The following is an 888330-nucleotide window of genomic DNA, read 5'->3' as shown; positions in this document are numbered from 1 at the left end:
ATGGCCTGACCCTTGATGTCGTGCGGAAAGGCGACGACCGCGGCCTCGGCGACCAGCTCGTGGGCGACCAAGGCGCTTTCGACTTCTGCCGACCCGACGCGGTGGCCGGACACGTTGATCACATCGTCCACGCGGCCGGTGATCCAGTAATAGCCGTCCTCGTCCCGGCGGCAGCCGTCGCCGGTGAAATACTTGCCGGGATAAGTGGTGAAATAGGTCTCGAAGAAGCGGCGGTGGTCGTTCCAAACCGTGCGCATCTGCCCTGGCCAGGACGCCGTGATGCACAGGTTGCCGCTAGTCGCGCCGTGCAATTCCGTGCCTTCGGCGTCGACGAGCATCGGGCGAATGCCGGGCAGGGGCCTGGTCGCCGAGCCGGGCTTGAGCGCGGTCACTCCGGGAAGCGGCGAGATCAGCGCCGCGCCGGTCTCAGTCTGCCACCAGGTGTCGACGACGGGGCAGCGACCGTCGCCGACCGTGCGCCAATACCATTCCCAGGCTTCCGGGTTGATCGGCTCGCCGACCGTGCCGATCAGGCGCAGCGACTTGCGGCTGTGCCGCTTCACCGGCTCGTCGCCCTCGCGCATCAGCGCCCGGATGGCTGTCGGCGCCGTATAAAAGATGGTGACGCCGAGCCGGTCCACCGTCTCCCAGAATCGACCGAAGTCCGGATAGTTCGGCACCCCGTCGAACATCACGCTGGTCGCGCCATTCATCAGCGGGCCGTAGACCACATAGGTATGCCCGGTGATCCACCCGACGTCGGCGGTACACCAGAAGATATCATTGTCGCGGTGATCGAAGATCCAGTCGAAAGTGGTCGCCGCCCACACGGAATAGCCGCCGGTGGTGTGGACCACGCCTTTCGGCTTTCCCGTCGATCCCGAAGTATAGAGGATGAATAGCGGGTCCTCCGCGTCCATCACTTCCGGCTCGCACTCGGACGAAAGTTCGTCGCGCATCGCCGAAAAACTGACGTCGCGGCCATCCTTCATGGGAACATCGGCGCCGGTTCTCGTGACCACGATCACAGACTGAACGTCACGGTGCTCGAGTGCGGCATCGACGTTCCGCTTCAAGGGAATGATCTTGCCGCTGCGCACGCCCTCGTCGGCCGTGATCACCGCGCAGGCATCGCAATCCGCGATGCGGCCGGCGAGGCTTTCCGGCGAGAAGCCGCCGAATACGACCGAGTGGATCGCGCCGATCCGCGCGCAGGCGAGCATCGCCGCCGCCGCCTCGGGGATCATCGGCATGTAGATCATGACGCGATTGCCGCGCCGGACGCCGCGCTGTTTCAGCAAGTTCGCGAAGCGGCAGGTCTCTTCGTAAAGCTCGCGATAAGTGATCGACCGGCCCTCGCCGGGTTCGTCCGCCTCGAAGATGATGGCGGTGCGGTCCCCATGCTCGGCGAGGTGCCGGTCGAGGCAATTGACGGAGAGGTTGAGCTTTCCGTCGGCGTACCAGCGGATGTGGAAATCGTCCTCGTTGAACGACCAGTCCCCGATTGTTCGGGCGCCTGATACCAATCCAGCCGGTTTGCCTGCTCCATCCAGTGCCGATGGGGGTCGGCGTCTGCGATCGCGTAAAGTGCGTCGAGCTCGGCCGGGCCGATCCTTGCACCAAACCCTTCGGGAACTGGATGGATCGCTTCACTCATAGGCCGTGGCTCATGTCGATGACGAAGCGGTAGCGGACGTCGTTCTTGAGCAGCCGCTCATAGGCCTCGTTCACCTGGTTCATGCGGATGAATTCGACGTCCGGGTAGATGTCCTTCGCGGCGCAGAAATCGAGCATCTCCTGCGTCTCGGGAATGCCGCCGATGGCCGAACCGCCGACCGCGCGGTTCCACCAGATGATATTGAACCCCGTGAAGCCGGGCATCGGCGTCAGCGCGCCGACGATCACCATTCGCCCCGATCGGCCGAGCAGCTGGAGATAGCCGTCGATCTCGTGGCTGACCGGGATGGTGTTGAGGATGAAGTCGAAGCGCGTCGCCGCCGCCTTCATCTGCTCGGCATCCGTCGAGATGATCACGTCGTGGGCGCCCAGGGCGCGAGCGTCCTCGCCCTTGCTCGGGGTAGTAGTGATCATGGTCACATGCGCCCCCATCGCCGCCGCCAGCTTCACGCCCATGTGGCCGAGTCCGCCGAGGCCGACGACGGCGACCTTCGTGGTCGGCCCAACGTTGTATTGGCGCAACGGCGAATAGGTCGTGATGCCTGCGCACAGCAAGGGCGCCACCTTGGTGACGTCCATGCCTTCCGGCACCTTGCAGCAGAAGTGATCGCGGACGACGATGTGGTCGGTGTAGCCGCCCTTCGTGATCGTGCCGTCGTGGTAGTCGGCGCTGTTGTAGGTCTGGACGCAGCCCTTGCGGCAGAAGACTTCCCAACCTTCGAGGCACTGGTCGCACTCCATGCAGCTATCGACCATGCAGCCTACCGCAACCGTGTCGCCGACGCGGTGGCGGGTGACTTCGTCGCCGATGGCCGTGACCTCTCCGACGATCTCGTGACCGGGGATCACCGGGTAGCGGCTTCCGCCCAGTCGTTGCGGCAGGTGTGGAGGTCGGAGTGGCAAATGCCGGCGTAGGTGATCTTGATCGCGACATCGTTCGGCCGAAGCGCGCGACGCTCGAACTCCATCGGGCGGAGCGGCTGATCGGGCGCGTCCGTGCCCCATCCCTTCGCGGTCGTTGGGGCATGACTATGTGGCGAAGTGGTGTTGGGTTCAGCTGTCGTCGCCATATCGGCCTCCTTTAACGTGCCCGGTCGAGAACTCTCCGCGCTTGAACGAGATGCGGCCGGTCGACCATCCGGCCACTGATGGACAAGACGCCGGCATCGGGGTCGGCGTCGAACGCATCGACAATAGCGCGCGCGTGCGACACTTCGTCGGCAGTTGGGGTGAAAGCGGCATTGATCACGCCGACCTGAGCGGGGTGGATGGCAAGCTTGCCGGTGAAGCCTTCGCGCGCCGCTGCCTGGGCCTCCGCCAGCAGGCCGGCGTCGTCGCGGAAGTCAGAGAAAACGCCGTCAACCGGCTGCACTCCTGCCGCAACGGCTCCGGCCAGGCACAGCGAGCGGGCGAGCTTGTAGGTGTAGCTGAGAGTGCCGTCCGCGTCATACTTCGACGAAGCGCCCAACGCGGCCGAAAGGTCTTCCGCGCCCCAGCTCATGGCCGCGAGCGAAGACTTGGGATCGCGATAGCTCAGCATTCCGAACAGGCTTGCCGCCGTCTCGGTCACGATGGCGTGGATCGGGATGTTGCCGGTGCGATGTGCAAGCTCCGCGACATCTGCTCCGCCTTCGGCCTTAGGCAGGACGATGCCGTGGATGTCGGCGATGCCAATGACGTCGAGATCCTTGCGATGCTCGTCCGTGCGGAGCGGGTTGATCCGGACCCACCATTGCGGGCCGCCGGAGCGTTTCCCGAGGTCCTTCAGGATCTGGCGCGCGGCTGACTTCTGGGCCGGTGCAACACTGTCCTCGAGGTCGAAGATGACGGCGTCGGCCTCGCTTTCGATCGCCTTGCCGATCTTTTTCTCGCTGTCCGCCGGCACGAACAGCCAGCTGCGAGGTTCGCTCATTGCGGAGTCTTCAGGATCAAGGCGGAGCGAGTGCATTCGCAGACGATTTCGTCACGCTGGTTGAAGCTGCGATGCGCCCAGGTGACGATGCCTGCGTTCGGCCGCGACTTGCTTTCGCGAAGGTCGATGCACTCCGTCTCCGACCGCAGCGTATCGCCGACGAACACCGGTTTCGGAAAAGTCAGTTTGTCGTAGCCAAGATTGGCGACAAGCGTCCCCAGCGTCGTGTCGCTGACGCTGACCCCGACCATCAGCCCAAACGTGAACACAGAGTTCACCAACGGCTGGCCAAACTCGGTCCTTGCGGCCGCCTCGTGATCGATGTGCAGCGGCTGCGGGTTGTAGGTGAGGGCGGAGATAAGAAGGTTGTCGGTCTCGGTGACCGTCCGGGACACCGCATGCTCGACGCGGTCTCCGACCTGCCATTCGTCAAAATAGCGTCCTGCCATGTCGCCGCTCTACGAAGCAGCCGCGCACTTGCCAAGCTAGAGAGCACCTGTCCGGGTAAGCCGAGCCTTGAGGTCGCCCATGCCAATCTCTTCGATCGTGGCAGTCGGATCGCTCCACCGGACGATGTTGGCGATATGGCCGAGCATCTGGCCGACCTTGTCGAGATACTGGAGGGACACCGTATGGCGAGCGACGGCGACCGGATCCGCCGAAAGCGCATCGCCCGTGATGTCGAGCATCCGGCGGGCACAGTCTAACTCTTCACCCAAGCGGATACGAAGTTCGCAATCGGTCCGCACCGGAACCACGCGGAGGGCGGGCGGATCGCGGCGGAGCGGCTTGCGCGGCGCTTCAACGCGCTCGTCCGCGCCCCAAACCTGCCGAACGCTATCGCCCTGGATGGCAATATCGCCCTTCGCATACCCGTGCTTCTGGCTGAACGGCCGCATGGGAAGGAAATGGCCGCCAAGGCCTTTCCAAGCCGTGGCTCGTTCATCCGTTCTGGAGCAGAATCTCCGCGGCCGCCTCGGTGATTGCGGCCCCGTCGAGGCGGTAGGCAGCGAATAGGTCAGCGAGATTGCCGGTCTGGCCGAAGCGCTCGACACCCAACGGCGCAACCCGCTGGCCAAGGACGCCTCCGAGCCACGAGAGCGAGGCAGGGGAAGCGTCGGCGATGGTGACAAGGCCGGCGCCGCGCCCTAGCTTCGACAACAGTCGTTCAACGTGGCTCGGCTCGCCGCCGCCGGCCCAGCGCGACGCCTGCGATGCACTCCATCCGCGGTGAAGCAGGTCGGGCGACGTGACCGAAAGTAGGCCGAGGCCCGGGATGTCGTCTCGAAGCTCTTCCCACGCTGCAAGAGCCTCCGGCATGACGGCGCCCATGGCGACGATTGCCGCCTCCGCGCCGTCGGCCGGCGTGCACAGCCAATAGCCGCCCTTCAAAGCGCCGTCCCGCCACTCGTCATCCTCGCGCGAAACTTGGCGGACATTGCGGGTCGAAAGGCGAAGGTACGTGCTCTCGCCGTCCGGATTGTCGATCAGCTTGAAGGCCAGCTCCATCATTGCTGCCAGTTCATCGGCGAAGGCCGGCTCGTAGTGCCGGATGCCCGGCTGCCCGAGCGCGATGAGCGGAGGATTGATGGATTGGTGTGCGCCCCCCTCCGGACCGAGCGTCAGGCCGCTCGGTGTCGCCACGAGGATAAAGCGGGCGTCCTGGTAGCAAGCGTAATTCAACGCATCGAGGCCGCGGGCGATAAAGGGATCGTAGAGAGTGCCGACCGGGCCAGACGAGCGCCGAACTGGTCACCAGCAAGCCCTGCCGCCGCCAGCATCAGGAAGAGGTTGTTCTCCGCGATGCCTAGCTCGATGTGCTGGCCTCTGTTTGCCGAAGACCATTTTTGTGCTGACGCAATCTTTTCTCTTGCAAAAACGTCGGCAATCTCCTCGCGTCGGAAGAGACCGCGCTGATTGACCCAGGCACCGAGATTGGTCGAGACCGTGACATCGGGGGACGTCGTCACGATCCGGTCGGCAAGCGAACCCCCTGACTTCGCGAGGTCGAGGAGGATGCGTCCGAAGGCCGCCTGCGTGGATTGTTCGTCACCGGCGGGAGTGGGAATGGCGGGAACTTCCAACTGTCCGAACGATCGCGGTCGCTTTTCACGGGCGATCCGGCTTCGCTCCAGCACAGTGTCTACGCCCGGGCGGGCATTTTCCCCGACCCCTTCCAGCCGCTCCCACTCCTTGCCTTCGGCCACGCCCATCGCCTCGCGCCAGGCAGCCATCTGGGTCGGGTTCATCAGGCCGGAATGGTTATCCTTGTGGCCGGCAAACGGCAGGCCGAAGCCCTTGATCGTATACGCGATGAACAGCGTCGGTTGATCGTCGTCGCAGCGGTCGAATGCCTCGATCATGCTTTCGATGTCGTGTCCGGCGAGGTTGGTCATCAGCCGCTGAAGCTCGTCGTCGCTCCGGCGGTCCAGGATCGGCTTGGACTTCGGCGCATCGGCGAGGAGGCGGTCCCGCCACGCCTTTCCGCCGAGGTATGTCAGCGCCGCATAATCGGCGTTGCTGGCCTCATCGATCCAGCGCTGCAACTCCGCACCGCCCTTTTCCGCGAACGCAGCCTGCTGCAGCTTGCCGTACTTCAGCGTCTGGACACGCCATCCGCAGCTGGCGAAAATTTCGTCGAATCGGCCGAACATTCGGTCGGCGGTCGTCGCGTCGAGGCTCTGGCGGTTGTAGTCGATGATCCACCACAGGTTGCGGACGTCGTGCTTCGATCCCTCGATAAGCGCTTCGTAGATGTTGCCCTCATCGAGCTCCGCGTCGCCGACCAGCGCGACAAAGCGACCGCGATCCTGTTCGTTCATCAGGCCGTGAGCAGTCAGGTAATCCTGCACGATGCTGGAGAAGAGGGTGATGGCGACGCCGAGACCTACCGAGCCGGTGGAGAAATCGACAGGAATGCTGTCCTTCGTCCGGCTGGGATAGCTTTGCGCCCCGCCAAAGCCGCGAAAGTTCTCCAGGGATTCGCGGCTCTGCGATCCGAGCAGATAGTGGACGGCGTGCAGCACCGGCCCCGCATGGGGCTTCACCGCGACGCGGTCGTTGGGTCCCAGCGCGTGGAAATACAGCGCCGTCATGATGCTCGTCATCGACGCGCAGCTCGCCTGATGCCCGCCGACTTTCAGGCCGTCGGTATTCTCGCGAATGTGATTGGCGTGATGAATCGTCCACGCGGACAGCCAGCGCAGGCGGTCGTCGATGATCTTCAGCGCTTCAATGTCGGTCGTGACGGGCTTCAGCATTCGACCGGACTAGACCAGCCGGAGGTTGTCGAAAAGCTGCCCCTAGCGCAGGACCATCTTGTCGCCCTTGATCTCCACCGTGTCGAACTGGCGGAGGAAGCTCTGGCCGAGCAGCGACATCTGCCCGCCGTCGAGAACGATGGCAGGCACCTCGCGGGCGGTCTGCTTGCCGAGGCGTACGGTGTCGAGCTTTACGAACTCGCCTTTAACGTCACCGCCAGCACCTTCGCCGACGACGTCGTACATGCCGATGGACGTCGCGAGTCCGGCCTTGCGGGCGTCGTCACGGCTGAGCGCGATCCCGCTTGCGCCGGTATCGACCAGGACGTGAATCGGGATGTTGTTGATCTCGACGTCGGCATAGAAATGGCCGTCCGGCTGGCGTTCGAGTTCCACGACATCCTGCCCGGCATAGCTGTCGTCGTTGACCTCATAACCTTTCTGGAGGACTTCAGCCTGATAGGCCTTCTCTTTTTCGAAGGCATTGGGTTCGCTGCTGCTGGCGCCTGTTGCCGTGCGCGACCCGCAATTGCTCAACAGGGCGCCGAACATCCCGGCGACGAGCAGGAAGATGAAGTATGCCCGGACCATCGCCGAATGATTACGGCAGCCCGGTAAAGAAACGTCTAAATCGCAAGCCCTTGCCGGTTGGCGTCTACGTTTTCGTAACCGTGCCCGATTATTTTCCGTTCTGCTGAGTGTGGCTCAACGGGGGTAATGATGAGCTATTTTTCGTACGGCGCGATTGCCGCCGTGGGTTTTGTTGCGGTGGTCGGTGGCTTCGCCGTCGCGGATCGTGGGATGAACTACAAGCCGGCCAAGGCCAACATATTCCTGATCGACCGCGAATGCCGGTACGATCGCGTTTGGACGGACGGTAAGCGCGAAACCGTGACCGACTCGTGCAGCTCGACGGACGAGTTCAAGGAGCTTGCCGCACAAAGCCCGGCGCAGCGCAAGAAAGCCGTGGACGGCACCGCCGTGGTGAAGGTCAGCTACACGGCCCTCAGGACGGCAGCTACCAGACCTCCCAGCTAAAGTTCACCGGCCGCGACGAGGAATTCTACAAGTTGAAGGCCGGCGACGAGATGAAAATCCTCGTCAGCAACAAGGACCATAGCAAGATCATCAAGGGCTGATTGCCTTCGGTCCCGACTTCCCGCATCCCCAGACTGCGTGGCGCTCGGCCAGCGCTCACCAAGTTTGCGTACGATTCGGCCGCAGGGGATCGTGCATGAGGGGATTATTCTTGCTCGCGGCGTCGGCCGCGCTCGTGTTTGCGTCACCGGTTCAGGCTGGGCCGGCGGAGGACGCCGCGGCAGCCGTTACCACCTGGCTCGACAAGTTCAACGCCGGCGACATGAACGCCTTCCTGTCGGGACACGCCGCCAATGCCGTGATCGTCGATGAGTTCGCTCCGCATATCTGGACCGGCCCGGACGTCGCCAAGCGCTGGCTGGAGGATTACGGCAAGGACTCAGCGGCGCGCGGAATCAGCGATGGCAGCCTGGGATATGCGTCGCCGATCCGCTCGGTCTCGGACGGGAAATCCGCCTACGTCGTCGTTCCGACCATCTATCGCTTCAAGCAAGGCGGAAAGGCGAAATCGGCCGCGGGACGATGACCTTCGTTCTCGATCAGGGAGATGGCGGCTGGAAGATCGCCAGTTGGACCTATTCCGGGCCGGAACCTCACTGATCGGAAAATCAAGGAAAACAGCGAATTAACCAGCCATATTCAACGGGGTGCAGGGCTTTGTCGGCATAGTTGCTCGGGTATTGACCAGAGGAATTATGTGATGAGGCTCTGCAAACTGCTGATCGCGGCTGGGCTCGCCGCGTCCGCGACGCCGGCCGTCGCGGCGCCGGTCGCGCCTCCGCAGCCAGCGACGGGCCGCGCGCTGATCCTGGTTCCGCTGCAGTTGACCAAGATCGACGACCTGAGTTTCGGGACGGTGGTCCCCTCGCCATTGTCCGGCGCCGTTTCCGTCAACGCCACGACCGGCAACCGGACGACAATCGGCGGAGTGACCGGCGTCGCCAGCGATCCGGGCAATCGCGGCTATTTCGCCACCGCCGGTTCGCCCAACCAGCAGGTCATCGTCACCATCACCCAGCCGCTCGCGCTCGACAACGGCCTTGGCGACACGATCCCGGTCCTGGCGCTTACGCTGGATGGCCCGAACGTGCGCACGATCGATCCGGTGACCCGCAATTTCTTCTTCGGGGTCGGCGGCATCATCTTCGTGAATGCGAACCAGCCGGAAGGGCTCTATCAGGCGACTTTCGACGTGACCGCGACCTATCTCTAGGCCGAAGGGCTCGGACTAGCTCAGCAGCCGCAGCGGGTTCTCGATAAGCGGCTTCAGCGCCTGCATGAAGCTGGCGGCATCCCACCCGTCGACGACGCGATGGTCGCACGAGAGCGAGAGGTTCATCCGCTTCCGGATCTCGATCTCGTCGTCGATCGGGACCAGCTTTTCCTCGATCTTGTTCACGGCGACGATCGCGACCTGAGGAGGATTGACCACCGGCGTCGATGTGATGCCGCCCATCGGGCCGAGGCTGGAAATGGTGAAGGTTGCGCCGCTCAGTTCCTCGCGGGACGCCTTTCCGGTCCTCGCAGCTTCGGACAGGCGCGTGATCTCGGCAGCGAGCTCCCAGATCGATTTGCCCTGCGCGTCGCGAATGGTTGCGACCATCAAGCCGTTGGGCGTCTGCGTCGCCATGCCCATGTGAACCGGCCCGTGCCGGGTCACGACCATCGCCTCGTCATCGAAAGTCGCGTTGAGCATCGGCCAATCGGCCAGGGCCCGCGACATGGCCGTGATGAGGAAGGGCAGAAGTGTCAGCTTTGGATTGTTGCCGCGATCGCGGTTCATGATCTGCCGCGCTTCCTCAAGCGCAGTGACGTCGAACTCCTCGACCAAGGTAAAGTGCTGAATCCGCCGGTTCGCCTCGGCCATGTTCTCGGCGATCTTGCGGCGAAGGCCGACGACCTTGATCGTCTCGTCGGTACGCGGAGCGCTGGTGCTTCCTCGAGCCGCCACGGTGCCGCCGTTGTAAAGCAGATATGCGTCGAGATCGGAGTGGCGAACCCGGTCGCCGGTCGTCTTCACCTGCGACAGATCGATACCGAGGTCGCGGGCACGCGCGCGGACCGCCGGGGATGTCAGCACCTTGCCGTGAGAAGGCTCCTTCTCGGCGACTTCGGGCTCGACCCGCGGCGAAGGCGGCGGTGGTGCCTGCTCCGCGACCTTGGTCACCGGGATATTCTCTTCCTGCGCTTCGGTCGGAGCCACTGCACCATCGGCGAGCGGCACTTCCTCTTCGACCGGCTCGGCCTTGGCAGGCGCGTCGGCCGCGGCAGCGCCTTCCGTTTCGATCACCGCGAGGATCGATCCGATCGGGATCTGCTCACCGACCTCGCCCGCAAGCTGCAGGATCTTGCCCGCGACCGGCGATTCCATTTCGACTGTCGCCTTGTCGGTCATCAAGTCGGCAAGCTGCTGGTCTTCCTCGATCGTGTCGCCGACCTTGACGTGCCAGGCGACGATCTCTGCTTCGGCAATGCCTTCGCCGATGTCCGGAAGCCTGAATTCGAAACGGGCCATGCGCCTTAGGCCTCCACTGCTTTTCTGATGGCTGTGCCGATGCGCACAGGGCCCGGGAAATAGGCCCACTCGAGCGAGTGGGGTAGGGCGTGTCGAAGCCGGTCGCCCGCTGCACGGGGCTTCGAGATGATAGAAGCAGCGCTCCTGCACCAGCGCCGCCAGCTCGGCTCCAAAGCCGTTTGTTCGCGTGGCTTCGTGGACGACGACGCAACGGCCGGTCTTCTTTACCGATTCCTCGATGGTCTCGATGTCGAGCGGCACGATCGAACGAAGGTCGATGACTTCCGCGTCGATGTCCAGCTCGCGAACCGTCGCCAGCGTCACGTGCACCATGGTCCCGTAGGAGAGGATGGTGACTTCCTCACCCTCGCGTACGACTGCCGCCTTGCCGAGCGGGACCTTGTAATAGCCTTCGGGAACATCGGCCGCGTCGGTCTTGGCCCAAGGGGTCAGCGGGCGGTCGAAGAAGCCGTCGAACGGGCCGTTGTAGATGCGCTTCGGCTCGAAGAAGAGGACAGGGTCGTTGTCCTCGATGGCGGAGATCAGCAGGCCCTTGGCATCGTAGGGGTTTGACGGGATGACCGTCTTCACGCCGGAGACGTGGGCGAACAGCGCCTCGGTCGACTGGCTATGGGTCTGTCCGCCGAAGATGCCGCCGCCATAGGGGAGCGGATGACAAGCGGCACCGTCCATTCGCCTGAGGTGCGGTAACGGATGCGCGCAGCCTCGGAAACGATCTGGTCGTAGGCCGGGTAGATGTAGTCGGCGAACTGGATCTCGGCGACGGGACGAAGGCCGTAGGTCGCCATGCCGATCGCGGTCGCGACGATGCCGTTCTCGGCGATCGGTGTGTCGAACACGCGCTGCTTGCCGTACTTCTTCTGCAGGCCCTCAGTGACGCGGAAGACGCCACCGAAGAAGCCGACGTCCTCGCCGAGCACGACCATGTCCGGGTCACGCTCCATCATCACATCATGGGCGCTGTTGAGCGCCTGGATCATGTTCATCGAGGCCATTGGCGCTTCGCCTCCAGCTCATCGACCATGGCCTGCTGTTGTTCCTGCAAGTTCCAGGGCATTTCCTCGTAGACGTCGCTGAACATGGTGCGGACGTCCTGGGGGAAGTCGATCGTCGCTGTCGCGAGCGTGCCCTTCTTCTCCGCTTCCTTTTGTGCGTTGCGAACCTGGGCGGCCGCCTCATCCACCAATGCCGCGTGGCGCTCCTCGTCCCACTCGCCCAGCTTGATCAGGTGCCCTTTGAGACGTTCGATCGGATCGCCGAGCGGCCAGGCCTTCGCCTCGTCCGACGGGCGATATCCGGATGGATCGTCGGACGTCGAATGACCCTCTGCGCGATATGTGAAGAACTCAATCAGCGTTGGCCCATTGTTGGATCGAGCCCGGTCGGCCGCCCATCGGACTGCGGCGAATACGGCGAGCGCATCGTTACCATCGACGCGAAGACCGGCAACGCCGTAACCTAGCGCCCGCTGGGCGAAGGTCGCGCGCTCACCCCCGGCGATGCCGGAGTAGCTGGAGATCGCCCACTGATTGTTGACCACGGCGAGGATGACCGGCGCGTTGTAAACCGTCGCGAAGGTCAATGCCGCGTGGAAGTCACCTTCCGCCGTCGCGCCTTCGCCGGTCCAGCCCATGGCGATGCGGCTGTCGCCCTTGATCGCGCTGCCCATCGCCCATCCCACGGCCTGTGGATATTGCGTGCCGAGGTTGCCGGAGATCGAGAAGAAGCCGTGCGCCTTGTCCGAATACATGATCGGCAGCTGGCGGCCCTGTAGCTTGTCGCCCTTGTTCGAGTAGATCTGGTTCATCATCTCGACCATCGGATAGCCGCGAGCGATCAACAGGCCCTGCTGCCGGTAGGTCGGGAAGTTCATGTCCTCGCGGTCGAGCGCGTTGGCAGCCGAGACCGCGATCGCCTCTTCGCCCGTGCACTTCATGTAGAAGCTGGTCTTGCCCTGCCGCTGAGCGCGGTACATGCGGTCGTCGAAGACGCGGACCGTGACCATGTCCCGGAGCATCTTGCGCAGCGTCTCGGGATCCAGCTTCGGATCCCACGGACCGACCGCGTTGTTTTCCTCATCGAGCACGCGCACCAGCGACATGGTCAGCGGATGCGTTTCAATTGCGGGAGCTGCCACGTCCGGGCGCGGCGCGGTACCCGCTGCAGGAACCTGGATTTTCGAGAAGTCGGGAATCTCTCCCGGTCGCGCCGGCGGCTCGGGCACGTACAGCGAAAGCTTGGGCCGGTTCGACTTCAGCGGGGCAGGGTCCTTGTCGCTCATCTGGTTGAGGCGCTTAGTCCGGAGTCACGGACGCGGCAACTGGCGTGCGTTGACCTTGGAAGGCACGCAAGGCTAGGGCGCGCGCCATGCCTGACGATACGCCTTCCGCCGAGCTTCCCGACCGCTTGTCGCTCGATCCCCGCAGCCCACACTTCAACGAGGACATCCTCAAGCAAGGCGTCGGCATCAAGTTCAATGGGAACGAGAAGACCAACGTCGAGGAATATTGCGTGTCGGAAGGCTGGATCAAAGTTGCGGCCGGCCGCAGCCGCGACCGGTACGGCAACCCGATGACCTTGAAGCTCAAGGGCAAGGTCGAACCCTACATCCAGCCTGTCAACGGCGCGGATGGTCAGGAAGGCGAAGCTTCCGAAGGGTAAGCCTGGCTGCGGCCCTGCCGCTTGTCCCACACCTTCTTCGCCGCCCAACCGGCGCCTAGGGCGAGCGCCAGCGGTCCAAATCCACGCCGAGCGACTGCGGCTACGCCGGCGCCGATCAGCGCTCCCCGAACGCCGCGGTTACGGCCGGCGAGCTTCTCTCCAATGAATGCTCCCGCAAGCTTGCCCAACATTCTTTTGATCCTTTCGAACTGCGTTTGACCTCTCAACGCGGAACTTACCAACCGGCTCCCGACGGACAGGTTGGGATTCTTCACCAAGCGTAGGTGGCAATTCCCGCCAACTCCCCCTCTTAGCCGAGCTTCCTGAGCCATTTTTCGCAGTTTTGCGGGATTGGCACGCCCTTTGAATAGTATCTGGCACCGGCCCGCAGCTGTTGAAGCGGACCGGCGAAAAGGGAGATTAGAAATGTCCGGTCAGTCGCAATTCACTCGTACGCTTACTGCTCTGGCAGCAGCGCTTTTCCTGAGCTCCGTCGCGGTCTCCGCCGCGGTTGGCCCGGCTTCGGTCGCGAGCCCCGTCGCAGTCTCGGCCAATGCCTGAACTCGAAATCATCCAAGCAAAGGCACCGGTTAGGACGCCACGGCTCGTGAAGGAAACCGAGGTTATGAATTCCGGCAGCACCCCGCTCGCCACCTGGTTCAACGGACCGGTCTTTACTCGCGCAAGAGACATCTTCGCAGCGAACATGGCCGAGTTGCTGGAGCGGGCGGAGGATCCCGCCCGGATGATCCGCATGATCATCCTGGAGATGGAGGAAACGCTCGTCGAGCTCCGGGCGAGTGCAGCACGCTCGATCGCGGACGCCAAGGAAATGAAGCGCGCGATCGGCCGGCTGGACGAGCTGCAGATCGGCTGGACCGACAAGGCCGAACTGGCGCTGTCGAAGGGCCGCGAGGACCTGGCGAAGCAGGCGCTCGTCGAGAAGCAGAAGGCGGCTGAAATGGCCGACGGCCTCCGCTCGGAGATGGACCAGATTGAGACCGTCCTGCGCAGCTACGAAGCCGATATCACCAAGCTTCAGACCAAGCTTCGGGAAGCCCGCGCCCGGCAGAACGCCATTTCGGCGCGGATCGAAAGCGCGGTTGCCCGCGCCAAGGCTCGCGAAGTGATGCACGGCAGCCGCACGCTCGACGCATTCGCCAAGTTCGAGGTGCTGGAGCGCCACGCCGATTTCGCCGAAGGCCGCGCGGAAGCGCTGGGGATGACCGGCCCCAAGAGCCTCGAGGAAGAGATCGCTGAGCTTCGCGCCAATGAAAAGGTCGATGCCGAACTGGAAGCCATGAAGGCCGCTCTCGCGGCTCGCACCAAGTAAACGAAAGGGAAGGGATATGTCCCGCTACAACTACCGCTATTCGATGGATCGCCATGACAAGAAGCTTGCAGGCGTGTGCTCGACGATCGGCGAAACGCTCAACGTCGACCCGACTTTCATCCGCGTTGGCTTCGTCGCCGCAGCGATCCTGATTAGCTGGAAGCTCGCTCTGATCGCCTACGTCGGCGCCGGCATCTACCTGCACCTGCAGCGCAACCAGGCCGTCCGTGGATACGAGCGCCGGCAGCGCAGCGACTTCGACCGAATGGAAGATGTCAGCCGCGTCCGTCCGACTACTCACGCGCTACGGACCCAGCTGGACGAAACCGACCGCCGCCTGATGGCGATCGACGACCACATCAATTCAACCAATGACGAGCTGGCGCGCGAAATCGAAGCGCTCCGGGAGGAGAAGTGATGGAACCGCTGACGATTGGCATTCTTGCAGGTGGTGTCTTCGCCGGACTGTCCGGAGCAAGCCTTGCTGCTCTCAAGGGATGGAACGGCTGGCTCGAGCTGAAGCGCATGGAGCTGACCCACGACATCGGCGACCGGCACCTTCCGCCCGCAGGCAACCGGATCGAAATGGCCGACCTTCGCGAACGGGTCCGCAAGCTGGAAGCGATCGCCGCAGGGATCGACCTCTAAAGACAGTTTCCCCCGCCGCTCTCCCCAGATCAGCGGCAGGCGGCCCGGCTATCCCCTTGGCCGGGCCGCCTTCCTTTTGCCGAAGTGCTAGAAGCCCAGCCGGGCCGTCAGTCGAATGTCGCGGCCGCCAAGCGGGGCATAATCCTTGAGCATACTCGTGCTGCGCCGGGCGACGACATCGAAGATGTTGTTCGCTACCAGCGACAGCGAGAATTCCGGGTTGGCAGAAAAGACGTGCCAGTCCACCGAGGCGTTCACCAAGGTGTAGCCGGGCGTGTCGGTCTCGATCGGCGCAGTGCGGGTGTGCGCGAAGGCATGCTCGACCTCAAGCCGCCCGTCGACTTCGCCCCGCGTTCCCTCCAGCGCGCCCAAGATTCGGAAAGGCGGAATGAACGGCGCCGGACCATAATTCTTCACCGTGGCATGGACTGCATCGGCCTGGATCTCGCCCTTCCAGCGCACACCGAGCGCTTCGCCGAGCTTTGCACTCGCCTGGGCTTCGAACCCGTAATAGTTCGCCGCGCCCTCGCGGGTCTGGAACACCGGCAGGTCGTCGAGGACAGCCCCCGTCGGTGCCTGGAAAATGAAGTTCGAGAAGTGACTGTAGTAGACGTTTGCCGACAGGTTCACCGGTCCAGCGTCTCCATTCAAAGAGCCTTCGACGCTGAGGCTGGTTTCCGGATCGAGGTTCGGGTCGCCGATTTCGAACGACTGGCTGCCGCCGTGCGGGCCGTTGGCGAAGAGTTCGTCGATCGATGGTGCACGCGCGCTTCGCGATACCGTCAGACCCGCACGCCAGCCCGGCGTGAATTCGTACTTGCCGCCGAGCGATCCGGACCAGGTCGTGAAGTTCCGAGACAGGTCCGGCGTTCCGAGTTGCACGTCCGCGTCGGCGGTGAGCTTGCTGAACTCGATGCGGGCGCCGCCTTCCAGCCGAAGTGGGCCGCGAACCAAGGTCTGCAGTGTGAACAGCCCCGTTTGCCTCTGGTCGCTGTCCGGAAGGAATTTCTCGTCGCCGCGGATCCTGGCATTGCGGTCGAGATACTGGATGCCGGACGTTCCGCCCCAGCCCTGGCGTTCCGATTGCACCAGTTCAAAGCGGCCTTCACCGCCCTTGCTGAAGAAGCTGGAGCCGACGTCGCCATTCTCCTCCAGTTCATCGTGGTGATAGTCGGCATAGCCGGCCCGTGCGCGCACCTGGTTGAAAAAGCCGGAGATCGGCACTTCGGCGCGGAAGTCGTAGCGCGTCTGCTCCTGGTCGATGGTCGGCGCTTCCGCCTCGATCCCAGGGACGAGCGAATAACGGATCGGCACTTCATACTTGGCGGTGTGCCGGGTGACCGAGGCGCCGACGTTCAGGCCGCCGTCGATATAAGCGAAACCGATCGCCCCTTCCTTCGATTCCGATGCGGAATTGGGGAGATCGCCTTTCAGATCGGCAAGGGCCTGAATGTCCGGATCGGGACTGGCTGCTGCCTGCTCGCGGAGGTCTTTCGACAAGATGAAGCCGCCGGTGCGAAGATCGTCGGTCTTGGTCCAGTTGCCGTCGACATGAAAGACGAACTTCCCGGCAACCGGCACGTCGAACGCTCCGTTGAGCAACCGCTCGTCAGCGGCGGACCCGTAGCCTGCGAGAACGTTTACTCCGACTACGTTCTTAGGGACGCGACGCGGAATGCGCGTGTCGATGACATTGACGACGCCGCCAATCGCGGAAGATCCGAACATCAGGGCCGAGGGTCCGCGAAGGACCTCGATGCGATCGGCGGTGATCGGGTTGATGGAAATCGCATGGTCGGGCCCCGAAGACGATACGTCCAGGCTGCCGATGCCGTCGGTCAGAACCCGGACGCGATCTCCGGACAAGCCGCGAAGGACCGGAGCCGACGCCGTCGGGCCGAAGCTGGTCGCGCTGACGCCCGGCTGCCGCGCCAGTGTCTCGCCGATGCTGACCCGCAACTCCCGGGTGAGGTCGCCTGCATCCAGCACGGAAATGCCGCCAATGACATCGCTCGACTTCTTGCGGATGCCGGTGACGATGATCTCATCCGATTGCGCGTGGTGCGCGTCTTCGGCGCTTCCCGGTACGGGATCGGCGGTCGCCGCGGCCGCGGCCGCAGAGGAATCCGCATTCGTGCTCGCCGTTTCGGCGGCCAGAGCGGGGGATGCAAGGAGGGTGAGGGCTGCCGCAAGGGCCAGTCGCGAGGTTTCCATCAGTCCTGATTGGCTACGTAACGAAGCGTGCCGCGTAGAGCGGATGTTATACTGTTACAAGCGATTCTCGACGAACGGAGGGTTTTAAAGGCATCCCTCGTTGTGGTGGCCTTCGTGACAATGGTGTTCGGCTTCGGCCCGAGATGTTCGACCTGGATGGTCGAATGAGAAATCCCGAACAGCTGATGCACATAAGCCCGCGCCTGGCGGAGGATGACGTCGCGGTTTACATCATGGCCGACCACCAGATGGACCGTCAGTGCGGTCTCGGTCGTGCTCAGTGCCCAGATGTGCAGATGGTGTGTGTCCTCGACTCCGGGCAGCTTCGATAGAGCGCTCGAAACCTGGTCCGGGTCGATTCCCTTGGGAACGCCGGCAAGGGTCATCGAAACGGACTCGGTCAGCAGGCTCCATGTGCCCCACAAGATGAAAGCGGCCACGAGCAGGCTGATGATCGGGTCGATCCAGAGCGCTCCCGTCATGATCATCAGATAGCCCGCGACGACGACCGCGGCCGAAACCGCGGCGTCGGCGGTCATGTGAAGGAAGGCTCCGCGGATGTTGATGTCGTCATGGCGGCCCTTGGCAAACAGCCAGGCCGTGATCCCGTTCACCAGGATGCCGACGGCAGCCACGATCATCACCAAGCGGCCGTTGGACGGTTCCGGATGCGACAGCCGTTGCAGAGCCTCCGCAATTATCGCGCCGACGGCGACCAGGAGGACCAGCGCATTGATCAGAGCAGCGAGGATCGAGCTTTTCTTAAGTCCGTAGGAAAAGCGCGCCGACGGCTTCCGCTTGACCAGCGCAGCGCCTGCCCAGGCCACGAGCAGACCGAAGACGTCGGAAAGATTGTGCCCCGCGTCCGCCAGCAAGGCAGTGGAATTGGCGATCAGGCCGAAGACTGCCTCGACCACGACGAAGGTCAGATTGAGCACCGTCCCGATGAGGAAAGCCCAACCGAAGTCCGCGGGGGAATGGCTATGGTCGTGGTTGTGGCCTGCCATGCGGCCGAAAGCCTAATGTCGCGCGGAGTCGGGAGCAAGCAGGCTTGCCAGCGAGGCCGCGAAGGCTAGTGCGTCGGCATGTTCGTCTCCCATCTCGAATGCTCGCTTACCGGTGAGCACTATCCCGCAGGCCAGCCGCACAACCTAAGCAAGGCGGGAAAGCCGCTGCTGGTCCGCTACGATAGCGATCGGGCTCGCCAGACGATGACCCGCCAAAGCCTTGCCGCGCGCCAACCGGGGATGTGGAAATGGCGCGAGCTGCTGCCATTGGCGGAGGAAGTTGAGCCGGTCAGCCTCGGTGAGCCGGAAACTCCGATCATCCCGCTCCGGGTCACGGCTTCAAAGGCGGGGACGAAAAGCCTGCTAGTGAAGGACGAGGGGCGTTTGCCGACGGGCTCGTTCAAGGCACGCGGGCTCACGATGGCCGTATCGATGGCGAAGCAATTCGGGATCCGCAGCGTCGCGCTCCCTACCAACGGCAATGCGGGTGCTGCGCTGGCGGCTTATGCAGCGCGGGCGGGATGGAAGCGGTCGTCGTCTGTCCCGCGGAAACGCCGGAAATCAATGTTCGCGAAACCGCGGCCTACGGCGCTCGGGTGTGGGTGGCGGACGGGCAGATCGACGAATGCGGCCGACTGATCCGCGAGGGCGCCGCCGAAGGGCGGTGGTTCGACTGCTCGACGTTGAAGGAGCCCTACCGCCTGGAAGGCAAGAAGGTCATGGGCTTCGAACTGGTCGAGCAGCTCGGCTGGAAAATTCCAGACGCAATCTTCTACCCGACCGGCGGCGGCACCGGCCTCATCGGGATGTGGAAGGCGTTCGACGAACTGGAAGCGGTCGGGCTGATCGGGCCGGAGCGACCGCGCATGTACGCCATCCAGGCGGCCGGCTGCGCGCCGATGGTCCGGGCGTTTGAGCGAGGCGACGAGTTCGCGGAGCGGTGGGAAGGCGCGGCGACGGTCGCTACCGGCATCCGCGTACCCAGCGCGGTCGGCGACTTCCTGATCCTGCGCGCGGTCCGCGAAAGCGGCGGAACGGCAATCGCCGTCGAAGAACAGGACATCCTGCGGGCCGTCGAAGACGTTGCTCGCGACGATGGACTGCTGCTTTGCCCTGAAGGCGGAGCGGTGCTGGCCGGCTGGCGGATGGCGCTAGGAAGCGGCCTGGTCGGACGCGGCGAGACGGCTTTGCTTTTCAATTGCGCGAACGGGAACAAGTATCCGCTGCCGGATGCGTCGCGACGACTGGAGTTGGGAAGTGCGGAGGCGAGCGCGCTCTAACGCACAAAAAAGTAAACCCCGGCAACCGAAGCTGCCGGGGTTCCATGCTTCCTTTCCCTTTCGGGTCGTGAAGCACAAAGCAACAATACTTCACCCCGCCGATTGTTCCAGATTAATCTTGCATGTGACCGATCAAAACTGTGGATGCACCAGTGGATAAACCTGTGGGACTCGGCATTCCAATGTCCGAGCCCTGGAAACCGATTGTCGCGGTCAGGGGTTCGTGGCGCCGATGACCAAAAAGCAGACGCTTCGAATCGCGACCTACAACATCAACGGAATCAATTCCCGACTCCCCGTCTTGCTTCGCTGGCTCGAAGAAGCTCGTCCCCATGTCGTCGGCCTTCAGGAGTTGAAATGCACTGATGAGGCATTTCCGGCGAAAGACATCGAAGCCTTTGGCTATTCGGCGATCTGGCACGGACAAAAGAGCTGGAACGGCGTCGCCTTGCTCAGCCGGGTCGGCGAACCGGTCGAAACGGGCCGCGGCCTTCCCGGCGATCCGAACGATGAGCAGAGCCGCTATATCGAAGCTGCGATTTGCGGGATCCTGATCGGCAATCTCTACCTCCCGAACGGCAATCCATGGCCGGGTCCCAAATTCGACTACAAGCTCGCCTGGATGGACCGGCTGGACGCCTATGCGCGGCACCTGCTGGATAGTGGCTTGCCGGCGATGCTGATGGGCGATTTCAACGTCATCCCGACGGAGCAGGACGTCTACAAGCCGGAGCGCTGGGCGAAGGACGCGCTCTTCTCACCGCAGGCGCGGGAGAAATTCAAAGTGCTTGTTGCGCAAGGGTGGACCGACGCGCTCCGCTCCTTGCACCCGGACGAGCGCATCTACACCTTCTGGCATTACTGGCGGAACTCGTTCCAGCGCGACGCGGGCATCCGCATCGACCACCTCCTGCTCAGCCCGCCGCTGGCCGAGAAGCTGGTAAAAGCCGGCGTCGATCGCGAACCGCGCGGCTGGGACAAGACCAGCGACCACGCGCCGACCTGGATCGAGCTGAAGGTCTAAGGAGAAGCTGGTGCCGGATGCAGGATTCATATTCTGGCTCCTAAACAACTGCGAACACATGAGATTAGTCGGACTTGCACTGAGCGCTACCCCCGTTCTTACCCCCACATGATTAGTCATTGGCCGCGACCCCTGTCGGACGATGATTGCTTTTCCACACGACTAGGTCTCTTTCGCGCCAGCGGACCGCGTTCCCACCCAAGTCAAATGGCCGAGGAAAGGTGCCTCGGTCGATTCGGCGATAGATCGTCGAACGGCTGAGGCCCGTTACCTTCTCCACTTCTCTACGCCGAAGATATTTATCGTTGTTCATGATTGCTCCGTGATGTTTAGGCGCGGGCGCCAGCTCAACCTGTTCAGACCTTCATGTCCGCTCCCGTGCATTCCTGCACGTGCCCACTGTTGTAGCGGCGGCGTTCACAACAGGACCCGTCGGCTGTTGTAAGGGGCGAGGTTACAACAGCAGCGACGAATTGAGCGGACCTGGGGTCACCGAATTGTCGGTCGGTTGAGCTTTGCTAGAATTCAGCGGGCAGCCGCGTGCGCTCGTGGGGTGAATGCCCCCGCTTCGCCGTCAGGCAAAAAGGGGCCGAAGTTCGAATCCTGTCCGGTGCGCCACCTCGCCAGAATCGCCTTACATTCGGTTGAGAGCGAGGCACCTGACACGCCGAGCGTCCGCCCAGTAACGCCCAAAAGGGAGATGGAAGAGGCCGCTTGAGCGAGCTGGAATAGCCCGCATCCGAGCTCACGATTGCTGGCCGCAAGATCAAAGAGCCACAGACCAGAAAAATGCGGCTTGCGCGAGCTTGGTGCCGATCTCTGACGCAACAGGCGCGCAATCGAGGCGAACTTCGCTAGGTAGACAGGCCCATCTCGAATGTTTCAGAAGGTGGAACGGGGACGTTGACGCACCGACGCGTGGACCTATATGTTCTTATAATGTTCCGGGGTTAACGGGTGACACAGTCGAACTCACAAGCGCCGAACTCGGGTTGGTGGCTGAAGGCGCTAGGTGTCGCCGTGCTCTGCCTCGTGTCCGGCGTTCTCGGTGGGGCGCTCACTCGAAACTTTGGCACAAGCAGCTATTCCTTGTCCTACGCTGACTTCATCTCGATCATGCTGACGGCCGTGTCGCTGCTCATGACGGTGCTCGCGATATTCCTGGCTGTGTTCGGCGTCATCGGTTGGAACGCAATTCAGGGTCGAGTGCATCAGCGCACCGAAGAGTTTTTGAACGAGGGCTTCAAGGAAGGTCGGCCGCTCTACCAGATGCTGGAAACGCGAGCGACGGAGATCATCTACGAAGGCATTATTCCGGTCGTCGGGCCGAGGACGATGAAGAAAATAAGGAAGACGGAGAAGAATGACGGCTGCTCTTTGGAGCCGCGTGGACGCTGATAAGGCCGCGATCGCGCGGCGATACCTTACCACGTATCCAGTAAAGGTGGGTGAGCTGGCCGAAGAACTCGGCCTCAAGGTTGTGCGCGCGCCGCTCCCGCCGAAAATCTCGGGTCTAATCCAGCCTTCGGCCGATGCGCCTGCGGGCTTTGAAATCAAGGTGAACAAATACGAAGTTCCGGAGCGACAACGCTTCACAGTAGCTCACGAAGTGGCCCATTACCTGCTTCATCGTGGCGACATTGGCGCGGGCGTTGTGGACAGCATTATGTATCGATCGAGCCTCACTTCGCGAAAGGAAACTGAAGCCAACAGGCTAGCGGCAGAGATCATAATGCCGGCCAATGAAGTCTCGAAAGAACTAAGACGACTGGGCGGTGTCCGCTCCGATAGTGTTGCGGAAGAGCTTGCGGCTATTTTCAGAGTTTCCGTGCCTGCTATGAAGGTAAGGTTGGGGTCGCGTAGAAAGCTCTGAATGCTTCAGAACATCGCTTATTGTCCCATCCTCCAAACGAGGGTCGCGGAGATCAAGGCGCTGTTCCAGTTGCCGGCGACAACGAAGGATCGCATTTTCCCTCTCATTCTCGCCGCACCGTGGCCGAATGCCAAAGAGCTCAGCCGAACTTGGGAAAAGATCGTCGAAGCGATGGGCGGGCGTCGGTTCGCGCTGGATCTCGATCGCGCGCGCCAAGGAATGTCCAGCGGCAAGGAAGCTGCAGCGCAATTCGACGCGCTGTTCGACCCCAACGATGGCTTCACCAACTACTACGAAGTACTGCGGTCGATACCTTCGGCTATCCCAGTGCTGCGAATACTAGGTGGCAACCTGCTAGAGCTGGACGCACAGACCGCGCACATTAACAACTTGGACCGCGGCTTGGTTGTGCACCTTGAACACGGCGCGATCATCAATCCGCTCACGGCTGTAGATGAGGTGCTTCAGCGCTTCGAGGACGTGACGTTTTTCGTGGATGCCGGATGGTCGAATGATTTGCTCGGAAGGGAGCTGTGGGCTTCGCAAATTATCGAGCGCATCACAGACGGGAAGCCCGAAGCCGAACTGGTTGTCGGTGGCAGCAGCTTCCCGGACTCCTTCAGGAACATCGGCGCTCGCGGAGTGATCCCTATGAAGGAACGCTCGCTCTACAGTAACCTCGTTCGCCGCCATAACGCGGCGCACCTGACTTACGGCGACTGGGGCAGCACTCGACCGCGGTCGGGCCCGGCTCCGATGAAGAACATTCCCCGACTGGACGTGCCCACGACCACCGAGTGGGTGTCGTTTCGACAGGACGGCGGCTCGGCAACCCCGGAGACCTACGCGGCGATTGCGCGGAGGGTCATTGCCGATGCCGTGTGGCCGGGCGATCTAGGCATTTGGGGAACATACGTCATCGAAACCACTGCGAACGAACTACCGGGAGCGATTGGGAGTCCGGCGGTCGCAGCGGCCGCACGCATCAACATTCACATGCACCGACAAGCATTCTTCGGTGAGCCGGATGCGATCGGGGATACAGAAGAGCCATTCGTCGACATCTGATCAGTCACACCCGGTAGGTTGTTAGGGGGAGGCATAACATGAACCCTGAGGTCGCTTCGCTTCACGAACGCATGGCCCAGGGCGGCGACTGGCGAGCCTTCCAGCAAGAGATTGCGCGGCTGAACAAGGAAGCGCGCACACAGGAAGAATATGTGACGGTGCTCGAAGCGCACCGGAACCTGATCGCAGTCGCCGAACATTGCTTCCCGCCAGAGATCGCAGCCGAGATTCAGCGCATCGGCGAAGGCGAATACCAGCTCTTCCTCAACGTCGAAGCCATGGAAGGCGATATGATCAACCCTGTCATGCTCGATCGGATAACAGCGCGGGAAGTGGCGGCAGGGCGGCTCGATCCGGAAAGCGACTTCAGGAAGCTCGCGGAAGCTGGCAGCACTGTCCTCGGTGATAGCGCGGACATGCGTTACGATCGCAAGCTAGGAGATAGTATCGGCGTGGCTGGACTTGTGGTGGGCACGCTGGCCTTCTTCCTAATCAGCAAGGGCATCGGGATGGTGATTTTTGTAGCCGGCATGGCGGCTGGTTGGATCATCAATGAACAGCGGAAGAGGCAAGCGATGGAGGCTACGCAGGTCGATCGCATTGGTCGCGGATACAAGTAGGAGCACGAACGATGGTCGGTGAAGCAACGATCCGTCACCGCGAGCTGCAACGGCAAGCGAAAGAGCTTCGGCAACTCGCGGAGGATTACCAGAAGGCCGACCCGTCCGGCCCCGAAGAACGCGTGGCGAGAAATGCACTTCGGGAGTTCGCGGAAAACCTAACGAGCAGCCGAATGTCCGAAGTGTATGACGTCGCCTACGAGACCTACGGACCCCATGCGATGCGCGGCGTGAGTGCTTGTTGGACCCTAGTGCACAACTGGAACGCCTAGCCATGCTGCCACCTACATGCCTCGATTTGGTTGTGAGGCGCAGGCCATTGCACTCCTGGGAATCGCGGAGTGCATGAACGAGTCAGACTTCTTCAGTTGCTCTGCTCGCGCGACACTGTGAAGGGTCTCCGCGCGAGGGCTTTGACGTGAAGATCGAACGACTGACCATCGAGGGTTTCCGCTGCTTCGGACCGGATGGTGTCACCATTCCGTTTGAGCCAACTGTCACGGCCCTGATCGGGCCTAACGGCTCCGGCAAGACGGCAGTCTTCCACGCGCTCGCCAGACTGTTCGGAACGTCTACCGCGCAGCGCGCTGTCCGGAAGTCGGATTTCCATATAGCCGCCGACGACGCAGAGATTGCCGATGGCGCCGTGCTTGCAATCGACTGCGTCCTCTCATTCCCGGAGCTCGACGAGGGCGAAGAGGAAGATGCTGTTCCGGACGTCTTCCAACACATGTGCGCAACCGAGGAGGGCGCTCCGCTCAAGGCGCGAATCAGGCTTCAGGCGACATGGGAAGACGATGCGACTCCGGAAGGCACAATCACCGAGGAGGTTCGCTGGGTCCGAACGCTCCGCGATGAGTACGACTGGGACGAATGCCCGCGAGTGCAGCCGGTCGAGCGCGCTTTCGTCCAGCTCGTCTACGTTCCCGCTACCCGCAATGCGGTCGACCAGGTCACCGGACTCCTGAAGAGCCGGCTTTGGCGGGCGGCGCAATGGTCCGAACGCTTGGCGGAGGTCACGCTAGATGCTGGCAACAGGCTTCAGGCGCAGTTTGCCGACGAGGATCCGGTCGAGTTCGTCTCTGAGCGCCTTGAGCGACGCTGGGCCGAAGTCCGACAGGCGGACACCCACGCGCGCCCAGTTCTCCGGCTGATTGAGAACAAGATCGACGCCCTACTGCGCCGCGCGGAGTTCCACTTCCTGCCCGATCATACCGAACAGCCGAGGCGCCTCGAAGACCTGAGCGACGGTCAGCGATCCCTGTTCCATATCGCCCTGACCGCGGCCACGCTCGAGATGGAAAGGGACGCTCTTGCTGCCAACGCCGAGGACTCGGCATTCGACCAACAACGGCTCAAGCGAACCTACCTGACCCTGCTCGCAATCGAGGAGCCGGAGAACAGCTTATCGCCGTTCTTCCTCTCGAAGATCATGGGTCAAGCGAGGAGCATCGGCGAGATGCAGGGGGCGCAATCGATGATATCGAGCCATAGCGCTAGCATCCTCAGTCGCATCGAGCCGGAGGAGGTACGTCATACTCGCATCAACCTCGACACTGGGGCATCATCGGTCCGGGCGCTGACCCTTCCGCCCGAGGGTAGCGAAGCGCGCAGCTACATCCGCCTTGCGGTTCGCTCCTATCCGGAGCTCTATTTTGCGCGTTTCGTGATCCTTGCGGAAGGCGAGTCCGAAGCGATCGTTTTGCCTCGCCTTGCGGAGGCGATGGGCTTCCCGCTCGACCGGTCATTTGTTCCGATCGTTCCGCTCGGTGGGCGGTTCGTGCGCTATTTCTGGCGGCTCCTGAACGATCTCGACATTCCCTTTGCGACGCTCCTCGACCTTGATCTCGGCCGTGCTCATGGCGGTGCTGCCGTGATCGCGGCCATCGTGGGTCAACTCCGCCGGATTGGTAACGACCTGTCGCACAATGCGGCCGTCCTCTCGGAGGAAATCGATCCCGACAACGTAGCCGACATCGACGATGCGGAGCTTCTCGAGGAGGATCAGGATCACGTTTGGCTGAAGGCGCTTCAGGATGAAAACGTGTTCTTCTCGTCGCCGATCGACCTCGACTTCGTGATGCTGTGCAAGTTCGACGACGAATATATGATCGCGCGAGCTGGTGGACGTGGCCCGCAGACGGGCGAACGAGCAGCCGAGCGCGCCAAGGACGCTACGCTCAAGACGGGCGGCAATCCGGAATTGTACGACGACTCATGGGACAGCCGGTTTCGTTGGTACCCGTACCTCTTTCTCGGCGAGAGTAAGCCCGAAGCACACCTTCGGGCGCTGGCCGGTATGTCGAACCGAAGGCTGCGGAGTGGCGCCCCGCCCGAGCTAAAGGCTCTCCTAACAAGAGTTCGCGAGACGCTCGACCAGTGACGCTCGTCGCTCCTGAGGAGTGGCGGCCGCAGGGGATCGACGATCTCGAGCCGCGCGCCTGGGAGGCGCTCCGCGAGGTGGAGCGAAGCGTTTGCGTGACCGCAGGGGCAGGCGCCGGGAAGACGGAATTTCTCGCCCAAAAGGGAAGTTATCTACTGGAGACGGGTCTCTGTCCGGCGCCGAAACGCATCCTTGCGATCAGCTTCAAGCGAGATGCTGCGCGCAACCTCTCCGACCGGATCGTGGCGCGGTGCGCACCGGATCAGGCCCGGCGATTCGTGTCGATGACCTTCGATGGATTCACCAAGCATATGCTCGACCAGTTCCGCGAGGCCGTTCCGGAGGATTTCCGACCTCCGGCAAATTATGCCATCGCGATGGACACGCGGGACGAACGCAATGACTTCATTCGGCGACACAGCTTCGGGGTGGCGGCTGATCGTCTCGGACGCGCCGTCGCCGAATGCCCTCTACCGATCGTGGAAGTTGAGAACGAGCGTGCCCGCGAAATCCTCGGCCCCTACTGGCGCGACCAGTACGAGCATTTCGACAGGGCCTATCTGACGTTCGCGATGATCAATCGCCTCGTCGACTATATGCTTCGAACGAATCCCGGCATCCGCCAGGCCCTGATCAGTACCTACCCTTATGTATTCCTCGACGAATTCCAAGACACGACCACAGCGCAGTACGACCTCGTTCGCACGGCATTTGGCCGCAGCGATAGCGTGTTCACGGCCGTCGGCGATGACAAGCAAAAGATCATGGGATGGGCGGGCGCGATGGACGCGGCCTTCGTTCGTTTCACCGCCGATTTTCGTGCCCGATGCACTGCGCTTCAATCCAACTGGCGCTCGCATGAGGATCTGGTCGCCATCCAGCACGCCGTGGCCACTCGGATCGATCCGGCAGTCGAGCACGCCATTGCGCGCGGTCGTAGAACTGTCGACGGCACGATCGCGGCGATTTGGGAATTCCCGACTCGCGAGGATGAAGTCGAAGGCCTCGCGGAATGGATCGCGGGCAAGGTCGAGGGCGGCTCGGTCGAGCCGCACGACGTCGCAATCTTGGTCCGGATGCTCGCCAATAATGTTGAGGACGAGCTCGCACCTGCCTTCACGAGGCACGGCCTGATTCTCCGCAACGTTGCGCGAAATGTCGGGACGATCGCGATCCAGGATCTGCTTGCCGAAGAGCTGACGCAGAGCCTGCTACCCTTCCTTCGGCTGGGTGCGGCTCGGCGGAATGCCGATGCATGGGCGGCTGCGCGATCCGTCCTGCAATGGCTCGAATCTCCGGACGGGGAGGACGAGATCGCCCAGGAACGGGCGATCGCGAGGGTGGAAGAAATCTCGAAAAGGCTCCGGGTCCGGATGGGGCGACAGGCTCCCGACGCCGCCGCCAACGTGCGCGGCGTAGGCCGACTGGCGCTGCGCGAAATTGGTGAGCCGCTCATTCGTAGAGCCACGCCTTCCTATCAGCGTGATGCCGACTTCGAGCGAGTTCTCGAGGGCTTTCTGCTGCTGCTGGAGGAATCCGCCGAACTCGGCGGGACATGGAATGAAGTGCTCGACCGTTTCGAAGGTATTGGTCAGGTGCCGCTGATGACGGTCCATAAAAGCAAGGGCCTTGAGTTCCACACCGTCATCTTTTTCGGCCTGGACTCCCGATCGTGGCGCAGCCTGCAGCCAGGCGCCGAGGAAGAACTTAAGGCCTTTTTCGTGGCTCTGACCCGCGCGAAGCAGCGCGCCTTCTTCACGTATTGCCGCGGTCGCGGCCAACCGATCGAATGGCTCGAAGAGCTGCTTGGCGACCTACTTCCGCGCGTCTTTTTTGTTTGATGACGCGATGGTTGACTTCAGCTCGCACGACGTAGCAGTGAGTAGCCGAGTGTGTGCAACGGGCCGAAAGCGACCGAAGGCAGAATTTCTCCGAACGGCCAACAACCAACGCCCATCTTCATCTTGTCGGGTGAGAGCGAAGAATCACGGTGTTCTGGGGATCTGAGTAAGTGGCGCACCGGACATAACAATGATGGGCACTCAAATCATTGGGAAGTCTGTGTGCCGCTAAGCGGCTAACTTCAGCTTCGCACCGTGCCTAGGGTGCCAAACTCGAGACGTAAGCGGACTATTCTCAGCATATTTCTTAGCTGCGGGTGGCGGTCGCCAAAACTTGACCAGCAGCCCGCTGCTCAGCGTCGCGCTTGCAAAATTTGCCTTAGACCTGAACATTATGGACCTCATCGGCAACCGGCTGACGATCTGCTCATGCGGTCTCATTGCTGATCGGCTGTTGTGGAGGGCATGGGTATCGTGGCGGGCGAAGAACCGGCAACAGGCGAGTTCGCAGACTTTGCGCTTGGCGGAACCGGCGATGTCTACAGCCTGCTCGATGCGAATGAAGAGCGCAGCGGGGATGCGCTGCGTGCAAGCGAGCGCGAACTCCGCCTGATCATCCAAAGTCTTGCCGGCATGATCTGTATCTTCTCGCCGGCTGGCGAGCTCATCAGCGGCAACCAGCAGCTTCTCGATTATTTCCGGGAACCGCTCGAGGAGATCGGGCGGTGGGCGACCAACGGCACGACGCATCCCGACGATCTCGAGCATTGCATCGCCTGCTTCACCAAATCCCTCGCGTCCGGTGAACCCTACGACTTCGAAACGCGGTTCCGGCGCTTCGATGGCGCCTTTCGCTGGTTCCAGGTGCGCGGGCATCCGCTCCGCCGGCCGGACGGGGAGATCATCCGCTGGTACGGGCTGCTGACCGACATCGACGACCGCAAACGCGCCGAGGAAGCGCTCCGCGCGAGCGAGATCGACTTGCGCCTGACCCTCGACAGCCTGCCTGGCCTGGTCTGCACCTTTTCCGCAGACGGGCGGTTCGAAGGGGGCAACCAGCGCTTCTACGATTATCTCGATATCGACCGGGACTCCGCCGAAGCCTGGGCAAGCAAGGGGCCGGCGCACCCCGACGACAAGGATCGCGCGATCGCCGTCTTCCGCGAGGCCATGATCACCGGCGAGCCCTACATGTACGAGGCCCGGGCGCGCTGCTTCGACGGCGTGTATCGCTGGTTCCAGGTGGTTGGACGTCCGCACCGCGACGACGAAGGCCGCCTCGTTCGCTGGTACAGCCTGCTTGTCGAGGTCGACGACCGCAAGCGCGCGGAACGCGAGCTTGAAGCCAGCGAGCGCAATCTGCGGCTGACCATCGACACCATTCCGGCGCTGGCTTGGTCAGCCCGCCCGGACGGCAGCACGGATTTCCTCAACCAGCATTATCTCGACTATGTCGGACAGCCACTTGAGCGCCTGCTGGAATGGCAGTGGATCAGCTTTATCCATCCTGACGATCTTCCGTCACTGACGGCCGCATGGACCGGATTCAGATCGCGCGGGCAAGGCGGGGAGGCCGAGGCGCGGATCCGGCGTCATGACGGCCAATATCGCTGGTTCCTGTTCCGCGTCGACGCGCTCCGCGACGAGGCCGGCGACATCGTCAAATGGTACGGCGTCAACACCGATATCGAGGACCGGAAACTGGCCGAGGCGGCGCTGCAGCGGAGCGAGACCTTCCTTGCCGAGGGTCAGCGCATCAGCGCTACCGGCAGCTTCTCCTGGCAAGTCGACTCGGACGAGCTTACCTTCTCCGCAGAACTCTACCGCATCTTCGAATTCCGGCCGGGCGATGTCGTGACCCTCGACGACATCGCCGCCCGTGTGCATCCTGAGGACCAAGCCCTGCTTGCGGCGAGGATGGCGGAAATCCGCTCCGGCTCAGACAATCCCGAATATGAGATCCGTCTCGTGATGCCGAGCGATCGAGTGAAACATGTGAGCGTGTTCGGGCGCATTGTGCGGCATGATGACGGGCGCACCGAGTGCTTCGGTGCCGTCCAGGACGTCACCTTGCGAAAGCAGGCCGAGGAAGGACTGCACGAGGTCCGGTCCGAGCTTGCGCACGTCACCCGGGTCCTGAGCTTCAGCGCGCTGACGGCGTCGATCGCGCACGAAATCAACCAGCCCTTGTCGGGCATCATCACCAACGCCAACACATGCCTGCGGATGCTTGCCGCCGATCCGCCCAGGATCGATACCGCGCTCGAGACCGTGCAGCGCACGATCCGCGACGGTCGCCGGGCGGCCGATATCGTTGCCCGCTTGCGCAAGCTCTATTCGAAGAAGACCGAGCGGAGCGACAGTGTCGATATCAACGACGCCGCGGCCGAAGTCGTCGCGCTGCTCTCCGCTGACCTTCAGCGCAAGAGGGTCATCGTTCGGACCGAGTTCAGCGCGGATCTGCCGCCAATCCCCGCCGACCGCGTGCAGTTGCAGCAGGTGATCCTCAATATGATCACCAATGCCGCGGAGGCGATGTCCGGCGTCGAGGGACGGGAACGCGCGCTGACGATCAGGACCGATCGCGACGGCTCGGGGGGCATTATCCTCAGTGTTCAGGATGTCGGGATCGGCCTTGGGGGTGACAGCCCGGAAGACGTCTTCCGCCCGTTCTTCACGACCAAGCCCACCGGCATGGGCATCGGCCTATCCGTCAGCCGCTCGATCGTTGAAAGCCACGGCGGGCGGCTCTGGGCAGTGCCCAATGAAGGGGAGGGCGCGACCTTTTCCTTCGCGATCCCCCAAAGCGCCGAAACCTTGGAGGGATCGGCGCCCGCCCTGGACGGCGCAGGCTCCTGAACTCCACTAGCCACCACGGCCCCGCGCTGGACCAGGGTCCTCTCAGGGCGGCTCCAGAACCGATACTAAAGTGCAGTTGGCTTGCCGATCACCGCTGCCTAGCCAAAGCCGGAGGGCGCGTCGGCATGGTTAGAGTTGGTCTGCTCATCTTGAGTGAAGTTGCAGCAGGGGCATTGGCCGCCACGCCCGCATCCGCCCAGGAGGCGCGCACCCCCGATCGAGACGAGATCATCGTCACTGCCCAGAAGCGAAAGCAGACTGACGATAGTGTCGGCATGTCGATCACCGTCGCAACCAAAGACCCTCTCCGGTTGCGGGGCATCGATGCGGTTGCCGACCTGCCGCGGCTCGTTCCAGGGCTGACCCTTCAGGACAGCACCTTCGCTTCCACGTCGTTCACGCTACGCGGCGTTGGGTTCTTCAACAGCGACCTGTCCACCCCGCCGGCGGTCACCGTGTATGTCGACGAGGCGCCGCTGCCGTATCCGGCAATGACCAGGCTGGCGGCGTTCGACCTCGAGCGGGTCGAAGTCCTGAAAGGGCCACAGGGCACGTTGTTCGGCCAGAATGCCACCGGGGGCGCGATCAATTATATCGCCTCCGCGCCGTCATCGGTGCTTCACTCGGGCGCTGATCTGACCTTCGGCCGCTTCGACCGACTCCAGGTCGGCGGCTTTGTCTCCGGACCGCTGGCAAAGGGACTGACGGCACGTGTGGCGGTCCAGGCGCGCTGGGGCGACGGCTGGCAAAAGAGCATCACCCGGCCCGATGACCGGCTCGGGGCATCGAGGAATATCAGGGACGGGCGACCCTGGAGTGGATGGCGAGCGACCGGTTATCGAGCCGCCTCGTCCTAACCTTCACACATGACGGTTCGGAAAGGCCTGCCGGCCAGTTCATCGCTGCCGTTCCGCCGCGGCCGGCGCTAGCGGTTCCAGGCCTCTTGACCTTTCCGGTCATTGAAAGGCCACGCTCGGCCGACTGGAACCTGTACCGGGCCGATACTGGCGAGCGCATTTCCTATGCGGGCAATACCAATCTCTTCCACACCCGCTGGCGCAGCGACTATGAGCTTGGGGATCGGCTGACGCTGACCTCGCTGACCTCCTTTGGGCGCTTCCATCTTGCTTATGCCCAGGATCCCAACGGAACGCCGTTCAGCCTCAACGAAGTGATCGACAAGGCAGGAAAGGTCTCATCCTTCTTCCAGGAGTTCAGGCTCGCCGGACATGAGGGCCGTCTCAATTGGTTGGCGGGTCTCAATTATACGCGTGACCGCATCTCCGATGCACCTCGCCAGCTTTTTCGCGACGTCGACTCCTCGCATCTGTTCCAGGCTGTCGACCCGCTCGCTTATGTCGACGCCAACCAGCTGCGCAACCGCACCCGCGTCCAGACCTACGCCGCGTTCGGCGGGTCGAATATGCCTTGTCGAGCAGGCTGACGGCGGAGGGCGCCTTGCGCTTCACAATCGACCGTCGGACCTTCGACAGTTGCGCGCTTGCCGTGACCGATCACTTCGCGCGATTCTGGAACCTGTTCCGGCGTGGCCGGCAGCCCCTCACCCAAGTCGGGGACTGCTATGTCCTTGATCCGGCCAACGACCTGCAGCCGGTCGACAATGTGCACAACAAGCTTAACGAGAATAGTCTCTCGTGGCGGTTCGGCCTGAACTGGACGGCAAGGCCGGGCCTGCTCGTCTATGCCAACGCCAGTCGGGGCTACAAAGCGGGGACGTCGCCGGTCGCTGCCGTCTCCACGGTCAACCAATATAAGCCGATCGGGCAGGAATCGGTCCTCGCGTACGAGGCCGGACTCAAGGGCTCGTTCTTCGATCGCCGCCTCCACCTCGCGGCCTCCGGATTTTATTACGATTATCGCGACAAGCAGCTGCGGAGCGCCCGGCTCGACCCTCCGTTCGGGCCGCTGGAGGCCTTGGCCTCGATCCCGAAATCCCATGTGATAGGAGCCGAGGTTCAGGTCATCGCGCGACCATTTGACGGACTGACGCTTGATACCGCCGCGACCTACACGCACAGCGAGATCGATAGGTTCGTCGGCTACGATGGGTTGACCAACTTCGGCAATCAGTCGGGGACGCCCTTTCCGTTCTCGCCAAAGTGGCAATCGATCACCAACCTCGACTATGAATTTCCGCTTGGGCGGGGCGTTCGCGCGTTTGTCGGCGGCTCGCTGACCTATCGCAGCGGCACGTATGCCGGCGTCGGCAGAAGGCCGGCGCTCCGCATCGATCCCTATACCCTGATCGACCTCCGGGCAGGCGTTGCGATCGGTGAGCGCTATCGGGCGTGGCTCTGGGCGCGCAACGTCACGAACGAATATTACTGGACCAACGTATTCTCAAACGCGAACGCCGTGTCCCGCTTCGTCGGCCAGCCGGCCACTTATGGGATCGCGCTGTCGCAGCGAATGTAGGGTCCAGCACGCGGACGGATCCCGCGGAGCGCAGCGCCGGCAAGGGTCGCTTCGCGACCTTATGTAGCCACGGGAACTTCAGTCCGCGCGGCCGGTGGAATTCCGGATCGCGCTTCAGCGCGGCGATTTGCTCGAGATAAGGGACATAGAGTTCCCGTGCAAAGTCGGCGCGGGTTGACTTCCAGTCGCGGAACCACTCCGAGATAATGGAAAGTGCACTGTTGGGAATCGCGCCGGCCTGGACCATGCGCAGGACAGCCGTGTCGTGAAGATGCTTGAACCTGTCGCCTACCGCATCCTCGACGAACATGACCTCGAAGCCGTTGGCGATTGCATCGACTGCAGGGAAGGCCAGGCACGTCGAGGTGACGATGCCGGCCATGACCAAGCGTTTCCGGCCGGTCGCTTTCACCGCCTGCACGAATGCCGCATCGTCCCACGCGTTCATCGAAGACCGGTCGATTTCCGTGACGTCCGGGAGTGCTGCTTTCAACGACGGGATTGTCGGACCATCCACTTTCATCTCCACGCCGACAGTGCTCAGCACCACGGGAATATCGAAAGCGAGAGCGGTCTTCGCGAGTGACAGTGCATTGAGTTCGATGACCCTCCGATCTTGTTCGAAAATGAGGTCGAGTACGTTCTCCTGGTAATCGATCAGCACCAGCGCGCAATCGGAGGCGTCCCACACGGCACGCGGGTCCGGATGGGGTGCTGGGATCGTTTCGGTTGTGGACATCGGGATGTTCCTCTCTCGGCATGCACTCGAAGCCCGCGCGATGGCGCCGGCTTGCCGAACAGATGGTCTCCGGAACGCGAGGCCGACATCGCACCAAGGTATTGTCGACACCAAAGTCTCCGGTATGCCGCCTGTCCACGAGATCATGCTTCCTGGCTGCAGGGAAGTGCGGGGCATCAACCTGTTCGCGGATCATTTTCAAAGGCCGGGAACGCAGCCGGTCTCCGTCGGCTGAGGTGTCCGCCTTGTTACCTGGTATCGCTTGAGTGCCCTCTTGCTGCTCTCGGGTCCCGTTCCTTACCTACCTTTCCTGACGACTGGACCCGACGGGACTTCGATCGTCGACGCCTCGGATGTCATCGCAGCAACGGAGCACAGAATGCATTCTCAACAACTGACCGACGCCGCCCAGCCGCCGTCTGACGTTCGCCGCCTGGTTCACATCGGCAACGGCCGGGGAACCGGGAGATGCTGCGGCTGATGAGTCCGTCGGATCTTGGTGAACATCTCAAGCCTTTTGTGTTCCTTGATCTGTTCGCCGCCGACATGCGCCTTATGCAGCAGTCGATGTCGATGCATCCCCATTCGGGCATTGCGACCGTCACCGTGATCACCGAAGGCGACATGGTCTATGACGATCCGCAGTCGGGAAGGGGCACCCTCGAATACGGCGGTGTCGAATGGCTGCGCGCCGGCGGCGGGGTCTGGCACGGAAAGGAACTGGCTGCCGGGGAATCACGTCTGACGCGCGGTTTCCAGCTTTGGCTGGCGCTTCCGCCCGAGCTTGAGAATGGAACGGTCGACAGCCAGTATATCGGGGCGCGAGACATGCCTCGGGTCGGACCGGCGACTGTGATCCTCGGCCGACACGCGAGCGCTGTTAGTCCCGTCCGCGCACCTGAGGGCATAACCTACCTGCAGGTGCGGCTTTCTCCGGGCGAGCAATGGGCCTTTACCCCGGAAGATGGGCAGAGTGTCGGCTGGTTCGCAGTGGCTGAAGGCGAGGTTGACGCCGGCGGACGGGTCTCTGCGGGCCAGATCGCATTTTTCGAGGACGGGGCCGGACCGATGTCGTTCCGGGCGCACTCGACCTCCGGAGCCACCTTTGTCCTTGGCGCTGCGATCCCGCACGATCATCCGCTCTATCTGGGATATTATTCAGTCCACACCACGGCAGAAGCCCTCGCGGCAGGCGAGCGGCGGATTGCCGAACTCGGTGCCAGGCTGATGGCATCGGGCGACCGACGGACGGCCTCCGGCAACGTTCCCGTCTTCCGGTGAGCTTCGAGCGTCCAGTTGAGATGCGGACGAGGCTCGATGGGCCTGAAGGAAGTCCTCCGGCGGATCTCTTAGGCCCGCTCGGTTACTTCTTCGGTGAGAGAGGGTCGGCTGTCGGAATGCCACGGCAGGATGATGTTGAACCGAGCCCCGCCAAGCTCCCGGTCAGGCTCGAACCAGAGCTTTCCGTTGTGCCGCTCCACGATCGACTTGCTGACGGATAGCCCCATCCCCATCCCGTCTGCCTTGGTCGAATAGAACGCCTCGAAGATCCGGCCAGCTTCCGGCGCCGCAATGCCGCGTCCGCTGTCGGCGACCGTCAGCAGGGCGCCGCCGTCTCTGGCGACGGTCCTGATTACGATCCGCCGGGGCGATCGTCGGGATCGCCGATCGCGTCGGCGGCATTGAGACACAGGTTGAGGATGACCTGTTGGAGCTGGACGCGATCGCCGGGGACCTGCGGCAGGTCGGGGGCGAACTCGGTGGACAGCGAGATTCGCCGTCGCTGCAGCTCCGTCGTGCAGAGTGCGACCACCTCGCGCGCGGCCTCATTGAGGTCGATCGCCTCGAGGGTGAATTCCTGCCGGCTGAAGAGCCCGCGTAGCCGCTTGATGACTTCCGAGGCGCGGTTCCCATCGCGCAGGCTGCGCTGCGCGGTATTGATGGCGCCGGCGATGTCCGGCGGATCTGCTGACAACAGCCGGATACAGATGCTGGCGTTGGTGATGATGCCGGTGAGCGGCTGATTGACCTCGTGCGCGATCGAAGCGGTCAGTTCGCCGAGGCTCATCGCGCGGGTGACGTGGGCAAGCTCCGAGCGCAGTTCATCGAGAGCATCCCCGATCTTTTTTCTCTCGCTGATGTCCTGGATCGAGCCCATGACCACCGGGCGGTCGTCCGGCTCGTTGAGGAAGTGCGCAACGGCATGGAGGTAGACAATCTCGCCGTCGGGCCGGATGAAACGGAACGTCTCGTCGAAAGCGCTCCTGTCCGCCATCGCTCGGGCGAAGCCTTCATCGAACAGGTCGAGATCGGCCGGATGGACGTGGTCGCGAAACTCGCGCAGCTTGGCCGGCGCGCATCCGAGGATGCGATAAAGCTCGTCGGACTGGATGTGCGCGTCGGTGAGAACGTCGGTCCTGAAGCTTCCCGTATGCGTCAGGCGCTGGGCTTGGTTGAGATGCTCATGCGCCTCGCGCAAGTTGCGCTCGCGCTCGGCAAGTTCCTCCTCGGCGCGCTTCCGGTCCTCGATATCGGTGTTGATGCCGTACCACTGGACCACCTTGCCCTGCTCGTCGCGAAGCGGCCTCGTCTGGAAGCGGAACCAGCGGTAGACTCCGTCGTGGCGAAGCAGGCGCGCTTCCACTTCCGCGCCCGAGCCCGTGTCCCGGCATGCGGCCCAGGTGGTCCCGATCGTTTCCAGATCGTCCGGGTGGACGAGGCTGGTCCACTGCCAGTCGGCGAGATCGTCATGGGAGCGACCGACGAATTCGAGATATTGCTTGTTGAAGAAGTTGGCAGTTCCGTCGGCGCGCGCCGACCAGGCCATGGCCGGAACGGTGTCGATGATGAGGCGCAGGTTCCGCTCCCGCGCGGCAAGCGCCGCCTCGGCGATTTTGCGGTCGTGGACGTCGGTCAGGAGCACGTGCCAGGCGAGGATCTCGCCGCGCTCGTCGCGAAGCGGCAGGCCGCGATTGCCGAACCAGCGATATTCTCCGTCGTGCCGGCGCAGGCGCTGCTCGATGTCGTAGGGCGTCCCGCTCGCCATCGAGCGTCCGAATTGCTCGGCGACATGGGGCATATCGTCGGGATGAACGATCCCGTTCGTCCCCCAGTCCTGCAGGACATCGATATGGGCCCGCAATAGTCGATGATCCGTTGATTGACGCGCTCGACCCGTCCCGCCGGACCCAGCACGGCAACAAAGCCGGGAATTCCCTCCACCAGCGAATTGGCGTTGAGCTCGCTGATCCGGAGTGCGGCCTCGACGCGCTTGCGCTCACTGACCTCGGCCTCGAGCGAGGCATTGGCCGCAGCAAGTTCCGCCGTCCGCTCGGCAACGCGGCGATCGAGTTCGAGCGCGTTCTCGCGCTGGTTCCGGTCAAGTTGCGCCTGTTGCAGGGCCGCCAAGGCCAGGTTCGAGGCGACATTCAGGAGCAGGCGCTCATTTTCCTCCGGAAATCCGGGGCGCGAGGCGCCGACGACCAGACTGCCATATTCCCCTCGCATCCCAAGCGGGCTGTGCGCGAGCAGCAGCCTGATTCCAGACCTCTCGAGGGTCACCTCACGCGGCCAGGAGGAGTTGTTCTGACCTTCGTGTCGAGACAGGAAGGTCAGGACCTCATCGGCAACCGTACCGGCCAGGTGGGGTCCCAATTCGATCGAGGCGCCGCCGCTTGAGTCTCCGGCGGCCTTTGGGCAGGTGAAGGCAAAGTCCAGCTCCAGCATCGCCACCAAAGCTTCTGCGAGGCTCAGCCCGATGTTCGGGGAAGCGGTCCCCAGGCGCTCGAGAGCGCAAGGAGGGCGACGAGATCATTGAGGACCTGTCGCAGGCCGTTGCTGTCAGGTTCGGGCCCGGTTGCGGCTCTGCCCGTCACGCGGCCGCGATGCGCCGCTCCGCCAGGAATTGCTCGGGCGGAGTGTAGAAGGGATTTTGTTGCAGCGCTGTTCCGATGAGGACCATCGGATGCGTGCGCATGATGTCGATCATCATCGCGCCGCTCATCCTGCGCGCGTCATAGACGCAGATCACGACGTCGGGATGGCTGTTCCAGATGTGGTTCACGCGCGCCTCGAACTCGATCAGCTGTTCAGGGTCAGGTTCAGCCTCGTGCACCCAATCCATGTTGCAGACGATCCGGCTTAGCGGAAACTTCCGGTCGGGGCCCCGCCGGCCATGGTCTCGAAGGAGTCGAGCATGCGCTCCTGGTCGAACTGGCCGTCCACCAGATAGGTGTCGACGTTCCGGCGCAATTCGAGCTGGCCGGTCGTCAGTCCGGTGCTGACGTCCACGCCTTCTTCCTCGAGGGTCGAGACATGCTGGGCGATCTCGTCCTCGCGGAGGATGTGGACCGCCTTGTGCCCCGCCGCGAAACCCTCGGTGATGAACGGCATCAACACTCGCCGTGCCTCTTCACCGCTGCCGAAGAATGCGCAGATGTGACGCCGCTCATGAAGATGCGCGCAGCCGAGACTGACAGGGACCGGATCTTCCATACGCAGCCGCCCAACCAATGCGAGTTCCATCGCCGGTCATGCAGATAGCATCACTAGGCGTCACTCGGAACGCTGTTGATACCAAAGTATCAGCCGAAGACTACAGTGGCCGGGAATGGGCCGGACAAGCCCTCGTCCGAAGTCCCGCTGTCGTCGCTTCTCCCCGGCCTGTCTCGGGCAAGAGGGCCCTACGATAGTATCTAGATACGATCGTCCAATCGCCTCTCGCGCCCCGAGCTTGCAGGTCATGGAGCCCATCTGAATTGAGGCGGAGCTGCAACGTGGACGCAATCACCAAAACGGCACAGCTTCAGCTGACCAGACATGCACCCGAATATTGGCGCGTCACCATCAACAACCCCCCGCTCAACGTGATGGGCCGACCGATGGTGCAGGAATTCGAGCGCCTGATTGAGGAGATTGAGAGCGACCCGGTTCTCAAGGTCGTGGTCTTCGACAGCACGGTGGAAGGTTTCTTCCTCAATCATTCGGATTTCACCGCTCCGCTCGAAAGCCTCACCAGCCTCCCGCCCGGAGGAGCGGTCTTCCCCCGTGGCCGGACTTCCTTGTTCGTCTGCCTCGCGCCCCGGTCGTTTCGATCGCGCTCGTCAGAGGCCGCGCAACCGGCAATGGAAGCGAACTCATACTGGCTTGCGACATGACCTTCGCCAGCCGTGAAAAAGCAATCATCTCGCAATGGGAAGTGGGTGTCGGAATGGTTGCCGGCGGAGGTCCCATGGCTCGTCTGCCGGCATTGATCGGGCGCAACCGGGCCCTTCAGGTCCTCCTGAGTTCGGATGATTTCCGCGCCGATCAGGCCGAGGCATTCGGTTATATCAACCATTCTCTCCCCGATGCGGAGCTTGAGGCCTACGTGGATCGCCTCGCGAAGCGCATCGCGGGTTTCGACAAATGGGCGATCGGCGAGACCAAGCGACTGGTGAACACCGGGCTTGCGCCCGACGTAGAGCTCGGCGCCGGCTGGGATTCCTGCATCAATTCGATTGGTCGGGCGAGCACCCAGCGATCGATCAAAGCCCTGATTGCCGAGGGGTTTCACGCGCCCGGCGAGGTGGAGGACCACCTCGGACAATATATCGGCGATCTCAATCCCTGAATATGCACATGAAGAGCGAGCCAGCATGCCTCTTTCTGAAGCTGGCGCCCTATTGGCGCTTTCTGTCCAGCTCGCCGGCTTCCCGGCTGTCGGGACGACATTGATCTGCTCGCCGCAGACCCCGGTCGCGGACGAACAAGCGGCCGCAGTCGACGAGCCGGGTCAAGGTACGCGCTCGAAGGGCCCCGCGGCCCCTGCAACGGGGCCACTGTCGCCGCACGCGGTCGCTGCAGCGCGTCCCGAGGAGATCCGGTTCGAGCCGTTTGCCGCATTCCCGGCGGGCGCCGAGATCGCGAAAGTGGTGGGCAACCCCGCTGCGCCTGGTCCCTATGTCGTTCGGGTGAGAGTAGGCGCCGGGGTTAAGCTCATGCCCCACGTGCATCATGAGGATCGGATCTACACGGTCATCTCGGGAGTCTTCTACATCGGTTTCGGGTCGCGTTTCGATCCGGGCAAGCTCCAGGCATTTGGGCCGGGAGCGTGATCGTTCTCCCGCGCGATACGCCTCACTTCCACAGGGCAAGATCAGGCACCTATGTAACCCAGGTGACGGGGACCGGCCCGCTCAGCCTCGACTATCTCTGTGCCGCAGACGATCCTCGAAACCATGGGGATAAGAGCAGCGGCTGAGGGATGGCCTTCAAGGCTGGTCGGCGGCCCTCGCTTCGGACGCAATCGGCCTCACCGGACTTGGGCCGGCAGTTCCCGAACGTCCCGCGGAAAACGCGCACCCTCCAAAGGTGTCGGGGACACCAAAGTGCAATCGCCTGGACCGGGGGAGACGGCACAAAGGGCAGCATCAACCTCCAGGAGGTCTGCCTGAGCCGTGGGCCTGACGCCAAGTCACGCGTGGTGTGCAGCCCGGCCGGCCGAACATCAACCTTCTGCACAGAAGCGGAGCCAGTCATGGACAAGCCCAAGATCGCAATCGTCCTCAGCACGACCCGTTCGGAGCGCTTTGCGGACAAGCCTGCCGCGTGGATCAGCGAACTCGCCGATGCGCGGGGGACATGGCCGTGGAGATCGTGGATCTGCGCGACTATCCGATGCCGTTCTTCGACGAGCCGGCGTCCAGCGCCTGGGTGCCGTCCGAGAATGAGGTTGCTCAGCGCTGGCAGAAGACCGTCGACGGGTTCGATGGGTTCATCTTCGTGACCGCCGAATATAATCGTGGTCTGCCGGCAGTACTTAAGAACGCCCTCGACTATGCCTACACCGAGTGGAACCGCAAACCCTTCGCCTGCGTCGGCTATGGAAGCGTCGGCGCGGCGCGCTCGATCGAGCAGTTGCGGCTGAATTGCATCGAACTGCAAATGGTCCCGACGCGGACCGGCGTGCACATCCAGGGCGCCGACTTCTTCGACGCCCTTCAGCAGGGCCGGGACCTTCGAACGATCCCCTATATCGAGCAGAATGCCATCGCGATGCTTGATGAGCTCTTCTGGTGGGCATCAACGTTGAGGGCGCCAAGGGTTCAGCTCCAGGCCGCTTGACGACCCCGGGGTCACACCTCTGCCCGGCCGATCAGCCGGCCGGCAGGGCTGCAATGAGTTCGGCCGTGTTGACGATGGCATGTGCGAAGGTTGGGCCATTCAGCTCATGCGCAGCGTGCATCATGTCGCGCGAAACGGCGGCGGTCGCGTCGCGAACCAGCGTCACGTGATAACCAATCTCCATTGCACAGCGTGCGGTGGATTCGATGCAGGTGTTGGCCAGGAGGCCAACGATGATGACATGCGTGATGCCCCGTTGCCGCAGTTGCTGGTCGAGGTCGGTATTGGCAAAGCCGCTCTGGGCCCAATGCTCCTTGGCGACGATGTCGCCGGGCCGCGGCGCAAGATCCGGATACCAGTCGCCTCCCATTCGCCGCGCGCGAAGCTGTGGCGTTTCATGATCGCAAGGTGCGTCGGATTGGGAAACGCCCAATCCTCATAGTCGCCCGGCTCCCAGCGCCGGTGCGGCGCGATCGCCACCTGTATCCCGGCCTCTCGAACGGCCGTGTCGATCGCTTTCAGATTTGCGATCAGGTTCACTTCGTCGGCAACTTCCCGGACTCGCGGCCACACCTTGCCGCCCTCGGCTAGGAAGTCGTTGTAGGGTCAACGAGGAGCAGTGCGGTCGTCTCTTTGCGGTAATCGGGAACGCGGGACATTTTTCACCTCCGGCGGGGATAGGCGGGATCAGTTGCGGAGCGCTGCGCGCTCGATGCTCGCTGCGAACAGCGGCGTCTCACCCTGATTGTGAGCGATCGACATCGGCTGGCGCTGGGTCCGGAAGACTTCGAACGGAATGCCCTGGCGATCGAGCAGGGTCAGCATGTCCTTGGTTGCGAAGGACATGACGTGGTTTGTGAACTCGCAGCGGCCATCGTCCAGCGCCTTGACGCTCAATTCCCAGACGACTCGAATGATCGTTCGACCTGAGGGCGTGAAGACGTCCGAGTTCGATTCTAGGACGAGGTGATCGGGCTGGGCGAGCTTCTCGACATAATGTTGCACCATCAGGCTGCCGCCGATGATTTCGACATTGATCGACATCCGGGTGCCGTCGGGCGCGGTCGTGAAGCCGGCAGCGACATGCGCCGGGGAGCAGCCCTGGTACTCGAGATCGGGGAGCGCGAACGCCCAGGCGGGGATGTCGATCTTCTCAATCGGTGCGTTAATGATTGCAGTGAAACTGGAATCGACGATCTGATGGTCGTTCATGGCCTTGGCCTCCGGAGTGGACGTTGCCGGGCCCTGCGGTTCGAGCCGCGGCCCTTGAGGCTCAGGAAGTAAGCGTGGAGGCCGAAGGCGAGTATTGCGCTTTGGTGTCGGGTTTGAGCGAACCTGCAGAACTCAATCGACACCTTGGTCTGATGTCATCGCGCGGGCGATGATGCCAAGGCTGAGGTCCATGTCGCTGAGGAGGCCGAGCATGCCATTCGTCACCGTTCAATTGACCCGCGAGGGCACAGAGCCCGGTATCGATCGGACCACGCCGGAGCAGAAGGCCGCCATATTCCACGGAATGAGCCAGGTGCTGTTGGATGTTCTTGGCAAGCCGCACGACTGGACCTGGGTCGTCATCCAGGAAGTGGAGCCCGACGATTGGGGCTGGGGCGGAATGCCCGTGATGCAGTATCGCGCAAGTCTGGCAAGCAAGAGCGCAGGATAAGTTTAGCTGCGATGGGCCGCGAGGTTACCGACTTCCTCAAACGCTTGGGATCGAGCTTCCGATCATCCAGGCGCCGATGGCCGGTGTCTCGAGCCCGGCGATGGCGGCCGCGGCAAGCAATGCGGGAGCGCTGGGCTCGATCGCCGTCGGCGCGGCCGACGCAGACGCGGCCGCCTTAATGATCGGAGCCGTTCGCGCCTCGACGGGCCGGCCGTTCAACGTCAATCTCTTCTGTCATCGTCCGGCGCGCGTGAGACCGGAAGCAGAGAGCGACTGGATCGAACTCTTCCGCTCGCAATTCACGGCTCTCGGCGCATCGCCGCCGGTCCGGCTTCGCGAAATCTACCGAAGCTTTCTGGTCGACGACGAGATGCTCGGCATGCTCGTCGACCTCAAGCCCGCGATCGTCAGCTTCCATTTCGGACTTCCCGGCAGGCACGCGCTCGACGCGCTGCGCGATACCGGCGCGTACCTGATAGCCACTGCAACCAGCCCCGCCGAGGCGCGGGAAATAGAATCCGCGGGCGTGGACGCGATCGTCGCGCAGGGATGGGAGGCGGGCGGGCACCGCGGCTGTTTCGACCCCGACGCGCCCGATGCGCGGGTTGGCATGGCGGAACTGACTGCGCAGCTCGTTCGCGAGGTGAATGTGCCGGTGATCGCGGCCGGCGGCATCATGGACGGGGCCGGCATCGCCAAAGTGCTCGAGCTCGGGGCCGCGGCGGCGCAGCTCGGCACGGCCTTCGTCGGCTGCGCGGAGAGTTTCGCAGATACGGGGTATCGCCAAGCCCTTTGCGAAGCGGGCGTGCGCGGCACGATCATGACGCGGGTGATTTCGGGCCGGCCCGCGCGCTGCCTCGCCAACAGGTTTACGGCAATGGATGCGTTGGTGCCGGCAGCCGCTGTGCCCGATTATCCTCGCGCCTACGATCTCGGAAAGGCGCTCAATGCAGCGGCAGCCGCTCGCGGAGACTTTGGCTTTGGCGCCCAATGGGCGGGTGAAAGTGCGGCGCTCGCGCGCTCGCTTCCGACCGCCGCATTGGTCGAGGCGCTCGCCGTAGAACTCAAGGAGGCGCAGCAATGATTGGCGAACCAAGCCAGGTGATAGGCCGGCCGCTGTTCCGGATGCAGCTTTCGATCGGGACGATCATGACCATCGGCGGGCCTCCGGGAAACCAGACCCGTCTTGCAACCATCGCCGGCGGCACCTTCGAGGGCGACCGGCTGCAGGGTGTTGTGCGCGCGGGCGGCACCGACTGGCAAAGGGTACGGGCGGACGGCTCGGTGCTGCTGGATGCGAGGATTGTTCTCGAGACCCACACGGGCGCACTCATCGCCATGTCTTATATGGGCATCCGAACCGGCCCGCCGGACGTCATGGTAAGCCTCGACCGCGGCGAAATCGTCGACCCGCAGCGTTATTATTTCCGCATCATGCCAACGTTCAGCACCGCAGACACGGCGCTGGACTGGCTCAACCACATCATCGGCATCGGCGTCGGCGATCGCCTGCCGGAGGGGCCGACCTATGCGGTTCACGAAATCCGTTAAGGGAAAGGGCATGCCTGGCCCGAGGGTTCATCGCGGAACGACGTATCAGTGGGCTGGAATGGCCGGCCTTCGCATCTTCTATCGCGAGGCCGGTCCGCGCGACGCCCCGACGCTCGTCCTGCTGCATGGCTATCCGTCCTCATCGCGCATGTACGAGCCGCTGCTTCGCCGGCTCTCGGAGCGGTTTCGTCTGGTCGCCCCCGACTATCCGGGATTTGGCCACAGCGATGCGCCGCCGCCTTCGGACTTTGCCTATACATTCGACCATCTGGCCGAGACGATGTCCGCACTTCTCCACGGCCTTGGCATCGACCGCTATGTGCTTCTCATGCAGGATTATGGAGGACCGGTCGGATTCCGAATGGCCCTTCGTGACCCCAGGAAGGTGCTCGGCATCATCGTTCAAAATGCGAATGCCTATCGCGAGGGCCTCGGACCCAAATGGAAGAATATTGGGCGCTTCTGGGAAGATCCCGTTGAGCATCGCGAAGAGTTCGAAAGATTTGCATCGCTCGAAAGCGCCCGGCAGCGCCACCTAGGCAACAGTCCGAATCCGGAACGTTATGATCCCGACTTGTGGGTCGACGAATTCGCCTTCCTGTCGCGCCCCGGCCAAAGCGACATCCAGGCCGCACTTCTCGGCGATTACAGGACCAACGTCGAGGCCTATCCCGCTTGGCAGGCGTGGCTACGCACGCACCTACCGCCGACCCTCGTCCTTTGGGGTCGCTACGATCCCTCTTTCATCGTGCCGGGGGCGCTCGCCTATTGCCGGGACGTTCCCGATGCCGAGCTGCATCTGCTCGATGCCGGGCACTTCGCCCTCGACGAAGCGCCGGATGAGGTCGCCGGTCTGATCAGCAATTTCGTCGAACGAAGGATCGCAAATGCCGCCTGAAATGAGCGCCTAGCGCGCTGCCGCCGCCTGTTCGACGAGCGCGGCAACGGCGTCGGGATGCGAAACCATCACGACGTGCGAGGCGCCCGGAACCGCTATCACCCGACGCACCTGCGCGCGTTTTGCCATGAAGACGTGCGCCGCCGCCGGAATGTTGAGATCCGCGGTCCCGTAGATCGACCAGGAGCGGATGGTTCGCCAGGCCGGCTCCTGGGCTGCCTCGCCAAGCGCTGACCGGGCAATCGGGCGCTGGGTTGCGGCCATTGTTCTTGCCTGCGCTGCCGGAACATCGGCTGCGAATTGGTGGCGGAACCTGGACTGCTCGATGTACAGGTCCTCATCGCCTCCCGGCAGACGGACGCCCGGCGCCAGTGCCGAGCCGAGTGTCGAGCCTGGAAATTTGCCGCTCAAGCCAAGCGCGCTTTCGCCGGCCTCGGGCAGGAACGCCGCGACGTAGACGAGCCCGACAACCTTCTTACGGTCGGCGACCGGGTCGCTGATCAGCATTCCGCCATAGGAGTGCCCGACAAGCACTACGGGCCCATCGATCGAGCGAAGGAGAGCGCCAAGGCTGTCGGCATCGCGCCTGACCCCGCGCAATGGGTTGGCCGCGGCGATGACCCGGTAGCCGTCTTTTGACAGACGGGCGATGACTGCGTCCCAGCTTGACGATTCGGCGAATGCGCCGTGCACCAGGACGATTGTCGGGCGGGTTGCGGCTGAGTTCCGCGCGACCAGGCCGGATCCCGGAAGCAGGAGCCCGAGGGCAAGGCACAAATGCGCGATCATTCTGCGGATGGACATGGCGGAGCCCTCGCGGAAGATGGGGACAAGGTGCCGGGATGGTGGGGCCACCCCAGCGGATGCATCAGCGGAACGACCGGAAGCTCTCGCGCAGATCTTCGACCAGCAGCTGCGGTTGCTCCCATGCGGCGAAATGCCCGCCCTTATCGTGCCGCTTGTAGAAGACGAGGTTGGGGAAGGCCTTCCGCGTCCAGCTTTCCGGAGCCGTGTAGATTTCGTCCGGGAACGCGCTCACCGCCACGGGAAGAGTGACCCCTTTGGGCGCGAAGAAGGCAAGCTTGCTTTCCCAGAACAGTCGGCCCGACGAAAGGCCGGTCCTGGTCAGCCAGTAGAGCGTGATGTTGTCGAGGATGTCGTCCCGGGTGAGACCTTCGCGGCCGCCGTCGAACACCCGGTTGATAAGCTTCTGGCTCTGAGGATCATGATCGATCATCCAGGCCGCAAGCGCGATCGGACTATCGTCGAGGCCGTAGAGGGTCTGGGGCGGGCGCCCATCTCAAGAGCATAACCGACCCGGTGCTTGTAGAAGAAGTCGAGCTGGTCCCACGCATATTTCTCGTCGCCGGTCAGCCCGGTTGGAGCCGGTCCCCCGACAGAGCGGCGGAGATGTTGTCGGGAAGCGTTCCCGGCATGTTGGTGTGGATCGCAAGCAGGCCCTGCGGCTTCTGCAGCGCCATCTGCTCATTGATAGCGTCACCCCAGTCGCCTCCCTGGGCGACATATTTGCTGTAGCCGAGGCGCTGCATCAGGACTGCCCAGGCCCGGGCCACCCGCTGCGGGTCCCAGCCCAGTTCCGTTGGAGCGGCGGAGAAGCCGTACCCGGGAATGGAGGGGATGACGACGTCGAACGCATCGGCGGCCGTGCCGCCGTAGGCAGTGGGGTCGGTCAGGGACTTGATCACCTTCAGCTGCTCGATGACTGAACCGGGCCAGCCATGCGTGATGATCATGGGAAGGGCGTTCGGGTGCTTCGACTTGACGTGGATGAAGTGGATGTCGACGCCGTCGATCGTCGTGACGAACTGCGGATATTGGTTGAGGTTCGCTTCGGCCCTTCGCCAGTCGTAACCCGTCGCCCAATAATCGGCGAGCTTCTGCATCGTCTGCAGGCGGACGCCCTGGGTGTCGTCGTTCACCAGTTCGCGGCTCGGCCAGCGGGTCGCTCTCACCCGGCGCTTGAGATCATTGAGCGCTTCTTGCGGGGCCCTGAACTTGAACGGGCGGATCGCGTTTGCGGCCGGCTGCGCGCCGGCTCGCGAAACATCCGCCGCAGGGGCTCCGTCCGCCGCGGTGGCGGCCACCGCCTGGCCCCCGGCAATCGAGGGCAACAGAAGTCCGATCGAGCCGAGGAGGGTCGATGCTACAAAGTTGCGGCGTGGCATGATGGAAAGTGCGAAGCTCATGATGCTTTCCCTCCTTCGAGAATGACTGTGTCAGCCATTCACTTCGGCTGTCCCGGGAGCGAATGCGATTGGACGATGGTGTATAGATACTTTGGTCTTCAGGCCGTGCGGCCCTGGACCTCCGACCCACGTCTCGACCCCGCGAGGATTGCCAGGACCGCCGCAACAGCCAGTGCCGCCGCGCCGAGGCCGAACAGGAGCCGGTAATCACCTCCCGACCAGTTGTAGATCAGCGACATGCCGTAGGCGCCTGTTGCCTGGAAGATCGCGAAGCTTGCCGTGGCCTTGCGCCATGCCCCGGCCTGCGCTGCCGGATGGTGGCGGAGGATCTCGTGCGTTCGTCCAAGGACGATGGGCGCAATACCGATCGTACACGCTCCTACGAGGGCACTGGAACAGATCAGCAGCAGTGCCGAACTGCCGAAAGCGGGCAAGGCAACGGACAAGGATTGAAGGATGAGAGCGCCGATCAGGGTCGCTCTGGCGCTCCAGCGGTCGACAGCATGGCCGGCGACAATTGGCCCGAGGAGCGCTCCCATGCCGAAGAGCGTCCAATAAGCGGCGGCGCTGGCAAAGCCCTGGTGAAGTCCCGCGCGATGAAATCCGCAAGGAACAGCATATGGGGACCAGTCCCAAGGCGTTGAGCCCGTAGGCCAGGTACAGGCCGCGCAACTGCAAAGGGGACGACCGCGAACGGCGAAGCGCTGACGGCGGAACCGCGAGCGCGGGCCGCCAACCCGTCCAGCCGAGAAGCGTGAAAAAGGCGGCAATGCCTCCCAGCACCGCCCAGGTTTGCACCAGCCCGACGCTGATGAGCAGCGGCACGAGGGTGCCGGAAAGGGCAATGCCGAAGCCGATTCCGACAAAAATCCCTCCGGTGACCAATCCACGGCGGGCCGGCGGAACGTGCACGATGATGGTAGGTGCGGCGAGCACCATCACCAGTCCGCCCGCGACGCCCGAAAGGGTTCGCCACGCGAAAAACCAGGCCGTCCCCAGCTGCAGGGCGCAGGCGAGCAGCGATATGCTTGCGACGGCGGTTGCCCCGCGTATAACCCATCGCGCCGTCAGTCGCCCCGCCGCGGCATGCGCGCCAAGAACGCCGATCAGGTAGCCGGCAAGGTTTGTGGCACCAAGATAAGCCGCCGTGCCGGCAGCGAACCAGCCGTGGCCGACGAGCGCCGGGAGGAGCGGCGTATAGGCGAAACGCGCAAGCCCGATGCTGACAAGGCTGGCGCAGAAGCCCGGCAGCGCCAGACGCCACAAAGCGGAATTCAGCCGCTCCTGCTGTGGGATCTGGTCGGCGCCGGCGACCATCGGATCGGAGCTGGAAATGGCGGACTCAGCCGGCGAGTTGTGCGACCTGCTCGCCAAGGTTCAACTCGGTCTCCGAACGGCTCTGCAGGCCATTCTCAAGCAGTTTCTGGATGCGGGCTCGGGTCTGCGGTCTCGCCGTCGACTTGAAGAACGCGTCGATCGCCGGCGGAAAGACGTCGTCCGCCGGCAAGGTCACCTCGTCCACCAGCCGCTTGGTGGCAACCAGCGCTTCCTTTTCAAAACCTGCAATCCGCCGGGCCAGTCGATCCACGAAGCTATCGAGCTGCGCATCGGGGAGTGCGCGGTTCACATATCCGTAGCGCTCGGCGAGCTGCCCGGGAAAGTCGTCGGCGCCAAGCACCACTTCAAGCGTCCGGCCGCGGCCGATCAATCCACCAAGCCGGGCCATTGGGTTTGCGCCCGGGACGGCACCGGCGCCCACCTCGAACTGGCCGAGGACAGCCTTTTCGGCGCTTGCGAAGCGAAGGTCGCAGGCGAGCGCGAACTCGCTTCCGGCCCCACGAGCGCGGCCGCGGATGGAGGCGATCGAGACGACCGGCGCGCGGCTGAGGCGCGCAAGCACGTCAAGCCAGGGGTGCATGCCGGTCGGCCCTTTGGGCATTGCGGCCGTGCGCTCCTTGTCGGTGAGCACATCCCAGTGGGCGAGGAAGAAATCGGGATCGCGACTATCAAAGACAATCACCTTCACCTCGGGACCGCTCTCAAGGCTTGAGATGAGCGCGGAGAGTTCATCGATCGTCTCAGGGTCGATGAGGTTGATCGGTGGGTTTTCGAAGGACGCCCGGAGATAGCCGGGGCCTCGACGCGGATTTCGATCTGTTTGGTCATCCTGTCCTCCAGCGGAGTTCAATCAGTGACCAGCGGCCTGGCCGCCGTCGACATGGATGGACTCCCCGGTCACGAACTCCGCACCTTCCAGGTAAAGGACGGCGTTCACCACCTCGGCGATTTCGCCGAGCCGTCCGACCGGATGCAGGGCGGCAAGCGCCTCGTGCGTTTCGGGAGCATGCATCGGCGTGTTGATCACGCCCGGGGCAACGGCATTCACGCGGATGCCGCGACCTGCATATTCCACGGCCAGACTTTTGGTCGCCGCGGCGATGCCGCCCTTCGACAGCGAAGCGAGGGCCGACGGAACTGCCGACAGCGGATGGTCGATGAGTGCCGTCGTGATGCTGACGATGTGGCCTGATTGCCGGTCCCGCATTGCCCTGAGGGCCGCCTGGGTCGTGTAGAAGAAGCCGTTGAGGTTGGTTGCAACGACGCGCTCGTACTGCTCAGCGCTGTACTCATCGAACGGCCCGGCAAGAAAGATCCCGGCATTATTGACGAGGGTATCGACCCTCCCGAAACGCTCGAGGGCCTCCCGGATGATCTTGGGGCCGGTCTCCGGAGCTCCGATGTCGCCGGCGACGTTGAGGATATCGGGATCGCTGGACGACGCGATCGACCTTGATGTCGCGACGACCCGGTAGCCAAGAGTGCGATATGCGCGAACGAGCGCTTCACCGATGCCTTGCGATCCGCCGGTGATGACGGCGACCTTCTGTTCGTTTGCCACGAGCTTGCTCCTGTTTTTTCTGGGTGAGGTGCCCTGGTGAGTAGATGCGAGAGTCAGTCGATCCGGAGGCTCTGCTCCATCGCGTAGCACTGGTCCCAAATGTAGACGTCGAAGCCTCCGAGCCTCGACTGCCACTTCGGGCTGACGGCGTTGACGCACTGCACGACGACCCGGTCGATGTAATTGTCGAACACGGCCCACGGGTTGGTGAGATCTAATGGATCGATCTCCTTCCCGAGTTCGGTCGACTTCAGCGCCGACTGGGCGGCCGCTTTCACGTCGGCCATGAACTCGAGCTGCGTGCGGACATCGTCGTGGGTGCCGACGCGACTGACATGACCCCCGACGAGGGTGTTGAACGGAACCCGATCGATCTCGGCGACCTGCGCGAAATAGCCGGGCACATCCTGCGCAAGGGCAAAGCGGCGCCACGGCATCCAGCCGGGGAATATGACATCGATGACCATCAGCACGCGCTGCTCGGGCGCGTAGATGAAGATGTTGCCGGGCTCGTGCGCAACGCCGTGGTAGCTGAGCTCGAGCCGCTGGGTTCCGAGCTTCAGGCTGTACCGATCCTTGAAGGTGACCGTCGGAAGAGGTCGCTCAGGGTCGTTGTCACGAGCCAGCAGCCGACGCGTTTCCTCATGGGCGATGATGATCGGGTGCCCGCCAAGTTCGGTGACGCCGCCAATGTGATCCTTGTGCGAGTGACTGTAGATGACGTGGGTGACGGGGAGCGACGTGACCTCCGCAATCGCCGCCCGAATATGCTTGGCGTAACCGGGCGGTGCGTCGACCACCACCACGCCGCGTTCGTAGACGAGGAACATGGACTGGTAGGAATTGTCCGTGACCATGTAGAGACCGCGGCCAAGTTCCTGCAGGCGGTAGCCCGTGGCCGGGTTGACCGCGGGCGCACCGGCGGATTCCGGCACCGGAAGATAGCGATCGGGGCGAACGCCGATCGGCGCGAGCGGCGGCATGTTCTGATAGGGCGTTCCCGCCTGGCCCGAGGGGGCCTGGGCATAGGCAGGGACGCTAGGACCAGCGGCAACCGAGGCCGATGCGAGGAGGACGGCAGCGACATTGGCCGCCGCCCGGACGTGGGCTCTATGCCCGAACTTGCGCGAGGATCCGCCGGTCATGTCTTGCTCCCTTGAAGAAGTGTCGGGAGCAGAGATAAGCAGTCGTGCGGAAAGGTCGGATTGGACGATGGTATCGTGGATACCATCGTATGCTCTAGCCCCTGCGATAGCGTTCCGCCGGCTCGCTTCGGGAAAGGTTGGGAAGCAAGGCGGTTCGAGCGGCGTCGAACGCCTCCCACTCGCTCGCATCGGGAAGCGATGGAATCGTCACGAACTCGCCTTGGTCGAAGCCGCTCAGGGCCGCGTCGACGACGTCCTCCGGCCTCATGACGATGCTCGCGGGCAATGCACGGACGGACGATCCGGACGCGTCCCAGAATTCGGTTGCCGTTGCGCCGGGCAGCACGACCTGGACCTTCACGTCAAAAGGCGCGAGTTCATGGTGGAGCGACTGGCTCAGCGCCAGCACATAGGCTTTGGTCGCACCATAGACGCCATTGAGGATGGTTGGTGCCACGGCCGTGATCGAAGCCATGTTGATGATCGCGCCTCGCCCGCGTTGCGCAAAGGCCCGGGCGGCCGCGTTCGCGAGCATGGTGACAGCGCTCACATTCAGCTCGATCATCTGCTCCATGATCTCGGGGTCGGACTCCTTGAGCGGCGCGGTAGAGCCAAACCCCGCATTGTTAACGAGCATCTCGATGCGGGAATCCTCTGACAGGCGTTGGGCGAGCTGCCTCCGGCCATTCAAATCTGAGAGATCAACGACTGCAGGTTCGACGGCGCTTCCCGTCTCGCGCTCCAGTCTTGTCGCAAGCGTGGCAAGCCGCTCATGATTGCGCGCGGCAAGGAGGAGGTCCCACCCGCGCCTCGCGAGCCGGTCTGCGTAAATGGAGCCGAGGCCGGAGGAAGCGCCGGTGATCAACGCAACGGGCTTGGCCATCATAAAGCTCCTGCAATGGTCTCGAGGTCTTGCTGCGGTCCACTTCGCAGCAAAGCCATGCTCGGGAAGCGTGTCAGCACCGCGCAACCTTCCGGTCCGAATGACCATTCGGCACTGCCGCCAAGCTCCTGGACCAGGCCGGCGATGACCGACTGTCCGCGGCCTGCAGCCGGATTGAGGGGAGGCCGGCCCGTGTCACGAACCAAGCATCTGAGTTCGCCACCCTCGTGCGTGACCTGCACGAAGATTTCACCGCCTGAATCGCGCAGGCCATGGCGCGCCGCGTTCCGGATGAGTTCGGCGACGACGAGCCCGATGCGCCAGCAGGTCTCGCCGGCCATCAAATGGTCGGCCGTGTCCAGCACGAGGAATATGCCTCGCTGCGCGAGCATCGCTGTCGAGAATTTCAAACAGATCTGACCGAGATATTCAGCGATATTGACCTCGCTGCCCTCCCGCGGCGGGCTGAGCACCCGATGGAGTTCGGCGTGCTCACGGAGGCGGTCCGCGACATTGGCAATCTCGGACCTGGTCGCGCTGTGCCGGCTTCGCGCGGCGGCCACGGAGAGGGACGCGATGGCTTCGGTATATTCGTTCAGCACGCGATGATTGATTTCCTCAATCAGGTTCAAGGATCGCCGCGGGATCGACGTGCCGATACCAGTTGCAAGCATGCCTTGTTCTCCGTTGGACCCACTCCCCTGGTCGGCGGGCCGAGGAGAACTGTCTGTCGAAGCTGGACGGAGCCCGCTATTGAACCTTGGTCTCGCGAGACCTTGGTCTAGGCTTCAGCCTCGCGCGCCCGGTTCGAGCCCGAGCCGCTGACCCATTTTCACAAGGTCCGCGAAGGAGCGGGCTTTCATTTTTTCCATCAGCCTGCCGCGATGCGCCTTGACCGTGATCTCGCTGATGCCGAGTTCACCTCCCACCTGCTTGTTCAGGAGGCCTGAAACGATCAGCGCCATAACTTCGCGTTCACGCCGGCTGAGTTCGGCGTAGCGTTCCTCGATCACCTTAAGGCTCGCTCGCTCGGCGCTGATTTCCCTACTTTTTTCGATCGACCGGTCGACTGCGGTAAGCAATACCTCATCGTCGAACGGCTTGGTCAGGAACTCTGCAGCGCCGGCCTTCATCGCCCGCACGCTCATCGGCACGTCGCCAAACCCCGTCAGGAAGATGATCGGCAGTTCGGGCCGGTCCTTTGCAATCCGTTCCTGAAGATCGAGTCCGTTGAGATCAGGGAGGCTGAAGTCCAGCAGCAGGCACCCGACTTGACCCGGCTCGCTCTCGTTCCAGTCGAGGAAAGCCTGCGCATCGGGGAAGCTAATCACCCGCCAGCCGGCCAGCTCGAGGAGGGGCTGAAGCGCCTCTCGAACGGAGATGTCGTCATCGACGACGAGCACGACCGGCTTGGCGTGCGAGTCGTCAGGATTGTCTTTCGACGTCATACCGAAACCTGCGCGGGAGCTCATGCTGTACATCGGCAACCTTCACTTCGGGCGGACTGCGAGCGTGACGGCCTCGACAATCGCTTCTTCGCTGAATGGCTTCAAGAGACAGGCAATGGCGCCGCTCGACTGAAGCGTCGGCCAAAGGTTATCCTGCGCATGGGCGCTGATGAAGACGATCGGCAGGCGGAAACCGTTGCGGATCAGGGCCTGCTGAAGCTGTGGCCCGCTGAGGCCCGGCATTGCGACATCGAGGACGATGCAGTCGGTACTCTCTTGCCCGTCGGCCCTCAGGAACGCCTCGGCAGATTCGAAAGCGCGGACTTCAAAGCCGTAGGATTCCAGCAGAGCAGGCAATGACTCCCTCACCGATTCGTCATCATCGACGACGGCAATGACCTTGCTCGAGCTCACGGCTCGAACCCGTCGGTCGACACGCTTCCCTCTGGCCGCCGAGGCACGTCGCCCAGGCGGGCGGTCATCAGGCCCCTAGCATCCAGCGTCATATTCTTCTCTCGATCAGGCCGAGTGCATGCGCTCGTGACCTGAGTTCGTCCATGCTACTTTGGTGTTGGTCCGATCGAACGCTCGGATCTCGGTCGGCCAAGCTAGACCGCCAAATGTGACTGGATGACGTACACCATCGTCTAATTGGCGCCGCGCTGCGTCAGGCGCAGGCAGGGTGAACACCATTGCCTCAATCGGAGCCACAAACATGACGCTCGAGCTGCGCCGCCGAGAGCTATTGAAAGCAACGCTGGCCGGTGCGGCAGCGGCGACGACAGCTGCGGCTACGACCGAACAAGGTGTCGAAGGCGTTTCTAGCGCTGCGCTTCCATGGAAGTTGCGGCGTATCAAGACTGAGCTCCTGGAGATCACCTATGCCGAACTTGGGCCGCCTCACGGCCAGACGGTCATCCTGTTGCACGGTTGGCCCTACGATATTCATAGCTTCAGTGAGGTTGCACCTTTGCTAGCTGCTCAGGGCCGCAAGGTGATCGTCCCCTACCTACGCGGCTTTGGAGGAACTCGGTTCCTAGTAGGCAGCGCCATGCGCAATGGTCAGCCCGCAGCAGTCGCAACGGACACCATCCGAATGATGGATGCGCTCGGCATCAAAAAGGCGCTTCTTGCCGGCTTCGACTGGGGTGCCCGAAGCGCTGACATAATTGCTGCACTCTGGCCGGAACGCTGCACCGGTCTCGTCTCGGTGAGTGGTTATCTGATCGGAAGCCAGGCCGCTGGACGCAACCCACTTCCCCGTCGGCCGAGCTTCAATGGTGGTATCAATTCTACTTCGCCACGGATCGAGGGCGCGAGGGCTACAACCTTTACCGCCGCCAATTCGCGCGTTTGATCTGGTCTCTCGCATCACCCAAGTGGGATTTCGATGATGCGACGTTCGAACGAAGCGCTGCAGCATTCGACAACCCCGATCACGTTGACGTTGTCATTCACAATTATCGCTGGCGGCTCGGTCTCGCAGATGGGGAGCGGCGTTATGACGCGCTGGAGGCCCGGCTGTCTGGGTCGCCTCCAATCAGAGTTCCGTCGATCTCGCTCGAGGGTGACGCCAATGGTGCGCCTCATCCAAATCCGAGCGCTTATGCGACAAAGTTTGCTGGGCCTTATGTGCACCGTCTCGTGACTGGCGGGATCGGTCACAATTTACCTCAAGAAGCACCCGCTGAGTTTGCCCGAGCAATCTTGGACCTCGGCGGGAGTGCCTTCGCGTCGCAGCCTATTTGATGTCATTTCAACAAAAGGAGACGGGCCGTGAGCCTCCCCAATATCAAGGAACATTTGGAAGTGATCGGCGCCGACGGTGTCCACGTCGGCACCGTCGACCGTGTGCTCGGGGATCGCATCAAGCTCACCCGTAGCGATGGCCCCATAGGAGCGGTGGGGCACCGCTTCATTTCCGCTGGCTTGGTTGCCGGCATTGAAGGCGAGCAGGTCCGATTGTCCGCGAATGCAGACGTAGCAATCTTGTTCGAGGAGGGCGAGCAAACGGATGGTCACATCCACCGCGAAGAATTTTTTGATGAGGCTGGTATCGAAAGTTTCCCGGCAAGCGATCCGCCCGCCATCAGCTGACGGCAGCCAAATCGACGCTTCATGAGACGAGATCTAAACCCTAGCGCGAGAGCGTTACTGCACGATGGCCAGCGCCTGATCGGGCTGCACCGTTGTCGGTAACACAGGAAGGATGGAGACGATGGCGCGCCATCACACCTACTGCTCCGCTTGGAAGGGCGAATTCACAAGTTCCGGTCTCTGGCAAATCACCCGTCCCCGCTCAGGCTTTCTTAGTGACAGTTGAGGACGCGGACGGTCGGGAGGGGAGTCGGGGAGGGCCCGTCCGCGTCCTCGGCGCCTTTTTTGGAGCGCTCATGCAATATTCGCCGTTTCAACCCCGCAGCTCAATTGCACCAAAGTGTCAGGCGAGAAAGCGCGCCATCATTTAGGGCTACCAACTTCCTTTAGTTGACGACCAATGTTGGCCGAAAGCGGCCGGTCTGCTTTCGGCAGATAACGACCCTTGGAGGACCTTCAAAGCGGAGGGGACTTGGATTTTCCATCCGTCGTTTTCGAATGGAACTCGCCAACCACCTCATACATCCCGGGATCAAATGTAGCGAATGACAGGGCTTCTTCGAGATATGGGCGTGGCGCTGGGTCTTGGCGCATGGCCTCATAGTCAGCAAGGCTGACCCATTTAGCGTACATGGTGACCTTGCTGCCGTCTGTGCTGCGATGAAGGGTCGACGAAATGAACCCAGGCGCTTTGCTGACGATCTCGCCGGTGACCTTGGTCAATATATCGACCAATCGCTGTTGATTGGACGGATCGACTTGGAAGACATTGATGAAGACAATCACGGCGTTCCAACCTAGGCGAAAAGCGAATTGATCATACGAGAAGTAGGGTTGATGGACGCGGAGGCAACTGCCGCTTTTCACCCGTTTCAGACGCTGGTCATTCCTCGACGGGGGAATGCTGGTGAAACGCCAAATTCCATCCATCGCTCGTCTGCACGTAGGCCGAGCTGACTAAGGCTAAATATGGTTGGTCGTCGGCTCGCGTTACATCTGCCCGGTAGCTTATGATCGCCACGTCATCATCGACGCGCAGAAGATGACGGCCGCTTAGTCGCAGGTCACGCCACCTATTTGCGTTCATTGCAGTCGCCGCGACGTGTTCGCGGGCAAATACGCCGTGCATCTCCCCCATCTGCGGAAATGCAAGCAAACACTCCTTGTCGACATGCTCGAGAAAATGCTCCTCGCCGGAGAGCCAGAAGCCCTCTTTTAGATCAAATAAGTGCTCTTGAAGCGCCATTCTCCATCGTTGGAATCGCTGAACGACCACCCTAAACGGCGGTTTCCTACTCGCTCTCACCGCTCGCAGGGCAATATCGGCTTTCCCTTCCGGCCATTAGCATCCGAGAACCATTGGGCGGCTCTGATTGGCCGAAAGCGGAGGCTCGCCGCGCTGGTCCCGCGCCTCGCCCGCGTGCTTTTGGTGCGCTTCACCCATTTCCCCTCTGCGTTACGAGAGGAGGGCCAATCATTCGATTTCATTCGCCTGGAGGGTCATCCGGGGTGCTCGTTCGAACAGCGCCCTGAAGCCGCGGGCGGCGCTTGTCCCGCGCCTCGCCCGCGTGCTTTCTGTGTAGGTTTTGACTCACGACTTAAAGAGAGCATTCACAGGAGAGCGGCTCTGACTCATTTTGATTCACCTGGAGCTGACCGACGCTGCGGCGAGGGACCTCTCATGCAGCCCTGCTTGGAGCGCACCCCCTGGTAAGCCCGGCCGGCGTGCAGCGCCGGCAGCAACTTAGGCGCCGCACAACGACCGGGATTGGTCACCCGGAAACGATGACCCTAACGATCGCTGCGCGGCTGAACTGATAAGGTCTATATATTATATAACTTAGGAATGGATTCTGACTGCTCGGTAGACTTGCGCTACTTTGGTAGACTGGCCTCTAATCTGAGCAAGCCATTGACCAGCTCGTCGTTGTCGTTGGCGAAGAGGTACTCGAGATACTGCTCCGGGTCGGCCTCGCTGAGCATCCCTTCAATTGCTTCCTCCTGAGCTTCACGTCGGCTGAGCTCACAGTCTGGGATCGAGGCGCCGCTCAATTTGCGGTCGACCTCTTCGGCTACGCATCCGGGCAGGCTAAAGCCGTAAGCGTTAGTGATCTGCCTGACTTGCGGTCCTCGGTGGACGCCCTCGATCGCCTCGGCTCTCCGAACCCGCACTAAAAAGCCGTGCTCTTGTAGCCTGTGCATCGCATCCACGACGGCCTGCTTCGATCGCCGCGTTCTGTCGCATATGGTGGCGATCGAAGGATCGAGGCGGCCGGTACGATAGTCGACCATGCGATAAAGCTCCCGCAGCACATCAATACCAATGCTGCCAAGAGGACCGTTCCTCTGCCCTTTCTGCTTGTGCTTACGGTCATAGGACTGCGCAGCATGCATGCGTATCCCGATGATCACCCGAGCCTCCTGATTGCTCCGGCCAATCGGCTGCCACACAGCGGTCGCTCTAGGATCATTGGCGTAGTAGCTGTTTCGCCGGACCGGCTGGAAGGACCGCGTCGCCTTCTCTGCCGCGATGTTGAAAGCGATTTCGCCGAACGAGCGGGCCATCAGCCTGCCCGCCCGTCGAAGGAGGCTAGTTGCGCTGGCCCTCGATAAGCGACGAGCTCGGCGGCAAACCTTCGAACAACAGATCGGCCCACTCCTGAGCAATCTCGCGCCGGCGCTCCATAAAGGACGCACGATTGTAGATTGCTTCGACCCCCTTCGGCTGATGCGCCAGCATGAGATCTATGATGTTGCGATCGCCAGTTCGGCCAGCGCGCTCGGCACGTTCGTTCATTATCGTGCTGAAGGTTGATCGCCACCCGTGTGGTACGTGCCGGCTGTTGAATGCAGGGAGCCGTCGATATGCAATCGATAAGGTGTTCTCGCTCATTGGCGCCCGAGAATTGCGACCGTTCGGAAAGAGATAGGGCGCCCGACCGGAGAATTGTTTGACGAGCTTCACGATCTCCACTGCCGCTGGTGCCAAGGGCACAATGAACTCGAATGCCTCTTGCTCTTTCTGCTCGAGCGACAGCTTCATTTTTGCCGCTGGAATTCGCCAGATTGGCGTACTCGTTTCGAGCCCCTCGAACTCCGACCATTCCGCGTGGCGCAATGGACCCGAGCGCACAGCCGTCAAAGCAATGAGCCTGGAGGCCAGCTTTGTAAGCGGGTGGCCTGGAGCAGCCTCGGCTGCTCGCAGCAGCGCCCGCGCTTCCTCGACTGTACGCAGAGCCGGGTATTTGCGCTTGGGCACCGGCGGCAGCGCCTTCTGCATATCCGCCGCTGGATTGGTTTCTGCCGAGCCTGATCCAAGCGCATAGATGTAGGTTGCCGAGATGTACTGCTGCACCCGACGGGCAAGATCGACTGCGCGGCGCTTCTCCATTCTCCTGAGAACGTCCAACACCATTGGCGGCGTCACCTGCCGAACAGGTACAGCCCCGATGTGGGGAAAGACTTCTGCTTTGAGCCGACCAAGCACGATATTGCTGTGGCGCTCGGTCCATCTTGCTTGCTGTCGAGCATGCCATTCCAGCGCGACAACCTCGAACGTCTGCTTTGCTGAACTGGCCGACGCCGCCCGCTGCTGTTTCCTCGCTACGGAAGGGTCTGATCCGCCGCGCTTGAGCTTTCGGGCTTCGTCTCGCTGGTCTCGTGCAGCTGCTAGCGACACGTCCGGATATGGCCCGAACGTGAGATTCTTCTCTTTGCCGTGGATTCGATACTTCCACCGCCAGATCTTGGAGCCAGTACGCAGCACATGGAGATACAAGCCGCCCGAATCCGCAAGTTTGTAGTCCTTCTCGCGTGGCACCGCAGTTTGGCACTGTCGGTTGGTTAGCATCGAACCATACCCCCAGCGCGGAATTCCATACCCTCCATCTTACCCCAAATATCGTGAGCTCTGATTGGAACATATGGGACAAGTTGGGACTACGCCAGAGGGATTCTCTCTCGTAAAATTGCTCGTCTTGAGCCTTAATGAGATTTCATGGGAAAAAATGATGGTGCCGGATGCAGGATTCGAACCCGCGACCTTCGGTTTACAAAACCGCTGCTCTACCAACTGAGCTAATCCGGCGTGGCAAGCGCCTATGGCCACCGCAGTCGTAGACGGCAAGGTTTTACGGTCTGTTTACCTTGTTGGGCGCATTCTGGGACGTCCGGAAGCTTGTCCGGCGGTGTAAAGGAAAGCGTACATGGTTTATCTTGCAATGGCCATGTTCATCGCGTTGTTCGGCTGGGGGTCCACCTATTTCGGCTGGCATGATCCGACCGGAAAGGTTCAGCTCGCCTTGTTCACCAGCTTCGTGCTCGGCGCTGTCTGCGGGTTCAAGTCGAAGGGCTGAACCCGAAAAGACTTGGCGCGCCGCCGCCAGCCGCTACATCCGCGGCGTGAAACCGCTCCCTCCATATGCCCGATTGCTCCAGCTCCGTGTCGAGGAGAGCGATCACGGGCCGGTGATGGTGATGCCCTTCCACAATGACGTCATCGGGCGGCCGGGCTATCTGCACGGCGGAGCGATTGCGGGCCTCCTCGAATTTGCGGCATTCACGACGCTTCGCCGACAAGTCGACGACGAAAGCGTCGCGATGAAGCCGATCACCGTCACAGTCGACTACATGCGCGGCGGGACGGCGCGGGAGACGTTCGCCAGCGCGACTATCGAGCGGCTCGGCGCCCGCATCGCCAATGTCGAGGCGTTCGCGTGGCAGACCGACCGGTCGACGCCGATCGCCAGCGCGCGGCTCAATTTCCTGCTCGACCGGGGTCAGTAGCCGCTGAGCGCCGCGACCTGGTCCCGGTGGTAGTAGACATCGCCGAACAGCTCGCCGAGCACCGCTTCTCGTTTCATGAACAGGCCGATGTCGTGCTCGTCGGTCATGCCGATACCACCGTGCATCTGGACGCCCTCCTGGACGGCAAGCTTGGACACCGCCGCGGCCTTTGCCTTGGCGACCGCCGTCATCAGCTCGGCTTTCTCGTCGCCGGAATCGATGAGCTCGGCGGCCTTCAGGACCGCGGCGCGCGCGATCTCGATCTCGCCGTAGAGGTGCGCCGCTCGATGCTGCAGCGCCTGGAACTCGCCGATCAGCTTCCCGAACTGCTTCCGCTGGCGGAGATAGTCGACGGTCATCGCCGAGGCTCCGGCGGCGACGCCGACCAGCTCCGCCGAGACTCCGGCGCGGCCCGCGGCCAAAGCACGGGATAGAGGTGCCCAGCCATTATCGACGTCGCCGACCACGGCATCCGCATCCAGTTCGACATTGTCGAAGCGCAGCCGCGCGGCCTTCGAGCTGTCGGTGAGCGTGACGCTCTCGACTTCCGCGGCGCCCTTGGGAACCGCGAACAGCGTTAGTCCGTCGCGATCGCCGGGTGCCCCGGCCGTGCGCGCGACGGTGAGGATCGCGTCGGCGGAATTTCCCTGGACCACGAATTGCTTGGCCCCGTTGAGAACGAAGCCGTTGCCGCGCCGCTGGGCGGCGAGCTTGGTCTGTTCAGGCGAATGCCTGCGGCCTTCATCGACCGCGAGTGCAAGCACGGCCTCTCCCGCGAGAATGGCAGGATACCAGCGCTCGGCATGGTCGGTGCCTTCGATGGCGCGAGCGCCGACGACGGCCGTAGTCAGGAAAGGTGAGGGTGTCAGATTGCGGCCGATTTCCTCCAGCACCAGCGCGGCTTCGACCGAGCCGAGGCCAAGGCCGCCTTCGCTTTCCGGAATGCAGATCCCGGTCAGGCCCAGCTCACCGAATTGCTTCCACAGCTCGCTGCCGTAACCATCGGTGCAGCCGGTATCCCGCCAGTGGCGAAGCTGCTTCGCCGGTCCGCCCTCGTCGCGAAGAAAGGTCGCGGCGGTTTCCTGAAGCATTTTCTGGTCGTCGTTCAGAAGTGGCATGCGTCAGGCTCCCGGGAGGCCGAGAATGTGCTTGGCGACGATGTTGAGCTGGATCTCGCTCGTGCCGCCTTCGATCGAATTGGCCTTGGTGCGCAGCCAGTCGCGCGCGGCCTTGCCTTCGTGGGACCGTTCGCTGTCCCATTCGAGCGCGTCGGAGCCACCCGCGGCCATGACCAGTTCGTGGCGGCGCTTGTTGAGCTCGGTGCCTGCATATTTCATCATGGACGGGCTGGCCGGATGCGCTTCGCCGGCCTTGAACATTTCAAAGAAACGCTCGCTCATCGCCGCGAAGGCGAGGGCGTCCACGTCGAAGGCGGCAAGCTCGGCTCGAAGCAGTGCATTGTCCGGCTTGAGCGCTGCGCCCAGCGTTCCGCCGGATCCGCCGCCAAGGCCCATCCCGCGATCATCTCGCGTTCGTGGCCGAGCAGATATTTGGCAACGTCCCAGCCGCGGTTCACTTCACCGACGACCTGGTCCTTGGGCACTTCGACGTCGTCGAAGAAGGTCTCGCAGAACGGCGAGTTGCCGCTGATCAGAAGGATCGGCTTGGTCGAGACGCCCGGGCTGGCCATGTCGAACAAGAGGAAGCTGATCCCGGAATGCTTGGACTCGCTCGACGTGCGGACCAGGCAGAAGATCCAGTCGGCCTGGTCGGCGTAGCTGGTCCACACTTTCTGGCCGTTGACCAGCCAGTGGTCGCCCTTGTCCTCGGCCTTGGTCTGCAGGCCGGCGAGGTCAGACCCGGCGCCGGGCTCCGAATAGCCCTGGCACCAGCGGATTTCGCCGCGCGCGATCTCGGGAAGGAAGCGCCTCTTCTGCTCCTCGTTGCCGAACTTCAGAAGCGCCGGGCCGAGCATCGAGATGCCGAAGCTGGTCAGCGGCTGCCGCGCGCTGATCCGCGCCATTTCCTCCTTAAGGACTTTGGCTTCGGCCGGGGACAGGCCGGCGCCGCCATAATCCTTTGGCCAATGCGGGACGGTCCATCCACGCTCGACCATGCGTTCGAGCCACTGGCGTTGAGCATCGCTCTGGAACGTCCAGTTGCGGCCGCCCCAGCAGGCGTCCTTTTCGGACCGCATCGGCTCGCGCATTTCCGGCGGGCAATTCGCCTCCAGCCAATCGCGGGTTTCAGAACGGAAGGTATCGATGTCGGTCATGCGATCGCCTTAAGGTCACAAACGTCACGGAGAACAGCGCATTTCCAGTGACCTTATCGCTGCCGCGAAGGCAAGCGATTTGAAAGGCCGCTATCCTCGCCGTGCCGCGAGCCAGGCACGGCAGATGCAATCAGGAAAGGGGAGCAGCAAAAAGGGCCGCGGTAACCCGCGACCCTTTCGCTTCACACGCTCTTTCGAGCAGCCGTCGGGCTATTGGTAGTCGACGGTGACGTTGATGTTGCCGCTGTAGACACCATCGGTGGTCGCGGGCATGACCTTGATCGAGCCACCGACGTTGAAGTTCACGCCGGCCGTGCCCGAATTTGGCATCGTCACGGTGGCGGGAGCGCTGGGCGTGAACGACAGGGTCGAACCGTCGTTTGCATTCGTCAGCGCGCTTGCGACGGCAAAGACCTGCACGACCTGGTTGTTGGTGCCCTTCACGTTGTACGCGGCCGACGCCGGCGTGCCGGAGCAGGTGAGCCCGCCCGAGCCGCAGGTCACGACGCCCGCCTGAGTCATCGCGACCGTCTCGCCGGCGGCCGCGATGGTGCCCAGGGTGATGGTCCCGAAGTCGAGATTGCGCGTAGACGTCAGCACCAGCGGCTTGACGATCTTGGCGCGGCCCGTTGCCGGCGTCGCGGCACCGACCGGCGCAGCGACGGCAGGCACGGCGATCAGCGACGCGGACGCAACAGACGCCGCAAGGCAGGCCTTACGAAGAAGATGATTCATTTGTTGTCCCTACTTGTTCCGAGCTGACAAGTTGCGGGCGGCCGAGCGCCGTTCCGCGTATCGTCACCGCCGCGTTAACCTAAGTTAGTTAAGTAAAGACTTATTTCCATTTGAGCTTGCGGAGGGTGACCGCTTGATGTCCGCTTTCGACCCATTCCTGCCATAAGCGGTCCAACCCGTTGTAGACGTCCACCCTAGCTGCAATGCTCGCGTAATGAGCAGGGCAGCCGAACTGATCGAACTTGGCGGAGCGCTGGAGCGAAGCGGTCAGTACGCCGCCGCTTGGAAAAATCTCGACGAGGGTGGCGAGCTAAAGCGCCCTCCCGATTGGCCAAAGTGGGAGGGGCCGGGCTCATCCTGCTCAACGCTTTTGGTTCGACGACGCATCCGGCACTTGGGAGCCGAGCTTCGGAATGCTCGCTTCGCGAACATGGCTGTGCCGCACGTTGAGCGCGTCATAGCTGTCACGGAGCCGCGCCTGAAATCCTTGCTGGCTCGAAGCTTTCCCCAGGTTACCTATGTTGAAGCGACACAGTCGGTGCAGGCGGACTGCGAATCCTCCTATGAGGGACTAAGCAGGCACTTTGGATCGACTGAAGAAGCCATCGCTGCCTCTTTTCAGCCCTAGTGGCCGAGACGTCGGGCGAACCATCGGGCGTCGGCATCGCTTGGCATTCCATCAACCAACGTAAGCACCTTCCTGAACTGGATGATTGGGCTGCCCGCCTGGCCGGCATGACCGATGCCCTTCAGTCCCTTCAATATGATGAGGCAGAAGCTGAGATTGACCGTCTGGAAACCCTATCCGGTAAGCGCATCGCTCGATCTCCTCTAGATCAAAAGCTGGACGTGGACGGCTTCGCAAGCATGGTCGCCGCAGTAAAAGGCGTGCTCACGATCAGCAACACAACGGCTCACATGGCTGGCGCGCTTGGGAAATCTTGCGTCGTCATTTTGGACGACTTGGACCATCTTTCATGGCCGGTATCCGGCGATCGCACACCGTTTTACCCGACATTGAGGCTGGTGCGCCGAAACCAGCGACCCTGGAACGCCGTGTTGGACGAGGCTGTCGTGGTTCTGCGCACGCTGATAGAGCATGCTGAATGACGATCAGCGAGCAGTACCGGCAATTAAACAAGCACTTACACGAACTCGGCTCGTACGGCCGTAAAGGCGACAAGTGGGCTGCCCGAGTTCGAGAACTGATAGGAGAATATCAGCCTACTACCATCCTTGATTATGGATGCGGGCAGGGCGCTCTCGGCAGAGCGCTGGGTATCCCCATCAGAGAGTATGATCCCGCCATTGCGGGTAAAGATCAGCCCCCGAAAAGGCCGATCTAGTCGTCTGCACTGACGTTCTCGAGCACGTCGAACCCGCGCACCTCGACGCGGTTCTTGACGACCTTAAGCGGGTGACGGGCAGATGCCTGTTCGCTGTCATTTCGACGCGACCTGCCAAAAAGACACTAGCCGATGGGCGAAATGCTCACCAGATTGTTGAGGAATGGACGTTCTGGGAAGAGCGTCTGTCGAGAAGATTTCGAATAGAGGCCCATTCAGCGAATCACAAGGAAGTGGAAGTGGTCCTGCTGGCGCTGTGAACCGTTTATCGCCGAGATATCGATCAGTTCACAGCAGGCTGCGCCGAACGCTAGACGACGTCGTCTCTGCTTTCGCCCGTTGCGGGAGGCGACAGCGCGATATGTCGGTGGAAGAGGTTGCCCAGTTGCTCCGCAAGTTCCGCGATAACACCGCCAGCCATTCTGAATGGGACTACTTCTGCACCGGACGCCAGATTGCCGACCCGCGCCTTGAAGAGGTTAGAAGGGAGATAGAGGAACTGCATGGCCCCGAGTTGAACCCTACACTTCAGACCGGCTGAATGAGCTTATTGCACGGGTAGTGGCGCTCGACTCCGCGCGCTGACGAGCCTGCGGAAATGGCCTCGACCCATCCAAAGCAAACATTCCGTTCGGCATCGTTGAACAGCCGTAACAACACCGATAACTCGGCTTCGTGAAACCGAAGCTTCTCACCACCATCCGCGACTATTCCTGGCGCATTTTCACGTGGGATCTGATCGCCGGCGTGACGGTCGCGCTGGTCGCTTTGCCGCTGAGCATTGCGATCGCGATCGCTTCGGGTGCCGATCCCAAGGCCGGGTTGGTGACCGCGATTGTTGCCGGGTTCCTGATCTCGCTGCTGGGGGCAGCCGGGTCCAGATCGGCGGGCCGACGGGTGCGTTCATCGTCGTCGTCTATGGGATCATCGAAGCGCACGGGCTCGACGGGCTCTTGCTGGCGACGCTGATGGCAGGCGTTATCCTCGTCATCGGAGGATTGCTGCGGGCCGGCCGCTTCATCGCATTGGTGCCGGAGCCGGTGATCGAAGGGTTCACCGTCGGCATCGCCGTGATCATCGCTGTCAGCCAGTTGAAGGACCTGCTCGGGCTGTCGTCGGCAAAGGTTTCCGCCGACCTGGTGCAGGCGCTACCGGCGCTATGGGCGGCTCGCGACGGAATCAATCCGATGGCGGTCGCAATCGGCCTGTTCTCGATCGGCGGGATCGCGCTTTTCCGGCGTATTGCGCCCTGGTTTCCGGGGTCGCTGGTGGTGATCGTCATCGCCTCCGCCGCGGTGGCGCTGCTCGCTTTGCCGGTGGACAGCATTCATTCCCGATTTGGGGTCATTCCCTCCGGCATGCCTTGGCCGTCGCTGCCCCATGTCAGCATCGCACGCGTCAGTGCGTTGCTGCCGTCGGCGCTTGTCATCGCCTTCCTGGCGGCGGTGGAATCCTTGCTGTCGGCGATCGTAGCGGACCGCATGATTGGGGGACGCCACCGGTCCAACGCGGAGCTGCTGGCGCAGGGTGTAGCCAACATCGCGTCGCCGCTCTTCGGCGGATTGCCGGCGACGGGGGCGATCGCTCGCACGGCGACCAACGTCCGCGCCGGGGGCCGAACGCCGGTTGCGGGGATCGTCCATGCCGTGACGATCCTGCTGATCACGCTGGGGGCTGGAGCGCTGACCGGTTATCTAGCGATGCCGGCGCTCGCGGCGCTCCTGATCGTCACCGCATGGATCATGAGCGAGCCGCACCGATGGGGCGAGCGGCTGCGGCTGAAGCCGGGCGACCGGGCGCTGCTGTTTCTGACCATGGCGCTGACCGTGGTGACCGACCTAACCATTGCCATTGCGGTCGGGACAGCGGCGGGGCTGGCACTGCGCCTCAGCCGCAAGGACGCAGAGCCCGAGGACTGGGCGCCGTCCGACCGCTCCAAGCTGTAGCATCGGGTCCAATACGGATGGCAAGTCCACGCTACCGGGCGCAAATTGCCGTACGGGACAACTCGCAGGATGGTGCGAGCATGGCTGAAGAGCATGAGGACGATCCGGCCTCTGCGGCGAAGCGGGAGGCAGACGAGCGAAGGGCTGGACGATCGAACGTCCTTCTGGGCGCGACGATCGAACAGAATGGCGCACGGATGCCGGTGCGGGTCAGCAACCTGTCCGCCAACGGCGCCCTGGTGATCGGCGACCGGCTGCCTGTTGCCGACACCAATGTCACCTCCATTGCAACGGCTTTGCCATTGAAAGCTTCGTGATCTGGTCGCGAGACCGCCTTGCGGGGCTCGAATTCGCGACGCCTGTCCCGCCCGAAGCGCTCGGCCAGCGAGCGCCGCAGCCACGCATCGCGATCACCAAGGACACGCGCAACGTCGACTTCAGGCGGCCGGGGTTTCGCGGGAATCAGATGACCGACGAGGAACAGGAATTCTTCGATGAGCTGACCCGCCCTCCGCCGGATGATCCAGACAAGGGACCGTGAATGGTGCCCGCCTGAATGCGTCGCGTCTTTCGGGTATAGGCTAAAGACTGTTTCGAACCCCGTGCGTGCAGGTCTATAGGGCGACGCGTGAACCTTCTCGTCGGTATATTGCTGTTTTCAGGGACCATTCTCGCGATGGAGGGGGTGGCCTATGTAGCGCACCGCTGGGTGATGCATGGGCCCGGCTGGTTCCTGCACGAAAGCCATCATCGCCAGCGCGAGGGGATGTTCGAGCTTAACGATCTTTACGCGTTGATTTTCGCGATCCCGTCGATCGTGCTGCTGCTGGGTGGCGTGCAGCTGGGATGGGGTGAATGGGCTGCCTGGGTCGGGGCGGGGATCGCCGCATACGGCGCCATCTACTTCGGCTTCCACGACGTTATCGTGCACCAGCGCATCGGCCATCGTTACGTCGCACGCTCGACGTACATGAAGCGAATCATCCAGGCGCATAAGCTCCATCACGCGACCAGCGGCAAATATGGGTCGGTCAGCTTCGGATTCCTGTGGGCACCGCCCGCCGATGCCTTGAAGCGCCAGCTCGGCATGAGCGAGCACGCGACACTTCGCGAGCCGCGGCGCTAGGCCGAGATGACCGCGCTGATCTTGTCCGTAATTGCGATGACGGTCATCGTCGGAGTTCGATATCTCGCCGTCAGCGGCGCATTCGCGTGGCTGACCGATCGAAAATTGCCGGGCTTCTACGGTGACCGCCGCGAACAGATCCGCAAGGAGATCGGCTGGTCGCTGGCGAGCGCGTTCATTTATGCCGCTCCAGCCGGAATCCTGGCCTGGGGGTGGCAGGCGCACGGGTGGACACGTATCTACTCCAATGTGGCGGACTATCCGTTGTGGTGGCTACCGGCGTCGGTCGTGATCTACCTGCTGCTTCATGACAGCTGGTTCTACTGGACCCATCGGCTGATGCATCGGCCAAGCGTCTATAAGAGAATGCACGCCGTCCACCACGCCAGCCGCGATCCGACCGCCTGGGCGGCGATGAGCTTCCATCCCTGGGAGTCGATTACCGGTGCAGTGCTCGTCCCGGCGCTCGTCTTGCTGATCCCGATCCACTATGCCGCGCTGCTCACCGTTCTGCTGATCATGACGGTGATGGGCGTGACCAATCACATGGGCTGGGAGCTGTTTCCGAACTGGCTGGTCCGCGGGCCTGCCGGGCAATGGCTGATCACTGCGAGCCATCACCAGCGGCACCACGAAAAGCACCTTTGCAATTTCGGCCTGTACTTTCGTTTCTGGGACAGGCTGTGCGGGACCGATCGCGGCCTTGGCGAATTCAGGAGCGGCCCGCGACTACGGCCTCGGCAAAGCTAGGGACCACGTAGGCCAGCTTCTGAATTTTTCCGACGGTGACGCGTTGGTCCCAGGCGGCGCGGCCCAGCCGTCCAACGCGACGCCCGATTGCCCCGTAAATGCGAAGTGCCGAGAGGACGGCAAGACGGGACCGGAACGGCAGCTTTTCGACGCCCAGGCGCGCGCTTTCTTCATAGACGGACACGCTGTCGACGAGGCGTTTGACGATGGCGACCAGGGCGTCCTCGTTCCGGTCGTCGAACAGGGTCTCGCGAGTGACGCCGAACTCGTTCATCCAGTCGAGCGGTAGGTAGCAGCGGCCGGCGGCCAGATCCTCGCGGACATCCCGTGCAATGTTTGAAAGCTGGAAGGCGATGCCGAGGTCCGCAGCGCGCTCGAGCGTGTCCTCGTCGTCGGCGGGTACGCCCATCAGGATGGCCATCATGCAGCCGACCGCGCCCGCGACATAGTAGCAGTAGAGCGCGAGGTCCTCTTCCGTCCCCGGCTGCCACCCCGACTCGTCGAGTGCGAAGCCGCGCAAGTGATCATCTAGGAAGCGCTCGGGGATCGGGCATTCGGACAACAGCAGCGACAAAGCCCGGAACGGCAATTCCGTCATCGCCTCGCCGGCGACGGCGCGATGTGTTTTCCCGCGCAGGACGGACACATTACCGCGAACGCCATTGCCGAAACCATAAGTCTGGCCGTCGCAAACATCGTCGCAATGTCGGCACCAGCTGTAAAGCAGCCACGCCCGTTCGCGCGTCGTACGATCGAACAGGCGGCTTGCGGCGCGAAACGACTTTGAGCCGTTCTGGATCGCTTCGTAGGCGCCGGCGACGATTTCTTCGCGGGTCATGCCGCGAGGTCCTCGATCATCAGGCCCGCGGTTGCCTTGGCGCTTCCAACGACGCCCGGAATGCCCGCTCCCGGGTGTGTGCCCGCGCCGACGAAATAGAGGTTGCGGACGACATCGTCGCGGTTGTGGACGCGGAAATAGGCGCTTTGGGTCAGAACGGGCTCCAGGCTGAAGGCCGACCCGAGGTGCGAATTCAGCTCCTGCTCGAAATCGGCGGGACCGAAATGGAAGACCTCACCAAGACGTGAGCGGAGGCCGGGCAGCATCCGGTCTTCCAGGATCTCAAGCAGGCGCTCGGCGTACGCCGGGCCTTCCTTCTCCCAGTCGAAGTTGGTCCGTCCAAGGTGCGGCACGGGAGCGAGAGCGTAGAAGGTGGACCGTCCTTCGGGCGCCATCGACGCGTCGGTCGCTGTCGGATGGTGGAGGTAAATTGATGGATCGTTCGGCAGTGCAGAGCCGCGGTAGATCTCCTTGAGCAAGGCCGCGTAGCGTGGGCCGAACAGGATGCTGTGGTGCGGCACGTCCTCCCACGAACCGGTCGTGGAGAAATGGACGACGAACAGAGAGGGTGAGAAGCGCTTGCGCTTGAGGCTGGTGGACCGCCGCCGCGCGGACGGATGGGCGAGCATTTCGTAGGTCCGGACGATGTCGGCGTTGGAGGCGACTGCATCGAACGTGCCCGTCCAGCCGCTCCGGGTCCGGACTGCGGTCGCCCGATCGCCCTCGGTCCAGATGCCCGAGACCGGATCGCCGAGGCGGACAGTGCCGCCGATGCGCTCCAGGTGCGTGACCATCCCCGCGACAAGGCGGTTGGTGCCGCCTTCAGCGAACCAGACACCGCCGTCCCGCTCAAGCTTGTGGATCAGCGCATAGATGGCGCTGGTCGTCATTGGGTTCCCGCCGACAAGCAGGCTGTGGAAGGACAAGGCTTGCCGCAATTTCTCATTCCGGACGAAGCGGGAGACGACGGAGTAGACCGACCGCCAGGCCTGATACCGAGCGAGCTGCGGCGCTGCCTGCAACATCGACTTGAAATCGAGAAACGGGACCGCGCCGAGCTTCTCGTAACCTTCGACATAGACGCCTTCGGAATAACGCAGGAAGCGCTTGTAGCCCTCGACATCCGCGGGTTCGAGCGCCTCGATCTGGCGGAACAATCGTTCGTCGTCGTTGACGTAGTCGAAGATCGTGCCGTCCGGCCACGACAGCCGGTAGAACGGCGACACGGGCACGAGGCTGACGTCCCTGGCCATGTCGGCGCCGGTCAGTTCCCACAGCTCCCGCAGGCAGGCCGGGTCCGTAATGACGGTCGGGCCGGCATCGAAGACGTGCCCGTCCTTTTCCCAATGGTAGGCGCGGCCGCCAGGCTTGTCGCGAGCCTCGATTACCGTGGTGTCGATCCCCGCCGATTGCAGGCGGATGGCCAATGCGAGGCCGCCGAAGCCTGACCCGATAACTGCTGCCTTCCGCTTCATGCTGCGCTCCGCCGCAAGGCGGTAATAGCGCGGCCGATCGGGACGGGCGGCTTGCCGGTGAGTATGCGCATCTTGTCCACGCCGGACAAATGCGCGGCGTAGAAGCGGGCGATGATGGCTGGCGGGAGGCGATAGAAGTGTTCCAGGACGCGGTAGGCCTGCCCGGGCTCGGCAGCTTCGAAAAGCATGCGATTGAGGATGCGGAAGAACGACCGCTCCTGCCACAGTTTCTCCGACCGATTTCGATACAGCCTGTAGAGAGCCTCGCTGGTCAACTCGCCTTGTTCCGAGAGAAGCGCGGCATTCGCCACGGCATCGGGAAACGAATAGCTGGTCGTCGGGTGGAAGAAGCCGCCCGAAGGCCAAGGCGCGGGACAGTGGCGTCCTGCCAGAAGGCATCGACATCCCCGCCAAGGACGATCGGCAGGACGCCGCTTTCCTCGCTTACGACCTCCGGCGAACCTCCGCCGGTCGCCAGCGCCAGCCGCTCGATGCGTGCGCGCAGCGCCACCTGGTCGAGCACTGGCGTCGGCGAATAATACGTGTCTTCGATCAGCAATTCGGTCGGGCTGATCGGAAGATGATAGACGAAGCGGTAGCCGTCGATCTGCTCGACGGTGGCGTCCATGATGACCGGAAGCGTGAGGCCGTGCGGCCGATCGAAGCGGAGGTACTGGCCGACGAACTTCTGCCAGCCGAGGTCGAGGCCGGGCATGGCGGCGGGACCGCGAGCGTCGATGACAGCATCCGCAGCGATCGTTTCGCCGTCGAGGCTGACGGAGTTGGCGTCAACCGCGTGGATTCGGGCATTCAGACGGATCTGGTCGGGCCGGAGGGCGGCGCGGACCGCTTGGTCGAGCTCGGTCGACCGGATGCTGCTGTAGCCGATATCGATCGTCCGGCTGCGACGCGGGAAATGAACTTCGTGCGCGGGCCAGTGGGAGGCGACGACGCCCTCGATCACCCAGCGGATTTCCGGTGGAACGTCGGAATCGAAGAACGACCAGGTGTGATTGCCGCCCAGCGTGTCGCCCTGCTCAATCAGGAGCAGGTCCACATTCGGCAAGCGCCTCGCGATCGCGAGGGCGGCCAGGCAACCGGACAGGCCGCCGCCGGCGATGACGATGCGGCTCAAGTCAGCACCCGGTTGGCGAATGCTTCCGAGCACTGATAAGCACCTGACGGATGCGCAGATCCGCCCTTGTCGCCGTTGCCGTTCCGCTGCTGTCCGCTGCCACGCCGACGGCTACGGTCGAAGTCGACCTTACGGCGCTTCGAAACAGTCACGGCACCATCCACGCTTGCATGACGCGCAATCCGGCCTTCTTCCCGAACTGCAAGAAGGACCCGAGGCCCTGAAGCAATCGGTCCCTGCGGACGTCCGCCGCCTTGAGTTCACCGGGGTTCCGGTCGGCCGATATGCTCTGTCGGTCTTTCATGACGAAAATGCCAACCAGAAGCTCGATACTTTGGTCGGAATCCCGAAGGAGGGTTTCGGCTTCTCACGAAATCCCGTGATCCGCTTCGGGCCGCCGCGTTTTGACAAGGTAAGCATCGAACTTCCCTCCGGCTTCACTCGCACGAGCGTGCGCATGCAATACCTGCTTTAGCCCATATAGATTCGCAATTTTCAGTCACTTACGCTGCAGGATGGGGGTGTTTGCAGTCGGAAGGCGATACTCGATTTGCGCGCGGACGAAATCACCCCGGCCTCCGACGCCCCGCTGCTCCTGGCGGATAAGCCCGAAATTCGAGTGATTCTAGCGGCTCCTCGCGGGTTTTGCGCCGGCGTTCGCCGCGCGATCGATGCCGTCCGCGACGCTCTTGCCAAGCACGGTGCGCCGGTCTTCGTCCGCCGCGCAATCGTACACAATCTCGAAGTCGTGCGCAGTCTCGAGGCGGAAGGCGCGATCTTCGTCGAAGAGCTGGACGAGATTCCGCCCGGCGCGGTCGTCGTCTTTTCGGCGCACGGTGTCGCCCCGGCCATCGCTGCCGACGCTCGCCGTAGAGATCTGACGGCCTATGACGCCGTTTGCCCGCTGGTCGCCAAGGTTCATCGCGAGGTGGAGCGGCATCAGCGGCACGGTCGGCAAATCATCCTGATCGGCCACAAGGGACATCCGGAAATCGAAGGGACCCTCGGCCACGTTTCGTCCGTCGGCGCCCATGTCGTGAACAGCCTCCAGGAAGTCGCGGCCCTGCCGGTAGGACGAGATGAGCCTGCCGCTTATGCGGTCCAGACGACCTATTCGGTGGATGACGCCCATGCGATCGTCGAGGCGCTGCGCGAGCGTTTCGCCGACCTCGAGGGGCCGGCGTCCAGCGACATCTGTTACGCCACGACCAATCGCCAGGCGGCCGTTCGCGAAGTCGCGATCCGCAGTGACGCGATTATCGTCGTTGGCGAGCATTTCTCGTCGAATGCCTGCCGGCTCGCCGAGGTCGCGGGAGCGCATTGCGGCGAGGTCCAGCTGGTCGCCGGTCCCGACGATATCGACTGGGAGTGCCTGCCCGCCTCCGGAGTCATCGGGATCACCGCGGCTGCCTCGACTCCCGAAAGCAGCGTCCAGGCGATCCTGTCCGCACTCGCCGGCCGGTACCGGATCAGTGTCGAGCAAACGGGATCCGAGAAAGAAACCACCGTCTTCAAGCGAATGGCCCTCGCATGAGTACGGCTGAAGTCGCCCGGGACTTCACGCACATTGATCAACCGCTTGCGCGGATTGCGGCGGATATCGACGCCATGTTCGAAGAGGTGCTGGTACAACCCTCCGATCCCAGCGCCCGCCTTCTGAACGCCATGCGTCACGCCGCAATAGGCGGAGGTAAGCGCCTTCGGCCCCTGCTGGCGTGCGCCTCCGCCGACCTGTTCGACGTTCCCCGATCCTTGTCGCTTCGAGCGGGGCTCGCTGTCGAGTGCATCCATGTCCATTCGCTGATCCACGACGATCTGCCGTGCATGGACGATGACGACCTTCGCCGGGGCAAGCCGACCGTGCACGTCGCGTTCGATGAGGCCACCGCGGTTCTTGCCGGCGACTCCCTGCTGGCGCTGGCGTTCGAGATCCTGTCCGACCCCGCGACGCACCCCTTGCCGAAGTCCGCGTCGAGCTCGTTCGGGACCTCGCTCATGCAGCGGGCGCGTTCGGCATGGCGGGCGGGCAAATGCTCGATCTGCTGCCGGCATACCAACCCGCGGACATGGAAGCGGTTGCGCGGCTGCAGCGATTGAAGACGGGAGCGCTGATCGGCTGGTCGGTCGAATGTGGCGCGGTGCTTGGCCGGGCTGGGGCCGAGGAGAGGCTGAGCCTTCGGGCTATGCGCAAAACCTTGGACTCGCATTTCAGATCGCCGACGATCTCCTCGACGTGACGGGCGATCCGTCGGCCGTCGGTAAGCGCCTTCGCAAGGACGGCGACCAGGGCAAGGAGACGTTCGTGACGCTGCTCGGGGCGGATCGCGCGCGCCGGCAGGCCGAGATGCTGGTCGATCAGGCGATCGAGCATTTGCACCCGTTTGCAGCCTCGGCGGAGCTGTTGATCGCGATCGCCCGCTTCTCGATCAGTCGCGACCGGTAGGGACGATCTCCGCTTCGACCGCGATGCGAATGGCATCCGCGGTGGTCTTGACGCCAAGCGCTTCAATCAGGCGCGAACGGTGCATCTTCACCGTTTTTTCCTCGATGCCCAGGAAGCCGCCGATCTGCTTGTTGCGATAGCCCATGGCAACCAGTTCCAGCGTCTGACGCAGTCGCGGGGTGAGCGTGCGTATCCGTTCCAGCGCCTTCGCCTGACGAGGCCTGGAAACCGCGGCAACTTCCATCTGCGAGCCGATGAACATGGCGACGGAGCCGTCCTCGGCACGGACAGGGGCAAGCATGACTGCATTGCGGAAGGGCGAGCCGTCCTTGCGATAGTTGGTCAACTCGACAATCGCCGGCTCTCCTGAGGCGACCGCAGTCCGCAACACGTCCTGCGCTTCGGGCTCCGTGCCCTCCCGGCGAGAAATCGGCAGTTCTTTCCCATCACGTCGTTGCGGCGATACCCGGTGAGGTGGAGGAAGGCATCGTTCGCCTCGACAATCGGATTGTCGGCAAGCCGGCAATCGGTGACGATCGTGGGAATGGGCGAATGGTGGATAGACTCGCGCAGCTCGCTGAGTTCCCAGTGACCGTCCGCCCCCTGCATGACTAAGGCGTAAGTGCGGTCCAAGCGCTAATCAAGCGATGCGGGATTCGCAGAGTTTGGGACTTTCGCGGGTTACCCCGCGACCGTGCACTGAATCGGGACCATTCGGCCGACCGTCCAGGTGACGTCATTGCCCTTTCCGCGCAGGCTGTTTTGCGGAGTCATGTAACTGAATCCCGAGCCTGAAGGCGCCTGGGGCAGGACGATCGCTTGCCCGCCGTCCGGAGTGACGGTCGCCGTATCGCCCTCGAACACGACGGTGAGGGGCGGACCATTTTCGCAGGTGAAGTGAACGGTGCGAGCGGCCGGCGGCGGTGGCGGCGCGGTCTCGCACCCGACGGACGCGATGCAGACCACGGAAAGCAGGATACAGCCAGTCGACTTCATCGATTGCACCCCCGATTGTGAGGCGCAACTCATAGCGGGAAACGGCAGTCGCGGCCATCGCAAGTGAGCGGCGCGAACCACCCAGGGATTTTCGCTGTTTATTAAAATGGCAACCCTTAAGCTTCGACAGTCCTGAGTACCGAGGATTCATGTTCGCCGCCGATCCCCCAGCCATCGTTGCTCCCGCCGAGCAAGAAGAAGACGTCATCGAAGTCGTGGCGACGCGCTCCGACCAAGCGCAGCGGATCGATCGCCGGACATACCGAGTGAACGAGACTCCGCATTCGGCACAGGCGGATAGCCTGCAGCTTTTGCGCGGCCTTCCGGCGGTTACGATCACGCCTGACGACCAAATCATGCTGCTCGGCGCATCGGGCGTCACCATCGTGGTCGACGAGCGCCCGGTCCAGGGCGACCCGATTGCCTATCTGCGGACGCTTCACGGCAGTGACATCGAGCGGATCGAGGTCATCACCAACCCCTCCGCTCAATATTCCGCGCAAGGGACCGGGGGCATCATCAACTTCGTCCTCCGCCAGAAGAAGAAGGAGGGAATGACGGGATCGGGCAGCATCCAGGCGTCGTCACTCGGATATTTCAACGGCACTGGGTCGATCCGAAACAAGAAAGGGAAGCTCACCTACGAGATCCAGCTGCAGGGACGAGCGGGGCGGTACAACAAGTCGACCTACCGCAAGCTCCGGACGGTCGAGCTGGTCCCGGGAGTTCCGACCATCAACACCGAGGACGGCGGCGGGGACAATCACTCGGCCGCCGCATGGGGAAGCGGGAAGCTCACTTACGAGTTAAGCGCGAGGACGAATATTTCGGGAAGCATGTTCGGCGGCGGATGGGTCAACGACAATCGGAACGACGTCGAATTCGTCGGACTGACGCCGGACTTCATATCCTATTCCGAACGGTATCGAGGAGGCGAAGGCGGGTCGTTCGGCGGAATGGAATTCACGTACGACCACAAGGGAAAGGTCGACGGCGAAACCCTGAAAGCGAGCGCGGTCCTTTTCGGCAACCCGAACCACCGGCAGCATCTTTTCACCGAATATGCGAACAGCACCTTTCGCAGCGAGCGGGAGAGCTCTCGCTTATATACAACTTCCAAAGTGGACTGGGTCCACCCGATGGGGAAGGACAAGATCTTGTCCACCGGCGCGGAATGGGCGCACGAATCACACGACAACGATTATCGCTTCGAGTTCACCGGCCCTTCGCAGCCACCCAACCAGAGCGAGAGCTTTTCTGTCCATCAGAACAAGCTCTCGGGTTTTGTCACCTTCCAGAAGACCTTCGGGACGTGGACGCTCATGCCGGGCGCGCGTGTGGAGAGCCTGTGGCGAACCGTGAAAAGCCCGGCTTTCCGACGGCCGACGTATCCCGGACGAACCTGTTCCCCACGTTTCACCTTGAGCACCCGCTGGGCAAATCGCTCAATCTGACGCTGAGCTACAGCAAGCGGATCGATCGTCCGTGGGTCGATCAGCTTCGGCCCTTTCCGATCCAGACCGGATCACGAACGATCGATCTCGGGAATCCCGATTTGCAGGACCAGACGACTGATTCGTTCGAGGTCAATCTTCACTACAGCCGCAAGAAGCTGGAGGTCGGCTTGATCCTCTACGATCGGGAGACCGACCGGCTGTGGAGTTCGAGCTACTTCGTAGACGCGAATGGCAGGACTGTCGCGACGATCGTCAACGCAGGTGAAAGGTCCGATCGCGGCGCGCAATTCGACGTCAGTTCGCCTTTATTCAAACGGGTCAAGGGAATGGCCAGCGTCAATCTGTTCGACAGCCGCGTCCCGATCGACCCGGTTTTCAGTTCCGACAGCGAACGGCTGTTCCGCTACACTGCCAACGGGACGCTGGAATGGCGCGGCAAGGACAAGGGCCAGCGGCCGGGCGACGTCGCGCAAATCCAGTTCAATTACGAAAGCCGGTCGCGCGATTTCCAGATCCGCAGGGAAAGCTACGTTTCGGTAGACTTGTCATGGACGCACAGCTTTAGCCGGACTTTCTCGATGACGGCCAATCTCGATGGGCTCGGTACGAAGCACTACCGCCACCGGCTGATCGCACCGACGATCCAGGAGATCTACGAGCGGCGCGTGACGAGCCCTGTGTTCAAGCTGAAGCTGACCAAGACGATCGGCTCCGGTCCCCGCCGCCCTCTACTGGGCCGGCAATGCAGCCTTGAAGATGTGCCACTTGCGCTGCTCTTCGGTCGAGCCGGGCACATCGATCACGCGGCGCAGGGTCATCGTTCCGCGCAGGTTGAATTCCTTGCCGTCCTTGGTGCGCCCGTAGAGCTGGACGGGATAATCGACAAAGCTCGAACCCGCCGCGCCTTCCATGTCGCCCGGTCCGCCGATGTTGGCATGGACTTCTCTATATTGGGCAAGATCGAGCTTGGTCGCACCGTCCGACCAGAGCTTGTTCGCCTCCGTGAACTCGCCCTGCTCCGCGAGTGCGAAATAGGTCTGCAGCACCTGACCGGCACCCTGAGCGCTCTTGGGATCGATCGGTCCTTCCGAAACAGGCGTGCGATCGTCGGGCAGGCCGCCCGGCTCGCCCGGGGCGGGGGATTGAGCGGCGCTTCGGTGGCGGGGGCATTGGCTACGACGACGTTCGTCTCGGGCTCCACCGCAACCGAACCGTTCTGGGCAGCCTGCTGCGAACACGCACCAAGCATCAGGATGGCGAGCAAGGCGGCTGAACTTCGAGAGGTCCTGCTCGTTCGGACCCTGAGGAGATTAGCCATGGTCAAGGCGCTCATTTGGATTGTCATCATCATCTTTTTCATCGGCCTGCTGGTTGTGACGGGCGTTCTCAAGGCGCTCTTCTAACGCGCACTACGTTCGAACAGCCGTGGCGTTGCGAGTCATCTCCAAGTCTTCATCGATCGGGCCGAAGCGCATGGCGAAGCGATCCTTCACGTAATTCTGCGGGACGATCCACGGCTGCCGCGAACCTTGCTTCGGAAGGAAGGGCAGGGCGCGCTGAACGTAGCCGGAGGAGAAGCTGATGACCGGCAGGCGCTCCATGCCGCCGTCGGGTACCTGCGGAGTGCAGACGGTGAAGCCGCCGTCGTCCATCCGGTTGAGCAGGCGGCAAACCGCCTTGGCGGTCACGTCGCTGCGCAGCGTCCACGACGCGTTGGTGTAGCCGAACGAGAGAAAATAGTTCGGCACGCCGCTCAGCATCATGCCCTTCCAGATCACGCGTTCCGAAGGGTCCACCGGCTTGCCGTCGATGCTGAGCTGGACGCCGCCGAACAGCTTTAAGATGAGGCCGGTCGCGGTGACGACGATATCGGCCCTGACCTCTTCGCCGGTGACGAGGCGAAGGCCGGTCGGCGTGAACCGCTCGATCGCACCAGTCGCGACGGAAGTCTTGCCCGAGCGGATCGAGGTAAACAGGTCGCCGTCAGGCACGAGGCAGAGTCGTTGGTCCCAGACCTTGTAGGGCGGCGAGAAGTGCTGCTCGATCGGATAGTCCGCGGGAAGCTGCCTCTGGATCATGCCCCTGATCCACTCGGCCGCCTTTTCCGGCTTCCTGCGCGTCCGGTTGTACATGAAGATCGTCAGCAGGACGTTCTTCCAGCGGATTGCTGAGCCTGCGGCCCCTCTCGGCAGGATGCGCTGGAGAGTGCCGGCGATGCGGTCGCGGGCGGGGCGCGCCACGATGTAGGTCGGTGAACGCTGGACCATCGTCACGTGCGCTGCCTGATCCGCGAGCGAAGGCACGAGAGTTACGGCGGTCGCGCCGCTGCCGATCACCGCGACCGTCTTGCGACTTACGTCGAGGTCTTCCGGCCAGAATTGCGGATGGACGATTTGACCCTTGAACTCCGCTTCGCCCTCCCAGACGGGGCGATAGCCTTCGGAGTAATCGTAGTAGCCGGAGCAGGCGAAAAGGAACAAGCAGGTGATGCGCCGCGTGGCGCCGTCATGTTCCACTTCGACAGTCCAGTGCCCGTCTTTGGACGACCAGTTTGCGCCAATGACGCGATGGCCGAAGCGGATCCGCCGATCGATTCCGAACTCCCGCGCGGTATCCTCGACATAGTCGCGAATTGCTTCGCCTCTCGCGATCGACACTTCGCTGGCCCAAGGCCGGAACGGGAAGCCCAACGTGTACATGTCGGAATCCGACCGCACGCCCGGGTAGCGGAACAGGTCCCAGGTGCCGCCAATGCGGTCCCGCGCCTCCAGGATGACGTAGGTCTTATCCTTGCATAGGGTCTGGATGCGATAGGCCGCGTCGATGCCGGACATGCCGGCGCCGACGATCAGGACGTCGATGTGATCGGTCTGCGGATCATCCCGCGCCATCGCCTATCCCTTGCAGCAATTGCGCCTCAAGCTTAGCGGAAATCAGCCGCAAAAGCGCATGCGGCGAGGGGAAAGGCAACGCGTTGGACTTTGACCTTACGGAACGACAGGCTTCTTTCCGCAATCGCGTCCGCGATTTCATGGACGCCGAGGTCCGGCCGCGAGTCGGCGACTATCACAGGCAGCAGGCGGAAGGCGGACGATGGAAGTCGCTCGAGGTCATCGAGGAACTGAAGCCGAAGGCGCGCGAGGCGGGTCTCTGGAACCTGTTCATGCCGCCGGGCGGCGCGCTCCAGCATGTCGACGAAAGCTTCCCGTTCGAGGGCGAGCAGCTCACCAACCTCGAATACGCCCTGTGTGCGGAGGAGATGGGGCGAATCCTGTGGTCGGCGGAAGCGTTCAACTGCTCCGCGCCCGACACCGGCAACATGGAAGTTCTCCACCGTTACGGTACGCGTGAGCAAAAGGACGAGTGGCTCAATCCGCTGATGCGCGGCGAAATCCGCTCGGCGTTCCTGATGACCGAGCCGGGCGTGGCTTCTTCGGACGCGACGAACATCCAGTGCGAGATCCGCCGCGACGGCAACGAGTACGTCATCAATGGCAAGAAGTGGTGGTCGTCGGGCGCGGGCGATCCGCGCTGCAAGGTCGCCATCTTGATGGGCAAGACGGATCCGTCGGCGAAGACGCACCAGCAGCAATCGATGATCCTGATGCCGCTGGATGCGGAAGGGGTGACGATCGAACGGCACCTCACTGTCTACGGCTATGACGACGCGCCGCACGGGCACATGGAGATCAAGCTCGACAATGTCCGGGTGCCGCCTTCGAACCTGCTGCTGGGTGAGGGCAGAGGCTTCGAGATCGCGCAGGGGCGGCTCGGGCCGGGACGCATCCATCACTGCATGCGAACGATCGGCGCCGCCGAGGAAGCGCTGGAGCTGATGTGCAAGCGGCTGCAGAGCCGCGTCGCCTTCGGCAAAAAGATCAGCGAGCACAGCATCTGGGAGCAGCGCGTCGCCGAGGCACGAATCGAGATCGATTGCACGCGCCTGCTCTGCCTCAAGGCCGCGGATATGATGGACAAAGCGGGCAACAAGGCTGCCAAGGCAGAGATCGCGATGATCAAGGTGAAGGCGCCGCGCATGGCCCTGCAGGTCATCGACGATGCCATCCAGTCGTTCGGCGGTGCGGGCGTCAGCCAGGATACGCCGCTCGCGGCGAGCTGGGCGGGCATCCGAACCCTGCGCTTCGCCGACGGTCCCGACGAGGTTCACAACCGCGCCATCGCCAAGCTGGAGTTTGCCAAATATGCGGAGGCTTGAAGGCAAGGTCGCGATCATCACCGGCGCCGCGTCGGGTATCGGCGAGGCGACGGCCGACCTGTTCCGCGCTGAAGGCGCGACGGTAGTTGCCGCCGATCGGGCCGAAGGCGTGGACGTCGTCGCGGTTGACGCTGGGTCCGAAGCGGATGTTGAGCGGCTGGTCGAGCAGACCGTGGCCGATCATGGCGGCGTCGACATCGTTTTCGCCAATGCCGGCATTTCAGGCGGGCTCGCGGGACTGTTCGAGCAAAGCTCCGCTGACTGGGAGGATATCCTCCGCGTCAACTTGATCGGTCCGTGGCTCGCAATCAAATATGCTGCTCCGCATATGAAGCAGCGCGGCGGCGGATCGATCGTCTGCACCGCCTCGGTTGCCGGCATTCGAGCCGGCGCGGGCGGCGTCGCTTATTCAGCTTCGAAGGCCGGCGTCATCAACCTGGTGAAGACCGCCGCTGCGCAGCTTTGCGACAGCAACATTCGTGTCAACGCCATCTGCCCGGGCCTCATCGAAACGGGCATGACGAAGGGCATTTACGACATGGCTCGCGCCGCCGGAAAGCAGGAGATGATTGGGCAGCTCAATCCGCTCCGGCGCGGCGGCGAGCCCAATGAGATCGCGCAGGTTGCGCTGTTCCTGGCGTCCGACGAGTCCAGCTACGTCAACGGCCACGCTCTGGTTGCCGACGGCGGGCTATCGATCAGCCACCCCTTCACGCGGCAAGCCTACGGCTGCACGTTCTGAGATTATACGGAGAGAAACATGGCCACCGTCACCGACGAGAACCCGACCACCACCAGCCCGATTTCGACGAGGCGTCACGGCGATGTCCTGATCGTCCTGTCGAATAACCCGCCCGTGAATGCGCTCGGCGCGGCGGTCCGGCAGGGCCTGGTCGCGGCGATCGAGGAAGCCGAGGCCGACGATGCAGTGAAGGCCGTGGTCATCGCCTGCGAGGGCCAGACCTTCTTCGCCGGCGCGGACATTACCGAGTTCGGCAAGCCGCCGGTCATGCCGTGGCTGCCGGAGGTGGTGGATCGCATCGAAGCGTGTTCCAAGCCTGTTGTGGCCGCGATCCACGGGACGGCGCTGGCGGCGGTCTCGAGGTGGCGCTAGGCTGTCACTACCGCGTCGCACTGCCATCGGCGAAGCTCGGAACGCCGGAGGTTAAGCTCGGCCTGTTGCCGGGCGCCGGCGGAACGCAGCGGCTGCCGCGCGTGGCGGGCGTCCGCAAGGCACTGGAAATGTGCGCAACGGGCAATCCGATCGGGGCGAAGGACGGTTTCGACTGCGGTCTGATCGATCGGCTGATCGAGGATGATCTCATCCCGCACGCGGTGGGCTATGCCGAGGAAGTTCGCGATGTTCGCCCGCTCCCGAAAAGCAGCGAGCGCGAGTACAAGATCAACGAATGCGACCCGACGGTGTTCGCTGACTTCCGCAAGGAGAATGCTCGCAAGTTCCGCGGCTTCGACGCGCCGGAAAATAACATCCGTGCCGTCGAATTCGCCTGCAAGATGCCCTACTCCGAAGGCGTCATCGAAGAGCGCAAGCTGTTCATGGAGCTGATGAGCGGTGTGCAGTCGCGCGCGCAGCAATATTTCTTCTTCGCCGAGCGCAAGGCCGCGAAGATCGAAGGGCTCCCCGAAGGCACGCAGCCGCGCCCGGTCCGGAAGGTCGGCGTGATCGGCGCCGGCACGATGGGCGGCGGCATTTCGATGAACTTCCTGTCGGCGGGCATTCCCGTCACCATCTTCGAGATGAACCAGGAGGCGCTCGACCGCGGGTCGGGCGTGATGCGCAAGAATTACGAGGCGACGGCAGCGAAAGGCCGGATGACCGGCGAGCAGGTCGAGAAGGCGATGGGCCTTCTGACCCCGACGCTCGACTTCGAAGCGCTGGCCGATTGCGACCTCATCATCGAGGCGGTGTTCGAGCAGATGGAGGTGAAAAAGGACATCTTCACCCGGCTCGACAAGACGGTGAAGCAGGGCGCGATCCTCGCTTCCAACACGTCCTACCTGAACATCGACGAGATCGCGGCGGTGACCTCGCGGCCGCAGGATGTCGTCGGCATGCATTTCTTCTCGCCGGCCAATGTAATGAAGCTGCTCGAGGTCGTGCGCGGTGCGAAGACGGCTCCGGACGTGCTCGTCACGGTCATGGGCCTGTCGAAAAAGATCAAGAAGGTCGCGGTGGTCGCGGGCGTGTGCCACGGCTTCATCGGCAACCGCATGTTGATGCCGCGGCAGGTCGAAGCGACCAAGCTGCTGCTGGAAGGCGCGACGCCGGAGCAGATCGACCGCGTCCATGTCGAGTTCGGAATGCCGATGGGCCCGTTCCAGATGGCCGACCTAGCCGGTGTCGATATCGGCTGGCACCGCGATCCGACCCGGATTGAGAACATTCGCGACGCACTCGCGGCTGAGGGCCGCTGGGGACAAAAAAAGCAGGCCGGCTTCTACGATTATGACGACAAGCGCCGCCCGACGCCGTCCCGCGCGTGCAGGAGATCATCGACGACTTCCGCGCCAAGGCCGGTGTCGAGAAGCGCGAGATCAGCGACGAGGAAATCGTCGAGCGCACACTTTACACGATGGTCAACGAGGGCGCGAAGATCCTCGAGGAAGGCATGGCACAGCGCGCGTCCGACATCGATGTGGTCTGGGTCTATGGCTACGGCTGGCCCGTCTATCGCGGCGGTCCGATGTTCTGGGCGGACACCGTCGGCCTGCAGAACATCGTCGACGGCCTGAAGCGTCAGGAAGCGCGGATGGGAAGCGACTTCAGCTTTTCCAAGCTGCTGCTCGACAAGGCCGCTGCCGGAGAGAAATTCGGCAGGTGAACCCCGGCTCGCCCGCGGCGTTGTCTTTCCGATTGGAGAGGTAAGCCCATGACGAGCGTCCCGGAAACGGCCCCGCAGAATGCTGTACTGCGCTATTCGAACACGGCCGTGACCCTGCATTGGGTTGTCGGTTTGCTGGTGCTGTTCCAAGCCTATCTGGGCTTTCGCTTTGGCCTTTCGGACGACGGGCCGGCCCGCGACAACGTGTTCGTGTGGCACAAGACCGTCGGCCTTCTCATCTTGTTGCTAATGCTCGTCCGGCTGGCATACCGGTTGACGAATCCCCGCCGCCTTATCCGCCAGAGCTCAAGGGTTGGGAGCGGTTCGCGGCAGTCTGGAACCATCGACTGTTTTATTTGCTGCTGATCGCCATGCCGATCGTTGGCTGGGTTTCCGTTTCCGGTTATGCGAATAGGCCGACGACCCCGCTTCTGGGCGGGATCGAGATGCCGGTCATTCCTGGCATCAGCAAGGAGACCGGCGACGCTGCCGGCGAACTGCACGAGATGTCCGCCTTTCTCCTCGTCTTTCTGATTTTGGTCCACGCCGGAGCGGCGCTGAAGCACCAGTTCGTGGATCGCTGGCGAGGTTCGGCCAGAATGCCGCCGTTCACGTCGCACGGCGAGCCGGTGGCTATCGGGCAGGGGTCCGGGCGGCTCGTTCAAAAGGCGGAGCATCGCCAGCGCAACACCAGCGGCACCCGCCCCCATCAGGAAGGTCGCTTCCGATCCCTGGCGGTCCCACAGCAGGCCGGCGGCAAGGCTCGCCAGCAGAGTGGCGATCCCGGTGACGAACCAGAAGGCTCCGAAGCTCGTCGCGCGAAGGTGACTGGGCGCGCTGTCCGCGATCATCCGGGCGAACACGCCCTGGGTCATCGCCATGTGCGCTCCCCACAACAGCACACCGACGGCCAGGCCGGCGTAGCCGCTGGTCTTGGCGAGAATCAGGTCGGCGACCACTAGGACGGCCATCCCGGCCATCAGGATCGAGCGTGGACTCATCCGGTCGCTGAGCGAGCCGGCGGGGTAGGCGAGCAAGGTGTAGGCGAGATTGAAGAGCACGAGCGTCAGGGGTGAAAACGTCTCGGACAAGCCGATTTCGATGCCCTTCAGGATCAGGAAGCTTTCCGAGAAGCGCGCCAGAGTGAACAGGAAGCCGACCGCGAGCAGGCGCCGCGTCGACCGGTCGATGTCGCGGAAGCCGCGCAGCAGCGGCGACGGCTTGCCATCCAGTTCGCGATGCTCCGGCTCGCGAAGGGCGAGCCAGGCGAGCAGGAACGACAACAATGCGGGAATGACGGCGATCCAGTAAATCGTTCGGACATTGTCGGCGAGCAGCCACATGAGCGCGATCGCGACGATTGGCGCCAGAAGCGCTCCGGCCGTGTCGAGCGACTGGCGAAGACCGAACGCGCGGCCGCGGATTTCGGGCGGAGTTTCGTCCGCGATCATCGCATCGCGCGGGCTTCCGCGAATGCCCTTGCCGACCCGGTCGGCGAAGCGGGCGCCTAGCAGCTCCGCGGCGCCTTGAGCGATGGGAAACAGCGGCTTCGACAAAGCGGCGAGGCCGTAGCCTGCCACGATCCACGGCTTGCGACGCTTGCTGCGATCCGAGAGCCGGCCGGAGACCAGCTTGGCGAAGTTCGCAGTGGCTTCGGCAACCCCGTCGATTGCACCTAGCGCAACCGCCGGCAGGCCGAGCGTGACGGTGACAAAGACAGGCAGAAGCGCGTGATAGATCTCCGAACTGAGGTCCATCAGCAGGCTGATGAACCCTAGGATCCAGACGTTACGCGGAGCTTCGGGCGCGGCTTCACCGGCGTTCGCTAGCGGCAATCTTGCCAACTCACAAACATTTGCTACGCTGCAATCCATGCTTTGGGATCTTCGCCAGCCGCGGTCGCGGCCCGTTACGTCTCGGTCTCGCAGAACTTCCTGGCGGACGGTCCATCGGAACGCGCCGACCGGGCGCGCCGAATGTTGCTGTCCGCGGTGGGATCACAGGAACCCGCAACCCTCAACGATGTCGCCAAGGTCGTGGGACGCGGCGCGCCGGCTGTTAGCCGCGCTGTCGACGTCCTCGTCCGATCGGGCTTCATCGATCGGGTTGCCGACCCCAATAACCGGCGCCGGCTGGCGATGCGGCTGACCGACGAGGGCCGCGAATTCCTGACACGGCCCTCACCATCCGGCATGCTTGCGGGTAAACTCGAGCGCCTGGCTCCGAGCGAGGTCCGCGCGATCGAACGCGCGGTCGAGATCCTGGAACGAGCGGTCTAGCCCTCACCCGTTGCCGCGGCGACGGCGCGTTTCCCAGCCCTTCTTCGCGGCTTCACTTCGGCTACGTGACCGGCCAGAGCCGTCGTTCTTGCCGCCCTTGTCCTGCTTGTTGACCGTGCGCCAGGCCCGCTCCTCTGCCTCCTTCTTGGAAACACCGCGCTTTTCGTAGCCCTTTTCGATATGCTCGGCCTTGCGTTCCTGCTTTGCCGTGTACGCTCCACGAGGCATCACTAAACTCCTCTTTCAGGTGACTGATGCGCGAACGTTTGATTTGCCGGGACGTTGCCATGCTGCATTGCAACATTGGGGCAAATTCACTATGTGCGCCCTTCACATCTTCCGGGAAAAACAATGAATCTGCGTAACGTCGCGATCATCGCGCACGTCGACCATGGCAAGACGACCCTCGTCGACCAACTCTTCCGCCAATCGGGCACCTTCCGCGAAAATCAGCGCGTTGAAGAGCGGGCGATGGATTCGAACGACCTCGAAAAGGAGCGCGGGATCACGATTCTCGCCAAGTGCACCTCGGTTGAGTGGGAGCATGACGGGACGACGACGCATATCAATATCGTCGATACGCCGGGCCACGCCGACTTCGGCGCGGAGGTCGAGCGCATCCTCTCCATGGTCGACGGCGTCATCCTGCTGGTCGACGCCGCCGAAGGCCCGATGCCGCAAACGAAGTTCGTCACCGGCAAGGCGCTGGCGCTCGGCCTCAAGCCGATCGTCGTCGTGAACAAGATCGACCGCCCGGACGCGCGTCCGGCTGAAGTCCTCGACGAGGTGTTCGAGCTCTTCCTCAATCTCGAGGCCAACGACGAACAGCTCGACTTTCCGACGCTCTACGCATCGGGCCGGGCCGGCTATGCGGGCCGCGAGGACAGCGTCCGCGAGGGCGACCTGACGCCGCTCTTCGAGACGATCGTCAGCCATGTGCCGTCGCCGGGCCTCAACCCTGAGGGCGAGTTCAAGATGCTCGCCACCTTGCTCGACCGCGATCCGTTCCTCGGCCGCATCCTGACCGGCCGCATCGAAAGCGGCCGCCTGGACGTCAACATGCCGATCAAGGCGATCGACGTCGACGGAAACAAGGTGGAGGACGGCCGCGCCACCAAGGTGTTCGCGTTCCGCGGCCTTGAGCGCGTCCCTGTCGAGAGCGCGCAGGCGGGCGACATTGTCGCCATTGCCGGCCTCGTCAACGCGACCGTTTCCAACACGATCGCCGACCCGGCTGTCAGCGAACCGCTCCACGCGCGTCCGATCGATCCACCGACTCTGGCGATGAGCTTCTCCGTCAACGACAGCCCCTATGCAGGCCGCGACGGCGACAAGGTGCAGAGCCGCGTCATCCGCGAGCGCCTGGAGCGTGAGGCCGAGGGCAATGTCGCGATCCGCGTGACCACTGCGTCGGACAATGACAGCTACGAAGTCGCCGGCCGCGGCGAGCTTCAGCTCGGCGTCGTCATCGAGACTCTCCGCCGCGAAGGTTTCGAACTGTCGATCAGCCGCCCGCGCGTGCTGTTCCGTGACGGCCCGAACGGCCGCGAGGAGCCGTATGAGACGGTCGTCATCGACGTCGACGACGAGTTCAGCGGTACGGTCATCGACAAGATGGCGATCCGCAAGGCGGAAATGACTGACATGCGCCCGTCGGGGGCGGCAAGACCCGCCTGACCTTCAGTGCGCCGTCACGTGGCCTGATCGGTTATCACGGCGAGTTCTTGTCGGACACGCGCGGCACCGGAATCATGAACCGGCTGTTCGAGAAGTACGGGCCCCACAAGGGCCCGATCAGCGGCCGCCAGAACGGCGTCCTGATCTCAATGGAGCAGGGCAAGGCCGTCGCCTACGCGCTCAACGCGCTGGAAGACCGAGGCATCCTTTTCATCTCGCCGGGCGACGACCTCTACGAGGGCATGGTGATCGGCGAAAACGCCAAGATCCACGACCTCGAGGTCAATCCGCTGAAGTCGAAGCAGCTCACCAACTTCCGCGCTTCGGGCCCGAAGGACGAAGGCATCCGCCTGACCCCGCCGCGCCGGATGACGCTGGAGCAGGCGATCGCCTACATCCAGGACGACGAGCTGGTCGAAGTCACGCCGAAGGTGGTCCGCATCCGCAAGCGCTTCCTCGATCCCCATGAGCGCAAGCGGCAGTCACGGAAGATGGAAGCAGCCTGAAGCCCACGGCTGTCACCGCCGCTCAATTGAATCCTAACTGACGGGGAGCATTAGGCGGACATGTCGCGCAAGAAGTCGTCGGGCTCCGGTGACGCCACGCTTTCGGGCGTCGAGACCGCCATTCCGAAGAAGATCCACCAGATCTACTTCGGTGACGACCTGTCCGAGCGATTGAAGGCCAACGCCCGTGAACTCCGCGACCTGAACCCCAGTTGGGAATACGCGCTGTATGACGCTCACACGGGCGAGGATTACATCCGTACCCATTATGGCGCGGACGTCCTGCAGGCCTATCACCACCTCGATCCGCGCTATTACGCCGCGCGCGCCGACCTGCTGCGCTACCTGATCGTATATCGAGAGGGCGGCGTGTATCTGGATATCAAGAGCCGCTTCGACGGGCCGATCGACAAGTTCATTCGGGCGACGAAGGATTTGTCCTGTCCCAGTGGCGCAACGGAACGGGCGAGATCCACGAGGGCTTTGGGATCTACCGTGACATCGCATTCGTGCCCTGCGGCGAGTTTCAGAACTTTCACGTGATCGGCGCCGCGAAGCATCCGTTTCTAAACGCCGTCATCGAAGCGGTCCTGCGCAACATCAACGCCTATGCACCGTGGCATGCGGTCGGCCGGACCGGCGTTGTTCGAGTCACGGGACCGGTCGCCTACACCCGCGCAATCTTCCCGCTGCTCGAGCTCTTCCCCACAAGCGTGTCCGCCACGAGGGGAGATTGGGCTACAGTACAGTATCCCCGAGGCTTACGACCCCGATCCGGTAAGAGGGGTCACTACTCCGCCGTTAGTGACCCGCTCGTGCGCATGTCAGCTCCGGGAAAGATCGCAAGCGGGCTCTTCGCCAAGTTGCGAAGCTTGGGCGCAAGCGCCCGCCGGCGCAGCTAGGAAGAGTTTGCTCGGCTAGAAGCCGCAGTTGTTTGGCTTGTTTCGATCGAGCCGGAAGGCCGGCCCGGGAAATCCTGCAGGCTTGATCACAACCGCTACGAATTCGGCTCCGTCTGCGCTCGTCACATTGTGAGGGACGTATGCATCCTCGATGAAGGACTGCCCGGCGCTGTAAGGATGCCCCGTGCAAAGCGGGTCCGAGCCATCATACCAGGTGATATTGCCCTTCGTTACCGTAACGAACACCGGCGCCGGATGGGCATGCCATCCGCTGAAGCCACCGGCTTGGACCGTAAGCCGGTCGGCGCCGATGTCGGTGTCGTCCAAAGTCTTGAGGATCAGCCCCCACTTGCCCGTCTTGTCTTTGGATGTGTTCACAGTGAGCGTTCCGAAATGACCGCTCACGATCGGAGAGGGGCAAATCCCTGGCCCGGCGTAGCGGCGGCCGGTGCAACGAGAAATGACGAGAGGATGAGTGCGGAAGCGCTTGCTCCCGTAGCGAGTGCACGAAATGTGCCCATGACCAGTCTCCTGTGCTTGTTCGGGACTGTACTGGCTTCGGCCGTCACCTAATCGCGGCCGGCGGGCAGGGCCTATGGCCCTTTATTGATCGACATTGAACTTATCGAAGGTTTACGTCGGAGGTGAATTGCGTGCCGCCTATGAGCTGTAGGCCAAAGCGGCATGGATCACTTTCCGGCCATCTTAAGGACGACTGCCCATTCGTCATCCCGTACCGGAGCGACCGAGAGGCGAGACTGGCGAATGAGCTCCATCTTCGCCAGCTTCGGCTCGGCCTTGATCGCGGCCAAGGACACTGGACCCAGCGCCTCTACCGGCTCCACGCGAACCGAAACCCAGTCCGCATCCTTGGGTCGGGCTGGGCTTCGCGAGTGATACGCATGATCCCGACCACGGCCTTGTCCGTCATGCTTGCGTAGAAAAACGCCTCGTCGCCTGCCTTCATCGCCTTGAGATGGAGCCGCGCCGCATTGTTCCTGACGCCGTCCCATTCGGTCACGCCATCGCGGACGAGGTCGTTCCAGCTGTAACTGGAGGGTTCCGATTTCATCAGCCAATATGCCATCGCCGCGCGATACATCGCTTGCCGAGGCACGAAAAGCGACGAGTTTGCTGACGATGAGTAGAGGTTCTGTGACGACGAGTTGAGGATTACCCAGAAAGTTCCGCAGGTTAACGCAGGGCCGGCTCGACTCGCCGTTCAAAGGGTTGGGCTGCGACGGAGCTTCCCCTAACTGCACCGCAACAGATTGAAGCGGGTGAGCCGGCGCGAAGGGGCGCGGCTCCGGGCAAGACGGACGACCAATTCCGTAGAATGCGTGAGGCGCGGTGTAAGCGCCCGGTACGGTCGGCCGCCAGATATAGAGTGAAAATTGAAGAAGACCTTGGGTGGCCGCGCTTTGGCAGCGGCCGCGAGTCTGTTTCTTGTTGCAGTGTCCAACCAGGCCGTCGCCGCACCGCTCAACGCGATGTCGGCCGGCGTCGTGGATTCCAGCGCTAGGCCGCTCGGCGGCATCGCCCCTGCGATCAATGCCGCCGCGAACTCGCTGACGGCCGCGAAGACGGCCGCGGTTGCAACCATTACGAGCGCCCCGCGCACCGCCAGCTCGGTGACCTCGGTCGCGATGGAGGCCGCGTGGCTCTACCAGAACGGCTGGCCCCTTTATGCGCTGGTCGATCGCTACAGCAGCGGCACGCCATTGGACCAGGAAGGCACATGCCTTGCGACTGCGGTCTATTTCGAAGCGCGCGGTGAATCGCTGGAGGGCCAGCTCGCCGTCGCCAAGGTCGTGATGAACCGGGCTGCATCCGGCCAATATCCGTCAAGCTGGTGCGCGACCGTCAAGCAACCGTGGCAGTTTTCCTTCGTACGCGGCGGCCAATTCCCTGTCGTCGACACCGATTGTGAAGCATGGCGCAAGGCCCAGGGTGTTGCTCGTCTGGCTATCAGCAACGCAGTGCCGAGCGTGTCGAACGACGTGCTCTGGTATCACGCAAACTATGTCGCCCCGTCGTGGGGCGCCGTCTGACGCGGGCCACACAGATCGGCACACACATCTTCTACCGCGCGTAATCAGCGAGTTTCTTGGAAGGGAGGCCGGGTTGCAGCGATGCGATTCGGCCTTTTCTTTCGCTTGGGCGGGTCGGCGAGTCGCTTCGTCGTAAACTTCGTTCAACAGGGATTCGCACCGGCTGCTTTTCGGATGAGCATGGACCTCCAGAGATCTCTCCAAGGGGAAGGGGAGGAATTCGGTGCTCAAGATTCTGATTGTCGAGGATGATTCTCAGCTCGCGACCACGCTGAAATACCTTGTCGAGGACAATCCAAGATACCGGGTGATCGCGATCGCGGACGACGCGGACAATGCCGTCGCTGCGGCAGAGCATCACAACCCTGACCTTGCCTTGGTCGACCTCCATCTCGCCCGCGGAAGTACGGGATTCTCCGCGGCAGCCCGGCTAGGAGATTTCGACATCCCCTGCCTGTTCGTCAGCGGCAAGGCGCCCAACTTCCCGATGCCCGATCTCGCTCTGGGATGCCTGATGAAGCCATTCACGGCGGAAGAGGTTCATCGCGCGCTCAACCTGGCCGAGGACAGGCTGCGCGGCAGGGAGACGGTTCGGCCGCGGATCCCGCAGAACCTTCAGATGTACGAAACGTCGAAGGAAAACGACGCGCCGGAGGCGGGCTTCATTCCCTCGCGCCCGTCACTTCGTACGCGGCTCGAACACTGGATCGCGGGCCAGCACCGAGCGGCCTGATTCAGATGAAGCGCCGGAAGTAGTCGATCGTCTGACCCAGCCCCTGTTCCAGCTCGATCGTCGGTTCCCATCCCAGTTCGTTCTTCGCCTTTGAGATATTCGGCTGGCGCTGTTTCGGATCGTCCTGGGCAGCGGCTCCTGAATGATTTCGGAGCTGGAACCTGTCAGCGCGATGACTTTCTCCGCAAGCTCGCGGACCGTGAACTCGTTCGGGTTGCCGATGTTGATCGGCCGGTGACGTCGGGCCCGGTCTCCATCAGTGAGTGGAGGCCGCGCACCAGATCGTCGACGTAACAGAAGGAACGGGTCTGGCTGCCATCGCCATAGATGGTAATCGGCTCATTCCGCAGCGCCTGCATGATGAAGTTGGAGACCACGCGGCCGTCCGCCGGATGCATGCGGGACCGTAGGTGTTGAAGATGCGCGCGACCTTGATCGGCACCTTGTTCTGTCGGTGGTAGTCGAAGAACAGGGTTTCCGCACACCTCTTGCCCTCGTCGTAGCACGAGCGGATCCCGATCGGGTTCACATGGCCCAATAGTCTTCGCTCTGCGGATGGACTGCGGGATCGCCGTAGACCTCGCTGGTCGAGGCCTGGAGGATCTTGCACCCAAGGCGCTTGGCCAGCCCCAGCATGTTGATCGCGCCGTGGACCGAGGTCTTGGTCGTCTGCACCGGGTCATGCTGATAGTGGATGGGAGACGCCGGACATGCGAGATTGTAGATCTCGTCGACCTCGACGAAGAGCGGGAAGGTCACGTCGTGTCGCATGAACTCGAAGTGCGGATTCCCGTGTAGGTGGGCGATATTGTCCTTCGTGCCCGTGAAGAGGTTGTCCACGCAAAGGACGTCGTGACCCGCTTCGAGCAAGCGATCGCAGAGATGGGATCCGAGGAAGCCAGCGCCTCCCGTGACCATCACCCGTTTCCGCATGTTGTAATCGCGAGCCATTCACCCCCTTTATCGCCGAGACCGACTTCGTTCGAAGCCGTGTAACGCGACGAACCTAAGAATCTGAGTCCTTCGCGCAACGGCTCTGAAGAAAGTCCCGATTTGACACAACCAATGTTAATATCCTGTTGAGAATCATTAATGTTTCGTTTAGCCGGTCCCCTGGGTGCTCTTCCTCAACAGGGATGAGTCGTCGCTCATCAACGAGGTGTTCAAAAATGCGTCGCTCAGTATCGAAATTCATTGCAGGTGCGGTTCTCGCGGTTTCCGCCGCGAGCCCGGCCTTCGCAGCGAAGACAGTCGTGAATACGCTTCCTGCGGTTACGTCCGCGTGCAGCCTCAGCCTGCCGACTCCCGACGCAATTGCTTGCGCGGGATATTTCTCCGGCAACCTGCTGAACGGCAGCCCGACCGACGTTTTGAACCAGCAGCAGGCAATCGACTCGTTGCCCGGCACGTTCCAGTGGAACGGTAATTGGAGCGCGCTCGCGAACTCCACCAACCCCTTCTACGTCCTGGATACGGATCCGAACACGGTTAATCCGGGGCTGACCAACGGCAACCAGCTGAACTTCGGCACCACCCTTTACGGTCTGACGATCATCGGTGCCCACTTCGGCAACGGCAGCGTCGTCGGCAATAATTCGGTGTTCTGGTTGTTCGACTTCGGCACCACGGGCGCGCAGTACGTCGCTCTCGACAATCCGCAGGGCTGGTCGAACGCAGCACTTTACACCACTCAGCCGCCTCCGGGAGTTCCCGAACCGGCGACCTGGGCGATGATGCTCCTCGGCTTCGGCGCCGCGGGCACCGCTCTCCGCCGCAGCCGTCGCAAGACGGGGATGCTGGCGCAGATCGCCTAATCCGACTTTCTGAATTGCACGCACTGCCGGCCTTCGGGCCGGCAGTTTTTTTGTGCCCGAAGCTTTTCGGGAATGCTCAGCCGATCAGCCGGACCTCGGTACCCTTGAAGTTCATCACATTGGCGTCCGAACAACCCTTGGCGATGAGGACGCGGCCTTTGACGATCAGCTTGCGGCCGATGAAGCGGGCGCATTGCAGATCGGGAGTCTTGTCAGCATCGATCCGCACGGTTTCCGACGGGAAGTAGATGAGGCCTTTGAACTCGGAGAAGCTGTTGCCTCCGATGACGTTCTCAATCTCGTCGTGAGCGCCGGCCGAGCGGCGATCCTGGTAGATCAGAAGGCCGGCGTTCGGCCCCTGCGTTGGAGCGTGCAGCTTCACCTTGGCGCCGTTGTCGATCTGAATCTTGCCGACCGACCAGGGATCAGTCGCCGCCTGCTCGCTGGTGAGAAAGATGGTGCAGGCCCGGCAGGTCACCTCTGCAGATGAGCCGATGACCATATTGCCGCGATTGAGGATGTACTGTCCGTCGGCGAGAATGACCTTGCCGTCGATCAGCATGTTTCCATAGCAGCCGGCGGCAGGACGACAGCGTTGCCGTTGCTGTCGTCGGAGTTGACCGTCACGTTTGGGCAGCCTGTATTCGGCACCAATGGCGGGTCGCGGTCGGCGAAGGGATCTTTCTGCTTCACGCCGTAGGCGCGAACGCGCGACGAAGAAATGCCCTCCGCCTCAATCCCGCCGAATGCGGCAATCATATCCGCCTTCAAAGACGCGGAGCCTTCGGCGCTGATGGCGTCCTTGGATGAGGCATTGGTCGCCATTCCGCAGTCCATCTCGACGCTCGAGCTTGGCTCGACCTTCAGGCCCGTCTCCTGCTCCGTATCGAGAGCGAAGAGGCAATAGTCGCCATTCTCGACGACTGTTGCGATAGCCTCGACGCTGATCACCGGCGGTTTGCTGAGAAATAGCGAAGTGAAGGTCATCGACGCCGGCGTGGCGAGCCGAACCCGCACAGCGAACGGATCCTTGTCGCGCGGGGCAGGGGATTGCTCGGCCGAGACAGAGCGCCGCCGGTCCAGGCTCTGGTTGGCCGAGATGCTGCGGTCGACGGCGGTTTCCATATCCCCCGTCTGAATGAGGCCGTAGACGCCCGCGATCGCGGCCGCGTCGGCGGTTGATTGTAGCTCGCGCTTGGCGAACACCCATTGCACCGTGTCGACCGCAAGTGCCGCACAGCCAAGCATGATCGGCAGTCCCACCGCTGCGAGCGCAAGCACGTTGCCGCGTTCGTCGTTGAGCAGTACCCCGAGAGTCGCCTTCACCCGTCGCAACATCATGCGCGATGGTTAGCTCGACAGGGTTAAGGACCTTTAGCTCAGGCGACGGCTCGGAGCCTTGTGCCTTCGTAGGCCACGAGCAGTTCGGAGTCCGGCCCGACTTCGACAGCGGCGCGACCCTCCGCAATCCAGACGTCCGGAGCGACAAGAGCCTGCCCATCGGCGGCGATCGTCCCCTTGATTGGAATCAGCCAGGCCGGCTCGGCGTCGGTGGCGTCGAAGGTTCCGGCTCCAGACCGCCACCGCTCGACGGTGAACTTCGGTCCCGCGACCGCGATGCTCCGCACTTGGTCGATCTCGCGCTCCCTGACCTTCTCGATGACAAGATCGCTCCTCGCGGCGTCGATACCCTTGTCCAGGTGAAGCTCACGCGGACGCCCGTAGTCGTAGAGCCGATAGGTCACGTCGGAATTCTGCTGGACTTCGAGCACCGTGAGGCCGGGGCCGAGGGCGTGCACCGTCCCGGCCGGTGAATAATAGGCATCGCCCGCATCGGCTTTCCGCCAGTCGACGAGATCGACGATCGAGCCATCCATTGCTGCTGCGCGTAATTCGCCCGGGACACGGGCGACCGGAGCCCGATGCCGAGTTCTCCATTGGAATGGGCAGAAAGGACAATCCACGCCTCATCCTTGCCGCGCGCAAGGCCCGCCGTCTGAGCTGCGGCGTCGTCCGGGTGGACCTGCACCGACAGACGCTCGGATGTGAACAGATATTTGATCAGTAGAGGGTCGTCGGCGCCCTCTCGCTGGAACCAGATTTCGCCCAATGGATCGCCGTCGCTTGGCCCGAAGCCTTCAGGGACATCGGTTCTGCCCCACGGCTTGGAAACGCGATGCTGCTGAAGCTTGGTGAGCATTAAGCAGGTTTAAAGCCAGGGACCGTCGAGCGGCTAGTGCTGATTATGGTCGGGCATTTCGTGGTCCGCCATGTTGTGGTCGGTTGAAGTGCTCTTGGGCTTGGGCATTCACGCCCGGGAGAGGGGAAGCGGCTTGCCCGTTGCCGCCTGGTCGCCCTTCATCGACGGGTGTTCATGGGATGCCGCGACCAGGGCCCTTCGCTCAGCGCCCTCCTTGTCGATCTTCTGCCCCTGAGGGTCTGGAGAACCGCACCCGCCAAGTGACGCGACGGATATCGCGGTCACGAGGGCGAGTGCGGATCGAGTCATCAGAACTCAGGTACCAGCCTCGGGCTCGCAGTCCAACTGAAGCCGGAGAACATCTTCATCTGCTTGCCGTTGCCGAGATCGCCGCCGGAGCAGTTCAGCTTCTTGTTGATGCAATTATCCGTCCACATCGCGAGCACGGTATTGTCCCACCCGCCGAACCAGTCTGCGTGGAAGGTCGAGCCGTGCGGCAGGTCGGGACGCATCGCGTCCGAAGACAGCTGCCACTGCGACAGGTCGTCGCCCGCCTGGATCGAGAACCAGGCCTGCAACGTGAAGTCCGGAATGACGTACGGATGGGTGTCGGGGCACTTGGCATAGCCCAGCTGCCGTACGACTTGTAGGTCACGTGATCGCGGTGGTTGGCGCTGTCGAGGTTCTTGCCGTCCCAGCATGACGGGGCGTTGACGATCGCGCCGATCTTCGCGCCGGCGGGGCAGGTCGCCATTGCCGCCGGGATCGAGGGATAGTGTCCCTGTGTCGCGCCGGGGCCGTCACAGTTGAAGTAGACGGATCCGGTGGGCGCCTTGCCGGTGATCATGTCGTAGCCGAAGATGAACTTCAGGCCGTTCGGCAGGGGAACGCAATTGCCTTCCGCCTGCGGATCGCCGCTCGACAGCGAGCACTTCGGATCGCTGATCGGCCGGCGCTTGTAGTAGATCGCGAGGTAATCCGGGCGGATCACGTCGCCCTTGCCGTCGAGCATCGCCGGCATCCAGTACGCAGACCGGTTGAGCGGCGACATGCAGGTCGACGAGCCGCTGGCGCGCAGGCTGGAATAGGTCGAGTAAGCGTTCGCGCCCGTGTTGCCGTAAAACTGGTGGAGGTGCGATTTTCCTGGCTGTCCGGGGTAGACGATCGGATCGTCCTTGAGCAGCTGACCGGCGTTGCAGATGAATCGGAAGGCGCCGACGACGTCAGGGCTGGCCGACGGCGGGATTGCTCCCGTGCCCCAAGACGGAACCAGTTCCGAGTTCACGTCGAAGTTGCTGGGGACCATCGACAGCTCCGAGTAGAAGGAGTTGGTCGTGGTCGATGTCGGCGGCGAGGTTGTCGTTCCGCCGGTGGTCGTCGTCGGCGTCGTGGTAGTCGTGCCACCGGTATCGGTCGTCGACTTGCCTTTGCGCGGCTTCGTAAGGCGAAGCATGTCGTATTGCCCGCCCGTCACGCTCGGCGCGACGGCGACACCCGCAACCACAATTGCAATACCGATAGCCATGGCCTTGAAGGTCGAAAATTCACTGCTCACCGTTTTGCCTCCCAGACAAAATCTGGAGAGCAAAATCGGACTGAGACTCTTAAGATCAGGTAAGCTCAGAGCTAAGTTTCAATAAACCATGTTTCTGTCGTTTGGGCGACGTTCGACCGGTCGTTTCAGGACCGCGAAAAGGCTGTCATCAGCACCCTTTTCAAACGGCGCGCGACCGTTGCTACGCCCGGCGCCAAGCGATCGAGCCGGCCGCTGGTGATATCGGACCGCGAGGGTCGCTGCTCCGCAATCTGGGCAAAGACCGTGACGAGATCCGGATTTGCCCGGCGAAACCAGACGATCGCACCGTCGAGAGGGGTTTGATGGCCGGGTCGAAGTCCGGCTCCAGGGCTGCCTTCGCATCAGGCGCGAAATCCGGGTCTTCCAGCATCGACCGCAAGTAGGCCGACAGGCGGCGCGCGGCTTCCGGGCTGTACCCCATGCAGTGCGCCCCAATGATGTTCGAATCGGCGAGGTCGGACGGATCCTGCGCCTCGTAGCCGCCGTAGAAGATGTCCCAGCGATCCGGCAGCACATAGTCGCGAGCGGCGGCGTTGAAATCGCAATCGTCCTCGAGGGCGAGAACCCTTTCGCCAGCCTTCGCGGCCGTTTCGAGCAAGGCGAGATGGCTGAGGAAGCAGCCATGGACGTTCTTGTTAAGGAAGCGGCCCGCGTCCGGACCGACCGAAGCTTTGAAGAATGAAACTCTCGAATCATCCGCCAGCCCGACACGAGCCAACTCTTCTCGCATCTCGCGCCGCCGATCGTCGCGATGCGGAAGGTTGAGGATTCGGACTGCATCGAAAGCGTCGAAGAAACTCACGGCTTGCATCCGTCCGACCCGCCTTGCGCGCGTGCATCCTTGGCGGCCATGGGCCGAAGTCGTGTCCCGCTCGCTCCCTTGGAGCAATTGGATGCGTCCGATGCCTCACGTCGCGTAGCCTTTATGATCGGCGTTCCGCTATCGATGACCAATGTTCCCCGGGTCTCGTCCGAGACCAGTTCCGACTTTGGCTCGGTGGTCGATACCAGCTCGCCCTTGGTCACCTTGATCGGGTCATCCGGTGCAGGCTCGATCAACGGCTTCAGGGGATCCGGAATTCCGTCGAGCGGAATCTGGACAGTGGAAGGCGGCGGAGGAAGCGGTTCGGCCCCGGTGTAACGCTGGCGGAATGCGCTTGCAGCTCCAAGACCGCCTTTGAGACGGTAGAAAATATGACGCCCGATCTGCACCGACTTATCGAGTGAGTCCGCCCAATACGGCAGCACGTAGTCCGCGTGATAATGGGTCGCGTGCCCGACGGGACCGAAGACTTTTCCAGCCAAGGCTTCAGTCGCGACGCGCTCGGCCTGCTTCCATAGTGACTGGGCGGGTGCGCGGGTCAGGGAGCCATCACAGGTGAACGTGAACTGACATCCGGTGGTCCGGTCCGCGCCCTGGTAGACCACGCCGCATACCGAGTGCGGGTAGGCCGAGTGACGCATGCGGTTGAGCACGACCTGGGCGACCGCGCGCTGCCCGTCGAGACCTTCGCCCGCCGCTTCGTAATAGACGGCCTGGGTGAGGCATTCGAGTGCCCGGTCACGCGTCGCTTGATCCGCGTCCAGCTTGAACGCGCCGGCTGGGGTGTCGGGCCGGGTCGTGAATGCCCGTTGCGCATTCTCCTTCAGCGCTTCTTCCGGCGTGATCGGCTTGAAGAGGTCCGGCGGGGCAGGTTCAGTTGCACCGCTGGAGAGATGGCAATCGTGGCCGACGCACTTCGACCGGCGATGGCGTGACGGGTGTTCTGGCGCGCAAGATAGATCGCTGCCGAAATGCCCGCCGCAAGCAGGACCAGCGAAGCGAGCGCCGCGATGACAAAACGCCGCTTGCGCCGCCGCTTCCGCCATTGGGTTGGAGTTTCGATCTTCATGCCGCTGTCTTTTGCCAGCGGTAGGCCATGAGAAAGATCGCCGGACCTTCGACGAGATACCGCCGCCACAGCCGCCGGGGATTGGTGGCCAGCCGGTGAGCCCATTCCAGGCCAAGCTTCCGTGCAATCAGGGGAGCGCGCTTCTGTTTGTTCGTCACGAAGTCGAGACCCGCGCCGACGCAGAGCGCCAGGCCCCGCGCTTTGGGCATACTCGCGACCTCTGCGGCGATCAGTTCCTGCTGGGGCGATCCAACACAAATGAAGGTGAACCGCGCCCGCTCCCGAGCGACAAACTGCGCCGCCGCCGTGCGAGCCGATGCATTCGTCAGCAAGCCCATGGGCGGACGGTGCTGAACGATCTTCAGTTGGGGAAACCTGGACTGGAGGTCGTCGGCCGTTTCCGGATCGCCCCGACGATGGCGATTTTGTCGCCGGCAACGACGACCGACTTCAGAAGAATCTCGGTCAGGTCGCTTCCCGGCAGGACAGGCAGGTCAACGCCTTTCCACTTTGCGAGACGGGCCAGGACCTTGCTGTCGCAGACGCAGAAGTTCGCCTGGCGGTAGGCGTTTTCAAGGCCCGGCACATCCGATGCGCGGCGATGGAGGCGGACAAGATGGTCCACGTTCGGAGTGACTAGGAATTGGTACGGGCTGTCGGCACCGACCGCCTCTATGCGGGCCAGGATCTGATTGGTCGGTTCGGCGTCGAAATCGACGTCCAGGAAATTCCGACGGCTAGTAGGCATCGCGGTCGAAGAAGACTGCGCGGACAGTCGCGAGCATAATGTGGAGGTCCAGCCACAGCGACCAGCGATCGATGTATTCCTTGTCCAGCTCAACCCGGCGCATGGCCCGTTCGACGGTTCGGATTTCACCGCGAAGTCCCTTCACCTGGGCGAGACCCGTAATACCCGGGCGGACCCGATGGCGTCCGGCGTAGCCGCGCACGGCGTCCTGATAGTAGCGATCGCCGACGCGCATCTCGAGCGCGTGCGGGCGGGGCCGACGAGCGACATGTCGCCACGGATGACGTTGAACAGCTGCGGCAACTCGTCGATGCTGAGCTTGCGCAGGATTTTGCCAACCGGCGTTACCCGCGGATCGTCCTTGGTCGTCGTCGCGCGCGCGCCGAGGTCAGTCTGATCAGCATACATCGTTCTGAATTTGTAGACGTCGATGACTTCGTTGTTGAAGCCGACCCGTGGTTGCACGAACAGGATTGGGCCCGGACTCGTCATGCGGATCAGCAGAGCCGCAATTCCCATCAGCGGAGCGAGGAAGACCAGCGCGATCCCGCCCAGCAGGAAATCCTCGCCGCGCTTCACGAACTGGTTCACGTCCCGGAACGGCCGCTGCCACAGGTTGAGCACGGGTAGCGAGCCAAGCAGGTGCACACGGTAATCCGGAGCAAGCTCGATCGCCTCAGGCGGGATCAGCGATACGTCCACTGAAACCGCGCTGAGACCATCAACGATGTCGTGCAAACGTTGGGGCGGCAGGTTCGGAACGCTGATCAGCACCTGGTCAACTTCGCCGCGCCGGGCGAGCTCCGCGAGGTCTTCGTAACCGCCGATCAGTTTGAGGTCGTCCAGCGCCTCGATTTTCGGGCGGTCGTCCGCAACGCCAACGAAACGCAGGTGCGGCAAGTCGAGGGCGGTCAGCAGGCGGCGGATCATCGCCACCGACTGGGGATCGGCACCGTAGAAAGCGATCCGTTGTTCGATCGCGCCGCTGGAAGCCATTCGCGTCAGGAAGATGCGGATCAGCGGGCGGGAGATCGCCAGGCAGACCAGCAATGACAACAAATACAGGAGGCTGACGCCCCTGGAATAAATCTCGATCAGTCCGAACTGCCAGACGAGGGCCGAGGCAAGCAGGCTTGCGACGGTCGCATCGACCAGTGCATCGCCTTCCTCGTGCATCAGGTCGACGAGCGTGCGGCGATAGGCGCGGCGGCTCGAACGGATCAGCAGGAAGGCCGCGATCAAAACGGCCAGCGCGAAGATGTGAACCGGGTAATTGACCGGCACGCCAACCAGGAAGCTGTACGAAACGAGCGCGATCGGGACGCTGATCGCAAGGCAGATGAAGTCGGCCAGCAGGAAGATTGGTCCGACGATGTTCGAGGTGAAGCGGACGCGCGGCCGGCGGTCGCCGGCCGGACGTGCTCCAGCGCTCTCGGAATTGCCCTGCGACAGGGCCGCGTCGTCAGGCATCAGAAGAACTCTTCAATGAGCTCCGCGTCGAGCTGATGACGATATTCTTCGTCAACGTCCTGCGCGGCATCCGGCCCTTCCGATCGGGCGATGTGCGCACGCAATGCTTCGTAAATGCTACGATCTCCACGGATTTCGTGAAAGGCATCCCAAAGCGTCCTGTCCAACTGCCGGTCGTCTCCCGCAGCAGCATAAGCCTTCGCCAGCAAAAGGCGATCACGAGCCGATTTCGGCAACACGCTTACAAGCCGCTGGGCATCGTTGATCGCGGCCTTTGCCATACCTGCCCTTATTTCAAGGTTAATCCGGGCGCGAAGCGCGTAAACATGATCCGGCTCCTTCAGCAGGATCGTATCGAAAAGTTTCTTTGCTTCCGCCGCCCGTCCCGTCTGGGCAAGAGACTCCGCGATGATGGCATTCGTTCCCGAATTGGTGATGGTAATCGGAAGTATCGGCTGCGAACCAATCAATTCCATCGCATATTCGGGCTTCCCGACCTCGTTGAAGTAGGTCGCGTAGGCCAGCTGCTGCTGCGGACCTGCGGTCTTGCTCAACTCGCGTGCGGCTGCGACCGCCTCCGGGCTGTTCCAACGGTCCTTCCAAAGCGACAGAACGTCTCCGACCTGATCTCCCGGCGCATTCGGCGTGAGCATCGGCTGCGCGGCTCGCCGGGCCTGCGGATAATCCTTGTACCGGAGCGCTGCGTCGATGGCCTTTAGGCGGATCGCCGTTTCCTCGGGCTTGAGATTGGCCGCCTTCGTCGCTGCGGCCGCTACATCCGGCCAATCTTCCTGCCGCTCTGCGAGGGCCATCAGTCCCTTTGTCGCCGCAAAGTCGTTCGGCCGCATGCGAATCTGCTCCTTGAGGAGCGCCTCCGCCTCATCTGATTTGCCCCGGCCGACGAGAACGCGAGCCTTGAGCAGCTTCACGCCCGTCTCGTAGGGCATGATTTCCATCAGTGCGTCGACGTTCTTTTCAGCATCGTCGAGGTCCAGCCGCTTGATGGCGGCATAGCCGTAGGCGAGCTTGATGACGGGCTGGTTGGGATCGACGACTTCGAGTTGCCGGGCGAAGTCCTCCGACTTGTCGATATCGCCACTCAGCAGGGATATCTGCGTCAGGTTCGCCAGCGTGTCGGCGTTGTTCCGATCAAGCTCGTAAGCGCGCGTGAAGGCGTCGTAGGCCTCGCCGAACGCTCCCAGCTGGATCTGAACTTTGCCGAGTGCTTCCCAATATGTCGCCTCGTCGTCTTTCGCCTGGACAACCTTGAGCAGCGCCTTGCGAGCGGCTTCAAGGTCGCCTGCGGCAAAGGCCGCCTGATACTCAGCATAGCCCTGCCGCGCGGCCTCATCGCGCGAAGTACAGGCTCCCAGAGAGAGGGAAAGCGCCGTGGCGGCAATGCAACAAGCCGCAAAAAACGGGCTTCGGACCTTCATAATTTGTATATACTACTCTGCGAGTTATCGTTTTGTAACCTAGCATGCTGAACGGCGGGGCGAACCCGCATAGTGCGCGCGGACTGTCTGAAGGAGTCTTGCTGAGTGCGTAAATCGTTAATCGCATTGATTTGCGGGGTTCTCCTCCAGTCCATGTTCATCCAAGCCGCAGCCGCCCAAGTCCGGCGGCCGGCCGTGCCCGCGCAGACCAGCGCGGGCCGGCGTATCGCATCAATCCTGGCGACGATATCGAGATCATGGTGTGGGGCGACGAGCGCCTGCAGCGCGTAGTCCGTGTACTTCCGGACGGGACGTTCGCCTTCCCGCTGGTCGGACAAGTTGTTGCCGCCGGTCAGCTTCCGTCTGATCTCGAGCGAATCATCACTGCTGCGCTGCAGCCGCAGTACCGGGGCGCCGTTCCGCAGGTAACGGTCAGCGTCAAGAACCCCGGCGGCTATCAGTTTTCCGTCATTGGCAAGGTCCGCTCGCCGGGCACCTATACGCCCGGCCGGTACGTCAATGCGCTTGAGGCAATCAGCCTCGCGGGCGGGCCGACCGAGTTCGCCTCGATGGCGAATGTTCAAATTCTCCGTAAGTCCGGACAGCAGGTCCAGACCATCCGCGTTCGTCTGAACAATGTGCTGAAGGGCGATGCGACCGGCCTGACGGAGTCAGATATTCCGTTCATCCAGAGCGGCGATACGATGGTGGTGCCGTGATGACTTCTTTCCGCGCGCGATGCCTTGCGGCCACAATGGGGCGGCCGCCTTTTACGTTTCACCCGCTGCGGCTCAGGAGACTGCGCCGACGGACTCGTCGTCGACGACGGCGTCGGGGTTCAATGCGCCGACCGCGCCAAATCGTACCAATCTCACGTACCTGGATCTGACGGCGGGCGTTGGTTACTCGACCAATCCCTTTTTCGAGTTCAACGGCTCGAATGGGTCTGCTTTCGGACGCGCATCAGCTCGCGGTGTCCACAGTTGGGGCAACGACCGCGGACGTACGTCAATCACCGGCTTCGTCGAGGGCACGACATACTTCAACGATTATGGTGTGAAGAGCATTTTCCAGGTCACCGGGGACACCCAGCAGAAGCTGAGCGAGACGGTCACCGCGTTCGGGTCGCTCGGTTTCAGCGGCGACCTTTCAGGCCAGCTCGGAAACCGCTTCCTTTATACGCCCGGCCAGATCATCGTTCCCGATCCAAGCCTGCCGCCGACGCCGATTCCGGTCCAGGACCCGACGCTCTTCTCTTTCACCGGACGGCAATACCAGCTGTACGGTCAGGCCGGCGCGTCGATCCGTACCAGCTTGCGGAGCAGCGTCACCGTGTCGGGCGGCGCGCAGCACCTGTTCTACACGGACAAGCTGCTCGACGATTACACCACCGTCTTCGGGACCGCCGCATACAGCCATCAATTGTCGCAGCGGACGAGCATCGGCGTCAGCGTCGGCGCACATCACACGAACTATAATCGGTCCAGCGACAGTGCGACGATCGTCAACGCGGCGGTGACGGCCCGCTTGCTTCTCAGCGAGAGCTGGGATGCGAATGGCTCGCTCGGCGTGTCCTTCTCGAGTTTCGATCGTCTCACCGGCAACGGGCATTCGACGAACCTGTCGTTCGACGGCTCGGTCTGCCACACCAGTCCGACAGAACGCTTCTGCGGCCGGGTCGCTCGCTATATGGAGAGCCAGTCGCAGAACTCGCTCGTCACGACCAATTCGATTGGAGTGAACTGGTTCAAGATTCTGGACGACAAGCAGTCTGTCCAGCTTGCGGCGAACTACATCCATTACTCGTCGGACTTCAGAATCCTGACCGATCTGAAGAGCAACTATTTCAACCTCGCGGGCAGCTACAGCCGCAAGATCGGCAACCGCCTTTCCGGCGGCGTGGATCTTAGCGTTCGCAAGCTTGCGCAGACGGGGCCGGACCCCGACGTCGATTTCAGCGGGTCCTTGTTCGTCCGCTATCGACTGGGTGATCTCTAATGGAAGCTGCAACTGTCGAACGCGTCGAAGGCGGCGGGGTGGTGGGGCCTGGCTCATCAACCACATGCCGACGATCCTGTGGCAGCGCCGTTGGTACGTCATCATCCCTTTCGTGGCGATCTTTTCGGCGGCTCTGCTCACGGCATTCCTTCTGCCCACGCTCTACCGCTCCTCGGCAACTCTCCTGGTGGAATCGCAGAAGCTGCCGACCGCGATCGTGGACGATCCCGGCAATGGCCAGATCGAGCAGCGTATCGCTCGTATTCGTGAGCAGGTATTAAGCCGCGGGGACCTGATCAGCCTGATCGAGGCGAACGACCTTTATTCGTCCGAGCGCCGATCCAAGCCGATGTCCTACATCGTCGACAAGATGCGGAAGGCGACCTTGATCGGCGCACTTGCCGGCGACATCGGGCAGGGCGGCACTAGCAAGGACACGACGATCGCCGTCAGCATGAGCTTCGATTATCCGGAGCCGGGCAAGGCACAGACGGTCATGCAGTCCTACGTTACGCAGTTCCTTCGGATGGATAGCGACGAGGTTGAGGATCAGGCGAACCTCACAGTTCGCTTCCTGTCCGATCAGGCCGGAAAGCTGCAGACGCAGATCAGCGCGATCGAGAACCAGATCACTGCCCTGAAGTCGAGCAATGGTGCGGTCCTTGCCGGATCTGCGGTTCCGTACGCAGATACGGGCAGCTATTCAGCGCAGATCGCTACGCTCGAGGCAGAAAATCGCCGCCTGCTGGCTCAGACGCGCGGAACCGGTTCGGACTCGTCCTTGGGTCAGGCGGAGGCGCAGCTAGCAGCGCTGCGCGCAACGCTTAGCGATAATCACCCTGATGTCGTTCAAGCTCGCGAGCGTGTCGCCATTCTGCGCCAGGCAGCCCAGAGCGGCGGCGCCACGGCGACGTCCGCCGTTCAGGAGGAAATCCGGGCCAACAACGCTCAAATTGCCCAGCTTCGTGTCCTGAAGGATGCCCAGATCGAGCGCGTAAACTCTGCCATGGCCGGCCAGGCGCGTGCGCCTGCGATCATGGAACGCGCGATGCAGCTCGAGAACCAGGCCAGCGGCCTTCGCGAGCAGTATCGGAACGTTGCGGCCAATCTCATGAAGGCGCAGGGCAGCGCTCGTCTCGCCAACGAACAGCGCGCTGAGCGACTCTCGCTCGTTGAGCCACCGAACCTGCCGGATCAGCCGCATTGGCCGAACCGGCCGTTGGTCATCGCGGCCGGTGCCGCAGCGGGCCTGGGCCTGGGCTTTGTGCTCGCGCTACTGGTCGAGCTCCTGAACCGTCCGATGCGAAGCCCGGCGCAGCTGCAGGGCATGGGTTATCCGGTGCTCGGCGTGGTACCAATTCTTCAGAATAAGCCTGCTAAGAAGCGCTTCGGATTTTTGAGGAAGCGTGAGGCTGGCCTTGCATAACCCTATTCACCAGACGTCTGGAGCATCACCCTTGGTTGAGTCTGGAACGTCTCTTTCGGTGGCGCCGCTTCCCGACAGCCGGAACGCCGTCGAAGTCCCTTGGGATTCGGCGATGGCAAAGGATCGCGGGATCTTTGGCTTCGACAGCATGGATGGCCGGTCGCGGAGCTTCAACCTGATCCGCTCCCGCCTGCTCGATATGAAGGCCAAGAATGGCTGGCGTCTCTTCGGTGTCGTTTCCGCGACGCCGAATGTGGGCAAATCATTCATATCCGCGAATGTGGCCGCCGCATTGAGCCGGGATCCGCGCTATTCGACCTACGCCGTCGATCTCGACCTTCGCCGGGGCTCTTTGAGCAATATCTTCGACCTCGCGCCGCAGTCCGGCATCCGCGACTTCCTCGAAGGATCGCCAGGCGCGGATACGCCCGTTGCGTATCGTCTCGAAAACGAGCGGCTGCTGATCATGCCGACGGCGGCGGGGCGGATTCATTCAGCCGAATTGCTTGCCGGCGAGCGGGCCCAGGTCCTGCTTCGTTCAATGCGCGTGTCGGATGACAAGAACTTGTTTATTGTCGACCTGCCGCCCGTATTTGCGAACGACGACGCCGCGACTGTCATGGCTCGCCTCGACGCCTACATCGTCGTTGCGGAAGAGGGTAAGACGAAGACCCGTGAAGTTCATGACGCGATCAGCCACCTCGGCCAGTCGCGCCTCGCCGGTGTGGTTTTGAACAAGTATCGTGGTGGCGTCGTCAGCGAGGGCTACGGCGTCGATGACTATTACGCCGCCGGATACGCCCAAGCGGACCCGACGGCGAAAGTAGACTAGGTAAGCTTACTTCTTCGCCGCGGGCGTCGTGGCCGGCGGCGCAAAGCCTTCCTTATATTCGATTTTTGCAGAATCACGCGCAGCCTTCAGGCGGTCCTGGACCGTCGTGTTCGTCTTGTCGCGGCGCATGGAAGAGACTGCCACGGACTTCGCCTTGTCGCCCGTCAGTGGCGCCGGCTCGCGGCCGATGATAACGCTCGCAACTGCCTGATCACCGACCGGGATGATGAATGGCTCGGTGCCGATCGTGGTCAGCTGGCCGTAAATGTTCTGCGGGATGACCGCGGTGTCCAGCCGGTTCTTCTGACGAGTGAACTGGATGCCGGCCTTGGTCAGGACGGCAAGGACTTCATCAAGCGTCTTGGCATCGGCTAGCTGCTTCCGAAGCGCGCTGTCGGTCGGCATGGCGAACCGCACCTGATCAAGGCTCCACAGCTCGCGATTGGCGAAGACCCAGGGATGGCTCGCCTGGTACTTCTCGATATCGGCCGCGGTTGGCAGCTGAGCTGAATCGGTCTGTCGTGACGCGAACATGTTGATCAGCAGTTCTTCGGTCATCTTTCGCTGCCGGTTCAGGAATTCCGGCGACTTGTCGATGCCATCGGCCTTCGCCTGCTGTGCGAGCAGGCGGCGGTCGACCATGGCTTGGAGAACGCGTGTGCGAGCCTGATCCTTGTCGACGCCATCCGGGAGCTTCGCGGCGCCAAGTTCGGCGTTCAGCTCGGTCGCGGTAATCTCCTCGCCGTTTACGACGGCGACGGTCTGACCTTCGGCCTTCTTGTTGCAGGCCGACGCCAGCAAAGCCAGGCTGACGGCGAGTACTATTTTAGAACGCACGCTGGACCCCCAAGCATTTGAAATACATCTTGCGAACGGCCATAGCATGGCGGATTCGACCATGCCACAGGACATCGGCGGGAGAGGGTTTTGGAAACACCGTATGACTGGATCACGGTCGGAATCTTTGCCGGCCTGGTTGTTTTGTTCATGCAGCGCTCGACCTCCGACCAAGTGCAGGATGAGAATGACTCCATCTGGCTATACCTGGGCGCGGGGCTGGGCTGCGCGGTTGCCAATTATATCGGCAACAAGGGCATGCACTTCATCGCCATCCCGCTGATCCTGGCGACGCTGGGCTTCATCTTCTATTACTTGAAGCCATTGAAGTCCTGGCCGAAACGCTGAGGTTCAGCCGAACAGTACCCGCTGCGTCTGTGGCGTGACTGATCCCATCAGGTCGCGGATGAACTCATCGACGTCGGCAAGGGCAGCTGGCCGATCCACGCCATACGTCGAGACGCGCACCATCACGGCGTCGGGATGTATCCGCGCAGATTGTCCATGGCCACGGCCATCCGCTGCTGTCTCCAGCTGGTCGGCATGTGGTTGCCGATGCGAGTCCAGTAGACGATTTGCTCCGTCCGCCCGTCTCGTGTCGCGGAGATGCTGAGGGCGGGGAAGGCACGGCCGGCGATATCCACCGAATGCGGTGTGCTCGGTGACAGTTTGTAGCCCCCGGCGGTGTAACAGAATTCGGGCGGTGGATCTGGAGGATGCCCGATTGCGTAGGGCTTTGAGCGACGAGCAGCATGATGCCATTCCCCGCCTCATCCATGTAGGTTCGGGTCAGCAGCTGACTGTAGAGCGCCCGCGCAAGCTGATCCTCCGGCGGGACGACTAGGCCGCTATTTGAAACGAACGACCATCTGCCGATCTTTTCCGGGATGACATTCTCGAGCTTCTTGTCGCCGAGCAGATCGATGCTCTTTGTCGGCTGACGCGCAGCGGCAACCCCCGCGACCGATGCGAAGGCCAGACCGAGCGCGAATTTCCGTCGCGTGATCGACGTGTTCGGAGAGGTGATTTCGTCGCTCAATTTGCGAGCCGTTCGGTGCGAAGATTGAAGATGCGCGTGAACAGACTGTCGATCAGGAACACTGTCAGAAGCGCCACGGCGAACATCGTCAGTCCGGCGAAATCGTGCAGGAAGCCCTGCGCCGCCGCCTCACCCAAATAGTAGGTGATAAGGATGAGGATGAGGACTCGGATGAAATTGGAGAAAACCGCGATCGGGATCACGGACGCGGCGATGATCAGGAATGCCGGTACGTTCTGGCGATGCCGGAGGTACCCGTAGAAGAGACAGATCGCACCGAGGCTGATAATCGAATTCAGTCCCGCGCAGGCAGCCGCGACAAGCAACTCATATTGGGCAATCTGGATCATCACCCCGAGCTGGCGATCGGATATCCCAGTGCGTGGAGCAGGCTCACCGCCCATTCGGAAATGATGATCTTGATCGGCTGCGTGATCGCCGCAACGACAGAATCCGGAGGCGGCAGGGTTAGGGCCAAGTAGAACAGCGGAAACCAGATCGACCGGACAAGCGCCCGCCGAACAGCAGATAGGACCCGACGATAAGGGCACCGTACATCGCGAGCGCTTCGATCTCGAGAACACCCGTGATGCGCGCCACAAGATAGATGCCCAGCAAAACGACAAGTGAAAGCCCGCCGATAATCGAATTGCCGGGCTTTCGCGGCGCCGGACTGGCTTGCACTTCGCGCCAGAGCAGCCAAAGTCCCGTCGCGAGTACGATCGGCCCGTGGCCGCCTTGTTCGGTCGTCCAATTGAACCGTCCGACCTCGTACATCGTCGGCAGCACAAGCAGCGCGGCGCCAATAATCAACGCAAGATCGGCTAAACCGATCGAGCGCAGACCACTGGTTTGAGGTGGCTCCCGGGTCAAAAGCAACAGGGGTACTCGCTCGCGGCACGTGCATCTCGCTGGTAGTGCACGAAAGAGCTAAACCTAGTCTAAATAAGCCGCAAGCTACTGGAAGGTCCCCTTGACGATTTTGAGACAGTTCGCGTGACGGCCTTAGTCGTAATCTTGCTGGCGCCATTTGCGGTCCTCACCACAGTCTTTGCGCTGGAGCTTTTCGTCGGGCTCGGTTCGTCTTCAGCCGCCGCCGACAAGCGCTCGGGCGCTTCGGCCGTTATCGTCGTCCCCGCGCATGACGAAGGCCTGGTCATCGGTGAGACATTGCGGTCGCTGAAGGCGGCGCTTGGCGAAAGAATGCGGCTTCTCGTCGTCGCCGACAATTGCACGGACTCAACTGCTGAAATTGGTCGGGAGGCGGGCGTCGAGGTGCTTGAGCGTCGAAACCTCGATCAACGGGGCAAGGGTTTCGCGCTGGCCTTCGCTGCGGACCACCTGCGCTCGGATCCGCCCGACGTATTCGCAGTCATGGACGCTGACTGCTGCATCGATAAAGCGAGCCTTCAGGCGCTCGTTGCCAGTGCGTCCGCCGGGCGCCCGAGCCAAACGATCAACCTCTTGCGACCCGACCGCTCCGCGCCGCCGCTGGTCCAGCTTTCGACCTTTGCATTCCTGATCAAAAACCTCGTCCGTCAACGAGGACTGCAGCGGATGGCCGGGCGAGTGCATCTGACAGGCACGGGCATGGCTATGCCCTTTTCTCTTTTTGACGCGTCGAGCCACGTACGCTCGAGCGTGGTCGAGGATTTGGCGCTGGGGCTCGAGCTCTCGGATGCGGGGCATCCGCCGGTTCTCGTGACGAACGCCTTCGTGTGGAGTGGCGGGAGCACGGAGCGAGGCACGCTGACCCAGCGCCGGCGGTGGGAAGGGGCTTTATCGCGACGGCGTTGCGCTGGGGTCCACGCGAAGTGCTGCATGGCGTCCGAAGCGGAAACCTTCGCGGCATATTGTCCGGGCTCGACCTGATGATCCCGCCGCTCGCGTTGTTCGCGACCCTGAACCTGGCCGTTCTGTGCGTCGCCGCCGGCCTCACCGCGGTTTCGGGCGCAAAGTGGTGGCCAATTTTGGTGCAGGTCTCGCTGCTTTGCATCGCGGGGGCCGGTTTGCTGCTGGCTTGGGCGAAGGAAGGCCGCCAGTTCATCTCGTTCGGCGCGCTAGCTCGTCTGCCGCTGTACATGCTTTGGAAGCTGCCGATGTACCTCGGCCTCGCTCGCGGTGGTGCGCCGAAGGAGTGGCTTCGAACCGGCCGCTAGGACAGATTCGAAAGCGCCACGATCGCCGCAATCGTGATGCCGAGGAGGGCCGCAATGAGAGCATGGGGCAACCCGAAGGAGAAGCGGCCCTTCAGCAGGAGCTGTTGTTCCGGATCTTCGTTTTCAGGCATTAGCGCTTTCCGAACATCAAACGCGTGGCTTCGGCGACGCGGACGCGTGGTTCCCACCCAAGCTCGGCTTTCGCCTTCGCATTGGAATAGTTGAACGGTCGCCAGCGCGCCTTCTGCCTCGGGTAATCAAGAATTTCCGGCAGCCGCGCTTTGCCGCCGAAGAAGAGCCTGTTCACCAGTCTCACCCCGAGACCCATGGAGGCGACGAACCACCACGGGACGTAGAGGGCGCGGCGGGCGTCCGAACCTGCGGCGCGACACGCTCGATGATAACCCGCGTGCGTTGGAACCTCGTCGTCGACAATGTTGAAAACGCCATCGACACCGACCTTCTCGACCGCCGCGGCGATCGCCTCCGCGCAATTGTCGACGTGCGTGAGCCGAAGCTTCGCGAGCGGACTGAAGACCAGCTCGAACTTCCCGGTCTTCATTGCGGCACCCGAATCCCAGTCCTTGCCTGGCCCGTAGATCGCGCCGGGGCGAATGCTCGCGAACGAAACGCCGTGCTCTGCGCAGGTCGATGCGGCCAGGTCCTCCTGGAGCATCTTCGTCCAGGTGTAGGCATCCCGCCGCGATGGGTCGGGTTCAAGCGGGTGCTTCTCATCGATCGCGCGCCCGCCGCCGGCATAGTCGTAAACCGAGAAGCTGCTGATGAGGACGAAACGCTGGAGCGACTCCCAGTCGATGCAGTTGAGCAGGTTCTCCGTCGCGACCACGGTGCCGGCGAATTGGTCCGGAAATCCTCCGCCCGTCGACGCGGCCGCGTGAACGACGGCATCCACACCGCGGACGGCTTTGCACCATTCGCCGCCCTGCCGCAGATCGCCTCGAATGTAATTGACGTTCGGAGAGACTGGCTGCGGCAAGGACGCCGCCGGCCTGGCCATCGCGACGACTTCGTGCCCGCGCTCTGCCAATGCACGTACGACTGCACGGCCGAGAAAGCCTGTTGCTCCGGTCACAAGGACCTTCATCGTGCGATCTTCAATGCCACTAGGCGATCCACGAGCCTGGCCGTGTCGATCATTTGTGCAGGCGTGAATGGCGGCTCGCCGGATGTAGCCAGCGACCGATAGATGGCGTCGAGCATGCGGGGCATGCCGTGATACGTGCCGTGCTGCATAACCTTGTTGCGCAGGTTGCGGGTGCCGGCTCGAACCAGTGAAAACCCGTTGCGGATCTGGCCGATGAAGCTGCGCTTGCCGATGTTGGGCGGCCCATCGATACGCAGGAACGGATTGAACAGGTCGCTTTCGAGCGACGCATCCGTCCCGCGCGCGTAGACGCGGAAAGAATCTGGGCCGACGTCGCTGGTGATCCGGAGCCTCCCGCGGACATTTCCTGCGACGACCAGCGCATCGAGATGGTCGAAACCGGCGCGCGAATTGCCGCTGAGGTTCGCAAGGCGACCCTGGACATCGTCGACGTCGCCTGAATGCCCGGCGAAGACCAGAAAAAGGTAGGCAAGGTGGGGCAGGAAGTCGTGGACTGCTCCAGCTGGAAGGTCGACACCGGGTCCGGCAAGGTTGAGATCGCCGAACGGTCCGCCGAGGAAATCGAGAGACAGGATCAGGTCGATCTCCCGGATTTCACCGAGCTCGCCGCCGTCGATGATCCGCCGGATGTCGATGACCTGGTCGTTGAAAAGATAGTTGCGGCTTTCGACCAAGAGGCGATCTCGCTCGGCGGCGTAATCGAGCAGGTCCGCTGTCTCGTTAGCTGTGCCCGCCATCGGCTTCTCGCAAATCACGTTCGCGCCAGCGTCCAGGCAATCGCGGGCAATCGCCACGTGGGTATGCGGCGGGGTGAGGATGTGGACGACGTCCGGCTTCGCATCCGCAAGCATTGCCGCATGATCGGTGTACGCCTTGGCCGCATGGAAGCGCTTCTGCACGAAGGTGGCAGCCGCGTTCGATCGATCGCAAACCGCCACAAGTTCGACCAACGGCGATTCCGACAGATACGGCAGATGCTCGTAGGCGATCGTGCCGCACCCGATCACCGCGCATTTGAGGGGCTGACCGGAATTCATGCGACGACCTCGGCACGGTTCGTCAGCAGCTCGAACATGGCATCGCAATTGCGATGACGTTCATGTTGCTGCTCGACGCGCTTCCGGGCTGCGGCGATTATTGAGTCCCGCAGGTTCGGAGCACTCAGAAGCTTCTCGATCGCATCGGCAAGTGCTTCCACGTTGCCGGCCGGGACGGTCAAGCCAGTCTCTCCGTTCACCACCAGCTCCGGAATGCCGGCGATCGACGATGCGACGACGGGCACGCCTACGGCCATGGCCTCCATGATCGAAATCGGCAGTCCTTCCGCGAAGGAGGTCAGGCAGAACACATCCGATGCCTCGAGCCGTTCGCGAACCTGGCCGGGTGGCAGTTCACCCGTCAACTCGACGTAATCTGCCATCCCCTCGTTCGCGATTTCGCTGCGGATCAGGCCTTCGAGCGGACCGCTGCCAATCAAAGTCAGATGCACCTTGGTGCTGCGATCGGCGAGCAGTTTGCAGGCGCGAAGGAGCACGACCTGGCCCTTTTCGGTGGAAAGCCTGCCGACGCTGATCAGACGCGGGACTGCGGATTGAGGCCGCGCGGGCCGCTGTCGGAACCGGGAAAGGTCGATTCCGCACCGGACGACCCGGGCGCGATTCCAGAGCGATGGATGCAAAAGCCGATAGAGTTGGGAGCGCGTGAAATCGCTGACGCAAACCACGAACGAGGCGCTCGCCGCCTTGAGGTCCAGCCTGGCGATCGTCTCGTCGACGAAATCCTGGAATCCGTGGATCGTGAAGCTCCAGTTCGCCCGGCGCTCGCCGAAGTTCATGATTTCGGCTGCAAACCAGGCGATCGTTGCAGGAGCCTGCCCGAACTGCGCGTGCAGGTGATGAATGTTGCGGCGCTGGCATTCTCGCGCGACCGCAGCGCCCTGCAGCAAATGGGAGAAGCGCCGAGCCGTCAGCGGCAGATCCCCACGCGCCGACTTGACCGCAGTTCCGATCAACTTGGCCATCGCCAACGGGTGCCTCAGGGCTGCCGAGGAGAATGCCCCGAGAAGATCACCCCAGCTGCGCTTGAGGTAATGAGTCTTGGCGTATCGCGTCCTCGCGTCCTCGGAGAGCAGGTCCGCCTGGTCGGGCAGATTCATCGCAAACGGCGCAATCGTCGCGCCGCGCAACTCCATCTCGTCGATCTCCCCGGAGAGGAACGACAGAGCAACTCGCGGATAATGCGTCATCACATAAGCGACGGTCGGCGAGGGCGGCTCGTTCGTCATGCCGGCGAACGCCCAATCGTTTGCGAACTTTTGTAATCGAAGCTCAAGTCGCCCTTCGATGTCAGGAAATATTTGAGAACTCCCTTCGCCTCTCCGAGCTTGGCAAACATCATGAGAGCGGCATATTTCCAGGCGTAGGCCGACCCGCCTTTGCGAAGCGCGATCCTCGCAATTTGAAGCGCGTAAAGGGCCGGGATCGCCAGTAACAGAAACGGTTTGCCGACCAGAAATGCGCAAAGAATGACGATCGCTGGTATGATCGCGGCCCAGAGGAATGCGCTCACCATCTCCCGCCCGTAGAGACGATTGGCAGCCCGCGGCCGGCGGTCCACACCTGCGCATAGCCGTACCCCGATCGGGCGGCGCGCTGCATCCACTGGGACAGGTTGTGGATCGCAGCGTCGTGGCGCGTCATCCGCGCATCCAGCCGCCAGATCTCCCAACCCACCTCACGCAGGCGCGCGCAGAGGTCCGGCTCTTCGCCGGCAATCAGGCCCGAACGAAATCCGCCGACCTGCTCGAAGGCGGCAACCCGCATCAGGGCATCGCCGCCGCAACTTTGCACGAGGCCGACCGGCGTATCCCACTCGTCGTCGATGATGCGATTGTAGAACGAGGCGTCGGGATGCGCCTCGAACCGCCGTCCGCATGCGACCGCGGCCTTGGGATTCTCGTCGAGAAATCGCGCGGCCATTGCGACCCATTCCCGCTCCACGACACAGTCGCCATCGATGAAATGAACGTAGGCACAGTCCGGAAATTGCTGACGCAGAGCCTGAAAGCCGGTGTTGCGGCCTCGCGCGGCGGTCATCGGAGAGCCTTCGGCAATGACAGTCACCGCGCCCGCCTCGCGCGCAAGGGCGACGCTCCCGTCGGCCGATCCGGAGTCCGCATACACGACGCGGTTGGTGATCGGTGCGATGGATTGAAGGCATTGCCTCAGCCGCTCGCCCTCGTTTCGGCCGATCACGACGAACCCGACACCAGGATTTGAAAGAGTCTCGGTCATAGGCCCGCAATGCTCGCCTGAAGGTCGTTCAGAAGAGGAAAGAGGGTCGTGATCCCGCCGGTCAGCCCGACGAGCGCAAGAAGTTCGCGGAACGCGAGGATTGAGCCAAAGAAGATAAGCGACAGCACCAGGTCATCCCGTCCGAACCCCAGATGCTGGCGGCGGCTGAACGTCCAGAGCGCGATGTACCGGACAACCTCGCCAAGGCTGAGCACCAGTACCGCCATCATGAAACCGTAGAGGTGAAAGGTCAGCGGGAGGGCGACGACGTAGAACAGCAACTTCGCTCCGCTCGACAGGGCAGGGTAGGCCGGTCGCTTCGTGCCCAGCATAATGGAATCGTTGATCGTGCAGAGGATTGAAAACCACACGCCGATCAGCAGGAGCGGAAGGATCGCGCCCGCCTGGAGATAACGGTCGTCATACAGCAACTGAATGATGAGATCGGAAACGGAAACCACCGCGCCTAATCCAAGCGCTGCCGCAAGGAAGAGCAGGCGACGGCCGCGGAGAACGCGCGACCGAACCTCGACTTCCGAGATTTGCCACGCTGCGACAGTGGGAAACAAAACCATGTTGCTCGCTCGGACGGCGAACTGGTTGAACATGTCCGTCAGCGCGCGGGCAATCGAGAAGATTCCGAGCTCGGTGAGCGTGATCTGCCTGGCGAAGTAGAGCCGGTCAAAGTTCATCGCCAGGAAGTATATGATCGACGAGAGAAATATCCATTTGCCGAAGCTGATGATCTGCCCCGCAATCGCCTTATCGATGAAGAAGCGGTGGCGGATGCCGGGGATGAGCAGGTAGCTCGCGATCAGGCTGATCGCGGATCCGACTACGCTTCCAAGAACCAGCGCCCAAATTGTCGGCGTTACGATGGCGAGGCTCACCTGGGCGATGATTGTGAGGGTGAGGCCGCAAAGCTCGAACAGACCGGCGCGAACGACGTTGATCTGCTTCTGGAGCAGGCCACCGCTGGTCGACATCAGGCCGCTGAAAACGAACATCAGCGACGCGACCGGAAGGATCACCGCCAGTTCGGGCTGCCTGAAGAATGCTGCGAGCGGCTGCGACAATGCAAAGGCGATGCTGCCAAGAAGCACCCGCGGAGCACCTGAAGCGTCCAGGCGGTATCGTAGAAATCCTTGGTATGGCCCTGCGGACTGCTGACGATATTCTGGTTGATGCCGAGATCCGACAGAAGCTCGACGCCGACGCGGATGGCATTGACGATCGTCATCAGGCCAAACAGCGAGGGCGCCAGCAACCGTGCCAACAGAACGTTGTTGAGCAGCCGCAAAACCTGGTTCGCGCCGAACACGACCGAGGTCCAGCCGATCCTCGCGGCCATGGTTTTGGAAATGACGTTCACCGAATTCGACTGTCAGGGTCGATCGGGATCACTTGTAGGCCGTGATGTAGGCGTATGAACTCCACCACGACCATTCGTTCTTGGCTGCCAGGCCGGAGACAAACTGCTCCAGCTCGCGCGCACCGGGATCTTCTCGTAATAGAAGTGACCGTAGAAGTTCCTGATCTCCACACGTGAATAGCCGATGTCCTTGAACATCTTGCGCATCTTTCGCGTATCGCCGTGGCAGGCCGAGTAATAAGCCGGGAACTTGGGCGAAATCTCCCGCCGGGGAGTCAGGAGTTCCAGCAGCTTCGACGAAAGTCGCTCGGGGAAGATCCGATTGATGACGAACGGCGATGCGAAGAGCGTCGGGATCAGGTGGAATGCCGCCCCGCCCGGCTTGAGCACGTTGAAGACGTTGCGGTGCATGGCAATTCCGTCTGCGACATGCTCGGCGAGGAAACGCGAGAAGACGACGTCATACGTGTCCTTGAACGCCGAGGAATCGCCGCTGACGTCGAAGCAGGCCTTTTCGTATTCGGGCCATTATGGGCAAGCTCGTTTGGATCGATGTCGTTGACCGTGTAAGCGGCAACGTTCTTCGGCATTTCCGCAAGCCGGAAGGAAGGCCAGCGGCCGCCGCCCAGCTCCAGGATATTGGCGTCCGGATACTGGCTGATGAGCGCCATCAGCTCATCCGCATAACCCTGCATCGCGGTCTGCCAGTGTTTACGCGGTTCGATCTTCATTCGGCTTCCTAAACTTTGCGGCGGAGTCTGGACTAGTGCGGCTGCGTGTCAACCAAGGAGAGGCGGGCGTGGACCGCCCGGAGAAGCGCCGTTACGCTTGAATTATGAGGATTCTGTTTGCGCTTCCTGGCCTGCACCGGGTGGATCGTGGCGCCGAAGTTGCGTTCATTTCCGTCGCGTCCGAGCTAGCGGAGCGCGGAGACCAGGTTACACTCATCGGATCCGGTCCTCCACGCGCCAATCAACCGTACAATTACGTGCAGGCGTCACTTATCAATCGGGAGCGGTTCGAGCGATGGCCTCGACTGCCCCTGTTCCGAACCGAAACAGCCTGGGAAGACGCAAGTTTCATCCCCGGCCTTCTAAAAGCGTATGATCCGGCCGATTTCGATGTGACAGCGACCTGTTCCTACCCATTCACGAACTGGGCGTTGCGCGCGGCCGGCGGACGGAACCGGCCCGCGCATGTCTTCGTCACGCAAAACGGGGACTGGCCTGCAGTCTCCAACCGGGCCGAGTATAGATTCTTCGGCTGCGATGGCCTGGTCTGCATCAATCCTGACTATTTCGATCGGAACCGGGAGGCGTATCGGTGCGCGCTGATTCCCAATGGCGTGGACACCAAGCGGTTTCATCCGGGAACGGCAGAGAGGGAAAAGTTTGGACTGCCGACCGATCGCCCGGTCATCCTGATGGTCAGCGCGATGATCGCGAGCAAGAACATCGACAAGGGCGTCGCGGCCATCAGCGCTCTGCCCGATGCACTGCTGATTGTCGCGGGGGACGGTCCCCTACGAGCCGATCTGAAGGCGCTTGCCGATGAACGCTTGCCGGGGCGCTATCGGCAAATCACCGTCCCGTCCGCGGACATGCCCGCCTTGTATCGGAGTGCGGACGCCGTGCTTCACCTCTCGCAGGACGAGTCTTTCGGCAATGTCTATGTCGAGGCTATGGCGTCGGGAGTCCCTATCGTCGCGTACGACTCCCCGCGAACGCGCTGGATTCTCGGCGCCGAAGGATTGCTGGGCGATCCGAACGTGGAGTCATCCATCAAGGAGCAATTGGCGAAGGGTCTCGATCGAAGCGACAAAGATCGGAAAAGATTGGTTGAGCGCGCTTCGCAGTTCGAGTGGTCGGCCATCGCCGGCCAGTATCGCGACTTTTTCTCCGAGGTGATTTCGACGGGTCGCTAATTCGGCGAAGGAACGGGCTCTTCGAGTGGTGGCCGTGGTTCTGCGGGACGCGCCTCTTTCCGCACCGCAGGTGCTTTCGAGCGCGAGGCAAGTCGGATGGCAATGCCGATCGCCACGCCCGTCGTCATGGCGAATGTGTATTGCAGCAGGAACATGATCCACAGCCACTCATAAAGAAGGTGGATCGCGACAATCGTGGTTGCGACCGCGAACCCCAGAAGCAGCTCGCTTTCGAACTCTTTTCGAAACCGGAATGCGGCCCGGTATGTGCCGATCATCGGTCGGAAGAGGACCATCAGGAAGGTGATCAAGCCTAGAAGTCCGGTCTCGGCCCAGACAAGGAGATAGGATTCGTGGACCGAGGTGCCTCGGGTTGCCGACATCCAGCCGACGCCTGCGCGCGCCGAATAGCCGCCCATGTTAGAAACTACGACATATTGGTCGGGTCCCACTCCGAAGGGATGATCGGCGATGATCATCCTGGCCGCGTCCTTCATCGCCTCGCGCTGCGCATCGGAACTCTCGGAATTGTTGGTGGCCTGCCTGTCCTGAATGGCCCCGATCGCAAACGGGCTGACGGCAGCGACCATTAGAGCGCCTGCACCAACGATGCCAAACTTCCAGGTCGTCGATGATTTCATGATCGATACGACGCCGAGAAGCGCCAGCCCGATCGCCGCCAGGCCCATGGTTGCTCGTGAGGCCGTGAGCAGATCGACCACCACTGCGGCGATAAAGGCCGCGAGGGCCCAACCCGTGTCCTTCCGTGCAAGCAGGAGAGCGAAGGCGGGGAAGATCGCGAAGTGAGCCATCATGCCCAGCAGGTTAGGAGAGCTGAACTCCCCGCTCGCCTGTGCGGCGCCGCTGGCGGACTGGCTGATCGCGAACATGGCCTGGAAGATGAGGCCCGCGAAGATTCCCTTCACCATGCTTTCTGGCGCGTCGGCGTACGCGGCAATCCGAATGGCGGCCGCACAGACGAGTGCAACGCGCGCGATCTGCCAGGCGTAGAAGAAGCCCGCCATCTTCACTTCACCCTGGGGGATGGCGATAACGACCGCGGCGAAATAGGCGAGCCAGGGCCAGATCTGCCGAAGCGTCCTCACCTTTGACGTGGTCCCGATCAGGATCGCGATCGCCAGGAAATCGAGCGCCGAGATCTCCATTCCCTTGGGGAATTGGGGCCAGGCCGGCCAGGCGATCGGCGCAACATAGAGATGGAATGTGCCGGTGATGAAGGGGATGATCCCATCGCGAAGGCGGCCCACTTGGCGTACTTCGCGGGCTGCGTCTTGAGATAGCTCACGACGACAGGGACGAGGCCGGCCCAGATGAGAAGGAGGATGTACTTCAAGTCTGAGCTCTACTCTCGCCTGCTGCCTCTTCGGGCAAGCCTACCACCTCAGACTCCCCAGGGGGAGCCTTCGTTTTGAGCGGGCCGCTTACGAGTTTCCCTGTGACTTGAGGGTCATCTCGCCCTTGCGGATGACGATTTCGTCGACATTTTCCAGGAATGGTTGACCAAGCAGGGAGACGTTGGCGCCCTCAACGACGACCGCCTTTGCATCGGTCTGGTGGATTCCGCCAAGGTCGACCTTGTTCAGCTCCACATATTGGCCGCGCACCATGCCGGATGCGCCCTGACCGATCATCTCGTACTTCTGCGGATCGACCTGAATGCCAACTTTGCGGGCATCCTCCTCCGTGAGAGCAATTTCGCTCGCGCCGGTGTCGACCAGGAAGTGCACGGGTTTTCCGTTGACCTGAGCATCGGCGTAGAAGTGGCGATCGCCGCTGCGCTCCAGGGTCACTTCCAGCGCCGCCGGTACGGCAGCCGTGCGCTCGCTCTTGTTGAGCGGCCAGAACACGCCGAGCGTGGCACCGCCCGCGATCGTCGCGACGAAGAGGACACGCTCGATCATCGTCTAGATCGGTCGCTGGCCGAGGACGTTGCCGGCTTGCGTGTAGCGGCACACCAGTACGTCTTCTTCACGGCCGCGCGCGAGGGCGCAGCCGACGGCTCCGGTCTGCGACCAGATCAGTTGGGTGTAATGGCCGACGTTCTCGACGTCGCCGGAACGGCTGTTGTTCGGGAAGACGCCGGGCTTGTAGTCGCCCTTCTCGGCCGCCCACAGGCCAACCATCGATTCCGGCTGATAGTAATTGACAGTGCCAGCCCAGAGATTCTCGCCCTCGGGTTCCCACCAGGGATCGTCCGGCGAATGCTCGAACTTGCCGCTACGGGCGAGATAGGCTGCCCAGTCGCGCGCCGACCGCGCGAGAGCCGGGTCCCACTGGAGCGGCGGCGCGCCCATGGCGTCGCGCTCACGGTTATGCGCCGCGAGCAGCCGTTCTTCGAAGTTCTGGCGGAAGCCGACGCCTCCCTGCAGCACCGGACTCACGCAGACCAAAGTCAATGCAGCGGCAACCCGGTACCAACGCGAACCAGACATTGAGCATCCTCGAAAGTGCTCGCGTCTTGTCGCAGATGGTGGTCACCAAACAGTTTACGGACGATAATTTACGAAGGTTAGGGGAGAACGCGCAAAATCACTCAGGAATTTCGCTGCTTCGAGCCCCATTCGTGAATGATTACAACCTGATCGCCCTTCGAAGCCTGGTCGAAAAGCTTTTGCGCAAATTCGATCGGAACCCCGATGCAGCCGTGCGTTGCGCGGCCCCATTGGACGTCGCTGCCGTGAATCGACACTCCGTCGCCGGTCAGGCGCAGGGTGTAGGGCATCGGTGCATTGTCGTAAGTGATCGACTTGTGATCACGAATCTTGGCTAGGATCGGGAAGGTACCGTTCGGCGTCTCCTTGTCCTCGGCTCCGTATAGGATCACCGCGGTTCCAATCTCATGCCCGGCCCGGAAAACGGAGATGAGCTGCGACTTCAGGTCAACCCGGATCCACACTGGCCCTTGCGGCACGTTGCGATCGTTCCAGACGAAGTCGCCATAGCGCATCTGCTTCGGGACATTCAGGATCGAGCGGACGTCGCGGTCGAGCACACCCTGCGCCCGGGCCTGAAGAATTTGCGCATCGCTAAGGTAGGTGCGGTTTTTGTCCGACCAGCCGTAGTTTTCCTTTGCCTGCGCCTGGACTGGCGGACGTTCGATGATGCCGCTGGACCAGGCAGCGGCCGCAGCCGTGGCCAAACCCGCGAGCGCGAGTGCAACGACCATGATCCTTTTCATGAGCTTATGCCGAAGCGATAGCCGTCGTCGTGCGGCGCCGCCGACGGATCATCATGCCCGTAAGTCCGAAGCCAAGAAGCATGGTTGCCCAGGTGCCGGGTTCCGGAACGGCGGGCGGCGGGTTCTCAGGCGGCGGATTCTCAGGCGGCGGGTTTTCGGGTGGAGTTTCGGGTGTCCCCGGCGTTCCCGGAGTTCCGCCACCGCCACCGGGCGGGTTCGGTACCAGAATTCCACCGCCGCCGCCGGGAACACCCGGCGTGAGCAGAAGTGGCCCGATGGAGCTGAGCGGTGCGCTGGTCGGTACGTCGGCGACGGTCGGAACCGGCGGTGCGATCGCGGCCACGAATTCCTTGGGAAGCTCGGGCTGGGCGACCTTGGGAAGTGCGCGCTGCCTTGGCGCGGCAACTGCTGCATGCATCTTGGTCTTCGTGAGCTCAGCCTTGGTGCGGTCGCCCGGCGAGCGTTCGCTCATCATGGCCAGGAAGCTCTTGGCGCTGTCGAGTCCGGGAACGTCGCTCGAGTCGAGCAGGCCCATGCGCGCCATGATTCCGAGCGGCGTGCCCGCGACGAATGCGAGGACGGCGGCGCTAGCGAGAATCGTGCGGTTTCGACGCTTCGTCATGCGCTTGGCGCGACGTGCACGACCGCTTGCATTCAAGCGGCGCCCCGAGCGCGAAGACAATATTGCTGAACGCATCTGAAACCCTAACGAAAGGAGCCAGCAACCGGTAAGCGATGCACTCGACCCTGAGGACAACCATTAACACAATTTTAAGGTTCCGAATCAATCCAAGAGTTTAATTTGTCCCGAAAAAATACAGAAGTGTGCCGCAGCAACACAGTTACAGCTGCTGGAATGCTGGACGTCACTCTCAAGGGCGATATTTCTTAAGCATGGAAACTCGCGTTCAGCCCGTCATCCTCGCCGGAGGTTCGGGGACTCGGCTATGGCCAATCTCTACGCCCGCCCGGCCCAAGCATCTGCTGGAGATCGTCGGGCAGGGGACCATGCTGGAGCAGACCCTGGACCGTGTGGGCGACAGACGGTTGTTTGCCGAGCCTCTGATCGTAGGCGCCCAATCGCAGGCAGACGAAGTCGGCCTCATCGCGCCGGGTGTCAGCCTTATCCTGGAACCTTGTCCGCGAGGTTCGGCGGCAGCCGTCGCGTTCGCGGCGCTCGCAAGCGATCCTGCCGCGATCCTGCTGGTGCTTCCGAGCGACCATCGTGTGGGTGACCCGAAGCCGCTGCTCGATGCGGTTCGCAAGGCGCTGCCCGCCGCGGACTCCGGCCGCCTCGTCACCTTCGGGATCCGGCCACGAGGGCGGAGACCGGCTACGGCTATATCTCTGCGGGCGAACCGCTCAGCGAGGGCGTCCTGGCTGTAGACGCATTCGTCGAAAAGCCATCGAAGGACATTGCCGCCGGACTGGTCCAGTCGGGAAGCGCCTTCTGGAATTCCGGCATGTTCCTGTTTCGCGCCGACGCTTTTCTGACAGAACTCGATCGCTACGCTCCGGAAATCGCTTTGGCCTCCCGAGCCGCGATGGATCTCGCGCGGAGTGACGATGGACGGATTGCTCCCGACGAGAGCGCGCTTGCCGACTGCCCATCAACATCGATCGACTATGCGGTGATGGAGCATTCGGACCGCATTGCGGTCGTGCCGCTCGACCTTGACTGGTCCGACGTCGGCAGCTGGGCGGCGGTCTACGAACTGGAACCGAAGGACGCGGACGGAAATGTCGTCGATTCCCGCTCGAGCGCGATCGACAGCGCGGGCTGCTTGCTGAAATCGACCGGACCGCAGATCGTGGTCATCGGCGGACAGCAGCTCATGGTGATCGCTACCGCCGATCATGTCCTGGTTGCGCCGATCAGCGACGCGCAACGCGTCCGCGAAGCCGCGGAGCTGGCGAAGGCGAGATCGGGGGACTAGCGTTCGGCAAGCCGGTAGCGAAACACCGGTGCGGGGGAGGGAAGGATGCTGCTTTCGACCATCGATACGGTCGTCGTCGTTGCTTATGGCATCTTCATCTTCGGCCTCGCCCAATGGGTCAGCCGCGAAAAGGCGGGCCATGAGAAGGACACATCCGATTATTTCCTAGCCTCCAAGGCACTGCCATGGTGGGCGATCGGCGCCTCGCTGATCGCGGCAAACATCTCCGCGGAGCAGATCGTGGGAATGTCGGGTTCGGGCTATGCGCTGGGCCTCGCCATTGCCTCGTACGAGTGGATGGCGGCGCTGACCCTGCTCATTGTCGGGAAGTATTTCCTGCCGATCTTCCTGAAGAACAGGATCTACACGATGCCCCAATTCCTGGAGCATCGGTACGGCAAGGTCCTGCCTGTCATCATGGCCCTGTTCTGGCTGGCGCTGTACATTTTCGTGAACCTCACTTCGATCATTTGGCTGGGCTCGATCGCGGTCCACAAGGTCGCTGGCATCGACCAGGACGTTGCACTGTTCGCGCTTGGCGCCTTCGCCTTGCTTTACCAATTGTACGGGGGCTCAAGGCAGTGGCGCTGACCGACATCGTGCAGGTCACCCTGCTCGTGCTCGGGGGTCTAGTGGTGTCGTATTTGACCCTCAATCAGATCGGGAATGGCGAAGGTGCCATTGCCGGCTTTGCGGCCCTGACCCAGAAGGTGCCAGGTCACTTCAACATGATCCTCGAGCCCGACCACCCGTTCTTCAAGGATTTGCCGGGCATCGCCGTTCTCGTCGGCGGCATGTGGATCGCCAACCTCAGCTACTGGGGCTTCAACCAATACATCATCCAGCGAGCCCTCGCTGCGAAGAACCTTGGCGAAGCGCAAAAGGGCGTCGTCTTCGCGGCCTATCTGAAGCTGCTGATGCCGGTGATTATCGTGCTGCCGGGGATCGCCGCGGTCGTGCTCGCGCCGGATCTTGCAAAGCCGGACGAAGCCTATCCGACCATGATGCGCCTGCTGCCGCCAGGCCTGCTCGGTCTGGTCTTCGCGGCCCTCATCGCGGCCGTGATCGCGTCCACGGCGTCCAAGATCAATTCGATCGCCACGATCTTCACGCTCGATCTCTACGCCAAGTTTCGCGGTGAGCGGACCCGCGCTGAAGACGGCTCGGGTGAGAGCCGTTCCGAAGAGAAGCACCTAGTCCTTGTCGGGCGTTCGGTTGCGGTCATTGCAGTCGTGATTGCGCTGTTCACCGCCCGGCCCCTGCTCGGGAATTCCGATCAGGCGTTCCAGTTCATTCAGGAATTCTCAGGCTTCTTCACGCCCGGGGTCACGGTCATTTTCCTGCTCGGACTGTTCTGGAGGAAGGCGACGGAGCTGGGCGCAATTGTCGCCGCGGTTGCTTCGGTCGCGCTGTCCTACGTGTTCAAGGTTGTGATGCCCGACTTCCCCTTCATGAATCGGATGGGGCTGGTGTTCCTCATCAGCCTGGCGCTGGCCGTGGTTATCTCGCTGGCCCAGCGATCCCGGCCGAGCGCCAATGCTATCACCATGGAGGGTGTAACATTTCGTACGCCAGCGGCCTTCAACCTCGCCAGCGTGGGCGTCATCCTGATTCTCTTCGCTTTGTATGCGACGTGGTGGTGACGTCTCTCGCCGCAAGGCTGCTTTAGTCTCGGCTGAAGGGAAACGCTGGATGCCCCGTGTGGATTCGAACCACAATTGACGGAGTCAGAGTCCGTAGTCTTACCATTAGACGACGGGGCAATGCCGGCAGGCGGGCGAGATAGAAAGCGCCCTCCCGACTGTCAACGCTGGTGGCCCTAACCTTGCCCTTCATCGCGATTGCCGGTTAAATGCGACCCAAGTCAGCCGTCTTTATGCAGGCGGTGCAGGATAGAAACGGTCGTTGTCATGGCGCAGAATGTCGCCAGCGCACCGGCTCCATCGCTTCGGCAGGAGCCGGCATCGAGTAAATCGCCGGAGCGGCGATCCCCTCCATTTCGTCATACGTATGGCGCCGTCGATCTGGGCACCAACAATTGCCGCCTCCTCATTGCGCGCCCGTTCGACGGCGGATTCACGGTCGTCGATGCCTTTTCGCGCATTGTGCGTCTGGGGGAGGGCCTGTCGCATTCAGGTGCCCTGTCGGACGCCGCGATGGACCGGGCGGTTGGGGCCCTCGCGATCTGTGCCGACAAGCTTCGCCGCCGGAACGTCTCTCTGTCGCGATCCGTCGCCACGGAAGCTTGCCGGCGAGCCCGGAACGGCGAGGCCTTCGTCGAGCGGGTGAAGCGGGAGACGGGAATCGTTCTGGACATCATCGAACCGCAGGAGGAAGCCCGCCTCGCGGTCCTGGGCTGCCACAAGCTGCTGGAGCCCGGCGATGGGCCGGCGCTGATTTTCGACATTGGCGGCGGATCGACCGAGTTGGTGCTTGTTGACCAGGATGCAGGAGCGCCCAAGATCCGCAGCTGGTGGAGCGCTCCCTGGGGCGTGGTTTCGCTGACGGAGAGCGAAGGAAAGGTCGCGCTGGAAGGGCCCGACCGCCTGAAAGCCTATAGGCGCATGCGCGAGCGGGCGCGCCGCGCCTTTGCGAGCTTCGCGTCCACACTGCCGAGCGATGCGCCTGGAATTCGCCTGCTCGGCACGAGTGGGACAGTCACGACACTCGCAAGCGTGCACCTCGCCTTACCGGCTTACGACCGCCGTGCCGTCGATGGCCTCCATGTACCGGTCAATGCGATGCAGCGGATCAGCACGATGATTGCCGAGATGGGGCACGAGGAGCGCGCGGCGCTGCCATGCATCGGGCGGGATCGGGCGGACCTGGTCGTTGCGGGTTGCGCAATCCTCGAGGCGATCGTCGAAATCTGGCCCGCCAAGACCCTCGGGTTGCCGATCGGGGAATTCGCGAGGGCATCCTGCGTTCGCTTATGGCGCGCGACGGCCACGCCTTGTGAAGCGCATCCGCACCGCAAAGGGGCGAAAACCGTCGTCGACGCGATGGCTCGAGCGCCAGCTGAACGATCCCTACGTCCGGCGGGCCAAGGCGGAAAACTACCGCAGCCGCGCCGCATTCAAGCTCATAGAACTGGATGAGCGGTTCCGCTTGCTGAAGGGCGTGAAAGCGGTCGTGGACCTCGGAATCGCACCAGGCGGATGGAGCCAGGTCGTGCGCCGCAAGGTTCCTCAGAGCGCTGTGGTTGGGATCGACCTTCTTCCGACTGATCCGATCGACGGCGTCACCATCCTGCAGATGGACTTCATGAACGATGATGCACCCGACCGGCTGAAAGAGGCGCTCGGCGGCGATGCGGACCTCGTCCTTTCCGACATGGCAGCGAATACTGTTGGCCATCAGCAGACCGATCACCTGCGGACGATGGCGCTTGTCGAAGCCGGTCTCCTATTCGCGACCGAAGTTCTTCGGCCGGGCGGTACCTATGTTGCCAAGGTCCTTGCCGGCGGTGCAGACAATCAGCTGGTCGCCGAAATGAAGCGGCACTTCGCGACGGTGAAGCACGCCAAGCCGCCCGCCAGCCGGAAGGATTCCTCGGAATGGTATGTGATCGCGCAGGGCTTCAAAGGTCGTGAGAGCGACAAAGGCTCGGGTTGGGCGGGTCCGGCAGAAGGGCCTTAAGCACTCACTGATCGAAGCGGCGAGCGAGCTGGGTCCTGGCGTCGTCACCGGTGCGGCCGACGACGATCCAAGCGGCATCGCCACCTACTCTCAGGCAGGTGCGCAGTTCGGCTACGGCCTGCTATGGACGATGATCCTGACCTACCCGCTAATGACCGCCGTCCAACTGGTCAGCGGGCACATCGGTCGGGTGACTGGCGCAGGACTTGCGAAAAACCTCGCTGACACCTTTCCGCGAAGCGTCGTGACGGTCCTCGTTGCGATCCTGCTGATCGCCAACATCATGAACATCGGGGCGGATCTGTCCGCCATGGCCGCGGCGACGGAGCTGGTCATCGGCGGCCGAACCCGCGTGTTCGTCTTCCTCTTCGCGTTGCTGAGCGTCGCCCTGCAGCTGTTCGTGCCCTACCATCAATATGCGAGAGTCCTGAAATGGCTGACGCTGAGCCTGTTTGCCTATGTCGGCGTGCTGTTGCTGGTCGAGGTCGATTGGACGGCAGCGTTCTGGGCATGATTTGGCCGACCGATATCGGACCCGGCGCGATCGCCACCGTCGTTGCCGTGTTGGGAACGACGATCAGTCCTTATCTTTTCTTCTGGCAAAGCTCGCAGGAGGCCGAAGATCTTGCCGACTCCGGTCAGAGGCCTTTGAAGCAAGATCCGCGCGGAGCATCGGCCCAGTTCAGGCGGATCCGTTTCGACACTTTTGTCGGGATGGCCTTTTCGAACCTGATTGCCTTGGCGATCATGATCGCCTCGGCGGCGACGCTTCACCAGCAAGGCATCACGCAGATCAATACGGCGGCGCAGGCGGCCGAGGCACTGCGGCCGATTGCGGGACAGTTCGCCTTCGCCATGTTCGCGCTCGGGATCATCGGAACGGGATTGCTTGCAGTGCCGGTGTTGGCCGGGTCCGCTGCCTTCGCGGTGAGTGAAACGCGAGGATGGAAGGGAGGGCTTGAATACAAGCCGCAGCAGGCCGCGCGGTTCTACGCGATCATCGTCGCGGCCACGGCCGCTGGCGTCTTGCTCGACTGGGGCAACGTCAATCCGATCCGGGCCTTGGTCTGGAGCGCGATCCTGAACGGGGTTGCGGCGGTGCCCCTGATGGCCGCGATGATGGTGATCGCTAGTCGCCGCAAGGAAATGGGACGGTTTGTCGCCGCTCCAATGGTGTTGGTGTTCGGCTGGGCAGCCACCGCGGTCATGGCGATTGCAACGATACTCTTTTTCGCATCGTTGATCTGAGCCAGCTCAGGAGCTTTTGCGAGCGTCCTCGACCGCCTTCTTCAGGGCGTCGTAGCCGACGGCGCCGCTGAGCACGCGGTCACCAACGATGAACAGAGGTGTTCCCGTCGCACCGAGTTGACTGGCGAGCGAGAAGTTCTTCCTGAGTTCGGCCTCGATTGCCGGGTCGTCGAGGGACTTGGGATCGACCTGCGCCGTGCGCGCGGCCGCAGTATTTGTCTCGGGGCCGGTCTGCCCGCCGCGTAGAGCGCGTCATGGAACTGCTGGAAGCGTCCGGCCTTCGATGCCGCGAGGGAAAGGCGAGCGGCTGCAACGCTGTTGTCGCCGAGGATCGGAAGCTCGCGATAGACAACGCGAAGGTCCGGGTTCTCACGAACGAGCTGATCGACGTGCGGGTTGCTCGCTTTGCAATATGGGCACGCGTAGTCGTAGAATTCGACGAGCGTGACCTTCGGCTTGCTCGAACCCTTCCAGGAGGACGCGAAGGGCGTCTCGATCAGGCCTCGCGAAGCGTCCAGCGTTGGCTTGTACTGCGCGTCGCGAAGGGCATCGGATGCCTCGACGAGGATATGAGGATCGTTGAGCATGCCCTGCCGGACGATTCGTCCGCTCAGATACTGAGGTGCCGCGAAGAGCAACACGGCCGCGGTCAGCACCGATCCGACCACACCCCCGCAATCGCCGCCCCAAACGACGATCCCTTACTCTCTGTCACGACCTTTTTTGTCCTTCTTGAGCGCGGTCCTCGAGACCATGGCGATATCCTGGGCGCGAAGATAGTCCGGAGTTCCAACCGGAATCCCGCGCATCGCCGTCTCCGCGCTCGCGAGCGCCATCTTGGGATCGCCCTCCAGATTGTTCCGTTCGGCGGTCGCAAGCGCGGCCCGGGACTCGTCGCCTTCCTGGCCGTAGATCATGCCGAGCTGGTACCAGGCGAAGGGTTCTCATTGTCTACGGCAACCGCGGCCTTGAGAATGGTCTTCGCCTCGGCGTAATTCTTGGGATCCTCTGTCGAGATCAGCGCGTGGCCGAGCATCGACGCGATCAGGGGCGCGTTGTGCGTCTTTTCCGTCGCCTCGCGAAGGGGAGCGATAGCATCGGCCGGGCGCCCGGACTCCAGGAGGATCTGGCCCTTGAGCTCGAGGAAGTAGGGGTCGTGCGCATCGGCCTTGAGCAGGGCGTCGGCTTCGGACAGCGCTTTATCGGATAGGCGGTAAGGTGATACGCATAGGCACGGGCGTAATGCGCCGGCACCGACTGGTCCGTTTCCGGATATTTGCTGACAGCCTGTCGTGGATCGAGGAAGCCCGTAAGCTTCGCCTTCACCCGCTGGAAGCGCGCTTCAAGCTTCGGATCGGTCGGCGCATTCCAGGCGGGATCCTTCTTGAAGAGGTCCGTCAGCATGGCGATGCGCTCGCTGGAAAGCGGGTGGGTGCGGTCGTAGCTATCGGTCGCGTAGATCGCGAGACGGTACTCCTGGTTCTGTAGCTTCTTGAAGAAGTCGAGACCGCCCTTGCCGCTAATGCCGGCCTTATGCAGGTAGCTGGCGCCGGCAAGGTCGGCGCTGGTTTCCTGGGCGCGGGTGAAGGCGAGGAACTGGCCGAGCGCCGCCCGCTGGCCCATCATCATCAGGCCCATGCCCGCTTCGCCGGCGCCCGCCGCAATCGCGATCGCGCCAAGTACCATTGTCGCAAGCGTGATGCCGGTCGCCTGCTTCATCCCTTCGCCCATGCGGATGGCGTGGCCGCCGGCAACGTGGCCGAGCTCGTGCGCGATGACGAACTGGACCTGGTTGACGTTGTCGGCGCGGGTCAGCAGCCCGGAATTGACGTAGACGTTCTGGCTGCCGGCGACGAAAGCATTGATCTCGTCATCGTTGAGCAGGATGACCTTGACGCTCTTGTTGCTGAGGTTCGCGGCCTCAACCAGCGGCTTCGCGATGTCCGCGAACAGCGCCTCGGTCTCCGTGTCCCGCAGGATCGAAGGGCCGGAATCCTCGCTTTGGGCGGCGGCCGGCCTTGCCGTGGCAAGGCCGAGCACGAGCGCCATCATCAGCAATCGCACGAAGCGGGAGAGCGCCGAGCTCATGCGTCGCCCATCCCACCCGCGATCTGAACGCCCGATGAAAATCCGGCGCTCAACGGCTTAACCGAAAGTGCGCTGCCACCAGCCACGGCGAGGACCGTCGCCCGTGCCGTCGTCCGCTTCGTCATTATCGGCGGTGGGAATGGCGGCGTCGGCTTCGGCTTCGACGACTGGTGCCTCCTTCGCCTTCTTGGCACGAGACTTTCGTGCCGGTTTGGCGGTCTTCTCCTCCTCCGCGGCAGCCTCAACCGGCGTCTCGGCTGCAGTTTCAACGGGAGTGGGTTCGGCTGCCTGCTCGGCAGTCTCGTCCACCTTGGCCTTCGCTCGCGAGCGGCGCTTCTTGGGCTGCGGTTCAGGCGGAGTTTCGACCTCGGTGATCGGTGCTTCGTCCTCGACCGGCGTTTCGATCATCGGCGAGCTGTCCGCCTCGACCTCCGCTCCGACCTCAGACGGAGTATCCTCGTGACCTCCACCGCGCTTGCCGCGACGGCGTCGCCGCTTCCGATCACCCGAAGGCGTCTCTTCAGCCTCTGCTTGTTCGGCAGGCTCGGCATCCGCCGCTTCGCTCGGCTCGGCGTCATCTTCGGATTCGCTGGCGTCGGACGGGCCTTCGCCCTCTTCGCGACGGCCGCGACCACGGCCACCCCGGCGGCGGCGGCGGCGGCGGCGGCCAGGCCGATCGTCCTGACGCTCCGCTTCGGGCTCATCCTCCTCGGATTCGTCCTCTTCGTCCTCGTCGAGAGCCTCGACCTCTTCGAGATCTTCTTCGATCGGGGTGGGTTCGGGGCGGCGCTGCACGACTGGCCGCGGGCCGGAGCTTTCGACGCTCATGCGAGCGCCTTCAAAGCTCTCGTCGATGACGACTTCGATCGAGACGCCATAGCGGGCCTCGATGTCGGCCAGCTCGCTCCGCTTCTTGTTGAGAAGGTAGATCGCTGCTTCGCGCCCGGCGCGGAGGAGAATCTTCTCGCCACGGCCACGAGCCGCCTCGTCCTCGATCATGCGAAGAGCAGACAGGCCCGCCGATGAAGCCGTGCGCATCAGGCCCGTGCCTTCACAGTGCGGGCAGGGCTTGGTCGAAGCTTCAAGCACGCCGGTGCGCAGGCGCTGGCGGCTCATCTCCATCAAGCCGAAGCTGGAGATGCGGCCGACCTGGATGCGTGCGCGGTCGTTCTTGAGCGCCTCCTTCATCGCCTTCTCGACCTTACGAACATGGCTGTTCTGCTCCATGTCGATGAAATCGATGACGACGAGGCCGGCCATGTCGCGCAGGCGAAGCTGGCGGGCAATCTCGTTCGCCGCTTCCAGGTTCGTCGCGAACGCCGTCTGCTCGATGTTGTGCTCGCGGGTCGACCGGCCGGAATTGATGTCGATCGAAACCAGCGCCTCGGTCGGGTTGATGACCAGGTAGCCGCCCGACTTCAGCTGGACGACCGGCTGATACATCGCCGACAGCTGATCCTCGACGCCGTGCCGCTGGAACAAGGGCGTGGCTTCGGAGTGAAGCGCGACGCGGCGCACGTGGCTCGGCATCAACAGCTTCATGAAGCCCCGGGCGGCCTTGAAGCCGTCCTCGCCCTCGACGATCACATCGCTGATGTCTCGATGGTAGAGGTCGCGGATTGCGCGCTTGATGAGGTCGCTGTCGCGATAGATCAGGGCGGGCGCGCTGCTCTTCAGCGTCCGCTCGCGGATCTCGTCCCACAGCCGGGCGAGATAGTCGAAGTCGCGCTTGATCTCGGTCTTCGTGCGCGAAAGCCCGGCGGTACGGACGATCAGACCCATGCTCTTCGGCAGGTTGAGATCCGACATGATCGACTTCAGCCGCTTACGGTCGGCGCCGTTCGAGATCTTCCGGCTGATGCCGCCGCCGTGCGACGTGTTGGGCATCAGCACGCAGTAGCGACCGGCGAGGCTGAGGTAGGTGGTGAGGGCGGCACCCTTGTTGCCGCGCTCTTCCTTGACGACCTGAACGAGCAGCACCTGGCGGCGCTGAATGACGTCCTGGATCTTGTAGCGGCGGCGAAGCGCCTGACGCTTCTTGCGAAGTTCGTCGGCGGCGCTTTCATCCACCGGCGAACGGTTGGAGCCGGTTCCGGCCTCCACTGTCGTCGGCCCGTCCTCGTCGCCGTTCGATTCTTCGGCTTCTTCGGGACGATCGTCCGTGCCGTCATCGTCGTGATGGCCGTCGATCGGCTCCAGATCGTCCGCGGCGGCGCGCAGGCGCTCTTCCTCCGCGGCGTGCTCGGCTTCCTCACGAAGCAGGGCTTCGCGGTCGGCCTTGGGAATCTGGTAGTAGTCGGGATGGATTTCGCTGAAGGCGAGGAAGCCGTGACGGTTTCCGCCGTAGTCGACGAAGGCCGCCTGAAGCGACGGCTCGACCCTGGTAACCTTGGCTAGATAGACGTTCCCTTTGAGCTGCTTGTGCTCAGCGGACTCGAAATCAAATTCCTCGATGCGGTTTCCGGTAACGACCGCGACCCGGGTCTCCTCCGGGTGGCGCGCGTCGATTAGCATGCGCGTGGACATTGAAAATTCTCCGGGCGCGCGGGCCGCTCCTCGTTGGGCGGGCGCGCGCAATTGAAAAGGCCATTCCGGTCGGGTGTCGGCCGACGGTCATGGCGAACTGATGTATTGTTGCCTCTGCTGCACTGGCCATCCCGGAATCTTGTGCGGGAGACGCGACCTGCCGCTCATCATGGAGCAGGCAAGGGGCGTTTCTTGGCATCATTGCAGCGTCAACCTGTGAAGCCGCATCCTTTGCAAGGAGCGGCGCTGAATCCTTTGCCGCATTAAGGGGCTCAGGATTAATACCGGTTAGCATCACCGGACGAGGGCCGCAACAGTCCCCCAGGGCTGCAACGACTGAAATTCAGCACGAATTGCGCGTTAACCATGTTCCGGCAATAGAGTGGCCCGATGGCATCGAGGTCCTTCCGAGCGCGAGCAATTGCGGGAGCGGCGATCAGTATCGCGGGGCTAGCCCTCGTTGTGGCCGCGCTGAGCTCGAGTCACGGATTTTTCTCCCGCAAAGGGGCTCCCGCCAGCGACGAGAAAGCGCTGATCGGTGAGGCCCGCGGCGGCACGGTTCGCGTGGAGCTGGGATCGGCGGTCGGCGACATAAAGTTGACGGAGGCAAGCTCTCCTGGCCGGCCGATCGTCGTGCTCGACCCTGGGCACGGCGGCCGCGATCCGGGAGCCAAGGGGCTTCTGGGTCCACCAACGAGAAAGATCTCACTTTGCTGTTCGCGCGCGAACTGCGCGACGAGCTTGCCGAACGTGGGCGCGTTCGCGTGGCGATGACGCGCGACGACGACCGCTATCTGACTCTGGATCAACGGGCCGAACTTGCACGTCGTCTCGGCGCAAGCGTCTACCTATCGCTTCACATCGACAGTGCGCCGAACCCGCTGGCGCGCGGTGCGACGGTTTATTCGCTCTCGGATGTCGCCTCCGATGCCGAGGCGGCGCGACTGGCAATGAAGGAAAACAGCGACGACGGACTGACCAGCGAACCTGATGGATCCGTGCGCGGAATTCTTTCAGACTTGGCGCTGCGCGAGCAAATGAATTCTTCCGCGTCGCTGGCAGAGCGGCTCGTTCGGAAGTCGGCCGGACGGTATCAGCTTCGCCCCGAGCCGCACCGGTTCGCCGACTTCCGGGTCCTTCGCCACGCGGAGGTGCCCGCAGTTCTGTTCGAGGCGGGATACATCAGCAATGTCGATGATGAGGCGATGCTCCTCCAGCCCGAGAAGCGCGCTCAGATCGTCCTGGCTTTGGCGCAGGCGATCGAAGCCGACGTCGCCTCGCGCATCGTTCGTTAGCCTGCAGTCTTTCGGCTGACCGCGGGAGGCGCTAGAGGCTTGCATCACATGCGTGTCGAAAGTCTCAGTGCTCTCTCGTCCCAGCTTCCGGACCTCGTAGCCTTCAATCAAAGGATTCGAGACCGCATCGACCCGTGGCTGGCGCGGAAGTGGGTTCGACGGCTGGGCTACGTTCTTCTCGGCGGCTTCGTCCTGTTTTCAGCGATGTGGCTCTATTTCGCGAGCGGGCTGCCGTCTTCGGATAAGCTGCTGGCCTATCAGCCATCATTGCCAACGAACGTCCGGGGCTATGACGGAACTCCGGTGCAGACGTTCGCGCGTGAGCGGCGGGTTGAGCTGTCGTACGACGAATATCCGCCGATGGTCGTCAACGCCTTCATCTCGGCCGAGGACAAAACCTTCTTCAGCCACGGCGGCATCGACTATCCTGGGCTTGTCGGTGCGGTGTTCGACTTCACCACCAAGACCGCGACGGGCGGGGGCCGCGCCCGCGGCGGCTCCACGATCACCCAACAGGTCGCGAAATATCTTCTCCAGGACAGCAGCTATTCCATCGGACGCAAGGCCAAGGAGGCGATCCTCGCATTCCGCCTGGAATCGACGCTGTCGAAGCAGCAGATCCTCGAGATCTACCTGAACTCGATCTTCCTCGGCCGGAATGCCTATGGGATCCAGGCGGCCAGCCGCGCCTATTTCGACAAGGACGTGAACGAGCTGACCCTTCCGGAGGCCGCCTACCTCGCGGTGCTTCCGAAGGCACCGTCCAACTACGATCCGGTGCGGGCGACTCAGAAAGCCCTGGACCGGCGCAATTACGTCCTGCGCGAGATGTTCCGGAACGGGTACATAACCGAGGCGCAATGGAAATCCGCCGCGGCGACTCCACTCGGAACCATCCGCTACGGCAGCAACGAGAAGTTCCGGCAACAGGGCGGCTACTTCATGGAAGAAGTACGCCGGACGCTGCTGAAGAATTATGGCGACAACGCCAATGACGGCCCGAACAGCGTCTACGCCGGCGGCCTTTGGGTGCGGACGTCGATGAACCCCGTCATGCAGGACGCGGCGGCCAACGCGCTTCGCGAAGGCCTGGCCCGCTTCGACGGCGGGCGCGGGTGGCGCGATCTTGGTCTTAGCGTCGACTTGAGCGGCGATTGGGCTGGCCAGCTCGATCGGGCGCCGGTGGGCACGGGATTTGCGGACTGGAAGAAGGCCGTGGTGCTGTCCAAGGATTCGGCGCAGGCGACCATCGGCTTTACTAATGGATCGACGGGATCGCTGCCCCGGTCAGTTGCCGACATGCCGAAGCGAGGCGGCGGCGGGACGGCGTTCGAGAACCTCCGTCCCGGCATGATCATCATCGTGAAGCAGCTCGGCACCAACAGCTATGCGCTTCGGTCTATTCCGGAAGTCGGTGGCGGATTCCTGGCTGAAGAAGTGCGCACGGGACGAGTCCTGGCCATGCAGGGCGGGTTCGACGTGATCGGGTCCAGCTACAACCGTGCGACGCAGGCGCTTCGGCAGCCGGGTTCCGCGTTCAAGCCCATCGTCTACGAAGCGGCACTCGAGAACGGGATGAGCCCGGCCTCGATCATCATGGATGCGCCGTTCTGCACGTCGCAGGGACCTGGCCTGCCGCAGAAATGCTTCGTCAACTTCGACCGCCGCTATGCGGGCCCAAGACGATGCGCTGGGGCGTCGAGCAGTCGCGCAACCTGATGACCGTCCGCGCCGCGTCTCAGACCGGCATGCCGAAAGTCACGGCGAATGCTCGGAAGCTGGGGGTCGGCGACTTCCCCAACTATCTTTCGATCTCGCTTGGTGCCGGCGAGACCACGGTCGCCAAGCTGGTCAACGCCTACGCGATCCTCGCCAACCAGGGGCGAGCGGTGAAGCCGACGCTGATCGACTATGTGCAGGATCGTACTGGCAAGGTGATCTATCGCACCGACAATCGCTGTGCGGTGATGGGGAATTGCAATGCCGCCGAGTGGGACGGAAAGGCGATGCCACGGCCGCCGTCGAGAGACAGGCAGGTCCTCGAACCAATGGCCGCGTTCCAGATGGTCCACATCATGGAGGGCGTCGTCGAACGCGGTACAGCGACGGTCCTTCGCGATCTTAATCGGCCGATGTTCGGCAAGACGGGGACCACGTCCGGTCCAACCAACGTCTGGTTCGTCGGCGGGACGCCCGAAGTGGTCGGCGGGGTCTACCTTGGTTACGATCAGCCGCGGCCAATGGGTCATAGTGCGCAGGGCGGACGCATTGCCGCTCCGATCTTCAAGCAGTTTGCCGAGGTCGCTTTCAAGGACATGCCGAAGGTGCCGTTCGTGGCGCCGAACGGAATTCGCTGGGTTCGCATCGATCGGGCTACGGGCCGCCGTGTCTTCGGCGTTTTTCCGGTTCAGGAAGATCCCAAGTCGGCGGTGATCTGGGAGGCTTTCCAGCCGCAGACCGAGCCGCGGCGCTTCTATCGGCGCTCTCACGGCGCGCCTGAAGGATCCGAGGAGGGTGAAGAGAACGATCCGTCCCAGATCGCGGATTCCGACCGCCGTCCGCGCGTCATTCGGGCGCAGTCGAAGCGCCCTCGACAGCCCCGCCTGCCGAGGCGGCCTTGCAAAATCAGGCTACCTTCAACTAGCTCCGCTCCAACTTAAGCGTTTTCACGAAAGCAGTTCACCATGCGCGCCGAAGCGCAGGCTCACGCCGACCAGATCAATGCCGCTCTCGCGCTCTTGCGCAGGTTCCTCGATTGGGACCGCGCGCTGAAGCGCCTCGACGAGCTCAACGCCAAGGTTGAGGATTCCGCGCTTTGGGACGACCCCAAGGCCGCGCAGGACGTCATGCGGGAGCGTCGCAGGCTGGAAGAGGCGATCAACGCGACCCGTTCGATCGAGCGCGAGCTAGCCGACACCACCGAACTGTTGGAGCTTGCGGAAGCCGAGGGCGACGCTGCGCTGGCAGACGATGCCGTCCGCAGCCTTGGCGACCTTGCGGAGCGTGCCGAGCGCGACAAGGTCGCAGCGCTGTTGGCCGGTGAGGCTGATGCCAACAGCAGCTATGTCGAAGTCAACGCCGGCGCCGGCGGAACCGAGAGCCAGGACTGGGCCGAGATGCTTCTGCGCATGTACACGCGCTGGGGCGAGCGGCACGGCTACAAGGTCGAGATGATCGATCACCATTCAGGCGAGCAGGCCGGGATCAAGTCGGCAACGATTCTCGTGAAGGGCGAAAACGCTTACGGCAACCTCAAGGTTGAGAGCGGCGTGCATCGCCTGGTGCGGATCAGCCCCTACGATTCCAACGCAAGGCGCCACACCAGCTTCTCGAGCGTCTGGGTTTATCCGGAGGTCGATGACGACATCGAAATCGACGTGAACGAGTCCGACTTGCGCATCGATACCTACCGAGCGTCGGGAGCCGGAGGCCAGCACGTCAATACGACTGACAGCGCGGTCCGAATTACGCACATCCCGACGGGCATTGTGGTTGCTTGCCAGAACGAGCGCTCCCAGCACAAGAACCGCGCGTCGGCGATGAAGCAGCTCAAGGCCCGGCTGTACGAGGCCGAGCTTCAGAAACGCGAGGCGGAGGCCAGCGCAGCCAATGCCTCGAAGACCGACATCGGTTGGGGCCACCAGATCCGCAGCTACGTGCTGCAGCCGTACCAGCTGGTGAAGGATCTTCGCACCGGTGTGACCTCGACCGCTCCGGGCGACGTGCTCGACGGCGATCTCGACCGGTTCATGGCAGCAGCCCTGTCGCAACGCGTGACCGGAGAGCGCGTCGAGGTTGAGGATGTCGACTAGGGCAATCTTCGCACTTATTCTTGTCACTGCCGCTGGAGCATGCCGCCAGGCGTCACAACAGCCGCAATTTCCGAATGCGCACCGGGAAGTCGCGCCGATCGTCAATGATTCCTTCTCGACCGAGGATGCTCGCGATCGGGTAGGCGAGGCAGAACAGGTGATAAGCCTCGCGGGAATCCAGGCTGGAATGTCGGTCGCCGACATTGGAGCAGGCGAGGGCTATTACACCGTCCGCCTGGCCCCGTCGTCGGCCCCAAGGGCCGGGTTCTCGCCGAGGACATCGTTCCCGATGTCGAAGACCGGCTGGCACAGCGCGTCCATCGCGAGAATCTTGATAACGTGGCAGTGAAGCTGGGAGAGCCCGACGATCCCATGCTGCCGTCGAAGTCGTTCGACCGCATTTTCATGGTCCACATGTATCATGAGGTTCAGTCGCCCTACGCATTCCTTTGGCATATGCGGGAAGCGTTGAAGCCGGATGGCCAGGTGATCGTCGTGGATGCGAACCGCCCGACCAAGCGGCATGGCATCGAGCCGAGGCTTCTCGAGTGCGAGTTTGCAGCGGTCGGACTGAAGCTGGTGAACACCGTCCCCATTTCAGAGGGCGAGAATTACTTCGCGGCCTTCCGCATCGCCGCACCTCGCCCGGCGCCCGACCAGATCAAGGCGTGCGCATCCTAAAAGTAGCAATTCATTAGGGATACTCTGTCAGACCTGCGCTCGCCCAAGGCGGAGGCGCGTAGTGGAATTTTTGCAGAATGTTGCGGGGAGCACCATCCTCGTCATGTTCCTGCTCGCGACGTGCGTCGCGATTGAATATCTTGGGCCGATCGAGCGCTATTCCCTGCGCGATCGGTTGCCCGGCATCATCATCAATTGTGTCGGCGGGCCCTCACGTTCGCGCTGATCTGGCCCGTCAAATGGGTCTGGAGCGCGATGGGCGTGGCGCCGTTCATCACCATCCCCCTATGGGACTGGCTCGAGCCTCTCGGGGACGCTGGGCTTGCCGTTCAGGCGGCCGTCCTCGTCGTGGTCGCGGACTTCCTTGCCTACTGGCGTCACCGAGCCGAGCACTCCTGGTTCTGGCGTGTTCATGTCGTGCATCACGCACCTCGTGAATTGCACGCCGCCAACAGTATCGGACATCCGATCCAGGCGCTTTTCAGCTTCGCGTTCATCGCCGTTCCGATGAGCTTGATTCAAATTTCCGGCCCGACGATTCCGTTTGTGGTGGGAGCCGTCGTCTCGCTGCTGGCACTGTACATTCACTCGCCGACTGCCGTGAATTTCGGTGCTGCGAGGAGGATTGTGGTGGATAACCGGTTTCATCGAATCCACCACTCTCTCGAAGAGCGCCACTTCGACAAGAACTTCGGCATTTGCTTCAGCATCTGGGATTACATGTTCGGCACCGCGTACGAACCCGGTGAAGAGTGGCCGGAGGTCGGCGTGGCCGGCGTGCGGTCACCGATGACCCTGACTGACTATTTGAAGCTGCCGTTCCTGCCTGAAGCGTCAGGGAGCAGCGCCGAGAGCGATCCTAAAGGTATCCCAGCGACCGAAAGCTGATCGAGCGTTCGCCGGCAAAGATCAGATGATCGAGAACCTGGCAGTCGAGCGCTGACGCCGCCGCGGCCAGGCGTCTCGTGGACAGGCAATCCATTCGGCTTGGCGTCGGGTCGCCGCTCGGATGATTATGGGCCAGCAGGAGGCCTGAGCTTTGCTGAAGCAGCGCGTCGGCGATGATGGCGCGGATCGGCAAGTCTGCCTCGCCTTCGATGCCATCGTGCCGAGTCAGGTGAATGCAATTGAGTTCGCTGTCCACATGCGCAATCCACAGACACTCTCGAGCAGGATCGGACTCCGCGAAGCATCCGGCGAAAAGCGCCTGAGCCGCCTCGGGTCCGTCCAGCTTGAGAGGCTGTTCGGCACGCTGATAGCGCATCTGGACTAGCTATGCGGGTAGCCAGGCCGGTTCGACTCCAACCGCGTCCCTCTCGGACCGAGTTTTATCCACAAGGGATGATTGCGCGGTCTTGGACGCCGCGTGCGCCCGCATTAGTCTTGGCGAATGCGCCAATATCTCGATCTCATGCAGAAGATCCTCGACGAGGGCGTCGAGCAGGACGATCGCACAGGTACGGGGACGCTGACCCGATTCGGCGCGCAGATGCGGTTCGACCTCCGCGACGGCTTCCCCTTGCTGACGACGAAGAAGCTTCACCTGCGATCGATCATCGTCGAGCTGCTGTGGTTCCTGCGCGGAGACACCAACATTCGCTGGCTGCAGGACCGCAAGGTCAGCATCTGGAATGAATGGGCGGACGAGCAGGGCGACCTAGGACCGGTGTACGGCAAGCAATGGCGGCATTGGGAGACGGCAGACGGACGCGAAATCGACCAGATCGCCAACCTCGTTGACCTGATCAGGCGCGATCCTTCCTCGCGGCGACAGATCGTGACTGCCTGGAATCCGGGCGAGATCGATCGGATGGCGTTGGCGCCCTGCCACTGCCTGTTCCAGACGCAGGTCGCCGGTGGGCGGCTGAACCTTCAGCTCTATCAGCGCAGCGCTGATTTCTTCCTCGGCGTGCCGTTCAACATCGCCAGCTATGCGCTCCTGACCCACATGCTTGCGCGTGAGACTGGGCATGAGCCGGGCGTGTTCGTGTGGACTGGCGGCGACGTCCATCTCTACTCGAACCATCTGGAGCAGGCGCGCCTGCAGCTGAGCCGCGAGCCGCGGTCGCTTCCACAGCTGATCCTCAAGGACCGGGGCCAATCGATCTTCGATTATGAGCCCGAGGACTTTGTCTTCGAGGCCTACGAGCCGCACCCTCACATTTCAGCACCGGTGGCGGTTTAAGAAATTCCGGTGCCGGAATGGAGCGCATCCCGGATAGGCGCGTTACAATCAGCCGTCAGACGAGGAGTAATTTATGGTCCAGAAGCTTTTGACGGCGGCGCTCATCACGGCCGCCCTTGCGACCGCAGCCTGTAACACCGTCCGTGGAGCTGCCCGCGATGTGAATTCGGTCGCCAATTGCACCGAGAACACGATGAACGGCGGCAAGTGCTGATCATCGGCGCCTAGCCGAAGCACAATCGCAACAGTTCGAAGATGCCTCGTCGGGGAAAGCGCCCGGCGGGGCATTTTTCATGGGCCGTTCAGCCGTCCTACGGTCGACAAGGCGGACAGTTGGATTAATGTTGTTCCGGAACCGTAAGGAGGGTGGACATGAATTCGAAGTTGATCACGGCATTGCTGGTTGGGAGCTGCTTGGCCCTTGCCGCGTGCAACACCGTTCGCGGCGCTGCGAAGGACGTGGAATCGGCGGCAAATTGCACGGAGAATGCGATCAAGAGCGGTCGCTGCTAACCGGCCGAGTAATCAAACAAAAAGCCCCGCCGGTTTGCGTCGGCGGGGCTTTCTTTTTGCCTTGGAAGGCTAGCGACTACTCCGTCAGATAGTCGCCCGCGTCCGCATCGGTGCCATGACCGCTCGGAACGACTTCGGAGAGCGGGTCGGGACCCGTGCCTGCCTTATCGTCACGAACCGAACGTGCATTCTCCGCAGCGCGAAGTTCTTCAGCCGAATTCGGAGCGATCAGGGCTTCCTGCATGCGACGGTGCGTCGCGCGGAGGGCCGCGTCACGGCTGGAAGCCGCAACCCGGAGTTCCTTCATGCTGGAGCCGGTACCGGCCGGGATCAGGCGTCCCACGATCACGTTCTCCTTGAGACCCGTGAGCGTGTCGACCTTGCCCTGGACGGCCGCTTCGGTGAGGACGCGGGTCGTCTCCTGGAACGACGCAGCAGAGATGAAGCTGCGGGTCTGCAGGCTCGCCTTGGTGATGCCAAGGAGGACCGGCTTGCCTTCAGCCTTCTTCTGCTTCTTGTCGAGCTTGGAGTTGATCTCGTCCATCTCCTCGCGATCGACCTGCTCGCCGGCCAGCAGCGTGGTGTCGCCGCCGTCGGTGATCTCGACCTTCTGCAGCATCTGGCGAACGATCACCTCGATGTGCTTGTCGTTGATCTTCACGCCCTGCAGTCGATAGACTTCCTGGATCTCGCTCACGAGGTACTCGGCAAGTGCCTCGACACCGAGAACTTCCAGGATGTCGTGCGGATCAGGCGAACCGCCGACGAGGTTGTCGCCGCGCTTCACGTAATCGCCTTCCTGGACGTCGATGACCTTCGACTTCGGCACCAGATACTCGACCGCCTCCGAACCGTCGTCCGGGATGATCGCGATCTTGCGCTTGGCCTTGTAGTCCTTCTTGAAGCTGACCTTGCCCGAGACCTTCGCGATGATCGCGTTTTCCTTGGGCTTGCGGGCTTCGAAGAGCTCGGCGACGCGCGGCAGACCGCCGGTAATGTCACGCGTACGCGCGGCTTCCCGCGGCATACGGGCGAGCACTTCGCCGGCTTCGACCTTCTGGCCGTCCTCGACAGCGACGATGGCGCCTTGAGCCAGACGGTAGACACCGGCTTCTTCGGCCTTGTCGCCGGTCAAAGTCAGGCGCGGCTGAAGCGCGTCCTTCTTCGACTTCGCCATGTCGTCGGTCACGACACGCTGTGCGATACCGGTGGACTCGTCGATCTGCTCCGACATCGTCCGGTTCTCGATGAGGTCCTGGTACTTCACGGTACCAGCACGCTCGGTGATGACCGGGCTGAACGACGGATCCCATTCGGCAATCCGATCGCCCTTGCTGACGATGTGGCCGCTCTCGCACAGCAGGTGAGCGCCGTACGGAACGCGGTGGGTCGAAAGCTCGCGGCCGTCCATGTCGAGGATCGCGATTTCGCCAGAGCGGGACAGCGAGATGTGCCGGCCGCGCGGGTCGGTGATCGTCGGCATATCGCGGAACTCGATCGTGCCGTCGACCGGCGCTTCGAGGTTCGACTGCTCGTTGAGCTGAGCCGCGCCGCCGATGTGGAAGGTCCGCATCGTCAGCTGCGTGCCAGGCTCACCGATCGACTGGGCGGCAATGACGCCGACAGCCTCACCGATGTTGACCGGCGTACCGCGAGCGAGGTCACGGCCATAGCACTTGGCGCAGACGCCCTGCTTCGAAGCGCAGACCAGCGGCGAGCGGATCTTCACGCCCTGCAGGCCGATCGCCTCGATCTGGGCGACCATCGCCTCGTCGAGAAGCGCACCTTCCGGAATGATCACATCGCCCGACTTCGCGTCGATGACATCTTCGGCCGTGGTGCGGCCAAGGACGCGCTCACCGAGCGAAGCGATGGTGGCACCACCCTGCACGATCGCGCGCATTTCCAGCGCACGGTCGGTGCCGCAGTCGTCCTCGATGATCACGGCATCCTGCGACACGTCGACGAGACGGCGGGTCAGGTAACCCGAGTTCGCCGTCTTGAGCGCCGTGTCGGCCAGGCCCTTGCGGGCGCCGTGGGTCGAGTTGAAGTATTCAAGGACGGTCAGGCCTTCCTTGAAGTTCGAGATGATCGGCGTTTCGATGATCTCGCCCGACGGCTTGGCCATCAGGCCGCGCATGCCCGCAAGCTGCTTGATCTGCGCCTGCGAGCCACGAGCGCCCGAGTGGGCCATCATGTAGATCGAGTTCAGGTCCGCCTGGCGGCCATCCTCACGCGTCGGCGTTGCCGAAATTTCCTTCATCATCGCCGAGGCGACTTGGTCGCCGCAACGCGACCAGGCGTCGATCACCTTGTTGTACTTTTCCTGCTGGGTGATCAGGCCGTCCTGATACTGCTGCTCGTAATCCTTCACGAGCGCGCGGGTATCGTCGACCAGCTTCACCTTGTCGGCCGGGATGACCATGTCGTCCTTGCCGAACGAGATGCCGGCGCGGAACGCGTGGCGGAAACCAAGCGCCATGATGGCGTCGGCGAACAGCACCGTCTCCTTCTGGCCAGTGTGGCGATAGACGATGTCGATGACGTCGCCGATCTCCTTCTTGGTCAGCACACGGTTCACCGTCTCGAAGGGCACCTTGTGGCTCTTCGGAAGGGTCTCGCCGAGGAGCATGCGCCCCGGAGTGGTCTCGAACCGCTTCATGTAGGTGTTGCCGTCCTCGTCCGTCTGCGGGACGCGGCTGACAATCTTCGAATGAAGGGTCACGGCACCGGCTGCGAGAGCCTGGTGAACCTCGGTCATGTCGCTGAGCAGCATGCCCTGGCCAGGCTCATTCTCTTTCTCGAGGCTGAGATAGTAGAGGCCGAGAACCATGTCCTGCGACGGAACGATGATCGGCTTGCCGTTGGCGGGCGACAGGATGTTGTTCGTGGACATCATCAGGACGCGGGCTTCCAGCTGAGCTTCGAGGCTCAGCGGGACGTGCACCGCCATCTGGTCGCCGTCGAAGTCGGCATTGAACGCGGCGCAGACCAGCGGGTGAAGCTGGATCGCCTTGCCCTCGATCAGGACCGGCTCGAACGCCTGGATGCCGAGACGGTGAAGCGTCGGCGCGCGGTTCAGCAGAACCGGGTGCTCACGGATCACTTCGTCCAGGATGTCCCAGACTTCCTTGCGCTCCTTTTCGACCCACTTCTTCGCCTGCTTCAGGGTCATCGAGAGACCCTTGGCGTCGAGGCGCGAGTAGATGAACGGCTTGAACAGCTCGAGCGCCATCTTCTTCGGAAGGCCGCACTGGTGCAGCTTGAGCTCCGGTCCGGTCACGATGACCGAGCGGCCCGAATAGTCGACGCGCTTGCCGAGCAGGTTCTGACGGAAGCGGCCCTGCTTGCCCTTGAGCATGTCGCTGAGCGACTTCAGCGGACGCTTGTTGGCGCCCGTGATCGTGCGGCCGCGGCGGCCGTTGTCGAACAGAGCGTCGACAGCCTCCTGAAGCATGCGCTTTTCGTTGCGGACGATGATGTCCGGAGCGCGCAGCTCGATGAGCCGCTTCAGGCGGTTGTTACGGTTGATGACGCGGCGATAAAGGTCGTTGAGATCCGACGTCGCGAAGCGGCCGCCGTCCAGCGGAACGAGCGGGCGAAGCTCGGGCGGAATGACCGGCACGACTTCAAGGATCATCCACTCCGGACGGTTGCCGGAATCGATGAAGCTTTCGACGACCTTCAGCCGCTTGATGATCTTCTTCGGCTTCAGTTCGGACTTCGTGACCGCAAGCTCGTCGAGCAGTTCCTTGCGCTCACCCTCGAGGTCGAGGTCCATGAGCATGGTCTTGACCGCTTCGGCGCCGATGCCGGCCGAGAAGGCGTCTTCGCCATACTCGTCCTGCGCGGCGAGAAGCTCGTCCTCGGTCAGGAGCTGGTTCTTCTCGAGCGGGGTCAGGCCCGGTTCAAGAACAACGTAGCTCTCGAAATACAGGATGCGCTCGAGCTGCTTCAGCTGCATGTCGAGCAGGAGGCCGATGCGGCTCGGAAGCGACTTCAGGAACCAGATGTGGGCAACGGGCGCTGCGAGCTCGATATGGCCCATGCGCTCGCGGCGGACCTTCGAAACGGTCACTTCCACGCCGCACTTTTCGCAGACGATGCCCTTGTACTTCATGCGCTTGTACTTGCCGCACAGGCACTCGTAATCCTTGATCGGACCGAAGATGCGCGCACAGAAGAGGCCGTCACGCTCCGGCTTGAACGTGCGGTAGTTGATGGTCTCCGGCTTCTTGATCTCGCCGAACGACCAGCTGCGGATCTTTTCCGGGCTCGCGATGCCGATCTTGATCTCGTCGAACGTCTCGGGCTTGGCGATCGGATTTGCGAATGGCGTCAGTTCGTTCATCTTTTCTCTTCCTCTCGTCCCTCGGTTCCATGAGGGGCAGGGATTGGGTGGCGGGGCCGGTTAGACCCCGCCGATCTCGTTCAGTTATTCGGCTGCGATCGCCGGCGGATCGTCCTCGGATGCGACCGAATCCAGCTCGACGTTCAGGCCAAGGCTGCGCATTTCCTTCACGAGCACGTTGAAGCTCTCCGGAATGCCGGCTTCGAAGGTGTCGTCGCCCTTGACGATCGCTTCATAGACCTTGGTGCGGCCGATCACGTCGTCCGACTTCACCGTCAGCATTTCCTGAAGGGTGTAGGCAGCGCCGTAAGCCTGCAGTGCCCAGACCTCCATTTCGCCGAAGCGCTGACCGCCGAACTGCGCCTTACCGCCCAACGGCTGCTGGGTGACGAGGCTGTACGGACCGATCGAACGCGCGTGGATCTTGTCGTCCACGAGGTGGTGGAGCTTCAGCATGTAGATGTAGCCCACGGTCACCTGACGGTCGAAAGGATCGCCGGTCCGGCCGTCGAACAGGGTCACCTGACCCGACGTGTTCAGGCCGGCCTTGTCGAGCATGGCCGAAACGTCGCTTTCGCGGGCGCCGTCGAACACCGGAGTGCCCATCGGAACACCACCGACCAGGTTCGATGCCAGTTCGACAACGGCTTCGTCGTCGCGGGCATCGATGTCCTTGGCATAAGCGTCGCCGTAGACGTCCTTGAGCTTGGTCCGGACTTCCTTGGCATCCTTGCCGGCAATGTCCTTGCCACGCTCATGCATGCCGTCGAGCATTTCCTGGATCTGGCGACCCAGGCCGCGCGACGCCCAGCCTAGGTGCGTCTCGAAGATCTGACCGACGTTCATTCGCGACGGCACGCCGAGCGGGTTCAGCACGATGTCCACCGGAGTTCCGTCCTCAAGGAACGGCATGTCCTCCTGCGGGAGGATGCGGCTGATGACGCCCTTGTTGCCGTGACGGCCGGCCATCTTGTCGCCCGGCTGAAGCTTGCGCTTCACGGCGACGAAGACCTTGACCATCTTCAGCACGCCCGGCGGCAGCTCGTCGCCACGCTCCAGCTTCTCGACACGGTCTTCGAAGCGGCGGGTGATGACGTTGGCGGCCTCGTCGTACTGCGCCTTCAGCGCCTCGATGTCGGCCTGGCGGGCATCGTCCTTGACGGCGATCTTCCACCAGTCGTGCTTCTCGGTCGCTTCCAGCGCCGCATCGTCGACGGTCGAACCCTTCTTGATGCTCTTCGGAGCAGCCGTCGCAACCTGCTTCAGCAGCATTTCGCGAAGGCGTGCGAAGGTCGCACGATTGAGGATAGCGCGCTCGTCGTCGGCATCCTTCCTCAACCGGTCCTTTTCCTCGGCCTGGATGGCACGAGTACGGTCATCGATGTCGATGCCGTGACGGTTGAAGACGCGGACTTCGACGATCGTGCCCGACACGCCCGGCGGCAGACGCAGCGAGGTATCGCGGACGTCCGAGGCCTTCTCGCCAAAGATGGCGCGGAGGAGCTTTTCCTCCGGCGTCATCGGGCTTTCGCCCTTCGGCGTGATCTTGCCGCACAGGATGTCGCCCGGCTCGACCTCGGCACCGATGTAGACGATGCCCGCCTCGTCGAGGTTGCGCAGAGCTTCCTCGCCGACGTTCGGGATGTCGCGGGTGATGTCCTCCGGCCCGAGCTTGGTGTCGCGGGCCATGACCTCGAACTCTTCGATGTGGATCGAGGTGAAGACGTCGTCCTTCACGATCCGCTCGGAGATCAGGATCGAGTCCTCATAGTTGTACCCGTTCCACGGCATGAACGCGACGAGCACGTTACGGCCGAGCGCCAGCTCACCATATTCCGTCGACGGACCGTCGGCGATGATCTCACCGGCGCTAACCGTGTCACCGACCTTCACCAGCGGGCGCTGGTTGATGCAGGTGTTCTGGTTCGAGCGCTGGAACTTCATCAGCGTGTAGATGTCGACGCCCGATTCACCGGCCTTGAGATCGCCGGTGACGCGAACGACGATACGCGTCGCATCGACCTGATCGACCACGCCCGAGCGGCGGGCGGCAATGGCCGCGCCCGAGTCACGGGCGACGGTCTCTTCCATGCCGGTGCCGACGAGCGGCGCTTCGGCGCGGATCAACGGAACCGCCTGGCGCTGCATGTTCGAGCCCATCAGGGCGCGGTTCGCGTCGTCGTTCTCGAGGAACGGGATCAGCGAGGCCGCCACGGACACGAGCTGCTTCGGCGACACGTCCATGAGCGTGATCTGCTCGCGAGGGGCGATCAGGAACTCGCCGTTGCGCCGGGCGGAGATGATCTCCTCGGCGAACGTGTTGTCCTTGTTGAGCTCCGCATTCGCCTGGGCGATCGTGTGCTTCGCCTCCTCCATGGCGGAGAGGTAGACGACGTCCTTGGTCACCTTGCCGTCGACGACCTTGCGGTACGGCGTCTCGATGAAGCCGTACTTGTTGACGCGGCTGAACGAGGCGAGGCTGTTGATCAGGCCGATGTTCGGGCCTTCCGGCGTTTCGATCGGGCAGATGCGGCCATAGTGCGTCGGGTGAACGTCGCGGACTTCGAAGCCAGCGCGCTCGCGGGTCAGGCCGCCCGGCCCGAGGGCCGTGATGCGACGCTTGTTGGTGACTTCCGACAGCGGGTTCGTCTGGTCCATGAACTGCGACAGCTGTGACGAGCCGAAGAACTCGCGGACCGCGGCGACCGCCGGCTTGGCGTTGATGAGGTCGTTCGGCATGACCGTCGACACGTCGACGCTGCTCATGCGCTCCTTCACGGCACGCTCCATGCGGAGCAGGCCGATGCGGTACTGGTTTTCCAGCAGCTCACCGACCGAACGCACACGGCGGTTGGCAAGGTTGTCGATGTCGTCGATCTCGCCCTTGCCGTCCTTCAGGTTCACCAACTCCTGAACAACGGCGAGGATGTCCTCGCGCCGAAGCGTGGTGACCGTGTCCTCGACGTCGAGGCCAAGGCGCATGTTGAGCTTCACGCGGCCAACCGCGGAGAGATCGTAGCGCTCCGGATCGAAGAACAGGCCGTAGAAGAGCGCGTCCGCGGTCTCACGGGTCGGCGGCTCGCCAGGGCGCATGACGCGATAGATGTCGGCCAGCGCCGAGTCCGCTTCCTCGTTCTTGTCGGCCTTCAGCGTGTTGCGGATCCACGGACCCGTGTTCACGTAATCGATGTCGAGCAGTTCGAGCGTCTTCACGCCCGCCTTGTCGAGCTTCTCGAGGTTCTCCGGAGTGACCTCGTCGCCGGCCTCGATGTAGATCTCACCGGTCTTGTCGTTGACGAGGTCGTGCGCCGAGAAGCGACCGAAGATTTCCTCGGTCGGGACCACGAGGGCCTTGAGGCCGTCCTTGCCCGCCTGGTTGGCGCGGCGCGGAGTGATCTTCTCATTCGCCTTGAAGACGATCTCGCCGGTCTCTGCGTTGGCAAGGTCGTGGATCGGCTTCTGGCCGCGCCACGCGTCGGCGACGTAGGGGATTTCCCAGCCGTTCTTGCCGCGGACGTAGCTGACCGTGTTGTAGAACAGGTTGAGAATTTCCTCCGGCCCAAGCTGCAGCGCAAGCAGCAGGGTCGTCACCGGAAGCTTGCGCTTACGGTCGATGCGGACGTTGACGATGTCCTTGGCGTCGAACTCGAAATCCAGCCAGCTGCCGCGGTAGGGAATGACGCGGGCGGCGAACAGGAACTTGCCCGAAGCGTGGGTCTTGCCGCGATCGTGGTCGAACAGGACCCCCGGCGAACGGTGCATCTGGCTGACGATCACACGCTCGGTGCCGTTGACGATGAAGGTGCCGTTCTGCGTCATGAGCGGCATGTCGCCCATGTAAACGTCCTGCTCCTTGATATCGATGACCGACTTGGTCTCGGTCTCGGGGTCGATCTCGAAGGTGGTCAGGCGCAGTGTGACGCGCATCGGCGCGGCATAGGTCAGGCCACGCTGGCGGCACTCATCGGTGTCGTACTTCGGATCTTCGAGCTCGTAATGGTCGAAGTCGAGGTGCGCGGTGCCCGCAAAATCCTCGATCGGGAAAACCGAGCGAAGGGTCTTCTCGAGGCCGGACACATAGCCGGTCGACGGGTCGGAACGGAGGAACTGCTCGTAGCTCTCGCGCTGGACCTCGATGAGGTTCGGCATCTCCGAGATCTCGTGGACGTTGCCAAAGATCTTGCGGATGCGCCGCGAGTTGGTGGAACGGCTCTTGGCCGGTGCGTCGATCGCCTTGGTCGCCATTGTCTTCCCTGCGCTGCTGTTCCCGGCGAGGGCCGGGGTCCAGTACTAGGCTCCTGCCTTCGCAGGAGCACATGAAGTGGAGCGCTGCTCCCCGTTGCTCCTCTCCAATGCGTGCGGTCCGTGCGCTGTTCGGACCCTGTCCCGGAGAGGACGGGAAAAGCCCCGGGCGCACGAAAACGTGCGGCGGAGCCGTCTATTTGTTGGATAGGAGCGATATAATCCTATTTTTCCCCTTGTGAAGGGGTTGCTGCAGGATTTTTCGGGACCGCGGCGATCAGGCTGGATCGCGGAAATAGACGAGTTGATGACTGGTCGCCAGCAGACGTCCGCCCTCGCTCCAGAGTTGGGCGGACTGGTCATGGAATCCGCGGTCGAAAATGCGGGCCTCCGCGGTGCCTAGAACCGGGCTCGGCCCGAGGCTCTTCAGGTCATCCTCCGTGGCATGGAAATAGGAAGTCAGGCTCACCGTTCCGAATGGCACCATCTGCTGTCGGATGTGGATGATCCGTCCAAAGAAAATGTCGGTAAGCGCCGCAAGCCCAACGAAGTCGAGGGGCGCGGCGGATCGGAAGCGATCCACAGCGTCGACCTGGACGAGGCGCCTTCCGTGGAACCGGCCCAGAACGGCGCGCCCTGCGCGAACCGCAAGTCGAACCGCTCGATCCAGCCTGCTCCCGCCCAGGGCATCCGCTCGAGATCCTCGAAAGGCGGTACGTCAGGAGGGAGGAGCGTAAGGTCGGAGAATGTTTCGGGCCGCTTCCCGAACATGGCGCTTGCCGTCGCGACGCACTCGCCTTCCTGCAGCATAGTCATGGTCCAGTGCTGCGTGGAGCGGTTGGTCCGCGCCGGAAGCGCGGTGATGTGCATTTCGCCCTTGGCAACCGGCGCACAGAAATTGACGGTCAGGGCGACAGGCTCGCCCCTGCGAGCAGGATGAACAAGCGCCGACTTGAAGAGCAGCGCCGTAACCAGTCCGCCGAACGGGCCGACCATGTTCCAGTACGCGTCGCGGGTGCGTGCAATCCAGCTGTCGGGTCCAGTCGGTACGAGATCGGTGGCGATGTCGAAAGGGTGTCGTTCGTGCGGCATGTTGGACGATTAGGCAGTTGCCGCGTCGCGCGCCAAACGAAAAAGGGGCGGCCCCAAGGGAGCCGCCCTTTGATTTAGTCAGAAGCTGACGAAGCTTACTTGAGCTCGACGGTTCCGCCGGCTTCCTCGATCTGCTTCTTGATCTTCTCGGCTTCGTCCTTGTTGACGCCTTCCTTGACGGCCTTCGGAGCCGATTCAACGAGCGCCTTGGCTTCGCCGAGACCCAGACCGGTGATCGCGCGAACTTCCTTGATCACGTTGATCTTCTTGCCGCCGTCGCCCGTGAGGATGACGTCGAACTCGGTCTTCTCTTCAGCGGCCGGGGCAGCAGCGCCACCGCCAGCAGCCGGAGCAGCCGCGACAGCAGCCGCAGCGGAAACGCCCCACTTCTCTTCGAGAGCCTTGGCGAGATCCGCGGCTTCGAGGACGGTCAGTTCGGAAAGCTGGTCGACCAGCTTAGCAATGTCAGCCATTTGATACTCCTTTGCGGGCCTTAGCCCCATGTGTCGTGCGTTGATTGAAAGTGGTCGGCCTATGCAGCTGATGCCGCGTAAGCACCGAAGACACGGGCAAGCTGTGCGCCGGGCTCGTTGACGGTGCGGGCGATCTTGCTGGCGGGCGCCTGGATGAGGCCCACGAGCTTCGCACGCAGTTCGTCGAGCGACGGAAGGGCGGCAAGCGCCTTGATCCCATCGACATCGAGCACGGTGTCGCCCATCGCGCCGCCGACGATTTCGAACTTGTCGTTCGTCTTGGCGAAGTCGACGGCCACCTTGGCGGCCGCGACCGGGTCGGTCGACGTTGCAAGCGCGGTCGGGCCCTTCAGAAGGTCCCCGATCGGGCTGTAACGCGTGCCGTCCAGCGCAATGAGTGCAAGCCGGTTCTTCGCAACTTTGTACTGGGCGCCGGCGTCGCGCATCTTCAAGCGCAGGTCCGTGGACTGCGCGACCGAGAGACCGTTGTTGCGAGTGATAACAACCACGCTCGTCTCGTTGAAGACGTTCTTCAGCTCGTCGACCAGATCGGCTTTTTGCGAACGATCCATGCCAACTCCGTATTTCGCCCCGGGCAAGTCCGAAGCGAGGTTCAACAAAACCTGAGCGCAAGCGCTCAGGCACTTCGTGTCCGTGGGGAGTTGGTTTCGCTGGCGCTGCGCATTTCGCAACGCACGACGAAGCGCTAGGCGCTTCGAATGATTCCTGTCCCCGTCTCGGCTGCAAATTAAGAGGCGAACCTCAGCAGCTGTCTCGGACGGTTGCGCGTACCCGAGGGCACGTGCGAGCCGCGCCCTCTACCGAAGAGCGCTCAGAAGTCAACCTTGATGCAATTTGAGACGCCATCGCACGTCGCGCAAATTAACAATTGTTGACAGGCAATTAGTCACGGTCGAGCATCGCCGACTTCGACTCGGGGCGTCGTTCAACAAGGGGAAAATTGAATGCGTATTTGCGCTACGCTTCTGGCATCGTCGGTGGCTGCCATGGTTATGGCAAGTCCGGCGGCCGCACAATCTGCGGACAAGATAAGCAACCAGTACATCTGCACTTTTGCCCGCTCGATGCCGGGCGCGGACGTCCGCAATGAGGCCGCGAAGGCTGCGGGGCCCGTCCTTGGCCAGGTGCTTTTCACATATGAGCATGCGATCAAGGGCTTTGCCGTGCACACCGCCGCGCTTTCGAATGGCCGCAGCGCGGTCGCCGAAATGAAGCGCGCCAACCCGAAGATCGCCGGCTGCGAGCAGGACCAGGTGATGAAGATCGTCGCCCGGCCGGGCGGTGGCGGTGGTGGCGGAGCGGAGCAGACTCCTCCGGGATCACCGCGGTCGGTGGATCCGTCGACATGAGCGGTTCGACCAAGACTGCTTTCGTGATCGATTCCGGCATCGATCTCACACATCCTGACCTCAACGTCGACACGGCGCGTAGCAAGAGTTTCGTCGGTGGCGATGCAGGCGACAAGAATGGGCATGGCACGCACGTGTCGGGAACGATCGGCGCCAAGAAGAACGGTGTCGGGGTGGTCGGCGTTGCGGCCGGGATCCGGCTCGTCGCCGTCCGCGTGTTGGGTGCGAACGGTTCAGGTTCTACCTCGGGCGTTATCGCCGGCATCGATTATGTGAAGTCGATCGGGAAATCGGGCGACGTCGCCAACATGAGTCTTGGCGGAGGGTTCTCGCAGGCGTTGAACGACGCGGTCGTCAGTGCATCCGCGAGCGTCAAGTTCGCATTGGCCGCCGGCAATGAGTCCGATGACGCCAACAATCACAGCCCGGCAAGCGCCAACGGAAGCAACATCTACACGGTGTCGGCCGTGGACTCTTCGAAGAAGTTTGCGTCCTTCTCGAACTACGGCAACCCGCCGGTGGATTACGCGGAACCGGGGGTGAGCATCCTGTCGACCTACAAGGGCGGCGGATATGCGACGCTTTCGGGCACGTCGATGGCTTCTCCGCACATGGCGGGCCTGCTGCTGGTCGGCGGCCTGAGGTCCTGCGGCACCGCGACCAGCGATCCGGACGGCAATTCCGATCCGTTCGGCTGTCATTGATCTAAAACGGGGCGGCCGGAACATCCAGCTTCTCCGTTCCTCCCGACAGGCTAGGTTGCCGCGTGAGAACGGGCTCGGGGGCGCGCGTGTCGGGTGAACTGAAAGAACGGCAGCCGCTGATCCGGCCCGAGCGCTACGGCTTCTTCGACAAGCTGCTGTTCGCCGTCTTCGTCCTCGCTGTCCCTCCGTTCATAGCCAGCAACTGGAGCGTGTTCCGCGACGGCGACGTTAGCTGGCACATCGCGGCGGGGCGGTGGATCATCGAGCACCACTACAAGATCCCGCGGACGGACCCGTTTTCGTTCACCATGGCGGGCAAGCCGTGGATCGCGTTCGAGTGGGGCGCGGAGCTGATCCTCGCCGGCGCCTACAACCTGGCCGGGTTCGCGGGGCTTGCCGCTCTGGTCGCGCTGGCGCTGATGGCCCTGTTCGGAACCCTCTTCTGGTACTTAAGGGACAAGGCGGGGCCGGTCGCGCTCCTGGTCGCCTTTGCCGCCACCTACCTGGTGCTCCAACCGTTCATCATGGCCAGGCCGCATGTCCTGACCTGGCCGTTCCTCGCCCTCTGGGCCGCGGTCATGTTCCGCTACCGGGATGCGGGAAGGGCGCCGCCGCTAGCCTGGGCGCTGTTCATCGTCCTCTGGGCGAACATCCATGGCAGCTATTTCGCCGGGTTCCTGGTGTCAGCGGCCTGCGGCTGGACGCGTGGATCGATGCCAGGTTCGACCGCAAGGTCTTCATCCGCTGGCTGGTGTTCGGGATCGCGATCCTCCTGGCCGCCATGCTCAATGCCTATGGCGTCAAGGGGTGCTCTATCCGCTCGAGATCTCGAGCATGACCACTCTACTCTCGATCGGCGAGTGGCAGGCGAGCAACCCGAGCTCGACCCCGATCTTCTACGGCTTGCTGATCGGCGTCCTCGGCGCGCTGCTCGCCAAGCGGCCGCAGTTTCGGCCGGGCGAGCTGGCGCTGTTGCTGCTGACGCTTCTGATGGCTTTCACCCACATCCGCCACCAGTCGGTGTTCATTATCCTGTCGGCGATGATCGTCACGCCGAAGCTTGCCGGCCCGGGACGCAAAGATGCCCCGCCAACCTTTGCCTCGAATGGCGAGAAACGCCTTTGGCTCGGCGCGGCCGCCGTCGCTGCACTGCCCATCGTCGGAGTGCGGGCGATGATCCCGCTCCAGCCGCGCGAAACCTTCTCGAATCCGCGCGGACTCATTGCCCACATCCCGCCGGAGCTTCGCGATCAGCCGGTTCTCAACGAATATAGCATGGGCGGACCGCTGATCCTCAGCGGCGTGAAGGTCTTCATCGACGGCCGCGCCGACATGTATGGCGACGACTACTTCAAGACGTACCTGAAGATGAACGACGGCGATTGGGACGCCTTTACGGATAGCGTCCGGAAATACGGCTTCCGCTGGACCATGCTGCAGAAGGGCAATCGCCTGGTCGAAAAGCTGGACGCCTCACCCGACTGGCGGCGGGTCTATTCAGACGAGGTGGGCGTGATCCACGTCCGCCGCGACCAGCCCCTTGCGGCCCCGCGCAGCCGGTCGGCAACGCAGACGCCAAGGAACAGCAAGGCCGCTAGCGGCACCGTGTTCGGCCCGCGGTAGAGGTTGAAGTAGAAGGCGATCGGCAGGAAGCAGAGCAGCCACAGCAGGCCGACCAGCCGCGCCCGCTCCCGATCCTTCAGCCAGAACCCCATCGGGATGATCATCAGCAAGGCGTCGTAGGTCAGCAGGTATGGCGGGACGAGCAGGGTCGCTGCGGCCAGGATCGGCACCTGGTTCTTCCAGTTCCGCGACCAGGCGATCCAGGTCAGCGCAACCGCCGCCGCGGCCACCACCGCGTGCACCGAAAGCGCCACCGTCTGATCGACGCCGAAGTAGCGCAGGAAGGCGAAGACGCTGATGAACTCGTTCCACGGCCATTTGTCCTGCCGCATCAGCTCCGTGTAGAGCGGCAGGATATTCCAGAACCCGATGAAGGCGCTGGCCCCGAACAGAGCGAGCGAGACGAGCCCAAGCACTCCCGCCGTTGCCAGCGCCCCGGCAATCGCGGGCCACAAGCGCGCGGCGATCACCGCGACCGGCAGCAGCAGCGCCAGCTGCGGTTTGATCACCAGGCAGCCGAGGATCGCGCCGGCCAGGAACGGCCGTTCGCGAAGCATCGCGGTCCCGGCGGTGAACAGGCCCGCGGTCAGGAAGCCGTTCTGCCCGATCAGGCCGTTCATCAGCACCGGCGGATGCGCCAGCGCGTAGGGCGTCTCGATCGCCCGGCGGGTCAGCAGCAGGTAAGCGGCGAAGGTCACCACCACCCACGCCGCAAAGCCCCACATGTAGGGCAGCAGGCTGAACGGCGCGACGAGGAGCAGGAACGGTGGCGGGTAGGGGAAGGGGTTGAGACCCTTGAACTCGGTCACCGAAAACTCGACTGCGCGATGCTTCGCAACATCGTAAGCCCCGCCGGATCCCCGCGAGCGTCAGCTTCCCGGCCGCCCAATAGCTGAGATAGTCGGTCATGAATTCGTGGGAGAAATGGCGCGACCAAGCCTGGACGCTCAACGCGACGAGCAGCAGTCCGAAGCCTGAAGCGAGGGTTCGTCCCAGCGAATTCGTGCGCGATTTTCTGTCATGCCAATCCTTGTGTGGGTAGCGCTGTTCGCGAGTTGGCCGGAATCCTTTGAGGACGTCATCGAGAAGAATGAGGATCGCCGCGAGCGACAGGAAGGGTGCCGCTAACTGAACTGGCGGCCATCCGAATGCCCAAGCGTAGGACGGCACTGCGGATGCCAGCTGAAGAAGAACCGCTACGGCGATCGTCCTTCGATCGGGGAAAGCCCAAGCCAAAGAGAATGCCAAGATGTCAGCGAGCATGAAGTATCGCTCATGCATGCCCGGCAGCAGGAAGGGCATGAATACGGCGCTCCAGGTCGCCATTCGCAAGAGCTGTAACGCCGATCGGGACCTTGGCAGGCGAACGAGCAAGACGGCTGCAATAAAAGCCGAGACGTAGCCAATCGGGAATAGCCGGATCGCCAGTCCCGGATAATAGAATCCGAACACGGTCCACCAACTCGCAGCATTGCTCACGTAGGGGTCGTCCGGCTGCCATGCGGCCTGGCGGAGATAGATCATCGCCAGGTCCTGCGCGGGCCAGCCCAACAGGTAAGCGGGCAGCATTGCAGCAGTCCACACCGCCAGTGGGATCAGCCAGATTCCCGGTCTCACTCTGTTGGAGACGAACGCGAACGCAATGAAGGGGCGAGAAAAGCCGCCTGCGCCTTGAACGCGAATGAGACGCCGATCCAGAACCCGGCCCAACCCATGCGCCCTTCGACCACGGCACGAAGGGAGAGGACGCAAGCCGTAATCCAGAATGTGTCTGACTGGCCCAGGAACGACGTGTTGAAGATCACGCTCGGTAGCAAGAGGGAGAGGAGTCCGCCGAGCCACGGGTCTCGCGTCCTTAAAGATGTGAAAAGGCGTACGAGGCTGACGCACAACCATAGTGCCCCGCAAAGGGCTATGAGTTTCAATACGATTTGCGGGAAAGCCAGTTCAGAAGCGGCGACGCGACACGAAGGAGATAGAGGTAAGTCGGCGAATAGTTGCCAAAGGGGGCGGAGAATGCGCTCCAACCCTTCGCATGGATGTGAGTGAGCCAGCTTACGCCAAATTTATCGAGATCAGCGGAGTGGTAGATCGCCATTGGGATGGCATGTACGACAGCGATTGCCGGAAAGATGACCAGCAGCCCCAATGGCGAAAGAGATGGTCGGCTGACTGTCACCCTGAAATCGTCGCCCCCGTTCCGACGATGCACCCAGCAACTTCAGTAAACGACAGTGCCAAACCGACAAAGGGAATCAAGCCGACGTTCGGAACATCCGCCTAGAGAAGATGCTTTAAACTGCGAGCCGCCGGCCTATCTCGAGGTTCCGGTACATCGCGCTAGCAGGAGTATTTGGTGAGCTTGGTTTCGGTCGGGCAGCGGATTGGTGATCGCCTTCATGCGAAGGCGGCCGTTGTCCGGGTGCAGATAGAAGACCGGCTCGACTGGATCGTTATCGCCTGGCTGATTATCGCCGGGTTGGCGTCTGCAGTGCGCATCGCCTTCAGTCCGGCCGGTCAGCCATTCGGCGTCGAGACCATGCTGCCCTATGCGTTGCTCGTCTTCGCACCGGCGGCATCGTTGGTTTTGGCCCTGCGGTGGTTCGCGGACGGCGACCGGCAACCCCAACCTCGATTCCGGCTGGCGAGGATTGGACGATGGACCGAAGTCGAACGTGAATTGGCGCGCAAGCACCGGCTCTATGGCGCGGGCGGGATCATGGTCTCGTTGATGGTCGGAATGCTCGTCGCCGTTCCGATCCGGGCCCTCGAGTACTTCGGATCGATGCCAGCGATCTCCGGACCTGTCCCCGCTTGGCTCTCGGTCCTGCACACGATGATGACGCTCGACGTCGTGCTGATGACCAGCCTTTACGCCGTGGCTTTCGTCGCCGCGCTTCGCCATGTGCCGCTGTTTCCGCGATTGCTCGCTGCCATCTGGGGTTGGACCTGGCGTTCCAGCTTGTGACGGCCGAGCTGGTCGCCCGGACCGCAGGCCTTCCTACCGAGGTCGCCAATCCGCTTCAGAGCCTGCTCGATGGCAATGTGAAGAAGGTGCTGATCAGCATCGGGCTGTGGCTTCCCTACCTGCTGTTGTCGCGCCGCGTGAACGTGACGTACCGGAGCCGGATCCCCGCCTGATCTCCTCCTTGATCGATTCGGGCAACCGTCGGAAAATTCACCTTAATTTGTTTCGGGACCGATACAGGAAACGCTTCTGTGTGGAGCCTCCGCTTGTCCACAAATGAGACAAAATGGACACAGAGCGCGAAGCCACTACGAGAAATTAATCAACATTATCAGGGATTTATTTGTCTTGAGTCACGGCGACTCAGTTAACAAAAATTAAATCCTAATGCTTGACAAGAAGTTAAGCCGAGCGCAGCCCTTGTGTCAGCCGAGCGGCCTTGGGGGCAGTTCGGCGGTGCCGTGTGGGGGTTCCCGTCTGCGTATCCGGGACACAAGGCGTCGCTCGAACCTTATCGCCACTTTCCTCAGTCGCAGGCGTGTCTTCGCGCTTACCACGCGAACGCATTACCGAGGGAAGGAACGAACACATGAAGACTTTCATCAAGATGCTTAAGGACGACAGCGGTGCTTCTGCTGCCGAATATGCTCTCATCCTCGCCATCGTCGGCACCGGCATCGCCATTGCGGCGATCCTGCTGGGCGGCGCCATTGGCGGTGCGATGAACAGCGCGTCGAACTGCATCAACAACCCGAATAGCACGACCTGCTAATCGGATTGGGGACGGCCGCAGTCGCTGCGGCCGTCCCTACTATCTTCCTGATTTCAAAGGTGGCATTATCCATCTGACATAGGCGGGGGCGCCAAGGGATGAATAGGCAGACGCTGATCGCGCTGGGCGTTGCGGTCGTATTGGGACTGTTCGCAGTCTATCTGGCGAACGCCTATCTGGGCCGAAGCGACGAAAAGGTCGCGCAGGCGGTGCAGGGCACCACCAAGGTCGCGGTCGCGGCCGTTCCGCTCGATTACGGAACCGAGATCACGGCGGACAAGGTCAAGTTCGTCGATTATCCGACCGCCAGCATTCCTGCCGGCGCGTTTTCCAATTTTCAGCAGCTCGTACCCGGCGGCAAGAAGCGCGTCGTGCTTCGGCCGATCGCCCTCAATGAGGCGATCCTGGCGACCAAGCTGGCCGGCGAGGGCCTTGGCCCGTCGATCGCCTATCTGCTTCCGGATGGCATGCGCGCCGCCGCGGTCCGCATCAACGACGTGTCCGGCGTTGCCGGCTTCGTCCAGCCGATGGACAGCGTCGACGTCCTGATCACGCGGACCATCCCGGGCCAGGACAACCGCCAGGTGACGGACGTGTTGCTGCAGGCGATCAAGGTCATTGCCATTGACCAGAACGCGCAGGACGCGGACGGCAAGCCGGTCGTTGCCAAGACGGCAACGCTCGAAGTCAATCCGATGGACGCGCAGAAGCTTGCGCTCGCGCAGAACGTCGGCTCGCTCAGCCTCGTGCTTCGCAAGCCCGGCGAGCAGCAGGATGCCGGCCGGGTCTCGACCGTCAGCCTCGAGGATCTTCGCTATTCCTATTACGGCGGCGCGCGCCCGCCCGCGGCCACGGCTTCGGCAACGCTCGTTCCGCGCCAGTCCGTCGGTGCGCCGCGCCGCGTCGTGGTGGTCCGCCGCCGGCGCCCGTCGTGCCGCGCTCCAACAATGTTGAGGTGGTTCGGGGACCACCGGCAGCAACTACGAAGTGGGGGTTATGGGTCGTGATCTGAAGGGAAGGGTCGCGCTTACCGCGCTTGCCCTTGCGGTCGCCAGCGTAACGACGCCGGCCGCCGCCCAGGATAGCCGCATCAGCGTCGCCGAAGGCGTCCACGCCGGCGAGGTCGCGGTTCCCGTCAACAAGAGCCAGGTGATCCGGTCCGACCGGCCTTACGCAAAGGCCCTGATTGGAGCGCCGGACATCGCCGACGTCCTGCCGTTGACCGACCAGTCGCTGTACGTCCTTGGCAAGAAGGCCGGGACGACCAGCCTGACCCTCTACGACCGCAACAACATGCTGATCGCGGTGGTCGACGTGGTCGTCGGGCCGGACGTGATCTCGCTTCGCCGCCAGCTTTCCGAGCTGATGCCGGGCGACAGCGTCGGGGCACGCATCTCCAACGATTCGATCGTCCTCGAAGGCGTGGTGCCGAATGCGGTGGCCGCCGACCGGGCGGTGCAGATCGCCGAGACCTATGCCCCGGGCAAGGTCGTTAACATGCTCTCGATGGGCTCTTCGCAGCAGGTCATGCTCGAGGTTCGGTTCTCCGAGATCAAGCGGTCGGCCCTGAAGCAGATCGGCGTCGGCATCGGCGGCCTGTCGGGCAGCGGCAACAACGGCCTGACCGGTGTCATTGGCGGTGGCGCAAGCCTGACTCCCGGTGTGCCGATTACCAGCACCGTCAATGGCGTAACGCAGACAGTTCCCGGCGATCCGATTTATTCGTTGGGGTCAATCATCGACAGCTTCGGGATCATCTCCCGCAATTTTAGCATCCTTGGCCTTAGCTTCCAGGCGACACTGGATGCATTGGAGCGCAAGGGATTGGTCAACACGCTTGCCGAGCCAACCCTGGTTGCCTTGTCAGGTGAGACCGCGAGCTTTCTCGCTGGCGGTGAGTTCCCGGTTCCGGTCGTCCAGAATTCGGGCGGCGGCGGTGGCAGCAACGGCAGCGCAAGCTCCGCGATCACCGTCGAATGGAAGCCGTTCGGCGTCAGCCTCGCCTTCACGCCCACGGTCCTTGCCGATGGCGTGATCAGCATGGTCGTCGCGCCGGAAGTCAGCTCGATCGACCAGTCCGCGTCGATCGTCATCAACAATCTGCGCATTCCGGGGGTCCAGACCCGCCGCGCCAAGACGACGGTCGAGCTTCGCGACGGCGAGAGCTTCGCGCTTGCCGGGCTCATCCGCAACGACTTCCAGGACACGGTGCGCCAGTTCCCGATCCTCGGCTCGCTGCCGATCATCGGCTCTTTGTTCCGCTCGACGGGCTTCCAGCGGGACGAAACGGAGCTGGTGATGATCGTCACGCCGCGGCTGGTGAAGCCGGTCCGCGCAGGATCGATGAAGGTGCCGACCGACCGCGTCCAGCAGCCGAACGAGGCGGACCTGTTCCTCCTCGGGCGGACGGACACGGGCGTCGCCCCGATCCAGGAACTCGGCCCGCAGCAGACGCGGACCCCGCCACCGTCGCCTCCGGCAGCGCCCGGCGGCTCGGCAGCCAAGAAGCCGGTCGGCTTTGAAAAGGAATATGGCCATGTCCTCTAAGCTGACGCTTCTTGCGCCCGCGGCGCTGCTGATCGGCGCTTGCGCGGTCGATCCCGCCACCCAGTCCTTCGATCCCGGGTTCGGCGAGGCTCAGAAGTACAACATGGCGATCCAGACCATCGATCCGGATCCGGTCTACACCGCCGAAGACGCCCAGCCGGGCGACAATGGCGACAAGGGCGCGGCGGCGGTCAAGCGCTACCGCACCGGCAACGTCAAGGCGGTCGAGATGATGGGCACGACTGGCGGCGGCTCCGGCGGCAGCAGCGGCGGCAGCAGCGGCCCGCAATAAGGATGGGAGAAAATGCGGCGTTTTCTCGGAAGGTTCCTTCGTAGCGATAAGGGTAGCGTCGCGCCCACCGTCGGCCTGTCGCTGTTCGCGCTGATTGCCGTCGGCGGTATCGCGTTCGACTATTCACGCGTCGCGGCGATGGACACCGAGCTCCAAAATGCCGCCGACCAAGCCGCCCTGGCCGCTGCAACGCAGCTCGACGGCGACCCTGGCGCGCAGACGCGTGCGACGTCCGCGGCGACCACGCTGATCACCAACCAGACGCGGATGGCCAACGACGCGAGCTCGCCGAACGTCTCGATCGCAAGCGTGACGTTCTACTCGGCCTACACCGACCCGACCACCAACACCGCAGCTACCGGCGACGCGGACTCCAATTTCGTCCGCGTGACCGTCAACAACCGCACGGCCAATTTCGCGTTTACGCCGATCGTAGCCGCCTTCTCCGGCAGCACGAACGCGAGCGCGATTGCGGGGCTCAGCAGCGCCGTCTGCGGCGTCGTGCCGTTCTTCATCTGCAACCCGACCGAGCCGAGCGGAAACACCAACGTCAATCTTTCGCCTGGCGGCCTCAATCCCGGAACCGGCATCGTGATGGCGCAGGGCGGGACCCAATGGGGCCGGGCAACTTCGGCTTCCTCGACCAGCTTGGAAATGGTGCGAACAGCGTGGCCGCTGCCCTCGCTTCCAACACGCTGCTTGGCAATTGTCAGTCCACGTCCGGGGTCGTGACCGAAACAGGCAATATCCTGAACGCCGTTCGAGACTCGCTGAACATGCGGTTCGACTTCAAGCCGGGCAACAATTCGGCCTGCCAGTCCGGCCCATGCTCACCATCAAGCAACGTCACCAAAGACGTTGTGATGTCGAACACCGGCAGCAACTGCACGTGGCAGGAGAACACTGCGACGGCGGCTGCAATGCTCACCACGACGCCGCCCAAGTACTTCCCCGATGCTCCGAATGTCGCTTCGACGAAGACGCCACAGATCATGGGCTATCCCGTGATCGCTGCCATTACTTCATGCGGACGTCAGGTAATAACTCTTCCTATCCGTTCTGCACTTATGGCCGTGTCGGCGACGGCCAATGGGACATCGATGCCTATTTCAGAAGTAATCACACCGGAATCACCTGGGCAACAGAACCCGGTCTCGACGCCGACGGCAATGGTATCGTGACTCGATATGAAACTTACCTTTGGGAAGCGGCAAGTCCCGCTACGCGGTTGCCGGCGACCGGCAAGGCGGGAGCCGCGGGCTTCACGCAATGGGGCCAGCCCAGAACAAGTGCCTGGCACCCGGAATCGCTCCCAATCCGAGCGGGACCGATCGTCGCCGGATCACGGCCGCCGTCGTCAATTGCATAAGCGTCGCCAATAGCACCGGTCTTAACGGCAAGAAGACGCTCCCGGTCGCCGGATTCATCGACGTCTTCCTGACTGAACCAAGCATCGCTCGTCGTCGTTGCGATTCCGGTGCCGGCTGCGCAGGGAACAGCACCTTCGCCTATAGCGGCACCAACTACGAAAATGCCTATGGCAGCATCAACGACATCTACATCGAGGTGATCGGGGCGGCCGGTACAGGACAGGGCGGGGCAATCCCCAGATCAGCCGGCGCGATGTTCCGCGCCTGATTGAGTAGCCCTCATGTTGTCGCGTTTGCTTCGTCAACAATCCGGTGCGGCCGCCGCCGAAATGGCGCTTGTCGCGCCCCTGCTCATCGCCCTCATGTTCGGGTCGATGGAGCTGGGTCATTACTTCTATTCCGAGCACGTCGTCGTGAAAGCGGTTCGCGATGGTGCTCGCTTCGCGGCGCGGCAAAGCTTTGCGGATTTCACATGTCCAGCAGGCACAATCGGCGGCACCGTCGTTGCCGATACGCAAAATGTCACGCGGACGAACCAGCTTGCGGCGGGCGGGACGCCGCGACTTGCGGGATGGACGAACGCCGCTTCGGTTTCGGTCACAGCAACATGTGTCTCGAATTCCTCCGGGACTTATGTCACGGCATATGGGTCCGGGACCGAAATCCCGATCGTGGTCGTGCAGGCGAGCGTTCCCTACACGTCGCTCTTTTCAGTTATCGGCTTCAACTCCGCTGGTCTCCAACTGAGAGCCACAGAGCGGGCCGTGGTGATGGGCATATGAGCGTGACGCCCTGAGAGCGCTATGGAGGCGCACGAGCGGTGCCGTAGGCGCGGAATTCGCGATGGTTCTGCCGCTGCTCGTGCTGCTGTTGCTCGGGATGATCGATGTCGGCCGGTACATGTGGATGCTGAACCAGGTCGAAAAGGCGACGCAGATGGGCGCTCGGATGGCCGTCGTGACGACCATGGTGCCAACCGACCTCGCTGCGAAGAACTTCGCGGCTACGCTTGGACAGGGCTCCGCGATCCCGACGTCATCGTTCGGGTCGATGCAATGCACGTCCAACGGCACGGCGGCATCATGTAGTTGCATCTCGAACTGTTCGGGGATTGCCACGACGGCGGACAACACTGCGTTCAACCGCGTCGCGGACAGAATGAACCTGATGGCGAACTATGTCAGCCGGTCCAACGTGACGATTCGATACGAAAACTCCGGTCTTGGATATGCGGGCGACCCAACAGGCTCTGACGTGGCGCCGATCGTAACGGTGCAGGCCGCCGGCGTTCCGTTCCGGCCTTTGATTTTCATGTTTCTAGGTGGACGACTCGTACTCCCGACCGTCAGCGCTTCGCTGACTCTCGAGGATGGCCAGGGCAATTTTTCGAATTGAGGTGTGCAGGTGAGCGTGATCAACCCTAACGAGACGGCCTCGACCTGGAAGGCCCATAAGCGGGAAGCTGCCGTGCAGTTGTACCTGAGCGGTGCCGACGGCGATGCCGCGGCGCTGGTCGGCGCGAGCGCCGCCGGCTTTCCGCTGAGCCTCAACGTCGGCGAGGTCGGAGATCCGATCGACGCCGAGGACCTCGCCGGCAGCGCTGCTGCGGTAATCCAGGTCGATCCGGGCGATCCGGCTTCGATGAGGCGCTTCGAAAAGCTGGCCGCCTCGACGAGGACGCCGCTGATCGCCGCGGCATACGAGCCTCCGCTGGCGCTTGTCCGCCAGCTCGTCCGCGCCGGCGCACACGACGTCGTGCCGCTGCCGCTGGACGTCGACGACCTCGAAACCTCGCTCTCGCCGATCCGCGACCAGCTGAAGCGGAGCGCCTCGGCGCTGCAGCCCGCCAACGGCAAGGTCGTCTGCATCACCAAGAGCGTCGGCGGTATCGGGGCAACTTCGCTTCTGAGCCAACTCGCCATCCGCGCTGCGGAAAACGAAGAGCGATTTCATCGCGACGTCTGCCTGCTCGACCTGGATCTCCAGTTCGGCAACGCTGCGTTTCAGCTCGGCCTGCGTCCGCAGCTGACTTTCCTCGACCTGATCGAAGCAGGCGGGCGGATCGACGGCGAGCTTCTTCGCGCAACGACGACGACGCATCCCAGCGGTCTCAAGGTTATCGCGGCGCCCACGTCTTTGATGCCGCTCGACGCCGTGAACAGCGATCAGCTGATCGAAATCATCGAGATCGCAAAACGCGAGTTCGGGACGGTTTTCGTCGACCTTCCGGCGAGCTGGACCAACTGGTCGCTCTCGCTTCTGGCCCAGGCCGACATGGTGCTGCTGGTCACCGAGCTCAGCGTCAGCGGCCTCCACCGTGCGCGCCGCCAGCTAGACCTGCTGCGTGAGCAGGACCTGGCGTCCGTCGACCTGCGGGTAATCGTCAATCGCTTCGAGAAGGGGCTATTGAGGAGCGTGAAGCCTGCCGACGTGCAAAAGGCGCTCGGCCGTGACGTTTCCTACACGATCACCAACGACCCGGGCGTGATGGTCCCAGCCATCGAGAGGGCGTCCCGATCTCGGACATCAAGCGCAAGAGCGCGGTCGGCAAGGACATCGACATGTTAGAAGCGGGCCTTGCAGCAGCCTTCGGGCGGGAGCGCTAAGACATGTGGCAAGTTCGCAAAAAGGCAGGCTCAGAGGAAATCGAAGCCCGAGATCGGCGGAAGACCTCCGAATCGTAACCGTCGGTGACGCCGGCGCATTCGCCAATCGCGATACGCACACCGACCTGAAGGTCGAGCTTCACCAGCGGTTGCTGGACGTCATCAACCTGCAGGCGCTCGACAAGATGTCGCGCCAGCAGATCGAGGCCGAAGTCGGCGATATCGTCTACGAAGAGCTGTCGAAGCAGAACCAGGCGCTCAACAATGCCGAGCGCAAGGCACTCGTCGGCGATGTCCTGGATGAGTTGCTGGGCCTGGGCCCAATCGAGCCATTGCTCAAGGACCCGACGATTACCGACATTCTCATCAACGGCTACAACCAGGTGTTCGTCGAGAAGTATGGCGTCCTCGAGCATACCAACGTGCGGTTCAAGGACGAGCGGCACCTGTTCCGCATCATCCAGAAGATCGTTTCGGCGGTAGGCCGGCGTATCGACGAGTCTGCGCCGATGGTGGATGCCCGCCTTGCGGACGGAAGCCGCGTCAACGCGATTGTCCCGCCACTGGCGATCGACGGCGCGTCCATGTCTATTCGTAAATTCGCGCGCGTGCCGATCAGCATGGATCGCCTGATCGAGATCGGCAGCGTTCCCGCGCAGGTCGCCGAAGTGCTGAAGGCCGTCGTGAAGTCGCGCCGTAACGTCCTCATCTCGGGCGGTACCGGTTCGGGCAAGACGACGATGCTGAATGCAATGTCGGCCTACATCGACAATCGCGAGCGCATCGTCACGATCGAAGACTCGGCCGAACTCCAGCTTCAGCAGGAACATGTCGTTCGGCTGGAAACCCGTCCGCCGAACATCGAAGGCAAGGGCGAGATTACTCAGCGTGAACTCGTCAAGAACTCGCTGCGTATGCGTCCCGATCGCATCATCGTCGGCGAGGTTCGCGCCGGTGAGGCCTTCGACATGCTTCAGGCCATGAACACGGGCCACGATGGGTCGATGACGACCGTCCACGCCAATACTGCTCGTGACGCTCTGTCGCGCGTCGAGCAGATGATCGGCATGAGCGGTATCGACATTCCGGCTCGCTCGGCGAGAGCGCAGATTTCGTCCGCTCTCAACGTCGTGATCCAGATCGGGCGCCTGTCCGACGGCCGCCGCAAGTTGCTCAGCCTGTCGGAGCTGACCGGTATGGAAGGCGAAGTCGTGACGATGCAGGAGATCTTCCGCTTCCGTCAGACTGGCATCGCTTCTGACGGACAGGTTCTCGGCAAGTTCGAAGCGACCGGCATCCGGCCCAAGTTCATCGAGCAGGTGATGGCGCACGGCGTCACATTGTCCGCCGATCTCTTCCGACCTGACGCGAAGCTCGAGGGATGAACGACGCCTGGCTCAAAGCACTGATCCTTGGCTGCACCTTCGGTGCGGTCCTGCTGCTCGTTGAAGTCATGGTCGGCTGGATGGCCAGCAATCGGGCCGAAGGGAAAGCCATCAACCTGCGCCTGCGGATGATCGGCGAAGGCCGCGACCGCGAACAGACGATGAGCCTGCTGCGGCGGAAGCAGAGTAATTTTTCGGCTCACCTGCCGGTGATGTTCCAGCATATCGGGCAAAAGTTCGAGCGCATGCTCGTCGCTGCGCAGGTGACCGTTCCGACCGGGCGCCTGATCCTGATGATCCTGCTCGCCCCGGTGGCGATCTTCTTCCTGATCGTGCTGCTGATGGCCTTGCTTCAGGTGCCGTTCGCAATGGGCCGGTTTCTGATGATCGCGACGTTCGCGGGCGTCGTGGGCGCATTCCTGCCGATCATGTACCTGAATTTCCGCGCCAACCGGACGCGCAAGAAGATGCAGGAGCAGTTCCCAACTGCGCTCGACGTCTTTGTCCGCGGCCTTCGCGCAGGGCACCCGATTGCGGCAGCTCTCGACCTGCTGACCGTGGAGATGCCGGATCCGATCGGAAGCCAATTCGGGGTCGTCGTCGACGAGGTGACCTACGGCGCCGAGCTGCGCGACGCGCTGCAGGCAATGGCCGACCGCTGGGATCTCGAAGACATGCGCATGTTCGTCGTCTCGCTCTCGGTACAGAGCGAAACCGGCGGTAATCTCGCCGAGATCCTCGACAATCTGTCGACCGTGATCCGCGAGCGGCATTCGATGTATCTCAAGGTCCGCGCGCTTTCGAGCGAAGGGCGGATGACGGCGATCATGCTGACCGTCCTGCCGCTGTTCGCGTTTGCGATGCTGTTCATCATGAACCCCGGATTCTACCTCGACGTCGCCGACGACCCGATGTTCATGCCGGGCTTCATCGGGCTGATCATGATGTACGTCATCGGCTTCGTCAGCATCCGCAAGCTGGTCGACCTGAAGGTGTGATGCGATGACCCAGTTGTTTACCGATTATCCGATCATCCGCCTCGGCGTCCTGCTTGGCCTGTTCGCGCTCGTCGCGGCCGGAGCCTATTTCGCCACCGGTGCCTTCACGGCGCGGCAGATGTCGCGTCGCCGGCTGGTCGATGGGGATTTCTCGGATCATCCAGTGGTCGGAGCTTCGCTTCGCAGCCAGGATACGGAAAATGCCTGGCTGAAGCTGGTCAATGGGATTGAAGGCGCGGGCCTGTCGCTGGTCGACACCCGCGATGACTCCGTTCGCAAGAAGCTGGTCGCTGCGGGCTTCACCGCGCCTTACGCTCCGCGTCTCTACACCCTCATTCGCCTCGTGCTCGTCATCGGACTGCCGCTGCTGATCTTCGCTCTGCTGTGGGCAACGAACTCAACGCCGAGCATTCTGAAGCTCTATGCGGTCGTCGTGATTGCCGCGCTGGCCGGCCTTTACATCCCGGCTGTGTTCCTCGCGGCTCGGGCGGACCGCAGGCAACAGGAAATCATCAACGGCTTCCCGGACGCGCTGGACCTGATGCTGGTCTGCGTCGAGGCAGGCCTCGGCATGGACTCCGCTTTCGCTCGCGTCGGCATGGAAATGACCAATTCGCATCCGCGCCTGGCCGAGCAATTCGGCGCCGTGGTGCTCGAGCTTCGCGCGGGCGGAGCCATGAGGACGCCTTGCGGCGTATGGCCGACCGTGCGGGCGCTGAAGAAATTCGCGCTTTCGCAACCCTGCTCATCCAGTCATCGAAGCTGGGTTCGTCGATTGCCCAGACGCTGCGCGTCTATGCCGCTGAAATGCGTGAACGCCGCCGAATGCGCGCTGAGGAAAAAGCGCACAGGCTGCCGGTTTTGCTTTCGGTTCCATTGGTCGGATGCATGCTTCCCGTCATGATCGGGGTGCTGATGCTTCCGGCCGCAATCCGGGTCATTCGTAGCGTCGTCCCGAATCTAGGGGGAGGTTGATATGAAGCGGGGGCTAAATTCCTTGTTTCGGTCACCATCGTGACGATGGTCGGCGGCTGCGGAGAGGACGGGAAGCTATCCATTCGCTCGACGCCTACCCCGATTGCCGAGGGCAAGCAGCCGGTTCCGGCGAGGATCGCGGAGGCCCGCGGCCAGTTCGCGCTCGGCAACGTGGCTTTGGCGCTCAGCGCTTATCGCATGGCGGCGCGCGACGATCCCAACAGCACGGACGCATTGGTCGGAATGGCGCAATGCTACGACCAGATGGGGCGGTACGACCTGTCGCGCCGGAATTACGAAGCGGCGCTCGCGCTCGCTCCGGGCGATACGCAGATCCTCGCGGCCCTTGTGAGCTCGCTGCAGCTTCAGGGTCGTACGGATGAAGCGATTGCAGTGCGCGAGGAGATTGCTGCGCGAATGGCGGCCAGCCAGGCCCTGGATTCGGCAGAGTATGTCGCCGAGGTCGAGGTCGTGCCTGCGCCAGTCACAGCGCCGGCGCCAGCCGAGCGTATCGCTTCGCCCAATCGCCCCGCCCCGGCGGCGGATGTCGCGGTTGCCGAGGTTCAACTGCCCGCGCGCACGTTCGCCGAGGCACCGGTCTATCTGGCTGTTCCGGCTCCCGCGCCCGTCACGCTGAACGTTGCGCCCGGGCAAACGGGACGTGTCGAAATGGCCGTGGTGGAGCGCGTGGCAACGCCGGCCCCGCAAAATGCACCCGTCATGCAGACAGCGAGCTCGCCCCAATCGGTTTCGATCAAGCTTCCTGCGGTCCGGCCGATTCAGCCGGCGACCGTGCCGGTTGCCAAGCGAGCGTTCGGTGCCGCTCCCGTGCAGCTAGCCGACAGCGCAGCCCCGCCGCAGCCGATGCGCGTCGAGGTCGCGGGCGACTTGATGACTCCCTATCTCGCCAGACCCTTCGACGAAACGCCGCAGCGGCTGTCGTTCGCGGAGGAGCGGGGTCCGCATCTCGAACGGATTTCGATGGGCGAGATTGCGCTGGTGACGGTTCCGAAGCCCGTGTGGCAGCCGACCACGGTCGCATTGTCCTCCAGGAGCACGACGGTTCGGTTCGTTCCGCTCCGAGAGGCCAGCGCCAATGCGATCCCCGTGAAGGTTCGCCTTCTCAATGCCGCGCGGGTCGATCGGCTGGCGGCGAGGACCCGCATGTGGCTGAACGCTCGGGGTGGCGTGGTCTCAGCATCGGCAACGCACTCGCTACGCGTTCGCGTAGCGTCATCCTGTATCCGGCGGACAAGCGCGTCGTGGCGCAGCGGCTTTCGACGCAGTTTGGATTCCCGATGGCTCCGCGAGCATCGGGAGCGCATATCGTCATTCTCCTCGGCAGCGATGCCGCACGACGGCCGGCGCTTCGTCGGGCCAGCGCATGATTGCACTGCTGCTTTCGGCCGCTCTCGCGGCTGCAAAGCCCGTACCGGCACCAGCGGTTCAGCCCCGGTGCCATCGCTCAGCGAAGCCGCGTTCGCGATCCAGGCGGGCCGCCTCGAACAAGCACGCCTGATGATCGCCAATGCGGTCAAGGCGGGCGTAACCGGGCCGGAGATCGACCGCCTTCTCGCCGAGCTGGCCTATGCGTCGGGTGACTATCAGGGTGCGCTGCCGCGCTACCTCCCGCTGCTGGCGTCGAACCCGTCCGACGGCGTGATGTATGAGCATGCGGGGATCGCGGCCATGAAGGCGGGGACGTCGCCCAGGGAGCGAAGCTGCTGGATCGGGCGACGAGCTTCCCGACTGCGACGTGGCGGGCCTGGAACGCGCGGGGGGTTGCGGCGGACTACCGCGGCGATTGGGCCGTCGCCGACGAATCCTACTCTCGCGCTACGGCGCTCGCGCCTGACCGAGCGGAAGTGCTGAACAATTACGGCTGGTCTTTGCTGGCTCGGGAAATTGGAATGAAGCGTTCGGCAAGCTGGAGCGGGCCTCGACGCTGGATCCGAAGAATCCGCGCATCGCGGCCAACCTGGAGCTTGCGCGTGCTGCCGTCAGCGAGGACCTGCCTCAGCGACGGGCAGGGAGAGCGAGGTCGATTGGGCCGCGCGTCTGAATGACGCCGGCGTCGTTGCGAGGCTCCAGGGGAACAACAAGAAAGCCGTCGCGGCCTTCACCCAGGCGATCGAGGTGCGGACGCAATATTATGCGCGCGCGGCCAACAACCTTGCCATGGCGGTGCCGAAAAAGTGAACCTCGCTGCATTGTCGCCGCAGTGGCTGGCGATCGTCCTCACCGTCCTGCTTCTTGCTGCTGCCGTCGAGGATGCCGTGAGGCTGCGCATTGCGAACATCGTGGTGTTGCTCGTCCTGGCCGGAGCGGTTCTCGCGGCCTTTCTGACCGGGCCACAGCTCTCGCTTTGGCAAAACGGTGCGGTATTCATCGTCCTGCTCCTTCTGGGCACTCCGATGTTTGCGGCCGGGAAGCTGGGTGGAGGAGACGTCAAGCTGCTCGCCGCGCTCGGTCTCTGGTTCGATCTCAAGGGCGCATTGTGGATGATGGTCGCGGTGGCCTTGGCCGGCGGTGTCCTGGCGCTGCTGGTGTTGGCGGTGCGCTCGTTCAACTGGAGTGACGACGCGCGCAAGCGGATCATCCTCCTCCGACCGGGCGGAGGCATTCCCTACGGTGTCGCGATTGCTGCCGGCGGGCTGATCGCGATGGGATTCCAGCGAATCTGACAAAGAAAAGGCCGAGCCCCAAGGGGAGCCCGGCCGTACTTTCTTCAACCGTGGAAGCCGTTAGGCGCCCGCGATCTCCGTGCTGTCGATCTTGACGCCCGGACCCATGGTCGAGCTGATCGCAATCTTCTTCACGAACTTGCCCTTGGCTCCCGACGGCTTGGCCTTGACGATCGCGTCGAGGAACGCGTCGAAGTTCGCCTTCAGGTCTTCTTGAGCAAAGCTCGCCTTGCCGATGCCGGCGTGGATGATGCCAGCCTTCTCGACGCGGAACTCGACCTGGCCCGACTTGGCGTCGGTGACGGCCTTAGTGACGTCCATGGTGACGGTGCCGAGCTTCGGGTTCGGCATCAGGCCCTTGGGACCCAGCACCTTACCGAGACGGCCAACGACGCCCATCATGTCCGGCGTCGCGATGACGCGGTCATAATCGAGCTTGCCGCTCTGCATCTCTTCCATGAGGTCTTCCGCGCCGACCTTGTCGGCGCCGGCTGCGGTGGCCTCGTCTGCCTTCGCGCCCTTGGCGAACACGGCGACGCGGACAGTCTTGCCGGTGCCCTTCGGCAGGTTGACGACGCCGCGAACCATCTGGTCGGCGTGGCGCGGATCGACACCGAGGTTGAGCGCAACTTCAACGGTCTCGTCGAACTTCGAGGTCGCGTTCTGCTTCACGAGTGAAAGCGCTTCGTCCACCGCGTAGAACTTCTCACGATCGACTGCGCCAGCCTGGGCCTTTTGCTTCTTCGTCTGCTTCGTCATGGCTTAGCCCTCCACAACCTGGAGGCCCATCGCGCGAGCGGAGCCTTCGATGATCTTCGTTGCCGCCTCGATGTCGTTGGCGTTGAGGTCCTTCATCTTGGCCTCGGCGATTTCCGCCAGCTTCGAGCGCTTGATGGTGCCCGCGCTGACCTTGCCCGGCTCCTTCGAGCCCGACTTGAGGTTCGCTGCCTTCTTCAGGAGGAAGCTCGCCGGAGGCGTCTTCGTCGCGAAGGAGAAGCTGCGATCCGCATAGACAGTGATGACCGTCGGGATCGGAGCGCCCTTCTCGAGCTCCTGCGTGGCGGCGTTGAACGCCTTGCAGAATTCCATGATGTTGACGCCGCGCTGACCCAGCGCCGGGCCGATCGGCGGCGACGGGTTTGCGATGCCCGCGGGCACCTGCAGCTTGATATAGCCGGTTATCTTCTTTGCCATTTCACTCTCATTTCAAGTTTAGCGGTCCAAGCGGACGCCGAGGCGAACTCCCGCAGCATTTTCCGATAATGTCTCGGAAGCCGCGGCCCATAGCGGAAGGCAGGCAGAGAGGCAAATCCAACGCAAGGCGAAAGCGCGCCGTCTCAATGCAGGTTATTCACTGCATCCAACCGGGCGGCAGGGAGTTGAGCCCCTGAGAAACCTCGGAGGAGTTTGTGGAATATATCGACCTCGTCAGTATCGGCAGTTTCCTGGCCTTGTTCCTGGGAGTCCTGATGCTGAGCGGCGGCTTGTATGCCCGCAGGCGCGGGAGGCTGCACACGCGCCAAGGAGCGGCGGTCCTCGCGGGCTTCACGGCCGTGCTCGGCGCGACTTTCATGGCCGTCGCGCTCATCACTTTCATTCAGGCGTGACGCCGTCGGGAATGTCGGCTGTCCGACTTATCGAACGATAAGTACCAGTGCGCTTTTCGCCTTCGTAGTGCGGGCGAGAGGTTCGGGGGGCGGTGAGCGACCTGCGTCACGGACCTCGACCTTCGGCGACTAGCCCTGCTGAAGAAACGGAGCGATCCGGCCACACCCCAAGGCGGCCGGGTCGCTTTCGTTCGTGGGCTACTTGACCCGTTCGACCTGCTCGAATTCGAGTTCGACGGGGGTCGCGCGACCGAAGATCGAGACAGAGACCTTTACGCGGCCGCGGTCGAAGTCGAGTTCCTCGACAACACCGTTGAAGCTCGCGAACGGACCGTCGAGCACCTTCACGGCATCACCGATCTCATAGTCGACATTGACCTTCTGCTTCGGCGCGGCGGACGCAGCCTCTTCCTTGGTCGAAAGGATGCGCGCGGCCTCGGCTTCGGTGATCGGCTGCGGCTTGCCGCCGGGCCCGAGGAAGCCGGTGACCTTCGGTGTGTTCTTCACAAGGTGATAGACCTGGTCGTTCATCGCCAGCTTGGCGAGAACGTAGCCGGGAAGAACTTGCGGTCCGACGTGACCTTCTTGCCGCGGCGAATCTCGGTGACCTTCTCGGTCGGGACTTCGACGGCTTCGACCTGGGTTTCGAGGCCAAGGCGCGTAGCTTCGGAAAGGATCGCGTCCTTCACCTTGTTCTCGAAGCCTGAGTATGCGTGGATGATGTACCAGCGGGACATGATGTGTTGAGTTCCCCGTTGCTCGCTAGCCGATCAGGCCAAGCAGGAATTTGACGATCGCGCTGAAGAACGAATCGGTCGCGAAAAAGAAGATGGCAAGGAGGGCGGTCATGATGAAAACCATGATTGCGGTGCGGACAGTCTCCGCCCAGGTCGGCCAGACGACCTTCGACGCTTCGCTGCGTACCTGCCTGATGAATTCGCCTGGGGAGGTCTTCGCCACCGACATTGCCTCTTCGAGATAGAAAAACGCTCCGCGGACCCGGAGGCCGACGGAGCTGAAAGCGACTTAGCGATACCGGCTTGAGTCTTCAAGGCTGGCAGGGGCAGAGGGACTCGAACCCACGACCCTCGGTTTTGGAGACCGATGCTCTACCAACTGAGCTATACCCCTAGGCCGAGGCGCGACTTATGCGGCGAACGACGGGCGCGCAAGGGCGGCGTTCAATTGATGATCTTGCGAAGCGTCCCGACCATGAACGCTGTCGACCAGCCGATCAGGACGAAGCCGATCAGCGCTTCGAGTGAACCGAGCAGCCGCCATTCCTCGTCGAAATGAGCGGGTGCGGACCCGAGCGTGGCGTAGCAGGACGCTGAATAATAAAGCGCCGCTTCCATCGACCTTAACGCCCCGACGTGACGATAAAAGAGCGCGAAAAGGTAGATCTCGAAGAAGTGCAACGTGAATAGTAGCAGCCCGTAAGTTCCCATGAGGAATGAAGCGCGAAGGCCGAATTCGTTGGGTATGGCGCGATCGTCGTGAAGGTGCAGGACCTTCGAGATGGCCACGAGGCCTGCGCTGTGAACCACGACCATCAGCACAATGAACGCCGTGACCACGGCCAACTGTAAGCCAAGGTCGACGACAATGACTTCATCGCTCAACGGCGCTCTCCTGCACGCGGAAAGCGGCTACGATGGCAGACTAACTTACGTTGCTGAAGACCTGATTTCAGGCAGCGATGTCGAAGGGCTGAATCTCGCCGGAGAGGTAGAGATTGCGTGCCTTGGTCCGAGACAGCTTGCCCGAACTCGTGCGGGCAAGGACCGCGGCGGGACGAGTTCGACGATCGGCGTGATGCCGGTGATCGCGCGAACCCGCTCACGGATGTCATCGCGAAGCCGGCCACGTTCGGTGGGATCCGAGACTCGGCAGTGAACAAGGACGGCCGGGGTTTCCTCGCCTGACGGACCCGTGATCGCGAAGGCGGCGATATCGCCGGACTTGAAGCCGGGAAGCTGCTCGACCGCCCACTCGATGTCCTGCGGCCAGTGATTGCGGCCGTTGATGATGATCATGTCCTTCGCGCGGCCGACGATGAAGATGTAGCCGCCCGACATGTAGCCCATGTCGCCGGTATCCAGCCAATCGTCCTTCAGGCAGGCGGCGGTGGCTTCCGGATCACGATAGTAGCTGTGCATGACCGACGAACCGCGGACGAAAACGCGACCGATGCCGCGGTCTTCGAGCAAAGCACCATCCTCACCGCGGATTTCGATTTCCATTCCGCGGACCGGCTTTCCGCAATTGACGACCGCCCGGTACCGGCGCGGACGCTCCGGCGAGCCGTTGTCGCCGCCGTTCAGGACGGTCTCTTCGACCAGCTCGATGCGGATACCTTCACCCGGCGGCATCAAGGAAACGGCAAGCGTCGCCTCGGCCAGGCCGTAGCTTGGGCAGAATGCGGCGGCCTTGAAGCCGGCATCTGCGAAGGCGTCGACGAAGGCCTGCATCACGTCGGGCCGGATCATGTCGGCGCCATTGCCGGCAATCCGCCAGCGCGACAGGTCGAAGCGATCTTCCGCGCGGGTCTGTGACGACATACGACGAGCGCAAATGTCGTAGCCAAAGGTCGGCGAGTAACTGACGCTGGTACCGGGATTGCGCGTGACCATGTCGAGCCACGCAAGTGGGCGGCGGGCGAAGTCTTCGGTCTTCTGGTAGTCGGTGGAGAGCTGAAGCGCGATCGGCGACAGCATGCATCCGACCAGCCCCATATCGTGGTACCAGGGAAGCCATGAAATAACGCGGTCAGTCTCGATGACCTCCAGGCCGACACCATGAGCATGGAGATTCGACAGAAGCTGGCGATGCGTGACAGCCACGCCATGCGGGAAGCGCGTCGATCCGCTGGAATATTGGAGATAAGCGACATCGTCGGCGTCGGGGATCGGCAACTCGCTCTCACTCGAGACGACTTCGCCGAGGCTATCCCAGGAGCGCACGGAAGTAGTCCGTCCAGCGGCGGCCTCTTCCGCATAAGAGATCAGTTCGGCCGAGCAGACAAACAGTGACGGGTCGCTGCTTGTGAGCATGACTCGAAGCTGCTCGACATAGGCCTCGCGGCCGCCGAAGCTGGTCGGCAGAGGCAGCGGTACAGGCCATAGGCCGGCGTAAACGGCGCCGAAGAAGCAGGCCGCAAACTCGGGACCCGTCTCTGCGATGAGGGCCAGGCGCTCACCCGGCCTCAGTCCTAGCGCCATGAAGCGCTGCGCATGGGCAAGCGCGTCCTCGCGCAGCTCGGCAAAGGGGTAAGCCCTGACCAGCGTGCCGCGCGCGTCGTGGAAATTCATGCCGCGACGCCCGCGCGCCGCGTAGTCGAGCGCCTCGCCCAGGGTCGCAAAGTCCGCCACGCGTCGCGGGAGCGAGTCCAGGGTCGGCGTTGCGCCTGCGGGAGCGAGGTCGGCTACGATCGTGTTGTTGCGGTCGAGCAAGCCTTCACCATCATCAAAATGCCCGCCAAAGGCGCGGCCTGTCGCCCACCTCATCAGTGGGATGACTTGTACTGGTGTGCGAGTGTGGCACAAATTGGGCCGATGCATGTCCGACGGTCCGCCCGACCGCGAAAGCCGTTAAACGGCGAAAGCCTCCACGAACTCGCCCTTTTCTACGTGGGCAAGTTTGCAACGACGCGGGCCAAGCTGGTCAACTATTTGAATCGCAAGGTTCGCGAGCGCGGCTGGGATGGTGACCGAGAGCCCGAAATCGAGACGCTGGTGGAGCGCATAGCGGCTAGCGGCCTGGTCGATGACGCCCTCTATGCGATGTCGAAATCTCGTTTGCTTTCGGAGCGGGGCTACGGCGGGCATCGCGTCGCTCAAGCCCTTCGTGCAGCTGGAATCGATGAGGAAGACGGAGCGGCCGCACAGAATCTGGCGGCGGAGGAAGCGGCTCGCTCGGCATTGCGATTTGCCCGCAGGCGTCACCTAGGGCCTTTTGCTGATGTTCCACCCGATCGAAATGGGAGAGAGAAGGCGCTCGCGGCCATGATCCGCGCCGGCCACCGCTTTGAACTGGCGAAAGCAGTGATCGACGCTGAACCTGGCAGCGAACCGGACCTTAACGACCTGCAAGAGAAGAGTCGTTAAGTCGGTTTCACGACACTTAGACACATGTTAGTAGTGTATTGTGCAGCGCGAGAAGTCAGGAATGGCAACACAGCCCGAACATCATCCGCTCGACGACGCCGAGGCGGTCGCTGACGATTCGTCGGAGATGGAGGCGGTCGTTGGCCGAGTGAAGTGGTTCGATGCCACGCGAGGCTTCGGCTTTCTGATCAGCGATTCCATCGACGGCGATATCCTCATACATTTCAGTGTCTTGCGGGAGCATGGCCGCAGGAGCTTGCCGGAAGGCGCGATCGTGGAAGTCGTCCCGATGCGGCTCGATCGCGGGCTCCAGGCCAAGAAGGTCATCTCGATCGACGTTGGCTCCGCCGTCGTTCCTCCGCCCAGGGTTGCCCGCTCGACGAGCAAGGACATAGACCGTAAGGCCTTGTCGGATTCGGCCGGTGAGTTCGAACCTGTAGAGGTGAAATGGTTCAATCGCGTAAAAGGCTACGGCTTCGTCAACCGCGTCGGGGACCCGGACGCGCACGATATTTTCGTTCATATGGAGACCGTCCGGAACTCGGATGTCGGGGACCTGCAGCCGGGACAGCACGTGCTGGCGCGCATAGCCGAGGGGAAGAAAGGCCTGACCGCGGTCGAACTGCATTCGGACTCCTAGGCCGCGCGTTGGCTGCGGCGGCTATTGCGGCGAGCAGCGCTTGCGGTTCGGCAACGACTGCCCTCAAGTTGCCGAGAAGTCCTCCGCCGGCCTCGAACAGGTTCCACTCACGATTCATTCGTCTTCGGGAACGCACAAATTCACGGTCGAAATCGCTCGCACGCCTGAGCAGCAGGCGCGAGGCCTGATGTTCCGGGAGTCGCTCGCGCCCGACCGAGGCATGATTTTCCCTTACGATCCGCCGACCGACGCAAGCTTCTGGATGAAGAATACGCTCATCCCGCTCGACCTGGTGTTCATTCGCCCGAACGGCACCGTGGGGCGCATCGCGGAAAATGCCGTCCCGATGTCCCTGGAGCCAATTCCTTCGCTCGAGGCGGTGTCTGCTGTCCTTGAAATTCCTGGCGGGCGCGCTGCCGAGCTTCACATAAAGGAGGGCGACAAGGTCAACTGGCCTCATTGAGGCCTGATGCTTGCACTCGCGAGCCCGAGCGGGCAGATGCGCGGGCCATGGGATTCTGGTCTCGGACATTCACCTGGTGGAACGGCGCGACGTGGGGGACGGGGCTGTTCACGCGCCTTCACGGAAAGGAAGTCGGTCGTGACGACGCCGGCAACGTCTATTTCGAGGGCAAGAAGAACCCGGCGACCCGCTGGGTCATCTACAACGGATCGAACGACGGCAGCCGGGTTCCGCCTGATTGGCAGGCCTGGCTGAAGGGCACGATCGACGGCCTCCCGGACACATCGCTCCCGGACCGTCGCAGGTTCGAACAGCCGCCGCAGGTCAATCCGACCGGCACGATGGCCGCGTTCCGGCCCGATGGGTCGCTGTCGAAGAATCAGCTGAGGCCTGCCTCGACGGGCGACTATCAGGCCTGGACGCCAGACTGAGCGTGAAGACCTACGCCGTAACCGGCACGCTGCTGGCGCTGCTGCTCGCGGCGGGCTGCCAGCGCAAGGACGATGACCAGGGCAATCGCGTCCAGCTTCCGACGGCTGCGCGCGGCGCGGGGCAGAACGCCGACGTGACCCCGATGGCGGAGCGCGTCGCAGTCATCTCGCTGCTCAACAAGCGGAACGGAATCGTTCGCGACCTGACCATGAAGCCGGGCCAGTCGATCCAGGTGAAGGATGCCATCGTGCGTCTCCGCGCCTGCGAGACGACTGCACCATGGGAAAGCGAAAAACTGACCGGCGCTTTCCTCCAGCTCGATGTCCAGCAGCCCGATAAGCGTTGGATCCGGGCCTTCTCCGGCTGGGTCTATAAGGAATCGCCGTCACTGAACGTCGTCGAGCATCCAATCTACGACGTCTGGCCCAAGAGCTGCGCGATGACATATCCCTCAGCCGCCGCCGAGCCCGCGGCGCCGGTCGCTTCGAGCAATCGGTCCAGGGCGAACAGATCGGGCAGTGCGGATCGCAGGGACAATGCGGCCGGACCCGCGGAAGCCCCGGCGCCCGAACCTTCAGCGCCGACGGAGCCTGCGCCAGCTCCGCCAAGTGCTGCGGAAAGCAACGCGACATAGTCTTTGCGTGAGATGCTCACGGCGCCGAGCGAGGCGAGGTGGGCGGTCATGAACTGGCAGTCGAGCAGCGAAAAGCCGCCGACCTTCATCCGCGCGACAAGCCACGCGAGCGCAACCTTCGAGGCGTCAGTGCGGCGGCTGAACATGCTTTCGCCGAAAAAGGCGCGCCCAAGCTTCACGCCGTAAAGGCCGCCGACCAGTTCGCCGTGGTCCCAAACTTCGATCGAATGGGCATGCCCTGTCGAGTGCAGGGTGACCATCGCATGCTCGATGTCGTCGTTGATCCAGGTCTCATCGCGGTCGGCGCAGGCGGTGATCACCGCAAGAAAGTCACGGTCCATCGTTACGGAAAATCGCCCCGACCGGATCGTCCGGCGCAGAGACCTTGAAAGATGGAATGCGTCGAGAGGGATAATCGCGCGAGAGCGTGGCTCGACCCAGAACAGCTCGGATGCTTCCCGGCTGTCGGCCATCGGGAAAATTCCGGCCGCGTAGCCTTGCAGCAGAAGACGTGGGTCCAACCGACTCATCGCGGTGGAATATGCGATGGTTCCAGCGGCTTGTCAGCGACGCCGATGCTAGAGGATCTCATGGACGACGTCTTGCGGTCGGCAAAGCCGGGCCCCCTTGTCGGTCACGACCAGCGGCCGGTTGATCAGGATCGGATGCTCCATCATTGCATCGAGGATCTCGTCATCGCTGACCTCGGGACGCGTGAGCCCCAGCTCCGTGGCAATCGGCTCCTTCGTCCGCAGCCCTTCGCGCGGTGAGATGCCGGCGCGAGCGTAAATTGCCTTGAGCACTTCGCGGCTCGGCGGCGTCTTAAGGTATTCGACGACGGTCGGATCCTCACCGCTTTCCCGCAGGATTTCGAGCGTTTTGCGCGATGTTCCGCAGAGCGGATTGTGATAGATCGTTACGTTCATGTCACGGACAGTTCCTAGTTCTTACGCCGCTTTTGGCAACGAATGCGCCGTCAGTCCGGTTCATTCCCGCGTCGAAGCATTGTCGCGTTGCCGGAACGATGTTGCGCAAGCGTCGTTTCTCGCGCGTGACATGCACCGTTCGCCGGGGATTTCAGGGCCCGGGGCATGGTCCGGAAGATTAACAATCGGGAGATAGACGATGCAAAAATCATTTCTGGCAGTCGTGCTGGCCAGCTCGGTAGCGCTGAGCGCTTGCGCGACCGACAGCCAAACCGCGGGTGACGTTGCGCAGGGCGCAGCGATCGGCGCGGCCGGTGGCGCAGCCGTCGGTGCAGTGGTTCCGGGCGTGAACGTGATCGAAGGTGCCGCTGTCGGCGCAGCGATCGGCGGTCTCGCCGGCGCAGTCTGGGCCGACCAGAACAACGACGGCTATGTCGATGGCTACGTTTCGAACGGCCAGTATTACACGGGCACCCCGCAGGGCTATGACCCGACGCTTCGTCGCGTTGCAACGGGCGCTGTCGGTGGTGCGGCTCTCGGCGCGGTTGCCGGTGCGGTCATTCCGGGCGTCAGCCTGCTCGAAGGCGCAGTGATCGGTGCTGCCGTCGGCGGTCTCGCCGGCGCCATCTGGGCCGACCGCGACAACGATGGGCGCGTGGACGGTTATGTTCAGAACGGCCAGTATTATGCGGGCGCGCCGCAGTCGACGGCTCCGGCCCCGACCTACACGCCGCCGGCTCGCTCGGGTGAGCGCGGCTAACGCCTCGGTCCACTCAGTGATCTGTACGCGTACGATGCGCACCGGCCCTCAGCGGTCGGTGCGCATTTTTTCCGCCCTGCGCGGAGGCTTCGCGGCGCTCCTGCTTGCGGGGGTATCTTCGGCGCTTCCCGGCTCGGCAGCGGCCGCACAGTCGACCGCCGCGCGCTTCGCAGCCGGAGCAGAGGGCGTTTCCGAATTCTACAAGGCGCGTGACGGCCGCTTGCTGTGGCTGTCGCAATCGGGACGGCCGGCGGATTTGCTTCTGGAGACGCTTCGGAATGCGGACGCCGATGGCCTCAATGGCGACCGCTACGACGTCGAAAAGCTGGAACATATCGTCCAGGCCGCGCGGCAGTCCGGCAGCGCCAAGGCCGCGCGCCGAGCGGACGCTCAACTGAGCCGCGCCTTCGTTGCCTATGTGCGCGACCTTCGGTCGACCAAGCGGAGCGATACGATCTACGTCGACGCCGAGTTGAAGCCGGAGATGCCGAACGACCGCGCAATCCTCGAGACGGCAGCTACGGCGCCTTCGCTCGAGGTCTACATCGCGGAAATGCGCTGGATGAACCCGCTCTATGCGCAGCTTCGCCACGCTCTGCTCTCGGGCAATTACGATGCTAGCCAGCGCGATCTCGTCCGGCTCAATCTCGACCGCGCTCGCGAGCTGCCGGTGGGCGACGGCCGCTACGTGCTCGTCAATGCGGCCGCCCAACGCCTGTTCATGATCGAAGATGGCAAGACCGTGGATTCGATGCGGGTCGTGGTCGGGAAGCCGATCTATCCAACGCCGATGATGGCGGCATACATCCGTTTCGCGAACCTCAACCCCTACTGGTACGTTCCGGCGGACCTGGCGGCGGAACGGATAGCTCCGAACGTCGTGAAGCTGGGACTGCCGTATCTCGACCGGCAGGGTTACCAGGTCGTCTCCGATTTCGTCGACAACCCCCAGATCTTCGATCCTTCGGCCATCGACTGGCAAGCCGTTGCGGATGGCCGCCAAAAGGTGCTGATCCGCCAACTGCCGGGCGCTCATAACTCGATGGGCCGCATCAAATTCATGTTCCCGAACGAGGAGGGAGTCTACCTCCACGACAACCCGGAGCGAGAACTCTTCGAGCAGGCCGCCCGGCTGTACAGCGGCGGTTGCGTGAGGCTGGAGTCGGCTTGGCGCTTGGGGCGCTGGCTGTTCGGACGCGACCTGACCTGGAAGGGAGCGGGCCCCGAAGAGAAGGTGCCGCTCGATAAACCCGTTCCGGTCTACATTACCTATCTGACCGCGGTGCCAGATGGCTCGCAGATCGCGTTCCTCGACGACGTCTACGGACGCGACAAGGCAAGGCTGGCAGAGGGATCGGCCGACGCAGCGCAGACGGCGGCGCGATAGAAATTACAGCGACCAATTGGCGACATAGTCCAGTCGATAGGGGATCGGCCGGCCATCCGCGTCAAAGGCCGGGCGAAACCTCAACCGACGGTAGATCAGTGGGCAAAGCCTGCCATCGACGTCGGCGTCTCCGCTCGATCGCGTGACTCGGCAATTGATGGGCAGTCCGCTTGGGTCGAGCTGAAGAGCGACCATGGCCCGGCCGTAGGGTAGTCGGCCGCCGGTCAGCTCGCGATAATCACCGCGATTGAGATTGCGGACCAGCCGAGCCGGCGTGAACCCGGTGAAATCGCCATTGCCTCCGCCGCCTCGACCGGTTCCCGATCCGCCAGCGCCGGGTCCAACTCCGGTCGCCGCCGCGCCCGCGCGCGCCTGGTTCCCGGTACCCGCAACGGGCGCGGCAACCACTGGCGGCTTGGTAGGAACGACAATTGCAGGCTTCGGCGCGACGACCTGCGTTGGCTCGGCCTTCTTGCCGGCGGCTCCTTCCTGATCCTTCGTGCGGTCGGCCTTTGGCTGAGGTGGCGGCGGCGCGGGCGGCGGAGGCGACCTCTCTTCAATATCGAAGGTCTTGAGGCTCTCAACGGCGTGGCGGACATTGTGGACATTGAGTCCGGTCAGGATGACGGCGCCGATAACGATATGCACCAAGGCAACTCCGGCGAGCGCCTTGGCTCGATCGTTCGCGGGTGTGGCGGTGTAAGTGCCCATCGGATACGTCCGTCCAAGGAACGCATATGGCCGTTGAAAGTGCAACGGTTGCCCACGCTTGCGTGATGCGGACAGCCGTCGCATCCGGGCGGGAAACGACGCTGAAGGAAGACCGCCGATGAATCCCTTCCCGACGGACATCTTCACAGAGCCGAGCGACGTCGATCCGGACACGTTGGCGAACCTTGGTCCCCTGCGGCGGCTGGCGGGCACATGGCAATCCTCAGCAGGGCTGGACATCAATCCGAAGGCGGACGGGCCGGAGCACCGCGACTACATCGAGCGCATCGAGTTCCAGCCGATCGATCCGCAGGCCAACGGTCCGCAGCTGTTCTACGGTCTGCGGTACCACATTCATATCAATACGCCCGAAGAGGACATCACCTTCCACGACCAGGTCGGCTATTGGTTGTGGGAGCCGGCCACGGGCCTGGTGCTGCAGACTTTGGCAATCCCGCGGGGCAGACTGCGCTGGCCGCCGGGCAGGCGCAGCCGGGGATGACCGCCTGACGGTCGTCGCCGAGCGCGGGCCGACGGAGTATGGGATCTGCTCCACGGCCTTCCTGGAATATGCGTTCCGGACTGACCGCTATCAGCTCGAAATCACGTTCCATTCCGATGACAGTTGGAGCTACGCTTCGGAAACGACGTTGATCGTGAAGGGACAGTCGGACCCGTTTATTCATCGTGATCGGAACACGATGGTGAGAACTGGAGACGCGACCCCGAACCCCTTGATGATGATCCAGACCGCGAAATCCTGAACGGAAGCACCCCGAGCGTCTAGCCCGGGGTGCCCGCTACATTAGTCGTCGTCACCGTCCCAACGGTCGCGGCGGTCGCGGCGGTCGTCTCGGTAATACCGGTCGTCGTAGCCTCCGTAGCGCCCGCCACGGTTCCAGGACGAGCGGCCCTGCCGGATCTCCAGCTGGTAGATCCGCTGGTCGAACTCGCGGGCTTCCCACGGGTTCAGCCCGTTGCGAGACGCCATTCGCAGCGCACGGTCGAGGCCGATGGCTTCGGAATAAATCTGGCGCCGCATGTCAGGCCGAATTCCGTCGATCGATTTCAGGACGTTTTCTATCCTGCGGTGGAGTCCGCCAGCGTCGGCATAGCCCCGGTTGTAGCCGTACTCATTTCCGTAACCGCGATCGTTCCCATACGGCTGCGGATAATATTGCGCAGCGGCAGGTGTTGCGATCGCAAGCGCCGATCCGGCAGCGGCCAAAACCAAAGTGAGTTTACGCATCAGTGCCCTCCTACAAGCAGGTCGATGCGGATTTGCGCCAAGTCGCTTGATTCAAGGCTGAACGTACTCGTTATCGGCGGTTCAGGCGACCGGCCGACCGGTCTCTCAAGACAGTTGCGAGATCGGCCGAGACCTGATTTGTTGGCACCGCAGTTGGGGAGAATTGCATGCTGTCTCGGTCATTTTTCGCTTTTGCAGCCCTTTCGCTTTCTGCCGTCGCTCCGGCCTACGGACAGGCGGCGGATGATTTGGCAAGCAAGATCATCAACGATCCGTCAGCCCCGTCGGTCAACGGTGCCAAGGCCTCGCTTCATGACGATCCGGCTGCACAGGGCGGCAAGGCGCTCCGCGTCCAGGTTCCGAAGAAGGGTGCCAACGTCTGGGACAGCGCGGTGGAGACAGCGATCCCGAAGCCGATCAAGGCAGGCGACCAACTCGTGCTCATGGTCTCGGCCAGGCTTGAGAAGGGCGAGGGAGGGGCGACCGCGACGACCATTCCCTATGTCGCGGTGCAGCTTGCGTCCGAGCCCTATTCCTCGCTTCTGCAGCAGTCGGTCGACATCGGGCCGGAATGGAAGGACTTCCAGATTCGCGGAACGGCGGATCGCGACTATCCGGCCAACTCGGTCAAGGTGACCGTCCATCTCGCAACCGCGAAGCAGACGGTGGACGTGGGCCCGATCGTGCTCCTCGACCTCGGGCCGAAGAAGTAAGCGGAAGGACTATTCGGCAGCGACCTGCTGCTTCTCCAGCCACTGTTCAAGCCATTTGATGGTATATTCGCCGCGGAGGAACTCCTCGTCGCGGACCAGCGCTTGGTGGAGCGGGATAGTGGTCTTCATGCCCTCGACCACGAACTCCTCCAGCGCGCGGCGGAGGCGCATGATGCAGCGTTCGCGCGTAGTGCCATAGACGATCAGCTTGCCGATCATGCTGTCGTAGTACGGAGGCACGCGGTAGCCTGTGTACAGGCCGCTATCGACGCGGACGTGCATGCCCCGGGAGCGACGTAATTCTTCACGAGGCCCGGCGACGGCGCAAAGGTCATTGGGTCTTCGGCGTTGATGCGGCACTCGATGGCGTGGCCGTGCAGGTGGATCTGCTCCTGCCGGCATGACAGGCCTTCGCCCTGCGCAACGCGGATCTGCTCGCGGACCAGGTCGATCCCGCTGATCATTTCGGTCACCGGATGCTCGACCTGAAGCCGGGTGTTCATCTCGATGAAGTAGAACTCGCCGTTTTCGTAGAGGAACTCGATGGTGCCCGCGCCGCGGTAGCCCATGTCGCTCATCGCCTTGCGGACGATCTCGCCCATGCGCTCGCGCTCTTCCGGCGTGATGACAGGGGAGGGGCTTCCTCCAGGACCTTCTGGTGACGCCGCTGCAGCGAGCAGTCGCGCTCGCCGAGGTGGATCGCCGCGCCTTCGCCGTCGCCGAACACCTGAAATTCGATGTGGCGCGGGTCGGCGAGATATTTTTCCATGTAGACGGTGTCGTCGCCGAACGCGGAACGCGCCTCGGACGCCGCCTGGCTCATCAGGCTTTCGAGCTGGTCGTCGGACTGGACGACCTTCATGCCACGACCGCCGCCGCCGGATGCGGCCTTGATCAGGACCGGGTAGCCGATCTCCTCGGCCAGCGCGTGGGCCTCGGCGACGCTCGTCAGCGCCCCCGCCGAGCCGGGAACGAGCGGAAGGCCGAGCTTAGCGGCCGTGCGCTTGGCCTCGATCTTGTCGCCCATGATCCGGATGTGCTCCGGCTTCGGGCCGACCCAGATGATGCCGTGGCTCTCGACGATCTCCGCAAACTGCGCGTTTTCGGAGAGAAAGCCGTAGCCCGGGTGGATCGCATCGGCGTGGACGATCTCAGCCGCCGAGATGATGTTCGGGATGTTGAGGTAAGAGTCGGTCGCCGCGGGTGGGCCGATGCAGACGGTCTCGTCGGCAAGCCGCACGTGCATCGCGTCGGCGTCGGCGGTCGAGTGAACTGCGACGGTCTTGATGCCTAGTTCATGGCAAGCGCGATGGATACGCAGCGCAATCTCGCCGCGGTTCGCGATCAGTAGCTTTTGAATGGCCATGACTTAGCCGAGCACCACCAGGGACTGGTCGAACTCGACGGGCTGGCCGTCCGCGACGTTGATCTTCTTGACTGTGCCGGCCTTGGGCGCGGTGATCGGGTTCATCACCTTCATCGCCTCGACGATGAGCAACGTGTCGCCGGCCTTGACGGCCTGTCCGACGGTGATGAACGGCTTGGCGCCAGGCTCAGGCGACATGAACGCCGTGCCGACCATCGGCGACTTCACAGGCTCACCCGAAACTTCGTCTTCATGTGTTCCGAGGTCTTCCTTGGCATGCACCGGAGGCGCCGTCAGCGCGGGCGCGGCCGCCAGCGCGGCAGGAGGCGGAGCCGACACATAAGCCGTCGGCGCATCCCGGCGCACCTTGATCTTGCGGTCGCCATCCTCGACCTCGATCTCGTTGAGGTCGTTCGCGCTCAGCAGTTCAGCGAGTTCGCGCACGAGGGCAGTGTCGACACGCATCGATGCGTTCTTGTCGGCTCCGCCCTTGCCGGTCTCGGCCATTTCGAATCCCCTAAATTCTGCCCAATCGGGCCGTTTGCGCCGCGTCTTACCGCCTCGAACGGCGGCGTCCAGTCAAAGCGCTCCTGTCTTCAATTGCGCGAGGGGCCGGACGTTCCTATCTGAACCCGGCAAATGACGGTCGATCACACAGTCCAAGTCCGCATCAACGGCGAGCATCGCCGGGTCGCGGAAGGCATCACCATTGCCGAGCTCGTCAGCGAGCTTGGCTTCGACCCCGTTCGTGTTGCGGTCGAGCGGAACCTCGAGGTCGTACCGCGCTCGACGCTGGACGAAGTCTCTGTGCGCGACGGCGACGATTTCGAGATCGTTCGCTTCGTGGGAGGCGGTTGATGAACGTCGAGAACCCGGTGAAGGCGGATCGCTGGGCCGTCGCCGGCCGCACGTTCACGTCGCGGCTGATTGTCGGCACGGGCAAGTACAAGAGCCTGGAAGAAAATGCGGCGGCCGTTGAAGCGTCGGGAGCCGAGATTGTCACCGTCGCCGTGCGGCGAGTGAACATTTCGAACCCGAACGAGCCGATGCTGACGGACTTCATCGATCCGAAAAAGATCACCTATCTGCCCAACACCGCCGGCTGCTTCACCGCGGACGACGCGATCCGCACGCTGCGGCTGGCGCGCGAGGCGGGCGGCTGGAACCTCGTGAAGCTGGAAGTGCTCGGCGAGGCGAAGACGCTTTACCCGGATATGCGCGAGACGCTGCGCGCGACCGAGGTACTCGTGAAGGAGGGCTTCGAGCCGATGGTCTACTGCGTCGACGATCCGATCGCCGCCAAGCAGCTCGAGGAAGCCGGCGCGGTCGCGATCATGCCCTTGGGCGCACCGATCGGCTCCGGCCTTGGCATACAGAACCGCGTGACCATCCGCCTGATTGTCGAAGGGGCGAGCGTTCCCGTGCTGGTCGATGCTGGCGTCGGGACTGCCAGCGACGCGGCGCAGGCGATGGAGCTCGGCTGCGACGGTGTGCTGATGAACACCGCCATCGCGGAGGCCAAGGAGCCGGTGATGATGGCGCGGGCGATGAAGGCGGCCGTCGAGGCCGGACGCCTCGCGTATCTATCCGGCCGAATGCAGAAGCGACGCTACGCAGACCCGAGCAGTCCGCTCGCGGGTCTTATCTAGTCGCGGTAACGATGTGCGCCCGCATCGGCGCAGCAAAACCGTCGGGTCCTTCGTAAGCCCGTCCGCCTTTCACCATCTCGTCGAACACGCGGTCGAGCGCGTCCGGCCCATAATCCGCCAGCTCAACCCCATCGGCGATCCGTAGACCAGCCCGCGTGAACCTTCGACTGCGGACGGACTTCGGCTGGTCAGCTCGACTGTTTCAATTTCAATGTCGCCGAAACCAGCGTCTCGGAGGTCGCGCCGGATCCATTCCGGGTCGTGGTAGCTAAACGGCCCCTGGTCATGAACTGCGGAGGATTCTCCGGAAACAGCCGTCGCATGCTGTCGTTGGCCAGGTTGGAGAGCTTGTTCTCCTCTATGCGATCCCAGATCGCGACGACGTATCGCCCGGCGTCGCGAAGCACTCTTCTTGCTTCCGCATTCCCGCGCACCTTGTCGGGGTAGAACATGACGCCGAACTGGCAGACCACGATGTCGAAGCTCCCATCCTCGAATGGCAGTTCGAGCGCGTCGGCCTGCTGGAATCTGACGTTTCCCGAATTCACCCGCGTTGCGGCCACGTCCAGCATTGGCTGGTTGAGATCTGTGGCGACGATGCGCGCTTCGGGCAGAGAGGCGGCAAGAGCGGCCGTCACGACTCCGGTGCCCGCCGCGGTTTCCAGAATGTCACTGGGATCAAACCGAGCAACCCGTTTCGCAATTTCCTCGGCGTAGGGCCGGAACAGCAGCGGCACCATGTACTGCTCATAATTGGCAGGAACGGATCCAGAGAACCTTACGTCGATCGACGCCATCGGAACGCTCCCGATCTATGGCAGTTTATCCGGTCGGAGCAGCCTATGCCCGATTTCGCAAAGCTTCGCGAGCGGATGGTGCGCCGGCAAATCGAAGCACGGGGGCTAAATAGCCCCACCATACTTGATGCCTTTCGCAACGTTCCGCGGGAGGACTTCGTTTCCGCCGGAAGTGCGTCGGCAGCCTATGAGGACCATCCTCTGCCGATCGAGGCCGGCCAAACCATCTCGCAGCCTTACATGGTTGCTTTGATGATCGCTGCTGCAGAGATCGGGCCGAATGACCGCGTGCTCGAGATCGGCACCGGCTCGGGATATGCCGCCGCCGTCATCAGTCGCATTGCCGCAGAGGTCATAGGAATCGAGCGCCAGCCGCGACTGGTCAAAGTCGCACGCGAGCGAATGCGCGCCCGATTCAAGAACGTGGCGATATTCGAGGGAGACGGCACCTTGGGTGGCCGGATGCGGCTCCGTTCGATGCGATCATCGCCGCTGCCAGCGGCAGCCATGTGCCGCAAGTTCTGATCGATCAGCTTGCTCCGGGAGGCCGGCTGGTCATGCCGGTTGGTGGTCCTGGACGGGTGCAGGATCTGCTCAAGATCACCAAGCGTGTGGACGGCACGGTCGTTCAAGAGAACCTTGGGGGCGTCCGCTTCGTCCCTTTAATAGGCGAAGAGGGTTGGCAGGAAGGCTGACGCGGATTTGAGGATCAGGCTTTCGCGTTCTTGCGAAGAGACGAGATCGTCGTCGCGTTGGTGATCTGCTCGACGTCCGTCTTGCAGTGGATCAGGCGAATTCCCTTTCGTCCCATCGCTTGGTCAAGCGCGGCGACAAAGCCTTGCGTCGTATCGGCGGTCTCCGCCCAGCCGCCAAAGGCGCGCGCGAGCGCGGCGAAGTCCGGGTTGGCAAGCTGAGTTGCAGAGATACGCTCAGGATACTCCCGCTCCTGGTGCATGCGGATCGTGCCGTAGAAGCCGTTGTCGACGATGATGACGAGCAGGTCGGCACCATATTGCGCCGCCGTCGCGAGTTCCTGCCCGTTCATCAGAAAGTCGCCGTCGCCCGCGACGCAGACGACCGGCCGGTCCCTGAAACGGAGAGCGCCCGCTACTGCGGCAGGCAGCCCGTAGCCCATCGTGCCCGAGGTTGGCGCCAGCTGCGTCGGCATGCAGCCGTAACGCCAGTAGCGGTGCCACCAGCCGGAGAAATTGCCTGCCCCGTTACAGATGATGCTGCTTTCGGGGAGCTTCTCGCGCATCGCCGCCACGCAGGGGCCAAGGTCGAGAGCAACGCCTTCGCGCGGCTTCGGCTCCGACCATTCGAGCCACTCAGCATGCGCCTTCTCCCCGCAGGAGAAGCGAACCACGTCGGGATCGATCCACTCGTCGATCATCTCCGAAAACTCGCCCATGTCCGAGCAGATCGGGAGGTCGGCGTGATAGACGTGACCAAGCTCGTTCGGGTCGGGATGGACGTGGACGAGCGTCTGGCCGGGATGGTCCGGCGTGATCAACGTGTAGCCGTCGGTGGTCGACTCCCCGAGGCGCGCGCCGACCGCGAGAATCAGGTCGGCATCGCGAATGCGCTGTTGGAGCTTGGGGTTCGGCCCATAGCCAAGCTGGCCGGCGTAGACGGCGCAGCTGTTCGCGATCGCGTCCTGGCGCCGGAATGCCGCAGCGACCGGAATTCCATGGCGGAAGGCGAAGTTGGCGAAATGGTGGGCCGCTCGCGGGCTCCAGTCGGCGCCGCCCACGATGGCAATCGGATCGGTCGCTTCTTTCAGCAGCTCGAACAGGGCCTGGACCGCGCCGGGATCCGGCCCTTCGGCGACCGGCGGAACGCGCGGACGATCGAGCGCCTCGACCTCATCCCGAAGCATGTCTTCCGGCAGGGCCAGTACCACCGGGCCGGGCCGGCCGGCGGTAGCGACGCGATAGGCGCGATAGATATACTCCGGAATTCGGCGCGCATCTTCGATCCGGGCGGCCCACTTCGCGATGGGACCGAAGAAGGCCGGAAAGTCGATTTCCTGAAAGCCTTCGCGGTCGCGATCGCCGCGGGCCACGTCTCCGATGAACAGGATCATCGGCGTCGAATCCTGGAACGCCACGTGGACGCCGGCGGTCGCGTTCGTAGCGCCCGGGCCGCGGGTGACGAAGGCGACCCCGGGCCGTCCCGTCAGCTTGCCGTCGGCGTCGGCCATGTACGACACGCCACCCTCCTGGCGGCAGACGACGGTGTCGATCTCGGGCGTGTCATGAAGCGCATCGAGGACGGCAAGGAAGCTTTCGCCCGGAACGGTGAAGATGCGGTCACAGCCCTGAATGCGGAGCTGGTCGACAAGGATGCGGCCACCGGTGCGCTTGGTCATGGCGCGCCCGTTAGCCGGTTCGAATGCGACGGGCAAAGGGCGCGTGCGTCGCGAGAAGCTGCTAAAGCCGATTCACGCTGACTCGGAGGAACGATCATGGACGACACGGCCACACTTCAGTTCGACCTGACTCCGCCGAGCGACATCCAGCGGCACGAGCTCGAAACGGATCTGACGGAGCAGGAGAGGCACGTCCTGCTGGACCACGGCACGGAGGCTCCGTTCTGCGGCGTGTTAATGGATGAGAAGCGCGAGGGCCTGTTTACATGCCGGCTCTGCGGTTTGCCGTTGTTCAAAGGCGGATCGAAGTTCGAGAGCGGCACCGGTTGGCCGAGCTTTACCCAGCCGTTCAACCCGACCATCTCCAGTACATCCGTGACACCAGCTACGGCATGATCCGGACGGAAATCGTCTGCGCCCGCTGCGGATCGCACCAGGGTCACGTCTTCCCCGACGGCCCGCCACCGACCGGTGAGCGCTACTGCATCAACTCGGTTTCGCTCGACTTCACCCCAAAGGGCGAGCCGTTGCCTGACAAGCTCGGCAGGGGAGCGCCGGAAGGGGAAATCGCCAGCTAGGCCTGGTGGATCGCTTTCACGACCTGATAGCTCTCCAGGCCTTCCTTGCCGCCTTCCGAGCCGAACCCCGAGTCCTTGACGCCGCCGAACGGCGCGTCCGCGGACGACAAGGCGAAGGTATTGATCCCGACCATGCCGCTTTCGACCAGGTCGCCGATCAGGTTGGCGCGGCGGCCGTTCTCGGTGAAGGCGAAGGCGGCGAGGCCGAAGGGCAGGCGGTTGGCCTGCTCGATGGCGTCCTCGAACGTGTCGAACGGACGCGATACGGCGACTGGGCCGAATGGCTCGTCATTCATGATGTTTGCTTCGTTCGGGACGTCGGCGAGAAGCGTCGGCTGAAAGAAGAAGCCGCCTTCGCCTCGCTCGCCTCCGGCAAGGACGCGTGCGCCCTTGGCCTTGGCGTCCTGCACGAGCGCGTCGATCGCGTCCGGGCGTCGGCTGTTGGCGAGCGGGCCCATGCGGGTGTCCGCTTCGAGACCGTTGCCGATCTTCACCTTGGCGGTACGCTCGGCGAAGCCCTTCACGAACGCGTCATAGATGCCGCTCTGGACATAGAAGCGCGTCGGCGAAACGCAGACCTGCCCGGCATTCCGGAACTTCTGCGGGACGACCATGTCGAGCGTCTTTTCCAGATCGCAATCGTCGAAGATCAACACCGGCGCGTGGCCGCCAAGCTCCATCGTGACGCGCGTCATGCTGTCGGCGCACAGGCGCATGAGATGCTTGCCGACATTGGTTGATCCGGTGAAGCTGACTTTGCGGATGATGCGGCTGGCGATCAGCGTCTCACTGACCAGCGCGGCGTCGCCGTGAATGAGCTGGGCAACGCCGTTCGGGACGCCCGCGTCAGCAAGCGCGCGGAACATCTCGGTGCCGACACCCGGCGTCTCGTGCGGGGGACGCGAAATGACGGTGCAGCCCGCCGCTAGCGCGGCGCTGACTTTCTTCGCAAGCAAATAGAGCGGAAAATTCCACGGTGTGAACGTCGCCACCGGGCCGACCGGCTGGCGGATCACGCGGCTGAGTTGGCCCGCGGGTCGAACGAGCGTCCGGCCGTAATCGCGCTTCGCTTCCTCGGCGTACCAGTCGAACAGCTGGGCGGAAGCGGCGACCTCCGACTTCGCTTCGGCAAGGATCTTGCCCTGCTCCTGGGTCAGCGTGGCGGCAATGAGGTCGACGCGCTCCCGAAGCAGTGCCGCGGCCTTGTGCAGGATCGCTGCGCGCTTCTCGACGTCCATTGACCGCCATTCCGGCCAGGCGCGGCTCGAAGCTTCGAGAGCCTCCTCCAGATCCGCCTTGGTCGCGTAGGGGACCTCCGCGATCGGGCTGGCGTTGACGGGGTTCACGACCGTGTGGGCATCGCGGCCTTCGCCGCTTTTCCAGACGCCGTCGATGAAGAGCTTGAGGTCGGTTTCGTATCCCATGCCAGGCCAGATAGGCGCGCCTTGAAGACGGTTCAACGTCGGGGTAGGCGTTACTGACAAGGGAGAAAGCAACAATGACCAAGCAGGAACTGGTGTCGCGCATGCAGGAAGGTCAAGCCTGGGTCCCGGGCAAGCGCGTGAAGCTCGACTTCGGCAGCGAGGGCGTCATCCTGCTCGACGGAGCCGCCAGCCAGGTCAGCGAAGAAGACGGCGCGGCCGACACCACGATCAAGGTCAATTGGGATGACTGGCAGGCGATGGCCGCCGGCCAGCTCGACGGCATGACGGCGTTCATGACCGGCAAGCTTCGCATCGAAGGCGACATGTCCAACGCCATGCAGCTGCAGGGCGTACTCGCCAAGCTCCGCTCCTGAGCATTGGCGGGGAGCGCGACCTTTCCCGGCTTTTGAGAGGGTTGAAGCCGGCGCTCCATCCGGGACGCTATAGCTTCGCGCCAACGGATGAGCCTTCGCTGCCATCGGATGCCTTCGCGCTGATCCGAGAGGACGAGGAGCTGACGATCATCCGTCCCAGTCCCGCGGGCGAATGGGCACGGATCAGCCTGCCGATCTATTCGAGTCTCGATGCGGTCGGATTAACCGCGGCCCTGTCGAGCGCACTGGCAGAGGCCGAGATCAGCGCCAACGTGGTCGCCGCACTTCGCCACGACCATATCTTCGTCCCGTGGGACGAACGGCATCGCGCGCTCGCGTGCTTCGAAGAACTCAGCCTTTAGCGGAGCGGGCTTGTCGCTTTATCGAACCGTCGATTGCGGTGACGGACCCAGGTTGGCAGGGCTCCTGCGACGTTTTGCGAGGAGATTGCCTTTGCGTCTCACAGTCATTGCAGCGCTGATTGCGGCAGGCGCCGCGCAAGCGCAGGCGATCCCGACACTCGATGCCAAAACTGCCCAGGCCATCATCGCGGGCTGCGCAGCGCACGCTTCCGCCAAGAGCCAAAGTCACGCGATTGCCGTAGTGGATGCGGGCGGACATCTCGTTGCGGCGCTTCGCATGGATGGCAACGGTAGTGGGATCATGGATTTTGCGCTCGCCAAGGCACAGGCCGTGGCCGCTTGGGGTTTTCCCACCGCGCAAATGGAACAGTCTGCCAGGGACACCCCTGGATTTGCCAATGCACCGCATGTCGTAACAGTCGCAGGCGGCGTTCCGATCTGGACTGCGGACGGCAAAATGAGACTAGGCGCGGTCGGGGCGTCGGGGGAAGCTCCCGCTGACGACGCCGCTTGCGCTGAAGCCGGAATCCAGTCGGCGGGGTTCCGCAGTAGCCGCGTTCGCTGACTGCTGCTTGACCCCTCCTACCGCGAACGGCACAGGCGGCGCCAAGGAGTGCCAATGCAGAAGATCTATTCCAGCGCCGAAGAGGCGCTCCAGGGACTGCTGTTCGACGGGATGACCATCGCCGCGGGCGGATTCGGCCTGTGCGGCATTCCGGAGCGCCTGATCGACGCGATCCAGGCGAGCGGGGTCAAGGATCTCACGATCGCTTCGAACAACGCCGGCATCGACAATGAGGGTCTCGGCAAGCTCCTCCGCACTCGCCAGGTGAAGAAAATGATCTCGTCTTACGTGGGCGAGAACAAGGAGTTCGAGAGGCAATTCCTCGCCGGCGAGCTGGAGGTCGAGTTCACGCCGCAGGGCACGCTCGCGGAGCGGCTTCGCGCAGGCGGTGCGGGCATTCCCGGCTTCTACACCAAGACCGGCGTCGGCACGCAGGTCGCCGAGGGCAAGGAAGTGAAGAGCTTCGACGGCGAGGATTACATCCTTGAGCGCGGCATTCGCGCTGACCTTAGTGTGGTGAAGGGTTGGAAGGCTGACGAGAGCGGCAACCTCGTCTTCCGCAAGACCGCTCGCAACTTCAACCAGCCGGCGGCAACCAGCGGCAAGATCTGCGTCGCCGAGGTCGAAGAGATTGTTCCGGTCGGCTCGCTCGATCCGGACGGCATCCATCTGCCATCGATTTACGTGAAGCGCCTGATCCTCGGCGCTCCGTACGACAAGAAGATCGAGTTCAAGACGGTTCGTCAGCGGGAGGCGGCATAATGGCGACTGCAGCGGAGACGAAGGGCTGGACCCGCGACCAGATGGCCGCCCGCGCGGCGAAGGAGCTGCGCGATGGCTATTACGTGAACCTCGGCATCGGCATTCCGACGCTCGTAGCGAACAACATCCCCGGAGGCATGACGGTCACGCTGCAGAGCGAGAATGGAATGCTCGGCATCGGCCCGTTCCCGTACGAGGACCAGGTCGATCCGGACCTCATCAATGCCGGCAAGCAGACGATCAGCGAGCTTCCGTCGTCGAGCTACTTCGACAGTGCGGCAAGCTTCGCGATGATCCGCGGCGGGCATATCGACCTGACCGTGCTCGGCGCGATGGAAGTCAGCGAGAAGGGCGACATCGCCAACTGGATGATCCCCGGCAAGATGATCAAGGGGATGGGCGGCGCGATGGACCTCGTCGCCGGCGTCAAAAAGATCATCGTCGTAATGGAGCATAATGCGAAGTCGGGCGACCCGAAGTTCATCCCGGAATGCACGCTGCCGCTGACCGGCAAGAACGTCGTGGACATGATCATCACTGACCTCGCGGTCTTTCACCGGCCGGACCACGACAGTCCGTTTAAGCTGATTGAGCTGGCGCCCGGTGTGACTGCGGAAGAAGTGCGCGAGAAGACGACCGCGAACTACGTCGAATGATCCGGAGTCTCAGCCTGGCACTCTCGCTCGTCGCGGTTCCGGCCGCTGCGGCAGTGCCGGTCGAGATTGCCCAGACGGGACATGCCACGGTCCCGGTCGAAGGCGCATTCGGCGAGGCCCAGTTCGTCTTCGATACTGGCGCCGAAGGCAGCGCTGTCTACGCCGACTTCTCCGACAAGGCGGGCTGAAGATCGCCGGCAGCGAAAAGCTGCAAGGACAAACAGGCGCGGACGACCTTCCATTGGTCGAGCTCGGCAGCATCTCGCTCGATGGCGTTCGGAAGGACGCGCTCAAAGCGGTGCGCCTCGAGCCGCGCGCGGATGGCGTGAAGCTGGCGGGAATCGTCGGTCTCGACGTCTTCGGGGATCGCACGGTCGATTTCGACTTGCCGAACAAGCGGATCGTCCTGCTTGCTCCCTCGACCCTCCCGCGTGACCTCAGAAGCAAACCGATCGAAGCTAAGCCGACGACCGGCAATCTCCTGACCGTGCCGGTGACGATTGGAACCGTTAAAGCCACGGCAGTCATCGATACGGGTGCGCGAAAGACGCGGATCAATTGGGCCCTTGGGCGGGAGCTTGGCCTCGATCCGGCGAAACTGAACAAGGGTGACACCATCCACGGTGCGACCAATGTGACCGTGGAAACGGGGACGACGCGGGTCGCGGACATTCAGCTTGGCGATCGTCGGCTGGCCGAAGCACCTGTCCTCGTGGCGGACCTGCCAGTGTTCGCAGCGTTCGGCGTCGACGACAGGGCGGCAATCATCCTCGGCCTGGATTGGCTCGACCGGACCCGGATGGTCATTGACTTCCCCGGTCGGCGCGTCTGGTTTGAAGACACCAATCCCTAGTCAGCGAATGGGAGCGAAGATGCGAAGCTTGATCCTCGGTCTGCTCGGTTCAGCGGCAATCGCAGCCTCCGCCTGTGGGACATCGGCCCCGTCGGCGAACGATGAGACCGCAATGGCAAACCAGCCCGCTCCGGCCCAGCAAGCCGCAGGGCTGTCGCTGGTTCGTCTCGATTGCGGCACGCCTACGATCAAGAATTTCGACAAGTTCTTTTCGGACAAGCCCGGCCTTTACGAGCCCGGTCCTCGAGTCATCACCGACAGCTGCTACGTGATCCGCCACGGCGACCAGGTGCTTTTGTGGGACACTGGCTTTCCAGCCGCCTGGAAGGGCCAGGACAAGGATCTCGGCGAACTTTCGGTCAAGCAGGACAAGACGATTCCCGAGCAACTAGAGCAGATCGGCCTGAAGCCATCCGACGTCGATATCGTCGGCATCAGTCACATGCACGCAGACCACACCGGCCAGGCGGCGGAATTCCCGAACGCCGAGCTCCTCATCGGCACCAAGGATTTTGAGCAAACGAAGGGCAAGGACGATCCCTTCGGTCCGTGGCGCAAGGAAGTCGCCAAGGTGCATAGCGCCGAGGGCGACGTCGATGTTTTCGGCGATGGAAGCGTGATGGCCCTGCATCTGCCGGGCCACACGCCTGACCATATGGCCCTACTGGTGAAGCTGGCGTCCGGGCCGGTGCTCCTGACGGGCGACCTCTATCATTCACGCGAGGCGCGCGAGAAGCGCGGCGTCCCGCCGTTCAACACCAGCCGCGAGCAGACGCTCCAGTCGATGGATGCGTTCGAGAAGCTGGCGAAGGAGGCCGGGGCGAAGGTCATCATCCAGCACGAACCGCGCGACATTCCGCTACTCCCGGCGTTCCCGGCGGCGGCCAAATGATCGGAGCCATGCTCTTCGCTTCGGTGCTTGCGTCAGCGGCCGGGCAGGGTGGATGCGCCGACCACTGGGCGGTTGTACTGAATGCCGAGAGCTTCGCCAGCAACGGTGCCGGCAAGAGCTTTGGCGCGACAGAGCTCGAAGCCTTCCGGAGCAAGGCGGAAGGGCAAATCAAGGCCGCGATCAACGCCGCCTGCCAGAGCGGCGCGGTAAAATCCGCCGCTGCTCGCGGCATCGAGCGTATCAGCATCTCCAGCGCCAGCGGAGCGAGTGACCCGTTCATCTATTCGACCGCAAAGGGCCAGCTCACCTTCGAATGGATCTTCGCTGAAGAGGATCTCGCGATACCGGCCGAGAAGGACGTTATCACCGGCGCGGCCTGCTGGACGAATCCTGACGGCCCCGCCTGCTCAAGCCCGGGAGATTGATCGCCGATGAAAGCGCTTCTCAGTCATGAGACCGGCGGTCCGGAAACGCTTCGCCTGTCCGAGCTGCCGGATCCGCAGCCCGGTCCCGGTGAACTGCTCGTTCGCGTCCGTGCGGCGGCTATCAACTTCCCGGACGTGCTGATCATCGAGGACAAGTACCAACTGAAGCCGCCCCGACCGTTCGCGCCGGGCGGCGAATTGTCCGGAGAAGTCGAGGCATTGGGAGAAGGCGTCGAAGGCTGGAGCGTCGGCGACCGGATTATCGCGGTGACCGGATTCGGCGCGCTTGCCGAAAAGGTCGTCATTCCGGCCCGCTCGGCTTTCCGGCTGCCCGAGGAACGCAGCTTCGAAGAGGGCGCGGCTCTCTTGTTGACGTACGCGACGTCGATTCATGCCGTGGTCGACCGCGGCAAACTTCAGGCGGGCCAGACGATGCTTGTGCTCGGCGCCGCGGGTGGTGTCGGGCTGGCTGCGGTTGAGCTCGGCAAGGCGTTCGAGGCGCGTGTCATCGCCGCCGTCTCTTCGGAGGAGAAGGCGAAGGCGGCGCTCGACGCTGGTGCAGACGAAGCGATTGTCTATTCGCAGGGACCATTCGACCGCGAGGGGCAAAAGGCGCTCGCACAATTGTTCAAGGATGCGGTTGGTCCGGCTGGCGCGGATGTCATCTACGATCCGGTGGGAGGCGATTACACCGAGGCCGCGTTGCGCAGTATCGCCTGGGAGGGTCGCTTCCTCGTCGTCGGCTTTCCCGCGGGCATTGCGCGGCTTCCGCTCAATCTTACCTTGCTCAAGAGCTGCGACGTCTGCGGCGTATTCTGGGGCGCCTTCGCGGCGCGCGATCCCAAGGCCAATGCGGCTCATGTCGAATCGCTGTTCAAGCTGTGGCGGCAGGGGATGATCTCGCCGAAGATCAGCGACACCTACACGCTCGAGCGGGCCGGGGACGCGATCCGCGCCATCGCCGAGCGAAGGGTTATCGGGAAGCTTGTCGTCAGGATCGACTGAAGCCGGTCCGAAACGGACTTCCGAGTCCCAAAAAGTGACAAGCCGTTTTGACAAAATTCACTGGACAAGCTGACTTGCTTGGTTAACGAAAGTTTACCGCGAGTGCTGTGGCGGATTGTCCGCCCCGCGTAATTTGGGGACAGTTATGAATCGTTATTTGCTTGCCGCGGCGACGCTCGCCGCAGTCACCCTCGCTTCCACACCGGCAGCGGCCAGCGTCACGATCGAGGGCGATCCGGCGGGGACGACGGTCAACGGTTATTCCGGCCCGAACGGTCTCTTGGTCTCTGGCTCTGGCCTGTCTTACGGTCCGTTCACGCTCGCCAACGTCGGTTCGACGTTCACTGCCAACGTCCTGACGATCGGAACGCCGGAGACAGCGGTGAACCTGTTCGAGGACACCACTCCGCGTCAGATCTCGGTGGACTTCTCGTTCCTGAACCCGGCGGACGCCAATGGCGGCCTCGTTACGGGATCGACGACAGGCTTCATCACCGGTCTGTTCGGTGGCTGCGGTCTCTTCGCCGGCGGCTGCGGCACGGTGAACTGGTCTGACACGCCGACGATCTTCAGCTTCGGCAACGGCGGTTCTTTCTCGCTGCTTCTCAGCGACGCAACCTTCGCCACGCCCGGCAGCGCGAATGTGCGCGGCACGTTCACGTTGATTTCGAATTCCGTTCCGGAGCCTGCAACCTGGGCGATGATGCTCATGGGCTTTGGCGCAGTCGGTTTCGCCATGCGCCGCAAGCGTTCGACGCAGGGCCGCCTCGTTCAACTCGCCTGACGTTCCTTCCTCGGGCAAGTCGTGCCGCCGGTGCTACCCTGCGCCGGCGGCATTTTTCGTGCCGTTGCCACGCCGCCCCGACCGCCCTATTTCGCGGGCGAACAAGCAAAGGACGTTGAGTGAGCACTTTCGACGACCGTGAGCGCGCCTTCGAAACGAAATTCGCGCACGATGAAGAAATGAAGTTCCGCCTGGTCGCCCGCCGTAACCGGCTGCTGGGCGAATGGGCTGCCGGCAAGATGGGCCTGACCGAGGCAGAAGCGGAGTCATACGCAAAGGACGTAATCCGGGCCGACTTCGAGGAAGCGGGCGACGAGGACGTCATCCGCAAGATCCTCGGCGACCTGACGGCGGCCGGCATCGAAACCAGCGACGACGAGATCCGCCAGACGCTTCAGCTGAAGTCGTTCGAGGCCCGCCGCCAGCTGATCGACGCCCAGGGAGGCTGATCGTGCCGATGGCCGCAATGGAGATCGAGCGGCTCATCCGTGAGGCGATTCCCGACGCCGAGGTTACGATCACCGATCTCGCCGGTGACGGCGACCACTATGCAGCACGGGTCATCAGCCCCACATTCGAAGGGATGCCGCGCGTCAGGCAGCACCAGCGCGTCTACGCTGCGCTGGGTGGCCGGATGGGCGGGGAATTGCATGCGCTGCAGCTCGAAACCGCTGCGCGATAAGGAGAATTGATATGAGCGATGCCAACAGCCGCATCGGCGACATCGTCAAGGCCAACGAGGTCGTGCTGTTCATGAAGGGCACGCCCCTCTTCCCGCAGTGCGGCTTTTCGAGCCGGGCCGTGAGCATCCTGGAGCACCTGGGTGTTCCGTTCGAAAGCGTCGACGTCCTCCAGGATCAGGAGATCCGTCAAGGCATCAAGGAATATTCGGATTGGCCGACAATTCCGCAGCTCTACGTGAAGGGCGAGTTCGTCGGCGGTTCGGACATCATGATGGAGATGTTCAAGAGCGGCGAGCTGCAGCAGCTTGTCGGTGCCGAGGCTCAGTAGTTTGTAGAAACAAAAAGGGACGGTGAGCGGGACCAGAATAACCGCTGCACCGTCCCTTTCGTTGGCGTGGGACCAAGTGGACACGGTAATAGTAGCAATCGCCGTGCCAATTCAAATAAACGGCAGAAAATAGCCAATTTTGAGAAATCGAGCGAGAAGCGGTCAGCGCAATGTGTAAAAAGAGCCGACAGATTTGCCGCACTACGGCCGTCGGCACTTTGTCGCTTGCATTGTGTTGGGATGCTCGATGAGCCGCGACGATCCTGAAATGACCAGTCCGATGGCGGTCGAAAGGCTGATTTGCGACGTGACGCAGAGCTGGTCGGAAGTCGGCGGCGGCGTCGGAACGTACCTCCGTCACAAGCGCAACCACATCCTGGGCCGGACGCCGCACCGGCATTTGTTGATCGTTCCCGGTGCGGAGGACAACGTTACGGTCGAAGGACGCGCGATCACCGCGACCGTTCGCTCGCCGCGCGTACCGGGAAGCCCGAATTACCGGCTGATGCTCCGGAACGGCGCCGTACGCCGCATCATGGAGCAGTTCAGGCCCGACCTGATCGAGTGCCAGGACAGTTACAATCTCCCGTGGGCGGCGATCGCCCACCGCCGGAAATTCCCGGATACGGCGCTGGTTGGCGGCTATTTCACCGATTTCCCGACGGTCTACGCCGAACGGCCCTTCTCGAAGGTGATCGGCAGCACCCTGGCGGGCGTCGCCGGTCGCATATGCTACCGGTACTGCGGACAGCTATATCGCCGGTTCGATGCCGTTTTCGCGCTGAGCGAGAATGGCGGCGCGGCAAAGCTGCGGTCGTATGGTGTCGATGACATCGGTATCGTCCCGCTTGGGGTGGAACTGGGCGACTTCGGACCAGCCTTACGCGAAGAGCGACGGCGGCAATTGGTTGGCGCCGAAGACGGCAAGCCCTTGCTGATCTACGTTGGCCGTCTCGATCTCGAGAAAAAGCCGCAGATCGTTGTCGAAGCTTTCCGCAAGCTCCCGGAATCCCTTGGCGCTCGGCTGGTATTGCTCGGCGAAGGGCCGCTGCGGGATGAGATTGCGGCGCTCGGCGACCCGCGCATTCATGCGCCAGGCTTTGTGCGCGACCGCCGCGAGCTGGCGCTGTGGCTGGCAAGCGCCGACATCTACGTCTCGGGAATGGCGGACGAGACATTCGGCGTGTCCATCGTCGAGGCGCAAGCCTCCGGCCTGCCGGTGGTGGGCGTCGCGGCCGGCGCGATGGTCGACCGCGTCAACGATGCGATTGGCCGGCTCGGCCCGGTCGACGATTCCGATGCAATGGCGGCCAATATCCTTGCCGTCTGGCAATCGGACCGGCGCCGAATGAGCGAGATCGCTCAGGTCGAAGCGCATCAGTACAGCTGGGACCGCAGCATGGAGACCCTGTTCGGCCCGATCTACCGCAAGGCATTCGCGGCGCGAACTCGCCGGGTCGTCGAAGCGGCGCCCATGGCCGCTCCGCTCGCCGTCCCTGCGGAATAAGCCGACAACGTCAGACACTCGACGCGCCGACCCACTCCATGGCACAGCAATGAGCGTGGACGCGCCCTACGAACTGCTCGAAGCGCTCGAGCCCGGTATTGCCAGGGTGCTCGCGCATAATCCCTCCGCGTTCACCTATTACGGGACGCAAACCTATCTGATCGGCGAAGAGGAAGTCGCGGTCGTCGACCCTGGTCCCGACTTGCCCGAGCACATCGAGGCATTGTTACGGGCGATCGGCGATCGTCGGATCGCAGCGATCATGTGCACGCACACCCATCGCGACCACAGCCCCGCCGCACGGCCCTTGGCGGACGCGACAGGAGCCCTGATCGTCGGCTGCGCGCCGCTGGCCCTCGAAAGCGTGGGACCTCGGGCCGACGCGGCATTCGACGGCGACTATTCGCCCCACCGCGTGCTCGAAGACGGTGAGGCGATCGAGGTCGATGGCCGGGCTGTCACGGCGGTGGCGACGCCTGGCCATACTTCGAACCATCTCTGCTTCGCTGTCGGCGATGCGCTGCTCACCGGTGACCATGTCATGGGTTGGTCGACCACCGTCGTCGTTCCGCCCGACGGCGACATGGCCGCCTACATGGCCAGCCTCGACAAGCTTCGGCAGCGTCACGATCGCGTATTCTATCCTGCGCACGGGCCGCCAGTGCCGAACCCGCAGCGTTACGTGCGGAGCCTGATGATCCACCGGATGCAGCGGGAGAACCAGATCCTGCGCCTGGTCGCGGAGCAGCCGCGCGACGTTCCCGATATCGTCGCCAACGCTTATCCCGGGCTGGATTCGAGGCTCGTCGCGGCGGCGGGAGGATCGGTGCTCGCGCATCTCGTGGACCTCGAGAAACGTGCGCTCGTTGTTCGGGAAGGAGAGACATGGTCGAAAGCCGCCTGAACAAGCCCCTGGCCATTGCCGCCATCATTGTCGCGCTCGTGCTCGGCGTCCTGCTCGGCGTGACGTCCGGGATTGCCGACCGCATTTTCGGCGGGCCGAACGCCAAGACCATCGCGACATCGAGCCTCGAGTCCATGCGGGCCCAGAATCGGCTGATCACCTTCGTCGCCCGCTATGTTTCGGTTGTCAGCAGCGAGCAGGAGCGGCTCGGCGGGCTGGTCAGCACCGAACGCACCCTGATCCTACCCGGCAACGTCCGCTACGAGGTCGACCTGTCCAAGCTGGAACCGGAAGACGTGCGCTGGGACGCTGGATCGCAGACTTTGAGCGTACGCATCCCCGACGTCGAGATTGCGGGTCCGGAAGTCGATCTGAACGCCGCACGGGAGTATGGTTCGGGTGGCGTCCTGGCGACGCTCACCAACGCGGAGACCGAGCTTGATTCGGCCAATCGAGCGCGGGCGGTGGCTGACCTTCGCAAGCAGGCGCAGGCGGAACTGCCGATGCGGCTAGCCCGGGACTCGGCGCGCCAGGCGATCGAGAGAAGCTTCTCCATGCCCTTGAAGGCGGCAGGCTTCGACAATGCCAAGGTCGTTGCGAAATTCGCGTTCGAAGAAGGCGCCGACGATCCTTCCTATCTCGACACGTCCACACCATATAACGAAGCGATTTCAGAGGCTCAGCAAAGGCGGGCTCAGGGGAAATAGATGACGGTACAATCGCCTAGCCTGAAGGGGCTCGATCTTCTCTCCGAAATCGAGCGGCTGAAGCGCGAGCGCAACGCCGTCATTCTCGCCCATTATTATCAGAAGCCGGAAATCCAGGACCTCGCCGATTTCGTCGGCGATAGCCTCGACTTGTCCCGCAAGGCCGCCGCGACGGACGCCGACGTGATCGCGTTCTGCGGCGTGCGTTTCATGGCGGAAACGGCGAAGATCCTGTCGCCCCAGAAGACAGTCATCCTCCCCGATATGGATGCCGGCTGCAGCCTCGAAGACAGCTGCCCGCCGGACCAGTTCGCCGCATTCCGGGCAGCGCATCCCGATCATATCGCGCTGACCTACATCAACTGCTCGGCGGCGGTGAAAGCGCTCAGCGACATCATCGTCACCAGCTCCTCGGCCGCTGTGATCCTCGACCAGATCCCGAAGGACCAGAAGATCATCTTCGGTCCCGACCGGCACCTCGGCGGCTATCTCGCCCGTAAGTTCGACCGCGAGATGTTGCTTTGGCCGGGCGTGTGCATCGTCCACCAGGCGTTCAGCGAAACCGAGCTTCTGAAGCTCAAGGCCGAATATCCGGATGCACCGGTTGCCGCCCACCCGGAATGCCCGCCGCACATCGTCGACCATGCGGACCTCGTCGGATCGACCAAGGCGATCCTCGACTTCGCGCTAAGCTCACCGGCGCAGACCATTCTTGTCGCGACCGAGCCGCACATCATCCACCAGATGGAAAAGGCGGCGCCGCAGAAGACCTTCATCGGCGTCCCCGGCGGCGACGGGAACTGCAACTGCAACATGTGCCCGTACATGGCTCTTAACACGCTCGAAAAGCTCTACGTCGCCTTGCGCGACCTCGAGCCGCGGATCGAGCTGTCGCCGGAAATCATGGACCGCGCCCGCATTCCCCTCGACCGCATGCTGGACATGGCAGGACGAACAGTGGGGCAGGGCGACGTCGGCAAGCCGATCATCGACCCCAGGATCAGCGGCGATTAGGTCAGCCGCATCCACAGGACGGCGAGGTACATGAACGCATTCATGTAGGCGGTCGAAGAGAATCCGGGCGCTCGATAGAGCGGATGGATACGGTAGCCGATCCAGAAGATCGTGCGGCAGACGACGAACGTGATGGCGACGGCGGGCACGAAGCTGATCCGCTCGATCGGCAGGCTCACCGACAGTGCCCCGATCCCGACGAGGAAACACACGAACTGTTGCAGCGTATTGTCCGCGACGCGGCCGTTGACGACCATCTTTTGGCTTTCCTTGCCGAGCGTCGGATCGATGGCCTCGCTCAGAAAGCGCTCGTTGCCGACCGCGACCAGCATCACGAACAATGGCAGGATCGCCACCACCGACCAGCGAAACGCATAGGCTAGGCGGTCTCCGTTATTATCGACGACCTGCGGTGTCGGGAAATAGGTGGCAATCGCCCAGGCCAGCAGGATCATGCCTGCGATTCCGGATGCTGCCCCGACCGCAACTGTCTTCTGGTCTTTGGTCATGTGCCTGCCCCCGCAAGAGGGACAGCTCATAGCACAAATGCCGCGGCTCAGGAGGAGGGGTTCGGCGCCGTCGTGCTTTCAACGGTAGCGCTCGCCGGGTGATGCCGGTCAAGATGCTTCTTGATGATTCGAAGGTTCCGCGAATTGGAACGGAAGAAGAAATCCGGGATCGCGCCGAAAAAAGGAATCAGGCCGAGGAGCCAGTCGATCCCGACGTTGCCGGCCATCCGGGTCATGTCCCACTTGGACATTTTGAGGTTGCGGGCCTCCCACGCGACATAGGCTCCGAGCGCAGCGGCCGCAGTGCTGCCGGCAAACGGCACGAGGTCGAGAATCACGTCGAGCCCGACACCCTGTCTGAGGCCGGGGATTACGATCATCCGCTCCATGATCTTTTCCAGCGACTCGACCCGCTGGCGAACGGAGGCCGGATCGTTTCCAAGTGGGGCACCAACGCCTTTGGGTCGATCACTCGCCCCGGTCCCGGTCCGGGCGCTGGCGGAGCCCGACCAAAGTGTGGGTTGCGAAGCGATTGTTTGCGAAGCCTTGCATCTGCGTCGAAACGAGCGACCAGCGGATCGGAGCCGTGAGCGCGATAAATAGCTGCTGATCGTCCATCCTCTGGGCAGCCTGCGTGAACAGGCCGTAGCGCTGAGCCGGGACCGTCGCGGCGCGAGCGCCGTTCAGAAGTTCATCCGCTTCGGCATCACACACGGATACGATTCCGCACCGGAACGAGCGCAGGTACCAGGCCGGAGAGCTTGACGGCGCGACCAGGTCGATCAGCCTCAAGTCGGCGGGGCCTCCCTTTTCCGCATCCTCAACTTTGATGCCGAGCGCTCCCCAGTCGCTCGCCAGGCGGCTGAGCATGATTTTCGCCCCGGGGAGTCGGGGAGGGCGATCCTGATGACCGGCGCGTCCAGCCGGCCGATCATTCGCTCAGCCGCCGCGGAAAGCGTGGCACGCCGCTGGTCGATGGGTGTGCTCATCCAAGGCGGCGCCACCGGGCTCGGCACTCCATCAAGACCGGGCTCCAATATCGTCGCTCGCGGCAGGAGGCCGGGAACGTTCAGGGCATCGATCAAGGCCTGCCGGTCGATCGCTTGGGACAGCAGCCGGCGGAACGCGAGGTCGGCCACCGGGCCGGAACCGCGCGCAGGAACCAAGCCAAACAGGCCCATCGCCGGATCGAAGCGCAACGCGGTCTTCGGCAGATCGGCGCTTCGAGCATAGGCGAGATCGGCGAACGTGCCGCCGAGCACCAGCTCCGTCTCTCCCGCGATAAACGCCTTGATCGCGTCGGGAGCAGGACGGCCGCCCAAGATGACGTCTTCCTGAGTGGTCAGGTCATCGTCGAGTGACGTAACGGACCTGCGCAGCAGCAGCGCGTCGGGCTTGCTCTTGGGAGAAATCGCGAACGGCCCGCTACCCTGGTTCTCGCTGACGATCGCGAATTCCGGCTGGGCGAGGAGCTGGAGCAGGTGCGGGCGCGGTGCTGTCAGGCTGATCTCGATCACGCGATCGGTCATTGGCGTGATCTCGTCGATCGCTCCTAGCGTGTCCTTGAGCGCGTTATTGCTTCGGGCGGAAATTTGGCGACGAAGCAACCGGGCGACTTGCTGCGCCGTGATCTTCCGCCCGTCGGGCCACTTCGCCGTCTGCAGCCGGAAAATGTAGCTGAGGCCGTCGTCGGTCACGTTCCAGCGCTCGGCGAGCCCCGGAATGATCTGGCCGGAGGGATCGAACGCAACGAGGCCCTGGGCGACATTGGCCAGCAGCACGGCCTGCGGCTCAGTCAGAGCTCCGGAAGCGGGGTCAGTGATCCTGGGCTGGGCGCCGATCACCAGGACGTTTGTCTCGCCCCGGTCGTTGCGCTGACAAGAGGCGGCGCACAGCGCTGCAATCAGGATCGAAGCCGCAACAAGGGCGCGACGAGTTACCGGCGACCGCATCGGCGCTGTTTAGTCGTAAGCCGCGGTTCAGCAAATCTCTGGATATGTGCCTCCAACTGTTTTACTAGTATAAGTCACCTGAAGGGTGTCCGGGAACAAGAGTGGTCGACAACGAAGGAATCTGGAGCCGGGGAGGTTCCAACGTCGAGGACCTGCCGGATCCTTTCGCGCACGAAGCTCCGCGTCCCGAGATCCAGCCGGATGTTCCGGCCAAGCCGAAGCGCCGGCGCTGGCCGCTCGTGCTCTATGCGATTTCGGCCGTCACCCTCGTCACTTTGATCTGGCTAATTGTCACCGCTCCGCTCTCGCGTGCGCTCGAACCGCTCGACGATCCGGCGATCCTGCTCGTGTCACAGGAAGGACAGCCGATCGCGCGCCGGGGTGCGATCAAGGAAGCTCCCGTTGACGTGACGAAGCTCAACGCCGTCACGCCCTCCGCCTTCGTCGCAATCGAGGATCGCCGCTTCTACAGCCACTGGGGTATCGATCCGCGCGGCATCGCCCGGGCCATGGTTGCGAACGCGCAGGCTGGCGGTGTTCGCCAGGGCGGCAGCACGATCACCCAGCAGCTCGCCAAGACCAGCTTCCTGTCTTCGAACCGAAGCATGAAGCGGAAGGCGCAGGAGGTGATCATCGCCTTCTGGCTCGAAGCCTGGCTGACCAAGGACGAAATCCTCTCCCGCTATTTGTCGAGCGTCTACTTTGGCGACGGCGTCTACGGCTTGCGGGCCGCGTCGGAGCATTATTTTGGGCGTGCACCGGAAAACCTGACGCTGGCGCAGTCGGCCATGCTTGCCGGGGTGGTTCAGGCGCCCTCGCGGCTGGCTCCGACCCGCAACCTGAAGCTCGCTCAGGCCCGCAGCGAGCTGGTGCTGAACGCGATGGCGGACACGGGCGCTATCACCCACGCGCGCGCGAACGCTGCGACGCCTGCCAGGCCGGTCTATCAGTCATCCAAGATTCCGACCGGCACCTATTTTGCCGACTGGGTTGCGCCCGAAGCCCGCGACGCCTTCGAGTCGGACTTTGGTGAGGTGAAGGTTCGCACGACTCTGGACGCCGACCTGCAGCGGATCGCAGTTCGGACGATCGCCCGCTCCGGCATTCCGGGCGCCCAGGCGGCGCTGGTGGCGATGCGCCCCGACGGCCGTGTCGTGGCAATGGTCGGCGGCACGAGCTACGCCGAAAGCCCCTTCAACCGGGCCACCCAGTCACGCCGCCAGCCGGGCTCGGCCTTCAAGCTGTTCGTCTATCTCGCCGCGCTTCGGGCCGGCTACACGCCCGACAGCATCATCGAGGACCGGCCGATCACGATTGACGGTTGGACGCCCGCCAATAGCGACGGCGTCTATCACGGTCCGATCACACTTCGCGAAGCGTTCGCGCGTTCGAGCAACGCGGCGACTGTCCGCCTATCGGAAAGCATCGGCCGTCCCAACGTCATGCGCGCCGCGCGGGAGCTGGGATCACCACGCAGCTTCCGAATTCGCCCAGCGTCGCGCTCGGTACCGCCGGCGTCAGCCTGCTCGAACTTACCTCTGCGTACGCAGCGGTCGCCGGCGGCCGTTATCCGATTCGCGCGCGAGGACTGCCCGACGAGGTTCAGGAAGGGCGCTTCTCAGGCTTGCTGAAGGGCGGCGGACGCATGGATTCGCGCCGTGACTGGGCGCCGATGCTCGACCTCCTCTATGCGGCGGCAAACAACGGCACCGGCCGTCGGGCAGCGCTTTCGGTGCCGACGTTTGGTAAGACCGGTACCAGCCAGGACAATCGCGATGCCTTGTTCGTCGGCTTCGCGGGCAACCTCGTGGTGGGTGTCTGGGTCGGGCGCGACGATGACAAGCCGCTGGGCCGCAAGGTCAGTGGGGGACGGTGCCGGCGCAGCTCTGGCATAACTTCATGGTCTCGGCGATCGCGGTCGATGGGCGCGCCGGCCCGCAGCTTCCATCCGAGTTCCGGGTGCCTGTTGCAAAGCCTCGGCGCGACAAGCAAAGCCCGTTGCCTGACGAATGGAGCGAGGGCGTGGAACCGCTCCGCGAGGTGCTGAAGGAGATCGAGAAGCTCTTCCAGTAGGTCAAGTATAATTAACGTTTATTCACCTCTGCGTTTAAACATTTCTCAACACCCGACTCCTATTAAGGCCCTCGACCTGCACGGATTTGCAGGCCGGAATGGGACTAGCTCCCGACTTCGAGGACAGGAGACCAGAAATGTTCAAGCGGTTCGTCAAGCTGATGAACGACAGCAAGGGCGCAACGGCCATCGAGTATGGCCTGATTGCGGCTCTCATCGCCGTTGCGGCGATTGGTGCGATGCGCGGCATCGGCACCAAGCTGAACACGACTTTCGGTAACGTTTCGAACGCCCTCTAAGGCTTTTGAGACTTACGGGAGCGGCGGTGCCGAAAGGCGCCGCCGCTTCTTTTTTGCGGTTAACGCTCGCTAACCCGCCGGCTTAAGCCTTTCTCAACTCTGATCGCACTAAACTCCAGCCGACCTTCGCAATCGTAAATTGCGCGGGCGGGGCGTCCAGCATCCCGGGTGGACTTAGGAGGTCGGAAATGTCGAAGTTTCTCAAGCTGATTAAGAACGAGCAGGGCGCGACGGCCATTGAATATGGCCTGATTGCAGCTCTCATCGCCGTTGCGGCGATTGGTGCGATGCAGGGCATCGGCACCAAGCTGAACACGACGTTCGGCAACGTTTCGAACGCTCTCTAAGAGCCTTCAAGCGTACCAACGAACGGCGGTGTCCTTCGGGACGCCGCCGTTTTCATTTGTGCGCTTAGGAATTCGGCAATCACTTTGGCGGACAGTTGGCCAGTGCGATCCGATGATCGCGCGTGACAACGAGTAATTCTTTCGCCTGGAGCGGGAGGGAGAGTGTGATGTCGAAGATTTTGAAATTGATTCGCAACGAGCGCGGCGCGACGGCCATCGAGTACGGCCTGATCGCTGCTTTGATCGCCGTTGCCTGCATCGGCGCACTGCAAGGTGTCGGCGGCAAGCTGAACACGACGTTCGGTAACGTCTCGAACGCGCTCTAACCGAGCCTGATGCCAAAGACGGAGGCGGCGCCCGTGAAGCGTCGCCTCCTCCAAGAACAGAGAGGCTGCCCGAGCGGCAACACAAAAACGGCCCACCCAAAGGGTGAGCCGTTCAGGAATCTTCCAGTGATTTCAGAAGGATGGTGGAGCCGAGGGGATCGAACCCCTGACCTTCGCAATGCCATTGCGACGCTCTCCCAGCTGAGCTACGGCCCCGTTCCTTCGCGCCTTAGGCGATGTTTTCCCGCCTGAAAACGGAGAATTTGATCCCCGCCGGCACGCTTATCCCTCTTCGTCTTCTCCGGCCTTGCCGACGCCAAGGTCGTCGTCGCCCGTATCGAGATCGACTTCCTCGTCCGCGCTCGGCTCTTCTTCCTCGTCGATCGCCAGATCCTCGGCCTCGAGGTCCTGGTCGGTCGCCGGTTCCTTCTGCTTGGCTTCCGCGGCCTCGAACGGCAGCGGCTGCTTCGACTTCAGAACCGGTTCTGGAATCCATTCCGTGCCGCACTCGATGCAGTGCACCGGCTCGTCATTGCCAAGATCGTAAAATCGGGTCGAGCACTTGGGGCAAGTGCGCTTGGTGCCCCATTCGGGCTTCACCATGTGGGTCAAACTCCAGTCAAAATCCGGGTAGCCGCAACAAGGCGGCAGCGTTCGGGCGGGCGCCTTGCCATAGGCTACCCGCCCTGTCAAAGCGCCTCGCTTGAACGGTAATTTCGGAACTGGAAGCGGCCCGCGCAAGGGCTCGTGATTGCGGTCGACGGTCCGGCGGCCAGCGGCAAGGGCACGATCGCCCGCGCTTTGGCGAAGCATTTCGACCTGCCGCATATGGACACCGGCCTCCTTTACCGCGCCGTTGCGCTGAATCTCTGGCGCTGGGGCGGCGATCCAACCATCGAGTTCGAGGCGCTCCGGGCCTGCGGCGACCTCCGTTTCGATCCCGATGACGAGGAGCTTCGTAGCGAGCCGGTGTCCCGCATCGCCTCGAAGGTCTCGTCCTACGCGTCGGTCCGCGCCGCCTTGCTCCAGCGCCAGCGCGAATTCGCCGCTCAGGATGGCGGGGCTGTCCTCGATGGCCGCGATATTGGCACGGTGATCGCGCCCGATGCCGACGCGAAGCTGTTCGTGACGGCCAGTCCCGAAGTCCGCGCACAGCGCCGGGTCCGCGAACTTCTCGAGCGAGGGATGCCCAGTCATTATGAGGACGTGCTGCTGGACATCCGTGCTCGCGATGAGAGGGACTCGTCACGGGAAATCGCGCCGCTCAGGCAGGCGGAGGATGCGGAGCTTCTCGATACCAGCGGGCTCGACATCGAACAGTCCATTGCCGAGGCGATCCGTCTCGTGGAACGGCAGCTTGCCGAAGCCTGATCAGCCCGTTTGACTCAACAGCAGTAGAGGCGCACTCCGCCGTCGCGCGCGAAGGGGAGAGTCGCGCTGGATGTGGTCCCCACCTGCGTTCCATCGAGAGCAGGGGAAAACCAATGAACTCATTCATGAAATATGCCGCGGCAGCACTTGCGGGCGCAGCCGCTGCAGGGTCGATTGCTTATGCCCAGTCTGCGTCAGCACCGCGTGCGGTGATTTCCATCTATCGCGCCGCGCCAGGGCATCAGGAAGCCCTTCTGCAATGGCTGGCCCAGCAGGATCGGATTGCCGTTTCGGCGGGCGTACCGTCGAGCCAGCTCTACGCCCATACCGATGGGGACAGCTGGGACTATCTCATGATCTCGCCTGTCACCACAGACGCTCAGGACGCCGCGATCGAAGCGGCTGCCGCGAAAGCGGGTATGCCGACGGGGCCGAAGGTCGGGCTGGAGTTGCGCAAGAATATCGCTTCGCACACCGATACGATGGTCGTCGGACCGCTGACGCCGGCGCAGATGGTGGATCGGTACAAGTAACAAATCAGGGCGGCGTCGATACCGGCGCCGCCTGCTAATTCTGGGCAGCAAACGCTGCGTTCGATTCCGTCAGTTGGAACGGAAATTGCTTCTTCGGCCTGACGGCCATCTGTAGGTAATCCGGATCGAAATCGCCCGCCTCGGCCAGCGCGTTCCAATCGGGAATCCGGGCGTTGTGCTTGATGTCGGCCAGGCCATCGAGACGAAGCGATTGGATGGTGCGGTTCACATGAACCGCTGTCAGGCCCGTTGCGTCGGCCAGGTGATTTTGCGTCAGCGGGAAGGGAACAGAATCTCGCCCCTGGCCGGCGCGACCTGGAGTCGAACGGCAATCTCGCACAGCAAGTGAGCGATGCGTGTGCGCGCATCCCTGCGGCCCACGTTGACCACCCATTGGGAGAGGATCGAGGAATCGACCATGCAGTCGCGCCACAGCGCTTCGGCGAGCGCAGGAAATGCCGCCGTCGCCGCGCGAACGGCATTATGCGGAACGCGCAGGATCGTGGTCGTGGCCAGGGCCTGCAACGCTGAGGTGGCCTCTGGCTGAACGACCGAATGGAGATCGGCCATGTCACCGGGAATGTGCAGGGCCGTAATTTGCCTGACGCCGTCGGAATTCTGCTCGAACCTTCCGACATAGCCGGCAACGACAAGGCATGAATGGTCCAGCGTTTCGCCCAACCGAACGAAGTCTCGATTGGCTCGGACTTGCTCCGCGTAGGCGGGAAGATCGAGCACAGCCTCCTGCTCCTCGCGACTAAGAATGGAGCGGCTGGTCAACCTGTTCAGGAATCGCTGGAGGTCGGGTCTCTTCGAGGAGGTCATTGTCATACTCCGTCTGCAAGCGGGAGCATAACAATCTCTCAGCCACCGATGCCTGCGGGGCGAATGATCGGTGATAGGAAGAATACTAACACAGCCCGGGTTCGCTCCCTAATTTTGTTAGTGAAGGGCGGCGAGCTCCTTGACGAATTTCGCGGCGACGACCGCGGTCATCCCGTTGATGTCCCGCGAGGAATTGTATTCGACCACGTCCGCTCCGACGACCGGCCCGCGAACGCGATGCAAGACCGATACTATGTCGCGAACGGTCAGGCCGCCGGGCTCATGGTGAGACACGCCTGGCGCGAAAGCGGGATCGAGGGCGTCGAGGTCGATGCTGATGTAGAGCGGTCCTTCCGGGATCGGGATCGCATCGACGGCGAAATCCTTCATCTCGACCATCTCGACGCCGAAGCGCTGGGCCTGCTTGCGACAATGGCTGTTCAAAGTCCGGATCCCGACCTGGACGAGGCGCTTCGCCAGGTCGCGCTCCATGATCCGGGCGAATGGAGAAGCGTGGCTTAGCGGATCGTCGCCAAAGTCATCGTAGAGGTCCGGATGTGCATCGAAATGCAGGATATTCACGGGACCATGGATCTCGGCAATCCCGGCCACGATCGGGTAGGTGACCATGTGGTCGCCGCCCAGGAAGATGGGCCGGGACCCGCTCGCTGCGGCGGATGCCGCTGCGGCGCGAATCCGATCGAAGTCGGCTTCGCTTTCGTCGAGCGGAAGATCGCCGACGTCACTGAGCGTGATGTCGATTCCGATTTCCGAGCCCAGTTCCGTCGCCTGGTTGCCATGATCCGAAAGCAGCGCAGAGCGGATCGCTGCGGGCGCCTTCGCCGCCCCGCGGAGGAACGACGAGTGGGAGTCGGTCGGGAGTCCGATGAGCTGGTTGTTCTTCAAGTCGTGCCTCGACGGGATTCTTCCGGCCATCACTAAGGAATTCTGCGCCGCTGTGCGACGGCCGACCGCCATCACAATTTGCATTTGCGGGGTTGCACATCGGGCGAAGCCTCCGTCAGGATGGACGGGAATAGGGCTAGACGGTCGAACAACGCCCGTGGAACAGGATCATTACGCAGTCTTGGGCATCCAGCCCGGCGCCGATCAGCCGGCGATCCGATCCGCCTATCGCGTCCTCATGCGGCGATTCCATCCGGACGCGGATCCGAGCGTGGAAGCGGCCGAGCAGCGCGGGCGATCAACGTTGCCTACGCCGTCCTTGGCGATCCGGCCAAGCGCGCCGCCTATGATGGGACGTCGGCTTCCAAAAGCTCGCTCTCATTCGAACCCTTCGACCCTCCCAAGACGGAAGTGCGTTGAAGTACGCGCATCGGCGCTTCCGCTGCCGTGATTGTCGTGCTGCTTGCAGCGGGAATGGTCACCTACGCTGTGCTTCCGCGGCTGTCGCCGGAACCGCCCCTCAAACAGGCAGAGCAAAGCAAGCCGATCCCGGTCCCAGATCGGAAGTCTCCGGCAGCCGCCAATCCTGCGGCTTCCGCGACGTCTCCTTCCGCTCCAGCGGCCTTAGTCCGAACGGAAGCCGCAAAGCCGCATCCCGAAAAGATCGCGCCTGTTTCCGTTGAGGCGGTCACCCCGGCCAAGCCAGTTGCCGCTCAGGTCAAGCCTGCGGGTACTCAAGCAAACTCCCAGAGCGACAGGTGTGCAGGCTCGGCGGCAAGGGCGGATCGCTTGATCTGCGGTGACGTGAATCTTGCGTCACTCGATCGCCAGCTCACGCTTCTTTACCGGCAATCATGGTCGGCTGCCGACCAGCGCAAGCGTGCCGCGCTCGCGGGCACGCGACAGATCTTCGACGACAAACGTGAAGAGTGCGAGACGTCGAACTGCCTGACCTCGGCCTATATCGTCCGGCTTCGGGAGATCAGCGACATCATGGCCGGACGGCCGCTGCAGTAGCCGTCAGGGCTTTCGGCGAACGGACCACACCAGCGCCGACACGCTGCCGATCAATGCGGCAATCGCCATGACGGCGGCAGGATCGAGAACCAGCAATCGGGCCTCCTTGGGAGAGCGAAAATGCGACTCCGCGGGAAATGTTCACTATTCGTTCCCTATTTGCAATAGGAATTTGCCTAGAGGCCAAGTAGCAGATTTTTCACACATGTTCGGTAGTTCGTGCGCCGTGGGATCAAAGAAACGAGATTGACCGGTGCGGGCACGAAGGAGCGCGGCTGTGAGGATTGCTAGCAGCCATTTGATTACGACGTGCGCCACGCTGGCGGCGATCATCCTGTTCGTGGCGCTGGGTAGCCAGTTGCTGCCAACAGCAATCGCCGGCGTCGATCTTCACGACGACGCGTTGCCGGTCGCGTTCCTCCTCAACATCGCAATCATCCTGTTCGGATGGCGACGTTCAAAGGACCTGCGCGAGGCGCTCGACAAATATGATCGTGCAGAGCGCCAGGCCGAGCGGAACGCGAACACGGATCCCGCAACCGGCCTCGCCAATCGCCGCGAGCTGATGCGTGCGCTTGGCGACCTGCTCGGGTCCAAGAACTCCGGCATCCTGCTCCTTCTCGATCTCGACCATTTCAAGCGGGTCAACGATCTCCACGGGCATGTCGCCGGCGACCAGCTGCTAAAGCTGGTTGCTCAGACGCTCGAACGTGAATGTCCGGAAGGGTCGTGCTGCGCCCGCATCGGCGGCGACGAATTCGCCGTGATGTTTGAAGGAGGCAGCACCCGGGATGCGGAAATGGTTGCCCAGACGATCCTTTCCAAGCTGGCCAAGCCGGTCGACCTCGGCAACGTCCAGGTGTTCGTCTCGGCCTCGATTGGGCTCGCCGAAGTGCGCCGCCTGCAGAAGGAAGAAGACGTTCTCCGCGAAACCGACTTCGCGCTTTACGCCGCCAAGCGTGCCGGGCGGAACTGCTTTGCCTGGTTCGATCCCGAGCTGGAGCGCGAGCTGACCGACCGCGTGAAGCTGGAAGAAGATATTCGCAGCGGCATCGAGAACGGCGAGTTCATTCCGTTCTTCCAACCATTGATCGACCTCGCTTCTCGCGAGCTGGTCGGGTTCGAGACCCTGGCGCGCTGGCGTTCGCCGACCCGCGGTTTCCTGGAGGCGGAATCCTTCATCGAAGCAGCGGAGAAGACCGGCTTGATCGGTCCGCTGACCATGAAGGTGATCGAGCAGGCGCTGAACGAGGCGCGAGAATGGCCGGGCCACCTGAAGATGGCGGTCAACATCTCGCCAGTGCAGTTCCGCGATCCGCAGCTTGCACAGCACATCATGAAGCTGATCACCGAAGCGGGCTTCCCGGCGCACCGGCTGGAAGTGGAGATTACCGAGGCCTCGCTGCTCGAGGACCGCGACCAGGTGCTGTCGACCATCCAGAGCCTGAAGAACGTCGGCATCAGCATCTCGCTCGACGATTTCGGCACCGGCTATGCCAGCCTGGCGCAGGTCAACAATCTGCCCGTCGATCGCATCAAGATCGACAAGAGCTTCATCAGCACCATCGTGAAGAGCGAGCAGACCGCGGCGATCGTCAACACGATCACCAGCCTTGGCCACACGCTGAACGTGCCGATCACCGCCGAGGGATCGAGTCCGAGCAGGTCCGCAACGAGCTTGGGAAATATGGGTGCGCCGAAGGGCAGGGATATCTGTTCGGCCGCCCGCTGTCCGCCGATACCGTCCGCACCTTCCTCGAAATGAAGGAGCGGGATGCGAGCATCGATCCGGCGCCGCTGGAAAGCGAACAGGACGCGCTGGCCCGCCGCCGGGCTGGCCGCGGCAGCTGGTAGGGGAAGCCGGAAGGCCGCGCTCTAGGCGGCCTTGCCCTCCGTCCATTGCTTCACGCGGCGACCGCCGCACCACAATTCCTTGACCGCATCGCCATGCTTCTCGGACTGGCGGATGGCCGTCGGATCGTCTTCAGCAGCGAAGCCCTCGACGCGACCGAAGCGGCCCCGCCGATCGAGGAAATAAAGCCTGTAGTAAGGCACGAATTGTCTCCAGACCGGATCGGAGGTCATCCCGCTCCGGACCCGTCAAGAATCCGTGCCAATTGGTTAACAAAGTCTTTCGATCGCCGCTATCCGACTGACTTATCCACCGTTTTGACGAGCCGGCCGGCAAGGCTAGCGCGCAGCGGTCGACCGCTGGACGTTCGGATTGCGGATGCAGTTGTTGTAGCTGATCCAGTCGACCCGTCCGCTCCGTCGCTGCACCGCCCGGCGGTTGCAGAGGTGCACCTTCCACGACGGCGGAGTGGCCTTCCTGGTGTAGGACAAGGCGCGCTTCATCGCCCGTTGCTGCTGGTCCATGCAGCGGTTCTGCCACTGGCAGACGAAACCGATGTTGAGGAAAACCGGATCGCGCAACGGCGGCAGCTTCCCCGCGGCGGCTCCAGCCCCGCGACGCCAACAGCAATCGCCACCACGACCCACGACACTCTCAAACCAGCTCCCTCAACAACCGGCGCGACCCTGCAGGTCCTAACGCACGAAGCCGTGGAATCGGTTAATCCCATTTTTGGCAAGGCCGGACACGGCCGCGAAAATTGGCGGCTGTTGGAGTTTTCCGAAGGGGAAGTTGACCATTTTGACCCTGCCGCGCGTTCGGGCGTGGGGTGCGAATGGTCCCAATGTTCGCAGTGACGAGGGTGTTTTCAAGCTCAATCGTGCGGCTGTGTTCGTGCTGGCGGTTCATCTGGCAGGATAAGACACAGAATGGGGGCTGTAGGACAGCCAAATCGCCGAGCAGCACGAAGAGACGATACAGGCGGGCCGGCGCGCGCCTCGGACTTGATCCGGAGGGCCTAAGCCGCGAGATGCGTCCGACATCACGGGATTAACTCCCGTGATGGCTCCAAAGGGCAATTTGTTCGTGGCAGGAATGGGTCGAAAGCTGCCACTAGCTTTTCCACGCACCTTGCTCCTAACGCCCCTCTAGTCTAAGGGCGCAGCCGTCCGGCGGGCGGTGATCCCCTCTGGACAGCCCGTCTCAATTGGCGAGCGCGTGCGGTGTACCGGCTGATCCGGCACCGGAACTCGCTTTTTGCTTGGATGGGCTGCCCGGACGAAACCGACCTTGAGGACGCCACCTCGGGATGAGCCCGGGCGGCAGTGCATTGAACCAGGTCCGCATGTGAAGGCTCGCCATGGTGGCGCGCTCCGCGGCAGGCCGAATACTGAAAGACACACGAGTTTATGGCAACCACGGCATTTCCGACCCGCGACGATTTCGCGGATCTCCTCAACAAGTCCTTGGGCGGTGAGAACGAGGCTTTCGAGGGCAAGGTCGTCAAGGGCACCGTGACCGCGATCGAGAATGATCTCGCGGTGATCGACGTGGGCCTCAAATCCGAAGGCCGAGTGCCGCTGCGCGAATTCGCAGCCCCGGGCCACAAGGCAGAAATTTCCGTCGGCGATACCGTCGAAGTGTTCGTCGACCGCGTCGAGAATTCGCAGGGCGAGGCGATGCTGTCGCGCGACCGCGCTCGCCGCGAAGCCGCGTGGGACAAGCTCGAAAAGGAATTCGAAGCCGGCAACCGCGTCGAAGGCGTGATCTTCGGCCGCGTGAAGGGCGGCTTCACGGTCGACCTCGGCGGCGCCGTGGCCTTCCTTCCGGGCTCGCAGGTGGACATCCGCCCGGTCCGCGACGTCGGCCCGCTGATGGAAATCGCGCAGCCGTTCGTCGTGCTGAAGATGGACCGCCGCCGCGGCAATATCGTCGTGTCGCGCCGCGCCATCCTGGAAGAGACCCGCGCCGAGCAGCGCAGCGGCCTCATCCAGTCGCTGGCCGAGGGCCAGGTCATCGACGGCGTGGTCAAGAACATCACCGATTACGGTGCGTTCGTGGATCTCGGCGGCATCGACGGCCTGCTGCACGTCACCGACATCAGCTACAAGCGGGTCAACCACCCGAGCGAGGTGCTGAACATCGGCGACACCGTGAAGGTGCAGATCATCCGCATCAACAAGGAAACGCAGCGCATCAGCCTCGGCATGAAGCAGCTCGAGACCGATCCGTGGGAAGGCGCAGCGGCCAAGTATCCGGTCGGCGGCGTGTTCCAGGGCCGTGTGACGAACATCACCGAATATGGTGCTTTCGTTGAGCTCGAAGCCGGCATCGAGGGCCTCGTCCACGTTTCCGAGATGAGCTGGACGAAGAAGAACGTCCACCCGGGCAAGATCGTCTCCACTTCGCAGGAAGTGGAAGTGAAGGTGCTCGAGGTCGACCAGGAGAAGCGCCGGATTTCGCTCGGCCTCAAGCAGGCCCAAGCCAATCCGTGGGAAGCCTTCGCCGAAGCTCACCCGGTCGGTTCGACCGTCGAGGGCGAAGTCAAGAACTCGACCGAGTTCGGCCTGTTCGTCGGCCTCGAAGGCGACGTCGACGGCATGGTCCACATGTCGGACATCGCCTGGGGCGTGTCGGGCGAGGACGCGCTCAACCTGCATCGCAAGGGCGAGACCGTCCAGGCGCAGGTGCTCGACGTCGACGTCGAGAAGGAGCGCATCAGCCTTGGCATCAAGCAGCTTGAGCGTGGCGGCGTTTCGGCCGGCTCGGCAGGCGCTGCCGGCGGCAAGAAGGGCGAGATCGTCACCGTCGAGGTCCTCGAGGTGAAGGACGGCGGCCTGGAAGTTCAGATCGCCGATGGCGGCGCTTCGGGCTTCCTCAAGCGCACCGACCTTGGTCGCGACCGCGACGAGCAGCGTCCGGAGCGCTTCCAGGTCGGCCAGAAGTTCGACGCGATGATCACCGGCCTCGACCGGTCGAAGAAGCCGAACTTCTCGATCAAGGCGCTTCAGATCGCCGAAGAGAAGCAGGCCGTGGCGCAGTACGGATCGTCGGATTCGGGCGCTTCGCTCGGCGACATCCTCGGTGCGGCGCTGAAGGAAAAGCAGGCCGAAACCGAGAAGAAGGCCACGAAGAAAAAGTAGGCAGGTGTAAGCTACGGCGGCACTTGCGCCGCCGTAGCCTTTCTGACAGCTTGACAGCGCTTCTTGGGGAGAGGCGTCAATCATGAGTGTGTCTGCGGGGATGAGATGATCCGTTCGGAATTGGTGCAGAAATTGTGCGGGGATTTTCCCGACCTTACCCAGCGTGAGGTGGAAAGCGTGGTCGGGGCGCTTTTCGATTCCATTACAGAGCAATTGGCCACGGGCGGCCGGGTCGAGCTGCGCGGCTTCGGTGCGTTCTCGACACGCCAGCGCGACGCGCGCGTCGGCCGCAATCCGCGCACCGGCGATCCGGTGTCGGTCAACGCCAAGCGCGTGCCCTATTTCAAGCCGGGCAAGGAAATGCGCGAGCGGCTGAACTTAGGCGAGGTGACTGCCGAATAGCCGGGGCGCACTACCGTCGCTGCGGCTGGCACAAGCGGACGTGGCGGAACGGTAGACGCTGGGGACTTAAAATCCTCTTCCCGTAACGGGAGTGTGGGTTCGATTCCCACCGTCCGCACCAATATCGGGCACAGGCTTGCCTCGGCATGCCGAGCATCGCGCTGCTGAACCGGTTTCACTCCGGATCTTCGCGCAAATTATTAATCTTGTGCCGGTATTGAAACGGTCGTGGTCAAGGGCTGTTTAAATTCCAGCGCGGTTCTCCGCTCGAGAGTTCGCGGCACGATTGGGTCGTGCTGGGGACGGTCATCGCGGCCGTCATCCTGCTTATCGGGAACGGGACCGACTTCTTCCGCCGGCTGGCCGACGCGCAGGCCGTCATCGGCCCCGGAGCGCAGGTCGCGGCCATCGCCATGACTCTGAACGTGGCGCTGATCCTGTTTGGATGGCGCCGCTACGTCGACCTTCAGCATGAAACTGAGCGCCGGATCGAAGGCGAGCGTCGCGCCGCAATCGCCGCAACGACGGATCCCGTCACTGGGCTCCTGAACCGCAAGGGCTTTGCCGACAGTGTCGAGGACCTTCGCCAAAGGGCGGACGCCGATGGCGCGGCCCTGCTGATTTCGTCGGTACAGCTCCATCGCTTCCGCGCCGTTTACGACCGCCACGGGTTCGACACCGGCGATGCCATGCTTCGCGGCATTGCCGTGACCATCCTCGAGCATGCCGGCGAGGGTGCCGTCGTCGGCAGAATGGGCGGGGACGAGTTCGCGATTGCGCGAACGCTGGAGCATGATGAGCATCCTGGCGCGGAGAAGCAGATCGAGACCTTGCTCAAGCTGGCGACGCGGCCGTTCGAAATCGACGGCAAGATGATCCAGGTCGGGGCCTTTGCGGGAATGGCTGTCGCGCCGGCTGGCGAAGTTCGCGTGCCCGACCTCCTGCGGCGGGCCGACATTGCGCTCGATCACGCCAAGACCGGCCGCACCGTCCGCCCGATCTGGTTCGATGCGGCGATGGAACGCGCATTGCTCCAGCATGGCGAGATCGAGCAGGGCATCCGCTTCGGCCTGGAGCACGAGCAGTTCCTGCCCTTCTTTGAGCCGCAGGTGGACCTGTGCACGGGCGAGATCACCGGTTTCGAGGTGCTGGCCCGCTGGCGCCACCCATTGGCCGGGATCATCCCGCCCGACCGCTTCATTCCGATCGCCGAGGAAATCGGCGTGATGGATCGCCTGTCGGAACAGGTGATCCGCGCCGCTCTGGTCGCTACTCGCGACTGGGACCCGTCGATCAAGATTTCCGTCAACATCTCGCCGACGCAGTTCTCCGACGGCTGGCTGGCCGAGCGGATCGTCCGCATCCTGACCGAGACGGCGTTCCCTGCCGACCGCCTGGTGGTCGAAATCACCGAGAGCTCTCTGTTTGGTGACATCGACCTCGCGCGAAACATCATCGCCAGCCTGAAGAACCAGGGCATCCGCCTGGCGCTCGACGATTTCGGCACCGGTTTCTCGTCGCTGTCGCATCTGCGCCAGCTGCCGTTCGACATCATCAAGATCGACCGGTCGTTCATCACCAACATCCACGAGAGCGGTCAAAGCGCCGCAATCGTGCGCGCCGTCGCGACACTGGCCGACGCGCTTGAGGTGCCGATCCTGGTCGAAGGGATCGAGAGCGAGGCGGCGCATGCCGCGGTCCTCGCCATCGGCTGTTCGAGCGGTCAGGGCTGGTACTTCGGCAAGCCGATGGAGGCCGACCAGGCGGCCCAGCTGATCAGCCGCAAATCGCAGTCTGCCGAGCGTTCCGCGCAAAACTCCTCGCGCGCCGCGTAAACCTTCATTCCCGACTGAGCTCCGTCCCGTTCCGAGACGTCGGGAGCGTATCCCTATTTTGTGACGTTGTACGCATGGTTAAAAGCATCTTAAGAAATGCACATGCGTATGAATCGTCCTGTAGTTGCCATCGATCCGCGGCTGTTCGGAAAGCGCATTCCCGGCTTCTTGCTGGGTTCGGCCGATCGAGCCGGCTTTTCGGTCAGCGACGACGTCAAGCTGTTCGCTTCGACCTTTGCGGTCGGCTTCGTGTTCGTGTCCGTCCTGATCTTCTAGCCAGCCTGTCCTAGTTGCAGGCGAGGTGAAGCTTCCAGCCTAGCCAGGCCGCAATCACGCTTGCCACGGCGACCAGGAACAAGGTCTCCGCGACCGACACGCCGACGAGCACGAGCCCGGTCAGGATCAGCGTCGCCAGCACCATCGCTCCTGAATTGACGATATTGTTCGCAGCCACGGTCCGCGCAGTTTCGGACTTCGGCACCGTCGTTGTCAGGAAGGCGTAGAGCGGCACCACGAACATGCCACCGGCGATCGCAACGCCGAGGAGGTCGAGCACGACCGCCCATCCGAGCGGGTGACGGAGGAATTCGCGGACGTCGACAAGTTCCGTTCCCGGAGGCGTCCAGTCCTTGGTCAACCAGTAGAGCAGCAGGACGAAGATCCCCATCAGTAGAGCCGATGACGGGGCGAAGCGGGCCGAGACGTTGCCCTTCAGCATGCGGTTGATCGCAACCGAGCCGATGGCGACGCCGACCGAGAAGACGGCGAGGAACAGGGTCGCGACGCTTTGGTCGGCAAAGAGCACGTTCTTCACCAGCGGCGGGAATTGTGCGGCCAGAACTGCGCCCATCGCCCAGAAGAAGCTGATCGACAGGATGGCGAGGAACAGGCGGCGGACGTGCAGGGTCGCGCTGACCAAAGTGATGGAGGCGCGCACGATGTGCCAATCCATGCCGCGGTGCGGGTATCCGGGAATTTCGGCATCGTCGGCCGGCGGCGCAGGCGGGACGAAGCCGCCCGCGATGCGGCCAATCAAGGCAACCACCAGGACGCCGACCGCGGCCCATTCGGCGTGATAGCTGCCGTCCGGCCGCTGCAGCACGAGAAGCCCCCGAGAATCGTCCCGCCGAGGATCGCGATATAGGTGCCCGCCTCGACTAGCCCGGTTCCGCCGAGCACCTCATCCTTGGTCAGGTGCTGTGGCAGGATCGCGTACTTGATCGGGCCGAAAAAGGTCGAGTGGACGCCCATGGCGGTCAGCGCGATCAGCATCAGCGCCGTATTCTGCAGAAGCAGACCCGCGGCACCGAAGATCATGATCCCGATCTCCGCGCTTTTCACGATGCGGACAATCCTGGCCTTGTCCATGGCGTCGGCCAGCTGGCCCGACAGCGCCGAGAGGAGGAAGAAGGGGAGGATGAACAGCCCGCCGGCGATCGCGCTGAACGCCGCCTCCTGCTCGGCATCGCCGTAGATGCCGTAAATCACCAGCAGCACCATCGCGGTGCGGAAGAGATTGTCGTTGAAAGCGCCGAGGAATTGCGTCGTGAAGATCGGCAGGAACCGCCGTGTGCGCAACAGATGAAGGGAATCCTGCATCAGCCCGCCGAATATGAACTCAGAAACAAGCTTGCCGTCCTGCGCCGCCTCGGTGGCTCAACCCTTAGCGGGTAAAGCTACGGGGACAAGCGCCGGATCGACTATCGTACGACGGGGCGGGAATCGACTCGGGCGACGATGGAGGCAGCAACGGGTGGAAAGCTGATACCCGACCGTTAGCTACATCTTGAACGGCGGCGGCATCATTGATGCAAAGCATCGATCATCCACCGACTTGGGATCGGCGGTTTCAAGAAAGCGCACGACCTGGGGATCGAAGCAACTGTCGAGGCCCGTAAGGCCGTCCACAATATGTCCCGCCCAAGTAATGACGATGAGCCGAGAGTTTGGTAGGCCCTGGGCGGCTTCCTCAGCCCATTTCCCGGGCGTGACTGGGTCGCGGTTACCCGAAAGGAAAAGCACAGGTACCCGCGCTCGCACCGGCTCGAAAAAGTCATTCTTGACCTGAGCCCGTGGCCAATTCGCGCACGCCTCACGCTGGCGGGTCAGGCGATAATCGCCGAACACTGTCTTCTGCGCGTTTTTCCTTGCTTCGGTTTCGTCGAAAAAGGGCAGGCTCTCCGAGCAAGTGATGGTCAGATACACGCCGTCGAAGTAATTGAAGCCGGCTCGCTCGTTTTCGGACCAGAGAACGGAAATGTCGCCTTTCGCAAGACGATCGATTAGGTTCGGTTCGCTACGCGCTCCGCCCGGCGAGTAGAGCTTCGTCCGCAGGCGCTCCATCGCTACCGACGGCGTGACCTTCGCCGAGATTTGAAGCTTGTCCAAAGCCTCTTTCAGCCTTGCTCTCAAATTCGGATAGCGGCTCGAACACGACGCATCCGCCGCGCAATCAGCAATCAATTGGTCGAGCGCGGGTTGGGCAGCTGTGGCGTGGTGCCGGGGCGGCATGGCTGAAGGCGGAACAGCAGACAAGAGAACGGCGCTCCGGACTCGGTTTTCGTGGCGCTGCACATATCGCAGGGCAAGCGTGGTTCCGTAGGACAAGGCGAACAGATCAATCTTGGCGTAGCCGAGCGCCCGACGCACATCATCGAGGTCGGCCACGGCATCATCGGTCGTGTAGCGTGTAAGGTCCGCGCTCCTGCTCAGCCTGGCCCGGCAGGACTGAACCGCCGCCACTGGAAACATCGGCTGAAGCGCCTTGTCGGGTGCGTCAAACTCCGGGCAGTCCAGCGGATTCGAACCGCCTGTGCCGCGCTGATCGATGAGAACGATATCGCGTGTCTCAGCGTATGCCGTTCCGTCGGTCAGATAAAAGCCGGCATTCTTAGTGTCGGCGAGGCCCGGGCCACCATCGAGGTCGAAAAGCGCCTGAGGTTGCTTCAAGGGCTTTGCCGCCGAGATCACGATCAAGTTTAGTCCAATTTGACGGCCTGAACGACGCGAGCGATCCTCTGGAACCATCACAGTCCCGCATCGGGCACGGGACACCAGTGATACGTCGAGACAGGGCTTGACCACGAAAGACGGACTGCTTGCAGCCGTGAGTGCCGCAGCGATTAAGCCAAGCATGGAAGTCTCCCCTCCGACTAAACCGCCTGCAATCTAACCCCGGTTTGAATGGCCGCAACGGGTCGAAGGCCTAGCGACAGGTTTGGGTCGAAAGCGGACATTCTCCCGCTGCCGTCTTTTGCTTGGATGGCGCTTTGCGTAGAGCGGTCTCAGCATGCTGAGCGTTCCGAACCTACTCACGCTGTCGCGGATCTTTGCCGTGCCCTTGCTGGTGTTCCTGCTGTGGAAGCCGGCGCCGTGGGATTATGCGATCACGTTCGTGCTCTACTGCATCGTCGGGGTCACCGATTATTTCGACGGATATCTTGCGCGGGCGCAGGGGCGGATTTCGCGGCTTGGGCAGTTCCTCGACCCGATCGCGGACAAGATCATGGTCGCGGCGGTGCTGGTCATGCTGATGGCGAGCCGGAAGGCCGACGGCGATGCGCCGATCATCCAGGACTGGAGCGTCATTCCGGCGCTGATCATCCTGCTACGCGAGATCATGGTCTCGGGGCTGCGCGAGTTCCTGGCCGAGTTGAAGGTGCTGGTGCCGGTCAGTGCGCTCGCGAAGTGGAAGACGACATTCCAGCTGGTGGCCTTGGGGCCCTGATTCTGGGTGGGGCTTTCCCGGCGCAGCACTGGATCCATTTGGTCGGGATCGGAAGCCTGTGGGCGGCAGCGGCGCTGACGCTGGTGACCGGGTGGGATTATCTGCGGGTTGGCCTGAAGCACATGGATTGAGGTCGCGGAAGCTCACCGTCACGGGAGTAAATCCCGTGACGTCGGTCGGGCTGCGCCCGCTGGCCGGCTCTCGCAATCTCTTCGCACTGCTCCGGCGACGCTGTGCGTCGGCGTCGCTGTGCTCGGTTGCTCGACACTAATCGATTTTCCCGTGCATACTGACAAAGATTCATCGTTTCTGTCGTTCAGCGCGCGCGAGTAGGAGGCTGCATTTCCCAGGCTTGGAGAGGTGCAGAATCATGGACGTCAAAACGGGTTCGATGGGCGGTTGCCCGGTTTCGAAGGCACGCTCGCTTCTCGGCCGCACCAACCGCGACTGGTGGCCCGAAGCGCTGCCCGTCGACATGCTCCATCAGCATGGGGTCTCGCCGGACCCGATGGGCGAGGACTTCGATTATGCCGAGGCCTTCAGCAAGCTCGACTACCAGGCGGTGAAGCAGGACCTCACCGCGCTGATGACCGACAGCAAGTCGTGGTGGCCGGCCGATTATGGTCACTATGGCCCGTTCATGATCCGTATGGCCTGGCACGCGGCCGGCACGTACCGTGTGACCGACGGCCGCGGCGGTGCGTCGAGCGGGCAGCAGCGGTTCGAGCCGCTCAACAGCTGGCCCGACAACGGCAACCTCGACAAGGCACGGCGCCTGCTGTGGCCGATCAAGCAGAAGTACGGCCCGTCGATCAGCTGGGCCGACCTGTTCATTTTGGCCGGTAACGTCGCCATCGAAAGCATGGGCGGCCCGGTGTTCGGCTTCGGCGGCGGCCGCAAGGACGTCTACCAGTCCGAAGGCGACACCTTCTGGGGCGCCGAGGAAATCTGGGTCAACCAGGGTGCGAAGACTCGGATCACCGAGGAACTGCCTGAGCTGGAAGGCCCGCTTGCGGCGATCCAGATGGGCCTCATCTACGTCAATCCGGAAGGCCCGGGCGGCAATCCGGACCCGCTGCTGTCGGCCCGCGACATGAAGGCGACCTTCCTGCGCATGGCGATGAATTCGGAAGAGACGGTTGCGCTGACCGCCGGCGGCCACGCGTTCGGCAAGGCGCACGGCGCCAAGCCCGCCGAGAGCTTCGGCAAGGATCCGGCCTCGGAGTCGGTTCACCTTCAGGGCCTCGGCTGGCTCACCGACGACGACGAGATCGGCAAGGGTCACATCACGACGTCGGGCATCGAAGGCGCATGGTCGAACAACCCGACCCAGTGGGGCGGCGACTATTTCCGCCTGCTGTTCAAGTACGACTATGAGCTGGTCGAAAGCCCGGCCGGCGCCAAGCAGTGGACTCCGATCAATCCCGATCCGGAAGACATGGCGCCCGACGCTCGCGACCCGTCCAAGCGCGTGCCGACGATGATGACGACGGCCGACATGGCGCTGAAGATGGATCCGGAGTTCCGCGCCATCTCCGAGCGGTTCCGTGACGACCAGGCGGCGCTCGACGATGCCTTCGCTCGCGCATGGTTCAAGCTGACCCACCGCGACATGGGACCGAAGATTCGATACCTCGGCCCGGACGTCCCGGAAGAGACGTTGATCTGGCAGGACCCGGTTCCGCAAGGCACCGTTCCGTCGGATGCCGACGTCGCGGCGTTCAAGTCCGCGGTGCTGTCGAGCGGCCTTACCGTCTCGCAGCTGGTCAAGACGGCCTGGGCCTCGGCTTCGACCTACCGCAAGTCTGACCATCGCGGCGGCGCCAACGGCGCGCGCATTGCGCTCGACCCGCAGAAGGACTGGCAGGTCAATGAGCCGGAGGAACTGGCAAAGGTTCTCGCCAAGCTCAATGAGCTGCGGGGATCGATGTCGCTTGCGGACGCGATCGTGCTTGCTGGTTCGGCAGCAGTCGAGAAGGCGGCAAAGGACGCGGGCTTCGACGTCTCGGTTCCGTTCACCGGCGGCCGCGGCGATGCGACGCAGGAGTGGACCGACGTCGACAGCTTCGTGTGGATGGAACCGCAGGCCGACGGCTTCCGGAACTTCCTCAAGACCCGCCAGAACGTGAAGACCGAGGAATTGCTTCTCGACAAGGCGTCGCTGCTCGGCCTGTCGGCACCGGAAATGACGGTACTGCTTGGCGGGCTCCGCGTCCTCGGCGCCAACTACAAGGATGCGCCGGAGGGCGTGTTCACCAACCGCAAGGGACAGTTGACCAACGACTTCTTCGTCAATCTGCTCGACAACGACACCTTCTGGGACCTCGTCGACCCTTCGAGCGACGAGCTGTTCATTGGCTACACCCGCGGCGGCCGTCAGGAGAAGTGGCGGGCCACACGAACCGACCTCATCTTCGGATCGAACAGCCAGCTTCGCGCGACCGCCGAGGTCTATGCCGAGAAGGGCTGCGAGGCGAAGTTCGTCCGCGACTTCATCAAGGCCTGGACCAAGGTGATGAACGCCGACCGCTTCGATCTCGATCGCCGTGGGACAGGGCAGGCCCCCCCAAATAAGAGCCTGCCTTGACCAAGTGACGGCGCCGGTCGCTGCTACGGACTTCCCGCAAGTCCGTGGTGGCGACCGCTTCGTTTCAGGCTAGCTCGACCTCGCGGATTTCCGGCGTTTTTGTGCCCAGGCTTGGGTTGAGGTCGTGGGCGATCTGGCGAAGTGCGTCGGCAAGCAGGCGGAACTCCTCCTCGCGCGGGCTTGAGCGGCGCCAGATCAGCGCAACCTGGCGAAACCCGTGATCCGAGCTGAGTGGGCGGGCGTCGACGCCTGTGCCTTCGAGAATCCCTGCATCGATCGCCATGCCGGGGACAAAGGTCACCCCAAGTCCATTGTCCACCATCTGCACCAGCGTGTGCAGCGACGTCCCCATCATGGCGGCATCAGCCCGCATCTCCGGTCGATTGCAGGCCGACAGAGCATGATCCTTCAGGCAATGGCCATCCTCGAGCATGAGCAGGCGCTGCTCATCGATGGCTCGCGGCTCGACACTGGTATCCGGCGGCGCTTCTCCGCGCGGGAAGGCAACGAACAGGCGGTCTTCGAACAGCTGCGCCTTCTCCACGTCGCCGCAGGGGAAGGGCATTGCCAGCAGGACGCAATCGAGCTGGCCGCGATGGAGCGCGTCGCAAGCGGCCTGGCTGGTCTCCTCGCGCAGGAACAGCTTCAGGTTCGGCCATTGCCGACGCAGTCGCGGCAGCATCGCCGGCAGCAGGAATGGGGCGATGGTCGGGATGACCCCATGCGGAGTTCGCCGTGGAGCGGCTTGCCTTCGGCTCGGGCCATGTCGGTCAGCTCCTCGGCTTCGCGAAGAACGCGCAAGGCCTTTTCGGAGATCTTGAGGCCGAGCGGCGTAAAGCGAACCACGCGGCGAGTCCGCTCGACCAGAACGATACCGAGGAGGTTCTCCAGCTCGCGCAGGCCGGCGGAGAGCGTCGACTGGGTCACGAAGCAAGATTCGGCTGCCTTGCCGAAGTGGCCGTGCTGGCGAAGTGCCACGAGATATTGGAGCTGCTTGATCGTGGGGAGATGGATAGTCATCGAGAATTCCAATCAATCTCGACGCTATAAGCGACTCCCACGATGAGAGCTACTTCTCTCCCATCAAGCCCAATTGCTTCATGATCGTCAGATTGTCGTAGGTGGACCATTCCTCGACGATCTTCCCGTCCTTGAACCGGAAGAAGCTCATTCCGTCTATTTCGACTTTCTTGCCTTGTCCGGAAAGCCGGGAACGGCGACCGTATTCGTGCCCACCGCGCTCCAGTGCAGAGAGACGAGATCGCCCTCGGCGATGATGCGCTCGACCTTCACTTCAAGGTCGGGGAATGCCGCTCTTAGCTGGTCCAGAAGCCTCGTCCTCCGCGAGCGTATAGTCACGCGCGAAACCGTGGGCGACGAAACCAGGCCCGTAGATTTCCGGCTGGATGTCAAAGCGGCCCTCGCCCATCTTCTCGAGGATGATACGAGATGCCAGAGCCTTGTTCTCGGCTGTCCCGCCCCAGGCCGTGGCCGGCAGGCAGAGAAGCGCCAAAGCGATGACCGAGCGGGACCTTCGAACCATGCCGACCTCCCTTACATGAGTGCGCGATAGAGCCCGTACAGACTGACGGTGGTGAGTAGCGCGCCGACAAACGTCAGCAGCAGATCCGGATTCACCCGCTTGGCGACCCAGGCGCCAAACGGTGCGGCCAGGACGCCGCCCAGAAGCAGGCCTGTGGTCGCGACCGTGAAGGCCCTCAGGCCGAGCGTGGCGATGAAGGTCGCCGAGATGGTCACCGTCAGGAAGAATTCGGCGGTGTTGACCGTGCCGATGGTCTTGCGCGGGTTGCTGCCCTGGACGAGCAGGTTGGAGGTGACGATCCCGCCCCAGCCGCCACCGCCGGCCGCGTCGAGGAAACCGCCGATGAAACCGAGCGGCGACACGACCTTCGGAGTGCGCTCCGTGTGGCGGTGCATGATTCCGCGGTAGAAAAGGTAGAGGCCGAGAGACGTCAGATAAGCGAGCACGAAGGGCTTGGCCGCGGACGCATCAACGGCGGTGAGGACATAGGCGCCGAGGACGCCGCCAATCACCCGGGGATCGCGAGCCTGGTAAACAGGCTCCAATCGACATTACGGTGGGCGACGTGACTGATCGCGGAAACCGCGGTCGTGAACGTCTCCGCAGTATGGACGCCGGCCGATGCAGCCGCGGGGGCACGCCGATGCTGATGAGGATCGTGCTGGAAATCTGGCCGAACGCCATGCCTAGCGCGCCATCGACCAACTGCGCTGAAAACCCGATTAGTGCAAAGATCAGAAGCGCTTGGGGATCTGCCAGGATGTGTTGGAGAATGTCGACCTCCGGCTCGTTTCGTTGGCGTTTGGCGAACAGTCCGTCCGTCTGCAAGCGGATGTTGCACTGCCGCAACGCGCCCCGTCTTTCATTCGAGGCGTCTCGCACTTAAATTAGTGCTCGTGGTGGAAGAGACGACAGCAGCCCCGCGCACGGGCATCGGCGCCTATTTGGAATCGGTGAAAGCCCGCGACCCGGCCGCGCGATCACGCTGGGAAGTCCTGCTTTACCCCGGCGTCATCGCCCTTGCGTTTCACCGCCTGGGCCATTGGCTCTGGGAGGGGCAACTCTATTTCCCGGCGCGTCTTGTGAACCATATTGCCCGTTTTCTGACCGCGATCGACATTCATCCGGGTGCGAAGATCGGTCGTAATTTCTTCATCGATCATGGCTTCACAGTGATCGGCGAGACCGCCGAGATCGGCGACAACGTCACCATCTACCAGAGCGTGACCTTGGGCGGCACCAACCCTCAACCGGCGCGGGCGGCAAGCGCCACCCGACGATTCGTGACGGCGTGGTCATTGGCTCGGGCGCGCAAGTGCTCGGACCGATCGAGGTCGGCGCGGGCGCAAAAATCGGCGCCAACTCCGTGGTCACCAAGGACGTTCCTTCGGGGGCGACCGTCGTTGGCATTCCCGCGCGGCCGGTGCCGATCGACACGGTGCATTATAGCCCCGGCTTCGTCGCCTACGGTACTCCGTGCGGAGAGGATTGCGATCCGGGCCGTGCCCGACTCAACGAGCTTGAGGACGAGATCGCCGAGCTGCGCAAAGAGGTCGCCGCGCTGAAAGCTGCGCGCCAGCCCGCGCCAAGGGCCAAAAGCGCTTGAGCGTCATCGCGCCGTTCCCGAACCCTCGGGACCGGCGCCCAATTGCCACGTTCGATCGCCTCGAGATCAAGCGCATTCTCGACCTTTATGGGCGGATGGTGGCTGCCGGGCACTGGCGCGATTACGCCATCCACATGGGCGTCGACGTCGCAGTGTTCGCCGCCTTCCGGCGTACGTCGGAGCGGCCGGAGATCCGCATAGAGAAACGCCCCGCGCTTCGGTTGAAGCAGGGGCGTTTGCCTTGGTCAGTGAGCATGGGCTGGTGCTCAAGCGAGGCCAGGAGCTTCACGGCATCCTGGCCCCGATCGAGCGTCGCCTCATGCGGCTGGTTGAGGAATAGCCGAGGCCCGGTCGAGCAGCGGCAACCGGTCGCGCAACCCTTCGGGAAGCGGCCGGACGATGAGGGCCCGGGCCTGGTGCCAAAAGGCTGAGAGCATCAGCAGCGCGGAACCGATGATGAGGCCGGTCAGCGCAATGTTGAGCTCGACCGCTCCGAACTCACGGAACAACTGCTGCATCGCGAACAGGACGTAGGCGAGCGCCGACACCAGCAGCGCGCGGCGGTCGATCGCAAGCGCAGTGACGCCGAGCGCGATGTAGAGCAGCACGACGACCAGGCCTTCGCCCATGGTCGCATTGCCATCGTTGAGTCCGAGCAGAGTGAAGACCGGGTGCACGATCATCGGCGCTGCCAGCAGGTGAAGCCAAAAGGCGACGTCCGAGCGGCGGGTGATGCGCGCACGGTCCGAGCCGTCCCACCACATCGCGAACAGGAATGTGCCGATGCCGAGCAGGAGCACGAAGCCGAGGATCACGTTCTTAGCGTCCTCCACGTTGGCGCCGAGAGCGGCGACCAGCAGGCCGACCGCGATGGCGGCGATGGATGCCGCGCCAGCGGCAACGGTGATGGGGACGTGGAAACGGCGCCAGTGGAGCCAGGCTCCGGCTGCGGCGATGGCGGCGGACAGCGCGCCGATGACACCCCAAGCTGCGGGTTATTCTCGAACGCGCTGGGCCCGATCGCGAACACCATCACGAATGCCGACGTCAGCAGAACGCCGCCCACGAAGGCGAGGAGCAGAAGGATAGACGGCAAGGCCATCCGGCGCCTGGCAGTGAAGAAAAGCGCGAGAGACCAGCTCACCGCTGCGACGGCCGCCGGGGCCAGGAACGACGGACCATGATCGATCCCCGTGCCGGCACGCTCGCCGATCCACTGGCCGATCCAGCCGACCGCGAACAACAGGATCGCCGCGGCGATCGACACGAAGATATCGTTGAAGCCTGTGATCAGGCGGAATTGTTCTTCGTCCTGAGTCGGCAGCGAGCGCTGTCCTTCGACGAACGAGCGCAATGCGCCTGCAGCTTCCGGGGTGATCGCACCGGCGGATACCGCCTCGTCGATCTCATTTTGGCTGTACATACCTGTCCTCCCTGATGCGTGGAGGATACGCCTAGCTGTGTTAGTGTGTCAATACAGTGAAGGGGGGTGGCCGGCGCCGGGGGATATCCGGGGGGACTGGCGCCGGCCGGGTAATCGGGATTAGCGGCAGCGCACCCGGCTGCGATCGATGCTTCGGCCGAGCAGTGCACCGGCGGCAGCCCCGAGAATGGTCCCGGTCGCGCGCTCGCCATGCGTGTCGATGGCGCGCCCGACGAGGGCGCCTCCCGCGGCGCCGACAATAAGGCCCGTCGTGCCGTTCGACCGCTTGCAGCGGTACCGGCCTTCGGAGTCCTTCCAGATCTTGCCCTTGTAATAAGTGCTGCGCGCCTGAGCAGGCGTCGCGGTCGCCACCGGCACGACCATCGACGCGGCCGCGGCAGCAAGAAACAGGTTACGCATGTTACTCCCTCCAGATGATGCAAGCAGATTTGCTCATCGGAGCGAAGCGGACGAGACTATGTTCAACGCCGCGCGGCCTGTTAACGACGAACGGTTGCGGGAGGCCGATACGGTGCTGAAACAGTATGTGTAACCTTTACACGATGACGGCGACTGTGGATGAACTCCGTCGAATCTTCGGGTCGTTCGACGGCGATACGACCAATCTCCCGCCGTTCGACGAAATCTACCCGGGCCAGCTTGCGCCCGTTCTTCGCCGCAATGAGAATGGCGGCCTGAAGCTGGAGCACATGAAATGGGGCTTTCCGGGGCCCCAGGCGGCCGGATCGCGGGCGATTACCAACATCCGCAATCTCGCCAGCCCATTCTGGCGCAACGCGCTCCAGCAGCCCGCGCGCCGATGCATCGTCCCCGTTACCAAGTTCTGCGAATGGACCGGAGAAGTGGGGCGGAAGCAGAAGGTTTGGTTCGGCCTGACCGATGTGCATGAGTCCCCCTGTTCGCCTTCGCGGGGCTGTGGCGGCCGGGCGAGGGCGGGCCGTTCATGGCGTTCCTGACCTGTGAGGCGAACACGATCGTCGGCGAGGTTCATCCCAAGGCGATGCCGGTGATGCTTCGGCCGGGCGACGTCTCGACCTGGCTGGACAGCACGCGCGAGAATGCCTGCGCGCTCGCGCGCCCGTTCGAGGATACATTGATGCAGCGTGTGGGTTGAGCCGACCAAAGGAGATTTGGCGTTATGGCGAAGAAAGCGACGGCAAAGGCCGCGAACACGACGGGTAAGGCAGTTCGGAGAAGCAGTTCGAGCGGGTCCGGCGGCGGCGGCAAGTCGAAGTCGTCGTCGAAGAGCGACCCCGTCGATGCACTGGTCAAGCTGCTTCAAAGCCCATTGGTCATCGACCTGCTGGCGGTTGGTGCCACAGCGGCGCTGGCGGCCATCACCGAGTCCCGATCAGGCCGTACCGAAGGCGCGGTCGGCACGAACAAGCGGACGCTGAAGGCGGCAGGCAAGGCGGCTGCGGCTGCGGTCGGGCGTCGGCTTGCAACCGAAATCGACGAGATCCGCGAAGCTTCGAAGCGCGCCGGCGAGGAGCGGCAGGCTAAGAGCGGCGCACAAGCGTAATCCGCGCGCGGGCGATCTCGCGCTCAGCCTCGATGTCGTAGTCGTCGGAATCGACGGCTTCTTTCCGGTCGGTCTCGATCGCCATCCAACCGCCGGGGGCAAGCCATTCGGCCTGCCTTACGGCTTTCAGCGCTGAGGTCCCTGAGCCGGCCGCGTAGGGCGGATCGGCGAAAACCAAATCGAAAAGCTCCGCGCGAGGCAAGGCAAGTGCGGAGCCACCGATGACTCGAACTTGGTCCGCGACGCCGAGCTTTTCGGCATTGGCCTTGATGGCGGCCCGGGCTCGAGGATCGTTCTCAACAAACGTCGCATGGGCTGCGCCGCGGGAGACCGCCTCGAGACCGAGGGCTCCGCTCCCCGCGTAAAGGTCGGCGACCCGCAGCCCCTCGAACGACCCGAGCCTGCTCGCCAGCATGGAAAACAGGGCTTCGCGGACGCGATCGGCCGTCGGGCGCGTCTCGGAGCCAGCAGGAGCCTGCAACGGCCGGCCGCGAAACTGGCCGGCGATGATCCTCACTTCAGCGAGGACCGGAACGCGTCGAGGTCGGCCTGGCGTACTTCGTCGGCATCGCCGGGCTCCAAGCCTTCGAGCGTGAGCGGTCCGTAGGCGGTCCGGATCAGCCGGGAGACTTGCAAGCCGAGATGGGCGAGGACACGGCGAACTTCGCGGTTCTTGCCCTCGGTCAGGCTGAGCTCGATCCAGAAGTTTCGGCTTGTGCGCCGCTCGAGGTTGGCGATGATCGAGCCATAGTGAATGCCTTCGATCGTGATGCCCTCCGCCAGCCGATCTAGCTGCGCCTGGGTGACATGACCAAAGGCACGCGCGCGATACTGGCGGACAACGGCAGTGCTCGGCAGCTCCAGCTTGCGCTTCCATTCGCCGTCGTTGGTAAGCAGCAGCAGGCCCTCGGTCATGAAGTCGAGGCGGCCGACCGGCATCACGCGCGGAAGGCCGGGCGGAAGCTTGTCGTAGATGGTGGCGCGGCCCTTCGGGTCCCTGATCGCGGTGATCGTCCCGGGCGGTTTGTAGAAGCGGAACAGCCGCGTGGCCGCGGCCGGCCGAACCGGCTTCCCGTCAACCGTGACGCCGGCAAGATCGGTCAGCAAGGTCGCCGGGGTGGTGAGCTTCTCGCCATTGATGGCGATGCGGCCTTCGGCGATCATCCGCTCGACATTGCGTCGAGATGCGACGCCGGCGCGAGCCAGCAACTTTGCAATACGCTGTGGTCCGCTCTCGCGCGGTGGCGGGGCGGCTGAAAAACTGCTGTTGCGCGGGCGGTGCCGCGGCACAGGTTTTCGTTTCGTTCGTTGCGGGGGCGAAGCCATGATATCGGAGAGTTGATGCTGTTCGGGAAGCGCAAACGGATCGTCAATCGAATTCTCATCGTCGAGGATGAGCCGCTGACGGCATTCGACAACGAAGTCATGCTTGGCGACCTCGGCTACGAGGTCGTGGCGACACTCGACAGCTTCGAGGATGCGATCGAGCGCCTGGACAGTGAGCAGGTCGACCTGGTCCTCAGCGATTATCGACTGTCGGGGGAGCGGACGGGGCTGGACCTCGCCCATGCGGCCAAGAGGCGCGGTGTGCCGATCGTGTTCTCGACCGGGCACGAACTTCCGCCGGAGTCGGTTCAGCTAGCGCTCGGCTGCATCACCAAGCCCTATTCGGAGCGGACGCTGAAGCTCGCGCTGGAGGCGGTCGACAAGCGCCTGTCGGGGAAGGGCGCGAAGCCGCCCAAGGGCGTCGAACTGTTTACTCCCGAAGGCTAGAGCAGCGATCCGAGCCGCTGGTGGAAGACGGCAATGCCGTCCTCCAGCCCGCCACGGTGACGGTCTTGACCATGCCGGATTCGATGCCGCGCTGGCATAGGGTCGCCGCGCGGAAGTCTTCTGCTGCAAAGGTCCCGCCGTCGAGCAACTCCCAGCTGCGCTCCCAATGCGCCTCGGCCTGGGGGGTTTGGGGCGGCTCATTGATTAGCATGAAATCCTCGACCAGGCAGGTACCGACCGTCTGCGGCATGACGACCAGGAGGTTGATGTAGTCGGGGCTGACGATCAGGATCGAGGTCGGGAAGAAGGCGTAGGTGTAAGTCAGCACCCGCCTCAGCGCAGCCCAATCATCGCGATCGATGTCGGAAAGATAGTCGGCGCGGCCCACGATGGCGCGCTGGTGCGGACCGATGAAGTCTGCCGCCGCGATTCCGTCGGTGAAGAATGGCGCGATGGTTTCCGCGTGGAGGCGCTGGACGTGATAGCTTTCCAGAAACGCGTCCATCACCTGCTTCCAGTTGGACGCGACCTGGTGGGTCTTGCGGCGGTAGAGGTGGAGGCCGGACATCCCGAACGCTTCCATGTCCTCGGCAAGCGCTTCGACCTGGCTGAAGTCGGCATCGGGGGCCTGCGCGAACCAGATGAAGCCGCCGCTTTCCAAAGCCGGGAACTGCATCAGCGGGCGGTCCGCCCTGTCGATGCCCGGGAAGCAGTCGGCGCGCGGGATTGCCATCAGCTTGCCGTCCGAGCCGTAGGTCCAGGCGTGATAGGGGCAGATAATCCGCTTTGACGAGACGACTCCCGCGCTTTCGATCAGGCGCGTGCCACGGTGGCGGCAGACATTGGCCATGACATGGACCCTGCCATCGCCGTCGCGCGAGATGATCAGCGGCACGCCGTATCCGTCACGGGCGATGGCGGTGTTGTTGTCCGGCAATAGCGCCGACGGGGCGAGCAGCAGCGGCCATTTCTCGAAGATGGCGCGGCGCTCCTGCTCAAACCGCAGCGGATCAATGTAGACCGAAGCGTCGAGCTCGATGACCCGCGGTTCGGCCGGTTTTTCCCCGCTGACCAGTTTCTCGGCGAGCGCGCGCTGCCCTTCGCTTGGACGAGAGGCTTTGGCAGGCATGTCCATGCGGTGAAAAGTGCGCCTGACCGGACGCGTTCGCAAGCCTAATCGCTCACCCCTGTTCAGTCGGACGCGGGCTGCTTAAGCATGACGGAAGAGTTGGGGAGGGTTTGATGGCGACAGTGACCGAGGCGGATCGCGGCTGGCGTTCGGTGCTTCCGGCGGGCGTTCGGCCCTATACCGAAGCGGCGCCCATCGCGGCCTTCTTCCTCGGCGTTTCGTCGGGCTTCCCTTATGCGATGATCGGCGCGACGCTAACGACGCGCCTGAAGCAGGACGGGATCGACAAGTCGACCATCACAGCCTTCGCGCTGGTCTTCCTCGCTTACAACTTCAAGTTTCTCTGGGCCTGGATCATGGACGGCGTGCGGCTGCCAATATTGGGCCGGCTCGGGCAGCGTGTTTCATGGATGCTGGTGACAGGCGCGGCGGTCATTGCCGCAGTGGTCAACCTCGCTTTGGTCGACCCAGCCGCCAGTGTTTCAGCGGTCGTCACCGCGGCCATCCTGGTCGGAATCGCTGGCGCCAGCTTCGACATCGTTATCGACGCCTATCGCATCGAGACGCTGGAGCCCCGCCAGCTCGGCGTCGGATCGGGCATGTCGCAATATGGCTGGCGCATCGGCTCGGCCGGAGCAGGTGCGCTCGCACTCGTCGTCGCGGCGCGAGCGGATTGGTCTGCCGCCTACATGGCCTGCGCCGCACTCGCGCTCCCCGCGATGCTCACGGCGCTTATCTACGGCGAGCCGAAGCGGCACCGGGAGCCAGTCGAGAAGAAGGGAATTGCGCGGACCATCGAGTCCGTCTGGAAACCGTTTGTGGAGTTCTTCTCGAGGCAGGGCGCGTTCCTCGTGCTGCTGTTCATCCTCCTCCACAAGATCGGCGATACGCTCGCGAACCTGACGCTTCGTCTGCTGTTCGACGACCTTGGTTTCACCAACGACGAGATCGCGATCTACGATGTCGGGGTCGGCTTCTGGGCCTATCTCATCGGCGTGTTCATCGGCGGCGTGATGTACACGCGGCTGGGGATGAAGCGATCGGTGTTTATCAGCCTGATCCTGATGGCCGTTTCCAACTTCAGCTTCGCTCTGCTTGCCGCATCGGGTCACAGTAACCTCGGCATGGCAGGGGCGATCGGCTTCGAGAATATCGCCAGCGGCATCGGCGGCGTTACCGTGATCGCCTATTTCTCTGCGCTATGTGACCTGAGGTTCACGGCCTCGCAGTTCGCGCTGATTTCGGCTGCGGCGAGCATCGTCGGCCGCTTCCTGACCGGCACAACCGCCGGTGCGCTGATCGATGCAATGGGCTACGTGAACTTCTACCTGATGACGACCGCCGCGGCCGTGCCCGGCATCATCCTGTTTTGGATCATGATGCGCACCGGCCTGGTCGATCAGTCGATCGGCAGTGCCGGGGTCGAAGGGCCGGGGGACGCGAGGACCGCCCATTCGGACGACGAATTGCCCGAAGAACGCTAATCGGGAACTTGCTCGTTCAGCCGGAGCGCTTCTCCGGCGAGGTATAGCGATCCGGCAATCAGACGCGGTGCCGGCAGGTCGTTGAGCGCGTCCTCAAGCGAGTTGGCGGAGTGGCCGCCGAAACGCCTGGCAAGCTCCTGCGGATCGTGATGCGCATGATCGGGCACCGGCACGAACGTGAACGACAGCGCGTGCGGCCTTAGCGTGTCGACGATGGCGTCCGCGTCCTTGTTGGCAAGTACTCCGAGGATGATGTGCTTCGGACCGTGGTCGACGAGCAGGAGCGCGAGGGATTTGGCCGCTTCGGGATTGTGCGCGCCGTCGAGCCAGGTCTCCACGCCCTGCGTCAGCGGCCCTGGTGCAAGTTCCTGGAAGCGCGCGGGCCATTGGGCTGATGTCAGCCCGCTCAGGAATGAGGCTCGGCTGATGGGGATGTGGTCCTGCTGCCGCAGCATATGCCAGGCGAGATTGGCGTTGCGGACCTGGTGGTCGCCGAGCAGCGAGGAGCGAAGGGTTGGGTCGATGGTCCAGTCGCGACCTTCTAACTGAACCGGCGCACCGCGCAGGTCGGCCACGTGCTGGATTGCGGCTTCCGCCTCCGGAGGTTGGGACAGGACCACCAGGGGCACTCCAGGCTTGGCGATACCGGCCTTCTCTCCCGCAATTTCGACCAGGCTGTTGCCGAGGAATTGCTGATGGTCGATGCCGAGCGCGGCAATCCCGCAGACGAGGGGCCGGTCGATCATGTTGGTCGCATCGAGGCGGCCGCCGAGGCCCACTTCGATGACCGCGGCATCCGCCGGAGTTCGCGCGAATGCGAGGAAGGCGACGGCTGTCGTGACCTCGAAGAAGCTGGCGTCGATGTCTCCCGCCGCATCAAGCACGTCGGAGAGGAAGGCGGCCAGCTGCTCATCGGTGATCAGCGTGCCGGCAATGCGGATCCGCTCATTGAAGCGGACGAGGTGGGGGCTGGTGAAGATGTGGACGGTGCGGCCGCTTGCCTCAATCGCCGCGCGAAGGAAGGCGCAGGTCGAGCCTTTGCCGTTGGTGCCCGCGACATGAAATGCCGGTGGAAGTCGATCCTGCGGCCGCCCGAGGCGGTCGAGCAGCCGGGTGATGCGGTCGAGGCCGAGGCGGTCGCCGCCTGGAGAAAGCTGCGCCAACCGGTCGAGCTGCGCCTGGACGGCCGGATCGTCCGACCGCGCGAAGTCCGGCATCAGGCCGCCTTCTTCTTCCTCTCCGGCGTCAGGTAGCCGATGAGCTTGCCAAGCGTTTCCTTGAGCTCGCTGCGCGGCACGACCATGTCGATCATGCCGTGGTCGAGAAGGTATTCGGCGCGCTGGAAGCCTTCGGGGAGCTTCTCGCGGATGGTCTGCTCGATGACCCGCTGGCCCGCGAAGCCGATCAGGGCGCCGGGTTCTGCAAGCTGGACGTCGCCGAGCATTGCATATGAGGCGGTGACGCCGCCGGTGGTCGGATCGGTCAGGACGACAATGTAGGGCAGTCCGGCGTCCTTGAGTTCTGCCAGCGCCACCGTCGTCTTGGGCATCTGCATGAGGGACAGGATGCCTTCCTGCATGCGGGCGCCGCCAGCCGCGGTGAAGATCACGTAAGGGCACTTGTCGGCGATGGCGCGCCGGACACCGGCGACGAACGCGGCGCCGACGGCAATGCCCATCGATCCGCCCATGAAGGCGAAGTCCTGGACGCCGACAACGGCAGGCTTGCCGGCAATCTTGCCCTTGGCGTTGGTGAGTGCGTCACGCATTTCCGTGGTCGTGCGCGCCGTCTTGATGCGGTCGGTGTAGCGCTTGCTGTCTCGAAACCGCAGCGGGTCCTCGCGCACTTCCGGGGCGGGCAAGACTTCGTAATCGCCGTCGAACAGCTGGTCGAAGCGGACCTGGACACCGATGCGATCGTGATAGTCGCAGCGCGGGCAGACGCTGAGATTGTCTTCCCATTCCTTGGTGAAGACCATCGTCCCGCACTTTTTGCACTTATGCCAAAGGTTTTCCGCCGACTGCCTTTTCGGCAGGAAGGGGATTCCGTTACGGACCCTGCTCAACCAACTCATATTTGCCTCATGTCTTGCGCGGGGCTCAGGCCTGCACAGCCGCGCTTGTCTTGTGTTCGAGTGATGCGCTGATTTCGCGCAACGCTGCAATTGGGTCCGCAGCTCCGGTGATCGGGCGGCCGATGACGAGGATCGACGCTCCGTCGTCCAACGCCTGGCGCGGCGTAACGACCCGCTTCTGGTCTGAAACCTCGCCGCCCTCCGGGCGAACGCCGGGAACAACGAAGAAGCCGTCTGGCCACGCGGCCTTTGCAGCCGCGACCTCGGCTCCGGAGCAGACGATCCCGTCCAACCCGGCCGACCGCGCCAGCTGTGCCAGCCGTTCGACCTGTTCGCGAGGCTCCGACGCTACCCCGATGGAATGGAGATCGCTGCCATCCAGGCTGGTCAGCACCGTGACCGCGACCACCTTCGTACTGGGCGCAGCCGCAGCCTTGGCAGCTTCCAGCATGGCGCGTCCGCCAGCCGCGTGGACTGTCAGAACCGTAGGCTCGATCGCCTGCAGCGCCTCAACGGCCTTCGCGACGGTGTTCGGAATGTCGTGGAACTTCAGGTCGAGGAAGACGGGAAGGTCGAGGTCCTTGATTGCGAGAACGCCTGCGGGCCCGTTGGCGGAGAAGAACTCGAGCCCGAGCTTTACGCCACCGGCATGACCGCGAACGCTTTCCGCCAGCGTCCGTGCTCGCTCGAGATCGGGCGTGTCGATCGCAACGAAGACCGGGCTCATATGACCGGCGCATCCTCCACCGGAGCCGTGGGGCTTCGCGCAAGACGGCCTGCTGGCGCTCGAGGCTTTCCACCCGCCCGCGAAGCCGCCAGGATTGTGCACGATAGATGAGATAGGTCGGTAGCCACCCCAGCAGGAACATCACTGCCATCAGGACCGGGATCTTGATGTCGATCTGGATATCGCCCCACAGGTTCAGCGTGACGTCATGCCAATTGCCGCTGGCCAGAAGCGCCAGCGAGACTGCGATGACGACCCAGATCAAGGTCTTCAGGAACTGCATCGCGTGCGGCTTTAAGCGAGGCGGACGGCGATGGCCAGCAGGTCGTTCGTCGTGGACCCCGCCCGCTTCGCCGCAGGAGGGAGCGAGAGTCGTTGAGCGGAATGGACTCCACGGTCACATCGGCGTTGGTGGTGGGAGTAACTGGTGGAAAAGCCGCATATCTTAGGGCTCGGCGCATTCGCGCTGCTTGCGACGGCTGCATTCGCAATGCGTTCGCCGGAGGACCCGAAGCCCGCGGCGCACACCATCCCGAAATCCCACGTTCGTCTCGCATCGCTGTCGACAGATGCTCGCAAGGACGTCGATTACGCTTCGCTCGACCGGCGGCTTCAACAGCTCGCGGAAAAGCGCTCGATGGTCGGCCTCGCGGTCGGGGTGGTCGAGAACGGCCGGATCACGTTCCTGAAGGGATATGGGGAGACCGAGGCAGGCTCAGGGGAGCGCGTGACGCCGGACACGATTTTCCGCTGGGCCTCGGTTTCGAAGGGTGTCGCGGGATCGATGGTCGCCAAGCTCGCCGAAGAGGGCAAGGTCAACCTTAGCGGACCGGTCGCGACCTACGTGCCTTCGCTGAAGCTGCCGGCGGGCGCGGAATATCGCGCGACCGTGGGTGACATGCTGAGCCACCGGCTTGGGCTCTATCGTAATGCCTACGATAACAAGCTCGAGGAAGGGCAGGACACCAAGCTGCTCCGCGCCAGCCTTTCGCAATTGAACCTGATCTGCCCGCCGGGAACGTGCTGGAGCTACCAGAACGTCGCCTACGACGGCGCGTCGGAGCTGGTCGAGGGCATTACGCACTTGCCGTACGAAAAGGCGGTGATGCAGTATCTGTTCAACCCCATCGGCATGACCCAGGCGTCGGTGTCGATGAGCGGCCTGACCGGTGCCAGGAGCTGGGCCAAGCCGCACGACGCTGCGCGCCGGCCGATCAAGCTGAACGACAGCTATTACCGCGTCCCGGCCGCCGGGGGCGTCAACAGCAACATCAAGGACATGTCGCTGTGGATGCTCGCGCAGATGGGCGAGATGCCGGACGTCTTGTCGCAAGGCGTGCTCGACACCGTCCACGCGCCGCTGGTGAAGACGCCGGGCGAGCGGGGCCGCATGCGCAAGTTCCTCGAGCGACTTGGTGAGGCCGACTACGGCTACGGCTGGCGCAGCTACGACTATGCCGGCCATCACATCGTCGGGCACCGCGGTGGCGTTGCCGGGTACCGCTCGCTGATCCTGTTCGACCCGCAAAAGAAGAGCGGCGTGGTTGCGCTGTGGAACAGCAATACGAGCCAGCCGGGCGGGCTGGAGTTCGAGGTGATGGACATGATCTATCACCTGCCGTTCCGCGACTGGCTGGAACTCGACAAAACCGGAGGCGATCCGAGGACGATCGCTCGCGCGGAAAACGACGACGAGGTGTCGAGCGGCGACGGCGGCGGCCGGGAACGCAAGCGCGTGCGCGGCTGACCTTCAGCTTCGGCGGGCCTCGGCCTTCGCTTCCCGAATCTCGCGCCGTTCCTGCAGATGCGACATGTAGCGGAAGCCCATGCCGAGGATTGACAGGACCATGCCTGCAATGAGCGCGGGCAGCACCCAATCGGGCTCTTCAGGACCCGGCCAGGCGACCGCGCCGAGAAAGACCACGCTCGCAATCGAGGTCAGGTACCCGATCCCTTTCCAGTCCACGCGGTCCGTGCCCGTAGCTTTACCTTTTTCGTGACGCACGCTTCAGGAACACCGAGGCAAACGGTTGGTTTCACTCCCGAAAGAAGGAGGACCACCAATGGCCAGTGCCCAGTCTCAGGATGCCATCGCGCTCCTGAAAGAAGATCATCGTAAGGTCGAAGACCTGTTCGAACAGTTCGAGAAAGCGCGCGGGGACGGCCGCAAGCAGAAGCTTGCGCTCGAAATCTGCAAGGAACTCACCATCCACACGATGCTGGAGGAGGAAATCTTCTATCCGGCAGTGGAAGGGAAGGTCGACGACGACCTGGTGAAGGAGAGCTTCGTCGAACATGACGCCGCGAAAGTCCTGATCGCCGAGATCGAGGCCGGCGAACCGTCGGACGAATTCTACGACGCCAAGGTCAAGGTGCTGAAGGAAGAAATCGAGCACCACGTCGAGGAAGAAGAGAAGCCCAAGGAAGGCTTGTTCGCCCAAACGCGGGCAGCCGACGTCGACGTCAAGGAACTTGGCGAGCGGATGGCTATGCGGAAGGAAGAGCTTCAGCAGGAAATCAGAAACTCGGGACTGCCGGCGCCTGAGACCACCACGCTCGAAGAAGTGCAAATCTAAGCGGAAGAACGACGACTCCTCCGGAACGCGCCGGCTGTTGCGGTAGCGCGACCGCTTTCCGGAGGAGGATTAGGTGCAGCGGCCGGGACGTGCTAACGCATGTTTATCGGCGCCTCGTATCCCTCAGGCACGGCGCCCTGACAGCATGACAAAGCTGACGCTTGTAAGCTGGAGTTGGCCATGACCTTCGATCAGTTGGCCTATCATCGTCATCGTGAGCAGCAATGCCGCGAACTGGCGGAAAATGCGACGGATCCCGATATCCGCCGCCGTCACGAAGAACTCGCCGACCTGCACGCGGGCCGGACCGCGCAAGAGTTCGACGAGCGCCCTTGATTTTGCGGCTCGAGGGAGCCTCTAATCTTCCATGAGCGACGTGCCGGAAATCCGCGGTTTCTTCGACGACCAAACGAACACGATTACCTACCTGATTTGGGACCCCAGAGCCGGCAGGCGGTCGTGATCGACCCAGTGCTCGACTACGATCCAGTGGACGGCACGGTCGATACGCAGTCCGCGGAACGGGTGCTCGAAGCGGTCGCCGCCAACCGGCTGACTGTCACTCATGTGCTCGAGACGCATGCTCATGCCGATCACCTGTCTGCCGCGCCGCTGTTCAAGGCGAAGACCGGCGCGAGGATCGGGATCGGGGCGAAGATTCGGGACGTGCAAAAGGTGTTCCGGCCGATGTTCTCAGCCGACGACCTCAAGGTCGACGGAAGCGATTTCGACCTGCTGCTGAACGATGGCGACCGGATTGCTCTCGGAGAGCTGGAGATCGAGGTGATTGCGACGCCGGGCCATACGGCGGCGGACGTCAGTTATCGAGTCGGCGATGCCGTGTTCGTCGGCGACACCTTGTTCATGCCGGACTACGGCACGGCGCGAACGGATTTCCCGGGCGGCGATGCCCGCCAGCTTTATCGATCGATCCAGAAGCTGCTCGCCTTACCGCCGGACACTCGGCTTTACATGTGCCACGACTACAAGGCTCCGGGCCGCGACGAGTATCGCTGGGAGACGACGGTCGCGGACCAGCGTCGGAACGTGCATCTGACCGCGTGCGTCACCGAGGACGAGTTCGTGACGATGCGCGAGGAGCGTGACACCACCCTTTCGACCCGAAGCTTCTGCTGCCGTCGATCCAGGTGAATATCCGTGCCGGACGCATGCCGCCGGCGGAAGAAAATGGCGTCTCCTATCTGCGGATCCCGGTGCGCGTGAAGACTGCGTGAGGGTGGCGGCTGGGCAAAAACGACGCCCATCCACTGACTTATGCACAGAAGAGTCCGACTCCTCTGAAATTCATGATATCCTCCGGCCTTGGGTAAGCGCGACTCGGGGCGTTCAAAGAGTCGGCCTGTCGTTGGTGGGGGAGTTTCGAAAGAACGAACCCGCTTGCGCGCGCAGGCTTCAGACGTTCCGCGCCTACCTTGCGTTGCGATCCTCAAAGATCGCGGCGCAGGCATCGGAAGGTGATGGGCGGGAGCCTGACACCCCACCCTCCACCCGGACGGCTTTCGTTTCGTCACCTTCCGAATACTTGCCGGGGCCGCACAGCGGCCCCTTTTCATTTCTTGCGATCGGAGAAGTAACGCTGTCCGCGCGCCTTCATCGCGCCAGTGATCAGCCGTTCGGAGATTTCGTCGGCCGCCTCGGGGTGAGCTGCACGTCGACGGCGTCGGGGCCGTTGACGACCACGACGCCGTCCTCCGCCTCCACCTCACTGGGCTCGTCGTAGACCTTGTCGTCCATGATCGGACCGTCAGGCGCCGATCAGGACCGGCGTCCCGACGCCGGTCACCTGGTACAGCTTGGCCGCAAACTTGGACGGCATGCGGATGCAACCGTGTGAAGCCGGCTCGCCCGGATTGTATCCGGCGTGCATGGCAATGCCGTAGTCGTCGATGCGCTGCATGAACGGCATCGGCGCGTTGTCGTACTTCTTCGACCGGTACATCGGGCGCTTCTCCAGCACCGTGAAGATACCGGTCGGCGTGATCTTCGGCGGCTTCGCAGTCGAGATCGACGCCGCCGCGACGATGGTCTCGCCGCGATACAGATAGGCCATCTGATCCGACAGGCTGATCACCACCCGCTCTTCGCCCGCGCTTTTCGGGACGTCGCGCCACAGATACTGTCCGGGCTTGATGTCCGCTTCGCCGAAGGCGTCGAACATGTCCTGGCGGGCGATCGACGCGGCGCTCGCCGCAGTCATTTGCGCTTCGACGGTTTCGACCGAAGCGACGGCCGGGACGGTGGGGACACTAAGAGCGCAGACGGCCACAGCCGCAAGCGCACGCGCTAGCTTCCTCATAACAATGCTCTTTTTCAATTATTGACTTTGGCCGGAACAATGCTTTTCGGCCGAGTCGGGTTCCTTGCTACGGCCGTTTTCCGCGATTGCGCCTCATTCGCGTTCGCTCGCTTCGATCGGTGCGGCGGCGAACAGGAAAGCCCGTTGACGACGAAACTGATGGCCAGGACCCACGCGAATGTGGCGATGATCTCGCTGGTGGTTCCGAACAGGCCGTAGACAATGAGCGCGATTGGAATGCCCGCGAGAAGCATCACGGCGAGCAGGAAATCGGTGGCCGCGACGACCCTCAACCAGCCTCGCAGCGGCGGCATCGACCGGCTTGCGGCGAAGGCCAGCGCCGCCATGCGAATGACCAGCCATAGTATGACCATGTTGAGCACCGGGAAGAAATTGGCGTCCTCGTCAAACGCCAGCCTGAATCCGGCGAGCATTGTTGCAGCCGCGGCGATCGCTCCGCTTGGCCAGTGAACCCGGCGGGCCATTGCCGCCACCAATTCGATCGCTCCTGCGGCAACCAGCAGCCAACCGACCACCAGGCGTCCGGGCAAACCACGCTCCAGCGGTAGCAACGCCGCGCCCGCCGCGAGCAGGACGATCAGCACGCCGCAGGTCCGGATGATGTATTTTCGAGCCTGGTCGGACATGGTCAGCCCTCCGTCACGCAGTGCCGAAACTGCGACAGCTCAGTGGCGGTTCCGTCAGGCGGCCTGATCGTAGGACGCGCTCTTCTTGTCACTTGACCCAAGCCAGTGGCTGAGATCGCGATCGAGGAGGGCGGAGAGCTTCGCAACGTCATCGCGCAAGGCCTCGCGGATTTCCTGTGCGAAGGACGGACTGAGGCGCACAGGCGGAGGATCGGTGCGATTCCATTCCAGCAGGGCCCGGCGAGCCGACATGATTGCGCGCAGCGGTGCCGGCGGCCTTCGCTGCGGTTTGGCGGCGATCCGCTTGCGGAACTGCGGCCCGGCCAGAACGGTGCGGGCGATCGGCGGCCGCTTCAGCAGGCGCTGCAGCCATTTCACCTTCACGCCCCGGCGCGGGCGGGGTTCCAGTTTTCCGGCATCGGCGCCGGAGGCAGGTCGAGGAAATCGAGAACGCCCGCATAGGCCTTTGCCGGATCGGCCCGCAGATCGTCGAAGACGACGACGTGGCAACGATCGCGGCCGACAACGTCGAAGAAGCGACCGACATGCTTCCCGAACCGGGCGACCTCGTCATACTGGAGCTGGCGCGCGTCGAGGCAGGTTCGCGGGATCTTCCGGCCTGAGCGGCGCTCGTCGATCAGCCGCCAGGCCTCTTCGAAGTCCTCCACCGTCTCGTCGCCCTGGTGGACAAGCCGTTGGTGGAACGACGGCAGCTGCTGGATCGGGTCACGCACGGCGATGATGAACTTGGCGTCGGGCCAAAGCCGCAGCAACGGCAGCAGGCGCTCGGGCGCGTACAGGTAGGAAACCGATCCCTCTGCCATCACCTGGGCATCCGGATCGACGTCATGAAAGTAACGCGCCAGATATTCGTCGGCGACAGTCTGTTTCAGCTCATCCTGGTCGAGATCGTCGAGATCGAACAGCGCGAAGTAATGCGGCTCCTTCACACTTGAGAAACTGACCTCGGGATGACTTTCGAGCAGACGGGCAAGCGTCGTCGTTCCGCACCGCGGCGCTCCGACGATGCAGGCGAAGCGCTGCGACGGCCAGTTGGGAACGGAAGGTGCGGTTGTCGCCATGTGCCTCTGCTAGAAGGGATTTGAGGCAAAAAGGGGTCCAGCTTTTGGCAATCGTGTCAATCGGGAGAAACCACACCCAGACGTTGCTTCCAGTCTTCAGTCAGCAGATCCTGAACGTCTGGATGCTTCTTCAGATAATCCGCGAAAAATGGGCAGGTCGGAACAACCTTGAGGCCGCGATCCCGGGCCGCGTCGAGCGCGAACCGGATCAACGCAGTGCCGATCCCTTGCCCTCGTGATCCTTCGGAACCTCAGTATGTGTGAAGACGATCTTGCCGTGACCGAGCATGTATTGCGCGAAAGCCCGGCTGCCGTTGCCGAGGTCAATCTCGAACCGGTGAAGGTCGGCATTGTCGCGGATTCTCAAATGATTTGATTGCATTGCGCAGACTTAGCTGCGGTCCCGGACTCCCGCCAGGCTTGCGGCGGAGTTGCGATAACAATTGTTACTGTGCCATAATGAAACAGAAGTGCCGCTCGTGCTGAGTCGATCCGCGGACCGAGGAGGTGTCGATGTCTCGTTACCAGGTGACGTCCATCCGGCGCGACCGCGCGCATCCGGACTGCCTGATCGAATCCGTCGGCTTCGCCGGCCAGATCTACTCGATCGACGAAACGATGCGCTGGCTGGACGCGTCTCCCGATAACCAGCTTTGGGTTGTCGACGATGACGGCGAGAGCGTGTGGGTCAGTGCGCGGCAGCATCTTCGAACGGGCCGGTACTTCCTGACGACGGAGCGGGGCGGCCAGCCGCTGAGCGAGCTCGCCAGCCTGTCCGAATGCCCACAGGCCGGATCGTCCCGCAGTGCCTTCCGCTTTGCCCAAGCCGTGGAGCGGCCCGCGATCGAGGATCAGGACGAATTCTGGACGAGCCGGGCCAGGGTGCCATCCAGGTCGACCATGTAACCGATGGTCAGCCCGCTCGCTTCGACCTTGGGCGGCTGAAGCCGGGGCAGGCCGGTTCGAGCCTCCGGAATTCCCGCTTCCCTGCAAGTCTCGTAGAAGCTCGCGACGTCGTCGAGCCGCAGGCAACATCCGAACGAACTCTCGAGTGGATCGAGGTCGGGGTAGAGGAAGAACTCCAGCGCAAGCCCGCCGCGCTTGAGGATCATCCAGCCGCGGTCGCGCCACGTCTCCTCGAAACCGAGCCGGACATAGAATTGCGATGTGGCCTCGAAATCGCGAGATGGGAGGTTCGGCGTTGCGTGATCCATGATTGACCTTCCCGCGACCGTTGCAATGATCGGATAGCGCTTCATGCAGCCATGGCAAACGCCGCCCGGCTACAGCACGCCCACCAGCCAGAGGATGACAGCCCAGAGCGCGATCGAAATGCCCAGAATCGCTCTCAGTCGCGTTCCGAGGGCGAAGCGGTCGTCAGGCGGGTCATCGACCTCGCTTTCTTCTTCGACCGCTACTGCCGTGTCGGGCTTCACGATCGGGCTGCGGAGAAGTGCCGCGCTGACCGCCGCACGAGAAACGGGGTTCGCGAATTCGCATCCGAAGTATTCGCCGCTGTTCCAGACCACGAACGCGCTGGTTGCGCCGATTGCGGGTAGGTCGATCTCGAAATCGTCGAACGGTTCCAGCTTGGCCGCCGTCTGCAGAAGCACGCCAGTCGTCGAGATGTCGTGGATCACCACGGGCATTCCGCTCGATGGAAGCGACGCGCTCAGGCTCAGCTTCCGGCGTGGTGACGTCCGCCTCGACGTCGTCTTCAAAGTCTCCAGCCGGGCTTGAATTGTCATACGCCACCTCCGGCCTTCAAGTGACCGGATTGCAGTAAACAAGACCTTACAATCCGGGCCGATGCGAATGATATTCCGGTGGATAAATCTCGAAGCCTGGACCCTAAGTACATCACCGTATGTGAAACCCGGTCTGCTTGAGCGAAACGGTCCCGCAGAACTGCCGGGAACGTCAGATGCGCTGGTACAAGATGCCGGTAGAGGATCTTCCGGCCGAGGATTATCGCGAGCGGGCAGACCGCTTTCACCGCATGGCGGCGCGGCTCTCCAACCCGCAGATCGCGGCGAAGTTCGAGGCGATGGCAATCGACGCCGAAATCATTGCCGAACGAAAGGCGCGGGAAGCTTTCAGCCGAAGTTGACAGGCGGGTGCGGCGAGTATCCATTCCGGTGGTATGTTCGCCAATCCGCTGTCGCTTAGGGGCCGCTCCGCAAAGTCGAAGGTCGCGCTCAATTTCGCCGCGGCCGCTCTGCGCGCGGGCGATCGGGCCAAGGCGCAGATGCTGCTGCGCGACCGCTTGATCGAAGACCCGACTGACGCAGATGCTCTGACCGTCCTTGCGCAGATTGCCGCAGAGGATGCTCGCGTGGAGGATGCGACAGTTCTCCTGCGTCGCGCCGTGTCGGCCGACCCGTCGCCGGACAGGCGGTTGGCGTTGATCGAACACCTTCAGAAGCATGCCGGCGCCGCGCTCGCGCTAAAGGAGTTCGAAGAGCTTCCCGCCGACTTCCGCTCACGGATCGAAGTCAGCGGGATGGAGGCCCGGACGCTCGGCCTGCTCGGCATGCACGATGAGCAGATCGGGACTTACAAGCGCATGCTTCGCCAGCAGCCGAACCGAGCCGGGACTTGGATGAACCTCGCCAACGCGCTGAAGACAGCGGGGCGGACTGATGAAGCGGTGAAGGCCCTGAAGCGCGCAACCAAGATCGAGCCGACGATGGGCCAGGCGTATTGGACTCTCGCCAACTTCAAGTCCTATCGCTTTACCGCGCCTGACATTGCGCAGATGCACCAGGCGCTCGGCCGCAAGCTTACTCCCGACGAAGCGCTCCACATCCATTTCGCGCTCGGAAAAGCGTATGAAGACCAGCGCAACTTCGAATCTTCGTTCCGCCATTACCTTGCCGGGAACGTCATCCGCACCAGCCAGATCGATCCGGAGTCCGTGCCCATCGATGCACCGGTCGAGGATGCAATCGAGCACTGCACACCGGAGATCTTCGAACGGTTCCGCGGTGCCGGCTGTCCGGCGTCCGACCCGATTTTCGTATTCGGCCTACACCGGTCGGGATCGACGCTGATCGAACAGATCCTCGCCAGCCATCCACAGATCGAAGGGACGTCGGAGCTGCCGGTCCTGAATGCGCTAGCTTCGCGGCTGCGGCGGTCGACGGGGCAGACGGTGGGCGAGGCGATTGCCGCGCTCGACGCATCGGAGATCAAGGCGATCGGCGAGGAGTATGTGGAGCGGACACGGCCGTTCCGGCACACCGACAAGCCATTTTTCGTCGACAAGATGCCGGGCAACTGGATCAACGCAACCTTGATCCGACTTGCGCTTCCCAACGCGAAGATGATCGATGCGCGGCGCTTCCCGATGGCGTGCGGCTTTTCGAACTTCAAACAGAATTACGCGACCGGGGTGACCTTTTCCTACAGCCTGCGAGCGATCGGGGAGTTCTACTTCAATTACTGGCGCTTCATGCGGCATTTCGAGACGGTTCAGCCGGGAGCGATCCACCATGTCCTCAACGAACGGCTGATCGAGGAACCGGAGCCTGAAGTGCGGCGGATGCTGGATTACATCGGTGTCCCGTTCGATCCGGCCTGCATGGAGTTCCATTCCAACAGAAGGGCAGTGCGCACGCCGAGTGCAGAGCAGGTTCGGCGGCCCATCAACCGTGACGGCGTCGACGTCTGGCGGAACTACGAGCCCTGGTTAGGCGAGCTGAAGGATGCGCTCGGGCCAGCCCTCGAAAACTGGGACAGCTAGTCAAGAAAAAGGGCGGAGTGGTTTCCCACCCGCCCGATTTCATTTCACGCCTGACTAAAGTCAGCCGCGTTCCGGCGCCGGTGGCGGCGGAGGAGGCGGAGGCGGCGGAGCCGGGCAGGCCTCGGTCGCCAGGATCACCGATCCGTCCGGGCACGTCTGCGTCGCCGGCGGCGGCGGAGGCGGCGGAGGTGGCGGGGGTGGAGGCGGCGGCGGCGGTGCCGGCGACGCGAAGTTGTAGATCAGGCTCGCCAGCACGCTATGCGACTGGAACCTTCCTGCATCAAAGGCCGCGGCGCCCGCAAGGATCCCATTATCGAAGGTGTAGGCATCCTTCACCCTCGGTCCCTGGAAGTATCTATACTTCAGACCGAGGTCGATGTTGGGCGATATCGCATAGCGTATGCCCGCGATGGCTTGCCAGGCGAGGCCGCTGTCCTTGATCGATCCGGACGCCGCGTCGACGACCGTCGCCGGACTGGTCGCTGTCGTGCTGACCGCCAGCTTATATTTGACGGAGGCGTATCCAATACCGCCGCCCGCATAGAAGCTGAGGCCGTTCTCGTCGCCGAAATCGAGCAAGGCGTTGACCATGCCGGACAGAACCGTCGTCCGGCCGTCGGCGTCGATATCGTACGGTCCGTAGGTATACGTGCTGCCCTCGCTGCTGTCCGCAACCAGGGTCGCATTGTCGTAGCTGCCGTGCTTGGCCTTTTTCCAGCCCACTTCGCCTTCGAGGCGGAACATGCCGAAATCGTAACCCGCGATGAGGTCGAGATCGATGCCGGTCTTATAGTTCGTCTTGTAGTCGGCGATGAAGTCGTAGGAAAAGCCTTCGGAGGACGAGAAGTTGCCCGCGAACACGGCCGACTTGTCCTTCGGGAAGAGGGCGCCGCCCTCAACTCCGAAATAACCGCTGCCATCGCGAGCCGCGGCCGGTGAGGCAATTGCCGCCGCAGCAGCGGCAGCCAGTAGATATTTTCGCAACGTGCCCTCCTTCTGGTCATGGACGCGCGTGCCTGCGGCCCACCATTTGTTGGATGAACGCGACTTGCGGGCAAACCCCCGTTTGCGGATGACCGAACTGAACGGACCCGATGCATCGGCATTAACATCGTTTAGGTTACAGTACAAAGAAAAGTACGGAATCCCGCGATTTATGGCGGCATGAGCATCGATTATGACGCGGTAGCTGTGGGGCCCGCGAGCCGCGCACATCAGGCACGGATTGTCCGCAAGGTTACATTTGCCGTGAAAAGGCCTATCTAGCCCTCGCTATCAGTCGCAATCGAACGGTCTTCAGGCGCTTTGCGGCTCCTTATTCCTTCTATTCGCCTCTCCTAGCGGGAGAGGACCGATCGGCGGTCCTCCAGGAAGGAATGACACTCATGCCAATCGGCACCGTAAAGTTTTTCAACGACCAAAAGGGCTACGGCTTCATCGCCCCGGAAGACGGCGGCACGGACGCTTTCGTCCACATCACGGCAGTCGAGCGCGCGGGCCTGCGCACGCTGCAGAAGGACCAGCGCGTCAGCTACGAGCTGGAGCAGGACCGTCGCGGCAAGACCAGCGCGGTCAACCTTCAGTCCGCCTAAGTACGCATTTCCCTCCCGTCCTCGGGAGGACCTTCGGCCCGTTCCGCCACGCGCGGAGCGGGCTGCGGGAGCCCAGGAGTTTTGATCATGACCGTTGTTTCCCAACCGCATTCCAAGGAGCGGCAGGTCTACCTGCTCCGCGCCGAGCAGGCTCGTTCCGAAGCGGATGCCGCCACGCTGGACAATGTCCGCGACCGCTGCCTGCGCGCCGAAGCTGCCTGGATGCAGATGGCGGCCAGGGCCGAACGGTCCGAGCACATGCGTGCGCTGGAAGCCGCGGCAAAGGCGGAACGTAACTTGCAAAGCGCGGACTGAACCGCCTCGCAGCGTCCATTAAGCACATAGCCTACATTGTGGCAGCTTCGCGGAAGGGATAGCTCGGCGAAGCGGTTCGACAGTGCTCGCGACCCGCCAGTTCTCGTCTTTCCTTCGTGGAGATTGCGATGAACCTGCGAACGCCTCCATCAAGATGGATATCGTTCCTCGCGCCATTTGCGTTGGCGTTTCCATCAATCGCCAGCGCGCAAGGCACGCCACCGCTCGAGACCGAGGTCCTGTTCCGGAACGTCAGGGTGTTCGACGGCGTCGGGCCGAGCCTGTCGGGACCGACCAACGTCCTGGTTCGCGGCAATCACATCGCTTCGATTGGCCCCCAGGTCCGATCGACATCCGGTGCCAAGGTCATCGAAGGTCGCGGCCGCACGCTGATGCCGGGCCTGATCGACGTTCACGTCCACCTGACCTTCGGGCGCTGACCCAGCAGCAGATGGCCTCGCCCGATCTGACGCCCGAGAAAGTCGGCAAGGCCGCGGCCGCCAACGCGACCGGCACGCTGATGCGCGGCTTCACGTCGGTCAGGGACGTCGGCGGGCCGATTTTCGAGCTGAAGCAGGCGATCGACGCGGGCCGGGTCAGTGGTCCCCGGATCTGGCCATCGGGCCCGACCATTTCGCAGACCGCAGGGCATGGCGACTATCGCACCCCGGACGAGGGACCGCGCCGGTGGACAGGCAAGGCGTCGCGTGCCGAACTGATGGGCGCCGGCTACATCGCCGACGGGCGCGACGAGGTCCTTGCGGCAACCCGCGAGGCGCTGCGGTTCGGGGCGAGCCAGATCAAGGTCATGGCGGGCGGAGGGACGTCGTCCGACTACGACCCGGTGGACGTGACCCAATACACGCTGGACGAGATGAAGGCGGCCGTGGACGCCGCCGAGGACTGGGGCACGTACGTCACGGTTCACGCCTATACGTCGCGGGCGGTGCGGCGGGCGATCGAGGCGGGCGTCAAGTGCATTGAGCACGGACAGCTCCTCGACGAAGACACGCTCCGGCTGATGGCGGAGCGCGGCATCTGGTTGTCGAGCCAGAACCTGGTCGAAAGCACCGACGCGATGAGCCCGCAGCGGCGGGAGAAGCGCAAGCCCGTGATCGAGGGCCAGGCCCGGCTGTGGCCGATGGCCAAGCGGCTTGGCGTCAAGCTCGCCTGGGGCACGGACTTCCTGTTCGAGCCGGAGCTCAACGCGCAGCAGAACGCGTACATCCTGCGGTTGAAGCCGTGGTTCACGTCTGCGGAAATCCTGAAGATGGTGACGCACGACAATGCGGAGCTGCTGGCGCTGTCCGGCCTGCGCTCGCCCTATCAAGGCAAGCTCGGCGTGGTTCAGGAGGGCGCATTGGCCGACCTGCTGCTCGTCAACGGCAACCCGCTCGCCAACGTCGACCTGGTCGGGAACCCGGCCAACTTCTCCGTCATCATGAAGGACGGCAAGGTCTTCAAGGAAACGACCTGACGGCGCTTGTGCGTCCACGCCACGGGGCGCGACGGATATCCGCGCGCCGAGAGGGCGTCGGGCCGTTCGAAAGCCAGCGAGCGTCAGCTTTGCCAGAGGGAAGTTGACCAAATTGACCGTGCCGGGCGCGGGAGAAGCGGGCGCGAATGGTCCCAATGTTCGCACTGAGGGCAGTGCATTCGCGGTTTCGGCCAGCGCCCCGATGAAGGCGATCTGCCTTTCCGCCGTCCAGCCTTAATGGCGCGGGCATCGTCCGGAAGTGAAATTGACTGGTTCGTGAAAAACGGGCCCATGAACCATATTGGATCATAGAACTAAGGCTGTAGGACAGCCTTTTCCGATCTAGGAGAGAAATTGACCGGCCGTTTGCCAAAGCATGTAGGTGGCGACGGCGAAGATTAGGATTGCAAAGACGAGGGTTAGCGCGTCCCGCTTTGCGGAAAGATGGCGAGCTGCGCGCGTTCCGACGATGCCGCCTCCCAGCCCCCGGCGATAAAGGCCACGGCGAGTGGCCAGTCGACCAGCCCGGAAATGGCGTAGTTTCCGGCCGTCGTCAGGCCGAAGGAAGTTACACCGACCAACGACGAGCCGACCGCGTTGAGCATTGGCATGCCCGTTGCCGCGATCAAGCCAGGCACGATCAGGAAGCCGCCCCCTATTCCAAAGAATCCAGAGAAGAGCCCCGCTCCGAGCCCGTAAGCAACGAGTTTCGGAGCGTTTTCGCGTCCCAGCCGGACTCCGGCGTCGCCGGCATGACCTCGACGTTTGAGCATGAGGATGCCGACCGCGATCATGACCAGCGCGAACAGGAAGAGCAGCTTTTGGCCGTCGAAGTTCTTTCCGAGCGTTGACCCGGCCGCTGCGCCGGCAATTCCGGCGAGGGCGAAAACTGCAGCGCACCTCCATTTAACGTGGCCATGCCGGGCATGGCTCGCAAGTCCGGTGGCTGCATTGGCGGCGACGGCGAAAGCACTGGTGCCGATGGCCACGTGCGGATTGGAGACGCCGACTAGGTAAACCATGAGTGGAACGGCGAGGATCGAGCCGCCTCCGCCAACCAAGCCAAGCACGAAGCCGACGAGACCGCCTGAAAACGCGCCGAGAATGTACTGGGAGGTCTCCAGCATCAGGCGTCAGTCGGCGAATGCATCGGGCTCATTCGGCGCAGACCCGCAACGACGCGGTGCAGGAACATCCCGATGATCATTGCTGCAACGAACAGCCACGCCTGCCACATTCCGAAGGCGAGTCCGGCGATGGCCGGGCCGGGCAGAACCCGACCATTCCCCAGCCAATCCCGAACAAGACCGCTCCACCGATCAGCTGACTGTCAAGCTGACGGTTTTCCGGGATGAAGAAGCTGCGTCCGAAAATCGGTGCCCTCAATCGCCGTGAAACGACGTACCCGATGGCTGACGCAAGCACGGCCCCGATCATCACGAAGGCAAGGGTTGGATCCCAAGACCCGGCGAGGTCCAGAAACCCTAACACGCGAGACGGATTGATCATGTCCGATACCGCGAGGCCGGCACCAAACAGAATGCCGGACGCCAGGGCTGGAAGGACTGTGCGCAAGTCAGGCTCCCATCAAATGTCGAGTGACGAATACCGTGGCGGCCGCGGCTGCCATAAAGGCGAGGGTCGCGGCGATTGAGCGAAATGAAAGGCGGCCGATCCCGCAGACGCCGTGCCCGCTTGTGCATCCGTTCCCGAGGCGTGTGCCGAAACCGACGAGCAGTCCCGCAGCGATCAGCACCGGTACCGACGAGGTCACTTCAATCTGCGGCTGGCGGATCAACGTCGAAGCCACAATCGCTCCAACCGGAAGACCGATCACGAAAGCAGCAGCCAGTCGCCACGGCGGTCCTGCATCCGCGATCCGGACTACCGTAGCGAACATTCCACTAACACCGGCAATCCGGCCCGTGAGCAAAAGAAGCAGTGCAGCTGCAGCGCCGATCAGCAATCCGCCGAAGACGGCAAATGCAACGGGAGCGGTTCCAGCATTATAGCAGGTTGAGCGGCAGTTTGAGGTAGCGAGTGCCGTTCGATTCCGGCTCGGGCAAATGGCCGCCTCGCATGTTCACCTGCACCGAAGGCAGGATCAGGCGCGGCATGTCGAGCGTCGCATCACGCGCGGTGCGCATGGCCACGAAAGCGTCTTCGTCGACGCCTTCGTGGACGTGCACGTTGCTCGATCGCTCAGCGCGGACGGTCGTCTCCCAGGCGAATTCATCGCGGTTCGGGGCCTTATAGTCGTGGCACAGGAACAGGCGGGTTTCGTCCGGAAGTTCGAGTAGCCGGTGGATGGAGCGAAACAGCCGGTGTGCGTCGCCGCCGGGGAAGTCGGCTCGCGCGGTGCCGTAGTCGGGCATGAAGAGTGTGTCGCCAATGAAGGCAGCATCGCCGATCACGTAGGCCATATCGGCCGGCGTGTGCCCGGGAACATGGAGCGCGATTGCTGGGATTCCGCCGAGGCTGAACTTGTCTCCATCGGCGAAAAGCCTGTCGAACTGCGATCCGTCACGCGCGAATTCTGTGCCCTCGTTGAAGATCTTGCCGAACACTTCCTGAACGCTGCGGATGTCCTCGCCGATCGCGAGGGCTCCTCCCAGCTTCTGCTGAAGATAAGGCGCCGCCGACAGGTGATCGGCATGAGCGTGGGTCTCCAGCAGCCATTCGACGGTCAGGCCCTCCGCCTTGACGTAATCGATGATCCGGTCAGCGCTTTCGAAGGATGTGCGTCCTGCTGCCTCGTCGAAATCCATCACGCTATCGACGATGGCTGCCGCCTTCGTCGCAGGATCGTGCACGATGTGGGTCGCAGTGAAAGTCGGCTCGTCGAAGAAGGTGCGAACGACGGGCGATGGATGTCGCTCTGGAGCGCTTGTTCGACCTGAGTTTCCGCACGTCCGAAGTGAACGGCCGCGTCGTTGCGCTGGATCAGATTCGCTGGAACGTTCATGGGCGGGTTCCTTTTGGGCCCATCTGCCGTGCTGGCTGCTTGTCCGCATTAGGTGATTTCCACGAAGGGTCGCCACCTTCCTTCGAGCAAAACATCTTATGAAGCAGGATCAGCACCTGAGCCGCACGTTCGTCACCGACCCTGTAGAAAAGAGTTTGGGCCTCGCGTCGGAACGCGACCAAGCCTTGGTCCCGAAGCTTTGCCAAATGCTGCGAGAGTGCGGACTGGCTTAGGCCAATTCGCGACGTAAGGTCGCCGACCGATATCTCTTCCTCAGCAATGAGATGGCAGAGGATTAGCAGCCGATTCTCGTTGGCGAGCATCTTCAGTAGCGCCGCGGCCTTGGCCGCATTAGCGGTCATTTCGGAAGGGGATATGGCGACTACTTTATCCATTAGCAGTCACTAATTTAGTGATTGTTCATATACAATCATGTGTGTCTAATTCAGCCTGCGCTGACGAACGAATCCAACACCTTCTTCAACCCGCATGCTCGAACTCGATCTCGAGCTTGTTGCCTTCCTGCGCGACGATCTTGCCGTAGCCGAACTTGCCGTGGAACACGCGCTGGCCGAGCTCCAGGTCGGTGCGGCCCTGGTTGCCTAAGGATACCGCCGAGGCCTTCGCCTCGATCACGCGGGCCGGGTCGCGGTTGAAGCGGCCGCCCTGGCTTGCTCGCTGCCAGCCGGGGCCTCGCGTCGACGCCCGCATCGACTGGGCGGGGCCGAGGTGGGCGAAGGGGTCGGCGCGCTCGCTCCATTGCGCTCGCCACAGGCTCTCGCCGCCGGACATGGTCGTTTCCGTCTCGATGTGCTCGTCGGGAAGCTCGCCGACGAAGCGGCTGGGGAGTGAGCTGGTCCACTGGCCGTAGATGCGGCGGTTGGCGGCGTGCATGACCGTCGCCTTTTTCCGCGCGCGGGTGATGGCGACGTAAGCGAGGCGGCGCTCCTCCTCGAGGCTGGCGAGGCCGCCTTCATCGAGCGCGCGCTGCGACGGGAAGATGCCTTCCTCCCAGCCGGGCAGATAGACGACGTCGAACTCCAGCCCCTTGGCGGCGTGGATGGTCATGATGGTGACCTTCTCGCCCTGCCGGTTCTCGTCATTGTCCATGACGAGGCTGACATGCTCGAGGAAGGCGGGGAGGGTCTCGTACTCCTCCATCGCGCGCGTGAGCTCGGCAAGGTTTTCGAGGCGGCCGGCGCTTTCCGCGCTGCGGTCGGCCTGGAGCATGGCGGTGTAGCCGCTTTCGTCGAGCATGATGCGGGCGAGCTCGGCATGAGGTAGCTCGTTCGACATCTGCTTCCAGCGGTGGATGTCGGCGACGAAGCGGCCGAGGCTGGAGCGGGCGCGGGCCTGAAGCTCGTCGGTGTCGAGCAGCCGCGCGGCGGAGATGAGCAGGGGCTCCTGAGTCGCGCGCGCGTGCGCGTGGATGGTGGCCAACGCCTTGTCGCCGAGGCCACGCTTGGGCTGGTTGACGATGCGCTCGAACGCGAGGTCATCGGCGGGCTGGTGGATGAGGCGGAGGTAGGCGAGGGCGTCGCGGATCTCGGCGCGCTCGTAGAAGCGGAAGCCGCCGATGATCTGGTAGGGCAGGCCGATCGCGATGAAGCGCTCTTCGAACTCGCGGGTCTGGAATTGGGCGCGGACGAGGATGGCGACGTCGTCGAGGCTGAGCCCGCGGCGCTGGAAGCCCTCGACGTCCTCACCGATGCGGCGCGCTTCCTCCGGGCCGTCCCAGATGCCGACGACCTTGACCTTTTCGCCGTCACCCTTGTCCGTCCAGAGCGTCTTGCCGAGGCGGCCGGAATTGTTGGCGATGAGGCCGTCGGCGGCGGCGAGGATGTGGGAGGTGGAGCGGTAGTTCTGTTCGAGGCGGACGATCTTCGCGCCGGGGAAGTCCTTTTCGAAGCGGAGGATGTTGGCGACTTCGGCCCGCGCCAGGAATAGATCGACTGGTCGTCGTCGCCGACGCAGCACAGGTTGCGCCGCGGCTCGGCGAGGAGCCTCAGCCAGGCATACTGCGACTGGTTGGTGTCCTGATATTCGTCGACGAGGATGTAGCGGAAGCGATCGCGGTAGCTTTCCAGCACGTCGGGGTGCGTGCGGAAGATGGTCAGCATGTGCAGCAGCAGGTCGCCGAAGTCGCAGGCGTTCAATGTGCGCAGGCGGTCCTGGTAGGCGGCGTAAAGCTCGCGCCCGCGCCCGGGGCCGAATGCCTCCGCTTCGCCGAGGTCGACTTCCTTCGGGGTCCAGCCGCGGTTCTTCCAGCGGTCGATGAGGCCGGCGAGCTGGCGCGCGGGCCAGCGCTTCTCGTCGAGATTGGCGGCGCTGATCAGCTGCTTGAGGACGCGGAGCTGGTCGTCGGTGTCGAGGATGGTGAAGTTGGATTGGAGGCCGACGAGCTCGGCATGGCTGCGGAGCATGCGCGCGGCGACCGAGTGGAAGGTGCCGAGCCAGGGCATGCCCTCGATCGCTCCGCCGCTGATCTTGGCGATGCGCTCCTTCATCTCGCGCGCGGCCTTGTTGGTGAAGGTGACCGCGAGGATCTGGCTGGGCCACGCCTTGCGGGTCGCGATCAGGTTGGCGAGGCGGGCGGTGAGGGCGGAGGTCTTGCCCGTGCCGGCGCCGGCGAGGACCAGCACCGGGCCCTCGGTCGTGAGCACGGCCTCCCGCTGCGGCGGGTTGAGGCCGGCGAGCCAGGGGCTTCGCGACTCGGATCGGGCGAGTCGGGCAGGTTGGACGGCGATTCAGGCACGGACCTGAGGTAGGTTAGGGGGAACGGAACGGCAACTTTTTCGGACGACTCGAAAGAGTCACGAAACGTTCTAACCTTTGTTACCGATATCCCCGTTATCCACAGGCTTGAGCACGTATTTTTCGCTTCCCCGACTCGGCGGCGAGGTGCATTGTTCAAGGGTGATCGGGACGGAAGTCCCGCCTCACCGGAGCGCCGGCAACGGCAGGAAGGAGCGGCGAGTGACGGAAGGACCGATCTCCGCCGACAGGCAATGTGAAACTCCTCGGAGGATCGCGGGGCCAGTCGGGAAGAGGCGCCGGAAGAGTTGATCTTCCTCTAGCGCGACGCGGTTCGGAAGACTTCGGTCGGAAGAGCAAAGCGAGACGCAAGAGTGGTCGACCCAAGAAGGGCCGCGGAACATCGGATTGTTTTGGTTTTCGGACCAGGCGACGATAGTTGAAAGACAAGCGAACCCTCGGGTGGCGCAGTCCAGTAGATGGTCGAGGCTCCTCTCACGAGGGAGCGATTTGATGGGAAGCGACGCCTGAGCTGGTGAACTTGGATTTCTGGATCGGATCTCTCGGGATCTGGACTTGAAAACCGGTAGATCCTTCGCTCGGCGCAGTGGGGGCTGGCAGCAATGCCGGCCCCCATTTCTGTTTGGGGTTTGCGATCACGCTGAGCCGGCTGGCTCCCTCAGATGACTAGTGCTCGTGCGCCATCGCCATCTGGTGATTGGGGATCGACGACAGTGGGACAAGGTGGGGGTCTTCGTCGCCGCGGGCCCAGGCGTCGATGATCTGCAACCCGTTCCCCATGTCGCCGCCCGAGCAGTTGAGCATCCGCTCGATGCAGCCGTCCGGGCCTTCCCACATCGCGTGCGCGTCCGGGTCCCAGGCCATGAAGAAGTCAGCGTGGAACGAGGCGCCCGCTTCCTTGCCGACCATCGCGTCCGATGAAAGGGACCACAGGCGAATGTCGTCGCCGGGCAAGATCTTGTAGGCCGAGCTCAGCTGGAAATCGGCGATCACGTAGGGATGCTTGTTGTCGCAGCGCGGTTGTCCGGAGCCCATGTCCCGCTGTGCGTAAGAGACGTGCGTGCGATGGTTGGGGCTGTCGAGGTTCTGTCCGTCCCAGCAGGTCGGGGAATGTCCTCGCGACCAGATTTCCATGCCGACCTGGCAGATGCCGGAATCGGCCAGCTTCTTAAGGGTCGGAAAGGCGCGCTGCTGCACCGGCTCGCCCTTGTGCACGCAGATCCAGTCGAACGAGCCGGTTGGAGCGGATTTCGTCAGCATGTCGTACCCGAAGATGAACTTGAGACCGTTGGGCAACGGCACGCACTTGCCCTGGTATGCCCAGTGCTTGCGGTCCCAGCAGACTGGATCACTGCTTGGCCGGCGCTTGTAGTAGATGGTGGTGTAGATCGGGCGGACCGCATTGCCCTTGCCGTCGAGCATCGCGGGTTGCCAGTAGCCCGAACGGTTCACCGCTCCACCGCAGGTGCTGTTCCCCTTCGTGCGAAGCGAACGGTAGGTCGAATAAGCGTCCGCATCGAGATTGCCGAAGAACTGGTGCAGGTGCGATTTGCCGGGCTGGCCCGGATAAACGATCGGGTCGTCGTAGAGCAGGTGGCCGGGGTTGCACTGAAAGCGGAAGGCTCCGACCACGTCGGGCGCGGCGGACGGCGGAATCTTGCCTTCGCCCCACGACTTCTGAAGCATCGTCGACAGGACGAACTCGCTCTTGATCGGAATCTCGCCGGTAAGCGGGTTGTGGGCTGCGGCCGCGGGGGCCTGCGTTTGCGCGACAGCGGCGGGACCTGCGGTGAATGCTGCCACAAGGACGATCAGCGCGGAGATGAACAGGCGACGCATGCGGAGACTCTTACATGGAAGGGCCGAACAAGAACATGAACCGATCCTGCTGTGCCGCGAGACGGGAAATCAGCTTCCAACCCACTGCACCAACTCAAGCGTAATTCCCTCCGGACCCTCGAAGAGCCGCAGCTTCCGGCTGATGTAGTCCAGCTCTTCACTCAGCATGGTGACGCCATTGGCCTCGAGGTGCTTTGCTGCAGCGCCCAGATCGTCGACCCGAAGCGCGAGATGGTTGAAACCCCGTTCCCGAAGATTTGTCGGATGCAGGCCGGGATCGGTCCCTGGCGTCGGCGTGAATTCGAGTAGCTGAATCTCGAACCGTGGGTTCGCACCTTCGAGCGCGAGCGTGATGTGCTGCGCCTTCATCTCCGGCATGCCCATGTAGTGCGCGGGAGCGCCGCCATCGATCGTCAGCACATGCTCCTCCCGAAAGCCGAGAAGGGCGAAGAAGGCGATGGCCGGGCCCGCGTCGGCCACTGCGATGGTCACGTGATCGACATTGAGAAACATCATGTGCCTTTCTCGATCCTACGAACATTGAACAATAGCCAGCGGTCGCTGCCTTTCCAGCCGCCCCGAGAGATACTGCGCCGCCCGCAGGCGTCCGTTAATCACGTCCGGGAACAAAGGCTTAGGTTAATCGGCCCAAACGGGCGGTTCGAGTGGGGGCCCAGGTAAGGGCCGAGTATGAGTATTTTTGGAAAGAGTTTCGGTGGCGGTCGTCGGGCCGCGCCGAGGACGGATGCGCCGCTGATCGCGGTAATCACGACCCTCACGGAATCGCATTCCGTGTTGGTCGTTGACGTGTCCTCCACGGGTGCCCGGCTGAGCGGACAACTGCTTCCCAAGATGGGCGCAGACCTGGTCGTCACAATCGCAGAAGTAAGGGCTTTCGGCACGGTCGCCTGGTCGGAGCATGGCGAGTGCGGAGTGACGTTCGACGTTCCGCTTTCGAATGGGGACGTGGAGCGTCTGAAGCTACGAGTGTCGACCGCTCGCGGCCTGCCCCTGAAATCAGGGCCGCGTTCGACAATTGGGTCATGGGTTGCTGACGCTGAGATTCCTGCGAGTGCCCTTATTTGGCGCGCTCGTAGGGGACGAAGTCGCCGAGGATGCAGGCGCCGACAGTGGAGCCGGTGGGCATGTCGACGACGAGCAGCCGCTCTCCGCGGCATACCCGCAGGCGATTGCCCTCCCGTCCCAGAGTTCGAAGTCCGGATAGATCCGAGCAGCCCTGACCGGCCTGCAAGTCGTTGCGCCAGATGCGGGGCCGTCGCGAAACAGCAGCGTGCCGTCGTCGATCCCGATCGGGCTTCGTGTCTTGTCCGGCGCGATGCAGCGCATCGGCTTGCCGGCCACGCGCCCGGCCAGCCAGGAATCCAGCTTCGCCTGCGTTTCCGGCGTTCGCTGAGACCCATCGGACGACGTCGCCCCGATCAACATGATTGCGCCAAGCGCCAGCAAGACTCTGCGCATCGCCGATCCCCCAGTCAGTTTCGCTGACTATTGCCAGATCGAGAAAACACGCAAGCGAGGCGGCCTTTCAGCCTAGTGGTTTCTACGGATGTTTCTGTTACGCAATTCGCCTCCGGCCGTCGGCGAGCCGGACGGGTTGTAGCGTTGCGTCTCGCCGCATGGCAGCAGGAGGCAGAATGCGCGCTGTACGGACGATCTCCACCTTCCTGATCCCGGCATTGATGTTGAGCGCCGCATCTCCTGCGTTGGCGCAGGGGCGCGCCGGCACGCTGATCAGCGCCGAGCCAATCGTGGAAACGCCGGGCGGGATGCAGGCGTGGAAGGTCCGCTATTGGACCCTGCTCGGCGATGGCCGGCCGGTGCAGGCGACGGGATCGTCGCTGCGCCGCGCGAGGCCATTCCAGCACAGCCGCGAAACGTGCTGGCCTGGACCCACGGGACCTGGGGCGTGGTAACGAAGTGCGCGCCGTCCCTGAGCCCCAATTTCTGGAATGCGACTCCCGGGCTTGAAGCAGTCCGGAGCGGTTATGTCGTCGTCGCGCCCGACTATCCCGGGCTCGGCTCGGACGGCGTCCATCCGTTCCTGGTTGGGGTTGATACAGGCCGCTCGGTGCTGGATGCGGTGCGGGCGGCGCGGTCCATTCCGGGCGCTGCGGCCGGGAGCCGTTACGCGGTGTGGGGTGAATCCCAGGGCGGTCATGCGGCACTGTGGACCGGTCAGATTTCGGCCCGTTACGCGCCCGAGCTGCAGCTCGTTGGAGTGGCCGCCGCCGCTCCGCCCACGGATCTCGTGCAGAACCTGCGGCAGAGCGCGAATAAATCGGTTCGGACCTTCTTCACCGCGTACATCGGCTACACTTGGAACCAGCGTTACCACGCTTCACTGGCGCCGTTCGGCGGTGCACAGTCTCAGCGCATCCTGAAGCGGCTGGCGCAGAACAATTGCATCGAGCTCAACTCCAAGCCGAAGCTTGGGACGATTCTGGGCGTCGCTACCTTGCAGAGCCGATGGAAGACTTTGGATTTGGGTCGCATTGAGCCCTGGGCCTCGCTCGCTCATCGCAACAGTCCGACCACGCACGATTTCGGAGTGCCTTTGCTGATCGCGCAAAACCCAAAGGACGATCTGGTAGCGCCGGCCGTCACGCTCGCACATTCGAAGGCACTGTGCCGGTCCGGCGCCCGCCTGAAATACATCACGATCAGCGGGCCGGGTCATGCAACCAGCGCCAAGGACAGCGCAACGGAAACGCTTAGCTGGATTCAGGACCGCTTCGCCGGCCGGCCCGCGCCGAGCGACTGCCGTCGCCTCTAACGTACGACAATCGTCGTGTGCATCCCGAAGGTCGAGTGGAACGGGTGTCCGCAGTGAACCTTGTACTCGCCGGCGGAAGGTACGAGCGTGACCGTCTTCGTCTCGCCGCCCTTGAGGTCGACTTCGCCCTGTTTCACGTCGCCCGAGACGATCTTCGAATGGGCGAAGAAATCGGGTGCGGTAAAGTCGTGGCCTTTGCCGGCCGTGTTGACGAACTTGAGGGTCACTTCCTGACCGGCTGCCAAGGCAATCGGGCCGGGCTTGTAGCCGTAGCTGTAGAGCGAGATGGTCTGCACTGGCGGCGCGGCGATCGCGGCTGGAGCGACGATCATGAGAGCGGGGACTAGCAACAGGAGACGGCGCATCGGCGAAACTCCTTCCGGGGTTCACGCTCTTACCACATGTTCCTGAACGCCGGACGACTGAGATCAGGCGATCAGCTTGCCCCGAAGCAGGTCGCCGACGCGCTTCGAACCGCCGTCGTAGAAGCCGCACTCGCCGGTGAATTCCTTCGGGTTGTGGAACGTGCCGAAGATCATGTCCCACATCGGCAGGTCCGAATAATTCCGTGCGTGGACGCCGCGTTCGTGGTGCGCCGAATGACTTTCCGGGCGCTGGATGATGTAGCCGAGCCAGTGCGGCGTACGGACGTTCAGGTGCTGGAACATGCCGTAGAACGTCGCGATCACGTTGATGGCAATGGCTGCTTCCGCGCTGACCCCAAATCCGAGAACCAGAGCGAGGCTCCCAAGGAAGGCCCAGCCGATCGAATCAAATGGGTGGAAATAGAGCGCACCCCAGATGTCCACGCGCTCCGGGCTGTGATGCATCTGGTGGAACCAGCGCCACAGGAACGTCACGTTGTGCATAGTCCGGTGCCAGACGTAGATGCCGAGCTCCAGCAGGAGGAATCCTCCGACGATCTGGAGCCACAGGGGCAGGGTATCCGCGGCAAAGAGGCGGTGCTCGCCGAGCCATCCGTCCCAGAACAATGGCGCGTAAGTCGCAAGCGCGAAATAGAGGAGGGTGAAGGCCGTGCCCTGCAGCCGCCAATGGGCAACCGGCGGGAACTTGCGCCCGGCGAGCAACAGCTCGAGCGCGGCAAAACCGACGAAGAACCCCAGCGCAATGTAGTGGTACAGTCCGATCATCGTCTTCCCCGATCCTGGTTGTGGGACGGATTTACCCAATTGGTCTATACCATCTCTAGCAGGAGCACGGTCTCTAGGGCGTGCCTTCTTGCAAAAACACAGAGATTCAGTGACTTGTAGTGAGTCTCGCGGGGACAACGCGCTCATGGTCGACAAGCTGATGGAGAAAACTGGACCTGCGGTACAGTTGGAGTCGAGCGCGCAGACCAAGGGCGAGCGCACGCGAGAGAAGATCCTCGACGTCGCGTACGATGCCATCGTCCAGAAGGGGTTCGCGGCGACATCGATCGAGGAATTGGTCGAGGCGGCGGGCATTACGAAAAGCGGCTTCTTCTACCATTTCCGCGACAAGAACGACATGGCGCGGCAGCTGTTCGACCGCTTCCTTTCCGAAGACGAGAAGATCATCGAGACGCTGGAGGGACGGGCGCGCGAACTGTCGGACGATCCGCTGCAGGCCTTTCTCATCTTCCTCAATCTCTACGCCCAGATGATGGACGACATGGAGACGCTGCACCCTGGCTGCATGGTGGCCAGTGTCACCTATCAGGAGCGGCTGTTCGACGCCGAGGTGATCCAGATGAACACGTCCTACCTGCTGCGAATGCGCGGCCGATTTTCGGGCTGGCTGAACGAGATCGCGGCGGTGCATCCGGCAAAGGTGGAGGTCGACCTTGAAGGCCTCGCCGATACGCTAACGACGACGGTCGAAGGGGCGATTATCCTGTCGAAGGCGCTTGCCGATCCTGGTTTGATGGGACGCCAGACGCGGCTGTTCCGCAACCACGTGAAGCTGTTGTTCGGCGCATGAAGAAACGGCGGCGCCCGAAGACGCCGCCGCATATTCGCTAAACTGAGTCGAGGGTCAGGCGCCCGCTTCCATGCCGTGCTTGAGCTGGCTGATCTGGTCATGCCCGCGGCGGACCGTCTGGTAGGATTGCTCGACGGTCGCGCGACTGTCGCCGGTGAGGTCGCCGCTTTCGAGGGCGGTTTCGAACTTCTCCTTCAGATAGTCTTCTCCGCGCTCGACCTCGTTGACGATCGCTTTTTCGTCGCGTCCGGTGATGGCCGCCTTCAGGTCCTCGAAACGCTGGTGAGCCTTGCCGAGGAATGAGCCCGACTCTTCCGGATCGCCGCCGAGCCGGCGCACTTCCTCGCGCAGGCTGCTGACGACTTCCTGGCGTTCGTCGGCGTTGCGGCGGAAGATCTCCCGCAGTCGCTCGCTGTCGACGTTCTGGGCGGAATCCTCGTAACCCGTGATGCTATCGATTGTGGTGGCAATGAGCGTGTTGAGAGTGCTGATCTGGTCCTTGTTTTCCATCCGGAAGCTCCACTGTCCTTGGGTTAAGTTGTTGGAAGAACGCGCGAACAGCCGAGGCGATGCGTGGGCCGGCGGATAAATGAGGCATCGACCGCAAATCCTTGGCATCCTGCCGAACAGCTGGGGGATGGAGCGAGTCGAAACAGGGGGCAGACGAATGGCGATCAGTCGGCGTGAAGTGCTTATGCGTGTCGGCACGGTGGGCGGAGCGGGGCGGCGCTCGCAGCGATGCAGATGCTCGGATTGTCGATGCCGTCGGCTGCGTCAGCGGCGGATTTCGCGTTGCCCAAGGCCTCGGGAAACGGGCGTTCGGTCGTCATCCTGGGCGCGGGGATCGCCGGGCTGGTCTCGGCCTATGAGCTTCAGCAGGCCGGCTATCAAGTCACCGTTCTCGAGGCGCGCGACCGTGTCGGCGGGCGCGCCTGGACGATCCGCGGCAACGACCCGCTGATCCAGATCGACCGGCCGGCGCAGCGGGCGAACTTTTCGGAGGGCTGTATTTCAACGCGGGACCGGCGCGCATCCCTTCGTGGCACCACGCGATCCTCGGCTATGCCCGCCGCTTCAACGTCCCGATGGAGACCTTCGTCAACAGCCACATGGCGACCGGCTGGGACTTTGGCGGGAAAGTCCGTCCGGGCCGGCAGATGGTCAATGACATGCAGGGCCGCATCGCCGAGCTGCTGGCCAAGGCGATCGACCAGAACGCGCTGAACGCCGCCATGCCCAAGGAAGAGCTCGGCCAGTTTCGCCAGTTCCTGCGGTTCTACGGCGGCCTCAACGAGAAGGGCGTTCTGGTTGCCCAGCCAAGCTCCGGCTATTCCGAATGGCCGGGTGGCTACACTCAGGCAGGAAAGGCGCTGGACCCGCTGACGATCAGGGAAATGCTGCCGAACCGCGGGGCTGCGTTTCCCCAAATCTTCCAGGCGATCATCGATATGCAGCCGACCATGTTGCAGCCGGTCGGAGGCATGGATCGCATATCCTACGGGATCTACGAGCAGGTGAAGCCGAGCGTCCGCCTCAACACCCCGGTCAACGCGATCCGCCGGGTCGGCGACCGGGTGCGGATCGAACATGCGGGCGGAGTGACCGAAGCCGACTTCGCGATTGTCACGCTGCCGGCCAACATCCTGGAGCGAGTGCCAAACGACTTTTCACCCGCCAAGAAGGCTGCGTTGAAGAAGGTCAACATTTTGCGAAGCGCAAAGGTTGCGTTCGAGTCGCCTCGCTTCTGGGAGGCCGACGGAGTCTATGGGGCCTCGCCTGGACGGACAAGCTGAACGAGAATGTCCTTTATCCCAGCAGCGGTCATCACTCGGCGCGGGGAGTCATCGTCGGCGCCTATGTCGCGGGCTGGACGCACGACAATACGCCCGACGCTTTCGTGAAACTCCCTATCGCCGACCAGATTCGGGTCAGCCGGGAGTCGATCGAAGCGCTTCACCCCGGCAAGTCCCAACTGCTGGAAAGCCCATTGGCCGTGAACTGGGGCCAGGTGCCTTATTCGGAAGGTGTCGGAGCGCTGTGGGCGGCGGTCTCGGCGATGAGGGGCCGCGCGGGAGCGAATACACCGAACTGCTGAAGCCGGAGGGACCGATCGTCTTCGCCGGCGAGCATTTGTCGTATCTCGGCCTGTGGCAGGAGGGTTCCGCTTTGTCGGCGCAACATGCGCTGAAGCTAGTGCAATCGATGGCGTCCGAGAGGGCTGGCAAGGCTGCCGCGGCCTAGCGTATTGCCGTTTCGCTCGGTGATGTTGGGGAGATCAGCTGATGATTATCCGCGTCTTGCTCGTGGCATCGGTGGCGTTCGCCGGGGTTTCCCAGTCGGCCTTTGCTGCTCCGCCAATTGGTGCCTGGAAAGTGGAAGCCTCGGATTTGCGTTGCCTCGTAACCCGACAGTACGGCGATCCCAAGAAGCCGATTACGCTGGCTCTGAAGGCTGCGCCGACAGAAAGCACTTATCAGCTAGCGATCCTTCGTTCGGGATACCGCAAAGGGCAATTGCAATCTGATGCGACGCTGACCTTTGATGGGCAGAGTTTCACCGAAAGTTCGCTTAGCTATCCCACGAGTGGCAACAAGCGCGTCACCCACCTTATCAATCTTGGCACAGCGCAATCCTCTGCGGCCCGAACGGCGAAATCTGTGAAAATCGCGATTCAGGAAGGGCTCAATGACGAATTCGATCTCGGGCCCCTGCCCCAACCCGTTCTCACCGAGCTGAACGGATGCGTGGATCGGCTACAGGATCGTTGGAACATTGGGGATGAACGCCAAGCGAAACTCCGCGCTGGAGCGACAGGCAATCTCCAGAGGACCGCCGTAGTGTCAGGCGACGATTATCCTCTGACTTCACAAAGGCTGAATCAGCAGGGCTCGATACGCGTTCTCATTTTGGTGGATGAAACGGGAATGCCGAAGGATTGCTCTGTGCTTCAGACCAGCGGAAGTGCTTTGCTCGACTCGCGAACGTGTGGCGTGATCATGGAACGCGCGACGTTCTCGCCGGCCATCGACCAGTCGGGCAAGCCAGCCAAAAGCTCGTTTACCCAACGCATGTCATGGCGATTGGAAGGCTAGGTCTAGCGGCGGGACTAACCCCCAACCCCGGCAACCGCGCTGCGATCGGCGCCCAGGTGCCGCTGACGATCAGCGCAACAGCGGCGAGCGTCGCCAGCGCGTAGGTACCGAACGCGACCTTTGTCGCGGGATGCGTTTTGCCGAGCGTGCGCTTGTCCCAAATGAACAGGGGCAGGAAGAAGGCTAGGGTCACGATCATCTGAACCGCGAAGAGGGCCTTGACCGGTGGGGCTAGCGGAATTCGGCCGAAGCTGGGACCGAGCACGACGACCATCGCCGCGCCGAGCATAAGACGCTTGTGCCATTGCGCTTCGCGACGGCGTTTCCAGCCCTGCCAGACGAGGAATGCGAAAGCAGGCATCGCGAGGAGGGGGAGCGCTGTCCAGTCGAGCGGCGTGGTGAAGGGCGGGACGTTATTGCGGACCACCTGCCACACGCCTGTCAGATACATGACCGGGATCATGGCGATGGCGAGGAACATCGATGCCGCGCCAAGCTTCATGTGAATGTCGCGGCGGCCAGCGGCGACGAGCTGCGTCTGGGTGACGAAGACCAGCATCCAGAGCGTGAACAGCAATCCGTGGAAAATAACCCAGGGCGGAAGGGTCGGGTTGGGGCGCGGGTATTCGGGGACGATTCCGCGCAGGTAGAAGCTAGGCGCGAAGCCAACGAAAACCAGCGCGGTCAGGAACAGCGCCATCCGCGTGTAAAAACGGCGCTCGCGGGATTGAAGATCGGCGGCCGACGAAGCAACAGTAGCCATTGCACTTCCCCCAAAGATCATGGCTGATTGGGAGCACAGTCCTAACGATAATCCCTTGGGCGCGCCATGCTGCACGTTTACAGAAGAGTGATTGTTGGCCGCCGCGAAGGCCAGATAGCCGGACGGCACATCAACAAGGGGGAATCCCAATGCGAACCATAAAATTGCTCGGCCTTTCGCTGGCTCTGGCGAGTGGGTCGACGCTGGCCACGATCGCGGTCGCGAAGCCGGCCGATGTGGCGGCCGCCGTCGCCGCGACCTCCAGCCGCAGCGAAGACAATGTGAAGCTCGACGAATCCCGCAAGCCTGCCGAGGTGCTCAAGTTCCTCGGGCTGCAAAGCGGGATGCAGGCAATCGACCTGTTCGGCGGCAATCGATACTGGGCCGAAATCATGGCGCCCGCCGTCGGCAAGGCCGGGCACGTGACGGTGTGGGAGCCCAACCAGTTCTACGGCAAGGAGACGCAGGAGAAGTTCGCCGCGTTCCAGGCGAAGACGCCGAACACGCACATGATCGTGCAGCCGTTCGAGGCAATCTCCCTGCCGGCCAAGTCCTACGACTTTGCGATGATCAACCTCAATTATCACGACGTCTATTGGGAGAGCGCAAAGTACGGCGTCGTCCGCATGGATCCCGACGTCTTCGTGAAGACGCTCTATGAAGCGATGAAGCCGGGCGGCATCGTCGGCGTCATCGACCACGTCGGTAATCCGGGCGACACCCGCGAGACGGTCGAGAAGTATCACCGGATCGATCCGGCGGTGGTCAAGGCGGATTTCGAAAAAGCCGGCTTCAAGCTGGAGGCGGAAAGCGACTTGCTTCGCAACCCCGCGGACGACCATAGCCTGCTGGTCTTCGACGCGAAGATCCGCGGCAAGACCGACCGTTTCGTCTACAAGTTCCGGAAGCCTAAATGACCACAGCCGATCGGGCCGAAGAGGCCGCCGCCAAGCCAATTCGTGGAGGGCGGCCTTATCTCGTCCTGATCGCCTTGATCCTCGGGCTCATCGCCGGGGTCATCGCCCAACGCACTGGCGACGGCCTCCGCGAGCCTGCACTTCAGGCCACCAGCCTGATCGGCCGCCTGTGGCTCAACGCGCTGAAGATGACGGTCATTCCGCTCGTCGTCGCGCTTCTGATCACAGGCGTCGCGGCGGGGGCCGAGGCGGCGCGCGCAGGAAAGATCGCGGCCCGATCGGTGCTGTGGATCGTCATCCTCTGCACGGCATCCGCGATCTTCGGAGCAGTAGCGGTGACGCTTCTGACGGGCGCGGTCCCGCTTCCGGAAGCGCAGGCCCAGGCGATGCAGGCCGGCCTTGCCGGGCTCGATCAGTCGGTGGCCTCGGGACCGATGCCCGCCGCGATCGACTTCTTCAAAGGCGTCATCCCCGGCAATGTCATCTCGGCCGCCGCCAATGGAGACGTGCTTCCGCTCGTGGTGTTCGCTCTGCTGTTCGCACTGGCGGTTGCACGAATCGACGTCACCCGCCGGCGCTCTATCGTCGAGCTGTTCCAGGGGATCGCGGATGCGCTGCTGATCATCATCGGCTGGGTGCTGCTGATCGCGCCGCTCGGTGTCTTCGCGCTCGCATTCAGCGTCGGTGCGAGCGCTGGCGGCGCTGCGTTTGCCGGGCTCGGGCATTACATTCTCGTCATCTCCGCAATTGGCGTGCTGGTTACTCTGTGGGCCTATCCGATTGCCTTGATCTGGGGCCGGATTGGTCTTGCCACATTCAGTAAAGGGCTCATCGCACCGCAGAGCGTCGCCATTTCCACGCGATCTTCGCTTGCCTCGCTGCCGGCGATGCTCGGGCTGCAAAGGTGCTCGGCGTCCGGGAGCAGGTTGCGGACGTCACGTTGCCGCTGGCGGTCGCTTTGTTCCGCGCAACGGGACCGGCGATGAACACCGCAGTCGCATTCTACGTCGCGCATTGGCTTGGGTATGAGCCGACCATGGCGCAGATGATCGCTGCGACGGCGGTCGGCGCGGTGATGAGCTACGGCGCCGTTAGCCTGCCCGGCGAAGTCAGCTTCATCAGCTCGATCGCGCCCATTGCCATGGCTTTGGGTGTGCCGATCGCGCCCCTCGCATTGCTGGTGGCGGTGGAGATGGTGCCGGACATCTTCCGCACGCTCGGCAACGTCACGCTGGACGTCGCCGTGACCACCGTTGTGAACAAGAGCACGGAGTCCGTTTCAAGCGAGGACTAGATCGGGCGTTCGTCGAACTGCCGCCAGACGAACGGCCTTCGTCGACACATGTAAACGGTCGCAGACGGCCACGCGGCATTGGTCGAGCCGCACGGGACGCACGTGAACCTTCGTCGTAGCGGGATCGTGCGACGCGGCGGTTCGATCACCCCTCGACTTCCCCGATAGGCCGCCGCGCCGCAAATCAAGGGAGCGAGACGATGAAACTGTTGATGATTATCGCAGCCGCCGTCGCCTCGGCCGGTCTAGTGCTGCCGACGGTGACCCAGGGGCAAGCGGGCGAGGTTGGAAAGCAGGTGGCTTCGGCCGCGGCTGTCGCAACGCCCACGCTGCGCGCCTAGCCCGCCCAGCGAAATTCAGATTGCAGAAGTCCGGTTGCGGCGCCTCTCCTCAGGCGCGGCAGCCGGGCAAATGCTTTAGCGCCGGGCGATCGTACGGACCTTGTCGGTGTAGAGGCGGCCCACCGGCTGTTCCGTCCCGTCGCTGAGGCGAGCGATCCAGCGACCGGAGGGATTGCGCGAGAAGCCGGCGATGAAGTCCTTTCGAACGATCGCCGAGCGATGGAGGCGCACGAACAGTTCGGGATCGAGGCCCTCCTCGAGCGCATTCATCGAATGATGGATCAGCCAGCTGCGCCGGCCGACGTGGAGGCGCATGTAATCGCGCTCGGCCGAGACGCGGTCGACGTCCGCGAGGCGATGCGAACGAGGCCTGAAAGATCCGATGCCCAGAACTCTTCCAGGTAAGGCGATGTCGATGCCGGCTTCGCTGCGGGCGCTTTTTCGCGCCGTCGGAGATGGTCGCGGGCGCGCTTCAGGGCGCGGTTGAGCCGGTCGGGCGTGACCGGCTTCATCAGATAGTCGACGGCTTCGACCTCGAACGCGGCCACTGCGAACTGATCGAAGGCGGTGATGAAGATCACGACGGCCGAAGGTTTCTTCGCGGCGAGCGCTCGGGCGACCTCGATTCCGTCGAGGCCCGGCATCTCGATGTCGAGCAGCAGGAGATCGGGGTTCAGCGCTTCGGCCATGCGAACGGCGCTTTCGCCGTCGCTCGCGGTGCCGATCAGGTCGACTTCCGGGCACTGCGCCAACAGCAGCTGGAGCCTCTCGGCAGCCAGCGGTTCATCATCGGCAATCAGAAGCCTCAGCGGCTGCTCTTCATCCATCCGAGCGATCCAGCGGCAGTGTCAGGAAGACACGATAACCACCGTCGGCGGTTGGGCCAAACTCACATTTCGCGGACGAACCGAAGCGCGCTTCGAGGCGCTGGCAGACATTGGTCAGGCCGACGCCGGTGCCGTCCGGCTTGCCGTTGCGGCTCCTCGAATTGGCTTCCGCGCCGCTGTTCTGCACTTCGATGGTGAAACGGCCCGGCCCGGCCTCGGCCGCGCGGATCGTCAGCGTGACCGTGTCGCGGGTGCCGGACACTCCATATTTGATCGCATTCTCGACAAGCGGCTGGAGCAGGAGGCCGGGACCCGCGCGCTGCGGAGCTCCTGGGGAATATCGATCTCGACTTTCAGCCGGCGCGGGAAGCGGACTTTCTCGATGTCGAGGTACAGGCGTTGCAGCTCGATTTCCTCAGCGAGGGTCACGTCCGCCGATGCATCCAGCGACAGGCTGGACCGGAAGAACGTCGAAAGCTTGAGGATCATGTTCTCCGCTTCCTCGGGCCGGCCGCTCATGACCAGCGAGGAAAGCGAGTTCAGCGTGTTGAACAGGAAGTGCGGGTTGATCTGGTAGCGGAGGGCCCGGACCTGGGCGGCCTGGGCGGCGCTTTCCGCCTCGACTGCGCGCCGCTGGGCGGTGAGCGCTTCGGCCTGCGCCTTGGTCGCGAGATAAAAGGCGCTCCACGCCGCGAAGAAGAACAGCCAGACGACGGCGGTGTCGGCAGCGTAACGGACGCGCTTGTAGGCATCGAGCTGCCCCATTCGCGGCCAGGTGACGACCAGCGGCTCCTGCGCACGACGCTCGACGGTCAGCGTATGGCCCTTCTCGATGATGACGAAGCCTTCGCGCGATTGGTAACGGAAGACTTCCTTGGGCTCGCGCATCAGGTCTTCGATGGCGATGAAGGCGCCGGCCATGCCGATCGAGGCGAGCGCGGACGCGATGCCGGCGACGATTGCCTTGCGCCTGATGTTCGAAGTGCCCGCGAAGGTGGCGATCAGGACGTAGATCAGGCCAGTCAGCAAAATGCCGATGCCGATGATGATCAGCTTGTTGAACAGGACGGTAAAGGCGTCGGTGCCCATCAGGGCCCGGGCGGCGACGGTCAAGGCGTAGACGAACCAGAAGCCGAGGATCGACTTCAGCGCCAGCGGCCAGTCCGAAAATCGGCCCTGCTCGATGTCGTCGGCGGGGCTGGGCGAGAATGCTTGCATTTGGCTGTTAGTAATCACGCAATTCGCACCGTCGCAATTGCCGCCTGGCCTTTGGCAGAAGCGTCGCGGCGGCTCGTCGAAGCTGAACGCCAGATAAACGGGGCGAGTGCAGGAACGCAGCCACGCATTGCTCGTTCAGCCTTCGAAACGATTCGCCGAAGGACATCCATATGAACGACCAGGCCAGGGACGAGAAATCCAAGGTTCCGCCGCCAGTGATCTCCAACCCACCGGGCAAGGATCTCGAGGACAAATTGAAGGAAAATCCAGGCTGCGAGCAAGCCAAGGTCGATGTCGGAAGCGACGAATCGATGGACGCATCCGATCCGCCCTCCGCGGCCCAGCCGGGCAGCGACGAACCGGTGCCGTCTTCCGGATTTCCCGACAAAAATTAGGCTCTGACGGGGACTTATCCCCAATTCAGTTGCCCGGAATCAACAGCGGCATCGTTTTGCGACGAGTCGTTAAAGTTTAACGTTGCTGTCATGCCCACCGTCTGATTCAATCTGAATGGGGTGGGATAAGTGGTTAAGCAAACCGCAACTACTGCGGCCGCATCATCCTGCCGGTGGGACTAAGGAGTCGGGGTGATGATCACGCGGACCAGCCAGCCAGCAAACGGCGCGTTGCTGATCTCTGAGATGAAGGAGTTCGCAAGCTTCCCTAAGGCGACGCAGCGCTACATTCGCCGCTCGCTGGATGTGGCTTACGGCCGTCGCGATGCGATCGAATGCTGGGCCCGAGATGAAGGCGAAGCCGCCTCGATCCGCGCACAATCCCGAATTTACAAGCAGCTCGACCATCTTCGCATGCAGGTGCCCGACGACAGCGGCCTCGACATGATCGAGCCGTTCATGGGCATGCTGATCACGCTCGCCGCGTTCGATCTCGGCCAGGACCGCCTGCCGAACTTCGCGGCATTCCGCTTTCTCTACGAGCGGCTGGTGGGTGCTTCGGCCCGTCCGTGGCTGCCGGCCTCGTTCTGTTCGGCTGCGGCGCTGCCGCACCTGCATCCGGACCGTCGCCGGACCCTGCTCCAGTCGATCAGCGAGAGCGCTGCGACGGCGCCGGGCTGGTCGAACCGGGAGCCGGTGTTCTGGCCGGAGTGGGTCGAAAAGGTGGACCTGCAACAGGCCGCCTAGGCGTCCGCTTTCACTGACGGATAGATGTCCGCGAGCGCGCGAAGCGTGTCTTCCGCATTCTTGTGATGAATGAACACGCCCCGGCATGCTCCCATAAGTGCCGGTGGTTCTGACGGTCATCGACCAGGACGTCGCCACGCTCCATATGGAGATGCTTCTTGCGGGCGAGCGTCGTGATGATCGGCACGCCTGGAAAATGCTTCTTCGCCCAGCGTTCCTTCTGCGGCGCGGCCCAGGTTCCTAGCGGCACCCCGGTCAGGATCGTCGGCTTGAGGTGCTTCACGGCCTGAAACAGATCTTGGGCGTCCGGCATTTGCTTGAGGTCGCCGTAGAAATTGCCGTGGCGGGCCAGTCGCTTCCAGAACTCACCGCGGCCATGGCGTGCTTCGAACTGCGTCGGGCTCATTCCCAGCAGCAGCTTCGCGCCGGCGTCGAAGTCCGCGAGCACCCCGTCGCAATCCAGGAAAAGATGAGGCTGCTTCGCCATTAGATTCGCGCCGGCCGAAGATGGATCGCGATCGGGTGATCCAGCTCCTTCCAGCCACGCTCCTTCAGGACGTCGTTACTCTCGCGAGCGCGCCGCCCTTCCGCCAGCGACCATGTGATGTGATAGGTCGATCCGTCTGCGCGATCGGTGCTGCCGTCGATGGTCACCACCATGGCCTCGACGCCTTTTCCGTCGTCCGTCCTCCCGACGATCTGCGCGGTCACTTCCGGCGGGATCGACTCGTGCTCCGCTTCCGTCCGCACTGTCACGTGATGCGCGACTGCGTTTTCGAATTTGGGCGGGAACTGTCGCAACAGCTTCTTGCGGTCGTCTTCCGCAAGGAGCCATCCGGTGACGCTGCCGGGTTTGGCCATGCCTGCCCGACGCCAAACCGGCTCAGGAGTTCCGTTGGGCGAGACGCTCGACGAGAAGCACGGCGAATTCGCTGAGGGAATCGTCGCGCGCGCCCATGATGACGATGCGGTCGCCGTCGCGCGCCTCGGCCAGCAGCGCTTCGCCGATCGCGGCACGATCCGCGATATGTTCCGCCTGGCCGCCCGATCGCGGACCTGATCGGCCAGCCAATCCGATCCCCGCGTGCGTTCGACCGTGCCGCCTTGATAGACGGGGTCGGGAGATAGAGGCGGTCGTCGGGCGCGAGACCCTTGGCGAAACTGTCGGCAAGCTCCTCGCCCATTTTGGTCAGCGGCCCATAACCGTGCGGCTGGAACATGATCAGCAACCGGCCGGGCTGCGCACGCAGGGTCGCAAGCGATGCGTCGATCTTGTCGGGGTTGTGCGCGAAGTCATCAATGACCGTGACTCCACCAGCCGTCCCGACGTTTTCCAGCCGGCGCTTCAACCCCTCGAAGCGGCCGAGTGCCGCTGCGGAATCCGCTAGCGCAACGCCGAGCGCTCGCGTCGCGGCAATTGCAGCGAGGGCATTCGACGCGTTGTGGCGGCCGGGACATTGAGCTGGACGTCGTGAGTCTCGTCGCCGGCGATCACGGTGAAGGTGCTTCCGCCCGGCAGCAGCTCCAAATTCTTGCCCATGAATTCGGCGCCTGGGGCGTCGAAGCCGTAGCCGATGCGCTGGTCGGCCGGGATGGCGTCGGCGATGGCGCGCGTCTCGGGGTCGTCGAGGTTCACGATAGCGCGGCGGGCGCGCAGCAGGAATGACGCGAACAGGGACCGCAGCTCGTCCATTTCCTTGTGGTCGAGGCTGATGTTGGTCAGCACCGCGACTTCCGGCCTGTAGAGCGCGATGGAGCCGTCGCTTTCGTCGACCTCGCTGACGAACAATTCCGGATCGCCGACAAGTGCGCTGGCAAAGGGTGCGGATGGAGTGACGAAGTTCTTCATCACCGCGCCGTTCATCACCGTCGGCTGGCGGTGCGTGGCGTTGAGGATCCAGCCGATCATGCCCGTCACCGTCGACTTGCCGCTGGTGCCGCCCACAGCGACGCTCCGCTGTGCGTCATTGAGCAACTGGGCGAGGAATTGCGGGCGGGTGAGATGGTCCAGGCCAAGCTCGCGGGCGCGGACGACGTCGGGCACCGTTTCCTCGACGGCCGCAGACGTCACCAGGGTCATTCCCGGCGCGAGCCCGGACCCGTCCTGAGGAAACAGGCCGATGCCGAGCGAGCGGAGATAAGCGAACTTGTTGGCAACGCGGCCGGCGTCGAGCGAGCGATCTGAGCCGGCGACCTTTGCGCCGGTTGCGCGGACGATCGACGCCAGCGGAAGCATGCCGCTGCCGCCGATGCCGCAGAAGAAGACGTTGGATTCAGTCATTGCCACACGGCCCTATTGGGCGGACGCTTATTTGCAAGCGCCTCCGTCCGCCCAGCCGGTCCAGCCCGGCCCGCGCACGAAACGGCCCGGCTTTGCGCCGGTGTGCTGCCCGTTCTTCAGAACCTGCGTGCCGTTCACGAAAACGTCGCGGACTCCGGTCGACAGCTGCTGCGGCTTTTCGAACGTCGCATGGTCCTGGATCCTGGCGGGGTCGAAGATGACGACGTCGGCATAATAGCCATCGCGCAATACTCCACGACCCTTGATGCCGATGTTGGTCGCCGGGAGGGAGGTCATGCGCCGGATCATGTCGGCCAGCGGTGCGGTCTTCTGGTCGCGGGCATAGGTTCCTAGCGCGCGCGTGAAGTTGCCGTAGGCGCGGGGTGGGTGCTCGACTTGAGGAAGACGCCTTCAGGCGCCTGGGACTCGGCGTCGGAGCCGAAGCTCATCCACGGCAATGCCGTCTCGCGGCGAACATTGTCCTCGTTCATCAGGAAATAGACGGTGCCTACGCGGCTGCCGTCCTCGATGACGAGGTCCATTGCGGTCTCTTCAGGGCTCTTGCCGCGCATCTTCGCGACCTCGGCGAGGGTCTTTCCCGTCAGCGGCTTGAGCTTCGGGTTCTTGAAGCTGACGAGCAGCACCTTCTCGGGACCTCCGGCAAGCAGCACGAGATTCTCCCAATCGGCCTTGGGATCCTTCATCTCCGCGATGACTTTCGCCCGCGTTGCCGGGTCCTTCAGCCGCGCAATCCATTGTTCCAGCCCACCTGCCTGGACCCAGACCGGCATGGCCGCGTCGAGGCCTGTCGCACCGGCCGGATAGGTGTACATGTCGGCGGTGATCCGCAGGCCCTCGGCACGGGCCTTTTCGACGCGCGCGATCGCCTCGTCGAGCTTGGGCCAATTCTCCGCCCCGGCCTGCTTGAAGTGGTAGATTTCGGCGGGCGCGCCCGACTTGCGCGAAATCTCGATCAGCTCGTCGATCGCTTCGAGCAGCTTGTAGCCCTCGTTGCGCATGTGGCTGATGTACATTCCGCCGCACTTGCCGGCTTCCTCGGTGATCGCGATCAGCTCGGGCGTCTCGGCGAAATAGGCCGGCATGTAGATCAGCGACGAGCCGACCCCGAGTGCGCCTTCCTTCATCGCTTCGCGGACAAGCGCGCGCATGCGGGCCAACTGCTCCGGCGTCGGGTCAACATCACCTTCGCCAAGTTCGTGCATGCGGACCGTGGTCGCGCCGATGAAGGAGGCGACGTTGGGCGTGATCCCCTTCCTGGTGAGGTAGGTCAGATACTCGCCGAGCGTCGTCCACTCGATCGGATATTTGATGTCGCCTTGCCGCGCCACGGCGAGCTTCTTCATCTTCGGGTTGAGCGGACCCATGGAATCGCCCTCGCCAAAGACTTCGAGCGTAACGCCCTGCGTTGTGTCGCTGAGGCCGCGGCCATCCTGGATCAGGCTTTCCACCGCCCAGCTCAGCATGTTGATGAAGCCGGGCGAGACGGCCATGCCGGTGGCGTCGATGGTCTTCGTTGCCGCGCCGGGCGCCTGCGGCCCGACGTAGACGATCTTGTCACCCTTGATCGCAACGTCACCGGTGAACGGCGTCCCGCCCATGCCGTCGTAGATCGTGCCGTTGTCGATCAGCAAATCGTAGTCGGAGGGCGCTTGCGCCAGCGCCGACGACGACAGCAGGCCGGTGACGGCCAATGCGAACGCAATTCTTGTCTTCATGAGGTCCCCCTGTCGGACCCAAAGCTGCACCAACTTGGCCCACGACGCCACCGCCAAGATGTGGGCGGCATTGGAGGCTAATGGCAGCTTTCGAACTCAACCTGCCATTAGGCGGCAGGGGGCAATTCTTTAGCGGGAACGCGCCCCGATCATTTGGCACCTTTACCAGCATCCACGTTTGTTGAAGGCGATGAACCGTTCGTTTTGCAAAGAGACGCCCTTCAGTAGTGTCGCGACTAAACCCCAAAGCCACTTGGTTTGGACCTAGGCCGACGTTCCCACCTCCCACTCCGATGTCGCCGCGACGCACAAAAACGTTGATTATTGGAAAGGATCGCTCGACCTCGGGCGCCAGGCTGTTCCCCATTGCCCGTAGTTCCTCGTTCGTTTCGGCGCTGCGGTCTCCGAATTCCATTTCCTCGTCGCGGGCGATTTGCCGAAGCACACGCTTAAGTTCGTCTGCTCCTGCTGATTCCGTGAGACAGAACTGGACTTGAAGGAAGGGTCTTTCGCCGGGGCGACAACTCGCCATCGCCGCCACAGTCAGAACGACCAGTACGCTCTTTCGGCGGCTACTCATCGAGCCAGCCTACCACAGAATGTCCGTTCTCCGCCCAAAGTCGCCATTTGCAGGTGTCGACGGCGTCCCACCCATTGCGGAGGCTCGCGGTCTCACCCTAAGCAGCGGGGATGAAGATTGCCGTCGTTGCTCCGAGCTGCACGCTGTCGCGCGAGGCCGCGGAGCGACTTGAAGCGCTGGTTGCCAAGCGCGGCGACTGCGAGCTTGCCATCCATCCGCAATGCTTCCTGTCGGACGGGCATTTCGCGGGGACCGACGACCAGCGTCTGTCGGCGCTGATCGAGGTGATGAAGGATCCGGAGTTCGGCGCGGTCTGGTTCGCGCGCGGCGGCTACGGATCGAACCGGATCGCGGAGGCCGCGCTCAAGCATCTCCCCGATGCGGCGCGTTCGAAACTGTACATGGGCTACAGCGACGCGGGATTTCTCCACGCGGGATTTCACAAGGCCGGACTGAACGTAGCCTGGGGGCCGATGCCGCAGGACCTGATGCGCGAGGGGGTGAAGTGGCGGTAAGCCGGGCGCTCGACTGGATCGTCAATCGCGACCCGTCAGCGCTGGAGCCCGACCTCCAGTCTCCAGCGATGGCATTCAATCTGACCGTGCTCGCGGCCCTGCTCGGCACGGTGCTCGAACCGGACTTCACAGGCGTCGATTTGCTTATCGAGGATGTGAGCGAGCATCACTATCGCATTGACCGCACGATGTTCCATGTGACGGGCAGCGCGAACATCCGGAAGGTGGCGCGTCTGCGGCTCGGGAGAGTGGGGGATATCCCCGACAACGACCCCGATTTCGGGCGTGACGAAGTCGCGATCGTGCATGAGTGGTGCAAGCGATCCGGAGTGCCATTCGGAGGGCGCGCGGACATCGGTCACGACGTCCTGAACCGAGTCGTTCCGTTCCGACTGTAAAATCGCCGAGTTTCCCTCTGAAAACGCATTGCCAAGAGCGACTCTTTCCGCTCTATCAATCAGAGAACAACAGGAGGGCCGTTATGGCAGAAAAATCAGGGTCGGGGCGGAAAGCAGGCGGCGGACTGGCGAGGCCGGTTCAGCCTTCAGCGGATCTCGCTGCAATCACCGGTAGCGATCCGCTTCCGCGCAGCCAGGTTGTCTCGAAGGTGTGGGATCACATTCGCAAGAACAACCTGCAAAACCCTCAGAACAAGCGGGAAATCGTCGCTGACGACAAGCTTCGCAAGGTCTTTGGCAAGGACCGCGTGACGATGTTCGAAATGAATAAGCACCTTTCGAACCACCTGAAGTAGAAGCGTCGCCCTTGAGGCGAACAGGGGACTCGCAGGCGACTGTGGGTCCCCTTTTTATTGTGACGAGCACGCGACTCGGAAGAGATCGCAGCGACCGTCCGGCCGCTAGCCGCGCCAGAGACCCTCGAGCTTTTCCCGCGTGACCGGGAATCCGATGCCCTCGGGGATCGTGATGAACCTTTCCCGTCGATTTCTTCGACCCACGGGCTGATCGGTTCGATGGCGTGCGATCCGGCGTCGGCGACGATCTCGTCGAAGCTGGAATGCTGCGCTAGCCGCTCAAGCGTACGACGGGTCGGAAAGATCAGCTGAATTTCACCGCGGCTGTCGCGGTCCAGGGCATTGGCGGCGGTGGTCCAGTGCGCGCCCGCGCATTCGTGCTCCAGCACGTTGGGCTGCCAGTCGCCGTCCGGTGCGCGCGCAACATAAAACAAGGTGTCGAAGCGCCGGGTGGCATGGAAGCGGGGCACCCACCTGGCGAGTGGCGTCAGGGCATCTAGGGACAGGTTCAGACCGTGCTCCCCGGTGAGATCCTCGAGTGCCCGGCCGGCGAGCAATTCGCGCTGCAAACCGGCCGAGAGATCGCTGGAAGGAACCGGTGTAAGTCCTACCGGAATCGCGGTTTCTTCGAGGGCCTCGCGGACTGCGGCGATCCTGGCGGCGCCATCAAAGGCGAAACGGTCACCGAGCGTGCGGTCCGCTTCGTCGATGCGCCCGCCGGGGAAGACCCAGGCACCGCCGGCGAAGGCCATCCCCGCGGCGCGCTCCACCATCAGGATCTCGGGCACTTGCTCGCCGTTCTCGCGAACGATGATCACGGTCGCGGCGGGTATGGCGTCATCGCTCATCACCAAGCGACCTAGGCGTGCGCGGAGCAAAGAAAAAGGCCGCCGCCCGCAGGGACGACGGCCTCAGCCATTCCATCGTGGGCGATTACATGCCCTGAACGTCGTCCTCGACCTTCGACGGGCTGGTCAGGTTGCCGTCCACCGTCTCAGGGACCGTTGCGTTGGCCGCATTCTCGGCATCGAGCTGCTGCTGCTGGTTGCCGAGCGCTTCCATCTCCGCATTGGCGGCATTGGCGGCGAGATCGTTGAGCGCGTTCGCCTCGACATTCGCGGCCTCGGCTTCGTTCAGCGTGTCCGAGTCCTTGCTGCCGCACGCGGCGAGAGCCAGCGACGCGGTCCCAACAAGCAGAAAACCAAGCTTCTTCATCGACTTACCCCAAAGGCGTTCTGTATCGGGTCACGCATAGCAACGCTGCAAAACCCATGCAAACTTGTCCCGAGGTTCCGAAATCCCTATCTTGGTCCCTGCCGGGGCAACCCGGCTATGTCGGTAGACTGTCGCGTGGAATAGACACTTCGGACCCGGGGGCAGTACCCCGGCGCCTCCACCACCAGCCGCCAACCGGGCGAAATCCGGCGGTTGCTGACGGGGGCGAAATAGGATCGACGAGTGTAATAAAGACGCGGTTGCCGATCGGTATGGATGCCACCGTGACGGCTCATTCACACAAGTGCCAACGATAACGAGGCGCTCGCAATTGCTGCGTAACTGACGGCCTAACGGTCTAAGTTACAAAGACAAAAGCGCGGTCGGACCCCACCGGGCAACAGAAGGGGATTCCAGCGGTACGGGGAGCACCGGGCAACAGAAGCTCCCCACTTTCCTTTCCGTCATTGCGAGGAGCCGCAGGCGACGCGGCAATGCAGCCAACGTCTGGATTGCTTCGCCACGCTCGCAATGACGAGAATGGTTGGCTAGCGTCCTTGCAAGGGGGTACGCCATGCACACTTGGGGAAAGCGCATTTTCGCAGTGGCCGCGCCGCTACTGCTGACCGGCTGCCTTTGGGGCCCGGGCAAATTCGCGTCCGACCTGACGCTGAAGAAGGACGGCAATTTCATCCTTGATTACAAGGGCGAGATCGTCCTCCAGACCCCGCCGGATGCGGAGGCCAAGGTCGAGCCGTGGAAAAACGAATTTCTGCGCTGCCACAAGGACGGGAGCACGCGGGTGCTAACCTCGGTTCAGGGGTCCATGCAGGTCACGGAAGAGCCGCCTCCGGGCGAAGATTCAGTGCGCCCCTGCACTGCGGCCGAGCTTGCCAAGGCTAAGGGCGAATACGAAAAGCAATCGGCCGAGCGCGTGAAATCCAAGCGCGAAGACGCCGAGAACATGGCGAAGATGTTCGGCCTTCCAGGGTTCGACGACGAGTCCGCCAGAGCCTTCGCAACCAAGCTCGGCAAATATGCCGGATATCGCTCCGTCACCTATCGCGGAAAGGGCGTCTATGACGTCGACTATCATTTCGAAGGGCGCGCGACGCAGGACTTCGTCTTCCCCGCTCTGCCCGACAATGACGTAATCATTCCCTTCATCGCGATCCGGCGACGCGCCGACGGTTCTGTGTTCGTCAACGCGCCTGCTTTCACTGGTGGGGCAGGGCCGCTCGGGCTCGCGCCGGCGCCGCCGCCGCGAGCCAGATGAAGGACGGTCCGGTGTCCAGGGCGCAGGGCCGCTTTACCATCGTCACCGACGGTGAGATTGCGACCAACAACAGCGAGGACGGCACGTCGCCGCACGCGCTCGGCAAGCAGGTCCATTGGGAAGTCGGCCCCGGGTCGAGCAAGATCCCGGAGGCGCTCGTCCGTCTGCAGTAAGCCGCGTTCGTCGAACGCGATTTGCCTCGGCCCGTTTGCGCCTTACGGTGCGCCCCCTTCGAACTAGGGGGTTCACCGTGCGCCATACGATTCTTTCCGCTTTGCTGGTCGCGTCCGCGCCAGCCGCCATTGCCGCTCCGACGCCAAAGGATCAGCTGCTCGTGCCGCCAAAGGACGCTGCGCACTACGTGGTGATTTCCTCGGCCGGCAAGCATGGCGACGAATATGCGTGGAAACTCCCCGATGGGCGGATGGCGTTTCGGCAGTCGATTCTGCTGCGCGGACTGATTTTCGAGACAGACGAAACCTTCCGCTTCGGTTCGGACAACATGCCGAGCGAGATCGTCATCCGCGGCGTGACGCCAAGTGGCGACGCGGCGGAAAACTATGCCGTGAGCGGCGGGCAGGCAGCCTGGACCAGCCCGGTCGACAAGGGCAGCGCGCCCTATACGAGTGCCGCTTATTATCTTCCGCAAGGCGGGACGTTCCTGTCCTTCGCGCCGCAGATCGACCGCATCCTCGCGGCTGGCGAAGCTGGCCTGCCGCTCCTGCCCTCGGGCAAGGCGACGCTGACCAAGATTTCCGAGCTTGAGGTCGAGGGGCCGCAGGGAAAGAGGAAGGTTGAGCTCCAGCTTCTGCGCGGCACGACTCAGACCCCGACGCCAGTATGGACGTCCGACGGCAAGTTCTTCGGAGCGCTCGTCGGCTTGACGCTTCTGCCGGAAGGCTATGAGGCCAACATGGACAGGATGCAGGCGGCGCAGGATGCGGCGATCGCCGGTCTGGCCCCGGCAACAGCAGCGAAGTTCCTGACCGCCGACGCCAAGCGGCCCGTGCTGTTCAAGAATGTGCAGGTCTATGACTCGCTCGGCGAGACGTTCGTGGCCAACCAGAACGTCCTGACTTCCGGCGGCAAGATCGTCAGCGTCGGCGCGGTTCCGGCGTCCTTGCCCGCGGGAACGCGCGTGATCGACGGTGCGGGGAAGACCTTAGTTCCCGGCCTGTGGGACAGCCACATGCACGTTTCGGACGACTTCACGGCGGTTAGCGAGCTCGCGCTCGGCGTGACGTCCTGCCGCAATCCCGGTGGGCCGCTGGAGCTTCAGGTGTCGCAGCGCGAACGGCGGTCGAACGGCAAGCTGCTGGCGCCCGAATGCTTCGATTCCGTCATTGTCGACCAGAAAGGGCCGCTCGCCGCGCAGGGAAGCATGGCGGTTGGCAGCCTCGAAGAGACTCTCGCGGCCGTCCGGAAGATTCACGACGCCGGCCTGACCGGCGTGAAGTTCTACACATCGATGAATCCGGCCTGGATCCCTCCCGCTGCGAAGCTGGCCCATGAGCTGGGGCTTCACGTCCACGGCCACATCCCCGCCGGAATGCGGACGCTGGATGCGATCAACGCCGGCTATGACGAAATCACCCACATTTACTTCGGAACGATGCAGGCGATGCCGGACGCAATCGTCGCGAAGTCGAACACGACCGCGCGGATGACCGGGCCGGGCCAGTACTTCAAGGACGTCGACCTCGATGCCGAGCCGATGAAGACGGTGATCAAGACCATGGCAGAGAAGAAGATTGCGCTCGACCCGACCCTGGTGGTCGTCGAAGGCGTGCTGCTTGCCAATGCGGGGCAGATCCAGCCGGCGTATACCGCATATGTCGGAACGCTGCCGGCAGCGACCGAGCGCGGCTTCAAGTCGGGGCCCATCCCCTATCCGGAGGGCATGACTCGCGCCGATGCCGAGGCAAGCGTCAAGAAAATGGGGGTCTACGTGAACAGGCTCCGCGCGGCCGGGGCGCCGATCGTCGCCGGCACCGACGGCTACGGCATGGAGCTGGTGCGAGAGCTCGAACTCTATGTCGACGGCGGCATGACGCCGGGACAGGCGCTTGCGACCGCGACCATCAACGCGGCCCGGAATGTGAAAGCTGACAACCGCACTGGTTCGATCACCGTCGGCAAGGAAGCCGATCTGGTACTCGTCGATGGCGATCCGTCGGAGCGCATCGGCGACCTACGTCACGTTAATCAGGTGATGAGCGACGGTGTCCTGATGGATGCCGACGCGTTGCGAGCGGAGGCGGGCTTCAACGGCCGTCCAAAATAGTCACACGTATTTCTGGTTGAGTTCGGGCGCGATGTTGCGCCCGGTCTCGCTCAATGCCTGGTCGATGATTACGGCTGCGACGACACGTCCTTCGCAGCCGTCGATCACCTGCAAGGCTGGCGCCGGAAGACGGTCGACCGCGTCGCGCGTGACCTCAGACATCAGCTGGAGGCTTTCGCCTTCGCCATGCTCGATGGTCCATTGCATGAGGTCGCCAAAACTCGACGTGTGGGTCCGCCCGTAGAGCTGCAGCAGGATCCAGTCGAAGAGCATTCGTAGCTCGGTTTCCTGGAGGATGCCGTCGAGGCCGGGGCATGCCGCAATCAGACGCAACCGGGCTATGCGCGGGAAGTGAGTGCGGATTCCCGCGACCGCTGCCCCTGCTTTTGCTTGCGGCTCCATGACGCGAGCAGCACCACGAAGACGCCCGCAAAGATGACTAACCAGAACAAAGCCTAGCGCTTTTTCAGCTCGTCCCGAATCTCCGTGAGCAGGTCGACCTCCGTCGGGCCGGCAGGCGCGTCCTCGGCCTTCTTCATCACTTTGTTCGCGGTTCGAACAAGCAGGAAGATGATGAAGGCGAGGATGACGAAGTTGATGACGACCGTGACAAACTCGCCCCAGCCCAAGACTGGGATCCCCGCTTTCTTGAGCGCGGCGTAATCGGTCACCGAGCCGCCGTAGTCCGCCGGGATCTGGCCGAGCACGATGAAATGGCTGGAAAAGTCGAGCCCGCCGAAGATCGCGCCGACGATCGGCATGATGATGTCGCCCGTCAGGCTGGTGGCGATCGTTCCGAATGCAGCTCCGATGATGACGGCTACGGCGAGGTCGAGCACGTTGCCGCGTGCGATGAAGTCCCGGAATTCGCTGAACATGGAGGTTCTCCTTTCGCTTCGCGGAGTGGAGCCTAGCGCAGATGTGGACGTTTGGAAGTCAGCAGTTCACGTGTGTTGCTATTGTAAAACAGCTTGCCGCCCTCTACTTAGCGCGCCGGTTGCTCTTCAGGGGAAACGTCATGACCGCACTGCGTCGATTTGGTCTTCTCGCTCCACTTGCCGCTCTCAGCCTTGCCGGGTGCGGGCTCAACAGCGTTCCGACTGCAGAGGAGAACGTAAATGCGAAGTGGGGCGACCTGCAGGCGGATTATCAGCGGCGCGCGGACCTGATCCCGAACCTGGTCGAGACCGTCAAGGGATACGCTCAACAGGAGAAATCGGTGCTGGTCGAGGTGACCAACGCCCGCGCCAATGCCGGCCGCGTCCAGCTCAGCGCGGACGACCTTAGCGACCCTGCCAAGGTGCAGGCGTTCAACGAGGCTCAGAACCGGCTGACGCAGGCGATCATCCCGCTGCAGCGGTTGCAGGAAGCCTATCCCGACCTGAAGTCCAACACGAACTTCCTCGCGCTGCAGGATCAGCTGGAAGGCACGGAGAACCGCATCAACGCGTCGCGCCGCGACTATAACGAGGCGGTGCAGGCCTATAATACCCGCATCCGCACGTTCCCGGACGCGATCGGCGCCAAGATCTTTTATGGCGCCAAGCCGAAGGTGCCGTTTCAGGCGGCGGCAGGCGCGGAAGCTGCGCCATCGGTGAACTTCAACGCGAGCTGATCCACTGACCCGTCATCGCGAGGAGCGTAGCGACGTGGCGATCCAGCGGAAGCTTCTGGATTGCTTCGCTGCGCTCGCAATGACGGTGTTAGTATTGTGGGCAGCGCCAGCTTCGGCGCAGAACTTTCCGAAGCTGACCGGCCGCGTGGTCGACCAGGCAGAGCTGCTTCGTCCGGAGCAGGAACTCGACATCTCGAGCAAGTCGCAGACGCTCGAAGCACAGACCGGGCGGCAGTTCGTGGTCGCGACGGTGAAGAGCCTCGATGGCTTGCCGATCGAGGACTACGCTTACCAGCTCGGCCGCAGGTGGGGCATTGGCCAGGCCAAGGAGGATGACGGTGTCATCCTCCTCGTCGCACCGAATGAGCGGAAGGTGTGGATCACCACCGGCTATGGCGCGGGAGGGTTCCTGACCGACGCGATGTCCGGCGTGATCGTTCGCGAGAAGATCCTTCCGGAATTCAAGAAGAACCCGCCGGACTATGGCGCGGGAATAACCGCGGGGCGGACGCCATCATCAAGCAGATGGAGCTTCCGGCCGACCAGGCGCAGGCCAACATCGACAAGGCCGCCAGCAGGAGAGTCAGCGGCGGAGCGGCGGCGCGGGTTTCATCCCGGTCATTTTTATCGTCGTCATTTTCTTCGTGATCATCGGTTCGCTTTCGCGCGGCATGAGCGGACGGCGCTATCGCCGCCGCCGTGGCGGAATCGATCCCTGATTGTGCTGTGGGGCCTCAATGAGCTCAGCCGCGGGTCGCGCAATCGTGGCGGCTGGGCGGCGGCGGTGGCTGGGGCGGTGGAGGCGGCTTTGGCGGCGGCGGCGGGTTCGGCGGAGGCGGGGGCTTCTCCGGTGGCGGAGGCGGCTTTGGCGGCGGCGGCGCAGGGGGAAGCTGGTGATGCTGCAACTTAGCGAAGAGGATCATTCGCGGGTCAGCGCGGCGATTGCCGCGGCGGAGGCGAAGAGCGATGGCGAGATCATCGCGGCCGCGACGCCGCTCAGCGATTCCTATCATGATGTCGCGTTGCACTGGGCGGTGCTGGCGTTGATCGCAGTGCTCGCTTGGGCGGCGATCTGGCCGTGGGGACTCGAATGGTGGCTCGACGTCTTCCTCGGGTCGTGGCGGCCGGAATCGACGCTTCGCGAGCTGCTGACATTCCTGATGATCCTGGCGGTGCTGAAGTTCACCGCGGTCCTTCTCATCCTTAAGTACATGCCGCTGCGACTGGCGTTGACGCCTGGAGCGACCAAGACCCGGCGGGTGCGGCGTCGGGCGATTTCGGTGTTCAAGGCGGGCGCCGAGCGCCGGACCGTCGGCCGCACCGGCATCCTCATCTATCTTTCGATGGGCGAGCGGCGCGCCGAGATTGTCGCCGACGAAGCTATCCTCAAGGTCACGACGCCGGAGACTTGGGGCGAGGCGATGGCTGCTCTTCTCGAAGGCGTGAAGGCTGGAAGGCCCGCGGACGGGATCGTGGCGGCCATCGAGCGGGTCGGTGCGGTGCTTGCCGAGCACTTCCCGCGTTCCGCCACCGATACCAACGAGATTCCGGACAAGCTCATCGAACTATGACAGCGGACGCCGACGCTCCATTGGAAGTGAAGTGGGAAGGGAAGTTCGTCCGCACCCTGAAGCGCGGCCGCTGGGAATATGTCTCGCGGACGCGGGGGGTAACGGCAGTCGTCATCCTCGCCGAGACCGAGGGCAAGGTTGTCCTGATAGACCAGTATCGCGTACCGGTCGGCAATCGCTGCCTCGAGCTACCGGCTGGCCTCGTCGGCGACGAGGACCCCAATGCGACCGTCGAGGGCACGGCCGTCAAGGAACTCGAGGAAGAGACGGGTTACACCGCAGATCAAATCGAGGTGCTCGGCGAATTCCAGTCCTCGCCGGGAATGCTGACCGAGAGCTTCACTTTGGTTCGCGCGACCGGTCTCCGCAAAGTCGGCGAGGGCGGGGCACGGACCATGAGGACATCAACGTCCATCTGGTCGCCCGCGAAGATATAGCCGCATTCGTCGCAGCACGACGGGCCGAGGGCATGGCCGTCGACGTCAAGCTGCTGAACTTCATGCAGTTCTGAACGTCAGCGACGGTTCACTTGCGGGTACCTATCTGCCGTTCGTCGAAGTCCCGCTTGTTGCATCGCGGCCGGTCCGCGATGCGGCGACACCATTTTTCCTTGATCGAGGGGTAATATGAAGATGCTGCTGGCCACGACGGCCATTCTTTCGATGGCCGCCATTGGCACGGCCGCACATGCGCAGGCGAAGGCTCCGGCCGCGTCCGCCAGCGTAGCGGTTCCGACCAACGTCCTGCTGGCCGACTGGTCCGGCCCGTACGATGGCGTTCCGCCTTGGGATAAGGTCGATCCCAAGCTGTTTCCGCAGGCGTTCCAGTTCGGCATCGAAGATCAGCGCCGCGAGATCGATGCGATCGCCAACAATCCGGCGCCGCCGACATTCGAAAACACGATCGAAGCGATGGAAAAGGCCGGGCAGCGCTTCTCTCGGGTCGAGAACGTGTTCGCCGTCATGACCGACAATATGTCGACGCCGGAATACCAGGCGCTCGACAAGGATTGGCAGCCGAAAATCTCCGCCGCGTTCGACGAGATCAATTTCAACGAGAAGCTCTTTCAGCGCGTGAAGTCGCTTTACGACCGCAAGGCGACGCTCGGCCTCGATGCCGTGCAGGACCGCCTTCTGACGCGGACCTACGAGGGTTTCATTCGCAGCGGCGCCAACCTGAACCCAGCGCAGAAGGCGCAACTGGCGTCGATGAACCAGGAACTGGCGACGCTTTTCTCGACGTTCAACGAGAGGCTGCTGGCAGACGAGGGCACCTACATCACCGCGACCGAGGCGGAGCTGAAGGGCGTTCCCGACGACGTGAAGGTCGCGCTCGCCGGCGCGGCCAAGGACCGCAAGCTTCCGGCCGGCACCTATGCGCTGAAGAACACGCGCTCGGTCGTCGACCCGGTGCTGTCGTTCGCGGACAATCGCGCGCTTCGCGAGAAGGTTTGGACGGCGTTCGTCAACCGCGGCGACAACGGCAACGCAAACGACACCAACGCGACCATCGCCAGGATCGTGAAGCTGCGCGCCGACCGCGCAAAGCTGCTAGGGTTCAAGAACCACGCCGAGTGGCGGATGCAGGACACCATGGCCAAGGACCCGGCCAAGGCGATGGACCTGATGATGCGCGTCTGGACCCCGGCGGTCGCCCGCGTGAAGGAAGAGGTCGCGGACCAGCAGGCGCTCGCCAACAAGCTGGGCGACAAGATCACCATCGAGCCGTGGGATTATCGCTACTACCAGGAGAAGGTCCGCAAGCAGAAGTACGACCTTAGCCAGGACGAGATTAAGCCGTATTTCGCGCTCAACAATCTCGTCGACGGCATGTTCTGGGAGGCGGGCCAACTCTACGGCCTCGGCTTCAAGGAAAATACGGGCAAGATCCCCGTCTTTAATCCGGATGTCCGCACGTTCGAAGTGACGGACATCCCGACTGGCAAGGTCGTCGGCGTCTTCTACTTCGACGCCTTCGCGCGTGACGGGAAGCGCTCGGGCGCGTGGATGACGACGTACCGCAGCCGCTCGAAGTTGCTCAACGACAACATCGTCCTTGCGTCGAACAACAACAACTTCACCAAGGGCGAACCGGGCAAGCCGGTGTTGATCAGCCTCGACGATGCGGAAACCCTGTTCCACGAGTTCGGGCACGCCATCAACTACCTGCTGGTCAACGTCCGCTATCCGAGCCTCGGCGGCTTGCAGCGCGACTTCGTCGAGTATCCGAGCCAGGTGAACGAGAATTGGCTGCTGACGCCGGAAGTGCTGTCACGCTTTGCGAAGCACTACCAGACCGGCGCGCCGATGCCGCAGGCCCTGGTCGACAAGATCCAGAAGGCGAAGACGTTCAACCAAGGCTTTGCCACGGTCGAATATCTCGGCTCGGCGATCGTCGACATGAAGCTGCACACCGACCCCAGCGGCGTGGTCGATCCGGACGCGTTCGAGAAGAAGACGCTGGCGGAAATCGGCATGCCGAAGGAGATCGTGATGCGGCACCGCATGCCGCAGTTCGGTCACCTCTTCTCGTCCGACGCTTATTCGGCCGGCTATTATTCCTACCTCTGGTCGGAAGTGATGGACGCCGACACCTGGGCGGCGTTCGAGGAGGCGGGCAGCCCGTGGGACAAGACGGTCGCAGGCAACTTCAAGAAGTATCTGCTGTCGACCGGCAACGAGACCGATCGCGCCGAAGCCTACCGCGAGTTCCGCGGCCGCGATCCCGACGTGAACGCATTGCTGAAGAAGCGCGGTTTTCCGACGAATTAGGTAATCGGCCCTCTTCGAGCGATCGACGAGGCCCTTTCCTATATTGGCACGCAGGCGTTCGAGTTTCCCCGCTCTTCGTGATCTGGCACGGGCTACGCTGAATCTCTTCGATCAGCTTGCGGTCTTCCATGCGCTTTTCTTCCCATTCCTGGCGCGTGCCGCAAAAGCGTCTTTTCGCAAGCCGGCTTCCGGTGACGATGATATCCTCGCAGATCTTCTCATTGGGGTCGCCGAAGCGCGTGGGTCGGCGCTCGCCGTGAAGTCGGGAACAGGGCCGGGGCGATTGCCGCGGCCATGACCAGGAACGCCGCAATGCCTTTGTGCATGAGCCGTCTCCCTCTCGCACGCAGATGAGTCGTGCGTTTCGAACTTTACACGAGTTTGGAAGAAGCGGCCAATTGCCGCGCCGCGACGCGGAAGGTCAGCGCCGACAGCAGCCAGAGACCTGAGAAGCCCATGCTGAACAGCGCGCCGCGGACGTCAGCGGTCAGTCCGAATGCACCGGCGGCGGCTTGGGCGAGACCGGCCGCGATCATCGCTCGCGCCATTCCGGACGCCTCGAACCGCGCGACGATTGCTCCAACCAGCGCAATGCCCAGAACGCCCGCGAACACCAAGTTGTAGGGATTGGACTCCGAACCGATCATTCCAACGGCCAGGTTTGTCCAGGCGGTGAGAAGGGCGGTCCCGACCGCAATCCCTGCAGCGGTTCGGTAAGCGCCATTGCTTGATGCCCGGGCAGCCAGTTCGCATACAGCGCATGCGCTCGCGAGCATCACACCCATGATAACGAAATCGCGCGCGTCCCAATCGACTTCGCTTGTGAACTGCATCGCGATCGCGGGCAGCAGGAGCAGGAACGTAGCGGTTCCCCACATGACGATTCGCCAACGGCTCCAGCGCGAGCCTGCGACAATATCCGTGACTGCTTCCATGTGCGCCTCCTTCAAACGACGCATTGTCAGTCACTCAAGCCGGAGCAGAAAGCCTGAGGAAGTCCTGAGCACTTGCTGAAAAGCGCTACAACTGCGCCTTTTTCGCTTCGGAGAGCGCCAGTTCGGCAAGAGGTTCGAGCCTCTCCACCATCTGCGCCGCATGAGCCGACGAAGCGTTGCCCCGCGCCAACCGGCCTTTGATCCCGTGAAGGATGGCGGCGAGCCGGAACAGGCAGAAGACGACCAGGTAATCCTTGTTGGGCAAGTGATCGCGGCCGGTGCGACGGCAATAGGCGGCGACATAATCGTCCTCGGACGGGATGCCCAAAGCCTCGAGGTCCATACCGGCCAGGCCGCTGAAGCTCGGTCCTCCGGGCATGCGGTACATCAGCAGGTGATAGGTGAAGTCCGCCACGGGATCACCCAACGTGGACAATTCCCAGTCGAGCACTGCGCGGACCGCCGGTTCGTCCGCGTCGAAGATCATATTGTCGCAGCGATAGTCGCCATGCACGACGCTGGATCGGCTGTTGTCGGCTGGGAGGTGCTTGCCGAGCCAGTCGACGAGCTCGTCCATTGCCGGCACGCGCCCGCCATCCGTGTCGGCGAGATATTGCTTCGACCACCGTCCTACCTGGCGTTCGACGAACCCTGTCGCCTTGCCATAGTCACCGAGGCCAATGGCGTCCGGATCGTAGCTGTGCAGCAAGGCGATTGTTGCGTTCATGGCGTCGAAGTGTGCGGCTCGCCGTTCCCGACTCATGCCCGGGAAATGCGCTTCCCAGACGATCCGGCCGGGCACCATGTCCATGACGTAGAAGGCGGTGCCAATGACGCTGTCGTCTTCGCACAGGCCGTACACCCGCGGGACCGGAAAGCCCTGGGCGCCGAGTGCCGCAAGCACGCGATATTCACGGTCGACCGCATGGGCGCCGGGGAGCAGTTTGCCCGGCGGCTTGCGGCGAAGGACGAAGCTTTGGGAGCCCTTGTCGACGCGGTACGTCGGTTGGACTGGCCGCCCTTGAACTGACTGACCGAGATCGGCCCGCCAACTCCGGGATGTGCTCGCCCATCCATCCGTCCAGCGCTTCGGTATCGAAGCGCAGCCGCTCGGATACTTCGCGCGTCCCGGTATTCGCGTCGGTACGGTCCATCGCCCCCGTCATGCTGAACTTGGTTCAGCATCCATGAACACCAGCGTTGGCGGCCGACTGCAAGTGCCGAGTTCATGGACCCTGAAACAAGTTCAGGGTGACAGTGTTGGAAGCACATGGTTCGCCTGATCCACCTTTCCGATCTTCATTTCGGCGCACACGATCCCCGTCTGGTGGATGCGGTCGTGCAGCGTGTCGACGAAGAGAAGCCCGACCTGGTCGTCATCAGCGGCGACTTCACCCAGCGCGCGCGCACCGAGCAGTTCCAGCAGGCATGCGAGTTCCTGGAGCGCCTGCGCGAAGCAGGACACGACGTTCTGGCCGTTCCGGGCAACCACGATGTCCCGCTGTACGACGTCTTTCGGCGCTTCCTGTCGCCACTGACCCGTTACAAGAGGTACATCGACGAGACGCTGTGCCCGTTTCATGAACTGCCCGGCGTATCGGTGCTTGGCATCAACACGGCGCGATCGCTGACCTTCAAGGACGGCCGCATCAGCCGCGAGCAGATCCAGTTCATCCGCAGCACGTTCGAACGCAGCGATCCGAACTGCCTGCGGGTCCTCGTCACTCACCATCCCCTATTCGCTCTTCCGGTCGGTGAAACCGGCGAAGTCGAGCGAGCAGCGGGGAGGAGCGGACTTGCGCTCGACGCAGCCGCAGAGTCGGGAGTCGACTTGCTGCTGGCAGGTCATCACCACACGGCCTCGACGCATAGCGCCCACGATCTCGTCACCCGCGCCGGACCGGCGCTCGTAGTCCAGGCGGGAACGGCGACCTCCGTGCGTCTTCGGGACGAGGAACAGAACTTCAACCGGATCGATATCGTCGACGACGCCGTCACCTTGACGCTGCAGGCTTTGAAGGGCGGCGGGTTCGAGTCCCGAACGACCCAGCGCTACGAACGCCGGGAGGATCATTGGCGGATCGTCGGCGACGAAAAGGTAGTCGAGGACGCGACTCACTAGCAGGCTGCGCGGCGCTCGCTTAGAGGCGGCGCATGGCTTTATCCGACCAGTTCGATGTTCAGGAATTCGTCCGCCGCGTGCTTGCCGAGGACCTGGGCTCAGGCGGCGACATCACTTCCGCCGCGACGATCGCGGCCGATGCTCGCTTCACCGCGGAGATGAACTGCCGGGAGCCGATCGCCATCGCGGGGCTTGAGATTGCTGCCGCCTTCTTCCGCGCGCTCGACAAGGATGTGCGGATCGAGAAGCTGGTCACGGACGGGGACAGCGTACCCGCCAGGTCGGTGATAATGCGCCTCGAAGGCAATGCGCGGGCCATGCTGTCTGCCGAGCGCTCGGCGTTGAACACGCTCCAGCACCTGTCGGGGATTGCGACCCTGACGCGACGCTACGTCGAGAAGATCGCGGGACGGGGGCGATCTTGCTCGACACCCGCAAGACCATCCCCGGACTGAGGCTGCTAGAGAAATACGCGGCGCGGATGGGAGGAGCGGAGAACCACCGCATGAGGCTCGACGACGGTCTCCTGATCAAGGACAACCATGTCGCCGTCGCTGGCGGCGTGGCGAATGCCGTTCGTGCGGCGAAGGCTGCGAACACCGGGTTCCAGGTCCAGGTCGAAGTCGATCGCGTTGCGCAGATCGAGCCTGCGCTGGAAGCTGGCGCCGATCGCCTCCTGCTCGACAACATGCCACCTCCGGTTCTTCGCGAGGCGGTGGAGTCGGTTGCCGGTCGCGTCCCGCTGGAGGCCTCCGGCGGCGTGAACCTCGACACCATCCGCGGCATTGCGGAGACCGGCGTGAACTACATCTCGGTCGGACGGATCACCCAATCCGCGCCATCGGTCGACATCGGGCTCGACTATTCGCTGCAAGACCTGGGGTGAACGGCGCATTCAGCGCGTTGTCAGTTGCAAAGTCGTACTTAACTCCTTGACTGGCCCCGCGTGGCCACTGGTCATCGAGGAGTATTTCGATGTTAAAGACTGCAATCCTGACGCTCTCGGCAGCGTCGATGATCGCGGCCCCGACCGCCGCTTCGGCGAGGGACCACGATTGGAATCGCCATCACAGGGTCCGGGCGGTCGAGACGGTCCGCTACGTCCCGAACCGCACGCGCTACGTTTCGACGCGGTATGCGAGCCCCTACTACGGTTCGCGCTACTACGGCTCGAACGCCTACGGCGGCTATTACGGCAGCCCGTACTACGGCAACAGCTACTATGGCTCGCCCTACTACGGAAACGGGTACAACAGCCGCTACTACGGCGAGCGCTACCGCTGCGGCAACGGCACGACCGGCGCGTTGATCGGCGGTGCGCTTGGCGCAGTCGTCGGATCGCAGGTTGCGACCAGTCACAACCGCTATGGCTATCGCACGGGCAACGGTACGGCCGGCGCGCTGATCGGCGGAGCGCTCGGCGCGGTCGTCGGCGGCCAGGTTGCGCAGGGCCGCTGCTAAGCAAAGGTACCGATAGACAATCAAGGGCGGGCCGGGGAGAAATCCCCGGCCCGTTTGCTATGGGCGCTCCCCAGTGGATTTTTGCAGAATTGTCAGCAAGAGACCGTATATAGCCGCGAAACAGGAGAGACGAATTGTTCAAGGGGCTGCAGCCCATCCTTTACGGCGGACGCGAGGTCTGGCCGCTGGTTGAAGGCGGCAAGGGCGTCTCTGCGACCAATCACGCGAGTTCCGGCGCCTGGGCGGCTGCCGGCGGCATCGGCACCGTGTCCGCGGTCAATGCCGACAGCTACGATCCGGAAGGCCGGATCATCCCGCAAATCTACAACGGCATGTCCCGCCGGGATCGCCACGAAGAGCTTATCCAGTACGCGATCGACGGTGCCGTCGCGCAGGTCCAGCGCGCTTACGACATGGCGTCGGGCAAGGGCGCGATCAACATCAACGTGCTGTGGGAAATGGGCGGCGCGCAGCGCGTGCTCCACGGCGTACTCGAGCGCACGAAGGGCTTGGTCACCGGCGTCACCTGCGGCGCCGGCATGCCCTACAAGCTGAGCGAGATCGCAGCCTCCTACGGCGTCAATTATCTGCCGATCATCAGCTCCGCTCGTGCTTTCAGCGCATTGTGGAAGCGCGCATATTCCAAGGCGGCGGAATGGCTGGCCGCGGTCGTCTACGAGGATCCGTGGCTGGCTGGCGGTCACAACGGGCTTTCCAATGCCGAAGACCCGCGCGCGCCGCAGGATCCTTATCCGCGCGTTGCCGCACTTCGCCAAACCATGCGCGACAACGGCATCGCCGACAGCGTTCCGATCGTGATGGCCGGCGGCGTCTGGCGCCTCGACGAGTGGGAGAACTGGATCGACAATCCGGAGCTCGGGCAGATTGTCTTTCAGTTCGGAACCCGGCCGCTGCTGACCCAGGAAAGCCCGATCCCGCCCGAGTGGAAGGCGCGGCTGATGACTCTGGAAGAGGGCGATGTGCTGCTGCACCGCTTTTCGCCGACCGGCTTCTATTCTTCCGCAGTCCGCAACCCGTTCCTGCGCAACCTTGAGGCGCGGTCGCACCGGCAGGTGGCCTTTACCAAGGAGCCCCTCGGCGACCATCACTTCGAGCTCGACGTGGGCGTCGGCAGGAAGCGTGGCTACTGGGTCACCAAGGGCGACCTTCAGCATGCGCGCGAATGGTTCGCCGCCGGGTATAATGAGGCGCTGAAGACTCCGGACGAAACGCTCATCTTCGTCACGACTGAGGAGAAGAACCAGATCCGCCACGACCAGGCGGAATGCATGGGCTGCCTCAGCCAATGTTCGTTCTCATCCTGGGCGGACAATGAGAAGAATTCGACCGGGCGTCTCGCCGACCCGCGCAGCTTCTGCATCCAGAAGACGCTTCAGGATATCGCGCATGGCGGGCCCGTCGAAAACAACCTCATTTTCGCCGGGCACGCGGCGTTCCGGTTCAAGACCGACCCATTTTATTCGAACGGCTTCGTCCCGACGGTGAAGCAACTTGTGGACCGCATCCTGACGGGAGCTTGAGGTTCGTGCGTAAGGGGGTTCTCGCCGCAGTCATCCTGGCGCTCGCCGTTCCCGCGGCCGCGCAGGACAAGAAGCCGCCGTACTGGGCATCGATCGCTTCGGGCGAGGCAATGATGCGCACTGGTCCGGGGCGGAATTATCCGGGCGTCTGGCTCTACAAGCGCCGCGACCTGCCGATCCGGGTGGTAAAGACCTATCCGAATTGGCGCCTGATCGAGGATCCGGAGGGCACGCAGGGCTGGATGCTGGTTACGCTGCTCAGCGATCGCCGCACTGCCATCGTGAAGCCAGGCGATCCGCGATCCATTTATGCCAAGCCCGATGCCGGCAGCCGGCTTCGCTACAATGCCCAGCCGGGGTGGTCGGCCGCATTGAGCATTGTGGAAACGGCTGGTGCCATTTCAGCGTCGACAAGCGCGAAGGCTATATCCGCACGTCCGACATCTGGGGCGTAAGTGACGGAGAAACCGTCGATTAATTCGTCTCTGCGAGTACCTGTCCAACACTCTTGACAGTCAAGAGTTCTGGACAGATGATTGGCGCGTGGAGAATCGGCTGAAGCACATCCGCGAGGCGCGCGGCTGGAGTCAGGGTGAGTTGGCGAGGCGCATTGGCGTCTCGCGGCAGACCATCAACTGTGTCGAAACCGACAAGTACGACCCGAGCCTCCCATTGGCGCTGCGCCTGGCGAAACTCTTCGCCGTGCCCGTCGACCAGATCTTCATCGACAAATGGGAACCGGAGGAACCGTCGAAATGAGTGCAACCATGGATGCCAGGAAAATGCGCGTCATGATTTGGCGCATGCTTGCGGGAGCTATCGTCGGAGCGGTCGCGTCCCTTTTGTTCTTCAAGTTCGTCGGCGAGCCGAACATGGACCTGAAGAACCCATCCGTGCTCATCGCGGCCGCGTGCGGCATTGTCTACCTGCTAATCGGTCTGATGGTCGCTTTGGGCGTGGCGGCGCCAAAGACTGGGGCGCACTTCCTCAACGTCGAGGATGCCGACGAACTTCGCGAAGAGCGGCCAAAGCTCAGGACCAGTGCAATCGCAACCATCTTGATCGGCGTCTTCGTGCTCGTTCTCGCCATGGCGGGGGCGGCATCGACAACCAGGTCGCGCTGGCAATTGCGGCATTGTGCCTGATTGCCGTCGTCGCGGTGACCGCGGCTGGCGTGAAGCAATATGATGAGCTGACGTGGCAGCTGACGAGGGAAGCCTCGGCCTATGGCTTTTACGCGACCCTCGTCTTGTTCGGCGGCTGGGCGGCGCTTGCGCACCTCGGGTACGTGCCCTGGATCAGCCCGCTGGCGTTCGTGTCCCTGCTCATCATCCTCCAGCTCCTGACCGCATTCATCGCCGTCGGCAGGCGCGGAATGCTGATGCCCCGCTGAGCCGCAAAGATGCTATGACGGTCGCGACCACAACAGGGGCGAAGATGAAATTGATCGCGTCGGTGATTTTGCTCATGTCCGCAGGTGCCGCACAGGCTGCGCCGCCGACCGTCGAATACTTCCCTGCGCCAGGGGCGATCACCGGCCGGCCCGCTCCCTTCTCCAGCGCGGTACGCGTCGGGGACGTGATGTACCTCTCCGGTCAGATCGGCATCGGACCTGACGGCAAGCTGCCGGAGACCTTCGAGGGCCAGGCCAAGCAGACGATGGAGAACGTCGGCGCCGCGCTGAAGGCGAGGGGCCTTGACTGGGGCGACGTGTTCAAATGCACGGTCATGATCGCCGACATGAAGAACTGGCCGGCGTTCAATGCGGTGTACGTGCCCTACTTCCCGAAGGGAAGCTGCCCGCACGCAGTGCATTCGGAGCGAGCGGCCTTGCGCTGGGAGCCCAACTCGAGCTCGAGTGCCTGGCCTACGCGGGCCCAAAGTAGGGCCCGCGCAGCAGCGTCTGCTTATTGGGCGGGCGCCGGCATCGTCATCGGTTCATACGCAACTCGCGTGACGGTGAGCTTCTCGCCCTTGTCGCTGGTCGTTTCCATCGCCTGACCGACCTCGACGGCCTGAATGGTCCAGCAGACCTCGCCGTCCTTGTTCATCGCGCTGGTGAAGCAAGCCTTGCCATCCTTTATCACCGAGGTGCCGTGGTCGAGATGCTTGTCACCCGCGTTGGCGATGTAGTTGCCGCTGGCGTCGATCGACTCCTTGATGGCCTGGCCGTCCTTGTCGGTGAAGGTCCAGGTCGTCTCGTTGAGCTGGAACGCGGCGGGCGTCGCGGCGGCATTTGCGTCGACAGCGTTAACGTCGACGGCATTGGCATCGGCATTCGTGTCTGCCGGTGCTTCGGCTTTGTTGCAGCTAACCAAGGCAATTGCGGCAAGTGTGACGATCGTCAGGCGCATGGCTTTCTCCCCGTTTGAGGGGTCTCGCCATATCACCGGATCGTTTGGGCCGCGAATCAGAGCCACATTCGCGCCATCCAAATCGCCATCCCGACCATGAACAAGTTCTCGGTTAGCGAGACAAAGCCAAGTGGCACGTTCGACGATCCGCCGACGCACGCGCATTTCAGTTCTCGCTTGTCGACATAGACAGCTTTGAAGACGCTGATTGCCCCTTCGGTCCCGATGAACAGGGCAATTGGCACGCTCAGCCAATGCAGGCGATCAGACAGCATCAGAACGCCCGCTATGGCTTCGAGCACCGGATACAGGCTGGCGTATGGAACCCATCGCCGCGACAGCAGATCGTAGTTGAGAAACATCGCAGAGAACGATTCGACGTCCTGCAATTTCAGGAATGCCAGAACGATCATCGAAATGCCGATGAACCATTCCGCGGCTCGAACGGTGAAGGGTGTTTCGAAATTGGCGACGCTCAACGCCAATGCGCCCAGGGCGTAAGCGAGAACAAGGCGATAATGGGCACGTAGCTGGTTTCGCCCTTCGCCTGCACGCGCTTCCCGAAAAAGCGCCGCAGGTCGTCGTAGCCGCCGACGCGTTCGCCGTGAATGAAGGTCTGCGGCGTCGTCGTTACGCTATGCGTGGCTTTGAATGCGTCGGTTTCCTCCCTGGTCCGCAGGTGGCGGTCATCGACCTTGAACCCGCGGCTTTCCAGCAGGTGCTTCGACTTGATTCCCCAGGGGCACACATGGCTGGGCATGACCATCCGGTAGAGGATGGCGGTTTTCTCCGTCGCCGGAGCGATCGGGTCATGTTTGGTCATTGGAGTGTCCTTCGTCTTTAGAACGAGTCGGACACTCCTTTAGCTCCCGTACCGCGGTACGGAGTCAAGCGGTCAGACGAGTTCCACCGCCACGGCCGTCGCTTCGCCGCCGCCGATGCAGAGGCTGGCGACGCCGCGCTTGAGGTCCTTGCCTTTGAGCGCATTGATGAGAGTGACGAGGATGCGCGTTCCGCTGGCGCCGATCGGGTGACCCAGGGCGGTAGCGCCGCCGTGGACGTTGATCTTCTCGTGCGGGATGCCGAGGTCCTTCATCGCGAACATGGCGACGCAGGCGAACGCCTCGTTCACTTCCCACAGGTCGACTTCCGAAGCCTTCCAGCCGGCCTTTTCGAGCACCTTCTCGATGGCGCCGATCGGGGCGACGGTGAACTGCGCCGGCTCCTGCGCGTGGGCGGCGGTCGCAACAATGCGGGCGACCGGATCAAGGCCCTTGGCGCTGGCGACGCTCTCGCGGGTCAGGACGACGGCGGCGGCACCGTCGGAGATGGACGAGCTGGTCGCGGCGGTGATCGTGCCTTCCTTCGAGAAAGCGGGCTTCAGCTGCGGAATCTTGTCCGGACGGCCGCGGCCCGGGGCTTCGTCGGTGTCGACGACGGTCTCGCCGGCGCGGCTCTTGATGGTGACGGGGACGATTTCGTCCTTGAAGCCGCCATTGTCGATCGCGGCCTTGGCGCGACTGAGGCTCTCGATGGCGTAATTGTCCATCTGCTCGCGCGTCAGCTGATATTCGTCGGCGGTGCACTGGGCGAAGCTCCCCATCGCGCGGCCTTCTTCGTAGGCGTCCTCGAGGCCGTCGAGGAACATGTGGTCGTAGGCCGTGTCATGGCCGATGCGTGCGCCCGAGCGGTGCTTCTTGAGCAAATACGGGGCGTTGGTCATCGACTCCATGCCGCCCGCGATGATGAAGTCGGCATTGCCGGCCGTGAGAGCTTCGTCGCCCATGATCACCGTCTGCATGCCCGAGCCGCAGACCTTGTTGACGGTGGTCGCCTGGACCGACTTCGGGAGACCCGCCTTGAGCGCCGCCTGGCGGGCAGGGGCCTGACCAAGACCGGCCGGAAGCACGCAGCCCATGTAGATGCGGTCGATATCCTCGCCGGAGACGCCAGCACGTTCCACGGCGGCCTTCACCGCCGTCGCGCCCAGGTCGGTCGCGGTCGCGTCGGACAGCGAGCCCTGCATGGCGCCCATCGGCGTGCGGGCGATCGAAAGAATGACGGTGGGATCTTCAGCGGTGGTGGCCATCGAATGTGCTCCGGAGTCGGATTGTTGCGCCGCACATAAGACTGCCGGCTTGCTTGTTCAAACCTCAATGCCGGTGCTACGCGCGCCTCCAACACGAGAGGCTTTGAAATGTCCGACGCGACCTTCGACTTCCAGCTCGGCGAGATGGCCGACACCATCCGCGAATCCACGCAGCGCTTCGCCGCCGACAAGATCGCGCCGATCGCGGCGGAGATCGACGAGAAGGACGAGTTTCCGCGTCACCTCTGGCCGCAGATGGGCGAGCTTGGGCTGCACGGAATTACCGTCGCCGAAGAGGATGGCGGACTTGGCCTCGGCTATCTCGAGCATGTCGTGGCGCAGGAAGAGGTCGCCCGCGCGTCCGGCTCCGTCGGGCTCAGCTATGGCGCACACTCCAACCTCTGCGTGAACCAGATCCGTCGCTGGGCGAACCCGGAGCAGAAGCAGAAGTACCTCCCCAAGCTCATCAGCGGCGAGCATGTCGGCGCGCTCGCTATGAGCGAGGCGGGCGCGGGCAGCGACGTCGTCAGCATGAAGCTGAAGGCGGAGAAGGTCGGCAACGGCTACCGCCTCAACGGCACCAAGTTCTGGATTACAAACGGCTCCGAAGCCAACACGCTCGTCGTGTATGCCAAGACGGGCGAGGGCAGCCGCGGCATTACCGCCTTCCTGATCGAGCGCGAGATGGACGGGTTCTCGATCGGCCAGAAGGTCGACAAGCTCGGCATCCGCGGCTCGCCGACGGCGGAGCTGGTGTTCGACGATTGCTTCGTTCCGCCCGAGAATATCCTCGGCGAGGAGAACAAGGGCGTCGAGGTGCTGATGAGCGGGCTCGATTACGAGCGGACCGTTCTCGCCGGCATGCAGATCGGAATCATGCAGGCATGCCTCGACGTGGTCCTGCCCTACGTTCGCGAGCGCAAGCAGTTCGGGAAACCGATCGGGACATTCCAGCTGATGCAAGCCAAGGTCGCCGACATGTACGTCGCGCTCAATTCGGCGCGTGCCTACGTCTACCAGGTCGCCAAAGCGTGCGACGCGGGCAAGACGACGCGGCACGATGCGGCGGGTGCGATCCTGCTGGCGTCGGAAAATGCGGTGAAGGTCGCAAACGAAGCGGTCCAGGCGTTGGGCGGCGCGGGCTACACCAAGGACTGGCCGGTCGAACGCTACTATCGCGACGCGAAGCTGCTCGACATCGGCGCCGGCACGAACGAAATCCGCCGCATGTTGATCGGCCGGGAGCTGGTTGGCTCCTAACTCAGGTTAGGCCTGATTTTGCCCGCGTGAGGATTGCGCCCATAAGGTCCGCTGCATTGGCGGGGACGTGAGTGCGCGATCGGCTGAGCATCGGGCGCATTGTCGAAATGAACATCGGCTTCTTCGGCCTGCAGTTCAGCTTCGGGCTGCAGCAGGCAAACATGACGCCGATCTACAAATTCCTCGGCGCCGACGAGGCGACCATGCCATTGCTCTGGCTTGCCGGTCCGATGACGGGCCTGCTGGTGCAACCGATCATCGGTGCGTTGAGCGACCGTACCTTGTCGCGGATGGGACGGCGCACGCCATATTTCCTGATTGGCGCGATCGTCTGTTCGCTGTGCCTGTTTGCCATGCCCTACAGTCCCACGCTGTGGATGGCGGCGTCGCTGCTCTGGCTGCTGGACGCGGGCAATAACGTCACGATGGAACCTTACCGGGCTTATGTCGCCGACCGGTTGCTGCCCGAACAGCAGCCTGCGGGGTTCCTGACGCAGAGTGCTTTCACCGGCCTTGCCCAGTGCACGTCTTATGCTGCGCCGTCGCTATTGGCAGCGGCCGGGGTGTCGACGGCGATCATGCCAGGGCACCCGATCCCGGACATCGTCAAGCTGGCGTTCGTGGTCGGCGCGATCCTGTCGCTCGGGACGATCGTCTATTCGGTCGTCCGCGTGCCAGAGCTGAAGCTCGACGAAGCCGAGAAGGCGCGCATTGCCGCCTTGCCGCGCGGCTTCGGCGCGGCTCTTGCTGAAGTCGTGGACGCGGTTCGGGAGATGCCACAGGCCATGCGACGGTTGGCGGTTGCGATGCTTTGCCAATGGTATGCGATGTTCGTCTATTGGCAGTACATTTCCCTGTCGGTGTCACGGTCACTGTTCGGGACGACCGAGGCCGCCAGCGCCGCCTACATCGATGCCACACTGACGGCCCAGAAGATGGGCGTCGTTTACAATGCGATCGCATTTGCAGGCGCTCTCATCCTGATCCCGGTCCTGAAGCGCTTCAGCGTCTCGCTGGTCCATGCCGCGTGCCTGGCCGCGTCCGGCGCCGCGATGTTGCTGATCGCGGGGGCGAGCGGGACGGCGACGCTTTACGCGGCGACCCTCGGCATCGGCATCGGCTGGGCCGGGATGATGGGAAACACCTACGTAATGCTGGCCGACGCCATCCCGCCGGAGCGGACCGGCGTCTACATGGGTATTTTCAACATGTTCATCGTCATCCCGATGCTGATCGAAACCGTGACGATGCCGCTGATCTACCGGCCGGTTCTTGGCGGCGATCCCCGGCATGCACTGATGCTGGCCGGCGCCCTGATGATGCTTGGCGCGTTGGCGACTCTCCGGGTGTCGTCGCGAACGTCGCGAAGGGAGCGGCTCGAAGCTGGCTGATTCGGCTGTCGCTTCCGACTGCTTTATGGCTGCGTCGTCAGGGGGACTTTCATGTGCCAGCGACTTCTCGCCATGGTTTTGCTTGCAGCAACGAGCGGCTGCGACCGGAAAGCGGCCGACGCGCCTGCAGCCGTCGCCGCGCCAATGGAAGTCGCATTCGACGGGGCCAACGTGAAGGATGCGGCCGCCCGGCTTGCGCATGGCAAGCGGATCGGCTGGGCGTTGGGTTGCCACGGCTGTCACGGCAAGGATCTGGACGGCCACCGCTTCTACGAGGCTTACGCGTCGAACCTGACGCGCGATCTCGCCGCATACAGCGATCAGCAGATCGAGCATGTCCTGCGGGTCGGCGAACGGTCAAGCGGCAAGCCCTTGTGGGGAATGCCGTCGGAAGTATTCCAGCACCTTAGCGACGCCGACATGACGGCACTGATTGCCGACTTGCGATCGCTGAAGCCGAAGGGCGGCCCGACGCAGGCCATGCTCCCGTTCGAGGCCGAAACGAAGGAACTGATCGCGAGTGGCAAGTTCAAGCCTGCCGCCGACTTCGTGAAGGAGTGGAAGCACAAGCGACCGGTCGATCTCGGACCCGAGTACGCGCAGGGCAGATACATCGCGTCCGTGACCTGTGCCGAGTGCCACGGGTCAGCGCTGCAAGGGGATCCCGGGTTCACGCCCGATCTGATCGTCGCCGGCGCTTACTCCCGCGAGGAATTCGAGACCCTCCTGACCGAGGGCAAGCTCCCGGGCGGTCGGAAATTCAAGAACCCCTGATGGGCGAGGTCGCCGTCAGCCGCTTTACGCATTTCACGCCGCACGAACGCGACGCGCTCTACGCCTACCTCAAGGCACGCGCGGAGCTGCCGCAGTAACTACCAGACCTTTACCCGCTTGTCGGGCGCCAGATAGAGTTTCTCGCCTTCCTTGACGTCGAACGCCGTGTACCACGGATCGAGGTTGCGAACGGTCAGGGCACGGAATTGCCCCGGCGCGTGGCCGTCGGTCAGGACTCGTTGGCGAAGCTGCTCGTCGCGCATCTTGGTCGCCCACGCCTGCGCGTAGGCGATGAAGAAGCGCTGGTCGCCGGAATAGCCGTCGATGGCCTGCGCCTCCTTGCCGCCGAGCGAATGCTTGTAGGCGTCGTAGGCCGCGGCGAGGCCGGCCACGTCGGCGATGTTCTCGCCTAGCGTCAGCTTGCCGTTCAGGTGGAGTCCGGGAAGCGCTTCGTATTCGTCGTACTGCGCGGCCAGCGCATCGCCCGCCTGCTGGAAACGCTTGAAGTCCGCTGGAGTCCACCAGTTGCGAAGCGCACCGGTGGAATCGAACAGAGCGCCGTTGTTGTCGAAGCTGTGGCTGATCTCGTGCCCGATCACGGAGCCGATTGCGCCATAGTTGAATGCCGGGTCGGCCTTCGGATCGAAGAAGGGCCGCTGAAGGATTGCTGCCGGGAAGTTGAGCGCGTTCTGCACCGGCAGGTTGACCGCGTTCACCAGTTGCGGCGGCATCCACCATTCGGCGCGATCCATCGGTTTGCCGATCTTCGCGATCTGGTGGCGGTATTCTGCGAGACTCGCCGCTTTGGCGTTGGCGTAGGCGTTGCCGCCGATCTCCAGCGAGGAAATGTCGCGCCAAGTGTCGGGATAGCCGACGCCGACAACGATCGATTTCACTTTCTTGAGCGCTTCCGCCTTTGTCGACGGCGCCATCCAGTCGAGCGCCTCGACGCGGCGCGCGAAGGCAGCCTTGATCTCCTCGACCATCCGCTGAATTTCGGCCTTCGAGGACGCCGGGAAGTAGCGGTCGACATAGGTCTTGCCTACGGCGTCCTGGAGCGTGTCGCTGACTGCGTTCAGCGCCAACTCATCCCGCGGGCGCTCCTTGGGGATTCCAAGAAGCGCGGTGCTGTTGAACGCAAAGCTCGCATCACGGAAGCCCTTGGGGAGCACGTCGGCCTGCTGGTTGAGCGTATGAAACGCCAGCCAGTCCTTCCACGCATGCAGCGGCTCCGACGCAACGAGCGCCGACAGCTTCGGAATGGCGTTGGCATTATATGCTTCGAACTTGGGCGCGCTGCCGAGTTGCGCCGCGTCGAGTAGCGCTTTCCAGTCCAGGCCAGGCGCGTTCTTTTCCAGTTCCGCGCGTGACCAGACCTTCACGCCCTGGGCGAAATCCTCGCTTTCCTCACGCGTCGCGTGCGCGTTCGCGATCTTCGTTTCCAGCGCCATCACCCGGTCTGCCGCCGCCTTGGCGTCAGGGTAATTGGCAAGCTGCAGGATCTGACCGACATAGGTGCGGTACGTGTTGCGAAGGTCGGCCATCTTGGCGTCGCCGCTGAGGTAATACTCACGCTCCGGTAGGCCGATGCCGCCCTGCATGATGTAGGGCAATTGCTCGCCCGGCGTGCTCAGTCCCTGAGTGACGAAGATTCCGAACAGGTTCTCGGTGTGAAAATTGGTCGCGTTGAGCGGATCGGTGTCGGCACGCAAGGTGCGGCCGATGGCAGCGCTCAGCTGGGTCTTGTCGGCGATGCCGCCGATCGCATCGAGGTCCGCCTTGGCGGGCCTAGGCCGGCTTTGTCGATCGCGTCCGTGTTCAGATAGGCATTGTAGAAGTTGGCGATCTTCCCCTCGTTCGAGCCGGCATCCGGATTCGCCTTGAGGATCTCGGCGATCATGTCCTTCGTCTGCCGCTCGCGTTCCTGGTCGGCGATGGTGAAGGCACCGATGCGAGAACGGTCTTCGGGGATGGGCGTATTCTTGACCCAGCTGCCGTTGGCGAAAGCGAAGAAGTCGTCGCCCGGCTTGACGGATTTGTCCATCGAGGCGGGCACGATTCCAAGTTCGGTCCCTTGGGCGGTGCTACCTTGTTCGGTGCCAGTGCCGGCTTGCTGGCAGGCGGAAAGCGACAGTGCGAACGCGGACGCAACCAGAAGCAACTTTGAACGGGTCATTCGGGACCTTTCATGGGGTTTTGCCAAGCGCTGCAGCAGCAGCTAGGCGGGCGCAGGGATTTTTCGACCAACGGACCACCTGAGGGCATGAGCGCACCAAGGCTTCAGACAAGCATCAGCCCGGACAACGACGAATTTCGTGCCCGCCGTGAGCACAACCTCTCGCTCGTCCAGAAGTTGCGCGCGGACGTCGCCGAGGCGGCGCAGGGCGGTCCCGAGAAGCATCGCGAGCGCCACGTTTCGCGCGGCAAGCTGCTTCCGCGCGACCGCGTCGAGCGCCTGCTCGATTCGGGATCGCCGTTCCTCGAAATCGGCCAGCTCGCGGCCTTCGATTTGTACGATCACGAGGTGCCGGGCGCGGGCATGATCGCCGGTATCGGCCGCGTGTCGGGCAAGCAGGTGATGATCGTCTGCAACGACGCGACGGTGAAGGGCGGGACCTATTACCCGCTGACCGTGAAGAAGCACCTCCGTGCGCAGGAGATCGCGCTCGAGAACCGATTGCCGTGCGTCTACCTCGTCGACAGCGGCGGAGCGAACCTGCCGCACCAGGCCGAGGTCTTCCCCGACCGCGAGCATTTCGGGCGCATCTTCTTCAACCAGGCGCAGATGAGTTCGAAGGGCATCGCCCAGGTCGCCTGCGTCATGGGCAGCTGCACTGCTGGCGGCGCTTACGTCCCCGCGATGAGCGACGAGAGCGTCATCGTCCGCAACCAGGGGACGATCTTCCTAGGCGGCCCGCCGCTGGTGAAGGCGGCCACTGGCGAGGAGATCAGCGCCGAGGACCTCGGCGGCGGAGACCTCCATGCGCGCAAGTCGGGCGTCGTAGATCATCTCGCCGAGAGTGACGAACATGCGCTGACCATCGTCCGCGACATCGTCTCGACGCTGCAAAGCGAAGCGGGCGCGGGCATCGAGCTTCGCGAGCCGCGAGCGCCGGCCTACGACCCGGAAGAGTTGTACGGCGTCATCCCGGAGGACGTCCGCGCGCCCTACGACGTGCACGAGATCATCGCCCGCATCGTCGACGGTTCGGAGTTCCACGAGTTCAAGCCGCTCTACGGCTCGACCCTCGTCTGCGGCTTCGCGCACATCTGGGGCATGCCGGTCGCGATCCTCGCCAATAACGGCATCCTGTTCAGCGAGAGCGCCGTGAAAGGCGCGCACTTCATCGAGCTCGCCTGCCAGCGCCGCACACCGTTGCTGTTCCTGCAGAACATCAGCGGTTTCATGGTCGGCGGAAAGTATGAGGCGGAAGGCATTGCGAAACATGGCGCGAAGCTGGTCACCGCCGTCGCTACCGCGAGCGTTCCGAAGATCACCGTGCTGATCGGCGGAAGCTTCGGCGCCGGAAATTACGGAATGAGCGGCCGCGCCTACTCGCCGCGCTTCCTCTTCACTTGGCCCAACTCGCGCATCAGCGTGATGGGTGGCGAGCAGGCGGCGAGCGTTCTGGCGACCGTCCACCGCGATGCCGACAAGTGGACGCCCGAGCAGGCGGAAGCCTTCAAGCAACCGATCCGCGATGACTACGAAGCGCAGGGCAATCCGTGGCATGCCACGTCGCGGCTGTGGGACGACGGGATCATCGATCCGGCGCAGACGCGGGATGTGCTTGGGCTGGCCTTCGCGGCCTGTCTGAATGCGCCGATCCCCGAGCGGCCGCAGTTCGGCGTGTTCAGGATGTGACGCAAAGCATGGCTGTAATTCTTTCATTTCTTGCAGCAGTTGCAGCTCAGGGATTGCCGCCGGCCGAAGCGCTGCCGCCGCCCGATGGCGACACTGCAGCAGTCCTCGCTCCGATCAACGCCGTGTTCGCCGCATTCGAAAGCGGAGACGCTGCAGGGATGCTTCGTTACGTCTATCCCGAGGGCCGAGTCACAGCGACTGGAACGCGGGCGAACTCAAGCGGTCTGCGGCAGCAAAGCTGGATCCAGTTCGCCGAGCGCCTGAAGCCGGGCGAGGGCTTTCAGGAGCGGATCAGCGACCCTGCAATCGAGATCGACGGAGACGTGGCGATGGTCTGGGCCCCGTTCGTCGTGCGCGTCGGCGGCAAGGTCAGCAATTGCGGCTACGACCATTTCGACTTGGTCCGCGACAACGGCACCTGGAAGATCATGAACCTGACCTTCTCTTCTCGAACTACGGATTGCCCGGCCCAATGACCCGCAACGACTGGACCCGCGCCGAGATCGCGGAGCTCTTCGACCTTCCTTTCACGGAGCTCGTGTTCCGTGCTGCGGACGTGCACCGGCATCATCACGCGGCGGGTGAAGTGCAGCTTTGCACTCTGCTGTCGATCAAGACCGGCGGTTGCCCGAGGATTGCGGCTATTGCTCGCAGTCGGCGCATGCGGACACCGGCCTCAAGGCCGAGAAATTGATGGACGCCGACGCTGTCATCGCAGCTGCTCGTGAGGCCAAGGCGCATGGGTCGCAGCGCTTCTGCATGGGCGCGGCATGGCGTGAGCCGAAGGAGCGCGACATGCCGGCGCTGCTCGAAATGGTCAGCGAAGTGAAGGCGATGGGCCTCGAGACCTGCATGACGCTCGGCATGCTGACCGGCGAGCAGGCGCGGGCGCTGAAGGACGCGGGCCTCGACTATTACAATCACAACATCGACACCTCGCCCGAGCATTACGGCGACATCATCACCACGCGGACTTTCCAGGAGCGCCTCGATACGTTGGAGGAAGTGCGCAAGGCGGGAATGGCGGTCTGCTGCGGCGGAATCGTCGGCATGGGCGAGACGCGCGCGGACCGCGTCGGCTTCATCCATGCGCTGGCGACGCTCCCGCGCCATCCGGAGAGCGTGCCGGTCAATGCTTTGGTGCCGGTGAAGGGCACGGTGCTCGGCGAAATGTGGGGCGATGAGAAGCCGATCGACGACATCGAGTTCGTGCGGACGGTCGCGGTCGCCCGGATCACCATGCCGAAGTCGATGGTTCGCCTCTCGGCAGGCCGTGAAAGCATGTCGGAGAGCACGCAGGGGCTGTGCTTTCTGGCGGGAGCGAACAGCATCTTCACCGGCGACCGGTTGCTGACGACGCCGAATGCTGGCGACAACGCCGACGCGGCCCTGTTCGCCAAGCTGGGACTCAAGCCGTTGGTCGCGGAAGAGCCGATGCGGGTGGCCGCCGAATGATCTCGTCGCTGCTTATCGCCAATCGCGGCGAGATTGCCTGCCGCATCATCCGGACCGCGCGCGAGATGGGCGTGCGGACGGTTGCGGTCTACTCCGATGCGGATGCCAATGCGCTTCATGTGCGGATGGCGGACGAGGCGGTGCACATCGGGCCGAGCCCGGCGCGCGAGAGCTACCTGGTCGGCGAGAAGATCATCGAGGCGGCCAAGGCCACCGGTGCCGAAGCTATCCACCCGGGCTACGGCTTCCTGTCGGAAAATGCCGACTTCGCGCAGGCGGTGATTGACGCCGGCCTGATCTGGGTCGGGCCGAAGCCCGACAGCATCCGCGCCATGGGCCTGAAGGACGCCGCGAAGAAACTCATGTCCGACGCCGGCGTGCCGGTGACGCCCGGCTATCTCGGCGAGGATCAGGACCCAAAGCGCCTGAAGGCCGAGGCCGACACGATCGGCTATCCGGTGCTGATCAAGGCGGTGGCGGGTGGCGGCGGCAAGGGCATGCGCCGCGTCGACGACGGCGCGCACTTCGACGACGCGCTCGAAAGCTGTAAGCGCGAGGCAGCCAGCTCATTCGGCGACGACCGCGTGTTGATCGAGAAATACATCCTCTCGCCGCGCCACATCGAAGTGCAGGTCTTCGGCGACAGCCACGGCAACGTCGTCCATTTGTTCGAGCGCGACTGCTCGCTCCAGCGCCGCCACCAGAAGGTGATCGAGGAAGCGCCCGCGCCCGGCATGGACGAGGCGACCCGCGAAGCGGTCTGCGGCGCGGCAGTGCGCGCAGCCAAGGCCGTGAACTACGAAGGCGCGGGACGATCGAGTTCATCGCCGACGCCAGCGACGGCCTGAAGGGTGACCGCATCTGGTTCATGGAAATGAACACACGCCTGCAGGTCGAGCATCCGGTAACCGAAGAGATCACCGGTCAGGACCTGGTCGAATGGCAGCTCCGCGTCGCATCGGGCGAAAAGCTTCCGAAGACGCAGGGCGAATTGTCGATCAATGGCTGGGCAATCGAGGCGCGGCTTTACGCCGAGGATCCGGCGAAGGGCTTCCTGCCGAGCGTTGGTCCGCTCGACCATTTCGATCTGGGCGAAGACGGCCGCATCGAGACGGGTGTTGAAGAGGGCGATGCCATTTCGCCCTTCTACGACCCGATGATCGCCAAGCTTGTCGCCCGCGGCGACGACCGCGAGGAAGCGATCGGCGAGCTTGCTTCCATCCTGGACGAGGTCGAAGTCTGGCCGGTCCGCACAAACGCCGGCTTCCTGTTCAACGCCTTGCTGCAGCCGGAGTTCGGGGCGGCCGAGCTCGATACGGGCTTCATCGAGCGTCACATCGAGACGCTTGTCCCTGACGCCGAACCGGACGACGCGATTTGGCGTGGGGCCGCAGTCGTAGCGCTCGCGCAGGATGAGAATGACGACGCCTTCGCCGGCCTTTCGGGCTTCCGCCTCAATGCCCGCAGCGGACCAGTGTCGCGCTGGGCTTCCACGGCGACTTCCGTACGGTCTCGTCGGACGAGGGCGATTTCGCCGCCGTCTCAGGCTTCCGTGACGATGAGCGCGTGGTCGCCTTCTACGAGGGCAATGCATACGAATTCGACCTTGCTGCGCGGGGAAGCGTCGCCGGGCAGGGCATCGCCAACGGTGTGATCGCAGCGCCGATGCCGGGGAAGGTCACTGCCGTCGAGGTTTCTCAGGGAGAAACGGTTGCGAAAGGGCAACGTTTGCTCACATTGGAAGCCATGAAAATGGAGCATGGATTGACCGCGCCATTCGATGGCACGGTCGCCGAATTGAGCGCGCAGGCTGGCGTCCAGGTCAGCGAGGGCGCGGTCCTCGCTCGTGTCGAACCCAAGGAGACAAAATGAAGATTCAGGGCATTGCCGCGGTCGTGACCGGCGGCGCATCCGGACTCGGTGAGGCCACCGCTCGCGAGCTTGCAAGCCGCGGTGCCAAGGTCGCCGTGTTCGATCGCGACATCGAGAAAGGCGAGAAGGTCGCCGCCGAGATCGGTGGAATATTCTGCGAAGTCGACGTGACCAGCGACGAGAAAGTTGCCGCAGCGTTCGCCAAGGCGCGTGAGGCTCACGGGCAGGAGCGCGTGCTGGTCAACTGCGCCGGCGTGGCCAATGCCGCCAAGACCGTCGGCCGAGACAAGGAGACCAAGGAGCCGAAGGCGTATCCGATGATCCAGTTCGAGCTGGCCATCCAGATCAACCTGATCGGCTCGTTCCGCTGCATCGCTCACTCGGCTTACGGCATGGTCAATCTCGATCCGCTGGAAGACGGGGAGCGCGGCTGCATCATCAATACCGCATCGGTCGCGGCCGAAGACGGGCAGATCGGACAAGCGGCCTATTCGGCGTCGAAGGGCGGCGTGCTGGCGATGGCCCTGCCGATTGCTCGCGACCTTATGAACGACGGCATCCGCGTGAACACCATCCTCCCGGGTGTGTTCAAGACGCCGATGGTCGCGATGATGCCGCCGAACGTGCAAGACGCCCTCGGTGCGCAAGTCCCGTTCCCGAAGCGGCTCGGCAAGGCCGAGGAATATGCCGATCTCGCAGCCTTCATCGTCGAGACTCCTTATCTGAATGCAGAAGCGATCCGTCTCGATGGCGGCATCCGAATGGCGCCTCGTTGATCGATTACGGCCGGCTTCTGGATGAAATCGCGGTAGCGGCGCGCGAGGCGGGCGAGGCGATCCTCGAGGTTGTCCGGCGTGGCTACGACGTCGAGCACAAGCAGGACTCGTCTCCGGTCACTGAAGCAGACCGGGCGGCCGAGCTGGTCATCCTTGCGGCACTTGCCAGGGCCGCGCCCGGCGTCCCGGTCATTGCCGAGGAAGAAGTGGCTGCCGGCCGCATTCCCGCGCATGGCGACACCTACTTCCTCGTCGACCCGCTCGACGGGACCAAGGAGTTCGTCCGGGGCGGTGACGACTACACGGTCAACATCGGGCTGATCGCCGAGGGCGTCCCGCATCTTGGCGCGGTGTTCGCTCCTGCAACGCAGCGGCTCCATGGAGGCCTGGTCGGAGAGGGCGCGTGGCTCGAAGATCACAGCGGACGCATCCCGATCTCGGTCCGGCAGCCTGGCGAGCAGCTCGTCGCCGTGGCGTCGAAATCGCATTTCAACCAGCCGACCGCCGATTATCTCGCCCAGGCGGCGGGGGAGTGCGGCTACGTCGCGATCGGATCGTCGCTCAAGTTCTGTATTGTCGCCGAAGGACGCGCCGACATCTACCCGCGGCTGTCGCCGACCAGCGAATGGGACACGGCGGCCGGCCACGCGGTCCTGCTCGCGGCGGGAGGCATCGTCGATGGCCCGACGGCAATCCGCTCGCTTACGGCAAGCGCGCCTTCCTCAACCGGGGCTTCGTCGCCACCGGCGGCTGGAAGCCGACTGCGATCGGCTCATTTCTCGAGCCATTCTCCGGCGGCGGGGAGATCCCTGTCGGGGTTTGAGCCAGATCGGACGGAGATGCGCGGGCGCATGGCCTCGACCTCCGCCCGCATCATCTCCAGCTGCACGTAAAGCTCAAGTGCCAGCGCGTTCCGGCCCTCGACCACGCCAATGCGCCAGGCGAGCCATTGCGCCTCGTCGATTGCCCGATTGAGTTCAGATAACCATTGCATTCGCGCCGAGATCGACGCGGCCTTCCTAGACGCATTCACTCGCGTGTCCCCCGCAGAGCGGCAACTATGGCGCAAATCTTTCTGCGGTCTTGGAATTCACTCCGTTTCGGACTCAGTTTTGGGCTGACTTTGCTCCGCTTTGCAGTCTAACAACGTTGTTGCTCGGCACGCTTTTGTAACTGGGGTGTCGCATGAACGCCTACTCGACCGAGCATAATAGCCAGACTGAATTGACCTCCGCTCCGGTTCTGATTGCCGGGGACAGCGAGGCTTCGCTTCGCAGGGCAATCATGACCGTTGAAGCCGCCGGGGCCCGCGTCGGCGCGGCCATTCCGCTTGAGCAAGCTTCGGAGCGTATTGAGATCCAGCCCTCCGCCTCGGCGGTCTGGATTGAATTGGAGCGAGATGGCGGGCCGGTGATGGATCGGCTGCTTGCCCAGGTCAGCCATGACGCCAGCGAGGGACGCTATTGCGCGGTCGTGTCTGCAAGCAAGGACCTGCTCGACCTGGCCTTCCTGGGCGTCGGGGGAAGCCCGTCGAGCTGCTGATCGATGGCAACGATGCCGAGCGGGCGGCGGCCCTGGCTGTCTCGACCTCGGGCATTCATCAATATCGAAAAGTCTCGGACATCGCGTCTGATCGCAGTAGCGAGCGGCTACGTCAGCTCAGCGACGAAGTGGGACGGATCGCGTCGACGCTTGCGCGCCTGTCCTCGGGGCCCGACGCAACCCCGCGGACGATCCCTGAGCTGCGAACCGGGGACGCACCCCAGATTCCGGCCGAGGCCGTGCGCCAGGTCATTCGTGCCCGCCGCTTGCGCAACCGCTTCTTCAAGGAAGACCTGTTTGCCGATCCCGCGTGGGACATGTTGCTCGATCTTCTGCAGGCGGAAATCGCTCAGCTTCGCGTTCCCGTCTCGAGCCTTTGCATCGCCGCTGCGGTGCCCGCAACGACGGCCCTGCGCTGGCTCAAGACCATGACGGACCAGGGCATTTTCCGCCGCCGGGCAGACCCGCATGACGGTCGGCGTGTGTTCGTCGAGCTCTCGCCCGAAGCAAGCCTTGCGATGCGCCAGTACTTCGCCGAGGTTGGCCCGGTCGGCACCGTCTGACGGTCATGAATTATGAACCCGAGGCTGTTAGCCTGGTCTCATGTTCCGGTCGTCAGCGCCATTCGAAAGCCAGTTCCGGTGGGAGGTTGACCGCTGGGTCTTCCGCTTCCGTCAGCGTGGCGCCCCTGTGGAAGTTACCCGACTGGAGCGCGATCGGCTGGTAGCCCGCCATATCCAACGCACGCGGACCATCACCCGCACCTGGTTCGCGGGAGTCTTCGCGTTCTGTTTCCTGTCGGCGTTCGCCATGCCTTATGTTCCCAGCAGCTGGCTGGCAGCCGGGTACTTCAGCACGGCGATTCTGCTCGGCTTCGGGCTTCGCTACTGGGCGGACCAGGCGGTCACACTGCCGCTGCGGAGGCGGCTGCCGGTTGGCGAGAAGCTCGGCTTTCTCGGTGCCTGGATGATGCGGGCGGAAGTCACTTCCTGGCCGCAACTCCTGCTCGGCTTCGCGGCGGTGATTCCTGCAAGTATCCTTGTCCTTACCCTGCCGGACGCCTTCTCTCGGGTAGAGCGCTGGACCGGTGCAGCGGTGGTCATGCTGGTCGGTGCAATGCTGATGTTCATGGCGGCGCTGAAGCTGCTGATCGACTGGCGCGAGCGACGCCGCAATGCGTGGCGCGACGATCTTGAAGAAGCGCGCGATCTCAGGGTGGACTGAGGCACCTATTTGGAAATGGTGGGCGGTGACGGGCTCGAACCGCCGACCCTCTCGGTGTAAACGAGATGCTCTACCAACTGAGCTAACCGCCCTTGGCCTTGCGCCATGCCATGCGCCATATCATTCGGCAACGGACAAGGGGGTTCATGCGGGGATATCGGGATCCGGGACCGGAAGACGAGGCGGATGACCAATTTCGTTTCGAGGACCAGTTCGAAGCCGACGAATACGGTCTGACTTTTCGCAAGTTCGGGCGCGGACGTCCGGTTCGTGTTACGCCCCAAGAACGTGACGAATGCATCGATCGCTTCGAGCGTCTTGATGCCCTCCTCAATCAGGTTAGCTTCGCAGTCCTCATGGTGTGGATGTTGGCCGCCATGCGATGGGGCGGCACGGATGTTTGGTCGCAAGCGCTCTGGATTAGCGCGATAGCCGTGATGGTTCTCGTCGATTTGCGCGGCAAACCGGCTACTTTGGAGGATACGGCTGACTGCTCACTTTGTTCGGCGCGTTCCCGTCGGTCCCGAACGAACTATTATGGATCAGTACCGATCGAAGGCGGCACGATTGAGCTGGCCAATGGTAGGGCTTGCCGCAGCGCTTGGCGCTATCATGCTGTGGCTGACAGACTTCAGTCGCCCCTGGCACCTTCTCGAGCGCGCGCACGTCAGCTTCGCGCTGCTCGGTCTAATCGCACTATCTTTGGTGAAGATCTTCGATCGGCGGCGCTGAAACAGCTTCTTAGCGGCTGCCGATGCTCCGGATCGCGTCGGCGACGAGCGTTTCGTCAGCCTTGGCGTCGACGCGCTCGCGAATGATGCGGGCGGCGGCTTCGCGGGCGGCGTCGGCGGCGGTGGCGCGGAGTTGCTCGACCGCTGCACGCTCTTCGGCGGCGATCTTGTCTTCGGCCATGCGCTGGCGGCGCTCCACGAGGACCTCGGCATTGTCCTTGGCCTGGGCAACGATCGCTTCCGCTTCGTGACGAGCCCGATCGACGATGGAAGCCGCTTCCGTGTCCGCCGACTTCGTCTTGGCCTCATATTCGGCCTTGAGCTTTTCGGCGTCCTTGCGGAGCGATTCCGCTTCGGCGAGCTGGTTGCGGATCACGTCGATCTTGCTGTCCAGTGCCTTGCCGATCGCGGCCGGGACCTTTTTCGCGATGATGATCGCGATAACGACCAGCATCGCCAGGCCGATGAACATCGGCGCGGTGATCAGGCCGAACGCGGCCGGTTCGGCATGTTCCACCGCACCGCCATGCTCGACGGTAGCAGTGGTTTCTGCGTGCGGATTAGCCATTGAGCACCGCCTTGACCGCCGGCTGAGCGTCCTTCGGAGCAATCTTCTGGCCGGTCAGCTTGGCGACCAGCTCGCTCGCGGCGTCCGCCGCCACCGTTTCGAGATCGTGGCGAGCAGCGTCCGCCGCCTCGCGGATCTTCGCCTCGGCATCGGCAATCTTCTTGGCGACCTTGTCGTCCACGGCCTTCAGGCGCTTCTCGGTGTCGAGGCCGGCCTGCTGCTTGGCGTCCTGCGCGACCTTCAATGCCTCGCTGCGGCTCGCGTCGATCCGCTCGCGATACGCTTCCTCGGCAGCTTCCGCCTGCTCGCGGGCGCTTTGGGCGGCCGCCAAGTCTTCGGCGATCTTGCGGTCGCGGTCTTCCACGACCGACTGGATCTTCGGCACCATTCCGCGCCCGATCCAGAAGTAGATGATGCCGAACACCAACAGCAGCCAGAAGAGCTGGCTGATGAAGACTTCGGAAAGCTGATTAATCTGAGGCATCGAAGGTCCCGATTATCCGGCCGGACGAACCGGCCGGAGAATGATCAACGCGCGTAGAGAATGATCATGGCGACCGCGAATGCGATCAGGCCCAGAAGCTCGGCGGCGGCGAAGCCGATGAACAGGCGGCCCTGCTGGCCGTCGGCGGCTGCCGGGTTGCGGAGCGCGCTCTCGAGGAACGAGCCGAAGACGTTGCCGACGCCGATGGCCGCGGCGCCAACGCCGATGGCTGCAAGACCGGCACCGATGACCTGTGCGGAAGCGAAATCCATGTGAAACTCCTTTTATCGAACTCTTAGTGAAGGTTGACTGCGTCGTTGAGATACAGGGACGTCAACAGCGCAAATACGTAAGCTTGGATCGCGCAGACCAGCAGCTCCAACGCAGTCACGCCGACGATGAAGAAGAAGCTGATAAGCGCTACCAATAGACCCATCAGCCCACCGCCGCTGAGCGGGTCCGCGATGAACGCATTGCTCGTCCCAACAATGAAGTTTCCGAACACTTCCATCAGGATGTGGCCGGCGATCATCGCGACGAACAGCCGGAGGCCGAGACTGAACGGGCGGACCATGAACGAGATGAACTCGATGGCCGCGATCAGCGGGATCATGATCTTCGGCGTGCCATGCGGGACGAAAAGCGAGAAGAAATGGAAGCCGTGGCGCCAGAAGCCGACGATCAGGACAATCGAGAAGCTCAGGACGGCGAGGACGCCGGTGATGCTGAACTGGCTGGTCGTGGTGAACTGGTGCTGGCCCGGGATGACGCTGAGCGGGAACAGGCCGAGCAGGTTCGCGGTCAGGATGAATACGAACAGTGAGAAGATGTAGGGCATGAACTTCTTGCCCTCGGGCCCGATGTTCACTTGCACCATATTGTCGATGAAGCCGGTCAGGCCTTCCACCGCCATCTGCCAGCGGCCCGGAACGAGTTGGCGCTTCATTCCCATCATCATGAAGCCAAGGATCAGCGCGAGCGCGATCATCAGCCAGAGGGAATTGTTCGTGAAGCTGATGTCGTAACCGCCGATGTTCAGTGGAACGATGGGTTCCACCGTGAACTGGTGCATCGGATCGATCTTGCCTGCTTCGGCCACTTCGCTCTTACCCTCTTACGATCCCGTCCCGGGCGAATTGCCCGGCGGCGTTTTCGAAATTCGCATGACGTTCACCACGCCCACCCGAAGCCCACGAAGAGCATGATCAGGAAGAACGTCGGAAAGGTCCCGAACAACGTGTCGAGGCCCACCCGATAATCCCACCGCCCGCCGGAGCGCCGATGAGGTGGCTGAACATCAAACTCCAAATCCGAGTGCTCGGATTTGCCTGTGCCTTGCCGGTCCGTTTCGCCTCCGCCTCTTGCAACCGGTCGAGCCGCTGTTCGAGCGAATCGAGCCTTGCATCTGGTGGAAGCTTTTGGTCCTGCCCGGTCTCGTCCGTCGCCATGATCTTTCCCTGTGCGTCGCCCGCCATGATTGGGGTGTTCAAAGGGCGAGAAACATGGCGGCGACCAAGGCCGCCTAGGCGCCGCTCCTTTATGAAGGGGGCGGGCCAAGTCAACCGCCGCGAAGCCCTGTCAGCCAACGCTGCAATGTGTACACTCGACGGCATGAGAGCCAGCGTCATAATGCTCGTCGCGCTAGCGGCCTGCGGCCAGCAGTCAGCGCCTTCGTCTGTTGAGGAGAACAGGGCGCGGCCTGCCTCCAGCCAGCAGGTCCGTTCGTCGCCGCAGCCAATCGTGCCCGCCGCCAAGCCGTTCAAGGTCGAGGAGGAAACCAGCCTCTACAGTTTCGCCTACAGCTGGCCGGCGGAAGCTTCCGCGGTACCCGAACTCGTGGCGCGCTTCACTAAGGACAAGGATGAGACAAAAGCCGAGCTGATCGCGGGCGCCAAGGAAGATCGCGATGGCCGGCTGAAGGACGGCTACGACTACCACGCCCACGAGACCCAGAAGCATTATGAGACCGAGGGCCAGTCGGAGCGGCTGCTCAGCCTCGAGAGCAACGTCTACGCCTTCACGGGTGGAGCGCACGGGTCGAGCGGTTCGGGTTCCTTGCTGTGGGACCGCGAGCTGAAGCGCGAAATCTCGATCCAGGACCTGCTCCAGCCGGGGCAGAGCTGGACCGGAGCGATCCGGCAGCCGTTCTGCATCCTCCTCAATCGAGAGCGTGAGAAAAGGCGCGAGGAGCCGGTGAAGCCTGACGACCTGTTCGGCAATTGCCCGGAATGGAAGGAGCTTACAGTCCTCGTCACCGACACGGACAAGAATGGCCGGTTCGATCACATCACGGTGATCGCCGATCAGTATGTCGCCGGTCCCTACGCTGAAGGGGACTACGAGATAACGCTTCCCATCACAGCAACGATGATCGACCGCCTCAAGCCCGAGTATCGGTCTTCGTTCGAGCCCCGGCCTCCGGTGGAGTGAACTAGCCGCAATAGCTCGGCTGGGCGATGACCTGGCCGGGCTGGCGCCGGCGCCAGACACCGTCCTGAAGCAGATAGGCCTCGCCAACCTGCACGCGGGTCAGAAGTTCGCATCCGGTCGCGAGCCCTGCGACCTGCGGCGTCACCCCGCGACGTCGGCCCAGGTCGACGTAGAGCGATCGACGTCGAATGTTGATGGCATTGACCTGCCTGACGACTACCGGCGCCGGCTGGGACGCGATCCCCAGATATCCGTCGTAGCGCTCACCGACCTGCCCCGCGCGGCGGGCAGCCGCCAACTCGGCATAGCCCTGCTGCGCAGGGGCAACCGCCGGAACTGCCGCTGCGAAGGCCGCGACGGCCAGGAATTTCAGATCGCGCATCTTATTGCTTCGGCGTTTGCGGGAAGGCATCCGGGTTTTGCTGAATGAGTTGCTGTGCGTCCTGCTGAAGCCGGACGAGCACCTCCTGCCGGATCTCGACGTTGAGGTTGATTTCGATCGGTTTGTCAGGCGTCTTCACCGTCACGCAGCCCGCCAGCGATATCGCCATCAGGGCGCCCGCACTCAGCCTTGGGATCGATCTCCGGTATTTCATCATCGGCTCACTCGCTTGGCTCTGGGGTTGTAGACACATCCACCTGGTCCTTGATCGGTGGGACATTGGATTGCTGCTCTTCTTCCTTGCGGATGACGCGGGTCTCGGTCGCGAGGCCGGGCGTATCGAGCGGGAAAGGGAGTACCGGCGCGATGACGTCTTTCGGGTCCTTGAAGCCCTTGGCCATCTGGATCAGCGCGCGGAACGGCCCGTGGACGCTGAGATTCACCTTCAGCGGCACCTTCTTGAAGGCGTTGCGAACGAGACCGGCAGCAAAGCCACCGCGGTTGCCAAGCGACACCTCGCCAATCTCGAACCTCGAAGCAAATTCGCCGGCAAGATCGCCATCGAGGCGGATCGTCATTTCGTGATACTTCAGGTTGCTCAGCAGGTCGAAGGCCAGGCCGACCGCGATGCCCGCGTCGGGCTTGGTCCCATTGTAGGTGAAGTCCCGCCCGGCGGCCGCGAATGCAGCCGGCCGCCGACAACCCGACCGCCGTTCTCGTCGAAAATCATCGGCAGCACGCCGTCGAAGGTTCCGGTGATGGTGATCCCTTCGAACCCGAAGCTGTCGATGAACTGCTTGGCGTCGAAGCCTTCGACCTCGAACGTCAGGCGCTTCGGACTGGGCCGGCCGAAGTTGAGAATCGTTTCATGAAGGATGAGGCGGCCGCCCATGAACGGCCATTCGCCGCGCTCGACCTTCACTAGCTGGTCGGGCAGCAGCTGGTATTTGATGACCCCGTTCTCCACGAGGATACCCGGGTTGACCGTCGCCACCGTCGCGGTCTGGCCCGGGCGGTGACGAGACCCAGCAGGTCGGTGAAATGCCCCGTCGTGGACAGGCCGGTGACTGGCCCGAAGGGAGCGGCGAGGTCCATGTTCGCGGTGGAGAATTCGCCGGTCGAGGTGACCTTGCCGTCGCCATTCCAGTTGATCTCGCCGCGACCGCGAACCGTGCCCTGAACGAGGGCGATCACGCCTTCCGTCAGCCGTGTCAGCTCTTCCGGCTGCAGGCCTTCGTTGAAGGCGATCCCGGGAACATCGAGAACGGCCTGGCCGCTATCGCTGGCGAGCGAGTGGCGAATGGTGACGTCGGTGACCTTCGTCCCGCTGTCCGGATGCACCAGGGTTCCGCCGGCACGGATGTCGTCTCCGGACAAGGTCACGCGGAAGTCGTTGCTTCGTAGGGTGTAGAAACGCGGGGTCGGATCCCGATCCGAGAGGTTGAGGGCGCCGCTGACTGTCAGGTCGTTCTTGAAGAAGCGCCATTTGCCATCCGCGTCGCTCAGCACCAGCGGCACCGTCCCGATCGTCGAGCGGCCGCCGGCGAAGGTGCCGCTGATCCCGCTGCCGCCGAACGTCCCTTGAGGTTGGCCGCGTCGAACGCGAATGGCGCCTCGGACCGGCCGATGCGGACGCCCAGATCGGCGGCCGAGAACTGCTGGCCGATGATTTGGGCAGTGTCGGCCCGGAGCTGAAGCGGGGACTTGCCCAGCCGCCCCGCGAGCTGTGGCTTACTGAGTCTTGCTGCGATGCGCAGGTCGCCTTCTGCGGGCTGGGAAACGATCGCCGCGCCGATCGCGCAGACGGGCAGCCTCGTCGGCCCAAACTCGATTTCCCGCATTCGGAACAGCCGCCAGCTGGTAACGATGCAGCCGCGGCCGACAGTGAACGCCCCCGCTGGGCCAAGCGTCCCGTTGAGCGGCAGGCGGAAGGCCTGGACCCGGCCGTCGGGGAACGGTCCGTCGAGAAGCGCAACGGTGCTGAAATCGGTGGCCCCGCTGGCGCTGGCCTGGAACCGGATCGGATCGAGCGCGAGCCGCGATGCCCCGCCTGGTAGGGGGCGAAGCGCGCCATGCCGGTCATCGGTGCCCCGCTGCGTGGCTGGCGCAGGAGCACCTGGCCGTCGGGAAGGCCGCCACCGGCCATCTTGATCAGACCATCGATGCGCAGGCGTCCCGACGGCCAGTAATATGTGACTCCGTCACCGCCGGAGACCTGAGCGCGGGCGCCTGTCGGAGCCTGGACGTTCGCGGTCTCGATGCGGGCGGCACCTCCGCCGGGATAGTTCACCATCCGAATCGAGCCCGACGCGTTGAACGACTGTGACGCCTTGGCGATGCCGTTGCTGATCGAGACTGCAATCGGACCGATCGGTGTGTCCTTGGCCGCGGCCAGCGGGTCGACGACACTTGCCAGAACCGAACGATCAAGCGCGGCGCCATCGGCGGAATAGTTGGACACCAGTGACAGCGTGCCGGCGGAGGCGCCGATCAGATATTTGCCATCAATCCGGGTGCGGTCGGCATAAATGGGCCCGAGCCGCGAACGCTGGGCGGACGCATCGATCTTTCCGTAAGCGGCGGTAGGCGTACCCGTGAAAGTGACGTTGCCGGTCATCGCCGCGAGTCCATTCGCGCCGGCAACGATGCTTTGCGTCGTCACGCGGGCACTGCCGTCGAAGGCGGTGAAACTCTCGCTGAAGATGCTTTTCAATTCGAAGCGGGGCCGCTGCATCAGCAGGTTACTGCTGGGGCAAGTGAACCGTTCGGCCACGAAGGGCCCTTCGACATGAGGCCGGCGGGCGACCACCCGAACCGCGGTGTAGGCGCGCATGCCGTCGAGGCTGCACTTGCCCATGTCGATCCGTGGACTGATCGCCGCGACATTGCCCTTGAAGCCGCCCGTCAAGTTGCCGGTTCCGCCAACGCGAACCCCACCGGGCCCATCGGAGTTTGGAGAGCGATGCTGCTGTCCGCGATATCGAGCACGACGTTGGGAAGTGCGAACGGCTCTCCGCTCGGCGCCGGCAGCATCTTGCTGACATCGCCCCAATCGACCTTGCCGTTGACGACCTTGCCCGCAGGCGGACGCCGCGTGCGACGATGCGATAGACGCTGACGCTCCCGGTTAGCGTCCAGCGTACCTGGATCTGCGCGAAGCGGGCGGTGAGATCCGGGTTCTTGGGATCGCCAATGACGAGGTTGCTAACCTGCTCGGTGCGTAGTCCTACGCGGTCGAGGTGATAGGTCGCCTTGACGCCGCGCTTCTCGAACTGGTCCTCGAGAACTTCGGTCGCGATCGGCTTGCGGGCAATCCAGACGCCGGCGACCGCGATCGTCAGCAGGACGAGGAAAGCGGCGAGGGCGATCGCGGCGACCCGGCGCCAGCCGCGCCGGCGCTCGACACGTGTGCCGCCGGGAGAATCGCCGTCATCGCTCCGCATTGCTGCCATCGGCTCTTAGAAACCCTCCCGCTACGGCCCGTTCCGTTGGCGACATGAACCCGGCGTTGCAAGCGGTGACCTTTGTCGCCTAGCGTCGGTGCGGGATGGAGTATGTTCCGGGTAACGCGTCAGGGCACCGCGCCCGCCTTCGCCAGCGCCTGTTCGACGGCGGGCCGAAGGCCCTGCTGGATCACGAGCTCGTCGAATATTTGTTGGCGCTTGCCATCCCGCGCCGCGACACCAAGGCGCAGGCGAAAGCGCTGATCGCGCAATTCGGCGGCATCGGGCCTTTGCTTTCTGCCGATCCCGAGAGCCTGAAGCGGGAGGGACTGAGCGACGGCGTCGTTGCCGCCCTCAAGATCGCGGAGGCGACCGCGCATCGCCTTCTAGAGGCTCGCCTCGAAGACCGGCCGGTCCTGTCGAGCTGGGACGCGTTGCAGGACTATCTGCGAGCGGCGATGGCCCATTCGCCGGTGGAAGAGGTGCGAGTCCTTTTTCTCAACGCCAAGAACATCCTGATTGCCAACGAGGCGATGTGGCGCGGATCGGTCGACGAGGCCTCGATGCACGTACGCGAGGTCATGAAGCGGGCAATGGCTCACGGAGCAACCGCGATCATCATCGTCCACAATCACCCCAGCGGCGATCCGACGCCAAGCCAGGCCGATATCAAGTTGACCAGAGAGCTGATGGAGGCGGGACGGCACATGAAGGTCACGGTGCACGATCATGTGATCGTCGGGACCCGGGGACAGTCGAGCTTGCGGACGATGGGCCTGATGTGACTTCCGATCAGGTCGTCGCGAGGTAGCGCTCCAGCTCTTCTGTTCCGCCGATCGGTTGGTCGTCGATCAGAATGAATGGGGTAGTGGCCAGGTTGTTCTCAGCCTTGAAGGTTTCCACCTCCTCGCGGCTCCTCAGGATGCGATCGTCCACCTGGAACCCGCACGCTTCGAGCATCTCCTTGGCACGAACACCGTACGGGCATGTGTGATCCGGCAGGACCATACGAAAAAGCGTGGCTTGACGAGTCATGATACGGGGTCCTCCAGACGCTCTTTCGGAAACGGCCCTAAACATCCCGCGTTCCTCGTCCGAATGCGATTTGATGCATCGCGGCATCCCTGCTAGCCGCCCGGCGCATGGTTCCCCGCTATTCCCGCCCCGAGATGACGGCCATCTGGTCGGCCGAAAACCGCTATCGCATCTGGTTCGCGATCGAAGTGTTTGCGGCGGAGGCGATGGGGCAGGTGGGGATGATCGCGGCCGAGGATGCCGCGACGATCCGCAAGGCGTACGACAGTGACGTTCTCGGCGAGATCGACGTTCCCGCCATCGACGCGATCGAAGCGGTTACCAAGCATGACGTGATCGCCTTCCTCACCTGGGCCGGCGAGAAGCTCGGGCCGGAGCGGCGCTGGCTGCACCAGGGTATGACGAGCTCCGACGTTCTGGACACGGCCCTCGCGGTGCAGCTGAAACAGGCCGCGGACCTGCTGATCGCCGATCTCGACAAATTGCTCGAGGCGCTGAAGACGCGTGCGTTCGAGCATAAACTGACGCCGACCATCGGCCGTAGCCATGGCATCCATGCCGAACCGACCACGTTCGGGCTGAAGCTGGCGCAGGCCTATGCCGAGTTCGATCGCAGCCGCGCTCGCCTGGTCGCTGCGCGCGATGACGTCGCGACCTGTGCGATTTCGGGAGCCGTAGGGACGTTTGCCAATGTCCGGCCGGAGATCGAAGCCCATGTCGCCAAGGAGCTGGGCCTGACGCCGGAGCCCATTTCGACCCAGGTGATCCCGCGCGACCGTCACGCCATGTTCTTCGCGACCTTGGGCGTGATCGCGTCCTCGATCGAGCGGCTGGCAACCGAGATCCGCCATCTCCAGCGCACCGAGGTGCTCGAAGCGGAGGAATATTTCTCGCCCGGCCAGAAGGGCAGCTCGGCGATGCCGCACAAGCGGAACCCGGTGCTCACCGAGAATCTTACCGGCCTCGCGCGCGTCGTCCGCAGCGCCGTCGTTCCGGCGATGGAGAATGTGGCGCTCTGGCACGAGCGGGACATCTCGCATTCTTCGGTCGAGCGCTTCATCGGTCCTGACGCGACGATCACGCTGGATTTTGCCCTGGCGCGGCTGACTGGCGTGGTCGACAAACTGCTCGTCTATCCCGAGCGGATGGAAAAGAACCTCAATCGCATGGGCGGGCTGATCCATTCGCAGCGCGTGCTGCTGGCGCTCACCCAGGCCGGCATGAGCCGCGAGGACTCCTATTCGCTCGTCCAGCGCAACGCGATGAAGGTCTGGGAGTCCGACGGACAGCTTTCGCTGCTCCAGCTCCTCAAGGACGACCCGGACGTCACTGCGAAGCTGACTTCCGAACAGTTGGAAGGCCTCTTCAACCTCGATTACCACCTGAAGGAAGTCGACACGATCTTCTCCCGCGTCTTTGGAGGCGCCAGCGATTGAGCGCGCGTTCGTATCTGCGTTCCATCACCAGGCCGGCCATGACCGGGTAGACGCACTTTTCTCCGCATTCGATCTGTCGGATGACCGCTCCTACGCGGATTTTCTGGCGGCGCAGGCGGCCGCCTTCCTTCCGATCGAGGAGGCGCTGGAGAAAGCGGGTGCGGCCAGACTGCTTCAGGACTGGCCGCAGCGCCGGCGCTCCGATGCCCTCAGGGCTGATCTCGCCGCTTTGAGCCGGCCCTTGCCAACTCGCGCACGCGCTCCGGACTACGCTGACGAAGCCTCCATCTGGGGCGGACTCTACGTCCTCGAAGGCTCGCGGCTGGGGGGCGCGGTGCTCCGGAAGGATGTCGGAGAGCACCTGCCGAAAAGCTTCCTTAGCCCGTCACCCAAGGGGTCTTGGGCGGCTTTCGTTGCGGAACTTGAACGGAATCTCTACGGCAGCGTTGTTCTTCATCGGGCCGGGGTCAGTGCGCTTAACACCTTCGCCTGTTTCGAGAATTTGTAGGCAAGGGCGTCAATTTGAGCACCAACCGGACTGACCCGTCGCAAGCGGTCGACCTGACGAATTGCGACCGGGAACCGATCCACTTCATCGGAGCGATCCAGCCGATCGGGTTCCTGCTTGCACTGAGCAGCGACTGGATGGTTTCACGGGTCTCCGCGAATTTTGCCGACTTCTTCGACCGCGAGCCGAAGGATGTCATCGGCAAGCCGGCATCGACCCTGCTGTCGCCGGACGCAATCCACGCCATCCGCAACCGGCTGTCGCTTCTGCGCAGCCCGGACGCGTCCGAACGCATCTTCCGCTGCAGCCTATTCCCCGAAAGCCGTTTGTTCGACGTCGCCGTCCATATGATCGAGGGACTGATCATCATCGAGGGCGAGCCGTCGAGCGATCATGCCTATGGCGACGCCACGGGTACCGTCCGGGGGATGATCGCGCGTCTCGACAACGCACCGACGATCGAACGTTTCTTCAACGAAGGCGCACGGCAGGTCCGCGCCCTGACAGGCTTCGACCGGGTGATGGTCTACCAGTTCGACGAGACTGGGTCCGGTGCGGTGGTCGCGGAAACGGCCAAGCCTGGCATTGGCAGCTTTCTCGGCCTGCATTACCCGGCCAGCGACATCCCGAAGCAGGCGCGCGAGCTCTACAAGCGCAACTTGCTGCGCGTGATCACCGACATCGACAGCGAGCCGGTCCCGATCGTGCCTGCGCTCAACGAGCGCAAGGAGCCGCTCGACCTCTCATTGTCGGTCCTCCGAACCGTCTCACCGATCCACATCGAATATCTGCGAAACATGGGCGTGCGCGCGTCCATGTCGATTTCGATCATCGTCGAGGGTGAGTTGTGGGGCTTGGTGGCGTGTCACCACTACAGCCCGCGCTGCCCCAGCTTCGAGCGGCGTTCGGTCGCCGAGCTGTTCGCCCAGATGTTCGCGATGCGGATCGAGTCTCGCGAGCGGAAGGCGATGGTCGAATATGAACATCGCGCACGGGACATCTCCGATCGCCTGCTGAGCATCATCGCCTCGGACGAGTCCCTGCTTGGCGATCCGATGATCCTCAACGACATCATGAACGAGGCGATCCCGGCCGACGGCGTCGGCATCTGGCTCAACGGCAATTACGCGTTCGCCGGATCGACCCCGATACGCGGGGGTTCGCGGACATCATCAATGCGCTGAACGGCGCCGCCGCGCAAAAGATCTACGCCACCGACCACATCGGCGACCTGGTGCCCGACGCCGAGCGCTACATGGACCAGGCAGCGGGAATGCTCGCCATCCCGATCAGCCGGTCGCCGAGGGATTATGTCGTCCTGTTCCGGCAGGAAAAGGTGCGGTCGGTGCGCTGGGCCGGCGACCCGCACAAGCCGGTCGAGTTCGGTCCGAACGGTCCGCGCCTGACGCCGCGCGAAAGCTTCGAAGAGTGGAAGGAGCTGGTTCGCGGCCGGTCGAACAAGTTCACGACGCCGGAGCTCCGGGTGGCTGAGACACTTCGGGCAACCTTGCTCGAGGTCGTGCTGCGAATGGCCGACGAGGCCAGCGTGCATCGCCGTGAGGCAAACGAGCGGCAGGAGCTGTTGATTGCGGAGCTGAATCACCGCGTTCGGAACATTCTATCGTTGATACGTGGGCTCATCCGCCAGTCGCGGCCCGGCCTTGAAGGCAATATCGAGGACTTCGCGAAGACCATTGATCAGCGCATCCATGCCCTTGCGCGAGCACATAATCAGATCACTGATGATCGCTGGGGCCCTGCGCCGCTCCGCGCATTATTCGATGCGGAAGTCGCCGCATTTGTCAGCGACAAGAAGCAGCGCATCCACCTGGAGGGTGAGCCGGCTCAGCTCAACCCTCAGGCCTATTCTTCGATGGCGCTCGTTATTCACGAACTCGTCACCAACAGCGCCAAGTATGGAAGCCTCAGCGACAACGGTGACGTGAATGTGAGCTGGGCGCGCGACAAAGCGAACTCGCTTGTCATCGACTGGGTTGAGGTCGGTGGACCTCCGGTGGTCGAACCAACCCGAAAGGGGTTTGGATCGACGATCATCCAGCACAGCGTATCCTATGATCTGGGCGGAAGCGCGGAGATCCAATTTCCGCCCGAGGGCTTCCGCGCCCGTTTCGTGATTCCGGCCAAGCATGTCGTTAAGCCAGAAGAGAATGGCGAGACGAGGGTCCGCGCTCCGCATCCGGATATTGCAATCACGTCGACAGACTTCGACCCGCAGTTGATTGCCGGTAAATCCGTGCTCCTGGTGGAAGACAGCCTGATCATCGCACTCGACGCCGAGGATGTCCTTCGCCGCCTGGGTGCGAAGAAGGTGGCGACAGAGGCGACGGTTCCCGGAGCGATCGCGGCGATCGAACTCGAGCGGCCGGACATCGCGGTCCTCGACATCAATCTCGGTGACACGACCAGCTTTTCCATTGCCGATCGGTTGGCAACGTTGGAAATCCCGTTCCTCTTTGCGACAGGCTATGGCGAGCAGGCACGGCTTCCAGACCGCCTCATCGACCGTCCGGTAATTCAGAAGCCCTATACCTTGGGGATCCTGTCGAGGCGGTTGCCCGAAATCCTCTAGAGCATGTCGCGGATCCGGCTGAAGAAGCCCTTCGAAGCGGGGCATTCGTCGCCGGTTTCGGTCTCGCGGAACTCCTCGAGGATCTTCTTCTGCTTGGAGTTGAGCCGTGTCGGGGTCTCGACCAGCACGCGCGCGACCAAATCGCCGCGTCCACGTCCGTTAAGAACGCTCATACCTGCTCCGCGCTGACGAAGCTGCTCGCCGGACTGGATGCCGGCGGGGATCTTGAGTTCGATCGTCTTGCCGTCGATGCCGGGCAGGTCGATGGCTCCCCGAGGGCCGCTGTCGTGAAGGTCACCGGGCATTCCGCGATCAAAGTTGTGCCTTCGCGGGCGTAGACCGGGTGGCGCTTCATGTGGACGAAGATGTAGAGATCGCCGCCGGGCGCATTGCGCACACCCGCTTCACCTTCACCGGCAACACGGATGCGAGTGCCTTCGTCGACGCCGGCCGGGATGTTGACGGTCAGCTTGCGGCGCTTGAGCGCGCGGCCTTCGCCTTCGCAATTGTGGCACGGATCGGCGATCACCTGGCCGCTGCCACGGCAGTTGGGGCAGCCCCGCTCGACCATGAAGAAGCCTTGCTGAGCACGAACCCGGCCGTGACCGCCGCAGGTGTTGCAGGTCCTCGCGCAATCTTCGGAATTGCAGCCGCGGCCCTCGCAGTTTTCGCACTGGGCCATCGCTTCGATGGAGATCGTGGCTTCAGTGCCGCCAAACGCGTCCTCCAGCGACATTTCCAGATCGTAGCGAAGGTCCGCGCCGCGCGCCGGGTTTTGCTGCCCGCCCGCGCGGTCTGCAAACTCTCCGAAGATCGACGAGAAGATGTCGGAGAAGCTTTCGAACCCGCCGGCACCCCGAACGGATCGCCACCGCCACCGTTCTGGAACGCCGCTTTTCCGAACCGGTCGTAGGCGGCGCGCTTTTGTGGGTCCTTCAGGCAATCATAGGCTTCGTTGATCGCCTTGAAATGCGCTTCCCGGTCCGCGCAGCCGTTGTGGCGATCAGGATGATGCTCCTTGGCGAGCTTGCGATAGGCGGCCTTGATCGTCTCAGGGTCCGCGCCACGCTGCACGCCAAGAACGTCGTAATAATCCTGATCCACCACTTACACGCCCCGGTACGCGCGGCTGACGCCGGCTGGGTCACAGCCGGCATCGCCCTTAGCCCTTGTTCTCGTCGTCGACCTCGGAGAATTCCGCATCGACGACGTCTTCGTCGGGCTGCGACGAAGTGCCTTCCGCACCGGCTTCACCGGTGGCGGTACCGGCCTGCTCCTGCTGGGCCTTGTACATGGCCTCGCCGAGCTTCATCGCCGCCTGCGCGAGCGCCTGCGTCTTCTGCGTCATCTGGTCGGCATCGCCGCCTTCAACCGCAGTCTTGGCTTCGGCGAGCGCAGTCTCGATTTCGGTCCGTGTAGCCTCGTCGACCTTGTCGCCATGCTCCTTGAGCTGCTGCTCAGTCGAGTGGATGAGGCTTTCGGCCTGGTTCTTGGCCTCGGCCGCACCGCGACGCTTCTTGTCGTCCTCGGCGAACTGCTCGGCTTCCTGAACCATCTTCTCGATGTCGGAATCCGACAGGCCACCAGACGCCTGGATGCGAATCTGCTGTTCCTTACCGGTGCCCTTGTCCTTCGCCGTCACGTGCACGATGCCGTTGGCGTCGATGTCGAACGTGACCTCGATCTGCGGCACGCCGCGCGGAGCAGGCGGAATTCCGACCAGGTCGAACTGGCCGAGCACCTTGTTGTCGGCAGCCATTTCGCGCTCGCCCTGGAAAACGCGGATGGTCACCGCGTTCTGATTGTCCTCGGCGGTCGAGAAAGTCTGCGACTTCTTGGTTGGGATCGTCGTGTTGCGGTCGATCATGCGAGTGAACACGCCGCCCAGCGTCTCGATGCCCAGCGACAGCGGGGTCACGTCGAGCAGGAGCACGTCCTTGACGTCGCCCTGAAGGACGCCGGCCTGGATCGCCGCGCCCATGGCGACGACTTCGTCCGGGTTCACGCCGGTGTGCGGTTCGCGGCCGAAGAATTCCTTCACCTTCTCACGCACGCGCGGCATGCGGGTCATACCGCCAACGAGAACGACGTCCGCGATATCCTTGGCGTCGAGCCCGGCGTCCTTGAGCGCCTTCTTGCACGGTTCGATGGTGCGCTGGATGAGGTCGTCGACCAGCTTTTCGAGATCGGCGCGGGTGATCGTCTCCACGAGGTGGAGCGGGGTCGTTGCGCCGCCTTCCATGCGGGCCGTGATGAACGGCTGGTTGATCTCGGTCGTCTGGGCCGAGGACAGCTCGATCTTCGCCTTCTCGGCAGCTTCCTTGAGGCGCTGCAGAGCGAGGCGGTCGGTGCGAAGGTCGATATTTTCCTTCTGCTTGAACTTGTCCGCCAGGAAATTGACGATGCGAGCGTCGAAATCTTCGCCGCCGAGGAAGGTGTCGCCGTTGGTCGACTTCACCTCGAACACGCCGTCGCCGATCTCGAGGACCGAGACGTCGAACGTGCCGCCGCCGAGATCGTAGACGGCAATCGTCTTGCCCTCTTCCTTCTCGAGGCCATAGGCGAGCGCGGCCGCGGTCGGCTCGTTGATGATACGCAGCACTTCAAGGCCCGCGATCTGGCCGGCGTCCTTGGTCGCCTGCCGCTGCGCGTCGTTGAAGTATGCGGGAACGGTGATGACCGCCTGGGTGACGGTCTCGCCAAGATACGCCTCGGCGGTTTCCTTCATCTTCTGCAGAATGAAGGCGGAAACCTGCGACGGGGAATAATCCTTGCCGCCGGCCTGGACCCATGCGTCGCCATTGTTGCCCTTGACGATCTTGTAGGGGACGAGCTCCGTATCCTTCTTGGTGATCGGATCGTCGAAGCGGCGGCCGATCAGGCGCTTCACCGCGAAAATCGTGTTGTCCGGATTTGTGACCGCCTGTCGCTTCGCAGGCTGTCCAACGAGGCGCTCACCTTCCTTGGTGAACGCGACGACCGACGGGGTCGTGCGCGCGCCTTCGCTATTCTCGATGACCTTGGGCTTGCCGCCTTCCATGACAGCAACGCAGCTGTTGGTCGTGCCCAAGTCGATGCCAATGACTTTGGCCATATCTAGTCCCTCTCTTCAAAGCCCTCTCGGCCCCGAACCAGGCAGCCGAAATGTTGATTTCGAGGGCGATATAGGTGGCGTTTAGGGAACGACAAGGATTGTTCCTCTAAGGATCGGCCGCTCGGTTTCGGATGTATTGAGCCGGAGTTGCGTTGCGTGGAATTGCTGGCAAGCGGCCGAGTGGTTTCGGCGGAGCGAGTGCGCGCCGTCTCGACCGTCACTTTGGCTATCTCAATCCTTTGTATTGTCTGGCTCTTTGCGACGGCGGACGGAACGCTCGACGCCCTCGGTCGGCCGCCTGGAACCGACTTCTCGAACGTCTGGACAGCCGGCCGCATGGTGCTCGATGGCAAGGCGCCGTTCGTTTGGTCCTGGCCTGAACACTTCGCGGTTCAGCGGGCCGTTCACGGACGCGAGGAGGTAGATGTGTTCGGGTGGCATTATCCGCCACCGTTCCTGCTGATTGCCACGGCGCTGGCGACGCTTCCGTACGTGCCGGCGCTGATCGCCTGGCAGATTTCGACACTTGCGCCGCTGACGGTGATGATATGGCGGCTGCTGCCACGCCGGGAGACGCTGTTGCTCACGCTCGGCGCGCCAGTGGCGCTCATCTGCCTCACTCATGGTCACAACGGCTTCCTGACCGCACTTCTGCTGGGCGGAGGCCTGGCGTTGATGGACCGGCGACCGTTCCTTGCTGGGATCCTCTTTGGCTGCCTGATCTACAAGCCGCAGCTTGCCCTGATCATCCCGGCGCTGCTCTTGGCCGACCGCAACTGGCGGGCGATCGCAGGGGCCTTCCTGTCGGCGGCAATTCTGGTCGCGGCAACTCTGCTCGTGTGGGGGCTGCCCGTCTGGCAGGCCTTCTTTGACAGCCTTCCACTGACCCGCGCAGTCGTGATCGAGCAGGGCGTGACCGGCTGGCATAAGATCATGAGCCCCTTCGCGACCGTAAGGATGTGGGGTGGCGGCCTAACGATGAGCTATGCTGTGCAGTTGGCCGCGACCATCGCTTCAATCACCGCAGTGGTCGTCCTGACGTGCCGCAAGGCAGACGCGGATCTACGCAATGCGCTCGTCTGCGCCGCGACGTTGCTGTCGACGCCCTACGTGCTGGATTACGACGCAGTCGTGCTTCTCCCCGCTTTGGCCTGGCTGTGGAGGCATGGCCGGGCCAACGGTTATTTGTCGTGGGAGAAAAGCCTGATGCTGTTCGCCTGGTTCACGCCGTTGGTGGCGCGGCAGGTGGGCGAATGGACACTGATACCGCTCGGACTGGCGCCGCCCTGATCGTCGCGGCGATTTCAGTTCGCCGCGCCGTCCATCAAAGCATGACCATCCCGCCGTTCACGTTCAGAGTCTGGCCCGTGACATATCCGGCTTCCTTGGACGCGAGATAGACCACTGCGGCGCCGATATCGTCACCCGTCCCCATCGCGCCCAACGGAATGCGAGACAGGATGCCCTCACGTTGCTGGTCGTTGAGCGCGTCGGTCATCGCGGACGTCATGAACCCCGGGGCGATTGCGTTCACGGTGATGCCCCGGCTGGCGAGTTCCTGGGCCACGGATTTCGTCATTCCGATCAGGCCGGCCTTGGATGCGACATAGTTTGCCTGACCCGGGTTGCCGGTCACTCCGACGACCGAAGTGATCGAGATGATCCGTCCGAAGCGGGCCTTCATCATCGGCTTGGCGGCTGCACGCATCAGGCGGAACGCTGCTTCGAGGTTGATGCGGATCACGTCCTCGAACTCCTCGTCCTTCATCCGCATGAGGAGATTGTCTTTGGTCACGCCGGCATTGTTGACGAGGATGTCGAGCTTTCCGAGCGCTTCTACCGCCTGCGGTACGAGCTGGTCGACCGCCGCGCCGTCCGAAAGATTGCAAGGTAGGGCGACGTGATCGCCACCGAGACTGGCTCGAAAACTCTCAAGCTTCTCGACATTGCTGCCCGACACCGCGAGGCGCGCACCTTGCGCCGAAAGGGCCTTGGCGATGGAGCTGCCGAGGCCACCCGAAGCGCCGGTCACCAGCGCGGTCATGCCGGTCAGGTCGAACATCATGCAATCTCCTTCGCGAGCGCTTCGATATCTTCGATCGACACGACGCTTGTCACCTTGGCATCGGGCAGGATGCGCTTGACCATCGGGCCAAGCACCTTCCCGCCGAGCTCCACGAATTCGACGACGCCGGTCTCGCCCATGTTGAGTACGCTTTCGCGCCAACGGACCATTCCCGTGACCTGCTCGACCAGAAGGTTGCGGATCGTGTCCGGATCGTTTTCAGCCTGCGCGGTGACGTTGGCAAAGACCGGTACGGCAAGATCGCCCACCACCACATAGCTCAGCGCATCCTGCATCGCGTCGGCGGCTGGCTGCATCAATGGGCAATGGAACGGCGCGGAGACGGGGAGGGCGATGGCACGCTTGGCACCCATCTCCTTCGCGATCTCGATCGCCCGGTCGATCGCGCCTTTGTGACCGGAGATGACGACCTGGCTCGGGTCATTGTCGTTGGCGACGGTGCAGACTTCGCCCTGAGCAGCGGCGTCCGCAATGCGACGCGCGAGCTCAAGGTCTGCACCCAGCAGCGCAGCCATTGCGCCCTGGCCGACTGGAACCGCCTGCTGCATCGCCTGGCCGCGCAGCTTGAGCAATTTCGCGGTTGTCGAAAGATCGAAGGCGCCAGCAGCACAGAGTGCGGAATATTCTCCGAGGCTGTGCCGGCGACGAAATTCGCCGCCTTCGCAAGATCGACGCTGCCTTCCTTGGTCAGTGCCGCGAACACCGCCATCGAGTTCGCCATGATCGCCGGCTGCGCGTTCTCGGTGAGCTTCAGCTCGTCCTCAGGCCCTTCGCGCATCAGCCGCGAAAGGTTCTGGCCGAGCGCTTCGTCGACCTCCTCAAGAACGTCGCGCGCTGCCCTGCTCGCGCCGGCGAGCGCGTCGCCCATGCCAACCGCCTGGCTGCCCTGACCTGGAAAAAGGAATGCGCGCATTTCTGCCCCGTTCTGACCGAAGGCAGCGCCGATTGCACAGGGGCCGTGAAGCTGCAACACCTGTGCCCCGATGACTCACGAGATCAAGGCCCCGCCGCGCCAGATCGGCCTTTGGACCTGCCTCGCCCTGGTCATCGGCAACACCATCGGAACGGGCATCTTCCTGATCCCGGCCGCGCTCGCACCGTTCGGCTGGAATGCGCTTTACGGCTGGGGGATCACGATCGGCGGCGCGCTGTGCCTCGCCTATGTGTTCGCGTCGCTGGCCCGGCTGATGCCGGAGGCCGGCGGGCCTTACGACTACATCACCAGTGCGTTCGGACCGATGGCGGGCTTCTTCGTGATGTGGGCTTATTGGATATCGCAATGGGTTACGAACGCCGGGATCGGCATCGGCCTCATCAGTTACCTGTCGCCGTTCGCCCCCGAGTTCTTCGCCAGGCCGGCCGTAGGGCCGCTCTGCGCCATCGGCATGGTCATCATGATGACAGCAATCGCCCTCCGAGGGGTCAAGGCGTCCGGATCGATCCAGATCGTCACGACGATCCTCAAGGTCATTCCGCTTCTGACCGTAATCTTCGTCGCCGTGATTGTGCTTGGCACCGGGGACGGATCCGATGCAACCGCCGCAAACATCGCTCCAACACCCATCAGCATTGCGGCCATCGCGGGGGCCGCAGCTCTGGCTCTCTGGCCGATGCAGGGCTTCGAGGCCGGATGCATTCCGGCGGGGCGTGTGCTTGATCCCGGCCGGACGATCGCTCGCGCGACCCTGTTCGGCACGTTGTTCGTTGGCGTCGTCTATGTGCTCGTCACGCTTGCGGTCTTCTTGCTTCTGCCGTCGGAGATCGCAGCGCAGTCGAGCGCACCGCTCGCCGATCTCATTGGCCGTTTCTGGGGATCGGAGGCGGGGAAGATCATTGCGGCCTTCGCGGCTATCAGCGCGCTCGGCGCCCTGAACGGCTGGGTGTTCCTTCAGGCCGAGGTCCTGCTCGTGCTGGCGGAGCGGGGCGTGTTCCCGCGCTTCTTCGCCCGGGTGAACAACAAGGGCATGCCGGTCTATGCCCAACTGGTCGGCTGCACGCTGAGCGTCGCCCTGATTGCCACCAACCTGAGCGGCGGAATGATCGAGATTTACTCCTTCATCGTCCTTCTGGCGACGGTGGCCACTCTCGTTCTCTATCTCGCCGGCGCGGTGACGATGCTGGCATTGATCAAGCAGGGTAAAGCGAAGGGCGCCGCGGTAACCTTCACGGCTCTAGTCGGCGCCACCTATGCCTTGTGGACATTCTATGGCGCCGGTGCCGAAGCGACCATGTGGGGCGCAGCACTGCTGGCCACCGGAGTTCCTGTCTATCTCCTGATGAGGCGCTCAAGTCCGAGCGCGAGTGAAAGTCTGCGTCTGTAGCGTCCGCGTCAATCGAAACTGCGGGGGAGCAGAACGATGGCAGACAGCGACGAAGGCAAAATGGGCATCTGGATGACGTCGGCCCTGGTGGTCGGGACCGTCATCGGGGCCGGCATTTTCATGCTCCCGGTCAGCCTGGCGCCGCTGGGTCCTAATGCCCTTTGGGCCTGGCCGATCAGCGGTATCGGCATCCTTTGCATCGCGTTAGCTCTTGCACAGGTATCCCGGCTCGGCGGAGACGGAATCCAGGCCAACATCGAGCGCGAGTTCGGACCGACCGTCGCTTTCCTCGTCGCCTGGTCTTTCTGGTTTTCGAACTGGGTCGCCGGCGCGTCGCTGGCAGTGGGCGCCGCAGCCGCATTGTCCTTCGTCGGTGCGCCGTTCAACGCGAGTCAGTCGGTCGTGCCGCTGGCCATTCTCTGCGTCGTCGTCCTGACCATCGTGAATGCATTCGGAGTTCGCGCAGCAGGCGGCCTGTCAATCCTGACCGTGGCGATCAAGGTGCTGCCACTGTTGGCAGTGGTCTGGCTGTTTGCGGAGCGCGGGTCAGGTCCAGTTCCCTTCGAACAGCTTACACCAACGCCGATCACCTTCGCGAACGTGGCTGCCGCTACGGCCCTGACGTTCTACGCGCTCACGGGGTTCGAGAATGCGACGGCGCCGGTGGGCAAGGTCCGGGACGCAGAGCGTACACTGCCCCGCGCAATCTTCCGTGGGACGGTCTTCGTCGTCGTCCTCTACATGGCGGCGGGGACCGCCATCCTGCTGCTCCTGCCAGCGAACGTCATCGTCAACTCGCCTGCGCCATACGCCGATGTGCTGGTGTCCCGGTGGGGCAATGTCGCCGCATCGCTGGCCGCACTGACGATTGCGGTGAGTGCGTTCGGGTGCCTCAACGGACTGATCCTCGGCACCGGGGAATTGACCTACTCGCTGGCCTTGCGCGGCGACCTTCCAGCCTCGCTGGCGAGGACGCATGGCGCAGGAACGCCGGTTGCTGCCCAGGTCGTCGTCGCAATCCTGATGATCCTACTCTTGCTCGCCAACAGCAGCCGCGCGACCGCAAGCCTCTTCACCTTCATCATCTTGCTGCCGGCAGCGGGGATCCTGCCGCTCTACGCCGTCGGCGCTCTCGCAGCCTGGAAGGCGAACCCCAACACCGGTTCCCGGCTGATCGTCGGCGTCGCGCTCGTGTTCGTCCTATTCGCAGCTTACGGCGTCGGTCTCGAAGCGAACCTCTGGTGCCTTGTGCTCTTGGCCGCCGGTCTTGCGATCCGGGCGGTCATGCATCGGCTCAATTCGCGCGGCGGCTCCATCCCTCTGGGGGAGGCGATTCCTGCCGCGCCTCCGGGATCATCCGCCTGAGCTTCTTGGCGAAACTGCGAAGGCAAACCTCGCTCGTTCCTAGCGGACCGGCGACGTAGGCGGGCGATTGCATGCCGAGCTGCACGCGAGTGATCAGCTCGGTATCCTCGGCGTTCACTCGCCGATTGATGCGCCAGTTGAGGTAGCGGACCGCCTTCATCTCGCGGCGGTCGTCGGGAAGGCCGTAGCTGATCTCCCGAATGACGCTCTCAGTGGCACTGACCGGCAGGAACTGCATGAAGTCGACCTGGTCCGGGTAGATATCGAACGCGACGTTCGGGAAAAGTTTGTAATACAGCCACTTGCGCTGGTGGCTTTCCGGCAGGTGATCCACCCTCGGCAAGTGATGCTGATAGACACGCTCCGATGGATTGGCCGAGACTTTTTCGACGAGGTCGCCCTCCATTTTGTCGACCCAATTCTGTGCTTCGATCCGGTAGCTGCGTCCAAACAGGCGGGTCAGGCCGGGATGGCCGACAGGGATATGCAGGTGATCCGAATAATTGTCGGAGATCGTCTTCCAGTTGAGCGCGCGGGGGCGGAGCCTGACCTGCTGAAGCGGGCGCAGCTCCTCGAAACGGTACGGCTCGATCTCTTGCTCGTACGGAGCCATGATTTCGGCTACCGATGGGACCCCGGGCTCGAGCGTGACGAACAGGAACCCGCGCCAGTTCTCCAGTGAGACGGGGAACAGGCTGAGCTGATCCGTTTGCAAGCCCGGATATTCCTGCCGGTGCGGAACGCCCACAAGCCGCCCGTCACGTGAAAAGCTCCACGCGTGATAGGGACAAGTCAGAACCTTCGAGCAGCCACCGGTTCCGTCGACGAGCCGCGAACCGCGGTGGCGGCACACATTCGAGAAGGCGCGGATCTGACGGTCGTCGCCGCGAATGACGATGATGCTCTCGCCAAGATACTCCAGCGTGCGCCACTCGCCCGGTTCCGCGATCTCGCTCTCGTGACAGACGACTTGCGGCGATGCCCGCAGGAAGGCGCGCTTTTCGGCTTCGAAGAATTCCGGATCGTAATAGAGCCATCCGGGGAGGCTCATGTTCTCCAGCGGGTCGTTCGTCGGTGATACCGACTTGAGCTGCGTCGCCATGGCTCAGATGTGCCACGACTAGGGCTCCCGGCGCAATCGGGAGCCCTTCGCCGCAATCAATAGGCGCCGTAGGCCGTTGGGAACTGCGCATGGATGATTGCGCCCGTCGGCAACTGACACTGACCTGCGCCGCCGCCGGCCATACCGGAACTCGGCCGGGCGAGAGAGAAGTTGCATCGCATGAACCCGCCCGGCCCTGCAAATTCGCGAGGATCTGGCCGCTGTAGTGGGTGATCGTTTCGTCGGACGGACCCCAGGGCCCCATCCGCCCCAGCCGTAACCCAGCGACGGCCGCCCCAGCCGCGACCCCAACCCCAGCCGGGACCCCATCCATTCCACAGCGAGCCGAAGTCCGTGACCCGGGATTCCTGAGTGACCTGGAAGAATTGACCCTGGAACACCTGCCCATTGGTCAGGCTGGCGACCATTGTTCCTCGGGTTGCACCGGTTTGAGTGTAAGTGAATGTCGCACCGACGTTGCCGACCGCCGACTGTCCCGTGCCGACGCCGGACGTGGTGCAGCCTGCCAAGGCCAGCACGGCGAGCGATCCGCCAATTGCAAGTTTACGCATAGTGAGCTCCTTCCGGAACGGTAACGAACGAGAGTGGCGGCGGCTCCGCTCCGGACTTGCGTTTTGGGGGCTGTTCCGTCATAGGCCCCACCGCTGGCGCGGAGGGTCACCTTCCGCGCTTGTGCTTTTTGGAAGACAGCCGGAGGGGCGTGCCACTGGGGCACGTCAGCGATCGGCCAACATAGGTGCATTGAAACATGCCGCTCTACGAGCATGTTTTCCTCGCGCGTCAGGATCTGGCTCAGGCCCAGGTCGATGCGCTTGCGGAAAACGCTACCAAGATCGTTACCGACAATGGCGGTAAGGTCGTCCGGACGGAGAACTGGGGTCTCCGCAACATTGCTTATCGCATCGCTAAGAACCGCAAGGCCCATTACGTCGCGCTCGACATCGATGCGCCGGCGCCGGCCATTGCCGAGCTTGAGCGCCAGACGAACATCAACGAGGACGTCATCCGTTTCCTCACCCTTCGCGTCGACGAGCATGAGAGCGGTCCGTCCGCGATGATGCGCCGTGGCGAACGCGACCGTGAGCGTGGCCCGCGCGACGATCGTGGTGATCGTGGTGACCGCGGCGGCTTCGGCCGCGACCGTGGCGACCGCGCCCCGCGTGGCGAAGAGATGGAGGCCTAACCCATGGCACGTGCATTTTTCCGCCGCCGCAAGAGCTGCCCGTTCTCCGGCAAGGACGCCCCCAAGATCGACTACAAGGACATCCGCCTGCTTCAGGGCTTCATGTCCGAGCGTGGCAAGATCGTTCCGAGCCGCATCACCGCGGTGTCCACCAAGAAGCAGCGTGAGCTGGCGAAGGCGATCAAGCGCGCCCGCCACATCGGCCTGCTTCCCTACGTCGTGAAGTAAGGAGAGGACGACATGGAAGTCATCCTGCTCGAACGCGTCGAAAAGCTCGGCAGCATTGGCGACGTCGTCACCGTCAAGAACGGTTTCGCGCGCAACTATCTGCTGCCGAACAAGAAGGCGCTCCGTGCCAACGAGTCGAACCGCAAGGTCTTCGAGGCTAATCGCGCGAAGATCGAGGCGGACAACGCCGAGCGTCGCACCGATGCTGAGAAGTCGGCCAAGGGCGTCGATGGCAAGACGGTTCAGCTGATCCGCCAGGCTTCGAACACGGGCCAGCTGTACGGTTCGGTTTCGGCCCGCGACATCGTCGAGGCGCTCGACGCCGACGGTGCCAAGGTCGTCAAGAGCCAGATCGTTCTCGATCGTCCGATCAAGACCATCGGCGTTCACGAGGTGAAGGTTGCGCTGCATCCGGAAGTCTCGGTCGTCGTGAAGGTCAACGTCGCGCGTTCGCCGGAAGAGGCGGACCTGCAGGCGCAGGGCGTCGACGTCCTTGCCCAGATGTTCGAGGACGAGGCTGCTCCGGCCGCGGAGGACCTCGCTCCCGAAACTCCGGCAACGGAGGAGGCGGAAGCCGCTCCGGCCGAGGCTGAGGCTGAAGCCGAGGAAGCTCCGGCCGCTGAAGCTGAGGCTGCCGAGACGGCCGAAGACGAGCAGTAAGCTCTTTTCGACGTCGGAAATTTGGGCCGCTGGAGCAATCCGGCGGCCTTTTTCTTTGCGGTTTCAATCCGTTCGTCGAGAAAAGGGCACTCGCGCTTTCCATTCGTCGCAATCCGGTCAGGGCTGGCGGAACGGCTGTCCCGCTCCCCCTGTTATGCATTCGAGAGCAAGCGGGGCGATGCGAGTAGGAGAGTGAGCATGGAAGGCGAACGCGAGCAGACCCGTGACCAGAACGAAGGCAGCGGACAGCAGCAGCCTTTGGGCCAGCAGAACCAGAACGAGCAGGGACAGCAGTCCCAGCAGCAGTTCGGGCAGAACCAGAACCCGCAGTCGACCGGTCAGCAGGGCGGCTCCGGTTCCCAGGAACCGGGTCTCGGCAACCAGGGCGACCAGGAATATGGCCAGAGTGGCGGGCAGAGCTCGACCGGTCAGGCCAATCAGAGCGACACGGATACGCTGAGCCAGAGCGACCAGTCGAATCTCGGCGGATCCCAGTCACAGTCGGGCCAGAGCCCCGATGGCGGCTTTGTCGGCAACCAGAACGAGGATTCCGGCGAATATCTGCAGCAAGGCGGAAGTCCCGAATCGGGCTTTGCCGAGCAAGGTCGCGGAGCGTCGAACCAGAGCGATATCGAACGCAACTCGGAGCGCTCGCAGGACAGCGAAAGCGACATCGAAGGTTCGAGCGGCAACATCTGACGCTTGAGGTCTTGAAGGAAGCGCCGCGCCCGCAACTACGGGCGCGGCGTTTTCTTATTCGGCAGGAACCGCCGTACGCTCGAGAAGGGCGGTTTCGCTTTCCACGAGCGGAGCAAAGCTGGGCGGGACAGGATCCGCTGAACATAGGCGATCGTCTTCGGGTAACGGCTTTCATCAAGCTCGGTCCTGAGGTGCCGCAAGTTCACGAACGGGCTCGCGACGGAAATGTCCGCGACGGTGAGCGAATCCCCGACCAGGTAGCCGTCGCCCTCTGGCGCGACGCGCTCGATGTAATCGAGAATCGGCGGAAGTTCGCTGCGTTCCGCGAGGTCGGCAGCGTCCTGGTCACCCGGAATCCCAATGAAGCGCGGGCCGACGATGCGGTTGAAGAACATCTTGGCCCGCAGGCGGCCATGATCGTGTCGGAAAACTCATCGAACCAGACGACCTTGCCCGAGCTTGGGGTCGGCCGGGATCAGAGACGGTGTCGGGTGCTTCGCTTCCAGGTAGTGGATGATCGCACTGGAATCCGCGAGGCAATAGTCGCCGTCTTGCAGGGCCGGCATCTTCTTGAACGGGCTGGCCTCGCAGAACTCCGGCGAATGGTTAGGAAAGCCGGTCCCCTTCAATTCAAATTCGAGGCCCTTCTCGTGCATGTAGGCCGCAACCTTGCGAACGAAGGGTCGAGCCATAGAGAATCATTGCGCTGCCTTCCTTCGAATGGTCCGAATGTTCGCAGTAACGGCGCTCATCCGCGCATTTTAGCGGATGCGGTAATAGTCCGCGATGCGGTCGAGCGCGAGGGTCAGCACGAGCTTCCCGGCGCGCGCCGGCCAGCCCAGCGCGCTTTCGGCCTCCCGCATACCTTCGCCGGAACATACGACCCGCCAGAGAATGTCGGACAGGCCGGGGCCAGCAGCATCGATGGCGGACTGGAAGCGGCGCTTGGCGTCGATCTGCGCTCCGCCGAGGTCGACGTCGGAGCCTGACCCGCCGCGACGCCCGGATACCGGTGCCGCATCCCAAGCCATGGTGATCCGGGGCGCGAGCTGCGCTCGCTCCCAGTCCGAGCGGAGTTGCTCGCCCGCGTCGAACTGCCTGCGCGTCACCAACTGTCGCGAGAATAGCCACCCGAGCGGAGATTCGGCGAGGTTGACGGTAACCGATCGGGCCGCTCGTGCCTTTGATGAGCGTGCCTTCGGCGCGTTGTTGGGGCCGATAGCGCGCTCTGCCAAGATGCGTCCATTACCATCCCGAGTCATCCAACCTCCCGTTCAAACGATTCGCTGGGTGACTTGCCACAATGGAAAATCTGTAGGACAGAGGAAAAACCGTATAGGTTAAGAAGCGGCGGGGCGGCAATGATCACGCGAATTCGGGAAGTCAGGAGAGCACGGGGATGACCCTCGACGACGTGGCGAAGGCATGTAATCCCCGACCACGCCGCAGACCATCGGCCGGTTGGAGACGGGGATGCGGACCGTCTCGATCATCTGGCTGAACCGGATCGCCGAGGCCCTTGGGGTCGACGCCGCGGATCTGGTTGATGGCGGTGGCGGCGAAAAGGTTGAGCTGCCTGTGGTTGCGGTGCTTGGCGTTCTTGGTGCAACTGCCCCCAAGCGCACGAGCGTCGTCGTCCCTCCGCGGCCGAAGGGCGGTCAGGTCGCTATCACCGTCTCAGCAAGCAAGGGCGATTACCGGGCCGGGGACGAGATTTGGTGCGAGACCGTCGAAGCCGACGGATTCGCTGGCGCTCTCAACCGGGACGTCCTGGTGCCGAGACCGGCCGGTCGCTTCCTGTTCGGCCGCCTCATCGACCGCGATGCGGAACGGCTGCAACTTCTGCCGCCGGGAGCCGGTGGGCGGCAGCAGATCGTCGCCAACCCGCCATGGATTGCCGTCGCCACGAAGCTGGTGCGTTCGCTTTAGGGCACGTTCTCGGTGAGAAGGTCGTAAGTGGCGACCAACTCGTCCTTCTGGTTGAAGACTTCGACCGCCCAGCGAACCACTCCGGTTTCCTCGCTCTTCAGCGACTTCGACCGAACACTGAGTTCGACCCGCATGGAATCGCCCGGATAGAGCGGAATCAGGAAACGGAGATTCTCAAGGCCTGTGTTGGCCAGCACGGGACCCGGATCCGGATCGACGAACAGGCCCGCCGCGAAGCTCAGGATCAGGTAGCCGTGAGCGACGCGGCCTTCGAAGATCGGTGAGGCCTTGGCCGCTTCCTCATCCATGTGGGCATAGAATTTGTCGCCGGTGAATTCCGCGAAATGCTCGATGTCGGCAATGCTGACCGTCCGGCTTTCGGTCTTCCATGTGTCGCCGATCTCAAGTTCGGACATGGTTCGCCGGAAGGGATGAACGTCGATAAGGTGCTTCGGCGCGCCCGGCACATATTGTCCGGTGATCGCGGCGATCATGGTCGGGGACGACTGGATCGCGGTGCGCTGCATGTAGTGCTTCACGCCGCGAATGCCGCCCATTTCCTCGCCGCCGCCCGCGCGTCCGGGGCCGCCGTGGACGAGGACGGGCAGGGGAGAACCGTGCCCGGTCGATTCCTTCGAGTTGGTGCGGTCGATGACAAGCATTCGCCCGTGGTAGGCCGCGGCACCACCGATGAAGTCGCGCGCAGCGTCGGCGGAATGGGTGAAGAGCGATAGCGCCAGGCTGCCTTTGCCGCGGTTTGCTAGCGCAATGGCATCGTCTAGGTCGCGGTAGGGCATGATTGTCGAAACCGGACCGAACGGCTCGACATCGTGGACGGCCACCGTCGACCACGGATCGTCGGTGCGCAGGAGAACTGGCGGGAGGAACGCTCCGCCTGCGACTGCCGAATCGGCCGACGGGTTACCCGCGACGATCCTCGCGCCGGCTGCTTCAAGCTCCGCGATCTTCTGCCGTACATCGTCACGCTGCGACAGGCTGACGAGCGCGCCCATGCGCGTGTCCGCGGATCGCGGATCGCCAACTTTCGTCGATGCGAGCTTTTCGGCCAGCGCCTGCTGGACCGCATCTAGGTATGCAGCCGGCGCCATGGCGCGGCGGATGGCCGTGCACTTCTGACCCGCTTTCACCGTCATTTCGATCGCGACTTCGCGGACGAAAAGATCGAACTCCGGCGTGCTAGGGGCCGCGTCTGGTCCAAGCACCGAGGCGTTGAGGCTGTCCTGCTCGGCGATGAAGCGAACCGACTCGCGCATGACGGTCGGATGGGTGCGGAGCTTCAGTGCTGTCGATGCGGAACCGGTGAAACTGACGACGTCCTGTCCGGTAAGATGATCGAACAGGTCGCCGACCCCGCCCACGATCAGCTGCAACGCGCCCGTTGGGAGAACGCCGGAGTCCGTCATGATCCGGACCGCCGCCTCGGTGAGATAAGCAGTCGAGGATGCCGGCTTCACGATTGCGGGAACGCCCGCGAGGAAAGTGGGCGCGAGCTTCTCCAACATTCCCCAGACCGGGAAGTTGAAGGCGTTGATGTGCACCGCCGCGCCCTGCAGCGGCGTGTAGATGTGCTGACCGACGAAGCTGCCCGACTTGGACAAGGGCTCGACCGCGCCATCCATCAGTACATGCGCGTCGGGAAGCTCGCGACGGCCCTTGGACGAAAAGGAAAACAGCGTGCCCGCGCCGCCTTCGATGTCGATCCACCCGTCCTTGCGGGTCGCGCCGGTGAGGTAGTTGAGCTCGTACAGCTCTTCCTTGCGGGCCATGATCGCCTGGCCGAGCGCCTTCAGCACTCGCGCCCGCTCGTGGAAGGTCAGCTTGCGCAAGGCCGGCCCGCCAACATCCCTGGCGTGCTTCAGCATTTCGCCGAAGTCGATGCCGCCCGATCCCGTCGTCGCGACCGGCGCACCGTCAATTGCGCTCTGGAGCTCCGCGAGCTTGCCTTCGCCAGGGGTCCAACGGTCGAAAGCGTAATTCAACAATTGCACGGTCATCGGGTCACCTCGCCGCGGCGTCATTGCGGGCAGCGGTCTCGCGACGCAATAGGAGCGCCGATGACCCAAGAGCGGCGCCTCACGATTCTCCGAATGACATTCTGGGCCGCGACTGTGTTCGCGTTCGTCATGGCGATCATTCCGATCCCGCCGCAGCTTCCCGGCGAGCCATCGGACAAGGTCCAGCATATGTCGGCGTTCGCCGTCCTCGGGTACTCGCCTTCTTTGCGTATCCGCGCACGAAGATCCTGGCCCTGTGTGTTTGGCTGTCGCTGTTCGGAGCCTTCATCGAACTGGTTCAGGCAATCCCCGCATTGCATCGCGATGCGGACATCCTCGACTGGGTCGCCGATACGGTTGCTGCTGCAGTCGTCCTGGTCACCTTAAGCGTTGCATTTCGGCGCAGTAGATGGCCGGTTCCGGGTGGAGAATCCTGAGCGCTTGTGCGCGGCGGAAAAATGCGACAATCCTGCCGCCAAGAGCAACGCTGGGGTTAAAAATGCGTAAACTCATCAAGGGTTTAGTGGTTGTTACTGCGCTGGTGCTAGCGGGCTGCGAAACGGCTCCGCCGCCGCCGCCGAAGGTGGCCGAACCGGTCGCCCAGCCGCTTCCGTACCGTTGGACCCAGGGCAATGCGGAGAAGGCGCACAAGGCCATGGTCGACACGTTCGGCAAGGCCTTCCTGACGCCAGGCAATTTCGTCTGGGCGGAGACGGTGCCGACGGAGGGGAATCCGAAGATCGTCATCGATCTGCTGGTGCAGACCGCATACGTCTATCGCGGCGACGTCCTTGTTGGCGCGGCCTCGATCTCCAGCGCCAAGACCGGAATGGTGACGCCGCTGGGCTTCTGGAAGATTCTCGAGAAGCGAAAGGACTATCGCTCGAGGAAGTATAACAATGCGTCCATGCCCTACATGCAGCGCATCGACGAATATGGCATTGCGCTCCACGGCGGCGTGAACCCCGGGTATCCGGCGAGCCACGGCTGCGTTCGCATGCCGATGAAGTTTGCGGAGAAGCTGTTCGGCTTCACCAAGCTCGGCACGGAAGTGATTATCGAAGGCTAGGCCTAGCGCCCGGCGAAGTTCGGCGGGCGTTTTTCCAGGAAGGCGGTGACGCCTTCGCGATAGTCCTCGGAGAAGCCCAGTCGGCGCATCTGGTCGCGCTGGCGGTTGAGTTCCTGTTCGAGCGTGTGCGACCAGCTTTCGCGGATCATCCGCTTGATCGCGCAGAGTCCCAGGGGCGGGAGCGACGCGAGCTTCCGGGTGATGCCATCGACCTCAACGTCCAACTCTTCATCGTCGACGCATTTCCAGATCATTCCCCAGTCTTCGGCCGTCTCCGCGCTGATCGGCTCTCCCGTCAGGGCGAGCCCCATCGCGCGGGCCTGGCCGATCAAGCGGGGCAGGACCCAGGTTCCTCCACTATCGGGGATCAAGCCGATGGCGGCGAAACTCTGGATGAATTTCGCCGAGCGCGCCGCAACCACCATGTCGCAAGCAAGAGCGACGTTCGCTCCAGCGCCGGCGGCCACGCCGTTCACGCGCGCAATCACCGGGATCTTGAGCTCGGCGATCTTTCGGACGAGGGGATTCCATCCGGTCTCCACGGTCATGCCCAGATCGACCGGATGCCCCCAACAGAGACCTGGCGATCGTTTAGGTCCTGGCCCGCACAGAAGCCGCGGCCGGCGCCCGTGAGGACCAGCACGCGAGAACCCGCTGCTTCGTCGATGGCGTGCTTCAGCTCGTCATGCATGGCGGCTGTGAAGCTGTTCAGCCGGTCAGGCCGGTTCAGCGTGATGCGGGCGACGGGCCCGTCGGTCTCCAACAGGATCGTTTCATATTCGGCCATCCGACTCTCCCCGGCCCTGACTACGAACAAAAGGGATGCCGAAACAAGCTGGCGCCGATAGTGAAAGCCGATGGACGCCGATCAACTCGCCAACCGCGTCGCGCATGAGATGCTGGCCGCCGAGGGGACGGGGCCGTCCTGGGGAATCGAAATCGAGGAGGCCCGTGAGGGCTACGTTCGTCTCCGGATGACCTTGCGCGACGACATGTTGAACGGGCACGGCATCGCGCACGGCGGAATGGTCTTCAGCCTTGCCGACACGGCGTTCGCTTATGTCTGCAACGGTGGCAATGAGCGAACCGTCGCCGCCCAGGCCAACATCGTCTTTCTCGATGCCGCGAAAGCGGGCGAAACGCTGATCGCGGAAGCGGAGGAAATCAGCCGAGTCGGGCGCAGCGGAGTGACTCGTGTCACGGTGCGGGCGAGTGACGGTCGGCCGATCGCCGAGTTCACAGGATATTCTCGGACGATCGGCGGCGCCATCGTCGAGGTTTGAACGTTAGGCCCGACAGAGCTACATCGCTGCCCATGTATACCACCGAGCTTTCGAAGACGGCGAAGATCCAGAACCTTGAGGACCCCAAGCTCCTCGAAGCATTCGAGGCGCGCGTTGCGGCTGACGAGTTCATCGAGCCGAAGGACTGGATGCCCGAGGCCTATCGCCGCACGCTGACGCGGCAGATTTCGCAGCATGCTCACTCTGAGATCGTCGGCATGCTTCCGGAAGGCAATTGGATCACGCGTGCGCCGTCGCTGCGCCGCAAGGCGATCCTGCTCGCAAAGGTGCAGGACGAGGCGGGGCACGGCCTTTACCTCTATTGCGCGGCGGAGACGCTCGGCACGAGCCGCGAGGAGATGATCGAGGCGCTGCACAGCGGCAAGGCCAAGTACTCGACCATCTTCAATTACCCGACGCTGACCTGGGCAGACATCGGCGCGATCGGCTGGCTGGTCGACGGCGCGGCGATCATGAACCAGGTGCCGCTGCAGCGGACGAGCTACGGCCCCTATGCCCGTGCGATGGTCCGCGTGTGCAAGGAAGAGAGCTTCCACCAGCGCCAGGGCTACGAAATCATGATCGCCATGGCGAATGGCACGCCTGAGCAAAAGCGGATGGCGCAGGACGCGCTCAACCGCTGGTGGTGGCCGTCGCTAATGATGTTCGGTCCGCCGGACGAGGACAGCCCGAACACCGCGCAGTCAATGCGCTGGCGGATCAAGCGCGAGACTAATGACGAGCTTCGCCAGAAGTTCGTCGACATCACCGTCCCGCAAGCGGACTTCCTGGGCCTCAAGGTTCCGGATGCCGCTCTCGAGTGGAACGAGGAGAAGGGCGGCTACGACTTCGGCGTCGTCGACTGGGAAGAATTCTACTCGGTCGTCCGCGGGAAGGCCCTGTCGCGAAGGAACGCATGGAGGCCCGCCGCAAGGCCTGGGAAGACGGCGCCTGGGTCCGCGACGCTGCCGCTGCGCATGAAGCGAAGCGCCGCGAGAGGAAGGCCGCGTGAGCCATGACTGGCCGCTCTGGAAGTCTTCGTCCGCACCAAGGGCGGTCTTTCGCATCGCCACTTTGGAAGCGTTCATGCTCCTGACGCGGAGCTCGCGCTCCGCCACGCGCGCGACACCTACACGCGGCGCATGGAAGGGGTGAGCATCTGGGTCGTGCCCTCGGCGGAGATCACCGCCTCCGACCCTGAGCAAGCGGGTGAGCTGTTCGAGCCGGCGGCCGACAAGATTTACCGGCACCCGACGTTCTACGAGATCCCGGACGAGGTGAAGCACATCTGATGGCTTCGCTGCCGCCGATCGACCTGCCGACCGGAGCGACCGGGAAGGGCAGCTTCGACGCGCCGTCCGCCGGTGCGCCGGACCCGGTGCGGTTCGACTATCTGCTGCGCCTTGGCGATGACTCGCTGATCCTCGGCCAGCGACTGAGCGAATGGTGCGGGCACGGGCCGGTGCTGGAGGTCGACCTCAGCCTTGCGAACCTGTCGCTCGACCTGATCGGGCAGGCGACGCATCTGCTCGAAGAGGCAGGCGACGGGGACAAGCTGGCGTTCCATCGCGACGTGCTCGATTTCCGCAATTGCTGGCTGGTCGAGCAGCCCAACGGCGACTTCGCGCGGACGATGGCGCGGCATTTCCTGTTCTCCACCTGGCAGCACATGCTGTTCGATCGGCTGACCCGGTCAAGCGATCGTTTCCTCGTCGAATTCGCGTCGAAGGCGGTGAAGGAAGTCGCGTATCACCGCGAACTGTCGGCTGAGTGGGTGATCCGCCTTGGCGACGGCACGGAGGAGAGCGCTCGGCGAATGGCGGAAGGGCTCGACTGGAACTGGCGCTTCGTGCCGGAGCTGTTCGAGGTCGACGAGACGCTGCAGGCGCTGATCGATCGCGGCATCGCGCCGGACCCGCGCGAGTTCGAGGATGAATATCGGTCGGCGATTGCTGCAGTGCTTGCCGAAGCCAAGTTGGAGGTTCCGGCTGATCAGCGCCCGATCCTCGGCGGCCGGCGCGGCCATCACAGCGAGCATCTTGGGCATCTGCTGGCGGTGGTGCAGTTCCTGCCGCGCACCTACCCCGACGCGACGTGGTGATGGACAAGCATTTCCACACGCTTGAGGTCGCGGAGATTGTCCCCGAGACCGCAGAAGCCAATTCGATCCGCTTTGTCATCCCGCCCGAGCTTCGCGAGTCGTTTGCTTTCAAGGCAGGGCAGCATCTGACGCTAAAGGCGGAGATCGACGGCGAGGACGTGCGCCGCAATTATTCGCTCTGCACCGCGCCGGCCGAGCAGGACTGGATGGTCACCGTCAAGCGGATCGCGGGCGGCCTATTTTCCAACTGGGTGGGCGACAATCTGAAGGCCGGTGACACGGTCGAAGTCATGCCTCCGCACGGCAGCTTCACGACCGAGTTCGCGCCCACCGCCAAGCGCCACATCGTCGGGATCGCTGGCGGCTCCGGCATCACGCCGGTGCTCTCGCTGTTGAAGACCACGCTGAAGGAAGAGCCCGAGAGCCAGTTCACCCTTCTCTACGGTAATCGAGACAGCAGCTCGATCATCTTCCTCGAAGAACTGGCCGAGCTGAAGGACCGCTACCTCGGCCGCCTGTCGCTTCATCATTTCCTCGCCGAGGAAGAGGGCGACATCGACCTCTTCAACGGCATGCTCGACCGTGCGCGCTGCGATGAGGCGATCACCTCGCTGGTCGGCGATCCAGCAAGCGTCGACGCCTGGTTCATCTGCGGCCCCGGACCGATGATGGATGCGGCGGAAGGCGCTTTGCTCGACCGCAACATCGACAAGGAGCGCATCCATATCGAGCGCTTCACCGCCGATCGCCCGTCCGCTGCGCTCGCCGCGGAGATGGCGCAGCTCCAGACGCAGGCGGCCGGCACGACGATGTCGGTCACGCTCGACGGCCGTACCCGGAAGGTTGCGTTCACCGAAGCCAACATCCTCGACAGTACTCGCGCTTCCGGTCTTCCGGCGCCGTTCGCCTGCAAGGCGGGCGTTTGCGCCACGTGCCGGGCGAAAGTGACCAGCGGAAAAGTCGAAATGGCTGCCCGCTACGGCCTGACGGACGAAGAGATCGCATCCGGCTACGTCCTCACATGCCAGTCGGTGCCCGTCGGCGACGGGGTCGCAGTGGATTACGACGCTTAGGCGCGCTAAGCGCATTTCCATGCTGACCGAAACCGACACTCGCGCTCGCGGACTGGCCGATTTACCGGCCGTCGAGACGGATTCCCTCCTCCAGCTGATCGCGCTCTGCAATGCCGATCCGAGAGCGGAGAAGATCGACGTCGGTGTCGGCGTCTTCCGGGACGGCGAGGGCCGCACTCCGATCCTGAAGGTGATCAAGGACGCCGAGCAGAGCCTTCTCGATACCCAGGAGTCCAAGTCCTACCTCGGGATGGCCGGCGACAAGCGCTATACCGAGCTCCTGCGGCCGATCGCCCTTGGCAGGCATGCTGGCGATGACCGCATCGCCGGCTTGCAGACACCGGGAGGCTGCGGAGCGCTGCGGCTCGGGTTCGAGCTCATCGCGACCGCCAACCCGCAGGCCCGGGTGATCGTCGGCACGCCGACCTGGCCTAACCATCCGCCGATCATTCGCGCGGTCGGGCTGCAGATCGTCGAATATCCTTATTACGACCGGGACGGCTGCCGTATCCGGTTCGAGGCGATGGTCGATGCCCTAAACGATGCGCGTCCGGGCGACGTCGTCCTGCTTCACGGGTGCTGTCACAATCCGACTGGCGCGGACTTGTCCGACGACCAGTGGGACGAAGTTACGCGCATCATCGTCGATCGCCGCCTGCTGCCCTTCGTCGACATTGCCTACCAAGGCTTCGCTCGCGGGCTGGAGCAGGATGCGCGCGGCTTCCATGGCTTGCTTGACGTCTGCGACGAACTGATTGCCGCTCATAGTTGCGACAAGAATTTCAGCGTCTATCGGGATCGTGTCGGTTCGCTGTACGTCAAGACCGGCTCGACCGAGGCGACGGCACGGGCGATGGCTCATGTGTCTCAGCGTGCGCGAGAAATGTGGTCGATGCCGCCCGATCACGGAGCGGCCGCGGTTCGCATCGTTCTCGATACGCCTGAACTGAAGACGCGCTGGCCCGACGAGCTCGCCGCCATGCGGGACCGCATCAATGCCGTTCGCAAGCGCATCGCGGCCGCGGACCCGCGCCTGGCCTACATCGGCGACCAGTTCGGAATGTTCTCCATGCTTCCGGTGACCAAGGACCAGGTGCTCGCCCTTCGTGAGAAGCACGCGATCTACATGGCTGATAGCGGCCGCTTCAACGTGGTGGGACTGAGCGACGAGCAGGTCGATCGATTTATCACCGCCGTGGTCGAGACGCTGGACGCGTAGCTCGCCATGGCCGATCGGGATCCGGGCCGAGTGTCAGCAGATGTGAATTGGCGCGAGGTTGCACGGCTTGTCCTGACCAGCCGCGAAATGGACCGTCTGGAGGAGCAGGAACTCGTCCCGGCCAAGAAGGTCCTCTACCAGTTCTCGGCGCGTGGGCATGACCTTGCCCAGGTGCTGCTCGGTCTGCAGCTCAAGGATGGCGATGCTGCGTGCGGCTATTATCGTTCGCGGCCGCTGTTGCTGGCGCTGGGCGTGCCGCTGGCAGATGCGCTCGGGTCGGGGATGGGCTTGGCGGGCGGCTACTCCGATGGCCGCGATATCGGCGTGGTGTTCAACTATCCCAATCCGGGCGGCGCTCACGCGCTTCCGATGTGCGGCGGGGTGGGGCCCAGTATACGCCGGCGGCCGGATGGGCCCAGGCGATCGACTACAAATCGAAAGTGCTGAAGGAAGGCCCGGCGGACGCCATCGCCGTGGTGCTCGGCGGAGACGCAAGCTGCGCCACTGGTGGATTTTGGTCGTCGCTAACAATTGCTACGACACAACAATTGCCGTTGTTGTTCTACGTCGAGGATAATGGCTACGGCATCTCGGTCCCCTCGGAATATCAGACACCTGGCAAGGATATCGCCGCCAATCTCGCCAGCTTTTCCGGACTGACGATCTTCAATGGCGACGGCACGGATCCGGACGAGGCCGCCAGGCTGGTCAAGGACGCGGTGAAGCACGTTCGAGCCAGTCGCGCTCCGGCCTTGCTTCGTGTGACGGTCCCTCGATTGGAGGGGCACAGCTTCCAGGACACGCAAAGCTACAAGTCGGCGTCGGAGATCGAAGCCGAATGGTCACGCGATCCGCTGCCCAAGCTCAAGGCTCATTGCGCCAACCTGCAGATCGGCGACGACGACTGGGACCGGATCGAGAACGAAGTCGCCTGGGAAGTTGGCGCTGCCCGTGCCGAGGCGGAATCGCGGGGTGTGTCCTCGCCCGACACGGTGACGGATCACGTCTTCTTCGACGGCGAAATGCAGCAGGTCGGTGGCCTCTGGAGCACTGGCTTCAAGGCGCCACCCTCCACGACTGTGCCGGCGCCCGAAGGCCAGCGAATCAACATGGTCACCGCGATCCGCCGCGTGCTCGACCAGGAGCTGGCGAGCAACCCGCGGGTCTGCGTCTTTGGTGAGGACGTGGGTCCAAAGGGCGGCGTCCATGCCGTGACGCTCGGCCTGCAAGAGAAGTTCGGCCGCGATCGTGTGTTCGATACGTCGCTCAACGAAGAGGGGATCGTCGGCCGGGCGGTCGGAATGGCACTTGCCGGCCTGATGCCGGTCCCCGAGATCCAGTTCCGAAAATACGCCGAGCCCGCGACCGAGCAGATCAACGATTGCGGCACGATGCGCTGGCGGACGCACAACCGCTTCGCCGCGCCGATGGTCCTTCGCGTTCCGGGCGGTTTCTTCAAGTGCGGCGATCCCTGGCACAGCCAGACTAACGAGGTGCAGTTCGTTCATAATCCCGGGTGGAAGGTGGCGGTGCCGTCCAATGCCGAGGACGCAGTAGGCCTGTTGCGCGAAAGCTTGCGAGGGAACGATCCGGTGCTGTTCTTCGAGCATCGCGCGATGCTGGACGATAGCTGGGCAAGGCGCCCTTGGCCTGGCGACGAATATGTCCTCGAGTTCGGCCGAGCGAAGAAAACGCGTGAGGGCGATCAGATCACGATCGTCACGTGGGGAGCGATGGTGCCCCGTTCCGAATCTGCGACGGAAGGTGTCAGCGCCGACGTGATCGATCTGCGGACACTCATGCCGTGGGATCGCGAAATGGTGCTCGAAAGTGTTCGCCGCACCCGCCGCTGCCTGATCGTGCATGAAGACTTGCGGACCGGCGGGTTCGGGGCAGAGATCGCGGCAGTGGTCGCGGACGAGGCGTTCCTCGACCTCGATGCGCCGGTCGCCCGGGTGACCATGCCCGACATTCCGAGCCCGCATCATCCCAAGCTGATGGAATGGGCGCTTCCCAACGTCGAGCGCATCCGCGCCGAGATCGACCGGCTGGTGGGATTCTAAGGTGATCGAGGTCCGCGTTCCCGATGAGCAGGAAGGCACTAAGGCAGTCGTTCGCGCCTGGCTGAAGCAGATCGGCGATGCGGTGGCCGAGAACGACCCGCTGGTCGAGCTGGAGACTGACAAGGTTACGCAGGAAGTGCCTGCGCCCGCGGCGGGGGTTCTAACCGAAATTGTTCTCGATACGGACGCGGAAGCCGTTCCGGGCGCCTTGCTCGGACGGATCAGCGTTGAGGACGCTCCTGCGAAGGCGAGAGCTCAGACTGAGCCCGAAACGCAAGATGCTACCGTTAGCGAAGACGCGCCGCGTACGACTGGGCCCCTGCCTTTGCAGGGGCATATGGAGACGCGCCTCAGCCCGTCCGTGCGGCGGGCCTGTCTTCAGAATGGAATCGACCCATCGCGGATTGCCGGAACGGGACGCAACGGCCGGGTGACGCGGGAAGACGTGGATCGCGCCGTCTCTTCCGCAACCGTCGTCAGCGTCGGCGAACCCGCGACCGCCCAGCCGCGGCATTTCTCCGCGCAGGACATCCCGCACGACCGCATGCGCAGGTCAATCGCCGACAACATGGTCCGCGCGGTCAGCGAGGCTCCGCACGTCACCGCCGTCTTCGAAGCCGACTTTTCGGCTATCGCGGCGCACAAGTCTGCACTGGCCGCCAAGGGCAAGAAGCTCAGCTACACCGCGTACATCGTGAAGGCGGCTGCCGAAGCGATGGCGGTCGCTCCGGCGATCAACGGTCGTTGGGAGCAGGACCGCATCGCGATCTCGCCGACCATCGACGTGGGCGTCGGTACTGCGCTGGGCGAGAAAGGCCTCGTCGTCCCCGTTGTGAAGGATGCGGGCAGTCTCACTCTCGAGCAGATCGGCGCCAGGCTCGACGACCTCACGCGGCGCGCTCGCGAAGGGAAGCTCGAACGGTCCGACGTCTCGGGCGGCAGCTTCACCATTTCCAACCACGGGGTTTCCGGCTCGCTGCTCGCCGCGCCGATCATCCTTCATCAGGGGCAGGCGGCGATCCTGGGCATCGGAAAGCTTGAGAAGCGCGTGATCGTCCGTGAGGTCGATGGCCAGGATGCGATCCTGGTGAGGCCGATGGCATATGTCACCCTGACCATCGACCACCGCGTCGTCGATGGGCACCAGACCAATGCGTGGCTAAGCCGGTTCGTCGAAATCCTCGAAAGCTGGCGGGCCGCCTGATGGCTCGGAAGGCGGACGAGTCCGGGGACCGCCAATTCGTTCGCCGGGTCCTGATCGTCCTCGGCCTCGGCGCGCTCTTCATCCTGGCATGGCAGCTTCGAACTTTGCTGCTGATGTTCTTCGGAGCCATCGTAGTCGCGACCGTGTTCCGCGCTTTCGGCGATCGGCTCGAGAAAGCGATCGGGTGCCGGAACGGCATTGCGGTGGCGCTCTCGATTACGACAATCCTGGGCCTTGCCGTCGGCCTCATTGCCTTGTTCGGGTCGCACGTCGCCGAGCAGGTCGAAATCCTCCGCCGGACGCTCCCGGTGGCCTGGCACGCATTCGAAGCGCGCATGGGAGACCTCGGACTCGGCGACCAGATCAAGCACATCGCCCAAAGCATCAGGGCTCCGGGCGGCAGCAGCCTGTCCGCGTTCGCGGGAACGGTGCTCTCGATCGGAAGCGGCATCGCCGACGTGATCGTCGTCATCGTCGCCGGCGTGTTCCTGGCCACGCAACCGCGCTTCTATCTGACCGGCGCCGTCAAGCTGATTCCACCCGCAAAGCGCAGCCTCGCGCTGGAGGCTGTCTCGGAGTCGGAGAATGCGTTGCGGCTGTGGCTTCGAGGGCAGCTGATCGCGATGGTCGTCGTCGGGCTGCTGACGGGGTTGGGCCTATGGGCGCTCGGCATGCCGTCCGCCTTTGTCCTCGGCCTGATGGCGGGCGTTCTTGAATTCATTCCTTTCATCGGGCCGATCCTGTCGACGATCCCGGCCATCCTGCTGGCGCTGGCGGTCGGTCCCGACCAGGCGCTTTGGGTGCTGCTGCTCTATTTCGCCGTGCAGCAATTCGAAGGCTACATCCTGACGCCGCTGGTGCAGCAATATGCGGTAGACCTCCCAGGCGTGATCCTGCTTTTCGCGTTGATTGCATTCGGGATTTTGTTCGGAACGCTGGGCGTCATCCTGGCCGCTCCGCTGACGGTTGTCGCTTACGTGCTGGTAAAGCGCCTCTACGTGATCGAGGTGCTGCATACTCCGACACCGATCCCCGGAGAGACGAAGGGCTAGATTTCCAGCAAGGCGTACGGCCGCTTGAACTGTTCCCGAACCACGAACTGGGCGACGTTGTAAACGGGGATGCCGCGCATCGTTTGCCCTTCGTAAGTTCCATGATGCGCGTGACCATGGACGACGGCCTTCACATGGTCGAAGCGGTCGATGGCATCGGCCAGCCGGGCCGAGCCCAGATATTGGAAAATCTCCAGCGGCTCTCCCTCGAGCGTTTCGGCGATCGGAGAATAATGGAGCACTGCCAAGCTTCGCTCGGTGCGCAGCGTCCGTAAGCCATTCTCCAGCTTGCGCGCCTCGTTCAGGGCCTCGTCGACGAAGGCCTTGATGATCGGCTCTCCGAAGGGTGCAAGCTCGCCGCGGCCGAACCCGCCGAGAAATCCCTTCACTCCGGCGAAGCCGACGCCCTTGATCTCGATCGCCTGCTCGTCGAGCACGGTCATCCCTGCTGCGGTCAGAATGTTCGCGACGACTTCCGGTTGTCCGCATTCATAATCGTGATTGCCGAGCACGCCGATCACCGGGATCGCGGACGTCCGGATGTCCTCGGCGAGGATTTCGGCTTCGCTCGTCTTCCCGAAATTGGTGAGGTCGCCGCACAGCACGAGCACGTCGGCCACGCGTGAGATCTCCGCGAACATTTCGCGGTAGGGCGCGACATTTTGCTCGGTGACGTGGAGGTCGCCGATGGCGGCGACGGTAACCTTATCCGTGGGTTGCATAATTCTCTTCAAGATTGCCGACAGCTTCGGAGAAGCCCCACTCCGCAACGTCGATCTGATAGTCGCGGGGGCTGAAGATACGGCCGCGGCACACGCGCTTTCCCGCCGACGGCATCTCCAGCTGCGCGCCGAGCCGTTCGAGGAGTTCGTCCATGACCCAGCGCGGAATCAGGTGCCGCTCGCTCGGGTAGATGAAGCGGAAGTTGAGGACCGCGGTCAGCAGCACTTCCCAGTGCAATTCCATGCTGGAAATGAGCTGGCGCCAGTCGATGTCCTCCGACCTCTTGAGGAACATGTGCGTGACGTCGGCGCCATCGTAGCGGTAGCGGTCCTGGACATAGATCTTCGACCAGACGAACTGCGTTGGCGGGACCAGATGGACCTTGGTCTCGAACAGGACCGCCTCGGGGGCTTCCTTGAACCATTCATCGGTTACGTGCGTCGCGGACGTCGGCATGTTCGTGATGATGTCCACGAATTGCTCGCCCCGCGTGACCCGCGCCAGCCAGCGGTCGTCTACGATCTGCACGTCGAAACCGCGCTCCTTGAAGAAGCTCAGCATCCGCAGCGCATCGCCCGCCTTGGCGAAAACGTCGACGTCTTTCGTCGGCCGGATGATGCCCGTGTAGCAGGAGAGGGCGTAGGTGCCCGACAGCAGGAACGGAATGCCGGACTCGGCCATCAGGTGCACGACTTCGGCGTAGAAGCCTTCGCTGGAGCCTGGCGCCTCGAAATCATCCGGCGGAGTAAGCGGTTGATGGATCATCCACCGCCCAACGGGAGGGCGGCGGACGCGGTTCCCTCCTTGCGCCGGCGAGGTCAGTTCATGCGGCAGGGAGGCCGGCTGCCGTCACCTCCGAGCGAATAGGTGATGCAGGTCTGGAGCCGTTCCTGATATTCACGGAAGTGGCGCTGGTCTTCCTTGGCCTGAAATTCATTCTCGCGCTCGCGAGCGGCCCAGTTGGCCTCGGTCATGCAGACGCTCTTGCGAAGGTGCGTTCCCGGCGATTCGATCTGCTTGCACTGCACACTTTTCGACGGATCGCGAGTGCCGGTGACGATCACTTCCTGGTTGAGGGATTGCGACAGGGCCAGGCGGTATGCGCCTTCGGCCAGCGCGCTGCGCAGGTCCGCGCGCGAGAGGTTGAACGTATCGCCCTCGGAAACGCAGGCAGCATATTTCGGCACCATGGTGACCATCACCTGCCGCTCTTCCGCGCTTCCCGCCGCCGTCTTGAGGAGCGCCGAAGCATTGTCGGGGTCGGAGGCCGCAACGCAGGTTCCGAATGCGACGTAATCGATCCGCCTTTTGGCGTCGGTTCCCAGTGCGGCAAGCTCATTCATGTCCACGGTGAAAACTTCGATCAGGTCGCGCTTGGGCGACCGCCGATCGTTCCGAAATCCGTTTTGAACAATTGCTCGGCGACGGCACCGCGGAGGATCCCGGCCTCGCTGGTCGGAGGAGAGCAAGACCGGCTTCCGTATTCGGCGATGACTTCGGCTTCTTCGGGCGATCCGGGCTGCGTCGCCAACAGCTCCGCACCTTCGTAGTTCTTGGTGGCACACACACCGAAGGCTTGCAGCGCGGTCGGCGCGGGCGGGGTGGCCGACGGGGCACCGGTGGGAAGCGACATCGCGAGGGCCGCCGTGGCAAGCAGAACTGGGCTCTTCATAAGATCGCCTTTCTTTCCTGAATTAGGTTCGCGCCGTTGAGCAGCGCAAAATCAAATGCCTGGCCTGATAGGTGAGGCTGCTGCAGCGGGACAAAGCATCGCTTCCGACCATCAGCCAGAAATGTGCTGCACCGTAGCTGCGCTTGCCCTTGCCGGTGACGACAATGCCACTGCCTTCCGTTTCATCCGCATCGGCGTCTTCACTCGCGACCTGCTTGTCGGGGAGCAAATAGGAGCCGCGATCGTCCATCACGCGGACGGCGAACTCGTTGAGCGGGAAGCCCTTCACGGAGAGAGTCTGGCCGAGCACCATCCTTCGCACCGGCCGCGGTACCCCGAACCTGACCTGGTGAACGAAGGGACCGCCCTCCCACAATCCGCTTCGTCGCTTGGATATCACGGAGGCCGCGGCGCCGGTCGTCGTTGTCAGCCGGTCCTCGAGCGTGAACCGCGTCAGGATGAGCTGCCCGCCATAGTCGAATTCGTAGTAAAGCCCGCGCTGCCGGTCGAAGCGCATCGGCAGCTGGATGACCTGTTCGTCGGCCGCGGCTTCGCGAAGCTTCAGGGTGACGCCGTTGCCCGGCAGATTGGCGGGATTGATAACGCCGTCTGCGTCCGGAATCGCTTCGCCTTTCACCCACATCACTGGCTTCGCGGATGTCTCTCCGCGGATCGTCAGTTTCTCGTTGCGCGTGTTGGCTTTCAGCCGGAGCGGCCCGACGGCGAGGGTCGCCGATTTGGTGCTGACCAGCCGAAGCTCCTTCGCGACCTTGTCATTGAGCAGTACGAAGTAGGGAGCGCCCGGATCGACCTTCAGCCGCAGCAACCGGCCGCGCGCCTGAGCCTCAACAATGTAGTTTGTCGATGAGTCGAGAGCGAATTCGCTGACCGCGTTGGGCGGCGGCGGGACGGTCGCGCATCCGGTGACCACGGCAATCGAGGCCGCCGAGATAACAGCTTTCGCGAGACGCCAATTCGTACAAGGCCGCACGGAGTAACCCAAGACTTCCGGATCGGACCATTGGGGACGGAATGGGTGCATGAGTCAAGGGCCGAGCCGATGGTCATTGCCCGTAAAGGTTCGGCGACCTATGTGGGCGCAATGACTTCGGCCGTTCTCAGGCTTCTGACGCTCGTCGGCTTGTTCCTCATGCCCTTCGGCATGGGCGGCATTGCCAACGCGCAGGTTGGCGAACCGGTGGCTGCGACTGACGGCCATTGCGGTGACCACCAGAAGCCGGCGGATGCTCCTGCCAAGATGAGCATGCATTGTGCTTCCTGCAGCGCATTGCCGGCGGCGTATTCCGAGGTCGGCTATGCTGAACTCAAGCCCGAGCCACCGCGGTTCGTCATCGCGACCAAGGCCGTGAGCGACAACGAGCTTGAGATCGCGACTCCTCCTCCAAGGCGGGCGTGAAGACTGAGATTTCAGTTTTCACGTTCAGTTTGGAGATTTTCACATGAAGACGTTCATCGGAGCGCTCGCGCTCGTCATCGCCGTTCCGGCTGCCGCCCAGACGGCGCCAGTCGCTGATCCTCACGCCAACCACGCCCAGCACCAGGGCATGGACCACAGCAAGATGCAGGGCATGCACGACAAGCATGACTGCAAGGATTGCTGCGAGAAGATGAAGGGCAAGGACGGCAAGATGGAGTGCATGGACAAGAAGGCCGAAGCGCCGGCTGCGTCCGCTGACACCCACGAGGGCCACTCGCACTGATCTGGCAGGCGCCGCTCCGAGGGGCGGCGCCTTTCAGCCATCCGAACACCGCGCGGGCGTCCGGCGTCCGCACTCCATTGGTTAGGCGATACTCATGATCTTGCTCGATCGACGCAATTTCCTTGCGGGAAGCGCTGCAGCAGCCGGTCTCGCTGGCGCTTACCCCGGGTGGGCGATGGGCGTCAGCCCGGGCTGGCCGCCGCGAAGGGGTCCAGCACGCTTAGCGGAAACGACATTGCCATCACGGTCGGAAACTCGGCGTTCAATGTCGATGGCCGGATCGCGCATGCCGTCACCATGAACGGCACGATTCCGGGTCCGCTCGTTCGACTTCGCGAGGGACAGAATGTTCGGATCACGGTGAAGAACGAGCTGGACGAGGACACGTCGATCCACTGGCATGGGGTGCTGGTTCCCTTCCAGATGGACGGCGTTCCGGGCGTCAGCTTTCCCGGAATCAAGGCCCATTCGACGTTCGTGTACGAGTTCCCGATCATTCAGTCCGGGACCTACTGGTATCACAGCCACTCCGGGCTCCAGGAACAGCTCGGCCATTACGGTCCGATCATCTTCGACCCGGCCGAGTCCGACCCAGTCAGCTTCGACCGTGAACATGTGATCGTTCTTTCGGACTGGAGCTTCCTGCACCCGCATATGATCTTCACCCGCCTCAAGCAGGAGGGCGGCTTCTTCAATCGGCAGAAGCTGACGCTGGAGGATCGGCTGAAGGGAGCCAATCCTCTGACGCCGGAAGAGCGGGCGATGTTCGCCCGGATGCGGATGGACCCAACCGACATCGCGGACGTCACGGCGGCGGCCTACACCTACCTGATCAACGGCCATTCGGCGGCAGAGAACTGGACCGGCCTGTTTCGAGCGGGCGAGCGGGTTCGCCTCCGGGTCATCAATGCGGCGACCCAGACCATCTACAACTTCCGCATCCCCGGCCTGCGAATGACCGTCGTTCAAGCCGACGGAATCAATGTGCGTCCGGTCGAGGTCGAGGAATTCCAGATCGGCAATGCCGAGACGTACGACGTCATCGTCGAGCCTGAGGACCAGGCCTACACGATCGTCGCGGAGACCATCGATCGTTCAGGACAAGGCCTCGCGACTTTGGCTCCGCGCCCTGGCATGCGCGCCGCCGCTCCGGCACTTCGCGAAAGGCCGGTCTTGCGCATGGCGGATATGGGCATGAGCCACGGCCCGGCCGGTTCGTCGATGCCGGGATGGATCACACAGGTCACGGAGCGAGCGCCGCCGCCGGCTCGCCGGCACCTGCGCCGACCGATCACAGCGCAATGAACATGCGCGACAAGTCGAAGGTCGATTTTCCGGTTGGCGTCGGCGTCGACATGATCGCCCCATGCCAACGGACCGCACGGGCCATCCCGGCATCGGGCTGGACGACGTGGGTCACAAGGTCCTGAATTACCGCGACCTGGTTGCGCTCAAGCCATTCAAGGACATGCGGGGCCGACCCGGCGCATCGATATCCATCTCACCGGCAACATGGAGCGCTTCATGTGGTCGATGGACGGCGAGCAATTGTCCGAGCGTCCGGAGCCGTACCGGCTGGCGCGGAACGAACGGGTGCGGATGCGGCTCATCAACGACACCATGATGACCCATCCAATGCACATCCACGGTCACTTCTGGCAGCTCGTGAACGGCCATGGCTCGCACCAGCCGATGAAGCACACCGTCCGCGTGCTTCCGGGCAGTTTTGTCGATCTCGACATGACCGCCGACGCTCCGGGCGACTGGGCGTTCCACTGCCATTTACTCTACCACATGCACGCTGGGATGATGCGCGTCGTGAAGGTCCGCCCCCTGGAAGGAGGCGAGTCATGAAGCGCCTGATCCTCCTCCTTGCTGCGTCTGCACTCACGGCCTCACCGGCCATGGCGCAGCATGCCGGCCACGATATGCCCGGCATGAAGATGCCCGCACCGGCCAAGACGCCGGCGGCGAAAACGCCTTCACCCAAAAAGGCGACCGCCAAGAAGCCGGCATCCAAGAAGCCTTCGTCAAAGAAGGCGCCGCCAACGAAGAAGCCGCCAGCGAAGAAGCCGACGGCGAAGAAGCCTCCGGCGGAACCAGCAGCGGACCCCCATGCCGGGCACGATATGTCAGGCACGTCCAGGATGGATATGCCGAAAGCGCAGGCCGACCCGCATGCGGGCCACGACATGCCGGTCACCGACCCGCACGCTGGGCACGTCATGCCGAACGAGCCCTCTGCTGAGCATGCCGGCCACGACATGAGCGCGACGGCGGTTGACGTTCCGGTCGGGCCGCCGCCTCCGGAAGCATTGCAGGGACCCGAGAACGCCGCGGACACCGCCTGGGCAAGGACGCGATGGCGGATGGGCGCGCCGTGCTCTTCAACGAGCATGGCAAGATGCTGATGTCGAAGATCCTGGTCGACCAGCTGGAAACGCGTTTTCGAAGCGGTCGCGACGGCTACTTCCTGAATGCGGAAGGCTGGTACGGCGGCGACATCGACAAGCTGTGGCTGAAGACCGAGATCGAAGGCGCTTACGGTAGCAAGCCGGAGCAGGCGGAATTCCAGGCGCTCTGGAGCCATGCGGTCGATCCCTGGTTCGACGTCCAGACCGGCGTTCGCTTCGATGCACAGCCGGACACCCGCGGCCGCCTGGTGGTCGGGGTGCAGGGCTTGCTGCCGTACTGGATTGAGTTGGATGCCGCGGCTTTCCTCTCCGATAAGGGAGACGTGACGGCCCGGGCCGAAGCGGAGCACGATGTTCGCATTACGCAAAATCTGATCCTTCAGCCACGTGCGGAGGTCGACCTGTCTCTGCAGGATATCCCGCAAGAGCGCGTCGGTTCAGGGCTGTCGAAGGCCGAGGTGGGATTGCGGCTGCGCTACCAGGTCACGCCCAATCTCGCGCCGTACGCGGGTCTTAGCTACGAACATGCCTTCGGCGATACCCGGCGCTTCCTTCGAGCCGATGGCGACGATCCGAGCAGTCTCAGCTTTGTCGTAGGCCTGCGGACTTGGTTCTGATGATCGATTGAGAGGGGTTGGAGATGCATTCGGCACTGAAGTTCGCATTTGGAATCTTGTTGGCTAGCGCAGCCGCGGCTCATCCTGAGCAGCACAAGCCCGCATCAGTGGATGCGGCTCTTGATCGGACGGTGCAACCTGCCGCGGCAGTCGTGGATGGTTTCCACGCTGCTCTCACGCGTGGCGACACCGACAGTGCACTCGGCTTCCTCGCCGATAATGCCGTCATCTTCGAAGCCGGCGGCGTCGAGCGCGGCAAAGCGGAATATGCGTCGCACCATCTCAGCGCCGACTCCGCGTTCAGCCAGGCCGTCTTGAGCGAAGTAACGCGCCGGACCGGTGAACTGGCCGGCGATCTCGCCTGGATCGCCAGCGAAGGCCGTACGACCGGCACCTACAAGGGCAAGCCAATCGATGTCGTCACGACCGAAACCATGGTGCTTCGCCGCAGCGGCGGAGCATGGAAGATCGTCCACATCCACTGGTCATCCGCCGACTGACGAACGCATTGAACGGAATGGCGCACCGGACATGAATATGATGGGCACTCAGATCACTGGGAAATATTCGTTCCGCTAAACCCTATTGTCGTCTCGCCCAAATCTAGAGTGCAAGGATCAATTAGACCCCGCCCCGTGGCGGCCGCCTCGCCGGCGTCAGCATCATAGAGCGGCGGCCGGACTCCGGTTACACCAAAGCGACGATCGTTACGATCGCAACCGCCCAACAGAAGATCAGCGCCGGTAGGATGAGCACCAGTACCATCGCCTCGCCGCCCGAGCTGTGACCGGTTGCTGTTTCGATCCCCTTCCGCATGAATTCGGACAGGGGGCGCGAGCGGGAAGCGCCACCGGCTTGCCCGGCAAATAGCGCGGGCACCGCGAAGAATGTGGTGAGGAATGCGAAGTTGACGCCCATTGGGACGATGAGGTGCGGCTCCGCGAGACCGACAGTGAGGACTGCCAGGAAGCCGAAAAACAGTGCGGCCATCGCGCGGAATATCGCCGGCGGGAGCTCGAACCCTTGGTCGACGCAAGCACGGGGAGTTGGGGAGAAACGACTTCTTCGCGGGCAAGCAGTTTCGCATGGTCGATCTGGCGTGTCATATGTCCGACTCCTTGTCTGAAGTCGGCTTAACTGCGCTCGCAAAGACGCTTTTTGATTTAGGTCAAATCCAATCGCGACGGTCGGGTATTCACCAAGCTTACGTCGTCGATCGGATTTTGACGCAGTTTTCAGGCAGCGTGCCGCTACCCGGCAGGAGCGGCGAGGATGGAGGATTCGGTGCAGACTCGCGGTGAGCAGATGTTGGCGCTTCGCTATGCGCGAATGGCCGCCGCGCCGCCTTTCCTGCGGGGCGGCTTCAGGCCCTTCTTTTTCGGAGGGTCGCTCTGGGCGGTCGTTGCCCTGACGCTGTGGCTTCTGGCGCTCGCGGGCGCTGTTCAACTGCCAACCGCGTTCGATCCGCTCGCATGGCACCGCCACGAGATGCTCTTCGGTTTCGTCGGGGCAGTCGTCGGCGGCTTCCTGCTGACTGCAGTGCCCAATTGGACCGGGCGCCTGCCAATTGCAGGTCCGCCGCTGGCGGCATTGTTCGGACTTTGGGTCGCGGGGCGCCTGGCCGTCCTTTTCTCCGCCGCGATCGGAGCTGTCGTCGCAGCGGCGATCGATGTCGGTTTCTTTATGGTGCTGACAGCGGTTGCTGCGCGCGAAGTGCTCGAGTCGAAGAACCGCAATCTGCCGGTCGTCGGGCTGATCTTCCTTTTCGGGCTTGTCGACGCCGCCGATCATGGGGGGCGGCGGGGCTGATCGATGCCGACCATGCTTGGAAATGCGCAGTCGCGTTGGTGATCATCCTCATTTCGCTCATCGGCGGTCGAATCATTCCGTCGTTCACGCGGAACTGGCTCAGCAAACAGGGCCTGCGGGAGGGATTGCCGGGACAGCCGGCGCCCTTCGACATGGCCATTATCGGCCTCACGGCCTTCGCCTTCCTGGCGTGGATCACGGCACCGCCGGGATGGCTCACCGGCACATTGTTTGCCGTCGCGGCGGCAGGTCAGGCCGCACGGCTTGCGCGCTGGAAAGGGTGGAAGACTTTCGCCGATCCGCTCGTGCTCATCCTTCACGTCGGGTACCTTTGGGTACCGATCGGCCTCGCCCTCCTGGCCGCGGTCGATTTCGGCGCGCCGATCCCTCGATCCACGGCCGTCCATGCCCTGACCGCCGGCGCGATGGCGACAATGATCCTGGCAGTCATGAGCCGCGCCACACTGGGTCATACAGGCCGTGAACTTCGGGCGAGCCTGCTCACGCAAGCCGCCTACGTATTGGTCACAGCCGGCGCGCTGCTGCGGGTCACAGCACCGCTCGGCCTTCTCGACTATCGCATGGGCATAGAAGTGGCGGGCGCAGCCTGGATGGGTGCCTTCCTGCTCTTCCTCGTCGCCTACGGCCCGATCCTGTCGAAACCTCGGATCGACGGCAAGCTCTGAGACGCACGATTGCGCTAGATCAAAGCGCGTCGTCTCATGGCTGCCAAGCTCCCCTCCAAGCCATGTGGAGGGGGAATAATCGTGTTCGATGTCGCGCTCGCGGAAGAGATCTGGACTGCCAAGTATCGCTTCAAAACCAGCGAGGGGGCGGGTGACGGCAGCTTCGAGGAAACCGCCGAGAGAGTCGCGCGTGCCGTCGCGGGGGCCGAAGTTCCCGAACTGCGCGACCGATGGGAAACACGCTTCGGCGACGCCATCGCGGACATGCGTTTCATTCCGGCGGGACGGGTCCTCGCTGGCGCGGGCACGGACCGAAGCGTTACCCTGTTCAACTGCTTCGTCATGGGGACGATCCCCGACAGCCTCGACGGCATTTTCGAGCATCTGAAGCAGGCGGCGCTGACGATGCAGCAAGGTGGCGGAGTCGGAATGGACTTTTCGACGATCCGCCCCGCGGGAAGTCCCGTGCACGGGGTCGGCGCCGATGCCTCCGGACCGCTGACGTTCATGGATTGCTGGGACTCCATGTGCCGGACCGTCCACTCCGCCGGCCAGCGCCGCGGGGCCATGATGGGCTGTCTGCGCATCGATCACCCCGACATCGAAGCGTTCATCGACGCCAAGCGGGACCCGGCCCGATTCCGCAATTTCAACCTGTCGGTCCTGGTCACCGACAGATTCATGTCTGCGCTCGGAAGCGATGGGGACTGGCCCTTGTCTTCCAGGGGGAGACGGCGCGGACGGTTCGCGCGCGTGAGCTTTGGGAGAGGCTCATGCGCGCGAGCTACGACGCAGCAGAGCCGGGGGTGATCTTCGTCGACCGGGTGAATGCGGCGAACAATCTTGCGCATTGCGAGACGATCAGCGCCAGCAACCCCTGTGGCGAGCAGATGTTGCCGCCATATGGCGCGTGCCTACTGGGATCGATCAACCTCGCTCGGCTCGTCCAGAGCCCGTTCGAGGGCGGGAGGCTCGACGAAACGAAGCTCGCCGAACTCACGCACACGGCTGTTCGCATGCTCGACAACGTCATCGACATCTCGCGATACCCGCTGCCGGAGCAGGAGGCCGAAGCGAAGGCCAAACGGCGCATTGGCCTTGGAATCACGGGCCTCGCCGATGCTTTGCTCTTTTGCGACGCGGCTTACGGAAGCAGCGAAGCGGTGGACCTCACGCGTCGCTGGCTCGGCATTATGAAGCGCGAAGCCTATCGCGCGTCCGCGCGCCTGGCGGGCGAGAAGGGTGCCTTCCCTCTCTACGATCCGAGCATGCTCGAGCGGTCGAACCTCGCCGATCTGGATGAGGGCACGCGCGCGCTCATCGCTGAGAACGGACTTCGCAACGGTTGCCTCACGTCGATTGCCCCCACCGGAACGACATCGTTGCTAGCGGGTAATGTCTCTTCCGGAATCGAGCCGGTTTTTGCCTATTCCTACACTCGAAAAATACTTCAGCCCGACGGTACGAAGCGAGAAGAAAAAGTCGAGGATTATGCCATGCGCGTTTGGCGGCAGGTCAAAGGTGACATCCCTCCGCCCGACGATCTGTTCGTCAGCGCTCAGACTCTCTCGCCTGCCGATCATCTGACGATGCAGGCCGCGGCGCAGGCGCTCATCGACAGCTCGATTTCGAAGACCGTGAACTGCCCGGAGGATATCAGCTTCGAGGAGTTCGCCGACATTTACGTCGAGGGCTATCATCTGGGGTGCAAGGGGCTCACGACGTACCGGCCGAACGCCGTTACCGGCTCGGTGCTGAGCGTAACGGGCATGGCGTCGACAGAACTGAAGAGCGAGGAGCCTTTGGCGCCGCGCGCTGATCAGCTTTACGGCACCACGTACAAGCTCAAATGGCCCGAAAGCGCGCATGCAGTTTACGTTACGATCAACGACGTCGACCAGGACGGCCAACGGCGGCCGTTCGAGATGTTCATCAACTCCAAGAACATGGAGCATTATGCGTGGACACTGGGCCTGACGCGGATGATCTCGGCGGTCTTCCGGCGCAGCTCGGACGTCGCCTTCGTCGCCGAGGAGCTCAAGGCCGTCTTCGATCCGCGTGGCGGTGCCTGGATGCAGGGCCGATACGTGCCCTCGCTGCTCGCCGCGATCGGCGACATCGTCGAGCGGCACTTGGGCGGACTGCTGCCGGAAGTGGCACCTCCCAACGCGTTCGCGATGGCCGCAACCAAGGCAATGCCGCAATGCCCGCAGTGCGGCGCATCGGCCCTCGTGAAAGTCGAAGGCTGCAACAATTGCCTCGACTGCGGCTATTCGAAATGCGGTTAAGCGGGATCCTCGCGGCTTGGTAAGCGCCCTTAGTCCTCTTCCCGCTCTTCCTCGACCGCTTGCGAAGGTTCGGCGCCGGTTTCAGTGCGATGCTCGAAAGCTTCGGCACTTCGGGGCATGAATGCCTGAGGATCATACTGGAGGATCGCGAGAATCGTCCCGACAATTACGATCGTTGCGGCAAGCAAGGCGGGGATGGATGGACGCCTTGCGTCAACGGCACCGGGGTGACGCGTCGCCGGCTTGTCGCCGCTTATCATTGCTCGCGGGAGATTCTCTTTCTCGATCAAGGACATGACGACGACTGCGGCGATATGAAGGCCGATCACCGCGAGCAGAGTCCAGGCGACCAGTTCATGCAAGTCTTCCGACGCTTCGCCACCGAATGCGCCCGTCCAGACAGTGACTCCAGTGAGTGCAAGCAGGAGCACCACCGCAACGGCCCCGAGCGGATTATGGCCAAGGTCGGATCCTCTACGACCATTCACGAGACCCGCGATGTGACCGGCAATGCGGGAGGGTCGAATAAAGTCCGAAAAGCGGCTGTGCTCTCCCCGATGAAACCCCATACCAGCCGAAATGCCAGTAGGACTGCGGCAACCCAGCCCGACAGCACGTGCCAGTCGTTCAATGCGCTGTCCTCCTCGGAGGAGAGGAAGGCGACCGCGATGGTGAGCACTAATGCCCAGTGAAAGACGCGGAGCGGCAGGTCCCACACCCTGATCCACTGGCGTGTGGGGACGGCTTCTCGTCTCTCTTTCTCCGTCGGCACACGCGCTGCCACGGCCGGCGGGTCACCGCTAATGCTCATTCGTGGTGCTCTACGGGTTCCCGCTGGCCTTCGGCATAATGACCGGCTGCGTTGGCGCCCACCGCCTGGTGTAGTCCTTCGACATAGTGAACAAATGCGACGTAGCTCGCCACATATTCGCGTCCGGCGGCGAGATCATCCCGGCGAAAGTTCCGCTTCCGCTGAAGATCAGCGAACTTCTCGTGGATGCCTTGCTCGACCTCCTTCGCGGCGAACGTGGCCAACTCCGCGTCCGCGCCGCTCGCGACTGCCTTGTCTGCTAGCGGGATCGCCGGGCCGAGGTCCCGGCCGGCGGGCTTGAGGCCCGTGTACGGAGCACCCTCTCCCGCGCGATGCATGCGGACAAGTGTCTCGAAGAAGTAGCGGTCGGCCAGCTCGCGAGCTTCAGCATTGATCTTGCGGACGGCTACAGCCTCAGCGAAGGCACGGCGCACTTCCGCCTCGTCCTTCGCTTGGACCCAGATCAGGACGGAATTCGGATCGCCAGATTGAAGCGCCTTGCGCGCCGCAGCGACAACCGGTCCATCGAGACCGTCGCAATGGGCCGATGCGGGCAGCGGAAACAAGAACAGGATTGCGACCGCGAGCGAGCCAACTGTCAGTAACCGCATCGAGTGCCCCCTAGGTCTGGCGAATATCAATAGCCGCATTGTCGGGGATTACGGAATTTCCCTAAGACGGGTGAGTTAGATTGCCCGGCTGTGGCGGTCATTTTCTGACAAATGTGCGTCGAACGCTGCGGCGATCGAGCGCACCAGCGGTCGGGCATGGCGTGTCACCGAAAGACGCGCGCCTTCGCGCTCGACGAGGCCGTCGGCGATCATTGATTCCAGCGGCGTGGCTGCAAGCAGCTTCGCCGGATCGGCGCCGAACCCCTGACAGACGGCGCCGAGGTCCACGTGCTGGTCGCACATGAGTCGCTCTATGATCGCGGCGCGCAGCTGATCTTCACCAGCGAAGCGGTAGCCGCGAGCGACTGGGAGCCGGCACTGCCGGACGAGCCGCTCATATTCGGGAAGGCGGACTTCGTTCTGGACGAAGCCCTGCGGCATGCGGCCGATCGAGGAAGCGCCGAGTCCGATCAACACCTCGGCCTCGTCGGTCGTGTATCCTTGGAAGTTGCGATGAAGCCGCCCGTTGGCTGAGGCCTTGGCAAGCGGGTCGTCCGGTAGCGCGAAATGATCGAGACCGATCTCCACATATCCCGCGCCGACGAGCGCCTCGGCAATGGCCCGGGACTGGGCAAAGCGCATCTCCGAATCAGGCAGGGCCGCTCCGTCGATCTTGCGCTGATGCGGTTTGAACGACGGCACGTGCGCATAGCCGAAAACGGCCAGGCGGTCGGGCCGAGGGACCAGGGCTTGCTCAACCGTCTGGAGGCACGATTGGACGGTCTGCCCAGGCAGCCCGTAGATCAAGTCGAAATTGATCGCGCGTACGCCATTCGAGCGAAGCAATCTCACTGAAGCTTCGGTTGCTTCGAAACTCTGGACGCGATTGATCGCCTGCTGCACCCCCAGATCGAATGTCTGGACGCCGATGCTCGCGCGATTGAAGCCGGACCGGCCAAGGGTGGTCGCCATTTCCGGAGTGAATGTGCGCGGGTCGATTTCAATGGCGATCTCAGCTTGGTCGGCAATGCGGAAATGCGTCTTCAGCCGATCCATCGTCAACTGCATCTGTTCCGGAGGCATCAGGGTCGGGGTGCCGCCCCAAAATGAACATGGCGGACGGACAACAGACTGCCAGCGTAGCGAGCGACGAGGTCGATCTCCTGGCGCAGGCACTCCAGGTACCGAAGCACCGGCGCCTCCCGCGCGGCCACGGTCGTGTGGCAGCCGCAGTACCAGCACATGGCGCGGCAGAAGGGGATGTGAAGGTACAGAGATGCGTCTGTCGCAGGCAAACTCGCGAGCCAGAATCGATACTGTGCTTCGCCGACGTCCGGCGAGAAATGGGGCGCCGTGGGATAGCTCGTGTAGCGGGGAAGTCTGGCATCGGCGTACCGCGCGAGGAGCTCTGGCGACAGCGTATCGGTCATTTGGAGCGCGTTATCGACATCGCCAACACAGCCACTTGATCCAGATCATCGAGGCGGCCTAACCGAGGGACTAGCCAGCGCCGCATGAAGACGCGCGGTGAAGGGAGGTCCGTGAGCGAGGTTGCATCGCCTCACAAACCGGATGGTCTCGTCGACAGCTTCGGTCGACGGATCACCTACGTGCGGCTCTCCGTCACCGATCGCTGCGACCTGCGCTGTCGCTATTGCATGGCCGAACGCATGCAGTTCCTGCCCAAGCGCGAGATCCTGACCCTCGAGGAGATGGTCGAGCTTTCGGACATCCTGATCGCCCGGGGAATCCGGAAGATCCGCCTTACCGGCGGCGAGCCGCTGGTTCGCAAGGGAGTCATGGAGGTCGTACGGGGGCTTGGCCAAAGGATCGGCGCCGGACTGGACGAGCTTGTCATGACGACGAACGGTACGCGGCTCGAGCGGTTCGCCGGCGAGCTTCATGACGCAGGCGTCAGACGGATCAACATCAGTCTCGACAGCCGGCGGCCGGAGCGGTTCGGCCACATCACGCGCGGCGGCGATCTTGCGCAGGTTCTTCGCGGTATCGATGCGGCGCTGACCTCGGGGCTGTCCGTCAAGATCAACATGGTCGCGCTCGCCGGAATCAACGAGGACGAGATCGAGGGCATGCTGCGTTGGTGTGCGGCGATGTCGATCGACCTCACTCTTATCGAGACGATGCCCTTGGGTGAGGTCGAGGAGGACCGAACGGCGCATTACTTGCCGCTGGACACAGTGAAGCGCCGCCTTGAGGAACGCTTCACGCTCGTGCCGAGCACAATGCGAACGGGCGGGCCGTCGCGGTACCATGACGTGCTGGAACTTCGCTCTCGCGTCGGTTTCATCACGCCGCTCACGAATAATTTCTGCGATGGCTGCAACCGCATCCGGATCGCGGCGACGGGGACCGTCTATGGTTGCCTCGGCCACGACCAGAAAGTCGAACTTCGCGATGCGCTGCGTTCGGGACGCGCGGGCGCGGTCGACGAACTTCTCGATCGGCTTCTGGCCGGCAAGCCGAGACGCCACGAGTTCCGCATCGGCGGCGCACCCGCCGTGGAGCGGCACATGAGCGTGACGGGAGGCTGAGCCGCGCGCCAAATGATTCTGATCAATCCCTTCCCCACGCTTGCTGCGAGAGGCACCGCACAACGATTCGCCGATTGCGGGGGAACTGGAATGGTTAGGACGAGCGAGCAGCCTGCCAAGGGCGCCAAACAGGCGCTTTGGTCCAGCACCATTGCCTTCACCGTGTGCTTCGCCGTCTGGACGATCTTCTCGATCATCGGCCTTGGCGTGAAGGACCAGCTCGGGCTCACCGAGACGGAATTCGGCCTGCTCGTCGGAACCCCGATCCTCACCGGCTCCCTCACCCGCGTCTTTCTTGGTGTCTGGGCGGACCAGTTCGGCGGCCGTCGGGTCTTCGCCGCGGTCATGGTGCTCGGGCCATAGCGACGTTCCTGACGTCCTACGCCCACACCTATCCCCAGCTGCTGGTGGCGGCGCTCGGCGTCGGCATCGCGGGCGGTGCCTTCTCCGTCGGCGTGACGTACGTCTCGAAATTCTATCCCAAGGAACGGCAGGGCCTCGCGCTCGGAATCTTCGGCGCCGGCAACGTCGGCGCGGCCGTCACGAAGTTCCTTGCTCCGTTCGTGATGGTCGCCATGGGCTGGCAGGCTGTCGCTCAGGTATGGGCAGGGGGTCTCGCCGTGACGGCGGTCCTTTTCCTGATGTTCACGAAGGAGGACCCGGAACAGCTCGAGCGGGCCAAGTCGCACCGCAAGGCTGCAAGCATGGCAAGCCAGCTCGCGGCCCTCAAGAACGTGCAGGTTTGGCGCTTCGCCCTCTACTATTTCTTCGTCTTTGGAGCTTTCGTGGCCCTGGCCTTGTGGCTGCCGCGTTACCTGATGGGCGTCTACCACTTGGACGTAAAGACCGCCGGCATGCTCGCGGCGTTCTACTCGGTTCCGGCAAGCCTGTTCCGGATTTACGGGGCAAGCTGTCCGACCGCTACGGTGCGCGGTCGGTGCTCTACGTCACCTTCGGCATCTCGGTGCTCACCACCTTCATGCTATCCTATCCGCCGACCACCTACATCATCGAAGGTGTACGCGGACCAATCACGTTCCGCACCGAGATGGGGCTGGTCCCGTTCCTCGTGACCATCTTCGTGCTCGGCTTCTTCATGAGCCTCGGCAAGGCGGCGGTCTTCAAGCACATTCCCGTCTACTACCCGAACCACGTCGGGGCGGTCGGCGGCCTCGTTGGAATGATCGGCGGCCTCGGCGGCTTCGTGCTTCCGCTTGCGTTCGGCTCACTGCTCGACCTGACTGGCGTGTGGACCAGCTGCTTCGTGCTTCTGTTCGTCCTGGCCTCGGTGGCGCTGACATGGATGCATTTCGCAATTCGCCAGATGGAGCGCGCGGCGCTTCGCCGCGGCGAGCCCGGCCAAGTGCCTGAGCTTCCGGAAATGCAAGGCTTTGGAGAGCCCGGGATCACCGTGCCGCCGCGTCGTGCAGGGCCAATCGCCGACTGGCGTCCCGAGGACGAGGAATTCTGGAAAAAGGGCGGCCGTGCGGTCGCGCGGCGAAACCTGTGGATTTCAACCTATTGCCTGATGCTCTCCTTCGCCGTCTGGATGGTCTGGAGCGTTGTCGTCGCGCGTCTTCCGGCAATCGGCTTCGACTTCTCGACCGACCAATTGTTCTGGCTGGCCGCGCTGCCGGGTTTGTCGGGCGCGACGCTGCGCATCTTCTACGCCTTCCTCGTGCCGGTCTTCGGCGGGAGGCTATGGACTACGCTCTCGACAGGCTCGCTTCTGATTCCCGCATTCGGGATCGGCTATGCGGTGCAGTCCCCTGACACGCCCTATCTCATCTTCCTTGTGCTCGCGCTTCTGTGCGGGCTTGGCGGCGGCAATTTCGCTTCCTCGATGGCAAACATCAGCTTTTTCTTCCCCAAGGCGGAGAAGGGGAATGCGCTCGCCCTCAACGCCGGTCTCGGCAACCTCGGCGTGAGCGTGATGCAGTTCCTCGTTCCGGTCGTCGTCACGATGAGCCTGTTCGGGGCACTCGGCGGACAGGCGCAGACCGCTTCTGATGGCGCCCAACTTTGGATGCAGAATGCGGGATTTGTCTGGGTGCCGCTGATCATCCTCGGCTCGATCGCCGCGTGGTTCGGAATGAACGACATCCTTAGCGCGAAGTCCTCGTTCGCCGACCAGGCCGCGATCTTTGGCCGGCTGCACACTTGGCTGATGTGCTGGCTGTACACCGGCACCTTCGGAACCTTCATCGGAATGTCGGCGGGCTTCCCGCTGCTCGCCAAGCTCGTCTTCCCGGAAGTGAATGCGCTCAAATATGCGTTCATCGGACCGCTGCTGGGCGCGGTTTCGCGTGCTGCGACGGGCTGGGTTTCCGACCGCTATGGCGGCGCACGCGTGAGCTTCTGGGTGTTCGTCGTGCAGATTGCAGCGACCGTCGGAATGATCTGGTCGCTGGACGCCCGTAGCTTCAGCGGCTTCTTCGTGATGGTCCTGCTGCTGTTCGTTGCGAGCGGTGTCGGCAATGCGTCGACCTTCCAGATGGTGCCGGGCATCATGAGGCGCGAGGTCGACCGGACCGAGCCGAACGTTCCGGAGCCGCAGCGGCGCTCTCAGGCCGAACGGGAGTCCGCGGCGGTGATCGGCTTTACTTCCGCAATCGCCGCGTACGGCGCTTTCTATATTCCGAAAGCCTACGGCTCTTCGATCCAGCTGACGGGCACTGCCGATGCTGCGCTGTGGGGCTTCCTGTTCTTCTACCTCAGCTGCGCAGCGCTGACCTGGTTCGCCTACAGCGGGCCGCGAGGCGTGCTTCATGACCTGGAGCGCAGGCCGAGACTTCGCACCACTTCCACCGTGCCCGCCTAAGAGGACTGTCGCATGAGTCATTTTCTCGACCGCCTGACCTACTTCCGCCGGACACAGGAGAAATTCTCCGATGGTCACGGGATCACGACGGACGAGGCGCGCGATTGGGAAGATGCGTATCGGAAGCGCTGGGCGGCGGACAAGATCGTGCGCTCGACGCATGGCGTGAACTGCACCGGTTCCTGCTCGTGGAAGATCTACGTCAAGGGCGGCATCGTTACCTGGGAGACCCAGCAGACCGATTATCCGCGGACCCGGCCCGACCTGCCGAACCACGAGCCTCGGGGTTGCCCGCGTGGGGCTAGCTACAGCTGGTATCTCTACTCAGGCACGCGCATCAAATATCCGCTCGTCCGCGCGAGGCTGGTTCGCCACTGGCGGGAGGCGCGCAAGACGATGACTCCGGTCGCCGCGTGGAAGTCGATCGTCCAGGATACGGAGAAGCGCCGCGACTGGGTGTCGAAGCGCGGACGCGGCGGGTTCGTACGGGTCGGCTGGGACGAGGTGACCGAGCTGATCGCGGCCGCCAATGCTTATACGATCAAGGAATATGGTCCGGACCGGGTGGCGGGCTTTTCGCCGATCCCGGCGATGTCGATGATCTCCTACGCGGCGGGCAGCAGGTACCTGTCCCTCATCGGCGGCAACCTCCTGAGCTTCTACGATTGGTATTGCGATCTGCCGCCGTCGAGCCCGCAAACCTGGGGCGAGCAGACCGACGTTCCGGAAAGCGCCGACTGGTACAATGCCGGCTTCCTGCTCGTGTGGGGCTCGAACATCCCGATGACGCGCGCGCCCGACGCGCATTTCTATTCGGAGGTGCGATACCGCGGCGCCAAGAGTGTCGTCATCGCTCCGGACTACAACGAGGCCGCGAAATTCTCCGACATGTGGCTCCATCCGAAGCAGGGCACCGACGCGGCGCTGGCGCTCGCCTTGGGCCATGTCGTCCTGCGCGAGTTCCACATCGACCGGCAGGTGGAATATTTCGAGGGTACACTCGGAAATACTCAGACTTTCCGCTGCTCGTGAAGCTGGTCGAACGGGAGGGCAGGCTCGTTGCGGACCGTTTCGTCCGGGCAGCCGATTTTGGCGGCAAGATCGCGAAAACCAACAACCCGGACTGGAAATGCGTCGCCTATGACGAGCTGACCGGCAAGCTGGTCGTACCGGCAGGGGCCGCAGGTCATCGGTGGGGCGACCCGGGCAAGTGGAACCTCGAGGAGATAGACGAGGGAGGCAAGGGCGTCAGGCTGCGGGTGACGCTCGCGGAAGACCATGACTCAATCGAACCGGTGGCTTTCCCCTATTTCGGCGCCGACGCTCCGCACGACTTCGTCGCAACCGAGCATGATGACGTGCTGATGCGCAACGTGCCCGTCAAGGAACTGAAGTTCGCCGACGGCAGCAAGGGTTACGTCGCGACCGTCTTCGACCTGTTCTGCGCCAACTACGGCGTCGATCGAGGGTTCGGCGGAGACAATGTCGCCAAGAGTTTCGACGACGACGTTCCATTCTCGCCGGCATGGGCCGAGAAGGTCACCGGAGTGCCTCGACAAGCGATCATCCAGGTCGCGCGCGAGTTCGCGTCCAATGCCGAGATCACCAAGGGCCGCTCCATGGTGATCCTCGGGCCGGCCTGAACCACTGGTACCACATGGACATGAGCTATCGCGGGATCATCTCGCTGCTCGTGATGTGCGGATGCATCGGCCAGTCCGGCGGCGGCTGGTCGCACTATGTCGGACAGGAAAAACTTCGTCCGCAGACCGGCTGGCTGCCGCTGGCGTTCGGCCTCGACTGGACCCGGCCGCCGAGGCAGATGAACGGCACCAGCTTCTTCTACGCGCACACCGATCAGTGGCGGTATGAGTCCCTGAAAATGTCGGAGATTCTGTCGCCGCTTGCGCCGGAAGGCGACTGGTCCGGCAGCCTGCTCGATTACAACGCGAAAGCCGAGCGAATGGGCTGGCTCCCGTCGGCGCCCCAGTTCGACGCCAACCCGATCGAATGGGGCAACAGGCTGAAAGAGTCAGGCGCCGATCCGGCTCAGGCGATTGCCGGTGCATTCAAGTCAGGCGAATTGAAGCCCGCCAGCCTCGATCCCGACAATCCCGTCAACTGGCCGCGCAACATGTTCTTCTGGCGATCGAACGTTCTCGGAGCGAGCGGCAAGGGCCATGAATATTTCCTCAAGCATCTCGTCGGATCGATGCATGGTGTCATCGGCACTGACGAGGAAGCGGCAGGTCTTGAGCGGCCTAAAGACGTCGTCTGGCGCGAAGACGCGCCGGTCGGAAAGCTCGACCTCATGGTCAACATCGACTTCCGGATGTCGACCACCAGCATATACTCCGATGTCGTGCTTCCGACTGCCACATGGTACGAAAAGCACGACCTCAACACGTCGGACATGCACCCGTTCATCCACCCGCTTTCAGCGGCGGTGGACCCGGCTTGGGAGACCAAGAGCGACTGGAACATCTTCCGCGAGATCGCGAAGAAGTTCTCCGACGTCGCTCCCGAGGTTCTCGGGTTGAGCACGACCTCGTGATGACCCCGATTCAGCACGACACTCCGGGAGAGCTCGCGCAACCTTATGAGCCCAAGGACTGGCTGAAAGGGGAATGCGAACCGAGTCCCGGCAAGACCATGCCGAACGTGGCTCTGGTCGAGCGGAATTATCCGGAGACGTTCGCGCGCTTCACCTCGATGGGGCCGCTGCTCGAAAAGCTCGGCAACGGCGCCAAGGGCCTCAACTGGGACACGAAGCATGAGGTCGAACTTCTTGGCGATCTCAACGGCCGCGTTCTCGAGGGAACGACCGAGGGGCGGCCGAAGATCGATTCCGATATCGACGCCTGCGAGACGATCCTGATGCTGGCGCCGGAAACGAACGGCGAGGTTGCAGTGAAGGCCTGGGAAGCGCTGGCCAAGGTCACCGGTCGCGACCACTCCCATCTTGCCGAGGGCAAGGAAGAGGAAAAGATCCGTTTCCGCGACGTCGCTGCCCAACCGCGCAAGATCATCTCGTCGCCGATCTGGTCGGGGCTCGAGAGCGAGCACGTCTGTTACAACGCCGGTTACACCAACGTGCACGAGCTGATCCCATGGCGCACGCTCACCGGTCGGCAGCAACTCTACCAGGATCATCACTGGATGCGCGCGTTCGGCGAAGGCTTCGTCACCTGGCGGCCGCCGATCGACACGAAGACGGTTCGGCAGGTTCTCGGCAAGTTGCCGAACGGAAACACGGAGATCCTGCTCAACATCCTCACGCCGCACCAGAAGTGGGGCATCCATTCGACCTATACCGAGAACCTCATCATGCTCAGCCTGAACCGGGGCGGGCCGACCGTCTGGATCAGCGAGGATGATGCGAAGTCGGCGGGGATCGTCGACAATGACTGGATCGAGGTGTTCAACGTCAACGGCGCGCTGACCGCCCGGGCGATCGTGTCGCAGCGCATCATGCCCGGTTCGGCGATCATGTATCACGCCCAGGAAAAGCTGACGAACACGGTCGGATCTGAAATCACCGGTCAGCGCGGCGGCATCCACAACAGCGTCACGCGCATCAACATGAAGCCGACGCACATGATCGGCGGCTACGTCCAGCTTGCCTACGGCTTCAACTATTACGGGACCGTCGGCGCCAACCGCGACGAGTTCGTGATCGTCAGGAAGATGAGCCAGGTGAACTGGTTCGACAAGGCGGCCGACGACGCGATGAACGTCGAGGGCGGGACCGCGGACTGGGGAACCGGCGTCAGAAGCGATCAAGCCTCCCGAAAGGAGGTGGCGCGATGAAGGTCCGCGCACAGATCGCCATGGTCCTGAACCTCGACAAGTGCATCGGCTGTCACACCTGCTCGATCACCTGCAAGAACGTCTGGACCAACCGAGAAGGCGTCGAATACGTCTGGTTCAACAACGTCGAGACGAAGCCCGGCATCGGCTACCCAAGGACTGGGAGAACCAGGAGCGCTGGAAGGGCGGCTGGGTCCGCAAGAAGAACGGCAAGATCGTTCCGCGGCAGGGCGCGAAATGGCGCATCCTGTCGAAGATCTTCGCCAATCCGCACCTGCCCGAGATTGACGATTTCTACGAGCCGTACACGTTCGAATACGAATGGCTGCAGAATGCGCCGGAGCTTCAGGCGCAGCCTACAGCGAGGCCACGATCGCTGGTCACCGGCGAAAAGCTCAACAAGATCGAGTGGAGCGGTAACTGGGAAGACATGCTCGGCGGCGAGTTCGAGAAAAGGAGCTGCGACTACAATTTCGAAGGCGTCGAGAAGGAAATCTACGGCCAGTTCGAAAAGACGTTCATGATGTACCTGCCGAGGTTGTGCGAGCACTGCCTGAACCCGGCATGCCTCGCGTCCTGCCCGTCAGGCGCGATCTACAAGAGGGCGGAAGACGGCATCGTCCTCATCGACCAGGAGAAGTGCCGCGGCTGGCGGATGTGCGTGTCGGGCTGCCCCTACAAAAAGATCTATTACAACTGGTCGAGCGGAAAGTCGGAGAAGTGTATCTTCTGCTACCCGCGCATCGAGACGGGCCAGCCAACGGTATGCTCGGAAACCTGCGTCGGCAGAATCCGATACCTTGGAGTGGTCCTCTACGATGCCGACAGGATCGAGGCCGCGGCTTCGGTCGAGGATCCGAAGGACCTGTACCCGGCTCAGTTGGACGTATTCCTCGATCCTAACGACGTCGCGGTGCAGGAAGCCGCACGCGCCGAAGGCATTACCGACCAATGGCTCGAAGCGGCAATGCGCTCGCCCGTCTACAAAATGGCCGTCGAGTGGAAGATCGCCTTCCCGCTGCACCCGGAATACCGGACTTTACCGATGGTCTGGTACGTCCCGCCGCTGTCGCCGATCCAGTCGGCGGCCGAGGCCGGCAAGATGTCGGTGCAGGACGGAATGCCCGACGTGCGGTCATTGCGCATTCCGCTGCGCTACCTCGCCAACCTGCTGACCGCCGGCGACGAGGAGCCGATTGCAGCCGCGCTTGAGCGGATGCTCGCGATGCGCGCCTACATGCGTGCGAAGAGCGTGGAGGGCCGCATCGACGAGAGCATCCCCGGGCGTGTGGGCCTGACGCGCAACCGGATCGAGGAGATGTACCGGATCATGGCGCTGGCGGCCTATGAAGATCGGTACGTGATCCCGACCGCCCGGCGCGAGCTGGACGAGGACGCCTATGTGCTGCGTGGATCTTCCGGCTTCGGCTTCCGAGAAGGGACACAGGGCAGGACCAAGGTCAACCTGTTCGGCGGCGGTGCCGACAAGGCAAGAGCCAAGCGCGAACCTCGAATGGACATTTCTTCATGAAGCTGACCCTGAGATCGCTCGCCGCTTTGCTTGGCTATCCTTCGGCGGAGCTGAAGGAAAATGCCGGCGAGATTCGCCACCTGCTTCGATCGGAGGGGGTACTGCCCACTGTTGAACTGGCAAGGTTGGAATCGCTTCTGGGGCGGCTCGAAACGACGGAGCTTCTAGACCTGCAATCCGCCTACAGCGAGTTGTTCGACCGCTCGCGCTCATTGTCGCTGCACCTGTTCGAGCACGTCCACGGCGACAGCCGTGAGCGCGGCCAGGCGATGATCGACCTCGGCCAGCAATATATGGAAAGCGGCTTTTTCCTTGAGGCCAGCGAGCTTCCGGACTTCGTGCCGGTGTTCCTCGAATATGCGTCGTGCCTGTCGGCACGGGATGCGCGCGAGATGCTTGTTCAGCCCGTGCACGTCTTCGCTGCACTCGCGGAACGTCTCGACAAGCGGGAAGCGCCTTACGGAGCGATCTTCCACGCGCTGATCGCTTTGTCGAAAGTGCGAGTGGACGCCGATGCTCGCGCACTGGTCGACGAGAACACACCGGCGGAAGATGCCGCCGATATCGATGCCGAGTGGGAAGAGGCGCCCGTCTCTTTCAACCTCGGCGGAGCGCATGAAATGGGTGGACCGACCGGCGTCGTCGCCAAGATCAGGGCCTCGAACCGCCCGGTGAACCAGGAGGTTGCACGATGATGGATTTCATCAACCAGCTCGCGTTTGGCTGGTATCCCTATCTCGCGGTGACGGTCCTCGTCGTCGGGAGCATCCTGCGTTTCGATTCCAACCAGTACAGCTGGCGCTCGCAATCGAGCCAGTTCCTGCGACGCCGTCAGATGGTCCTCGGCTCGAACCTCTTCCATATGGGCATCCTGGTTCTGCTGGTCGGCCATTTCATCGGCCTTCTGACGCCGATCAACGTCTTCGACGCGCTTGGGGTCAGCCACTCGTTCAAGCAGACCACGGCATTGGTCGTCGGCGGGATCGCGGGTTTGTGCGCGTATGTCGGATGCACCCTGCTATTGCATCGAAGGCTGTTCGACCCACGGATCCGGAAGAGCTCGTCAGTCGGCGACATCCTCGTCCTGGTGCTGCTCTGGTCGCAGCTCACGCTCGGGCTGCTCACCACCTGGTGGACTTTGAAGCACCTCGACGGGAGCGAGATGGTGAAATTCATGCGCTGGGCGAACGGCATCCTCACCCTCAATCCGGGAGCGCCCGATCTGATCAAGGAGGTCGCGCTCGTCTACAAGCTGCACATCATCCTTGGCCTGACTCTGTTCCTGATCACGCCCTTCACTCGCTTGGTCCATATCTGGAGCGCGCCCGTCTGGTACCTGCTTCGGCCCGGCTTCCAGATCGTGCGGACGAGGCGTGCGAAGGGCGCGGCGGCTTCCCCGACCCGCGGACCGGCCGGCGGCGCTCCCAGCTACGGGGGACCGACCGTGCTTCGCCAGATGGCGGAAAGCGGGCAGGAGGGCGCATGAGCCGGCGCCTCGACGTGATCAATCTCGGCGATCCGGCGCAACGGCCGGCGCCGAAGATGATGAGTTCGTGCGAGACGGGCGGGTGCGGCGGCGGTCCCGAGCCTCTGATCCCGCCTCCGCCAACGTTCGGCGAGGTCCGCGTCAACGGCGTCGAGATTACGCCGGAAGCGATCGCTCAGGAAATCCAGCACCACCCGCGCCGGACGCCGAAACGGCGTGGGTCGAAGCCGCGCGCGCTTTGGCGGTTCGAGAACTGCTGCTTCAGGAGGCACGTCGGGCGGGTATTTCGGTTAGCCAGGCAGGGGACGAGGCTGGCCGCACCGAGGTCGAGGAGGATGCTCTCATCCACGGCCTTCTCGAAGAGCAGGTCCTTCCAGTCGAGCCGGGCGAATCTGAGTGCCGCCGTTATTACGATGCGAACCTCGATCGGTTTCGTACGCCGACGCTCTTCGAAGCAGCGCACATTCTGATCGAGCCTGACGGCGTGGATGAAGACGCGTGGACTCTGGCGTTTGAGAGGGCGCGGAAGATCATCGGCGAGATCGGCGATGATGCTTCGAAGTTCGCAGCGGCGGCCCGAGCGCATTCAGGCTGCGCATCGGCGCAGCAGGACGGGTCCCTGGGTCAAATCCGACGCGGCGAGCTCGTTCCGGAAATTCATTCAGCGCTGGAGGCACTTCCTGACTGCGGGACCTCCAGGGAGCCGGTCAGGTCGCGCTTCGGCTGGCACATCCTGAGACTGCACCGCCGTAACGAGGGCCGGACGATGACGTTCGACATGGTACGCGAGCGTATCGCCGACATGCTGGAAGCACGGAGTTGGTCGATCGGTGCGGCCCGGTACGTCGCGGATCTGGCTGCTCGCAACCACATCGAAGGCATCCGCATCGAGGGTACCAGCTGATGCCGCTGCTTGGGGACATGCTGGCGGAAGCGCGGAACTCGTCCGGCAGCTTCCAGGCATGGCTCGAACGCTCGGATCCGCAACTTGCGGGCGAAGTGAAGCGCGCCGCCGTCCAGCAGGGCATGACTCCGACTGGCTACGTCCGCATGGCCATGTCCGACTTCAACCGTTTCGCTTCGGAAGAGGACTGGGCGACTCTGACGTCCAGCCTCAAGAGCACGGATGATCCAGGGACGGCATGTCTGCTCGCGATGGTCCACTGGCGCTTGACGGTGCGCGGATGCAGCGAGCACGCTCCCCACGTTTCCATCCAGGAAGGGATGAGAATGAACGAGCAATCTAGAGACGAGCCTAGAGACACTCCGCTCAACCCCGCCTCAAGAGCGGGACCGAGACGATCTACCCTACGACGGAGTCGTCACCCGCTCCAATCGACACGACGTCGGCAACGGAAAATGAAGGTGAAGGATGGCCGATCGTCTGGCTGATCGTCACGGTCGTCGGCGTCGCGCTGGCCGTCTATTTTCTGCTCTAGCGCGACTGTCCGGGCAACTCGCGGACAAAGCAGGCGGTATCGAGTTTCAGTCCGAGCCGCTCCAGCCCCTCGCGGGCCCGTGACGACGGTTCGGCGGTACGCGCACTGACGGTCAAGTTCACCGCGCTGCAGTTGAGATCGACTGCGATCCGCTCAAGTTCCCGGCAGAGCATCTCCCTGACGCGGTCGTCGCCGCGCAGTTCGAATGCCACGATCACCTCCACGTCCAAGGTCTTTTGGTGACGTAGGTTCCCGACGGGCCGATAGGCCGCCACACCGTGAACGCAGTTGTCGGGCGCCGTTACGGCAAGCACGCCGCCGTCTCCCGCGAGGAGTTCCCTGCCGAATACCTGCCATCGTTCAAGGCTGACGCGCGTTGCCGAGCGGATGAGCGGATAAATCTCGGCCAGCCGGTCCAGTCCAACAGCTTCAACGGTCAAATCCGGCATTCATCCTCTTGGCGCAGTCATTCGGAACGATTGAACGCTAGGCCGGATCAGCTATTTGAATGTTGAGCCAGATCATTCGCTATTTCGGGCTGTGACCGAGCAGGACGAGCAACTTGCCTTACGTGCCGACTGGTAATCTGACATCACTGCCAGAAGGGCATCCGTGTGCGGACTGTCCCGTCCGGCCAATCACGATCTGCCGCGGCCTCGATGCTCCCACGCTTGCCGGAATGCGGGGGCTCGGCACGATGCAACGTCTCCGGCCGGAGCAGTCGGTCTTTCACGAGGGCGATCCGGCAAAGCGCGTGTTCATGGTCACTCACGGAGCACTCAAACTCTATACGCTCCTGGCCGATGGGCGGCGGCAGATCACCGGCTTCATGTTCCCGGGCGACTTCCTCGGCGTCAGCGTCGACCAGGAATATGCGTTTACGGTCGAAGCTCTCGAAGAGACGGAATTGTGGTGGTTTTCGCGAGACGCTTTTGATCGCTTTATCGCTGAGCATCCCCAAGTCGAGCGGGAGCTCTACCGCTTGGCCGCGCACGAGCTGGCGGAGGCGCAGCGGCAGATGGTGCTGCTTGGCCGCAAGGCCGCGGCAGAGCGTCTGGCGAGCTTCTTCCTCTCGCTCCTCGAGCGTGCGGAACGCGCGAGCGGCCTTCCCGAGAGGACCTTCGACCTGCCCATGAGCCGGATCGACATCGCCGATTATCTTGGGCTCACCAAGGAAACCGTGAGCCGGATGCTCGCGCACCTCCGAAGCCGCGGCCTCATCCGCCTTCAGGCTCAGGATCGCGTCGAAGTCCTCGACCGTGACGGTCTGCGCTCAATGGCGCAGGGTGAGAGTGTCGGATTGGCCTAGGCCGGGGAGGTCTTTCGTCCGCTAGATCGTCAGATGCCGGCTTACCACTGGTAATCCGTGCTGTCCTCCCAGTAGCCGCCCTTGCCCGGTACACGTCCGACAGGCTCTCGACCGCCTGAATTCGCTGGATGTATTTGGCGTGCTTGTACCCAAGCTGACGCCACCGCGCATCGTCCTCAGTGGACGGCGGTGCTCGTTGGTTCGGCGGGGCGGGTCCTACAGAGTCCATTCAGCCTGAAGCCACAGCTTGCGCGTGTCGGCGCCGAAGTCCTTCGCGTCATAGTTGGCATACTTCAGCAGCAGGCCAACCTTGCCGATCTTGAATCCTGCCGACGCGTCCCACTCCGTCCCATATTCGAGATTGCTTCGGGCGCTGTCGAACTGATGGAAGGCGACATTCGCATTGAGGCCGGGCAGCATTTTGACACCCTCGAATGTCCGTCCGACCGAGAGATAGGCATCTTCGAGGCCGTTGGGCGGAGTGGTCAGGAACAGGTCCGCCCAGCCGTTGAACTTATGGAGCGTGGCGAGCGGCGTCTGAACTGCTCGGCCATTGTCGCTGCCAAGCCGTTCCCATCCGCCTGTGATGTTGAAACCGGCGAGCTTTGTTCCCGCTTCGAATGACCAATAATCGGCGGCATAGTCGAATGGATTTCGACCGTAATCCGACTGGCGTGCGTAGCTCGCGCGGAGTGAGAACTCCGTTGCTTTCCCCAACGGAACCGAACCGGCGAGATATCCGCCGTAGGTCTGGCTGCTGTTCGGCAGCGCGAAGCCTTCGTCATAGTCGATCAGGTAGCTGAACAGCTTGCCCTGAATCGGGCCGAGCTTGGTGCCGAGACCGGCGAATATGAACTTGCCGCCGATTGCGGCTCTTGGACCGGCATCTCCACCGAAAATGGTTCGCTGGCTGATGGCATAGGTCAGGTCCAGGAAAACCGGTCCGACTGCCGCTTCGCCTCGGATCGCGTCGAATGTTTGCTCGTTCTGCCGCCAGCCGACGGAGCCGACCCATCGCTGGTCATCGAGATTGATCCGCTGACGGCCGGCGGTGACGGTGAGCTCCTTCGACTTGTACTGCAGCTGCAGCCGGTTGAGCTCGACATTCTGCGGATCCGAAACCACGGCGAATTGCGGCCGCCGCTGGCCATCGATGATGACGAACGGGAAGGCATTGTAGTCGTTGACGGGCGCCAGCGTTCCCTCGCCTTCGGCCAGGATCGAGAATTTTCCGAGCCTCGCTTCCGCGCCTGCACGCAAGCGCAGCGTCAGGGCATCGGCCTCGAGCGGGCCCTGATCGACGGATTCGTAACGCAGTCGCGCGTCGACGATCGGCTTGATTTGCAGGTGATCGGGTTCTTGAGTGTTGTCCGCTCCAGCGGCGAATGCGGGCGTTGAAAGCGCGAGCAGCGCAAGGAGAACGCCCGTCGCCCGAATGAGGTGGTTGTTCACGCGCATTGCCCCTGCTCACTTGTTGTTACTTTCTGCGCCACTAGGCGGGATGGCGCACTGTCGAAGTGATCTATCGCAAAGCTATGCAGTCCGATCAGGACAGGCTGGGCGCTGGGAGGGTCGATGGACGGAACGACGATTGTCTGGATTGCGACGCTAATGGCTGTCGCGGCGGCGCTCTATTCAAGCGTCGGCCACGGTGGTGCATCCGCCTATCTCGCAATCATGGCGTTGTTTTCGGTAGCGCCTGAGACGATGCGCCCGACGGCGCTTGCCCTGAATCTGGTAGTCGCGACGTTCGCTGCCGGGCGTTTCGCTTTGAAAGGACAGACCGACTGGCCCATTCTTTCGGCATTTGCGGTGACTGCTGTGCCTGCCGCGTACATCGGCGGCAGCATGGAGCTTGCGCCTTCGATTTACCGGCCGCTCGTCGGAGCAATGCTGCTGCTCGCGGCGGTGCGCCTGTTCTGGCAGCCTGAACGTCTCGCAGCCCGGCCGGCACATCCACCTTCTTTGGCAGTAACGCTGCCGGCCGGAGCGGCTCTCGGCCTGCTCGCCGGCCTCACCGGCACCGGGGCGGCATATTTCTGAGCCCTTGATTATCCTGTTCGGCTGGGAAGATGCGCGGAAGACGTCCGGCATCGCGGCGGCCTTCATCGTGCTCAATTCGGCGGCTGGCCTCCTCGGCAATCTAGCGAGCGTACAGCGGCTTCCCGCCGAATTGCCGATCCTCGTCGTATCGGTCTTCGCCGGCGCTCTGCTTGGAACCTGGTTGGGCGTCTCACTCCTTCCTCGGTGCCGGCTGCTCCAGGGATTGGCGATCGTCCTTGTGATCGCTGCGATGAAGCTGTTCTTTACGTGAAGATCGCTGTCGTCATTCTCGCCGGCGGTGAAGGCAAGCGCATCGGCGGAAACAAGCCGTTGCGATTGCTGGGCGGAGTCAGCTTGCTCGAAAGAGCCGTGTGTTACGCGTCTGGCATTTCAAAGCTCTGCGCCGTCGCTGTCCGGGACGAGACGCAAATCGGGAACATCGGGATCCCCGTTGTTCGAGACGATCCAGAAATCGAGGGCCCGCTTGGCGGCCTTGTAGCCGCACTTCGCTTTGCGCGTGACGAGGGCGTCAGTGCGGTTCTGACCATACCGGCCGACATGCCGTTTCTGCCCACCGATCTTGCAGATCGACTTCTGGATTCGATCGGGCAAAGCCGTGCGGTGATCGCCTGCAGCGGCGGTCATCAACACCCGGTTTGCGGCTTATGGCGGACCGAAGGGCTCGACGCCTTCGCTGAATATCTCGCGTCGGGACGTCGATCGTTGAAGGGTTTCGCTAAGATCGTCGGCTACGTGGCCATCGACTGGCCAGTCGATCCGCTCGATCCCTTCTTCAACATTAATTCGGAACAGGATCTCGCTGAGGCCGAGCGCCTGCTGGCCTGACCCCTCTTTCCGAATAACCTGCCGCCAACCGGCGAAGTTCGCTCGACCAGTGTTGCTGCCGCGCATGCTTCGGCCGTGCAAGGAACGAGACATTCCCACTTGTCATCGTTTCGATCGCTTCTTCGTAAAGCGCGGCAAGCTGCCCGTGCGCTCGGCGAGCTTCCTCGCACGACGCCGCATCCGCTCTGCTTCGTTCAACCTGCTGTCGATAAAGAAGATAATTCAGGTCCATCAGCGCCTGTCCCGCTTAGGCGGCGCATTGCCATGCCGGCCCCGCCGCCGCCTGGATCAACGCGGCCCTTGCCCGGCATTCCGCCGCTCGCTCCAACATATGAACCCGCCCATCGGGTCTGCTCATGAAGGCGGCGAGATGCTCGAACTGATCCGCTTGTTGGCTGAGCTCAAAGAGGCCTTGGCGGCCGAACGTCGATGGAAGGGCCATGCCACTGGGATTACGGCTCCGGCGGGCTTCCGCATTGATCTCGGTCAATCCGGGGCCAGTTAGAAGTCCAGCGCCCTGATCTCGTCGCCCGCGTGAATGTCCGGCGAATTGGCGTTCTGACGGACGAGCAGGTCGGCGTCGGCGAGCACCTTCTGTGCACTGGAATCCTGGAAGGCGAACACCTCCACGTCATTTCCGCTCCAACGGGCGCGGTGGAACGTTTCGCGTGCGCCGCAGTCCCTGAGCGCTGTTTTTAACGTGGCGGAACGCCAGCGTAGCGCCTCCATCGGCTCTCTCCCGGAGAGGCCTGCAAGGAGGGGCGCGAGCAAAAGCCGGGCAGTCACGAGTGCCGAGGTCGGATTGCCCGGCAGGCCCATCACCAGCGTACGCCCCGACCGACCGAACCAGACAGGCTTGCCGGGTTTGATGGAGACCTTCGAGAAGATGAGCGAGAGGGCCGCAGATCCGAACATCGCCTTGGCGAAGTCTTTCTCGCCGACGGACGCTCCGCCGTGACGAGCACGAGGTCCGAAGATGCAATTGCGTGAGCGGCGGCTCGTTCCATGGACGAAAGGTCGTCGCGAAGTCTTTGGCGACTCACGATGGAACCGCCCCATTCGCCGACCAGCGCTGCCACACCCAGGGAGACGCTCTCGGGAATTGCATCGGGCCGCTCCGCGGCCATCCCGGGCTCCGCGAGTTCGTCGCCTGTGCTCAGGATCGAGACCCGCGGCCGTTTGAAGACTTCGACTTGGGCGATGTCTGCGGCGGCCGCGGCCACAATGGCTCGTTTGTCGAGCATTCGGCCGGGCCGGAGAAGCTCGTCACCATATTTGAAGTCGCCGCCACGCTCGCGGATATGCCGGGCCTTTCCGGGTTGCTCCTCGATGATCGCGTGCTCGCCGTCACGACGTACGTTCTCCTGAATGACGACCCGGTCGGCTCCTTCGGGCACTGGCGCTCCGGTGAAGATGCGGACGCATTCGCCCTCGCCGATCGACCTGCTCCAGCCGCTACCCGCGAAGGACTCGCCCACGACTTGCAGTCGCGCGGGCAGCGCCGTCAGGTCAGCCTCACGAACGGCGTAGCCGTCCATCGCCGAGACGTCACAGCGGGGCGACGCGATTTGCGCAATGACGGGCGCAGCAAGAACGCGGCCGGCAGCTCCGTCGATCGGGGCGCTTTCCTTTGCGAGCGGCCGAGCTGCAGCGCGGATCCGCTCTAAAGCCTCGTCGAAGCTGATCATGATTGGCCGGACCGGTCCCAATCGCCAGACTTGCCGCCGCTCTTCCCCGCAACCTCGATGCCGCCGATGATCATGGTTCGATCGATTGCCTTGAGCATGTCGAAGAGGGTCAGGCACGCAACGGATACCGCGGTGAGCGCCTCCATCTCGACGCCCGTCACTCCATTGGTCCGGACCTCTGCTCCGATACGAAAACCAGGCATCGCATCGTCCATCTCGATCGCGACCTCGGCCTTCGTGAGGGAAGAGGATGACAAAGCGGGATGAGTTCGGCCGTCCGCTTCGCGGCCATGATGCCCGCCAGTTCGGCCGTGGCGATCACCGCCCCTTGGGGTGGTTCCTGCCCGCACCTGATCGAGTGTTGCAGGCAGACAAGTAAGCGAGCCAACCGCCCTCGCCGTGCGCGCCGTCACCTTCTTGTCGGATACGTCGACCATCCGCACTCTGCCGCTTTCGTCCAGATGCGTGAGCTGGCTCATGCGCAAAGGTGCCTCAGTCGTGGAATCTGGCCAGCGAGAGAGCAGGGACGATAACGGCTATCGAGCTCCTTCGAAAGCACGAGGTCCCAGCCGTCGCGGCACGCGCCGCTCGATCCGGGCAGGCAGAAGATGAACGTATCGTCAATCTGTCCGGCGCAGGCGCGGACTGGAGTGTGGACAGGCCCACGGTGCCGGAGCTCGCCTGGTGGAACAACACGGAAAAACCGTCCATTTCCCGTCGGAATAGTGGCCTTACGGCTTCGGGAGTGACGTCTCGCGGCGCGAAGCCCGTACCGCCCGTCGAGATGATCACGTCGACTTGCGGGTCGTCGCTCCACGCCTGGACCAGGCCCCGGATCGCCTCGACCTCGTCCTTTACGATGGACTTGCCGGCAAGCTCGTGGCCAGCCTGCTGAAGCCGGTCGGCAAGCAGTGCGCCCGACTTGTCGGTTTGCTCGTCACGCGTGTCCGAGATCGTGAGCACTGCGATGCGAAGCGGATAAAAGGTCAGGCTCTCGTCTATTCCCGCCAAGTGTCACTCCCAACGGCCACGATCCGCATAATCTTTCTCGGTAGGCTCGATCCAGCTGGAGCCGGACGGGCCTTCCTCGCGCTTCCAGAATACGGCCTCGGTCTTCAAGCGATCCATGAGATAGTCGACAGCTTCGAATGCTTCTCGCCGGTGCACTGCGGATGCCCCGGCGAAAACTATCGCCTCGCCCGGCCGGATGTCGCCGCAGCGGTGGACCACACGCACATGGCTGACCTTGAAGCGCGCGGCCCCGTGTGATGCAATCTGCTCTAGCGACGCTGTTGTGAGATGGGATGACGCTCAAGGACGAGCTTCTCTACCTGCTGGCCACCGTGAGCGGTGTCCCTGGCCAGGCCAACAAACGTAACGACCGCGCCATCTCCACCCGCAACCCGCGTGAGTTCATCCAACTCGGCAGCGGGATCCAGGCGGTGGTCTTCCAGGCGTGCGTAGACTGACATCAACCACCCGACACGGGTGCCAGGAACTCGAGCACCGCTCCGTCGGGAACTACATCCGTGTCCCGGGCGATCTCGTAGCCGATGCAGGCTCTTACTCGCTTGTGCTGCAGCGATTCTGCGCCGAGGGATGTTCGATGGCCAGCCTGTCTCGCAGGTCAGCGACCGTGCAAGGCGTATCGACGGCGATCTCCCGTTCACTGCCGAACAGGTCCGCCAGCTTTCCGTAGAACCGAACCTTCAACGCTCTATCCTGCTGTGGGAGCAGCCATCCGTCGGCGTTTCCGCCGAACTGGCTGTCAGGTCAACTCAGCCCGGCGGCCCCTATGGATAACGGCAAGAGCTCCGGCGAAGCGAAAAGGGGAAGCCTGGCCAGAGCTCTTTCCGTCAAATTGCCCGGTGAGCGGGCTTCGAGATGATCCGATGGGTGGGGATTAGTAGTTGGCTGCACCGGATCTCTCGTTTTTCTTCATGAACCCATGCGATGCGCGGGCGATGATTCAGATCATTTCTAGTCGGCACCGCGCTGGTCCCCGCGCCTCGCCCGCGTGCTTTTCCTGTAGCTTTTGATTCACCTTCTTCCCCTCTGCGTACGGAGAGGACGGTCCGTCATTCGATTTCATTCACCCGGAGGGAGCTCCGAGCGTCCCGGCGCGGCGCTTCTCGCCGCTTGAGAGCTGCAGGAGCTAATGTCGGGTTTGGGTGGAAAGCGGACATTCCCGCCGAGCTCGGCCGCTTCCGCTCCCTCAGGACGTTTGCTCCGCCAGCAACGCTTCTACGTGACGCAACTTATCCGGGTTGCGCACGATGTAGAGCGCGGTGATCTTTCCGCCTCGGACTTCCAGCGCCGTGGTCTGCAGCACCTCTCCGCGATCGATGCTCACGAAGCCGGGAAGGCCATCGATCATCACGTTACATAGCAATCGCGGTCGGTAGGCAGCCTTTCGCGCCAACCCCTCGAACAAGCGGATTACGCGATCCATGCCGCGGACGACGTTACGGAAGGCAAGCACCTTGCCGCCACCATCGGAAAAGACCGCGACCTCGTCCGCAAGGATTCCGCTCAACATTTTAATGTCGCCTTTCGTGCTGGCCTCATGAAAGGCGCGCACGAGTTCCGACGCGCTTTGCGGCGATAGCGTAAAGCGGGGTCGCGCCTCACGTACGTGGCGGCGGGCGCGAGATGCGAGCTGGCGAACCGCTGCGGGCTCACGTTCCAGCGTGGCCGCCACTTCGTTCAGTGGGGTTTCGAAAATGTCATGCAATAGGAAGGCGGCGCGCTCGAGTGGGAGAGCCTCTCCATGGCCATCATGAGCGTCAGGGTGACGTCGTCGGCAATTGCCTCCTCGTCGGCTTGCTGCAACAGCGGCTCCGGCAACCAGGCGCCGACATATTCCTCGCGCCGAGCCCGCGCCGATTTCAGCTGGTCGAGGCACAGGCGAGTCACGATCCGGGTGAGATAGGCGGCCGGCACGTCGACTCCGCCGCTGACTACTGCCCAGCGGGCCACGCGTCCTGGACGACGTCCTCCGCCTCGCTCAGCGACCCCAGCATGCGGTAAGCGAGGCGCAGCAACCGCGGTCGCTGCGCCTCGAAGACGGCCAGGCGCTGGTCAGGCTGCATCGCGCATCGCTGCGCCACGTGGCGGATGAGCGACGTGGAAGCCGACCTGAAGTCGATTCCAGACGTTGATCGCGCCGATGGCGAAGGTCAGTTGCACCCGCTCCTCCTCACTAAATTGTTCGGCGAGCGCGTTGTACGCGTCGTCCGGTGCGCCATCATCCGCGACCCGGGTCAGGGCTTCGGTCCACGCCAGCGCCGCCCGCTCGCGCTCTGAAAAGAGGTACGAGTCCCGCCAAGCGTTGAGCAGGTACAGCTTCATCTCGTCCACTCCACGCTTACGCAAGTCGCTGGTGTGCATGTAAATGCAGAAGGCGCAGCCATTGATCTGGGACGCGCGCAACTTCACCAGTTCCAGCAGTTCCGGATCGATCGCTTGGGCCAGCGCTTGCTCGAGCGCGACCATTGCCTTGAAGCCGGCGGGGAACACTGCAGACGGGTTGTCGAGGCGGGGGTCATAGTCGGTCTCCTTGTAACGAGCATCGAGGCGCTCGAAACAAATGACGAGACAGGTCCGACCGATGTGACATCGGTTCGAAGAATGTTGAAAAATTGTCCCACGCCGGACGCCAGCCAATGTCCGCAATGGGTCGAAAGCGGACGGAAACGCGTGGAGTAAGTCAGGCGAGGGCGATGGCCAGGATGGTGAGGGTGTGGCCGTTGGGGAGTTCAATCTCATCGCCCAGCTCAGCGCCAAGCATTGCCCGAACTAGCGGCGCATTGAAGCCGATGCGTGCGGTCGCCGGGTCGCTCTCGTCGTGGCCGACAATCTCAACAGTCCGAGACTGATTGTCGCGCCTGTAGGTCACCAAAGTACCAATCGCGACAGTCTCGCCAGAGGGCGCCGGTGCCAACTGAGCGCTGGCTTGGCGGGCGTGCCAGTAGCGAGCATCTCGCAGCACGGCATTGCGCTCCTCTTCCGGAAGCGGATCCGCGAGACGAGCCTCAAGTTCGGCGACACGCGCTTCGATTAACGCGAGCCCGCGTGGCGTTACGAGGTTCGGGCCTGGAGGAATGGGCAGCTCGAACCTGGGCTCGAGATGCTCCTCGTCGCTCTCGCGTCGGAATGCGACGCTCATTGAACGGGATGTCCTTGGCTCATGCCCGTGAGGGTAGACACGTCCGCAACGGGTGGAAAGCGGACGCTAACGCGGCTTTGACGGCACCGGGTCGTAAAGAACGGAGTCGGTATGTCGCGCCCGGATAGCGGCTAGCTCCTCGACGGTCAGCGGCTTGGCCGGCTCACCGGCTGGGACAGATATGTCCCGCTGATACTTGTCGAAGCCGGGACGTGAGAAGACAGCCATGAGCGAGATAGGTTCCTTGCCGTCGTTCGTCAGCCGCACACCCGTGTTCGGCGGCATGAAGATGATGGTGCCGGGCCCAACCTTCGCTTCTTTGCCATCCAGCCACGCCGTGCCTGTCCCAGCGTGAATGAAGAGGATTTCCTCGGAGTGCGGATGTCTGTGGGGCGAAATAGTTTGCCCGACCGGCACGTCCTCCGTGAAGATGACGAAGTCCTTGGCTCCGCCGTTGCGCTCATCCACTTTGATGAGGAATGGCGCGGCCAGCGTAGAAAGCGCCGACGGCGGTGGACGCCGCATTCGCGGCTCCCCATCAGTTGGCTGAAGGACAAGCGGCTTGCTTGCGCCCGAGCCACGCACGTCCTGATGCGGTTGAGCCATTGCCGATGCGCCGCAGAGCAATGCCGCGGCGATCGCGAATGGAAGCGACGAGCAGCGGTTCATCATCGAAGCACCTCCCCGACCTGCTTAACATCAGGAGGCGTGAATGTCCGCTTTGGGTCGAAAGCGGACATTAGGCGTCAGGTATTAGCGCGCTACGCCGCGCTGGTCCCCGCGCCTCGCCCGCCTGCTTTTCCTATCGGTTTTGCTTCACTTCTTTTCCCCTGAAATGAGAGAGGAAGCGCATTGCCACAATTTGCTTCACCTAGAGCGTGCTGAACTACCACTCCCCATAGGCTTCCGCGGCAAATGGATGCTTTGGGTCGAAAGCTGCCAGCACGCTTCATCCATATTCGCCTCGGCCTGGGATGACGTGTCTGATGCCTCCACGTGGTCGCGCAACGTCACCACTCCTGCGAGGAATTAGGTGCAAGTGGGCGTGCATGATCGTTTGGCCAGCTGCGGCACCATCGTTCACGCCGACGTTGAACCCTGCAATCGTCCCGTCTTCCGACTGCAGCGACGTTCTCTGCGACACGCTCAGCTGATGCACCGCATTCAGTTCTGGTTGCGTCAGGTCGAGGTAGCTTGCGACGTGGCGCTTCGGGATGACTAGCGTGTGAAGGTGCGTGACAGGGAAGCCATCACGACGAACATAGGCCAGCTCGTTCTCTGCGACGATGCCACTTCTCGCCGTTTCACAGAACAAGCAGCCAGACTCTCGTTGCTGGTAGAGGTTTTTGTGATCCCGAAAGTCCGTGTCGTCGCGATCACGCTTCGAGGCGTTGCAAGTATAGCAGAGCGCCTGCAGGTTCGAGATGTCATCGCTGCCGCCATGATTGCGCGGGACGATATGATCGACCTCGAGAGCACGCTCATCGGCAGATACACCACACAGCTCGCATCTGAATCGCGCCCTCTTCAGGACTTCGTATCTGATGCTTCCTGAAAGAATCCGGCCCTGACGACGACGATGTGACCAGACTGCAGCTCCTCGTGCAGCGAGGTAGCGAGCGATCTGCTCATCGCAGATCCCGATCAGCTCGCGTCGCTCGTCTTGAGAAAGCTCTGGCGCTGCCACCAGCTCGTATTCGCGCCCTTCGCGTCGAACGAGATCAGGCTTCGACGTGAGTACGCGGCCGACCATGTTCTGAACGACCTGCTCGTAATACTCGACTTGAGAGGGATCGTGTTCGAGGATAGCGCGGGCGATGGCCTCTCGGCTGGCTCTTCCACCATTCAGCAGGAGCTCGCGCAGCATCAGGGGCTGGTAGATGTGCGACATGCGCATCTCGCTGGTGAGGAATTTTTTAAGGCGCGCGGAGCTCGGATTCACAGTGCTAGCCGCAGGACCACATACGCGCTTGGGCAGTCGATCATCAGCGCACGATGGCAGGCGCCCTTAACGGCAGCAATGGGTCGAAGGCGGACGGTCAAGCGGTTGCGAGAATAAGCCAATCGGCTATTTCCCTACGAGTGACTGAGCATCGCGGCGGTTTACCTGTTCTGGCCTTCGGCAACGCCGCAAGTTTTGAAGAGTGGCTGGACGATCAGCCTGCGGACGTTGCTGGGCATGGCTAAAGCTTCCGAAGAAATCGGCGAGCGCGCCAAGCCTGACAAAAGCGGAAGCGGTAGATGTTGCGCTTTGTTACGGGTGGATCGACGGACAACTCGACAAATACAACGGCCAATATTGGCTCGTGCGTTTCACTCCGCGAAAAGCTCGCAGCAAATGGTCTCAGGTGAATAAGAAGCGAGCAATGGAGCTGCTCGCCGAAGGCCGGATGCGAAAGTCGGGTGTCGCGCAAGTCGACGCTGCCAAGGCCGATGGCAGGTGGGACGCAGCATATGCGCCGGCAAGTTCGGCGAAAATCCCCCCTGATCTTCAGGATGCACTCGACGCCAATCCTGAGGCAGCTAAGTTCTTTGCAACGCTGAAGGGCGCGAACCGATACGCAATTCTCTACCGCATCGGCTCCGTCAAACGCCCCGAGACGCGCGCTAGGAAAATTGCCGACTACGTCGCCATGTTAGAGCGCGGCGAGACCATTCACGGCTAGGTCGGCGGACGGCGAATGTCTGCTTTGGATCGAAAGCAGACGCTCCGGCAATGTCGCGAATGGGTCGAAAGCCGACATTAGCGCTTACTGCGAACCCGCCGCGGGGCGCTTGTCCCGCGCCTCGCCCGCGCGTCTTTCCTATCAGTTCTGACGCACCTCTCTCCCTCTGACGCAGGAGAGAAGGGTCCCTGACGCGTTTTGATGCACCTAGCGCGCTGCTGAAACCCCGCGCAGCGCTCAGCCCCGCGCCTCGCCCGCGTGCTTTGCCTAGCGTTTTGCTTCACGCCGACCACGAGCCCTGCAACGGGGCTGCAAAAACCGACCTGGGAGGTTAACTAGGAGGTCGCTGGTTGGAATCCAGCGGGGATCACCATCAAGTCGCGGAGTGAGCGTGCCGAATTTCGACGATATGTTTGACCGCGTCAGCGGGATAGTGAACGCAGGCGGGTCGACAAGGCAGAGCAAGAGCGCCGCGAGAAGGAAGCACGGGACGCGCAATATGCGCGGGACAAGGAGGCTCTGATCGCCAAAGTCATGCCGGTTCTCGAAGACGCAAAGCGGCGCTTCGAGGCCAAAGGTGTTCCGGTGATCATCACTGACAACTGGTCGACCATCCCGCGTCTCCAGCATCCGGAAATCCAGTTCTACTGCGCCAAGGGCGACCAGCCGAACAAGTGGGCGGCAAATACAATGCGCGCGGACGAAGCGCCTTCTTCTCCATCCGCGACGGCAAGTTCCAAGTGGGCCTTGGCAAATATGCTGGTCACGCGGTTGGGAGTGAGACGCTGAAAGGCGACGACGAGGAGATTATTCACCGCGCGATCGAGCAGGCGTTGAGCAGCTACTTCGAGGCCATCGAGGAAGGCGAGCGCTAACCCTCTAGCGGCTCGATCACGTCGAGGTAGAAGGCTCCGCCCTTCCAATCTCGCTCGACGCCCGCCGCCTCCGCGTCGTCGTACTTCGCCTTTCCGAAGTAGCGTTCTTCCCCATCAACCTCGATCTTGATCACGAGATCGCCGTTGTTCCGGCCGGTGTCGTCCGAGCAGATCACGCGGCGTTCGAGGATCACAGCGCCGTCGTCGAGGCGAGCGCCCGAGACCTCCTGAATGGCAATCGGCTCAACCTGCTCGTCGCGGCTGTAGATCACGCGCTCGGGATAGAATTCGATCCTGATGGGACGCGGGCAGTTCTGACGGCAGTTCGGCTTCCCGTTGGAGGATGCGGCGAGCCTTGATCCGTGGGCCGTCCGTATACCGCTCGAAGCCATGCTTCTCCCAAAACGTCAGCGACGTGCGCGGGCGCACTCAACGTCCAGGATGTTCACGTTGTCGCGGCGGGCGCGAGCGATAGCCGCGTTGAGCAGCGCGGTGCCGAAGCCTTGCCGCTGCTTGTCCTTCCTTACGTTCGCTATGTCAGGTGAGTAGTGGCCGAGTTGGAATGCGATAGCTTCGCCGCCCTGCCGGATCACGTAGAAGTCCTCATCGTCGAGGGCCTTCGGGAACAAGTTCCGGTTGCACCAGAAGCCCTCGCCGTCCTCCTCGTACTCGCGCTCAAGCCAGCCGAGCACCTGATCGAGGTCTGCTTTCGTGCCGAGCACCACGTCGTCGGCTGTCGGTAGTCGGTCTTTCATGGCTGTTACATAGGCAGTGATCGCGGTGCATGAAGCGGGCTATCAGGACGACAGCAACTGTTCCCCGTTTGTGCCGTTCATTTTTTGCTGTATTTAGGCGGCGGGCCGGGGAGCGTAAGTGGCACAGAGTTCCGAGATAGAGTGGACAGACGCGACGTGGAATCCGGTGACGGGTTGCACGAAGATCGGTCCCGGCTGCGACAACTGCTATGCTGAGCGCTTCGCTGAACGCTGGCGAGGGATTCCGGGCCATGCTTACGAGCAAGGCTTCGACCTGCGCCTATGGCCTTCCCGCTTGGGCCAGCCAGCCGCGTGGCGACGGCCTCGGATGATCTTCGTGAACTCGATGAGTGACCTGTTCCACAAGGACGTTGATCGCAGGCACATCGACCGCGTTTTCGACGCGATGGAAGACGCCGATTGGCACGTCTACCAAGTGCTGACTAAGCGCAGCTCCTTAATGCGCGACTACATGCGCCGCCGTTATGGCAACCAGCCGGTCCCGCGCCATATCTGGCTTGGCGTGTCGGTCGAAGATGCACCGCGCTCGAGCCGGATCGAGCACCTCAAGCAGATCGACTCCGAGGCGCGGTTTATCTCCTTCGAACCGCTGCTCGGCCGGATTGGCGAAGTGGACCTGTCGGGCATCGCGTGGGCGATTGTCGGCGGCGAGAGTGGACCCGGCGCAAGGCAGATGGACGGTCGCTGGGCAACCGAAATCCGAGAGCACTGTGAGCGTGACGGCGTTGCGTTCTTCTTCAAGCAATGGGCGGCGCGCGGCCCAAGTCCGGCGGTCGTCTCCTCGATGGTGAAGAGTGGAATGGCTTCCCTTGGCAGATCGTGCCGGAGCCAATCTTAGCATCGCTACGGCAATGAGGAGCGGTCTTTGGCAGCGCAGCTTGAGCAGTATCAGGGTCGAGAACAGTCGTTCATCAAGCACGAGTTCCTGACGCAATATCTCCAAACTGCGGCCTACAAGACTCTCCAAGGACGCTCATCCACCTTCAACTTCGTGGACGCGTTCGCGGGCCGTGGAGCGTCACAACTGACGATTGTTCCGATGCCTCGTTCGATCAGGCATTACGGACCTTGGAAGCAGTTCGAGCCGACTTGGGAAAGAATGGCGTCCGTGGCCTGAAAATCCGCTTCTGCTTCTGCGAGCGTCGGCCGGAAGCCGTTGAGCGTCTTCGCGCCTACGCTGAGCAGCACAGCGCGTTCGAGATTCACGTCTTTCCCGGCTCCTTCGAAGACAATCTCGACGAGATCGCGAGAGCCTGCCGCGACGGCTTCACCTTCACGTTCATTGACCCCACGGGGTGGGACATTCGATCAGAGCCGGTCTTCGCGTTCTTGAAAAAGATGAACGGCGAATTCTTGCTCAACTTCATGGCCGAGCATGTGAACCGCCACGCCGGGTTTTCGAGCGTCGCGGCGTCGTTCGGCAGGTTCCTTGCTGACCCTGACTGGAAGGACGAGTTCAACGCCCTGCCAGCGTACCTCAGCAACGAGGAGCGCATTCTGCTGCTGTTGAAGCAGAAGATCAAAAGCAGCGGCGCGGCAACTTATGCGCCCGACATGACGATCCTCAAACCTCGCGAGAACCGCCGCAAGATGCGCCTCGTCCTCGGCACCCACTCCCGGAAGGGCGTCGCGGTATTCCGCGACGTTCACGAGAAGGTCGAACTCAGCGAAATGCAGACGAGGGCGACGATCAGCCAAGAAGAGACCCACCAGCCGGGATTTTGGTCGGTCGCGGAGGTAAGCGAATCGCAGCAGCAGGCGAGGGGCGTCGGGTCCGCTAATCAACGATACGCGGCCGAACGTTTGATCATGGAAGCGCTCTCGCGCGGCCCTGCGCGCTTCGACGATCTCGCCGCTGAGGTCATGGAAGCTCACGCAATGCGTCTTACGCAGACGAAAGACTTGCTCAATGTGATGAAGGCCCAAGGCCTCCTCACGTTCGATCTACCGGGAAGGACGAAGAAGCCGCAGCCGGACACGGTGATCACGGCTGTACCGCAGGCCTAACTGCCCAAAAAAATTCGTCAGCTGGACCGGCAATCGCTGTTGTAAGATCGCCCTTACAACAGTGGACTGTTGCGCCGGCTGATTTTCAGGTCACCTCAGGAAACCCTCACGAGCGGAGGGTTGAATGACACTAGCCGGATCAATGCGGGCCTCAACGAGCGGATCTCAGACCCCAGAGGCGTCCGATGATGGTAGATTGCTCGATCCTCTCTTGCCCGTTGTTCCAGGCAGGAACACCGCGGCGAATGACAATCCCGCAGACTACGACCTGCAACCTTGCCTTCCCATCACAGACGAGGAAGTAACATTGCTTCACCGATACCTCAGTCGAGAGATTCTCGGGCTGTTTTCCTGAGGAGCGTTATGGTCACGAAGCCGGCATCTTCCCTTGAAGCTGTAGCAAGCTTGCAGCGAGCCGCGGCTTATGTGCGTGTCTCGACCAATCGGCAGGCTGAACATGAGACCAGCCTTGCCGATCAGGTGGCTGCGATCACGTCCTACTGCGAAGCGCGTAATATCGAGCTGGCAGAGGTGTTCCGGGAGCCGGGCGCGTCAGCGACGGATGACAATCGCCCGCAGTTCCAGGCGATGATCGAGGCAGCAACGTCGCGTGAGCGGCCTTACGATTTGATCATCGTTCACAGCTTCAGCCGCTTCTTTCGCGATCAGTTCGAGTTCGAGCGCTACCGTCGCAAGCTCGCAAAGACGAAGGTGAACCTGGTCTCCATTACCCAAGACGTTGGCGAGGGTGCGACTGGCGACCTAGTTCGATCCATCCTCAGCAAGTTCGACGAATATCAGAGCGCCGAGACGGCCAAGCACGTGCGGCGCTCGATGGTCGCCAATGCCCGGGATGGCTTCTGGAATGGGGCGGTCGCGCCGCTCGGCTACAAGGTCGTGATTGCCGAGCGCCGCGGCGACAAGGATAAGAAGGTGCTCGCTCTGGACGAAGCCGAGGCATCAGTCGTTCGGAAGATCTTCTCACTCTATCTGGAGGGCGACGGTTCTTCAGGCCCGATGGGCATCAAGAAGATCGTCTCCTGGCTCAACGGCCGGAACTATACCTATCGCGGCAAGCCCTTCCACGTCTCCAACGTGGACGTTGTGCTTCGGCGTACGACCTACATGGGCACGCACTACTTCAACCAGAAGGATTCCCGGAGCGGCGAACGACGACCGCGCGAAGAGTGGGTGCCGATCGCTGTCCCATCCATCATCGACGAAGAGACGTTTCTGACGGTCCAAGCACGACTTGGGCAGCGTAACCCGAGACGGACACCCGCGAGGGTCGTCTCGGGGCCCACGCTTCTGACGGGTATTGCCCGTTGTGGGTGCCCGGACTGTGGCGGCGCCATGACCATCCGAACCGGCAAGTCTGGTCGGTACCGCTATTATGCCTGCTCACGGCGAGCCACGCGGGCGAGACTGCCTGCACGGGCCGTTCCATCCGGATGGAGAAGCTGGATGGGATTGTTCTCGCCGCGCTCGAGGAGCGAGTACTGGCACCCGAGCGTCTTCCCGAGCTGCTGACGGCGTTTCTGGAGAAGAGCGACGAGTCTGATCAGCGGAGGCGTGAGGAGCTTGCACTGCTCCGCGCTGCCAAGACCAACAGCGAGGGCGCGCTCAACCGGCTTTATGAGCTCGTCGAGCAGGGACTTGCCTCGCCAGGCGATTGGGACTTTGCCGAGCGCCTGACCCATCATCGGCACCGCATTGCTGCGCTCACCGCCGACATTGCATCGCTCGAACGACAGCTCGCCTCCTGCCAGCGCCGCATTACGCCGGATGTCATTGGCCGATTCGGCAAGCTCCTAAGCGACGGACTGCGAGGCGACAGCCCCGCACTCCGCCAAGCCTATGTTCGGCTACTCATCGAAGACGTGACGGTCGAAGCTGACAAGGTTCAGATCCGAGGCTCGCGAAAGGATCTGGAGCGAGCCGTCATAGCTACCGCAGGCAGCGGCGCCACCAAGGTGCCCAGTTTTGCACGGGAATGGCGCACCCGACAGGATTCGAACCTGTGGCCTCTGCCTTCGGAGGGCAGCGCTCTATCCAGCTGAGCTACGGGTGCGTGGGAGCCGCGCTTAGCCGCAGGTGGGCTAGCGGCAAGCCGGGTCGAGGAATGCGGCGAGCGCACAGTGCAGGCCATGGCGGGCCGATCCGACAATCATGCCAACGTGCCCGGAAGGATGTCGTGGGTCGTTCCGGCAGGGGCGCTGACCGCCGGCGTGATGCGGTCCTTGGATGCAGTGCAATTCAGGAGCGGGACGGCCAGCCGATCGCTCATCGCTCGGCCGCGGATCATCCAGCGGCCGGATCCGGGCAGGTCGGATCCGAAGAAGTCCTCGATCAGTTCGCGGGCGGCGGGGAAGGGCAGGGCCTCGCCCTCGTTCGCCCAATCTTCCAGGACGACGAAGCGCCGCTCGTTCGCCTCGCCTGCGTCGAGCTTCGCAAAGTCGGCGAACTTGGCGACCGTTCGTGACGGATCGAGCGACCAGAATGCGGCTTGAAGAACTTCCATCGGCAGCACCTTCAGCGAAGTTGCCGGCAATTTTGCCGCGCGCCAAAGGTCGAGCAAAGATTTTCGCGAGTCTTCTGGATAATTCGAAAATCGCCAGGGCGCGGCGATCGTCGCCACGCGCTCTGCGGGGGTGAGGTTTGCAGCCGCAATCGCCATTGTCCCGCCCAGGCAGTATCCGATGAGCGCCGGCTGTTCGTCGAGTTGCGCGATGAGCGGTGCTAGCAGATTTGAAACGTGACCGCCGATGTCGTGCTCCGCTCGCTCCCGCGCGGGTCCCCAATCGAGCAGCAGGCTTCGGCGTCCCATCTGCGCGATCGCCGAAGCGAGCGACACGTCTTCGTCCAAGTCGAGCACGTCGGGCGGGTTGATCAGCGACGGGACCAGGATCGCCGGCGGACCGGTGCCACCATGGTCGCGCAACACTGCCGGGCCAACCCTGGCGACCACGCGCCCCGTCGGCCGTCGAATAGTGCGCGCCGCTCGCTCGTATTTTACGAGCCCGTCGAGCGCCGCGCGGGCGGTCTGCGGGTCGTTTTCCCCAACCATCCGGACCATCTCGAGAAACAGTGGAAGTGGGCGCGGCGCGCGTTCATGTTGCAGCGCACTATGTTCCGGTAGTAGGTGGTCCGGGGAGTTATCGGAGCGGTTCATGGCCAGGTCCTCGGACAAGGTGACAATCAAGAAATACGCTAACCGGCGTCTCTACGACACGGAATGCTCTTCCTACATCACTCTCGACCGCCTTGCGGAGATGGTGCGGGAGGGACGCGAGTTCGAAGTCGTCGATGCGAAGACGGGCGAGGACATCACGCGCCAGGTCCTGACGCAGATCATCGTCGACGAGGAAGCGCGCGGATCCACCATGCTTCCGGTAAATTTCCTGAAGCAGCTGATCGGTCTTTACGGAAACTCGATGCAGGGCGTCGTCCCGCAATATCTCGAAGCGGCCATGGACGCGTTCCAACGCAACCAGAGCGCGATGCGCGACGCTTTCGGCGGCAAGGTTTTCGCCGATCTCGCGAAGCGCAACATGGAGATGTTCGAGAACACGAGTCGCGCTTTTTCCGGACCCGCCGCAAAACCAAAGGCGAAAACGGAAAAGCCGGAGGGCGATGCCGAGCTCGACAAGCTCCGTGAAGAGCTGGCGGCCCTCAAGGACAAAGTCGACCGGCTGACCAAGTGATCGGAACACATGTGAAGAAGGTCGCGCTCGCCGCGGCGGCTTGTGCGTTCGCGCTTGGCCCACTGCGCGCCCAATCGACAACCACCGATTTCAGCTATTCGCCGATCAGTCCGGGTGCCTGGGTTTACCGGTCAGTTGCGGGCGGAAGCGAGGCCGCCTTCGTCGACGGGACAGGCACCACGCGCGCGGTTGTCGCTTGCGGTACCGTCACGCGGCTCGTGACGCTGTCGCGAACGAGCGCAGTCGCGACAACGAGCCTTTCGTTCTGGACGAGCTCGCTGTCGCGCCAATTGACGGCACGTTTCGACTCACGGTCCGGGCGACTGATCGCGCAGGTCGGGGCCTCGGATGCACTGCTGGACGCGCTCGTCTTCAGCCGTGGGCGCATCGCGATCCTGACGCCCGGCTCACCGGCGCTGGTCCTTCCGGCGGGGACAGAAATTGCGCATGTTGTCGAGGATTGCCGCGCCTAGTTTCGGCGCACGCGAATTTCCGAAGATTGCAGATTTCCAGCGCATTACAAGTCTTGTGATTTGCGCGCACACGAATCATCTTCATCTCAGCTTCAACGCAGCGAAAGGAGGTGATCCGATGTCTCATGGTTCAGCAGAGAGGTCGGAAAGGGGGTTCGTCGGCCGTAGCGCTGGACGGACGGCCAAACACTTCCGGCCGCTGACCATGTTCGAGGGGATCGTTGCTTTGGCAGCGGTCCCCTTTAACGTATCTGTGCAATTTGATTCTTCGCAATTACACACATGGTTCGTTGCCGAAACGGAACCGTACGGCAGTTGAAGTGTCTTCTGGGCAAGACCGAAAGGAACGATTGCGATGGCCAAGTCCACCACCGGGAAAAAGTCTTCCAAGAACGAAACTCTCGATAAGATTGCCAAGGCAGCGATGAGCCGCGAAATGCTTGCGGCCGGACTTGCCGCCGCAGCTGCCGCGATCAGCGCCAGCCCTGCCGCGCGCCGCAAGATTCGCGATGCTGGCCTGGATGCCGCGGACACCGCGCAGGCGGCTGCAAGCACCATGGTTTCCAGCGCTTCGAAACTCGGGTCATTGATTGCGGAGGCGGTCGCCGATGCCGCGCAGCGAGTCCTTTCCGGCAAGTTCACGGATGAGGGAGCGCCGGTCGCCGCCAAGAGCACCGCAAAGCGTTCGAGCGCGAAACGCCCTGCGGCGAAGAAGCCTGCCGCAAGGAAGCCTGCCGCGAAGAAGGCGCCGGCGGCCGCGAAGGCTTCGACGGCTACCCGCGCGAAATCCGCGAAGCCGGCGGCGGCTCGCAAGTCCACGACCACGGCTGCGCGCAAGCCCGCCGCTCGCAAGCGGACGACAACGGCTCGCAAGGGCGGTTCGAGCCGCGGCAGCGGGACTGCACCGACAGGCGGCGCAAAGAGCTAAGTCTTAGGCGGCGCGGTCTTCGAACTGGAGCCGCGCCAGCCTTGCGTAAAGGCCCTCGCGACGTGTCAGCGTGGCGTGCGTGCCTTCCTCGACGATCCTGCCGTGATCCATCACGACGATGCGGTCGGCCGCGCGTACGGTTGCGAGGCGATGCGCAATGACGATCGTCGTTCGATCCGCCATCAAGCGGTCGAGAGCGTCCTGCACCAGCCGTTCGCTTTCTGCATCCAGCGCTGACGTCGCCTCATCGAGGAGCAACAAGGGCGCATTGCGAAGCAGCGCTCGAGCAATCGCAATGCGCTGACGTTGTCCGCCCGAGAGGCGCGCTCCGCCTTCACCCATGAACGTGTCGAGACCATCCGGAAGCTTGCGCAGGAATTCCTCGGCGTGTGCGTCGCGCGCGGCTTGCCAGATGTCCTCTTCGCTGGCGTTCCAGTTGCCGTAGCGAAGATTGTCGCGCGCGGTTGCGGCGAACATAACCGTCTCCTGAGGGACCAAAGCGATCCGCTGCCGGATGTCGGCGGGATCGGCGTCGCGGAGATCGACGCCGTCGAGCAGCACTCGGCCGGATTGCGGGTCGTAGAAGCGCTCGGCCAGCTGGAAGATCGTCGTCTTGCCGGCTCCCGAAGGACCCACCAGCGCAAGTCGCTCACGCGCCTTCACATCGAGGTTGAAGCCCTCGAGAGCGGAGACATCACGCCGCGTCGGATAATGAAAAGTGACGTCTTCGAACGTGAGCTCGCCACGGGCGGGCTGCGGCAGCACCTTCGGGTTGGCCGGCGCCCGAATGTCGGGCTCCGCTTCCAGCAACTCGGTCAGGCGTTCGGAAGCGCCGGCCGCGCGAAGGAAATCGCCATACACTTCGGACAGTGCCCCGAAAGCGCCGGCGAGAAGACCGCCGTAGAGAACGAACGCCGCAATGGTGCCACCCGTCATCCGCCCGGCGGCGACATCCACCGCGCCCTGCCAGATGATCAGGGTGATGGCACCGAACATCAGGAAGATTGCACAAGCTGTCATGATGGCGCGCAGCAGGATGCGTTTCTTGGCGGTTGCGAAGACGCGCTCGACGGCTTCGGTGAAGCGGGAGGCCTCGCGGCCTTGCTGCCCGAAAGCCTGGACGATCTTCATCGATCCAAGCACCTCGCTGGTTACTGCTCCGACATCGGCAATGCGGTCCTGGCTGCTGGTCGAGATCTTGCGGACGCGGCGGCCGAGAAGAATGATCGGTCCCAGTGCAAGTGGAAGGCCGAGCAGCATCAGTCCGGCGAGCTTCGGCGACAAATAAATGAGGATGCCGACGCAGGCGATCGCCAGGACGACGTTTCGAAGCGCGACGGAAACCGTGGTGCCGACAACTTGCTCGATAATCGTCGTGTCGACGGTCAGCCGGGAGGTAATCTCCGCGGGCCGGTTCTCTTCAAAGAAGCCGGGCGACAGGCGAAGCAGGTTGCGATGAACCGCAAGGCGGATGTCGGCGACGGTGCGCTCGCCCAGCCAGGACACGAAGAAATACCGGACAGCCGTCGCGATGGCCATCACGCCGACCAGCATCAGCAGATATTCGAACCAGCGGGCGATGTCCCGCGTGGAGCCCCGGTGGCAAACCCTTTGTCGATGATGAGCTTGAAGGCGTATGGGACGCCCGATGTCGCCGCCGCAGCAACCACCAGGGCTGCCGCCGCCGCTGCGATATGCCCGCGATATTGCGAGGCGAAGCGCCAGATCATGCGCAGGTTCTTGACGGAGCGGCCCTTGGGGCGGTTTGCGGCGCTGGCCATCGTTGCCGACTAGCAGCCGTGGCGCTGTCCCTCAATTGCGCACCGCAATGAGTGCAGTGCAACATGGCCCTTGCCGTTGGAGCAAATGGGGTCCACATCCATTGGTTCGTGGTGATGAGGGTGCCCCTAAATGCTGTATGACGCCTACGAAGTTCAGCGCTCGTTTCTCGCGGGTGCGAGCAAATTGGCGGGAATGAGCGCGGGGTGGCTGAATAATCCAGCAAACCCATTTGCTTACGCCTCGATGAGTCCGATGATTTCGGCGGCTCTCGACGTGTTCGCCCATGCTGCGGCGCCACGAGGGAAGCCGGAATTCGGCCTGAAGGAAACGATCGTGAAGGGCCGCAAGGTCAAGGTTCACGAGGAAATCCTGGTCCGGGAGCCGTTCGGGCAGCTCAAGCGCTTCGTCCGCGAAGGTGTGGCCGACAAGGATCCGCCGCTGCTGATCGTGGCGCCGATGTCCGGACACTTCGCGACGCTGCTTCGCGGCACGGTGGAGCGGATGCTTCCGAAGCATGACGTCTACATCACCGATTGGCGCGACGCGAAGTCGGTACCGCTCAGCGAGGGCACCTTCGATTTCGACGATTACGTCGATTATCTCATCGAGTTCATTGAGGCGATCGGCGAAGCGAGGGGCGAGCGTCCCCACGTCCTGGCGGTCTGCCAGCCGTCGGTTCCGGCCTATGCTGCCGTCGCGCTGATGAATGCTTCCCGCAATCGCTGGCGTCCAAAGACGCTGACGATGATGGGCGGACCGGTCGACAGCCGCGAGGCGCCGACTGCGGTGAATACTCTTGCGACCGAGCGTCCGCTAGCGTGGTTCCAGAAGAATGCGATCGCCACCGTTCCGCTCTATTATCCGGGCGCCGGCCGGAAGGTTTATCCGGGCTTCCTTCAGCTCGCGGGCTTCATGACCATGAACCTCGGCAGCCACCTCGTCAGCCATTGGGAGATGTTCAAGCATCTGGTCGAAGGCGATGAGGAGAGCGCGACTTCGACCCAGAATTTCTACGACGAATATCGCTCGGTCGCCGACATGACTGCCGAATTCTACCTGCAAACGGTCGATATCGTCTTCCAGCGCCATCTGCTGCCCAAGGGCCAGCTGATGCACCGCGGCGACAAGGTCGATCCCAGGGCGATCAAGGACACCGCGCTGCTCGCCATCGAGGGCGAGCGCGACGATATTTCGGGCATTGGCCAGACCAAGGCTGCGCTGGACATCTCGACCGGTCTCGGCTCGTCCAAGAAGCAATATTTCATGGCCAAGGACGTCGGCCACTACGGCATTTTCAACGGGCGCAAGTGGCGCGAGCGCATCGCGCCGGTTGTCGAGGACTGGATCGCCAAGAACGCCTGAAGTCAGGCCTTCCGCATCCGAACTCCACCCAGCATGGTGAGCGCGACGATCCCTGCAAGCGCGGCGACTACCGCCGCGATCGTCATGGCGGAGTGAAATCCGTCGAAGAGGCCGGCGTCTTCCCGGCCCAGCACGGACCCGAGCATTGCGGTTGCAATCAACCCGCCCAGCCGGGCAACGGCGCTGTTGAAGCCGGACGCCATCGCAACGTGCTGTTCCTCGACCGAGCTGAGGACCGAGGACGTCAATGGCGCGACGGCAATCGTCATTCCGATCGCTGAAACAAGTATCGTCGGAAAGACTCCCGTCCAATAGCTGGCGTCAGGGCTGACCAGCCTTCCGAGCAGCATGCCTGCACCGACCACGATCGGACCGACGGTCAGCGGCAAGCGGGGCCCGATGCGGGCGGCGAGCGAGCCCATGGTCGGCGAAATGGTGGTCATGAGAATCGGCAGCGGAAGCATCGCCATTCCAGCCTGGACCGGCGAATAGCCGCCGCTGGTGATCAGCACGTACGGGATCAGAAGCATCGCCGCCGCAAACGCACCGTAGAGAAGGAACGTCATCAGGTTCAGCCCGGTAAAGCAGCGGTCGCCGAACAGGCCGAGCGGCATCATCGCCTGCTGCCCCCGACGCTTCTCGACGAGGAGAAACCCCGCCACCAAGGCGAGGCCGGCGAGGCCGGTGGAGATCGCGGCGGTACTCCATCGGCCATTCGCCGACCACAAGGTGAGCGCATAGGTCAGGCCGCCTAGCCCTGCCGTGATCAGCAGCGCGCCGGCATAATCGGTGCGGCCAGCGCCTTTTTCCCTGCTTTCCTCAACGAACCTCAGCGCGAGCAGGATCGCTCCCAGCGCAAGCGGCAGGTTGATGTAGAAGATCGAGGGCCAGCCGGCGTGATCGACCAGCCACCCCCGATCAGAGGCGCGACCGCCGCCGCTGCGGCTCCGGCAGCAGCCCATATGCCGACCGCACGCCCGCGCTTCTCGCCTTCGAAAGCGGCGTTGAGCAAGGCTAGGCTGTTGGGGAGCAGTAGGGCCGCGCCGACGCCCTGTGCCGCTCGGGCAGCCAACAGGATGGGAAGGGTTGCCGCCAATGCGCAAAGCAGGGACGTGACCGCGAATATGCTGGTTCCAATGACGAGCAACCGGCGCCGTCCGTAATGATCCCCCAGCGCTCCGCCCAAGAGCAGCAACGCCGACAATGGGAGAAGATAGGCGTTGACCACCCACTGGACCTCGGCCGCCCCCGCTCCGTAGCTCGCGCGGATGGCAGGTAGGGCAACGCTAAGAACGGAGCCTTCGACGAAGGACAGGCTGGACGCGAGGACGCAGGCGACAAGCGTCCAGTTGGGACTGGCTTTGCGCGTTCGCGTTCGGGGGCTCAATCGACCCGCTGAGCCAGCGCAGCCTCAACCATGTCACGCCAGACTTCAGAATCGCCGGCCGCGGCCATCGCCTCGTCCGGCTCGCGGGCAGTGTGGAGGACGGCAAGCGCCTGCTTGACGTGCTCGGGCCAGGTGAGGTCGACTTTCTCGGCTGCGGATGGATCGCTGCCTTCCGCATTGCTGCTGTGCGCTGCGCCGGCGAGCACGCGGGCGATGCGTTCGACCAGTGGGCGATTGGATTCGGGCATCTTTGAACTCCTTGCCGGACTAAACAGCTTCACGGCGTTTGGGTTCAAGCAGACGCGTCAGCGCGCGCCGAGCCGCGATCACCAGCCAGATCGACAAGGCCACGAGCAGCAGAGCGATCAGTACGGCGGCGACCGGGTTGGCGATCGCAAGCGCGAAGAGGCCCACGGTGGCCACGTCCTCGCCGGTGGACACAACTACGTTCGAGAAAGGCTCCGGGCTGACGTTCACCAATGTGCGCGCTCCCGCCTTTCCGGCATGAGCGATGAAGGCTGCACCGCCGCCGAGAAGGAAGCTTGCCACCTGCCAGCTCGGATCCGCTGAATCGACGATGGCCAGGCTCAATAGGGCTCCACCGACCGGTCGGATGACGGAGTGAACGGTGTCCCAGATGCTGTCGACCCAAGCGATCTTGTCGGCGAAGAATTCCGCGAATGCCCCGGCACCGGCAATGCCGATGATCCAGTTGTTCGCGAGCACGTCCAGCGTCCGCAACTGCTCCGGAAGCGCGACCCAGCCAAACTTCATTGCGAGACCGGTGGCGAATACCACGAGATAGAGGCGCCAGCCCGCGAGCAGGCTGATCGAAGCGGCTAGCGCGACGAGTTCGACGGCGCTCATATGATTCGAGACTAGGGCCTACAGCGCCAACCGCAAACAGCTGTTTCGACATGGCTCAGCTTCTTTGCCATGCATGAACACATGGTGCGTTTCGAACATCGGGCGGTTCCCATTGTCCTCGCCGCCGTAACCGTCGACGTCATTGGTTTCGGCATTGTCATGCCGGTGCTGCCCGAGCTGATTACCGAGCTTGGGCGGATGGACCTTGCTGCGGCGACCCGGGTGTCCGGCTGGATGCTGGCGGTTTTCGCCCTCGCGCAGTTCTTCGCCGGACCCATCATGGGGAATCTCGGTGATCGCTTTGGCCGGCGCATCGTCCTGATCGCGGCCATGATTGCCTTCGCCATCGACTATTTCGTCATGGCCTGGGCACCGACGATCGCCTGGCTGTTCGTCGGTAGGGCGGTTGCTGGGATCGCCGGCGCAAGCATGGGCCCGGCGGGTGCGGTGATTGCAGACGTGACGCCTCCGGAGAAGCGCGCCGCCACGTTCGGACTGCTCGGCGCATCATTCGGGGTCGGCTTCGTGATCGGCCCTGCGCTGGGCGGAGTCGTGTCTGCCTTCGGCACCCGAGCGCCTTTCTTCGTCGCCGGTGCGCTGGCGGCGATCAATGCAGTCGCCATGCTGCTTTTCCTGCCCGAGACATTGAAGCCGGAGAACCGTCGCCCGTTCCGCCTTCGCGATGCGCACGTCATCGGTGCATTCAAGCCGCTTTTTCACGCCGGCAATGCCACGCCTCTGCTGATCGCATGGTTCCTCTGGCAGCTGGGCGGAGTCGTTTATCCCGCTGTCTGGGCCTTCTGGGCCGCGATCCGCCTTGGCTGGGATTCGGCGGCGATCGGATGGAGCCTGGTGTGGGTCGGTGCACTCCAGCTGCTGGTGCAAGTCTTCCTCACCGAACGTGTCGTGAAGCGTCTCGGAGAGTGGGGGCGGCTGTCGTCGGACTTTCATGCGGGGCAGTCACGTTGCTCGCCTATGCGTTCGCATCACACGGCTGGCAGGTTTACGCTTACTTTCTGATCGGCTGCCTCGGCGCGTTGGCCTGGCCGGCCATGAACGGCCTGCTGTCGCGGATGGTCGACGCGACACGGCAGGGCGCACTCCAGGGAGGACTGGGGTCGATGAACAGCGTTGCTGCCATATTCGGCCCGCTGATCGCGGCGCAGAGCCTCGCTTGGGGAAGCCGCAACGGCTTCGACGGCGCTGCCTTCCTCGTCGCTGGAATCCTGATTGCGGCGTCGGCGCTGATCATCGCGTTCGGAACGCCGCGACGACCGGCCGACGCACTGGTGGCCGCCCAGGATTGAATGAGGAATTCGGGCTGGCGGCTTCCTAGAAAACCTCGAACAATCCAGCCGCGCCCATGCCGCCGCCGATGCACATGGTGGTGACGACATATTTCGCGCCGCGGCGCTTGCCCTCGATCAAAGCATGACCGGTCAGGCGCGCACCTGACATGCCGTACGGGTGGCCGATCGAAATCGCGCCACCGTCTACGTTGAGCAGGTCGTTGGGGATTCCGAGCTTGTCGCGGCAATAGAGCACCTGGACCGCAAATGCCTCGTTCAGCTCCCACAGGCCGATGTCGTCCATTTTCAGGCCGAACCGGTCGAGCAGCTTGGGAACCGCGAATACGGGACCGATACCCATTTCGTCCGGCTCCGTGCCGGCGACCGCCATGCCGACATAGCGGCCGAGCGGCTCCAGGCCGCGCTTCTCTGCGACCGTAGCGTCCATGATGATGCAAGCCGACGAACCGTCGCTGAGCTGGCTGGCGTTGCCGGCGGTGATGTGCGTGCCGGGGCCAAGCACCGGCTGCAGGGATGCGAGGCCTTCCAACGTGGTGTCGGCGCGATTGCCTTCGTCCTTGGCGAGCGAGACTTCCTTTTGCGAAACCTCGCCGGTTTCCTTGTCCTTGACGCTCATCGTCACCGTGACCGGCACGATTTCGGCATCGAAGCGGCCGGCAGCCTGCGCGGCGGCCGTTCGCTGCTGCGACTGGAGAGCATATTCGTCCTGCGCCTCGCGGCTGATCTTGTAGCGCTGGGCGACGGTCTCCGCCGTGCCGAGCATCGGCATGTAGACATCCTTGTGAATCGCGATCAGCGAAGGGTCGCCGCCGATCCGCATTTCGGGCGTCTGCACCAGGCTGATCGAATCCTGTCCGCCGGCGGCAACGATATCCATCCTGTCGATGATGACCTGCTTCGCGGCAGTCGCGATGGCCATCAGGCCGGACGCGCACTGGCGGTCGATAGTCTGCCCGCTAACGGTCACCGGACAGCCGGCGCGCAAGGCGACCTGCCGGCCGATATTGCCCGCCTGAACGCCCTGGGTGAGCACGCAGCCCCACGTCACGTCGTCGATTTCGCCAGCGTCGATGCCTGCACGCTCGATGGCCGGTGCAAGTGAAAGCGCACCAAGAGTTGCACCAGGTGTCGCATTGAACGCGCCCTTGTAAGCACGGCCGATGGGGGTTCGCGCGGTCGAAACGATTACGGCGTCGCGGACGGACATTCTTCTCTCCTCAAACGAACAGCAGGCCGAGCCATTCGGCCGTCAGTGCGGGCTTCTCCTCGCCCTCGATCTCTACGGTCACGGTGTGACGCAACAGCAATTGCCCGGGCGCTTTCTCGTCCACCGAGTCAAGCCGGAAGCGGCCGCGGATCCGCTTGCCGCTGCGGACCGGTGCAATGAAGCGCACGCGATCGAGACCGTAGTTGACCGCCATCCTGATGCTGTCCGGCACAAGCATCGCCTCCGCGGCCATGCGCGAAAGCATCGACAGGGTCAGGAAGCCGTGGCCGATCGTCCCACCGAACGGCGTCTGCGCGGCAGCCACGGGATCAACATGAATGAACTGACGATCCTCGGTCGCGTCGGCGAATTGGTCGATCCGCTGCTGGTCCATTGTTAGCCAACTCGAAACGCCGACTTCGGAGCCGATGCGCGAGCGGAGGTCGTAAAGGGAAGTAACTGGCACGATTGTCAGTTAGAACGGCCAGACGCGCGTGGGCAAGTCGAACTTCGCTCAGCCTTCGGAACCTGAAGCACCGCGCTCGGCATAGGGCATGATGAACGATCCGTCTGGTGCGGCCGTGAAGGACGTTTGCGTTGGATAGGCGAAGGCGATGCCCTCGCTTTCGAACGCGCGCTTCACGTTGACGATGATCTCGGACCGGTGGCGCGCCAGCGAGTCCGGGTCTCGCGTTCTATCGTCATAGACGATTTCGCAGTCGATCGAGCTCGGTCCGAACGCGAGGGCGCAGCAGCGGACGAGCTTGCAGTTCTTCACCGCGTCGACCGGTCCAGCCACGATCTCCGGCAATCGCTCGAGCGTCTCGGACGATGTCTGGTAGACTAGACCGAACGGCAACCAAGTGCGCCGCACCCGAGCGTCGGTGACGTTGTGTAGCTCCTGCTCGAGGAGCTTGGTGTTGGCCATGATGACCTGTTCGCCGCTGGCCCGCGGAGGCGAGTGGTCTTGAGCCCGATCCGTTCGACCACGCCGGTCGTGGTGCCGTAACGGACGACATCACCCTTGCGGAACGGTTTGTCGAACAGGATCGAAAGGGCCGCGAAAAGGTCCGCGAAAATGCCCTGCGCGGCAAGGCCGATTGCAATGCCGCCGATGCCGAGGCCGGCAACCAGCGCAGTGACGTTGACCCCGAGATTGTCGAGAATGACGATGAAGGCGATCGCGAAGAGGACCACGCTGACAAGCACGCGGATGATCGACGTCGCGTTACTCAGCGCGGACTCGCTCGTTTCTTCGCCGACCTTCCGCGCAATCAGGCCGAGGATCAGCTCCCGAGCCCAGATCGCGCCCTGAAGGGCGGAGGCGACCGTGAAGCCGATGTCGACCAAGTGCTGAGCGCGCCGCGGAAGCTGGGCGTAGGTGGTGACAATGTCGATCGCCGTCATCACCATGAAAAAGACGGTCGTTCGCGCCAGCACGCGGCCGATGACGCTCTGCCATCCGAAATGCTGGGCCTCGGTTTCGCGGGCGACCATCCTTTGGCCGACAAGGCGCAGGATCAGCATCAGCCCGACGATGCCGGCCGCCACCAGTGCGCCGACCAAAGCGCTTTCGCGGTTCTCGATCAGCCAGGAGATGACCGATTGGGTAGGTTTTACGGCGTCGAATTTCGGCTTCATGAGGCGGCTTGTGGCGGCGGTGCCAACCGCAATCAAGTTTTCGCGGTACGCTTCTCGGCGCCAAGAAACTTGAGAAGGCCAACCTCTTCGGCCGACAGCCACTTGCGCTCGCGCGGCCTTTTCAGACCGTTAAGCGGGTTTCGCGGGCGGTCGCGAGCGGCTTCGATCAGCTTGGGATGGACATAGGATTTGCGGCTGATGGCCGGCGTATTGCCGAGCGCTTCCGCGACGGGCTCCAGGACCGTCTTGAGGCTGATGCGTGCCTTCTCGAACTCGGTTGCGGCCAGCATCTGCTCGAAGGCGATCACACTCGCGCCCCAGGTGCGGAAGTTCTTGGCGGTGAAGTCGCCTCCGGATGCTTCGCGGATATAGGCGTTGACGTCGGCGGAACTCACCGCGCAGGCTTCCCCGTCTTCGGCCATGTACTGGAAGAGATGCTGGCCCGGCAGGTCCTGGCATTTCGAAACGATCCGCCGAAGATTGGAATCCGTAATCGGCACCTCGTGGACGATCCCGTGCTTGCCGGTGAACCGCATCGTCAGCTTGTTGCCCTTGCGGCGGAGATGCCGCGACCTGAGCGTGGTCGCTCCGAAGCTCTTGTTCGCTTTCGCATATTGCTCGTTGCCGATGCGGAGGTAGCCCGTGTCGAGCAGTCGAACGACCGCCGCCAGCACCGCGTCTCGGCTCAGCGAGCGCTTCTTGAGGTCGGCCGCAACCCGGGCGCGGATCTTCGGCAAGGACAGTCCGAATTCCAGTGTGCCGGTATATTTCTTCTTATCCCGCCTAGCCGAAACCCGAGGTGGTAGCGGTATTGTTTGCGCCCCGAGCATCGATGCCGGTCGCCTGAAGATGGCCGTTTTCGTCCTTGCAGAACCACGCGTTCTCATAAGCCGGCGGAAGCGCGATCGCATTCAGACGTTCGATCGTCTCGCGATCGGTCACCCGGGCGCCGGATTCATCAAAATATTGCCAGTACCGGCCTTGCTTCCTGCGGGTGTAGCCGGGCTCGCTGTCGCTGCTGTGCCTCAGCCTGCCGCCGTTCCGCTTCTCATCGCCCATCGGCACGCTTAAGCGCCGGGAGGGCCAGCGAGTTCCTGACCGAGCCCAAAGGAGGTGCCTGTGCCCGAGATTTCGAATGCGCGAATCCTGATTGTTTCGAGCGACGGCTTCGAAGAATCGGAACTGTTCGGCCCGCGCCAGATCTTTCAGGATCGAGGCGCGAATGTGAAACTTGCGTCTCCGGATCTGAAGCCGATTCAGGCGACCGTTCACGACGATCCCGGCAGGACGATCCGCCGGATCTAACGATCGAGCAGGCTCGCGCCGAGGATTACGACGCATTGGTCCTCCCCGGCGGTGTCCGCAATCCCGATCACTTGCGGACGAACGGAGCGGCAATCGAGCTGATCCGCGCCTTCAACCAGGCGGGAAAGCCCATTGCCGCCATCTGTCATGGTCCCTGGCTGCTGGTCGAGGCCGACCTCCTGCGCGGAAAGACGGCGACCAGCTGGCCATCGATCCGCACCGATCTTCGCAATGCGGGCGCGAATGTCGTCGACGAAGCTGCCGTGACCGACGGAAACATCGTCACAAGCCGCAACCCCGACGATGTACCTGCCTTCACGGAAGCCGTCATCCGGCTGGTCGAGAAGTCCGGTGCGATGGCGGCCGCCGAGGAAACTGCCTAACCGGCTGGAAAGGATTTCCCGTTACACCCGATCGCATGGGTGAGCGCGAAAACATTGGGTGGTCGCTGGCGTTCGAACTTGCGCCGGCTGCGATATTTGGGTCGGCGGTGGCTTTTGCGGCCGGGACGTTCGGTGGTCAGTCGATTGTCGCGGTGACACCCGTGGCAGCAGGCGCGGGAGCGTTTGGCGCAACCTGGCTTTTCCTCAGGAAATTCGGGGAGAGCGAAGGGGCTTTCCGATCAGCCAGTTCGAGCAGGCTCCGGCGGAGTATGAACAATCGTCCGTTGCCGAACTGCTGGAACAGGCCGACGTGGTTGGCATCGTCGAGCGGCTCGGTGCCACCGAGGAAAAAGCGCCCGGTGAAGAACTCGTACTTGACGAGGTAGTGGAGCCTGAAGTTCCAGATTCGCGCGTTGTGCAGCTTTTCCAGCCTGCGGAGACGGCGGGCGAAATGCGAGAGCGGATTGAAACCCATCTGCGCGGTAATCCCCGGCGAACTCCGCCGGACGCGACGCAAGAGCTGCACGATGCGCTTGCAGCTCTCCGCCGCTCGCTCCGCTAATTCTCTATCGTCAGCGCCTCGATGGCGAAGCTGAGGGAGCCGTCGCGCTCGTGTGACGGCTTTCCGTACACGAGCACGTCGGCGACCAGCTGTCCGGGAATCGCGAACTCGCTGTCCGAGAGATCGCTGGTCATCATCTTGAAGATTTCATTGGCTCCTGGCCCTGGAATCCTGAACTGCATTTCGTGACGTTCGCCGACGAAAGTGAGCGATTGCCAATCGGTTGAACGATAGTGCGTAAGCAAAATCCTATCACGATTGACGAGTGCGCGGGCGAGGAGGGCACGTAGCAAGGCAGCGCCAGCCCGGGACATGGCAAGGCGGTTCATTGGACAGTCTCCAGAAAAGCACGGACACGCTCGACTGTCGCTTCGCGCGGCTCTCGCCCTCTGCGAAGGTCGAACACGAAGCGTGGATCGCCAACCGCGTCGCGACCGAAACGAGTCGGCGCGATTTGGCTCCGATTCAGGAACTTCTCAACTTCACGAAGTAAATGCACTTGCTATTCCTCATTACCCAACGCGACTCGGCTGCCCATTCCCTCCCAATGCAATTCCTACTTGTCTAGGGATTTTCCTATAACTATGAGGAAACCATGTTGAACGACCCCGCACAGTTCTTGAGCGGCTATGCGCCGAGCGGGGGAGGACTTTGCCGGCCTTTCGCGGATGCTGGGTCGCAACCCGGCCTACATCCAGCAATTCGTCCGCCGCGGCGTCCCGAAGCGCCTCGGTGAGGATGAACGCCGCAAGCTCGCACGATATTTTTCCGTCTCGGAGGCGCTACTTGGTGGACCGTCGGGCGATGAGGCGGTTGGTGGGTTGGTCGCCGTAAACCGCAGCGCGGTTCGTGCCTCGGCGGGACCGGGGCAATCCCGTACGATCAAGTCGGCAAAGCCTATTTCGCATTCGACGAGGGCTGGCTGAAAAGCCTGACCCAATCGCCGGCCGGCCGTCTGTCCATCATCCGTGTCGAAGGCGATTCCATGGCGCCGACGCTGAACGCGGGCGACGATATTCTGGTCGACCTGGGCGACTGCAACGAAAGACTGCGAGACGGGATCTACGTCCTTCGCGCCGACGATGCGCTGGTCGTCAAGCGCCTCGCGCTTCATCCGGCCGGCCGGCGAGTCACTGTGCAGTCTGACAATCCCGCCTATCCCGATTGGCCGGATTGCGACATCGAGGCGATCAACTGTATCGGCCGCGTTATCTGGGCCGGCCGCAAGATCGGCTGATCAGCGGCGCGAGCGATCCAGCAACCAGATGGCTGCGGCCATCGCCGCGCCCGCAAACGTGCCGATCAATATGCCCTTCATGGGATTGCCAGCCATGACGCCCCAGATCGCTCCGGCGAGGATCGCGATCATCCACAGGAATCCGCCGGCCATCGGTTTTCGTGTCGCCATGAAATCGCTCATGGCAGAGCGCGGTCGTTGGCTCCACCCTCCAAACATTCATGGTGAACGATCGGTTGACCAGGAATGTCGGTCATCGGGAAAGGGGTTCGGGGTTAATGGGAGACATGGACTCGCCCTACATCGCTGGCCGCCTTGCTCTCACGGAAGCTTCGGACCTTATCGACCGCTTCGGGGACGATGCAGGGTTTGAGGCCGCGGCGCGTGCGGAAAGCAGCCGCGATGCGGGCAACTTGCTTCGATTCTGCCATTGGCGGCAGATCGAGCGGGTCATCGCGACACTTTCCGACGAAGAAGTGCGTGGAACTGTGCACTAGACCATAGACCGGACTGGCGCCGTTCAGGAGCGCCGGTTAGGCTCCTATCATGAGAGCGTGGGGAAGAGCGCCGCTGACCGCATGCGCGGTCGCTGCATTGCTGTGCCCTTTCGCCCCGCTTGGTCGCAATCGCAGGGATCCGCGGAATTGGATCCGAATGCGCCGCTCGATCCCATGCCGGACCTTGGCGTCGACTGGCCGGACATGAACGCGCCGGACGTGATTGCTCCGCTGGACGCCACCGAACCTGCTGCGGATGCGACTGAGACGAAGGCGGCCGAAGTCGATTCCACCAAGGAAAGCAAATACTCCGTTGTCCTGGAAGGCCTTCAGGGGTCGATGGCGAGCGGGCGCTCACGGAAACGTTCAATACGCAATCGGCGCTTCGCCAAGGCCATGGCGAGGCATTGAATGCGGCGCAGATCGACCGGCGGTCGAGGGCGGACGCAGACCTACTGACCCAGCTCCTGCGATCCCGCGGCTATTTTGATGCCGTGGTCGATCCCCGGATTGAGCCGATCAAGGACGCGATCCGCGTTGTTCTGGTCGCCGACCCGGGGCGACAATTCACGTTTCAGTCGGTTGAGCTTCCCGGCCTCGAGTCGGCCGGCGAGGAAGCGGCATCGCTGCGCAGCGCATTCGCCGTCAAGGCGGGCGATCCGGTGATCGCGGAAAACGTCATCAATGCCGGTACCGCGCTCAAGGTCGCGCTTGGGGAGGATGGCTATGCGCTAGCGGAAATTGGCGAGCAAAAGATCGAAGCCGATCACCGAACGCAAACCGCCACCCTGGTCCTGCCCGTGCAACCCGGACCGGTCGCGCATTTCGGGAAGTTCACGGTCAGCGGCAAGCCTCCGTTCTCGGCCCGTCACATCGCGACCATCGCGCGGTTCGACACGGGTGACCAGTTCAAGCAATCGAAGGTCAATGACCTGCGACGTGCGCTCGTCGCGACGGGGCTCGTCGCGTCAGCCGATGTAAAGCTCGTCCGTCAGCCGATCGGCAGACAATCAATATCGACGTACACCTCGAGCCCGCTCCGATGCGGACCGTTGCCGGAGAACTCGGCTACGGCACGGGTGAAGGCGTGCGCGTTGAGGCGAGCTGGCAGCATCGCAACTTCATCAATCCGGAAGGCGCCCTCACGGTGCGGGGCATCGCCGGCACGCAGGAGCAGATGGCATCGGTCGAGCTTCGCCGCAGCAATTTCCGCCGCCGCGACCAGACGCTCGACATCCTGGCGCTCGCCAGCAACGTCAATCGTGATGCTTATGAAGCGCGGACGCTCCGGCTCAGCGGCCTGATCGAGCGGCAGAGCAACATCATCTGGCAGAAGAAGTGGACGTGGAGCTACGGCGCGGACCTCATCGCGACCGACGAGCGCGGCATCTTCAACGACATCAATACCAAGGAAACGCGGGCCTTCTTCATAGGCGCGTTGCCGCTAAGTCTCCGTTACGACGGATCGAACGACCTACTGAACCCCTCGACGGGCTTTCGACTCGGCGGCCGCGTCAGCCCGGAGGTCTCGGTCAAGGGCTCGAATACAACATATGCGCGGATCCAGTTGGACGCGAGCGCCTACCGGCCGGTTTCGGACAGTGTCGTGCTGGCCGGCAGAATCAGGCTTGGGACGATCCTCGGGGCTGAGTCGTCGGAAATTGCTCCCTCCAGGCGTTTCTACTCAGGGGAGGCGGCTCCGTCCGCGGGTATGGCTTCCAGCGCCTGGGCCGCGCGACGCATTCGACGATCCGATCGGCGGGTCAGGTCTCGCCGAATTTGCCCTCGAAGCACGCATCCGTCTCAAAGCGTTCGGAGGCAATTTCGGAGTGGTCCCGTTCCTCGACGGTGGCACTCTAACCACGGACGCCATGCCGGATCTCAATAGCTGGCAGCTCGGCGCGGGCGTGGGCCTTCGATACTATTCGGCTTTCGGACCGATCCGGATTGATGTCGGAACGCCGCTCAATCCGCGGGCCAACGATTCCAGGATCGCCGTCGTCGTTTCTCTAGGACAAGCGTTCTAGCGTGGCCGAGGCCGCCGAAACCGCAGTCCCGGCTGCGCCGCCCGATCGGCCGAAGCGGAGCTGGCCGCGGCGCCTGGCGACCGAGTTGCTGGCATTCGTTGCGGCCATTTTCGCATTGGCCGTTGTCGGGCTGATCGTTCTCGACACCGCTCCGGGCCACCGCTTCATCGTCGACCGGATCGAGCGAATCGAGACGTCTTCTGGGCTGCGCTTCCGCATCGGGCGCATCGAAGGCTCAATTTTCCGCGAAACGAAGCTCAAGAACATTGCGGTGCTCGATCAGAACGGAGTCTTCGTCACTTCGCCCGAAATCGATATCGACTGGGCGCCGCTGCGCTGGTTTCGCAACTCGCTTTTCCTGGAGCGGATCGAGGCGGATCGAATAACGCTTCTCCGTCTGCCGAAAATGAAAGCGACTGGGCGACATGGCCCATTGCTTCCCAAGTTCGACATCCATGTTGGCGAACTCAGCATCCACCGGCTCGAGCTTGCGAAGGACGTCACCGGCGTTGCGCGCAGCGGGTCGGTCTACGGAAGCGCCGACGTGCGTGGAGGCCGGGCTCTCGTCGATCTCCGTGCAAAAATGGACCGCGGCGGCGACCAGCTCGCGCTCAAGCTCGATGCCGAGCCGGACGGCAACAGGTTCGATTTGGAAGTCCGCTCGCACTCTCCCGCCGACGGAATTGTTCCGGCGTTGCTTGGCTGGAAACGCTCGATCGATCTGGTTGTGACCGGCGACGGCTCGTGGACCGCATGGCGGGTATCGCAGCGCTGGATGTTTCGAATCGGAAGGCTGCCCGCCTCGAGTTGACCGTTCGCGACGGTCGATACGGTCTTTCGGGCGCGCTTGCACCCGCGCCATTTCTGAAAGGGCGATGGAAGGCGCTGACGTCACCGACGGTGAAGGTGATCGGCGACGCCACATTCAAGGATCGGATACTTGGCGGGAAGCTGACCGTCGGTTCGGCAGCGCTGCGCGCCGTCGCAAGCGGCGCGGTCGACCTTGCCGAGGGCCGGTACGAGGACCTTCGCCTGGGCGTCGATCTGCTTCGTCCACAAGCGCTGTTCACCAACATGACGGGTCGCGACATCCGCATGCTGTGGACGCTCGACGGCCCGTATGAGACCGCGCGCTTTTCGTACCGCCTGACGTCTCCCGCCCTGAAGTTCGACGACATCGGTTTCGTGAACGTGCGTGCCGAAGGGAGCGGCAATCTTTCGCCGTGGCCGATGCGCGTTCCGCTGCAACTGTCGGCCCGGGCGATTACGGGCATCGGCGATGTCGCGGGCGACATTCTCGCCAACGCACGGCTCGACGGCGTCCTGACAGTCACGCCGAAGTTCGTTCGAGGTGATGGGCTGCAGCTCAGAAGCGCGAAGCTGAACGCGAAGCTCGGGCTGCTGTTCGATCTGGTGACCGGCCATTTCCGGGTGGTGATTTCTGGCGGACTGACGCGCTATTTCATTGAGGGCCTGGGAATCGTCGACGTCCAGACGGAACTCACGGTCGTGCCCGGCCCGAATGGCAAGGGCTCGAGAGTGGTCGGCACCGGCAAGGTCTGGGTCCGAAGGCTCGACAACAGTTTCTTTGCCAGCCTCACGGGCGGCCTGCCGAGAATCGAGACGCGGCTCGAGCGAGGCCCGGATGGGATCCTCTATTTCACCGGCCTTCAGCTTTACTCGCCCAAGCTTCGCCTGGCTGGCGAAGGTCGTCGCAACCATGACGGTACTTTCCACATGGTGGGCCGCGGAAAGCAGGCGCTCTACGGTTCGTTCCGGCTGACTCTCGATGGAGATATCGTCCGGCCGCGCGTTCAACTCTTCCTGGATAGCCCGAATGAGGCTCTCGGACTCCGCGACGTGAACGTATTGCTGGACCCGACAGCCGCGGGTTTCGACTACAAAGCGAACGGTCAGTCGCGATTGGGTCCCTTCACCAGCAACGGCCGCATCCTCCTGCCCAAGGCGGAGCGGCGGTTATCTCGATTGCTGCCCTGGATGTCAGCGGGACACGCGCCTCGGGCGATCTACGCGCCGACCCGGGCGGCTTCACCGGCACGTTGACACTGGCTGGGGAGGGCTCGACGGCACACTTGGCTTTGCGCCCGTGAATGGCGCGCAGAGGATCGAGGCGCATCTCAACGCGACAGACGTCCATTTCCCGATGCTGGCTGTGAAGTCGGGACGGATCGATGGCAGCATGATCCTGCAGGACGGCCGCACGACCATCGACGGATCGGTCAACGCACATGGCCTTCAGATGTCCGGCATGACCCTGGCCAGCCTGAAGGCCAACGCAAAGCTGGTGAACGGGTCAGGACAGATCCAGGCAGTGCTCGCTGGTCGCCGCGGCGCGGCATTCGAATTCAACGCGCTGGCGGATGTATCGCCCGACCGCATCGAGGTCACAGGGAAGGGTTCCGTCGAGCACCAGCCGCTTGTTCTGAACCAGGCTGCGGTCCTCACGCGAGCGGGTGACGGCTGGCAGCTCGCTCCCACCAGCATAACCTTTTCCAGTGGGCGCGCGGTCGTCGCGGGCCGCAGCGGATCGCTCCCCGAGGTTCACGTCCAACTGCAGTCCATGCCACTGGAAGTGCTGGATCTCGGCTGGCCCGATCTCGATCTCAGCGGAATCGCTTCCGGCCGGCTCGACTACGCCTGGAAGGGCAACCGCAACGGGCGCGTCGACCTCAAGATCCGTGGCCTTAGCCGGTCAGGGCTCGTGCTTGCGTCAAAGCCGATCGACGTCGGTGTCGCCGCCATCATCACCGGCGACAAGGCAGCGATGCGGGCTGTGGCGGTCAGTGGAGGCGAGACGATCGGGCGTGCACAGGTTCGCTTCGCGCCGATCGGTGGCGGGGACCTTGTGACGGAGTTGCTCAATGCCCCATTGCTGGCCCAGCTTCGCTATGCCGGCCCAACCGACACGCTTTGGCGGCTGTCGGGGATCGAGATCTTCGACCTGACAGGTCCGATTTCGATCGGCGCGGACATTGGCGGCAAGCTCGTCGATCCGACCATTCGCGGATCGGTTCACACGACGAACGGTCGCGTCGAGAGCGCAGTCACCGGCACACTCGTCGAACAGCTCCAGGTCGACGGGCAGTTCATCGGTTCACGCCTGGTTTTCAAGCGGCTGGCCGGGACGACCAAAGGCAATGGGTCCGTCGAAGGTACCGGAACGGTGGACTTCAGCGGTGGGATGGCCGCGCTAAACCTTTCGTTCAACGCCAGCCACGCGCTGCTGCTCGACCGCGACGACATCGCCGCGCGGGTCACCGGACCCATTCAGGTCCGTTCGGACGGGCAGGGCGGAACGATCAGCGGCAAGCTCCATCTCGACAACGGTCGGTTCACCTTGGGCCAGGCGAGCGCCGCTGCAGCCGTCCCGCAATTGCAAGTGCGTCACATCGGCCTCGATCAGGACGAGGTCATCGAAATTGCCGCCCTTCATCCGTGGAGGCTCGACTTCGACGTATCGGGCGGCGAGGTCAAAGTGCGGGGACTAGGGATCGACAGCATCTGGTCCACCAATCTGCACGTTACCGGCACGGCGGATGCGCCCCGCATGACCGGCCAGGCAAATCTCGTCCGCGGCGAATATGACTTCGCCGGCCGGACCTTCCGACTGGATCGGGGAATCATCCGCTTCCGGGGCGAATATCCGCCGGATCCGATCCTCGACATTCGAGCACAGGCGAACGTGCAGGGCCTGGACGCGACGGTGGTCGTCGGGGCAGCGGGTTGCAGCCGGATATCAGCTTCACAAGCGTTCCGCCGCTTCCTGAGGATGAGCTTCTCTCCCGCATCCTGTTCGGCACTTCGATTACCAACCTGTCCGCCGCCGAGGCTCTGCAGCTCGCATCCGCGGTCGCCGCCCTTCAGTCCGGCGGCGGTGGACTGGACCCGATCAACAGCTTGCGGAAGGCCGTGGGCCTGGACCGGCTCCGGATCATTCCCGCCGACGTCGCAACCGGGCAGAAGACTGCCGTCGCGGCGGGTAAGTTCGTGACTCGTAGGCTGTACGTCGAAGTCATCACGGACGGGCAGGGCTATTCCGCCACGCGCGCGGAGTTCCAGGTGACCCGCTGGCTTTCGATCCTTTCGTCGATTTCGACGATCGGCCGGACCAGCGCGAACCTCAGGGTCAGCAAGGATTATTGAGCCGCACCCGCTGGCGTGCCAGAACAGCGCTCAGGCAGGGGAGGCTTCATGAAGAACTGGAATGTGCGCAAGCAGGTCGTCGCTCGCGAGGACCTTCCGGAAGAGCATCGTCTTGCGCAGTCCCTGTCCTGGCCGCACCTCGTCGCGCTTGGCGTCGGGGCAATCGTCGGTACCGGCATTCTTACATTGATCGGGGTCGGCGCCGGCAAGGCGGGCCCGGCCGTGATCCTGTCCTTCGCCATCGCCGGCGCGATCTGTGCCTGCGCAGCGCTCGCCTATGCGGAAGTCGCCACGATGATCCCTGCTTCGGGCAGCGCGTACACCTATTCCTACGCGGTTTTCGGCGAGCTCATCGCCTGGATGATCGGCGTGGCGCTGATCCTCGAATACACCTTGGTCGTCAGCGCCGTGGCCGTCGGTTGGTCGGGCTATGCGGCGGGTTTTCTAAGCTCGATAGGAATGGGGTTACCTGACGCCCTGATAAAGGGGCCAGAGCTCGGGGGATCATCAACGTCCCGCGATCTTCATTATCGTCGTTGTCGCCGGGATGCTGATTGCCGGCACACGCGAAAGCGCGACCGTGAATGCCATCTTGGTCGTTATCAAGATGGCGGCGCTCGCCTTGTTCATTGCTGTTGCTTTGCCGGTCTTCGACTCCTCGCATTTCCAGCCGTTCATGCCGTTCGGCTTCCCCAAATCTGGACCGTCGGGAAGCGAAGTCGGGGTGATGGCGGCCGCGGCGATCATCTTCTTTGCCTTCTACGGCTTCGACGCGATCGCGACTGCGGCGGAGGAAGCCAAGGACCCGAGCCGCGACCTTGCCATCGGTATCGTCGGGTCGATGGTCGTTTGCGTCGCGATCTACATGGTCGTCGCGGCCGCAGCGATCGGCGCGGTCGCCTACACCGGCTTTGCCGATAGCGCCGAGCCATTGGCGCTCATCCTGCGTGAGATCGGGCAGCCGTGGGCAGCACGCGTGCTTGGCGCTTCGGCAGTGATTGCGCTGCCAACGGTGATCCTCGCGTTCTTCTACGGGCAGAGCCGCATCTTCTTCACCGTCGCGCGCGATGGGCTGCTGCCAAGCTCGCTCGCACGGGTGTCGAGCCGCGGAACGCCGGTCCGCATCACGATCTTCACGGCGGTCGTCACGTCAGTTTTCGCAGGCCTGATCCCACTGACCTCGATCGCCGCCTTGGCCAATGCGGGAACACTCGCGGCTTTCGTCGCGGTATGTGCGGCGATGCTGGTTCTTCGCCAGCGGGAGCCGAATCGCGAACGGCGTTTCAAGACGCCGCTGCCCTGGCTCGTCGGCATCGCTGGCATCCTCGGCTGCCTGTATCTCTTCTACAGTCTGCCAACGCGCACACAGTTGTTCTTCTTCATCGCACAAGCGATCGGTGTGGTGCTTTACTTCATCTATGGGCACGGCGCCGCTGCTCGCGCCAGAGCCCAAAAGACCGCTTAGCCTTGGCGACGGCGGCTGCCGCAAGTTCGGCTGCGGACGCGCGGAAACGGATCCGGGATATCCTGGGCGGTTCGGCGGGCAATCTCGTCGAATGGTACGACTGGTATGCCTACTCCGTCCTGACCATCTACTTCGCGCCGGTCTTCTTCCCGAAAGAAGATCCGACCGCCCAACTGCTGAGCGCCGCGGCAATTTTTGCCGTCGGCTTCCTGATGCGACCCATCGGCGCATGGATGATGGGCATCTATTCGGACCGCTACGGCAGGAAGTCGGGGCTGACCTTGTCCGTTGCCTTGATGGCTGGCGGTGCACTGTTGATTGCGGCGGCTCCGACCTACGCGATGGCTGGAGCGATTGCGCCAACGATCCTTGTCGTCGCACGAATGCTGCAAGGTTTGTCGGTCGGCGGCGAATATGGCGCCAGCGCGACCTACATCTCCGAAAAGGCGATGCGCAATCGGCGCGCCTTCTGGGCGAGCTTTCAGTATATCACCCTGATCGGCGGGCAGCTGCTGGCGCTTGCCGTGGTCGTTCTTCTTCAGGCCTTGATGCCGGAATCTGAACTCCAGCAATGGGGTTGGCGGATCGCGTTTGGTGTCGGCGCAATCCTCGCCTTCGCCGTCTATTTCCTCCGCGCAAGGCTCGGGAGACGGAGTCCTTCAAGAGGCAGAGCAAGGACCGGGCGCCATCGACGATCAGCCATCTATGGCGCAGTCATCCCCGCGAGTTCCTGATCGTCGCTGCAATCAGCGGCGGAGGCTCCGCCGCCTTCTACGCCTACACGACTTACATGCAGAAGTTCCTTGTCAACACGAGCGGATTTTCCAAGCCCACTGCAACGATGATCATGACCATCGCGCTCATCGTCTTCATGCTGATCCAGCCATGGTGGGGGATGGCGGCCGACCGATGGGGTCGGAAGCCGATGCTCTACATCTTCGGCTTCGGCGGAACCCTGGTCTCGGTTCCGATCTACAGCGCAATCAGCGGGGCGACGGAGCCGATGACGGCTCTCGCGCTGGTCCTGGTTCCGTTGGTGCTGCTCGGTGCGTACACATCGATCAGCGGCCTCATCAAAGCCGAACTTTTTCCGGCACACATCCGCACGCTTGGCGTGGCCTTGCCCTATGCGGTGGGCAACACCTTGTTCGGAGGCACGGCCGAATATGTAGCGCTTTGGTTCAAGCAGGCGGGTGTCGAGAGCGGTTTCTATTGGTATCTCTCAGCGGTCATTGGAATGGCCGCGATCGGCTTCGTGATGCTGCCTGAAACCAAGACGAACAGCCAGATCCTGGAGGAGTGAAGGCGTTGGCTCTCCAGCCCGCTGACCGCGTGAAATTCTACCTGGTCCTGGTCATCGCGATCCTCCTGGTCCCGATCACGCTCGGCGGTTCGAGGACAATCTTCAACGACGGTGACGTCAGCTGGCACATCGCCACAGGCGAATGGATTTTGTCGCATGGCACGATCCCGAAGACGGACCCGTTTTCCTTCTCCTGGGCCGACCGTCCCTGGGTCCCGATTGAGTGGGGCGCGGAAGTCCCGCTCGCCGCCGCGTATCGCATGGCGGGATATAGCGGCATCAGCGCGCTGGCCACGGCGGCGCTGGTCGCGCTGAACGCAATCGTCTTCACCAATGCCCTGCGATCGGTGCGACCGCTCCCGTCCCTCGGCGTCGTCCTGGCAATGGATGCAATCCTCATTCCGTCCTTGCTGGCCAGGCCGCATCTGTTCGCCTGGGCGCTGCTCGCCTTCTGGACAGTGCTGATGATCCGGGCGCGAGAGCGCGACCGTGCCCGCCGCTGGCGGCCGCGCTCTTGATGGTCGTCTGGGCGAACATGCACGGCAGCTTCGTGATGGGGCTTGTCGTCGCAGCGGCGTTCGGGCTCGAGGCGATCTGGCAGCCGGATGGTCGCGCTCGGGCGTTCCGGCAATGGGGCTGTTTGGACTGCTCCTCGCCATAGCGGTGCTCGTCAATGCCAACGGCATAGAGGGCGTTCTGCACCCCTCCGGATTGCCAATCTCTCGATGCTTCCCTTCATCGATGAGTGGAAGCCGTCCAGTCCGCAACGGACTCCCTTCTTCTTCGTCCTCCTTCTGGCGGTTGCTGCGTTGATCGTGTGGAAGCGGCCAAAGATGCATCCGGTGAGATGGATGCTTCTCGCTTTCCTGCTCGCCCTCGCATTCCTGCAGACAAGGCATCAGGCAGTCTTGGCGATCGTGTCCGCCGTGCTCCTGCCCGCCGCCTTCGCCACGGTTCCGCGGGAAACTGAGATGACGAGGCCAGTCTGGTTGGCCGCCAGCGGGTGCGCTCTTGTCTTGATCGCGATACGGCTCGCATGGCCAATCACGCCTGATGAAGTCGAATCCAACCCGTGGAAGCTGATCGCGTCAGTCCCGGGCGAACTTCGGTCTCAGCCCGTGCTCAATGGCTACGTGATGGGCGGCCCTTTGCTTCTGTCGGGGATCAAGCCGTACGTCGACGGTCGCGGCGACATGTACGGGGACGAACTCGTCATCGGATACAAGAAGATCACTGACGGCGACGCCGCGATGCTCGATCAGGTTGTCGACAAATGGGGAATCCGCTGGGCGATCTTGCCCCACCGTTACAAGAAGCTGGTCGCGCTGCTCGAGCATGACCATGATTGGAAGAAGATCCGTGAGGATCGGACCGGCATCGTTTTCGTGCGCGTCAGCGCTTGAGGAAGCCTTCGAGGTCGGTGCGGATCTCATCGATCGAGCTGCGTCCCCACTTTTCGCTCCACGGGGAATCGTCGTCATCGTCGGCGTGCAGGAAGCTCGGGACGGTCCAGCTGTGGGGCATCACGTCCGGCCGTGCGTTGGCCAGGCACGCAAGGTCGAACGGTTGGACAAAGCGAAGGCCAGCCTGGTCGCCGCAAACCCACTGCACGATAGTGAAGAACTGGCCGGCATCTCCAAGGTCGAGGAGCACTTCGGCGCCGATCGGGTAATCGTCGACGGCTACATCGACGAGGGCACCGCCGGCGGAAACATTCCTTAGCCGCACCGGGTTGCTGTCGTGCGCGTAGTGGATTTCGCCTTTCCAGATCAGCGGGTGGCGTTTTTCGTCGCGGTTGCCGAGATCTTCCTCGACGGCCTCGACGTCCTCTTCGACGTCCAGCTCATCGAGCCGCACGTGATCGTCGGGGAAGCTCCGCTGAATGACCGAGAGAAGCAGCTCGGCGCGTTGCTGGCGATCGCATTCGATTCGCGTTTCGTGAGCAAATTCGACGCCGATCGCGCCGTCCTTGATCCAGCGCACCGCGCCTTCGAGCCCAAGACCTTCACCGAGCTGTAGCTCGACCAGGTCCCAGAGGCGCGGGTGATGTCGCAACGAAGCATGGCGCCGCCGCTCGAAAGGTTCACGACCTCTACAGGGCGAGGTTCGCCTTTGAACAAGAGCATGGCGGATTCGCTGTCGAGGCGGTGGCGATTGACGCCGCGGTGGTTGCCGCGCCGCGTTTCTGCCCGCGGAACGCGCACGCTCCCAAGCTCGCCGCCAGCCCCCTCGAGCTGCGAATTCTTGTCGGTGACGACCAGGGCGGGTTTCTCGCCGCTCAGAATCGCCGCTCTGAAGCTGTTACGCGGGGCCTCGACACTCATGAGGCCACCAAATGACTGACTTCAGTTAATAAGACGTGAGCCTTACGACGAATAATACATGTCGAACTCGACCGGGCTCGGCGTGGTCTCCCAGCGCATCACTTCGTCCCACTTGAGTTCGATGTAAGCATCGATCTGGTCTTCGCTGAACACGTCGCCCTTGGTCAGGAAGGCGCGGTCGTTCTGCAGGTTGACCAAAGCCTCACGCAGCGATCCGCAAACGGTCGGAACGTTGACCAGCTCCTGCGGCGGCAGGTCGTACAGGTTCTTGTCCATCGGGTCGCCCGGATGGATGCGGTTCTGGATGCCGTCGAGGCCGGCCATTAGCAGCGCTGCATAGGCAAGGTAAGGGTTGGCGAGAGCGTCGGGGAAGCGGAATTCCACCCGCTTCGCCTTCTCGCCCGTGCCGTACGGAATGCGGCACGACGCCGAGCGATTGCGGCTGGAGTAAGCGAGGAGGACCGGGGCCTCGAAGCCCGGCACCAGACGCTTGTAGCTGTTGGTCGTCGGGTTCGTGAACGCGTTCAGCGCACGGGCGTGCTTGATGACGCCGCCAATGAAGTAGAGCGCGGTCTCGCTTAGGCCCGCATAGCCATTTCCCGCGAAGAGCGGCTTGCCGCCCTTCCACAGCGACATGTGGGTATGCATGCCCGACCCGTTATCCTGGGCGATCGGCTTCGGCATGAAGGTCGCCGTCTTGCCGTAGGCCTGCGCGACCATGTGCACGACATACTTGTAAATCTGCATGCGGTCGGCGGTCGTGACGAGTTCGCCGTAGGTCAGGCCAAGCTCGTGCTGCGCGGCCGCAACCTCGTGGTGATGCTTGTCGCAAGGAAGGCCCATCTCGATCATCGTCGAGAGCATCTCGGCGCGGATGTCCTGGGCGCTGTCGACTGGAGCAACCGGGAAGTAGCCGCCCTTGGCGCGCGGACGATGGGCGAGGTTGCCGCCGTCATATTCACGACCGGTGTTGGTCGGCAGCTCAATGTCGTCGATTCGATAGGACGAGGCGCTGTAGCCGTCCTCGAAGCGGACATCGTCGAACATGAAGAACTCGGCTTCCGGACCGACATAGACGGTGTCGGCGATACCGGTCTGCTTGAGATAGGCCTCAGCGCGGGTAGCGGTCGAGCGTGGATCACGACTGTAGAGGTCGCCGGTCGAGGGTTCGACGACATTGCAGAACAGAACGAGCATCGGCGTTGCGCTGAAAGGATCGATGTAGGCCGCTTCGAGATCCGGCTTCAGGATCATGTCGGACTCGTTGATGGCCTTCCAGCCAGCGATCGAGCTTCCGTCGAACATGAAGCCGTCGGTCAGCTGGTCCTCGTCAATCAGGCCCGACGCCATGGTCAGGTGCTGCCACTTGCCCTTCGGATCGGTGAAGCGGAGGTCGACCCATTCGATCTCCTCGTCCTTGATGCGCGAAAGAATTTTGCCCGCGTCGGTAGCCATCATGACCTCGTCTGAGTTGTGATTCGCCGCGAAAGCGGCCTGCACGAAGCGATTCCCGAAGCGCGGCAAAGAGTCAGGAGGCGCGTGAACTTTTCACGGCTTCTGAAGGGAACCGACCCGAAATGGCGCATTTCCGGAGCAGATGCGGGCGAAGCGATTAAAATCGCCGCAGATTTAACCTTTTCTAAGAAACAGGGGCGCAGAACCTCCAGCGGGAAAGTGCGGAGGGTTATCAATGGGTGCGCCTGCTCCAGCCATGAAGGCAGCCGAGGATTCGTCGGCGGAAGTCCTGCTGAGCAAGTTGGAAAGTGTCACGGCGGCCGAACGGCGCCGTCATGCGACGGTATACAACTACTGGTTGTCAATCCGCGGTGATCGCCATTTTCCCCCAATCCGCGACCTCGATCCCCTCGAAATCTCGGACGCGGGTCCCTCCAGCCTCCTTCTCGAGCTGATCGGCGGCGGCGAGGATGCGGAGATCCGCCATCTCGGGCAGTCGCTCAAGGACGGGCCCAAGATCGAAAGCATTAGCCAGGCCGCATCGCCGTCCTTGCTCGCCTGCATTGCGAAGCAGCTTCCAGCGGTGGCCAGCGCCCGCCAGGCCATCGCGTTCGAGGACGAATTTGTGAGCGAGGCGGGGACCACCCGCTGCGGCGTGACGTTACTGCCCTTCAGCTCGACCGGTACCTACGTCGACTACGTCTATGGCTTTGTGAGCCTGGCTGCTGGTGACGCCAAGGTTGAGGAGTCCTCGACACCGGAAGAGGTCGTGGAGCGGGAGCCGTCCGAGGAACCTGTGCAGGCCGAGCCGGTCATCGAAGACGAAGTCGCCGAAGTCGCGCCCGAGCCTGTCGAAGACGAACCCGTCCAGGTCGAAGCCGAGCTGGTCGAGGAGCCCGAAGCGATCGCAGATGTGGAGGAGCATTCGCCCGAGTACGAGGAAGCTTCGAGCGAATCCGAATACGATGAGCCCGCTCCGGACCCCGTCAGCGAAAAGCGTCCTGGCTTCGCCAAAATCTTCGACGCCATTGCCGGGGTCGGAAACTTCTATGGCAACGTCGTCCAGATGGACTCGAAGTTGCCGACCGAGCCGGTCCGAGAGGCCGAGCCGGAGGTGGTAAGCGAAGTCGAGCCTGAGGAAGCGCTGACGGAAGCCGAAGACCACGTCGAGCCCGAGGAGTTGCCGGTCGAAGCCGAAGGCTACGTCGAGGAACTCGAGGCCGAGCCAGAGCCGCAGGCGGCGAGCGTCGAAGAGACTGAGCCCGAACCAGAAGTTTCAAATTCCGTACCGGAGGGATTCATGCAGACCAGATTGTCGGAAGTTCGCTCGAAGGCGGACGAAGCCCGGGCGGCGAAGCTGCGCGCTAACGCTGCTTTGTATGAAGGACTGAGCGCTGCCTATGACTTCGCGCTCGATGCTGAAGAAAATGCAGAAGAATATCTGAAGCTGGTCGAAGCCCAAGGGCTCAAGATCCAGCTCCGCTCGCCGATGAAGCCGGTGGTCAAGCTGGCATTTGACGGCCTGTGCGACGAGGCAACCATCTCCCAGCTGGAATCGGTCCTCGCATGGGCGTTAAAGCACGATCTTCCGCGTGGCAGCCTGGCCGAGCGCATCGAAGCCGAGGGTGGCCTCGGCGCGATCCTGAGCGCCAAGGCTGCGTGATCTGGATTGGCTGGAGGCTGACCGGGGCGCCGCCCTGGGTCAGCCGCCGGCGGGAGAGGCCTAGCCTCAGGCGGGTGTTGATTTGTCGCCGGGTTTGGCTTCGCTGAGCCGGAAACCCTCGATCACCGCTTCCACGGCGCACTTTTTCGACAGCTCGGCGAGGGTCTCGGTGTCCGAACCGGTTTGATTGGTCGCGAGACGGTGAGTCCGGTTGGCGATGTCGCGGAGCTCGTTGATCGTCGATTCGGTCAGCTGATGCTGATCCTGCAGCAGTCTCTCGAGAACGGCTTCCGCGAGCGGAGTTACGAACTCGAAGCCGGCGAATTCCTGGGCGCGCCAGACGACCCGGCAATACTGGGTTTCAAGGCCCGCAATGCTCAGCCAGATCCAGGTATCGGCAGGCGGTACGTTGGTCGCCTCGACCCTGCAGCCGTGCGTCGAGATATCGATCACCCTGACGCCGACACGGGCGCGGCCGGCCTCTCGCATGGTCGCGCTCAGCCGCAGCGCGGCTCGTTCGGCGCGCCTGCGGTCGGGCTGACCAACGGGTTGTGCAACGGTCTGATTCATTTCGCCTTCGTCCCTCATGCTTGAGGAGAGTGAACAAAAGGTTTTGAGCGGGACGACCTGAGCGGGAATCTCAGCGCAATAAGAGAAGCGGCCCGGAGCGCGAAGGCCCCGAACCGCTTCAACCTTGTGACAAGCAAGGGTAAGAATCGCAGCGGTCTTGCCGAGCCGCGAGACGATTCTCGAAGTGAATAAACGCCGAATTAATGTCGGTGTCCAGCCAATGGGCGGCCTCACCCCTGCGGCTGGATCAGCCTCTCTTCAGCTTCTCGACCGTCGTCGCGAATACGGCAGGATGGATCGGACGCACGAACTCGACACCGACATCGTGCCCTTAACCCAACAGACATTCGCCTCAATCGATTCAAGCGACCCCAGCTTCACCCAAACCGTCTCGTCCAGGCGAGGTCTTTCAACGAATTCCAGCCGGCACCCTTCCGGAGAGATATCGTAGACATTGACCATGTAATGACGTTGGCCGCTGCGCCTCAATTGGACTTCGGCCTGCAATGGAACGCGTGCGTTGCGCCGGGGAAGCTGCGGCCCACCGAGCCCTGACCCATTTTCGCTTCCCACGCTGCACCCCCAGAGATTGAAGGTCAATAGAACGCGGTACACGGATAACAAATGTTAAATCTTGGCGCGGAACGGCGTGAAATCTGTCCGTTCGTCAAAGACATCCACGCCTTCGCGGCGTTTCAGGAAGCCCACAACCAGATAGGTAACCGGTGTCAAGAGAGCTTCCCAGCTGACCTTGAGCACCCACTGCGTAAACATCACCTTGACGACGAGGTCGTTGGTCCACCCGGAGGCCCCCAGAATGCTAGCGGGTAGAATATCAGGCTATCCACACCCTGACCGACGACGGTGCTGCCGATGGTTCGCGTCCAGAGATGCTTTCCCTGCGTCCAGACCTTCATCTTGGCGAGAACGAGACTGTTGGCGAACTCGCCTGCCCAGAACGCTATGATCGAAGCGAATACGATCCGCGGGACCTGTCCGAAGACCTGCTCGTAGGCGCTCTGGCCTCCCCAATCTGGCGCTGGCGGCAAGGCGACAACGACCGTGGCCATGAAGGCCATGAATACGAGGGCCGTCGTTCCGGCCCAGATGCAGCGGCGGGCGCGAGCATAGCCGTAGACCTCGGTCAGCACGTCGCCGATGACATAGGACAAAGGAAAGAAAAGGATGCCGGCACCGAACGGCCAGTCGCCGATAGCCGGCAAGTTGACTGTCGCCACCTTGCCCGCGCCGAGCACGTTGGAAAGGAGGAGGATCGTCACGAACGCGACCATAACGAAATCGAAATAGCGAAGAGCGCGGTCGTGAAGCGCTGCGGCTTCGACCCTTACCGGCTGATGTTCGGTAGCCCCCACGGTTCAAGTAGAGCGCGTTGACGGTGGGAGAGGCAAGACCTAATTCGGACGCGCTGCCGAGCGGGTATGATGTAGTGGTAGCCTGTCAGCTTCCCAAGCTGAACGTACGGGTTCGATTCCCGTTACCCGCTCCAGCCTGGCCATGTCGGGGGACTGTCCATGTTGCTGTTTCTTCTCGCTGCTGCTGCGCTTTCGGTGCAGGAGGCCGGCCCGCCTGACGAGCAGCAGGAGGGTACGACTGGGGCAACGCCGTGGCAGGTGCAGATCTACAGCGGCCATCCGGTCTGGACCCAGGAAGACAAGGAAAGCGGCCGCGATGGCTGGGACCTCGCTCACAAGTGCGGCGGGAGCCTGATCGCGCAGGGTTGGGTGCTGACCGCGGCCCACTGCATCAATCAGGCGCGGATCGATAACGGGCACCGTGTCAGGCTGGGCGCCGACTATATCGACAATGACGAGGGCGTGACCTTCAGGATCGACCGGATGGTTCGTCATGCCGATTGGAACCAGAAGGAGCATGCCTACGACATCGCGCTGGTCCACTTCGTCGCGGATCCTGAAACCAACCCCGTCAACGCCGGCCCAATTTCACCGATCGCGCTCTACGATGGCCCGCCCTCGAGCCGGACGTCGATGTCTATGCGACCGGCTGGGGTCAGCTCGAAGAGAAGAAGGGCTCAGGCTTCCAGGCGGAACTTACGTCTGTCGACCTGAAAACGGTCGATTGCGCCGACTATCCGCAATACCAGAACGTCCCCGAATATCAGCTCTGCGCCACCGGCCGGACGCCCGGCGACGATGCGGATACCTGCACCGGCGACAGCGGCGGACCGCTCGTGCTCGAAGGGACGAGCCGAGGCTCGTGGGGATCGTGAACTGGGGGCAGGGCTGCTACCGCCCGGACAGCGCGGGCGTTTACCTGCGCATCGACAATGAGCATTTCCGCGACTGGATCGCTCGCGCGATGGCGAGCGACCCGTCGGTCAGCGAACTTCGCTAGCGGTCGCCAGGATCGCCGCGATCACCGGGATCGCCGCGATCGCCTGGATCTCCACGATCGCCCGGATCGCCACGGTCGTCTTCATCCTCCGGTCCGAAAGCCGAGAATCCCAAATCGTCGTGCATCAGCATGGCCGCTCTCCTCACGGGAGCGCGGAAAATCTCACGAATCCGGCTCTCGCGATAGCCCTCGTCATGCGAAGCCCAGTTCCTTGACGAGCCGCACGAAGTCCGGGTCGCGAGCGATGGGGTCGAGCATCGGATCTGTGGCGATTGCGGTCAAACCGGCATCGCCCACCGCGCGCGCCCGGCGCAGGAGGTCGATCGCTTCGGAAGTCCTGCCGAACTGGGCCATGACTTCGGCCTGCTGATAGACCGCGGCATCGCCCAGTTTGGTGACGAGTTCGGCATACGCTTCCTGCGCAGCCGCCGGATTTCCGAAGCGATGCTCAAGGATCGCCTGGCTGGTCAGCCTGAACATGTCGCTCTTCTCCGACGCGATGGCCGCACGTGCTTGCGGCAGCTTGTTCATCAGCATCAGCGAATTGCCCATGAAGGCATTGGCGTTCGAGATTTCCGGGTTCAGCTGAAGAGCCTGCCGATAGGCAGCAACGGCATCGCCGTAGCGACGCGATGCATAGGCGATCAGCCCGGAAGCGCGATGCGTGCGCGGATTGAGCGGATCGAGCGCAAGCGCTCGCTCGATTGCATCGCGCGCCTCCGCGAAGCGCCGTGCGCGCACGACGTACAAGGCATAGAGGAGGACGATATCTGCATCGCCTCGGCCATACTCATAGGCTCGGTCATACGACGGCTTCGCGCCCCGTACGTCGAGGAAACCCGCAAACTTCGAATATCCTAGTGCCAGGTGACCATCGGCCAGCTTTGGGCTAGATCGATGGCGCGTTCCGCCTGCTGCACCGCGGCGGTGTAAAGCGGCTTGAGCTCATTGGCCTTGGCGCTTTGCGATGCAAGCGAAGCGAGGACTCGCGACAATGCCGCATGGGCGAGCGCGAAGTTCGGGTCGGATGCCACGGCCAGTTCGAAATTCGCCCGCGCCTCGCGATCCGTCTCTTCGTTCTTGGCCAGATTGTAGAGCGCCTTGCCGCGAAGGTAGGCCTCATAAGCCTTTGCGTTCTCTGTCCCGCCAAGCGACGGCGCGTCGGTCGCCATCTGGACGGACAGGGCATTCGATACGTTACTTGCGATCTCGCTTTGGAATGCGAAGATGTCGCCGACCTGGCGATCTACGCTCTGCGACCACTCGGAGAAGCCGGTTTCACCATTGGTGAGGTTGGTCGAGACGCGGACCCGGTCTCCGGAGCGCTGAACCGAACCGTCGAGCAAATATCCGACCCCGAGCTTGCGGGAGATCGATTTCGCGTCTGTGTCATCCTTGCTGATGGTTGCCGACGTCGTGCCAGCGAGCACCTTCAGGCCAGCGTTGCGCGCGAGTGTCGACCGGATTTCCTCAGTCAGCCCGTCCGACAGGAAGGCCTGTGCCGGATCGCCACTGAGATTCTTGAAGGGCAGGATGGCAATGCTGCGCGCCTCGGGTTGAGAGCCGCCGAACCAGCCGCGCCAAGCGATGGCACCTCCTGCGGCCGCCACCACCGCTGCTCCTCCAGCGATCAGGACCTTGCGTCGATTGACCGGCTGGGACTTCGTGAGTTGCGCCAAGGGTTGCTGCCCGACAGCCGCGGCGATCGCACGTCCGACCGCTTCCATTTCCGGAGCATCCGCCTTCCCACGCCACCGCGACAGATCGATCATCTGATATTGACGGAAACCGAGGGAGGGGTGCTTCGGTCGATCGAAACCGGAACCAGCCTCTTCCGGTCGCGGGCGTGGGAGGCTTCGTCGCGGACCCAGTCGGAATCGATCGAGTTCTTCGACCACAGCACGACCACCGCATCCGCCTTGTCCAGCGCCTCGTCGATGGACCTGGCGAACTGCGAGCCGCCTTCGATCAGTTGGTCCCACCAGACCGTATAGCCGGCGTTTTCGAGTGCTGACGAAATGCGCTGGGCGCGAGCCTTGTCGGCGTGCGCATAGCTCAGGAAAACCGTCGACTGACGCTCTTCGTTCGACATCCCGCCGACGCCCCCTCGGCGTCAGCGTTACATTGTCGCTACGGAGCTTGAAATAGGCCTTTTCTAGAGGCCGCCTGGATACGGCTCGTAGCCGGCTTCCGAGAGGCGACGCTGGAGGTCGGCCGAGGTGCGGTCGACGAGGTCGCCGTCGTCCGACCTTACCACGAAATTGGCGCCGTAACGGCCCTCCTTGAAGAACGGATAGCTGCCGATCGCTACGCCGGTGTGCGTTTCCTCGGTTTCGCGCAGCAGGTCGGCGACGTCGCTTTCGGGTGCGTATGCCCCCACCGTGGCGGATAGGACGGGCCGTCCACCTTCGAGCTTGCCGTCGAGCGCCTGGAGCATGGCGGCCGCGATGCTCGGCACACCGGCCATGATGTAGACGTTCTCCATCTTCACGCCGGGCGCGCCGGAGGTCGGGTTGGGAATGAGCTCGGCGCCTTCGGGGACCCGCGCCATGCGGAGCCGGGCCTCGCTGACGCCGCCGCGCGTGACGTAATAATCCTCGAGGATCTGCCTGGCCTTCGGGTGAACGATCACCGGCACGCCGAATGCTGCCGCGATCGAATCCACGGTGATGTCGTCGTGGGTTGGGCCGATCCCGCCGGTGGTGAAAACATAATCGTAGGCGGTCCGCAGCGCATTGACGCCGTCCGCGATGCGAGCCTGGTGGTCCGGCACCACGCGAACCTCTTCCAACCGGATGCCCTGCACATTGAGCCAGACCGCGACCTGAGAGATATTCTTGTCCTGGGTGCGGCCCGACAGGATTTCGTCGCCGATGACGAGGAGCGCAGCGGTCCAGACCTTTTCTTCAGCCATAGGACGCCCATACGCGCCGGACCCAGCCAAGTTCAAAGTGACTTTTCGGCAAGTCGCGGGTGCAAATTCGGCATCCTTCGCCTATGTTGCTGGGAATGACCGACTATATCACCGTTGGTGCCGAGGACCGGGTCGAAGCCCGCAACGGCCAGATCAAGCTTCACGGGCCCGAGGGATTCGAGGGCATGCGAAAGGCGGGCCGCCTGGCCGCCGAGATTCTCGATGCGCTGGTACCGCACGTCGTCCCCGGGGTCACGACAGCGGCGCTCGACGACATCGTTCGCGAGCACATGCTTCGTGAAGGGGCCATTCCGGCGACGCTGGGCTATCGCGGCTACACCAAGAGTTGCTGCACCTCGATCAACCACGTCGTCTGCCACGGCATACCGGAAGACCGGAAGCTGAAGGACGGCGACATCGTCAACATCGACGTGACGCCAATCGTCGATGGCTGGCACGGCGACACCAGCCGCATGTACCTGGTCGGCGACGTGCCCCTGAAGGCGCGCAAGCTGGTCGACGTGACCTACGAATGCCTGATGCTCGGCCTTGAGCAGGCGAAGCCGGGCAACCGCCTGGGCGACATCGCCGCTGCGATTCAACGCCACGCGGAAGCTCGCCGGTATACGGTTGTCCGCGATTTTTGCGGGCACGGGGTAGGGCGCCTGTTCCATGACAGTCCTGAAGTCGTCCACGCCGGCCGGCCCGGCACCGGTCCGGAGCTTCGGCCGGGCATGTTCTTCACCGTCGAGCCGATGATCAACATCGGCCGGCCTGACGTGAAGATGCTCGATGACGGCTGGACCGCCGTCACCCGCGATCGCTCGCTGTCGGCCCAGTTCGAACATTCGATCGGGATCACTGAGGACGGTTGCGAGATCTTCACGAAGAGCCCGGCCGGTCTCGACCACCCGCCCTATTTCTGAGGCGCGTCGGAACTAACAGTTAATTGACACTTTTGTCAGTTAATGGGAGTTTGTCTCCCATGAGCACGAGCTTGCACATGTTTCGACACCCGGTCGCGATCGATCCGTCCGACATCGACCACATGGGTCATGTCAACAATTCCGTGTACCTGAAATGGGTTCAGGACGCCGTGATCGATTATTGGCAGAGCGTCGCTCCGCCCGACGCGGTGGCGCGGCACCTGTGGGTCGCGCTCAAGCATGAGATTTCCTACCGCAAGCCGACCTTCCTCCAGGACAATGTCGTCGCGGAGGTGATCGCGGAGAAGGTCGAGGGCGCTCGCGCCTACTTCACCACGGTCGTCCGGCGCGGGCAGGACGTGCTCAGCGAAGTGAAGAGCTGCTGGTGCTGCCTCGACGCGGTGACGCAGCGTCCGGCGCGGCTGGCGCGTGATGTGGTCAGCAGGTTTTTGCCTCCCACCTCTTAGACGCTCGTCCACCGTCTGCTTTCGACCCATTTCTGCCACCAGGTAGGGAAGGTCGGGACGCGTCGTTCCTATGTTCTCAGAACGATTAGCCCGCTATCGCGAACGAAATGGATAGCGTCAGCAGGAATATCTTGGTTGTCGGCGGTGGAACGGCCGGTTGGCTTTCGGCCGCGTACCTCGCAAAGGCGCTCGCGCTGCAGGACAACCCGCATCTGAAGATCACTCTGCTGGAATCGCCCGACATTGGCATTATCGGGGTTGGCGAGGGGACCTTTCCGACGATCCGAGAAACGTTGCGCTTCCTCGACATCGATGAGCGCAAGTTCATCCGCCAGTCGTCCGCGACGTTCAAGCAAGGCATTCTGTTCAACGACTGGCTCCACGCGCCCCAGCCCGGGAAGCGGCACCATTTCTTCCACCCGTTCGAAGCCCCGTTCTATTCCGAGGAAACCAGCCTCGTTCCATACTGGCTGCTGCAGGAGTCCAACTCGCGGCCCTCCTTTGCCGAGGCCGTCACCATCCAGGACCGCGTGGCAGGCGCCAAGCGCGGACCGAAGCGGCCGGGTGAGCCGGATTTCGACGGCCCACTCAATTATGCCTATCATGTCGACGCCCACAGCCTGGCACGCCTTCTCGCCGAACGAGCGCAGGAATTGGGCGTGGTCCATATCTCAGGCGAACTCGAGCATGCGGAACTGACCGATGACGGCGCCATCGACCGCGTGGTTCTGAAGGACGGAAGCGAGCTGAACGCCGATTTGTACATCGACTGCAGCGGCTTCCGCGCCGAGCTGATCGGACGGGCCCTGGGCAGCCCGTTAGAGTCCGTTAGCGATCGGCTTTTCACCAACCGGGCCGCCGCCTGCAAGATTCCGTACAGCACGCCAAATGCGCCGATCGAAAGTTACACGCTGGCGACCGCGCATGAGGGCGGCTGGACCTGGGACATCGGCCTCGCCGGGTCGCGCGGGATCGGTTGCGTCTATTCGGGCGATCACATTGACGACGACCGCGCCGTTGCCATCCTTGGCGATTACATCGGACCGCAGTTCATAGAAGCCAATGTCCGCATCCTGGCATTCGAGCCGGGCTATCGCCAGAAGCAGTGGGTGCGGAATTGCGTCTCGGTTGGGCTCTCGGCGGGTTTCGTCGAGCCGCTGGAGGCGACGGGCCTTGTGCTGATCGAAGCGGCGGTGGGAATGATCGCCGAGCTATTCCCGCACTACGGACCCGTCGACGCCCCGGCACGCCGTTTCAACCAGCTGATGTCGGCGCGGTTCGAGAACATCGTGAAGTTCTTGAAACTCCATTACTGCCTGTCAAAGCGGGAAGAGCCCTTCTGGCGTGAGAATGCCGATCCGGCGACTATCCCGGAAGAGTTGCGCGAGCTCCTGGCACAGTGGCGCTACCGCCCGCCGGGACGTTTCGACTTCATCCTCGATGTCGAAAGCTTCGCCTTCTTCAATTATCAGTACATTCTCTACGGAATGGAGTTTCAGACCGATCTGTCGGCCGGCCGGTCCGACTTCCCGAAAGTCGCGGCCGCTCAGCGGCTTTTCGAGCGCATCCAGGCCTTCGGCGAGAAGGCCGCGCGCGACCTGCCTTCCCATCGCGATCTCGTTTCCGAGCTTACCGAAGCCGCCTGATCAGGCGCGGACAAAGAGACTCTTGAGCCAGATCGGGGCGCTTCGCGACGCGCGCCGCCAGTCGAGGTCGTCCGCGTCGGGCGTGTAGGTCCACGGGTTGATCGTCTTGACCTTTCCGGTGCGAAAATTGCCTGGCTCTCGCGTCGCGATGACCAGGCCATGCTCCACCGCCGTTGCGGCAAGAATGCCATCGCGGAAATCCGAATAGCCCATATGCGACCAGCGTCGGACGACGGCTTCGTCGATGGGAATGATCCTTCCTGAGAATGCAGGGCGAAAGCGCGTGTCGATCCATTCACGGATTGCGGCGGAAGACAGTTTGTCCTTTCGCTCCATGGACCGCGTTCCGTTCTCGAACTCCATCAGGGAAACGACGGACACGTAGAGCGTGCTCGGCATCTGCCCCGATACCCACTCCAGCAATTGTTCGTCTGGCTGAGCGGAGTCATGGCCGCGCATAGCCCAGACTACGCCGGTGTCCAGCAGGTGCACGCCTAGCCCTTCCGCGCCCAGGGCCCCGCCGAACGCCAGTCAGGCTCGGCGCTTATCGCTTCGGAGGACTTCAGGAGGTCGGCGATCGTGTCCGTCTTGCCCACGAGGTGGCGGTAGGCGTCGATACTCAACAGGACATGGGTCGGCTTTCCGCGGTCGGTCACGAAGACAGGCTCATACAGCGCGACTCGCTTCGCCTGGCTCACATCCTGATTGAATTCGCGGCTTCCGAAGCTCTTCAAAGTTCGGCTCCAATGATCCTACATACCTACAATTCAGGCGATAAAACGTAGGCACGTTACTACTTCGTGTCGTCCTCGCAACAAAAATTGCACAAAGTGCCGAAATCGCCGTTAGCGCTAACAATTCACTGTTGTGCGCGATGGAGTTTCCCACCTTCCTGTCTCTTGTTCGACGACCGGTTGGCGGCGGGGGAGGCTGAATAGTGACGGGACTTTGGAGCGAGACAGTCAAGGCGTTCGGGACATCATGGGTGCGCATGGGCCGGCAGTGAACGCCTCGCACAGCTTCTCGCCGGGCGACTATAGCATTCACTTCTTCCTCCAGCTTGCGGTCATCATCTTCGCCTGCCGCGCCGTCGGCTGGCTCGGCCAGAAGTTCCTGGGCCAGCCTCAGGTCGTCGGCGAGATGATCGCCGGAGTCATCCTCGGCCCCTCTCTGCTTGGCCTGGCTTTTCCCGATTTCCAGGCGGCGCTTTTCCCGAAGGAGACGAAGAGTGTTCTCTACACGGGGGCACAATTCGGTGTCGGCCTGTACATGTTCCTCGTCGGCACGACGCTTCAGCTGGATCACTTCAAGACGAAGGCCAGAAGTGCGGCCAGCGTATCTGCTGCGGGGATCGCCACGCCATTCCTGTTCGCGATCTTGATCACGCCGTTTCTATTGACCGTGCCTGGCCTGTTCACGCCGGGGATCAGCCAGTGGAACGCCACCCTGTTCATGGGCGCCTGCATCGCACTCACGGCATTCCCGATGCTGGCTCGTATCATCAACGAGCGCGGACTGAACAACAGCTCGCTCGGCACGCTCTCGCTGACCGCCGGGGCGTTTGACGATGCGGTCTCCTGGTGCGTGCTTGCGATCGTGCTCGCCACATTCGGCGCGGGGCCAGGCGTAGCAGTCATCGCGATCGGCGGCGGCGCGCTTTATGCGACCTTCATGATCCTGTTCGGCAAGCGCCTTCTCGCACCGCTCGGGCGAGCGGTCGAAGCCAAGGGCGAGATGACCAACACGGTCCTCGCCGTAACGCTAGTGCTTTACTGCCTGTCGGCATTCCTGATGGACGCGATCGGCATCCACGCCGTTTTCGGCGGCTTCCTGCTCGGCGCTTTCATGCCGCGCGGCCTGTTCGTCCAGGAGCTCAAGCGAAAGGTTGAGCCGATTGCCGTCGTAATGCTGCTGCCGATGTTCTTCACCTACTCCGGACTCAACACTCGGATGGACATGGTGAACTCCATCCCGCTGCTGCTGATTGCACTCGGTATCCTGGCCATCTCGATCGCCGCCAAGTTCGGCGCGTGTTGGGCGGCCGCGCGGCTGTCCGGCGAAGACAATCGCACTGCGCTCGGCATCGGCGCGCTGATGAATTCGCGCGGGCTCATGGAACTGATCATAATCAACATCGGACTTCAGAAGGGCATCATCGGTCCGACGCTTTTCTCGATGATGGTGCTGATGGCCATCGTCACGACGATGATGGCCGGACCGCTGTTCGAGTACGTCTACGGCAAGAAGGCTCGCGAATCCGGAGAGCTCGACAAGCTTGAGGGCAGCATGGTGCAAAACGCCGCCTGACCTCCCGCCGCCCGCCTCGTCTCTCTCTAAACCCGGGCGGGCGGCATTTCTGCGAAGGATTTGCAATGAAGTACTTGGCGGCAGCAGCAGCATTGCTGATTCCGGGTGCGGCAAATGCCGAGACCTTCGCGCTCCGGCCGCTGATCGACCTTCGGGTCCGATACGAGCATGTGGAACAAGACGGGCTTCCTGACGATGCGCGGGCTTTCACGATGCGCATCCGACCGGGAGTGTCATTGTCCGCCGGGCCTTGGTCCGTCTTGGCAGAGGCGGAGGCGACTGCGGCCCTCGTCGATGATTACAACAGCGGTACCAACGGCCGCCTCGATCATCCGGTGGTGGTTGATCCGCAAAACGTTGAGCTCATTCGCGTGCAGATGCGCTACGCCGACGGGAAGGGCCACACTGCGACGTTAGGGCGCCAGGTTCTGGAACTCGCCGACCAGCGCTTTGTCGGATCGTCCAACTTTCGTCAGAACCAGCAAACGTTCGATGCGGCCCGAATTCAGCTCGGCAAAGCGAACGGCCCCTTTGCGGACCTGACATACGCCTGGTCGGACAGAACGGTGAACGGGACTCACGGCCAGGGCGCCAGACAGCAGGCTGTCTCAGGCGATAATGTCTTCGCCTTGGCAGGGTACCAAAGCGTTCCGGTTACGCTGACCGTCTTGCCTATTTCGTCGACCAGGACGAGCTTGCCGTTCAGGGCTTTCGGCTTTCCAGTCAGACTTACGGCGCAAGGATGGCGGGGTCTGTAGCCATCAAGGGCGTCGGCAAGGTCACTTATGCCTTGAGCGGTGCCCGTCAGAGCAACTACGGTCGAAATCCCAACGATTATTCCGCGAGGTACTGGTTAGCCGAAGCGACCTTATCCGGGTATCGCGGGTTTAGTATCGGCGCCGGTTATGAGGTTCTTGGAGCCGATGAGGGTCTGCCGCTGACCAGCGTGCAAACGCCGCTTGCCAGCTTGTTCAAATTCAACGGCTGGGCGGACAAGTTCACGACCACCCCTCCCAACGGGCTTCGGGATTTCTACGGGAGCGCGGGCTACAGCTCCAAAAAATTCGCGCCCTTCGATACGTTCGACATCACAGTGACTTATCACCGATTCAATTCCGATCGGCTCGATCAGCGCTACGGAAAGGAATTGGATCTACTGGCGAGCGTGAAGAAGAAACGCCTGGCGCTGTCAGCCCGCCTTGCGCGCTATCATGCCAGCATGTTCGCGACCGATACGACCAAGATCTGGTTGGAGGCGGATTGGGCCATCTGAAACCAATTGCTTCTCTTCTTCTTGCGGCCGTCCCGTGCCAGACGGCTGGAAACAGCGAGTGAATAGATTCACGTCGACCGCTCTCCGCCCAGCTTGACACTCCTACTCGGCGGCAACCGCCTCCGCCGCCGCATCCCACCGGGCCGTCAGGTCTTGCGCCGCCTCCACGTCCGGCGGGAAGTCGACCTCGCCCCATTCCGCGCCGTTGATGTCGAGCGTCCACACTTCTCCGGTCTGAGCGAGGTGGTGGATCACGCGGAGGTACCAGATGGTGGTCCCCTCGCTGGTGCGCATCGCCTTTTCGATGGCGCCGCGGAACTGCTCGGCGCCGCCTGAGCGGAACGCGAGCAAGCCGATCGACTCAGCGTTGACGCCTTCGGTGATGCGCTTGCCGATTGCGCGCAGGCGGCCATCGTCGTCGTCGGCGACGACCTTCATGTCGTCGTCGTCGTAGCCCTCCTTGCGGTCGATGGTGACGCAGATCCCGGACCGGTCGTTGCCGACAACTTTGGCCATCAGGTCGCGCGAAACCAGCGTGTCGCCATTCCATACCAGGCAATCGCCGCTCAGTTCCTCGCGCGCCATGTAGAGTGAGCCCGTGTTGTCGGCGACCTTGTAGAACGGATTGAAGATCGTCCGGACCTTCGGGCCGCCGGTCCGCTTCGCGATCGCCTCGTTGACCAGCTCGTCGTGGAAGCCGGTAACGACGACCGCCTCGTGCACGCCATTCGCCTCCAATGTGTCGAGCTGGCGGTCGAGCAAAGTGCGTCCGCTGAACTCGATCAGGCACTTAGGACGGCCGTCGACCAGATGTCCGAGCCGCGAGCCCTGGCCGGCGGAGAGGATGATGGCTTTCATTTCAGGCTTTCGATCGATTTGTGCGGCCCACTGCCTTCCAAATGCGGCCCTGATTGGGCATGATCGGGTCACCAAGTCAAAGTGCCGGGGGCGAGGTGAAGAAGGTCGAAGCGATCATCAAGCCGTTCAAGTTGGACGATGTGAAGGACGCCCTCCACGACGTTGGCGTGTCCGGCATCACCGTCACCGAAGTCAAAGGCTTTGGCCGCCAGAAGGGCCATACGGAGCTTTATCGCGGCGCCGAATATGTCATCGACTTCCTGCCGAAAGTGAAGATCGAGGTCGTCGTCGAGGACGGCATGGTCGACAATGTGGTCGAAGCGATTGCCGAATCGGCACGCACCGGACGCATCGGTGACGGGAAAATCTTCGTTTCGGACATTGAGCAGGCCGTTCGCATCCGCACGGGCGACCGTGGGGCAGACGCCATCTGAGGCCCTTCCCGCGAGCGTCGTTAAGCCGCTACAGTGCGTCCCGATGACCAGTGACGCGTCGAACAAGGAAATGCTGGCGTCCATGTCGCCCGAAGAACTTCGGAGCGCCATGCGGACCCTGGGCTATCGTACGCAAAACGATCTCGCCAACGCGATTGGTGTTTCCCGCTCGGCCGTGAGCCTCTGGCTTGAAGGAAAGGTCGGCGTTCCTCGACCGGTCGCGATGTTGCTTCGAATGCTGATTTCGGCGCAGCGTCGCGTTTACTGATCCAGGCGTTGCACCGGTTGGAGCTGGTGCGCCATTTTCAATTCCTCATCGGCCCTGTCGATCGCCTCGATCAGATCGGCGAAGCATGGCGTGTCGTCGACGGGCCAAAGTCGCGAAAAGCTCTTTCCTAACAGATCGACTTCCCGCTGGGTCAGCAATCCAACAGCAACGATGCGCTCATCAGCCACGGGTCGGGCTCCGGAATTAATCCAAGTCAATAAACGCCGGGCACGGCCGATTGTGCCGCTGCCCCCCTTTGAAGCATAACGAGAATCTCGATTGTGTCGGGAACGCTACACTTAGTTTGGCGTTGAACTAATAAGCAGGCTTATTATATGTAGGGCTATGGAAGACTTGCCGTTTCAAATTGCCGAGACCGCGCACGCGCTTCGCAAGTCGTTCGACCGGCGAGCGTCGGCGCTTGGCGTAACCCGCGCGCAATGGAAGGTATTGCTTCGCCTGACGCGGATGCCGGGCCTCCGCCAGGTCGAGCTCGCCGACATGCTGGACGTCGAGCCGATCACGCTGTCACGCATCGTCGACCGGCTTGAAGAGGCTGGCCATGTCGAGCGAACGCCGGACCCCGCCGACCGTCGCGTTTGGCGGCTTCAAGTCACCGAGCGGGCAAAGCCGCTCGTCGCCCGCCTTCGAGGCATCGGACACGAACTGGTCGAAGAAGCGTTCGACGGGATCGAACCGAGTGAGCTTGAGCGCGTGAGCGCCATTCTCGCTCGCGTCAGGGAAAATGTTTCAGTGATCCAGCGCGGCCGGAAAGCAGCCGAGGCATGAACGAGATGAAGCAGGAAAAGATCAGCGGAACCCCACCGAGGTGGATGAGGCGACCACGGCCGCCGCGGCCGAAGTCATCGACGAGCCCCGGCCGAGCAGGAGGCGCTGGCTGCGGCCCTTCCTGCTTCTCATCGTGCCCGCTTTGTTGTTGCTTGGCGGCGGCTACTACTGGCTCGAAAGCGGCGACAGCGTTTCCACGGACAATGCCGCGGTGAAGCAGGATATCGTCTCCGTCAGTTCGCAAGTGAACGGGCCCGTGATTGCCGTGAATGTGAAGAACGGCGACGTCGTGAAGCGCGGCCAGATCCTTTTCCGTATCGATCCGGAGCCCTTCCGCGTCGCGCTTGAGCAGGCGGAAGGCCAGCTCGCGGCAGCCCGGCTGCAGACCACGCAGCTGCGCACCCAGGCTTCCGGCACCGGCGCCGACATCACTGGCGCGGCGGCCAATCTTCAGATCAAGCAGAATGCTTTGTCGCGTCAGTCGGCGCTGCTGAAGCGCGGCTTCACGACGCGCGCCGACTATGAGGATGCGCTCAACGAGGTCCGCACTGCGGAAACCGCTCTGGCGGACGCCAGGGCGCGGGCAGCGAATGCACATGCGGCGCTCGCTCCGGGTGAGCAGCCTTCGATCGCGCAGGCCCAGGCGGCCGTCGACAAGGCGAAGCTCGACCTTTCCCGCACGGAGATCCGTGCGCCGATGGACGGCACCATCGCCAATGCCGACCGCCTCCAAGTCGGTCAGATGGCCGTGCAGGGGGTGGGCATGATCTCTCTCGTTCACAACCAGAACGCGTGGGTCGAGGCCAATTTCAAGGAAAAGGACGTCGGCAAGATGCTCCCGGGCCAGCGCGCGAAAATCGAGATCGACGCTTATCCGGGGCAGGAATTCAAGGCACACGTCCAGAGCATTGGCGCCGGCACGGGTAGCGAGTTCGCGATCATCCCGGCGCAGAACGCCAACGGCAACTGGGTCAAGGTCACTCAGCGCGTTCCGGTCCGAATCGCCTTCGACGGGTCACCCTCGAAGCCAATGATTGCCGGCCTGTCCTCGGACGTCACCGTCTACTTCGACAAGTAGGTCGCGGTTCTTGGCCGACACTCCGGCACATCTCGCTGCGCACCCGCTTCCTGCAGGCGAACGGATCATCGTCACCGTCGGGGTGATGATGGCCGTCCTCCTGCAGGTGCTGGACACGACGATCGCCAACGTGGCGCTGCCGCACATGGCGGCAGATCTCAGTGCGACGCAGGACCAGATCAACTGGGTCCTGACGAGCTACATCGTCGCGTCGGCGATTGCGCTGCCGATCAGCGGCTGGCTCGCCGACAAGGTAGGACGCAAGCGCCTGCTCCTGATCAGCGTGGTCGGATTCACCATCGCGTCGGTTCTGTGCGCCTCCGCAGTTTCGCTGTCCGAGATGGTGATCTTCCGCGCACTTCAAGGTGTCAGCGGTGCATTCATCGTCCCGCTCGCCCAGGCCACCCTGTTCGACATCAACCCGCGCGAGAAGCATGGACAGGCGATGGCGCTGTTCGGGGCGGCGTGATGATTGGCCCGATCCTCGGCCCGGTCCTCGGCGGCTGGCTGACTGACAATTACAACTGGCGGTGGGTCTTCCTGGTCAACCTGCCGGTCGGCGTGATCTGCGCCCTGATCATGCTGCGCTACATGCCGAAGACGGACACGCTTCAGCGCAAGTTCGACATGTTCGGCTTCGCCCTGCTCGCGATCGCTCTTGGCGCCCTTCAGCTGTTCCTCGACCGCGGCCAGCAGGAAGACTGGCTGTCGAGCTGGGAAATTCGCATCGAGCTCGGCTTCGCGATCGCCGCGTCGTGGATGTTCGTGGTGCACATGATCACCGCCCGCGAACCGCTATTCGACAGGGCCCTGTTCAAGGATCGAAATTTCGCGACGGCGTTGTTGTTCATGGCGGTCACTGGCGTTCTCTTGCTCGCCGGCCTCGCCTTGCTGCCGCCATTGCTCCAGAACCTGTACGGATATTCGGTGCTGCAGTCGGGCTTTCTCACCGCACCTCGCGGTGTCGGCACCCTGATCTCCATGCTTCTCGCCGGACGGCTGACCGGGAAGATCGACTCCCGAATCCTGGTCGGCATCGGCGTTGCGCTAATGGGCATTTCGCTCTGGATGATGACCGGCTTTGCGCTCGACCAGCCGTCGCGGCCGGTGATCATGAGCGGGATCGTCCAGGGCCTCGGCCTTGGCCTCATCTTCGTGCCGCTCCAAAGTTTGGCGTTCGAGACACTTGCGCCGATGATGCGAACGACGGCGGCCGCCTTGCTGAACCTGTCGCGAAACATCGGCGGATCGATCGGCATCGCCGTCGTCAGCGCTCAGCTCGTGCGGATGACGCAGGTCGCGCACGCAGACATCGCGAGCACCATCACCGAGCAGACGATCCCGACCGCCGATCCAACCTTGCTTCAGACCATCGCGCCGGGCGGGTCGACGGCCATTGCGATGATCAACGCGGAAGCGACGCGACAGGCGGTGTTCATTGCCTATCTCGACGATTTCAAGCTGATGATGCTGGTCACCTTCGCCGTGCTTCCGCTGCTGCTGCTGATGAAGAAGGGCCAGCAGGGGAAGGGCGAGAAGCCCGCAATGGCGATGGACTAAACCGCTGACGAAGCGAGCCAGCGGGGCCGCCGAAATGATCGTGCCGGTTTACGCCGCCGGATAATCCGCGAGGGCAGCGGAAAGGTCAGCGATCAGGTCGTCGGGATCCTCGAGGCCGATGTGCAGTCGGAGTAGGGGGCCACCGTAATCGCGCAGAGCCGCAGTGCGCAGGTTGTCGGTATCCGCCGACATTGCGAGGCTTTCGAACCCGCCCCAGCTGTAGCCGATCCCGAACAGCTCCAGGCTGTCGATCAGGCGATCGAGATCGGCGGCGGAGCCGCCCTTGAGGGCAACCGAGAAGAGGCCGGTCGATCCTGTGAAATCCCGCTTCCAGAACGCATGCCCGGGGCAATCGGCGAAGGCGGGGTGGATGACCCGTGCGACCTGCGGCTGGTCCTTCAGCCAGTGGGCGACCTTGACCGCGCCCAGCTCATGCTGGCGGAGGCGGGCGCCGAGCGTGCGCAAACCCCTCGCAACGAGATAGGCGTCGTCGGGGCTGACATATTGCCCGAAGCTTCGGCTGGTTCGCGTCAACCTGGTCATGTGCGAGGTCGCCGCAGTCACGGCGCCCATCATCACGTCGGAGTGGCCGGAGATATATTTGGTGCAGGCGACCACCGACAAATCGACGCCCTTGTCGATCGCGGTGAAGAAGAAGGACGTGGCCCAGGTATTGTCGAGCAGGGTCGACAGCCCACGCGCCTTCGCCATCGCGCAAATGCCGGGAACGTCCTGCACTTCGAACGTCAACGATCCCGGGCTTTCCATGAAGACCGCGCGCGTCTTCTCGCCGATCAACGCTTCGATCTCGGCGGGCGACGACAAAGGATCGTAATAGACGGTGCTGACGTTCAGCCGCTTGAGCTCGCGGTCGCAGAAATGCCGTGTCGGTCCATAGGTGCTGTCGACCATCAAGAGCTCGTCCCCTGGCGCGAGAACGCTGGTCAGCGCGATGGATACCGCCGCCGACCCGGACGGAAACAGCATCGTCCCTTCCGCGCCGGGCTCCAGCTCGGTCAGCGCCTCCGCCAACGACCATTGCGTCCAGGTACCATTGCGCCCGTAGCTCAGCCGTCCGTTGACGGGAGGATACGCCTCCCGCGAGGCTTCCATATTGTCGAAGAGGACGGTCGAGGTGCGCGAGACTGGCACGTTGACCATGTTGCGCAGCCATTCCTTGCGCCGGCCGCCTTGGACGACTTTCGTGTCCGGATGCTTGTCGTTTGCCATTTGCGGTCCTTATCGACTGCGAAGCCGATGAAGAGTCAAATCGCCATCCGCGTGACGACGCGCTCCGCCCGGCCGGGCATCGGCGGATGGCGACCGGGTGCCGACGGTCGCGAGGAGCTGGAAGTCCGCGTCGCGGAGCCGCCCGCAGACGGAGCGGCGAACGCTGCTGTTATCGCCATGCTTGCCAAGGCGCTCCGCCTCCCGCGCGGCGACGTCCGCATAGTGAGCGGCGAGGCGAGCCGGCACAAAAGGATTGGTCTGCCGCTGGACGACGCGGAAGCCAGGAATCGCCTGTCCCGCTGATGGGCCTTTCGCAAGCAACCAGCCCCACTCGAATCAGACACCGCCGTTTACTTCTCGGCAGCACCGAAGTGCTAAGCCGTCGCGATTGGCAAATGTGATGGCAAGCTCGGCACCCACTGCTCATGACGGTGATCCCTTCGCGGACCGGCGGGCCTATCCGCGGGTCCCGGTGGCACTGCCTGCCTTTCTTCAGGTCCAAGATGAGCGACATTCGGTTCAGCTGCTCGACCTGTCTGCGGGGGGTGCAAAGTTGATCAGCCCGCTCTCGCTTGCAACCGGGACGGCCGTGACATTGGACTGCGGAACACTCGGCCGCGTGGCGATCGTCCGGTGGCGCAGCGGCGAGGTGATCGGAGTCAGCTTTGAGACGGAGCTCGAGGCTCGCGAAATCACTGCGCTCATCCAGCGGTCGGAGGCACTTCAGAAGCTCATGCAGACCCGGGAATAACGGCGGCAATCTACGATATTCCAGCCGGCGTGGTTAACGCCGGCGCGTTCGCAAGTGCACAAAATTCATTGTTGCAACTGCGAAACAAGTTTGAGATTGGTTGCCGGCACGTTCTTCATGGAGCGCCGGGCATGACGATCGCAATCTGCTTCCTTATCGCGCTGATGCGCGCCTGATCGCGCGGACTGGCAAGACGCGTCTCGCGACTAGTCCGCGATCAGGCTCATGCAGGTGACGCCGGCTTCGGCCTTCTGAAGCTCCGATACATCGACCTCGACTACATGCAGGCCCAGTCTGCGAAGTTTCTCCGCGGCTTTCGGATTGCCCGCGGGCAGGATGATGCGGTCGAATAGTCGCACGCAATTGCCGGCAGCCGGCTCTTCGGGATCCACGGCCACAGGACGAACGCCCGCAAACTGAGCGGCGTCTACGGCCTTCGGATTGTGAAGCAGGAGGGGAGTCCCCTGGTCATCCGCCCCGGCAAGCGTTGCGCCCGTCTTCAGGTGGAGGCACTCGGCCAACTCGGCCGTCACGACATTGAAGCCGAATGTCCCGGCCAACCTTCGTAGAGCCCCGATCCCCTCGGCATCTGTCCGCGTGGAGAGGCCGACGTATAGCGTGGTCCCGATGCGAAGAACGTCGCCGCCATCGACGTGCCCCGCAGGCAGGCGGTGCAGCGGGAAGTGGTCCGCGAGGCCGCTTGCGGTGGATGAGGTCTCCGCGGCGCGAGAGGCGACGCCCGGGTTGAGGATAATCGCGCGGCCGTCGAGGAGGAGAGCCGTGTCCTCCACGAAGACGCCATCGGGGTGCTCCGGGAGATCGGGGAGGCGAATGACCTCGTATCCCGCGTCCGACAGCGCCTGCTCGTAGGCGGAATGCTGAGCTTTTGCCCTGGCCGCGTCGATCGGCACGCGATCGAGATGGGTGAGCTCGCAGTCGGATAGTTTCGGGCTCACCGCCCGGGTGAAGGCTTTCGGCATGCTGTTGCCTTAGAATCGAAAAGGGCGGCCCGGAAGCTCCGGACCGCCCTTCGCGTGACGTTCGGTAAAGCGTTTAGCGCTTCGAGAACTGGAAGCTGCGGCGTGCCTTTGCGCGGCCGTACTTCTTGCGCTCGACGACGCGCGGGTCGCGGGTCAGGAAGCCTGCCTGCTTGACCGTCGTGCGGAGCGCCGGTTCGAAGCGGCTGAGCGCCTGGGCGATGCCATGCTTCACGGCGCCAGCCTGGCCCGACAGCCCGCCGCCCTTGACGGTGGCGACGATGTCGTACTGACCGGTGCGATCCGTGATGTCGAACGGCTGGTTGATGACGAGGCGGAGCGACGGTCGCGCGAAGTAGGTCTCCTGGTCGCGGCCGTTCACTTCGATCCTGCCCGAGCCTGGCTTCAGCCAGACGCGCGCAATGGCGTCCTTGCGGCGGCCGGTCGCGTAGGCGCGGCCATACTTGTCGAGCTGCTGCTCGCGAAGCGGCGTCTCGGCCTGGACCGGAGGCGGCGGCGGAGCGGCTTCAGCGGCCTCGGCCTGAGCCGGAGCAGCGTCTGCAGCGACCGGAGCCGGCTGCGCGGCCTGCTGGCCGGTCAGCTCAGCGAGGTCGGAAAGGGACTGGCGAGTGTCGGACATTATGCGCCCACCTTGTTCTTGCGGTTCATCGACGCGACGTCGAGAGTTTCGGGGTTCTGGCCGCCGTGCGGGTGCTCGGTGCCATTGTAGAGGTGCAGCGCGCGCATCTGGTCGCGGCCGAGCGGGCCACGCGGGATCATGCGCTCAACCGCCTTCTCGAGAACGCGCTCGGGGAAACGGCCCTCGAGGACCTTGCCAGCAGTAACGCCCTTGATGCCGCCCGCGTAACCGGTGTGCTTGTAGTACACCTTTTGCTGCAGCTTGCGACCGGTGAAACGGACCTTGTCTGCATTGATGACGACGACATGGTCGCCGCAATCGACGTGCGGGGTGTAGCTCGGCTTGTGCTTGCCGCGCAGGATATTGGCGATAATCGTCGCGACACGGCCGACAACCAGCCCGTCTGCATCGATCAGGTGCCACTTCTTTTCGACCTCAGCCGGCTTGGCCGACTTGGTCGTCTTCATCAGCGCCTTCATGGCGTTTGCCTCTTTCAAAAACGGGAAAGCGGCACCCAATTGGCGCCGCTGTCGGAGGGGCCAATGGCAGCGGAGGGCGAATTCGTCAAGCAAATCCGGCTGTTTGACGGCGGGTAAAATAATACCGGAAGCCAAGCAACCCGCTCCGGATTGCAGGAATGCTTAAGCAGCCGCTGCCCTGCCGGGACTTAACATTCTTGCCGCGTGGGGCCGCTCGATCGGAGCGGCGCGATTGAGGGCGGCGGCAGTGAAGCCTCGTGAGGACCGGCAGAAGGTGATGGTCAAGGCCAGGATGCGCAGCGGCGCGTCGTGGCACGACGTCTGCATCCTCAACGCCTCGCTTCATGGGCTCGGCATCCAGTCGGCTGAGCGGCCGCAGCGAGGGACCTACGTCGAGATCTGCCGCGGGACGCAGTCGATCGTCGCCCGGGTGGCATGGGCGAAGGGGCACCGCGTGGGGCTTCGGTCGCAGGATCCGATCTTCCTGCGGGCGCTGCTCAACGGTCATTCGACTGCTGCTCCGGAGAGGGCGGGGCGTCCGATCGAGCGGCGCCGGGCGTTACGAGTGCCCCAGGCGCGGCACGATCAAAGCCGGCTCGTCGGACGGACGATGGAGTTTGCGGGGATTGCAGTGATCGCCGGCGCCTTGGCCCTGAGCGCGTTCGGCGCGGTCGAGCAGGCCTTGGCAGCGCCGCTGTCAAAGATCAGCAAGGCGCTAGATTAGAAACCCGCTTCCACCGCGAGCCTGATCGCTTCCGCGGAACTGGTGACACCGAGCCGCTCGAGCAGCAGGGCGCGGTGCATCTTCACCGTCTTCTCGCTGATCTTCAGCTCCCAGGCGATCTGCTTGTTGAGCAGGCCGCGCGCCATGCCCTGGAGAACCTCCTTCTGCCGCGCAGGGAGACCTGCGATCAGGGCTACCGCGCGCTGACGGCGACCCGACAGGCGGTCATCCGAGGGCGGCCCAAGATCGACTTGAGAGCCGAGGAACCAGGCTAGTCCGCCCTCGGGGTCGAACAAGGGCGTGATCATCACTCCGTTGCGGAATGGCGTGCCGTCCCGACGATAGTTGAGGATGTCGACCAGGACCGGCCGGCGCCCGCGAAGCGCGTCGCGGATTTCGTCGGTGACCCAGTCTTCGGTGTTTTCTCCGGCAAGGAAGCGGCAGTTCCGGCCGACCACTTCATTTTCGTCGTAGCCGGTCAGCTGGCAAAAAGCGGAATTGGCGACCTCGATGGGATTGTCGGGCAGTCGCGGGTTGCTGACCACCATCGCAAGCGGGGACGCGCCTACCGTCTCGATCAACTGGCGATGGTCTTCGTTCAAAAACAGCTCCTGATTGCCGCGCTTACCTGTAGCAGTGTAGCCTGCTGGCCGGGGCGGCGAAAGCGATTGGGGAGAGCACCTTGGGGGAGTTGCCGTTCGCGGGAGTGGAACTGGGCGGCACCAAATGTGTGTGCACTCTTGCTGTTTCGCCGGAGCGGATCCTGCGGCAGGAGACCGTTCCAACGGCGACGCCCGAGGAGACTTTGGGGGCCATTGCAGAGATCCTGTCCGAATGGGCGCGCGACGGCGTTGCGGCCCTTGGGATCAACAGTTTCGGACCGGTCGATCTGCGGACGGGCTCGCCGACGTTCGGGTTTATCACCACGACGACGAAGCCTGGCTGGTCGCAAGTCGATGTTGCTGGGCGCCTTGCCCGCGCTGCGGGAACGTCGGTTGCGTTCGATACTGATGTCAATGGAGCCGCGCTTGCCGAAATGCGGTGGGGTTCGGGGCGCGGTTTCCATGATTTCGCCTACATTACGGTCGGCACCGGCGTCGGGGTCGGCCTTGTTGCCAACGGCCGGCCGATGCGGGGGTTCGCGCATAGCGAGCTTGGTCACATCCGCCCGGCGCGACTTCCCGGCGACACCTGGCCGGGTTCGTGCAGCTTCCACGGGGACTGCGTCGAGGGCCTTGCGTCTGGAACCGCTTTGAAGGCGCGCTTGCAGGGCCGCGCAATCGACAGCGTTCTCGAGGATGATCCGGTTTGGGAAAGCGTCGCGTCGGCCCTCGCGCAGCTTTGCCATACGCTTGTCTGCGCGGCGTGCCCGATGCGGATCGCGATCGGTGGCGGCGTCATCGAGCGGCAGCCTCATCTGCTCGCCCGGATCCAGACCATGTTGATCGAGAGCTTCAACGGTTACCTTGCATTGCCTCGGACGGACTATGTCGTCGCTCCGGAACTCGGGACCCAGGCGGGGCCGATGGGCTCAATCGCCCTGGCGATGGATGCAGCCTCGGCGCGGTAAGCCGTTTTCCGGCTTGTGACGTAGGGCATCCCTGCCACCAAGACGCCGCCATTATTCTGGGGAGAGTGAGCTTGGCGCAATCGGACGGCCGTTCGGCAACAGTGACCAGCGCCTATGCGATCGTCACCTGCCTGTTCTTTGCATGGGGCTTCATTACATCGCTGGTCGATCCGCTAGTCGCGGCCGTGAAGGGCATTTTCCAGCTTAGCGATGTCGAAGCGCAGCTTAGCGCGTCGGCATTCTTTATCGCTTATGGCGTGATGAGCATTCCGGCCGCAGTTCTCCTTTCTCGGCGCAAGGCCGTCGGAACGGTGCTCATCGCTTTGGCGCTGATGGTCGCGGGCTGCCTGATCATGCTCGCCGCCGCGAACATCGCCGTTTACGAGCTTGTGCTGCTGGGCCTCTTCGTCCTCGCGAGCGGGATTACGATTTTGCAGGTTGCCGCAAACCCACTGGCAGCCGCGTTGGGGGCGCCTGAGCGAAGCCATTTCCGGCTCACCTTCAGTCAGACGTTCAACAGCCTCGGCACGTTTATCGGACCGTACCTCGGGCTGCGCTCTTCCTGAAGGGCGTCGAGGTGAAGCACGGAACCGCGATCTCGGACGAGGTGCGAGCCCAATCGCTCGCCGGCATCGACCGCGCTTTCTTCTGGATTGCCGGGCTGATCGTCCTGGTCGGAATCGTGATCTGGTTGGGCCGTCGGGTGATTAGCGCTTCGGCGCCGGCACCGTCCGACGAGACCGCTCGTCGGGGGATATTGGCGACGTTCCGAGATGCGACGTCCTCGCCCTGGGCACTGTTCGGCGGCCTCGCGATCTTCCTCTACGTCGGAGCCGAGGTCGCAATCGGAACGCAAATGGCGTTCTTCCTCAACAGCGATCGCGTCTGGGGCATTCCTCTGGAAAGCGCCGCCAAGTTCGTCAGTCTCTATTGGGGCGGGGCGATGGTCGGTCGGCTGGTCGGATCCGCCTTGCTGACCAGGGTCGCGGCGCCGAAGCTGCTCGCGGCGTTCACCGGCATAGCATGCCTGATGTGCCTGTACGTCTTCGCGGTCGGCGGGGTGAACGCGGGCTATGTTGCGCTCTCGATTGGCTTGTTCAACTCGATCATGTTCCCGGTGATCTTCACGATCACGCTGGAGCGTTCGACGGCTTCGGAGGAGGCAACATCCGGCTTCCTGTGCTTCTCGATCATCGGCGGCGCTGCCATCCCGCCGCTTGTTGGACTGGTGTCGCAGAACAGCGACTACGTCACCGCCCTCATCGTGCCCGCGATCTGCTACGCGATCCTGTGCTTCTTCGCGATCTCGGCTGGACGAGCACGGATCGCTCACCCGACAGGCGTCGAGCAGCCGGTCTCGGCGGTCTAGGCGTTCCCGAGTGGGCCGACGCTTTGTTCGGCCCACTCGGCATAGCTGAGCAGCAATTTTTCGATCGGCCAGACAGCGATGCACGGCACGTCGTAACTGTGCAGGCCGGCGATGCGCGAAATCAACGCGTCTGCCGCTTCGCCAGTGGTCTTGAGGATCGCCGGCACTTCCTCGGCTGTCTCAACCTCGCCCTGCCAGCGATAGATCGACCGGCAGGTCCCAAGGATGTTGATGCAGGCGGCTAGCCTTTCCTCGACCACGGTTCGGCCGATGCGCTCGGCTTCCTCGGCAGTCGCGAAGATCGCGTAGACGGAGACGACGCTCATGCCGTCTTTCGTCCAAGGACGTGCGCTCCCCAGACCGTCGCGATCACCAGGCCTGCTCCGACCGCCTGATGCAAGGCGGCCAGCCAGATCGCGACCCCGCTGAGGACCGTAAAAATGCCGAGGAGAACCTGTGTTCCGAACGCAGAATGGATGGCAATCGAAGCGGCCCGACCGCCCTCGAGCTGGCGGATGTGGCGGGCGAAAATAATGAGCAAGACCACGACTACCCATGCCCACCAGCGGTGGATGAAGTGGATCAGGAAAGGATCATTCGTGAAGGCGTGAAGTGCACCCCGGCTCCAATCCACGCCATCCGGATAAAGGCGGCCCTGCATTGTCGGCCAGTCATTGGCGACCTGTCCGGCATTCAGGCCCGCGACCCACGCCCGAACAGAAGCTGAATGAAGAGTGCGGCGAGCACGATCACCGAGGAGCCGTTCAAGCGGGCGGGTCGGCTTGCGCCGGTCTTCGCCAGCTGTCTCAAGTCCAGTGCAACCCACACGCAGGCGGCCATGATGGTCAGCGCCAGCAAGAGGTGAGCGGAGAGCCGGAAGTGGCTCACGTCGGTCCGATCCACCAGTCCCGACATGACCATATACCAGCCGAGCACGCCCTGGAGCCCGCCGAGGACGAGCAGGCCGACCAGCTTCCAGCCATAACCCTGCGGGATGGCCCGCTTCGCGGCGAACCATACCAAGGGCACGGCGAACACGACGCCAATCAGCCGGCCGATCAGGCGGTGCAGCCATTCCCAGAAGAAGATGAACTTGAACTGGGCCAGAGTCATTCCGGCGGGGCAGTTGATCTCCAGATACTCGGGTGTCCGCTGGTAGAGTTCGAACGCGTGCTGCCATTCTGACTGCGTCAGTGGTGGGATCGCTCCCGTGACTGGCTTCCATTCGGTGATCGACAGGCCGCTTTCAGTCAGGCGCGTGATCCCGCCGACGACGACCATCAGGAAGACCATCGCGGCGACGGCCATCAGCCAGTTGGAAATGGCGAGCGGACGCCTGGCCGGCCTGTCGGTCGCGCGGGGCAGGGAAGGGTCGAGTCCATTGCGGCGGGCGTATCGGGCGGCGGGATCGCTTTGCCAAGAGCGCGAAGCCCGGGTTTGCATCATGAAATTTTGTCCATGTGATGTTGTAACCTTAAGAAGTGCACGTTATATCCTTGCCCATCATGGCAATCGCGCTTCACACCCGGAGGCTCGACCGGATGGCCATTGGCCTGTCCGGCCTTTGCCTCGTGCATTGCCTGGCGACTGCCGTTCTCCTGGGTGTCGTTTCGGCGGCGGGCGGGTTTCTCGGTGCCCCGATCATCCACGAAGTCGGCCTCAGTCTGGCCATGATCCTCGGCAGCTTCGCGCTGGGCCGCGGGATCATGGAACACGGCTTCATGTTGCCGAGCGCGGTGGGCAGCCTCGGCCTTGGTGTCATGGCGGGTGCGCTGACCCTTCCTCACAACGGATCCGAAGCGCTCTACACCGTCGTCGGCGTCGGCGTTCTGGCCCTCGGCCATCAACTCAACCGGATCGCGGGCGACTGAGCACGCGCTTGCGGGCCAACGGCCGCAGGACTATCTCCAACCCATGGGTGCGCACGAGCATCAACTTCATCAGGGCGAGTCGCTCAAGAAGGCCGCGCGCGAGCAGCTAACCAGCCGTGGCGAGCAGTGGACCGGAATGCGGGAATCGGTGTTCGAAGCCCTCGCCGGCTTCGACCGTCCGGCGAGCGCCTACGACATCGCTGAGGCGGTTTCGAAGAACCAGGGACGCCGGGTTGCGGCCAACAGCGTCTATCGGATCCTCGACTTGTTCGTGGGGGCCAACCTGGCGCGCCGGGTGGAGAGCGCCAACGCTTATGTCGCCAACGCGCATCCCGACTGCCTCCACGACTGCATCTTCCTGATCTGCGACAATTGCGGGCAGGCGGTGCACATCGATGACGACGCCTTGTCCGGCGGAGTTCGGAAGGCTGCGGCAAGCGCCGGATTTTCATCCGCCCGCCCGGTGATTGAGGTGCGCGGCACCTGCGGGGAATGCGACAGCAACTGACCCGGTCGGGGCAGTCCCCACCTGAGCAATCCGTGAGCAATACGTGAATTGGCCCAGCTTGGGTGACATCACGCCGGGTTCCCGATACATGCCAGCCCATGTCCGACCGGCCCGTAACACCGTTGCTCGACACGGTTCCGTATCCTCAAGATATTCGCAAGCTGGACAGGGAGAAACTCCCGCAGCTGTCCGATGAACTGAGGCAGGAAGTCATCTCCGCGGTCTCCGTGACCGGCGGCCACCTCGGTGCGGGCCTTGGCGTGGTCGAGCTGACCGTCGCGCTCCACTTTGTTTTCGATACGCCCCACGACAAGCTGATCTGGGACGTCGGTCACCAGGCCTACCCTCACAAGATCGTTACCGGCCGACGCGACCGAATTCGTACGCTCCGGCAAGGCTCGGGCCTCAGCGGCTTCACCAAGCGGAGCGAAAGCGAGTTCGACCCATTCGGCGCGGCGCATAGCTCGACATCGATCTCGGCGGCCCTGGGCTTTGCCATCGCCAACAAGCTGTCGGGAGATCCCGGCAAGGCGATCGCGGTCATCGGCGACGGCGCGATGTCCGCCGGCATGGCCTATGAGGCGATGAACAACGCAGAGGCCGCCGGGAACCGGCTGGTCGTGATCCTCAACGACAATGACATGTCGATCGCGCCGCCGGTCGGCTCGCTTCGCAACGCGCTCGCGCGCCTGGTCAGCTCGAACAAGTATCTCGCTCCGCGCAAGCTCGCGCAAAGGATCGCGCGGGCAATGCCGGAGCCGTTGCACCGCACGGCTCGGCGGATGGAAGAATATGCGCGCGGCATGTTCACCGGCGGCACGCTCTTCGACGAGCTAGGGTTCTACTATGTTGGCCCGGTCGACGGGCACGACGTGGAGGCGCTGGTCGAGGTGCTCGAGAACGTCCGCGATGCGGACATCGGGCCGATGCTGGTCCACGTCGTCACCCATAAGGGCAAGGGCTACGGACCGGCGGAAAGCTCAGCGGATAAATATCACGGCGTCGTCAAGTTCGACGTGGTCTCGGGCAAGCAGGACAAGGGCCCGGTGGGGGTCCGCCCGCTTACCAGAATGTTTTTGGAGAGACGCTCGCAAAACTAGCGGAAGCTGATCCTCGCATTTGCGCGATCACTGCTGCGATGCCGTCCGGAACCGGCGTCGACAAGTTCGCCAAAGCCCATCCCGAGCGTGCGTTCGATGTCGGCATCGCCGAGCAGCACGGCGTGACCTTCGCCGCCGGCCTCGCCGCGCAGGGCATGCGGCCCTTCGTTGCGATCTATTCGACATTCCTGCAGCGCGCTTATGACCAAGTGGTCCACGACGTTGCGATCCAGAACTTGCCGGTTCGTTTCGCGATGGATCGCGCGGGTCTCGTGGGCGCCGATGGGGCGACCCATGCCGGAAGCTTCGACCTGGCCTATCTCTGCACTTTGCCAAATTTCGTCGTGATGGCGGCCGCGGACGAGGCCGATCTCGCGCGCATGGTCAAGACGATGCAGCTGCATGACAGCGGGCCGATTGCCGTCCGCTATCCGCGCGGAGAGGGTCGTGGAGTGCCGCTGCCTGCCGATCCCGAACCGCTGGAGATCGGTAAGGGCCGCGTCGTCAAGCAGGGCAGCAAGGTCGCGATTCTGTCGCTGGGAACGCGCCTCGCCGAAGCCGAGAAGGCTGCCGAGCAGCTGGAAGCCAAGGGTCTTTCGACCACCGTCGCCGACCTGCGCTTCGCCAAGCCGCTGGACGAGGCGCTGATCCGCAAGCTGCTGACCACCCACGAAGTCGCCGTGACAATTGAAGAAGCCGCGATCGGCGGCCTTGGCGCGCACGTCCTGACGCTTGCCAGCGACGAAGGCCTGGTCGACGCGGGTCTGAAGATCCGCACCATGCGCTTGCCCGACCGCTTCCAGGATCACGACAAGCCCGAGAAGCAGTATGACGAGGCGGGCCTCAACGCGCCCCAGATCGTCGAGACGGTGCTGAAGGCCCTGCGCGTCAACAGCGCGGGTGTCGAAGAGGTGCGGGCGTAGTCAAAGTCCGCGCAGACCAATTGCTGGTCAGCCGCGGGCTCGCGGACAGCCGGACGCGGGCGCAGGCGCTGATCATGGCGGGCGCCGTATTCAGTGGCGAGAGGAAGCTCGCGAAAGCGGGAGACATGCTAGCCGTTGAGGCGGCCCTCGAGGTCCGCGGAGGGACCATCCCTGGGTCTCGCGCGGCGGGATCAAGCTGGATCACGGCCTCAATCATTTCGGGTTTGATGTGACGGGTGCCGTCGGCCTCGACGTCGGGTCATCCACCGGCGGCTTCACCGACGTGTTGCTCTCGCGAGGCGCGGCGAAGGTTTATGCCGTCGACGTCGGGACCAATCAGCTTGCCTGGAAGCTGCGCAACGATCCTCGCGTGATCGTTCACGAGCAGACAAATGCGCGCGCATTGACCGCAGAGCAGGTCCCGGAGCCGATCGACACCGTCGTGTGCGACGCGAGCTTCATCTCACTGGCGAAGGTGCTCGAAGCGCCGCTCAAACTGGCAAGGCCCGGCGCGAATCTGGTTGCGCTCGTCAAGCCGCAGTTCGAGGCCGGGCGAGAGGAGGTGGGGAAGGGCGGCGTCGTCCGGAACCCCGAAGTGCACGAGCGCGTCTGCCTACAGGCCAAAGACTGGGTTGAATCGCAGGGCTGGACGGTGCTCGGGATCGAACGAAGCCCGATTACGGGTCCGGAAGGCAACGTGGAATTCCTGCTGGGAGCGCAGAAGAATGGTTGAGACTGTCCAGCGCCGTGCATGGTGGAAATTTGCCATAGTCACGGTCCCCGCGATCGAAATCCTTGGCGGCCTGAGTGGCTGGCTCTCCAACTCCGGTTACGGAAATCCGTGGTTTGATGGCCTCGTCAAGCCGTTCTTCATGCCGCCGGGCTGGGCCTTCGGCGTGGTCTGGCCGATCCTTTACGCTCTGCTTGGAATCGCGGTAGCGATGATCCTGGCCGAGCCGCCTTCGGCGAAGCGTCGCAACGCGCTGATCCTTTTCTTTGCCCAGCTGGCGCTGAATTTCGCCTGGTCACCCGTCTTCTTCGGCGCCCGAATGATCTATCCGGCGCTGGTCATTATCGTGGTGATGGTTGGGCTCGCGGCGCTTGCAGCCGGCCAGTTCCGGCAAATTCGGCCGGTGGCGGGGTACCTGATGCTTCCTTACCTGCTGTGGCTCTGCTTCGCGGCCGCACTCAACTCGGCGATCGGGAACCTGAACCCCGGCGCCTAGTCGTTCGTCGAAATTCCCGCACGCACCCCGTTTCATGATATAAGTGCGTCCTCAAAGAAGGGTGCGGGATATGCGAATTCTGCCTGCCGTCGGCCTTGCCATACTTGGAACGGCGGCGCCCGTTTCGGCGCAATGGGTGAAGATGCCGGAGCAAATCCGGACCCAGGAATATGAAACGGTCGCCCAGCCCGACAAGGTCGATTCGACCACGCAGGCGACGGACCTCCGCTTCAAGGAGGATGGCTACGACCGCATGACGGTTCCGGTGAAGGTTGCCGGCCATGGTCCTTACCGGTTCCTGATCGATACGGGCGCCGACCGCACGGCAATCTCGTCGGATCTCGCCCGCCAGCTTCGGCTGAACGGCCGCAAGGGAACGACACTTCACAGCGTCACCGGCGAAACGCAGATCGAGACTGCCAATGTCTCGGTTCTCGACATCACCGCGAAAGAGGTGAGGGACGTCGATGCCGCTTTGCTCGAATCCGAGCATATGGGTGCGGACGGGATCCTCGGACTCGATTCCCTGCGCTCCCAGCGAGTCCTGTTCGATTTCAAGAAGCAGACGCTGACGATCGTACCTTCGGCGAAATTTGTCGCCGAAGACAAGGATACGATCGTCGTCACCGCGAAGGTCCGCAATGGGCGACTGATCCTGACGAAAGCGAATGCCGAGCATATCCCGGTCACTCTCGTGATTGATACCGGCGCTCAGGTGTCGCTGGGCAACGAGGCGCTTCGCCGCAAGCTCAGCCAAGGCGGCAAGGTCAAGCGGACGGGCGAGGTGGAGCTCCAGTCCGTTTCCGGGGCGAAGCTCATGGGCGAATACACGATCGTTCGAGAGCTGAGCGTGGGCGGCATCACGCTAAAGAAGATGCCGGTGATCTTCACCAACTCGCCGGCCTTCAAACGGCTTGGCCTTGACGACAAGCCGGCACTCCTCCTCGGTATGAACGCGCTGAGGAGCTTCGACCGCGTTTCCATCGATTTCGCGCGGAAGAAGCTGAAGGTCGTGCTGCCGGAAACGAGCGAGTTGGAAACCGCCACCTTCGCTCTGCGCTGACTTAGACCCTAGCGGGCGCGTCCGACCTTCCCTATCTGCTCGCTCGGGCGCTCGCCGAACGCGTTGCCCGGCCCTTGGCGGTGGAGGAGATTGCAATGCAGTCCGAGAACAAGCTGTTCGACGACTTCGTGAAGATGGTGAACGGCGTTGCCGGGACCATGGCCGGAGTGGGCCGTGAGGCCGAAGCCTCCATGCGCGAAAGAGCGCGGGAATGGATGGCGGGTGCGGATTTTGTCAGCCGCGACGAATTCGAAGCCGTGAAGGCGATGGCCGCTGCGGCCCGCGACGAGAATGAGGCGCTCAAGGCACGGATCGTAGCTCTCGAGGCGAAAGTCGGCGGGACCGCAACCGCGGCGAAGCGTCCGACAAAGCCGAAGTCGAGCCCGGAGGCCTGATCCTGAGCGAGGAAGACGTCCAGGAAGAGCGCGACGACGGCGCTCCAATCGAAGTTCTCGAACAATATTTCGAGGCTCGTGGCTGGGCGTGCGAGCGTTCGGGCGAGGGAGAGATCGTTGCATCGGCGATCGGCAGCTGGACTCAGTACGAGCTTCGCGGAGTGTGGCGTCCCGAGGACCAGGTGCTTCAGTTCCTCGCCTTCCCCGACATCAAGGTGACGGCGGAGAAGCGCCAGGCCGTGTACGAGAGCCTGGGGTTGATCAACGAGCAGCTCTGGCTCGGCCATTTCGAAATGTGGTCGGGTCCGGCCTGATCGTCTTTCGCCACGCGACCATTCTCGACACGCGTGAGAACGACGGCCTGACGCTCGATCAGGCCGAAGCCATCATCGAAGCCGCGCTCGAGGAATGCGAGCGCTTTTATCCCGTGTTCCAGTTCGTGCTCTGGGCGGGAAATCGCCGGGCGAGGCCATTGCCGCGGCCCTGATCGATACGCACGGGAGGCTTAAACTGGTCCTGAATCCAATTTGGTTCATCGGCTGCGGCAACATAGCCGGAGCCATGGTCGAAGGCTGGCAGTCGGCGAACGTCGATCTCAGCGACGCGGTCGTCATCCGGCCGAGCGCGAAGCCCGTCCCGGGGCTCCGCGTCACCAGCAATTACGCCGCTGCGGGTCCCGCTCCGCGGCTGGTCATTCTCGGCTGCAAGCCGCAGCAGCTGGACGATGTCGTCTCCCGGCTGACGGCTCACCTGACCTCGCAGACTCTGGTCGTTTCGCTCCTGGTCGGCGTCGAGCTCGAGACCTTGCGGCAGAAGTTCTGGACGGCGGGGCGATCGTCCGCGCGCTTCCCAATCTGCCCGTGGCAGTGCGCCGTGGTGTCATCGCCTTGTACGGCGAGGACATCCCGGGCGAGCTGCACCAGGAAGTCTCCCAGCTGTTCGCGCAGCTCGGCTATGCCTTGTGGGTCAACAACGAGAGCAGCCTGGCGGCGGTCGGCTCGGTCGCGGGCGCAGGCCCTGCATATGTTGCAAGTTTCGTCGAAGCCCTGGCCAAGGCCGGGTCGAGCGCGGCCTTTCTTCTGAGCTAGCGGCTACCGTTGCTCTAGAGACCGTGCTGGGAACCGCCTGGATGGCCGCGTCCACCCACGAGAGCATGGGCGACGTCGTACGGCGCGTCGCCAGCCCGAATGGAACGACCGAGGCCGGGCTTGCCGTGCTTCGCCGCGACGACGTGCTCGACAAGCTGGTGTCCCTGACGGTGAGCGCGGCTTCGCGTCGTGCCGCCGAACTTGCCGAGGAGGCTAAGGGGCCCAAACTTGCCCAGGAAGCTCCTTCGGCCTAGTTCCGACCCCGTAACAGGGATGGAACATGATCGGCGAACTCACCTTGGACGATGACAGCCGCCTGGCGTTCGAACCGGCCGCAAAGCCGGTTCCCCCGGAAGAGCGCGCGCGCCTGCTCGAGGACCCGGGTTTCGGCCGGGTCTTCACGGACCACATGGCCATCATCGAATATGATGAGGCGAAGGGCTGGCACGACGCGAGGCTGACCGCGCGCCATCCGTTCACGATGGATCCCGCCGCACCGGTGCTTCATTATGCCCAGGAGATCTTCGAGGGGATGAAGGCTTATCGGCGGCCGGGCGGCGGAGCGGCCTTGTTCCGGCCCGATGCCAATGCCCGGCGATTCGCCAAATCGGCGATCCGCCTGGCCATGCCGCCGCTGCCCGAAGAGATGTTCCTGGACTCCGTCCGCGCGCTGGTGCGCGCCGACCGGGACTGGATTCCCGCGACCGAGGATGGGTCGCTCTATCTGCGGCCGTTCATGATCGCGAACGGATCGTTTCTTGGAATGCGCTCGTCGACGCAGTTCATCTACGCCGTAATTGCCTCGTCGGTCGGATCCTACTTCAAGGGTGACGCGGCGAGCGTATCTCTGTGGGTGACCCGTGAGTACGTTCGAGCGGCCCCTGGCGGTACGGGCGAAGCCAAGTGCGGTGGCAATTATGCGGGTAGCCTGGTTGCCCAGGCGGAAGCCGTCCGGAACGGTTGCGACCAGGTCGTCTTCCTCGACGCCACCGAGCGCCGCTGGGTCGAGGAACTTGGCGGAATGAACGTCTTCTTCGTGTTCGAGGACGGATCGATCCAGACGCCGCCGCTGGACGGAACCATTCTGCACGGTGTCACCCGGGATTCGCTGCTCACACTTGCGCGCGACATGGGGCTAACCGTCCGCGAAGAGCCCTATTCGATCGAGCAGTGGAAAGCCGACGCGGAAAGTGGTCGGCTGACCGAGGCATTCGCGTGCGGCACGGCGGCCGTCGTCACACCGATCGGCCGAGTGAAGGAAGCGGATGGTGAGTTCGCCATCGGCGGGCAGTCGACCGGACCGCTCACTTTGCGGCTTCGGTCCGCTTTGGTGGATATTCAACGGGGCGATGCTCCCGACCCGTATGGATGGGTCGAGCAAGTCTTCTGACGTCTATTCCCGTCGTCGAAGATCGAGAGGTCCAGCATTTCGCTCGGCCCGAACCATATCACATGCTCGGTGTGGTCGACGTAATCCGAGCCGGTGCTGGTGTGGGCAAAAATCGTCAGGCCATCCCGGTTGAGCGCCATCCATTGTGCGAAGTCACCGAACTCCTCAGGCAGGACCGTGAGCTGGCAACTGCCGCGCGGGTGAGGCCCGACCGGATTGGTGTGAAAGTGGCCAATGCGGAGGTTGAAACGCTCGCGAGCGGCGTGGGCGAGCTTCTCGGCGCGATCCAACTGGTCCGCGTCGAAATAAATGTGCGCATGGAAGTCGCGAATGGGGTTCTGGCTCATCGCGGCAACACTTAGCAGAGGCTGACGCCGAGCGCGAAGCTTGGGGTTCCCTTGATAGAAGCGGCAGCTATAAGCGCGCCTTCCCCGCATCGACGGGCCGCCTGCTGGGGCGTCGCCAAGTGGTAAGGCACCGGTTTTTGGTACCGGCATTCGCAGGTTCGAATCCTGCCGCCCCAGCCAAGCGATCAAGTCGCCGCCGATCCGGACTTTCTCATCGTTTTCATGGTTTTATCGTTGGCCTGTGCCGCGTATCGCCACGCTGAATGGTAGATGTAACTCCCAATTTCGCCGTCGATGCCAACGAGGACGGGGAAGCGACGCTCTTCTCGGTTCGCGCGTCCGACGGCTATTCGCGCAACTATCGCGTCGGTGGCGGGAGCATGGCGATTACCTTCGCTTCTTTGCCGACCTCGCCGAAGATTTCGGGACGCGCGGGCCGGGGACTCACGATTTTCCGTCGGCCGAGATGGGCGAGGCCAAGTGGCAGCCGCTTATCACCAAGAACCTCAGCGAGCGGTCGCTGTACGGGTATGGCGATCCTGCCGTGTCCAAGGTCGATGACGGCTGGATCCTCACCGCGACGACCAACGATGCGGACGACGCCTTTCCGATCCTGCACTCCAGCGACCTAAAACATTGGGAGCATCGCGGGTTCATCTTTCCAGAAGGGCGGGCGCCAAAGTGGGCAGCGACCGGAAAGCGTGTCGCCGACTTCTGGGCGCCGGAGATGGCGAAGGTTGGCGAAGAGTATTGGACAGCCTTCACGGCGCGCCAGAAATCGAATGCCCTGGCGATCGGACTGGCACACGCTCCGACACCTTTCGGGCCCTGGATCGACAACGGGGAGCCACTCATCACGGGTGGCGAGGTTCTATACCCCGGCACAGCCGCAAGCGGCGGCGTGATCGACTCCCACATTTTCGTTGACGAGGACGGTTCCACTTACCTGTTCTGGAAGAACGACACGAACGGGCTATGGCCAAGGCCTTTGGCCGGCCTGCTTCGCGATCACCCTGAACTGATTGAGCGTCTCTTCGAACGGGAGTCCGACCGCAGGACGGCCGCCTTTGCAGCCGCAGTGCAGCCCTGGGCGAACAGCCGGCGGCCGATGGAGCGCTTCTTCCTGATGCAGCCGCTGATCGAGGCAGCGCTCGACAACTGGCCGCGGGTAAAGCCGGCCCTCGTCGACTGCGGCCATGCGGAAAGGATCGTCGAAGCGATGCGAACGCCGATTCACGCGCGACGGTTGTCGCGGGACGGGCGCTCTTTCGCCGGAGACGAGCATATCGTCCTCGCCAACGACCTCGATTGGGAAGGTCATTTGATCGAGGGCCCCTTCGTGACCAAGCAGAATGGCCGGTACTGGATGCTTTACGCCGGCAACGACTTTTCGACGCCGGCTTATGGCATTGGTGTCGCGGTGGCCGATCATCCATTCGGACCTTGGCAGAAGAAGGCCGAGCCTCTCCTGAAGTCGGTCCGGGAATGGTGGGCGCCGGGTCATGCATCCGTCGCGCCTGGCCGAGACGGTAGGCCGCAGCTCTTCTTCCACGCCTTCTTCCCGCAACGATGCGGGTACAATGCCTTCCGAGCGCTGCTCACAGTTGGGTTGGAGTTCACCAATGAAGAGGTCGGGTTGCGCGCGATTTGACGCTGGCGGCGCGCGATGTCGTCCATGCTGCGCCTTCGTTCACAACGGGTTATAGTCCAACAATCGTGGTGAATTCCGTGGAAGCCGTGAGTTCGCAATCCAGCGTTAATGTTTACGCTCATAACCCTTTGACAAGTTTATGATTGTCGCGAGATTCACGGCGGGCTAGATGAGATGCGAGGGCGGGGAGGCGGAATGCGTGAAAGACTGGTTCAGACCGCGGCCGCCGTTATTCTTGTTGCAGCTGCAGGATGCGCCTGCGCAATGACCGCCGGCAATACATCGAGGGGCTGCAAGGTCATCGGTGGCGAAAAGCTCCCGGCGGATTCCGGTGGTTCCGATGTGCTCTGCCAGGCGATTGCGGCTGCGGTTGATGAACAGGCGCCAGGCGTCGGTTATCAGATTGAGATTACCGTGCTTCCGATGTCGCGCTTGAGCGCGAAGATCACGACGGCCGAGGGTGGGACGTTGCCGGAGCAAGGATTCGCTCAGATGGACAAACCGTTGTCCAAGAGCGCTTTCCAGCGCTTCGCCAGGGCAATCGCCGCCGAGCTAACCAAAGCCGGCGGAAAGAATTCTTGATATTTGTGCAGATCGAATTTCGCGGGCATCTTACCGCGTCGATGATAGTTGGTGACACCGTTTAGGCCGGTCAATCCGGGCGCGGTTGTGGGGAGCTGAGATCTTGGTCGATATTCCGAACAACAATACGACGACGACGACGATCGCGGTGGGCGGTTCGGTCGTGAACACGATCGAGACAGTCGGCGATCATGACTGGATCAAGATCAATCTGACAGCGGGACAAGCCATAACGGTCGCGCTGAACGGCATTACGTTGGGCGATCCGTTCCTCCAGATCCGGGATCAGAGCGGAAACGTCATTTACACCAACGATGACGTGAACCTCGGCGTCAACCTGAACTCCCTGCTCAGTTTCCAAGCGAGCTACACCGGCGTCTATTACATCGACGTTGGGGCTTATCAGGACCCGAATAATCCGAACGACCCGTATCCCGGTTCAACCGGCGACTATCAAGTGAACGTCACGGCTTATCAAACACCACCGGTCTGGACCAACGACCAGATCGCGAACCAGCTTGCGAGCGGGTACTGGGGTGGCACTGCCCACAAGTTTGTTCTCGATGCGACGCGCACGCTGACGGTGGACATCACGGGTCTCACCCCGGAAGGCCAGGCACTTGCGCGAGCTGCGCTGCAGACCTGGAGCCAGATCACCGGAATCACTTTTCAGGAGACAGCCTTAGGAACCGGGGCGAGAATCACATTTACGGACACCAGCGTTCCGCCCGACGATGGAGCGTATACTTCGTCCAGCTATTCCAACGGGAATATCACGCACTCAGACATCAACGTCGATGTGACGTGGCTTTCGGATTACGGTCCCAACATTGGCGGCTATGCTTATCAGGCCTATTTGCACGAGATTGGCCATGCGCTCGGTCTCGGACACGCCGGAAATTACAATACGACGGCTGATTATCCCTACGACGCGCTTTACCAGAACGACGCTTGGGCAACCTCGGTCATGTCCTATTTCAGCCAGACCGAGAACACGTATTTTAGCGGCCAGGGCTTCACCAGCGCGTATGTCGTAACGCCAATGGTTGCCGACATTCTGGCGATTCAACAGCTGTATGGTCTCTCGACGACCACTCGGTCGGGCGACACCATTTACGGCCCGACCGGAAATGCTGGATCGCCGTACACACTGGCAAACGTAGCTTATACGATCTTCGATACAGGCGGCATCGATACACTCGACTATTCGCAGTATCAGTCTGCACAGACGATCAATCTGAATCCCGAAACCTTCTCGAGTGTCGGGGGCGAACGTGGGAACGTCAGCATTGCGCGCGGCACGGTCATTGAAAATGCAATCGGTGGAGATCGAGCCGACATCATGATTGGCAATTCGGTTGCCAATACGCTGAGCGGGCTTGCCGGTGCCGACACTCTGACCGGCGGCTCCGGGAGCGACATGTTCCGCGACACGATATCCGATCACAATGGCGACACGATCACGGATTTCAGCCTTGGCGATGCAATCGTCTTCACCGATGCGGTGCTGGCGTCGTTCACGTTCAACCTGACCGGCAACACGCTGACCTACAGCGGCGGTTCTATGACATTGAGCGGCTTCAGCGGCACAATTGTGGCCACTGCTGCAGCGGGCGGCGGAGTTCAGCTGACGATTCAGCAGGCGATCGTGCAGGACGCCCGGAACGACTTCAACGGCGACGGCCGCAGCGACATCCTGTGGCGGCACGACGATGGTCGCATTACCGACTGGCTCGGGACCGCGAATGGAGGATTTGCGCCGAATGCCGCCAACTCGTTGAACGGCGTGTCGGTCGACTGGCAGGTCGCGGCGACTGGCGACTTCAACGGCGATGGGCGAGACGACATTCTCTGGCGGAACGTCGATGGGCGGATGACCGATTGGCTAGGGACCGCCACCGGCGGTTTCGCGGACAATGCCGCAAACGCCTACAATAGCGTCGCAACCCAATGGCATGTCGTCGGCGCCGGTGACTTTAACGGCGACGGCCGCGACGACATCCTGTGGCGGCATGACGATGGTCGGATCACGGATTGGCTTGGCACCGCCAATGGCGGATTTGCCCCCAACTCAGCAAATTCTCTGAATGGCGTGTCGGTCGACTGGAAAATCGCGGCAATTGGCGACTTCAACGGCGATGGGCGTGACGACATTCTCTGGCGAAATGTCGACGGGCGGATGACCGATTGGTTGGGAACGGCCACCGGCGGTTTCACGGACAATGCGGCCAACGCCTACAATAGCGTCGCAACACAATGGCATGTCGTTGGCGCCGGTGACTTCAACGGCGACGGCCGCGACGACATCCTGTGGCGGCATGACGATGGTCGGATCACCGATTGGTTGGGGACCGCCAATGGCGGATTTTCACCGAATGCCGCCAATTCGTTGAACGGTGTGTCGGTCGACTGGCAAGTCGCCGCAATCGGCGACTTCAACGGGGACGGCCGCGACGATATCCTTTGGCGAAATGTCGACGGGCGGATGACCGATTGGCTGGGGACTGCCACAGGCGGCTTCGCGGACAATGCGGCAAACGCCTACAATAGTGTCGCCACGCAGTGGGATGTCAAACCGGACATCTTCTGGGTCTAGCAGCTCAACTGGCACCCTTGTGAAGGTGGCCAATGCCGGTGCATGGACGCCGTATGGCTGGGCCGCTCAAGGGCATCAGGATTGTCGAGATGGGCGGCATTGGCCCGGCGCCGTTCGCGGCCATGATGCTTGCCGATCATGGTGCCGAGGTTATCCGTGTCGAAAAGGCGGGGATGATCGGCTTCGAGAACGACCCGCTGCGCCGGTCACGTCGGAGCATTTCGCTCAATCTCAAGCGTCCCGAAGCTTGTGAAATTGTCCGTCGTCTCGCCACCGATGCGGATGGCCTGATCGAAGGATATCGCCCGGGCGTGATGGAGCGCTTGGGTCTTGGTCCGGACGAACTGCTCCGAGCAAATCCGAAACTGGTCTACGGTCGGGTGACGGGATGGGGCCAGGATGGTCCATTGGCGCAGGATGCCGGGCACGACATCAATTATATCGCGCTGTCCGGGTTGCTGCACGGCATTGGGCCCAAGGACCGCCCCATTTCGCCCATCAATTACCTTGGGGATTATGCTGGCGGAGCGATGATGCTCGCGTTCGGCATGGTGTCTGCTCTCTTTGCGGTGCGCGCTGGCGGCAGCGGCCAGGTCATCGACGGTGCGATGAGCGAGGGTGCAGCACTGATCGGGGCTATGACCTTCGGCTTGCTTGCCGGGGTCACTGGAAGGATAAGCGGGAGGCCAACCTCCTCGACGGCGGTGCTCCAAATTACGGGATCTACCGCTGCTCGGACGGCAAGTTCGTAGCGATCGGCGCCATCGAGCCACAATTCCAGCAAGCCCTCGCCAAAGGCCTAGCGCTTAGTCCCGGCGCGAGCCGGGACGAGATCGCGGCAGTCATCAAGACCCGCACACGTGACCAGTGGGCGGCACATTTCGCCGGGACTGACGCCTGCGTGACGCCCGTCCTCGAGCTCGAGGAAGCGCCCCTTCATCCGCACAACATCGCCAGGCGCACGTTCATCGACCTGGACGGCGTTTTTCAACCGGCTCCGGCGCCACGATATTCGAGCACCGTGCTGGCCCGGCCGGACCCACCGCGGCTCGAAGGCGAGGATGCCGAGGCGATCCTCGGAGAGCTCGGCTATTCAGGTGAGGATATCGCGCGGATGCGGGGTGAAGGCGCGGTGATTTGAACCCGCTTTACGAGACCATGGACGTCAGCGTGTTCGAGCGCATGAGCCTCGCCGCGGCAAAGCTCGGTGCCGTGAACCTCGGCCAGGGTTTCCCCGATTTCGGATGGCCGAATGCAATCCTGGATGCCGCTGCGGAGGCTCTCAAGTCCGAATCCAATCAATATGCGCCGTCGCGCGGGCTTCCGAAGCTTCGTGAGGCTATCGCTAGTCATTATGGACGGCACTACGGAGAGCGGCTGCAGCCGGATCAAATCTGCGTGACCAGCGGCGCGACCGAGGCGCTCGGCGCAATGATCCTCGCCGCGGTCGAGCCCGGGATGAAGTGATCATCTTCACCCCGCCTACGACAGCTATGCGCCGATGATCCGGCGCGCTGGGGCGACACCGCGGGAAGTTGCGCTCACCCCGCCGGAGTGGCGGATCGATGCCGATGCGTTGGAAACTGCGGTGACGGACCGAACCAAGGCAGTCATCTTCAACAATCCGCACAATCCCACCGGCCGCCTGTTCGCAGGTGACGAACTGCAGATCGTCGCGGATTTCGCGAACAGGCACGATTTCACAGTGATCAGTGACGAAGTCTGGGAGCATATCCTGCTTCACGGAGACCGGTTTACGCCGTTGGCGATGCTTCCCGGCATGGCTGACCGCACGCTCAAGGCTGGCTCCGCAGGCAAGATCTTCTCGCTCACGGGATGGAAGGTCGGATGGATCGTGGCATCGCCAGCCAAGGCGGCAATTACGGCGCGTGCCCATCAATTCCTGACCTTCTCCACCGCACCCAGCCTCCAGTCGGCGGTTGCCTACGGACTTACCGAAGGCGATGCCTGGATCGAGCCGATGCGCGGGCGCTTCTCGCGGGCCCTCAACCGAATGAGCGAAGGTTTGAGACAGGCAGGTTACGTCGTTCTCGAACCCGCTTCGACCTATTTCCTCTGCGTCGACCTTGAGGCGTCCGGCATCGAGGTCGACGACGAGACCTTTGCAAATGCGGCCGTCGAGCGGGCAGGGGTGGCGACAATCCCCGTGTCCGCCTTCGCAGAGGACAATCCGTCGCGTCATCTCGTCCGGCTCTGCTTTGCCAAGCGTGACGAAACCATCGATGCGGGCGTGCAAGCCATGGCCCGCGCAAGGGAGCTTTTCGCATGAGCCCGGCAGAAGAAGCCGCCAACATCTTGGAGCAGTTCGGCGTCGTGTCGACGGGCGATCTCGCGAGCTACTCGCCGATCGATGGCGGCGAGATCGGTCGGGTGCGGTTGGGCGACCCGGCTCTCGCAGGCGACCGAGCTGCCGATGCATTCTGGCGATGGCGATCTGTTCCCGCCCCACGCCGTGGTGAGCTCGTCCGGTTGCTCGGCGAAGAGCTACGCGGCGCCAAGGAGCCCTTGGCGCGGCTTGTGACCCTCGAGAGCGGGAAGATCGTTCAGGAGGGCTCGGCGAAGTTCAGGAGATGATCGACATCTGCGATTTCGCGGTTGGGCTATCGCGTCAGCTATACGGGCTCACGATCGCCAGCGAACGGCCCAATCACCGGATGATGGAGCAATGGCTCCCGCTCGGACCCGTGCTGGTCATCAGCGCCTTCAATTTTCCAGTCGCGGTCTGGGCCTGGAACGCGGCATTGGCGCTCGTCTGCGGTAATCCGGTGGTCTGGAAGCCCAGCGAAAAGACGCCACTGACGGCCGAAGCGGTTTTGGCTCTAGTCCGAAGGGCATTGGCACGTTTCGGAGATGCGCCTGAAGGTCTCGTTCAACTCGTTCAAGGCGGTCGCGATGTGGGCGAAGCGCTCGTCGACGATCCGCGGATCGCGCTGGTTTCGGCGACGGGGTCGACCGCCATGGGACGCGCCGTCGGGCCACGGGTTGCGCGAAGGTTCGGGCGCGTTCTGCTCGAGCTTGGCGGGAACAACGCAATGATCGTTGCTCCGTCCGCCGACCTCGGACTCGCCGAGCGGGCTATTCTCTTCTCAGCGGTCGGGACGGCGGGCCAGCGATGCACTTCGCTTCGGCGCCTCATTGTCCACGAGGATGTGTACGGGCAGCTCGTGCCAAAGCTGAAGCAGCTTTACTCCAGCGTCCGGGTCGGCGACCCGCGGGAACGGAACACTCTCGTTGGTCCCCTGATTGATGAAGATGCATACGCGGCCATGGAACGTGCACTCGGCGGCGGACTGGAACGGGTCGATGGCGTTGCCGGGGGCTTCTACGTTCGCCCCACTCTGGTTGAAGTCGAGCAGCAGGAGGGGCGCGTCCTGACAGAAACCTTCGCGCCGATCCTATACGTGATGCGATACCGAAAGTTCGAGGACGCACTTCGCCTCAACAATGAAGTGCCGCAAGGGCTTTCATCCGCCATTTTCACCAATGATCTGCGCGAGGCCGAGCAGTTTGTGGCAGCGGCGGGCTCCGATTGCGGCATTGCCAACGTCAACATCGGCCCGTCGGGGCGGAAATCGGCGGGGCGTTCGGGGCGAGAAGGAAACGGGTGGCGGACGCGAAAGCGGCTCGGACAGCTGGAAAGCCTATATGCGTCGGCAGACCAGCACCGTGAACTACGGCAAGGACCTACCGCTCGCTCAGGGCATTCGCTTCAACATCGCCCCATAGCTCCAAATCTTCGTCGGATAGGAGTTGCGGCCAACGCTTCTTGAACTCGCGGTTCCAGTCGAGGAGCGCGTCCGGCTCGAGCGGCGGGGAGATCAGAAACCCCTGGACGACGTCGCATCCCAGCTCGCGCACGCAGCGGAGCTGTTCGACCGTCTCGACGCCCTCCGCCGTTGCAACAAGACCAAGGCCATGGGCGAGTTCGACGATCGTTCGAACAATCAGGCGGGAATCGTGCGCCTGGGTAGATCGACGACGAAGCAGCGGTCGATCTTCAGCTCTGTGAAGGGCAGCTGGCGAAGTTGAAGAAGCGACGAATAGCCCGTCCCAAAGTCGTCGATTGCAAGGCCGATGCCCTTGATCCGGAAGCGGGTAAGCGTGTCCATCAGTTTCACGAACTGTTGGGTGGCGCCCTCCGTCAATTCCAGCACCAGTCGGTCGGCCGGCACTTCCATCTCGCGGCAGATGCGTTCGACGAGGTCCGGAAAGTCGAGACTTTCAAGGCTGACGGCCGAGATATTGAACGCAAGGCGCATCTCAAGGCCCTGGTCCTTCCATCTGCGCCATTGCTGGAAGGTGGTTCGCAGGCCCCACTCGGTCAGCTTGTCAATGAGGCCATGCTCTTCGGCGAGCGGTACGAAGCGGGTGGGGAGACGGAGCCCAACTCGGGATCGTCCCAGCGAACCAGGGCTTCGACCCTCCCCAAGGTGCCGTCGCGAAGGCTGACCTTCGGCTGATAGACAAGACGAAGCTGATTTTCCGCAAGCGCCTTCCTGAAGCTTTCGAGGAGCTTGCGGTCTGCTGCCGTCAAGAGGGCACCACCGGCTTCAGTCGCTTGAGCAGGTTCTCGAGCTCTTCCAGTCGGACGGGCTTCTCCAGCGGCCCGGCCATCTGCAGGCCCTGCGCCTCACCCAGGCGGAAGGCGGATTCCAGAACCCGGCGATCAAACCCGCTGATAATCAGGACCGGCCCGGCAAAATCCTCGTCGGCCAGGAATCGCAGCAGTTCGACGCCATCGACCGGCATACCCAGATCCATCGCGACAGCGTCTGGCCGTTTCGCCTGAAATTCGGCGCGGAAGCTTGCGTCGTTCGACGTGATGGTCGGACTGAAACCGATTTCGCGGGCCGCACTGGCGACGAAATCGGCAAGCGCCGGCTCGTCATCAATCAGCAGCAGCTGAGGCTGCTTCATCGCCAACTCCCATCCAACCCGCGACCTTGTGGATTCTGCGCCTGAAAGCATGTGCACGTCAAACAAATGAAACGGCTTCTTAACCGTAACTTAGTAACGGAGAGCATTGGTTTTTAGCTCGCCGGAGCGCATTTCATGTTCGGATCGCTCATTCGTCGGAGAGAAATCCGTATTCCCAGTGTGGAAGACGGTACATTCGATTCGACCACTTTCTCGCTCAGCACTGCCGTTCCGCGCCCGTCGGAGCGTCGCAATGAGGAGCGCGTCGCTCCGATGCTTCGCGTCGCCAAGCTGGACGGTCCCTCGGGCGAGCAGCTGATCCGTGTTCGCAACGTATCCGCCGGTGGCCTGATGGCAGAGGCCGGGCAGCCGGTGTCGGTTGGTGATGAAGTATCCGTCGAACTGTCTTCTCAGAAGATTCCGGGCTCAATCGTCTGGATCCGCGAAGGCACGATCGGCGTGAAGTTCGATCAGAACATCGACCTGGGTGAGCTTTTGGCGGGCCGCAAGCCCCGTCACGGCTTCCGATCGCGGCCGCCCGACTGGAAGTTAGCTGCAAGGCATCGCTTCGCGTCGACAAGATCTACTACACCGTCGATGTGCACGACATGTCGCTCGGCGGAATGAAGGTCGAGCCGATCGAGGAATATTGCCTCGGCAAGAAGGTCGTGGTGGTGGTCGAGAGCCTGCGGCCTGTCCGCGGCGAGATCCGGTGGTACTCGGACCGTAAGGCCGGGATCGTTTTCGACGAGCCGCTGACGTTCGAGGAACTGGCGGAATGGGTTGGCAAGCGGCTGGAACTCGCCAGCCTCAAGGCATCTTATAAGCAGGGCTGATCGAACCTACATTAGTCGCTCCCCGAATTAGCAGGAGCGGATAATGGCCCAAGACGTCGCCGTATTTGCAGGCGGATGCTTCTGGTGCACCGAAGCCGTATTCAACGATGTGGTCGGCGTGACCAAGGTCGAGAGCGGCTACATTGGCGGCGAGGTCGCCAATCCGACGTACAAGCAGGTTTGCGGCGGTGACACAGGTCACGCCGAGGCGATCCGGGTCACCTTCGACCCGGATGTCGTCAGCTACGATGACCTGCTCAATATCTTCTTCGCGACGCACGATCCGACCCAGCTCAATCGCCAGGGCAACGACATCGGCACCCAGTACCGGTCCGCGATCTTCCCTCAGAACGACGAGCAAAGTCGCCAGGCTCGCGAAGGGATCGAACGCTCAAACCCGGGTTGGGGTGGGAAGATCGTCACGACGATCGAGGCGAACGGCCCTTGGTACCCCGCCGAGGATTATCACCAGCAGTATTGGGAAGGCGAAGGTCAGCGGAATCCCTACTGCATCGCCGTAATTCCACCAAAGCTGCAGAAGCTCCGGAAGAGCTTCCAGGCCCGCACGAAATCGGCAGGCGCTCCCGCCTAGGCTTCACACTTTGGACAAAGAAAAACCCGGGAGAGGCGACTCTCCCGGGGTTCTCTTTGCTTGGCTGCTTAGCCGCGCTCTGGCGCCGGCGGCGGCGGAGGCGGCGGCGGCGGCGGAGCCGGGCAGGCCTCGGTCGCCAGGATCACCGAGCCGTCCGGGCACGTCTGCGTAGCAGGCGGCGGGGCGGCGGCGGAGGAGGCGGCGGTGGCGGAGGGGGCGGCGGGGCGGCTTCAGCGCCACCGAACCGGATGCCGGCACCGACCAGCATGGCCAGACGCGAGGAGTTCGTCCGGTAGTTTGAATACCGGGCTTCGCCTTCACGTAGAACATGTTGCTGACGCTCTGTTCGACACCAGCGCCAACCTGCCAACCGCGGGTGCGGAAGTGGTTGTAGTAGCTGCCGAGTGGATTGTCGGCGTCGAAGAACTTGCGCTGCTCGTTGATGACCCAGCCGCCCTTGGCGTAAATCAGGGTCGACGGCGTAACGAGAGCACCGGCGCGAAGACCCGCGCCCCACTCTTCGAACGATTTGCGATATGCGACGCCCGGACCGTCACGCGTGACGTTCTCTGCCTTCGACATCCAGTAGCTGCCGTAGGGACCTACGACGAATCCACCGAGGTCGAAATCGGCGCCAATCTCACCACCGTAACCGAGGTGGTTGTCATGGTTGCCTTCGGAATAAAAGCGATCGACGCCCACATTCGCCTCTGCACGGATTCCGTACAGCGACTGGGCGCTCGCCTGTGAGGTCGCCAGCAAAGCTAACGCCGTGAAGGCACCGATACGAACTAGCCTCATCGAAAAATCCCCTTTCTCTACACAAGGAGTGACTATTAAACCCAGAACCGCGGGGTGGTTCCCGCTAAACAACAATTGTCTTCGAAACTCTTAAATCTGCGGCATTTTCACAATGTTCGCTCCCGTGGGCAGCACGGCTGGGGGCAAACAGTCAAGCGTCACACGTCAGAAATTGTCTAATGCAAATGCCGGTATTGCAAATCCGCAACAGTCATTCGGCGAACAAACTCAGCTCCTGTCAAATAGGACCTAACTTATAACACGATCTTGACTGAACGGTGATGACCGCCCCGATTTCGCCAATATCGTCTTGTTTTCGTAATGAATCCTGTCATCGGCAATCCATATGCGATCAGCAACCTCATGCACGAGGAGATCCGCCTCGGCCGTTCATGCTGCCAAATGCCTCAGAATTGAGAACGCTCCGAAGTCGACGGAATTAATATTCCGCTGATTGTTATAGAGTAAATAGCGAATAACACGACCGTACGGTAGTTCATCCTCGGTTCATCCGCGGGCTTCGACTGATTTTGGAGCAAATTTTGCCTTTACCCGGCACGATCGTGATGTCATGCCGCAACACCATTGACCGAATTAGGTCAAATCCCGTCGTCGATGCTGGAATATGAAAGCAAGGACGACTAAGCGGATGTTTCCTCATTGAGGTGATATTCGACAGGCGAGCTCGGTGCCTGAAACTGTATTTGCGAAGAGGGGCCAGTGACAGTTCAGCCTATCCTGCGGACGCAGCCTTGCGACGGCTCGATTCTCCGTCGTGGTTCCGAAGTAATCAGCATCGAAGCTCGGGCGCTAAGCGTCTTGGCGCAGGCGCTCGACGCCTCGTTTGTCGATGCTTGCAACGCCATCTTGGCGGCCCCTGGCCGGGTGGTGGTGACCGGTATGGGCAAATCCGGTCATATCGGACGTAAGTGGGCTGCGACGCTTGCGGCCACAGGGACACCTGCGATTTATGTCCATCCTGCCGAGGCGGCTCACGGCGATCTCGGAATGCTGGTTGCCGGAGATGTTCTGGTCGTCATTTCGAACTCGGGAAACACGAGCGAACTAAGGGCATTTCTCCGCTATGCGTCGACCATTCGGGTCAAAGTGATTGGCGTCGCATCGAAACGCGAATCCCTTGTTATCGAGCGAGCCGACATCAAGCTTTGCCTACCCGCTGCCAGGGAAGCATGCCCCGCGAACATTGCTCCGACGACCTCCACCACGATGCAGCTCGCGCTCGGTGATGCGCTCGCCATGGCTCTTATGGATATGCGCGGATTCTCACGCGATGACATGAAGGTCCTTCATCCGGGCGGATCGCTAGGGCTTCGCTTGACCCCCGTCTCCGAGATCATGCATGGTCCGAGCAAATTGCCTCTCGTCAGCCAGTCGGCGGAGATGCGGGATGTCATTATAACCATGACGTCCACCGGGTTCGGCATCGCGGGCGTGGTGAATGCCACTGGCAGGCTGATTGGAGTCATCACTGATGGCGACATTCGTCGCCATTTCGACGACCTGCCGACTGCAACCGCCGAGCAGGTTATGACAATCAACCCGAAGACGGTTTCCTTGGAAACTCTTGCTGAAGACGTGCTCGTTTTCCTGAACGAGAACGCAATCACGAGCGTCTTCGTTCTTGATAGCGATGCCTCAATAAATCCCGGAAACCCGGTCGGCATTGTCCATGTGCACGACTTCCTTCGATTAGGTCTCGGCTAGGCCGAAGGCGTACTGCCGGCTACACGCAAGGGGTTGGCAGGTCGTTGCCGACCATGGATTCGATTCATGCGAAGGCAATCTCCCTCGACTGGCGCAATGCTCCCTTGCTGAAACAATACCGATCGAGATTGCCGAACAGCACCAAAGCCCCGCAAAATGAGAAGTGGGGCTGGCGCAGACGGCAGTTGACGCTCCGCGTCCACTTTGATGCCTTTCGCTTGGAACCATGGCGATATCTGGAGGCGGTAGTTTGGCGGTTGCGCGGCTTGCGTCTTCGCGCACGAAACCGCTTCGCCGAGCTGATTGGCAAGTCGCCCAGCGCTTACGCTCTTTGGATCGAAAAGATCGAGCCAAAAACACGCGCTACGTCGTTCGCGTCCGCCCGGGAAGAGCGTTCTCATTGATTGGCGTGATAGACTGTACGGAGAGTGAGGAGAATCTCGGAGAAACGATCTCTTCATTCAAGGGTGTGGAACGATTGATAGTTGTCGGCGGCGCCGACAAGATGGGGCCGTTCGTTTGGATTCCCGAGCCAACCGACCTGGCCGAACTGGTACCTGACGCGTCGTGGATATGTATTGCCCGGTCTGGCGACAGACTTTCGGAAAGCGCTCTGGATACCTACGCCGGGAAGGCGGGCGCCTACCCAAAAGCTCGATCTTCTATGCCGACGATGACCTGATCGGGCTCAGAGGAGAGCGGCAATTGCCGCACTTCAAGCCGAGCTGGAATCCAGAATTGTTCGCTCACCATGATTTCGTGACCCACTCCTGCATTTTGAAAGTCTCGACATCGGCGCTCCGAAAGTTGCGGCCAGGAGGCTGGGTCCGAGATCTGGTCCTCGATCTAATTTCATCGGAAAACATCCCTGTGCGGATTCCGATGGTGCTGCATCATCGGCGACAAAGGCCAAAGGCAACAAGGAGCCTCGCTGCAGTTGGAGCAATTGGAGCTTCAAGTGCGGCTGAGGTCACCGTTATCGTACCTACACGCAATCAGCTCCCCTGCTTCGCAATTGCATCAATGGCGTGAAGCAAGTGGACTACCCAGCCGTCGAAATCTTGATCGTCGATAATGGAACCGATGATACCGAAGCCCTCGAATACCTCCACTCGCTCGAAGGGCAGGGAGCTAGGATTCTGCATATTCCGGGTCCGTTCAACTATTCGGCATTAAACAACGCGGCGGTTAGACAGACTCGCACTGAATACCTTTGTTTTCTCAATAACGATGTCGAGATGATGGACTCGGCCTGGCTTCGATCCATGATTGCTCAGGCGATGCGCGCGGACATCGGAGCGGTGGGGGCCCGGCTCTTGTATCCCGATCACACAATTCAGCATGCTGGGGTGGTAACAGGCATAGGCGGCGGAGCAGGTCACGCTCATCGCTTCCAGGCGTTGGAGGCAGAAGGTTACTTCAATCGAGCAAATCTCCCGCAGCGAACTAACGCGGTCACGGGCGCCTGCATGATCTTGGCACGACATAAGTTTCTTGCGGCGGGTGGTTTCGATGAAGTGAACTTCCCCGTGGCGTTCAATGACGTGGACCTCTGCTTGAAGCTCAACGAGAGAGGCTGGCAGTCATTTTATGAGCCAAGGGCTACTTTGATCCACCACGAATCGAAGTCCCGCGGGACGATCGGGCAAGGCTGAACCGAACGCGGTTCGCGGGAGAACTGGCGGCGCTGAAGCGCAAGTGGGGCACGGATTGCGAGCGCGACCCTTATCACCATCCACATCTTAGCCCGTTCTGCGAGCAATTCGTTATTGCCGTCTGACCCGATGGCGCGACTGCTTCTACCCGAAGTTACCATCTGCGCGGCAGCATCGGTAAACGTTACGGCTACTGTACGCGCGTTGAAGATCTGCCTCGACCGGATCGACTTCGCAGACTGCCTGCTGTTCGGGGCGGCGGATCACCCTGTTTCAGATTCCCGGATCCGCTTGATCGACGGCCCTCTTCTCAAGTCCGGGGCAGAATATTCCGAATTCGTGCTTCGCGGCCTCGGCGAGCATGTGATGACGTCCCACGCGTTGATCATACAGTGGGACGGCTTCGTGCTGGATGCGGCGAGGTGGGATCCACGATTCCTGGACTACGACTACATCGGCGCCCCATGGCCCCAATTCCTTGACGGCCACAATGTGGGAAACGGTGGATTCTCGCTTCGCAGCCGCAGGCTGATGGATGCTTGCCGCGATCCGCACTTCGTGCTCGGCCATCCGGAAGACATTGCGATTTGCAGAACGAATAGAACATTCCTCGAGCTTAAGGGGCTCAAGTTCGCGGATCGCTCACTCGCCGAGCGATTTTCCTTTGAGCGGGGAGACCCCGTCGGTCCGACATTCGGTTTCCACGGAATCTTCAACTTGATTCCGGTGCTCGGTGCTGATGGGTTCTGGGACCTGTACCGAAAACTCGACGACAGAAAGACTGCGGCCGTCGATTTCGGATTGCTATTCCATCAGCTAGCCAATGGTTCGAACGCAATCAGACGCCGCCTCAAGTTGACGATCGATTACTTGGCCGCAATCTCCAGATGGTGATTTCGGCAGTCACGCGGCAACGCGGACATCCCGCTCTGCATTCGCCTCTAGATAGAGGGCTCGTTCGTGGAGCCAGAGATCCGCGTAATCGCAGTTCTGCCATTCATCGAACCATGGACCGCCATTCGTGAAGTGAATCACGCGAGGCGTTTTCTGGGGTTTCGAATATTCCCCTCCAGGAAATTCCAGTCCAGATCGAGTGCGCCGATTGCGGACTCGTTCTTGATCCACTCGAACCGGTGCAGGAACGCCGGGCTTACCGAATTCACGACCGCAGGTGTAAGCGAGCGAACATCGGGTGGTCGCAGTTGAAAAGCATGAAAGACGACCAGTTCTTCCGCGGATAGACTGCTTGCTGCTTCCCATCCATCTTAACCTGCTGGGCCGGGGTGTATTCATGTTGGACGCAATACAAGGCCTTGCTCGCATCCAAACCTTCGAAAACGTTTCTAACATCCACAGTAAACAAGAAGTCACAGTCGCAGAACAGTACCCACCCATGAAGTCCCGCCAGGTACGGTGTCAGGAAACGAGTAAGAGAGAATTCTGTTGACGCACCGGTGTCCAGTGAGCGCGTGTACAAGCCAAGCTCCCGGAGAGCCGGTTGGCGCAAAGGGATGACATTCAACGCATTGTCGGCATGGCGAAGAAGGGAGTGCCGGCAAACTTGCCACGCAATATCTTCCCTGCTGTCGTAACCAACGAAGATTTTGGGTAACTGTGCATCACGCATCTACTATTCCTGTTCCACCCGCGCTCAAACGAGCAAAATCCTGCTAATCCGTTGTGGCGAGCCCCACCACCCGCACCATCTCAATTAATCGAACGAACGGCAACAACATGGTTGTTTCCCGTTCGAAAACCCCTTTATAGCAATCCGTCGGTAGCGAACTATCCCTTCAACGAAAATAGCGAAAAATCAAGAAGATGAGCGTCCCCCAGTTCGAACATGCCGTGGTCGTGCTCGGCATGCACAGATCGGGACGTCTGCGCTCGCTGGGATGCTTGGCTTGGCGGACTGGCTGTGCCGCGAACGCTCCTTCCGCCCAGTGCAGGTAATGAGCGAGGCCTTTGGGAATCCGAATCCGTGAAATCTCTCAATGAGGAGCTTTTTCGTGATTTAGGAACAACTTGGCACGGTGTGGAGGACGTTGAGCTATCTTCGCTTGGGCGGCGCAAGCTGGAGCAGCTTCGGAAACTCGCGCAAGAGACTCTGAAATCCGAGTACGACGGATCTGCTTCGATCGTCGCTAAAGATCCTCGGATGTGTCGTCTTCTGGGGTTGTGGCAGCCAGTCTTCACAACGTTGGCTGCGCGGACTGGCTATCCAATGATTTTGCGCAATCCGCTGGAGGTCGCGCAATCGTTGTCTCAACGAAACGGGTTCGACCCTGAATACGGATTGCTCCTTTGGGTGCGTTATCTCCTTGATGCGGAGTTGGGAACGAGAGGGCTCCCTCGGGTTGCCCTGACTTTCGATCAACTTCTGGATGACTGGCAATCCGTGCTGGAGCGCATCGCTAGGACGCTAAAGATCCCAATCGATGCGAGTTCAGTCGACGGCGAAAAGGTGGCCGATTTTCTTTCCACCGATCTTAGGCATCACCGCATCGCGGACGAGCAGGCCTTCATCGAGCTTGCGAGATTTCCGCAAATTTCCGAAGCCTATCGAGTCCTTCTCGGATGGACGACGGGAACGCCTGAATCTTCCGTCGATTTTGAAACCCTTGATCGAATCCGGGCCGAACTCAATCGAACGGGACCTATGGTATCGGACGCCCTTGAGCGGGCCAGGCTCGATCGCAAGCGCATGGCCGGTCTCAAATCGCAGGCTGACGAAACGGCCGCCGAACTCGCACGGGCAAGGCGCTCGACCGGAGATCTCGATGCCATCAGGGCCACTCTGGCCGAGCAATCGATTTCGCAGGCTCGGCTCGAAGAAAGATTGGCAAGCGCAGTTACGCTTCTTTCCGACGCGATTGCAAAGCGAACTTCGCTCGAAGAGGCGGTAGCGGAAGGCCTGCAAGTTCAAGATGATCTGCGGAGGCAGATCGATCGCATGCGGGAGGAAGCCTTTCGTGCGGCTGAGGAATATGGTCGGAGCCGCGAAATTTCCGATGAGCACCATCGACGTGAGATGGACGCGCTGGCTGCAAAATCCGAAGCTACTGCCCGTAGTCAGTCGGAAAGATATGAGGAAGCTGAGCAGCAAATCCAGCGGCTTGCCAAGAAACAAGATGCGCTCGAAACAGAGCTCAAGGACGTAAAGCGCAAGTATCGCTCAACTCAGCACCAGCTTGTCCGAGATCAAGAAAAGCTGCGAAAATCGCAGGTTCGTCTCGCGGAAGCAGAGGCGATCATTCTCGAGATGCGGCAGTCCCTGCCTTGGCGCATTTCGGCGCAGTCCGCCAAAATGCTCCACCGGATTGGAATGCAGATTAGCAGAGCGCTCGGTGGAGGGATCGAAAGATTCGAGAGTTTCGGGTCGCGCAGATTCGACGATCTTCGTATTTCGATGCCGAGTGGTATCTATCAAAATACCCTGACGTGGCCGATTCCGGGTGCGATGCGGCGTTGCACTTCCTGCTGAATGGGAGCCGAGAGGGCCGCGATCCTGGACCGGAATTCTCGACCTCGACCTATCTGACGGCAAATCCCGACGTCGCAAGATCCGGCCAGAATCCGCTCCTTCATTATATTGAGTTCGGTCAGTCTGAAGGTCGCAGCATTTCGGCTCGGTCTCCGGTTCCCGCCGAGTTTACAGCCCTCGCATTCAACAGTGAGTTCGGGCCGGCGGCTCCATGTGCCAACTTTCCCATCGCGAAGTCAGCCCTGCGCGTTGGACGCGCAGCTTCCAACTCGATGGAAGCAGGCCTTGTTTGGTTTCGATCGACGGTATTCCTATCGGCTATCTTGAGGATGCCCGGCACCGTGCCTCCCTTCAGGCCTCCTTCTTGGAATTGGCGCGCTTTTCTGGTTTCCCAAGCACCTCGAGTGAGGTCCGAGCGATCGAAATGGGATCGGTTGAGACGTCCGAGACGCTCATTGACGCTTGGCAAACGGGTGATGGCCGTCTTCGCACGAGATGGAGCGCGGACGGCGCGGGGTGCATCGTTCGGGCGTACCAGCACGATCCTGAAAAAGGTGGTTCCCTTGCGCTCCTTGGCGAAGGGCTTGTGATCGCGGCCACCGATTTCATCGATGTGAACCTGAGAAATCCCTTCTTCCCCTTGTTTTTGTTTTGGCCGATCCTGACGGCACTATCCGCGGCTCGAAAATGCTTGTTTTTCCGTCGCTTTGTCGGGAGGTGCGCATTTTCCCGAGCTGCTCTTGCTAGCGCGAGAAGCGAACAAGGAAACTCCAAGCGCCATCGACATTCTTGGTCATAGTGAGGCTTTGTCCGGTCACTTGCGGGCAAGCCTCAGTGATACTGGCGAACCGTTCTTGGGGGGCTTGAGGTTGACCTGAACGGCGGTGACGGGTCCGAGCCATTGTTCCAGGCGGACATTCAAGCTTGGCTCTCAAAGGTACTGCGGATCGAGGTGACTTCGTCGCCGACCCCGGAGATCAGCGGGGCGTCGATTACCTGGCAGCTTCTATCCAGGTGGATGGCAGTCGAGGCAAACGCGGCAGCAGGCTGAGACTTTCGGCTGACATGATCCCTACGATCAGTATCCTGGTCTCCTCCTGCGAAAAAGGGGCTCCGGTTACGAACGACGTCGTTCTTCCGGTGGTGCTGGCAGGTTCGGACCAAGCTAAGCCTGCCACCTTGGCGGAATTGCCGATTACGCACGCTGAGCTACTGAGAACGTCTGTACCGGGATATGCCGAAGCCTGGCCTAGACTTGTCCCGAGCGGTGTGAGTCAACTCGGAAGCAGGGCTCCCGTCGCCGCAATTCGGCAGCATCGTAGAGCGCCCACCGATGCAGAGCTGCTTGTCCCAGTGGCTCAGCCCGTACCACTGGGGCCACAGGATACGGGTGCAATTACGTGGCTAGTCGCTTCGGATGAAACTACATCGAGTGGGCTCGCCCAGACCATCGAGACGCTTTCGCTTCAAGCAGTTTCATTTCCCGCTGCAGTTTCATTCCTCGGCAACGCAGGCGCGGAGGTCCTTGCGCTCGCCCGGCGTCTTTTCCCCGGACGCGTGAGCGAGTTCGCGGAGATAGATCTCGCGCTGGCTGCAGTGGAAACACCGTTCGTGGGCTACATCGGTGCGAACGTGACACTCCACGACAATCGAACGGCGCGAGTACTCTCAACGATCCTTGAGGAACCTGCAGCCAAATCGGCATCCTGCGTCATCGTCTCTGCGGAAAGGCGGGGAAGGGATGGCATGCGGCGATCGCGGATCAGGGAACGCTTGCTGGAGTTTCGGGATCTGACCACCCTCCAAGTCGGCTCTATTCTGGCGTTCGAACTATCCGGCGTCCTTGCCGCCGCGCGATTTCTGGCTAGCGCGAACCTCGGTTGCGGCGGGTTGGCTCCAGCGAGCGGGACCGATGCGATCGGACGAGGGCATGCATGTCTGCACGTCCCTGGTCACGGCCGGTTACTTGGCCGAGCGGGGCGAAGGATCGCCGCTGCTCCGGCCCCTATGGCGCAAAATGCCATGCGCCTGGAGTCACTCCTTTGAGGATCGCGGTTCTCATTCCGTCGGAGGAATACAAGACCTACGCCGGCGCGCGCATACGCTACGGGAGGCTGAAATCGCCCCTGGAGCGAATGGGCATTACGCTTGCTCTTGAAGATGTCGCCGCTTTCTCGGTTGACCAAACTGACTTCGATGTAATCCTCATAAGCAAGTGCCACGACGCTCGGGCCCTCGTCGCAGCGGCCGCCGCCGGAAGGAAAGGATTGTTGGTCGGGTCGATCTGTTCGACGATTATTTCAGTCAGTCTTCGGACAGCCGGCTTGTGCGTTATCGGAACTGGCTCGGCCAGCTCTTGCCCCTCTGCCAATTCGCAATTTGCTCGACCCCGCGATGGCGCGAATCGTGCACGGCTACACGAGCGACTTGCCTGCTCACGTTGTGAATGACCCCGCGGCCCCGGCCGAATTCGATGATCTCCCGAGGTTGCTCCATTCCAAGCTTGCGCGGGCACGGACCGAGAAGACCGTTCAACTGATGTGGTTCGGAGTAGGCGACAACCCTCACTTCAAAGTCGGCCTGAATGATCTGGCAGCATTCGGTGGAGTGCTTCGAACTCTGGCCAATGCTGAGAAGAATATCGAATTGACCGTGCTTACAAACGAACGCGCGCTTGATGCCGATGGATTGGCGCTTCTTGGGCGGCTTCCGGTCAGGTCGAAGATAGACCAGTGGACTGAATCCAACGAGAGGGATCTGCTCCTCGAAGCCTTCGCATGCTTCCTGCCAGTGAACGCGCAAGCATTCAGCGCCGCAAAATCTCAGAATCGCGCAGTGACCGCCTTGACGGCAGGGTGCCAGGTCATCTCGTCGGGATACCCTCTGTACGAGCCGCTCTCAGAGTTCATTTACCGGGATATTTCGGCGTTTCAGGCCGATCTGGACCACGGAACCATGAGGCACGCGCCGGGAAAACTGGAAGCATTCACCGCGGCAATGCAGGCAACTGCTTCTGCGGCAACAGAAGCCGCTTCATTCGCTAATTTCCTCAGATCTATACCGGCGTCCGAAGGGAACGCGCCCTCCTCAGGCGCGCTCATCCTCGTTCATGGGCAAGCTACGAATGGTGCCGCCCACAAGGCGGTTCATGCTTTGAAGGGCTTTTCCGTGGCCAGTCCCTATTGCCCAGCACAATTTGGATTCGATGTCATCTTTCGCGGTGCTCCGGGCGAACTCGTAATGTTGATTGCCGACAAGGCTGCAAAATCGTTGATTCCCGAATTTCGGGATCGACTAGGGAGGAAATCCGTTTCTCGGAGAAGAAGTACTGGCGGGTATCGGGGGCAATGGACTGTCCGGTCGGGAACTGCTTCCTGGTGAAAGCTGGCACGATGCCCCGCTGACTTTCCAATTGGCTACATATCGACCTGCGATGCGGCAAATTCGCGAGCTAATGGCAGAAGCGTTTGGGCCCAGCCAAGTGATCCTGTCCGAGAACTCTCCACTGCCCTTCTCGGCGTGACGACACCACTATGCCAAGCAATCGAACCGCAGTCTTTCTCGTAAATCTCGTCCAGGATGTGAACATCCTGCGGCCGCTCATATACATGGCCTCGCGCAGCTTCAGCCTGGATGTCTTGATCCTCGTTTCCACGAAGTTCACCGGCCGTGACATCTTCGGGATCTGGCAAAGGGAGTTGGCGCAAACCCAGTCCGAAACGAGTGCGCGCGTTGAGTATTTCAACTCCGACTGGGAGGCCTACCGGCATTTGAGCGGTGAGGGGCTCATTTTCGCAGCAAGTGAATCGTACCTCCACAACCATGTGACGACGCATTCCGTCTTTCGTTACGCCCCCCCATCGTATCTTAAGGTAACATTGCAGCACGGTTTCGAATGTGTCGGCTTCCGTCATAGTGCTGATCACGTTCGGGCTCACGGTGCGACGGCCTCTTTCGGCGCAGATATCGTCTGTGCTTGGCAACCGTCAGAACACCTCGTCTCCATGTCGGCTTCTCAGCGGAGCAAGCTGCTGGTGACAGGTCCGACCTCAGTGCTTCAGTTGCATTCAGCCGAAGTCGCGCGCGATCCAAGGCGCATGGGGATCGTCTGCGAAAACCTCCACTCGGTGCGCCTGAACGGTGCCGGCGACTTCAAGGGGAGTTCGTCGACGCATTCGCCGAATTTTGCAGTGCGCTCGAAGAGGAAGGTCGTGAAGTCGCTTTGCGTCCGCATCCCGGTGGCCAATACGTTCTCAAGAACAAGGTCCCGCTGCCGCGAAATGCACGCATCGAGAATGCCCCGATGTACCGGGTGAATCTTCGTCAATTCGGCTACGGAATTTCGGCTCCATCGTCCGTACTGATCGATATGCTTCTTGCGGAAATCCCGACCGCCGTCTGGAGAGATCAGGGCGGTGGCATGGACGCTGGGAATTACGACGGTCTGTCCGCTGTCTCGACTCCTGCGGAGTGGGCCGAGTTTAGCAAGGCGGCGATTGAGGACCCTGAGCCCTTCGTCGAACTTCAGCAACGCTTCCTCGATCGGCAGGAAATGCCTCTTGATCCGCAAGACGTCTTTCAGCGCTATGCAAAATTATTCGAGACAGCCCGCCGGGTTGAGATCAGGCCCACGGCTTTTCTTCCAGAGCGCGAACGGGTTCTGTTCGTTGCCAACGGCAATGTTCCGACCCTTCAGCTGAGCTTTACGAAGCCGCTTGCTCCCATGGTCGCGCGGGCGAGCTTGCAAGCAAGCTGGTGACAGAGCAGGAGCTTGGTCAGCTCCGCACGGATACCGATGCTCGGTCGCCGGAGATCGCCGACCTTCTCGATAGCTACAATCCTTCAATAATCATCTTCTGCCGCTACAGCGGTCCTGGATATGAGACCATCGTCGATTGGGCGCGAAAGAATGACTTGCCAATCGTCTATCACGTCGATGACGACCTCTTGGCAATTCCGCCCAACATTGGGCAACGGAAGTTCGAACATCACAACGCCCCGAACGGATCGCCTCCGTCCGTTACCTCCTGACCGCTGCCAACCTGGTCTATGCATCAACTGAGAAATTGAAGCACAGGTTTCTTGAATATTTCCCGGACCTGCAAGTGGTGTCGGGCAGGATCTATTGCTCGGGATCTGTCCTGCGCACGCCGGCTCGTGGAAGTGCCCGAAAGGTCGGCTACATGGCTAGTGCAGACCACGCCCATAACCTCGAGATGATCTTGCCGGCGATCGAGCAACTCCTCGACCACAACCCGCTAGTGGAGTTCGAGCTATTTGGCTCAATCCCCGTTCCGCTGTCGCTCGAGCGATTTGGCAGCCGCGTTGTCACGGCACCGCCGGTGGCAAATTATTCGAAATTCCTCGAAGAATTTGCGGCACGTCATTGGGATGTCGGAATTTGTCCGCTTGTCCCGATCGACTTCAATCTGATGAAGGCGAACACGAAATGGGTCGAGTACACCGCGAGCGGGGCTGCGGTCGTGGCGAGCCGCGGAACGGTCTATGACGAGTGCTGCGCGGATGGCTGCGGAATTCTGGCGGCCACTACCGACGAATGGTTCGCGGCACTGGACCGACTGGTCAATGACGAAAACGAGCGCCTGGGAATGGTCCAGCGGGCCCAGAACCGGCTTGAGCAAGAGTACAGCGTTGGGCGCTTGCGCGAACAGGTGCTCGGGGTCATGAGGCTCGCCAAGGAGGCAATTGGGCCTCAAGCTCTTGAGCTCAAAGAGGAAAACGAAGTTTGTCAGACAGCGTAGTTCTTAAGGATGGCATCACGTTCGCCAATGATCGGCCGTTCGTCCTGATTGGAGGGATGAACGTCATCGAAAGCGAAGATCTGGTGATGGAAGTGGCGAGCAAGTTCGTCGAAATCACGGGCGACCTGGGGATTCCATATGTCTTCAAGGCCTCGTTCGATAAGGCCAACCGCTCGTCGATCGAATCCTTCCGGGGGCCCGGACTTGAGAAAGGTCTGTCTGTTCTCGCGGAGGTGAAACGCCGCTTCGACGTCCCTGTGCTAACGGACGTGCACGAACCTCATCAGGCGGCCGCAGCCGCCGAAGTGGCTGACATCCTTCAGCTGCCGGCGTTTCTGGCCGACAGACCGACCTCGTCGTTGCCATTGCCCGCACAGGCGCGGTCATCAACGTGAAGAAACCGCAATTTCTGGCTCCGCAGGAGATGAAGCACATCATCAACAAGTGCCGGGAAGCGGGGAACGACCGGGTCGTCCTTTGCGAACGGGGTACTAGCTTTGGCTACAACAACCTCGTGGTCGACATGCTCGGCATGGACGACATGAAGCCGCTGGCTCCGGTTGTTTTCGATGCTACGCATGCGCTGCAACGCCCGGGGGCGATCCGACAGCGCGGGCGGAAGGCGCGCCCAAGCAACGGAGTTGGCCCGTGCGGGCATGGCGCTTGGAATCGCCGGCCTTTTCGTCGAAGCGCATCCGGATCCCGATAGGGCGCTTTGCGACGGCCCTTGCGCCTTGCCGCTTACTGCGCTCTCTGACTATTTGGGGCAGATGCTGGCGGTCGATCGGCTGGTAAAGTCATTCCCGACGCTGGTCACTCAATGAAAGCGCGTCGAGCGGAGTCTTCGTTGAGAAAGCCTAGAATTCTCCTGTTCGGCGATAGCCACAGCTACGCCGTTCAACGCGCCATCGAGAAGCGCGAAGGGAAGGGGAAGCCTGCGCCTCTCAAGGCCCACCGCCTGTCGAAGATCAAGAACGGCAAGATGCAAGGGGATACCAGCCTCGAAGAGTTCATCGAGATTGTGCGCCCACTCCGACAGCATGACATCGTGATCTCGATGATCGGGGGTAACCAACACGCCGTGTTCAGCACGATCCAGCACGCCAACCCCTTCGATTTTCTTGAGCCTGGTAAGGAGGCGAAGCTTCAGGACGGCGCGGAACTGATCCCATACCGGATGCTGGAGACTGCATTCGAGAAGGGCATCCGCAACGGAGATGGAAAGTCGATTGAAGCCTTGCGGAAGGCGACTTCGGCTCGCATGATCCATGTCCTTCCGCCCCTCCGAAGTCCGACAACGAATTCATCCAGCAATTTCACGAATCCTTCTTTGCGAAAGAGGGGATCGCGAACCAGGGTGTTTCCTCACCCGCGCTGCGCTTGAAATTCTGGACTCTGCAGACGCGAGTTCTCGAGATGCTTTGCGATGATCTTGGCGTCGAATTGATGATGCCACCCGCAAAGGCCGTTGACCGGCGGGGATTCCTCGCTCGCGATTTCTACGCCAACGACGCGACCCACGCCAACCACTTCTATGGAGAGCTTCTGCTGCGCGAGATTGAGACTCGATTCACCGAAGACAAGACGCGAGGCGAGGCATGAGTCAGCATCCTTATAAGGCACTGCATGACAAGGCGTTCTGGAAACGCACAGTCGCAGGCCCCGCACCCGAAGATGTCGACCCGGTCGGAGTCTTCGAGCTTCGGATCACTGCAGAGACCAAGGTGGCAACCGCCGGAAGTTGTTTCGCGCAGCACATCGCGAGGCACCTCAGGAATTCCGGCTACAATTATTACGTCGCAGAAGCGGGTCATCCGATCCTGCCGGCCTCGGTCAGGGATCGAAACAATTATGGTCTCTTCTCTGCCCGGTACGGCAACATCTACACTGCACGTCAGCTTCTCCAGCTATTTTGGAGAGCGTTTGATCGCTTTTCGCCGGTGGAAGGCCAATGGAAAGAGTCGGAGGACGTCTTCCTGGACCCGTTCAGGCCGACGACGCAGCCCGGCGGATACGTGTCCGCAGAAGAGCTGGCCGCCGATCGGCGGCAACATCTGACCGCAGTTCGAAGGATGTTCGAGACCCTCGACGTCTTCGTGTTCACTCTTGGGCTCACAGAATGCTGGCGCTCCAAGGAAGATGGCGCCGTTTTTCCTCTATGCCCGGAGTTGAGGGCGGCACTTTCGATCCGGGACGTTACGAATTCTACAATCAGCCGGTTGAGGATGTGATCGCGGATCTGACCGCGTTTCGTCAGGCACTTTCCGAAGTGAACCCGGAAGCGGAAATCGTTTTCACTGTTTCACCCGTTCCGCTCGTGGCAACGGCTCAGCCGGACGAGAACGTCCTGTCTGCGACGACATATTCGAAGTCGGTCTTGCGCGTGGCGGCCGAAACAGTCCGTCGGCGCTTCGCCAACGTTCACTATTTCCCCTCGTACGAAATCATTACTGGGGCGTTCAATCGCGGCACCTACTTTGCCCCTGATCTACGGAACGTCGTCGAGGACGGCGTGTCTCACGTAATGAGGCTGTTCATGCAGCATGCTACCGACGCCTCATCGGTGCCGCCAGCCTCAGCGATCCCGCGGGGAGCGAACGACGATGAGCATCTCGAAGTTGCTACCCGCATTGTCGAAGTTGAATGCGACGAGGTTGCGCTCGACAAGCGCTGAGAAAAGAGAATGCAGACGATCCTGATTACTGGGGCGCCGGCTTCATCGGCCGCCATCTCTCGAGGGCAGCACTCGCCGCGAACTGCAAGGTCGTTGTCTTCGATAACCTGTCACCGCAGATTCACGGGAAGACCCTTCGTTCGAAGCCCCTGCCGGCGCCATCTTCATTCGTGGCGACATAACCGCGCGGACAGAACTCGAAGCCGCTCTTGATGGAATCGATACGGTGGTCCACCTCGCAGCGGAGACCGGCACCGGCCAGTCGATGTACGAGATTGATCGATATTACCGAGTCAATGTTCAGGGCACTGCTCTGCTGTTCGACATCCTTGCCAACCGGCCGCACTCCGTCGCGAACGTCGTGCTGGCATCAAGCCGTTCGGTATATGGTGAGGGCGCCTATCTTTGTCGGACGTGCGCTCCCGAAGGAGTCCGGCGCTTTCCACCGACGCGCGGACCAGAGCAACTGAAGGCGCACCGATGGACGGCGCCCTGTCCGGTTTGCGGCGGTCGACTTGAACCGACAGCAACCCGAGAAGACGACGCATTGGCGCCGGCATCGATCTATGCCGCGACGAAGTTGGCGCAGGAGGACCTGGTTCGCGTCGCCTGCACGGCCCTCGGGATCGGCCATTCGATTCTGAGATTCCAGAATGTGTTCGGAGAGGGTCAGTCGCTTTCGAACCCCTACACCGGAATCCTCTCCATCTTCTCCACGCGGATCCGTCTCGGCTTGCCCTTGCCGATTTTCGAGGATGGCGAGGAATCCCGCGATTTCGTCCACGTTGAGGATGTGGTTGCGGCAGTTTTGCGCTGCGCCGAGCGGCCGCTCCAGGACGGCGTGACGCTCAACGTCGGACGCGGCGAAGCCGCCTCGATCATGCACGTTGCCCAGCTTCTCTGCCGTATTATGGGCTCGAACACAGAACCACACGTCACCGGCGAATATCGGTTGGGGATATTCGGCATAATTTCGCGAATATCGAGCAATTGGAGAACATTACTGGGTTGCGGCCGGCGATCTCGCTCGAAGAGGGGATGAGACGGTTTTGCAACTGGGTCGATACTCAGCCGATCCCGGCCGACCTGCTTGAAAAGGCCAATGCGGAACTGCGAGCCCGGAAGCTAATGGCATGACGAACCGCATCATGCGTGCTCTCGGCTTTTCGCGTCCTCCTCGGCACGTCGCCGATGAAAAGCGGCCCGATGAGAACTGCATCCGGACCAAGTGGCTTGAATTGGAATATGCCGACGTTCCGCACCAGGGCCGGGTAATGCGGTTCGCCACGACGGGTTCATCAAGCAAGAAGAGGCTGAGATCCCTTTTCTCGAAAGAGCCGATCACGCTGGCCTGGATCGATACGTTCGAAGACGGCCAGACACTTTACGATATTGGCGCCAATGTCGGAATGTACACTGTCTACGCGGCCGTCATGCGGAACGCGAAGGTCTATGCGTTCGAGCCCGAGGCGCTCAACTATGCCGAGCTCAACAAGAACATCTACCTGAACGACCTCCAGGAACGTGTCCTTGCCTACTGCCTCGCGCTAAGCGACGTCGACAAGGTCGATAGGCTCCTGCTGAGCGACTTCGGTCTCGGCATCTCCTATCACGACTTCCAGGAGAACAGCTGGACCGAGGACAAGGAGTTTTCGGCGGACTGGAAAGTGAGCAAGGACAGCCGCAGGCAGCAGGGCTGTGTCGGACAGAAGCTTGATACATTGGTGGCGGGAGGCCTTTCGCCACCTGACCACATCAAGATCGACGTTGACGGGCTCGAGCATCGCGTAGTCAATGGAATGCTCCGAACGCTGGATCATTCCTCCCTCAAGACTGTGCTTATCGAGATCAATTTCGATAACCCCAAAAACCTCGAAATTGTTGACCAGCTAACCAGGCTCGGCTGGCGCTATTCGTGGGAGCAGTTGCGCACTCACCGGCACGTCAAGCTCAGTGTCGAGAAGATCAAGCAATACCAACAGCGTGGCGTCGGCGGTCTGAACTACATTTTCTTCAGAGACGATTTCTACGCCGACTATTTCATGGAGCTGTTCGAGCGCTACACGCCCGGCCAACCACTCGAATCCCAAGTCGCGATGAGTCATTGCCGGGGCAAATGACTGCGATGCAGTGGCCGGACGTGGTTGAACTACGTGATGTAGCGATGACGCCTTTGGCCGCAGGCAATAGCAAGACGCGTATGGCGATGGCGGCAGATCCCCTTCGGCACTGCTTGGTCATCATCGCTATGGACGGACTGAAAGCGTCGTCAAAATACAACCGCTCGTACGCGCCGAAACCGACTTTCAGATCGTCGACGAGCCGATAATCTATGGCGGATTATTGTTTCGCCACTTCGGGCACGCGATCTCCGAAAGCATCCATCGGCTTTGGCCGCGCTTCGCGGTACCCGAGCTGGCGGGCGCAAAGTTCGCGTTCTTCCCGATCAACCACACCAAAGTCATGCCTTACGTAATCGAGGCACTGAACCTTCACGGGATTTCGGGGCGGCAGGTTCTTCGGGTGGAGCAACCGACGTTGTTTCGCCGGCTTTTCGTCGGACCTCAGGCGAGACAGATGGCCGGTCCAACAATCATTCCAGGCTACCAGCAGATGCTCGACGGGTCGCTTGACCGTCGGGCCGGTCCTGCCGGGGCGGCCGACGCATCTACGTATCGAGAATGCACCATCACCATACCGGGTCATTCTATGGGGAAAGTTTCATCGAGGCCGCGCTGGAGGAGGAAGGCTTCGAAATCATCTACCCGGAGCGTTTTTCTCTCACCGAATTGATAAAGATCCTTCGTTCCAGCAGCATTGCCGTGTTCGCGGAGGGAAGCGCCATCCATGCGCTGGAACTGTGTGGATCGGCCGTGCCGGCGGTTTTCGTAATTGGGCGGCGGTCGGACTCGATCTCCCGTTTCACGCCTTTGCTCTCGAACATTTGCCGGAAGTGGACCGTGTCGGATCGACTGTTGTTGAACGCGGGAATGTCAACCGATCGGAAGAAGCACTCAGGCCTGATCGATCTGGTAGCCGTGTTCGAGGATCTTCAAAGCTTCGCCGAATTGACCACACCAGGGAACATCCGCGCGTCAGCACTTGCGGCGATCCGGACGGATCTCGAGAGGCACATCGGGGATCCCAGGAACGACACGAATGCCGATGATCGCGCTGGAAGTCTCAGGCGCGTCGTCGAAACAGCAATTTCGACCTTATCGCACTGATGCCGTCAGATCAGCGGCGTGCCGCCTCGATCCTTTTCAGGATCTGGCTCAGCGGGGCGCATTGGAAGCTGTCCTTCTCAAGAAAGATATCCTTGTATGCCTTCTCTCCGACCTGCGTGAGGGTGCGATCCGGAACGCTCCTGCGTGGCTCTCTCCACATCACGAGCTGCCCGTGATTGTTGTTGACCGTGCAATAACTGAACTGCTGACAGAAGGTCTCTACGAAGAAGACTAGTCGATAGACGTCTCCCATCCAGGCGCCGGTGGTATCGCCCGAAGCCTGGCGGATGAGTCTGGTTTCACGGCGGTTGGGAAGCGAAGCGACATACGAGCAGGGGAAAACATCATCGATGATGATGACGCCGCAATCCTTGAGGAAGGAAGTTGCGTTTACGAGATCGCGGATTGTCTGCTCAGCGGTATGGAGCCCATCGAGGTAGATGACATCGAAGGCCGTATCGCGCGACGCGATATTGCCGAAGTAGTCGTCGCTGGTTGTCTCGTGAAAGCTGGTTCCCGGAACTTCCTGCCTGACCGCTTCGAAGTCGAACAGGAATTTGGGATCGACCGCAACCTTCGTTCCCGCCTTGAGCGCGTTGAAGGTCATGCCCTTGTTCACCCCAATCTCAAGGTAATCGGGGCGTCGAACAGGTCGAGGATCGCCTGAACAATGCGGTTACGTGAGATCGGGTCGTGCGGCGTGAGGCTTGGAAAGACGTCGCTCGCGGGCTCAACAGGAACTTCGGCCGGCGCCAGATTCACGTTCAATCTCCTTGGTTTAGGCTCCAAATCCCTTAGCCAATCATAGTGGAACTGCAACGGTTCAAATCGTCATCGTTCAGACAATTTACCACCTTCTATTGAAGAGGGCCTCGGCGTTTCCTATCGCCCGGTCCAACGCCAAAATCCCTTGGAGAATCAATCTGTGAGCCTGTGGCAAGATTTCCTAATCAATGACGACAAGGTCATTCACAAATGGGCACACTATTTTCCCATTTATGAGCGCCATTTCTCGCCGTGGCGCGATCGGTCGCTCGTTTTCTGGGAAGTCGGGGTCTACGGTGGCGGATCCCTACAGATGTGGCAGCGCTATTTCGGTCCGAATGCCCTCATCGTCGGCCTCGACATCAACAGTGACTGTCTGGCGCACGAAGCGCCCGGGATAAAGGTGCGCATCGGCAACCAGGCCGACCCCGTATTCCTCGCTTCGGTCATCGACGAATTCGGCGCGCCGGATGTCGTACTGGACGACGCCAGCCACCACATGAAGCCGACCTGGGACATGTTTGAGTTCCTTTACCCCAAGGTCCCGAAGAACGGCGTTTACATGGTGGAAGACATGCACACGAGCTACTGGCCGCACTGGGGCGGCGGGCTCCACGTCGAGGACTCGTTCATCAACAAGTGCAAAGGCCTGATCGACGAACTGAACGCCGATCACACCAAAGGCGAACTGGAATCCACCGAGTTCACCCGAACGACGGGAAGCATCTCATTCTACGACAGTATTGTCGTGTTCGAGAAAGCTAATGTCTGGTGGAAGGATCACTTCCGGACCGGAGCCGACACTCGCAAGTGAGGTTAACCGGCGCGTGATGCGAGGCTTTGCGATCCCTGCATTTCCAGGTGGACGCGTTCGACCGATGCATTGAAGCGGTTTTCGGGGTCGGCCATCGATGCGGCCCTGACGAACCACATGTAGACCATGGCTCGCTCGCCATAGACGATTTGGTGCGAAAGCAGCCGGGACTCTCCGAGCCATACCTCGCCGGGATCGAAAGCGATCCGGTGGCGTGGCTGATTGTCCATCCACGTGGCCTGCGTCCCGCCAAAGACCTTTCCGGTGACATAATCGATCAGCAGGTTGGGGTCCTTGCCGGCAAAACGGCCGAGATTGTGCTCAAGATAGAACTTGCGCACCCAGTCAGGAAACCTGTGGCTGAGGTTCCAGATACGGGGCCGACTATCGAGGTTCGCGAATATCCTGGCTTGATGAAAATCGTCGTCGATCGAGTGATTGTCCCAGTGTAGATTTTCGAAAAGGGTCCGCGTCAAGCGAAGGCTCGGAATCAGTCGGAAGGGTTCATACGACGGGAAGCATGTCTCGAATGTGCGTAGGGCTTGGTCATGGGCCGACTTCAAAGCGGCAGAGACGCGATCGAACGTTCGTGGCTCTCCGCGGCACAAGCAGTCGAAAATGGCTTGACGGAAGGAGTCGGCGAAGGTCAGCTTTTTCCACGATTTCCGCGGTGGTTCGCCTTCGAAGAAACTGGTGGAGACCAGCTTCTTCAGCCGCCTGCGCATCTCCAGATCGCTGACGGCGTCGGTCGATGTCTCAAGTTGCGAAAGTGCATCGAAATCGAAATCGAGCCGGTAATCCTTGAGTATCACCAGACGACCCTCTTCAAAAAGGTCAGCGATGCCTCCGCGAGACCGCACCTCGTCCAGCGTGATTTCGACGATGTAGTCTTCGACTTCGGGGTGACGCTCGATGACGGCCATGTTCTTAACCGGGTTGCCCGTAGCTATTGCATCGCGGCAACCATTTGCTCCTTCGTCGCGAAGCCCTCGCCAAGCGAAGCCTTGTAGCGGAAATAGACTTCCTCAAAGTCCTTATGCTCTTCGACGGTGCCGTCGCGGAAGAGCAGGAAGCGATCGCAATTGCCTTTCAGATAGCGATGGCTGTGCGAAACAATCAGCATCGCCTTGTCCTTGCGCTTCTCGAACAGTTCGACACGACACCGTTCCCGGAAACGCTCATCTCCGACAGCCATGACTTCATCGATGAGATAGCAATCGAAATCGATTGTCATCGAGATGGCGAATGCCAGACGAGCCCGCATACCGGATGAGTAGGTCGCGACCGGTTCGTTGAGGTAGATGCCGAGATCCGAGAATTCTCGCACGAATTGGAAGCGAGGCTCGAAATCCACGCCGTAGATGCGACATACGAACCGGACGTTGTCCGCTCCGGTTAGAGTGCCATGGAAGCCGCCCGTAAAAGCAAGCGGCCACGACACAGACATGTTGCGCTCGATCGTGCCCAGCGTGGGTGGCTCCGCGCCACTGATCAGACGGATCAGGGTGGACTTGCCAGCGCCGTTCCTGCCGAGAATCCCGACCCTTTCGCCCGGATTGATCGTCAGGTCGATGTTGGAAAGGACCCGACGCCAGCCTGCCTTCGTCGGATAGTCCTTTGAAACGTTGGTCAGCTTAATCATTCTTCGCTCGTGTCGAGTTGCGCCTGACGGGCGAGACTTAGACCAGCAAAGGTAAGGACGGCATTCACGGCCGCAACGTAGCCGACATCGTAATGGGCGGTCATCAGGGAACCGAACCAGCCTTCCCGCAGGTACTCGAGAGCATTGAACATTGGCAGGTACAGCGCAATTTCCCGCGCGTTCTGTGGAAGCGCGTCGGCAATGTAGGCGACACCCGACAGTGGCATCAGGAAATAGGACATGGGTGGCCAGAGCTTAGCCACGAGATCGAACTTCTCCGAAAGGCCTCCTATGGTCAGGGCAAGTCCGGCGCCAAACCAGCCAAGCAGGACCCAGCCCGCGAGCACCTGGAGTGGATCTTCGGGAGCCGGGAGCCATTCCATCGAATAGAATACGATCCCGAGAACGACGAAACTGGTCGACGTCGCCATGAATTCAAGCAGGATACGCGCGGTGTAGATGTCGATGACCGTCACCTGCCGGTGAAACAACAACGACATGTTCGATTTGAGCGCCCCGACGCACCGCCCCGGCATGTTCCGCCACATCAACAGCGAAGAATAGCCCGTCAAAGCGAAGGCGACGATCGGGATGCTCGAACTGTGGACTGAACGGAACGCCGACCACACGATCGTGATCGCCAGTGTGAACAGCATCGGCTCTATGAACAGCCAAAGGAAGCCGATGTTGTTCCGTCCGTACCGCGTTAGCAGTTCGCGCAGGAGCAAGGCTCCAACGACGCGCCGGTTCACCGTCCACGAGCTGTCTCTTAGGAGGGCGCCGGTAGATACGTTGGACTTGTTACTGGGCATGCTCTTTGACGCCAGCGAGAAGCATTCGAAGAATGCCGAAAGCAACCAGACCTAATACGAGGGTAGTCAGGATGCCCCTCAAGCGGCGCGGTTCAATGGGATCGTCAGGCAGGTTCGGCTGCACGATTCGTTCCACATAGGCCTGTTTCCGCTGAGCTTCGTTTCGAGCTTCTTCAAGCGATCCGAGGGAGGCGGCAAGTTGCTTGGCCGCGAACTGATCTTCCAGGGTTAGCCGCTGAAATTCCACGGTGGTGGCGGCGAGCGATCGCCGATTGCCGGCAACCTTTCCCAGTTCCCTGTCGATTTCAGCTTGGATCGTGCCAATTTGCGTGCCGACCACGGGGATTCGAGGGTTGTCCGGTGTATATTGCTGAAGCTGGGCTAGTTCAGTTTTGGCGGCGATTAGGTTGTCTTGAAGTTTTGAGACCATCTGCATCTGGACCGACGCCTGCTTCTCAGGATCGACGATACCCGAACGATTTCGATAAGCAGCCAGGGCAACCGCGGCAGCCTGGGCTTTGGCTTTCGCGCTGTCGACCTCGGTCTGGGCATAGCGGATGAGGTCCTGGCGTCCGCGTTGGTTGAGCCGGTTGACGGTTGCTTCCGACATCTCCAGCAATTCCTGATTGAACCGGTGCGCGTCCTCGGCCGTATAGGCCCGAACGGTCAAAGTGCTGATCGAGGTTGCGGAATCGTTCTGGAGTCTGATCTTCTTCTGAAAATACTTGTAAAGATCTTCGAAGGAGCCCGAGAAGCCGAGCGGGTCGAAGCGATCCGCGAGTGAAATCTGCGGACGCGAATAAGCGAGCTTGAACGCACCGTTCCGATTGATCGCGCGAAGCGCATCGCGCGATGTTGCGTACGACTGGGCAGCATAGAGCTCATCGCCTGCATTGGCGAAACCGGCACTCTTCAAGATCACACCGATTCCCGACGCTGCCGGCTTGTCCGGGCTTCGAACGACGAATTTCGATTCCGACACGTAAACGTCCGACGCCACGAGACCGTAATAGACGACGGCAACGATTGTCGGAATGACAACCGTTGCGAAGAAGAGCCAATTGCTGATCCTAAGCTTCTTGGATGCCGAGGCTAGCACTTGCTTCAGCCCAGCTCGTCTTCCGCCGGTACCTTCATCTTGACGTCCAAATGATTGAAATTCCTGAAACATCGCTGCGCCTTCTGGCTCTCTTGAGCGTAGCGCAGCCTTTCGATACGCCACCCTTAACACCCGTTGAATGCCATGTCTCTATAGGCGGCAGGGTCTTGGACTGTACATAACCAAATGCGGAAACTGCGGAGCCATTCACCATTGAGCAATGCGGCTAACCCTTTTAGAGAGCGCCACATTCTGCATTTTGGAGGGTTGATGGAGTATCTCCATCCGCGCGGCATTGCTGGCGGTCGTTCAGGGTTCGTTGTTGCCAGTGCGTTGCTTTTGGCCTTGGGCGCCTGCACGTCGCTAGGCTCTGCAGGGCCGAGCGCCAGTTCGATCAAGGGCGCGAACGGCGACCAGGTTGGCGCTGCCGATATCAAGGTCGTCGACGTAACGGACAATGTCGCTCGTCAGGTTTTAGCAAGTTCGAGGTCCACGCTCTTTTCCGAAGCCCTCGGGGATGTGCCACCGGCGGGAACGATCGTCGGCCCCGGCGACGTCCTCGAGGTCACGGTGTGGGAAGCTCCCCGGCAGTGCTATTCGGAAGCAGCGCGAATTTCGGTTCGGAAAGCAGTTCTTCAGTGTTGGCCGCAGCAACAGGTGTTGGCCAGCGGACACCGATGCCAGAGATGATGGTCGACCGAGACGGGATGATCCATTTTCCGTTTGCTGGCGCAATCAGAGCTTCCGGGCGGACTCCGCACGACATCGAGCGTGAAATCGAAAACCGCCTTGCGCGGAAGGCTCACGACCCTCAGGTCGCGGTCCGCCTGGTGACTAACGCTAGCGCAAACGTAACCGTCGTTGGCGAAGTAGCGAAAAATGCTCGGGTGCCGCTGACTCCGCGAGGCGAACGTCTCCTCGATATTGTAGCCAGTGCGGGTGGCGTGAAGCAGCCGGTTGGCAAGATGACCATTCGAATCACGCGCGGCGATCGGGTCGTCTCGCTTCCTCTCGAGACGATCATTCACGACCCTGCGCAAAATGTGCGGCTGCAGTCTGACGACGTGGTTACAGCGCTTTACCAGCCCTTCAGTTTTACTTCCTTGGGCGCGACAGGAAAAAGCTCCGAAGTTGAGTTTGAAGCGACGGGCATCACGCTTTCTCAGGCGCTCGGGAGGGCCGGCGGCCTTAGGGATGACCGCGCCGACATCCGCGGTGTATTCATCTTCAGACTGGAAGATCCTGCCGCGCTAGATCCCGGTGTTGCCGCAACGGCGCGACGGACTCCCGACGGGCTCATTCCCGTGATTTACCGCGTTAATCTCAGTGATCCCAAGAGCTTCTTCGTCGCTCAAACATTCCCGATCAGGAATAAGGATGTTCTTTACGTCAGCACTGCTCCACTCAGTGACTTTCAGAGATTCGTGAGCATTGTCTCGTCGCTGGCATTCACCGCGTTGGGTCTTGGCCAGGCTATCCCTTGAGAAAGCGCCCTGTCGAGCAGGCTCCGATACTGCTCGATGTCACCCGGATGGTTTGGCGCACTTGGCGAGGGAGGCATCCGACCGGAATCGACCGTGTCTGTCTGGCCTACGTTGATCATTTCAAGGGCCGATCACTCGCCGTTCTTCAGTGGAAGGGTCGACACCGTGTACTGTCTGCCATCTGGTCAAGAAGGTTGTTTGAACTTCTTCTTTCCGGGCGATCGGTCGGGAAAGGAGCACTCTTTCGTACGCTCGCTGCAGCCATGCTCGTTGGTCAGCGCCCCCTCCGAAACGGGGTCTGCGATATCTTAATGTCGGCCATACCGGACTGAATGACCGAGCGATTGCGGGCTGGCTAAAGCGCAACGACATTCGCGCATTCTACTTTATCCACGACCTCATCCCGATTGCGCATCCGGAACTCTGCAGACCCGGAGAGGGGGAGAAGCATCGTGAGCGGATGATCAACGCCCTCGAAAGCGCGACCGGAATTATCGGCAATTCGCAAATTACCATCGACGAACTTGCGGAATTCGCCGCGCTTCGATCGATTCCGATGCCCGCGAATGTCGTTGCCTGGATTTGCGGATATGGCTCCGGTCGGCCGGTGGCAGGCAAGGTGCTCGACCGACCCTACTTCGTTACGGTCGGAACGATCGAGGCACGCAAGGATCATCTTAAGCTCCTTCGCGTCTGGCAGCGACTCGTGAGGACGATGGGCCAAGAGGCGCCCATCCTCGTCATCGTTGGTCAACCCGGATGGGAGGCTGACGAAGCTATTGCGATCCTTGGGAATCTTGGGGATCTCAAGGCCAAGGTCCTGCACTTCGAGGACTGCGGCGATGAGGAGCTTGCGGCATGGATCGCAGGGGCCTGCGCCCTTTTGATGCCGTCGGTCGCTGAGGGCTTCGGGCTACCGATTGTTGAGGCGCTGAACTACGGCACACCGACCATCGCCTCGGAACTTCCAGTATATCGCGAAGTCGTCAACGATATCCCAACTTACCTTCCGCCGGGTGACGAGGTCGCATGGGAATTGACCATTTCGTCATTCGCGGAAGGCGGCCCCGAACGCGAGCGCCAGTTACGTCGGCTAGCGGATTACCGATCGCCATCCTGGGAAAGCCACTTTGCAATCGTGGACGGCTGGCTTGCAGGCTTTTGAGGCCGGTCGGCAATCTCTCTAGAATGTTCAGAACAATGGTTGAAACGAGAGATTGGAACGCTATTCCGGGCTCGCTCGGATCCAATTGAGATCATTCAAGGACAGTTGATGGAATTTCGTACCTTCGACATCGAGGGACCACTGGAAGTCGTCCCGCGCAAGATCGAAGACGACCGGGGCTACTTTTCGGAAATCTTCCGGTTGGGGTCCTTTGTCGAATGTGTCGGTCCCGTCGAATTCGTCCAGGACAACCAATCCCTGAGCGTGCGGCGAGGCACCCTTCGAGGCATCCATTTCCAGTCACATCCGATGGCTCAGGGAAAGCTCGTCCGCTGCCTCGCCGGGTCGGTTCTCGATGTCGCCGTCGACCTGCGAGGTGACTCTCCGACTTACGGACGCTGGGTCTCGACGACCCTCACGCCAGAGGAGAACAACCAGCTCTGGATCCCCGTTGGCTTCGGGCATGCCTTCTGCACGCTCCAGCCGAATTCTGTGATCGGGTATCGCGTAACCAATTATTACAGCCCCGAGAACGATAAGGGCGTGGCGTGGGACGATCCCGAGATCGCCGTTGAGTGGCCCGATCTGGTTGACCCGTCGACATTGTCGGCGAAGGACCAAACGCAGCCACGCCTGGCGGATCTGCCGGAGTACTTTTCGATGGAAGGCAAGTGATGCGCGTAATCGTGACCGGGGGTGCGGGCTTTATCGGCTCCGCTCTTGTTCGACATCTGGTCCTGGAGAGGGGTTATGACGTCCTGAACGTCGATGCCCTGACTTATGCCGGCAATCGAGCATCGCTGAATTCGGTCGAGGACAAGCCCAACTACCGCTTCCTGCAGGCGAACATTTGCGATCGCGGCGCCATGGAGAAAGCGTTCCAGGATTTTCGCCCGAATCGCATCATGCACCTTGCGGCCGAAAGCCACGTCGACCGCTCGATTACCGGCGCTGCGGATTTCATCGAAACGAATGTCATCGGAACCTTCACCTTGCTGGAGGTGGCGCGCGGCTATTGGTCGAAGCTTCCGGACGCGGAAAAAGATGCCTTCCGCTTTCTTCATGTATCCACTGACGAAGTTTACGGTTCGCTTGGCGAGGACGGGCTGTTCAGGGAAGACACGCCCTACGACCCCAGCTCTCCCTATTCGGCGTCCAAGGCGTCCTCTGATCATCTCGCGAAGGCGTGGCAGCGGACCTACGGCTTGCCGATCGTAGTATCGAATTGCTCGAACAATTACGGGCCCTTTCACTTTCCAGAGAAGCTCATTCCACTGACGATCCTCAATGCGCTCGCGGGTGAGCGCCTGCCGGTTTACGGGAAGGGCAATAATGTCCGTGACTGGCTCTACGTCGAGGACCACGCACGGGCGCTCGATACGATCGCGGAACGAGGGCGGATCGGCGAGACCTACAACGTCGGCGGTCGCAACGAGCGTCGGAACATCGAAGTGGTCCGGCGGATTTGCGAAGTCCTCGATCGGCTCGCCCGGCGAACCGCCCACGTGAGGAATTGATCGAATTCGTGACGGATCGGCCCGGCCATGATGCGCGCTACGCCATTGACGCGACCAAGCTGGAGGACGAACTCGGCTGGCGGGCTCAAGAGGATTTCGATAGCGGGATCGAGAAAACCGTGGCTTGGTATCTCGACAACGAATGGTGGTGGCAGCCGCTTCGGGAACGCTATGCGGGTCAGCGGCTCGGCCTGCTGAAGGCTGCGAGAGCCTGAGGGGCAAGTCGTGCGCATCGTAGTAACTGGCGGGCCTGAGGGCCAGGTCCTCGAGTCCTTGCTGGAATTCGGGCCAAAGGCGGGACACGAGATCGTGGCGCTTGGTCAGCCCCAACTGGACTTGTCCAGTGATCCGAACTCGATCGTGGCGGCGGTCAGGGCGTCCCGGCCGGATGCCATCGTCTCCGCCGCCGCCTACACGGCGGTCGATAAGGCCGAGAGTGAGAGAGATCTCGCCTTCGCGATCAATGCCGAGGGCCCTCGCGCGATTGCTATGGCGGCGCGGGACCTCAGTGTCCCTCTGGTCCAGATTTCCACGGATTATGTCTTCGACGGCTCCAAGAATGAGCCGTACGTCGAGCAGGATCCTACGGGCCCGGCCAGCGTCTATGGCGCGTCGAAACGCGCCGGCGAGGAGGCAGTCCTCGCGACGCATGACAATTCGGCGATCCTGCGAACCGCGTGGGTTTACAGCCCGTTCAGTGCCAATTTCGTGAAGACGATGCTGCGCCTGGCAGGCGATCGCGACGAGGTTGGAGTGGTCGCCGATCAGCGCGGAAATCCAACCAGCGCGCTCGACATCGCGGAGGCAATCGTTTCTGTCCTGGAAAACCTCCAAGCATCGAATGACCCGGAGCTGAGAGGCGTGTTTCACATGACCGCGTCCGGCGAAGGAAGCTGGGCCGATTTCGCGGATGCGATCTTCCAATCGTCGGGTTCACGGGGCGGGCCGACCGCTGTCGTACGGAGGATCGAAACTCGTGATTATCCGACCCCGGCCAAGCGCCCCGCGAACTCGCGATTGGACAGCTCCAAGCTTGCGCGGCTGCATGGTGTACGACTGCCCGATTGGCGGCAGTCCACCGACGAGGTCGTCGAGCGTCTTCTCAAGTCTCTAAAGGTTACAGCGTAATGAAGGGCATCATCCTGGCCGGCGGCAGTGGTACGCGCCTTTTCCCAATGACCCTTGCGGTCTCGAAGCAGCTGATGCCGGTCTACGACAAGCCGCTTATTTATTATCCGCTGACCACCTTGATGCTCGCGGGGATCCGCGAGGTTCTGGTCATCACAACTCCGCACGATTCGGCCGCGTTCCGACATTTGCTGGGAGATGGTTCGCAGTGGGGCATGCAGATTTCCTACGCCGTGCAGCCGGAGCCCAAAGGCTTGGCGCAGGCGTTCACGATCGGCGCCGACTTCGTGGCAGGAGGTCCTTCTTGCCTCGTCCTCGGCGACAACATCTTCTTCGGCCATGGTTTTTCGGACACGCTGCAGGAAGCCCGCAGCAGAATGGATGGTGCAACCGTCTTTGCTTATCAGGTTGCCGATCCGGAACGTTATGGCGTGGTCGAGTTCGATGACGCGATGCGGGCACTCAGCATCGAGGAGAAGCCGTCACAGCCGAAGTCACATTGGGCGGTGACCGGCCTCTATTTCTACGACGAGAAGATCGTCGATATCGCTGCTGACATTCAGCCTTCGGCGCGTGGCGAGCTCGAGATCACCGACGTGAACCGCGTTTACCTCGAACGTGGGGAGCTCTCCGTGGAGGTGATGGGCAGGGGCTATGCCTGGCTGGACACCGGAACACCGGACAGTCTTCTCGAGGCCGCAGAATTCGTGGCTACGCTGGAGCGCCGGCAGGGCATGAAGATCGCATGTCCGGAAGAGATCGCATGGCGGACCGGTTTTATTGACGATGAAGGGCTGAACCGGGCCATCACCCGTCTCGGCAAGGGCGAATATGCAGCCTATTTACGAGGCTTGACGCGTTAAGGACGGAATATGCGAGCGAGCACACTCGCACGGTTGTCCGTCCAACGAAAAGCGGCTGTAATTAACCATTGCTATGAACATCGGTGAGTCCGAGCCTTTTCTGCGGGTGCCGCCTTTCCCGGCGCCAATGTTGCGTCAATTCGCGGACCGGGTTCGGTCGCTGGTGACCGAAGGGTCCCTTCAGTTGAAACGGCGCTTGGCGAGATCGCCAAGCTTCGAGTGGGCGGTGAGTACTGGGCGAAACAGCCCGAGCTCCCTTGCGAGCCATTCACCCTTGTCAGAACTCTCATGCCGGTTGAGGCATTCCCGACGCTGGAGGCTGCGGAGCCAGTCTTGTTCTGGACCGATCAGCCTTCGGCAAACGTGCCCTCGGTTGGCAAGGAGGTCGGCCGCCTATGGGGCGCCTGCGATCCTTGGTACGTGCTGGACAATGCCCGGCGGATCATCGTGGACGGAGACGACGAGCTCGTCCTGATCGCCGCAATAAACGGCATTCCCGTAGCCTGTGTCGCCCCCGGTCGCTATTCTTCAGTCACGTCTCGTGAAGCGGCTGCTGCGTATCTCTCCGATCAGACCTACGTGAATCCGTACTCCGGCGCGCCAATGAACGTGATGGAGGCCGCAGCTCTCTGTGGTTTTTGGCGCAAGCTGATCGACAGCAACCGCGAGATTACGTCAGCGTTCGGATTTGCCTTCTGGAAGCAGCCGACCGTCGCACCCTTGCTGTGGGCTGGGGAGGACCCGGTTCCCTTCAAGACCGCGCTTTCGAGCGCAGACTCGGACGGCGAGATCGCTGTCTGGAAGTCGCGGACGCCGACTGACGTCCTCGCGAGAATCGAGCGGGAGGCGGACGCCGTCCTGGAGGTTGAGGACGGGTTCATTCGCTCCGTCGGCCTCGGCTCCGACTGCGTTCCTCCGCTGTCGATCGTTGTCGATCGTCTCGGTGTTCATTTCGATCCCGCCAAGCCGAGTGAACTGGAGAATCTACTCCAGAATGGAGCTTTTGATTCCGGGACGCTGCAACGGGCGCGCGATCTTCGAGAGCTGATCGTTGAAGTCGGTGTCAGCAAATATGGCTCCGGCTCGGCCAAGCTGGAGGCTCGGGAACCAAACAGACATTACGTGCTTGTTCCCGGTCAGGTCGAAGATGATCGCGCTGTCTTGTGCGGTGCGCAGGCTGTCGCGGGCAATCTCGACCTGCTCAGGCGGGTACGGGAGCAGCGCCCGGATGCGTGCATCATTTACAAGCCACATCCCGACGTGGAGGCCGGACATCGGATCGGAGCGGTTGAAGATCGCGAGGCTCTCGCTCTGGCGGACGAAATCGTCCGAGATCAGCCGATTTCCGCGCTGATCGATTACGTGGACGAGCTTCACGTCAACACTTCGCTTGCGGGCTTCGAGGCCCTATTGCGGAAGAAGCCGGTCACCGCGCACGGGGTGCCATTCTACGCAGGTTGGGGCCTGACGACCGATCTGGGCCCGGTGCCGGCGCGGCGCAGTGCGAAACGCTCTTTGGATGAGCTCGTAGCCGCCGTCCTCCTGACTTATCCTCGCTATCTGGACCCGGTGACTGGTTTACCCTGTCCGCCGGAAATCCTCATCCGCAGGATTGCCGAGGGCGCGGCCGGGCGGCAAAGTCACGGAGTTGTTAAGTTGCGTAGGCTGCAGGGTCGCTGGAAGAAGCGGCTGGCGGGAATCAAGGCGTAGAGTAAATGGCACAGCGTTCCTTTGTTTTTCTGCAGGGGCCTCCGGGACCGTTCTTCCAATTGCTCGGCGCCGAAATGGCAAAGCAGGGCGCTGAGGTTCACCGGATCAATCTCAGCGGCGGCGATGCGCTCGATTGGCCGGAAGGCGCGGTCAATTTTCGTGGTCGTTTCTCCGAATGGCCGGTGTTCTTCGACGACTTCCTGCGTCGAAATGGGATTACCGACCTGCTGCTCTACGGCGATTGCCGGCCGTATCACCTGGCCGCGCACGGCGTTGCTGCCCTCCGAGACGTCCGCACGCATGTCCTCGAGGAGGGCTATCTTCGACCGCACTGGATGACGCTTGAGCGCGAGGGCGTAAACGCTCGTTCGCCGCTGTCCCGCGACAAGAGCTGGTTCTTCCGCGAAGCGGCTACCTTGCCACCGGAGCCCGATTTGCCGCCGGTTACCGCCAGCTTCAAGCGGCGGGCGAGGGACTCGTACTGGTATTACCATCATGTTCTGCAACGGCGCTTTTCCTTTCCGCACTACCGGTCGCACAGAAGCACTCCGATCCTGAAGGAGGGATTCGGCTGGCTTTGGAAATTCTGGCGCGAGAAGCGGGCATCGCGGCACGCGACGCAGGTGCTTGGTGAACTCGAGGGGCAACCGAAATTCCTACTCCCCTACAGCTATCAGGGGATTTCCAAATTCGAGCGCACTCGCCGTTCCCGGACATGCAGAGCGCTGCCAGCTATGTCGTCGAGAGCTTCGCGGCCAATGCGCCGGAGGACGTTCATCTCCTCTTGAAAGCCCATCCGCTCGATTGCAGCTTCTACAATTGGTCACGATTTGTCGGGGAGCACGGCCGCCGGCTCGGACTCGAAAATCGGCTGCACTTCGTTGACGGCGGTGACCTGGAGAAGATGGCACGCCAGTCGCGAGGATTGGTTTGCGTCAACAGCACGTCGGCCACGCTTGCGCTCTCTAATGACGTGCCCGTTTGCACTGTGGGCGAAGCGATCTACGACTTGCCTGGCCTGACGCATCAGGAGCATCTCGACACCTTCTGGTCTCGTCCGACCACGCCCGAGCCCGGGCTGTATGAGGCCTTCCGGCGTGTTCTGGTCGACCGCTGCCTGGTCAGGGGAGGACTAGCGAGCGAGTCCGCCGTGGATACGCTGATCCAGTCCATGGTGGAACGACTCCTTGTCGGGCGGAGCAGCCGTCTTCGGCGACTGTCACGCAGCTTCGCGCACCGCAGACCGAGGAGCAGGCGGCCGGTAGGCGAACGAATATCGCTGCAGTTTCAAACCGGACGGGTCGCTAACCGATCACGCGGTTGCGGCGCGGTGCAAGCGATCGTTGATTGCGGCACCGAGGCCGTCGGCAGGGATGGGGGCAACCGCAATCCGCGCTTGTTCCGAGTCATCGGCGAGGTGAAGAAGGTCGAAAAGGCGCGCTGCGGCTTCGACAAGGTCGCCGGATTCACTGAGGTTCGCGTCACCGGCCACCTGACCGAAGCCGATCAGGAATTCGTCGCTTAGCGGCTCACTAGCATTAAGGCGCAGTGGCTTCGACGGGGCGTAATGGCTCGCGAGCTGCCCAGGGGCTTCGATCTTGTCGCTGTGCCCTTCGACGGCTTGAGCGACTTCGATTGGACCGCGTCGGAGAAGTCTAAGAGGACCGCCGGTCGCGGCGATGATGGTCGATTCAAGGCCGCGCTCGGTCGGTCCGGCATCGACGATCAGCGGGATTCGACCGCCGAGGCTCTTCAAGACATGTTCGGCGCGGGTTGGGCTGATGCTCCCGCTGGCGTTGGCGGATGGCGCGGCCAGCGGGCGCCCAACCTCCTGCAGCAAAGCTTGCATTGCCGGATGGGCCGGGACCCGCAGAGCGATCGTCGGAAGGCCTGCTGTAACCAGTGAAGCGATCGGCGAGGTCAATCGAAGCGGCACGACGAGGGTCAGGGGGCCGGGCCAATATTGCTTGGCAAGGTCCACAGCCTCGGTCGAGAATTCTCCGATCTCCGTTGCCGAAGCCAGGTCAGGCACGTGGACGATTAACGGATTGAAGCCCGGACGTCCCTTCGCCTCATAGATTCGAGCAACCGCTCCGGCATTGGTCGCATCCGCCGCCAGGCCGTAGACCGTCTCCGTCGCGACCGCGACCGGCAGCCCATTACGAATAAGATCCGCCGCTTCGGCGATCGCGTCCGTACTATACGGCAGGATCCGGGTGGCATCTGGCATGGCGCCGCCGCTATAGACGCGGGCAGCCGCCATCAAGTGGAGCAAACATGAGCTTCGCAAGCCCAGTCAGTGACCAACGCCTTGTCCTTGATCATGTCGTGCGCATCGCCGAACTCGCGAAATCCAATCGCTTTGCCGAAGCGACGCCGGACATGGTCGATGCGGTGCTTCAAGGTGCCGCCGAATTCGCGGAGGGTGAGCTTGCGCCACTCAACACGGTGGGCGACCGCGAGGGATCGCGCTGGGTCGATGGTGCCGTGACGACGCCGCCAGGTTGGCGGGAAGCCTATGCGAGGTTTGTCGAAGGCGGATGGATGGGCCTCTCCGGACCCGTCGAGGCCGGCGGGCAGGGCCTTCCGAACAGCCTCTCGGCGGCGATGATGGAGGATTTCAACGCGGCCAACGTGGCCTTTGCGCTGTGCCCGATGCTTGGCCTTGGTGCCGTGGAGGCGATCGACGCGCATGGCTCGGACGACCTGAAACGCGAATATCTGTCCAAGATCGTCAGCGGTGAGTGGACTGCGACGATGAACCTGACCGAGCCTCAGGCCGGAAGCGACGTGGGTGCGCTCAAGTCGAAAGCCGTTCCCGCAGGGGACGGCAGCTGGAAAGTCAGCGGGACCAAGATCTTCATCACCTACGGGGAGCACGATCTCACCGACAACATCGTTCACATGGTGCTCGCCCGCACGCCCGGCGCTCCGGACGGCACGAAGGGGGTTTCCCTGTTCCTCGTTCCGAAGGTGCTTCCGGACGGCACTCCAAACGATCTCGGTTGCGTGTCCATCGAGCACAAGATGGGCATCCACGCGTCGCCGACGTGCGTGATGGCCTACGGGGAAGAGGGCGGCGCAACCGGCTGGCTGATCGGCCCTGAGCTGGGCGGCATGTCCGCAATGTTCACGATGATGAACAATGCCCGCCTGAATGTCGGCCTGCAGGGCGTCGGGCTCGCCGAGCGCGCGACCCAGCGCGCGGTCGCCTATGCGCTAGATCGCAAGCAGGGCGTGAGAGCGGGCCTGCCGGTGCGGATCGCCGATCATCCGGACGTCCGGCGGATGCTCGTCCGTATGCGCGCTCTGACCATCGCCGCACGCTCGCTAGCCTATTACGCTTTCGGCCAACTCGACCGCGCGAACGTCGGCGACGGCGAGGCCGGGTTGCGCGCTGACGTCCTGACGCCGTTGGTCAAAGGTTGGTGCACGGACGTCGGCTGCGAGGTGGCCAGCCTCGGCATCCAGGTCCACGGTGGCATGGGGTTCATCGAGGAAACCGGGGCCGCGCAGCATCTTCGGGATGCTCGTATCGCCCCGATCTACGAGGGTACGAACGGGATTCAGGCAGCAGACTTCGTCCAGCGAAAGATAGGCCTGGACGGCGGCGCGGCGTTCGACGGGCTGATCGCGGATATTCGGGCCGACGCGCAGCACAAGGAACTCATCCTGCTGACGGATGAGCTGGAAGTGCTGGTGGCGAGCGCGCGCAACGCCTCGCCGGATGACCGCCTAACGGCCAGCTACCCGCTGATGACCATGGCAGCTGTCCTGACAGCGGGCTGGCTGGTGGAGCGACTGGGACGAGCGATCAATGCCGGCGAAGGTGGTGGAGGCAATGCCGGCCGGCGCGCTGCGATCGAATATTTTCTGTCGGTGATCGTGCCGGAAGCGGTTGGTCTCGGCGCCGGTGCGGAAGCTACGGCCGAGATGATCTACCAAGCTCCCGCGGAGGAGCTGGCCTAGGCGCTCTGCCGTTCGGCGAGGTCGGCCGGATCGATGCCGAGGCGGGCCATGCGCTCGCGGATCGCCGGCCATTCCTGTTCGATGAAGCGCTTGCGCTCCCCGTCCCGCAGACGCGCGCGTGCGCCCGGCGCGACGAACAGGCCGACGCCGCGCCGAACAGTGACCAATCCTTCATCCTGGAAGCCCTGATACGCCTTGGCGACGGTCAGCGGGTTCGCCTGCTGCTCCGCTGCCAAAGCACGAACCGAGGGAAGGGGTCGCCGTCACGAAACTGTCCGGAAAGGATTGCGTCGGCAATTGTCTCGCGGAGGCGGACGTAGACCGGTTTCTCGTGACTCGTGCGAAGCGTCATGCTGTTCTAATACAGCACGTCGGATGTCTGGTCAATCTGCGGGCGACGCCCATTTCCGAACGACATGGCCCGGATCGGGACGCGGACGTTCCTCAAGCTCCCGTCCGGGGTTCCCAGAAAGATGAAGCCGACGATGCGTTCGCCCGGGCCCGCGAAGGCGGCGTTGACGGTCGGCGAATAGGCCCGCCAGCCCGTGATCCACCCCCGACATATCCCGCAGCGTGAGCGGCCGTGAGCAGGTTCATTGCCGCCGCCCCGGCCGAAAGCTCCTGCTCCCAGACCGGAATCTTGTGGTTCTGCACCGGCGATGAGACGAGAACGATCAACGCTTCACCTTGATGCGCGAATTCCTCTTCCTTCTCGTGATGTGCGTTTCCTGCCTGCGCATCCTCGGCATCGAGAGCCTTATGCAGAAGATTTGCGAGGGCGTTCCGCTGGTCCTTTCCGACGACGACGAAGCGCCAGGGCGCCAGCTTGCCGTGGTCAGGAACCCGCATCGCGATCTCGAGGATCTGCCGCAGCTCATCGTCTGAAGGACCGGGCCCAACCATTTCGCGCGGGCGGCCGGAACGGCGGGTCTTGAGCAAGGATAAGGTCGAGGAAAGGTCGTTAAGCATCGAGCCGTTCATCTAGGGAGGCCGGACGCCCGCAACAATCCGCTTCACAAGGAAGAATTGCCCGTTAGGGTCGCCGCCACTTGAGTACATCCGTGAGGGGAGACATCCGGATGGTCGATACACCGGCCGTAGAAGAACCTTTTTCGCCCGCTTCGGGGCGCACCAATCCAGCCAAGAAGGAAACCTGGTTCGGGCACCCGCGCCAGCTCGCTCGCCTCTTCACTACGGAGATGTGGGAGCGTTTCGGCTACTACGGCATGCGAGCGTTGCTGACGCTCTATCTGACCAAGCACTTTCTCTTCTCGGATCAGCAGGCGACCGGCCTCTACGGCGGCTACACGGCCCTCGTTTACCTGACCCCGCTAGTCGGTGGCTTCATCGCCGACCAGTATCTGGGCTCCAAGCGCTCCATCAAGTTCGGCGCCATTCTGATGGCGCTAGGCTATTTCACCCTCGCCTTTGGCGGTTCGGCGGCTAAGCCGATCGCGACGATCGATGGCCAGCGATACGAAGTTGTCCGCGACAATTTCGTCGACCGGCCGACGAGTGATCCGAACGAGGCGCGTTTCATCGTCGACGGAGGCCAGAAGCTCCTGATCCGGGGCAATGACGACGGATCCGTGTCGCTTCTGAATAATGGGCAGGAAGCGCGGCGACTTGCCAAAGGCACGGTCGAGTTCGGCGGCGAGCGCGACCCGCTGACGCTGACGATCATGTTGATCGCACTGTCGCTAGTTTCGGTGGGGAACGGCTTCTTCAAGCCGAACATTTCGACCATCGTCGGCGCACTGTATGATCAGGGCGACCGTCGCCGGGACAGCGGCTTCACCATCTTCTACATGGGCATCAATCTCGGCTCTATTGGCGGGCAGTTGCTCTGTCCCTTCCTTGCCGACTGGCTCGGTTGGTGGGCCGGTCTCAGCCTTGCCGGCGTCGGCATGCTGATCAGCTACGCCCTCATCCAGTTCGATGGCGGGCGCCTCGATGGCTATGGCGAGCGGCCCGCAGACGCGAAGAATCGCGACGTCGCCATCTACATCTGCGCATTGCTCGCGGTTCCCGTGTTCGTCTTCCTGTTCAGCAACCTGATGAACGCAACGGAGGCCGAACCTGGTTCGGGCTTCATCGGCTATCTCGCCTCGCTTCCGCTGATGGGCAAGCTGCTGTTCGGCACGTTCATCATCGCTGTGCCGGGAATCCTCGCCTGGTCTTTCGCGAAGGGAACGAAGCAGGAAGCGCAGATGATGACGGCGGCGATGATCCTCATCGTCTTCAACGTCTTCTTCTGGACCTTGTTTGAGCAGGCAGGATCGTCGCTGACCCTGTTCGCGGATCGCAACACCGATCGCAGCGTGTTCGGATTGTTCGCGATGTCGGCGCCGCAGACCCAGAACTTCAACCCGATCAGCATCGTGATCTTCGCGCCGTTGATGAGCCTGCTTTGGCTCGGATTGGCAAAGCGAGGCCTCGAGCCGTCCATACCGGTGAAGTTCTCGATCGCGCTCGTTGGCGTCGGAGCAGGATTCCTGTTCCTGGTGCTCGGAACGACGTTCGCCGGCCCGAGAACAATTGGCAGGTTGGCCTCTGGTGGCTCGCCGGCCTCTACCTGATCCATTCGCTCGCAGAATTGTGCATATCGCCGGTCGGATTGAGCATGATCACCAAATTGTCGATCGCCAGGGTGGTTGGCCTGATGATGGGGGTCTGGTTCCTCTCGATCTCGGTTGCGCAATATGTCGCAGGCGTCGTCGCGCAGTTCGCGAGCGTCGAGACGGTGGGCGGTCAGGTCACCAACCTGAAGGTCAGCCTCGACACCTACGCAGCGACGTTCACGACCATCGCCTGGATCGCCATCGGCGCCGGTGTCGTCCTCTTCCTCCTGAGCTTCCCGCTCAAGAAGTGGATGCATGGTGTCAAATAAGTGGGTGACGGCGGCCTGTGCCGCCGCTGCCTTCCTTGCGTCCGGATGCGCGCAGACGCCGCCGCCCAAGAAAGCGGCGCCGCCTGTGCGGATCAACCAGGACCCGTATCCGTCGACCTACCAGCGCTACCCGGGAGCCGTGACCGCAATCCGCGGCGCGACTATCTTCGACGGGGAAGGCGGTCGCATCGAAAACGGCACGGTCGTTCTCGCCGATGGCGTGGTTCAGGCGATCGGTGGAGCCGACACGCCGGTTCCTGAGGGTGCCTATCAGGTCGATGGTACCGGCAAGTTCGTAACGCCCGGCATTATCGATGTGCACAGCCACCTCGGCGACTACCCGTCGCCCGGAGTCCCAGCACACAGCGATGGCAATGAGGCGACCAGCCCGGTTCGGCCTGAGGTCTGGCGGAACACAGCGTGTGGCCGCAGGACCCCGGCTTCAGCCGGGCCCTGATGAACGGTGGCGTCACGGCGCTGCAGATCCTTCCGGGGTCGGCAAACCTGTTCGGCGGTCGGTCCGTCACGCTGAAGAACGTCCCCGCGCGGACTGTGCAGGGGATGAAGTTCCCCGGCGCTCCTTACGGTCTGAAGATGGCATGCGGTGAAAACCCGAAGCGCGTTTACGGATCCAAGAGCCAGATGCCCCAGACTCGGATGGGGAACATCGCGGTGGATCGCGCGACATGGATCAAGGCGCAGGCCTACAAGCGCAAATGGGATCGCTATAATAAGACCGGCGGTGATATGCCGGAGCGCGATCTGGCGATGGACACGCTGATGGGCGTGCTGAACGGCCAGATCCTGGTGCACAACCACTGCTACCGCGCCGACGAAATGGCCATCATGATCGATATGTCGAAGGAATTCGGCTACAAGATCACGGCCTTCCATCACGCTGTCGAAGCCTACAAGGTTGCCGATCTTTTAGCCGCCAACGGCATTTGCGCGGCGATGTGGGCCGACTGGTGGGGCTTCAAGATGGAAGCCTATGACGGAATGAAGGAAAACATCCCGCTGGTCGACCATGCCGGCGCCTGCGCGATCGTCCACTCCGACGATCCGAACGGCATCCAGCGATTGAACCAGGAGGCAGCGAAGGCGCTCGCCGACGGGCGTCGCATGGGTCTGTCCATCAGCGATGAGCACGCCTGGACCTGGCTCAGCTACAATCCGGCCAAGGCGCTGGGCATTGCCGACAAGACCGGCAGCCTGAAGCAAGGCAAGATGGCCGACGTCGTCCTGTGGAACGCCAATCCGTTCAGCACCTACGCCCGCCCTGAGCGCGTGTGGATCGACGGCGCGCTCATGTACTTCAGCGGCAACCCGCGGATGAAGCCCGTCAGCGACTTCGAGCTCGGACAGCCGGGCGAGGGAGACGTCAAGTGATCCGCGTGCTCATCGCCTGCGCGCTCCTTGCAACAGCGGCTCCGGTCGCCGCGCAGACGATCGCAATCACGGGCGGCACCGTTGCGCTCGGAGACGGCTCCGAGCCCATAACGGGCGGCACTGTCGTCATCCGCAATGGACGCATCGTCGCTGCCGGCGCCAACGTGCGCATTCCGCCCGGAGCGGAGGTCGTCGACGCCCGGGGCAAGTGGGTTACGCCCGGCATCGTCGCCGGCTTCTCACGCCTTGGCCTGAGCGAAGTCGATCTTTCCGGGCCGCTAACCGACGACAAGGCCCAGAACGGTCCGTTCGGAGCGGCGATCGACGTCGCCCCGGGTATCAATCCGTCCGACACGGCCATCTCGGTGAACCGGGCCGACGGGGTTACGCGCGCGATCGTGGCGCCGAACGTCGCCCGCAGCATCTTTGCCGGGCAGGGCGCAGTGATCGACCTCGGTGCCGACATGGAGCCGATCACGCGCGCTCGCGCCTTCCAATTTGTCGAGCTTGGGGAAACAGGCGGCAACACGGCGGGCGGGTCGCGGCCGTCCGCGTACATCCAGTTCCGCAACGCACTCCGCGAGGCGAGGGAACTGGGCCGATATTCCGGCTCGATCGCGTCGTCGGGCAGGGCGGTCGAAAACCAGGCCGACCAGCCGATCGTCCGCAACCCGAACGAGTCGCGCCTCTATGGGCCGGATGCACGACGAAGCGACGACGTGCTTCTCACCCGATATGATGCCGTGGCACTGGTGCCTGTGCTGCAGGGACGGCAGGCGCTGCTGGTTCACGTCGAGCGGGCTCGCGACATCCTCAACGTTCTGAGCCTGAAGCGTGACTATCCCGCGTTGAAGATCGTACTTGTCGGAGCGACGGAAGGTTGGCTGGTCGCCGACAAGATCGCTGCCGCGAACGTGCCGGTTATCGCTTCTGCGGTGAACGACTTGCCCGCGAACTTCGAACAGATCGCTGCGACCCAGTCGAATGTCGGAAGAATGCGGAATGCCGGCGTGCGCGTGGCCATCGGCATGATCGATGACAACGATACCCGCTACTTGTTCAACCAGCGGCAATATGCCGGCAATCTCGTTGCATTGAGAGATGTGCCGGGCGCCAGCGGAGTGCGCTGGGGTGAGGCATTGGCAATGATCACCTCGGGTCCCGCCGAGGCTCTTGGAATGGGTCGAGATATCGGCAGCCTCACGCCTGGCCGCCGAGCCGATGTCGTCATTTGGTCTGGAGACCCACTTCAGGTATCGTCCAACGCAGACGCGGTATTCATCGACGGGGTGCAACAGCCGATGGACACGAGGCAGACCAAGCTGCGCGACCGGTACAGAGACCTGAGCCGCGACGTGCTTCCTGAGGCTTACACGCGGTGACTCCGCAGGCCGGACTGTTCCTGTCCTGCATCGCCTTCGTCGGTCTTCATCTCCTTTGGTCGCACCCCATGCGTTCCTGGATGGTCAGCCATTTGGGGGAACGCGGCTTCCAACTCGTCTATTCGCTCCAGTCGCTGCTGTTCTTCGGACTGATGATCTATTTCTACCATGCCATCGGACGGGAGCCGCCCAACTGGCAGTTCGGCGCATGGGTTTGGCCTGTCGGGACCGTCTTGATGTGGCTGGCTTCGATCCTTTTCGTCGGCTCCTTCATCAGCAATCCGGCGCTTCCGGGCGCTCGCCTCGAGCGCGGGCGAATTCCGGGAGGCGTCTTCACTATCACCCGCCACCCATGATGTGGAGCTTCGCGCTCTGGGCGATCGTGCACTTCCTTGTGATCGCCACCATGAAGGCGCTCGTATTCGACACCGCCATTTTCGTCCTCGCGGTCGTTGGATCGGTGGGCAGGATGCGAAGAAGCGGAAGCTGATGGGCGAGCACTTCCACGAATGGCTGGCCCAGACCGCCTTCATTCCATTCACAAAGGGTGCGAAGTGGCCGGGCACGACCGCAGTCCTCGGCGGGACATTGCTGTTCCTGGTCGCCACCTGGCTTCACCCCGGGCCGGTCGGCATTTGGAGTTGGGTTGGCTGACCACTCGCACTGCTGAACCAGCCGCGCTAAACCGATTTCAATGACACGCAAATTCTTCGGTACCGACGGTATCCGCGGCCTGACCAATAGCGAGCCGATGACGGCCGAAACGGCGCTTCGCGTCGGGCAGGCAGCAGGTGCTCACTTCCTCCGCGGCGATCACCGCCATCGTGTCGTGATCGGCAAAGACACGCGCCTCAGCGGCTACATGATGGAATCGGCGATGGTCGCCGGTTTCACCTCCGTGGGCATGGACGTGGTGCTGCTCGGGCCGATGCCTACGCCGGCGGTGGCGATGCTGACACGGTCGATGCGCGCGGATATCGGCGTGATGATCTCCGCCTCGCACAACCCGTTCGCCGACAATGGCATCAAGCTATTCGGGCCGGATGGCTACAAGCTCAGTGACAAGACCGAGCAGGCCATCGAAGCGAAGATCGAAAAGGGCGTGAAGCTCGTCGCTGCGGAGAAGATCGGGCGGGCCCGCCGTATCGACGATGCCCGTGGGCGGTACATTCACCATGTGAAGTCGACATTTCCGGAACGGCTTCGCCTGGACGGCCTCAAAATCGTTGTCGATTGCGCGAATGGCGCCGCCTACCACGTCGCTCCGGAGGCTCTGTGGGAGCTCGGCGCCGACGTCATCCCGATCGGCGTGAAGCCGGACGGCCTCAACATCAACGCCGAATGCGGATCGACCAAGCCCCAGCTGTTGCAGGAAACGGTCGTCGCGAGCGGTGCTCACATCGGCATCGCGCTCGACGGCGACGCCGATCGCCTGATCCTGGTCGACGAGAAGGGACGCATCATCGACGGCGACCAGATGATGGCGCTGGTCGGGCTCGACCTTCAACGTCGCGGCGAGCTTCGCGGCGGTTCGGTCGTCGCGACGGTCATGTCCAACCTCGGGCTGGAACGCCGGCTTCAGCAGGAGGGGATTGGGCTCATCCGAACCGCAGTCGGCGACCGCTACGTTCTGGAGGCGATGCGGGAGAAGAAGTGCAATGTCGGCGGGGAGCAGTCCGGTCACATCATCCTGAGCGACCATTCGACCACCGGCGACGGGCTGGTCGCCGCACTCCAGGTGCTTGCCGCGCTGGTCGATAGCGGCAAGCCCTCAAGCGAGGTCCTGCACCTGTTCGACCCGGTGCCGCAGCTGCTGAGGAATGTGCGCTTCAACGGCGGCAAGGCGCCGCTCGAAACCGACCGCGTCCAGCAGCGGATTGCCGCCGCCGAAGCGGAGCTTGAGGGGCGTGGTCGCCTCGTCATCCGCAAGTCGGGCACCGAACCTCTCATCCGGGTCATGGCCGAAGGCGACGACCCCAAGCTCGTCGAGCGGCTGGTCGACGACATCTGCGAGGCGGTACAAAGCGCAGCGTGAACCCTTTCTTCGCAATTAGACGCGAAACCGGGACGCTGTGCGCATGGACAGTTTCGCCCCGTACGGCGCCCGAAGCGCCGCAATGACCGCGAAGCCCGCGCGAGTCCTCGTCATCGCCGGCTCGGATTCCGGCGGGGGCGCCGGCATCCAGGCCGACATCAAGACAATCACGATGCTCGGCGGCCATGCGATGACCGCGGTGACGGCCGTGACCGCGCAGAACACGACGGGAGTGACCGCCGTGCACCCGGTCCCGGCCGAGGTGATCCTCGCCCAGATCGACGCGGTCATCGAGGATATTGGCGTCGACGCGGTGAAGATCGGAATGATCGGCAGCGTCTTTGCCGCGGAGCAGCTCGCTCTGAGGCTTCAACGGCTCAAGGCAGAGAATCCCGATCTCCCGATCGTCTTTGACCCGGTCATGGTCGCGACGAGCGGATCCTCGCTGGCCGACGACGCCACGATCGCCGCTTTCGGCCCTTTGATGGACCTTGCGACGATCGTCACGCCCAACCTGCCGGAGCTCGCGCGGCTCAGCAATCAGGATGACCCGGTCGCTGCCGCTCTCGGACTCGTGGGCGATCACGGTTGCGCGGTGCTGATCAAAGGTGGTCACGAGGAAGGCGACACGCTCGCCGATGCACTGATCGAAACCGACAACATGACCAGCTGGCAGGGCCAGCGGATCGACACCACCAGCACGCACGGCACCGGCTGCACGCTGGCGAGCGCGATTGCCTGCCTTCTGGGGCAGGGCGACAGTTTGACGTCAGCGGTGGAGCGAGCGCGGACCTTTGTCCGGGTGGCGCTCTATGCAGCGCCGGACCTCGGGCATGGCTCGGGCCCTGTAGGGTCGACCAATGTCCGCCTGGACGTGGGTCCGGGACCGCGGCTCAACCAGGTGACGCTGACGGTGAAGGATTACGCCAAGTCCGTCGATTTCTATTCGAAGCTCGGCCTCAAGCAGATCGTCGACAGCCCGGAAAACTCCTACGCCCGGTTCGAGACGTTTGGCGGAGCGACCCTGTCGATCCAGGCCGATCCGGACGAGAAGATCTCGGCGACGACCGCCGTCTACCTCGAATGCGACGACCTCGATGCCCGCGTGGAGCGGCTCGCCCGCCTCGGTATTCTGTTCGAGCATGCGCCGCGCAACCAGCCGTGGATGTGGCGCGAGGCCCGCCTTCGCGACCCGTCGGGTAACATCATTTTCCTCTACAAGGCGGGGGAAGCGCGCCGCTTCCCGCCCTGGCGCGTCGAGTAGTTGTTGCGCTCCTGCGAAGGCAGGGGCCCAGTTTCTTGTGGAAAATCAGCGATAGGTCACTGGACCCCTGCCTTCGCAGGGGTACACAAGTGACTCAATGCCTCGCCGCTGCTCCTTCAAGATCGAGCTGGACTTCCCGCAGCCGCTTGCCGGCGTGGATGAGGCCGGCTGCGCCCCGCTTGCGGGCCGGTGGTCGCAGCGGCCTGTATCCTCGACCGCAACAAATTTCCGCGCGGCATCGACGATTCCAAGAACTTGCCGCTGGAAAAGCGCGAGGCGCTTTATGCCAAGCTGACCAAGGTCGCGGCATTTGGCGTCGGCGTCGCCAGCGTGGAAGAGATCGACACGATCAACATCTACTGGGCGCGCATGTTGGCAATGAGCCGGGCGGTCGAGGCACTCGGTATCGAGCCGGCGTGGGTGCTCGTCGATGGCAACGCGACTCCGAAATGGCAGCGGCCGTCCAAGGCGATCGTCGACGGCGACGCCAAGTGCCGCTCCATCGCCGCCGCCTCGATCATCGCCAAGGTCACTCGCGATCGCATGATGGTGCAGCACGCGGAGACTTATCCCGGTTACGGATGGGAGCGGAATCGCGGCTATCCGACGCCCCATCACCGACGGGCCTTGCGCGAGCTTGGACCGACGCCTTTACACCGCCGCAGCTTCGGTCTGGTTCGCGATATGCTCGCCGCAGCTGCTCAACCGGAGTTGCAACTTCCGGAAATCGCAATCGCGAGTCCTTTGAGTCACACCACCACAGGTTGAGTCTCGGGAGTCCCAGGAGACTCAACATCTTGTGGTCGAGTCTTAGCGGACTCTCTTCGTTCTCAACCACCTCCAGGCGGCGTTAACCTCTGTTCGCTTGACCGCGAGTCAGGCCTGACTCACTTTTCACCGCAAGGGGAGTTGCATGAACTTGATCGCCCGCATTGCGGAGACACAGGGCGCGCTGCGCCCGCGCACCAGTCCGGCGAAGCGAGAGCTTCCGCTCGACCAGATCCTGATGGGCGACTGCATCGCCGAGATGGCGCGCCTGCCCGACAAGTCGGTCGACATGATCTTCGCCGATCCGCCCTATAACCTCCAGCTGGGCGGTGACCTGTTCCGCCCGAAGGCAGCCGAGTCGATGCCGTAGATGACGAATGGGACAAGTTCGACAGCCTTGCCGCCTATGATGATTTCACGCGCGAGTGGCTCGCCGAGGCCCGCCGCATCCTCAAGGACAACGGCACGATCTGGGTGATCGGCAGCTACCACAACATCTTCCGTGTCGGCTCTCTGCTTCAGGATGCTGAATTCTGGATCCTGAATGACGTGATCTGGCGCAAGGCCAACCCGATGCCGAACTTCCGCGGCACGCGCTTCACCAACGCCCACGAGACCCTGATCTGGTGCGCCAAGGACGAGAAGGCGCGCTACACGTTCAACTATCGCGCGATGAAGGCGCTCAACGACGACTTGCAGATGCGGTCCGATTGGGTGCTGCCGATTTGCAGCGGGCAGGAGCGGGTGAAGGACGACGAGGGCATCAAGGCCCATCCGACGCAGAAGCCCGAGGCCTTGCTCTATCGTATCCTACTGGCCTGCACGAAGCCGGGCGACGTCGTGCTCGATCCGTTCTTCGGCACCGGCACGACGGGTGCAGTGGCTCGCCGTCTCGGGCGCCGCTGGATCGGCATCGAGCGCGAGAAGTCCTACGTGAAGGTCGCCTTGCAGCGCATCGAATCTACTCTACCGCTCGATGAGAGCGCGATGCAGGTGGTGCCGGACAAGCGCTCTGCGCCTCGCGTGGCCTTCGGGCTTCTAGTCGAATCCGGAATGGTCGCGCCCGGGTCGATGCTGACCGACAGCAAGCGCCGCTGGCAGGCCAAGGTTTGCGCTGACGGATCGCTCGTGTGTGACGCGCACGCCGGCTCCATCCACAAGGTCGGCGCTGCGCTACAGGGTGCTCCATCGTGCAACGGCTGGAGTTTCTGGCACGTTGAGGACGGTGGAAAGCTGCAGCCGATCGATGCGCTTCGGCAAAGGCACTTGGCCGGTCTCAGCTAAGGTGCCATTGCTCGCACCCGAATGAGCGACACACCCAATTTCGCAGTCGTGATCCTAGCGGCAGGGCAGGGCACCCGCATGCGCTCGGACACGCATAAGGTCCTGCATCCGATCGCCGGCAAGGCGCTGCTGATGCACTTGCTCGACAGCGTCGATCGCCTCGGCGCCGAAAAGCGTGTCGTGGTAGTCGGCAAAGGACGCGACCAGGTAGAGAAGGCGCTTGTGGGGCGTGACGTTCTGATTGCGCATCAGGCAGAGCAGAAAGGTACGGCCCACGCCGTTCAGCAAGCGAGGGACGCGCTGTCGGGGTATGATGGATCGGTCCTGATCCTCTACGGCGACACGCCGTTCGTTGAGCCCGATACGCTGAAGCGCATGCTTGATCGGCTCGACGGGCAGGATGGACCTGGAGTGGTCGTGCTCGCGTCGACTCCCGACGACCCGCTCAATTATGGCCGTATCATTCTCGGCGAGGGCGACTGCATCGCCAAAATGGTCGAGTTCAAGGACGCGACCGACGACGAGCGGGCGGTTCGCTTGTGCAACAGCGGCATGATGGCCGTCCGCGCAGCCGACCTGTTCCGCTGGCTCGACGAGGTCGGCAACGACAATGCCGCCGGGGAATATTATCTGCCCGACGTCGTCAACATCGCGGCTGCCGAAGGACGTGACGCGGTCGTCATCGAAGGTGACCCTTACGAAACCGCAGGAGTGAATAGCCGCGCGGAACTGGCGCACCTCGAACTCGACTGGCAGCGCCGCCGCCGCGAGCGAGCACTGCAGGACGGCGCGACCCTAATCGATCCGGAGAGCGTCTGGTTCGCCGCCGACACCAAGCTCGGCCGCGACGTCACAGTGGAACCGCACGTAGTGTTCGGCCCGGCGTCGAAATCGCGGACGGGGCGACCATCAAGGCATTCAGCCACATCGAGGGCGCTATCGTTGCGACCAAAGCGGTGATCGGACCTTTTGCGCGGCTTCGCCCAGGTGCGAAGATCGGCGAGAAGGCCAAGGTTGGAAACTTTGTCGAAGTGAAAAAGGCTGTGCTGGGCCCAGGCGCGAAGGCGAACCACCTTTCATACATCGGGATGCAGACGTTGGCGCGGATGCCAACATCGGCGCCGGCACAATCACCTGTAACTACGACGGCTTCGGCAAGTACAGCACGGTGATCGGTGCTGGCGCCTTCATCGGCTCCAACACGGCGCTGGTTGCGCCGGTCAACGTCGGGGAAGGCGCGATCATCGGTGCCGGTTCAGTCATCACCAAGGATGTCGCTGCCGACAGCCTCGCCGTTGAACGCAGCGATCAGAAGGGCATAGCCGGCTGGGCCAAGCGCTTCCGGGAGCGGATGGCGAAGAAAGCCAACTAGCCGTCCGCGCCATCCGCCGCCTTATCGGTCTTAGCTCGTCGAGCCGGTCTGCTTGGCGAAATTCTCCGTCGCTTCGGTGAAGTTCTTCTGGAAGATGCTGACGAGCTCCGCGTCTGCCTCTGTCGTGTCTTCGCCTTTCTTGGCCGGGAAGATCTTGAGGCCATTCCCGCCTGTCGTCTTCTTGATCCGCGGCGCCCCAGTGCTCGCGTCGAACTGCCGCAGGATGAAAGACGTCCTGAGCGAGCGGCCCCACATCGCCGCCTTGGTGTAAAGCACGTCGGTGACGATCAACTCCGAATAGCAAGACGCCTTCGAGTCCGAGCGGCGGGTCAGGATCTTGTTGACCGTCTTGCGGTCGAGCGCCTCCTCGTGCGTTACAATCTTGGATGCAGGCAGCTTGAGAAGCGCGATGAGATCGAGCTTCTGAAGCGCGTCAAGCTGACCTCCCGGGTCGAGAGCGGACGCCATTTGCGAGCGGCGCGCCTTGTCGCCGTCCGCATGGATGGCGGCATCCAGCAGACCGCCTCCAAGCCATCCCGTCGTCATCGCCTGGAACCGCTCCGCCGGCCAGATGTGCAGTTCGCACTTCGGCTCATCGGCGACGGGAGCCGCGGCCGCCGTGACAACGGGTGACGGTGAGGTTTCCTGGACAGTCGAGGCTTCAGAAGATGCGGGTGCTGAAGGTGCCGCTTCGGATGTCACAGTCTCTGGCGCAGGCGCCGGAGCGACCTCCTGTGCAATCGCCGGACCGGCGGTGATCAGTGCCGCGCTGAGTAGATACATGAATTTCAAGATCTTCTCCCCTCACTTACGCTTTTGCTTTGCTGAATTCTGCAGCAGTTCCTCAACTGCTCCCCGATAAGCCGCCTCGACGATCTGAGTCGCTTTCTCTGCCTCCGCGGGTGACCGAAGCTGGAATCCGGGCATCGGGCGGCGCCGTAGCTGCTGAAGGTCGAGACTTGCGTGCCGTTTTCGAAGCGTCGAACGACTCCAAAAACGCGAACGGACCGCTCGGCGAGACCGCCGCGCTCAAGCATGATTTGCGGGAGCATGACTTCCACCGTGCAGGCGGCGGTCGACGGAGCCTTCGGGCCAGCCGCGATCGCTTCTCGGCGAGTGAGGAAGTTGGCATGGATCACCCGAGAAGTCTCGGAAATACCGAGAACGTGACCGACCACCACTTCGCTCAAGATCTCGCCCTGACGCCTCGGTGTCAGCCAATCGAGCGGACGGCCGGCCATCTCGTAATAATGCTTCAAATCTTGGTCGACGCGCTTGGTGGCGTCGAAATCCTCACCGACGCTGTGCACCCCATCAGCCGGGTAGATATGGACTTCGCATTGCGTGGACGTCTGCGCATTCGCCGCGCACGCAAGAACGCCTGTGCTCGCAAGCGCGAGCGCCCCAAACTTGAACAAACTCACAAACGGCCCCCTACCGATGTCTCAAGCCTAACAGCCAATTGCAGCCTTGGAAGAGGCTTTGTGACCGGCATAAGGCCGGCGCGCGCAAGAACCTGATCGCGGCCCTCTCCAGCCGAACTTCGGGTCAGCGGCCAGACTTTGTTCCGTCCGAACTAGAGCTATCCCGCAGAACAGCTCGGCTGATGTGCGTTAAGAGTTGGACGGTACCGCTGTAGAACAAGCCCAATATGGACCAGTTTACATCCATAATGGACGGACTACTCAGTCGGGCGGGTCGGACGCGGTCGTCCAGTGAGGGTCTATGTGCGGAATCGTTGGGATTGTCGGGAAAAGTGAAGTCGCTCAGCGGCTGTTCGACGGACTGAAGCGGCTCGAATATCGCGGATACGACAGTGCCGGCATCTGCACGATCGACCACGGTGAGCTCGTCCGTCGCCGGGCAGAAGGGAAGCTGGACAATCTCGCCCGCGAGCTGGCCAGGGAAAAGCTCGGTGGGACGATTGGCATCGCTCACACGCGGTGGGCGACGCATGGGGCGCCGACCGTCGACAATGCGCACCCTCACATCGTCGGACCGGTGGCGATCGTCCACAACGGCATCATCGAGAATTTCAAGCCGCTGAGAGAAGAGCTCATCGCCGATGGCCGCGAGTTCCGAAGCGAGACGGACACCGAAGTTGTCGCCCATCTGGTTGCCCGGGAGGTCGAAGGCGGCGCGTCGCCGCAGGACGCGGTCGCCGCCGTGCTGCCGCGGCTGCAGGGAGCGTTCGCGATCGCATTTCTGTTCCGCGACTATCCCGACCTCATCATTGGCGCGCGAATGGGTGCGCCGCTCACCGTCGGCTATGGCGACGGCGAGAATTATCTCGGCTCCGATGCGCTCGCTGTCGCCCCTTGGACGCAGCGGATTGCCTATCTCGACGAGGGCGATTGGGCGGTGGTTCGCCGCGAGGGCATCGAGATCTTTGACCGTGACAATCAGCCCGTCGAGCGGGAGATCGTCGAATCCGGCGCTTCTGCGGCTCCGGTCGAGAAGGGCAATTACGCCCATTACATGCAGAAAGAGATCTTCGAGCAGCCGATCGCCGTCGCTCAGACGCTCCAGAGCTATGTCCGTCCATTCGAGGGCGAAGTGGCATTGCCGACAGGCGACCTCGACCTCGCGACCGTGGGCCGGGTCACCATCGTGGCTTGCGGCACCAGCTTTTACGCGGGGATGGTCGCGAAATACTGGATTGAGCAGTTCGCCCGCGTTCCCGTCGACATCGATGTTGCCAGCGAGTTTCGCTACCGCCAGCCGGTGCTGGAGCCTGGTGGGCTCGCGCTCTTCATCAGTCAGTCGGGCGAGACGGCCGATACGCTCGCGGCGCTGCGGCATGCCCGGAGCGAGCAACAGCGGATTGCGGTCGTCGTGAACGTGCCGACAAGCTCGATGGCTCGCGAGGCGGACCTTCTGCTTCCCACGTATGCCGGGCCGGAAATCGGCGTGGCTTCGACGAAGGCGTTCACCTGCCAGTTGGCGGTGCTGGCCGCTCTCTCGGCGAACCTTGCCCGCGCGAAGGGCAGACTGAGTCGGGAAGAAGAGCAGGAAATCGTCCAGCACCTCCAGGAGGCCCCCGCCGCACTGAACGCAGCGCTCGGCCACGATGACGATATTGCCTCCATGGCGCATCTTATCGCGCCGGCGCGGGACGTGCTCTACCTCGGTCGTGGTCCAGACTATCCGCTGGCTCTCGAAGGCGCGCTAAAGCTCAAGGAAATCAGCTACATCCACGCCGAAGGCTATGCCGCCGGCGAGATGAAGCATGGGCCGATTGCGCTGATCGACGAAGCTGTCCCAGTGATCGTCCTCGCGCCGTCCGGGCCGCTGTTCGAGAAAACGGTCAGCAACATGCAGGAGGTCCGGGCCCGCGGAGGCAAGATCGTTCTGATCAGCGATGCCAAGGGCCTCGAAGATGCCGGCGAGGGCTGCATCGCGACGATCGAGATGCCCGAAGTGCACCCGCTGATCGCGCCCCTCGTCTACGCGGTGCCGGTGCAGTTGCTGGCGTACCACGTGGCGGTGACCAAAGGCACGGACGTCGATCAGCCGCGCAACCTCGCGAAGAGCGTTACGGTGGAATGAAGCACGTCGGCATCCTCGCGCACAGCTTCGAGGGGGCGACGCTTTGTTTTCACACGGCGTGCATGGAGGGCTTGGCGAAGCTTGGCGCGCACATGCATCCCGAGATCACGATGACCTGTTCGCCCATGGCGTTAGTGCTCGACGCATGGGAGCGGGGCGATAACGAGGAGCTGCGCGGCTTCTTCATGAACGATGCGAGGAAGCTTGCGGCTGCCGGCGCCGATTTCTTCGTCCTTCCGGATAACACCGCCCACATCGCGATGGAGGCCGCGGGAGAGCCTTTTCCGATCCCGGGCCTGAACATCGGCGAGGTGGTGGCGGAGCAGGCGGCGAAGGACGGCCGCGGAAAGGTCGGGATTCTCGGCACCAAGTATACGATGAACGGGCCGGTCTACCCGGGTGCGCTGGCCGTCGCGGAATTGCGTGGGCCGTTCCGTCGGCGGAGGATCAGAAGACGGTCAACGACATCATCTTCGACGAACTCTGCCTTGGCGTTTTCACCGACTCGTCACGCGATGCCTATGTGCGCATTATCGAGAAGCTGAAGGCGGATGAATGCGACGCAGTGGCGCTGGTCTGCACGGAGATCCCGCTGCTGGTCAGCAAAGATGTGTCGCCACTTCCTACCTTGGAATCCACGCAATTGCTGGCCAGGGCCGCAGTTGAGGTTGCTGTCGGGGATAGGCCGATGCCAACCTGGCGCGGCGGGCCCGTCTAGGCTGCGACGGCGGCGCGCTGGGCTTCGAGCGCCTTCTTGTGGCGCATGATCCGCTCGTAGAGGAAATCGATCACGATCCTCACCCGCGGGTGTGGCGGACGCGTTCGTGCGTGACGAGCCACATGACGCGGCCATGGTCGTCTTTCGGCGGAACGCACTGGATCAGGTCCGGGTCGGCGTCAGCGACAATGCAGGGGAGGACCGCGATGCCAAGGCCCGAGCGGATCGCCGACATCATTCCCATCGCTGAGGCATGATGCATGATGATCCGGTCATCGAGACCGAGGTCGTGCAGCCAAGCAGAATAGGCGCGCCAAAGCTTCGGCCCGCCACCGCCGATGAAGGCGTGCTTCTTCAGCTCGTGGCGCGTGGCAGGTACGCCGTGCGAAGCGGCATAATCCCGGCTGCAGTAGAGCGTCCAATCGTCGATACCGATCCGTCGGCCGACAATGCCAGCGGCGGGATCGCCATACGAGCTTCGCAGTGCGATGTCCGCCTCGCCCTCGCCGAGATCTCGCAGGTCCTGGCTGTCGTCGAGTTCGATCATGATCTCGGGATGCCGCTCGTGAAGTTCGCGAAGCATGGGCGAGAGCAGGCTTACGGCAAAGATTTCCTGGGTGGTTATGCGGACGGTGCCCGACGTGTCTCTCGCCAAGGCCGACGAAGCTTCGGAGAAGCCACTCGCGGCCTGTTCCACGACTTGCGCGCGATCCACTAGCTCCTCGCCGGCAGGCGTTAGCGAATATCCGGCTTGTCGCTTTTCGAAGAGGCGAACTCCGAGTCCCTCCTCCAGCGCCGCAATCCGCCGCGCGACGGTGGTCTGGCTGACGCGCAGGGCCCGCGCGGCTGCAAGCGTGCTTCCGTCGCGCGCGACCGCAAGGAAATATCGAAGGTCGTTCCAGTCGAACATGACCGCTTTCCTAGCGCCTGAAGGCGCTACTGCCGTTCTGCAATTTTGCAGAATGTTAGCACGAAATCGTTGCTTACGCGAACTGATTGCCGGGATTATCTGGATGGTCGCTCCGGTAAGCCGGTCCTGAATTTCAAAAGGGAAGCGACCATGAAGAACCCCTACGCAATCGCACTGCTATCAGCGCTGATCACCGCTGGCGCGCTGAAGGCGGCACCCGCATTTGCGGAGACGCCGGCTGTGCCACAGACTCACATTAGCTACGTCCAGACCGCCGATCTCGACCTATCCAGCACGAGTGGACAGCGGACCCTCGACCATCGCCTCGCGCAGGCGGCCCGCGAAGTTTGCGGCAGCCCCTCGGACGTCGACCTCGTCGGCCAGAACAAGGCTCGCGAGTGCCGCAAGGACGCGATCGAGAATGCAGCTGGCAAACGGGAAGCCCTGTTGGCCGCTGCCCAGCGCGGTGCCGTCTTGGCTGTCACCGCCAGCCGCTAGACCTTTCGAGTTCTCCAAGAAGGGCGTCCCGGCCTCCCCGGGCGCCCTTCGCCTTGTCTGGCGCCGGTGCTCCACCTAGACCGCCGCGATGGTTGAGGTTTCGGGTGGCTGTCATTGCGGGGCAGTAAGGTTCACGGCGAGGATGCCGGACGGGCCTGCCGCCGCGCTTGAGTGCAATTGCTCCATCTGCTCGATGACGGGCTTCCTCCATGTGATGGTGCCGCATGCGGATTTCGAGCTGATCACCGGTCGCAACGACCTCGCCAGCTACCGGTTCGGCAGCGGGCGGCGGAGCACCTGTTCTGCTCCAAATGCGGGGTCAAGAGCTTCTACCAGCCGCGTTCCCATCCCGACGCCTGGAGCGTGAACGCCAAATGCCTCGATCGACCGATCGACCTTGCCGTCGAACAGTTCGACGGACGGGACTGGGAGAATGCAAAGGCGCATCTCGACGACGAACAGCGAGGCCGTTAGGCGGCCGACATGGATCGCCCGCTGCGTTTGACTATCGACAAGACCTCGCTCGCCCAGAATTGGCGAACCCTTGCGGAGCGGGCGGGTGTGCCCGCGGGGCTGCAATCAAGGCCAACGCCTACGGGCTCGGAGCCCGGGAGGCTCTCCACACGCTCGCCGAAGCCGGCTGCCGGGACTTCTTCGTGTCGATCTGGGCGGAAGCCGAGGAGCTTGGCCCTTTGCCCGAAGGGACGAACCTTGCAGTTCTGCACGGGGTTGGCCCTGCGGATATGGAGGCTGCGTCTAGGTCCAATGCCCGACCGGTCCTCAACAGCGTCGAACAAGTCGCTCGCTGGAAGCTTGCGGGAGCCGGCCGTCCCTGTGACGTGATGATCGATACGGGCATGAATCGCCTTGGGCTTCGGCCGGAAGAAGTGGGCGCGCTCGATGGTCTCGCCATCGACACACTCCATTCGCACCTCGCCTGCGCGGACGAGGACCATGCCCTGAACGGTACGCAACTCCAGCGCTTCCGCGAGATTGCGGGTTCGGTGCAAGCAAGGCGTTACAGTTTGGTAAATTCGGCCGGGATCTACCTGGGGCGCGATTACAGCTTCGATCTCGTGAGGCCCGGGCTTGCCCTCTACGGTGGCATCCCGCGTGACGAGGCACAGGCGGAAATTCGGCAGGTCGCGCGGGTCGAAGCGCAGGTCGTCCAGCGCCGCACCATCCGTGCCGGCGAGAGCTGCGGGTATGGCGCGACATTTGTCGCTGAGGCGGACGTCGAAGCGGCGATCCTCAACGTCGGGTACGCCGACGGGTATCTCCGTGGCTTCTCATCCAGGGGCACTGCCTTCGCGGGCGAGTTTGCCTTGCCTGTGCTGGGACGGGTTTCGATGGATCTGATCGCAGTCGATTGCGACGTCGCACCATCGCTCGGCGAAGGCGACTGGGTCGAGATCGATTACGACCTCAGGACTGCAGCAGAGGCTTCCGGCCTTTCGCAATACGAGTTGCTGACGACCTTGGGTTCCCGGTTCGAGCGACGCTGGGTTTAGTCCCCGGCGGCGGCGTCTTCGGCTTGTAGCGGCAAAGGTCGATCACGGGGCAGCGCCAGCATTCCGGCTTGCGCGCCTTGCAGATGTAGCGGCCGTGAAGGATCAGCCAGTGGTGCGCATTAAGCCGAAAGGGCTGCGGTACGACTTTTTCGAGCCTGAGCTCGACCTTCAGAACGTCCTTCCCCGGGGCTAGGCCCGTTCGATTGCACACACGGAAGATGTGCGTGTCGACAGCGAACGTCTCCTGGTGGAAAGCCGTGTTGAGCACGACGTTGGCGGTCTTGCGACCGACCCCAGGGAGCTTCTCCAGCTCCTCTCGCGTGCCCGGAACCTGACTGTCGTGATCGCGGATCAACGCTTGGGACAAGGCGATGACGTTCTTGGCCTTGGTGTTGAACAGGCCAATCGTCTTGATCACGTCGCGGACCTTTGCCTCGCCCAGGGCGACCATCCGCTCCGGTGTCTTCACTCGGGCAAATAGCGGACGGGTCGCGATATTCACGCTCGCATCGGTTGCCTGGGCCGACAGCACCACTGCGACGAGCAAGGTGTATGGATTTTCGTACTCGAGCTCGGTCGTTGGGGAGGGGTTCTCTTCCGCAAGCCGGCGGAAAAACTCGAAGACGTGTTCGCGGTTCATTTCAGGTCGTCCAGCGCTCGTCCGAGCCGCGCCAAGCCTTCGTCAAAGTCGGCGGGTGGAAGGCCAAGCCCGACACGGAAGTGGTCCGGCATTTCGAACCAGCGGCCGGGAACGACAGCCGAATCGTACTCTTCCCTGAGGAGTGCGGCGAGACGTTCCGTGTCTCCACCCGACCACTTGGGGAAGACCGTAATGCCATGCTCTGCCGGAGCCGCCTTAACGTCCTGCCGGCCTTCTGCGAACGCGTTCCAGGTGGCACGGTTTCGAGCGAGCATCGGCTGGTTATCGGAATTGATCATGTCGAGCTGGTCGAACGCGATGCAAGCGAGGCGCTCGGCCTGATGCGCCTGATTGACTCCAAGCAGGTCGTTCAGTCGCCACATGCGCTCGGCAAGGCCAGGCTCAGCGAGGACCCACCCGCAGCGGAGGCCGCTGAGGCCGTAGACCTTGGTCAGGCTGTTCGTGCACACGAACTCGCTGCCGAGATGAGCGGCGCTACGGCGCGGCGGAACTGCGGCGTCGAGATAGACTTCGTCGACAAGGACGTGCGCGCCGTGGCTCGAGGCGAGGGCGCCGAGGTCCTTCAGGATGCTCTCGCCGGTCAGATTCCCGCTAGGGTTGTGCAGATTCGTGAGAACGATGAGGCGTGTGCGGTGGCTGATCACGGCTGCGACAGCGTCCAGATCAAGTCGGAAACCTTCGTTCGGCTGCCGGTCGAAGCGCCTGATCTCTGCGCCGAGGAAACTCGCGGCGCCGAGGAGCGGCTCATAGGTGGGCCGCTCGATCAGGACCTCATCGCCAGGCTGGATCAATGCGGCGAGAGAGAGGAAATTCGCCATGGACGTCCCGTCGGCTGCGACGATGCGGTCAGTCGGCATGCCGTAGCGCGCCCCAATGGCGTCGCGAAGCGGCGCGTAGCGGGGTGGCTTGCGCCATCCAGATCAAGGTCAGCCAGGCTGATTGGCAGTCGGTCCATGTGATAGTGCGGGACCTCGCTTGAGGTCAGGGCGTACCTCACCGGCGGCTTGAACTTTGCCCAGTGCATATAGTCCGACTGCATGATCCGGTTGGTCATGCCGATGGACGATTCTGTCTCTGCCAGAAGCGGCAGGCGGGATGCCGAGAAGCAGGATCGCGTAACCGATCAGGCTGTTCACAACACTGGTCATGACCGTTGCGACCACGATGGCGAAGCAGGCGGCGACGAAGATCCCTGTCGTGACGGGATGGCCGGGCGCCTTGAACCCTGGTGCGACTGGATCACGGGCTCGGAAGATGAAGAGCGCCGCACCGGTCAGGCCAAAGAACAGGAAATCGACTGACACCACGTAAGCGAGGATTTGGCCATAAGTGCCCGACAAGGCGATGATTGCTGCTGCGATCCCTTGAAGCAGGATGGCGCGCACGGGGACGCGGCTGTGCTCGTTGACCTTGGTCAGTGAGCGGAAAAATACGCCGTCTTCCGCCATCGCGAAATAGACGCGCGGCGCGGTCAACATGCCCTGGCTGAGAAAGCCGAGGGCGGAAATCGCAATGCCGAGTGCGATGAACGCGGCGCCTTTCTCGCCCAGCGCCAGGCGCATGACATCGCTCGCAGGCGTCTTGGACTCGGCAAGACCCTGCGGCCCGAGTGCCTGCAAGCAGATGAACGCCACCGCAGTATAAAGAATGATCACGCCCACGACGCCCAGCAGGAGCCCGCGCGCAAGGTCGCGCTGAGGATTGCGCATTTCGCCCGCGACGAAGCTCGATGTCTGCCAACCGCCGTACGAGAACATCACGGCAGTCATCGCTGCGCCGATCCCCGCGATCTGCGAGCCAGCCTCCGCCGTGGGAGTGGGCTGGTAGTTCGCGGGAGCGAAAGCGAGGCCCGCGACAACGAGTGCCACGATCGCTCCGATTTTCAGGACCATGAGCAGGTTCTGCGTATTGCTGCCGGATCGGACGCCGAAGCAGTTGATCAGCGTCAGCAGGGCCAGCGCTGCGATCGCGACCAGGCCATCCGACAAGTTGAGTGCGCTCAGGTCATTGAAATAGCGCGCGAATGTGATCGCGACTGCGGCCATGCCTCCGGATTGTATGACGAGCAGCAGGGACCAGCCGTAGAGGAACGCCGGGGTCTGCCCAAAGGCGTCGCGGATGTACGCATATTGTCCCCGACATCGGGCCTTCGCGCGGCCAATTCGGCGTAGACCAATGCTCCGGCAAGGGCGACGACTCCTCCCAGCAGCCAGACGCCGACAATCAGCTCGCGACTGTGGACGTGCCGGGCGACCTCTGCAGGATTGACGAAAATGCCGGATCCAATGATCCCGCCCATCACCAACATGGTTGCGTCGAACAGCCCCAGCCGTCTCACGAGGCCGTGAGATGATCCCGGGCTGGCGGCCTGCGTCAAACCGCGTCGGCCCCGACGACGTCGCGCATGGTGTAAATGCCCGCCGGCTTTCCGACGAGGTAGCGCGCTGCGGCGAGCGCTCCCCTGGCGAAGATCATGCGGTTCTCTGCCCTGTGCGAAAGGATCAGCCGTTCTTCGGGCCCGGCAAAAATCACATCGTGGTCGCCGGCGACAGTTCCGCCGCGAAGGGAAGCAAACCCGATCGCGCCTTCCTCGCGCTTGAGATTCGTGCCGTCGCGGCCGCGCTCGGTCCTCAGCTTCGACTGCCGTCCTCGGGCTGCGGCGTCACCTAAAGCCAGCGCCGTGCCTGACGGGCATCCGCCTTCTGCCGGTGGTGCATCTCGACGATCTCGATATCCCATTCAGGCCCGAGCACGCTTGCAGCGCGCTCCACCAGGTCGGCGAGAAGCGCGACGCCCAGAGACGTGTTCGCGGCTCGCAGGACTGCAATGTCCTTTGCGGCGGCCGCGATCCGGCGATCGGCGAAGTCGTCGAGGCCGGTCGTGCCGACCAGGATCGGAATGGCGGCGGCGGCCGCACGATCCAGGCTGGCCTGAAGCGCTGAGGGTGCAGAAAAATCGATCAGGACGTCCGCATGATCTTGATCGATCGCGAACTCATCGGTTTGGGCGACTGCATCGGCGATGGCGCGGCCCATCCTCCCATTCGGAGCGAAGAGGCTGATGCGGATCGGCTGCTCGTCAGTGCGCATATCGGCACTGATGGCTCAGCGCCGGTGCCTGCGCAACAGGCACCGGCGCGAGACTCCTTTAGCGCTTGATCATCTCGACGTAGAGCGCGCTGCCCATCAGCTTGCGCATCTTCGTCCGGTCGCCGCTGGCGGCGTCTGCACTCTTGTCGGTTTGCTGCATGCGCTGGTTGATGAGGGCGCCGCGACGATCCGCTTCCGCCGCAGACGGGAAATCGTTGAAGCGGGTGAGGAGAATGACATTCGGCTCACCATCACGCGGATTCACGCTGTTCAAGATGTGATATTCGAGGAGCCAACCCTGCGACTTTGCGAATTCCTGGTTGGCTGCCCAAGTCTTGGTCAGCCAGTCCATGTAGTTTTCGAACTGTCCATCCTCGACGTAGATGCGGTTTGCTTGCCAGAACGGGCCGCCCTTGACGGAGCTGTCCTGTGCTGTGGCCGGCAGCGACCAACTGAGAGCAGCCAGCGCCGCAGCGCCGATCAGGAATTTTCGCATGTTTATCCTCCCCGAATGCCGAAGACATGAGCGCCTTCGGCGGTGGGGCGGCGTCGCCTGAAGGCGAGACGCCGTACAGCGGCGTCGTCCCGGTCGCGCCTATAGTGACGTTACGGGCCCGTTACTAATGGAAATTAGGAGAGACGCTGGAGAAGGGCTTTGGCGGCAGAGGGTGCCCGTACCTTGGCCCCGTTGATCATGAAGATGTAGGCATCGCCATTGGCGGACCAAGCCTTTGCTTTCTCCGCAAAGCCGTCCAGCTCCGGCTCGCCGTAACCAGTGACGACGTCCTCGTTCATCCGTTGGAGCCGCGCGTATCGAAAGCTTGCCGTGTCGGCGTCAACGCAGGGAAATTCATCGTCGTCGCCGTAGACTACAGCGACGTCGCGCTCGCGGCAGAGGTCGAAGAACGCTTCGTCGCGGAAGCTCTCGTGCCGCGGCTCGATCGCGTGACGCAGCCGGACACCCTCATGTTGGTCCGGAAGAAGCTCCAGGAAAGCTGCGATGTCGTCGCGATCGAACTTGCGGTGCTTGGCCAGCATCCACAATGTCGGGCCCAGCTTGTCGCCCAGCGCCGTCAGGCCTTGCTTGTAGAAGTTTCCAATGCCTTCGCCGGCGTCGGCGAGCTTTGGCCGGGTGACGCAGAAGCGCGAGGCCTTGACCGCGAACTGGAAGCCTTCGGGCACGGTGTCGGCCCACCCTTGCCAACTCTTCGGGCTTTGGCGGGAATAGAAGGTGGCATTGATCTCGATGGCCGTCAGTTGACGAGACGCATACTCGAGCTCGCGCTTCTGCGGCAGGTCGGATGGGTAGAAGGCGCCGCGCCATGGCTCGTAGGTCCAGCCGCCGATACCGATGCGGATTTGACCCACTAGTTGAGGTCCGGAATCAGCAAGCGATGAACCGTCCCGCGCTCGGTCGAAACGACCTCATGGTGCGCGCCCAGCTGCCTGACGAAGCTGTCCACGAGCTTCGATCCGAGACCGCTGCGTTCAGGCTTGGACGCCGCGGCAATTCCGCGGCCATCGTCCTCGACAACCAGCTCGAACAGTTGCCCAGCTTTGCCCTTCACGGACACGCTGCCGTGTCCCTCGCCATTGAATGCATGCTTGATCGCATTGGTCACAAGCTCATTCACGATAATGGAAATGGACGTGGCCATATCCGGGCTCGCGCTGACCTCCTCCACGTCGCAGACGACGTCGATTCCGTCGCGAGCGATGCCGCGGTCGATCTGGTCGACCAGGCTGCACAAATGCTCGTCGAGCTTGATCCGGTCGAGGTCGCCGCTACGAAGCGCCAGCTTTTCGGATGCGCTGGCAATCGCCTGGATGCGATCGGCGACCTGCCGGAGCGCCGTCTTGACGCTGGGATCCTGCGAGCGCTGGGCCTGGAGCTGAACGACGGCAAGCACCGTCGAATAATTGTTGCGGGTGCGATGATCGATCTCATCGAGAGCCTGGTCGAGGAGCTTCAGCCGGCGCTCTCGTTCCGCGACGCCCTTGGCGATCTCGCGCTGATAGAGCGCCATGACGAAGAGGATGAGCCCGACTGAGCAAGTGGCTAAGATGAACCCGCCAAGCCGGTCCCGGTCGACCCCGTTGGGCGTCAGCGTGGGACTGACGATCAGGTACCATGTGAGGACTTGGCCCAGGAGGAGCGCGATGAGCCCGCTCCGCCATCCGGCGATCAACGTGGCAATGACCACGGCCAGGAAGTTGAGGGCATAGGGAGCTCGGTCGCCTGCAACTTCGGTCAGCCCGAACCTGACAAGCAGCATGGCCAGCGCTGCGCCCAGACCGATGCCAATTTCGATCAGAAGCGCAGTGGCGCGATTGCCAACGCGATCCGGCAAACGCGAATACAGGATCTTGCGAATGTCCGCCCCCAACTCTGCTCGCTACGCGGGCCGAAAAACCACTAATATCAAGACCAAAGCGATTGTCACCGGATAAGGCCAATGGAAACTCTAACCCATGTTAGTCCGTATACTGGAAAGCTCAACGCATGAGTCGAGGGTCGTTAGGACGTATTGTCATTCTCACCGGCGCAGGCGTCTCGGCCGAAAGCGGTCTAGCGACCTTCCGGGGACCGGACGGCCTTTGGGAGGGACACCGCGTCGAGGATGTCTGCACACCGGAGGCATTTCAGAGAGACCCGGCGCTGGTCCATGCTTTCTACGATGCGAGGCGAGCCAAGTTAGGATCGGTGAAACCGAACGCCGCTCACGAGACACTCGCGAAATTGGACGCGCAATGGCCGGGCGAGTTGCTGCTCGTCACTCAGAACGTCGACGACTTGCACGAGCGTGCCGGATCGAAGCGGCTTCTCCACATGCACGGCGAATTGACTAAAGGATGGTGCCGAAGCTGCGACGAGCGCTTCGCTTGGTCCGGCGACATGGGCCAATCCGCCCGTTGTTCGTCCTGCGGCACGGCAGGCCAGGTTCGGCCGGATATCGTCTGGTTCGGCGAGATGCCGTACGATATGGAGCGCATCGACGAGGCCCTGCAGCATGCCGACCTGTTCGTTTCGATCGGGACCTCCGGCGCGGTCTATCCCGCAGCAGGTTTCGTGCAGACGGCCCGATACTGCGGCGCCCAGACTCTCGAGATCAATCTCGAACCGAGCCTTGGAAGCACGTTCTTCGATGAAAGCCGGATCGGCCCGGCAGGGAAACTGGTGCCCGAATGGGTCGATGAAGTGCTCAGCCTGGCCTAATCGGACCATTCCAGGCCGATATCCTCGTACAGCGCGCGATCTTCTCCCCAGCGCGGGTTGACCTTCACGTGCAGGAACAGGTGCACCTTGCGGCCGAGATGTTCAGTGATCTCCGCACGCGCATTCTCACCGATCAGTCGCAGGCGTGAGCCACCCTTGCCGATGACGATGGCCTTCTGGCTGTCGCGCTCGACGAAGATCTGCTGGTGAATGACGGTCGACCCGTCGGGCGATCCTCCCAGCTCTCCGTCTCGATGGCGGTGGAGTAGGGTAGCTCCTGGTGAAGCTGGTTGTAGATCTGCTCCCGCGTCAGCTCCGCCGCGATCATCCGGTCGGTCGCGTCCGAAACGTCATCTTCGGGATAAAGCCACGGGCCCTCGGGCATCGCGCTGCCCAGCGCCGTCTTGAGCTCCGGAACGCCATCGCCGCTTGCCGCGCTAATCATGAAAACGTGATCCGGGTCTAACCGTTCGGTCAGCTTCAGTGATAGCTCGAGGAGCTTCGGCTTCTTGACCAGATCGACCTTGTTGAGCGCGATCCACAAAGGATGCTCGCGATGCTCAAGACCGGCCAGGATCTGCTCGACCTGCCGATTGAGGCCGGCATCGGCATCAATGACGAGGAGGATCAGGTCGGCATCGCCGGCTCCGCCCCAGGCTGCCGCGACCATTGCGCGGTCCAGTCGCCGCTTGGGCTCGAAGATGCCGGGCGTGTCGACCAGAAGGATCTGCGTCCTGTCGTTGATCGCAATCCCCATCAGCCGCGCCCGCGTCGTTTGCGCCTTCGGACTGACAATCGCGACCTTTTGACCGACGAGCGCATTCACGAGCGTCGACTTGCCCGCATTGGGTGCACCGATCACGGCGACGAAGCCTGCGCGGGTGGTCACGTCGTTCATTGCAACTGCTCCAACAAGGCCGCGGCGGCTGCGGTTTCGGCCTCTTGCTTGCTCAGCCCTTCGGCGGTTGCCTCGCCGACGTTTCTGACAGCGACCTTGACCGTGAACCGTGGCGCATGATGCGCGCCGCTCCTCCCGGCAAGCTCATACTCCGGCACGGACCAGTTCCGGGCAGCCGCAAGCTCCTGAAGGGCTGACTTGGGGTGCTTCGGCGCCAGGCCTTGCGATTCGACGTAAGGGCCCCACGCTCTGCGTATGAAAGCTTCGGCCTTGCCCAGGCCGTCGTCCATCAGGAGAGCTCCGATCAGGGACTCGACCACGTCTCCGACGACGTTGTCGCTTTGATTGGCGCCGTCCTCGCGTGCCTGTTTGCCCAGTTTGATATAGGAGGGAAGGCCAATATCCCGCCCAATTTCGGCGCACGTCTGGCGCGCCACTAGGTCATTGTACCGACGCGATAGCTTGCCCTCGGGCTCATGCGGGAACCGCTCATAAAGCCAGCGCGCAACGACCAGCCCAATGACTCGATCGCCCAAGAACTCGAGGCGCTCGTAGCTGTCCTTGCCGACGCTTGAATGCGTTACGGCACGTTGGAACAGGCCGAGATCCTTTGGCTTGTGCTGCAACGTCCGTTCGAGGAATTCGGCCAGGTCGGTCATTGCCGGGTGCCGTTCACGCCGCTGGCAATACGGTCGCCGCGAAGGGCGCTGAACCAGGTCCAGGGCTTAAGATACTCGGAAGATCCGTCAGTAGACCAGAAGATGACGGTGGCTCGCCCGATCAGGTTTTCCACCGGCACGAAGCCGATGCCGCCTTCCTGGACGGAGAATCTGCTGTCCAGGCTATCATCCCGGTTGTCGCCCATCAGGAACAGGTGACCTTCAGGCACGACGACATCCGAAAATTCATCGGCCCGCGGATTCTCGACCTGGTCGATCACGCTGTAGCTGCGACCGCCCGGAGTGTCTCATTGAAGACGGGGTAAAGGCACGCGGCCGCACCGTCATCGGTCAGACCTGTCATGGCCGTTGCTCCTGGCACGACCCGGCAGGGGCTATTGGCGGAAATCGGCATCGGAAACGTGCCGGCTTGTTGGCGAGCGATCGGCTTGCCGTTGAGGATCAGCATGCCGCCCTGGACGGCAACGCGGTCGCCAGGGAGCCCGATAACGCGCTTGATGTAGTCCTCATCGGTGCCGGGTGCCCGGAACACCACGATGTCACCGCGTTCCGGGAGCGTGCTGAAAATCCGGCCGTCGAAAGACGGGAATCCCCACGGGAAGCTGTAGCGGGAGAAGCCGTACGGCCATTTGGCGACGAGCAGATAGTCGCCGATGTAAACGGTTGGCAGCATCGACCCGGAGGGAATGCTGAAGGGCGCAAAGACGAAGACGCGCACGACCCAGGCGATCAGCAGAACCTCGACGACCAGGCGCAAGAATCCGCCACGTCTTTCTGTTCTTCCGGTTTTTTCGCCCGATCGGCGCGCAAAGCTTAAAGCCATGGGCGAGCTTGTTTCTGGCCTGCGGCATTGCGTCAAGGCGGGGATGGTTTTTGCGAGCCGCCCGACTATGACGCCGCCCATGACCGCCGACGGATGGAGCGCGATCGACGCGCACGAGGTTCAGACGCTCGAAAAGCTCTTCGAGCAGGATGCAGACAGGCTCTCCGCCTTTTCACTGGAACTGGGCGGTCTCTATTTCGACTGGTCCAAGACGCATCTCGACAAACATCTGCTGAAGTCTTTCGTCGCCGTCGCAGAGAGCGCCCAGTTTGCGCAGACCCGCGAGGCTTTGTTCGCGGGAGCAGAGGTCAATACGACGGAAGGTCGCCCGGCCGAGCATGTCGCCGAACGCGGCACCGGGGCGCCGGACGCGGTGGAGTTGTCGAGCGCCCGTCGCGGACGAATGCGCGCCCTCGTTGATGCGATCGAAGCGGAGGCCTTCGGAGAAGTGACCGGCGTGCTTCATATCGGCATCGGAGGCTCGGTGCTCGGTCCGGCCTTGCTGGTCGATGCGCTCGGACGCCGGTCGGACCGCCTCGAGGTCCGGTTTTTGTCCAACATCGACGGCGAAGCGTTCGACGATGCCGTGTCGATGCTCGACCCCGAGACGACGCTGGTTGTCGCCGCGTCGAAGACTTTCACGACCGCGGAGACGATGGCGAACCTCAACGCGGCGATCGCCTGGCTGCAGGAGGCCGGAGTCGAAGATCCCTTCGGCCGTGTCATCGCAGTCACCGCCAGCCCCGAGGCCGCGATCGACGCCGGGATTGACGAGACTCGGGTGCTTCAGTTCAGCGAGGGCGTCGGCGGCCGCTATTCGTTGTGGAGTGCCGTGGGCCTTTCCGCCGCGCTCGCTCTGGGCTGGACCGCCTTTGAGGAGCTGCTTGAGGGCGCTGCCGAGATGGATCGGCATTTCCGCTATGCTGAGCCGGCCAAGAACGCACCGCTTATTTCGGCCTTCGTCGATCGTTTCTACGTCCGCAAGTTCGATTGCCAGAGCCGCGGCGCTTTCGCGTATGACGAGCGTCTCCGGCTCCTGCCGTTCTACCTTCAGCAGCTGGAAATGGAGTCGAACGGCAAGTCGGTGAAGGTTGACGGCTCTCCCGTTGGTCAGCCGACCGCTCCGGTCACCTGGGGTGGAACCGGAACTGACGCACAGCACGCCGTCTTCCAGCTCCTGCACCAGGGCACGATCCTCGTCCCAGTCGAATTCATTGCCGTAACGGAAGCGGAGGACAGCCTCCCGCCCGACCATCACCGGCAGCTTCTTCTCAACGCTTTTGCACAGGGCGCCGCCTTGATGCGAGGACGGCAGAGCGACGATCCGCACCGGAGCTATCCTGGAAATCGCCCGAGCTCGACCATCCTCCTCGATCGCCTCGACGCGAGGACGCTTGGAGCGTTGATCGCCTTTTACGAGCACCGCACGTTCGCCAATGCGATCCTCCTTGGATCAATCCTTTCGACCAGTTCGGCGTCGAACTCGGCAAGCAAATCGCCCGCAAACTCGATGAGTCGGCTGACGATGACGCGTTCGATGCTTCGACGCGGGCACTGATCGACCGAGCCGGACTGTGAAATTTATTCTCTGCGCTGCAGTTTTGGCCATTTCGGCCAGCGCATCCGCAGAGACCTTGGCGCTCCACAATGGCCGTCTGTTCATTCCGGCAAAGATCGCCGGTGTCTCCACCGAAGCGCTCCTCGACAGCGGTGCCGAGGGAACGATTGTCGACCCGACCTTCGCAAAGCAGGCGAATCTCCCTAAGGGGGAAGCCATCAAGATCAAGGGCTCGGGTGGAGAAGCACCTGCGCGGGTGATCCCCGGCATTGCGGTGGAAGCGTTAGGCATATCGTACGAGCCCGAGGCACTAGTTGTGACGGACCTCTCCGAGATCTCTTCGAGGCTTCTCGAACATCCCACACATGCGATTATCGGACGGGAGCTGTTCGACGCGTCGCGCCTACGGATCGATATCCGCAACGGCTCGATCGATCCCGCATCGCCGGACCAGGTTCCACCAGGACAGCGCCTTGATCTTGCCGGTCATGCGGGGATCGAGGCGATCCCAGTAACCGTGAACGGCCTCGCGGCGCGTGCCGAGTTCGACCTAGGAAATGGCAGCGAAGTGCTGATTTCGCGCGCGATGGCCGAGCGATTGAAACTGAAAGTCGAAGGCCGCAAGTCCGGTGGAGGCATCGGCGGCGAGGTTCAGCGAGACCTGGTCAAGCTTGACAGTCTGCAGGTCGCGGGCGTGACCTTCCGCGACGTCACCGCGGCCATTGACGATCAGCCAAGCGCCAACGATTTCAACGTCGGAATTTCGATCCTGCGGAATTTCCTGATCACGACCGACTTTAAGGGCCGGGCGATCTGGCTCGAGCCGGTCGGTGCGGTTCCGGCATCGCAGTGATGCAAACAAGTGATTGGCGCGAAATCGGTCCGTGGGAGAGAAACGCGCCACGGAGGACGTGAATGGCTGACTTTGACCTGTTCGTAATCGGTGGCGGATCCGGCGGCGTGCGAGCTGCGCGGGTTGCATCCAGTCATGGCGCTCGAGTGGCCGTGGCCGAGGAGCACAAGGTCGGGGCACTTGCGTCATTCGCGGCTGCGTCCCGAAAAAGCTGCTCGTCTACGGCGCGCACTTCGCCGAGGACCTCGACGACGCTGCCATGTTCGGCTGGGACGTGCCGCAGAAGCGTTTCGACTGGGCCGTGCTGCGCGACAATGTGCTGGCCGAGGTCGGTCGGCTGGAGGGTGCCTACACCGAGACGCTGACGAACCACGACGTCACCATCTTCAAGGAGCGCGCGACACTGGCTGGCCCGAACGCGATCCAGCTCGCGTCTGGTAAGACGGTGACAGCCGACAAGATCCTCATCGCGACCGGCGCTCGCCCGCTGATGCCCGAGTTGCCCGGCATCGAGCACGCAATCAGCTCGAACGAGACGTTCCACCTGGATGAGCTGCCGAAGCGGATTGTCATCGCGGGCGGAGGTTACATCGCCAATGAGTTCGCGGGCATCTTTCACCAGTTTGGAAGCCACGTAACGCTGGTGAACCGAACTGACGTGCTCCTGCGGGGTTACGACCAGCAAATCGTCGACCGCCTGATCCAGATCTCTATCCGCAAGGGCATCGACTACAAGTTCCACGCGACTATCGAAGCCATCGAGAGAGGCGACGACGGCAAGCTTCACGTCCGGATGACTGGCTGCGATGATATCGAGGCGGATCAGGTTCTTTTCGCGGTCGGCCGTCAGCCCAACACCGAAGGGCTCGGCTGCGATGCCGCGGGCGTGAAAGTCGGCGAAAAGGGCGAGATCGAGGTCGATGACGAGAACCGGACAAACGTTCCGTCGATCTTCGCGGTCGGCGATGTCACCAACCGCGTACAGCTGACGCCCATCGCCATCCGCGAGGGACAAGCATTCTCCGACAGCTTCTTCGGCAACAAGCCGCACAAGGTCGATTACAATTGCATCCCGAGCGCCGTGTTCAGCCATCCGCCGCTCGCCGGTGTCGGCATGACCGAAGGCGAGGCCCGCAACCGGCTCGGAACGGTGAAGACTTTCACGTCCGATTTCCGTCCGATGAAAAACGTGCTCGCCGGCCGGAACGAGCGCTCGCTCTACAAGCTCGTCCTGGACGGAGAGACGGACAAGGTTGTCGGCGTGCACATGATCGGCCCCGACGCGCCCGAAATTCTCCAGGCTGCGGCGATCGCGGTCAAAGCCGGCCTGAAGAAGTCCGACTTTGACGCGACCGTCGCGCTCCACCCGACGATGTCGGAAGAGCTTGTCCTGATGAGGTGATCAGGGGTTTCGGGCGGCGACCACTCGGCTTCCGTCGCTTCGGATCAGTTCGAGTTCGCTCGCGCTGTTCCCGGCAACCTTGAACTTCACGCGCTGCATCGGATCCTCCGCAAAGGCGAACTCGTTCGGTCCGATGGCTACGAGCCGACCCTTCGGCCCGCCTTCGCGCTGAAAGGTCAGCGTGCCGCCGTCATCCGTGATGTGGCGGACGCCGTAGACGCCGACGTACTGCGGCAGCGGCAACGCGGTAGAGACCGGCTTGATCTGCGCTTCGAGAACTCGGGCGCTGCCTTCGAGCACGTCCTTGTCGCGCCCGGTTGCAGCTGCCGCGAGCTTTCGAAGCGCGCTCATCTGCGCGACTTCCAGCGCGGTGTCCTGGCTGGCCTTGATCGTCGGTGCGATACCGACTTTCTCCCAATCCTTGCCGGTCGAAGCGAGGACAGCTCGGCCCACCGAGACGCTGATCACATAGCCGCCGGTGACCGGGAAGAATTCGTTCCGGTAACCCGCGCCGGCGGTCGATTCGCCGACCAGTTCACCAAGCTTGAAGCCGTTCACGTGCCCGATGAATTCTTCGGCCGCGCTGGCGCTTCGGCCGCCGGTCAGGACGTAGAGGGGCTTGCCGGCCAGGCTACCGGTGGGCGTGGCGACGCTCTTCCAAGTGTCACCCTTTTCGCCGCGCATGTAGAAGGTCACGATCGGAGTATTCGGCTTCAGAAAGTGACTGATCATGTACCGCACGGCGTCGGGGCTGCCCCACCGTTCTTGCGCATGTCGATGATGATCGCGTCGCCGTCCTTCAGGAAGCTCATCGCATTGTCGTAGACGTCCTTTGTCTTCTCCCGCCCCAGAAGAAGCCGATCGTCTCCATGTACCGGATGTTCCCAGGCAGGACCTTGAGCTGGAGGATCCCGTGGTTGAGCCCGTTCGCGAACCGTATCTCTTCCGGCGTCGGCGGAGCGTCATCAGCGCCTGCGCCCCGCGGACGGGCGGCGAGCTCGGCCGCCTGCTTAGGATCGGGATGCATGCCGAGATGCGCATCGTGCGCCACCGCCGTGAGATCGGCATTGATGCGCTCCGCGAGGACGCCCGGATCGCTGACGTCGTAATGCCCGTCGGCAAGACCCTTGGCCAACGTAGCCGAAAGTTGCGGGCGAAGCTCGGGGAGCACGTAATTCTCGTTCAGGATGCGCTGCACGTCGGCGACGACTGCCTGGGCATCGACCGCAGCCGCGGGCTTTGCTGCGCCCGCGCCCTGCAGTGCCGCTGTTGCTCCCGCCGGGGTGATCGCGATTGCTGCGGCGCCGACCAGAATTGCCATTGTCTTCATGTCCCCACTCCGAAATCAGATGTCGGCGTATTACTAGACTAATACGGCTGCGCGGAGTGCGCAAAGACGCGGCGCTCGGTGCCAAATTTTGGCAACAGCCGTACGACTGGCGGCAGCAAGGGCGGGGCTCTATAGGCCGGAAAACACCTTAGGTGGGGGATTGATGGAATCCGACGTCATCGTCATCGGCGCCGGCCATAACGGGCTGACCTGCGCCAATTATCTCGCGGCCAAGGGGCTGAAGGTCACGGTTCTGGAAGCGGCGGAGACCGTCGGAGGAGCTGCCGTGACCGACGAGTTTCTGCCCGGCTTCCGCAATTCCGCGGCAAGCTACACCGTCAGCCTGCTCAACCCGAAGGTCATTCGCGATCTCGAGCTTGAGCGCCACGGCTTGAAGGTCGTTCTGCGGAAGACCGACAATTTTCTCCCCGGCAACGGCGAATATTTGCTCTCCGGTCGCAACGGCCTGACCCGTAAGGAAATCGCGCGGCATTCGAAAAAGGACGCCGAAGGGTACGATCGCTACGTCGCCGACCTGGAAGCCGTCGTTGCACTGCTCAAGAAATGGCTGCTGCGTGCTCCGCCAAACGTCGGCGCGAGGCTCAGCGCAATTCCGAAGATCCTCACGCTCGGCAAGGACATGGCGGGCCTTTCGCTCGCGGAAACGCGCGTGGTACACGACTTCGCTCTTCGCAGCGCGACGGAAGTGCTGGAGCGCTACTTCGAGACCGATATCGTCAAGGCGCTGTTCGGCTTCGACGGAGTCGTTGGCAATTTCAACTCTCCGAACGCGCCGGGCAGCGCCTACGTGCTGCTGCACCATCTGTTTGGCGAGGCAGCCGGCGTGCCCGGTGCCTGGGGACATGCCATCGGCGGCATGGGCTCCATCACGCAGGCGATGGCGCGGTCGGCGCGCGAGAAGGGCGTGGATATCGTCCTCGGAACGCGGGTCGAGGAGATCATCGTCGAAAAGGGCAAGGCGGCTGGCGTCGTTGCCGGCGGCAAGGCCTGGCGCGCCGCGACGATCGTTGCCGGCGTCAACCCCAAGATGCTCTTTGACCGGCTGGTGCCTCAAGGTGCGGTCGATCCTGATGTGCACAGCCGAATGCACCACTGGAAGGGCGAAAGCGCGACCTTCCGGATGAACGTGGCTTTGTCAGAGCTGCCGAAGTTCACTGTGTTGCCGAAGAAGGGCGACCACCTGACCGCAGGCATCATCATGGCCCGAGCCTTGGCTACATGCACCAGGCCTGGCTCGACGCGGAGCTCAATGGCTGGACCAAGAACCCGGTCGTCGAAATGCTGATCCCGTCGACACTGGACACGACCCTCGCGCCCAAGGGCAAGCATGTCGCGTCTCTATTCTGCCAGCACTTTCGCTACGATCTCGGGCCGAGCCGCAGCTGGGACAAGGAACGCGAAAAAGCGGCCGACGCGATTATCGCTACGGTCGATTCTCATGCTCCAGGCTTCGCCAAGTCGGTGATCGGGCGGCAGATCCATTCGCCGCTCGACCTCGAGCGCCGGTTTGGCCTGATCGGCGGGGACATTTTCCATGGGAAGATGAGCCTGGACCAGTTGTTCAGCGCTCGTCCGATGATTGGGGCGGCGGACTACCGCATGCCGCTCAAGGGCCTTTATCTTTGCGGATCGGGCGCTCATCCTGGCGGAGGCGTCACAGGCGCTCCCGGTCATAATGCGGCGCAAGCCATTCTCGCTGACCGCAAGCCGTGGAGCAGGCGCAAGCCGTGACCCCGCCGCTCGCCGGAGTCCGGGTGCTCGACCTTTCGCGCGTGCTTGCGGGGCCGTGGTGCACGCAGCTGCTCGCGGATCTTGGTGCCGAGGTGATCAAGATCGAACGGCCGGGTTACGGCGATGACACGCGGCACTGGGGTCCGCCCTGGCACGGCGAAGGCGACAAGCGCGTCGCCGCTTATTTCCTGAGCGCGAACCGTGGGAAGAAATCGGCGGCGATCGACTTCGCCCAGCCGGAAGGGGCAGAGCTGGTTCGGAAGCTCGCCGAACGGAGCGACATTGTCGTCGAGAACTTCAAGGTCGGAGGCCTCGAGAAGTTCGGTCTGGATGCCGAGAGCCTGCGCGGAGCCGATCCGCGCCTGATCGTCGCCTCGATCACCGGTTTCGGGCAGCACGGCCCCTACGCGGAGCGCGCCGGCTACGACTACATCATCCAGGCGATGGGCGGCCTGATGAGCATCACCGGCCAGCCCGATGGCACGCCCGGCGGCGGACCGATGCGTGTCGGCGTCGCCGTGGTCGACCTGTTCACCGGCCTCTACACGACCGTGGCAATCCTTTCGGCCCTGTTCCGGCGAGAGCGAAAGGGGGAGGGCGCGCACATCGATATGGCCCTGTTCGACACGCAGCTCGCCATGCTCGCAAACCAGGCGTCGAACGCGTTGGTCTCAGGCCATGACCCGCCGCGCCAGGGCAACACGCACCCGAATATCGTGCCCTACCAGCCGTTCGAGGCGGCGGATAAGCCGCTCGTGATTGCGGTCGGGAATAACAGTCAATTCGCGAAGCTGGCGGAGCTGTGCGGCCATCCTGAATGGGTGAGCGACGAGCGGTTCGCCAGTAATGCCTCGCGCGTCGCAAATCGGGAGCAAATGGTCGGGCTGGTCTCCGACTGCATCCGTCAGGACAGTGCCGACGCCTGGTTCGCGAAGCTCGAAGCGGCCGGCATTCCGGCCGGTCCGATCAATAACATCAGCCAGGCCCTGGCCGACATTCAGGCGCAACATCGCCGCACTGTGCGGACCTTGGCTGGCATGCCAACTGTCGGATCTCCGGTGCGCATCGATGGTGATCGCGCCGATTCAGACCTCCCGCCGCCAGCGCTCGGCGAGCATACCGATGATGTTCTCGCGCAGCTTTCAATCGATCCAGCGGAAATCGGCCGTCTCCGCGCGGAAGGCGTTGTAGGCTAGGCGCTACTGAGCGCTATCGAGACCGTCGACGAGCACGTCCAGCTGGTTCTGGCAGCCGTTCTTGATCAACTCCTGCGCCGCGTCCGTGATGTCCTGCGGGATGGACGGAAGCACCGCGAAACGCACCGTTTCGGGCGAAGCGCTATCGGCCATCGCAATTTGGTAATCGGTGCCGGAGGAAATTTTGACGGATGCCGGCCAATCCATTGTCGACTTGCCTGCCGGCCAGGTGACGGTGGTCGCCGCGCCGGCTGGACCCTTGATGCTGAGCTTCGCCGCGTCCTCCGAATTCGGGCGCCACATTTTCAGGCCGCTTCCCAATACGCAGACCGTCCCGCTTTGCGTGACGTCCAGGTTCCAGGGGCTGGGGTTGAGCGCGAGGTCGCCGGTGCGCATCGCGCCGAAGCGTGTGCGTTTTGCCGCCGCCTGGGACAATCCCTCAGCGCTCGCGGAGGCGGCCGGGAAGGTACCCGGCCCCCGCAGCGTGCGCTTTGCGCCGGGCGACAGGACAGTGACGCTGTCGCCTGCCTGCAAGGAAATCTTGGCGGTGTCGGGGAGAGCTTTTCCGGGCGGATAGGATTTCGCCGACGGGCCGACGGATCGAACGACGAGCGTCTTGGCCGAGGCGGCCCCGGCGCTGAGGACGATCAAGGCCATTGCTGCAGCAGCCATGTGCGGAATCCGGCGCGTCATCTGACAATCCCCCAATTCATTGAGCGTTTGCGACGTTATATTTCACGGCTTCCTGACCGGTGAGGCATCGCCGCGTCGACTTGTCGCCGCCGCTCGCCACGGCCTTCTGCTTGTACATGACTTCCGTCAGCAGCTTTCGCGACACACCCATCTTGATCAGGAAGTCGTTATCTTCGCTGGCGAGCATGGCGGAGTCCTGTTCGACATCGCCAATCAGCGCAGCAGCCTTGTCCGCGCCTTGCGAAACTTCCGCGTGAACCGCGTCCTTGTCGGCAAGGTGCGTGAACATGTGGACCACGAAATTTCCGCCGTCATCGATGAAGCGGATCGGGCCGCCCATGAAGATAAAATTGCAGGCCGAGAAGCAGGCCCATCCCGGCGGAATGCGCGTGGGGATCCCCGCCTTGCGGATCAGCATGCCCGCCTGATTGCCGACACGGGCATCGCCGCCTGGCGAGCGCAGCCAGATTTCGTCGATCGGGTCGTACTGCTTCAGCGCGTCCCTCAGTCGTAGCGCGGCGTCGGCATCGATCATGCCTTCGGCCTTGAGAATGCGACGAGCCTCGAACTCGAAGAGGGTAAAGCGCATCTCCCGGTACGTCGACCAGTCGAGCGTCCTCGGGCATGATGGATTATTGGGATCGCGCGGGATGGCCGCAGTTGCAGCCTCCGTATCCGCGACCGATACGCCGGCCGCGACCAACAGGGTGAGGAGGCTCACCCTATGCTTTCCGGTATCCGCTTTCGCCCTTTCCGCGGCACATCCGCTTGGGCACAGTGGTCTCTTCACCATCGATGATGACCACGTCCGTCACGGTCATGCACTGCGAACCGTCAGCAAGCTTCTGCTGGCCGGTAACCTTTGACGATCCCGTCACGTTCTGACGGGTTTCGCTCTTCCAACTCACTTCGGTGCCGACACCGCCCTCAAGCGCCTTGCTCGTGGCGTTCGCGGCCTGCCTTTGCTCCTTGCAGTCGAGGAGCTTGAGCAATTCATCGGTCACGAGCGATCCGACCGGGACCAGGCTGCTTGCAACACCACCGGCCCGCCCGAGAATCCCGCCCGTGAGTCCGCCGATCATGCTCCCGAACATGGAGCGCTTGGCTTTCTTCTCAGGCGTGTCCTCGCACTTCCCCTGTTCTTGGGCGCTATCCTGCACGGCCGGAATTGCAGGTGCAGTCGGCACAGCGAGCAGGATTGCCGCAATGGTCATGACGCGAAGCATTGGACTCGTCCCCTTGAGACGCGCGCAAAGTATGCGCGTGGTTGAAGAGGGTCAATAAATTCAGATTTAATTTGCGGGACTTGGTGAAAGCCGAGATTCGAGCGCTTCGATCCGGCGTTCCAGCACATGCTCGCGCTCCTCGCGGCGAGACGCGATGCGGATGGCCATGGTGATTGGACCGGCGACGTCGACGAGAGCTTTTTGCTCATCCTTGCTGAGGATCGAGCCGTCGGGTCGCGGACCAATCAGTAGCCAGCCGATCCATTCCCCTTCGCTGGCCCGCGTCTGAAGCGGAACACGGATCGGGAAAGTCTTGTCGGACGAGGCACAGACTTCGTCCTGGCAGCTGTTGGGGTCGAATTCCTTGAGCCAGATGGCAGCGTCGGCCTCGCTGATTCCGCGAACGGCCGCGACCTTATTGTCGAGGAGAACAGCAAGGCGCGTTGTGCGAACGCCTGCTTCGACCCGCTTCAGCATTTCTTCGAGAAGATCCTGGGTCGAGGCCGTTTCGCGAAGCTCGCGGACGCACTCGGGAAGGTCGTCCCGAAGCATGACGAGGTTCCGCTGGAAGCGCTTTTCCGACCATCGCTGAATGCGCTCCTGGAGGGGCTGATGACCACGGTCGCGATAGCTGCCGCGAAGACGACCGGCGCCGTGCTGCCGGTGTTCCCGTAATAGTTGAGGATGATCTGCTTCAGGCCGTCCGCGGTGGCCGCGAACACTGCCGCCACACCCAGCGTGATCAAGGCAAAGTTAGCCGACCGGCTGATGACCGCTTCCGCGTCGTAAAGGCGAAAACGGAGGAGGGCGATTAGAAGCCCAAGCTGAAGAGTCAGGAAAGCGAGGCCAAAGCTCAGTCCGCCCAGCAGCTCGAGAAGCATCTGGCTTCCGAACGAGCTGACGTGAAGCTTCGCTCCATCCATCGTCAGGGCGGCTGCGAGAAAGAATGCATAGCCGGAGAACCCGAACAGCGCCCATTTGATCTGCTGTCTCGCGTCGCCCTCGGGTGTCTGGCGAATGCGGGCGAACAGGGTCGCGACGGCGACGAGCATGAACATCAGAAAGGTCGCGCGGTACCAGTCGCCGGACAACACGAGCAGCACCGGCAAGAGCGCAAGTGCAACCAGAACGAACCGGGGTCGTAGCTGGCCGAAGGGGAAGAGCAGTACTCCGGCAAGCAGGCAGATGTTCCCAAGATCGTAGAGCAGCCGGTGAGCCCATTCCGGAACGTGCAGAACGTAGGTGAGGAAGCCGCGGACGGCTGCTCCGCAGCGATGGTGAAGAGGATTGCCAGCGAAAGGATCGAGCTGATCAGGTCTTCGGGCTTACGGCGGTGGAGGATCCACGCCGCGAACAGCAGGAACGGATAGGTAATGAGGTGCAGCAGGTCGATGACGTTGAGGAGGATCGGCGGCAGCCCGAACCTGCCGGCGGCCTGGTCGATGTGCTGCTCGCCAAGCTTCGTCCTGAAGTCGCGTTCCGTACCGTCGCTGGAGCGCAGACGGATCGTAAGATCGGCCTCGTCCTCGCCTTCGATGATCGGGGAGAAAAGGGCGTAATCCGTTTCTGTCGCGTCGTGGGCCTGGCGCGGCCGGCCTTGGAGATCGGCACGACCCTGGCAACGTCTAACCCTTCGATCGCGATGATGTCGTCGCCAGGCCTGACCTCTGCGGCCTTTGCCGCGTCGCCGACGGGGAACCGGACCCTGGTCAGGTCGTCTTCCGACAGCGCAAGTCCCGCACGGCTTCCGACGATCAAGGCGGAGTTCTCCCCCGCATCCGCAAACCGGAACCAAAGGCCAGCGATCGGTCCGACCACTGCCAGCAGCAATGCAGGAATCCAGATTAGCTGGAAAATCAGCACCGACCCGCGTTTGAGGTCGGGCAGGCGATCAGGGAACGTCAGGCGCGGACGAGCAGCTTCGACCCCTGATGCGGAATCCGTCGCCATTGTCGCCAGCAACCCCGTTAAATCGCCCGCCTCTCAATAGCATGGAGCCCGGCCTGAAACAGGGGTCTCAGCTTTCGATCATGTCCCGATCTTTGCTGTCGCCGGGACGAAGGAGCTGTTGTCCGTCCTCGCCATAGCGGCTCTGGATGAAGCGGCCTTGCGTTTCGAACGCCGCGACATCCGACCGGGCCAGACGCTCTGCGACCTCGGCGAGCGCATCACGCCCGGCATGGAGTCCCTCGACCAGCCTCTCGTCCACGGTTACGTCCTCGCCGTCCTTGTGGCTCCGGAACTCGGCCGGGACATTGATGTAGCGGTCGATCAGGCCTGGCAGGTGCACCGACATCAGCCTGCGAGCGTCCTGAGCATCCGGATTGAGGTCGTCGATGCGCTCCAGTGTCTGCTTGAGCGATGGAAGGACCCTGCTGATTGCATCGATTTCCGCGCGCGCGGGCGCGGGCAGGGCCCCGCGTTGCCGATAGAGATAGGAATCGAAGCGTTGGACCATCGCGCCATTGGGCAGGTCAGCGGCGGGAGCCGTGGCGTTGCCCTTGCCGCTCGGCATGAAGCCGAGGAGCGCGGCGATGCCGATCGCGATCCCGACGGCCGCCAGAAATCCGAACATGCCGATGGGCTGAATCAGTCCGACGATGATGGTGATCAGGCTCACCACGCCAATCGCGACGCCCACACGCGATACGCGTCGGGCGAGGTCTGAGTTCAGCCGCTGCCGTTCGCGCCGCGCGGCCTCGCGAACCGCGCCGTCGCGCTCGTCCAGCTGCCGCATGACGCGGTCGGCACGCTGGATAACCCGATCGAACCTCTCTGTGCTCATTTGCTCTCAATAGGCGTCAGCGGAGAGACGCTGCCCTCCAGCTTAGCCTGGTTCACTCCCTCGGCACGAGCGATGTAGCCCTTCGACTTCTCGACCTCGGACGAAAGCGTGTTGACCGTCTGCTTCATGCTGTCGAGCGCCTGGAGTTTGAATCGGTCGATCTGGTCCATCGTCTCGTAGATATTCTGGAACGCCCGCTGGAGCGTCTCGAGCGGAATGGTCGAGGATGCAGCCTGCTCATGGATCGCTCCCGTCTGGGTCCGGAGCATCTCGCCGGTGCTGTCGATCATGCCCGCAGTCGTCGTGTTGAGCGCGGTGATCTGCTGAAGCACCAGCTTCTGGTTCGTCATCGCCTGAGCAACGGTCACCGCCGTTCGCAAGGCCGAGACTGTCGTGGTCGAAGCGCGATCGACGCCCTTCACCAACTCGACGTTGTTCTTCTTGACGAGGTCGAGGGCGAGATAGCCCTGAACCGTCACCGCCATTTGCGTCAGCAGGTCGGTCGTGCGCTGCCGCGTATAGAAGAGGGCACTCTCCCGGATCGCCTTGGCCTTGGCCGGATCCGTGGCATCGAGCTCGGCCGCCTTGTCTTCCAGCTTCTGGTCGAGGCTCTTGGAGATATGAACCATCTGCTCGAGCTTGTGCATTGTCTTCCACAGGCCGGCGCGCTCGGTATCGATGGCGGCATTGTCCATCAGCAGCTCGTCCTTGCCGTTCGCGAGGCTGCCCAGGATCTTCGAAATGTGCGTCTGCGAGCTGCGATACTTATCGAAATAGCGGTCGATGCTGTTGCCGAACGGGATGATGCCAAGAAACTTCTTGGTCTTGGTTGCGCCCTTCGGGTCGAGCTCCTCCACCGTACGGCGAAGCTCGGTCAGGTCTGCGCCGATGCCGCTATCCTTGTCGATGGCCTTGACCGGCCGGTCGAGGAAGCGGTTGGATGCGCCGGCGGCCTCGGCGATCTCCTTGCGGCCCATGGCGGTCAACTGGTCGACCTTCTTGCCGAACTCCGGGCTGTTCGCGTCGAGGGCGGCGAGCTCCTCGACGAACTGATCGACCCTCTTGTCGAGCTCGCTCGTCTCTTCGGTCTTCAACGGCACCAGGCCAGCGGCTTCTGCCGGCGCGATCGGGTTGAGAGCCTCCGGCGGGTCCAGCTTCAGCTTGGTGTCCGTCTTGGTCTCGGTCGTTGGTTCCGTGGCCATCGTCAAATCCTTGTCATCCAATCGCAGTGCGAGCGAGCAGGGTGGACATCACCCGTACGCCGCGCAAGCGACAACTTCTACTGTATTATATAACTAATACGCCCGCGTTCAAGGCCGCTCGCCGATCGCTCGTTAAGCGGCGTTAACCGAAACTTTGAACCTTTCCCTCACCTTGACCGGGATAGAGGCATGCAATGCGCATCGACTGCCTGAGGTTCGACAGATGATCTCGTCAATCAAGCGCCTGTGGCGCGACCGTCGTGGAAACACTCTTGCGATTGCGGGCGCGGCACTCCCGCTCGTGCTGGGATCGGCTGGTCTTGCCAGTGACACGATCCAGTGGACGCTTTGGAAAAGGCAGATCCAGCGCGCCGCGGACTCCGCCGCCTATGCCGGGTTTACGCGATCGCATCGGGTAAGTCGGTGGGAAGCTGCAACAATCTGACCAACCCGACCTACGCCGATCCGGTCGCCTACGATCTCAAGAAGAACAACCTTACCGGGATTGCGACCTGGTGCGGTCTGACCAATCCGCCGACTGTCGGCAGCTATACTGCGGACTCGAACGCGGTTCGCGTCGTGCTCGAGATTCAGAAGAAGCTCGCCTTCTCCGGACTCTTCATGAACGCTGCCCCGACCATCCGCGGCATCTCAACAGCAACCATCGTCCCCAGCGGCGACTACTGCGTTATCAGCCTCGAGAACCAGGCGGTGACCGGCATCGACGCGACCGGCAGCACGGACGTTGATCTTGGTTGTGGGATGATCACGAATTCGACGTCGATGTCGGCGGCCGTGGCTACGGGTTCGTCCGATGTTGGCGCAAGCCCGGTTGCCGCCGTCGGCGGAATCCCGGCGAGCACGCACTGGCACACTGGAACCGTGCTTCAGCCGTTTACACTGGCGCAGGCTGATCCCTTTGCTGGCGTGACAGCCCCTCCCGCGACCGATTTTCCATCCGGCGCTTGCCCAAGCGTTACGGTGAATCCGAACACGAGCGCGTCGCTGACGGCGGGTTGCTACAGCAGTCTTAATCTGAAGGGGAACGTTACCCTTGGGTCGGGCACGTACATCATCGACGGCGGCTCCTTCAGCACCGGTGCGCAAGCCAACGTCAGCTGCAGCGGCTGCACCATCGTCCTGACCAACCGCAGTAGCAGTGCGACGGCCACCATCGGCGGGGTCGACATGAACGGTGGCGCTGACGTTGACATGACCGCGCCGAGCTCGGGAACGTACAAGGGCATCCTGATCTACCAGGATCGGCGAGCGACGGCGGACAACTCACAGAAGGTCAACGGTAATAGCTCATCGTCGCTGCAAGGGCGCTCTATTTCCCTCGCGCGGACCTGACCTTCAACGGAACGACGGGCATGCAGACGAACTGCCTGCAGATCGTATCAAAGCGCGTGACGTTCACCGGCAACAGCGCGGTCAGCAACGTCTGTCCGGCTAACTCCGGCTCTTCCTCGTTCAAGGGCTCCAAGATTAGGCTGGTGGAATAGTCATGAGCACTAAACGCCTTATCCGCGATGAACGCGGCGCATCGATCATCGAACTCGCACTTGTCGCACCTATCCTGGGGTCGCTGCTGATCGGGATGGTCGATATGGCTCGCGCCTATTCGTACAAGCTGAAGCTCGAGCAGTCGGCACAGCGTGCGATCGAAAAGGTCCAGCAGTACCAGACGACGACCAGCACCTACGGTACCCTGCAGACCGAAGCGGCCGCGGCCGCCGGTGTTCCGACCGCCAACGTCACCATCGATTACTGGCTGGAATGCGACGGTGTGCGTGCCACGAATTACAACTCGGTCTGCTCAGGGTCCGCAACTTATGCGCGTTGGGTGACCGTTGCCGTGCAGGGCACGTTCACGCCAATGTTCCGGTCGAAATATTATCCGCGGGCGAATGCCGACGGCACGTTCACAATTACCGGCAAGACCGGAATGAGGACGCAATGAAGCGGCTTTCGATCCTGAAGCGCGACACACGCGGCGCCGCTGCCATCGAAATGGCGCTTGCACTGCCGGTGCTCGTCTCGATGATCTACGGCCTGTTCCAGGTCGGACTGCTCTACCAGGCCAACGCGGGTATGCAGCACGCGCTGGGCGAAGGAGCGCGGTACGCGACCCTTTGCATTCCCAGTAGCGGCGTTTGCACCAGCCCCTCAGACGTCCAGATCAAGGCGCGGATCACCTCCAAGCTGTTCGGGAAGGGTGACGGAGCGTTCACTGTGGCCGATCCGGTGCCCGGCACGGGTTACCGCGACCTCTCGATCAGCTACAGCAAGAAGATGAACTTCATCTTCATCGGGGTCCGACGATCACTCTCAACCGCTCGAAGCGCGCTTACACCGCTAGCTGACCGCCTTCGCCCGGCTGGCGAAGAAAGCGGAGATGGCGTCGCGCACCTCGCTCGATGTCAGCCGCTCGGAGAAATGTCCGTTCTCCAGCTGCATGCGCTCCAGCACCTCGTCGGACTGACTGCGCCTCAAGAGCCGCTGGGTCAGGCGCAGCGCTTCGGACGGCTTGGCCCGAAGCGCTCCAACGATCTTCGCTGTCACAGCTTGAAGCTGACCCGCGGGCGCGACATGACTGACGAGCCCGAATTCCTGCGCCTCCTCCGGCCCGAAGGGCTCGCCGAGAAGAAGGTAGCGCGCCGCCCGGCGGCGCCCCGCCAGCCGCGGCAGGATCAAGGAACTTGCCGCCTCGGGAACCAGGCCAAGGTCGACAAAGGGCATCAGAAACCGGGTCCCTTCCTCGGCGATTACGAAATCGCAATGGAACAGCATGGTCGTCCCAATGCCGACCGCGTTCCCGTGCACCGAGGCCACCACCGGCACCTCATTCCTCGCGAGCGCCCTTAGCAATCGCCAGACCGGGATGTCGGATCCGTCGCGCGGAAGCTCGGCCATGAAATCGCCGAGGTCGTTTCCGGCCGTGAAGTCCTGACCCTCGCCACTTAGCGTGATCAGCCGAAGACCTTCGTCCGTCGCGGCGGCTTCGAATGCGTCCGCCAGCGCGGCATACATCGCGACGGTAATCGCGTTCCGCCGATCCGGGCGGGCGAGGGTGATCGCCAGGACATCCTCGTTGCGTTCGACCCGGACGTGCTCGCTCAATTGCCCCTCCCTCGTGACGGTGCGAATCGGGTGACGGCCCGCGAAGCACCGGCTATGCGGCTGCAAATCCACCAAAGCCGGGACTGACGCAAACCATGAAATTCTTCGCTGATACCGCCGAGATCGCCGAGATCCGCGAGCTTGCCGCCACGGGCCTGCTCGACGGTGTCACGACCAACCCTTCGCTGATCCACAAGTCCGGTCGCGATTTCATCGAGGTGACCCGGGAAATCGCATCGATCGTAAAGGGCCGGTCTCCGCCGAGGTCGTCGCCCTCGACCATGAAGGCATGATGCGAGAGGCCGAGATTCTCCGGAAGATCGCCGACAATATCGCGATCAAGGTCCCGCTGACCGAGGACGGGCTGAAGACGTGCAAGGCGCTGACCAGCGATGGCACGATGGTCAACGTGACCCTGTGCTTTTCGGCGGTCCAGGCGTTGCTGGCGGCCAAGGCTGGAGCGACGTTCATTTCGCCGTTCGTCGGCCGCCATGACGACATCGGTTTCGATGGCATGCAGCTCATCGCCGACATCCGCCTGATCTACGACAATTACGACTTCGGCACCGAGATCCTTGTCGCCAGCGTCCGCCACCCGATCCACGTGCTCGAAGCAGCGAAGATCGGCGCTGACGTCATGACGGCGCCCCCGAAGATCATCCACCAGCTGTTCAAGCACCCACTGACCGACAATGGCATCAAGAGTTTCCTCGCCGACTGGGAAAAGACCGGTCAAGAGATCGGCTAGCAAAGAACTGCCGTAGGAACAGACGCTTAGCGGACCTGTTTTCTGTTCATCCAGAAAACGGGAGGTCCGAATGAGGTTATTGCTCGTCTCCGCCGCAGCGGCTGCTCTGTTGTCCGCCTGCGCTACAAATCCGCCAGAGCCGGCAGCACCGGCGGTCGACGTGAACTCGCCGCTCTACGCCCCGAACTATCTCGGAATGGCGGGGAGCAGTGACCAGTTCGAGATTCAGTCGGGACAGCTCGCGCAGCAGATGTCCCAAAACCCGTCGGTCCGGCAGATCGGGCAGATGCTGGTCGCCGATCATACGAACAGCACGCAGCAGCTGATGGCTGCTGCCCAGTCGGCCGGGATTGCAGCGCCGCCCCGGCATTGCGCCCAGAACACGCGGCGATGCTTCAGCAGATACAGTCGGCTCCTCCGGGGCAGTTCGACATGGTCTTCCGCGACGTGCAGATCCAAGCGCACCAGCAGGCGCTCCAGCTCCACCAGGGCTATGCGAGCGGCGGCGACGTGCCAGCGCTGCGAACGACCGCAAGCAACATCGTCCCGGTCGTTCAGAACCATCTGAACATGCTGCAGGCCTGCAGGTGATGGCTGCTCCGCCGCCTCCGCCTCCTCCGGCGTACCAGGATCCTGCACGGCCGGGCGAGCGCGGATGATCGCATCGTTGTAGGAAATTAACCGATGCGGGCGTAAATCTGTCCGCATGGCTAGAGTGATCCCGTTCAAGGACCACGCTCTCGCGCATCTGCGTGAGCGCCTGGGTGTTGTCGAGGAAGCCAACCAGGACCTGATTGCCTTTGCACGCGGCATTCAGGAGCAGTGTCGGCCATCCACGAGGCTGTGCTGGCGGCGATGGAAGCCGACGGAACGGACGATCTCCTTCACGTCGTGACGCAGGAATGGCCGCTCATACTGGGCATCGACGCGGTCTCGCTTGCCTTGATGGTGGGTGATCGGGCTTTCCGTGCGGACTGCAATGGCGTCCACCAGGTCGAACCGCAGCTGCTGTTGCGGTGGATCGACCAGGTTGAGGGTGTGTCGATGCGCGCCGTGCCCCACGGTCATCCACTGTTCGGACCTGCCTGCGAACTGATCCGTGCCGAAGCGCTGATCAGTATCGATTGCGGTGATCGGCTTCCCGCCGGTTTGCTGACGCTTGGACAGCGATCGGAGCTCGATCTCGATGCTCGTCACGGGTCGGAATTGCTGATGTTCCTTGGCCGGAGTCTTGCGGCTATCATCCGCCGGTGGCTGGTGGACCCCAAGAGCTGAGCGATCATCCAGCGCGCGCGCTCGTCGAGCGGTGGGCTGGTCATCTTCTTCATGATCGCAGGCGCTCGCAGCATACCGCGAGAGCCTATGTCGCGACGGCTCATCGGCTGATCGACTTTCTTGGCGCCTATCGCGGGGAAGCGGTCGATGACGCGTCTCTGCTGGTGATTTCGGCGCAGGACTTGCGGGCCTTTCTCGCGGACCGCCGCCGCGAGGGTCTTGGCGCCGCATCGACCGCGCGAGAGCTTTCGGCTGTTCGCAACTTCCTGACCTATGCCGCTGAACAGCAGGGAAATCTGCCGCAACTGCCAAGGACCCGCGCCCCCGGAGGCCGAGGACCCTGCCGAGACCGGTGGCGCCCGATGAAGCGGTGTCGCTTGCCGAAGATGCCGGCGACGCTGCTCCGGCGGAATGGATCGGCGCGCGTGATCTTGCGATCCTGCTCCTCCTTTACGGCAGCGGCCTGCGCGTCGCCGAAGCGCTTTCGCTGACCGGTAGCGTCCGCCCCATCGGCCAGGCCCTGCGGGTCACCGGCAAGCGCTCCAAGACGCGCGTGGTACCGATCATGCCGGCGGTGAGGGACGCGATCGACGATTATGCTCGCCAGTGTCCCTGGCCGATCGACAAGGACGGTCCCCTGTTCCTCGGGTGAGGGGTGGACCGCTCAATCCCGATCTGGTTCGCCGCGCGGTTGCCGCGGCCCGTCGGCGCCTCGGACTGCCCGACAGCCTGACCCCGCATGCGCTACGCCACAGCTTTGCGACGCATCTGCTCGCTCGCGGAGCGGACCTTCGCGCGCTGCAGGAATTGCTCGGTCACGCCAGCCTGTCGTCGACGCAAATTTACACGGCCGTCGACGCTGCGCGCCTGCTCGACGTCTATCGTCACGCCCATCCGCGCGCCTGAATTATGGCAAAGCGGGGCATTCTTTACATCGCAGCCGAGTATCGCGCGGCTGAGGTGCGCGAGAAGAAGCACGAGCATAACTTCGAGGCTCGTCATGCCTCGGGCTATTTCGACCGGGTGATCTCGGTTCACCCCGTCGCCGACCTGGTGGGAGCCGAGAAAGGGCGGATTCACTTGATCCGCTTCACAAAGCGCCAGCTGGTCGTCGAAGGTATGAGCGAGCTTTACCGCCTTCCGCGTTCGCTGCTGCCGTTGAACTTCTTGCTGTCCCAGGCGGCCCTGTTGCGCGTGCTTAAGAGGCTGGTTCACAAGCAGGACGTCGGGGTCGTTGCTGCGACCGATCCATTTCTTTCGGGGCTGCTGGCCTGGGCGCTCAGTCGCATGACGGGTAAGCCGCTGATGATACGCATCGGCGGCAATTATGAAGAGCTTCACCGTGAAGCCGGCGCGCTCGCCATGCCGCGGCTGATCCCGTCTTACCGCTTGCAGCAGGCCATCGGCCGCTTCGTTTTGAAGCGCGCGGACCTAGTTGCGGGCAACAACCGCAATAACCTCGGGTGGGCCATTGCGAACGGAGCGCGACGGCACACCGCCATCATCCCGATTTCCGGGAACATCCAGCGTGTGCACATGATTCCGCCTGAAGACCGGACGCGCGGTGAGGAGACGTTCGCCAGGCTCGGCATTCCGTTCGGCCATCCAACCCTGCTCTATGTCGGCCGGCTGCTGAAGCTGAAGCAGCCGGACGAAGCGCTTAAGGCCATGGCTTTGGTGGTCGAGCAAGAGCCGACGGCCATCGGCGTCCTCGCGGGCGCAGGGCCAATGCAGGCGGAGCTGGAAGAGCTTGCCGATCGGCTCGGCATTCGCTCACGAATTTACTTCATCGGTCAGACCACCCAAGAGGACCTGTCCGAGATCATCCCCCATTGCGTGACGGTCTCGCCGTTGACCGGGCTGTCGCTGATCGAATGCGGGCTCGGCGGGTCACCGCCCGTGGGCTACGACCGTGATTGGCAGGGCGTCCTCGTACAGCTGTCGCGGGCCTGTGAAGGACTCCTCGAAGCCGCCGATTGCCTCCACGATTGTGCGCCGCATCAGCAAATCCGAAGGGCAGGGGGATCGGCCTTTCCCAGCGGATAGATATTAAGGAGCCCTTCCGGCGCGGCGATAGCGCGATTGAAAACGTGTCCCGTCGCGATCGTTTCGTCGTTTCCGCCTGCATGGCTGGCCCAGAAGTTCACCGCGCCGCAGACCGCGTCGACGTCCGGCATTTGGTCCATGATTTCCAGCTGCTGGCGGAGCTTCAATGGCCTCCACCGATCGTCGGCATCGATGAACGCGACCAGCTCGCTGCTCTACTCTCGAAGCCCCAGGTTCCGGGAGGCGCAGGTGCCGCGGTTCTGATGTCCCGGATGCTCGAGATAGCGGACCCGTTCGTCGCTTGCGGCGAAACTCAATGCAATCTGCGAGCTGCGATCTTCGGAGCCATCGTCAACGAGGATCAACTCCAAATCGGCGAAGTCCTGTTCGAGCACGCTCTGCACGCATTCCGCGAGGAAATCCTCCGCATTGAAGAAGCTCGAGATCACCGAAACTCTGGACGCGGCCGCCATGACTCTCGCTTCTTACAGCAACTGCTGACGGGGAGTAGCCTTCCGTCATTGCTGCTGTCACACGTGGCGAATGCAGGGCGGCGTCATCTACGATTTCGGCATGAATAATGGCGACGACGTAGAGTATTACCTGCTGAAGGCCGACAAGGTTGTCGGGGTCGAGGCCAATCCGGCGCTCTGCAAGGCTGTTGAGGAGAGGTTCGCACAAGAGATCGCCGCGGGCCGGCTCGTGGTCTTGAACGTTGCCCTATCGACTGAGGATAGTGGGAGGTCGCTCGACTTCTACACTCACAAAACCAACCACGTTCTCAGTCAGTTGGCTGCGCCCGATCTTGAGAATGCGGAAGAGTTCGAGCGTGTCGAAGTGTTGTGCAGACGGCCGTCCGAAGTGATCCGCGATCATGGCGCGCCCCGCTACGTCAAGGTCGATCTCGAAGGGATGGACGGCGCCGTACTTCGCGAAATCTTCAGGGCCGGAATCCATCCCCCGAAATCTCGGCGGAATCCCATTCCATCGATGTGTACGCCGCCTTGGTCGATGCCGGGTACAAAGCCTTCAGCCTTGTCGATGGATGGTCGGTCGCCGAGAAATATCGTGACGCCTTTATCGAGACGTCGAATGGCAGGCAGGCGTTCCACTTCAAGGCGCATTCGGCGGGTCCGTTCGGAGCAGACGTCCGCTCCGAATGGCAGGATCCCGAGACCTTTTTCTACACGCTCGCATCCGCCGGCCTTGGCTGGAAGGATATCCACGCGTCCTACTTCATCGAGCCTGCTCCCGCTCCCTCGTTCGGAAAGCGCCTCGGCCGTCAGACGCTCGCTTTGGCACGGCAGTTCCTGCGGGGTGCAAGGGCTTACGTCTCAAGCAAGGACCGATGATCGAGGCGGGATGTACGGCCGAGCGGAAGGCTGTCGGCATCGACACGGCCTGCATCCTATTGCTCGTGCTCATTTCCGCCGCTCCCTATGTCGCGAGCGTCGGCTTCTACAGTGACGACTGGGGCCTCGTTGGCGAGTTCCTGAAGGGCCGCACCAGCTTTGCAGATCTCCTCGGGGATTATCCTGGCCGGCCTGTCCAGGGCGCCTACATCCTGCTTCTTTTCAAAGTCTTCGGGCTCAATCCACTCGGCTATCACCTGATCAATACCGCTGTGATCGCGCTCTGCGCGCTTGCGCTTTACCTGCTCCTCCTCCGCCTCGACTTCAGGCGTCCGGAAGCATTCGCTACCGTGGCGGTCTTTACCGTTCTTCCGCAACTTTCCACCATTCGCGTCTGGGTCGCGACGGTGCAGGTGCCCTTGTCGATGCTTGCGGCTCTTGCGTCGATGCATGCCCAGACGTCATTCCTGAGGACAGGACGCTGGCCGTGGATCGCCCTAGCGGTCGCCTGCGCCGCCATCAGCGCGCTTTCCTACGAGATCTTCGCTCCATTGATAGTCGCCTTTCCGGTGGGGCTCGTCGTGGCCGACCGGCAACGCAAAGGTCAGGTGCTGCTCACTCGCGAGAAGGTGTTCCTGATCGCAATCACGGTGTTGACGATCATGATTTCGGTCTTGGTGAAGATGGCAATCAGCGACCGGATGCAGCCGCTTTCCAAGCTCTATCCGTTTCTTGCCATTCCGTTGCAGGCCTTCGACCCGGGGTTCGACTGGCGTACCCAGTCCGGTCCCAACCTGTTTGCCGGAATAGACGTCTACGGTTTCCAGACGCTGCGGGGGTGGGGAACGCAATCAGCTCCCTCTTGACGGGGCAAATCGGCCTCGGTGCCATAGGTGCCGGGATCGCCATCGGCGGGTTGACGACTTGGCGAATGTGGAACGCGGGCCCTATGCGCCCAGCGATAATGGCCGTCGTCGGCCTCGCAACCTTCTTGCTCGGCCATGCCGTTTTCCTCGTCCTGGGCGGTCTTCTCCTATCTCCGACCGGGCTTTCCAACCGGGTCACAATGGCTGCGGCGCCGGGACTGGCAATGATCTTTGTCGCCGCCATGTGTTGGGTTACGCAATTGTCGAGCGAAAGGATCCGCGGACCGGTCATGGCTACTACCATCGGGCTGGTAGTTGCGGTCGCGATGCTTCGGATCTCGATCATCGAAAGCTATTGGGTCGACGCCTCGCGTCGTCAGCAGCAGATCCTGACCGCAGCAAAGCGAGACCTCGCCGGGCTGCCACAGGGATCGACGATCATCCTCGGGGGTGTTTGCCCATATGCCGGGCCGGGAGTGGTGTTCGAAACCTATTGGGATGTAGGACCCGCTCTTAGCATTATACTCGACCGACAAATTTCGGGAGACATCGCGACTGACAGGACGAGGAGCGGCCCGATCGGATTGGAGACATCACTTTACGGCGAGCTTACCGGCTACCCTTATGGTCTGGGTCTCTTTGGTTACCAGCCGGATCGCCGGCGGGTGGTCCGCCTTACGAACCCCAAGGTCGCTCGGGCGTTTCTGAGCGAGAGTCATGGAGCATCATGCCCCCGCAGCTATCCTGGCCAAGGTGAGCTGATCTAACCGCATTATCGATGAAATGAGTCCGATCGGCGGCAAAATGAATCGCCGGCATCTCTTCGTTGGCGACAAAGCTGAATAGCATCTTCCAACGGGTTGGGAATCGGACGATGTTCAAGGGACTCATTTGGCTGGCGCTGATCGCCGCATCGACGCCAGCGGCATCCGCAAGCCACCCTTATGCATCCAGTCTGACCGCCTATCGACTGTTGGCTGCTCACAATCAGGAACGAGCGCGCCTCGGAGTTGCTCCGTTGCAATGGGATCCTGTGCTGGCCGCTTCAGCAGCATCCTACGGACCAGTTCTGGCGAGAATTGGAAGGCTCAAGCATTCCCGGAGGTCTGGCCGGGCGGGTCAGCATGAGAATCTGTGGATGGGGACTCGCGGCGCCTATTCGCCGGAACAGATGGTTGGAAATTGGATAGCCGAGCGCGCGAACTACCGGCCCGGAATGCCATTTCCTTATGTGAGCCGGACTGGGAACTGGGCGGACGTTGGCCATTACACCCAGATGGTGTGGCGAAGCACGACGCGCGTCGGGTGCGCCATCTACCCGAGCCATCAATGGGACTATCTTATCTGCCGCTACTCGCCCCCGGCAACATCGACGGCCGCACGGCAATCTGACGTGTCCGGAGGGCCAACGATTTAACAGTGGCGCTTCGGCATAACGTCCGGCTAATCGACATGCATGACGGTTCTCGTCACGGGGGTGGCTGGTTTTATCGGGGCGGCGACGGCCCGGCGCCTACTCGCGCGCGGCGACCGCGTGGTCGGCATCGACAATCTCAATGCCTATTACGATCCGAAGCTGAAACAGGCGCGGCTTGACGGTCTCGCGCGAGACTTCGGCGACCGCTTTCGCTTCGACCATCTCGATTTCTCGAACGCGGGAGCCCTGGAAGAGCTTAGCCGAACGGCGGATTTTGACCGGATCGTCCATCTAGGGGCCCAAGCGGGCGTGCGCTACAGCCTTGAGAACCCGCAGGTTTACTTCAACTCGAACCTTGTCGGGCATGGCAATATGCTCGAGCTTGCTCGTGCGCGCGGTTCAAGCCACTTCGTCTATGCATCTTCATCTTCCGTCTACGGAGGCAACAAGTCGCTGCCGTTCCGGGTTGAGGACCGCGTCGACCATCCGCTCTCGCTCTACGCCGCCAGCAAGAAGGCGAATGAGCTGATGAGCGAATCCTACGCCAACATCTTCAGGCTGCCTTCGACCGGTTTGCGCTTCTTCACCGTCTACGGGCCCTGGGTCGCCCAGACATGGCGATGTGGATTTTCACCAAGGCGCTTTATGCCGGTGAGCCGCTTCCACTGTTCAACGGCGGCGAGATGCGCCGGGATTTCACCTACATCGATGATATCGTCACGGGCGTGGTTTCCTGCCTCGACGGCCCACCCGCGGATGACGGGTCGACGAAGGCCGGCGGCGGGATCGCGCCGCATGCGCTTTACAACATCGGTAACAACCGTAGCGAAGACCTGATGCGCGTCGTCGAACTCCTGGAGCAAGCGACCGGGCGGAAGGCGCTGATCTCACCGCAGCCGATGCAGGCCGGCGATGTAAAGAACACATTCGCCGATATCAGCGCTATCGAGGCTGATCACGGCTTCCAGCCAACCACCACCATCGACGACGGCGTGCCGCGTTTTGTCGACTGGTATCGCGAGTATCACGGGGTCTGATGCTTCCTCCCATCCTTTCAAACCTGCGGCTGCCCGTTATCGGAGCACCGCTCTTCATTGTTTCGAATCCAAAGCTGGTCATTGCCCAGTGCAAGGCGGGCGTCGTTGGCAGCTTCCCGGCGCTGAACGCGCGTCCGGCCGAGCAGCTCGATGAGTGGCTCCATGAAATCACGGAGGCGTTGGCCGAACATGATCGGGACCATCCGAGGCCCCGTCAGCGCCTTACGCCGTCAATCAAATCGTCCACCGATCCAACGACCGCTTCGAGCATGACGTCCAAGTGTGCGCGAAGTGGAAGGTGCCGATCGTCATTACGTCGCTCGGCGCCCGGGAAGAGCTCAATCACGCAGTCCATGCCTGGGGCGGGATCACGCTGCACGACATCATCGACGACCGCTTTGCGCGGAAGGCGATCGAGAAGGGCGCTGACGGACTGATCGCGGTCGCGGCGGGTGCCGGCGGGCATGCCGGCCGCTGGTCACCGTTCGCCTTGATCCATGAAATCCGCCGTTGGTTCGACGGTCCGCTGGCTCTTTCGGGGCGATTGCGACGGGTGAGGCTGTCCTCGCCGCTCAGGCTGCGGGTGCGGACCTCGCCTACATCGGTTCGGCCTTCATCGCGACGCAAGAGGCTCGGGCCAGCGATGACTACAAGCAGGCAATCGTCGACAGCAGTGCCGCCGATATCGTCTATTCCAACCTGTTCACTGGCATTCACGGTAATTATCTTCGAGCATCGATCGTCGCGGCAGGTCTCGACCCGGAGAATCTTCCGCAGCCCGGCGCGGATGCGATGAACTTCCAGTCGGCAACGGGTGCGAAGGCCTGGCGCGACATCTGGGGTCGGGGCAGGGGGTCGGCGCGGTCGAGAGCGTGCTGCCTGCCGGCGAGCTCGTCGCCAAGCTGTCGTCGGAGTATCGCTCGGCGAAGTCGAGGCTTTGCGCTAGCTAAGCGTTTCCAGACGTTCCCGCCAATTGGCGGGGATAGCAACAGGCCGGCGGCTCGCCCGATCGACGACAACGTGGACGAATTCTCCCTCCGCCGCAGCGCTAACGGCGCCCTCGGCAAAGATCCCGATGCGATAGCGGATGCTTGACCGGCCAATCGCGGAAACGGCGAGACCCACCTCGATCGCTTGCGGGAAGGCGAGGGCGCAGCATAAGTGCAGCGCGTTTCGACGACCAGGGCAATGGGATCGCCATGGGCGATGTCGAGCATCCCGTTCTCGACCATCCAGGCGTTCACCGCGCTATCGAACCACTCATAGTAGACCGTGTTGTTGACGTGGCCGTAGGCGTCGTTGTCGGCCCAGCGCGTAGACATCGTGCGCCATGTCTTGAAGTCCGACCGGGTGGCCGCCGGCGTGCGGCTCACCAGGCAGCCTCGTAAAGCCGCTGGGCATCGTATTCGGTAATTTCGCAGGGATTGTTCACGAGCAGCCGCTTCTGCTTCATCGCTTCCCGCGCGAGCAAAGGAGCCTCGGCAATATCGATCCCATAGTCGCGGAGGCGTGTTGCTATTCCGCTTTCGGCGACCAACTGGTCGAGACGGTTAATGAGCAGCGCTGCACGAGCCTGACTGCCTCCCGATTCGCACTGAGGTACGACGATCGGCGCCAGCTCCGCGTAATGGTCGCGCGCCGCTTCGGCGTTGTGCTGGAGCACATGCCTCAGCATCAGGGCGTTGCTCACGCCGTGCGGGAGATGATGGAGCCCGCCGAGGGGGTAGGCGAGGGCGTGAACCCCAGCGACGGGGGCGTTCGAAAAGGCCGCACCGGCGAGGTGGGCACCAAGCAGCATCGCTTCGCGCGCGGCGATATTCGCCGGTTCCGTGCAGGCCGTGAGCAGATTCTCTGAAAGCAACCGAAGCGCTTCGCGGGCGAGAGCGTCCGAGATCGGGTTCTTGAGCCGCGCCGAGGTGTAGGCTTCCACTGCGTGGACGATTGCGTCGATTCCCGTTGCCGCGGTTACGCTGCGGGGAAGCCCTACGGTCAATTGCGCATCGAGCACCGCCCAATCTGCCGTCAGCGGGCGGGCGTTGACCGCAAGCTTCACGCCGCCCTCGCAAGTGATGACGGAGATTGGGGTCGCTTCGGACCCCGTGCCTGCCGTTGTCGGGACGAGGACCAGCGGGAGGCGTTGCCCCTTGGCGACGTCGACACCCCAGACCTCATCCAGATTGTCGCCGGAGCCAAGCAAGTAGGCGGCGAGCTTTGCCACATCCATCGGACTTCCGCCACCGAACCCAACGACGGAAGCCACCTGCGCGGATCGTCCAGTGTCCACCGCCGTCTCGACAGTCTGACGCGACGGATCAGCCTCGACCTCGTCGAACAGGACGACCTCGCGACCGCTTTCGATCAGTGCCTCGCGCGCCTTGTCGATCAGTCCAAGCCCGACGAGCTGTTCATCGGTGACGAACAAGACCGGACCTGGAGGCAGCAGATCGGCCAGGGTCTCAGACTGGCCGTCACCGGCGAGGAGCCTTGGCCCTGGGTGAAAGGAAAAACTGCGCATGGCGCGCAGCCTATCAACGCTTAGCCGAAATTCCCACCAAGGCCGCGTTCCAGGCGACCCATCAGCGCCCGGGCCGGGCTTGCGATCGGCTCCTCGGTGACGACGCCCTCGTCGATCCGTTTGATTCGCGCGTAAAGTTCGCTGCTGGCCTCGATCAGGTGCTGCGCCGAGGGCGGGAGCTTGGAGACAAGATCGGGCTCGCTCTCGGCGGCGTGGCCGAGCCGGCGCTCCGGCCGGCGTCCTTCGCGGCCGGACAGCTCTCCGCTCTCGACTGCCCGCTGCGTGAGCAGCCAGGCGACAATGTGCATGATCCGAGTCGTCACCTTCAGCGACTCACAGGCGAATCCGACCCGTACGAACGGCTCGAGCGTGCTGCGATCGTCGCGCCCGGCGTCGTCGAAATAGGACCGTGCCTCGTCGGCGAGCAGCATTGCCTCGGTGTAGAGGCTGTCGATCAGCCGCGACGTTATACGTGCTTCAGCCGGCGGATTGCTCGAATCGTCCATCCCGCAATGACTGCCATTGTTCTTCTGGCCTGAAAACGCATGAAACGCCGCTGAGAGGCGCGCGGCGGCGGAATTATCCCGTTACGGGACAGTAATCATGCGATGATGTCGGGCGTGCTACGGTCAACCAGAAGCTGGATCTGGTCCTTGAGCTGGAGCTTCCGGCGCTTGAGTCGGGCGATCTCCAGCTGATCGTACAAAGGCTCCGAAGAAAGGGAGACAATCTCCTCGTCGAGGCGCCGATGCTCGGCCTTCAATGCATCGATCTCTTCTCGGAGAGTGTCGTTCATTTGCTTCAAATCTTCCCTTCAACGGCAATAGCATTGTTGCCATCCGGGCGCGATGAGCCGCGACCCCAGTCGGCTGAGCAGACATCAACGATACGAGACAAACCGCCAGAAAAGTGTTTTACTACTGACGCTATCCAGTCGCATTCAAGGAAAGGAATGGCACCGATGGACAAGGCACATGCCGAGGAGCTCACATCTCAGCACGCTCACCTCGCCGCACAAATTGACGAGGAAGAGCACCGTCCGCTCCCCGACATGATCAAGCTCCATGAGCTCAAGAAAGAGAAGCTGAGACTCAAAGACGAACTAGCCGGCCACTTCCACTAGGAAGCGCCCGTTCGCGGGACGGCAATCAGTCGTCCCGCGACACTTTCTCGATCCGCTCGTGGCGCTCTTGCGCCTCCAGGGTCATCGTCGCAATCGGACGAGCCTCAAGGCGAGCAAGCGAAATCGGATCGCCAGTTACTTCGCAATAGCCATATTCGCCCTCGTAAAGGCGACGGATGGCACTATCGATCTTGGCGATCAGCTTGCGCTGGCGGTCACGAGTGCGGAGCTCGATGCCCCAGTCCGTTTCGCTTGATGCGCGATCGGCAATGTCGGGTTCGCGGAGCGAGTCGACCTGAAGCTGGGCCATCGTCTGGCGCGACTCTTCGACGATGTCTTCCTTCCAGTCTTTCAGCTTGTGAAGGAAGTATGCGCGGTGAAGATCGCACATGAACTCTTCGTCATCGCTCGGCCGGTAACCTTCGGCGAGGATGATACGGTCGAACGGTATCGGTTGACCGCCGTAAAGATCGACGAGTGCAGTAGCCATTTGGAACCCCTCCCAGCTCGGACCGAACGTGCTCCCCGAGCGCGCCGGACACCCCCGTATGCGCCGCCGCTGGCTGCGGCCGTGCCAACGGTGCAGCCGTGGCGGATTAGGTCGACTTTACCGGTACTTAGGAACCGGACTCAGTCGGTTTACCCCCACTCGCGCCTATAGATAAGCCGTTGGCGCTTAACAAGAACTGTCAAACGGGCAGTGAATAAATGACGATTCTGTTGCCGATTTAGCGCATGAGGCGCCATTGCCGGGTGTGCATCTGTCCCGCATAGGCACGGGCCATGCGAATTCTCCTGACGAACGACGACGGCATCAATGCGCGCGGGCTCGACCTGCTCGAGACGGTCGCTAGGCGATTCTCGGACGACATCTGGGTCGTTGCACCGACGGAGGAGCAGTCAGGTGCAGGACATTCGCTGACATTGACCCAGCCGGTCCGCGTTCGCCGTCACGACAATCGTCGTTTTTCCGTGACCGGCACACCGACCGACGCGGTCATGATGGCGCTGGCTCACATCATGAAGGAGTCGCCACCGGACCTGATCCTCTCGGGCATTAATCGGGGTGCCAATCTTGCCGAGGACGTCACCTATTCCGGCACGGTCTCCGCAGCGATGGAGGGCGCTCTCGCCGGCGTTCGTTCGATCGCGCTCAGCCAGGCCTATTCGCGTGAGGGGATGGGGACACGGTTCCGTTCGCGGCAGCCGAGGCCTGGGCAGAGAAGGCGCTCGCGCCGATCATCGACATGGACATGGCGGCGGGTTCCCTCGTCAACGTCAACTTCCCGGCGCTTCCGCCCGAGCAAGTGAAGGGGTTCGCGTCTGCCGTCAGGGAATTCGCGACTATGGCCGCCTTCGCCTGGTCGAGCGTCAGGACCCCGGGGCTACACTTACTTCTGGTTCGGGCTCGCCCCGGTTGTCGAGACGCCCGGGCACTCCACGGATCTGGAGGTGATCGCCGATGGCTACGTGTCGGTGACACCGCTGCACCTCGACCTGACGCACGATGCGTCGCTGGAGCATTTGCGGCAGCGCTTCGCCTGAACTCAGGCCTCGGGGTAGTGGATGGCCATTACTTCGTAGCTCTTCTCTCCCGCCGGCAACCGAACCGTCCGTTCATCGCCGACGCGCGCGCCGACCAACGCTCTCGCCAGGGGCGCGCTCCATCCGATCCTGCCGGCCGATGCATCCGCCTCGTCGTCGCCGACAATCGTCAACGTCCGGCGCAAATCCTCTTCGTCGGCGAGTTCGATCGTCGCTCCGAACCGGATCTGGTCGCGTGAGCCTTGCGCCGCCGGGTCGACGATCTTTGCGGCCTTCATCACCTTTGCGAGGAAGCCCAGCCTCCGATCGATCTCGCGAAGCTTCTTTCGCCCATAGATGTAGTCGCCGTTCTCGGAACGATCGCCGTTCGCCGCGGCCCAGGAGATCGTTTCGACTAGCTTCGGGCGCTCGTTTGAGAACAGCTCTTCATATTCGGCTCGCAACTTGGCGAAGCCGTCAGCGGTGATGAACCGCGGTTGCCCCTGACTCATGATCGGTTCTTAGCCTGGAGCGCTCTTGCCGAGGAAGCGGGAGACGTGAACGGCCTGCGTCGGATTGCTCGGGTTCATGCGGTCGTAAACGACGCTGTTCTCGATCACGCGCTGAACATAGGCCTTGGTCTCGCTGTAGGGGATCTGCTCGATCCATTGGAGCACGTCCTTGCGGCCGCGCGGATCGCCATATTGCCGTACCCATCGGCCCACCGCGCCGGAGCCAGCGTTATAGCTTGCGACCGCCAGCGGCGCATTCCCGTCCCAGATGTTGAGCATGCGCTGGAAATAGGCGGTACCGAGCGTGACGTTGTACGAAGGATCGGACGTCAGACGGTAACCGTCGTAGCCAAGGCCCATCTTCCCGGCCTGCTCGCGCGCAGTCCCGGGCATCAGCTGCATCATTCCGCGCGCGCCGGCGTGGCTGACCGCCGCACGGTCGAATGAGCTTTCCTGGCGCGTGATGCCGTGAGCGAGCGACCACATCCGCCCGCCCTGCACCGCTACCGGCAGGCGAGGGTAGGCCGTCTCGACGTAGAAGGCATTGCCCTTCACGCGCGCCATGCGGGCCACCCACACGCCGATATCCTGACGATCGACCCGCTGCCCGAATTGGGTCGCGAGAACGCGCTCTGCGTCGTTGTTCAGCGACTCTGCTAGCGCGCGAACGAACAAGGTCTGTTCGTCGCGTCGGCCTTGCGACCCAGTGATCTGGACGGCCTGGACCAGCCTGCGGTTTCCGAATTCGGCGCGTTGCGCGGGACTGACGGCGAACGTCGGCAGCGGCCCCGGGCGGGAATCGCACGCCCGAGCTGTTCCAGGGCGAGCTGTCCGTAGAAGAGTTCGGGGTAAACGGCCGCACGCTGGAAATAGGCGGTCGCGTCATTCCCTCGACGCGCCGAGAGGGAGGCCTTTCCGGCCCAGTAAAGACCCTTCGACAGGACCTGCAGCGACTTGCCGCCCCGCGAATAGCGGTCGAACATCACGACAGCGTCATTCGGGCGGTTGAGCCCGCTCCAGGCGGCGGTCCCGCCGAGCCACATCAATGACGTGTATTTGTCTCGTATTCCAAGCGGCTGATCGCTGACGTTCACGCCTGGCGGCAAGACATCGTCGGTCTGCCGCGTGATATTGTAGGCCAGCGTCCATGACCCGTCCTGCGCCGCGCCGTTGGCGAGCAGCAGCTGCATGTCCATGAAGCGCTCAGGGTCGACAGGGCGGTATCGAAAGTTGTGATCGCGAGCGAACAACTGGCGTGCAGACGATTCCCAATTCGCGTCGCGAAGGTACCGCGCGCGGTCCATCATCAGGCCGGCGTCTACGGTGACCTGGCCGATCACCGCCTGGTAGCGGGCTTCGGCGTCCGGCCAGCGGCTTTGCATCGCGACGCGCGCCGTGAAAGCGGCCTGCCTTGCCGGCGACGTCATCGCCAGGAAGCGCTGCGCGTCCGTCGGATCCTTGGCGAACAGAAGCGCGTCCGTCCGTTGGTCATGGTCCTGCACTGTGAAGTACCGCCCGTAGCGAGAGAGAATGCTCTGCTCGTCGTAGGCGCTGAGATCGGGAGAGGCCCATGCTGCCCGAGCGGCTGCCAGGGCCTCCGCGGTCCTGCCCGTAGCGCTAAGCGCATCGGTCAGACGGGCATAGCCGTTGCCGGTCTGCGGCTGCTGGTTCGAGAAGAATGCCAGAACCACGCCGGCATTCTCACCGGGGCGCATCGCCTTTTCCGCCAGCCGCGAAGCTTGGACTCTTCCGGCCAGCCGGGATTGGCATTCAGGAAGCGGGCATAGTCGGCAAATGTGTAACCGCTGTTCTGCCTCAGCCTGCGCCAGTCATTCAGCGAATAGCCGACGCTGGAGCCATAGGCGGGGGCCGCCATCGCCGTGCTCTGTGCGGGCACGGAATAGGGCGACTGCGTGGACCCTGCCGTCGATGTGACAAGCAGGACGGTGAGCGCGACACCTCTCATGCTGGACATTATCCGACCGCCCTCCTTATCAGTCCCTGAACACCCGCCGTGATTATCCACGTCGCGGAGTCCCTCGTGAAGGCGAAAAGTTGATGTTTTACGGGTCGATACCGGCACTGGTGACACCTTTTTCCGGCAACTGTGTCGATGAAGACTCACTTCTGGCATTCGTCGACTGGCAGATTGAGGAGGGAAGCAGCGCTCTCGTCCCTTGCGGCACCACGGGTGAGGTCGCGACGCTGACCAGCGAGGAGCAGCACGCGATCTTTCGGCTCGTCGTCGATCATGCGAGGGCAGGGTGCCCGTCATCGCGGGTTGTGGAAGCAATTCGACGGCCACCTGTCTCGACCATGTGAAGGCCGCGAAGGATGCTGGCGCGGATGGCGCATTGGTAGTCGTCCCGTACTACAATCGACCCAGCCAGGCGGGTCTCGTCGCGCATTTCCTTGCGGTTGCGGACGCTTCGGAGCTTCCGATCATCGTCTACAATGTGCCGGGGCGAACCGTGGCCGACATTTCGGTAGAATCGCTAGCAGAGATAGCCAGGCACCCGCGGATCGTGGGCGTGAAAGACGCAACGGGCAATTTGGCGCGGGTGACGGCGCAGCGGCTGACCTGCGGCGAGGACTTCTGCCAGTTGTCGGGCAATGACGACATGGCGCTCGGCTTCAACGCCATGGGCGGCGTCGGCTGCATTTCCGTGAGCGCAAACGTCGCGCCAAAGCTGTGTGCCGACTTCCAGTCCGCGACCCGCGAGGGGCGGTGGGACGACGCGCTGAAGCTGCAGGATCGCCTCTATCCGCTTCACGCGGCATTGTTTTCGGATGCATCGCCGGGACCGACCAAATATGCGTTGACCCGCGTGCGGCCGGGCTATCCTGAGGAGATGCGCTTGCCCTTGACCCCAGCCTCGGATGGGTCGAAGCGCGCGGTCGACAAAGCTCTGGAGCATGCAGGGCTGATCTGATCCCTATATAGTCTGACGTGTCCAAGCCCCTTCCAGCACCCTTCGACAAGAAAAAGGTCGTCGCCGAGAACCGGCGCGCGCGGTTCGACTATTTCGTCGACGACCGCGTCGAAGCGGGTATTGCTCTTGTCGGAACCGAGGTGAAGGCGCTCCGTCAGGGCGAAGGTTCGATTGCCGAGAGCTACGCCACCGTCGAGGGTGAGGAGGTCTGGCTGATCAACAGCCACATCCCGGAATACAGCCACGGCAATCGCCTGAATCATGAGCCGAGGCGGCAACGCAAGCTGTTGCTCAAAGGCCGCGAAATCTCGAAATTGCAGGGTGCGGTGCAGCGTCAGGGGCTGACGCTGGTGCCATTATCCATATATTTCAATTCTCGGGGAAGGGCGAAGGTCGAACTTGCACTCGCCCGAGGCAAGAAAGTGCATGACAAGCGCGACACGGTGAAGGAACGCGACTGGAAACGGGAGCAGCAGCGCCTGCTGAGAAACCGTGGCTAGGATCGCGGGCGCCATTCGCGGCTTCATGGCGAAGCACGCGCCGTCCCCGAAGACGTCCAGAATAGCCGCTGGCTGAAACCATTCGGACACCGGATCCGCAGATCCGATCTCTGGCGATTCACCCGACGTTCGGTTCCGCGCGGTGTTGCAGTCGGGCTGTTCGTAGGAATCTTCCTGATGGTGCCGGGGCTCCAAATTGTCGGCGCGGCTCTGTTCTGCATGCCGTTCAGGGCCAATGTCGCGATTGCCGCCGCGATGACGTTCCTATCCAATCCCGCGACGACGCCGTTCTTCTTGGTTGCAGCGGTCAACGTCGGCAGTCGAATGGGCTTCAAGGCCGATCTCACCACGCTCCAGGCGCTCGCCTCCACTCATGCCAGCGTCTGGCGCTGGATGGCATGGCTCGTTTCCGACGCTGCTCCTGCAATGGTCGCGGGCCTGGCCGTCATCGGCGGAGTCTTTGCGTTCGCAGGATATTGGGTGTCGCTCGTCGGATGGCGCTGGTGGGTCGCTCACAAATGGGGACAACGCCGGGCGATCGCGCGCGAGGGCGCACAGGTTCAAGAAATCTCCTGAGGGAAAACATCATATGAAGCATTGGATTGTCGCTCTTGCGGCGAGCACCGCGCTCGCCGGATGTGCCACCGCTCCGGCCGATATGCCGCCGCCGCCCGCGGAAACGACGCCACCGGCCGCCGAAGCGCCGCCCGCACCGAAGCCCACCTATGGCTCGTTCGGCATCGATACGGCGGGGATGGACACTGCGATCCGGCCCGGCGACGACTTCTACGGTTTTGCCAACGGCACCTGGGCCAAGAGTACTCCGATCCCGGCGGACAAGTCGAACTACGGCATGTTCACCGTTCTCGACGATCTGTCGCGGCAGCGCACCCGCGAGCTGATCGAGAATGCCGCGAAGGATCCGAACAGCAAGATCGGCAATGCCTACGCAAGCTTCCTCGATACGGCCGCGATCGAATCCAAGGCCTAGCCCCTTTGAGCCGTGGCTTGGGAAAATCCGCTCCGTGAAGTCGAAGGCTGAGTTGGATGCGCTCTACGCGCAGGCCAACCGCCTCGGCATTGGCGGTCCGTTCGGCATGTATATCGGCCAGGACGACAAGGCGCCCGAGAATTATGCGCTGACCCTGTTTCAGTCCGGGCTCGGCATGCCCGACCGCGACTATTATCTCTCCAACGATGCAAAGCTGGTCGAGACCCGCGCAAAGTATCTCCAGCACCTGACCAACGTTCTTACTCTCGCCGGCGAAGCCAATGCCGCCGCGCGCGCCAAGGCGGTTCTGGATCTAGAGACGAAGATCGCTCGCGTTCACTGGACCAAGACCGACAGCCGCGACGCCAACAAGACCTACAACAAGATGACTGTCGCCGAGCTTTCGAAGAAGGCTCCCGGCTTCAACTTCAAGGGCCTGCTCAGCGGCATCGGTGCGAACGTGGATAGCCTGATCGTCGCCCAGCCAAGCGCGGTCGCCGGCGAAGCCGCGATCGTGGCGAAGGCACCGATCGGCGTTCTCAAGGACCAATTGCTAGTCCAGTCGCTCGACGGATATTCCGCGTACCTGCCGTCCGCGTTCGACAAGGAATCCTTCGCTTTCTACGGCAACACTCTCAATGGCACGCCGGAGCAGGAGGCCCGCTGGAAGCGCGGCGTCGACTTCACGACCGCAGCGCTTGGTGACGATGTCAGCCAGCTCTACGTCGCGAAGTACTTTCCGCCGGAAACAAAGGCCGCCGCCGACCAGCTGGTGAAGAATGTCATCGCCGCGATGGACCGCCGCATCGATACGCTGGAATGGATGGCGCCGGAGACCAAGGTGAAGGCGCACGCCAAGCTCGCCGCCTTTACGCCGAAGATCGGCTACCCGAGCCAGTGGCGCGACATGAACGGGCTTCAGATCGACCGGAACGACGTGCTCGGCAATGCCATGCGCTCTGCCGAATTCGAGCATGCCTATGAGCTCGGCAAGCTCGGTGGACCGATCCGCCGCTGGGAATGGGGCATGACCCCGATGACGATCAACGCCTATGCCAATTTCGGCATGATCGAGATCGTCTTCCCGGCCGCGATCCTGCAGCCGCCCTTTTTCGATCCGAACGCGGACCCGGCCGTCAACTATGGCGGAATCGGCGCCGTCATCGGGCATGAGCTCAGCCACCATTTCGACGATCAGGGCGCGAAGTACGACAGCACCGGCAAGTTGATCGACTGGTGGACTCCAGGCGACACCAAGGCGTTTACCTCGCGCCTCGACAAGCTCGAGCAGCAGTACAATGCCTACGAGCCGCTGCCCGGCAAGCACGTCAACGGTAAGCTGACGATGGGTGAGAACGTCGCTGACCTCGCCGGCCTCACCGTCGCTCACGACGCCTACATCGCGTCGCTCGGAGGCAAGGAGCCGCCGGTCATCGACGGGATGTCCGCAGACCAGCGCTTCTATCTCGGCTGGGCACAGGTGTGGCGGCGTAACTATCGCGAGGCCAATCTGCTGAATCGCCTGCTGACCGATCCGCACTCGCCGTCGCCGCAGCGGACCGATATCGTCCGCAACATGGACCCTTGGTACCCGGCGTATAACGTCCAGCAGGGCCAGAAGCTTTACCTCGCACCGGCTGACCGCGTACGTATCTGGTAATGCTGCATCAGGAACTGCCACCGATCGCCGACCGTCCACTGGACGGCGGCGGTCGCTGGCTGCTTCCGGGTCTCGGCGCGGCGGCAGTCCTGAGCGTCGCCGCAATCTATTTTAGTGTTGGACCTATCCCCGCCCTTGTGCTGGCGCTCCTCGCGTTGGCGGGCGCTGTGGGAGGCCTAATCGCTTTTCGTGCTCCGCCAGAGAAAGCGCCCGTCGAGAGCATTGTTCAGGGGCCGGATTACGGCTTGGTGGGAGCGGCTCTCGCACTTTGCGATGAGCCTGCCGCGATCACATCGCCGGACGGTGCACTTCTCGCCGCCAATGAAGCTTATCGGACGCGGTTTGACGCTGTACCACCCCTGAAACTCCCCGCTGACGAGGAATCCACGCAGTCGATCCTGACTGCGGTATCCATGGCTTGGCGTGACGGCGCGGGCTGTGTTGCGGGCGTTGCGACACTTGCCGGTACAACTGCAGTCGAAGTCCAACGCGCCGGTCTTCGCAACGACATGCTTCTCTGGCGGTATCCGACGCCTCCGACCGCGGACCCAGTGTCGCTCGCGATCCAGGGTATTTCCGGAGTGGCCGGCGAACGCCTGTCGAAGGCCGGTGTATTGGCCGCCTTGGTCGACGCAGATGGTAAGCTCCTGGCTGCAAACAAGCTCTTCAGCGACCGCGCCATTCCGCCGGGTCAAATGGATGGTCCGCGCTTCGCGGAACTCGTTCACGTGTCGGACGACGGCCTCTTCCACCTGCCGGTCGAGGGCGAGACGGGAAGCGCGATGCGAGCGGTTCACGTGCCGGTAAACCCAGTTCAGCCCAACGGAATTGGCACGTTCCTCCTGTTCGACGATTCCGGTTCCTCATCGAGTTCTTCGAACCTGCAAGCCTTGTTGGACATGATGCCGATCGGCTTGGCGCTGGTTGACCGTGACGGTCGGTTCCTGACCATGAACCAGGCGTTCCGGACTGCGTCCGGGATGAAGGGGAAAGCGGTCTATCCTGGTGACCTGGTCGTCAAGGAAGACAAGGCCGCCGTTGCCGATGCGGTCCGACGCAATGCGCGCGGTCCGGCCATGTCGGGCGACATTGCGGTCCGACTGACCCGCGACCCGAAGGAGCCAGTTGCGCTCACGATCGCCGGTCTTCGCGGCCTCGGCGATGCGGCTGTCCTGCTGCTGCTCAAGGACAACAGCGAGGAAGCCAAGCTCAAGCGCCAGATCGCACAGGCGACCAAGATGCAGGCGGTCGGTCAGCTCGCCGGCGGCGTTGCGCACGACTTTAACAACATCCTGACCGCAATCATCGGCCACTGCGACCTGATGCTGATGCGGCACACGCCGGGCGACAGCGATTACGACGACATCCAGCAGATCAAGTCGAACTCGAACCGCGCCGCCGGTTTGACCCGCCAGCTGCTCGCCTTCTCGCGTCAGCAGACCCTGCGCCCGCAGGTGCTCCAGCTTCCCGACGTCGTCTCCGAAGTTTCGCATCTGCTGAAGCGGCTGCTCGGTGAGACGGTAGTTCTCGTCGTCAAGCACGGCCGTAGCCTTGGTGCAGTGCGCGCGGATCCGGGCCAGCTTGAGCAGGTGATCATCAACCTCGCGGTCAATGCCCGTGATGCGATGGCAGCCAAAAGCGGCGGCACGCTCACGATCCAGACCTACGCTGTCCGCGCCGACCAGGTGGCGGAACTGGGCTCCGAAATCCTGCCGATCGCCGACTATACGGCGCTATCGGTCAGCGACACGGGTTGCGGCATTCCACCTAGCGTGCTCGGCAAGGTGTTCGAGCCGTTCTTCACCACCAAGGAAGTGGGGAAGGGGACCGGTCTCGGACTCTCCACCGTCTACGGCATCGTGAAGCAGTCGGGCGGTTTCATCTTCGCGGATTCGAAGGTGGATGAGGGCACGAGGTTCATCATCTATTTGCCCGTCCACCACGCCGGGATGCACCGCAGGCGGCCAAGCCAACGAAGGCAACTGACAACGAGCTGTGGGGAAGCGGCACCGTTCTGCTTGTCGAGGACGAGCCCATGGTTCGCACCGTCGCCGAGAGGGCGCTCATCCGTCATGGCTACTCTGTGGTGACTGCGAACAATGGCTTCGAGGCGCTCGAAATCCTTGATCGCGGGATGAGTTCGTTTTGCTGATCAGCGACGTGGTCATGCCCGAAATGGACGGACCGACAATGGTTCGCGAGGCTCGCCAATCCCGGCCCGAGCTCCCGGTGCTCTTCATGTCCGGTTATGCCGAGGAGCAGCTGCGCAAGTCGATCGACATTGACAAGGTTGCTTTCCTGCCGAAGCCATTCTCCGTCCAGGAGCTGGCCGAAGCGGCGCGCAAAGCCCTTACGCCCGCGTAGCAAATAGGGCTTGCGGTCGCGCGGCGGCGGCTTATGCCTCACGCTTATGGGGCAGCGTAGCATCCTGGTTGTTGAGGACGAGCCACTGATCGCGATGATGCTCGAGGACTTCCTCGAGTCTCTCGGCCATTCAGTCACCGCAACTTGTGAATCCGTCGAGGACGCGATGGCGGTTGCCGATCAGGGCGGCTTCGACTGCGCGATCCTCGACGTGAACTTGAAGGGCGAAAGCGTCTGGCCGGTGGCCGAGCGCCTGCGTGAACAGCAGATTCCCTTCGTCCTTGCGACGGGTGGCCATGTCGATCCGCCTCCTGCCCAGTTCGCCAACGTGCCGGTGATCGAGAAGCCGTACACCGTGGACCGCGTAACGCCGGCGCTTGAGGCAGCGTTCGCCGTCTGAGCTTCTCGGCAGCAGCGAAGCATTCCATTGTAGGAATTGAAGGCGTAGTCCAACGCTGCGTACCCGTTCTCCCTAAGGCCACGCGAAAGGCGCTGCTCTCCGTGGCGTTAGTGACTTTACCGCCACATGTTCTCCTCTTGTTCTCTAAGAACAAAGCATGTACGAAAAGAATATGGGGCGGGGCTCGGCCGCCCGTTGACGAGAGGATGAGTAGCATGGCAGCGCAGCTCAAGGTCATCGGTAGCGGATTGGAAGTACCCGGAATGGATAGACAAAAGGCCCTCGAAGCAGCGCTCGCGCAAATCGATCGCGCGTTCGGCAAGGGCTCGGCAATGAAGCTCGGCAGCCGCGAGAAGATCGAGATCGAGACGATCTCGACCGGCAGCCTTGGGCTGGACATTGCGCTTGGCGTCGGCGGGCTTCCGCGCGGGCGCATCGTTGAGATTTACGGACCGGAAAGCTCGGGCAAGACGACCCTTGCGCTTCATGCGATTGCGGAAGCTCAGAAGAGCGGCGGAACGGCAGCATTCGTGGATGCCGAGCACGCGCTGGACCCCGTCTACGCCAGAAAGCTCGGCGTCGACATCGACGAGTTGATTGTCTCGCAGCCGGACACCGGCGAACAGGCGCTGGAGATTGTCGACACTCTGGTCCGCTCGAACGCGATCGACGTTCTGGTGATCGACTCCGTTGCGGCGCTGGTTCCAAGGGCGGAGATCGAAGGCGAGATGGGCGACAGCCACGTCGGCCTTCAGGCTCGCCTGATGAGCCAGGCGCTGCGCAAGCTGACCGGCTCGATCAGCCGCTCGCGCTGCCTGGTCATCTTCATCAACCAGGTCCGCATGAAGATCGGCGTCATGTACGGCAACCCGGAAACAACGACGGGCGGCAACGCGCTGAAGTTTTACGCGTCGGTGCGTCTCGACATCCGCCGCACGGGCCAGATCAAGGATCGCGACGATATCGTCGGCAACACGACCCGCGTGAAGGTCGTGAAGAACAAGGTCGCGCCGCCGTTCAAGCAGGTCGAATTCGACATCATGTACGGCGAGGGCGTGTCCAAGGTCGGTGAGATCCTCGACCTCGGCGTGAAGGCCGGCCTGGTCGAAAAGTCGGGCGCCTGGTTCAGCTATAACTCGATCCGGATCGGTCAGGGCCGTGAGAACGCCAAGGTCTATCTCAAGGAAAATCCCGACGTTGCCGAGCGCCTCGACCGGGCGATCCGCGGCAAGACCGAGGAAGTCGGCGAAGCGTTGATGGTCGGACCTTCACCCGAAGACGACATCGCCGCAGAATAATCCCTAGGCCTCCGCGGCGGCGGGCGGCTCCGGCTGCTCGCTCGCCGCGGTCGGTCCGGCAAAGAGGCGCCCGGGTTCCGTCAGGACGACGAAGGCCGATCCGGCCAAGGCGCAGCCTGCCATTCCCCAAAGGAACGGCAGCACCGTCCCGTTGAAGGCTTGCCCAATAGCGTAGCCGATGATTGCTGCGCCGATCGTGCCGACCACGCCCTGAACGGACGAGGCAGTGCCGGCGATGGCTGCCATCCGATCCATCGCCAGCGTGCTGAGGTTGGACGAGGCGAAGGCAAAGCAGACCATCGTCAGCGCCTGGAGGATTATGAAAGTCACCAGGCTTTCATGTCCGCTCACCCCTACGGCGAGATGGACCAAAGCGACCGCGAGAAAAGCTGCGGAAGCTCCGTGGCCAACGCGCCTCAGTCCGAAGCGGCCAACCACCCGCGCGTTGGTCCATGAAGCCAGCGCCATCGGCGCCGCGATCGCTCCAAAAACGAGGCCCAGCAGATGCGGCTGGTGAAACGCCTCCGCGACAATCTGCTGGATCGAGCTGATGTATGCGACGAGCGCTCCGAACGTGGCCGTCAGGGCAAGGGTATAGCCACGCGAGAGCGGCTCCTTGACCGCCTCGACGGCTGCGCTGATGATTTCGTCGGGCGCCAGACTTCGGCGATACTCGGGGTGCAGGGTCTCAGGCAGGCGGACCCACGACCAGGTAAGCATCAGCAGGCCGTAACCCGCGAAGACAAGAAAGATTGCGCGCCAGCTTCCGAAGAGCAGGATGACCTGCCCGATGCTCGGAGCAAGGACGGGCACGACCATGAACACCATGAAGACCAGGCTCATGACCCGCGCCATGGCTTCGCCCTCGAACAGGTCGCGCACCATCGCCACGACCAGCACCCGTGTCACCGCCGCGGATGCGCCCATCGCGACGCGTCCGGCGATCAGCAGCGGAAAGCTGCCTGCGAGACCGCATAGCAAGGCGAACAGCATGTAGAGCGCGACGCCCGCGGCGAGGATGGGCTTGCGCCCGAAACGGTCGGCCAGCGGGCCCCAAATCAGCTGGGTCGAGGCAAACCCGACGAAATAGGCGACGATGACCAGCTGCTGGTCATTCTCATGCACGACGTGAAGCGACCACCCGATGTCGGGCAGGGCCGGCACCATTGCGTCGATGGCAAAGGCGTTCAGGGCCATCAGTCCCGCGAGAAGTGCGATCGTCTCGCGCGGACCGGGCCGTGGCCCGGAACCCGGCAGCTGATGCAGATTGAACGGCATAGTGCCTGCTGGCCGAACTGATCGCGGCATGCAACAGTCAGTCCTTCGAAGGGGGTCGAACATGACAGCACTGAAGCTTTCTCGCCGTGCGCTGATGCAAAGCGGAGGTGCGCTCGCGCTGACGTCGTTCATCCCTGATCGCATCGCTGCGGCGGCAAGCGCCGACATCGCGCCGGTCAAGTTGCCTCCACCAATCTCAGCCGAAGAGCGACTCTCGCGCCTCGCGAGAGCCCGTGAATTGATGCAGAAGAACGGGATCGGCTCCGTGCTCGTCGAAGCCGGTCCAAGCCTCGACTACTTCACCGGCATCCAGTGGTGGCGGAGTGAGCGGCTAACGGCTGTCGTCATTCCCGCGCAGGGCGAGCCAATTGTCGTCACTCCGTTCTTCGAGGGTCCTTCGATCCGGGAGATGCTGGTCGTTCCGGCCGAGGTTCGAGCATGGCAGGAAGACGAGGAGCCGCTGAAGCTGGTGGCCGATTTCCTCAAGGAACGTGGCGTCGCAAACGCTCCGATCGGCTTCGAAGAGACCAACCGCTATTTCATCATGAACCGGCTGCAAAGGCAGCTTCCCGATGCCAAGATCGTCAGTGCAAACCCGGTCGTCCGGCAGGTGCGGATGATCAAGACTCCGGCGGAACTGGCGCTGATGCAGGCGGCGGCCGACATCACCGTCAATGCTTTCAGGAGCATTCACCCGAATATCCGCGAAGGCATGACGCCCGCTGACATCGACATGCTCTACGTGGCTGCCGTCGAAGCGCAGGGCGGAAAGACGGACGGCGGCCTGATCCTGCTCGGGGAGGCGGCGGCCTATCCGCACGGTTCAGGGAAGCCGCAGCATGTGCGCAAGGGTGAAGTCGTCCTGCTCGATTGCGGCTGCGATGTTCATGGTTATCAGTCGGACATCTCCCGCACGTTCGTTTATGGCGGCGCCCCGTCGGCCGATCAGCGCAAGGTGTGGGAGCAGATGCGCCGAGGCCAGGACATCGCGATGGCCGCAGCCAAGGTGGGTGCTCCCGCTGGCAGTGTCGATGACGCCGTTCGCAGCGCTTACGAAAGCTGGGGCTATGGTCCCGGCTACAAGCTACCGGGAACGTCGCACCGGACTGGCCACGGGATCGGCATGGAGGGTCACGAGCCCGTCAATCTCGTTCATGGCGAGATGACCCCGCTGGCACCTGGCATGTGCTTTTCGAACGAACCCGGAATCTATCTTCCCGGCAAGTTTGGCATTCGTCTCGAGGACTGCTTCCACATGACCGAGGCGGGCCCCAAGTGGTTCACCGTCCCACCGCCGAGCATCGATCGCCCGTTCGATTAAAAGTGATCGTCGATCGGCTTGGTCCGGGCAACATGTGACGGAGCATGCGGCGGCTCGATGTCGGCGGGCTCCTCGGGGTCGAGATCGCCCTCCCATTTTGCAACCACCGTGGCGGCCACCGCATTGCCGACGACGTTGGTTGCCGACCGGCCCATGTCGAGGAAGTGATCGACCGCAAGGATCAAAAGCAGGCCGGCTTCCGGAATGCTGAACATCGACATGGTCGCTGCGATCACCACCAGGCTGGCGCGCGGGACCCCAGCCATGCCCTTCGACGTGATCATCAAGACCAGGAGCATGGTGATCTCCTGGCCGAGGGTCAGGTCGATGCCATAGGCCTGCGCGATGAAGATCGTCGCAAAGGTCATGTACATCATCGACCCGTCGAGATTGAACGAATAGCCGAGCGGCAGGACGAAGCTCGCAATGCGCGGGGGCACGCCGAAGCGATCGAGTGCCTCCAGAGTTCGGGATAGGCTGCTTCGCTGGAGGCGGTGGAAAAAGCGAGGACGACGGGGTCTCGAATGTAGCGGACGAGATGTCTTGTCCGGGACCGACGATCACGAAGGCCGCTGCAATGAGCAACGTCCACAGGATCGCGAGGCCTAGGTAGAAGCTGCCAACGAATTTGCCGAAAGTGAGCAGGATCTCCGGCCCCTTTTCGGCGATCGAGCTGGTGACGGCAGTAAACACCGCCAGCGGGGCGAAGCGCATCACGTAATCGGTGACCTGCAGCATCACCTTCACCAACGACTCCACGCCCTTGACGATTGGCTTGCCGGCATCACCGATCGCCGTCAGCGCCACGCCGAAGAAGATCGAGAAGATCACGATCGGCAGGATTTCATTCGAGCTCATTGCCTCGAAGATCGACGCGGGCACGAGGTGCGTCACAAAATCCTTGAGATTGAAAGCTGCCGTCTCCACGCCACTCGCCGCCGTCGTCGGAGGTAACGGCAGGTTCAGCCCGACACCCGGTTGCAGCAGGTTGACGAGGATCAGGCCAAGGGTCAGCGAAACGAGGCTGGCAAGGATGAACCAGATCAGCGAGCGCAGACCGACACGACCAAGCGCCGCAATGTCTCCCATGTGGGCAATACCCGCGACCAAAGTCGAGAAGACCAGCGGGGCAATGATCATCTTGATCAGGCGCAGGAAAAGCGCCGTCACGATACTGAGATAATCGGCAATCTGCTTGAGCGTTTCGGCGCTTTCGGGCGAACCGTCGTCGATCGCGGAATTGATCGCCCAGCCGGCGATGACGCCGAGCAGCAAGGCCAGCAAGATGAACCGCGTCAGTCGCTTCGCCACACCATCACCTTCAAAGCCGAAACAGTTTGAGACCCAAGCGGTTGAGCCTCTCCGCGTCAAGCCGCGCTGCTTCACAGCCCGCGCTGCTCCCGCTAGTCGAGCGCCGATGGCCGATTCCGAAAAGGCGAACTTGCTCGAATTCGGGCGGCACGTGCTTCGCGACGAGGCGCGTGCCTTGGATGCGCTGGCCGAGGGCCTTGGTGAGGCTTTTGAGCACGCTGTCGACCTGATCGTCGGGTGCCGTGGCAAGCTGATCGTCGCCGGGCTCGGGAAGTCCGGGCACATCGGTCGCAAGATTTCCGCGACGTTCGCTTCGACCGGAACGACTTCGGTCTTTCTGCACCTCGCAGAAGCCATTCATGGCGATCTTGGAATGGCAGACTCCGGCGATGTCGCCATTCTGATCTCGCTTAGCGGGGAAACGGCCGAGTTGGAGCCGGTCATCGATCACTTCAGTGCCGTGTCCATCCCGGTTATCGGCATCACCGGCAATTCCCACTCGCTGCTTGCCAGAGCGGCCTCAGCGCCTCTGCTGTTGCCGCAATGGCGGGAAGTGGGACCGGAGAGCGTCGCCCCGACGACCTCCACGACGATGTCGCTCGCGCTCGGAGACGCCCTTGCCATGACGGTCATGCACCTCAAGGGGTTCGACAGGAGCGACTTCGGCCGTCTCCACCCCGGTGGAGCCTTGGGCGCCAGATTGAAGCCCATCAGCAGGGTCATGCACTCCGGCAATGAGGTTCCGCTGACCCGCGCTGATAGCGCAATGCGCGACGTGATCGTCGAAATGACAGCCAAGCGCCTCGGCGTGGTCGGAGTGATCGACGGCGAGGGCTATCTCGTCGGCGTCATCACTGACGGTGATCTGAGGCGACACATGGAGGAGGGCTCGATCATACGGCGAGCGAGTTCATGACCGGCAGTCCGAAAACGATTAGGTCAGACGCGTTAATCGACGACGCATTGGCGATGTTCGACGAACATCGGATCACGACTTTGTTCGTCGTCGAAGGCAAGGACGAGCGGCGGCGGCCGATCGGCATCCTCCATATCCACGATTGTCCGGTGACCCGATGAACACTGTTATCCTGATTCCCGCTCGCTTCGCGTCGACGCGATATCCCGGAAAGCCCCTTGTCGAGCTGAAAGGAGTCGGCGGCGTCGCGAAGCCGTTGATTCAGCGAAGCGTCGAGGCGGCACGCCGCGTTTCGGGCGTCTCCGGCGTTTACGTCACAACCGATGACGAGCAGATCGCCAATGCCTGCAACAATTTCGGAGTGGGGTCATCATGACGTCCCCGAATGCCGCAACGGCACCGAGCGCTGTGCCGAGGCGCTCGCTTCACTTCACGACCCGGACTTGATCATCAATTTCCAAGGCGACGCATTGCTTACGCCTCCCGGCTTCGTCGAATCCCTGATCGCGCGGATGCGCGACGACAGCGATGCTCTGGTGGCTACCCCAGCGATGCGATTGCGGAGCGATGAGGTTCGAGCGCTACAGGCCGAGGAAGCGGCTGGTCGCGTCGGGGGACTTCGGTCGTGACGGACGGGCAAGGATACGCCCTCTATTTTTCCAAGCGGTTGATCCCGCACCTTCCGGATGGATCATTGTCGGACGGGCTGTCGCCTGTCCGCCTGCATGTCGGGTCTACGCCTACCGACCGGAAGCGCTCGAACGATATGCGGCGACTCCGGTAAGCGAGCTTGAGACGCTCGAGGGCTGGAGCAGCTGCGGTTCCTGGTCGCCGGTGTGCCGGTGGCAGTTGTGGATGTCGCGACCCCTTCCTTCGCACTCCGCGAACTCAACAACCCGGAGGACGTCGGGCCAATTGAGCAGGCTCTTATTGATTCAGGTCTCGAATGACCGCCCTCGACGCGCTGCCCGAACGCTATCGTGTGATCCTCTGCGACATCTGGGGCGTCATCCACGATGGAGTACGGCTTTACCCAGGGTCCGCGGATCGCCTCCGTCAATGGCGTGAGGAGGGCCGCAAGGTCATCCTGATCACCAATGCCCGCGGACGGCGGAGGCGGTGGAGCAGCAGCTCGACCGGATCGGACTTCCGCGCGACGCATGGAACGGCATATCGACGAGCGGAGAAGCGGGGATTGCGGCCCTTACTGCCAAAGGATCCCGGTCGGGTTTATTGGTACCGGGGCAGATCGCGAGATCCTCGAAGGGCGCGGTGTGTGGATCGCTGAAAATGGGGAATTTACAGAGTTCGCTTGCACAGGTCTCGACGACGAGCGCCGGACCGTCGGTGAGTATCTCATGGAGCTGGAAGATCTCGTCACACGCAATGTCCTGATGCACTGCCTGAACCCCGATCGGATCGTCGTTCGGGGCGGTGAAACGGAGCCTTGCGCAGGCGCCCTGGCCGACTTGTACATCGATCTCGGCGGTCGCGTGGAATGGTATGGCAAGCCATTTCCCGCCATTTACCGTCACGCGTTGAAGCTCGCCGGCAGCCCTTCGATCGAGGAGGTGATTGCCGTGGGAGATGCGCTCCAGACAGATATTCTGGGAGCGGCCAGGATGGGATTTGACGCCGTGTTCGTGGCGGGGGGATCCACGCTGGCGAGAGCTTCCCTGCAGAGTTCGCTGAAAGGAACGGCCTGGGCGACTGGCATCCGGTGGCGGTCGTCGACTCCCTTCGCTAAGGCCCAGCAATGCAATTCGTGCCGACTGCATAGAACAGCGACGTGAAGCCGACCGTCTTCATCCAGGCGAACGATCGCCAGCTGCTGGGCGCAAAGATTTCCGCGCACAGCTACAAGCGCAGCAGCAGGCGCCCGGACAGCTTCGACGTGAAGATCATGCGCGTGCAGGACTTTCCGCGATTGATGCAGCCCGGGCAGTCCATCCTTCGCGGCGGGCATGTCCGGCCATGGGATCCCGACGACCTGCAAAGCTTTACGCCGCTGCGCTTCGCTCCACCCAGCCTCATGAACTTCGAGGGTCGAGCGTTGGTCACCGACCCGGACTGCTTCGGCGTTGGAGATGTCGCGGACCTGCTGGAGCGTGACATGCGCGGGAAGGCGATCATGGCGGTCGCGCGCCCCGGTCATAACAAGCAGGCGGATTATATCGCTACGTCCGTCATGCTGCTCGACAACGCGAAGCTGCAGCATTGGAACTTCGACAACGATCTCGCCGACCTATTCGGTCACAGGTTCGATTACGTCGACTGGATCGAGCTGAAGCGTGAGGACCGTTCGACCGTTGGCTTCCTGGAGCCGCATTGGAACGACTTCGACCGGCTGACGAAGGACACTGGCATTCTTCACACCACCAAGCGTCGGACCCAGCCGTGGAAGACGGGACTTCCGGTCGACTACACGCTCCGCAAGCGCGGACCGTTCGATTTCCTGCGCCGCTGGGCCAATCGCCATTACGTATCGCACCCGGATCCGAAGCAGGAGGCTCTCGTCTATTCGGTGCTCGCGGACCTCGTCGATGAAGGTTCGGTCACCCGTGAAGAGCTGAAGTCTGAGATGGCGGCAAATCACGTGCGTCATGACTCGCTGCAGCTCGTCGAGCGCTATCGCGGCTGGAGCTTAGGGGACGCGCTGGCTTAGAAGTCGCTTTACGGCGTCGGCTGCCATTCGCACCGGATCCTCGATCGGATTGCAGAGCGGGCGATCGACCGTGCCGGCTAAGCCGAGACGATCGAGATTTGCCCAGAACTTGCGAATGTCGCGTCGGGAGATCGAGACGCCTTCGATGCCGAGCTTCTGGCGGCCTTCGCTGTCGAGCTCGACGGGTATCAGCCCCACCGGGTTCCCTGTCATCACCGCTTCGGAGATCATCGATACACTATCGGCGGTGACGAAGTTCTCATCCGCGTCGGCGAGAAGTATCGGATAGCGAACCTCTCGATCCAAAATCACGTGGCAAGCTACGCCAGAAGCTCGCACCGCTTCGAACGCAGACGCCGGAGTTCGCGGGCTTCCAATCACGATCAGGGTGCCGCCGGTCGATTTTGCCCGTTGCGCGAGCACCTTCAAGGAATTGACAAGCCGGTCCTCAGGCAGCCGCCAATACCGCGTCGGCCCGCCGAGTGCGGCTAGCAGGTGCGGACGCGGGAGCGAGTTCAAAAGCTTGCTCTCCGCGTCCGTCGGTTTCGGCGGTTTTCCATGCCGACCCAGGGCGATCGGAAGGACCAGGACATTCTCATCATGAGCAACGGGATATTGGGCAGTCGTAATGACCAGGTCGAACAGCCGATTTTCCGCCGTGGATTGCCGAGGCGGACGATTTTCGTGTGTTTGCCGCTGCGCTTTCTGATCCAACGCGACACCGCGACGCTTCGACGCCCGATTCCAATCACGAGATCGGGCCATGGCGGTTCAAACGAATGTCGCGCGCGCCTGGTCAACAAATGAGGGCGCTTGGGAAGAAGGTTGAGCAAGAGCGCCCAGCTTCTCCGATAGGAAAGCGTCCGGGTTTCGAACGGCAGGCCGAGGGCTTCGGCCAGGGCGAGCAGTTGGTTGTTGTCGCCCCGGCGCCAGCCGAGCAGCACCCAGATCCGCGGCGTCGGTTCCATCACGCCCTGACCCGGCGGTATTCTCGAAAGAGCTGGAAAACGAGGACGATGACGGTGGCCGCATTACCAATGACGAAGGCCAGGGCAGCTCCGATCACTCCAAAGCTCCATGAGAGTGGCGCGACCGTCACGAAGAAGAGGATCGTGCCGATCAGGCGCGCGGTGAGAGGCGCATCCGGCCGGTCGAGCGCGTAGAGCATCGACGGGAGTGGGAAGCTGATGATCGCCAGCAGTGGCGCGATAATGAGGACGAGGATAATCGGGTAGGCGCCGATGAACTCCTTGCCGAACAGCAGCGAGATTAACGGCTTTCCGACGACGAGGATAATGAGGACGCTGAGAATGCTGGCGAAAGCGGCCATGGCGGTACCGCGCAGCATCAGGTTCCACGGTTTCTTCGTCTTGAGGTCCATTCGCACCACTTCCGGGTAGAAGGCCTTGGACAAGAGGTCCGCCGGCTTCGCGGCGCTGTCGGTCAAGCTGGAAGCCACTCGGAACAGGCCAGCGCCCGTTGCACCTAAAAGGCCGCCAACCACCAATCGCGCTACCGGCCCCACGCAGTGACGAGGCTGGACGTTAGGTTGACGTGGATCGCGAAGCGCCAGGCCCGGGAAGCATCTCCGGCCGCAAGGTCGGCCGAATGCCCTCTAGCATCCCCCGCCGCCGAAGCTCCCGCCAGGCCAGGAACCACATGTAAAGATCGCCCCGAGCTCGGTAACGAACCAGATCGCGACATAGGTTTCGAAACCGCCATCCAAGGCGAAAGCAATGGCCGAAAGCACGGCGCGAACGATTGGATAGCCGCTGCCCTGCCAGCTGATCAGGTCGAAGCGGTCGAGTGCCCGCAGGACGCCGATCGGGGTCGCGGCGCCCATCGTCGGGAGCAACGTGCAATAAAGCATGGCAAGCCACAGAAATCGGTCGTCGATCCCGAACCATCGACCGATGAACGGCAGCAACATGACCGCGACGAGCATCCCGCCGAGGCCGCTCAAGACGTCGAGAGCGAAGGCGAAGCCGGTCGAGGCCTTAAACTCCTCATGTTCGCCGGTGACGAGAGCCTGCCCGCCGTAGCGGACGATCAGTTGCCACGATTGAAACTTGCTCAGCCCGCTCGCTGCCTTGGCATAGCTGGTGATGAGGATGAGCATGCCGAAAAGCTCGACGCCGAGCCCTCGCCCGGCAATGGCAAGCGTGGCGATTCCGGCGACGGCCGCCACCGCCTTCGACGCCGCCAGGTAGCCGCTATTCTTCAGCAGCGACCGGAAGTGGGCGTCTTTGAACCAGTGCCTCATTCGCCGGCTCGCCTAGACGAGCCGCCGGTGTCTGTCGTCAGCAATTTTCGGCGGTCAGGCCGGTTCTGGAACGCGCTGCTGAATCACCTTGTCCGCAAGCGGCCCGTTGAGCTCGGCCAGATGGTCGAACTCCGCCTCGTAGGTGGCAAGGCCTTGGCTCTGCGACCGAAGCTCTGCTTCCAGCCCGCCCAGCTCCGCCTCGGGCAACAGGGCCTCGACGCGGTCCCAGCCGGTCCAGCCATCACGCGGTCCCATGCCAAGCATCTGGCCGCGCCGTCCGGCGACCGCCGAGGTGATGCGGCTGGTGGCGCTCGACGGGCAGACGACGGTGATCTTGTGCATCGGCTCCAGCAGGTGGGGCGCAGCCGCTGACAGAGCCTCCTGCATCGCCAGCCTGCCCGCTAGCCGGAACGCGAGCTCCGAGCTGTCCACGCTATGATAGCTGCCATCGACCAGGGTCACTGCGACATCGACTACCTGGAAGCCGAGCGGTCCCTTTACCATGGCCTCGCGCACGCCGTCCTCGACTGCCGGGATCCACTGCTTCGGCACCGAGCCGCCATGGATCTTTTCTTCGAACTGAAAGCCGTCGCCGCGGCTGACTGGGCGAATTTCAATGATGACGTCGCCGAACTGGCCGTGACCACCTGACTGCTTCTTGTGACGGCCGTGCTGCCGGACGGGCTTCCGGACGGATTCCCGATAGCCGACGGCTGGCGGATGGCTCTTCACCTCGACTCCGTAGCGGCGCTTCAGCCGGCCGATCACGGTGCTGAGATGCTCGTCGTTGACGCCGCGAAGACGGATCTCGTGGTTCGCCTCGTCATGTTCGACGACCAGCCCGGCATCTTCCTCGACCAGCCGCTGGAGCGCTCCGGAGAGCTTCACGTCATCCTTGCGGTCGGCCGGTTCGATCGCGAAGGCGCAGTTTCGCGCCGGATATTCGATGTCGATGGCGGGCGGCAGCTTGCCCGAGCCGATCCATTCGCCACCCTTGACGCCGTCGACCTTGGCGATGGCGACAATGTCGCCGGGGTTCGCTTCGGTAATCTTCTGCGTCTTCTCACCCTGGACCTTGAACAGCGAGCCTGCGCGGGTGTGCTCGCCGCTTTGCGCTTTGAGGTCCGAGCCCTCGCGGATCTTGCCGCCGAGAACTCGGGCGAGTGCCAGACGCCCGATGGAACCATGCAGAACCTTGAACACGTACATCGACGGGTCCGCGACGGACAACCGCGTCGCCGATGACTGCGGTGCAGGAGCTTCGTGACGTAGGGCTTTCAACAGCCGCCTCACGCCCATGAGCTCGTGGCGCAGCCGAACAGAACCGACACGCCGATGTTCTCGCCGGTCTCGCGAGCGAGGTCCTTCAGCACCTTCTCGCGGCTCGGCGTCTCATCCATCAGCAATTGCTCGAGCAGCTCGTCGTCATGATCGGCGAGTTGTTCCAGCATGTGCGTCCGTGCTTCGATTTCACGCGATTGCAGGTCGGCGGGAATATCGATCCGCTCGCTTTCCTGCCCCGCGCGATACTTGAAGGCGTATTCGAGCGCGAGATCGACAAAGCCGCTGACCTTCTCGCCGTCCCAAATGGGAATCTGGCGAGCAATCAGCGGAGAGACACTCATCGGCTGGAGGGCTGTCAACAGATCGCGGATGCGACCATGGGCCTGGTCGATCCGGTTGACGTAAATGAGATGGGGAATGCCGAGCTCGTCGAGCATCCGAAGGGCAGGGGCCGCGAGAGGTGCGCGCGCCGGATCCGGATCGACGACGACGATCGCCAGGTCGGCAGCAGCGACCGCGCGAGCGCCATCGGCGGCGAAACCGATCGATCCCGGCACGTCGATCAGCGCATATTCGTCGTCGAGATATTTGAAGTTGTAGAGGTTGACCTCGGTTGAGCCGCCACGCTGGCGGGCTTCCGGGCTGCTATCGCCGATGCTGCTGCCGTTTGCAGTGGAGCCAAGCCGGTCGGTTGCTCCGGCTGCGAACAGCATGGCTTCCGCCAGGCTGGTCTTTCCCGCGCCGGCCGGTCCGACCAGCGCGATTGCTCGAGTGCCGTTGGCAGCAGTTCCAGGCATGCGACTCTCCCTTCGTCCGTTCCCGGGCGCGCGAGTCGCTTGAAGGCGCTCACGCGCTCTTCTGAAACAATCAGCGTCGGACTGTTTGCCGCCGTTGGCAAGGGGTCGGAAGAGATGCCGTCTCGATTCTGCGCCCGACAGATGTTTTCAGGGGTGGCGGGCTTCAGCGGTGAGGGCAGCCGGGCCAGCAGCAGGGCGGCGCTTCCCGTCGCGTAGGTTCTCCGTGCCCCACTTGATGCGCTTCAGCCGGGTCTCCTGCTTTTTTGCGGAGTCGACCCAGCAGATCCATTCGTTGCGAGCGAGGGGGTGATAACTTCCCAGGTTGCGAGCGCTGCGGGTTCGGCGACCAACGCATTTCTCAGGTCGCCCGGCAACTCATGAATCACGCCGCCGGGAAGATCTTTCTGTTCGGTCATCAGCACTCTCGATCTTGGCACGCGGATCGCACGCCGGGCTTGATACAAGGATTGGTGTTCGTCGCCTACGGTTCAGAATGCTTCGCCGAGCCCAAGATAGATTCCGCTGGCGTCCTTACCCAGACCGAAATCGAGCCGAACCTGCACGTCGTTGTCGTTGAACGGGCGATAACGGACCCCGATGCCGCCCGCGGGGAGCATATTACCTTTCCCGACGATATCGCCAGCCGACGGGGCGATCCCTCCCAACCCCGCGAAAGCGACGCCGCCCCAGCGACCGATGATGTGCTGCCGGAGCTCGACTTGAGCTGCCCAGCTTGCACGGTCGCGGTAGCGACCGCTTGGATATCCGCGAAGCGCGTTGTCCGATCCGAACATGCACAGGTCGTAATAGGGGACATGGCCGGACGTCGCACAGATCCGAACATTGGCAGCAACTACGGTGCCAGTTCCTAGAGGTTCGTAAGCGCTTCCCGATAAAGAGAGCTTGTTGTGCGCGAAGCTGTTGCCCAGCACCTTCGCTCCAAACAGCCATGACGAGCTCAGCAGCACGCCCCGGCGCGGCTGAGTCTGGCTGTCGCGCGCGTCGTAGGCGAACGAGGGGCCGAGCATTGAAAGGGTGCTGTTCAGTTCGTCTTGGGGCGGAGGCTGCGTCCGGCCCGGATCCTCGTTGGGCTCCGCATTCGTCGTCATGAGACGATACTGGAGGCCCCCATAGCCATGCGGAAATACTCGTATTTGCGCATGCAGCCGGGTTTCGAACGTCTTGTTTCGGAGCTCCAGAGACTCGCCTCGATCGCCATCGGATTCGCCGACGCCGAAATATCGCTGGATGGCATTCAGGTAGGTCGCGAGAGCGTTGAACCGGAAACGGTCCTGGTTCAGCGACATGCTGTGATAGGCGCCTAGGCCTTTCGTACCGCGATTGGTCCAGATTACGCCCCCGCCCGTGATCCATTGCTGGGGTCCGCCATTCGGGTTGTAGAAGACGACGACACCCCCTGCGAGGCCGGGGCCGCTTGACGGGCTTGAGAATGGGACAGGCGCGATAAGGACGTCGGCTTTACGCCGGTCCTTTCCCTTGCCGGCGGGCTCTTCCTGAGCTGCAGGGGACTTGGTCTCGGAGGGTCCCGGGGATCTGATGTCTTGCGCGCGCGCAGGAGTTCCAAAGGCCAGGAGCCAAACGGTCAGCACAAGGACCCAGGATTTCGGACTTGAGCAATTCACCGGTATCGGTTGTCGCTTCGCCGCTCGCCTGTACATCGGGTGCTACCCCGACATCGATAGAGCCATTTCCCGCGTTGAAAACTCTCGGTCCATGGGTATTGGAAACGGCATCCGCTCCTAGCTCAACCGGATAGAGCGTCGGGCTTCGAACCCGAAGGTTGGGGGTTCGAGCCCCTCGGAGCGGGCCATTTCTCAGGCGGCGGGCAGAAGCCTCTTCTCGCCGGCCAGACGGATCAGCGCCGACTGCAGCTTTTCGAAAGCGCGCACCTCGATCTGGCGAATGCGCTCGCGGCTGACGCCGTAGACCTGGCTCAGCTCTTCGAGCGTCTTCGGCTCGTCGGTCAGGCGGCGCTCGGTGAGAATGAACTTCTCACGCTCATTGAGCGTCTCCAGCGCGTCCATCAAAAGGTCGTGGCGGACGCGGCTTTCCTGGTCCTCGGCGATCCGCTCGTCCTGGAGCGGACCTTCGTCGACGAGGAAATCCTGCCACTGACCTTCGCCCTCGGTGCTCGCGAGCGGGCATTGAGGCTGGTGTCGCCGCCCATGCCCATACGGCGGTTCATCGAAACGACTTCTTCCTCGGTCACGCCGAGGTCCTTGGCGATCTTGGCGACGTCCGCTGGCTTGAGATCCCCCTCTTCGAACGCCTCGATCTGGTTCTTCATCCGGCGGAGATTGAAGAAGAGCTTCTTCTGGGCCGCCGTCGTGCCCATCTTCACGAGGCTCCACGAGCGCAGGATGAATTCCTGGATCGACGCGCGGATCCACCACATCGCATAAGTGGCGAGGCGGAAGCCCCGGTCGGGCTCGAACTTCTTTACGCCCTGCATCAGGCCGATATTGCCTTCGGAGATCAGCTCGCTGACCGGCAGGCCGTAGCCCCGATAGCCCATGGCGATCTTCGCAACGAGACGAAGGTGCGAGTTGACCAGCTTGGCGGCCGCGTCCGTGTCCCCATGCTCACGCCAGCGCTTGGCGAGCATGTATTCCTCTTCCGGGGCGAGGATCGGAAATTTCTTGATCTCGGACAGGTAGCGATTCAGCCCTGCCTCCCCGCCGCTTGCGGGGATCGAGACGACATTCTTTTGTGCCATGTGCTTCAAACGTCTCCCTGGGCCGGCTGCTTATTACGCTGCCTGGCACGTTAATTCCTATACCAAAAGGGCGGTGAACAGTTCCTGCATGTCCGCTGGCATGCCACTCGCGAACGATAAGCGGTTCTTCGTTACGGGGTGGACGAATCCAAGCTCCGCCGCGTGAAGCGCCTGACGATGAAAATTAAGCCTTTTCAACAGCTCGGAAGAACTCTTTGCCGAACGGCCGTAGACAGGATCGCCGAGCAAGGGATGCCCGAGCGAGGCCATGTGAACCCGGACCTGATGGGTTCGGCCCGTTTCCAGTCGGCACTCGACGAGTGCTGCATCGCGCAGGAATTCCAAGCGGCGCCAGTGCGTTACCGCTCTCTTGCCGCGACCACCTTCGACGATCGAGATCTTCTTGCGGTTGGTCGAAGACCGCGCGAGCGGGGCATCGACCGTGCCTTCTGAGGTCTTCGGTCTCCCCTTCACGATGGCCAGGTATCTCCGGTCGATCGAGTGGACGGCGAATTGCTTGGCCAAGCCCTCATGGGCCACGTCCGTCTTGGCAACCACCAGCAGTCCTGAAGTGTCCTTGTCGATCCGATGGACGATCCCCGGCCGGGCGACGCCGCCGATACCCGACAGGCTGCCGCCGCAATGGTGGAGCAGGGCATTCACCAAGGTCCCGTCCGGGTTACCCGCCGCCGGGTGAACGACGAGGCCCGCCGGCTTGTCGACGACCAGCAGATGCTCATCCTCGAAGACGATCCTCAGTGGAATGTCCTGAGGTACGTTGTGCGCCGGCGTCGGCTCGGGAACCGTGAGCTGGAAAGCCTCGTTCCCGCGGACCTTGGTCGCCGGATCGCGAACCGCCACCGAGGCCATCGACTGCAGCGATCCGCTGCGGATGAGCGCCTTTAGCCGTTCGCGAGATAAAGTCGGGAGCGCATCGGCAAGCGCGCGGTCCAGCCGCCATCCCGAATGGCTCGGCAGAAGCTCGACGCTGATGACCTGGTGGCCCCCACGTGTTGGATATGGGGATTCTTTTCGCCACTTCAATATTCGGCTCAGTCGCCCGTCGGTCCCAGATAATCGTCCCCGTAAATTGCCCGCCGGATGTCGCGGTGGAGAGACCGGTCGAACGGATCTTTCTGGACGAAGAACACCGCCGTCAGCTTGTTGGCGGGATCGACCCAGAACAGGGTTGACCAGGCGCCGTCCCAGAAGAACTCGCCGACGGCGCCGCGATTTTCCTGAGTGTCCTTTGGCTGTCCGGTGCGTACAGCGAAGTCGATGCCGAAGCCGCCGTTCCCCTTGTCCGGAAGCCACTGCCGGTCGGTCACCCGCGCATCGAGCTCGTTGGTCGCCATCATCCTTACCGTCGACGGCTTTAGGATGCGCACGCCGTCCAGGGTTCCGCCGTTCACCAGCATCCGAGCAAAACGCATGAAGTCGTCGACGGACGAAATCAGGCCGGCACCCCCCATGGTGAGCTTACGCTCCGGATTGAAGTTCATGTGGCGGAAGTCGGCCTCGGACTTTCTTTGCAGCGTTCCGTCGGGGCCCTTGGCATAGCCTGCGGCAAGGCGGGGCAGGATCGACTCCGGCTGCGTCCAGCCGGTTTCCTTCATCCCGAGCGGCTCGAAGATATGCTGCCGCACATACTCTTCATACGGCTGCCCGCTCAGCTTCTGGACGAGCAGGGCCTGGACATCGACGCCCGCGCTGTAACGCCATTTCGTCCCAGGTTCGTAGAGCAGAGGGACCGTGGCCAGGCGGCGCCCGAACTCCGGCAGATCATTCGCGAGGTTGAGCGGGTCGGCCTTCGCGAATGCCTCTTCGGGGTAGGTTGGGCCCGGTCCATAGCCGAAGCCTGCGGTGTGACGCACAATGTCGCGGATCAGGATCGGGCGGCGCGGGGCGACCAGGATTGGATTGCCGGCAGTGTCCTTGCCCACGAACACCTTGGCGTTGGCGAATTCCGGCAGGTACATGGACAAGGGATCGTCCAGGCCGAACTTGCCCTGTTCCCAAAGCTGCATGAACGCCACGCCGCTCACTGGCTTCGTCATAGAGAAGATCTGGACAAGCGTGTCACGGCTGAAGGGGCGTTTCGCCTCCCGGTCCGCATACCCAGCGGTACCGAAATATGCTTCCTTGCCATCCTTCCAGACCAGAGCCGATGCTCCAGCGGCGCGGCCGCTGCTGACCATGTCCTGCAGTGAGCGGTCGATGCGAGCCTTGTCGATCGTCACGGTCGACGTCGGCGGGGCAGAGATTGCGGAACTGAGTGTCAAAGTGGCGGCGACGGCCGCAAAGGCGAGGCTTCTCACGCGCGATTGTCTCCAACAGGCTGGATCGCCAACATGCTAGCCGCCGTTCTCCCGGATGCGCAAACTTGCACGAAGGTGAAGTCTGGTTCACTCACGCCGACCATGAAGGACGTCGATTTCGCCAGCCTCCTGTGTTCAAGGCTTTGCCACGACCTGATGTCGCCCGTGGGGCACTCAACAATGGTATCGAGCTGCTCGCTGACGAGCAGGATCCCGAGATGCGGGCGCAATGCCTGGAGCTCCTTGGCGACAGTGCCCGGGCTACCGCGAACAAGCTGAAGTTCTTTCGTCTCGCGTTTGGAGCCGGAGGGGGTTTGGCGAGCTAATCGACGCGAACGAGGCCAAGGTCGCCCTTCAGGGCATTTTTGGGGCCGAGCGAAGGATCGAGCTTGGCTGGATGGTTGCTCCCGAGAAGCTCTCGAAAGGCGCAATGAAGCTTCTCCTCAACCTCGCGCTCATCGCCGGAGACGCTCTGGTGCGCGGGGAAGGCTGGACGTGGGCGCCGAAACCACGGGTGCAGGACTGGAAATCGCGATCCGCGGTGAGGGCCCCGTGTCATGCTGGACGCGGGTCTCCGTGAAATCCTGACCAAAGGCGTTCCAAGTGGCGAGATCGAACCGCGTGCGGCGGGAGCTTGGCTGGCTTCCACCCTAGCGGAGGAATCCGGCGGGTCGATCCGGCTGTCGGAACCGGCGCCCGAGGTGCTCATGATCGGCGCCGTGGTTCCCCGGAACTAGGAAGCATCAGGGCTAACGGCGCATTAACTCCTGATCGTCATAAGCGGCCCGAGAGGGGCGGGACCGCGTTGCGATGGACGATCTGATTTCCGAATTCATTGCCGAATGCCGGGAAATGCTTGAGGCGCTGGGCGGAGAGATCGTCGCCTGGGAGGCCTCGCCTGACGATCGTGCGCGTCTCGATTCCATCTTTCGCTTCGTTCACACCGTCAAAGGCAATTGCGGCTTCTTCGACTTCCCGCGGCTCGAGGCGCTGAACCATGCCGCAGAGGATGCGCTTGCCGAAGTCCGAGCCGGCCGCCGTCACGCCGACCCTGCACTGGTCAGCGCGGTCTTGGCGATCATCGACAAGATTGCCGAAATGATCGCCACCCTGGACGCTGGTGAGAAGCTGCCGGAGGGTGACGACACGTCACTCATCCTCGCTCTTCAAGAGCGGGCCGAAGTCACGACTGCTCCAGTCGCTGCGACAGTTGCGGAGGCCCAGAGCAAGGCCTCAGCGCCGCGCACGATCCGGCTTTCGGTGGAGTTGCTTGATCGCCTAATGAGCGGTGTCTCCGACATGGTGCTCGCCCGCAATGAACTTGCACGCCGGCTGCGGGAAACCACTAGCGAAGTCGCTGTCGACGGAGCTTTCGAACGCCTGTCTTCGATCATCGCCGAGATGCGGGACGCTATCACCCGCACCCGTATGCAGCGGATCGAGAACCTGTTCGTGGCCTTGCCGCGCATGGTCCGCGACCTGTCGGCCGAACTCAACAAGCAGGTCTTGGTCGATATCGAGGGTGGTGACGTCGAGCTCGATCGCGAGATGATCGAGATGATCCGTGACCCGCTGACCCACATCATCCGCAACGCCGTGGATCACGGCATCGAAACACCTGCGGAACGCCTCAAGGCAGGCAAGCGGGAAATCGGCATCCTGTCGGTGTCTGCACGCCAGTCCGGAAACCAGATCCTCATCGACATCCAGGACGACGGCCGCGGGATCAATGGCAAGAAGCTCGTCGAGAAAGCAATCGCGGCAGGCGTCATCGAGAAGGCCGAAGCGGCCGATCTCAGCCATCGCGAACAGCTTTCTCTCATTTTCGAGGCGGGTCTTTCGACCGCCAAGCAAGTGACAGCGATCTCGGGGCGCGGCGTGGGCATGGACGTCGTCCGTTCGAACATCGAGCGCATTGGCGGCATCGTCGAAGTCGACAGCACCGTCGGGTGGGCACGCGCATGACTTTGCGCGTCCCATTGACGCTCACGATCATCCCGGCCCTCACGGTGTCCGTCGCCGGTCAGAACTTCGCGATTCCGCGCTCGGCAATCGACGAAATCGTCCGCGCGAATGGCGAAAGCGTCGTCCTCGAGAAGCTTGGCGGGGCAGGGGTCGCCACCATCCGCGGACGCCGCGTGCCGGAGATCGCCCTCTCCGATGTCCTCGGCCTCGAAAGCGATATCCCGAGCATGAGCGCTCGCTCGTCGTGCTCCGGCCGGCCGGCGCCGACGTCTATGCCTTGGCCGTCGATCGCATCCACGATCATGAAGAGCTGGTCGTGAAGCCTGCCGCTCCTGCAGTGATGGCGACTGGCCTCTACGCCGGCACAACCCTTGCGGATGACGGTAGCCCCATTCTTCTCTTCGACCCTGCCGGCATCGCCCAGGTGGGGGCGTGAAACTCGAAGTCCACGACCGTGCCGCGCGTATCGTCGAGGCTCCGGCCGCGCCGATCGACGCGGAAACGCCTGTTCTCCTCTTCCGCGGGCTCGATGGAGGCCGTCGAGCCATGCGCCTCGCGGTTGTCGACCGGATCGAGGAAGTGCCCGCCAGCGCCATTCGGCCCGGAGCCGGGGAATTGCGAGTGCAGCTCGGCGAGACGATCCTTCCGCTGTCGGGCGTGAACGGCGAACTGCCAAGCGAGAAGGTCCGCCTCTTCCGCTTGAACGACGGCTCGCGCGAGATCGGCTACGCCTTCCAGGAGGTCATCGATCTGTCGGTGGTCGGCAATGACGTCATACAGGCTGCATCGCCGGGCGAGGTATCCGGTGTCACCCTTGTGTCCGGCGAGCCGGCAGAGTTGATCGACCCGCACTGGCTATTCGCCAACATCGCCGCATCCGCAGTCCAGCCATCCGAACAGCTCGTCTGCCGGCTGCCCTCGGACGATCCCTGGATGCAGAACATGCTTCGTCCGATCGTTGAAGCCGCCGGCTACCGTGTGGTTTCCGAGCTCGACGAGGTCGAAGCGCACCTCGCGATCCTAGCCGACGCTTCTGAGGCAGGCTCCGCGGCTCGCACAATCCGCCTTCGTGCCGAACCCGAGCCGGCATCGTCGAAGGACGAAACCATTTATCGCTACGACCGCGCGGCGCTTCTGATGGCGCTGAAATCGGCCGGCGCAGGGAAACGCTGATGTCGGAGCTTCTGCTGATCGTGACCATCGCTGGCGAACGCGTCGCTCTTCCTGCGGCCTCCGTCGAGTCCGTGGTGGAGCTGGACACGTTGATCCCCGTCCCCCGGGCCGCGCCGCATGTCGCAGGTCTTTCGGCGCTTCGAAGCCGAGTGTTGACGGTGATCGACTGCATGCGCTCGCTGGAACTGGGCCATACCGACTGCTCGGACGGCATTCGCGAAGCGGCGGTCGTCGAGCTCGACGGCCATCATTACGCGCTCATAGTCGATCTCGTCGAAGACGTGGTCGAGGCGCTCTCTGAGCCGGTGGCTGTTCGAGCAGCCATGGGAGCCGGCTGGGAGCGCGTGTCACAGGGAATGGTCGATACCGAAGAAGGGCCGAGGTTGCTGATCGACATCGCCGCACTGGTCGGCGGCGCCGAGCGGCAAGCTGCTTAAGCTCTTCGTTACCGTTAGCGTTTAAGTCATCTCGCGAAAGCCGCAGTGGGAAGTGTTTGTTGTATGAAGAGCTGTTTGATCGTCGATGACTCGAAGGTCATTCGCAAAGTCGCAAGGCACATTCTCGAAACCCTGAATTTCGAGGTTGATGAGGCTGGCGACGGACGCGAAGCCCTTTCTCGCTGCGAAGAGAAGATGCCGGACGTGGTCTTGCTCGACTGGAACATGCCGGTGATGAGCGGAATGGAGTTCCTGCGCCTGCTTCGCCAGCGCGGGCACGACGACCAGCCCAAGGTCGTCTTCTGCACGACCGAGAACGACATGGCGCACATCCGTGCTGCCCTGGAAGCCGGCGCAGACGAATATGTGATGAAGCCCTTCGACCGAGAGACGCTGCACATCAAGCTTCAGCTCGTCGGCGTAGCCTAAGGCCCGCACCGTGGAGCGGGCGGTCGCCAGTTCGCGGGATCGTCAGCAGGTCCCGCCAGTCAGGAAGCGCCGGATCCGCCTGATGATCGTGGACGACAGCATGGTCGCACGGTCGGTGTTGTCCCGTATGGTCGAAAGCGACGGCTCGTTCGAGCTCGCGGCGGTGGCTGGAACCGCGGAAGACGCGATCGATGCGCTGCAAGCCGTCCGCGTCGACACCATTCTCCTCGATCTGGAAATGCCCGGGGCAGGCGGATTGCGCTCGATCCCACGCATTCTCGACAACGCCAGCGGCGCGCACATTATGATCGTATCCTCGATGGCCGAAGAGGGCGCCGAGGAGACGGTCGCAGCACTCGCGCTTGGAGCAGCCGACGCACTTCCGAAGCCGGGAACCGGCCGATTCAATGGGCGCTTTTCGGAAGTCCTGATCTCGCGGCTGAAGGCACTCGGCTATGCAGACGACCAGCGGCGGTCCGTCGCTCCAGTTAGCAAGATCGTTCACGCGCCGCTCCGTGCAATGTCGAACGATCCGATCGAAGTGCTCGCCATTGGTGCCTCGACCGGCGGCATTCACGCACTCAACAGCTTCTTTGAGACTCTGCCGCGGCGGATCGGCATTCCGATTTTGGTCACGCAGCATCTTCCGGCGCCCTTCATGCCGGTATTTGCTCGCCAGCTCGGCATCGCCGCAAAGCGCGAAACGCTGGTTGCGGAAGACGGCATGGCTCTTCTTCCCGATCGCGTTCTGATCGCGCCGGGTGATGCCCACTTGCTGGTCGAGCAAGGGCTGGATGGACCAGTCGCTCATCTGGATCGAAGCGCATCGTCCACCGGGTGCATGCCCTCCCTGGATCCAATGTTTGAATCGATCAGCACTTACTTCGGGAACGGCGCCGCCGGTGTGGTGCTGACGGGCATGGGCCGCGATGGGGCGCTTGGAGCGGCCAAGTTGGTCGCGGCCGGCGGCTCGGTTCTCGCCCAGGACGAGGCTAGTTGCGCCGTCTGGGGCATGCCGCGCGCCATCCTCGAGGCCGGCCTCGCGTGCGCCATCATGCCACCGGATAAGCTTGCTCGCCGTGTTGCGTCGCGTGTGGGAGACAGTGCTTGCAGATAAGCGATAGTTCCAGCCGGATCCTTGCCGGCTTGCTGGAGGCGCGTACCGGCCAACAGCTCACCATGAGCCGTCGCTGGCGGATCGAGACGGCGCTCTCCGCATTGCTTCGAGAGCGCAGCATCGCGACACTCGACGAACTCATCACGATCCTGGTCATGGGCAAGGAGCCCGGCCTGTCGAGCCAAGTGGTCGAGGCGCTTCTGAACAACGAGACCTATTTCTTCCGCGACCGGACGCCCTTCGACACGCTCGCCAGGCACGCATTGCCGGCGCTCGCGGCAAAGCGTGCATCGAAGAAGAGGCTGCGGATCTGGTCGGCGGGCTGTTCCACTGGGCAGGAAGCCTATTCACTGGCGATGATGTTCGCCGACGAGGCCGACAAATGGCGCGGCTGGACCGTAGATATTCTCGGCACGGACGTTTCGAGTTGCGTCATCGATCGCGCTCGCGCTGGGGTTTATTCGCAGTTCGAGGTGCAGCGCGGTCTCGCGATCACCCAGACCGTGCGCTGGTTTGAGGAAGGCGGCGATGGCTGGCGGATCATCGAGCCGCTTCGCCGGAACGTTAGGTTCCAGGTGCACAACCTGCTCGACCTGCCGCCCCAGCCGGCGGGAGGGTTCGACATCATCCTCTGCCGCAATGTCCTGCTCTATCTCTGCTCGGAGAAGAAGGCCCAGGCATTCGATCGACTGTCGTCCGCGATGGCCGAGGACGGCTGGCTGATGCTGGGCGCTGGCGAAACGGTCATCGGCCAGACGAAGAAGTTGGTTTCCGACACCAAGGTGCGCGGTCTCTATCGGCTGGACCATCGCAAGAACGACGATCGCCGAATGGCCGCGCAAGCCTGAAGGGCTTGACCTAGCCCCCAATGCTGTGCGCCTTTGCGTGGATGGACCTCGACATGATCGACAGGCCGTCGCCGAACTTCGACGACCGCATGATGCCGGTCTCGATGATCGTTCTCCATTACACCGGAATGCCGGACGCCGAAGGCGCTCTGAACCGCCTGACCTCTCCGGAGGCCAAGGTCTCCTGTCACTACCTGATCGACGAAGATGGGGTCATCTATCGCCTGGTCGATGAGGAGAAACGCGCCTGGCACGCCGGCAAGTCCCGCTGGCGCGGCATTTCCGACGTGAACAGCGCGAGCGTGGGCATCGAGCTGGTCAATCCGGGCCACGAATTCGGGTACCGCAACTTTCCGGATGAGCAGATGGCGTCGCTCATTCCATTGCTCGCCGACATCAAGGATCGCCACGGCATCGGGCGCGGCAACATCGTCGGTCATTCCGATGTTGCTCCCGCCCGGAAGGAAGACCCGGGCGAGCTATTTCCGTGGGAGGCACTCGCACGGTATCGCCTGGCCTTGCCGAGCCCGACCCGCGACCTGATCGATCCCTTCTGGACCGACGCCGCCTTCCTCCTCGCGCTTGAGCGGTTCGGCTACGACGTCACGGACGAGCAGAAGGCGGTGATCGCATTCCAGCGGCGTTACCGGCCGGACTTGATCGACGGGATCGTCGACGGCGAATGCCGCGCGAAACTCCTGTCGTTGCTGCTGCCGAGGCCGCAGTGACGAACCTCCGTCAGAGTTTTGAGCTATGATCCTTGCGTTACTTTCAGCTGCTCTCCTCGCGCAGGCCGCCGCAGGTCCGACTGCTTTTGCGTCCGCGGATGATGTGACCGCACAGGTCGAAGCGATGCGCACGTCGATGACAGCGGACCAGGGCTTCATGTGGAAGCCGTTGGTACGGAACGGCGAAGTCGTCGCCGCTCTCGAATATTGGCGAAAGCCGGCAAAGCCTGCGGTTCACCCCGACCAGGCGGAGTATTTCACGGTCGTTGCCGGGAGCGGAACCATGATCTCCGGCGGACGGCTTGTCGATCCGGTCACGACCAACCCGACCTTGCTCGAGGGGAGCGAAATCGAGGGAGGAGAGACGCGGGCGCTGAAACCTGGCGACGTCGTACTAATCCCTGCGGGCACGCCGCATTGGTTCGGGATTACCGGCGAACGCCTGGTCCTCCTCGGAACGAAGATCCCCAATCGGCGACTGACTCGAACAAATAGCCGCTTGGCACTATATGCAGCCCTGCCAGAGGCCGGGCGGCCGCGGCTTGCGCAAGCAAGGCGAGGAAAGTCCGGGCTCCACGGAACAACGGTGCCGGGTAACGCCCGGCGGGTCCTGCTTCGGCAAGGCTCAGGGAAAGTGCCACAGAAAGGATACCGCTCGCTCTCGGGCGGGTAAGGTCGAAAGGGTGCGGCAAGAGCGCACCGCGGGGCGGCAACGTCACCGGCACGGAAAACCCCACCGGGTGCAAGACCGAATAGGGCGGCATATGAGCTTGTTTCGGCTCGTCGCCCGGGTTGGTTGCTTGAGGGGCGGAGTAATCCGCCTCCTAGAGGAATGGCCGCACAGGCGCAGCAATGCGCTGGACAGAACCCGGCTTACAGGCCCTCTGGCAATACTGTTTCCCTGCGCAGGCAGGGGGCCAGTGCTTCTTTTTGGAAAAGCGACTGGGCTCCTGCCTTCGCAGGGGCGCGTTCAGCGTTTATCGGGGTCGGAATGGTAGGTCAGAAGAGATCGAACGACTGGGGATTTCCACGCTGGCGCGCGTACGGCGCCACCGCACGGGGCGCGACGAAGGTTCGGCTCTGCGACCGCGAGGGCTGTAACGAGGCCGGCGATCGGCCGGCGCCCAAGGCGCCCAACAGCAAGGACCGCTGGTATTTCTGCGAGCCCCACGCAGCCGAATATAACAAGAACTGGAACTACTTTGCCGGCCTCAGCCCGGAAGAGGCTGCTCGACGCGCGAAGGAAGAGGAGTCCGGCGCATCCGCCTTCCGCCAGTCCGCTCAATGGCAGTGGGCCGGCCCGGGCGATGGCACGCGCAGCCGGGACGAGATGCGTGCGCTTGATGTTCTGGAGCTCGACCCAGATGCCGAGTTCAAGGATGTGAAATCCGCCTATCGTCGGCTGGCGAAGGAGCATCATCCGGACACGAACGCGGGGAATAGGGAGGCCGCCGACAAGTTTCAAAAGGTCCAGGCGGCCTACGAGGTTCTCCGCAAGGCGGAAGAGCGGAAGACCGGGAAAGCCGCCTAGCGGCTGACCATGAAGGTCGCGGCGCTCTGTGCGATCGGATGCGCCGGGTCGCCGCCATGGGCGACGCCACGCACGAAGGCGACTTGCCGCGTCACCTTCACGCACTCGCAGCGGGCGAAGACGGTCTCGCCCTTGAGCGCCGGCCGCATATAATCGAGGCGAAGGTCGAGCGTGACGATGGGCACGAAGCGGCCAAGTTTCATCCACACCGAACCGCCGCTAGCCGTATCGATCAGGCTGACGATCGCACCGGAAGCGAGCACGCCCGTCTCCGGAACGCCGACAAGCTCTTCCCGCCAGGGCAGCGCGAGCTCCAGCCAGTCCGGACCAGAGTCCTGATAGTCGATTTCCAACGCGCTTCCGTGTCCGACCTTGCGGGCCAGCTCCACAAAGCGGCGCGGATCGAACTGGGCCGCCGCTTCGGCCGAATCCGCCTTGCTCATGCCGCCAGCCGCTGAGCGGTTTCGCGGACTAGCGCGATCATGTTGGGCACGCCTTGCGTCCGGCTGGCGCTGAGATGCTTGCTGAGTTCGAATGGGGCGAGGGCTTGCGCGACATCCATGCTGGCGACGTCCTCGGCCGACTTGTCCTGAACGGCGGACAGGACGAGCGCGACGATTCCCTTGGTGATGGCAGCGTTGCTGTCCGCGAGGAAGTGCAGTCGTCCATCTGCCGTCGTTGGGTAGACCCAGACGCTCGCCGAGCAGCCGCGGACTTTGGTCGCGTCTGTCTTCAGGGCGTCGGGCATATGCTCCAGCTTGCGGCCGAGGTCGATCAGCAGCCGGTAGCGATCCTCGCCATCGAGCAGCTCATATTCGTCAAGAATTTCCTGAATCGGCGGGAGGTCCGTCACGGTCGTCGCCTAGCAGGCGACGGAAACGCATTCTACCACTACCGGTTACGAAGGTCCTCGATCTCTCGCGAGAGGCTGTTTTCCTTCTCAACGGTAATCCGTTCGAGCACCTTGATGCGCTCCTTCAGTTCCGAAACCTCGTCCCGAAGCCGAGCGTTCTCCCGGCTTTCCTCGGCGGGCTCCTGGCCGCGGCCGTCACCGTTCTCCATCCGGCGCTTCAGCAAGGCGAAGAGGAAGACCATCGCGATGATGATGAGAACAAACTCGAAGGGGTTGTTCATCGAACTTTCTCTCCAATCTCCGGACGCGGCGCATCACGCAGGGCCTCGATCTGGGCAGCCGTCTCAACGCCCCGGTCGGTCACAATCTGCTCTAGCACGCGAAGACGCGCCTCGATGCGCTCGACGTGTGCGGCATATTGGGCGCTCTTCTCCGCAGCAAGGCTTGTCTGCGCCTCGATCTGCTTTTCCTTGACCCGAATCCACATCTTGAAAGGCGCGATTCCGATCGCGGCGAGAGGGATGAGAACCCAGATCCAGCTGGCGATGCTGTTCATCAGGCGTTTCCGCCTTTGTCGATCGCGAGAGCATCGATTTCGCGAGCGAGTCTGTGCGGTTGGTCGGTGACGATCCGTTCGACCGTCTCTAGGCGGTCCTTGATGGCGCTCAGTTCTGCGCGGAGTTGTGCGTTCTCACTCGTCAGTAGCTTGATCCGCTCGCCGTTCTCGCGGCTGTTGGATGGGTGGAGCGGCGTGCCCCACGACGTTTCGAGCGGATAGCCGTTCTTGATCCTGAGCCAGGTCGTGAAGACCCATCCGGCCACGGCGACGGTCACGATGACAGCGATCATCGGGAACAGGTTCGACAAAAGTGACAAAATCTCTGCGTCCATTGTCATATTCCCCTTAGTTACCGAACCTGTTCGGATTCACGGTCGAGCGCGTCGCGTTCCACCAAGGCGTCGATCTGGTCGGCGGTTTGGATACCGCGATCCGTTACGATCCGCTCCAGGATGGCGACGCGCGCCTCCAGCCGCTTCTTCTCGGCAGTTTCACGGGCCACGTCGTCGAGCGCTTTGCGGTCGGTGATCCGTAGCTCCAGATACTTGAAGCACATCCACATGATTGCGACGCCGCCAGCAATGCCCGCAATCGGAATGAGCACCGCAAGGTTCATGAAATCCTCCAACCCCTGATGACGACTAGCGAAGCTGCTCGATTTCCCGAGCAAGCGAACGGTTTTCGGTCGTGACGTAACTTTCGACGTCGGCAAGCCGGCGATCGATGTCCTTCAACCGCAGGCGGATATCTCGCGCGGTGCGGGCGGGTGACCGCCGAACCGACTGCCAGAATTCGCGCTCCTGGACATCCGTGCCTTCGAGCTCCCTCGGCTGTTCGGGGACCAACCAACCGGCAATGAAATAAACCGGCAGGATCGACCCGCTGCTGAGAAAGACGGCGGCGATCATCGTGATCCGGACCAGGCTGATGTCGAAGCCGGTATAGTCGGCGATGCCGGCGCAAATGCCCATGACTTTGCCGTTGCGCTTGTCCCGGTAGAACCGGGTCCGGCTGGGAGGCTGGTACGCCACGTTCATTCTCCTGTCCGGGCGCGGCTGCGACCACGGTTGCGGACCTGGCTAAGCTCGTCAGCGATGCGGTCGGTTGCGTCCGGCAGGCACTGCTGCTTCCAGTTCGGGTTCTCGGCAGTCATGATCCGTTCGATCGAGCACAGCCTGTCGTCCAGGCGGCGTGCGAGATCGTAAAGTTCATCCAGCAACTTCTCATCGGCACCGGTAATCGTCGCGGCCGTTTTCCACTTCGTGATGTAGTGGAACAGGATCCACGGGAGCCCGATGAACAGGATCGTGCATATGACGATCGGACCAATCACACCTTCCATTCTCTAATCCCCTTTGCGCTTCAGCGCCGCCTTCATGGCTTCCAGTTCTGCGTCGACCTGTTCGGACGCACGCAATTCGGCAATCTCTTCCTCGAGGCTCTTCGGCCCGGTCATGCCGAGCGCATCGGCACGACCCTCCGCGAAGTCGGCCCGGCGTTCCAGCACCTCGAACTTCGAGAAGGCATCTTCCGTCCGTCCGCCGTGCATGATCTCACGGGCCTTGGCACGCGTGACCGCACTCTCGAGGCGAGCCGCAATAGCATTTTGCCGGGCACGCGCCTCGCGCAATTTGCCCTGCAGCTTGGCGATATCCGCTTCGTAGGTCTTGAGGGTCTCGTCGATCTGATCGATCTCGGCACGAAGTCCGCCGGCCATGTCGGCAGCCTTCTGGCGCTCGATCAGCGCAGCCTTGGCAAGGTCCTCGCGGTCCTTGCTCAGTGCAAGCTCGGCCTTCTCGGTCCAGCTCGATTGAAGCTCCTCAAGGCGCTTCAGCGCCCGGCGCATTTCCTTGCCATCGGCAATGGAGCGCGCGGCACTGGCGCGGACTTCCACCAACGTTTCTTCCATTTCGAGGATGATCATGCGGATCATCTTCGCCGGGTCTTCGGACCGGTCGAGAAGCTCCGTCATGTTCGCCGCGAAGATATCCCTCGTGCGAGAGAATATACCCATTTCAAACTCCGCAATCGTAATCAGGCCTGTATGGCCAAAAGATATACAAGGATCGTGCCAGAATGCGCGAAATGGCTGAAGAATAGAAAAACTGCAGAAATTCGCCAATATCTCAACTGAAATATCTTGCCAACTGATGGGGCGAGACACCAATTATCAGCGCGATGGAGCGGACAAATCAGTTCGTCGGGCAGAGCCTGGCCTTTCTCGATGCTGTCGAGCGGGCGAGCCGTGCGGCGCCCCTTAATCGCCCGGTCCTGGTCATTGGCGAGCGCGGCACAGGCAAGGAGTTGATCGCCGAACGTCTTCACCACTTGTCGTCGCGCTGGGCGGGCCCCTGGTAGTGATGAACTGCGCGGCGCTTCCCGAGACGCTGATCGAAGCCGAATTGTTCGGGCACGAGGCCGGCAGCTTCACCGGCGCGTCGAAGACTCGCCACGGACGGTTCGAAGAGGCGGACGGCGGAACGCTCTTCCTCGACGAACTCGGAACCTTGTCGATGCCTGCACAGGACCGCCTGCTGCGCGCGGTGGAGTACGGCGAGATTACCCGCATAGGAGCGTCCAAACCGATTTCGGTCGATGTCCGGATCGTCGCAGCGACCAACGAAAACCTTCCGCTCCAGGTCGACAAAGGTCATTTTCGGGCTGACTTGCTTGATCGCTTGTCGTTCGAGGTGGTGACCCTCCCGCCGCTGCGCGCACGGACGGGAGATATATCGCTGCTGGCGGATCATTTTGGTCGGCGGATGGCGGTGGAGCTGGAGTGGCCCAACTGGCCGGGCTTTTCTCCCCGGGCCGTCGCGGAGCTCGAAGCCTATAATTGGCCGGGAAACGTCCGCGAGCTCAGGAATGTGGTGGAGCGCGCGGTCTATCGTTGGGAGGATCCCGAGCGGGACATCGACGCCATACAGTTCGATCCATTCCATTCTCCGTGGGCACCGGCGATCGGGCAGGTCACCCACCCGTCGCATACGGACGCCAAAGTTTCGGAGGAGCCAGTTCCGAGCGCGGAAAGTCCGTCGTCGGCACCTCCGCCAGCATCGACCAGTGACTTCCGGGCCGCGGTGTCAGACTACGAGCGTGCCCTCCTGCAGAACGCGCTTGCCGCCAATCGCTTCAACCAGCGTGCGACGGCCGCCGCCCTCAATCTGAGCTACGACCAGCTTCGCCACGCCCTGAAACGCCACAAGCTGCTGGAAACCGACGGCGCCTGATCCCGACCGTTTGTCGAATTTGCAGTGAATGCGGGCGCAAAGAGGCGTATTCTGCCTCGGCAAGGTGAGGAGGCTTTTATGAAAGCACTAGTCCTTGCTGCCGGCGCCGTGGCCTGCTCTTTGGCGTATCCAGCATCCGCGGGCATTTCAGTCCTCGACGGCAGTTTCGCCGAGGGTTGTTTCAAGGCTGCCGAGCAGCGCAACGTCACCCTTGAGTCGATGAACACCTGCGACCGGGCCTTTTCGGACCAGGCTTTGTCCGACGAAGATCGCCTGGCGACTCACGTGAACCGCGGGATCGTTCGCATGCTTCGGAGCGACTACGGGCGTGCCGAGACGGATTTCAGCGCTGCCATGCAGATGAATCCGCAGCGATCGGAGCCGTACCTCAACATGGCGATCCTGCAGTTGAGGACGGGTCACAGCGAAGCGGCCGTGCCGCTTTTTTCGAAAGCGATCGAGCTTGGAACGGAGCTGCCGGAGGTTGCTTACTACGGCCGCGGGCTGGCTCAGGAAGACGTCGGCAACGTCAAGGCGGCCTATGCGGACCTGAAGCAGGCCGTCCAACTGAAACCCGCCTGGGACGCGCCGCGTCGCGACCTTGCCCGCTACAAGGTGAGCCGCCCGTAGACGGCTCGCCAAGTGCCTAGTGCATGTTGGTCATCGCCAGCAGCATCGGGATCGACAGCAGGGTGTTCAGCCGCGAGAAGATCATCGCGGTGCGGGCCGACTTCGCCTTCGTCGCGTCGTCCGCCTCGACGAGCCCAAGTGCCTTCTTCTGGTTCGGCCAGATGATGAACCAGACGTTGAAGGCCATGATCAGCGCTAGCCACATGCCAATGCCGATCAGGCGGTTGGATGGGTCGTTCAGCAGCAACGCATTTTCCTCGCCGTAGAGGTAGGCGAGGATCAGGCCGGTCACGACGGTGAAGACGGCACCCCAGCGGAAATAGAAGAGTGCCTTCGGAGCGATGTATTTGGTGACCCCCGGTTTCAGTTCGGCGGGTACCGTGGGCATGGTCGGAATCTGCACGAAGTTGAAGTAATACAGCAGGCCGATCCAGGTGATGCCGAAGAATACGTGCAGCCACTGGAACACGCCCAGCCACAAGTCGGTCGAGCCAACCGAGTTCTGGAAGCCGCTGTTCGGAAATACCACGATCAGAATGGCCAGCACCAACCCCGCGATCAGGACACCGTTCAGATTCTCAAAGAATTTTCCCATCGTTTCCCCCTTCGCCGACAGACGGCTCCAAGACCTTCTTACGGCCCCGAAACAGTGAGTCGCAAGGTTGTGCGACGAACCATGGAGCGACATGGGCCGAGCATCGTTATGCAGGCGAAATCCCGAAGGAGACAGACCGCCATGGCCTTCCAGCTGCCCGAACTTCCCTATGCCAAGGACGCCCTTGTGCCGCACATCTCGGCGGAGACGCTCGAATTCCACTGGGCAAGCATCACCGCGCCTACGTCAACAAGACCAACGAGTTCGTCAGCGCGAAGCCCGAGCTAGAGGGCGCATCGTTGGTCGAGGTCATCCGGCACGCCAGCGGAGGTGGTGAGAAGAAGCTTTTCAACAACAGCGCCCAGCTGTGGAATCACAGCTTCTTCTGGCAGTGCCTGACTCCGGAAGCGCAGCAGCCGAGCGGCCGCTTGGCGCAGCTGATCGACGATGGGTTCGGCGGCGTCGAGCCGCTGCTCCAGAAACTCGGCGACGAAGCGGTGAACCACTTCTCGAATGGCTGGGCCTGGCTCGTGCTCGACCGGGATCACTTGAAGATCACCTCGCTCCATGACGCGGACACACCGCTCGTCCACGACGGCATGGTGCCGCTCTTCACGCTCGATGTGTGGGAGCACGCATATTACATCGACTATCGCAATGAGCGGCCGCGGTTCGTGACCTCGGTCCTGTCGAACATCGTCAACTGGGACTTTGTCGCCCAGAACCTCGACGGAAACGGCGCTGACCGAGCCGATCAGGAGGGCGCGGAAGCCCGGTCTAGCGAGGCGATTTCATAGGCTTGCGAACGCCTCATCCGCGTTTCATACCAATGGCATGGGGCGGGTGAGGCGAAACGGCCTTTGGCTGTGCGGATGGGTGCAAGCGCGCTCCGTGGGTTCATTGCGCTAGCCCTATTCATCCTTGTTCTTTTGCTGATCCTTCGCGGCCTTGCGGCTTGGCGCGAAGGTGAGGCGACGGCGCCTGCGGGCACCACTTACTTCGCAACGCCGGCGGGGCACGTCGCCGCTCGAGTCGCAGGGCCGGCCGATGGCATTCCCGTAGTCCTGGTGCACGGCACCGCGGCTTGGAGCGGTTTCTGGAGCGAAGTGGCCGATCACCTGGCGCAGCAGGGCTGGCGGTCATTGCCATCGACCTGCCACCGTTTGGTTGGTCAGATCGCGATCCGAGCGCTCGCTATGACCGCATTACCCAGGCCGAGCGCCTGTCGGCCATTCTCGGCGTGCTCGGCAAGCCGGCGGTCGTTGTCGGCCACAGCTTTGGGCGGGGCAGTCACCGAGTTGGGACTGCGTCACCCGGAGCAGGTTCGGGCCTGGTCCTCGTCGACGCCGCTCTTGGTGAGCTCGATCCCAAGACCGAGGCGCCTGTCGCCAAGGTCATGCGTGCCGAACCCGTTGCGCAGCTCGCGACGTCCGCAATCGTGACGAACCCCAACGCGCTAGAGCCCTTTCTGCGCTCACTGATCGAGCGGAAGGAACAAGCGCATCGTTGGATCCCGGTTCTTCGCGAGCCCATGCTGCGCGAAGGTTCGACGTCCGCCTATGCCGCCTGGCTTCCCAACCTGTTAACCAAGCAGGATGGTGCGCTGAGCCGTCGGTCGGCGACTCTGAGCGCCATCAAGATTCCCGTGGCGCTGATCTGGGGGACGCGGACACGGTCACGCCGCTCCCGCAAGGCAAGCGCATTGAGGCACTCACCCGTGCACGATCTCTGACCATCCTGTCGGGTGTCGGTCACATCCCGCACATCGAGGATCCAGCAGCTTTCCAGGCTGCTCTCGATCAGTCCCTGAAGACGGTCACGAAGGAGAAGGAATGAAGCGCAAGACGCTCGTCATCGGCGCCTCAGTCATCGGCGTCGCTGCTGTTGGAACGACCGTTGCGCTGGAGCCCTTGGCTGCGGATCCTGATGGCGAAAAGGACTGCGGCGACGTACTGCCGGAAGTCCCGACCCCGCATGGGATCGCGGTTCAGGAGCAGGTGCCCGAGCCGCGCTGGGCGCAGAAAGGCGGGACGGTCAATGACGCGAGCTGCGTAGACCGAACCGCAATCGCCGGAGTAATCGCTCCGGTTAGCGAGCGGGAGGCGCAGCAGGCGTTGACCTACGCCAAGGCCAAGGGACTCACGATTTCCCCCGCCGGTGTTCGCCACAGCATGGGCGGCCATGCCTTCCGGCGCGGCGGGCTGATGCTCGACATGCGCAAGATGAATGCGATCAGGCTCGATCCGGAGAAATCGACCGTTACTGTCGGTGCCGGGCAACCTGGCACGATATTCAAAACGCCATCCATCCGCGTTTTGCAGTCAAGGCGATGCAGTCGACGGATATTTTTACCGTCGGCGGCTCCATTTCAGTCAACGCCCACGGAATGGACCATCAGGCCGGGGCCATCCGGGATTCGATCCGCTCGCTTCGCGTCCTTCTCGCCGACGGGCAGGTGGTGACTGTTTCCCGAACGGAGAACCCTGAGCTCTTCGACCTGATCGTCGGGGGCTACGGCCTGTTCGGCATCATCCTGTCCGCGGAGATCGATGTCGTCCCCAACGCGATCTACCGATCGGAGCGGGAGCTGATCGCCACGTCGGACCTGCCCGGCCGGCTGACCCGGATCATCGCCGATCCGTCTGTCGGCCTGATGTACACACACATTTCAACCGCGCCTGGTTCGCTGCTCGATGAGGCGCTGATCTACACCTACCACCACACCGACGAGTCCGGTGCCGAGCGCGCGCCTCTGGCCGAGGTCGGCTCGGTCAAGATGCGTCGGCTCACGGTCAACTTGGCCAAGAAATCTACCGCCTTCCGCAGCTTCAAATGGTGGGCGGAAAAGAACCTCGAGCATCGGGCGGAAGCGTGCACTGTCACGCGTGCGCAGGCGATGAAAGACGGCGAGGCTTGCCTCGTTTCGCGCAACGACCCAATGCATGACAGCGTCCCATATCTCAGAAACGCTCTGAAGAACGACACGGATATCCTTCAGGAATACTTCATTCCTCGCGATCAGCTGCTGCCCTTCATCGACGGTCTCAGGACCATTGTCCGGCAGCACGACGCCAACCTTCTCAACGCTTCGGTGCGGGTCGTCGGCAAGGAAGACAACCGGCTGACCTACGCGCCCGCGCCCGCTTATTCGGTGGTGCTCTACTTCAACCAGCGGACCGACGCTGACGGGAATGCCCGGATGGCACGCCTGACCAGCGAACTGATCGACCTGGCTCGCGCGCGGGCGGCCGGTTTTTCCTGCCCTACCAGCTCTATTATTCGCCGGAGCAGCTGGTCGCGTCCTATCCCGAGGTTCGGGAGGTCTTCGCCGCAAAGCGAAAGTGGGACCCGGACGGCCTTTTCAGCAACACCTGGTACGAACGCTACGCGCTGGCCGTCGGCTAACGCTCAATAGTCGTAGACGTGCTCTACCTTGCCGCCATCCCGCTGGATGGCGCGGATCGCAGGCAGCAGTTTGTGTACTTTCGTCGAGATCCCAACGCGGCGCCAACCGCGCGGTTCGTCGAGCGGGATGGAGAACAGCTCTTTGCCGAGTGACGCCGTCGACCTTCCAGGCGGCAGCCAGATCGTCAGGAAGATGTCGTCGTTCCCGCTGATCTCGACCAATTCGGCGTTACCGTTAGCGAGCTTGAGTAGCAGGTCGGTAAACTGCGCGTATCGAGGCGCCTCAAGGACCGTAAGTCCGTCGGCGAGATGCCCGGTCACCTTGAAGCGAGGATCCGCGCCCGCAAGCGCTTGCCCATTCCCTTGCACGACGAAGCGTAATGCTCGCTCGTCCCGGCCGAGGCTGGCCCCGGAAGCGAAACCGATCAGCTTCGCGTACCCCGTCTTCACGCCATACTCGCTGCTCAGCGCGAAGCGGCGCTCCCAATGCCGGAACTTGGCCTTGGGCTCGGAAGTGCGCCACAGGTCCGAAAGTGCCTTGCTAAACGGGTATTCGTACCAAGGCGTCTCATGCATGAAAGCGCCGTAGGACTGCTGCACCTTTGCGGCCAACTTATCGTCGGCGCTTTTGTAGCCGCCGATCCACTCCGAGATCCGCCCGATCGTGTTCTCATAAGCCGCCTTGAACAGCAGCTCGGCCGAGAAGCTGGTCCCGATCGTGTAGAGCATCACCTTGGCGTCGGTCTGGGCAGCGCCGGCGGTCGCCCGGTTTACGGCACACAATCCGCGCCAGAACCCTCCAATGTCCCGCAAATAATGGTAGCTGCTCGGCGGCTTCGACTGAAGGTGTCGTCCAAACTCTTCCGCGGAATAAACGATGTGCCATTCAGGGTAGGTCAGCCAGGTCCGGGATTCATCCCGACGCCACTTCGGATCGGCCAAGCGAGCCTGGTAGCCGCCGGTCGACAACCCGTCGATCGGAGCTCGACATCGCGTTTCGGTGACGACGATCGGGACGGCGACCAGCGCGAGGAGGACACCGCCCGTCCAAAGCGTAACTTTCCAGTGGCGTTTCACGCAGTCGCAGGCTCACTGCCAGCGCCGCGACGACGCGCGATCAGATAGCCGACGATGATGGCGAAACCGCCGATGGCGATGTGCGGGATGTTGGCAGCGATGCGGGTCTCCAGCGGCAGGTCCGCCGGCCCGTGCAGGATGATCCCGAGGTCGAGATAGCCCATGCCGGTCAGCAGGCCGCACACGCCGTCCAGGAAGTAGAGCGGCCCGAAGATTCGGAAATAGGTCCGTGTCGCATCGTACGATTTCCAGGCCGCCCAGGCCGCCCAGATGCCCGATCCGAGATGAAGGGCGTCGTCCCACCACTGCAGCTTGAACAGGCCGAACAAATAGCCGTCGTGGTCCATCAGCGGTGGCATGTATCCCAGTGCCGTCACGCCAACGAAAAGCAGGGCATAGGCCCAGCCCATCAGTCGCACGAACTTTTCCATGTTTACCCCCCAAGTTTGCCCTGGGAGCAATGTGCCTTCGACTACTGCTTTAGTCGATAGCCTGTGCGGAAGATCCACCAGATCACGCCGGCGCAGGCGAGGAAGAAGGCGAAGGTCGCCGCGAGCGCGGCCGGGAAGGATACGTCAGCCGTCCCGAAGAAGGTCCAGCGGAAACCGTTGATGAGATAGACCACGGGGTTGAACAAGGTGATGGACCGCCACGGCTCCTTGAGCATGTCGATCGAATAGAAGGCGCCGCCGAGGAAGGTGAGAGGCGTGACGATCAGCAGCGGTATAACCTGCAGCTGCTCGAAACCCTTGGCCCAGATACCGACGATGAAGCCGAACAAGCAAAAGGTCGCCGCCACCAGCAGCAGGTAGAGCAGCATGAGCAGCGGGTGCTTCACTTCGACATCGACGAACAAATGCGCGGTCACGAAGATGACGAGGGCGACGATGATCGCCTTGCTCGCGGCCGCGCCGACATAGCCGAGCACCGTTTCCAACGCGGACAGGGCGCCGACAGGATCTCGTAGATCGTCCCCGTGAACCGCGGCATGTGAATACCGAAGCTCGCGTTGAAGATGCTCTCTGTGAACAGCGAGAGCATCATCAGGCCCGGCACGATGAAGGCCCCGTAGGGAATGCCGTTGATCTCGCTCATTCGGCTTCCGATCGCGGAGCCAAACACGACGAAATAGAGCGAGGTCGTGATCACCGGGACCGCGAGTCCAGTCCAGAGGGTCCGCCGGAAGCGGTGCATCTCGAACTTGTAGATGGCCAGGACGCCGTGGAGGTTCATGCGGCGGCTTTCTGGTGATTGATCAAGCCCACGAAAATGTCCTCCAGGCTCGACTGGTGGGTGTCGAGGTCCTTGAAGGCAATGCCTGCATCCCGCATCGCGCCCAGAAGCGAGGGAATGCCCGTCCGGTCGGCCTTGGCGTCGAACTCGTAGGTCAGCATTCCGCCGTCCTCGCTGAGTTTCAGGTCCCATTCTGCAAGCGCCGCCGGGACAGTCTCCAGCGCTTCCGCGAGCTGCAGGTGCAGGACCTTGCGGCCGAGCTTCTTCATCAACTCGGTCTTCTCCTCGACCAGGATCAGCTCGCCCTTGTTGATGACTCCTACCCGGTCGGCCATCTCCTCAGCCTCCTCGATGTAGTGGGTCGTGAGGATGATGGTGGTGCCGTTCTCGCGGAGGCGGCGGACCATGTTCCACATGTCCCGGCGAAGCTCGACGTCGACGCCGGCCGTCGGCTCGTCCAGGAACAGGATGTCCGGGTCGTGGGCGAGCGCCTTGGCGATCATCACGCGGCGCTTCATGCCGCCGGACAGTTCCTTGAGGATCGTCTTGCGCTTGTCCCATAGCGAAAGCTCGCGGAGGATCTCCTCGATCCGCTTTGGATCGGGACGGCGGCCGAACAGCTCGCGGCTGAAGCTGACCGTGCTGATCAAAGGCTCGAACACGTCCATGGTCAGCTCTTGCGGGACCAGTCCGATCCGTTTGCGCGCCTCGCGATAGTTCCTTTGCCAATTCTTGTCGTCGATCAGCACTTCGCCGGCCGTTGGCGTCACGATGCCGCAGACAATGCTGATCATCGTCGTCTTGCCCGCGCCGTTTGGGCCTAGCAGCGCAAAGATCTCTCCGCGCTGGATGTCGAGGTCGAGTGGCTTCAACGCGTGGGTACCGCTGCCGTACGTCTTCTCGAGGCCGCGAATGGACAGGATCGGATCACTCATTCGACGGGCGTCTCCGCAATGGATTCCGCTTTGCGCTCGGGTCGAGGCCATGACGGAGCAGCATGGGCATGTTGGCGACCGCAAAAACCAGCGACACGACGGTGACTCCCCAGACCTTGATCGTGAGCCAGGTATCGAAGGTCAGCGTCGCGCGCATGACTTCGTTGGCAACGGCCAGCGCCAGGAAAAAGAGAGCCCAGTTGAGGCTCAGCTTGCGCCAGCCTTCCTCGGTTAACCCCGGGAAAACCGGTCCGAACAGCCACTTCAGCAAGGCCTTGCCGCGCAGTAGCCCGCCGCCCAGCATCGCCGCGAAGCCGAGGTAGATGAAGGTCGGCTTCATCTGGATGAACTTGGGATCGCGAAGATAGAGCGTGATTGCGCCGAAACCGAGGATCAGGGCGGTCGAAATCCAGACCATCGGCGAGACGCGCTTCACTACAAGCAGGCCCACGGCAATCGAGATGATCACCGCCACCATGAAGGCGAGGGTGGCGACCAGAGAGCCTTGCAGCCCCGAGCCCGCCAACTTGTAGGCGACGAAAAACACGATCAGCGGCCCGTAGTCGAGCAGCATGGTCCAGGATGAGCTTTGCTTGGCTTGCTCGCTCATTCAGGCGGCAATCCGGCAATGGCGCGGGCGACGGCCCGCGGGTCGAAGGGCGGAGATCGTCGGCTGTCTCTCCGACCCGATGGCATGAATGGGCAAGCCGAACTTTTCCGCGGCCGCCACCAGAACACCGCCTCGCGCGGTGCCATCCAGCTTGGTCATGATCAGTCCGGTCACTCCGGCGGTCTCGCGAAACACCTCGACCTGGGCAAGTGCATTCTGCCCAGTCGTTGCGTCGAGGACGAGCAGGACGTCATGGGGGCCTCCGGGTTCAGTCGGCCCAGCACGCGCCGGATCTTGGAAAGCTCTTCCATCAGGTGCGACTTGTTCTGGAGCCGGCCGGCCGTGTCGACGATCAGCGCGTCGATGCCCGTGTCTGTCGCTTGCTTGACACCGTCGAAGACGATCCCGGCAGCGTCGCCGCCTTCCTTGCCGGAGATGACCGGAGCACCAATTCGATCGCCCCAGATCTTGAGCTGTTCGATGGCTGCGGCGCGGAAGGTGTCGCCGGCGGCCAGAAGGACGCCGTAATCCTGTTCTTTCAGCCAGTGGGCGAGCTTGCCGATGGTCGTGGTCTTGCCGGAACCGTTAACGCCGATCACCAGGATCACGTGCGGGCGGGGAAAGCCCCACACTTGCAGGGCTTGGCGACGGGAGCGAGTATCTTTTCAATCTCTTCGGCAAGGATCGAGCGGAGCCCCCGCTCATCCAATTTGTCGAACTTCTGCCGGGCAATCGCCTCTCGAATTCGCTTCGAAGCCTCTGGGCCCAAATCCGAGGCGATCAATGCCTCTTCGATGTCGTCGAGGGTGGATGTGTCGAGGCGGCACGGCTGGTTAGCCCCGTAAGGTTATCCGCGACCTTTTCCGCAGTCTTCGAAAACCCGCCGCGCAGGCGGTCGAGCCAACTCATGCCCACACCGCCGTCAAGCAATCGCCGTCACGTCCGATGATGTGCGCCTCGCCAATCTCACCGCGAGTCGCGCCGTCGATTTTCACCGGAGCGAAGCCGTCGCTGTGACCCTTGCCATTGTTCTCGATCATCACCGCCTGGTTGGACCCGACCAGACTGCCCAGCCAGCGCGAACGGCGTTCGGCCGCCGCTTCACGGAGCCTCGCCGCGCGCGCTTTCACAAGCTCCCGCTCAAGCTGCGGCATGCGCGCGGCCGGGGTGTCCGGACGAGGGAGAACGGGAAAACATGGGCCGCGACCACGTCGCAATCCTCAAGCAACTTCAAACTGTTCCGTGCCATTTCCTCGGTTTCTGTTGGGAAGCCGGCGATCAGGTCCGCGCCGATTGTCGCGTCTGACCGTCCGACCTTGATCCGCTCCACGGTCCGCACAGCGTCCACGCGGCTGTGCCGGCGCTTCATCCGCTTCAGGATCATGTCGTCGCCCGCCTGAAGCGACAGGTGGAAGTGCGGCATCAGTCGTGGCTCACCCGCAATCAACTCGAGCAGGGCATCGTCGATCTCGATGCTGTCGAGCGACGACAGGCGCAGGCGGGCGAGAGCCGGGATTTTGCTCAGCAAGCGCTGGCAAAGAGCACCAAGGCCCAAGCCGTCGCGTTCGTAACTGGTGATATCGACGCCGGTGAGGGCGATCTCCTTGGCACCGCGCTCAAGCTCGCGCTCGACTGCATCGCGGATCGCTTCGAAGGGCAGTGACCGGCTCGGCCCGCGCGCCTGCCAGATCGAGCAGAACGTGCAGCGATGGTCGCAACCGTTCTGGATAGCGACGAAACTGCGGACGTGACCCAGAAATCCGGCGGGTACGACCTGTGACGTCTTGACGGCGTTTCGGCGCAAGCTACCGATCTTGTTGTCATTTCCGACGACCCGATCGACTTCCGGCATGTCTGCGAACGACTTCGGGTTAAGCTCGGCCGCACAGCCGGTGACAAGGACTTTTGCGGACGGACGCTGGCGGCGCATCTGGCGGATCGACTGTCGCGTCTGCCGCACCGCCTCGTTCGTAACCGCGCAGCTGTTGACGACCACCCAGTCCTCGTCGGTGGTCGCGAGACGGCGGATGGTCTCGCTCTCCGCGAAGTTCAGTCGGCACCCTAACGTAATCGTCTCGACGCTCACGCGAGCGCCTCCAGGTCGATCTCGCCCTTGAAGACGTAGGTCGCGCTTCCGCGCATGCGGATTGGCTCTCCTTGCGCCCAGGCGATGGTCAGCGAGCCTCCGCGCATTGTCACCTTCACCGGCGACTGCGCGCGCTTCGTGAGAATTGCGGCGACGGCCGTCGCGCTGGCCCTGTGCCGCAGGCTCGAGTGATCCCCGCACCGCGTTCCCATGTGCGCAGCCGAATACCCTCGGGTGAACTTCGGCGACGTTGACGTTGATCCGATCCGGAAAGACGGGATCGTGCTCGATCCGTGGACCGAGCTCGTCGAGATCGATGCTATCGGCATTTTCCACGAAGAAGACGACGTGCGGGTTGCCCACGCTCAGCGCGACGGGATTGTGAAGCTCGCCCCAGGCCATCGGCATCGGGTTGGTCGGCATCGCGTAGGTGACCGGGACTTGGTCCCATTCAAAGCGGGCTCGCCGAGCGAGACTTCGACGTCGCTGCCGTCCTCTTCGCCCGTTACCAGGCCGCCGCCGGTCTCGATCGTCTTCGCATGAGTGAGGGCAACCACGCAGCGGGATGCGTTGCCGCAGCTTTCGACCTCGATCCCATCATGGTTCCAAATTCGCATCTCGAGATCGGCAACACTGGAGGTCTCGAGGACGATCAACTGGTCGCAGCCGATGCCGGTCTTCCGATCGGAGACCGCGCGGGCAAGCGCCTCGTCCATCGACAGCGGCTCTTCGCGCGCATCGAAGATCACGAAGTCGTTCCCGAGGCCGTGCATCTTGTGAAAGGTGCGTGTCATGACTTGCAGCGGCAATTAGGGACGGGCACAGGGCAAGTCCACCAGCCGCGAGTTAGGGAACATGCAAAGAGCCGCCAACGATGTGATGCAGTCGATCCTGTTTTCGGCTGTGCTCGATGCTGTCGCAGCACTGAAGAGCGCCTCCGGCGGTCTTCCGAACCAGCTTCTGCGTGATGTTCAGGCGATCCACCCGAATGTGACGTTCGCCGATCTTCCGAAGGAGTTGCAGGACGCGATCGCGAACAGCACCCGCGCGGCGTTCACGCAGCTGCTGAAGGAAGGCTACGCCGTGGGCCCACGCCAGCAGATGCAGGCGCAGCGTCCGATGGACCGTGTCCCGGAGCGTGACCGCCGCAATCCGAACGATCGCCGTACCGTGCGCCACGGGCAGGGGCGGCGAGGGCCTCCGCGTCCGGAAGGCGACGGCCCGGCAATGGTCCGCGAGGACCAGGCGGACCGGGCGGGGGCCCTTCGCGCCCGCGCAAGCCCCAAAAGGCAAGCCGCGGCTGAGTTGATTTCGGCAGGCGCATCCGCTAGGGCGCGCCCGTCTTTTAGACACAACATCGATGATCGCGCCCGAGGGTGCACGCTGGCCGATGAGGTTTCATCCGCCGGCGTATTTTGCGTTTTGCCTCCCTACATGGGCCGGACATCGATTGGGAGACGTGAATGTTCGATAGTCTGAGCGATCGGCTCGGCAATGTTTTCGACCGGCTTCGTGGGCGCGGTGCGCTTACGGAAGCGGACGTGCGTGCGGCGATGCGCGAGGTGCGCGTTGCGCTGCTCGAGGCCGACGTTGCGCTGCCCGTTGCCCGCGACTTCGTCGACAAGGTCACCGAGAAGGCGGTCGGACAGGAAGTCATTCGCTCGGTCACGCCGGGCCAGATGGTCGTCAAGATCGTCAACGATGCTCTCGTAGAAACGCTTGGCTCAGAAACCGCCGAGCTGAACCTCGATGTCAACCCGCCGGCCGTCATCATGATGGTCGGTCTCCAGGGCTCCGGTAAGACGACCACCACCGCCAAGCTCGCCAAGCGCCTCACGGAGCGCGAGCGCAAGCGCGTCCTTATGGCCTCGCTCGACGTCGCCCGCCCAGCCGCGCAGGAGCAGCTCGCGGTGCTCGGGCGCCAAACAAACGTCGACACCCTCCCGATCGTCGCGGGTCAGCCGCCGGTCGAGATCGCCGCCCGCGCGATCCAGGCCGCGAAGCTTCAGGCCTACGACGTCGTCCTCCTCGACACCGCGGGCCGTCTCCACGTCGACGACGCGCTGATGGGAGAAATGAAGGCCGTAGCCCAGGCGTCGAAGCCCACGGAAACCCTTCTCGTCGTCGACAGCCTGACCGGCCAGGACGCCGTCAATGTCGCCAAGGGTTTCGCTGGCGAAGTCGACCTTACCGGCGTGATCCTGACCCGCATGGACGGCGATGCCCGAGGCGGTGCGGCGCTGTCGATGCGCGCGGTCACTGGCAAGCCGATCAAGTTCGCCGGCGTCGGCGAGGCGCTCGACAAGCTGGAAGCCTTCCACCCGGACCGCGTCGCCGGCCGCATCCTTGGGATGGGCGACGTCGTCAGCCTGGTCGAGCGCGCCGCCGAAACCATCGAGATCGAGGACGCCGAGAAGCTCGCGGCCAAGATGGCCAAGGGCAAGTTCGACCTCGACGACCTTTGGTCACAGCTCAAGCAGATGCAGCGCATGGGCGGCCTCGGCGCGCTTGCCGGCATGATGCCCGGGATGAAGGGCATGAAGGGCGCGATGGACAAGGCGCAGGATTCCAAGGCGCTGGTGCACATGGAGGCGATGCTGTCCTCCATGACCGCGAAGGAGCGGGCCAAGCCGGAAATCGTGAACGCCAAGCGCAAGATCCGCATCGCCAAGGGCAGCGGAACGACCGTTCAGGAAGTGAACAAGCTGCTCAAGATGCACCAGGAAATGTCCACGGTGATGAAGCGGCTGAAAAAGATGGGCGGGCTGGGCAAGCTCGCGGCAATGTTTGGAGGCGGCGGGGGCCTAGGGGGTCTCGCCGGTGCTGGCGGAATGCCTGGCCTTGGTGGTGGCGGAAGTCCCGCACTTCCGGGCCTCGGCGGCAATCACCCGTTCAACCTGCCTCCCGGTTTCGACAAGTTTGGCAAGAAATAACAGAAATTTAGAAGAAGGATTGAAGACATGGCAGTAGCAATTCGCCTCGCACGTGGCGGGTCCAAGAAGCGCCCCTATTACCGCATTGTCGTGGCGAACAGCCGCAACGCGCGTGACGGCCGCTTCATCGAGAAGGTCGGCACCTACAACCCGCTGCTGGCGAAGGATTCGCCGGAGCGCGTGAAGCTGGACGCCGATCGCATTTCGCATTGGCTGTCGGTCGGCGCGCAGCCGTCGGACCGCGTCCTCCGCTTCCTCGATGCCGCCGGCATCAAGGAGCGTCCGGCCCGCAACAACCCGAAGAAGGCGGAACCGGGCGAGAAGGCCAAGGAGCGCGTCGAAGAGCGTGCGAAGCGCGCTGCAGACGCTGAAGCCGCTGCCGCGGAGGCCGCTGCTGCTCCGGCCGAAGAGCCGGCCGCTGAAGAGGTCACCGAGGCTCCGGCTGAGGAAGTGGTCGCCGAGGAAGCTGCTGCTGAAGCTCCGGCTGCTGAGGAAGCTGAGGCCCCGGCCGAAGAAGCTCCGGCTGAAGCCGAAGCCGCCGCTGAAGAGGCTCCGGTCGCTGAATCGTCGTCCGAGCCGGCCGAAGGTTCGGTCGAAGATGCTCCGGCCGAAGGTGCCGAGACGCCGGAACAGCCGGTTGCCGAAGCTGAGGGCGTTTCGAGCGAAGAGCCTGCCGAAGGCGCCGCCGAGGACACCGAGAAGGCCGAGTAACGGACAAGATGACCGACAAGCGCGTCGCACTCGCCGCAGTGGCCGGCGCGCATGGCGTGAAGGGCGAGGTTCGGCTGAAGCTGTTTTCCGACAGCGCAGCCAGCCTCGCCCAACATCAGAATGTCTACGTAGGCGGTGCCCAGCGCCGCCTTCTTTTTGCTCGCGACGGCGGCAAGACCGCGATCGCGCGCTTCGAAGGCGTCGCGGACCGATCTGCAGCCGAAGCCCTTCGTGGATCGCTCATCGAGGTGGATCGCTCTGCGCTGCCGCCGCTCGAAGAGGGTGAATACTACCACGCCGACATCGTCGGGCTGCCTTGCGTCGATCGCGACGGGAAGCCGGTCGGCACGGTTGCCACGGTCGAGAACTTCGGCGCGGGGGATTTGCTCGAGATCGAGTTTCCCAACGGCAAACGCTCGCTGATCCCGTTTCGCGATGGCGTCGCCGACCTGGAGGACGGCCGCATCGTCCTCGATCCGGAATTCCTAGCGTAACAGCGGCTGCTCTTTAGCCAGATCGTTGCGGATCGTCGTCGCCGCGACGCCGCCTTCACCCATCGCATGGCTGATCTGGTCGAGCCCGATCACCACGTCTCCCGCCGCATAGAGTCCCGGCACGCTCGTGCGCTGCCGCGCGTCCACGCCGATGCATCCCTGCTCGCTGAGCCTCGCTCCGAGCTGCTCGGCAAGCTGCGTGTGCGTGTCGGATCCCAGCGCCGGATAAACGCTGTCGAAGGTGTAATGCCCCTCGGCGGTGTCGACGACGATGCACTTGTCCGAAATGGCCACCGCCTGAGCAGGCCCGTCCACGCATTCGATGCCCGCGTCCTTCAGTCGTAACTTGTCTTCTTCCGTGACCTTCAGCGCCGTGTCGGGCGCGATGAGCGTCACGTGAGGCGTGTAGCTGCGGAGGAATATGGCCTCCGCGACTCCCCGGCTGTCGCTGCCGATCACGCCGACGTTCTTGTCGGTGACCTCGAACCCGTCGCAGATCGGGCAGTAGCGAATCAGGCCACGCTGAAGCGCCTCGTCATGAAGCTCCTCATCCATCGGCGGCCGCCGGTTCTTCACGCCGGTTGCTAGCAGCACCGTCTTCGTCTCGACCGAGCCAGATCCCCACGTCGCGCAGAAGCCATTTTCGGTCTGGTCGAGCCGGGTCACATAGTCCCGCTCGATCCGCGCACCGTAGCGCTGCGCCTGCTCGCGCATCAGCCGGACGAGTTCCTTGCCGCTGATCCCGTCCGGATAGCCGGCATGGTTGTGGGTACACGGAATGCTTTCCGCACGCCCCTTGCCGTCGTCCACCACCAGGATGTCGAGGTGGAAGCGCGCGAGGTAGATCGCGGCGGTCAATCCAGCGGGTCCGCCGCCGACGATCAAGCAGTGAAGTGGTTCAGCCATTCGTGGCCCAATGGATTGCCGCAACTACGGTTCCAGACTAGCCCGCGCGCATGCCGTTCGCCGCGACCGTCCTGACCCTTTATCCGGAGATGTTTCCGGGTCCGCTCGGCGTCAGCCTCGCAGGCAAGGCGCTGGGTGAGGGCACCTGGTCGCTCGATACGGTGCAGATCCGCGACTTCGCCACCGACAAGCACCGCAGCGTCGACGATACGCCGGCGGGCGGTGGGGCAGGGATGGTGCTGAAGCCCGACGTGCTCGCCGCCGCCGTCGACAGCGTTGCCGACGGCCGCCCGATCCTCGCGCTCACCCCTCGCGGCAGACCGCTCAGCCAGGAACGCGTCCGCGAACTGGCAGCCGGCGAGGGGGTCATTCTCCTCTGCGGCCGCTTCGAGGGATTCGACGAGCGAATCTTCGAGGCCCGCGATATCGAACCCGTCTCGATCGGCGATTACGTCCTCTCGGGCGGAGAGCTTGGAGCGATGGTCATCCTCGATGCTTGCGTGAGACTGCTTCCCGGGGTAATGGGCGCGGCCTCCAGCGGTGAGGAGGAGAGCTTCGAAGCGGGGCTACTCGAATATCCGCACTATACCCGACCAGTAACATGGGAAGGACGCACGATCCCCGAAGTGCTGCGGTCGGGGGATCATGCGAAGATTGCGGCGTGGAGACACGCAAAGGCAGTCGAAGATACACGGCTAAGGCGGCCGGACCTGATCGAGCGCCACGGGGGCGCATCGCAGGCACCGCCCTCTGGCGCGCAGCGTGAAGATAGAGCGAGTAAGAAATGAACCTGATCGAGACTCTTGAGCGCGAAGCCATTGAAGCGCTGACCGCCGACAAGAAGGTCCCGAATTCCGCCCTGGCGATACCCTCCGCGTTGGCGTGAAGGTCGTCGAAGGCGACCGCAGCCGCGTCCAGGCGTTCGAAGGCGTTTGCATCGCCCGTTCGAACAAGGGCGTCGGTTCCAGCTTCACCGTCCGCAAGATCAGCTTCGGCGAAGGCGTCGAGCGCGTCTTCCCGCTCTATTCGCCGTCGATCGATTCGATCGAGGTCGTTCGCCGCGGTGCAGTCCGCCGTGCGAAGCTCTACTATCTGCGTGGCCGTCGCGGTAAGTCGGCGCGCATCGCCGAGCGTCGCGACCCGCGCCGCGAAGCCGCCAAGGCGGAATCGACCGAAGCCTAAGGTTCAGTCGCGGCGCGACTTGATCGCGCTGCGATCGACCAGCTTCGTGTAGAGGTGCCAGGTCGCGTAGCCGAGCCACGGCAACACGACCGCCAGTCCCACGAATAGTGGGATCGACCCGAGCACCAGCAGTGCCGCGACGATGATCCCCCAGCGGAGCATCACGCCCGGGTTCTCCCGGACGGCGCGCCATGACGTCGAGACGGCTTCCGATGCGCTGATGTCGCAATCGACCAGCATCGGCAGCGAGACGACGCTGAGGCCCAGGACGAGGGCGGAGAAGGCGAGGCCGATCGCATTACCGATGACGATCAGCGCCCAGCCTTCCGGCGTCGTGAACACCCGGCTGACGAAGGCGCCAATCGAATCCGGCTCCCACCAGCCGAACAGTGCGATGTAGAGCGCGCTGGCGACAAATATCCAGGCGACGAAAATCCCCAGGAGCAACGCAGCCACGGCGCTGATCTCGTCGATTCCCGGGCGCTTGCGGACGTCGAGAAAGTGCTGCCAGTTCGAATGGAGGCCGCTCTCTCGCCGCCTCGCCATCTCGTAGAACCCGAGCGCGGCGATTGGACCGAGAAGTCCGACCCCGGCGACGATCGGAAAGAGCAGGGGCAGCAAGGCGCCGCCCATGATCGCGGTCGCTGCGACCAAGCCAACCAGCACGTAGATCAGCCCGACGAAGATCAGGTCGCCGCGCATCTCCATGAAGTCGGCCCAACCCTCACGCAAAGCCGCATTCGCGTCGGCGAATGTGATCCTCCGGACCGGGATGCTGGCCTTGGAGGGCTTGGAAGAGGAAATGGTTGTCGCGGGCACGGAGACCTCCCTTCACACTGAGGGCGCGTCTCGCGAGCTGCCGCGGGGCGCGTCGCTTGGGCGACTCTCATACCAAAAAATTGGGATCCCGACACTTGGTGAATCCACGCGGGTGCACTAGGTGCGATCCCGAAACGGAGACTGAAGAATGGGCTATCGGGTCGCAGTTGTCGGAGCGACAGGAAACGTCGGGCGGGAGATGCTCAATATCCTTGCGGAGCGGCAGTTTCCGCTGGACGAGATTGCAGCGGTGGCTTCGCCGCGCTCGACGGGCGACATCATCGACTTCGGCGACAGCGGGCAGGAGCTCAAGGTCAAGAACCTCGAGCATTTCGACTTCAGCGGTTGGGACATTGCCCTGTTCGCCGCCGGATCGGACGTCAGCAAAGTGCACGCGCCGCGCGCGGCGCAGGCCGGCTGCACGGTCATCGACAACAGCTCGCTCTATCGGATGGATCCGGACGTTCCGCTGATCGTGCCCGAAGTGAATGCCGAGGCGATCGTCGGCTACACCAGGAAAAACATCATCGCGAACCCGAACTGTTCCACCGCCCAGCTGGTGGTGGCGCTGAAGCCGCTGCACGACGCTGCCCGCATCAAGCGCGTGGTCGTCGCCACTTACCAGTCGGTGTCGGGCGCCGGGAAGCAGGGCATGGATGAGCTGTTCGAGCAGTCCCGCAACATTTTCGTCGGCGATGCCAACGAGCCGGTGAAGTTCACCAAGCAAATCGCTTTCAACGTCATCCCGCACATCGACACCTTCCTCGACGACGGCTCGACCAAGGAAGAGTGGAAGATGGTCGTCGAGACGAAGAAGATCCTCGGCCCGTCGATCAAGCTGACCGCGACTTGCGTCCGTGTGCCCGTGTTTGTCGGCCATTCAGAGGCGGTGAACATCGAGTTCGAGAACGAGATTTCCGCCGACGAAGCGCGCAACATCCTGCGCGAGGCGCCGGGGGTGATGGTCGTCGATAAGCGAGAGGATGGCGGCTACGTCACGCCGATCGAATGCGTCGGCGAATATGCGACCTACGTCTCCCGGATCCGCGAGGATTCGACGGTCGAGAATGGCCTCAGCCTGTGGGTGGTCAGCGACAACCTCCGCAAGGGCGCGGCGCTGAACGCTGTGCAGATCGCCGAGCTGCTCGGTCGCAAGCACCTGCAAAAGGCGGCGTAGACACCTTCGTCATCGCGAGGAGTGCAGCGACGTGGCGATCCAGCTGGATTGCTTCGCTATGCTCGCAATGACAATTGCTAAGGCTGGTCACCCCAATAGCGCAGCAGGTTCGCCTGGATTAGCTGCATCCGGCTGAAATTCTCCGGCGCCATCTTCAGTCCTTCGAGCGCGGCAACCTCATTCAGCTCGAACAGCATGTGCCGCCGAAACGGGTCCTTCACGCGGCTCTGGATGAAGGTGATCGCAACAAGCCGTTCGCCCTTCGTCACTTCTTCGACTTCGTGCAGCGTATCCGAAGGATAGACGATCGCCTGGCCGGGATTGAGCTTGAAGCAGATGCTGGCGTCAGCCAGTCGCACGTGAAGCGATCCGCCCTCGTAATCGCCAGGGTCGTTCAAGAAGACCGTGCAGCTGAGGTCGCTGCGGACGGTGCCGTGTGGCAGCTTGAGGTAGGCGGCGTCGGCATGCGCGCCGTAGTGCATGCCCGGCTTGTACCGTGTCAGCAGGGGCGGAGCGATTTGCGCCGGGAAGGCGAACTCGTGGAACTCTTCGCTCCGTAGCAACGCATCGGCCACGATCTTTGCGCTGCGCTGGTATGCGCCTTGCTCGTGGAGCTGCTCGTTCTGCTTCGCCGTGTTGTGCGGGTTGCTGATCTTGCCGTGCACGAAGGTCGCCGAAGCCGCGATCTGGCGGCATTCCGCCACCTCTTGCGGTGTCAGGATATCCAGGACCCGATACATTCAGCTCTCCGCCTGCGCCCGGTCGAGGGCCTTTCGAAGCAATGGCGCTGTTTCGGACGCCGCGTCGAGCATGGCAAGCGCGCTGTCGATATCGGCGCGATGCGTTCGCCCGGCTTCAGCAAGCAGCTCTCGGCGCAGCTCAGGGCTGTACTCGTACTGCGTGGCCTTGGAATAGCGACGGGTCAGCGGTCCCGTAGCGATTTCCTCCAGTCGCTTCTTGCTGGCGTCGAAGCCGAAAAACTCGGCCATCCAGGTCAGCGAGCCCCGCATGTCCTCGAGCACTGTGTCGAAATCGGCCCACCGCACCTCAGCATTCGAGACGGTCTGCAGGGCAACCATTTCCGATGCCCAGGCCGCCGCGGCCAGGTCTGCTTCGTGTCGCGGCGGCGGTAGTTGGACCCCTCGGTTCGCGAGTCTGGCCATCCGCTGCTCCGCGCGGCCTGCGAGTTCCTTCCGCGAATTCTCGCCGGCGAGAATTCCCGGAATGAAGGACTTCGGAGTCGTGTAGAGAAACAGGGCCTTCCCGTTGTCCGGGATCAGCTCCGCCGCAATTTCGCTAACGAAGCTGGTCGCCTTGATGAGGGCTGCTCCATCCGGCGTGAACGAGCGCGAGAACAGTGCCTGGACCAGCGGGATGAAGCGGGCCCGGACCTCCGCCGGGAAGAACGTCAGGTCCCGAAGTGCCCGCGGCTCGCGGACGGACAGGACCCCCTCGATCTCGCCGAGCAGTCTGGCGATCAAGGTCGAGCCGACATGGCTGATGTGAAAGATCCAGCGGGCGTCTCGTCGCGGATTTGACGGCGCCGATCCGAGCACACTGGCCCACGGCACGAGATGCGTGATCCTCGGCCGCTGCTGAAACATGCGATCGTCGAGGAAACTGGCCTCACGGTAGTCGTCGGGCGTCATCTCGACGAGCCGGACAAGCCCTGCGCGCGGATCGACCGCCTGCGCGAGCCAGGTCGCGTCCTTCCAGATCTCTTGCGCGCTTGGCCCGCTGGACATGCCGCCCCTTAGCCGCGCAAATGTCGCTTCACCAAGGGAGGATCAAAGTGGCTGACGAAATGTCCGGCGGATGTGCTTGCGGGCGGGTTCGTTACACGGCGAAGATCGCCGACGACGAGGCGTACCTCTGCCACTGCCGAATGTGCCAACGCGCGACCGGCTCAATCTCCATCGCCTTCAAGAACGTGAAGCAGTCCGACGTCGCCTGGGAGCATGAGCCCGACTGGTACGACAGCTCCCCAATTGCGGAGCGCTCCTACTGCCGCGAATGCGGGACCTCGTTTGGCTTTCGTTTCAAGGAAGGCAGCGAGAACATGGACCTGACCGTCGCCAGCTTTGACGATCCCTCGCGGTTCAAGCCGATGCATCACTTCGGTGCCGAGAGTATTCATCGCGCCTGGCTGAACACCGAGGGACTCAAGGAGATGCGGACCGAGGATTATCAAAAGCTCGTCGACAAATGGGTCGACGCGACGGGCAGCTTCCCCGGCTAAGTGGTCGGGACGCAATAGTCCTTGGTCAGCGGCGGCGGAGCGTCTGCGCGCAACTGCAGCCGAGGCGTCAGTTCCGTCAGTTTCCGAACGTAAATGTCGGTGAAGACCGTCGCGCACTTGCGTCCGAGGTGGGAAAATTCCGGCAAGGGAAGGTCCTTTGCGCCGGGCAGATCGTCGATGTGGATGCCGGCGCTCTCCGTGTTGCGCAGGATGACGTCCCAACCCTTGGCCTTGGGGACCTGGGCTTCCTCGTTCACGCGCAGTTCTGGCGCCGAGGGGGACGAACGAAGATGACGTCGCCACCTCGGGTGCGAATCTTGTCCACGGCGGCCTTGGCCCTCGCATGACCCTTGGCGATGAGGTCCGGCGTGTAGGGGAAGGGGTCCTTGAAGCCTTTCCAGGCCCAGCGCGTCCTGGCGCGCCACGCCGGGTCATATTCCACCCGGTCCCACAGATATGTCGCCCGATGCTCACCGACTTCCTGCAGCTTCCAGATATCGTCCTTGGGGCCTTCGACGCCGGGCCGGAAGTCGTCGTCCAGCCGATGGGCGAGAACACTGAGGCGATAGTTGGAATCGAGGAAGGCGAGGTGACGCTGGAGCATGTGGTCGATCTCGTTCGACACGACCCGGTAGGGCGCCCTGAACTCATGCCATTTTTTGACGTAGCCGCCGTATCCGTCGAACGGCTGGAAGAACATCGTGTCGGCGAGCCCGACAATCAGGAGTCCGTTGAAATCCTTGTCGTCCGCCATGTCCTCGAGGAGGGTGAGCGCACTGGTCCCGTGGATCGCAAGCTGGATCGGCCGCACCCCGGTCAGCGCTTCGAAGCGGTCGAGATCGGTGTCGAACAGGATGCGGGAATCGCCGACGATCGCGACCGGCGCTCCGGCCGCTCTGATCTTCTCGTTGCTCCAGGAAATCTCGCTATTGTCGAGGTCGCCCGCGTGAAGGCCGATCCGTTCCCGCGCATTCACCTCGAGCGCGATCCCGCCGACGACCAACGCGGCCAGCACACCAAGCGCAATCCGTCCCCACGGCTGCGCCGGCACATCCCGCGTCGGAACCGGCTGAGCCTGGCCCGGCCGATCCGATGCGGTCAGCCTGAGGCCCGCCGGAAGCGCGCCTTCACGCTCGACGATGCCCTTCGGCGCGGAGCCGGGGTCAGAACTGGAAGTAGATGAAGGCACTGCCTTTCCCCTGTTCTGCAAGAACCGCGACCGCCATGATCGCCAGCAGTCCGCCGACGAGCCATGCGGGCGTTCGCTCCACCGCGATTTCCAGCGTCTTGTCGCGCATCCACCAATGCGTTCCGACAATCCCGCCGACGATCACGAGCGCATAGATCATCGGCAGCAGCGCGATCATCGGGATCGGATCCGCCGCCAGCCCCGCCATCGACTGCAGCATGGTCGAGGCGACGGTGAAGTCCTTGGCGCGGAAGAACACCCAGGTGATGTTGACCAGGACGTACGTCAGCAGGCCGAGGCCGACGAAGGCCAGCGGCCCCGGCGTCCAGCCTTTGAATCGCGCCCGCAGCCAGCGTTCAACCACCAGGTAGAGCCCATGGAGCCCACCCCAGACGACGAAGGTCCAGGCCGCTCCGTGCCATAGGCCGCCGAGCAGCATCGTCCCCATCAGCGCGGTATAGGTCCGCGCCGGGCCATGCCGGTTCCCTCCGAGCGGAATGTAGAGGTAGTCGCGAAGCCAGCTCGACAATGTGATGTGCCATCGCCGCCAGAAGTCCGAAAAGCCGACCGCCGCATACGGGAAGCGAAAGTTGTCGGGCATCGCGAAGCCCAGGCACATCGCAACGCCGATCGCGGTTGTCGAATAGCCCGCGAAGTCGCAGAAGATCTGCCCGCTGAACGCCAGCGTCGCGACCCAGGCGTCGAGCGCCATCGGAACGCCCGATGCGCGTCGTAAACCTTCTCCACGACGGGCGCGAGGAAGCCGTCCGCAAGCACCACCTTCTGGAACAGGCCGAGGGTGATCAGCGCCAGGCCGAAGTACAATTGATGCGCAGTCGCTCGGCGCGTGTTCGCGAACTGGGGCACCAGCTCGGTCGGCCGCATGATCGGACCCGCGACCAGGTGCGGGAAGAAGGTCACGAACAGCGCATAATCCAGGAAGTGCTGCGCCGGCTTCGCCCGCCGGAGGTAGACGTCCAACGTGTAGGACAGGGTCGCGAAGGTGTAGAAGCTGATCCCGACCGGCAGGATGATGTCCCACTTCGGCGGCTGGTAATCGATGCCGATCGACGCCGCGAGCATGACGAAATTCTCGAGCAGGAACTCGCCGTACTTGAAATAGCCGAGCATGCCGATGTTCACGACCACCGAGATGATCATCCACATCTTGCGCGTCCGCTCCTGCTTCGCGCGCACCATCCACTGGGCCGCCCACCAGTCGACGACGGTCGAAACCCACAGTAGGATCACGAACGGCGGGTTCCACGCGGCGTAGAACAGGTACGACGCGATCAGCAGGTTGATCTTCTTCTGGTGCCAGCTGAAAAACGGCGCGTTGTGCAGCGCGAGCACGAGCGCGAAGAAGACCAGGAAGGTCAGCGAATTGAATATCATTGCGGACGCCCTCGGCGTCCGCTGTTCCCCGTTCTCATGTACAGCTTCCCCGAATGCTGCACGCGCCGGCTAGCGAGACTCAGCTAGCGGGCGGGTCGGACGCTGGCACGGTGGCCCGCGGGTGGCAACGCTAAATATTCAGCGCCGAGTTAGTGGCAGCTTTCGACCCAAACCTGCCGCTAGTTCAGCTTGCCGCAGCATTCGACCGACTTTGGATAGTGGCTGGGAACTCCCGCTTACTGGCCTGTGGATAAGTTCAAGCTGAGACCTTCGAGTCGACTACTCACGGCAACGGCAGATGACTGCTAAGGCACGGCGGTTACCGCGATCGAGTCGATGCTTCGGAAAGTCGAAGCGCTCGTCATCGGCCCCGTCACGAGACTGCGGCCTGCGCCCCGGAGGGCGCCGGACCGACTGTACGTGTGCATCTCCTCACTTTGACGAGAAGGGCCCCACATGTTTGCACTGCATCCTCCGCTTGCCAGGCGTCATTTCCTTACCTCCACAGTGCTCGGCGCTGTCGGCGTCCTAATTCCAATGGGCGCAGCCGGCGCTCAGTCGATGCCTCCGCCGTCACCAACTCCTTCTCAGACCGTCACGCAGACGCCAGAGCCGACCTCATCGTCTGCGCCGATTGCCCGAAGCGCTTTCATTGGCGCGACGGCTGATCCGAGCGCCGACGCATCGATCCGACCTTTCAAATTCCACGCAACGGATGAGCAACTGGCGGACCTAAAGCGGCGGGTGAAATCCACGCGATGGCCCAGCCGAGAGCTTGTGCCAAATCCCACACAGGGCGTGCAGCTCGCGACGATGCAGAAGCTTGCCGATTATTGGGCGAACCAATACGACTGGAGAAAGATCGAAGCTCGGCTGAACGCGCTGCCGATGTTCGTGACCACAATTGACGGGCTGGACATTCACTTCATCCACGCCAAGTCAAAGAATCCAGGCGCGCTACCGATCATCGTCACCCACGGCTGGCCCGGATCGATCATTGAGCAATTGAAGATCATCGACCCGCTGGTGAACCCCACGGCTCACGGCGGAAAAGCCGAAGACTCCTTTGACGTCGTGATCCCGTCGCTTCCCGGCTACGGATTTTCCGGCAAGCCGACCGAGCTCGGATGGGAGCCAGTCCGCATTGCAAAGGCGTGGACCATGCTGATGCAGAGGCTCGGTTACGATCAGTTTGTCGCATCCGGCGGCGACTGGGGCGATCCGGTCACCGAACAACTTGCAGTGAATCATTCCGACCATGTTCGAGGTATTCATTTGAACATGCCGTCCGCGGTTCCCGAGGAGATTTTCGCGGCGGTGAACGGTGGGCCGGCCCCTTCAGGACTCTCGGCCGATGAGCAGAAGGCCCTGGAACAGCTGAAATTCTTTTTTGGGAAGGGCCTGGGCTACGCCAACGAGATGACGCTTCGACCGCAGACTCTCTATGCGCTTGAGGATTCGCCGATCGGCCTCGCCGCCTGGATTCTTGATCATGACGATGAGAGCCTGAAAATGATCTCGCGCGTGTTCGATGGGGTAAGCGAAGGGCTTAGTTGCGACGACGTTCTCGATAACATTACCCTCTATTGGCTGACCGAGACGGCGGTGTCTTCCGCGCGTCTGTACTGGGAGAACAAGCTTGCGTTCTTCAAGCCGCAGGGTGTGACCGTCCCGGTCGTCATCAGCTCCAACCCGACAGAACTTTACCAGGTGCCTGAGACATGGGCGAAGGCGGCCTTTCCGAACATGATCTATTACAAGCGCCACCCGAAAGGCGGCCACTTCATGGCCTGGGAACAACCGGAGTTTTGGACGGACGACGTTCGAAACGGCTTTAGATCTGTGCGCCACTGAACGATTGTGAGGGCGGTGCCGATCAAGTGCCGCCCATCCCTCGGGAGAAGACTATGTCACCCTTAATTGCGATTGCTGCGGTTGCAGCGATCCAGGGGCAAGCGCCTCCTGCGCGCCCTCCGGGCACTGAGCGTACCGACCTTCAGCGCCACGACCTCAGCATTCCCGGCTGGGAATCGCTTCAGGCTCGGGTCGATTTTGCTCCGGGCGCTTCCTTTCCAATGCACAGTCATCCAGGGGAAGAAATCATCTACGTCCTTAACGGCACCATCGAGTACGACGTCGAGGGCGAAGGAGCGTTTACAGTCAAGGCCGGCGACGTTCTGTTCGTGCCAGCTGGCGTGTTCCACTCGGCCAGGAATTCCAGCGAGGCGCCCGCGTCCGAATTGGCAACCTACGTGATTGAGAAGGGCAAACCGTTAGTCACGCTGAAAAGATAGGCGCGCGGACTGTCGATCCGGAACTGCGGCCGACCAATCGCCGCGTAGAGTCCTTTTCGGATGGCGTGTTTGCGATCGTCATCACCATCATGGTGCTGGAAGTCCACATCCCTGACAGACTTGCATTTGCAAGTGATTCCGTAACGCTCCAGCGGTTTGGCGCTGGCTACCTGACTTACGCGCTCAGTTTCTTCGTCATCGCCAATCTCTGGGTCAGCCACCATTACCTGATTTTTACGCTCAGCCGGCCAACCCGGACCACAATCTGGTTCAACAATCTCCTGCTGTTCTGCATCTCCTCGATCCCCTTAGCGACGAGATTTTTAGGGACGCATCCACTTTCGTCTGTAGCGGCGGCAGTTTACGGCTCGGTCGGCGCGGCAAGCACGGCGGCCTTCATGCTGCTTCGCTCGCACGCATCGCGGCGGAGCCACAACGCAGCGCACCGCGACATTCATCACCGCATCTTACGCAAGTCTGCTGCTTTTCTGGCGATTTACCTCGCCTCGATCCCTCTTGCGTTCGTAAACGTCTGGCTGGCGTGGATCTGCTTTGTGAGCGTTCCGCCCATGCTGGTCGTGCCGATCATCCGCGCACAAATCGTGACGAAGGGCTCGCCGGAAGACGAACATCACGACGTGGAGCATTCCTGTCCTTAAATTGGAGGCCAAGTTGGGTCAGCTTGATCGGAGAGAATTTCTCGGTGTGGCCGCAGCGACGCTGACTGCGAGTCAATTGGGTGCGGCCACTTCTGCGACGGTCCCAGCATTCGGGGCGATCAAGCAAATTGATGGCGGACTTTTGAACATTGGCTACGTCGAAGCTGGACCTGTACAGGGTATTCCAACTCTACTGCTTCATGGCTGGCCTTACGACATCCACGCCTTCGAGGAAGTCGTGCCCATCCTTGCCGCCGCTGGTCATCGCGTGATCGTCCCTTACCTTCGCGGATACGGTTCGACGCGCTTCCTGTCCGCCGACACGGTCCGCAATGGCCAGCCAGCCGCGCTGGCGATGGACGCGGTTGCTCTGTTGGATGCTTTGAAAATCGATAGGGCAGTCCTTGCGGGTTTCGACTGGGGTGCGCGAACGGCGGACATAGTGTCGGCGCTATGGCCCGAACGCGTCAGGGCTCTCGTGTCCGTCAGCGGCTACCTGATCGGCAACCAGCAGGCAGGAAAGCAACCGCTCCCGCCCGAAGCGGAATACCAGTGGTGGTACCAATTCTATTTCGCGACGGAGCGAGGGAAACTGGGCTACGAGAAGAATCGCATCGAGTTCAACAAACTGATCTGGCGTCTCGCCTCGCCGCAGTGGAAGTTCGACGACGCGACTTTTGCCCGCTCGGCGCTTTCCTTCGACAATCCGGACCATGTGGCCGTCGTGATCCACAATTACCGTTGGCGAATAGGCTTGGCGAAAGGGGATGCGCGGTACGACGATATCGAGGAACGACTTGCAGCGGGGCCCACGATCAGTGTTCCAACGATTACGATGGAAGGGGATGCCAATGGCGCTCCACACCCGCAGCCTGCTGCCTATCGCGCCAAGTTCACCGGCAATTATGAGCATAGGACCATCGGTGGCGGAATTGGGCACAATTTGCCGCAGGAAGCGCCGCGAGAGTTTGCCGAAGCAGTCTTGCAGGTTGCTTAGGGTCTCATCGAACGAACTACGCATTCTCGCCTATCCCTAGTGGCCGCTTTCGACCCATTGCGGACACTAGGCACATGCTGACCGCTGAGCCGTGAAGCAGCGACATAATGCCCTCAACGCTCAGACAAGCTAACGCATCGAGGACACAGCTCAGTCTCATCTGGCCGAATTTTGCGAATGGCAAATGTCGAAAGCGGGTACCCAGGGCACTCGGCGTGCCAGTGCCAAAAGGGCGTCTTGCGCTGACTGGCGATGCCGCGACGATACTCAATCATTCGGACCCCGGCGACCTATGATCTCCGGATCCTAACTAATGCTCAGATTAGCTAGAATGAGTAATATTACCTAGATGCCTTCTTCAGGTTTTGGACCGCCTCGAACCATTCCTGCCACTAGGGTTCACCCTAGTGTTTGGGACGGGAAGGAGGTTTAGGAAAGATGCATCGCTGAACTCGACCACTAAGCATTTCAGCGCCTGAGAGACATTGATTTGCGCTCCCGCTTTTCTGAAGGAGTGCACGTCGGCTCCCGGGACGAGTCCCCTAGCGAACGCCGTCAAGTTTAGCGCCAATGATGGCGTAGTGTCGGCGCATCTGCCAAATGCCATTGAACCCGTCGCGTTCGGCAACCAGTCCGAGAAGTCTGACGGCTCGGGCGCATCGCATAGGTGTAGATAACGTCAGCTTTCCAACCGTTTCCGCCGCTTGGGGGTTAGTGGCGGAGTTCGATCCATTCCTGCCACTAGGCTTCCGGTGGCAGCTTCCGACGCCATTGCAGCAGTGAGGATGAAAGGGTTCCGTCGAAGGTGCGCCCACGCAGCGGAAGTTGCTGCTGCTTGATCGAATTGACCAGCAGGACCAGCTACTGCTGCCAAACATATTCGCCATTTGCGCCGTGGGTCAAAGTCTCGTGGAATATGTTCAATTCCGACGCGCCGTCGGGTCTTACACGCTCAGAAATTAGCCGCTCGGTAAACGGCAAAGGCAAGCCCACGCGATAGTGGTAGTGATTGAATCCGACTTCAAAGGTATTGAAGACGGTGTCGGTTGAAACTGCGTTGGCGCAGGTACCTTGCATGTCGCCGGTCAAGAGTTGGCGGGCCAAGAGCTCCATTGCCGCGGTAAACCGCTTGGTTTGGGGCGTGTAAACATCCACACCCTGATTCCAGGCAATTTCAGCGGCGTGGAGGGCTGAGGCTAACCCAAACTGTGCATGATGGCCGTTGTCACGGCAGGTTTCTTGGGTCAGGCCATCGACCCACCGAACGGGATCGAACCAGACCGCCGGAGATATGCGATGATCGCCTGCGCCAGGCTCAAAATCGGATTGAAGAAAGATGTAGGCCTTGCTTCGAGCCTCAAGCCTTTGCAGACCAATTTTGAATGCGGAAACGTCGTCGTTGAAGACGGAGATTGTCATCAAAGCGTCGATCTGGGTCAGGTCGACATTGCCATTCCAGTGACTGGCCGTGAGCAGCTGCGGGTAGAATGCTCGCCGAAACATGGCCTGCAAGGCTGCTATATCGTCAGTGCTCCAGTCTGGAGACTCTCGCATGACTTCGGCTGCCTCGCCGAAAAGTGCGCCGATCCATCCAGCGTGCAATTTGTCCTGATCGGTCTTCCCGACGAATCCTCGTAAGTTCGCCCAAAGGTTGAGAATTGCGATAGCCCGTCGAGAATATTTGCGATTGCCCGTAAGGCGCCATGCGAGCGCATTGGCGTAAGCTTTCACGGCTTCTGCTTGCGAAGCCGCTGCCTGAGTTTGATCCTCCGCGTCGATGACGGTGAGAGCGAGGCCGGGCGCCTGAGCCTTCTGTTCAACCCTGTGGAGGATGCTTGCCCATGGCTCTTGGCCCTCGGCGATCCGTGCTCGCGCCCTGTCGAGCCCGGAAGCCGTGTTTAACGCGCCAGGGTGTAGAAATCCAGGATCGTCCTGCGCAAATACCGCTGAGGACACGGCTGAAGCGAAGAGTCCGAATGCAATCGACAGCACACCAAACCGTTTTCCTGCGTAAGGTCGTCTGGACGCTTTGCGCATACATTGATGGATCAAGGGCCAACGAGTCCTAAGATGTGCCTTGATCCGGTGACATTGAATCTAGGGTCTTACAATCCGCACTTTTGACATCACCAGCCTGCATCGCGACGGCAGCTATCCACCCATTCCGGCCGCCAGCCTGCAGATAGAGGCGTCCGGGCACGCCAACGGACCAAGTCCATTCTCCGCCGCAACTCGCATCCGTTGCAAAGTAGGAATGCGCCTGACATGTCGCGTCATCGATGAAAAATCGCTCCGCCGAAATCGCCGTTTGCAGCTTCGTTAGTGCGAACATTGGGACCATTCGCGGATGACGGGGGCTGTAATCCGCCGGTGGTCGGCTTCCGATGGCGTCGACCTGGCCTACCATGAACTGGGCGAGGGCAGGCCGGTCATCCTGCTCCACGGACTCTTTTCCGACGCGAAAATGAACTGGATTCGCTTCGGCCACGCCGACCGCATCGCCGAACAGGGTTTCCGCGTGATCATGCCGGATCTCCGCGCTCACGGGGCCAGCGGCCGTCCGCATGGTCCGGAATTTTATCCGAAGGGCATTCTGGCCCGCGATCTGCGCGAAATGATCGCCCATCTCGGTCTCGCCGACTTCGACCTCGGCGGTTTTTCGCTGGGTTCACGGACAACCGTCGAGGGCATTGGCGAAGGCTTGAAGCCTCGGCGCGCGATCCTCGGCGGTGCCGGCCTCGAAGGCTTGCGGAACTGGGAGCGTCGGAAGACCTTCTTCGTCGAAGCCATCCGACTGTTCGATACCGTGCAGCGCGGCGACCCGCACTGGCTGTCCATCCAGTTCATGAAGAGCCAGGGTGTCGACCGCATCGCCGCGGCCCAGCTCCTCGAAAGCTTCGAGGACACCTTCATGGACTGGCTTGAAGCCTTCACCATGCCGACGCTGGTCGTCTGCGGCAGCGAGGATGATGATAACGGTTCGGCCGAAGAGCTTGCGAACGTTCTTCCGAATGCCGTGTTTCGGGAAGTGCCCGGAACGCACATGAGCTCGGTTACCAAGCCCGAGTTCGGCATTGCCATCGCGGAATTTCTTTCCGCCGTTTGAAGATCATGCGCCACGGCTTGACGAAAGGGGGTGGCAAGTTCCAGTCGGGCCGCCTCGGGAGTCTGCCGAGCTTGGGGAGAGTCGATTCCATGAAATTTGCAGCATCTGTTTCGCTTGCGGCGATCGCGCTTGCAGGTTGCGCCGCCAACACGTCTTCCGCAGCGCCGGTCGCCGAAGTTCCGGCGAGTGCCGCCGCGCCGGCCGCGGACGCGCTTCCGTATCCGCTGACGCCTGATGGGGCCGCGCAGTTCATCGCTGCGGCCGAAAAGGACATGTTCGACTTCAGCGTCATCGGGGCCGCGCCGCCTGGGTGAATGCGACCTACATCAACGACGATACCGATGCGCTGAACGCCTATTTCGGAACCATTGGGACCGAGAAAGGCGTCAAATATGCGACCCTCGCCGCCCAATATGCGCGGGTTCCCGGGCTCGATCCTGACGTCGCGCGCAAGCTGAACATTCTTCGCGGTGCTCTCGTCCTTGCTGCGCCGCAAACATCGGGCTCGGCCGCCGAGCTCAACGAGATCACGACCCGCCTGCAGTCGGCCTACGGCAAGGGCCGCGCGACGCACAACGGCAAGGTCATCACCGGCGACGACGCTGAAGCGCTGATGGGCGAGCTTCGCAATCCGAACGAGACCAAGGAAATCTGGCAGAGCTGGCACGAGAATGTCGGCCGGCCGATGCGCCAGGACTATACGCGCATGGTCGAGATCGCGAACGCAGGTGCCAAGGAACTCGGCTATGCCGATACCGGGGCCATGTGGCGGTCGCAGTACGACATGTCGCCTGAGGAGTTCTCGGCGATGTACGATCGACTGTGGGCGGAGACGAAGCCGCTGTACCAGGCGCTCCACTGCTACACGCGGTCCAAGCTCAATCATAAGTACGGCAATGCCGTGCAGCCAGCGACCGGCCCGATCCGCGCCGACCTTCTCGGCAACATGTGGGCACAGGAGTGGGGCAATATCTACGACGTCGTCGCGCCGAAGGGCTCGGGCGATATCGGATACGACCTTGAAGCGTTGCTGAAGGCGAAGAAGTACGACCCGGTGAAGATGGTGAAGGCCGGTGAGGGCTTCTACACCTCGCTCGGCTTCGCGCCGCTTCCAGCGAGCTTCTGGACCCGGTCGCAGATCACCCGGCCGCAGGATCGCGAGGTCATCTGTCACGCTTCGGCCTGGGACCTCGACAACAAGGACGACCTGCGCATCAAGATGTGCACCAAGGTCAATGCCGACGACTTCGTGACCATCCATCACGAGCTTGGGCACAACTTCTATCAGCGGGCCTACAACCAGCAGCCCTATTTCTATCTCAATGGCGCCAACGACGGCTTCCATGAAGCGATCGGCGACTTCATCGCTCTGTCGGTGACGCCGGAATATCTGGTGCAGATCGGCCTTCTCGACCGCAGCAAGGTTCCGGATGCCAGCAAGGACACCGGCCTGCTGCTCCGTCAGGCGATGGACAAGGTCGCCTTCCTTCCGTTTGGCCTGCTGGTCGACAAGTGGCGGTGGGGTGTGTTCAACGGCTCGATCACGCCGGCGAACTATAACCAGGCCTGGGTCGACCTGAAGCGCGAGTATCAGGGCATCACGCCGCCGGTTGGTCGTTCGGAAGCGGACTTCGATCCTGGCGCCAAGTTCCACATCCCGGGAAACACGCCTTACGCTCGCTACTTCCTGGCGCGAGTCCTTCAGTTCCAGTTCTACAAGGCCGCCTGCGACATGTCCGGCTGGCAGGGCCCGCTTCACCGCTGCAGCTTCTATGGCAACAAGGAAGTCGGTCAGCGGCTGAACCAGATGCTGGCGATGGGTGCATCGAAGCCCTGGCCGGATGCGCTCCAGGCCTTCACCGGCAGCCGCGAGATGTCGGCCAAGCCGATGCTCGAATATTTTGCGCCGCTTCAAACTTGGCTCGAAGAGCAGAACCGCGGGAAGCAGTGCGGTTGGTAGATTGAAAAAGGGGCGCCTCGCGGCGCCCCTTCATTGTTCGGTGGTCTTGAAGTCAGGCCGTCGTACCGGATCCCGATCCGGTGTGAGCGCCGAGCGAACCATTGCCGCCGCCGGTCTCACTCATGCCGCTCTTGCTGCGGGTGGCCGTTGGCCGCGACCCAGTGGAGCGCGAAGTGCGCGCCGAGCTGCTGCCGGTCGCCGCGCCGGAGGGTGAGCTGTCAGCGCCGGCGGTGTCGAACTCGTCGCTATCGCTGCCCGAGGAGCGCATGTTCTCGGTCCAGTCGCTGATCTGGCTGCTGAGGTTGCTCATCTGCTCGCTAAGCGCGTTGCGCTTCGACCAGAGGAACACCCCTGCACCGACCGAGGCTGCCGCGACTGCAGCGGCGGCGATCGGCCGGTCCTTGACCGTGTTCAGCCAGTCGCTGCTGTACTGGTTGCGGCCCGACGGATTGTTATTCCGGCCGCGGTTGTTGCTTCTTGCCATGTTGGAATCTCCTCCAGGTTTCGTTGTGTTTTCAACGCGCTGGACCGAGGCAAGTTTCAGTCCAGCGGTGAGGAGATGCGGATAAGCGACGGACGCCGCGCCTAAAGTTGTTCGAGCAGCGTCTCGGCGCTCGAGGCGCGATACTCGCCCGGCGCTTCGACGTTCAGCTGTTCGACGACGCCGTCGTTGATCAGCATCGAATAGCGCTGGCTGCGCTTGCCCATGCCGAACTTGCTGGCATCGAACGAAAGTCCGAGCGCATCGGAGAATGCGCCATTGCCGTCAGCGAGCATGGTGATGTCGCTGGAGCCATCAGCCTTGTTCCAGGCCGACATGACGAACGGGTCATTGACCGAGAGGCAGGCGATCTCATCGACGCCCTTGCCTTTGATGTCTCCGGCCTTCTCGACGTAGGACGGCAGATGGCGCGCGGAGCAGGTCGGCGTGAAGGCGCCCGGCACGGCAAACAGGGCCACGCGGCGGCCGGCGAAGAACTCGCCGCTGGTGGTTTGCTCGGGCCGTTGTCGGTCGCCACGGTCAGCGGAACGTCCGGCAGCTTGTCGCCAACATTGATCGTCATGCGAAATCTCCTTGGAGGGAATACGGCTGATGCCCCTACAGCCGCGATGGGTGTCTTCTCAAGACTTGCCGCGTCAACTCTCGCGGCTCATTACCGATCCATGGACGAGCCGCGTTTCCTGTCGGGCAAATTGCTGCTGGCAATGCCCGGAATGGCCGACCCACGCTTTGAGCGTGCCGTGGTCGCGCTTTGCGTGCACGATGAGAACGGCGCGGTTGGCGTCGGGATCGGCCAGAAGCGCGCCGGCATGCGCTTTCGGTCCTTGCTGGAACAGCTTGAAATCGACCCCCGCGATGCCCCGGATTGCGCGGTCCACCACGGCGGCCCGGTCGAGCCGGGCCGGGGCTTCGTCCTCCATTCGACCGACTGGGGCGGACAGGACTCTCTCCAGGTCAACGGACCTGACGGGGCAGTGTTCGGCATGACCGGCACGATCGACGTCCTGAAGGCGATCGCTGAGGGCAAGGCCCCTCGCAGTGGATTGTCGCTCTCGGCTATGCTGGCTGGGGCGAGGGCCAGCTCGACGAGGAGATGACGCGGCACGGCTGGTACGCCGCGCCAGCCACGCCGAAGCTGATCTTCGACACGCCGACCGACGAGCGCTGGGTCGCCGCGTTCAAATCCGACGGGATCGACATTCGCCTGCTCGCCAACGAGACCGGCGCCGCGTGAGTTGTCTCGTTTGGACATATAAAGAATTCTTTATATTTGCCTTGAGACGCGTGTCCGGCTAGGGGCGGCGCGACGCGCACCTTGCGCACCAGCATTCACAATTGGAGATTTTTGACGTGGCGACCCAGGCTGAAACGCGTTTCACCGATTATGTCGTGAAGGACCTCGGCCTTGCCGATTTCGGTCGCAAGGAAATCGAGATCGCTGAAACGGAAATGCCGGGCCTGATGGCGCTGCGCGATGAATATGGCGCTTCGAAGCCGCTGAAGGGCGCACGCATCACCGGCTCGCTGCACATGACGATCCAGACCGCGGTCCTGATCGAGACGCTGGCCGACCTCGGCGCCGAGATCCGCTGGGCCTCGTGCAACATCTTCTCGACGCAGGATCACGCTGCGGCCGCGATCGCTGCGCGCAACATCCCGGTGTTCGCGATCAAGGGCGAAACGCTCGAGGAATATTGGGACTACGTCACCCGCATCTTCGACTGGGGTCAGGACACGACTTGCAACATGATCCTCGACGACGGTGGCGACGCCACGATGTTCGCGCTTTGGGGCGCGCGTGTTGAGGCCGGCGAGGCTTTGTTCACGCCGTCGAACGAGGAAGAGGAAATCTTCGCTGCGACGCTGAAAAAGTTCCTGGCCGAGCGTCCGGGCTATCTCACCAAGACCGTCCAGGCGATCAAGGGCGTATCGGAAGAAACCACCACGGGTGTTCACCGCCTTTACGAGCTCGCCAAGACCGGCAAGCTCCCGTTCCCGGCGATCAACGTCAACGACAGCGTCACCAAGTCGAAGTTCGACAACCTCTACGGCTGTAAGGAGTCGCTGGTCGACGCCATCCGCCGCGGCACAGACGTCATGCTCGCCGGTAAGATCGCCTGCGTTGCCGGCTTCGGCGACGTCGGCAAGGGCTCGGCGGCTTCGCTCCGCAACGGCGGCGCTCGCGTCATCGTGACCGAAGTCGACCCGATCTGCGCGCTGCAGGCGGCGATGGAAGGCTATGAAGTCGTGACGATGGAAGAGGCCGCCCCGCGCGCCGACATCTTCGTCACCGCGACCGGCAACATGGACGTCATCACGCTCGACCATATGCGGGCGATGAAGAACATGGCGATCGTGTCGAACATCGGCCACTTCGACAGCGAGATCCAGATCGGCGCGCTGTCGAACATGAAGTGGACCGAGATCAAGCCGCAGGTCGACGAAGTGGAATTCCCGGATGGCAAGAAGATCATCGTCCTGTCGAAGGGCCGCCTGGTGAACCTCGGCAACGCGACGGGCCACCCGAGCTTCGTGATGTCCTCATCCTTCACCAACCAGGTGCTCGCGCAGATCGAGCTCTGGACGAAGAGCGACCAGTACAAGAACGACGTCTATGTCCTTCCGAAGCACCTCGACGAGAAGGTTGCCCGCCTTCACCTCGGCAAGCTCGGCGTTCATCTGACCGAGCTCAATGAGAAGCAGGCCGCCTACATCGGCGTGCCGCAACAGGGTCCGTTCAAGCCGGATCATTACCGCTACTAAGCGGCTCTGGAATAACAGCGAGGGGCGTTTCCAGCGATGGAAGCGCCCCTTTTGTTTGCCGACGGGGCCGCTTTGGCTAAAGTCCGGCAAGAGGATCATGACTGAATGCGCTTGAAGCGGCCCTTCCTGAAACTGCCCATCCGGTTCGATGCGGAAGCCATTGCTGCAGAGGTCCGTGCCTTGCCGCCCTCCGCCTGGACGCCGCATCCGACGGGCTTTGTCGGCAATGAGGCCGTTCGCCTGGTCACGCCCATCGGCGAAGACAGCGACGCAATCGACGGCCCGATGGGTCCGACAACACATCTCCAGCATTGTGACTACGTTCGCCAAATTATGGCGGAGATTGGCGGTGTCTGGGGCCGCAGCCGCTTTATGGGCCTGGCGGCGGGGAGCGAGGTCCCACCACACATCGACATCCATTACTATTGGCGCACGCATTGGCGGATTCACATCCCGGTGATCACGAATCCGGGCGTCGAGTTCACCTGCGGTGACGAGACCGTCCACATGAAAGCCGGCGAATGCTGGGTTTTCGACAGTTTCCTCAAGCATGACGTCCAGAACCGTGGCGATGCCCAGCGCATTCACCTGGTGTTGGACACGGTCGGCGGCGGTCCTTTTGCCGACCTGCTCGAGGCTGCGGCGTCGGGTCCGCAAACGGAGCGATTCCTCCGGCCCGGAGAGCGCAGCGGAGATGGTCTTGTCTTCGAACGCCTGAATTCGCCCAAGGTCATGTCGCCGTGGGAAATGCGCTGCCACCTTGCTTTCACGCGAGAACAGGCGGGGAGCGATCCACGGACGATCAGGATATTGGATCGGGTCGAGAAATTCATCGATGCCTGGGCTGCGGTTTGGGCGAGGTTCGGCAGCGACGACGCCGGCCGTGGCGAATATGAGCGAGTCCTGGAACAGGCACGGAGAGATATCCTCGCTCTCGGCATCTCGGAGCTGGAGATGCCGAACGAAGTGCCGCTGCCGCGGATGCTCGACCAGTTAATCTTTGTCATGGCGCTCGCCGAGCCTGGAGGCCGCGTTGCCAAGGCGGAGGCGGAATTGGGGAGCCGCTCAGGCAGGCGGAACCCGCTGCGGCATCGAACAGCTTTATGGACATGGGCGTTGGCGTCGTCGTTTCAGGATCGGCACATTCGGAGCAACGCCTGCAGCCGCCACCGTCGAACTCATACCGAGCGCGCTTCGATCGTCCGGTCATCGTGGTCAGCACGCCGCGCTCGGGCTCGACACTGCTTTACGAAACGTTGGAGCAGGCACCTGGCCTGTATTCGATCGGCGACGAAAGCCATCGTTTGATCGAGACGGTGCCGGGATTGGCGCCACAGCACCGTGGGTGGTCGTCGAATCGCCTGACCGCCATCGATGCGACTGCCGATCGGGCCGAGCACCTCGCCGAAGGCTTTTATCGCCAGCTTCGGGACCGTGACGGCAATGCTCCCGCCGGACGCGCGCGCATGTTGGAGAAGACCCCAAGAACGCACTTCGGATTCCATTCTTCGACGCGCTCTGGCCGGACTCCGAGTTCGTCTATCTGTACCGGGACGTGCGGGAGACGCTCTACAGCATGCTGGAGGCGTGGCAGTCAGGCGGCTTTCGGATGTATCCGGGCCTACCTGGCTGGCAGGGGCGACCTGGTCCCTGTTGTTGGTTCCCGGCTGGCGGCGTTTGAACGGCATGCCCTTGCCGGAGATCGTCGCTCACCAATGGGCAATCACAACCGAGACCATGCTCGACGATCTCGAACAGATCCCCGATCAGCGAGTGCACGTCGTCGACTATGGGTCCTTCCTGGCCTCGCCGCAGGCTGAGATGGAGTCTCTCGCGCCGGCCCTCGGGCTCGGCTGGGATCGCCAGCTTGGTCCATCGCTTCCGCTTTCCAAGGTGACGGTTTCCGCGCCTGAGAAGGACAAGTGGCGGAGGATCGAACCGACGATCAACACGATCTGGCCGATCGTGGAAAAGGCGGATGCCAGGGCACGCGAATTCGTCGCGCGCCGCCGGGCCGCGACCCGCGCCGCGGCCTAGCGCGGGCAATTTGGCGTTCCGAAGGTCGCGGGCTAGAGGCGCGGCAACCACCTCGCGCTCACGGAGAATGCGCCGATCATGACGGATCAAGTTTCGCCGCCGGTTCACGCCGGAGCCTCTCAGACGCCAGGCGTTCCGCCCGAAGGAGTGCCGCAGGAGACCAAGATCGGTGCGTCGCGTGGGCTTGCGGCATGGCTGACGCGGCATAAGACCAGCTTCGCATTCACCTCGTACCAGAGCGGGCGGTTGCTTCTGACCGGGACCATGCCGGACGGGACCATTTCCGTGAATCAGCAGCATTTCGGCCGGGCGATGGGCGTGTGCTGGGATCGGGATGGCCTCTGGCTCGCCACCCGCGCTCACCTGTGGAGGCTGGAGAACATCCTCAAAGCGGGTGAAATTGCGGAGGGGCGCTTCGATGTCTCGCTCATGGCCCGGACGATGTACGTCACGGGCGATATCGACGTTCATGAGCTTTCCGTCGACCAGACTGGCAATCCCGTGTTCGTAAACACGGCATATTCGTGCCTGGCCAAGCTGGACCCCATCCACAGCTTCAAGCCGATCTGGAAGCCGCCGTTCATTTCCGAGCTCGCGCACGAGGACCGTTGCCACATGAACGGTCTCGGCATGCTGGCTGGCAAGCCGAAGTATGTGACGACCGTCAGCCAGACGGACGTCGCCGATGGCTGGCACGGACGTCCACTCCCGAAGGGTGTCTTGATCGACGTGGAGGACGATCGGATCGTGAGTGACCGGTTGTTGATGCCGCATTCGCCTCGCTTGGCCGACGATGGGCGGGTCTATGCCGTGGATAGCGGGCGCGGGTATGTCGTCGAGGTCAATCCGCAGACGGGGAACTGCGTGATATTGCATTTTGCCCCGGGTTCCTCCGCGGCATGGCATTGCTTGGCCAGTACGCTTTGGTGACGGTTTCGAAGCCGCGATACGGAACGTTTCAGGACATCCCGATCGGCGACGAGCTGGCTCGACGAAACCTGACCCCGATCTGTGCCGTCATGGTCGTGGATCTGGACGCGGGAGAAATCGTCGAGTGGCTCCGGCTGGAAGGCGAGGTTCAAGAGCTATTCGCGATCGAACTGATGCCGAACATCAAATGCCCGATGGTGGTGGGACCTAGCACTCCAGAGTTTTTGACGACGGTGACGTTCGATCCGGAGATATCCTCGCTCAACGCATGATCGAGGGAGCGGGCGAGGACTGTCCGGTGCTTCCAACCTGAGCACCAAGTCATGTTGCATTAATGCTACAATCGCTCGCGGATTTTCGCGGAGCGTCGCTCTTTGCTTTCTTTTCACAGAGGGTTTCGTAAGTCGTCCGCAGGGGAAATTTCCATCCACTCCGAGGGGGATCGACTTCACATGCGCCCAATTTCTTATGCATTTTTGACGTCTGCTTCCTTCGCAGCGCTTGCGATAGCAGCGCCTGCGAATGCGCAGACCTCCACGCCGCCGGCATCCGGCAGCGACCCGTGCGCGGCTCCTGCTGACCAGCGGGATCCGAGCGCCAATTGTCCTGCGGCTGAGACGGCTGCAGGCGAGGCTATTGCACAAGGTGCGACCACCACGGGTGCCGATTCAGGCATCGTCGTCGTCGGTTCGCGCATCCGTCGCAACAATTTCAACGGGGTCGACCCCGTCACTGTCATCAACCGCGACGCCGCGGTCGATGCCGGCTTCAATTCGACCGCTGAAGTGCTTCAGAGCGTCGGCGTCACGGGCGGCACCGGCCAGATCAACGATACCTTCGGTGGTTTCGTCGTTGAGGGCGGTCCGGGCGTGAACACGCTGTCGCTGCGCGGCCTTGGTACGACCCGCACCCTGATCCTGCTCAACGGCCGCCGTATTGCTCCTGCCGGTACCCGCGGCCAGGTGGGTGCTGCCGACTTGAACGTTCTGCCGACCTCGATCCTCGACCGGATCGAAGTGCTGAACACCGGCGCGTCGTCGATTTACGGTTCGGACGCCGTCGCCGGCGTCGTCAACATCGTGACGCTCAGCAAGTTCAACGGCCTTGCCATCGAAGCTGACATCACGGCTCCGGAAGTCGGTGCTGGCGCGTCGCAGCGTTACTCGATCACCGCCGGCACGTCGGGCGAGCGTTTCTCGATCCTCGGCTCGATCGAAGTGTTCGACCGCAACCGCATCACCCAGGGCGACCTGCCCTGGACCCGTTGCCCGCAGCAGCGCCGCCTGAGCCCGCTGGGCGTTAACGACACGAACAAGTGCTGGCCGCTTGAAGAAGGCGGCGTCACGGTCAACACGATCGGCACCGGCTTCTACTTCATTAACAATCCGGGCACCGACGTGGCGCCCGGCTTCGAGCCCAATCCTCCGGGCTACTATCTCTATTGTAACCGTTGGCGGCCGAATGCCGCGAACACCGCTGGAACCCTGCCGGGGTTCGAGTGCGTCGGCGGCCTGATCTACAACCCGACGACGGGTGGCGGTTTCGGCAGCAGCCTCGCGGTTCGCGATACTTTCGCTCCGTCGATGCTGAAGCAGGACGTCATCTCGCCGACCCGCAACTACACGGGCTATCTCTCGGCGACCTACGACACCGGCTTCTTCGGTGACGGCCAGCTCTATTCGGAACTGCTGATCACCCGCCGCAAGTCGCAGCAGAATGGCCAGCGCCAGTTCACTCTCGACTATGCCCCGAACAGCCCGTTGCTGCTCGCAGCCAATGGCGGTCTGTTCACAACTCAGCCGCGCCGGGTGAACTCTGCCATCGGCATTCGTACCTTTGCCGACTACGGCATCTACGACAGCAGCCAGACGCAGGACTTCGTGAAGTTCTCGGTTGGTTTCCGTGGCGACCTGCCGTTCCTGCCGACGTGGCGTTACGACTTCTACGCCAACAAGAGCTGGGCCGACGGCACCTACAGCTTCGAGCAGATCCTTGCGGATCGCCTTGCCCAGAGCTTGAACGTTCGCTTGGTCAACGCAGCTGGCACGCCGATCACGACGCCGGGTGCAACGATCGCCAACACGCCGGGCGCGCGTTTTGCCTGCGTGGTTACGATCGGCAACTGCGTTCCAGCTCCGGCGATCAGCAATGCGATCATCGGCGGCCAGGCTCGCACGGCGGCAGCAGCATGGTTCGACTACGTCACCGACGACGTGGTGGGCCATACGTCGTTCCGTGAGACGACCTTCAACGCGACGTTCGACGGACCGCTGTTCCGCCTGCCGGGCGGTGACGCTCAGGCTGTGGTCGGCTTCGAGTATCGCAAGTCGAGCATCAACGACGTCCCGTCGTCCGATGCGCAGCGCAACAACCTGTACAACTTCACCTCGGCGCCGATCACCAAGGGCTCCGACAGTGTCTGGGAAGCATTTACCGAGCTTGAGTTCCCCGTCCTCCGCAACGTTCCGTTTGCTGACGAGCTGACCTTCAACGCTTCGGGCCGCTTTACCCACTATGAATCGTACGGGTCGGACACGACGTACAAGATCGGCGGCAAGTGGGCTCCAACCCGCTGGCTGGCGTTCCGCGGCAGCTACGGCACCTCGTATCGTGCTCCGGCGCTGTACGAACAGTTCCTGGGTTCGACGACGGGCTTCCTGTCGGCTCAGAGCACCGATCCGTGCACCAGCCTCTTCAACGTCACCAACCAGACGATCGTCGCCAACTGCCTTGCCGATGGGTTGCCCAACAACTTCATCAACAACGGCAGCACGACGGTCATCCAACAGGGCGGCGCGGCTGCGGGTCTTGAGGCGGAGACGTCGAAGAACCTGACCTTCGGGACGGTGATCCAGCCGACCTTCGGTCCGGCCTTCGGTAACCTGTCGCTCGCCATCGATTACTTCCGCATCGAGGTGAACAACGGCGTGTCGCAGCTTGGCGCGGGTGCTCTCGCCCGTGGTTGCTACGACGGAACGCGGCCTGAGTATTGCCAGTTCGTCGTCCGCGCGCCGTACACCGGCTCGGGTACCGGCCAGCTGACGATCACCCAGTCGTACATCAACGTCGCGACGGACATGGTGAAGGGTATCGATTTCACCCTCCGCTACGACCGCGAGCTGGGCCCGGGCAAGCTCGACCTCGGCATCAATGCGGTTCGGGTTATCGACCGCGTCAACCAGAACGATCCGAACTTTGCGGCAACGCACTTCGAAGGTTCGATCGGTAATCCGAAGTGGGCCGGCACCGGTCACGTCGGATACGACTGGGGTCCGTGGTACGCTCGCTGGGGTGTCGAGTTCATCGGCAAGAGCAGCGATAACTTCCTGGTCGACCCGGCGGATTACCCGTCGAACGTCTACGACTTCTCGGTCAAGGACTACTGGCTGCACACGTTTGCCCTGCGTTATGAGCCGAGCAACCGCTACAGCCTGACGGCCGGTGTTCGGAACGTCTTCGACAAGAAGCCGCCGAAGATCACTGCCGAGGATCCGTTCGTGAACACCATTTCGAACATCCCGCTGCAGTCCGGATGGGACTTCCGTGGCCGGACGTTCTTCATCAACGCACAGGCGAAGATCTTCTAAGGTCAAACCTGATCAACAACTCGACGGGCGGGAGAAATCCCGCCCGTTTTTTTTGTCCGGACCTCGTCGGCTGAGCCCCCGAGCTTTCTTTCCTTTGCAACTGCGCGCCAGCGACTAAAGTCGGGCTTCTTCGGAAGTCTGGGGACTGATGGGCGAGATCGGGGGTTCGGGATGGCTGGTGCTGTTTATCGCGGGGCTCTGGCTCGCGATTGCGGCGGCCGTTCTGGTCATTGCCGCCCGCCGAATCCGGGAAGCGAGGTCGGTAATCGCCGCCGCCCGGTCGATGGCGTCCTTGCTAGAAGTGTCGCCTGCGAGGCCGCTCATCGCGCGGCCCGACGGCACGGTCGAAATGGACTCGAGGCTCGTCCGGGAACTTGGCCTAAAGGGACCAGTCCGGACATGGTCCGATCTTGGCGGAGAAAAATTCGGGCTCGATCTCGCCGCCCTCGATGAAATCCAGCAGGCTGTTCGCTCGGCATCGCTCTCAGGCGGGGGCGTCGAACTCCAGGCCAAGGTGGCGGGTTCGGATCGAGTGCTCGAAATCCGGGGGCGCCAGCCCCTGCGCCCGAACCTGCCGGAACAATGCTGCTCTGGCTTTCGGACACGAGCACGGCGGAAGCGGAGCGGTCCAAACTCGATCTGCGAATCCATCAGACAGAGTCGGCGCTGGATTCGCTTACACACCTTATCGAAGCGGCACCGTTCCCAATGTGGTATCGGGGACCAGATCTTCGACTGGGACTGGTCAATCGCGCCTTCGTCGAGGCCGTCGAGGCCAAGGATGCTGGCGACGTCATTGCACGCTCGATCGAACTGATCGACGCTCCCGGCTCGGACAGCGCGCGTGCCTCCGCGCAAGCGGCGATCGAATCCGGCAAGTTTCATTACCGCATGCAGCCCGCGACGATCCGGGGGGAACGCCGCATGATGCGGATCGTCAATGTTCCGCTTCCGACCGGCGCTGTCGCCGGCTTCGCAATCGACGTTCAGGACCTGGAGGACGCGCGGGCCGAGCTTGCCCGCCACGTCCAGTCGCAACGGGATCTTGCGGACCGAATGACGGCGGGCACCGTGCAGTTCGACGGCGACCGCAACGTCAGCTTCTTCAATCAGCCGTTTGCCGTAATGGCCCAGCTCGATCCAGAATGGCTGGCAGAGAGCCCAGAGTTCGACCGCGTGCTGGAACGCATGCGCGAACGCAATCGAGTCCCCGAAGTCCGCGATTTTCCGGTATGGAAGGCCGAACGTCGGGAATGGTTTACCAGCCCGCAGGAAGTCATCGAGGAAGACTGGATTCTTCCCGACGGCGACCATCTCCGCATTGTCGCGCAACCGCTGCCTGATGGCGGTCTTCGGATGTTCTTTGAGGATCGGACCGAGCAGGTGCGACTTGCGTCCGCTCGCGACACCTTGCTGCGGGTTCGTGCCGCGACGTTCGACAACCTGTTCGAAGCGATCAGCGTGTTCGCCAGCGATGGACGGCTATACCTGTGGAACAAGAGGTTCCAGGACGTCTGGGACCTGGAGGAGGAACGCCTTACCGAGCACCCGCGTGTCGATGAGCTCGTGCCGGCGATGGCCCGCAAGCTCGTCAATCCCACGGCGGCGGCGCAGATCCGTGAAATGGTGCGGCACACCACCAACGAGAGGCAACCCGCGAGCGGTCATATCTCGCTGACCGATGGCCGGCATTTCGAGTTCGCTGCCGTGCCGCTGCCTGATGGCAACGCGCTCTTTACGATGGTCGACGTCACGGACTCGACGCGGATTCAGGAAGCCTTGCGAGAACGCGCGACCGCGCTCGAGCAAGCGGACCGGGTCAAAACGGACTTCGTGGCCAACGTCAGCTATGAATTGCGGACGCCTCTCACGTCCATCGGCGGTTTCGCGGAGATGTTGGCTGGCGGATACGCCGGGAAACTTGCACCTGCAGCCGCGGATTATGTGAGTGCGATCCTGGAGGCTGTTGATCGGCTGTCGAAGCTGATCGACGACGTGCTTGCGCTGACCCAGGGCGACGTCAGCGGAATCGCACTCGAAAAGGAGCGCGTGGACCTCGGTGGCCTGTGCCGGATGGCGGTCGAGACGGTGCAGGCCCGCGCAAAGGAGAAAGAGCAGAAGCTCGAGGTCGACGTCGCGCCGACCACGGGCTTCGTCTTCGGGGATGTGAGGCGCCTTCGAGAGTCGATCGAGCATGTCCTCAACAACGCCATTGCCTACACCGATCGAAAGGGACGGGTGCGGCTGGAGGCTACGGGTGACGAAGCGAACGCCGTCATTCGGGTTGTCGACAACGGCATCGGCATTTCGAAGCAGGACTTGCCGCGTGTCTTCGAGCGGTTCGACCGGATCAACGAAACCGGCGTCAGGGGTGAGGCGGCACTTGGACTTGGACTGCCCCTGACCCGTCAGTTCCTCGAGGCGCACGGCGGTGCAGTCGAATTGGACTCCAAGAAAGGTAAGGGTACCACCGTCACGCTGACGATACCCCGCGGCTCCCGATGATCCTGCCCGATGAGAGCGAAACACGGGCGTTCGGGCAGCGGCTGGCAGCACTTCTGCGACCAGGAGACGTCGTTACGCTCAGGGGCCCTTGGGCGTCGGCAAGACTGCCTTGGCCCGCGCGATCCTCCAAGCTTTGGGGCATGAGGGCGATGTGCCGAGTCCCAGCTTCGCGATCGTCCAGCCATATGAGGATCTCTCGCCGCCGGTCTGGCACGTCGATCTGTTCAGGATAGAGGATCATGGAGAATTGGAAGAACTCGGCCTCGACGCGGCCGCGGACGGTGTGCTTCTGGTCGAATGGCCGGAAAAGGCAGGTACCGGGCTCTGGCCGCAAGCGCTTGCTTTGACCCTGGATTTTGCCGCGGACGGCGCGCGGAGCTTGACAGCGAACGTGCCGTCTTCATGGCAAGGGCGATGGCCTCCACCATGATTCCGCCGCCTCACGCGCCCCAATTCCTCGCTTCGTGCGGTTGGGAAGGTGCGGAAATCCGGCCGCTGGCAGGCGATGCGTCCTTCCGTCGCTATTTCCGCGTGCAGCTCGGCGACCGGAGCGCGGTCTTGATGGATGCGCCGCCCCAACATGAGGACGTTCGTCCCTTCGTCGCCGTAGCGGAATGGCTGACGAGGACCGGACTGACGGCGCCGGAAATCCTCGCGCGGGACGTCAGCGGCGGGTTGCTGCTCCTTAACGACTTTGGCGACGAGCGCCTCCGCGAATGTCTCGACAGCGATCCTTCGCGAGAAAGAGAACTCTACGAGATGGCGACGGACGTGCTGGTTCATCTGCACGGGCATCCGCCAATGCCGGGGCTTCCGCCGCACGGCTTGCAGCAATGGCTCGAAGAACTGAAGCTGTTCACCGAATGGTATTGCCCCGCCGTCGGCCTCACGGTGGACGAACTTGCGTATTGCTCCGCCTGGACGGAGGTTCTTGAGCCCATCGCGAACGACGGTCTTGGGCCCGTCACGGTCCTGCGCGACTATCACGCCGAAAATGTCATGCTGGTCCAGGGCCGCGAGGGAGTGAAGCATTTCGGACTTCTCGATTTCCAGGACGCGCTGGCCGGTCACCCGGCATACGACCTCGCATCCGTTCTGGAAGACGCGCGGCGCGATGTGCCGCCTGCGATCGAGCGCGCAATGCTCGATCGCTACGTGACCGCGACAAGCCAGGACGAGCGATTTGCGCGCGCTTATTGGGGCCTCGCCGCTCAGCGCAACACGCGGATCCTTGGCGTATTCACTCGCCTGTGGAAACGCGACAACAAGCCGCACTACACGCATTTCCAGCCGCGCATGTGGGGATTGCTGGAGCGCGATCTTGCCCAGACAGGGCTGGAGCCGGTCCGTCGCTGGTTCGACGAAAACGTCGGCCCGGAGTTTCGCCTCGCCCCGTGGAAGGAGGCGGCGTGACCGCTGCTCGCCGCGCGCTGAGGCTTCGTGCCGAAGTCTCGGCGGATGTGCCGAAGACGGCGATGGTTATGGCAGCCGGACTGGGCAAGCGCATGCGGCCGCTAACCGCGACCCGTCCAAAGCCGCTCGTCGAAGTTGCCGGCAAGCCTCTGATCGACCACGTCCTCGACCGGCTGCGCACCGCCGGAGTCGAGAATATCGTCGTCAACGTGCACTACCTCCCCGGTTCGGTCGAGGCCCACCTTGCAGCGAAGGCCGGCGGGCTCAACGTCACCATCTCCGACGAGCGCGAGCAATTGCTCGAAACGGGCGGCGGGTTGGTCAAGGCTGCACCCCTGATCCACGACGATCCGTTCCTGGTGGTGAATAGCGATAACCTCTGGATCGACGGTCCCGCCGATACGCTGAAGCTGCTGGCCTCGCATTGGGACAGCTCACGAATGGATGCTCTCCTGCTGCTCGTGCCGCACGCCCGGGCGCAGAATCATCGCGGGCTCGGCGACTTTCACATGGACCGGGCAGGCCGCCTGAGAAGGCGTGAGAAGGCGCGCATCGCACCATTCGTCTTCACCGGTATCCAGATCGTGTCCAAGGCTTTGCTGAGAGATGCGCCTGAGGGTGCATTCTCAACCAATGTCTTCTGGGACCGGGCGATCGAGGAAGGCCGCTGCTTCGGCGCAGTCCACCAGGGGCTGTGGTTCGATGTCGGGACGCCGAAGTCCATCGTCGAGACCGAAGCCTTCCTGCAGAATGGCTGAGGGGCACGGCGGCCAACCGGCCGTCTTCACGATCCCCACGCACCGGTCCTTTTCGGATTCCCTCGTCGCGGGCCTGATCGCGAGATTCGGGGCCGACCCCCTGGCGCTGGCGTCCGGACGGATCCTGCTGCCGAACAATCGTGCGGTCAGAACGGTCACGGACGCGTTCGTTCGCGCGAGCGGGTCGGGGCTGCTGCTGCCGCGCCTGATCCCGGTCGGCGATCCGGAGCTTGACGACCGCATCGGTGGTGCGCTCGATCCGGCAGACGATGACGACCCCATCCCGCCGGCGATCGATCCGCTCGAACGGCTGATGCTCCTGGCGGAGATGGTCCGTGGACCGGGAGAATCATCGGCCGAGGCCCTGCGTCTGGCACAGGAACTGGCGCGGACGATCGATGCCCTGGAGATCGAGGAGATTGAGCCGAGCCGGTTGACGGACGCTGCGGCCGATGCACCGGACCTTGCGCACCATTGGCAGAAGGCGCTGGAGCGGTTTCGCGCCGTTCTCGATCGCTGGCCATCGCTCCTCGCCGAGCGGGGTCGCATCGATCTTACCGATCGCCGCAATCGGCTTCTGCGGCGGACAGCGCAGCGGTGGTCCGAGAGACCGCCGAGTGGATTCACGGTTGCCGCGGGAATCACCACCTCGGCTTCGGCAATTGCCGACCTGCTGGGCGGGTCGCACGAATGCCGAACGGACTCGTCGTGGTCCCCGGCCTGAGCCTGCTCAAGGCGATGCCGGACGCGGAATGGGACGCGCTTGGCCCCGACGACCGCGGTCGCAGCGAGGAAACCCACCCTCAATACCATCTGAAGCTGCTCCTCGACCGGATTGGCGTGGCAAGGGGCGAGGTCCAGCTCTGGCCGTCATCCGGGCGATCTGCGTCGCCTGCAGTCCGAAGCCGCGCGATTGCGAACGGGATGACTGGCGCAGATTTCAGCGACAAGTGGAACGCGCTGAGGCCGCCCGAGCGGCGGCTGACCGGCATCCGGGCCGTCGAGCTTTCCGATCCCGCGGCCGAAGCGCAGGCCATCGCTCTCGCGATCCGTGAGGCGCTCGAGACGCCGGGACGAACGGCCGCTCTCGTCACGCCCGATCGGCTGCTCGCCCAGCGTGTTTCCGCATTGCTCGGGCGTTGGGGAATCGAGGCGGACGATAGCGCCGGCCGGGCTCTGTCCCAATTGCCGACCGGCACTTTGCTGCTGGCGATCGCCTCTGCAGCGGCGGAAGATCTGGCACCGGTTCCCTTGCTCGCGCTTCTGAAGCACCCGCTCGTCGGGAGGGAGGGCGAGGAGCGGCGCCGGTGGATGGATGACGTTCGCTTGCTCGACGAGGCGCTGCGTGGGCCCCGACCCGCCGGTGGACTTGAAGGCATCGACGCACATGTCGCCGAGCACGCAATTCGTGACCGTGCCTGGAAGCGCCTTCGCCCGCGCCTCTCCACCCTCGCTGCCGTGCGGGACGCTCAGTCGCTGTCCGGTCTCGCAAGGGCGGCATCGGCCGCAGCCAGCGAACTGTCAGGCGAGAGGATCTGGTCGGGTGTCGCGGGTCGAGGAGCTGCGGACCTGCTCGCGGAGCTTCAGGCGCTCGACCGATCCGATCTGCCATTAGGGCCGAGCGACAGCGGTCCGATCCTGCGGCAGTTCCTGGATGGGGTGCGCGTCCGTCCGCCTTACGGCGGGCATCCTCGCGTGTTCATCTGGGCCTTCTCGAAGCGAGATTGCAGCAAGCCGATCTGATGATCCTGGGCGGGCTGAACGAGGGGGTATGGCCCGCCTTACCAGCTCCCGATCCCTGGCTGGCGCCGAAGATCCGGGCGAACCTTGGTCTCCCTGGTCTCGAATTCCGGATCGGCCTTTCGGCGCATGACTTCGCCAGTGCTCTTGGGGCGCCGCAAGTGCTGATCACGCGCGCGCGCCGCGACAGCCGATCACCGACGGTCGCTTCGCGGCTGTGGCTGCGGCTGCAAGCGATGACGGGTGGGCTGGCGCACGATACCAGGCTGGAGCGGCTTTCGGTGGCACTTGACGATCCCGGTCGTCCGATGCCCGCCGATCGCCCGGCACCGAAGCCCGACAGGTCGCTTCGTCCATCCAGGATTTCGGTGACCTCGGTCGATCGCCTGAAGGCCGACCCGTTTGCCTTCTATGCGCAGGCGATCCTGGGTCTGCGCCGAATGGACCCGGTCGACGCGGAGCACAGCGCGGCCTGGAAAGGAACGGCCGTTCATGAGGTCTTCGAAACCTGGCTGAAGGAGGACAATTGCGATCCTGAGCGGCTGGTCTGGCGCGCTCGCGAACTCCTTCGCAGCGAGACGATCCATCCGATGCTCCGTGCACTCTGGCAGCCGCGACTGATGGAGGCGATCCGCTGGATCGAGGGGCAGGAGGTCGAGAACCAGGCCAAGGGACGCCGACCCCTCGCGGGTGAGAAGAAGGGCGAAGCGACGATCGAGGGTGTCGTGCTTCACGGCAAGGCCGACCGCATAGACCGGCTTGAAAGCGGCGGCATTGCGATCGTCGACTACAAGACCGGCAAGGCCCCGTCGCAGCGAGCGGTCGACGAGGGCTTCGCGCTGCAATTGGGCCTGCTCGGGCTCATCGCGGAGGCCGGCGGGTTCGATGGTATCTCGGGCAAATCGAGCACCCACGAATACTGGTCGCTCAGCAAGTATCGCGACCAGTTCGGGAAGTGCGTTCGGCCCGACAAGTCGATGGGCGCTGAGGAATTCCTCGACCATGCGCTTCGGAACTTCAGCGAAGCCGCCCGCAAGTGGCTGACGGGCGACGAGCCCTTCATTGCGAAACTGAACCCGAGCTACGCGCCCTATGGCGACTATGACCAGCTCATGCGACTGGAAGAATGGTACGGCCGCAAGTGAGGTTAACGGCGCGGCTTCTTCTTCACCTTGGACGCGTAGAGCAAGGCTGCGACGATCGCGGCCGAGCCGATCCCGACCGCCACACCGGCCTTCACGAGCTTCGTCCGGCGCTGCTCGCTGGCTTCGTCGCTGTCTTCGTTGTCGGCCATTTCGAACCTCTGAATGCTTACGATCGCCCCAACTTTATGAGTGCTGCGAAGACAATGGAAGCGCTCGCCTGATGGGGCGCCGGTTCAAGCCTTTGCCGTCCCTCCAGGGTGCTCAGGCCGCTGCGGTTGATCCCAACGTACATGCCGCGGTGTCGGCGTCGGCGGGATCGGGCAAGACTCAGGTCCTGACTGGCCGCGTCCTCAGCCTGCTGCTGAATGGCGCCGATCCCGAGACGATCCTTTGCCTGACTTTCACGAAAGCCGGCGCGGCGGAGATGGCGAACCGCATCGGGGCGCGCCTGGCCGCCTGGGTTCGGATGAAGGATGCGGAGCTTGGGCAGGACCTGATGGCCCTTCGCGCCGACCCCGGTCCGAATAGCCGTGAACGCGCTCGTAGGCTGTTCGCCAAGGTCCTGGAAGCGCCTGGAGGCCTTCGTATCCAGACCATCCACAGCTTCGCGCAGGCTCTGCTTGCGGCTTTCCCCGCGGAGGCGGGATCACCCCCGGCTTTGCGCCGATCGAGGGCAGGGCGGAGCAGGAGCTGGCCCGCACGACACTGGCCAACCTTCTGGCGGACGCTGAAGCCAAGGGCGACGAACGGCTGATCGGGGACGTGCAATGCCTGAGCCTTCGCCTCGGCGAGGAAGGCGCGGTCCGGTACTTGATGCTTTGTGCGCACGCTGCGGATGCAATGGCGAAGCTCGGCGCACCGGATTCGATCGAGCCGTTCATTCGCGGCACAATGGGATTGCCCGATGCCTCGGTCGACGATTTCTTCGCTCATCATCTCGGCGACGACCGCATCGATCGCGATCTGTTGCGCGCCATCGCCGACGCAAACCGGCGCTGGGAGCGTCGACCGGGCTTGGCCATGCGGACGTCATCGAGCGCTGGCTTTCCCTGACGCCGATCGAACGTGCCGCCTCGCTCACCGAGATCAGGAAAGTCGTCCTCACCGACAAGGACACGCTGAAGGTCTCGCCGGGACAGACGAAGGCTGAGCCCAATTACGAAGAGCATGCCGGTCGGCTTGCCAACCTCGTCAGCGAGTTGCTCGCCGTCCAGAACGGCGTTCGCCTGGCGGCCGACATGGCGGCGGGGCTCCGGGCGGGCAGGCCTTCGCCATCGCCTATTCCGCGGCGAAGCGGAGCGCAGGTGTTGCCGACTTCAACGACCTGATCGCCTGGACCCGCGCGCTTCTGGCTACGCCGGGATGAGTGAGTGGGTGCGCTACAAGCTTGATCGCCGCACCGACCATATTCTCGTCGACGAAAGCCAGGACACCAACCGCGAGCAGTGGGAGATCGTGCAGGCGCTTGCGGGTGAGTTCTTCGCCGGCTCGGGCGCTCGCGAGGACCGCAATCGCACCCTCTTCATGGTCGGCGACTTCAAGCAGGCGATTTTCGGTTTCCAGGGCACCGACCCGAACGAGTTCCGCCGCGCTCGCGAATGGGTCCGCAAGCAATCGTCCAGCGCCCGCTTCGCCTCCGGCATGCTGTTTGCCGACGATGACGATGAGGCAGCCGCGCTGGAATTCCGCGATCTATCGATCGAGGCCAGCTATCGCTCCGCGCCTGCCGTGCTTGACGTCGTCGATGCGGTGATCGCCGACGTTGGATACGAACGAATGGGCCTCCCGGAGCGGCCAAACCAACATCAGGCACACTTCGACCGCAGGCCCGGGATTGTCGAACTCTGGACGCCCTTCTCCGTCGAGGACGGTGTGGAGGAGGAAGAGGGCGAGGAAGGCTGGCTAGGCGAGGATGCCCGCCGTTACGCCAGTGCCCTTGCCCGGCAGGTTCGCAGCTGGATCGATGAGGGCCCGTGCTGGCGTCGACCAAGCGGCCGCTCAGCGCGGGAGACGTCCTGATCCTCGTGAGAAGCCGAGGCGAGCTGGCGTCGCTCATCGTGGCGCGCCTGTTCGAGGAGGGCGTGCCGGTGGCGGGTATCGACCGCCTGCACCTTCAGGAGCCACTGGCGGTCAAGGACTTGCTGGCGACGATTGCATTCGCCGCGCAACCGCTCGACGATCTCAACCTCGCCAACCTGTTGGTCTCGCCGCTGCTTGGCTGGAGCCAGGAACTGCTTCTCGAGCTAGCGCACGGCCGCGACCGCATTTCGCTCTGGCAGCGCCTGGGGAACGCGCGGATACCCGGCCCGAGTTCAGGAAAACGAGGACGAGCTTGGCCAGCTTCTGGCGATGGCCGATTTCACGACACCGCACCGCTTCCTGGAGACGATCCTCAGCGGCCGATGGACGGGCGAAGGAAGCTTTACGGTCGGCTCGGGTTGGCCGCGCGGGATCCGATCGACGAGCTGCTGACGAGCGCACTCGATTTCGAGCAGCAGGAGATTGCGTCGCTCGACCGCTTTCTGGACTGGTTTTCGCGTGGGGAGGTGGAGATCAAGCGTGACCCTTCGGCGCCGACCAACGCGGCGCGGGTGATGACGGTGCACGGCGCGAAGGGGCTGGAAGCTCCGGTGGTCATTCTCGCCGACGCAACGGCCGATCCGGCGCGCCTGGGCGGCGTTCAGCGTACTCTGGATTTCCCGATAACAGGAGTGGGGAAGTCCCGCTTATCCGCCCGCGCAAGGCGGAGCGTGTCTCTCCCTTCAGCGAACTCATCGCAGTCGAGGAAGCTCGGGACCTTCAAGAGCATTGGCGGCTCCTTTACGTCGGCCTGACTCGCGCCGAGGAGCGGCTGGTCATCGCCGGGATCAAGCCGAAAACGAAGGACGGCGTCAGGCCTGAGAACTGCTGGCACAGCAGCGTCGAGCGGGCGCTGGTCTCGCTTGGGGCCGAACCCGTGGTCGAAGAGCCATGGGGCAGGTCCTGCGTTACAGCGGCTCAGTTCCTGTCAGTGCAGTCAAACCGAAAGCGGACGCCGCGGCACTTCCGAACCCGCCGATTCCCGCTTGGGCCACAGCCCCGGCGCCTCCGGAGTCCCGCCCTCCGCGGCCGCTCGCTCCGTCCGCGATCGCCGAAGACCGGGAGGCCTTGCCGCCGCCGAGTGAAACGATGCGCGCCGCCGCCGAGCGGGAACGTTGATCCACCAACTTCTCGAACGGTTGGCTGATGTGGATCCGAAGCACCGGCACGCGACTGCGCTGCGCTGGCTTGAGCGCTCCGCGGGCGTCACCGAGGAGGGGAGGCGGACGGAGATTGCGGATACCGTTTGCGAAGTGTTGTCGGATGTGCGGTTCGCCGCCCTGTTCGGAGACGGCTCTCTCGCTGAAGCACCTCTCGCCGCGACACTGCCGGACGGCACGGTCGTTGCCGGAACCGTGGATCGGCTGTTGGTTGAGAAGGATCGCGTCTCGGTCATCGACTTCAAGACTGGCCAGGTGCCAGCATCGGAAGGCGAAATACCCGGTCCGCACCAGTCCCAGATGAAGGCCTACACCGGCGCATTGCGGGTCATCTTCCCGGGCGGGAGGTTCGCGCGGCGCTACTTTACACCAGCGGACCGGCGCTGTTCCAATTGCAGTGTTGAGACTGCCGACCACACTCCCCATATGTGCGTTAACTTTTGTCACGGAGACATTTCGAAATGGCCACCAAGTCCGTCACCGACCAGAGCTTCCAGGATGATGTCTTGGGTGCTTCGGGTCCCGTTCTCGTCGATTTTTGGGCAGAGTGGTGCGGTCCGTGCCGGATGATCGCTCCCGCGCTTGAGGAAATCTCGAACGAGCTGGGCGAGAAGGTTTCCGTCGTGAAGATCAACATCGACGAAAACCCTGAGACCCCGGGCCGCTACGGCGTGCGCGGCATCCCGACCATGCTACTGTTCAAGGGCGGACAGCCGGTCGCGCAGAAGGTCGGCGCCGCTCCTCGCAGCCAGATCCAGCAGTGGCTGGAGAGCAACCTGGATTCCCAGTCGAGCGCACAGGCGTAACGAATCGAAATCCTGCGGCCGGACCGGTGGCTTTTACGGCCTCCGGTCCCGCTCGCTGTTAAACCCTCGTTTCATTGACTAGAGCTAGGGGCTGCCTACATCGCCCGCCACAATTTGCCGGCTGTTGTGGGGCAGTCGTTCAGGCCGTCTAAGCGCCCGGCACGTAAAGGATTTCCATGATCGCCGCACTGGCCAAGAGCATCTTCGGATCGTCTAACGATCGCTATGTCCGAAGCCTTGGGAAATATGTCGACGCCGTAAGTGGGTTCGAGCCGGCCATTTCGGCCATGACCGACGAGGAGCTTCGCGGCCAGACCGACATCTTCCGTCGCCGCCTGGAAGGCGGAGCCAAGCTCGACGATCTCCTTCCGGAAGCCTTTGCGACCGTTCGCGAAGCCGCGCGGCGCACGCTTGGCCAGCGCCACTACGACGTCCAGATGATTGGCGGTATCGCGCTTCACCGCGGCGAGATCGCCGAGATGAAGACCGGCGAAGGCAAGACGCTCGTCGCGACGCTCGCCGTCTACCTCAACGCTCTGCCGGGAAGGGCGTTCACGTCGTCACCGTCAACGACTATCTCGCCCGCCGCGACGCGGAGTGGATGGGGCAGATCTACCGCTTCCTCGGCCTGACTGTCGGCGTGATCGTCCCGAACCTTAGCGACGAGGAGCGGCGCGAGGCCTACAACAGCGACATCACCTACGCGACCAACAACGAACTCGGCTTCGACTATTTGCGCGACAATATGAAGTACTCGCGCGAGCAGATGGTCCAGCGGCCATTCAACTTCGCGATTGTCGACGAGGTCGACTCGATCCTCATCGACGAAGCGCGCACGCCGCTGATCATTTCGGGTCCCACGGATGACAAGTCTGAGCTCTATGTCTCCGTCGACAAGATCGTGAAAAGCTTCGTTCCCGAGGATTACGAGAAGGACGAGAAGCAGAAGACGGTCGTCCTCACTGAAGAGGGTACGGAAAAGGCCGAGCGGATGCTCGAGGAAGCGGGCCTGATCGAAGGTCGCAACCTCTATGACATCGCCAACACGCAAGTCGTCCACCACCTGAACCAGGCGCTCAAGGCGATCGTCATGTTCAAGCGGGACATCGACTACATCGTGAAGGACGGGAAGGTCGTCATCATCGACGAGTTTACCGGACGCATGATGGACGGACGCCGCTGGTCCGATGGTCTTCACCAGGCTGTCGAAGCCAAGGAAGGCGTCACGATCGAGGCCGAGAACCAGACCCTCGCATCGATTACCTTCCAGAATTACTTCCGCATGTATCCGAAGCTGTCGGGCATGACGGGCACGGCGATGACCGAAGCCCCGGAATTCTTCGACATCTACCGGATGAACGTCGTATCGATTCCGACCAACGTGCCGGTGAAGCGCGTCGACGATGACGATGAGTTCTACAAGAACATCACCGACAAGTTTGCGGCCATCGCGAAGGAGATCAAGCACCGCCAGGAGCTTCGCCAGCCAGTGCTGGTCGGCACGGTCTCGATCGAGAAGTCGGAAATGCTATCCGAGTTCCTGCAGCGCGAGAATATCCAGCATTCGGTGCTCAACGCGCGCTTCCACGAGAGCGAAGCGCATATTGTCGCCCAGGCGGGCCGCCTGGGCGCAGTGACCATTGCCACGAACATGGCCGGCCGCGGCACCGACATTCAGCTTGGCGGCAACCTCGAGTTCCGGATGCAGGACGAATTTCCCGACCTCACGGAAGGGACGCCCGAATATGAGGCGCAGGCCGAAAAGATCCGCGCCGAGATTGCGATAGAGAAACAGCAGGCGCTGGATATCGGTGGCCTGTTCGTGCTCGGCACCGAGCGCCACGAGAGCCGGCGCATCGACAATCAGCTACGCGGGCGATCAGGCCGCCAGGGCGACCCCGGCCTCTCGCGTTTCTATCTGAGCCTCGACGACGACCTTCTGCGCATCTTCGGCCCGCAGACCATGTTCGCGCGCCTGATGAACAAGAACCTTGAGGATGGCGAAGCGATCGTCAGCCCGTGGATCTCCAAGGCGATCGAAACTGCGCAGAAGAAGGTCGAAGCGCGTAACTACGACATCCGCAAGCAGGTCGTCGAATTCGACGACGTGATGAACGACCAGCGCAAGGTCATTTACGAGCAGCGCGCAGACATCATGGACGCCGAAGACGTCAACGAAGTCGTTGTCGACATGCGCGCGGAAACGGCCGTTTCGCTGGTCACTGCGCACTGCCCTCCAGGCTCGTATCCAGAGCAATGGGATGTGGCCGGGCTTAGGGAAAGCGTGGACCTGATCTTCAATCTTCAGCCACCGCTCGAGGAGTGGCTTGAGGAAGAGGCCGTCGAACAGGAGACGATCGTCGAGCGTTTGCAGAAGCTCGCCGACGAGAAGATGGAATCGAAGCCTGCCGAACTCGGGCTTGAGCGCTGGAACAATTACGAAAAGAGCGTGCTCCTCCAGACGCTGGATCACCACTGGAAAGAGCATCTCGCAACGCTCGACGCCCTCCGCGCGGTCATCCATCTGCGCAGTTACGCGCAGAAGAAGCCGATCGATGAGTATAAGCAGGAGGCATTCCTGCTGTTCGAGCGCCTTCTGGTGTCCATCCGTGAGGAAGTCACTCGCGTGCTCATGAGGACGGAAATCAGGCTCGAGGATCCGCCGCCCATGGAGCTTCCGGACTTCATCACCCAGCACATCGATCCGCTGTCGGGTGAGGACGACACGGCCGACCGCGATGCAGGCTCAGTCCTTTCGAGCCTCGGCATTTCGTCGCTCAATATTCCGCAGCCGGAGCTCCCTGCGGGAGAGAACGGCGAAACCATGACCCCGCCGCTCAGCCGCAACTCGCTCTGCCCGTGCGGCTCGGGCAAGAAGTTCAAGCATTGTCACGGCCAGCTGGCCTGAGGGCAGCTGCGGGCATGGCCCAGGTCAATCGCAACAAGGTCAGGCTCGCGTATCGCGCTGAAGAGGACGAGGTCGTCTTGGAGCGGCTTTCGCAAGCGCGCATGCCATCGGATGCGCTAAGCGAAGCAAACGCGATTGCGAGGACGCTGGTGAAAGGCGTTCGCTCGCACAAGCCGTCCGGCCTCGACGCATTCCTGCAGGCCTACGATCTCGGCAGCGAGGAAGGGGTCGCGATGATGTGCCTGGCTGAGGCGCTTCTCCGCATCCCCGACGCGCATACTGCGGATGAGCTGATCGCCGACAAGCTCTCGGGCCCCGACTGGGCCGAAAAAATCGGTCAGTCCGACTCATCCTTCGTCAATGCGGCGACTTTCTCGCTGCTGCTGACCGGCAAGGTGCTGGAGGGAGCCAACGATCGCAGCGACAATTGGAAGGCTGCGCTTGGCCGCGCCGTCGGCCGCCTTGGCGAGCCGGTGGTTCGCGCCGCCGTTCGCGAAGCGATGAAGATCCTCGGCCGCAATTTCGTGTTTGGCCGCACCATCGACGAAGCGCTCCGCCGCGCCGCGCCGGAGCGATCTCAGGGGCTGACGCACAGCTTCGACATGCTGGGAGAGGCTGCGCGCACGATTGCGGATGCCGAACGTTACGCCGAAGCTTATCGCAACGCGCTCGATCGGATCGCCAAGGAGGCCAAGGACGGCTTCCGCGTGTCCCCGGGAATTTCGGTCAAGCTATCCGCGCTCCATCCCCGCTACGAATGGAGCCACGCAGACGAGGCCAAGGCCTACATCCTACCGATCCTAACCGAGCTGGCGCAGAAGGCGAGCAAGGCGGACGTTCACCTGACCATCGATGCCGAGGAAGCGGACCGGCTCGAACTTCAGATGGACATGCTCGAAGCCTTGCTTGCCGACGACAGCCTGTTCGCCAACGGCTGGGGCGGTCTCGGCATCGCCATCCAGGCGTATCAGAAACGCTCCGTTCCGTTATGCGAATGGGTGGTCGAGGCCGCACGAGCGCATCGGCGCAAGCTGATGGTTCGCCTGGTGAAAGGCGCCTATTGGGACACGGAGATCAAGGCTGCGCAGGTAGCCGGCCTGACGGACTATCCCGTTTTCACCCGCAAGGTGGCGACCGACGTCTCCTATTTGGCATCGGCGAAGATCCTGCTGGCTGCCAGCGACGCCATCTATCCGGCCTTCGCCACTCACAACGCCAACACAATCGCCGCGATCAAGGCGATTGCCGGAAAGACGCAGTTCGAATTCCAGCGCCTGCACGGCATGGGCGAGGGGCTCTACGAAGAGCTTGCCCAGCTCGAAAGGGGCATTGGCGACCCGCAAACACCGGTGCGCATTTATGCGCCTGTCGGCAGCCACAAGGAACTGCTGGCCTACCTCGTTCGTCGCCTTTTGGAGAACGGTGCCAATTCCTCGTTCGTGAACCGCATTGCCGACGAGCACGTCAGCCTCGACGATCTCGTCCGCGATCCCGTCGCGGATCTTGATGCTCTCACGCCCAAGCGGAATCCGAAGATCGTTCTGCCAACCGATCTCTTCGGCTCAGCGCGCCGCAACAGCGCTGGCGTCGACCTCAGCGATCCGCTGGTGCGCGACCCGTTGATGGAACGGCTGAAGGGCTCGAAGCCCGCACGTGGACCGCCAAGCCAGGCCTTGGGAAAGGCGAGGGCAGACCGATCGTCTCGCCTCATGATCACCGCATCGCTGTCGGGACAGTGTTCGAAGCGACGGCCGAAGACGTCGATCGCATGGTTCGCGCTGCTCATGACGCTCAGGTCGAATGGGACTCGCTCGGTGGAGAGAAGAGGGCGCAATTTTTGGAGCGCGCGGCCGATCTCTACGAGGAACATGCGGAAGAATTCTTCTCGCTCTGCACGCGCGAAGCCGGAAAGACATTGATCGACGGCGTGCTTGAAGTGCGCGAGGCGGTCGATTTCCTGCGCTTCTACGCGTCGGAAGCCCGCCGCCAGTTCAGCGGGCCGCTGCCGCTTCCAGGGCCGACCGGAGAGCAGAACGAGCTCCGCCTCCACGGGCGCGGGGTGATTGCCGCCATCTCTCCGTGGAATTTCCCGCTCGCGATCTTCACCGGCCTCGTTTCGGCGCCGCTTGCTGCGGGCAATGCCGTTATCGCCAAGCCCGCGGGCAGACGCCCCTGATCGGCGCCCTGGCAATCGAGTTGATGCACCAGGCTGGCATCCCCAGGGATATTGTTCAGCTCGCGCCCGGCTCGGGCAGGGTCGTCGGCGGCACACTGACCGCACACCCCTTGCTTTCCGGCGTGGTGTTCACCGGCTCAACCGAGACTGCGCGCACGATCAATCGGACACTGGCAGAGCGGGCTGGACCGATCATTCCGTTTGTCGCCGAGACAGGTGGTCAAAACGCCATGATTGTCGACAGCTCGGCGTTGCCGGAACAGGTGACCCGCGACGTCATTTCCTCGGCCTTTCAAAGCGCCGGGCAGCGATGTTCGGCACTCCGCGTGCTGTTCGTTCAGGAGGATGTCGCTGACGGCATGATCGAGATGATCTCGGGTGCCATGGAGGCTCTGACGGTCGGCGACCCGCGCGACCTTCGCACCGACGTCGGCCCCGTCATCGACGAGCCTGCCAGGAAGGTGCTCGAGGACCACATTGCGTGGCTCGACAAGAATGCGAAGAAGATCTGTCGCTTGAAGCTGCCGAAAGAGGCCGAAAACGGCTGTTTCGTTGCTCCGTCTTTCTATGAAATCCGGTCGCTGAGTGAATTGAATCAGGAGAATTTCGGGCGATCCTCCATGTCGTGCGCTTCGCTGGGACAAGCTGCACGAGGTCATCGAGGCCATCAACACGACAGGCTACGGCCTGACCCTCGGTCTGCAGAGCCGAATTGATACGGTGCGCGACTATGTGGAGAAGCACGCGCGGGTCGGGAATTTCTACGTCAATCGCAACCAGATCGGTGCGGTGGTGGAAAGCCAGCCGTTCGGCGGCGAAGGCCTTTCCGGAACCGGCCCGAAAGCTGGCGGCCCGCATTATGTGGCTCGCTTCGCCACGGAGCGCGTGACCTGCATCGACACCACGGCGGCAGGCGGCAACGCCACTCTGATGGCTGCGATCGACGGATAGTTTGTCCCTCCGCGGGACGCCGTGGACCAGCCGGAACAGCAGCACGTTCTAGAGGTGCGGGGTGGTCTTCCCAGACACGAACGCGCCTCGCCGAAGCGGTCGGGCGAAAGCCTGGCCGCTTCGTTCGTCTGGCGCGCAAAAGAAATGGCTCCCCGGGCCTGATTCGAACAGGCGGCCGTCCGATTAACAGTCGGATGCTCTACCGCTGAGCTACCGGGGAGCGACCGCGCAGCTCACGCCGCGCAGGCAGGCGGGCTAGATAGCGAAGCTGCCCTAAAGGCAAGTGCCATCGCCCCTTAAGTGGCGAATTGCTCCATCGCGATCCGCTCGTCGAGCGCATGCTCGGGATCGAACAGCAACGTCAGCGACCGCTCCCGGTCCAGGCTGACCTCGACGTTGACGACGTCGCGAACCTCGACCTGATCGGCAACGGCGGAAACCGGGCGATTCTCGGCTTCCAGGATGCGGAAGCAGACCGCGGTGTCGTCGGGCAGGATCGCACCTGACCAACGCCGTGGCCGGAACGGACTGATCGGCGTCAGCGCGAGCATCTTGGCGGCAAGCGGCAGGATCGGCCCTCTCGCAGACAGGTTGTAAGCCGTGGAACCTGCCGGCGTCGCCACCAGGACACCGTCACAGGCCAGTTCCGGCAGGGCGACGCGGCCGTTGACGAGAATCTCGATCTTCGCTGTTTGCCGCGTCTCGCGGAGCAGCGAGACTTCATTGATCGCCGCATGCCGCCGGACTTCGCCGGTGTCCGTGGTCGCCGTCATTTGCAGCGGAGCAACGCGGATGGCCTTGGCGCCCGCGATGCGCTCGGAAAGCCGATCGAGCCTCCATTCGTTCATCAGGAAGCCGACGGTGCCGCGGTTCATCCCGAACACCGGCTTCGGTGTCCCCGCATCGAGCATCGCGTGGAGGGTTTGCAGCATGAAGCCGTCGCCGCCCAACGCAACGAGCACATCCGCGTCGTCGGTGTCCGCCCACGCATATCGCCGGCGAAGCATCGCCTCGGCCGCCTTGGCGACCTCGGTGTGGGAGGAAAGAAGGCCGATCTTCTGGCTTGCGAGGTCAGGCTTCGTTTCCTCACTGCCGAACTTGGCCGCGTCAGCGCTCAAACGCCGCTCCTTTCGCGCTTGAACATAGGGATTTTCCCTCCGCACGCCACTGTCCCGTTGTGGGGCGAGGGCAAGGTGGCCCGTATCCGCCCTTGAGAGGCAGGCTTAGCCAGTGTGCATGCAAAAGCGCATCGAAGCAGAGACCAAGGAACGGCCGATGAGCGGAGGGCTCCAGCGCAGCGCCGCCGCTCCGACGAGTTGCTCGCGGCAGTCATCGCTCACCAGCAGATCTCCGTGGTCTTCCAGCCTCAGATCAACCCGAGGACTGGCGAGGTATTCGGGCCGAAGCGCTAGCGCGCTGGGAGAGGGCTGCCAGCGCAGAGGATCTCTTTGCTCGTGCGGAAGCCGCAGGGCTCTCCGAGCAATTGTCGCGCCTTGTCCAGTACAAGGCGTTGCGCGCCGCAGCGGCATGGGAAGGGCCGCTGCGGCGCCTTCGCATATCCATCAATCTGCTGCCTGCCGACATCCTCCAGGACAGCTACGTCGATTGGCTGCTTGGACAGATCAATTCCGTCGGCATCGATCCGAAAAGGGTCACGATCGAGATTACGGAGAATGCCCTGCTCAGCGATCTCGAGACCGTTGCCGAACGGCTCGCGATCCTTCGCAAGGAGGGCATCAAGGTTGCGCTCGACGATTTTGGAACGGGCTATGCCAGCCTGTCCTATCTCGGCAGCCTTCCACTGGACGCGCTGAAGATCGACCGCGGGCTGGTTGCCAGGATTGGCACAAGCGAGCGCGACCGCATTGTCGTTAGGTCGATCTTCACTCTCGCCCGCGACCTCGGCCTTGCGGTCGTGGTCGAAGGTGTGGAGAGCACGACACAGCTCCTGCTTCTCGCGGAGTGGGGGTGCGACATGTATCAAGGCTTCATCGGTGCAGGAGCGCTCGACGAGATGGAATTGTCGCGCTTCGTCGCGGTCTCCCGCTCGACAGCGGCCTAAGCCGCTTCTTTCTCCCGCTCGGCAGCCGCAGCGACGCGGGCGAGCCCCGTCGAAAGCTGAAGGGCCCCACTGAGCCGCGCCTCGGAAGTCGGCCAGTCGCGGCTGATGACCAGCTTGCTGTCTGGCCGGAGCTTCGCCGTGCCCTTGAGCCGATCGATGTAGCCGAGCAGGCCAGGGAGATCCGGGAAGCCGCTGTCGGCAAAGGTCACAAGCGCGCCCTTCGGTCCGACGTCCAGCTTGGCGATCATCGCCCTTTTCGCGTTAAGCTTGGTCTCGACGATCTTCAGCAGGTTTTGCGTCTCAGACGGCAACGGGCCGAAGCGATCGATCAATTCCGCCGCAAAGCCTTCAACGCCCTGCTTGTCATCTAGCTCGCCGAGGCGGCGATAGAGGCCCATCCGGAGGTCGAGGTCGGGAACATAGGTTTCTGGAATGAGGATCGGGGCATCGACGCTGATTTGCGGCGTGAACTCTTCCTGCCGCGGAATCCCGCCTGCCTTTTGCTCGACGATCGCGTCCTCAAGCATCGACTGATAGAGCTCGAAGCCGACTTCCTTGATATGACCAGACTGCTCATCGCCGAGCAAGTTGCCCGCCCCTCGAATGTCGAGATCATGGCTCGCGAGCTGGAAGCCCGCGCCGAGGCTATCGAGGTTGGCGAGCACCTGAAGCCTTTTCTCCGCCGTCTCCGTAATCGACCGGTCGGCGGGCGTGGTGAGATAGGCGTAAGCGCGTATCTTGGATCGGCCGACGCGCCCACGCAGCTGATAGAGCTGAGCGAGTCCAAAGATGTCCGCACGATGCACGATGAGGGTGTTGGCGCTGGGGATGTCGAGACCGCTCTCGACGATCGTCGTCGACAGCAGGACATCGTACTTGCGGTCGTAAAAAGCGCTCATCCGCTCTTCGACTTCGGTCGGTGCCATCTGCCCATGCGCGGTGACCGCTTTGACCTCGGGCACCTCTTCGCGGAGCCATTCCTCCATCTCGGGCAGGTCGGCAATCCGTGGAACGACAAAGAAGCTCTGCCCGCCGCGGTAATGCTCGCGCAGCAGGGCTTCGCGGATCACGACGGAGTCCCAGGGTGAAACGTAGGTGCGAACCGCCAGGCGGTCGACCGGTGGTGTCTGGATAACGCTCAATTCGCGCAGTCCGCTCATGGCCATTTGCAGCGTTCGCGGAATCGGTGTCGCGGTAAGCGTCAGCACGTGCACGTCGGCCTTGAGGGCCTTCAGCCGCTCCTTGTGCGTGACTCCGAAATGCTGCTCCTCATCGACGATCACCAGCCCCAACCTCTTGAACTCGACGCCCTTGCCGAGGATCGCGTGGGTGCCGATGACGATATCGACCTGCCCATTGGCGAGGTCTTCGCGTGTTTTCTTCGCCTCCGCGGCAGGCACGAGACGTGAGAGCCGGCCGACGCGGATCGGGAAACCTTCGAGGCGTTCGACGAAGTTCCGGTAATGCTGGCGGGCGAGGAGGGTGGTCGGCGCCACCACCGCGACCTGCATCCCGGACATGGCCGCAACGAATGCTGCCCGAAGCGCAACTTCGGTTTTGCCGAAGCCGACGTCGCCGCAGACCAGTCGGTCCATCGGCTTGCCGCTCTCGAGGTCGGCAAGAACTTCCTCGATCGCCCGATCCTGATCGTCGGTTTCTTCGTAGGGGAAGCGGTTGACGAACTGCGGGAAGGCGCTGTCCGGCTCCATCACCACGCCCGGGCGCGTAGCGCGCATTGCCGCCGTCTTGATCAGCTCACCGGCGATCTCGCGAATGCGCTCCTTCATCCGCGACTTGCGCCGCTGCCAAGCTTCGCCGCCAAGGCGGTCGAGCACCACGCCTTCGCTTTCGTTGCCGTAGCGGGTCAGAAGCTCGATATTTTCGACCGGCACATAGAGCTTGTTGCCGCCGGCATATTCGAGCGCGACACAGTCGTGAGGAGACTTGCCGACGTTGATTGACGTCAGGCCTTCGTAACGGCCGATGCCGTGATCGTTGTGAACGACGAGATCGCCGGGCGTGAGCGTCGCCAGCTCGGAAAGAAACGCCGCTGCGCCCTTCCGCTTCTTTCGGCGACGAACGAGTCGGTCGCCGAGCATGTCCTGCTCGGTGAGAACCGCGATGTCGGGCGCGGTGAAGCCGTGATCCAACGGAAGGACTAGAAGGGCGGGCTGCGTCTTGCTGCCGAGCGCTTCCTGCCAGCTATCCGCCAATTTCTCGGATTTCAGCCCATGGTCGGACAGCAACCCGGCAAGACGCTCGCGAGCCCCGCGCGTGTAGCTGGCAAGGATAACTTTGTGACCGGTCTTCCGTAGCTTGGCGACATGATTGACGACGGCTTCGTAGATATTTTCCTGGCGTGTCCGTTCGGGAGCGAAATCCCGCGCCGGTTCGACGCCGAAGCTGACGGTGCGGGCACTTTCGGGCTCGGGAAACGGTGACGTCAGGTGGATCGGTCGATCCGCAACGGCCTGCGTCCACTCTTCTTCCGTAAGATAGAGCGCACTCGGCTCGAGCGGGCGGTAGCTTCCAGCTTCCCCCGACATGGTCTTACGGCGATTGGCATAATAATCGTCGATCGATTCCCGGCGCGCGGCGAGCGCCTGATCGACACCGGAATCGCGAACGATCAGGTCGTTCTCGCCAAGATGGTCGAAAAGCGTCGTCAGCCGTTCCTCGAACAGCGGCAGCCAATGCTCCATCCCGCTCATCCGCCGGCTGTCCGAGATCGCTTCGTAGAGCGGGTCGCCGGTCGCCGTGGCCCCGAACGTCTCGCGATAGCGCGAACGGAAGCGCTTGATCGTCTCTTCGTCCAGCAGGGCCTCGGAGGCGGGCATCAGCGTGAACGCCTTGGCCCGGTCGGTCGAGCGCTGGTCGGCGGGATCGAACTGCCTCAGGCTCTCGATCTCATCGCCGAAGAAGTCGAGGCGAAGGGCGAGGGGCTCGCCCGCAGGATACAGGTCGATCAACGACCCGCGAACGGCATATTCGCCATGCTCAGCCACCGATTCGACGCGCTCGTAGCCAAGGGCATTGAGCTGCGACACCAACTGATTCCGGTCGATCCGCGCGCCCGCCTCGATCCGCTTCGTGAGCTGGCGAACCCGGAACGGTGTGAGCAGCCGCTGGCTCGCAGCATTTTCCGTCGCCACCAGGAGTTGCGGGCCCTCCGCTTTGGCTTGCAACGCGTTCAAGGTCGCAAGCCGCTCAGCCATCACCCGGAGGGCGGGTGAGGTCCGGTCGTAAGGCAGGCAGTCCCAAGAAGGCAGGGTCAGCACTTCGACTTCGGGCGCAAACAGCGGGACCGTTTCGGCGAGTGCCCGCATGGCGCTTTCGTCGGAGGCGATCACCACCGCCCGGCCGCTTTTCGACGAGCCATGCGCGGCACGCGCGAGATCGGCGGCGAGCACGGGCAGGAAACCGGACGGCACGCCAGCGAGGGTCAAAGGCTCGGATGAGCGCAGGACGCGCTGCAGCACGTCCGTCATCGGGCGATCCGAATATAGTCGAGGCGCTTGAGGGCATCGATCATGGGACCAGCGAAGCGCGCGGGGCCTCGGCGGTTCCGATCGCCCAGGCCATGATGTCGACGTCCTGCTCATTGAGCATGTCATTGAACAGGACTCGCTCGTCAGCACTCCACGACTCACCGTGCGTGTCGAAGAAACCGCCGATCAGCATGTCCGCCTCGCGCGTACCGCGATGGTGCGCTCGCCAGTGCAGGCGCCTCAATTCCTCGTCTGGAAGCATGCGTGCGATGTAGTGATTCCCGGTCTGGATTGCGAGCGCCGCGTGAGGCGCTAACACCCCAGCATGCGGCCCGAAATCCTGAACCCGCTGTTTGCCGAGGTGGAGACCCTTCCAGGTGTGGGCCCGCAGGTCGCCAAGCTGTTGAAGCGCCTCGACATTACCCGCGCTGTGGATCTTCTCTATCACTTGCCGACCGGCGTGATTGAGCGGGTACGGGCAAAGTCGGCGCACTCCAGCCTGCTCGGCAGCGACGTGATTATCGACTTGAAGCCGTTCCAGTTCCGCCAGCCACGCTCGGGACGAGGTCCGACACGTGTCTTCGCATCTGATGCCGACGGCAACACGGTCAGTCTCATCTATTTCAACAATCCCGGCTGGGCGAAGAAGAGCCTGCCGATGGGCGAAACGCGGACGGTGTCCGGCAAGCTCGAGGCTTACGGGGACGAGTGGCAGATCATCCACCCGGAGGTGCTGCCGTCTGACAAGGGCGCGGAACTCGCCATTCGCGAGCCCGTCTACCCGCTCACAGAGGGCCTGACGAACAAGCGGCTTCGGGAGCTGGCGGCGATGGCGGTCGAACGCGCGCCCAATCTGCCCGAATGGATCGAACCCAGCCTGGCGGCGCGCGAGGCGTGGCGCCCGTGGCGCTCTGCCGTTGCAGAGGCGCACCGCGACCCGGGGTCCGACGACCCACGCCGGCGGCTCGCGTACGATGAGGTTTTCGCCAACCAGCTTGCACTCATGCTTCTGCGCCAGGCGTCGCGCCGGCACCGCGGCGTTGCGCTTCCGGGTACCGGCGAGATCATCGCTCGCCTGAAGCTGCCGTACCAGCTGACCGGAGCGCAGCGGCGGGTCGTCGAGGAAATCCGCGGCGATATGTCTCAGACCGCGCCGATGCTGCGGCTGCTCCAGGGCGACGTCGGATCGGGCAAGACGCTCGTCGCCTTGATGTCGATGCTGACAGCGATCGAGTCGGGTGCGCAAGCGGCGCTGCTCGCACCGACCGAGATTCTCGCCCGCCAGCACCACGCGACGCTCCTGAAGCAGGTCGACAGCATCGGCGTCCGCGTCGGCATCCTGACCGGTCGCGAAAAAGGCAAGGCGCGCGAGTCCGTCCTGATGGGGCTCGCCGATGGATCGATCGACATTCTCGTCGGGACGCACGCCATTTTCCAGGAGAAGGTCGCCTACAAGAACCTCGGTCTGGCGGTGATCGACGAACAGCATCGGTTCGGGGTGTCGCAGCGCCTTCTGCTCGCGGCCAAGGCGGAACGCCCACCGCACCTCTTGGTGATGACCGCCACGCCGATCCCGCGCACGCTGACCCTGACCCAATACGGCGAGATGGACGTCAGCCGGATCGACGAGATGCCGCCGGGCCGGACGCCGGTGGAGACCCGCGTCATCAGCGAAGAGCGCTTGAGCGAAGTCGTCGACGGGCTCGGCCGCCATCTGGCGGCTGGAGGACAGGCCTACTGGGTCTGTCCGCTCGTCGAAGAGAGCGAGAAGAGCGATGCGGCAGCTGCCGAGGAACGAGCAAGAATCCTTCGGTTGCGTTTCGGCGACGATAAGGTCGGGCTTGTCCATGGCCGCATGAAGGGCCCCGAGAAGGACGCAGTGATGTCCCGCTTCGCTGCCAATGCGCTGTCGGTTCTCGTCGCCACGACGGTGATCGAAGTCGGTGTGGACGTGCCGAATGCAACGCTGATGATCGTCGAAGGCGCCGAGCGCTTCGGCCTCGCCCAGCTTCATCAGCTTCGAGGGCGCGTCGGGCGAGGTTCCGGCAAGAGCACATGCCTCCTGATCCGCGGCCAGACGCTCACGGAGGTCGGGCGCGCGCGACTGGCGCTTATGCGCGAAACCAATGACGGCTTTCGGATTGCCGAGGAGGATTTACGGCTGCGGGGCCGGGAGAAATCCTGGGGACCCGGCAGTCTGGCGAAGTCGCGTTTCGTGTTGCAACCGCCAAGGACGTCGAAGAGCTTGCCCAGATCGCGCAAGACGACACGCTGATCCTTCTCGATCGCGACGGGGGCCTCTCGGGACCGCGCGGACAAGCGGCGCGAACCTGCCTCTATCTGTTCGAGCGCGACCAGGCGGTTGGACTGATCAGGAGCGGCTAGGGAACGAGCAGGCCGTGACGCTTCTTGCCAAGGCTCAACTTCCCACCGGTAACAATTAAGCCGGGATCGCTGACGATTTCGTCATTCAAGCGGACCGCACCCTCGGCAATCTTCCGCTTCGCTTCCTTGTTGGACGGTGTGAAGCCGATGGCCGTCAGCGCCTGGGCGATGCTCACGCCTTCGCCGGTCGAAAGGGTCGGAAGGTCGTCGCCGAGCCCACCTTGCTCGAACGTCGCCCGTGCCGTCTCGGCTGCAGTGTCAGCTGCTTCACGCCCATGCAGCATTGCCGTCGTCTCGGTGGCGAGCACGATCTTCGCTTCGTTGATCTGCGCGCCAGGTAGCCGCTCAAGCCGTTCGACCTCGTCGAGCGGAAGCTCCGTGAACAGTCGCAGGAACTTGCCTACGTTGGCGTCGTCCGCGTTCCTCCAGAACTGCCAGTAATCGTAGGCGCTCAACTGCTCTTCATTGAGCCAGACCGCGCCTTGCGCCGTCTTGCCCATCTTCGATCCGTCGGCATTGGTGATCAGCGGCGTCGTGACGCCATAGACCTCGGTCCCGTCGATCCGGCGCGCGAGCTCGATCCCGTTGACGATATTACCCCATTGATCCGACCCGCCGAGCTGCAGCCGCAGGCCGTAGCGCCGCGACAGCTCCAGGAAGTCGTAGCCTTGCAGGATCATGTAGTTGAATTCGAGAAACGTCAGCGGCTGCTCGCGGTCGAGGCGCAGGCGTACGCTGTCGAACGTCATCATCCGGTTGATGGTGAAATGCCGCCCGACGTCCCGAAGAAACGGGATGTATTCCAGCTTGCTCAGCCACTCGTCGTTATTGACGACGATGGCATCGGTCGGCCCGTCGCCGAACGTCAGGAAGCGCTCGAACACCTTGCGGATGCCGGCGATGTTGGTGTCGATCTCCGCGTCGGTCAGCAGCTTGCGGCTTTCGTCCTTCCCCGTAGGATCGCCGACCTTAGTGGTCCCGCCGCCCATCAGCACGATCGGCTTGTGTCCGCTTTGCTGAAGGCGCCGGAGCAGCATGATCTGCACCAGGCTCCCGACATGCAGGCTCGGCGCGGTCGCGTCGAAGCCGATATACCCGGTCACGATCTCCTTCGACGCGAGGGCGTCGAGGCCCTCGGCATCGGTCAGCTGATGAATGTAGCCGCGCTCGTCGAGGAGGCGGAGGAGGCCGGACTTGAAGTTGGTCATCGTCCGGTCGGCTAGCATTGCAGGGCAGTAAGCAACAAGCTCATTGCCCGTTGGACACGTCTTTGGGCGCCTGAAGTTGCTTCAGGACAAAGGTGAGTTCGGGGCTGACGGTGAATGGCGGATTGCGGGATATGTCCTGCCCAATGTCCCACAGCACCGGAATCATTCCTCTCGATTGGGCGGTGAGTGCGACGGAGGCCATCCACTTGGCGCGAGAGCGCGGATCCTTCGAATTAGCCGCTCCGAACTCTCCGACGAAGACGGGAATATCCTTCCGCTTTGCAAAGTTTTCCATCTTGTCGAAGTTGCGTCGCAATTCGGCAACGTCTTCGGCGGTCCCCCAGGTCTGCCGCATCTTCCCCCAGCTTTCGTCCTTCGTCATGCCTGCGAACGGCCACGGCGTGTAGTAATGGACCGACAGGAGGAGTTTGTTTGCAACGGTGTCGCGCGGGACGATGAACATGTCCGTCGCGGTCTTGTCGATGTCGGTTGTGTAGCCCGCGATGATCAGAAGCCGCCTGGCATTATTGCCGCCATTGCGCGGACTGTGTCGATGAAGGCCTGATTGACCCGCCCAAGCGCTGCGTGGGCGTCGCTCTCCGATCCACTGCCATCGAAGTGTGATTCTTCGTTGAATGCCTCGAAGATCAAACGTTGATCGCGATTGGCGAAGTGACGGGCGATCTGGGACCAGTAGCTCCTGAATTTCCGGTCCGCTTCGGGACTGAAGGTATGGAAGGCCTTCCCGAACTTCTTCTTGTCTCCGGAATCGATCCAGCCGCCATCCCAGTGAATGTTGATGACGCAGAACATCCCGGCAGAGGTGATCCAGTCCGCGACCTCCCCGACCCGTTCGAGCTTTTCGCGGTCGATCCGACCATTATCGGCGTAAGTGTCCCACGCAATTGGCAGCCGGACGGTCTTGAAACCGAGGCTGGCAACATGGTCGATGAAGGCCTTCGTGATTGGCGGATTGCCCCAGCCGGTCTCCCATGACGCTGTATTTTCCAACGTGTTGCCGATGTTTACGCCGACTCCCATCCGCTGTGCTGCGCTCCAGGCGTCGAGATCGATCTGGACCGCAGGAACGGGCGGGCGGCCGCCGCCCAACTCGCTGGAAGAGCGAGCAGGAGTAAAGCCAGGAAAGCCCGGAAAAGCGTCACATTTCCTGCTTAGCGCGCCAGTCTTCCTCCTGCTACTGAACAACCGTGCAGCTCAGCCTCATCCCGCATCAGGCGACTCCGTCGGGAATCGGCGACCTGAAAGTCTGGGCCAGTGTCGATCACGCCGCTGCATTCGGCGCGACCGCGACGGTCAACATCTGGTTCGGAATCGGCGCACCCGCATCGCGCTTCGTCATCCCCGAGGCGGAAGACCCTTCGCGGACTGACGAGCTGTGGAAAACCACATGTTTCGAGGCATTTCTTCGCGAGACCGGAGCCGACCGCTACCAGGAATGGAACTTCGCGCCCTCAGGCCAATGGGCGGCCTACGAATTCTCCGGCTATCGCGACGGCATGGCGGAGCTGGATGTCGGCGCACCGCCCTACATCCGCATGGAGGACAATCTTACCTGGTGGACGCTGGGCGCGACCATCGCGGTGGAGGCCGGCAAGAGCTGGGAGCTCAACCTTGCGGCAGTGCTGGAAGAAACCAACGGCACCAAGTCCTATTGGGCGCTGGCTCATGCGCCGGACAAGCCGGATTTCCATTCGCCGGATTGCTTCGTCGCAAAGCTCCCTTAAGCAGCCAGCATGAGCCTGTTTGGAATCGACCGTCTCCTCGCGGATCCCGATCTTCGCCGCCCGCTGGAAGGCCAGCGCATCGCGCTTCTGGCCCACCCCGCGTCCGTGACGAAAGACCTGACCCACAGCATCGACGCCTTGTTCGCTGCAGGCCTCAAGGTTTCGGCCGTGTTCGGCCCGCAGCACGGCGTTCGCGGCGACCTCCAGGACAATATGATGGAGTCTCCCGACTTCACGGATCCAACCTATGGCATCCCGGTCTTCAGCCTTTACGGCGAGGTTCGCCGACCGACAGGCCAGTCGATGGGAACGTTCGACACCATCCTGATCGACCTGCAGGATCTCGGCTGCCGTATCTACACCTACGTCACGACCCTTTTGTACGTGCTCGAAGCGGCCGCGGAGCACGGGAAGGCCGTCTGGGTGCTCGACCGTCCCAATCCAGCGGGTCGACCGGTCGAAGGGCTGATCCTGCGATCTGGCTGGGAAAGTTTCGTCGGAGCCGCCGAGATTCCGATGCGGCATGGGCTGACGCTCGGCGAGCTGGGCGCCTGGTTCGTCGACCGCTTCAAGCTCGACGTCGATTACCGCGTGATCGAGATGGCCGACTGGCAACCCGAAGGCCCCGGCTTCGGCTGGCCGCAGGAGCGCGTCTGGATCAATCCGAGCCCCAATGCCGCCAACGTCAACATGGCCCGCGCCTACGCCGGCACGGTCATGCTCGAGGGCACGACGCTGAGCGAGGGCAGGGGTACAACGCGGCCCTGGAGCTGTTCGGCGCTCCCGACATCGACGCGGGCAAGGTCATCGCCCAGATGCACGAGCTCGCCCCAAGCTGGCTTGAAGGCTGCAAGTTGCGTGAGATCTGGTTCGAGCCGACCTTCCACAAGCATGTGAAGCAGCTGTGCAGCGGCGTGTTCATCCATGCCGAAGGGCCGTTTTACGATCACACCTATTTCAAGCCGTGGCGGCTCCAGGCGCTCGGCTTCAAGGCCATCCGCAATCTCTATCCGGATTACGAACTTTGGCGCGATTTCCCTTATGAATATGAGTTCGGGAAGCTCGCGATCGACGTGATTAACGGTTCAACGCTACTTCGCGAATGGGTTGACGATATCAACGCCACGCCGGACGACCTCGATAGCCTCACGCTTCCCGACGAACGGTCCTGGGACGAGCAGAGCCAGGCCTTTCTCCGCTACTGAGCGGCGTGGTTAACGAAAGAGTAGGGGCTTGCCTCTATTCCAATCTCCGAAGGCATTCGGGAGCGGGCTGGTCCATGGCCACACACGGTATCGAGGAAGTCACTGAACACGCGATCCGCAGCGTTGCGCGCGATTGTGGCTCCCTGTCCATGGAATGCAGTGATGTCGCCGGTTACGTCCGCGATGTCGGTTCGCGCATCACCGAGCATCTCAACATGCTCGATAGCCTGGAAGAAGTGACGACGCGCCTGCTCGCCGACCAGGCGCGCGTGTCGGACTCCACCGACGAAGCGCGCCTCCTGTCGGAACAGGCGCGTGCCAAGCTCGAAGCGGGACGCGAAGCCATCGACGGCACCATCGCGGGCTTCAAGGGCCTGACCGAACTCGTCGTTCAACTCGGCGAACGCATGGCCGGCTTCGCATCGGCGATGAACCAGGTGCAGACCGTGTCCTCGACCATCGAGACGATCGCCCGCAAGACCAACATGCTCGCGCTTAACGCAACGATCGAGGCCGCCCGCGCCGGTGATGCCGGCCGCAGCTTCGCCGTCGTTGCCGCCGAGGTGAAGAAGCTTGCTCACGATACGCGTGCAGCGACCAGCCAGATTGCCTCGACGATCGGCGAGTTGACCCGCGAGGCGAGCGCCGTCACCACCGAGATCAAGACCGGCGTCGACCGTAGCCGCGCGGCCCAGTCAGGCTTCGGTCAGATCAGCGAGACGGTTCGCGAGGTCTCGGAAATCGTCACCATGGTCGACCGCCAGACGGAGGGCATCGCCCATTCGACCAGCATGATCCAGACCAGCGTGGACCGCGTTAAGGCCGGCCTCACCGACTTTGCCGGCGACGCCCGCAACAACGGCAGCCAGCTGCTCCAGGCCCAGAAGCGGCTCGAGCATCTGGAAATGCTGTCGAACACCATGCTCGACACGCTTGCCAATTCCGGCGCCGAGATCGACGACACGCCATTCATCCTGAAGGCTCAGGAAGCGATGCGAGCCATCCAGGGGTCCATCGAACGCGGCATCGAGACCGGAGAGATCTCCATCGGCGAGGTGTTCGACCGCGATTACAAGCTCATTCCGGGTACCAATCCCGAGCAATACGACACCGCATTCTGTGCATTCGCCGACAAGTACGTCCAGCCGATCCTCGACCGTGTGAAGGGCAGCGACGATCGCCTGATCGGCTCGGCGATCACCGACGTGAACGGCTATTTGCCGACGCACCTCACAGAGCGCAGCCATACACCCGGCCCGGATCCGGTCTGGAATGACGCCCACTGCCGCAACAAGCGCATCTTCATGGACGATACGACGCAGGCGGCAATCGACAGTGAGAAGCCGGCGATGCTCGCGACTTACCGCATGGAGCTCGGCGACAAGTTTATCCCGGTGAAGAATGTTTTCGTGCCGCTCTGGATCAAGGGCCGCCGCTGGGGAAATTACGAGCTCGCCTACCGCGACGATTGAGCTCCGCGCTCCTGCATAGGCAGGAGCCCAGTGAACTCTTCACATTAGGGAATACTAGGCTCCTGCCTGCGCAGGAGCACAGTCCGATCAATAGTCCTTGCGAGCTTCCGAGCGGGCTTCGAGCAGGTCGAACAGCCCGCGATGCTGCAGCAGGAGCTGCTCGCCGCCAAAGCCCAGAGCCCGCTGGCTGGCTGGAGTGTCCGATGCACCCTCGATGACCGCGACGATCGACGCTTCATCGGGCAGCGCAGGGGCCGGCGAGTCGATCCCGGCACGAGATGCAGCGCGATCGAGGATGCGGCGGATCGGCCACCAGTCGCCGACCAGCGCCGCGGCGGCCCCGAGGGCGCAGCCACGACGTTCCGACGTCGCCAGGATTTCCAGCGCATTGCGCTGGGCGTTCATGGTCGCTTCGGTTTCGGCCGCTCCCGGCGTGCTGGGCAGGGGACCAACAGCCGACGTCAACCGAACGAGGAACAACCGCTCTCGCTCGAAAGCCTCGGCGGCCCGCGCAAGCCAATCGCTCGACGGACCTTTCGGGGCATTTTGATAGGCATGTTCGACCAGGCTCGGCTGGTTTCCGTGAAGCCCGCAGAGCAGGTGCACGGCGTCCGCTAGATCGCGCGCTGGATTGAGGCTCGAAGCTTCGAGAAGGGCATTGAGGTGACGATGGCGCGACGATCCGTCCGCGGCGACGCGGGCAAGATGCGCTTCGGCTACGCTGACCGCTGCACGGTCGACGGACCGATTGATCGCCATCCTACTCCCCTCATAACACGCAGGGCGCTGCCCTTAGTCAGCGGACAGTAGCCGAAGGGCGTAAAGAGGAGGTTAGCGCGAGCCTCCGATCGTGGAACATGGCAGCCGCCGAACGGAAAAGGGGCGCCCGTGCGGACGCCCCTCTGCCTGGGAATTGAGGAATATCAGGCGGCGATCAGCTCCGGCTGGCGCTCGTCCTGGACGAATTCGTGCTTCGCCGCGATCGAGACGGGCTCCGCGGCCTTGGCACTGCGCGGCTTCGGAAAGAGAAGACGCGAGCTGACGACGACTACGCCAAGCCCGACATAGGCACCGAGCGCGAGCCACGGGCCAAAGAACAGCAAGGCGATCAGGCCGACGCGCAGAAGGAAGGGGCTGATGTGGAGGTCTTCCCCCGCCGCCTGGCAGATGCCGAAGAGGCTATCCGGCTCGTTCGAGTCGAAATCGTCATCCTCAAGGGTGGCGGTGTGAACGTTCTGCATCGGTCTTCCTTTTTCCTGCGGAGCCAGCGGCGCCGTCGATGCAGATGCTTAAGCAGGAGGCGTGCCATTTGCGTGAAAGGCGCATTTCTACGGGATTTCAGCTGAACGAATGCTGGCCAAACGGCAGTTGCGAGTTGGTGCGATGCGCCAAAGTTGGGAATTTGCACGAACCCGCAGGACCGTGAGCGTGGGAAGCTTTCGTCGGTTGGAGGAGGAAGCCCTGCCCTCTGGGGAAGGCGAAGGGTGGGGCAGGGCTTCACTGACGCTTCTGTCCACTGATCCCGTGCGGAAAAGGGGTGAACCGCCCCGGGACAACTCGGAATTTACCGGGTGTGCCTTAAGCCCGTGCGAAGGATGAAGGTTAACGCGCCGTCAATTCCTCACGTTGCGGTCCCCCTGTGCAGTGCAAGCAAACGCCCCCATGATCCGGGATGCAGAGGAGACCGACGCCGCGGCGATTGCGGCCATCTACGCGCACCATGTTCTCTACGGAACAGCGTCCTACGACCTGACCCCGCCATCGACCGAGGAGACGCTCGCCAAGATCCGCCGCATTCGCGAAAACCGCTGGCCGTTCATCGTCGCGGCGAGAGATGGCGAGCTCCAGGGCTATGCCTATGTTACCCAGTTCCGCGACCGCCTGGCCTACGCCTGGGCGTGCGAGACGAGCATTTACGTTCACCCGGATTGGTTGGGCCGCGGCATCGGAAAGGCCTTGCTCCAAACGCTTTGCGAGAGAGCGGATGCGGCCGGTTTCAGGCAGATTGTCGGCGTGATCGGCGGCGCGGAACCGGCGTCAGTTGCGCTCCACGCTTCTTGCGGCTTTACCGAAGTGGGCAGGCTGAAGGGAGTCGGCTGGAAGCATGGGCGCTGGCTCGACAACGTCTACATGCAACGATCGCTCGGAAGAGCGTCTACCGAGCCACCTGAAGCCTGATTTGGGGGAGGTTGGAAACCCTGCCCTCTGGGGAAGGCGAAGGGTGGAGCAGGGTTTCCTTTGTCGTTCCGGCAGGACCGCTCCGAAAACTCGCTGGGCCGGTGCTGCTGAACCCTTATTTACCGGTCACGACTTAAGCGGGTGCCAAAGCAATTGGTTACCGTCTCGGTCATTCTTTCAGGCCGAAAACAAAGAAGAAGCGGCCCGACCGAGCGACGATCGAACCGCTTCTCTTCCGCCAACAGGCGCTGCCTCTGGGCAAGAGGGCGCACGTTCAGGAAAACGTCCGCTGAAACTGGCCGTTCCGAAGGCTGTTACGATTTGGCTTCGACGTCGTATCGAGCGCGGAGACGATACCCCACTGCCGGTTCGTTAATGATCAGGCTGGGGTGAGTCGGATCCCTTTCAAGCTTCTGCCGAAGCGCCCGAACCGCGACTCGCAGGTAATCCGCCTGCGTTTCTTGCGCTGGCCCCACGCGGTCCGCAGCAGATGCGCGTGGCTGAGAACCTGGCCCGGATGCTTGGCCAGCTCGGCCAGCACGGCAAATTCCTTCGGAGTGAGGTGGACCTCATCCCCGTCCCGCATCACTGCTCGCTTCAAGAGATCGATGGTCACGCCTTCGGCCTCGAGCGGCCGCTGGTCTTGCTCGACGCCCAGATCGACCAGATTGGAAAGGTAGCGGTCGAGCTTGGCGGCTTCGGCGCTGATTGTCGAAACGCTTTCCTTGTCGTCCACGCCGCTCCGCCTGAGCTTGCCTGCCAAATCCCTGATGACCGACAACGAGGGACGGAGGTCTTCCCAATGGACGACAGCAGGACCGACCGGATTCGGTCGCGCTCGCGGACTCGGGTGAACTCGCGCGCTTCTCCTTCCAGACGCGCGCGCTCCAGGGCGAGGGCCACCTGATCGAGCAAGTTGTCGAGCAGTTGGATCTGGTCTTCGCGGACCGGTGGCGCACCGTCGTCACGGGCAACAGCCATGGCCGCGATGACGGCCGAGCCGGCCTTCACCGGATGAAACTGCCATTCCGTTGGCACCGCCCGGTTCAGGCCCGGCCGGCCCGCTCACCGACGTCCAAGGTTAAGGCCGCTGCAGCGAAGTCGCTCGGACCCAAGCCCATTTGTCCCGGAGCGCTCGAAAGCACCCGCGGCTCGCGGCCGTTCTCGACCAGCAAGGCGTTACAGTCGAAGATCATCGCCAGCTCACGGGTGGCGACATCCGCGATTTCCTTGTCCGACGTACAAGTCAGTAGCCGGCGGGCGAGGCCCGCGATGGTCGCATTCCGAGCGGCGTGCGCTTCGGCCAGCCGGGCCTGCTTGCGGATCGAGGACGCGAGTTGGCTCGTCAGTGCGGCTGCAGCGAACAGCACGACGACCGTTACGATGTCGTTCGCGCTGTCGATGCGAAATGTCATGTGCGGCGCGGTGAAGAAGAAATTGTAGGCGAGTGCCGAGGCCAAGGCTGCGAGAAGTGCCGGGCCAAATCCGCCGAGCACGCCTGCAGCAAGCACCGCGGGCAAATACAGGAGATCGACAGCGGAATTGCCCCATCGGGGTGCAAGCAGAAGCCCCATGATCGTCGACGCCGCGACGAGAAGAATCGCCTCCGCATAGGCGCGCGCCTGCGCGGCGGCCGAGCGGTTTGATTCAGTTAGACCGACCATCACCGCAAATTGGGCCCGACCAGCACAAACGTCGAGTGGTCGACGCTTGATTCCCGCCCGTTCTTCATAGGAACCACACGGAATCCACATGGAATCTTTATGCCCTCAGACCTCACCTTCGGGCATGGCTACTCTTACGGAAACGCCGGCCGTCGCGCCGGAATCAGCACACGAGGCACAAACCCACTCGCTCCCGATGCTCATGCTGGGCGCGATCGGCGTCGTTTACGGCGACATTGGCACCTCGCCGCTCTACGCGATGAAGGAAAGCTTCCTCGGCGCGCATCCGCTCGCGGTCGACAGGCTGCACATCTTCGGGGTGCTCAGCCTGATCTTCTGGTCGCTGATGCTGATCGTCACGATGAAATATGTCCTGGTCGCCATGCGGGCGGACAATAAGGGCGAAGGCGGGTCCTTTGCTCTTCTGGCGCTGATCTCCCGAAACCTTGGCGACAAGAAATGGGCGAGCGGCCTTGTCACTCTCGGCGTCCTCGCCACAGCACTGTTTTACGGCGACGCCATCATCACACCGGCGATTTCCGTTCTATCAGCCGTCGAGGGGCTTACGGTTGTCGAAGCGTCGTTCGCTCCATTGGTGGTTCCGATTGCCGTTGTGATCCTGATCGCACTTTTCCTGGTGCAATCGCGTGGAACCGCAAAGGTGGGCCTCATCTTCGGCCCGGTCGTCCTCATCTACTTCGCCGCGCTCGCTGTTCTGGGCGTTACCAACATTGCCCAGCACCCCGACATCATCGGCATCGTTAGCCCGACTTGGGCGGTGAAGTTCTTCCTCTACGATCCGAAGCTGGCGTTTCTAGCGATGGGCTCGGTTTTCTTGGCAGTGACGGGCGCCGAGACGCTCTATGCGGACATGGGCCACTTTGGCCGCAAGGCCATCGGCGTGTCGTGGCTGACACTGGTCTATCCTTGCCTGGTGCTGAATTACATGGGGCAGGGCGCGCTGTTGCTCAGCAATCCCGCGGCCGCGGAAAATCCCTTCTTCATCATGGCGCCCGAGTGGGCGCGGCTTCCGCTGGTGGTCATTGCTACCGCAGCGACGATTATCGCCAGCCAGGCGGTCATCTCGGGAGCATTCTCCGTTACCCATCAGGCGATCCAGCTGGGCTTCCTGCCGCGCCTGCATACCACGCATACCAGCGCCAAGGCGGCCGGCCAGATCTATATCCCTGCGGTCAACTGGACCTTGCTGGTAATGGTCGTGCTGCTCGTTATCGGCTTCGGTGCCTCGACCAGGTTGGCGGCTGCCTATGGCATTTCCGTCAGCGGCACGATGCTCATCACCACGGCCATGCTCGCCGTGCTGATCTTCCAGGTGTGGAAATGGAATCGCGCGCTGGCCTTCTGCACCATCGGCCTGTTCTTCGCGGTGGATGCGATCTTCTTCGCCTCGAACATCACCAAGATCGCCGACGGCGGCTGGTTCCCGCTGCTGGTCGCGTCCGTTATCTTCACGGTGCTGACCACCTGGGCGACGGGCCGCGCCCTCATGCGCCGGCGGCTGGAAGAAGACACCATTCCGATGGAGGTGTTCATCAAGTCGGCGGCGTCCATCCACCGGGTTCGCGGCACTGCGGTTTTCCTGTCGACCTCTCCGAATTCTGTCCCGTCGGCCCTGCTTCACAATCTGAAGCACAACCAGGTTCTCCACGAGCGAGTCCTGATTCTCAACGTGAAGGTCGAGGACATCCCGCACGTCCCGCAGAAGAAGCGGATCGAGACTCACAAGGTCGGCAACTGGTTCTACAGCGTGATCCTGCACTATGGCTTCATGGAGGAGGTCGATATTCCCGCCGATCTTGCCAACGTTCAGACCTGTGGCGAGCCGTTCAACATGATGAGCACGAGCTTCTTCCTCGGAAGGCAGAAACTGATCGCGACAAAGGAGCATCCCGGAATGGCCCTTTGGCGCGAGCGGCTGTTCGCCTGGATGATGAAGAGCTCCGAAAGCGCGATGGAATTCTTCAAGCTCCCGACCAACCGCGTCATTGAGCTTGGCAGCCAGCTGAGGATTTAACGGAGCGCCTTATTCGATCGCGACTGCGGAGTGCGTGTAGGTGATCTTGATCCTTACCCACTCGCCGATTAGCGGGCGGCCGTTCTTGATCGGAGGCTTCACCCGGAACTGCCAAGCCGCCTGCCGGACCGCGCTCGCGAGGTGTGAGCCGCGCGGGTAATTCTCCAGCTCGATGCAATCGTCGACGCGGTTTTGCGGGAGCGTCTTGCAGGCGATCAGCCCGTAGCCGTCGGGCGCGTTGGGCGGGAGGTAGCCGTTGAGCTCCGCGTGCGTCGGCTTGCGGGCCCAGTCGGCGGCGTACATCACGTCCCCGTTCGGGCCTCGGCCGACGGCTTCGGAGTCTCCCTCACCGGATTTGCCGGAACCGGCGCCGCTGTTGCTGACGGTCGGAATGCCGCGGATATCGGCGGCGGCCATTTCCTGCTTCGTCATCGGGATCAGGTCGAGCGGCTTTTCGACGGCGATCGGCGGCTTGATCGGGAGGATGTGCGGAAGCGGCGGGCGCGGCTTCGCGGCCTGCTTCTGCACCTTCGGCTGCGGCGCCTTGCTGGAGGAACTGGGCGATTCGGACAGCGTAACGACGAGAGTATCGGAAGGCTTCAGCGGCGGTCCTCGCTGGATGACGCCGATGCCGAGGAGAACGAACAGAATGACGAGATTGATCGCCACCGCGAGCGCGATGCCCGACGCGCGCTGGCGAAGCGGCGTTTCGTCTTGCGCGGAGCGGAGGCGATAGGAGGACAGGGTCGATGGTCTTGGCTGGTGCGTCGCTGGAACGGCCACTAGCCTGTTCAACCTTGAACCGCGAGTGAAAGCCGCTCTTCACCCGCACATTCCGGCTGCTAAGGGTGCCGCGTCCTTGCGGGAGGCGGGCGAAGTCATGGCGACCATCAAGTTTTCGGCTGACTGACGCTTGCGGACGATCGTCGATCGCGATTGCCTGCTTGGGCACGGCCTGGCGCTGATCCGCCAGCAGTTTCAGCTGCCTGGCGACTTCCCGGCCGATGTGCTGACCGAGGCGAAAGCCGTCGCGCGGCGGCCGATCGGCGAGCATGCAGACGCGACGCAGGTCGATTTCGTCACGCTCGACCCGGCGCAGTCGCGCGATCTCGACCAGGCGTTCGCGATCGAGCCGGCGGGGAGCGACCTGCTGCTCCACTATGCGATCGCCGATGTCGGCTGGTTCGTCGCGCCGGGCAGCGCGCTCGACCGCGAGGCGTGGGTGCGCGGGACATCCTATTATTTGCCCGACGGGAAGGTGCCGCTGTACCCGCCGATCCTGTGCGAAGGCGCAGTGAGCCTGTTGCCGGACGGCGAAAGAGCGGCGGTCGTGTTCACGGTGCGGGTCGACCCGGCCGGAGAGGCGAAGCTCGACGGGGTAAAAAGGGCGCGCATCCGCAGCCGGGCCAAGCTGGCGTACGAGACGGTCCGCGAGGACGAGCTGCCGGCGGGCTTTGCAGAGCTAACCGACCGGGTCGAGGCGGCGGAGCTGGCGCGGGGCGCGGCGCGGGTCGAACCGCCGGAGCAGGAGGTCGTCCAGGACAACGGCCACTTCCAGCTGCAATTGCGGCCGCAAAGCTGGGCGGAGCGGAAGAACGCGGCCCTGTCGCTGGCGACCAACCTGGCGGTGGCCGACGCGTTGCTGCAGGCGAAGACCGGCCTGTTTCGCACCATGGGCAAGCCGCAGGACTGGGCGGTGAAGCGGCTCCGCCATACGGCGAGGGCGCTCGGCCTCGACTGGCCCAAGCCCGAGAGCCTGGAGCAATTGGAGCGGCGGCTCGACCCCGAACGCCCGGCCGACGCGGCGATAATGCTGGCGATCCGCCGCGCAAGCCCCGCCGCCGGCTACGAGCCGTACCGCGAGGGCGCGAAGCCGTGGCACGCGGCGGTCGCGGCGACCTATGCCCATGCGACGGCGCCGCTGCGCCGGCTCGCCGACCGGTACGTGGTGGAAGCCGCGCTTGCGGTCGCCAACGGACAGCCGGTCGCGGACCCGGGCGTGTTCGAGCGCCTGCCGGACGTCATGCAGAAGGCGGACGCCTTGTCGGGACAGATCGCCCATGCGGTAATCGACCTGGCGGAGGCGGTGGTCCTGACCGGCCGCGAGGGCAGCACGTTCGACGCGGTGGTGACCGACGTGGACGAGCGCGGCGCGCGCATCCAGAGCTGCTCCCCCGCGATCGTGGCGCGGATCAAGACCGACGGACTGAAGCCGGGCGACGCACTCCGCGTCCGCCTGGACAGCGCCGACGCGGAACGGCGCACCGTGCAATTTTCGATAGCGAGCTGACCGAATGGTCCCAATGTTCGCACTGACGGAGTGGTTTTCGCGGGCGGGAAGAGCGCGGCGTCTGCATCCGCGATCTTAAGGCACAGCCCTGGCGCTGTAGGACAGCGAAAAGCGAGGGCGGGTTGGGAAGCGCAGTGCCTTCATCGTAGAGAACGCGATGCCGTTGTGAGATGACAGCGCAAGTTCTGATCGAAACGTGCAGCTAATTCACTGATCCAGGAAGCTCCGCATTTTCCGGCTCCGGCTCGGATGCTTCAGCTTCCGCAGCGCCTTCGCTTCGATCTGCCGAATACGCTCGCGAGTAACCGAGAACTGCTGCCCGACCTCTTCCAGGGTGTGATCGGTATTCATGCCGATGCCGAAGCGCATGCGAAGCACGCGCTCCTCACGCGGGGTGAGTGACGCCAGCACGCGGGTGACGGTTTCCTTGAGGTTCGACTGAATCGCCGCGTCCACCGGGATGACGGCGTTCTTGTCCTCGATGAAATCGCCGAGGTGGCTGTCTTCCTCGTCGCCGATCGGCGTTTCGAGGCTGATCGGCTCCTTGGCGATCTTCATCACCTTGCGGACCTTTTCGAGCGGCATCGAAAGGCGCTCGGCGAGCTCCTCCGGCGTCGCTTCGCGGCCGGTCTCGTGCAGGAACTGGCGGCCCGTGCGGACGAGCTTGTTGATCGTCTCGATCATGTGGACCGGGATGCGGATGGTCCGCGCCTGGTCGGCGATCGAGCGGGTGATCGCCTGCCGGATCCACCAGGTGGCGTAGGTCGAGAACTTGTAGCCGCGACGGTACTCGAACTTGTCGACCGCCTTCATCAGGCCGATGTTGCCTTCCTGGATGAGATCCAGGAACTGCAGGCCGCGGTTCGTGTACTTTTTGGCGATGGAGATCACGAGGCGGAGGTTGGCCTCGACCATCTCCTTCTTCGCGATGCGGGCCTCGCGCTCGCCCTTCTGCACCATGTTCACGATGCGGCGGTATTCGGGGAGCGAAGTGCCGACCTGCTGCGCGATCGCGCTGATGTCGGTGCGGATGCGCTCGACGCTGTCGGCTTCGGCGGCGGCGAAGGCGGCGAACTTCTTGTCGATGCCGGCGGCGCGGTCGAGCCAGCCGTCATCGAGCTCATTGCCCGTGTAGCTGTCGAGGAAGGCGCGGCGGGGCACGCGGTGCCGCTCGGCCAGGCGCAGCATCTGGCCGCCGAGAGCCATCAGGCGGCGGTTGTGGCTGTAGAGCTGCTCGACGAGATACTCGATCTTGGCGCCGTGGAACTGCACGCTCTCGACCTCGGCCGTGAGCTGCTCGCGGAGCTTCTGGTACTTCTTCTCGTCGGCAGCGGGGAATTCGGCGCCGGTCTGGAGAGCGTCGAGGCGCGCGGCCTGGAGCTTCGAGAATTTCTTGAACAGCGAGGTGATGGCCGCGAACTTCTCGAGCGCCTGGGGCTTGAGCTGCTCTTCCATCTGGGCGAGCGAGAGAGCGTTCTCGTCGTCGTCCTCCTCGGCCTGCGGCTTGGTCCGCCGCTCGACCATGTCCTCGTCGTCCTCGTTCGCGCCCTCTTCGGGCTCGTCGGCGACGTCTTCCTCTTCCTTGATGGTGGGGCCGGCGGTCTTCTCGCTGATCTCTCCGCCTTCGCCGCCTTCCTCGCCTTCCTCGCTCTCCGCGATCTGCTCGGCGGTCGGACCCTTCGACAGCATGGCTTCGAGATCGAGGATCTCGCGCAGCTGCATGCGACCTTCGTTCAGGGCGTTCGACCAGTCGATGATGGCGTTGAAGGTCATGGGGCTTTCGCAAAGGCCCCAAATCATGATGTCGCGGCCCGCCTCGATGCGCTTGGCGATGGCGATTTCGCCCTCACGGGAGAGCAATTCCACCGCGCCCATTTCGCGCAGGTACATGCGGACCGGGTCGTCGGTGCGGTCGACGGCTTCCTTCTTGGTCGCGGCGGCAGGGCGGGGGCCGCCGTCGTCGAGGGGATCGACCTCGTCCTCGGCGGAATCCTCTTCCTGCTTGTCCTCGTCGTCGTCCGAGGCCTCGTCGTTCTCGACGACGTTGATGCCCATGTCGTTGATCGCGGACATGATGTCCTCGATCTGCTCCGAGGACATCTGGTCCTGGGGAAGGGCCTCGTTCAGCTCATCGATCGTGATGAAGCCGCGCTTCTTCGCGCGGGCGATCATCTTCTTGATCGACGCGTCGTTGAGATCGATCAGCGGTGCATCGCCGCTGTCCTGCGTCTCGGTGTCTACTGCTTCGTTTTTCGCCATTTGTGCCGCCGCTTAGTCACTGCCGGCGAGAGACGCCAGCCGCTCCTTGATTCCCTCACGCTCGGAGTGCAGCCGGAGCTGCTCCTCAAACGCATCCTCTTCGCCGTCCTTCAACCGCTCGGTCGCAGCCGCAAGGGCCGCGCCGATCTCCCCGTCCGCCATCAACGCGTCGATGGCGATCCCGAGGTCGCGCACAGCCCTTTCGGGCGCCGTGTCGCTTCGGGTGAAGGAAAAGGCCATTGTCCCAGTCCTGCGCGCTCGCTCGAGGTCCGGCGCAGTTCCACTGTCGCGCAATATGGTAGCAAGTCGCTCTCGATCAAGCTTTTCCCCCGAAACTGCCGCATCGACCAACTTGTCGCGCAGGCGGGCGAGGGGCGTTCCGGCGATTGGCAGGGACGCGAGCTGCTCGCAATGGTCCTGCAAGCTTTCGGGAAAATTGGCGAAACCGATGATGAGGGCGCGGGCGTGCTCGTCATCAATGCCGCCGCGGCTGATGCGCTTCATGACATCGCCGGGGCGCTTTTCGGGGGCACGAAGCGGCCGCCTTGCTTCTTCCACTCGCGCCGGGGTGCGGGCGAGAATTGCTGCTGCGGGCGGACGAGCTCGTTGAAGCGGCGGAGCCAGTCCTCGCGGTAGAGGCGCGACAGGGCCTGGTCGCGGATGGCCTGCGAATGCTCGATCAGGCGCTGCCGAAGGCCGGCGCGGGCTTCGGGCGTCGTGAGAGGCTGGGCGGCGAGCTCGTGGCGCCAGAGGCGATCGACCAGCGGCTCGGGCTCGGCGAGGAGGCTTTCGAGGGCTTCGCGGCCGCCGCTGCGGACGACGTCGTCGGGATCCTGCCCGGCGGGAAGCTCGACGAAGCGAAGCGTGCGCTCGGGGCGAGGAGCGGCAGAGCGCGGGAAGCGGCGCGGATGGCGGCCTTCTGGCCGGCGCTGTCGCCGTCGAAGCAGAGGATCGGGTTGGGATCGAGCCGCCACATGCGTTCGAGCTGGGCTTCGGTGACGGCGGTGCCGTTGGGCGCGACAGCCTCCGCCACGCCAGCGCGGTCGAGGGCGATGACGTCCATGTAGCCTTCAACGACGATCAGGCGCCTGGCCGAGCGGGTGGCCGGGCTGGCGAGGTCGAGGTTGTAGAGCGTGCGGCCCTTGTCGAAGAGCGGCGTGTCGGGCGAGTTCAGATACTTCGGCTCGCCTGCGCCGAGGATGCGGCCTCCGAACGCGATCACTCTGCCGCGCGCGTCGCGGATGGGGATCATCAGCCGGCCCGGAAACGGTCGTAGGTCTCGCCGCCCTTGAACTCATTGGGGTCCGGCTTGATGAGCATTCCGGTTTCGACGAGCTTGTCCTCGCCGAGGTGCAGTAGAGCGCTTTTGAGCTTGTTCCGCCCTTCTGGCGCGAGGCCGATGCCGAAGCGGGCGACCGTTGCGGGTCCGATGCCGCGGTTCTTGAGGTATTCGCGCGCGTCGGCGCCGTCGACGCCGGCGAGCTGCTCGGCAAACCACTTCTGGCATGCCGCCATGACGTCAGTCAGCGAGGCGGTGCGTTCGGCGCGCTCGCGAGCCTGGGGATCGGGAGCAGGGACTTCGAGTCCGGCTTTTCCGGCAAGCTCCTTCACCGCATCCATGAAGGGCAGTCCGCGGGCGTCTGTCAGGAAGCGGATGGCATCGCCGTGAGCTCCGCAGCCGAAGCAATGGTAGAAGCCCTTTTCGTCGTTGATGGTGAAGCTGGGTGTCTTCTCGTTGTGGAACGGGCAACGCGCCTTCCACTCGCGACCGGCGCGGAGCAGCTTCACCGACGGCGAGATGATCGCCGACAGCAAAGTCCGGGCGCGAAGCTCGTCGAGAAAGGCTGGACTTAAACTCATGGACGGCGGGATTTTTCTCGCATTCGACTCGGCGCGCCGCAAGCGTTTGCGACGGAATTATCCACAAGTGCGAGTCGGCGCTCAGGGACGGATTCCCGCGGTGAATTTCTGACCGCTCCCGTAACGACCGGATTCTGAACGATTCATTCCGCTGAGAAATGCGGCGAAACAGGGTTAATCTTTCCTTGTTCCGGCGACCGCAAAGGAGAGATCGCAGGCCGGGACATTTTGAGGGGGGAAATATCATGATCAACAAGGTCGGCGGGCTTGCCCGCGTGCTTTACATACTTCTCGCAATCGTGGCGGCTTTCGTTCCGCTCGGCGGGCTGAATGTCGCGTTGGTGCTTCTTGTACTCGGCCTGATCGCCGGGCTTTCCATGCCGCGCGAAAGAATGGTGCTCGCGGGAGTCATCCTGATCGCGCTTCCGATCGTCGGAACGGCGCTTGGCACTTTGCCGGCGATCGGCGCTCAGCTGGCGGCAATTACGGTCAATCTGCAAATAGCGCTGGCCGGTGCAATGGCGACGGCAATCGCGATGCTCTGTTACGACCTGGTGATGGAAGGTGTCGGCGGAATGACCGGCACCGGTGCGGCCACTGGCGGAAGCGCCGCGGCGGCCAACTAGAAAGAACGATCCAACTGAGGCTCCGTCGCACTCCTGCGGCGGGCCTTTTTCTCAGGCGAGCGCGGCGCGGACCATGGCGCTGGCACGAGCGGGATCGATCTGGCCGGCCAGCCGCGCTTTGACCTCGCCCATCACCTTGCCCATGTCCTTCATCCCCGATGCGCCCGTCTCGGCAATGATTGCCTGGATGGCGGCACTGGCCTCATCGTCGGTCATTTGCTTGGGCAGGAATCGCTCGATAACGGCGATTTCCGCCTCTTCGGTCGCGGCCAGCTCCTCGCGATTGCCCTTGCGGTAGAGATCGGCGGACTCACGCCGCTGCTTGATCATCTTCTGCAGGACTTCCGTCACGACCAGGTCGTCGTCGGGGTCGAGCTCGACGTGCGCAGCTCGATATCGCGGTTCTTGAGAGCCGACTGGATGAGGCGAATCGTGCCGGTCGCGGCCTTGTCGCCGCCCTTCATGGCGGTCACCAAAGCGGTCTTGATGTCGTCGCGGATCATGCGGAGAGCACTAGCTGTGGATTTTGGCCCTTACCAGCGTTGACCCGGCGCGCATATGTGCCTAGCGGAAATGCCTTAGCGACATCGCTGCAAAACTCTTGACGGAAGGCTCTTTCGCCCATGGCCGACGCTCGACCCTTGTCCGCGCCTCAACCGAAGGGCGCGACGGGAGTCGTGGTCTTCGCCGATGGCCGGGTCGTCTGGGGCAAAGGCTTCGGCTCAGAGGGCGAGCAGGTCGGCGAGCTGTGCTTCAATACCGCCATGACCGGATACCAGGAAGTGATGACCGATCCTTCCTATGCGAAGCAGGTCATCGCCTTCACCTTTCCGCACATCGGCAACGTAGGAGCCAATGACGAGGACGTCGAGGCGGCGGACGCGCACGCGCTGGGTTGCCTGGTGCGCGAGGTCGTCACCGAGCCGAGCAACTACCGCGCCAACGAGGGCTTTGCGGACTGGATGCGCAAGTATGGGCGCATCGGCATTTCCGGCGTGGATACGCGGGCGTTGACGCGCCTCGTGCGGCAGGAAGGCCCGCCGACGGTCGTCATCGCGCACAACGCCAATGGCGAATTCGACGTCGAGCGGCTGCAGAAGTTGGCGGCGGACTGGCCCGGCCTCGAAGGCATGGACCTCGCCAAGGACGTCAGCAGGCTGCAGGTCGAGCGTTGGACGGGTGGCCGTTGGCAGTGGGGCGAGGGCTATGAGCTTGGCGGTGAGGACGAGAGTCGGCCGCACGTCGTTGCGGTCGATTATGGCAACAAACGCAACATCTTCCGCAACCTTGTTGAGGCCGGTGCCCGGGTGACGGTAGTGCCGGCGACGGCGACCTTCGACGAGATCATGGCGCACAAGCCGGACGGATTCTTCCTGTCCAATGGGCCGGGCGATCCGGCAGCGACGGGCGAATATGCGGTGCCGGTGATTCGGCAGATGCTGGAGACGAAGAAGCCTTTGTTCGGCATCTGCCTTGGCCACCAGATGCTGGCGCTCGCGGTTGGCGGGAAGACGAGCAAGATGTTCCAGGGCCATCGGGCGCCAATCATCCGGTGAAGCGGCTGTCGGACGGGCAGGTCGAGATTACCAGCATGAACCACGGCTTCGCGGTCGAGCGCGAAGGCCTTCCGGAGAATGTCCACGAAACGCACGTGTCGCTGTTCGACGACAGCAATTGCGGGATCGAGTTGACCGACCGGCCGGCATTCAGCGTGCAGTATCACCCGGAGGCGAGCCCGGGGCCGATGGACAGCTTCTACCTGTTCGAGAAGTTCGTCGGGGCGATGAAGTGAGCAAGACGGCCGCGGCGATCATAATTTGTGCTTTTTGCATCTCTTGCGAGCCGGCGCCGGCAACGAAGATGACGCTCCATGACTTCCGCCAAGCCGAGTTGGACAGGATTGCGGATAAGTGCGGGATTGCTCGAAATACGTTCGATTTGCGCGGCGATGAAGAGCTGCACATGAAGCCGGACGTGAACGAGGCCTACGAACGCGTAGATTGCGCTCTGCGTGGAATCAACGAGAGCAAGATCCCGTTCAAGTTGGGCCTCGTGGGGAACGAAGCCTACATAACTGGAAACGTGGCTCTCGATGGAAATGTCGAATGATCTGGGGTCGCCGGTCATTGGTATGCGCTGGCGTCACCATGTCTCTGAGTGCTTGCGCTACCGCGCGTTTTCACACGCAGGCCGAGCTAAACGACGTCGGCCAGAGCTGCGGTCTCGCGCTTGGTGAGCTATTCCAGGATGAGAGCGAAAAGCGGCTTATCTTCCTGTTCCGTCCGGACTCCACCCCTCAAGAGCGTGACTGTGTCGCCAAGTTCGCTCGCAAGAACGGGCTGAAGGCCGTCTTCGTCAACGCCGTCAACTTTCCAGCGAGCTGATGCCAAAACGCACCGACATAAACTCGATCCTCATCATCGGCGCCGGCCCGATCGTCATCGGCCAGGCGGCCGAGTTCGACTATTCGGGAAGCCAGGCGGTCAAGGCCCTGAAAGAAGAGGGTTATCGGGTCATCGTCGTCAATTCGAACCCGGCGACGATCATGACCGATCCGGAGCTGGCGGATGCGACGTACATCGAGCCGATTACGCCGGAATTCGTCGCAAAGATCATCGAGAAGGAAAAGCCGGACGTCGTCCTTCCAACCATGGGCGGGCAGACGGCGCTGAACACGGCGCTGGCGCTGGCGAAGGACGGGACACTGGAGCGACTGGGCGTCGAGCTGATCGGCGCGAACGCCGAGGCGATCGAAAAGGCCGAGGACCGTCAGAAGTTTCGCGATGCGATGGACCGCATCGGGCTGGAGAGCCCGCGATCGGCGATCGTGCACTCGATGGATGAAGCGGTCGCGGCGCTGGAGCAGGTCGGGCTACCGGCAGTCATTCGACCGAGCTTCACGTTGGGCGGGACAGGCGGCGGCATCGCCTACAATCGCGAGGAATATGAGGCGATTGTCCGCGGCGGGCTCGAAGCCTCGCCCACCACCGAGGTGCTGATCGACGAAAGCCTCGTCGGTTGGAAAGAATATGAGATGGAAGTCGTGCGCGACCGCGCCGACAACGCCATCATCATCTGCTCGATCGAAAATATCGACCCGATGGGCGTCCACACGGGCGATTCCATCACCGTTGCGCCCGCACTGACGCTGACCGACAAGGAATATCAGCGGATGCGGTCAGCATCGATCGCTGTCCTCCGCGAAATCGGCGTCGAAACAGGCGGTTCCAACGTCCAGTTCGCGATCAATCCGAAGACCGGGCGAATAGTCGTGATCGAGATGAACCCACGCGTTTCGCGGTCGTCGGCGCTCGCATCCAAGGCCACCGGCTTCCCGATCGCCAAGGTCGCGGCCAAGCTGGCGGTTGGGTATACGCTCGACGAAATCAGGAACGACATCACCGGCGGCGCGACCCCGGCGAGCTTCGAGCCGACGATCGATTATGTGGTGACCAAGATCCCGCGCTTCGCATTCGAGAAGTTCGCGGGCTCGCCGGCGCTGCTCAGCACCTCGATGAAGTCGGTGGGCGAGGTGATGGCGATCGGCCGCTCGTTCGCCGAGAGCCTGCAGAAGGCGTTGCGGGGCTCGAGACGGGTCTGTGCGGGCTGGACCGCCTAATGCAGTACGACGGGGTCGATCCGGTCGTGATCGAGAATGCGCTGGCCAAGGCGACGCCCGACCGGCTTCTGGTCGCAGCGGAGGCGCTTCGCCAGGGCTTCACGGTCGAACGGATCGCGCAGATCGCCGGTTTCGACCCTTGGTTCCTGCAGCGGCTGCAGGAGATCGTGGATGCGGAGGCACAGGTCCGGCGCGATGGCTTGCCGCAGGATCCGGCGGAGATGCGCCGGTTGAAGGCAATGGGCTTTTCCGATGCGCGGCTGGCGCAGCTGGCGCTCCGCTCGGCGCGTGTCGACCGCGAGATGAGCGAGATGATCGCCGGCGGTTCCGGCATCATGCACGACGCGCTGAAGCACATGACCGGCGGCGTAACCGAGGCGGAGGTGCGCGCGCACCGGCTGAAGCTTGGCGTTCGTCCGGTTTTCAAGCGCATCGACAGCTGCGCGGCCGAGTTCGATGCGGCGACGCCTTACCTCTATTCGACCTATGAGGCGCCGCTGTTCGGCGAGCCGGAGGACGAGGCCGAGGTTAGCGACCGCAGGAAGGTCATCATCCTGGGCGGCGGACCAAACCGTATCGGCCAGGGCATCGAGTTCGACTATTGTTGCTGCCACGCCGCCTTCGCGCTTGGCCGCGACGGGTTGGGCTGGAGACCGTCATGGTCAACTGCAACCCGGAGACGGTTTCGACCGACCCTGACACCTCGGATCGCCTCTATTTCGAACCGCTGACGGCGGAAGACGTGCTGGAAATCGTCCGGCGCGAGCAGGGAAAGGGGGAACTGCTGGGCGTGATCGTCCAGCTTGGCGGGCAGACGCCGTTAAAGCTGGCGGCCGACCTGGGAGCGGCGGGGATTGCGATCCTCGGCACCAAGCCGGATTCGATCGACCTCGCGGAAGATCGCGAGAGGTTCGCGCAACTCGTTGACAAGCTTGGGCTCAAGCAGCCCGCGAACGGTCTTGCCCGTAGCCGCGAGGAAGCGATCCAGGTGGCGTCGCGCATCGGCTATCCGGTGCTGCTGCGTCCGTCCTACGTGCTTGGCGGGCGCGGCATGGAGGTCGTCGAGGGGCCGGAGCAGCTCGACCATTACATCGCGACCGCCGTTGCCGTGTCGGGCTCGAGCCCTGTGCTGATCGACCGCTATCTTCGCGATGCGATCGAGGTGGACGTCGATGCCATATCCGATGGGGTCGACGTCGCGGTGACCGGCATTCTGCAGCACATCGAGGAGGCTGGTGTGCACTCCGGCGATAGCGCCTGCTCGATCCCGCCGCGCAGCCTGTCCGATACGGTCGTGAGCGAGATTGAGCGGCAGGCGCGGGAGTTGGCGCTGGCACTAGGCGTGCGGGGCCTCATGAACGTGCAGTTCGCGGTCAAGGACGACGAGGTCTACCTGATCGAGGTCAATCCGCGCGCCAGCCGCACCGTGCCGTTTGTTGCGAAGGCCATCGGGCGGCCGATCGCGAAGATTGCGGCGCGGGTGATGGCCGGGGAGGCGCTTGCCGACCAGGGCACCATCGATCGCGATATCGGCCATGTCGCCGTCAAGGAATCGGTATTTCCCTTCGCGCGCTTCCCCGGTGCCGACCCTGTGCTCGGACCAGAAATGAAAAGTACCGGCGAAGTCATGGGAATCGATAGCGAATTCGACCTTGCATTCGGCAAGGCCTTGATCGCAGCCGGGATTGTCCTGCCGAACAGCGGGACGGCATTCGTGTCGGTGAAGGATGCCGACAAGGACAACATCGTTCCGGCAGTCGAGAAGATGATCGAGCTCGGCTATTCGATCATCGCGACCGGCGGCACCGCCGACCACCTGTCGTCGAAGGGGCTGGCGGTCGAGAAGGTGAACAAGGTTGCGCAAGGGCGGCCGCACATTGTCGACAGGCTGATGGACGGTGACGTGCAGGTAGTCTTCAACACCACCGAGGGCTGGCAGTCGATGAAGGACAGCTACTCCATCCGCTCGACGGCGCTGACGCGTAAGGTGCCTTATTTCACGACTGCTGCCGGAAGCCTTGCAGCCGCGAGGGCGATTGAGGCGTTGAGGGGGCACGCGCTTGAAGTCCGCTCTCTCCAATCCTATTATTCTGCCTCCAAAAACTGACAACCACCTGACAATCCGCCTGGCATCGCGAACCCTGAGACGGGCGCGGCGGGCGGCGTTTTGAAAGAGGAAAGGCCGAAAACAATGGCGAGTGCCGAAAAGGTACCGATGCTGGCCGAAGGTCATCGCAAGCTGAGCGAGCAGGTTCGTCAGCTGAAAACCGTGGAGCGCCCGGCGGTCGTGGAAGCGATCGAAGCGGCTCGCGCGCATGGCGACCTCTCCGAGAACGCCGAATATCACGCCGCCAAGGAGCGCCAGGGCCAGATCGAGGCGATGATCGCCGACATCGACGATCAGCTCAGCCGGGCAATGGTGATCGATCCGACCACGCTTTCCGGCGACAAGGTGGTGTTCGGTGCCACCGTCACCCTCCTCGACGAAGACGACAAGAAGGTTCGCTACCAGCTTGTCGGCCAGGTCGAGGCGGATGCGAAGGATGGGCGGATCAGCTACAACTCACCGCTCGGCCGCGCCCTCATCGGCCGTCAGGCTGGCGAGGAGGTCGAGGTCTCGACGCCATCGGGCGATCGCTACTACGAGATCAAGAAGATCGAGTTCCTCTGAGCGGTTCCGCGCTGATGCGCTACCCACGCACTGCTACCGCCGTTATTTCGATCGTCACGGTCGCCGCCTGGCTCCTTGCTGAGCTGGTCGATCCGAACGGCAGTGTCGATCTGCTGCTTGGTGTCATCCCCGCACGATTGAGCGAAGTCGTCCAGGTCGCATCGCCGGTGCCCGCGTGGTTGACGCCGCTGACGGCGACACTTGTGCACGGCGGACTTCTCCACGTCGCGGTCAACGTGCTGATGCTGGTGTGGTGCGGGACGCAGGTCGAGCGGGTACTGGGCCTCTGGCCGATGGTGCTGCTTTACGTAGTTGGCGCCTACACGGCCGCGATCGCGCAGTGGATGGTCGCCCCGCTTTCAACAACCCCGATGATCGGCGCCAGCGGTGCGATCAGCGCCGTCATTGGCGCTTTCGCCTTGAGCTTCGGTCAGCAGAAAAAGATTGTCGCGTCGCCAAGCCTCAATCGGTCGCTCAATGCCCTGTGGCTGCTCGCGGCGTGGATCGTCCTGCAGGTCATGAGCGGAATGCTCGCCGGAACGCAGGGCTACCTGCTGGCGACACCAGCGCACATTGGCGGGTTCATCGCCGGATTGCTGCTTCAGCGCCCGCTTCTGCTTTGGCGTTACCGGAACGCCTAAGCCGCTGAGGCCGTGCTGCCGTCGCTCTCCGGTTCGAGCAGCCGGTGGAGGTGGACGACGACGTACTTCATCTCTGCATCGTCAACAGTCCGCTGGGCACGGCCGCGCCAAGCCTCTTCGGCCTCGGCATAATTATCGAACAGGCCGACAAAATCGATTCCGTTCAAATCGACGAAATCCAGGCCGCGCGGATCTTTCACGCGACCGCCGAACACGAGGTGAAGCTTGCTCATCGGCGGGCCGCTAGCAGGATTCGGGCCTTATGCGAACCGGCCTCAGGGCCTCATTCCTTGCCGCGGACGCTACCGATCGCGGCCTGACCTGAGGCCTTCGCGGCATCGCTGAACCCCTGGAAGATGGAGCGGATGGTGTCCGATCCCTTTTCGCGGGTGAGACCGAGCTCATCGAGCCTGCCCTGGCCGGCGTCCTTGGCGGCCTGCACCGCGACACGCGCCGTCTCCCTGGCGCGATCGGTGACCGGCTTCAGGAGTCGATCCTCGGTCCGCGTCCTCGGCAGGAGTGCCGCGATGGCAGCCCCGGCAGCGAGCCCGGCCGCGAGCACGAGTAGCGGGCCTCTTCGAGAGATTCGCCGGCGCGACGCCCGGCATTGCCGACGCGATCGCGGGCATTCCCATAGGCTTCGATTGCGCGTTGCCGAGGAGTCGAACGCTCCGTTTCGACGCTGGAGCGATTGTCCGTCATGCACTTTTCTCCGTGGATTGGGTCTTGGACGCGGTCTTTCGGTTCGTCTTCTTGCGGACGCCCTTGGTCATCTTACCCGCGAGGTCGACCAACGGTTCCCTCGCGAGGAACAAGGCGATTGCGGCCACCACGCCGGTCACGGCAACGGGCCGCTTCCGAACGGCGTCCACAGCAGTTTCGGCGAGGTCAGCGCCCTTGTCCTTGGCATCTTGCCACACGTTTGAGGCGAGCGTGCCGGGACTGACGCGGTTCTGTAGGCGCTGGGCCGTGTCCATCAGCTGGGACCGGGCACGTTCCGCCTGCAGCTTGGCCGCTGTCATGTCCGTGGTCTCGCCGATCATAGATCCCGCCGAAGACGCATCATGCCGTACCAACCGAGCCCGCCTGCAATCGCCGCGAACAGAAGGCAGGCCACCAGCCCGCCAGCCAATGGGCCGATGAGAGTGGCCAAGCCATTGGCGATTCCGACAACGAGGGCAACGAACGCAGCCAATGCGAACAACACGGCCACCCCGAACAGGATCGCCGGCAGCTTGAGGGCATTGGCCTTGGCCGCAGCGATCGCTTTGACATAGTCGAGTTCCGCCAGGGCATAGGCCTTGCCGTCCTCGATGAGCTCATGGACGAGCAAACCGATCGGACGATCGCTGTCGTCCGTGGCAGGATCATGATCCGACGGCGTCTTAAGCACCTTAGCCTTCTTCGTTCTCATTCCGGGTGCTGAAGCCGGACTTCAGCAGTCGGGCGACCACGAAGCCGACGATGGCAGCGCCCGCGACGGCGATGCCGGGGCTGTTGCGGACAAAGTTGCGCGTATCCTCGATCAATTCGTCGGGGTTCTTCGACGCGATATTGTTGGCGGTGCTCTCTATCGCGGAGGCTGCGCGGCGCGCATAGTCGCCATACTCCTCGCCTAGACGCTCATCGAGGCCATCGGCGGTATCGCCGACCAGCTTGCTGACGTTGGAAAGGGCCTCGGCGGATCGCTCAAGCCCTGGCTGACGAACCCGCGAGCGCGGTCGCCGGCCTCATCGGACAAGCGCTCTCCGCCGTCGCGCAGCCGCTTACGCAGATCGGTTGAGCCGGTGTCGCGAGTCGCCGGCACTTGGGTATCAGTCAACAATTCGTTCTCCGTGCTCAATTCGCCGCCATCCGATGCTCCGGCGATGATCGTGTCGGTGCCTTCCGGAAGGTCGGTCCTGTTGTCGCCCATTGCGAGTTCTCCTTTTCCAACCTCAACCCTGCAGCCTCTGTGTCGTTCCTGTGCGCCAAGCTGAAAGTTGCACGGCCCGACGCGCCGGATATAGGTGCAGCGCGCACCTAAATCATTACGCTTCCGCAAGAAGGATTTCCATGACCGCTATCGTCGACGTCCATGCCCGCCAGATTCTGGACAGCCGTGGCAATCCGACTGTCGAGGTTGACGTCACTTTGGAAGACGGGAGCATGGGCCGGGCTGCCGTCCCTTCGGGTGCCTCGACCGGTGCCCACGAGGCGGTTGAGCTTCGCGATGGCGACAAGAGCCGCTGGGGTGGAAAAGGCGTCGAAAGGGCCGTCCGGGCGGTCAACGGAGAGATCGCCAATGCCGTCGTCGGGATGGAAGCCGAGGACCAGGCCGATCTCGACCGCACGATGATCGACCTCGACGGGACCGCGAACAAGGCGCGGCTGGGCGCCAACGCCATTCTGGGCGTGAGCCTGGCGGCGGCCAAGGCGTCGGCCGATGCGCTGGGCGCGCCGCTGTACCGCTATGTCGGCGGGGTCAGCTCGAACGTATTGCCGGTGCCGATGATGAACATCGTCAACGGTGGCGCTCATGCCGACAATCCGATCGATTTCCAGGAATTCATGGTCATGCCGGTCGGCGCTCCGACCTTTTCGGAGGCGCTTCGTTGCGGCACCGAGATCTTCCATGCGCTGAAGGCCGCACTCCACAAGGCAGGACTGGCGACGGCCGTCGGCGACGAGGGTGGATTCGCCCCGAACATCGCGTCGGCGCGCGAGGCGCTCGATTTTATCCTCAGGTCGGTCGAATCAGCGGGCTACAAGCCCGGGAGCGACGTGGTGCTGGCGCTGGATTGCGCATCGACCGAGTTTTTCAAGAACGGCAAGTACGAGCTCGAAGGCGAGGGACGGAGCCTCAGCCCGATGGAAATGGCGACGTATCTCGCTGAGCTTTCGGATGCCTATCCGATCGCTTCCATCGAGGACGGGATGGGCGAGGACGACATGGAAGGATGGAAGTATCTGTCCGACATGATCGGTGATCGCGTTCAGCTCGTTGGCGACGATCTTTTCGTAACCAACGTGAATAGACTCGCACAAGGTATTGAAAACGGGATCGCAAATTCGATTCTCGTCAAGGTCAACCAGATTGGGACTCTGACCGAGACCATAGATGCCGTCAGGCTTGCGCAGACGTCCGGGTATACGGCGGTGATGTCGCACCGTTCAGGCGAAACCGAGGATTCGACGATTGCCGACCTGGCGGTCGCGTTGTCCTGCGGGCAGATCAAGACTGGCAGCCTGGCGCGGTCGGACCGCACAGCCAAGTACAACCAGTTGCTCCGGATCGAGGAAGAGCTTGGCGATTCAGCGCGTTACCCGGGGATTGCGGCATTGAAGGCATACAAGCCGGCCTAATCCACAGGATTATCCCCAAAGGGTTCTTTTCTCTTGCCTTCATGACTCCATCGTGATTCTTAAGACCGATGGGTGGGGGTCAACGCAGTTTCGGCTTGATGCGTAGGGTGTTTTGGCCCGCGCTTGCGCTGATCGTTGTCGGCAATTTTGCCGGCTATGCTGTTGCCGGCCCGAATGGCCTTCTCGCATGGGGCGGGTATCACCGCGACCTTCAGTCGAGAAAGGCCGAGCTGGCCCGCCTCGAAGCGGAAAAGGCGCAACTTCGGCACCGCTCCGCTTTGCTCGACCCGCGCAAGGCGGATCCGGACATGGCGGACGAGCTGGTCCGCCGCGATCTCGGCCTGGTCCGGCCTGACGAGGTCATCGTTCCGCTGAATTGACGGCGGCAGCGCTCTTCCTTCTCGGTGCGTCATTGTTTGGTTCGACGCGCCTGCCTCCGGTCGATGAATGCGCGGCCGACCCATCTTTCGTTGCCTTTCGCAGCGGCGTGATCGCTGCAGTTGAAAAGCGAGACTTCGATGGCTTGATGCTGCTGGTCGACGACCGCGCGCTGGTGGATTTCGGCGGCGGCGAGGGTAAGGACGCCTTTCGTTCTGCCTGGGAGTTGGGCTCCGCAGGGCAAAGCAAGGTCTGGGACGAGCTGAAAGAGGCGCTGTCGCTCGGCTGCGCGCTTCGGGAAAGCGTGGCGGTTGCACCGTCATTCCCGTCGCAGCTCGATCCTGATGCCGACATGTTCGAATCCGCGCTCGCGGTTCATCCGGGCGCGCTGGTCAGGGACAAGGACGGTAAAGCGCTCGGCAAGCTTGATTGGGAGGTGGTCACGGTGATCGAGCTTCCCGAGCAGGGCGATGCCCGGATTAAGCTTGCGGACGGGCGCGAGGCCTATGTCGCGCCGGGCGATCTTCGCAGCGCGGCCGACTACCGGCTGACGATGGAAAGGAAGTCGGGCGCTTGGAAGATCACGGCCTTCGTTGCCGGCGACTGACGCCATTGCCGCTTGAAGCGGTGCAACCTATAGACGCGCCGCTCATTCGATTGGCGCGATAAAGAGGATCAAGCGTGGCGCGTTCCGCAAAGTCTGTCCCGAGCAAGGGCGAGGGCCGAAAGCCGCTGCAGGCGCAGCACCGCAAATTCCGAACCGGGAGCGTCCCCAAGACCCCAAGCGTTTCAAGGCGACAAAGGACCAGCTGCTTCAATTCTATCGGGAGATGCTGCTTATCCGCCGCTTTGAGGAGCGCGCGGGACAGCTCTACGGCCTCGGCCTGATAGGCGGCTTCTGCCACCTCTATATTGGCCAGGAGGCCGTCGCGGTCGGGCTCCAGTCGGCAATGACGGTCGGCAAGGACAGCGTCATCACGGGCTATCGGGATCACGGCCACATGCTCGCCTACGGCATCGATCCGAAGGTGATCATGGCCGAGCTGACGGGTCGTGCCGCGGGCATCTCCAAGGGCAAGGGCGGCTCGATGCACATGTTCAGTGTCGAGCATGGCTTCTACGGCGGCCACGGCATCGTGGGGGCGCAGGTTTCGCTGGGCACCGGCCTGGCGCTGAAGCACCAGTACAGCGGCGATGGCGGCGTCTGCCTGACCTATTTCGGCGACGGCGCGGTCAACCAGGGCCAGGTCTACGAGAGCTTCAACATGGCTCAGCTGTGGGACCTTCCGGTCATCTACGCGATCGAGAACAACAAATATGCGATGGGGACGAGCATCGAGCGCTCGTCTTCGGAGCCGCTGCTCTACAAGCGAGGCGAGAGCTTCCGGATCCCGGGCATCCAGGTCGACGGCATGGACGTGCTGGCGGTCCGCGGCGCGGCCGAAGTTGCGCTCGAATGGACGCGCAGCGGCAAGGGTCCGATCATCATCGAGTTCCTCACCTATCGCTATCGCGGCCATTCGATGTCCGATCCGGCCAAATACCGGACCCGCGAGGAGGTCCAGGACTATCGCGAGCATCACGACCCGATCGACCGCGCCGCCAAGGAGCTTGAGACGATGGGCGTGACGGAAGAGGAGCTCAAGGCGATCGACAAGGAAATCAAGGACATCGTCGTCGAAGCTGCCAAGTTCTCGGAGGAGGCGCCGGAGCCCGAGGTCAGCGAATTGCATACCGACGTGCTGGTGGAGACCTACTGATGGCGACCGAGCTCAAAATGCCGGCGCTGTCGCCGACGATGGAAGAGGGCACGCTCGCCAAGTGGCTGGTCAAGGAAGGCGACGACGTGAAGTCGGGCGACATCCTCGCCGAGATCGAGACCGACAAGGCGACGATGGAATTCGAGGCCGTCGACGAGGGCAAGATCGCCAAGATCCTCGTTCCGGAGGGCACCGACGGTGTGAAGGTCGGTCAGCCGATCGCTCTACTCGCCGCTGACGGGGAAACCGTCAGCGACACGCCCGCGCCACCGCCTGCCCCCGAAACAGCACCGGCGCCCGAGCCGAAGGATGCGGACGAAGTCGATGTTCCGGCTTCGCAGCAGGCGGAGGGACTGCCGACGCCGCACGTGTTCGACACGGCCGCTCGCGACCTGGTTGCCGATGTCGCCAACACCGTGGACGAGCCGGAAGTGCCGGAAGGGACACCGCTGGTCAGCACTACGGTCCGCGAAGCCCTTCGCGACGCGATGGCCGAGGAAATGCGCCAGGACGAACGGGTGTTCGTGATGGGTGAGGAAGTCGCTCAGTATCAGGGCGCATACAAGGTCACCCAGGGCCTGCTCGACGAGTTTGGACCCAGGCGGGTGATCGATACGCCGATCACCGAATATGGCTTCGCGGGCCTTGGGTCGGGCGCCGCGATGGGCGGCCTGAAGCCGATCGTCGAGTTCATGACCTTCAACTTCGCGATGCAGGCGATCGACCACATCATCAACTCGGCCGCGAAGACGAATTACATGTCGGGCGGCCAGATGCGCTGTCCGATCGTGTTCCGCGGCCCGAATGGTGCGGCGGCACGGGTCGGCGCGCAGCACAGCCAGAACTACGGTCCATGGTATGCCAGCGTTCCCGGACTGATCGTGATCGCGCCGTACAGCGCGGCAGATGCCAAGGGTTTGCTGAAGGCAGCGATCCGTAGCGAGGACCCGGTTGTCTTCCTCGAAAACGAGCTGCTCTACGGCCAGCATTTCGACGTTCCGCAGATGGACGATTACGTCCTGCCGATCGGCAAGGCGCGGATCGTTCGACCGGGCAAGGACGTGACCATCGTCAGCTATTCCATCGGTGTTGGCGTGGCGCTGGAGGCGGCGCAGGAACTGATGGGGCAGGGCATCAACGCCGAGGTCATCGACCTGCGCACCTTGCGCCCGCTCGACAAGGCGACGGTGCTGGGAAGTCTCAAGCGTACGAATCGCCTCGTCGTCGTCGAAGAGGGCTGGCCAACCTGTTCGATCAGCTCCGAGATCATGGCGATCTGCATGGAAGAGGGCTTCGACGACCTCGATGCGCCTGTCATGCGGGTAACGGATGTCGACGTGCCGCTGCCGTACGCTGCCAATCTCGAGAAGCTGGCGCTGATCAAGGCATCGGATGTCGTCGCTGCCGCAAAGGCCGTCTGTTACCGCTGACGAAGAGCTAGCGGCGGCGATCGGAGCCGATCGCGCGCTGGTGCTGCGACATGTGCCGGATGACGTCAGGACGCCGCTGGAGGCGCTATTCCAGCTGGACTCCGCGATGGGCGACGTCGTTGCCCGGGCGACGCAGCCGGCGCTGGGCGCTGCCAAGCTGGCCTGGTGGCGCGAGCGACTGGCGGATCTCGACCGCGGAAAGGTGCCTGCCGAACCGAAGCTGAAAATTGCGGCGAGCAGCTTGCTGCCAAATGGCATCGGCGGCGCCAGTCTCGCGGAGCTCGAGGATGGCTGGGCGACCCTTCTGGAGGAAGAAGTCGACCCCGGGCGCGTTGCCGCCAGGGGCAGCCTGCTGTTTCAGCTCTCCGGCCAGCTGTTGGGAGGCGACGATGCGCTGCTTGCAGAAGCGGGCGCCCTCCATGCCCTGGTCTCGGTCGGCCGCCGCGGCGTGCCTGAGTTGCTGATTCACGCGAGAGGTCCCGCAACGCGTCTCAAGGCTCATCGCTTTGCAAGGCCGCTGCGACCGTTGACTTCGCTTGCCAGGTTCGCCGCCCGCGACCTCAAAGCCGGCGCGCCGTTCGAGCCGGAGGGAAGCCCGCCGCGGCTGGCAGCAATGCTCCGCCATCGGCTGACGGGGCGCATCTGACGCGTTGACAGGGCGACGGGCGGCGGCGAGTTTGCCGATGCCGAATCTCCTAGTGTTGAAGGAGTATCGCCTTGGCGCGTTTTCTAGCCGGGGCCGCGGCCTGTTTTTTGCTCCTGACCGGGCCTTCCTCTTCTGGCAAAGCCGCGCCGCACAGACACCCGAATTTGCAGCGCCGCCGCCGCCCCAAAACCCCGGACCTGGCATGCTGGCGTTGCCGAAGCCGCCAGAGGCCACGGCGAAGAGCCGCGAGGAGAAGCGCTTCTCCCGAGCGGACAAGGACAAGAATGGTAGAATTGAGCGGGAGGAAATCCTCGGAAGCCGGCGCAAGGCGTTCGCCAAGCTCGACACAAACGGCAATGGCACACTTTCGTTCGAGGAGTGGGCGGTGAAGTCGATCGAGAAGTTCGGCGTCGCCGACAAGGATCGATCCGGGTGGCTGACTTCGGCCGAATTTGCGACGACTGCCCTCCTCCGCCGAAGAAAAAGCGCTGTTCGTGTTAATTCCGTCTTCAACCCGACGTTACTGGCTTGAGGCGGCCTGAAATGCACCTATCGCCCAGGCATGCAGTTGACGTCCGTAACGTACACAAGTCTCGCCCGTGCCAATCTTCCCCAAGCCGAACTTGAAACCATCCAGGAGTTGTCGCGCGCGCAGAATCGCGCTGCCGATATCACCGGACTGCTGGTCTTCAATGGAACGCATTTCCTGCAGGTCGTCGAAGGGCCGGAACGCGCGATCCAGGGCCTGATCGATCGACTCCGCCAGGATCCGCGCCATTCCGGATTTGAGATCCGTGATCAGCGCAAGGTCGTGAGCCGCAGCTTCCCCGACTGGCAAATGGAATTGATCCAGGTCGCGCCCAGCCTGTTCGAAGCGAGGGAAGCGATCGTCGATTGTCTTCCCGATACGGTCTCGGACGTGATCCACATGCGCCTGCTGCGCATGACCGAGTTGATCTCGACGATCAGCTTCCAGAACTAGACCGGCTCGACGGCACGCTGCCCGGCCTGCCAGGCCGCAAACCTCTCGCGTGCCCGGTCGGTATAGGCCTTCTTGCGGTCGGCCTTGCGGAAGCGTTCCGGGAGCGGCGGCATCAGGCCGAAATTGACGTTCATCGGCTGGAAGCTCTCTTCGTCAGCGCCGCCGGTGATGTGATTCAGCAATGCCCCAATCGCGGTCTCGGTCGGAAGCGGTGGCAGTGTCTCGCCGCGTAGCTCGGCAGTCGCGAACCGGGCGGCGATCAGGCCGACAGCCGCACTTTCCACATAGCCTTCGCAACCGGTGATTTGCCCGGCGAAGCGGATGTTTGGCTTCGAATTCAGGCGAAGCTGCTCGTCGAGCAGGCGAGGGGAGTTGATGAAGCTGTTGCGGTGGATGCCGCCGAGGCGGGCAAACTCCGCGTTCTCCAAGCCCGGAATGGTACGGAAAATGCGGACCTGCTCACCATGCTTCAGCTTGGTTTGAAAGCCGACCATGTTCCACAAGGTGCCAAGCGCATTGTCCTGCCGCAGCTGAACGACAGCATAGGGCCAGCGCCCGGTGCGAGGATTGTCGAGCCCGACGCCCTTCATCGGGCCGAAGCGAAGAGTCTCGACGCCACGCTCGGCCATGACTTCGATCGGCATGCAGCCTTCGAAGTAGGGGGTGTCCTTTTCCCAATCCTTGAACTCGGTTTTCTCACCATCGCGGAGCGCCTGGACGAAGGCCTCATACTGCTCCTTGTCGAGCGGGCAGTTGATGTAATCCTTCCCGCCCTTGTCCCAGCGCGCGGCCATCCAGCAGATGTCCATGTCGACGCTGTCGCGATGAATGATCGGGGCGATGGCGTCGAAAAAGGCGAGGGCCCCTTGTCCAGTCTCCGCCGCGATGGCTTCGGCGAGCTTCGACCCGGTGAGCGGCCCGGTAGCGAGGATCGTGGGGTGACCAGGTAGCGCGTCGACTCGTTCCCGGACCACGATGATATTGGGATGACCGGCAATTGCCCGGGTGACTTCGAGAGCAAATGCGTCGCGATCCACTGCCAGCGCGGATCCGCGGGAACGCGGTGCTGATCGGCAGAGCGCATGATCAGCGAACCGAGTGTGCGCATCTCCTGGTGAAGCAAGCCGACGGCGTTGTTCTCGGCATCGTCCGACCGGAAGCTGTTGGAACAGACCATCTCGGCGAAGCGATCGGTCTCATGCGCAGGTGTCGTGTCGCCGCCGCCCCGCATTTCGGATAGGCGGACCTTCAACCCGGCTTCGGCAAGCTGCCACGCCGCTTCGGAACCGGCGAGGCCACCGCCGATGATGTGAATATCGAAAGGCATGCGGGCTGTTAGTCCTCATCCGAGGCGCTATCCAGTCGATGATGCTTGCCACATTGCTTTTGGCCGCTGCGGCCCAAGATGCCACGCTCTCGGCAAACAATTATGCTGTCGACGAGGTCATGCCCGCTCACCTCCCGGCCGTGCTGTGGTCGGACGAGTTCAATGGAGCGCGGCTCGACAAGGCCAAATGGAGCTTCGACACCTCCCGCAACAAGGAGGGTTGGTACAACAAGGAGCTGCAATATTACGCGGCCGACCGTCCGGAGAATCTCCGGCTTGAGAACGGTCGCCTCGTCATCGAGCTTCGCAAGGACCCGCAGCTGATCCGGAAGCGCCCGGACTGGGGCAAGCAGAAGTACAGCTCGGCCAAGATCGTCACCCGCGGAAAGGCGGCCTTCAAGTTCGGCTTCTTCGAGGCGTCGGCGAAGCTGCCGTGCACGCGCGGAAGTTGGCCGGCGTTCTGGATGATGCCGCAGGGATCAGCGCCCTGGCCCGACGGGGCGAGATCGACATCCTCGAACATGTCGGGTCACAGCCGAACGTGGTCCACGCGAACCTGCACACCGGCCTGTTCAATCACACGAAGGGCACTGGACGCGGCGCACAGAAGGCACTTCCGACCGCCTGCAGTGCATTTCATCGCTACCAGCTTAGCTGGACGCCGGATGCGATTACGATCGGCGTCGATGACCGTGCCTACATGCGGGTCAGGAACGACCAGCCCGGCGTACGGGGAGCCTGGCCGTTCGACACGCCCTTCTACTTGATCCTCAACCTGGCGATGGGGGCGATTGGGCCGGGGCGAAAGGGCTGGACGACGAGGCTTTGCCGCAACGTTTCGAGGTCGATTACGTTCGGGTCTACGAGATGGCGCCTCCGACTACGGACGGGAAAGAGTGAGATGAAAATCTTCACGATCGGATACGAAGGCGCGACGGTCGGGGAATTCCTGGAGGCGCTGACGCAGGCCGGTGTCAAGCGAGTGATCGACGTCAGGGCAGTGCCCAATTCGCGGCGGCCAGGCTTTTCCAAGACGCCGCTTCGAAATGCATTGGCGGACGCGGGGATCGACTATGTTCACCTGCGTGCTCTGGGAACGCCGGCGGATGGCCGGGCGGCGGCCCGGGCCGGCAAACAGATGGAGCTGGAGCGGATCTATGCGGGTCAGCTTGAACTGCCCGAGGCAATTGCCCAGGGCGCGCAAATGGCTGGGCTGGCGCAGGAGGAACCGAGCGCGGTGCTCTGCTACGAGCGCGACCCGGCGGGATGTCATCGAAGCTTGTTGCTGGAGGCGGTCACGCCAGGCGCTGAGGTGGTGCACCTCTACGCCTGACGAACACCGGTGCGCGTCAAGCTGCGCTGGATACCTGGAACGTCACCGCCCAATTGCCGACCGAGCCTTCGACCCGGCCGTAAGGGTTGACGGTCAGATGGAATTGCTCGCCCGTGTCGCGATTGATGCCGACCAGGTGGGTTGTGCCGGTGTCGTCCGTCGTCTCCGTAAAACGGCCGATCTGGCGCGCCTGGTCATTGCTGATCGGCTTGACGGTTCCGTCGTGGCCAATCGGAGTGAGGCCCAACGCAACTGCGACGATCGTCGTCATCATGGTCATTCTGATCTCCCTTTTTGGGCAGCGGTGCGCTGCGGGAGGTCTCTTCAAGAACCATGCCAATTCGACGCGCAGAGGGAAGAGGCCGACAGATCGGCGAACGGCGGGGCAAGCGGATGGGACGAGGTGCTATATAATGGTAATACACCCCATCCTAAGCAGGCGGGGCGGCCTCACCGACCAGGAGCTCTTCGATGTCGGGAATCGGGCGGTCGGTCATTTCCTTGTTGATGGTCATGACCACGCGCTTTTCGACTTCCTTGTGAAGGCACTTCTTCAGGACGCCGAGCGCCTTCGGTGGAGCGATGATGGCGAGCGTGTCGAAGTCATTGCGAAGCGCGCGCTTCTTCAGCTCCTCCGCGGCGTCCTTGATCCAGCGGTCCTCTTCCTGCTGGTGAAAGTCGGTCTCGCCCATTGCAGGACGGAACGTGTCGGCGCCCCCGGAGGACATCCGCACGGCAGCTGTGCCGGGGCCGTCTGTCTTGATGTCCCGATCCTTGCGATCCTCACGCCGGTCATGCGCTTCGGTCCGAAGGTCGATTTGGTTCTGGTCTCCGTGATTGCGAAAGAACAGAACTTTCGTGCCATCGGCAACAAGGACGAGCGCATTGTGGGGAAGGGCCATTCAGGTTCTCCTTTGGACTGTCCAAAGCGAACGCGAAGCGCCCAAAAGCCGTTCCCACGGCTCACCGCAAGTCTGAACGCCTAGGCGCTACTCCGCACCGGGCTCGGGATCGGCGGGCCGTTCGAGCTCGCTTTCCCCGATCACGGCGCCTTCCTCCGGCGCCTTTTCGTCACCGCCGTCAAGTTCGATCTCATCCTCTTCGCTCTCGTCGATCTTGGCGACGCCGACGACATGCTCGTTTTCAGCGACCTTGAAGATCGTGACACCCTGCGTGTTGCGCCCGGTGATGCGAATGTCGCCGACGGTCGTACGAATGACCTTGGCCTGATCAGTGATGAGCATCAGCTGCTCGCCCGGCTTGACGGGGAAGCTCGCGACGACGGGACCGTTCCGCTCACTGGTGATAATGTTGATGATCCCCTGGCCACCGCGGTTCGTGCGGCGATATTCATAGGTCGACGTCCGCTTGCCGTAGCCGTTCTCGGTCACGGTCAGCAGGAATTGCTCCTTGTCGGCAATTTCCGCCCAACGCTCTTCCGAAAGACCCTCGGGCAGCATCCACCGCGCCAGGTCGGCGACTTGAGATAGGCGTCGCGTTCCTCCTGCGTGGTGCCGGCACGGCGGAGGATCGACATCGAGATCACCTCGTCGCCGCCAAGCAAGCGGACACCTCGAACGCCGGTCGAGGTCCGGGACTGGAATTCGCGAACGTCGGTCGACTTGAAGCGGATCGCCTTGCCGTTGCGCGTGGCGAGGAGGACGTCGTCATCTTCGCTCAACAACTCGACGGCGATCAGGCGATCGCTCGGATCCGCCTGCTGCTCGTCGCCGTCGTCGCCGCTATCGGCGCCTTCGACGGCCGAGGTTCCGAAGCGCATCGCGATCTTGCCGGCTGTCGGGATATTCGTGAACGCGGCCATGCTGTTGCGGCGAACGGTGCCGTGCGCGGTCGCGAACATGATGTGCAGGTCGCCCCACTCATTCTCGTCCTGCGGCAGCGGAAGAACGGTCGAGATCGTCTCACCCTCCGCCAGCGGCAGGAGGTTGATCATAGGCCGGCCCTTGGTGTTCGGCCCGCCTTCGGGCAGGCGCCAGACCTTCATGCGGTAGACGCGGCCGAGGTTCGAGAAGAACAGCACCGGATTGTGAGTCGAAGTGACGAAGAGCGTGGTGACCGCATCCTCGTCCTTGGTCTGCATGCCGGCGCGGCCCTTGCCCCGCGCTTCTGCTCACGGAACAGAGCCAGTGGAGTGCGCTTGATGTAGCCGGTCATGGTCACGGTCACGACCATGTCCTCGACCTCGATCAGGTCTTCGTCCTCGATGCCTTCGGCAGCGGGGGCGAGCTCGCTCATGCGCGGCGTTGCAAACTCGCGCTCGACCTCGTCGAACTCCTCGCGCATCACCTCGTAGAGTCGGACGCGGTTGCCGAGGATTTCCAGCAGTTCGCCGATCGAGTCCGCCAGCTCCTTGAGTTCCTTGCCGATCTCGTCGCGGCCGAGTGCCGTGAGACGGTGCAGGCGAAGCTCGAGGATCGCTTTTACCTGCGCTTCGGAGAGCTGGTAGGTGTCCGACTTGCCTTGCGGCTCGACGGCCTCGACCAAGGCAATGTAGGGACGGATCTCCGCCCCGGGCCACTTCCGATCGAGCAGCTTCTCGCGGGCTTCGGCGGGGCTTGCCGACCCCCGGATCAACTTGACGACCTCGTCGAGATTGGTGACCGCGACGACCAGGCCGAGCAAGATGTGCGCCCGCTCGCGCGCCTTCAGCAGCTCGTACTTCGAACGGCGGGTAATGACCTCTTCGCGATACTTTACGAAGCTTTCGATGATGTCGCGGAGCGTGAGCGTTTCCGGGCGTCCGCCGCGAATCGCCAGCATGTTGGCCGGGAACGACGACTGGGCCGGCGTGTGCCGCCACAGCTGATTGAGGACGACGTCGGGAGTAGCATCGCGCTTCAGGTCGATGACGATCCGGACGCCTTCGCGGTTGGATTCATCGCGGATGTCGGAGACACCTTCGATGCGCTTGTCCTTGGCGGCTTCGGCAATCTTCTCGACGAGGCCGGACTTGCCGACCTGGTAGGGGATCTCCGTCAGGACAATCGAGCGCCGATCGCCACGGCCTTCTTCGACCTCGTAGCGCGAGCGCATCATGATCGAGCCGCGGCCCGTCGTGTAAGCGCTTCGGATGCCGGACTGGCCGAGGATGAAAGCGCCGGTGGGGAAATCCGGACCCTTCACATGCTCCATCAGACCTTCGGAGCTGACGGTCGGATCGTCCATATAGGCACGGCATGCCGCCAGAACCTCGCCCAAGTTGTGCGGCGGGATGTTCGTGGCCATGCCGACCGCAATGCCGCCGGCGCCATTGACCAGCAGGTTGGGGAAACGGGCGGGAGGACCTGCGGTTCGCGCTCCGATGCGTCATAGTTCGGCGTGAAGTCGACTGTGTCCTTGTCGATATCCGCGAGCAGGAAGTTGGCGACCTTGGCCAGCCGCGCTTCGGTGTAGCGCATCGCCGCCGGAGGATCCGGGTCCATCGATCCGAAGTTGCCCTGGCCGTCGACCAGCGGAACGCGAAGCGACCACGGCTGCACCATCCGGGCCAATGCGTCGTAAATCGCGCTGTCGCCGTGCGGGTGATACTTACCCATGACGTCACCGACGATGCGGCTCGATTTGCGATAGGGTCGCCCGGCGACATAGCCTGCTTCCTGGCAGGCGTAGAGAATGCGACGATGGACCGGCTTCAGGCCGTCGCGCACGTCGGGCAGCGCCCGGCTCACGATCACGCTCATCGCGTAATCGAGGTAGCTGGTCTTCATCTCATCGACGATTGAGATGGGAGCGATATCGCTAGGGTCTGTCGGGCCGGTCAGTTCTGCCGGCGGTTCGGTGGCCAAGTCTGATGATCCTGTAGGTCTGCTGATGCGGATACGCAGGGGAATCCGCCGCTTTGCACGGCGGTGCCCCCAGATAGGAAGGCCTAGCCCGATTTCCACCCGCGCGCCAGAGCGCGCGCGTACGCGCGCGAGGCTTTGAGCGCAGATCCTGTGGACAGAAAATAGAAACGGCCCGGTCTCTGGAGGGTGACCGAGCCGCTTCCGAGGTGGGTCCCGCCAGTTCCTGAGGTGTCGAAGCCAAGGGAGGTGGCGAGACCCAATATTCGATTAGTCCATTTCCGGACGGGAAAGACCTTATCCGAAGTTAGCAGCGGCGCGCCCGGCGGCCGGTTCAACGAGAATTCAGTTGGCCTCGTACAGCGGTCTTGGCGTTCCATTCGCCTGGGTTTATTGGCCCCGGCGCAGCAACGCGCCGCAAGGACGGCGCACGGGAGAGCAATAGTGAAATCGACTACTCTGGCGCTTGGTGCCGTACTCGCCGCTTCGACGGCACTTTCAACATCGGCTTACGCCCAGCGTGAAGGCTACGGCTCCAGCGCGCCCCAGCAGATGCCGCGCACCGCCGGCGACAAGGAAAACGAGCAGAAGCAGCCGGCCAAGGGCGGCACCGCGACCGTCCAGATCGGCGACAAGAAGGTCAAGATCTCAGCGGCGTTCGCCAAGGCCTACCAGGAGCTGGTGACGGCCGTTGATTCCAACGATACGGCAAATATTCCGGCGAAGGTTGCCGCGGCGCAGGCGGCGGCTCAGTCGCCCGATGAGCGGTACCTGACTTCGCAGGCGCAGCTGAAGGCTGGCGTTGCGAGCAAGAATTACGCCGAGATCGCGACCGCCCTCGATGCGCTGATCGCTTCGGGAAGGCTCGACCAGCCACAGTTGGCGAACTTTTACCTGAACCTCGGAAAGGCGAGATACAATCTCAAACAGTATCCGCAAGCCATTGCAGCGTATGAGAAAGCTCAGCAGCTCGATCCGGCGAATGGAGAAGTCGGGGCGCTCCTGGCCCAATCGCGCTCCGCGGGTGGAAACCCCGCCGAAGCGGTGGCAGCATTGCGCCAGAGCATTGCGCAGCAAAGTGCCAACGGCGGAAAGGCACCCGAGGCTCTGTACAGGCAGGCCCTTTCGCTCGCGTACAAGGCCAAGCTGCCGGTTTCGTCGGAGCTGAGCAGGCAGTGGGTCGCGGCCTACCCGGCACCGGGCAACTGGCGTGATTCCGTCGGCATCTACCGGAACCTGAATACGGTCGACGAAGCCGGTACGCTGGACCTCTATCGGCTGCTTCGCGCGGTCAATGCGATGAAGGATGAAAGCGACTACGATCGCTACGCCTATCTTGCGCTGATGAAGGGCTATCCAGGCGAGGCCAAGGCCGTTCTTGAGGAAGGCGTTGCCGCCAAGGTCGTCGACCTCGGCAAGTCGCCGTTCAAGGAAGAGATCGCCGAGGCGAAGACGAAGTCGGCAGGCGAGGCCTCCGGCCTCGATGCGGCAGCGGCGAAGGGCCTGAACGCTGCGACGGCAAAGGTTGCCGTTGGAAACGCGGACTTGCTCTACGGCTACGGCCAGTATGCCAAGGCGGTCGAGATCTATCGGGCAGCGTTGAAGAAGCCTGGAGCCGACGCCGGGCTCATCAACCTGCATCTTGGCATGGCCCTGGCCCGTGCCGGCGACAAAGCTGGGGCGACCGCGGCATTGAATGCCGTGACCGGACCTCGGGCTGAAATCGCCAAGTACTGGCTCACCTACGTCGGGACACTGGCGTAAGAGGATGGGAGGGCGCCGGGAAACTGGCGCCCTTAATCCCTTGGAATTCTGACGTTTGCCCTGTCCCAAATCGGGATGGTTAAGCATCTGCCCCTTCCGTACGAACGCGCGCCCGTGAACGGTGGGCCCACCGGTCGTGAAGGAAGCGGAAATTAGTGCGGTTCGATGATCGCCTGAATACGGTGCTGGCGCAGCCCGCGTCCAATGCGCACGACCGCGCCGTCCGCTGGCGCCAACTGGTCGAGCTTCTGGCGCGCTCTACCGACCTTTCGACCCCTCTCGCCCAGCGGGCGCTTGAGGTCATCCTGTCCGATGCGCCGAGCATTGAGCAACCGCTCCGTGCCGCCGCCGCGCGTGCCGTAGCCCGGCCGCAGCTTCCCGTTGCACTGGTCATTTTCTTCGCGAGCGACACTGTGGCCGTGTCCGCACCGGTTCTTGCGTCCGCCGGACTGCAGCCATTTCAGTGGAAGGATGTGCTGGCGACGGCTAGCCCCGACAGCCGGCAGTTCATCCGATCGCTTTATCCGGCGCTTCCTGCTTGGGGCGCAGCACAGCCGGCGCCGCCGCCGCCTTCTCCCGTGGCTCCCCCGGTCGACCTCGAGCCCGAGACGCTGGCGGTTTCCACGGACGAGGCCGTGCCTGAACCCGTTCACGAACATGACGTCGAACAAGAGCCGGTACCACGGCCGGAGCCAGATCCCGCACCGACTGTCCCGCAAGCGCAGATGCCGCCAATCCCGTCGATCAGCGAGGTCCTGGCCCGGATCGAGCATCTTCGCGAGGAACGGCAGGTCAATCGCGCCCAGTCGTATCCGGCGATGAGGGCAGCCTTGCCACCGGTCGCTCCAGTCGAGGGCTCGCCGCCGCTCTTTCGATGGGAGTGTGGCCCGTCCGGGGAAATCGGCTGGGTCGAAGGTGTGCCAAGGGACCCTGGTCGGGCGTTCGCTTGCGAGCCCGCAGGAGCACAACGGGGTCGACCAGCGCATTCAGCGGGCGTTCTCGGTCCGGGCGCCGTTCCGCGATGCGATCATGACCGTTTCGGGCGAGGGGCCCGCCGCCGGGGAATGGAAGCTGAGTGGGGTGCCGGCGTTCGAACCGACCGATGGCCGTTTCGCGGGCTACCGGGGAGTCGGAGTGCGGTCGATGGACCGCATTGCGGAAGAGGTTGTTTCTGCCGCCGAGGAGCCGCTCGACGAGGACGCCCTCCGCGAGCTGATCCACGAACTACGCACGCCGCTCAACGCGATCATTGGCTTCGCGGAAATTATCGATGGCCAGTATCTCGGTCCGGCCGAGGAGCCCTATCGCGAACGCGCCGCAGAAATCGTGGCCCAGGCGAGGTTGCTGCTCTCGGCGATCGAGGATCTCGATATTGCGGCGAAGCTTCGATCCGCCACCGCTCTTGAAGGCTCGACCGATCTCAATGCCCTCCTGACCCGCCTATCGGAGGAATTGAAGACTCGGGCGTCCGAGCGCCATGGCCTCACCGAGGTCCATCTCTCCCGTATCCCCGCGATCGCCACCTTCGACCAGAACGTACTGGAGCGGCTGATGCGCCGGTTCTGCTTCGCGCTGATCGACGTGGTCGAGCCCAAGGAGAAGCTGACGATCGCGCTCGACTGCGACGTCGGCCAATGCCTGGTGACGATGAATCGCCCGCAAGCTCTTCGCGGACTCAGCGAAGCGCAATTGTTCGGCCGGCTTGAGGATGGCGCGGACGTGCTTGCTGCGGGCTTTTCGCTGAAACTCGCTCGGGGATCGCACAGACGGCGGGCGGCGACCTTCGCGTAACCGGAGAAAAGCTCGCCCTCGTTCTGCCGCGCCGCCGAGGCTAGCTTGCGCCGGACGCGCGCCGAGCGCTAACGCATCGCAACCGGTGAGGGCCTGTAGCTCAACGGTAGAGCCGGCCGCTCATAACGGCTAGGTTGGGGGTTCGAATCCCTCCGGGCCCACCACATCTTTGATCAAGCATCGAGCCCCGGCCGCGGGGACTTGCGACCGAGGCTCGAACTGCGAGCGGACTAGGTCGCCCGCGTTCCTAATCAGGCTGCGAGGCGGAGGGTTTCTCCCTTGGCCTGGCTCAGCGAGCTTTCCCGCTGCTCGGGGCTGATCGCGAGGCCATCGGCTGCGACGAACTCGGGCTCGATGCCAATGAAATTGAACACGCCGCGCAGATAGGTCTCGAGATGCTCGAGCGACGAAGCCGGCGAGCTTTCATGATAGAAACCGCCGCGGGCGAGGGCGATGATGACGCGCTTGCCCTTGGCGAGGCCCTCAGGTCCGCTGGCCGTGTACTGGAAAGTCTTCCCGGCGACGATGATCCTGTCGATCCAAGCCTTGAGCTGGGTCGGCAGCGTGAAGTTATACATCGGGGCGCCGATGACGATCGTGTCGGCAGCCAGGAATTCGTCGAGAACCTCGGTGTTTGCGAACGCATCGAGCGTGAGGTGCGGGAGTGGGTCGGAGGCCAGGTCGCGATAGATCACGTTCGCTCCCCACTGTCCGGCCTTCAACTGCTCGACGATCGAACGGCTGATCGCGCGGCTGGCACTGTTTTCGCCGTTGATGCTGGCGTCGAGATGCAGGATGGTCACTATTGCCTCCTAAGTATGGATTTGTTACCGAGGCACCCTAAATAACTACAGCAGAATCGCCCGCAAGAACGCACTTTTTTGTTTTGGACGAACAAATTTGTGAGCCGGGAACATGGAGGTGACCGACCGATGAAAGACCCTTCGAATCCAGTTTGCCGGACCATCAGCACCTTGCTTTCGCGCATTGGCGACAAGTGGACCGTGCTTGTCGTGCAGACGCTTGGGGACGGGTCGAAGCGGTTCAACGAGCTTCGGCGCGAAATCCCCAGCGTGTCGCAGCGCATGCTGACGCTGACGCTTCGCAACCTGGAGCGCGATGGATTGGTCAATCGCACGGTCACTCCGACGATTCCTCCGCGCGTGGATTACGAGCTGACCGAGCTCGGCCGATCGCTGCAGAAGCCCATTTGCGGGCTGGCTACCTGGGCGACCGAGAATGTGGAGGCGATCCACCTGGCGCAGGCGAAGTTCGATGCCGACCACGATCGCCGTGATGCGGCTTGATCGAACGGCTCTGGCAGCTTTGTCGATCGCTTACTACTAGGGCACCCGTTCGGAACGGGGAGTCACTGTAGATGAAGACAATTGCGGCAGCCGATGTCGGAGGGACGCACGCGCGCTTCGCGCTGGCGTCAATCGATGACGGCCGCGTGGTTCATCTCGGTGAGCCGGTCACCGTGAAGACCAGCGAGTTCGCAAGTTTCCAGCACGCATGGCAGGAATTCGGTCGCCGGATCGACCAGCCACTTCCGAACGAGCTCTCCATCGCCTTCGCCGGCCCGGTCGGCGGCGAAGTCTTGAAGCTGACCAACAATCCCTGGGTGATTCGGCCAGCGTTGATGCACGAGCGGCTCGGCGTCGAGCGCTTCGTCATCGTCAATGACTTCGCGGCGATTGCCTATGCGGTCGCCGGTCTGGATGGGTCGGCTTACCGGCACATTTGCGGGCCAGAGGCCGATCTGCCCACGACCGGCGTGATCTCAATCGTCGGCCCCGGCACGGGGCTCGGCGTGGCCAGCCTCCTCAAACGTGCGGACGGCTATGACGTCATTGCGACCGAAGGCGGCCACATCGACTTCGCGCCTCTCGATCCGCTCGAGGACAAGATCCTCGATCACCTTCGTGCGAATTATCGCCGGGTGTCGGTCGAGCGGCTGGTTTCGGGCCGCGGCCTTCTCAACATCTACGAAGCGCTCGGCACGATCGAGAAGAGACCGTACACGCTGCGCGACGAGAAGGACCTGTGGACCGCAGCCCTTGCGGGCACCGACACGCTCGCCGCAGCTGCGCTGGACCGCCTGTGCCTGGCCTTCGGAGCCGCGGCCGGAGATTATGCGCTGGCGCAGGGAGCACATGCAGTCGTGCTCGCCGGCGGGCTGGGCTTGCGACTGGTTGATTTTTTGCCGCGTTCCGGTTTTCGTGACCGCTTCATTGCGAAGGGCAGATTCGAGCGGATGATGGACGAAATGCCGGTCAAGGTTATCGTCCACCCGCAACCGGGCTTGTTCGGTGCAGCCGAGGCGTTCGCAAGCAACCATGGTGTGATCGAATCCGAGCGCTGATGTTGAGCACCAGCACGCTTTCCGACCGCCGAGGTCTGATTGCCTTCATCATAGGCGTAATCGCCGTCACCGCTGGCGTCCTGCTTCATGCCCCGATGTTCTGGATGGGCCGGAACATGCACTTCATGCTCGTGGGCATGCCGATGGGCAGCGACATGATCTTCGGCATGTTCCTGATCGTGGCGGGCATTGCCGTCGCCGCTTACGGCCTGCTTCCGAAGAATGTATCAGGCATCCTGTCGGCGTCGCAGGACATCGTCGTCTCTCCGCCCGAGGATGCGCCGCTGTCGAGGGCGCACTGGATGCTGATGGGCGTTCTGGTGATCGCTCTGATCATCGACATCATGAAGCCGGCCAGCCTCGGCTTCACTATCCCCGGCATGGTCAAGGAATATGACGTTCCCAAAGCGACGGCGTCGCTGGTTCCGTTCTTCGCGTTGAGCGGTACGGTCGTCGGCTCGGTCGTGTGGGGCGTCATCGCCGACATCTACGGCCGCAAGGCCTCCATCCTGCTGTCGGCCGTGATGTTTGTCGGCACGTCGATCTGCGGAGCGATGCCATCGCTCTACTGGAACATCGGTATGTGTTTTCTGATGGGCGCGGCCGCAGGCGGAATGCTGCCGGTGACCTACGCACTGCTGGCCGAGATGATGCCGAGCAAGCATCGCGGATGGAGCCTGGTGCTGGTGGGTGGCCTTGGTGCCGTTGGCGGATATTTCGCGGCGAGCGGGTTCTCGGCGCTTCTCCAGCCTTACTTCGGCTGGCGAATCCTGTGGCTGCTGAACCTGCCAACCGGCCTTTCTCTCGTACTCCTTGGCGCCTTCATTCCCGAGTCGGCGAAGTTCCTGCTCGCGCGCGGGCGCCGGGAAGAAGCGCGGCAAGTCATGGCGCGCTTCGGGTCAGAAGCCCGCTCGACCCGCGCGGCCGAGACGGTTGCCCTGGCCAAGGGATCGTCCGTCGCGCTCACCGGCCGTGCCTTCTTCGGGAAGCTGTTCGCGCTCAGCCTCGCGGCAGTTTGCTACGGCCTGGTCAACTTCGGATTGCTGCTCTGGCTCCCGGCCGACCTTGTCGCACGCGGCTACAGCATGGAGCTCACCAGCAGACTGCTTGCTGAATCGGCGCTTATCGCCTTTCCGACCGTGTTCCTGGTCGCCTATTTCTACAGCCGCTGGAGCACGAAGTGGTCCGTTGTCGGCTCGATCGGAGTGACATTGCTCGGACTAGCCGGCGTTTTGTGGCTCGAATTCACGGGGCAGGGAAGCCCGGTATTTCCCGTCGCCTTGCTCATCGTCGGAACGAACGGACTGGTGGCGATGCTGCTTCCGTACGCGGCGGAGAGCTTCCCTTTGAGAATCCGCGGTCGGACGACCGGGACCGTGGCCGCTTGCACCAAGGCGGGCGGGATGATTGCCCAGTTCCTGGCCATCCTGGCGCTGGTGCCGCCTCTGGACGTCGTCTCGCTGATCATTATCGTTCCCACGATCCTGGCGCTGATCCTGGTGGCCGTGTTCGGCAAGGAGACGCGCGGTCGGGATTTGCGCGACCTCGATCCCGACGGGCACACGTTTGCCGCGACGGGAGTGTAACGATCTGTTTGGACGCTTTCCGGCAGAATAGTCCGGAGGGGATGCAGGGGAGCCGTCGATGAGCCGCCAAGCGCATCTGGTTTGGGAAATAGGGGCCGCGCTGGGAGAAGGTCCCGTCTGGGTCGAGCGAGACCAGGCTCTCTGGTTTGTCGACATCAAGAAGCGGCAAGTCCACCGCGTCGATCCGGAAAGTGGCGATCAGCAAAGCTGGGAAGCGCCTGCCCAGGTGGGTTTCGTTCTTCCTGCGAAGGGCGGAGGCTTCATCGCCGGCTTGCAAGGCGGCCTGCACCACTTCGATCCGAAGAAGGGCACGTTCAGCCTTCTGGTTGCGGTCGAACCGGACATGCCGGACAATCGGTTGAACGATGGTGTGGTCGACCCGGTTGGGCGCCTATGGTTCGGGACGATGGACGATACCGAGCGATCGAAGACTGGTGCCTTCTACTGCTACTACCGCGGCAAGTTGATGCGGACGAACGTGGCCAACATCTCGATCACCAACGGACCCGCGATCTCTCCTGACGGCAAGATGCTTTACTGGGTCGATACGCTGGGCGGCACCATTTCGGCCTGCGAGATCTGGGGAGATGGGCAGCTGGGCCCATCGCAGCTGGTCGTCCGGATCGACCCTTCCGAGGGCCACCCGGACGGCCCGACTGTCGACAGTGAAGGCTGCATATGGATCAGCCTGTTCGCGGGGTGGGAAACGCGGCGCTATTCGCCCGCCGGCGAATTGCTTGAGCGAGTTCGATTCCCGGTCGCGAACATTACCAAGATCGCGTTTGGGGGAGCCGATCTTCGGACGGCTTTCGCGACGACGGCAACGCATCTGCTCAAGCCCGAGCAACTGGACCAGCAACCGCTCGCGGGGTCCGTCTTCGCTTTCTCTGCGGGCGTTACAGGCATCGCCTGCCCTTGGTCGAGGACTGAGGAGCGTCGCCGCAAGCGTTGAAGTGGTCGGGGAGACAGGATTCGAACCTGCGACCCTCTGCTCCCAAAGCAGATGCGCTACCAGGCTGCGCTACTCCCCGACGGCGGGCCTGCTAGACGAAGGGTCGCGCAGGGACAACCTCGCTATTGATGATTGCCGTCGTGGCCGTCGTTATCGCGGCTGACATTGACGTCGACATCGACGTTCCCGACCTTGTTCTGGACTTTGTCAGCGGCTTGGTCGACGTCATTGGCGATCATCCCGCCGATGTTTTCGGCCGTGTTGCCGATGTCCGCCGCGGTGTTCTCGGCCACATCCTGGTTGAACGAAACGGTGGTCGAGTTGTCATCCTTGCTGACCTGGCAGGCGCCGAGCAGAAGAAGCGGTATTGCAAACAGAATTCGCATGGGATCCTCCCTTTCAGGGTCTCAACGCCGTTTGCCCCGTTTCGGCTCCGGCTCAATTCCGCCGGAGAGCGTTGCCAGCATCGCAGTGTAAGCCGCGACATTCTGGCGGAGCGCCTCGGGATCAATCTTGTCCAGCGTGTCATCAGGCGTGTGATGAAGATCGAAGTAATGCGTGCCGTCCTGGCTGAGGCCGACACCCGGCATCCCTGCATTGAGCAAGGGCTCGATGTCGGAGCCATCCGCCTTGTCGAGTGAGCCCGGGACGATGCCCAGCGGAGACAAGGCCAGCTGAAGCGCCTTGCCCTCCGCTTCACGGTCCTTGCCGAGCTTGCTGTCCACCTTCCAGATGCGGTCGGCGCCGAAATCGCTTTCGGCGATCGCATAGTGCGGCTCGCTGCCGTGCTTCTTCTGATAATCGAAGCCGCCGAACAGGCCGACCTCCTCCGCACCGAACCAGACGACGCGGATGGTGCGCAACGGCTTGCCAGCATCCATGATCCGCTTCGCGGCAGCCGTGGTGATTGCGACGCCGGACGCATCGTCGATTGCCCCGGTTCCGAGATCCCAGCTGTCGAGATGGCCGCCAACCAAGAGAATGGGGCCTTGGAATCGCGCCCCGGGACTTCGGCGATAACGTTTCCGGATTTGCCTTGAGTGACCTGCGAGACAAGCGTCAGCCGCATGGTGACCGGCTTGCCGCGCTTCAGGATGCGCTGAAGCTGTTCGGCATCAGGGATGCTAAGCGCTCCGGCGGGAATGGGCTTCACTCCGTCTTCAAACCGCTGGACGCCGGCATGCGGGTTGCGGTGATAGTCGGTACCGATCGAGCGAACGATGATTGCGATCGCACCTTTCCGGCTCGCGACTGATGGGCCCTGCCGGCGTGGTGCGCCGAAATAGCCGTAGCTCGAGCCGTCCTGCGTGCGTGGCATGGCGTGCGACACGAAGACGATCTTACCGCGAACGGTCTCGGCTGGTGCCGCTTCGAACTCCGCCTCGGAATTGAAGCCGACCACCTCCCCAGTGATCCCTTCGCCCGGCGTCGATGCGCTGTTGCCGAGCGCTGTCACCACCATCTTCTGCGGAAAGGGTCCAAGGATTTCCGCCGCCTCCCGGCCACGGGTCCAGACCGGCATGTCGAACGGCTCGATGCGGACGTTGGAAAAGCCCATTGCGGTGAGCTTGCGGACCGCCCAATCGCGAGCCCTTGCCTCGGCCTCCGTGCCGGCCATTCGCTGGCCCACCTCGGTCGTCAGACCTTCAACGATGTCCCAGGCATAGTCGTCCTTCAACGCGGCATCGCGGAGGCCGGAGACTTGGGGAGGCACAGCCTGAGACAAAGCTGGAGCGGCAGTCGCGAGCAGAAGCGCGGCAATGAACGGATTACGCATGGGCATTGCGTAGGGCAGGGAGCCGGGCGAAGTCACCCCGGCGTTCGATAAAAAGCGCGCCCAAATCCATCAAAGCAGCCTCAGTTGATTGCCCTGCGGTGGTTGGAAAAGGTCGCGCCGGAGCCCGAACCTGGACTGCGGCAGGCCGTATTTCTTCGCGGCTTTCTCGAAGCGCGTCCGCAGGAGATCGGCCCATGGACCCTGACCCTGCATTCGGCTGAAGAAATTGGGATCGTTGTCCCGTCCTCCGCGAAGGGACTGGATGGTTGCCATGACCTTCCCTGCACGGTCGGGAAAATGCTCGTCGAGCCAAGCACGGAAGAGGGGTGCCACCTCGTGGGGGAGACGGACCGGGAGGTAGAAGCCGCCGCGAGCTCCGGCCTTCGCTCCGGCCTCGACTAGAGCTTCCATCTCGTGGTCGGTGATCTGGGGCACGACCGGGGCGATGGCGATGTGGCAAGGAACGCCCGCATCGTTGAGCGCCTTGATCGCGGCAACGCGCCGGTGTGGAGCGGGGGCCCTCGGCTCCAGCGCCCGAGCCGTCTTTGGGTCGAGTGACGTCACGGACAGCGCCACGGACACGATCCCAAGCTCACCCGCGGGCTTCAGCAGGTCCAGGTCCCGCAGCACCCGGTCGGACTTGGTAGTGATGGAGAAGGGGTGCCGCGTCTCGACCAGCAACTCGATGAGCGCTCGGGTGATTCGCCATCGTTCCTCGATTGGCTGATAGGGGTCGGTGTTCGTCCCCATCGCGATTGGAGCGCAGTCGTATCCGGACCGCGACAAGGCCGCATGAAGAAGCTGCGCTGCATTGGGCTTGGCGAACAGCCGGGATTCGAAATCTACGCCAGGCGAGAGGTCGTGAAAGGCGTGCGTCGGCCTCGCGAAGCAGTAGATGCAGCCGTGCTCGCAGCCCCGATAGGCGTTGACCGATCGGTCGAAACCGATGTCGGGCGACTTGTTGCGGTTCAGGATAGACTTGGGATGTTCGATCGTGACCGTCGTCCGTCGCTTCGGCACGCCGTCTAACGCCTCAACCGAATCCAGCCATTCTCCTTCCGTCAGCCGCTTCTGGAGATTGAAGCGCGTCGGGATTGGATTGCGCGTCGCTCCGCGCCCCTTGATCGACTCGATTGGCATGTCGCGAAATTACGCCGCACGCCAGAACGAAACAAGAACAAAGACTCAGGGTTCGCCGGCGGACCGGAGTTCAGAAGCGGCGGCCAGATTGGTCTTGGCGGTCGGAAAGGCCGGCCAGCGATGCTGGACCAGTGCGTCGAGCGTCGGCGTCTCTGCGCCCGCTATCCCTTGGTAAACCCACAGGTTTCGAAGAACTGCCGGAACGTAGTAGCGGGTCTCCCAGTAGGGGATGGATTCAATCCAAAGCAGCGGGTCGGCGGGAGCCATATAGGCCCAGCGCGCTACGGGCAGCGGTCCGGCGTTATAGGCAGCGATAATCTTCGGAAGCTGGCCCTGGGTGGCTGAAGACGACCGCATCGCTTCAATGAAGCTCTGGCCGTATTCGATGTTCGCGGTCGGGTCGTAGAGGCTCCCGGCATCGTAGCCGTTGCGCCGGGCCATGGCATTGGCGGTCGTCGGCAGGACCTGCATCAGGCCAACGGCGCCGGCGGGGCTGACCACGTCGGTGCGGAAGTTCGATTCCTGCCGCATGTGTGCGAGTGCGAGGGCCGGGTCGATGCGCCAGCCATTACGCGGCATCCAGCGCGGGACAGGATAGCGATCGACCGCATCGACAACGGCGCCATACTGTCCATTGTGAGCGAGCCAGTATTGCGCCGACGGAAGGTCGAGCTTGCGGGCCAGCTCGATCAACGCGTGATGATCCTGGACCCGGCCGATTTGGGCCTGGTGCTCGATCAATTCCTCAGCGAGCCAGGGCTGGCCGATGTTTCTCAGCTCTTCCGCGCGCCGGACGTTGGGCAGGTTGGCGATACGGCTGATGCCGTTGTGAATATCGGGCGGCAGGCGGCGATCGACGCCTAAAGTCTCGCGGGCGAGCAGGCCGTAAAAGCTTTCAGGCGAGTTGGATGCCAGCCGGAGCAATGGAGCAACTGCTGCAGGCCTGCGGCACATCTGCTCAGAACGTGCGGCCCAGTAGTAGCCCGCGGCGGAAAGCTCGCGCTGCTGCGCCCGGCTTCCCACTTCTTTGAATGAGAAGGAGGCTGCGTTGCAGTCGTTGAGCCGCCACGATGCAAGGCCGGATACCCAGGCCGATTGGCTTGCCCAATCGCCCGTAGCGCCTTGCCGATAGGTATCGGCCACTCGTCGCGCGTCGGTATCGCGGCTGATCGAGTAATATGACCATGCGACCCGCTGTCCCGCTTCGGCGCGTGCTTCATAGCTGAGCGACGGAGCGGCCTGGATTAGCAGCAACTCGGCATTGACCGCGTCGTCAGCCTTGATCAGCGGATCGAGCTGCGACCGAAGCTGATCCGCGGCGGGCTCGCCAGCGACGGCCTTCGCCTTCATTCGGCTGGGCGAATTGCCGAGCCAGGTGACCGGCTTCTTCGCGACATAATAGGATAGTTCGTCATCCCCCGCGTCAAAGCGAGGCGCGATAGCTGCTCTGCCTGCGGCAAATCCGGAGCTTCGGCGAGAAGCGCCTGGATTTGGCCAAGCGATACGACGGGCGAGCCTTTGGCGGTGTAGAGCTCTGCCTTGGCGACAGGCGTCAGGGTGTCTTGAGGGAGGGCGACGATCCCGGCTTGCGCCTCAGCCCAACGGCCGCCGCGGATCGCCGAGAACACCTCGGCCCAATTGCGGGGCACGCGAATTGCTACGACGGGGCCGGCGGTGAATTCGTGGTTGGAAACGGAGGCTGGACGACCAAGGACCCTGGAGGGGTGGCGTTCGGACTGATCACAGCCGGCGATTGCTGGGTACTGGGTACCGGAACGAGGATGGCAGGAGGGCTGACCGCCGGTTGAGCCGGCAGCGGAGCGAGCGGGTCCGACGCCTGGCCCTGCGTGGCCGCTGCCGCGGCTGCTGCAAGAATTAGGTGGATGCTCAAACTTCGTCCTCCATCAGAAGCAGAAGGTCGCCCCACGCGAGTGCCTTGTTCGATGGCCGGTCGAGCAGGAACCGCGGGTGGAACGTGGCTACCGTGCGCACCCCTTCGATTTTGTGAACGTGGCCGCGGGCTGCCGCCGCGGGCTTGCCCAAAAGTGCCTTGCTGGGGCCATCTCCGAGCAGGAGAAGTCTCTTGGGCTTTGCGAGTGCGATCTGTCGCCGGGCAATCGCCGCGCAAGCTTCCAGCTCCGCCGCCGTGAGGCGCGATCCGGGAGTATGAACGCAGGAGATGTTTCCGACATACGCCTGCTCCGCGTTGAAGCCGATGGCTGCCAGCATTCGTTCGGTTAGTTCCCAAGCAGGCCCAGCGATCGGCTGGCCCTCCGCCACGTCTTCGGCCGACGGCATGTCGAACAGAAGCATGATCTCGGCCGCCTCCGCCCCAATGGGAAGCACTCGACGCGAATGGGCTTTCGCAAATGGTAGAGTGGGAGTTTCACCGAGCCAGGATCGGAATGCGTCAAGGCTGGCGGGTACTTCTTCAATGGATTCAGATGCGTCAATGACGTGCGCCTCCGGCGTGGAAGCGGCCGCCGCGCCCAGCCACGCGCGCGGCTGCTCCTGAATTGCGACATCGACGCCAGCTTCCAGCCACCAGCCAAGCACGCTGGCAGCCTCGGCCGCGCTCAAACGGTCGTGCTCCCCACCCATGCCACGGATTCTCCACTAGCATTGACGGCGCGGTCAAGGAAAAGCAGGGCTGTCGTGGGCGAGGCGCCCTGCCTGTGCGACGAGGGGAACGATGAGCGAACGCGAATCCATGGCCTATGACGTGGTGATCGTCGGCGCGGGGCCTGCCGGCTTGTCCGCCGCGATCCGTCTGAAGCAACTTGCCGCCGAGGCCGGGCGCGAGATCTCGGTCTGCATCCTCGAGAAGGGCAGCGAAGTCGGGGCACACATTTTGTCCGGTGCGGTAATCGACCCCAAGGCCCTCACTGAGCTCATACCCGACTGGAACGACAAAGGCTCGCCGCTCACCGTCCCGGTCACTGAAAATCACCACTGGGTCCTGTCGAAAACCGGCAAGTTCGGCATGCCGCATGTCGCCTTGCCACCGTTCATGCGGAACAAAGGGACGTACACCCTCAGTCTTGGGAATTTCTGCCGCTGGCTGGCCGGGCAGGCCGAGGAACTCGGCGTCGAGATTTTTCCAGGATTTCCGGCCGCCGAAGTGCTGTTCAACGAGGACGGCTCGGTAAAGGGCGTCGCGACAGGCGACATGGGCCTTGCTCGCGATGGCTCACACCGTCCGGACTACCAGCCAGGTATGGAACTGCATGCCAAGTACACGTTCTTTGCGGAGGGTGCCCGCGGCAGTCTGACCAAGGAACTGACCCGCATATTCGGGCTGCGTGATCAGTCCGGACCACAGGTTTTCGGTCTGGGTGTCAAAGAGTTGTGGGAGATTCCTGCTGACAAGCATAAGCCTGGACGAGTCATTCATTCGCAGGGCTGGCCCCTGGATGACGCCTGGGGCGGCGGATTTCTCTATCATCAGGAGAACAACCAAGTCGCCTTGGGCTTCGTGGTCGCCCTCGATTACTCGAACCCTTATTTGTCGCCGTTCGAGGAATTCCAGCGCTGGAAGACGCATCCGGCCATTCGCGCCGAAATCGAAGGCGGCCGTCGACTGTCGTACGGCGCCCGCGCCATTAATGAGGGGGCTGGCAAGCCATTCCCCAGCTCGCTTTCCCGGCGGCGCCCTGATCGGATGCTCGGCCGGGTTCGTGAACGTGCCCCGGATCAAGGGCACGCACACGGCGATGAAGTCGGGGATGCTGGCCGCCGAGGCCGCGTTCGACGCGCTCTGCAAGGACCGGTCCAGTGACCTTCTCGAAGCTTACGAGCCCTCCGTCCGCTCCAGTTGGATCGACAAGGAATTGCGGATGGTGCGCAACGCCCAGCCCGCGGTAGCGCATTTCGGCGGCCTGCTTGGGACGCTTTATGCGGGTTTCGACATCTGGTTGGGCCAGTTGGGCATTCGACTGCCCTGGACGCTGAAGCACAAGGCCGACAACACGACGCTTCGTAGGAAGAGCGAAGCCAAGAAAATCGACTATCCGAAGCCGGATGGCGTGCTGACCTTCGATCGTCTGACATCGGTGTTCCTGTCGAACACGAACCATGAGGAAGACCAGCCCGTTCACCTGACGCTAAAGGATGCGACCGTACCCGTGGACGTGAATTTGGCGCTCTACGACGGGCCCGAACAGCGTTATTGTCCGGCGGGCGTCTACGAGTTTGTCGAAGAACCGAACGGAAAGCCCCGGCTGCAAATCAATGCCCAGAACTGCGTCCACTGTAAGACCTGCGACATCAAGGACCCGACCCAGAACATCAACTGGGTCACCCCGGAAGGCGGCGGAGGGCCGAATTACCCGAACATGTAGGGTCACCACCGTCGCGCTGGCGCTGATCGCTTCAGCCGCGTCGGCGCCTGCTGGAGCCGTTGCCACTTCGAATGCCTCCCGAATCTATCTCGAAGGTCGGGCGGCGGCGATCGATGGCAATCATGCCCGATCCGCGCAGCTCCTTGCCCAACTGGCGGACACGAACCCGTCGAGCCAGCCAGTGGTCAGGGAAGCGCTGGCCCAGGCGATCAGCGCCGGCGACATGAAGTTGGCACTGAAGCTCGTTGGCAGCCTTCCTGCGGCAAGTACGCCGATCGAAGCGCGCATGTTGCAGGTTGCCGAGGCACTGCGGTCCAACGACAACAAGCTCGCGCTCGCTCTGCTGCGGCAACCGACCGAGGCAGGAGACGTCGGATTTGCTGGGCCGTTCCTCGAGGCATGGGTCGAGGCCGATGCGGGCAACGAGGCAAAGGCGATTGCGGCCTTGGACGGCGTGGCTCCAAACAACCTGCTGGCTGCCCTGGAACCCGAGAACCGCGCTCTCATCCTGATCAAGTTCCGCCGAACCGCACAAGCTCAGCCGTTTATCGACCAGGCCTTGAAAGGCGGCGGCATCCGCTCGCTCCGCATGCGTCTCGCTTTCGCGGACGCCTTGGTTGCCGCAGGAGACAAGGATCGGGCCCAGACGATCCTTCAGGGCTTGAACAGGGGCGCCGCACCGGCCGCGGAAAAGGTCCTGCAAGGCAAGTCGTCGAGCATTCGCATCGACAATAGCCGGCGGGCATTTGCCGAGTTGCTCGATTTCATCGCCGTCGAATTCGACCGTATGCGCAACGAGAAGCTTCCTGTGTCGTTCGCGCAGGTCGCTCGTTACGCTGCGCCCGAGAGCAGCGCGACGGCCCATACGCTCGGCCTGATGCTCGGCCAGCGTGGCCGTGCGGATGAAGCAATTGGGGTTCTCCGGGGATCCCGGCTGCGGATCCGCTCGCGGCCCAGGCCCGCGATACGGAGGTGCGCTCGCTAGTCAGTGCGGATCGGGATGCGGAGGCCCTCCAGGTCGCGCAGAAGTCCGCTTCCGCTGCGAACGCTGGGGTGAGTGATTACGCCCGACTTGGCGACGTCCTCTCCAATTTGAAGCGCTATGAAGAGAGCGCCGGTGCGTATAACCGCGCGGTCCAGATGCTTGGCCCCAATGCCAAACCCGAAGAGCGTTGGCCGTTGCTGTTCCTCGAGGCGACGTCTCTGGAGGAGGCGAACCATTGGCCGGAAACGCGCGATCTCCTTGGCCAAGCGCTTGCCCTCGCTCCGGACCAGCCAATCATTCTGAATTTCCTGGGTTATGCGAAGCTGGAACGTGGCGAAGACCTCGACACGGCCGAGGCGATGATCCGCAAGGCCAGCGCGCTTGCTCCTGACGATGCTTCGATCACGGATTCGCTCGGCTGGGCCGTTTTCAAGCGCGGGAGGACAAAGGAGGCGATCGAAATCCTGACCCGCGCCGCGAAGGGCGATCCGGCACAGGCGGAGATCCACGAGCATCTTGGCGACGCCCTCTACAAGGCCGGCAACAAGTTCGAGGCGCGTTATTCCTGGTCCGCAGCGCTCATTACTGCGGAGAATGATGACGCGGTCCGTCTCAAGGCCAAGCTCGACAATGGCCTGACTCCGGCGAACGCCGCGCCTTGACGGAATATTGCGAGCCGGCGCCGGCAAAGCTCAACCTCGCGCTGCATGTTCGTGGCAAGTTGCCCGACGGACGCCACCGGATCGAAACGATCTTTGCCTTCTGCACAGATGGTGACGAGTTGTCCGCCGCTGACGCCGACAACTTGTCTCTTGATGTTCGAGGCCCATTCGCCGGCGATCTTGGCAATCCTGCCGATAATTTGGCTCTTCGCGCCGCCAACGCGCTTCGTGAGCATGCCGGGACCGATCGGGGCGCTAGGCTTACGCTAACCAAAAGTCTCCCAGTCGCATCAGGCATTGGTGGAGGATCGGCTGACGCGGCCGCCGCGCTTCGTTTGCTGACGCGATTGTGGAGCATCGATCCTGCGCATGCGAGTGCCGTTGCGCCTGGCCTCGGCGCGGACGTCCCTGCCTGTTTGCTAAGCATGAGTGTCAGGGGAGATGGGGCGGGGATGAGCTGGTGCCCGTGGACGCAGGCGTCAGCGGCACACCCGTTCTGCTCGTGAATCCGCGGGTTGAGCTCAAGACTGCCGATGTATTCGCAGCTTGGAACGGGGAGGATAAGGGCCCTCTCGGCGATTGGCGCGCAGGCAGGAATGACCTCGAGGTGGCCGCCATCGAACAGGTGCCGCTCGTTGGGACGGTCCTGGCGTGGCTCTCAGTTCAGAACGGCGTCAGCTTCGCACGAATGTCGGGGAGCGGTGCGACTTGTTTCGCCCTGTTCGAAAGCGAGGATGCCAGGGATCATGCCGAAATCGCCGTCCCGCGGGAATGGTGGCGGCTGGCGACCTATCTGCGCTAAGCGCGCGCAGGATGACTTGCAGACCGATCCTGACGACGGAGGCGATGATCGCCGCTGAGAAGCGTGCGATCGACGCGGGAACTCCGGTCGAAACTTTGATGGAGCGCGCCGGGGCTGCCCTCGCCGAAGCAGCGTTCGGATTTGTTGGGAAGATGCCGGCGTTGATCCTCTGCGGACCGGGGAACAACGGCGGAGACGGCTATATCGTTGCCCGCCATCTTGCCGAACGGGGAGTGGCCGTTCGCGTTGCCGCGAGCTCCGAGCCGAAAAGCGAGGCTGGGAAGTGGGCCCGTGGGCGGTGGCCTGGTCAGGTGGAGATACTGGGGGAAGCACAGATCCTGCGCCTCTCGTCATTGATGCTCTATTCGGAACCGGACTCAGGTGTGGACTAGAGGCTTCTCTACTAGAACAGTTTTCCAGACTGAACCGAGGCGCTCAAACACGCATCGCGTGTGATGTGCCAAGCGGTGTCGACAGCGATAGCGGCGTAATGCTGAGCGAGATTCCAGACTTCGACATGACGGTCACGTTCGGCGCTCTCAAGCCCGCCCATCGGTTGATGCCGGCAATGCAAAGGTGCGGACGTGTCGTCCTTGCGGATATCGGGGTCGCTGCGGGAAGCGATTGGTCGGAAATCGGCCGCTCGGCTTTGCCGCAGATCGATCCTGAGGCGCATAAGTACAGCCGCGGGCTGGTCCACCTGCTGGCAGGGAAAATGCCCGGCGCGATCGCCTTGTCAGCTAAGGCGGCGGCTCGTTCGGGTGCGGGTTACGTCCGTGTGAGTACCTCGCGATCGATCGAAGGCCTGCCGTACGCCATCGTCCAGACCGATATAGGTCAAATCAATGACGAAAGGATCGGCTGCCTTGTCGTTGGGCCGGGGATGGGAGACTTGCCGCAGGTTCTGAGTCTGGCACTCACTTCTCATGCACCGAAGGTCATCGATGCGGATGCCATCGCGCAGCTGGGCGAGCCGGAACGGCTTCGAGAACAGGACGCGGTCTTGACCCCGCACGAGGGCGAATTCGTGCGACTGTTTGGAAAGCTCGAAGGCTCGAAGGCGGAGCGGGCTCTCGCGGCCGCCCGGCGTTCCGGGGCCGTGGTGGTCTACAAGGGACCGGATACGCTCGTCGCATCGCCAGATGGGCGGCTAGGCTTTGCGCCTCCCGCCCCGACCTGGCTGGCATCGGCTGGAACGGGCGACGTGCTGTCGGGAATGATTGGAGCTCTGCGGGCACGCGGCATGGCTGCGTTCGAAGCGGCTTGCGCGGCCGTTTGGCTCCATGGTCGCGCCGCGGAGATCGCGGGTTCAGGCATGATCGCCGACGACCTGGTCGAAGCAATTCCGAGCGCGTTCGACCACCTGAATGACTGAGACCGTCATCCGCATCGCTGCACGGGGCGATGGCGTGACCGACTACGGCTCCCACGTTCCCTTCGCAGCTCCCGGTGATATCCTTCAGGAGGACGGCGCCCTGAGGCATGGGCCGCACCATCAAGTGCCGCCATGCCGTCACTTTCCGGAATGCGGCGGATGCCAGCTTCAGCACGTCGACGACCAGGCTTACCTGCAGTATTTGGTCTCCCGGGTAGAGACGGCGCTGGCTCAGCACGGTCTCGCCACCGATATCCGCGAACCGCATCTATCCGCGCCGAACAGCCGGCGCCGTGCGAGCCTCCGTACGCTGATGACGGGGCAGGGCGCCGTGATCGGCTTCAACGCCGAGAAGTCGAACCGCATCGTGGACATGCGCGAATGCCATATCCTGCGTCCGGAGCTGTTCGCGCTGGCCGCCCCTCTTCGAAAGTTGCTGGGAGGGTTGTTGCAGCCCGGGCTACGGCTGAGGTGCAGATGACGCTGGTCGATCGCGGACTGGACCTGCTCCTGAAGGGAGTGGAGCCTGAAGGGTATGAGGCAATGGAGGCGCTCACGGCATTCTGCGAGCGCCACGGGCTGGCACGACTGTCAATCGATCAGGGATTGGGCCCGGAGACGCTCTACGAACCCGTTCCTGCAACGGTCACGCTCTCCGGAGTTGCCGTTGGATTTCCGGTCGGCGGCTTCCTTCAAGCTACCGATGACGGGAGAACGCGCTCGTTGGCGCTGTTCTAGAGGCTACCAGCGAGCCCGAGCGAACTGCGGACCTGTTTGCGGGGCTGGGGACATTCGCACTAGCGCTTTTAGGCAAGGTTTATGCCGCAGAGGCTTCGCGTAATGCGGTTCTGGCTCTCAAGAGAGCCGCTCCGCATATCGCTGCGGAGCATCGCGATCTTTATCGGCGGCCACTCGACGCCGCGGAACTCAGTGCTTTTGACGCCGTCGTCCTCGATCCGCCGAGGGCGGGCGCTGAACAGCAGGTCGCGGCTCTGGCGAAATCCGCAGTGGCCAAGATCGCCTACGTCAGCTGCAATCCTGCGACCTTCGCCCGGGACGCGAGATCGCTCGTGAACGGCGGCTACCGGCTCGAATGGCTGCGACCTGTTGGCCAATTCCGCTGGTCGACCCATGTCGAGCTTGCAGCCGCTTTCACTCGCTAGAGGATCCCGCAGTCGTGCAGGATGCGTGCACCAGCGTGCACGGTCAGGCCCAGCAGGCAGAACGACGACAGGGCAAAGCATGTAAAGCGGTAGAGTACGACGTTTACGGTCGCCTGGATGATGCTGTGGAGCACTCGTAGCCCAACGTAGCCCCAGGCGAGCCAGACGTTGATGCCATAGCCCATATCCATGAGCGCGAGGGTCAACGCGATCGCATAGAAGATCGTCGGTTGCTCCATCAGGTGATTGTAGTTGTGGGATTTCCACTGGACATCGTCGGGAAGGACGCCGTCCAGGTTAGCGCCTCTGCCTCCGCGGCGCGCCGTACCTAACGTAATGCCAGCCTTCCGCATCGCCGGGATGCGGGTGAGCAGCATCCAGAACATGACGATCAGCGTCCAGGCGACGAGTGCCACCACGGGCGCGAGTATCGGGCTGTAGTGCATGAAAAAGCCTCCCCTGTTTCCAGGGAGGCTGCTTCAGTTCGTTACGGTTGGCAATCTTTAGTCGAAGAGCTTGGCGAAGCGGCGCTTCTCGCGGTTGCGCCACGCGCCACGGTGCCAGGCGTCCGACGCCAGGAGCGGAAGGACGCTGGTCGCCTCGGCAAACACCATCTGCTCCATCGCGGTCGAGACCTTGCCCCAGCTCGCCGCTTCCTGAAGCGTCGAGGAGGAGCACGCGCCATCGCGGACGTCAGCGACGGTGATCTGCACGGCATATTTGTGGACCTCGACGTCGTCATGGCCGAGGATCTCGGCGCAAACGACGGTGTCCTGCGTGAAGTTCTTCGGAACGCCGCCGCCGATCATCAGCAGGCCGGTAGTGCCCGCCTTGATCTTGATGTCGGTGAGTTCACGGAAGTCGGCGATGGCGTCGAGCACCATGTAGTGGCCGCCCCGCTTCATCGCGTCGACCTGATGCTTCACGAGGCCGAACCCGGCTGAGCTGTCCACGAACGCCGGGCAGAAGATCGGCACGTCATGCTCGTAGGCGAGCTGGACGAGGCTGCCCTGCTTCTTGGCGTTACCCTCGCTCAGCCACTTGCCCATCTCGCGGATGAAGGCGCGGCTGGAGTAGGCGCGCGGCTCCAGGCTGTCGGCGATCTTGCCGATCGTGAAGTCACAATCCTGCAGCTGCTGCTCATCGATGTACGTGTCGTAGATGCGGTCGATGTAAAGCGACCGCAGCGTATCATCGTCAGGGATTTCATTGGCTTGGTAGTGCTTGTGGCCAAGCGCTTCGAAGAAATCCATGTCGACGATCGAGGCGCCGGTAGCGACGATCGCGTCGACCATGTTGGACTTCACGAGTTCGGCATAGAGATCCATGCAGCCGCCGGCCGAGGTCGAGCCCGCAATCACCAGGATGATCGAGCAGTCCTTGTCCTCCAGCATCTGGTTGTAGATGCCCGTAGCGCGCGAAAGATCGCGGCTGGTGAAGCTCATCTTGCCCATCGAATCGATGATCGGGCGGGCGTCGAACTTGGTGATGTCGATGTGCTCGATCGGCGTCGCGAGAAGCTCGGCCTTGCGCGTGTCGTTGATGCGCTCGGCATCCTGAACCTTGTTCAGCGTGTCGGTCGTCATGTCATGCTCCAATGGTTGCCGCGCCTATAGGCTCGACATCGGAAAAGGGCATGTCGTTTTGTTAGCGGGGGACAGCCTCACCCCATTCCCGCCTACGCGAGCAGGAGAGGAGGGTTCCTTACAGCGTCACCACGTTCGATTGAGCGAGCTGGCCGCCGTAGAGCGTCGCCATCGGCTCGTCCTCGACGATCTCGGTGCGCTCGGCGCCGAAGCCGTTGAAGGCGGTGCGCATTGCGCAGCCATAGGCGCCCAGCATTCCGACTTCGATGTAGTCGCCGGCAGCAACGTCGCCCGGAAGCTGGAACGGTCCCGTCATGTGGTCGAGGTCGTCGCAGGTCGGCCCGTAAAAGCTGAAGTCCATCGGGCGAACCGGCGTCTCATGCTCCGTCACGAGCCGGACCGGGTAACGCCAGCCGATGTGCGCCGCGTCGAACAGGGCGCCATAGGCACCGTCGTTGATGTACAACTCGCTGCCACGGCGCTTTTCGACGCGGACCAGCAGGCTCGCATATTCGGCGCACAGCGCACGGCCCGGCTCGCACCAAAGCTCCGCCGAATAGCTGATTGGCAGCGCTTCGAACGTCGAGTGGATGACGTCGAAATAGGCCTCGAGCGGCGGGGCTCCATGCCCGGATAGGTCGACGGGAAGCCGCCGCCGACATCGACGATGTCGACGGTGACCGCCGCTTCGACGATCGCGTCACGAACGCGGCCCATGGCTTCAGCGTAGGCGGCAGGCGACATCGCCTGGCTGCCGACGTGGAAGCAGATGCCGAGCGCGTCGGAGGCCTGGCGAGCGGCGAAGAGCAGTGCCTTCACGTCTTCGGCCTGCGCACCGAACTTCGCGCCGAGGCTGAGCTTGGCGTGCTCGTTGTTGACCTGGAGCCGGACGAGCAGGTTGAGATCGGTCGCCGCCGCGCCATCCTTTGACGTCGCCTCGACGATCTTCTCCAGTTCCTCGAGCGTGTCGAGGCTGAAGGTCTTCACGCCATGCTCGAAATAGGCCTCGGCGATCGCCTCGGCGGCCTTCACCGGGTGCATGAAGCAGAGCACAGCCTCGGGCAGCGTCTCGTGGACCAAGCGAACCTCGCCGATCGACGCGACGTCGTAGTGAGTGACGCCTTCTTCCCACAGGATCTGCAACAGCGACGGCGACGGATTCGCCTTCACCGCGTACAGCGACCGCCCAGGGAACTTGTCCACGAAGAAACGTGCCGCGCGGCGCGCAGCATGCGGGCGGAGAAGCGTAACCGGCTGAACCGGTCGGCTATTTGCGATGTCGGCAACCGGGTTGCCGAAAGGGCGGCAGCTAGCCCCAGCGCGCGATGATGCTTGTGCAACTCAAGGGACCTCCAACTGGGTAGTTCGACGAAAGAGCTGCCTTGCGGTTGGAAGTCCCATGGGGCAGCGGGAGCGCGATATATGTAGGGGGTACCCTCAAGTAAAGATTTTTCGGAAGCCTTAATTCGCGAAGCGGAACTTTTGTCGCCGTTCTGCAACGGTTGAACGAAACAGCAAGGAAATCAGAGAGTTGAGCGAGACGGAGAAAGTCACTCGAGAGGACGTCATCACGGCGGGCAAGCGCATTGCCGGTTCGATTGAACGCACGCCCTTGATCGAATCCGAGGTTCGGGGCAGCGAATCTGGCTCAAATGCGAATGCCTGGAGACCGGAGGAGCTTTCAAGCTGAGGGGTGCAAGCAATCGGTTACTTCAGCTTTCCGAAGACGAACGACAGCGCGGCGTGGTCGCCTTCTCGTCGGGAAATCATGCGCGGGGTGTGGCGATCGCGGCCAGACGGCTGGGGATTCCGGCGATCATCGTCATGCCGAAAGACGCTCCGGCCGTGAAGGTCGAGGGAACGAGAGCCGAAGGCGCCGAGATCGTCTTTTTCGACCGTTATCGCGAGAGCCGCGAAGGAATTGCCGCTCAAATCTCGGGCGAAACCGGCGGCACGGTCGTTCCGAGCTTCGACGATGTGCACATTGTCGCGGGCAAGGGACGGCGGGCTCGAGATCCTCGAGCAAATGCCGACGGCGCCCAAGCGCATTATCGTGCCGTGCGGCGGTGGAGGATTGGCGTCAGGCATCGCATTGGCTTGCCCGGAGGCGGAGATCGTCATCGTCGAGCCGGAAGGCTGGGACGACATGAAAAACTCGCTGGCCCAGGGGAAAATCGTCCCGGTGGGAGTCGATGCGCCCGCGACCCTCTGCGATGCGCTGCAAACGCCCCACGTGTCGCCGATCACCTTCGGAATTCTGCAGGATCGGCAAGTGAGAGCGGTGACCGCCAGCGAAGGCGCTGTCCGGGACGCTGTACGATGGGCGTGGGAAAAGCATCAGCTCGTGGTCGAACCGGGTGGTGCGATCGCGCTGGCGGCACTGCTGTCAGGCGAAATCGCGTCCGTGGAAGGAACCGTTGTCGTTCTGTCGGGCGGGAATATCGATCCAGTGCTCCACGCACAGATCGTGGCAGAGCAGGCTTAAGCCGCTGCGGTCTTGTACTCTCCAGGTTCGAGATGAACCGGGCTGCTGCGTTCGACCGCGCGAGTAAGTTCCTCAAGCTCGGCCGCCAAGGTCTGTAGCTCAGCAGCGAGAACCTTGGGATCGGTCTTTGCGACGCCCTCCGACGCTTCCAGCAGGGTCTCAAGCATCATTGCGATGCACGGCAGGATCGTTTCCTCGATCTTGTCGAATGCCTCTTCGAGGCGCGCCTGCTGCTCATTGGTCGGCATGAATGGCGTCATGCACTCGCAGCGGTTAAGCCTTAGTGAAACGGGAGCAGTGAATTGCAGGGATTTGGTTCGGCGGCATTGGCGATCACGATGATCGCAGCTTTCCTCCTCGCGATCGGCGGAGTGAAGCTGGCCATGGCCAAGCCGACCAGATGGCGCGGCGCCCTCATGCTGGTCGCCGCGGCCGTGCTGGTCGGAAACGTCCTGATCTGGACGATTTAGCGCTTGGTGATCGCAGGCGCCGGCTTGTCGGTCGCCAGCCGCATGTCGAGATAGTCGTCGACGCTCTTCATCAGCAAGTCGAGCTCGTTCGCAAAGAAGTGGTTCGCGCCTGGATCGTATCGTGATGAATGGTGATGTGCCGCTGCGTACGCAGCTTGTCGACGAGCTTTTGGACGGCGCTTGGCGTCACGACTTCGTCCGCCTCGCCCTGGATGATGATGCCCGAGGAGGGCAGGGCGCGAGGAAGCTGAAGTCGTACATGTTCGCCGGCGGCGCGATGGAGATAAAGCCGCGGATTTCCGGGCGGCGCATCAAGAGTTGCATTCCGATCCACGCGCCGAAGCTGACGCCGGCGATCCAGGTGGTCTCCGCTTCCGGATGTATCTGCTGCACCCAATCAAGGGCGGAAGCTGCGTCGCTGAGTTCGCCGATGCCGTTGTCGAATGTGCCCTGGCTCTTGCCGACTCCGCGGAAGTTGAACCGCAAGGTTGCGAAGCCGCGCTTCACGAAGGTTTGATAGAGCAATTGCACGATCTTGTTGTTCATCGTGCCGCCCGCTTGCGGGTGCGAATGCAGGATCATCGCTACCGGTGCGCGCGGACGTGTGCCGGGGTGAAAACGACCTTCGAGACGGCCGTCCGGCCCTGGGAAAATAACTTCAGGCATGAATGTTTTGTAGCTCGCGTAACGACTGTTGGCCGCGAGTGCGGGTGCACCGCGGCGGCGGCTCCTATATAGGGGTGCCGCTTCAACTGGCAATTGCAGGAAATCCGGGCGTTTTGACTCGTAAGACTCGCATCCACCTCGATCACGCGGCAACCACGCATGTGCTCCCGGCAGCGCAGGCGGCAATTGCCGACGCGCTGAGGACCTGGGGAACCCAAATTCGCCCTATGCTGAGGGTCGTGCCGCTCGTTCTTCGTTGGAGAAGGCGCGCCGGACGATTGCCGATGTGCTTGGCTGGCGCGGTGAGACCATTCTGACGTCCGGCGCTAGTGAGGCTGTGGAAATCGCCGCGAGGCGGGCGCGAGTGCCGAACAGAGCCCATGGCGCGACTGAGCATGCCATCGTGCCTCATTCCATGGGCACGGGCTCAAAGGTCATCCCGGTTCAATCGAACGGCCTGATTGACGAAGAGGCGCTCGATGCAATCCTCGCCGAAGGGCGGACGCTGATCGCCATTCAGCAGGTCAATAACGAGACCGGGATCATTCAGCCGCTGGAACGACTGGCGCCACGCATTCGTGCTGCGGGATCGCTTCTGCTTGCGGATTGCGCTCAAGGGCCGGCAAGATCCCGCTGCCGGATGCCGATTTCATCGCTGCGTGCGCCCACAAGCTCGGCGGTCCGCCGGGCGTTGGTGTGCTGCTGGTCAAGGATCTCGGAACGCTGGCGCCAGTCGGCGGCCAGGAAAAGGGCTATCGCCGAGGCACGCAGGATGTGCCGTGCGCCGCAGGATTTGCTGCGGCTCTCGCTGCCCGGCCTTACGACATGGAGCGGCTGAAGAGCCTGCGAGCGCGGCTTGAACATGAAATTGTCGCTGCGGGTGGTGTCGTGATCGGTGCGGACGTCTCGCGGGTTTCAATCATCGGAGCTTATGCGATGCCAGGCGTCGCTAGCTCAACGCAGCTGGTGCAGTTCGATCTTGCCGGTATTGCGGTGTCGGCGGGAAGCGCCTGTTCATCGGGAAGCATGAAGCCCAGCCTGGTGCTGGAAGCCATGGGCCTGCCGCCCGAGATCGCCTCCTGCTTCGTGCGCGTGAGCTTCGGCCCGGATACTGGCGAAGCAGAGGTCGACCGATTTCTCAGCGAATGGCTGCGGATTCGCGAACGAGCAGTTTCCAAGGCCGCATGATCTACCTCGATTACCAGGCGACCACCCCCTTGCGCCCGAGGTCGCGGACGCGATGCAGCCGTGGATCGAGGAGAAGTTTGCCAATCCACATTCGCCATCGCGCTGGGGCGAGAAGCCGATGCAGCGATCGACGTGGCCCGCAAGCAGGTCGACGAGGCGATTGGCCTGCATGGTGGACGGATTGCCTTCACTGGGGGCGCGACGGAGGCTCTAAACTGGGCGCTCAAGGGCACGCTAGGGCGCGCGGAGGGCGAAACCGCATTGTCACCGTTGCCACCGAGCATGCGGCGGTGCTGGATACCTGCGAGTGGCTGGAAGGCAGGGCTATGACGTCACGAGGCTTCCGGTCGGTTCGGAAGGGTTGCTCGATCTGGACGACGTCAAAGCCGCCGTGGATGAGAACGTGGCGATTGTCGCCGTCATGCTCGTCAACAACGAGATTGGCGTCATTCAACCCATCGGAGAAATTTCGAGACTTGCGCACGAGTTCGGGGCGTTGATGCTCTGCGACGCGGTTCAGGGCTTGGCCGCGTCGATATTCCCGAAGGTCCGGACCTCGTCGCGGTCTCGGCTCACAAGATCCACGGTCCGAAGGGCATTGGAGCGCTATGGATGAGGCAGGGTGCCGAGCCGGCGCCGCTCATCCACGGCGGGGCCAAGAACTCGGCATCCGGTCGGGAACGCTCTCGCCCGCACTGTGCGTAGGGTTTGGCGCAGCGGCCAAGCTAGCTTCGGAACGGCGGCAAGCCGATCAAGATCACGTCGAGCGACTGTGGAACACCGCAGCTTCGTCAACGCTACCCGACTGGACCGTCAACGGAAGCATGACTCGGCGCTACCACGGCAACCTCAACCTGTGTTTGCCGGACGTGGACGTGGCCCGGATCATCGCGGACGAGCGCGAAATCGCTTTCTCTCTCGGGAGTGCCTGCGCCAGCGGTTCCGGCCGGCCGAGCCATGTGCTTCGGGCAATCGGGCTCAGCGATCGTGATGCCCGCTCGTCAATCCGGCTCGGGTTCGGGCGATACACATCCGCAGAAGAAATTATCGAGGCTTTGAACCGCATCGATGCGGCAGCCCGCGCCCAGCAAGGGCTCGCTGCATGATCAAGATCCGCTTTCACAAGCCAGACGGCACGCTGGACAAGGAAGTCGAGGCCAAGCCGGGACAGCGCCTGCTCGACATTGCCTGGGCAGCCAAACAACCTCTGGAGGGCGCGTGCGAGGGTGTGATGGCCTGTTCGACCTGCCATGTGATCGTCGACAAAGCCGACTTCGAGAAGCTTCTGCGAGCGAGCGACGAGGAGGAAGATCTCCTCGATCTTGCGGCGCACGCGACGCGAACGTCGCGGCTCGCCTGCCAGATCATCCTGACCGAGGATATGGAGACTCTCGACGTCCGCATCCCGGCGGGGTCGAAGAATTGGCTTTACGGCTAGACGTCGTCGAGAACCTAGTTCCCCTCCGGCAGGGGGAGTCCGATCCTCGTGTCGGGGCATTCTTGCGGCGCTTGATGCGCTTTCCTTCCTTCGGCCGGGAAGGAATCAGAGGTTTGAGGTTGTCCATTGTCAGTTTGCCAGAGTGGTCGCTGTCGAGCAGCTGAAAGCGATATGAGGCGGCGCTCCGAAACTCTTCCAGCGTCACATATCGGTCGAAATCCGCATCCGCGCCAGCAACAGGTTCGGGGAGATTGAGCAGGCCGTAGCGGGCCGCTCCCTGGAGGCCGTCCGGCTGGTATCCGTCGATGTCATTCGCCCATCGCCGATGTCGTTCGCTATCCTTGGAGTGATCGCCGGACTGGCGCTGTGCGGCGCTTTCCTGGTGCGTGAGCTTCCAATTCGAGCTAGATTGAACTTCCGGTGCGATTTGGGCTTCGTAAGCCATGCGTTCCTCGGAATCGATCCTGCCGTCCTGGTTGGCGTCAATCTTGGCGAAGAACGTGTCTGCGTCGATACGCATCTCGTCGGAGGTCAGCACTCCGTCACGATTCCGGTCTACCTGGTAGAACCAGCGTACAAACGGATCATCATCAGGCCCGCGTGATCGGAACGGCTCACCCATCGGGCTGATGAACGGCGCCCAGGGATATGCCGTGACGACGATAGGATCGGACGGTTCCTCTGCCTGCGCTGCGGATGCGAGAAAAGGAATCAAGGCGAGAAGAAGCATGCGGAAGTCTCCGGCTCGGGCATTGCGACATTCTGCAGCTCTCGTGAATGATCCATGAAGTGATGACCGGTGGCGACCTTGCGTGTCCCAGGGTCTTGACCCATATGCGCCGCGGGAGTCGGGCGGACGAGGCTGTCGCCAACCTGGTCAGATCCGGAAGGAAGCAGCCACAACGATTTCGTCTCGGGTCGTTCCGGCTCCCACCTTCAAGCCTTGGCGCGGACCCTTCAGCGCTCCTAAACCGTAACTGATGGACGAACCCGAATCGCTTGGCCTCGGCCTAGACTTGCCTGAGGTGCCCAAAACGGCTCCCGGATCCCGTATCGCGTGCTGGCGCGGAAGTATCGTCCTCAGAATTTCTCCGAGCTGATCGGCCAGGATGCGATGGTGCAAACCCTCGCCAACGCGATCGAGCGCGGCCGGATCGCGCACGCGTTCCTGCTTACCGGCGTTCGCGGAGTGGGGAAGACCTCAACGGCGCGTCTTGTTGCGAAGGCGCTCAACTGCGTCGGCACCGATGGGCTCGGCGGTCCGACGATCAATCCGTGCGGCGTATGTGAACAGTGCAAGGCGATTGCCGAAGGGCGACACATTGATGTGATCGAAATGGACGCCGCGTCACACACCGGTGTGGACGATGTCCGTGAGATCATCGACGCGGTCCGTTATGCCTCGGTCAATGCGCGCTACAAGATCTACATCATCGACGAAGTCCACATGCTTTCCAAGAACGCCTTCAACGCGTTGTTGAAGACTCTTGAGGAACCGCCTGAGCATGTGAAATTCCTGTTCGCTACGACCGAGGTCGACAAGGTGCCGCTAACGGTCCTGTCGCGAACGCAGCGCTTCGACCTCCGTCGCATTCCTGCTGAGAAGCTCGCGGCTCACTTTGCGGAGGTGTCCAAGGCGGAAGGCGTTACTGTCGAGGACGATGCCCTTCGGATGATCGCGCGCGCGGCCGAGGGCTCGGCACGCGATGGCCTGTCCATCCTCGACCAGGCGATTGCACATGGCGGCGGCACCGTTACCGCGGAACAGGTCCGGGACATGCTCGGCCTAGCTGATCGGGGACGCATTCGGCGGCTGCTGGAGCACGTCCTTACAGGTGATGCCGGTGCCACGCTCGCCGATCTCGACGAAGCGCATGACCTCGGTATCGACCCGGCGTCTCTCGTCCGTGGGCTGATGGAGGAGCTTCACCTCGCGACCCGCACAAAGGCGGGCGCAAGCCCCGAAGCTCTTCCCGCAGAGCAACGCGAAGCAGCCGAGAGACTCGCCAACCAGCTCGGCTGGGCGCAGATCCATCGTGTCTGGCAGATGCTCCTGAAGGGCCTTGCCGATGTCCAGGTCGCGCCTGACCCGCGTGAGGCGGCGATGATGGCGCTCCTTCGCCTGATTCACGCGGCTGATCTTCCTGACCCGGCCAGCGTCCTCTCCCGCCTCTCGGGGAGGCGGCTGGATCGCCGGTAATACCCACTTCGCAGGCGAAACCGAGCGGAATCACTGCGCAAGTTCCGTCAGATTTGCCGGGCCTAGTCGCGCTGCTCGAAGCACGCGGGAAGCATCAGCTCGCAGTACAGCTCCACGACCAAGTCGGCCTCGTGCGCTTCGCTCCCCCGGAACTCGTCCTGAAGCCGATGCGGCCGCTTGGGACGGACTGGCCGCGTGACCTTGCCGCCGCGCTCAAGGAGGCAACTGGCAAGGCATGGCAGGTCTCGCTCTCGGACGAGGCCGGAGAGCCGTCCTTGCATGACCGGGAGAAAATGGCCGAGGAGCGCGTTCGGTCGGAAGTGCTCGCTGATCCGGCCGTGCGAGCTGCGTTCGAAGCGTTCCCGGATGCGACGCTGGAATCCTTTACTACTACGAAAGGCGCCTGACAGATGCCCGATCTCGACCTGAACAAGATCATGGAAATGGCTCAGAATGCGCAGGCCGAGCTTCAGCGGGCGCAGCAGAGCCTGGATGGCATCGAGGTCGAGGGGCTTGCGGGCGGCGGCCTCGTGAAGATTCGCGCCACGGCCAAAGGAACGATCCTGGGGATCGACATCGACGAGAGCCTGCTCCAGCCGTCCGAAAAAGCGATGGTCGAGGACCTTATCGCGGCTGCTTTGAACGACGCGCGCGCGAAAGCCGATCAGGCAGCCAATTCGGAGATGCAGAAAGTCACCAGCGGACTTCCGTTGCCGCCGGGCATGAAGCTGCCCTTCTAGCTTAGCGGACCGTAGCAATAACGAACCAGTTGTCGGTTTCGTCCTGACAGTCCAAACTGCCGGCGCTGCGGTTGGGAGAGCGCTGTGCAGCTAGGGGCAATGCAAGACTGGTCGCTGCGCGTTACGCGGCTGATCGACCACGCCGAACGTGAGCATGGCGAAGGGGAGGTGGTCACCGCTTGGGCGGACGGGCGCCTGACCCGGACCAATTGGCGAAACGTGGCTCGCGACGCGCGCAAGATGGCGCAGGCACTCGAGCGCCTGGGAATCAAGCGCGGTGACCGTGTCGCGACGCTCGCGATGAACCACGAGTATCATCTGATTTCCTGGTACGGCACGACCGGGATGGGAGCCGTGCTGCACACCATCAATCCCCGGCTGTTCGACGACCAGCTGGAATATATCGCCAATCACGCCGAGGATCGCGTCCTCCTCTACGATCGTGCGTTCGCACCGATCGTGGAGCGCATGAAGCCGAAGTGGACGACGATCGAACATTTCATCTGCTTCGATCCCCCGGTGGGTGAGCCAGGTTTCCGCGACTGGATCGACGTCGAAGATGGCAATTACGCCTGGGTCGATGGCGACGAGCGGGATCCGATCGGCCTCTGCTACACGAGCGGGACGACGGGCAATCCGAAGGGCGTCCTCTACGAGCATCGTTCGACGATGCTTCATACGCTCGCGCAGATGACTCCCGACATCATGGGAATGTCCAAGCAGGCTGTCGTCCTGCCGATTGTCCCGATGTTCCATGCCAATGCCTGGGGTGTGCCGTGGGCGGCTCCAGCCTGCGGCGCAAAGCTGGTGATGTCGTCGGACTATCGGCCCGAGAAGATGTGCCAGCTCTTTCGCGACGAGAAGGTCACGCATTCCGCTGGCGTGCCGACGGTGTGGCTGACCATGATCGACCATGTCGAGCGGACCGGTGAGACATTCCCCGATCTCAAGCAGGTCACGATTGGTGGGTCGGCGGCGCCGCGGGCTATGATCCGTTGGCTGCGCGACCGCGGGGTTCAGGTTGGACATGCCTGGGGAATGACTGAAACGTCGCCGATCGGGACGTGCGGGGCGCCTCCGGCGGGCTTCGACGATCTGAGCGATGAAGACCAGGTCGAATACATTGCTCGACAGGGACGGGTTCCCTTCGGAGTCGAGCTCCGGATCGTCGACGACGAGGGATGCGTGCAGCCTCGTGACGGCAAGTCTTCAGGTCGGCTGCAGTGCCGTGGGCCATGGGTCATCAAACGCTATTTCAAGGCGACCGAGGACGCGACGGACGAGGAGCAGTGGTTTGATACGGGTGACGTCGCCGTGCTCCATCCCGACGGCACCATGCAGATCACCGATCGGTCGAAGGACGTGATCAAGTCCGGGGCGAATGGATCAGCTCTATCGAGCTTGAGAATGCCGCTGTCGGCTGCCCCGGAGTTTCGGAGGCGGCCGCAATTGGTATCCCGCATCCCAAGTGGGACGAACGGCCGCTGCTCTGCGTTGTCAGGGCAAATGGCAGCGCGGTGACCGAGGGCGAAATCCGCGACCAGCTTCGCAAGCATGTCGCCTCCTGGTGGATGCCGGACGCAATCGAATTCGTCGACGAGCTGCCGCATACGGCGACCGGTAAGCTTTCGAAGCTTCGCCTTCGCGAGAGGTTCAAGGATTATCGCTTTGCAAATGCCGAGGAAATGATCGGCCGCGGCTGACGGGGTGGAAATCCCGCCGCTCATCGCCTAACTCGCGTTCAAATCCCGAACCCAAAGGAAGACAAGCGACCCCATGGCCGCCCAATACGCATTTGTCATGAAGGACATGACCAAGTCCTTCCCCGGCGCGCAGAAGCCGGTGCTGAACAACATCAACCTGCAATTCTACCACGGCGCCAAGATCGGCATCGTCGGCCCGAACGGCGCCGGCAAGTCGACGCTGATGAAAATCATGGCGGGCATCGACAAGGACTTCCAAGGTGAAGCCTGGCCGGGCGAGAACGTTACCGTGGGCTATCTGCCGCAGGAGCCGCAGCTCGATCCGTCGAAGAACGTGCTTGAGAACGTCAAGGACGGCGCCCGTGACGTCGCCGACATGGTCGACCGCTTCAATGCGATTTCGGCCGAGATGGGCGACCCCAAGGAAGACACTGACTTCGACAAGCTCATGGAAGAAATGGGCGACCTCCAGGGAAAGATCGACGCCGTTGACGGCTGGTCGCTCGACAACCAGCTCGAAGTCGCAATGGAAGCACTTCGCTGCCCGCCGTCCGACTGGTCGGTCGAGAACCTTTCAGGCGGTGAAAAGCGCCGCATCGCGCTGACCCGGCTGCTGATCCAGAAGCCGTCGATCCTGCTGCTCGACGAGCCGACCAACCACCTCGACGCCGAGAGCGTCCAGTGGCTGGAACAGCACCTCAAGGAATATGCGGGCGCGGTTCTGATGATCACTCACGACCGCTACTTCCTCGACAATGTGGTGAGCTGGATCCTTGAAATCGATCGCGGGAAATATTTCCCGTACGAGGGGAATTACTCGACCTACCTTGAGAAGAAGGCCAAGCGCCTAGAGCAGGAAGAGCGCGAAGAGACCGGCCGCCAAACGGCCATCCGGCACGAGCTTGAGTGGATCCGTCAGGGCGCGAAGGGGCGGCAGACCAAGTCGAAGGCGCGTATCGCCAAGTTCGATCAACTGGTTTCGGCGCAGGAAAAGTACGTACCGGGCAAGGCGGAAATCCTCATCCAGGTGCCCGAACGCCTCGGCGGCAAGGTCATCGAAGTGAGGAACATCTCCAAGGCCTATGGCGACAAGCTTTTGTTCGACGACTTGTCGTTCACGCTTCCGCCCGGCGGCATCGTTGGCGTCATCGGTCCCAACGGCGCCGGCAAGTCGACTTTGTTCAAGCTGATCACCGGTCAGGAAAAGCCGGACTCGGGCGAGGTCGACATCGGTCCGACCGTCCATCTTGGCTACGTCGACCAGAGCCGTGACCACCTAGATGACTCGAAGAACGTCTGGGAGGAGATCTCCGACGGGCTCGATTACATGAAGGTCAATGGCCACGACCAATCGACGCGGGCCTACGTCGGCGCCTTCAACTTCAAGGGCCAGGACCAGCAGAAGAACGTCGGCAAGCTGTCTGGCGGTGAGCGCAACCGCGTCAACATCGCCAAGATGCTGAAGCGCGGCGGCAACGTCCTGCTGCTCGACGAGCCGACCAACGATCTGGACGTTGAGACATTGGGTGCGCTCGAAGAAGCGATCGAGAATTTCGCCGGCTGTGCGGTGGTCATCAGCCACGACCGCTTCTTCCTGGATCGCCTAGCGACGCACATCCTGGCATTCGAGGGCGACAGTCATGTGGAATGGTTCGAAGGCAACTTCGAGGCTTACGAGGAAGACAAGATCCGGCGCCTCGGCGAGGAGGCGACTCGTCCGCACCGCACCAGCTACCGAAAGCTGACCCGCTAAATATGCGGTGGGCCGCTGCTCGACATGACCACGATCATGTCGTCAGCGGCATCCTCTGCAGGATCGGCTCCGGGCTGAGTTTTTCAAGCATGGGCGCCTTGCTGAAGCTGGCGTCCATGGAAGGGTTGAATGCGCCGGAGCTGGTCTTCTACCGCTCGCTGTTTAGCCTGCCGGTCGTCCTTATCTGGGTCCTGAATCGCGAGAGCCTCGCCTCTCTCAGACCGAAGCGCCCGCTGGCGCACGTCTGGCGGAGCGCGCTTGGACTGACTTCAATGGGGCTGACCTTTCAGGCCTTGATCCTGCTTCCGCTGGCGGATGCGACGGCCATCAATTTCACTGCGCCGATCTTCGCGACGATCCTGTCGTTCCTGATCCTTCGCGAGCATGTCGGTGCTCATCGCTGGGCCGCGGTGGCTCTGGGCTTCGTTGGTGTATTGATCGTCGCTCGTCCGGGTGGGTCCAGCCTGCCATTGCTCGGCGTGACGATCGCGCTGATCGGTGCAGTAGGGCAAGCGGGTGTGACGACAACCCTCCGCCATCTTCAGCGAAGCGAAAATGTCGCGGCGATCGTGTTCTGGTTCGCTGCGGCCGGTATCCTCGTCGGCGCACTTCTGATGCCGGTCTTCGGCCAGATGCATGCACCTCGCGCATTCGCTCTAGTCGCTGTGGGTGGCTTGGCAGGCGGGGTAGGGCAGTTGCTGATGACGTCATCGCTGCGCGCGCCCGTTTCCGTGGTTTCACCCTTCGACTACCTTCAAATCGTGGCTGCGACGATTTTCGGCTGGATGTTGTTTTCGGACGTTCCGAGCATGCACACGGTGGCAGGTGCCGCTCTGATTACTGGCAGCGGCATTTACACGGCTTGGCGGGAGCACCAGCGACGATTGAGAGAAGGGCCGGCAGCGGTCCCAGCGGTTTGATCGAACTTACGGCACCCCTCTGGATCTGGAGCGGTGAGAGCGCGAGCTGGCACTTTGTCACTGTGCCCGAGAATCTTTCAGGCGAGATAAGAGCGCACAGCCTTCTGAATCGCGGTGGGTTCGGGTCGGTGCGCGTGGAGGCGACGATCAATGACGTCACCTGGCGGACATCCGTGTTTCCGCAGAAGAGCGGTGGCTACATCCTACCCGTGAAGGCACAGGTTCGCCGCGAGGCTGGAATCATCGCCAACGATCTCGTGCATCTGGTCTTGGAGCTCCTCTAGGCACCGGTAGCCCGAGGGGGTTTTGCCCTAGGACTTGCGGAGCGCGTCGGCCGAATCCTCATAGCCGTTGGCCATCGACCGCAGGATTTCGCGCGCGGAACCGTCGTCGGTGGCATTCGCGAGCCGTCTGCGTCGGGCCGCCTGCTCCTGAAGAGATTCGACCTGCTCCTCGCTGATGTCGATCAGCATGTTGACGGCACCCTTCAACTGCCCGTCCTTGTCGAAAACCGGAGTAGGGTAGGGCGGAAGGCAACCCGAGACCCGTTGGGGCGCATCGCCACAGCGACGTCGGTCCGGATCGATCGGCGCTCCTTGATCGCCTTGGCCAGTGGGTATTCCTCCGGTGGCAGCAGTTCCCCATCCAGCGTGAAAAGGCGCCACGTTACGCACCACTTGTCCTGGCCGAGCTGAGGCGCGCGACCGGCGAAGTCCACGCAAGCTCGATTCCAATACGTGATCTGCCCGTCTCGATCGGCGGTGTAAGCCGGCACGGGGATTTTATCGAGTTCTGCCCGGAACGCTGCCTCGTCGTCGACAGCAGCAAGCGCGCAACTAAGCAATGCTTCCGGACTGCTTGAATCCAGCATTCGTTCGTCCGACTTAAATCCTGATCCCTAATCCTGAATGCAAACTGCTGTAGCGGTACCGAGTTCCGGGATTTTCGGATTGCTTTGTCCTGTGTCAGCGAAGCAACAAATTCGCTTGTTATCTCAGCCGTTTGACGAGCAGGCTGCCGTCTGGATTGGATTTGACCTCGAAGTTCGGGATTGACCGAATGAGATCCGATAAGCGGGTGAAGCCGTAATTCCGGGCAGCGAAGCTCGACACGGCAGTTGCCCGCTGCCCGAGTTCTGAAAGGGACGCATAGCCTTCGTCGTCGCGCTTGGACGCTTTGTACGCTTGGCCGAGGAGGTCGATGAGCTCAGCATCGACGGGGTTCTCGCTGTCGGCCGTTGCAGCATCCGCGGTTTGCGCGTCATGCGGCAGCTGCAGGGCCGCAACGTCAAAGAACCGCGTGCACGCCTGCCGAAAGCCGAGCGGCGTCTTCGCCGTACCGAAGCCGTAAACAGGCAGCCCTTCTTCGCGGATCCGCTGGGCGAGGGGCAGAAAATCGCTGTCGCTCGACATGATGCCAAAGCCGTCGACATGCCCCCGGTAGAGTAGGTCCATGGCATCGATCGTCATGCGCATGTCCGTTGCGCTCTTGCCCTTGGCGACGTCAAATTGCTGCATTGGGACGATCGAGTGGATGCCGGTCAGGTTACCCCAGCCTTTGAGGCTGGTTTTCGCCCAATTGCCGTAGGCGCGGCGGACATTGATGGCGCCGAGCTCGCCGAGAACAAGGAGGACTTCATCGAGATGCTCCGGACTGGCATTGTCTGCATCGATGAGCAGGGCGATGTTGTCCTCGCGTTCGTCGTGCCGCTCATTCATATTCTGAATCCGTTCATGTCGCCGTGTCTTAATGGTTCGGTGCGGGAACGAAACGCCTGTTCGAGCACTGAAACCGCATTGGGATGGAAATAACGGGCTTGGAGGAACAGTCGATGAGGAAAACTGCAATTGCCGCGGTTCTGACCGCGAGTATCGCTGTAACGGGATGCGCAACGAACCCTTACGGCTACAACGACCCCTATTACCAGAACGACCAGGGTCGCCGTGTCGCGACGGGTGCCGCAGTCGGCGCCGTTGGCGGTGCCGCGGTCGGCGCTGTGGTTGGCGGAGTCAGCCCAGTCGAGGGCGCAATCGCCGGTGCCGTTCTGGGCGGCGTCCTCGGCGCGGTCATCAAGGGCAAGCAGTATTACCGCGACACCCGCGGCTATTGCTATTACGTCGACCAGTACGGACGTCCGGTCTACGATTATAACACGCGTTGCTAATAAGTTAGATTAGTTCATTGAGACGGGGCGGAAGGTATCTTCCGCCTCGTCCAGTATGTAGAGCTGGCCCTCGGCGATTGAAAAATGCGCGCCATGCAGCTTGAGCTCACCGGCCTGCTCACGCTCGGCGATCCACGGAAACGTCCGCAAATTGGCGAGACTGACCTTCACCGCCTCTTGCTCCATTTCGAGGAACGCCTCGTTGTCGATTTCGCTGTGACGAGCCCGGACCGAATCTCTCGCGCCCTTCAGCATTTGCACCCAGTCAGCGATGAAGTGGCCTTCGCCTGGCGCAGTGTCGTCGAATTGACCGGTCAGCGCGGCGGCGCAGCCGCCGCACAGGCCGTGACCCATTACCAGGATCTCGCCGACTTTTAGCTGCGTTACCGCAAACTCGAGCGCGGCGGACACGCCGTGAAAGCCCTGGCTGGTTTCATAGGGCGGGGCGAGCGCGGCAATGTTGCGCGCTACGAACATCTCTCCGGGCCGAGCATCGAAGATCTGCGCGGGGTCGACCCGGCTGTCAGCGCAAGAGAGGATCATAACCCGCGGGTTCTGGCCCTCGGCAAGCTCCGACCAGCGGTCCCTCTCATGCTCCCAGTCGTTGGCGCGGAAGCGGCGATAACCTTCGATGAGCTGGTTCAGGTAGGGCATCGGTGCCCGCTAGCCGGTGCAGGGCGGGGGTGGCAAGCGGCGGGACCAATCGCTATCTGGCCAGCATGAACGATCCCGCACCGGTCCTTCGACAGCGCAAGCCAGACTGGATCCGCGTCAAGGCGCCGACAAGTCCAGCTTATCATTCGACGCGCCGGCTGATGCGCGATCTCGGCCTTGCGACCGTGTGCGAGGAAGCGGCCTGTCCGAACATCGGCGAGTGCTGGACCAAGAAGCACGCCACCGTGATGATTCTCGGCGATACCTGCACGCGGGCTTGCGCCTTCTGCAACGTGAAGACCGGGATGCCGCGAGCGGTCGACCCGCTGGAGCCCGAGCATGTCGCGATCGCGGCCGCCGAGCTCGGCCTCGAGCATATCGTCGTGACATCGGTCGATCGCGATGACCTTCCCGACGGCGGTGCTTCGCAGTTCGTGAAGGTGATCCAGGCGCTCCGGAAGCGGACGCCGCAAACGACCATCGAAATCCTGACGCCGGACTTCCGCAACAAGAGCGAGGCGGCTGTCGACGCGATCGTCGAGGCTGGCCCGGATGTTTACAACCACAATCTCGAGACCGTCCCGAGGCTCTATCCGACGATCCGCCCGGGGCCCGCTATTACGCGTCATTACGGCTGCTGGAGAGCGTGAAGCGCAAGGCGCCGCATATCTTCACCAAGTCGGGCGTGATGGTCGGGCTTGGCGAGCAGCGGCTCGAAGTGCATCAGGTCATGGACGACATGCGCTCTGCGGGCGTCGATTTCCTGACCATGGGGCAGTATTTGCAGCCGACGCCCAAGCACGCGAAAGTCGAGGAGTTTGTCACTCCGCAAGCGTTCGACGCCTACTCGGCGATCGCCCGGGCCAAGGGGTTCCTTCTCGTTGCAGCCTCGCCTCTCACGCGGTCGAGCTATCACGCGGGAGACGACTTCAAGAAATTGCAGGACGCCCGCAACGCCCAACTGGAGCGAGCGAACGGCTGATGCCGCGTCACACGGAGACGAAGCACCTCCCGTATACTCCGGAGCAATTGTTCGACCTCGTTGCCGATGTTGCCCGCTACGATGAGTTCCTGCCCTGGGTCGTGGCAGTGCGCATCCGGTCGTCCAGCCCAACCCAAACGGTCGCCGATCTCGTCGTCGGGTTCAACGCCTTCAAGGAACGCTTCACGAGTCGGGTCGACAAGGACCGGCCGAACCGCATTCTCGTCGACTATGTCGACGGCCCACTCAAGTTTCTCCACAATGAGTGGAAGTTCGAACCTGCAGCGGATGGCGGCACGAACCTCTGTTTCTCGGTCGACTTCGCATTCAAGTCGCGAATATTCGAAGCACTAGCCGGCCAAATGTTCGATCGAGCGCTCCGACGCATGACACGGGCATTCGAGGAACGCGCCGCCGTTCTCTACGGCATCAACAAGTCGAGCGCGCAGAGCGCCGCCTGAAGGCGAACGCCGGCGCGTCCCGGCTCGTCGAAGAATTTCTGATCGGCGTGGATCTCCGAAGGGTCCTTGCCGCGGTCGGCGCGGGCGAAGACCACCGTTCCGACAGGCTTGCTGGGGCTTCCGCCGCCCGGCCCGGCGATTCCCGTAATCGCAACCGCCGTATCGGCCTCGCTGGCTTGAAGGGCGCCACGCGCCATGGCCCAGGCGGTGGCAATGCTGACGGCGCCAAAAGTCTCCACCACTTCCTGGCTGACGTGAAGGTCGGCGATCTTGGCGGCGTTCGAATAGGTGACGTAACCCGCTTCGAAGACATCCGACGACCCAGCGATCTCGGTTATCGCGGCGCTGACCAGGCCACCCGTGCAGCTCTCGGCAACGGCGATCCTTTTACCGGCCGCGCGATTGGCTTCGACGACTTCACGAGCTTTGTCGACCAGCGCCTTTGGGAGAAGATTTTCGCTCACCGAATAAAGCCTAGACGGATGCTTGCCACGGCCTGCGCAGCCATGCCCTCGCGGCGCCCGGTGAAGCCGAGTCCCTCTGTGGTCGTCGCCTTCACGCTCACCTGTTCGATGGCCATCTGCAGGATCTCCGCGATACGTGCCCGGATCGCGGAACGATGGGGTCCGATCTTTGGCTCCTCGGCGACGATGGTGACGTCAACGTGATCGATTAGCCCGCCCTGGTCTCTGATCAACGTCGCCGCGTGCTTCAGGAACAGATCGGATGATGCGCCCTTCCACTGCGGATCGGACGGCGGGAAGTGCTCGCCAATGTCACCCAGGCCGGCCGCGCCGAGCAGGGCGTCGGTGATGGCGTGAAGGGCGACGTCCGCGTCGCTGTGGCCCGACAGACCGCGCAAATGCGGGACGGGGATACCGCCCAACATGATTGGTCCCTCACCCGCGAAGGCGTGGACGTCGAACCCCATACCGGTTCGTGACACCAGTCGCGATGCGAGAATGGCTTCCGCTCGTTCCCAATCTGCGCGCATGGTGAGCTTCTCAAGCATCGGATCGCCCTCAACCGTAGCGACTTTCAGCCCTGCGGACAGCATTACCGTCGATTCGTCCGTCGCCGAAGCTCCGCCTGCTTCTTGGTACGCATGTATCAGGTCCTCCACGTGGAAGGCCTGGGGGTCTGCACGCGGAACAGGTTTCGTCGGTCAACCGGCGCCTCGAGAAACTGGCCGCCTGAGGCGAGAGTGTCGGCGACCGGGAGAACCGGAACCGAGCCATCCGCCTGTTCAAGCGCCGCCAACAGCCGTTCGACGACCTCAGGTGGGCAGAAGGGTCGGGCGGCATCGTGAACCAGCACAGCGCCTTCGCCGATCGCATGCAGACCGTTGAGCACGCTATTTGAACGCTCCGCACCTCCTATGATCAGATCGCCGACAGCAAGCCCGTCTAGCGCCTCGCGGGCGTGACCGTCCTGGCCTTCCCCGATAACTACCCGGACCTGATCGATCGACGGATGCCTGATGAGGGCCTCCACCGCCCAACGAAGGACCGGGCGGCCCCCAAGCTCTGATATTGCTTAGGAACCTCGCCGCCGAGGCGTTCGCCCTTCCCGGCGGCGACGATGAGGGCAGTGACGGACATTCGGCGCGCGCCTTAGGGCCGCTTGCCTTGTCCGCCAAGGGCTCTTCCCTTACATGCGCCCAACCCATGACCGCGCTGAAGCCTATCTCGATCGGCCCCGTCCAGATCGCGTCGCCAGTGATTCTGGCTCCGATGACCGGCGTCACCGACCTGCCGTTCCGCAAGGTCGTGAAGCGCTTCGGCGCCGGCCTCACGGTCAGCGAGATGATCGCCAGCCAGGCGATGATCCGGGAGACGCGCCAGTCGCTGCAGAAGGCGCTGTGGGATCCGAGTGAGGAGCCGGTTTCGCTCCAGCTGGCCGGTTGCGAGCCGGACGTTATGGCCGAAGCCGCCAAGCTCAACGAACAGCGCGGCGCGGCGATCATCGACATCAACATGGGCTGCCCGGTCCGAAAGGTCGTCAACGGCGATGCGGGTTCGGCGCTGATGCGCGATCTTCCGCTGGCGGCGGCACTGATCGACGCCACAGTGAAGGCGGTGAAGGTGCCGGTCACGCTGAAGATGCGCATGGGCTGGGATCACTCCAGCCTCAACGCGCCGGAGCTGGCCCGCATCGCCGAGGATCTCGGGATCAAGATGATCACCGTTCACGGTCGCACGCGATGCCAGATGTACAAGGGTAGCGCGGATTGGGGGTTCATCCGCAGCGTGAAGGACGCGGTGTCCGTCCCGGTGATCGCGAATGGCGACATCTGCTCGATCGAAGACGCGCGGGAGGCTTTGCGGCAGTCGGGTGCTGACGGAGTGATGATCGGCCGTGGTGCTTATGGCCGACCGTGGTTGCTTGGTCAGACGATGGCAGACCTCGGCGAGAGTGGACAAAAGGTCGATCCGACGCTCGATGAGCAGCTGACGACGATGCTCGAGCAATATGAGGATATGCTAGAGCTGTACGGAACGCACACCGGCGTGAATCTCGCTCGGAAGCACATCGGCTGGTACACAAAGGGGCTTCCTGGTTCGGCCGAGCTTCGCAACACGGTGAACCAGCAGGACGATCCCAAGACCGTCGTTTCGATGCTTCGCGAGTTCTATTCGCCTTGGCTCTCGCGCGCGGCGGCCTGAAAAAGCGGCAATTCGGCTTCAGTAAGTGTGTTTTTCATGCAACTGCTGTGCTAGGCGGCGCGCGTGGATGCGCCTGCCGTCGAATCGCAGTTGAATAAGAACGATTTTTCGAGCTGGCTTGCCCGGAATCGGGCGACTGGCCGCGTGTCGCGCTTCGCCACGTTGGGCGTGGCGGCCGTCCTCATCACCACAGTCGCCTTCAGCACTTGGGTCCTGACGCGAAGCGCCCAACCTGGGTCCTTGCTGTCTCCTCCACTGATTGCGTTGCTGCTGGTCGCAAATCTCATTCCGGCCATTGCTCTGATGGTGCTCTATTCGCGCCGCGTGGCCCGTCAGCGCGCAAAGCGGGAAGGGCTGGGCAGCGGCAAGCTTCACGCCAGGCTTGTGACGCTGTTTTCAGTGTTGGCGGCGGTCCCGACCGTGCTCGTGGCGATCTTCGCGTCACTGCTGTTCCAGAGCGGAATGGAGTTCTGGTTCTCAGACCGTGCGCGCAACATGCTCGAGAACACGGTTGCGATCCCTCAGGCCGCGTACAGTGCGGAAGAGGAGCGTGTCGCGAACGAAACGACAGTGATGAGCAGTGACGTCGCAGAATATCTGCGGCTGGTTACGATCGAAGATCCGCGCTTTCAGGAAGGTTTTGCTCGACAGGTCCTCAATCGTTACCTCTCCGAGGCGGTCATCCTGAACGTCTCCGACAAGGGCCTCGTCCAATCGATCGCGCTCGTCGACCCATATGCGCGAAATCTCGAGTCCGTAGTCACCGCGGACCAGATTCGGAAGCTGCAGAACCAACGGGTTATCAATCTCAATTCTTCGGATCGGATCGGAGCGCTCACCCGTCTCGATTACGGCCCGAACACGTACCTTTATGCAGCAAGGGTGTTCGATCCGGAGTTCCAGAAGCAGATCGACCGGGGAACGCAGGTCCTGAAGGACTATCAGTCCCTGCTTTCGCGATCCCGGAACAACCAGCTTAGGTTCAACGGCGCGCTCCTGGTGGTGGCGTTGGTCATCGTCGGCTTCGCGATCGCAGCTGCTCTCAAGCTTGCGGATCGCCTCGTTCGGCCGATGGGCCAACTGGTGGCGGCCGCTGGACGCATCGAGGAGGGTGATTTCTCCGCCCGCGTGCCGGTTACGAAAACCGAAGACGAGATTCAGACGCTCGCCAGTGCCTTCAATCGCATGACCGGACGTCTTGACGAGCAGACTAGCGCTTTGATGTCGGCGAACGCTCAACTCGAGACGCGTCGCGCTTTCACCGAGGCTGTTCTCTCCAGTGTGACCTCGGGCGTTGTTGCCCTAGACGCCAGGAATCGTATCCTCCTGATCAATCGCTCGGCCGAAAGCCTGCTTCAGCATGAGGATGAGGCCTTGGAGGGAGTTTCCCTGCAAGACGTTTCGCCGGAACTCGACGAATTCATGGCGGGGAGCAAAGGGAAGCCGACGTTCTCATCGTCTCTAAGTCAGGGCAGCGCACTTTGGCGGTAAAACGTGTTCGTTATCAGCAAGGTGCGGTCATTACCTTTGACGATATCACAGATCAGCTCAGTGACCAGCGCCGTGCGGCCTGGTCGGATATCGCCCGGCGGATTGCGCACGAGATCAAGAACCCGCTGACCCCGATCCAGCTTGCGGCCGAGCGGCTTCAGCGGCGTTTCGGCAAGGAAGTCCAGTCGGAGCCGGAGACGTTCGAGCGACTGACTGGAACGATTGTCCGCCAAGTTGGCGACCTTCGCCGGATGGTGGACGAATTCTCGAACTTCGCGCGCATGCCGAAGCCGGTCTTTCGGAAAGAAAACATCCACGAAATCGCGCGGCAGTCGCTATTCCTCCACGAGGTTGCGCATCCCGGCGTCAACTTCTCGCTGTCACCGGCCGAAGGGCCGATCGAGATGGTTTGCGATCGGCGGCAGCTCGGCCAGGCTCTCAGCAACGTGGTGAAAAATGCCGTCGAGGCGATCGAAGCGCGGCGGAGCAGGGGAGAGCATAATTTCGCCGGCGACCGCGTGGACCTCAAAATCCACGAGGCACAGGGCCAGCTGATCATCGACGTCATCGATACGGGCGTGGGCCTGCCGGAAGAACGGGAGCGGCTGACTGAGCCGTATATGACGACACGGGTGCGGGGGACGGGGCTCGGGCTCGCCATCGTCAAAAAGATCGTCGAGGAGCATCTTGGCGAGATCGCATTTCTCGATCGTCCCGGCGGCGGCACGCATGTGCGGATCGCCTTCGATGCCCAGCACCTCGCGACGCTCGAATCGGAGGCTCACGAAGAGCCAAATGAAAGTTCCGAAATGGGGGAACTGAAAACTGAAGAAGAAGACGGTGGAGTAACTGATGGCGCTTGAGGTTCTCGTAGTCGACGACGAAGCCGACATCCGCGAGCTGGTCAGCGGAGTGCTGGAGGATGAGGGCTATAGCGTCCGGTCTGCGGCCGACAGCACGGCCGCGCTCGATGCGATCGAGGAGCGACGCCCGTCGCTGGTTCTGCTCGACGTCTGGCTGCAGGGCTCGCGCCTCGACGGCTTGCAGATCCTGCAGGAGGTGAAGCGACGCGATCCGAACCTCCCTGTGCTGATGATTTCTGGACACGGCAATCTCGACACTGCCGTTGCGGCCATCCGCGAAGGCGCAATCGACTTTATCGAGAAGCCGTTCGAGGCCGAGCGCCTCGTCCACCTCGTCGCTCGAGCGACGGAGACGGACAGGCTTCGCCGCGAGAACGAAAATCTCAGGCAGCAGGTCGGCCAGGACGACGAGCTCAACGGCACGTCCATTGCCATCAACAACGTGCGTGCGACCTTGAAGCGCGTCGCTCCGACCGGCAGCCGGGTGCTGATTACGGGGCCTGCCGGTGTCGGCAAGGAAATCGCCGCGCGGATGATCCACAACTGGAGCCCGCGCGCGAAAGCGCCCTTCATCGTGGTCTCGTCAGCGACAATGAGCCCTGACCGAGTGGAAGAAGAACTCTTCGGAAGCGAGTCCGACGGCGTCGCTCGGCCTGGTCTCCTCGAACAGGCTCACGGCGGCACCTTGTTCCTCGATGAAATCGCGGACATGCCGCTGACTACGCAGGGCAAGATCCTCCGCGTCCTCACCGACCAGAGCTACCACCGCATTGGCGGGCAGCGTCCGATCAAGGTCGACGTCCGCGTGCTTTCGGCGACGTCCCGGAACCTGGCCGACGAGATCGAGAACGGGCGCTTCCGGGAAGATCTCTACTATCGGCTCAATGTCGTGCCGGTGCGGATTCCGCCTCTGCGCGAGCGCCGGGAGGATATTCCCGAACTGGCGAATCATTTCCTCACGCGTTTCGCCTCGGACCGCCGAATCACGCCGCCGAACTTGTCGGAGGAAGCCGTTGCGGCGTTGCAGGCGCATGAGTGGCCGGGGAACGTCCGCCAGCTGCGGAACATCATCGAGCGGACCGTGATCCTCGCGCCGGGCGACGTCACCAGCATCGATGTTGAGCAACTGCCCTCCGAAATTCTCGACAACCAAGGCTCGACCGGCATTTCCAGCGCGACGCTGACGATCATGGGCAGTCCACTTCGCGAAGCTCGTGAGTCCTTCGAGCGCGAGTATCTGAAAATCCAGATCCGCCGCTTCTCGGGCAACATCTCGCGCACAGCGTCGTTCATCGGAATGGAGCGGTCGGCGCTGCATCGGAAGCTCAAGGCATTGGGCATCGCCGATAAGCGCGACGGAGATGAGTGAGCCTGAGCGGAAGTTTGAATGGTCGATAAGCCGCAAAGCCTGCAGGACCATTTCCTGAACACCGTTCGACGCTCGAAATCGCCCGCCGTGATCTTCCTTGTAAAAGGCGTGAAGCTTCAGGGGTCATCACTTGGTTCGACGCTTTTTCCCTGCTGTTACGGCGCGATTCCACCTCACAGCTCGTGTACAAGCACGCCATCTCGACCATCATGCCGCAGAGATCGCCGACTGATCTGCCAGAGATCTCACCCGATCCCAATGGCCGCCCATCTTTGCAGGATACGTTCCTCGCCGCGGCTGCTCGCGAGAAGCAGCCGATGACGCTCTTTCTCGTAAACGGGGTGATGCTTCAGGGTCAGGTCTCGGGATATGACCAGTTTTCGGTGCTGCTGGAGCGGGACGGGCAACTGCAGCTCGTTTATAAACACGCAATCTCCACGTTGCAGCCTCCGCACGCGCTTGATCTGGGCGAACATGAAACGCCAGCGGCATGACGACTTACGATAGCGAAAATGACGTCACGCGCGGCGAGCGTGCCGTGGTGGTCGTACCTGAGCGGGTAGGGGAAGGGTCCCGCCGCTCGACTGAGGCGCGACTGGAGGAGGCAGAAGGCCTCGCCGGGGCGATTGGCGTTGATGTTGTTGCCAGCAAGGCCTTCAGATTGCGGCAAATCCGGCCTGCAACGCTGCTGGGGAAGGGGCAGGTCGAGGAAATCGCCGACATCGCCAAGGAGAATGACGCGCGACTGCTGATCGTTGATGCTCCGCTGAGCCCGGTCCAGCAGAAGTCGCTGGAGGAGGAAGTTGGCGCCAAGGTCGTCGACCGGACCAGCCTCATCCTGGAGATCTTCGGCGAGCGGGCGGCGACCGCGGAAGGCCGACTGCAGGTCGAGTTGGCGCATCTCGATTATCAGGCCGGACGCCTTGTGCGGACTTGGACCCACCTGGAGCGCCAGCGCGGCGGCTTTGGCTTCTTGGGCGGTCCCGGCGAGACGCAGATCGAAGCGGACCGGCGCCTGATCCGCGATCGCATGGCGCGCATTCGGCGAGAGTTGGAGCAGGTCAAGCGGACCCGTGCTCTTCATCGCGGCCGGCGGCAGCGCGCACCCTGGCCAGTCATTGCCTTGGTTGGCTACACGAACGCCGGAAAGTCGACGTTATTCAACACGTTGACGGGTGACGGCGTGCTGGCTGAAGACATGTTGTTCGCGACTCTCGATCCGACGATGCGCAACATCCGGATACCGGGCTTTGACAAGGCGATCCTGTCCGACACCGTGGGTTTCGTTTCCGACCTCCCGACCGAATTGATCGCCGCTTTTCGGGCCACATTGGAAGAGGTGGCTTCGGCGGACCTCTTGGTTCACGTCCGCGACATGGCGCACCCGGATCGTGATGCGCAGGCCGCGGATGTCGAAGACGTGCTCGCGTCGTTGGGCTGGAAGAGGGCGCGGGCCGCCACGGTTCGAGGCCTGGAACAAAGTCGATTTGCTCGACGAGGAAGAGCGCCAAGCCCTTTTAGCAGAGGCAGAACGGCGGGAAGACGTGGTGCCAATCTCTGCCCTGAGCGGTTGGGGCGTGGATCATCTTCGAGAGCGCATCGCCCAAACGCTTCAGCAAGGACCGAGATTCATCAGGTTCGCCTCGACGCGGCAGATGGAAGCCGGCTGGCATGGCTGCACTCGCGAGGTGAAGTGCTTGAGCAACGTGTTGCCGGAGATGCGCTCGAAGTGTCCGTGCGGCTCTCGGCGGACAATTGGGCCCGGTTTCAGGCGATGGAAGCGGCCTGAGACTTCTTCGCGCTGGTCCAGAGATCTTCCATCTCGTCGAGCGACATGTCTGAAAATCCTGGGGCCCTTTCGATTTCGCGAAAGCGTCGTTCGAACTTGTAGTTGGCTGCGCGAAGAGCAGCTTCAGGTTCGATATCAAGTTTCCGTGCTAAGTTGACGACAGCGAAGAGGAGGTCGCCCATTTCCTCGAACATGGGCTGGTGTTCGGTTTCGCGTTCCAGCTCGTCGAGTTCTTCATAGACTTTGGCGCGGGCTCCGGATGCGTCAGGCCAGTCGAATCCCGTTCTTGCGGCCCGCCTTTGGAGCTTCGCGGCGCGCTCCAATGCCGGTAGCGCCAGCGCGACTCCCGCAAGCGCGCTCTTGTCCGGGTTTGCGGCGCGCTCTTCGGCCTTGATGATTTCCCACAGGTGATGGCCGCCATCCTTGGCGTTCCCGAAAATGTGCGGATGTCGGCGTTCCATCTTGTCGCAGATGCGGTTCAGGACGTCGTCGAGCGTGAACTTGCCGGCTTCCTCGGCCATTCGGGAGTGGAATACGACCTGAAGCTGCAGATCGCCAAGCTCGTCGGCCAGTGCGTCCATGTCTTCGCGCGCGATCGCGTCTGCGACTTCGTACGCTTCCTCGATCGTGTAGGGCGCAATCGTCGCAAATGTCTGCACGCTGTCCCATTCGCAACCACTGACCGGGTCGCGCAGGCGCTTCATGATCGAAACTAGGCGTTCGAGGCTCAAGAGGGCTCCTTCGTCATGCTGAGACCGCATATTTTAAAAGTATGATAATATGTATTATGTAAAACTACACTAGATTCAGGGCTCAAGGATCAGCCAACGCCCTTCCACGCCCCAACGCCGTAGCGAGGACAAGAAATTCATCCCCAGCACATTCAAATCATCGTCATCGGCAATGTGCAGCGGCAGGTTCTGTCTTTCGATGTCGCCGACCTGCAGATCCTTCGCTGTGCCGGTTGCGACGCGAATGAAGCCGTTACCGGTCCGCACGATCTGGTTCCGGTTCGGACTTACGGGCACGCCTACGTCCGCAGCCGTCTGGCGTCCAATCGTGGTCATGGTCGCGCCGCTGTCGATCAGGAATTTGATTGGCTTTCCGTTGACGCGTGCATCGACCCAGAAATGGCCGTCGATGGCCATCGGAATGCGGATTTCGCGGCCATGCCTAACCGGCTCGCCAGTCGCCTCCGACCGCAACCGCTGGGCTACGTATCCTAGGTCGTCCCGAAACGTGAAGAGAACGAACCCTCCGGAGAATATCGCAATCCAGGCAAGGATAATCGTGATCGTCCTGGCAAACGGCTCACGTCGGGCCATTAGGCTGCCGAGAACGAGCATTAGTGCCATCAGCAGGTAGACGCCCCCAGCATCAGGCTGTTGGTCATCATGGCTGCAGCACCAGGTAATTGCCTTCCACTCGCCAGCTGGACAACGACGAGAGGAAGTTCATTCCAAGCAGATTGACGTCATCGTTCTCATTGATGTCGACGGGGAAGTCGGTCCGTGCAATCGATCCGACCTCCAGCCGGCTCGCCCAGCCCTTGGTCGCGCGCGCCATGCCGTTCGCCGTGCTGACAAGGACGTGTTCGTTGCCAATTTCCATGCCGGCGGCCTCGGCCACGTTCCTCGAAACGGTGGTGATAGATGCGCCGCTGTCGACCATGAGCCGCACATCGCGGCCGTTGATCTTTGCGTTGACCCAGAAATGCCCGTCGTCCGCCATCGGGATCCGCAAAGCTTTGCCGTCTTCGATTGGAGTTCCGAGCGCTTCCGCCTTCAGTCGCTGCCCGAAGCTGCTGAATTCACCTCGGAATGAGAAGAGAATGAACGCCACCCCAAAAATCGCGACCCAGGCCAACACCATTTTGAGTGTCTTCCCGATCGGCTGGCGCATTCCGAACAAAGCGCTCGCGACGAAGGTTGCCGCGATCACATAATAGACGATGTAAGGCCCCTTCTCAGCCATCAGAACGCGATCTCCAGTCCGTCATGCGCCGGCGCCGCCCAATCAGGCAGCTCCCTTACGAGCGTTTGATAGTCCATGCTGTTGTTGAGGTGTGAGAGGTACAGTTTCCCGACCTTCATCTCTTCGCCCCAGCGCAACACGGCTTCGAGATGGGCGTGCGTCGGATGCGGCTTGCGGCCCAGGCAGTCGCTGATCCAGACGTCAACGCCCTGATACAACGCACGCATTTCCTCGGTTAGCGCATTGAAATCGATCGAATAGGCGATCGATTTATCTGCGTGATCGACCCGCATTCCGAGCGATGTGATCCCGCCGTGTGGCTGATCGACAAAGCGTATCCGTGCGCCTCCGAACAATAGTTCAGAGCCGACCGGATCGGGCTCGGCAACAGCTTCGTAAAGGCCCCGGTTCTTGAAGATGTATCCGAAGCGGCGTTCGAGCCCTATCAGGACGCCGGCGCGCGCAAGCAGGCGGATCGGGCCGCCGTTAGCCTGGGAAACGGCGCGAAGTTCGTCGATCCCGTGGCAATGATCGGCATGATCATGCGTAACGATTACAGCGTCGAGGGATCTGACTTCGGCCTCGAGAAGCTGCTGTCTGACGTCTGGCCCGCAATCCACGAGCAGGCGCTGCCCGTCGACCTGGAGCAGGATCGACGAGCGGAGACGGCGGTTCCTGGGCTCATGAGGGTCGCAAAGGCCCCAGTCATTCCCGATCCGCGGAACTCCGAAGGATGTTCCGCAGCCGAGAACGCGAACCTTCACGCAGCGGCCCGGGAGAATAGCCGAAAGAAGTTGGCGGTCGTGGTTTCCGCGAGCTTGTCGACGCCCTCACCTCGCAGATCGGCAACAAACGCGGCCGTGTCCGCGACAAATGCCGGTTCGCAAGTCTGCCCGCGATGGGGAACGGGTGCGAGGAATGGCGAATCCGTCTCGATCAGGACGCGGTCCGACGGAAGCCATTTCGCGGTGTCCTGCAGATCCTTCGCATTCTTGAAGGTCACGATGCCGGACAGCGAGATAAAGAAGCCGAAATCCAATGCCTTGCGGGCGAGGTCTGCCGTCCCTGTGAAGCAGTGGAGCACGCCAGAAATGCCCCCTTCTCGCACGGCGCGGCCCAGGATCTCGGCCGTGTCGTCTTCGGCGTCGCGGGTATGGACGACCAGCGGAAGGCCCGTTTCGCGCGCCGCGTCGATATGGGCTTGGAAGCGGTCCCTCTGCGCGGCACGATCGCTTTTGTCGTAATGATAATCGAGCCCGCACTCCCGATGGCGATGATCCGGCTGTTGTTGGCCCCCTCGATCAAGGCCGCGGCGCCGAGGTCGGGATGGGCGTCCGCCTCGTGCGGGTGGACACCGACGGTGGCCCAGACATCGGGATTGCGCTCGGCGGCGCCAAGGACGTCTCCCCATTCGCTTTGACGGGTCGAAATGTTGAGGAACCCGGCTACCCCTCTGTCTCGGGCACTATTGAGCACCTCGTCCTGGCGCTCGGCGAGGCCCGCGTAGTTCAGGTGGCAATGGCTATCGATCAGCTTCACGCCTCGTCTTCCAGTTCCAGCCGCGGGAACAGAGGTTGGGGCTGCGCAATCGGGTTGCCGTCGTCCCCCTCCGCGATCTGGCTCAGTAACGCAGCCGACGCGGACGGTATCACTGGTGCAACAGCTTCAGCGAGTTGCCGCACGGCGCTCACCAGCGTGCCGAGCACGGCTGCCATGCGGTTCGCGTCGGTCTTGCGAAGCGCCCACGGCGCCTGTGCGTCCACATAGGCATTGCAGGCGAAGACCGCGCCCATCCAGGCCTCTAACCCCGCCGAGAAAGCATACTCGTCAAATCGCGCATTGAGATCCGCACAGGCCTGATCAACCTTACGAAGTAGATCGATATCTTCTGCGAGTTCCCCTGCAGCAGGAAGTACTCCATTCAAGTTCTTGAAGACCATCGATAAAGTGCGCTGCGCCAGATTGCCGAAACTGTTCGCGAGCTCGGCGTTCACGCGGTTGACGATTGCTTCGGCGCTGTAGCTCCCGTCCTGACCGAAGGTGACTTCGCGCATGAGGAAGTAGCGCAACTGGTCGACGCCAAAGCCCGCGCGAGCGCAAGGGGTCGACGACATTGCCGACGCTCTTCGACATCTTCTCGCCGCGGATCAGCAGAAAGCCGTGACCGTAGACCATCTTCGGCAACGCAATCCCCGCCGACATCAGGAACGCCGGCCAATAGACGGCGTGGAAGCGGACCACGTCCTTCCCGATCAGGTGGACGTTCGCGGGCCAGTAGCGCTCCCACAGTTCAGTCTCGTCGGGATAGCCAAGCCCGGTGATGTAGTTCGTCAGCGCGTCCAGCCAGACGTACATCACATGGTTGTCGCTGCCCGGCACCGGGACACCCCAGTCGAAGCTGGTGCGCGAGATGCTGAGATCCTTCAGGCCGCCTTCGACGAAGCGGACGATCTCGTTGCGCCGGGTGTCCGGCTGGATGAACTCGGGGTTTGACGCGTAGAGGTCGAGCAACGGCTGCTGATATTTCGACAGCCGAAAGAACCAACTCTCTTCGACAGTCCATTCGACCGGAGTTCCCTGCGGTGACAGCTTCTCGCCGCCTTCGCCGATGATGAGCTCGTCTTCCTCGTAGTAGGCCTCGTCGCGGACCGAGTACCAACCTTCGTAGCGATCGAGATAGAGGTCCCCCTCTCCTCCATTGCTTTCCAGATCGCCTGGCTTGCGCGGTAATGGTCGGGCTGGGAGGTGCGAATGAAACGATCGTACGAGACATTAAGCGTGTCGCACATCTCCTGGAAAAGACGCGACATTCTGTCCGCAAGGCCACGAGGCTCGATATTCTCCGCACGGGCCGCCTGGGCCATCTTGAGCCCATGCTCGTCCGTTCCTGTCTGGAACCGGACGTCGCATCCCTGAGATCGCCGGAAGCGTGCGATCACGTCAGCCGCGATGGCCTCATAGGCATGGCCGATGTGCGGCGGCCCGTTCGGGTAGCTGATCGCGGTGGTGATGTAGAAAGGTTCGGACATTCGTCACCGCCCTAGCGGGGCGGTTTGGGGCTTCAAGGAAGCGGGTCGGCAACCGAAGCGAGAATTCCCCCTAGCTGGAACACCGTTGCCGCGGGATCGAGCGATAGGCGGGGAGCGATCGCCACCAGCTCGCGGGTGCGAGAATAGGCATCCACTGCCCTTTGCCTGGGGCGCCGCTCAGCGAACGGGCTTCGCGGGCGATGACGGACGGCAGGATCTCAAGGAAGGCTGCGTAGCGGTCGCCTGCGCCGCGTTTGCCGAGTTCCGTCGCCAGGTCGGATCGTCGGCCGTTGGTCGGATCGCCCTGGCGGAGAATGCGAAGCGCCTTGTCCTCCAGGGAAATGAGGTCGAGCTCAGCCAGTGCCAAAGCCCTTCCAGCGGAGCCTGCGGCCGCCGAGATGACGCGCGTCCTCTCGAAATCCTTTTGCATCGGCAGGGCCTTCGCCAGGATCGACGTCATGGCGTCATCGTCCAGCGGCTGGAAGTCGAGCCGCCGGCAACGAGACCGGATCGTCGGTAGCAATCTCCCCGGTGCATGCGTGACCAGGAAGAAAATGGTATTCGCCGGCGGCTCCTCCAGCATCTTGAGAAGAGCGTTGGCGGCGGATTTTTCGAGGTCGTCGATCGAATCGATGACCACTGCGCGCCAAGGCGACAGCGCGGCGTCAGGTCGAACAGTTCGCCGAGCGCGCGAACCTGGTCGACGCTGATATTCCGAGCGAGATTACCGGTCTTTTCGTTGGTAAGCCGCTCCAGCCAGCGCAGGTCGGGATGGCTTCCGGCTTCGACCAGCTTGGCGATCCGATGATCTTCCGGAGTCTCGAGGCCAGCGGCAGAGAAGGCAGGGCCTGCGGCCTCTGAGAGCAAGCGGGTTGCCGCCAGCCTCGCAAAGCTTGCCTTTCCAACGCCCTTTGGACCCGAAAGAAGCCATGCATGGTGAAGAGCACCACTCTGCCGCGCTGCGGTGAATTGCTCAACGGCTCGGTCCTGTCCGAAGATCATGGCAGCAGGTCCGCGAGATTGTCGAGAAGACGCGCCGTAACGTCCTGTGGCGTTCCTGAAGCGTCGATTAGTCGCACGCGATCGGGTTCTTGAGCGGCGATCTGACGGAATGCGACGTCCACCGCCCTATGGAAGGCGTCGGAGCGTCCACCGATCCGATCAGAACCTTCAGTGTCGCGGGCTCTGGCTCGCTCCGCACCCTCATCGAGGACCAGAACGAGCGTCCTGTCCGGCAGGAAGTCGCCACACGCGAAGCGGTAAAGTTCACGAACGCGCTCTACTCCGAGACCGAGCGCACCGCCTTGATATGCAAGCGACGAGTCCAGAAAGCGATCGCTGAGCACCCAGTGGCCCTGCTCCAGCGCCGGTCGGATCGTTTTTTCGACATGATCCGCACGCGCAGCGGCGAACAGCAGGGCTTCGGCCTCTGAGGACCAACGGGAGTCGTCGCCGCTGAGTACGAGAGCGCGGATCGCTTCGGCGCCCTCGCTGCCTCCCGGCTCGCGCGTAATAGCGCAGTGCAGGCCCCTTTCCGCCAGCGCGGCATGAAGGGCCTTCAGCTGGGTCGACTTGCCGACGCCCTCTCCGCCTTCGAGCGTGATGAAGCGCGGTCCGTCGCTCACGCCATGCCGAACAGCTGCTTGAGGCCGATCCACGCGCGACCGAAAAAGCCCGCTTCGCCAACGGCTTCTCCGGCGACGAGCGGCATCACCTGCTCTCCATCTGGCATGGCCACGACCAGATCGGCAATGTGCTGCCCCTTGGCAATCGGAGCCTTGACCGGTCCCTGGTAGCGGATCTTCATCGCTCCGGTCTTGGAGAGCACTCCCGCCGGGATCGTCACGGCCAGGTCACGCGGCGCCACCAGCGGGACTTCGCTACTGCTGCCCAGTTGGACCTTCGCGGATCCGATGCTTGCGCCGGCTTTGAACAAGGGCTTCGACTGCCAGGCGTTGAAGCCCCACTGCATCAGCCGAACCGACTCCGTGATCCGCTGATTGAAGCTGTCGAGACCCGCCACGACCATGATCAGGCGGCGTCCGTTCTGCTCCGCAGAACCGGTGAAGCCATAGCCTGCCTCCTCGGTATGGCCGGTCTTCAGTCCATCAGCGCCCGGGACACGGCCGAGCAAAGGGTTGCGGTTGGCCTGAGTGATCGCGGCGCCCGACCCCAGCGTCTGCCCGTGCGTGTACTCGGTAAGGCTGTAATATTTCTTATAGAGATCGGGTAGTTCTCGATCTCCGCTCGGGCCAGAGTAGCCAGGTCTCGAGCGGTGACGTAGGTCCGGCCCTCGTCCGGCCAGCCGTTCGAATTGCCAAAATGGCTATTCGTCAGCCCCAGCCGCTTTGCATTCTCGTTCATGACGTTGGCGAAGGCTTCCTCCGTCCCCGCGATGCACTCTGCGAGCACGACCGAAGCGTCGTTGCCCGACAAGGTGATGATCCCTTTCAGCAACTCGTCGACCGACACCTGCTCGTTCGGACTGAGGAACATGGTCGAGCCGGCTTGCGGCCATGCCATTTCTGCCACGTCTCCGGGCGGACCGTGCACTTCTTGTCAGTCTTGAGGTCGCCCTTCTTGATCAGCTCGAAGGCGACGTTGGTGGTCATCATCTTGGCCATCGACGCGGGCGGCATCCGGACGTCAGCATTCTTCGAAAGCAAGACCGCCCCCGAAGTCAGGTCGATCAGATAGGCAACCCTGGCGGGCGTATCGAATGGGGAGCCTTGGCAGGCGCTCCGGAGGCTAGAGTCAGGGCGGTGACGGAAGCAATCAGTACTGCGCGTTTCATCGACTCGGAAATGTCCTGCTTGGCTAGGTGAGTGACCTTCCTATCGCCGCGATTCGGCTGGCGCGAGGGGTTCAGCGCCCGGTGATCGCGTTTGCGAGAAGGCCGACCGACAACGCGTAGAAATTCGAGCAATTGTAATCGAGGATCGCCCGATAATTGCCGGTAAGCAGGTACGCCGTCCCGTTGGGCCCGTCGGGCTCGAGGAGGGTTGCGACCTCGGTGTTGGCGAGAGCCGAGCTGTACGGGACAACGCCGATCGCCCGCCATTGGCCGACCGTCAGCCAGCGGCTGTGCCTCGCATAGACACGCTCGCATCTCGGAGCCCGAAGGGTCGAACGAATCGCTGCGCGATTGAGCGTCGGCGACACGCGCGCGGCTACGCCCCAGGGAACGCCGGCCTTCCAGCCGCATTGCGGAGATAATTGGCGATCGACGCGAGACCGTCCGCCTCGCTTCCCCAGATGTCGCATAGCCGTCGCCGTCGCCGTCGGCGCGCAGCTTGACCACGACCGAGGGCATGAACTGCGGATAGCCGGTCGCGCCTGCGTAGCTGCCCTTCAGCCGCCATCGGGGCACGCCCATGTCGATCAGGCGGAGCGCCGAGACGAATTCGCTCTCGAACATCGGTCGGCGGCGGCCTTCGTAAGCGAGGCTGGCAAGGGCCTGCAGGAGGTCGAATCCGCCGGTTACGGCGCCGTAGCTCGTCTCATGACCGTAGATGGCCATCAGGATGCCCGGATCGACGCCGTAGCGCGCCTGGATGCGGGCGAGACTGCTGTAATTCGAGGAGTACCGGTCTTGCCCGCGGCGGATCAGGCTGGGGGTAACGTGGTCCCGCTGATAGGGTGCGAAGGCGGGATGTAGCTGCTGTTCGGCGGGCCACCGGGCTGGGCCTGGTCAAGCTCCATCACGCGGCGATTCAGCGTGAGGTCCATGACGTTGGCCTGGATCGTGGCCTCGCGGATCCCCTGGCTGCGGGCGAGACCGGCGAGGTACAGCTTATAGGCATCGAACGCCGACGGCATGGCAAAGGCTGGGCGCATGTTGATGGTCTGTACGGGCTGCAGCGCCGGCCGAGGCGATTGAGCCAGCGGCGCGAGCGGGTCCGTCTGTGCGTTCGCCGGTCCGCATGCCAGCGAAGCCACCGCGGCTAGAATCCAGGCGCTGCTCAACCGCAATTCGTCACTCCCTCCACGTGCAAGGCTAAGGGGTAAACGCCGATAAACGCCAGCCGTGTTCGCCGCGCGCCTTGCACGTCCCATCCCGACACGCGATAGCGGCAAGAGCTGAACGAAGGATGGGTGGCCGAGTGGTTTAAGGCACTGGTCTTGAAAACCAGCGACGGTGCAAGCCGTCCGTGGGTTCGAATCCCACCCCATCCGCCACGTTCAACTCGCCAAGGCGCACTGTAATAGTTATGCACTACACCTGATGGCGGACCAGGGCAGCAGCCGGCAGGACATCTGGACCAGCGAAGCGGCAATGACGCTGCTCGGGCCGCTGCGCCTCATGGATCAGGCGGGCAACGACCTCACGCCCAAGGCCAGGAAGACGCGGGCGGTCCTGGCGATTGTGGCACTGTCACGCGGACCGGTTCCCCGGTTTCGACTGGCCGAGCTCTTGTGGGGCGATCGCGGAGAAGAACAGGCCAAAGCGAGCCTTCGTCAAAGCCTCTACGAGCTGCGTGAACTGGCGACCGCCGGGATCCTCACCGTGAGTCGCGAATCGGTCGCGCTCGGACCGAAGCGGCTTTCGAATGACGTCAGCAGTTTTGAAGAAGACCTGGATGCAGTCGAGATGGCTGACCGGCTGCAGGAAGTTCAGTGGCCTCCCCTTACCGACCTCGATGACCTGACGCCGGAGTTCGACGAGTGGCTCCGGACCGAACGAACCCGGCTGTCCGCATTGATCCAGCGCAAGGGGACCGATGCAGCGGACGCTGCCCTCTCCAGCGAGGACGCAGCGTCCGCGCGAAGGATAGCGGATGCCCTTGAGGCGATCGATCCTCTCGATGAACGAGCTGCCCACGCCGGCGTCAGAGCCGACATCGCCCTGGGCGATCGAGCGGGTGCACACCGGCGGACCGAACGACTGGAGAAGCGGCTCGGCGACGAGCTCGGACTAAAGCCATCTCAGGAGACTCGAACACTTCTGGAGAGCAGGGCAGCACGCTTTCCAAGGTCGAAGGCCGACGAGATTTACTCCCTTCCTCCTCAACGGGCGGTCAGGTGGAAATGGTTCTTCCCGCTCCTTCTGATCGGCGCGTTGATCCTTGCTGCGGGGTATATCTCCTCCGCCCGGGCACGGCCGCAGCCCAGCCGAACATTGCCGTCCTGCCCTTCGAGGAAGTCGGGCAGAAGACGCAGGACTATTTCGCGACGGGAGTTTCCGACGAGATCCTGAATCTTCTCTCGCATGAGCAACGCCTCCGGGTGCTGGGGCGGGTCTCCGCGGAGGAAATTGCACAACGGCAAAATGCATTGGAGACGGCGCGCCAGCTGGGCATCACGCACCTGCTCGACGGAAGCGTCAGGACCGCCGGCAATCGAGTACTCGTGATCGTCACTCTCACTCGCGTGTCCGATGGTGCCCAGATGTGGTCCGAGAAATACGAACGGCAACTCGGCGACATCTTTGCTGTCCAGGGCGACATTGCGAAGACCGTTGCGTCGCGGCTTTCACAATCCTTTGGAGTCTCCTCGACCCGAACGACTACTCCCGATGTCTATGATCGGTACCTCGCAGCTCGGCAGCTGATTCGCGAACGTCGCGAAAACCCGCTCAATGAGGCGAGCGACCTGTTGAAGCAGGCGATCGCCCTCGATCCCGATTATGCTCCTGCCTATGCTGAATTGGCGCAGGCGCAGATGCTGCTGTCGGACCATCCGACCAATTATGGATCGCGCCCGCTCAACGAAGCGCGCGCCGAGGCCACGCGGCTGGCTCGCAAGGCCATTCAGTTGGATCCAAACCTGGGTGACGCCTACGCGGCGATGGGATTGCTCAACATCTACGACAAGAGCTCCCTTCCCTACTATCGGAAGGCGGTCGAGCTCAGCCCGCAGCGCTCGGATTATCATCGCTGGCTCGGTCAGGTGCTGTGGATCTCGAACCGTTTCGACGAGGGCATCGCCGAGTATCGCCGCGCTGTTGAACTAGATCCCCTTTGGGGCCTCAACTACGACCATTTGACGGGCGCCCTGCTGTTCCTTGGCCGCGATCAGGAGGCTCACGCTTTGTTGCGTCGCTTCCTGTCGTTAAGCCGCGACGATCGCGCCAAACTCCAGCTGCTCCGAAGCTTTGCCAACGCCGAGAACCGCCTGGCCGACAACCTTCGCTATTCGCGGACGTTGGAGGCGCGCTTCGGCGACGAGCGCCTGATGCAATTCTATCTGGCCAATGCCCTGGGTTGGCTGGGGGAAACTCGCGCGGCTTCGCGGCATGCCGCATTCGATCCGATGACCATCGCAATCCTCAACGGTAACCTTGAGAAAGTGGTCGCCGAAGCGAAGGCCCTCGGCCCCGACTTCTGGGACCGTGCAAACTTCTGGGGCTCGGCGAGGCTCCTCCTGTTGATGGGTCGCGGGTCCGACCTGGTTGAAATCTATGATCGCACCAGACCAGCGATTCAGGCTGGCCAAGTGGACATTACGTCCGTTGCCGTCCCGGAATTGGTGCTTGCACTTCAGCGTGCAGGCAGAACAGCAGACGCCAACCGCTTGCTGGCAACCTATGCGCAGAACACTTCGCAATTGCCTCAGGCGGGGCTCGGGGAGCCATCCGAACGGTCAACGAGGCAAATATCGCTGCGTTGTCGGGCCGTCGCGATGAAGCACTTGCCAAACTCGACGAGCTATCGCGGAAGTCACCTCTCAGCCTCAACCAGGTTCCCCCAATCTCATTGCTCAAGAACCCTCTTTTCGCATCTCTGAATGGTGACCAGAGATTGGCGGCGGCGGACGAGCGGCTGCGAGCTGCGTTGAACGCTGAGCGGGTTAAAGCTGGCTTGTCGCCAATTGCGCGCGATACTTGGATTCGCGGTAACGGTGCACTTTTGACGAAGAATTGACGGTCGAGCCGCGTCGCCTTTGACGGGCGCGCCTCAGTTCGCCGGCATGAAGAGCGCTCGTATCCCGCTTCGCCGCCCAGCCACCCGTGCGTGCACCAACGGCTCTGGTCGAACCGTTCGTCGATTGATCGAACCCGCGTCGTTCGTTCGAAGTCCCTGCCTTAGCGGCCCCGAGACATCACTTGGGGATCCGGATGGCGCGAGCCTTATTGCTTGGAACGATTGCAGCGAGTTCGTTGGTGATGCCCGACATCGCCGCGGCGCAGACTCCGAGCCCGAGCGACCCCCAATCCACAGCGGCTACGCCGCAAGCCGGAACGTCACGAACGACGACATATGGGGCTGCCTATTTTGCGCAGTTTGCTCCGCGATCGGCGCTGGACATTGTGCGGCGGGTTCCGGGCTTCACCCTCGACCTTGGAAGCACGCAGACCAATCTTGGCCAGGTCGACGTGCGCGGTTTTGCAGGTACCGCGGGTAACGTCGTCTTCAACGGGGCGCGCCCGACATCGAAAGCCGAATCGCTGGAGGTCACTCTTTCCCGCATCCCGGCGCAGCGCGTCGTTCGCGTCGAGGTCGGCCCAGGCGACCTTTTCGGTTCCGACTATGCCGGCAAGAGCCAGGTGCTGAACGTCATCCTGTCGGAACAGTCGGGCATCGACGCCAACATCACCGCTGCGACGATGCGGCGGTACGATGGCTATATCAACACCGACATCCAGGGCTCGGCGCTTATCCGTACCGGCCAGTCCAGCTTCAATCTGTCGGCGGGCACCGGCCGCAACCGGCAGCTGGAGGAAGGCACTGACACGCTCACCGACGAGCTCACCGGTTTGCCCGTCGAATTCCGCCGCAAGCACAACAGTTACTTCAACCGCGATCCGTTCCTGGCGGGAAGCTGGGCGCTCGAGAAGAGTGCATCGGAAGCGTACCGCATCAACCTGCGCTGGCAGCCGAGCCGGTTCGACCTGACGCAGGATAATCGCGTCTCGCCCGTTGGCGGTCCCCAGCACGACGACAATCTTTTCCAGAAGTATCGCGACCCCGTGATCGAGGTCGGCGGCGACATTACGCAGCCCCTGCTTGGCGGCGCGATCAAGCTCGTCGGCTTGGCCACTCGCCGCCAGCGCGACGACAAGGATACGTACCTCGAACGCGACGGCCTGATCTCCAATGGCGGATCGGTTGTGGGCGGCTTCGACCAGCGCGTTCAGGCGCAACGCAATGAGACGATCGGACGGCTGAGCTGGACCCGAGCGGATCTTGCCGGCTTCAGCTTCGAAGCGGGCGCCGAAGCGGCGCTGAACACGCTCGACAGCACGGTCGATCTGTTCGCCTTCGACCAGAGCGGCAATCGCGTGCGCATCGACCTTCCGCTCGACGACGCACGGGTCAAGGAGAAGCGCGGCGAGGTCTACTTTAGCCTCGGCCGGAACCTGTCACCGGTGCTCCGGATCGACGGCGGATTGAACTATGAGTTCTCCCACCTGACCGTGACCGGCGATACCTCGGCAGACAGGACGCTGAAATTCCTCAAGCCAAACATCGCTCTGGACTGGAAGCCGGGCGGCGGATGGCATTCGCGCTTCTCGATCCGCCGGGTCGTCGCCCAGCTGGACTTCTACGACTTCATCAGCGTGGCCGAGCTTTCGACCGACCGCGTCAATGCGGGCAACGAGAACCTCCAACCGCAGCGGACCTGGGAATTCCGGGCGATGGCCGAGCATCCGTTCCTTGGCCAGGGCCTGATCAAGCTGGACCTCGGCTACGACCTGATCAGCATGCTCCAGGATCGAATTCTCATCACGGATGACCAGGGCAATACGTTCGACGCACCGGGGAACATCGGCACTGGCAAGCGCACGTTCGCGACCCTCACGCTGGATGCACCGCTTTCACGCGTGTGGAATGGCCTTCGCGTCAAGTTTGACGGGACCATTCAGCGAACCCGCGTCGACGACCCATCACGGGCGATCCACGCAAGTTCAGCGGGTTCTTCCCGGCTTGGCAGTGGAGCGTCGACGTTCGCCGGGACATCGGGAAATGGTCCTACGGCGTCGCGGTCAACGACAATGCCCGCTTCACCTTCTACCGCACCGACGAGTTCGATTCGAACTTCAATGGCGGCCCATATGGAACGGCCTTCGTCGAGTACCGCCCGACCGCGCGAACGGCGATCAGCTTCAACGTCGACAACGCCTTCGACACCAGCGGCAACCGCGAGAGGCTGCTGTTCTTCCCGAATCGCGCTACGCCCATCGACGTCATTCGCGAGGTTCGCGAGCGCAACCGGCACATCAGCTTCGGCTTCACCATGAAGCAGAGCTTCGGCGGCGGTGGCGGCACTGGGGTGGCGAAGGACGACTGACAATTGTAAGGAGCCCGCGACTTTCTCAATCGCAGGGTATTCACGTGGCCACTTCTCTCAAGGCGGACGCTCACCATCCCGAGCCCGCCATTTTGCCGTTCGACTGGGCGGATCCGTACGACCTCGAGCATCAGCTGACCGAGGAGGAGCGCCTCGTTCGCGACACGGCCGAGAATTACGCGCAGGAGAACCTGCAGCCACGGGTCACCAGCGCTTACATGGAAGAGCGCTTCGACCGCGAGATCATGAGCGAAATGGGCGAGCTTGGCCTGCTCGGTGCCACGGTTCCCGAACAATATGGCGGAGCGGGCCTCGGCTACGTCAGCTACGGTCTGATCGCGCGTGCCGTCGAGCGTGTGGATAGCGGCTACCGTTCGGCCTGTTCGGTCCAGTCGAGCCTCGTGATGTATCCGATCTTTGCTTACGGTTCCGAAGAGCAGAGGATGAAGTACCTGCCGAAACTCGCCCGCGGAGAATTTGTTGGCTGCTTCGGGCTGACAGAGCCGGACTCGGGCTCCGACCCGAGCAGCATGCGCACTCGCGCCGAGAAGACGGCCAACGGCTATCGCATCACCGGCACCAAGATGTGGATTACCAACTCGCCGATCGCCGACGTTTTCGTCGTCTGGGCGAAGTCCGATGCGCATGGCGGCAAGATCCGGGGCTTCGTGCTCGAAAAGGGGATGCCCGGGCTCAGCGCTCCCAAGATCAAGGAGAAGCTGTCGCTTCGCGCCTCGATCACCGGCGAGATCGTCATGGACAATGTCGAGGTCGGCGAAGACGCCCTCCTTCCCAATGTCGAAGGCCTGAAGGGGCCGTTCGGCTGCCTCAACCGCGCCCGCTACGGCATCGGCTGGGGCTCGATGGGTGCTGCGGAAGCCTGCTACGCCGCTGCGCGCCAGTACACGCTCGATCGGAAGCAGTTCGGAAGGCCCCTCGCCTCCAACCAGATCGTACAGCTGAAGCTAGCTAACATGGTCACCGAGATTACGCTCGGCCTTCAAGCGGCACTCCGCGTTGGCCGCAGGCTCGAAGAGGGCACGCTGATTCCGGAGACGATCAGCCTCCTGAAGCGCAACAATTGCGGCAAGGCGCTCGATATCGCCCGTGTCGCCCGCGACATGCATGGCGGCAACGGTATCAGCGCCGAATTCCAGGTCATGCGCCATGCGGCAAACCTCGAGACGGTCAACACCTACGAGGGTACGCACGATGTCCACGCGCTGATCCTCGGACGCGCGATCACGGGTCTGAGCGCCTTCTAGCGGGAACAGCCGTAAGCCCTATGTTCGCGCGCGTCGAACCTGGGGGAATATCACATGGGAATGTTGGGCTGGATTGTCCTTGCGGTCGTCGTCCTCGTGCTGGTGCTCGTCATCGGCATCTACAACCGGCTGGTGCGTCTCCGCGCCCTCGTGAAAGAGGGCTTTAGCGGAATTACAGTACAGCTTCGGCGCCGTGCCGACTTGATCCCGAATCTCGTCGAGACGGTTCAGGGCTACGCGACCCACGAGCGTGAGGTGTTCGAGGAGGTCTCGAAGGCCCGCGCAGCCTCTGTGAATGCTGGCGGAGTCGAAGCGACCGCCCAGGCCGACGCGCAGATGACCGGAATTCTCGGCCGCCTGTTCGCGGTTGCTGAGGCCTATCCGGAACTCAAGGCCAACACGAATTTCCTGCAACTCCAGGATCAGCTCGCCAACATCGAAGGCGAGCTTCAGGGCGCCCGGCGGTATTACAACGCCACGGTTCGCGACCTGAACACGTCGATCCAGAGTTTCCCCGCGGTCATGATCGCGAGGCCGATGGGCTTCAATGAGGAGCCCTTCTATCAGGACGACGATCCGGCGATCCAGTCCGCCCCAAGGTGTCCTTCCCGCGCCAAGGCGCCTGACAGTGCGTGGTCCGTTGCGGGTTATCACCGCCATTGCGTTGCTGGTGGCAGCCGCGCCGGCCAGCGCCGACGAACGAATTCAGCGCTTCATCAGCGACGTCCAGATCCAGAAGGATTCTTCCCTCCAGGTCACTGAAACCATTGACGTTCATGCCGAGCGCAATGCCATCAATCACGGAATCTTCCGGGATTTCCCGACCCGCTATGGAGGGAGAAACGGCTCCCAGGTCCACGTCGGATTCACCTTCAAGGGTGCCACGCTCGACGGGCAGCCGGTCCCTGCGTCTACGGAGACGGTTTCAAACGGCGTCAGGATAAAGATCGGCGACCCCGACACGTTCGTCGACATCGGCGATCATCGCTATGTCATCCGCTACGAGACGACGCGCCAGGTCGGCCGCTTCAAGGATTATGACGAGCTCTATTGGAACGTGACCGGCAACGGCTGGCAGTTTCCCATCGATTTCGCCGAAGCGAGGATCCGTTTGCCCTCTGCCGTCGCGTTCGGTCAGCGCGCCGCCTATACCGGCGTCCAAGGCTCGACGCAGTCTCAGGCGAGAGTGACTGAGGAGAAGCCCGGCGAGATCGTCTTCCAGACGACGGGGCCGCTTGGGCCGTACGAGGGCCTGACTGTTGCGGTCGCCTTTCCGAAGGGAGTGGTGGACGAGCCGAGCGAGTCCGATCGCACAAAATGGCTCATCGCCGACTACGGCCCGCCCGTCGTCGGCGTCATGGCACTCATCGGCCTGGGCATTTACTACTTCTTCGCGTGGGCTCGAGCAGGCCGGAACCCGCGAGCGGGAACCGTCGTCCCCCTCTTCTCTCCACCCGACGACCTGACGCCTGCCGGCATGCGCTATATCGTGAAGATGGGCGCCGACGACCGCGCCTTTGCGGCCGCCTTGGTCGATATGGGCGTAAGAGGGCATATTCGACTGTCGGAAGAGAAAGGCGGGTTCTTCTCCAGCGACAAGACGATGCTCGAACGCCTGGCCGGCCCCACCCGCTCCCAGCCGAAGAAGAAGCGGCCCTCAGAGAGATCGCAATGACCGGAGAGCAGGTCATGATGGTTCAGAAGAATCATGAAAAATTCTCGTCCGCCAAGAAGGGTTTGGATGGTGTTTTGAAGAATTCTTACGAAGGCGTGATGTTCAATCGCAATTGGGGTTGGGCCGGGGCGGGCTTGATCCTTTTTGCTGCAGCCTTCTGGGTCGTCGCGGCTGCCGTCGTTGCGGCGACCGATGGCGCGGCGATCTGGCGGATCCTGGTGACTTTGGGCGCAATTGCGGTCGCGGCCCTGCTGGCAATGGTCATCCACGGCTCGTCGAAGACCGGAAAGTGCCTTCTCTCGCTCGGCATGGCGGCCGCCTCGGTGGCAGCCTTGTTCGTCGGCGGTCCGTTGGTGATCGAGGCGCTCAACACGGGATGGTGGCTGCCACTCCTGCTGCCGCTATTGGCACTGCCTCTCGTTATCTCGTCCTTCTGGTGGATTGCAGCGCCGACCAGGGAGGGCCGCAGGGTTCTCGACCAGATCGCAGGGTTCAAACACTATCTGTCGATCACGGAGCGCGAGCGGCTGGACCGGATGAACCCGCCGCAGGACACGCCCGAGCTCTTCGAGCGCTACCTCCCCTACGCAATCGCTCTTGGCGTAGAAAATCGCTGGGCAGACCGGTTCGCGGGCGTCCTCGCGGCGGCTGCAGCGCAGGGGCAACAAGGCTTCGCTTGGTATTCCGGCTCGAATAGCCCGTGGGACAACCCCGGCCGCTTCGCGGACTCGGTCGGCTCCTCGCTTGCAAGTACAGTCACCTCGGCATCGACGGCACCGGGATCGAGCAGCGGCTCGGGCGGGGGCGGATCGTCCGGCGGAGGTGGCGGCGGCGGCGGTGGTGGCGGCTGGTAACTACCAGGCCGGGCGCTTGAGGACGACGGTCGGATCGTCGTGGTATGCCGTTTCTTGAACACGCTCGAAGCCGAGCTTGGCGGCAAGCTTCAATGACGGCTCGTTCGCGGGGCGATAATTGCCCAGATCGGCGTTGGTGCCAGGTTAGCCTCTGTCCAGCCGAGCACCGCCCTGCACGCTTCAGAGGCCATGCCCTGCCCGTGGGTCTCGGCCGCGAAAATCCAGCCCATCTCCGGCTCCTCGCCGAACTCAGGCTCAAGGTCGCGCCATGCGGTGAAGATGCCGGCGTTGCCAACCAGCCTGCCGTCGCCCTTCCGTTCGACAGCCCAGGTCCCGAAGCCGTTGAGATCCCAGCCGCCGACAGCCGAGGTCAGGCGGCGCCAGCACTCCTCCGCGCCCATGGGCTGCGGACCGAAGTGCCGATGCACCTCGGGATGCTGCAGGAGCGCATGATACGGGTGGAAGTCTTCCTTCCGCCACGGCCGCAAGCGCAGGCGCTCGGTTTCGAGGACCGGCGCCTGAGACATGGCTTACTTCTTGCCGAGCGAGAGGCCGCCGAAACGCTTGTTGAAGCGAGCTACCTGGCCGCCAGCGTCAAGCATGCGCTGCGAACCGCCAGTCCACGCCGGGTGCGACGTCGGATCGATCTCGAGGTGCAGCGTGTCGCCTTCCTTGCCCCACGTGGAGCGCGTCTGGAAGGTCGTGCCGTCCGTCATCTGGACGGTAATGGTGTGGTAGTCGGGATGGGTACCGGATTTCATGCGGATGTTCCTTGAATTGGCGCTGGTTTCCGACCAGCAGCCGGGAATGTCGGGCGCACCTAGGGGAAAGAGCGCGAATTGACAAGGCTCGGCTCCCCCTCGTAGTCCCACCTGCGGATCGAGGTCCGGCGGCTACGGCCGCTGGCCAAGAAGGAAGCCGGTACGAAGCCGGCGCTGTGCCCGCAACTGTGTCCGTCCAATGGACGGGAGTCAGACACTTGCCTTGGTCCGTCGTCCGTTTCTCCGGCCGGGACCAGCCGTAGGGCGTGGGTGCTTCGCATCCTCTGCGACGACACGTTCGTCAAAGGAGGATGAAGTGATCGACGCAGTTCCAAGCACCGAAATCGTAATCACCGCAGAAAGAGCACCCGAACAGGCCGCCGACACGCCCGCGAGCGTCAGCATTATCGATGGTCGCACCATTGAGCGGCTTGGTGACCCGCTGATCCCAGCTTACTCAGGTTGACTCCATCTGTTTCCGTGTCGACGTCGGGCCCTGCCGGCTCCCTGACCGAGGTGCGGATTCGTGGCTCGGAGAATAACCACACCCTACTCTTCGTCGACGGCATTCGTGCCAACGATCCCGCGACCGGGAACCAGCCGCGGTTCGAGCTGCTGAACTCCGATCTCGCTTCGAGGATCGAGGTGGTGCGAGGGCCGCAATCGGCGCTTTGGGGTTCCGAGGCAGTTGGAGGTGTCGTCGCCGTCAACGGCCTTGCCGCGCGAGGCAGTTCCTACGCGGTCGGATTTGAAGGCGGGTCCTTCGGTTTCCTTCGGGGCTCGGCGTCCGGCTCGATCGCCAGCGAGCAGGGAGACCTTTCGGCTGGCATTGGTTGGCAAAAAGCGAGCGGCATCGACGCCTTCGACGGCAACGGCGACAAGGACGGATACCGAAATCTGTCCGCTCGCGTCAGGGGGAGCTGGACGCTCGGGCCGGGCGTGAAACTCGGCGCCGCTGCGTTCAGCCTTTCGGGCGAAGCGAGTTCGATGGGTACAATCCCAACCCGCCTTTCCAGCATACGGATACATTCGACAGCAGCCGAAACCGCCTCAGCGCTGCTCGCTTATGGACTGAAATCGGGGAGGCGGACGCATCCTGGAGCGGCCGTGTCGGCGGTTCGTTCCTCTCCTCCCGCAATCGCAACTCCCTCGATGATATCGAGCTCAACCGGACGTCGGGGACACGATCCGCTCTAGATGCGCAGGTCCAGCATCGCTTCCGCACAGGGGATGTCGACCATCGCTTCATCCTGGCGGCGGATCACGAGACCGAAGATTTCAAGGCGCGAGACATCAACTTCGGGGGTGCGACGGACCAGGACCAGAGCCGGAAGCACTCGTCATTGACAGGCGAATGGCGCGCGGACGCAGGACCGATTTCGGCTGATCTCGCCGTCCGTCACGACGCCTTCAACCGGTTCAAGGACGCGACGACGATCCGGGCTTCGCTCCTTGCGAAGGTCGGCCGTGGCTTCTCCATCGCAGGCTCGTACGGCGAAGGAATCGCCCAACCAACCTTCTTCGATCTCTTCGGATTCTTTCCCAACTCATTCGTTGGAAATCCGTCACTTAAGCCGGAGAATTCACGCGAATTCGAAGGATCGCTGCGATACCGCAAGGCCAGTTTTGGCGCATCGCTCACGGCCTATCGCCAGCGGCTCAAGGACGAGATCATCGACACCTTCGATCCGAGTACGTTTCTCTCCAGCACCGACAACCGCAAAACTGCGAGCCGCCGCTCCGGTATCGAGGCACAAGCGGACTGGTCACTGGGAGAGAAACTGCGAATTTCGGCCAATTATTCGTACGTGAGAGCCAGTGAACCGAACGACCTCGGCTCTGGGATCCGCGAGGCGCGGCGACCGAAACATAGTGGCGCGATCAGCGCAGACGGACGGATCGATCGCTTCACTTACGGAGCGTCGATGGCCTACGTCGGCAGCCGCATCGACACGGACTTTGATGTCTTCCCCTATCAGCGAGTGAGGCTGGGTTCATACTGGCTGGCGGGCGCCCGCCTTGGCTTCGAAGTCACGAGAGGCGTGCAGCTGTTCACTCGTGTCGCCAACGCCTTCGACGCGAATTATCAGGATGCGCTCGGGTATCGGACGGAAGGGAGGAGCATTTATGGCGGCATCCGCCTTGCTCGCGGCCGTTAGCGTCGCTTCCCTCAACCTCTGCACGGACGAATATCTCCTCCTGCTCGCGAAGCCGTCGGAGATCGCCAGTGTCAGCTTCCTGTCGCAGGATCCGCAGGAGTCCCCGCTCTGGAAGCTGGCACAGGGTCATCACGCCAATCGCGGCTCGCTCGAGGATGTGCTCGCAAAGAGGCCTGCGGTTGTGCTCTCGATGGGGGCGGTGGGCGGGCGAGTTCGCTGATCGCCTCCCGCCTTGGCATCAGGGCCGTCGACCTTAGACCCGTCAGCAAGCTTGAAGACGTCTCCTGGAACCTCCGGGCGGTAGCGGACGCAATCGGCGATCCTGGCCGCGCTCGCGCATGGCTGAAGAGACTGGATTATGTGCGGAGCACCGCTCGGTCGCGTCAGATGGACGCAATCTGGATCGGCGGCGCTGGGCAGACCATCGCCGTCCCCAGCGTGGGTGCCGACTGGATGCGCCTGGCTGGCCTGAAGCAACGACCCTTGCAAGGCGATCGCGTCTCGCTCGAAACCATCCTCGTGCGTCCGCCTGCCGTGCTGGTGCAGAGCCGCTACCGGAGCGGACAGTTCTCACGAGGTGCCGCATGGCTCAGCCATCCGATCGTCCGCAATGCCAAGTCCAGGCGCGTCGAAGTGGATGGGCGAGGGTGGACGTGCATGGGACCGCTGGTAATCCCTGAGATCGAGCGCCTGCGCTCACTGATCCGATGAGCCGAAGATCGGTTCTCCTCCTGGCAGCCGGGATTGCGCTCGCGGCAGCGCTCAGCCTCGTCTTGCCCATTGGCAGTCTGCTTGAGACACGCCGCGCCGATCCAGGCCTCGCCTGGATGTTGATCCAGGAACTCCGCCTTCCACGAACCCTTCTGGCATTGGGATATGGAGCCGTTCTCGGCCTTACCGGGGCCGCTCTGCAGGCGACGTTCGCCAACCCCCTCGCCTCTCCGGACATCACGGGGAGTAGCAGCGGGGCCGCGCTTGGCGCAGTCGCAGGAGCATATTGGCTCGGCATCAGCGGTCCACTTGCTCTCGCGGCCTGCGGAGCGCTCGGAGCCCTTGTCGCGCTCGCGGTCCTAATCGCACTCGCCGGGCGGCGGAGCGAAACCGCGACGCTGCTTCTAGCCGGCGTCGCGATCGCGCTGGCGGCAAGCGCTGGAACCAGCCTCTTGCTCGCCCTCGCACCTTCTCCTTTTGCCTTCTACGATAGCTTCGAGTGGCTGATGGGAAGCTTCGTGGATCGAGGCATGCCGCAAGCCTTGGCTGCGCTCGTGCCGGCCTCGATAGCTTCAATCCTGCTTGTCCGCAGAGCACAGGCGCTCGACATGATGGCCTTGGGCGACGATGTTCTTGCTTCGATCGGATACCGGCCCCGTCGCCTCGCGGTAGAGGTCGTCACTTTGAGCGCGATTGCTGTAGGTGCCTGTGTTTCGGTCTGCGGTGCGATCGCCTTCGTCGGCCTGATTGCGCCATTCCTGGCGAGGGCCATGGTTCGCGGGCACCCGGGACGAGCGCTGGTACCGGCCGCCGCAATCGGAGGAATCCTGCTGACTTCGGCTGACCTGCTCGTCCGGCTTGCTCCCGCGGGCGGTCGATCCCGGTTGGTGTCATCACGACGGCCATCGGGACTCCGCTGTTTATCTGGATCGTGATCCGGATGCGCCGAACGGTGACGTCATGACGCCGATTCTCGAAGCGCGAGATGTTGAGCTGGCAAGGCGGCTGAACAGGACCAGCCTGGAGGTTGGCCCGTCAAAAATGATCGCGATCATAGGGCCGAATGGCTCGGGGAAAACGAGCTTGCTTCGGGCACTAGCTGGAATTGAAGCAACCTCTGGCACAGTGAGAGTTTGCGGAGAAAGCCCCGACGAAGCGTCGCCTTCCAGGCGCATGCGTCTTCTGTCTTTCCTGCCGGCGTCGCGTAATGTGATCTGGCCGATATCCGTGCGTGACGTGATTGCCCTCGGTTATCGTCGCCTGATCCCGGCAGAATCGAGCGACTGATCGAGCAGCTTGAGTTGCAAGCCCTAGTCGACCGCCCGGTGAGTCGCTTATCGACGGGCGAAAGAGCGCGTGCGCTCATAGCTCGGGCGCTCGCAGCTTGCCCCAGCTTGCTTCTGCTCGATGAGCCCTTGTCGAACTTGGACCCGTATTGGGTACTGAAGACCCTCAAGATCTTGCGGTCCGAAACCGCGGCGCATGCGTCATCAGCGCTGGTCTCGGTTCACGACCTCGATCAGGTTGCAGAATTCGACCGCGTGATCTTGATTGATCGCGGAAGCGTTGCCGCGGATGGCAGCCCCGAGGAAATATTGAACTCCCCGAAGCTTTCGAAAGCGTTCAGGATCGATCGGGTCCAAGCGGGTTGGCGTATCCTCGAAGACGCTTAGGCGGTAGGCGGATCGGCGATCATCGCCGTGAAGTTCGCCTCGGCGGCAAGCTTGCCGTCGATCGTCGCTTTGCCCGCGAACTTGCAGACAGACGACCGCTTCTGAACGAACTCGACTTCGAGCTTGAGAAGGACGCCGGGTTCGACCGGCGTGCGAAACTTTGCGCCGTCGATCGCCATGAAGTAGACGAGCTTGCCGGAGTTTGCGAGGCCAAGGGACTCCACCGCGAGCACGCCGGCGGCCTGCGCCATCGCCTCGACGATGAGGACGCCCGGCATGATCGGACGGCCTGGGAAATGACCCTGGAAGAACTGCTCGTTTATCGTCACGGCCTTGATTGCGACGATCGACTGATCGGGGACGAGGGTCTCGACCCGATCGACAAGCAACAGGGGGTAGCGATGTGGAAGCGCCGCCATCACCCGCTTCACATCAAGCGGACCGAGGGCGGCGCCTTCCGACATTCGACTTAGCGTCCCTGCGGCTGCTGTTGCTGCTGCTGCGGCAACGGCGTGACGCTGACTGAAGGCAGCGCGCTGTTGAGAGCGGCCAGAACCTCGCTGGTGACATCCCAGTGGGTCATTGGCTAGCGTAGCGTCCTTCGAAACCGCGAGTGCAGCACCGCGGCGGGCGCGAACCTGCTCGACGATCTGCACGAGGCGGCCAGCGATCTGCTGCTGCACGTTTTGGGCAGTCGACTGCAGCTGCTGCTCAGAAGTCGCGAGCTCCTTGCGGGCGTTCGCTTCCTTGGTCTGGAAAGCGTCGATCCGGGCCTGGAGGGCCGCATCGGGCTTTTTGCCGTTGAGAGCCTGGAAAGCATCCTGGATCGGCTTGCCTTCCGTGGTCAGCTGCGTCTGCAGCGTCTGTGCACGGCTGCGGAGCGTCGACTGCTTCTGCTGAAGCTGCGAAGCTGCCGACGTGCACGCGGTGCAGGTCTTCAGGATCTGGTCCGTGTCGACGATGATAATGCCACCACGAGCCTGTGCGTTGACAGCGGCGGGAATGGCAACGGTTGCCGCAGCAGCGGCGAGTAAGACGATTTTGCGCATTAGAATTGAGTTCCTACGTTGAAGCTGAACAATTTGGTTTCGTCACCCTCTGTCTTCAGGAGGGCCTTGGCGATGTCGATCCGCAGCGGACCGAACGGCGAGACCCAGTTCACGCCGATACCGATCGAGAGACGCGGCCTGGCGGAATCGCCAACGTAACGCTCCCGGAAACCCGGCGATGAATTGGTGTTGTCGTAGCCTGCCCCGAACTGGGCGCAGTCGAGGTTCGTGCTCGGTGGCCGGATTTCCTGCGTAGGGGCCGCCGACTTGTAGCAGAACTTGATGATGTCTTCAGTGACGGGGGTCGTGAGTCTCCACACCGAACCGACGTCGATGAACGCCGATGGACGAAGGCCGAAGCTCTTGAGCGACGAGTTGGTCGGGAATTCCAGCTCGATACGACCCATGTAGTATGCGCGGCCGCCCAAGGCGTCGCTGACCTGGTTCTTCTGGCTCGTGTCGATCGTGCCATCCGCCGCATATTGCTCGCGAATGATGCGTGGACCGATGCCGCGGATGTCGAAGCCACGCAGCTGCGTGCCGAAGAAGCGGTCGGTGATCCGGATCGGATCGCTGCCCGTTGAAGGGGATTTTTCCAGCGGATGGATGTAACCACCCTCAGCACGGGCCGAAAGGACCCAGCCACCGCCAAGCAAGCCAAGCTGCCAATATTTGATGCCGGTAAGTCGGCTGCGGATGTACTTCACGTCACCGCCTAGCCCGGCGAAGTCCTGCGACAGCACGACGGACTGACCGCGCGTGGGACGGATGCCGTCCGTGTCGTTGTAGACAAGCGAATATCCAATCGCGGACGTCAGGCGCTTGCCCACCTCGTCGCAGAGGTACTGACCTGCCTTCCGGGGTCACACTGTGGGGGAAGAGGCCCGTTGCTACCCGTAAGTGGGCCGTTTCCGTCCGGATCGGCGACAAGATCCGGGTCCGTGTAAAACGTGTTCTCGTCCAGCGTGATATTGTCCTGGACCAGCGAATAGCGGGTACCCAGCGTCATATATTCGGTCAGCGGGAAACCGAGCCGCAAAGCAGTACCCGTGCTGGTCTGGGAATACGTCGTGTTCCGGGAATTCCGACATAGTTGAAGCTGTTGTAATCGCGACGGAAAATATCGCCGCCCAGCAGAATGTTCTTGTCGAGGAAGTACGGTTCGACAAAGCCAAGCTGAATCGACTTGGAGTAGCGCGACCAGTTCACGCCAGCGTTCAGCTCCTGGCCCTTGCCCATGAAGTTGCGCTGCGCGATCGAGAACGAAAGGATGAACTTCTCGAGGCTCGAATAACCGGCCGAGAGCTGAAGCTCACCGGTCGACTTTTCCTCGACATTGAGGCCAAGGACGACCTTGTCGGGGTCGAGCCTTCCGTCTGCTTCACCTCCAGGTTCTCTTGGAAGAAACCGAGCGACTGAAGCCGGTCCTGCGAGCGCTTAACCTTGAGCGCGTTGAATGCATCGCCTTCGTTGACGCGGAACTCGCGGCGGATGACCTTGTCGCGCGTGGAAGTGTTTCCGGAAATGTCGATGCGCTCGACATAGGTACGCGGCGTCTCGCCGACCCGGAACGTGATGCCCATCTCGTGCTTCTCGGCGTCACGCTCGTAGGCCGGGTTGATGTCGGCGAAAGCGTAGCCGAGGTTTCCAGCTTCTTCGTTCAGCTTGGTGACCGCGTCTTCGACGGCTTTCGCGTTGAACCAGCCGCCGGGCTCAAGCTTCACGATTTCCTTGATCTTCTCCGGCGGGAGGTCGCGCAGGGCGCTTTCGGCTTCGATCGGGCCGAGCTTGTAGCGCGGACCTTCCTCGACGACGTAGGTGATGACGAAGTCGCGGCGGTCCGGCGTCAGCTCGGCAAGGGCCGAGACGACACGGAAATCGGCATAGCCTTCGGTCAGGTAGAAAGCGCGCAGCTTCTGCTGGTCGGCCGCGAGCCGATCGGGATCGTAGCTGTCGTTCGACTTCAGGAAGCCGAGAACGCCGCCCGCCTGCTTCGTGAACATCTCCTTCTTGAGGCGGTCGTCCTTGAACGCCTCATTGCCGATGATGTTGATGCTCCGAACCTTCGACTTGTCCCCTTCGTAGACTTCGAAGACCAGGTCGACGCGGTTCTGCTCCAGGTTGACGATTTTCGGTTCGACCGTCGCCGCGAAACGACCCTGGCGCTTGTACAGTTCGACGATGCGTTCGACGTCGGCGCGCACCTTCGAGCGAGTAAAGATCTCGCGCGGCTTTAGCTTGATCTCGGGGACGATCTTGTCGTCCTTGATCCGCTTGTTGCCCTCCAGAATAATGCGGTTGATGACCGGATTTTCCTGGACTGTAATGACGATGTTGCCGGTTTCCGCGCCCGTGATCACCACGTCGGAGAAGAGTTCGGTCGCGTAGAGATCCTTGAGGGCCGTATCCAAGGTCTCGGCTGTATAGTTCTGGCCCGGCGCGAGGTTGGCGTACGAGCGAATGGTTTCCGCCTCGAGGCGCTGGCTGCCCCTGACCGCGATCGACCGAATCATTCCGGACGTAGGCGCCGGTGGCTGAGCAGCTGCGGGTGCGGGAGCAGCTGGCTGAGGTGCCGGCGCAGCGGTTTGTGGAGCGAGGGGATCGGACTGCTGCGCTTGCGCCATGAGCGGCATCGACCAGCCGCCCAGTGACGTTCCAACAAGGAAGACGGCTCCAGCGCGCCTGCCAACAAACTTCCGCTTTGAAATCACGCGTCCCCGCCTTTTATGCAAGAATCAGCGGCCGCCCCTCAGCGGTCCGCGGGAATGGTGTGCAGCCCTGCCCTAACCAACCTAGCCAATCAAGCGCCCAAGCCGTTCCCACAAGCCGAACGACCCCAAATCGTTGACGGTTGTGAAAATGAGCAAGGCCAGGATGAATGCGAGACCGCCTCGGAAGGCCCAGTCTTGTGCTTCGGGACTGACCGGCTTTCGCCGGACAGCCTCGATTCCGTAAAAGAGGAGATGTCCACCATCCAGCACTGGGACTGGCAAGAGGTTGATGAATCCGAGATTAATTGAAAGCAGTGCGACGAGGCTGACGAACTGAATGAGACCGAGCGTGGCCTGCTGTCCGGCGATTTGCGCGATCTTCAGCGGACCGCCGAGTTCCTTCACGGATCGCCTGCCGGTGATGATTTGCCAAAGCGCCACCAGCATCGTCCGCGTGAGCTTGACGACATAGGCGGTGGCGGTCGGGATCAGTTGAATCGCCGGGACTGGTTCATAAACTGCATCGACGGGCGAAACGCCGAGGAGGCCTCTCTTGTAGCTTTGGCCGAACCGGTCTTTCTCAATATCCGTTCCGAGCGTGACCTGGATTTCCTTGATCTCCTGTTCCCGTTCGAGTCGAACCGTGACGTTCTCGCCGGGACGGATCACGATGTAGTTCCTGAGTTCCTCGAATGTCGGCGTATCCCGCCCGCCGATCGACAGGATGCGATCGCCCTGCTGGATTTGAGCCGTCGCTGCTGGACTGCCGGGCTCGATCTCATTCACGACTGGCGGTGTTCGCGGAGCTCCGAATGCCGCGAAGAAAATCGCGAAAATCAGGATCGCCAGGATGAAGTTCGACATCGGGCCTGCGAGCACGATCAGGAATCGCTGCCAGATCGGCTTGAAATGAAAGCTTCGCTCGCGCTCTTCCGGGGTCAGCTTGTTGAGATCGCCTGGCGCGCTGGCCTCATGCTCGTCGCCGACAAATTTCACATAGCCGCCGAGCGGAAGCCACCCGACCTTCCATCGCGTGCCACGCTTGTCGGTCCAACCCGTGATTTCCCGGCCGAATCCAATCGAGAAGGTTTCGGCACCAACGCCAAACCAGCGTGCAACGAGGTAATGGCCGAACTCATGAATGAACACGAGCGGTCCCAGCGCGCAAACGAACGCGACGAGGATCAGCCAGATTGGCGGTTGCGAAAGCATCAGGCGCAGAGTTCCTTGATCATGGCCATAACTCCACTGCGCACTTCGCGGTCGATTTCATAGACGTCTTCGATGGACTGCGGTGCTTGGCGGCCGTTGTCTTCCAGCGCAGTCTCGACGAGCCGGCTGATGTCCGGAAATGCGATCTCGCCGCCGAGAAAGCTTGCAACGGCGACCTCATTAGCCGCGTTGAGGACAGCTGGCGCGGAGCCCCCCTCTTCCAGGGCCTCCCGGGCAAGTCGGAGCGCCGGGAAGCGTGTCGTGTCGGGCTCCTCGAAATCCAATCTTGCGATGCTGGCCAGGTCGAGTTTCTGCGCGGGTGTCGGCATGCGGGCAGGATAAGCCAGAGCGTAGGCGATCGGAATGCGCATGTCCGGCGACCCGAGCTGGGCCAGGACCGATCCATCGATATATTCCACCAGCGAGTGGATCACTGATTGCGGGTGAATGAGGATGTCGATCCGCTCCGACGGAAGCCCGAACAGATAGTGGGCCTCGATCAACTCCAGCCCCTTGTTCATCAGAGTCGCGGAATCGACCGAAATCTTGGCGCCCATGCTCCAATTCGGATGGGCGACGGCCTGGGCCGGCGTCGCGGCGTCAATTGCATCTGAAGTCGCGGTCCGGAAAGGTCCGCCGCTCGCCGTTAATATGATGCGCGAAACGTCTTCGCTCCGGCTTCCGGCGAGAGACTGGAAGATGGCGTTATGCTCGCTATCGACCGGCAAGAGTGTGGAGCCGCTGGCCTTAGCGGCTTCGGTCATCAGGTCGCCGGCGGTGACCAATGCTTCCTTGTTGGCGAGAGCGACGGTCTTTCCGGCCTCGACGGCTGCCATGGTTGGAGCAAGGCCCGCGCAGCCGACGATGGCGGCCATGACGAGGTCCGCGTCACCGGTCGCTGCGTCGACGAGCGCCTCCACGCCGGCCGCCGCTTGGCAGCTCGTACCTTTCAAAGCATCTCGCAACACGTAAAGCCGGCTCTCGTCGGCGATGACCGCAAGCTTGGCGTTTGTCCTCCGCGCTGCGTCAGCCAAGGCCTCAGCGTTGACGGCGGCGGTCAGTGCGACGACCTCGAATTCCTCCGATGATCGTTCGATCAGGTCGAGGGTCGACTTGCCGATGGAGCCGGTGGCTCCGAGGATCGATACCTTCCTCATGCCAGTCCCAAGACCTGTGCCGCGAACGTCAGCACGGCAACGGGCACCAGTCCGTCCAGCCGGTCCAGCACGCCGCCGTGGCCCGGCAAGATACTTCCGGAGTCCTTCACCCCAGCCCTGCGCTTAAGCTTGCTTTCAAACAGGTCGCCGGCTTGTGCCGCAATTGCGAACAACGGCGCCAGGAGGAGAAGCGGCTTTCCAAGGCCGGTTGCCAAGACCCATGCTCCGCCAAATATCGCCGCCGCAGCGACTCCCCCCAGAGCCCCTCGATGGTCTTCCCGGGGCTGATCGATGGCGCCAGCTTTCGTTTGCCAAAGCTGCGGCCAACGAAATAGGCACCGATATCCGTCGCCCAGGTCACGATGAATGCCCAGAGGAGCAATGAAAGACCGTGATCTCCGCTGCGGTCCCGGATCCACAGCAAGGCAATGGCTGGAAGCAGCGCGTAGACGAAGCCGCCGATCGCCCAATGAATGCCCCAGCCGCGAACAATCCTCATCCATTCGTAGAACATCGCGGTTGCCGCCGCGGCCACCAGAACGGCGAAGTAATAGCCTCCCACCACCGCCGCTCCGAGGGCGATGAGAATCATGGCAATGCCTGAGATGATGCGAGTGAGAAGCTCCCTCACCGGCCGCCGAACCGCCTTTCGCGCGAAGCGTACTGATCGATGGCCGCCTCGAACTCGGCTTCGCCAAAATCCGGCCAGAGCGTCGGCGTGAACATCAACTCCGCGTAGGCCGCCTGCCAGAGAAGGAAATTGGAGAGCCGGACTTCGCCCGATGTGCGGATAAGGAGATCAAGCTCGGGCAGGTCGTTGGTCTGAAGTTCCGCCGCAACCAGGCTCTCGTCGATCGCCGATGGGTCGAGACTGCCCTCCCGACTTTGACCGCAAGCTTTTGAGCAGCTTGCGCAATTTCTGCGCGCGACCCGTAATTGAGTGCAACGACCAGCGTCAGCCGATTACTGGGCTGAAGCTTGGTCATCGCCTTTTCCAGTCGCTTGGACAGGTCAGGACCAAATGCCGAATAGTCGCCAATCAGCTTGAGACGGACGCCTTCCTTGGCGAGCGATTCGAGTTCCCGTTCGAGATAGTAGCCGAGCAGGCCCTTGAGGTCGGAAACCTCTTCCTCTGACCGGCGCCAGTTCTCGGAAGAAAAGGCATAAAGCGTGACCACTTCAACGCCATTCTTGACGGCTGCTCTCAGGGTACGACGTACGGCTTCCGCGCCAGCCCGATGCCCGGCTACGCGGGGAAGCCCCCGCTTTTTCGCCCAACGGCCATTGCCGTCCATGATAATCGCGACATGGCGCGGGACCGAGCCATCTTCCCTGGCCGGCCGCCCAGCTTTGTCGGGAGCGGCCGCGGGCTCACTTGCCGAGGATTTCCTTCTCCTTGGTTTCTGCAGCGGCATCGATTTCCTTGATCGTGTCGTCCGTCATCTTCTGCACGTCATTCTCGAGCCGCTTGCGCTCGTCCTCGCTGATCTCGTGCTTCTTCTCGTCGGCCTTGAGATGCTCCATCCCGTCACGCCGGACATTGCGGACAGCGATCTTCGCTTTCTCGGCGTACTGGCCGACCAGCTTGGCAAGCTCCTTGCGACGCTCTTCCGTCAGTTCGGGAATAGGAAGCCGGATCATCTGGCCGTCTGTGATCGGATTGAGGCCGAGACCGGCAGAGCGGATGGCCTTCTCGACAGGCTGAACGTTCGAACGGTCCCACACCTGCACGGACAGCATGCGCGCTTCGGGGACGGACACCGTCGCCACCTGATTCAGCGGCATGTTGGCCCCATAGACTTCGACCTGGATGGGATCGAGCAGCGCGACCGAGGCGCGTCCGGTGCGAAGACCGGCCAGATCGTGCTTCAGCGCTTCGAAAGCGCCATGCATCCGGCGCTGGATGTCGGCCTTGTCGATACTCGTCGTCATTCATTCTCTCCCTTGACGACCGTAGCGGTCCCGCGGCCCTCGATAACCTCTGCGAGGTTGCCGGGCTGGCGGATGTTGAACACCACGATCGGAATATTGTTGTCGCGGCAAAGCGCAACAGCTGCCGCATCCATGACCTTAAGGTCGTCGCTCAAAACCTTGTTGAAGCTTAGGCTTTCGTAGCGTGTGGCGTCTGCCTTCTTCTTCGGATCGGCATTGTAGATGCCATCGACGCTGGTGCCCTTAAACAAGGCGTCGCAACCCATCTCGGCGGCGCGCAAAGCAGCGGCCGTGTCGGTCGTAAAGTACGGGTTGCCGGTTCCCGCGGCGAACAGGACGATGCGGCCCTTTTCGAGGTGCCGCAGCGCCCGGCGGCGGATGTATGGCTCGGAAACGCTGGCCATTGGAATCGCGGACATCACCCGCGTGTCGACGCCCTGCTTCTCCAGTGCATTCTGAAGCGCCAGCGCATTCATGACCGTCGCCAGCATACCCATGTAGTCGGCCGTGGCTCGATCGAAACCCTTGGCCGCAGCGGCCATGCCGCGGAAGATGTTGCCGCCACCGACGACCAGGCAAAGCTCGTGTCCCTTGGCCTTTGCCGCTGCGATCTCGCTCGCCAGCCCCGCGGCAGCGTCCGGATCGATGCCGAATTGGCCCTGCCCCATAAGCGCTTCGCCCGAGAGCTTGAGGAGGATCCGATTAAATCGCGGGCGGGTCATGCGGCCTTGAAATCCTTCGGATACGAAAAGGGCGGACCCGCTTTAGCGCGCCCGCCCCATTTTCCAACTGCCTTGCTGGCTTAAGCGACCGGCTCGTCTTTCTTGACGCCGGCGGCCGCTGCAACCTCGGCGGCGAAATCGTCCTGCTTCTTCTCGATGCCTTCGCCGAGCTGGAAGCGAACGAAGCTGGCGAGCGTCACCGGAGTGCCGGCTTCCTTGCCCGCCTGGGCGATGACGTCGGCGACCGGGTCTTGCCGTCCATCACGAACAGCTGCGATGTGAGCGCATTGTCCTTTCGGAACTTCGCGAGACCGCCTTCGACCATCTTCTCGACGATGTTCTGCGGCTTGCCGCTTTCCTTCGCCTTTTCCATCGCGATCGAGCGCTCACGCTCGATCAGGTCGGCGTCGAGGTCGTCCGCGTTGAGCGCAAGCGGGTTCGCAGCCGCGACGTGCATCGCGATCTGCTTGCCGAGCGCAACCAGCGTCTCCGACGGCGCAGCGCTTTCAAGAGCGACGAGGACGCCGATCTTGCCGAGGCCCGGAACGACCTGGTTGTGGACGTAAGGAACGACGACGCCTTCCTTCACTTCCAGAACCGCAGCGCGACGCAGCGACTGGTTCTCGCCAATCTTGGCGATGTTATCGGTCAGCACTTCGGAAACCGTGCCACCCGAGGGGTAGGACGCGTTGGACAGCGCCTCAACATCGTCACCGTTCTCGAGCGCAAGCTGTGCAACGTTGCGAACGAAATCCTGGAAGATCTCGTTCTTGGCGACGAAATCCGTTTCCGAGTTCACTTCGACGACGGCGCCGCGGACACCCGCGACGGCAACGCCGACGAGACCCTCGGCGGCCGTGCGGCCAGCTTTCTTGGCGGCGGCGGCAAGGCCCTTGGCGCGCAGCCAGTCGATGGCGGCTTCCATCTCACCGTTGTTCTCGGCGAGCGCCTTCTTGCAGTCCATCATCCCGGCGCCGGTGCGCTCACGGAGTTCCTTCACTGATCCGGCCGTAATCTCAGCCATGTCTTCTTCCTTCCTTGTGCCCCTGCGAAGGCAGGGGCCCAGTCAGTCTTCAATATAGGTACTGGGCTCCTGCCTGCGCAGGAGCATCTGGCTTATGCCTCGAGCGCGACTTCCGCCGGCGGCTCGGCCATCGAACCGATGTCCTCGCCACGGGCAGCAGCATTGCCGGTGCGGCCGTTGCTGACGGCTTCGGCAACCGCGTCCGTGTAGAGGCGGATCGCGCGGCTGGCGTCGTCATTGCCCGGGACCGGGAATGCGATGCCGCTCGGGTCGCTGTTCGAATCAAGGATCGCGACGACGGGAATGCCAAGGACGTTGGCTTCCTTGATCGCCAGCTCTTCCTTGTTGGTGTCGACGACGAACATGATGTCCGGCAGGCCGCCCATGTCGCGGATGCCGCCCAGCGACTTCTCAAGCTTGTCGCGCTCGCGGGTCAGCTGAAGGACTTCCTTCTTGGTGAGGCCGGCGGTGTCGCCCGACAGCTGCTCTTCAAGCGTCTTGAGGCGCTTGATCGAGTTGGAGATCGTCTTCCAATTGGTCAGCATGCCGCCGAGCCAACGATGGTTGACGAAGTGCTGGCCCGAAACGCGAGCAGCTTCAGCGACCGCGTCCTGAGCCTGGCGCTTGGTGCCGACGAACAGGACCTTGCCGCCGCGCTGGACGGTCTGGGTGACGAAGTCGAGCGCGCGCGAGAAAAGCGGCACGGTCTGCGACAGGTCGATGATGTGAACGCCGTTGCGGTCGCCGAAAATGTACGGCTTCATCCGCGGGTTCCAACGGTGGGTCTGGTGGCCGAAGTGCGCTCCGGCTTCGAGCAATTGCTGCATGGTGACGACGTTGGTCGCCATAGGTAGTCTCCTTCCGGTTTTGCCTCAGCGGAGCCGTGTCACCAATCTTTCGACTGGCACCGGTATGTAAGCTCCGCCTGTGGGATGGCGCGCCAATTAGCGGAAGGTGCCAGTAGTTTCAAGGGCAGTGGAGCTTCAAACTTTGCCACTTGACGAATAAGAACAAATTAGGAACATTGGTCCGTCCCAGCAGCTTCGGCGCAGACCAAGGCGGAACAAAGCAAGTCCGTTACGGTTGTGCCGTCAAACAAAGGGACGTCGTCATGATCGCACCGATCGTTACCCTGGTCTTCCTGTCGGTCCTGTGGGCCGCAACCGTCGTCTTCACCGAGATTTTCGCACGCTCCGGGCCGCGCATTGCCGCGGCCCTGCGTGGCGAAGTGCCCGCAACAACCGGCGTTTCTCTGGTTATTCGGTTCCGGCCGTCTCGCGCACGGATGGCGCGACGTCAGCCCCTGCGGGCCAAGCCCCAGTTGCGCGCCGCTGCTTGACCTTTTGATAGGACGCGAAGGCGAACGGCAGCATTAGGAGGTAAAGCAGCGCCACCGCCAAGAGTGTAATCCACGGCGCCCGGATCAGTGACGCTCCAAGAAGCGCCACGCCGGCCAAGGCGAAGAGGCGCATTCCACTTCGGATGCGAATTGAGGACCAGCTGAAGGTTGGAAGGCTCGAGATCATCAGCGCGGCGATGAACAACGTCCACGCCATCACCAGTTCCCACCGCCTAAAAACGTCTTCGCCGGTAATCAGCCACAGGAAGATCGGCACGAAGGCGAGCCCCGCCCCCGCAGGTGCGGGAACACCGGTGTTGAAGCCGGCCGACTTGTGGGGCTGATCGTCGGCATCGATGCGCGCGTTGAAGCGAGCGAGTCGAAGAGCGCAGCAAACAGCGAGCGCTAGCGCTGCGATCCATCCGAACCGCGGCGCGGTTTGGAGCGACCACAGGAAAAGGATCAGGGCCGGAGCAGTCCCGAACGCGATATTGTCGCTGAGAGAGTCGAGTTCTGCCCGAATCTGCTCTGCGCGCGCAACAAGCGAGCGATCCGTCCGTCGAAGCCGTCCAGCACGCCTGCGAACACGACTGCAGCCAATGCCTTTTCCCATTCGGCGCCGATGGCCAGGCTCACGCCAGTCAGGCCAAAGCACAGCGCGAGAAGAGTGATCGCATTCGGGACCATCGCCCGGAACGGAATTCCATGCCGCCCGCGAAGGTCGTGCTCTTCGGTCACTGGCTGATCCCGACCAGCTCCGGCTGCACCCCAAGTTCGGCGATTACCGTCTCGCCGGCGATCGCGCGTTGGCCAAGAAGGACGCGAGGTCCGGTCCCTGCCGGCAGATAGACGTCGACGCGGCTCCCGAAGCGGATGAGGCCGACGCGTTCGCCCGCCTCCACAATATCGCCTTCCTGCACGAACGTCAGGATTCGGCGCGCGACGAGGCCCGCGATCTGCGTGAAGCCGATCCGGACGCCCGCGCCTGTCTCGACGACGATGTGTTGCCGCTCATTGTCCTCACTCGCTTTGTCGAGATCGGCGTTCAGGAATTTGCCTGGCATGTAGGCCACCTTCCGCACACGCCCGGTCACAGGCGACCGATTGATGTGGACGTCGAACACGCTCATGAAAATCGAAACGCGTGTGTACTCAGTCGCATCCAGCCCTTCCGCTCCGGCCAGTTCAGGCGGCGGAGCGACTTTCGAAATCATCGTGATCAGCCCGTCTGCCGGGCAATGATCAGATTGTCGCCGCGCGGTGTGGTTCGGATCGGGTCGCGAAAGAACGCGAAGATCCAGATCGTCAGTCCGACCAGGATCCAGCCGACGAACTGCCAGCCAAGAAGGAACGCGAACAATGTGACGGCGGCAGAACCGGCTGCGAACTTGCGGCCTTCCGGGTGGGTTGAGGGGAAACGCCATTTGACGGTGGTGGTCGGGGCGAGCGCGCCGCCGGGCTTGTCCAGTGAGGGCATGGGCGCCTCCTTAAAGAGGCTGTCGGCAGCGCACAACGCTGCGGTTGCCTGAAGCGGGTCCGCGTCCTAATGCCCGCCAAATCCGAAAAGCAGGAAGTCTATGTCCAAGATCAAGGTGAAAAACCCGGTCGTCGAGCTCGACGGCGACGAAATGACCCGCATCATCTGGCAGTGGATCCGAGAGCGCCTGATCCTGCCATTCCTCGATGTGGACCTGCTTTACTACGACCTCGGCATCGAGAAGCGCGACGAGACCGAGGACAGGATTACGGTCGAGGCCGCCGAAGCGATCAAGAAGCACGGCGTAGGCGTGAAGTGCGCAACGATCACGCCTGACGAAGCCCGAGTTGAAGAATTTAGCCTTAAGAAGATGTGGAAATCGCCCAACGGCACCATCCGCAACATTCTTGGCGGCGTCGTGTTTCGCGAGCCCATCGTCATCGCCAACGTGCCGAGGATCATCCCTGGCTGGACGGATCCGATCGTGATCGGTCGTCACGCGTTCGGCGACCAGTACAAGGCGACCGATTTCAAGGTCCCCGGTCCCGGCAAGCTGACAATTAAGTTCGTCGGAGAGGACGGCCAGGAGATCGAGCATGAAGTGTTCGATTTCCCGAGCGCCGGCGTCGCCATGGGGATGTACAACCTGGACGAGTCTATTCGCGACTTTGCCCGCGCCAGCTTCAACTACGGAATCAACCGCAAGTGGCCGGTCTACCTGTCGACGAAGAATACGATCCTCAAGGCTTACGATGGTCGCTTCAAGGATATCTTCCAGGAAACCTTCGACAACGAATTCAAGGCGAAGTTCGACGAACTGGGTATCGAATATCAGCATCGCCTGATCGACGACATGGTCGCCAGCGCTCTCAAATGGAGCGGCAAGTTCATCTGGGCCTGCAAGAACTACGACGGAGACGTTCAGTCGGACCAGGTTGCTCAAGGCTTTGGTTCGTTGGGCCTGATGACCTCGATCCTGATGACCCCGGACGGCAAGACGGTCGAAGCGGAGGCTGCTCACGGCACCGTCACCCGCCACTACCGTATGCACCAGCAGGGCAAGGCGACCTCGACCAATCCAATCGCGTCCATCTTCGCGTGGACCGGCGGCCTGAAGTTCCGCGGCAAGATCGACGAGACGCCCGACGTCGTCCGATTTGCGGAAACGCTCGAGCAGGTTTGCATCGACACGGTCGAGGCCGGTCACATGACGAAGGACCTCGCAATCCTCGTCGGCCCGGATCAGCCCTGGATGACCACCGAGCAGTTCTTCGACACGATCGTCAAGAACCTCGAAACGACGATGAAATCCTGGGAAGAGGCGCCAGCGGAGAGCGAACCCGCTCGCGCCTGACGCCGAGCCCGACAAGGCGTCCTGGAATCCTGCGCAGAAGCGGGAAGCGATCGAACAGGCGCACGATGAACGGCGCCCGCCGGATTGGCTCCCGAGACTGAATGACGCGACCGATGACGCGTTCCTGCGCGGCCTTTTGTGCGCCTTGGATCACGCGTGTCGGGAACAGGCGGCGCTCCTCGACCTTGCGGAGGTACGGATCGACATCCTCGCCTCGTGCCAGCGGCGCCGCGAGAATGTTGGCCGCGGCAACTGCATCTTGAACCGCGAGGTTGATGCCAATGCCTCCGATTGGTGACATTGCATGAGCTGCGTCACCAATCGCCAGCAAGCCGTTCTGGTGCCAGGTCGTGAGCCGGTCGAGCTTCACGCTCAAAAGGTGCAAATCCGTAATCTCGTCGAGCTCGGTTAGGTTCAGCCCTTCAGGTGCCGCCGCCGCCACTTCCTCGCGGATCGCTTCGATCCCCCGCTGCTGGTAGGCTTCAGCGGCTCCTTTCGGGATGACGAACGCACATTGCCAGTAATCGCCGCGATCGATCATTACCAGAATGCGGCCGCTCTCGACATTACCCCGCAGCCCGCCGACCTCCTTCTCCGGCTTGGCGAGGCGAAACCAGAAGACGTCGATCGGCGCGCCGAGGTCCTCAACGGGCAAGGTTTGCCGAACGATCGATGCTCGGCCGTCAGCGGCGATTGTGAGCGGTGCTCGAACATCGCGACCATTCTTCAGTCGGACGCCAACCACCCTGCCCTGCTCCTCAGCAAAGCTTTCGACCGGCGTCTCCATCTCGAGGTGAAAGCCGGGAAGGCTTTGGCCTCGACGCGAAGGAAATCGAGAAATTCCCACTGCGGCATCATCGCAATGAATGGCGCGGGCGTGTGAAGGTGTGACAAGTCGCCGATCGTCCATTCACGCCCGGCCAGCCGTAGTTCCGCCTTATCGACCTTGTTATGCGGGCGCTGGAGGAAGCGCTCCAGCATCCCGAGCTGATCGAGGATCTCCATCGTTGAGGGATGAACCGTGTCGCCGCGGAAATCGCGGAAGAAATCAGCATGCTTCTCGAAGATGCGAACTTCGCAGCCGGCGCGCGCGAAAAGCAGGCCGGCCATGACGCCCGCCGGCCCTCCGCCAACGACGATGAGGTCTGCGTCTTGCTCTGACGTCATGCCGTCGGCTTACAGCCGTTACGGCCGGAAGTCAGCGCCTAGTGAGCGCCTCCGCTTTGTGGGCTGCTTGCTTCCCGTCATCCGTCTCCACGAGGTATTCGGGATTATCCTTCGACGCGGCGACCTTGTGACCCTTGATGTGGGTTGGCTCCGTGAGCTTTTTCACGACCTTTCCTTCGGCCGTACCGCCATGCGATTTCCAACTAACGCTGTCGCCAGCCTTCAACTGCTTGCTCATGATCATTTTCTCCAGACGCTGGAGGAAACGTTCGAGCAAGCCGCGAGGGTGACAGATTTTCGGGCACCTGCTCTAAAGCCGGTATGCACGGCGAATTCGGAACATCTGGCTTCAGCGATGCCCTGGTGATCCTCGGGCAGCAGGGATCGTCATCCCGGCCTTTGCCCGCCTGCGCATCTCGCCGGTGATCGGCTTTATCCTGGTCGGGATGATCGTCGGTCCTTCCGGCCTCGGTGGCCTGACACATGAGTTCTCGTGGCTGAACTACCTGACCATTTCCAACCGTGAGGCGATCGACCCATTCGCCGAGTTCGGCATTATCCTTCTCCTCTTTGCGATCGGGCTCGAACTAAGTTTTCGACGCCTCGTCGCGATGCGGAAGATGGTATTCGGGATTGGGGCAGCTGAGCTCATTTTGAGCGCGGCTCTGATCGGCGGTGCGCTGGCGCTTTTTGGTCACACGGCTTCGAGCGCTGCGGTCCTCGGTTTCGCCCTTGCAATGTCGTCCACTGCACTGGTGCTGCCGATCGCCGGTACGACGAGCCCCGTCGGAAAGGCGGCGCTTGCCATGCTGCTGTTCGAGGACCTTGCACTCGTGCCGCTGCTCTTCGTTTTCGGCACCGCCGCCGCAGCTGCCGCGTCCGGCCTCATTGAGGTGGCGTGGAAAGGGGCGATCGTCATCGGCGGACTGTTGCTCATCGGCAGGCTTTTCCTTCCCGCGCTGTTTGCCCAGGCGGCGCGGACCAAGAGCCCAGAGATTTTCTTGGCCGTCAGCCTGCTGGTGGTGATCCTTGCAAGCATTGCCACCGGCGCGGTTGGACTATCACCGATCCTGGGAGCGCTGATCGCTGGCGTCCTGATCGCCGAGACCGAATATCATAGCGAAGTCGAAGTGGTGACGGCGCCGTTCCGCGGCCTCGCACTCGGAATTTTCCTGATCACGATCGGCATGCGAATTGATTTCCGGTTGCTGACCAGCATCTGGCCGCAGCTGCTCCTGGCATTGGTGGGCATTCTCGTCGTCAAAGCATTCGTAACGGGTGGGCTGTTGCGGTTGAGCGGCTCGCGTGTCGGCGTAGCCGCCGAAACCGGTCTGCTGATGGCCTCGCCCTCGGAGACGACTTTGATCCTACTTGGCGCTGCTGCGGCAACGGGTGCAATCGCGCAAAGCACCGCGACTTTCTGGCAGGCAGCGACGGCGATCGGCCTCACCATTACGCCCCTGCTGGCAATGCTCGGCCGGCTGGCTGCAAGGCGTGTCGACCCGCACGCCCTCGAAGCCGCGGAAGGCGGTGCCGAAGGACGTACAATTGTGTTCGGCTTCGGCCGGGTCGGGCGGATGGTTGCCGACATGCTCGAGGAACACGGCCGCCCCTATCTCGCCGTCGACAGCGACATCGACAACGTTATGTCTGCGCGAGAGGCCGGTTACAGCATTCTGTTCGGAGATGTCGCGCGCACCGAACTGATCGAGAAATTGAACTTGGGAAGCTCCTCCGCCCTGGTCCTGACGATGGACGATCCCGTGCTCGTCGCGCGCCTGACAAGACGGCTGCGGAGCAGTTTTCCGGAGCTCGCCATCATCGCCCGAGCTCGTGACACCGACCATGCGGCCAAGCTTTACGAAGCCGGCGTGACCGACGCCGTGCCGGAGACGCTCGAAGCATCCCTTCAGCTGTCCGAAGCTGTCCTGGTCGACATTGGCGTGGCGATGGGACCCGTCATCGCCAGCATCCACGAGAAGAGGTCGGAACTGCGATCAGAGATCATGGCGCAGGCGGAAATGGAGGCTGAGCCGCGACTTGGACGGCGCAGAGCAAGGGACTCGCGTCAGTCGGTTGCGGGTTCGAACCGAAGCACGCCCGCGGCGTAAGTCTTGTGCTCCGCATTATCCGCCGGGTGACGGTCGCCGTCGAAGACGACGATTTCTCTGAAGTCGAACGGTGAGAGGCCCTCGAGACAGGCAACATTGACGCCGAGCTGATCGGGGTTCGACCGGCGCTTGTGGTGAGTGTAGATGCCGCAGACGGTGCAGAAGTGATGCTCGGCCGACCTCGTATTGAAGCGATAGGTTCCGAGCTGCTCCTCGCCTTGAAGCAGATGGAATCCCTGAGGCGTCGACGTGACCGCCACCGCACCACGCATCCGGCAGATGCTGCAGGTACAGCGCCGCGCGGACGAAAGGCCGAGTGGCAGCTCGGCCGTAAACCTGACCGCACCGCAATGGCATGAGCCGTTCAGTGTAACTGGCTCAGTGCCAGCCGTATCGATCACGCAGCGACCTTTTCCAGCGCGTCCTTGACCGCCGCAAGCGCTTCCTCCGCCTTGGACCCGTCAGGTCCGCCGCCTTGCGCCATATCGGGCCGTCCTCCGCCGCCCTGCCCGCCGAGCGCGCTGACCGCCGCCTTGAGAAGGTCGACGGCATTGACCTGTCCCGTCAGATCGTCGGTTACGCCGACGGCGACGCTCGCGCGCCCATCGTTGACCGCGATGAGCGCTGCAATTCCCGAACCGACGCGCTGCTTCATGGTGTCAACGGTGGACCGCAAGTCTTTGGGATTCAAGCCTTCTACGACCTGACCGAGGAAGCTGTGACCGCCGACCTGCTCTGGCGCCGTCGCATCCGCCTTCGCCGAGCCTCCGCCCATGGCCAACGCCTTCTTTGCGTCGGCGAGCTCGCGCTCCAAGCGCCGCCGCTCTTCGACCAGCGATGCGATCCGCGCGGGCACTTCATCCGGCGATGACTTGAGTGTCGCGGCCGCCTCCCGCAGCTTGGTGTCGCGATCGCCGAGCCATTTGCGAGCGGCCTCGCCAGTAAACGCCTCGATCCTGCGCACTCCGGAAGACACCGCACTTTCGCCGATGATCTTCAGCAGCTGGATATCCCCCAGCGCCCGAACGTGAGTCCCGCCGCACAGCTCGACGGAATAGTCCGCCTCCGAGGTTCGTCCCATCGAGAGAACGCGAACTTCATCGCCATATTTCTCGCCGAACAGGGCCATGGCTCCGGCGGCGATCGCTTCGTCGGGCGTCATTAACCGGGTCTGCACGGTCTCATTGCCCCGAATCTGCGCGTTCACATCCGCTTCGACCTGATCGATCTCCTCGCGCGTCAGCGCCTTGGGATGCGAGAAATCGAAACGGAAGTAGTCGGGAGCAACCAGGCTCCCTTTCTGGGTGACGTGCGTACCCAAACGATGGCGAAGGGCCGCATGCAGCAGGTGGGTTGCGCTATGGTTGGCGCGGACGCGGTCCCTGCGCTCGGCATCGACGGCTTGGTGGACGGTCTCGCCGACCGTCAGCTCGCCCGCGACGACCTTGGTGCGGAGGACGTGCAGCCGCCCAAGCGGCTTCATCGTGTCCTGGACATCGCCCTGGAAGCCTTTGAGCGTAGTCAATTTTCCTGTGTCGCCGATCTGGCCGCCACTTTCGCCGTAGAAAGGCGTCTGGTTGGGCACGATGTCGACGATCTCGCCAATCTCAGCCCGCTCGACACGCTTCCCATCCTTGACGATCGCAAGGGCGACGCCCTCCCCTTCATCCCCAGAATATCCAGTGAATTCGGTGCTCCCGAACTCCTCGGCGATGTCGAACCACAGTTCGTCGGAGGCGCGCTCGCCCGAACCTTTCCAGGCAGCCCGCGCCGCCGCCCTCTGCTGCGCCATTGCGGCATCGAAGCCTTCGCGATCGACACCAAGCCCGCGAACGCGCAGCGCATCTTCGGTCAGGTCGTAAGGAAAGCCGAACGTGTCGTAGAGCTTGAAGGCCGTTTCGCCGGGTAAAGTACCGCCGGCCGCTAGAGAGACAGTCGCTTCGTCGAGTAGCTTGAGGCCGTTCGCCAGCGTCTGGCGGAAGCGCACCTCTTCTTGTTGCAATGTAGCCTCGATCAGCGGCTGCGCTCGTACCAGCTCGGGGAAAGCCGCGCCCATCTCCGCGACCAGCGCCGGCACAAGGCGGTACATCAAGGGCTCCTTGGCGCCGAGCAGATGGGCGTGCCGCATCGCGCGCCGCATGATCCGGCGGAGGACATAGCCCCTGCCCTCGTTCGCCGGCAGGACGCCATCCGCCACAAGGAAGCCCGATGCGCGCAGGTGGTCGGCGATCACGCGATGGCTTGCCTGCTTGTCGCCTTCCGCCTTGGTCTTGGTCAGCGCTTCGCTGGCTTCGATCAACGCACGAAACATGTCCGTGTCGTAATTGTCGTGCACGCCCTGCAGGACCGCCGAGAGGCGCTCGAGGCCCATGCCCGTATCGATGCTCTTCTTCGGCAATTCGGAGACGATCTCACCGGCCGCCTGCTCGTATTGCATGAAGACCAGGTTCCAGATCTCGACGAAGCGATCGCCGTCTTCGTCAGGCGAGCCCGGAGGACCGCCCGGAATATGATCGCCATGGTCGTAGAAAATCTCGGAACACGGACCGCATGGGCCGTCGTCGCCCATCGCCCAGAAATTGTCCTTGGTCGGGATGCGGATGATCCGGCTGTCGGGAAGCCCGGAGATCTTCTTCCAAAGATCGAATGCCTCGTCGTCAGTATGATAAACGGTGGCGGTCAGCCGGTCTGGACTGATCCCCCATTCCTTCGTAATGAGGTTCCACGCAAGTTCGATCGCTCGATCCTTGAAGTAATCGCCGAACGAGAAATTCCCGAGCATTTCGAAGAAGGTATGGTGCCGCGCGGTATAGCCGACGTTGTCGAGATCGTTGTGCTTGCCGCCGGCGCGGACGCATTTCTGGGAGCTGGTCGCGGTCGAGTAAGGCTTGCTCTCGAGTCCCGTGAACACGTTCTTGAACGGCACCATGCCCGCGTTCACGAACATCAGGGTCGGATCGTTCTGCGGCACCAAGGGTGCGGATTGGACGCGCGCATGCCCGTTCGTCTCGAAGTAATCGAGGAAGGAGCGGCGGATATCGTTCGTCGAGGTCATCGCAGGCGGCATGTAAATGCGCTGCTGCACTGCGGCAAGGAGCGCCGTTGACGGCCAGTGTTCGAATGCTAGCGTCTTCGCCAGGGGGATAGCATGAAACGCATCGCTTTTGCCTTGCTGGCCTGCGCTGCAGCGCCGGTCATGGCCCAGTCCAGCGAACACCAAGGCCACCTGATGAAGGAGGCCACCCCACCGAAGGCCCTCATCCTTGACGGCTATGGTAACGGCGGGTTCACGATCACGACTGCCAATCCGAAGGCGCAGGCCTTCTTCAACAACGGGATGCAGCTCGCTCATGCCTTCGCCCACAAGGCCGCAGTCGAAGCGATGGAGGAGTCCGTCCGGCTCGATCCCCAATGTGCGATGTGCCTATGGGGACAGGCCTGGGCCGATGGCCCGACGATCAACTACGGCAAGAGCGAGGACGAGGTCGCGAAGCTTGCCGAACTGGCGGACAAAGCCGCGGACCTTGCCAAGGCCAAAGGCTCCGAGCGCGAACGCCAGCTCATTCATGCTCTTCAGTTGCGCTACAAGGACGGTGGCGGAGGCAAGGACGGCGATTTGAAATTCGCGAAGGCGATGGCCGCTCTCGCTTCGAGATATCCTGACGATGACGAGATCGCCGTCATGGCCGCGGACGCATGGCTGATGACGAAGGCCGATACCGCAGAGGACTGGAAGTTGAATGCCGAGCTGTCGATCCCGCTGCTCGAGCGCGTACTTCGGCGCAATCCGAACGATACACCGGCAATCCATTTCTACATCCACGCAACGGAGATCGCCGAGCGACCGGCGCTCGCGGAGCCCTACGCGGACCGGCTTGGGACGCTGGCTCCAAGGGCGAGCCATCTCGTCCACATGCCAAGCCACACCTATTACTGGGTCGGCCGCTATGAGGATGCGGCAAAGGCGAACATGCGGGCCGTCGAAATCGGTATCGACAACGCGAAGAAGCTGGGCCTTCCCGCACCGAACGGCGTGTGGGGACTGCCGTATCACGCGCACAACGTAACCTTCGGACTTGGGGGCGCGCTTCAGGCAGGCGATGCCGACATCGCACTCCGGCTCGGCCGTCCGCTTGTCGAGATGTCGCAATCGGACGGCAAGGCCGGACCCTATCGGCAGATGATTGCCGCGAACGGCTATTACGCCATGGCCCTATTCTCGGACCCAAAGGACGTGCTGGCTCTTCCGCAACCGAAATTGCCGTTCCTCGAGGCCGCATGGCATTACGCGCGCGGCGAAGCCTTTGCGAAGCTTGGGAATGAGGAAGCGGTCCGCAAGGAAGCAGCCGCGATTCATGGCGTCACCGGCGAACTCAGCAAGGACGACGGCTCGCTGCAGGCCCAGACCATGACTTACATCGCGCGCAACGTGCTTGTGGGCCGCGCTGACATGATGGCGCATCGGCCGAAGGAGGCTGCCCAGGCCTTCGCGGAAGCCGCGGAGCACGAGGAGAGCGACGACTTCCGGTCCGTCTCGGATCCTCCCGCATGGCACTATCCGGTGCGCCGTGACCTCGCCCTCGCGTTGGAGGCGCAGGGTGATTTGGCGGGAGCACGCCGAGAGGCGGCCGCCGCTCTGGCGTTCCGCAAGAATGATCCCGGCACGCTGGCGTTGATGGCCAAGCTCGACGGCGCGTCGGCCGCTCGCTAGTCGAATTGCATGGCGAAGCGACCCAAGTCCACCATTCCCCAGTACAAGCGCCGTAGGCCGAACAAGCGCGGTCCGATCGTCCGACTGATCGTGTTTTTGATGAAGCTGGCGCTCATTTTCCTGGTCGGCTCATTCCTGTGGGTGCTGGCTTATCGCTTCGTAAACCCGCCGATCACAGCGACCATGCTTGGAGACATCGTCGCCGGACGCGGTGCGACGAAGGACTGGATGAGCATCGAGGACATCGATCGCGACATGGTCCGCGCCGCGATCGGCGCCGAAGACAGCAAGTTCTGTTCCCATAGTGGCTTCGATGTGGAAGCCATTGAAGATGCAATGAAACGCAACGCTTCCGGAGGTCGAATCCGCGGCGGATCAACGATCAGTCAGCAGACCGCCAAGAACGTCTTCCTGTGGCAGGGAGGCGGCTATTTCCGTAAGGGCCTGGAAGCCTGGTTCACGTTCCTTATCGAGCATGTCTGGGGCAAGCGCCGGATCATGGAGGTCTATCTCAACGTCGCTGAAACCGGGATCGGCACATATGGCGTCAACGCGGGATCGCAGCGCTATTTCGATCACGACGCGAGCGCGATGAGTCCGACGGAAGCTGCGCGTATCGCCGCGGTCCTCCCTCTTCCAAAGAAGCGCGGAGCGGTCACACCGAAGGGGTTCACGCGCCGCTATGGCAATTCAATCAGCTCGAGGATCGGCATCGTTGCCCGCGACGGTCTCGACGCCTGCGTCTACCGCGACGTCGTTCCTCCGAAGAACAAGGATGCGCCGAAGACCGCAAGGCCATCCACGGGTCTCCCAGGTGAAGAATATGAAAGCGCGAAACCCCTGCCTCCGCTAAATGAGGCCGTCGAAGAGCTGCCGCCTGAGTCGCCGGAGCCGGTTGTCATCAACGCCCCCGCGCCGGCTCCTCAGCAGCAACCCGCGACGAATGAGGCGAGCCCTCCCGTCAGATCAGAGGAAAGTCCGCCGCCTCCGCCGGTCGGTCAGTAGCTAAACCGTTCATCGCCCGGCCTTTTTGCGTTCGGTTGAGGAACGACGGGTGCTTGCCCGCCGTTCAGGCCGCAAACCCAAAATGGAGGACAAGTGATGGCTACACGTACTCAGAGTCGATCCTCATCCAGCAGCCGCTCGAACAATCGCGGCTCGTCACGATCAGGTAACGGCAACAGCGACCGCAGCCAGACCCGAAGCGGTGGTGACCGGAGCGCCTTTACCTGGGGCGAGAACGCCGGGCCGCTTCTCGGAGCAGCGCTGGCCGGCGCAGCAATCGGCTTTGCGGCGAACTACGGCCGCAAATTCCTGATGCAGGGAATGGAATCCCTAGCGGGCGACTGGGATGACATCCTCGCCGCTGAGCACGAGCTGGCCTTGGGCATCTTCGACAAGATGCTGGCAACCGACGAGACGCAGACCTGGAAGCGCAGCATGCTGCTGATGAAGCTGACCCATGCGCTCGACAAGCATGCGCACCAGGAGGAAATGGTCGTTTATCCCGCACTTCGCGAAGCCAACATGGCCGTCAACGCCGACGAGCTCGAAGGCGAGCACGGTTACGTCAAGACCTACCTCTACGAACTCAAGAACATGGGCCCGGAGGCCCCGAACTGGCTCGAGAAAGTCCGGGAGTTCCGCTCTTTGGTGTCGAAGCACGCGCACATGGAAGAGGAAGAAGTCTTCCCCGCCTTCAAGCGCGATCTTAGCGACGAACAGAATGCCAAGATCACGGGCCTTGTGAACGCAGACGGCTTCTGGATGGCTTAGCCGCTAGCTGACGAGGGCGAGTCTCGGCGGTTCCTGCACGGAAAGGTCGACACTCCCTCGCCGGCAATCCGCTCGATGCGAGCCTGGAGCTCTGCATCGAGCGCGAAGTCGCGACCCGCCACGACAATTGCTTCGCCGCCGGTCGACAAGGGGAGGAACAGGCGCACAAGCCCGCCGCCACCGCCAACGTTGGACAGCTCTCGGGCAATTGCTGGCACAAGCGTCGCGGATGGCACGCGTACTTCCATCTGCAGCCTTGTCCGCTTCGCCAACGTCTCCAGCGGTTGGAAACGTTTGATCGCCACGCGCGGAAGTTCGTCGCCCGGACGCTTGTCGAGTTCGACGGTCAGCAGGCCGCAAGTCTGAGCCTTCGCGGCAGCTTCCACAGCCGCACTGGCGTCATCGTCGAAAATGCTGGCTTGGAATTGCCCGGAGGAATCGCTGAGCGTCGCCATCAGATAGCGGCGCCCCTTGGCCGACGTTCTCCAGCGCACATCTTCCACCAGCGCCGCCATCACGGCACCCGCCCTGCCCTCTGCGGGCATCGGCAAATCGGCAAGCTGCGCAAAGGTCTTTGCCTTGTTCGCTTCCAGGATGTGCCGGTGGGAATCCACCGGATGGGCGGAGAAATAGAAGCCGAACGAGTCACGCTCGGCCGCCATCCGCTGAGCGAGCGACCATGCCTCGGCCTTGGTCAGCCGGATTGGAGCCATCGCAGAGCTGCCGCCGCCGAACAGCCCACCCTGCCCGCTGTTGCGCTGATCGGCCGCGCTGGCCGCGTGGGCAAGGATGGTTTCGGCCGACGCATGGACTGCTGCCCGGTCGGGAGCGATCGCGTCGAAAGCGCCCGAAGCGGCGAGGCTCTCGATCTGGCGCCGGTTGAGCAGGCGCGGGTCGATCCGCTCGGCGAAGTCATCGAGGGACTTGAACGGGCCGTTCATCTCACGTTCCGTAACGAGCGCTTCCATCGCCTTCTCGCCAACCCCTTTGAGGGCGCCAAGGGCATAACGGACCTTGCCGTTTTCAACGGAGAAGGCCGCCTCGCTCGCGTTGATGCAGGGCGGCAGGCATTCGATCTCGCCGCGCCGCATGTCCTCCACGAACAAGGCCAGCTTGTCGGTCAGCGCGATGTCGAAGCTCATCGACGCGGCATAGAATTCGGGCGGTGATGCGCCTTCAGCCAACCCGTGTGATAAGCGACCAGCGCGTAAGCGGCTGCGTGCGACTTGTTGAAGCCGTACCCGGCGAACTTGTCGATCAAATCGAACAACTCTGACGCCTTGGCCGGAGTGATATTATGCGCCTTGCAGCCCTCGACGAAGCGCGCCCGCTGCGCATCCATCTCCGACTTGATCTTCTTGCCCATGGCACGGCGGAGAAGGTCGGCTTCGCCCAGTGAATAGCCAGCGAGCACCTGCGCCGCCTGCATCACCTGCTCCTGGTAGACGAAGATCCCGTAAGTCTCCTTGAGCACTTCCTCCAGCATCGGATGCGGATAAGCGAGTTCGGCGCGTCCGTTCTTGCGGTCGCCGAACATCGGAATGTTGTCCATCGGACCCGGCCGGTACAGCGAGACGAGCGCGATGATGTCGCCGAAGTTGGTCGGGCGGACGGCCGCAAGTGTTCGCCGCATACCCTCGGATTCCAGCTGGAACACGCCGACCGTGTCGCCGCGCTGGAGAAGTTCGTAGACGTCCGGATCGTCCCAGGTCAGGGTCGAGAACTCGACTTCGATGCCCTGCTCGGCCAGCAGCCGCTCGGCTTCCTTGAGCACCGAGAGTGTCTTCAGGCCGAGAAAGTCGAATTTCACCAGACCCGCGGCCTCGACATATTTCATGTCGAACTGAGTGACCGGCATGTCGGATCGCGGATCGCGATACAGCGGCACCAGGTCGTCAAGGCTGCGGTCGCCGATGACAACGCCCGCAGCGTGAGTCGACGCGTGGCGAGGAAGCCCTCGAGCTTCATCGCCAGGTCGAACAGCCGGCGAACCTCGGAATCGCCTTTGTACTCGGCCGCTAGCTCCGACACGCCATTCAGCGAGCGCTCGAGAGTCCACGGATCGGTCGGATGGTTGGGGATCAGCTTGGCGAGGCGGTCGACCTGCCCATAGCTCATCTGCAGGACGCGCCCGGTGTCCTTCAGCACCGCGCGCGCCTTCAGGCGCCCGAAGGTAATGATTTGCGCAACGCGATCGCGCCCGTACTTCTGCTGGACGTAGGAAATGACCTCGTCGCGACGGGTTTCGCAGAAGTCGATGTCGAAGTCGGGCATCGACACACGTTCCGGGTTCAAGAAGCGCTCGAAGAGCAGATTGAGGGCAAGCGGATCGAGGTCGGTGATCGTCAGTGCCCAGGCGACGACGGATCCTGCCCCGGAGCCGCGACCCGGCCCGACCGGAATATCGTGCGCTTTCGCCCATTTGATGAAGTCGGCGACGATCAGGAAGTAGCCGGCAAACCCCATGCGGGTAATGACGTCAATCTCGAACTCGAGCCGCTCTCGATAGGCGGCCTTTTCCTCCTCGTTGCGGCCCACGAGACGCGCATCCAGGCCGGCGAAGGCATCGGTGCGTAGCTGCTCATCTTCATGGTCGGAAAGCCTTGGAAGGATGGGCCGACGGCTCGGCGCCCCGACGGCGCAGCGCATGGCGATGACGCCTGTATTGGCCAATGCTTCCGGAAGATCGATGAACAGTTCCGCCATCGCCGCCGAGTCCTTCAGCCATGCTTCGGGCGAAGACGTCTTCCGGTCGGAGCTTTCGACGTAAGCGGATTGCGCGATGCAAAGCATGGCATCGTGCGCGGCATGGAAGCTTGGATCGGAGTAGGCTGCCGGATTGGTCGCCACGAGCGGAAGATCGCGTTCGTATGCAAGTTCGATCAGCCGGTCTTCCGACGCTTCTTCAACGGGATCTCCGCGGCGGATAATTTCGACGTACAGGCGGTCCGGGAACGCGGCCTGCAGGTGGTCCAGATAGGCCTTAGATTTGTCCAGCTGCCCTTCTGACACGAGACGGGCGAGCGCCCCCTCTGAGCCGGCTGTCAGAGCGATGAGGCCCTCGCTCTTCGCCTCAAGGGCGCTGAATTCCACGTGAGGATCGAACTCGACCGGACGGTCGAGGTGCGCAGAGGAGACGAGGTGGCACAGGTTCGAATAGCCCTGCTCGTCTTTAGCGAGCAGGACGATCCAATCGACTCCAATGCCCAGCTCTGGAGGTCGCGCAACAGCGAGCATAGCCCCAACGATTGGCTGAACGCCCTTTGCGGAGCACCCATCCGTGAAAGCCATCGCGGCGTAGAGTCCATTGCGGTCGGTCAGGGCGACGGCCGGGAAACCGAGCTTGGCCGCGCGCTCCGCAATCGCTTTCGGCTCCATCGCCCCTTCTAGCATCGTGAAGGAAGAGAAGACGCGAAGCGAAACGTAGGGCTGAGTCACTCGCCGAATATGGCGCCGTAAGCGACAAAACGCATCTGCACGCCCGCGCTTTTCCACATGTTTTTGAGGTGCCGCCCGAACGCTATGGCAACTATCTTTGGGGGTGCCAGTCGCCAGTCATGATGTCGCGAATTTCGCGCATGCGTCCACGGTACGTGTCGGCGATGCAGGCATTTTCCGTACACTGATCGCGATAGCCGAGGAATTCGTTGCGGGTACGGATGAGGAGCTCGCGCTGTTCCGGGCTCGCTTGGGCCAATGCGCCGGCGAATTGCGCGGACATCCTGCGGTCGAGGGCGGCGAGATTTGGGTCGTCGCAGACCGCAGCTTCTCCCGCCGTGCGTGCATTTGCGCAGTTGAAGCTTGGCCCGCCCGCAGCTTCCGGCTGGGGAGCCAGCGGATCGGGCGGTGTTATGACGTCAACTCCATTGATCGTTGTGTTCGACAACGGATCCGTATTGTCCGGCGCTGTCGTCGCAATTGACGAGAGTGGCCCGACGATCGCCGAGGCATCCGTCAACGTGACCGTCCGCGCATCCGATCCCGCACCCTGTTGGACGGTATAGAGAACATCGGCACTGAGCGAGCTCTTACCACCGGCAGCAACGCCGGGAGGAAGGTCGAGCGTCAAGGTCCCGTTGCAAGTGACACTGCCATCCGTGCCTTCATCGCGAAGCACCGCGGCTTCCATGCGGACGGAGGCGGCCGAGGCGATCTTGGCGAGAGCCGCCTGATCGCTACCGCGAAGCTCCGCTGCCTGCTGGAAGATCGCGGTCCGAATGGCCGCGGAGGTCGCTTCTCCTGAACAGAGTGACGACGGATCGCCCGCTGACGCGCTAACCTCGTCACCGGTCAGGCGATCGTTCTCGCTGGAGCGGCTGCCCCACAGCATCATACCGACCAGGATCAGGATAAGGACGCCAAGCGCGACGGAAGCAATCACGGTCGCATTGATGCGCTGACCGCCGCCTTCGCCTTGCGGGTCCACTACTGCAGCTGACCTTCGTGGAGACGCACCACGCGGTCCATCTTCGCCGCAAGCCGTTCGTTGTGAGTGGCGACAAGGGCCGCACTCCCCTCCCCGCGTACCAGCGAGAGGAACTCGGCCAGCACCGTATCGGCGGTTGCTTCGTCAAGATTGCCGGTCGGCTCATCCGCGAGGACCAGCGGCGGCTTGTTGGCAAGGGCCCGCGCGACCGCAACGCGCTGCTGCTCGCCGCCGGAAAGTTTCGAAGGACGGTGATCGAGCCGCGATCCGAGCCCAAGCGCCCGAGAAGCTGCTCCGCACGCCCTCGCGCGGCATCGGTCTCCGCGCCATGGATCAGCTGCGGAAGCACTACATTTTCGCGCGCGTTGAATTCCGGAAGGAGGTGGTGAAACTGGTAAACGAACCCGAGCGCATTGCGGCGCAGGTCGGTCCTCCCGTTGTCGTCGAGCGTGGATGCCTCGCGGCCCGCAATCCGGATCGACCCTTCGAACCCGCCTTCGAGCAGGCCAACCGCTTGAAGCAATGTGGATTTGCCCGATCCCGAAGGACCGAGCAACGCAACGATCTCGCCGGGCATGACATCCAGGTCCACACCTCGGAGGACATGAATTGTGACGTCGCCCTGCGTGAAGCTCCGCTTGAGGCCACGCGTCGAAAGGACTGCGTCACTCATAGCGAAGGACCTGGACCGGATCGGTGCTCGCGGCCTTCCACGCCGGGTACAGTGTCGCGAGGAAGGACAGGATCAGGGCGATCAGGATAATCGCGGTGACTTCGACCGGATCGGATTTGGACGGCAGCTCCGAAAGGAAGCGCACCGATGGATCCCACAGGTTCTGGCCCGTCACGAACTGAATCCCGTCCACTACCGACTGCCGGAAGAAGAGGAAGATCGCGCCAAGAATGATGCCCAATACGATCCCGAGCGATCCGATGGTCACACCAACCGTCACGAAGACCTTCATCATGCTCCGCCGGCTGGCGCCCATGGTCCGCAGGATCGCGATGTCGCGGGTCTTCGCCCGGACGAGCATGATCAGCGACGACAGGATGTTGAACACCGCGACCAGCACGATCAGCGACAGGACGACGAACATTGCGACGCGCTCGATCTCCAGCGCCTCGAACAGCGCCGAGTTCATCTGCTGCCAGTCGACGAGAATCCCCTTGCCCTGAACCGTTGGAGCGAGGGGTTCGAGGATCTGACGAGCCTTGTCCGGATTGCTGGTCTGGATTTCGACCATCCCCACCTGGTCGCCCATCATCAATAAGGTCTGGGCGTCCTGCATCGGCATGACGACAAACGACTTGTCGTAATCGTAGACGCCGACCTCGAAGATGGCTCCCACCTGGTAGGAGACGATCCGTGGAACCGTCCCGACCGGGGTGGAGCGGCCGTCCGGACTGATCAGGCTGATTTCGCTCCCGACGTAGGCGCCAAGCGTCTCCGCGAGCCGCGACCCAATTGCGACCCGCCCGCTGCCCGGTGTGATCGAATTGATGTTTCCGGACAGGACGTTGCTTGTGATCACTTTGTTGCCGCGGATGTCTTCCAGGCGGAGGCCGCGGACGATCACGCCTTCGACGCGGCCATTGGCCGAGGCCATCAGTGGCTGCTCGATCAGCGGAGTCGCCGACGTGACGCCGGGAAGCTTGCGCGCGGTGTCGGCAATGTTTTGCCAGTCGGCCAGGCGCCCCTCATAACCCTGAACGATCGCGTGCCCGTTGAGTCCGACAATCTTGTCGAACAGCTCGGCGCGAAAGCCGTTCATTACGCTCATCACGATGATCAGCGCGGCAACCCCAAGAGCAACCGCAAACAGGCTGATCGAGGCGACGAGGAAGATGAATCCCTCACCCTTGCCGGGAAGAAGATAGCGTCGAGCGACCGCGCGCTCGTACCTGTTCAGGATCATTCGGACAGCCTCGCGAGAGCGGATTCCACGCTCAGCTCATGGCGCTCACCAGATGAACGGCGCTTGAGTTCCACCGTTCCTGCCGCGATCCCGCGCGGTCCGACCACGACCTGCCAAGGCAGTCCGATCAAATCCATCGTCGCCAGCTTCGCCCGCCGCGCTCGTCGCGATCGTCGTAGGCGACTTCAATGCCGGCAAGCTGCAGATTGCCGTACAGCTCCTCGGCTGCCGCCACGCTCGGCTCGTCGTCCTGCCGCATGGTAACGATGCCAACCTTCCAAGGCGCCACGCTCTCGGGCCAGATGATGCCGGCGTCGTCATGGCTCGCCTCGATGATTGCGCCCACCAGCCGGGAAACACCGACGCCGTAGCTTCCCATCATCGGAGTGACCGGCTTCCCGTCCGAGCCCGAGACCTTGAGACCCATGGCCGCGGAATATTTGTCGCCGAAGTAGAAGATGTGACCGACTTCGATCCCTCGACCGGTCCGCTTGCGGTCTTCGGAAAGCGTTGCCCAGCGGGCCTCGTCGTGCGTCTCGTCGGTCGCGGAGTAGGTAGAACTCACCCGCTCAAACAGCGCCTTCAGGCCCTCGGCGTCGCCATACTGGAGATCTGACTGTTGCCAGTCGAATTCCTCGAATGCTGCGTCATAGAACACCTCGCTCTCGCCGGTGGGCGCGAGGACGATGAATTCGTGACTGAGGTCGCCGCCGATCGGGCCAGACGCAGCCTTCATCGGCACTGCCTGAATTCCGAGGCGCTGAAACGTTCGCAGATAAGCCAGCAACTGCGTGTAATAGCTCTGCCGCGCACCCTCTTCGTCGAGATCGAAGCTGTAGGCGTCCTTCATCAGGAATTCGCGCCCGCGCATCACGCCGAAGCGAGGGCGCACTTCGTCGCGGAACTTCCATTGGATGTGGTAGAGCGTACGCGGAAGTTCGCGATAGCTCTTCAGCTCGTCGCGAACGATCGCGGTGAGCATTTCCTCATTCGTCGGACCGTAGAGCATCTCGCGATCATGCCGGTCCCGGATGCGCAGCATTTCCGGGCCGTACGCGTCGTATCGTCCGCTCTCGCGCCACAGGTCGGCCGACTGGATCGTCGGCATCAGCATCTCGATCGCTCCAGCGCGATCCTGTTCCTCGCGAACGATCTGCTCGATCTTCTGCAGGACTCGGAAGCCTATTGGCAGCCAGGAGTAGATTCCCGCAGCGGTCTGACGAACGAGCCCGGCCCGCAGCATCAGCTTGTGGCTGACGATCTGGGCGTCCGTCGGGCTTTCCTTAAGGACTGGCAGAAAATAGCGGGAAACGCGCAATTTCAATTGCCTCCAAGCGTGGCGAGAGCCGGTGCCCTAAGGCGCTATTCCAACAAGCGCAATGCGACGAGCCACGTCTGCCGATGTGGCAGACTCGACACAGGCGATGCGCAAAAACCCGGGCAGGTTCGATATGCAAGTGACAAGCCGGGAGATGCGGCCTAGCTTGAGGCTCTTCCGTCGGGCTGCCCCTTGGGGCCGATGTCGGAAGCCTGCAGCGACGCGCTAAAGGCGGGACGCAGCAGGACACCAAGGGGGCTGACGAGCAATCGTCACGCAGGACGCCCGGGTCGCTCAGCGGTCCGGGCGTTTGCTTTTTGGCGGAAATCCAAGCCCTCTTCCAACCGTTGCGCATAAGGTGGTATGCGACTCCTGCGCAACGACTGGCGCAAATACAGGAGGGCACCATGCGAACTCGATGGATGCTCGGCATGCTCGTGGCGGCCGCACTGGCCGCCCCCGCTGCGCAAGCGCAGGACACCAACGAAAGCGGTATCCGGACCGAAACGCAGGAACGCCTGCGGAGCGGCCCGCCCAAGATCGACTGGCTGAACCTGCTCGGCGCTTTGGGACTGCTAGGCCTGCTGGGTCTGAAAAAGGAACACGGCGAGGACAGCTATCACCCCGCCTCCGTCGAATAGCGACGGCGCAAGGAGACCAGAAATGCGCAAAGTGATTGTGTTTGCTTTGGCGGCCGCAATTTCCGCGGCGCCGGCAGCTGCTCAAAACGATACGAACGCGGCGGTCGATGCGAATGCCGCAATGACCGCGGCTCCCGCCGATAATGTGGTTGCGCCGACAGACCTCAACGCGGCTCCTGCCGAAACGATGACAACGGAAGTCACCGAACCTGCTCCGGCGCCGACTCACGAGCGGAAGTCGGGTGGCGGATTTCCGTGGGGCATCGTCGGGCTGGTAGGGCTCGTCGGGCTGCTGGGACGCAAGCGCCGCGACTGATCTGCTTGCGGGGTGGTAGCGGAGGAGGGACTTGAACCCCCGACACGCGGATTATGATTCCGCTGCTCTAACCAGCTGAGCTACTCCGCCCCGATAAGGCATGATATTCGCATTCCCGCCGGGCGGGTAGCGCCGCGGCCATATAGGTGTGCACATTGTGTCGGTCAACGCGAGGAACCGCTTACGGCTGCTCTCGTTCAACCGGCATAATCGAAAGGCACGTTGATGGACCCTTTGACCCCGCTCGAGACCCTTTGCCGGATCATCCTTCGGGCGCGTGAATATGAGGCCCAGACGCCGACCGACTATGACGGTGGCGAGGCTGCGGACAATGTCGACGATGAGGAAGAAGGCACCCTCTCGGTCCTCGACGACTCGATCAATGACAGTGTCGAGGAAGAGTTGAAGGCAGTTTTCGAAGACCTTGGAGAGGATCAGCTGGCCGAAGTCGTCGCGTTCTGCTGGGTCGGACAAGGCACCTATGACGTTGGCGACTGGGACGAGGCCGTCGAGGAAGCGAGCGACCTCACTCGCGGCGGAAGCGATGCTGCGATCGCGGAGCTGATGGACATGCCAATGCTGGCGTCTGTGCTGGAAGCCGGGATGGCGGCCTTCGATCTGAGTTGCGACGGGATCGGCGACCTCAGCTAACCCCTGAAGGAATACGTCCTTAGCGTTTCCCAAGGCCCGCCCATGTAGCGATGGAGTCCTAGACCGGAGATCGAGACCGGGCGCCGGTCGTACGTCTCACCTAGCGCTTCGATCAGTGCCCGTGCAACCTTCGGGCGACTTTGTTCTGGATGGTTACGTGGGCGGACCATCCTGCCGAGTCCTGAGCGGTCAGGAGCCCGTGAAGGCGCGTCGCGATCTCCGACCGCATGGCGTCGAGTTCATCCGAAGCAATCCGCAGCGCCACTCCGCCACCAAGGTTCATGACACCCGCGATCCAAGCTCGTGGAGCGGCGTATTCAGCAAGCCGCCGCAGGATTCCGCGAACCTCATCCTCCGCCGACGGAGGGATCGCATGGAACATGGTGAGATGAGCCGGAAGTTGGTTCCGCTCTGGCGGAAAGTGCTGGCACCGCAGCCCGTTCAGCCATGCAAAATCAGGCTCCGCAAGCTCTGCCGTCACGATCAGCGGGCCGGCCATCGATCCTTCTCGATCTGCTGAAAGTCGTCCATCGCCCCCATTTCGACGACGAGACGATCCGAATCCACTCGCGCATTTCTCCAAGGAATTTTGCGGAGTGTTTCACCGACACCGGCCACGCCGCCTTCGGAGGCAACGACATAGCGAAGACGTCCACTTTGGCAGCCCGCCATCGCGTCTACAGACGTTCCGATGGAGCCATCTCCAGCCTCGATCGGCGCTTTCAGGAGGAGCGAGACAGGAAAGAGGCTTTCCTCCGGCTCTTGCGCACTCGCGGAGGCCGCGACGGAAGCGCCCTTCTCGATCCCTGCCTGCCGGCCTAGCCACCGCCAGATGCCGAAGATGTTCAGGACCGTCAGAACGACGTTGGTCCAGGTCAAAGCCGGCTGGTTCGTCATCAGGCCCGCGGCAAGCCATGACAGGGACCCGACGAGGAAGACACAGAACCCGTATCCCGTAACTCGCGATCCGAGGTTTGCTGCCGTCATCGAGGCGGCGATGATTGTCGCGACTGTCGCGATCCAGGAAATGGTATCAGCCATTGCGCGGAAATGCGCGGGGCGGGCCGATGGTTCAGATCTCGACCTGGCTGCCCAGCTCGACGACGCGATTGGTCGGCAGCTTGAAGAATTCCATCGCGCTTTCTGCATTGCGCAACATCCAGGCGAACAGCTTTTCACGCCAGATTGCCATTCCCGGGCGTGAAGACGCGATCAAGGTCTGGCGTGCGAGGAAGAAGCTGGTGTCCATCATCTTGCACGCGGGACCGGTGCCCTGAGCTTGGTCAGCGCCGCAGGAACGTTCACTTCTTCCATGAAGCCGTAGTTTAGGATCACGCGGTAGAAACCGGCGGTATAATCGACGGTCTCCGACCTTTTTTCCTCCGGTACGTAAGGCACGTCCTGGATCTTCACGGTAAGCAGGATCACGCGCTCATGAAGCACCTTGTTGTGCTTCAGGTTGTGAAGCAGCGCATGCGGCACGCCAGCGGCGGAGCTGGTCATGAACACGGCCGTGCCAGGCACACGCGCCGCACTGGTCGCCGCCGACTTGATAAAGATCTCCATCGGCAGGCTGGCTTCGTCCATGCGGGCAATAAGCAGCTGGCGGCCCTTCGCCCAAGTCGTAAGCAGAGTGAAGGCGATGGCTCCGATCAGCAGCGGGAACCACCCACCCGCGGGATCTTCAGCAGGTTGGCGCCAAGATAGAGACCGTCGACCGTAAAGAAGAGCGCAAGCAGGCCGATCGCCAGGAAGCGATTCCAGTTCCACAGCTGCAGCAACACGACCGAGATCAGAACCGCGTCGATCAGCATCGCGCCGGTCACCGCGATACCGTAAGCCGCGGCCAGGTTCGAAGAGCTGCCGAACATGATCACGAGCAGGATCACCATGATCATCAGCGCCCAATTCACGACCGGAATGTAGATCTGGCCGGCAGCGCTTTCGCTGGTGTGCGCGATGCGGAGGCGCGGGACGAAGCCCAGCTGGATCGCCTGCTGCGTGACCGAGAAGGCTCCTGAAATCACGGCTTGGCTCGCGATGATCGTCGCCATGGTGGCGAGCAGGACCAGCGGCAGACGCAGCGCATCCGGCGCGAGATAGAAGAACGGATTCTTGACCGTTTCGAGAGCCTGGGCTTCCTCCATCGAGAGAAGCATCGCCCCCTGTCCCATGTAATTCAGGAGCAGGGCAGGCATAACGAAATAGATCCACGACACGCGGATCGGCCTTCGTCCGAAATGCCCCATGTCCGCGTAGAGCGCTTCTGCGCCGGTCACGGCGAGAACGACGGAGCCAAGCGCGATGAACGCGCGCGTCGGCTCTTGCACGAAGAAGTGGACCGCGTGCCAGGGATTGAGGGTGTTCAGGATGACCTGCGGGCGATCCATGATGTGGATCACGCCGAGCACCGCGATGGTCACGAAATAGAACAGCATCACTGGCCCGAACAGCGCCCCGACCCGAGCCGTGCCGTGCGACTGGATGGCGAAAAGCCCGACAAGAATGGCGACCGCAATCGGGATGACATAGGGCTCGAGCCCGACGTTGACCGTCGTTAAGCCCTCCACTGCCGAGAGGACCGAGATGGCGGGCGTGATCATCGAGTCGCCGTAGAAGAGCGCCGTCGCAAACACGCCGAGGAGGACGATCCCGGTGGTCCATCGTTTCTTGCCGCCGATCTGGCGATTGATCAGGGCCAAAAGCGCCAGGCTCCCGCCCTCGCCCTTGTTATCGGCCCTCATGATGATCGTGACGTACTTTAGGGTCACGATAATGAGCATGGACCAGAAGATCAGGCTCAGCACGCCATGCACGTGAAGCTGATCGACCGTCAGTGTGTGGTGGCCGGCGAAGGTCTCGCGAAATGCGTAGATCGGCGACGTGCCGATATCCCAAAGACAATCCCAATCGCGCCGACGGCGAGCTTGGCCAATGATCCGCCGTGGCCGTGCCCGGACGAATGATCCTGTGGGGTTTCGGCTTCGGCACCCCCGCTTGCTGTGACGTTCATGAAAGAAGAAACTGCCTGGACCGACCGCGAACCCGCATTCCTGGTGCCCCCGCACCGCCACCCGACCGGCGGCGCGCCGCACTAGCACTCGCGGGTACAGCCGCAATTCCTGCCGCAATGTGGGAGGACAACCGCAATTCACGCGTCTATAGGCCCGCCCAACCAACATCAGTGGAGCGAACGAACAATGCGCGTCGGTGTGCCCAAGGAAATCAAGGTCCATGAATATCGCGTGGGTCTCACGCCGGCGTCGGTCGCCGAATTGGTCGCTGCGGGACATGAAGTCGTTGTTCAGGCCGGTGCCGGCGACGGCATCGATTGCCCCGACGCAGCTTACAAGAAGGCTGGCGCCGAGATCCTCCCGGATGCGGAGTCGGTGTTCAAGGCCGCGGACATGATCGTGAAGGTAAAGGAGCCGCAGCAGCAGGAAATCGCGCTGCTGGAGCCGCGCCATATCCTCTTCACTTACCTCCACCTCGCCGCGGACAAGCCGCAGGCGGAGGGCCTGATGAAATCGGGCGCAACCTGCATCGCTTATGAGACCGTCACCTCGCGCACAGGTGCACTGCCCCTCTTAAAGCCGATGAGCGAAGTCGCGGGTCGCATGTCGGTTCAGGTCGGCGCTCACTATCTTGAAAAAGAACAAGGCGGGCGAGGCGTGCTCCTCGGGGCGTTCCAGGCGTAGCTCCGGCGAAGGTCGCGATCCTCGGTGGCGGCGTTTCGGGCGTGAACGCAGCGCAAATGGCTACCGGCATGCGGGCAGACGTTACCATCTACGACATCAATAACGACCGTCTGGCCGAACTGGACATGTTCTTCTCCAGCCAGATCAAGACGGCTTATGCGTCGAAGAGGGCGATCGAGAATGCGGTCGCGGAGTCGGAACTCGTGATCGGCGCCGTGCTTGTCCCGGGTGCCGCTGCACCAAAGCTTGTCACCCGCGAGATGCTCAAGACGATGAAGCGGGGTTCGGTTCTGGTCGACATTGCGATTGATCAGGGCGGCTGCTTCGAGACCTCGCATGCGACCACGCACGCCGATCCTGTCTACGAGGTCGACGGAATCATTCACTATTGCGTTGCAAACATGCCGGGCGCAGTCGCGCGGACCAGCGCCTTCGCGCTCAACAATGCCACCCTGCCCTTCGCGCTAAAGATCGCGAACCTCGGTGCTGAGGAAGCGATGCGGCAGGATCCGCACCTTGCGGCGGGCCTGAACGTGTCCGGCGGGAAGATTCGGCACGAGGCGGTCGCCGAAGCTCTTGACCTGCCTTACGAGCCCGTCGCGTCCTGAGGCTTCTGCTGCGGCCGATCGAGCGCGGCCACAGCATCTTCGACGAAGGGGCGCCAGCTGGCATTGGCTGGCGCTTCTGCAAGGATTTCTCGCCAGATCGCCACTGCATCCTTGGAATCGCCCGATCGCGCCAGCGCGAGACCGTAGAAGAACCGCGGTGCAGGGTATCCTGGAGCCAGTTCATTCGCGCGCCGGAACGCGAGCTCGCTTGCAGGTGTGATCGTATTGGCGTGATCGGCCAGAGCATTCCCCAACCCGACCCACAGCGCGGGGTCACCGGGATGCTCCCGCACCGCGGACTGCAGAACGCCCGCCGCCTCCTCCGTCTTGCCGCGGCGCGCGAGGGACTCTGAAATCAACAACCAATGCTCTGTGGGCCCGAAGTTCCCGTAGAAGGCGTGGCGGAGGTTGGTGAGCGGGATCGGCGGGGTCCGCTGTTCCGCGCTCCTGGGAGACGACGGCACCTGCGGACTTCCGAGCGCGGCATAGCCGGCGGCTCCAAACAGCAAGGCTGTGCCGGCGAGCTGAAGCATGGAACCGCGAACCCGAAACGCCCACAGCAGTCCGAGGCAGGCAAGGATGAGCAGAAGAAGACCCAGCCAGCCGTTCATCGCGCTTTCCTCTTCAGCCGGCCCGCGACCACCGCTCCTCCGAAAATCAGGAGGATGATGGGCGCTGCCCAGAGCGGCCATGCGATCGGCTTGGCAGTCGGTCGATAGCTGATCCAGTCACCATAGCGGTCGATCAGCCAAGCCCGGATCGCGTCCGGCTTTTCGCCGGCCGCAATCCGCCGCCTGACCAGGTCACGCATGTCGCCGGCAAGGTCTGCGTCGGAATCCGCAATCGACTGACCCTGGCAGACGAGACAGCGAAGCTCCTCCATCAAGGCCTGCGCCTGTGCTTCCTGCTCAGGATCGGGCAACTGACGGTAAGCCCAGTAGGACGGCGGCAAGTTGGAATCGGCCAACAACGGCGACGCCAGAACCAGGGCAAGCGAGAAGATGATCCCTCTCATTTCGCTGCCCGGAGCTGTTTGAGGATCGTCGGCGTGTCGGCCGAACCGATCGGTCCGATGAACTGGTAACGGATCACGCCCTTGCCATCGATGACGAACGTTTCCGGAACGCCGGAAGAGCCGAGCGCGAGTTGTACGCCGCTGTTCGGGTCGAGGCCGACGCGTTCGTACGGATTGCCGTTGCGCTCCAGAAAGGCCCCTACAGCGCCTGGCGTGTCCCTCACGGCGATGCCGTCGATCTTGACCCCCTGCGCCTTGAGCCGCTCGAGGATCGGCGCTTCCGCTACGCAAGGCACGCACCAGCTCGCGAAGAAGTTGAGGAGGCGCGGCTCGCCGGTCGCGAGCTCTGCCGAATCGAGGCCCGCCCGCTCGGGGGTCGCGGCCTTCAGTGCAAATTCCGGCACTTCACGATTGACCAGCTGCGATCTGACAGCAGTGTCGCTCGGCTGGATCAGCCGCCAGGCGAAGGTGATCAAGATCCATACGACCAGGATAATTGGGATGAGGCGGAACGCGCGGCTCACCGAAAAGCCCTCCGGCGCCAGGAACGGCGTGCATGGCCAAGCAATGCGAGCAATCCGCCCAGTGCAATTAGGAACCCGCCGAACCAGATCAGGGTCACGAGCGGCTTCCACCACAGTCTTAACTGATAGCGGCCCTCGGCATCGGACTTGCCCAGCACGGTGTAGAGTTGCCCGCTGAGAAGCGTTTGGATCGCGGCCTCGTTGGTCTCCGTCGGCGGATCGGTGAAGTAGCGTGATTGGGGCTTCAACACGTGCACCCCGCCGCCTCGGGAAGCACGCAGTTCCGCTTCAACGGCGGTCCAGTTGGGACCGGCAACCGGCGATACGCTCTCGAACTTCACTAGCCAGGGACCGACATCGACCGTGTCGCCTGGGGCGGCCGCAGTGAGTTTCTCCGTCGTGAAGGCGGTGTCGGCAGCCATCCCTCCGATGGATACGGCCGCTCCGAGGTGCGCAATGGCCATACCCCAAATGGTGAGTGGCGTCCGCAGTGGATTGCGGCCGATAAGTGGAATGATCGTCGCGGGAAGCAATCCCGCCGCCAACGCTAGGCCGGCCTTCGCGAGCAAACTCGCCTGCGGCATGGCAAGCAAGGCTATTACGAGCGCCGTGGCAGCGAACAGGGATGGGATCGCCAGCTTGCGGGCAATGGGCCGACGTTCCTGTCGCCAGCTCAGTAGCGGCCCCACAGCAAGAAGGACGCCCAGCAGGATCGCGAGTGGACCGGCGACCGAATTGAAATAGGGCGCTCCGACCGACATCTTCTCACCTGTCAGCGCCTCGGCGCTCAGCGGATAGAGCGTGCCGATGAAGACGATCCCGAGGATGACCGTCAGGAGCAGGTTGTTGACGACGATGCCCGCTTCCCTGCTGACCGGCTCGAACGGCGCTCCCTCGCGAAGATTGGCCGCGCGCACGGCAAAGATACCGAACGCTGCGGTCACATAGATACCCAGCAGCGCCAGAATAAATGCGCCGCGGGTCGGATCGACGGCAAAGGCGTGGACGGAGGTCAGGATGCCCGATCGGACCAGGAAAGTCCCGACCATCGACATCGAGAAAGCGATGACGGCCAGCATCATCGTCCAGGCCTTGAGCGCGTTGCGCGCACCGAGGACAGCAACGGAGTGCAACAACGCCGTCGCCGCGAGCCACGGCATCAGCGATGCGTTTTCGACAGGGTCCCAGAACCACCATCCGCCCCAGCCGAGCTCGTAGTAAGCCCAGTAGCTGCCGGCGGTGATGCCCAGCGTCAGGAAGATCCAGGCGCCGAGCACCCAGGGCGCATCGCTCGCGCCAATTGCCTGTCGACGTCACCTGCGAGCATTGCTCCAACCGCTAGGCTGAAGGCGACCGAAAGTCCGACATAGCCGAGGTAGAGGGTCGGCGGATGGAACGCCAGGCCGGGGTCTTGGAGAAGCGGGTTAAGCCCCTGCCCTCAATCGGCGCGGGATCGAGTCGGGCAAAAGGATTGGATGCAAACAGCAGGAAAGCGTGAAATCCGAGCGCCAGCGCAGCCTGCGCCCCAGTGCCGCGATCAACGTCCGGCTTGGAAGTTGGCGTGAGAAGGTCGCCAGAGCCGCGCCGGACAAGCCAAGCACGGTCACCCACAAGAGCATCGAGCCCTCGTGATTTCCCCAGGCTCCGGCGACCTTGTAGATGAACGGCTTGGCGCTGTGACTGTTTTCGGCGACCAGCGCGACCGAAAGATCGGTTCTCGCGAAGACGATCAGCAGTATCACGAACGCGAAGAGACACAGCAGCCCCTGCACGACCGCAAGTCCGCGCACAGGCCGGTCGGCGTCGATCGTTCCCGCACATGCAACGCACTGAGAAACAGGCCCAGGACGGACAATGAGGCCGCCAGCCACAGCGCCGCGAGGCCGGCCTCTGGGATCATCGCTTGAGCGTCTGGCTGGCCTTATGTTCGGCCGTCTGGCTGCCGAGCTCGGGCGGCATGTACCGCTCGTCATGCTTGGCGAGGATATTGTCGGCAACGAAAGTCCCGCCGGCCACAAGCTGGCCCTCAGCGACTACGCCGCTACCTTCGCGGAACAAGTCGGGAAGGATGCCGCGGTAGGTCACAGGCACGCGCGCTTCTCCGTCCTCCACGACGAAGCGAGTGGTAACCCCATCGGCGTCGCGCTTCACCGATCCGCGCTCCACCATTCCGCCAAGGCGGACTGCCCTGCCCGTGCTGGCTTTCCCGGCGGCAACATCGGCCGGCGTGTAGAAATAGGCTGCCCGGTCGCGAAGGCCCCACATGGCGAGCAGGACGGCGGCGAGCACCGCAATGAGCGCAAGAACAACAAGAACCAGTCGCTGATGCTTCGGACGCGCGATCATTCGGCCCGCTTCAACCCGGCCGCTGCAGCCTCGGCCTTACGCATCGTCAGGTAAGCCCACGAAAGGAGGCCGGCCGTGGCGACGAGCACCACGGCATAGGCGGCGGTGACGAATGCCCAGTGACTCATTCGGACGCCGCCCGGCGCATCCGCGCCTCGACCTTCGCCTCGGCAAGTTCGGCCCGCATTCGCATCAGCACGGCTGCTCCGAACAGTGCCGTGAAGCCGAGTGCCGACAGCGGCAGCGGCCAAAGGATGGATGCATCGATCGACGAGCCCTGAACGCCAATGCTTTGTCCCTGATGCAACGTCCGCCACCACAGGACGGAATAATGAATGATCGGAAGATTGATTGCTCCGACCAGCCCGAACAACGCTGCCAGGCGTCCCTCTCCGCCGCGCTCCTTCTCCGCACCGGCCAACGCGATGTAGCCAAGGTACAGGAAAAACAGGATCAGCATGGACGTTAGTCGCCCATCCCATTCCCACCAGGTTCCCCAGGTCGGACGGCCCCAGATCGAACCCGTCAGCAGGCAGACGGCCGCGAACGTCGCTCCGGCGGGCGCAAGCGCTCGGCCGGCTACCGCCGCGAGCGGATGTCGCCAGACGAGCTGGGCAATCGACGCGGCAGCGATTCCCGCCCAGCCTGCCATACCGAGCCAGGCCGCCGGAACGTGGACGTACATGATGCGGACGGTTTCACCCTGCAGATAATCAGGCGGGTGAAGGCGAGTCCGCCGACAACGCCGATCATCGCCAAGATCAGACCAACGCCAAGCAGCCAAGCCGTCGCGGGCCGCGCGACCTTCAGGAACCTTGCCGGATTGGCAAAGCGGTGCACGGCCGTTCCTTATGCCCTGCCGATCAGCCGCTGCGCCATCGCATCCGCGACCGAAGCCGGGTCGCGGCCAGTCTCGGCGCTTTCGGCCCAGATCTGCTCCAGGCGATCGGGAATGCCCTCGATTTTCTGCCGGACGACGCTCGCGTCTCCGCTCCGCAGGAACTCGATGCAGACGTTGATGATGCCGCCCGCATTGATCACGTAGTCAGGCGCATAGAGGATACCGCGTGCGTTCATCCGCGCACCGTCCTCAGGAGTGGCAAGCTGATTGTTGGCCCGCCCGCGACAATCGGCACCTTGAGTTCCGCGATCGACCTCTCGTCGAAGATCGCGCCCAGCGCGCACGGGCTGAGGACGTCCGCCTCAAGACCGAGAATTTCGTCCGCTCCAACGACCTTTCCACCTGCCGCATCGGCGAGCTTCTGTGCCTTGGCCGCATCGACATCGGCAATCGATAGAGTGGCGCCTTCGGCCGCCGCATGCATGGCAACGCCTGTCGCAACGCTTCCCGCACCTTGCAGAGCAATGTGCAAGCCCTGCAGGCTATCCTTGCCGAGCGCGCGGCGGACCGCCGCCTTGATGCCCAGGAATACGCCGAGCGATGTGTGCGGGCCAGGATCGCCGCCGACTGCAGAACCTTCTACCGGAAGTCCGGCTACGAACTTCGTCTGACGCCGAATCTCAATCATGTCGGCAACGCTCATGCCGACATCTTCTGCCGTCACGTACCGTCCGCACAGATTGTCGACGGCCTTGCCGAAGTCATGGAGCATCGCCGGGGTCTTCGTGCGCTTTTCGTCAGCGATGATGACGGCCTTGCCGCCACCGAGCGGCAGCCCAGCCATCGCGTTCTTGTAGCTCATACCGCGTGAGAGACGCAGCGCGTCCTTCAGGCCTTCAGCTGCGTCCGCATAATGCCAGAAGCGGCAACCGCCGGCAGCCGGTCCAAGATGGGTCGAGTGAATGGCGATGATGGCTTTCAGGCCGCTCGCCTCGTTCCAGACGAAGTGCAGGTCCTCATGCGCGTCGAAATCTTCGAAGCCCCAGGGCGTATTCATAGAAAGGGAACAGTCCGATCAAACGTGAAAAATGGGGCGATCGACGGACTTGAACCCGCGACCCTCGGTACCACAAACCGATGCTCTAACCAGCTGAGCTACGATCGCCACGGTGCGCCGACCGCATTGCTTCGGGACGCGCGCGACCCCTTACGGGTGCAGCCTTTCAAAGGCAAGCAAGCCGCCATCCCATTTCGTTGAGACGAACGGTGGACCTTCCATCCGTCAATGTTGTTTTGAATAGCCTGATTTTAAGTTTGCTAAGATCGTTCCAGAGGCGCAATCTCTATCTAAGGGGAGAAGCAAGATGTTGGCGAGTCGCCGCTCGGGCCGGTCGCCGAATCTGGCGTGTCGTTGCGCGACACGTTGATTGCGGCCGGCTTGAATGAAGCGCTTGCAGATCAGCTTGATCGCTTGCCGCACAAGGTCTTACGGGTCGACCCTCGACGTCCCTTCAGGGAACCGAATGTCCCGCGCGACGAAGTGATGTTCGTCCGCTCCGGAATCATCTCCAAGTACAAGGTGGACAGCTCGGGACGTCGCCAGATCGTCGCTTTACGTTTCCCCGGTGAGGGCATCCTACCCCGCGACGGATTGTCCGGCTACGGCGTGCAGGCGATCGTCCCTAGCGAGGTGATGGTCGGCAGCGCCAAGGATCTCAACAAGATCGTCGAGCAACACCCCGAAATTCAGCACTTTTTCTGGCGTCTAACGCAACGCGCAGAGGCCATTGGCTACGAATGGCTGGTCAATTGCGGCCGCCGTGACTCTACTGCGCGCGTTGCTCATCTTCTCTGTGAGACGGCAGTGCGCAGCAGAACCAACGTGCCTGACGAGGCGTTGCATAACCCCTTCACGCAGCAGCAGATTGCGGAGATCACGGGCCAGACGTCGGTCAACGTCAATCGGGTTATGTCCGACCTTGAGCGTCAGGGACTGATTGAGCGGTCGGGCCGCGACATCAGGTTCACCGATTGGTCGGAAATTCGCCGCGTAGCAAGCTTCCAATCCAGCTATCTCGACTGAGAATTTCCGCGAAAGCATGGTGGGCGCGACAGGGATTGAACCTGTGACCCCACCCGTGTGAAGGGTGTGCTCTACCGCTGAGCTACGCGCCCATGCCCTCGCAGGAACCGGGCAGATAGGGATGCCGAAGCACCCTGTCCAGCTATTGAACCGCCTCTTTCAGGACCTTGCCTGGGCGGAACTTAGGCTGCGCGCTGGCCTTGATCTGCATGGGCTCGCCGGTCCGCGGGTTGCGCCCGTCGAGGCCTTGCGTCGAGTCACGGAGAAATTGCCGAAGCCGACCAAACGGACTTCGTCACCACGCTTCAAAGCAGAGGTGACGACCTCGAGCATGGTTTCCACGGCGCGGGCAGCGTCATTCCGGCTGAGGCCGGCACGATCAGCGACATGTCCGATCAGTTCCTGCTTGTTCATCGGTTTGGATCTCCCCGGCAATTACGCGAGACTCAGCCGCCAGCGCCCAATCCTTAAGGCAAGACTCTAAACACAAGTAAAGATCAGTGCCGCAATCGCGTTTCGCTATCCGACGAATGACCCGCTAATGGAGGCTCAGCGGCATGCTCGTCAGCCTCCGACCATTCGATCGGCTGCATCGGCTGTGTCATCGCACGCGCCAGGACCTCATCCACATGCTCCACCGGAATGATCTCAATCTGGTCTTTCACCGTCGCGGGAATGTCGACCAGATCCTTCTCATTCTCCGCGGGAATCAGCACGGTCGTGATACCGCCACGGAGAGCGGCGAGCAGTTTTTCCTTGAGCCCGCCGATGGGAAGCACGCGGCCACGAAGCGTAACCTCGCCCGTCATTGCGACGTCGCGCCGGACGGGAATGCCCGTCAGCGTCGAAATCATTGCCGTGACCATTCCGATGCCGGCTGACGGGCCGTCCTTGGGAACCGCCCCTTCCGGCAAGTGGACGTGAATGTCCTTGCGAGCGAAGATCGACGGCTTCACGCCGTAGGCCGGCGCGCGAGCCTTGACGAAGCTCATCGCCGCCTGGATCGACTCCTGCATGACTTCGCCCAGCTTGCCGGTCGTCTTGATCTGACCCTTGCCCGGAACGGTGACCGCTTCAATCGTCAGCAGCTCGCCGCCGACTTCGGTCCAGGCGAGGCCAGTGACGGCGCCCACCTGATCCTCTTCCTCGCTCACACCGTAGCGGAAGCGACGAACGCCGAGGAAGTCGTTGAGGTTCTCCTCCGTGACGACCACATTCTCGAACTTGCCCTCAAGGATCTTGCGTAAGGCTTTGCGAGCGACCTTGGCCAGTTCTCGCTCAAGCGTGCGGACGCCGGCTTCACGCGTGTAGAAGCGGAGAATTCCTCGCAGTGCTTGATCCGTGAATTCCAGCTCGCTGTCCTTCAGGCCATGCGCTTCCGTCTGCTTCGGGATCAGGTGGCGACGCGCGATTTCGACCTTCTCGTCCTCGGTGTAGCCCTCGAGACGGATGATCTCCATTCGGTCGAGCAATGGCTGCGGCATGTCGAGCGAGTTCGCCGTTGTGACGAACATCACATCCGACAGATCGTAGTCCAGCTCCAGATAATGGTCCTGGAAGCGCGAATTCTGCTCGGGTCGAGGACCTCGAGAAGCGCGGAAGCCGGATCGCCGCGGAAATCCTGGCCGAGCTTGTCGATCTCATCGAGCAGGAACAGCGGGTTCGACGTTCCTGCCTTCTTCAGGTTCGAGACAATCTTGCCCGGCAGCGATCCGATGTAAGTTCGACGGTGGCCGCGAATCTCGGCTTCGTCGCGCACGCCGCCAAGCGACTGTCGCACGAACTCACGGCCCGTAGCGCGCGCGATCGAGCGGCCGAGCGAGGTCTTGCCGACGCCCGGAGGTCCGACGAGGCACAGGATCGGCCCCTTCAGCTTGTTGGTGCGTGCCTGGACCGCGAGATACTCGACGATCCGGTCCTTCACCTTCTCCAGGCCATAGTGATCCTCGTCGAGGATGCTCTGCGCCTCGGCGATGTCCTTCTTGAGCTTCGACTTCTTGCCCCAGGGCAGGCCGAGCAGGACGTCGAGATAGTTTCGTGCGACCGTCGCTTCAGCCGACATCGGCGCCATCGCACGAAGCTTCTTCAGCTCGGCATTGGCGCGATTGCGGGCTTCCTTGGACAGCCGCGTCTTCCGGATCTTGTTGGCGAGCTCTTGGAGTTCGTCACCGCCCTCCTCGCTCTCGTTGCCAAGCTCGCGCTGGATCGCCTTCAACTGTTCGTTGAGGTAATATTCGCGCTGCGTCTTCTCCATCTGGCGCTTCACGCGGCTGCGGATCTTCTTCTCGACCTGCAATACGCCAAGCTCGCCTTCCATGAAGGCGAACACCATCTCCAGACGGCGTGACGGGTTCATCTCGCCGAGCAATGCCTGCTTGTCGGCGACCTTGATCGACAGGTTGGAGGCCACTGCATCGGCGAGCACCGAGCCATCCTCGATTTCGCCGAGCTGGATACCCGTCTCCGGCGGAAGCCGCTTGTTGAGCTTTGCGTAATGCTCGAACTGATCGACGACGGAGCGCATCAGGGCCTGAATCTCGGGCCCTTCGAACTTTTCGTCGTCGACCTCCTCGACTTCGGCGGACATATAGCCCTCTGAAGGAACGAGGCCGATCAGACGGGCACGTTTCACCCCTTCGACCAGGACCCGAACCGTGCCGTCGGGCAATTTCAGCAGCTGCATCGCCGTCGCGACGACGCCTAGATCGTAGAGCGCGTCCCGATCGGGATCGTCCTCGCCCGGATCAAGCTGGGCCACGAGGAACAGCTCCTTGTCGGCCGACATGGCCGCTTCAAGCGCCGCAACCGACTTCTCGCGGCCGACGAACAGGGGAACGATACGCTGTGGGAAAACGACAATGTCGCGCAGCGGGAGAATGGGGAGCAAACGGGTCATATGTGAGCTATATGGGCGGCGCACCGTTGCGGCGCAACAAAGGCTGCGGAACATTCACGCCCAGCGGTTCGCTTATCGCCTCGATTTCGGGAGATCGAACAATGTCGGACCGAGAGAAGATTAGCGAAGGCCAGAATGACCGTCCGCTCAACGAGACGATCGCGGGCACTGGACCTGGGATAGCGGATGACTCCTTGTTCCCAGGCGAGGACCCGCCTGAGCCGCCGAGCGAGGACGAAGAGCGCCGCATTCGGGAGAAACTTGGCGTGAAGGACGAGGTCGACACCCTCCCGCTTGAAGGCGAGTAGCTAGCCCGCTTTGCCCGATACGATTAGCAGGGCCGGCCCGAGGTTCTGCATCCCATGGGCTACCATGGGCAGCGCGAACGCGAGCCATAACGACCGTTCGCGCCACGCAACGAACAGCGTGGACAGAACCAGGAACGGCCACCAGATTGTCAGTCCCCAGATCGGAAACTGCATCGAGTGGGCTATTCCCCAACCCACGGCGCTGAGCACGATTGCCGTGACCGGCTTCATGAACCTGAGCAGAACAAGCAGCACGGTGCCCATGATCAGGGTCTCGACGACCGGCGCGAAGACGACCAGCCCGAAGATGAGCATGCCCGGCGTGAGTCCATCGAAGTTCGGATGTGGCTGCTCAGGCAATAGCTGAGCGACCACCGCCGAGAGGAGGATGCTTGGGATGAATGCGGTGGCCCAAGCCGTGACGACCGACAAAGGCGCATTTCGTGGCTCGCGAATTGGCCTAGGAAGAAATTTCAGCGGCCCCCAATCTCCGACGGGTAGACTACCTGAAAGCAACCTAAGCTCCCTGCTCGTCGGACTTGTTCTCGCCCCAATCCCATTGAAGGGCAGCAATCGCCTTGAGGGCTCGGTCCATGGCTTCCGGGCCCCCTTTTTTCGGGACGGTAATTCTGGCCTTAAGAAACCATTGCCCCTCTGTACGAGCATGTAACCAGTCCTTGCGTCGATGTTCTTATACAGGCCCTCGAACCAAGCGACGCGCCCCATTTGAAAGTTCGCGGGCGCCGGAGCGGGCGGGTCGATGCGGCGCCCCTGAAGGATTTGAAGCAGCGACTGTTCGACGCCGGCGCTTTCTTCAGCGAGGGAGATCGTGGCTGGATAAACGTAGAAGGTGATCCACGCGTCCCCGGTCCCCCCGCCACCGAGTGTGTAATACGCTGAGGCGTCCGACGGCCCGTAAACTGTCAGCCCCGCAGAGGCATATCGACAAGCTGTCGCGGAAAAATGAAGCCTGACGCGCGATGTGAAGCACTTCCGTCAGCCGCAACTTCCACTTCGGACGCGTCACCGCCCTGGATATCTATGCGGGGCTGCGAAGATGCGGCAGCGAACGGGACAATTTGAAACAAGAAAAGGGCCGCGGCGAAACCGATCGCTCTAGCGGCACTTCGAAACATCAGGCGGCGTCGCCCGCCTTACCTTTTTTCGCGTACACTCGGACAGGCTCCTTGGTACCCATGACGACTTCCTTGTCGACATGGACCTCGTCGACTCCGTCCATCGATGGGAGATCGAACATGGTGTCGAGCAGGATGCCCTCCAGGATCGAACGCAGGCCGCGAGCGCCGGTCTTGCGATCGATCGCCTTTCGGGCAACCGCGCCGAGCGCGTCCTCGGTGAACTCCAGTTCGACATCTTCCATGTCGAACAGCTTGGCGTACTGCTTCACCAAAGCATTTTTCGGCTCGACCAGGATCTTGACCAAGGCTTCCTCGTCGAGGTCCTCGAGCGTCGCAATCACGGGCAGTCGCCCGATGAATTCCGGGATGAGACCGAATTTGAGGAGGTCTTCGGGCTCCGTGTGCTTGAGCGTTTGCCCGGTGCGCTTCTCTTCGGGCGCCGCGACATGAGCGCCGAAGCCCATCGACTTGCCCTGCATGCGGTCATCGATGATCTTTTCGAGGCCCGCGAAGGCGCCGCCACAGATGAACAGGATGTTCGTCGTGTCGACCTGCAGGAACTCCTGCTGCGGATGCTTGCGGCCGCCCTGCGGCGGAACCGAAGCGGTCGTGCCTTCCATCAGCTTGAGCAGAGCCTGCTGCACGCCCTCGCCCGACACATCGCGCGTGATCGACGGATTGTCCGACTTGCGCGAAATCTTGTCGATTTCGTCGATGTAGACGATGCCGCGCTGCGCCTTCTCGACGTTGTAATCGGAGGCCTGGAGCAGCTTCAGGATGATATTCTCGACGTCCTCGCCGACGTAACCGGCCTCGGTCAGCGTCGTCGCGTCGGCCATCGTGAACGGAACGTCGAGGATGCGTGCCAGCGTCTGCGCCAGCAGCGTCTTGCCGCAACCGGTCGGGCCGATCAGCAGGATGTTCGACTTGGCGAGCTCGACTTCCTGGCCCGTCTTCGCGCCATGGTTGAGCCGCTTGTAATGGTTGTGCACCGCGACCGAGAGGACGCGCTTCGCACGGTCCTGGCCGATGACGTAATCATCGAGGACCTTGCAGATTTCCGCAGGCGTCGGGACGCCATCGCGGGTCTTCACGAGAGCAGACTTGCTCTCCTCGCGGATGATGTCGTTGCAGAGCTCGACGCACTCATCGCAGATGAAGACGGTCGGGCCGGCGATCAGCTTCCTGACCTCGTGCTGCGACTTTCCGCAGAAGGAGCAGTAAAGGGTGCTCTTGCCGTCGCTGCCTGAAAGCTTGGTCATTCAAATCCTTGTTCAACCGACCGCGCGCGGCCGACGCTATCGAAGGCCATGCTAGCCTTCTTTATTACACAATCAATCTAGCTTCACGGTTAACGTCGGGCCCGATCAATCGCTCCTGTCCCGAATATGGATTGCCCGGCACAACCCCGCAAGAGGCTGAATTCATTCAAGATGCCTCAAACCGACACTGGAGTCCGGAAAACTCCCGGTTGAAAAGCCCCAATGAACCCATAGGATTAAGCGAGTTATAGGGGGTTATCATATGCGTCTTCGTCGCGCTGTCGCGCTGCTCCTGCTTGCGTCCTCCGGGCCCGCGATTGCAGCGGATCAACTCAGCTTCGGTCCTGCCCCTCCTGGGTTGCGCCGATGGCGATCCCGAAGACCTCCAATGCCCAGAGGAAGCGCCGGTCGCCATTCTATTGAGCGACCAGCAAATCCGCCTCGAACCTGGAGTCACCACGACGTATGTGGAGAGCGCGCTGAAGATCCAAAATGGGGAGGGCCTTGCGGCCGGCAATCTCTCTCTTCCCTGGGATCCGGCGACCGAGAAGGTTACGGTCCACAAGCTCCTGATCATCCGCGATGGGGAGACGATCGACGTGCTGAAAAGCGGTCAGACCTTCACCACCATGCGCCGCGAACAGAATTTGGACACGGCAATGCTGGATGGCCGCCTGACCGCGAACATCCAGCCGGAGGGACTTCAGCAAGGCGACGTCCTCGTGCTTGCCACCTCCGTGGAGCATCGCGACCCGGTCCTGAAAAACCATGTCCAAAGTCAGTTCGGAATGTGGAACGGAGTACCGGTCCAGGCCGCCCGGGCGCGTCTTCTATGGCCTGACCAGATCAAGCTGAAAGTCCAGCAAACGAACCTGCCGGATATCAAACCGGTTCGTCGTGGCGGCGAAAACCAGGTCGAGATCGCAATGACCGATGCGCAGCCCCTGCTTTTCCCGAGCGGCGCCCCGCTCCGCTTTTCCGTGGGACGCTATGCGGAAGCCAGCGACTTCGGCTCATGGGCCGAGGTGGCCAACCTGATCGCACCCCATTACCAGGCCGCCAGCAAGATCCCGCCAGCGGACCACTTCGCGATGAGGTCGAGAAGCTTCGTAAGGTCACGGACAAGCGGGCACAGGTCGAACAGGCACTCGCGCTGGTTCAGGACCGCGTGCGCTACGTGGCCCTGCTCATGGGTGAAGGAGGATATGTCCCGGCCTCCGCGGAATCGACGTGGAGCCGACGCTTCGGGACTGCAAGGGCAAGACGACCTTGCTCCTCGGAATTCTCCACGAGCTGGGCGTGAAGGCCGACGCCGTGCTGGTAAACTCCAGCGCGGGCGATCTCATTTCGGGTCGCCTGCCCATGCTCAACGTGTTCGATCACGTGCTCGTTCGCGCCGAACTTAACGGAAAAACGTACTGGCTAGACGGTACGCGCAGCGGCGATGGCTCGCTGGATGCGATCGATGTCCCGGAATTCTCCTGGGGCCTGCCGATCGTAACGTCTGCGAAGCTCGTTGCCATCAATCCGCCGCCGTTGACCGTGCCAGACACAGAAGTTGCGGTGTCGATCGACGCGACACAGGGCGTGTTCGCGCCTGCTACGTTCAAGGTTGAGCGCATCCTTCGCAGCGACACAGCGCGAGCGACGAATACGGTCCTGGCCAAGCTTTCGCCCGCGCAGCTCCAGCAGACGCAGACTGGCTTCTGGAAGCAGACTTACGACTACGTGACTCCGAAAGAGACCAAGTTCACCTTCGACAGAAAGAAGGCGGAGCTGCGTCTCACTATGAGCGGTGAGGCGAAGCTCGAATGGAAGGACAATTGGTTCTACGTTCCGAACTCCAACCTCGCGTACGAGCCTGATTTCGAGCGGACCTCTGGCATCAACCGGGACGCGCCATTTGCCTTGGCCTACCCCAATTACGAAGTCAGCCACGTCGAAATCCGGTTCCCGCCTGGCTTCAGCCCTTCCCAGCCGAAGATACCGGCTCCGGTGCGCGAGACTTTGGCCGGCGTCGAATATTCTCGCACCGTGAAGCTCGAGAACAACATGCTGACGCTTGATCGGGCCGAGCGCACCATTCTTCCCGAAATTGCCTACAAGGATGCACAGGCGGCCGCCGGTCGGCTGAAGGCACTAGCCAACGACGACGTGTATCTGCGTGTGCCGAGCGGCTATCAGATGACGGAAGGCGACCGGAAGGTGCGCATTTCCGAAAAGCCGGCATCGGCGCAGTCCTTCATCGATCGCGGCCTGCTGTTGCTCGATGCGGGAAAGACGGACGAGGCAATCGCCGACTTCGATGAAGCGGTGAAGCTCGACCCACAGAACTCCTATGCCTGGGCCAATCGCGGGATCGCGCATGCCTGGAAGAACGATGGCAAGGAAGCGCCTGACCTAGCCAAGGCGAGCGAGCTGGACCCCGACAACCCTGTCGTCCCGCGCGGGCGCGCAGTGGCTGCCGAGATGCGCGGCGATTTCCCCACTGCGATCAAGGAATACACGGTCGCAATCGAGAAGGATCCGAGCAACACCTTCGCGTACATGCACCGGGCTTCGTCCTACTACGCGGCCGGTGAACCTCAGAAGGCGCTGGCCGATACCGACGAATTGCTCAAGAAAGGCCAGAAAAGCGCCAATGTCCGACTTCTGCGGGCAAACATTCTTCGGGCCAGGAGGACGACGTCGGAGCTCTCAGGGAGGCGGAGCTTCTGATTTCCGAGAATCCCGACGCCACCTATCCGCAAGTCGCCGCGGCCCGGATTTTCGCATCGCTCGGAAAGAAGGACCGAGCGATGAAAGCTTTCGATGGCGCGCTTGCAATCAAGCAGGAGTCCTACATTTATGTGAACCGCGCACAGTCGCGACCGCGGTCAGACATGCCCGGCAAGATGGCGGATATCGAAGCCGCGCTGAAGATCGAGCCGACAAACGTCGATGCGTTGCTGGTCAAGGCGGAACTGCTGGTCGACCAGGGGAAATTGCCGGAAGCCTTGGCCGCCTACGAGTCATTGTCCAAGAACGAAGACGCCAACTGGACCTGGACCAAGGCCCAGCGCGGGATCGTGCTCGCGAAACTCGGCCGAACGGACGAAGCGCGCAAACTCTTTGCCGTGGCCCGCTCCGAATCGAAATCGGCGCAACAACTGAATAACCTTTGCTGGGCCAAGGCGACGGCAAACGTCGAAATTGAAACTGCCCTCGACGACTGCCGGGAGGCTGTTCGTAAGGAGCCAGACTCGGGCGCCTATCTCGACAGCCTGGGACTGGCGCTGCTGCGGTCTGGAAAGCTCGATGAGGCGATCGCCGCCTACGACAAAGCCATTGCCGTGCGCACCGGGCTTCGTCCCTAATGGGACGGGCGATCGTCAAGGACCGCAAGGGCGATGCTGCCGGTGCTGCCTCGGACCGAGCATCTGCAATCAAGCTCTCGGCGGATATCGAAGACGTCTATCGCGGATATGGTCTGGAGATCGGGGTGAAGCCAACGGCAACCCAGGCGAACGCCAGCAGCTCTTAAGGAACCAGCTCGCCACCCTTGATGACCGCGTCGACATGCTCAAGTGCACGGATATCGGTGAGTGGGTCGGCTCGGACCGCAACAAGGTCGCCCCACGCGCCCGGACGTAGAGAACCGACTTCGCCCTCCATACGAAGCGCTTTGGCCGCCTCTGTCGTCGCAGCCTGGATCGCCTGCATGGGCGTCATCCCATACCGTACCATGTAAGCGAACTGGCGGCCGCCAAGACCATAGGGATAAACCGCCGCGTCGGTCCCGAACGTCAGCTTCGCGCCCGCCTTGACCGCGGCAGCAAAGCCCCGCCGCTGGATATCGGTCGTCTCGCGGTTCTTGCGGAGATATTCGGAAGGCCAACCCTGCTTGGTTCCGAACTCCTCGATCCAGTCTCCGTTGTAGATATCCATGTCGAGCCAAACGCCATTTTTCTTGGCCAGCTCAATCCCTTCGGCATCAAGGAAGCTCGCATGTTCGATCGTGCGGGCGCCGGCGCGGATCGCGGCCTTGATGCCTTCCGCGCCATGCGCGTGAGCGATGCAGTAGCTTCCGCGCAGCTCTGCCTCGTCGCAGGCCGCCTTCATCTCCTCCGGGCTCAGCTCGAGCGCGCCGGGCTCGCTACCCAGCGCCAGGACCGCGCCGGTTGCGATCAGCTTGATGAAGTCCGCACCGTGGTCGAGCAGGTAACGCGCCTTGTCGCGGGCTTCGGCGGGATTGTGGACGACACCCACGCGGAACGTCTCCGGAACGGGCATGTCGGGCGCCAGCGCATCGATCTCCCCTCCTCCGCCCGGCGTCGTGATGTAGCCGCCGGCGACGAGCATGCGAGGACCGGCGAGGTCACCAGAGTTGATCGCGTCGCGCAGGGCGACGTCCGTCAGCCCGCGATAGACTCCGACATCACGGACCGTCGTGAACCCGGCGCGGAGCATGATGCGCGCGGCGGGCACGGCCTTGAGAATGGTTGCCGCTTCGCTGTGCTTGAACGGTTCGGCGGGGTCGGCGCTGGACGCTGCGCCGTCGGCGATGTGGGTGTGAAGGTCGATCAGGCCTGGAAGGACCGTCAGTCCCGACCAGTCCACTGTTACCGGGCCATCGGCTGCGGACCACGGCGTTATTGCCGCAATCTTGCCGTCGACGATCCGGATGCGCTGATCGGCGCTGACCTTGCCTGTTTCCGGATCGATCAAGCGTCCTGCGCGAACGTCGACGCTCGCCGCCAATGCGGGAGAGGCCGCGGCGAGGGCGCAGGCAAATGCGATTGCCAGTCGAACGGCCATAGCCCCTCCCCGTTTCAGCTTAGACTGGTGAGACGTCCCCGGCGCCGGTCCCGGCGTCTTCGCCCTGTTCCGGACGCTTTTCGAACACTTCGTCGATCAGCCCGAATTCCTTGGCCTCGTCGGCTTCCAAAAACTTGTCGCGGTCCATCGCCTTCTCGATCTCCTCGATCGCTTGGCCGGTGTACTTCGCGTAAAGCGCGTTGAGGCGTGAGCGCATGCGCAGGATCTCGCGTGCCTGGATCTCGATATCCGCGGCCATGCCCTGCGCACCGCCCGACGGCTGGTGGACCATGATCCGGCTGTTTGAGAGCGCAATGCGCATTCCGGGCTCACCGGCAGCAAGAAGGAAGCTGCCCATCGACGCGGCTTGGCCGATGCACACCGTCGCGACCTTGGGCGGATGTACTGCATGGTGTCGTGGATCGCGAGGCCCGCCGTGACGACGCCGCCCGGCGAGTTGATGTACATGAAGATGTCCTTCTTCGGGTTCTCTGACTCGAGGAAGAGCAACTGCGCGGTGACGAGCGAGGCCATGTGGTCCTCGATCGGCCCGGTGATGAAGATGATCCGCTCGCGAAGCAGGCGCGAATAGATGTCGAAGCTGCGTTCGCCTCGGTTGGACTGCTCGATGACGATCGGGACGAGCTGCGAAACGATGTCCTGGTGATCCATTAGAAAATGCCGGTCCTACTGTTGGTGCGACCTACATCGGCGCGAAAGGGCAAAGGTTCAAGCGCTGCAACGCGAAGGGCGGCCCGATTTCGGACCGCCCCTCTCTATTCACGAATTAAGCCTGAACTGCCTTCGGTCAGCCGCGCTCGGGCGCCGGCGGCGGCGGAGGCGGAGGCGGAGGTAGCGGAGCCGGCTCAGCCACTGGCGGCGGAGGCGGCGGCGGCGGCGGTGGCGGAGGAGCAGGCTCGGCCACGGGCGCCGGCTTGCTCTCGCCCAACTTTACGCTGACCCTGGCGTAGTAGTAGCGGCCCGGAAGGTCGTATACGGTCGGGTCAAAGTTGTTGATGTCGCAGGTAAAGCAGCCGGGCGCCTTGGTGTTGAACAGATTGTTCACACCGACTGCGAGGCCGAACCGATCATCCAGGAACCCTGGCGTCCAGCGGCCCTGAATGTCGGTGTAGAAACGCGACTTCAGGACATTGCCGTCGGATTCCTTCAATTTGGACAGGTAACGACCAGTCAGCGACAGGCCGAAATCCGCCAAGTCCCAATCGATCACGCCGACCGACTTGAACTTCGGGAAGCCTTGCGACGGGCTGCCCTGCTCCGTTCCTTCACGACTAATCGTCTGGGTGCCCCCGGTGATCGGAACGATGACATCGAAGTTCTTCAGGATCGTATTGTTCCAGGTGAAACCGAACCGTCCGGCGGAGGTCTCAGGAGTCTGAGTCCTGAAGTTGATGTCCCATCCCTTGGTTTTCACGCCCGCAATGTTGACGAGGAAACCGGAGATCTGGGTCAGCTGTCCACCGCTGCCCGCGCGGGTGACGAGGGCGCAGGCCGCGGGATCGTTGTTGACCACGCAATTGCTCAGCGTGACGTCCGCGGCGACCGTCTGGATCGCGCCATCGATCTTGATGTTATAGTGGTTCACTTCAAGCGACGTGCGCGGCAGGAACGACGGGCTATAGACGCCGCCGAAAACCCAGCTCTTCGACGTTTCAGGCACAAGACCCTGGTTGCCGCCGACGATGACTGAGATCTGCGGATTCGCCTGCTGGTAAGTGCCACCTGCGGGAACCCCAGCCGCAATACAGTTCGCACGAACCGTTGCGTCGTTGAGGAAGTTCTGCGGAGCCGTGCTGTCGTTCGAACAGGGATCGCTGATCGTCTGGTCGAAGCGCGACTGCGTGCCGAACAGCTCGCCGATGGTCGGCGCGCGGAAGCCTTCCGCGTAGGAGCCGCGGAACCTTAGGTCCTTGAACGGCTTCCAGTTCACTTGCCCCTTGAAGGTCGTCGTCGAGCCGGACGTCGAATAATCGGAGAAACGGACCGCACCGTTTACTTCGAGCAGCTCGATCCCAGTGACGCCCGACAGGATCGGCGCGTTAAGCTCGAGATAGGCTTCCTTCACGTCGTAATGGCCACGCGTCGGCTGCGCAGGGATATCCGAGCTAAAGCCGGCGGCGACCACCGGATCTGGGTCGAAGCTACCGCTAAGCTTGCGATATTCGAGACCCGCGGCGACCCCCAGAGGCCCGCCGGGCAGATCGAAGAGCTCGCCTGAGATGTTGCCGGTGAAGTCCCAGATCGACTGCTCGCTCTTGTCGTTCTGGATGAACGTCACATAGTCCATCATCGCCTGGCTGATGGAGCCCGCGCCGCCGAAGAAGTTGAAAGGCACGCAACCGGGCGTAGCGTTGCAGGTCGCGAGCGGCCCGATCGCAATACCCAGCTTCTGCGAGTTGACGTTTCCGAGCATGCGCTGCTTCGCGTTGTTCTGGCCGTAAACGCCGTTGACGTCCCAGTACCAGTCGCGTCCGCCGATATCGAACTTGCCGTCGAAGGTGACGACGCCATAGTAGGTATCGACTTGCTGGCTGAACCGGCGCGGCCCGCCTTCGACGAAGCGCCGATAGATCAAATCCATGTTGGACGAGTCGATGTCGACGCCAAACGGATTGTACGGGTTCGTCGCATCCACATAGAGGGAGTCGAGAACCGGAGTTATGCCGGCCGCCTGGCCGATACCGAACGGAAGTGGAGCCGCCTTGTTCTTTGACTTGCGCTGGTTCCAAAGGAGTTTGAAACTAAAGTTTACGTTTTCAGTGACTTCGGCGTGCAGGTTTCCGAACACTCCGTAGCGTTCCAGCGGAATCTGCAGATAGTTATAGGGCGCGAAGTTGAAGCGATCGGCCGGGCTCACGAAATCCCGAAAATCCGCGGGGGTGGTGGTTCCGTTAAGCACTGGCGCGATCAGGGTGGTGTCTCCACTCCCTCCGAATATGGAGCCAATGTAACGGCCATTGGGCAGGAACCCGGAACAACCGCCATCCGCACAGCTGCTTCCATAAGGTGCCGGCCAACGCGAAATCGCGCGGTCTCCAGAGCTTACGGCGGCCGATTTCACATAATTACCACCGACAACGATCTGCAGAGGAGCATCACCGCCGTTACCCCAGCTAAGCTGGTAGTTCTGGGTGAAACCGTCGCCCTCTTCGAGGTAGCTGCCAAGCTGGGCGGAAGCGACGAAGCCATTCTGGCTCTGCTTGGTGATGATATTCACCACGCCTGCGATCGCGTCGGAGCCGTAGATGGCGGAAGCACCGTCCTGCAGCACTTCGACGCGTTCGATCATGCTTTCCGGGATGGCGTTCAGGTCGACCGAGCCCGGGACGCCTGAGGCCGAGGCACCGTTCACGAAGCGAAGGCTGTCGACAAGGACCAGCGTCCGGCGAGAGCCGAGGTAGCGGAGGTCGATTTCGGCGGAACCGGCGCCCACGCCGCCACCGTCAGGCGGGTTGCCAAGGTTGCCCGAGTTGTTGAACTTCGAGTTCAAACCGCCGCCGGAGCTCGGAAGGCGCTGGAGAACGTCGTTGATCGAGTTCAGGCCCGTCTTCGCAATATCTTGCTGATCAACGAAAGTGACCGGCGCATCCTGCGAAAGGGGGTCGCGACGGATGCGCGAACCGGTGACGACGATATCGCCAACGTCGGACGGCTCGGTGCTGGTGCTTGCGGGCGCTTCCTGCGCGTCGGGCGGCGGAACGTTGTCCTGTGCGTTCGCTGTCGAAGCGATCGCGAGTGCGGCCAAGGCAGAACCAGCCCGTAGTGCGAAAGAAATGCGCATCATCATGCCCCTTTTGTCACGCCCCGGTTGCTGCCGGGTCCAAATGGCATACTTCACTCAAGGAGGCGGCAACAGCAGTAGTCACCCAAACGCGACAGATTTGCTTAGGGGTGATGCAAATCGTCTACAGTTGTAGCGGCGCCCCTGGAGCGGGCTGGCTGAGGTAAGCAAGGCGCCGCATCTCGCGCCGTCCGCGTGTCACCGTGTCGAGGATCAGTCCGGCGAAGAAGGACAGAACAGCGACGATCGTCATCCCTGTGACGAGGATCGCGGTCGGAAAGCGCGGCACAAGGCCGGTCTCGATGTAAGTGAAAACCAGGGGTGCGGCGATGATGAGCGCCGCCAGCAGAAGGAAGGCGCCGATGCCTCCGAAGAAAAGCACCGGACGCTCGATGCGATAAAGCGTGACGATGGTCTTCAGAATGCGCCAGCCGTCACGAAACGTGGACAGCTTCGAATGCGACCCTTCGGGACGGGCGCCGTAGCGGGTTTCAATCTCGTCCACCGGCATCCGCAGCTCGAGCGCATGAACGCTCATCTCCGTCTCGATCTCGAAGCCTTCGGAAAGGACTGGAAAGCTTTTCACGAACCGGCGGGAGAATGCGCGATAGCCCGAGAAGATATCGGTGAAACTACGCCTGAACAGCTTCGACAAGAGGCGAGTGAAGATCCTGTTTCCAAGGACATGACCGCCCGATAGGCGTCGGTGACGTCATGGCGGCGGATGCCGACGACCATATCAAGTTGCTCGTCGACAATCAGGCGCACCATCCGCGACGCTGCGCCGGCGTCATACGTCAGGTCGCCATCCGCCATCAGGTAGATGTCGGCATCGATGTCCGCGAACATGCGCCGAACGACATGCCCCTTGCCCTGCTGGGTCTCCGAGCGAACAATTGCACCCGCGGCCTTCGCGACCGCCTTTGTCTTGTCGCGACTGTTGTTGTCGTAGACGTAGATAGTCGCGTCCGGCAGGGCCTTGCGAAAACCTTCGACGGTCGCGCCGATCGCCGCTTCCTCATTGTAACAGGGAAGAAGCACGGCAACGCGCGGTTGCTTGGCAGCCAACAATTTCCCCCGGTCGTTCGGCCTGAGCCTGTCGAAGCCCTGTCTTTCACCTCGGCAGGTTGGAACAAGGACAGGCCTTCGGCAAGCTCAACGCGGATCGTTTTATTTGGTCTTCTTGGCGGGTGCCTTCTTCGCCGCCGGTTTCTTCGCCTCGGCCTTTTCGGCGGGCTTCGCCGCAGCGGCTTCCTTCACGGGCTTGGCTGGCTTCGGCTTATCAGCCTTCACTTCCTCCACCGGGCCCTTGGCTGGCTTCTCAGGCTTGGCCGGAGCTTCGGCCTTCGCCTTGGCGGTCTTGGCCTTGCCCTTGGCAGCCTTCGCCTCGGGAACGTCATGACCGCAACCCGGCCCGTGAACATGGCCTTCCTCGGACTCCAGGTCCGCCTCCAGCTCGGCGCGGGTCGCCTTGCGATCCGTGATGTCGGCCTTCGAGAACAGGAAGTCGACCACCTTGTCCTCATAGAGAGGCGCACGAAGCTGCGCAGCGGCCATGGGCTCCTGCTGGACGTACTGGATAAACCGGTCGCGGTCCTTGCCCTGATACTGCGATGCGGCCTGGCCGATGAGCTGATTCATCTCGCGCTCGCTGACCTCTACGCCATTGGCGGCGCCGATGTCGGACAGCAGCAGGCCAAGGCGCACGCGGCGCTCGGCGATCTTGCGATATTCGCCCGCTTCACTCTCCAGCTCGGCAAGCGCTGCCTTCGGATCGGCTTCATGGCTCGCTTCGTGGCGAAGCTGCTGCATGATGTTCTCGAACTCGGCATCGACCATCGAAACGGGAACGTCGAAAGAGTGACGCGATGCCAGCTCGTCGAGCAGGCGGCGCTTCATGTGCGTGCGAGTCAGGCCGTTCAACTCCTGTTCCTGCTGGTCGCGAAGGATTCCACGCAGCTGATTCAGGTCCTGCAGACCGAGCGTCTTGGCGAAATCGTCGTCGAGCTTCGCTTCGCCCGCGATCTTCACGGCCTTGACGGTCACGTCGAAGACGGCGGCTTTGCCTTTGAGGTTCTCGACCGGATAGTCGGCCGGGAACGTCACGTTGATGTCGCGCTTGTCGCCGACCTTCGCCCCGACCAATTGGTCCTCGAATCCCGGATCAGTTGGCCAGCGCCGATTTCCACCTGCATGTCGGTCCCGGTTCCGCCATCGAACGCAACGCCGTCGACGCTGCCGGCGAAGTCGATCACCACCGCGTCGCCGTTGGCCGCCGCATGCCCTTTCTTGGCATCGGTGAAATTGCGATTTGCTCCGGCCAGACGCTGGAGCTGCTCGTCGATTGCGCTTTCGTCAGCCTCGACGGTCAGCCGTTCGATCTTCAGCCCCTCGATGTTCGGGGCCGGAACGTCAGGGAGCGCTTCGAGGCGCACGGTCACCTGCGCGTCGCTGCCGGGCTTGTAAGTATCTTCCAGGGCGACCTGCGGCTGCATGGCGGGGCGCAGCTTCTGCTCCTGGAGGAGCTGCTGGACACCGGCCTGGACCGCGCTGTTCAGCGCGTCCGAGTGGATGGCCTCGCCGTGCATCTTGCGAATGAGGTTCGGCGGCACTTTGCCGGGACGGAAGCCGGCCATGCGCACCTGAGGCGCGATCCGCTTCACTTCCTGCTCCACGCGGGCATCGATATCCTTTGCGGGGATCGTCAGCATGAATGCCCGCTTCAGGCCTTCGTTTTCCGTCTCAACCGTCTTGATCACTGTTCAGTCCCGTCAAAAGAATCCCGTTCGTCCTGCGCGTCGGCGCGCGGATCACAGTGCTAGCCTGCCCTTGGGACAAGCTGTGCGCTGTGATGGTGCGCGCGGAGGGACTCGAACCCCCACGTCTTGCGACACTGGAACCTAAATCCAGCGCGTCTACCAGTTCCGCCACGCGCGCGCGGACATTGCTGAGCGCACGTCTGTCGGAGACAGGCGAGCACCGCGACGGCGCTATAGCAAGGAAAAGCGCAGGGGCAACCGCTTAAGGCTCAGCGGCGTTGGACCTTCGAAAGGAATTCTCCGTGCAACAGACACCGCCCCCGAAACGCCGGTCCCCAGTCCGCCGAGCCCTCCCAGCCGGGCCAGCCCGAACCTGTGCCGCAGGAAGCTCCCCCGTCCCAGCCGCCGATCGACGTGCCGGCGCCGGGGACGACGCCGACACCCGGGCCCGCCTCACCCGTCGGCTAGCTCCTGATCGCGGCGTTGTTCGCCATTACCTCGAAGTCAGGTAAGGCGTTGGCGTAATAGTGCGAGCGGGTGGCGTCGAACATCATCAGGTACAGCCTGCCATTGATGACCGCGCCTACCGCTCGTCCCTTGCGCCACAACTCATCACCGTCGAGATGCTCGAAGTCGAACTGAAAGCCAGGGTGACCGAGGAACTGTCGCGGCTGCAGGCTCAGCGTCCTGAATTCGACGGCCCCGCCCCTCACCCGGTAAGCCGTCTCCAGCATGGCGGTGATCTCTGGCGCGGTCATGTTGGCCCGGAACTTCGGCACCTGGCGCTCGTCGCTCTTGCGCTGCTGAACGATATACTCCCCGCCTGGCATTCCCGACACGAAGGTGATTCCGTCGAGGTACGGACCATTGAGTGTCCAGTCCTCCACCCAGCGGATGGTGTCGAAGAAGAACAGGAACCGCCGCTGCCTGTTCCACGGGCGCGGCGGCGTGACCTCCAGCGACCCGTCACCAACGCTGGTCGGCTTCGCGCGGACCAGCTGGTACACACCGAGGTCGGTGCTTTCGCCCACGGCGTTGCACCCGGCCAGCGGCATGGCCAGCGCGGCAAGTGCTACTCCGGCTTTTCCCAACCTCACGCCCCTCACCCAACCATCTGCCGAATGAATGGGGCGTCCGGTGCGGCCGGCTTCATCTGGAGATAGCGACCCAAGGCTGCCTTGCCCTCGCCGCTCCGTCCTTCCTTGATCAGCGACAGCCCATGCCAACGCCAGGCTTCCGCCGGAGCATCCGGATAGGCCACTGCGACGGCATAACTCTGGGCCGCCCGCGTATCATCGCCGGCGCGATTGCGGAGCCGCCAAACCTCGCCCTCGTAATAACGAAGCAGCCCGTTCCACCCGTCCAGCGCCAGGGTGTTCAACAGATACTGGCTCGCACCCGGGTCATTGAGCTTGACCTGGTCCTCCAACAGCATCTCCCGGATCGGAGCGATCTTCTCCAGGTATCGCGCGCGACCGCTGTCGTAGGTTCGCCCCGGCACGGTGACCTCGGCCGCCGAGATTTTCAGATCGGCGAGCCGCGAGCCTTCCGACGGATGCGTGTCGAACAAGCTGCCGCGGCGACGACGCTTGCGGCGATAAGCCGCGCTCGCATCTTCTTCGCCGATCAGCTGCTCCCATACGTTCGCCATTTCGATCGGCGGATATCCGGCCTCCGCGATCAGGCGCGCGCCCATGGCATCGGCCTCCGCCTCCATCGCCCGGCTGTAAGCGAACAGCGACAGGATGGTCGCGAGCTGGGCCAGCTGCACATAGTCGCCCATGTAGACGCCGGCCCCAGCACCGGCGACGCCTGCGGCCAAGGCTCCAACCGCGAAGAGATCGCTCTTCCGCTTCTGGTCGCGCCAGGATCGGATCATGTGTCGCCGGAGGAAGTGGCCGGATTCGTGGGCAATCACCCCCGCCAGCTGGGCCTCGTTGCGCATCCTCAAGAGCAATCCGGAAAACACGACCGCGAACCCGGACGGGAACATCATCGCGTTGAAATCCGGAACGTGCGCCAAGTAGATTCGCATGTCCTTCGCCGCCGGTCCGCCGACGGTGCCAATGATGCCCTGAAGGTAAGAGACCAGAGCGGGATCCTTTAGCAGCAGGTTAGATCCGGAGATTTCCTCCTCCGCCCGGTCCATCAGCTGCCAAAGTCCCTTTTCGTCCGTGTCCGTCGGACGGAAGCCTGGACCGATCAGCGGCACCATGTCCGCCGGACTCGTGCGCGCTTGCGCGCTCCCGGTTGCCAGCATCGCGGCCAGTGCGCCTCCTCCGGCAAGCATCGAGCGGCGGCTAAGGGCGGCGCAGCGCGAGCACATCAGCGCTTCTCCGCCGATTGCGCTTCACGCACTTCGCGGCCCGCCTTCATCCGTCCGAGCAGCCGCTCGACCATCTGGCTTGCGCCTTGCTGTGTCCGAATGTCGCCGAACGTGACGCCTGGGAGCTGGCTGCCGGTCTGCAGGATGTTGAACCACACGACTTCGCCGGTCCTGAGGTCGACAAGCGATGCATAAGCGAACTGATTGCTCCCGCCGCTAGGAGCGCAGAAGCCGATGAAACATCCCGCGACCCCAGGACCTGCAACGCCGTTCGCCCGCTCGAGGCGATGTTATCCTCGGCGTAGAGGAAAAGCGCGTAGTCGTAACCAGTCCGCCGGCCCAGCGAAACAGCATCCTCGCCAAGCGTATACTCCAGCCCCTTGCCCCGCTTCGTCGGAAGCGCGGCGCCTGAGTATTTGTGAAGCGCGATGGAGTTTCCCACCGCGTAATGAAGACGCTCCAGATCCGCGATCTCATCCGCGCTGACGTTCGGGAGTTCATTCCGCTTGGCGATCACCAGGACCTTGCCGCCGCGGCCCGCCTGATCCGCACGGAGCGCTTCGATGATGTTGCTGCGCGCCTGCTCGGTCCAGTCAGCCCGTGGTTGCGGCATTCCGCCGGTTTCAAGGGCGTTCACCGCCACATCCGGACGCATGACGAGCAACCGGTAATCGCCTTGCGGCGGCGTAAACTGCACGTCGGCATATTGGCGCGACTGAACGCACCCAGACCCGGCGAGGCTGGCGGCCAGCGCGAGTGCGGCACCGACTTTCCCCATGACTTCTCCCCGGCAGGCGCGGTCACACCTGATTGCGGGAAAACTGACTACCATTTCCTGAACGGCAGGTGAAAGTAGCGGAAAAGACTAGGAAAAAGAACGGTCTAGTGCGACGGACAAGCGACTCCTTCGACACCGTCGATGCACCTGCCGTCGAGCGACGCCGGAACCTGCAACCCGATCTCCGCCGCGACGGTCGGCAGGATATTCACGGTCGAAACATGGTCTTGACGATCGGCGGGCGCTGCGCCCCTCCGCCAGAACAGGATGGGTACCCGGCGGTCGTAATCCCAGACGCTGCCGTGGGTCGCTACATATCCAGCGCCCGGCTTCGCAATCGGAGAAACATTTTTCTTCAGTGCGACGTACAGATCGCCCGATCGCTGCTTGTCGAACGACGCCCGTACGCGCTGCTCGATCGTCCACTGGTCAGGCGAAGCCGTCGGAACCGGAAGTCGCTCGATCTCCCGTGACGTGAAAACGGCCTCGACTTGCGGATGCGCTTTAAAGATCGCAATTGCTTCACGCTCTGCTCGTGCGCGGTCTGCCGTCTTGAGCGAGCGGTCGATCCAGACATCTCCGGCCATATCCCGAGGAGGACCGGTCCGGAGAGCTTGAGCTTGGCCGCGATCGCCTTTCCAACCTCGACCGTTGTCAGGGCAGGATCGGCGCGAGCCGCGTCGGTCACACCCTTCGACCGGAGCCGCTCGGGAATGTCCATGCCGCCATGATCGGCGGTCAGCACGACCGTGTAATCGATGCCGCTTCGGTCGAGCACGTTGAAGAAGTCGCCAAGATTCCGGTCGAGCGAAAGCAGCTGGAGGCACATCTCCCCGCCGCCCGGTCCGAGCCCGTGCCCGATGTAGTCGGTCGCCGACAGGCCGACGGAAATGACGTCGGTCGCCGCGTCCTGGCCAAGCTTCAACTCCTGGATCAGCCCTGCGGCAATCGCCAATACGGCCCCGTCGAATTCCGGAGACGCCCGGAACGCCTTTGCATCGCCGGCAGCGCGGGCAAACCGCCCGGCTCCGACGGACAGTGTCGGCGACACCGCTGCCGGGGTCGATTTCGCCTGACAGAACGGCGGAGGATTCAGACCTGCCTGCGGGACAGCGATGGCGCCCGCGATAGCCACCTTCGCCTTGTTGATGGTCTCCGGGACAGCCGCCGATTTCAGATCAGTCGTGAAAGTCTTTCCGTCCCAGTACCATCTTTGATCGACATTATGGCCGCCCATCATCACCGCAGCGCGGTCTTTGCCAGCTACGGCGACATTCAAGCTCTGCGGAGACTGCTGCTTGAGCAGGTCCCCCAGTGTCGGCACTCGGAGGTGCAGCGGGGACACCGTGTAGCTCGTTGACGAAGTGCCGGGAACGCGCTCGTCCTCGGCGCAATAGACGGTGCGGTCCGAACGCGTGAGCGACTGGTCGACCCAGCTGTTCGCGATGATTCCGGTGTGAGTGGGGTGTGAACCCGTCAGGATCGTCGAATGCCCCGGGCAGGTCTCGGTCGCCGCATGTGCCTGATAGCCGTTCCTGAATGCCGTTCCCCCGACAGGCGCGCAAGGCCTGCGGTGAACTGCGGACGGTACTCATCGAACAGGTCGGACGAAAATTGGTCGACCGAAATTACAACTACTAGCTTCGGCGCATCGGCCTTCAGGGCAACGGGAGCTGGAGCAACCGGCTGCGCGGCAAACAAACCGACGAGAAATGCCGCAAACATGACCATCAGGCTCCTTTACACCGAGACTCTTACCCGAGCTTTGCCCGCAGCCGCTCGTTGACGACCTGAGGATTGGCCTTGCCCTGCGTCGCTTTCATGGTCTGGCCCACGAAGAAGCCGAACAGCTGCTGTTTGCCGCTTTGGTACTCGGCGACCTTGTCGGCATTCGCGGCGAGGATCTTGTCGATCTCGCTGTCGATGGCGCCCGTATCGGAGGTCTGCTTCAGACCGCGCTTTTCGACAATTTCAGCGGCACCCTCGCCGGTTTCCAGCATGATTTCGAGCACCTGCTTGGCGATCGTGCCGGAAATCGTCCCATCGGCCACAAGACCGAGAAGGCCGCCAGCCTGCTGCGGCGAAACCGGCGACTCCTCGATCCCCTTGCCCAGGCGATTGAGCGCACCGAACAGCTCGGCAACCACCCAGTTGGCCGCCTGCGCCGGCTGCGCATTGGCATCTAGCAGTGCATCGAACCACCGAGCGGTCTCGACTTCGGCCGTCAAAACGCCAGCATTATAGGGCGTTACGCCGAGCGCCTCGTAACGCTTGCGCTTGGCATCCGGCAGCTCCGGAAGCGACGAGCGGCATTCCTCGATGAACGCGTCGTCAAGTTCCAGCGGCAGCAGGTCCGGGTCCGGGAAGTAGCGGTAATCATGTGCATCTTCCTTCGACCGCAGCGTTCGTGTCGTCCCGCGATCCGGGTCGAACAGGCGCGTTTCCTGCGCGACCGTCCCACCTTCCTCGATCAGCTCCACCTGGCGGCGAGCCTCATATTCGATCACCTGCATGACGAAGCGGACGGAGTTGACGTTCTTGGTCTCTGTCCGCGTCCCGAACTCGTCGCCAGGCTTACGCACGCTGACATTCACGTCCGCACGCATGGAGCCTTCCTCCATGTTGCCGTCGCACGATCCGACGTAGCGCAGGATTGCTCGCAACTTCCTGAGGTAAGCCCCTGCTTCTGCTGGAGAACGCATGTCAGGCCGCGATACGATCTCCATCAACGCGACGCCTGCACGATTGAGGTCGACGTAGGACATGGTCGGATGCTGATCGTGCATCAGCTTCCCCGCATCCTGCTCGACGTGGATGCGCTCGATGCCGATGCTCTTGGCACTGGCGTCATCCTTCTCGTCCAGAAGGATTTCGACCTCGCCCTCGCCCACCAGCGGGTGGAATAGCTGGCTAATCTGATATCCCTGCGGAAGATCGGCGTAGAAGTAGTTCTTCCGGTCGAAGCGGCTCCAGCGGTTGATCTTCGCTTCAAGCGCCATACCCGTCCGCACCGCCTGGCGGATGCATTCGCGATTGGGAACCGGGAGCATGCCGGGCATGGCAGCATCGACCAGCGAGACCTGAGTATTCGGTTCCGCGCCGAAGGCGGTGGCAGCACCTGAAAACAGCTTTGAAGCCGTTGCCGTGATCTGAGCATGCACCTCCAGGCCGACCACGACTTCCCAGTCGCCGGTTTCGCCCTTGATGCGGAAGGGTGCGGTTGCGTCAGCCATTACCACCACCTCTTTGGCGTCGCGGTGAAGCCCGCGCGCTCTTCGATCGCCAGACCAGCGTTCAAAACGCCCTGCTCATCGAGTTCGCGGCCGATTAGATGAAGACCGAGCGGCAGCCCCGTCTCGTCGAGCCCGCCCGGAACCGACATCGCCGGCAGTCCCGCAAGGCTTGCAGGCACCGCAAACACGTCGTTCAGGTACATCGAGAGCGGGTCGGCCGTCTTGTCGCCAAGCCCGAAAGCCGCTGACGGAGCTGTCGGCGTCAGGATCAGGTCGCACTGCTCGAACGCTTTCTCAAAATCCTGCTTGATCAAGGTTCGGACCTTCTGCGCCTTGGTGAAGTAGGCGTCGTAGAAGCCCGCGGAGAGCACGTAGGTGCCAATCATGATCCGGCGCCGGACCTCCGCCCGAATCCTTCGGCCCGGGTCGCGGCGTACATCGCGTCGAGACCGCCCTCGCTTTCGGCGCGCAGGCCATAGCGAACACCGTCGTACCGAGCGAGGTTCGAAGACGCCTCGGCCGGGGCGATGATGTAGTAAGTCGGCAGCGCATATTGGGTGTGCGGCAGGCTGATTTCCACGACCTCTGCACCGGCATCGCGCAACCATTCGATGCCGCGATCCCACAATGCCCCGATCTCGGCAGGAACGCCGTCGATGCGATATTCCTTGGGAATTCCAATCCGCTTGCCTTTGAGATCACTGGATAATCCAGCCTCCCACTTGGGCACGGGCAGGTTGAGCGACGTCGAGTCCTTCGGATCGAACCCAGCCATCGCTTCCAGCATGATCGCACAATCGCGAACCGTCCGGGCCATCGGACCCGCCTGGTCGAGCGAACTCGCGAACGACACGATGCCCCAGCGCGAACAGCGACCATATGTCGGCTTGATCCCGCAGATCCCGGTGAACGCCGCCGGCTGCCGGATCGAGCCGCCGGTATCGGTGCCCGTCGCCGCCGGAGCAATCCGCGCCGCGACAGCCGCGCTCGAACCGCCAGACGACCCGCCCGGTGCAAGCGGGGCGTTTCCGCCATCGCTCCGCCGCCATGGCGAAATCACCGGTCCGTAGGTGCTCGTCTCGTTGGACGAGCCCATCGCGAACTCGTCCATGTTGAGCTTGCCGAGCATTCCCGCCCCGCCTTGCGCAGGTTGGCGGTGACGGTGCTCTCATACTCCGGTCTGAAATCCTTGAGGATGCGGCTCCCGGCGGTCGTGTTGACGCCGCGTGTCGCAAACAGGTCCTTGATGCCGAGCGGGATACCCGCGAGCGACCCCGGCTCGCCCGCACCGCGCGCCTTGTCCGCCGCATCGGCCGCTGCAAGCGCATCGTCCGGCGTCTCGACGGTATATGCGTTCAGCGCCCGCCCCCGGCGACCGCTTCATTGTACTGCTCGGCGATCTCGCGCGCCGTGAACTCGCCGGAACGGAACCCGTCGCGAAGCTCGGCAATCGACAGTGACGTCAGGTCGCTCATTCGATCACCTTCGGCACTGCGAAGAAGCCGTGCTCGGCGACCGGCGCATTGGCGAGTACCGCATCGCGGCAATCGCCGTCGGTCACCGCATCCTCGCGCAGCCGCAACGTGTTGGGAATGACCGCGGTCAGCGGCTCCACCCCATTCGTATCCACCTCGCCGAGCTGCTCCACCCAGCCGAGGATATTGTTGAGTTCGGGCACCAGCCGCTCGAGCTCCTCATCGCTCATCGCGATGCGGGCGAGCTTGGCGATGTGCCGCACCTGTTCGATCGTGACTGACATTATGGCGGCGCGATAGCGGCGGTGCCGGAGGGCGGCAAGCGCTGCAGCCCAAACACCCACAAACGGCTTCCAATGCACCCTGACGGCTGTAACCTGTCCTCAGCTGACGGAGGCTGAGGGGGCGTTGATGGTTCCGGCGTTGTTCGTGATCGACGATTTCCTGCGCAATGCCGAGGAGGTCCGTCGCCAGGCGCTCTCGCTCACTTACGCAGTCGGCGGCCGCTATCCCGGTCTCAACTCCGTCGAGAAGCTTCGCATCGAAGGACTCGACCAGGTCATCTCGACCTTGGTCCGCGAGCCGGTTCGAGCGCCGTGGACAGAGGATTTCTCCCACGGCTCCTGCCGCGTCGCCCTCGCCTCCGATCCGCAGGAGGCCCGCATCCACATCGACCAGAGCCATTGGTCCGGGATCCTCTATCTCAGCCGTCCCGAAGATTGCCACGGCGGTACCGAGTTCTTCCGCCACAAGCGCACCGGCACCGATCGCGTGCCGATGGACGAGGCCGGCCTGCGCCAGATCGGCTACGCCTCCTACACCGACCTCCAGCACGACATCCTCGATCAGGATGCGCTCGACCGGTCGAAGTGGGAGCACACCATGACTGTGCCGATGCGCTTCAACCGGCTCGTGCTCCTCCAGCCGCACTATTGGCACACGGCTGGCCCAGGATTTGGCGATAGCCTGGAAAACGGCCGCTTGATCTACCTGATGTTTTTCCTTCGCGGCCCTGCCTGAGTTCTCAGCCGCAGCCCGCCAGCTCCGGGCTGATCGCCACAGCGCCAACCAGCCACTCGATCCGATAGGTGACCATGTAGCCGTCGTGATCGGACAGTTGCGGGCTGCCGGGGCTTCCGTCGAACAGCGCTTCCACCCGAATGGGCCGGATCGAGGCGCGCTCCCCGGAATGGAAGAACTGGAGGTCCTGCGTGTCCATCCAGGGCGCATCCCCGTCCCACGACATCTTTACCAGGCAACCGGAGGACGGTTCGATGCAAACGCGGTGGACAAGCGTCATCGGCTGGTAGCGGGTGAAATTCTCCCACCGCGGCTCCGAATGACGCATGTTGAAATCGCCGCCGAAGATGACTGGAAAGTCGTCATTGTGGGTGCGGTCGATGAATTCTGACGCTTCCAGTGCCTGCCGGTCATGAGCCGCAAGGTTCCGCGCGGCCGGCGCCTTCGAAGCACCGCGCGAATTCATGTGTGTGTCATAGACGTCGATCGGCGTCGGCAGGCCCGGAACGTAGATCCGCGCCAGCATCACCCCCTTGTTCGCCAGGCAGTCGAGTCCGGCGCAGGACTTCCCCCCGAATGCGCGAAGCTCGGTCATGACGATCGGATAACGCGACGCGATTGCCAGCCCGCTTCCCTGGAAGCGGATGCCGACCTCGCCATGCTTCAGCTTGGACTTTCCGGGCAGCTTTTCGCTGGTGGACTCGAACGGCCTCGTGCTTCGGCTCGGTCCCGGCGAGATCGCGGATAGCCGCTATTCATGACTGCTGCCTTGGCGGAGCCGCTGAACATTTCCTGGAACAGCACGACGTCCGGCCCCGTCCCGGCCTTGAGCATCTCCGACAGATGCTCACCGATCTGCTTCAACTCAGGCCCGCGCCCGCTCCGCGCCGGGAAGCCCAGGCCCTCGATGTTGTAGGTGAGAACCTTCAGCTCTGCAGTCTTGCTCTTGCCGCCGGCCACTTCCGTGATCTGCGCCGGCACTCCGTTCCCGCAGGCGAGGCTCCGGCTCGGTGGAGCCGTGCTGCACCCGCCAACTAGCAACGCCAGCGCAGTCCCGGCCAGAGCGGGATGGACGCGATTGAACATTCGACCCCTGTTCGCATCGTTCCCCGAAACGATAACCCAATCGACCGCCACGCGACATTCAATCCTTGGCATGGATCCAGATCAAATCAGTGGAATCGCGTGATCGCCTTACGGCAGGCTTGGCTGGAAAGCTGGCGTTAGCTCCGGGCATCCGCGCCATTTAGACGCTCAAGGAAGGCGGTGATCGTGGCCCGCTTCCTGATACTGGCTCCGGCAACGGGCGTACGGCTCAAATAGTTCAGCTGTCCCCACAGAGCGAAGTCACAGAGATACGGCCTGTCGCCCAGCACGTACGGGCCGGGTGTGAGCAGGCTCTCGGCCGCATCGAGATTGCGTTCCAGGTCTCGTCGTACATGGTCGGGTGATTTGCGCAGCGTGCCCTGCCCCTTCAGCTGCCGCAAGATCAGGCGCAGGTAGTAGCGATAGACCAGTCGCCCTTTTAGCGAGTTGCCGAATACAGCCGCGACGGGCTTACGCCCTTCCACCTCGAACCACCGATAATAGAGACCGAGGAAATACAGGCTTTCGTCCGCCCAGTCTTCGATCGTGTGGCTCAGGCCCCGCTCATGAGTGGCGGGTGGAAAAAGCGGCGGTTCTGGAAAACGATCCTGCAGCGCATAGGCGATGTCCGTGGAGTCCGTAACGAATGCGCCGTCGATCTCCACGGCGGGCACCTTGCCGGTACCCCGACGCCTGAGTTTGCCGCGTGCGTCGAGCGGATTGACGGTCCGGTAAGAGATGGATTTGTAATCAAGAATCGCGCGCACCTTCATGCAGAAGGGCGAATATGGCCAATCGTAAAACACGACCGTCATGGATCGCGGTGATGCCCTGCTGGAAGCCTCAGCGCAATGTCGGCTCTGCGTCGAAAACTGACGCTACTGGTCTAGCGGCGGGTTTGGGTGGAAAGCGGACATTCCGGATCGAGCCCTACCGCTGGTAATACACCTTGCTCATCTCGCCGTTGCACCGATCGATGCGCATCCCCAGACCGCCGCCCCGAAAGTGACCGTGATACTGCCCTTGGCGTCAGGCGGACTGTCAGGAAGGCCTTGAGAAACCAGCCAACCGGTCTTTCCGTCTTCTTCAACGTGCAGCACATATCGAGCCTGCTGCTCTGGCGTTTGCCTGCTTCGGATGATCACTTCGGCAAGCTCCCGTGCCACCTGCGCGTTTGGCACAAGTTCGCCCACGCGAACGTCGCATGTTGGCGCGTCACCGCTAAGCCCTGCGCTTGCCAGAAGGATCAAACCTAGAATCATCTACCGCACCTCCAGCGGAAACCTGCAGAAACCAGCTAATGTCCGCAATGGGTCGGAAGCAGACGCATGCGTCGCCCTGAACCTCAGTTTGAAGCAGGTGCGGGCAAGTCTACGCCACTAAGCCGCCAGCCGAACCCATGGCGTTTGAAAATCATCTTTCCGTCAGGACGGTTTTTGTTGCTCACTGCGAATTCATCAAAGCTGCGCCTTTCGATCTCCACTTTGTCGCTGACGTCAAAGGCGCCAGTCGCCTTGCTCGTCGGATGCTGCGTGGCCTCGCGATTGCGGTTGGCAATGAAGGCGGCGCGTAGACCAGCCGGCGAGACGAGCCCGTCAATCATCGGGCCAATCATTGCTGTGGCCATTGCTGTCCCCAATTCACCGACGCCCGACTTGTCTTTCTGCGCTTCCACTGCGAACTGCGCCATGATCTCAGATTTCATGTCCTCACGCAGTGCGGGGAAATCGACGTACGCCGCAAGCGCATCGGCGTCATTCTCCTGAGCGGCGTCACGCATCTGTTTCAGCGTGTACCAGGGCGACATGAAGTACCACGCAATAGCTATTACAGCGATCAAGCCGAATGCTGCCAATCCCCAACGCTTGCTCATCATCTTTCCCTTCCGCACCCGAGCAATTGCAGTCTAGGCGAACCGGCGCATGGCCAACGGCTATGAGGCTAGCGGCCGCAATGGGTCAAAAGCTGCCGCGGCGCTTAGGACAGCTTTCGCAATCCTTGCTCTTCGATCAGGGTAAGATCGCAAGCAGCGCTCTGCCGATTGGCGCGCTCCAATGCGTATCGAACAGAGCGACCTCTATCCCCTGTTCGACGAACCAGAATGTCCCGCCGAGCATCCACACTGGGTGAACCGCTCCAAAGCGCAGCCGGTCGCGGAGCATCGCGCCCAGGATCGGCAAATTCGCTACGAACATACCGAGGACGATATCCGGTCGGCTCATGGATGGAAGGATATGGCGCCAGCGGAAGATTGCCGGCCAAAGTAGAACAATGGTCGCCAAGGCCATCCAGCGCTTGTGGGCAGCGGAAGACCGTCGAGATACGTAACCGGCGATCACGAAGGCGAGAAACAGCGAAAGGCCACTTACGGTGCCCATGAACGCTGTCTCCGCGATTGGGCCTTGCGACGGAAGGTCGCGCCGAGCTGCCCATGCGGCCGTAAGAATACCGGACGACCAAATGACAACGGCCATGGGCAAACCCAACTGGCCAATTCGCATGTGCAACTTTGTTCGGTCGCCTCGGACAAGGAAAGCCTGCGTCAAGAGAAGGCAGACCCAAGTGAACGCGCCAACACCGTGGAGATGAACTACAGCAGGTGCGGCAAATGTGCGTCGTGCTATCGGTATGAAGTAGGTAGTGGAAAATCCGGCAGCGATTGCGGCAAGGCCAAACAAAGCGACGCCAGCATAGAATCGCTGCGCGCGGTCCTTGGCCCAGGTGCTCGCCATCGCCCCCTCTCTCCGTAGATCAGCTTAGAGTTCGGCGAAGAGTCCGCAATGGGCCGCAAATTGTCGGGGCTCTGGCTCCAGGACCACCTCGCAACAAACACCTGTCCTACAGGACCCCTCCTGTGCTTGCGTCTCGAACATCGCAATCACGCTCACTGGATCGACGCTTTGAACCCTTTCCTCGCTCTTCGAATAAAGCTCGTCAGTGCGAACATTGGGAACATTCGCGGTCGAACTTGCTCGTTGACGGCCGGCTGAATAGAGCGCCCGGCCAATGTGCGCTCGCCGGTTCCTCATCTTCGTCTTCATCATGATCCTGCTGTTCGTCGCTGGAGCATTCGCGATCTATCAGTTCGGGCAGCAGGTGCTGATCAGCCAGGCGACACCGCAGGGGCATTTCCAGGCGCCGTCGCCCCGCACCGGCCCCGACTATTCGAAGCTCGACAGCTGGGTCGCCCGGCCAGAGCTTACCGGCAACCCGGCGACGACCAGCTTCTCCGGCGGGCGCCCCGCCCCAGTCCCCGCAGGCGACGCGGCCGTTTTCTACGTCCATCCGACGACCTACTTGCGCCGCGATCGCTGGAACGGGCCGATCGACGACCGGGAAAGCCGCCAGCGAACCGACCTGTTCGTGCGCAGCCAGGCCAGCGCCTTCTCACCCTCCGGAGCAGTCTGGGCTCCGCTCTATCGTCAGGCGGCATTCGGCGCGTTCCTGCTCAGGAGCAGCGATGCCGAAAAGGCGCTGGCCCTAGCCTACTCGGACGTCTCCGCCGCATTTGCCGAGTTCCTCGAGCGCAATCCAACCGGTCCGGTCATTCTCGCCGCCCACAGCCAGGGCGCGCTGCACTTGTCGCACCTGCTTCGTGACCATGCCGACGGCCTCAAGGGACGCCTGGTCGCGGCTTATGTCGTCGGCTGGCCGCTGAGCACCAGCGCCGACCTACCGGCGATGAAGCTTGGCGCCTGCACATCGCCTGAGGAGACCGGTTGTGTGCTGTCCTGGCAGAGTTTCGGGTCGCCTGCGAACCCCGACCTGATCATGGACGCGTGGGAAGGCACGCAGGGACCGACAGGGCTGAAGAGGGAGCGGAAGGACATGCTCTGCGTAAACCCGCTGACCGGCACCAGGGACGGCGCGGCCGCACCGACCGCCAATCCCGGCACCTTGATCCCCACTGCCAATTTCGCGTCGGCAACGCTGGAGGCGGACCGTGTCGGCGCGCGCTGCGACAACGGGCTGTTGCTGGTCGACGGCGACATCCCGCCGCTCGGGCCGTTCGTACTGCCCGGCAACAATTATCACGTCTATGACTATGCGCTGTTCTGGGGCGCCATTCGGGACGATGCGGGGCGGAGGCTTGCCGCTTGGCAGAAGCGTTGATCACGTCCGCTCCCGCCGAATTCGCCGAGGCTACCCGCACGGGAAGCTCGCCGGACTGGATGTCGGCACGAAGACCGTCGGATTGGCCGTGTGCGATGCCGGCTGGAGCTTTGCCGGACCGTCCGAAACTCTCCGGCGGACCAAATTCACCGCCGACCTCGAACACCTCAGAAAGTTCGTTGAACGGGAACAGGTAAAGGGTCTTGTCCTTGGACTTCCTCTCAACATGGACGGCACGGATTCGCCGCGGACGCAGTCGGTCCGCGCCTTCGCCCGCAATCTCGCTCCATTGGGCCTGCCCATCCTCCTATGGGACGAGCGCTGGTCCACCCAGGCAGTTGAGCGGGCGATGATCGAGGCCGACGTCAGCCGCTCGAAGCGCGCGGAGAAGGTCGATGCCCTCGCCGCCGCCCACATCCTGCAGGGCGCGATCGATGCGCTGGCCAACCTGCCGCAGCAGCATTAGTCGGTCTGCTTCGTGAACCTCATCTCAATCGATTCGCTGAGCGACGCCCAGATCGAGCGCATTCTCGACCGCGGCCAGCGGTGGTTCGAGTATAATCGCTCGGGCTCGCGGGGGCAGGACAAGAGCCTGCACGACAAGCTCGTCTTCAACCTGTTCTACGAAAACTCGACCCGCACCGCGATGTCCTTCGCGGCCGCTGCGCACCGTCTGGGCGCCTCGCCCGTGTTCCTCCCGGTCGAACAGTCTTCGATCAAGAAGGGCGAAACCTTCGAGGACACGGCGCGGACGCTCAACGCCATGCGCCCCGACGTCGTCGTGATCCGCCACCGCGAGAACGGCGCTCCGGCGGCCATGACCGAATTGATGGATTGTGCCGTGATCAATGCCGGAGACGGTACCAACGAGCATCCGACGCAGGCGCTCCTGGATGCGCTGGCGCTTCAGATCCGCTTCGGTGACTTGAGTGGCCTGAAGGTCGCAATTTGCGGCGACATTCGCCACAGCCGCGTCGCCCGGTCCAACGCCAAGCTCCTCCCCCGTCTCGGGGCCGAGGTCAGGCTGGCGGGCCCGCCGTCCCTGCTTCCAGGCGACATCCCTGCCCTTTCGATCGATGAGGCCATCGACGGCGCGGATGTAGTGATGATGCTCCGGGTCCAGCGCGAACGCTTGGAAGAGGACCTCGGGGATGGCCCAGGAGAATATCTTGAGCGCTACGGCCTGACAGCGGAACGCCTTGGCAGGGCCGCTCCGGACGCTGTGGTCATGCATCCTGGGCCGATGAACAGGAACGTCGAGATCGCCGACGATGTCGCCGACGATCCCGAACGTTCCTTGATCTTGCTTCAGGTCGAGGCTGGCGTGGCCACGCGAATGGCCTGCCTCGAGCTCGTTACCGGCGGCTGATCACCGCGACGCGAATTGCACCGGCGAGTCGCCGGCCACACCGCGAACGAAGCAGGTCCCGCCCTTGCCGCGCAGTGCGGAGCAGCTCGACGCCGCTTCAGACTGGCTTCCGAAGCCACGGATCGACAGGCGCCACACGGTACCCTTCGGTCCATCGAAGCGGGCGACCATCGGCGAGTATTTCCGCAAGCCCGGGTACTTCTTCGAAAGCTGCGCCCAAGCCGCCGAAACGCGAGCTTCGGAGCTGTAGGCGCCGATCTGAACCACGGCCTTCGACTTGCCGGACGCAGAAGCAAGCGCCGGACGCGCCGGAGCCGCCGCCTTCTTGGCCTTCGCTGGCTTTGCCTTCGGAGCAAAGTTCGAAGACATCATCGCGAATGCAGCCGGGGCTTCGGGCGAAACCGCAGCAGCTACGGCAATTGCCTCACGCTGCTCAACGACGGGAGCGGGAGCAGGCGCCGGAGCCAGCTCGTCCGGTTGCGACACCGGGGTGGAATAATAAGGCGCGTTCGGCACTGGAGCCGCTTCCGCGACCTGCACAGGCGCCGGAGCAGCGGCCGCTTGAGCAACCCGAGTGTTCGAGCTGCCGTTCAGCGCCAGGCGGACCGGCTGACCGGGATCGCCGACTACCGACGGCGTCACGCCAGTCAGCGCGGCAACCTGGTCGTAGGCGTGCGCCGGCTTGGCAAGCGACATCCACTGCTGGACGCGAGCGTCGACCTGATCAGCCGGAAGATCCTGCGAAGCGACGATTCGGGCATTGTTCCAGTCGCCGCTGAGGCCCAGCGCGAGCGCCAGGTTCTGGCGGACCCGGGCATCAGCGCCGTTGGCGCGAGCCGCAACGTCGAGGATCTGCACCGCATCGGCCGAACGACCAGCAAGAGCGAGAGCAAGGCCATAATCCGCCGGATCGACGATGCTCTGCGACTGCTGGAGAAGCGAAATCGCTTCGTCATTCTTGCCCTGGGCGATCTGGACCAGTGCGCGCTTCAGGATGACCGACGGCTGCATCGCGGCCAACGACAGCGAGTCGCCATAAGCCGCTTCCGCCGAAGCGAAGCGGCCGGCACCGAAATAAGCGTTGCCGAGCAGGCCGCGAACGTTGGCGTCCTGCGGGCTCGCCTCGACTGCGCTCTCGGCAAGGCCGACGGCGGATGCATAGTCATTGGAGTCGATCGCCATTTGCGCGCGAAGGGCATAGGCCATGTTGGCCTTGCCCTTCGAAACCTGCGCGCTTCGCGACATCGGTGACGCGCATCCGGCGACCATGGTAGCCAGTGCGACAGCGGAAACTGCAGTTCCCAAGCGAAGCGGTTTCATTTGCCTTACCCCTTGCGTTTGGCCTCGTCAGGCCAGTGCTTACCCTTTGCGTTTGGCCTTTTCGGCCATCGCCTCCAGCTCCGGCATTCCGCCGAGAAACTGATCGAGCGCGTCGGTGACGAGAAGCTGAGCCGAACGCCCATTGAGGGCACAGGCCAGACGCAGCTTCAGATGACGCTCCGGATCGAGCCGAAGTGTGAACGCAGCCTTCCCCTTGCTGCCCGGAGCCGAACGCGGCTTCGAGACACGACGAGCGACCGGAGCCGGAGCCGAGGGCACCACGTACATCGGGACCTTGGCTTCGACGGGCTGCACCGGCAGTTCGTCGGATTCATTAACGAGCTCGGCGGTCTCATCGACCTCCTCACCCTCGTCGGAAACGTCTAGCGGTTCCTGGAACGCGTTTTCGATTTCCGCGTGCTGCGAATGCACGGGCGAGTTCACTGGCGTGAGTCCGGCATGGCCGTGAAGCGCAGGATGCTCGGCGATCGGCTCACCAAAAGCGTCATGTTCTGCATCACGCGGCGTTTCCGCAGGCTTGGGAGCCTCGAAACCCATGTCGTTCCAGCCGAGATCTTCTAGATTTCCACCGATCTGGCCAAAACCCTGGGGACGCATCGCCGGGCGAGCGCCACCCTTGCGGGCCAGCAATCCGGAAGAGAGAGAAGCGAAAGGCTTCGGTTCGGACATCACTTAAGTCGCCTCCTTACTGGCCGACCACACGACGGCCGAAGCCGCCAACCGGGCGAGGCGTGGATGGAGCCGCCGAAGAGGCTCCGGGCGCCGCGAAAACCGTGCGGCGAAAATTCTTTTCGAGACGATCCGAGATGTAGTCCCAAAGCTCGGTCACTTCCTGGGCCGAGCGGCCGTTCGGGTCGACTTCCATCACCGTGCGGCCGTCGATCATCGACGCTGCGAAATCCGTGCGGTGGTGAAGCGTGACCGGGGCGACCGTTCCGTGCTGCGAGAGCGCGACGGCGGCTTCGTAGGTGATCTTGGCTTTGGGCGTCGCTGCGTTGACGACGAAAATCAACGGCTTGCCGGCGCGGTCGCAAAGATCGACCGTCGCACCAACAGCGCGAAGATCGTGCGGGCTCGGACGGGTCGGGATAACGATCAGCTCGGCGACGGCGATGACGCTTTGGATCGCCATGGTGATGGCCGGCGGCGTGTCGATGACCGCCAGGCGGAAGCCCTGCTGGCGAAGGACTTCGAGGTCGGAGGCCAAGCGAGCGACGGTGGTTTGGGCAAAGGCCGGCATTTCGGCCTCGCGCTCGTTCCACCAGTCGGCAAGGCTGCCCTGCGGATCGATGTCGATCAGGCAGACCGGGCCTGCCCCCGCCAGCTGCGCCTGCACCGCAAGATGTCCGGACAAGGTCGTCTTTCCCGACCCGCCTTCTGCGATGCCATTGCCAGAACGCGCATGCTTTTCCCCTCGCCGAAGCTTTCAATTCGACGTCGGGAGTGACACCCAAGGCGCTAAAATCTGGTTAACATCGTCAAGAGACTGTTGCTGTTGAAGCGGCGAGGATTACGGTTGTCGCACAAGGAGTCGGAGCCAAATGCGTACCAGGCCCTGGAGTGCAGCCTTTTTCCTCGCATCGCTCGCCTGGGCGATGCCAGTTGCGGCGCAGGCCGTGAAATCCGGTATCGATGCCTGGCAGCAGGGCGATTACGCCAATGCGATTGCGATCTGGCGTCCCCTCGCCGAGGCCGGCGACGCAGATGCGGCGTTCAACATGGGCCAGGCCTACCGACTTGGGCGCGGCGTGCTTGTCGATCTTGGCGCAGCGCAAGGCTGGTTCGAGAAAGCGGCGCTCAAAGGCCATGTGGACGCGCAGGCCACGCTCGGCCTGCTGCTTTTCCAGAACGGAAATCAGGCGGATGGCCTGAAATGGCTCAAGGCGGCTTCCGAGAAAGGCGATGCACGGGCGATGCTCGTCTATGGAACCGCGCTGTTCAACGGTGACGGCGTCGCGCAGGATCCTGTTCTCGGTTACGCCTACGTCAGCCGGTCCGCGGCCCAGGGTCTTGAGCCGGCAAGGAATACGCTCGCGCAGATGGACGGCATCATGCCGCTTGAGCAACGCAAGAAGGGCGTCGCGCTGGCGATGCAAAAAGCGAAAACGCAAACCGCTGCTCCCAAACCGAAGCCGGCAACTCCGGCAAAGTCGGCTCCGAAGGTCGCGGTTCGAGAGACTGCAGTGACGTCACCCGCCACCGGTACCTGGCGCATCCAGCTCGGCGCGTTTTCGCAACGATCCTCGGCGGAAGCGCTGTACAAGCGGCTTGCAAGCAATGCGCCTGTGGCGGGCCGGCAGCCGTTCTTGGTTCCAGCGGGTGCAGTCACTCGCCTCCAGGTTGGTCCGTATCAAAGCAAGGCGGCTGCCGCGGCAGCTTGCAATACCCTATCTGCAAAGGGTCAGGCCTGCTTCCCGGTGCCTGCGAAATAGGCCGCTAGCCGACGACCCAGTCGCGACGGCGAATGCCCTGCGCCCAGAGCAATGCGTCCAGTCCATGATGATCGAGGCGTGCGTCCGCGACCTCCGCCAGCGCCGGCTTCGCACGAAAGGCCACGCCGAGTCCGGCTTCCTCGACCATCAGCCGGTCGTTGGCGCCGTCGCCTACAGCCAGCACCTGATCGGGCGAAAGACCAAGCTCAGACCGCATCTCGACCAGCGCTTCGACCTTTGATTGCGCGTCGACGATCGGGTCTTCCACGGATCCGCTGAGAAGGCCGCCATCGAACAGCAGCCGGTTGGCCCTGATCGAATTGAAGCCGAGCAACTTGGCAATTGGGTCGGCGAACGACACGAACCCGCCGGTGACGAGCATGCAATAGGCGCCACCGACGCGCATGGTGCGGATGAGCGTTGCTGCCCCGGGGTTCGGGATCACGCGTTCCTTGACACAGCGCTGGATGGACTCCTCATCGAGTCCGGAAAGCATCGCTACCCGCTCACGAAGCGCCGACTTGAAGTCGAGCTTGCCTTGCATGGCGCGCTCGGTGATCTCGGCAATCTCGCGCTTCAGGCCTGCGAAATCCGCGAGCTCGTCGATGCATTCCTGCCCGACAATGGTCGAATCCATGTCCGCGACAAGCAACCGCTTGAAACGGTTCTCCTCCGGCTGAACGAACACGTCGACGCCCTCCATGCCGTCGAGCGCCCAGCGAATGGCCTTGAGATCGCCGCTGACCTTGAGGTCGACCGCGTCGCCCTCGTCGATCCAGGCAGCGAACGCGGCCTTCGGGTCGATCTCGCGCAGCGAGCCGAGGGCGCGGTCGATCAGCCTGTCATCGAGGCATCCGGCTGCTATCAGGGTCACAATGGCCATGCGGGTCGAAAAACCTCCTGTCGCTCTCATTGCCGGCCGACCGCAAGCGGCAAGTCGGGTCTGGCGTTGCGCCTTGCAGAGCAAATCGGCGGGGTGATCGTCAACGCCGACAGCGCACAGATTTATCGCGACCTTCCGATTCTGAGCGCTGCTCCGAGGCCCGAGGAGACGGCGCGTGCTGAGCATCGCCTCTACGCCGTGCGCGACGGGGCCGACCCATGCTCCGCTGCCGAGTGGGCCCAGATGGCCAAGCGGGAAATCTCTCACATTCATGCAATCTCAAAGGTGCCGATTTTGGTTGGCGGCACGGGACTTTATCTTCGGACGCTGCTGGACGGCATCGCACCCGTTCCCGCAATCGATCCCGAGATTCGCAGGTTGGTCCGAGACGCGTCGGTGGCCAAGAACCGAGAAAAGCTTGCCGCGCTCGACCCGGTCGCCGCCGGGAGGCTAAAGGCAACTGACACCACGCGCATCGCAAGAGCGCTGGAGGTCGTGCTTTCGACCAAGATCACGCTGGCAGAGTGGCAGCAACGACGAGAAGGCGGGATTTCGCATGCCATCTCGCTGGCGCCGATCATTCTTCTTCCGCCCCGTGAGTGGCTTTATCGGCGGTGTGACGAACGGTTCAGCGAAATGGTCGATCGAGGAGCGGCGGCGGAAGTCCGCTCCCTCCTCGCGAGAAATCTGGACCCTGCCCTGCCCGTCATGCGAGCGATCGGCGTCCGAGAAATTGCCGGATGGCTCAAAGGTGACGTCACTCGTGACGAGGCGATTGCCTCGGGCCAGCAGGCTACGCGTCGTTACGCCAAGCGCCAATATACGTGGTTTGCACATCAGCCGCCGGAGGCCTGGCCCAGGTTTCGCGAGCCGTTTGAAGGAAAGTCGATAGAAGCAGCGCTGGCCCTGCTCGGATCGAAGCCGTAAGCGCGAAAGCCATGGACCTGCTTCGCGATCGGGACATCGACATTGGGCCGCTGGCGGGCAAAAGGGTGGCCATCCTCGGCTATGGCAACCAGGGACGCGCGCAGGCGCTCAACCTCAAGGACAGCGGAATCGACGTCGTCGTGGGCCTGCGCGGCGCATCGGGAAGCGCTCGGGCTGCCGAGGAAGCCGGACTGGAGATCGCGCTTGTCGAGGAAGCCACCGCCTCGGCTGACGTCATCATGTTTCTCGCGCCCGACGAAGCGCTTGCCGGGATTTACAGGGAAGTCGAAGCGCGCATCCGCTACGGCGCCGCGATCGGCTTCAGCCACGGCCTGACCGTCCACTTCGGGCAAATTCATCCGAGGCACGACCTCGACGTCTTCATGGTGGCGCCCAAGGGTCCGGGCGTCGCGTTGCGGTCCCTCTACGAGCGCGGCAAGGGCATGGTCGGAGTCTGGGCCGTTGCGCAGGATGCCAGCGGCAAGGCCCGTGATCTGGCACTCGCTTACGGGAAAGCGATTGGATGCGCTCGCGCCGGCCTGATCGCATCGAGCTTCGCCGAGGAATGCGAAGCGGACCTGTTCAACGAGGGCGCGGTTGTCTGGGGTGCGGTTCCCGAGATCCTGGTCGCCGGGTTCGAAACGCTCGTGGAGGCCGGCGTGTCACCCGAGCTCGCCTACCTGGAATGCGTCGGAGAGTTGAAGCTTCTTGCCGATCTCATCGAAGCGCGCGGGATTGCCGGAATGCGCGAGGCGATCTCGAACACGGCGGAGCTTGGCGCGGCGCTTGGCGGGCCGCGTGTGGTGGACGAGCATGTGAGGCAGAATATGCGTCAGGTCCTCGAGGACGTGCGCAGCGGTCGGTTTGCCGAGGCGTTGCGAAGAGAAGCTGCCGACGGCTACCCTGAGTTGGAAGGCGCCCGCGCAAGATCACACAGCCATCAGATGGAACGGGTTTTCCAGGACCTGAAGAGCCTCGGCGGCTCCTAGCCGACTTGCTCGGGAAGATCGGTGACCCTGGCTCCGATCGACGCGCGCTCCGTGTAGACCCGCTGGAGCCGGCGGTGCGCGTCGGCTGCGTCCCTATCTTTGGCAGAAAGCGCCAGTTCGAGCTCCTCGGCAGCGCGTTGGGCGAAATAGACGCGATCGCCGTTGACGTTGCTTGAGTTGTCCATGACCGGTCTCCTTCGGACGGCGTCAAGCTTAGCAGGCGGCAGCCGACTTGTCGCTGGAAAACGCCGGATTTCAGCGCCTTCCGAACAGCTTTTCCATCTCGGCGTGGCCGAGCTTTACCCAGGTCGGCCGCCCATGGTTGCACTGGCCGGAGCGCGGCGTGACCTCCATTTCCCGGAGGAGGGCGTTCATTTCGACAACCGAGAGCACGCGACCGGCCCGTACGGAGCCATGACAGGCGATGGTCGCCGCGACGTGATCGAGCTTCTCCTGGAGTGAAAAGGCGCTGCCAAGCTCGGCAAGTTCGGCTGCCAGATCGGACAGAAGGTCGCGAACGTCCGTTTTGCCGAGCGCAGCCGGCGTCGAGCGAACCAGGATTGCGGTCGGGCCGAAGCGCTCGATTTCCAGGCCGAGCGCTTCGAGGTCGGGCATGGCCGCTTCCAACCGGTCGCAATCGGGCTCGTCGAGGTCGACGACCTCCGGCATGAGCAAGGGCTGGCGTGGAATGGCGCCTCCCTCTCGTGCCGCGCGCATTCGCTCCAGGACCAGGCGTTCGTGCGCGGCATGCTGGTCGACGATCACCAGGCCGTCCTCCGCCTCGGCGACGATGTAGGTCGCTGAAACCTGGCCGCGGGCCACTCCGAGCGGGTGTTTCGGCACTTCGGCAACCGCCGGTTCTGCACGAGCGGCGGGAGCGTGATCGAACAGCGCCCGCGCTTCCTGAAGCCTGCTCTCTCCTAAGGTAGGTGGAGGCGCCCAGGTCTCGGGAACACGGTCTCGCTGTTCGTCGTAGGACACGCTTGTCGTCCACAGCACCGGTGCAGCGGCCTGCTCACGCGTCGCGCTCTTCTGGCTGGCCTCGTCCAGCGCCGCGCGAATTCCCCCGACGATTAGTCCGCGGACGGCGGTCGGATCGCGGAATCGCACTTCGGTCTTCGCCGGATGCACGTTGACGTCGACCTCTTCGAGTGGGACCGAAAGGAACAAAGCGGCGATGGGATGCCGGTCCCGGGCGATCAGATCGCGGTAAGCGCCGCGAAGCGCTCCGACGAGCAGCCGGTCCTTTACCGGGCGCGCATTGACGAAAAGATATTGCTGGTCGGCCATACCGCGGTTGAAGGTCGGCAGGCTGACCACGCCTGTCAGGCCCATGCCGTTCCGCTCGCAGTCGATGCCGATGCCGTTCCTGTCGAGCTCCGCGCTGAGCAGCTCGGCAATTCGCTGCGGCGGCGTTGTCGGCTGGAGCGACAGGATGCGGCGGCCGTCGTGCTCGAGCTGAAAGGCGACGTCGCTTCGTGCCATGGCCAATCGCCTGACGGCATCCAGGCAAGCGGCATATTCGGCTCGCGGGCTTCGCAAAAACTTACGTCTTGCCGGTATCTTGTCGAAAAGAGCTTCGATTCGAACGAAAGTTCCTGGGGTATCGAGGCCGGACCCTCGCCCACCAGCGATCCATGGTCGATCTGGATCTGCCAGCCATCGCCACCCCTGACCCGGCTCTGGAGCGTGAAGCGCGAGACGCTGGCGATGGATGGGAGCGCCTCGCCCCGGAAGCCGAAGCTGGTCACCCGGTCGAGGACATCGTCAGGAAGTTTGGACGTCGCGTGACGCTCCAGCGCCAGCCGCATCTCATCGGGGACCATCCCGCAGCCATCGTCGGCGACCTCGACCAGTTCCAGACCGCCATTGATCAGGCGGATTCTGACTGTGGTCGCATCGGCGTCTAGGGCGTTTTCAACAAGCTCCTTGAGGGCGCTCGCGGGGCGTTCTACGACCTCGCCAGCGGCGATGCGATTCACGAGCTCGGACGGTAGCCTTCTTATTGACATGTTAACCGTTCCTAGCCGATTACGACCGGGCCAGCGAAGCGCTGATTTCTGCGAAAAATTCAGTTTGCATTCAATGGGATGAGTTTAATGGCCGGTTAATCAGCAGGATAGGGCCTGTTGGGTTGATCGAGCAAAGGGCGAGAGACGGGGAAGAATGTTCTGGACGCGCTGGTTCAAGTGGATGTCGCACGACATGGCGATCGATTTGGGGACCGCCAATACGCTGGTTTACGTTCGTGGCCGCGGCATCGTTCTGAACGAGCCGTCAGTGGTCGCGATTGAGACCATCAACGGCGTCAAGAAGGTCAAGGCTGTTGGCGACGATGCCAAGCTGATGATGGGCAAGACGCCCGACCAGATCGAGGCCATCCGTCCCCTTCGTGACGGCGTCATTGCCGACATCGACGTCGCCGAGCAGATGATCAAGCACTTCATCCACAAGGTGCATGGCGGCAAGATGCGCGCCTGGCGCTTTCCGGAAATCGTGATCTGCGTCCCTTCGGGTTCGACCTCGGTCGAGCGCCGCGCGATCCGCGATGCGGCGTCGAACGCCGGCGCCAGCGCCGTCTACCTGATCGAGGAGCCGATGGCCGCCGCGATCGGCGCCGACATGCCGGTGACGCAGCCGATCGGCTCGATGGTTGTCGATATCGGTGGCGGCACGACCGAAGTCGCGGTGCTCTCCCTCCGCGGCCTGGCCTACACCACCTCGGTGCGCGTCGGCGGCGACAAGATGGACGAGGCCATCAGCTCCTACGTCCGCCGCAACCACAACCTTCTCATCGGTGAAGCCACGGCCGAGCGGATCAAGAAGGAAGTCGGAATCGCCAAGCCGCCGACCGACGGTGTCGGCAAGACGGTCCACATCAAGGGCCGCGACCTCGTGAACGGCGTTCCCAAGGAGATCTCGATCAACCAGGGCCAGATTGCCGAGGCGCTTTCGGAGCCCGTGGGACGATCGTCGAGGGCGTCCGCATCGCGCTTGAGAATACGGCGCCGGAGCTGGCAGCCGACATCTGCGATCAGGGCATTGTGCTCACCGGTGGCGGAGCGCTCCTCCAGGGACTGGACGAAGTGCTTCGTGACGAAACCGGCCTTCCGGTCACGGTCGCCGAGGATCCGCTGACCTGCGTCGCTCTGGGCACTGGCCGGGCGCTCGAGGAAGAGCAGTTCCGCGGCGTCCTG

General features: G+C 62.7%; 863 protein-coding genes, 18 tRNA genes, 3 other RNA genes, 193 pseudogenes and 1 riboswitch (2 of these 1078 running past the window's edge). Of the genes and pseudogenes, 587 read left to right on the top strand and 490 right to left on the bottom strand.

Annotated features, from left to right (window positions below):
• From acs to H9L15_RS14920, 8 genes and pseudogenes are all read right to left on the bottom strand, one after another.
• Positions 1–1657, bottom strand: a pseudogene (acs, locus tag H9L15_RS14950) (acetate--CoA ligase) (it extends 286 nt beyond the left edge of the window).
• The gene (locus tag H9L15_RS14945) at positions 1654–2526 is read right to left on the bottom strand and encodes an NAD(P)-dependent alcohol dehydrogenase (protein ID WP_317617543.1); all 873 of its coding nucleotides are present in this window, start codon (positions 2524–2526) and stop codon (positions 1654–1656) included. The pseudogene acs and the gene H9L15_RS14945 overlap by 4 nt, the downstream one beginning before the upstream one ends.
• On the bottom strand, positions 2523–2747 hold the full coding sequence (locus H9L15_RS19900; protein ID WP_317617542.1) for an alcohol dehydrogenase catalytic domain-containing protein: 225 nt from the start codon (positions 2745–2747) through the stop codon (positions 2523–2525). The genes H9L15_RS14945 and H9L15_RS19900 overlap by 4 nt, the downstream gene beginning before the upstream one ends.
• Positions 2748–2758: 11 nt before the next feature.
• Positions 2759–3589 (bottom strand): HpcH/HpaI aldolase/citrate lyase family protein, encoded by an 831-nt coding sequence (locus H9L15_RS14940; RefSeq protein WP_187714630.1) that lies wholly within the window; start codon positions 3587–3589, stop codon positions 2759–2761.
• Positions 3586–4038, bottom strand: coding sequence for a MaoC family dehydratase (locus H9L15_RS14935; protein ID WP_187714629.1), 453 nt, complete (start codon positions 4036–4038; stop codon positions 3586–3588). Before H9L15_RS14935 ends, H9L15_RS14940 begins: the two co-directional genes overlap by 4 nt.
• Positions 4039–4074: 36 nt before the next feature.
• Positions 4075–4488 carry a hypothetical protein gene (locus H9L15_RS14930; RefSeq protein WP_187714628.1) on the bottom strand — a complete coding sequence of 138 codons (414 nt, stop codon included), beginning with the start codon at positions 4486–4488 and terminating at the stop codon, positions 4075–4077.
• A 43-nt stretch (positions 4489–4531) separates the two neighbouring features.
• A pseudogene (locus tag H9L15_RS14925) lies at positions 4532–6849 on the bottom strand (transketolase).
• Positions 6850–6891: 42 nt separating this feature from the next.
• On the bottom strand, positions 6892–7440 hold the full coding sequence (locus tag H9L15_RS14920; RefSeq protein ID WP_187714627.1) for a retropepsin-like aspartic protease family protein: 549 nt from the start codon (positions 7438–7440) through the stop codon (positions 6892–6894).
• 129 nt (positions 7441–7569) lie between these two features.
• On the opposite strand from H9L15_RS14920, the gene H9L15_RS14915 reads away from it, so the two are divergent.
• The 3 genes from H9L15_RS14915 (at position 7570) to H9L15_RS14905 (ending at position 9160) form a co-directional block, all read left to right on the top strand.
• Positions 7570–7887, top strand: coding sequence for a hypothetical protein (locus tag H9L15_RS14915; protein WP_187714626.1), 318 nt, complete (start codon positions 7570–7572; stop codon positions 7885–7887).
• A 196-nt stretch (positions 7888–8083) separates the two neighbouring features.
• A complete protein-coding gene (locus H9L15_RS14910) occupies positions 8084–8473 on the top strand; it encodes a hypothetical protein (RefSeq protein WP_187714625.1) in 390 nt (129 codons plus the stop codon).
• A 174-nt stretch (positions 8474–8647) separates the two neighbouring features.
• Entirely contained in the window at positions 8648–9160 is a 513-nt protein-coding gene (locus tag H9L15_RS14905; RefSeq protein WP_187714624.1) for a DUF4402 domain-containing protein, read from the top strand.
• A 15-nt stretch (positions 9161–9175) separates the two neighbouring features.
• On the opposite strand, the gene H9L15_RS14900 is transcribed toward H9L15_RS14905, so the two are convergent.
• From H9L15_RS14900 to H9L15_RS14890, 3 genes and pseudogenes are all read right to left on the bottom strand, one after another.
• Entirely contained in the window at positions 9176–10462 is a 1287-nt protein-coding gene (locus tag H9L15_RS14900) for a dihydrolipoamide acetyltransferase family protein (protein ID WP_187714623.1), read from the bottom strand.
• Between the two features lie 5 nt (positions 10463–10467).
• Positions 10468–11469 (bottom strand): annotated as a pseudogene (locus tag H9L15_RS14895) (alpha-ketoacid dehydrogenase subunit beta).
• Positions 11466–12764: a thiamine pyrophosphate-dependent enzyme gene (locus H9L15_RS14890; protein WP_187714622.1), complete on the bottom strand. Its 1299-nt coding sequence runs from the start codon at positions 12762–12764 to the stop codon at positions 11466–11468. The pseudogene H9L15_RS14895 and the gene H9L15_RS14890 overlap by 4 nt, the downstream one beginning before the upstream one ends.
• A gap of 86 nt (positions 12765–12850) precedes the next feature.
• On the opposite strand from H9L15_RS14890, the gene H9L15_RS14885 reads away from it, so the two are divergent.
• A complete protein-coding gene (locus H9L15_RS14885) occupies positions 12851–13144 on the top strand; it encodes a DUF3297 family protein (RefSeq protein WP_187714621.1) in 294 nt (97 codons plus the stop codon).
• Here the strand turns inward: H9L15_RS14885 and H9L15_RS14880 are convergent.
• Positions 13117–13335, bottom strand: coding sequence for a hypothetical protein (locus H9L15_RS14880; RefSeq protein ID WP_187714620.1), 219 nt, complete (start codon positions 13333–13335; stop codon positions 13117–13119). The genes H9L15_RS14885 and H9L15_RS14880 overlap by 28 nt on opposite strands.
• A gap of 434 nt (positions 13336–13769) precedes the next feature.
• On the opposite strand from H9L15_RS14880, the gene H9L15_RS14875 reads away from it, so the two are divergent.
• The 3 genes from H9L15_RS14875 to H9L15_RS14865 are packed head-to-tail and all read left to right on the top strand — an operon-like array spanning position 13770 to position 15125.
• On the top strand, positions 13770–14477 hold the full coding sequence (locus H9L15_RS14875) for a PspA/IM30 family protein (RefSeq protein WP_187714619.1): 708 nt from the start codon (positions 13770–13772) through the stop codon (positions 14475–14477).
• Positions 14478–14493: 16 nt separating this feature from the next.
• Positions 14494–14895 (top strand): PspC domain-containing protein, encoded by a 402-nt coding sequence (locus H9L15_RS14870; RefSeq protein WP_187714618.1) that lies wholly within the window; start codon positions 14494–14496, stop codon positions 14893–14895.
• Positions 14892–15125 (top strand): hypothetical protein, encoded by a 234-nt coding sequence (locus H9L15_RS14865; protein ID WP_395622088.1) that lies wholly within the window; start codon positions 14892–14894, stop codon positions 15123–15125. The genes H9L15_RS14870 and H9L15_RS14865 overlap by 4 nt, the downstream gene beginning before the upstream one ends.
• Before the next feature lie 87 nt (positions 15126–15212).
• Here H9L15_RS14865 and H9L15_RS14860 read toward each other — a convergent pair whose 3' ends face one another.
• Positions 15213–17339: a TonB-dependent receptor gene (locus H9L15_RS14860; RefSeq protein ID WP_187714616.1), complete on the bottom strand. Its 2127-nt coding sequence runs from the start codon at positions 17337–17339 to the stop codon at positions 15213–15215.
• Complete coding sequence (locus H9L15_RS14855) at positions 17339–18346, bottom strand: cation diffusion facilitator family transporter (protein WP_187714615.1); 1008 nt, start codon at positions 18344–18346, stop codon at positions 17339–17341. The genes H9L15_RS14860 and H9L15_RS14855 overlap by 1 nt, the downstream gene beginning before the upstream one ends.
• A 240-nt stretch (positions 18347–18586) precedes the next feature.
• Between H9L15_RS14855 and H9L15_RS14850 the strand changes: the two are divergent.
• Together H9L15_RS14850 and xth are read left to right on the top strand one after the other, a co-directional pair.
• A pseudogene (locus H9L15_RS14850) lies at positions 18587–19626 on the top strand (threonine synthase).
• Between the two features lie 232 nt (positions 19627–19858).
• Complete coding sequence (gene xth, locus H9L15_RS14845; RefSeq protein WP_187714614.1) at positions 19859–20650, top strand: exodeoxyribonuclease III; 792 nt, start codon at positions 19859–19861, stop codon at positions 20648–20650.
• A gap of 112 nt (positions 20651–20762) precedes the next feature.
• Here the strand turns inward: xth and H9L15_RS20605 are convergent, their stop codons facing one another.
• A complete protein-coding gene (locus H9L15_RS20605; RefSeq protein ID WP_187714613.1) occupies positions 20763–20963 on the bottom strand; it encodes a helix-turn-helix transcriptional regulator in 201 nt (66 codons plus the stop codon).
• 644 nt (positions 20964–21607) lie between these two features.
• Here H9L15_RS20605 and H9L15_RS14835 point away from each other — a divergent pair.
• The 11 genes from H9L15_RS14835 to H9L15_RS14785 all read left to right on the top strand — a co-directional run bounded on the left by H9L15_RS14835 (position 21608) and on the right by H9L15_RS14785 (position 33730).
• Positions 21608–22048 (top strand): hypothetical protein, encoded by a 441-nt coding sequence (locus H9L15_RS14835; RefSeq protein ID WP_187714612.1) that lies wholly within the window; start codon positions 21608–21610, stop codon positions 22046–22048.
• Positions 22049–22094: 46 nt separating this feature from the next.
• Positions 22095–22523: an ImmA/IrrE family metallo-endopeptidase gene (locus H9L15_RS14830; RefSeq protein ID WP_223276320.1), complete on the top strand. Its 429-nt coding sequence runs from the start codon at positions 22095–22097 to the stop codon at positions 22521–22523.
• A complete protein-coding gene (locus H9L15_RS14825; protein WP_187714610.1) occupies positions 22524–23591 on the top strand; it encodes a beta family protein in 1068 nt (355 codons plus the stop codon).
• A 38-nt stretch (positions 23592–23629) separates the two neighbouring features.
• Positions 23630–24211 (top strand): hypothetical protein, encoded by a 582-nt coding sequence (locus H9L15_RS14820; RefSeq protein ID WP_187714609.1) that lies wholly within the window; start codon positions 23630–23632, stop codon positions 24209–24211.
• Between the two features lie 11 nt (positions 24212–24222).
• Positions 24223–24483, top strand: coding sequence for a hypothetical protein (locus H9L15_RS14815; protein ID WP_187714608.1), 261 nt, complete (start codon positions 24223–24225; stop codon positions 24481–24483).
• 146 nt (positions 24484–24629) lie between these two features.
• Positions 24630–26594, top strand: coding sequence for an ATP-dependent nuclease (locus H9L15_RS14810; RefSeq protein ID WP_187714607.1), 1965 nt, complete (start codon positions 24630–24632; stop codon positions 26592–26594).
• A complete protein-coding gene (locus tag H9L15_RS14805) occupies positions 26591–28435 on the top strand; it encodes a UvrD-helicase domain-containing protein (protein ID WP_187714606.1) in 1845 nt (614 codons plus the stop codon). The genes H9L15_RS14810 and H9L15_RS14805 overlap by 4 nt, the downstream gene beginning before the upstream one ends.
• A gap of 465 nt (positions 28436–28900) precedes the next feature.
• Positions 28901–31294: a PAS domain-containing sensor histidine kinase gene (locus H9L15_RS14800; protein WP_187714605.1), complete on the top strand. Its 2394-nt coding sequence runs from the start codon at positions 28901–28903 to the stop codon at positions 31292–31294.
• Positions 31295–31419: 125 nt separating this feature from the next.
• Positions 31420–32151 carry a TonB-dependent receptor plug domain-containing protein gene (locus H9L15_RS14795; protein ID WP_187714604.1) on the top strand — a complete coding sequence of 244 codons (732 nt, stop codon included), beginning with the start codon at positions 31420–31422 and terminating at the stop codon, positions 32149–32151.
• Positions 32115–32738, top strand: coding sequence for a TonB-dependent receptor (locus tag H9L15_RS14790; protein WP_187714603.1), 624 nt, complete (start codon positions 32115–32117; stop codon positions 32736–32738). The genes H9L15_RS14795 and H9L15_RS14790 overlap by 37 nt, the downstream gene beginning before the upstream one ends.
• Before the next feature lie 14 nt (positions 32739–32752).
• The gene (locus H9L15_RS14785) at positions 32753–33730 is read left to right on the top strand and encodes a TonB-dependent receptor (RefSeq protein ID WP_262984835.1); all 978 of its coding nucleotides are present in this window, start codon (positions 32753–32755) and stop codon (positions 33728–33730) included.
• On the opposite strand, the gene H9L15_RS14780 is transcribed toward H9L15_RS14785, so the two are convergent.
• A complete protein-coding gene (locus H9L15_RS14780; RefSeq protein WP_187714601.1) occupies positions 33624–34469 on the bottom strand; it encodes an isochorismatase family protein in 846 nt (281 codons plus the stop codon). The genes H9L15_RS14785 and H9L15_RS14780 overlap by 107 nt on opposite strands.
• A 468-nt stretch (positions 34470–34937) precedes the next feature.
• On the opposite strand from H9L15_RS14780, the gene H9L15_RS14775 reads away from it, so the two are divergent.
• Positions 34938–35750, top strand: a complete 813-nt coding sequence (locus H9L15_RS14775; protein WP_223276319.1) for a pirin family protein — start codon at positions 34938–34940, stop codon at positions 35748–35750.
• 68 nt (positions 35751–35818) lie between these two features.
• On the opposite strand, the gene H9L15_RS14770 is transcribed toward H9L15_RS14775, so the two are convergent.
• The 3 genes and pseudogenes from H9L15_RS14770 to H9L15_RS14760 form a co-directional block, all read right to left on the bottom strand.
• Positions 35819–36160 (bottom strand): ATP-binding protein, encoded by a 342-nt coding sequence (locus tag H9L15_RS14770; RefSeq protein WP_187714600.1) that lies wholly within the window; start codon positions 36158–36160, stop codon positions 35819–35821.
• Positions 36103–37548 carry a PAS domain-containing protein gene (locus H9L15_RS14765; RefSeq protein ID WP_187714599.1) on the bottom strand — a complete coding sequence of 482 codons (1446 nt, stop codon included), beginning with the start codon at positions 37546–37548 and terminating at the stop codon, positions 36103–36105. The genes H9L15_RS14770 and H9L15_RS14765 overlap by 58 nt, the downstream gene beginning before the upstream one ends.
• A gap of 792 nt (positions 37549–38340) precedes the next feature.
• Positions 38341–38861 (bottom strand): annotated as a pseudogene (locus H9L15_RS14760) (MEDS domain-containing protein).
• 383 nt (positions 38862–39244) lie between these two features.
• Here H9L15_RS14760 and H9L15_RS18130 point away from each other — a divergent pair.
• The 4 genes from H9L15_RS18130 to H9L15_RS14745 all read left to right on the top strand — a co-directional run bounded on the left by H9L15_RS18130 (position 39245) and on the right by H9L15_RS14745 (position 41573).
• Positions 39245–39625 carry a Clp protease/crotonase-like domain-containing protein gene (locus H9L15_RS18130; protein WP_223276316.1) on the top strand — a complete coding sequence of 127 codons (381 nt, stop codon included), beginning with the start codon at positions 39245–39247 and terminating at the stop codon, positions 39623–39625.
• Positions 39538–40080: an enoyl-CoA hydratase/isomerase family protein gene (locus tag H9L15_RS14755; protein WP_223276708.1), complete on the top strand. Its 543-nt coding sequence runs from the start codon at positions 39538–39540 to the stop codon at positions 40078–40080. The genes H9L15_RS18130 and H9L15_RS14755 overlap by 88 nt, the downstream gene beginning before the upstream one ends.
• A gap of 52 nt (positions 40081–40132) precedes the next feature.
• Positions 40133–40564: a cupin domain-containing protein gene (locus tag H9L15_RS18125; protein ID WP_223276315.1), complete on the top strand. Its 432-nt coding sequence runs from the start codon at positions 40133–40135 to the stop codon at positions 40562–40564.
• 532 nt (positions 40565–41096) lie between these two features.
• Positions 41097–41573, top strand: coding sequence for an NADPH-dependent FMN reductase (locus tag H9L15_RS14745; protein WP_262984834.1), 477 nt, complete (start codon positions 41097–41099; stop codon positions 41571–41573).
• Positions 41574–41604: 31 nt separating this feature from the next.
• Here H9L15_RS14745 and H9L15_RS18120 read toward each other — a convergent pair whose 3' ends face one another.
• Together H9L15_RS18120 and H9L15_RS14735 are read right to left on the bottom strand one after the other, a co-directional pair.
• Positions 41605–41943 (bottom strand): isochorismatase family cysteine hydrolase, encoded by a 339-nt coding sequence (locus tag H9L15_RS18120; protein ID WP_262984833.1) that lies wholly within the window; start codon positions 41941–41943, stop codon positions 41605–41607.
• 317 nt (positions 41944–42260) lie between these two features.
• A complete protein-coding gene (locus H9L15_RS14735) occupies positions 42261–42785 on the bottom strand; it encodes a hypothetical protein (protein WP_187714598.1) in 525 nt (174 codons plus the stop codon).
• 211 nt (positions 42786–42996) lie between these two features.
• Here H9L15_RS14735 and H9L15_RS14730 point away from each other — a divergent pair, with 211 nt between their 5' ends.
• From H9L15_RS14730 to H9L15_RS14715, 4 genes are all read left to right on the top strand, one after another.
• Positions 42997–43236 carry a tautomerase family protein gene (locus tag H9L15_RS14730; protein WP_187714597.1) on the top strand — a complete coding sequence of 80 codons (240 nt, stop codon included), beginning with the start codon at positions 42997–42999 and terminating at the stop codon, positions 43234–43236.
• A gap of 76 nt (positions 43237–43312) precedes the next feature.
• Entirely contained in the window at positions 43313–44320 is a 1008-nt protein-coding gene (locus H9L15_RS14725; protein WP_187714596.1) for an NAD(P)H-dependent flavin oxidoreductase, read from the top strand.
• A complete protein-coding gene (locus tag H9L15_RS14720; protein ID WP_187714595.1) occupies positions 44317–44787 on the top strand; it encodes a DUF3237 domain-containing protein in 471 nt (156 codons plus the stop codon). Before H9L15_RS14725 ends, H9L15_RS14720 begins: the two co-directional genes overlap by 4 nt.
• 10 nt (positions 44788–44797) lie before the next feature.
• A complete protein-coding gene (locus H9L15_RS14715) occupies positions 44798–45685 on the top strand; it encodes an alpha/beta fold hydrolase (protein WP_187714594.1) in 888 nt (295 codons plus the stop codon).
• Positions 45686–45694: 9 nt separating this feature from the next.
• Here H9L15_RS14715 and H9L15_RS14710 read toward each other — a convergent pair whose 3' ends face one another.
• The 12 genes and pseudogenes from H9L15_RS14710 to H9L15_RS14665 all read right to left on the bottom strand — a co-directional run bounded on the left by H9L15_RS14710 (position 45695) and on the right by H9L15_RS14665 (position 54681).
• Positions 45695–46489 (bottom strand): alpha/beta fold hydrolase, encoded by a 795-nt coding sequence (locus tag H9L15_RS14710; RefSeq protein ID WP_187714593.1) that lies wholly within the window; start codon positions 46487–46489, stop codon positions 45695–45697.
• 64 nt (positions 46490–46553) lie between these two features.
• A complete protein-coding gene (locus H9L15_RS18115; protein WP_223276312.1) occupies positions 46554–46922 on the bottom strand; it encodes a hypothetical protein in 369 nt (122 codons plus the stop codon).
• 133 nt (positions 46923–47055) lie between these two features.
• Positions 47056–47892 (bottom strand): epoxide hydrolase family protein, encoded by an 837-nt coding sequence (locus tag H9L15_RS18110; RefSeq protein ID WP_223276311.1) that lies wholly within the window; start codon positions 47890–47892, stop codon positions 47056–47058.
• 98 nt (positions 47893–47990) lie between these two features.
• A complete protein-coding gene (locus tag H9L15_RS19175) occupies positions 47991–48431 on the bottom strand; it encodes a YbfB/YjiJ family MFS transporter (protein WP_262984832.1) in 441 nt (146 codons plus the stop codon).
• 136 nt (positions 48432–48567) lie between these two features.
• Positions 48568–49209: pseudogene (locus H9L15_RS20600) on the bottom strand (YbfB/YjiJ family MFS transporter); the annotation flags it as partial.
• A gap of 25 nt (positions 49210–49234) precedes the next feature.
• Positions 49235–50080: an enoyl-CoA hydratase/isomerase family protein gene (locus H9L15_RS14695; RefSeq protein ID WP_187714592.1), complete on the bottom strand. Its 846-nt coding sequence runs from the start codon at positions 50078–50080 to the stop codon at positions 49235–49237.
• Positions 50081–50791, bottom strand: a complete 711-nt coding sequence (locus H9L15_RS14690) for an SDR family NAD(P)-dependent oxidoreductase (protein WP_187714591.1) — start codon at positions 50789–50791, stop codon at positions 50081–50083.
• 53 nt (positions 50792–50844) lie between these two features.
• Positions 50845–51936, bottom strand: coding sequence for an MBL fold metallo-hydrolase (locus H9L15_RS14685; protein ID WP_223276310.1), 1092 nt, complete (start codon positions 51934–51936; stop codon positions 50845–50847).
• 94 nt (positions 51937–52030) lie between these two features.
• Positions 52031–52819 (bottom strand): SDR family NAD(P)-dependent oxidoreductase, encoded by a 789-nt coding sequence (locus tag H9L15_RS14680; protein WP_317617541.1) that lies wholly within the window; start codon positions 52817–52819, stop codon positions 52031–52033.
• The gene (locus tag H9L15_RS14675; RefSeq protein WP_187714589.1) at positions 52819–53493 is read right to left on the bottom strand and encodes an ATP-binding protein; all 675 of its coding nucleotides are present in this window, start codon (positions 53491–53493) and stop codon (positions 52819–52821) included. The genes H9L15_RS14680 and H9L15_RS14675 overlap by 1 nt, the downstream gene beginning before the upstream one ends.
• A 114-nt stretch (positions 53494–53607) precedes the next feature.
• On the bottom strand, positions 53608–54291 hold the full coding sequence (locus H9L15_RS14670; protein WP_223276309.1) for a response regulator transcription factor: 684 nt from the start codon (positions 54289–54291) through the stop codon (positions 53608–53610).
• 18 nt (positions 54292–54309) lie between these two features.
• On the bottom strand, positions 54310–54681 hold the full coding sequence (locus tag H9L15_RS14665; protein WP_187714587.1) for a response regulator transcription factor: 372 nt from the start codon (positions 54679–54681) through the stop codon (positions 54310–54312).
• A gap of 301 nt (positions 54682–54982) precedes the next feature.
• On the opposite strand from H9L15_RS14665, the gene H9L15_RS18105 reads away from it, so the two are divergent.
• A complete protein-coding gene (locus tag H9L15_RS18105) occupies positions 54983–55624 on the top strand; it encodes an alpha/beta fold hydrolase (protein ID WP_223276308.1) in 642 nt (213 codons plus the stop codon).
• 452 nt (positions 55625–56076) lie between these two features.
• On the top strand, positions 56077–56364 hold the full coding sequence (locus H9L15_RS14655; protein WP_398286956.1) for a DUF2171 domain-containing protein: 288 nt from the start codon (positions 56077–56079) through the stop codon (positions 56362–56364).
• A 456-nt stretch (positions 56365–56820) separates the two neighbouring features.
• Here the strand turns inward: H9L15_RS14655 and H9L15_RS14650 are convergent, their stop codons facing one another.
• The 5 genes from H9L15_RS14650 to H9L15_RS14630 all read right to left on the bottom strand — a co-directional run bounded on the left by H9L15_RS14650 (position 56821) and on the right by H9L15_RS14630 (position 60451).
• A complete protein-coding gene (locus tag H9L15_RS14650; RefSeq protein ID WP_187714585.1) occupies positions 56821–57150 on the bottom strand; it encodes an antibiotic biosynthesis monooxygenase family protein in 330 nt (109 codons plus the stop codon).
• A 97-nt stretch (positions 57151–57247) separates the two neighbouring features.
• Complete coding sequence (locus H9L15_RS14645) at positions 57248–57610, bottom strand: hypothetical protein (RefSeq protein ID WP_187714584.1); 363 nt, start codon at positions 57608–57610, stop codon at positions 57248–57250.
• 629 nt (positions 57611–58239) lie between these two features.
• Positions 58240–58929: a MarR family transcriptional regulator gene (locus H9L15_RS14640; protein ID WP_187714583.1), complete on the bottom strand. Its 690-nt coding sequence runs from the start codon at positions 58927–58929 to the stop codon at positions 58240–58242.
• 25 nt (positions 58930–58954) lie between these two features.
• A complete protein-coding gene (locus H9L15_RS14635; RefSeq protein ID WP_187714582.1) occupies positions 58955–60214 on the bottom strand; it encodes a tyrosine-type recombinase/integrase in 1260 nt (419 codons plus the stop codon).
• A gap of 161 nt (positions 60215–60375) precedes the next feature.
• Positions 60376–60451 (bottom strand) — tRNA-Thr (locus H9L15_RS14630).
• Positions 60452–60569: 118 nt separating this feature from the next.
• Between H9L15_RS14630 and H9L15_RS14625 the strand changes: the two genes are divergently transcribed.
• Together H9L15_RS14625 and H9L15_RS14620 are read left to right on the top strand one after the other, a co-directional pair.
• Positions 60570–60719, top strand: coding sequence for a hypothetical protein (locus H9L15_RS14625; RefSeq protein ID WP_187714581.1), 150 nt, complete (start codon positions 60570–60572; stop codon positions 60717–60719).
• A gap of 46 nt (positions 60720–60765) precedes the next feature.
• Positions 60766–61149 (top strand): PaaI family thioesterase, encoded by a 384-nt coding sequence (locus tag H9L15_RS14620; protein WP_187715962.1) that lies wholly within the window; start codon positions 60766–60768, stop codon positions 61147–61149.
• On the opposite strand, the gene H9L15_RS14615 is transcribed toward H9L15_RS14620, so the two are convergent.
• The 3 genes and pseudogenes from H9L15_RS14615 to H9L15_RS14605 form a co-directional block, all read right to left on the bottom strand.
• On the bottom strand, positions 61143–62267 hold the full coding sequence (locus H9L15_RS14615; protein WP_187714580.1) for an acyl-CoA dehydrogenase family protein: 1125 nt from the start codon (positions 62265–62267) through the stop codon (positions 61143–61145). The two genes, H9L15_RS14620 and H9L15_RS14615, sit on opposite strands and share 7 nt — an antisense overlap.
• A gap of 3 nt (positions 62268–62270) precedes the next feature.
• A pseudogene (locus tag H9L15_RS14610) lies at positions 62271–63424 on the bottom strand (acyl-CoA dehydrogenase family protein).
• Between the two features lie 210 nt (positions 63425–63634).
• Entirely contained in the window at positions 63635–64159 is a 525-nt protein-coding gene (locus H9L15_RS14605; protein WP_187714579.1) for a DUF4402 domain-containing protein, read from the bottom strand.
• 627 nt (positions 64160–64786) lie between these two features.
• Here H9L15_RS14605 and H9L15_RS14600 point away from each other — a divergent pair.
• The 7 genes and pseudogenes from H9L15_RS14600 to H9L15_RS14570 all read left to right on the top strand — a co-directional run bounded on the left by H9L15_RS14600 (position 64787) and on the right by H9L15_RS14570 (position 69327).
• Positions 64787–65269: a hypothetical protein gene (locus tag H9L15_RS14600; protein WP_187714578.1), complete on the top strand. Its 483-nt coding sequence runs from the start codon at positions 64787–64789 to the stop codon at positions 65267–65269.
• 603 nt (positions 65270–65872) lie between these two features.
• On the top strand, positions 65873–66046 hold the full coding sequence (locus H9L15_RS14595; protein WP_187714577.1) for a hypothetical protein: 174 nt from the start codon (positions 65873–65875) through the stop codon (positions 66044–66046).
• A gap of 134 nt (positions 66047–66180) precedes the next feature.
• Positions 66181–67451, top strand: a pseudogene (locus H9L15_RS14590) (SulP family inorganic anion transporter).
• A gap of 17 nt (positions 67452–67468) precedes the next feature.
• Positions 67469–67768 carry a PilZ domain-containing protein gene (locus tag H9L15_RS14585; protein ID WP_187714576.1) on the top strand — a complete coding sequence of 100 codons (300 nt, stop codon included), beginning with the start codon at positions 67469–67471 and terminating at the stop codon, positions 67766–67768.
• Positions 67765–67992, top strand: a complete 228-nt coding sequence (locus H9L15_RS14580) for a hypothetical protein (protein ID WP_187714575.1) — start codon at positions 67765–67767, stop codon at positions 67990–67992. Before H9L15_RS14585 ends, H9L15_RS14580 begins: the two co-directional genes overlap by 4 nt.
• An 87-nt stretch (positions 67993–68079) precedes the next feature.
• Positions 68080–68577 (top strand): sterol desaturase family protein, encoded by a 498-nt coding sequence (locus tag H9L15_RS14575; protein WP_187714574.1) that lies wholly within the window; start codon positions 68080–68082, stop codon positions 68575–68577.
• 6 nt (positions 68578–68583) lie between these two features.
• Positions 68584–69327, top strand: a complete 744-nt coding sequence (locus H9L15_RS14570) for a sterol desaturase family protein (protein ID WP_187714573.1) — start codon at positions 68584–68586, stop codon at positions 69325–69327.
• Here the strand turns inward: H9L15_RS14570 and H9L15_RS14565 are convergent.
• From H9L15_RS14565 to crtY, 3 genes and pseudogenes are all read right to left on the bottom strand, one after another.
• Positions 69290–70165 carry a phytoene/squalene synthase family protein gene (locus H9L15_RS14565; protein WP_187714572.1) on the bottom strand — a complete coding sequence of 292 codons (876 nt, stop codon included), beginning with the start codon at positions 70163–70165 and terminating at the stop codon, positions 69290–69292. The genes H9L15_RS14570 and H9L15_RS14565 overlap by 38 nt on opposite strands.
• On the bottom strand, positions 70162–71640 hold the full coding sequence (locus H9L15_RS14560) for a phytoene desaturase (RefSeq protein WP_187714571.1): 1479 nt from the start codon (positions 71638–71640) through the stop codon (positions 70162–70164). The genes H9L15_RS14565 and H9L15_RS14560 overlap by 4 nt, the downstream gene beginning before the upstream one ends.
• Positions 71637–72808, bottom strand: a pseudogene (gene crtY / locus H9L15_RS14555) (lycopene beta-cyclase CrtY). The gene H9L15_RS14560 and the pseudogene crtY overlap by 4 nt, the downstream one beginning before the upstream one ends.
• A 17-nt stretch (positions 72809–72825) precedes the next feature.
• Here crtY and H9L15_RS14550 point away from each other — a divergent pair.
• The 4 genes and pseudogenes from H9L15_RS14550 (at position 72826) to H9L15_RS14535 (ending at position 75218) form a co-directional block, all read left to right on the top strand.
• Positions 72826–72999, top strand: a complete 174-nt coding sequence (locus H9L15_RS14550) for a hypothetical protein (RefSeq protein WP_187715961.1) — start codon at positions 72826–72828, stop codon at positions 72997–72999.
• The gene (locus H9L15_RS14545; protein ID WP_223276307.1) at positions 72942–73250 is read left to right on the top strand and encodes a DUF2141 domain-containing protein; all 309 of its coding nucleotides are present in this window, start codon (positions 72942–72944) and stop codon (positions 73248–73250) included. Before H9L15_RS14550 ends, H9L15_RS14545 begins: the two co-directional genes overlap by 58 nt.
• A gap of 75 nt (positions 73251–73325) precedes the next feature.
• Positions 73326–74309: a 4-hydroxy-3-methylbut-2-enyl diphosphate reductase gene (ispH, locus tag H9L15_RS14540; protein ID WP_223276306.1), complete on the top strand. Its 984-nt coding sequence runs from the start codon at positions 73326–73328 to the stop codon at positions 74307–74309.
• A pseudogene (locus H9L15_RS14535) lies at positions 74306–75218 on the top strand (polyprenyl synthetase family protein). Before ispH ends, H9L15_RS14535 begins: the two are co-directional and overlap by 4 nt.
• On the opposite strand, the gene H9L15_RS14530 reads toward H9L15_RS14535, so the two are convergent.
• From H9L15_RS14530 to H9L15_RS14525, 3 genes are all read right to left on the bottom strand, one after another.
• Complete coding sequence (locus tag H9L15_RS14530; protein WP_317617540.1) at positions 75202–75609, bottom strand: LuxR C-terminal-related transcriptional regulator; 408 nt, start codon at positions 75607–75609, stop codon at positions 75202–75204. The pseudogene H9L15_RS14535 and the gene H9L15_RS14530 overlap by 17 nt on opposite strands.
• Entirely contained in the window at positions 75561–75827 is a 267-nt protein-coding gene (locus H9L15_RS19895; RefSeq protein ID WP_317617539.1) for a PAS domain-containing protein, read from the bottom strand. Before H9L15_RS19895 ends, H9L15_RS14530 begins: the two co-directional genes overlap by 49 nt.
• A 72-nt stretch (positions 75828–75899) precedes the next feature.
• Complete coding sequence (locus H9L15_RS14525; RefSeq protein WP_187714570.1) at positions 75900–76214, bottom strand: MliC family protein; 315 nt, start codon at positions 76212–76214, stop codon at positions 75900–75902.
• A 149-nt stretch (positions 76215–76363) separates the two neighbouring features.
• Between H9L15_RS14525 and H9L15_RS19165 the strand changes: the two genes are divergently transcribed.
• Both H9L15_RS19165 and H9L15_RS14515 read left to right on the top strand, forming a co-directional pair.
• Complete coding sequence (locus H9L15_RS19165) at positions 76364–77668, top strand: outer membrane beta-barrel protein (protein WP_187714569.1); 1305 nt, start codon at positions 76364–76366, stop codon at positions 77666–77668.
• Positions 77563–79074, top strand: a complete 1512-nt coding sequence (locus H9L15_RS14515) for a TonB-dependent receptor domain-containing protein (RefSeq protein ID WP_187714568.1) — start codon at positions 77563–77565, stop codon at positions 79072–79074. The genes H9L15_RS19165 and H9L15_RS14515 overlap by 106 nt, the downstream gene beginning before the upstream one ends.
• A gap of 6 nt (positions 79075–79080) precedes the next feature.
• On the opposite strand, the gene H9L15_RS14510 is transcribed toward H9L15_RS14515, so the two are convergent.
• Positions 79081–80562: a flavin-containing monooxygenase gene (locus H9L15_RS14510; RefSeq protein WP_187714567.1), complete on the bottom strand. Its 1482-nt coding sequence runs from the start codon at positions 80560–80562 to the stop codon at positions 79081–79083.
• Between the two features lie 83 nt (positions 80563–80645).
• Between H9L15_RS14510 and H9L15_RS14505 the strand changes: the two genes are divergently transcribed.
• From H9L15_RS14505 to H9L15_RS20595, 4 genes and pseudogenes are all read left to right on the top strand, one after another.
• The gene (locus H9L15_RS14505) at positions 80646–81887 is read left to right on the top strand and encodes an acyl-CoA dehydrogenase family protein (RefSeq protein WP_187714566.1); all 1242 of its coding nucleotides are present in this window, start codon (positions 80646–80648) and stop codon (positions 81885–81887) included.
• Entirely contained in the window at positions 81874–82629 is a 756-nt protein-coding gene (locus tag H9L15_RS14500; protein WP_187714565.1) for an SDR family NAD(P)-dependent oxidoreductase, read from the top strand. Before H9L15_RS14505 ends, H9L15_RS14500 begins: the two co-directional genes overlap by 14 nt.
• An 18-nt stretch (positions 82630–82647) precedes the next feature.
• Positions 82648–84730: pseudogene (locus tag H9L15_RS14495) on the top strand (3-hydroxyacyl-CoA dehydrogenase NAD-binding domain-containing protein).
• A 48-nt stretch (positions 84731–84778) separates the two neighbouring features.
• Positions 84779–85251: pseudogene (locus tag H9L15_RS20595) on the top strand (cytochrome b); the annotation flags it as partial.
• Positions 85252–85419: 168 nt separating this feature from the next.
• Here H9L15_RS20595 and H9L15_RS20590 read toward each other — a convergent pair.
• A pseudogene (locus H9L15_RS20590) lies at positions 85420–86487 on the bottom strand (MFS transporter); the annotation flags it as partial.
• Between the two features lie 120 nt (positions 86488–86607).
• On the opposite strand from H9L15_RS20590, the gene H9L15_RS14480 reads away from it, so the two are divergent.
• Positions 86608–87009 (top strand): MarR family winged helix-turn-helix transcriptional regulator, encoded by a 402-nt coding sequence (locus H9L15_RS14480; RefSeq protein WP_223276305.1) that lies wholly within the window; start codon positions 86608–86610, stop codon positions 87007–87009.
• A gap of 3 nt (positions 87010–87012) precedes the next feature.
• Here H9L15_RS14480 and H9L15_RS14475 read toward each other — a convergent pair whose 3' ends face one another.
• Positions 87013–87237, bottom strand: a complete 225-nt coding sequence (locus H9L15_RS14475) for a plasmid stabilization protein (protein ID WP_187714563.1) — start codon at positions 87235–87237, stop codon at positions 87013–87015.
• 123 nt (positions 87238–87360) lie between these two features.
• On the opposite strand from H9L15_RS14475, the pseudogene typA reads away from it, so the two are divergent.
• Together typA and H9L15_RS14465 are read left to right on the top strand one after the other, a co-directional pair.
• Positions 87361–89192 (top strand): annotated as a pseudogene (gene typA, locus H9L15_RS14470) (translational GTPase TypA).
• A gap of 60 nt (positions 89193–89252) precedes the next feature.
• Positions 89253–89735: a glycosyltransferase family 32 protein gene (locus tag H9L15_RS14465; protein WP_187714562.1), complete on the top strand. Its 483-nt coding sequence runs from the start codon at positions 89253–89255 to the stop codon at positions 89733–89735.
• Between the two features lie 374 nt (positions 89736–90109).
• Here the strand turns inward: H9L15_RS14465 and H9L15_RS14460 are convergent, their stop codons facing one another.
• Positions 90110–90472: a cupin domain-containing protein gene (locus tag H9L15_RS14460; protein WP_187714561.1), complete on the bottom strand. Its 363-nt coding sequence runs from the start codon at positions 90470–90472 to the stop codon at positions 90110–90112.
• Positions 90473–90783: 311 nt separating this feature from the next.
• Positions 90784–91181, bottom strand: a pseudogene (locus H9L15_RS14455) (EVE domain-containing protein).
• 307 nt (positions 91182–91488) lie between these two features.
• Between H9L15_RS14455 and H9L15_RS14450 the strand changes: the two are divergent.
• A complete protein-coding gene (locus H9L15_RS14450; protein ID WP_187714560.1) occupies positions 91489–92145 on the top strand; it encodes a cell wall hydrolase in 657 nt (218 codons plus the stop codon).
• A gap of 223 nt (positions 92146–92368) precedes the next feature.
• Positions 92369–92878: a response regulator gene (locus H9L15_RS14445; RefSeq protein ID WP_187714559.1), complete on the top strand. Its 510-nt coding sequence runs from the start codon at positions 92369–92371 to the stop codon at positions 92876–92878.
• A 164-nt stretch (positions 92879–93042) separates the two neighbouring features.
• Here the strand turns inward: H9L15_RS14445 and H9L15_RS20585 are convergent.
• Both H9L15_RS20585 and H9L15_RS19150 read right to left on the bottom strand, forming a co-directional pair.
• A pseudogene (locus H9L15_RS20585) lies at positions 93043–93407 on the bottom strand (NAD-dependent epimerase/dehydratase family protein).
• Positions 93404–93829 (bottom strand): GDP-mannose 4,6-dehydratase, encoded by a 426-nt coding sequence (locus tag H9L15_RS19150; protein ID WP_262984828.1) that lies wholly within the window; start codon positions 93827–93829, stop codon positions 93404–93406. The pseudogene H9L15_RS20585 and the gene H9L15_RS19150 overlap by 4 nt, the downstream one beginning before the upstream one ends.
• 302 nt (positions 93830–94131) lie before the next feature.
• Between H9L15_RS19150 and H9L15_RS14435 the strand changes: the two genes are divergently transcribed.
• The gene (locus H9L15_RS14435) at positions 94132–94692 is read left to right on the top strand and encodes a PEPxxWA-CTERM sorting domain-containing protein (protein WP_223276304.1); all 561 of its coding nucleotides are present in this window, start codon (positions 94132–94134) and stop codon (positions 94690–94692) included.
• Between the two features lie 76 nt (positions 94693–94768).
• Here the strand turns inward: H9L15_RS14435 and H9L15_RS14430 are convergent, their stop codons facing one another.
• The 11 genes and pseudogenes from H9L15_RS14430 to H9L15_RS14385 all read right to left on the bottom strand — a co-directional run bounded on the left by H9L15_RS14430 (position 94769) and on the right by H9L15_RS14385 (position 104014).
• Positions 94769–95254 (bottom strand): hypothetical protein, encoded by a 486-nt coding sequence (locus H9L15_RS14430; protein WP_187714557.1) that lies wholly within the window; start codon positions 95252–95254, stop codon positions 94769–94771.
• Complete coding sequence (locus H9L15_RS14425) at positions 95248–96033, bottom strand: pilus assembly protein TadG-related protein (protein WP_187714556.1); 786 nt, start codon at positions 96031–96033, stop codon at positions 95248–95250. The genes H9L15_RS14430 and H9L15_RS14425 overlap by 7 nt, the downstream gene beginning before the upstream one ends.
• Positions 96034–96071: 38 nt before the next feature.
• A complete protein-coding gene (locus H9L15_RS18100; protein WP_223276303.1) occupies positions 96072–96569 on the bottom strand; it encodes a phosphoheptose isomerase in 498 nt (165 codons plus the stop codon).
• Positions 96570–97000: 431 nt separating this feature from the next.
• Positions 97001–97201: a hypothetical protein gene (locus H9L15_RS14415; RefSeq protein ID WP_187714555.1), complete on the bottom strand. Its 201-nt coding sequence runs from the start codon at positions 97199–97201 to the stop codon at positions 97001–97003.
• A gap of 94 nt (positions 97202–97295) precedes the next feature.
• Positions 97296–98447 (bottom strand): DUF1996 domain-containing protein, encoded by a 1152-nt coding sequence (locus H9L15_RS14410; RefSeq protein WP_187714554.1) that lies wholly within the window; start codon positions 98445–98447, stop codon positions 97296–97298.
• Between the two features lie 181 nt (positions 98448–98628).
• Positions 98629–99270 (bottom strand): glycosyltransferase family 25 protein, encoded by a 642-nt coding sequence (locus tag H9L15_RS14405; protein WP_187714553.1) that lies wholly within the window; start codon positions 99268–99270, stop codon positions 98629–98631.
• Positions 99267–100337: a cell wall hydrolase gene (locus tag H9L15_RS14400; RefSeq protein WP_187714552.1), complete on the bottom strand. Its 1071-nt coding sequence runs from the start codon at positions 100335–100337 to the stop codon at positions 99267–99269. Before H9L15_RS14400 ends, H9L15_RS14405 begins: the two co-directional genes overlap by 4 nt.
• A gap of 19 nt (positions 100338–100356) precedes the next feature.
• Positions 100357–100698, bottom strand: coding sequence for a WecB/TagA/CpsF family glycosyltransferase (locus H9L15_RS18095; protein ID WP_262984827.1), 342 nt, complete (start codon positions 100696–100698; stop codon positions 100357–100359).
• A gap of 23 nt (positions 100699–100721) precedes the next feature.
• Positions 100722–101108 (bottom strand): WecB/TagA/CpsF family glycosyltransferase, encoded by a 387-nt coding sequence (locus H9L15_RS18090; protein ID WP_223276302.1) that lies wholly within the window; start codon positions 101106–101108, stop codon positions 100722–100724.
• Positions 101098–102284 (bottom strand): annotated as a pseudogene (locus H9L15_RS14390) (exopolysaccharide biosynthesis polyprenyl glycosylphosphotransferase). The gene H9L15_RS18090 and the pseudogene H9L15_RS14390 overlap by 11 nt, the downstream one beginning before the upstream one ends.
• A gap of 293 nt (positions 102285–102577) precedes the next feature.
• Positions 102578–104014 carry a tetratricopeptide repeat protein gene (locus H9L15_RS14385; protein ID WP_187714551.1) on the bottom strand — a complete coding sequence of 479 codons (1437 nt, stop codon included), beginning with the start codon at positions 104012–104014 and terminating at the stop codon, positions 102578–102580.
• Positions 104015–104271: 257 nt separating this feature from the next.
• Between H9L15_RS14385 and H9L15_RS14380 the strand changes: the two genes are divergently transcribed.
• The 4 genes from H9L15_RS14380 to H9L15_RS14365 all read left to right on the top strand — a co-directional run bounded on the left by H9L15_RS14380 (position 104272) and on the right by H9L15_RS14365 (position 108270).
• Complete coding sequence (locus H9L15_RS14380) at positions 104272–104733, top strand: polysaccharide biosynthesis/export family protein (RefSeq protein ID WP_262984826.1); 462 nt, start codon at positions 104272–104274, stop codon at positions 104731–104733.
• A 19-nt stretch (positions 104734–104752) separates the two neighbouring features.
• Positions 104753–106012: a hypothetical protein gene (locus H9L15_RS14375; protein ID WP_187714549.1), complete on the top strand. Its 1260-nt coding sequence runs from the start codon at positions 104753–104755 to the stop codon at positions 106010–106012.
• A 64-nt stretch (positions 106013–106076) separates the two neighbouring features.
• A complete protein-coding gene (locus H9L15_RS14370; RefSeq protein WP_187714548.1) occupies positions 106077–107438 on the top strand; it encodes a lipopolysaccharide biosynthesis protein in 1362 nt (453 codons plus the stop codon).
• Positions 107439–107550: 112 nt separating this feature from the next.
• A complete protein-coding gene (locus tag H9L15_RS14365) occupies positions 107551–108270 on the top strand; it encodes a CpsD/CapB family tyrosine-protein kinase (RefSeq protein WP_223276301.1) in 720 nt (239 codons plus the stop codon).
• Positions 108271–108276: 6 nt separating this feature from the next.
• On the opposite strand, the gene H9L15_RS14360 is transcribed toward H9L15_RS14365, so the two are convergent.
• On the bottom strand, positions 108277–109107 hold the full coding sequence (locus H9L15_RS14360) for a SurA N-terminal domain-containing protein (RefSeq protein ID WP_187714546.1): 831 nt from the start codon (positions 109105–109107) through the stop codon (positions 108277–108279).
• 90 nt (positions 109108–109197) lie between these two features.
• On the opposite strand from H9L15_RS14360, the gene H9L15_RS14355 reads away from it, so the two are divergent.
• Complete coding sequence (locus H9L15_RS14355) at positions 109198–109455, top strand: XrtV sorting system accessory protein (RefSeq protein ID WP_187714545.1); 258 nt, start codon at positions 109198–109200, stop codon at positions 109453–109455.
• A gap of 3 nt (positions 109456–109458) precedes the next feature.
• On the opposite strand, the gene H9L15_RS19145 is transcribed toward H9L15_RS14355, so the two are convergent.
• The 3 genes and pseudogenes from H9L15_RS19145 to xrtV all read right to left on the bottom strand — a co-directional run bounded on the left by H9L15_RS19145 (position 109459) and on the right by xrtV (position 110923).
• Entirely contained in the window at positions 109459–109581 is a 123-nt protein-coding gene (locus H9L15_RS19145) for a hypothetical protein (RefSeq protein WP_262984825.1), read from the bottom strand.
• Positions 109578–110146, bottom strand: a pseudogene (locus H9L15_RS14350) (exosortase C-terminal domain/associated protein EpsI). Before H9L15_RS14350 ends, H9L15_RS19145 begins: the two are co-directional and overlap by 4 nt.
• Positions 110143–110923, bottom strand: a pseudogene (xrtV, locus tag H9L15_RS18085) (exosortase V). The pseudogenes H9L15_RS14350 and xrtV overlap by 4 nt, the downstream one beginning before the upstream one ends.
• Before the next feature lie 240 nt (positions 110924–111163).
• On the opposite strand from xrtV, the gene H9L15_RS14335 reads away from it, so the two are divergent.
• Positions 111164–112018, top strand: coding sequence for a glycosyltransferase family 2 protein (locus H9L15_RS14335; RefSeq protein ID WP_187714541.1), 855 nt, complete (start codon positions 111164–111166; stop codon positions 112016–112018).
• Positions 112018–112305, top strand: a complete 288-nt coding sequence (locus H9L15_RS14330) for a hypothetical protein (RefSeq protein WP_187714540.1) — start codon at positions 112018–112020, stop codon at positions 112303–112305. Before H9L15_RS14335 ends, H9L15_RS14330 begins: the two co-directional genes overlap by 1 nt.
• Here the strand turns inward: H9L15_RS14330 and H9L15_RS19140 are convergent.
• The 8 genes and pseudogenes from H9L15_RS19140 to H9L15_RS14295 all read right to left on the bottom strand — a co-directional run bounded on the left by H9L15_RS19140 (position 112302) and on the right by H9L15_RS14295 (position 118507).
• On the bottom strand, positions 112302–112436 hold the full coding sequence (locus H9L15_RS19140; RefSeq protein WP_262984824.1) for a hypothetical protein: 135 nt from the start codon (positions 112434–112436) through the stop codon (positions 112302–112304). The genes H9L15_RS14330 and H9L15_RS19140 overlap by 4 nt on opposite strands.
• On the bottom strand, positions 112436–113410 hold the full coding sequence (locus H9L15_RS14325) for an NAD-dependent epimerase/dehydratase family protein (RefSeq protein WP_187714539.1): 975 nt from the start codon (positions 113408–113410) through the stop codon (positions 112436–112438). Before H9L15_RS14325 ends, H9L15_RS19140 begins: the two co-directional genes overlap by 1 nt.
• Complete coding sequence (locus H9L15_RS14320; RefSeq protein ID WP_187714538.1) at positions 113407–114468, bottom strand: Gfo/Idh/MocA family protein; 1062 nt, start codon at positions 114466–114468, stop codon at positions 113407–113409. The genes H9L15_RS14325 and H9L15_RS14320 overlap by 4 nt, the downstream gene beginning before the upstream one ends.
• Positions 114465–115715 (bottom strand): glycosyltransferase, encoded by a 1251-nt coding sequence (locus H9L15_RS14315; RefSeq protein ID WP_187714537.1) that lies wholly within the window; start codon positions 115713–115715, stop codon positions 114465–114467. The genes H9L15_RS14320 and H9L15_RS14315 overlap by 4 nt, the downstream gene beginning before the upstream one ends.
• The gene (locus tag H9L15_RS18080; protein ID WP_223276300.1) at positions 115712–115999 is read right to left on the bottom strand and encodes a hypothetical protein; all 288 of its coding nucleotides are present in this window, start codon (positions 115997–115999) and stop codon (positions 115712–115714) included. Before H9L15_RS18080 ends, H9L15_RS14315 begins: the two co-directional genes overlap by 4 nt.
• Positions 115996–116724 carry a glycosyltransferase family 2 protein gene (locus tag H9L15_RS14310; RefSeq protein WP_223276299.1) on the bottom strand — a complete coding sequence of 243 codons (729 nt, stop codon included), beginning with the start codon at positions 116722–116724 and terminating at the stop codon, positions 115996–115998. The genes H9L15_RS18080 and H9L15_RS14310 overlap by 4 nt, the downstream gene beginning before the upstream one ends.
• Positions 116721–118075: pseudogene (locus H9L15_RS14305) on the bottom strand (oligosaccharide flippase family protein). The gene H9L15_RS14310 and the pseudogene H9L15_RS14305 overlap by 4 nt, the downstream one beginning before the upstream one ends.
• A 33-nt stretch (positions 118076–118108) precedes the next feature.
• Positions 118109–118507, bottom strand: coding sequence for a hypothetical protein (locus H9L15_RS14295; RefSeq protein ID WP_262984823.1), 399 nt, complete (start codon positions 118505–118507; stop codon positions 118109–118111).
• 424 nt (positions 118508–118931) lie between these two features.
• Here H9L15_RS14295 and H9L15_RS14290 point away from each other — a divergent pair, with 424 nt between their 5' ends.
• Positions 118932–120020: a glycosyltransferase family 4 protein gene (locus H9L15_RS14290; protein WP_187714534.1), complete on the top strand. Its 1089-nt coding sequence runs from the start codon at positions 118932–118934 to the stop codon at positions 120018–120020.
• Here H9L15_RS14290 and H9L15_RS14285 read toward each other — a convergent pair.
• The 5 genes from H9L15_RS14285 to H9L15_RS14265 all read right to left on the bottom strand — a co-directional run bounded on the left by H9L15_RS14285 (position 120017) and on the right by H9L15_RS14265 (position 123841).
• Positions 120017–121288: an O-antigen ligase family protein gene (locus H9L15_RS14285; protein ID WP_187714533.1), complete on the bottom strand. Its 1272-nt coding sequence runs from the start codon at positions 121286–121288 to the stop codon at positions 120017–120019. The two genes, H9L15_RS14290 and H9L15_RS14285, sit on opposite strands and share 4 nt — an antisense overlap.
• Positions 121289–121462: 174 nt before the next feature.
• Positions 121463–121942 carry a retropepsin-like aspartic protease family protein gene (locus H9L15_RS14280; RefSeq protein ID WP_187714532.1) on the bottom strand — a complete coding sequence of 160 codons (480 nt, stop codon included), beginning with the start codon at positions 121940–121942 and terminating at the stop codon, positions 121463–121465.
• A gap of 3 nt (positions 121943–121945) precedes the next feature.
• Positions 121946–122473, bottom strand: coding sequence for a CAP domain-containing protein (locus tag H9L15_RS14275; protein WP_187714531.1), 528 nt, complete (start codon positions 122471–122473; stop codon positions 121946–121948).
• Positions 122474–122574: 101 nt separating this feature from the next.
• Positions 122575–123219, bottom strand: a complete 645-nt coding sequence (locus H9L15_RS14270) for a L,D-transpeptidase family protein (protein WP_223276298.1) — start codon at positions 123217–123219, stop codon at positions 122575–122577.
• A gap of 4 nt (positions 123220–123223) precedes the next feature.
• The gene (locus tag H9L15_RS14265) at positions 123224–123841 is read right to left on the bottom strand and encodes a PEPxxWA-CTERM sorting domain-containing protein (RefSeq protein WP_187714529.1); all 618 of its coding nucleotides are present in this window, start codon (positions 123839–123841) and stop codon (positions 123224–123226) included.
• 272 nt (positions 123842–124113) lie between these two features.
• Between H9L15_RS14265 and H9L15_RS20580 the strand changes: the two are divergent.
• The 3 genes and pseudogenes from H9L15_RS20580 to H9L15_RS14250 form a co-directional block, all read left to right on the top strand.
• Positions 124114–124892: pseudogene (locus H9L15_RS20580) on the top strand (mannose-1-phosphate guanylyltransferase); the annotation flags it as partial.
• Complete coding sequence (locus H9L15_RS20575) at positions 124881–125156, top strand: hypothetical protein (RefSeq protein WP_398286954.1); 276 nt, start codon at positions 124881–124883, stop codon at positions 125154–125156. The pseudogene H9L15_RS20580 and the gene H9L15_RS20575, both read left to right, overlap by 12 nt.
• Before the next feature lie 45 nt (positions 125157–125201).
• A pseudogene (locus H9L15_RS14250) lies at positions 125202–126799 on the top strand (sodium/sugar symporter).
• A 46-nt stretch (positions 126800–126845) separates the two neighbouring features.
• Here the strand turns inward: H9L15_RS14250 and H9L15_RS14245 are convergent.
• A tRNA-Gln gene (locus H9L15_RS14245) sits at positions 126846–126919 on the bottom strand.
• 147 nt (positions 126920–127066) lie between these two features.
• Between H9L15_RS14245 and H9L15_RS14240 the strand changes: the two are divergent.
• From H9L15_RS14240 to H9L15_RS19115, 3 genes and pseudogenes are all read left to right on the top strand, one after another.
• Positions 127067–128115 (top strand): annotated as a pseudogene (locus tag H9L15_RS14240) (Ppx/GppA phosphatase family protein).
• On the top strand, positions 128112–128795 hold the full coding sequence (locus H9L15_RS14235; protein WP_187714527.1) for an RlmE family RNA methyltransferase: 684 nt from the start codon (positions 128112–128114) through the stop codon (positions 128793–128795). Before H9L15_RS14240 ends, H9L15_RS14235 begins: the two are co-directional and overlap by 4 nt.
• Positions 128796–128925: 130 nt before the next feature.
• Positions 128926–130043, top strand: a pseudogene (locus H9L15_RS19115) (NRAMP family divalent metal transporter).
• Between the two features lie 6 nt (positions 130044–130049).
• Here the strand turns inward: H9L15_RS19115 and H9L15_RS20570 are convergent.
• The 4 genes and pseudogenes from H9L15_RS20570 to H9L15_RS14215 form a co-directional block, all read right to left on the bottom strand.
• Positions 130050–130202, bottom strand: a complete 153-nt coding sequence (locus H9L15_RS20570) for a DsbA family protein (RefSeq protein ID WP_398286952.1) — start codon at positions 130200–130202, stop codon at positions 130050–130052.
• A 137-nt stretch (positions 130203–130339) separates the two neighbouring features.
• Positions 130340–130630: pseudogene (locus H9L15_RS20565) on the bottom strand (DsbA family protein); the annotation flags it as partial.
• Positions 130631–130744: 114 nt separating this feature from the next.
• Positions 130745–132131 (bottom strand): annotated as a pseudogene (locus H9L15_RS14220) (M48 family metalloprotease).
• Between the two features lie 57 nt (positions 132132–132188).
• Positions 132189–134657 (bottom strand): Rne/Rng family ribonuclease, encoded by a 2469-nt coding sequence (locus tag H9L15_RS14215; RefSeq protein WP_187714525.1) that lies wholly within the window; start codon positions 134655–134657, stop codon positions 132189–132191.
• Positions 134658–135367: 710 nt separating this feature from the next.
• On the opposite strand from H9L15_RS14215, the gene H9L15_RS14210 reads away from it, so the two are divergent.
• The 7 genes and pseudogenes from H9L15_RS14210 to H9L15_RS14185 all read left to right on the top strand — a co-directional run bounded on the left by H9L15_RS14210 (position 135368) and on the right by H9L15_RS14185 (position 141333).
• Positions 135368–135952, top strand: coding sequence for an N-acetylmuramoyl-L-alanine amidase family protein (locus tag H9L15_RS14210; RefSeq protein WP_187714524.1), 585 nt, complete (start codon positions 135368–135370; stop codon positions 135950–135952).
• 48 nt (positions 135953–136000) lie between these two features.
• Positions 136001–137671, top strand: a complete 1671-nt coding sequence (locus H9L15_RS20560; protein ID WP_398286299.1) for a penicillin-binding protein 1A — start codon at positions 136001–136003, stop codon at positions 137669–137671.
• Positions 137638–138612: a penicillin-binding transpeptidase domain-containing protein gene (locus tag H9L15_RS20555; RefSeq protein ID WP_398286297.1), complete on the top strand. Its 975-nt coding sequence runs from the start codon at positions 137638–137640 to the stop codon at positions 138610–138612. Before H9L15_RS20560 ends, H9L15_RS20555 begins: the two co-directional genes overlap by 34 nt.
• A 24-nt stretch (positions 138613–138636) precedes the next feature.
• Positions 138637–139764 carry a peptide chain release factor 2 gene (gene prfB, locus H9L15_RS14200; protein WP_187714523.1) on the top strand — a complete coding sequence of 376 codons (1128 nt, stop codon included), beginning with the start codon at positions 138637–138639 and terminating at the stop codon, positions 139762–139764.
• Positions 139754–140445 (top strand): annotated as a pseudogene (locus tag H9L15_RS14195) (methyltransferase domain-containing protein). The gene prfB and the pseudogene H9L15_RS14195 overlap by 11 nt, the downstream one beginning before the upstream one ends.
• Before the next feature lie 61 nt (positions 140446–140506).
• On the top strand, positions 140507–140671 hold the full coding sequence (locus H9L15_RS14190; protein ID WP_187714522.1) for a hypothetical protein: 165 nt from the start codon (positions 140507–140509) through the stop codon (positions 140669–140671).
• 35 nt (positions 140672–140706) lie between these two features.
• Positions 140707–141333, top strand: coding sequence for a sterol desaturase family protein (locus H9L15_RS14185; protein ID WP_187714521.1), 627 nt, complete (start codon positions 140707–140709; stop codon positions 141331–141333).
• On the opposite strand, the gene H9L15_RS14180 is transcribed toward H9L15_RS14185, so the two are convergent.
• Entirely contained in the window at positions 141305–141709 is a 405-nt protein-coding gene (locus tag H9L15_RS14180) for a JAB domain-containing protein (protein WP_187714520.1), read from the bottom strand. The genes H9L15_RS14185 and H9L15_RS14180 overlap by 29 nt on opposite strands.
• A gap of 126 nt (positions 141710–141835) precedes the next feature.
• On the opposite strand from H9L15_RS14180, the gene H9L15_RS14175 reads away from it, so the two are divergent.
• From H9L15_RS14175 to H9L15_RS14165, 3 genes are all read left to right on the top strand, one after another.
• Entirely contained in the window at positions 141836–142630 is a 795-nt protein-coding gene (locus H9L15_RS14175; protein WP_187714519.1) for a thymidylate synthase, read from the top strand.
• A gap of 73 nt (positions 142631–142703) precedes the next feature.
• Entirely contained in the window at positions 142704–142844 is a 141-nt protein-coding gene (locus H9L15_RS14170; protein ID WP_187714518.1) for an entericidin EcnA/B family protein, read from the top strand.
• 158 nt (positions 142845–143002) lie between these two features.
• Positions 143003–143143, top strand: coding sequence for an entericidin EcnA/B family protein (locus tag H9L15_RS14165; RefSeq protein WP_187714517.1), 141 nt, complete (start codon positions 143003–143005; stop codon positions 143141–143143).
• Positions 143144–143219: 76 nt separating this feature from the next.
• Here H9L15_RS14165 and rpoC read toward each other — a convergent pair whose 3' ends face one another.
• The 6 genes from rpoC to rplJ all read right to left on the bottom strand — a co-directional run bounded on the left by rpoC (position 143220) and on the right by rplJ (position 153873).
• Positions 143220–147494: a DNA-directed RNA polymerase subunit beta' gene (gene rpoC, locus H9L15_RS14160; protein ID WP_187714516.1), complete on the bottom strand. Its 4275-nt coding sequence runs from the start codon at positions 147492–147494 to the stop codon at positions 143220–143222.
• 84 nt (positions 147495–147578) lie between these two features.
• Positions 147579–151739, bottom strand: coding sequence for a DNA-directed RNA polymerase subunit beta (rpoB, locus tag H9L15_RS14155; RefSeq protein WP_187714515.1), 4161 nt, complete (start codon positions 151737–151739; stop codon positions 147579–147581).
• A gap of 274 nt (positions 151740–152013) precedes the next feature.
• Complete coding sequence (locus H9L15_RS19110; protein ID WP_187714514.1) at positions 152014–152319, bottom strand: thioesterase family protein; 306 nt, start codon at positions 152317–152319, stop codon at positions 152014–152016.
• Positions 152202–152828 carry an acyl-CoA thioesterase gene (locus H9L15_RS14145; RefSeq protein WP_187714513.1) on the bottom strand — a complete coding sequence of 209 codons (627 nt, stop codon included), beginning with the start codon at positions 152826–152828 and terminating at the stop codon, positions 152202–152204. The genes H9L15_RS19110 and H9L15_RS14145 overlap by 118 nt, the downstream gene beginning before the upstream one ends.
• Positions 152829–152923: 95 nt before the next feature.
• Positions 152924–153301, bottom strand: coding sequence for a 50S ribosomal protein L7/L12 (gene rplL / locus H9L15_RS14140; protein WP_187714512.1), 378 nt, complete (start codon positions 153299–153301; stop codon positions 152924–152926).
• 59 nt (positions 153302–153360) lie between these two features.
• A complete protein-coding gene (gene rplJ, locus H9L15_RS14135) occupies positions 153361–153873 on the bottom strand; it encodes a 50S ribosomal protein L10 (protein ID WP_187714511.1) in 513 nt (170 codons plus the stop codon).
• Between the two features lie 393 nt (positions 153874–154266).
• Here rplJ and H9L15_RS18070 point away from each other — a divergent pair, with 393 nt between their 5' ends.
• Entirely contained in the window at positions 154267–154671 is a 405-nt protein-coding gene (locus tag H9L15_RS18070) for a hypothetical protein (RefSeq protein ID WP_223276297.1), read from the top strand.
• A complete protein-coding gene (locus tag H9L15_RS14130) occupies positions 154668–155375 on the top strand; it encodes a S8 family serine peptidase (protein ID WP_223276296.1) in 708 nt (235 codons plus the stop codon). The genes H9L15_RS18070 and H9L15_RS14130 overlap by 4 nt, the downstream gene beginning before the upstream one ends.
• A gap of 1493 nt (positions 155376–156868) precedes the next feature.
• Here the strand turns inward: H9L15_RS14130 and H9L15_RS14125 are convergent.
• From H9L15_RS14125 to H9L15_RS14115, 3 genes are all read right to left on the bottom strand, one after another.
• Entirely contained in the window at positions 156869–157807 is a 939-nt protein-coding gene (locus tag H9L15_RS14125) for a glycosyltransferase family 87 protein (protein WP_187714510.1), read from the bottom strand.
• Positions 157808–158611: 804 nt separating this feature from the next.
• On the bottom strand, positions 158612–158890 hold the full coding sequence (locus tag H9L15_RS20550; protein ID WP_187714509.1) for a glycosyltransferase 87 family protein: 279 nt from the start codon (positions 158888–158890) through the stop codon (positions 158612–158614).
• 29 nt (positions 158891–158919) lie between these two features.
• A complete protein-coding gene (locus H9L15_RS14115; RefSeq protein ID WP_223276733.1) occupies positions 158920–159147 on the bottom strand; it encodes a hypothetical protein in 228 nt (75 codons plus the stop codon).
• Between the two features lie 207 nt (positions 159148–159354).
• Here H9L15_RS14115 and H9L15_RS14110 point away from each other — a divergent pair, with 207 nt between their 5' ends.
• The 17 genes from H9L15_RS14110 to H9L15_RS14030 all read left to right on the top strand — a co-directional run bounded on the left by H9L15_RS14110 (position 159355) and on the right by H9L15_RS14030 (position 173595).
• Positions 159355–159966, top strand: a complete 612-nt coding sequence (locus H9L15_RS14110) for a DUF2569 domain-containing protein (RefSeq protein ID WP_187714507.1) — start codon at positions 159355–159357, stop codon at positions 159964–159966.
• Entirely contained in the window at positions 159963–160139 is a 177-nt protein-coding gene (locus H9L15_RS14105; protein WP_187714506.1) for a hypothetical protein, read from the top strand. The genes H9L15_RS14110 and H9L15_RS14105 overlap by 4 nt, the downstream gene beginning before the upstream one ends.
• Before the next feature lie 416 nt (positions 160140–160555).
• Positions 160556–160738, top strand: coding sequence for a Flp family type IVb pilin (locus H9L15_RS14100; RefSeq protein WP_187714505.1), 183 nt, complete (start codon positions 160556–160558; stop codon positions 160736–160738).
• A gap of 98 nt (positions 160739–160836) precedes the next feature.
• Entirely contained in the window at positions 160837–161745 is a 909-nt protein-coding gene (cpaB, locus tag H9L15_RS14095; RefSeq protein WP_187714504.1) for a Flp pilus assembly protein CpaB, read from the top strand.
• Positions 161735–163285 carry a type II and III secretion system protein family protein gene (locus H9L15_RS14090; RefSeq protein WP_187714503.1) on the top strand — a complete coding sequence of 517 codons (1551 nt, stop codon included), beginning with the start codon at positions 161735–161737 and terminating at the stop codon, positions 163283–163285. The genes cpaB and H9L15_RS14090 overlap by 11 nt, the downstream gene beginning before the upstream one ends.
• The gene (locus H9L15_RS14085) at positions 163275–163577 is read left to right on the top strand and encodes a hypothetical protein (RefSeq protein WP_187714502.1); all 303 of its coding nucleotides are present in this window, start codon (positions 163275–163277) and stop codon (positions 163575–163577) included. Before H9L15_RS14090 ends, H9L15_RS14085 begins: the two co-directional genes overlap by 11 nt.
• Positions 163578–163589: 12 nt before the next feature.
• Positions 163590–164309 (top strand): TadE/TadG family type IV pilus assembly protein, encoded by a 720-nt coding sequence (locus H9L15_RS14080; protein ID WP_187714501.1) that lies wholly within the window; start codon positions 163590–163592, stop codon positions 164307–164309.
• Positions 164306–164758, top strand: coding sequence for a hypothetical protein (locus H9L15_RS18065; RefSeq protein WP_223276295.1), 453 nt, complete (start codon positions 164306–164308; stop codon positions 164756–164758). Before H9L15_RS14080 ends, H9L15_RS18065 begins: the two co-directional genes overlap by 4 nt.
• 19 nt (positions 164759–164777) lie before the next feature.
• Positions 164778–165215, top strand: a complete 438-nt coding sequence (locus H9L15_RS14070) for a hypothetical protein (RefSeq protein WP_223276294.1) — start codon at positions 164778–164780, stop codon at positions 165213–165215.
• A gap of 13 nt (positions 165216–165228) precedes the next feature.
• On the top strand, positions 165229–165729 hold the full coding sequence (locus H9L15_RS14065; protein WP_187714498.1) for a TadE/TadG family type IV pilus assembly protein: 501 nt from the start codon (positions 165229–165231) through the stop codon (positions 165727–165729).
• Positions 165730–165790: 61 nt separating this feature from the next.
• Positions 165791–166342, top strand: a complete 552-nt coding sequence (locus H9L15_RS14060; protein WP_187714497.1) for a TadE/TadG family type IV pilus assembly protein — start codon at positions 165791–165793, stop codon at positions 166340–166342.
• A gap of 9 nt (positions 166343–166351) precedes the next feature.
• Positions 166352–167515 carry an AAA family ATPase gene (locus H9L15_RS14055; RefSeq protein ID WP_223276293.1) on the top strand — a complete coding sequence of 388 codons (1164 nt, stop codon included), beginning with the start codon at positions 166352–166354 and terminating at the stop codon, positions 167513–167515.
• Between the two features lie 43 nt (positions 167516–167558).
• The gene (locus tag H9L15_RS14050; protein ID WP_223276292.1) at positions 167559–168938 is read left to right on the top strand and encodes a CpaF family protein; all 1380 of its coding nucleotides are present in this window, start codon (positions 167559–167561) and stop codon (positions 168936–168938) included.
• Complete coding sequence (locus H9L15_RS14045) at positions 168935–169936, top strand: type II secretion system F family protein (RefSeq protein ID WP_187714495.1); 1002 nt, start codon at positions 168935–168937, stop codon at positions 169934–169936. Before H9L15_RS14050 ends, H9L15_RS14045 begins: the two co-directional genes overlap by 4 nt.
• A 384-nt stretch (positions 169937–170320) precedes the next feature.
• Positions 170321–170911 carry a type II secretion system F family protein gene (locus H9L15_RS18060; protein WP_223276291.1) on the top strand — a complete coding sequence of 197 codons (591 nt, stop codon included), beginning with the start codon at positions 170321–170323 and terminating at the stop codon, positions 170909–170911.
• Between the two features lie 45 nt (positions 170912–170956).
• On the top strand, positions 170957–172783 hold the full coding sequence (locus H9L15_RS14035; RefSeq protein WP_187714494.1) for a tetratricopeptide repeat protein: 1827 nt from the start codon (positions 170957–170959) through the stop codon (positions 172781–172783).
• A gap of 323 nt (positions 172784–173106) precedes the next feature.
• Positions 173107–173595, top strand: a complete 489-nt coding sequence (locus H9L15_RS14030; protein WP_187714493.1) for an A24 family peptidase — start codon at positions 173107–173109, stop codon at positions 173593–173595.
• A 60-nt stretch (positions 173596–173655) separates the two neighbouring features.
• Here the strand turns inward: H9L15_RS14030 and rplA are convergent, their stop codons facing one another.
• Entirely contained in the window at positions 173656–174354 is a 699-nt protein-coding gene (rplA, locus tag H9L15_RS14025) for a 50S ribosomal protein L1 (RefSeq protein ID WP_187714492.1), read from the bottom strand.
• A gap of 3 nt (positions 174355–174357) precedes the next feature.
• Positions 174358–174789 carry a 50S ribosomal protein L11 gene (rplK, locus tag H9L15_RS14020; protein ID WP_187714491.1) on the bottom strand — a complete coding sequence of 144 codons (432 nt, stop codon included), beginning with the start codon at positions 174787–174789 and terminating at the stop codon, positions 174358–174360.
• A 215-nt stretch (positions 174790–175004) separates the two neighbouring features.
• Between rplK and H9L15_RS14015 the strand changes: the two genes are divergently transcribed.
• Positions 175005–175202 (top strand): hypothetical protein, encoded by a 198-nt coding sequence (locus H9L15_RS14015; RefSeq protein ID WP_187714490.1) that lies wholly within the window; start codon positions 175005–175007, stop codon positions 175200–175202.
• 198 nt (positions 175203–175400) lie between these two features.
• Here the strand turns inward: H9L15_RS14015 and nusG are convergent.
• The 5 genes and pseudogenes from nusG to H9L15_RS13990 form a co-directional block, all read right to left on the bottom strand.
• Positions 175401–175939: pseudogene (nusG, locus tag H9L15_RS14010) on the bottom strand (transcription termination/antitermination protein NusG).
• Between the two features lie 25 nt (positions 175940–175964).
• Positions 175965–176162, bottom strand: coding sequence for a preprotein translocase subunit SecE (gene secE / locus H9L15_RS14005; RefSeq protein ID WP_187714489.1), 198 nt, complete (start codon positions 176160–176162; stop codon positions 175965–175967).
• Between the two features lie 95 nt (positions 176163–176257).
• Positions 176258–176333 (bottom strand) — tRNA-Trp (locus tag H9L15_RS14000).
• 50 nt (positions 176334–176383) lie between these two features.
• A complete protein-coding gene (locus tag H9L15_RS13995; RefSeq protein WP_187714488.1) occupies positions 176384–176824 on the bottom strand; it encodes an ion channel in 441 nt (146 codons plus the stop codon).
• Between the two features lie 45 nt (positions 176825–176869).
• Entirely contained in the window at positions 176870–178708 is a 1839-nt protein-coding gene (locus H9L15_RS13990) for a fatty acyl-AMP ligase (protein ID WP_398286283.1), read from the bottom strand.
• Between H9L15_RS13990 and H9L15_RS13985 the strand changes: the two genes are divergently transcribed.
• From H9L15_RS13985 to H9L15_RS13970, 4 genes are all read left to right on the top strand, one after another.
• Complete coding sequence (locus H9L15_RS13985) at positions 178673–179308, top strand: regulatory protein RecX (RefSeq protein WP_317617538.1); 636 nt, start codon at positions 178673–178675, stop codon at positions 179306–179308. The two genes, H9L15_RS13990 and H9L15_RS13985, sit on opposite strands and share 36 nt — an antisense overlap.
• A gap of 61 nt (positions 179309–179369) precedes the next feature.
• Entirely contained in the window at positions 179370–179948 is a 579-nt protein-coding gene (locus H9L15_RS13980) for a cold-shock protein (protein ID WP_187714487.1), read from the top strand.
• 40 nt (positions 179949–179988) lie between these two features.
• Entirely contained in the window at positions 179989–180411 is a 423-nt protein-coding gene (locus tag H9L15_RS13975; protein WP_223276290.1) for a DUF192 domain-containing protein, read from the top strand.
• A gap of 47 nt (positions 180412–180458) precedes the next feature.
• A complete protein-coding gene (locus H9L15_RS13970; protein ID WP_187714486.1) occupies positions 180459–180842 on the top strand; it encodes an NADH:ubiquinone oxidoreductase subunit NDUFA12 in 384 nt (127 codons plus the stop codon).
• 10 nt (positions 180843–180852) lie between these two features.
• Here the strand turns inward: H9L15_RS13970 and H9L15_RS13965 are convergent, their stop codons facing one another.
• Positions 180853–181089, bottom strand: coding sequence for a hypothetical protein (locus H9L15_RS13965; RefSeq protein WP_187715960.1), 237 nt, complete (start codon positions 181087–181089; stop codon positions 180853–180855).
• Between H9L15_RS13965 and H9L15_RS19105 the strand changes: the two are divergent.
• Positions 180986–181219, top strand: a pseudogene (locus tag H9L15_RS19105) (DUF2155 domain-containing protein); the annotation flags it as partial. The gene H9L15_RS13965 and the pseudogene H9L15_RS19105 sit on opposite strands and share 104 nt — an antisense overlap.
• 35 nt (positions 181220–181254) lie before the next feature.
• On the opposite strand, the gene aat reads toward H9L15_RS19105, so the two are convergent.
• Both aat and arsC read right to left on the bottom strand, forming a co-directional pair.
• The gene (gene aat / locus H9L15_RS13955) at positions 181255–182007 is read right to left on the bottom strand and encodes a leucyl/phenylalanyl-tRNA--protein transferase (protein WP_187714485.1); all 753 of its coding nucleotides are present in this window, start codon (positions 182005–182007) and stop codon (positions 181255–181257) included.
• 48 nt (positions 182008–182055) lie between these two features.
• Complete coding sequence (gene arsC, locus H9L15_RS13950; RefSeq protein WP_187714484.1) at positions 182056–182403, bottom strand: arsenate reductase (glutaredoxin); 348 nt, start codon at positions 182401–182403, stop codon at positions 182056–182058.
• A 199-nt stretch (positions 182404–182602) separates the two neighbouring features.
• Here arsC and H9L15_RS13945 point away from each other — a divergent pair, with 199 nt between their 5' ends.
• Positions 182603–183163 carry a glycine zipper family protein gene (locus tag H9L15_RS13945; RefSeq protein WP_187714483.1) on the top strand — a complete coding sequence of 187 codons (561 nt, stop codon included), beginning with the start codon at positions 182603–182605 and terminating at the stop codon, positions 183161–183163.
• A 58-nt stretch (positions 183164–183221) separates the two neighbouring features.
• On the top strand, positions 183222–184550 hold the full coding sequence (locus H9L15_RS13940; protein ID WP_187714482.1) for a L,D-transpeptidase scaffold domain-containing protein: 1329 nt from the start codon (positions 183222–183224) through the stop codon (positions 184548–184550).
• A gap of 3 nt (positions 184551–184553) precedes the next feature.
• Here H9L15_RS13940 and H9L15_RS13935 read toward each other — a convergent pair whose 3' ends face one another.
• A complete protein-coding gene (locus H9L15_RS13935) occupies positions 184554–185261 on the bottom strand; it encodes an energy transducer TonB family protein (RefSeq protein ID WP_187714481.1) in 708 nt (235 codons plus the stop codon).
• A gap of 118 nt (positions 185262–185379) precedes the next feature.
• On the opposite strand from H9L15_RS13935, the gene H9L15_RS18055 reads away from it, so the two are divergent.
• A complete protein-coding gene (locus H9L15_RS18055) occupies positions 185380–185763 on the top strand; it encodes a heme-binding beta-barrel domain-containing protein (protein ID WP_223276289.1) in 384 nt (127 codons plus the stop codon).
• A gap of 303 nt (positions 185764–186066) precedes the next feature.
• Here the strand turns inward: H9L15_RS18055 and H9L15_RS13925 are convergent, their stop codons facing one another.
• Positions 186067–186510 (bottom strand): hypothetical protein, encoded by a 444-nt coding sequence (locus tag H9L15_RS13925; protein WP_187714480.1) that lies wholly within the window; start codon positions 186508–186510, stop codon positions 186067–186069.
• A 167-nt stretch (positions 186511–186677) separates the two neighbouring features.
• Here H9L15_RS13925 and H9L15_RS13920 point away from each other — a divergent pair, with 167 nt between their 5' ends.
• Positions 186678–187223, top strand: a complete 546-nt coding sequence (locus H9L15_RS13920; protein WP_187714479.1) for a hypothetical protein — start codon at positions 186678–186680, stop codon at positions 187221–187223.
• Between the two features lie 9 nt (positions 187224–187232).
• Here H9L15_RS13920 and accC read toward each other — a convergent pair.
• A pseudogene (gene accC, locus H9L15_RS13915) lies at positions 187233–188589 on the bottom strand (acetyl-CoA carboxylase biotin carboxylase subunit).
• A 3-nt stretch (positions 188590–188592) separates the two neighbouring features.
• Positions 188593–189096 carry an acetyl-CoA carboxylase biotin carboxyl carrier protein gene (accB, locus tag H9L15_RS13910; protein ID WP_223276288.1) on the bottom strand — a complete coding sequence of 168 codons (504 nt, stop codon included), beginning with the start codon at positions 189094–189096 and terminating at the stop codon, positions 188593–188595.
• 132 nt (positions 189097–189228) lie between these two features.
• Between accB and thiS the strand changes: the two are divergent.
• Positions 189229–190238: pseudogene (thiS, locus tag H9L15_RS13900) on the top strand (sulfur carrier protein ThiS).
• Between the two features lie 188 nt (positions 190239–190426).
• On the opposite strand, the gene H9L15_RS13895 reads toward thiS, so the two are convergent.
• Positions 190427–191035 (bottom strand): class I SAM-dependent methyltransferase, encoded by a 609-nt coding sequence (locus H9L15_RS13895; protein WP_187714476.1) that lies wholly within the window; start codon positions 191033–191035, stop codon positions 190427–190429.
• Positions 191036–191080: 45 nt separating this feature from the next.
• Here H9L15_RS13895 and H9L15_RS13890 point away from each other — a divergent pair.
• Positions 191081–191730 (top strand): annotated as a pseudogene (locus H9L15_RS13890) (protein-L-isoaspartate(D-aspartate) O-methyltransferase).
• A gap of 14 nt (positions 191731–191744) precedes the next feature.
• On the opposite strand, the gene H9L15_RS13885 reads toward H9L15_RS13890, so the two are convergent.
• Positions 191745–193406: a thiamine pyrophosphate-binding protein gene (locus H9L15_RS13885; RefSeq protein WP_187714475.1), complete on the bottom strand. Its 1662-nt coding sequence runs from the start codon at positions 193404–193406 to the stop codon at positions 191745–191747.
• Positions 193407–193502: 96 nt separating this feature from the next.
• Here H9L15_RS13885 and H9L15_RS20545 point away from each other — a divergent pair, with 96 nt between their 5' ends.
• Positions 193503–193802 carry a peptide-methionine (R)-S-oxide reductase gene (locus H9L15_RS20545; protein ID WP_398286276.1) on the top strand — a complete coding sequence of 100 codons (300 nt, stop codon included), beginning with the start codon at positions 193503–193505 and terminating at the stop codon, positions 193800–193802.
• The gene (locus H9L15_RS20540; protein WP_398286274.1) at positions 193799–193984 is read left to right on the top strand and encodes a peptide-methionine (R)-S-oxide reductase; all 186 of its coding nucleotides are present in this window, start codon (positions 193799–193801) and stop codon (positions 193982–193984) included. Before H9L15_RS20545 ends, H9L15_RS20540 begins: the two co-directional genes overlap by 4 nt.
• Here H9L15_RS20540 and H9L15_RS13875 read toward each other — a convergent pair.
• Entirely contained in the window at positions 193981–195408 is a 1428-nt protein-coding gene (locus H9L15_RS13875; RefSeq protein WP_187714474.1) for an NAD-dependent succinate-semialdehyde dehydrogenase, read from the bottom strand. The two genes, H9L15_RS20540 and H9L15_RS13875, sit on opposite strands and share 4 nt — an antisense overlap.
• Positions 195409–195482: 74 nt before the next feature.
• On the opposite strand from H9L15_RS13875, the gene H9L15_RS13870 reads away from it, so the two are divergent.
• The 18 genes from H9L15_RS13870 (at position 195483) to nadA (ending at position 207229) form a co-directional block, all read left to right on the top strand.
• Complete coding sequence (locus tag H9L15_RS13870; RefSeq protein ID WP_187714473.1) at positions 195483–195782, top strand: SCP2 sterol-binding domain-containing protein; 300 nt, start codon at positions 195483–195485, stop codon at positions 195780–195782.
• Positions 195783–195823: 41 nt separating this feature from the next.
• On the top strand, positions 195824–196144 hold the full coding sequence (locus tag H9L15_RS13865; RefSeq protein WP_262984818.1) for an ACT domain-containing protein: 321 nt from the start codon (positions 195824–195826) through the stop codon (positions 196142–196144).
• Between the two features lie 91 nt (positions 196145–196235).
• Complete coding sequence (locus H9L15_RS13860; protein WP_187714472.1) at positions 196236–196709, top strand: GlcG/HbpS family heme-binding protein; 474 nt, start codon at positions 196236–196238, stop codon at positions 196707–196709.
• A gap of 54 nt (positions 196710–196763) precedes the next feature.
• Complete coding sequence (locus H9L15_RS13855; RefSeq protein ID WP_187714471.1) at positions 196764–197471, top strand: CoA transferase subunit A; 708 nt, start codon at positions 196764–196766, stop codon at positions 197469–197471.
• Positions 197471–198127 carry a CoA transferase subunit B gene (locus tag H9L15_RS13850; RefSeq protein ID WP_187714470.1) on the top strand — a complete coding sequence of 219 codons (657 nt, stop codon included), beginning with the start codon at positions 197471–197473 and terminating at the stop codon, positions 198125–198127. The genes H9L15_RS13855 and H9L15_RS13850 overlap by 1 nt, the downstream gene beginning before the upstream one ends.
• The gene (locus H9L15_RS13845) at positions 198124–198315 is read left to right on the top strand and encodes a hypothetical protein (protein ID WP_187714469.1); all 192 of its coding nucleotides are present in this window, start codon (positions 198124–198126) and stop codon (positions 198313–198315) included. Before H9L15_RS13850 ends, H9L15_RS13845 begins: the two co-directional genes overlap by 4 nt.
• A 53-nt stretch (positions 198316–198368) precedes the next feature.
• The gene (locus H9L15_RS13840) at positions 198369–198980 is read left to right on the top strand and encodes a retropepsin-like aspartic protease (RefSeq protein WP_187714468.1); all 612 of its coding nucleotides are present in this window, start codon (positions 198369–198371) and stop codon (positions 198978–198980) included.
• Between the two features lie 19 nt (positions 198981–198999).
• A complete protein-coding gene (locus H9L15_RS13835; RefSeq protein WP_223276287.1) occupies positions 199000–199872 on the top strand; it encodes an N-acyl homoserine lactonase family protein in 873 nt (290 codons plus the stop codon).
• Positions 199869–200297, top strand: a complete 429-nt coding sequence (locus H9L15_RS13830) for a hypothetical protein (protein WP_187714467.1) — start codon at positions 199869–199871, stop codon at positions 200295–200297. Before H9L15_RS13835 ends, H9L15_RS13830 begins: the two co-directional genes overlap by 4 nt.
• A 6-nt stretch (positions 200298–200303) precedes the next feature.
• The gene (locus H9L15_RS13825; protein ID WP_187714466.1) at positions 200304–201302 is read left to right on the top strand and encodes an NADPH:quinone oxidoreductase family protein; all 999 of its coding nucleotides are present in this window, start codon (positions 200304–200306) and stop codon (positions 201300–201302) included.
• Positions 201303–201447: 145 nt separating this feature from the next.
• Positions 201448–202086 (top strand): PEPxxWA-CTERM sorting domain-containing protein, encoded by a 639-nt coding sequence (locus H9L15_RS13820; RefSeq protein WP_187714465.1) that lies wholly within the window; start codon positions 201448–201450, stop codon positions 202084–202086.
• Between the two features lie 119 nt (positions 202087–202205).
• Complete coding sequence (locus H9L15_RS13815) at positions 202206–202535, top strand: DUF1476 domain-containing protein (protein WP_187714464.1); 330 nt, start codon at positions 202206–202208, stop codon at positions 202533–202535.
• Between the two features lie 2 nt (positions 202536–202537).
• Positions 202538–202768, top strand: a complete 231-nt coding sequence (locus H9L15_RS13810; RefSeq protein WP_187714463.1) for a BolA family protein — start codon at positions 202538–202540, stop codon at positions 202766–202768.
• Positions 202769–202779: 11 nt separating this feature from the next.
• Positions 202780–203097: a Grx4 family monothiol glutaredoxin gene (gene grxD, locus H9L15_RS13805; RefSeq protein ID WP_187714462.1), complete on the top strand. Its 318-nt coding sequence runs from the start codon at positions 202780–202782 to the stop codon at positions 203095–203097.
• Between the two features lie 247 nt (positions 203098–203344).
• Positions 203345–204604, top strand: a complete 1260-nt coding sequence (locus H9L15_RS13800) for a glycosyltransferase (protein WP_187714461.1) — start codon at positions 203345–203347, stop codon at positions 204602–204604.
• A gap of 49 nt (positions 204605–204653) precedes the next feature.
• On the top strand, positions 204654–205508 hold the full coding sequence (locus H9L15_RS13795) for an MBL fold metallo-hydrolase (protein ID WP_187714460.1): 855 nt from the start codon (positions 204654–204656) through the stop codon (positions 205506–205508).
• Complete coding sequence (locus H9L15_RS13790) at positions 205490–206215, top strand: DUF4230 domain-containing protein (protein WP_187714459.1); 726 nt, start codon at positions 205490–205492, stop codon at positions 206213–206215. Before H9L15_RS13795 ends, H9L15_RS13790 begins: the two co-directional genes overlap by 19 nt.
• Positions 206216–207229: a quinolinate synthase NadA gene (nadA, locus tag H9L15_RS13785; protein WP_187714458.1), complete on the top strand. Its 1014-nt coding sequence runs from the start codon at positions 206216–206218 to the stop codon at positions 207227–207229. It abuts the gene before it with no gap.
• On the opposite strand, the gene H9L15_RS13780 is transcribed toward nadA, so the two are convergent.
• From H9L15_RS13780 to H9L15_RS13765, 4 genes are all read right to left on the bottom strand, one after another.
• Entirely contained in the window at positions 207226–207738 is a 513-nt protein-coding gene (locus H9L15_RS13780; RefSeq protein ID WP_187714457.1) for an MAPEG family protein, read from the bottom strand. The genes nadA and H9L15_RS13780 overlap by 4 nt on opposite strands.
• Before the next feature lie 47 nt (positions 207739–207785).
• Positions 207786–208127: a DUF4112 domain-containing protein gene (locus H9L15_RS13775; RefSeq protein ID WP_398286265.1), complete on the bottom strand. Its 342-nt coding sequence runs from the start codon at positions 208125–208127 to the stop codon at positions 207786–207788.
• A gap of 79 nt (positions 208128–208206) precedes the next feature.
• Positions 208207–208530, bottom strand: coding sequence for a periplasmic substrate-binding domain-containing protein (locus H9L15_RS13770; RefSeq protein ID WP_187714456.1), 324 nt, complete (start codon positions 208528–208530; stop codon positions 208207–208209).
• Positions 208527–209690, bottom strand: a complete 1164-nt coding sequence (locus tag H9L15_RS13765) for an ABC transporter substrate-binding protein (protein WP_187714455.1) — start codon at positions 209688–209690, stop codon at positions 208527–208529. The genes H9L15_RS13770 and H9L15_RS13765 overlap by 4 nt, the downstream gene beginning before the upstream one ends.
• 101 nt (positions 209691–209791) lie before the next feature.
• Here H9L15_RS13765 and H9L15_RS13760 point away from each other — a divergent pair, with 101 nt between their 5' ends.
• From H9L15_RS13760 to H9L15_RS13745, 5 genes are all read left to right on the top strand, one after another.
• Positions 209792–211321 carry a transglycosylase domain-containing protein gene (locus tag H9L15_RS13760; RefSeq protein WP_223276286.1) on the top strand — a complete coding sequence of 510 codons (1530 nt, stop codon included), beginning with the start codon at positions 209792–209794 and terminating at the stop codon, positions 211319–211321.
• Between the two features lie 14 nt (positions 211322–211335).
• Positions 211336–211737 carry a hypothetical protein gene (locus H9L15_RS18050; RefSeq protein ID WP_223276284.1) on the top strand — a complete coding sequence of 134 codons (402 nt, stop codon included), beginning with the start codon at positions 211336–211338 and terminating at the stop codon, positions 211735–211737.
• A gap of 163 nt (positions 211738–211900) precedes the next feature.
• Positions 211901–212062, top strand: coding sequence for a Flp family type IVb pilin (locus H9L15_RS13755; protein ID WP_187709216.1), 162 nt, complete (start codon positions 211901–211903; stop codon positions 212060–212062).
• A 188-nt stretch (positions 212063–212250) separates the two neighbouring features.
• A complete protein-coding gene (locus tag H9L15_RS13750) occupies positions 212251–212409 on the top strand; it encodes a Flp family type IVb pilin (protein ID WP_187714454.1) in 159 nt (52 codons plus the stop codon).
• Positions 212410–212576: 167 nt separating this feature from the next.
• Positions 212577–212735 carry a Flp family type IVb pilin gene (locus H9L15_RS13745; RefSeq protein WP_187714453.1) on the top strand — a complete coding sequence of 53 codons (159 nt, stop codon included), beginning with the start codon at positions 212577–212579 and terminating at the stop codon, positions 212733–212735.
• A gap of 141 nt (positions 212736–212876) precedes the next feature.
• Here H9L15_RS13745 and H9L15_RS13740 read toward each other — a convergent pair.
• Positions 212877–212951: transfer RNA gene (locus tag H9L15_RS13740), tRNA-Ala, on the bottom strand.
• A gap of 66 nt (positions 212952–213017) precedes the next feature.
• Complete coding sequence (locus H9L15_RS13735; protein WP_187714452.1) at positions 213018–213338, bottom strand: TIGR02300 family protein; 321 nt, start codon at positions 213336–213338, stop codon at positions 213018–213020.
• A gap of 144 nt (positions 213339–213482) precedes the next feature.
• Here H9L15_RS13735 and cmk point away from each other — a divergent pair, with 144 nt between their 5' ends.
• Together cmk and H9L15_RS13725 are read left to right on the top strand one after the other, a co-directional pair.
• A complete protein-coding gene (gene cmk / locus H9L15_RS13730) occupies positions 213483–214106 on the top strand; it encodes a (d)CMP kinase (RefSeq protein WP_187714451.1) in 624 nt (207 codons plus the stop codon).
• A gap of 113 nt (positions 214107–214219) precedes the next feature.
• Positions 214220–214639, top strand: a complete 420-nt coding sequence (locus tag H9L15_RS13725) for a hypothetical protein (RefSeq protein ID WP_187714450.1) — start codon at positions 214220–214222, stop codon at positions 214637–214639.
• 34 nt (positions 214640–214673) lie between these two features.
• Here H9L15_RS13725 and H9L15_RS18045 read toward each other — a convergent pair whose 3' ends face one another.
• The 3 genes from H9L15_RS18045 to H9L15_RS13715 all read right to left on the bottom strand — a co-directional run bounded on the left by H9L15_RS18045 (position 214674) and on the right by H9L15_RS13715 (position 216400).
• Positions 214674–214979, bottom strand: coding sequence for a helix-turn-helix domain-containing protein (locus H9L15_RS18045; protein WP_223276283.1), 306 nt, complete (start codon positions 214977–214979; stop codon positions 214674–214676).
• A complete protein-coding gene (locus tag H9L15_RS13720; RefSeq protein WP_223276282.1) occupies positions 214913–215464 on the bottom strand; it encodes a Crp/Fnr family transcriptional regulator in 552 nt (183 codons plus the stop codon). Before H9L15_RS13720 ends, H9L15_RS18045 begins: the two co-directional genes overlap by 67 nt.
• Positions 215465–215581: 117 nt before the next feature.
• Positions 215582–216400 carry an agmatinase family protein gene (locus H9L15_RS13715; RefSeq protein WP_187714449.1) on the bottom strand — a complete coding sequence of 273 codons (819 nt, stop codon included), beginning with the start codon at positions 216398–216400 and terminating at the stop codon, positions 215582–215584.
• A 184-nt stretch (positions 216401–216584) separates the two neighbouring features.
• On the opposite strand from H9L15_RS13715, the gene H9L15_RS20535 reads away from it, so the two are divergent.
• The 3 genes from H9L15_RS20535 to H9L15_RS13700 all read left to right on the top strand — a co-directional run bounded on the left by H9L15_RS20535 (position 216585) and on the right by H9L15_RS13700 (position 219152).
• A complete protein-coding gene (locus H9L15_RS20535; RefSeq protein WP_398286950.1) occupies positions 216585–216821 on the top strand; it encodes a hypothetical protein in 237 nt (78 codons plus the stop codon).
• Positions 216822–217159: 338 nt separating this feature from the next.
• A complete protein-coding gene (locus H9L15_RS13705) occupies positions 217160–217387 on the top strand; it encodes a lysozyme inhibitor LprI family protein (protein WP_187714447.1) in 228 nt (75 codons plus the stop codon).
• 277 nt (positions 217388–217664) lie between these two features.
• The gene (locus tag H9L15_RS13700; protein ID WP_187714446.1) at positions 217665–219152 is read left to right on the top strand and encodes a putative bifunctional diguanylate cyclase/phosphodiesterase; all 1488 of its coding nucleotides are present in this window, start codon (positions 217665–217667) and stop codon (positions 219150–219152) included.
• 110 nt (positions 219153–219262) lie between these two features.
• Here the strand turns inward: H9L15_RS13700 and H9L15_RS13695 are convergent, their stop codons facing one another.
• Positions 219263–219442, bottom strand: a complete 180-nt coding sequence (locus H9L15_RS13695; protein ID WP_187714445.1) for a hypothetical protein — start codon at positions 219440–219442, stop codon at positions 219263–219265.
• Between the two features lie 135 nt (positions 219443–219577).
• Positions 219578–219820 carry a hypothetical protein gene (locus tag H9L15_RS13690; protein ID WP_187714444.1) on the bottom strand — a complete coding sequence of 81 codons (243 nt, stop codon included), beginning with the start codon at positions 219818–219820 and terminating at the stop codon, positions 219578–219580.
• An 828-nt stretch (positions 219821–220648) separates the two neighbouring features.
• Between H9L15_RS13690 and rpsA the strand changes: the two genes are divergently transcribed.
• The 5 genes from rpsA to H9L15_RS13665 all read left to right on the top strand — a co-directional run bounded on the left by rpsA (position 220649) and on the right by H9L15_RS13665 (position 224895).
• On the top strand, positions 220649–222382 hold the full coding sequence (gene rpsA, locus H9L15_RS13685) for a 30S ribosomal protein S1 (RefSeq protein ID WP_187714443.1): 1734 nt from the start codon (positions 220649–220651) through the stop codon (positions 222380–222382).
• Between the two features lie 105 nt (positions 222383–222487).
• Positions 222488–222784: an integration host factor subunit beta gene (locus tag H9L15_RS13680; protein ID WP_187714442.1), complete on the top strand. Its 297-nt coding sequence runs from the start codon at positions 222488–222490 to the stop codon at positions 222782–222784.
• Positions 222785–222818: 34 nt separating this feature from the next.
• Positions 222819–222905, top strand: a tRNA-Leu gene (locus H9L15_RS13675).
• Between the two features lie 172 nt (positions 222906–223077).
• A complete protein-coding gene (locus H9L15_RS13670; RefSeq protein WP_187714441.1) occupies positions 223078–224619 on the top strand; it encodes a putative bifunctional diguanylate cyclase/phosphodiesterase in 1542 nt (513 codons plus the stop codon).
• Positions 224620–224721: 102 nt separating this feature from the next.
• Entirely contained in the window at positions 224722–224895 is a 174-nt protein-coding gene (locus H9L15_RS13665) for a hypothetical protein (protein WP_187714440.1), read from the top strand.
• Between the two features lie 10 nt (positions 224896–224905).
• Here H9L15_RS13665 and H9L15_RS13660 read toward each other — a convergent pair.
• Positions 224906–226218: pseudogene (locus H9L15_RS13660) on the bottom strand (MFS transporter).
• Between the two features lie 180 nt (positions 226219–226398).
• On the bottom strand, positions 226399–227589 hold the full coding sequence (locus H9L15_RS13655; protein ID WP_223276701.1) for an alpha/beta hydrolase: 1191 nt from the start codon (positions 227587–227589) through the stop codon (positions 226399–226401).
• Positions 227590–227908: 319 nt separating this feature from the next.
• On the opposite strand from H9L15_RS13655, the pseudogene pgsA reads away from it, so the two are divergent.
• Both pgsA and katG read left to right on the top strand, forming a co-directional pair.
• Positions 227909–228477 (top strand): annotated as a pseudogene (pgsA, locus tag H9L15_RS13650) (CDP-diacylglycerol--glycerol-3-phosphate 3-phosphatidyltransferase).
• A 239-nt stretch (positions 228478–228716) separates the two neighbouring features.
• Positions 228717–230933 (top strand): catalase/peroxidase HPI, encoded by a 2217-nt coding sequence (gene katG, locus H9L15_RS13645; RefSeq protein ID WP_187714438.1) that lies wholly within the window; start codon positions 228717–228719, stop codon positions 230931–230933.
• Positions 230934–230997: 64 nt separating this feature from the next.
• Here katG and H9L15_RS13640 read toward each other — a convergent pair.
• From H9L15_RS13640 to H9L15_RS13620, 4 genes and pseudogenes are all read right to left on the bottom strand, one after another.
• Positions 230998–231953 (bottom strand): annotated as a pseudogene (locus H9L15_RS13640) (LysR substrate-binding domain-containing protein).
• A 49-nt stretch (positions 231954–232002) separates the two neighbouring features.
• A pseudogene (locus tag H9L15_RS18040) lies at positions 232003–232226 on the bottom strand (ester cyclase).
• A gap of 1 nt (position 232227) precedes the next feature.
• Complete coding sequence (locus tag H9L15_RS13625; RefSeq protein WP_187715959.1) at positions 232228–232476, bottom strand: hypothetical protein; 249 nt, start codon at positions 232474–232476, stop codon at positions 232228–232230.
• 11 nt (positions 232477–232487) lie between these two features.
• Positions 232488–233250, bottom strand: a pseudogene (locus H9L15_RS13620) (sulfite exporter TauE/SafE family protein).
• A gap of 158 nt (positions 233251–233408) precedes the next feature.
• Between H9L15_RS13620 and cysE the strand changes: the two are divergent.
• Together cysE and H9L15_RS13605 are read left to right on the top strand one after the other, a co-directional pair.
• A pseudogene (gene cysE, locus H9L15_RS18035) lies at positions 233409–234082 on the top strand (serine O-acetyltransferase).
• A pseudogene (locus H9L15_RS13605) lies at positions 234079–234422 on the top strand (DUF2794 domain-containing protein). Before cysE ends, H9L15_RS13605 begins: the two co-directional pseudogenes overlap by 4 nt.
• Here H9L15_RS13605 and H9L15_RS20530 read toward each other — a convergent pair.
• Positions 234400–235505: pseudogene (locus tag H9L15_RS20530) on the bottom strand (hypothetical protein). The pseudogenes H9L15_RS13605 and H9L15_RS20530 sit on opposite strands and share 23 nt — an antisense overlap.
• A 120-nt stretch (positions 235506–235625) precedes the next feature.
• On the bottom strand, positions 235626–235925 hold the full coding sequence (locus H9L15_RS13595) for a glycine zipper 2TM domain-containing protein (protein ID WP_187714436.1): 300 nt from the start codon (positions 235923–235925) through the stop codon (positions 235626–235628).
• A gap of 143 nt (positions 235926–236068) precedes the next feature.
• On the opposite strand from H9L15_RS13595, the gene H9L15_RS13590 reads away from it, so the two are divergent.
• From H9L15_RS13590 to H9L15_RS13580, 3 genes are read left to right on the top strand one after another with little or no spacing between them, the layout of a single operon-like run.
• Positions 236069–236482, top strand: coding sequence for an SOS response-associated peptidase family protein (locus H9L15_RS13590; protein ID WP_187714435.1), 414 nt, complete (start codon positions 236069–236071; stop codon positions 236480–236482).
• The gene (locus tag H9L15_RS19095) at positions 236470–236640 is read left to right on the top strand and encodes an SOS response-associated peptidase (RefSeq protein ID WP_262984817.1); all 171 of its coding nucleotides are present in this window, start codon (positions 236470–236472) and stop codon (positions 236638–236640) included. Before H9L15_RS13590 ends, H9L15_RS19095 begins: the two co-directional genes overlap by 13 nt.
• A gap of 24 nt (positions 236641–236664) precedes the next feature.
• A complete protein-coding gene (locus H9L15_RS13580) occupies positions 236665–237048 on the top strand; it encodes a hypothetical protein (RefSeq protein WP_187714434.1) in 384 nt (127 codons plus the stop codon).
• Here H9L15_RS13580 and rsmD read toward each other — a convergent pair.
• Together rsmD and H9L15_RS13570 are read right to left on the bottom strand one after the other, a co-directional pair.
• A complete protein-coding gene (gene rsmD, locus H9L15_RS13575) occupies positions 237026–237565 on the bottom strand; it encodes a 16S rRNA (guanine(966)-N(2))-methyltransferase RsmD (RefSeq protein ID WP_187714433.1) in 540 nt (179 codons plus the stop codon). The genes H9L15_RS13580 and rsmD overlap by 23 nt on opposite strands.
• Complete coding sequence (locus H9L15_RS13570) at positions 237562–238257, bottom strand: pseudouridine synthase (protein WP_398286254.1); 696 nt, start codon at positions 238255–238257, stop codon at positions 237562–237564. Before H9L15_RS13570 ends, rsmD begins: the two co-directional genes overlap by 4 nt.
• A gap of 132 nt (positions 238258–238389) precedes the next feature.
• On the opposite strand from H9L15_RS13570, the gene H9L15_RS13565 reads away from it, so the two are divergent.
• The gene (locus H9L15_RS13565) at positions 238390–238821 is read left to right on the top strand and encodes a response regulator (RefSeq protein WP_187714431.1); all 432 of its coding nucleotides are present in this window, start codon (positions 238390–238392) and stop codon (positions 238819–238821) included.
• Here the strand turns inward: H9L15_RS13565 and H9L15_RS13560 are convergent.
• Complete coding sequence (locus H9L15_RS13560; RefSeq protein ID WP_223276281.1) at positions 238805–239950, bottom strand: aromatic ring-hydroxylating oxygenase subunit alpha; 1146 nt, start codon at positions 239948–239950, stop codon at positions 238805–238807. The genes H9L15_RS13565 and H9L15_RS13560 overlap by 17 nt on opposite strands.
• A 113-nt stretch (positions 239951–240063) precedes the next feature.
• Here H9L15_RS13560 and H9L15_RS13555 point away from each other — a divergent pair, with 113 nt between their 5' ends.
• On the top strand, positions 240064–241434 hold the full coding sequence (locus tag H9L15_RS13555; protein ID WP_187714430.1) for an AmpG family muropeptide MFS transporter: 1371 nt from the start codon (positions 240064–240066) through the stop codon (positions 241432–241434).
• On the opposite strand, the gene H9L15_RS13550 is transcribed toward H9L15_RS13555, so the two are convergent.
• From H9L15_RS13550 to pyrF, 3 genes are read right to left on the bottom strand one after another with little or no spacing between them, the layout of a single operon-like run.
• The gene (locus H9L15_RS13550) at positions 241431–242651 is read right to left on the bottom strand and encodes a bifunctional folylpolyglutamate synthase/dihydrofolate synthase (RefSeq protein ID WP_187714429.1); all 1221 of its coding nucleotides are present in this window, start codon (positions 242649–242651) and stop codon (positions 241431–241433) included. The genes H9L15_RS13555 and H9L15_RS13550 overlap by 4 nt on opposite strands.
• A complete protein-coding gene (gene accD / locus H9L15_RS13545; RefSeq protein WP_187714428.1) occupies positions 242651–243508 on the bottom strand; it encodes an acetyl-CoA carboxylase, carboxyltransferase subunit beta in 858 nt (285 codons plus the stop codon). The genes H9L15_RS13550 and accD overlap by 1 nt, the downstream gene beginning before the upstream one ends.
• A gap of 25 nt (positions 243509–243533) precedes the next feature.
• A complete protein-coding gene (gene pyrF, locus H9L15_RS13540; RefSeq protein ID WP_187714427.1) occupies positions 243534–244235 on the bottom strand; it encodes an orotidine-5'-phosphate decarboxylase in 702 nt (233 codons plus the stop codon).
• 427 nt (positions 244236–244662) lie between these two features.
• Here pyrF and H9L15_RS13535 point away from each other — a divergent pair, with 427 nt between their 5' ends.
• A complete protein-coding gene (locus tag H9L15_RS13535) occupies positions 244663–245982 on the top strand; it encodes a serine hydrolase domain-containing protein (RefSeq protein WP_187714426.1) in 1320 nt (439 codons plus the stop codon).
• 3 nt (positions 245983–245985) lie between these two features.
• On the opposite strand, the gene H9L15_RS13530 is transcribed toward H9L15_RS13535, so the two are convergent.
• The gene (locus tag H9L15_RS13530; protein ID WP_187714425.1) at positions 245986–246201 is read right to left on the bottom strand and encodes a hypothetical protein; all 216 of its coding nucleotides are present in this window, start codon (positions 246199–246201) and stop codon (positions 245986–245988) included.
• Positions 246202–246298: 97 nt separating this feature from the next.
• On the opposite strand from H9L15_RS13530, the gene H9L15_RS13525 reads away from it, so the two are divergent.
• From H9L15_RS13525 to H9L15_RS13515, 3 genes are all read left to right on the top strand, one after another.
• Entirely contained in the window at positions 246299–246811 is a 513-nt protein-coding gene (locus tag H9L15_RS13525) for a hemerythrin domain-containing protein (RefSeq protein WP_187714424.1), read from the top strand.
• A gap of 180 nt (positions 246812–246991) precedes the next feature.
• Positions 246992–247147 (top strand): hypothetical protein, encoded by a 156-nt coding sequence (locus tag H9L15_RS13520; RefSeq protein ID WP_187714423.1) that lies wholly within the window; start codon positions 246992–246994, stop codon positions 247145–247147.
• A 123-nt stretch (positions 247148–247270) separates the two neighbouring features.
• A complete protein-coding gene (locus H9L15_RS13515) occupies positions 247271–247963 on the top strand; it encodes an MBL fold metallo-hydrolase (protein ID WP_317617535.1) in 693 nt (230 codons plus the stop codon).
• A 474-nt stretch (positions 247964–248437) separates the two neighbouring features.
• On the opposite strand, the gene H9L15_RS19090 is transcribed toward H9L15_RS13515, so the two are convergent.
• From H9L15_RS19090 to H9L15_RS13490, 6 genes and pseudogenes are all read right to left on the bottom strand, one after another.
• Complete coding sequence (locus H9L15_RS19090; protein ID WP_262984816.1) at positions 248438–248566, bottom strand: hypothetical protein; 129 nt, start codon at positions 248564–248566, stop codon at positions 248438–248440.
• A gap of 10 nt (positions 248567–248576) precedes the next feature.
• Positions 248577–249128, bottom strand: coding sequence for a L,D-transpeptidase family protein (locus tag H9L15_RS13510; protein WP_187714422.1), 552 nt, complete (start codon positions 249126–249128; stop codon positions 248577–248579).
• 14 nt (positions 249129–249142) lie between these two features.
• Positions 249143–249775: a hypothetical protein gene (locus H9L15_RS13505; protein ID WP_187714421.1), complete on the bottom strand. Its 633-nt coding sequence runs from the start codon at positions 249773–249775 to the stop codon at positions 249143–249145.
• Positions 249776–249829: 54 nt separating this feature from the next.
• On the bottom strand, positions 249830–250153 hold the full coding sequence (locus H9L15_RS13500; RefSeq protein ID WP_187714420.1) for a hypothetical protein: 324 nt from the start codon (positions 250151–250153) through the stop codon (positions 249830–249832).
• Positions 250154–250155: 2 nt separating this feature from the next.
• Positions 250156–250857, bottom strand: a complete 702-nt coding sequence (locus tag H9L15_RS13495) for a sulfotransferase family protein (protein ID WP_187714419.1) — start codon at positions 250855–250857, stop codon at positions 250156–250158.
• Between the two features lie 56 nt (positions 250858–250913).
• A pseudogene (locus H9L15_RS13490) lies at positions 250914–251146 on the bottom strand (GNAT family N-acetyltransferase).
• A 224-nt stretch (positions 251147–251370) separates the two neighbouring features.
• Between H9L15_RS13490 and H9L15_RS13485 the strand changes: the two are divergent.
• Positions 251371–251763 carry a hypothetical protein gene (locus H9L15_RS13485; RefSeq protein WP_187714418.1) on the top strand — a complete coding sequence of 131 codons (393 nt, stop codon included), beginning with the start codon at positions 251371–251373 and terminating at the stop codon, positions 251761–251763.
• Here H9L15_RS13485 and H9L15_RS13480 read toward each other — a convergent pair.
• Complete coding sequence (locus H9L15_RS13480; RefSeq protein WP_187715920.1) at positions 251709–252074, bottom strand: bleomycin resistance protein; 366 nt, start codon at positions 252072–252074, stop codon at positions 251709–251711. The two genes, H9L15_RS13485 and H9L15_RS13480, sit on opposite strands and share 55 nt — an antisense overlap.
• Before the next feature lie 66 nt (positions 252075–252140).
• Positions 252141–252605: a PilZ domain-containing protein gene (locus tag H9L15_RS13475; RefSeq protein WP_187714417.1), complete on the bottom strand. Its 465-nt coding sequence runs from the start codon at positions 252603–252605 to the stop codon at positions 252141–252143.
• A gap of 137 nt (positions 252606–252742) precedes the next feature.
• Here H9L15_RS13475 and H9L15_RS13470 point away from each other — a divergent pair, with 137 nt between their 5' ends.
• Together H9L15_RS13470 and H9L15_RS13465 are read left to right on the top strand one after the other, a co-directional pair.
• Positions 252743–252967, top strand: a complete 225-nt coding sequence (locus H9L15_RS13470) for a hypothetical protein (protein ID WP_187714416.1) — start codon at positions 252743–252745, stop codon at positions 252965–252967.
• 33 nt (positions 252968–253000) lie between these two features.
• A complete protein-coding gene (locus H9L15_RS13465) occupies positions 253001–254602 on the top strand; it encodes a sulfotransferase family protein (RefSeq protein WP_187714415.1) in 1602 nt (533 codons plus the stop codon).
• A 60-nt stretch (positions 254603–254662) separates the two neighbouring features.
• Here the strand turns inward: H9L15_RS13465 and H9L15_RS13460 are convergent, their stop codons facing one another.
• A complete protein-coding gene (locus H9L15_RS13460) occupies positions 254663–255586 on the bottom strand; it encodes an outer membrane protein (protein WP_187714414.1) in 924 nt (307 codons plus the stop codon).
• A gap of 401 nt (positions 255587–255987) precedes the next feature.
• Here H9L15_RS13460 and H9L15_RS13455 point away from each other — a divergent pair, with 401 nt between their 5' ends.
• The 4 genes from H9L15_RS13455 to H9L15_RS13445 all read left to right on the top strand — a co-directional run bounded on the left by H9L15_RS13455 (position 255988) and on the right by H9L15_RS13445 (position 257986).
• Positions 255988–256194: a cold-shock protein gene (locus tag H9L15_RS13455; RefSeq protein WP_187714413.1), complete on the top strand. Its 207-nt coding sequence runs from the start codon at positions 255988–255990 to the stop codon at positions 256192–256194.
• Between the two features lie 87 nt (positions 256195–256281).
• On the top strand, positions 256282–256509 hold the full coding sequence (locus H9L15_RS13450; protein ID WP_187714412.1) for a hypothetical protein: 228 nt from the start codon (positions 256282–256284) through the stop codon (positions 256507–256509).
• Between the two features lie 128 nt (positions 256510–256637).
• Positions 256638–256949, top strand: coding sequence for an amidohydrolase family protein (locus H9L15_RS18025; protein WP_223276279.1), 312 nt, complete (start codon positions 256638–256640; stop codon positions 256947–256949).
• 11 nt (positions 256950–256960) lie between these two features.
• Positions 256961–257986, top strand: coding sequence for a metal-dependent hydrolase family protein (locus tag H9L15_RS13445; RefSeq protein ID WP_223276277.1), 1026 nt, complete (start codon positions 256961–256963; stop codon positions 257984–257986).
• Between the two features lie 342 nt (positions 257987–258328).
• Here H9L15_RS13445 and H9L15_RS13440 read toward each other — a convergent pair.
• The 8 genes and pseudogenes from H9L15_RS13440 to H9L15_RS13405 form a co-directional block, all read right to left on the bottom strand.
• Positions 258329–259113: pseudogene (locus H9L15_RS13440) on the bottom strand (sulfite exporter TauE/SafE family protein).
• Positions 259113–259495, bottom strand: a pseudogene (locus tag H9L15_RS18020) (DUF6691 family protein). Before H9L15_RS18020 ends, H9L15_RS13440 begins: the two co-directional pseudogenes overlap by 1 nt.
• A 67-nt stretch (positions 259496–259562) precedes the next feature.
• Positions 259563–259952, bottom strand: coding sequence for a YeeE/YedE family protein (locus tag H9L15_RS13430; protein ID WP_223276276.1), 390 nt, complete (start codon positions 259950–259952; stop codon positions 259563–259565).
• Between the two features lie 40 nt (positions 259953–259992).
• Positions 259993–261000: an MBL fold metallo-hydrolase gene (locus H9L15_RS13425; protein WP_187714410.1), complete on the bottom strand. Its 1008-nt coding sequence runs from the start codon at positions 260998–261000 to the stop codon at positions 259993–259995.
• The gene (locus tag H9L15_RS13420; protein WP_187714409.1) at positions 260948–261346 is read right to left on the bottom strand and encodes an ArsR/SmtB family transcription factor; all 399 of its coding nucleotides are present in this window, start codon (positions 261344–261346) and stop codon (positions 260948–260950) included. Before H9L15_RS13420 ends, H9L15_RS13425 begins: the two co-directional genes overlap by 53 nt.
• A gap of 50 nt (positions 261347–261396) precedes the next feature.
• Positions 261397–263698 (bottom strand): annotated as a pseudogene (locus H9L15_RS13415) (ATP-dependent helicase).
• Between the two features lie 694 nt (positions 263699–264392).
• On the bottom strand, positions 264393–265565 hold the full coding sequence (locus H9L15_RS13410) for a DUF1996 domain-containing protein (RefSeq protein WP_187714408.1): 1173 nt from the start codon (positions 265563–265565) through the stop codon (positions 264393–264395).
• A gap of 69 nt (positions 265566–265634) precedes the next feature.
• Positions 265635–266081 (bottom strand): VOC family protein, encoded by a 447-nt coding sequence (locus H9L15_RS13405; protein ID WP_223276275.1) that lies wholly within the window; start codon positions 266079–266081, stop codon positions 265635–265637.
• Positions 266082–266255: 174 nt separating this feature from the next.
• On the opposite strand from H9L15_RS13405, the pseudogene H9L15_RS20525 reads away from it, so the two are divergent.
• A pseudogene (locus tag H9L15_RS20525) lies at positions 266256–266486 on the top strand (PilZ domain-containing protein); the annotation flags it as partial.
• 120 nt (positions 266487–266606) lie between these two features.
• Here the strand turns inward: H9L15_RS20525 and H9L15_RS18010 are convergent.
• Complete coding sequence (locus H9L15_RS18010) at positions 266607–267044, bottom strand: hypothetical protein (RefSeq protein ID WP_223276732.1); 438 nt, start codon at positions 267042–267044, stop codon at positions 266607–266609.
• A 176-nt stretch (positions 267045–267220) separates the two neighbouring features.
• Between H9L15_RS18010 and H9L15_RS13395 the strand changes: the two genes are divergently transcribed.
• Together H9L15_RS13395 and H9L15_RS13390 are read left to right on the top strand one after the other, a co-directional pair.
• A complete protein-coding gene (locus H9L15_RS13395; protein ID WP_187714406.1) occupies positions 267221–267499 on the top strand; it encodes a hypothetical protein in 279 nt (92 codons plus the stop codon).
• Positions 267463–268359 (top strand): alpha/beta fold hydrolase, encoded by an 897-nt coding sequence (locus H9L15_RS13390; RefSeq protein WP_187714405.1) that lies wholly within the window; start codon positions 267463–267465, stop codon positions 268357–268359. The genes H9L15_RS13395 and H9L15_RS13390 overlap by 37 nt, the downstream gene beginning before the upstream one ends.
• Here H9L15_RS13390 and H9L15_RS13385 read toward each other — a convergent pair.
• On the bottom strand, positions 268356–268724 hold the full coding sequence (locus tag H9L15_RS13385) for a cupredoxin domain-containing protein (protein WP_187714404.1): 369 nt from the start codon (positions 268722–268724) through the stop codon (positions 268356–268358). The two genes, H9L15_RS13390 and H9L15_RS13385, sit on opposite strands and share 4 nt — an antisense overlap.
• A 63-nt stretch (positions 268725–268787) precedes the next feature.
• On the bottom strand, positions 268788–269510 hold the full coding sequence (locus H9L15_RS13380; protein ID WP_187714403.1) for a sterol desaturase family protein: 723 nt from the start codon (positions 269508–269510) through the stop codon (positions 268788–268790).
• Between the two features lie 145 nt (positions 269511–269655).
• On the opposite strand from H9L15_RS13380, the gene H9L15_RS13375 reads away from it, so the two are divergent.
• Positions 269656–270321: a TetR/AcrR family transcriptional regulator gene (locus tag H9L15_RS13375; protein ID WP_223276274.1), complete on the top strand. Its 666-nt coding sequence runs from the start codon at positions 269656–269658 to the stop codon at positions 270319–270321.
• A 54-nt stretch (positions 270322–270375) separates the two neighbouring features.
• On the opposite strand, the gene H9L15_RS13370 is transcribed toward H9L15_RS13375, so the two are convergent.
• A complete protein-coding gene (locus tag H9L15_RS13370) occupies positions 270376–270831 on the bottom strand; it encodes a ferritin-like domain-containing protein (RefSeq protein WP_187714402.1) in 456 nt (151 codons plus the stop codon).
• Positions 270832–271059: 228 nt separating this feature from the next.
• Here H9L15_RS13370 and H9L15_RS20520 point away from each other — a divergent pair.
• The 4 genes and pseudogenes from H9L15_RS20520 to H9L15_RS13350 all read left to right on the top strand — a co-directional run.
• Positions 271060–271245 (top strand): annotated as a pseudogene (locus H9L15_RS20520) (FAD-dependent oxidoreductase); the annotation flags it as partial.
• An 8-nt stretch (positions 271246–271253) separates the two neighbouring features.
• Positions 271254–272114, top strand: a complete 861-nt coding sequence (locus tag H9L15_RS13360; RefSeq protein WP_187715916.1) for a flavin monoamine oxidase family protein — start codon at positions 271254–271256, stop codon at positions 272112–272114.
• Between the two features lie 244 nt (positions 272115–272358).
• Positions 272359–272562, top strand: a complete 204-nt coding sequence (locus tag H9L15_RS13355; RefSeq protein WP_187714401.1) for a hypothetical protein — start codon at positions 272359–272361, stop codon at positions 272560–272562.
• 41 nt (positions 272563–272603) lie between these two features.
• A complete protein-coding gene (locus H9L15_RS13350) occupies positions 272604–273413 on the top strand; it encodes a TonB family protein (RefSeq protein ID WP_187714400.1) in 810 nt (269 codons plus the stop codon).
• Here H9L15_RS13350 and H9L15_RS13345 read toward each other — a convergent pair.
• Positions 273379–274176, bottom strand: coding sequence for a hypothetical protein (locus tag H9L15_RS13345; RefSeq protein ID WP_187714399.1), 798 nt, complete (start codon positions 274174–274176; stop codon positions 273379–273381). The genes H9L15_RS13350 and H9L15_RS13345 overlap by 35 nt on opposite strands.
• A 149-nt stretch (positions 274177–274325) precedes the next feature.
• Between H9L15_RS13345 and H9L15_RS13340 the strand changes: the two genes are divergently transcribed.
• The 3 genes and pseudogenes from H9L15_RS13340 (at position 274326) to H9L15_RS13330 (ending at position 276728) form a co-directional block, all read left to right on the top strand.
• Positions 274326–275093 (top strand): class I SAM-dependent methyltransferase, encoded by a 768-nt coding sequence (locus tag H9L15_RS13340; RefSeq protein WP_187714398.1) that lies wholly within the window; start codon positions 274326–274328, stop codon positions 275091–275093.
• Positions 275090–276387: pseudogene (locus H9L15_RS13335) on the top strand (dicarboxylate/amino acid:cation symporter). Before H9L15_RS13340 ends, H9L15_RS13335 begins: the two are co-directional and overlap by 4 nt.
• A gap of 200 nt (positions 276388–276587) precedes the next feature.
• Complete coding sequence (locus tag H9L15_RS13330) at positions 276588–276728, top strand: hypothetical protein (protein WP_187714397.1); 141 nt, start codon at positions 276588–276590, stop codon at positions 276726–276728.
• A gap of 75 nt (positions 276729–276803) precedes the next feature.
• Here H9L15_RS13330 and H9L15_RS19880 read toward each other — a convergent pair whose 3' ends face one another.
• From H9L15_RS19880 to H9L15_RS13315, 4 genes are read right to left on the bottom strand one after another with little or no spacing between them, the layout of a single operon-like run.
• Positions 276804–277043, bottom strand: a complete 240-nt coding sequence (locus tag H9L15_RS19880) for a LytTR family DNA-binding domain-containing protein (protein ID WP_317617534.1) — start codon at positions 277041–277043, stop codon at positions 276804–276806.
• Positions 277010–277555: a LytR/AlgR family response regulator transcription factor gene (locus H9L15_RS13325; RefSeq protein ID WP_317617533.1), complete on the bottom strand. Its 546-nt coding sequence runs from the start codon at positions 277553–277555 to the stop codon at positions 277010–277012. The genes H9L15_RS19880 and H9L15_RS13325 overlap by 34 nt, the downstream gene beginning before the upstream one ends.
• Complete coding sequence (locus H9L15_RS13320; protein WP_187714396.1) at positions 277548–277817, bottom strand: LytS family sensor histidine kinase; 270 nt, start codon at positions 277815–277817, stop codon at positions 277548–277550. Before H9L15_RS13320 ends, H9L15_RS13325 begins: the two co-directional genes overlap by 8 nt.
• The gene (locus H9L15_RS13315; RefSeq protein WP_187714395.1) at positions 277787–278773 is read right to left on the bottom strand and encodes a sensor histidine kinase; all 987 of its coding nucleotides are present in this window, start codon (positions 278771–278773) and stop codon (positions 277787–277789) included. The genes H9L15_RS13320 and H9L15_RS13315 overlap by 31 nt, the downstream gene beginning before the upstream one ends.
• A gap of 170 nt (positions 278774–278943) precedes the next feature.
• Here H9L15_RS13315 and H9L15_RS13310 point away from each other — a divergent pair, with 170 nt between their 5' ends.
• The gene (locus H9L15_RS13310; RefSeq protein WP_187715957.1) at positions 278944–279168 is read left to right on the top strand and encodes a hypothetical protein; all 225 of its coding nucleotides are present in this window, start codon (positions 278944–278946) and stop codon (positions 279166–279168) included.
• A gap of 195 nt (positions 279169–279363) precedes the next feature.
• On the top strand, positions 279364–279915 hold the full coding sequence (locus tag H9L15_RS13305) for a hypothetical protein (protein ID WP_395622438.1): 552 nt from the start codon (positions 279364–279366) through the stop codon (positions 279913–279915).
• Positions 279916–279925: 10 nt separating this feature from the next.
• Here H9L15_RS13305 and H9L15_RS13300 read toward each other — a convergent pair whose 3' ends face one another.
• Complete coding sequence (locus H9L15_RS13300; protein WP_223276272.1) at positions 279926–280402, bottom strand: 5' nucleotidase, NT5C type; 477 nt, start codon at positions 280400–280402, stop codon at positions 279926–279928.
• Entirely contained in the window at positions 280402–280776 is a 375-nt protein-coding gene (locus H9L15_RS13295) for a hypothetical protein (RefSeq protein WP_187714394.1), read from the bottom strand. The genes H9L15_RS13300 and H9L15_RS13295 overlap by 1 nt, the downstream gene beginning before the upstream one ends.
• A 34-nt stretch (positions 280777–280810) precedes the next feature.
• Here H9L15_RS13295 and H9L15_RS20515 point away from each other — a divergent pair, with 34 nt between their 5' ends.
• On the top strand, positions 280811–280975 hold the full coding sequence (locus tag H9L15_RS20515) for a hypothetical protein (RefSeq protein ID WP_398286977.1): 165 nt from the start codon (positions 280811–280813) through the stop codon (positions 280973–280975).
• A 163-nt stretch (positions 280976–281138) separates the two neighbouring features.
• Here the strand turns inward: H9L15_RS20515 and H9L15_RS20510 are convergent.
• The 4 genes and pseudogenes from H9L15_RS20510 to H9L15_RS13285 form a co-directional block, all read right to left on the bottom strand.
• Positions 281139–281264: pseudogene (locus H9L15_RS20510) on the bottom strand (glutamate ligase domain-containing protein); the annotation flags it as partial.
• Positions 281265–281299: 35 nt separating this feature from the next.
• On the bottom strand, positions 281300–282196 hold the full coding sequence (locus tag H9L15_RS20505) for a Mur ligase family protein (RefSeq protein WP_398286242.1): 897 nt from the start codon (positions 282194–282196) through the stop codon (positions 281300–281302).
• Positions 282197–282223: 27 nt separating this feature from the next.
• Positions 282224–282520, bottom strand: a pseudogene (locus tag H9L15_RS18005) (amidohydrolase family protein); the annotation flags it as partial.
• A 26-nt stretch (positions 282521–282546) separates the two neighbouring features.
• Positions 282547–283932, bottom strand: coding sequence for an N-acyl-D-amino-acid deacylase family protein (locus tag H9L15_RS13285; RefSeq protein ID WP_223276271.1), 1386 nt, complete (start codon positions 283930–283932; stop codon positions 282547–282549).
• Positions 283933–284622: 690 nt separating this feature from the next.
• On the opposite strand from H9L15_RS13285, the gene H9L15_RS18000 reads away from it, so the two are divergent.
• The 3 genes from H9L15_RS18000 (at position 284623) to H9L15_RS13275 (ending at position 285781) form a co-directional block, all read left to right on the top strand.
• Complete coding sequence (locus tag H9L15_RS18000) at positions 284623–285027, top strand: LD-carboxypeptidase (RefSeq protein ID WP_223276270.1); 405 nt, start codon at positions 284623–284625, stop codon at positions 285025–285027.
• A complete protein-coding gene (locus H9L15_RS17995; RefSeq protein ID WP_223276268.1) occupies positions 285018–285425 on the top strand; it encodes a S66 peptidase family protein in 408 nt (135 codons plus the stop codon). The genes H9L15_RS18000 and H9L15_RS17995 overlap by 10 nt, the downstream gene beginning before the upstream one ends.
• Before the next feature lie 83 nt (positions 285426–285508).
• Positions 285509–285781, top strand: a complete 273-nt coding sequence (locus H9L15_RS13275; protein WP_187714393.1) for an SWIB/MDM2 domain-containing protein — start codon at positions 285509–285511, stop codon at positions 285779–285781.
• On the opposite strand, the gene H9L15_RS13270 is transcribed toward H9L15_RS13275, so the two are convergent.
• Positions 285673–286629 (bottom strand): NUDIX domain-containing protein, encoded by a 957-nt coding sequence (locus tag H9L15_RS13270; protein WP_223276267.1) that lies wholly within the window; start codon positions 286627–286629, stop codon positions 285673–285675. The genes H9L15_RS13275 and H9L15_RS13270 overlap by 109 nt on opposite strands.
• 85 nt (positions 286630–286714) lie before the next feature.
• A complete protein-coding gene (locus H9L15_RS13265) occupies positions 286715–286996 on the bottom strand; it encodes a hypothetical protein (RefSeq protein WP_187714392.1) in 282 nt (93 codons plus the stop codon).
• Between the two features lie 60 nt (positions 286997–287056).
• On the opposite strand from H9L15_RS13265, the gene ssrA reads away from it, so the two are divergent.
• The 4 genes from ssrA to H9L15_RS13245 all read left to right on the top strand — a co-directional run bounded on the left by ssrA (position 287057) and on the right by H9L15_RS13245 (position 290556).
• Positions 287057–287411: a transfer-messenger RNA gene (ssrA, locus tag H9L15_RS13260) on the top strand.
• 159 nt (positions 287412–287570) lie between these two features.
• Entirely contained in the window at positions 287571–288272 is a 702-nt protein-coding gene (locus tag H9L15_RS13255) for a hypothetical protein (RefSeq protein WP_187714391.1), read from the top strand.
• Positions 288269–288445 (top strand): hypothetical protein, encoded by a 177-nt coding sequence (locus H9L15_RS13250; RefSeq protein ID WP_187714390.1) that lies wholly within the window; start codon positions 288269–288271, stop codon positions 288443–288445. Before H9L15_RS13255 ends, H9L15_RS13250 begins: the two co-directional genes overlap by 4 nt.
• 77 nt (positions 288446–288522) lie before the next feature.
• Entirely contained in the window at positions 288523–290556 is a 2034-nt protein-coding gene (locus H9L15_RS13245; protein ID WP_187714389.1) for an amidohydrolase family protein, read from the top strand.
• On the opposite strand, the gene H9L15_RS13240 is transcribed toward H9L15_RS13245, so the two are convergent.
• A complete protein-coding gene (locus H9L15_RS13240; protein WP_187714388.1) occupies positions 290557–290958 on the bottom strand; it encodes a hypothetical protein in 402 nt (133 codons plus the stop codon).
• Between the two features lie 53 nt (positions 290959–291011).
• Entirely contained in the window at positions 291012–291434 is a 423-nt protein-coding gene (mscL, locus tag H9L15_RS13235; protein ID WP_187714387.1) for a large conductance mechanosensitive channel protein MscL, read from the bottom strand.
• A 140-nt stretch (positions 291435–291574) separates the two neighbouring features.
• On the opposite strand from mscL, the gene H9L15_RS13230 reads away from it, so the two are divergent.
• The 5 genes and pseudogenes from H9L15_RS13230 (at position 291575) to H9L15_RS13210 (ending at position 296513) form a co-directional block, all read left to right on the top strand.
• Positions 291575–292171 carry a LemA family protein gene (locus tag H9L15_RS13230; RefSeq protein ID WP_187714386.1) on the top strand — a complete coding sequence of 199 codons (597 nt, stop codon included), beginning with the start codon at positions 291575–291577 and terminating at the stop codon, positions 292169–292171.
• A 34-nt stretch (positions 292172–292205) separates the two neighbouring features.
• The gene (locus H9L15_RS13225; RefSeq protein WP_223276265.1) at positions 292206–293081 is read left to right on the top strand and encodes a TPM domain-containing protein; all 876 of its coding nucleotides are present in this window, start codon (positions 292206–292208) and stop codon (positions 293079–293081) included.
• Entirely contained in the window at positions 293065–293742 is a 678-nt protein-coding gene (locus H9L15_RS13220) for a TPM domain-containing protein (RefSeq protein ID WP_187714385.1), read from the top strand. Before H9L15_RS13225 ends, H9L15_RS13220 begins: the two co-directional genes overlap by 17 nt.
• A pseudogene (locus H9L15_RS13215) lies at positions 293739–294253 on the top strand (NUDIX hydrolase). The gene H9L15_RS13220 and the pseudogene H9L15_RS13215 overlap by 4 nt, the downstream one beginning before the upstream one ends.
• A gap of 115 nt (positions 294254–294368) precedes the next feature.
• Positions 294369–296513, top strand: coding sequence for a M3 family metallopeptidase (locus H9L15_RS13210; protein WP_187714384.1), 2145 nt, complete (start codon positions 294369–294371; stop codon positions 296511–296513).
• A 371-nt stretch (positions 296514–296884) separates the two neighbouring features.
• Here H9L15_RS13210 and H9L15_RS13205 read toward each other — a convergent pair whose 3' ends face one another.
• Positions 296885–297448, bottom strand: coding sequence for a hypothetical protein (locus tag H9L15_RS13205; protein WP_187715914.1), 564 nt, complete (start codon positions 297446–297448; stop codon positions 296885–296887).
• Between the two features lie 85 nt (positions 297449–297533).
• Positions 297534–298544 (bottom strand): phosphotransferase family protein, encoded by a 1011-nt coding sequence (locus H9L15_RS13200; protein ID WP_317617650.1) that lies wholly within the window; start codon positions 298542–298544, stop codon positions 297534–297536.
• 174 nt (positions 298545–298718) lie between these two features.
• Between H9L15_RS13200 and H9L15_RS13195 the strand changes: the two genes are divergently transcribed.
• The 10 genes and pseudogenes from H9L15_RS13195 (at position 298719) to H9L15_RS19875 (ending at position 304573) form a co-directional block, all read left to right on the top strand.
• Entirely contained in the window at positions 298719–299570 is an 852-nt protein-coding gene (locus H9L15_RS13195; protein ID WP_187714383.1) for a metallophosphoesterase family protein, read from the top strand.
• A gap of 32 nt (positions 299571–299602) precedes the next feature.
• Positions 299603–300456, top strand: a pseudogene (gene nadC, locus H9L15_RS13190) (carboxylating nicotinate-nucleotide diphosphorylase).
• Positions 300457–300545: 89 nt separating this feature from the next.
• The gene (locus H9L15_RS13185; RefSeq protein WP_223276264.1) at positions 300546–301031 is read left to right on the top strand and encodes a glycine zipper 2TM domain-containing protein; all 486 of its coding nucleotides are present in this window, start codon (positions 300546–300548) and stop codon (positions 301029–301031) included.
• Positions 301032–301165: 134 nt separating this feature from the next.
• Complete coding sequence (locus H9L15_RS13180; protein WP_187714382.1) at positions 301166–302572, top strand: NAD(P)H-dependent flavin oxidoreductase; 1407 nt, start codon at positions 301166–301168, stop codon at positions 302570–302572.
• Positions 302573–302682: 110 nt separating this feature from the next.
• Positions 302683–302775, top strand: a pseudogene (locus H9L15_RS19080) (SH3 domain-containing protein); the annotation flags it as partial.
• 155 nt (positions 302776–302930) lie between these two features.
• Entirely contained in the window at positions 302931–303050 is a 120-nt protein-coding gene (locus H9L15_RS17985) for an SH3 domain-containing protein (protein ID WP_223276263.1), read from the top strand.
• Positions 303051–303115: 65 nt separating this feature from the next.
• A complete protein-coding gene (locus H9L15_RS13170) occupies positions 303116–303331 on the top strand; it encodes a helix-turn-helix transcriptional regulator (RefSeq protein WP_187714381.1) in 216 nt (71 codons plus the stop codon).
• Positions 303328–303717, top strand: coding sequence for a hypothetical protein (locus tag H9L15_RS13165; protein ID WP_187714380.1), 390 nt, complete (start codon positions 303328–303330; stop codon positions 303715–303717). The genes H9L15_RS13170 and H9L15_RS13165 overlap by 4 nt, the downstream gene beginning before the upstream one ends.
• On the top strand, positions 303708–303965 hold the full coding sequence (locus tag H9L15_RS13160) for a hypothetical protein (protein ID WP_187714379.1): 258 nt from the start codon (positions 303708–303710) through the stop codon (positions 303963–303965). Before H9L15_RS13165 ends, H9L15_RS13160 begins: the two co-directional genes overlap by 10 nt.
• A gap of 44 nt (positions 303966–304009) precedes the next feature.
• Positions 304010–304573: a RidA family protein gene (locus tag H9L15_RS19875; RefSeq protein ID WP_317617532.1), complete on the top strand. Its 564-nt coding sequence runs from the start codon at positions 304010–304012 to the stop codon at positions 304571–304573.
• On the opposite strand, the gene H9L15_RS13150 is transcribed toward H9L15_RS19875, so the two are convergent.
• The 3 genes and pseudogenes from H9L15_RS13150 to H9L15_RS13140 all read right to left on the bottom strand — a co-directional run bounded on the left by H9L15_RS13150 (position 304480) and on the right by H9L15_RS13140 (position 307015).
• The gene (locus H9L15_RS13150; RefSeq protein WP_187714378.1) at positions 304480–304926 is read right to left on the bottom strand and encodes a hypothetical protein; all 447 of its coding nucleotides are present in this window, start codon (positions 304924–304926) and stop codon (positions 304480–304482) included. The two genes, H9L15_RS19875 and H9L15_RS13150, sit on opposite strands and share 94 nt — an antisense overlap.
• Positions 304927–304982: 56 nt before the next feature.
• A pseudogene (locus H9L15_RS13145) lies at positions 304983–305749 on the bottom strand (MauE/DoxX family redox-associated membrane protein).
• A 72-nt stretch (positions 305750–305821) separates the two neighbouring features.
• Positions 305822–307015: an acetyl-CoA C-acyltransferase gene (locus tag H9L15_RS13140; RefSeq protein ID WP_187714377.1), complete on the bottom strand. Its 1194-nt coding sequence runs from the start codon at positions 307013–307015 to the stop codon at positions 305822–305824.
• A gap of 108 nt (positions 307016–307123) precedes the next feature.
• Between H9L15_RS13140 and H9L15_RS13135 the strand changes: the two genes are divergently transcribed.
• The 3 genes from H9L15_RS13135 (at position 307124) to H9L15_RS13125 (ending at position 310440) form a co-directional block, all read left to right on the top strand.
• The gene (locus H9L15_RS13135) at positions 307124–308275 is read left to right on the top strand and encodes an isovaleryl-CoA dehydrogenase (RefSeq protein ID WP_187714376.1); all 1152 of its coding nucleotides are present in this window, start codon (positions 307124–307126) and stop codon (positions 308273–308275) included.
• Positions 308276–308382: 107 nt separating this feature from the next.
• Entirely contained in the window at positions 308383–309666 is a 1284-nt protein-coding gene (locus H9L15_RS13130; RefSeq protein ID WP_187715912.1) for an MFS transporter, read from the top strand.
• Positions 309667–309717: 51 nt separating this feature from the next.
• The gene (locus H9L15_RS13125; protein WP_187714375.1) at positions 309718–310440 is read left to right on the top strand and encodes a c-type cytochrome; all 723 of its coding nucleotides are present in this window, start codon (positions 309718–309720) and stop codon (positions 310438–310440) included.
• Between the two features lie 98 nt (positions 310441–310538).
• On the opposite strand, the gene H9L15_RS17980 is transcribed toward H9L15_RS13125, so the two are convergent.
• The gene (locus tag H9L15_RS17980) at positions 310539–311171 is read right to left on the bottom strand and encodes a M13-type metalloendopeptidase (RefSeq protein WP_223276700.1); all 633 of its coding nucleotides are present in this window, start codon (positions 311169–311171) and stop codon (positions 310539–310541) included.
• Positions 311172–311363: 192 nt separating this feature from the next.
• Positions 311364–312484: pseudogene (locus H9L15_RS17975) on the bottom strand (M13 family peptidase); the annotation flags it as partial.
• Positions 312485–312703: 219 nt separating this feature from the next.
• Between H9L15_RS17975 and H9L15_RS13115 the strand changes: the two are divergent.
• The 9 genes and pseudogenes from H9L15_RS13115 (at position 312704) to H9L15_RS13065 (ending at position 321174) form a co-directional block, all read left to right on the top strand.
• Positions 312704–314305, top strand: coding sequence for a carboxyl transferase domain-containing protein (locus H9L15_RS13115; protein ID WP_187714374.1), 1602 nt, complete (start codon positions 312704–312706; stop codon positions 314303–314305).
• Between the two features lie 8 nt (positions 314306–314313).
• Positions 314314–314781 (top strand): nuclear transport factor 2 family protein, encoded by a 468-nt coding sequence (locus H9L15_RS13110; protein WP_187714373.1) that lies wholly within the window; start codon positions 314314–314316, stop codon positions 314779–314781.
• A pseudogene (gene bioB / locus H9L15_RS13105) lies at positions 314778–315760 on the top strand (biotin synthase BioB). Before H9L15_RS13110 ends, bioB begins: the two are co-directional and overlap by 4 nt.
• Positions 315757–317632, top strand: a pseudogene (locus H9L15_RS13100) (acetyl/propionyl/methylcrotonyl-CoA carboxylase subunit alpha). Before bioB ends, H9L15_RS13100 begins: the two co-directional pseudogenes overlap by 4 nt.
• The gene (locus tag H9L15_RS13090) at positions 317629–318408 is read left to right on the top strand and encodes an SDR family NAD(P)-dependent oxidoreductase (RefSeq protein WP_187714372.1); all 780 of its coding nucleotides are present in this window, start codon (positions 317629–317631) and stop codon (positions 318406–318408) included. The pseudogene H9L15_RS13100 and the gene H9L15_RS13090 overlap by 4 nt, the downstream one beginning before the upstream one ends.
• Positions 318405–319301 (top strand): 3'(2'),5'-bisphosphate nucleotidase CysQ, encoded by an 897-nt coding sequence (gene cysQ / locus H9L15_RS13085; protein WP_223276262.1) that lies wholly within the window; start codon positions 318405–318407, stop codon positions 319299–319301. Before H9L15_RS13090 ends, cysQ begins: the two co-directional genes overlap by 4 nt.
• 292 nt (positions 319302–319593) lie before the next feature.
• On the top strand, positions 319594–319950 hold the full coding sequence (locus H9L15_RS13075) for a hypothetical protein (RefSeq protein WP_187714370.1): 357 nt from the start codon (positions 319594–319596) through the stop codon (positions 319948–319950).
• Positions 319951–320078: 128 nt separating this feature from the next.
• Positions 320079–320513, top strand: a complete 435-nt coding sequence (locus tag H9L15_RS13070; protein ID WP_187714369.1) for a MarR family winged helix-turn-helix transcriptional regulator — start codon at positions 320079–320081, stop codon at positions 320511–320513.
• A gap of 127 nt (positions 320514–320640) precedes the next feature.
• Positions 320641–321174, top strand: a complete 534-nt coding sequence (locus H9L15_RS13065) for a hypothetical protein (RefSeq protein ID WP_187714368.1) — start codon at positions 320641–320643, stop codon at positions 321172–321174.
• 16 nt (positions 321175–321190) lie between these two features.
• On the opposite strand, the gene H9L15_RS13060 is transcribed toward H9L15_RS13065, so the two are convergent.
• A tRNA-Val gene (locus H9L15_RS13060) sits at positions 321191–321266 on the bottom strand.
• A gap of 475 nt (positions 321267–321741) precedes the next feature.
• On the opposite strand from H9L15_RS13060, the gene H9L15_RS13055 reads away from it, so the two are divergent.
• Positions 321742–321906 carry a hypothetical protein gene (locus H9L15_RS13055; RefSeq protein ID WP_223276260.1) on the top strand — a complete coding sequence of 55 codons (165 nt, stop codon included), beginning with the start codon at positions 321742–321744 and terminating at the stop codon, positions 321904–321906.
• A 9-nt stretch (positions 321907–321915) separates the two neighbouring features.
• Here the strand turns inward: H9L15_RS13055 and H9L15_RS13050 are convergent, their stop codons facing one another.
• The 5 genes from H9L15_RS13050 to H9L15_RS13030 all read right to left on the bottom strand — a co-directional run bounded on the left by H9L15_RS13050 (position 321916) and on the right by H9L15_RS13030 (position 324265).
• Entirely contained in the window at positions 321916–322473 is a 558-nt protein-coding gene (locus H9L15_RS13050) for a F0F1 ATP synthase subunit B family protein (RefSeq protein ID WP_187714366.1), read from the bottom strand.
• On the bottom strand, positions 322466–322957 hold the full coding sequence (locus H9L15_RS13045) for a F0F1 ATP synthase subunit B family protein (protein ID WP_187714365.1): 492 nt from the start codon (positions 322955–322957) through the stop codon (positions 322466–322468). The genes H9L15_RS13050 and H9L15_RS13045 overlap by 8 nt, the downstream gene beginning before the upstream one ends.
• Positions 322958–323001: 44 nt before the next feature.
• Positions 323002–323229, bottom strand: coding sequence for a F0F1 ATP synthase subunit C (locus H9L15_RS13040; protein ID WP_187480483.1), 228 nt, complete (start codon positions 323227–323229; stop codon positions 323002–323004).
• A 23-nt stretch (positions 323230–323252) separates the two neighbouring features.
• Entirely contained in the window at positions 323253–324029 is a 777-nt protein-coding gene (locus tag H9L15_RS13035) for a F0F1 ATP synthase subunit A (protein WP_187715910.1), read from the bottom strand.
• A gap of 98 nt (positions 324030–324127) precedes the next feature.
• A complete protein-coding gene (locus tag H9L15_RS13030) occupies positions 324128–324265 on the bottom strand; it encodes a hypothetical protein (RefSeq protein ID WP_187714364.1) in 138 nt (45 codons plus the stop codon).
• 303 nt (positions 324266–324568) lie between these two features.
• On the opposite strand from H9L15_RS13030, the gene H9L15_RS13025 reads away from it, so the two are divergent.
• Positions 324569–325387 (top strand): PdaC/SigV domain-containing protein, encoded by an 819-nt coding sequence (locus tag H9L15_RS13025; RefSeq protein WP_187714363.1) that lies wholly within the window; start codon positions 324569–324571, stop codon positions 325385–325387.
• 1 nt (position 325388) lies between these two features.
• On the opposite strand, the gene H9L15_RS13020 is transcribed toward H9L15_RS13025, so the two are convergent.
• From H9L15_RS13020 to H9L15_RS12990, 6 genes and pseudogenes are all read right to left on the bottom strand, one after another.
• The gene (locus H9L15_RS13020) at positions 325389–325769 is read right to left on the bottom strand and encodes a YdbL family protein (protein ID WP_187714362.1); all 381 of its coding nucleotides are present in this window, start codon (positions 325767–325769) and stop codon (positions 325389–325391) included.
• A 1-nt stretch (position 325770) separates the two neighbouring features.
• Positions 325771–325938 (bottom strand): YnbE family lipoprotein, encoded by a 168-nt coding sequence (locus H9L15_RS13015; protein ID WP_223276259.1) that lies wholly within the window; start codon positions 325936–325938, stop codon positions 325771–325773.
• Between the two features lie 52 nt (positions 325939–325990).
• The gene (locus H9L15_RS19075; RefSeq protein WP_262984815.1) at positions 325991–326347 is read right to left on the bottom strand and encodes a hypothetical protein; all 357 of its coding nucleotides are present in this window, start codon (positions 326345–326347) and stop codon (positions 325991–325993) included.
• Between the two features lie 20 nt (positions 326348–326367).
• A pseudogene (locus H9L15_RS20760) lies at positions 326368–327278 on the bottom strand (intermembrane phospholipid transport protein YdbH family protein).
• The gene (locus H9L15_RS12995; protein ID WP_187714359.1) at positions 327272–327610 is read right to left on the bottom strand and encodes a hypothetical protein; all 339 of its coding nucleotides are present in this window, start codon (positions 327608–327610) and stop codon (positions 327272–327274) included. Before H9L15_RS12995 ends, H9L15_RS20760 begins: the two are co-directional and overlap by 7 nt.
• 900 nt (positions 327611–328510) lie before the next feature.
• On the bottom strand, positions 328511–329221 hold the full coding sequence (locus H9L15_RS12990; RefSeq protein WP_187714358.1) for an intermembrane phospholipid transport protein YdbH family protein: 711 nt from the start codon (positions 329219–329221) through the stop codon (positions 328511–328513).
• 95 nt (positions 329222–329316) lie between these two features.
• Between H9L15_RS12990 and radC the strand changes: the two genes are divergently transcribed.
• Positions 329317–329997 carry a RadC family protein gene (gene radC, locus H9L15_RS12985; RefSeq protein WP_187714357.1) on the top strand — a complete coding sequence of 227 codons (681 nt, stop codon included), beginning with the start codon at positions 329317–329319 and terminating at the stop codon, positions 329995–329997.
• Positions 329998–330004: 7 nt separating this feature from the next.
• On the opposite strand, the gene H9L15_RS12980 is transcribed toward radC, so the two are convergent.
• A complete protein-coding gene (locus tag H9L15_RS12980) occupies positions 330005–330247 on the bottom strand; it encodes a glutaredoxin family protein (RefSeq protein WP_223276258.1) in 243 nt (80 codons plus the stop codon).
• A 107-nt stretch (positions 330248–330354) separates the two neighbouring features.
• Here H9L15_RS12980 and purB point away from each other — a divergent pair, with 107 nt between their 5' ends.
• Genes purB through H9L15_RS19865 form a run of 4 tightly spaced genes read left to right on the top strand, consistent with a single transcriptional unit; the run spans position 330355 to position 334781 of the window.
• Positions 330355–331683, top strand: coding sequence for an adenylosuccinate lyase (gene purB / locus H9L15_RS12975; protein WP_187714356.1), 1329 nt, complete (start codon positions 330355–330357; stop codon positions 331681–331683).
• Complete coding sequence (locus H9L15_RS12970) at positions 331664–332191, top strand: biliverdin-producing heme oxygenase (protein WP_187714355.1); 528 nt, start codon at positions 331664–331666, stop codon at positions 332189–332191. The genes purB and H9L15_RS12970 overlap by 20 nt, the downstream gene beginning before the upstream one ends.
• Positions 332192–332205: 14 nt before the next feature.
• On the top strand, positions 332206–333375 hold the full coding sequence (locus H9L15_RS19870) for a GAF domain-containing protein (RefSeq protein WP_317617530.1): 1170 nt from the start codon (positions 332206–332208) through the stop codon (positions 333373–333375).
• Positions 333300–334781 (top strand): HWE histidine kinase domain-containing protein, encoded by a 1482-nt coding sequence (locus tag H9L15_RS19865; protein ID WP_317617649.1) that lies wholly within the window; start codon positions 333300–333302, stop codon positions 334779–334781. Before H9L15_RS19870 ends, H9L15_RS19865 begins: the two co-directional genes overlap by 76 nt.
• Here the strand turns inward: H9L15_RS19865 and dnaJ are convergent.
• A pseudogene (gene dnaJ, locus H9L15_RS12960) lies at positions 334778–335888 on the bottom strand (molecular chaperone DnaJ). The gene H9L15_RS19865 and the pseudogene dnaJ sit on opposite strands and share 4 nt — an antisense overlap.
• Positions 335889–335943: 55 nt before the next feature.
• Complete coding sequence (gene dnaK, locus H9L15_RS12955) at positions 335944–337875, bottom strand: molecular chaperone DnaK (protein ID WP_187714354.1); 1932 nt, start codon at positions 337873–337875, stop codon at positions 335944–335946.
• Positions 337876–338031: 156 nt separating this feature from the next.
• Between dnaK and H9L15_RS12950 the strand changes: the two genes are divergently transcribed.
• On the top strand, positions 338032–339165 hold the full coding sequence (locus H9L15_RS12950) for a glycosyltransferase family 87 protein (protein WP_223276257.1): 1134 nt from the start codon (positions 338032–338034) through the stop codon (positions 339163–339165).
• 34 nt (positions 339166–339199) lie between these two features.
• Here H9L15_RS12950 and fabG read toward each other — a convergent pair whose 3' ends face one another.
• Both fabG and fabD read right to left on the bottom strand, forming a co-directional pair.
• On the bottom strand, positions 339200–339937 hold the full coding sequence (fabG, locus tag H9L15_RS12945; protein WP_187715906.1) for a 3-oxoacyl-[acyl-carrier-protein] reductase: 738 nt from the start codon (positions 339935–339937) through the stop codon (positions 339200–339202).
• Positions 339937–340874 (bottom strand): annotated as a pseudogene (gene fabD / locus H9L15_RS12940) (ACP S-malonyltransferase). The gene fabG and the pseudogene fabD overlap by 1 nt, the downstream one beginning before the upstream one ends.
• Before the next feature lie 70 nt (positions 340875–340944).
• Here fabD and H9L15_RS12935 point away from each other — a divergent pair.
• Positions 340945–342282: an APC family permease gene (locus H9L15_RS12935; protein WP_187714353.1), complete on the top strand. Its 1338-nt coding sequence runs from the start codon at positions 340945–340947 to the stop codon at positions 342280–342282.
• A 36-nt stretch (positions 342283–342318) separates the two neighbouring features.
• Positions 342319–343647, top strand: a complete 1329-nt coding sequence (locus H9L15_RS12930; protein WP_187714352.1) for an APC family permease — start codon at positions 342319–342321, stop codon at positions 343645–343647.
• Here the strand turns inward: H9L15_RS12930 and H9L15_RS12925 are convergent.
• Together H9L15_RS12925 and H9L15_RS12920 are read right to left on the bottom strand one after the other, a co-directional pair.
• Positions 343577–344749, bottom strand: coding sequence for an aromatic ring-hydroxylating oxygenase subunit alpha (locus H9L15_RS12925; protein WP_187714351.1), 1173 nt, complete (start codon positions 344747–344749; stop codon positions 343577–343579). The two genes, H9L15_RS12930 and H9L15_RS12925, sit on opposite strands and share 71 nt — an antisense overlap.
• A gap of 56 nt (positions 344750–344805) precedes the next feature.
• Positions 344806–345321, bottom strand: a complete 516-nt coding sequence (locus tag H9L15_RS12920) for a hypothetical protein (RefSeq protein WP_187715956.1) — start codon at positions 345319–345321, stop codon at positions 344806–344808.
• A 197-nt stretch (positions 345322–345518) separates the two neighbouring features.
• Here H9L15_RS12920 and rpsF point away from each other — a divergent pair, with 197 nt between their 5' ends.
• The 4 genes from rpsF (at position 345519) to H9L15_RS12900 (ending at position 347540) form a co-directional block, all read left to right on the top strand.
• Complete coding sequence (gene rpsF / locus H9L15_RS12915) at positions 345519–345953, top strand: 30S ribosomal protein S6 (RefSeq protein ID WP_187714350.1); 435 nt, start codon at positions 345519–345521, stop codon at positions 345951–345953.
• A 3-nt stretch (positions 345954–345956) separates the two neighbouring features.
• Complete coding sequence (gene rpsR / locus H9L15_RS12910) at positions 345957–346181, top strand: 30S ribosomal protein S18 (RefSeq protein WP_187714349.1); 225 nt, start codon at positions 345957–345959, stop codon at positions 346179–346181.
• Positions 346182–346193: 12 nt separating this feature from the next.
• A complete protein-coding gene (gene rplI / locus H9L15_RS12905; protein WP_187714348.1) occupies positions 346194–346841 on the top strand; it encodes a 50S ribosomal protein L9 in 648 nt (215 codons plus the stop codon).
• Positions 346842–347039: 198 nt separating this feature from the next.
• A complete protein-coding gene (locus H9L15_RS12900) occupies positions 347040–347540 on the top strand; it encodes a hypothetical protein (RefSeq protein ID WP_187714347.1) in 501 nt (166 codons plus the stop codon).
• Positions 347541–347575: 35 nt separating this feature from the next.
• On the opposite strand, the gene H9L15_RS17965 is transcribed toward H9L15_RS12900, so the two are convergent.
• The 3 genes from H9L15_RS17965 to H9L15_RS12890 form a co-directional block, all read right to left on the bottom strand.
• Complete coding sequence (locus tag H9L15_RS17965; protein WP_223276256.1) at positions 347576–347935, bottom strand: glutathione S-transferase family protein; 360 nt, start codon at positions 347933–347935, stop codon at positions 347576–347578.
• A 36-nt stretch (positions 347936–347971) separates the two neighbouring features.
• Positions 347972–348232, bottom strand: a complete 261-nt coding sequence (locus H9L15_RS17960; protein ID WP_223276255.1) for a glutathione S-transferase family protein — start codon at positions 348230–348232, stop codon at positions 347972–347974.
• Between the two features lie 69 nt (positions 348233–348301).
• Complete coding sequence (locus H9L15_RS12890; protein ID WP_398286219.1) at positions 348302–348802, bottom strand: DUF6456 domain-containing protein; 501 nt, start codon at positions 348800–348802, stop codon at positions 348302–348304.
• A 99-nt stretch (positions 348803–348901) separates the two neighbouring features.
• Here H9L15_RS12890 and H9L15_RS12885 point away from each other — a divergent pair.
• Positions 348902–349469: pseudogene (locus H9L15_RS12885) on the top strand (helix-turn-helix domain-containing protein).
• Here H9L15_RS12885 and paaZ read toward each other — a convergent pair.
• Positions 349466–351484 (bottom strand): phenylacetic acid degradation bifunctional protein PaaZ, encoded by a 2019-nt coding sequence (paaZ, locus tag H9L15_RS12880; RefSeq protein ID WP_187714346.1) that lies wholly within the window; start codon positions 351482–351484, stop codon positions 349466–349468. The pseudogene H9L15_RS12885 and the gene paaZ sit on opposite strands and share 4 nt — an antisense overlap.
• A gap of 499 nt (positions 351485–351983) precedes the next feature.
• Here paaZ and H9L15_RS12875 point away from each other — a divergent pair, with 499 nt between their 5' ends.
• A complete protein-coding gene (locus H9L15_RS12875; RefSeq protein ID WP_187714345.1) occupies positions 351984–352553 on the top strand; it encodes a L,D-transpeptidase family protein in 570 nt (189 codons plus the stop codon).
• Positions 352554–352555: 2 nt separating this feature from the next.
• Here H9L15_RS12875 and H9L15_RS12870 read toward each other — a convergent pair whose 3' ends face one another.
• Positions 352556–353101, bottom strand: coding sequence for an enoyl-CoA hydratase-related protein (locus tag H9L15_RS12870; RefSeq protein WP_262984814.1), 546 nt, complete (start codon positions 353099–353101; stop codon positions 352556–352558).
• Positions 353098–353340: an enoyl-CoA hydratase-related protein gene (locus H9L15_RS19065; protein WP_262984813.1), complete on the bottom strand. Its 243-nt coding sequence runs from the start codon at positions 353338–353340 to the stop codon at positions 353098–353100. The genes H9L15_RS12870 and H9L15_RS19065 overlap by 4 nt, the downstream gene beginning before the upstream one ends.
• Positions 353341–353410: 70 nt before the next feature.
• Here H9L15_RS19065 and paaI point away from each other — a divergent pair, with 70 nt between their 5' ends.
• Genes paaI through H9L15_RS12825 form a run of 10 tightly spaced genes read left to right on the top strand, consistent with a single transcriptional unit; the run spans position 353411 to position 362548 of the window.
• Entirely contained in the window at positions 353411–353836 is a 426-nt protein-coding gene (gene paaI, locus H9L15_RS12865) for a hydroxyphenylacetyl-CoA thioesterase PaaI (RefSeq protein ID WP_187714344.1), read from the top strand.
• A gap of 32 nt (positions 353837–353868) precedes the next feature.
• The gene (paaA, locus tag H9L15_RS12860; RefSeq protein WP_223276253.1) at positions 353869–354855 is read left to right on the top strand and encodes a 1,2-phenylacetyl-CoA epoxidase subunit PaaA; all 987 of its coding nucleotides are present in this window, start codon (positions 353869–353871) and stop codon (positions 354853–354855) included.
• Positions 354856–355128: a 1,2-phenylacetyl-CoA epoxidase subunit PaaB gene (gene paaB, locus H9L15_RS12855; RefSeq protein ID WP_187715904.1), complete on the top strand. Its 273-nt coding sequence runs from the start codon at positions 354856–354858 to the stop codon at positions 355126–355128. It begins immediately after the preceding gene.
• A complete protein-coding gene (gene paaC / locus H9L15_RS12850) occupies positions 355128–355937 on the top strand; it encodes a 1,2-phenylacetyl-CoA epoxidase subunit PaaC (protein WP_187714343.1) in 810 nt (269 codons plus the stop codon). Before paaB ends, paaC begins: the two co-directional genes overlap by 1 nt.
• A complete protein-coding gene (locus H9L15_RS12845) occupies positions 355937–357010 on the top strand; it encodes a ferredoxin--NADP reductase (RefSeq protein WP_187714342.1) in 1074 nt (357 codons plus the stop codon). The genes paaC and H9L15_RS12845 overlap by 1 nt, the downstream gene beginning before the upstream one ends.
• A 19-nt stretch (positions 357011–357029) precedes the next feature.
• Positions 357030–358229 (top strand): amino acid aminotransferase, encoded by a 1200-nt coding sequence (locus H9L15_RS12840; protein ID WP_187714341.1) that lies wholly within the window; start codon positions 357030–357032, stop codon positions 358227–358229.
• A gap of 30 nt (positions 358230–358259) precedes the next feature.
• The gene (locus H9L15_RS17955; protein ID WP_223276252.1) at positions 358260–358676 is read left to right on the top strand and encodes a thiamine pyrophosphate-dependent enzyme; all 417 of its coding nucleotides are present in this window, start codon (positions 358260–358262) and stop codon (positions 358674–358676) included.
• Entirely contained in the window at positions 358670–360292 is a 1623-nt protein-coding gene (locus H9L15_RS12835) for a transketolase C-terminal domain-containing protein (RefSeq protein ID WP_262984812.1), read from the top strand. Before H9L15_RS17955 ends, H9L15_RS12835 begins: the two co-directional genes overlap by 7 nt.
• A 1-nt stretch (position 360293) precedes the next feature.
• Positions 360294–361496 carry a dihydrolipoamide acetyltransferase family protein gene (locus H9L15_RS12830; RefSeq protein WP_187714340.1) on the top strand — a complete coding sequence of 401 codons (1203 nt, stop codon included), beginning with the start codon at positions 360294–360296 and terminating at the stop codon, positions 361494–361496.
• A complete protein-coding gene (locus H9L15_RS12825; RefSeq protein WP_187714339.1) occupies positions 361496–362548 on the top strand; it encodes an AI-2E family transporter in 1053 nt (350 codons plus the stop codon). Before H9L15_RS12830 ends, H9L15_RS12825 begins: the two co-directional genes overlap by 1 nt.
• On the opposite strand, the gene H9L15_RS12820 is transcribed toward H9L15_RS12825, so the two are convergent.
• The 5 genes from H9L15_RS12820 to H9L15_RS12800 are packed head-to-tail and all read right to left on the bottom strand — an operon-like array spanning position 362545 to position 365874.
• Positions 362545–363270: a metallophosphoesterase family protein gene (locus tag H9L15_RS12820; protein WP_187714338.1), complete on the bottom strand. Its 726-nt coding sequence runs from the start codon at positions 363268–363270 to the stop codon at positions 362545–362547. The genes H9L15_RS12825 and H9L15_RS12820 overlap by 4 nt on opposite strands.
• Positions 363254–364036 (bottom strand): hypothetical protein, encoded by a 783-nt coding sequence (locus H9L15_RS12815; RefSeq protein WP_187714337.1) that lies wholly within the window; start codon positions 364034–364036, stop codon positions 363254–363256. The genes H9L15_RS12820 and H9L15_RS12815 overlap by 17 nt, the downstream gene beginning before the upstream one ends.
• 53 nt (positions 364037–364089) lie before the next feature.
• Positions 364090–364614 carry a hypothetical protein gene (locus H9L15_RS12810; protein ID WP_187714336.1) on the bottom strand — a complete coding sequence of 175 codons (525 nt, stop codon included), beginning with the start codon at positions 364612–364614 and terminating at the stop codon, positions 364090–364092.
• Between the two features lie 20 nt (positions 364615–364634).
• A complete protein-coding gene (locus tag H9L15_RS12805; protein WP_187714335.1) occupies positions 364635–364943 on the bottom strand; it encodes a hypothetical protein in 309 nt (102 codons plus the stop codon).
• Between the two features lie 22 nt (positions 364944–364965).
• Positions 364966–365874 carry a hypothetical protein gene (locus H9L15_RS12800; RefSeq protein WP_187714334.1) on the bottom strand — a complete coding sequence of 303 codons (909 nt, stop codon included), beginning with the start codon at positions 365872–365874 and terminating at the stop codon, positions 364966–364968.
• A 129-nt stretch (positions 365875–366003) separates the two neighbouring features.
• Here H9L15_RS12800 and H9L15_RS12795 point away from each other — a divergent pair, with 129 nt between their 5' ends.
• The 8 genes from H9L15_RS12795 (at position 366004) to H9L15_RS12770 (ending at position 370195) form a co-directional block, all read left to right on the top strand.
• Complete coding sequence (locus tag H9L15_RS12795) at positions 366004–366360, top strand: hypothetical protein (protein ID WP_187714333.1); 357 nt, start codon at positions 366004–366006, stop codon at positions 366358–366360.
• Between the two features lie 43 nt (positions 366361–366403).
• Positions 366404–366664, top strand: a complete 261-nt coding sequence (locus H9L15_RS12790; RefSeq protein WP_187714332.1) for a hypothetical protein — start codon at positions 366404–366406, stop codon at positions 366662–366664.
• Positions 366665–366832: 168 nt separating this feature from the next.
• Positions 366833–367969 (top strand): copper resistance system multicopper oxidase, encoded by a 1137-nt coding sequence (locus tag H9L15_RS20755; RefSeq protein WP_455567141.1) that lies wholly within the window; start codon positions 366833–366835, stop codon positions 367967–367969.
• A complete protein-coding gene (locus H9L15_RS20750) occupies positions 367966–368094 on the top strand; it encodes a hypothetical protein (RefSeq protein WP_455567140.1) in 129 nt (42 codons plus the stop codon). The genes H9L15_RS20755 and H9L15_RS20750 overlap by 4 nt, the downstream gene beginning before the upstream one ends.
• Before the next feature lie 82 nt (positions 368095–368176).
• Positions 368177–368518, top strand: a complete 342-nt coding sequence (locus tag H9L15_RS20745) for a multicopper oxidase domain-containing protein (protein ID WP_455567139.1) — start codon at positions 368177–368179, stop codon at positions 368516–368518.
• Positions 368515–369075, top strand: coding sequence for a hypothetical protein (locus H9L15_RS17950; protein ID WP_223276250.1), 561 nt, complete (start codon positions 368515–368517; stop codon positions 369073–369075). Before H9L15_RS20745 ends, H9L15_RS17950 begins: the two co-directional genes overlap by 4 nt.
• Positions 369027–369695, top strand: a complete 669-nt coding sequence (locus H9L15_RS12775) for a copper resistance protein B (RefSeq protein ID WP_223276249.1) — start codon at positions 369027–369029, stop codon at positions 369693–369695. Before H9L15_RS17950 ends, H9L15_RS12775 begins: the two co-directional genes overlap by 49 nt.
• Before the next feature lie 152 nt (positions 369696–369847).
• Positions 369848–370195, top strand: coding sequence for a YybH family protein (locus H9L15_RS12770; RefSeq protein ID WP_262984811.1), 348 nt, complete (start codon positions 369848–369850; stop codon positions 370193–370195).
• 187 nt (positions 370196–370382) lie between these two features.
• On the opposite strand, the gene H9L15_RS12765 is transcribed toward H9L15_RS12770, so the two are convergent.
• Complete coding sequence (locus H9L15_RS12765) at positions 370383–370685, bottom strand: hypothetical protein (RefSeq protein ID WP_187714330.1); 303 nt, start codon at positions 370683–370685, stop codon at positions 370383–370385.
• Between the two features lie 282 nt (positions 370686–370967).
• On the opposite strand from H9L15_RS12765, the gene H9L15_RS19060 reads away from it, so the two are divergent.
• The 4 genes from H9L15_RS19060 to H9L15_RS12755 all read left to right on the top strand — a co-directional run bounded on the left by H9L15_RS19060 (position 370968) and on the right by H9L15_RS12755 (position 374478).
• Positions 370968–371504: an NnrS family protein gene (locus tag H9L15_RS19060; protein ID WP_262984810.1), complete on the top strand. Its 537-nt coding sequence runs from the start codon at positions 370968–370970 to the stop codon at positions 371502–371504.
• Positions 371505–371542: 38 nt separating this feature from the next.
• Positions 371543–372190: an NnrS family protein gene (locus tag H9L15_RS19055; RefSeq protein ID WP_262984809.1), complete on the top strand. Its 648-nt coding sequence runs from the start codon at positions 371543–371545 to the stop codon at positions 372188–372190.
• Positions 372191–372271: 81 nt separating this feature from the next.
• Positions 372272–373000, top strand: a complete 729-nt coding sequence (locus tag H9L15_RS19050; protein WP_262984808.1) for a ribonucleotide reductase N-terminal alpha domain-containing protein — start codon at positions 372272–372274, stop codon at positions 372998–373000.
• The gene (locus tag H9L15_RS12755; protein WP_262984807.1) at positions 372964–374478 is read left to right on the top strand and encodes a TSCPD domain-containing protein; all 1515 of its coding nucleotides are present in this window, start codon (positions 372964–372966) and stop codon (positions 374476–374478) included. Before H9L15_RS19050 ends, H9L15_RS12755 begins: the two co-directional genes overlap by 37 nt.
• 29 nt (positions 374479–374507) lie before the next feature.
• Here the strand turns inward: H9L15_RS12755 and H9L15_RS12750 are convergent, their stop codons facing one another.
• The 5 genes from H9L15_RS12750 to H9L15_RS17945 form a co-directional block, all read right to left on the bottom strand.
• Positions 374508–375047 (bottom strand): cytochrome b/b6 domain-containing protein, encoded by a 540-nt coding sequence (locus H9L15_RS12750; protein WP_262984806.1) that lies wholly within the window; start codon positions 375045–375047, stop codon positions 374508–374510.
• On the bottom strand, positions 374963–375289 hold the full coding sequence (locus H9L15_RS19045) for a cytochrome b/b6 domain-containing protein (protein WP_262984805.1): 327 nt from the start codon (positions 375287–375289) through the stop codon (positions 374963–374965). Before H9L15_RS19045 ends, H9L15_RS12750 begins: the two co-directional genes overlap by 85 nt.
• Positions 375286–375900: a DUF6448 family protein gene (locus tag H9L15_RS12745; protein WP_223276248.1), complete on the bottom strand. Its 615-nt coding sequence runs from the start codon at positions 375898–375900 to the stop codon at positions 375286–375288. Before H9L15_RS12745 ends, H9L15_RS19045 begins: the two co-directional genes overlap by 4 nt.
• 75 nt (positions 375901–375975) lie before the next feature.
• Positions 375976–376983, bottom strand: a complete 1008-nt coding sequence (locus H9L15_RS12740) for a radical SAM protein (RefSeq protein ID WP_262984804.1) — start codon at positions 376981–376983, stop codon at positions 375976–375978.
• Positions 376983–377330 carry an oxygen-independent coproporphyrinogen III oxidase gene (locus H9L15_RS17945; protein WP_223276731.1) on the bottom strand — a complete coding sequence of 116 codons (348 nt, stop codon included), beginning with the start codon at positions 377328–377330 and terminating at the stop codon, positions 376983–376985. The genes H9L15_RS12740 and H9L15_RS17945 overlap by 1 nt, the downstream gene beginning before the upstream one ends.
• Before the next feature lie 111 nt (positions 377331–377441).
• Between H9L15_RS17945 and moaA the strand changes: the two genes are divergently transcribed.
• The 12 genes and pseudogenes from moaA to H9L15_RS12695 all read left to right on the top strand — a co-directional run bounded on the left by moaA (position 377442) and on the right by H9L15_RS12695 (position 389492).
• On the top strand, positions 377442–378452 hold the full coding sequence (moaA, locus tag H9L15_RS12735) for a GTP 3',8-cyclase MoaA (RefSeq protein ID WP_223276247.1): 1011 nt from the start codon (positions 377442–377444) through the stop codon (positions 378450–378452).
• 12 nt (positions 378453–378464) lie between these two features.
• Positions 378465–379291, top strand: a pseudogene (locus tag H9L15_RS12730) (MFS transporter); the annotation flags it as partial.
• A gap of 98 nt (positions 379292–379389) precedes the next feature.
• Positions 379390–381273, top strand: a complete 1884-nt coding sequence (locus H9L15_RS12725; protein ID WP_317617529.1) for a NarK family nitrate/nitrite MFS transporter — start codon at positions 379390–379392, stop codon at positions 381271–381273.
• A gap of 12 nt (positions 381274–381285) precedes the next feature.
• Positions 381286–382305 (top strand): molybdopterin-dependent oxidoreductase, encoded by a 1020-nt coding sequence (locus H9L15_RS19860; protein ID WP_317617528.1) that lies wholly within the window; start codon positions 381286–381288, stop codon positions 382303–382305.
• Positions 382302–382916, top strand: a complete 615-nt coding sequence (locus H9L15_RS19855; protein ID WP_317617527.1) for a hypothetical protein — start codon at positions 382302–382304, stop codon at positions 382914–382916. Before H9L15_RS19860 ends, H9L15_RS19855 begins: the two co-directional genes overlap by 4 nt.
• A 14-nt stretch (positions 382917–382930) precedes the next feature.
• Entirely contained in the window at positions 382931–383827 is an 897-nt protein-coding gene (locus tag H9L15_RS19850; RefSeq protein WP_317617526.1) for a molybdopterin-dependent oxidoreductase, read from the top strand.
• Positions 383827–385083, top strand: a complete 1257-nt coding sequence (locus H9L15_RS19845) for a molybdopterin dinucleotide binding domain-containing protein (RefSeq protein ID WP_317617525.1) — start codon at positions 383827–383829, stop codon at positions 385081–385083. Before H9L15_RS19850 ends, H9L15_RS19845 begins: the two co-directional genes overlap by 1 nt.
• 40 nt (positions 385084–385123) lie before the next feature.
• A complete protein-coding gene (narH, locus tag H9L15_RS12715) occupies positions 385124–386614 on the top strand; it encodes a nitrate reductase subunit beta (protein WP_317617524.1) in 1491 nt (496 codons plus the stop codon).
• Positions 386611–387309, top strand: a complete 699-nt coding sequence (gene narJ / locus H9L15_RS12710; protein ID WP_187714326.1) for a nitrate reductase molybdenum cofactor assembly chaperone — start codon at positions 386611–386613, stop codon at positions 387307–387309. The genes narH and narJ overlap by 4 nt, the downstream gene beginning before the upstream one ends.
• Positions 387306–388100 (top strand): respiratory nitrate reductase subunit gamma, encoded by a 795-nt coding sequence (gene narI / locus H9L15_RS12705; protein WP_187714325.1) that lies wholly within the window; start codon positions 387306–387308, stop codon positions 388098–388100. Before narJ ends, narI begins: the two co-directional genes overlap by 4 nt.
• Before the next feature lie 238 nt (positions 388101–388338).
• Entirely contained in the window at positions 388339–389004 is a 666-nt protein-coding gene (locus H9L15_RS12700; RefSeq protein WP_187714324.1) for a peptidylprolyl isomerase, read from the top strand.
• Positions 389004–389492, top strand: a complete 489-nt coding sequence (locus H9L15_RS12695) for a hypothetical protein (protein ID WP_187714323.1) — start codon at positions 389004–389006, stop codon at positions 389490–389492. The genes H9L15_RS12700 and H9L15_RS12695 overlap by 1 nt, the downstream gene beginning before the upstream one ends.
• Before the next feature lie 43 nt (positions 389493–389535).
• Here the strand turns inward: H9L15_RS12695 and H9L15_RS12690 are convergent, their stop codons facing one another.
• A complete protein-coding gene (locus H9L15_RS12690; protein WP_187714322.1) occupies positions 389536–389988 on the bottom strand; it encodes a hypothetical protein in 453 nt (150 codons plus the stop codon).
• A 248-nt stretch (positions 389989–390236) separates the two neighbouring features.
• On the opposite strand from H9L15_RS12690, the gene H9L15_RS12685 reads away from it, so the two are divergent.
• Positions 390237–390848, top strand: coding sequence for a helix-turn-helix domain-containing protein (locus H9L15_RS12685; RefSeq protein ID WP_187714321.1), 612 nt, complete (start codon positions 390237–390239; stop codon positions 390846–390848).
• Between the two features lie 216 nt (positions 390849–391064).
• Here H9L15_RS12685 and H9L15_RS12680 read toward each other — a convergent pair whose 3' ends face one another.
• Positions 391065–392306 carry an alginate export family protein gene (locus tag H9L15_RS12680; RefSeq protein WP_187714320.1) on the bottom strand — a complete coding sequence of 414 codons (1242 nt, stop codon included), beginning with the start codon at positions 392304–392306 and terminating at the stop codon, positions 391065–391067.
• Positions 392307–392423: 117 nt separating this feature from the next.
• Here H9L15_RS12680 and H9L15_RS12675 point away from each other — a divergent pair, with 117 nt between their 5' ends.
• The 4 genes from H9L15_RS12675 (at position 392424) to H9L15_RS17935 (ending at position 394242) form a co-directional block, all read left to right on the top strand.
• The gene (locus H9L15_RS12675; RefSeq protein ID WP_187714319.1) at positions 392424–392891 is read left to right on the top strand and encodes a TSUP family transporter; all 468 of its coding nucleotides are present in this window, start codon (positions 392424–392426) and stop codon (positions 392889–392891) included.
• A 4-nt stretch (positions 392892–392895) separates the two neighbouring features.
• Positions 392896–393162, top strand: coding sequence for a hypothetical protein (locus tag H9L15_RS12670; protein ID WP_187714318.1), 267 nt, complete (start codon positions 392896–392898; stop codon positions 393160–393162).
• Entirely contained in the window at positions 393159–393737 is a 579-nt protein-coding gene (gene mobA, locus H9L15_RS12665) for a molybdenum cofactor guanylyltransferase (protein ID WP_187714317.1), read from the top strand. Before H9L15_RS12670 ends, mobA begins: the two co-directional genes overlap by 4 nt.
• Positions 393738–393882: 145 nt before the next feature.
• Positions 393883–394242: a hypothetical protein gene (locus tag H9L15_RS17935; protein WP_223276246.1), complete on the top strand. Its 360-nt coding sequence runs from the start codon at positions 393883–393885 to the stop codon at positions 394240–394242.
• On the opposite strand, the gene H9L15_RS20500 is transcribed toward H9L15_RS17935, so the two are convergent.
• The 5 genes and pseudogenes from H9L15_RS20500 to H9L15_RS20495 all read right to left on the bottom strand — a co-directional run bounded on the left by H9L15_RS20500 (position 394239) and on the right by H9L15_RS20495 (position 396897).
• Complete coding sequence (locus H9L15_RS20500; RefSeq protein ID WP_398286199.1) at positions 394239–394652, bottom strand: molybdopterin-binding protein; 414 nt, start codon at positions 394650–394652, stop codon at positions 394239–394241. The two genes, H9L15_RS17935 and H9L15_RS20500, sit on opposite strands and share 4 nt — an antisense overlap.
• Complete coding sequence (locus H9L15_RS12660) at positions 394556–395425, bottom strand: molybdopterin molybdotransferase MoeA (protein ID WP_223276243.1); 870 nt, start codon at positions 395423–395425, stop codon at positions 394556–394558. The genes H9L15_RS20500 and H9L15_RS12660 overlap by 97 nt, the downstream gene beginning before the upstream one ends.
• Positions 395422–395904 carry a cyclic pyranopterin monophosphate synthase MoaC gene (locus tag H9L15_RS12655; protein WP_223276242.1) on the bottom strand — a complete coding sequence of 161 codons (483 nt, stop codon included), beginning with the start codon at positions 395902–395904 and terminating at the stop codon, positions 395422–395424. Before H9L15_RS12655 ends, H9L15_RS12660 begins: the two co-directional genes overlap by 4 nt.
• Positions 395901–396436: pseudogene (moaB, locus tag H9L15_RS12650) on the bottom strand (molybdenum cofactor biosynthesis protein B). Before moaB ends, H9L15_RS12655 begins: the two are co-directional and overlap by 4 nt.
• Positions 396437–396439: 3 nt before the next feature.
• Positions 396440–396897: pseudogene (locus H9L15_RS20495) on the bottom strand (molybdenum cofactor biosynthesis protein MoaE).
• A 127-nt stretch (positions 396898–397024) separates the two neighbouring features.
• Here H9L15_RS20495 and H9L15_RS12640 point away from each other — a divergent pair.
• On the top strand, positions 397025–397228 hold the full coding sequence (locus tag H9L15_RS12640) for a hypothetical protein (RefSeq protein ID WP_187714316.1): 204 nt from the start codon (positions 397025–397027) through the stop codon (positions 397226–397228).
• A gap of 412 nt (positions 397229–397640) precedes the next feature.
• Here H9L15_RS12640 and H9L15_RS19840 read toward each other — a convergent pair whose 3' ends face one another.
• The 7 genes from H9L15_RS19840 to H9L15_RS12615 all read right to left on the bottom strand — a co-directional run bounded on the left by H9L15_RS19840 (position 397641) and on the right by H9L15_RS12615 (position 401460).
• Positions 397641–397964 carry a sigma-70 family RNA polymerase sigma factor family protein gene (locus H9L15_RS19840; RefSeq protein ID WP_317617523.1) on the bottom strand — a complete coding sequence of 108 codons (324 nt, stop codon included), beginning with the start codon at positions 397962–397964 and terminating at the stop codon, positions 397641–397643.
• Between the two features lie 167 nt (positions 397965–398131).
• Complete coding sequence (locus H9L15_RS19835) at positions 398132–398404, bottom strand: sigma-70 family RNA polymerase sigma factor family protein (RefSeq protein WP_317617522.1); 273 nt, start codon at positions 398402–398404, stop codon at positions 398132–398134.
• Positions 398386–398517: a sigma factor gene (locus tag H9L15_RS19830; RefSeq protein WP_317617521.1), complete on the bottom strand. Its 132-nt coding sequence runs from the start codon at positions 398515–398517 to the stop codon at positions 398386–398388. The genes H9L15_RS19835 and H9L15_RS19830 overlap by 19 nt, the downstream gene beginning before the upstream one ends.
• Positions 398507–398944 (bottom strand): carboxymuconolactone decarboxylase family protein, encoded by a 438-nt coding sequence (locus H9L15_RS17915; RefSeq protein ID WP_223276240.1) that lies wholly within the window; start codon positions 398942–398944, stop codon positions 398507–398509. Before H9L15_RS17915 ends, H9L15_RS19830 begins: the two co-directional genes overlap by 11 nt.
• Before the next feature lie 190 nt (positions 398945–399134).
• Positions 399135–399593 (bottom strand): GreA/GreB family elongation factor, encoded by a 459-nt coding sequence (locus H9L15_RS12625; RefSeq protein ID WP_187714315.1) that lies wholly within the window; start codon positions 399591–399593, stop codon positions 399135–399137.
• Between the two features lie 66 nt (positions 399594–399659).
• Entirely contained in the window at positions 399660–400118 is a 459-nt protein-coding gene (locus tag H9L15_RS12620) for a cupin domain-containing protein (protein ID WP_187714314.1), read from the bottom strand.
• Between the two features lie 424 nt (positions 400119–400542).
• Positions 400543–401460, bottom strand: a complete 918-nt coding sequence (locus H9L15_RS12615; protein ID WP_187715901.1) for an HIT domain-containing protein — start codon at positions 401458–401460, stop codon at positions 400543–400545.
• A gap of 499 nt (positions 401461–401959) precedes the next feature.
• On the opposite strand from H9L15_RS12615, the gene H9L15_RS17910 reads away from it, so the two are divergent.
• Positions 401960–402259 carry a YdeI/OmpD-associated family protein gene (locus H9L15_RS17910; RefSeq protein ID WP_223276239.1) on the top strand — a complete coding sequence of 100 codons (300 nt, stop codon included), beginning with the start codon at positions 401960–401962 and terminating at the stop codon, positions 402257–402259.
• A 674-nt stretch (positions 402260–402933) separates the two neighbouring features.
• Positions 402934–403134, top strand: a complete 201-nt coding sequence (locus H9L15_RS12605; RefSeq protein WP_187714313.1) for a hypothetical protein — start codon at positions 402934–402936, stop codon at positions 403132–403134.
• Here the strand turns inward: H9L15_RS12605 and H9L15_RS12600 are convergent.
• Positions 403131–403406 (bottom strand): hypothetical protein, encoded by a 276-nt coding sequence (locus H9L15_RS12600; protein WP_187714312.1) that lies wholly within the window; start codon positions 403404–403406, stop codon positions 403131–403133. The two genes, H9L15_RS12605 and H9L15_RS12600, sit on opposite strands and share 4 nt — an antisense overlap.
• A 135-nt stretch (positions 403407–403541) precedes the next feature.
• Complete coding sequence (locus tag H9L15_RS12595) at positions 403542–403889, bottom strand: GNAT family N-acetyltransferase (RefSeq protein ID WP_187714311.1); 348 nt, start codon at positions 403887–403889, stop codon at positions 403542–403544.
• A gap of 118 nt (positions 403890–404007) precedes the next feature.
• Here H9L15_RS12595 and H9L15_RS12590 point away from each other — a divergent pair, with 118 nt between their 5' ends.
• From H9L15_RS12590 to H9L15_RS12575, 4 genes are all read left to right on the top strand, one after another.
• The gene (locus H9L15_RS12590; protein ID WP_223276238.1) at positions 404008–404748 is read left to right on the top strand and encodes a DUF5131 family protein; all 741 of its coding nucleotides are present in this window, start codon (positions 404008–404010) and stop codon (positions 404746–404748) included.
• Between the two features lie 27 nt (positions 404749–404775).
• Positions 404776–405027: a hypothetical protein gene (locus tag H9L15_RS12585; RefSeq protein ID WP_187714310.1), complete on the top strand. Its 252-nt coding sequence runs from the start codon at positions 404776–404778 to the stop codon at positions 405025–405027.
• On the top strand, positions 405000–405917 hold the full coding sequence (gene tcmP / locus H9L15_RS12580) for a three-Cys-motif partner protein TcmP (RefSeq protein ID WP_187714309.1): 918 nt from the start codon (positions 405000–405002) through the stop codon (positions 405915–405917). Before H9L15_RS12585 ends, tcmP begins: the two co-directional genes overlap by 28 nt.
• 405 nt (positions 405918–406322) lie before the next feature.
• Positions 406323–407447: a recombinase family protein gene (locus H9L15_RS12575; protein ID WP_187714308.1), complete on the top strand. Its 1125-nt coding sequence runs from the start codon at positions 406323–406325 to the stop codon at positions 407445–407447.
• A gap of 464 nt (positions 407448–407911) precedes the next feature.
• Here the strand turns inward: H9L15_RS12575 and H9L15_RS12570 are convergent.
• Both H9L15_RS12570 and H9L15_RS12565 read right to left on the bottom strand, forming a co-directional pair.
• A tRNA-Arg gene (locus H9L15_RS12570) sits at positions 407912–407988 on the bottom strand.
• Between the two features lie 96 nt (positions 407989–408084).
• The gene (locus H9L15_RS12565; protein WP_187714307.1) at positions 408085–408984 is read right to left on the bottom strand and encodes an alpha/beta hydrolase; all 900 of its coding nucleotides are present in this window, start codon (positions 408982–408984) and stop codon (positions 408085–408087) included.
• Positions 408985–409087: 103 nt separating this feature from the next.
• On the opposite strand from H9L15_RS12565, the gene phaR reads away from it, so the two are divergent.
• The 3 genes from phaR (at position 409088) to H9L15_RS12550 (ending at position 411022) form a co-directional block, all read left to right on the top strand.
• Positions 409088–409621, top strand: coding sequence for a polyhydroxyalkanoate synthesis repressor PhaR (gene phaR / locus H9L15_RS12560; protein ID WP_187714306.1), 534 nt, complete (start codon positions 409088–409090; stop codon positions 409619–409621).
• Positions 409618–410094, top strand: coding sequence for a hypothetical protein (locus H9L15_RS12555; protein ID WP_187714305.1), 477 nt, complete (start codon positions 409618–409620; stop codon positions 410092–410094). Before phaR ends, H9L15_RS12555 begins: the two co-directional genes overlap by 4 nt.
• A gap of 355 nt (positions 410095–410449) precedes the next feature.
• A complete protein-coding gene (locus H9L15_RS12550; protein ID WP_187714304.1) occupies positions 410450–411022 on the top strand; it encodes a hypothetical protein in 573 nt (190 codons plus the stop codon).
• Positions 411023–411025: 3 nt separating this feature from the next.
• On the opposite strand, the pseudogene H9L15_RS12545 reads toward H9L15_RS12550, so the two are convergent.
• Positions 411026–412803: pseudogene (locus tag H9L15_RS12545) on the bottom strand (ABC transporter transmembrane domain-containing protein).
• A 130-nt stretch (positions 412804–412933) separates the two neighbouring features.
• Here H9L15_RS12545 and H9L15_RS12540 point away from each other — a divergent pair.
• Complete coding sequence (locus tag H9L15_RS12540; RefSeq protein WP_187714303.1) at positions 412934–414166, top strand: polyhydroxyalkanoate depolymerase; 1233 nt, start codon at positions 412934–412936, stop codon at positions 414164–414166.
• 2 nt (positions 414167–414168) lie between these two features.
• Here H9L15_RS12540 and H9L15_RS17905 read toward each other — a convergent pair whose 3' ends face one another.
• The 4 genes from H9L15_RS17905 to H9L15_RS12525 all read right to left on the bottom strand — a co-directional run bounded on the left by H9L15_RS17905 (position 414169) and on the right by H9L15_RS12525 (position 416420).
• On the bottom strand, positions 414169–414696 hold the full coding sequence (locus H9L15_RS17905; RefSeq protein ID WP_262984985.1) for an MFS transporter: 528 nt from the start codon (positions 414694–414696) through the stop codon (positions 414169–414171).
• 299 nt (positions 414697–414995) lie between these two features.
• Positions 414996–415553: an MFS transporter gene (locus H9L15_RS17900; RefSeq protein WP_223276236.1), complete on the bottom strand. Its 558-nt coding sequence runs from the start codon at positions 415551–415553 to the stop codon at positions 414996–414998.
• Positions 415550–415801: a hypothetical protein gene (locus tag H9L15_RS12530; RefSeq protein ID WP_187714301.1), complete on the bottom strand. Its 252-nt coding sequence runs from the start codon at positions 415799–415801 to the stop codon at positions 415550–415552. Before H9L15_RS12530 ends, H9L15_RS17900 begins: the two co-directional genes overlap by 4 nt.
• A gap of 19 nt (positions 415802–415820) precedes the next feature.
• Positions 415821–416420 carry a DUF4126 domain-containing protein gene (locus H9L15_RS12525; protein WP_187714300.1) on the bottom strand — a complete coding sequence of 200 codons (600 nt, stop codon included), beginning with the start codon at positions 416418–416420 and terminating at the stop codon, positions 415821–415823.
• 84 nt (positions 416421–416504) lie between these two features.
• Between H9L15_RS12525 and H9L15_RS12520 the strand changes: the two genes are divergently transcribed.
• Together H9L15_RS12520 and H9L15_RS17895 are read left to right on the top strand one after the other, a co-directional pair.
• Positions 416505–417440 carry an MFS transporter gene (locus H9L15_RS12520; RefSeq protein WP_223276235.1) on the top strand — a complete coding sequence of 312 codons (936 nt, stop codon included), beginning with the start codon at positions 416505–416507 and terminating at the stop codon, positions 417438–417440.
• Entirely contained in the window at positions 417344–417727 is a 384-nt protein-coding gene (locus H9L15_RS17895) for an MFS transporter (RefSeq protein ID WP_223276234.1), read from the top strand. The genes H9L15_RS12520 and H9L15_RS17895 overlap by 97 nt, the downstream gene beginning before the upstream one ends.
• 25 nt (positions 417728–417752) lie before the next feature.
• Here the strand turns inward: H9L15_RS17895 and H9L15_RS12515 are convergent, their stop codons facing one another.
• The 5 genes and pseudogenes from H9L15_RS12515 to H9L15_RS12495 form a co-directional block, all read right to left on the bottom strand.
• Positions 417753–418937, bottom strand: coding sequence for an acetyl-CoA C-acyltransferase (locus tag H9L15_RS12515; protein ID WP_187714299.1), 1185 nt, complete (start codon positions 418935–418937; stop codon positions 417753–417755).
• Between the two features lie 10 nt (positions 418938–418947).
• A complete protein-coding gene (locus H9L15_RS12510) occupies positions 418948–419403 on the bottom strand; it encodes a MaoC family dehydratase (RefSeq protein ID WP_187714298.1) in 456 nt (151 codons plus the stop codon).
• Between the two features lie 48 nt (positions 419404–419451).
• Positions 419452–419796 (bottom strand): hypothetical protein, encoded by a 345-nt coding sequence (locus tag H9L15_RS20490; protein WP_398286188.1) that lies wholly within the window; start codon positions 419794–419796, stop codon positions 419452–419454.
• Entirely contained in the window at positions 419781–420578 is a 798-nt protein-coding gene (locus tag H9L15_RS20485; protein WP_187714296.1) for a mechanosensitive ion channel family protein, read from the bottom strand. The genes H9L15_RS20490 and H9L15_RS20485 overlap by 16 nt, the downstream gene beginning before the upstream one ends.
• A 32-nt stretch (positions 420579–420610) precedes the next feature.
• A pseudogene (locus H9L15_RS12495) lies at positions 420611–421637 on the bottom strand (DNA topoisomerase IB).
• 60 nt (positions 421638–421697) lie between these two features.
• On the opposite strand from H9L15_RS12495, the gene H9L15_RS20480 reads away from it, so the two are divergent.
• Both H9L15_RS20480 and H9L15_RS20475 read left to right on the top strand, forming a co-directional pair.
• Positions 421698–421883 (top strand): hypothetical protein, encoded by a 186-nt coding sequence (locus H9L15_RS20480; RefSeq protein WP_398286186.1) that lies wholly within the window; start codon positions 421698–421700, stop codon positions 421881–421883.
• Between the two features lie 35 nt (positions 421884–421918).
• A complete protein-coding gene (locus tag H9L15_RS20475) occupies positions 421919–422266 on the top strand; it encodes a DJ-1/PfpI family protein (RefSeq protein WP_398286184.1) in 348 nt (115 codons plus the stop codon).
• A gap of 136 nt (positions 422267–422402) precedes the next feature.
• On the opposite strand, the gene H9L15_RS12485 is transcribed toward H9L15_RS20475, so the two are convergent.
• Together H9L15_RS12485 and H9L15_RS17885 are read right to left on the bottom strand one after the other, a co-directional pair.
• A complete protein-coding gene (locus H9L15_RS12485) occupies positions 422403–422783 on the bottom strand; it encodes a hypothetical protein (protein ID WP_223276233.1) in 381 nt (126 codons plus the stop codon).
• Between the two features lie 41 nt (positions 422784–422824).
• Complete coding sequence (locus tag H9L15_RS17885) at positions 422825–422965, bottom strand: hypothetical protein (protein ID WP_223276232.1); 141 nt, start codon at positions 422963–422965, stop codon at positions 422825–422827.
• Between the two features lie 492 nt (positions 422966–423457).
• On the opposite strand from H9L15_RS17885, the gene H9L15_RS19825 reads away from it, so the two are divergent.
• Positions 423458–423754 carry a hypothetical protein gene (locus H9L15_RS19825; RefSeq protein WP_317617520.1) on the top strand — a complete coding sequence of 99 codons (297 nt, stop codon included), beginning with the start codon at positions 423458–423460 and terminating at the stop codon, positions 423752–423754.
• Complete coding sequence (locus tag H9L15_RS19820) at positions 423700–424065, top strand: S24 family peptidase (RefSeq protein ID WP_317617647.1); 366 nt, start codon at positions 423700–423702, stop codon at positions 424063–424065. The genes H9L15_RS19825 and H9L15_RS19820 overlap by 55 nt, the downstream gene beginning before the upstream one ends.
• On the opposite strand, the gene H9L15_RS12470 is transcribed toward H9L15_RS19820, so the two are convergent.
• A complete protein-coding gene (locus tag H9L15_RS12470; RefSeq protein WP_223276230.1) occupies positions 424066–424248 on the bottom strand; it encodes a hypothetical protein in 183 nt (60 codons plus the stop codon).
• Positions 424249–424343: 95 nt separating this feature from the next.
• Between H9L15_RS12470 and H9L15_RS12465 the strand changes: the two genes are divergently transcribed.
• The gene (locus tag H9L15_RS12465) at positions 424344–424562 is read left to right on the top strand and encodes a hypothetical protein (protein WP_317617519.1); all 219 of its coding nucleotides are present in this window, start codon (positions 424344–424346) and stop codon (positions 424560–424562) included.
• Positions 424563–424709: 147 nt separating this feature from the next.
• The gene (locus tag H9L15_RS17880) at positions 424710–424973 is read left to right on the top strand and encodes a hypothetical protein (RefSeq protein ID WP_223276229.1); all 264 of its coding nucleotides are present in this window, start codon (positions 424710–424712) and stop codon (positions 424971–424973) included.
• 320 nt (positions 424974–425293) lie between these two features.
• Here the strand turns inward: H9L15_RS17880 and H9L15_RS17875 are convergent, their stop codons facing one another.
• A complete protein-coding gene (locus H9L15_RS17875; RefSeq protein ID WP_223276228.1) occupies positions 425294–425479 on the bottom strand; it encodes a hypothetical protein in 186 nt (61 codons plus the stop codon).
• A gap of 125 nt (positions 425480–425604) precedes the next feature.
• Here H9L15_RS17875 and H9L15_RS19040 point away from each other — a divergent pair.
• From H9L15_RS19040 to H9L15_RS12430, 10 genes and pseudogenes are all read left to right on the top strand, one after another.
• A pseudogene (locus tag H9L15_RS19040) lies at positions 425605–426192 on the top strand (BamA/TamA family outer membrane protein); the annotation flags it as partial.
• A complete protein-coding gene (locus tag H9L15_RS19035) occupies positions 426116–426589 on the top strand; it encodes a BamA/TamA family outer membrane protein (protein WP_262984984.1) in 474 nt (157 codons plus the stop codon). The pseudogene H9L15_RS19040 and the gene H9L15_RS19035, both read left to right, overlap by 77 nt.
• 1 nt (position 426590) lies before the next feature.
• Entirely contained in the window at positions 426591–427400 is an 810-nt protein-coding gene (locus H9L15_RS17865; RefSeq protein WP_223276227.1) for a translocation/assembly module TamB domain-containing protein, read from the top strand.
• Positions 427343–428653 carry a hypothetical protein gene (locus tag H9L15_RS17860; protein WP_223276226.1) on the top strand — a complete coding sequence of 437 codons (1311 nt, stop codon included), beginning with the start codon at positions 427343–427345 and terminating at the stop codon, positions 428651–428653. Before H9L15_RS17865 ends, H9L15_RS17860 begins: the two co-directional genes overlap by 58 nt.
• 100 nt (positions 428654–428753) lie before the next feature.
• A pseudogene (locus tag H9L15_RS19815) lies at positions 428754–430753 on the top strand (translocation/assembly module TamB domain-containing protein).
• A 48-nt stretch (positions 430754–430801) separates the two neighbouring features.
• Positions 430802–432218, top strand: a pseudogene (locus H9L15_RS12450) (amino acid permease).
• A 137-nt stretch (positions 432219–432355) separates the two neighbouring features.
• Positions 432356–433521, top strand: a pseudogene (locus H9L15_RS12445) (MFS transporter); the annotation flags it as partial.
• A gap of 5 nt (positions 433522–433526) precedes the next feature.
• Positions 433527–434039 (top strand): hypothetical protein, encoded by a 513-nt coding sequence (locus tag H9L15_RS12440; RefSeq protein ID WP_223276225.1) that lies wholly within the window; start codon positions 433527–433529, stop codon positions 434037–434039.
• Positions 434039–434182 (top strand): hypothetical protein, encoded by a 144-nt coding sequence (locus tag H9L15_RS12435; RefSeq protein ID WP_187714291.1) that lies wholly within the window; start codon positions 434039–434041, stop codon positions 434180–434182. Before H9L15_RS12440 ends, H9L15_RS12435 begins: the two co-directional genes overlap by 1 nt.
• A 64-nt stretch (positions 434183–434246) precedes the next feature.
• Positions 434247–434924 (top strand): hypothetical protein, encoded by a 678-nt coding sequence (locus H9L15_RS12430; protein WP_187714290.1) that lies wholly within the window; start codon positions 434247–434249, stop codon positions 434922–434924.
• Here H9L15_RS12430 and H9L15_RS12425 read toward each other — a convergent pair.
• Positions 434914–435576, bottom strand: coding sequence for a PilZ domain-containing protein (locus H9L15_RS12425; protein WP_187714289.1), 663 nt, complete (start codon positions 435574–435576; stop codon positions 434914–434916). The two genes, H9L15_RS12430 and H9L15_RS12425, sit on opposite strands and share 11 nt — an antisense overlap.
• Before the next feature lie 311 nt (positions 435577–435887).
• Positions 435888–437300, bottom strand: coding sequence for a type I glutamate--ammonia ligase (gene glnA, locus H9L15_RS12420; protein WP_187714288.1), 1413 nt, complete (start codon positions 437298–437300; stop codon positions 435888–435890).
• A 235-nt stretch (positions 437301–437535) separates the two neighbouring features.
• On the opposite strand from glnA, the gene H9L15_RS12415 reads away from it, so the two are divergent.
• Positions 437536–438963: a PAS domain-containing protein gene (locus H9L15_RS12415; protein WP_187714287.1), complete on the top strand. Its 1428-nt coding sequence runs from the start codon at positions 437536–437538 to the stop codon at positions 438961–438963.
• Between the two features lie 66 nt (positions 438964–439029).
• Here H9L15_RS12415 and H9L15_RS12410 read toward each other — a convergent pair whose 3' ends face one another.
• The 3 genes and pseudogenes from H9L15_RS12410 to H9L15_RS12400 form a co-directional block, all read right to left on the bottom strand.
• Complete coding sequence (locus tag H9L15_RS12410; protein ID WP_187714286.1) at positions 439030–439533, bottom strand: PilZ domain-containing protein; 504 nt, start codon at positions 439531–439533, stop codon at positions 439030–439032.
• A 258-nt stretch (positions 439534–439791) separates the two neighbouring features.
• Positions 439792–440106 carry a PilZ domain-containing protein gene (locus H9L15_RS20470; RefSeq protein ID WP_187714285.1) on the bottom strand — a complete coding sequence of 105 codons (315 nt, stop codon included), beginning with the start codon at positions 440104–440106 and terminating at the stop codon, positions 439792–439794.
• A 54-nt stretch (positions 440107–440160) separates the two neighbouring features.
• A pseudogene (locus H9L15_RS12400) lies at positions 440161–440906 on the bottom strand (queuosine precursor transporter).
• 60 nt (positions 440907–440966) lie between these two features.
• Between H9L15_RS12400 and H9L15_RS12395 the strand changes: the two are divergent.
• The 4 genes and pseudogenes from H9L15_RS12395 (at position 440967) to H9L15_RS12380 (ending at position 441906) form a co-directional block, all read left to right on the top strand.
• A tRNA-Gly gene (locus H9L15_RS12395) sits at positions 440967–441040 on the top strand.
• A gap of 25 nt (positions 441041–441065) precedes the next feature.
• The gene (locus H9L15_RS12390) at positions 441066–441620 is read left to right on the top strand and encodes a trypsin-like serine protease (RefSeq protein ID WP_187714284.1); all 555 of its coding nucleotides are present in this window, start codon (positions 441066–441068) and stop codon (positions 441618–441620) included.
• Positions 441572–441781, top strand: a pseudogene (locus H9L15_RS20465) (trypsin-like serine protease); the annotation flags it as partial. The gene H9L15_RS12390 and the pseudogene H9L15_RS20465, both read left to right, overlap by 49 nt.
• Positions 441769–441906: a hypothetical protein gene (locus tag H9L15_RS12380; protein ID WP_187714283.1), complete on the top strand. Its 138-nt coding sequence runs from the start codon at positions 441769–441771 to the stop codon at positions 441904–441906. The pseudogene H9L15_RS20465 and the gene H9L15_RS12380, both read left to right, overlap by 13 nt.
• A gap of 192 nt (positions 441907–442098) precedes the next feature.
• On the opposite strand, the gene H9L15_RS12375 is transcribed toward H9L15_RS12380, so the two are convergent.
• From H9L15_RS12375 to H9L15_RS12360, 4 genes are all read right to left on the bottom strand, one after another.
• Positions 442099–442773 (bottom strand): tetratricopeptide repeat protein, encoded by a 675-nt coding sequence (locus tag H9L15_RS12375; protein ID WP_223276694.1) that lies wholly within the window; start codon positions 442771–442773, stop codon positions 442099–442101.
• The gene (locus tag H9L15_RS12370) at positions 442764–443678 is read right to left on the bottom strand and encodes a hypothetical protein (RefSeq protein WP_187714281.1); all 915 of its coding nucleotides are present in this window, start codon (positions 443676–443678) and stop codon (positions 442764–442766) included. The genes H9L15_RS12375 and H9L15_RS12370 overlap by 10 nt, the downstream gene beginning before the upstream one ends.
• Positions 443675–443998: a toll/interleukin-1 receptor domain-containing protein gene (locus tag H9L15_RS12365; RefSeq protein WP_187714280.1), complete on the bottom strand. Its 324-nt coding sequence runs from the start codon at positions 443996–443998 to the stop codon at positions 443675–443677. Before H9L15_RS12365 ends, H9L15_RS12370 begins: the two co-directional genes overlap by 4 nt.
• A gap of 63 nt (positions 443999–444061) precedes the next feature.
• Positions 444062–444820, bottom strand: coding sequence for a competence/damage-inducible protein A (locus H9L15_RS12360; protein WP_187714279.1), 759 nt, complete (start codon positions 444818–444820; stop codon positions 444062–444064).
• Between the two features lie 95 nt (positions 444821–444915).
• On the opposite strand from H9L15_RS12360, the gene map reads away from it, so the two are divergent.
• From map to H9L15_RS12345, 3 genes are all read left to right on the top strand, one after another.
• Complete coding sequence (gene map / locus H9L15_RS12355) at positions 444916–445746, top strand: type I methionyl aminopeptidase (protein ID WP_187714278.1); 831 nt, start codon at positions 444916–444918, stop codon at positions 445744–445746.
• Positions 445747–445805: 59 nt separating this feature from the next.
• Positions 445806–446213, top strand: coding sequence for an acyl-CoA thioesterase (locus H9L15_RS12350; protein ID WP_187714277.1), 408 nt, complete (start codon positions 445806–445808; stop codon positions 446211–446213).
• Positions 446214–446320: 107 nt separating this feature from the next.
• Positions 446321–447859, top strand: a complete 1539-nt coding sequence (locus H9L15_RS12345; RefSeq protein ID WP_187714276.1) for a tryptophan halogenase family protein — start codon at positions 446321–446323, stop codon at positions 447857–447859.
• On the opposite strand, the gene H9L15_RS12340 is transcribed toward H9L15_RS12345, so the two are convergent.
• Positions 447860–448351 (bottom strand): PIN domain-containing protein, encoded by a 492-nt coding sequence (locus H9L15_RS12340; RefSeq protein WP_187714275.1) that lies wholly within the window; start codon positions 448349–448351, stop codon positions 447860–447862.
• 2 nt (positions 448352–448353) lie between these two features.
• Positions 448354–448593 (bottom strand): type II toxin-antitoxin system Phd/YefM family antitoxin, encoded by a 240-nt coding sequence (locus H9L15_RS12335; RefSeq protein ID WP_187714274.1) that lies wholly within the window; start codon positions 448591–448593, stop codon positions 448354–448356.
• 247 nt (positions 448594–448840) lie between these two features.
• Here H9L15_RS12335 and H9L15_RS12330 point away from each other — a divergent pair, with 247 nt between their 5' ends.
• The 3 genes from H9L15_RS12330 (at position 448841) to H9L15_RS19805 (ending at position 451439) form a co-directional block, all read left to right on the top strand.
• Positions 448841–450166 (top strand): cation:proton antiporter, encoded by a 1326-nt coding sequence (locus tag H9L15_RS12330; protein ID WP_187714273.1) that lies wholly within the window; start codon positions 448841–448843, stop codon positions 450164–450166.
• 65 nt (positions 450167–450231) lie between these two features.
• Positions 450232–450924 (top strand): alginate export family protein, encoded by a 693-nt coding sequence (locus H9L15_RS19810; RefSeq protein ID WP_317617518.1) that lies wholly within the window; start codon positions 450232–450234, stop codon positions 450922–450924.
• Positions 450909–451439 (top strand): hypothetical protein, encoded by a 531-nt coding sequence (locus tag H9L15_RS19805; protein WP_317617517.1) that lies wholly within the window; start codon positions 450909–450911, stop codon positions 451437–451439. Before H9L15_RS19810 ends, H9L15_RS19805 begins: the two co-directional genes overlap by 16 nt.
• A gap of 102 nt (positions 451440–451541) precedes the next feature.
• On the opposite strand, the gene H9L15_RS12320 is transcribed toward H9L15_RS19805, so the two are convergent.
• Positions 451542–452297 (bottom strand): phosphocholine cytidylyltransferase family protein, encoded by a 756-nt coding sequence (locus H9L15_RS12320; RefSeq protein WP_187714272.1) that lies wholly within the window; start codon positions 452295–452297, stop codon positions 451542–451544.
• Positions 452298–452392: 95 nt separating this feature from the next.
• Here H9L15_RS12320 and H9L15_RS12315 point away from each other — a divergent pair, with 95 nt between their 5' ends.
• On the top strand, positions 452393–452731 hold the full coding sequence (locus tag H9L15_RS12315; protein WP_187714271.1) for a P-II family nitrogen regulator: 339 nt from the start codon (positions 452393–452395) through the stop codon (positions 452729–452731).
• A 43-nt stretch (positions 452732–452774) separates the two neighbouring features.
• On the top strand, positions 452775–452999 hold the full coding sequence (locus tag H9L15_RS12310; RefSeq protein WP_223276223.1) for a helix-turn-helix domain-containing protein: 225 nt from the start codon (positions 452775–452777) through the stop codon (positions 452997–452999).
• Here H9L15_RS12310 and H9L15_RS12305 read toward each other — a convergent pair.
• Entirely contained in the window at positions 452993–453187 is a 195-nt protein-coding gene (locus H9L15_RS12305; protein ID WP_187714270.1) for a hypothetical protein, read from the bottom strand. The two genes, H9L15_RS12310 and H9L15_RS12305, sit on opposite strands and share 7 nt — an antisense overlap.
• Before the next feature lie 166 nt (positions 453188–453353).
• Here H9L15_RS12305 and H9L15_RS12300 point away from each other — a divergent pair, with 166 nt between their 5' ends.
• The 3 genes and pseudogenes from H9L15_RS12300 (at position 453354) to H9L15_RS12290 (ending at position 456426) form a co-directional block, all read left to right on the top strand.
• Positions 453354–453788: a MarR family winged helix-turn-helix transcriptional regulator gene (locus H9L15_RS12300; protein WP_223276222.1), complete on the top strand. Its 435-nt coding sequence runs from the start codon at positions 453354–453356 to the stop codon at positions 453786–453788.
• A gap of 40 nt (positions 453789–453828) precedes the next feature.
• A complete protein-coding gene (locus tag H9L15_RS12295; protein ID WP_187714268.1) occupies positions 453829–454866 on the top strand; it encodes an HlyD family secretion protein in 1038 nt (345 codons plus the stop codon).
• Positions 454867–454951: 85 nt separating this feature from the next.
• Positions 454952–456426, top strand: a pseudogene (locus tag H9L15_RS12290) (DHA2 family efflux MFS transporter permease subunit).
• Between the two features lie 48 nt (positions 456427–456474).
• On the opposite strand, the gene metC reads toward H9L15_RS12290, so the two are convergent.
• Entirely contained in the window at positions 456475–457656 is a 1182-nt protein-coding gene (metC, locus tag H9L15_RS12285; protein WP_187714267.1) for a cystathionine beta-lyase, read from the bottom strand.
• A gap of 27 nt (positions 457657–457683) precedes the next feature.
• Between metC and H9L15_RS12280 the strand changes: the two genes are divergently transcribed.
• Positions 457684–457959, top strand: a complete 276-nt coding sequence (locus H9L15_RS12280; protein WP_187714266.1) for a DUF167 domain-containing protein — start codon at positions 457684–457686, stop codon at positions 457957–457959.
• Positions 457960–458056: 97 nt separating this feature from the next.
• Complete coding sequence (locus H9L15_RS12275) at positions 458057–458407, top strand: PilZ domain-containing protein (RefSeq protein ID WP_187714265.1); 351 nt, start codon at positions 458057–458059, stop codon at positions 458405–458407.
• Between the two features lie 206 nt (positions 458408–458613).
• On the opposite strand, the gene H9L15_RS12270 is transcribed toward H9L15_RS12275, so the two are convergent.
• From H9L15_RS12270 to rplM, 3 genes are all read right to left on the bottom strand, one after another.
• Positions 458614–459387 (bottom strand): dimethylarginine dimethylaminohydrolase family protein, encoded by a 774-nt coding sequence (locus tag H9L15_RS12270; RefSeq protein ID WP_187714264.1) that lies wholly within the window; start codon positions 459385–459387, stop codon positions 458614–458616.
• A 73-nt stretch (positions 459388–459460) separates the two neighbouring features.
• Positions 459461–460024, bottom strand: coding sequence for a 30S ribosomal protein S9 (gene rpsI / locus H9L15_RS12265; RefSeq protein WP_187714263.1), 564 nt, complete (start codon positions 460022–460024; stop codon positions 459461–459463).
• The gene (gene rplM / locus H9L15_RS12260) at positions 460024–460503 is read right to left on the bottom strand and encodes a 50S ribosomal protein L13 (protein ID WP_187714262.1); all 480 of its coding nucleotides are present in this window, start codon (positions 460501–460503) and stop codon (positions 460024–460026) included. The genes rpsI and rplM overlap by 1 nt, the downstream gene beginning before the upstream one ends.
• A 247-nt stretch (positions 460504–460750) precedes the next feature.
• Here rplM and H9L15_RS12255 point away from each other — a divergent pair, with 247 nt between their 5' ends.
• Positions 460751–461227, top strand: coding sequence for a hypothetical protein (locus H9L15_RS12255; RefSeq protein ID WP_187714261.1), 477 nt, complete (start codon positions 460751–460753; stop codon positions 461225–461227).
• On the opposite strand, the gene H9L15_RS12250 is transcribed toward H9L15_RS12255, so the two are convergent.
• Entirely contained in the window at positions 461224–461829 is a 606-nt protein-coding gene (locus H9L15_RS12250; protein WP_317617516.1) for a LuxR C-terminal-related transcriptional regulator, read from the bottom strand. The two genes, H9L15_RS12255 and H9L15_RS12250, sit on opposite strands and share 4 nt — an antisense overlap.
• Positions 461830–461909: 80 nt before the next feature.
• Between H9L15_RS12250 and H9L15_RS12245 the strand changes: the two genes are divergently transcribed.
• The 3 genes from H9L15_RS12245 to H9L15_RS17845 all read left to right on the top strand — a co-directional run bounded on the left by H9L15_RS12245 (position 461910) and on the right by H9L15_RS17845 (position 464166).
• On the top strand, positions 461910–462797 hold the full coding sequence (locus H9L15_RS12245) for an ROK family protein (protein WP_187714260.1): 888 nt from the start codon (positions 461910–461912) through the stop codon (positions 462795–462797).
• A 71-nt stretch (positions 462798–462868) separates the two neighbouring features.
• Complete coding sequence (locus H9L15_RS17850) at positions 462869–463363, top strand: MFS transporter (RefSeq protein ID WP_223276221.1); 495 nt, start codon at positions 462869–462871, stop codon at positions 463361–463363.
• A gap of 11 nt (positions 463364–463374) precedes the next feature.
• Entirely contained in the window at positions 463375–464166 is a 792-nt protein-coding gene (locus tag H9L15_RS17845) for an MFS transporter (RefSeq protein WP_223276220.1), read from the top strand.
• Here the strand turns inward: H9L15_RS17845 and cutA are convergent.
• Positions 464163–464492, bottom strand: a complete 330-nt coding sequence (gene cutA, locus H9L15_RS12235) for a divalent-cation tolerance protein CutA (RefSeq protein ID WP_187714259.1) — start codon at positions 464490–464492, stop codon at positions 464163–464165. The two genes, H9L15_RS17845 and cutA, sit on opposite strands and share 4 nt — an antisense overlap.
• A pseudogene (locus tag H9L15_RS12230) lies at positions 464489–465474 on the bottom strand (COX15/CtaA family protein). Before H9L15_RS12230 ends, cutA begins: the two are co-directional and overlap by 4 nt.
• A 197-nt stretch (positions 465475–465671) precedes the next feature.
• On the opposite strand from H9L15_RS12230, the gene H9L15_RS12225 reads away from it, so the two are divergent.
• From H9L15_RS12225 to H9L15_RS12175, 12 genes and pseudogenes are all read left to right on the top strand, one after another.
• On the top strand, positions 465672–466037 hold the full coding sequence (locus tag H9L15_RS12225) for a MerC domain-containing protein (protein WP_187715897.1): 366 nt from the start codon (positions 465672–465674) through the stop codon (positions 466035–466037).
• Between the two features lie 43 nt (positions 466038–466080).
• Entirely contained in the window at positions 466081–466545 is a 465-nt protein-coding gene (locus tag H9L15_RS12220; RefSeq protein ID WP_187714258.1) for a Fur family transcriptional regulator, read from the top strand.
• Positions 466546–466643: 98 nt separating this feature from the next.
• Positions 466644–468568 (top strand): annotated as a pseudogene (gene dxs / locus H9L15_RS12215) (1-deoxy-D-xylulose-5-phosphate synthase).
• A 20-nt stretch (positions 468569–468588) separates the two neighbouring features.
• Positions 468589–469301: pseudogene (locus H9L15_RS12210) on the top strand (TlyA family RNA methyltransferase).
• Complete coding sequence (locus tag H9L15_RS12205) at positions 469294–469794, top strand: TspO/MBR family protein (RefSeq protein WP_187714257.1); 501 nt, start codon at positions 469294–469296, stop codon at positions 469792–469794. Before H9L15_RS12210 ends, H9L15_RS12205 begins: the two are co-directional and overlap by 8 nt.
• A gap of 70 nt (positions 469795–469864) precedes the next feature.
• Positions 469865–470857, top strand: coding sequence for an aspartyl protease family protein (locus H9L15_RS12200; RefSeq protein WP_187714256.1), 993 nt, complete (start codon positions 469865–469867; stop codon positions 470855–470857).
• Between the two features lie 95 nt (positions 470858–470952).
• On the top strand, positions 470953–471252 hold the full coding sequence (locus H9L15_RS12195) for an accessory factor UbiK family protein (RefSeq protein ID WP_187714255.1): 300 nt from the start codon (positions 470953–470955) through the stop codon (positions 471250–471252).
• Positions 471253–471254: 2 nt separating this feature from the next.
• Positions 471255–471753: pseudogene (locus H9L15_RS12190) on the top strand (YbjN domain-containing protein); the annotation flags it as partial.
• A gap of 60 nt (positions 471754–471813) precedes the next feature.
• Positions 471814–471981: pseudogene (locus tag H9L15_RS20460) on the top strand (hypothetical protein); the annotation flags it as partial.
• 137 nt (positions 471982–472118) lie between these two features.
• Positions 472119–472340 carry a pyrroline-5-carboxylate reductase family protein gene (locus H9L15_RS17835; protein WP_223276730.1) on the top strand — a complete coding sequence of 74 codons (222 nt, stop codon included), beginning with the start codon at positions 472119–472121 and terminating at the stop codon, positions 472338–472340.
• Positions 472274–472594, top strand: coding sequence for a pyrroline-5-carboxylate reductase family protein (locus H9L15_RS12180; RefSeq protein WP_223276693.1), 321 nt, complete (start codon positions 472274–472276; stop codon positions 472592–472594). Before H9L15_RS17835 ends, H9L15_RS12180 begins: the two co-directional genes overlap by 67 nt.
• Before the next feature lie 26 nt (positions 472595–472620).
• Positions 472621–473730: a branched-chain amino acid aminotransferase gene (locus H9L15_RS12175; protein ID WP_187714254.1), complete on the top strand. Its 1110-nt coding sequence runs from the start codon at positions 472621–472623 to the stop codon at positions 473728–473730.
• Here H9L15_RS12175 and H9L15_RS12170 read toward each other — a convergent pair.
• Positions 473679–474077 (bottom strand): DOPA 4,5-dioxygenase family protein, encoded by a 399-nt coding sequence (locus tag H9L15_RS12170; protein ID WP_187714253.1) that lies wholly within the window; start codon positions 474075–474077, stop codon positions 473679–473681. The genes H9L15_RS12175 and H9L15_RS12170 overlap by 52 nt on opposite strands.
• 105 nt (positions 474078–474182) lie before the next feature.
• Here H9L15_RS12170 and H9L15_RS12165 point away from each other — a divergent pair.
• The 9 genes and pseudogenes from H9L15_RS12165 to H9L15_RS12135 all read left to right on the top strand — a co-directional run bounded on the left by H9L15_RS12165 (position 474183) and on the right by H9L15_RS12135 (position 482697).
• A tRNA-Gln gene (locus tag H9L15_RS12165) sits at positions 474183–474257 on the top strand.
• Between the two features lie 286 nt (positions 474258–474543).
• The gene (locus H9L15_RS12160) at positions 474544–475728 is read left to right on the top strand and encodes a family 43 glycosylhydrolase (protein ID WP_187714252.1); all 1185 of its coding nucleotides are present in this window, start codon (positions 474544–474546) and stop codon (positions 475726–475728) included.
• A gap of 195 nt (positions 475729–475923) precedes the next feature.
• Entirely contained in the window at positions 475924–476310 is a 387-nt protein-coding gene (locus H9L15_RS12155) for a hypothetical protein (protein WP_187714251.1), read from the top strand.
• Between the two features lie 103 nt (positions 476311–476413).
• On the top strand, positions 476414–478906 hold the full coding sequence (locus tag H9L15_RS12150; RefSeq protein ID WP_187714250.1) for an FG-GAP-like repeat-containing protein: 2493 nt from the start codon (positions 476414–476416) through the stop codon (positions 478904–478906).
• A gap of 32 nt (positions 478907–478938) precedes the next feature.
• Positions 478939–479658 (top strand): CaiB/BaiF CoA transferase family protein, encoded by a 720-nt coding sequence (locus tag H9L15_RS19800; RefSeq protein ID WP_317617515.1) that lies wholly within the window; start codon positions 478939–478941, stop codon positions 479656–479658.
• Positions 479628–480047, top strand: a complete 420-nt coding sequence (locus tag H9L15_RS19795; RefSeq protein ID WP_317617646.1) for a CoA transferase — start codon at positions 479628–479630, stop codon at positions 480045–480047. The genes H9L15_RS19800 and H9L15_RS19795 overlap by 31 nt, the downstream gene beginning before the upstream one ends.
• Positions 480044–480373 carry an aminotransferase class I/II-fold pyridoxal phosphate-dependent enzyme gene (locus tag H9L15_RS19790; RefSeq protein WP_317617514.1) on the top strand — a complete coding sequence of 110 codons (330 nt, stop codon included), beginning with the start codon at positions 480044–480046 and terminating at the stop codon, positions 480371–480373. The genes H9L15_RS19795 and H9L15_RS19790 overlap by 4 nt, the downstream gene beginning before the upstream one ends.
• 34 nt (positions 480374–480407) lie before the next feature.
• Complete coding sequence (locus tag H9L15_RS12140; protein WP_317617513.1) at positions 480408–481196, top strand: aminotransferase class I/II-fold pyridoxal phosphate-dependent enzyme; 789 nt, start codon at positions 480408–480410, stop codon at positions 481194–481196.
• A pseudogene (locus H9L15_RS12135) lies at positions 481193–482697 on the top strand (aldehyde dehydrogenase family protein). The gene H9L15_RS12140 and the pseudogene H9L15_RS12135 overlap by 4 nt, the downstream one beginning before the upstream one ends.
• Here the strand turns inward: H9L15_RS12135 and H9L15_RS20455 are convergent.
• A pseudogene (locus H9L15_RS20455) lies at positions 482612–483461 on the bottom strand (EAL domain-containing protein). The pseudogenes H9L15_RS12135 and H9L15_RS20455 overlap by 86 nt on opposite strands.
• Positions 483458–483844 (bottom strand): response regulator, encoded by a 387-nt coding sequence (locus tag H9L15_RS12115; protein ID WP_187714248.1) that lies wholly within the window; start codon positions 483842–483844, stop codon positions 483458–483460. Before H9L15_RS12115 ends, H9L15_RS20455 begins: the two are co-directional and overlap by 4 nt.
• 135 nt (positions 483845–483979) lie before the next feature.
• Between H9L15_RS12115 and H9L15_RS12110 the strand changes: the two genes are divergently transcribed.
• Genes H9L15_RS12110 through msrA form a run of 3 tightly spaced genes read left to right on the top strand, consistent with a single transcriptional unit; the run spans position 483980 to position 485272 of the window.
• The gene (locus H9L15_RS12110; RefSeq protein ID WP_187714247.1) at positions 483980–484471 is read left to right on the top strand and encodes a PilZ domain-containing protein; all 492 of its coding nucleotides are present in this window, start codon (positions 483980–483982) and stop codon (positions 484469–484471) included.
• Positions 484372–484680, top strand: a complete 309-nt coding sequence (locus tag H9L15_RS12105) for a PilZ domain-containing protein (RefSeq protein ID WP_187715893.1) — start codon at positions 484372–484374, stop codon at positions 484678–484680. Before H9L15_RS12110 ends, H9L15_RS12105 begins: the two co-directional genes overlap by 100 nt.
• A 43-nt stretch (positions 484681–484723) precedes the next feature.
• Positions 484724–485272 carry a peptide-methionine (S)-S-oxide reductase MsrA gene (gene msrA / locus H9L15_RS12100; protein WP_187714246.1) on the top strand — a complete coding sequence of 183 codons (549 nt, stop codon included), beginning with the start codon at positions 484724–484726 and terminating at the stop codon, positions 485270–485272.
• Between the two features lie 3 nt (positions 485273–485275).
• Here msrA and H9L15_RS19010 read toward each other — a convergent pair whose 3' ends face one another.
• The gene (locus tag H9L15_RS19010; RefSeq protein WP_187714245.1) at positions 485276–486073 is read right to left on the bottom strand and encodes an outer membrane protein; all 798 of its coding nucleotides are present in this window, start codon (positions 486071–486073) and stop codon (positions 485276–485278) included.
• 720 nt (positions 486074–486793) lie between these two features.
• Between H9L15_RS19010 and H9L15_RS12090 the strand changes: the two genes are divergently transcribed.
• From H9L15_RS12090 to H9L15_RS12075, 4 genes are all read left to right on the top strand, one after another.
• A complete protein-coding gene (locus tag H9L15_RS12090; RefSeq protein ID WP_223276218.1) occupies positions 486794–487798 on the top strand; it encodes a KpsF/GutQ family sugar-phosphate isomerase in 1005 nt (334 codons plus the stop codon).
• Between the two features lie 44 nt (positions 487799–487842).
• Positions 487843–488202, top strand: a complete 360-nt coding sequence (locus H9L15_RS12085; protein ID WP_187714244.1) for a hypothetical protein — start codon at positions 487843–487845, stop codon at positions 488200–488202.
• Between the two features lie 624 nt (positions 488203–488826).
• The gene (locus tag H9L15_RS12080) at positions 488827–489453 is read left to right on the top strand and encodes a glycosyltransferase (protein WP_187714243.1); all 627 of its coding nucleotides are present in this window, start codon (positions 488827–488829) and stop codon (positions 489451–489453) included.
• A gap of 204 nt (positions 489454–489657) precedes the next feature.
• Positions 489658–490347 carry a DUF5672 family protein gene (locus H9L15_RS12075; protein WP_223276217.1) on the top strand — a complete coding sequence of 230 codons (690 nt, stop codon included), beginning with the start codon at positions 489658–489660 and terminating at the stop codon, positions 490345–490347.
• Between the two features lie 265 nt (positions 490348–490612).
• On the opposite strand, the gene H9L15_RS17815 is transcribed toward H9L15_RS12075, so the two are convergent.
• The gene (locus H9L15_RS17815; protein ID WP_223276216.1) at positions 490613–491080 is read right to left on the bottom strand and encodes a hypothetical protein; all 468 of its coding nucleotides are present in this window, start codon (positions 491078–491080) and stop codon (positions 490613–490615) included.
• 354 nt (positions 491081–491434) lie between these two features.
• On the opposite strand from H9L15_RS17815, the gene H9L15_RS12065 reads away from it, so the two are divergent.
• From H9L15_RS12065 to kdsA, 8 genes and pseudogenes are all read left to right on the top strand, one after another.
• Positions 491435–492937 carry a hypothetical protein gene (locus H9L15_RS12065; RefSeq protein WP_187714242.1) on the top strand — a complete coding sequence of 501 codons (1503 nt, stop codon included), beginning with the start codon at positions 491435–491437 and terminating at the stop codon, positions 492935–492937.
• A gap of 289 nt (positions 492938–493226) precedes the next feature.
• Positions 493227–493736 carry a hypothetical protein gene (locus H9L15_RS12060; RefSeq protein ID WP_187714241.1) on the top strand — a complete coding sequence of 170 codons (510 nt, stop codon included), beginning with the start codon at positions 493227–493229 and terminating at the stop codon, positions 493734–493736.
• A 1595-nt stretch (positions 493737–495331) separates the two neighbouring features.
• Entirely contained in the window at positions 495332–496318 is a 987-nt protein-coding gene (locus tag H9L15_RS12055; RefSeq protein WP_223276215.1) for a hypothetical protein, read from the top strand.
• A gap of 200 nt (positions 496319–496518) precedes the next feature.
• Positions 496519–497253: a hypothetical protein gene (locus tag H9L15_RS12050; RefSeq protein ID WP_187714239.1), complete on the top strand. Its 735-nt coding sequence runs from the start codon at positions 496519–496521 to the stop codon at positions 497251–497253.
• Entirely contained in the window at positions 497241–497696 is a 456-nt protein-coding gene (locus H9L15_RS12045) for a hypothetical protein (RefSeq protein ID WP_187714238.1), read from the top strand. The genes H9L15_RS12050 and H9L15_RS12045 overlap by 13 nt, the downstream gene beginning before the upstream one ends.
• Positions 497693–497968, top strand: coding sequence for a hypothetical protein (locus H9L15_RS12040; protein ID WP_187714237.1), 276 nt, complete (start codon positions 497693–497695; stop codon positions 497966–497968). The genes H9L15_RS12045 and H9L15_RS12040 overlap by 4 nt, the downstream gene beginning before the upstream one ends.
• Before the next feature lie 191 nt (positions 497969–498159).
• Entirely contained in the window at positions 498160–498699 is a 540-nt protein-coding gene (locus tag H9L15_RS12035) for a glycosyltransferase family protein (protein ID WP_262984798.1), read from the top strand.
• A pseudogene (gene kdsA / locus H9L15_RS12030) lies at positions 498684–499523 on the top strand (3-deoxy-8-phosphooctulonate synthase). The gene H9L15_RS12035 and the pseudogene kdsA overlap by 16 nt, the downstream one beginning before the upstream one ends.
• On the opposite strand, the gene H9L15_RS12025 reads toward kdsA, so the two are convergent.
• Complete coding sequence (locus H9L15_RS12025; protein ID WP_187714235.1) at positions 499517–499969, bottom strand: hypothetical protein; 453 nt, start codon at positions 499967–499969, stop codon at positions 499517–499519. The pseudogene kdsA and the gene H9L15_RS12025 overlap by 7 nt on opposite strands.
• A gap of 110 nt (positions 499970–500079) precedes the next feature.
• Between H9L15_RS12025 and H9L15_RS12020 the strand changes: the two genes are divergently transcribed.
• The 5 genes and pseudogenes from H9L15_RS12020 (at position 500080) to H9L15_RS12000 (ending at position 504600) form a co-directional block, all read left to right on the top strand.
• Positions 500080–500301 (top strand): hypothetical protein, encoded by a 222-nt coding sequence (locus tag H9L15_RS12020; RefSeq protein ID WP_187714234.1) that lies wholly within the window; start codon positions 500080–500082, stop codon positions 500299–500301.
• Positions 500298–501373: pseudogene (locus tag H9L15_RS20450) on the top strand (GSCFA domain-containing protein). Before H9L15_RS12020 ends, H9L15_RS20450 begins: the two are co-directional and overlap by 4 nt.
• Before the next feature lie 160 nt (positions 501374–501533).
• Positions 501534–502415 (top strand): NAD-dependent epimerase/dehydratase family protein, encoded by an 882-nt coding sequence (locus tag H9L15_RS12010; RefSeq protein WP_223276691.1) that lies wholly within the window; start codon positions 501534–501536, stop codon positions 502413–502415.
• Between the two features lie 91 nt (positions 502416–502506).
• On the top strand, positions 502507–503493 hold the full coding sequence (locus H9L15_RS12005) for an FkbM family methyltransferase (RefSeq protein ID WP_187714233.1): 987 nt from the start codon (positions 502507–502509) through the stop codon (positions 503491–503493).
• A gap of 561 nt (positions 503494–504054) precedes the next feature.
• On the top strand, positions 504055–504600 hold the full coding sequence (locus H9L15_RS12000) for a glycosyltransferase 61 family protein (protein WP_187714232.1): 546 nt from the start codon (positions 504055–504057) through the stop codon (positions 504598–504600).
• Between the two features lie 10 nt (positions 504601–504610).
• Here the strand turns inward: H9L15_RS12000 and H9L15_RS11995 are convergent, their stop codons facing one another.
• Together H9L15_RS11995 and H9L15_RS11990 are read right to left on the bottom strand one after the other, a co-directional pair.
• Positions 504611–505219, bottom strand: a complete 609-nt coding sequence (locus tag H9L15_RS11995; protein ID WP_187714231.1) for a class I SAM-dependent methyltransferase — start codon at positions 505217–505219, stop codon at positions 504611–504613.
• Positions 505216–505362: a hypothetical protein gene (locus H9L15_RS11990; RefSeq protein ID WP_187714230.1), complete on the bottom strand. Its 147-nt coding sequence runs from the start codon at positions 505360–505362 to the stop codon at positions 505216–505218. Before H9L15_RS11990 ends, H9L15_RS11995 begins: the two co-directional genes overlap by 4 nt.
• A 163-nt stretch (positions 505363–505525) precedes the next feature.
• On the opposite strand from H9L15_RS11990, the gene H9L15_RS11985 reads away from it, so the two are divergent.
• Positions 505526–506179, top strand: a complete 654-nt coding sequence (locus H9L15_RS11985; RefSeq protein WP_187714229.1) for a class I SAM-dependent methyltransferase — start codon at positions 505526–505528, stop codon at positions 506177–506179.
• Positions 506180–506181: 2 nt separating this feature from the next.
• Here the strand turns inward: H9L15_RS11985 and H9L15_RS11980 are convergent, their stop codons facing one another.
• From H9L15_RS11980 to H9L15_RS11965, 4 genes are read right to left on the bottom strand one after another with little or no spacing between them, the layout of a single operon-like run.
• Positions 506182–507102: a hypothetical protein gene (locus H9L15_RS11980; RefSeq protein ID WP_187714228.1), complete on the bottom strand. Its 921-nt coding sequence runs from the start codon at positions 507100–507102 to the stop codon at positions 506182–506184.
• A 23-nt stretch (positions 507103–507125) separates the two neighbouring features.
• A complete protein-coding gene (locus tag H9L15_RS11975; RefSeq protein WP_187714227.1) occupies positions 507126–507821 on the bottom strand; it encodes an ABC transporter ATP-binding protein in 696 nt (231 codons plus the stop codon).
• A complete protein-coding gene (locus tag H9L15_RS11970; protein WP_187714226.1) occupies positions 507818–508633 on the bottom strand; it encodes an ABC transporter permease in 816 nt (271 codons plus the stop codon). Before H9L15_RS11970 ends, H9L15_RS11975 begins: the two co-directional genes overlap by 4 nt.
• The gene (locus H9L15_RS11965; RefSeq protein ID WP_223276212.1) at positions 508623–509555 is read right to left on the bottom strand and encodes a hypothetical protein; all 933 of its coding nucleotides are present in this window, start codon (positions 509553–509555) and stop codon (positions 508623–508625) included. The genes H9L15_RS11970 and H9L15_RS11965 overlap by 11 nt, the downstream gene beginning before the upstream one ends.
• A gap of 854 nt (positions 509556–510409) precedes the next feature.
• Between H9L15_RS11965 and H9L15_RS11960 the strand changes: the two genes are divergently transcribed.
• The 9 genes and pseudogenes from H9L15_RS11960 to H9L15_RS18990 all read left to right on the top strand — a co-directional run.
• Entirely contained in the window at positions 510410–511216 is an 807-nt protein-coding gene (locus H9L15_RS11960) for a polysaccharide biosynthesis/export family protein (protein WP_223276211.1), read from the top strand.
• Positions 511217–511676: 460 nt separating this feature from the next.
• Entirely contained in the window at positions 511677–512381 is a 705-nt protein-coding gene (locus H9L15_RS17810) for a glycosyltransferase (protein WP_223276209.1), read from the top strand.
• A gap of 108 nt (positions 512382–512489) precedes the next feature.
• Positions 512490–513056: a dTDP-4-dehydrorhamnose 3,5-epimerase gene (rfbC, locus tag H9L15_RS11950; RefSeq protein ID WP_187714224.1), complete on the top strand. Its 567-nt coding sequence runs from the start codon at positions 512490–512492 to the stop codon at positions 513054–513056.
• Positions 513056–514113, top strand: a pseudogene (gene rfbB, locus H9L15_RS11945) (dTDP-glucose 4,6-dehydratase). The gene rfbC and the pseudogene rfbB overlap by 1 nt, the downstream one beginning before the upstream one ends.
• A 10-nt stretch (positions 514114–514123) precedes the next feature.
• The gene (gene rfbD / locus H9L15_RS11940; protein WP_187714223.1) at positions 514124–515026 is read left to right on the top strand and encodes a dTDP-4-dehydrorhamnose reductase; all 903 of its coding nucleotides are present in this window, start codon (positions 514124–514126) and stop codon (positions 515024–515026) included.
• Positions 515026–515889 (top strand): glucose-1-phosphate thymidylyltransferase RfbA, encoded by an 864-nt coding sequence (gene rfbA / locus H9L15_RS11935; RefSeq protein ID WP_187714222.1) that lies wholly within the window; start codon positions 515026–515028, stop codon positions 515887–515889. Before rfbD ends, rfbA begins: the two co-directional genes overlap by 1 nt.
• Before the next feature lie 288 nt (positions 515890–516177).
• Positions 516178–517599: a capsular polysaccharide export protein, LipB/KpsS family gene (locus tag H9L15_RS11930; protein ID WP_187714221.1), complete on the top strand. Its 1422-nt coding sequence runs from the start codon at positions 516178–516180 to the stop codon at positions 517597–517599.
• A 5-nt stretch (positions 517600–517604) separates the two neighbouring features.
• Complete coding sequence (locus H9L15_RS11925; protein ID WP_262984795.1) at positions 517605–518387, top strand: capsular polysaccharide export protein, LipB/KpsS family; 783 nt, start codon at positions 517605–517607, stop codon at positions 518385–518387.
• Positions 518315–518668 (top strand): annotated as a pseudogene (locus H9L15_RS18990) (capsular polysaccharide export protein, LipB/KpsS family); the annotation flags it as partial. The gene H9L15_RS11925 and the pseudogene H9L15_RS18990, both read left to right, overlap by 73 nt.
• Before the next feature lie 243 nt (positions 518669–518911).
• Here the strand turns inward: H9L15_RS18990 and H9L15_RS11920 are convergent.
• The gene (locus H9L15_RS11920; RefSeq protein WP_187714220.1) at positions 518912–519829 is read right to left on the bottom strand and encodes an L-threonylcarbamoyladenylate synthase; all 918 of its coding nucleotides are present in this window, start codon (positions 519827–519829) and stop codon (positions 518912–518914) included.
• Between the two features lie 47 nt (positions 519830–519876).
• On the opposite strand from H9L15_RS11920, the gene H9L15_RS11915 reads away from it, so the two are divergent.
• A complete protein-coding gene (locus tag H9L15_RS11915; protein WP_187714219.1) occupies positions 519877–521568 on the top strand; it encodes an acyl-CoA dehydrogenase family protein in 1692 nt (563 codons plus the stop codon).
• Here H9L15_RS11915 and H9L15_RS11910 read toward each other — a convergent pair.
• Positions 521565–521920 (bottom strand): annotated as a pseudogene (locus tag H9L15_RS11910) (GntR family transcriptional regulator). The gene H9L15_RS11915 and the pseudogene H9L15_RS11910 sit on opposite strands and share 4 nt — an antisense overlap.
• A gap of 31 nt (positions 521921–521951) precedes the next feature.
• Positions 521952–522537, bottom strand: a pseudogene (locus H9L15_RS11905) (nitroreductase family protein).
• Between the two features lie 110 nt (positions 522538–522647).
• Here H9L15_RS11905 and H9L15_RS11900 point away from each other — a divergent pair.
• The 10 genes and pseudogenes from H9L15_RS11900 (at position 522648) to glmU (ending at position 533952) form a co-directional block, all read left to right on the top strand.
• Positions 522648–524458: pseudogene (locus H9L15_RS11900) on the top strand (peptide MFS transporter).
• Positions 524445–525847: pseudogene (locus H9L15_RS11895) on the top strand (amidohydrolase). The pseudogenes H9L15_RS11900 and H9L15_RS11895 overlap by 14 nt, the downstream one beginning before the upstream one ends.
• Positions 525844–527229: an amidohydrolase family protein gene (locus tag H9L15_RS11890; RefSeq protein ID WP_187714218.1), complete on the top strand. Its 1386-nt coding sequence runs from the start codon at positions 525844–525846 to the stop codon at positions 527227–527229. The pseudogene H9L15_RS11895 and the gene H9L15_RS11890 overlap by 4 nt, the downstream one beginning before the upstream one ends.
• Before the next feature lie 68 nt (positions 527230–527297).
• Positions 527298–527719, top strand: a pseudogene (locus tag H9L15_RS20445) (NnrU family protein).
• Positions 527719–527883: a hypothetical protein gene (locus H9L15_RS11875; RefSeq protein ID WP_187714215.1), complete on the top strand. Its 165-nt coding sequence runs from the start codon at positions 527719–527721 to the stop codon at positions 527881–527883. Before H9L15_RS20445 ends, H9L15_RS11875 begins: the two are co-directional and overlap by 1 nt.
• Positions 527884–527923: 40 nt before the next feature.
• Positions 527924–529264, top strand: coding sequence for a phosphoglucosamine mutase (gene glmM / locus H9L15_RS11870; protein WP_187714214.1), 1341 nt, complete (start codon positions 527924–527926; stop codon positions 529262–529264).
• Between the two features lie 43 nt (positions 529265–529307).
• On the top strand, positions 529308–530528 hold the full coding sequence (gene thiD / locus H9L15_RS11865; RefSeq protein ID WP_223276208.1) for a bifunctional hydroxymethylpyrimidine kinase/phosphomethylpyrimidine kinase: 1221 nt from the start codon (positions 529308–529310) through the stop codon (positions 530526–530528).
• A gap of 97 nt (positions 530529–530625) precedes the next feature.
• Positions 530626–531296: pseudogene (locus tag H9L15_RS11860) on the top strand (ribonuclease HII).
• A gap of 145 nt (positions 531297–531441) precedes the next feature.
• A pseudogene (locus H9L15_RS11855) lies at positions 531442–532580 on the top strand (DNA methyltransferase).
• A 21-nt stretch (positions 532581–532601) separates the two neighbouring features.
• Positions 532602–533952: pseudogene (gene glmU, locus H9L15_RS11850) on the top strand (bifunctional UDP-N-acetylglucosamine diphosphorylase/glucosamine-1-phosphate N-acetyltransferase GlmU).
• Between the two features lie 30 nt (positions 533953–533982).
• Here glmU and H9L15_RS11845 read toward each other — a convergent pair.
• Entirely contained in the window at positions 533983–534744 is a 762-nt protein-coding gene (locus H9L15_RS11845) for a hypothetical protein (RefSeq protein ID WP_187714213.1), read from the bottom strand.
• The gene (locus tag H9L15_RS11840) at positions 534741–535376 is read right to left on the bottom strand and encodes a hypothetical protein (RefSeq protein WP_187714212.1); all 636 of its coding nucleotides are present in this window, start codon (positions 535374–535376) and stop codon (positions 534741–534743) included. Before H9L15_RS11840 ends, H9L15_RS11845 begins: the two co-directional genes overlap by 4 nt.
• A 301-nt stretch (positions 535377–535677) precedes the next feature.
• Between H9L15_RS11840 and glmS the strand changes: the two genes are divergently transcribed.
• Together glmS and H9L15_RS11830 are read left to right on the top strand one after the other, a co-directional pair.
• The gene (glmS, locus tag H9L15_RS11835) at positions 535678–537501 is read left to right on the top strand and encodes a glutamine--fructose-6-phosphate transaminase (isomerizing) (RefSeq protein WP_187714211.1); all 1824 of its coding nucleotides are present in this window, start codon (positions 535678–535680) and stop codon (positions 537499–537501) included.
• Positions 537498–538219 (top strand): annotated as a pseudogene (locus H9L15_RS11830) (aspartate/glutamate racemase family protein). The gene glmS and the pseudogene H9L15_RS11830 overlap by 4 nt, the downstream one beginning before the upstream one ends.
• A gap of 79 nt (positions 538220–538298) precedes the next feature.
• Here the strand turns inward: H9L15_RS11830 and H9L15_RS11825 are convergent.
• Positions 538299–539129 (bottom strand): LysR family transcriptional regulator, encoded by an 831-nt coding sequence (locus tag H9L15_RS11825; protein ID WP_223276206.1) that lies wholly within the window; start codon positions 539127–539129, stop codon positions 538299–538301.
• A 150-nt stretch (positions 539130–539279) separates the two neighbouring features.
• Here H9L15_RS11825 and H9L15_RS11820 point away from each other — a divergent pair, with 150 nt between their 5' ends.
• The 3 genes from H9L15_RS11820 to alr all read left to right on the top strand — a co-directional run bounded on the left by H9L15_RS11820 (position 539280) and on the right by alr (position 541138).
• The gene (locus tag H9L15_RS11820) at positions 539280–539627 is read left to right on the top strand and encodes a UrcA family protein (RefSeq protein ID WP_187714210.1); all 348 of its coding nucleotides are present in this window, start codon (positions 539280–539282) and stop codon (positions 539625–539627) included.
• Between the two features lie 142 nt (positions 539628–539769).
• Positions 539770–539994 carry a GFA family protein gene (locus H9L15_RS17805; protein ID WP_223276205.1) on the top strand — a complete coding sequence of 75 codons (225 nt, stop codon included), beginning with the start codon at positions 539770–539772 and terminating at the stop codon, positions 539992–539994.
• Between the two features lie 166 nt (positions 539995–540160).
• Positions 540161–541138, top strand: coding sequence for an alanine racemase (gene alr / locus H9L15_RS11810; protein WP_317617511.1), 978 nt, complete (start codon positions 540161–540163; stop codon positions 541136–541138).
• On the opposite strand, the gene nth is transcribed toward alr, so the two are convergent.
• The 7 genes and pseudogenes from nth to H9L15_RS11775 form a co-directional block, all read right to left on the bottom strand.
• On the bottom strand, positions 541053–541778 hold the full coding sequence (nth, locus tag H9L15_RS11805; protein ID WP_187714209.1) for an endonuclease III: 726 nt from the start codon (positions 541776–541778) through the stop codon (positions 541053–541055). The two genes, alr and nth, sit on opposite strands and share 86 nt — an antisense overlap.
• Positions 541775–542656, bottom strand: a complete 882-nt coding sequence (locus H9L15_RS11800; RefSeq protein ID WP_187714208.1) for a pyridoxal phosphate-dependent aminotransferase — start codon at positions 542654–542656, stop codon at positions 541775–541777. The genes nth and H9L15_RS11800 overlap by 4 nt, the downstream gene beginning before the upstream one ends.
• 69 nt (positions 542657–542725) lie before the next feature.
• A pseudogene (locus H9L15_RS11795) lies at positions 542726–544098 on the bottom strand (APC family permease).
• 74 nt (positions 544099–544172) lie between these two features.
• Positions 544173–544888, bottom strand: a pseudogene (gene dapB, locus H9L15_RS11790) (4-hydroxy-tetrahydrodipicolinate reductase).
• A gap of 58 nt (positions 544889–544946) precedes the next feature.
• On the bottom strand, positions 544947–545384 hold the full coding sequence (locus tag H9L15_RS11785; RefSeq protein WP_187714207.1) for a hypothetical protein: 438 nt from the start codon (positions 545382–545384) through the stop codon (positions 544947–544949).
• Positions 545385–545518: 134 nt separating this feature from the next.
• Positions 545519–546256, bottom strand: coding sequence for a DUF72 domain-containing protein (locus H9L15_RS11780; protein WP_187714206.1), 738 nt, complete (start codon positions 546254–546256; stop codon positions 545519–545521).
• Complete coding sequence (locus H9L15_RS11775) at positions 546256–547275, bottom strand: sensor histidine kinase (protein ID WP_187714205.1); 1020 nt, start codon at positions 547273–547275, stop codon at positions 546256–546258. The genes H9L15_RS11780 and H9L15_RS11775 overlap by 1 nt, the downstream gene beginning before the upstream one ends.
• A gap of 116 nt (positions 547276–547391) precedes the next feature.
• Between H9L15_RS11775 and H9L15_RS11770 the strand changes: the two genes are divergently transcribed.
• Positions 547392–548105 (top strand): NAD-dependent deacylase, encoded by a 714-nt coding sequence (locus H9L15_RS11770; protein ID WP_187714204.1) that lies wholly within the window; start codon positions 547392–547394, stop codon positions 548103–548105.
• Here the strand turns inward: H9L15_RS11770 and era are convergent.
• From era to lepB (H9L15_RS11755), 4 genes and pseudogenes are all read right to left on the bottom strand, one after another.
• Positions 548102–549003 (bottom strand): annotated as a pseudogene (era, locus tag H9L15_RS11765) (GTPase Era). The gene H9L15_RS11770 and the pseudogene era overlap by 4 nt on opposite strands.
• Complete coding sequence (gene rnc / locus H9L15_RS11760; protein WP_187714203.1) at positions 549000–549662, bottom strand: ribonuclease III; 663 nt, start codon at positions 549660–549662, stop codon at positions 549000–549002. The pseudogene era and the gene rnc overlap by 4 nt, the downstream one beginning before the upstream one ends.
• Positions 549659–549943, bottom strand: coding sequence for a signal peptidase I (lepB, locus tag H9L15_RS17800; protein ID WP_223276204.1), 285 nt, complete (start codon positions 549941–549943; stop codon positions 549659–549661). Before lepB (H9L15_RS17800) ends, rnc begins: the two co-directional genes overlap by 4 nt.
• On the bottom strand, positions 549940–550440 hold the full coding sequence (gene lepB, locus H9L15_RS11755; protein ID WP_262984794.1) for a signal peptidase I: 501 nt from the start codon (positions 550438–550440) through the stop codon (positions 549940–549942). The genes lepB (H9L15_RS17800) and lepB (H9L15_RS11755) overlap by 4 nt, the downstream gene beginning before the upstream one ends.
• A 145-nt stretch (positions 550441–550585) precedes the next feature.
• On the opposite strand from lepB (H9L15_RS11755), the pseudogene pgi reads away from it, so the two are divergent.
• The 3 genes and pseudogenes from pgi to gorA all read left to right on the top strand — a co-directional run bounded on the left by pgi (position 550586) and on the right by gorA (position 554319).
• Positions 550586–552084 (top strand): annotated as a pseudogene (pgi, locus tag H9L15_RS11750) (glucose-6-phosphate isomerase).
• Complete coding sequence (locus H9L15_RS11745) at positions 552081–552917, top strand: aspartyl protease family protein (RefSeq protein ID WP_223276202.1); 837 nt, start codon at positions 552081–552083, stop codon at positions 552915–552917. Before pgi ends, H9L15_RS11745 begins: the two are co-directional and overlap by 4 nt.
• A gap of 62 nt (positions 552918–552979) precedes the next feature.
• Positions 552980–554319: pseudogene (gene gorA / locus H9L15_RS11740) on the top strand (glutathione-disulfide reductase).
• Here the strand turns inward: gorA and H9L15_RS11735 are convergent.
• The gene (locus H9L15_RS11735) at positions 554320–555051 is read right to left on the bottom strand and encodes a S41 family peptidase (RefSeq protein WP_187714201.1); all 732 of its coding nucleotides are present in this window, start codon (positions 555049–555051) and stop codon (positions 554320–554322) included. It lies immediately after the preceding pseudogene.
• 76 nt (positions 555052–555127) lie between these two features.
• Complete coding sequence (locus H9L15_RS11730) at positions 555128–555649, bottom strand: hypothetical protein (RefSeq protein ID WP_187714200.1); 522 nt, start codon at positions 555647–555649, stop codon at positions 555128–555130.
• Positions 555650–555812: 163 nt separating this feature from the next.
• Here H9L15_RS11730 and H9L15_RS11725 point away from each other — a divergent pair.
• A pseudogene (locus tag H9L15_RS11725) lies at positions 555813–557401 on the top strand (phytoene desaturase family protein).
• Positions 557398–558597, top strand: a complete 1200-nt coding sequence (locus H9L15_RS11720) for a CaiB/BaiF CoA transferase family protein (protein WP_187714199.1) — start codon at positions 557398–557400, stop codon at positions 558595–558597. Before H9L15_RS11725 ends, H9L15_RS11720 begins: the two are co-directional and overlap by 4 nt.
• A 3-nt stretch (positions 558598–558600) precedes the next feature.
• Here the strand turns inward: H9L15_RS11720 and H9L15_RS11715 are convergent, their stop codons facing one another.
• The 5 genes from H9L15_RS11715 to H9L15_RS11695 form a co-directional block, all read right to left on the bottom strand.
• Entirely contained in the window at positions 558601–559290 is a 690-nt protein-coding gene (locus H9L15_RS11715) for a hypothetical protein (protein ID WP_187714198.1), read from the bottom strand.
• Between the two features lie 16 nt (positions 559291–559306).
• On the bottom strand, positions 559307–560011 hold the full coding sequence (locus H9L15_RS11710) for a hypothetical protein (RefSeq protein WP_223276201.1): 705 nt from the start codon (positions 560009–560011) through the stop codon (positions 559307–559309).
• A 1-nt stretch (position 560012) separates the two neighbouring features.
• Positions 560013–560516: a hypothetical protein gene (locus H9L15_RS11705; protein ID WP_187714197.1), complete on the bottom strand. Its 504-nt coding sequence runs from the start codon at positions 560514–560516 to the stop codon at positions 560013–560015.
• Positions 560517–560582: 66 nt separating this feature from the next.
• On the bottom strand, positions 560583–560993 hold the full coding sequence (locus H9L15_RS11700) for a hypothetical protein (RefSeq protein WP_187714196.1): 411 nt from the start codon (positions 560991–560993) through the stop codon (positions 560583–560585).
• Positions 560987–561625, bottom strand: coding sequence for a hypothetical protein (locus tag H9L15_RS11695; RefSeq protein ID WP_187714195.1), 639 nt, complete (start codon positions 561623–561625; stop codon positions 560987–560989). The genes H9L15_RS11700 and H9L15_RS11695 overlap by 7 nt, the downstream gene beginning before the upstream one ends.
• 224 nt (positions 561626–561849) lie before the next feature.
• Between H9L15_RS11695 and H9L15_RS11690 the strand changes: the two genes are divergently transcribed.
• Positions 561850–562506: a hypothetical protein gene (locus tag H9L15_RS11690; RefSeq protein WP_187714194.1), complete on the top strand. Its 657-nt coding sequence runs from the start codon at positions 561850–561852 to the stop codon at positions 562504–562506.
• A gap of 27 nt (positions 562507–562533) precedes the next feature.
• On the opposite strand, the gene H9L15_RS11685 is transcribed toward H9L15_RS11690, so the two are convergent.
• Both H9L15_RS11685 and H9L15_RS11680 read right to left on the bottom strand, forming a co-directional pair.
• Positions 562534–563301, bottom strand: coding sequence for a hypothetical protein (locus tag H9L15_RS11685; RefSeq protein WP_187714193.1), 768 nt, complete (start codon positions 563299–563301; stop codon positions 562534–562536).
• The gene (locus tag H9L15_RS11680) at positions 563298–564503 is read right to left on the bottom strand and encodes a toxic anion resistance protein (RefSeq protein ID WP_187714192.1); all 1206 of its coding nucleotides are present in this window, start codon (positions 564501–564503) and stop codon (positions 563298–563300) included. The genes H9L15_RS11685 and H9L15_RS11680 overlap by 4 nt, the downstream gene beginning before the upstream one ends.
• 223 nt (positions 564504–564726) lie before the next feature.
• Here H9L15_RS11680 and H9L15_RS11675 point away from each other — a divergent pair, with 223 nt between their 5' ends.
• The 4 genes and pseudogenes from H9L15_RS11675 to H9L15_RS20440 all read left to right on the top strand — a co-directional run.
• Positions 564727–564948, top strand: a complete 222-nt coding sequence (locus H9L15_RS11675; RefSeq protein ID WP_187714191.1) for a pilus assembly protein TadG-related protein — start codon at positions 564727–564729, stop codon at positions 564946–564948.
• Positions 564927–565856 (top strand): hypothetical protein, encoded by a 930-nt coding sequence (locus tag H9L15_RS11670; protein ID WP_187714190.1) that lies wholly within the window; start codon positions 564927–564929, stop codon positions 565854–565856. The genes H9L15_RS11675 and H9L15_RS11670 overlap by 22 nt, the downstream gene beginning before the upstream one ends.
• Positions 565857–566010: 154 nt before the next feature.
• Positions 566011–566466 carry a TadE/TadG family type IV pilus assembly protein gene (locus H9L15_RS11665; protein ID WP_187714189.1) on the top strand — a complete coding sequence of 152 codons (456 nt, stop codon included), beginning with the start codon at positions 566011–566013 and terminating at the stop codon, positions 566464–566466.
• Positions 566463–566567 (top strand): annotated as a pseudogene (locus tag H9L15_RS20440) (TadE/TadG family type IV pilus assembly protein); the annotation flags it as partial. The gene H9L15_RS11665 and the pseudogene H9L15_RS20440, both read left to right, overlap by 4 nt.
• Before the next feature lie 294 nt (positions 566568–566861).
• On the opposite strand, the gene H9L15_RS11660 reads toward H9L15_RS20440, so the two are convergent.
• On the bottom strand, positions 566862–567626 hold the full coding sequence (locus H9L15_RS11660) for an enoyl-CoA hydratase-related protein (protein WP_187714188.1): 765 nt from the start codon (positions 567624–567626) through the stop codon (positions 566862–566864).
• Between the two features lie 95 nt (positions 567627–567721).
• On the opposite strand from H9L15_RS11660, the pseudogene fsa reads away from it, so the two are divergent.
• The 7 genes and pseudogenes from fsa (at position 567722) to H9L15_RS11630 (ending at position 571695) form a co-directional block, all read left to right on the top strand.
• Positions 567722–568374: pseudogene (gene fsa / locus H9L15_RS11655) on the top strand (fructose-6-phosphate aldolase).
• Positions 568375–568444: 70 nt separating this feature from the next.
• Positions 568445–568678 (top strand): annotated as a pseudogene (locus H9L15_RS20435) (DUF4142 domain-containing protein); the annotation flags it as partial.
• 86 nt (positions 568679–568764) lie between these two features.
• Entirely contained in the window at positions 568765–568965 is a 201-nt protein-coding gene (locus H9L15_RS20430) for a DUF4142 domain-containing protein (RefSeq protein ID WP_398286139.1), read from the top strand.
• A 115-nt stretch (positions 568966–569080) separates the two neighbouring features.
• A complete protein-coding gene (locus tag H9L15_RS17790; protein ID WP_223276200.1) occupies positions 569081–569269 on the top strand; it encodes a hypothetical protein in 189 nt (62 codons plus the stop codon).
• Positions 569218–569649 carry a DUF484 domain-containing protein gene (locus tag H9L15_RS11645; protein ID WP_223276199.1) on the top strand — a complete coding sequence of 144 codons (432 nt, stop codon included), beginning with the start codon at positions 569218–569220 and terminating at the stop codon, positions 569647–569649. Before H9L15_RS17790 ends, H9L15_RS11645 begins: the two co-directional genes overlap by 52 nt.
• A pseudogene (locus tag H9L15_RS19785) lies at positions 569646–570555 on the top strand (tyrosine-type recombinase/integrase). The gene H9L15_RS11645 and the pseudogene H9L15_RS19785 overlap by 4 nt, the downstream one beginning before the upstream one ends.
• A 3-nt stretch (positions 570556–570558) precedes the next feature.
• Positions 570559–571695, top strand: a complete 1137-nt coding sequence (locus H9L15_RS11630) for a glycosyltransferase (protein ID WP_187714184.1) — start codon at positions 570559–570561, stop codon at positions 571693–571695.
• Between the two features lie 215 nt (positions 571696–571910).
• Here H9L15_RS11630 and H9L15_RS11625 read toward each other — a convergent pair whose 3' ends face one another.
• Positions 571911–572168: a glycosyltransferase family 2 protein gene (locus H9L15_RS11625; RefSeq protein ID WP_187714183.1), complete on the bottom strand. Its 258-nt coding sequence runs from the start codon at positions 572166–572168 to the stop codon at positions 571911–571913.
• Positions 572169–572238: 70 nt separating this feature from the next.
• Between H9L15_RS11625 and H9L15_RS20425 the strand changes: the two are divergent.
• The 7 genes and pseudogenes from H9L15_RS20425 to H9L15_RS11595 all read left to right on the top strand — a co-directional run.
• Positions 572239–572574 (top strand): annotated as a pseudogene (locus H9L15_RS20425) (hypothetical protein); the annotation flags it as partial.
• Positions 572575–572687: 113 nt separating this feature from the next.
• Positions 572688–573047 carry a hypothetical protein gene (locus H9L15_RS17770; RefSeq protein WP_223276728.1) on the top strand — a complete coding sequence of 120 codons (360 nt, stop codon included), beginning with the start codon at positions 572688–572690 and terminating at the stop codon, positions 573045–573047.
• Positions 573044–573913, top strand: coding sequence for a glycosyltransferase family 39 protein (locus H9L15_RS11615; protein WP_223276198.1), 870 nt, complete (start codon positions 573044–573046; stop codon positions 573911–573913). Before H9L15_RS17770 ends, H9L15_RS11615 begins: the two co-directional genes overlap by 4 nt.
• An 83-nt stretch (positions 573914–573996) precedes the next feature.
• On the top strand, positions 573997–574680 hold the full coding sequence (locus H9L15_RS11610; protein ID WP_187714180.1) for a hypothetical protein: 684 nt from the start codon (positions 573997–573999) through the stop codon (positions 574678–574680).
• Positions 574681–574787: 107 nt separating this feature from the next.
• Positions 574788–575330: a CAP domain-containing protein gene (locus H9L15_RS20420; RefSeq protein WP_187714179.1), complete on the top strand. Its 543-nt coding sequence runs from the start codon at positions 574788–574790 to the stop codon at positions 575328–575330.
• 39 nt (positions 575331–575369) lie between these two features.
• Positions 575370–576367: pseudogene (locus H9L15_RS11600) on the top strand (NAD-dependent epimerase/dehydratase family protein).
• Positions 576364–577317 (top strand): annotated as a pseudogene (locus H9L15_RS11595) (NAD(P)H-dependent flavin oxidoreductase). The pseudogenes H9L15_RS11600 and H9L15_RS11595 overlap by 4 nt, the downstream one beginning before the upstream one ends.
• Before the next feature lie 267 nt (positions 577318–577584).
• Here the strand turns inward: H9L15_RS11595 and H9L15_RS17765 are convergent.
• From H9L15_RS17765 to H9L15_RS11575, 4 genes and pseudogenes are all read right to left on the bottom strand, one after another.
• Positions 577585–577689 (bottom strand): annotated as a pseudogene (locus H9L15_RS17765) (acyl-CoA thioesterase); the annotation flags it as partial.
• A gap of 47 nt (positions 577690–577736) precedes the next feature.
• Positions 577737–578882, bottom strand: coding sequence for an iron-containing alcohol dehydrogenase (locus H9L15_RS11585; protein ID WP_187714178.1), 1146 nt, complete (start codon positions 578880–578882; stop codon positions 577737–577739).
• Positions 578883–578902: 20 nt separating this feature from the next.
• The gene (locus tag H9L15_RS11580) at positions 578903–579388 is read right to left on the bottom strand and encodes a DUF1465 family protein (RefSeq protein WP_187714177.1); all 486 of its coding nucleotides are present in this window, start codon (positions 579386–579388) and stop codon (positions 578903–578905) included.
• A 95-nt stretch (positions 579389–579483) separates the two neighbouring features.
• Positions 579484–579678: a YdcH family protein gene (locus H9L15_RS11575; protein ID WP_187714176.1), complete on the bottom strand. Its 195-nt coding sequence runs from the start codon at positions 579676–579678 to the stop codon at positions 579484–579486.
• Positions 579679–579843: 165 nt separating this feature from the next.
• Between H9L15_RS11575 and H9L15_RS11570 the strand changes: the two genes are divergently transcribed.
• Complete coding sequence (locus H9L15_RS11570) at positions 579844–580005, top strand: YdcH family protein (protein ID WP_187714175.1); 162 nt, start codon at positions 579844–579846, stop codon at positions 580003–580005.
• A 25-nt stretch (positions 580006–580030) separates the two neighbouring features.
• Here H9L15_RS11570 and dksA read toward each other — a convergent pair whose 3' ends face one another.
• Positions 580031–580495, bottom strand: a complete 465-nt coding sequence (gene dksA / locus H9L15_RS11565) for an RNA polymerase-binding protein DksA (protein ID WP_187714174.1) — start codon at positions 580493–580495, stop codon at positions 580031–580033.
• A gap of 293 nt (positions 580496–580788) precedes the next feature.
• Between dksA and surE the strand changes: the two are divergent.
• Positions 580789–581550, top strand: a pseudogene (gene surE / locus H9L15_RS11560) (5'/3'-nucleotidase SurE).
• A 2-nt stretch (positions 581551–581552) separates the two neighbouring features.
• Here the strand turns inward: surE and greB are convergent.
• The 4 genes from greB to H9L15_RS11540 are packed head-to-tail and all read right to left on the bottom strand — an operon-like array spanning position 581553 to position 584016.
• The gene (greB, locus tag H9L15_RS11555; RefSeq protein WP_187714173.1) at positions 581553–582041 is read right to left on the bottom strand and encodes a transcription elongation factor GreB; all 489 of its coding nucleotides are present in this window, start codon (positions 582039–582041) and stop codon (positions 581553–581555) included.
• 9 nt (positions 582042–582050) lie between these two features.
• Complete coding sequence (locus tag H9L15_RS11550; RefSeq protein ID WP_187714172.1) at positions 582051–582716, bottom strand: lytic transglycosylase domain-containing protein; 666 nt, start codon at positions 582714–582716, stop codon at positions 582051–582053.
• Positions 582698–583756, bottom strand: a complete 1059-nt coding sequence (locus tag H9L15_RS11545) for a hypothetical protein (RefSeq protein WP_187714171.1) — start codon at positions 583754–583756, stop codon at positions 582698–582700. The genes H9L15_RS11550 and H9L15_RS11545 overlap by 19 nt, the downstream gene beginning before the upstream one ends.
• On the bottom strand, positions 583672–584016 hold the full coding sequence (locus H9L15_RS11540) for a hypothetical protein (protein ID WP_187714170.1): 345 nt from the start codon (positions 584014–584016) through the stop codon (positions 583672–583674). Before H9L15_RS11540 ends, H9L15_RS11545 begins: the two co-directional genes overlap by 85 nt.
• A gap of 83 nt (positions 584017–584099) precedes the next feature.
• Here H9L15_RS11540 and dapA point away from each other — a divergent pair.
• From dapA to recA, 7 genes and pseudogenes are all read left to right on the top strand, one after another.
• Positions 584100–584974, top strand: a pseudogene (dapA, locus tag H9L15_RS11535) (4-hydroxy-tetrahydrodipicolinate synthase).
• A gap of 17 nt (positions 584975–584991) precedes the next feature.
• A complete protein-coding gene (smpB, locus tag H9L15_RS11530; protein WP_187714169.1) occupies positions 584992–585474 on the top strand; it encodes an SsrA-binding protein SmpB in 483 nt (160 codons plus the stop codon).
• Between the two features lie 72 nt (positions 585475–585546).
• Complete coding sequence (locus H9L15_RS11525; protein ID WP_187715888.1) at positions 585547–586050, top strand: DUF2062 domain-containing protein; 504 nt, start codon at positions 585547–585549, stop codon at positions 586048–586050.
• A 13-nt stretch (positions 586051–586063) separates the two neighbouring features.
• A pseudogene (locus H9L15_RS11520) lies at positions 586064–588125 on the top strand (M13 family metallopeptidase).
• A pseudogene (locus H9L15_RS11515) lies at positions 588125–590489 on the top strand (response regulator). Before H9L15_RS11520 ends, H9L15_RS11515 begins: the two co-directional pseudogenes overlap by 1 nt.
• 46 nt (positions 590490–590535) lie before the next feature.
• Complete coding sequence (locus tag H9L15_RS11510; protein WP_187714168.1) at positions 590536–590889, top strand: response regulator; 354 nt, start codon at positions 590536–590538, stop codon at positions 590887–590889.
• 215 nt (positions 590890–591104) lie between these two features.
• Positions 591105–592187 (top strand): recombinase RecA, encoded by a 1083-nt coding sequence (recA, locus tag H9L15_RS11505; RefSeq protein WP_187714167.1) that lies wholly within the window; start codon positions 591105–591107, stop codon positions 592185–592187.
• A 3-nt stretch (positions 592188–592190) separates the two neighbouring features.
• On the opposite strand, the gene H9L15_RS11500 is transcribed toward recA, so the two are convergent.
• Positions 592191–593465: a multidrug effflux MFS transporter gene (locus tag H9L15_RS11500; protein ID WP_187714166.1), complete on the bottom strand. Its 1275-nt coding sequence runs from the start codon at positions 593463–593465 to the stop codon at positions 592191–592193.
• 61 nt (positions 593466–593526) lie between these two features.
• Between H9L15_RS11500 and H9L15_RS11495 the strand changes: the two genes are divergently transcribed.
• Positions 593527–594786, top strand: coding sequence for a M24 family metallopeptidase (locus tag H9L15_RS11495; RefSeq protein ID WP_187714165.1), 1260 nt, complete (start codon positions 593527–593529; stop codon positions 594784–594786).
• Here the strand turns inward: H9L15_RS11495 and H9L15_RS11490 are convergent.
• Positions 594783–596097, bottom strand: a pseudogene (locus H9L15_RS11490) (dicarboxylate/amino acid:cation symporter). The gene H9L15_RS11495 and the pseudogene H9L15_RS11490 overlap by 4 nt on opposite strands.
• A gap of 106 nt (positions 596098–596203) precedes the next feature.
• Here H9L15_RS11490 and H9L15_RS11485 point away from each other — a divergent pair.
• The 7 genes and pseudogenes from H9L15_RS11485 (at position 596204) to H9L15_RS11465 (ending at position 599678) form a co-directional block, all read left to right on the top strand.
• On the top strand, positions 596204–597013 hold the full coding sequence (locus H9L15_RS11485; protein ID WP_223276197.1) for a KpsF/GutQ family sugar-phosphate isomerase: 810 nt from the start codon (positions 596204–596206) through the stop codon (positions 597011–597013).
• Positions 597010–597174 (top strand): CBS domain-containing protein, encoded by a 165-nt coding sequence (locus tag H9L15_RS17760; RefSeq protein WP_223276196.1) that lies wholly within the window; start codon positions 597010–597012, stop codon positions 597172–597174. The genes H9L15_RS11485 and H9L15_RS17760 overlap by 4 nt, the downstream gene beginning before the upstream one ends.
• On the top strand, positions 597171–597389 hold the full coding sequence (locus H9L15_RS19775) for a cytidylyltransferase domain-containing protein (RefSeq protein ID WP_317617508.1): 219 nt from the start codon (positions 597171–597173) through the stop codon (positions 597387–597389). The genes H9L15_RS17760 and H9L15_RS19775 overlap by 4 nt, the downstream gene beginning before the upstream one ends.
• Positions 597355–597642, top strand: coding sequence for a glycosyltransferase family protein (locus H9L15_RS19770; RefSeq protein WP_317617507.1), 288 nt, complete (start codon positions 597355–597357; stop codon positions 597640–597642). Before H9L15_RS19775 ends, H9L15_RS19770 begins: the two co-directional genes overlap by 35 nt.
• 317 nt (positions 597643–597959) lie before the next feature.
• Positions 597960–598070: pseudogene (locus H9L15_RS20415) on the top strand (hypothetical protein); the annotation flags it as partial.
• 103 nt (positions 598071–598173) lie between these two features.
• Positions 598174–598806, top strand: a complete 633-nt coding sequence (locus tag H9L15_RS11470) for a TIGR01459 family HAD-type hydrolase (RefSeq protein ID WP_223276195.1) — start codon at positions 598174–598176, stop codon at positions 598804–598806.
• Positions 598803–599678, top strand: coding sequence for a hypothetical protein (locus H9L15_RS11465; protein WP_187714162.1), 876 nt, complete (start codon positions 598803–598805; stop codon positions 599676–599678). Before H9L15_RS11470 ends, H9L15_RS11465 begins: the two co-directional genes overlap by 4 nt.
• On the opposite strand, the gene H9L15_RS17750 is transcribed toward H9L15_RS11465, so the two are convergent.
• From H9L15_RS17750 to H9L15_RS11430, 8 genes are all read right to left on the bottom strand, one after another.
• On the bottom strand, positions 599658–600266 hold the full coding sequence (locus tag H9L15_RS17750; protein WP_398286941.1) for an ELM1/GtrOC1 family putative glycosyltransferase: 609 nt from the start codon (positions 600264–600266) through the stop codon (positions 599658–599660). The two genes, H9L15_RS11465 and H9L15_RS17750, sit on opposite strands and share 21 nt — an antisense overlap.
• On the bottom strand, positions 600194–600646 hold the full coding sequence (locus H9L15_RS20410) for an ELM1/GtrOC1 family putative glycosyltransferase (RefSeq protein ID WP_187714161.1): 453 nt from the start codon (positions 600644–600646) through the stop codon (positions 600194–600196). Before H9L15_RS20410 ends, H9L15_RS17750 begins: the two co-directional genes overlap by 73 nt.
• Complete coding sequence (locus tag H9L15_RS11450) at positions 600646–601125, bottom strand: lipopolysaccharide biosynthesis protein (protein WP_187714160.1); 480 nt, start codon at positions 601123–601125, stop codon at positions 600646–600648. Before H9L15_RS11450 ends, H9L15_RS20410 begins: the two co-directional genes overlap by 1 nt.
• Before the next feature lie 168 nt (positions 601126–601293).
• Complete coding sequence (locus tag H9L15_RS11445; protein ID WP_187714159.1) at positions 601294–601941, bottom strand: lipopolysaccharide biosynthesis protein; 648 nt, start codon at positions 601939–601941, stop codon at positions 601294–601296.
• Positions 601942–601995: 54 nt separating this feature from the next.
• Positions 601996–603240, bottom strand: coding sequence for an elongation factor G (locus tag H9L15_RS17745; RefSeq protein WP_223276194.1), 1245 nt, complete (start codon positions 603238–603240; stop codon positions 601996–601998).
• Positions 603231–604022: a GTP-binding protein gene (locus H9L15_RS17740; protein ID WP_223276193.1), complete on the bottom strand. Its 792-nt coding sequence runs from the start codon at positions 604020–604022 to the stop codon at positions 603231–603233. The genes H9L15_RS17745 and H9L15_RS17740 overlap by 10 nt, the downstream gene beginning before the upstream one ends.
• A gap of 147 nt (positions 604023–604169) precedes the next feature.
• The gene (locus tag H9L15_RS17735; protein WP_262984980.1) at positions 604170–604307 is read right to left on the bottom strand and encodes a YdeI/OmpD-associated family protein; all 138 of its coding nucleotides are present in this window, start codon (positions 604305–604307) and stop codon (positions 604170–604172) included.
• Between the two features lie 203 nt (positions 604308–604510).
• On the bottom strand, positions 604511–605329 hold the full coding sequence (locus H9L15_RS11430) for a BamA/TamA family outer membrane protein (protein WP_223276191.1): 819 nt from the start codon (positions 605327–605329) through the stop codon (positions 604511–604513).
• A gap of 447 nt (positions 605330–605776) precedes the next feature.
• Here H9L15_RS11430 and H9L15_RS11425 point away from each other — a divergent pair.
• Positions 605777–605853, top strand: a tRNA-Arg gene (locus H9L15_RS11425).
• Positions 605854–605857: 4 nt separating this feature from the next.
• On the opposite strand, the pseudogene rpoH reads toward H9L15_RS11425, so the two are convergent.
• From rpoH to H9L15_RS11410, 3 genes and pseudogenes are all read right to left on the bottom strand, one after another.
• Positions 605858–606759, bottom strand: a pseudogene (rpoH, locus tag H9L15_RS11420) (RNA polymerase sigma factor RpoH).
• Between the two features lie 57 nt (positions 606760–606816).
• Complete coding sequence (locus H9L15_RS11415) at positions 606817–607752, bottom strand: RluA family pseudouridine synthase (RefSeq protein ID WP_187715887.1); 936 nt, start codon at positions 607750–607752, stop codon at positions 606817–606819.
• Between the two features lie 59 nt (positions 607753–607811).
• Entirely contained in the window at positions 607812–609077 is a 1266-nt protein-coding gene (locus H9L15_RS11410) for a serine hydrolase domain-containing protein (RefSeq protein ID WP_187714157.1), read from the bottom strand.
• A 102-nt stretch (positions 609078–609179) separates the two neighbouring features.
• On the opposite strand from H9L15_RS11410, the pseudogene H9L15_RS11405 reads away from it, so the two are divergent.
• From H9L15_RS11405 to H9L15_RS11360, 12 genes and pseudogenes are all read left to right on the top strand, one after another.
• Positions 609180–609814: pseudogene (locus tag H9L15_RS11405) on the top strand (histidine phosphotransferase family protein).
• 73 nt (positions 609815–609887) lie between these two features.
• The gene (locus H9L15_RS19765; protein ID WP_317617506.1) at positions 609888–611042 is read left to right on the top strand and encodes a chemotaxis protein CheA; all 1155 of its coding nucleotides are present in this window, start codon (positions 609888–609890) and stop codon (positions 611040–611042) included.
• Positions 611039–611478: pseudogene (locus H9L15_RS19760) on the top strand (chemotaxis protein CheW). Before H9L15_RS19765 ends, H9L15_RS19760 begins: the two are co-directional and overlap by 4 nt.
• On the top strand, positions 611475–612215 hold the full coding sequence (locus tag H9L15_RS19755) for a hypothetical protein (protein WP_317617505.1): 741 nt from the start codon (positions 611475–611477) through the stop codon (positions 612213–612215). The pseudogene H9L15_RS19760 and the gene H9L15_RS19755 overlap by 4 nt, the downstream one beginning before the upstream one ends.
• Positions 612215–612652 carry a chemotaxis protein CheW gene (locus H9L15_RS11395; protein ID WP_187714156.1) on the top strand — a complete coding sequence of 146 codons (438 nt, stop codon included), beginning with the start codon at positions 612215–612217 and terminating at the stop codon, positions 612650–612652. The genes H9L15_RS19755 and H9L15_RS11395 overlap by 1 nt, the downstream gene beginning before the upstream one ends.
• Before the next feature lie 63 nt (positions 612653–612715).
• Positions 612716–613081 (top strand): response regulator, encoded by a 366-nt coding sequence (locus tag H9L15_RS11390; protein WP_187714155.1) that lies wholly within the window; start codon positions 612716–612718, stop codon positions 613079–613081.
• A 10-nt stretch (positions 613082–613091) separates the two neighbouring features.
• Positions 613092–614198: a chemotaxis-specific protein-glutamate methyltransferase CheB gene (cheB, locus tag H9L15_RS11385; protein WP_223276190.1), complete on the top strand. Its 1107-nt coding sequence runs from the start codon at positions 613092–613094 to the stop codon at positions 614196–614198.
• A complete protein-coding gene (locus tag H9L15_RS11380) occupies positions 614189–615046 on the top strand; it encodes a CheR family methyltransferase (protein WP_223276189.1) in 858 nt (285 codons plus the stop codon). Before cheB ends, H9L15_RS11380 begins: the two co-directional genes overlap by 10 nt.
• A gap of 20 nt (positions 615047–615066) precedes the next feature.
• Positions 615067–615774 (top strand): N-acetylmuramoyl-L-alanine amidase, encoded by a 708-nt coding sequence (locus H9L15_RS11375; RefSeq protein WP_223276188.1) that lies wholly within the window; start codon positions 615067–615069, stop codon positions 615772–615774.
• Between the two features lie 25 nt (positions 615775–615799).
• Positions 615800–616189 (top strand): annotated as a pseudogene (locus H9L15_RS19750) (cupin domain-containing protein); the annotation flags it as partial.
• Positions 616190–616294: 105 nt separating this feature from the next.
• Positions 616295–616666, top strand: an RNA gene (gene rnpB / locus H9L15_RS11365) — RNase P RNA component class A.
• Between the two features lie 99 nt (positions 616667–616765).
• Positions 616766–617305, top strand: a complete 540-nt coding sequence (locus H9L15_RS11360) for a J domain-containing protein (RefSeq protein WP_187714154.1) — start codon at positions 616766–616768, stop codon at positions 617303–617305.
• Here H9L15_RS11360 and H9L15_RS11355 read toward each other — a convergent pair.
• Genes H9L15_RS11355 through H9L15_RS17730 form a run of 10 tightly spaced genes read right to left on the bottom strand, consistent with a single transcriptional unit; the run spans position 617302 to position 621042 of the window.
• On the bottom strand, positions 617302–617748 hold the full coding sequence (locus H9L15_RS11355) for a PaaI family thioesterase (RefSeq protein WP_187714153.1): 447 nt from the start codon (positions 617746–617748) through the stop codon (positions 617302–617304). The genes H9L15_RS11360 and H9L15_RS11355 overlap by 4 nt on opposite strands.
• The gene (locus tag H9L15_RS11350; protein WP_187714152.1) at positions 617745–618158 is read right to left on the bottom strand and encodes a SufE family protein; all 414 of its coding nucleotides are present in this window, start codon (positions 618156–618158) and stop codon (positions 617745–617747) included. The genes H9L15_RS11355 and H9L15_RS11350 overlap by 4 nt, the downstream gene beginning before the upstream one ends.
• A gap of 38 nt (positions 618159–618196) precedes the next feature.
• Positions 618197–618439, bottom strand: coding sequence for a hypothetical protein (locus H9L15_RS11345; RefSeq protein WP_187714151.1), 243 nt, complete (start codon positions 618437–618439; stop codon positions 618197–618199).
• A complete protein-coding gene (locus tag H9L15_RS11340; protein ID WP_187714150.1) occupies positions 618436–618714 on the bottom strand; it encodes a hypothetical protein in 279 nt (92 codons plus the stop codon). Before H9L15_RS11340 ends, H9L15_RS11345 begins: the two co-directional genes overlap by 4 nt.
• Positions 618714–619049 (bottom strand): hypothetical protein, encoded by a 336-nt coding sequence (locus tag H9L15_RS11335; RefSeq protein ID WP_187714149.1) that lies wholly within the window; start codon positions 619047–619049, stop codon positions 618714–618716. The genes H9L15_RS11340 and H9L15_RS11335 overlap by 1 nt, the downstream gene beginning before the upstream one ends.
• Positions 619050–619066: 17 nt before the next feature.
• Entirely contained in the window at positions 619067–619333 is a 267-nt protein-coding gene (locus tag H9L15_RS11330) for a hypothetical protein (RefSeq protein WP_187714148.1), read from the bottom strand.
• A gap of 25 nt (positions 619334–619358) precedes the next feature.
• Complete coding sequence (gene pspC / locus H9L15_RS11325) at positions 619359–619748, bottom strand: envelope stress response membrane protein PspC (protein ID WP_223276186.1); 390 nt, start codon at positions 619746–619748, stop codon at positions 619359–619361.
• 2 nt (positions 619749–619750) lie between these two features.
• Positions 619751–620059 (bottom strand): envelope stress response membrane protein PspB, encoded by a 309-nt coding sequence (gene pspB / locus H9L15_RS11320; RefSeq protein WP_187714146.1) that lies wholly within the window; start codon positions 620057–620059, stop codon positions 619751–619753.
• A gap of 3 nt (positions 620060–620062) precedes the next feature.
• Positions 620063–620731: a phage shock protein PspA gene (pspA, locus tag H9L15_RS11315; RefSeq protein WP_187714145.1), complete on the bottom strand. Its 669-nt coding sequence runs from the start codon at positions 620729–620731 to the stop codon at positions 620063–620065.
• 20 nt (positions 620732–620751) lie between these two features.
• Positions 620752–621042, bottom strand: coding sequence for a hypothetical protein (locus tag H9L15_RS17730; protein WP_223276727.1), 291 nt, complete (start codon positions 621040–621042; stop codon positions 620752–620754).
• Between H9L15_RS17730 and pspF the strand changes: the two are divergent.
• Both pspF and H9L15_RS11305 read left to right on the top strand, forming a co-directional pair.
• A pseudogene (gene pspF, locus H9L15_RS11310) lies at positions 620929–621947 on the top strand (phage shock protein operon transcriptional activator). The gene H9L15_RS17730 and the pseudogene pspF sit on opposite strands and share 114 nt — an antisense overlap.
• 78 nt (positions 621948–622025) lie before the next feature.
• Positions 622026–622577 carry a tetratricopeptide repeat protein gene (locus H9L15_RS11305; protein WP_187714144.1) on the top strand — a complete coding sequence of 184 codons (552 nt, stop codon included), beginning with the start codon at positions 622026–622028 and terminating at the stop codon, positions 622575–622577.
• A gap of 16 nt (positions 622578–622593) precedes the next feature.
• Here the strand turns inward: H9L15_RS11305 and H9L15_RS11300 are convergent, their stop codons facing one another.
• The gene (locus tag H9L15_RS11300) at positions 622594–623172 is read right to left on the bottom strand and encodes a urate hydroxylase PuuD (RefSeq protein WP_187714143.1); all 579 of its coding nucleotides are present in this window, start codon (positions 623170–623172) and stop codon (positions 622594–622596) included.
• 141 nt (positions 623173–623313) lie between these two features.
• Between H9L15_RS11300 and H9L15_RS11295 the strand changes: the two are divergent.
• From H9L15_RS11295 to H9L15_RS11285, 3 genes and pseudogenes are all read left to right on the top strand, one after another.
• Positions 623314–623969, top strand: a pseudogene (locus tag H9L15_RS11295) (superoxide dismutase).
• Between the two features lie 287 nt (positions 623970–624256).
• Entirely contained in the window at positions 624257–624904 is a 648-nt protein-coding gene (locus tag H9L15_RS11290; RefSeq protein WP_223276184.1) for an alpha/beta hydrolase, read from the top strand.
• 100 nt (positions 624905–625004) lie between these two features.
• Positions 625005–626587, top strand: a pseudogene (locus H9L15_RS11285) (FAD-binding oxidoreductase).
• Here the strand turns inward: H9L15_RS11285 and H9L15_RS11280 are convergent.
• The 9 genes and pseudogenes from H9L15_RS11280 to dapF form a co-directional block, all read right to left on the bottom strand.
• Positions 626581–627654 (bottom strand): hypothetical protein, encoded by a 1074-nt coding sequence (locus tag H9L15_RS11280; protein ID WP_187714142.1) that lies wholly within the window; start codon positions 627652–627654, stop codon positions 626581–626583. The pseudogene H9L15_RS11285 and the gene H9L15_RS11280 overlap by 7 nt on opposite strands.
• Positions 627651–628085 (bottom strand): DUF4383 domain-containing protein, encoded by a 435-nt coding sequence (locus tag H9L15_RS11275; protein WP_187714141.1) that lies wholly within the window; start codon positions 628083–628085, stop codon positions 627651–627653. The genes H9L15_RS11280 and H9L15_RS11275 overlap by 4 nt, the downstream gene beginning before the upstream one ends.
• Before the next feature lie 41 nt (positions 628086–628126).
• Positions 628127–628887: pseudogene (locus H9L15_RS11270) on the bottom strand (ABC transporter permease).
• On the bottom strand, positions 628884–629822 hold the full coding sequence (locus tag H9L15_RS11265; RefSeq protein ID WP_187714140.1) for an ABC transporter ATP-binding protein: 939 nt from the start codon (positions 629820–629822) through the stop codon (positions 628884–628886). The pseudogene H9L15_RS11270 and the gene H9L15_RS11265 overlap by 4 nt, the downstream one beginning before the upstream one ends.
• Entirely contained in the window at positions 629815–630432 is a 618-nt protein-coding gene (locus H9L15_RS11260) for an inner membrane-spanning protein YciB (protein ID WP_187714139.1), read from the bottom strand. The genes H9L15_RS11265 and H9L15_RS11260 overlap by 8 nt, the downstream gene beginning before the upstream one ends.
• Positions 630429–631341, bottom strand: a pseudogene (gene ftsY / locus H9L15_RS11255) (signal recognition particle-docking protein FtsY). The gene H9L15_RS11260 and the pseudogene ftsY overlap by 4 nt, the downstream one beginning before the upstream one ends.
• Complete coding sequence (locus H9L15_RS17725) at positions 631338–631562, bottom strand: hypothetical protein (RefSeq protein ID WP_223276183.1); 225 nt, start codon at positions 631560–631562, stop codon at positions 631338–631340. Before H9L15_RS17725 ends, ftsY begins: the two are co-directional and overlap by 4 nt.
• Positions 631559–632518: a MiaB/RimO family radical SAM methylthiotransferase gene (locus H9L15_RS11250; protein ID WP_223276181.1), complete on the bottom strand. Its 960-nt coding sequence runs from the start codon at positions 632516–632518 to the stop codon at positions 631559–631561. Before H9L15_RS11250 ends, H9L15_RS17725 begins: the two co-directional genes overlap by 4 nt.
• A pseudogene (dapF, locus tag H9L15_RS11245) lies at positions 632515–633312 on the bottom strand (diaminopimelate epimerase). Before dapF ends, H9L15_RS11250 begins: the two are co-directional and overlap by 4 nt.
• Before the next feature lie 61 nt (positions 633313–633373).
• Here dapF and H9L15_RS11240 point away from each other — a divergent pair.
• The 4 genes and pseudogenes from H9L15_RS11240 (at position 633374) to rimM (ending at position 636656) form a co-directional block, all read left to right on the top strand.
• On the top strand, positions 633374–633997 hold the full coding sequence (locus H9L15_RS11240; protein WP_187714138.1) for a hypothetical protein: 624 nt from the start codon (positions 633374–633376) through the stop codon (positions 633995–633997).
• Positions 633982–635451 carry a signal recognition particle protein gene (gene ffh / locus H9L15_RS11235; RefSeq protein ID WP_187714137.1) on the top strand — a complete coding sequence of 490 codons (1470 nt, stop codon included), beginning with the start codon at positions 633982–633984 and terminating at the stop codon, positions 635449–635451. The genes H9L15_RS11240 and ffh overlap by 16 nt, the downstream gene beginning before the upstream one ends.
• Before the next feature lie 27 nt (positions 635452–635478).
• A pseudogene (rpsP, locus tag H9L15_RS11230) lies at positions 635479–635919 on the top strand (30S ribosomal protein S16); the annotation flags it as partial.
• Between the two features lie 251 nt (positions 635920–636170).
• Positions 636171–636656, top strand: a complete 486-nt coding sequence (rimM, locus tag H9L15_RS11225; RefSeq protein ID WP_187714135.1) for a ribosome maturation factor RimM — start codon at positions 636171–636173, stop codon at positions 636654–636656.
• Here the strand turns inward: rimM and H9L15_RS11220 are convergent.
• Positions 636648–637562 (bottom strand): NAD(P)/FAD-dependent oxidoreductase, encoded by a 915-nt coding sequence (locus tag H9L15_RS11220; RefSeq protein ID WP_187714134.1) that lies wholly within the window; start codon positions 637560–637562, stop codon positions 636648–636650. The genes rimM and H9L15_RS11220 overlap by 9 nt on opposite strands.
• 50 nt (positions 637563–637612) lie before the next feature.
• On the opposite strand from H9L15_RS11220, the gene trmD reads away from it, so the two are divergent.
• Together trmD and rplS are read left to right on the top strand one after the other, a co-directional pair.
• Positions 637613–638350 (top strand): tRNA (guanosine(37)-N1)-methyltransferase TrmD, encoded by a 738-nt coding sequence (gene trmD / locus H9L15_RS11215; RefSeq protein WP_187714133.1) that lies wholly within the window; start codon positions 637613–637615, stop codon positions 638348–638350.
• Positions 638347–638744, top strand: a pseudogene (gene rplS / locus H9L15_RS11210) (50S ribosomal protein L19). Before trmD ends, rplS begins: the two are co-directional and overlap by 4 nt.
• A 3-nt stretch (positions 638745–638747) precedes the next feature.
• Here rplS and H9L15_RS11205 read toward each other — a convergent pair.
• Entirely contained in the window at positions 638748–639563 is an 816-nt protein-coding gene (locus H9L15_RS11205; protein WP_223276180.1) for a DUF2189 domain-containing protein, read from the bottom strand.
• Positions 639564–639711: 148 nt separating this feature from the next.
• On the opposite strand from H9L15_RS11205, the gene H9L15_RS11200 reads away from it, so the two are divergent.
• Positions 639712–640740 carry an aspartate-semialdehyde dehydrogenase gene (locus H9L15_RS11200; protein ID WP_187714132.1) on the top strand — a complete coding sequence of 343 codons (1029 nt, stop codon included), beginning with the start codon at positions 639712–639714 and terminating at the stop codon, positions 640738–640740.
• A 77-nt stretch (positions 640741–640817) separates the two neighbouring features.
• Here H9L15_RS11200 and H9L15_RS11195 read toward each other — a convergent pair whose 3' ends face one another.
• Entirely contained in the window at positions 640818–641480 is a 663-nt protein-coding gene (locus H9L15_RS11195) for a Fe2+-dependent dioxygenase (protein ID WP_187714131.1), read from the bottom strand.
• The gene (locus H9L15_RS11190) at positions 641481–642485 is read right to left on the bottom strand and encodes a hypothetical protein (protein ID WP_187714130.1); all 1005 of its coding nucleotides are present in this window, start codon (positions 642483–642485) and stop codon (positions 641481–641483) included.
• 47 nt (positions 642486–642532) lie between these two features.
• Between H9L15_RS11190 and H9L15_RS11185 the strand changes: the two genes are divergently transcribed.
• Positions 642533–642979 (top strand): GFA family protein, encoded by a 447-nt coding sequence (locus tag H9L15_RS11185; protein ID WP_187714129.1) that lies wholly within the window; start codon positions 642533–642535, stop codon positions 642977–642979.
• On the opposite strand, the gene H9L15_RS11180 is transcribed toward H9L15_RS11185, so the two are convergent.
• From H9L15_RS11180 to H9L15_RS17720, 3 genes are read right to left on the bottom strand one after another with little or no spacing between them, the layout of a single operon-like run.
• The gene (locus H9L15_RS11180) at positions 642976–643236 is read right to left on the bottom strand and encodes a hypothetical protein (RefSeq protein WP_187714128.1); all 261 of its coding nucleotides are present in this window, start codon (positions 643234–643236) and stop codon (positions 642976–642978) included. The two genes, H9L15_RS11185 and H9L15_RS11180, sit on opposite strands and share 4 nt — an antisense overlap.
• Complete coding sequence (locus H9L15_RS11175) at positions 643233–644168, bottom strand: hypothetical protein (protein WP_187714127.1); 936 nt, start codon at positions 644166–644168, stop codon at positions 643233–643235. Before H9L15_RS11175 ends, H9L15_RS11180 begins: the two co-directional genes overlap by 4 nt.
• Entirely contained in the window at positions 644143–644880 is a 738-nt protein-coding gene (locus H9L15_RS17720) for an MBOAT family O-acyltransferase (RefSeq protein ID WP_223276179.1), read from the bottom strand. The genes H9L15_RS11175 and H9L15_RS17720 overlap by 26 nt, the downstream gene beginning before the upstream one ends.
• Before the next feature lie 11 nt (positions 644881–644891).
• Between H9L15_RS17720 and H9L15_RS17715 the strand changes: the two genes are divergently transcribed.
• From H9L15_RS17715 to H9L15_RS11150, 5 genes are all read left to right on the top strand, one after another.
• Positions 644892–645413, top strand: coding sequence for a hypothetical protein (locus H9L15_RS17715; RefSeq protein ID WP_223276178.1), 522 nt, complete (start codon positions 644892–644894; stop codon positions 645411–645413).
• Positions 645414–646019: 606 nt separating this feature from the next.
• The gene (locus H9L15_RS11165) at positions 646020–647417 is read left to right on the top strand and encodes an epoxide hydrolase family protein (protein WP_398286114.1); all 1398 of its coding nucleotides are present in this window, start codon (positions 646020–646022) and stop codon (positions 647415–647417) included.
• Between the two features lie 53 nt (positions 647418–647470).
• Positions 647471–647857: a cupin domain-containing protein gene (locus H9L15_RS11160; protein ID WP_187714126.1), complete on the top strand. Its 387-nt coding sequence runs from the start codon at positions 647471–647473 to the stop codon at positions 647855–647857.
• A gap of 65 nt (positions 647858–647922) precedes the next feature.
• Positions 647923–648516 (top strand): TMEM175 family protein, encoded by a 594-nt coding sequence (locus H9L15_RS11155; protein ID WP_187714125.1) that lies wholly within the window; start codon positions 647923–647925, stop codon positions 648514–648516.
• 142 nt (positions 648517–648658) lie between these two features.
• Entirely contained in the window at positions 648659–649513 is an 855-nt protein-coding gene (locus H9L15_RS11150; protein WP_317617504.1) for an alpha/beta fold hydrolase, read from the top strand.
• Positions 649514–650374: 861 nt separating this feature from the next.
• On the opposite strand, the gene H9L15_RS11145 is transcribed toward H9L15_RS11150, so the two are convergent.
• Positions 650375–651550, bottom strand: coding sequence for an alginate lyase family protein (locus H9L15_RS11145; RefSeq protein WP_223276176.1), 1176 nt, complete (start codon positions 651548–651550; stop codon positions 650375–650377).
• Between the two features lie 310 nt (positions 651551–651860).
• On the opposite strand from H9L15_RS11145, the gene H9L15_RS11140 reads away from it, so the two are divergent.
• Together H9L15_RS11140 and H9L15_RS11135 are read left to right on the top strand one after the other, a co-directional pair.
• The gene (locus H9L15_RS11140) at positions 651861–652619 is read left to right on the top strand and encodes an alpha/beta fold hydrolase (protein WP_187714122.1); all 759 of its coding nucleotides are present in this window, start codon (positions 651861–651863) and stop codon (positions 652617–652619) included.
• Positions 652620–652708: 89 nt separating this feature from the next.
• Positions 652709–654579: pseudogene (locus H9L15_RS11135) on the top strand (M2 family metallopeptidase).
• A gap of 52 nt (positions 654580–654631) precedes the next feature.
• On the opposite strand, the gene H9L15_RS11130 reads toward H9L15_RS11135, so the two are convergent.
• Positions 654632–655063, bottom strand: coding sequence for a hypothetical protein (locus H9L15_RS11130; protein ID WP_187714121.1), 432 nt, complete (start codon positions 655061–655063; stop codon positions 654632–654634).
• A 101-nt stretch (positions 655064–655164) separates the two neighbouring features.
• Positions 655165–655643, bottom strand: a pseudogene (locus tag H9L15_RS11125) (redoxin family protein).
• A gap of 100 nt (positions 655644–655743) precedes the next feature.
• Between H9L15_RS11125 and H9L15_RS11120 the strand changes: the two are divergent.
• From H9L15_RS11120 to H9L15_RS19735, 14 genes and pseudogenes are all read left to right on the top strand, one after another.
• Positions 655744–656315, top strand: a pseudogene (locus tag H9L15_RS11120) (YqgE/AlgH family protein).
• Positions 656316–656431: 116 nt separating this feature from the next.
• Positions 656432–657844, top strand: a complete 1413-nt coding sequence (gene ahcY, locus H9L15_RS11115) for an adenosylhomocysteinase (protein ID WP_187714120.1) — start codon at positions 656432–656434, stop codon at positions 657842–657844.
• Positions 657845–657949: 105 nt separating this feature from the next.
• Entirely contained in the window at positions 657950–659152 is a 1203-nt protein-coding gene (locus tag H9L15_RS11110) for an aspartyl/asparaginyl beta-hydroxylase domain-containing protein (RefSeq protein WP_187714119.1), read from the top strand.
• Positions 659056–659271: pseudogene (locus H9L15_RS20405) on the top strand (hypothetical protein); the annotation flags it as partial. The gene H9L15_RS11110 and the pseudogene H9L15_RS20405, both read left to right, overlap by 97 nt.
• A 160-nt stretch (positions 659272–659431) precedes the next feature.
• A complete protein-coding gene (locus H9L15_RS17705) occupies positions 659432–659881 on the top strand; it encodes a sulfotransferase (RefSeq protein WP_223276726.1) in 450 nt (149 codons plus the stop codon).
• Between the two features lie 78 nt (positions 659882–659959).
• Positions 659960–661083, top strand: a pseudogene (locus H9L15_RS11095) (TIGR03032 family protein).
• A 204-nt stretch (positions 661084–661287) separates the two neighbouring features.
• Positions 661288–664398, top strand: a complete 3111-nt coding sequence (locus H9L15_RS11090) for a TonB-dependent receptor domain-containing protein (RefSeq protein ID WP_187714116.1) — start codon at positions 661288–661290, stop codon at positions 664396–664398.
• A 582-nt stretch (positions 664399–664980) separates the two neighbouring features.
• Positions 664981–666903, top strand: a complete 1923-nt coding sequence (locus tag H9L15_RS11085; protein WP_187714115.1) for a sensor histidine kinase — start codon at positions 664981–664983, stop codon at positions 666901–666903.
• Positions 666900–667333: pseudogene (gene tsaE, locus H9L15_RS11080) on the top strand (tRNA (adenosine(37)-N6)-threonylcarbamoyltransferase complex ATPase subunit type 1 TsaE). Before H9L15_RS11085 ends, tsaE begins: the two are co-directional and overlap by 4 nt.
• Positions 667318–668316 (top strand): aminoglycoside phosphotransferase family protein, encoded by a 999-nt coding sequence (locus H9L15_RS11075; protein ID WP_223276175.1) that lies wholly within the window; start codon positions 667318–667320, stop codon positions 668314–668316. The pseudogene tsaE and the gene H9L15_RS11075 overlap by 16 nt, the downstream one beginning before the upstream one ends.
• Positions 668313–669074, top strand: coding sequence for a nucleotidyltransferase family protein (locus H9L15_RS11070; protein ID WP_395623948.1), 762 nt, complete (start codon positions 668313–668315; stop codon positions 669072–669074). Before H9L15_RS11075 ends, H9L15_RS11070 begins: the two co-directional genes overlap by 4 nt.
• The gene (locus H9L15_RS19745; protein WP_317617502.1) at positions 669067–669798 is read left to right on the top strand and encodes a PD-(D/E)XK nuclease family protein; all 732 of its coding nucleotides are present in this window, start codon (positions 669067–669069) and stop codon (positions 669796–669798) included. Before H9L15_RS11070 ends, H9L15_RS19745 begins: the two co-directional genes overlap by 8 nt.
• On the top strand, positions 669765–670817 hold the full coding sequence (locus tag H9L15_RS19740; protein WP_317617501.1) for a PD-(D/E)XK nuclease family protein: 1053 nt from the start codon (positions 669765–669767) through the stop codon (positions 670815–670817). Before H9L15_RS19745 ends, H9L15_RS19740 begins: the two co-directional genes overlap by 34 nt.
• Complete coding sequence (locus H9L15_RS19735; RefSeq protein ID WP_317617500.1) at positions 670799–671959, top strand: PD-(D/E)XK nuclease family protein; 1161 nt, start codon at positions 670799–670801, stop codon at positions 671957–671959. Before H9L15_RS19740 ends, H9L15_RS19735 begins: the two co-directional genes overlap by 19 nt.
• A gap of 2 nt (positions 671960–671961) precedes the next feature.
• Here H9L15_RS19735 and H9L15_RS11060 read toward each other — a convergent pair whose 3' ends face one another.
• Positions 671962–672108 (bottom strand): hypothetical protein, encoded by a 147-nt coding sequence (locus H9L15_RS11060; RefSeq protein ID WP_187714114.1) that lies wholly within the window; start codon positions 672106–672108, stop codon positions 671962–671964.
• Between the two features lie 71 nt (positions 672109–672179).
• Between H9L15_RS11060 and H9L15_RS17700 the strand changes: the two genes are divergently transcribed.
• The 10 genes and pseudogenes from H9L15_RS17700 to H9L15_RS18945 all read left to right on the top strand — a co-directional run bounded on the left by H9L15_RS17700 (position 672180) and on the right by H9L15_RS18945 (position 682039).
• Positions 672180–672713, top strand: coding sequence for a UvrD-helicase domain-containing protein (locus tag H9L15_RS17700; protein ID WP_223276174.1), 534 nt, complete (start codon positions 672180–672182; stop codon positions 672711–672713).
• 86 nt (positions 672714–672799) lie between these two features.
• Entirely contained in the window at positions 672800–673012 is a 213-nt protein-coding gene (locus H9L15_RS17695; RefSeq protein WP_223276173.1) for a hypothetical protein, read from the top strand.
• Positions 673013–673333: 321 nt separating this feature from the next.
• Positions 673334–673978, top strand: a complete 645-nt coding sequence (locus tag H9L15_RS17690; protein ID WP_262984785.1) for a UvrD-helicase domain-containing protein — start codon at positions 673334–673336, stop codon at positions 673976–673978.
• On the top strand, positions 673933–674793 hold the full coding sequence (locus H9L15_RS17685) for a hypothetical protein (protein WP_223276171.1): 861 nt from the start codon (positions 673933–673935) through the stop codon (positions 674791–674793). Before H9L15_RS17690 ends, H9L15_RS17685 begins: the two co-directional genes overlap by 46 nt.
• 360 nt (positions 674794–675153) lie before the next feature.
• Entirely contained in the window at positions 675154–675768 is a 615-nt protein-coding gene (locus tag H9L15_RS17680) for a PD-(D/E)XK nuclease family protein (RefSeq protein WP_223276170.1), read from the top strand.
• Positions 675660–676004, top strand: coding sequence for a thioredoxin (trxA, locus tag H9L15_RS11050; RefSeq protein ID WP_187714113.1), 345 nt, complete (start codon positions 675660–675662; stop codon positions 676002–676004). The genes H9L15_RS17680 and trxA overlap by 109 nt, the downstream gene beginning before the upstream one ends.
• 176 nt (positions 676005–676180) lie before the next feature.
• Positions 676181–678912 (top strand): annotated as a pseudogene (secA, locus tag H9L15_RS11045) (preprotein translocase subunit SecA).
• A gap of 14 nt (positions 678913–678926) precedes the next feature.
• A pseudogene (locus tag H9L15_RS17675) lies at positions 678927–680300 on the top strand (proline dehydrogenase family protein); the annotation flags it as partial.
• Positions 680301–680647: 347 nt separating this feature from the next.
• Positions 680648–681804: pseudogene (locus tag H9L15_RS18950) on the top strand (aldehyde dehydrogenase family protein).
• Positions 681692–682039 (top strand): aldehyde dehydrogenase family protein, encoded by a 348-nt coding sequence (locus H9L15_RS18945; protein ID WP_317617645.1) that lies wholly within the window; start codon positions 681692–681694, stop codon positions 682037–682039. Before H9L15_RS18950 ends, H9L15_RS18945 begins: the two are co-directional and overlap by 113 nt.
• Positions 682040–682184: 145 nt before the next feature.
• On the opposite strand, the gene H9L15_RS11035 is transcribed toward H9L15_RS18945, so the two are convergent.
• Together H9L15_RS11035 and H9L15_RS11030 are read right to left on the bottom strand one after the other, a co-directional pair.
• A tRNA-Asn gene (locus H9L15_RS11035) sits at positions 682185–682259 on the bottom strand.
• 76 nt (positions 682260–682335) lie between these two features.
• On the bottom strand, positions 682336–683094 hold the full coding sequence (locus H9L15_RS11030) for an NAD kinase (RefSeq protein WP_395623366.1): 759 nt from the start codon (positions 683092–683094) through the stop codon (positions 682336–682338).
• A 338-nt stretch (positions 683095–683432) separates the two neighbouring features.
• Between H9L15_RS11030 and H9L15_RS11025 the strand changes: the two genes are divergently transcribed.
• A complete protein-coding gene (locus H9L15_RS11025) occupies positions 683433–684101 on the top strand; it encodes an EAL domain-containing protein (RefSeq protein WP_187715879.1) in 669 nt (222 codons plus the stop codon).
• On the opposite strand, the gene mfd is transcribed toward H9L15_RS11025, so the two are convergent.
• A complete protein-coding gene (gene mfd, locus H9L15_RS11020; RefSeq protein WP_187714111.1) occupies positions 684098–687589 on the bottom strand; it encodes a transcription-repair coupling factor in 3492 nt (1163 codons plus the stop codon). The genes H9L15_RS11025 and mfd overlap by 4 nt on opposite strands.
• 40 nt (positions 687590–687629) lie before the next feature.
• The gene (locus H9L15_RS11015; RefSeq protein WP_398286105.1) at positions 687630–687908 is read right to left on the bottom strand and encodes a succinate dehydrogenase assembly factor 2; all 279 of its coding nucleotides are present in this window, start codon (positions 687906–687908) and stop codon (positions 687630–687632) included.
• A gap of 6 nt (positions 687909–687914) precedes the next feature.
• On the opposite strand from H9L15_RS11015, the pseudogene recG reads away from it, so the two are divergent.
• Positions 687915–689974 (top strand): annotated as a pseudogene (recG, locus tag H9L15_RS11010) (ATP-dependent DNA helicase RecG).
• On the opposite strand, the gene tyrS reads toward recG, so the two are convergent.
• Genes tyrS through H9L15_RS18935 form a run of 3 tightly spaced genes read right to left on the bottom strand, consistent with a single transcriptional unit; the run spans position 689971 to position 692292 of the window.
• Positions 689971–691182 (bottom strand): tyrosine--tRNA ligase, encoded by a 1212-nt coding sequence (gene tyrS, locus H9L15_RS11005; protein ID WP_187714110.1) that lies wholly within the window; start codon positions 691180–691182, stop codon positions 689971–689973. The pseudogene recG and the gene tyrS overlap by 4 nt on opposite strands.
• Before the next feature lie 40 nt (positions 691183–691222).
• Positions 691223–691666: a glycoside hydrolase family 5 protein gene (locus H9L15_RS18940; RefSeq protein ID WP_262984978.1), complete on the bottom strand. Its 444-nt coding sequence runs from the start codon at positions 691664–691666 to the stop codon at positions 691223–691225.
• 23 nt (positions 691667–691689) lie between these two features.
• On the bottom strand, positions 691690–692292 hold the full coding sequence (locus tag H9L15_RS18935) for a glycoside hydrolase family 5 protein (RefSeq protein ID WP_187714108.1): 603 nt from the start codon (positions 692290–692292) through the stop codon (positions 691690–691692).
• A gap of 98 nt (positions 692293–692390) precedes the next feature.
• On the opposite strand from H9L15_RS18935, the gene H9L15_RS10990 reads away from it, so the two are divergent.
• From H9L15_RS10990 to H9L15_RS10980, 3 genes and pseudogenes are all read left to right on the top strand, one after another.
• The gene (locus H9L15_RS10990) at positions 692391–692927 is read left to right on the top strand and encodes a DOMON-like domain-containing protein (protein WP_187714107.1); all 537 of its coding nucleotides are present in this window, start codon (positions 692391–692393) and stop codon (positions 692925–692927) included.
• A 9-nt stretch (positions 692928–692936) separates the two neighbouring features.
• Positions 692937–694132: pseudogene (locus H9L15_RS10985) on the top strand (exo-beta-N-acetylmuramidase NamZ family protein).
• Positions 694133–694206: 74 nt separating this feature from the next.
• On the top strand, positions 694207–695604 hold the full coding sequence (locus tag H9L15_RS10980; protein WP_187714106.1) for a methyl-accepting chemotaxis protein: 1398 nt from the start codon (positions 694207–694209) through the stop codon (positions 695602–695604).
• 87 nt (positions 695605–695691) lie between these two features.
• Here the strand turns inward: H9L15_RS10980 and H9L15_RS10975 are convergent, their stop codons facing one another.
• The gene (locus H9L15_RS10975) at positions 695692–696363 is read right to left on the bottom strand and encodes a DUF6975 family protein (RefSeq protein ID WP_223276169.1); all 672 of its coding nucleotides are present in this window, start codon (positions 696361–696363) and stop codon (positions 695692–695694) included.
• Positions 696364–696527: 164 nt separating this feature from the next.
• On the bottom strand, positions 696528–696845 hold the full coding sequence (locus H9L15_RS10970) for a PspC domain-containing protein (RefSeq protein WP_187714105.1): 318 nt from the start codon (positions 696843–696845) through the stop codon (positions 696528–696530).
• 421 nt (positions 696846–697266) lie between these two features.
• Between H9L15_RS10970 and H9L15_RS10965 the strand changes: the two genes are divergently transcribed.
• A complete protein-coding gene (locus H9L15_RS10965) occupies positions 697267–697782 on the top strand; it encodes a GNAT family N-acetyltransferase (protein WP_187714104.1) in 516 nt (171 codons plus the stop codon).
• A 314-nt stretch (positions 697783–698096) separates the two neighbouring features.
• Here the strand turns inward: H9L15_RS10965 and H9L15_RS20400 are convergent.
• Positions 698097–698368: pseudogene (locus H9L15_RS20400) on the bottom strand (winged helix-turn-helix domain-containing protein).
• A gap of 460 nt (positions 698369–698828) precedes the next feature.
• Entirely contained in the window at positions 698829–699446 is a 618-nt protein-coding gene (locus H9L15_RS10955; protein WP_223276168.1) for a DUF4118 domain-containing protein, read from the bottom strand.
• A gap of 196 nt (positions 699447–699642) precedes the next feature.
• On the opposite strand from H9L15_RS10955, the gene H9L15_RS10950 reads away from it, so the two are divergent.
• Positions 699643–701481, top strand: a complete 1839-nt coding sequence (locus H9L15_RS10950) for a potassium transporter Kup (RefSeq protein WP_223276167.1) — start codon at positions 699643–699645, stop codon at positions 701479–701481.
• 9 nt (positions 701482–701490) lie between these two features.
• On the opposite strand, the gene H9L15_RS10945 is transcribed toward H9L15_RS10950, so the two are convergent.
• Positions 701491–702264, bottom strand: a complete 774-nt coding sequence (locus tag H9L15_RS10945; protein ID WP_187714101.1) for a hypothetical protein — start codon at positions 702262–702264, stop codon at positions 701491–701493.
• Positions 702265–702394: 130 nt separating this feature from the next.
• Here H9L15_RS10945 and H9L15_RS10940 point away from each other — a divergent pair, with 130 nt between their 5' ends.
• A complete protein-coding gene (locus tag H9L15_RS10940; protein WP_187714100.1) occupies positions 702395–703771 on the top strand; it encodes an RNB domain-containing ribonuclease in 1377 nt (458 codons plus the stop codon).
• 207 nt (positions 703772–703978) lie between these two features.
• On the opposite strand, the gene rpoD is transcribed toward H9L15_RS10940, so the two are convergent.
• The 3 genes and pseudogenes from rpoD to dnaG all read right to left on the bottom strand — a co-directional run.
• Entirely contained in the window at positions 703979–706030 is a 2052-nt protein-coding gene (gene rpoD, locus H9L15_RS10935) for an RNA polymerase sigma factor RpoD (RefSeq protein WP_187714099.1), read from the bottom strand.
• A 12-nt stretch (positions 706031–706042) separates the two neighbouring features.
• Entirely contained in the window at positions 706043–706534 is a 492-nt protein-coding gene (locus tag H9L15_RS19720; RefSeq protein ID WP_317617498.1) for a hypothetical protein, read from the bottom strand.
• Between the two features lie 95 nt (positions 706535–706629).
• Positions 706630–707890 (bottom strand): annotated as a pseudogene (gene dnaG / locus H9L15_RS20740) (DNA primase); the annotation flags it as partial.
• 245 nt (positions 707891–708135) lie between these two features.
• Between dnaG and H9L15_RS10925 the strand changes: the two are divergent.
• Entirely contained in the window at positions 708136–708516 is a 381-nt protein-coding gene (locus H9L15_RS10925) for a hypothetical protein (RefSeq protein WP_187714098.1), read from the top strand.
• Between the two features lie 51 nt (positions 708517–708567).
• On the opposite strand, the pseudogene H9L15_RS10920 reads toward H9L15_RS10925, so the two are convergent.
• Positions 708568–709019 (bottom strand): annotated as a pseudogene (locus H9L15_RS10920) (GatB/YqeY domain-containing protein).
• A 120-nt stretch (positions 709020–709139) separates the two neighbouring features.
• Here H9L15_RS10920 and carA point away from each other — a divergent pair.
• The 6 genes and pseudogenes from carA (at position 709140) to H9L15_RS10890 (ending at position 715447) form a co-directional block, all read left to right on the top strand.
• Positions 709140–710308 (top strand): annotated as a pseudogene (carA, locus tag H9L15_RS10915) (glutamine-hydrolyzing carbamoyl-phosphate synthase small subunit).
• A gap of 68 nt (positions 710309–710376) precedes the next feature.
• Positions 710377–710625, top strand: coding sequence for a hypothetical protein (locus H9L15_RS10910; RefSeq protein ID WP_187714097.1), 249 nt, complete (start codon positions 710377–710379; stop codon positions 710623–710625).
• Positions 710626–710663: 38 nt separating this feature from the next.
• On the top strand, positions 710664–710900 hold the full coding sequence (locus H9L15_RS10905; protein ID WP_187714096.1) for a hypothetical protein: 237 nt from the start codon (positions 710664–710666) through the stop codon (positions 710898–710900).
• Positions 710900–714242 (top strand): annotated as a pseudogene (gene carB, locus H9L15_RS10900) (carbamoyl-phosphate synthase large subunit). Before H9L15_RS10905 ends, carB begins: the two are co-directional and overlap by 1 nt.
• Positions 714243–714326: 84 nt before the next feature.
• Complete coding sequence (gene greA / locus H9L15_RS10895; RefSeq protein ID WP_187714095.1) at positions 714327–714806, top strand: transcription elongation factor GreA; 480 nt, start codon at positions 714327–714329, stop codon at positions 714804–714806.
• Positions 714807–714820: 14 nt separating this feature from the next.
• Positions 714821–715447, top strand: coding sequence for a rhomboid family intramembrane serine protease (locus H9L15_RS10890; RefSeq protein WP_187714094.1), 627 nt, complete (start codon positions 714821–714823; stop codon positions 715445–715447).
• Here the strand turns inward: H9L15_RS10890 and H9L15_RS10885 are convergent.
• The 6 genes from H9L15_RS10885 to H9L15_RS10865 form a co-directional block, all read right to left on the bottom strand.
• On the bottom strand, positions 715444–715680 hold the full coding sequence (locus tag H9L15_RS10885; protein ID WP_187714093.1) for a DUF4170 domain-containing protein: 237 nt from the start codon (positions 715678–715680) through the stop codon (positions 715444–715446). The genes H9L15_RS10890 and H9L15_RS10885 overlap by 4 nt on opposite strands.
• Before the next feature lie 50 nt (positions 715681–715730).
• Positions 715731–716009, bottom strand: a complete 279-nt coding sequence (locus H9L15_RS10880; protein ID WP_187714092.1) for a hypothetical protein — start codon at positions 716007–716009, stop codon at positions 715731–715733.
• 136 nt (positions 716010–716145) lie between these two features.
• Positions 716146–716490, bottom strand: a complete 345-nt coding sequence (locus tag H9L15_RS10875; RefSeq protein WP_187714091.1) for a DUF3618 domain-containing protein — start codon at positions 716488–716490, stop codon at positions 716146–716148.
• Entirely contained in the window at positions 716487–716840 is a 354-nt protein-coding gene (locus tag H9L15_RS10870) for a phage holin family protein (protein ID WP_187714090.1), read from the bottom strand. Before H9L15_RS10870 ends, H9L15_RS10875 begins: the two co-directional genes overlap by 4 nt.
• Before the next feature lies 1 nt (position 716841).
• On the bottom strand, positions 716842–716976 hold the full coding sequence (locus H9L15_RS18930) for a hypothetical protein (RefSeq protein WP_262984782.1): 135 nt from the start codon (positions 716974–716976) through the stop codon (positions 716842–716844).
• Positions 716977–717062: 86 nt separating this feature from the next.
• On the bottom strand, positions 717063–717362 hold the full coding sequence (locus H9L15_RS10865; protein ID WP_187714089.1) for a hypothetical protein: 300 nt from the start codon (positions 717360–717362) through the stop codon (positions 717063–717065).
• A gap of 140 nt (positions 717363–717502) precedes the next feature.
• Between H9L15_RS10865 and eno the strand changes: the two genes are divergently transcribed.
• From eno to H9L15_RS10825, 8 genes are all read left to right on the top strand, one after another.
• The gene (gene eno, locus H9L15_RS10860; protein ID WP_187714088.1) at positions 717503–718792 is read left to right on the top strand and encodes a phosphopyruvate hydratase; all 1290 of its coding nucleotides are present in this window, start codon (positions 717503–717505) and stop codon (positions 718790–718792) included.
• 98 nt (positions 718793–718890) lie between these two features.
• The gene (locus tag H9L15_RS10855; RefSeq protein ID WP_223276166.1) at positions 718891–719172 is read left to right on the top strand and encodes an FtsB family cell division protein; all 282 of its coding nucleotides are present in this window, start codon (positions 718891–718893) and stop codon (positions 719170–719172) included.
• A 146-nt stretch (positions 719173–719318) separates the two neighbouring features.
• Positions 719319–719777 carry an SH3 domain-containing protein gene (locus tag H9L15_RS10850; RefSeq protein WP_187714086.1) on the top strand — a complete coding sequence of 153 codons (459 nt, stop codon included), beginning with the start codon at positions 719319–719321 and terminating at the stop codon, positions 719775–719777.
• Between the two features lie 145 nt (positions 719778–719922).
• Positions 719923–720930 carry a pyruvate dehydrogenase (acetyl-transferring) E1 component subunit alpha gene (pdhA, locus tag H9L15_RS10845; RefSeq protein ID WP_187715877.1) on the top strand — a complete coding sequence of 336 codons (1008 nt, stop codon included), beginning with the start codon at positions 719923–719925 and terminating at the stop codon, positions 720928–720930.
• Positions 720930–722360, top strand: coding sequence for a pyruvate dehydrogenase complex E1 component subunit beta (locus tag H9L15_RS10840; protein WP_187714085.1), 1431 nt, complete (start codon positions 720930–720932; stop codon positions 722358–722360). Before pdhA ends, H9L15_RS10840 begins: the two co-directional genes overlap by 1 nt.
• A 40-nt stretch (positions 722361–722400) precedes the next feature.
• Positions 722401–723006 carry an isoprenoid biosynthesis enzyme family protein gene (locus H9L15_RS10835; RefSeq protein ID WP_187714084.1) on the top strand — a complete coding sequence of 202 codons (606 nt, stop codon included), beginning with the start codon at positions 722401–722403 and terminating at the stop codon, positions 723004–723006.
• A 37-nt stretch (positions 723007–723043) separates the two neighbouring features.
• A complete protein-coding gene (locus H9L15_RS10830; protein WP_223276165.1) occupies positions 723044–723538 on the top strand; it encodes an EF-hand domain-containing protein in 495 nt (164 codons plus the stop codon).
• Positions 723539–723568: 30 nt separating this feature from the next.
• The gene (locus H9L15_RS10825; RefSeq protein WP_187714083.1) at positions 723569–723988 is read left to right on the top strand and encodes a BLUF domain-containing protein; all 420 of its coding nucleotides are present in this window, start codon (positions 723569–723571) and stop codon (positions 723986–723988) included.
• Here the strand turns inward: H9L15_RS10825 and trmFO are convergent.
• A pseudogene (gene trmFO, locus H9L15_RS10820) lies at positions 723985–725315 on the bottom strand (methylenetetrahydrofolate--tRNA-(uracil(54)-C(5))-methyltransferase (FADH(2)-oxidizing) TrmFO). The gene H9L15_RS10825 and the pseudogene trmFO sit on opposite strands and share 4 nt — an antisense overlap.
• A 433-nt stretch (positions 725316–725748) precedes the next feature.
• Between trmFO and H9L15_RS18920 the strand changes: the two are divergent.
• Together H9L15_RS18920 and H9L15_RS10810 are read left to right on the top strand one after the other, a co-directional pair.
• A pseudogene (locus tag H9L15_RS18920) lies at positions 725749–726039 on the top strand (glycoside hydrolase family 16 protein); the annotation flags it as partial.
• A gap of 177 nt (positions 726040–726216) precedes the next feature.
• A complete protein-coding gene (locus tag H9L15_RS10810) occupies positions 726217–726648 on the top strand; it encodes a DUF488 domain-containing protein (protein WP_187714082.1) in 432 nt (143 codons plus the stop codon).
• A 16-nt stretch (positions 726649–726664) separates the two neighbouring features.
• On the opposite strand, the gene H9L15_RS10805 is transcribed toward H9L15_RS10810, so the two are convergent.
• The 3 genes and pseudogenes from H9L15_RS10805 to gyrA form a co-directional block, all read right to left on the bottom strand.
• The gene (locus tag H9L15_RS10805) at positions 726665–726928 is read right to left on the bottom strand and encodes a hypothetical protein (protein ID WP_187714081.1); all 264 of its coding nucleotides are present in this window, start codon (positions 726926–726928) and stop codon (positions 726665–726667) included.
• A gap of 151 nt (positions 726929–727079) precedes the next feature.
• Positions 727080–727550 (bottom strand): host attachment family protein, encoded by a 471-nt coding sequence (locus H9L15_RS10800; RefSeq protein ID WP_187714080.1) that lies wholly within the window; start codon positions 727548–727550, stop codon positions 727080–727082.
• A gap of 87 nt (positions 727551–727637) precedes the next feature.
• A pseudogene (gene gyrA, locus H9L15_RS10795) lies at positions 727638–730376 on the bottom strand (DNA gyrase subunit A).
• Positions 730377–730895: 519 nt separating this feature from the next.
• On the opposite strand from gyrA, the gene H9L15_RS10790 reads away from it, so the two are divergent.
• Positions 730896–732215 carry a tetratricopeptide repeat protein gene (locus H9L15_RS10790; protein ID WP_187714079.1) on the top strand — a complete coding sequence of 440 codons (1320 nt, stop codon included), beginning with the start codon at positions 730896–730898 and terminating at the stop codon, positions 732213–732215.
• A 152-nt stretch (positions 732216–732367) separates the two neighbouring features.
• Here the strand turns inward: H9L15_RS10790 and H9L15_RS10785 are convergent, their stop codons facing one another.
• Positions 732368–732988 (bottom strand): hypothetical protein, encoded by a 621-nt coding sequence (locus H9L15_RS10785; protein ID WP_187714078.1) that lies wholly within the window; start codon positions 732986–732988, stop codon positions 732368–732370.
• A 142-nt stretch (positions 732989–733130) separates the two neighbouring features.
• Between H9L15_RS10785 and H9L15_RS10780 the strand changes: the two genes are divergently transcribed.
• Together H9L15_RS10780 and H9L15_RS10775 are read left to right on the top strand one after the other, a co-directional pair.
• Positions 733131–734006, top strand: coding sequence for a HAMP domain-containing histidine kinase (locus tag H9L15_RS10780; RefSeq protein WP_187714077.1), 876 nt, complete (start codon positions 733131–733133; stop codon positions 734004–734006).
• Between the two features lie 89 nt (positions 734007–734095).
• Positions 734096–734170: transfer RNA gene (locus H9L15_RS10775), tRNA-Ile, on the top strand.
• Between the two features lie 87 nt (positions 734171–734257).
• Here H9L15_RS10775 and H9L15_RS10770 read toward each other — a convergent pair.
• Positions 734258–734809: an FMN-dependent NADH-azoreductase gene (locus tag H9L15_RS10770; protein WP_187714076.1), complete on the bottom strand. Its 552-nt coding sequence runs from the start codon at positions 734807–734809 to the stop codon at positions 734258–734260.
• A gap of 129 nt (positions 734810–734938) precedes the next feature.
• Here H9L15_RS10770 and H9L15_RS10765 point away from each other — a divergent pair, with 129 nt between their 5' ends.
• The 4 genes from H9L15_RS10765 (at position 734939) to H9L15_RS10750 (ending at position 738909) form a co-directional block, all read left to right on the top strand.
• Positions 734939–735313, top strand: a complete 375-nt coding sequence (locus tag H9L15_RS10765) for a winged helix-turn-helix transcriptional regulator (protein ID WP_187714075.1) — start codon at positions 734939–734941, stop codon at positions 735311–735313.
• Positions 735314–735384: 71 nt separating this feature from the next.
• Positions 735385–736371 (top strand): glucokinase, encoded by a 987-nt coding sequence (glk, locus tag H9L15_RS10760; protein ID WP_187714074.1) that lies wholly within the window; start codon positions 735385–735387, stop codon positions 736369–736371.
• A complete protein-coding gene (locus tag H9L15_RS10755; RefSeq protein WP_187714073.1) occupies positions 736371–737957 on the top strand; it encodes an MFS transporter in 1587 nt (528 codons plus the stop codon). Before glk ends, H9L15_RS10755 begins: the two co-directional genes overlap by 1 nt.
• 58 nt (positions 737958–738015) lie before the next feature.
• Entirely contained in the window at positions 738016–738909 is an 894-nt protein-coding gene (locus tag H9L15_RS10750) for an SMP-30/gluconolactonase/LRE family protein (RefSeq protein WP_187714072.1), read from the top strand.
• 2 nt (positions 738910–738911) lie between these two features.
• Here H9L15_RS10750 and H9L15_RS10745 read toward each other — a convergent pair.
• The 7 genes and pseudogenes from H9L15_RS10745 to H9L15_RS10715 all read right to left on the bottom strand — a co-directional run bounded on the left by H9L15_RS10745 (position 738912) and on the right by H9L15_RS10715 (position 744427).
• Positions 738912–738988 (bottom strand) — tRNA-Pro (locus tag H9L15_RS10745).
• 43 nt (positions 738989–739031) lie between these two features.
• Positions 739032–739295: a hypothetical protein gene (locus H9L15_RS10740; protein WP_187714071.1), complete on the bottom strand. Its 264-nt coding sequence runs from the start codon at positions 739293–739295 to the stop codon at positions 739032–739034.
• Between the two features lie 21 nt (positions 739296–739316).
• A pseudogene (locus H9L15_RS10735) lies at positions 739317–740686 on the bottom strand (M28 family peptidase).
• A 69-nt stretch (positions 740687–740755) separates the two neighbouring features.
• Entirely contained in the window at positions 740756–741826 is a 1071-nt protein-coding gene (locus H9L15_RS10730; protein WP_187714070.1) for a PA0069 family radical SAM protein, read from the bottom strand.
• 45 nt (positions 741827–741871) lie between these two features.
• Positions 741872–743176 (bottom strand): lytic transglycosylase domain-containing protein, encoded by a 1305-nt coding sequence (locus H9L15_RS10725; protein ID WP_187714069.1) that lies wholly within the window; start codon positions 743174–743176, stop codon positions 741872–741874.
• Positions 743173–743475: a hypothetical protein gene (locus tag H9L15_RS10720; RefSeq protein ID WP_187714068.1), complete on the bottom strand. Its 303-nt coding sequence runs from the start codon at positions 743473–743475 to the stop codon at positions 743173–743175. The genes H9L15_RS10725 and H9L15_RS10720 overlap by 4 nt, the downstream gene beginning before the upstream one ends.
• Before the next feature lie 238 nt (positions 743476–743713).
• The gene (locus tag H9L15_RS10715) at positions 743714–744427 is read right to left on the bottom strand and encodes a uracil-DNA glycosylase (protein ID WP_187714067.1); all 714 of its coding nucleotides are present in this window, start codon (positions 744425–744427) and stop codon (positions 743714–743716) included.
• 91 nt (positions 744428–744518) lie between these two features.
• On the opposite strand from H9L15_RS10715, the pseudogene H9L15_RS10710 reads away from it, so the two are divergent.
• From H9L15_RS10710 to H9L15_RS10685, 8 genes and pseudogenes are all read left to right on the top strand, one after another.
• Positions 744519–746166: pseudogene (locus tag H9L15_RS10710) on the top strand (electron transfer flavoprotein-ubiquinone oxidoreductase).
• A gap of 181 nt (positions 746167–746347) precedes the next feature.
• A complete protein-coding gene (locus tag H9L15_RS10705) occupies positions 746348–747151 on the top strand; it encodes a hypothetical protein (RefSeq protein ID WP_187714066.1) in 804 nt (267 codons plus the stop codon).
• A gap of 68 nt (positions 747152–747219) precedes the next feature.
• A complete protein-coding gene (locus H9L15_RS10700; RefSeq protein ID WP_223276164.1) occupies positions 747220–747813 on the top strand; it encodes a tetratricopeptide repeat protein in 594 nt (197 codons plus the stop codon).
• Positions 747810–748319 carry a GHMP family kinase ATP-binding protein gene (locus tag H9L15_RS19705; protein ID WP_317617497.1) on the top strand — a complete coding sequence of 170 codons (510 nt, stop codon included), beginning with the start codon at positions 747810–747812 and terminating at the stop codon, positions 748317–748319. Before H9L15_RS10700 ends, H9L15_RS19705 begins: the two co-directional genes overlap by 4 nt.
• Positions 748274–748615: a hypothetical protein gene (locus H9L15_RS19700; protein ID WP_317617496.1), complete on the top strand. Its 342-nt coding sequence runs from the start codon at positions 748274–748276 to the stop codon at positions 748613–748615. Before H9L15_RS19705 ends, H9L15_RS19700 begins: the two co-directional genes overlap by 46 nt.
• Before the next feature lie 11 nt (positions 748616–748626).
• Positions 748627–749007, top strand: coding sequence for an NAD(P)H-hydrate epimerase (locus H9L15_RS17660; protein ID WP_223276163.1), 381 nt, complete (start codon positions 748627–748629; stop codon positions 749005–749007).
• A complete protein-coding gene (locus tag H9L15_RS10690; protein WP_317617495.1) occupies positions 748899–749990 on the top strand; it encodes an NAD(P)H-hydrate dehydratase in 1092 nt (363 codons plus the stop codon). Before H9L15_RS17660 ends, H9L15_RS10690 begins: the two co-directional genes overlap by 109 nt.
• Positions 749983–751153, top strand: a pseudogene (locus H9L15_RS10685) (class I SAM-dependent RNA methyltransferase). Before H9L15_RS10690 ends, H9L15_RS10685 begins: the two are co-directional and overlap by 8 nt.
• On the opposite strand, the gene H9L15_RS10680 reads toward H9L15_RS10685, so the two are convergent.
• From H9L15_RS10680 to H9L15_RS10670, 3 genes and pseudogenes are all read right to left on the bottom strand, one after another.
• Positions 751150–751599, bottom strand: coding sequence for an MAPEG family protein (locus tag H9L15_RS10680; protein ID WP_187714064.1), 450 nt, complete (start codon positions 751597–751599; stop codon positions 751150–751152). The pseudogene H9L15_RS10685 and the gene H9L15_RS10680 overlap by 4 nt on opposite strands.
• 57 nt (positions 751600–751656) lie before the next feature.
• Complete coding sequence (locus tag H9L15_RS10675; protein ID WP_187714063.1) at positions 751657–752739, bottom strand: 1,9-bis(guanidino)-5-aza-nonane synthase; 1083 nt, start codon at positions 752737–752739, stop codon at positions 751657–751659.
• A gap of 118 nt (positions 752740–752857) precedes the next feature.
• Positions 752858–754079: pseudogene (locus H9L15_RS10670) on the bottom strand (type III PLP-dependent enzyme).
• Positions 754080–754359: 280 nt separating this feature from the next.
• Between H9L15_RS10670 and H9L15_RS19695 the strand changes: the two are divergent.
• A pseudogene (locus H9L15_RS19695) lies at positions 754360–754680 on the top strand (pyridoxal-phosphate dependent enzyme); the annotation flags it as partial.
• 85 nt (positions 754681–754765) lie between these two features.
• The gene (locus tag H9L15_RS19690; RefSeq protein WP_317617494.1) at positions 754766–755224 is read left to right on the top strand and encodes a pyridoxal-phosphate dependent enzyme; all 459 of its coding nucleotides are present in this window, start codon (positions 754766–754768) and stop codon (positions 755222–755224) included.
• Here H9L15_RS19690 and H9L15_RS10660 read toward each other — a convergent pair.
• Positions 755221–755472: a hypothetical protein gene (locus tag H9L15_RS10660; RefSeq protein WP_187714062.1), complete on the bottom strand. Its 252-nt coding sequence runs from the start codon at positions 755470–755472 to the stop codon at positions 755221–755223. The genes H9L15_RS19690 and H9L15_RS10660 overlap by 4 nt on opposite strands.
• 54 nt (positions 755473–755526) lie before the next feature.
• On the opposite strand from H9L15_RS10660, the gene H9L15_RS17655 reads away from it, so the two are divergent.
• On the top strand, positions 755527–755694 hold the full coding sequence (locus H9L15_RS17655; RefSeq protein ID WP_223276161.1) for a hypothetical protein: 168 nt from the start codon (positions 755527–755529) through the stop codon (positions 755692–755694).
• On the opposite strand, the pseudogene H9L15_RS10655 reads toward H9L15_RS17655, so the two are convergent.
• Positions 755691–756360 (bottom strand): annotated as a pseudogene (locus H9L15_RS10655) (alpha/beta hydrolase). The gene H9L15_RS17655 and the pseudogene H9L15_RS10655 overlap by 4 nt on opposite strands.
• A gap of 113 nt (positions 756361–756473) precedes the next feature.
• Here H9L15_RS10655 and H9L15_RS10650 point away from each other — a divergent pair.
• The 3 genes and pseudogenes from H9L15_RS10650 to H9L15_RS10640 all read left to right on the top strand — a co-directional run bounded on the left by H9L15_RS10650 (position 756474) and on the right by H9L15_RS10640 (position 758986).
• Positions 756474–757548 (top strand): annotated as a pseudogene (locus H9L15_RS10650) (cysteine desulfurase family protein).
• Positions 757545–758654: pseudogene (locus H9L15_RS20395) on the top strand (cysteine desulfurase family protein). Before H9L15_RS10650 ends, H9L15_RS20395 begins: the two co-directional pseudogenes overlap by 4 nt.
• A complete protein-coding gene (locus H9L15_RS10640) occupies positions 758651–758986 on the top strand; it encodes a 2Fe-2S iron-sulfur cluster-binding protein (protein ID WP_187714061.1) in 336 nt (111 codons plus the stop codon). Before H9L15_RS20395 ends, H9L15_RS10640 begins: the two are co-directional and overlap by 4 nt.
• Here the strand turns inward: H9L15_RS10640 and H9L15_RS20390 are convergent.
• The gene (locus H9L15_RS20390) at positions 758913–759608 is read right to left on the bottom strand and encodes an EF-hand domain-containing protein (protein WP_223276684.1); all 696 of its coding nucleotides are present in this window, start codon (positions 759606–759608) and stop codon (positions 758913–758915) included. The genes H9L15_RS10640 and H9L15_RS20390 overlap by 74 nt on opposite strands.
• Before the next feature lie 218 nt (positions 759609–759826).
• Between H9L15_RS20390 and ffs the strand changes: the two genes are divergently transcribed.
• The 7 genes and pseudogenes from ffs (at position 759827) to H9L15_RS10600 (ending at position 766586) form a co-directional block, all read left to right on the top strand.
• Positions 759827–759924: signal recognition particle sRNA small type (ffs, locus tag H9L15_RS10630), an RNA gene on the top strand.
• A 107-nt stretch (positions 759925–760031) separates the two neighbouring features.
• Positions 760032–761593: pseudogene (locus H9L15_RS10625) on the top strand (DNA polymerase III subunit gamma/tau).
• Between the two features lie 3 nt (positions 761594–761596).
• Positions 761597–761926 carry a YbaB/EbfC family nucleoid-associated protein gene (locus H9L15_RS10620; RefSeq protein ID WP_187714059.1) on the top strand — a complete coding sequence of 110 codons (330 nt, stop codon included), beginning with the start codon at positions 761597–761599 and terminating at the stop codon, positions 761924–761926.
• A gap of 99 nt (positions 761927–762025) precedes the next feature.
• Positions 762026–763629, top strand: a pseudogene (locus tag H9L15_RS10615) (long-chain fatty acid--CoA ligase).
• A gap of 73 nt (positions 763630–763702) precedes the next feature.
• The gene (gene ettA, locus H9L15_RS10610; RefSeq protein WP_187714058.1) at positions 763703–765382 is read left to right on the top strand and encodes an energy-dependent translational throttle protein EttA; all 1680 of its coding nucleotides are present in this window, start codon (positions 763703–763705) and stop codon (positions 765380–765382) included.
• Between the two features lie 2 nt (positions 765383–765384).
• Entirely contained in the window at positions 765385–766302 is a 918-nt protein-coding gene (locus H9L15_RS10605) for a DMT family transporter (RefSeq protein ID WP_187714057.1), read from the top strand.
• Complete coding sequence (locus H9L15_RS10600; RefSeq protein WP_187714056.1) at positions 766299–766586, top strand: DUF1905 domain-containing protein; 288 nt, start codon at positions 766299–766301, stop codon at positions 766584–766586. Before H9L15_RS10605 ends, H9L15_RS10600 begins: the two co-directional genes overlap by 4 nt.
• A gap of 27 nt (positions 766587–766613) precedes the next feature.
• On the opposite strand, the gene H9L15_RS10595 is transcribed toward H9L15_RS10600, so the two are convergent.
• The 3 genes from H9L15_RS10595 to H9L15_RS10585 all read right to left on the bottom strand — a co-directional run bounded on the left by H9L15_RS10595 (position 766614) and on the right by H9L15_RS10585 (position 768020).
• Positions 766614–766775, bottom strand: a complete 162-nt coding sequence (locus H9L15_RS10595; protein ID WP_187714055.1) for a hypothetical protein — start codon at positions 766773–766775, stop codon at positions 766614–766616.
• A 14-nt stretch (positions 766776–766789) separates the two neighbouring features.
• Positions 766790–767173 (bottom strand): PAS domain-containing protein, encoded by a 384-nt coding sequence (locus H9L15_RS10590; RefSeq protein ID WP_187714054.1) that lies wholly within the window; start codon positions 767171–767173, stop codon positions 766790–766792.
• Between the two features lie 118 nt (positions 767174–767291).
• Positions 767292–768020: an NYN domain-containing protein gene (locus tag H9L15_RS10585; RefSeq protein ID WP_187714053.1), complete on the bottom strand. Its 729-nt coding sequence runs from the start codon at positions 768018–768020 to the stop codon at positions 767292–767294.
• Between the two features lie 113 nt (positions 768021–768133).
• Here H9L15_RS10585 and H9L15_RS10580 point away from each other — a divergent pair, with 113 nt between their 5' ends.
• On the top strand, positions 768134–768466 hold the full coding sequence (locus H9L15_RS10580) for a YMGG-like glycine zipper-containing protein (protein ID WP_187714052.1): 333 nt from the start codon (positions 768134–768136) through the stop codon (positions 768464–768466).
• Positions 768467–768475: 9 nt separating this feature from the next.
• Here the strand turns inward: H9L15_RS10580 and H9L15_RS10575 are convergent, their stop codons facing one another.
• The gene (locus tag H9L15_RS10575) at positions 768476–769120 is read right to left on the bottom strand and encodes a carbonic anhydrase (RefSeq protein ID WP_187714051.1); all 645 of its coding nucleotides are present in this window, start codon (positions 769118–769120) and stop codon (positions 768476–768478) included.
• Between the two features lie 65 nt (positions 769121–769185).
• On the opposite strand from H9L15_RS10575, the pseudogene lipA reads away from it, so the two are divergent.
• Together lipA and H9L15_RS10565 are read left to right on the top strand one after the other, a co-directional pair.
• Positions 769186–770102: pseudogene (lipA, locus tag H9L15_RS10570) on the top strand (lipoyl synthase).
• On the top strand, positions 770102–770563 hold the full coding sequence (locus H9L15_RS10565) for a type II toxin-antitoxin system RatA family toxin (protein WP_187714050.1): 462 nt from the start codon (positions 770102–770104) through the stop codon (positions 770561–770563). Before lipA ends, H9L15_RS10565 begins: the two are co-directional and overlap by 1 nt.
• Here the strand turns inward: H9L15_RS10565 and H9L15_RS10560 are convergent.
• Together H9L15_RS10560 and H9L15_RS17650 are read right to left on the bottom strand one after the other, a co-directional pair.
• On the bottom strand, positions 770524–771027 hold the full coding sequence (locus tag H9L15_RS10560) for a CinA family protein (protein ID WP_187714049.1): 504 nt from the start codon (positions 771025–771027) through the stop codon (positions 770524–770526). The genes H9L15_RS10565 and H9L15_RS10560 overlap by 40 nt on opposite strands.
• A pseudogene (locus tag H9L15_RS17650) lies at positions 771024–772164 on the bottom strand (bifunctional 2-C-methyl-D-erythritol 4-phosphate cytidylyltransferase/2-C-methyl-D-erythritol 2,4-cyclodiphosphate synthase). Before H9L15_RS17650 ends, H9L15_RS10560 begins: the two are co-directional and overlap by 4 nt.
• Positions 772165–772230: 66 nt before the next feature.
• Here H9L15_RS17650 and dusB point away from each other — a divergent pair.
• From dusB to hflX, 6 genes and pseudogenes are all read left to right on the top strand, one after another.
• Positions 772231–773229 carry a tRNA dihydrouridine synthase DusB gene (dusB, locus tag H9L15_RS10540; protein ID WP_187714045.1) on the top strand — a complete coding sequence of 333 codons (999 nt, stop codon included), beginning with the start codon at positions 772231–772233 and terminating at the stop codon, positions 773227–773229.
• A gap of 90 nt (positions 773230–773319) precedes the next feature.
• On the top strand, positions 773320–774720 hold the full coding sequence (locus tag H9L15_RS10535; protein ID WP_223276160.1) for a sensor histidine kinase: 1401 nt from the start codon (positions 773320–773322) through the stop codon (positions 774718–774720).
• Positions 774711–775583, top strand: a complete 873-nt coding sequence (locus H9L15_RS10530; protein ID WP_187714043.1) for a sensor histidine kinase — start codon at positions 774711–774713, stop codon at positions 775581–775583. The genes H9L15_RS10535 and H9L15_RS10530 overlap by 10 nt, the downstream gene beginning before the upstream one ends.
• A complete protein-coding gene (gene ntrX, locus H9L15_RS10525) occupies positions 775573–776952 on the top strand; it encodes a nitrogen assimilation response regulator NtrX (protein WP_187714042.1) in 1380 nt (459 codons plus the stop codon). Before H9L15_RS10530 ends, ntrX begins: the two co-directional genes overlap by 11 nt.
• A gap of 18 nt (positions 776953–776970) precedes the next feature.
• Positions 776971–777446, top strand: a pseudogene (hfq, locus tag H9L15_RS10520) (RNA chaperone Hfq).
• Positions 777443–778741 (top strand): annotated as a pseudogene (hflX, locus tag H9L15_RS10515) (GTPase HflX). Before hfq ends, hflX begins: the two co-directional pseudogenes overlap by 4 nt.
• Here the strand turns inward: hflX and mazG are convergent.
• The 12 genes and pseudogenes from mazG to H9L15_RS19650 all read right to left on the bottom strand — a co-directional run bounded on the left by mazG (position 778720) and on the right by H9L15_RS19650 (position 787716).
• Positions 778720–779502, bottom strand: coding sequence for a nucleoside triphosphate pyrophosphohydrolase (mazG, locus tag H9L15_RS10510; RefSeq protein WP_187714041.1), 783 nt, complete (start codon positions 779500–779502; stop codon positions 778720–778722). The pseudogene hflX and the gene mazG overlap by 22 nt on opposite strands.
• 45 nt (positions 779503–779547) lie before the next feature.
• On the bottom strand, positions 779548–780096 hold the full coding sequence (locus H9L15_RS10505) for a retropepsin-like aspartic protease family protein (protein ID WP_187714040.1): 549 nt from the start codon (positions 780094–780096) through the stop codon (positions 779548–779550).
• A 37-nt stretch (positions 780097–780133) separates the two neighbouring features.
• Positions 780134–780715, bottom strand: coding sequence for a retropepsin-like aspartic protease family protein (locus H9L15_RS10500; protein WP_187714039.1), 582 nt, complete (start codon positions 780713–780715; stop codon positions 780134–780136).
• The gene (locus H9L15_RS10495) at positions 780715–781479 is read right to left on the bottom strand and encodes an MBL fold metallo-hydrolase (RefSeq protein ID WP_187714038.1); all 765 of its coding nucleotides are present in this window, start codon (positions 781477–781479) and stop codon (positions 780715–780717) included. The genes H9L15_RS10500 and H9L15_RS10495 overlap by 1 nt, the downstream gene beginning before the upstream one ends.
• Positions 781476–782254 (bottom strand): annotated as a pseudogene (locus H9L15_RS10490) (TatD family hydrolase). Before H9L15_RS10490 ends, H9L15_RS10495 begins: the two are co-directional and overlap by 4 nt.
• A pseudogene (metG, locus tag H9L15_RS10485) lies at positions 782251–783744 on the bottom strand (methionine--tRNA ligase). Before metG ends, H9L15_RS10490 begins: the two co-directional pseudogenes overlap by 4 nt.
• A gap of 70 nt (positions 783745–783814) precedes the next feature.
• Positions 783815–784746, bottom strand: a pseudogene (locus H9L15_RS19665) (DNA polymerase III subunit delta').
• The gene (gene tmk, locus H9L15_RS10475) at positions 784743–785369 is read right to left on the bottom strand and encodes a dTMP kinase (RefSeq protein WP_187714037.1); all 627 of its coding nucleotides are present in this window, start codon (positions 785367–785369) and stop codon (positions 784743–784745) included. The pseudogene H9L15_RS19665 and the gene tmk overlap by 4 nt, the downstream one beginning before the upstream one ends.
• Positions 785366–786538: pseudogene (locus H9L15_RS10470) on the bottom strand (D-alanyl-D-alanine carboxypeptidase family protein). The gene tmk and the pseudogene H9L15_RS10470 overlap by 4 nt, the downstream one beginning before the upstream one ends.
• A 71-nt stretch (positions 786539–786609) precedes the next feature.
• Positions 786610–787008 (bottom strand): lytic murein transglycosylase, encoded by a 399-nt coding sequence (locus H9L15_RS19660; RefSeq protein WP_317617491.1) that lies wholly within the window; start codon positions 787006–787008, stop codon positions 786610–786612.
• Positions 787009–787066: 58 nt separating this feature from the next.
• Positions 787067–787351, bottom strand: a pseudogene (locus H9L15_RS19655) (lytic murein transglycosylase); the annotation flags it as partial.
• The gene (locus H9L15_RS19650; protein ID WP_317617490.1) at positions 787351–787716 is read right to left on the bottom strand and encodes a hypothetical protein; all 366 of its coding nucleotides are present in this window, start codon (positions 787714–787716) and stop codon (positions 787351–787353) included. The pseudogene H9L15_RS19655 and the gene H9L15_RS19650, both read right to left, overlap by 1 nt.
• A 117-nt stretch (positions 787717–787833) precedes the next feature.
• On the opposite strand from H9L15_RS19650, the gene H9L15_RS10460 reads away from it, so the two are divergent.
• The 8 genes from H9L15_RS10460 (at position 787834) to H9L15_RS18905 (ending at position 796769) form a co-directional block, all read left to right on the top strand.
• Positions 787834–787923 (top strand) — tRNA-Ser (locus H9L15_RS10460).
• The gene (locus H9L15_RS10455) at positions 787883–788941 is read left to right on the top strand and encodes an AfsR/SARP family transcriptional regulator (protein ID WP_223276159.1); all 1059 of its coding nucleotides are present in this window, start codon (positions 787883–787885) and stop codon (positions 788939–788941) included. The genes H9L15_RS10460 and H9L15_RS10455 overlap by 41 nt, the downstream gene beginning before the upstream one ends.
• 29 nt (positions 788942–788970) lie before the next feature.
• A complete protein-coding gene (locus H9L15_RS10450; RefSeq protein WP_223276158.1) occupies positions 788971–790470 on the top strand; it encodes a hypothetical protein in 1500 nt (499 codons plus the stop codon).
• A gap of 331 nt (positions 790471–790801) precedes the next feature.
• Positions 790802–792925 carry a TonB-dependent receptor plug domain-containing protein gene (locus H9L15_RS10445; protein ID WP_187714034.1) on the top strand — a complete coding sequence of 708 codons (2124 nt, stop codon included), beginning with the start codon at positions 790802–790804 and terminating at the stop codon, positions 792923–792925.
• A 139-nt stretch (positions 792926–793064) separates the two neighbouring features.
• Positions 793065–794240 carry an acyl-CoA dehydrogenase gene (locus H9L15_RS10440; protein ID WP_187715875.1) on the top strand — a complete coding sequence of 392 codons (1176 nt, stop codon included), beginning with the start codon at positions 793065–793067 and terminating at the stop codon, positions 794238–794240.
• Positions 794241–794294: 54 nt separating this feature from the next.
• The gene (locus H9L15_RS10435; protein WP_187714033.1) at positions 794295–795002 is read left to right on the top strand and encodes a LemA family protein; all 708 of its coding nucleotides are present in this window, start codon (positions 794295–794297) and stop codon (positions 795000–795002) included.
• Positions 794911–795915: a DUF2207 domain-containing protein gene (locus H9L15_RS18910; protein ID WP_187714032.1), complete on the top strand. Its 1005-nt coding sequence runs from the start codon at positions 794911–794913 to the stop codon at positions 795913–795915. Before H9L15_RS10435 ends, H9L15_RS18910 begins: the two co-directional genes overlap by 92 nt.
• The gene (locus H9L15_RS18905; RefSeq protein WP_187714031.1) at positions 795912–796769 is read left to right on the top strand and encodes a DUF2207 family protein; all 858 of its coding nucleotides are present in this window, start codon (positions 795912–795914) and stop codon (positions 796767–796769) included. Before H9L15_RS18910 ends, H9L15_RS18905 begins: the two co-directional genes overlap by 4 nt.
• Positions 796770–796858: 89 nt before the next feature.
• Here the strand turns inward: H9L15_RS18905 and H9L15_RS10420 are convergent, their stop codons facing one another.
• Together H9L15_RS10420 and rpmE are read right to left on the bottom strand one after the other, a co-directional pair.
• Complete coding sequence (locus tag H9L15_RS10420) at positions 796859–797296, bottom strand: GNAT family N-acetyltransferase (RefSeq protein WP_187714030.1); 438 nt, start codon at positions 797294–797296, stop codon at positions 796859–796861.
• Between the two features lie 3 nt (positions 797297–797299).
• Positions 797300–797530: a 50S ribosomal protein L31 gene (gene rpmE, locus H9L15_RS10415; protein ID WP_187714029.1), complete on the bottom strand. Its 231-nt coding sequence runs from the start codon at positions 797528–797530 to the stop codon at positions 797300–797302.
• Between the two features lie 104 nt (positions 797531–797634).
• A riboswitch (cobalamin riboswitch) is annotated at positions 797635–797770 on the top strand.
• Positions 797771–797846: 76 nt separating this feature from the next.
• Here rpmE and H9L15_RS10410 point away from each other — a divergent pair.
• The 8 genes and pseudogenes from H9L15_RS10410 to H9L15_RS20385 all read left to right on the top strand — a co-directional run bounded on the left by H9L15_RS10410 (position 797847) and on the right by H9L15_RS20385 (position 802073).
• Positions 797847–797996 carry a hypothetical protein gene (locus H9L15_RS10410; protein ID WP_187714028.1) on the top strand — a complete coding sequence of 50 codons (150 nt, stop codon included), beginning with the start codon at positions 797847–797849 and terminating at the stop codon, positions 797994–797996.
• A gap of 14 nt (positions 797997–798010) precedes the next feature.
• A pseudogene (locus tag H9L15_RS17635) lies at positions 798011–798169 on the top strand (TonB-dependent receptor plug domain-containing protein); the annotation flags it as partial.
• 194 nt (positions 798170–798363) lie between these two features.
• Positions 798364–799689: a TonB-dependent receptor domain-containing protein gene (locus tag H9L15_RS17630; protein ID WP_223276156.1), complete on the top strand. Its 1326-nt coding sequence runs from the start codon at positions 798364–798366 to the stop codon at positions 799687–799689.
• Entirely contained in the window at positions 799658–799909 is a 252-nt protein-coding gene (locus tag H9L15_RS10390; protein ID WP_187714026.1) for a hypothetical protein, read from the top strand. The genes H9L15_RS17630 and H9L15_RS10390 overlap by 32 nt, the downstream gene beginning before the upstream one ends.
• Positions 799910–800076: 167 nt before the next feature.
• Complete coding sequence (locus H9L15_RS10385) at positions 800077–800400, top strand: substrate-binding domain-containing protein (protein WP_223276155.1); 324 nt, start codon at positions 800077–800079, stop codon at positions 800398–800400.
• A complete protein-coding gene (locus H9L15_RS10380) occupies positions 800397–801335 on the top strand; it encodes a FecCD family ABC transporter permease (RefSeq protein ID WP_187714024.1) in 939 nt (312 codons plus the stop codon). Before H9L15_RS10385 ends, H9L15_RS10380 begins: the two co-directional genes overlap by 4 nt.
• Before the next feature lie 25 nt (positions 801336–801360).
• A complete protein-coding gene (locus H9L15_RS18900) occupies positions 801361–801687 on the top strand; it encodes an ATP-binding cassette domain-containing protein (RefSeq protein ID WP_187714023.1) in 327 nt (108 codons plus the stop codon).
• Between the two features lie 38 nt (positions 801688–801725).
• Positions 801726–802073, top strand: coding sequence for an ATP-binding cassette domain-containing protein (locus H9L15_RS20385; RefSeq protein ID WP_398286072.1), 348 nt, complete (start codon positions 801726–801728; stop codon positions 802071–802073).
• Here H9L15_RS20385 and fabZ read toward each other — a convergent pair.
• From fabZ to H9L15_RS10310, 13 genes and pseudogenes are all read right to left on the bottom strand, one after another.
• Positions 802070–802537, bottom strand: coding sequence for a 3-hydroxyacyl-ACP dehydratase FabZ (gene fabZ / locus H9L15_RS17620; protein ID WP_223276683.1), 468 nt, complete (start codon positions 802535–802537; stop codon positions 802070–802072). The two genes, H9L15_RS20385 and fabZ, sit on opposite strands and share 4 nt — an antisense overlap.
• 192 nt (positions 802538–802729) lie before the next feature.
• A pseudogene (locus H9L15_RS17615) lies at positions 802730–803122 on the bottom strand (OmpH family outer membrane protein); the annotation flags it as partial.
• A pseudogene (gene bamA, locus H9L15_RS10360) lies at positions 803122–805755 on the bottom strand (outer membrane protein assembly factor BamA). The pseudogenes bamA and H9L15_RS17615, both read right to left, overlap by 1 nt.
• 159 nt (positions 805756–805914) lie before the next feature.
• A complete protein-coding gene (gene rseP / locus H9L15_RS10355; protein ID WP_187714020.1) occupies positions 805915–807045 on the bottom strand; it encodes an RIP metalloprotease RseP in 1131 nt (376 codons plus the stop codon).
• On the bottom strand, positions 807045–808202 hold the full coding sequence (locus H9L15_RS10350; protein WP_187714019.1) for a 1-deoxy-D-xylulose-5-phosphate reductoisomerase: 1158 nt from the start codon (positions 808200–808202) through the stop codon (positions 807045–807047). Before H9L15_RS10350 ends, rseP begins: the two co-directional genes overlap by 1 nt.
• A pseudogene (locus H9L15_RS10345) lies at positions 808199–808794 on the bottom strand (phosphatidate cytidylyltransferase). The gene H9L15_RS10350 and the pseudogene H9L15_RS10345 overlap by 4 nt, the downstream one beginning before the upstream one ends.
• Before the next feature lie 35 nt (positions 808795–808829).
• Positions 808830–809617: pseudogene (uppS, locus tag H9L15_RS10340) on the bottom strand (polyprenyl diphosphate synthase).
• Positions 809574–810134 carry a ribosome recycling factor gene (frr, locus tag H9L15_RS10335; RefSeq protein ID WP_187714018.1) on the bottom strand — a complete coding sequence of 187 codons (561 nt, stop codon included), beginning with the start codon at positions 810132–810134 and terminating at the stop codon, positions 809574–809576. The pseudogene uppS and the gene frr overlap by 44 nt, the downstream one beginning before the upstream one ends.
• Positions 810131–810856, bottom strand: a complete 726-nt coding sequence (gene pyrH / locus H9L15_RS10330; RefSeq protein ID WP_187714017.1) for a UMP kinase — start codon at positions 810854–810856, stop codon at positions 810131–810133. The genes frr and pyrH overlap by 4 nt, the downstream gene beginning before the upstream one ends.
• An 80-nt stretch (positions 810857–810936) precedes the next feature.
• Positions 810937–811880, bottom strand: a pseudogene (gene tsf / locus H9L15_RS10325) (translation elongation factor Ts).
• A gap of 92 nt (positions 811881–811972) precedes the next feature.
• Entirely contained in the window at positions 811973–812728 is a 756-nt protein-coding gene (rpsB, locus tag H9L15_RS10320) for a 30S ribosomal protein S2 (protein WP_187714016.1), read from the bottom strand.
• Between the two features lie 408 nt (positions 812729–813136).
• Positions 813137–813906, bottom strand: a pseudogene (locus tag H9L15_RS10315) (CDP-alcohol phosphatidyltransferase family protein).
• A 47-nt stretch (positions 813907–813953) separates the two neighbouring features.
• A pseudogene (locus tag H9L15_RS10310) lies at positions 813954–814696 on the bottom strand (phosphatidylserine decarboxylase).
• A 100-nt stretch (positions 814697–814796) separates the two neighbouring features.
• Here H9L15_RS10310 and H9L15_RS10305 point away from each other — a divergent pair.
• Entirely contained in the window at positions 814797–816050 is a 1254-nt protein-coding gene (locus H9L15_RS10305) for an NADP-dependent isocitrate dehydrogenase (protein ID WP_187714015.1), read from the top strand.
• Here the strand turns inward: H9L15_RS10305 and H9L15_RS10300 are convergent.
• A pseudogene (locus tag H9L15_RS10300) lies at positions 815980–817160 on the bottom strand (FAD-dependent oxidoreductase). The gene H9L15_RS10305 and the pseudogene H9L15_RS10300 sit on opposite strands and share 71 nt — an antisense overlap.
• Before the next feature lie 88 nt (positions 817161–817248).
• Positions 817249–817455 carry a hypervirulence associated TUDOR domain-containing protein gene (locus H9L15_RS10295; protein WP_187714014.1) on the bottom strand — a complete coding sequence of 69 codons (207 nt, stop codon included), beginning with the start codon at positions 817453–817455 and terminating at the stop codon, positions 817249–817251.
• Between the two features lie 83 nt (positions 817456–817538).
• Here H9L15_RS10295 and H9L15_RS10290 point away from each other — a divergent pair.
• A pseudogene (locus H9L15_RS10290) lies at positions 817539–819328 on the top strand (cation:proton antiporter domain-containing protein).
• Here the strand turns inward: H9L15_RS10290 and H9L15_RS10285 are convergent.
• Together H9L15_RS10285 and alaS are read right to left on the bottom strand one after the other, a co-directional pair.
• Positions 819286–819729, bottom strand: a complete 444-nt coding sequence (locus H9L15_RS10285; RefSeq protein ID WP_223276154.1) for a GFA family protein — start codon at positions 819727–819729, stop codon at positions 819286–819288. The pseudogene H9L15_RS10290 and the gene H9L15_RS10285 overlap by 43 nt on opposite strands.
• Entirely contained in the window at positions 819726–822383 is a 2658-nt protein-coding gene (gene alaS / locus H9L15_RS10280; RefSeq protein WP_187715873.1) for an alanine--tRNA ligase, read from the bottom strand. Before alaS ends, H9L15_RS10285 begins: the two co-directional genes overlap by 4 nt.
• A 93-nt stretch (positions 822384–822476) precedes the next feature.
• Between alaS and H9L15_RS10275 the strand changes: the two genes are divergently transcribed.
• From H9L15_RS10275 to H9L15_RS10265, 3 genes and pseudogenes are all read left to right on the top strand, one after another.
• A complete protein-coding gene (locus tag H9L15_RS10275) occupies positions 822477–824039 on the top strand; it encodes a hypothetical protein (RefSeq protein WP_187714013.1) in 1563 nt (520 codons plus the stop codon).
• Positions 824040–824138: 99 nt separating this feature from the next.
• A pseudogene (gene mtgA, locus H9L15_RS17610) lies at positions 824139–824783 on the top strand (monofunctional biosynthetic peptidoglycan transglycosylase); the annotation flags it as partial.
• 357 nt (positions 824784–825140) lie between these two features.
• Positions 825141–825815 carry a hemerythrin domain-containing protein gene (locus tag H9L15_RS10265; protein ID WP_187714011.1) on the top strand — a complete coding sequence of 225 codons (675 nt, stop codon included), beginning with the start codon at positions 825141–825143 and terminating at the stop codon, positions 825813–825815.
• Here the strand turns inward: H9L15_RS10265 and dnaE are convergent.
• The 5 genes and pseudogenes from dnaE to proS all read right to left on the bottom strand — a co-directional run bounded on the left by dnaE (position 825812) and on the right by proS (position 833475).
• Positions 825812–829208, bottom strand: a pseudogene (gene dnaE / locus H9L15_RS10260) (DNA polymerase III subunit alpha). The gene H9L15_RS10265 and the pseudogene dnaE overlap by 4 nt on opposite strands.
• A 136-nt stretch (positions 829209–829344) precedes the next feature.
• Positions 829345–830241 carry a lysozyme inhibitor LprI family protein gene (locus tag H9L15_RS10255; RefSeq protein ID WP_187714010.1) on the bottom strand — a complete coding sequence of 299 codons (897 nt, stop codon included), beginning with the start codon at positions 830239–830241 and terminating at the stop codon, positions 829345–829347.
• A pseudogene (locus H9L15_RS10250) lies at positions 830241–830914 on the bottom strand (ABC transporter ATP-binding protein). The gene H9L15_RS10255 and the pseudogene H9L15_RS10250 overlap by 1 nt, the downstream one beginning before the upstream one ends.
• Entirely contained in the window at positions 830907–832157 is a 1251-nt protein-coding gene (locus H9L15_RS10245; protein ID WP_187714009.1) for a lipoprotein-releasing ABC transporter permease subunit, read from the bottom strand. Before H9L15_RS10245 ends, H9L15_RS10250 begins: the two are co-directional and overlap by 8 nt.
• A pseudogene (gene proS / locus H9L15_RS10240) lies at positions 832154–833475 on the bottom strand (proline--tRNA ligase). The gene H9L15_RS10245 and the pseudogene proS overlap by 4 nt, the downstream one beginning before the upstream one ends.
• A gap of 407 nt (positions 833476–833882) precedes the next feature.
• Between proS and H9L15_RS10235 the strand changes: the two are divergent.
• Together H9L15_RS10235 and H9L15_RS10230 are read left to right on the top strand one after the other, a co-directional pair.
• Positions 833883–834116, top strand: a complete 234-nt coding sequence (locus tag H9L15_RS10235; protein WP_187714008.1) for a hypothetical protein — start codon at positions 833883–833885, stop codon at positions 834114–834116.
• A 22-nt stretch (positions 834117–834138) separates the two neighbouring features.
• Positions 834139–834432, top strand: a complete 294-nt coding sequence (locus tag H9L15_RS10230) for a WGxxGxxG family protein (protein WP_187714007.1) — start codon at positions 834139–834141, stop codon at positions 834430–834432.
• A gap of 13 nt (positions 834433–834445) precedes the next feature.
• On the opposite strand, the gene H9L15_RS10225 is transcribed toward H9L15_RS10230, so the two are convergent.
• Positions 834446–834522: transfer RNA gene (locus H9L15_RS10225), tRNA-Met, on the bottom strand.
• 135 nt (positions 834523–834657) lie between these two features.
• Here H9L15_RS10225 and H9L15_RS10220 point away from each other — a divergent pair.
• Positions 834658–835083, top strand: a complete 426-nt coding sequence (locus H9L15_RS10220; RefSeq protein WP_187714006.1) for a DUF3775 domain-containing protein — start codon at positions 834658–834660, stop codon at positions 835081–835083.
• Between the two features lie 112 nt (positions 835084–835195).
• On the opposite strand, the gene H9L15_RS10215 is transcribed toward H9L15_RS10220, so the two are convergent.
• The 3 genes and pseudogenes from H9L15_RS10215 to H9L15_RS10205 form a co-directional block, all read right to left on the bottom strand.
• The gene (locus tag H9L15_RS10215; RefSeq protein ID WP_317617489.1) at positions 835196–835582 is read right to left on the bottom strand and encodes a 2'-5' RNA ligase family protein; all 387 of its coding nucleotides are present in this window, start codon (positions 835580–835582) and stop codon (positions 835196–835198) included.
• On the bottom strand, positions 835567–836124 hold the full coding sequence (locus H9L15_RS10210) for a PRC-barrel domain-containing protein (protein ID WP_187714005.1): 558 nt from the start codon (positions 836122–836124) through the stop codon (positions 835567–835569). Before H9L15_RS10210 ends, H9L15_RS10215 begins: the two co-directional genes overlap by 16 nt.
• Before the next feature lie 31 nt (positions 836125–836155).
• Positions 836156–838096 (bottom strand): annotated as a pseudogene (locus H9L15_RS10205) (potassium transporter Kup).
• A 187-nt stretch (positions 838097–838283) separates the two neighbouring features.
• Between H9L15_RS10205 and ald the strand changes: the two are divergent.
• Positions 838284–839389 (top strand): annotated as a pseudogene (gene ald, locus H9L15_RS10200) (alanine dehydrogenase).
• Here the strand turns inward: ald and H9L15_RS10195 are convergent.
• The 9 genes and pseudogenes from H9L15_RS10195 to H9L15_RS10160 form a co-directional block, all read right to left on the bottom strand.
• Entirely contained in the window at positions 839368–840000 is a 633-nt protein-coding gene (locus tag H9L15_RS10195; RefSeq protein WP_187714004.1) for a tetratricopeptide repeat protein, read from the bottom strand. The pseudogene ald and the gene H9L15_RS10195 overlap by 22 nt on opposite strands.
• Positions 839997–840404 carry a cytochrome c-type biogenesis protein gene (locus tag H9L15_RS10190; RefSeq protein WP_187714003.1) on the bottom strand — a complete coding sequence of 136 codons (408 nt, stop codon included), beginning with the start codon at positions 840402–840404 and terminating at the stop codon, positions 839997–839999. The genes H9L15_RS10195 and H9L15_RS10190 overlap by 4 nt, the downstream gene beginning before the upstream one ends.
• Complete coding sequence (locus H9L15_RS10185) at positions 840401–840928, bottom strand: DsbE family thiol:disulfide interchange protein (RefSeq protein ID WP_187714002.1); 528 nt, start codon at positions 840926–840928, stop codon at positions 840401–840403. Before H9L15_RS10185 ends, H9L15_RS10190 begins: the two co-directional genes overlap by 4 nt.
• Positions 840925–842828 (bottom strand): annotated as a pseudogene (locus H9L15_RS10180) (heme lyase CcmF/NrfE family subunit). The gene H9L15_RS10185 and the pseudogene H9L15_RS10180 overlap by 4 nt, the downstream one beginning before the upstream one ends.
• A complete protein-coding gene (ccmE, locus tag H9L15_RS10175; protein WP_187714001.1) occupies positions 842825–843274 on the bottom strand; it encodes a cytochrome c maturation protein CcmE in 450 nt (149 codons plus the stop codon). Before ccmE ends, H9L15_RS10180 begins: the two are co-directional and overlap by 4 nt.
• Positions 843271–843402 (bottom strand): hypothetical protein, encoded by a 132-nt coding sequence (locus tag H9L15_RS18895; RefSeq protein ID WP_262984779.1) that lies wholly within the window; start codon positions 843400–843402, stop codon positions 843271–843273. The genes ccmE and H9L15_RS18895 overlap by 4 nt, the downstream gene beginning before the upstream one ends.
• Positions 843399–844114 (bottom strand): annotated as a pseudogene (gene ccmC, locus H9L15_RS10170) (heme ABC transporter permease CcmC). The gene H9L15_RS18895 and the pseudogene ccmC overlap by 4 nt, the downstream one beginning before the upstream one ends.
• 9 nt (positions 844115–844123) lie before the next feature.
• A pseudogene (locus H9L15_RS10165) lies at positions 844124–845172 on the bottom strand (Glu/Leu/Phe/Val family dehydrogenase).
• A 32-nt stretch (positions 845173–845204) separates the two neighbouring features.
• Positions 845205–845280, bottom strand: a tRNA-His gene (locus H9L15_RS10160).
• Positions 845281–845520: 240 nt separating this feature from the next.
• On the opposite strand from H9L15_RS10160, the gene H9L15_RS10155 reads away from it, so the two are divergent.
• Positions 845521–846198 (top strand): Crp/Fnr family transcriptional regulator, encoded by a 678-nt coding sequence (locus tag H9L15_RS10155; RefSeq protein WP_187714000.1) that lies wholly within the window; start codon positions 845521–845523, stop codon positions 846196–846198.
• 17 nt (positions 846199–846215) lie between these two features.
• Here the strand turns inward: H9L15_RS10155 and H9L15_RS10150 are convergent.
• The 3 genes and pseudogenes from H9L15_RS10150 to lon all read right to left on the bottom strand — a co-directional run bounded on the left by H9L15_RS10150 (position 846216) and on the right by lon (position 849094).
• Positions 846216–846290 (bottom strand) — tRNA-Val (locus H9L15_RS10150).
• Positions 846291–846340: 50 nt separating this feature from the next.
• Positions 846341–846612, bottom strand: a pseudogene (locus H9L15_RS10145) (HU family DNA-binding protein).
• Between the two features lie 83 nt (positions 846613–846695).
• Positions 846696–849094: pseudogene (gene lon, locus H9L15_RS10140) on the bottom strand (endopeptidase La).
• 101 nt (positions 849095–849195) lie between these two features.
• On the opposite strand from lon, the gene H9L15_RS10135 reads away from it, so the two are divergent.
• Positions 849196–849402: a hypothetical protein gene (locus H9L15_RS10135; RefSeq protein ID WP_187715951.1), complete on the top strand. Its 207-nt coding sequence runs from the start codon at positions 849196–849198 to the stop codon at positions 849400–849402.
• Here H9L15_RS10135 and H9L15_RS10130 read toward each other — a convergent pair whose 3' ends face one another.
• On the bottom strand, positions 849403–849717 hold the full coding sequence (locus H9L15_RS10130; RefSeq protein WP_223276153.1) for a CPBP family glutamic-type intramembrane protease: 315 nt from the start codon (positions 849715–849717) through the stop codon (positions 849403–849405).
• An 820-nt stretch (positions 849718–850537) separates the two neighbouring features.
• Entirely contained in the window at positions 850538–851803 is a 1266-nt protein-coding gene (gene clpX, locus H9L15_RS10125) for an ATP-dependent Clp protease ATP-binding subunit ClpX (RefSeq protein WP_187713998.1), read from the bottom strand.
• Between the two features lie 467 nt (positions 851804–852270).
• Here clpX and H9L15_RS20380 point away from each other — a divergent pair.
• The 4 genes and pseudogenes from H9L15_RS20380 to H9L15_RS10105 all read left to right on the top strand — a co-directional run.
• Positions 852271–852687 (top strand): annotated as a pseudogene (locus H9L15_RS20380) (DUF3857 domain-containing protein); the annotation flags it as partial.
• A gap of 346 nt (positions 852688–853033) precedes the next feature.
• Entirely contained in the window at positions 853034–854521 is a 1488-nt protein-coding gene (locus tag H9L15_RS10115) for a tetratricopeptide repeat protein (RefSeq protein ID WP_187713997.1), read from the top strand.
• Between the two features lie 80 nt (positions 854522–854601).
• Positions 854602–855159, top strand: a complete 558-nt coding sequence (locus H9L15_RS10110) for a tetratricopeptide repeat protein (protein ID WP_187713996.1) — start codon at positions 854602–854604, stop codon at positions 855157–855159.
• Positions 855159–855326, top strand: a complete 168-nt coding sequence (locus tag H9L15_RS10105) for a hypothetical protein (protein ID WP_187713995.1) — start codon at positions 855159–855161, stop codon at positions 855324–855326. The genes H9L15_RS10110 and H9L15_RS10105 overlap by 1 nt, the downstream gene beginning before the upstream one ends.
• Here H9L15_RS10105 and H9L15_RS10100 read toward each other — a convergent pair.
• From H9L15_RS10100 to gatC, 13 genes and pseudogenes are all read right to left on the bottom strand, one after another.
• Entirely contained in the window at positions 855323–856600 is a 1278-nt protein-coding gene (locus H9L15_RS10100; protein ID WP_187713994.1) for a Xaa-Pro dipeptidase, read from the bottom strand. The genes H9L15_RS10105 and H9L15_RS10100 overlap by 4 nt on opposite strands.
• Positions 856601–856619: 19 nt before the next feature.
• Positions 856620–857272, bottom strand: a pseudogene (locus tag H9L15_RS10095) (ATP-dependent Clp protease proteolytic subunit).
• 136 nt (positions 857273–857408) lie between these two features.
• Positions 857409–860402: a TonB-dependent receptor domain-containing protein gene (locus H9L15_RS10090; protein ID WP_187713993.1), complete on the bottom strand. Its 2994-nt coding sequence runs from the start codon at positions 860400–860402 to the stop codon at positions 857409–857411.
• 124 nt (positions 860403–860526) lie between these two features.
• A pseudogene (locus H9L15_RS10085) lies at positions 860527–861473 on the bottom strand (glycosyltransferase).
• Positions 861474–861572: 99 nt separating this feature from the next.
• Positions 861573–863158: pseudogene (gene tig / locus H9L15_RS10080) on the bottom strand (trigger factor).
• A 96-nt stretch (positions 863159–863254) separates the two neighbouring features.
• Positions 863255–863339: transfer RNA gene (locus tag H9L15_RS10075), tRNA-Leu, on the bottom strand.
• A gap of 286 nt (positions 863340–863625) precedes the next feature.
• The gene (locus H9L15_RS10070) at positions 863626–864252 is read right to left on the bottom strand and encodes a hypothetical protein (RefSeq protein WP_187713992.1); all 627 of its coding nucleotides are present in this window, start codon (positions 864250–864252) and stop codon (positions 863626–863628) included.
• 11 nt (positions 864253–864263) lie between these two features.
• Entirely contained in the window at positions 864264–865487 is a 1224-nt protein-coding gene (locus tag H9L15_RS10065; RefSeq protein WP_187713991.1) for a M48 family metallopeptidase, read from the bottom strand.
• Positions 865488–865533: 46 nt separating this feature from the next.
• Complete coding sequence (locus tag H9L15_RS10060; RefSeq protein ID WP_187713990.1) at positions 865534–866265, bottom strand: hypothetical protein; 732 nt, start codon at positions 866263–866265, stop codon at positions 865534–865536.
• A gap of 104 nt (positions 866266–866369) precedes the next feature.
• Positions 866370–867996 (bottom strand): annotated as a pseudogene (locus H9L15_RS10055) (alkaline phosphatase family protein).
• Positions 867997–868019: 23 nt separating this feature from the next.
• The gene (gene gatB, locus H9L15_RS10050) at positions 868020–869498 is read right to left on the bottom strand and encodes an Asp-tRNA(Asn)/Glu-tRNA(Gln) amidotransferase subunit GatB (RefSeq protein WP_187713989.1); all 1479 of its coding nucleotides are present in this window, start codon (positions 869496–869498) and stop codon (positions 868020–868022) included.
• Positions 869498–870857: pseudogene (gene gatA / locus H9L15_RS10045) on the bottom strand (Asp-tRNA(Asn)/Glu-tRNA(Gln) amidotransferase subunit GatA). Before gatA ends, gatB begins: the two are co-directional and overlap by 1 nt.
• 112 nt (positions 870858–870969) lie before the next feature.
• Positions 870970–871257, bottom strand: a complete 288-nt coding sequence (gene gatC / locus H9L15_RS10040) for an Asp-tRNA(Asn)/Glu-tRNA(Gln) amidotransferase subunit GatC (RefSeq protein ID WP_187713988.1) — start codon at positions 871255–871257, stop codon at positions 870970–870972.
• A 127-nt stretch (positions 871258–871384) separates the two neighbouring features.
• Here gatC and H9L15_RS10035 point away from each other — a divergent pair, with 127 nt between their 5' ends.
• The gene (locus H9L15_RS10035) at positions 871385–871993 is read left to right on the top strand and encodes a DUF6445 family protein (protein ID WP_187713987.1); all 609 of its coding nucleotides are present in this window, start codon (positions 871385–871387) and stop codon (positions 871991–871993) included.
• Between the two features lie 4 nt (positions 871994–871997).
• Here the strand turns inward: H9L15_RS10035 and H9L15_RS19645 are convergent, their stop codons facing one another.
• The 6 genes from H9L15_RS19645 to H9L15_RS10010 form a co-directional block, all read right to left on the bottom strand.
• Positions 871998–872588 (bottom strand): exonuclease/endonuclease/phosphatase family protein, encoded by a 591-nt coding sequence (locus H9L15_RS19645; RefSeq protein ID WP_317617488.1) that lies wholly within the window; start codon positions 872586–872588, stop codon positions 871998–872000.
• 68 nt (positions 872589–872656) lie between these two features.
• Positions 872657–873079: an exonuclease/endonuclease/phosphatase family protein gene (locus H9L15_RS19640; protein WP_317617487.1), complete on the bottom strand. Its 423-nt coding sequence runs from the start codon at positions 873077–873079 to the stop codon at positions 872657–872659.
• Positions 873080–873216: 137 nt separating this feature from the next.
• Positions 873217–873894, bottom strand: coding sequence for a glutathione S-transferase family protein (locus H9L15_RS10025; RefSeq protein WP_187713986.1), 678 nt, complete (start codon positions 873892–873894; stop codon positions 873217–873219).
• A 138-nt stretch (positions 873895–874032) separates the two neighbouring features.
• A complete protein-coding gene (locus H9L15_RS10020) occupies positions 874033–874272 on the bottom strand; it encodes a hypothetical protein (protein WP_187713985.1) in 240 nt (79 codons plus the stop codon).
• Positions 874273–874424: 152 nt separating this feature from the next.
• Positions 874425–874952, bottom strand: a complete 528-nt coding sequence (locus H9L15_RS10015) for a DUF2939 domain-containing protein (RefSeq protein ID WP_187713984.1) — start codon at positions 874950–874952, stop codon at positions 874425–874427.
• 136 nt (positions 874953–875088) lie between these two features.
• Positions 875089–875553 carry a hypothetical protein gene (locus H9L15_RS10010; protein WP_187713983.1) on the bottom strand — a complete coding sequence of 155 codons (465 nt, stop codon included), beginning with the start codon at positions 875551–875553 and terminating at the stop codon, positions 875089–875091.
• A gap of 532 nt (positions 875554–876085) precedes the next feature.
• Between H9L15_RS10010 and H9L15_RS10005 the strand changes: the two genes are divergently transcribed.
• The 3 genes from H9L15_RS10005 to H9L15_RS09995 are packed head-to-tail and all read left to right on the top strand — an operon-like array spanning position 876086 to position 878561.
• Positions 876086–877192: a DUF3089 domain-containing protein gene (locus H9L15_RS10005; RefSeq protein ID WP_187713982.1), complete on the top strand. Its 1107-nt coding sequence runs from the start codon at positions 876086–876088 to the stop codon at positions 877190–877192.
• Positions 877193–877211: 19 nt separating this feature from the next.
• On the top strand, positions 877212–877658 hold the full coding sequence (ruvX, locus tag H9L15_RS10000) for a Holliday junction resolvase RuvX (RefSeq protein WP_223276681.1): 447 nt from the start codon (positions 877212–877214) through the stop codon (positions 877656–877658).
• A 12-nt stretch (positions 877659–877670) separates the two neighbouring features.
• A complete protein-coding gene (locus H9L15_RS09995; RefSeq protein WP_187713980.1) occupies positions 877671–878561 on the top strand; it encodes an aspartate carbamoyltransferase catalytic subunit in 891 nt (296 codons plus the stop codon).
• On the opposite strand, the gene H9L15_RS09990 is transcribed toward H9L15_RS09995, so the two are convergent.
• The 3 genes and pseudogenes from H9L15_RS09990 to H9L15_RS09980 form a co-directional block, all read right to left on the bottom strand.
• Complete coding sequence (locus H9L15_RS09990) at positions 878562–879806, bottom strand: SPOR domain-containing protein (RefSeq protein WP_187713979.1); 1245 nt, start codon at positions 879804–879806, stop codon at positions 878562–878564.
• Positions 879807–879920: 114 nt separating this feature from the next.
• Entirely contained in the window at positions 879921–880571 is a 651-nt protein-coding gene (locus tag H9L15_RS09985) for a hypothetical protein (RefSeq protein WP_187713978.1), read from the bottom strand.
• 16 nt (positions 880572–880587) lie between these two features.
• A pseudogene (locus tag H9L15_RS09980) lies at positions 880588–881306 on the bottom strand (AAA family ATPase).
• Between the two features lie 137 nt (positions 881307–881443).
• Between H9L15_RS09980 and H9L15_RS09975 the strand changes: the two are divergent.
• Entirely contained in the window at positions 881444–882334 is an 891-nt protein-coding gene (locus H9L15_RS09975; protein WP_187713977.1) for an SPOR domain-containing protein, read from the top strand.
• Positions 882335–882338: 4 nt separating this feature from the next.
• Here H9L15_RS09975 and serB read toward each other — a convergent pair whose 3' ends face one another.
• Positions 882339–883217, bottom strand: a complete 879-nt coding sequence (gene serB / locus H9L15_RS09970) for a phosphoserine phosphatase SerB (protein ID WP_187713976.1) — start codon at positions 883215–883217, stop codon at positions 882339–882341.
• Between serB and miaA the strand changes: the two are divergent.
• Together miaA and ilvC are read left to right on the top strand one after the other, a co-directional pair.
• Positions 883210–884144, top strand: a pseudogene (miaA, locus tag H9L15_RS09965) (tRNA (adenosine(37)-N6)-dimethylallyltransferase MiaA). The gene serB and the pseudogene miaA sit on opposite strands and share 8 nt — an antisense overlap.
• Before the next feature lie 11 nt (positions 884145–884155).
• Complete coding sequence (gene ilvC, locus H9L15_RS09960; protein ID WP_187713975.1) at positions 884156–885133, top strand: ketol-acid reductoisomerase; 978 nt, start codon at positions 884156–884158, stop codon at positions 885131–885133.
• Here ilvC and H9L15_RS09955 read toward each other — a convergent pair.
• Positions 885130–885318, bottom strand: coding sequence for a hypothetical protein (locus H9L15_RS09955; protein ID WP_187713974.1), 189 nt, complete (start codon positions 885316–885318; stop codon positions 885130–885132). The genes ilvC and H9L15_RS09955 overlap by 4 nt on opposite strands.
• A gap of 70 nt (positions 885319–885388) precedes the next feature.
• Positions 885389–887145 (bottom strand): annotated as a pseudogene (gene mutL, locus H9L15_RS09950) (DNA mismatch repair endonuclease MutL).
• A 154-nt stretch (positions 887146–887299) separates the two neighbouring features.
• Between mutL and H9L15_RS09945 the strand changes: the two are divergent.
• Positions 887300–888330 (top strand): annotated as a pseudogene (locus H9L15_RS09945) (rod shape-determining protein) (it continues 12 nt past the right edge of the window).

It is taken from the genome of Sphingomonas daechungensis, from assembly GCF_014489495.1.
Taxonomy (GTDB): Bacteria; Pseudomonadota; Alphaproteobacteria; order Sphingomonadales; family Sphingomonadaceae; genus Sphingomicrobium; species Sphingomicrobium daechungense.
The sequence above is the reverse complement of the archived record's forward strand: the minus strand, read 5'-3'. Positions and strand labels throughout refer to the sequence as shown.

Excerpts from the sequence above, each read along its gene's own strand:
- H9L15_RS19900 (WP_317617542.1), bottom strand. The coding sequence starts at position 2,747 with ATGGCGACGACAGCTGAACCCAACACCACTTCGCCACATAGTCATGCC.
- H9L15_RS14940 (WP_187714630.1), bottom strand. The coding sequence starts at position 3,589 with ATGAGCGAACCTCGCAGCTGGCTGTTCGTGCCGGCGGACAGCGAGAAA.
- H9L15_RS14935 (WP_187714629.1), bottom strand. The coding sequence starts at position 4,038 with ATGGCAGGACGCTATTTTGACGAATGGCAGGTCGGAGACCGCGTCGAG.
- H9L15_RS14930 (WP_187714628.1), bottom strand. The coding sequence starts at position 4,488 with ATGCGGCCGTTCAGCCAGAAGCACGGGTATGCGAAGGGCGATATTGCC.
- H9L15_RS14920 (WP_187714627.1), bottom strand. The coding sequence starts at position 7,440 with ATGGTCCGGGCATACTTCATCTTCCTGCTCGTCGCCGGGATGTTCGGC.
- H9L15_RS14915 (WP_187714626.1), top strand. The coding sequence starts at position 7,570 with ATGAGCTATTTTTCGTACGGCGCGATTGCCGCCGTGGGTTTTGTTGCG.
- H9L15_RS14910 (WP_187714625.1), top strand. The coding sequence starts at position 8,084 with ATGAGGGGATTATTCTTGCTCGCGGCGTCGGCCGCGCTCGTGTTTGCG.
- H9L15_RS14905 (WP_187714624.1), top strand. The coding sequence starts at position 8,648 with ATGAGGCTCTGCAAACTGCTGATCGCGGCTGGGCTCGCCGCGTCCGCG.
- H9L15_RS14900 (WP_187714623.1), bottom strand. The coding sequence starts at position 10,462 with ATGGCCCGTTTCGAATTCAGGCTTCCGGACATCGGCGAAGGCATTGCC.
- H9L15_RS14890 (WP_187714622.1), bottom strand. The coding sequence starts at position 12,764 with ATGAGCGACAAGGACCCTGCCCCGCTGAAGTCGAACCGGCCCAAGCTT.
- H9L15_RS14885 (WP_187714621.1), top strand. The coding sequence starts at position 12,851 with ATGCCTGACGATACGCCTTCCGCCGAGCTTCCCGACCGCTTGTCGCTC.
- H9L15_RS14880 (WP_187714620.1), bottom strand. The coding sequence starts at position 13,335 with ATGTTGGGCAAGCTTGCGGGAGCATTCATTGGAGAGAAGCTCGCCGGC.
- H9L15_RS14875 (WP_187714619.1), top strand. The coding sequence starts at position 13,770 with ATGAATTCCGGCAGCACCCCGCTCGCCACCTGGTTCAACGGACCGGTC.
- H9L15_RS14870 (WP_187714618.1), top strand. The coding sequence starts at position 14,494 with ATGTCCCGCTACAACTACCGCTATTCGATGGATCGCCATGACAAGAAG.
- H9L15_RS14860 (WP_187714616.1), bottom strand. The coding sequence starts at position 17,339 with ATGGAAACCTCGCGACTGGCCCTTGCGGCAGCCCTCACCCTCCTTGCA.
- H9L15_RS14855 (WP_187714615.1), bottom strand. The coding sequence starts at position 18,346 with ATGGCAGGCCACAACCACGACCATAGCCATTCCCCCGCGGACTTCGGT.
- xth (WP_187714614.1), top strand. The coding sequence starts at position 19,859 with ATGACCAAAAAGCAGACGCTTCGAATCGCGACCTACAACATCAACGGA.
- H9L15_RS20605 (WP_187714613.1), bottom strand. The coding sequence starts at position 20,963 with ATGAACAACGATAAATATCTTCGGCGTAGAGAAGTGGAGAAGGTAACG.
- H9L15_RS14825 (WP_187714610.1), top strand. The coding sequence starts at position 22,524 with ATGCTTCAGAACATCGCTTATTGTCCCATCCTCCAAACGAGGGTCGCG.
- H9L15_RS14820 (WP_187714609.1), top strand. The coding sequence starts at position 23,630 with ATGAACCCTGAGGTCGCTTCGCTTCACGAACGCATGGCCCAGGGCGGC.
- H9L15_RS14815 (WP_187714608.1), top strand. The coding sequence starts at position 24,223 with ATGGTCGGTGAAGCAACGATCCGTCACCGCGAGCTGCAACGGCAAGCG.
- H9L15_RS14800 (WP_187714605.1), top strand. The coding sequence starts at position 28,901 with ATGGGTATCGTGGCGGGCGAAGAACCGGCAACAGGCGAGTTCGCAGAC.
- H9L15_RS14795 (WP_187714604.1), top strand. The coding sequence starts at position 31,420 with ATGGTTAGAGTTGGTCTGCTCATCTTGAGTGAAGTTGCAGCAGGGGCA.
- H9L15_RS14790 (WP_187714603.1), top strand. The coding sequence starts at position 32,115 with ATGGCGAGCGACCGGTTATCGAGCCGCCTCGTCCTAACCTTCACACAT.
- H9L15_RS14780 (WP_187714601.1), bottom strand. The coding sequence starts at position 34,469 with ATGTCCACAACCGAAACGATCCCAGCACCCCATCCGGACCCGCGTGCC.
- H9L15_RS14775 (WP_223276319.1), top strand. The coding sequence starts at position 34,938 with ATGCTGCGGCTGATGAGTCCGTCGGATCTTGGTGAACATCTCAAGCCT.
- H9L15_RS14765 (WP_187714599.1), bottom strand. The coding sequence starts at position 37,548 with ATGCCCCATGTCGCCGAGCAATTCGGACGCTCGATGGCGAGCGGGACG.
- H9L15_RS18120 (WP_262984833.1), bottom strand. The coding sequence starts at position 41,943 with ATGGGAGGCGACTGGTATCCGGATCTTGCGCCGCGGCCCGGCGACATC.
- H9L15_RS14735 (WP_187714598.1), bottom strand. The coding sequence starts at position 42,785 with ATGAACGACCATCAGATCGTCGATTCCAGTTTCACTGCAATCATTAAC.
- H9L15_RS14730 (WP_187714597.1), top strand. The coding sequence starts at position 42,997 with ATGCCATTCGTCACCGTTCAATTGACCCGCGAGGGCACAGAGCCCGGT.
- H9L15_RS14725 (WP_187714596.1), top strand. The coding sequence starts at position 43,313 with ATGGCCGGTGTCTCGAGCCCGGCGATGGCGGCCGCGGCAAGCAATGCG.
- H9L15_RS14720 (WP_187714595.1), top strand. The coding sequence starts at position 44,317 with ATGATTGGCGAACCAAGCCAGGTGATAGGCCGGCCGCTGTTCCGGATG.
- H9L15_RS14715 (WP_187714594.1), top strand. The coding sequence starts at position 44,798 with ATGCCTGGCCCGAGGGTTCATCGCGGAACGACGTATCAGTGGGCTGGA.
- H9L15_RS14710 (WP_187714593.1), bottom strand. The coding sequence starts at position 46,489 with ATGTCCATCCGCAGAATGATCGCGCATTTGTGCCTTGCCCTCGGGCTC.
- H9L15_RS18115 (WP_223276312.1), bottom strand. The coding sequence starts at position 46,922 with ATGATCGATCATGATCCTCAGAGCCAGAAGCTTATCAACCGGGTGTTC.
- H9L15_RS18110 (WP_223276311.1), bottom strand. The coding sequence starts at position 47,892 with ATGAGCTTCGCACTTTCCATCATGCCACGCCGCAACTTTGTAGCATCG.
- H9L15_RS19175 (WP_262984832.1), bottom strand. The coding sequence starts at position 48,431 with ATGGGAGCGCTCCTCGGGCCAATTGTCGCCGGCCATGCTGTCGACCGC.
- H9L15_RS14685 (WP_223276310.1), bottom strand. The coding sequence starts at position 51,936 with ATGACCGGCGGATCCTCGCGCAAGTTCGGGCATAGAGCCCACGTCCGG.
- H9L15_RS14680 (WP_317617541.1), bottom strand. The coding sequence starts at position 52,819 with ATGGCCAAGCCCGTTGCGTTGATCACCGGCGCTTCCTCCGGCCTCGGC.
- H9L15_RS14675 (WP_187714589.1), bottom strand. The coding sequence starts at position 53,493 with ATGCTTGCAACTGGTATCGGCACGTCGATCCCGCGGCGATCCTTGAAC.
- H9L15_RS14670 (WP_223276309.1), bottom strand. The coding sequence starts at position 54,291 with ATGAGCTCCCGCGCAGGTTTCGGTATGACGTCGAAAGACAATCCTGAC.
- H9L15_RS18105 (WP_223276308.1), top strand. The coding sequence starts at position 54,983 with ATGACGCTCGAGCTGCGCCGCCGAGAGCTATTGAAAGCAACGCTGGCC.
- H9L15_RS14645 (WP_187714584.1), bottom strand. The coding sequence starts at position 57,610 with ATGGCGCTTCAAGAGCACTTATTTGATCTAAAAGAGGGCTTCTGGCTC.
- H9L15_RS14640 (WP_187714583.1), bottom strand. The coding sequence starts at position 58,929 with ATGGCCCGCTCGTTCGGCGAAATCGCTTTCAACATCGCGGCAGAGAAG.
- H9L15_RS14635 (WP_187714582.1), bottom strand. The coding sequence starts at position 60,214 with ATGCTAACCAACCGACAGTGCCAAACTGCGGTGCCACGCGAGAAGGAC.
- H9L15_RS14625 (WP_187714581.1), top strand. The coding sequence starts at position 60,570 with ATGGTTTATCTTGCAATGGCCATGTTCATCGCGTTGTTCGGCTGGGGG.
- H9L15_RS14615 (WP_187714580.1), bottom strand. The coding sequence starts at position 62,267 with ATGCCACTTCTGAACGACGACCAGAAAATGCTTCAGGAAACCGCCGCG.
- H9L15_RS14605 (WP_187714579.1), bottom strand. The coding sequence starts at position 64,159 with ATGAATCATCTTCTTCGTAAGGCCTGCCTTGCGGCGTCTGTTGCGTCC.
- H9L15_RS14585 (WP_187714576.1), top strand. The coding sequence starts at position 67,469 with ATGGCAAGTCCACGCTACCGGGCGCAAATTGCCGTACGGGACAACTCG.
- H9L15_RS14570 (WP_187714573.1), top strand. The coding sequence starts at position 68,584 with ATGACCGCGCTGATCTTGTCCGTAATTGCGATGACGGTCATCGTCGGA.
- H9L15_RS14565 (WP_187714572.1), bottom strand. The coding sequence starts at position 70,165 with ATGACCCGCGAAGAAATCGTCGCCGGCGCCTACGAAGCGATCCAGAAC.
- H9L15_RS14560 (WP_187714571.1), bottom strand. The coding sequence starts at position 71,640 with ATGAAGCGGAAGGCAGCAGTTATCGGGTCAGGCTTCGGCGGCCTCGCA.
- H9L15_RS14550 (WP_187715961.1), top strand. The coding sequence starts at position 72,826 with ATGCGCAGATCCGCCCTTGTCGCCGTTGCCGTTCCGCTGCTGTCCGCT.
- H9L15_RS19895 (WP_317617539.1), bottom strand. The coding sequence starts at position 75,827 with ATGCAGGGGGCGGACGGTCACTGGGAACTCAGCGAGCTGCGCGAGTCT.
- H9L15_RS14525 (WP_187714570.1), bottom strand. The coding sequence starts at position 76,214 with ATGAAGTCGACTGGCTGTATCCTGCTTTCCGTGGTCTGCATCGCGTCC.
- H9L15_RS19165 (WP_187714569.1), top strand. The coding sequence starts at position 76,364 with ATGTTCGCCGCCGATCCCCCAGCCATCGTTGCTCCCGCCGAGCAAGAA.
- H9L15_RS14510 (WP_187714567.1), bottom strand. The coding sequence starts at position 80,562 with ATGGCGCGGGATGATCCGCAGACCGATCACATCGACGTCCTGATCGTC.
- H9L15_RS14500 (WP_187714565.1), top strand. The coding sequence starts at position 81,874 with ATGCGGAGGCTTGAAGGCAAGGTCGCGATCATCACCGGCGCCGCGTCG.
- H9L15_RS14475 (WP_187714563.1), bottom strand. The coding sequence starts at position 87,237 with ATGCCTCGTGGAGCGTACACGGCAAAGCAGGAACGCAAGGCCGAGCAT.
- H9L15_RS14465 (WP_187714562.1), top strand. The coding sequence starts at position 89,253 with ATGTCGCGCAAGAAGTCGTCGGGCTCCGGTGACGCCACGCTTTCGGGC.
- H9L15_RS19150 (WP_262984828.1), bottom strand. The coding sequence starts at position 93,829 with ATGGCTCGCGATTACAACATGCGGAAACGGGTGATGGTCACGGGAGGC.
- H9L15_RS14430 (WP_187714557.1), bottom strand. The coding sequence starts at position 95,254 with ATGCTGATCGACGGCAAGGTCATTCTCGCCGACGGACAGTACATCCTC.
- H9L15_RS14425 (WP_187714556.1), bottom strand. The coding sequence starts at position 96,033 with ATGATGTTGCGACGGGTGAAGGCGACTCTCGGGGTACTGCTCAACGAC.
- H9L15_RS18100 (WP_223276303.1), bottom strand. The coding sequence starts at position 96,569 with ATGGATGGCTCGATCGTCGATCTCGTCGACTGGCGGAAAGCCGATGCG.
- H9L15_RS14415 (WP_187714555.1), bottom strand. The coding sequence starts at position 97,201 with ATGACTCGATCCGCACTCGCCCTCGTGACCGCGATATCCGTCGCGTCA.
- H9L15_RS14400 (WP_187714552.1), bottom strand. The coding sequence starts at position 100,337 with ATGGCGGAAGCGGCGGCGCAAGCGGCGTTTTGTCATCGCGGCGCTCGC.
- H9L15_RS18095 (WP_262984827.1), bottom strand. The coding sequence starts at position 100,698 with ATGGGCTTGCTGACGAATGCATCGGCTCGCACGGCGGCGGCGCAGTTT.
- H9L15_RS18090 (WP_223276302.1), bottom strand. The coding sequence starts at position 101,108 with ATGCCTACTAGCCGTCGGAATTTCCTGGACGTCGATTTCGACGCCGAA.
- H9L15_RS14385 (WP_187714551.1), bottom strand. The coding sequence starts at position 104,014 with ATGAAGGTCCGAAGCCCGTTTTTTGCGGCTTGTTGCATTGCCGCCACG.
- H9L15_RS14380 (WP_262984826.1), top strand. The coding sequence starts at position 104,272 with ATGGTGTGGGGCGACGAGCGCCTGCAGCGCGTAGTCCGTGTACTTCCG.
- H9L15_RS14375 (WP_187714549.1), top strand. The coding sequence starts at position 104,753 with ATGCCTTGCGGCCACAATGGGGCGGCCGCCTTTTACGTTTCACCCGCT.
- H9L15_RS14370 (WP_187714548.1), top strand. The coding sequence starts at position 106,077 with ATGCCGACGATCCTGTGGCAGCGCCGTTGGTACGTCATCATCCCTTTC.
- H9L15_RS14365 (WP_223276301.1), top strand. The coding sequence starts at position 107,551 with ATGGCAAAGGATCGCGGGATCTTTGGCTTCGACAGCATGGATGGCCGG.
- H9L15_RS14330 (WP_187714540.1), top strand. The coding sequence starts at position 112,018 with ATGATCCCGCCGCTCGCGTTGTTCGCGACCCTGAACCTGGCCGTTCTG.
- H9L15_RS19140 (WP_262984824.1), bottom strand. The coding sequence starts at position 112,436 with ATGCCTGAAAACGAAGATCCGGAACAACAGCTCCTGCTGAAGGGCCGC.
- H9L15_RS14325 (WP_187714539.1), bottom strand. The coding sequence starts at position 113,410 with ATGAAGGTCCTTGTGACCGGAGCAACAGGCTTTCTCGGCCGTGCAGTC.
- H9L15_RS14320 (WP_187714538.1), bottom strand. The coding sequence starts at position 114,468 with ATGAATTCCGGTCAGCCCCTCAAATGCGCGGTGATCGGGTGCGGCACG.
- H9L15_RS14315 (WP_187714537.1), bottom strand. The coding sequence starts at position 115,715 with ATGACGAACGAGCCGCCCTCGCCGACCGTCGCTTATGTGATGACGCAT.
- H9L15_RS14310 (WP_223276299.1), bottom strand. The coding sequence starts at position 116,724 with ATGACCGAGACTCTTTCAAATCCTGGTGTCGGGTTCGTCGTGATCGGC.
- H9L15_RS14295 (WP_262984823.1), bottom strand. The coding sequence starts at position 118,507 with ATGCACCGCAACGTCTTCAACGTGCTCAAGCCGGGCGGGGCGGCATTC.
- H9L15_RS14290 (WP_187714534.1), top strand. The coding sequence starts at position 118,932 with ATGAGGATTCTGTTTGCGCTTCCTGGCCTGCACCGGGTGGATCGTGGC.
- H9L15_RS14280 (WP_187714532.1), bottom strand. The coding sequence starts at position 121,942 with ATGATCGAGCGTGTCCTCTTCGTCGCGACGATCGCGGGCGGTGCCACG.
- H9L15_RS14275 (WP_187714531.1), bottom strand. The coding sequence starts at position 122,473 with ATGTCTGGTTCGCGTTGGTACCGGGTTGCCGCTGCATTGACTTTGGTC.
- H9L15_RS14270 (WP_223276298.1), bottom strand. The coding sequence starts at position 123,219 with ATGAAAAGGATCATGGTCGTTGCACTCGCGCTCGCGGGTTTGGCCACG.
- H9L15_RS14265 (WP_187714529.1), bottom strand. The coding sequence starts at position 123,841 with ATGACGAAGCGTCGAAACCGCACGATTCTCGCTAGCGCCGCCGTCCTC.
- H9L15_RS14215 (WP_187714525.1), bottom strand. The coding sequence starts at position 134,657 with ATGTCCACGCGCATGCTAATCGACGCGCGCCACCCGGAGGAGACCCGG.
- H9L15_RS20560 (WP_398286299.1), top strand. The coding sequence starts at position 136,001 with ATGCGTGTCGAAAGTCTCAGTGCTCTCTCGTCCCAGCTTCCGGACCTC.
- H9L15_RS20555 (WP_398286297.1), top strand. The coding sequence starts at position 137,638 with ATGCGCTGGGGCGTCGAGCAGTCGCGCAACCTGATGACCGTCCGCGCC.
- prfB (WP_187714523.1), top strand. The coding sequence starts at position 138,637 with ATGCGCGCCGAAGCGCAGGCTCACGCCGACCAGATCAATGCCGCTCTC.
- H9L15_RS14180 (WP_187714520.1), bottom strand. The coding sequence starts at position 141,709 with ATGCGCTATCAGCGTGCCGAACAGCCTCTCAAGCTGGACGGACCCGAG.
- H9L15_RS14175 (WP_187714519.1), top strand. The coding sequence starts at position 141,836 with ATGCGCCAATATCTCGATCTCATGCAGAAGATCCTCGACGAGGGCGTC.
- H9L15_RS14170 (WP_187714518.1), top strand. The coding sequence starts at position 142,704 with ATGGTCCAGAAGCTTTTGACGGCGGCGCTCATCACGGCCGCCCTTGCG.
- H9L15_RS14165 (WP_187714517.1), top strand. The coding sequence starts at position 143,003 with ATGAATTCGAAGTTGATCACGGCATTGCTGGTTGGGAGCTGCTTGGCC.
- rpoC (WP_187714516.1), bottom strand. The coding sequence starts at position 147,494 with ATGAACGAACTGACGCCATTCGCAAATCCGATCGCCAAGCCCGAGACG.
- rpoB (WP_187714515.1), bottom strand. The coding sequence starts at position 151,739 with ATGGCGACCAAGGCGATCGACGCACCGGCCAAGAGCCGTTCCACCAAC.
- H9L15_RS14145 (WP_187714513.1), bottom strand. The coding sequence starts at position 152,828 with ATGCCGCACGAACGACACCCTTTCGACATCGCCACCGATCTCGTACCG.
- rplL (WP_187714512.1), bottom strand. The coding sequence starts at position 153,301 with ATGGCTGACATTGCTAAGCTGGTCGACCAGCTTTCCGAACTGACCGTC.
- rplJ (WP_187714511.1), bottom strand. The coding sequence starts at position 153,873 with ATGGATCGTTCGCAAAAAGCCGATCTGGTCGACGAGCTGAAGAACGTC.
- H9L15_RS18070 (WP_223276297.1), top strand. The coding sequence starts at position 154,267 with ATGCGTATTTGCGCTACGCTTCTGGCATCGTCGGTGGCTGCCATGGTT.
- H9L15_RS14130 (WP_223276296.1), top strand. The coding sequence starts at position 154,668 with ATGAGCGGTTCGACCAAGACTGCTTTCGTGATCGATTCCGGCATCGAT.
- H9L15_RS14100 (WP_187714505.1), top strand. The coding sequence starts at position 160,556 with ATGAAGACTTTCATCAAGATGCTTAAGGACGACAGCGGTGCTTCTGCT.
- cpaB (WP_187714504.1), top strand. The coding sequence starts at position 160,837 with ATGAATAGGCAGACGCTGATCGCGCTGGGCGTTGCGGTCGTATTGGGA.
- H9L15_RS14090 (WP_187714503.1), top strand. The coding sequence starts at position 161,735 with ATGGGTCGTGATCTGAAGGGAAGGGTCGCGCTTACCGCGCTTGCCCTT.
- H9L15_RS14085 (WP_187714502.1), top strand. The coding sequence starts at position 163,275 with ATGTCCTCTAAGCTGACGCTTCTTGCGCCCGCGGCGCTGCTGATCGGC.
- H9L15_RS14080 (WP_187714501.1), top strand. The coding sequence starts at position 163,590 with ATGCGGCGTTTTCTCGGAAGGTTCCTTCGTAGCGATAAGGGTAGCGTC.
- H9L15_RS14065 (WP_187714498.1), top strand. The coding sequence starts at position 165,229 with ATGTTGTCGCGTTTGCTTCGTCAACAATCCGGTGCGGCCGCCGCCGAA.
- H9L15_RS14060 (WP_187714497.1), top strand. The coding sequence starts at position 165,791 with ATGGTTCTGCCGCTGCTCGTGCTGCTGTTGCTCGGGATGATCGATGTC.
- H9L15_RS14045 (WP_187714495.1), top strand. The coding sequence starts at position 168,935 with ATGAACGACGCCTGGCTCAAAGCACTGATCCTTGGCTGCACCTTCGGT.
- H9L15_RS14035 (WP_187714494.1), top strand. The coding sequence starts at position 170,957 with ATGGTCGGCGGCTGCGGAGAGGACGGGAAGCTATCCATTCGCTCGACG.
- rplA (WP_187714492.1), bottom strand. The coding sequence starts at position 174,354 with ATGACGAAGCAGACGAAGAAGCAAAAGGCCCAGGCTGGCGCAGTCGAT.
- rplK (WP_187714491.1), bottom strand. The coding sequence starts at position 174,789 with ATGGCAAAGAAGATAACCGGCTATATCAAGCTGCAGGTGCCCGCGGGC.
- H9L15_RS13985 (WP_317617538.1), top strand. The coding sequence starts at position 178,673 with ATGCCCGCCAAAGGCGCGGCCTGTCGCCCACCTCATCAGTGGGATGAC.
- H9L15_RS13990 (WP_398286283.1), bottom strand. The coding sequence starts at position 178,708 with ATGAGGTGGGCGACAGGCCGCGCCTTTGGCGGGCATTTTGATGATGGT.
- H9L15_RS13980 (WP_187714487.1), top strand. The coding sequence starts at position 179,370 with ATGGCAACACAGCCCGAACATCATCCGCTCGACGACGCCGAGGCGGTC.
- H9L15_RS13970 (WP_187714486.1), top strand. The coding sequence starts at position 180,459 with ATGGGATTCTGGTCTCGGACATTCACCTGGTGGAACGGCGCGACGTGG.
- H9L15_RS13965 (WP_187715960.1), bottom strand. The coding sequence starts at position 181,089 with ATGGCATCCTTCACCTGGATCGACTGGCCCGGCTTCATGGTCAGGTCG.
- aat (WP_187714485.1), bottom strand. The coding sequence starts at position 182,007 with ATGAGTCGGTTGGACCCACGTCTTCTGCTGCAAGGCTACGCGGCCGGA.
- arsC (WP_187714484.1), bottom strand. The coding sequence starts at position 182,403 with ATGAACGTAACGATCTATCACAATCCGCTCTGCGGAACATCGCGCAAA.
- H9L15_RS13945 (WP_187714483.1), top strand. The coding sequence starts at position 182,603 with ATGCAAAAATCATTTCTGGCAGTCGTGCTGGCCAGCTCGGTAGCGCTG.
- H9L15_RS13935 (WP_187714481.1), bottom strand. The coding sequence starts at position 185,261 with ATGGGCACTTACACCGCCACACCCGCGAACGATCGAGCCAAGGCGCTC.
- H9L15_RS18055 (WP_223276289.1), top strand. The coding sequence starts at position 185,380 with ATGAATCCCTTCCCGACGGACATCTTCACAGAGCCGAGCGACGTCGAT.
- H9L15_RS13925 (WP_187714480.1), bottom strand. The coding sequence starts at position 186,510 with ATGCGTAAACTCACTTTGGTTTTGGCCGCTGCCGGATCGGCGCTTGCG.
- H9L15_RS13920 (WP_187714479.1), top strand. The coding sequence starts at position 186,678 with ATGCTGTCTCGGTCATTTTTCGCTTTTGCAGCCCTTTCGCTTTCTGCC.
- accB (WP_223276288.1), bottom strand. The coding sequence starts at position 189,096 with ATGGCCGAGACCGGCAAGGGCGGAGCCGACAAGAACGCATCGATGCGT.
- H9L15_RS13895 (WP_187714476.1), bottom strand. The coding sequence starts at position 191,035 with ATGGCGTCGATCGACGTAAGGTTCTCTGGATCCGTTCCTGCCAATTAT.
- H9L15_RS13885 (WP_187714475.1), bottom strand. The coding sequence starts at position 193,406 with ATGACCAAGCGCACCGGTGGCCGCATCCTTGTCGACCAGCTCCGCATT.
- H9L15_RS20545 (WP_398286276.1), top strand. The coding sequence starts at position 193,503 with ATGGACGACACGGCCACACTTCAGTTCGACCTGACTCCGCCGAGCGAC.
- H9L15_RS20540 (WP_398286274.1), top strand. The coding sequence starts at position 193,799 with ATGATCCGGACGGAAATCGTCTGCGCCCGCTGCGGATCGCACCAGGGT.
- H9L15_RS13875 (WP_187714474.1), bottom strand. The coding sequence starts at position 195,408 with ATGGGATACGAAACCGACCTCAAGCTCTTCATCGACGGCGTCTGGAAA.
- H9L15_RS13870 (WP_187714473.1), top strand. The coding sequence starts at position 195,483 with ATGACCAAGCAGGAACTGGTGTCGCGCATGCAGGAAGGTCAAGCCTGG.
- H9L15_RS13855 (WP_187714471.1), top strand. The coding sequence starts at position 196,764 with ATGCAGAAGATCTATTCCAGCGCCGAAGAGGCGCTCCAGGGACTGCTG.
- H9L15_RS13850 (WP_187714470.1), top strand. The coding sequence starts at position 197,471 with ATGGCGACTGCAGCGGAGACGAAGGGCTGGACCCGCGACCAGATGGCC.
- H9L15_RS13845 (WP_187714469.1), top strand. The coding sequence starts at position 198,124 with ATGATCCGGAGTCTCAGCCTGGCACTCTCGCTCGTCGCGGTTCCGGCC.
- H9L15_RS13835 (WP_223276287.1), top strand. The coding sequence starts at position 199,000 with ATGCGAAGCTTGATCCTCGGTCTGCTCGGTTCAGCGGCAATCGCAGCC.
- H9L15_RS13830 (WP_187714467.1), top strand. The coding sequence starts at position 199,869 with ATGATCGGAGCCATGCTCTTCGCTTCGGTGCTTGCGTCAGCGGCCGGG.
- H9L15_RS13825 (WP_187714466.1), top strand. The coding sequence starts at position 200,304 with ATGAAAGCGCTTCTCAGTCATGAGACCGGCGGTCCGGAAACGCTTCGC.
- H9L15_RS13820 (WP_187714465.1), top strand. The coding sequence starts at position 201,448 with ATGAATCGTTATTTGCTTGCCGCGGCGACGCTCGCCGCAGTCACCCTC.
- grxD (WP_187714462.1), top strand. The coding sequence starts at position 202,780 with ATGAGCGATGCCAACAGCCGCATCGGCGACATCGTCAAGGCCAACGAG.
- H9L15_RS13800 (WP_187714461.1), top strand. The coding sequence starts at position 203,345 with ATGAGCCGCGACGATCCTGAAATGACCAGTCCGATGGCGGTCGAAAGG.
- H9L15_RS13795 (WP_187714460.1), top strand. The coding sequence starts at position 204,654 with ATGAGCGTGGACGCGCCCTACGAACTGCTCGAAGCGCTCGAGCCCGGT.
- H9L15_RS13790 (WP_187714459.1), top strand. The coding sequence starts at position 205,490 with ATGGTCGAAAGCCGCCTGAACAAGCCCCTGGCCATTGCCGCCATCATT.
- nadA (WP_187714458.1), top strand. The coding sequence starts at position 206,216 with ATGACGGTACAATCGCCTAGCCTGAAGGGGCTCGATCTTCTCTCCGAA.
- H9L15_RS13780 (WP_187714457.1), bottom strand. The coding sequence starts at position 207,738 with ATGACCAAAGACCAGAAGACAGTTGCGGTCGGGGCAGCATCCGGAATC.
- H9L15_RS13775 (WP_398286265.1), bottom strand. The coding sequence starts at position 208,127 with ATGGAGCGGATGATCGTAATCCCCGGCCTCAGACAGGGTGTCGGGCTC.
- H9L15_RS13765 (WP_187714455.1), bottom strand. The coding sequence starts at position 209,690 with ATGCGGTCGCCGGTAACTCGTCGCGCCCTTGTTGCGGCTTCGATCCTG.
- H9L15_RS18050 (WP_223276284.1), top strand. The coding sequence starts at position 211,336 with ATGGATTCGCGCCGTGACTGGGCGCCGATGCTCGACCTCCTCTATGCG.
- H9L15_RS13755 (WP_187709216.1), top strand. The coding sequence starts at position 211,901 with ATGTTCAAGCGGTTCGTCAAGCTGATGAACGACAGCAAGGGCGCAACG.
- H9L15_RS13750 (WP_187714454.1), top strand. The coding sequence starts at position 212,251 with ATGTCGAAGTTTCTCAAGCTGATTAAGAACGAGCAGGGCGCGACGGCC.
- H9L15_RS13745 (WP_187714453.1), top strand. The coding sequence starts at position 212,577 with ATGTCGAAGATTTTGAAATTGATTCGCAACGAGCGCGGCGCGACGGCC.
- H9L15_RS13735 (WP_187714452.1), bottom strand. The coding sequence starts at position 213,338 with ATGGTGAAGCCCGAATGGGGCACCAAGCGCACTTGCCCCAAGTGCTCG.
- H9L15_RS13725 (WP_187714450.1), top strand. The coding sequence starts at position 214,220 with ATGAACTCATTCATGAAATATGCCGCGGCAGCACTTGCGGGCGCAGCC.
- H9L15_RS13720 (WP_223276282.1), bottom strand. The coding sequence starts at position 215,464 with ATGACCTCCTCGAAGAGACCCGACCTCCAGCGATTCCTGAACAGGTTG.
- H9L15_RS13715 (WP_187714449.1), bottom strand. The coding sequence starts at position 216,400 with ATGGCCGGAAGAATCCCGTCGAGGCACGACTTGAAGAACAACCAGCTC.
- rpsA (WP_187714443.1), top strand. The coding sequence starts at position 220,649 with ATGGCAACCACGGCATTTCCGACCCGCGACGATTTCGCGGATCTCCTC.
- H9L15_RS13680 (WP_187714442.1), top strand. The coding sequence starts at position 222,488 with ATGATCCGTTCGGAATTGGTGCAGAAATTGTGCGGGGATTTTCCCGAC.
- H9L15_RS13665 (WP_187714440.1), top strand. The coding sequence starts at position 224,722 with ATGCGTATGAATCGTCCTGTAGTTGCCATCGATCCGCGGCTGTTCGGA.
- katG (WP_187714438.1), top strand. The coding sequence starts at position 228,717 with ATGGACGTCAAAACGGGTTCGATGGGCGGTTGCCCGGTTTCGAAGGCA.
- H9L15_RS13625 (WP_187715959.1), bottom strand. The coding sequence starts at position 232,476 with ATGGTTCGAAGGTCCCGCTCGGTCATCGCTTTGGCGCTTCTCTGCCTG.
- H9L15_RS13595 (WP_187714436.1), bottom strand. The coding sequence starts at position 235,925 with ATGCGTAACCTGTTTCTTGCTGCCGCGGCCGCGTCGATGGTCGTGCCG.
- H9L15_RS13590 (WP_187714435.1), top strand. The coding sequence starts at position 236,069 with ATGACGGCGACTGTGGATGAACTCCGTCGAATCTTCGGGTCGTTCGAC.
- H9L15_RS19095 (WP_262984817.1), top strand. The coding sequence starts at position 236,470 with ATGGCGTTCCTGACCTGTGAGGCGAACACGATCGTCGGCGAGGTTCAT.
- H9L15_RS13580 (WP_187714434.1), top strand. The coding sequence starts at position 236,665 with ATGGCGAAGAAAGCGACGGCAAAGGCCGCGAACACGACGGGTAAGGCA.
- H9L15_RS13565 (WP_187714431.1), top strand. The coding sequence starts at position 238,390 with ATGCTGTTCGGGAAGCGCAAACGGATCGTCAATCGAATTCTCATCGTC.
- H9L15_RS13560 (WP_223276281.1), bottom strand. The coding sequence starts at position 239,950 with ATGCCTGCCAAAGCCTCTCGTCCAAGCGAAGGGCAGCGCGCGCTCGCC.
- H9L15_RS13555 (WP_187714430.1), top strand. The coding sequence starts at position 240,064 with ATGGCGACAGTGACCGAGGCGGATCGCGGCTGGCGTTCGGTGCTTCCG.
- H9L15_RS13550 (WP_187714429.1), bottom strand. The coding sequence starts at position 242,651 with ATGCCGGACTTCGCGCGGTCGGACGATCCGGCCGTCCAGGCGCAGCTC.
- accD (WP_187714428.1), bottom strand. The coding sequence starts at position 243,508 with ATGAGTTGGTTGAGCAGGGTCCGTAACGGAATCCCCTTCCTGCCGAAA.
- pyrF (WP_187714427.1), bottom strand. The coding sequence starts at position 244,235 with ATGAGCCCGGTCTTCGTTGCGATCGACACGCCCGATCTCGAGCGAGCA.
- H9L15_RS13525 (WP_187714424.1), top strand. The coding sequence starts at position 246,299 with ATGGCCAGTGCCCAGTCTCAGGATGCCATCGCGCTCCTGAAAGAAGAT.
- H9L15_RS13520 (WP_187714423.1), top strand. The coding sequence starts at position 246,992 with ATGACCTTCGATCAGTTGGCCTATCATCGTCATCGTGAGCAGCAATGC.
- H9L15_RS19090 (WP_262984816.1), bottom strand. The coding sequence starts at position 248,566 with ATGGACGACAAGGTCTACGACGAGCCCAGTGAGGTGGAGGCGGAGGAC.
- H9L15_RS13510 (WP_187714422.1), bottom strand. The coding sequence starts at position 249,128 with ATGAGGAAGCTAGCGCGTGCGCTTGCGGCTGTGGCCGTCTGCGCTCTT.
- H9L15_RS13505 (WP_187714421.1), bottom strand. The coding sequence starts at position 249,775 with ATGTCCGACCAGGCTCGAAAATACATCATCCGGACCTGCGGCGTGCTG.
- H9L15_RS13495 (WP_187714419.1), bottom strand. The coding sequence starts at position 250,857 with ATGGCGACAACCGCACCTTCCGTTCCCAACTGGCCGTCGCAGCGCTTC.
- H9L15_RS13485 (WP_187714418.1), top strand. The coding sequence starts at position 251,371 with ATGTCTCGTTACCAGGTGACGTCCATCCGGCGCGACCGCGCGCATCCG.
- H9L15_RS13475 (WP_187714417.1), bottom strand. The coding sequence starts at position 252,605 with ATGACAATTCAAGCCCGGCTGGAGACTTTGAAGACGACGTCGAGGCGG.
- H9L15_RS13465 (WP_187714415.1), top strand. The coding sequence starts at position 253,001 with ATGTTCGCCAATCCGCTGTCGCTTAGGGGCCGCTCCGCAAAGTCGAAG.
- H9L15_RS13455 (WP_187714413.1), top strand. The coding sequence starts at position 255,988 with ATGCCAATCGGCACCGTAAAGTTTTTCAACGACCAAAAGGGCTACGGC.
- H9L15_RS13450 (WP_187714412.1), top strand. The coding sequence starts at position 256,282 with ATGACCGTTGTTTCCCAACCGCATTCCAAGGAGCGGCAGGTCTACCTG.
- H9L15_RS18025 (WP_223276279.1), top strand. The coding sequence starts at position 256,638 with ATGAACCTGCGAACGCCTCCATCAAGATGGATATCGTTCCTCGCGCCA.
- H9L15_RS13445 (WP_223276277.1), top strand. The coding sequence starts at position 256,961 with ATGGCCTCGCCCGATCTGACGCCCGAGAAAGTCGGCAAGGCCGCGGCC.
- H9L15_RS13425 (WP_187714410.1), bottom strand. The coding sequence starts at position 261,000 with ATGCGGACAAGCAGCCAGCACGGCAGATGGGCCCAAAAGGAACCCGCC.
- H9L15_RS13420 (WP_187714409.1), bottom strand. The coding sequence starts at position 261,346 with ATGGATAAAGTAGTCGCCATATCCCCTTCCGAAATGACCGCTAATGCG.
- H9L15_RS13410 (WP_187714408.1), bottom strand. The coding sequence starts at position 265,565 with ATGCGTCGCCTGTTCATCTCCGCGCTGATCGTCCTTGTGGCAGCATTC.
- H9L15_RS13405 (WP_223276275.1), bottom strand. The coding sequence starts at position 266,081 with ATGATGTTTCTCAATGTCGATCACGTGACCATCGCAGTGGCCGACGCG.
- H9L15_RS18010 (WP_223276732.1), bottom strand. The coding sequence starts at position 267,044 with ATGCGCAGAGTCTTGCTGGCGCTTGGCGCAATCATGTTGATCGGGGCG.
- H9L15_RS13395 (WP_187714406.1), top strand. The coding sequence starts at position 267,221 with ATGCGCGCTGTACGGACGATCTCCACCTTCCTGATCCCGGCATTGATG.
- H9L15_RS13385 (WP_187714404.1), bottom strand. The coding sequence starts at position 268,724 with ATGCGCCGTCTCCTGTTGCTAGTCCCCGCTCTCATGATCGTCGCTCCA.
- H9L15_RS13380 (WP_187714403.1), bottom strand. The coding sequence starts at position 269,510 with ATGATCGGACTGTACCACTACATTGCGCTGGGGTTCTTCGTCGGTTTT.
- H9L15_RS13375 (WP_223276274.1), top strand. The coding sequence starts at position 269,656 with ATGGTCGACAAGCTGATGGAGAAAACTGGACCTGCGGTACAGTTGGAG.
- H9L15_RS13370 (WP_187714402.1), bottom strand. The coding sequence starts at position 270,831 with ATGGAAAACAAGGACCAGATCAGCACTCTCAACACGCTCATTGCCACC.
- H9L15_RS13350 (WP_187714400.1), top strand. The coding sequence starts at position 272,604 with ATGATTATCCGCGTCTTGCTCGTGGCATCGGTGGCGTTCGCCGGGGTT.
- H9L15_RS13345 (WP_187714399.1), bottom strand. The coding sequence starts at position 274,176 with ATGGCTACTGTTGCTTCGTCGGCCGCCGATCTTCAATCCCGCGAGCGC.
- H9L15_RS13340 (WP_187714398.1), top strand. The coding sequence starts at position 274,326 with ATGCGAACCATAAAATTGCTCGGCCTTTCGCTGGCTCTGGCGAGTGGG.
- H9L15_RS13330 (WP_187714397.1), top strand. The coding sequence starts at position 276,588 with ATGAAACTGTTGATGATTATCGCAGCCGCCGTCGCCTCGGCCGGTCTA.
- H9L15_RS19880 (WP_317617534.1), bottom strand. The coding sequence starts at position 277,043 with ATGCGCCTCCACGTCGGCCGGCGCAGCTGGCTGATCCATCATTCGATG.
- H9L15_RS13325 (WP_317617533.1), bottom strand. The coding sequence starts at position 277,555 with ATGGATGAAGAGCAGCCGCTGAGGCTTCTGATTGCCGATGATGAACCG.
- H9L15_RS13315 (WP_187714395.1), bottom strand. The coding sequence starts at position 278,773 with ATGCAAGCATTCTCGCCCAGCCCCGCCGACGACATCGAGCAGGGCCGA.
- H9L15_RS13310 (WP_187715957.1), top strand. The coding sequence starts at position 278,944 with ATGAACGACCAGGCCAGGGACGAGAAATCCAAGGTTCCGCCGCCAGTG.
- H9L15_RS13305 (WP_395622438.1), top strand. The coding sequence starts at position 279,364 with ATGATCACGCGGACCAGCCAGCCAGCAAACGGCGCGTTGCTGATCTCT.
- H9L15_RS13300 (WP_223276272.1), bottom strand. The coding sequence starts at position 280,402 with ATGGCGAAGCAGCCTCATCTTTTCCTGGATTGCGACGGGGTGCTCGCG.
- H9L15_RS13295 (WP_187714394.1), bottom strand. The coding sequence starts at position 280,776 with ATGGCCAAACCCGGCAGCGTCACCGGATGGCTCCTTGCGGAAGACGAC.
- H9L15_RS20505 (WP_398286242.1), bottom strand. The coding sequence starts at position 282,196 with ATGACTGAATCCAACGTCTTCTTCTGCGGCATCGGCGGCAGCGGCATG.
- H9L15_RS13285 (WP_223276271.1), bottom strand. The coding sequence starts at position 283,932 with ATGAAGACAAGAATTGCGTTCGCATTGGCCGTCACCGGCCTGCTGTCG.
- H9L15_RS18000 (WP_223276270.1), top strand. The coding sequence starts at position 284,623 with ATGAAGATTGCCGTCGTTGCTCCGAGCTGCACGCTGTCGCGCGAGGCC.
- H9L15_RS13275 (WP_187714393.1), top strand. The coding sequence starts at position 285,509 with ATGGCAGAAAAATCAGGGTCGGGGCGGAAAGCAGGCGGCGGACTGGCG.
- H9L15_RS13270 (WP_223276267.1), bottom strand. The coding sequence starts at position 286,629 with ATGAGCGATGACGCCATACCCGCCGCGACCGTGATCATCGTTCGCGAG.
- H9L15_RS13265 (WP_187714392.1), bottom strand. The coding sequence starts at position 286,996 with ATGAAGAAGCTTGGTTTTCTGCTTGTTGGGACCGCGTCGCTGGCTCTC.
- H9L15_RS13255 (WP_187714391.1), top strand. The coding sequence starts at position 287,571 with ATGCACACTTGGGGAAAGCGCATTTTCGCAGTGGCCGCGCCGCTACTG.
- H9L15_RS13250 (WP_187714390.1), top strand. The coding sequence starts at position 288,269 with ATGAAGGACGGTCCGGTGTCCAGGGCGCAGGGCCGCTTTACCATCGTC.
- H9L15_RS13240 (WP_187714388.1), bottom strand. The coding sequence starts at position 290,958 with ATGGAGCCGCAAGCAAAAGCAGGGGCAGCGGTCGCGGGAATCCGCACT.
- mscL (WP_187714387.1), bottom strand. The coding sequence starts at position 291,434 with ATGTTCAGCGAATTCCGGGACTTCATCGCACGCGGCAACGTGCTCGAC.
- H9L15_RS13230 (WP_187714386.1), top strand. The coding sequence starts at position 291,575 with ATGACCGCACTGCGTCGATTTGGTCTTCTCGCTCCACTTGCCGCTCTC.
- H9L15_RS13210 (WP_187714384.1), top strand. The coding sequence starts at position 294,369 with ATGAAGATGCTGCTGGCCACGACGGCCATTCTTTCGATGGCCGCCATT.
- H9L15_RS13205 (WP_187715914.1), bottom strand. The coding sequence starts at position 297,448 with ATGGAAGCAGTCACGGATATTGTCGCAGGCTCGCGCTGGAGCCGTTGG.
- H9L15_RS13195 (WP_187714383.1), top strand. The coding sequence starts at position 298,719 with ATGGTTCGCCTGATCCACCTTTCCGATCTTCATTTCGGCGCACACGAT.
- H9L15_RS13185 (WP_223276264.1), top strand. The coding sequence starts at position 300,546 with ATGTTAAAGACTGCAATCCTGACGCTCTCGGCAGCGTCGATGATCGCG.
- H9L15_RS13165 (WP_187714380.1), top strand. The coding sequence starts at position 303,328 with ATGAGTGCAACCATGGATGCCAGGAAAATGCGCGTCATGATTTGGCGC.
- H9L15_RS19875 (WP_317617532.1), top strand. The coding sequence starts at position 304,010 with ATGAAATTGATCGCGTCGGTGATTTTGCTCATGTCCGCAGGTGCCGCA.
- H9L15_RS13150 (WP_187714378.1), bottom strand. The coding sequence starts at position 304,926 with ATGCGCCTGACGATCGTCACACTTGCCGCAATTGCCTTGGTTAGCTGC.
- H9L15_RS13140 (WP_187714377.1), bottom strand. The coding sequence starts at position 307,015 with ATGGCCACCACCGCTGAAGATCCCACCGTCATTCTTTCGATCGCCCGC.
- H9L15_RS13135 (WP_187714376.1), top strand. The coding sequence starts at position 307,124 with ATGTCCGACGCGACCTTCGACTTCCAGCTCGGCGAGATGGCCGACACC.
- H9L15_RS13130 (WP_187715912.1), top strand. The coding sequence starts at position 308,383 with ATGAACATCGGCTTCTTCGGCCTGCAGTTCAGCTTCGGGCTGCAGCAG.
- H9L15_RS13125 (WP_187714375.1), top strand. The coding sequence starts at position 309,718 with ATGTGCCAGCGACTTCTCGCCATGGTTTTGCTTGCAGCAACGAGCGGC.
- H9L15_RS17980 (WP_223276700.1), bottom strand. The coding sequence starts at position 311,171 with ATGCCGCCGCAACTGGTGAACGCGGTCAACCTGCCGGTGCAGAACGCG.
- H9L15_RS13115 (WP_187714374.1), top strand. The coding sequence starts at position 312,704 with ATGAGCGCACCAAGGCTTCAGACAAGCATCAGCCCGGACAACGACGAA.
- H9L15_RS13110 (WP_187714373.1), top strand. The coding sequence starts at position 314,314 with ATGGCTGTAATTCTTTCATTTCTTGCAGCAGTTGCAGCTCAGGGATTG.
- H9L15_RS13090 (WP_187714372.1), top strand. The coding sequence starts at position 317,629 with ATGAAGATTCAGGGCATTGCCGCGGTCGTGACCGGCGGCGCATCCGGA.
- H9L15_RS13075 (WP_187714370.1), top strand. The coding sequence starts at position 319,594 with ATGAACGCCTACTCGACCGAGCATAATAGCCAGACTGAATTGACCTCC.
- H9L15_RS13050 (WP_187714366.1), bottom strand. The coding sequence starts at position 322,473 with ATGGCTAATCCGCACGCAGAAACCACTGCTACCGTCGAGCATGGCGGT.
- H9L15_RS13045 (WP_187714365.1), bottom strand. The coding sequence starts at position 322,957 with ATGCCTCAGATTAATCAGCTTTCCGAAGTCTTCATCAGCCAGCTCTTC.
- H9L15_RS13040 (WP_187480483.1), bottom strand. The coding sequence starts at position 323,229 with ATGGATTTCGCTTCCGCACAGGTCATCGGTGCCGGTCTTGCAGCCATC.
- H9L15_RS13035 (WP_187715910.1), bottom strand. The coding sequence starts at position 324,029 with ATGCACCAGTTCACGGTGGAACCCATCGTTCCACTGAACATCGGCGGT.
- H9L15_RS13025 (WP_187714363.1), top strand. The coding sequence starts at position 324,569 with ATGAGAGCCAGCGTCATAATGCTCGTCGCGCTAGCGGCCTGCGGCCAG.
- H9L15_RS13020 (WP_187714362.1), bottom strand. The coding sequence starts at position 325,769 with ATGCGCGATCTGAAATTCCTGGCCGTCGCGGCCTTCGCAGCGGCAGTT.
- H9L15_RS13015 (WP_223276259.1), bottom strand. The coding sequence starts at position 325,938 with ATGGCGATATCGCTGGCGGGCTGCGTGACGGTGAAGACGCCTGACAAA.
- H9L15_RS19075 (WP_262984815.1), bottom strand. The coding sequence starts at position 326,347 with ATGACGATCCGCCTCGATGGCGATCTTGCCGGCGAATTTGCTTCGAGG.
- H9L15_RS12995 (WP_187714359.1), bottom strand. The coding sequence starts at position 327,610 with ATGCGGGAAATCGAGTTTGGGCCGACGAGGCTGCCCGTCTGCGCGATC.
- H9L15_RS12990 (WP_187714358.1), bottom strand. The coding sequence starts at position 329,221 with ATGGCAGCAATGCGGAGCGATGACGGCGATTCTCCCGGCGGCACACGT.
- radC (WP_187714357.1), top strand. The coding sequence starts at position 329,317 with ATGGAGTATGTTCCGGGTAACGCGTCAGGGCACCGCGCCCGCCTTCGC.
- H9L15_RS12980 (WP_223276258.1), bottom strand. The coding sequence starts at position 330,247 with ATGACTCGTCAAGCCACGCTTTTTCGTATGGTCCTGCCGGATCACACA.
- purB (WP_187714356.1), top strand. The coding sequence starts at position 330,355 with ATGGTTCCCCGCTATTCCCGCCCCGAGATGACGGCCATCTGGTCGGCC.
- dnaK (WP_187714354.1), bottom strand. The coding sequence starts at position 337,875 with ATGGCCAAAGTCATTGGCATCGACTTGGGCACGACCAACAGCTGCGTT.
- fabG (WP_187715906.1), bottom strand. The coding sequence starts at position 339,937 with ATGTTCGACCTGACCGGCATGACCGCGCTGGTGACCGGCGCTTCGGGT.
- H9L15_RS12935 (WP_187714353.1), top strand. The coding sequence starts at position 340,945 with ATGACTCACGAGATCAAGGCCCCGCCGCGCCAGATCGGCCTTTGGACC.
- H9L15_RS12930 (WP_187714352.1), top strand. The coding sequence starts at position 342,319 with ATGGCAGACAGCGACGAAGGCAAAATGGGCATCTGGATGACGTCGGCC.
- H9L15_RS12925 (WP_187714351.1), bottom strand. The coding sequence starts at position 344,749 with ATGGCGACGCAGCTCAAGTCGGTATCACCGACGAACGACCCGCTGGAG.
- H9L15_RS12920 (WP_187715956.1), bottom strand. The coding sequence starts at position 345,321 with ATGCGTAAACTTGCAATTGGCGGATCGCTCGCCGTGCTGGCCTTGGCA.
- rpsF (WP_187714350.1), top strand. The coding sequence starts at position 345,519 with ATGCCGCTCTACGAGCATGTTTTCCTCGCGCGTCAGGATCTGGCTCAG.
- rpsR (WP_187714349.1), top strand. The coding sequence starts at position 345,957 with ATGGCACGTGCATTTTTCCGCCGCCGCAAGAGCTGCCCGTTCTCCGGC.
- rplI (WP_187714348.1), top strand. The coding sequence starts at position 346,194 with ATGGAAGTCATCCTGCTCGAACGCGTCGAAAAGCTCGGCAGCATTGGC.
- H9L15_RS12900 (WP_187714347.1), top strand. The coding sequence starts at position 347,040 with ATGGAAGGCGAACGCGAGCAGACCCGTGACCAGAACGAAGGCAGCGGA.
- H9L15_RS17965 (WP_223276256.1), bottom strand. The coding sequence starts at position 347,935 with ATGTTCTTCAACCGCATCGTCGGCCCGCGCTTCATTGGGATTCCGGGT.
- H9L15_RS17960 (WP_223276255.1), bottom strand. The coding sequence starts at position 348,232 with ATGGCTCGACCCTTCGTTCGCAAGGTTGCGGCCTACATGCACGAGAAG.
- H9L15_RS12890 (WP_398286219.1), bottom strand. The coding sequence starts at position 348,802 with ATGACTCGGGATGGTAATGGACGCATCTTGGCAGAGCGCGCTATCGGC.
- paaZ (WP_187714346.1), bottom strand. The coding sequence starts at position 351,484 with ATGACCGTGCAATTGTTGAATTACGCTTTCGACCGTTGGACCCCTGGC.
- H9L15_RS12875 (WP_187714345.1), top strand. The coding sequence starts at position 351,984 with ATGCGTAAACTCATCAAGGGTTTAGTGGTTGTTACTGCGCTGGTGCTA.
- H9L15_RS12870 (WP_262984814.1), bottom strand. The coding sequence starts at position 353,101 with ATGACCGTGGAGACCGGATGGAATCCCCTCGTCCGAAAGATCGCCGAG.
- H9L15_RS19065 (WP_262984813.1), bottom strand. The coding sequence starts at position 353,340 with ATGGCCGAATATGAAACGATCCTGTTGGAGACCGACGGGCCCGTCGCC.
- paaI (WP_187714344.1), top strand. The coding sequence starts at position 353,411 with ATGGACGCCGATCAACTCGCCAACCGCGTCGCGCATGAGATGCTGGCC.
- paaA (WP_223276253.1), top strand. The coding sequence starts at position 353,869 with ATGTATACCACCGAGCTTTCGAAGACGGCGAAGATCCAGAACCTTGAG.
- paaC (WP_187714343.1), top strand. The coding sequence starts at position 355,128 with ATGGCTTCGCTGCCGCCGATCGACCTGCCGACCGGAGCGACCGGGAAG.
- H9L15_RS12845 (WP_187714342.1), top strand. The coding sequence starts at position 355,937 with ATGGACAAGCATTTCCACACGCTTGAGGTCGCGGAGATTGTCCCCGAG.
- H9L15_RS12840 (WP_187714341.1), top strand. The coding sequence starts at position 357,030 with ATGCTGACCGAAACCGACACTCGCGCTCGCGGACTGGCCGATTTACCG.
- H9L15_RS12825 (WP_187714339.1), top strand. The coding sequence starts at position 361,496 with ATGGCTCGGAAGGCGGACGAGTCCGGGGACCGCCAATTCGTTCGCCGG.
- H9L15_RS12820 (WP_187714338.1), bottom strand. The coding sequence starts at position 363,270 with ATGCAACCCACGGATAAGGTTACCGTCGCCGCCATCGGCGACCTCCAC.
- H9L15_RS12815 (WP_187714337.1), bottom strand. The coding sequence starts at position 364,036 with ATGATCCATCAACCGCTTACTCCGCCGGATGATTTCGAGGCGCCAGGC.
- H9L15_RS12810 (WP_187714336.1), bottom strand. The coding sequence starts at position 364,614 with ATGAATGAGCTTGCCGCACTGGGAACCGACGCCAAAAGGCGGATCGAT.
- H9L15_RS12805 (WP_187714335.1), bottom strand. The coding sequence starts at position 364,943 with ATGAAGAGCCCAGTTCTGCTTGCCACGGCGGCCCTCGCGATGTCGCTT.
- H9L15_RS12795 (WP_187714333.1), top strand. The coding sequence starts at position 366,004 with ATGGTCATTGCCCGTAAAGGTTCGGCGACCTATGTGGGCGCAATGACT.
- H9L15_RS12790 (WP_187714332.1), top strand. The coding sequence starts at position 366,404 with ATGAAGACGTTCATCGGAGCGCTCGCGCTCGTCATCGCCGTTCCGGCT.
- H9L15_RS20750 (WP_455567140.1), top strand. The coding sequence starts at position 367,966 with ATGAACATGCGCGACAAGTCGAAGGTCGATTTTCCGGTTGGCGTCGGC.
- H9L15_RS20745 (WP_455567139.1), top strand. The coding sequence starts at position 368,177 with ATGGAGCGCTTCATGTGGTCGATGGACGGCGAGCAATTGTCCGAGCGT.
- H9L15_RS17950 (WP_223276250.1), top strand. The coding sequence starts at position 368,515 with ATGAAGCGCCTGATCCTCCTCCTTGCTGCGTCTGCACTCACGGCCTCA.
- H9L15_RS12775 (WP_223276249.1), top strand. The coding sequence starts at position 369,027 with ATGGCGGATGGGCGCGCCGTGCTCTTCAACGAGCATGGCAAGATGCTG.
- H9L15_RS12765 (WP_187714330.1), bottom strand. The coding sequence starts at position 370,685 with ATGGCCGCACTGTTTTTCGGCTTCCTGGCAGTCCTCACTGTCGGTCTC.
- H9L15_RS19060 (WP_262984810.1), top strand. The coding sequence starts at position 370,968 with ATGGAGGATTCGGTGCAGACTCGCGGTGAGCAGATGTTGGCGCTTCGC.
- H9L15_RS12755 (WP_262984807.1), top strand. The coding sequence starts at position 372,964 with ATGCGCGCGAGCTACGACGCAGCAGAGCCGGGGGTGATCTTCGTCGAC.
- H9L15_RS12750 (WP_262984806.1), bottom strand. The coding sequence starts at position 375,047 with ATGGGGTTTCATCGGGGAGAGCACAGCCGCTTTTCGGACTTTATTCGA.
- H9L15_RS19045 (WP_262984805.1), bottom strand. The coding sequence starts at position 375,289 with ATGAGCATTAGCGGTGACCCGCCGGCCGTGGCAGCGCGTGTGCCGACG.
- H9L15_RS12745 (WP_223276248.1), bottom strand. The coding sequence starts at position 375,900 with ATGCGGTTACTGACAGTTGGCTCGCTCGCGGTCGCAATCCTGTTCTTG.
- H9L15_RS12740 (WP_262984804.1), bottom strand. The coding sequence starts at position 376,983 with ATGCCTCCGGAACAGATGCAGTTGACGATGGATCGGCTGAAGACGCAT.
- H9L15_RS17945 (WP_223276731.1), bottom strand. The coding sequence starts at position 377,330 with ATGACCGATACGCTGTCGCCAGAGCTCCTCGCGCGGTACGCCGATGCC.
- H9L15_RS19860 (WP_317617528.1), top strand. The coding sequence starts at position 381,286 with ATGAGTCATTTTCTCGACCGCCTGACCTACTTCCGCCGGACACAGGAG.
- H9L15_RS19850 (WP_317617526.1), top strand. The coding sequence starts at position 382,931 with ATGGACATGAGCTATCGCGGGATCATCTCGCTGCTCGTGATGTGCGGA.
- H9L15_RS19845 (WP_317617525.1), top strand. The coding sequence starts at position 383,827 with ATGACCCCGATTCAGCACGACACTCCGGGAGAGCTCGCGCAACCTTAT.
- narJ (WP_187714326.1), top strand. The coding sequence starts at position 386,611 with ATGAAGCTGACCCTGAGATCGCTCGCCGCTTTGCTTGGCTATCCTTCG.
- narI (WP_187714325.1), top strand. The coding sequence starts at position 387,306 with ATGATGGATTTCATCAACCAGCTCGCGTTTGGCTGGTATCCCTATCTC.
- H9L15_RS12695 (WP_187714323.1), top strand. The coding sequence starts at position 389,004 with ATGCCGCTGCTTGGGGACATGCTGGCGGAAGCGCGGAACTCGTCCGGC.
- H9L15_RS12690 (WP_187714322.1), bottom strand. The coding sequence starts at position 389,988 with ATGCCGGATTTGACCGTTGAAGCTGTTGGACTGGACCGGCTGGCCGAG.
- H9L15_RS12685 (WP_187714321.1), top strand. The coding sequence starts at position 390,237 with ATGCAACGTCTCCGGCCGGAGCAGTCGGTCTTTCACGAGGGCGATCCG.
- H9L15_RS12680 (WP_187714320.1), bottom strand. The coding sequence starts at position 392,306 with ATGCGCGTGAACAACCACCTCATTCGGGCGACGGGCGTTCTCCTTGCG.
- H9L15_RS12675 (WP_187714319.1), top strand. The coding sequence starts at position 392,424 with ATGGACGGAACGACGATTGTCTGGATTGCGACGCTAATGGCTGTCGCG.
- H9L15_RS20500 (WP_398286199.1), bottom strand. The coding sequence starts at position 394,652 with ATGTTCGGATCTGCGGCCCTCTCGCTCATCTTCTCGAAGGTCTCCATC.
- H9L15_RS12660 (WP_223276243.1), bottom strand. The coding sequence starts at position 395,425 with ATGATCAGCTTCGACGAGGCTTTAGAGCGGATCCGCGCTGCAGCTCGG.
- H9L15_RS12655 (WP_223276242.1), bottom strand. The coding sequence starts at position 395,904 with ATGAGCCAGCTCACGCATCTGGACGAAAGCGGCAGAGTGCGGATGGTC.
- H9L15_RS12640 (WP_187714316.1), top strand. The coding sequence starts at position 397,025 with ATGTTCGATGGCCAGCCTGTCTCGCAGGTCAGCGACCGTGCAAGGCGT.
- H9L15_RS19840 (WP_317617523.1), bottom strand. The coding sequence starts at position 397,964 with ATGTTGAGCGGAATCCTTGCGGACGAGGTCGCGGTCTTTTCCGATGGT.
- H9L15_RS19830 (WP_317617521.1), bottom strand. The coding sequence starts at position 398,517 with ATGCAGCCTGACCAGCGCCTGGCCGTCTTCGAGGCGCAGCGACCGCGG.
- H9L15_RS12625 (WP_187714315.1), bottom strand. The coding sequence starts at position 399,593 with ATGAGCGTCGCATTCCGACGCGAGAGCGACGAGGAGCATCTCGAGCCC.
- H9L15_RS12620 (WP_187714314.1), bottom strand. The coding sequence starts at position 400,118 with ATGCGGCGTCCACCGCCGTCGGCGCTTTCTACGCTGGCCGCGCCATTC.
- H9L15_RS12615 (WP_187715901.1), bottom strand. The coding sequence starts at position 401,460 with ATGCTGCGCGAGCTCCTGCTGAATGGTGGAAGAGCCAGCCGAGAGGCC.
- H9L15_RS17910 (WP_223276239.1), top strand. The coding sequence starts at position 401,960 with ATGGAGCTGCTCGCCGAAGGCCGGATGCGAAAGTCGGGTGTCGCGCAA.
- H9L15_RS12595 (WP_187714311.1), bottom strand. The coding sequence starts at position 403,889 with ATGAAAGACCGACTACCGACAGCCGACGACGTGGTGCTCGGCACGAAA.
- H9L15_RS12565 (WP_187714307.1), bottom strand. The coding sequence starts at position 408,984 with ATGGTTGGGGAAAACGACCCGCAGACCGCCCGCGCGGCGCTCGACGGG.
- phaR (WP_187714306.1), top strand. The coding sequence starts at position 409,088 with ATGGCCAGGTCCTCGGACAAGGTGACAATCAAGAAATACGCTAACCGG.
- H9L15_RS12550 (WP_187714304.1), top strand. The coding sequence starts at position 410,450 with ATGGCCAAGTCCACCACCGGGAAAAAGTCTTCCAAGAACGAAACTCTC.
- H9L15_RS12540 (WP_187714303.1), top strand. The coding sequence starts at position 412,934 with ATGCTGTATGACGCCTACGAAGTTCAGCGCTCGTTTCTCGCGGGTGCG.
- H9L15_RS17905 (WP_262984985.1), bottom strand. The coding sequence starts at position 414,696 with ATGCTTCTGATCCCGTACGTGCTGATCACCAGCGGCGGCTATTCGCCG.
- H9L15_RS12530 (WP_187714301.1), bottom strand. The coding sequence starts at position 415,801 with ATGCCCGAATCCAATCGCCCACTGGTCGAACGCATCGCCCGCGTGCTC.
- H9L15_RS12525 (WP_187714300.1), bottom strand. The coding sequence starts at position 416,420 with ATGAGCGCCGTCGAACTCGTCGCGCTAGCCGCTTCGATCAGCCTGCTC.
- H9L15_RS12515 (WP_187714299.1), bottom strand. The coding sequence starts at position 418,937 with ATGTCCGTCCGCGACGCCGTAATCGTTTCGACCGCGCGAACCCCCATC.
- H9L15_RS20485 (WP_187714296.1), bottom strand. The coding sequence starts at position 420,578 with ATGAAGCCGAAATTCGACGCCGTAAAACCTACCCAATCGGTCATCTCC.
- H9L15_RS17885 (WP_223276232.1), bottom strand. The coding sequence starts at position 422,965 with ATGATGACCAGCGATCTCTCGGACAGCGAGTTCGCGATTCCCGGACAG.
- H9L15_RS19825 (WP_317617520.1), top strand. The coding sequence starts at position 423,458 with ATGCGCCGAGCGGGGGAGGACTTTGCCGGCCTTTCGCGGATGCTGGGT.
- H9L15_RS12470 (WP_223276230.1), bottom strand. The coding sequence starts at position 424,248 with ATGAGCGATTTCATGGCGACACGAAAACCGATGGCCGGCGGATTCCTG.
- H9L15_RS12465 (WP_317617519.1), top strand. The coding sequence starts at position 424,344 with ATGGGAGACATGGACTCGCCCTACATCGCTGGCCGCCTTGCTCTCACG.
- H9L15_RS19035 (WP_262984984.1), top strand. The coding sequence starts at position 426,116 with ATGCGCGGATCCAGTTGGACGCGAGCGCCTACCGGCCGGTTTCGGACA.
- H9L15_RS17860 (WP_223276226.1), top strand. The coding sequence starts at position 427,343 with ATGGCGGGTATCGCAGCGCTGGATGTTTCGAATCGGAAGGCTGCCCGC.
- H9L15_RS12435 (WP_187714291.1), top strand. The coding sequence starts at position 434,039 with ATGGTCGTCTGGGCGAACATGCACGGCAGCTTCGTGATGGGGCTTGTC.
- H9L15_RS12430 (WP_187714290.1), top strand. The coding sequence starts at position 434,247 with ATGCTTCCCTTCATCGATGAGTGGAAGCCGTCCAGTCCGCAACGGACT.
- glnA (WP_187714288.1), bottom strand. The coding sequence starts at position 437,300 with ATGGCTACCGACGCGGGCAAAATTCTTTCGCGCATCAAGGACGAGGAG.
- H9L15_RS12415 (WP_187714287.1), top strand. The coding sequence starts at position 437,536 with ATGGGTGCGCCTGCTCCAGCCATGAAGGCAGCCGAGGATTCGTCGGCG.
- H9L15_RS12410 (WP_187714286.1), bottom strand. The coding sequence starts at position 439,533 with ATGAATCAGACCGTTGCACAACCCGTTGGTCAGCCCGACCGCAGGCGC.
- H9L15_RS12390 (WP_187714284.1), top strand. The coding sequence starts at position 441,066 with ATGTTGCTGTTTCTTCTCGCTGCTGCTGCGCTTTCGGTGCAGGAGGCC.
- H9L15_RS12370 (WP_187714281.1), bottom strand. The coding sequence starts at position 443,678 with ATGATCGATCTGTCGCGGTGGCGTGGGAAGGCGGATGCTCCGGAAATG.
- H9L15_RS12365 (WP_187714280.1), bottom strand. The coding sequence starts at position 443,998 with ATGTCGAACGAAGAGCGTCAGTCGACGGTTTTCCTGAGCTATGCGCAC.
- H9L15_RS12360 (WP_187714279.1), bottom strand. The coding sequence starts at position 444,820 with ATGGCTGAAGAAAAGGTCTGGACCGCTGCGCTCCTCGTCATCGGCGAC.
- map (WP_187714278.1), top strand. The coding sequence starts at position 444,916 with ATGACCGACTATATCACCGTTGGTGCCGAGGACCGGGTCGAAGCCCGC.
- H9L15_RS12350 (WP_187714277.1), top strand. The coding sequence starts at position 445,806 with ATGAGCACGAGCTTGCACATGTTTCGACACCCGGTCGCGATCGATCCG.
- H9L15_RS12345 (WP_187714276.1), top strand. The coding sequence starts at position 446,321 with ATGGATAGCGTCAGCAGGAATATCTTGGTTGTCGGCGGTGGAACGGCC.
- H9L15_RS12330 (WP_187714273.1), top strand. The coding sequence starts at position 448,841 with ATGGGTGCGCATGGGCCGGCAGTGAACGCCTCGCACAGCTTCTCGCCG.
- H9L15_RS19810 (WP_317617518.1), top strand. The coding sequence starts at position 450,232 with ATGAAGTACTTGGCGGCAGCAGCAGCATTGCTGATTCCGGGTGCGGCA.
- H9L15_RS19805 (WP_317617517.1), top strand. The coding sequence starts at position 450,909 with ATGGCGGGGTCTGTAGCCATCAAGGGCGTCGGCAAGGTCACTTATGCC.
- H9L15_RS12320 (WP_187714272.1), bottom strand. The coding sequence starts at position 452,297 with ATGAAAGCCATCATCCTCTCCGCCGGCCAGGGCTCGCGGCTCGGACAT.
- H9L15_RS12310 (WP_223276223.1), top strand. The coding sequence starts at position 452,775 with ATGACCAGTGACGCGTCGAACAAGGAAATGCTGGCGTCCATGTCGCCC.
- metC (WP_187714267.1), bottom strand. The coding sequence starts at position 457,656 with ATGGCAAACGACAAGCATCCGGACACGAAAGTCGTCCAAGGCGGCCGG.
- H9L15_RS12280 (WP_187714266.1), top strand. The coding sequence starts at position 457,684 with ATGAAGAGTCAAATCGCCATCCGCGTGACGACGCGCTCCGCCCGGCCG.
- H9L15_RS12275 (WP_187714265.1), top strand. The coding sequence starts at position 458,057 with ATGGCAAGCTCGGCACCCACTGCTCATGACGGTGATCCCTTCGCGGAC.
- H9L15_RS12270 (WP_187714264.1), bottom strand. The coding sequence starts at position 459,387 with ATGCCGAAAGCCTTCACCCGGGCGGTGAGCCCGAAACTATCCGACTGC.
- rpsI (WP_187714263.1), bottom strand. The coding sequence starts at position 460,024 with ATGTCCGACACTCGCCAGTCCCTTTCCGACCTCGCTGAGCTGACCGGC.
- rplM (WP_187714262.1), bottom strand. The coding sequence starts at position 460,503 with ATGAAGGCGCTGATGAAGACGACCAAGTCGGCCAAGCCGGCTGAGGTC.
- cutA (WP_187714259.1), bottom strand. The coding sequence starts at position 464,492 with ATGAGCGTCGTCTCCGTCTACGCGATCTTCGCGACTGCCGAGGAAGCC.
- H9L15_RS12225 (WP_187715897.1), top strand. The coding sequence starts at position 465,672 with ATGGCAATCGCGCTTCACACCCGGAGGCTCGACCGGATGGCCATTGGC.
- H9L15_RS12220 (WP_187714258.1), top strand. The coding sequence starts at position 466,081 with ATGGGTGCGCACGAGCATCAACTTCATCAGGGCGAGTCGCTCAAGAAG.
- H9L15_RS12205 (WP_187714257.1), top strand. The coding sequence starts at position 469,294 with ATGGTTGAGACTGTCCAGCGCCGTGCATGGTGGAAATTTGCCATAGTC.
- H9L15_RS12200 (WP_187714256.1), top strand. The coding sequence starts at position 469,865 with ATGCGAATTCTGCCTGCCGTCGGCCTTGCCATACTTGGAACGGCGGCG.
- H9L15_RS12195 (WP_187714255.1), top strand. The coding sequence starts at position 470,953 with ATGCAGTCCGAGAACAAGCTGTTCGACGACTTCGTGAAGATGGTGAAC.
- H9L15_RS12175 (WP_187714254.1), top strand. The coding sequence starts at position 472,621 with ATGATCGGCGAACTCACCTTGGACGATGACAGCCGCCTGGCGTTCGAA.
- H9L15_RS12170 (WP_187714253.1), bottom strand. The coding sequence starts at position 474,077 with ATGAGCCAGAACCCCATTCGCGACTTCCATGCGCACATTTATTTCGAC.
- H9L15_RS12160 (WP_187714252.1), top strand. The coding sequence starts at position 474,544 with ATGGGCGAGGCCAAGTGGCAGCCGCTTATCACCAAGAACCTCAGCGAG.
- H9L15_RS12155 (WP_187714251.1), top strand. The coding sequence starts at position 475,924 with ATGCGTGAAAGACTGGTTCAGACCGCGGCCGCCGTTATTCTTGTTGCA.
- H9L15_RS19800 (WP_317617515.1), top strand. The coding sequence starts at position 478,939 with ATGCCGGTGCATGGACGCCGTATGGCTGGGCCGCTCAAGGGCATCAGG.
- H9L15_RS12140 (WP_317617513.1), top strand. The coding sequence starts at position 480,408 with ATGATCCGGCGCGCTGGGGCGACACCGCGGGAAGTTGCGCTCACCCCG.
- H9L15_RS12115 (WP_187714248.1), bottom strand. The coding sequence starts at position 483,844 with ATGAAGCAGCCTCAGCTGCTGCTGATTGATGACGAGCCGGCGCTTGCC.
- H9L15_RS12110 (WP_187714247.1), top strand. The coding sequence starts at position 483,980 with ATGTTCGGATCGCTCATTCGTCGGAGAGAAATCCGTATTCCCAGTGTG.
- msrA (WP_187714246.1), top strand. The coding sequence starts at position 484,724 with ATGGCCCAAGACGTCGCCGTATTTGCAGGCGGATGCTTCTGGTGCACC.
- H9L15_RS19010 (WP_187714245.1), bottom strand. The coding sequence starts at position 486,073 with ATGAGGCTAGTTCGTATCGGTGCCTTCACGGCGTTAGCTTTGCTGGCG.
- H9L15_RS17815 (WP_223276216.1), bottom strand. The coding sequence starts at position 491,080 with ATGCGTGATGCACAGTTACCCAAAATCTTCGTTGGTTACGACAGCAGG.
- H9L15_RS12055 (WP_223276215.1), top strand. The coding sequence starts at position 495,332 with ATGGCGCGAATCGTGCACGGCTACACGAGCGACTTGCCTGCTCACGTT.
- H9L15_RS12045 (WP_187714238.1), top strand. The coding sequence starts at position 497,241 with ATGTACCGGGTGAATCTTCGTCAATTCGGCTACGGAATTTCGGCTCCA.
- H9L15_RS12025 (WP_187714235.1), bottom strand. The coding sequence starts at position 499,969 with ATGGATCATGCGAGCCGAAGTCGCCTTCCGCAAGGCTTCAATCGACTT.
- H9L15_RS12005 (WP_187714233.1), top strand. The coding sequence starts at position 502,507 with ATGACGAACCGCATCATGCGTGCTCTCGGCTTTTCGCGTCCTCCTCGG.
- H9L15_RS12000 (WP_187714232.1), top strand. The coding sequence starts at position 504,055 with ATGCACCATCACCATACCGGGTCATTCTATGGGGAAAGTTTCATCGAG.
- H9L15_RS11980 (WP_187714228.1), bottom strand. The coding sequence starts at position 507,102 with ATGGCCGTCATCGAGCGTCACCCCGAAGTCGAAGACTACATCGTCGAA.
- H9L15_RS11975 (WP_187714227.1), bottom strand. The coding sequence starts at position 507,821 with ATGATTAAGCTGACCAACGTTTCAAAGGACTATCCGACGAAGGCAGGC.
- H9L15_RS11970 (WP_187714226.1), bottom strand. The coding sequence starts at position 508,633 with ATGCCCAGTAACAAGTCCAACGTATCTACCGGCGCCCTCCTAAGAGAC.
- H9L15_RS11960 (WP_223276211.1), top strand. The coding sequence starts at position 510,410 with ATGCCAGAGATGATGGTCGACCGAGACGGGATGATCCATTTTCCGTTT.
- H9L15_RS17810 (WP_223276209.1), top strand. The coding sequence starts at position 511,677 with ATGATCAACGCCCTCGAAAGCGCGACCGGAATTATCGGCAATTCGCAA.
- rfbC (WP_187714224.1), top strand. The coding sequence starts at position 512,490 with ATGGAATTTCGTACCTTCGACATCGAGGGACCACTGGAAGTCGTCCCG.
- rfbA (WP_187714222.1), top strand. The coding sequence starts at position 515,026 with ATGAAGGGCATCATCCTGGCCGGCGGCAGTGGTACGCGCCTTTTCCCA.
- H9L15_RS11930 (WP_187714221.1), top strand. The coding sequence starts at position 516,178 with ATGCCGGTTGAGGCATTCCCGACGCTGGAGGCTGCGGAGCCAGTCTTG.
- H9L15_RS11925 (WP_262984795.1), top strand. The coding sequence starts at position 517,605 with ATGGCACAGCGTTCCTTTGTTTTTCTGCAGGGGCCTCCGGGACCGTTC.
- H9L15_RS11920 (WP_187714220.1), bottom strand. The coding sequence starts at position 519,829 with ATGCCAGATGCCACCCGGATCCTGCCGTATAGTACGGACGCGATCGCC.
- H9L15_RS11915 (WP_187714219.1), top strand. The coding sequence starts at position 519,877 with ATGAGCTTCGCAAGCCCAGTCAGTGACCAACGCCTTGTCCTTGATCAT.
- H9L15_RS11875 (WP_187714215.1), top strand. The coding sequence starts at position 527,719 with ATGGGCGAGCACTTCCACGAATGGCTGGCCCAGACCGCCTTCATTCCA.
- glmM (WP_187714214.1), top strand. The coding sequence starts at position 527,924 with ATGACACGCAAATTCTTCGGTACCGACGGTATCCGCGGCCTGACCAAT.
- thiD (WP_223276208.1), top strand. The coding sequence starts at position 529,308 with ATGGACAGTTTCGCCCCGTACGGCGCCCGAAGCGCCGCAATGACCGCG.
- glmS (WP_187714211.1), top strand. The coding sequence starts at position 535,678 with ATGTGCGGAATCGTTGGGATTGTCGGGAAAAGTGAAGTCGCTCAGCGG.
- H9L15_RS11825 (WP_223276206.1), bottom strand. The coding sequence starts at position 539,129 with ATGTTCGACTGGAACGACCTTCGATATTTCCTTGCGGTCGCGCGCGAC.
- H9L15_RS11820 (WP_187714210.1), top strand. The coding sequence starts at position 539,280 with ATGAAGAACCCCTACGCAATCGCACTGCTATCAGCGCTGATCACCGCT.
- H9L15_RS17805 (WP_223276205.1), top strand. The coding sequence starts at position 539,770 with ATGCCGGACGGGCCTGCCGCCGCGCTTGAGTGCAATTGCTCCATCTGC.
- nth (WP_187714209.1), bottom strand. The coding sequence starts at position 541,778 with ATGAACCGCGAACACGTCTTCGAGTTTTTCCGCCGGCTTGCGGAAGAG.
- H9L15_RS11800 (WP_187714208.1), bottom strand. The coding sequence starts at position 542,656 with ATGCCGACTGACCGCATCGTCGCAGCCGACGGGACGTCCATGGCGAAT.
- H9L15_RS11785 (WP_187714207.1), bottom strand. The coding sequence starts at position 545,384 with ATGCGAAAATTCCTGATCGGCGCTGCGGCGCTGGCTGCTCTCAGTTGG.
- H9L15_RS11770 (WP_187714204.1), top strand. The coding sequence starts at position 547,392 with ATGAGTCGAGGGTCGTTAGGACGTATTGTCATTCTCACCGGCGCAGGC.
- rnc (WP_187714203.1), bottom strand. The coding sequence starts at position 549,662 with ATGACCGACCTGGCCGAATTCCTCGAACGGACGTTGCAGCACAAGCCA.
- H9L15_RS11735 (WP_187714201.1), bottom strand. The coding sequence starts at position 555,051 with ATGATCAGTCACTTTCTGAAGCCGAATACTCCGATCGTGACCTTCTAC.
- H9L15_RS11730 (WP_187714200.1), bottom strand. The coding sequence starts at position 555,649 with ATGAAGACAATGGCAATTCTGGTCGGCGCCGCAGCAATCGCGATCACC.
- H9L15_RS11715 (WP_187714198.1), bottom strand. The coding sequence starts at position 559,290 with ATGACGCGCCGGATTCCGCACATGGCTGCTGCAGCAATGGCCTTGATC.
- H9L15_RS11705 (WP_187714197.1), bottom strand. The coding sequence starts at position 560,516 with ATGCTTCGCGTCATGACCATTGCGGCAATCCTGCTCGCTGTGCCGACT.
- H9L15_RS11700 (WP_187714196.1), bottom strand. The coding sequence starts at position 560,993 with ATGCTGAAGCGGGTCGAAGCAGGCGTTCGCACAACGCGCCTTGCTGTT.
- H9L15_RS11685 (WP_187714193.1), bottom strand. The coding sequence starts at position 563,301 with ATGAGCACAGAGAGGTTCGATCGGGTTATCCAGCGTGCCGACCGCGTC.
- H9L15_RS11680 (WP_187714192.1), bottom strand. The coding sequence starts at position 564,503 with ATGGCCACGGAACCAACGACCGAGACCAAGACGGACACCAAGCTGAAG.
- H9L15_RS11675 (WP_187714191.1), top strand. The coding sequence starts at position 564,727 with ATGATCTCGTCAATCAAGCGCCTGTGGCGCGACCGTCGTGGAAACACT.
- H9L15_RS11665 (WP_187714189.1), top strand. The coding sequence starts at position 566,011 with ATGAGCACTAAACGCCTTATCCGCGATGAACGCGGCGCATCGATCATC.
- H9L15_RS20430 (WP_398286139.1), top strand. The coding sequence starts at position 568,765 with ATGCTTCAGCAGATACAGTCGGCTCCTCCGGGGCAGTTCGACATGGTC.
- H9L15_RS17790 (WP_223276200.1), top strand. The coding sequence starts at position 569,081 with ATGGCTAGAGTGATCCCGTTCAAGGACCACGCTCTCGCGCATCTGCGT.
- H9L15_RS11630 (WP_187714184.1), top strand. The coding sequence starts at position 570,559 with ATGGCAAAGCGGGGCATTCTTTACATCGCAGCCGAGTATCGCGCGGCT.
- H9L15_RS11625 (WP_187714183.1), bottom strand. The coding sequence starts at position 572,168 with ATGGCGGCCGCGTCCAGAGTTTCGGTGATCTCGAGCTTCTTCAATGCG.
- H9L15_RS11615 (WP_223276198.1), top strand. The coding sequence starts at position 573,044 with ATGATCGAGGCGGGATGTACGGCCGAGCGGAAGGCTGTCGGCATCGAC.
- H9L15_RS11610 (WP_187714180.1), top strand. The coding sequence starts at position 573,997 with ATGCGCCCAGCGATAATGGCCGTCGTCGGCCTCGCAACCTTCTTGCTC.
- H9L15_RS20420 (WP_187714179.1), top strand. The coding sequence starts at position 574,788 with ATGTTCAAGGGACTCATTTGGCTGGCGCTGATCGCCGCATCGACGCCA.
- H9L15_RS11585 (WP_187714178.1), bottom strand. The coding sequence starts at position 578,882 with ATGCGCAGTTTTTCCTTTCACCCAGGGCCAAGGCTCCTCGCCGGTGAC.
- H9L15_RS11580 (WP_187714177.1), bottom strand. The coding sequence starts at position 579,388 with ATGGACGATTCGAGCAATCCGCCGGCTGAAGCACGTATAACGTCGCGG.
- H9L15_RS11575 (WP_187714176.1), bottom strand. The coding sequence starts at position 579,678 with ATGAACGACACTCTCCGAGAAGAGATCGATGCATTGAAGGCCGAGCAT.
- H9L15_RS11570 (WP_187714175.1), top strand. The coding sequence starts at position 579,844 with ATGGACAAGGCACATGCCGAGGAGCTCACATCTCAGCACGCTCACCTC.
- dksA (WP_187714174.1), bottom strand. The coding sequence starts at position 580,495 with ATGGCTACTGCACTCGTCGATCTTTACGGCGGTCAACCGATACCGTTC.
- greB (WP_187714173.1), bottom strand. The coding sequence starts at position 582,041 with ATGAGTCAGGGGCAACCGCGGTTCATCACCGCTGACGGCTTCGCCAAG.
- H9L15_RS11545 (WP_187714171.1), bottom strand. The coding sequence starts at position 583,756 with ATGCGCCCCGGTGAGAATGCCGGCGTGGTTCTGGCATTCTTCTCGAAC.
- H9L15_RS11540 (WP_187714170.1), bottom strand. The coding sequence starts at position 584,016 with ATGTCCAGCATGAGAGGTGTCGCGCTCACCGTCCTGCTTGTCACATCG.
- H9L15_RS11510 (WP_187714168.1), top strand. The coding sequence starts at position 590,536 with ATGGGGCAGCGTAGCATCCTGGTTGTTGAGGACGAGCCACTGATCGCG.
- recA (WP_187714167.1), top strand. The coding sequence starts at position 591,105 with ATGGCAGCGCAGCTCAAGGTCATCGGTAGCGGATTGGAAGTACCCGGA.
- H9L15_RS11500 (WP_187714166.1), bottom strand. The coding sequence starts at position 593,465 with ATGCCGTTCAATCTGCATCAGCTGCCGGGTTCCGGGCCACGGCCCGGT.
- H9L15_RS11495 (WP_187714165.1), top strand. The coding sequence starts at position 593,527 with ATGACAGCACTGAAGCTTTCTCGCCGTGCGCTGATGCAAAGCGGAGGT.
- H9L15_RS11485 (WP_223276197.1), top strand. The coding sequence starts at position 596,204 with ATGGCCGATTCCGAAAAGGCGAACTTGCTCGAATTCGGGCGGCACGTG.
- H9L15_RS17760 (WP_223276196.1), top strand. The coding sequence starts at position 597,010 with ATGACCGGCAGTCCGAAAACGATTAGGTCAGACGCGTTAATCGACGAC.
- H9L15_RS19775 (WP_317617508.1), top strand. The coding sequence starts at position 597,171 with ATGAACACTGTTATCCTGATTCCCGCTCGCTTCGCGTCGACGCGATAT.
- H9L15_RS19770 (WP_317617507.1), top strand. The coding sequence starts at position 597,355 with ATGCCTGCAACAATTTCGGAGTGGGGTCATCATGACGTCCCCGAATGC.
- H9L15_RS11470 (WP_223276195.1), top strand. The coding sequence starts at position 598,174 with ATGGAACGGCATATCGACGAGCGGAGAAGCGGGGATTGCGGCCCTTAC.
- H9L15_RS20410 (WP_187714161.1), bottom strand. The coding sequence starts at position 600,646 with ATGGAACCGACGCCGCGGATCTGGGTGCTGCTCGGCTGGCGCCGGGGC.
- H9L15_RS11445 (WP_187714159.1), bottom strand. The coding sequence starts at position 601,941 with ATGAGGCACTGGTTCAAAGACGCCCACTTCCGGTCGCTGCTGAAGAAT.
- H9L15_RS17745 (WP_223276194.1), bottom strand. The coding sequence starts at position 603,240 with ATGGGCGTGAGGCGGCTGTTGAAAGCCCTACGTCACGAAGCTCCTGCA.
- H9L15_RS17740 (WP_223276193.1), bottom strand. The coding sequence starts at position 604,022 with ATGCCTGGAACTGCTGCCAACGGCACTCGAGCAATCGCGCTGGTCGGA.
- H9L15_RS11430 (WP_223276191.1), bottom strand. The coding sequence starts at position 605,329 with ATGTCGCTGAACCAGGACCGTTTCCGGTTCAACGCTCTCGCGACCTAC.
- H9L15_RS19765 (WP_317617506.1), top strand. The coding sequence starts at position 609,888 with ATGGACGATCTGATTTCCGAATTCATTGCCGAATGCCGGGAAATGCTT.
- H9L15_RS11395 (WP_187714156.1), top strand. The coding sequence starts at position 612,215 with ATGTCGGAGCTTCTGCTGATCGTGACCATCGCTGGCGAACGCGTCGCT.
- H9L15_RS11390 (WP_187714155.1), top strand. The coding sequence starts at position 612,716 with ATGAAGAGCTGTTTGATCGTCGATGACTCGAAGGTCATTCGCAAAGTC.
- H9L15_RS11375 (WP_223276188.1), top strand. The coding sequence starts at position 615,067 with ATGCTGTGCGCCTTTGCGTGGATGGACCTCGACATGATCGACAGGCCG.
- H9L15_RS11360 (WP_187714154.1), top strand. The coding sequence starts at position 616,766 with ATGGTAGGTCAGAAGAGATCGAACGACTGGGGATTTCCACGCTGGCGC.
- H9L15_RS11355 (WP_187714153.1), bottom strand. The coding sequence starts at position 617,748 with ATGAGCAAGGCGGATTCGGCCGAAGCGGCGGCCCAGTTCGATCCGCGC.
- H9L15_RS11345 (WP_187714151.1), bottom strand. The coding sequence starts at position 618,439 with ATGAACAACCCCTTCGAGTTTGTTCTCATCATCATCGCGATGGTCTTC.
- H9L15_RS11340 (WP_187714150.1), bottom strand. The coding sequence starts at position 618,714 with ATGAACAGCATCGCCAGCTGGATCTGGGTTCTCATCCCTCTCGCCGCG.
- H9L15_RS11335 (WP_187714149.1), bottom strand. The coding sequence starts at position 619,049 with ATGGACGCAGAGATTTTGTCACTTTTGTCGAACCTGTTCCCGATGATC.
- H9L15_RS11330 (WP_187714148.1), bottom strand. The coding sequence starts at position 619,333 with ATGAACCTTGCGGTGCTCATTCCGATTGCGGGCATTGCTGGCGGCGTC.
- pspB (WP_187714146.1), bottom strand. The coding sequence starts at position 620,059 with ATGGAAGGTGTGATTGGTCCGATCGTCATATGCACGATCCTGTTCATC.
- pspA (WP_187714145.1), bottom strand. The coding sequence starts at position 620,731 with ATGGGTATATTCTCTCGCACGAGGGATATCTTCGCGGCGAACATGACG.
- H9L15_RS11305 (WP_187714144.1), top strand. The coding sequence starts at position 622,026 with ATGAAAGCACTAGTCCTTGCTGCCGGCGCCGTGGCCTGCTCTTTGGCG.
- H9L15_RS11300 (WP_187714143.1), bottom strand. The coding sequence starts at position 623,172 with ATGGGAAAATTCTTTGAGAATCTGAACGGTGTCCTGATCGCGGGGTTG.
- H9L15_RS11275 (WP_187714141.1), bottom strand. The coding sequence starts at position 628,085 with ATGGAAAAGTTCGTGCGACTGATGGGCTGGGCCTATGCCCTGCTTTTC.
- H9L15_RS11265 (WP_187714140.1), bottom strand. The coding sequence starts at position 629,822 with ATGAGTGATCCGATCCTGTCCATTCGCGGCCTCGAGAAGACGTACGGC.
- H9L15_RS11260 (WP_187714139.1), bottom strand. The coding sequence starts at position 630,432 with ATGAGCGAGCAAGCCAAGCAAAGCTCATCCTGGACCATGCTGCTCGAC.
- H9L15_RS11240 (WP_187714138.1), top strand. The coding sequence starts at position 633,374 with ATGCAAAGAGCCGCCAACGATGTGATGCAGTCGATCCTGTTTTCGGCT.
- ffh (WP_187714137.1), top strand. The coding sequence starts at position 633,982 with ATGTTCGATAGTCTGAGCGATCGGCTCGGCAATGTTTTCGACCGGCTT.
- rimM (WP_187714135.1), top strand. The coding sequence starts at position 636,171 with ATGACCGACAAGCGCGTCGCACTCGCCGCAGTGGCCGGCGCGCATGGC.
- H9L15_RS11220 (WP_187714134.1), bottom strand. The coding sequence starts at position 637,562 with ATGGCTGAACCACTTCACTGCTTGATCGTCGGCGGCGGACCCGCTGGA.
- trmD (WP_187714133.1), top strand. The coding sequence starts at position 637,613 with ATGCCGTTCGCCGCGACCGTCCTGACCCTTTATCCGGAGATGTTTCCG.
- H9L15_RS11200 (WP_187714132.1), top strand. The coding sequence starts at position 639,712 with ATGGGCTATCGGGTCGCAGTTGTCGGAGCGACAGGAAACGTCGGGCGG.
- H9L15_RS11195 (WP_187714131.1), bottom strand. The coding sequence starts at position 641,480 with ATGTATCGGGTCCTGGATATCCTGACACCGCAAGAGGTGGCGGAATGC.
- H9L15_RS11190 (WP_187714130.1), bottom strand. The coding sequence starts at position 642,485 with ATGTCCAGCGGGCCAAGCGCGCAAGAGATCTGGAAGGACGCGACCTGG.
- H9L15_RS17720 (WP_223276179.1), bottom strand. The coding sequence starts at position 644,880 with ATGGCGCTCGACGCCTGGGTCGCGACGCTGGCGTTCAGCGGGCAGATC.
- H9L15_RS17715 (WP_223276178.1), top strand. The coding sequence starts at position 644,892 with ATGCGCGTCGTAAACCTTCTCCACGACGGGCGCGAGGAAGCCGTCCGC.
- H9L15_RS11165 (WP_398286114.1), top strand. The coding sequence starts at position 646,020 with ATGTTTGCACTGCATCCTCCGCTTGCCAGGCGTCATTTCCTTACCTCC.
- H9L15_RS11160 (WP_187714126.1), top strand. The coding sequence starts at position 647,471 with ATGTCACCCTTAATTGCGATTGCTGCGGTTGCAGCGATCCAGGGGCAA.
- H9L15_RS11145 (WP_223276176.1), bottom strand. The coding sequence starts at position 651,550 with ATGCGCAAAGCGTCCAGACGACCTTACGCAGGAAAACGGTTTGGTGTG.
- H9L15_RS11140 (WP_187714122.1), top strand. The coding sequence starts at position 651,861 with ATGACGGGGGCTGTAATCCGCCGGTGGTCGGCTTCCGATGGCGTCGAC.
- H9L15_RS11130 (WP_187714121.1), bottom strand. The coding sequence starts at position 655,063 with ATGGCAAGAAGCAACAACCGCGGCCGGAATAACAATCCGTCGGGCCGC.
- H9L15_RS11110 (WP_187714119.1), top strand. The coding sequence starts at position 657,950 with ATGCGCTTGAAGCGGCCCTTCCTGAAACTGCCCATCCGGTTCGATGCG.
- H9L15_RS11085 (WP_187714115.1), top strand. The coding sequence starts at position 664,981 with ATGCTGCTCTGGCTTTCGGACACGAGCACGGCGGAAGCGGAGCGGTCC.
- H9L15_RS11075 (WP_223276175.1), top strand. The coding sequence starts at position 667,318 with ATGGCCTCCACCATGATTCCGCCGCCTCACGCGCCCCAATTCCTCGCT.
- H9L15_RS19745 (WP_317617502.1), top strand. The coding sequence starts at position 669,067 with ATGGCTGAGGGGCACGGCGGCCAACCGGCCGTCTTCACGATCCCCACG.
- H9L15_RS19740 (WP_317617501.1), top strand. The coding sequence starts at position 669,765 with ATGCCGAACGGACTCGTCGTGGTCCCCGGCCTGAGCCTGCTCAAGGCG.
- H9L15_RS11060 (WP_187714114.1), bottom strand. The coding sequence starts at position 672,108 with ATGGCCGACAACGAAGACAGCGACGAAGCCAGCGAGCAGCGCCGGACG.
- H9L15_RS17700 (WP_223276174.1), top strand. The coding sequence starts at position 672,180 with ATGGGGCGCCGGTTCAAGCCTTTGCCGTCCCTCCAGGGTGCTCAGGCC.
- H9L15_RS17695 (WP_223276173.1), top strand. The coding sequence starts at position 672,800 with ATGGCGAAGCTCGGCGCACCGGATTCGATCGAGCCGTTCATTCGCGGC.
- trxA (WP_187714113.1), top strand. The coding sequence starts at position 675,660 with ATGGCCACCAAGTCCGTCACCGACCAGAGCTTCCAGGATGATGTCTTG.
- mfd (WP_187714111.1), bottom strand. The coding sequence starts at position 687,589 with ATGACGGACGTGCTGCAGCGCGTCCTGCGCTCATCCGAGCCTTTGACC.
- tyrS (WP_187714110.1), bottom strand. The coding sequence starts at position 691,182 with ATGACCAACTTCAAGTCCGGCCTCCTCCGCCTCCTCGACGAGCGCGGC.
- H9L15_RS10980 (WP_187714106.1), top strand. The coding sequence starts at position 694,207 with ATGGCCACACACGGTATCGAGGAAGTCACTGAACACGCGATCCGCAGC.
- H9L15_RS10975 (WP_223276169.1), bottom strand. The coding sequence starts at position 696,363 with ATGGCGATCAATCGGTCCGTCGACCGTGCAGCGGTCAGCGTAGCCGAA.
- H9L15_RS10970 (WP_187714105.1), bottom strand. The coding sequence starts at position 696,845 with ATGCAGAACGTTCACACCGCCACCCTTGAGGATGACGATTTCGACTCG.
- H9L15_RS10965 (WP_187714104.1), top strand. The coding sequence starts at position 697,267 with ATGATCCGGGATGCAGAGGAGACCGACGCCGCGGCGATTGCGGCCATC.
- H9L15_RS10955 (WP_223276168.1), bottom strand. The coding sequence starts at position 699,446 with ATGGTCGGTCTAACTGAATCAAACCGCTCGGCCGCCGCGCAGGCGCGC.
- H9L15_RS10950 (WP_223276167.1), top strand. The coding sequence starts at position 699,643 with ATGCTCATGCTGGGCGCGATCGGCGTCGTTTACGGCGACATTGGCACC.
- rpoD (WP_187714099.1), bottom strand. The coding sequence starts at position 706,030 with ATGGCGAAAAACGAAGCAGTAGACACCGAGACGCAGGACAGCGGCGAT.
- H9L15_RS19720 (WP_317617498.1), bottom strand. The coding sequence starts at position 706,534 with ATGAAGCGCATCAGCCGCGGCGGCATTGATGACGAGCACGCCCGCGCC.
- H9L15_RS10925 (WP_187714098.1), top strand. The coding sequence starts at position 708,136 with ATGATCAACAAGGTCGGCGGGCTTGCCCGCGTGCTTTACATACTTCTC.
- H9L15_RS10910 (WP_187714097.1), top strand. The coding sequence starts at position 710,377 with ATGACGCTCCATGACTTCCGCCAAGCCGAGTTGGACAGGATTGCGGAT.
- H9L15_RS10905 (WP_187714096.1), top strand. The coding sequence starts at position 710,664 with ATGTCTCTGAGTGCTTGCGCTACCGCGCGTTTTCACACGCAGGCCGAG.
- greA (WP_187714095.1), top strand. The coding sequence starts at position 714,327 with ATGGCGAGTGCCGAAAAGGTACCGATGCTGGCCGAAGGTCATCGCAAG.
- H9L15_RS10890 (WP_187714094.1), top strand. The coding sequence starts at position 714,821 with ATGCGCTACCCACGCACTGCTACCGCCGTTATTTCGATCGTCACGGTC.
- H9L15_RS10885 (WP_187714093.1), bottom strand. The coding sequence starts at position 715,680 with ATGAGCAAGCTTCACCTCGTGTTCGGCGGTCGCGTGAAAGATCCGCGC.
- H9L15_RS10875 (WP_187714091.1), bottom strand. The coding sequence starts at position 716,490 with ATGATCGGCGAGACCACGGACATGACAGCGGCCAAGCTGCAGGCGGAA.
- H9L15_RS10865 (WP_187714089.1), bottom strand. The coding sequence starts at position 717,362 with ATGGGCGACAACAGGACCGACCTTCCGGAAGGCACCGACACGATCATC.
- eno (WP_187714088.1), top strand. The coding sequence starts at position 717,503 with ATGACCGCTATCGTCGACGTCCATGCCCGCCAGATTCTGGACAGCCGT.
- H9L15_RS10855 (WP_223276166.1), top strand. The coding sequence starts at position 718,891 with ATGCGTAGGGTGTTTTGGCCCGCGCTTGCGCTGATCGTTGTCGGCAAT.
- H9L15_RS10850 (WP_187714086.1), top strand. The coding sequence starts at position 719,319 with ATGCTGCTGGTCGACGACCGCGCGCTGGTGGATTTCGGCGGCGGCGAG.
- H9L15_RS10840 (WP_187714085.1), top strand. The coding sequence starts at position 720,930 with ATGGCGACCGAGCTCAAAATGCCGGCGCTGTCGCCGACGATGGAAGAG.
- H9L15_RS10830 (WP_223276165.1), top strand. The coding sequence starts at position 723,044 with ATGCCGAATCTCCTAGTGTTGAAGGAGTATCGCCTTGGCGCGTTTTCT.
- H9L15_RS10825 (WP_187714083.1), top strand. The coding sequence starts at position 723,569 with ATGCAGTTGACGTCCGTAACGTACACAAGTCTCGCCCGTGCCAATCTT.
- H9L15_RS10810 (WP_187714082.1), top strand. The coding sequence starts at position 726,217 with ATGAAAATCTTCACGATCGGATACGAAGGCGCGACGGTCGGGGAATTC.
- H9L15_RS10805 (WP_187714081.1), bottom strand. The coding sequence starts at position 726,928 with ATGACCATGATGACGACGATCGTCGCAGTTGCGTTGGGCCTCACTCCG.
- H9L15_RS10800 (WP_187714080.1), bottom strand. The coding sequence starts at position 727,550 with ATGGCCCTTCCCCACAATGCGCTCGTCCTTGTTGCCGATGGCACGAAA.
- H9L15_RS10785 (WP_187714078.1), bottom strand. The coding sequence starts at position 732,988 with ATGCTCGATCCGGGCCAGGACCTCGCTGATCGACGGGATTGGCGGCAT.
- H9L15_RS10765 (WP_187714075.1), top strand. The coding sequence starts at position 734,939 with ATGAAAGACCCTTCGAATCCAGTTTGCCGGACCATCAGCACCTTGCTT.
- glk (WP_187714074.1), top strand. The coding sequence starts at position 735,385 with ATGAAGACAATTGCGGCAGCCGATGTCGGAGGGACGCACGCGCGCTTC.
- H9L15_RS10755 (WP_187714073.1), top strand. The coding sequence starts at position 736,371 with ATGTTGAGCACCAGCACGCTTTCCGACCGCCGAGGTCTGATTGCCTTC.
- H9L15_RS10750 (WP_187714072.1), top strand. The coding sequence starts at position 738,016 with ATGAGCCGCCAAGCGCATCTGGTTTGGGAAATAGGGGCCGCGCTGGGA.
- H9L15_RS10740 (WP_187714071.1), bottom strand. The coding sequence starts at position 739,295 with ATGCGAATTCTGTTTGCAATACCGCTTCTTCTGCTCGGCGCCTGCCAG.
- H9L15_RS10730 (WP_187714070.1), bottom strand. The coding sequence starts at position 741,826 with ATGCCAATCGAGTCGATCAAGGGGCGCGGAGCGACGCGCAATCCAATC.
- H9L15_RS10725 (WP_187714069.1), bottom strand. The coding sequence starts at position 743,176 with ATGAAGGCGAAGGCCGTCGCTGGCGAGCCCGCCGCGGATCAGCTTCGG.
- H9L15_RS10715 (WP_187714067.1), bottom strand. The coding sequence starts at position 744,427 with ATGGGTGGGGAGCACGACCGTTTGAGCGCGGCCGAGGCTGCCAGCGTG.
- H9L15_RS17660 (WP_223276163.1), top strand. The coding sequence starts at position 748,627 with ATGACTTGCAGACCGATCCTGACGACGGAGGCGATGATCGCCGCTGAG.
- H9L15_RS10680 (WP_187714064.1), bottom strand. The coding sequence starts at position 751,599 with ATGCACTACAGCCCGATACTCGCGCCCGTGGTGGCACTCGTCGCCTGG.
- H9L15_RS10675 (WP_187714063.1), bottom strand. The coding sequence starts at position 752,739 with ATGACGACCGACACGCTGAACAAGGTTCAGGATGCCGAGCGCATCAAC.
- H9L15_RS19690 (WP_317617494.1), top strand. The coding sequence starts at position 754,766 with ATGCCGACGGCGCCCAAGCGCATTATCGTGCCGTGCGGCGGTGGAGGA.
- H9L15_RS10660 (WP_187714062.1), bottom strand. The coding sequence starts at position 755,472 with ATGCCGACCAATGAGCAGCAGGCGCGCCTCGAAGAGGCATTCGACAAG.
- H9L15_RS10640 (WP_187714061.1), top strand. The coding sequence starts at position 758,651 with ATGATCAAGATCCGCTTTCACAAGCCAGACGGCACGCTGGACAAGGAA.
- H9L15_RS20390 (WP_223276684.1), bottom strand. The coding sequence starts at position 759,608 with ATGGGTGAGCCGTTCCGATCACGCGGGCCTGATGATGATCCGTTTGTA.
- H9L15_RS10620 (WP_187714059.1), top strand. The coding sequence starts at position 761,597 with ATGCCCGATCTCGACCTGAACAAGATCATGGAAATGGCTCAGAATGCG.
- ettA (WP_187714058.1), top strand. The coding sequence starts at position 763,703 with ATGGCCGCCCAATACGCATTTGTCATGAAGGACATGACCAAGTCCTTC.
- H9L15_RS10605 (WP_187714057.1), top strand. The coding sequence starts at position 765,385 with ATGCGGTGGGCCGCTGCTCGACATGACCACGATCATGTCGTCAGCGGC.
- H9L15_RS10595 (WP_187714055.1), bottom strand. The coding sequence starts at position 766,775 with ATGCTGATCGACATCAGCGAGGAGCAGGTCGAATCTCTTCAGGAGCAG.
- H9L15_RS10590 (WP_187714054.1), bottom strand. The coding sequence starts at position 767,173 with ATGCTGGATTCAAGCAGTCCGGAAGCATTGCTTAGTTGCGCGCTTGCT.
- H9L15_RS10585 (WP_187714053.1), bottom strand. The coding sequence starts at position 768,020 with ATGAATGAGCGGCACGACGAACGCGAGGACAACATCGCCCTGCTCATC.
- H9L15_RS10580 (WP_187714052.1), top strand. The coding sequence starts at position 768,134 with ATGAGGAAAACTGCAATTGCCGCGGTTCTGACCGCGAGTATCGCTGTA.
- H9L15_RS10575 (WP_187714051.1), bottom strand. The coding sequence starts at position 769,120 with ATGCCCTACCTGAACCAGCTCATCGAAGGTTATCGCCGCTTCCGCGCC.
- H9L15_RS10565 (WP_187714050.1), top strand. The coding sequence starts at position 770,102 with ATGCCGCGTCACACGGAGACGAAGCACCTCCCGTATACTCCGGAGCAA.
- dusB (WP_187714045.1), top strand. The coding sequence starts at position 772,231 with ATGACCGCGCTGAAGCCTATCTCGATCGGCCCCGTCCAGATCGCGTCG.
- ntrX (WP_187714042.1), top strand. The coding sequence starts at position 775,573 with ATGGCGCTTGAGGTTCTCGTAGTCGACGACGAAGCCGACATCCGCGAG.
- mazG (WP_187714041.1), bottom strand. The coding sequence starts at position 779,502 with ATGCGGTCTCAGCATGACGAAGGAGCCCTCTTGAGCCTCGAACGCCTA.
- H9L15_RS10505 (WP_187714040.1), bottom strand. The coding sequence starts at position 780,096 with ATGGCACTAATGCTCGTTCTCGGCAGCCTAATGGCCCGACGTGAGCCG.
- H9L15_RS10500 (WP_187714039.1), bottom strand. The coding sequence starts at position 780,715 with ATGGCTGAGAAGGGGCCTTACATCGTCTATTATGTGATCGCGGCAACC.
- H9L15_RS19660 (WP_317617491.1), bottom strand. The coding sequence starts at position 787,008 with ATGCGACATCTGGGGAAGCGAGGCGGACGGTCTCGCGTCGATCGCCAA.
- H9L15_RS10445 (WP_187714034.1), top strand. The coding sequence starts at position 790,802 with ATGGCGCGAGCCTTATTGCTTGGAACGATTGCAGCGAGTTCGTTGGTG.
- H9L15_RS10435 (WP_187714033.1), top strand. The coding sequence starts at position 794,295 with ATGGGAATGTTGGGCTGGATTGTCCTTGCGGTCGTCGTCCTCGTGCTG.
- H9L15_RS18905 (WP_187714031.1), top strand. The coding sequence starts at position 795,912 with ATGACCGGAGAGCAGGTCATGATGGTTCAGAAGAATCATGAAAAATTC.
- H9L15_RS10420 (WP_187714030.1), bottom strand. The coding sequence starts at position 797,296 with ATGTCTCAGGCGCCGGTCCTCGAAACCGAGCGCCTGCGCTTGCGGCCG.
- rpmE (WP_187714029.1), bottom strand. The coding sequence starts at position 797,530 with ATGAAATCCGGTACCCATCCCGACTACCACACCATTACCGTCCAGATG.
- H9L15_RS10390 (WP_187714026.1), top strand. The coding sequence starts at position 799,658 with ATGGCGGCATCCGCCTTGCTCGCGGCCGTTAGCGTCGCTTCCCTCAAC.
- H9L15_RS10385 (WP_223276155.1), top strand. The coding sequence starts at position 800,077 with ATGGACGCAATCTGGATCGGCGGCGCTGGGCAGACCATCGCCGTCCCC.
- H9L15_RS10380 (WP_187714024.1), top strand. The coding sequence starts at position 800,397 with ATGAGCCGAAGATCGGTTCTCCTCCTGGCAGCCGGGATTGCGCTCGCG.
- H9L15_RS18900 (WP_187714023.1), top strand. The coding sequence starts at position 801,361 with ATGACGCCGATTCTCGAAGCGCGAGATGTTGAGCTGGCAAGGCGGCTG.
- fabZ (WP_223276683.1), bottom strand. The coding sequence starts at position 802,537 with ATGTCGGAAGGCGCCGCCCTCGGTCCGCTTGATGTGAAGCGGGTGATG.
- rseP (WP_187714020.1), bottom strand. The coding sequence starts at position 807,045 with ATGCTTTCGCAACCGCCAATCTGGCTGATCCTCGTCGCGTTCGTTTGC.
- H9L15_RS10350 (WP_187714019.1), bottom strand. The coding sequence starts at position 808,202 with ATGAGGAAGGTATCGATCCTCGGAGCCACCGGCTCCATCGGCAAGTCG.
- frr (WP_187714018.1), bottom strand. The coding sequence starts at position 810,134 with ATGACGACGAGTATCGACAAGGCCGACATCCAGCGCCGGATGCATGGC.
- pyrH (WP_187714017.1), bottom strand. The coding sequence starts at position 810,856 with ATGACCCGCCCGCGATTTAATCGGATCCTCCTCAAGCTCTCGGGCGAA.
- rpsB (WP_187714016.1), bottom strand. The coding sequence starts at position 812,728 with ATGGCGACCAACGTCGTCACCATGCAGCAATTGCTCGAAGCCGGAGCG.
- H9L15_RS10305 (WP_187714015.1), top strand. The coding sequence starts at position 814,797 with ATGTCCAAGATCAAGGTGAAAAACCCGGTCGTCGAGCTCGACGGCGAC.
- H9L15_RS10295 (WP_187714014.1), bottom strand. The coding sequence starts at position 817,455 with ATGAGCAAGCAGTTGAAGGCTGGCGACAGCGTTAGTTGGAAATCGCAT.
- alaS (WP_187715873.1), bottom strand. The coding sequence starts at position 822,383 with ATGACCTCGACGAACGATATCCGCCGCTCCTTCCTCGATTACTTCGAG.
- H9L15_RS10275 (WP_187714013.1), top strand. The coding sequence starts at position 822,477 with ATGAAACGCATCGCTTTTGCCTTGCTGGCCTGCGCTGCAGCGCCGGTC.
- H9L15_RS10265 (WP_187714011.1), top strand. The coding sequence starts at position 825,141 with ATGGCTACACGTACTCAGAGTCGATCCTCATCCAGCAGCCGCTCGAAC.
- H9L15_RS10245 (WP_187714009.1), bottom strand. The coding sequence starts at position 832,157 with ATGATCCTGAACAGGTACGAGCGCGCGGTCGCTCGACGCTATCTTCTT.
- H9L15_RS10235 (WP_187714008.1), top strand. The coding sequence starts at position 833,883 with ATGCGAACTCGATGGATGCTCGGCATGCTCGTGGCGGCCGCACTGGCC.
- H9L15_RS10230 (WP_187714007.1), top strand. The coding sequence starts at position 834,139 with ATGCGCAAAGTGATTGTGTTTGCTTTGGCGGCCGCAATTTCCGCGGCG.
- H9L15_RS10220 (WP_187714006.1), top strand. The coding sequence starts at position 834,658 with ATGGACCCTTTGACCCCGCTCGAGACCCTTTGCCGGATCATCCTTCGG.
- H9L15_RS10215 (WP_317617489.1), bottom strand. The coding sequence starts at position 835,582 with ATGGCCGGCCCGCTGATCGTGACGGCAGAGCTTGCGGAGCCTGATTTT.
- H9L15_RS10210 (WP_187714005.1), bottom strand. The coding sequence starts at position 836,124 with ATGGCTGATACCATTTCCTGGATCGCGACAGTCGCGACAATCATCGCC.
- H9L15_RS10195 (WP_187714004.1), bottom strand. The coding sequence starts at position 840,000 with ATGAACGGCTGGCTGGGTCTTCTTCTGCTCATCCTTGCCTGCCTCGGA.
- H9L15_RS10190 (WP_187714003.1), bottom strand. The coding sequence starts at position 840,404 with ATGAGAGGGATCATCTTCTCGCTTGCCCTGGTTCTGGCGTCGCCGTTG.
- ccmE (WP_187714001.1), bottom strand. The coding sequence starts at position 843,274 with ATGATCGCGCGTCCGAAGCATCAGCGACTGGTTCTTGTTGTTCTTGCG.
- H9L15_RS18895 (WP_262984779.1), bottom strand. The coding sequence starts at position 843,402 with ATGAGTCACTGGGCATTCGTCACCGCCGCCTATGCCGTGGTGCTCGTC.
- H9L15_RS10135 (WP_187715951.1), top strand. The coding sequence starts at position 849,196 with ATGTCGGACCGAGAGAAGATTAGCGAAGGCCAGAATGACCGTCCGCTC.
- H9L15_RS10130 (WP_223276153.1), bottom strand. The coding sequence starts at position 849,717 with ATGCTCATCTTCGGGCTGGTCGTCTTCGCGCCGGTCGTCGAGACCCTG.
- clpX (WP_187713998.1), bottom strand. The coding sequence starts at position 851,803 with ATGACCAAGCTTTCAGGCAGCGACGGCAAGAGCACCCTTTACTGCTCC.
- H9L15_RS10110 (WP_187713996.1), top strand. The coding sequence starts at position 854,602 with ATGAAAGCTTTCGATGGCGCGCTTGCAATCAAGCAGGAGTCCTACATT.
- H9L15_RS10105 (WP_187713995.1), top strand. The coding sequence starts at position 855,159 with ATGGGACGGGCGATCGTCAAGGACCGCAAGGGCGATGCTGCCGGTGCT.
- H9L15_RS10100 (WP_187713994.1), bottom strand. The coding sequence starts at position 856,600 with ATGGCCGTTCGACTGGCAATCGCATTTGCCTGCGCCCTCGCCGCGGCC.
- H9L15_RS10090 (WP_187713993.1), bottom strand. The coding sequence starts at position 860,402 with ATGCGCATTTCTTTCGCACTACGGGCTGGTTCTGCCTTGGCCGCACTC.
- H9L15_RS10065 (WP_187713991.1), bottom strand. The coding sequence starts at position 865,487 with ATGTGCTCGCGCTGCGCCGCCCTTAGCCGCCGCTCGATGCTTGCCGGA.
- H9L15_RS10060 (WP_187713990.1), bottom strand. The coding sequence starts at position 866,265 with ATGGGGAAAGTCGGTGCCGCACTCGCGCTGGCCGCCAGCCTCGCCGGG.
- gatB (WP_187713989.1), bottom strand. The coding sequence starts at position 869,498 with ATGGCTGACGCAACCGCACCCTTCCGCATCAAGGGCGAAACCGGCGAC.
- gatC (WP_187713988.1), bottom strand. The coding sequence starts at position 871,257 with ATGTCAGTCACGATCGAACAGGTGCGGCACATCGCCAAGCTCGCCCGC.
- H9L15_RS10035 (WP_187713987.1), top strand. The coding sequence starts at position 871,385 with ATGGTTCCGGCGTTGTTCGTGATCGACGATTTCCTGCGCAATGCCGAG.
- H9L15_RS19645 (WP_317617488.1), bottom strand. The coding sequence starts at position 872,588 with ATGACCGAGCTTCGCGCATTCGGGGGGAAGTCCTGCGCCGGACTCGAC.
- H9L15_RS19640 (WP_317617487.1), bottom strand. The coding sequence starts at position 873,079 with ATGTTCAATCGCGTCCATCCCGCTCTGGCCGGGACTGCGCTGGCGTTG.
- H9L15_RS10025 (WP_187713986.1), bottom strand. The coding sequence starts at position 873,894 with ATGACGGTCGTGTTTTACGATTGGCCATATTCGCCCTTCTGCATGAAG.
- H9L15_RS10015 (WP_187713984.1), bottom strand. The coding sequence starts at position 874,952 with ATGAGCAAGCGTTGGGGATTGGCAGCATTCGGCTTGATCGCTGTAATA.
- H9L15_RS10010 (WP_187713983.1), bottom strand. The coding sequence starts at position 875,553 with ATGGCCGTTGTCATTTGGTCGTCCGGTATTCTTACGGCCGCATGGGCA.
- H9L15_RS10005 (WP_187713982.1), top strand. The coding sequence starts at position 876,086 with ATGTGCGCTCGCCGGTTCCTCATCTTCGTCTTCATCATGATCCTGCTG.
- H9L15_RS09990 (WP_187713979.1), bottom strand. The coding sequence starts at position 879,806 with ATGTCGCGAAGCGCGCAGGTTTCGAAGGGCAAGGCCAACATGGCCTAT.
- H9L15_RS09985 (WP_187713978.1), bottom strand. The coding sequence starts at position 880,571 with ATGTCCGAACCGAAGCCTTTCGCTTCTCTCTCTTCCGGATTGCTGGCC.
- H9L15_RS09975 (WP_187713977.1), top strand. The coding sequence starts at position 881,444 with ATGCGTACCAGGCCCTGGAGTGCAGCCTTTTTCCTCGCATCGCTCGCC.
- serB (WP_187713976.1), bottom strand. The coding sequence starts at position 883,217 with ATGGCCATTGTGACCCTGATAGCAGCCGGATGCCTCGATGACAGGCTG.
- ilvC (WP_187713975.1), top strand. The coding sequence starts at position 884,156 with ATGGACCTGCTTCGCGATCGGGACATCGACATTGGGCCGCTGGCGGGC.
- H9L15_RS09955 (WP_187713974.1), bottom strand. The coding sequence starts at position 885,318 with ATGGACAACTCAAGCAACGTCAACGGCGATCGCGTCTATTTCGCCCAA.